General features: G+C 71.3%; 835 protein-coding genes, 15 tRNA genes, 3 rRNA genes, 2 other RNA genes and 4 pseudogenes (2 of these 859 running past the window's edge). 468 read left to right on the top strand and 391 right to left on the bottom strand.

The annotated features are described in order from the left end of the window. Together DEJ29_RS11565 and DEJ29_RS11560 are read left to right on the top strand one after the other, a co-directional pair. Nucleotides 1–296, top strand: the final stretch of a protein-coding gene (locus DEJ29_RS11565) for a glycosyltransferase (protein ID WP_111095533.1). Its footprint begins 2,542 nt before the window's first position; the window shows 296 of its 2,838 coding nt (coding positions 2,543–2,838); its start codon lies off the left edge, out of view; the stop codon is at nt 294–296. Continuing rightward, nucleotides 293–1,702 carry a DUF5719 family protein gene (locus tag DEJ29_RS11560; RefSeq protein WP_111095534.1) on the top strand — a complete coding sequence of 470 codons (1,410 nt, stop codon included), beginning with the start codon at nt 293–295 and terminating at the stop codon, nt 1,700–1,702. The genes DEJ29_RS11565 and DEJ29_RS11560 overlap by 4 nt, the downstream gene beginning before the upstream one ends. An 86-nt stretch (nt 1,703–1,788) precedes the next feature. Here the strand turns inward: DEJ29_RS11560 and DEJ29_RS11555 are convergent, their stop codons facing one another. Continuing rightward, nucleotides 1,789–2,229, bottom strand: a complete 441-nt coding sequence (locus DEJ29_RS11555; RefSeq protein ID WP_111095535.1) for a metallopeptidase family protein — start codon at nt 2,227–2,229, stop codon at nt 1,789–1,791. Nucleotides 2,230–2,288: 59 nt separating this feature from the next. On the opposite strand from DEJ29_RS11555, the gene DEJ29_RS11550 reads away from it, so the two are divergent. Further along, a complete protein-coding gene (locus DEJ29_RS11550; RefSeq protein ID WP_071405769.1) occupies nt 2,289–2,504 on the top strand; it encodes a DUF3499 family protein in 216 nt (71 codons plus the stop codon). Between the two features lie 105 nt (nt 2,505–2,609). Then, nucleotides 2,610–4,088: an adenosylhomocysteinase gene (gene ahcY, locus DEJ29_RS11545; RefSeq protein WP_111095556.1), complete on the top strand. Its 1,479-nt coding sequence runs from the start codon at nt 2,610–2,612 to the stop codon at nt 4,086–4,088. A 136-nt stretch (nt 4,089–4,224) separates the two neighbouring features. On the opposite strand, the gene DEJ29_RS11540 is transcribed toward ahcY, so the two are convergent. Further along, a complete protein-coding gene (locus tag DEJ29_RS11540) occupies nt 4,225–5,094 on the bottom strand; it encodes an RDD family protein (RefSeq protein ID WP_111095536.1) in 870 nt (289 codons plus the stop codon). A 42-nt stretch (nt 5,095–5,136) separates the two neighbouring features. On the opposite strand from DEJ29_RS11540, the gene DEJ29_RS11535 reads away from it, so the two are divergent. Beyond that, entirely contained in the window at nt 5,137–6,135 is a 999-nt protein-coding gene (locus DEJ29_RS11535) for a stage II sporulation protein M (protein ID WP_111055276.1), read from the top strand. 13 nt (nt 6,136–6,148) lie between these two features. On the opposite strand, the gene DEJ29_RS11530 is transcribed toward DEJ29_RS11535, so the two are convergent. Genes DEJ29_RS11530 through DEJ29_RS11510 form a run of 5 tightly spaced genes read right to left on the bottom strand, consistent with a single transcriptional unit; the run spans nt 6,149 to nt 11,577 of the window. Next, complete coding sequence (locus DEJ29_RS11530) at nt 6,149–7,501, bottom strand: DUF58 domain-containing protein (RefSeq protein ID WP_111095537.1); 1,353 nt, start codon at nt 7,499–7,501, stop codon at nt 6,149–6,151. Further along, nucleotides 7,501–8,508 carry an AAA family ATPase gene (locus DEJ29_RS11525; protein WP_502866894.1) on the bottom strand — a complete coding sequence of 336 codons (1,008 nt, stop codon included), beginning with the start codon at nt 8,506–8,508 and terminating at the stop codon, nt 7,501–7,503. The genes DEJ29_RS11530 and DEJ29_RS11525 overlap by 1 nt, the downstream gene beginning before the upstream one ends. Nucleotides 8,509–8,513: 5 nt before the next feature. After that, nucleotides 8,514–9,761, bottom strand: coding sequence for a DUF4350 domain-containing protein (locus DEJ29_RS11520; protein ID WP_111095538.1), 1,248 nt, complete (start codon nt 9,759–9,761; stop codon nt 8,514–8,516). Further along, nucleotides 9,758–10,441: a DUF4129 domain-containing protein gene (locus tag DEJ29_RS11515; RefSeq protein ID WP_111095539.1), complete on the bottom strand. Its 684-nt coding sequence runs from the start codon at nt 10,439–10,441 to the stop codon at nt 9,758–9,760. Before DEJ29_RS11515 ends, DEJ29_RS11520 begins: the two co-directional genes overlap by 4 nt. Beyond that, complete coding sequence (locus tag DEJ29_RS11510) at nt 10,396–11,577, bottom strand: glycerophosphoryl diester phosphodiesterase membrane domain-containing protein (RefSeq protein ID WP_111095540.1); 1,182 nt, start codon at nt 11,575–11,577, stop codon at nt 10,396–10,398. Before DEJ29_RS11510 ends, DEJ29_RS11515 begins: the two co-directional genes overlap by 46 nt. A 329-nt stretch (nt 11,578–11,906) precedes the next feature. On the opposite strand from DEJ29_RS11510, the gene mtrA reads away from it, so the two are divergent. The 6 genes from mtrA (at nt 11,907) to secA (ending at nt 20,625) form a co-directional block, all read left to right on the top strand. Then, complete coding sequence (gene mtrA / locus DEJ29_RS11505; RefSeq protein WP_017888813.1) at nt 11,907–12,581, top strand: MtrAB system response regulator MtrA; 675 nt, start codon at nt 11,907–11,909, stop codon at nt 12,579–12,581. A 5-nt stretch (nt 12,582–12,586) separates the two neighbouring features. After that, nucleotides 12,587–14,353 carry an MtrAB system histidine kinase MtrB gene (gene mtrB / locus DEJ29_RS11500; RefSeq protein ID WP_258375990.1) on the top strand — a complete coding sequence of 589 codons (1,767 nt, stop codon included), beginning with the start codon at nt 12,587–12,589 and terminating at the stop codon, nt 14,351–14,353. After that, complete coding sequence (locus DEJ29_RS11495) at nt 14,353–16,035, top strand: LpqB family beta-propeller domain-containing protein (RefSeq protein WP_111095541.1); 1,683 nt, start codon at nt 14,353–14,355, stop codon at nt 16,033–16,035. Before mtrB ends, DEJ29_RS11495 begins: the two co-directional genes overlap by 1 nt. A 97-nt stretch (nt 16,036–16,132) precedes the next feature. Then, nucleotides 16,133–16,795, top strand: coding sequence for a ComF family protein (locus DEJ29_RS11490; protein ID WP_146248372.1), 663 nt, complete (start codon nt 16,133–16,135; stop codon nt 16,793–16,795). A gap of 158 nt (nt 16,796–16,953) precedes the next feature. Then, complete coding sequence (gene hpf, locus DEJ29_RS11485) at nt 16,954–17,670, top strand: ribosome hibernation-promoting factor, HPF/YfiA family (RefSeq protein WP_111095543.1); 717 nt, start codon at nt 16,954–16,956, stop codon at nt 17,668–17,670. Nucleotides 17,671–17,838: 168 nt separating this feature from the next. Beyond that, the gene (gene secA / locus DEJ29_RS11480) at nt 17,839–20,625 is read left to right on the top strand and encodes a preprotein translocase subunit SecA (RefSeq protein WP_111095544.1); all 2,787 of its coding nucleotides are present in this window, start codon (nt 17,839–17,841) and stop codon (nt 20,623–20,625) included. A gap of 143 nt (nt 20,626–20,768) precedes the next feature. On the opposite strand, the gene DEJ29_RS11475 is transcribed toward secA, so the two are convergent. Continuing rightward, complete coding sequence (locus DEJ29_RS11475) at nt 20,769–21,209, bottom strand: Rv3235 family protein (protein WP_110865381.1); 441 nt, start codon at nt 21,207–21,209, stop codon at nt 20,769–20,771. A gap of 118 nt (nt 21,210–21,327) precedes the next feature. On the opposite strand from DEJ29_RS11475, the gene DEJ29_RS11470 reads away from it, so the two are divergent. Further along, nucleotides 21,328–22,830, top strand: a complete 1,503-nt coding sequence (locus DEJ29_RS11470) for a sensor histidine kinase (protein ID WP_110865382.1) — start codon at nt 21,328–21,330, stop codon at nt 22,828–22,830. A gap of 170 nt (nt 22,831–23,000) precedes the next feature. Here the strand turns inward: DEJ29_RS11470 and DEJ29_RS11465 are convergent, their stop codons facing one another. Further along, nucleotides 23,001–23,249, bottom strand: coding sequence for a WhiB family transcriptional regulator (locus DEJ29_RS11465; protein WP_017888820.1), 249 nt, complete (start codon nt 23,247–23,249; stop codon nt 23,001–23,003). 261 nt (nt 23,250–23,510) lie between these two features. Here DEJ29_RS11465 and DEJ29_RS11460 point away from each other — a divergent pair, with 261 nt between their 5' ends. Beyond that, entirely contained in the window at nt 23,511–23,942 is a 432-nt protein-coding gene (locus DEJ29_RS11460; RefSeq protein ID WP_110865383.1) for a hypothetical protein, read from the top strand. A gap of 79 nt (nt 23,943–24,021) precedes the next feature. Here the strand turns inward: DEJ29_RS11460 and bcp are convergent, their stop codons facing one another. Continuing rightward, on the bottom strand, nt 24,022–24,492 hold the full coding sequence (gene bcp, locus DEJ29_RS11455) for a thioredoxin-dependent thiol peroxidase (RefSeq protein ID WP_027466512.1): 471 nt from the start codon (nt 24,490–24,492) through the stop codon (nt 24,022–24,024). 95 nt (nt 24,493–24,587) lie between these two features. Here bcp and DEJ29_RS11450 point away from each other — a divergent pair. After that, nucleotides 24,588–24,660 (top strand) — tRNA-Lys (locus DEJ29_RS11450). 105 nt (nt 24,661–24,765) lie between these two features. Here the strand turns inward: DEJ29_RS11450 and DEJ29_RS11445 are convergent. Then, nucleotides 24,766–25,416: a YigZ family protein gene (locus DEJ29_RS11445; protein WP_502866877.1), complete on the bottom strand. Its 651-nt coding sequence runs from the start codon at nt 25,414–25,416 to the stop codon at nt 24,766–24,768. A gap of 101 nt (nt 25,417–25,517) precedes the next feature. Here DEJ29_RS11445 and DEJ29_RS11440 point away from each other — a divergent pair, with 101 nt between their 5' ends. From DEJ29_RS11440 to DEJ29_RS11410, 7 genes are all read left to right on the top strand, one after another. Further along, nucleotides 25,518–25,958, top strand: coding sequence for a hypothetical protein (locus tag DEJ29_RS11440; RefSeq protein WP_051596928.1), 441 nt, complete (start codon nt 25,518–25,520; stop codon nt 25,956–25,958). Continuing rightward, nucleotides 25,955–26,416 carry an ImmA/IrrE family metallo-endopeptidase gene (locus tag DEJ29_RS11435; RefSeq protein ID WP_071405780.1) on the top strand — a complete coding sequence of 154 codons (462 nt, stop codon included), beginning with the start codon at nt 25,955–25,957 and terminating at the stop codon, nt 26,414–26,416. The genes DEJ29_RS11440 and DEJ29_RS11435 overlap by 4 nt, the downstream gene beginning before the upstream one ends. After that, a complete protein-coding gene (locus DEJ29_RS11430) occupies nt 26,413–27,339 on the top strand; it encodes a hypothetical protein (RefSeq protein ID WP_111095545.1) in 927 nt (308 codons plus the stop codon). Before DEJ29_RS11435 ends, DEJ29_RS11430 begins: the two co-directional genes overlap by 4 nt. A gap of 148 nt (nt 27,340–27,487) precedes the next feature. Then, nucleotides 27,488–27,700 (top strand): SCO4848 family membrane protein, encoded by a 213-nt coding sequence (locus DEJ29_RS11425; RefSeq protein ID WP_027466517.1) that lies wholly within the window; start codon nt 27,488–27,490, stop codon nt 27,698–27,700. Nucleotides 27,701–27,857: 157 nt separating this feature from the next. Continuing rightward, nucleotides 27,858–28,535: a response regulator transcription factor gene (locus DEJ29_RS11420; RefSeq protein WP_111095546.1), complete on the top strand. Its 678-nt coding sequence runs from the start codon at nt 27,858–27,860 to the stop codon at nt 28,533–28,535. Next, nucleotides 28,528–29,925, top strand: coding sequence for a sensor histidine kinase (locus DEJ29_RS11415; protein WP_111095547.1), 1,398 nt, complete (start codon nt 28,528–28,530; stop codon nt 29,923–29,925). Before DEJ29_RS11420 ends, DEJ29_RS11415 begins: the two co-directional genes overlap by 8 nt. Nucleotides 29,926–29,974: 49 nt before the next feature. Further along, on the top strand, nt 29,975–30,622 hold the full coding sequence (locus DEJ29_RS11410) for a PepSY domain-containing protein (protein WP_181438246.1): 648 nt from the start codon (nt 29,975–29,977) through the stop codon (nt 30,620–30,622). An 83-nt stretch (nt 30,623–30,705) separates the two neighbouring features. On the opposite strand, the gene DEJ29_RS11405 is transcribed toward DEJ29_RS11410, so the two are convergent. Beyond that, nucleotides 30,706–31,005 carry a hypothetical protein gene (locus DEJ29_RS11405; protein WP_146245744.1) on the bottom strand — a complete coding sequence of 100 codons (300 nt, stop codon included), beginning with the start codon at nt 31,003–31,005 and terminating at the stop codon, nt 30,706–30,708. Nucleotides 31,006–31,081: 76 nt separating this feature from the next. Continuing rightward, on the bottom strand, nt 31,082–32,614 hold the full coding sequence (locus tag DEJ29_RS11400; RefSeq protein WP_111095549.1) for an amino acid permease: 1,533 nt from the start codon (nt 32,612–32,614) through the stop codon (nt 31,082–31,084). Nucleotides 32,615–32,752: 138 nt separating this feature from the next. On the opposite strand from DEJ29_RS11400, the gene DEJ29_RS11395 reads away from it, so the two are divergent. Beyond that, nucleotides 32,753–33,916 carry a mechanosensitive ion channel family protein gene (locus tag DEJ29_RS11395; RefSeq protein ID WP_111095550.1) on the top strand — a complete coding sequence of 388 codons (1,164 nt, stop codon included), beginning with the start codon at nt 32,753–32,755 and terminating at the stop codon, nt 33,914–33,916. Between the two features lie 139 nt (nt 33,917–34,055). On the opposite strand, the gene DEJ29_RS11390 is transcribed toward DEJ29_RS11395, so the two are convergent. Beyond that, on the bottom strand, nt 34,056–34,244 hold the full coding sequence (locus DEJ29_RS11390) for a hypothetical protein (RefSeq protein ID WP_027466522.1): 189 nt from the start codon (nt 34,242–34,244) through the stop codon (nt 34,056–34,058). Between the two features lie 93 nt (nt 34,245–34,337). Between DEJ29_RS11390 and DEJ29_RS11385 the strand changes: the two genes are divergently transcribed. Continuing rightward, nucleotides 34,338–35,489: an SLC13 family permease gene (locus DEJ29_RS11385; protein ID WP_071405820.1), complete on the top strand. Its 1,152-nt coding sequence runs from the start codon at nt 34,338–34,340 to the stop codon at nt 35,487–35,489. Nucleotides 35,490–35,540: 51 nt separating this feature from the next. On the opposite strand, the gene DEJ29_RS11380 is transcribed toward DEJ29_RS11385, so the two are convergent. Then, on the bottom strand, nt 35,541–36,512 hold the full coding sequence (locus DEJ29_RS11380) for a magnesium transporter CorA family protein (protein ID WP_111095551.1): 972 nt from the start codon (nt 36,510–36,512) through the stop codon (nt 35,541–35,543). Between the two features lie 84 nt (nt 36,513–36,596). Further along, on the bottom strand, nt 36,597–39,389 hold the full coding sequence (locus tag DEJ29_RS11375; protein WP_111095552.1) for a hypothetical protein: 2,793 nt from the start codon (nt 39,387–39,389) through the stop codon (nt 36,597–36,599). A gap of 235 nt (nt 39,390–39,624) precedes the next feature. On the opposite strand from DEJ29_RS11375, the gene otsA reads away from it, so the two are divergent. The 25 genes from otsA (at nt 39,625) to DEJ29_RS11250 (ending at nt 74,743) form a co-directional block, all read left to right on the top strand. Continuing rightward, nucleotides 39,625–41,217, top strand: a complete 1,593-nt coding sequence (gene otsA / locus DEJ29_RS11370; RefSeq protein ID WP_071405817.1) for an alpha,alpha-trehalose-phosphate synthase (UDP-forming) — start codon at nt 39,625–39,627, stop codon at nt 41,215–41,217. Then, the gene (otsB, locus tag DEJ29_RS11365) at nt 41,210–41,992 is read left to right on the top strand and encodes a trehalose-phosphatase (protein ID WP_111095553.1); all 783 of its coding nucleotides are present in this window, start codon (nt 41,210–41,212) and stop codon (nt 41,990–41,992) included. The genes otsA and otsB overlap by 8 nt, the downstream gene beginning before the upstream one ends. A 70-nt stretch (nt 41,993–42,062) precedes the next feature. Beyond that, complete coding sequence (gene ilvD / locus DEJ29_RS11360) at nt 42,063–43,757, top strand: dihydroxy-acid dehydratase (protein WP_071405815.1); 1,695 nt, start codon at nt 42,063–42,065, stop codon at nt 43,755–43,757. 45 nt (nt 43,758–43,802) lie between these two features. Then, complete coding sequence (locus DEJ29_RS11355) at nt 43,803–45,626, top strand: acetolactate synthase large subunit (protein ID WP_027466529.1); 1,824 nt, start codon at nt 43,803–43,805, stop codon at nt 45,624–45,626. After that, on the top strand, nt 45,623–46,123 hold the full coding sequence (gene ilvN, locus DEJ29_RS11350) for an acetolactate synthase small subunit (RefSeq protein ID WP_017888842.1): 501 nt from the start codon (nt 45,623–45,625) through the stop codon (nt 46,121–46,123). Before DEJ29_RS11355 ends, ilvN begins: the two co-directional genes overlap by 4 nt. A 71-nt stretch (nt 46,124–46,194) precedes the next feature. After that, nucleotides 46,195–47,220 carry a ketol-acid reductoisomerase gene (gene ilvC, locus DEJ29_RS11345; protein ID WP_027466530.1) on the top strand — a complete coding sequence of 342 codons (1,026 nt, stop codon included), beginning with the start codon at nt 46,195–46,197 and terminating at the stop codon, nt 47,218–47,220. A gap of 210 nt (nt 47,221–47,430) precedes the next feature. After that, a complete protein-coding gene (locus tag DEJ29_RS11340; protein WP_071405813.1) occupies nt 47,431–48,621 on the top strand; it encodes a mannitol-1-phosphate 5-dehydrogenase in 1,191 nt (396 codons plus the stop codon). 59 nt (nt 48,622–48,680) lie between these two features. Beyond that, nucleotides 48,681–49,145, top strand: a complete 465-nt coding sequence (locus DEJ29_RS11335) for a hypothetical protein (RefSeq protein ID WP_111095554.1) — start codon at nt 48,681–48,683, stop codon at nt 49,143–49,145. Beyond that, on the top strand, nt 49,142–49,525 hold the full coding sequence (locus DEJ29_RS11330) for a hypothetical protein (RefSeq protein ID WP_111055293.1): 384 nt from the start codon (nt 49,142–49,144) through the stop codon (nt 49,523–49,525). Before DEJ29_RS11335 ends, DEJ29_RS11330 begins: the two co-directional genes overlap by 4 nt. Nucleotides 49,526–49,682: 157 nt before the next feature. Beyond that, nucleotides 49,683–51,272: a phosphoglycerate dehydrogenase gene (serA, locus tag DEJ29_RS11325; protein ID WP_110865397.1), complete on the top strand. Its 1,590-nt coding sequence runs from the start codon at nt 49,683–49,685 to the stop codon at nt 51,270–51,272. A gap of 13 nt (nt 51,273–51,285) precedes the next feature. Next, nucleotides 51,286–52,359, top strand: coding sequence for a 3-isopropylmalate dehydrogenase (locus DEJ29_RS11320; RefSeq protein WP_111095555.1), 1,074 nt, complete (start codon nt 51,286–51,288; stop codon nt 52,357–52,359). Nucleotides 52,360–52,374: 15 nt separating this feature from the next. Then, nucleotides 52,375–53,484 carry a branched-chain amino acid aminotransferase gene (locus DEJ29_RS11315; RefSeq protein ID WP_027466537.1) on the top strand — a complete coding sequence of 370 codons (1,110 nt, stop codon included), beginning with the start codon at nt 52,375–52,377 and terminating at the stop codon, nt 53,482–53,484. Between the two features lie 30 nt (nt 53,485–53,514). Beyond that, entirely contained in the window at nt 53,515–54,285 is a 771-nt protein-coding gene (locus DEJ29_RS11310) for a fumarylacetoacetate hydrolase family protein (protein ID WP_027466538.1), read from the top strand. 520 nt (nt 54,286–54,805) lie between these two features. Continuing rightward, nucleotides 54,806–56,327: ribosomal RNA gene (locus DEJ29_RS11305) — 16S ribosomal RNA — on the top strand. A gap of 433 nt (nt 56,328–56,760) precedes the next feature. Next, nucleotides 56,761–59,889, top strand: a 23S ribosomal RNA gene (locus tag DEJ29_RS11300). A gap of 153 nt (nt 59,890–60,042) precedes the next feature. Next, nucleotides 60,043–60,159, top strand: a 5S ribosomal RNA gene (rrf, locus tag DEJ29_RS11295). The 16S, 23S and 5S rRNA genes sit together here, the layout of an rRNA operon. A gap of 115 nt (nt 60,160–60,274) precedes the next feature. Beyond that, a complete protein-coding gene (gene gltX, locus DEJ29_RS11290; RefSeq protein WP_071405694.1) occupies nt 60,275–61,762 on the top strand; it encodes a glutamate--tRNA ligase in 1,488 nt (495 codons plus the stop codon). Nucleotides 61,763–61,768: 6 nt separating this feature from the next. Further along, on the top strand, nt 61,769–62,800 hold the full coding sequence (locus DEJ29_RS11285) for an NAD(P)/FAD-dependent oxidoreductase (RefSeq protein WP_111096106.1): 1,032 nt from the start codon (nt 61,769–61,771) through the stop codon (nt 62,798–62,800). A gap of 45 nt (nt 62,801–62,845) precedes the next feature. Then, nucleotides 62,846–62,917, top strand: a tRNA-Gln gene (locus DEJ29_RS11280). Nucleotides 62,918–63,280: 363 nt separating this feature from the next. Further along, nucleotides 63,281–66,046: a non-ribosomal peptide synthetase gene (locus DEJ29_RS11275; RefSeq protein ID WP_181438301.1), complete on the top strand. Its 2,766-nt coding sequence runs from the start codon at nt 63,281–63,283 to the stop codon at nt 66,044–66,046. Between the two features lie 368 nt (nt 66,047–66,414). Beyond that, a complete protein-coding gene (locus DEJ29_RS11270; protein ID WP_111096108.1) occupies nt 66,415–67,350 on the top strand; it encodes a glycosyltransferase family 2 protein in 936 nt (311 codons plus the stop codon). Further along, the gene (locus DEJ29_RS11265) at nt 67,347–68,312 is read left to right on the top strand and encodes a glycosyltransferase family 2 protein (RefSeq protein ID WP_071246821.1); all 966 of its coding nucleotides are present in this window, start codon (nt 67,347–67,349) and stop codon (nt 68,310–68,312) included. The genes DEJ29_RS11270 and DEJ29_RS11265 overlap by 4 nt, the downstream gene beginning before the upstream one ends. After that, a complete protein-coding gene (locus DEJ29_RS11260) occupies nt 68,309–71,881 on the top strand; it encodes a glycosyltransferase (protein WP_111096109.1) in 3,573 nt (1,190 codons plus the stop codon). The genes DEJ29_RS11265 and DEJ29_RS11260 overlap by 4 nt, the downstream gene beginning before the upstream one ends. 58 nt (nt 71,882–71,939) lie before the next feature. Then, complete coding sequence (locus tag DEJ29_RS11255; RefSeq protein ID WP_284173639.1) at nt 71,940–73,790, top strand: DUF7402 domain-containing protein; 1,851 nt, start codon at nt 71,940–71,942, stop codon at nt 73,788–73,790. Beyond that, nucleotides 73,775–74,743 (top strand): glycoside hydrolase family 16 protein, encoded by a 969-nt coding sequence (locus tag DEJ29_RS11250; RefSeq protein ID WP_146248303.1) that lies wholly within the window; start codon nt 73,775–73,777, stop codon nt 74,741–74,743. Before DEJ29_RS11255 ends, DEJ29_RS11250 begins: the two co-directional genes overlap by 16 nt. Nucleotides 74,744–74,812: 69 nt before the next feature. Here the strand turns inward: DEJ29_RS11250 and DEJ29_RS11245 are convergent, their stop codons facing one another. The 4 genes from DEJ29_RS11245 to DEJ29_RS11230 all read right to left on the bottom strand — a co-directional run bounded on the left by DEJ29_RS11245 (nt 74,813) and on the right by DEJ29_RS11230 (nt 78,749). Further along, nucleotides 74,813–76,024, bottom strand: a complete 1,212-nt coding sequence (locus DEJ29_RS11245; protein ID WP_181438143.1) for a glycosyltransferase family 4 protein — start codon at nt 76,022–76,024, stop codon at nt 74,813–74,815. Continuing rightward, nucleotides 76,021–77,559 carry a lipopolysaccharide biosynthesis protein gene (locus DEJ29_RS11240; protein WP_111094556.1) on the bottom strand — a complete coding sequence of 513 codons (1,539 nt, stop codon included), beginning with the start codon at nt 77,557–77,559 and terminating at the stop codon, nt 76,021–76,023. Before DEJ29_RS11240 ends, DEJ29_RS11245 begins: the two co-directional genes overlap by 4 nt. After that, nucleotides 77,556–78,461 (bottom strand): beta-1,6-N-acetylglucosaminyltransferase, encoded by a 906-nt coding sequence (locus DEJ29_RS11235; protein ID WP_111094557.1) that lies wholly within the window; start codon nt 78,459–78,461, stop codon nt 77,556–77,558. Before DEJ29_RS11235 ends, DEJ29_RS11240 begins: the two co-directional genes overlap by 4 nt. 114 nt (nt 78,462–78,575) lie before the next feature. Then, entirely contained in the window at nt 78,576–78,749 is a 174-nt protein-coding gene (locus DEJ29_RS11230; protein ID WP_163343513.1) for a hypothetical protein, read from the bottom strand. A gap of 157 nt (nt 78,750–78,906) precedes the next feature. Between DEJ29_RS11230 and DEJ29_RS11225 the strand changes: the two genes are divergently transcribed. Continuing rightward, on the top strand, nt 78,907–80,220 hold the full coding sequence (locus tag DEJ29_RS11225; RefSeq protein WP_111094558.1) for a glycosyltransferase family 2 protein: 1,314 nt from the start codon (nt 78,907–78,909) through the stop codon (nt 80,218–80,220). A gap of 180 nt (nt 80,221–80,400) precedes the next feature. Here DEJ29_RS11225 and DEJ29_RS11220 read toward each other — a convergent pair whose 3' ends face one another. After that, nucleotides 80,401–81,729, bottom strand: coding sequence for a glycosyltransferase (locus DEJ29_RS11220; RefSeq protein ID WP_071405684.1), 1,329 nt, complete (start codon nt 81,727–81,729; stop codon nt 80,401–80,403). Nucleotides 81,730–82,022: 293 nt separating this feature from the next. On the opposite strand from DEJ29_RS11220, the gene DEJ29_RS11215 reads away from it, so the two are divergent. The 6 genes from DEJ29_RS11215 (at nt 82,023) to DEJ29_RS11190 (ending at nt 87,531) form a co-directional block, all read left to right on the top strand. After that, on the top strand, nt 82,023–83,306 hold the full coding sequence (locus tag DEJ29_RS11215; RefSeq protein ID WP_071405683.1) for an ABC transporter substrate-binding protein: 1,284 nt from the start codon (nt 82,023–82,025) through the stop codon (nt 83,304–83,306). Nucleotides 83,307–83,410: 104 nt separating this feature from the next. Continuing rightward, a complete protein-coding gene (locus DEJ29_RS11210) occupies nt 83,411–84,436 on the top strand; it encodes a carbohydrate ABC transporter permease (protein WP_111094560.1) in 1,026 nt (341 codons plus the stop codon). Between the two features lie 65 nt (nt 84,437–84,501). Then, on the top strand, nt 84,502–85,344 hold the full coding sequence (locus DEJ29_RS11205) for a carbohydrate ABC transporter permease (protein ID WP_071405697.1): 843 nt from the start codon (nt 84,502–84,504) through the stop codon (nt 85,342–85,344). 5 nt (nt 85,345–85,349) lie between these two features. Beyond that, nucleotides 85,350–85,847 (top strand): hypothetical protein, encoded by a 498-nt coding sequence (locus DEJ29_RS11200; RefSeq protein WP_111094561.1) that lies wholly within the window; start codon nt 85,350–85,352, stop codon nt 85,845–85,847. Nucleotides 85,848–85,868: 21 nt separating this feature from the next. After that, a complete protein-coding gene (locus DEJ29_RS11195; protein WP_111094562.1) occupies nt 85,869–86,885 on the top strand; it encodes a LacI family DNA-binding transcriptional regulator in 1,017 nt (338 codons plus the stop codon). Between the two features lie 10 nt (nt 86,886–86,895). Further along, nucleotides 86,896–87,531, top strand: coding sequence for an MBL fold metallo-hydrolase (locus DEJ29_RS11190; RefSeq protein ID WP_111094563.1), 636 nt, complete (start codon nt 86,896–86,898; stop codon nt 87,529–87,531). Between the two features lie 172 nt (nt 87,532–87,703). Here DEJ29_RS11190 and DEJ29_RS11185 read toward each other — a convergent pair whose 3' ends face one another. After that, the gene (locus DEJ29_RS11185) at nt 87,704–88,600 is read right to left on the bottom strand and encodes a DUF72 domain-containing protein (protein WP_111094564.1); all 897 of its coding nucleotides are present in this window, start codon (nt 88,598–88,600) and stop codon (nt 87,704–87,706) included. Nucleotides 88,601–88,703: 103 nt separating this feature from the next. On the opposite strand from DEJ29_RS11185, the gene DEJ29_RS11180 reads away from it, so the two are divergent. The 5 genes from DEJ29_RS11180 (at nt 88,704) to DEJ29_RS11160 (ending at nt 90,429) form a co-directional block, all read left to right on the top strand. After that, nucleotides 88,704–88,779 (top strand) — tRNA-Glu (locus DEJ29_RS11180). A 33-nt stretch (nt 88,780–88,812) separates the two neighbouring features. After that, nucleotides 88,813–88,888 (top strand) — tRNA-Glu (locus DEJ29_RS11175). A 106-nt stretch (nt 88,889–88,994) separates the two neighbouring features. Then, nucleotides 88,995–89,441, top strand: a complete 447-nt coding sequence (locus tag DEJ29_RS11170) for a fluoride efflux transporter FluC (protein ID WP_111094565.1) — start codon at nt 88,995–88,997, stop codon at nt 89,439–89,441. Then, nucleotides 89,438–89,827: a fluoride efflux transporter CrcB gene (crcB, locus tag DEJ29_RS11165; RefSeq protein WP_110863954.1), complete on the top strand. Its 390-nt coding sequence runs from the start codon at nt 89,438–89,440 to the stop codon at nt 89,825–89,827. Before DEJ29_RS11170 ends, crcB begins: the two co-directional genes overlap by 4 nt. Beyond that, nucleotides 89,824–90,429, top strand: coding sequence for a histidine phosphatase family protein (locus DEJ29_RS11160; protein ID WP_027465908.1), 606 nt, complete (start codon nt 89,824–89,826; stop codon nt 90,427–90,429). The genes crcB and DEJ29_RS11160 overlap by 4 nt, the downstream gene beginning before the upstream one ends. Nucleotides 90,430–90,849: 420 nt before the next feature. Here DEJ29_RS11160 and DEJ29_RS11155 read toward each other — a convergent pair whose 3' ends face one another. Further along, nucleotides 90,850–91,917: an FUSC family protein gene (locus DEJ29_RS11155; RefSeq protein WP_181438144.1), complete on the bottom strand. Its 1,068-nt coding sequence runs from the start codon at nt 91,915–91,917 to the stop codon at nt 90,850–90,852. A gap of 202 nt (nt 91,918–92,119) precedes the next feature. On the opposite strand from DEJ29_RS11155, the gene leuC reads away from it, so the two are divergent. The 6 genes from leuC (at nt 92,120) to DEJ29_RS11125 (ending at nt 98,605) form a co-directional block, all read left to right on the top strand. Beyond that, nucleotides 92,120–93,577, top strand: coding sequence for a 3-isopropylmalate dehydratase large subunit (gene leuC / locus DEJ29_RS11150; RefSeq protein WP_071405674.1), 1,458 nt, complete (start codon nt 92,120–92,122; stop codon nt 93,575–93,577). Continuing rightward, the gene (gene leuD / locus DEJ29_RS11145; protein WP_071405673.1) at nt 93,577–94,173 is read left to right on the top strand and encodes a 3-isopropylmalate dehydratase small subunit; all 597 of its coding nucleotides are present in this window, start codon (nt 93,577–93,579) and stop codon (nt 94,171–94,173) included. The genes leuC and leuD overlap by 1 nt, the downstream gene beginning before the upstream one ends. After that, nucleotides 94,173–95,540 (top strand): UDP-N-acetylglucosamine 1-carboxyvinyltransferase, encoded by a 1,368-nt coding sequence (gene murA, locus DEJ29_RS11140; protein WP_071405672.1) that lies wholly within the window; start codon nt 94,173–94,175, stop codon nt 95,538–95,540. The genes leuD and murA overlap by 1 nt, the downstream gene beginning before the upstream one ends. A gap of 80 nt (nt 95,541–95,620) precedes the next feature. Then, entirely contained in the window at nt 95,621–96,370 is a 750-nt protein-coding gene (locus DEJ29_RS11135; RefSeq protein WP_071405671.1) for a lysophospholipid acyltransferase family protein, read from the top strand. Between the two features lie 79 nt (nt 96,371–96,449). Then, nucleotides 96,450–97,463: an NAD(P)H-dependent glycerol-3-phosphate dehydrogenase gene (locus DEJ29_RS11130; RefSeq protein WP_031259730.1), complete on the top strand. Its 1,014-nt coding sequence runs from the start codon at nt 96,450–96,452 to the stop codon at nt 97,461–97,463. Between the two features lie 59 nt (nt 97,464–97,522). Then, nucleotides 97,523–98,605, top strand: a complete 1,083-nt coding sequence (locus DEJ29_RS11125; protein ID WP_111029139.1) for a D-alanine--D-alanine ligase family protein — start codon at nt 97,523–97,525, stop codon at nt 98,603–98,605. 72 nt (nt 98,606–98,677) lie between these two features. Here DEJ29_RS11125 and DEJ29_RS11120 read toward each other — a convergent pair whose 3' ends face one another. Then, on the bottom strand, nt 98,678–99,163 hold the full coding sequence (locus DEJ29_RS11120) for a DUF3515 family protein (RefSeq protein WP_111094567.1): 486 nt from the start codon (nt 99,161–99,163) through the stop codon (nt 98,678–98,680). Between the two features lie 24 nt (nt 99,164–99,187). Here DEJ29_RS11120 and thiL point away from each other — a divergent pair, with 24 nt between their 5' ends. Next, on the top strand, nt 99,188–100,183 hold the full coding sequence (gene thiL, locus DEJ29_RS11115; protein ID WP_111094568.1) for a thiamine-phosphate kinase: 996 nt from the start codon (nt 99,188–99,190) through the stop codon (nt 100,181–100,183). Nucleotides 100,184–100,276: 93 nt separating this feature from the next. On the opposite strand, the gene DEJ29_RS11110 is transcribed toward thiL, so the two are convergent. Continuing rightward, the gene (locus DEJ29_RS11110; protein ID WP_111094569.1) at nt 100,277–100,837 is read right to left on the bottom strand and encodes an RsmD family RNA methyltransferase; all 561 of its coding nucleotides are present in this window, start codon (nt 100,835–100,837) and stop codon (nt 100,277–100,279) included. A 97-nt stretch (nt 100,838–100,934) separates the two neighbouring features. On the opposite strand from DEJ29_RS11110, the gene DEJ29_RS11105 reads away from it, so the two are divergent. The 7 genes from DEJ29_RS11105 (at nt 100,935) to DEJ29_RS11075 (ending at nt 110,144) form a co-directional block, all read left to right on the top strand. Beyond that, nucleotides 100,935–103,163 carry an ATP-dependent DNA helicase RecG gene (locus DEJ29_RS11105; protein ID WP_258375912.1) on the top strand — a complete coding sequence of 743 codons (2,229 nt, stop codon included), beginning with the start codon at nt 100,935–100,937 and terminating at the stop codon, nt 103,161–103,163. Nucleotides 103,164–103,200: 37 nt separating this feature from the next. Next, on the top strand, nt 103,201–103,686 hold the full coding sequence (coaD, locus tag DEJ29_RS11100) for a pantetheine-phosphate adenylyltransferase (protein WP_071405665.1): 486 nt from the start codon (nt 103,201–103,203) through the stop codon (nt 103,684–103,686). A 207-nt stretch (nt 103,687–103,893) separates the two neighbouring features. Beyond that, entirely contained in the window at nt 103,894–104,412 is a 519-nt protein-coding gene (locus tag DEJ29_RS11095; protein ID WP_111094618.1) for a YceD family protein, read from the top strand. A gap of 53 nt (nt 104,413–104,465) precedes the next feature. Further along, a complete protein-coding gene (gene rpmF, locus DEJ29_RS11090) occupies nt 104,466–104,669 on the top strand; it encodes a 50S ribosomal protein L32 (RefSeq protein WP_017888273.1) in 204 nt (67 codons plus the stop codon). A gap of 13 nt (nt 104,670–104,682) precedes the next feature. Further along, on the top strand, nt 104,683–105,408 hold the full coding sequence (gene rnc, locus DEJ29_RS11085; protein ID WP_173034235.1) for a ribonuclease III: 726 nt from the start codon (nt 104,683–104,685) through the stop codon (nt 105,406–105,408). Nucleotides 105,409–105,412: 4 nt separating this feature from the next. After that, entirely contained in the window at nt 105,413–106,384 is a 972-nt protein-coding gene (gene mutM / locus DEJ29_RS11080; RefSeq protein ID WP_111094571.1) for a bifunctional DNA-formamidopyrimidine glycosylase/DNA-(apurinic or apyrimidinic site) lyase, read from the top strand. 31 nt (nt 106,385–106,415) lie between these two features. Next, the gene (locus tag DEJ29_RS11075; RefSeq protein WP_111094572.1) at nt 106,416–110,144 is read left to right on the top strand and encodes an AAA family ATPase; all 3,729 of its coding nucleotides are present in this window, start codon (nt 106,416–106,418) and stop codon (nt 110,142–110,144) included. Between the two features lie 213 nt (nt 110,145–110,357). Here DEJ29_RS11075 and DEJ29_RS11070 read toward each other — a convergent pair whose 3' ends face one another. Together DEJ29_RS11070 and ftsY are read right to left on the bottom strand one after the other, a co-directional pair. Then, entirely contained in the window at nt 110,358–110,516 is a 159-nt protein-coding gene (locus tag DEJ29_RS11070) for a hypothetical protein (protein WP_171907827.1), read from the bottom strand. An 83-nt stretch (nt 110,517–110,599) separates the two neighbouring features. Beyond that, nucleotides 110,600–111,469 (bottom strand): signal recognition particle-docking protein FtsY, encoded by an 870-nt coding sequence (gene ftsY / locus DEJ29_RS11065; protein ID WP_027465892.1) that lies wholly within the window; start codon nt 111,467–111,469, stop codon nt 110,600–110,602. Between the two features lie 217 nt (nt 111,470–111,686). Between ftsY and DEJ29_RS11060 the strand changes: the two genes are divergently transcribed. Then, nucleotides 111,687–112,712 carry a TerC family protein gene (locus DEJ29_RS11060; protein WP_110859106.1) on the top strand — a complete coding sequence of 342 codons (1,026 nt, stop codon included), beginning with the start codon at nt 111,687–111,689 and terminating at the stop codon, nt 112,710–112,712. Between the two features lie 78 nt (nt 112,713–112,790). On the opposite strand, the gene lipA is transcribed toward DEJ29_RS11060, so the two are convergent. Both lipA and lipB read right to left on the bottom strand, forming a co-directional pair. Beyond that, on the bottom strand, nt 112,791–113,774 hold the full coding sequence (gene lipA, locus DEJ29_RS11055; protein ID WP_111094573.1) for a lipoyl synthase: 984 nt from the start codon (nt 113,772–113,774) through the stop codon (nt 112,791–112,793). Further along, nucleotides 113,771–114,502: a lipoyl(octanoyl) transferase LipB gene (gene lipB / locus DEJ29_RS11050; protein WP_111094619.1), complete on the bottom strand. Its 732-nt coding sequence runs from the start codon at nt 114,500–114,502 to the stop codon at nt 113,771–113,773. The genes lipA and lipB overlap by 4 nt, the downstream gene beginning before the upstream one ends. A gap of 84 nt (nt 114,503–114,586) precedes the next feature. On the opposite strand from lipB, the gene DEJ29_RS11045 reads away from it, so the two are divergent. Together DEJ29_RS11045 and ffh are read left to right on the top strand one after the other, a co-directional pair. After that, on the top strand, nt 114,587–115,270 hold the full coding sequence (locus DEJ29_RS11045; protein ID WP_181438145.1) for a VOC family protein: 684 nt from the start codon (nt 114,587–114,589) through the stop codon (nt 115,268–115,270). Between the two features lie 44 nt (nt 115,271–115,314). After that, a complete protein-coding gene (gene ffh / locus DEJ29_RS11040; RefSeq protein ID WP_027465889.1) occupies nt 115,315–116,865 on the top strand; it encodes a signal recognition particle protein in 1,551 nt (516 codons plus the stop codon). Between the two features lie 201 nt (nt 116,866–117,066). Here the strand turns inward: ffh and DEJ29_RS11035 are convergent, their stop codons facing one another. Next, on the bottom strand, nt 117,067–118,206 hold the full coding sequence (locus tag DEJ29_RS11035) for a glutamate--cysteine ligase (RefSeq protein WP_181421132.1): 1,140 nt from the start codon (nt 118,204–118,206) through the stop codon (nt 117,067–117,069). A 119-nt stretch (nt 118,207–118,325) separates the two neighbouring features. Here DEJ29_RS11035 and aroA (DEJ29_RS11030) point away from each other — a divergent pair, with 119 nt between their 5' ends. The 8 genes from aroA (DEJ29_RS11030) (at nt 118,326) to trmD (ending at nt 127,923) form a co-directional block, all read left to right on the top strand. After that, nucleotides 118,326–121,580 carry a 3-phosphoshikimate 1-carboxyvinyltransferase gene (gene aroA / locus DEJ29_RS11030; RefSeq protein ID WP_220037323.1) on the top strand — a complete coding sequence of 1,085 codons (3,255 nt, stop codon included), beginning with the start codon at nt 118,326–118,328 and terminating at the stop codon, nt 121,578–121,580. Continuing rightward, nucleotides 121,577–122,755: an acyl-CoA dehydrogenase family protein gene (locus DEJ29_RS11025; RefSeq protein ID WP_111094575.1), complete on the top strand. Its 1,179-nt coding sequence runs from the start codon at nt 121,577–121,579 to the stop codon at nt 122,753–122,755. Before aroA (DEJ29_RS11030) ends, DEJ29_RS11025 begins: the two co-directional genes overlap by 4 nt. 83 nt (nt 122,756–122,838) lie before the next feature. Continuing rightward, nucleotides 122,839–123,702, top strand: a complete 864-nt coding sequence (locus tag DEJ29_RS11020; RefSeq protein ID WP_111094576.1) for an SDR family oxidoreductase — start codon at nt 122,839–122,841, stop codon at nt 123,700–123,702. Nucleotides 123,703–123,706: 4 nt separating this feature from the next. Next, nucleotides 123,707–125,842 carry an oxidoreductase gene (locus DEJ29_RS11015; RefSeq protein ID WP_111094577.1) on the top strand — a complete coding sequence of 712 codons (2,136 nt, stop codon included), beginning with the start codon at nt 123,707–123,709 and terminating at the stop codon, nt 125,840–125,842. Nucleotides 125,843–126,006: 164 nt separating this feature from the next. Further along, nucleotides 126,007–126,420, top strand: coding sequence for a 30S ribosomal protein S16 (gene rpsP / locus DEJ29_RS11010; protein WP_027465884.1), 414 nt, complete (start codon nt 126,007–126,009; stop codon nt 126,418–126,420). A gap of 3 nt (nt 126,421–126,423) precedes the next feature. Further along, nucleotides 126,424–126,660, top strand: a complete 237-nt coding sequence (locus DEJ29_RS11005) for an RNA-binding protein (RefSeq protein WP_017888258.1) — start codon at nt 126,424–126,426, stop codon at nt 126,658–126,660. 19 nt (nt 126,661–126,679) lie between these two features. Then, entirely contained in the window at nt 126,680–127,225 is a 546-nt protein-coding gene (gene rimM / locus DEJ29_RS11000; RefSeq protein WP_171907871.1) for a ribosome maturation factor RimM, read from the top strand. A gap of 5 nt (nt 127,226–127,230) precedes the next feature. Beyond that, entirely contained in the window at nt 127,231–127,923 is a 693-nt protein-coding gene (gene trmD, locus DEJ29_RS10995) for a tRNA (guanosine(37)-N1)-methyltransferase TrmD (RefSeq protein WP_111094578.1), read from the top strand. Between the two features lie 170 nt (nt 127,924–128,093). Here the strand turns inward: trmD and map (DEJ29_RS10990) are convergent, their stop codons facing one another. Beyond that, nucleotides 128,094–128,876 carry a type I methionyl aminopeptidase gene (map, locus tag DEJ29_RS10990; RefSeq protein ID WP_110863976.1) on the bottom strand — a complete coding sequence of 261 codons (783 nt, stop codon included), beginning with the start codon at nt 128,874–128,876 and terminating at the stop codon, nt 128,094–128,096. 168 nt (nt 128,877–129,044) lie between these two features. Here map (DEJ29_RS10990) and rplS point away from each other — a divergent pair, with 168 nt between their 5' ends. From rplS to DEJ29_RS10945, 9 genes are all read left to right on the top strand, one after another. After that, nucleotides 129,045–129,401 carry a 50S ribosomal protein L19 gene (rplS, locus tag DEJ29_RS10985; RefSeq protein ID WP_017888254.1) on the top strand — a complete coding sequence of 119 codons (357 nt, stop codon included), beginning with the start codon at nt 129,045–129,047 and terminating at the stop codon, nt 129,399–129,401. Nucleotides 129,402–129,524: 123 nt separating this feature from the next. Then, on the top strand, nt 129,525–130,268 hold the full coding sequence (gene lepB, locus DEJ29_RS10980) for a signal peptidase I (RefSeq protein ID WP_027465880.1): 744 nt from the start codon (nt 129,525–129,527) through the stop codon (nt 130,266–130,268). Beyond that, complete coding sequence (gene rnhB, locus DEJ29_RS10975) at nt 130,265–130,972, top strand: ribonuclease HII (RefSeq protein ID WP_111023976.1); 708 nt, start codon at nt 130,265–130,267, stop codon at nt 130,970–130,972. The genes lepB and rnhB overlap by 4 nt, the downstream gene beginning before the upstream one ends. Before the next feature lie 45 nt (nt 130,973–131,017). Continuing rightward, nucleotides 131,018–131,341: a DUF2469 family protein gene (locus DEJ29_RS10970; protein ID WP_017888251.1), complete on the top strand. Its 324-nt coding sequence runs from the start codon at nt 131,018–131,020 to the stop codon at nt 131,339–131,341. Between the two features lie 117 nt (nt 131,342–131,458). Further along, nucleotides 131,459–131,809 carry a histone-like nucleoid-structuring protein Lsr2 gene (locus tag DEJ29_RS10965; RefSeq protein WP_017888250.1) on the top strand — a complete coding sequence of 117 codons (351 nt, stop codon included), beginning with the start codon at nt 131,459–131,461 and terminating at the stop codon, nt 131,807–131,809. Nucleotides 131,810–131,960: 151 nt separating this feature from the next. Further along, nucleotides 131,961–132,350, top strand: coding sequence for a YraN family protein (locus tag DEJ29_RS10960; RefSeq protein ID WP_111094579.1), 390 nt, complete (start codon nt 131,961–131,963; stop codon nt 132,348–132,350). Beyond that, nucleotides 132,347–133,870, top strand: a complete 1,524-nt coding sequence (locus DEJ29_RS10955) for a YifB family Mg chelatase-like AAA ATPase (protein WP_111094580.1) — start codon at nt 132,347–132,349, stop codon at nt 133,868–133,870. The genes DEJ29_RS10960 and DEJ29_RS10955 overlap by 4 nt, the downstream gene beginning before the upstream one ends. Next, nucleotides 133,870–135,105 carry a DNA-processing protein DprA gene (dprA, locus tag DEJ29_RS10950; protein WP_111094581.1) on the top strand — a complete coding sequence of 412 codons (1,236 nt, stop codon included), beginning with the start codon at nt 133,870–133,872 and terminating at the stop codon, nt 135,103–135,105. Before DEJ29_RS10955 ends, dprA begins: the two co-directional genes overlap by 1 nt. 25 nt (nt 135,106–135,130) lie before the next feature. Then, nucleotides 135,131–136,063 carry a tyrosine recombinase XerC gene (locus DEJ29_RS10945; protein ID WP_375342291.1) on the top strand — a complete coding sequence of 311 codons (933 nt, stop codon included), beginning with the start codon at nt 135,131–135,133 and terminating at the stop codon, nt 136,061–136,063. 64 nt (nt 136,064–136,127) lie between these two features. Here the strand turns inward: DEJ29_RS10945 and DEJ29_RS10940 are convergent, their stop codons facing one another. Beyond that, a complete protein-coding gene (locus DEJ29_RS10940) occupies nt 136,128–136,751 on the bottom strand; it encodes a murein hydrolase activator EnvC family protein (RefSeq protein WP_181438146.1) in 624 nt (207 codons plus the stop codon). A 319-nt stretch (nt 136,752–137,070) separates the two neighbouring features. Between DEJ29_RS10940 and DEJ29_RS10935 the strand changes: the two genes are divergently transcribed. The 10 genes from DEJ29_RS10935 to DEJ29_RS10890 all read left to right on the top strand — a co-directional run bounded on the left by DEJ29_RS10935 (nt 137,071) and on the right by DEJ29_RS10890 (nt 145,877). Next, nucleotides 137,071–138,513 carry a sugar porter family MFS transporter gene (locus DEJ29_RS10935; protein ID WP_258367097.1) on the top strand — a complete coding sequence of 481 codons (1,443 nt, stop codon included), beginning with the start codon at nt 137,071–137,073 and terminating at the stop codon, nt 138,511–138,513. Nucleotides 138,514–138,835: 322 nt separating this feature from the next. After that, entirely contained in the window at nt 138,836–139,753 is a 918-nt protein-coding gene (gene rpsB / locus DEJ29_RS10930) for a 30S ribosomal protein S2 (RefSeq protein ID WP_111094583.1), read from the top strand. Nucleotides 139,754–139,841: 88 nt separating this feature from the next. Further along, a complete protein-coding gene (tsf, locus tag DEJ29_RS10925; protein ID WP_027465873.1) occupies nt 139,842–140,669 on the top strand; it encodes a translation elongation factor Ts in 828 nt (275 codons plus the stop codon). 127 nt (nt 140,670–140,796) lie between these two features. Continuing rightward, nucleotides 140,797–141,516, top strand: a complete 720-nt coding sequence (pyrH, locus tag DEJ29_RS10920) for a UMP kinase (RefSeq protein ID WP_071406376.1) — start codon at nt 140,797–140,799, stop codon at nt 141,514–141,516. 47 nt (nt 141,517–141,563) lie between these two features. After that, nucleotides 141,564–142,118, top strand: coding sequence for a ribosome recycling factor (gene frr / locus DEJ29_RS10915; protein WP_027465871.1), 555 nt, complete (start codon nt 141,564–141,566; stop codon nt 142,116–142,118). Between the two features lie 65 nt (nt 142,119–142,183). Then, complete coding sequence (locus DEJ29_RS10910; protein WP_111087856.1) at nt 142,184–143,128, top strand: phosphatidate cytidylyltransferase; 945 nt, start codon at nt 142,184–142,186, stop codon at nt 143,126–143,128. Nucleotides 143,129–143,205: 77 nt separating this feature from the next. Beyond that, nucleotides 143,206–143,754, top strand: coding sequence for a DivIVA domain-containing protein (locus DEJ29_RS10905; protein WP_071406375.1), 549 nt, complete (start codon nt 143,206–143,208; stop codon nt 143,752–143,754). Nucleotides 143,755–143,901: 147 nt separating this feature from the next. Then, nucleotides 143,902–144,816 carry an aggregation-promoting factor C-terminal-like domain-containing protein gene (locus DEJ29_RS10900; RefSeq protein WP_258375913.1) on the top strand — a complete coding sequence of 305 codons (915 nt, stop codon included), beginning with the start codon at nt 143,902–143,904 and terminating at the stop codon, nt 144,814–144,816. 12 nt (nt 144,817–144,828) lie between these two features. Continuing rightward, a complete protein-coding gene (locus tag DEJ29_RS10895) occupies nt 144,829–145,131 on the top strand; it encodes an Rv1322 family protein (RefSeq protein WP_110863985.1) in 303 nt (100 codons plus the stop codon). Continuing rightward, on the top strand, nt 145,128–145,877 hold the full coding sequence (locus DEJ29_RS10890) for an alpha/beta hydrolase (protein ID WP_110863986.1): 750 nt from the start codon (nt 145,128–145,130) through the stop codon (nt 145,875–145,877). The genes DEJ29_RS10895 and DEJ29_RS10890 overlap by 4 nt, the downstream gene beginning before the upstream one ends. Before the next feature lie 87 nt (nt 145,878–145,964). Here the strand turns inward: DEJ29_RS10890 and DEJ29_RS10885 are convergent, their stop codons facing one another. Beyond that, complete coding sequence (locus DEJ29_RS10885; protein WP_071406372.1) at nt 145,965–147,806, bottom strand: coiled-coil domain-containing protein; 1,842 nt, start codon at nt 147,804–147,806, stop codon at nt 145,965–145,967. A gap of 184 nt (nt 147,807–147,990) precedes the next feature. On the opposite strand from DEJ29_RS10885, the gene DEJ29_RS10880 reads away from it, so the two are divergent. Both DEJ29_RS10880 and DEJ29_RS10875 read left to right on the top strand, forming a co-directional pair. Continuing rightward, a complete protein-coding gene (locus tag DEJ29_RS10880; protein WP_111038568.1) occupies nt 147,991–149,733 on the top strand; it encodes a DUF8094 domain-containing protein in 1,743 nt (580 codons plus the stop codon). After that, nucleotides 149,730–150,740, top strand: a complete 1,011-nt coding sequence (locus tag DEJ29_RS10875) for a tetratricopeptide repeat protein (protein WP_111094584.1) — start codon at nt 149,730–149,732, stop codon at nt 150,738–150,740. Before DEJ29_RS10880 ends, DEJ29_RS10875 begins: the two co-directional genes overlap by 4 nt. Before the next feature lie 211 nt (nt 150,741–150,951). On the opposite strand, the gene glgB is transcribed toward DEJ29_RS10875, so the two are convergent. From glgB to DEJ29_RS10860, 3 genes are all read right to left on the bottom strand, one after another. Then, nucleotides 150,952–153,513, bottom strand: a complete 2,562-nt coding sequence (gene glgB, locus DEJ29_RS10870; RefSeq protein ID WP_111094585.1) for a 1,4-alpha-glucan branching protein GlgB — start codon at nt 153,511–153,513, stop codon at nt 150,952–150,954. Beyond that, entirely contained in the window at nt 153,510–155,510 is a 2,001-nt protein-coding gene (locus tag DEJ29_RS10865) for an alpha-1,4-glucan--maltose-1-phosphate maltosyltransferase (protein WP_181438147.1), read from the bottom strand. Before DEJ29_RS10865 ends, glgB begins: the two co-directional genes overlap by 4 nt. A 174-nt stretch (nt 155,511–155,684) precedes the next feature. Next, entirely contained in the window at nt 155,685–157,784 is a 2,100-nt protein-coding gene (locus DEJ29_RS10860) for a glycogen debranching protein (RefSeq protein ID WP_111094586.1), read from the bottom strand. Between the two features lie 59 nt (nt 157,785–157,843). Here DEJ29_RS10860 and DEJ29_RS10855 point away from each other — a divergent pair, with 59 nt between their 5' ends. From DEJ29_RS10855 to DEJ29_RS10835, 5 genes are all read left to right on the top strand, one after another. Then, entirely contained in the window at nt 157,844–159,025 is a 1,182-nt protein-coding gene (locus tag DEJ29_RS10855) for a cysteine desulfurase family protein (protein ID WP_111029170.1), read from the top strand. Nucleotides 159,026–159,040: 15 nt separating this feature from the next. Beyond that, on the top strand, nt 159,041–159,223 hold the full coding sequence (locus DEJ29_RS10850) for a hypothetical protein (protein ID WP_139196507.1): 183 nt from the start codon (nt 159,041–159,043) through the stop codon (nt 159,221–159,223). Nucleotides 159,224–159,509: 286 nt separating this feature from the next. Then, nucleotides 159,510–160,058 carry a hypothetical protein gene (locus DEJ29_RS10845; protein WP_111094587.1) on the top strand — a complete coding sequence of 183 codons (549 nt, stop codon included), beginning with the start codon at nt 159,510–159,512 and terminating at the stop codon, nt 160,056–160,058. 107 nt (nt 160,059–160,165) lie between these two features. Then, nucleotides 160,166–160,627 (top strand): hypothetical protein, encoded by a 462-nt coding sequence (locus DEJ29_RS10840; protein ID WP_258375914.1) that lies wholly within the window; start codon nt 160,166–160,168, stop codon nt 160,625–160,627. A 57-nt stretch (nt 160,628–160,684) separates the two neighbouring features. Further along, nucleotides 160,685–161,182, top strand: a complete 498-nt coding sequence (locus tag DEJ29_RS10835) for a hypothetical protein (RefSeq protein ID WP_111094588.1) — start codon at nt 160,685–160,687, stop codon at nt 161,180–161,182. Here DEJ29_RS10835 and DEJ29_RS10830 read toward each other — a convergent pair. Next, entirely contained in the window at nt 161,175–161,810 is a 636-nt protein-coding gene (locus DEJ29_RS10830) for a hypothetical protein (protein WP_111094589.1), read from the bottom strand. The two genes, DEJ29_RS10835 and DEJ29_RS10830, sit on opposite strands and share 8 nt — an antisense overlap. 151 nt (nt 161,811–161,961) lie before the next feature. Between DEJ29_RS10830 and DEJ29_RS10825 the strand changes: the two genes are divergently transcribed. The 7 genes from DEJ29_RS10825 to DEJ29_RS10795 all read left to right on the top strand — a co-directional run bounded on the left by DEJ29_RS10825 (nt 161,962) and on the right by DEJ29_RS10795 (nt 167,518). Next, a complete protein-coding gene (locus DEJ29_RS10825) occupies nt 161,962–162,456 on the top strand; it encodes a GNAT family N-acetyltransferase (protein WP_214564971.1) in 495 nt (164 codons plus the stop codon). Between the two features lie 114 nt (nt 162,457–162,570). Next, nucleotides 162,571–163,680, top strand: coding sequence for a peptide chain release factor 2 (gene prfB / locus DEJ29_RS10820; RefSeq protein WP_110863996.1), 1,110 nt, complete (start codon nt 162,571–162,573; stop codon nt 163,678–163,680). A 61-nt stretch (nt 163,681–163,741) separates the two neighbouring features. Further along, entirely contained in the window at nt 163,742–164,497 is a 756-nt protein-coding gene (gene ftsE / locus DEJ29_RS10815) for a cell division ATP-binding protein FtsE (RefSeq protein WP_017888215.1), read from the top strand. Next, nucleotides 164,494–165,408 (top strand): permease-like cell division protein FtsX, encoded by a 915-nt coding sequence (ftsX, locus tag DEJ29_RS10810; RefSeq protein WP_027465852.1) that lies wholly within the window; start codon nt 164,494–164,496, stop codon nt 165,406–165,408. Before ftsE ends, ftsX begins: the two co-directional genes overlap by 4 nt. A 130-nt stretch (nt 165,409–165,538) precedes the next feature. Beyond that, a complete protein-coding gene (smpB, locus tag DEJ29_RS10805; protein WP_027465851.1) occupies nt 165,539–166,015 on the top strand; it encodes an SsrA-binding protein SmpB in 477 nt (158 codons plus the stop codon). Nucleotides 166,016–166,110: 95 nt separating this feature from the next. Continuing rightward, nucleotides 166,111–166,487, top strand: a transfer-messenger RNA (tmRNA) gene (gene ssrA / locus DEJ29_RS10800). A gap of 161 nt (nt 166,488–166,648) precedes the next feature. Then, nucleotides 166,649–167,518, top strand: a complete 870-nt coding sequence (locus DEJ29_RS10795) for a hypothetical protein (RefSeq protein WP_111094590.1) — start codon at nt 166,649–166,651, stop codon at nt 167,516–167,518. A 16-nt stretch (nt 167,519–167,534) separates the two neighbouring features. Here the strand turns inward: DEJ29_RS10795 and DEJ29_RS10790 are convergent, their stop codons facing one another. The 5 genes from DEJ29_RS10790 to DEJ29_RS10770 all read right to left on the bottom strand — a co-directional run bounded on the left by DEJ29_RS10790 (nt 167,535) and on the right by DEJ29_RS10770 (nt 176,126). Continuing rightward, nucleotides 167,535–168,839 carry an LLM class flavin-dependent oxidoreductase gene (locus DEJ29_RS10790; RefSeq protein WP_111094591.1) on the bottom strand — a complete coding sequence of 435 codons (1,305 nt, stop codon included), beginning with the start codon at nt 168,837–168,839 and terminating at the stop codon, nt 167,535–167,537. Beyond that, nucleotides 168,840–170,225 carry an O-acetylhomoserine aminocarboxypropyltransferase/cysteine synthase family protein gene (locus tag DEJ29_RS10785; RefSeq protein ID WP_111094592.1) on the bottom strand — a complete coding sequence of 462 codons (1,386 nt, stop codon included), beginning with the start codon at nt 170,223–170,225 and terminating at the stop codon, nt 168,840–168,842. Nucleotides 170,226–170,313: 88 nt separating this feature from the next. After that, nucleotides 170,314–171,027 (bottom strand): M50 family metallopeptidase, encoded by a 714-nt coding sequence (locus tag DEJ29_RS10780; protein WP_181438148.1) that lies wholly within the window; start codon nt 171,025–171,027, stop codon nt 170,314–170,316. Nucleotides 171,028–171,189: 162 nt separating this feature from the next. Then, nucleotides 171,190–173,004: a glutamine--fructose-6-phosphate transaminase (isomerizing) gene (gene glmS / locus DEJ29_RS10775; RefSeq protein ID WP_111094593.1), complete on the bottom strand. Its 1,815-nt coding sequence runs from the start codon at nt 173,002–173,004 to the stop codon at nt 171,190–171,192. Nucleotides 173,005–173,426: 422 nt separating this feature from the next. Further along, the gene (locus DEJ29_RS10770) at nt 173,427–176,126 is read right to left on the bottom strand and encodes a helix-turn-helix transcriptional regulator (RefSeq protein WP_111094594.1); all 2,700 of its coding nucleotides are present in this window, start codon (nt 176,124–176,126) and stop codon (nt 173,427–173,429) included. A gap of 525 nt (nt 176,127–176,651) precedes the next feature. Between DEJ29_RS10770 and DEJ29_RS10765 the strand changes: the two genes are divergently transcribed. Continuing rightward, on the top strand, nt 176,652–178,238 hold the full coding sequence (locus tag DEJ29_RS10765; protein WP_111094595.1) for an MFS transporter: 1,587 nt from the start codon (nt 176,652–176,654) through the stop codon (nt 178,236–178,238). An 18-nt stretch (nt 178,239–178,256) separates the two neighbouring features. Here DEJ29_RS10765 and DEJ29_RS10760 read toward each other — a convergent pair whose 3' ends face one another. The 4 genes from DEJ29_RS10760 to aroA (DEJ29_RS10745) all read right to left on the bottom strand — a co-directional run bounded on the left by DEJ29_RS10760 (nt 178,257) and on the right by aroA (DEJ29_RS10745) (nt 183,061). After that, nucleotides 178,257–179,045, bottom strand: coding sequence for an inositol monophosphatase family protein (locus DEJ29_RS10760; RefSeq protein ID WP_084741405.1), 789 nt, complete (start codon nt 179,043–179,045; stop codon nt 178,257–178,259). A gap of 19 nt (nt 179,046–179,064) precedes the next feature. After that, the gene (locus DEJ29_RS10755; protein ID WP_146248306.1) at nt 179,065–180,237 is read right to left on the bottom strand and encodes an ABC-2 transporter permease; all 1,173 of its coding nucleotides are present in this window, start codon (nt 180,235–180,237) and stop codon (nt 179,065–179,067) included. Nucleotides 180,238–180,625: 388 nt separating this feature from the next. Next, nucleotides 180,626–181,672: a ribosome small subunit-dependent GTPase A gene (gene rsgA, locus DEJ29_RS10750; protein WP_111033366.1), complete on the bottom strand. Its 1,047-nt coding sequence runs from the start codon at nt 181,670–181,672 to the stop codon at nt 180,626–180,628. Nucleotides 181,673–181,675: 3 nt separating this feature from the next. Beyond that, entirely contained in the window at nt 181,676–183,061 is a 1,386-nt protein-coding gene (gene aroA / locus DEJ29_RS10745) for a 3-phosphoshikimate 1-carboxyvinyltransferase (RefSeq protein ID WP_111094596.1), read from the bottom strand. Between the two features lie 135 nt (nt 183,062–183,196). Here aroA (DEJ29_RS10745) and DEJ29_RS10740 point away from each other — a divergent pair, with 135 nt between their 5' ends. Both DEJ29_RS10740 and DEJ29_RS10735 read left to right on the top strand, forming a co-directional pair. Continuing rightward, a complete protein-coding gene (locus DEJ29_RS10740) occupies nt 183,197–183,994 on the top strand; it encodes a sigma-70 family RNA polymerase sigma factor (RefSeq protein ID WP_284173616.1) in 798 nt (265 codons plus the stop codon). Then, a complete protein-coding gene (locus DEJ29_RS10735; protein WP_027465838.1) occupies nt 183,991–184,233 on the top strand; it encodes a zf-HC2 domain-containing protein in 243 nt (80 codons plus the stop codon). Before DEJ29_RS10740 ends, DEJ29_RS10735 begins: the two co-directional genes overlap by 4 nt. A 23-nt stretch (nt 184,234–184,256) precedes the next feature. On the opposite strand, the gene DEJ29_RS10730 is transcribed toward DEJ29_RS10735, so the two are convergent. Then, nucleotides 184,257–185,705 carry a LamG-like jellyroll fold domain-containing protein gene (locus DEJ29_RS10730; protein WP_111094598.1) on the bottom strand — a complete coding sequence of 483 codons (1,449 nt, stop codon included), beginning with the start codon at nt 185,703–185,705 and terminating at the stop codon, nt 184,257–184,259. A gap of 42 nt (nt 185,706–185,747) precedes the next feature. Beyond that, the gene (locus tag DEJ29_RS10725; RefSeq protein ID WP_111094599.1) at nt 185,748–186,329 is read right to left on the bottom strand and encodes a hypothetical protein; all 582 of its coding nucleotides are present in this window, start codon (nt 186,327–186,329) and stop codon (nt 185,748–185,750) included. A 115-nt stretch (nt 186,330–186,444) separates the two neighbouring features. Here DEJ29_RS10725 and DEJ29_RS10720 point away from each other — a divergent pair, with 115 nt between their 5' ends. Then, nucleotides 186,445–186,885 (top strand): GNAT family N-acetyltransferase, encoded by a 441-nt coding sequence (locus tag DEJ29_RS10720; RefSeq protein ID WP_110859058.1) that lies wholly within the window; start codon nt 186,445–186,447, stop codon nt 186,883–186,885. Nucleotides 186,886–186,964: 79 nt separating this feature from the next. Here DEJ29_RS10720 and DEJ29_RS10715 read toward each other — a convergent pair whose 3' ends face one another. Continuing rightward, nucleotides 186,965–190,720, bottom strand: a complete 3,756-nt coding sequence (locus DEJ29_RS10715; RefSeq protein WP_181438149.1) for a multifunctional oxoglutarate decarboxylase/oxoglutarate dehydrogenase thiamine pyrophosphate-binding subunit/dihydrolipoyllysine-residue succinyltransferase subunit — start codon at nt 190,718–190,720, stop codon at nt 186,965–186,967. Between the two features lie 177 nt (nt 190,721–190,897). On the opposite strand from DEJ29_RS10715, the gene guaB1 reads away from it, so the two are divergent. After that, on the top strand, nt 190,898–192,337 hold the full coding sequence (guaB1, locus tag DEJ29_RS10710; RefSeq protein ID WP_110864009.1) for a GMP reductase: 1,440 nt from the start codon (nt 190,898–190,900) through the stop codon (nt 192,335–192,337). Nucleotides 192,338–192,433: 96 nt separating this feature from the next. Here the strand turns inward: guaB1 and DEJ29_RS10705 are convergent, their stop codons facing one another. The 4 genes from DEJ29_RS10705 to DEJ29_RS10690 all read right to left on the bottom strand — a co-directional run bounded on the left by DEJ29_RS10705 (nt 192,434) and on the right by DEJ29_RS10690 (nt 196,808). Then, nucleotides 192,434–193,471 carry a hemolysin family protein gene (locus tag DEJ29_RS10705; RefSeq protein WP_027465832.1) on the bottom strand — a complete coding sequence of 346 codons (1,038 nt, stop codon included), beginning with the start codon at nt 193,469–193,471 and terminating at the stop codon, nt 192,434–192,436. 55 nt (nt 193,472–193,526) lie between these two features. Continuing rightward, on the bottom strand, nt 193,527–194,927 hold the full coding sequence (locus tag DEJ29_RS10700; RefSeq protein WP_111094600.1) for a hemolysin family protein: 1,401 nt from the start codon (nt 194,925–194,927) through the stop codon (nt 193,527–193,529). A 156-nt stretch (nt 194,928–195,083) separates the two neighbouring features. Then, nucleotides 195,084–196,166 (bottom strand): NADH:flavin oxidoreductase/NADH oxidase, encoded by a 1,083-nt coding sequence (locus DEJ29_RS10695; RefSeq protein WP_111094601.1) that lies wholly within the window; start codon nt 196,164–196,166, stop codon nt 195,084–195,086. 9 nt (nt 196,167–196,175) lie between these two features. Beyond that, nucleotides 196,176–196,808 carry an HAD family hydrolase gene (locus DEJ29_RS10690; protein ID WP_071244826.1) on the bottom strand — a complete coding sequence of 211 codons (633 nt, stop codon included), beginning with the start codon at nt 196,806–196,808 and terminating at the stop codon, nt 196,176–196,178. Between the two features lie 24 nt (nt 196,809–196,832). Between DEJ29_RS10690 and DEJ29_RS10685 the strand changes: the two genes are divergently transcribed. After that, nucleotides 196,833–197,693, top strand: coding sequence for an ADP-dependent NAD(P)H-hydrate dehydratase (locus DEJ29_RS10685; protein WP_111094602.1), 861 nt, complete (start codon nt 196,833–196,835; stop codon nt 197,691–197,693). Nucleotides 197,694–197,957: 264 nt separating this feature from the next. Here DEJ29_RS10685 and DEJ29_RS10680 read toward each other — a convergent pair whose 3' ends face one another. Further along, nucleotides 197,958–198,668: a YceI family protein gene (locus tag DEJ29_RS10680; protein WP_111094603.1), complete on the bottom strand. Its 711-nt coding sequence runs from the start codon at nt 198,666–198,668 to the stop codon at nt 197,958–197,960. An 83-nt stretch (nt 198,669–198,751) separates the two neighbouring features. Between DEJ29_RS10680 and DEJ29_RS10675 the strand changes: the two genes are divergently transcribed. From DEJ29_RS10675 to DEJ29_RS10660, 4 genes are all read left to right on the top strand, one after another. Beyond that, nucleotides 198,752–200,065 (top strand): glycosyltransferase 87 family protein, encoded by a 1,314-nt coding sequence (locus DEJ29_RS10675; RefSeq protein WP_111094604.1) that lies wholly within the window; start codon nt 198,752–198,754, stop codon nt 200,063–200,065. After that, nucleotides 200,062–200,370, top strand: coding sequence for a thiamine-binding protein (locus tag DEJ29_RS10670; RefSeq protein ID WP_071404568.1), 309 nt, complete (start codon nt 200,062–200,064; stop codon nt 200,368–200,370). Before DEJ29_RS10675 ends, DEJ29_RS10670 begins: the two co-directional genes overlap by 4 nt. Nucleotides 200,371–200,487: 117 nt before the next feature. Continuing rightward, on the top strand, nt 200,488–200,667 hold the full coding sequence (locus DEJ29_RS10665; protein ID WP_071404570.1) for a hypothetical protein: 180 nt from the start codon (nt 200,488–200,490) through the stop codon (nt 200,665–200,667). A gap of 124 nt (nt 200,668–200,791) precedes the next feature. After that, on the top strand, nt 200,792–202,057 hold the full coding sequence (locus tag DEJ29_RS10660) for an MFS transporter (protein WP_027465824.1): 1,266 nt from the start codon (nt 200,792–200,794) through the stop codon (nt 202,055–202,057). A gap of 189 nt (nt 202,058–202,246) precedes the next feature. Here DEJ29_RS10660 and DEJ29_RS10655 read toward each other — a convergent pair whose 3' ends face one another. From DEJ29_RS10655 to DEJ29_RS10630, 6 genes are all read right to left on the bottom strand, one after another. Continuing rightward, nucleotides 202,247–202,918, bottom strand: coding sequence for a response regulator transcription factor (locus DEJ29_RS10655; RefSeq protein WP_017888182.1), 672 nt, complete (start codon nt 202,916–202,918; stop codon nt 202,247–202,249). An 87-nt stretch (nt 202,919–203,005) separates the two neighbouring features. Next, a complete protein-coding gene (locus tag DEJ29_RS10650; RefSeq protein WP_111038591.1) occupies nt 203,006–204,328 on the bottom strand; it encodes a hypothetical protein in 1,323 nt (440 codons plus the stop codon). After that, complete coding sequence (locus DEJ29_RS10645; RefSeq protein WP_111094605.1) at nt 204,325–205,482, bottom strand: sensor histidine kinase; 1,158 nt, start codon at nt 205,480–205,482, stop codon at nt 204,325–204,327. The genes DEJ29_RS10650 and DEJ29_RS10645 overlap by 4 nt, the downstream gene beginning before the upstream one ends. Before the next feature lie 132 nt (nt 205,483–205,614). Further along, complete coding sequence (gene metX / locus DEJ29_RS10640; protein ID WP_111094606.1) at nt 205,615–206,817, bottom strand: homoserine O-acetyltransferase MetX; 1,203 nt, start codon at nt 206,815–206,817, stop codon at nt 205,615–205,617. A 270-nt stretch (nt 206,818–207,087) separates the two neighbouring features. Continuing rightward, nucleotides 207,088–208,419 (bottom strand): bifunctional o-acetylhomoserine/o-acetylserine sulfhydrylase, encoded by a 1,332-nt coding sequence (locus DEJ29_RS10635; RefSeq protein WP_071404574.1) that lies wholly within the window; start codon nt 208,417–208,419, stop codon nt 207,088–207,090. A 301-nt stretch (nt 208,420–208,720) separates the two neighbouring features. Further along, nucleotides 208,721–209,812 carry an acyltransferase family protein gene (locus DEJ29_RS10630; RefSeq protein WP_110864020.1) on the bottom strand — a complete coding sequence of 364 codons (1,092 nt, stop codon included), beginning with the start codon at nt 209,810–209,812 and terminating at the stop codon, nt 208,721–208,723. 122 nt (nt 209,813–209,934) lie between these two features. Here DEJ29_RS10630 and DEJ29_RS10625 point away from each other — a divergent pair, with 122 nt between their 5' ends. From DEJ29_RS10625 to DEJ29_RS10605, 5 genes are all read left to right on the top strand, one after another. Beyond that, nucleotides 209,935–210,708 carry an SDR family oxidoreductase gene (locus DEJ29_RS10625; protein WP_110895087.1) on the top strand — a complete coding sequence of 258 codons (774 nt, stop codon included), beginning with the start codon at nt 209,935–209,937 and terminating at the stop codon, nt 210,706–210,708. Nucleotides 210,709–210,790: 82 nt separating this feature from the next. Next, nucleotides 210,791–211,318 carry a phosphoribosyltransferase gene (locus tag DEJ29_RS10620; protein ID WP_051596753.1) on the top strand — a complete coding sequence of 176 codons (528 nt, stop codon included), beginning with the start codon at nt 210,791–210,793 and terminating at the stop codon, nt 211,316–211,318. Further along, nucleotides 211,315–212,034: a Type 1 glutamine amidotransferase-like domain-containing protein gene (locus tag DEJ29_RS10615; RefSeq protein ID WP_111087831.1), complete on the top strand. Its 720-nt coding sequence runs from the start codon at nt 211,315–211,317 to the stop codon at nt 212,032–212,034. Before DEJ29_RS10620 ends, DEJ29_RS10615 begins: the two co-directional genes overlap by 4 nt. A gap of 5 nt (nt 212,035–212,039) precedes the next feature. Then, nucleotides 212,040–212,723 (top strand): uracil-DNA glycosylase, encoded by a 684-nt coding sequence (locus tag DEJ29_RS10610; protein ID WP_111094607.1) that lies wholly within the window; start codon nt 212,040–212,042, stop codon nt 212,721–212,723. Between the two features lie 9 nt (nt 212,724–212,732). After that, nucleotides 212,733–213,338: a GNAT family N-acetyltransferase gene (locus DEJ29_RS10605; protein ID WP_027465815.1), complete on the top strand. Its 606-nt coding sequence runs from the start codon at nt 212,733–212,735 to the stop codon at nt 213,336–213,338. 106 nt (nt 213,339–213,444) lie between these two features. Here DEJ29_RS10605 and DEJ29_RS10600 read toward each other — a convergent pair whose 3' ends face one another. Continuing rightward, nucleotides 213,445–214,143 carry a FadR/GntR family transcriptional regulator gene (locus tag DEJ29_RS10600; RefSeq protein ID WP_181438011.1) on the bottom strand — a complete coding sequence of 233 codons (699 nt, stop codon included), beginning with the start codon at nt 214,141–214,143 and terminating at the stop codon, nt 213,445–213,447. Nucleotides 214,144–214,350: 207 nt separating this feature from the next. Here DEJ29_RS10600 and DEJ29_RS10595 point away from each other — a divergent pair, with 207 nt between their 5' ends. From DEJ29_RS10595 to DEJ29_RS10585, 3 genes are read left to right on the top strand one after another with little or no spacing between them, the layout of a single operon-like run. After that, nucleotides 214,351–215,907 carry a GntP family permease gene (locus DEJ29_RS10595; RefSeq protein ID WP_071244816.1) on the top strand — a complete coding sequence of 519 codons (1,557 nt, stop codon included), beginning with the start codon at nt 214,351–214,353 and terminating at the stop codon, nt 215,905–215,907. Then, nucleotides 215,904–216,467, top strand: a complete 564-nt coding sequence (locus DEJ29_RS10590) for a gluconokinase (protein WP_110864025.1) — start codon at nt 215,904–215,906, stop codon at nt 216,465–216,467. Before DEJ29_RS10595 ends, DEJ29_RS10590 begins: the two co-directional genes overlap by 4 nt. Before the next feature lie 27 nt (nt 216,468–216,494). Continuing rightward, nucleotides 216,495–217,775: a cytochrome P450 gene (locus tag DEJ29_RS10585; protein ID WP_111094609.1), complete on the top strand. Its 1,281-nt coding sequence runs from the start codon at nt 216,495–216,497 to the stop codon at nt 217,773–217,775. 22 nt (nt 217,776–217,797) lie between these two features. Here the strand turns inward: DEJ29_RS10585 and DEJ29_RS10580 are convergent, their stop codons facing one another. Together DEJ29_RS10580 and DEJ29_RS10575 are read right to left on the bottom strand one after the other, a co-directional pair. Next, nucleotides 217,798–218,721, bottom strand: coding sequence for a L,D-transpeptidase (locus DEJ29_RS10580; protein WP_181438150.1), 924 nt, complete (start codon nt 218,719–218,721; stop codon nt 217,798–217,800). 25 nt (nt 218,722–218,746) lie between these two features. Further along, the gene (locus tag DEJ29_RS10575; RefSeq protein WP_111094612.1) at nt 218,747–220,420 is read right to left on the bottom strand and encodes an ABC-F family ATP-binding cassette domain-containing protein; all 1,674 of its coding nucleotides are present in this window, start codon (nt 220,418–220,420) and stop codon (nt 218,747–218,749) included. Between the two features lie 52 nt (nt 220,421–220,472). On the opposite strand from DEJ29_RS10575, the gene DEJ29_RS10570 reads away from it, so the two are divergent. After that, on the top strand, nt 220,473–220,889 hold the full coding sequence (locus DEJ29_RS10570) for an HIT family protein (protein WP_111094613.1): 417 nt from the start codon (nt 220,473–220,475) through the stop codon (nt 220,887–220,889). Between the two features lie 11 nt (nt 220,890–220,900). On the opposite strand, the gene DEJ29_RS10565 is transcribed toward DEJ29_RS10570, so the two are convergent. Beyond that, nucleotides 220,901–221,200, bottom strand: a complete 300-nt coding sequence (locus DEJ29_RS10565) for a hypothetical protein (protein WP_111094614.1) — start codon at nt 221,198–221,200, stop codon at nt 220,901–220,903. A 70-nt stretch (nt 221,201–221,270) separates the two neighbouring features. Here DEJ29_RS10565 and DEJ29_RS10560 point away from each other — a divergent pair, with 70 nt between their 5' ends. Together DEJ29_RS10560 and DEJ29_RS10555 are read left to right on the top strand one after the other, a co-directional pair. Then, on the top strand, nt 221,271–222,716 hold the full coding sequence (locus DEJ29_RS10560) for an amidase (protein ID WP_111094615.1): 1,446 nt from the start codon (nt 221,271–221,273) through the stop codon (nt 222,714–222,716). Nucleotides 222,717–222,847: 131 nt separating this feature from the next. Then, nucleotides 222,848–224,641, top strand: a complete 1,794-nt coding sequence (locus DEJ29_RS10555) for an N-acetylglutaminylglutamine amidotransferase (protein ID WP_111094616.1) — start codon at nt 222,848–222,850, stop codon at nt 224,639–224,641. Between the two features lie 16 nt (nt 224,642–224,657). Here the strand turns inward: DEJ29_RS10555 and DEJ29_RS10550 are convergent, their stop codons facing one another. The 7 genes from DEJ29_RS10550 to DEJ29_RS10520 all read right to left on the bottom strand — a co-directional run bounded on the left by DEJ29_RS10550 (nt 224,658) and on the right by DEJ29_RS10520 (nt 232,366). Continuing rightward, nucleotides 224,658–226,136 carry an aminotransferase class I/II-fold pyridoxal phosphate-dependent enzyme gene (locus DEJ29_RS10550; protein ID WP_111094617.1) on the bottom strand — a complete coding sequence of 493 codons (1,479 nt, stop codon included), beginning with the start codon at nt 226,134–226,136 and terminating at the stop codon, nt 224,658–224,660. Nucleotides 226,137–226,327: 191 nt separating this feature from the next. Beyond that, complete coding sequence (locus DEJ29_RS10545) at nt 226,328–227,113, bottom strand: ABC transporter ATP-binding protein (protein WP_284173601.1); 786 nt, start codon at nt 227,111–227,113, stop codon at nt 226,328–226,330. Then, nucleotides 227,110–227,922 carry an ABC transporter ATP-binding protein gene (locus DEJ29_RS10540; protein WP_111094195.1) on the bottom strand — a complete coding sequence of 271 codons (813 nt, stop codon included), beginning with the start codon at nt 227,920–227,922 and terminating at the stop codon, nt 227,110–227,112. Before DEJ29_RS10540 ends, DEJ29_RS10545 begins: the two co-directional genes overlap by 4 nt. After that, nucleotides 227,919–228,818, bottom strand: coding sequence for an ABC transporter permease (locus DEJ29_RS10535; RefSeq protein WP_111094196.1), 900 nt, complete (start codon nt 228,816–228,818; stop codon nt 227,919–227,921). Before DEJ29_RS10535 ends, DEJ29_RS10540 begins: the two co-directional genes overlap by 4 nt. Then, nucleotides 228,815–229,768: an ABC transporter permease gene (locus DEJ29_RS10530; RefSeq protein WP_111094197.1), complete on the bottom strand. Its 954-nt coding sequence runs from the start codon at nt 229,766–229,768 to the stop codon at nt 228,815–228,817. The genes DEJ29_RS10535 and DEJ29_RS10530 overlap by 4 nt, the downstream gene beginning before the upstream one ends. 46 nt (nt 229,769–229,814) lie before the next feature. Then, nucleotides 229,815–231,359, bottom strand: a complete 1,545-nt coding sequence (locus DEJ29_RS10525; protein ID WP_111094198.1) for an ABC transporter substrate-binding protein — start codon at nt 231,357–231,359, stop codon at nt 229,815–229,817. Further along, nucleotides 231,356–232,366: an alpha/beta fold hydrolase gene (locus DEJ29_RS10520; RefSeq protein WP_181438113.1), complete on the bottom strand. Its 1,011-nt coding sequence runs from the start codon at nt 232,364–232,366 to the stop codon at nt 231,356–231,358. Before DEJ29_RS10520 ends, DEJ29_RS10525 begins: the two co-directional genes overlap by 4 nt. Nucleotides 232,367–232,432: 66 nt before the next feature. Between DEJ29_RS10520 and DEJ29_RS10515 the strand changes: the two genes are divergently transcribed. Both DEJ29_RS10515 and DEJ29_RS10510 read left to right on the top strand, forming a co-directional pair. Next, a complete protein-coding gene (locus DEJ29_RS10515) occupies nt 232,433–233,332 on the top strand; it encodes a siderophore-interacting protein (protein ID WP_258375882.1) in 900 nt (299 codons plus the stop codon). Further along, complete coding sequence (locus DEJ29_RS10510; protein ID WP_111094201.1) at nt 233,332–234,150, top strand: ABC transporter ATP-binding protein; 819 nt, start codon at nt 233,332–233,334, stop codon at nt 234,148–234,150. Before DEJ29_RS10515 ends, DEJ29_RS10510 begins: the two co-directional genes overlap by 1 nt. 377 nt (nt 234,151–234,527) lie before the next feature. Here DEJ29_RS10510 and DEJ29_RS10505 read toward each other — a convergent pair whose 3' ends face one another. The 5 genes from DEJ29_RS10505 to DEJ29_RS10485 all read right to left on the bottom strand — a co-directional run bounded on the left by DEJ29_RS10505 (nt 234,528) and on the right by DEJ29_RS10485 (nt 239,884). Continuing rightward, complete coding sequence (locus DEJ29_RS10505) at nt 234,528–234,884, bottom strand: Fe-S oxidoreductase (RefSeq protein WP_175330772.1); 357 nt, start codon at nt 234,882–234,884, stop codon at nt 234,528–234,530. 2 nt (nt 234,885–234,886) lie between these two features. Then, a complete protein-coding gene (locus tag DEJ29_RS10500; RefSeq protein WP_111094202.1) occupies nt 234,887–236,290 on the bottom strand; it encodes a dihydrolipoyl dehydrogenase family protein in 1,404 nt (467 codons plus the stop codon). A gap of 55 nt (nt 236,291–236,345) precedes the next feature. Next, nucleotides 236,346–237,167, bottom strand: coding sequence for an arginase family protein (locus DEJ29_RS10495; RefSeq protein WP_111094203.1), 822 nt, complete (start codon nt 237,165–237,167; stop codon nt 236,346–236,348). Nucleotides 237,168–237,211: 44 nt separating this feature from the next. After that, nucleotides 237,212–237,937: a PspA/IM30 family protein gene (locus DEJ29_RS10490; protein ID WP_017885772.1), complete on the bottom strand. Its 726-nt coding sequence runs from the start codon at nt 237,935–237,937 to the stop codon at nt 237,212–237,214. Between the two features lie 90 nt (nt 237,938–238,027). Next, complete coding sequence (locus DEJ29_RS10485; RefSeq protein WP_181438114.1) at nt 238,028–239,884, bottom strand: TPM domain-containing protein; 1,857 nt, start codon at nt 239,882–239,884, stop codon at nt 238,028–238,030. Nucleotides 239,885–240,168: 284 nt separating this feature from the next. Here DEJ29_RS10485 and DEJ29_RS10480 point away from each other — a divergent pair, with 284 nt between their 5' ends. Both DEJ29_RS10480 and DEJ29_RS10475 read left to right on the top strand, forming a co-directional pair. Then, the gene (locus DEJ29_RS10480) at nt 240,169–240,372 is read left to right on the top strand and encodes a hypothetical protein (RefSeq protein ID WP_017885770.1); all 204 of its coding nucleotides are present in this window, start codon (nt 240,169–240,171) and stop codon (nt 240,370–240,372) included. Between the two features lie 72 nt (nt 240,373–240,444). Further along, nucleotides 240,445–240,999, top strand: coding sequence for a 4'-phosphopantetheinyl transferase superfamily protein (locus DEJ29_RS10475; protein WP_181438115.1), 555 nt, complete (start codon nt 240,445–240,447; stop codon nt 240,997–240,999). On the opposite strand, the gene map (DEJ29_RS10470) is transcribed toward DEJ29_RS10475, so the two are convergent. Next, on the bottom strand, nt 240,983–241,750 hold the full coding sequence (map, locus tag DEJ29_RS10470; protein WP_111094285.1) for a type I methionyl aminopeptidase: 768 nt from the start codon (nt 241,748–241,750) through the stop codon (nt 240,983–240,985). The two genes, DEJ29_RS10475 and map (DEJ29_RS10470), sit on opposite strands and share 17 nt — an antisense overlap. A gap of 32 nt (nt 241,751–241,782) precedes the next feature. Here map (DEJ29_RS10470) and DEJ29_RS10465 point away from each other — a divergent pair, with 32 nt between their 5' ends. Continuing rightward, complete coding sequence (locus DEJ29_RS10465; protein WP_111094286.1) at nt 241,783–242,052, top strand: helix-turn-helix domain-containing protein; 270 nt, start codon at nt 241,783–241,785, stop codon at nt 242,050–242,052. A gap of 46 nt (nt 242,053–242,098) precedes the next feature. Here DEJ29_RS10465 and DEJ29_RS10460 read toward each other — a convergent pair whose 3' ends face one another. Genes DEJ29_RS10460 through DEJ29_RS10450 form a run of 3 tightly spaced genes read right to left on the bottom strand, consistent with a single transcriptional unit; the run spans nt 242,099 to nt 248,435 of the window. Then, on the bottom strand, nt 242,099–243,418 hold the full coding sequence (locus DEJ29_RS10460) for a M1 family metallopeptidase (RefSeq protein WP_258375883.1): 1,320 nt from the start codon (nt 243,416–243,418) through the stop codon (nt 242,099–242,101). A 14-nt stretch (nt 243,419–243,432) separates the two neighbouring features. After that, nucleotides 243,433–247,329: a Pls/PosA family non-ribosomal peptide synthetase gene (locus DEJ29_RS10455; protein ID WP_111094207.1), complete on the bottom strand. Its 3,897-nt coding sequence runs from the start codon at nt 247,327–247,329 to the stop codon at nt 243,433–243,435. Nucleotides 247,330–247,373: 44 nt separating this feature from the next. Further along, nucleotides 247,374–248,435 (bottom strand): Gfo/Idh/MocA family protein, encoded by a 1,062-nt coding sequence (locus DEJ29_RS10450; RefSeq protein ID WP_258375884.1) that lies wholly within the window; start codon nt 248,433–248,435, stop codon nt 247,374–247,376. A 186-nt stretch (nt 248,436–248,621) separates the two neighbouring features. Here DEJ29_RS10450 and DEJ29_RS10445 point away from each other — a divergent pair, with 186 nt between their 5' ends. Next, nucleotides 248,622–249,446, top strand: coding sequence for an alpha/beta hydrolase (locus tag DEJ29_RS10445; RefSeq protein ID WP_181438116.1), 825 nt, complete (start codon nt 248,622–248,624; stop codon nt 249,444–249,446). 26 nt (nt 249,447–249,472) lie between these two features. Then, nucleotides 249,473–249,817, top strand: a pseudogene (locus tag DEJ29_RS18370) (VOC family protein); the annotation flags it as partial. Between the two features lie 26 nt (nt 249,818–249,843). On the opposite strand, the gene DEJ29_RS10440 reads toward DEJ29_RS18370, so the two are convergent. Further along, a tRNA-Arg gene (locus DEJ29_RS10440) sits at nt 249,844–249,915 on the bottom strand. A 1,147-nt stretch (nt 249,916–251,062) separates the two neighbouring features. Then, nucleotides 251,063–251,638 (bottom strand): hypothetical protein, encoded by a 576-nt coding sequence (locus tag DEJ29_RS10435; protein WP_111094210.1) that lies wholly within the window; start codon nt 251,636–251,638, stop codon nt 251,063–251,065. 59 nt (nt 251,639–251,697) lie between these two features. Between DEJ29_RS10435 and argS the strand changes: the two genes are divergently transcribed. The 9 genes from argS (at nt 251,698) to prmC (ending at nt 263,819) form a co-directional block, all read left to right on the top strand. Next, nucleotides 251,698–253,368 (top strand): arginine--tRNA ligase, encoded by a 1,671-nt coding sequence (gene argS, locus DEJ29_RS10430; protein WP_056068838.1) that lies wholly within the window; start codon nt 251,698–251,700, stop codon nt 253,366–253,368. Between the two features lie 152 nt (nt 253,369–253,520). After that, nucleotides 253,521–254,276 carry an LmeA family phospholipid-binding protein gene (locus DEJ29_RS10425; RefSeq protein ID WP_111094211.1) on the top strand — a complete coding sequence of 252 codons (756 nt, stop codon included), beginning with the start codon at nt 253,521–253,523 and terminating at the stop codon, nt 254,274–254,276. 58 nt (nt 254,277–254,334) lie between these two features. After that, on the top strand, nt 254,335–255,756 hold the full coding sequence (lysA, locus tag DEJ29_RS10420) for a diaminopimelate decarboxylase (RefSeq protein WP_111094212.1): 1,422 nt from the start codon (nt 254,335–254,337) through the stop codon (nt 255,754–255,756). Between the two features lie 65 nt (nt 255,757–255,821). Next, the gene (locus DEJ29_RS10415) at nt 255,822–257,129 is read left to right on the top strand and encodes a homoserine dehydrogenase (protein ID WP_111094213.1); all 1,308 of its coding nucleotides are present in this window, start codon (nt 255,822–255,824) and stop codon (nt 257,127–257,129) included. Between the two features lie 87 nt (nt 257,130–257,216). Continuing rightward, nucleotides 257,217–258,296 carry a threonine synthase gene (gene thrC / locus DEJ29_RS10410; protein WP_071404606.1) on the top strand — a complete coding sequence of 360 codons (1,080 nt, stop codon included), beginning with the start codon at nt 257,217–257,219 and terminating at the stop codon, nt 258,294–258,296. Nucleotides 258,297–258,328: 32 nt separating this feature from the next. Continuing rightward, nucleotides 258,329–259,312: a homoserine kinase gene (thrB, locus tag DEJ29_RS10405; RefSeq protein ID WP_111094288.1), complete on the top strand. Its 984-nt coding sequence runs from the start codon at nt 258,329–258,331 to the stop codon at nt 259,310–259,312. Between the two features lie 180 nt (nt 259,313–259,492). Continuing rightward, complete coding sequence (gene rho / locus DEJ29_RS10400) at nt 259,493–261,832, top strand: transcription termination factor Rho (RefSeq protein WP_111094214.1); 2,340 nt, start codon at nt 259,493–259,495, stop codon at nt 261,830–261,832. 3 nt (nt 261,833–261,835) lie between these two features. After that, entirely contained in the window at nt 261,836–262,918 is a 1,083-nt protein-coding gene (gene prfA / locus DEJ29_RS10395) for a peptide chain release factor 1 (protein WP_017885756.1), read from the top strand. Nucleotides 262,919–263,021: 103 nt separating this feature from the next. Continuing rightward, nucleotides 263,022–263,819, top strand: coding sequence for a peptide chain release factor N(5)-glutamine methyltransferase (gene prmC, locus DEJ29_RS10390; RefSeq protein ID WP_502866876.1), 798 nt, complete (start codon nt 263,022–263,024; stop codon nt 263,817–263,819). A gap of 326 nt (nt 263,820–264,145) precedes the next feature. On the opposite strand, the gene DEJ29_RS10385 is transcribed toward prmC, so the two are convergent. Next, nucleotides 264,146–264,799, bottom strand: a complete 654-nt coding sequence (locus DEJ29_RS10385; protein ID WP_146248283.1) for an HAD family hydrolase — start codon at nt 264,797–264,799, stop codon at nt 264,146–264,148. A gap of 37 nt (nt 264,800–264,836) precedes the next feature. Here DEJ29_RS10385 and DEJ29_RS10380 point away from each other — a divergent pair, with 37 nt between their 5' ends. The 22 genes from DEJ29_RS10380 to DEJ29_RS10275 all read left to right on the top strand — a co-directional run bounded on the left by DEJ29_RS10380 (nt 264,837) and on the right by DEJ29_RS10275 (nt 292,505). Next, on the top strand, nt 264,837–265,511 hold the full coding sequence (locus tag DEJ29_RS10380; RefSeq protein ID WP_111094216.1) for an L-threonylcarbamoyladenylate synthase: 675 nt from the start codon (nt 264,837–264,839) through the stop codon (nt 265,509–265,511). Then, on the top strand, nt 265,508–266,734 hold the full coding sequence (locus DEJ29_RS10375) for an MraY family glycosyltransferase (protein WP_017885752.1): 1,227 nt from the start codon (nt 265,508–265,510) through the stop codon (nt 266,732–266,734). The genes DEJ29_RS10380 and DEJ29_RS10375 overlap by 4 nt, the downstream gene beginning before the upstream one ends. Further along, entirely contained in the window at nt 266,731–267,222 is a 492-nt protein-coding gene (locus DEJ29_RS10370; RefSeq protein WP_035808335.1) for a Cg1360 family ATP-synthase-associated protein, read from the top strand. The genes DEJ29_RS10375 and DEJ29_RS10370 overlap by 4 nt, the downstream gene beginning before the upstream one ends. 107 nt (nt 267,223–267,329) lie before the next feature. Then, nucleotides 267,330–268,190 carry a F0F1 ATP synthase subunit A gene (gene atpB / locus DEJ29_RS10365; RefSeq protein WP_027465782.1) on the top strand — a complete coding sequence of 287 codons (861 nt, stop codon included), beginning with the start codon at nt 267,330–267,332 and terminating at the stop codon, nt 268,188–268,190. A gap of 61 nt (nt 268,191–268,251) precedes the next feature. Beyond that, complete coding sequence (gene atpE / locus DEJ29_RS10360; protein WP_027465781.1) at nt 268,252–268,488, top strand: ATP synthase F0 subunit C; 237 nt, start codon at nt 268,252–268,254, stop codon at nt 268,486–268,488. A gap of 9 nt (nt 268,489–268,497) precedes the next feature. Beyond that, on the top strand, nt 268,498–269,052 hold the full coding sequence (locus DEJ29_RS10355; RefSeq protein ID WP_110859012.1) for a F0F1 ATP synthase subunit B: 555 nt from the start codon (nt 268,498–268,500) through the stop codon (nt 269,050–269,052). 2 nt (nt 269,053–269,054) lie between these two features. Beyond that, nucleotides 269,055–269,849 (top strand): F0F1 ATP synthase subunit delta, encoded by a 795-nt coding sequence (locus DEJ29_RS10350; protein ID WP_027465779.1) that lies wholly within the window; start codon nt 269,055–269,057, stop codon nt 269,847–269,849. A 108-nt stretch (nt 269,850–269,957) separates the two neighbouring features. Beyond that, nucleotides 269,958–271,586 carry a F0F1 ATP synthase subunit alpha gene (atpA, locus tag DEJ29_RS10345; protein ID WP_027465778.1) on the top strand — a complete coding sequence of 543 codons (1,629 nt, stop codon included), beginning with the start codon at nt 269,958–269,960 and terminating at the stop codon, nt 271,584–271,586. Beyond that, entirely contained in the window at nt 271,587–272,489 is a 903-nt protein-coding gene (locus DEJ29_RS10340; RefSeq protein ID WP_027465777.1) for a F0F1 ATP synthase subunit gamma, read from the top strand. A 47-nt stretch (nt 272,490–272,536) separates the two neighbouring features. Continuing rightward, complete coding sequence (gene atpD / locus DEJ29_RS10335) at nt 272,537–273,991, top strand: F0F1 ATP synthase subunit beta (RefSeq protein ID WP_017885744.1); 1,455 nt, start codon at nt 272,537–272,539, stop codon at nt 273,989–273,991. Nucleotide 273,992: 1 nt separating this feature from the next. Then, nucleotides 273,993–274,256, top strand: coding sequence for a F0F1 ATP synthase subunit epsilon (locus DEJ29_RS10330; RefSeq protein WP_027465776.1), 264 nt, complete (start codon nt 273,993–273,995; stop codon nt 274,254–274,256). Next, on the top strand, nt 274,253–275,023 hold the full coding sequence (locus DEJ29_RS10325; protein WP_349775196.1) for a YaaA family protein: 771 nt from the start codon (nt 274,253–274,255) through the stop codon (nt 275,021–275,023). The genes DEJ29_RS10330 and DEJ29_RS10325 overlap by 4 nt, the downstream gene beginning before the upstream one ends. 109 nt (nt 275,024–275,132) lie before the next feature. Further along, nucleotides 275,133–275,690 (top strand): hypothetical protein, encoded by a 558-nt coding sequence (locus DEJ29_RS10320; protein WP_027465775.1) that lies wholly within the window; start codon nt 275,133–275,135, stop codon nt 275,688–275,690. A gap of 25 nt (nt 275,691–275,715) precedes the next feature. Continuing rightward, nucleotides 275,716–276,534 (top strand): FHA domain-containing protein, encoded by an 819-nt coding sequence (locus DEJ29_RS10315; protein ID WP_146248284.1) that lies wholly within the window; start codon nt 275,716–275,718, stop codon nt 276,532–276,534. Nucleotides 276,535–276,537: 3 nt separating this feature from the next. Beyond that, entirely contained in the window at nt 276,538–277,359 is an 822-nt protein-coding gene (locus tag DEJ29_RS10310; protein ID WP_017885739.1) for a PP2C family protein-serine/threonine phosphatase, read from the top strand. Between the two features lie 130 nt (nt 277,360–277,489). Then, nucleotides 277,490–278,902 carry a serine/threonine-protein kinase gene (locus DEJ29_RS10305; RefSeq protein WP_111029234.1) on the top strand — a complete coding sequence of 471 codons (1,413 nt, stop codon included), beginning with the start codon at nt 277,490–277,492 and terminating at the stop codon, nt 278,900–278,902. Beyond that, complete coding sequence (locus DEJ29_RS10300; protein ID WP_146248285.1) at nt 278,899–284,772, top strand: Ig-like domain-containing protein; 5,874 nt, start codon at nt 278,899–278,901, stop codon at nt 284,770–284,772. The genes DEJ29_RS10305 and DEJ29_RS10300 overlap by 4 nt, the downstream gene beginning before the upstream one ends. Before the next feature lie 69 nt (nt 284,773–284,841). Continuing rightward, complete coding sequence (locus DEJ29_RS10295; protein WP_027465773.1) at nt 284,842–285,813, top strand: AAA family ATPase; 972 nt, start codon at nt 284,842–284,844, stop codon at nt 285,811–285,813. A 98-nt stretch (nt 285,814–285,911) separates the two neighbouring features. Next, nucleotides 285,912–287,225 (top strand): DUF58 domain-containing protein, encoded by a 1,314-nt coding sequence (locus DEJ29_RS10290; RefSeq protein ID WP_258375885.1) that lies wholly within the window; start codon nt 285,912–285,914, stop codon nt 287,223–287,225. After that, complete coding sequence (locus DEJ29_RS10285; RefSeq protein ID WP_111094221.1) at nt 287,222–289,699, top strand: TgpA N-terminal domain-containing protein; 2,478 nt, start codon at nt 287,222–287,224, stop codon at nt 289,697–289,699. The genes DEJ29_RS10290 and DEJ29_RS10285 overlap by 4 nt, the downstream gene beginning before the upstream one ends. After that, nucleotides 289,696–291,669, top strand: a complete 1,974-nt coding sequence (locus tag DEJ29_RS10280; RefSeq protein WP_111094222.1) for a double zinc ribbon and FHA domain-containing protein — start codon at nt 289,696–289,698, stop codon at nt 291,667–291,669. Before DEJ29_RS10285 ends, DEJ29_RS10280 begins: the two co-directional genes overlap by 4 nt. A gap of 65 nt (nt 291,670–291,734) precedes the next feature. Beyond that, nucleotides 291,735–292,505 (top strand): hypothetical protein, encoded by a 771-nt coding sequence (locus DEJ29_RS10275; protein WP_111094223.1) that lies wholly within the window; start codon nt 291,735–291,737, stop codon nt 292,503–292,505. An 85-nt stretch (nt 292,506–292,590) separates the two neighbouring features. Here the strand turns inward: DEJ29_RS10275 and DEJ29_RS10270 are convergent, their stop codons facing one another. Beyond that, the gene (locus DEJ29_RS10270; RefSeq protein WP_111094224.1) at nt 292,591–293,583 is read right to left on the bottom strand and encodes an asparaginase; all 993 of its coding nucleotides are present in this window, start codon (nt 293,581–293,583) and stop codon (nt 292,591–292,593) included. A gap of 34 nt (nt 293,584–293,617) precedes the next feature. Between DEJ29_RS10270 and DEJ29_RS10265 the strand changes: the two genes are divergently transcribed. From DEJ29_RS10265 to rbfA, 12 genes are all read left to right on the top strand, one after another. After that, on the top strand, nt 293,618–294,127 hold the full coding sequence (locus tag DEJ29_RS10265) for an OsmC family protein (protein ID WP_111053976.1): 510 nt from the start codon (nt 293,618–293,620) through the stop codon (nt 294,125–294,127). Between the two features lie 6 nt (nt 294,128–294,133). Further along, a complete protein-coding gene (locus DEJ29_RS10260) occupies nt 294,134–295,105 on the top strand; it encodes an FKBP-type peptidyl-prolyl cis-trans isomerase (protein WP_071404621.1) in 972 nt (323 codons plus the stop codon). Nucleotides 295,106–295,107: 2 nt separating this feature from the next. After that, entirely contained in the window at nt 295,108–296,220 is a 1,113-nt protein-coding gene (gene dxr, locus DEJ29_RS10255) for a 1-deoxy-D-xylulose-5-phosphate reductoisomerase (protein WP_111094225.1), read from the top strand. 128 nt (nt 296,221–296,348) lie between these two features. Next, nucleotides 296,349–297,683 (top strand): M50 family metallopeptidase, encoded by a 1,335-nt coding sequence (locus DEJ29_RS10250; protein ID WP_181438118.1) that lies wholly within the window; start codon nt 296,349–296,351, stop codon nt 297,681–297,683. Between the two features lie 24 nt (nt 297,684–297,707). Continuing rightward, nucleotides 297,708–299,186 carry a purine-cytosine permease family protein gene (locus DEJ29_RS10245; RefSeq protein WP_111094227.1) on the top strand — a complete coding sequence of 493 codons (1,479 nt, stop codon included), beginning with the start codon at nt 297,708–297,710 and terminating at the stop codon, nt 299,184–299,186. Beyond that, nucleotides 299,183–299,743 carry a cysteine hydrolase family protein gene (locus tag DEJ29_RS10240; protein ID WP_111094228.1) on the top strand — a complete coding sequence of 187 codons (561 nt, stop codon included), beginning with the start codon at nt 299,183–299,185 and terminating at the stop codon, nt 299,741–299,743. The genes DEJ29_RS10245 and DEJ29_RS10240 overlap by 4 nt, the downstream gene beginning before the upstream one ends. Before the next feature lie 56 nt (nt 299,744–299,799). Beyond that, a complete protein-coding gene (gene ispG / locus DEJ29_RS10235) occupies nt 299,800–300,954 on the top strand; it encodes a flavodoxin-dependent (E)-4-hydroxy-3-methylbut-2-enyl-diphosphate synthase (RefSeq protein ID WP_171907786.1) in 1,155 nt (384 codons plus the stop codon). Between the two features lie 693 nt (nt 300,955–301,647). Further along, complete coding sequence (locus DEJ29_RS10230) at nt 301,648–303,399, top strand: proline--tRNA ligase (protein ID WP_111094229.1); 1,752 nt, start codon at nt 301,648–301,650, stop codon at nt 303,397–303,399. A 143-nt stretch (nt 303,400–303,542) separates the two neighbouring features. Continuing rightward, entirely contained in the window at nt 303,543–304,538 is a 996-nt protein-coding gene (nusA, locus tag DEJ29_RS10225; protein WP_111094230.1) for a transcription termination factor NusA, read from the top strand. A 68-nt stretch (nt 304,539–304,606) separates the two neighbouring features. Continuing rightward, nucleotides 304,607–304,918 (top strand): YlxR family protein, encoded by a 312-nt coding sequence (locus DEJ29_RS10220; protein ID WP_031259737.1) that lies wholly within the window; start codon nt 304,607–304,609, stop codon nt 304,916–304,918. Between the two features lie 74 nt (nt 304,919–304,992). Beyond that, a complete protein-coding gene (gene infB, locus DEJ29_RS10215) occupies nt 304,993–307,845 on the top strand; it encodes a translation initiation factor IF-2 (protein ID WP_111094231.1) in 2,853 nt (950 codons plus the stop codon). A 113-nt stretch (nt 307,846–307,958) separates the two neighbouring features. Beyond that, nucleotides 307,959–308,435, top strand: coding sequence for a 30S ribosome-binding factor RbfA (rbfA, locus tag DEJ29_RS10210; RefSeq protein WP_110864589.1), 477 nt, complete (start codon nt 307,959–307,961; stop codon nt 308,433–308,435). On the opposite strand, the gene DEJ29_RS10205 is transcribed toward rbfA, so the two are convergent. Continuing rightward, nucleotides 308,432–309,358, bottom strand: a complete 927-nt coding sequence (locus DEJ29_RS10205; protein WP_502866875.1) for an iron-sulfur binding domain-containing protein — start codon at nt 309,356–309,358, stop codon at nt 308,432–308,434. The two genes, rbfA and DEJ29_RS10205, sit on opposite strands and share 4 nt — an antisense overlap. Nucleotides 309,359–309,410: 52 nt before the next feature. Here DEJ29_RS10205 and DEJ29_RS10200 point away from each other — a divergent pair, with 52 nt between their 5' ends. The 5 genes from DEJ29_RS10200 to DEJ29_RS10180 are packed head-to-tail and all read left to right on the top strand — an operon-like array spanning nt 309,411 to nt 312,676. After that, complete coding sequence (locus DEJ29_RS10200; RefSeq protein WP_111094232.1) at nt 309,411–309,857, top strand: hypothetical protein; 447 nt, start codon at nt 309,411–309,413, stop codon at nt 309,855–309,857. Nucleotides 309,858–309,879: 22 nt separating this feature from the next. Then, a complete protein-coding gene (gene truB / locus DEJ29_RS10195) occupies nt 309,880–310,842 on the top strand; it encodes a tRNA pseudouridine(55) synthase TruB (RefSeq protein ID WP_111092658.1) in 963 nt (320 codons plus the stop codon). Then, a complete protein-coding gene (locus tag DEJ29_RS10190) occupies nt 310,839–311,204 on the top strand; it encodes a hypothetical protein (RefSeq protein WP_071403707.1) in 366 nt (121 codons plus the stop codon). The genes truB and DEJ29_RS10190 overlap by 4 nt, the downstream gene beginning before the upstream one ends. A 45-nt stretch (nt 311,205–311,249) precedes the next feature. Beyond that, entirely contained in the window at nt 311,250–311,705 is a 456-nt protein-coding gene (locus DEJ29_RS10185; RefSeq protein WP_071403708.1) for a hypothetical protein, read from the top strand. An 8-nt stretch (nt 311,706–311,713) separates the two neighbouring features. Next, nucleotides 311,714–312,676 (top strand): bifunctional riboflavin kinase/FAD synthetase, encoded by a 963-nt coding sequence (locus DEJ29_RS10180; protein ID WP_071414720.1) that lies wholly within the window; start codon nt 311,714–311,716, stop codon nt 312,674–312,676. 84 nt (nt 312,677–312,760) lie between these two features. On the opposite strand, the gene DEJ29_RS10175 is transcribed toward DEJ29_RS10180, so the two are convergent. Together DEJ29_RS10175 and DEJ29_RS10170 are read right to left on the bottom strand one after the other, a co-directional pair. After that, nucleotides 312,761–313,993, bottom strand: a complete 1,233-nt coding sequence (locus DEJ29_RS10175) for a DUF349 domain-containing protein (protein WP_110864584.1) — start codon at nt 313,991–313,993, stop codon at nt 312,761–312,763. A 113-nt stretch (nt 313,994–314,106) separates the two neighbouring features. Continuing rightward, nucleotides 314,107–314,919: a peptidylprolyl isomerase gene (locus DEJ29_RS10170; RefSeq protein ID WP_111094233.1), complete on the bottom strand. Its 813-nt coding sequence runs from the start codon at nt 314,917–314,919 to the stop codon at nt 314,107–314,109. A 132-nt stretch (nt 314,920–315,051) separates the two neighbouring features. Between DEJ29_RS10170 and DEJ29_RS10165 the strand changes: the two genes are divergently transcribed. From DEJ29_RS10165 to aroB, 9 genes are all read left to right on the top strand, one after another. Beyond that, complete coding sequence (locus tag DEJ29_RS10165; protein ID WP_084740335.1) at nt 315,052–316,404, top strand: replication-associated recombination protein A; 1,353 nt, start codon at nt 315,052–315,054, stop codon at nt 316,402–316,404. Nucleotides 316,405–316,638: 234 nt separating this feature from the next. Next, the gene (gene rpsD, locus DEJ29_RS10160; protein WP_017887166.1) at nt 316,639–317,268 is read left to right on the top strand and encodes a 30S ribosomal protein S4; all 630 of its coding nucleotides are present in this window, start codon (nt 316,639–316,641) and stop codon (nt 317,266–317,268) included. Nucleotides 317,269–317,690: 422 nt separating this feature from the next. Continuing rightward, entirely contained in the window at nt 317,691–317,873 is a 183-nt protein-coding gene (locus tag DEJ29_RS10155) for a hypothetical protein (protein ID WP_027465751.1), read from the top strand. A gap of 59 nt (nt 317,874–317,932) precedes the next feature. Further along, on the top strand, nt 317,933–320,590 hold the full coding sequence (alaS, locus tag DEJ29_RS10150) for an alanine--tRNA ligase (protein WP_111046417.1): 2,658 nt from the start codon (nt 317,933–317,935) through the stop codon (nt 320,588–320,590). 8 nt (nt 320,591–320,598) lie between these two features. Then, nucleotides 320,599–321,042 carry a Holliday junction resolvase RuvX gene (gene ruvX, locus DEJ29_RS10145; protein WP_171907752.1) on the top strand — a complete coding sequence of 148 codons (444 nt, stop codon included), beginning with the start codon at nt 320,599–320,601 and terminating at the stop codon, nt 321,040–321,042. A gap of 93 nt (nt 321,043–321,135) precedes the next feature. Beyond that, nucleotides 321,136–322,698: an endolytic transglycosylase MltG gene (gene mltG / locus DEJ29_RS10140; protein WP_181438119.1), complete on the top strand. Its 1,563-nt coding sequence runs from the start codon at nt 321,136–321,138 to the stop codon at nt 322,696–322,698. 42 nt (nt 322,699–322,740) lie between these two features. Beyond that, on the top strand, nt 322,741–323,961 hold the full coding sequence (aroC, locus tag DEJ29_RS10135; RefSeq protein WP_110858979.1) for a chorismate synthase: 1,221 nt from the start codon (nt 322,741–322,743) through the stop codon (nt 323,959–323,961). Further along, on the top strand, nt 323,958–324,539 hold the full coding sequence (locus DEJ29_RS10130; protein WP_111039074.1) for a shikimate kinase: 582 nt from the start codon (nt 323,958–323,960) through the stop codon (nt 324,537–324,539). The genes aroC and DEJ29_RS10130 overlap by 4 nt, the downstream gene beginning before the upstream one ends. Next, nucleotides 324,536–325,633: a 3-dehydroquinate synthase gene (gene aroB, locus DEJ29_RS10125; protein ID WP_111094235.1), complete on the top strand. Its 1,098-nt coding sequence runs from the start codon at nt 324,536–324,538 to the stop codon at nt 325,631–325,633. The genes DEJ29_RS10130 and aroB overlap by 4 nt, the downstream gene beginning before the upstream one ends. Nucleotides 325,634–325,642: 9 nt before the next feature. Here aroB and DEJ29_RS10120 read toward each other — a convergent pair whose 3' ends face one another. Both DEJ29_RS10120 and DEJ29_RS10115 read right to left on the bottom strand, forming a co-directional pair. Then, nucleotides 325,643–325,822 (bottom strand): hypothetical protein, encoded by a 180-nt coding sequence (locus tag DEJ29_RS10120; RefSeq protein ID WP_111094236.1) that lies wholly within the window; start codon nt 325,820–325,822, stop codon nt 325,643–325,645. After that, entirely contained in the window at nt 325,822–326,130 is a 309-nt protein-coding gene (locus DEJ29_RS10115) for a hypothetical protein (protein WP_181438120.1), read from the bottom strand. The genes DEJ29_RS10120 and DEJ29_RS10115 overlap by 1 nt, the downstream gene beginning before the upstream one ends. A gap of 157 nt (nt 326,131–326,287) precedes the next feature. Here DEJ29_RS10115 and DEJ29_RS10110 point away from each other — a divergent pair, with 157 nt between their 5' ends. From DEJ29_RS10110 to DEJ29_RS10045, 14 genes are all read left to right on the top strand, one after another. Continuing rightward, nucleotides 326,288–327,979: an ABC1 kinase family protein gene (locus tag DEJ29_RS10110; protein ID WP_181438121.1), complete on the top strand. Its 1,692-nt coding sequence runs from the start codon at nt 326,288–326,290 to the stop codon at nt 327,977–327,979. 148 nt (nt 327,980–328,127) lie between these two features. Then, nucleotides 328,128–328,691, top strand: coding sequence for an elongation factor P (efp, locus tag DEJ29_RS10105; RefSeq protein WP_017887175.1), 564 nt, complete (start codon nt 328,128–328,130; stop codon nt 328,689–328,691). Between the two features lie 11 nt (nt 328,692–328,702). Next, on the top strand, nt 328,703–329,155 hold the full coding sequence (gene nusB, locus DEJ29_RS10100; RefSeq protein ID WP_027465744.1) for a transcription antitermination factor NusB: 453 nt from the start codon (nt 328,703–328,705) through the stop codon (nt 329,153–329,155). A gap of 24 nt (nt 329,156–329,179) precedes the next feature. Further along, nucleotides 329,180–329,779, top strand: coding sequence for a bifunctional pyr operon transcriptional regulator/uracil phosphoribosyltransferase PyrR (pyrR, locus tag DEJ29_RS10095; RefSeq protein WP_017887177.1), 600 nt, complete (start codon nt 329,180–329,182; stop codon nt 329,777–329,779). After that, complete coding sequence (locus DEJ29_RS10090; protein ID WP_111094238.1) at nt 329,779–330,753, top strand: aspartate carbamoyltransferase catalytic subunit; 975 nt, start codon at nt 329,779–329,781, stop codon at nt 330,751–330,753. The genes pyrR and DEJ29_RS10090 overlap by 1 nt, the downstream gene beginning before the upstream one ends. Beyond that, nucleotides 330,750–332,108: a dihydroorotase gene (locus DEJ29_RS10085; RefSeq protein WP_111094239.1), complete on the top strand. Its 1,359-nt coding sequence runs from the start codon at nt 330,750–330,752 to the stop codon at nt 332,106–332,108. The genes DEJ29_RS10090 and DEJ29_RS10085 overlap by 4 nt, the downstream gene beginning before the upstream one ends. Further along, a complete protein-coding gene (locus tag DEJ29_RS10080) occupies nt 332,105–332,668 on the top strand; it encodes a PH-like domain-containing protein (RefSeq protein ID WP_111094240.1) in 564 nt (187 codons plus the stop codon). The genes DEJ29_RS10085 and DEJ29_RS10080 overlap by 4 nt, the downstream gene beginning before the upstream one ends. Continuing rightward, complete coding sequence (carA, locus tag DEJ29_RS10075; RefSeq protein WP_071403717.1) at nt 332,665–333,864, top strand: glutamine-hydrolyzing carbamoyl-phosphate synthase small subunit; 1,200 nt, start codon at nt 332,665–332,667, stop codon at nt 333,862–333,864. Before DEJ29_RS10080 ends, carA begins: the two co-directional genes overlap by 4 nt. Next, complete coding sequence (gene carB / locus DEJ29_RS10070; RefSeq protein ID WP_111094241.1) at nt 333,864–337,157, top strand: carbamoyl-phosphate synthase large subunit; 3,294 nt, start codon at nt 333,864–333,866, stop codon at nt 337,155–337,157. Before carA ends, carB begins: the two co-directional genes overlap by 1 nt. Nucleotides 337,158–337,168: 11 nt before the next feature. Continuing rightward, nucleotides 337,169–338,053, top strand: a complete 885-nt coding sequence (gene pyrF, locus DEJ29_RS10065) for an orotidine-5'-phosphate decarboxylase (RefSeq protein ID WP_258375886.1) — start codon at nt 337,169–337,171, stop codon at nt 338,051–338,053. Continuing rightward, nucleotides 338,050–338,973 carry a guanylate kinase gene (gene gmk, locus DEJ29_RS10060; protein ID WP_239001435.1) on the top strand — a complete coding sequence of 308 codons (924 nt, stop codon included), beginning with the start codon at nt 338,050–338,052 and terminating at the stop codon, nt 338,971–338,973. Before pyrF ends, gmk begins: the two co-directional genes overlap by 4 nt. Before the next feature lie 27 nt (nt 338,974–339,000). Next, nucleotides 339,001–339,264 carry a DNA-directed RNA polymerase subunit omega gene (rpoZ, locus tag DEJ29_RS10055; RefSeq protein WP_017887186.1) on the top strand — a complete coding sequence of 88 codons (264 nt, stop codon included), beginning with the start codon at nt 339,001–339,003 and terminating at the stop codon, nt 339,262–339,264. 5 nt (nt 339,265–339,269) lie between these two features. After that, complete coding sequence (gene metK / locus DEJ29_RS10050; RefSeq protein WP_110858970.1) at nt 339,270–340,481, top strand: methionine adenosyltransferase; 1,212 nt, start codon at nt 339,270–339,272, stop codon at nt 340,479–340,481. An 8-nt stretch (nt 340,482–340,489) separates the two neighbouring features. Further along, nucleotides 340,490–342,472 carry a primosomal protein N' family DNA-binding protein gene (locus tag DEJ29_RS10045; protein ID WP_111094243.1) on the top strand — a complete coding sequence of 661 codons (1,983 nt, stop codon included), beginning with the start codon at nt 340,490–340,492 and terminating at the stop codon, nt 342,470–342,472. A 112-nt stretch (nt 342,473–342,584) separates the two neighbouring features. Here the strand turns inward: DEJ29_RS10045 and DEJ29_RS10040 are convergent, their stop codons facing one another. Together DEJ29_RS10040 and DEJ29_RS10035 are read right to left on the bottom strand one after the other, a co-directional pair. After that, on the bottom strand, nt 342,585–343,040 hold the full coding sequence (locus tag DEJ29_RS10040; protein WP_111094244.1) for a DUF4383 domain-containing protein: 456 nt from the start codon (nt 343,038–343,040) through the stop codon (nt 342,585–342,587). Beyond that, nucleotides 343,037–343,369: a DUF8129 domain-containing protein gene (locus DEJ29_RS10035; RefSeq protein WP_111094245.1), complete on the bottom strand. Its 333-nt coding sequence runs from the start codon at nt 343,367–343,369 to the stop codon at nt 343,037–343,039. The genes DEJ29_RS10040 and DEJ29_RS10035 overlap by 4 nt, the downstream gene beginning before the upstream one ends. 134 nt (nt 343,370–343,503) lie before the next feature. On the opposite strand from DEJ29_RS10035, the gene fmt reads away from it, so the two are divergent. The 18 genes from fmt to DEJ29_RS09945 all read left to right on the top strand — a co-directional run bounded on the left by fmt (nt 343,504) and on the right by DEJ29_RS09945 (nt 364,806). Next, entirely contained in the window at nt 343,504–344,439 is a 936-nt protein-coding gene (gene fmt / locus DEJ29_RS10030) for a methionyl-tRNA formyltransferase (RefSeq protein ID WP_111094246.1), read from the top strand. After that, nucleotides 344,436–346,004, top strand: coding sequence for an RsmB/NOP family class I SAM-dependent RNA methyltransferase (locus tag DEJ29_RS10025; RefSeq protein WP_258375887.1), 1,569 nt, complete (start codon nt 344,436–344,438; stop codon nt 346,002–346,004). Before fmt ends, DEJ29_RS10025 begins: the two co-directional genes overlap by 4 nt. A 35-nt stretch (nt 346,005–346,039) precedes the next feature. Further along, the gene (rpe, locus tag DEJ29_RS10020) at nt 346,040–346,699 is read left to right on the top strand and encodes a ribulose-phosphate 3-epimerase (RefSeq protein WP_111094247.1); all 660 of its coding nucleotides are present in this window, start codon (nt 346,040–346,042) and stop codon (nt 346,697–346,699) included. Nucleotides 346,700–346,800: 101 nt separating this feature from the next. Further along, nucleotides 346,801–347,064 (top strand): phosphoribosyl-ATP diphosphatase, encoded by a 264-nt coding sequence (locus DEJ29_RS10015; RefSeq protein WP_027465728.1) that lies wholly within the window; start codon nt 346,801–346,803, stop codon nt 347,062–347,064. Nucleotides 347,065–347,122: 58 nt separating this feature from the next. Next, the gene (hisG, locus tag DEJ29_RS10010) at nt 347,123–347,962 is read left to right on the top strand and encodes an ATP phosphoribosyltransferase (protein WP_071403725.1); all 840 of its coding nucleotides are present in this window, start codon (nt 347,123–347,125) and stop codon (nt 347,960–347,962) included. An 11-nt stretch (nt 347,963–347,973) separates the two neighbouring features. After that, the gene (gene hisF, locus DEJ29_RS10005; protein WP_232536485.1) at nt 347,974–348,729 is read left to right on the top strand and encodes an imidazole glycerol phosphate synthase subunit HisF; all 756 of its coding nucleotides are present in this window, start codon (nt 347,974–347,976) and stop codon (nt 348,727–348,729) included. Between the two features lie 25 nt (nt 348,730–348,754). Beyond that, nucleotides 348,755–349,153: a phosphoribosyl-AMP cyclohydrolase gene (gene hisI, locus DEJ29_RS10000; RefSeq protein ID WP_111094249.1), complete on the top strand. Its 399-nt coding sequence runs from the start codon at nt 348,755–348,757 to the stop codon at nt 349,151–349,153. Continuing rightward, nucleotides 349,150–350,694: an anthranilate synthase component I gene (locus DEJ29_RS09995; RefSeq protein ID WP_071403728.1), complete on the top strand. Its 1,545-nt coding sequence runs from the start codon at nt 349,150–349,152 to the stop codon at nt 350,692–350,694. Before hisI ends, DEJ29_RS09995 begins: the two co-directional genes overlap by 4 nt. After that, a complete protein-coding gene (locus DEJ29_RS09990; RefSeq protein ID WP_110864562.1) occupies nt 350,691–351,389 on the top strand; it encodes a Trp biosynthesis-associated membrane protein in 699 nt (232 codons plus the stop codon). Before DEJ29_RS09995 ends, DEJ29_RS09990 begins: the two co-directional genes overlap by 4 nt. Then, nucleotides 351,386–351,625: an HGxxPAAW family protein gene (locus DEJ29_RS09985; RefSeq protein ID WP_017887200.1), complete on the top strand. Its 240-nt coding sequence runs from the start codon at nt 351,386–351,388 to the stop codon at nt 351,623–351,625. Before DEJ29_RS09990 ends, DEJ29_RS09985 begins: the two co-directional genes overlap by 4 nt. Before the next feature lie 19 nt (nt 351,626–351,644). Further along, nucleotides 351,645–352,430: an indole-3-glycerol phosphate synthase TrpC gene (trpC, locus tag DEJ29_RS09980; protein ID WP_111039113.1), complete on the top strand. Its 786-nt coding sequence runs from the start codon at nt 351,645–351,647 to the stop codon at nt 352,428–352,430. A gap of 100 nt (nt 352,431–352,530) precedes the next feature. Beyond that, entirely contained in the window at nt 352,531–353,745 is a 1,215-nt protein-coding gene (trpB, locus tag DEJ29_RS09975) for a tryptophan synthase subunit beta (RefSeq protein WP_071244754.1), read from the top strand. After that, a complete protein-coding gene (trpA, locus tag DEJ29_RS09970) occupies nt 353,742–354,536 on the top strand; it encodes a tryptophan synthase subunit alpha (protein WP_111094250.1) in 795 nt (264 codons plus the stop codon). Before trpB ends, trpA begins: the two co-directional genes overlap by 4 nt. Before the next feature lie 96 nt (nt 354,537–354,632). Further along, a complete protein-coding gene (gene lgt, locus DEJ29_RS09965; protein WP_071244753.1) occupies nt 354,633–355,619 on the top strand; it encodes a prolipoprotein diacylglyceryl transferase in 987 nt (328 codons plus the stop codon). A gap of 221 nt (nt 355,620–355,840) precedes the next feature. After that, the gene (gltB, locus tag DEJ29_RS09960; RefSeq protein WP_372501410.1) at nt 355,841–360,445 is read left to right on the top strand and encodes a glutamate synthase large subunit; all 4,605 of its coding nucleotides are present in this window, start codon (nt 355,841–355,843) and stop codon (nt 360,443–360,445) included. A gap of 53 nt (nt 360,446–360,498) precedes the next feature. After that, nucleotides 360,499–361,956 (top strand): glutamate synthase subunit beta, encoded by a 1,458-nt coding sequence (locus DEJ29_RS09955; protein ID WP_111094251.1) that lies wholly within the window; start codon nt 360,499–360,501, stop codon nt 361,954–361,956. A gap of 179 nt (nt 361,957–362,135) precedes the next feature. Continuing rightward, nucleotides 362,136–363,581 (top strand): pyruvate kinase, encoded by a 1,446-nt coding sequence (pyk, locus tag DEJ29_RS09950; protein ID WP_017887208.1) that lies wholly within the window; start codon nt 362,136–362,138, stop codon nt 363,579–363,581. Between the two features lie 130 nt (nt 363,582–363,711). Continuing rightward, nucleotides 363,712–364,806 (top strand): VIT1/CCC1 transporter family protein, encoded by a 1,095-nt coding sequence (locus DEJ29_RS09945; protein ID WP_111094252.1) that lies wholly within the window; start codon nt 363,712–363,714, stop codon nt 364,804–364,806. Between the two features lie 34 nt (nt 364,807–364,840). Here the strand turns inward: DEJ29_RS09945 and DEJ29_RS09940 are convergent, their stop codons facing one another. Both DEJ29_RS09940 and DEJ29_RS09935 read right to left on the bottom strand, forming a co-directional pair. Further along, nucleotides 364,841–365,380 (bottom strand): HdeD family acid-resistance protein, encoded by a 540-nt coding sequence (locus tag DEJ29_RS09940; RefSeq protein WP_173033968.1) that lies wholly within the window; start codon nt 365,378–365,380, stop codon nt 364,841–364,843. A 486-nt stretch (nt 365,381–365,866) separates the two neighbouring features. Further along, nucleotides 365,867–366,835: a hypothetical protein gene (locus DEJ29_RS09935; RefSeq protein ID WP_111094254.1), complete on the bottom strand. Its 969-nt coding sequence runs from the start codon at nt 366,833–366,835 to the stop codon at nt 365,867–365,869. 572 nt (nt 366,836–367,407) lie between these two features. On the opposite strand from DEJ29_RS09935, the gene DEJ29_RS09930 reads away from it, so the two are divergent. Together DEJ29_RS09930 and DEJ29_RS09925 are read left to right on the top strand one after the other, a co-directional pair. Further along, nucleotides 367,408–367,977: a site-specific integrase gene (locus DEJ29_RS09930; protein WP_111094256.1), complete on the top strand. Its 570-nt coding sequence runs from the start codon at nt 367,408–367,410 to the stop codon at nt 367,975–367,977. Nucleotides 367,978–369,312: 1,335 nt separating this feature from the next. Continuing rightward, nucleotides 369,313–369,621 (top strand): hypothetical protein, encoded by a 309-nt coding sequence (locus DEJ29_RS09925; RefSeq protein ID WP_146248286.1) that lies wholly within the window; start codon nt 369,313–369,315, stop codon nt 369,619–369,621. 247 nt (nt 369,622–369,868) lie between these two features. Here the strand turns inward: DEJ29_RS09925 and DEJ29_RS09920 are convergent, their stop codons facing one another. Further along, complete coding sequence (locus DEJ29_RS09920) at nt 369,869–370,636, bottom strand: hypothetical protein (RefSeq protein ID WP_111094259.1); 768 nt, start codon at nt 370,634–370,636, stop codon at nt 369,869–369,871. Between the two features lie 643 nt (nt 370,637–371,279). On the opposite strand from DEJ29_RS09920, the gene DEJ29_RS09915 reads away from it, so the two are divergent. The 9 genes from DEJ29_RS09915 to DEJ29_RS09875 all read left to right on the top strand — a co-directional run bounded on the left by DEJ29_RS09915 (nt 371,280) and on the right by DEJ29_RS09875 (nt 375,990). Next, complete coding sequence (locus DEJ29_RS09915) at nt 371,280–371,483, top strand: hypothetical protein (protein WP_111094260.1); 204 nt, start codon at nt 371,280–371,282, stop codon at nt 371,481–371,483. Continuing rightward, nucleotides 371,480–372,031: a hypothetical protein gene (locus DEJ29_RS09910; protein WP_111094261.1), complete on the top strand. Its 552-nt coding sequence runs from the start codon at nt 371,480–371,482 to the stop codon at nt 372,029–372,031. The genes DEJ29_RS09915 and DEJ29_RS09910 overlap by 4 nt, the downstream gene beginning before the upstream one ends. A gap of 185 nt (nt 372,032–372,216) precedes the next feature. Then, the gene (locus tag DEJ29_RS09905) at nt 372,217–372,651 is read left to right on the top strand and encodes a hypothetical protein (RefSeq protein ID WP_146248287.1); all 435 of its coding nucleotides are present in this window, start codon (nt 372,217–372,219) and stop codon (nt 372,649–372,651) included. A gap of 125 nt (nt 372,652–372,776) precedes the next feature. After that, a complete protein-coding gene (locus DEJ29_RS09900) occupies nt 372,777–373,352 on the top strand; it encodes a hypothetical protein (protein WP_111094263.1) in 576 nt (191 codons plus the stop codon). Between the two features lie 9 nt (nt 373,353–373,361). Continuing rightward, the gene (locus DEJ29_RS09895; protein ID WP_111094264.1) at nt 373,362–373,970 is read left to right on the top strand and encodes a hypothetical protein; all 609 of its coding nucleotides are present in this window, start codon (nt 373,362–373,364) and stop codon (nt 373,968–373,970) included. Between the two features lie 272 nt (nt 373,971–374,242). Beyond that, entirely contained in the window at nt 374,243–374,593 is a 351-nt protein-coding gene (locus DEJ29_RS09890; RefSeq protein ID WP_111094265.1) for a hypothetical protein, read from the top strand. Nucleotides 374,594–374,648: 55 nt separating this feature from the next. Next, nucleotides 374,649–374,733, top strand: a tRNA-Leu gene (locus DEJ29_RS09885). A gap of 71 nt (nt 374,734–374,804) precedes the next feature. Beyond that, nucleotides 374,805–375,410, top strand: a complete 606-nt coding sequence (locus DEJ29_RS09880) for an ANTAR domain-containing response regulator (protein WP_017887240.1) — start codon at nt 374,805–374,807, stop codon at nt 375,408–375,410. Between the two features lie 109 nt (nt 375,411–375,519). Continuing rightward, nucleotides 375,520–375,990, top strand: a complete 471-nt coding sequence (locus tag DEJ29_RS09875) for a GNAT family N-acetyltransferase (RefSeq protein WP_111094266.1) — start codon at nt 375,520–375,522, stop codon at nt 375,988–375,990. Nucleotides 375,991–376,014: 24 nt separating this feature from the next. Here DEJ29_RS09875 and DEJ29_RS09870 read toward each other — a convergent pair whose 3' ends face one another. Continuing rightward, a complete protein-coding gene (locus tag DEJ29_RS09870) occupies nt 376,015–376,383 on the bottom strand; it encodes a PaaI family thioesterase (protein ID WP_051596794.1) in 369 nt (122 codons plus the stop codon). A 101-nt stretch (nt 376,384–376,484) separates the two neighbouring features. On the opposite strand from DEJ29_RS09870, the gene polA reads away from it, so the two are divergent. The 7 genes from polA (at nt 376,485) to DEJ29_RS09835 (ending at nt 387,064) form a co-directional block, all read left to right on the top strand. Continuing rightward, nucleotides 376,485–379,154 (top strand): DNA polymerase I, encoded by a 2,670-nt coding sequence (gene polA / locus DEJ29_RS09865; protein ID WP_111094267.1) that lies wholly within the window; start codon nt 376,485–376,487, stop codon nt 379,152–379,154. A gap of 50 nt (nt 379,155–379,204) precedes the next feature. Beyond that, nucleotides 379,205–380,884, top strand: coding sequence for a DUF885 domain-containing protein (locus tag DEJ29_RS09860; protein ID WP_111094268.1), 1,680 nt, complete (start codon nt 379,205–379,207; stop codon nt 380,882–380,884). A gap of 158 nt (nt 380,885–381,042) precedes the next feature. Then, on the top strand, nt 381,043–382,518 hold the full coding sequence (gene rpsA / locus DEJ29_RS09855) for a 30S ribosomal protein S1 (RefSeq protein WP_071403741.1): 1,476 nt from the start codon (nt 381,043–381,045) through the stop codon (nt 382,516–382,518). Nucleotides 382,519–382,610: 92 nt separating this feature from the next. Further along, nucleotides 382,611–383,213 carry a dephospho-CoA kinase gene (coaE, locus tag DEJ29_RS09850; RefSeq protein ID WP_111094269.1) on the top strand — a complete coding sequence of 201 codons (603 nt, stop codon included), beginning with the start codon at nt 382,611–382,613 and terminating at the stop codon, nt 383,211–383,213. Next, nucleotides 383,210–384,253, top strand: coding sequence for a BPSS1187 family protein (locus DEJ29_RS09845; protein WP_111094270.1), 1,044 nt, complete (start codon nt 383,210–383,212; stop codon nt 384,251–384,253). Before coaE ends, DEJ29_RS09845 begins: the two co-directional genes overlap by 4 nt. Nucleotides 384,254–384,275: 22 nt before the next feature. Then, complete coding sequence (locus tag DEJ29_RS09840; protein WP_111094271.1) at nt 384,276–385,772, top strand: AMP-binding protein; 1,497 nt, start codon at nt 384,276–384,278, stop codon at nt 385,770–385,772. Between the two features lie 47 nt (nt 385,773–385,819). Beyond that, entirely contained in the window at nt 385,820–387,064 is a 1,245-nt protein-coding gene (locus DEJ29_RS09835) for an acyltransferase (protein ID WP_181422680.1), read from the top strand. Nucleotides 387,065–387,215: 151 nt separating this feature from the next. Here DEJ29_RS09835 and DEJ29_RS09830 read toward each other — a convergent pair whose 3' ends face one another. After that, nucleotides 387,216–388,544, bottom strand: a complete 1,329-nt coding sequence (locus tag DEJ29_RS09830) for an MFS transporter (protein WP_111094272.1) — start codon at nt 388,542–388,544, stop codon at nt 387,216–387,218. 170 nt (nt 388,545–388,714) lie between these two features. On the opposite strand from DEJ29_RS09830, the gene uvrB reads away from it, so the two are divergent. The 11 genes from uvrB (at nt 388,715) to DEJ29_RS09775 (ending at nt 402,946) form a co-directional block, all read left to right on the top strand. Then, nucleotides 388,715–390,787, top strand: a complete 2,073-nt coding sequence (gene uvrB, locus DEJ29_RS09825; protein ID WP_111094293.1) for an excinuclease ABC subunit UvrB — start codon at nt 388,715–388,717, stop codon at nt 390,785–390,787. Next, nucleotides 390,777–391,694, top strand: coding sequence for an SDR family NAD(P)-dependent oxidoreductase (locus tag DEJ29_RS09820; protein ID WP_111094273.1), 918 nt, complete (start codon nt 390,777–390,779; stop codon nt 391,692–391,694). The genes uvrB and DEJ29_RS09820 overlap by 11 nt, the downstream gene beginning before the upstream one ends. A gap of 48 nt (nt 391,695–391,742) precedes the next feature. Further along, nucleotides 391,743–394,799, top strand: coding sequence for an excinuclease ABC subunit UvrA (gene uvrA / locus DEJ29_RS09815; RefSeq protein ID WP_258373885.1), 3,057 nt, complete (start codon nt 391,743–391,745; stop codon nt 394,797–394,799). After that, a complete protein-coding gene (gene uvrC / locus DEJ29_RS09810; RefSeq protein WP_111094274.1) occupies nt 394,800–396,884 on the top strand; it encodes an excinuclease ABC subunit UvrC in 2,085 nt (694 codons plus the stop codon). Between the two features lie 103 nt (nt 396,885–396,987). Continuing rightward, on the top strand, nt 396,988–397,887 hold the full coding sequence (gene rapZ, locus DEJ29_RS09805; RefSeq protein ID WP_027465691.1) for an RNase adapter RapZ: 900 nt from the start codon (nt 396,988–396,990) through the stop codon (nt 397,885–397,887). 75 nt (nt 397,888–397,962) lie between these two features. Beyond that, nucleotides 397,963–398,943, top strand: coding sequence for a DNA-binding protein WhiA (whiA, locus tag DEJ29_RS09800; RefSeq protein WP_027465690.1), 981 nt, complete (start codon nt 397,963–397,965; stop codon nt 398,941–398,943). Nucleotides 398,944–399,212: 269 nt separating this feature from the next. Then, complete coding sequence (gene gap / locus DEJ29_RS09795; protein WP_017887253.1) at nt 399,213–400,217, top strand: type I glyceraldehyde-3-phosphate dehydrogenase; 1,005 nt, start codon at nt 399,213–399,215, stop codon at nt 400,215–400,217. A gap of 3 nt (nt 400,218–400,220) precedes the next feature. After that, a complete protein-coding gene (locus DEJ29_RS09790; RefSeq protein ID WP_111094275.1) occupies nt 400,221–401,438 on the top strand; it encodes a phosphoglycerate kinase in 1,218 nt (405 codons plus the stop codon). Continuing rightward, a complete protein-coding gene (gene tpiA / locus DEJ29_RS09785; protein ID WP_111094294.1) occupies nt 401,435–402,214 on the top strand; it encodes a triose-phosphate isomerase in 780 nt (259 codons plus the stop codon). The genes DEJ29_RS09790 and tpiA overlap by 4 nt, the downstream gene beginning before the upstream one ends. Before the next feature lie 108 nt (nt 402,215–402,322). Then, nucleotides 402,323–402,574, top strand: coding sequence for a preprotein translocase subunit SecG (gene secG / locus DEJ29_RS09780; protein ID WP_017887256.1), 252 nt, complete (start codon nt 402,323–402,325; stop codon nt 402,572–402,574). Between the two features lie 3 nt (nt 402,575–402,577). Next, on the top strand, nt 402,578–402,946 hold the full coding sequence (locus DEJ29_RS09775; RefSeq protein WP_110862753.1) for an RNA polymerase-binding protein RbpA: 369 nt from the start codon (nt 402,578–402,580) through the stop codon (nt 402,944–402,946). Nucleotides 402,947–403,698: 752 nt separating this feature from the next. Here the strand turns inward: DEJ29_RS09775 and pgl are convergent. The 6 genes from pgl to tkt form a co-directional block, all read right to left on the bottom strand. After that, complete coding sequence (pgl, locus tag DEJ29_RS09770; protein WP_111094276.1) at nt 403,699–404,469, bottom strand: 6-phosphogluconolactonase; 771 nt, start codon at nt 404,467–404,469, stop codon at nt 403,699–403,701. A 100-nt stretch (nt 404,470–404,569) separates the two neighbouring features. Continuing rightward, on the bottom strand, nt 404,570–405,514 hold the full coding sequence (locus tag DEJ29_RS09765; protein ID WP_027465684.1) for a glucose-6-phosphate dehydrogenase assembly protein OpcA: 945 nt from the start codon (nt 405,512–405,514) through the stop codon (nt 404,570–404,572). Further along, nucleotides 405,511–407,049 (bottom strand): glucose-6-phosphate dehydrogenase, encoded by a 1,539-nt coding sequence (gene zwf, locus DEJ29_RS09760; protein ID WP_027465683.1) that lies wholly within the window; start codon nt 407,047–407,049, stop codon nt 405,511–405,513. The genes DEJ29_RS09765 and zwf overlap by 4 nt, the downstream gene beginning before the upstream one ends. Nucleotides 407,050–407,071: 22 nt before the next feature. Next, nucleotides 407,072–408,670 (bottom strand): phosphoglucose isomerase-related protein, encoded by a 1,599-nt coding sequence (locus tag DEJ29_RS09755; RefSeq protein WP_111094277.1) that lies wholly within the window; start codon nt 408,668–408,670, stop codon nt 407,072–407,074. Further along, on the bottom strand, nt 408,670–409,782 hold the full coding sequence (gene tal / locus DEJ29_RS09750; RefSeq protein WP_071403753.1) for a transaldolase: 1,113 nt from the start codon (nt 409,780–409,782) through the stop codon (nt 408,670–408,672). The genes DEJ29_RS09755 and tal overlap by 1 nt, the downstream gene beginning before the upstream one ends. Nucleotides 409,783–409,920: 138 nt before the next feature. After that, a complete protein-coding gene (gene tkt, locus DEJ29_RS09745; RefSeq protein WP_111094278.1) occupies nt 409,921–412,014 on the bottom strand; it encodes a transketolase in 2,094 nt (697 codons plus the stop codon). A 424-nt stretch (nt 412,015–412,438) separates the two neighbouring features. On the opposite strand from tkt, the gene DEJ29_RS09740 reads away from it, so the two are divergent. Further along, nucleotides 412,439–413,365, top strand: coding sequence for a heme o synthase (locus tag DEJ29_RS09740; protein ID WP_111094279.1), 927 nt, complete (start codon nt 412,439–412,441; stop codon nt 413,363–413,365). 517 nt (nt 413,366–413,882) lie between these two features. Here DEJ29_RS09740 and DEJ29_RS09735 read toward each other — a convergent pair. Next, on the bottom strand, nt 413,883–414,857 hold the full coding sequence (locus tag DEJ29_RS09735; protein ID WP_071403756.1) for a COX15/CtaA family protein: 975 nt from the start codon (nt 414,855–414,857) through the stop codon (nt 413,883–413,885). A 251-nt stretch (nt 414,858–415,108) separates the two neighbouring features. Here DEJ29_RS09735 and sufB point away from each other — a divergent pair, with 251 nt between their 5' ends. The 5 genes from sufB to DEJ29_RS09710 are packed head-to-tail and all read left to right on the top strand — an operon-like array spanning nt 415,109 to nt 419,324. Then, on the top strand, nt 415,109–416,527 hold the full coding sequence (gene sufB, locus DEJ29_RS09730; RefSeq protein ID WP_071403757.1) for a Fe-S cluster assembly protein SufB: 1,419 nt from the start codon (nt 415,109–415,111) through the stop codon (nt 416,525–416,527). Next, nucleotides 416,528–417,838 (top strand): Fe-S cluster assembly protein SufD, encoded by a 1,311-nt coding sequence (gene sufD / locus DEJ29_RS09725; RefSeq protein ID WP_111094280.1) that lies wholly within the window; start codon nt 416,528–416,530, stop codon nt 417,836–417,838. It begins immediately after the preceding gene. Next, nucleotides 417,838–418,164, top strand: coding sequence for a non-heme iron oxygenase ferredoxin subunit (locus DEJ29_RS09720; RefSeq protein ID WP_084740352.1), 327 nt, complete (start codon nt 417,838–417,840; stop codon nt 418,162–418,164). The genes sufD and DEJ29_RS09720 overlap by 1 nt, the downstream gene beginning before the upstream one ends. Nucleotides 418,165–418,221: 57 nt before the next feature. Continuing rightward, nucleotides 418,222–418,995 (top strand): Fe-S cluster assembly ATPase SufC, encoded by a 774-nt coding sequence (sufC, locus tag DEJ29_RS09715; protein WP_071403760.1) that lies wholly within the window; start codon nt 418,222–418,224, stop codon nt 418,993–418,995. After that, nucleotides 418,995–419,324, top strand: coding sequence for a metal-sulfur cluster assembly factor (locus tag DEJ29_RS09710; protein ID WP_017887270.1), 330 nt, complete (start codon nt 418,995–418,997; stop codon nt 419,322–419,324). The genes sufC and DEJ29_RS09710 overlap by 1 nt, the downstream gene beginning before the upstream one ends. Nucleotides 419,325–419,606: 282 nt before the next feature. On the opposite strand, the gene DEJ29_RS09705 is transcribed toward DEJ29_RS09710, so the two are convergent. After that, entirely contained in the window at nt 419,607–420,206 is a 600-nt protein-coding gene (locus DEJ29_RS09705; RefSeq protein WP_111094281.1) for a biotin transporter BioY, read from the bottom strand. Nucleotides 420,207–420,321: 115 nt separating this feature from the next. Here DEJ29_RS09705 and DEJ29_RS09700 point away from each other — a divergent pair, with 115 nt between their 5' ends. Beyond that, nucleotides 420,322–421,920 (top strand): ABC-F family ATP-binding cassette domain-containing protein, encoded by a 1,599-nt coding sequence (locus DEJ29_RS09700; protein ID WP_071403762.1) that lies wholly within the window; start codon nt 420,322–420,324, stop codon nt 421,918–421,920. Between the two features lie 487 nt (nt 421,921–422,407). Here DEJ29_RS09700 and DEJ29_RS09695 read toward each other — a convergent pair whose 3' ends face one another. The 3 genes from DEJ29_RS09695 to DEJ29_RS09685 are packed head-to-tail and all read right to left on the bottom strand — an operon-like array spanning nt 422,408 to nt 424,118. Then, entirely contained in the window at nt 422,408–423,391 is a 984-nt protein-coding gene (locus DEJ29_RS09695; protein ID WP_111094282.1) for an SURF1 family cytochrome oxidase biogenesis protein, read from the bottom strand. Further along, nucleotides 423,388–423,696: a hypothetical protein gene (locus DEJ29_RS09690; protein ID WP_371830589.1), complete on the bottom strand. Its 309-nt coding sequence runs from the start codon at nt 423,694–423,696 to the stop codon at nt 423,388–423,390. Before DEJ29_RS09690 ends, DEJ29_RS09695 begins: the two co-directional genes overlap by 4 nt. Further along, on the bottom strand, nt 423,696–424,118 hold the full coding sequence (locus tag DEJ29_RS09685) for a DUF3099 domain-containing protein (RefSeq protein ID WP_051596733.1): 423 nt from the start codon (nt 424,116–424,118) through the stop codon (nt 423,696–423,698). The genes DEJ29_RS09690 and DEJ29_RS09685 overlap by 1 nt, the downstream gene beginning before the upstream one ends. A 165-nt stretch (nt 424,119–424,283) precedes the next feature. On the opposite strand from DEJ29_RS09685, the gene fabG reads away from it, so the two are divergent. Next, complete coding sequence (fabG, locus tag DEJ29_RS09680; protein WP_111094295.1) at nt 424,284–424,997, top strand: 3-oxoacyl-ACP reductase FabG; 714 nt, start codon at nt 424,284–424,286, stop codon at nt 424,995–424,997. Between the two features lie 12 nt (nt 424,998–425,009). Here fabG and serB read toward each other — a convergent pair whose 3' ends face one another. Together serB and DEJ29_RS09670 are read right to left on the bottom strand one after the other, a co-directional pair. After that, a complete protein-coding gene (serB, locus tag DEJ29_RS09675) occupies nt 425,010–425,648 on the bottom strand; it encodes a phosphoserine phosphatase SerB (RefSeq protein ID WP_110864534.1) in 639 nt (212 codons plus the stop codon). 173 nt (nt 425,649–425,821) lie between these two features. Further along, entirely contained in the window at nt 425,822–427,063 is a 1,242-nt protein-coding gene (locus DEJ29_RS09670; protein ID WP_111094296.1) for a glucose-1-phosphate adenylyltransferase, read from the bottom strand. A 47-nt stretch (nt 427,064–427,110) separates the two neighbouring features. Here DEJ29_RS09670 and glgA point away from each other — a divergent pair, with 47 nt between their 5' ends. The 3 genes from glgA to DEJ29_RS09655 all read left to right on the top strand — a co-directional run bounded on the left by glgA (nt 427,111) and on the right by DEJ29_RS09655 (nt 429,453). Further along, complete coding sequence (gene glgA, locus DEJ29_RS09665; RefSeq protein WP_071403766.1) at nt 427,111–428,310, top strand: glycogen synthase; 1,200 nt, start codon at nt 427,111–427,113, stop codon at nt 428,308–428,310. A gap of 9 nt (nt 428,311–428,319) precedes the next feature. Then, the gene (locus tag DEJ29_RS09660) at nt 428,320–429,102 is read left to right on the top strand and encodes an ABC transporter ATP-binding protein (protein WP_017887279.1); all 783 of its coding nucleotides are present in this window, start codon (nt 428,320–428,322) and stop codon (nt 429,100–429,102) included. 102 nt (nt 429,103–429,204) lie between these two features. After that, on the top strand, nt 429,205–429,453 hold the full coding sequence (locus tag DEJ29_RS09655; RefSeq protein ID WP_017887280.1) for a type B 50S ribosomal protein L31: 249 nt from the start codon (nt 429,205–429,207) through the stop codon (nt 429,451–429,453). 178 nt (nt 429,454–429,631) lie between these two features. Here the strand turns inward: DEJ29_RS09655 and DEJ29_RS09650 are convergent, their stop codons facing one another. Next, on the bottom strand, nt 429,632–430,378 hold the full coding sequence (locus tag DEJ29_RS09650; RefSeq protein ID WP_111223637.1) for a 3'-5' exonuclease: 747 nt from the start codon (nt 430,376–430,378) through the stop codon (nt 429,632–429,634). A gap of 35 nt (nt 430,379–430,413) precedes the next feature. Continuing rightward, nucleotides 430,414–432,123, bottom strand: coding sequence for a maltose alpha-D-glucosyltransferase (treS, locus tag DEJ29_RS09645; RefSeq protein WP_071403984.1), 1,710 nt, complete (start codon nt 432,121–432,123; stop codon nt 430,414–430,416). A gap of 113 nt (nt 432,124–432,236) precedes the next feature. Here treS and DEJ29_RS09640 point away from each other — a divergent pair, with 113 nt between their 5' ends. After that, entirely contained in the window at nt 432,237–433,229 is a 993-nt protein-coding gene (locus DEJ29_RS09640) for an alpha/beta fold hydrolase (protein ID WP_258375888.1), read from the top strand. 5 nt (nt 433,230–433,234) lie between these two features. After that, entirely contained in the window at nt 433,235–434,305 is a 1,071-nt protein-coding gene (locus DEJ29_RS09635) for a glycosyltransferase family 4 protein (RefSeq protein WP_111094297.1), read from the top strand. Nucleotides 434,306–434,446: 141 nt separating this feature from the next. Here DEJ29_RS09635 and DEJ29_RS09630 read toward each other — a convergent pair whose 3' ends face one another. The 3 genes from DEJ29_RS09630 to DEJ29_RS09620 form a co-directional block, all read right to left on the bottom strand. Next, nucleotides 434,447–435,178: a hypothetical protein gene (locus tag DEJ29_RS09630; protein WP_111094283.1), complete on the bottom strand. Its 732-nt coding sequence runs from the start codon at nt 435,176–435,178 to the stop codon at nt 434,447–434,449. A 49-nt stretch (nt 435,179–435,227) separates the two neighbouring features. After that, entirely contained in the window at nt 435,228–435,866 is a 639-nt protein-coding gene (locus tag DEJ29_RS09625; RefSeq protein WP_111094284.1) for a histidine phosphatase family protein, read from the bottom strand. Nucleotides 435,867–435,973: 107 nt separating this feature from the next. Then, entirely contained in the window at nt 435,974–436,807 is an 834-nt protein-coding gene (locus DEJ29_RS09620; RefSeq protein ID WP_111094298.1) for a Sir2 family NAD-dependent protein deacetylase, read from the bottom strand. 254 nt (nt 436,808–437,061) lie between these two features. On the opposite strand from DEJ29_RS09620, the gene DEJ29_RS09615 reads away from it, so the two are divergent. After that, nucleotides 437,062–437,880, top strand: a complete 819-nt coding sequence (locus DEJ29_RS09615) for a TrmH family RNA methyltransferase (RefSeq protein ID WP_110864530.1) — start codon at nt 437,062–437,064, stop codon at nt 437,878–437,880. Here DEJ29_RS09615 and DEJ29_RS09610 read toward each other — a convergent pair. Genes DEJ29_RS09610 through DEJ29_RS09600 form a run of 3 tightly spaced genes read right to left on the bottom strand, consistent with a single transcriptional unit; the run spans nt 437,877 to nt 441,270 of the window. Further along, nucleotides 437,877–439,487 (bottom strand): AtzH-like domain-containing protein, encoded by a 1,611-nt coding sequence (locus tag DEJ29_RS09610; RefSeq protein WP_111096019.1) that lies wholly within the window; start codon nt 439,485–439,487, stop codon nt 437,877–437,879. The two genes, DEJ29_RS09615 and DEJ29_RS09610, sit on opposite strands and share 4 nt — an antisense overlap. Then, the gene (locus DEJ29_RS09605; protein ID WP_111096018.1) at nt 439,484–440,596 is read right to left on the bottom strand and encodes an acetamidase/formamidase family protein; all 1,113 of its coding nucleotides are present in this window, start codon (nt 440,594–440,596) and stop codon (nt 439,484–439,486) included. The genes DEJ29_RS09610 and DEJ29_RS09605 overlap by 4 nt, the downstream gene beginning before the upstream one ends. Further along, entirely contained in the window at nt 440,593–441,270 is a 678-nt protein-coding gene (locus tag DEJ29_RS09600) for a FadR/GntR family transcriptional regulator (RefSeq protein WP_071403772.1), read from the bottom strand. Before DEJ29_RS09600 ends, DEJ29_RS09605 begins: the two co-directional genes overlap by 4 nt. Before the next feature lie 147 nt (nt 441,271–441,417). On the opposite strand from DEJ29_RS09600, the gene DEJ29_RS09595 reads away from it, so the two are divergent. The 4 genes from DEJ29_RS09595 to DEJ29_RS09580 are packed head-to-tail and all read left to right on the top strand — an operon-like array spanning nt 441,418 to nt 446,045. Continuing rightward, complete coding sequence (locus DEJ29_RS09595; protein ID WP_111096017.1) at nt 441,418–442,734, top strand: amidohydrolase family protein; 1,317 nt, start codon at nt 441,418–441,420, stop codon at nt 442,732–442,734. Then, the gene (locus DEJ29_RS09590; protein WP_111096016.1) at nt 442,727–443,371 is read left to right on the top strand and encodes a DUF1097 domain-containing protein; all 645 of its coding nucleotides are present in this window, start codon (nt 442,727–442,729) and stop codon (nt 443,369–443,371) included. Before DEJ29_RS09595 ends, DEJ29_RS09590 begins: the two co-directional genes overlap by 8 nt. A 25-nt stretch (nt 443,372–443,396) precedes the next feature. Beyond that, nucleotides 443,397–444,629 carry a D-alanyl-D-alanine carboxypeptidase family protein gene (locus DEJ29_RS09585; RefSeq protein WP_146248405.1) on the top strand — a complete coding sequence of 411 codons (1,233 nt, stop codon included), beginning with the start codon at nt 443,397–443,399 and terminating at the stop codon, nt 444,627–444,629. Between the two features lie 42 nt (nt 444,630–444,671). After that, nucleotides 444,672–446,045, top strand: coding sequence for a serine hydrolase domain-containing protein (locus DEJ29_RS09580; protein ID WP_181438287.1), 1,374 nt, complete (start codon nt 444,672–444,674; stop codon nt 446,043–446,045). A 152-nt stretch (nt 446,046–446,197) separates the two neighbouring features. Here DEJ29_RS09580 and DEJ29_RS09575 read toward each other — a convergent pair whose 3' ends face one another. Continuing rightward, entirely contained in the window at nt 446,198–446,992 is a 795-nt protein-coding gene (locus tag DEJ29_RS09575) for an SGNH/GDSL hydrolase family protein (RefSeq protein WP_111096013.1), read from the bottom strand. Nucleotides 446,993–447,015: 23 nt separating this feature from the next. On the opposite strand from DEJ29_RS09575, the gene DEJ29_RS09570 reads away from it, so the two are divergent. The 7 genes from DEJ29_RS09570 to DEJ29_RS09540 all read left to right on the top strand — a co-directional run bounded on the left by DEJ29_RS09570 (nt 447,016) and on the right by DEJ29_RS09540 (nt 455,336). Then, nucleotides 447,016–448,179, top strand: coding sequence for an acyl-CoA dehydrogenase family protein (locus DEJ29_RS09570; RefSeq protein ID WP_111096012.1), 1,164 nt, complete (start codon nt 447,016–447,018; stop codon nt 448,177–448,179). Nucleotides 448,180–448,572: 393 nt separating this feature from the next. Then, complete coding sequence (gene dinB / locus DEJ29_RS09565; RefSeq protein ID WP_111096011.1) at nt 448,573–449,817, top strand: DNA polymerase IV; 1,245 nt, start codon at nt 448,573–448,575, stop codon at nt 449,815–449,817. Nucleotides 449,818–450,008: 191 nt separating this feature from the next. Continuing rightward, nucleotides 450,009–451,799, top strand: coding sequence for a DEAD/DEAH box helicase (locus DEJ29_RS09560; protein ID WP_111089390.1), 1,791 nt, complete (start codon nt 450,009–450,011; stop codon nt 451,797–451,799). A gap of 7 nt (nt 451,800–451,806) precedes the next feature. Continuing rightward, nucleotides 451,807–452,016: a hypothetical protein gene (locus DEJ29_RS09555; RefSeq protein ID WP_017887301.1), complete on the top strand. Its 210-nt coding sequence runs from the start codon at nt 451,807–451,809 to the stop codon at nt 452,014–452,016. A gap of 32 nt (nt 452,017–452,048) precedes the next feature. Continuing rightward, nucleotides 452,049–453,377, top strand: a complete 1,329-nt coding sequence (locus DEJ29_RS09550) for an NAD(P)/FAD-dependent oxidoreductase (protein WP_027465651.1) — start codon at nt 452,049–452,051, stop codon at nt 453,375–453,377. Between the two features lie 208 nt (nt 453,378–453,585). Then, nucleotides 453,586–454,725 (top strand): zinc-dependent alcohol dehydrogenase, encoded by a 1,140-nt coding sequence (locus DEJ29_RS09545; RefSeq protein ID WP_111096010.1) that lies wholly within the window; start codon nt 453,586–453,588, stop codon nt 454,723–454,725. 11 nt (nt 454,726–454,736) lie between these two features. Beyond that, nucleotides 454,737–455,336 carry a CxxCxxCC domain-containing protein gene (locus DEJ29_RS09540; RefSeq protein ID WP_258376036.1) on the top strand — a complete coding sequence of 200 codons (600 nt, stop codon included), beginning with the start codon at nt 454,737–454,739 and terminating at the stop codon, nt 455,334–455,336. Nucleotides 455,337–455,738: 402 nt separating this feature from the next. Here DEJ29_RS09540 and DEJ29_RS09535 read toward each other — a convergent pair. After that, a tRNA-Leu gene (locus DEJ29_RS09535) sits at nt 455,739–455,824 on the bottom strand. A gap of 158 nt (nt 455,825–455,982) precedes the next feature. Between DEJ29_RS09535 and DEJ29_RS09530 the strand changes: the two genes are divergently transcribed. From DEJ29_RS09530 to mshC, 3 genes are all read left to right on the top strand, one after another. Next, nucleotides 455,983–457,311, top strand: coding sequence for a M20/M25/M40 family metallo-hydrolase (locus DEJ29_RS09530; RefSeq protein WP_111096009.1), 1,329 nt, complete (start codon nt 455,983–455,985; stop codon nt 457,309–457,311). Nucleotides 457,312–457,373: 62 nt separating this feature from the next. After that, nucleotides 457,374–458,204: an undecaprenyl-diphosphate phosphatase gene (locus DEJ29_RS09525; RefSeq protein WP_111096008.1), complete on the top strand. Its 831-nt coding sequence runs from the start codon at nt 457,374–457,376 to the stop codon at nt 458,202–458,204. Continuing rightward, the gene (gene mshC / locus DEJ29_RS09520; protein WP_111096007.1) at nt 458,201–459,445 is read left to right on the top strand and encodes a cysteine--1-D-myo-inosityl 2-amino-2-deoxy-alpha-D-glucopyranoside ligase; all 1,245 of its coding nucleotides are present in this window, start codon (nt 458,201–458,203) and stop codon (nt 459,443–459,445) included. Before DEJ29_RS09525 ends, mshC begins: the two co-directional genes overlap by 4 nt. 505 nt (nt 459,446–459,950) lie before the next feature. Here mshC and DEJ29_RS09515 read toward each other — a convergent pair. Continuing rightward, entirely contained in the window at nt 459,951–460,874 is a 924-nt protein-coding gene (locus DEJ29_RS09515; RefSeq protein WP_111096006.1) for a proteasome assembly chaperone family protein, read from the bottom strand. Between the two features lie 147 nt (nt 460,875–461,021). On the opposite strand from DEJ29_RS09515, the gene DEJ29_RS09510 reads away from it, so the two are divergent. The 9 genes from DEJ29_RS09510 to DEJ29_RS09470 all read left to right on the top strand — a co-directional run bounded on the left by DEJ29_RS09510 (nt 461,022) and on the right by DEJ29_RS09470 (nt 471,900). Continuing rightward, nucleotides 461,022–461,771, top strand: a complete 750-nt coding sequence (locus tag DEJ29_RS09510) for an HAD family hydrolase (RefSeq protein WP_258376035.1) — start codon at nt 461,022–461,024, stop codon at nt 461,769–461,771. Beyond that, a complete protein-coding gene (locus tag DEJ29_RS09505; protein ID WP_111096004.1) occupies nt 461,768–462,946 on the top strand; it encodes a tRNA (adenine-N1)-methyltransferase in 1,179 nt (392 codons plus the stop codon). Before DEJ29_RS09510 ends, DEJ29_RS09505 begins: the two co-directional genes overlap by 4 nt. A 42-nt stretch (nt 462,947–462,988) precedes the next feature. Further along, on the top strand, nt 462,989–463,909 hold the full coding sequence (locus DEJ29_RS09500; protein WP_110864511.1) for an FKBP-type peptidyl-prolyl cis-trans isomerase: 921 nt from the start codon (nt 462,989–462,991) through the stop codon (nt 463,907–463,909). Nucleotides 463,910–463,980: 71 nt separating this feature from the next. Next, the gene (locus tag DEJ29_RS09495) at nt 463,981–465,033 is read left to right on the top strand and encodes a helix-turn-helix transcriptional regulator (protein ID WP_111096003.1); all 1,053 of its coding nucleotides are present in this window, start codon (nt 463,981–463,983) and stop codon (nt 465,031–465,033) included. Further along, a complete protein-coding gene (locus DEJ29_RS09490; RefSeq protein ID WP_111030116.1) occupies nt 465,026–465,997 on the top strand; it encodes a helix-turn-helix transcriptional regulator in 972 nt (323 codons plus the stop codon). Before DEJ29_RS09495 ends, DEJ29_RS09490 begins: the two co-directional genes overlap by 8 nt. A gap of 650 nt (nt 465,998–466,647) precedes the next feature. Continuing rightward, entirely contained in the window at nt 466,648–467,400 is a 753-nt protein-coding gene (gene tatC, locus DEJ29_RS09485; protein WP_111094029.1) for a twin-arginine translocase subunit TatC, read from the top strand. Next, nucleotides 467,397–469,835, top strand: a complete 2,439-nt coding sequence (locus DEJ29_RS09480; RefSeq protein ID WP_071244709.1) for a DEAD/DEAH box helicase — start codon at nt 467,397–467,399, stop codon at nt 469,833–469,835. Before tatC ends, DEJ29_RS09480 begins: the two co-directional genes overlap by 4 nt. An 11-nt stretch (nt 469,836–469,846) precedes the next feature. After that, entirely contained in the window at nt 469,847–471,439 is a 1,593-nt protein-coding gene (gene lnt, locus DEJ29_RS09475) for an apolipoprotein N-acyltransferase (protein WP_258375868.1), read from the top strand. Nucleotides 471,440–471,549: 110 nt separating this feature from the next. Then, nucleotides 471,550–471,900 (top strand): RNA polymerase-binding protein RbpA, encoded by a 351-nt coding sequence (locus DEJ29_RS09470; protein ID WP_027465636.1) that lies wholly within the window; start codon nt 471,550–471,552, stop codon nt 471,898–471,900. Between the two features lie 72 nt (nt 471,901–471,972). Here the strand turns inward: DEJ29_RS09470 and DEJ29_RS09465 are convergent, their stop codons facing one another. Beyond that, the gene (locus DEJ29_RS09465; protein ID WP_110863721.1) at nt 471,973–473,175 is read right to left on the bottom strand and encodes an SPFH domain-containing protein; all 1,203 of its coding nucleotides are present in this window, start codon (nt 473,173–473,175) and stop codon (nt 471,973–471,975) included. Beyond that, the gene (locus tag DEJ29_RS09460; RefSeq protein ID WP_110863722.1) at nt 473,172–473,645 is read right to left on the bottom strand and encodes an NfeD family protein; all 474 of its coding nucleotides are present in this window, start codon (nt 473,643–473,645) and stop codon (nt 473,172–473,174) included. The genes DEJ29_RS09465 and DEJ29_RS09460 overlap by 4 nt, the downstream gene beginning before the upstream one ends. 154 nt (nt 473,646–473,799) lie before the next feature. Between DEJ29_RS09460 and DEJ29_RS09455 the strand changes: the two genes are divergently transcribed. The 6 genes from DEJ29_RS09455 to DEJ29_RS09430 all read left to right on the top strand — a co-directional run bounded on the left by DEJ29_RS09455 (nt 473,800) and on the right by DEJ29_RS09430 (nt 479,047). After that, nucleotides 473,800–474,561 carry an SDR family oxidoreductase gene (locus DEJ29_RS09455; RefSeq protein ID WP_111024422.1) on the top strand — a complete coding sequence of 254 codons (762 nt, stop codon included), beginning with the start codon at nt 473,800–473,802 and terminating at the stop codon, nt 474,559–474,561. 10 nt (nt 474,562–474,571) lie between these two features. After that, on the top strand, nt 474,572–475,024 hold the full coding sequence (locus DEJ29_RS09450; RefSeq protein WP_111094019.1) for an NUDIX hydrolase: 453 nt from the start codon (nt 474,572–474,574) through the stop codon (nt 475,022–475,024). A gap of 91 nt (nt 475,025–475,115) precedes the next feature. After that, on the top strand, nt 475,116–477,509 hold the full coding sequence (locus tag DEJ29_RS09445) for an ATP-binding cassette domain-containing protein (RefSeq protein ID WP_220037309.1): 2,394 nt from the start codon (nt 475,116–475,118) through the stop codon (nt 477,507–477,509). Nucleotides 477,510–477,632: 123 nt separating this feature from the next. After that, on the top strand, nt 477,633–477,917 hold the full coding sequence (locus DEJ29_RS09440) for a DUF4190 domain-containing protein (protein ID WP_110863724.1): 285 nt from the start codon (nt 477,633–477,635) through the stop codon (nt 477,915–477,917). A 135-nt stretch (nt 477,918–478,052) separates the two neighbouring features. Continuing rightward, nucleotides 478,053–478,208, top strand: a complete 156-nt coding sequence (locus DEJ29_RS09435; RefSeq protein WP_163343611.1) for a hypothetical protein — start codon at nt 478,053–478,055, stop codon at nt 478,206–478,208. A gap of 191 nt (nt 478,209–478,399) precedes the next feature. Next, the gene (locus DEJ29_RS09430) at nt 478,400–479,047 is read left to right on the top strand and encodes a copper resistance CopC family protein (RefSeq protein ID WP_111094018.1); all 648 of its coding nucleotides are present in this window, start codon (nt 478,400–478,402) and stop codon (nt 479,045–479,047) included. Between the two features lie 15 nt (nt 479,048–479,062). Here the strand turns inward: DEJ29_RS09430 and DEJ29_RS09425 are convergent, their stop codons facing one another. Beyond that, a complete protein-coding gene (locus tag DEJ29_RS09425) occupies nt 479,063–480,094 on the bottom strand; it encodes an alcohol dehydrogenase catalytic domain-containing protein (RefSeq protein ID WP_111094017.1) in 1,032 nt (343 codons plus the stop codon). A 205-nt stretch (nt 480,095–480,299) separates the two neighbouring features. On the opposite strand from DEJ29_RS09425, the gene DEJ29_RS09420 reads away from it, so the two are divergent. Continuing rightward, nucleotides 480,300–480,740, top strand: coding sequence for a GNAT family N-acetyltransferase (locus tag DEJ29_RS09420; protein ID WP_111094016.1), 441 nt, complete (start codon nt 480,300–480,302; stop codon nt 480,738–480,740). A 31-nt stretch (nt 480,741–480,771) separates the two neighbouring features. Here DEJ29_RS09420 and DEJ29_RS09415 read toward each other — a convergent pair whose 3' ends face one another. Beyond that, nucleotides 480,772–481,452, bottom strand: coding sequence for an SDR family NAD(P)-dependent oxidoreductase (locus tag DEJ29_RS09415; RefSeq protein ID WP_111094015.1), 681 nt, complete (start codon nt 481,450–481,452; stop codon nt 480,772–480,774). A gap of 102 nt (nt 481,453–481,554) precedes the next feature. Here DEJ29_RS09415 and DEJ29_RS09410 point away from each other — a divergent pair, with 102 nt between their 5' ends. After that, nucleotides 481,555–482,388, top strand: a complete 834-nt coding sequence (locus DEJ29_RS09410; protein WP_181438101.1) for a helix-turn-helix domain-containing protein — start codon at nt 481,555–481,557, stop codon at nt 482,386–482,388. On the opposite strand, the gene DEJ29_RS09405 is transcribed toward DEJ29_RS09410, so the two are convergent. Continuing rightward, nucleotides 482,375–483,595, bottom strand: a complete 1,221-nt coding sequence (locus DEJ29_RS09405; RefSeq protein ID WP_111094013.1) for a beta-ketoacyl-[acyl-carrier-protein] synthase family protein — start codon at nt 483,593–483,595, stop codon at nt 482,375–482,377. The two genes, DEJ29_RS09410 and DEJ29_RS09405, sit on opposite strands and share 14 nt — an antisense overlap. A gap of 54 nt (nt 483,596–483,649) precedes the next feature. Between DEJ29_RS09405 and DEJ29_RS09400 the strand changes: the two genes are divergently transcribed. After that, on the top strand, nt 483,650–484,228 hold the full coding sequence (locus tag DEJ29_RS09400) for a TetR/AcrR family transcriptional regulator (RefSeq protein ID WP_111094012.1): 579 nt from the start codon (nt 483,650–483,652) through the stop codon (nt 484,226–484,228). A gap of 62 nt (nt 484,229–484,290) precedes the next feature. Here the strand turns inward: DEJ29_RS09400 and dhaM are convergent, their stop codons facing one another. The 3 genes from dhaM to dhaK form a co-directional block, all read right to left on the bottom strand. Next, the gene (dhaM, locus tag DEJ29_RS09395; RefSeq protein ID WP_111094011.1) at nt 484,291–485,025 is read right to left on the bottom strand and encodes a dihydroxyacetone kinase phosphoryl donor subunit DhaM; all 735 of its coding nucleotides are present in this window, start codon (nt 485,023–485,025) and stop codon (nt 484,291–484,293) included. Continuing rightward, nucleotides 485,022–485,648 (bottom strand): dihydroxyacetone kinase subunit DhaL, encoded by a 627-nt coding sequence (dhaL, locus tag DEJ29_RS09390; protein WP_110863732.1) that lies wholly within the window; start codon nt 485,646–485,648, stop codon nt 485,022–485,024. The genes dhaM and dhaL overlap by 4 nt, the downstream gene beginning before the upstream one ends. 70 nt (nt 485,649–485,718) lie before the next feature. Beyond that, nucleotides 485,719–486,720 (bottom strand): dihydroxyacetone kinase subunit DhaK, encoded by a 1,002-nt coding sequence (gene dhaK / locus DEJ29_RS09385; protein WP_071403831.1) that lies wholly within the window; start codon nt 486,718–486,720, stop codon nt 485,719–485,721. 315 nt (nt 486,721–487,035) lie between these two features. Here dhaK and DEJ29_RS09380 point away from each other — a divergent pair, with 315 nt between their 5' ends. Next, the gene (locus tag DEJ29_RS09380) at nt 487,036–487,761 is read left to right on the top strand and encodes an MIP/aquaporin family protein (protein WP_084740395.1); all 726 of its coding nucleotides are present in this window, start codon (nt 487,036–487,038) and stop codon (nt 487,759–487,761) included. 83 nt (nt 487,762–487,844) lie between these two features. Further along, on the top strand, nt 487,845–489,356 hold the full coding sequence (gene glpK, locus DEJ29_RS09375; protein WP_071403832.1) for a glycerol kinase GlpK: 1,512 nt from the start codon (nt 487,845–487,847) through the stop codon (nt 489,354–489,356). Nucleotides 489,357–489,853: 497 nt separating this feature from the next. Here glpK and trpD read toward each other — a convergent pair whose 3' ends face one another. Beyond that, nucleotides 489,854–490,909: an anthranilate phosphoribosyltransferase gene (gene trpD / locus DEJ29_RS09370; RefSeq protein ID WP_111030102.1), complete on the bottom strand. Its 1,056-nt coding sequence runs from the start codon at nt 490,907–490,909 to the stop codon at nt 489,854–489,856. Between the two features lie 70 nt (nt 490,910–490,979). Here trpD and ctaE point away from each other — a divergent pair, with 70 nt between their 5' ends. The 5 genes from ctaE to DEJ29_RS09345 all read left to right on the top strand — a co-directional run bounded on the left by ctaE (nt 490,980) and on the right by DEJ29_RS09345 (nt 496,362). Then, nucleotides 490,980–491,618, top strand: coding sequence for an aa3-type cytochrome oxidase subunit III (gene ctaE / locus DEJ29_RS09365; RefSeq protein ID WP_027465617.1), 639 nt, complete (start codon nt 490,980–490,982; stop codon nt 491,616–491,618). Between the two features lie 21 nt (nt 491,619–491,639). Further along, nucleotides 491,640–492,449 carry a cytochrome bc1 complex diheme cytochrome c subunit gene (gene qcrC / locus DEJ29_RS09360; RefSeq protein WP_071403834.1) on the top strand — a complete coding sequence of 270 codons (810 nt, stop codon included), beginning with the start codon at nt 491,640–491,642 and terminating at the stop codon, nt 492,447–492,449. Between the two features lie 33 nt (nt 492,450–492,482). After that, a complete protein-coding gene (gene qcrA / locus DEJ29_RS09355; RefSeq protein ID WP_027465615.1) occupies nt 492,483–493,547 on the top strand; it encodes a cytochrome bc1 complex Rieske iron-sulfur subunit in 1,065 nt (354 codons plus the stop codon). After that, nucleotides 493,547–495,235, top strand: coding sequence for a cytochrome bc1 complex cytochrome b subunit (qcrB, locus tag DEJ29_RS09350; RefSeq protein ID WP_071403835.1), 1,689 nt, complete (start codon nt 493,547–493,549; stop codon nt 495,233–495,235). The genes qcrA and qcrB overlap by 1 nt, the downstream gene beginning before the upstream one ends. Before the next feature lie 167 nt (nt 495,236–495,402). Beyond that, on the top strand, nt 495,403–496,362 hold the full coding sequence (locus DEJ29_RS09345; protein WP_111094010.1) for a phosphodiesterase: 960 nt from the start codon (nt 495,403–495,405) through the stop codon (nt 496,360–496,362). A gap of 651 nt (nt 496,363–497,013) precedes the next feature. Here the strand turns inward: DEJ29_RS09345 and DEJ29_RS09340 are convergent. The 4 genes from DEJ29_RS09340 to DEJ29_RS09325 all read right to left on the bottom strand — a co-directional run bounded on the left by DEJ29_RS09340 (nt 497,014) and on the right by DEJ29_RS09325 (nt 501,178). Then, nucleotides 497,014–498,567, bottom strand: a complete 1,554-nt coding sequence (locus tag DEJ29_RS09340; protein WP_071403837.1) for a stealth family protein — start codon at nt 498,565–498,567, stop codon at nt 497,014–497,016. A gap of 48 nt (nt 498,568–498,615) precedes the next feature. Further along, the gene (locus DEJ29_RS09335) at nt 498,616–498,906 is read right to left on the bottom strand and encodes a DUF6804 family protein (protein ID WP_258375867.1); all 291 of its coding nucleotides are present in this window, start codon (nt 498,904–498,906) and stop codon (nt 498,616–498,618) included. Between the two features lie 158 nt (nt 498,907–499,064). Then, nucleotides 499,065–499,649 (bottom strand): GDSL-type esterase/lipase family protein, encoded by a 585-nt coding sequence (locus tag DEJ29_RS09330; protein ID WP_071403838.1) that lies wholly within the window; start codon nt 499,647–499,649, stop codon nt 499,065–499,067. Continuing rightward, on the bottom strand, nt 499,646–501,178 hold the full coding sequence (locus DEJ29_RS09325) for an SDR family oxidoreductase (RefSeq protein ID WP_035808300.1): 1,533 nt from the start codon (nt 501,176–501,178) through the stop codon (nt 499,646–499,648). The genes DEJ29_RS09330 and DEJ29_RS09325 overlap by 4 nt, the downstream gene beginning before the upstream one ends. Before the next feature lie 43 nt (nt 501,179–501,221). On the opposite strand from DEJ29_RS09325, the gene deoC reads away from it, so the two are divergent. From deoC to DEJ29_RS09310, 3 genes are all read left to right on the top strand, one after another. Continuing rightward, entirely contained in the window at nt 501,222–501,953 is a 732-nt protein-coding gene (gene deoC / locus DEJ29_RS09320) for a deoxyribose-phosphate aldolase (RefSeq protein ID WP_111094007.1), read from the top strand. A gap of 134 nt (nt 501,954–502,087) precedes the next feature. Beyond that, a complete protein-coding gene (locus DEJ29_RS09315) occupies nt 502,088–503,041 on the top strand; it encodes an ROK family protein (RefSeq protein ID WP_111094006.1) in 954 nt (317 codons plus the stop codon). Between the two features lie 195 nt (nt 503,042–503,236). Then, a complete protein-coding gene (locus tag DEJ29_RS09310; protein ID WP_181438100.1) occupies nt 503,237–503,809 on the top strand; it encodes a type IV toxin-antitoxin system AbiEi family antitoxin in 573 nt (190 codons plus the stop codon). A gap of 325 nt (nt 503,810–504,134) precedes the next feature. Here DEJ29_RS09310 and DEJ29_RS09305 read toward each other — a convergent pair whose 3' ends face one another. Next, nucleotides 504,135–506,459, bottom strand: coding sequence for a RelA/SpoT family protein (locus DEJ29_RS09305; protein WP_228513657.1), 2,325 nt, complete (start codon nt 506,457–506,459; stop codon nt 504,135–504,137). A 270-nt stretch (nt 506,460–506,729) separates the two neighbouring features. Here DEJ29_RS09305 and DEJ29_RS09300 point away from each other — a divergent pair, with 270 nt between their 5' ends. Beyond that, on the top strand, nt 506,730–507,413 hold the full coding sequence (locus DEJ29_RS09300) for a hypothetical protein (protein WP_146248276.1): 684 nt from the start codon (nt 506,730–506,732) through the stop codon (nt 507,411–507,413). An 85-nt stretch (nt 507,414–507,498) separates the two neighbouring features. Here DEJ29_RS09300 and DEJ29_RS09295 read toward each other — a convergent pair whose 3' ends face one another. The 16 genes from DEJ29_RS09295 to ybaK all read right to left on the bottom strand — a co-directional run bounded on the left by DEJ29_RS09295 (nt 507,499) and on the right by ybaK (nt 523,758). Next, nucleotides 507,499–507,846, bottom strand: coding sequence for a rhodanese-like domain-containing protein (locus DEJ29_RS09295; RefSeq protein WP_111094003.1), 348 nt, complete (start codon nt 507,844–507,846; stop codon nt 507,499–507,501). After that, on the bottom strand, nt 507,846–508,850 hold the full coding sequence (secF, locus tag DEJ29_RS09290; protein WP_111094002.1) for a protein translocase subunit SecF: 1,005 nt from the start codon (nt 508,848–508,850) through the stop codon (nt 507,846–507,848). The genes DEJ29_RS09295 and secF overlap by 1 nt, the downstream gene beginning before the upstream one ends. Beyond that, nucleotides 508,850–510,601 carry a protein translocase subunit SecD gene (gene secD / locus DEJ29_RS09285; protein ID WP_111094001.1) on the bottom strand — a complete coding sequence of 584 codons (1,752 nt, stop codon included), beginning with the start codon at nt 510,599–510,601 and terminating at the stop codon, nt 508,850–508,852. Before secD ends, secF begins: the two co-directional genes overlap by 1 nt. A gap of 91 nt (nt 510,602–510,692) precedes the next feature. Continuing rightward, a complete protein-coding gene (locus DEJ29_RS09280; protein ID WP_051596726.1) occupies nt 510,693–511,094 on the bottom strand; it encodes a preprotein translocase subunit YajC in 402 nt (133 codons plus the stop codon). 90 nt (nt 511,095–511,184) lie between these two features. Next, a complete protein-coding gene (ruvB, locus tag DEJ29_RS09275; protein WP_110863742.1) occupies nt 511,185–512,228 on the bottom strand; it encodes a Holliday junction branch migration DNA helicase RuvB in 1,044 nt (347 codons plus the stop codon). Then, complete coding sequence (gene ruvA / locus DEJ29_RS09270) at nt 512,225–512,845, bottom strand: Holliday junction branch migration protein RuvA (RefSeq protein WP_071403844.1); 621 nt, start codon at nt 512,843–512,845, stop codon at nt 512,225–512,227. The genes ruvB and ruvA overlap by 4 nt, the downstream gene beginning before the upstream one ends. After that, nucleotides 512,842–513,489 (bottom strand): crossover junction endodeoxyribonuclease RuvC, encoded by a 648-nt coding sequence (ruvC, locus tag DEJ29_RS09265; protein WP_035808297.1) that lies wholly within the window; start codon nt 513,487–513,489, stop codon nt 512,842–512,844. Before ruvC ends, ruvA begins: the two co-directional genes overlap by 4 nt. A 2-nt stretch (nt 513,490–513,491) precedes the next feature. Further along, nucleotides 513,492–514,259, bottom strand: a complete 768-nt coding sequence (locus DEJ29_RS09260; RefSeq protein ID WP_017887357.1) for a YebC/PmpR family DNA-binding transcriptional regulator — start codon at nt 514,257–514,259, stop codon at nt 513,492–513,494. A gap of 119 nt (nt 514,260–514,378) precedes the next feature. After that, on the bottom strand, nt 514,379–514,990 hold the full coding sequence (gene pdxT / locus DEJ29_RS09255; protein ID WP_111094000.1) for a pyridoxal 5'-phosphate synthase glutaminase subunit PdxT: 612 nt from the start codon (nt 514,988–514,990) through the stop codon (nt 514,379–514,381). Continuing rightward, on the bottom strand, nt 514,980–515,900 hold the full coding sequence (pdxS, locus tag DEJ29_RS09250) for a pyridoxal 5'-phosphate synthase lyase subunit PdxS (protein ID WP_111093999.1): 921 nt from the start codon (nt 515,898–515,900) through the stop codon (nt 514,980–514,982). Before pdxS ends, pdxT begins: the two co-directional genes overlap by 11 nt. 13 nt (nt 515,901–515,913) lie before the next feature. Next, nucleotides 515,914–516,567: an HIT family protein gene (locus DEJ29_RS09245; protein WP_258375866.1), complete on the bottom strand. Its 654-nt coding sequence runs from the start codon at nt 516,565–516,567 to the stop codon at nt 515,914–515,916. Continuing rightward, nucleotides 516,567–518,588 carry a threonine--tRNA ligase gene (gene thrS / locus DEJ29_RS09240; protein ID WP_111093998.1) on the bottom strand — a complete coding sequence of 674 codons (2,022 nt, stop codon included), beginning with the start codon at nt 518,586–518,588 and terminating at the stop codon, nt 516,567–516,569. The genes DEJ29_RS09245 and thrS overlap by 1 nt, the downstream gene beginning before the upstream one ends. 123 nt (nt 518,589–518,711) lie before the next feature. Continuing rightward, nucleotides 518,712–519,254, bottom strand: coding sequence for an adenine phosphoribosyltransferase (locus DEJ29_RS09235; RefSeq protein WP_017887364.1), 543 nt, complete (start codon nt 519,252–519,254; stop codon nt 518,712–518,714). Nucleotides 519,255–519,506: 252 nt separating this feature from the next. Next, complete coding sequence (locus DEJ29_RS09230; RefSeq protein WP_138803336.1) at nt 519,507–519,740, bottom strand: hypothetical protein; 234 nt, start codon at nt 519,738–519,740, stop codon at nt 519,507–519,509. Between the two features lie 829 nt (nt 519,741–520,569). Further along, complete coding sequence (locus DEJ29_RS09225) at nt 520,570–523,176, bottom strand: ATP-dependent Clp protease ATP-binding subunit (RefSeq protein WP_111093997.1); 2,607 nt, start codon at nt 523,174–523,176, stop codon at nt 520,570–520,572. Between the two features lie 96 nt (nt 523,177–523,272). Beyond that, nucleotides 523,273–523,758 (bottom strand): Cys-tRNA(Pro) deacylase, encoded by a 486-nt coding sequence (gene ybaK / locus DEJ29_RS09220; protein ID WP_071244681.1) that lies wholly within the window; start codon nt 523,756–523,758, stop codon nt 523,273–523,275. Between the two features lie 66 nt (nt 523,759–523,824). On the opposite strand from ybaK, the gene DEJ29_RS09215 reads away from it, so the two are divergent. Together DEJ29_RS09215 and DEJ29_RS09210 are read left to right on the top strand one after the other, a co-directional pair. Further along, nucleotides 523,825–524,118, top strand: coding sequence for a hypothetical protein (locus DEJ29_RS09215; protein ID WP_111093996.1), 294 nt, complete (start codon nt 523,825–523,827; stop codon nt 524,116–524,118). Nucleotides 524,119–524,179: 61 nt separating this feature from the next. Continuing rightward, the gene (locus DEJ29_RS09210) at nt 524,180–524,917 is read left to right on the top strand and encodes a YidC/Oxa1 family membrane protein insertase (protein ID WP_111093995.1); all 738 of its coding nucleotides are present in this window, start codon (nt 524,180–524,182) and stop codon (nt 524,915–524,917) included. Here DEJ29_RS09210 and DEJ29_RS09205 read toward each other — a convergent pair. After that, complete coding sequence (locus tag DEJ29_RS09205) at nt 524,914–525,129, bottom strand: hypothetical protein (RefSeq protein ID WP_027465592.1); 216 nt, start codon at nt 525,127–525,129, stop codon at nt 524,914–524,916. The genes DEJ29_RS09210 and DEJ29_RS09205 overlap by 4 nt on opposite strands. 405 nt (nt 525,130–525,534) lie before the next feature. Between DEJ29_RS09205 and DEJ29_RS09200 the strand changes: the two genes are divergently transcribed. Together DEJ29_RS09200 and DEJ29_RS09195 are read left to right on the top strand one after the other, a co-directional pair. Then, nucleotides 525,535–526,140, top strand: coding sequence for a hypothetical protein (locus DEJ29_RS09200; protein ID WP_146248275.1), 606 nt, complete (start codon nt 525,535–525,537; stop codon nt 526,138–526,140). 230 nt (nt 526,141–526,370) lie between these two features. Next, the gene (locus tag DEJ29_RS09195; RefSeq protein ID WP_181438052.1) at nt 526,371–527,732 is read left to right on the top strand and encodes an MFS transporter; all 1,362 of its coding nucleotides are present in this window, start codon (nt 526,371–526,373) and stop codon (nt 527,730–527,732) included. A gap of 620 nt (nt 527,733–528,352) precedes the next feature. Here DEJ29_RS09195 and DEJ29_RS09190 read toward each other — a convergent pair. Together DEJ29_RS09190 and DEJ29_RS09185 are read right to left on the bottom strand one after the other, a co-directional pair. After that, nucleotides 528,353–530,434 (bottom strand): MSCRAMM family protein, encoded by a 2,082-nt coding sequence (locus DEJ29_RS09190; protein WP_111093992.1) that lies wholly within the window; start codon nt 530,432–530,434, stop codon nt 528,353–528,355. 208 nt (nt 530,435–530,642) lie between these two features. Further along, complete coding sequence (locus DEJ29_RS09185) at nt 530,643–531,122, bottom strand: NUDIX hydrolase (protein WP_111093991.1); 480 nt, start codon at nt 531,120–531,122, stop codon at nt 530,643–530,645. Nucleotides 531,123–531,298: 176 nt separating this feature from the next. On the opposite strand from DEJ29_RS09185, the gene DEJ29_RS09180 reads away from it, so the two are divergent. Next, nucleotides 531,299–532,168, top strand: a complete 870-nt coding sequence (locus tag DEJ29_RS09180; RefSeq protein ID WP_111093990.1) for a universal stress protein — start codon at nt 531,299–531,301, stop codon at nt 532,166–532,168. Here DEJ29_RS09180 and DEJ29_RS09175 read toward each other — a convergent pair. The 3 genes from DEJ29_RS09175 to DEJ29_RS09165 all read right to left on the bottom strand — a co-directional run bounded on the left by DEJ29_RS09175 (nt 532,125) and on the right by DEJ29_RS09165 (nt 534,657). Then, nucleotides 532,125–533,081: an SGNH/GDSL hydrolase family protein gene (locus tag DEJ29_RS09175; RefSeq protein WP_146248274.1), complete on the bottom strand. Its 957-nt coding sequence runs from the start codon at nt 533,079–533,081 to the stop codon at nt 532,125–532,127. The two genes, DEJ29_RS09180 and DEJ29_RS09175, sit on opposite strands and share 44 nt — an antisense overlap. A gap of 185 nt (nt 533,082–533,266) precedes the next feature. After that, entirely contained in the window at nt 533,267–533,623 is a 357-nt protein-coding gene (locus tag DEJ29_RS09170; protein ID WP_027465587.1) for a PRC-barrel domain-containing protein, read from the bottom strand. A 50-nt stretch (nt 533,624–533,673) separates the two neighbouring features. Next, nucleotides 533,674–534,657, bottom strand: a complete 984-nt coding sequence (locus DEJ29_RS09165) for a glycosyltransferase family 9 protein (protein WP_111093988.1) — start codon at nt 534,655–534,657, stop codon at nt 533,674–533,676. Nucleotides 534,658–534,757: 100 nt separating this feature from the next. Between DEJ29_RS09165 and DEJ29_RS09160 the strand changes: the two genes are divergently transcribed. The 7 genes from DEJ29_RS09160 (at nt 534,758) to DEJ29_RS09130 (ending at nt 541,622) form a co-directional block, all read left to right on the top strand. Then, nucleotides 534,758–535,315 (top strand): D-glycero-alpha-D-manno-heptose-1,7-bisphosphate 7-phosphatase, encoded by a 558-nt coding sequence (locus tag DEJ29_RS09160; protein ID WP_111093987.1) that lies wholly within the window; start codon nt 534,758–534,760, stop codon nt 535,313–535,315. Further along, nucleotides 535,312–536,391 carry a glycosyltransferase family 9 protein gene (locus DEJ29_RS09155; RefSeq protein ID WP_111093986.1) on the top strand — a complete coding sequence of 360 codons (1,080 nt, stop codon included), beginning with the start codon at nt 535,312–535,314 and terminating at the stop codon, nt 536,389–536,391. The genes DEJ29_RS09160 and DEJ29_RS09155 overlap by 4 nt, the downstream gene beginning before the upstream one ends. 87 nt (nt 536,392–536,478) lie before the next feature. Further along, nucleotides 536,479–537,480, top strand: a complete 1,002-nt coding sequence (locus DEJ29_RS09150) for a glycosyltransferase (RefSeq protein ID WP_111093985.1) — start codon at nt 536,479–536,481, stop codon at nt 537,478–537,480. Next, nucleotides 537,477–538,805, top strand: coding sequence for a glycosyltransferase (locus DEJ29_RS09145; RefSeq protein ID WP_071244668.1), 1,329 nt, complete (start codon nt 537,477–537,479; stop codon nt 538,803–538,805). The genes DEJ29_RS09150 and DEJ29_RS09145 overlap by 4 nt, the downstream gene beginning before the upstream one ends. After that, nucleotides 538,802–539,425: a D-sedoheptulose-7-phosphate isomerase gene (locus DEJ29_RS09140; protein WP_110863760.1), complete on the top strand. Its 624-nt coding sequence runs from the start codon at nt 538,802–538,804 to the stop codon at nt 539,423–539,425. The genes DEJ29_RS09145 and DEJ29_RS09140 overlap by 4 nt, the downstream gene beginning before the upstream one ends. Further along, nucleotides 539,422–540,855, top strand: a complete 1,434-nt coding sequence (locus tag DEJ29_RS09135) for a PfkB family carbohydrate kinase (protein ID WP_258375865.1) — start codon at nt 539,422–539,424, stop codon at nt 540,853–540,855. The genes DEJ29_RS09140 and DEJ29_RS09135 overlap by 4 nt, the downstream gene beginning before the upstream one ends. A gap of 62 nt (nt 540,856–540,917) precedes the next feature. Beyond that, a complete protein-coding gene (locus tag DEJ29_RS09130) occupies nt 540,918–541,622 on the top strand; it encodes an SDR family oxidoreductase (protein ID WP_027465581.1) in 705 nt (234 codons plus the stop codon). An 889-nt stretch (nt 541,623–542,511) separates the two neighbouring features. On the opposite strand, the gene DEJ29_RS09125 is transcribed toward DEJ29_RS09130, so the two are convergent. Further along, on the bottom strand, nt 542,512–543,600 hold the full coding sequence (locus DEJ29_RS09125) for a glycosyltransferase family 9 protein (RefSeq protein WP_111093984.1): 1,089 nt from the start codon (nt 543,598–543,600) through the stop codon (nt 542,512–542,514). 134 nt (nt 543,601–543,734) lie between these two features. Here DEJ29_RS09125 and DEJ29_RS09120 point away from each other — a divergent pair, with 134 nt between their 5' ends. The 6 genes from DEJ29_RS09120 to DEJ29_RS09095 all read left to right on the top strand — a co-directional run bounded on the left by DEJ29_RS09120 (nt 543,735) and on the right by DEJ29_RS09095 (nt 550,342). Continuing rightward, nucleotides 543,735–545,261 (top strand): aldehyde dehydrogenase family protein, encoded by a 1,527-nt coding sequence (locus DEJ29_RS09120; RefSeq protein ID WP_111093983.1) that lies wholly within the window; start codon nt 543,735–543,737, stop codon nt 545,259–545,261. Beyond that, on the top strand, nt 545,258–546,751 hold the full coding sequence (gene rfaE2 / locus DEJ29_RS09115) for a D-glycero-beta-D-manno-heptose 1-phosphate adenylyltransferase (protein WP_111093982.1): 1,494 nt from the start codon (nt 545,258–545,260) through the stop codon (nt 546,749–546,751). The genes DEJ29_RS09120 and rfaE2 overlap by 4 nt, the downstream gene beginning before the upstream one ends. Beyond that, nucleotides 546,748–547,632, top strand: coding sequence for a glycosyltransferase family 2 protein (locus tag DEJ29_RS09110; protein ID WP_071403866.1), 885 nt, complete (start codon nt 546,748–546,750; stop codon nt 547,630–547,632). Before rfaE2 ends, DEJ29_RS09110 begins: the two co-directional genes overlap by 4 nt. Nucleotides 547,633–547,725: 93 nt before the next feature. Beyond that, a complete protein-coding gene (locus tag DEJ29_RS09105; RefSeq protein ID WP_111094026.1) occupies nt 547,726–548,439 on the top strand; it encodes a DedA family protein in 714 nt (237 codons plus the stop codon). Continuing rightward, nucleotides 548,436–549,683 (top strand): sensor histidine kinase, encoded by a 1,248-nt coding sequence (locus DEJ29_RS09100; RefSeq protein WP_146248273.1) that lies wholly within the window; start codon nt 548,436–548,438, stop codon nt 549,681–549,683. Before DEJ29_RS09105 ends, DEJ29_RS09100 begins: the two co-directional genes overlap by 4 nt. Beyond that, the gene (locus DEJ29_RS09095) at nt 549,680–550,342 is read left to right on the top strand and encodes a response regulator (RefSeq protein WP_111030072.1); all 663 of its coding nucleotides are present in this window, start codon (nt 549,680–549,682) and stop codon (nt 550,340–550,342) included. Before DEJ29_RS09100 ends, DEJ29_RS09095 begins: the two co-directional genes overlap by 4 nt. 86 nt (nt 550,343–550,428) lie before the next feature. On the opposite strand, the gene DEJ29_RS09090 is transcribed toward DEJ29_RS09095, so the two are convergent. The 8 genes from DEJ29_RS09090 to DEJ29_RS09055 are packed head-to-tail and all read right to left on the bottom strand — an operon-like array spanning nt 550,429 to nt 559,501. Next, nucleotides 550,429–550,932: a Dps family protein gene (locus DEJ29_RS09090; RefSeq protein ID WP_071244661.1), complete on the bottom strand. Its 504-nt coding sequence runs from the start codon at nt 550,930–550,932 to the stop codon at nt 550,429–550,431. Nucleotides 550,933–550,984: 52 nt separating this feature from the next. Continuing rightward, complete coding sequence (locus DEJ29_RS09085) at nt 550,985–551,407, bottom strand: SIP domain-containing protein (RefSeq protein WP_071244660.1); 423 nt, start codon at nt 551,405–551,407, stop codon at nt 550,985–550,987. Between the two features lie 29 nt (nt 551,408–551,436). Further along, nucleotides 551,437–552,117: a TetR/AcrR family transcriptional regulator gene (locus DEJ29_RS09080; RefSeq protein WP_111093980.1), complete on the bottom strand. Its 681-nt coding sequence runs from the start codon at nt 552,115–552,117 to the stop codon at nt 551,437–551,439. Next, complete coding sequence (locus DEJ29_RS09075; RefSeq protein WP_111093979.1) at nt 552,114–554,210, bottom strand: CocE/NonD family hydrolase; 2,097 nt, start codon at nt 554,208–554,210, stop codon at nt 552,114–552,116. The genes DEJ29_RS09080 and DEJ29_RS09075 overlap by 4 nt, the downstream gene beginning before the upstream one ends. Next, a complete protein-coding gene (locus tag DEJ29_RS09070) occupies nt 554,207–555,994 on the bottom strand; it encodes a dipeptide ABC transporter ATP-binding protein (protein WP_111093978.1) in 1,788 nt (595 codons plus the stop codon). The genes DEJ29_RS09075 and DEJ29_RS09070 overlap by 4 nt, the downstream gene beginning before the upstream one ends. Next, a complete protein-coding gene (locus DEJ29_RS09065) occupies nt 555,991–556,878 on the bottom strand; it encodes an ABC transporter permease (protein ID WP_111093977.1) in 888 nt (295 codons plus the stop codon). Before DEJ29_RS09065 ends, DEJ29_RS09070 begins: the two co-directional genes overlap by 4 nt. After that, nucleotides 556,875–557,903 (bottom strand): ABC transporter permease, encoded by a 1,029-nt coding sequence (locus tag DEJ29_RS09060; protein WP_111022881.1) that lies wholly within the window; start codon nt 557,901–557,903, stop codon nt 556,875–556,877. The genes DEJ29_RS09065 and DEJ29_RS09060 overlap by 4 nt, the downstream gene beginning before the upstream one ends. After that, nucleotides 557,900–559,501 carry an ABC transporter substrate-binding protein gene (locus tag DEJ29_RS09055; RefSeq protein WP_111093976.1) on the bottom strand — a complete coding sequence of 534 codons (1,602 nt, stop codon included), beginning with the start codon at nt 559,499–559,501 and terminating at the stop codon, nt 557,900–557,902. The genes DEJ29_RS09060 and DEJ29_RS09055 overlap by 4 nt, the downstream gene beginning before the upstream one ends. 235 nt (nt 559,502–559,736) lie before the next feature. Here DEJ29_RS09055 and DEJ29_RS09050 point away from each other — a divergent pair, with 235 nt between their 5' ends. The 3 genes from DEJ29_RS09050 to DEJ29_RS09040 are packed head-to-tail and all read left to right on the top strand — an operon-like array spanning nt 559,737 to nt 561,387. Then, entirely contained in the window at nt 559,737–560,330 is a 594-nt protein-coding gene (locus DEJ29_RS09050) for a molybdopterin-dependent oxidoreductase (RefSeq protein WP_111022879.1), read from the top strand. Next, nucleotides 560,327–561,118 (top strand): ferredoxin reductase, encoded by a 792-nt coding sequence (locus DEJ29_RS09045; RefSeq protein ID WP_111093975.1) that lies wholly within the window; start codon nt 560,327–560,329, stop codon nt 561,116–561,118. Before DEJ29_RS09050 ends, DEJ29_RS09045 begins: the two co-directional genes overlap by 4 nt. Further along, nucleotides 561,118–561,387 carry a DUF6510 family protein gene (locus tag DEJ29_RS09040; RefSeq protein WP_111093974.1) on the top strand — a complete coding sequence of 90 codons (270 nt, stop codon included), beginning with the start codon at nt 561,118–561,120 and terminating at the stop codon, nt 561,385–561,387. The genes DEJ29_RS09045 and DEJ29_RS09040 overlap by 1 nt, the downstream gene beginning before the upstream one ends. 284 nt (nt 561,388–561,671) lie before the next feature. Here DEJ29_RS09040 and DEJ29_RS09035 read toward each other — a convergent pair. Further along, nucleotides 561,672–561,743, bottom strand: a tRNA-Gly gene (locus DEJ29_RS09035). Nucleotides 561,744–561,876: 133 nt separating this feature from the next. On the opposite strand from DEJ29_RS09035, the gene DEJ29_RS09030 reads away from it, so the two are divergent. Continuing rightward, nucleotides 561,877–562,083: a hypothetical protein gene (locus DEJ29_RS09030; protein WP_027465565.1), complete on the top strand. Its 207-nt coding sequence runs from the start codon at nt 561,877–561,879 to the stop codon at nt 562,081–562,083. A 20-nt stretch (nt 562,084–562,103) separates the two neighbouring features. On the opposite strand, the gene DEJ29_RS09025 is transcribed toward DEJ29_RS09030, so the two are convergent. Continuing rightward, nucleotides 562,104–563,486, bottom strand: a complete 1,383-nt coding sequence (locus tag DEJ29_RS09025) for a hypothetical protein (protein WP_111093973.1) — start codon at nt 563,484–563,486, stop codon at nt 562,104–562,106. After that, on the bottom strand, nt 563,483–563,896 hold the full coding sequence (locus DEJ29_RS09020) for a helix-turn-helix domain-containing protein (RefSeq protein WP_111093972.1): 414 nt from the start codon (nt 563,894–563,896) through the stop codon (nt 563,483–563,485). Before DEJ29_RS09020 ends, DEJ29_RS09025 begins: the two co-directional genes overlap by 4 nt. A 54-nt stretch (nt 563,897–563,950) precedes the next feature. Here DEJ29_RS09020 and DEJ29_RS09015 point away from each other — a divergent pair, with 54 nt between their 5' ends. Then, a complete protein-coding gene (locus DEJ29_RS09015) occupies nt 563,951–564,826 on the top strand; it encodes an alpha/beta fold hydrolase (protein WP_111093971.1) in 876 nt (291 codons plus the stop codon). Nucleotides 564,827–564,841: 15 nt separating this feature from the next. Here the strand turns inward: DEJ29_RS09015 and DEJ29_RS09010 are convergent, their stop codons facing one another. Continuing rightward, the gene (locus DEJ29_RS09010; RefSeq protein WP_071403880.1) at nt 564,842–565,132 is read right to left on the bottom strand and encodes a hypothetical protein; all 291 of its coding nucleotides are present in this window, start codon (nt 565,130–565,132) and stop codon (nt 564,842–564,844) included. After that, on the bottom strand, nt 565,132–565,725 hold the full coding sequence (locus DEJ29_RS09005) for an HdeD family acid-resistance protein (RefSeq protein ID WP_111093970.1): 594 nt from the start codon (nt 565,723–565,725) through the stop codon (nt 565,132–565,134). Before DEJ29_RS09005 ends, DEJ29_RS09010 begins: the two co-directional genes overlap by 1 nt. 256 nt (nt 565,726–565,981) lie before the next feature. Between DEJ29_RS09005 and DEJ29_RS09000 the strand changes: the two genes are divergently transcribed. Then, on the top strand, nt 565,982–566,734 hold the full coding sequence (locus tag DEJ29_RS09000; RefSeq protein WP_111093969.1) for an HpcH/HpaI aldolase family protein: 753 nt from the start codon (nt 565,982–565,984) through the stop codon (nt 566,732–566,734). Nucleotides 566,735–566,943: 209 nt separating this feature from the next. Next, entirely contained in the window at nt 566,944–568,599 is a 1,656-nt protein-coding gene (locus DEJ29_RS08995; protein ID WP_111093968.1) for a catalase, read from the top strand. A gap of 98 nt (nt 568,600–568,697) precedes the next feature. Here the strand turns inward: DEJ29_RS08995 and DEJ29_RS08990 are convergent, their stop codons facing one another. Next, nucleotides 568,698–569,756 (bottom strand): NAD(P)-dependent alcohol dehydrogenase, encoded by a 1,059-nt coding sequence (locus DEJ29_RS08990; RefSeq protein WP_111093967.1) that lies wholly within the window; start codon nt 569,754–569,756, stop codon nt 568,698–568,700. Between the two features lie 46 nt (nt 569,757–569,802). On the opposite strand from DEJ29_RS08990, the gene DEJ29_RS08985 reads away from it, so the two are divergent. The 3 genes from DEJ29_RS08985 (at nt 569,803) to DEJ29_RS08975 (ending at nt 571,033) form a co-directional block, all read left to right on the top strand. Continuing rightward, complete coding sequence (locus DEJ29_RS08985) at nt 569,803–570,378, top strand: TetR/AcrR family transcriptional regulator (RefSeq protein ID WP_111093966.1); 576 nt, start codon at nt 569,803–569,805, stop codon at nt 570,376–570,378. A 52-nt stretch (nt 570,379–570,430) separates the two neighbouring features. After that, nucleotides 570,431–570,733, top strand: a complete 303-nt coding sequence (locus DEJ29_RS08980) for a DUF4190 domain-containing protein (protein WP_111093965.1) — start codon at nt 570,431–570,433, stop codon at nt 570,731–570,733. A 90-nt stretch (nt 570,734–570,823) separates the two neighbouring features. Next, nucleotides 570,824–571,033: a GNAT family N-acetyltransferase gene (locus DEJ29_RS08975; protein WP_111093964.1), complete on the top strand. Its 210-nt coding sequence runs from the start codon at nt 570,824–570,826 to the stop codon at nt 571,031–571,033. 4 nt (nt 571,034–571,037) lie between these two features. On the opposite strand, the gene DEJ29_RS08970 is transcribed toward DEJ29_RS08975, so the two are convergent. The 4 genes from DEJ29_RS08970 to DEJ29_RS08955 all read right to left on the bottom strand — a co-directional run bounded on the left by DEJ29_RS08970 (nt 571,038) and on the right by DEJ29_RS08955 (nt 573,318). Then, nucleotides 571,038–572,090 (bottom strand): BLUF domain-containing protein, encoded by a 1,053-nt coding sequence (locus DEJ29_RS08970; RefSeq protein ID WP_181422610.1) that lies wholly within the window; start codon nt 572,088–572,090, stop codon nt 571,038–571,040. Between the two features lie 246 nt (nt 572,091–572,336). Then, on the bottom strand, nt 572,337–572,831 hold the full coding sequence (locus DEJ29_RS08965; RefSeq protein WP_111093963.1) for a hypothetical protein: 495 nt from the start codon (nt 572,829–572,831) through the stop codon (nt 572,337–572,339). A 42-nt stretch (nt 572,832–572,873) separates the two neighbouring features. Next, the gene (locus DEJ29_RS08960; protein WP_111101161.1) at nt 572,874–573,137 is read right to left on the bottom strand and encodes a hypothetical protein; all 264 of its coding nucleotides are present in this window, start codon (nt 573,135–573,137) and stop codon (nt 572,874–572,876) included. A gap of 34 nt (nt 573,138–573,171) precedes the next feature. Then, nucleotides 573,172–573,318 carry a hypothetical protein gene (locus tag DEJ29_RS08955; protein ID WP_181436845.1) on the bottom strand — a complete coding sequence of 49 codons (147 nt, stop codon included), beginning with the start codon at nt 573,316–573,318 and terminating at the stop codon, nt 573,172–573,174. Between the two features lie 225 nt (nt 573,319–573,543). On the opposite strand from DEJ29_RS08955, the gene DEJ29_RS08950 reads away from it, so the two are divergent. Next, a complete protein-coding gene (locus DEJ29_RS08950; RefSeq protein WP_111093961.1) occupies nt 573,544–573,939 on the top strand; it encodes a hypothetical protein in 396 nt (131 codons plus the stop codon). A 24-nt stretch (nt 573,940–573,963) separates the two neighbouring features. On the opposite strand, the gene DEJ29_RS08945 is transcribed toward DEJ29_RS08950, so the two are convergent. Continuing rightward, a complete protein-coding gene (locus tag DEJ29_RS08945) occupies nt 573,964–575,148 on the bottom strand; it encodes an MFS transporter (RefSeq protein ID WP_258375864.1) in 1,185 nt (394 codons plus the stop codon). Between the two features lie 86 nt (nt 575,149–575,234). Continuing rightward, nucleotides 575,235–576,149, bottom strand: coding sequence for a helix-turn-helix transcriptional regulator (locus DEJ29_RS08940; RefSeq protein ID WP_181438099.1), 915 nt, complete (start codon nt 576,147–576,149; stop codon nt 575,235–575,237). Between the two features lie 109 nt (nt 576,150–576,258). Between DEJ29_RS08940 and DEJ29_RS08935 the strand changes: the two genes are divergently transcribed. After that, complete coding sequence (locus tag DEJ29_RS08935) at nt 576,259–576,480, top strand: DUF2188 domain-containing protein (RefSeq protein ID WP_111093958.1); 222 nt, start codon at nt 576,259–576,261, stop codon at nt 576,478–576,480. Nucleotides 576,481–576,561: 81 nt separating this feature from the next. On the opposite strand, the gene DEJ29_RS08930 is transcribed toward DEJ29_RS08935, so the two are convergent. The 3 genes from DEJ29_RS08930 to DEJ29_RS08920 form a co-directional block, all read right to left on the bottom strand. Next, nucleotides 576,562–576,636 (bottom strand) — tRNA-Val (locus tag DEJ29_RS08930). A 47-nt stretch (nt 576,637–576,683) separates the two neighbouring features. Next, nucleotides 576,684–576,757, bottom strand: a tRNA-Cys gene (locus DEJ29_RS08925). A gap of 82 nt (nt 576,758–576,839) precedes the next feature. Further along, nucleotides 576,840–576,911, bottom strand: a tRNA-Gly gene (locus tag DEJ29_RS08920). A gap of 215 nt (nt 576,912–577,126) precedes the next feature. Here DEJ29_RS08920 and DEJ29_RS08915 point away from each other — a divergent pair. The 5 genes from DEJ29_RS08915 to DEJ29_RS08895 all read left to right on the top strand — a co-directional run bounded on the left by DEJ29_RS08915 (nt 577,127) and on the right by DEJ29_RS08895 (nt 584,066). Beyond that, a tRNA-Val gene (locus tag DEJ29_RS08915) sits at nt 577,127–577,199 on the top strand. 115 nt (nt 577,200–577,314) lie between these two features. After that, nucleotides 577,315–578,865 carry a DUF3375 family protein gene (locus DEJ29_RS08910; RefSeq protein WP_111093957.1) on the top strand — a complete coding sequence of 517 codons (1,551 nt, stop codon included), beginning with the start codon at nt 577,315–577,317 and terminating at the stop codon, nt 578,863–578,865. Next, the gene (locus DEJ29_RS08905) at nt 578,862–579,650 is read left to right on the top strand and encodes a DUF4194 domain-containing protein (protein WP_111093956.1); all 789 of its coding nucleotides are present in this window, start codon (nt 578,862–578,864) and stop codon (nt 579,648–579,650) included. The genes DEJ29_RS08910 and DEJ29_RS08905 overlap by 4 nt, the downstream gene beginning before the upstream one ends. After that, a complete protein-coding gene (locus DEJ29_RS08900) occupies nt 579,647–583,015 on the top strand; it encodes an ATP-binding protein (protein ID WP_111093955.1) in 3,369 nt (1,122 codons plus the stop codon). The genes DEJ29_RS08905 and DEJ29_RS08900 overlap by 4 nt, the downstream gene beginning before the upstream one ends. A gap of 736 nt (nt 583,016–583,751) precedes the next feature. Beyond that, nucleotides 583,752–584,066 carry a hypothetical protein gene (locus tag DEJ29_RS08895; RefSeq protein ID WP_111022856.1) on the top strand — a complete coding sequence of 105 codons (315 nt, stop codon included), beginning with the start codon at nt 583,752–583,754 and terminating at the stop codon, nt 584,064–584,066. 165 nt (nt 584,067–584,231) lie between these two features. Here DEJ29_RS08895 and DEJ29_RS08890 read toward each other — a convergent pair whose 3' ends face one another. Next, nucleotides 584,232–585,698 carry a peptide MFS transporter gene (locus DEJ29_RS08890; RefSeq protein WP_181438098.1) on the bottom strand — a complete coding sequence of 489 codons (1,467 nt, stop codon included), beginning with the start codon at nt 585,696–585,698 and terminating at the stop codon, nt 584,232–584,234. A 198-nt stretch (nt 585,699–585,896) separates the two neighbouring features. Between DEJ29_RS08890 and DEJ29_RS08885 the strand changes: the two genes are divergently transcribed. Next, a complete protein-coding gene (locus DEJ29_RS08885; protein ID WP_111093954.1) occupies nt 585,897–588,047 on the top strand; it encodes an acyl-CoA dehydrogenase family protein in 2,151 nt (716 codons plus the stop codon). Between the two features lie 91 nt (nt 588,048–588,138). Here the strand turns inward: DEJ29_RS08885 and csrA are convergent, their stop codons facing one another. The 13 genes from csrA to DEJ29_RS08820 all read right to left on the bottom strand — a co-directional run bounded on the left by csrA (nt 588,139) and on the right by DEJ29_RS08820 (nt 598,779). After that, entirely contained in the window at nt 588,139–588,417 is a 279-nt protein-coding gene (gene csrA / locus DEJ29_RS08880) for a carbon storage regulator CsrA (protein WP_111093953.1), read from the bottom strand. A 4-nt stretch (nt 588,418–588,421) separates the two neighbouring features. Then, a complete protein-coding gene (locus tag DEJ29_RS08875) occupies nt 588,422–589,387 on the bottom strand; it encodes a hypothetical protein (RefSeq protein ID WP_146248272.1) in 966 nt (321 codons plus the stop codon). After that, nucleotides 589,362–591,416, bottom strand: coding sequence for a flagellar biosynthesis protein FlhA (locus tag DEJ29_RS08870; RefSeq protein ID WP_027465543.1), 2,055 nt, complete (start codon nt 591,414–591,416; stop codon nt 589,362–589,364). Before DEJ29_RS08870 ends, DEJ29_RS08875 begins: the two co-directional genes overlap by 26 nt. Continuing rightward, a complete protein-coding gene (locus tag DEJ29_RS08865; protein ID WP_111093951.1) occupies nt 591,413–592,606 on the bottom strand; it encodes an EscU/YscU/HrcU family type III secretion system export apparatus switch protein in 1,194 nt (397 codons plus the stop codon). The genes DEJ29_RS08870 and DEJ29_RS08865 overlap by 4 nt, the downstream gene beginning before the upstream one ends. A 4-nt stretch (nt 592,607–592,610) precedes the next feature. Beyond that, on the bottom strand, nt 592,611–593,369 hold the full coding sequence (locus tag DEJ29_RS08860) for a flagellar biosynthetic protein FliR (protein WP_111093950.1): 759 nt from the start codon (nt 593,367–593,369) through the stop codon (nt 592,611–592,613). After that, nucleotides 593,369–593,644 carry a flagellar biosynthetic protein FliQ gene (locus DEJ29_RS08855; RefSeq protein ID WP_017887433.1) on the bottom strand — a complete coding sequence of 92 codons (276 nt, stop codon included), beginning with the start codon at nt 593,642–593,644 and terminating at the stop codon, nt 593,369–593,371. Before DEJ29_RS08855 ends, DEJ29_RS08860 begins: the two co-directional genes overlap by 1 nt. A 9-nt stretch (nt 593,645–593,653) precedes the next feature. Next, the gene (gene fliP, locus DEJ29_RS08850; RefSeq protein ID WP_027465540.1) at nt 593,654–594,490 is read right to left on the bottom strand and encodes a flagellar type III secretion system pore protein FliP; all 837 of its coding nucleotides are present in this window, start codon (nt 594,488–594,490) and stop codon (nt 593,654–593,656) included. Beyond that, nucleotides 594,487–595,047 (bottom strand): FliO/MopB family protein, encoded by a 561-nt coding sequence (locus DEJ29_RS08845; RefSeq protein ID WP_111093949.1) that lies wholly within the window; start codon nt 595,045–595,047, stop codon nt 594,487–594,489. Before DEJ29_RS08845 ends, fliP begins: the two co-directional genes overlap by 4 nt. Before the next feature lie 7 nt (nt 595,048–595,054). Further along, nucleotides 595,055–595,759, bottom strand: coding sequence for a flagellar motor switch protein FliN (fliN, locus tag DEJ29_RS08840; RefSeq protein WP_111022848.1), 705 nt, complete (start codon nt 595,757–595,759; stop codon nt 595,055–595,057). Beyond that, entirely contained in the window at nt 595,759–596,637 is an 879-nt protein-coding gene (locus tag DEJ29_RS08835) for a flagellar motor switch protein FliM (protein ID WP_111093948.1), read from the bottom strand. Before DEJ29_RS08835 ends, fliN begins: the two co-directional genes overlap by 1 nt. A 120-nt stretch (nt 596,638–596,757) precedes the next feature. Then, on the bottom strand, nt 596,758–597,687 hold the full coding sequence (locus tag DEJ29_RS08830) for an OmpA/MotB family protein (RefSeq protein ID WP_110863814.1): 930 nt from the start codon (nt 597,685–597,687) through the stop codon (nt 596,758–596,760). Between the two features lie 2 nt (nt 597,688–597,689). Continuing rightward, nucleotides 597,690–598,514 (bottom strand): motility protein A, encoded by an 825-nt coding sequence (locus DEJ29_RS08825; RefSeq protein WP_111030043.1) that lies wholly within the window; start codon nt 598,512–598,514, stop codon nt 597,690–597,692. 1 nt (nt 598,515) lies between these two features. Next, nucleotides 598,516–598,779: a flagellar FlbD family protein gene (locus tag DEJ29_RS08820; protein WP_372495779.1), complete on the bottom strand. Its 264-nt coding sequence runs from the start codon at nt 598,777–598,779 to the stop codon at nt 598,516–598,518. A 167-nt stretch (nt 598,780–598,946) separates the two neighbouring features. Between DEJ29_RS08820 and DEJ29_RS08815 the strand changes: the two genes are divergently transcribed. The 5 genes from DEJ29_RS08815 to DEJ29_RS08795 all read left to right on the top strand — a co-directional run bounded on the left by DEJ29_RS08815 (nt 598,947) and on the right by DEJ29_RS08795 (nt 603,036). Beyond that, a complete protein-coding gene (locus DEJ29_RS08815; RefSeq protein ID WP_111093946.1) occupies nt 598,947–600,017 on the top strand; it encodes a hypothetical protein in 1,071 nt (356 codons plus the stop codon). 109 nt (nt 600,018–600,126) lie between these two features. After that, nucleotides 600,127–600,966 (top strand): DUF4397 domain-containing protein, encoded by an 840-nt coding sequence (locus DEJ29_RS08810; RefSeq protein ID WP_111093945.1) that lies wholly within the window; start codon nt 600,127–600,129, stop codon nt 600,964–600,966. A gap of 14 nt (nt 600,967–600,980) precedes the next feature. Beyond that, nucleotides 600,981–601,613, top strand: a complete 633-nt coding sequence (locus DEJ29_RS08805) for a class F sortase (protein WP_181438097.1) — start codon at nt 600,981–600,983, stop codon at nt 601,611–601,613. Between the two features lie 71 nt (nt 601,614–601,684). Next, the gene (locus DEJ29_RS08800; RefSeq protein WP_071244624.1) at nt 601,685–602,230 is read left to right on the top strand and encodes an RNA polymerase sigma factor; all 546 of its coding nucleotides are present in this window, start codon (nt 601,685–601,687) and stop codon (nt 602,228–602,230) included. Further along, a complete protein-coding gene (locus DEJ29_RS08795) occupies nt 602,227–603,036 on the top strand; it encodes an anti-sigma factor (RefSeq protein ID WP_111093943.1) in 810 nt (269 codons plus the stop codon). The genes DEJ29_RS08800 and DEJ29_RS08795 overlap by 4 nt, the downstream gene beginning before the upstream one ends. 18 nt (nt 603,037–603,054) lie before the next feature. Here the strand turns inward: DEJ29_RS08795 and DEJ29_RS08790 are convergent, their stop codons facing one another. The 6 genes from DEJ29_RS08790 to DEJ29_RS08765 all read right to left on the bottom strand — a co-directional run bounded on the left by DEJ29_RS08790 (nt 603,055) and on the right by DEJ29_RS08765 (nt 609,455). Beyond that, complete coding sequence (locus DEJ29_RS08790) at nt 603,055–603,756, bottom strand: alpha/beta hydrolase (RefSeq protein WP_181438096.1); 702 nt, start codon at nt 603,754–603,756, stop codon at nt 603,055–603,057. A 153-nt stretch (nt 603,757–603,909) separates the two neighbouring features. Beyond that, nucleotides 603,910–604,869, bottom strand: coding sequence for a carbohydrate kinase family protein (locus DEJ29_RS08785; protein WP_111093941.1), 960 nt, complete (start codon nt 604,867–604,869; stop codon nt 603,910–603,912). Next, complete coding sequence (locus tag DEJ29_RS08780; RefSeq protein ID WP_111093940.1) at nt 604,866–606,203, bottom strand: glycoside hydrolase family 32 protein; 1,338 nt, start codon at nt 606,201–606,203, stop codon at nt 604,866–604,868. Before DEJ29_RS08780 ends, DEJ29_RS08785 begins: the two co-directional genes overlap by 4 nt. Then, a complete protein-coding gene (locus DEJ29_RS08775; protein WP_220037308.1) occupies nt 606,200–607,108 on the bottom strand; it encodes a carbohydrate ABC transporter permease in 909 nt (302 codons plus the stop codon). The genes DEJ29_RS08780 and DEJ29_RS08775 overlap by 4 nt, the downstream gene beginning before the upstream one ends. Next, a complete protein-coding gene (locus DEJ29_RS08770) occupies nt 607,105–608,052 on the bottom strand; it encodes a carbohydrate ABC transporter permease (RefSeq protein WP_111093939.1) in 948 nt (315 codons plus the stop codon). Before DEJ29_RS08770 ends, DEJ29_RS08775 begins: the two co-directional genes overlap by 4 nt. After that, a complete protein-coding gene (locus DEJ29_RS08765; protein ID WP_111093938.1) occupies nt 608,052–609,455 on the bottom strand; it encodes an ABC transporter substrate-binding protein in 1,404 nt (467 codons plus the stop codon). Before DEJ29_RS08765 ends, DEJ29_RS08770 begins: the two co-directional genes overlap by 1 nt. 137 nt (nt 609,456–609,592) lie before the next feature. Here DEJ29_RS08765 and DEJ29_RS08760 point away from each other — a divergent pair, with 137 nt between their 5' ends. Together DEJ29_RS08760 and DEJ29_RS08755 are read left to right on the top strand one after the other, a co-directional pair. Then, nucleotides 609,593–610,636: a LacI family DNA-binding transcriptional regulator gene (locus DEJ29_RS08760; protein ID WP_017887450.1), complete on the top strand. Its 1,044-nt coding sequence runs from the start codon at nt 609,593–609,595 to the stop codon at nt 610,634–610,636. Beyond that, on the top strand, nt 610,637–612,109 hold the full coding sequence (locus DEJ29_RS08755; protein ID WP_111093937.1) for a glycoside hydrolase family protein: 1,473 nt from the start codon (nt 610,637–610,639) through the stop codon (nt 612,107–612,109). A gap of 81 nt (nt 612,110–612,190) precedes the next feature. Here DEJ29_RS08755 and DEJ29_RS08750 read toward each other — a convergent pair whose 3' ends face one another. Further along, nucleotides 612,191–612,811, bottom strand: coding sequence for a response regulator (locus DEJ29_RS08750; RefSeq protein ID WP_111088054.1), 621 nt, complete (start codon nt 612,809–612,811; stop codon nt 612,191–612,193). Nucleotides 612,812–612,868: 57 nt separating this feature from the next. Between DEJ29_RS08750 and DEJ29_RS08745 the strand changes: the two genes are divergently transcribed. The 5 genes from DEJ29_RS08745 to DEJ29_RS08725 all read left to right on the top strand — a co-directional run bounded on the left by DEJ29_RS08745 (nt 612,869) and on the right by DEJ29_RS08725 (nt 619,340). Beyond that, the gene (locus DEJ29_RS08745) at nt 612,869–613,906 is read left to right on the top strand and encodes an ABC transporter permease (protein ID WP_258375869.1); all 1,038 of its coding nucleotides are present in this window, start codon (nt 612,869–612,871) and stop codon (nt 613,904–613,906) included. Beyond that, nucleotides 613,903–614,577, top strand: coding sequence for an ABC transporter ATP-binding protein (locus DEJ29_RS08740; RefSeq protein WP_111093936.1), 675 nt, complete (start codon nt 613,903–613,905; stop codon nt 614,575–614,577). The genes DEJ29_RS08745 and DEJ29_RS08740 overlap by 4 nt, the downstream gene beginning before the upstream one ends. Nucleotides 614,578–614,685: 108 nt before the next feature. Continuing rightward, nucleotides 614,686–616,254 carry a helix-turn-helix domain-containing protein gene (locus DEJ29_RS08735; protein WP_171907747.1) on the top strand — a complete coding sequence of 523 codons (1,569 nt, stop codon included), beginning with the start codon at nt 614,686–614,688 and terminating at the stop codon, nt 616,252–616,254. A gap of 214 nt (nt 616,255–616,468) precedes the next feature. Then, a complete protein-coding gene (locus DEJ29_RS08730) occupies nt 616,469–617,602 on the top strand; it encodes a DUF475 domain-containing protein (RefSeq protein ID WP_111093935.1) in 1,134 nt (377 codons plus the stop codon). A gap of 136 nt (nt 617,603–617,738) precedes the next feature. Next, complete coding sequence (locus tag DEJ29_RS08725) at nt 617,739–619,340, top strand: Na+/H+ antiporter (protein ID WP_071404013.1); 1,602 nt, start codon at nt 617,739–617,741, stop codon at nt 619,338–619,340. Between the two features lie 121 nt (nt 619,341–619,461). Here the strand turns inward: DEJ29_RS08725 and DEJ29_RS08720 are convergent, their stop codons facing one another. Next, on the bottom strand, nt 619,462–620,409 hold the full coding sequence (locus tag DEJ29_RS08720; protein ID WP_111093934.1) for a GlxA family transcriptional regulator: 948 nt from the start codon (nt 620,407–620,409) through the stop codon (nt 619,462–619,464). Nucleotides 620,410–620,525: 116 nt separating this feature from the next. Here DEJ29_RS08720 and DEJ29_RS08715 point away from each other — a divergent pair, with 116 nt between their 5' ends. The 4 genes from DEJ29_RS08715 to DEJ29_RS08700 all read left to right on the top strand — a co-directional run bounded on the left by DEJ29_RS08715 (nt 620,526) and on the right by DEJ29_RS08700 (nt 622,332). Beyond that, nucleotides 620,526–621,164, top strand: coding sequence for an isochorismatase family protein (locus DEJ29_RS08715; RefSeq protein WP_111093933.1), 639 nt, complete (start codon nt 620,526–620,528; stop codon nt 621,162–621,164). A 104-nt stretch (nt 621,165–621,268) separates the two neighbouring features. Further along, a complete protein-coding gene (locus tag DEJ29_RS08710; protein WP_111093932.1) occupies nt 621,269–621,664 on the top strand; it encodes a cupin domain-containing protein in 396 nt (131 codons plus the stop codon). Nucleotides 621,665–621,751: 87 nt separating this feature from the next. Continuing rightward, on the top strand, nt 621,752–621,907 hold the full coding sequence (locus DEJ29_RS08705; protein WP_111093931.1) for a zinc transporter permease: 156 nt from the start codon (nt 621,752–621,754) through the stop codon (nt 621,905–621,907). Between the two features lie 134 nt (nt 621,908–622,041). Further along, nucleotides 622,042–622,332, top strand: a complete 291-nt coding sequence (locus DEJ29_RS08700) for an ArsR/SmtB family transcription factor (RefSeq protein ID WP_111093930.1) — start codon at nt 622,042–622,044, stop codon at nt 622,330–622,332. A 25-nt stretch (nt 622,333–622,357) separates the two neighbouring features. Here DEJ29_RS08700 and DEJ29_RS08695 read toward each other — a convergent pair whose 3' ends face one another. The 20 genes from DEJ29_RS08695 to DEJ29_RS08600 form a co-directional block, all read right to left on the bottom strand. After that, nucleotides 622,358–623,047, bottom strand: a complete 690-nt coding sequence (locus DEJ29_RS08695; RefSeq protein ID WP_111093929.1) for a cation diffusion facilitator family transporter — start codon at nt 623,045–623,047, stop codon at nt 622,358–622,360. Continuing rightward, the gene (gene cmtR, locus DEJ29_RS08690; protein WP_111093928.1) at nt 623,029–623,355 is read right to left on the bottom strand and encodes a Cd(II)/Pb(II)-sensing metalloregulatory transcriptional regulator CmtR; all 327 of its coding nucleotides are present in this window, start codon (nt 623,353–623,355) and stop codon (nt 623,029–623,031) included. Before cmtR ends, DEJ29_RS08695 begins: the two co-directional genes overlap by 19 nt. A gap of 77 nt (nt 623,356–623,432) precedes the next feature. Beyond that, the gene (locus DEJ29_RS08685; protein WP_181433297.1) at nt 623,433–623,606 is read right to left on the bottom strand and encodes a hypothetical protein; all 174 of its coding nucleotides are present in this window, start codon (nt 623,604–623,606) and stop codon (nt 623,433–623,435) included. Nucleotides 623,607–623,800: 194 nt separating this feature from the next. Next, nucleotides 623,801–624,976 (bottom strand): flagellar hook protein FlgE, encoded by a 1,176-nt coding sequence (locus tag DEJ29_RS08680; protein ID WP_110863826.1) that lies wholly within the window; start codon nt 624,974–624,976, stop codon nt 623,801–623,803. Between the two features lie 70 nt (nt 624,977–625,046). Beyond that, on the bottom strand, nt 625,047–625,490 hold the full coding sequence (locus tag DEJ29_RS08675; protein WP_071403921.1) for a flagellar hook assembly protein FlgD: 444 nt from the start codon (nt 625,488–625,490) through the stop codon (nt 625,047–625,049). A 25-nt stretch (nt 625,491–625,515) separates the two neighbouring features. Then, the gene (locus DEJ29_RS08670) at nt 625,516–626,919 is read right to left on the bottom strand and encodes a flagellar hook-length control protein FliK (protein ID WP_111093927.1); all 1,404 of its coding nucleotides are present in this window, start codon (nt 626,917–626,919) and stop codon (nt 625,516–625,518) included. Next, entirely contained in the window at nt 626,916–627,653 is a 738-nt protein-coding gene (locus tag DEJ29_RS08665) for a C40 family peptidase (RefSeq protein ID WP_111093926.1), read from the bottom strand. Before DEJ29_RS08665 ends, DEJ29_RS08670 begins: the two co-directional genes overlap by 4 nt. Continuing rightward, entirely contained in the window at nt 627,650–628,081 is a 432-nt protein-coding gene (locus DEJ29_RS08660) for a flagellar FliJ family protein (RefSeq protein WP_071403924.1), read from the bottom strand. Before DEJ29_RS08660 ends, DEJ29_RS08665 begins: the two co-directional genes overlap by 4 nt. Then, nucleotides 628,081–629,424 carry a FliI/YscN family ATPase gene (locus DEJ29_RS08655; protein WP_110863829.1) on the bottom strand — a complete coding sequence of 448 codons (1,344 nt, stop codon included), beginning with the start codon at nt 629,422–629,424 and terminating at the stop codon, nt 628,081–628,083. The genes DEJ29_RS08660 and DEJ29_RS08655 overlap by 1 nt, the downstream gene beginning before the upstream one ends. Further along, nucleotides 629,421–630,095, bottom strand: coding sequence for a FliH/SctL family protein (locus tag DEJ29_RS08650; RefSeq protein WP_111093925.1), 675 nt, complete (start codon nt 630,093–630,095; stop codon nt 629,421–629,423). The genes DEJ29_RS08655 and DEJ29_RS08650 overlap by 4 nt, the downstream gene beginning before the upstream one ends. Continuing rightward, nucleotides 630,088–631,128, bottom strand: a complete 1,041-nt coding sequence (fliG, locus tag DEJ29_RS08645; protein ID WP_071244891.1) for a flagellar motor switch protein FliG — start codon at nt 631,126–631,128, stop codon at nt 630,088–630,090. Before fliG ends, DEJ29_RS08650 begins: the two co-directional genes overlap by 8 nt. Before the next feature lie 8 nt (nt 631,129–631,136). Further along, entirely contained in the window at nt 631,137–632,807 is a 1,671-nt protein-coding gene (gene fliF, locus DEJ29_RS08640; RefSeq protein ID WP_111093924.1) for a flagellar basal-body MS-ring/collar protein FliF, read from the bottom strand. After that, entirely contained in the window at nt 632,807–633,148 is a 342-nt protein-coding gene (fliE, locus tag DEJ29_RS08635; protein WP_027465513.1) for a flagellar hook-basal body complex protein FliE, read from the bottom strand. Before fliE ends, fliF begins: the two co-directional genes overlap by 1 nt. Then, nucleotides 633,148–633,543, bottom strand: a complete 396-nt coding sequence (locus tag DEJ29_RS08630) for a flagellar basal body rod protein FlgC (RefSeq protein ID WP_017886136.1) — start codon at nt 633,541–633,543, stop codon at nt 633,148–633,150. The genes fliE and DEJ29_RS08630 overlap by 1 nt, the downstream gene beginning before the upstream one ends. Next, nucleotides 633,540–633,884, bottom strand: coding sequence for a flagellar basal body protein (locus DEJ29_RS08625; protein WP_017886135.1), 345 nt, complete (start codon nt 633,882–633,884; stop codon nt 633,540–633,542). Before DEJ29_RS08625 ends, DEJ29_RS08630 begins: the two co-directional genes overlap by 4 nt. 237 nt (nt 633,885–634,121) lie before the next feature. After that, nucleotides 634,122–634,424, bottom strand: a complete 303-nt coding sequence (locus tag DEJ29_RS08620; RefSeq protein WP_111093923.1) for a hypothetical protein — start codon at nt 634,422–634,424, stop codon at nt 634,122–634,124. Then, the gene (gene fliS / locus DEJ29_RS08615; RefSeq protein WP_111093922.1) at nt 634,414–634,887 is read right to left on the bottom strand and encodes a flagellar export chaperone FliS; all 474 of its coding nucleotides are present in this window, start codon (nt 634,885–634,887) and stop codon (nt 634,414–634,416) included. The genes DEJ29_RS08620 and fliS overlap by 11 nt, the downstream gene beginning before the upstream one ends. Before the next feature lie 11 nt (nt 634,888–634,898). Next, a complete protein-coding gene (fliD, locus tag DEJ29_RS08610; protein WP_258375863.1) occupies nt 634,899–636,287 on the bottom strand; it encodes a flagellar filament capping protein FliD in 1,389 nt (462 codons plus the stop codon). Nucleotides 636,288–636,393: 106 nt separating this feature from the next. Continuing rightward, entirely contained in the window at nt 636,394–637,233 is an 840-nt protein-coding gene (locus tag DEJ29_RS08605) for a flagellin N-terminal helical domain-containing protein (protein ID WP_181420034.1), read from the bottom strand. Between the two features lie 118 nt (nt 637,234–637,351). After that, complete coding sequence (locus DEJ29_RS08600; RefSeq protein WP_110863834.1) at nt 637,352–638,167, bottom strand: sigma-70 family RNA polymerase sigma factor; 816 nt, start codon at nt 638,165–638,167, stop codon at nt 637,352–637,354. Nucleotides 638,168–638,610: 443 nt separating this feature from the next. On the opposite strand from DEJ29_RS08600, the gene DEJ29_RS08595 reads away from it, so the two are divergent. The 5 genes from DEJ29_RS08595 to DEJ29_RS08575 all read left to right on the top strand — a co-directional run bounded on the left by DEJ29_RS08595 (nt 638,611) and on the right by DEJ29_RS08575 (nt 642,959). After that, on the top strand, nt 638,611–639,096 hold the full coding sequence (locus tag DEJ29_RS08595) for a flagellar protein FlgN (protein ID WP_111093921.1): 486 nt from the start codon (nt 638,611–638,613) through the stop codon (nt 639,094–639,096). A 4-nt stretch (nt 639,097–639,100) separates the two neighbouring features. Next, nucleotides 639,101–640,522, top strand: a complete 1,422-nt coding sequence (flgK, locus tag DEJ29_RS08590; RefSeq protein ID WP_111093920.1) for a flagellar hook-associated protein FlgK — start codon at nt 639,101–639,103, stop codon at nt 640,520–640,522. A 2-nt stretch (nt 640,523–640,524) separates the two neighbouring features. Next, entirely contained in the window at nt 640,525–641,406 is an 882-nt protein-coding gene (locus DEJ29_RS08585) for a flagellin N-terminal helical domain-containing protein (RefSeq protein WP_111093919.1), read from the top strand. Beyond that, a complete protein-coding gene (gene fliW, locus DEJ29_RS08580; protein WP_111093918.1) occupies nt 641,403–641,771 on the top strand; it encodes a flagellar assembly protein FliW in 369 nt (122 codons plus the stop codon). Before DEJ29_RS08585 ends, fliW begins: the two co-directional genes overlap by 4 nt. A gap of 267 nt (nt 641,772–642,038) precedes the next feature. Further along, a complete protein-coding gene (locus DEJ29_RS08575) occupies nt 642,039–642,959 on the top strand; it encodes a hypothetical protein (RefSeq protein ID WP_111093917.1) in 921 nt (306 codons plus the stop codon). Nucleotides 642,960–642,976: 17 nt separating this feature from the next. On the opposite strand, the gene DEJ29_RS08570 is transcribed toward DEJ29_RS08575, so the two are convergent. Further along, on the bottom strand, nt 642,977–643,624 hold the full coding sequence (locus DEJ29_RS08570) for a hypothetical protein (RefSeq protein ID WP_111093916.1): 648 nt from the start codon (nt 643,622–643,624) through the stop codon (nt 642,977–642,979). A gap of 38 nt (nt 643,625–643,662) precedes the next feature. On the opposite strand from DEJ29_RS08570, the gene DEJ29_RS08565 reads away from it, so the two are divergent. Continuing rightward, nucleotides 643,663–644,535, top strand: coding sequence for a hypothetical protein (locus DEJ29_RS08565; protein WP_181422614.1), 873 nt, complete (start codon nt 643,663–643,665; stop codon nt 644,533–644,535). A gap of 162 nt (nt 644,536–644,697) precedes the next feature. Here the strand turns inward: DEJ29_RS08565 and DEJ29_RS08560 are convergent, their stop codons facing one another. Further along, the gene (locus tag DEJ29_RS08560; protein ID WP_111093915.1) at nt 644,698–645,666 is read right to left on the bottom strand and encodes a beta-ketoacyl-ACP synthase III; all 969 of its coding nucleotides are present in this window, start codon (nt 645,664–645,666) and stop codon (nt 644,698–644,700) included. 67 nt (nt 645,667–645,733) lie between these two features. Next, the gene (locus DEJ29_RS08555) at nt 645,734–646,141 is read right to left on the bottom strand and encodes a ChaB family protein (RefSeq protein WP_110863841.1); all 408 of its coding nucleotides are present in this window, start codon (nt 646,139–646,141) and stop codon (nt 645,734–645,736) included. Nucleotides 646,142–646,240: 99 nt separating this feature from the next. Here DEJ29_RS08555 and DEJ29_RS08550 point away from each other — a divergent pair, with 99 nt between their 5' ends. Further along, nucleotides 646,241–647,212 (top strand): aldo/keto reductase, encoded by a 972-nt coding sequence (locus tag DEJ29_RS08550; RefSeq protein WP_111093914.1) that lies wholly within the window; start codon nt 646,241–646,243, stop codon nt 647,210–647,212. A gap of 188 nt (nt 647,213–647,400) precedes the next feature. Here DEJ29_RS08550 and DEJ29_RS08545 read toward each other — a convergent pair whose 3' ends face one another. Next, nucleotides 647,401–648,675, bottom strand: a complete 1,275-nt coding sequence (locus tag DEJ29_RS08545) for an ammonium transporter (RefSeq protein ID WP_110863842.1) — start codon at nt 648,673–648,675, stop codon at nt 647,401–647,403. A gap of 210 nt (nt 648,676–648,885) precedes the next feature. Further along, complete coding sequence (gene zapE, locus DEJ29_RS08540) at nt 648,886–649,908, bottom strand: cell division protein ZapE (RefSeq protein WP_111093913.1); 1,023 nt, start codon at nt 649,906–649,908, stop codon at nt 648,886–648,888. A 171-nt stretch (nt 649,909–650,079) separates the two neighbouring features. Here zapE and DEJ29_RS08535 point away from each other — a divergent pair, with 171 nt between their 5' ends. Beyond that, nucleotides 650,080–650,991, top strand: a complete 912-nt coding sequence (locus DEJ29_RS08535) for a sulfurtransferase (RefSeq protein ID WP_111093912.1) — start codon at nt 650,080–650,082, stop codon at nt 650,989–650,991. Further along, nucleotides 650,988–651,446, top strand: a complete 459-nt coding sequence (locus DEJ29_RS08530) for a SufE family protein (protein ID WP_111093911.1) — start codon at nt 650,988–650,990, stop codon at nt 651,444–651,446. The genes DEJ29_RS08535 and DEJ29_RS08530 overlap by 4 nt, the downstream gene beginning before the upstream one ends. 73 nt (nt 651,447–651,519) lie before the next feature. Here DEJ29_RS08530 and DEJ29_RS08525 read toward each other — a convergent pair whose 3' ends face one another. Then, nucleotides 651,520–652,743, bottom strand: coding sequence for an alpha/beta fold hydrolase (locus DEJ29_RS08525; RefSeq protein WP_111232797.1), 1,224 nt, complete (start codon nt 652,741–652,743; stop codon nt 651,520–651,522). Nucleotides 652,744–652,766: 23 nt separating this feature from the next. Here DEJ29_RS08525 and DEJ29_RS08520 point away from each other — a divergent pair, with 23 nt between their 5' ends. The 4 genes from DEJ29_RS08520 (at nt 652,767) to DEJ29_RS08505 (ending at nt 658,169) form a co-directional block, all read left to right on the top strand. Next, the gene (locus DEJ29_RS08520; protein ID WP_017886108.1) at nt 652,767–653,348 is read left to right on the top strand and encodes a DUF3000 domain-containing protein; all 582 of its coding nucleotides are present in this window, start codon (nt 652,767–652,769) and stop codon (nt 653,346–653,348) included. Next, complete coding sequence (locus DEJ29_RS08515; protein ID WP_375334813.1) at nt 653,345–654,682, top strand: HRDC domain-containing protein; 1,338 nt, start codon at nt 653,345–653,347, stop codon at nt 654,680–654,682. The genes DEJ29_RS08520 and DEJ29_RS08515 overlap by 4 nt, the downstream gene beginning before the upstream one ends. Before the next feature lie 128 nt (nt 654,683–654,810). Beyond that, the gene (locus DEJ29_RS08510) at nt 654,811–656,028 is read left to right on the top strand and encodes a thiolase family protein (RefSeq protein ID WP_110859586.1); all 1,218 of its coding nucleotides are present in this window, start codon (nt 654,811–654,813) and stop codon (nt 656,026–656,028) included. Between the two features lie 2 nt (nt 656,029–656,030). Continuing rightward, entirely contained in the window at nt 656,031–658,169 is a 2,139-nt protein-coding gene (locus DEJ29_RS08505; protein WP_111093910.1) for a 3-hydroxyacyl-CoA dehydrogenase NAD-binding domain-containing protein, read from the top strand. A gap of 106 nt (nt 658,170–658,275) precedes the next feature. Here DEJ29_RS08505 and dxs read toward each other — a convergent pair whose 3' ends face one another. From dxs to dut, 5 genes are all read right to left on the bottom strand, one after another. Beyond that, nucleotides 658,276–660,213, bottom strand: a complete 1,938-nt coding sequence (dxs, locus tag DEJ29_RS08500) for a 1-deoxy-D-xylulose-5-phosphate synthase (protein ID WP_111093909.1) — start codon at nt 660,211–660,213, stop codon at nt 658,276–658,278. Between the two features lie 150 nt (nt 660,214–660,363). Further along, a complete protein-coding gene (gene acnA / locus DEJ29_RS08495) occupies nt 660,364–663,180 on the bottom strand; it encodes an aconitate hydratase AcnA (protein WP_111093908.1) in 2,817 nt (938 codons plus the stop codon). 128 nt (nt 663,181–663,308) lie between these two features. Next, on the bottom strand, nt 663,309–663,977 hold the full coding sequence (locus tag DEJ29_RS08490) for a DUF3159 domain-containing protein (protein WP_244993477.1): 669 nt from the start codon (nt 663,975–663,977) through the stop codon (nt 663,309–663,311). Between the two features lie 167 nt (nt 663,978–664,144). Beyond that, a complete protein-coding gene (locus DEJ29_RS08485) occupies nt 664,145–664,867 on the bottom strand; it encodes a DUF3710 domain-containing protein (protein ID WP_027465470.1) in 723 nt (240 codons plus the stop codon). Continuing rightward, a complete protein-coding gene (gene dut / locus DEJ29_RS08480) occupies nt 664,864–665,355 on the bottom strand; it encodes a dUTP diphosphatase (RefSeq protein WP_111093906.1) in 492 nt (163 codons plus the stop codon). Before dut ends, DEJ29_RS08485 begins: the two co-directional genes overlap by 4 nt. A 63-nt stretch (nt 665,356–665,418) precedes the next feature. On the opposite strand from dut, the gene DEJ29_RS08475 reads away from it, so the two are divergent. After that, entirely contained in the window at nt 665,419–665,850 is a 432-nt protein-coding gene (locus DEJ29_RS08475) for a DUF3093 domain-containing protein (protein WP_110859581.1), read from the top strand. A 128-nt stretch (nt 665,851–665,978) separates the two neighbouring features. On the opposite strand, the gene DEJ29_RS08470 is transcribed toward DEJ29_RS08475, so the two are convergent. Further along, nucleotides 665,979–666,278 carry a DUF4193 domain-containing protein gene (locus DEJ29_RS08470; protein ID WP_017886098.1) on the bottom strand — a complete coding sequence of 100 codons (300 nt, stop codon included), beginning with the start codon at nt 666,276–666,278 and terminating at the stop codon, nt 665,979–665,981. A gap of 298 nt (nt 666,279–666,576) precedes the next feature. Here DEJ29_RS08470 and sepH point away from each other — a divergent pair, with 298 nt between their 5' ends. Beyond that, nucleotides 666,577–667,605, top strand: coding sequence for a septation protein SepH (sepH, locus tag DEJ29_RS08465; RefSeq protein ID WP_181438095.1), 1,029 nt, complete (start codon nt 666,577–666,579; stop codon nt 667,603–667,605). A 34-nt stretch (nt 667,606–667,639) separates the two neighbouring features. On the opposite strand, the gene DEJ29_RS08460 is transcribed toward sepH, so the two are convergent. After that, entirely contained in the window at nt 667,640–668,806 is a 1,167-nt protein-coding gene (locus DEJ29_RS08460; protein WP_181438094.1) for an alkaline phosphatase family protein, read from the bottom strand. Between the two features lie 43 nt (nt 668,807–668,849). On the opposite strand from DEJ29_RS08460, the gene DEJ29_RS08455 reads away from it, so the two are divergent. Next, nucleotides 668,850–671,336: a DNA gyrase/topoisomerase IV subunit A gene (locus DEJ29_RS08455; RefSeq protein WP_111031869.1), complete on the top strand. Its 2,487-nt coding sequence runs from the start codon at nt 668,850–668,852 to the stop codon at nt 671,334–671,336. A gap of 243 nt (nt 671,337–671,579) precedes the next feature. On the opposite strand, the gene DEJ29_RS08450 is transcribed toward DEJ29_RS08455, so the two are convergent. Further along, nucleotides 671,580–673,706, bottom strand: a complete 2,127-nt coding sequence (locus tag DEJ29_RS08450) for a DNA gyrase/topoisomerase IV subunit B (RefSeq protein WP_071244557.1) — start codon at nt 673,704–673,706, stop codon at nt 671,580–671,582. A gap of 167 nt (nt 673,707–673,873) precedes the next feature. Here DEJ29_RS08450 and DEJ29_RS08445 point away from each other — a divergent pair, with 167 nt between their 5' ends. Next, nucleotides 673,874–674,098 carry a DUF7455 domain-containing protein gene (locus DEJ29_RS08445; protein ID WP_017886093.1) on the top strand — a complete coding sequence of 75 codons (225 nt, stop codon included), beginning with the start codon at nt 673,874–673,876 and terminating at the stop codon, nt 674,096–674,098. A gap of 94 nt (nt 674,099–674,192) precedes the next feature. Here DEJ29_RS08445 and DEJ29_RS08440 read toward each other — a convergent pair whose 3' ends face one another. The 5 genes from DEJ29_RS08440 to DEJ29_RS08420 all read right to left on the bottom strand — a co-directional run bounded on the left by DEJ29_RS08440 (nt 674,193) and on the right by DEJ29_RS08420 (nt 680,088). After that, nucleotides 674,193–674,966: a type 1 glutamine amidotransferase gene (locus DEJ29_RS08440; RefSeq protein ID WP_111093904.1), complete on the bottom strand. Its 774-nt coding sequence runs from the start codon at nt 674,964–674,966 to the stop codon at nt 674,193–674,195. After that, nucleotides 674,963–676,222, bottom strand: a complete 1,260-nt coding sequence (locus tag DEJ29_RS08435) for a MurT ligase domain-containing protein (protein WP_071244554.1) — start codon at nt 676,220–676,222, stop codon at nt 674,963–674,965. Before DEJ29_RS08435 ends, DEJ29_RS08440 begins: the two co-directional genes overlap by 4 nt. A 6-nt stretch (nt 676,223–676,228) precedes the next feature. After that, nucleotides 676,229–677,488, bottom strand: a complete 1,260-nt coding sequence (locus tag DEJ29_RS08430; protein ID WP_027465462.1) for an RNA polymerase sigma factor — start codon at nt 677,486–677,488, stop codon at nt 676,229–676,231. A gap of 193 nt (nt 677,489–677,681) precedes the next feature. After that, nucleotides 677,682–679,001 carry an MFS transporter gene (locus tag DEJ29_RS08425; RefSeq protein WP_071403956.1) on the bottom strand — a complete coding sequence of 440 codons (1,320 nt, stop codon included), beginning with the start codon at nt 678,999–679,001 and terminating at the stop codon, nt 677,682–677,684. Between the two features lie 157 nt (nt 679,002–679,158). Further along, nucleotides 679,159–680,088 carry a proteasome assembly chaperone family protein gene (locus tag DEJ29_RS08420; protein ID WP_027465460.1) on the bottom strand — a complete coding sequence of 310 codons (930 nt, stop codon included), beginning with the start codon at nt 680,086–680,088 and terminating at the stop codon, nt 679,159–679,161. A 76-nt stretch (nt 680,089–680,164) separates the two neighbouring features. On the opposite strand from DEJ29_RS08420, the gene DEJ29_RS08415 reads away from it, so the two are divergent. From DEJ29_RS08415 to sucB, 3 genes and pseudogenes are all read left to right on the top strand, one after another. Further along, on the top strand, nt 680,165–681,655 hold the full coding sequence (locus DEJ29_RS08415; protein WP_111093903.1) for a leucyl aminopeptidase: 1,491 nt from the start codon (nt 680,165–680,167) through the stop codon (nt 681,653–681,655). A 156-nt stretch (nt 681,656–681,811) separates the two neighbouring features. Then, nucleotides 681,812–683,185: a dihydrolipoyl dehydrogenase gene (gene lpdA / locus DEJ29_RS08410; RefSeq protein ID WP_111093902.1), complete on the top strand. Its 1,374-nt coding sequence runs from the start codon at nt 681,812–681,814 to the stop codon at nt 683,183–683,185. Between the two features lie 70 nt (nt 683,186–683,255). Then, nucleotides 683,256–684,757 (top strand): annotated as a pseudogene (sucB, locus tag DEJ29_RS08405) (2-oxoglutarate dehydrogenase, E2 component, dihydrolipoamide succinyltransferase). Between the two features lie 82 nt (nt 684,758–684,839). Here the strand turns inward: sucB and DEJ29_RS08400 are convergent. Then, entirely contained in the window at nt 684,840–685,694 is an 855-nt protein-coding gene (locus DEJ29_RS08400; RefSeq protein ID WP_146248271.1) for a hypothetical protein, read from the bottom strand. Between the two features lie 128 nt (nt 685,695–685,822). On the opposite strand from DEJ29_RS08400, the gene DEJ29_RS08395 reads away from it, so the two are divergent. Continuing rightward, nucleotides 685,823–686,539, top strand: a complete 717-nt coding sequence (locus tag DEJ29_RS08395) for a DUF4191 domain-containing protein (RefSeq protein ID WP_027465455.1) — start codon at nt 685,823–685,825, stop codon at nt 686,537–686,539. Between the two features lie 498 nt (nt 686,540–687,037). Here the strand turns inward: DEJ29_RS08395 and DEJ29_RS08390 are convergent, their stop codons facing one another. Next, nucleotides 687,038–687,493, bottom strand: a complete 456-nt coding sequence (locus DEJ29_RS08390) for an RDD family protein (protein WP_071244549.1) — start codon at nt 687,491–687,493, stop codon at nt 687,038–687,040. A gap of 141 nt (nt 687,494–687,634) precedes the next feature. On the opposite strand from DEJ29_RS08390, the gene glnA (DEJ29_RS08385) reads away from it, so the two are divergent. Further along, nucleotides 687,635–689,059 (top strand): type I glutamate--ammonia ligase, encoded by a 1,425-nt coding sequence (gene glnA / locus DEJ29_RS08385; protein ID WP_027465453.1) that lies wholly within the window; start codon nt 687,635–687,637, stop codon nt 689,057–689,059. Nucleotides 689,060–689,490: 431 nt separating this feature from the next. Here the strand turns inward: glnA (DEJ29_RS08385) and DEJ29_RS08380 are convergent, their stop codons facing one another. The 6 genes from DEJ29_RS08380 to DEJ29_RS08355 all read right to left on the bottom strand — a co-directional run bounded on the left by DEJ29_RS08380 (nt 689,491) and on the right by DEJ29_RS08355 (nt 699,236). After that, nucleotides 689,491–690,918, bottom strand: coding sequence for a UDP-glucose dehydrogenase family protein (locus DEJ29_RS08380; RefSeq protein ID WP_071403961.1), 1,428 nt, complete (start codon nt 690,916–690,918; stop codon nt 689,491–689,493). Next, a complete protein-coding gene (locus tag DEJ29_RS08375; RefSeq protein ID WP_111093900.1) occupies nt 690,915–692,501 on the bottom strand; it encodes a glycosyl hydrolase in 1,587 nt (528 codons plus the stop codon). Before DEJ29_RS08375 ends, DEJ29_RS08380 begins: the two co-directional genes overlap by 4 nt. Continuing rightward, nucleotides 692,494–694,080 (bottom strand): glycosyltransferase family 2 protein, encoded by a 1,587-nt coding sequence (locus DEJ29_RS08370; RefSeq protein WP_111093899.1) that lies wholly within the window; start codon nt 694,078–694,080, stop codon nt 692,494–692,496. Before DEJ29_RS08370 ends, DEJ29_RS08375 begins: the two co-directional genes overlap by 8 nt. Nucleotides 694,081–694,605: 525 nt before the next feature. Continuing rightward, on the bottom strand, nt 694,606–697,557 hold the full coding sequence (locus tag DEJ29_RS08365; RefSeq protein ID WP_111093898.1) for a bifunctional [glutamine synthetase] adenylyltransferase/[glutamine synthetase]-adenylyl-L-tyrosine phosphorylase: 2,952 nt from the start codon (nt 697,555–697,557) through the stop codon (nt 694,606–694,608). A gap of 36 nt (nt 697,558–697,593) precedes the next feature. After that, nucleotides 697,594–698,931, bottom strand: a complete 1,338-nt coding sequence (gene glnA, locus DEJ29_RS08360; RefSeq protein WP_027465449.1) for a type I glutamate--ammonia ligase — start codon at nt 698,929–698,931, stop codon at nt 697,594–697,596. A gap of 125 nt (nt 698,932–699,056) precedes the next feature. Further along, nucleotides 699,057–699,236 (bottom strand): SPOR domain-containing protein, encoded by a 180-nt coding sequence (locus DEJ29_RS08355; RefSeq protein ID WP_027465448.1) that lies wholly within the window; start codon nt 699,234–699,236, stop codon nt 699,057–699,059. Between the two features lie 179 nt (nt 699,237–699,415). Here DEJ29_RS08355 and map (DEJ29_RS08350) point away from each other — a divergent pair, with 179 nt between their 5' ends. The 3 genes from map (DEJ29_RS08350) (at nt 699,416) to rnpB (ending at nt 701,573) form a co-directional block, all read left to right on the top strand. Then, the gene (gene map, locus DEJ29_RS08350) at nt 699,416–700,279 is read left to right on the top strand and encodes a type I methionyl aminopeptidase (RefSeq protein WP_071403965.1); all 864 of its coding nucleotides are present in this window, start codon (nt 699,416–699,418) and stop codon (nt 700,277–700,279) included. Nucleotides 700,280–700,320: 41 nt separating this feature from the next. Continuing rightward, entirely contained in the window at nt 700,321–701,070 is a 750-nt protein-coding gene (gene ppgK, locus DEJ29_RS08345; RefSeq protein ID WP_027465446.1) for a polyphosphate--glucose phosphotransferase, read from the top strand. A gap of 142 nt (nt 701,071–701,212) precedes the next feature. Next, nucleotides 701,213–701,573: RNase P RNA component class A (rnpB, locus tag DEJ29_RS08340), an RNA gene on the top strand. Nucleotides 701,574–701,981: 408 nt separating this feature from the next. Here rnpB and DEJ29_RS08335 read toward each other — a convergent pair. The 10 genes from DEJ29_RS08335 to DEJ29_RS08290 all read right to left on the bottom strand — a co-directional run bounded on the left by DEJ29_RS08335 (nt 701,982) and on the right by DEJ29_RS08290 (nt 712,770). Further along, on the bottom strand, nt 701,982–702,716 hold the full coding sequence (locus DEJ29_RS08335) for a zinc ribbon domain-containing protein (RefSeq protein ID WP_027465445.1): 735 nt from the start codon (nt 702,714–702,716) through the stop codon (nt 701,982–701,984). 2 nt (nt 702,717–702,718) lie between these two features. Continuing rightward, nucleotides 702,719–703,564 carry a Nif3-like dinuclear metal center hexameric protein gene (locus DEJ29_RS08330; RefSeq protein ID WP_111093897.1) on the bottom strand — a complete coding sequence of 282 codons (846 nt, stop codon included), beginning with the start codon at nt 703,562–703,564 and terminating at the stop codon, nt 702,719–702,721. A 134-nt stretch (nt 703,565–703,698) separates the two neighbouring features. Next, nucleotides 703,699–704,799 (bottom strand): hypothetical protein, encoded by a 1,101-nt coding sequence (locus DEJ29_RS08325; protein WP_111093896.1) that lies wholly within the window; start codon nt 704,797–704,799, stop codon nt 703,699–703,701. Between the two features lie 106 nt (nt 704,800–704,905). Beyond that, a complete protein-coding gene (locus tag DEJ29_RS08320; RefSeq protein WP_111093895.1) occupies nt 704,906–705,517 on the bottom strand; it encodes an RBBP9/YdeN family alpha/beta hydrolase in 612 nt (203 codons plus the stop codon). A gap of 64 nt (nt 705,518–705,581) precedes the next feature. Then, nucleotides 705,582–706,565: a helix-turn-helix transcriptional regulator gene (locus DEJ29_RS08315; protein ID WP_111093894.1), complete on the bottom strand. Its 984-nt coding sequence runs from the start codon at nt 706,563–706,565 to the stop codon at nt 705,582–705,584. A gap of 130 nt (nt 706,566–706,695) precedes the next feature. After that, nucleotides 706,696–707,109: an ATP-binding protein gene (locus tag DEJ29_RS08310; protein ID WP_035808261.1), complete on the bottom strand. Its 414-nt coding sequence runs from the start codon at nt 707,107–707,109 to the stop codon at nt 706,696–706,698. Next, nucleotides 707,109–707,444: an STAS domain-containing protein gene (locus DEJ29_RS08305; protein ID WP_017886068.1), complete on the bottom strand. Its 336-nt coding sequence runs from the start codon at nt 707,442–707,444 to the stop codon at nt 707,109–707,111. Before DEJ29_RS08305 ends, DEJ29_RS08310 begins: the two co-directional genes overlap by 1 nt. A 59-nt stretch (nt 707,445–707,503) precedes the next feature. After that, complete coding sequence (locus tag DEJ29_RS08300; RefSeq protein ID WP_258375862.1) at nt 707,504–708,712, bottom strand: multidrug effflux MFS transporter; 1,209 nt, start codon at nt 708,710–708,712, stop codon at nt 707,504–707,506. Nucleotides 708,713–709,235: 523 nt separating this feature from the next. After that, nucleotides 709,236–711,893 (bottom strand): phosphoenolpyruvate carboxylase, encoded by a 2,658-nt coding sequence (locus DEJ29_RS08295; RefSeq protein WP_111022923.1) that lies wholly within the window; start codon nt 711,891–711,893, stop codon nt 709,236–709,238. Between the two features lie 184 nt (nt 711,894–712,077). Next, a complete protein-coding gene (locus DEJ29_RS08290) occupies nt 712,078–712,770 on the bottom strand; it encodes a biliverdin-producing heme oxygenase (RefSeq protein WP_111093892.1) in 693 nt (230 codons plus the stop codon). An 84-nt stretch (nt 712,771–712,854) separates the two neighbouring features. On the opposite strand from DEJ29_RS08290, the gene DEJ29_RS08285 reads away from it, so the two are divergent. Both DEJ29_RS08285 and DEJ29_RS08280 read left to right on the top strand, forming a co-directional pair. Next, complete coding sequence (locus tag DEJ29_RS08285; protein ID WP_111093891.1) at nt 712,855–713,700, top strand: siderophore-interacting protein; 846 nt, start codon at nt 712,855–712,857, stop codon at nt 713,698–713,700. 529 nt (nt 713,701–714,229) lie between these two features. After that, on the top strand, nt 714,230–714,796 hold the full coding sequence (locus DEJ29_RS08280; RefSeq protein WP_111093890.1) for a GIY-YIG nuclease family protein: 567 nt from the start codon (nt 714,230–714,232) through the stop codon (nt 714,794–714,796). Between the two features lie 10 nt (nt 714,797–714,806). Here the strand turns inward: DEJ29_RS08280 and DEJ29_RS08275 are convergent, their stop codons facing one another. The 4 genes from DEJ29_RS08275 to DEJ29_RS08260 form a co-directional block, all read right to left on the bottom strand. Then, the gene (locus DEJ29_RS08275; RefSeq protein WP_111093889.1) at nt 714,807–716,357 is read right to left on the bottom strand and encodes a GMC family oxidoreductase; all 1,551 of its coding nucleotides are present in this window, start codon (nt 716,355–716,357) and stop codon (nt 714,807–714,809) included. Further along, nucleotides 716,354–717,742, bottom strand: coding sequence for an alpha/beta fold hydrolase (locus DEJ29_RS08270; protein WP_111093888.1), 1,389 nt, complete (start codon nt 717,740–717,742; stop codon nt 716,354–716,356). The genes DEJ29_RS08275 and DEJ29_RS08270 overlap by 4 nt, the downstream gene beginning before the upstream one ends. 79 nt (nt 717,743–717,821) lie before the next feature. Further along, complete coding sequence (locus tag DEJ29_RS08265) at nt 717,822–718,838, bottom strand: putative endonuclease domain-containing protein (protein WP_111093887.1); 1,017 nt, start codon at nt 718,836–718,838, stop codon at nt 717,822–717,824. A gap of 132 nt (nt 718,839–718,970) precedes the next feature. Continuing rightward, entirely contained in the window at nt 718,971–719,222 is a 252-nt protein-coding gene (locus tag DEJ29_RS08260; RefSeq protein ID WP_111054606.1) for a DUF4287 domain-containing protein, read from the bottom strand. Between the two features lie 154 nt (nt 719,223–719,376). Here DEJ29_RS08260 and DEJ29_RS08255 point away from each other — a divergent pair, with 154 nt between their 5' ends. From DEJ29_RS08255 to DEJ29_RS08245, 3 genes are read left to right on the top strand one after another with little or no spacing between them, the layout of a single operon-like run. After that, nucleotides 719,377–720,492, top strand: coding sequence for an amino acid ABC transporter permease (locus DEJ29_RS08255; protein ID WP_111093886.1), 1,116 nt, complete (start codon nt 719,377–719,379; stop codon nt 720,490–720,492). Then, nucleotides 720,492–721,265, top strand: a complete 774-nt coding sequence (locus DEJ29_RS08250) for an amino acid ABC transporter ATP-binding protein (protein ID WP_111093885.1) — start codon at nt 720,492–720,494, stop codon at nt 721,263–721,265. The genes DEJ29_RS08255 and DEJ29_RS08250 overlap by 1 nt, the downstream gene beginning before the upstream one ends. A gap of 40 nt (nt 721,266–721,305) precedes the next feature. Continuing rightward, nucleotides 721,306–722,322: a transporter substrate-binding domain-containing protein gene (locus tag DEJ29_RS08245; protein WP_111093884.1), complete on the top strand. Its 1,017-nt coding sequence runs from the start codon at nt 721,306–721,308 to the stop codon at nt 722,320–722,322. A gap of 137 nt (nt 722,323–722,459) precedes the next feature. Here the strand turns inward: DEJ29_RS08245 and DEJ29_RS08240 are convergent, their stop codons facing one another. The 3 genes from DEJ29_RS08240 to DEJ29_RS08230 are packed head-to-tail and all read right to left on the bottom strand — an operon-like array spanning nt 722,460 to nt 726,210. Next, complete coding sequence (locus tag DEJ29_RS08240) at nt 722,460–723,602, bottom strand: LLM class flavin-dependent oxidoreductase (protein WP_111093883.1); 1,143 nt, start codon at nt 723,600–723,602, stop codon at nt 722,460–722,462. Then, nucleotides 723,599–724,975: an NtaA/DmoA family FMN-dependent monooxygenase gene (locus DEJ29_RS08235; RefSeq protein ID WP_111093882.1), complete on the bottom strand. Its 1,377-nt coding sequence runs from the start codon at nt 724,973–724,975 to the stop codon at nt 723,599–723,601. The genes DEJ29_RS08240 and DEJ29_RS08235 overlap by 4 nt, the downstream gene beginning before the upstream one ends. Continuing rightward, nucleotides 724,972–726,210, bottom strand: a complete 1,239-nt coding sequence (locus DEJ29_RS08230; protein WP_111093881.1) for an LLM class flavin-dependent oxidoreductase — start codon at nt 726,208–726,210, stop codon at nt 724,972–724,974. The genes DEJ29_RS08235 and DEJ29_RS08230 overlap by 4 nt, the downstream gene beginning before the upstream one ends. Before the next feature lie 103 nt (nt 726,211–726,313). Between DEJ29_RS08230 and DEJ29_RS08225 the strand changes: the two genes are divergently transcribed. Further along, on the top strand, nt 726,314–726,874 hold the full coding sequence (locus tag DEJ29_RS08225; RefSeq protein WP_111093880.1) for a histidine phosphatase family protein: 561 nt from the start codon (nt 726,314–726,316) through the stop codon (nt 726,872–726,874). A gap of 69 nt (nt 726,875–726,943) precedes the next feature. Here DEJ29_RS08225 and DEJ29_RS08220 read toward each other — a convergent pair whose 3' ends face one another. Both DEJ29_RS08220 and DEJ29_RS08215 read right to left on the bottom strand, forming a co-directional pair. Continuing rightward, nucleotides 726,944–727,966 (bottom strand): SLAC1 family transporter, encoded by a 1,023-nt coding sequence (locus DEJ29_RS08220; protein ID WP_111054616.1) that lies wholly within the window; start codon nt 727,964–727,966, stop codon nt 726,944–726,946. Nucleotides 727,967–728,068: 102 nt separating this feature from the next. Continuing rightward, nucleotides 728,069–728,917, bottom strand: coding sequence for a DUF1684 domain-containing protein (locus tag DEJ29_RS08215; RefSeq protein WP_111093879.1), 849 nt, complete (start codon nt 728,915–728,917; stop codon nt 728,069–728,071). 376 nt (nt 728,918–729,293) lie between these two features. On the opposite strand from DEJ29_RS08215, the gene DEJ29_RS08210 reads away from it, so the two are divergent. Continuing rightward, nucleotides 729,294–730,520 (top strand): cobalamin-independent methionine synthase II family protein, encoded by a 1,227-nt coding sequence (locus tag DEJ29_RS08210; RefSeq protein WP_111095159.1) that lies wholly within the window; start codon nt 729,294–729,296, stop codon nt 730,518–730,520. A gap of 272 nt (nt 730,521–730,792) precedes the next feature. Here DEJ29_RS08210 and DEJ29_RS08205 read toward each other — a convergent pair whose 3' ends face one another. Then, on the bottom strand, nt 730,793–731,755 hold the full coding sequence (locus tag DEJ29_RS08205; protein ID WP_111235116.1) for an SDR family NAD(P)-dependent oxidoreductase: 963 nt from the start codon (nt 731,753–731,755) through the stop codon (nt 730,793–730,795). A gap of 75 nt (nt 731,756–731,830) precedes the next feature. Between DEJ29_RS08205 and DEJ29_RS08200 the strand changes: the two genes are divergently transcribed. Together DEJ29_RS08200 and DEJ29_RS08195 are read left to right on the top strand one after the other, a co-directional pair. Continuing rightward, complete coding sequence (locus DEJ29_RS08200) at nt 731,831–732,091, top strand: hypothetical protein (RefSeq protein WP_071405277.1); 261 nt, start codon at nt 731,831–731,833, stop codon at nt 732,089–732,091. 103 nt (nt 732,092–732,194) lie between these two features. Continuing rightward, nucleotides 732,195–733,049, top strand: coding sequence for a glycoside hydrolase family 16 protein (locus tag DEJ29_RS08195; RefSeq protein WP_110863937.1), 855 nt, complete (start codon nt 732,195–732,197; stop codon nt 733,047–733,049). Between the two features lie 26 nt (nt 733,050–733,075). On the opposite strand, the gene DEJ29_RS08190 is transcribed toward DEJ29_RS08195, so the two are convergent. Beyond that, nucleotides 733,076–733,276: a hypothetical protein gene (locus DEJ29_RS08190; RefSeq protein WP_111110269.1), complete on the bottom strand. Its 201-nt coding sequence runs from the start codon at nt 733,274–733,276 to the stop codon at nt 733,076–733,078. A gap of 38 nt (nt 733,277–733,314) precedes the next feature. Further along, the gene (locus tag DEJ29_RS08185; protein ID WP_111095161.1) at nt 733,315–733,686 is read right to left on the bottom strand and encodes a DUF3140 domain-containing protein; all 372 of its coding nucleotides are present in this window, start codon (nt 733,684–733,686) and stop codon (nt 733,315–733,317) included. 114 nt (nt 733,687–733,800) lie between these two features. Here DEJ29_RS08185 and DEJ29_RS08180 point away from each other — a divergent pair, with 114 nt between their 5' ends. Together DEJ29_RS08180 and DEJ29_RS08175 are read left to right on the top strand one after the other, a co-directional pair. Continuing rightward, nucleotides 733,801–733,947, top strand: a complete 147-nt coding sequence (locus DEJ29_RS08180) for a hypothetical protein (RefSeq protein ID WP_164941096.1) — start codon at nt 733,801–733,803, stop codon at nt 733,945–733,947. A gap of 75 nt (nt 733,948–734,022) precedes the next feature. Continuing rightward, the gene (locus DEJ29_RS08175; RefSeq protein WP_111095162.1) at nt 734,023–734,970 is read left to right on the top strand and encodes a methyltransferase family protein; all 948 of its coding nucleotides are present in this window, start codon (nt 734,023–734,025) and stop codon (nt 734,968–734,970) included. Here the strand turns inward: DEJ29_RS08175 and DEJ29_RS08170 are convergent. From DEJ29_RS08170 to DEJ29_RS08160, 3 genes are all read right to left on the bottom strand, one after another. Next, nucleotides 734,951–735,367, bottom strand: a complete 417-nt coding sequence (locus tag DEJ29_RS08170) for a VOC family protein (RefSeq protein ID WP_111095163.1) — start codon at nt 735,365–735,367, stop codon at nt 734,951–734,953. The two genes, DEJ29_RS08175 and DEJ29_RS08170, sit on opposite strands and share 20 nt — an antisense overlap. Nucleotides 735,368–735,609: 242 nt before the next feature. Beyond that, nucleotides 735,610–736,224: a DapH/DapD/GlmU-related protein gene (locus DEJ29_RS08165; protein WP_111054623.1), complete on the bottom strand. Its 615-nt coding sequence runs from the start codon at nt 736,222–736,224 to the stop codon at nt 735,610–735,612. Between the two features lie 118 nt (nt 736,225–736,342). Beyond that, the gene (locus DEJ29_RS08160; protein WP_111095164.1) at nt 736,343–737,299 is read right to left on the bottom strand and encodes an AraC family transcriptional regulator; all 957 of its coding nucleotides are present in this window, start codon (nt 737,297–737,299) and stop codon (nt 736,343–736,345) included. Between the two features lie 105 nt (nt 737,300–737,404). Between DEJ29_RS08160 and DEJ29_RS08155 the strand changes: the two genes are divergently transcribed. Next, entirely contained in the window at nt 737,405–737,734 is a 330-nt protein-coding gene (locus tag DEJ29_RS08155) for a hypothetical protein (protein WP_111095165.1), read from the top strand. 10 nt (nt 737,735–737,744) lie between these two features. Here DEJ29_RS08155 and DEJ29_RS08150 read toward each other — a convergent pair whose 3' ends face one another. Beyond that, entirely contained in the window at nt 737,745–738,059 is a 315-nt protein-coding gene (locus tag DEJ29_RS08150; protein WP_071244494.1) for a hypothetical protein, read from the bottom strand. A gap of 188 nt (nt 738,060–738,247) precedes the next feature. Between DEJ29_RS08150 and DEJ29_RS08145 the strand changes: the two genes are divergently transcribed. Next, nucleotides 738,248–739,084 (top strand): SDR family oxidoreductase, encoded by an 837-nt coding sequence (locus tag DEJ29_RS08145; protein ID WP_111095166.1) that lies wholly within the window; start codon nt 738,248–738,250, stop codon nt 739,082–739,084. Nucleotides 739,085–739,221: 137 nt separating this feature from the next. Further along, nucleotides 739,222–739,719, top strand: a complete 498-nt coding sequence (locus DEJ29_RS08140; protein ID WP_110863897.1) for a hypothetical protein — start codon at nt 739,222–739,224, stop codon at nt 739,717–739,719. Nucleotides 739,720–739,744: 25 nt separating this feature from the next. Here DEJ29_RS08140 and DEJ29_RS08135 read toward each other — a convergent pair whose 3' ends face one another. Beyond that, entirely contained in the window at nt 739,745–740,086 is a 342-nt protein-coding gene (locus tag DEJ29_RS08135) for a DUF4333 domain-containing protein (RefSeq protein WP_110863898.1), read from the bottom strand. A 311-nt stretch (nt 740,087–740,397) separates the two neighbouring features. Further along, a complete protein-coding gene (locus DEJ29_RS08130) occupies nt 740,398–741,036 on the bottom strand; it encodes a hypothetical protein (RefSeq protein ID WP_181438208.1) in 639 nt (212 codons plus the stop codon). 285 nt (nt 741,037–741,321) lie between these two features. Here DEJ29_RS08130 and DEJ29_RS08125 point away from each other — a divergent pair, with 285 nt between their 5' ends. Then, entirely contained in the window at nt 741,322–742,479 is a 1,158-nt protein-coding gene (locus DEJ29_RS08125; RefSeq protein WP_146248351.1) for a glycosyltransferase family 4 protein, read from the top strand. A gap of 165 nt (nt 742,480–742,644) precedes the next feature. Here DEJ29_RS08125 and DEJ29_RS08120 read toward each other — a convergent pair whose 3' ends face one another. Beyond that, nucleotides 742,645–743,313: an arsenate reductase/protein-tyrosine-phosphatase family protein gene (locus DEJ29_RS08120; RefSeq protein ID WP_111095169.1), complete on the bottom strand. Its 669-nt coding sequence runs from the start codon at nt 743,311–743,313 to the stop codon at nt 742,645–742,647. A 45-nt stretch (nt 743,314–743,358) separates the two neighbouring features. Between DEJ29_RS08120 and chrA the strand changes: the two genes are divergently transcribed. The 3 genes from chrA (at nt 743,359) to DEJ29_RS08105 (ending at nt 746,178) form a co-directional block, all read left to right on the top strand. Then, nucleotides 743,359–744,579, top strand: coding sequence for a chromate efflux transporter (chrA, locus tag DEJ29_RS08115; protein ID WP_111095170.1), 1,221 nt, complete (start codon nt 743,359–743,361; stop codon nt 744,577–744,579). Between the two features lie 14 nt (nt 744,580–744,593). Next, entirely contained in the window at nt 744,594–744,989 is a 396-nt protein-coding gene (locus DEJ29_RS08110; RefSeq protein ID WP_111095171.1) for an arsenate reductase ArsC, read from the top strand. 229 nt (nt 744,990–745,218) lie between these two features. After that, nucleotides 745,219–746,178, top strand: coding sequence for a nuclear transport factor 2 family protein (locus tag DEJ29_RS08105; RefSeq protein WP_111095172.1), 960 nt, complete (start codon nt 745,219–745,221; stop codon nt 746,176–746,178). Nucleotides 746,179–746,203: 25 nt separating this feature from the next. Here DEJ29_RS08105 and DEJ29_RS08100 read toward each other — a convergent pair whose 3' ends face one another. Together DEJ29_RS08100 and DEJ29_RS08095 are read right to left on the bottom strand one after the other, a co-directional pair. After that, the gene (locus tag DEJ29_RS08100) at nt 746,204–746,779 is read right to left on the bottom strand and encodes a GrpB family protein (RefSeq protein WP_111095173.1); all 576 of its coding nucleotides are present in this window, start codon (nt 746,777–746,779) and stop codon (nt 746,204–746,206) included. Nucleotides 746,780–746,875: 96 nt separating this feature from the next. Continuing rightward, nucleotides 746,876–748,075, bottom strand: a complete 1,200-nt coding sequence (locus DEJ29_RS08095; protein WP_258375955.1) for an MFS transporter — start codon at nt 748,073–748,075, stop codon at nt 746,876–746,878. A gap of 124 nt (nt 748,076–748,199) precedes the next feature. Here DEJ29_RS08095 and DEJ29_RS08090 point away from each other — a divergent pair, with 124 nt between their 5' ends. The 5 genes from DEJ29_RS08090 to arr all read left to right on the top strand — a co-directional run bounded on the left by DEJ29_RS08090 (nt 748,200) and on the right by arr (nt 751,361). Further along, nucleotides 748,200–749,042, top strand: a complete 843-nt coding sequence (locus DEJ29_RS08090; RefSeq protein ID WP_111095174.1) for an SDR family oxidoreductase — start codon at nt 748,200–748,202, stop codon at nt 749,040–749,042. Between the two features lie 73 nt (nt 749,043–749,115). Beyond that, nucleotides 749,116–749,964 (top strand): alpha/beta fold hydrolase, encoded by an 849-nt coding sequence (locus DEJ29_RS08085; protein ID WP_111095175.1) that lies wholly within the window; start codon nt 749,116–749,118, stop codon nt 749,962–749,964. Continuing rightward, nucleotides 749,957–750,529: a TetR/AcrR family transcriptional regulator gene (locus tag DEJ29_RS08080; RefSeq protein ID WP_111095176.1), complete on the top strand. Its 573-nt coding sequence runs from the start codon at nt 749,957–749,959 to the stop codon at nt 750,527–750,529. The genes DEJ29_RS08085 and DEJ29_RS08080 overlap by 8 nt, the downstream gene beginning before the upstream one ends. Beyond that, nucleotides 750,526–750,918, top strand: coding sequence for a hypothetical protein (locus DEJ29_RS08075; protein ID WP_084741034.1), 393 nt, complete (start codon nt 750,526–750,528; stop codon nt 750,916–750,918). The genes DEJ29_RS08080 and DEJ29_RS08075 overlap by 4 nt, the downstream gene beginning before the upstream one ends. A 20-nt stretch (nt 750,919–750,938) precedes the next feature. Beyond that, on the top strand, nt 750,939–751,361 hold the full coding sequence (arr, locus tag DEJ29_RS08070; protein ID WP_111095177.1) for an NAD(+)--rifampin ADP-ribosyltransferase: 423 nt from the start codon (nt 750,939–750,941) through the stop codon (nt 751,359–751,361). 6 nt (nt 751,362–751,367) lie between these two features. Here arr and DEJ29_RS08065 read toward each other — a convergent pair whose 3' ends face one another. Beyond that, nucleotides 751,368–752,672 carry a glutathionylspermidine synthase family protein gene (locus tag DEJ29_RS08065; RefSeq protein ID WP_111030207.1) on the bottom strand — a complete coding sequence of 435 codons (1,305 nt, stop codon included), beginning with the start codon at nt 752,670–752,672 and terminating at the stop codon, nt 751,368–751,370. Next, nucleotides 752,672–753,043, bottom strand: coding sequence for a tRNA-dihydrouridine synthase (locus DEJ29_RS08060; RefSeq protein WP_152377983.1), 372 nt, complete (start codon nt 753,041–753,043; stop codon nt 752,672–752,674). The genes DEJ29_RS08065 and DEJ29_RS08060 overlap by 1 nt, the downstream gene beginning before the upstream one ends. A 133-nt stretch (nt 753,044–753,176) precedes the next feature. On the opposite strand from DEJ29_RS08060, the gene DEJ29_RS08055 reads away from it, so the two are divergent. After that, nucleotides 753,177–753,689 (top strand): hypothetical protein, encoded by a 513-nt coding sequence (locus tag DEJ29_RS08055; protein WP_111095178.1) that lies wholly within the window; start codon nt 753,177–753,179, stop codon nt 753,687–753,689. Nucleotides 753,690–753,818: 129 nt separating this feature from the next. Then, a complete protein-coding gene (locus DEJ29_RS08050; protein WP_111095179.1) occupies nt 753,819–754,346 on the top strand; it encodes a COG4315 family predicted lipoprotein in 528 nt (175 codons plus the stop codon). Between the two features lie 45 nt (nt 754,347–754,391). On the opposite strand, the gene DEJ29_RS08045 is transcribed toward DEJ29_RS08050, so the two are convergent. Then, entirely contained in the window at nt 754,392–755,045 is a 654-nt protein-coding gene (locus DEJ29_RS08045) for a TetR family transcriptional regulator (RefSeq protein ID WP_110863915.1), read from the bottom strand. Between the two features lie 189 nt (nt 755,046–755,234). On the opposite strand from DEJ29_RS08045, the gene DEJ29_RS08040 reads away from it, so the two are divergent. The 6 genes from DEJ29_RS08040 (at nt 755,235) to DEJ29_RS08015 (ending at nt 760,832) form a co-directional block, all read left to right on the top strand. Continuing rightward, nucleotides 755,235–755,732 (top strand): hypothetical protein, encoded by a 498-nt coding sequence (locus tag DEJ29_RS08040; RefSeq protein ID WP_111095180.1) that lies wholly within the window; start codon nt 755,235–755,237, stop codon nt 755,730–755,732. Between the two features lie 3 nt (nt 755,733–755,735). Beyond that, nucleotides 755,736–756,575, top strand: a complete 840-nt coding sequence (locus tag DEJ29_RS08035; RefSeq protein ID WP_111095181.1) for a trypsin-like serine protease — start codon at nt 755,736–755,738, stop codon at nt 756,573–756,575. A 169-nt stretch (nt 756,576–756,744) separates the two neighbouring features. Further along, a complete protein-coding gene (locus DEJ29_RS08030) occupies nt 756,745–757,839 on the top strand; it encodes a tyrosine-protein phosphatase (RefSeq protein WP_258375956.1) in 1,095 nt (364 codons plus the stop codon). Nucleotides 757,840–757,971: 132 nt separating this feature from the next. Further along, nucleotides 757,972–758,991, top strand: a complete 1,020-nt coding sequence (locus DEJ29_RS08025) for a LacI family DNA-binding transcriptional regulator (RefSeq protein ID WP_111095182.1) — start codon at nt 757,972–757,974, stop codon at nt 758,989–758,991. 168 nt (nt 758,992–759,159) lie between these two features. Beyond that, the gene (locus DEJ29_RS08020) at nt 759,160–759,810 is read left to right on the top strand and encodes a 2'-5' RNA ligase family protein (RefSeq protein WP_111095183.1); all 651 of its coding nucleotides are present in this window, start codon (nt 759,160–759,162) and stop codon (nt 759,808–759,810) included. A 2-nt stretch (nt 759,811–759,812) separates the two neighbouring features. Beyond that, the gene (locus tag DEJ29_RS08015) at nt 759,813–760,832 is read left to right on the top strand and encodes a LacI family DNA-binding transcriptional regulator (RefSeq protein WP_181438209.1); all 1,020 of its coding nucleotides are present in this window, start codon (nt 759,813–759,815) and stop codon (nt 760,830–760,832) included. A gap of 59 nt (nt 760,833–760,891) precedes the next feature. Here the strand turns inward: DEJ29_RS08015 and DEJ29_RS08010 are convergent, their stop codons facing one another. After that, the gene (locus DEJ29_RS08010; RefSeq protein WP_111095184.1) at nt 760,892–761,746 is read right to left on the bottom strand and encodes an inositol monophosphatase family protein; all 855 of its coding nucleotides are present in this window, start codon (nt 761,744–761,746) and stop codon (nt 760,892–760,894) included. A gap of 355 nt (nt 761,747–762,101) precedes the next feature. On the opposite strand from DEJ29_RS08010, the gene DEJ29_RS08005 reads away from it, so the two are divergent. From DEJ29_RS08005 to DEJ29_RS07990, 4 genes are all read left to right on the top strand, one after another. Next, nucleotides 762,102–762,974 (top strand): carbohydrate ABC transporter permease, encoded by an 873-nt coding sequence (locus DEJ29_RS08005; protein WP_228516251.1) that lies wholly within the window; start codon nt 762,102–762,104, stop codon nt 762,972–762,974. Beyond that, on the top strand, nt 762,974–763,804 hold the full coding sequence (locus DEJ29_RS08000) for a carbohydrate ABC transporter permease (protein ID WP_111095186.1): 831 nt from the start codon (nt 762,974–762,976) through the stop codon (nt 763,802–763,804). Before DEJ29_RS08005 ends, DEJ29_RS08000 begins: the two co-directional genes overlap by 1 nt. Nucleotides 763,805–763,860: 56 nt before the next feature. Beyond that, nucleotides 763,861–765,198 carry an ABC transporter substrate-binding protein gene (locus DEJ29_RS07995; RefSeq protein WP_111095187.1) on the top strand — a complete coding sequence of 446 codons (1,338 nt, stop codon included), beginning with the start codon at nt 763,861–763,863 and terminating at the stop codon, nt 765,196–765,198. Nucleotides 765,199–765,320: 122 nt separating this feature from the next. Beyond that, nucleotides 765,321–766,538, top strand: a complete 1,218-nt coding sequence (locus tag DEJ29_RS07990; RefSeq protein WP_258375957.1) for a glycosyltransferase — start codon at nt 765,321–765,323, stop codon at nt 766,536–766,538. A gap of 31 nt (nt 766,539–766,569) precedes the next feature. On the opposite strand, the gene DEJ29_RS07985 is transcribed toward DEJ29_RS07990, so the two are convergent. After that, nucleotides 766,570–767,445, bottom strand: a complete 876-nt coding sequence (locus DEJ29_RS07985) for a hypothetical protein (RefSeq protein ID WP_146248352.1) — start codon at nt 767,443–767,445, stop codon at nt 766,570–766,572. Between the two features lie 97 nt (nt 767,446–767,542). On the opposite strand from DEJ29_RS07985, the gene DEJ29_RS07980 reads away from it, so the two are divergent. Beyond that, nucleotides 767,543–768,052, top strand: coding sequence for a hypothetical protein (locus DEJ29_RS07980; protein ID WP_146248353.1), 510 nt, complete (start codon nt 767,543–767,545; stop codon nt 768,050–768,052). Between the two features lie 15 nt (nt 768,053–768,067). Here the strand turns inward: DEJ29_RS07980 and DEJ29_RS07975 are convergent, their stop codons facing one another. The 4 genes from DEJ29_RS07975 to DEJ29_RS07960 form a co-directional block, all read right to left on the bottom strand. After that, nucleotides 768,068–769,426 (bottom strand): cation:dicarboxylate symporter family transporter, encoded by a 1,359-nt coding sequence (locus DEJ29_RS07975; protein ID WP_111095191.1) that lies wholly within the window; start codon nt 769,424–769,426, stop codon nt 768,068–768,070. A 212-nt stretch (nt 769,427–769,638) separates the two neighbouring features. After that, on the bottom strand, nt 769,639–770,328 hold the full coding sequence (locus DEJ29_RS07970) for a hypothetical protein (protein WP_111095192.1): 690 nt from the start codon (nt 770,326–770,328) through the stop codon (nt 769,639–769,641). 124 nt (nt 770,329–770,452) lie between these two features. Beyond that, on the bottom strand, nt 770,453–770,602 hold the full coding sequence (locus DEJ29_RS07965; protein WP_220037337.1) for a cytochrome P450: 150 nt from the start codon (nt 770,600–770,602) through the stop codon (nt 770,453–770,455). A 218-nt stretch (nt 770,603–770,820) separates the two neighbouring features. Continuing rightward, nucleotides 770,821–771,576: a GntR family transcriptional regulator gene (locus tag DEJ29_RS07960; RefSeq protein ID WP_111095193.1), complete on the bottom strand. Its 756-nt coding sequence runs from the start codon at nt 771,574–771,576 to the stop codon at nt 770,821–770,823. A gap of 240 nt (nt 771,577–771,816) precedes the next feature. On the opposite strand from DEJ29_RS07960, the gene DEJ29_RS07955 reads away from it, so the two are divergent. Further along, on the top strand, nt 771,817–773,988 hold the full coding sequence (locus DEJ29_RS07955; RefSeq protein WP_111095194.1) for a phosphocholine-specific phospholipase C: 2,172 nt from the start codon (nt 771,817–771,819) through the stop codon (nt 773,986–773,988). A gap of 155 nt (nt 773,989–774,143) precedes the next feature. On the opposite strand, the gene DEJ29_RS07950 is transcribed toward DEJ29_RS07955, so the two are convergent. Further along, the gene (locus DEJ29_RS07950) at nt 774,144–774,701 is read right to left on the bottom strand and encodes a hypothetical protein (protein ID WP_111095195.1); all 558 of its coding nucleotides are present in this window, start codon (nt 774,699–774,701) and stop codon (nt 774,144–774,146) included. Between the two features lie 61 nt (nt 774,702–774,762). Continuing rightward, a complete protein-coding gene (locus tag DEJ29_RS07945; protein WP_146248355.1) occupies nt 774,763–775,434 on the bottom strand; it encodes a hypothetical protein in 672 nt (223 codons plus the stop codon). A 185-nt stretch (nt 775,435–775,619) separates the two neighbouring features. On the opposite strand from DEJ29_RS07945, the gene DEJ29_RS07940 reads away from it, so the two are divergent. Both DEJ29_RS07940 and DEJ29_RS07935 read left to right on the top strand, forming a co-directional pair. Continuing rightward, the gene (locus DEJ29_RS07940; RefSeq protein WP_258375958.1) at nt 775,620–777,152 is read left to right on the top strand and encodes an MFS transporter; all 1,533 of its coding nucleotides are present in this window, start codon (nt 775,620–775,622) and stop codon (nt 777,150–777,152) included. Between the two features lie 16 nt (nt 777,153–777,168). Beyond that, on the top strand, nt 777,169–777,714 hold the full coding sequence (locus DEJ29_RS07935; RefSeq protein WP_111095198.1) for a TetR/AcrR family transcriptional regulator: 546 nt from the start codon (nt 777,169–777,171) through the stop codon (nt 777,712–777,714). Nucleotides 777,715–778,048: 334 nt separating this feature from the next. Here the strand turns inward: DEJ29_RS07935 and DEJ29_RS07930 are convergent, their stop codons facing one another. Both DEJ29_RS07930 and DEJ29_RS07925 read right to left on the bottom strand, forming a co-directional pair. Then, the gene (locus DEJ29_RS07930; protein WP_220037338.1) at nt 778,049–778,828 is read right to left on the bottom strand and encodes a GAF domain-containing protein; all 780 of its coding nucleotides are present in this window, start codon (nt 778,826–778,828) and stop codon (nt 778,049–778,051) included. Nucleotides 778,829–779,346: 518 nt separating this feature from the next. Then, nucleotides 779,347–780,318, bottom strand: coding sequence for an alpha/beta hydrolase (locus DEJ29_RS07925; protein WP_284174341.1), 972 nt, complete (start codon nt 780,316–780,318; stop codon nt 779,347–779,349). Here DEJ29_RS07925 and DEJ29_RS07920 point away from each other — a divergent pair. Next, the gene (locus DEJ29_RS07920) at nt 780,308–780,778 is read left to right on the top strand and encodes a MarR family winged helix-turn-helix transcriptional regulator (RefSeq protein ID WP_111095229.1); all 471 of its coding nucleotides are present in this window, start codon (nt 780,308–780,310) and stop codon (nt 780,776–780,778) included. The two genes, DEJ29_RS07925 and DEJ29_RS07920, sit on opposite strands and share 11 nt — an antisense overlap. A gap of 162 nt (nt 780,779–780,940) precedes the next feature. On the opposite strand, the gene DEJ29_RS07915 is transcribed toward DEJ29_RS07920, so the two are convergent. Together DEJ29_RS07915 and DEJ29_RS07910 are read right to left on the bottom strand one after the other, a co-directional pair. Then, nucleotides 780,941–781,013 (bottom strand) — tRNA-Val (locus tag DEJ29_RS07915). A 54-nt stretch (nt 781,014–781,067) separates the two neighbouring features. Then, complete coding sequence (locus DEJ29_RS07910) at nt 781,068–781,223, bottom strand: hypothetical protein (protein ID WP_181438210.1); 156 nt, start codon at nt 781,221–781,223, stop codon at nt 781,068–781,070. 96 nt (nt 781,224–781,319) lie between these two features. Between DEJ29_RS07910 and DEJ29_RS07905 the strand changes: the two genes are divergently transcribed. From DEJ29_RS07905 to DEJ29_RS07885, 5 genes are read left to right on the top strand one after another with little or no spacing between them, the layout of a single operon-like run. Beyond that, a complete protein-coding gene (locus DEJ29_RS07905) occupies nt 781,320–781,964 on the top strand; it encodes a SatD family protein (protein ID WP_111095201.1) in 645 nt (214 codons plus the stop codon). Next, nucleotides 781,964–782,836 carry a hypothetical protein gene (locus DEJ29_RS07900; RefSeq protein ID WP_111095202.1) on the top strand — a complete coding sequence of 291 codons (873 nt, stop codon included), beginning with the start codon at nt 781,964–781,966 and terminating at the stop codon, nt 782,834–782,836. Before DEJ29_RS07905 ends, DEJ29_RS07900 begins: the two co-directional genes overlap by 1 nt. Before the next feature lie 41 nt (nt 782,837–782,877). After that, a complete protein-coding gene (locus DEJ29_RS07895) occupies nt 782,878–783,411 on the top strand; it encodes a hypothetical protein (RefSeq protein ID WP_111095203.1) in 534 nt (177 codons plus the stop codon). Nucleotides 783,412–783,461: 50 nt separating this feature from the next. Next, on the top strand, nt 783,462–784,442 hold the full coding sequence (locus tag DEJ29_RS07890; RefSeq protein WP_110864676.1) for an aldo/keto reductase: 981 nt from the start codon (nt 783,462–783,464) through the stop codon (nt 784,440–784,442). Continuing rightward, nucleotides 784,439–784,990, top strand: coding sequence for a hypothetical protein (locus DEJ29_RS07885; RefSeq protein WP_111057656.1), 552 nt, complete (start codon nt 784,439–784,441; stop codon nt 784,988–784,990). The genes DEJ29_RS07890 and DEJ29_RS07885 overlap by 4 nt, the downstream gene beginning before the upstream one ends. Nucleotides 784,991–785,008: 18 nt before the next feature. Here DEJ29_RS07885 and DEJ29_RS07880 read toward each other — a convergent pair whose 3' ends face one another. Further along, on the bottom strand, nt 785,009–786,583 hold the full coding sequence (locus tag DEJ29_RS07880) for a phenylacetate--CoA ligase family protein (RefSeq protein WP_258375961.1): 1,575 nt from the start codon (nt 786,581–786,583) through the stop codon (nt 785,009–785,011). Next, a complete protein-coding gene (locus tag DEJ29_RS07875; protein ID WP_111095204.1) occupies nt 786,580–787,635 on the bottom strand; it encodes a nitroreductase family protein in 1,056 nt (351 codons plus the stop codon). The genes DEJ29_RS07880 and DEJ29_RS07875 overlap by 4 nt, the downstream gene beginning before the upstream one ends. Nucleotides 787,636–787,741: 106 nt before the next feature. On the opposite strand from DEJ29_RS07875, the gene DEJ29_RS07870 reads away from it, so the two are divergent. From DEJ29_RS07870 to DEJ29_RS07850, 5 genes are all read left to right on the top strand, one after another. Then, complete coding sequence (locus tag DEJ29_RS07870) at nt 787,742–788,116, top strand: holo-ACP synthase (RefSeq protein ID WP_171907809.1); 375 nt, start codon at nt 787,742–787,744, stop codon at nt 788,114–788,116. 81 nt (nt 788,117–788,197) lie between these two features. Further along, a complete protein-coding gene (locus DEJ29_RS07865; protein WP_111095205.1) occupies nt 788,198–788,497 on the top strand; it encodes an acyl carrier protein in 300 nt (99 codons plus the stop codon). Further along, complete coding sequence (locus DEJ29_RS07860) at nt 788,494–789,669, top strand: acyl-CoA dehydrogenase family protein (RefSeq protein WP_071405339.1); 1,176 nt, start codon at nt 788,494–788,496, stop codon at nt 789,667–789,669. The genes DEJ29_RS07865 and DEJ29_RS07860 overlap by 4 nt, the downstream gene beginning before the upstream one ends. Beyond that, nucleotides 789,666–790,646, top strand: a complete 981-nt coding sequence (locus DEJ29_RS07855) for an amino acid--[acyl-carrier-protein] ligase (RefSeq protein ID WP_220037339.1) — start codon at nt 789,666–789,668, stop codon at nt 790,644–790,646. The genes DEJ29_RS07860 and DEJ29_RS07855 overlap by 4 nt, the downstream gene beginning before the upstream one ends. After that, on the top strand, nt 790,643–792,229 hold the full coding sequence (locus DEJ29_RS07850; RefSeq protein WP_111095206.1) for an alpha/beta fold hydrolase: 1,587 nt from the start codon (nt 790,643–790,645) through the stop codon (nt 792,227–792,229). Before DEJ29_RS07855 ends, DEJ29_RS07850 begins: the two co-directional genes overlap by 4 nt. A gap of 173 nt (nt 792,230–792,402) precedes the next feature. Here the strand turns inward: DEJ29_RS07850 and DEJ29_RS07845 are convergent, their stop codons facing one another. Both DEJ29_RS07845 and DEJ29_RS07840 read right to left on the bottom strand, forming a co-directional pair. Next, nucleotides 792,403–793,329, bottom strand: a complete 927-nt coding sequence (locus tag DEJ29_RS07845) for an alpha/beta fold hydrolase (RefSeq protein ID WP_181438211.1) — start codon at nt 793,327–793,329, stop codon at nt 792,403–792,405. 56 nt (nt 793,330–793,385) lie between these two features. Beyond that, nucleotides 793,386–793,874, bottom strand: coding sequence for a peroxiredoxin (locus DEJ29_RS07840; protein ID WP_111095207.1), 489 nt, complete (start codon nt 793,872–793,874; stop codon nt 793,386–793,388). Nucleotides 793,875–794,114: 240 nt separating this feature from the next. Here DEJ29_RS07840 and aceE point away from each other — a divergent pair, with 240 nt between their 5' ends. The 6 genes from aceE to DEJ29_RS07810 all read left to right on the top strand — a co-directional run bounded on the left by aceE (nt 794,115) and on the right by DEJ29_RS07810 (nt 801,899). Continuing rightward, entirely contained in the window at nt 794,115–796,859 is a 2,745-nt protein-coding gene (aceE, locus tag DEJ29_RS07835; RefSeq protein ID WP_071405343.1) for a pyruvate dehydrogenase (acetyl-transferring), homodimeric type, read from the top strand. A gap of 7 nt (nt 796,860–796,866) precedes the next feature. Next, entirely contained in the window at nt 796,867–798,093 is a 1,227-nt protein-coding gene (locus tag DEJ29_RS07830) for a PucR family transcriptional regulator (RefSeq protein WP_027465341.1), read from the top strand. Nucleotides 798,094–798,205: 112 nt separating this feature from the next. After that, a complete protein-coding gene (locus tag DEJ29_RS07825) occupies nt 798,206–799,147 on the top strand; it encodes an ACP S-malonyltransferase (protein ID WP_110864670.1) in 942 nt (313 codons plus the stop codon). After that, nucleotides 799,144–800,196, top strand: coding sequence for a beta-ketoacyl-ACP synthase III (locus DEJ29_RS07820; protein WP_071405345.1), 1,053 nt, complete (start codon nt 799,144–799,146; stop codon nt 800,194–800,196). The genes DEJ29_RS07825 and DEJ29_RS07820 overlap by 4 nt, the downstream gene beginning before the upstream one ends. Before the next feature lie 122 nt (nt 800,197–800,318). Continuing rightward, a complete protein-coding gene (locus DEJ29_RS07815) occupies nt 800,319–800,567 on the top strand; it encodes an acyl carrier protein (protein WP_017886710.1) in 249 nt (82 codons plus the stop codon). 87 nt (nt 800,568–800,654) lie between these two features. Beyond that, nucleotides 800,655–801,899: a beta-ketoacyl-[acyl-carrier-protein] synthase family protein gene (locus DEJ29_RS07810; protein WP_027465338.1), complete on the top strand. Its 1,245-nt coding sequence runs from the start codon at nt 800,655–800,657 to the stop codon at nt 801,897–801,899. A 240-nt stretch (nt 801,900–802,139) separates the two neighbouring features. On the opposite strand, the gene DEJ29_RS07805 is transcribed toward DEJ29_RS07810, so the two are convergent. The 6 genes from DEJ29_RS07805 to DEJ29_RS07780 form a co-directional block, all read right to left on the bottom strand. After that, a complete protein-coding gene (locus DEJ29_RS07805) occupies nt 802,140–802,640 on the bottom strand; it encodes a DUF3145 domain-containing protein (protein WP_027465337.1) in 501 nt (166 codons plus the stop codon). A 158-nt stretch (nt 802,641–802,798) separates the two neighbouring features. Next, nucleotides 802,799–803,644 (bottom strand): DUF1684 domain-containing protein, encoded by an 846-nt coding sequence (locus DEJ29_RS07800; RefSeq protein ID WP_111095208.1) that lies wholly within the window; start codon nt 803,642–803,644, stop codon nt 802,799–802,801. Further along, nucleotides 803,641–804,765 carry an AI-2E family transporter gene (locus DEJ29_RS07795; RefSeq protein WP_181433383.1) on the bottom strand — a complete coding sequence of 375 codons (1,125 nt, stop codon included), beginning with the start codon at nt 804,763–804,765 and terminating at the stop codon, nt 803,641–803,643. Before DEJ29_RS07795 ends, DEJ29_RS07800 begins: the two co-directional genes overlap by 4 nt. A gap of 7 nt (nt 804,766–804,772) precedes the next feature. Further along, nucleotides 804,773–804,847: transfer RNA gene (locus tag DEJ29_RS07790), tRNA-Ile, on the bottom strand. 13 nt (nt 804,848–804,860) lie between these two features. Then, a complete protein-coding gene (locus DEJ29_RS07785; RefSeq protein WP_111095209.1) occupies nt 804,861–806,072 on the bottom strand; it encodes a glycosyltransferase in 1,212 nt (403 codons plus the stop codon). A gap of 158 nt (nt 806,073–806,230) precedes the next feature. Then, on the bottom strand, nt 806,231–807,145 hold the full coding sequence (locus DEJ29_RS07780) for a DMT family transporter (protein ID WP_173033410.1): 915 nt from the start codon (nt 807,143–807,145) through the stop codon (nt 806,231–806,233). A gap of 39 nt (nt 807,146–807,184) precedes the next feature. Between DEJ29_RS07780 and def the strand changes: the two genes are divergently transcribed. Further along, complete coding sequence (gene def / locus DEJ29_RS07775; protein ID WP_111095210.1) at nt 807,185–807,760, top strand: peptide deformylase; 576 nt, start codon at nt 807,185–807,187, stop codon at nt 807,758–807,760. Nucleotides 807,761–807,834: 74 nt separating this feature from the next. Here the strand turns inward: def and DEJ29_RS07770 are convergent, their stop codons facing one another. From DEJ29_RS07770 to dusB, 13 genes are all read right to left on the bottom strand, one after another. Beyond that, on the bottom strand, nt 807,835–808,323 hold the full coding sequence (locus DEJ29_RS07770; protein WP_071405350.1) for a hypothetical protein: 489 nt from the start codon (nt 808,321–808,323) through the stop codon (nt 807,835–807,837). Nucleotides 808,324–808,374: 51 nt separating this feature from the next. After that, nucleotides 808,375–809,082 carry a pentapeptide repeat-containing protein gene (locus tag DEJ29_RS07765; RefSeq protein WP_146248357.1) on the bottom strand — a complete coding sequence of 236 codons (708 nt, stop codon included), beginning with the start codon at nt 809,080–809,082 and terminating at the stop codon, nt 808,375–808,377. Further along, nucleotides 809,079–810,611: a hypothetical protein gene (locus DEJ29_RS07760; protein WP_111095211.1), complete on the bottom strand. Its 1,533-nt coding sequence runs from the start codon at nt 810,609–810,611 to the stop codon at nt 809,079–809,081. The genes DEJ29_RS07765 and DEJ29_RS07760 overlap by 4 nt, the downstream gene beginning before the upstream one ends. Nucleotides 810,612–810,740: 129 nt before the next feature. After that, nucleotides 810,741–810,813: transfer RNA gene (locus DEJ29_RS07755), tRNA-Asn, on the bottom strand. A 115-nt stretch (nt 810,814–810,928) separates the two neighbouring features. Then, nucleotides 810,929–811,939 carry a D-isomer specific 2-hydroxyacid dehydrogenase family protein gene (locus DEJ29_RS07750; protein WP_258375962.1) on the bottom strand — a complete coding sequence of 337 codons (1,011 nt, stop codon included), beginning with the start codon at nt 811,937–811,939 and terminating at the stop codon, nt 810,929–810,931. Next, entirely contained in the window at nt 811,936–812,865 is a 930-nt protein-coding gene (locus DEJ29_RS07745) for an ATP-binding cassette domain-containing protein (RefSeq protein ID WP_110864664.1), read from the bottom strand. Before DEJ29_RS07745 ends, DEJ29_RS07750 begins: the two co-directional genes overlap by 4 nt. A 148-nt stretch (nt 812,866–813,013) precedes the next feature. Then, nucleotides 813,014–814,711 (bottom strand): ABC transporter ATP-binding protein, encoded by a 1,698-nt coding sequence (locus DEJ29_RS07740; protein WP_111095212.1) that lies wholly within the window; start codon nt 814,709–814,711, stop codon nt 813,014–813,016. Continuing rightward, complete coding sequence (locus DEJ29_RS07735) at nt 814,708–815,733, bottom strand: ABC transporter permease (RefSeq protein WP_111095213.1); 1,026 nt, start codon at nt 815,731–815,733, stop codon at nt 814,708–814,710. The genes DEJ29_RS07740 and DEJ29_RS07735 overlap by 4 nt, the downstream gene beginning before the upstream one ends. A gap of 2 nt (nt 815,734–815,735) precedes the next feature. Next, nucleotides 815,736–816,845 (bottom strand): ABC transporter permease, encoded by a 1,110-nt coding sequence (locus DEJ29_RS07730; protein ID WP_372439454.1) that lies wholly within the window; start codon nt 816,843–816,845, stop codon nt 815,736–815,738. A gap of 84 nt (nt 816,846–816,929) precedes the next feature. After that, on the bottom strand, nt 816,930–818,546 hold the full coding sequence (locus DEJ29_RS07725; RefSeq protein WP_111095214.1) for an ABC transporter substrate-binding protein: 1,617 nt from the start codon (nt 818,544–818,546) through the stop codon (nt 816,930–816,932). Nucleotides 818,547–819,147: 601 nt separating this feature from the next. Further along, nucleotides 819,148–821,067 (bottom strand): DNA primase, encoded by a 1,920-nt coding sequence (dnaG, locus tag DEJ29_RS07720; protein WP_111095215.1) that lies wholly within the window; start codon nt 821,065–821,067, stop codon nt 819,148–819,150. Between the two features lie 40 nt (nt 821,068–821,107). Beyond that, nucleotides 821,108–822,403 carry a deoxyguanosinetriphosphate triphosphohydrolase gene (locus tag DEJ29_RS07715; protein WP_110864660.1) on the bottom strand — a complete coding sequence of 432 codons (1,296 nt, stop codon included), beginning with the start codon at nt 822,401–822,403 and terminating at the stop codon, nt 821,108–821,110. Further along, the gene (gene dusB, locus DEJ29_RS07710; RefSeq protein ID WP_110860455.1) at nt 822,400–823,566 is read right to left on the bottom strand and encodes a tRNA dihydrouridine synthase DusB; all 1,167 of its coding nucleotides are present in this window, start codon (nt 823,564–823,566) and stop codon (nt 822,400–822,402) included. Before dusB ends, DEJ29_RS07715 begins: the two co-directional genes overlap by 4 nt. Nucleotides 823,567–823,613: 47 nt before the next feature. On the opposite strand from dusB, the gene DEJ29_RS07705 reads away from it, so the two are divergent. Next, a complete protein-coding gene (locus tag DEJ29_RS07705) occupies nt 823,614–824,099 on the top strand; it encodes an aminoacyl-tRNA deacylase (protein ID WP_111095216.1) in 486 nt (161 codons plus the stop codon). Nucleotides 824,100–824,107: 8 nt separating this feature from the next. Here DEJ29_RS07705 and DEJ29_RS07700 read toward each other — a convergent pair whose 3' ends face one another. The 4 genes and pseudogenes from DEJ29_RS07700 to DEJ29_RS07685 form a co-directional block, all read right to left on the bottom strand. Beyond that, nucleotides 824,108–824,353: a hypothetical protein gene (locus DEJ29_RS07700; RefSeq protein ID WP_146248358.1), complete on the bottom strand. Its 246-nt coding sequence runs from the start codon at nt 824,351–824,353 to the stop codon at nt 824,108–824,110. 5 nt (nt 824,354–824,358) lie between these two features. Then, nucleotides 824,359–825,092, bottom strand: a pseudogene (locus tag DEJ29_RS07695) (DsbA family oxidoreductase). Between the two features lie 128 nt (nt 825,093–825,220). After that, on the bottom strand, nt 825,221–826,606 hold the full coding sequence (locus DEJ29_RS07690) for a glycine--tRNA ligase (RefSeq protein ID WP_110864656.1): 1,386 nt from the start codon (nt 826,604–826,606) through the stop codon (nt 825,221–825,223). Nucleotides 826,607–826,713: 107 nt separating this feature from the next. Then, nucleotides 826,714–827,769: an aminotransferase class V-fold PLP-dependent enzyme gene (locus tag DEJ29_RS07685; RefSeq protein ID WP_111095218.1), complete on the bottom strand. Its 1,056-nt coding sequence runs from the start codon at nt 827,767–827,769 to the stop codon at nt 826,714–826,716. 70 nt (nt 827,770–827,839) lie between these two features. Here DEJ29_RS07685 and DEJ29_RS07680 point away from each other — a divergent pair, with 70 nt between their 5' ends. Then, nucleotides 827,840–828,787 (top strand): LysR family transcriptional regulator, encoded by a 948-nt coding sequence (locus tag DEJ29_RS07680; protein ID WP_111095219.1) that lies wholly within the window; start codon nt 827,840–827,842, stop codon nt 828,785–828,787. 35 nt (nt 828,788–828,822) lie between these two features. Here the strand turns inward: DEJ29_RS07680 and DEJ29_RS07675 are convergent, their stop codons facing one another. The 15 genes from DEJ29_RS07675 to hrcA all read right to left on the bottom strand — a co-directional run bounded on the left by DEJ29_RS07675 (nt 828,823) and on the right by hrcA (nt 844,334). Further along, nucleotides 828,823–829,620 (bottom strand): isoprenyl transferase, encoded by a 798-nt coding sequence (locus tag DEJ29_RS07675; RefSeq protein ID WP_071251399.1) that lies wholly within the window; start codon nt 829,618–829,620, stop codon nt 828,823–828,825. Continuing rightward, nucleotides 829,617–830,471, bottom strand: coding sequence for a DNA repair protein RecO (gene recO, locus DEJ29_RS07670; RefSeq protein WP_027465318.1), 855 nt, complete (start codon nt 830,469–830,471; stop codon nt 829,617–829,619). Before recO ends, DEJ29_RS07675 begins: the two co-directional genes overlap by 4 nt. A 227-nt stretch (nt 830,472–830,698) precedes the next feature. Beyond that, nucleotides 830,699–832,474: a 2-isopropylmalate synthase gene (gene leuA / locus DEJ29_RS07665; RefSeq protein WP_071405366.1), complete on the bottom strand. Its 1,776-nt coding sequence runs from the start codon at nt 832,472–832,474 to the stop codon at nt 830,699–830,701. A 454-nt stretch (nt 832,475–832,928) separates the two neighbouring features. Next, the gene (locus tag DEJ29_RS07660; protein ID WP_111095220.1) at nt 832,929–834,329 is read right to left on the bottom strand and encodes an ABC transporter permease; all 1,401 of its coding nucleotides are present in this window, start codon (nt 834,327–834,329) and stop codon (nt 832,929–832,931) included. Continuing rightward, nucleotides 834,326–835,078 carry an ABC transporter ATP-binding protein gene (locus DEJ29_RS07655; RefSeq protein ID WP_111095221.1) on the bottom strand — a complete coding sequence of 251 codons (753 nt, stop codon included), beginning with the start codon at nt 835,076–835,078 and terminating at the stop codon, nt 834,326–834,328. The genes DEJ29_RS07660 and DEJ29_RS07655 overlap by 4 nt, the downstream gene beginning before the upstream one ends. A 112-nt stretch (nt 835,079–835,190) precedes the next feature. Next, complete coding sequence (locus DEJ29_RS07650; RefSeq protein ID WP_111023147.1) at nt 835,191–835,880, bottom strand: response regulator; 690 nt, start codon at nt 835,878–835,880, stop codon at nt 835,191–835,193. After that, entirely contained in the window at nt 835,877–837,115 is a 1,239-nt protein-coding gene (locus DEJ29_RS07645; protein ID WP_146248359.1) for a sensor histidine kinase, read from the bottom strand. The genes DEJ29_RS07650 and DEJ29_RS07645 overlap by 4 nt, the downstream gene beginning before the upstream one ends. A gap of 73 nt (nt 837,116–837,188) precedes the next feature. Then, nucleotides 837,189–838,127, bottom strand: a complete 939-nt coding sequence (gene era, locus DEJ29_RS07640) for a GTPase Era (RefSeq protein WP_111023145.1) — start codon at nt 838,125–838,127, stop codon at nt 837,189–837,191. Beyond that, nucleotides 838,124–839,446 (bottom strand): hemolysin family protein, encoded by a 1,323-nt coding sequence (locus DEJ29_RS07635; protein WP_110864648.1) that lies wholly within the window; start codon nt 839,444–839,446, stop codon nt 838,124–838,126. Before DEJ29_RS07635 ends, era begins: the two co-directional genes overlap by 4 nt. Before the next feature lie 3 nt (nt 839,447–839,449). Further along, nucleotides 839,450–839,911: an rRNA maturation RNase YbeY gene (gene ybeY / locus DEJ29_RS07630; protein WP_017886675.1), complete on the bottom strand. Its 462-nt coding sequence runs from the start codon at nt 839,909–839,911 to the stop codon at nt 839,450–839,452. Beyond that, nucleotides 839,908–841,050 (bottom strand): PhoH family protein, encoded by a 1,143-nt coding sequence (locus DEJ29_RS07625; RefSeq protein WP_502866892.1) that lies wholly within the window; start codon nt 841,048–841,050, stop codon nt 839,908–839,910. Before DEJ29_RS07625 ends, ybeY begins: the two co-directional genes overlap by 4 nt. Next, nucleotides 841,040–841,393 (bottom strand): histidine triad nucleotide-binding protein, encoded by a 354-nt coding sequence (locus DEJ29_RS07620; RefSeq protein ID WP_110864647.1) that lies wholly within the window; start codon nt 841,391–841,393, stop codon nt 841,040–841,042. Before DEJ29_RS07620 ends, DEJ29_RS07625 begins: the two co-directional genes overlap by 11 nt. A 38-nt stretch (nt 841,394–841,431) precedes the next feature. Further along, a complete protein-coding gene (locus tag DEJ29_RS07615; protein WP_111095224.1) occupies nt 841,432–842,169 on the bottom strand; it encodes a 16S rRNA (uracil(1498)-N(3))-methyltransferase in 738 nt (245 codons plus the stop codon). Next, nucleotides 842,169–843,281, bottom strand: coding sequence for a molecular chaperone DnaJ (dnaJ, locus tag DEJ29_RS07610; protein ID WP_017886671.1), 1,113 nt, complete (start codon nt 843,279–843,281; stop codon nt 842,169–842,171). Before dnaJ ends, DEJ29_RS07615 begins: the two co-directional genes overlap by 1 nt. Nucleotides 843,282–843,314: 33 nt before the next feature. Further along, the gene (hrcA, locus tag DEJ29_RS07605; RefSeq protein ID WP_027465308.1) at nt 843,315–844,334 is read right to left on the bottom strand and encodes a heat-inducible transcriptional repressor HrcA; all 1,020 of its coding nucleotides are present in this window, start codon (nt 844,332–844,334) and stop codon (nt 843,315–843,317) included. A 110-nt stretch (nt 844,335–844,444) separates the two neighbouring features. Between hrcA and DEJ29_RS07600 the strand changes: the two genes are divergently transcribed. Next, the gene (locus DEJ29_RS07600) at nt 844,445–844,918 is read left to right on the top strand and encodes a DUF4870 domain-containing protein (protein WP_349775195.1); all 474 of its coding nucleotides are present in this window, start codon (nt 844,445–844,447) and stop codon (nt 844,916–844,918) included. Nucleotides 844,919–844,955: 37 nt separating this feature from the next. On the opposite strand, the gene hemW is transcribed toward DEJ29_RS07600, so the two are convergent. Continuing rightward, complete coding sequence (gene hemW, locus DEJ29_RS07595; protein WP_111031147.1) at nt 844,956–846,209, bottom strand: radical SAM family heme chaperone HemW; 1,254 nt, start codon at nt 846,207–846,209, stop codon at nt 844,956–844,958. 29 nt (nt 846,210–846,238) lie between these two features. Between hemW and DEJ29_RS07590 the strand changes: the two genes are divergently transcribed. Beyond that, nucleotides 846,239–846,931: an HAD family hydrolase gene (locus DEJ29_RS07590; protein ID WP_181438084.1), complete on the top strand. Its 693-nt coding sequence runs from the start codon at nt 846,239–846,241 to the stop codon at nt 846,929–846,931. Between the two features lie 97 nt (nt 846,932–847,028). Here the strand turns inward: DEJ29_RS07590 and DEJ29_RS07585 are convergent, their stop codons facing one another. Beyond that, complete coding sequence (locus DEJ29_RS07585; protein WP_035808235.1) at nt 847,029–847,676, bottom strand: DUF1990 domain-containing protein; 648 nt, start codon at nt 847,674–847,676, stop codon at nt 847,029–847,031. A 131-nt stretch (nt 847,677–847,807) separates the two neighbouring features. Between DEJ29_RS07585 and DEJ29_RS07580 the strand changes: the two genes are divergently transcribed. Beyond that, complete coding sequence (locus DEJ29_RS07580; protein WP_284174313.1) at nt 847,808–848,305, top strand: hypothetical protein; 498 nt, start codon at nt 847,808–847,810, stop codon at nt 848,303–848,305. Between the two features lie 90 nt (nt 848,306–848,395). On the opposite strand, the gene lepA is transcribed toward DEJ29_RS07580, so the two are convergent. Further along, nucleotides 848,396–850,243, bottom strand: coding sequence for a translation elongation factor 4 (lepA, locus tag DEJ29_RS07575; RefSeq protein WP_017886664.1), 1,848 nt, complete (start codon nt 850,241–850,243; stop codon nt 848,396–848,398). A 291-nt stretch (nt 850,244–850,534) separates the two neighbouring features. Then, nucleotides 850,535–851,701, bottom strand: coding sequence for a pyridoxal phosphate-dependent aminotransferase (locus DEJ29_RS07570; protein ID WP_111095423.1), 1,167 nt, complete (start codon nt 851,699–851,701; stop codon nt 850,535–850,537). Nucleotides 851,702–851,923: 222 nt separating this feature from the next. On the opposite strand from DEJ29_RS07570, the gene rpsT reads away from it, so the two are divergent. Then, nucleotides 851,924–852,184, top strand: a complete 261-nt coding sequence (gene rpsT / locus DEJ29_RS07565) for a 30S ribosomal protein S20 (protein ID WP_017886662.1) — start codon at nt 851,924–851,926, stop codon at nt 852,182–852,184. 209 nt (nt 852,185–852,393) lie between these two features. Here the strand turns inward: rpsT and holA are convergent, their stop codons facing one another. The 13 genes and pseudogenes from holA to DEJ29_RS07500 all read right to left on the bottom strand — a co-directional run bounded on the left by holA (nt 852,394) and on the right by DEJ29_RS07500 (nt 869,610). After that, nucleotides 852,394–853,413 carry a DNA polymerase III subunit delta gene (gene holA, locus DEJ29_RS07560; protein WP_027465301.1) on the bottom strand — a complete coding sequence of 340 codons (1,020 nt, stop codon included), beginning with the start codon at nt 853,411–853,413 and terminating at the stop codon, nt 852,394–852,396. Nucleotides 853,414–854,041: 628 nt separating this feature from the next. Next, nucleotides 854,042–855,208, bottom strand: a pseudogene (locus tag DEJ29_RS07555) (ComEC/Rec2 family competence protein); the annotation flags it as partial. A gap of 621 nt (nt 855,209–855,829) precedes the next feature. Beyond that, nucleotides 855,830–856,591, bottom strand: a complete 762-nt coding sequence (locus DEJ29_RS07550) for a ComEA family DNA-binding protein (protein WP_111095421.1) — start codon at nt 856,589–856,591, stop codon at nt 855,830–855,832. A 107-nt stretch (nt 856,592–856,698) separates the two neighbouring features. Beyond that, complete coding sequence (gene leuS, locus DEJ29_RS07545) at nt 856,699–859,260, bottom strand: leucine--tRNA ligase (RefSeq protein WP_111095420.1); 2,562 nt, start codon at nt 859,258–859,260, stop codon at nt 856,699–856,701. A gap of 50 nt (nt 859,261–859,310) precedes the next feature. Continuing rightward, entirely contained in the window at nt 859,311–860,999 is a 1,689-nt protein-coding gene (gene cydC, locus DEJ29_RS07540) for a thiol reductant ABC exporter subunit CydC (RefSeq protein WP_111095419.1), read from the bottom strand. Continuing rightward, complete coding sequence (gene cydD, locus DEJ29_RS07535) at nt 860,996–862,687, bottom strand: thiol reductant ABC exporter subunit CydD (RefSeq protein WP_111095418.1); 1,692 nt, start codon at nt 862,685–862,687, stop codon at nt 860,996–860,998. The genes cydC and cydD overlap by 4 nt, the downstream gene beginning before the upstream one ends. Nucleotides 862,688–862,697: 10 nt before the next feature. Further along, complete coding sequence (cydB, locus tag DEJ29_RS07530; protein ID WP_110864636.1) at nt 862,698–863,702, bottom strand: cytochrome d ubiquinol oxidase subunit II; 1,005 nt, start codon at nt 863,700–863,702, stop codon at nt 862,698–862,700. 16 nt (nt 863,703–863,718) lie between these two features. Further along, nucleotides 863,719–865,131, bottom strand: coding sequence for a cytochrome ubiquinol oxidase subunit I (locus DEJ29_RS07525; protein WP_071405716.1), 1,413 nt, complete (start codon nt 865,129–865,131; stop codon nt 863,719–863,721). Nucleotides 865,132–865,448: 317 nt separating this feature from the next. After that, nucleotides 865,449–866,372, bottom strand: coding sequence for an ABC transporter substrate-binding protein (locus DEJ29_RS07520; RefSeq protein ID WP_111095417.1), 924 nt, complete (start codon nt 866,370–866,372; stop codon nt 865,449–865,451). Next, nucleotides 866,369–867,097 carry an ABC transporter permease gene (locus DEJ29_RS07515; RefSeq protein WP_071405717.1) on the bottom strand — a complete coding sequence of 243 codons (729 nt, stop codon included), beginning with the start codon at nt 867,095–867,097 and terminating at the stop codon, nt 866,369–866,371. Before DEJ29_RS07515 ends, DEJ29_RS07520 begins: the two co-directional genes overlap by 4 nt. Then, nucleotides 867,094–867,810 (bottom strand): ABC transporter permease, encoded by a 717-nt coding sequence (locus tag DEJ29_RS07510; RefSeq protein ID WP_110864634.1) that lies wholly within the window; start codon nt 867,808–867,810, stop codon nt 867,094–867,096. The genes DEJ29_RS07515 and DEJ29_RS07510 overlap by 4 nt, the downstream gene beginning before the upstream one ends. Beyond that, nucleotides 867,807–868,733: an ABC transporter ATP-binding protein gene (locus DEJ29_RS07505; protein ID WP_027465271.1), complete on the bottom strand. Its 927-nt coding sequence runs from the start codon at nt 868,731–868,733 to the stop codon at nt 867,807–867,809. Before DEJ29_RS07505 ends, DEJ29_RS07510 begins: the two co-directional genes overlap by 4 nt. A gap of 229 nt (nt 868,734–868,962) precedes the next feature. Further along, on the bottom strand, nt 868,963–869,610 hold the full coding sequence (locus DEJ29_RS07500) for a TetR/AcrR family transcriptional regulator (protein ID WP_071248156.1): 648 nt from the start codon (nt 869,608–869,610) through the stop codon (nt 868,963–868,965). A gap of 153 nt (nt 869,611–869,763) precedes the next feature. Between DEJ29_RS07500 and DEJ29_RS07495 the strand changes: the two genes are divergently transcribed. Both DEJ29_RS07495 and DEJ29_RS07490 read left to right on the top strand, forming a co-directional pair. Beyond that, nucleotides 869,764–870,828 carry an App1 family protein phosphatidate phosphatase gene (locus DEJ29_RS07495; RefSeq protein WP_110864632.1) on the top strand — a complete coding sequence of 355 codons (1,065 nt, stop codon included), beginning with the start codon at nt 869,764–869,766 and terminating at the stop codon, nt 870,826–870,828. Between the two features lie 78 nt (nt 870,829–870,906). After that, nucleotides 870,907–872,871, top strand: coding sequence for a glycoside hydrolase family 15 protein (locus DEJ29_RS07490; RefSeq protein ID WP_258375981.1), 1,965 nt, complete (start codon nt 870,907–870,909; stop codon nt 872,869–872,871). 113 nt (nt 872,872–872,984) lie between these two features. Here DEJ29_RS07490 and DEJ29_RS07485 read toward each other — a convergent pair whose 3' ends face one another. From DEJ29_RS07485 to DEJ29_RS07460, 6 genes are all read right to left on the bottom strand, one after another. After that, nucleotides 872,985–874,358, bottom strand: a complete 1,374-nt coding sequence (locus tag DEJ29_RS07485; protein WP_071405720.1) for a glucose-6-phosphate dehydrogenase — start codon at nt 874,356–874,358, stop codon at nt 872,985–872,987. Nucleotides 874,359–874,516: 158 nt separating this feature from the next. Next, on the bottom strand, nt 874,517–874,933 hold the full coding sequence (locus DEJ29_RS07480; protein WP_027465267.1) for a cytochrome c oxidase subunit 4: 417 nt from the start codon (nt 874,931–874,933) through the stop codon (nt 874,517–874,519). A 4-nt stretch (nt 874,934–874,937) separates the two neighbouring features. Further along, nucleotides 874,938–876,674 (bottom strand): aa3-type cytochrome oxidase subunit I, encoded by a 1,737-nt coding sequence (gene ctaD / locus DEJ29_RS07475; protein ID WP_258375980.1) that lies wholly within the window; start codon nt 876,672–876,674, stop codon nt 874,938–874,940. Between the two features lie 11 nt (nt 876,675–876,685). Continuing rightward, complete coding sequence (gene ctaC / locus DEJ29_RS07470) at nt 876,686–877,588, bottom strand: aa3-type cytochrome oxidase subunit II (protein WP_111095416.1); 903 nt, start codon at nt 877,586–877,588, stop codon at nt 876,686–876,688. Nucleotides 877,589–877,880: 292 nt separating this feature from the next. Continuing rightward, nucleotides 877,881–878,249 carry a HesB/IscA family protein gene (locus tag DEJ29_RS07465; protein WP_181438232.1) on the bottom strand — a complete coding sequence of 123 codons (369 nt, stop codon included), beginning with the start codon at nt 878,247–878,249 and terminating at the stop codon, nt 877,881–877,883. 58 nt (nt 878,250–878,307) lie between these two features. Beyond that, entirely contained in the window at nt 878,308–879,759 is a 1,452-nt protein-coding gene (locus tag DEJ29_RS07460) for a dipeptidase (RefSeq protein ID WP_111095415.1), read from the bottom strand. A gap of 52 nt (nt 879,760–879,811) precedes the next feature. Between DEJ29_RS07460 and DEJ29_RS07455 the strand changes: the two genes are divergently transcribed. Further along, nucleotides 879,812–880,387, top strand: a complete 576-nt coding sequence (locus DEJ29_RS07455) for a DUF3043 domain-containing protein (RefSeq protein ID WP_111095414.1) — start codon at nt 879,812–879,814, stop codon at nt 880,385–880,387. Between the two features lie 226 nt (nt 880,388–880,613). Here DEJ29_RS07455 and DEJ29_RS07450 read toward each other — a convergent pair whose 3' ends face one another. From DEJ29_RS07450 to DEJ29_RS07330, 25 genes are all read right to left on the bottom strand, one after another. Further along, nucleotides 880,614–881,690, bottom strand: a complete 1,077-nt coding sequence (locus tag DEJ29_RS07450) for a quinone-dependent dihydroorotate dehydrogenase (RefSeq protein WP_111095413.1) — start codon at nt 881,688–881,690, stop codon at nt 880,614–880,616. Continuing rightward, nucleotides 881,687–882,187: a transcriptional regulator NrdR gene (gene nrdR, locus DEJ29_RS07445; RefSeq protein ID WP_111023127.1), complete on the bottom strand. Its 501-nt coding sequence runs from the start codon at nt 882,185–882,187 to the stop codon at nt 881,687–881,689. The genes DEJ29_RS07450 and nrdR overlap by 4 nt, the downstream gene beginning before the upstream one ends. A 13-nt stretch (nt 882,188–882,200) precedes the next feature. Next, nucleotides 882,201–883,508, bottom strand: a complete 1,308-nt coding sequence (gene hisD, locus DEJ29_RS07440; protein ID WP_111095412.1) for a histidinol dehydrogenase — start codon at nt 883,506–883,508, stop codon at nt 882,201–882,203. Then, nucleotides 883,505–884,362 (bottom strand): hypothetical protein, encoded by an 858-nt coding sequence (locus DEJ29_RS07435; protein WP_111095411.1) that lies wholly within the window; start codon nt 884,360–884,362, stop codon nt 883,505–883,507. Before DEJ29_RS07435 ends, hisD begins: the two co-directional genes overlap by 4 nt. An 11-nt stretch (nt 884,363–884,373) precedes the next feature. Beyond that, nucleotides 884,374–887,853: a DNA polymerase III subunit alpha gene (gene dnaE / locus DEJ29_RS07430; protein ID WP_502866893.1), complete on the bottom strand. Its 3,480-nt coding sequence runs from the start codon at nt 887,851–887,853 to the stop codon at nt 884,374–884,376. Between the two features lie 955 nt (nt 887,854–888,808). Then, nucleotides 888,809–889,738, bottom strand: a complete 930-nt coding sequence (locus DEJ29_RS07425; RefSeq protein WP_111095409.1) for an RluA family pseudouridine synthase — start codon at nt 889,736–889,738, stop codon at nt 888,809–888,811. Further along, on the bottom strand, nt 889,735–890,421 hold the full coding sequence (gene lspA, locus DEJ29_RS07420) for a signal peptidase II (protein WP_258375979.1): 687 nt from the start codon (nt 890,419–890,421) through the stop codon (nt 889,735–889,737). Before lspA ends, DEJ29_RS07425 begins: the two co-directional genes overlap by 4 nt. A 2-nt stretch (nt 890,422–890,423) precedes the next feature. Next, complete coding sequence (locus DEJ29_RS07415; RefSeq protein ID WP_071405424.1) at nt 890,424–891,104, bottom strand: DivIVA domain-containing protein; 681 nt, start codon at nt 891,102–891,104, stop codon at nt 890,424–890,426. A 185-nt stretch (nt 891,105–891,289) separates the two neighbouring features. Further along, on the bottom strand, nt 891,290–891,586 hold the full coding sequence (locus DEJ29_RS07410) for a YggT family protein (protein ID WP_084741074.1): 297 nt from the start codon (nt 891,584–891,586) through the stop codon (nt 891,290–891,292). Between the two features lie 68 nt (nt 891,587–891,654). Next, entirely contained in the window at nt 891,655–892,239 is a 585-nt protein-coding gene (locus DEJ29_RS07405; RefSeq protein WP_111095408.1) for a cell division protein SepF, read from the bottom strand. Between the two features lie 41 nt (nt 892,240–892,280). Continuing rightward, entirely contained in the window at nt 892,281–893,003 is a 723-nt protein-coding gene (locus DEJ29_RS07400; protein ID WP_111095407.1) for a YggS family pyridoxal phosphate-dependent enzyme, read from the bottom strand. A 7-nt stretch (nt 893,004–893,010) separates the two neighbouring features. Then, nucleotides 893,011–894,171, bottom strand: coding sequence for a cell division protein FtsZ (ftsZ, locus tag DEJ29_RS07395; RefSeq protein WP_027465251.1), 1,161 nt, complete (start codon nt 894,169–894,171; stop codon nt 893,011–893,013). Nucleotides 894,172–894,317: 146 nt separating this feature from the next. Continuing rightward, a complete protein-coding gene (locus tag DEJ29_RS07390) occupies nt 894,318–895,706 on the bottom strand; it encodes a cell division protein FtsQ/DivIB (protein ID WP_111095406.1) in 1,389 nt (462 codons plus the stop codon). Further along, nucleotides 895,703–897,124, bottom strand: a complete 1,422-nt coding sequence (murC, locus tag DEJ29_RS07385; RefSeq protein WP_111088928.1) for a UDP-N-acetylmuramate--L-alanine ligase — start codon at nt 897,122–897,124, stop codon at nt 895,703–895,705. The genes DEJ29_RS07390 and murC overlap by 4 nt, the downstream gene beginning before the upstream one ends. Beyond that, a complete protein-coding gene (murG, locus tag DEJ29_RS07380; RefSeq protein ID WP_111095405.1) occupies nt 897,121–898,218 on the bottom strand; it encodes an undecaprenyldiphospho-muramoylpentapeptide beta-N-acetylglucosaminyltransferase in 1,098 nt (365 codons plus the stop codon). The genes murC and murG overlap by 4 nt, the downstream gene beginning before the upstream one ends. Continuing rightward, nucleotides 898,215–899,480 (bottom strand): putative lipid II flippase FtsW, encoded by a 1,266-nt coding sequence (gene ftsW, locus DEJ29_RS07375; protein WP_110864618.1) that lies wholly within the window; start codon nt 899,478–899,480, stop codon nt 898,215–898,217. Before ftsW ends, murG begins: the two co-directional genes overlap by 4 nt. After that, nucleotides 899,443–900,978, bottom strand: coding sequence for a UDP-N-acetylmuramoyl-L-alanine--D-glutamate ligase (murD, locus tag DEJ29_RS07370; protein ID WP_111095404.1), 1,536 nt, complete (start codon nt 900,976–900,978; stop codon nt 899,443–899,445). Before murD ends, ftsW begins: the two co-directional genes overlap by 38 nt. A 4-nt stretch (nt 900,979–900,982) precedes the next feature. Next, nucleotides 900,983–902,086 (bottom strand): phospho-N-acetylmuramoyl-pentapeptide-transferase, encoded by a 1,104-nt coding sequence (mraY, locus tag DEJ29_RS07365; RefSeq protein WP_071405416.1) that lies wholly within the window; start codon nt 902,084–902,086, stop codon nt 900,983–900,985. Further along, the gene (locus DEJ29_RS07360; RefSeq protein ID WP_111095403.1) at nt 902,083–903,591 is read right to left on the bottom strand and encodes a UDP-N-acetylmuramoyl-tripeptide--D-alanyl-D-alanine ligase; all 1,509 of its coding nucleotides are present in this window, start codon (nt 903,589–903,591) and stop codon (nt 902,083–902,085) included. The genes mraY and DEJ29_RS07360 overlap by 4 nt, the downstream gene beginning before the upstream one ends. Beyond that, complete coding sequence (locus tag DEJ29_RS07355) at nt 903,588–905,234, bottom strand: Mur ligase family protein (protein ID WP_111095402.1); 1,647 nt, start codon at nt 905,232–905,234, stop codon at nt 903,588–903,590. Before DEJ29_RS07355 ends, DEJ29_RS07360 begins: the two co-directional genes overlap by 4 nt. 14 nt (nt 905,235–905,248) lie before the next feature. Beyond that, nucleotides 905,249–907,018 carry a peptidoglycan D,D-transpeptidase FtsI family protein gene (locus DEJ29_RS07350; RefSeq protein ID WP_111095401.1) on the bottom strand — a complete coding sequence of 590 codons (1,770 nt, stop codon included), beginning with the start codon at nt 907,016–907,018 and terminating at the stop codon, nt 905,249–905,251. Nucleotides 907,019–907,067: 49 nt separating this feature from the next. Beyond that, the gene (gene ftsL / locus DEJ29_RS07345; protein ID WP_071405413.1) at nt 907,068–907,781 is read right to left on the bottom strand and encodes a cell division protein FtsL; all 714 of its coding nucleotides are present in this window, start codon (nt 907,779–907,781) and stop codon (nt 907,068–907,070) included. Between the two features lies 1 nt (nt 907,782). Beyond that, entirely contained in the window at nt 907,783–908,748 is a 966-nt protein-coding gene (gene rsmH, locus DEJ29_RS07340) for a 16S rRNA (cytosine(1402)-N(4))-methyltransferase RsmH (protein WP_111095400.1), read from the bottom strand. A 106-nt stretch (nt 908,749–908,854) separates the two neighbouring features. Then, on the bottom strand, nt 908,855–909,286 hold the full coding sequence (gene mraZ, locus DEJ29_RS07335) for a division/cell wall cluster transcriptional repressor MraZ (RefSeq protein WP_017886616.1): 432 nt from the start codon (nt 909,284–909,286) through the stop codon (nt 908,855–908,857). A gap of 923 nt (nt 909,287–910,209) precedes the next feature. After that, a complete protein-coding gene (locus DEJ29_RS07330) occupies nt 910,210–910,605 on the bottom strand; it encodes an SCO2097 family morphological protein (RefSeq protein ID WP_110864614.1) in 396 nt (131 codons plus the stop codon). A gap of 96 nt (nt 910,606–910,701) precedes the next feature. Between DEJ29_RS07330 and DEJ29_RS07325 the strand changes: the two genes are divergently transcribed. Next, nucleotides 910,702–911,820 (top strand): polyprenyl synthetase family protein, encoded by a 1,119-nt coding sequence (locus DEJ29_RS07325; protein WP_071405410.1) that lies wholly within the window; start codon nt 910,702–910,704, stop codon nt 911,818–911,820. Nucleotides 911,821–911,889: 69 nt separating this feature from the next. Here DEJ29_RS07325 and DEJ29_RS07320 read toward each other — a convergent pair whose 3' ends face one another. Further along, complete coding sequence (locus DEJ29_RS07320) at nt 911,890–912,246, bottom strand: Rv2175c family DNA-binding protein (protein WP_171907813.1); 357 nt, start codon at nt 912,244–912,246, stop codon at nt 911,890–911,892. 172 nt (nt 912,247–912,418) lie between these two features. Here DEJ29_RS07320 and DEJ29_RS07315 point away from each other — a divergent pair, with 172 nt between their 5' ends. Beyond that, the gene (locus DEJ29_RS07315) at nt 912,419–913,705 is read left to right on the top strand and encodes a LysM peptidoglycan-binding domain-containing protein (RefSeq protein WP_258375978.1); all 1,287 of its coding nucleotides are present in this window, start codon (nt 912,419–912,421) and stop codon (nt 913,703–913,705) included. Between the two features lie 82 nt (nt 913,706–913,787). Next, complete coding sequence (pknB, locus tag DEJ29_RS07310) at nt 913,788–915,863, top strand: Stk1 family PASTA domain-containing Ser/Thr kinase (protein ID WP_111095427.1); 2,076 nt, start codon at nt 913,788–913,790, stop codon at nt 915,861–915,863. A gap of 155 nt (nt 915,864–916,018) precedes the next feature. Here the strand turns inward: pknB and DEJ29_RS07305 are convergent, their stop codons facing one another. The 3 genes from DEJ29_RS07305 to DEJ29_RS07295 form a co-directional block, all read right to left on the bottom strand. Continuing rightward, nucleotides 916,019–917,404 (bottom strand): class II 3-deoxy-7-phosphoheptulonate synthase, encoded by a 1,386-nt coding sequence (locus DEJ29_RS07305; protein ID WP_071405409.1) that lies wholly within the window; start codon nt 917,402–917,404, stop codon nt 916,019–916,021. A 104-nt stretch (nt 917,405–917,508) separates the two neighbouring features. Beyond that, nucleotides 917,509–918,234, bottom strand: a complete 726-nt coding sequence (locus tag DEJ29_RS07300; RefSeq protein ID WP_071405408.1) for a lysophospholipid acyltransferase family protein — start codon at nt 918,232–918,234, stop codon at nt 917,509–917,511. A gap of 91 nt (nt 918,235–918,325) precedes the next feature. Beyond that, entirely contained in the window at nt 918,326–919,279 is a 954-nt protein-coding gene (locus DEJ29_RS07295) for an ROK family glucokinase (protein ID WP_017886608.1), read from the bottom strand. A gap of 121 nt (nt 919,280–919,400) precedes the next feature. On the opposite strand from DEJ29_RS07295, the gene DEJ29_RS07290 reads away from it, so the two are divergent. Then, nucleotides 919,401–921,338, top strand: a complete 1,938-nt coding sequence (locus DEJ29_RS07290) for an AMP-dependent synthetase/ligase (RefSeq protein WP_111095399.1) — start codon at nt 919,401–919,403, stop codon at nt 921,336–921,338. Nucleotides 921,339–922,053: 715 nt separating this feature from the next. Here the strand turns inward: DEJ29_RS07290 and DEJ29_RS07285 are convergent. Together DEJ29_RS07285 and DEJ29_RS07280 are read right to left on the bottom strand one after the other, a co-directional pair. Then, nucleotides 922,054–922,185: a hypothetical protein gene (locus tag DEJ29_RS07285; RefSeq protein WP_258375977.1), complete on the bottom strand. Its 132-nt coding sequence runs from the start codon at nt 922,183–922,185 to the stop codon at nt 922,054–922,056. Between the two features lie 143 nt (nt 922,186–922,328). Further along, nucleotides 922,329–922,746 carry the 3' portion of a peptide deformylase gene (locus DEJ29_RS07280; RefSeq protein WP_027465234.1) on the bottom strand. Its footprint extends 86 nt past the window's final position, so only the last 418 of its 504 coding nucleotides appear in the window; its start codon lies off the right edge, out of view; its stop codon occupies nt 922,329–922,331.

The following is a 922,746-nucleotide window of genomic DNA, read 5'->3' as shown; positions in this document are numbered from 1 at the left end:
CGCAGACGGTGCACGACCGGGCCGCCGGTGCGATCGGTCAGAACGCGCTCTTCACGAGCATCGGCGAGACCACGAACGGGCAGCTGTTCCACTACGAGGGCGAGGTCGACCGCACCCGCTCCGGTTCCGCGGCGACCCAGGCCACCCACGTGCTGTACCTCGTCGTGCTCGGCGTGGTCTTCGGCGCCGCAGCACTCCTCGCGGTCCCGACCGCCCCGCGCCGCCGCCGTGCCACCTCGAACGTCATCGAGGCCGAGGAACCCGCCACCACCTTCGACGAGGAGCGCGACGAATGAGCACCAACCCCTCCTCGGTCCGGCGCTGGATCGTCCGCGGCACCGCCACGGCCGTCGCCGTCGTCGTCGCCGCGGGTGCCGTCACCGCGGCCCACGCCATCGGCACCGAGTCCGAACCGGGTCGACCGGCCGGCCGCACCGTCACGCCGGTCCCCGCCGCCGCCGAGCGTGTCTGCGCCGGCAGTGCGCTGCGCCTGTCCGACGACGCCGGCAACGACGCGACGCAGGCGAGCACCGTCGGCACCGCGACCGTCGCGACGGCGACGACCGGCTCGACGGTCGAGCGGTCCTCGCTCGACTCCTCGACCACCGGCGGCAGCGACCCCCGGCTCCTGACGGCGCCTGCTGGCGAGACGACGCCGCAGGTCGCGGGCAGCAGCTTCCAGAGTGTCTCGAGCGGCGACCTGGTGGGGGCGGGCGCTGCCTCGTGCGACGACCCGACCCAGTCCACGTGGCTCGTCGGCGGCTCGACGGAGACCGGTCGGACGAGCCTCGTCACGCTCTCGAACCCGACCGACGTGAACGCCACGGTCGACCTGACGATCTTCGACGGCTCGGGGACGGTCAGCGCGCCCGGGACCACCGGCATCGTCGTCGCGCCGAACACGCAGAAGGTCGTCCCGCTGTCGGGGTTCGTGTCCGACGCCGCCTCGACCGTCGTGCACGTCACGTCGTCCGGCGGCCAGATCGTCGCGCACATGCAGGAGTCCGTCGTCCGCACCCTCACCCCGGGCGGCTACGACATCGTCTCCGGTGGGGCCGCGCCGTCCCGTTCGCAGGTCATCCCCGCCGTCGCCCTCGCCGACGCGCAGGCCGCCCAGCGCGGCGACGACACGGCCGACGCGGCGCCGATCGTCCGGCTGTTCGTCCCCGGCACGAAGTCGGCCCGCGTCACCCTCGGCATCAGCACGGCCGACGGCGGCGGCACGACCGTCAACGCCACCGCCGAGCCCGGGGTCGTCACCGACGTCGCGCTCGACGACTTCCCGGACGGCCGGTACTCGTTCACCGTCACCTCGACCGAGCCGGTCGTCACCGGTGCACGCACCACGACGCCGACCGACGGTGCCAGCAGCGGCACCGACCTCGGGTGGTTCGCCTCGGCCGAGCCGCTGGGCAACCGGACGATCACCGCCATCGCCCCGGGCGAGGGCGTGCGCCTGAACTTCGTGAACCCCACGAGCCAGGACCGGTCCGTCACGGTGCGGTCGGGCGACGAGCGTCGCACGCTGAAGATCCTGTCCGGTGCGACCGTGACGCTCCCGGTGCAGACCGCGAAGCAGCTCACGCTGACCGGCACGGAGGGCATCGTCGCGGGCGTGACCTACCGCGGGGCCGACGGCATCGCCGGCTTCCCGGTGCGTCCGGCGACCGACGTCTCCACCCCGGTCCGCGTCTACCCCTGACGGGCGGCTCGATCAGCCCGGCACGACGGCCCGGCGCGGTCCGCCCGGCTCGCCGGGTGCGGCAAGTCCGGCGCGGTCCGCCCGGCTCACCAGTGGCGGTAGCGGTCCGGTGCCAGGTCCCAGGGGTCCTTGCCGATCAGCTCGCCGACCGCGCGGAACACCGCGGTCTCGATGATGATGCGGCGGTCGGAGTCGTCCTTCTCGGGGCTCCGGTTCACCCGCTCGACGGGGATCCGGAAGACGGTCACGCGGCGGGTGTCGCGCTCGATCCGCCAGCGCGGCATCTCGTCCGGCAGGGTCGTGTCGCTCGGCATGTCCGCCACCTGGAACACGACGCCGGAGAGCTCCTCGGGCCAGAGTCCGAGCAGGTAGTGCGCGCTGTCGCCGACGATCCGGTCGAACGCCTCGGCGCGGGTGATGATCGGCGCGAGCTCGGGCCCGGTGACGCTCGAGCGCCCACCGCGGCCGTGCCGGGAGCGCCCCCGACCGCGGTCGACCGGGGTGACGAGGCGAGGCTTCCGACGCATCCCCACATCGTACGCGGGGACGGGTGCGCGCCGGACGCTCCGCTAGGCTCCCTCTCGAGATGGACGTGCGGATCTGCAGCAAGGTGGCGTGTGCCAACAGCGCTTCGTCGACCCTGACGTACGACTACGGCGACTCCATGGTGGTCGTCGGTCCGCTGTCGACCAGGGTCGAGCCGCACGGCTACGACCTCTGCGCCCGGCACGCTGCCGCCCTGCGTGTCCCACGCGGCTGGCAGGTGGTGCGGCGCGAGCCGCTCCCGCGCGACGTCGACTGACGGCTCGCGTCCGCGACGTGGGTGCGGGGGTCGGTCTGGAGGCCCGGGGAACGTGACCGGGATCGGCTGGTGGTCCGCGCCTCCCGGCATGGAAGACTGGTGGGCATGCCCACCGAAACCCGCACAGCTGCTGCGTTCCGCGTCGCCGACCTGTCCCTCGCCGAGGCCGGCCGGCACCAGATCCGCCTCGCCGAGAACGAGATGCCGGGCCTGATGTCCCTGCGTGACGAGTTCGCCGCGGCGCAGCCGCTCGCCGGCGCACGCATCGCCGGGTCCCTGCACATGACGGTGCAGACCGCGGTGCTCATCGAGACGCTCGTCGCCCTCGGCGCGCAGGTGCGCTGGGCCAGCTGCAACATCTTCTCCACCCAGGACGAGGCGGCGGCCGCCGTCGCCGTCGGGCCGACCGGCACCCCGGACGCCCCCGCCGGCGTCCCGGTGTTCGCGTGGAAGGGCGAGACGCTCGAGGAGTACTGGTGGTGCACCAGCCGCATCTTCGACTGGAGCGACGAGGCCGCCGCGGCGGGTGCCGACTGGACCGGGCCGAACCTGATCCTCGACGACGGCGGCGACGCCACGATGCTCGTGCACACCGGTGCCGACGCCGAGGCGGCCGGTGCCGCTCCGGTCGCCGAGCCGGACGCGAGCACCGAGTGGAAGATCGTGCTCGACACCGTCGCGCGGTCGCTCGAGACGTCGTCGGACCGCTGGACCCGCATCGCGGCCGACATCCAGGGCGTCACCGAGGAGACCACCACGGGCGTCCACCGCCTGTACGAGCTGTTCCGGAACGGCGAGCTGAAGTTCCCGGCGATCAACGTGAACGACTCGGTGACGAAGTCGAAGTTCGACAACAAGTACGGCATCCGGCACTCGCTGCCCGACGGCCTGAACCGGGCCACCGACGTGCTCATCGGCGGCAAGGTCGCCTTCGTCGTCGGCTACGGCGACGTCGGCAAGGGTGGGGCCGAGGCGCTCCGCGGGCAGGGTGCCCGTGTCATCGTCAGCGAGGTCGACCCGATCTGCGCGCTGCAGGCCGCGATGGACGGCTACCAGGTCGCGCGCCTGGCGGACGTCGTCGACACCGTCGACATGGTCATCACGTGCACCGGCAACCTGGGCGTCGTCGGGGTCGACGAGATGCTCGGGCTGAAGCACCTGGCGATCGTGGCGAACGTGGGGCACTTCGACAACGAGATCGACATGGCGGGACTCGAAGCGCTGCCCGGCGTCTCGAAGGTCGAGATCAAGCCGCAGGTGCACGAGTGGCGGTTGCCGACCGGGCGGTCGATCCTGGTGCTGTCCGAGGGCCGGCTCATGAACCTCGGCAACGCGACCGGGCACCCGTCGTTCGTGATGAGCAACTCGTTCACGAACCAGGTGCTCGCGCAGATCGAGCTGCACACGCGGCGCGAGGAGTACCCGACCGGCGTGTACGTGCTGCCGAAGCACCTGGACGAGAAGGTCGCGCGCCTGCACCTCGACGCCCTCGGGGTGCAGCTGACGTCGCTGCGTCCGGAGCAGGCGGCGTACATCGGTGTGCCGGTCGAGGGTCCCTTCAAGCCGGACCACTACCGCTACTGAGCGCGGCGGGGCGGCCCGCTTCCGCTGAACACCGGTGTTCGCATGTTGAACCCCCGCACGCGGGTGTTCGGAGTGCGAACACCGGTGTCTTGCGAGCAGCCCGGTGGCGCGCCGCGCGTCAGCGCCGCGCTCCGCGTCAGCGCGGGAAGCCCGGCGGGGGCGCCGCCGCGGTCGCCCCCGCGGCGGTCAGCAGCTCCGCGCGGGCACCCAGCGCCCGGACGTCCCGACGACGCCGCAGCACGACGACCCCGGCCAGGAAGACCTCGGGCGGGACGGGCGGCACCGGGTGCGCGAACGCGGACACCTCGGCCGCCAGGGTCTGCGCCGCCGCCTCGCGCAGTTCGGGGCGCATCAGCGCAGCCCCGCGGAAGAACGCACCGAGGCGGTTCTCCAACCGCTGCGGCAGCGCCGAGACGTCCGCGACACCGGCCCACGCCGTCAGCTCCGGGGGCAGCAGCACCTCGGGTTCCCGCTGCTTCGGCAGGCGCTCGTGCTGCACGATCGTCCCCGCCAGCAGGTCGCCGAGGCGCCGCGGCCGACTGCCGAACAGCGCGACGAGCAGGGCGACCGAGCCGAACGTCATCCAGAGCTCGAACAGGCCGACGAGCGACCGCGTGAAGGCGTGCCGGAAGCCGATCGCGCCGCCGTCGAGCCGGACGACCCGGGTGCCGGTGGCGAACCGTCCGACGCTCCGCCCCTTCGTCACGGTCTCGACCGCCGCGGGGACCAGCACGAGCACGACGACGAGCAGCACGATGTTGAGCGCAGCACCCCAGGCCGGCTCGAGCCCCCTCGGCCAGAGCCGCCAGACGCCGAAGAGCGCCAGCACGAACAGGACGAGGACGCACAGGCCGTCCAGCAGCGCGGCCGCGAGCCGCAGCACGAGTCCGGCGGGCTGGACGTCGAGCGCGACGCCCTCGCCCACCACCAGCTCGTCGGCGCTCTCGTCGAGGTCGCGCGAGAACCGGGCGTCGGCGAGGTCACGCGGCGTGCGGGGCTTCGGCATGGGATCATTCTGTCGGAGATCGCGCGACCTGAGGGGGAACACGTGGACCTGGATGCCTACACCGAGGTGCACCGTGACCGGTGGCAGGAGCTCGACCGTCTGGCGCGTGCCCGGCACCGGTCCGGCGCGGACGTCGACCGGCTCGTCGCCGGCTACCAGGAGGCCGCGACCGACCTCGCCCGCATCCGGGGCGCCGCACCGCGCACCGTGACCGGCGACCGGCTCTCGCTCACGCTGTTCCGCGCCCGCCTGCGCTTCACCGGCACGCCCGTCGACCCGTTGACCGCCGTCGCCCTGTTCTTCACGCGCCAGCTGCCGGCGGCGCTCTACCGGATCCGCTGGGTGACCATCTGGGTCGCGCTCGCGACGGTGGCGATCGGGGCGATCGTCGCCGTCTGGATCACCACCACGCCGGGTGCGACGGCGACGTTCGGCAGCGAGGAGGCCCTGCGCCGGTACGCCACGCAGGACTTCGTCGACTACTACTCCGACCGTGGCCTGGGGGCCTTCACCGCGCAGGTCTGGACGAACAACGCCTACATCGCCGCGACGATGGTGGCGTTCGGCATCACCGGGGTCTTCGTGCCGTTCTCGATCATGCAGAACGCCGTCAGCCTCGGGGTCTCCGCGGCGATCATGCACTCCCAGGGCCGCCTTGCCGACTTCTTCCTCTACATCTCCCCGCACGGGCAGCTCGAGCTCTACTCGGTCTTCCTGGCCGGCGGTGCGGGGCTGATGATCTTCTGGTCGTGGGTGGCACCGGGGCCCGGACGCACGCGCGCCCAGGCCCTCGCCGAGGACGGCCGCGCACTCATCACCATCGCGATCGGCCTGACCCTGACCCTGCTGCTGTCCGGCATCGTCGAGGGCGTGGTGACGCGGCAGGACTGGCCGTGGCCGATCAAGATCGGCATCGGCACCCTCGCCCTGGTCGCGGTGCTCGCCTACCAGTGGGTGCTCGGCGGCCGCGCGTACCGAGCGGGGGAGCGCGGCGACCTCGAGGAGTTCGAGCGCGGCTCCACCGCCCTGGTGGCCGGCTGACGTCCGTCCCGGTTCAGAGCCGGCCGGTGGCCTTCGCCCGGATGTAGGCGTCGGCGACGAGCGGCGGGACGTCCGCCGGTGCGCCGCGCACGACCTCGGCGCCGGAGCGCCGTGCGACGTCGGCCGCACCGTCCGCGTCGAGCAGGGTGCGTTCGGCGGCCGCGCGTCGGTAGACGTCGCGCTCCGCGCCGGTCGGGAGGCCCGGCACCCGTCCGCCCCGCGCGGTGCGGATCGCCGTGGTCGGGTCCACCCCGCCGCGCGCCATCCGCTGGACGGCCGGGTCCTCGATGCTCGTCACGACGACCGCGTGCCGTCGGGACAGTCGGGGGAGCACGGCGAGCAGGTCGCCCGAGGCGCCGACGGAGTCGAGGCTCGAGGCGAGGACGACCATGGCGCGCGAGGTCGTGATCGAGTCGACGAGTGCGGGCACGGATGCCCAGTCGGTCGCGGCGAGCCCGGGTTCGGCCATCGCGAGTGCCTCGCCGAAGCGCTGCACGACGTCGGTGCGGGTGGCGCCGTGCACGCGGTCGTGTGCCGTGTCGTCGAGGACCACCAGGTCGACGCGGTCACCGGCGGCTGCCGCGAGGGCACCGAGGAGCAGCGCCGACTCGATGAACGTGTCGAGTCGGGGTTCGTCGGCGACGCGGCCGGCACCCGCCCGGCCCGCGTCGACCACGACGACGACGCGCCGGTCGCGTTCCGGTCGCCAGGTGCGGACGACGAGGTCCTGCCGCCGCGCGGTGGCGCGCCAGTCGATCGACCGCACGTCGTCGCCGCGCACGTAGTCGCGCAGCGAGTCGAACTCGGTGCCGTGCCCGCGGAGCTGCAGCGTGGTCTCGCCGTCGAGTTCGCGGAGCCGTGCCAACCGTGACGGCAGGTGCCGCCGGGAGCGGAACGGCGGCGTCACGACGAGTTCGCCCGGTGCTGCGACGACCCGCTGCCGTGCGGCGAGGCCCAGGGGACCGAAGGACCGCACGGCGACCCCGGTGGTGCGGCGTCGACCACGACGGAACGGTGTGAAGCGCATCCGGGCCGTCCGTCGCTCCCCGCCGGGGACCGTCATCCGGATCCGACGGGGACGGTGGCCGGCCGACGGCTCCCACATGTCACGGACCACACCGCGGACCGTCCGGGAGCCGTCGTTGGCGAGCACGAGGGTGCCGTCCGCGGTGCTGTCACGTCGAGCGAGCCGGGGCATCCGCCGCTCCACGCGGACCCGTCGCAGGTCGGCGGCGAGCCCGACGTCGAGCGCCGCGGCGAGCAGCACCACCCCGACCCACGCCAGACCGGCCCACCCGCTGCCGAGCAGCACGGTGGGCACGAGGGCGACGGCGAGGAGCGCGACGAACCGGCCGGAGACCGCCACTAGATCGGCACCCGCACCTGCTCGAGCACCTGCTGGAGCACGCCGTCGGCACCGACGCCCTCGAGCTCGGCGTCGGCGGCGACCCGCAGGCGGTGCCGCCAGACCGGCAGGGCCATGGCCTGCACGTGGTCCGGGGTGATCGCGTCGTAGCCGGTGAGCCAGGCCCAGGCCTTGGCAGCCGCGAGCAGTGCCGTCGCTCCGCGGGGGCTCACCCCGACGCGGACGGACGGTGCCTGCCGGGTGGCCCGGGCGAGGTCGACGATGTACGCGAGCACGTCGTCGCGGGCCCCGACGCCGCGGACGGCACGCTGCGCACGGACGACCTCGTCGACGCCGACCACCGGGGTGATGCCGGCCGACCGGACGTCGCGCGGGACGAACCCGTCGGCGTGGCGCCGGAGCACCTGCCACTCGACGTCGCGCGGCGGGATGTCGAGCGTCAGCTTCATCAGGAACCTGTCGAGCTGCGCCTCGGGCAGCGTGTACGTGCCCTCGAACTCGATCGGGTTCATCGTCGCGGCGACGAAGAAGGGGTCCGGCAGCGCCCGAGCGTCACCGTCGACGCTCACCTGGCGTTCCTCCATCGCCTCGAGCAGCGCCGACTGGGTCTTCGGCGGCGTGCGGTTGACCTCGTCGGCGAGCAGGACGTTCGTGAAGACGGGGCCCTCGCGGAACGGGAACGTGCCGGTCGAGGCGTCGTAGACGAGCGACCCGGTGACGTCGCCGGGCATCAGGTCCGGCGTGAACTGGATGCGCTTCGTGTCGAGCGTCATCGCGGCGGCGAGGCTGCGGACGAGCAGGGTCTTCGCGACCCCGGGAACGCCCTCGAGCAGCACGTGCCCCTGTGCGAGGAGCGCGACGATCATGCCGGAGACCGCGCCCTCCTGGCCGACGACGGCCTTGGCGACCTCGGTGCGGACCCGCCCGAACGCGTCGCGCAGGTCGGAGCCGGCCGCGGTCGTGGGGTCGTGCTCCGGTGCGGTGTGCTCGGTGGTGGCAGGGGGCAGGTCGGTCACGGTCGTGCTCCTGGTCGGTCGGGGTCGGAGGTCGGTCGGTCACCGGAGGTCGCCCGGCGGACGGCGCGTTCGAGGTCGTCGAGCGCGGCGGTGCCGTCGACGAGTGCACGGTCGTCGTCGGTGGTCCCGCCGACGAGCACGGCGCCGACACGGGTGTGCGGGATGCCGGCGGCCTGGGCCGCGGTCCGGACGACCTCGTCGACGTGGGCCGATCGGGGAAGTCCGAGCATCCGGCCGATGCGGCGGACGGCGGCGACGCGCAGGGTGTCGAGGGCGTGGGTGCGGTCACGGGTGCGGGCGTACATCCGGGCGCGCCCCTCGGTGGTCTCCGCGGCACGGACGACGACGGGCAACCGCTCGACGACGAGCGGGCCGAGCCGTCGGCCCCGCCAGACGCCGGCCGCCACGGCGACGAGGGCGAGCAGTGCGAGGGCGCTCGGGACCCACGGCGGGGCGAGCTCGCCGAGGGTCGGTGCGGCGTCGGGGGTGCCGACGGCCGGGGTGTACCAGACGAGTCGCTCGTCGGCGCCGAGCAGCCCGAGGGCGAGTGCGGCGTTCCCGGCGGTGGCGATCGTGTCGTTCCGGAACGCCGAGGTCGTGCCGAGCAGGGTGACGTCGCCGCCCTGGGTCGTGGTGCGCACGAGGCCCCAGACCCGGGAGCCGCCCTCGCCGGTCGGCGCACACCGTTCGGCGGTCGCGTCCTGCACGGTGTACCCGGAGCCGGCGGTGGTGACCCGGGCAGCCGAGGCCGCCGCCGGGATCCCGCACGAGGCCGTCGAGACGGTGGCGTCGCCGTCGACCTGGACGGCCGGGTCGACCGGGAACCCGAGCAGTGCCTCGAGTCCGGCGCCGCTCGTGCCGACGACCACGACGTGCCGCGCCGTGCGGGCGATCCGTTCCGCGACGTCGGGGTCGAGCGCCCCGTCGGCGTCGTCGATGAACACCGTGCCGCCGTCGATCCCGCCGACGCCGTCGACGGTGTCGGTGACGGAGACCGCGGTGCCCCGCTGCTCGAGCACCCGGACCAGCGCGGCCGAACCACTGGCCGTCGTCGAGGTCGGGTCGAGTGCGCGCGGTGCGTCCGGGTCAGTGCCCTGCACGAGGGCGGTCAGCGCGGCGAGCAGGACGCCGACCAGGACGATCGCGACCCAGAACCCGATGCGGAACCGGCGTCCCTCGGCCGGAGCCGGAGCCCGAGCAGGAGTCGGTCCGGCGCTCGTCCGCGTGGCGGTTTCGGTCGTCATGCCGGCACCACCGGTCCCTCGGCCCGGGTGGGCCGGGCCTGCCGGACGGTCCGCTCGGCGTCGAGCACGCGCAGGGCCGCGGCTTCGTCGGCCTCGGCACCGAGGTACCGGACCGCGTCGAAGGCGGTCGCTGCCGCGTCGAGTGCACCGGCCGACGCGGGGAACGGCACGGCGCCCCGTGCGGCGATCGTCCGCGCGGTGGCTCCGGGCACGTCGGGCACCAGGTCGCGCTCGCCGAGGCCCCTGGCGATCGCGCGGAACCCGTCGAGCACCGCTGCCGACCAGTCGGCGCGACGGACGGCGGCCTGGGCCGCTTCGAGGAGTTCCCGGGCGGAGCGCAGGTCGTCGGCGTCGAACACCCCGCCGGTGTCACCGTCACCGGCTCGCGCGCGCCGGCGGGGGAGTCCGCGGGCGACGACGACGAGCACGACGACCGCGACGAGCACCACGATCGCGATCACCAGCGCGGTGCGGGCCGCAGCGGGGGAGTCGATGCCGTCGGCGCGGAGCGACCCGAGCCAGTCGAGGAAGGAGCGCGAGGCACGGTCCCACCACGTCGGCCGGGCATCGTCGTAGGCGGACCGTTCGAGCTCGCGCTCGAGCAGGCGACGCGCCTCGTCCGGGTCGACCGCCGTCACGCCGAGCCGTTCGGCGGCGCCTGGCCCGGACCCTGCTGCCACGGCTGCTGCTGACCGGGCTGCCACGGTTGCTGCTGCTGACCGGGCTGCCACTGCTGCTGCCCCGGCCACGGCTGCTGCTGCGCCTGCCACTGCTGGCCACCCCACTGCTGCTGCGGCGGCCACGGCGGGCGTGCGACGGGCTCGGACGGGGCGAACGGGTCGGTCGGCTGCCCGGAGTCCAGGTGCGATGCGATCCGCTGGTCGAGGGCCTCGGTGCGGATCCGCCGGTCGATGGCGAGGAACGTGGTGATCGAGGCGCTCAGCACGTCGGTGATGCACTGCACCGCGATCGCGAGCAGGCTGCCGACGACGATGGCGATGACCGCACCGGTGCCGGCTCCCGACGTGCCACCCGTCTGCCCGAGCGGGTCGAACGTGCCCCCGACGAGCACGGCGCCGATGGTGAGCGGGATCGACGCGATGGACGCCGCGAACCCGAACATGAGTTGGACGAGCAGCAGGATGCCGAAGGTCCGCCAGAAGGCCCCGCGGGTCAGGCGCCACGACTGTGCGGCTGCGGCGAAGACCGGTCGGCCCTCGAGCGCGATGGTCGGGACGGTGAGCACGAAGCGCGTGGCGAGCCACACGACGACGACACCGATGCCGAGCACGAACAGCACCAGCGCCAGCACGAACCACCCGGTGCCGGAGTCGGCGGCGCCCATGGCCGCGAACACCCCGAAGAACACGAGTCCGGCCAGGATCGCGAGGACCGCACCGGCCCCGATCTGCACGAGCATCCACGCGACGACGGACCACCGGCGGCCGGCGAGCAGCGCCCACAGCCCCCGGAACGTGGCGCGACGGCCGAGGACCCGCTGCCCGGTGTCGGCGGCGACCGGCGCCACCAGGAACCCTCGACCGAGGTAGGCGAGGAACGGCAGCACGACCGAGAGCAGTGCCGTGAGCGTCAGCGTGCCAGCGACCACCGAGTCGGCACCGCTGCCGCCGTCGAGGGCCGAGAACATCCGCGACTGCAACGCCTGCTGCCCGAAGGTGCTGGCCAGCGTCGAGAGCAGGCCGAGCACACCGCTCAGCAGCACGCTCCAGAGCAGCAGCACGCGGGCGTTCCGGCGGAAGACCGTGAACGCCCCGGCCAGGATGTCCCCGAGACCGAGCGGGCGCAGCGGGATCACCGGACGCGAGCCACCGGACGGACCGCCCGGTCGCCCCGGACCCGGCCCCGGGGCGGGCTGCGGCGGCACGGAGAAGCGGGGCGGGCCTCCAGGCTGGGGTCCTGGTCCCTGCGCCGGTCCGGACGCCGGCGGCGTCGGCGCACCCTGCTGCCCACCGTCCGGTGTGTGCCAATCGGACATGACTCCAGCCCCCTCGTCGTGTCGGACCGAGCCAGCGATGCACGGTCCACCCCCATCCTGGCGGAAAACCCGGCGCGGCGGGGCCTCGGCTATCGTGTGGGGACACGTGCCGACCACGGCACCCGCACGCCACCCGGAGTCCAGATCACATGACACCGCGCATCCTCGTCGTCGACGACGACCAGGCCCTCTCCGAGATGATCGGCATCGTGCTCCGCTCCGAGGGGTACGAACCCGAGTTCAGCGCCGACGGCAACGACGCCGTCGACGCGTTCCACGCCACCAAGCCGGACCTCGTTCTGCTCGACGTCATGCTGCCCGGCATCGACGGCATCGAGGTGTGCAAGCGCATCCGTGCCGAGAGTGGCACGCCGATCATCATGCTCACGGCGAAGAGCGACACCGCCGACGTCGTCCTCGGGCTCGAGAACGGTGCCGACGACTACGTCGTGAAGCCCTTCAACCCGAAGGAACTCGTCGCGCGCATCCGGACCCGCCTGCGGCCGAGCGCGTCCGACGCCACCGTGCTGCACGTCGGCGACGTCACGGTCGACGTCGCCGGGCACGAGGTGCGCCGCGGTGACACCGTGATCGCGCTCACGCCGCTCGAGTTCGACCTGCTCCGGGCGCTCGCCGAGAAGCCGAACCAGGTGTTCACCCGCGAGATGCTGCTCGAGCAGGTCTGGGGCTACCACTACAAGGCGGACACCCGTCTGGTGAACGTGCACGTGCAGCGGCTCCGCGCGAAGATCGAGCACGACCCGGACAACCCGAAGACCGTCACCACGGTCCGCGGCGTCGGGTACCGCGCCGGAGGAGCCTGAGCACCGTGCCGCCCTCGACGCGCCCGCCGGGCTCGGCACGCTCCGGCCGGGTCGGCGGCGCCGGCCGGGCCACCGGCGCCGGTGGGTCCGGCGGTGCCGGTGGGGCCGGCAGCACCACCGTCTCGATCGGCGTCGTCGACCGCAGCCGTCGCCGGATGCGGCGCTGGCTCCGACGCGCCTGGCGTCCGATCGCCTACCTGTGGCGGCGCTCGCTCATGTTCCGCTCGGTCGCCATCACCGTGATGACGACGGGGCTCGCGGTGGCGATCATCGGCACCGCGGTCATGGTGAGCATCTCGACGAACGTCTACTCGCAGCGCCGCGACCAGATCGAGTCCGAGTCCGCCCGGGCCACCATCGTCGCCCAGGGGATCTTCGACGCGGCGACGGCGGCCGAGGACAACAACCAGTCCGAGCTCGAGACCCTGCAGAACGAGGCGCAGCAGGCGATCCTGTCGAACACGACGAGTCCGGGCGGCACGAGCATCGCCATCGAGCGGAGCCCGGACCAGTCCACGCCGCAGACGCTGCAGACCATCGCCAGCCAGGACTTCCCGGACGCGGTGATCACCGATGCCCTGCGCAAGGAGGTCGCGCAGAACACCGGTCGCCTCAGCCTGCAGCCCGTCGAACTCGACGACGACGGGCGCCGGGTGCCGGGCCTCGCCGTCGGCTCCACGCTGCAGATCCCGAGCGCCGGCCAGTACGAGCTCTACCTGGTCTACGACCTCTCCGACGCGCAGCAGACCCTGGACTTCGTCTCCCAGACCCTCTCGATCGGCGGCGTGGCGCTCATGGTGCTCATCGCCCTGGTCACCTCGCTCGTCGTCCGGCTCGTCGTCGTGCCGATCCGCGGTGCCGCCGAGACGAGCCGGAAGATCGCCGCGGGGCGCCTCGACGAACGCATCCCGGTGCGCGGCCAGGACGACCTGGCGACCCTGGCACGGAGCTTCAACGGGATGGCCGAGGCGGTCAGCCGCCAGATCACCCAGCTCGCCGAGCTCTCCCGCGTGCAGCAGCGGTTCGTCTCCGACGTCTCGCACGAGCTGCGCACCCCGCTCACCACGATCCGGCTCGCCGGCGACATGCTCTACGACTCCCGGCACGCGTTCGAACCGTCGGTCGGCCGGTCCGCCGAGCTCCTGCACGCCCAGGTGGAGCGCTTCGAGATGCTCCTCGCCGACCTGCTCGAGATCTCCCGGTACGACGCCCAGGCGGTGCAGCTCGACACCGCACCCGTCGTGCCGGCCTCCCTCGCCGCGGACATCGTCGAGGAGTTCCGCCCGCTGGCCGAACGCGCCGGCATCGACCTGCAGCTCGCGACCCCCGGCGGCCACACCACGATGCGGCTCGACGCCAAGCGGGTCCGACGGATCCTGCGCAACCTCGTCGGCAACGCCATCGAGCACGGCGACGCGAAGCCCGTGCAGGTCGTCGTCGACAGCGACGCCCGCACCGTCGCCATCGCCGTCCGCGACCAGGGTGTCGGCATGCCGCCGGAAGACGCCGCACGGGTGTTCGACCGCTTCTGGCGGGCCGACCCGAGCCGCAAGCGCACCATCGGCGGCACCGGCCTCGGCCTCGCGATCAGCCTCGGCGACGCGAAGCTCCACGGCGGGCGCATCGACGTGTGGTCCCGACCGGGCGAGGGATCGACGTTCGTGCTCACCCTGCCCCGCAACGAGCAGGGCACCACCGCCACCTCGGCCATCCCGCTGCCCGAGCTCGACGAGTCGTACGACGGCCCCCGCGCCGTACGAGAGGAGTCCTGATGCGCCACCGGATCCGCCACGTCCTCGCCGTCGCGCTCGCCGCGGTCAGCCTGCTCGCGGTCACCGCGTGCGCGGCCATCCCGACCGACGGTGCCGTGCGCACCGGGCAGACGATCAAGGACGAGTCGCTCTCCGGCGTCGACTTCCGGCCGGACAAGCCGATCACCGGGTCCGACCAGACGGCGATCCTCCGCGGGTTCATCGCCGCCGCCACCGGCGCCCAGGACAACTACGCGATCGCCCGGCAGTTCCTGGCCGCCGACTTCGCCCAGCGGTGGAACCCGCGGCAGGGCGTCACGATCCGGGACGGCAGCGGCACCGTCGAGCGCGCCGACGACCGCGAGCTCACCTACACGATGACGGCCAGCGCCACGGTCGACTCCGACGGGGAGTACACCCAGGCGGTCCGCCCGACCTCGTCGACGCTGACGTTCCAGTTCGTCCGCGAGGACGGCGAGTGGCGCATCGCCTACGCCCCGGACGGCATCATCCTGTCGCCGGTCAGCTTCGAGTCGGTGTTCCAGTCGCACGCCCTGTACTTCTACGACCCGACCTACCGCTTCCTGGTGCCCGACCAGCGCTGGTTCCTCGCTCGGTCCTCCACCAGCACCCGCATCGCCAGCGCCCTGCTCGCCGGCCCCGCCGACTGGCTGAAGGGCGCCGTCGTCTCGTCGTTCCCGGAGGGCACCCAGCTGTCCCTCAACGCGGTGACGATCGACAGCGGCACCGCCCTGGTCGACCTGTCGAGCGACGCCCTGCGTGCGAGCACGGTCGACAAGGTCCGGATGCGCGAACAGCTCAGCAAGTCCCTCGCCTCGGTCGCCACCATCTCGTCGGTGTCGATGACGATCGAGGGCGCGACGCTGTCGGTGCCGGACTCCGGGGGAGCCGACGCCCAGCAGAACCCCGACGTCGACCCCCGACCCCTGGTCGACGAGGACGGCGTCGTCGGCTACGCCGCCTCGGGCACCGGCAAGGTCGCCGAGATCGGCAGCGGCGTCGGGGCGGCGATCGCCGGCCTCGACCCGACCTCGATCGCCCTGTCGGCGTCCGGCACCACCGCAGCCGTCGGCAACCGGGACGGCGTCGTCGTCGTGCGTGGCAAGGACCGCCTGCGCGTCGACGCCCGCGAGGGCCTCGTCGCCCCCGCCGTCGACGACCTCGGCTTCGTCTGGGTGGGGCAGCAGTCCGACACCCGTCACATCACCGCCTACGGCCTCGGCGGCGACCCCCACCAGGTGCGCACCACCCTGCCGCGCGGCGACCTCGTGTCGTTCCAGGTGTCCCGCGACTCCACCAGGGCACTCGCACTCATCGAGACCGCGGACGGCCCCGGCCTGTACGTGATGGCGATCATCCGCGGGTCCGACCGGTCACCGACCTCGTTCGGCGCCCCGGTCCGGGTGCAGGCCGCCAGCGGCACCGCGGTCGACGCCACGTGGGTGAACGACACCGACGTCGCCTCGGTCGGGCAGACGCCGACCGGTCCGAACATCGTCCGCACCACCATCGGCGGCAAGTCGAGCACCCTGCCGAAGCCCGACGGTCGCGCCACCGCGATCAGCGGCGGCAGCGGCGGCGCGCTGCTGCTCCGGATGTCGAGCGGCGACGTCCTGCAGTCCACCGGGGGCGGCTGGGACTCGACGGGCGTCACCGCCGACGTGCTCGGCGTCCAGCGCTGACGCCACCGTCCTCCACAGCCCACCCGGCCTGGAGGCCCGTCCACCGTCCGGCAGACCGGCTCGTCGCCGTCGTCCGGTCACCACCACACTCGTGGGCGTGCCCCCTGACGACGCCCCCACGCCCTGGCGGGACGCCCTGCTCGCCGTGCTCGGACTGTTCCTGCCCGTCGCCTGCCTGGGCTGCGGCCGCGCGGACCGCGCGCTCTGCCCACCGTGTCGGGCGGCGCTCGCCGCACGCCCGGGGCGGGTCCGGCTCGTCGCCGGCGTCCGGCTCGACGCGGCCTTCGAGTACGAGGGGCTGGTCCGCACCCTGGTCCTCGAGCTCAAGCTGCGGGGCCGGGTCGACGTCGCCCGTCCGCTCGGCGCCCGCTTCGGCGCGCTCGTCCGTGCGGCGCTCGACGCAGCCCCGGACGGCGCCGTGGTGCTCCGGGTGCCGCCGTCCCGGGCGGGGGCCCGACGCCGTGGGTTCGACCCGGTGGTGCTGCTGCTCGCCCGGGGTGGCGTCCGGCACACGGGGCGGCTCGTCCGCACCCGTGCCGGACGGCGGAGCGCGGGACCCGGGCAGAAGGAACGATCGGCGGTGGAGCGGGTCACGGCGACTGTCGGCACACTGCGCGCGGTCGGGGTCGCCGGCCGTGACGTCGTGCTCGTCGACGACGTCGTCACGACGGGCGTGACGATGGCCGAGGGCGTCCGTGCGGTGCGGACAGCGGGCGGCCGGGTGGTGCGCTGCGTCGCGGTGGCGAGTGTCGACGACTGATGCTCGGTGAACACCCGGTGGCCGCTGTGTGTCCGGTGAGTGTCCGGCGGACTCGCCGTCTCCCCGTGACGCCGACAGTGCGCCGGGTCTAGCCTCGCGACAAGGCGTTCGGGTCGCCGGACGGAGGCGACGCGCCGACACTGGATGGGAGCCGCCACATGGACGTGACGATCACGGGCCGGAACGTCGGGGTCACCGACCGTTTCCGCACCTATGTCGAGCAGAAGTCCGAGAAGATCGACGTGCTCGCCGACCGCGCCCTCGCGTTCGAGGTGCGCATCAGCCGCCACCACGAGAAGTCGAGCGGCAGCCAGGGCGAGGACCGCGTGGAGCTCACGCTGATCGGACCGGGGCCGCTCGTGCGGGCCGAGTCCGCGGCGTCGGACAAGTACGCCGCCTTCGACCTCGCCTTCGCGCGGATCATGGAGCGCCTCCGTCGGGCGCGCGACCGCCGCAAGGTGCACCACGGCCGGCACCGCCCCACCTCCGTCGCCGAAGCCGCCGGCAGCGGGTTCGACGGCATGGGCGTCGTCCCGGCCGACGGCAAGCTCATCGAGGACGTCGCGACCGGTGCCGTCCCGGTCGTCGATCAAGAGGCCGCCGAGGACGAGAACGAGGTCTACAGCCCGGTCGTCATCCGGCACAAGGTCTTCGAGGCCGCACCGATGACCGTCGACGACGCCCTGTACTACATGGAGCTCGTCGGGCACGACTTCTACCTGTTCCTCGACGCCGAGACCCGCCGTCCGAGTGTCGTGTACCGACGCAAGGGCTGGGACTACGGCGTGATCGGCATCGACGAGGTGCCCGCCGGCCAGGCACCGAGCTCGGCCGGCGCGGACACCGACGCGGAGCGGGCAGCCGCGATCGCCTGAGCCGACGCGGAACCGACGTTCCGCATGTGTGCGCGGTCCGTTCGCGGGCCGCGCACACCCGTGTCCGCCGGCGCCGCGCGGCTCACAGCGCCGTGGGTTCGCGGGTTGCTAGCATGACTGGTCGATCGGGCGTGCAGGTCGCGCGCGACGACCTCGTAAGGAGTTCACGTGGCAAACGTGCTGGAGAAGGTCCTCCGCATCGGCGAAGGACGAACCCTCCGCCGGCTGAAGGCGTACGCCTCGGCCATCAACGACCTCGAGGACGACTTCTCGAGCCTCACCGACGAGGAACTCCACGACGAGACCAAGGAGCTGCGCGAGCGGTACGCCAACGGCGAGACCCTCGACGACCTCCTGCCCGAGGCGTTCGCCGCCGTGCGTGAAGCCGCGAAGCGGACCCTGGGCATGCGGCACTTCGACGTGCAGCTCATGGGTGGCGCGGCACTGCACCTCGGCAACATCGCCGAGATGAAGACCGGTGAGGGCAAGACCCTCGTCGCGACGACCGCCGCGTACCTCAACGCGATCCCGTCGCGCGGCGTGCACGTCATCACGGTCAACGACTACCTGGCGTCGTACCAGTCCGAGATCATGGGCCGCGTCTTCCGCGCGCTGGGCATGACCACCGGCTGCATCATCGCGAACCAGACCCCGGCCGAGCGCCGCGAGCAGTACGCCGCCGACATCACGTACGGCACCAACAACGAGTTCGGCTTCGACTACCTGCGCGACAACATGGCGTGGCAGGCGTCCGACATGGTGCAGCGCGGTCACTTCTTCGCCGTCGTGGACGAGGTCGACTCGATCCTCATCGACGAGGCCCGCACGCCGCTCATCATCTCCGGTCCGTCCTCGGGCGAGGCCAACCGCTGGTTCACCGAGTTCGCCTCGATCGCCAAGCGCCTCACCCCGGGCGAGGACTACGAGGTCGACGAGAAGAAGCGCACCGTCGGTGTCCTCGAGCCCGGGATCGAGAAGGTCGAGGACTACCTCGGCATCGAGAACCTGTACGAGTCGGCGAACACCCCGCTCATCTCGTTCCTGAACAACTCCATCAAGGCCGTCGCCCTGTTCAAGAAGGACAAGGACTACGTCGTGATGAACGGCGAGGTGCTCATCGTCGACGAGCACACCGGCCGCATCCTGATGGGCCGCCGCTACAACGAGGGCATCCACCAGGCGATCGAGGCGAAGGAAGGTGTCGAGGTCAAGGCCGAGAACCAGACCCTCGCCACCGTCACGCTGCAGAACTACTTCCGCCTCTACCAGAAGCTCTCCGGCATGACCGGTACCGCCGAGACCGAGGCGGCCGAGTTCATGTCGACCTACAAGCTCGGCGTCGTGCCCATCCCGACGAACAAGCCGATGCAGCGCATCGACCAGACCGACCTCGTCTACAAGAACGAGAAGGCGAAGTTCGAGCAGGTCGCCGAGGACATCGTGGAGCGCCACGAGAAGGGCCAGCCCGTCCTCGTCGGCACCACGAGCGTCGAGAAGTCCGAGTACCTGTCGAAGCTCCTCGCCAAGCAGGGCGTCAAGCACGAGGTCCTCAACGCGAAGAACCACGCACGTGAAGCCGCGATCGTCGCCCAGGCCGGTCGCTTCGGCGCCGTGACCGTCGCGACGAACATGGCCGGTCGTGGTACCGACATCATGCTCGGTGGCAACGCGGAGTTCCTCGCCGTGCAGGAGATGCACGCCAAGGGCCTGTCGCCGACCGAGACCCCCGACGAGTACGAGGCCGAGTGGGACGACGTGTTCGCCCGCGTCAAGGCCGAGGTCGAGGAAGAGGGCGACAAGGTCCGCGCCGTCGGCGGCCTGTACGTGCTCGGCACCGAGCGCCACGAGTCGCGCCGCATCGACAACCAGCTGCGTGGTCGTTCCGGCCGTCAGGGTGACCCGGGCGAGAGCCGCTTCTACCTGTCGCTCACCGACGACCTGATGCGCCTGTTCAACTCCGGTGCCGCCGAGAGCCTGATGGGCCGCTCGAACGTGCCGGACGACCTGGCGATCGAGAACAAGCTCGTCGGCCGTGCGATCCGGTCCGCCCAGGCGCAGGTCGAGGGCCGCAACGCCGAGATCCGCAAGAACGTGCTGAAGTACGACGACGTCCTGAACCGCCAGCGCGAAGCGATCTACAGCGACCGCCGCCACATCCTCGAGGGCGACGACCTGCACGACCGCGCGCAGTCGTTCCTCAAGGCCGTCATCGACGACGTGATCGACAGCCACACCGGCGAAGGCTCCCCGGACGACTGGGACCTCGACGCCATGTGGACCGAGCTCGGCACGCTCTACCCGATCTCGATCTCCATCGACGAGGTCATCACCGAGGCCGGCTCGAAGGGCAAGGCGTCGCGTGACTTCCTGGCCCGCGAGATCCTCTCCGACGCCAAGCTGGCCTACCAGCAGCGCGAGGAACTCCTCGGCGACGAGGCGATGCGTGAGCTCGAGCGTCGCGTGGTGCTCTCGGTGATCGACCGCCGCTGGCGCGACCACCTGTACGAGATGGACTACCTCAAGGACGGCATCGGCCTCCGAGCGATGGCGCAGCGCGACCCGCTGGTCGAGTACCAGCGCGAGGGCTACGCCCTGTTCCAGACGATGATGGGGCAGATCCGCGAAGAGTCCGTGGGCTACCTCTTCAACCTCGAGGTCCAGGTGCAGTCCGACGGCGAGAACGCGGTGATCGAGGCCAAGGGTCTCGGCGAGGACGAGGTCTCCGGCCTCGAGTACTCGGCACCGTCGATCGACGGCGAGGTCGAGGTCCGCGACGAGAAGGGTCGCCTCGAGCAGGCCGCGACCGCTCGTGCGCAGCGCGCCCAGGCCGAGGCTGAGGCCGAAGCGGTCGCCGAGCCCGAGCAGGGCTCCGCGTTCGGCAACGCGGCCACCGCCTCCGGTCAGGCCGCGGCGAGCAACCGCGCCGAGCGTCGCCAGGCGGCCAAGAAGAACTAGCGACCGCGCGCGAGCGCATCGTGAGCAGGAGTGGTCGGGTCCCACGTCGGGACCCGACCATTCCCGCTCACCGAGCGTGACCGACGACGGACGGGAGGCCCGGTGCCAGCTGGCACCGGGCCTCCCGTCCGTCCGCGACCCGGCTACAGGACCCCGATCGCGGTCGCCTGCCAGCGTCCGTGTCGCTCTTCGAGCCGCATGGCGACCGCCCGCGCGTGGCTGCGCGCGTGCACGACCACCGTCGCCTCGGCGACGCCCGCCGCGGGGCGGCAGACGAGCACGCTGCCGACCCGGAGCACCGGGCGTCCGCGTGCCCGCCGACCGGAGCCCCGGGCGTGCGCTGCCACCGCGGCGCGCTGCTGCAGGTGGCGCTGCACGTCGTCGCTGATCCAGCGGGCGATGCTGTCGACCTCCCGCGCGCCGGTGAGCACCTCCGCGACGCAGAGCCCGAGCGCTCGTGCGGTCGTCGCCGGGTCCGGGGGACCGGTCACCGTGGCGGGCTCCGGCGCCGGTTCGACGATCCGCAGCGGCGGTGGGTGCGCCGTCGTCGTCTCGTGATCGATGCGGCGTGCCTGCTCTGCCACCCCTGCCCCTTCCGTCGTTGGAGCGAGCGTATGGGGCGTGCGACATACGAAATACACAGTGGTCTGCCCTGTGGAGAGGGCGACGTTCTCCACAAGGCAGCGGACCTAGACTGGCTGGGTGTCGACCCTCAGTGACCTCGTCCTCGCGCAAGGCCGTTCCTCGGAAGCAGACGTGGAGTGGCTCCACCTGCTCGTGGGGGACTGGCAGCTCCTCGCCGACCTGTCCTTCGCCGACATGGTGCTCTGGGTCCCGACCGCCGAGGACGGCTCGTTCGTGGCCGTCGCACACGCCCGGCCGAGCTCCGCGGCGACGCTGTTCTACCGGGACATCGTCGGCCAGGAGATCCGCGAGGAGTGGCGCGGCCAGGTGACCGAGAGCTTCGCCGGGTCACGGGTCGTCGACTCCGCCGAGCCGGACTGGTACGAGGACACCCCGACCCGTGTCCGCGCGATCCCGGTGCTCCGCCGCCTGAGCGCGAAGAGCGCCGAGACGACCGAGCGACCGATCGCCGTTGTCACCCGGCACTCCAACCAGGACGAGATGCGGACCCCGAGCCGCCAGGAGCTCAACTTCACCGCGAGCGCGAACGACCTGTTCGGCATGATCGCCACCGGTGACTTCCCCGACCTCGGTGCACCGGCGGGCCCCCGTCGTGGGGCGCCCCGTGCCAGCGACGGTCTGCTGCGTCTCGACACCGCCGGCATCGTCACGTTCGCGAGCCCGAACGGCCTGAGCGCGTTCAACCGGATGGGCTTCGAGGGCGAGCTCGAGCGGAAGTCCCTCGCCGAGGTCACCACCGAGCTCATCGGCGCCCAGCTCGACGTCGACGAGTCCCTGCCGCTCGTCGTCACCGGCCGCGCACCCTGGCGGGCGGACATCGAGTCGAAGGGCGTCACGGTGTCGCTCCGCTCGATCCCGCTCCGCGACCACGGTGAGCGCATCGGTGCCATCGTGCTCTGCCGCGACGTGTCCGAGCTGCGGCACCAGGAGCGCGAGCTCATCACCAAGGACGCCACGATCCGCGAGATCCACCACCGTGTGAAGAACAACCTGCAGACCGTGGCGTCCCTGCTGCGGATCCAGGCGCGTCGTACGCACTCGGACGAAGCGCGGACCTCGCTGCAGAACGCCATGCGCCGCGTCGCCGCCATCGCCGTCGTGCACGACACCCTGTCGAGCGGGCTCAGCCAGACCGTGGACTTTGACGAGGTGTTCGACTCGGTGCTCAAGCTCGTGACCGAGGTCGCCGCGTCGCACAACACCACCGTGCACCCGAAGAAGACCGGCGAGTTCGGGGTGCTGCCCTCCGAGGCCGCGACACCGCTCGCCCTCGGCCTCACCGAGCTCGTGACGAACGCCGTCGAGCACGGGCTGGACGGCCGTGACGGCGAGGTCGAGATCGTCGCCCGCCGCTTCGACGACCACCTGGAGATCGAGGTCCGCGACAACGGCGTGGGGCTCCCCGAGGGCAAGGTCGGCTCGGGCCTCGGCACGCAGATCGTCCGCACGCTCATCCAGGGCGAGCTCGGCGGCACCATCGACTGGCACACCCTGACGGGCAGCGGCACCGAGGTGACGATCACCATCCCGTTCCGCTGGTTGACCGCCCCCGCCGCCTGACGCCGCCCGGCGGTTCGAGATCGCAAAACACCGGTGTTCACCGGTCGAACACCCGCGTTCCGGTGTTCAAAAGCGTGAACACCGGTGTTCTGCAGAACCTGCACCGCGCGCACGACGACGCCCGCCGCCCCCGAGGGGACGACGGGCGTCGTGGTGTCAGACGACCGGGGTCAGGACGCGCGGCGAGCGCGGGCGGCGCGACGCTTCAGCGCACGACGCTCGTCCTCGCTGAGACCACCCCAGACACCCGAGTCCTGGTTGTTCTCGAGTGCGTACTGCAGGCACATCTCGGTGACCGTGCAACGCGCACAGACCGACTTGGCCTTCTCGATCTGGTCGACGGCGGGCCCGGTGTTCCCGACGGGGAAGAAGAGCTCGGGGTCTGCGGTGAGGCAGGCAGCCTTGTCACGCCAGTCCATGTGTGGTGCTCCTTGATGTCGATGCTCGAACGGCAGGCCGGGGCCGTGGTTCGGGGGATCGGACCGCTGACCATGCATGCGGCATGGAGGGGACAACTGTGGGGAGGAGTCCGCAGGAAGCGTGTCTGACGCCCGCGAGACGCTCGGGGGAGGAGCGATGAACCACGGGAGACGCACACCACATCGTGCCGTCCAAACGACCTCCAATATCGTTCCATACTGGTAGGGCCAAATCAAGGGTTCCGATGCTGGAGGATCACTGTGCACGACGACACCCCGAACGACACCGAACCCTCCACGCCCGTCGCGCGCCGGTCGCCGGCGATGCTGGGGCTGCTCGCCGTGGTCGGCCTCGAGTTCCTCGCGCTGGTGGTCGTGACCGTCGTCCTGGTCGTCGAACTGCTCGTCGCCCCGGCCACGAGCATCGCCTCAGGCATCGCCCTCACCGTCCTCGTCGCCATCGCTGCGCTCTGGCTCGGTGCTCTGCTGAACGGCCTGTGGCAGGGCCGGCCGTGGGTGCGCTCCGGGATCATCGTCTGGCAGGTCCTGCAGGGCGCCATCGCGATCGGGGCGTTCCAGGGCGTCTTCCGCGTCGCCGCGGTCGGCTGGGTACTGCTCGTCCCGGCCCTGCTCGGCATCACGCTGGTGCTGTCGCGGTCGGTGACGGCCGCGCTCGCGCGTCCGGCCGAGTAGACGGTCTGGTCCGCCACGCACTGGAGGCCCGGTGCCGGTTCTCGGAACCGGCACCGGGCCTCCAGTGCGTGGCGGGCCCTCAGACCAGGCCGAGCTTCTTCCGCAGGCTCGCCACGTGCCCGGTGGCCTTGACGTTGTAGAGCGGCAGCTGGACGGTGCCGTCCTCGTCGACCACGATCGTGGACCGGATCGTGCCGGTGACGATCTTGCCGTAGTTGTTCTTCTCGCCCCAGGCCGCGTAGGCCTTGTGCACGGCGAGGTCGGGGTCGCTCAGCAGCGGGAAGGTCAGCGCCTGCTCGTGCTGGAACGTCTTGAGCTTCGCCTGCTCGTCCTTCGAGACGCCGAGGACCTCGTAGCCGGCGGCCTGCAGCGAGGACATGTTGTCGCGGAAGTCGCAGGCCTCGGTGGTGCAGCCCGGGGTGGACGCCGCCGGGTAGAAGTACACGATGACCTTCTTGCCGCGGAGAGCAGCGAGGGAGTGCTCGACGCCGTCCTGGTCGGGCAGCGTGAAGTCGGGGGCGGTGTCGCCGGGGACGAGACGGTCGGTCATGGTGCTCCTGTTCGCGTCGTGCGCCCGCGAGTGGTCGTGGGCGCGCGAAACCCATGCTATTGTTGATTCCCGTTGCGGCACGGAAGCCGGAACATGCACCTCTAGCTCAATTGGCAGAGCAACTGACTCTTAATCAGTGGGTTCTCGGTTCAAGTCCGAGGGGGTGCACCGCAGGACGAACGCCCCGGCTCATCGAGTCGGGGCGTTCGTGCGTTCCGGGCAGGTTTCCACGCCGATGCCGAGACACGCCCGAGGTGTGCAGGAACTGCGAATTCAGTCGGCGCGGACGTCGACGATCCGCTCCTCGCCGATGACGGGTTCGAGCGAACCGGCCGACGCGGCGGCGAGGTCGGCGGTCAGGGCGCCGAGCGCCTCGTGGGGGACCCACACCTCGAAGGTCGCCGCCTGCCCGTAGTCGGTCGGGCCGAGCGTCGCGTGGTGGTGCCGGACCCAGTCGCGCAGCACGTTGTCGAGCCGCCCGGCGTCGGCGTGGTCGACGTCGAAGCGCACCTGCGTCAATGCCTCGCGACGGACGCGGACCGCCGTGTCGAGCGCCTCGGACACCGAGGTCGAGTAGGCCCGGACCAGTCCGCCGGCACCGAGCTTCACCCCGCCGAAGTACCGCGTGACGACCGCGACGACGTCGGTCAGCCCGCGGCGTCGCAGGACCTCGAGCATCGGGACGCCCGCGGTGCCGGAGGGCTCGCCGTCGTCCGAGGAACGGGCCTGGTCGCCGAGCACGCCGGTGACCATCGCCGTGCAGTTGTGCCGGGCGTCCCAGTACCGACGGCGGACCTCGGCGATCACGCGGTCGGCGTCCTCGACCCCGGACACCGGCGCGACGGTCGTGATGAACCGCGACTTCGTGATGACGATCTCGTGCTCGACCGGTGCCGCGACGGTGGCGGGGAAGCGGCGGGGCATGCCCACGAGGGTAGCGGCGCGCGTGCCGGGCACCCGCGCTAGCATGGCGTCCACGCGCCGGACCCACAGGTCGCGCGGACACGGCTGGGGAGGAGTCCGAGATGGACACGGGTGATCTGAAGGGCGGGGCGCTCGACGCCGCCGAGCTCGCGCGCCGCCTCAACCTGCTCCTCGACTTCGAGGAGTCGCAGCGTGGCGCACCGGTGCCGTTCTCCTCGATCGAGGAGTACGTCGCGGCGCACGGCGGTTCGCTGTCGCGGGCGAAGTGGACCTACATGCTCTCCGGCGACGGCCGCCGCAACCGCGACACCGAGCTCCTGCGCCTGCTGGCCGGGTACTTCGAGGTCGACGAACGCTTCCTGCTCGAGGACAGCGAGGTACCGGAACGGATCGGTGCCCAGCTCGCCCTCGTCCGGTCCCTGCGGTCCGCCCGCGTGAGCGGCTTCGCGGCCCGGACCTTCCCCGGTGAACTCTCACCCGACGCGCTGCGGCGCATCGCCGAGGTGCTCGAGGAGGAATCACAGCGGGGGAGCGTCGCATGACCGACGCCCTCGTCGAGGCGTTCTGGGCTCGTGGTGCCGCCGAGGGGTGGTCGGACGTCGACCAGGCCGTCGCCGCCGCCGCTGACGTCGTCGGCAAGCCGATCGTGGTGCGCGAGGAGTCGTTCCTGGCCGCCGAACCGGTGTGTGGCTTCGTGGCCACCCTCGAGCACGCGCACCTGGTGATGATCTCGCCGACGACCTCGCCGACGTTCCGCTCGTTCGTGATCGGGCACGAGCTCGGGCACGTCCTGCACCGGCACCAGGAGCACGCCCCGCAGAGCGCCTACATCCGTGACGTCATCCCCGACCTGCCCGAGTACAAGGTCGAGCGTGCGCTGGCCCGGGGGATGTTCTCGAACACCTACGAGCACGAGGCCGAGGTCTTCGCCGACCGCCTGGCCACCGTGATCCGCCAGCACCGCGGCCGCCCGAGCGCCTTCCGCGGGGTCTTCGGGTGATCATCGCCGTCGTCCAGGCGGTGCTGCTCATCGTCGGGACGATCGTGCTGTTGGTCCTGCAACGCGGGCAGGACCGCACCCTGGCGTTCACGTTCCTGCTCTTCGCCGCCACCATCGTGACGAACGTCGACCCGCTGTACCGGTGGCTCGACCCGCTGCTCGGCGGGTTCAACGTCGTCACCGTCATCAGCGACTGCCTCATGGTGGCCGGCACGAGCACGCTGCTGTGGGGCGTGGCGAAGGCGGTCGGTGCGGCGCGGCCCTGGCTCCGGAACGCGGTCGTGGTGTCGTTCGCCGTGGTCGTCGTGGTGGTCGTCGTCGCGTTCACCGTGCTCGACAAGCCGGCGACGACGACGACCTTCATGCTCGACGCCGGCTCGCACCCGGCTGCCACCGTCTACTCGATCGCGCAGACCGTGTACCTCGGAGTGGCCCTCGGCGCGACGGGGCTCATCTGCGTGCTCCGGCTGCGCGAGGCCCGGACGACCACCGACCTGGTGGGGCTGTGGGTCCTGGTCCTCGGCGGGGTGCTCGGGGTCGTCCGCATGGTCGTGGTCGTCGTGATGGACGTCGCCCACGTCGCCGGCGACCTGGACGTCACGCACGCGCTCTCGCTGCCCTACGACGTCACCACGCCGGGAGCCGTGCTGTGCGTGGCGTCCGGCATGCTCCTGCTCGTCTTCGGGCACCGGATCTCCCGCCGGCGCCGTGCCCGCCGCGTGGACGATGCGCTCCGCCGACTGGCGCCGCTGCACGAACGGATCGGCGTGGACAACGCCTACCCGCCGACCGACGACCCCGCGACCCGGCTCAGCCGCCGCATCGTCGAGATCAACGACGGCGTCCGGGGTGCACGGGCGTCCCTGACCGACGCCGAGCGTGCCGCCCTCGCCGACGCCGAGGCCGCGCTCGAGACGGCGTAGTCCCTCGACGCTGCCGAACAGGCCGTGTACAGTCTGTAGCAAGTGCTACAGATCCTGTGGCCTGCCGGGTCGGGACTCGGCCGCGTTGGGGGCGGCCGAGCACCACCCGCCCGGCATCGTCGTCGCCGACGTTCACTAGGATCGTCCCGTGCTCGTCTTCGCCGCAGTCGTCCTGTTCATCGGCGCCGTCTTCAACGTCGTCACCTGGCCGCGCTTCTTCCAGCGCGTCGCGAAGGACTCCCGTGCCCGCGACGCCGCTGGCAAGCCGACGACGTTCTACACGGTGCACCTCGTGCTCCTGCTCATCGCGCTCGCGATCGCCGTCGCGTCCGTGATCGCCGGGATCCTGCTGCTGGTCTGAGCCCGCCGGGTCGGCGCGGCCCTGGTCCGGACCACCGCCGGACGGGAGGCCCGTGGCGGCGCCGCCACGGGCCTCCCGTCCGCCCTGGGTACCGTCGCGAGCCGCGCTGGCGGGCCGCTTCAGCCCTGCTTCAGCGGGGCACGGCAGGATCGACCCCATGCGGGTGCTGGTGGTCGACGACGAGGTCCGGCTCGCCGACGGCGTGCGCCGCGGCCTCGAGGCCGAGGGGTGGGCGGTCGACGTCGCGAACGACGGCGTGGACGGTCTGTGGCACGCGCGTGAGTTCCGCTACGACGCGATCGTGCTCGACCTGATGATGCCCGGCCTGAGCGGCTGGGCCGTGTGCGCGCAGCTCCGAGCCGACGGTGACTGGACCCCCGTGCTCATGCTGACGGCCAAGGACGGCGAGTGGGACCAGGTCGAGGCGCTCGACGCGGGGGCCGACGACTACGTCACCAAGCCGTTCTCGCACCCGGTGCTCGTCGCACGGCTGCGGGCGCTCGTCCGACGGGGTGCCCGTGAGCGCCCCACCGTGCTGACCCTCGGCGACCTGGTGGTCGACCCCGCTGCGCGCACCGCGGCCCGCGGCGAGACCCCCGTCGAACTGACCAGCCGAGAGTTCGCCGTGCTCGAGTACCTCGCACGGCACCCGGGACAGGTCCGGTCGAAGCGCGACGTCATCGAGAACGTCTGGGACGTCGACTTCGAGGGCGACCCGAACATCGTCGAGGTGTACGTCGGGCACCTGCGCCGGAAGCTCGACCGGCCGTTCGGGCGTGCCGCGATCGAGACGGTCCGTGGCGCCGGGTACCGCTTGGCGGCGGACGGTGGCTGAGCGGCCGGACCCCCGTGCGAGCGGAGTCGCGCCGGCCCGGCCACGGCGCGCCCGGTCGGTCCGGGCCCGCACCACGCTCGGCGCCGGGATCGTCGTCCTCGCGGCGCTGGTGATCGGTGCCGTCGCCTTCGTCGTCGTGCTGCGGCTCGTGCTGCTCGACGGCGTGCGGACCTCGGCCGAGGCTGGTCTCGAGCAGGTGTCCTCCCGGGTCGAGGCGGACGGTGCGGCCGCGGTGACCGGCTACGAGGACGTCCTGGTGCAGGTGATCGGCGACGGCGGTGCGGTGCTCGCACACGGCGAGGACGCCGACGGGGACGCCCTCCCGACCGCCGACGAGTCCCGGTGGACGCACGACGGCGAACGCTGGCTGCTCGTGGCGGACGACGTGGACCTGCCCGGCGGCGGCGAGGCGACGCTCGTCTACGGCACCACGCTCGACCAGGCCGACACCGCGGTCCGCACCGCCGTCGTGCTCCTCGCCGTGGGGGTGCCCGTGCTGGTGCTCCTGCTGGTCGCGGTCACCTGGGCCGTCACCGGGCGCTCGCTGCGGCCCGTGGAGCGGATGCGCACCGAGGTCGAGACGATCCGGGCGGCCCGTCCCGACGCCCGGGTCGAGGTGCCGGACACCGGTGACGAGGTCGCCCGGCTCGCGAGCACGATGAACGCGATGCTCGACCGCCTCGAACGGTCCGCCGAGAGCCAGCGGCGCTTCGTGTCCGACGCCTCCCACGAACTCCGGTCGCCGATCGCGTCGATCCGCCAGCACGCCGAGGTCGCCGTCGCGCACCCGGAGCGGACCGAGGTGGCCGACCTCGCCGACGTCGTCCGGTCCGAGGCGGTGCGCCTGCAGGACCTGGTCACCGGGCTGCTCGAGCTCTCCCGCCTCGACGAGGGCGGGATCCGCACGCGGCGCCCCGTCGACCTCGACGACCTGGCGTTGGACGCGGTGGCCCGCGCGCGGGCACGGTCGACGGCCGGTGTCACGCCCGCGCGGGACGGCGACGCCCCGGCGGTCCGGGTGGACGGCTCGGCGATCTCGGCAGCGCGGGTCCTCGGCGACGAGCGCGTGCTGGCGGGGGTGGTCCGGAACCTCGTCGACAACGCCGTCCGGCACGCGAGCACACGCGTCGCCGTGTCGCTGACCGAGCACGACGGGTCCGCCGTGCTCACGGTCGACGACGACGGCACCGGCGTCCCCGAGGACGAGCGCGAGCGCGTCTTCGAACGGTTCGTCCGTCTCGACGAGGCCCGTAGCCGGGACGCCGGCGGCGCGGGGCTCGGCCTCGCCATCGTCCGTGATGCCGTGCGGGCCCACGGCGGCGACACGACCGTGGTCACGTCCCCGCTCGGCGGCGCGCGGTTCGTCGTCCGCATCGCACTCGGCGGCTGAACAGGCGGCTTCAGGGTTGCTTCAGCACCCCGACGCGATGCTCGTCCACATGAACTTCCGAACCCAGCACCAGAAGCCCTCCGCCCGCCGCATCGCCGCGTTCGCCGCCCTGCCGATCGTCGCGGCGCTCGCACTCACCGGGTGCGCCAGCGACGACTCCGACGACGACACCCGCTCGGCCGGCTCCGGCTCGGTCGGCTCGTCGGCGACGGACTCGGCCGGCACCGGCACCGGTGCGTCCGGCGCCGCGTCCGCCGGCTCGAACAAGGCCCTGCTCGCCGCCGTCGCCACCGCACGCGGCGAGGTCGGCTCGGGCACCGTCATCTCGGTCGAGCAGGAGCAGGGCGCCTCCGCCTACGAGGTCCTGGTCGTCACGAAGGACGGCACCGAGCACGAGGTGCACACGAACGCCGACGGCACCTCGGTCGCCGGCACCCCGCAGACCGAGGCCGCCGACGCAGACGACAAGGCCGAGCACGAGCGCTTCGTCGCCGCCGCCGACCTGAGTGTCAAGCAGGCCGTCGACGCCCTGCAGGACCTGCACGCGGGGACCGTGACCGAACTCGGACTCGACGACCACGTCGGGACGGTCGTCTGGGAGGGCGACGTGCTCGACTCGTCCGGCACCAAGCACAGCGTGCGCATCGACGCCGGCTCCGGTGACGTCGTCACCGACCGCGTCGACACCGACGACTGAGCCGGGCATCCGGGCACCCGGGCAACGGGGCCCCGGGCCCCGGGCAACGGGGCCGCGGGCCCCGGAGCCCGGCACCGGCGTCCTCAGGACTCCAGCGGCGGTCCGAGCACCTTTCGGATCGCCAGCGCAGCGAGCTGCTCGTCAGGGCTGTCCAACAAGACCCGGTAGGTGTCCTGTCCGGCGAGGAACTCCACGCAGACGGCGTCCTCGTCGCACGGTCCGAGGCGCCACCCCTGCACCGCGTCCATCGGCACCACGGTGCGGGTCTCGCGCTGGTAGTCGGTCTCGGCCTCGAGACGATCCGCGAACACCCGGAGGCGTCCGTAGGCACCTCGCCAGCTGAGCTGCAGGTCGAGGGTGGGAGAAGGAGAGCGGTCCGGCACCCGCTGATGGTAGCGACGGGTGCCGGACCGCTCGTGTTCGGCGCTGGGGCCTTGCGTTCCGGGGACAAGCGGAGCGCTAGCTCCCGTCGCCGTCGCGTCGCACCGAGGCGGCGGGGTCGCGGACGCCGATCGGGTAGGGGCCGGTGACGCCCTCGCGCAGGGCGGCGATGCGCAGGATGCGGTCACGCTGCAGGAACCAGCCGACGACGAGCAGCGGGATGATGATGACGAGCGACGCGATCGTGTACGTGCCGACGGGGTAGTCGATCGCCATCAGGACGATGACCGATGCGAGGAACGCCAGGGTCAGCCACGCCGTGACCGGCGCCCCGGGGAGCTTGAACGAGGGTTCCTTCGCGAGCCCCTGCTTGGCCCACTGGCGCAGCCGCATCTGGCACAGGATGATCGTGCCCCACGCGGTGATGATGCCGAGGCTGGCGATGTTCAGGGCGATCTCGAACGCCTGGCTCGGGACGAAGTAGTTCAGCACGACGCCCGCGACGGTGAACGCCGCGGTGAGCAGGATGCCGGCGTAGGGGACGCCGCCCTTCGACATCTTCGTGGTCCACTTCGGCGCCGAACCGTTCATGCCCATCGAATGGAGCGCGCGTCCGGTGGAGTACAGGCCGGCGTTCAGCGACGACAGGGCGGCGGTGAGCACGACGAAGTTCATGATGCCGCCGACGATCGCGCCGACGTGCGGGTTGCCGAGCGACGAGAAGAACGTCACGAAGGGGCTCTCGCCCTCCTTGTAGGCCGTGTACGGTAGCAGCAGGGAGAGCAGGACGATCGACCCGACGTAGAAGACCGCGATGCGGAAGACGACGGAGTTGATCGCGCGCGGGATGACCTTCTCGGCGTTCTGCGTCTCACCAGATGCCGTGCCGACGAGCTCGATCGCGGCGTAGGCGAAGACGACACCCTGGATCACGATGACCGCGGGGAGCAGCCCGTTCGGGAACAGCCCGCCGTTGTCGCCCCAGATCATGAAGCCGGTGCGCACGGCCTCGCCACCGGCCTCGACCGGGAACGCGAAGACGAGCCAGATGATCGCGACGACGAGGAACGCCACGAGCGCGGCGACCTTGATCAGGGCGAACCAGAACTCGAGCTCGCCGAACACCTTCACGGCGACCATGTTCGCGGCCAGGACGACGACGAGTGCGATGAGTGCCAGCAACCACTGCGGTGCCGCGGTGAACGCGGACCAGTACTGCAGGTAGATCGCGACCGCCGTGGTGTCGACGATCGAGGTCATCGCCCAGTTCAGGAAGTACATCCAGCCGGCGGCGTACGCGAACTTTTCGCCGTAGAACTCGCGGGCGTACGAGATGAACGACCCCGAGGACGGGCGGTGCAGCACCAGCTCGCCCAGGGCACGCAGGATGAAGAAGGCGAAGATCCCGGCGACCAGGTAGGTCAGCGCGAGCGCGGGGCCCGCGGTGTGCAGGCGTCCACCGGCACCGAGGAAGAGGCCGGTGCCGATCGCGCCGCCGATCGCGATCATCTGCAGTTGCCGGGGCTTCAGACCGTGCTGGTAGCCCTCCTGCTCGTGCGAGAAGTCGTTCGCCGGCGCTCGGTTGCCACCCGTGTCGTTCTGCGCTGTCATGCGAGAGAACCTACATGCGCACCGGACCGGGGCGTCACGCAAAACCCGGTTCGGTCGAACCGCGGTGACTGAACGTCCGCACAGCCGACGGCGGCCCGAACCTGAACGACGACCGTCGTCCGTTGCTTGCATGGAGGGATGGACATCCTCCTCCGACTCCTCGTCGCGATCGGGTTCGCCCTGCTCGTCACCGCCGTCGTCGCCCTCGTCCTGCACCTGGTCCTCCGGGCGATCGCGCGCCGGGAACGCTGGGCCGGCGTGCTCTCGCGACGGACGAAGCACCCCTTCCGCACCGTGCTGCTGGTGGTCCTGCTCTGGATCGCGTTCACGTCGAGCATCCCGCGGAACCCCGACGACTACCCGTGGCGTGACGAGGTCGCGCACGCCTTCCTGATCGTCACGATCGCGACCGGTTGCTGGCTCGCGTGCCAGGTCGCGATCTTCCTCGAGGACCTCGGGCTGCACCGCTTCCGCATCGACGTGCCCGACAACCGGCAGGCGCGTCGCATCCGCACCCAGGTGCTCATCATCCGGCGGCTCACCGTCGCCGTGCTCGTCATCATCGCGGTCGGCGCGATCCTGCTGACCTTCGACGGGGTCGAGGCCGCGGGCGCGAGCGTGCTCGCCAGCGCCGGCCTCATCTCCGTGGTCGCGGGCCTCGCCGCGCAGTCCACGCTCGGCAACGTGTTCGCCGGCATGCAGCTGGCGTTCTCCGGGTCGATCCGCGTCGACGACGTCGTCGTGGTCGAGCAGCAGTGGGGACGGATCGAGGAGATCACGCTGACCTACGTCGTCGTGCACCTGTGGGACGACCGTCGGTTCGTGCTGCCGTCGACGTACTTCACGAGCACGCCGTTCGAGAACTGGACCCGGACCGGCAGCGAACTGCTCGGTGCCGTCGAGTTCGACCTCGACTGGCGGGTGAGCCCGGCCGACATGCGGGCGGAGCTCGACCGGATCCTCGACACCTCGACGATCTGGGACCGCCGGGTCAAGGTGCTCCAGGTCACGGACGCCGTCGGGGGACTGGTCCGGGTCCGCATCCTCGTGACGGCACCCGACGCCGGAGGCCTGTTCGACCTCCGCTGCTACGTCCGCGAGGAGATGGTCGAGTGGATCCAGCGCACCCACCCGGACGCCCTGCCGGTCCAGCGGGTGCAGCTCACCGAGCCGGGTGCGGCGGCACCGCGCCGACGCGGACGTCCGGCAGAGGGGGACTCGCAGCTGTTCGGTGACGACGAGCGCGGCGCGCTCTTCACCGGACCGATCCAGACGTCCGGCATCCCGGAGTCCGAGCGCTGACCCCGTTCCGGCGCCACGGGGTCCCGGGACGGGCTGCCGTGGACCGGACGGACGACGGACGGGAGGCCCGGTGCCAGCTGGCACCGGGCCTCCCGTCCGTCAGTCCGGTCGCGTCCGCGACCCCCTGCCGCGTCTCGAGCTACTGGCGCGCCTTGACCGCGCGGTCGTCCTCGACGACCGTGCCGATCGCCACGATCGTCGTGGCGAGCCACGCGACCCAGGTCAGCGCGAGCCGCCAGTCACGCGGTCCCTGGCGGGTGGTCTGCAGCACGCTGTAGCCGCTGATGAGCGAACTCCACACCGCACCGTTGAACATGAACTTGCGCACAGAGGCCTCCTGTCGTCGTGCTGACAACGCTACCGGCCCGTACATTGGAGCGCCGCCGGTCACCCTGCCGCGGTGTCTGCCGGAGGAGTGTTCGTGCGTCAAGCGGTCATCGGAGCGGCCCTGCTCGTGGTCGGCGCGGTCTGCGTCGTGTTCGGGCTGCTGCCCCTCGACGACCTCGCCGTGCTCGCCGACCGGGTCCTGCCGGTCCTCGGGTTCGTGCTCGGGCTGACCGTCGTCGCCGAGCTCGCCGCGGACGCCGGGGTGTTCGACCGCCTCGCCGACGTCGCCGCCCGGGTCGGTGGCGGGCGCACCATCGGCCTCTGGGGCGCGGTCGTCGTGCTCGCCGTGCTCTGCACCGTCTTCCTGTCGATCGACACCACCGCGGTGCTCCTCACCCCCATCGTGATCTCGCTCGCACGGCGTGTGGGACTGCCCCCGATGCCGTTCGCCCTGACCACGGTCTGGCTCGCGAACACGGCCTCGCTGCTGCTGCCGGTGTCGAACCTGACGAACCTGCTCGCCGTCGACCGGATGGGGCTCGGCGGCCCGCTGCCGTTCGCCGGGCTGATGGCCTGGCCCGCGGTCGCCGGGGTGGTCGTGCCGTGCGTCGTCCTGCTCGTGGTGTTCCGCGGCAAGCTGTTCGGCCGCTACTCGCCGGTGTCCGTCCGCACGCCGAAGGACCCGGTGTTCTTCTGGGCTGCCTCCGCGGTGCTCGTCGCGCTCGTCGTCGCCCTGACGGCCGGGGTGACCGTGTGGATCGCCGCGGTCCTGGCCGCCGTGGTGCTCGTCGTGGTCGCGGCGTTCCGGTCACCGTCCGAACTCCGGGTGTCCCGCGTGCCGTGGTCGACCCTGCTGTTCGCCGCCGGGCTCTTCGTGGTGGTCGAGGCGCTGCACACGACGGGTATCACCGACCCGATCGTGCACGCGCTGCAGGGCGGCACCGGGACCGGTCCGCTGCTGCTGCTCGGCGGTGCGGGCGCGGTCGCCGCGAACGGCATCGACAACCTGCCGGCGTACCTGGTGCTCGAACCGGCCGCCGGGCACGAGGCCGTCCGGTACGCGGCGCTGCTCATCGGCGTCAACGCCGGCTGCCTCATCACGCCGTGGGCCTCACTCGCGACGCTGCTGTGGCACGCACGGCTGTCGGCCGAGGGCGTGCACCTGTCCTGGGGCCGGTACATGGCGCTCGGGTGCGTCGTCGCGCCGCTCACCGTCGTCGCCGGGGTCATGGCGCTCGCGCTCTGACGCCGGCGGAGCCTGGTGCCGAGGCGGTGCCGGTGCCGGTGCCGTGCGCGGTCAGAGCCAGTCGCGGGTCTTGAAGACGCGGTAGAGCACGAGCGACGACGCGGTGATGATCGCGAGCGAGGCCCAGAGACCACTCCAGGCGCCCTCGCCCGGGAACTTCACGTTCTGCCCGAAGAAGCTCGTCACACCGGTCGGGATCGCGATGATCGCCGCCCAGCTCGTGACCTTCTTCATGACGGTGTTCTGCCGGTTCGACGCCAGGTTCAGGGTCGTGTCGAGCACGCTCGAGACGGCGTCGCGGAGTTGTTCGACGGAGTCAGCGATCGAGACCAGGTGGTCCTCGACGTCGCGGAAGTACGGCCGGATGCCGTTCGAGATCGTCTCCGCGTCACCGTGCAGCAACGAGCCGACGCTGTCCCGCGTCGGGACGACCAGGCGCCGGAGCACCCCGAGGGTCTTGCGGAGCCGGAACGACCGCCGCTGGATCTGCTGCTCGCGGGGGTCGCCCGGTTCGAACAGGTCGTCCTCGAGCGCATCGATCTGCCGCTCGAGGTCCTCGACGGTGTCCGTGGCCCGGTCGACGACGGCGTCGAGCAGCGCCCAGACGAGCCAGGGCACGCCGTGTTCGGCGATGTCGGAGTTCGCCGTGAGCCGGTGTTCCATCGGGGCGGTGTCGACGTCGGACCCGTGGATGGTGACGAGCGCCCGTTCGGTGACGAAGGCCTTGACCTCGTGCGTGATCAGGTCACCCTCGTCGTCCGTGCCGCCCACGTCGTAGACGACCAGGAACAGGCTGTCCCGGTACCGGTCGAGCTTCGGGCGCTGACCGTGCTCGACGGCGTCCTCGACGGCGAGCGCGTGGATGCCGAGCTCCTCCTCGATCTGCTCGAGGTCGGCCGACGTCGGGTCGGTGTAGTCGATCCAGACGAAGGTGTCCGGATCGGCGACGAGCTCGGAGATCCGGTCGACGGGGAAGTCCCGTTCGACCGTGTCGCCCTTGCACCACGCCCGTGTCCTGACCATGCTCGTCAGCCTACTGAGACGGCCGACCCGGGAGATCCCGGGTCGGCCGTCGTGGTGCTGCGGAGCCGCTCGGTCGGCTCCTGCTCAGTAGGCGGAGACGAGCTTGCCGTCCTGCACCTTCAGGTACTGGTTCACACTGAACGAGTCCTCGCCGCGCTTCTTGTCGCCCAGGTACGAGGTGTAGCCGTACGAGACGCTCCCGTCCTTCGTGCTCGTCACCATCACGGTGCCGGCGCGCGACGCCTCGACCTCCAGCTCGGGCATCGACGTGACGTCGTACTGCACGCCGCCGTCGGCGTCGTAGGGCCCGTACCAGGGGCAGCCGCTCAGGGCCCGGAGCTCGGTCTTCTCGGCGCAGTCGTCGATGAGGTCGGTCACGTACTGCTCGGCGTCCTGCTCGAGTGCCTTGGTCGCCTTCGGCGCGAAGTCGACGTAGCCCGACGTGACCGCGCCCACGGCGACCTTCTCGGTGCCGCCGGTGAAGTACTTCGTCCCGCCGACCGAGACCTGGTAGGTGCCGGGGTAGGCGAGGGACGTGAACTTGCCGTCGCTGATCTTCCCGATCTCCTTGCCGCCGACGGTCACCGGAGCGCCCTCGAGGACGTCGGAGGCCGTCAGGGTGACCTGCTGGGCCAGCGGCTGCGTGACACGCCACTCGTCCTTCACCAGGAACGAGGTGCCCGTGCGCCGCAGCGACACCTGGCCGGAGCGGTTCTTGCCGTCCTGGGTGTAGCTCAGGGTGGCGATGGCGGTGTCACCGGTCCGGGCGACCCGGCCGACGCGGATGTCCGACGGGCGGTCCTTCGCGCTCCCGAGGACCTTCGAGTCGAGCATCGCCGCGTCGTCGGGGATCTCGCTCAGGTCGGCGGCGGTGTCGGCGTCGCCGCTGGCGATGGCCTGCACGTAGGACTTCACGGTCGGGGCCGGACCCCAGACGTTGGCGCGGAGGACGCTCGTCGTGACCGCACCGGCGATGACGACGACGATGACGGCGCCACCGGCGATGAGCGAACGGACCAGGATCTTCTTGGCCCGCGGGGACATCGGTGCCGGAGCGGGGGCACCACCGCTGATGAACGGCTGCGACCCGTCGGCCGGTTGTGCGCCGTACGGGGGCTGCGCGCCGTAGGGCGGCTGCGACCCGGCCGCCGGCTGCGCGCCGGAGATCGACTGCACGCCGTACGCGGGTTCCTGGGCAGGCCCGGCCGGCGGGTACGGCACGTGCTGGTCAGCGGCCGGGGGAGTGTTCCACGCGGCGGCGGCCGGCGCGTCCTCGGCGACAGGCGCGCCGGGTGCAACGGGAGCGCTGGGCGCACCGGGCGCACCGGGCGCGGCCGGGTCGACGGTCGCGGTGGGCGCGACGGGCGCACCCTGGGCCGCGGCGGGCCCGGCCTGGCCGGCTGCGGGCCCGGCCGGGAACGCCGGGGGCACGACGGGGCGGGGGTCCGCTCCGACCAGGCGGGACGTCCGGAGCACCACGGCTCCGCCGAGGCGGGGCAGGAGCACCGGGGCGAGGTACCGGGCGACGACCTCGATCGCGCCGCCCCACAGGGCGAAGACGATCGGCGTCCACGGCGTGATGCCGATCGACCCCGAGCCGTCCACGGAGCTCGTGCTGCTCACCTGGTACGAGACGACGCCCGTGCCGAGGACGAAGCAGAGCAGACCGAGTGCGAACCACACCAGCGGCGTGACGACCCAGTCGAGCGTGGTGCGGATCCGGTCGTTGCGACGGACGGCGAGGGCGAGCCCGGCCGCGACCGAGGTCACGACGACGAACAGCACGACGAGCCAGGTCCATCCGCCGGCTCCGCTGAACACCGAGGCGGTGTCGCTGGCGGACCCGAAGCCGGACGTCCCCACACCACCGAAGAACCCGAGCGCGGTCAGTCCGATCGCGACGTTCCCGAGCAGCAGCGGCAACGCGGAGCCGTAGGACGGCTGCGCGATCAGGGCGACGACGATGACGACGAGGGCGACCAGCACGACGAGGACCGTGAGCTGCGACGCGGCGACGCGGAGCGTGCCGAGCAGCCGGGCGGCGAAGACGTTGCGCCCGGCGAGGACGGAGGGCCGGGCGAGGAGTGCCGCCAGGGCCCCGATGACGAACGCACCGATGATGCTGCCGGCGCCGACGGCGTGCACCGGCTCGATGACCGCACCGGACACCGACGGGAACCGGATCGCGAAGAGGCCAGCGGCGACGTTCGTGAGCACGGTGGTGACGAGGCCGGAGACCACCGCGGTGACGAGCACCTGCGTGCGGCCGAGGCCACGCGTGCGGATCCGGCGGGTGAGCACGACGGCCAGGACGACCTGCGCGGCGAGCACCAGCGCAGGCACCACGGCGAGCGAGCCCGAGCCGGAACCGAGGAACCCGATCGACCCGGACAGGTGCAGTCGGCCGAGGTCGGCGAGGGCCACGAGCTGCGCCGGCGCGCCGAGCAGGACGCTCACGCCGGAGAGCAGGGACTCCACGTCGGGGGCCGAGCCCACGCCGAGGTCGGTGCCGGACCCGGTGGACGGAGCGGCCGACCCGCTGCCGCCCGACGCGAGCAGCCCGACGGTGATGAGCAGCGAGAGCCCGGCGACGACGTAGGCCGCGACCCAGCCGCCGACGGCGGCGAGCACGGCCGCCAGCCAGTCGCGACCGGACACGGACCGCAGGAAGCGACCGAACGCATCGGACGGCTGCGCGGCGGGGGCGGGCTGACCCGACCACTGCTGCGGGCCTCCAGGCTGCTGCTGCCAGGCGGGCTGGCCGTTCCAGGCAGGCTGGCCGGCACCGGGCTGGCCCGGACCGGGCTGGCCGGCACCGGGCTGGCCCGGACCGGGCTGCGACGGCGGGACGGGCTGGTTGGGCGGGTTCTCGCTCACGGCTGGGGGTCCTCTCCGACCGGGAGGCCGGCGCCGCACTCCAGCACCCGTGTCCCCCCGACACGTGCCTGCAGCGTAGCGGAACCGCCGATCCGCCGTGAATGCGCTGTCCCCACGCTGGTAACTTCAGCAGCGCGCCCGGCGCACCACGCCGGCCGTCGCACCCGTCGCACCCGACGCACGACGCACCGACGCACCCGGCCCCGGCCGGGCGGAACGGAGATCACACCACCCCATGCCTGCAGACCGCACCGAACAGACCCGCTACTCGTTCGTCGTCGCCTCCAACCGACTCCCGGTGGACCGCGTCGTCGACCAGGACGGCAACGAGGGCTGGCGGCACTCGCCGGGTGGCCTCGTGACCGCCCTCGAACCCGTGATGCGCGCGAACGACGGAGCCTGGGTCGGCTGGGTGGGGCAGGCCGAGGTCGAGGTCGCACCGTTCGACAACGAGGGCATCCACATCGTCCCCGTCCCGCTCTCCGACGACGACGTCGAGGAGTACTACGAGGGCTTCAGCAACGACACGCTCTGGCCGCTGTACCACGACGTCATCGAGCACCCGAGCTACCACCGTGACTGGTGGAACGCGTACAAGCGCGTGAACGAGCGCTTCGCCGCGCAGATCGCCGAGATCGTCGAGCAGGACGGCATCGTCTGGGTGCAGGACTACCAGCTGCAGCTCGTGCCGGCCCTGCTCCGCGCCAAGCGCCCCGACCTCACGATCGGCTTCTTCAACCACATCCCGTTCCCGCCGGTCGGCATCTACGCGCAGCTGCCGTGGCGTGCGCAGATCCTCGACGGGCTGCTCGGCGCCGACGTCATCGGCTTCCAGCGCCACGACGACGCCAGCGACTTCCTCCGAGCGGTCCGGCACATCAAGGGCTACACGACCAAGGGCACCACGATCGACGTCCCGGTGGACGATCCGGCAGCCCCGCGCAGCCGCAAGGGCATCACGGTCCGCCACGTCGAGGCCAGGCACTTCCCGATCTCGATCGACGCCGAGAGCTTCGAGGCGATCGCCCGCAAGCCCGAGGTGCAGGAGCGTGCGCGTGAGATCCGCGAGAGCCTCGGCAACCCGAAGACGGTGCTGCTCGGCGTCGACCGGCTCGACTACACCAAGGGCATCCGCCACCGCATCAAGGCCTTCGGCGAGCTGGTGGAGGACGGCCGCATCGCGGTCGAGGACGCAACCCTGATCCAGGTCGCGAGCCCGAGCCGCGAGCGTGTCGACTCGTACGCGGCGCTCCGCGACGAGATCGAGCTGAGCGTCGGCCGCATCAACGGCGACCTCGGCGTCATCGGCCACCAGCCGATCTCGTACCTGCACCACGGCTACCCGCGCGAGGAGATGGTGGCGCTCTACCTGGCCGCCGACATCATGCTCGTCACCGCGCTGCGCGACGGCATGAACCTCGTCGCGAAGGAGTACGTCGCCGCCCGCTTCGACAACGACGGGGTGCTCATCCTGTCCGAGTTCGCCGGCGCCGCCGACGAGCTCAAGCAGGCCGTGATCGTCAACCCGCACGACATCGGTGCGCTCAAGGACTCGATCGAGCGCGCCATCCAGATGCCGCGTCGCGAGCGGTCGACGCGCATGCGCGCGCTCCGCAAGCGCGTCCGCGACAACGACGTGGCGCGCTGGTCGCGCTCGTTCCTCGAGGCGCTCGACCGGCACGCGCCGCGGAACGCCCAGATCGACCCGTCCGCCGCCGACCCGCGCGAACAGCACCGTGAGGCGCAGACCGACAACATGTCGATCTTCGACCAGGACGCCCAGTCCGCCAGGGCTGCCGAGGACACCCGGGAGGCACGTGATGACTGAGACCACCACCGACCAGACCGCCATCGACGCGGCCCTCGAGACGCTCGCGGCTGCGCCGCGACTGATCGTCGCCCTCGACTTCGACGGCACGCTGGCCCCCTTCGCCGACGACCCCTCGCAGGTCGGCGCGCTGCCCGGCTCGTGGGCCGCGGTCCTGACCCTGCACCGTGCGAAGGACACCGAGGTGGTGCTCGTGTCCGGGCGCCCCCTCGGCAGCCTGGCCGCGGTGACCCACGCACCCGAGGACATGGCGCTCGTCGGTTCGCACGGCGTCGAGTGGCGCGTGGACGGCCACGACGAGGCCGCGCTCAGTGACGACGAGGTCGAGCGTGTGGCACGGATCGGTGCGGCGCTCGACGCGGTCGGCGAACGGTACCCGGGCGTCGTCATCGAGCACAAGCCCGCCGGACACGGGGTGCACACGCGCCGTGTCTCCGCCCAGGTCGCGGCCGAGGCGAACGCGGCGGCGAGCCGCGCGGCGCACGAGGCCGACCCCGAGGTGCTCGAGCGCGGTGGCAAGGACATCGTCGAGTTCGCGGTGCGACACGTCACGAAGGGCGACGCGATCGCCCGGCTCCGCGAGCTGCACGGTGCCGACGCGGTGTTCTTCGCCGGCGACGACGTCACCGACGAGGACGCCTTCCGCGTGCTCGGCGACGGCGACGTCGGGGTGAAGGTCGGGCCGGGCCAGACCCGGGCCGGGTACCGCATCGCCGACCCGGCGGCCCTGACCGGGGTCCTGAAGCAGCTGGCGAGGCTCCGCGCCACCCGCTGATCGCGGCCCCCGAGCATGAGAATGCACGGGGGTGCACGGCTGGTATCCCAAAGCGTCCTAGACTCATCCCATGCCTGATATCGACGTCAAGCCGCGCAGCCGGGTCGTCACCGACGGGATCGAAGCAACCACCTCGCGTGGCATGCTGCGGGCCGTCGGTATGGGAGACGAGGACTGGAGCAAGCCGCAGATCGGCATCGCGTCCTCGTGGAACGAGATCACGCCGTGCAACCTGTCGCTCGACCGCCTCGCGCAGGGTGCGAAGGAGGGCGTGCACTCCGGTGGCGGCTACCCGCTGCAGTTCGGCACCATCTCCGTCTCGGACGGCATCTCGATGGGCCACGAGGGCATGCACTTCTCCCTCGTCTCGCGTGAGGTCATCGCGGACAGCGTCGAGACCGTCGTCAACGCCGAGCGCCTCGACGGCACCGTCCTGCTCGCCGGCTGCGACAAGTCGCTCCCCGGCATGCTGATGGCCGCCGCGCGACTCGACCTGGCGAGCGTGTTCCTCTACGCCGGTTCGGTCATGCCGGGCTACGTGAAGCAGGCCGACGGCACGATGAAGGAAGTCACGATCATCGACTCCTTCGAGGGCGTCGGTGCCTGCAAGGCCGGCACCATGAGCGAGGAAGAGCTCAAGAAGATCGAGTGCGCCATCGTCCCCGGCGAGGGCGCCTGCGGTGGCATGTACACGGCGAACACGATGGCTTCGGTCGCCGAAGCGCTCGGTATGTCGCTGCCGGGCTCCGCCGCTCCGCCGAGCGCCGACCGTCGCCGCGACTACTACGCGCACCGCTCCGGTGAGGCCGTGGTGAACATGCTCGAGCACGGCATCACCGCACGCCAGATCCTCACCAAGGAAGCCTTCGAGAACGCGATCGCCGTCGCGATGGCGCTCGGCGGTTCGACCAACGTCATCCTGCACCTGCTCGCGATCGCCTACGAGGCCGAGGTCGAGCTGTCGCTGGACGACTTCAACCGCATCGGTTCCAAGGTCCCGCACCTGGCCGACATGAAGCCCTTCGGCAAGTACGTCATGGTCGACGTCGACCGCAACGGCGGCATCCCCGTGATCATGAAGGCGCTGCTCGACGCGGGCCTGCTGCACGGCGACTGCATGACCGTGACCGGCAAGACCGTCGCCGAGAACCTGGCCGAGATCGACCCACCGGCACTCGACGGCGAGGTCTTCCGCACGCTCGACAACCCGATCCACGAGACCGGTGGCCTGACCGTCCTGCAGGGCTCCTTCGCCCCCGAGGGTGCCGTGGTGAAGACGGCGGGCTTCGACGCCTCCGTCTTCGAGGGCCCCGCCCGCGTGTTCGACCGCGAACGTGCGGCGATGGACGCCCTGACCGAGGGCAAGATCGAGAAGGGCGACGTCGTCGTCATCCGCTACGAGGGCCCCAAGGGCGGCCCGGGCATGCGCGAGATGCTCGCCATCACCGCGGCCATCAAGGGCGCGGGCCTCGGCAAGGATGTACTACTCTTGACCGACGGTCGATTCTCAGGCGGCACAACCGGCCTGTGCATCGGCCACATCGCACCGGAAGCAGTGGACGCAGGTCCAGTCGCTTTCGTTCGTGATGGCGACCGCATCCGTGTCGACATCGCGGCTCGCTCGCTCGACCTACTGGTCGACCCGGCCGAGCTGGAGGCCCGCCGTGACGGCTGGGCCCCGCTGCCCCCGCGCTACACCCGCGGAGTCCTCGCGAAGTACGCCAAGCTCGTGAAGTCCGCCGCCCAGGGCGCGGTCACGGGCTAGCGTCCGACACCCGCACCACCGCCACCACTCAGGCAAGGACCACTCATGCCCACGGAAGCAACTCCGTTGTCCGCGGCCGCCGGTGCACGCCGGTCGCCGGAGATCCTCACCGGCTCGGGAGCCGTCCTCCGGACGCTCGAGCACCTCGGGATCACCGACGTCTTCGGCCTGCCCGGCGGCGCGATCATCCCGTTCTACGACGAGCTGATGGCGTCGACCACGATCCGCCACATCCTCGTCCGTCACGAGCAGGGCGCCGGCCACGCCGCCGAGGGCTACGCCTCGTCGTCCGGCAAGGTCGGCGTCGCCATCGCGACGTCCGGCCCCGGTGCGACGAACCTCGTCACGGCCATCGCCGACGCCTACATGGACTCGGTGCCGTTCATCGCGATCACCGGCCAGGTGTTCTCGACGCTGATGGGCACCGACGCGTTCCAGGAAGCCGACATTGTCGGCATCACGATGCCCATCACGAAGCACTCGTTCCTGGTGACCGACCCGGCCGACGTGCCGGCGACCCTCGCCGCGGCGCACCTCATCGCGACGACCGGTCGGCCCGGCCCCGTGCTGGTCGACATCACGAAGGACGCCCAGCAGAAGTCGGCGCCCTACGTGTGGCCGCCCAAGATCGACCTGCCCGGCTACCGCCCGGTGACCAAGGCGCACGGCAAGCAGATCACCGCGGCCGCGCAGCTGTTGTCCGAGTCGAAGCGTCCGGTGCTCTACGTCGGCGGCGGTGTCATCCGCTCCCGCGCGACCGCCGAGCTCCTCCGCTTCGCCGAAGCGACCGGGGCGCCGGTCGTCACGACCCTGATGGCACGCGGCGCGTTCCCGGACTCGCACCCACAGCACCTCGGCATGCCCGGCATGCACGGCACGGTGCCCGCGGTGCTCGGCCTGCAGGACAGCGACCTCATCGTCGCCCTCGGTGCCCGCTTCGACGACCGCGTGACGGGCAAGGCCGACGAGTTCGCGCCGGACGCCAAGGTCGTGCACGTCGACATCGACCCGGCCGAGATCTCGAAGATCCGCTTCGCCGACGTCCCGATCGTCGGTGACGCCCGCGAGGTCCTGGTCGACCTGCTCGACGCCTGGGGCGGCATCGCCGTCGAGGACCGCGCGTCGACCGACGAGTGGTGGGCGAAGCTCCACCAGCTCAAGACCGACTTCCCGCTCGGGTACGCCGAGCCGACCGACGGACTCCTCGCGCCGCAGGGCATCATCAAGCGCATCGGTGAGCTCTCCGGTCCCGAGGCCGTCTACGCCTCCGGTGTCGGCCAGCACCAGATGTGGTCCGCGCAGTTCATCAAGTACGAGCGGCCCAACGCCTGGCTCAACTCCGGCGGCGCCGGCACGATGGGCTACTCGGTCCCCGCGGCCATGGGCGCGAAGGTCGCCCAGCCGGACCGTGTGGTCTGGGCGATCGACGGCGACGGCTGCTTCCAGATGACGAACCAGGAACTCGCGACCTGCGTCATCAACGACATCCCGATCAAGGTCGCGATCATCAACAACTCGTCGCTCGGCATGGTCCGGCAGTGGCAGACGCTGTTCTACGACGGCCGGCACTCCTTCACCGACCTCGAGACGGGGCACGCCTCGCGCCGTGTGCCGGACTTCGTGAAGCTGGCCGACGCGTACGGTGCCCTCGGCATCCGGGTCGAGAAGGCCGACGAGGTCGACGCCGCGATCGAGCTCGCCCTCGCGACCAACGACCGCCCGGTGGTGATCGACTTCGTCGTGAGCCGTGACTCGATGGTGTGGCCGATGGTCCCGCAGGGCGTCAGCAACTCGTCCATCGAGTACGCCCAGGCACTCGCGCCCACCTGGGACGACGAGGACGCCGACATGACGGGAGAAACCGCATGAGCCACGTCCTCTCCCTCCTCGTGGAGGACAAGCCCGGTCTGCTGACCCGTGTCGCCGGACTCTTCGCCCGCCGCGGGTTCAACATCGAGTCGCTCGCCGTCGGCAACACCGAGGTGGACGGCCTCAGCCGGATCACCGTCGTCGTCGACGTCGAGGACCTCCCGCTGGAACAGGTGACGAAGCAGCTCAACAAGCTGGTGAACGTCATCAAGATCGTCGAACTGGACTTCTCGCAGTCGGTCCAGCGCGAGCACATGCTCGTGAAGGTGCGCGTCGACAACCAGACGCGCTCGGCGGTGCTCGAAGCAGTGAACCTGTTCCGTGCCCAGGTCGTCGACGTGGCGACCGACTCCCTGATCGTCGAGGTGACCGGCGACCCCGGCAAGATCCAGGCGATCCTCCGCGTGCTCGAGCCCTACGGCGTCAAGGAGCTCGCCCGCGCGGGCCTCCTCGGCATGGGCCGCGGACCGAAGAGCATCACCGACCGGGTGCGCTGAGCGCCCGTCACACCCTTCCCGGGCGCCGATGGTGCCCGGCACCGACCACAGAACCAAGGAGACACACCCTCGTGACTGACATCGTGTACGACGCCGACGCCGACCTGACGCTCATCCAGGGCAAGAAGGTCGCCGTCATCGGCTACGGCTCGCAGGGCCACGCCCACGCCCTCAACCTCCGTGACTCGGGTGTCGAGGTGAAGATCGGCCTGCAGGAGGGCTCGAAGAGCCGGCAGAAGGCCGAAGAGGCGGGCTTCGAGGTCCACACGCCGGGCGACGCCACCGCCTGGGCCGACGTCGTCGTCATCCTCGCGCCGGACCAGGTCCAGCGCATCGTCTACGCCGAGGACATCCGCCCGAACCTCAAGCCGGGCGCGACGCTCGTCTTCGGCCACGGCTTCAACATCCGCTTCGGCTACATCGAGGCGCCCGAGGGCGTCGACGTGTCGCTCGTCGCGCCGAAGGGCCCGGGCCACACCGTCCGCCGCGAGTACGAGGCCGGCCGTGGCGTCCCCGTGATCGTCGCCGTCGAGGTCGACGCGTCCGGTTCCGCGTGGGACCTCGCATGGTCGTACTCCAAGGCGATCGGTGGCCTCCGCTCCGGCGGCATCAAGACGACCTTCACCGAGGAGACCGAGACCGACCTGTTCGGCGAGCAGGCCGTCCTCTGCGGTGGCACCTCGCAGCTCATCCAGTACGGCTTCGAGACCCTGGTCGAGGCGGGCTACCAGCCGCAGATCGCCTACTTCGAGGTCCTGCACGAGCTCAAGCTCATCGTCGACCTCATCTGGGAGGGCGGCCTCACCAAGCAGCGCTGGTCGATCTCCGACACGGCCGAGTTCGGTGACTACGTCTCCGGCCCGCGCGTGATCTCGCCGGACGTCAAGGAGAACATGAAGGCGGTGCTCGCGGACATCCAGAACGGTGCCTTCGCGAAGCGCTTCATCGAGGACCAGGACGCCGGCGCACCGGAGTTCAAGGCGCTCCGTGCCAAGGGCGAGGGCCACCCGATCGAGGCCACCGGCCGCGAGCTCCGCGCGCTCTTCGCGTGGAAGCAGAACGACGGCGACTACGTCGACGGCTCGGCCGCGCGGTAGTCTTCCGAGAACCACTCGACCTGCGAGGCGGCGGTGCACCTGCACCGCCGCCTCGCGATGTGACCCGAACGTTATGCAGCAGCTCTTCTCCAGCCCCGACGCCGCGGACCGGCGTCCCTCCGCCGTGCGCGCGGACGATTCCCGACACCCGTCGGCCGTGCTGCGCACCCGCGGTCAGGACCGCCCCGACCAGCATGGGATGATCGTTCGATGGCGGTGACGAAGCGAGCGGTCCACATCGGCGCCGGCAAGATCGGGCGTGGGTTCGTGGGCCAGTTCCTCGTGGCGAGCGGCTACGAGCTCACCTTCGTCGACGTCGACGAACGCGTGGTCTCGGCCCTGAACGAAGCCGGCCGGTTCGTGGTGCACGAGGTCGGCGAGATGCCGGTCGAGCACCTCGTCTACGGGTTCCGCGCGCTCAGCAGCAAGACCGACCGCGAGCGTGTGGTGCAGGCCATCGCCGAGGCCGACGTGGTGACCACCGCCGTGGGCGCACGCACACTCCCGCTCGTCGCGCCGCTCATCGCCGAAGGGCTCGCGGCACGCCCGCTCGAGCGCGGCGACGTCACGATCGTCGCCTGCGAGAACGCGTTCAACGCAACCGACTCCCTGCACGCCAGCATCCGCCGAGCCCCCATCCTCGAAGACCGCGACATCGCCGCCGTCTTCGCGAACTGCGCGATCGACCGCATCGTCCCGGACCAGTCCGGTGTGCTCGGTCAGTCCGGCGGCCTCGACGTCGTGCTCGAACCGTTCTACGAGTGGGTCATCGAGCGCACCCCGTTCCTCGGCTCCGACGCCGAACCGCCGACGATCGAGGGCGTCACCTGGGTCGACGACCTGCAGCCGTTCGTCGAGCGCAAGCTCTACACGGTCAACACGGCGCACGCCACCGCCGCCTACCACGGCTACGTGCGGGGCATCCGGCTCATCCGCGAAGCACTCGAGGACGACGCCGTCCGCGCCGAGGTCGACGGGGTGCTCGCCGAGACCACCGCACTGCTGATCGCGAAGCACGGCTTCGACCCCGAGGACCACGCGCGCTACGTCGCCGCGAACCTCTCCCGCATCGCGAACCCGCACCTGCCGGACTCCACCGCGCGCGTCGGCCGCAACCCGCTCCGCAAGCTCGGCCGTCGTGAACGCTTCGTCGGCCCGGCGTCGCAGCTCGCCGAGCGCGGCCTGCCCGTCGAGCACCTGCTCGGTGCCGTTCGTGTGGCGCTCGCGTTCGACGACGAGAACGACCCGGAGTCGATCGAGCTGCACGCACTCCTGCGTTCCGGGGCGACCGCGCACGCGCTGACCGAGATCCTCACGGGCCTGATGGAGAGCCACCCGCTCTTCCCGGCCGTCCGCGACGTCGTCGCCGAGGTCCTCGCGACGCAGCCCGCCGACGTCTGACGTCGGCCTCCCGGCCGTCGCTGGTCTCCCCGGTGCCGTGTCCCTCGTAGAATCGGGGGATGACCACGGCAGCATCCTCACCAGACGGGTCGATCGACCCGGACGTGCCGAACGCCGTCGACACCGACGACGCCGCCCTCAGCTGGGGTGACGCCGACGACGCCACCCACGTCGACGCGGCGCACAACCCGGTGGCGGTGCGCGAGCGCGGCGAGCGGGACCCCGAGGCGCCCGAGACCTCCGGCGCGCTCGTCGGGTTCGGCGTCTTCGGGGGCCTCTACCTCCTCTACACGGTGGCCTGGCTCCTCACCGCGTCGACCGCGTACGTCTCCGGCGTCGACACGGTGCTCACGCTCTTCGTCGAGGTGCTCCGCTTCCTCGCGATCCTCGCGCCGGCACTCTGGTTCACGGTGGTGCTCTGGGCGGCGCGCAGCAGCCGCACGCGGACCCGTCTGCTCTGGATGCTCCTCGGCGCCGTCGTGCTCTTCCCCTGGCCGTTCCTCCTGACGCGGAGCTTCGGGTGACCGGGGCAGTGCCGGCGACGACCCGCCGGAACAGCGCCCCCGTGGTCGCGAAGATCGTGGTCTGGGTCGTGTTCGCGGCGCTGTTCGCGTACATGACGGTGCAGGCCGTCGGCAACCTCACGCAGATCAACCAACGGGTGGACGCCTTCAACGCGTTCCTCCAGACGACCTCGGGCGGCGACTCGCTGCAGACCAGCACCCCGTGGCTGTGGCTCGTGCTCGACATCCTCATCGCGCCGGTCGCGTTCGTCGCGGCGATCGTCATCACCCGGCGTTCGAGCCTGCCCGTCACGATCGCGGTGTTCGTGGTCGCCTTCGCGGGCGCCGGCGCCCTCTGGCTCGACCTCCAGCTGTTCGTCCCGACGCTGCTGGACTTCTGACGCGACCCGTCGACGGCCAGGAGGCGCGGTGCGGCCCCGCCCCGCCCCTCCTGGCCGTCGTGTGGTTCTCCACAGGACCGCTCCCGCGGTCGTAACCACCGGCCCGCGTCGATAGCATGGTGGGATACCAACCGTCTCGAGTGAGGAAACAGCTGCTGTGTCGAAGCCGGTCGTCCTGATCGCCGAAGAACTCTCGCCCGCAACGGTCGACGCCCTCGGGCCCGACTTCGAGATCCGGAACGTGGACGGCACCGACCGTCCGGCGCTCCTGGCGGCGCTGTCCGACGCGCACGCCGTCCTCGTGCGGTCTGCCACCAAGATCGACGCCGAGGCGATCGCCGCGGCACCGGTCCTCAAGGTCGTCGCCCGTGCCGGCGTCGGCCTCGACAACGTCGACATCAAGGCCGCGACGACCGCCGGCGTGATGGTGGTGAACGCCCCGACCTCGAACATCATCTCGGCGGCGGAGCTCACGGTGGGGCACATCCTGTCGCTCGCACGGCACATCCCGGCCGCCCACGCCTCGCTGGCCGCCGGTGCGTGGAAGCGCTCGTCGTACACCGGTGTCGAGCTCTACGAGAAAACCGTCGGCATCATCGGCCTCGGCCGCATCGGCGCGCTCATCACCCAGCGGCTGCAGGCCTTCGGCGTGACGGTCATCGCGTACGACCCGTACGTCACCACGGCACGTGCGCAGCAGCTCGGGGTCGAGCTCGTCTCCCTCGAGGACCTGCTGCGTCGGGCGGACTTCACCACGATCCACATGCCGAGGACACCGGAGACCCTCGGCATGATCTCGGACGCCCAGTTCGCCCTGATGAAGCCGACCGCGTTCGTCGTGAACGTGGCCCGCGGTGGCCTGATCGACGAGGACGCCCTGCACCGGGCCCTCACGTCGAACACCATCGCCGGCGCCGGCCTCGACGTCTTCGTCGCCGAGCCCCCGAAGGACTCGCCGCTCCTGGCACTCCCGAACGTCGTCGTGACGCCGCACCTCGGCGCCTCCACCGACGAAGCGCAAGAGAAGGCAGGCGTCTCGGTCGCCAAGTCGGTCCGTCTCGCCCTCGGCGGCGAGCTCGTGCCCGACGCGGTCAACGTCGCGGGCGGGGTCATCGACCCGTACGTGCGCCCCGGCATCCCGCTCGTCGAGAAGCTCGGCCAGGTCTTCACCGCCCTCGCGACCTCGCCGGTCACGAGCATCGACGTCGAGGTGCACGGCGAGCTCGCCGAGTACGACGTCAGCGTGCTGAAGCTCGCGGCGCTCAAGGGCGTCTTCACCGACGTCGTGAGCGACCAGGTCTCCTACGTCAACGCCCCGCTCATCGCCGAGCAGCGCGGGGTCACCGTCCGCCTCATCACCGAGACCGACAGCCCCGAGTACCGCAACGTGCTGACGATCCGCGGTGCCCAGTCCGACGGCCCGGCGATCAGCGTCTCCGGCACGCTCACCGGCCCGAAGCAGGTCGAGAAGCTCGTCGAAATCAACGGGCACGACGTCGAGGTGCCGCTCGACCGGCACCACGTCGTCATGGAGTACACCGACCGTCCGGGCATCGTCGCGGTCTACGGCAAGGAGTTCGGCCAGGCCGGCATCAACATCGCCGCGATGCAGATCTCGCGCGAAGCCGCCGGTGGCCAGGCACTGAGCGTCCTGACGGTCGACTCGCCCGTGCCGGCCGAGATCCTCGAGCACGTCCGCTCGGCGATCGACGCGTCCTCGCTCCGCGAGATCGACATCACGCTCTAGGGGAGTGGCGGACATGAGCAGCGCGCAGACGATCCGACTCGCGGTCATCCGTGGTGACGGCATCGGCCAGGAGGTCGTCGACGAGGCCCTGAAGGTCCTGCACGCGGTCCTGCCGAACGACCTCGTGGTGCAGGAGACCCCGTTCTCCCTCGGCGCCGCACGGTACCTGGAGACCGGCGACATCCTGACCGACGACGACATGGCAGCGATCGCGCAGCACGACGCGATCCTGCTCGGAGCGGTCGGCGGTGACCCGCGTGACCCGCGGCTCGCCGGCGGCATCATCGAGCGCGGGCTGCTCCTCAAGCTCCGCTTCGCGTTCGACCACTACGTGAACCTCCGGCCGACGACGGTGCACCCGGCCGTCCCGACGCCGCTCGCCGACCCCGGCGAGGTCGACTTCGTGGTCGTCCGCGAAGGCACCGAGGGGCCCTACGTCGGCAACGGCGGCGCCATCCGGACCGGTACCCCGCACGAGATCGCGACCGAGGTCTCGTTGAACACCGCCTTCGGTGTCGAACGGGTCGTGCGGTACGCCTTCGCGCTGGCCGACCGACGCCCGCGTCGCCACCTGACCCTCGTGCACAAGAGCAACGTCCTGGTGCACGCCGGAGCCCTCTGGCAGCGCACCGTCGCGGCCGTCGGGGCCGAGTACCCGGACGTCACGGTCGACTACCAGCACGTGGACGCGGTCACCATCCACATGGTCCGCGACCCCGCACGGTTCGACGTCATCGTCACCGACAACCTGTTCGGCGACATCATCACCGACCTGGCCGGCGCGATCAGCGGCGGCATCGGTCTGGCGGCCTCGGGCAACATCAACCCGGACGGCACCTTCCCCAGCATGTTCGAGCCGGTCCACGGTTCCGCGCCGGACATCGCAGGTCAGCAGCTGGCCGACCCCACCGCCGCGATCCGTTCCGTCGCCCTGTTGCTCGACCACCTCGGTCGCGGTGACCTGGCGGCCGCGGTGACGGCTGCGGTGGAGTCCGACCTCGCCGACCGGGGCACCACGCCGCGTCGCACGGCCGAGATCGGCGACGCGATCGCCGCCGCGGCCACGGCACGCACCACCACCGCCTGAGAAGGAGTCCTCCCCATGAGCACCGACACCGCCTTCGGACTCGAGTTCGCCAGCACCCCGTCCGCCGACCGCCGCGCGGCTGCCGAGCGTGAGCAGATCCTCGCCGACCCGGGCTTCGGCAAGCACTTCACCGACCACATGGCGACGGTCGAGTGGACGCTCGACGACGGCTGGCACAGTGCGTCTATCCACCCGTACGGGCCGTTGTCCCTCGACCCGAGCGCGAGCGTCCTGCACTACGCCCAGGAGATCTTCGAGGGGCTCAAGGCCTACCGGCACGCGGACGGCTCGGTGTGGTCGTTCCGACCGGACGCCAACGCCCGACGCTTCCAGCGGTCCGCCCGACGCCTGGCGCTCCCGGAGCTCCCGGTCGAGGCGTTCGTCGAGTCGATCCGGCAGCTCGTGCAGACCGACGTCGACTGGGTGCCCTCGGCACCCGAGACCAGCCTGTACCTGCGGCCGTTCATGATCGCGACGGAGTCGTTCCTCGGGGTCCGCGCGGCACAGGCCGTCGCGTACCACTGCATCGCGAGCCCCGCCGGTGCGTACTTCACCTCGGGCCCGAAGCCGGTGTCGATCTGGCTGTCGACGCAGTACGCGCGCGCCGGCAAGGGCGGGACCGGTGCAGCGAAGACCGGCGGCAACTACGCCTCGTCCCTGCTGCCCCAGCAAGAGGCCTACGAGCACGGCTGCCAGCAGGTGATGTTCCTCGACTCGGTGGAGGGCAAGTACCTCGAAGAGCTCGGCGGCATGAACGTCGTCCTGGTCAAGTCCGACGGCACCCTCGTCACGCCGGACTCCGACTCCATCCTCGAGGGGATCACGCGTGACTCGATCCTGCAGTTGGCCGAGGACCGCGGCCTGACCGTCGAGAAGCGCCGCGTGACCCTCGACGAGTGGCGTGACGGCGTCGCCGACGGCTCGATCACCGAGGCGTTCGCGTGCGGGACCGCCGCCGTCGTGACCCCGATCGCCGAACTCCGGGGTGACGGTTTCACGATCGGTTCGCCGACTGTGGGGGCCGGGGAACTCACGATGTCCCTGCGCGATGAACTCACCGACATCCAGTACGGCCGTCGTCCCGACCCGCACGGGTGGATGACCAAGCTGACCGACGCGTCCTGATCGACCGGCGGGCGTGGGTAGGGTCGAACGGTGAAGATCGCACGGTTCAGCAGCAAGGGTGAAGACCCCCGGTACGGCATCCTCGACGAGCGCGCTCTGGTGGTGCTCGCGGGAGACCCGATGTACCAGGGGTTCGAGACCACGGGGGAGCGCGTGGCACTCGCCGACGCCAAGCTCCTCGCACCCGTCATCCCGCGGTCGAAGGTCATCGGCGTCGGGCTCAACTACTCGGAGCACGCCTCGGAGATGGACGAGCGTGCCGGCGACGACCCGGTGGTGTTCCTCAAGCCGAACACCTCGGTGATCGGTCCGGACGAGCCCATCCGCCTCCCCGCCGACATCGGACGCGTCGACCACGAGGGCGAACTCGCCATCGTGATCGGCTCGCTCGCGAAGAACGTCCGGCGTGAGGACTTCGCGAGCGTGATCCTCGGCTACACGATCGCCAACGACGTGACCGCTCGCGACCTGCAGGCGCGCGACGGCCAGTGGACCCGGGCGAAGGGCTTCGACACGTTCTGCCCGCTCGGCCCGGTGATCGAGACCGAGATCGACCCGTCGGACATCCGCATCGAGACCCGCGTCGACGGTGACCTCCGGCAGGCGGCCTCGACGAACGAGATGGTGCACGACATCCCGTCGCTCGTCGAGTTCGTGTCCTCCATCTGGACCCTCCTGCCCGGTGACGTCATCCTGACCGGGACTCCGGCCGGTGTCGGGCAGATCCGCGACGGCGAGATCGTCGAGGTCACCATCTCCGGCATCGGTTCGCTCAAGAACCCGGTCATCGCGCGGCACTGACAGCGCTCCCGAACGGCCCGTTCCCCCAGGCGGGGAGCGGGCCGTTCGGCGTTACCGGGGGAGTACGCAACAGCGGCGCAGAGGGCGACACGCCCGGGATGTGGGCCGGCTTGGCGCTGCCGTTCACCTCTGCGTAAAGTAATCACTCGTTGCCGCTGAGGCGGAGAACGGAACGGCCGAGACGATCACCGGGTTGAACACCTGGAGATGCAGTCCGGACGGGGTCCCGCTCAGGCAACCAACTCCTCGGAAACACGACCTCTGGTTGTGCGCCCAGGGAGTTGTACAAGACGAATGCCTCTCTGGCGGAACCTTTAGTGGGTCGAGCGGGGAGTGCGTCTGGTCCTTGAGAACTCAACAGCGTGCACATTGTCAATGCCAATTTATTGATTGACCTCGTGCCTGGTCGGCTTGCTGACTGGGTCATGAAGCAATTCCTTTTGTATTGAAGATTGTCAGTAGACAGTCAACAGTCAGAATCAACTCGGTCTGATGCCTTCGGGTGTTGGGTCTGTATTTTTTTACGGAGAGTTTGATCCTGGCTCAGGACGAACGCTGGCGGCGTGCTTAACACATGCAAGTCGAACGATGATGCCCAGCTTGCTGGGTGGATTAGTGGCGAACGGGTGAGTAACACGTGAGTAACCTGCCCCTGACTCTGGGATAAGCGTTGGAAACGACGTCTAATACTGGATATGATCACTGGCCGCATGGTCTGGTGGTGGAAAGATTTTTTGGTTGGGGATGGACTCGCGGCCTATCAGCTTGTTGGTGAGGTAATGGCTCACCAAGGCGACGACGGGTAGCCGGCCTGAGAGGGTGACCGGCCACACTGGGACTGAGACACGGCCCAGACTCCTACGGGAGGCAGCAGTGGGGAATATTGCACAATGGGCGAAAGCCTGATGCAGCAACGCCGCGTGAGGGATGACGGCCTTCGGGTTGTAAACCTCTTTTAGTAGGGAAGAAGCGAAAGTGACGGTACCTGCAGAAAAAGCACCGGCTAACTACGTGCCAGCAGCCGCGGTAATACGTAGGGTGCAAGCGTTGTCCGGAATTATTGGGCGTAAAGAGCTCGTAGGCGGTTTGTCGCGTCTGCTGTGAAATCCCGAGGCTCAACCTCGGGCTTGCAGTGGGTACGGGCAGACTAGAGTGCGGTAGGGGAGATTGGAATTCCTGGTGTAGCGGTGGAATGCGCAGATATCAGGAGGAACACCGATGGCGAAGGCAGATCTCTGGGCCGTAACTGACGCTGAGGAGCGAAAGCATGGGGAGCGAACAGGATTAGATACCCTGGTAGTCCATGCCGTAAACGTTGGGCGCTAGATGTAGGGACCTTTCCACGGTTTCTGTGTCGTAGCTAACGCATTAAGCGCCCCGCCTGGGGAGTACGGCCGCAAGGCTAAAACTCAAAGGAATTGACGGGGGCCCGCACAAGCGGCGGAGCATGCGGATTAATTCGATGCAACGCGAAGAACCTTACCAAGGCTTGACATACACCGGAAACGGCCAGAGATGGTCGCCCCCTTGTGGTCGGTGTACAGGTGGTGCATGGTTGTCGTCAGCTCGTGTCGTGAGATGTTGGGTTAAGTCCCGCAACGAGCGCAACCCTCGTTCTATGTTGCCAGCGGGTTATGCCGGGGACTCATAGGAGACTGCCGGGGTCAACTCGGAGGAAGGTGGGGATGACGTCAAATCATCATGCCCCTTATGTCTTGGGCTTCACGCATGCTACAATGGCCGGTACAAAGGGCTGCGATACCGTAAGGTGGAGCGAATCCCAAAAAGCCGGTCTCAGTTCGGATTGAGGTCTGCAACTCGACCTCATGAAGTCGGAGTCGCTAGTAATCGCAGATCAGCAACGCTGCGGTGAATACGTTCCCGGGCCTTGTACACACCGCCCGTCAAGTCATGAAAGTCGGTAACACCCGAAGCCGGTGGCCTAACCCTTGTGGAAGGAGCCGTCGAAGGTGGGATCGGTGATTAGGACTAAGTCGTAACAAGGTAGCCGTACCGGAAGGTGCGGCTGGATCACCTCCTTTCTAAGGAGCATCTGGTCAGTGCTGGTCGCCCATTAGGGGTGGTTGGTTGCTGGTCCAGGCGCCTGTTTCGGACCGAACGTGTCCGACGGGTAGCTCATGGGTGGAACATTGACAGTGCAGTTGGGAGTGATGCTTCCGACCTCAGTACGCTCTGCTTGCAGGGTTGGGACGGGTCGTGGGTGGAGCTGCTGGCTGGTGCACGTTGTTGGGTCCTGAGGGACCAGGCTTCCTACTGTCACGTGAGTGATGGTGGGGGTTGGGCCTACGGGTCCTTCGTCGGGCCAGGGTGAACCTACCGTTGTGGTGGGGGAGTGCTGGTGCCGATCGTATGTTGAGAACTACACAGTGGACGCGAGCATCTTTGATTCGCGTCATCCATGATCAGCCTTCGGGTTGGTGTGGTGTGACGTTGGATCGCAATTTTAATCTTTGTGGTCAAGTTTCTAAGAGCAAACGGTGGATGCCTTGGCATCTGGAGCCGATGAAGGACGTAGAAATCTGCGATAAGCCTCGGGGAGCTGATAATCGAGCTGTGATCCGAGGATTTCCGAATGGGGAAACCCCGCCAGGCGCTTTTGCGACCTGGTGACTCCCGCCTGAATATATAGGGCGGGTAGAGGGAACGTGGGGAAGTGAAACATCTCAGTACCCACAGGAAGAGAAAACAACATGTGATTCCGTGAGTAGTGGCGAGCGAAAGCGGATGAGGCTAAACCGATCATGTGTGATAGCCGGCGGGCGTTGCATGGTCGGGGTTGTGGGACACGTCACTCAGTTCTGCCGGACTGGGACGGTTACAGCGCATCATAGTCGAACCGGTTTGAAAGCCGGGCCGTAGTGGGTGCCAGCCCCGTAGACGAAATGGTGTTATGGCCGGATGTGTATCCCAAGTAGCACGGGGCCCGAGAAATCCCGTGTGAATCTGTCAGGACCACCTGATAAGCCTAAATACTCCCAGATGACCGATAGCGGACAAGTACCGTGAGGGAAAGGTGAAAAGTACCCCGGGAGGGGAGTGAAATAGTACCTGAAACCGTTTGCTTACAAACCGTCGGAGCCTCCTTAGTAGGGGTGACGGCGTGCCTTTTGAAGAATGAGCCTGCGAGTTAGTGATATGTGGCGAGGTTAACCCGTGAGGGGCAGCCGTAGCGAAAGCGAGTCTGAATAGGGCGTTTGAGTCGCATGTTCTAGACCCGAAGCGAAGTGATCTATCCATGGCCAGGTTGAAGCGACGGTAAGACGTCGTGGAGGACCGAACCCACTTCAGTTGAAAATGGAGGGGATGAGCTGTGGATAGGGGTGAAAGGCCAATCAAACTTCGTGATAGCTGGTTCTCTCCGAAATGCATTTAGGTGCAGCGTTGCGTGTTTCTCGCCGGAGGTAGAGCTACTGGATGGCCGATGGGCCTCAACAGGTTACTGACGTCAGCCAAACTCCGAATGCCGGTGAGTGAGAGCGCAGCAGTGAGACGGTGGGGGATAAGCTTCATCGTCGAGAGGGAAACAACCCAGACTACCAACTAAGGTCCCTAAGCGTGTGCTAAGTGGGAAAGGATGTGGAGTTGCACAGACAACCAGGAGGTTGGCTTAGAAGCAGCCACCCTTGAAAGAGTGCGTAATAGCTCACTGGTCAAGTGATTCCGCGCCGACAATGTAACGGGGCTCAAGCACACCACCGAAGTTGTAGATTTCGCACTATAGACAAGCCTTCGTGGTTCAGTCGTGCGGAGTGGTAGGAGAGCGTCGTGTGGCGAGTGAAGCGGCGGAGTGATCCAGCCGTGGACGCTACACGAGTGAGAATGCAGGCATGAGTAGCGAAAGACGGGTGAGAAACCCGTCCTCCGAAAGACCAAGGGTTCCAGGGCCAGGTTAATCCGCCCTGGGTAAGTCGGGACCTAAGGCGAGGCCGACAGGCGTAGTCGATGGACAACGGGTTGATATTCCCGTACCGGCGAACAACCGCCCAAGCTAATCCAGTGGTGCTAAGAGTCCTAACCCGGTACAACCGGATCCCTTCGGGGTGATGGTGGCCGGTCTAACGCTCGACCCCATGCTGGTGCGGTTAGCGTATGAACAGGTGTGACGCAGGAAGGTAGCTGAGCCAGGCGATGGTATCCGTAAGGTGAACCTGGTGTAAGGATGTAGGGCTGACGATAGGCAAATCCGTCGTCTGTGTGCCTGAGATCCGACGCGTACCCGTAAGGGGAAATCAGTGATCCTATGCTGCCGAGAAAAGCATCGACGCGAGGTTGCAGCCGCCCGTACCCGAAACCGACTCAGGTGGTCAGGTAGAGAATACCAAGGAGATCGAGAGAATCGTGGTTAAGGAACTCGGCAAAATGCCCCCGTAACTTCGGGAGAAGGGGGGCCGGACACGTGACCGGATTTACTCCGTGAGCGTTGAAGGCCGCAGAGACCAGTGGGAAGCGACTGTTTACTAAAAACACAGGTCCGTGCGAAGTCGCAAGACGATGTATACGGACTGACGCCTGCCCGGTGCTGGAAGGTTAAGAGGAAGGGTTAGCCTTTGGGCGAAGCTCTGAATTTAAGCCCCAGTAAACGGCGGTGGTAACTATAACCATCCTAAGGTAGCGAAATTCCTTGTCGGGTAAGTTCCGACCTGCACGAATGGCGTAACGACTTCCCAGCTGTCTCAACCGCGAACTCGGCGAAATTGCACTACGAGTAAAGATGCTCGTTACGCGCAGCAGGACGGAAAGACCCCGTGACCTTTACTACAGTTTGGTATTGGTGTTCGGAGTGGCTTGTGTAGGATAGGTGGGAGACTGTGAAGCGGGCACGCTAGTGTTCGTGGAGTCATTGTTGAAATACCACTCTGGTCACTTTGGATGTCTAACGTAGGACCCTGATCGGGTTCATGGACAGTGCCTGATGGGTAGTTTAACTGGGGCGGTTGCCTCCCAAAGAGTAACGGAGGCGCCCAAAGGTTCCCTCAACCTGGTTGGCAATCAGGTGGCGAGTGTAAGTGCACAAGGGAGCTTGACTGTGAGACTGACAGGTCGAGCAGGGACGAAAGTCGGGACTAGTGATCCGGCAGTGGCTTGTGGAAGCGCTGTCGCTCAACGGATAAAAGGTACCTCGGGGATAACAGGCTGATCTTGCCCAAGAGTCCATATCGACGGCATGGTTTGGCACCTCGATGTCGGCTCGTCGCATCCTGGGGCTGGAGTAGGTCCCAAGGGTTGGGCTGTTCGCCCATTAAAGCGGTACGCGAGCTGGGTTTAGAACGTCGTGAGACAGTTCGGTCCCTATCCGCTGCGCGCGTTGGAAATTTGAGAAGATCTATCCCTAGTACGAGAGGACCGGGATGGACGAACCTCTGGTGTGTCAGTTGTTCTGCCAAGGGCACCGCTGATTAGCTACGTTCGGACCGGATAACCGCTGAAAGCATCTAAGCGGGAAGCCGTCTTCGAGATGAGATTTCCATGCACCTTGAGTGTGAGAGGCTCCCAGCAGACTACTGGGTTGATAGGCCGGATGTGGAAGCGGGGACTAACGACCCGTGGAGCTGACCGGTACTAATAAGCCGAAGACTTGATAACACACTGATTTCCGTGCACTTGTTGCACGGGCTCGCGTCCACTTTGTGGTTCCCGACAGACGATCGGGAATCGAAACTGAATACACCGCTCTGCCCTCTTCACGGAGGGCAGCAGCTGGAACAGCTTTGAGACCAAGATCATGGTCGAAGGTGTTCCGGTGGTCATAGCGAGAGGGAAACGCCCGGTCACATTCCGAACCCGGAAGCTAAGCCTCTCAGCGCCGATGGTACTGCAAGGGGGACCTTGTGGGAGAGTAGGACGCCGCCGGACTTAACGTAGAAGAACCAGGGAACCCCTGACCATTCGTGGTCAGGGGTTTTCTGCGTTTGCGGACCGTCAACAGGGCAGGTTGGAGAGACGGACGCCGCGGTAGGGTTGTCGGGTCATGACTGCGCCATTCACCACTGCCTCCGGCTCCGACATCCGCGTCCGCTTCTGCCCGAGCCCGACGGGGACCCCGCACGTGGGGCTCATCCGCACCGCGCTCTTCAACTGGGCCTACGCCCGTCACACCGGCGGCAAGCTCGTGTTCCGCATCGAGGACACCGACGCCGCCCGCGACAGCGAGGAGTCGTACGCGCAGATCCTCGACGCGCTCCGCTGGCTGCGGCTCGACTGGGACGAGGGCGTGGACGCCGGCGGCGAGCACGGACCGTACCGTCAGTCCGAGCGCACCGCGATCTACGACGACGTGATCGCGAAGCTCAAGGAGTCGGGTCACATCTACGAGTCCTTCGTCACGCCGGACGAGATGGAAGCCCGCAACAAGGCCGCCGGTCGTGACCCCAAGCAGGGGTACGACAACCACGAGCGTGACCTGACCGATGCCGAGCGCCAGGCATTCCGCGACGAGGGCCGCGAGCCGGCGCTCCGCCTGCGCGTCCCCGACCGTGACCTGAGCTTCGACGACCTGGTGCGCGGGGAGATCACCTTCAAGCAGGGCACGTTCCCCGACTTCGTGGTGGTCCGCCCGAACGGCAAGCCGCTGTACACGTTCACCAACCCGGTCGACGACGCCCTGATGGGTATCACCCACGTGCTCCGGGGCGAGGACCTGCTGTCGTCGACGCCGCGGCAGATCGCCCTGTACGAGGCGCTGTACGAGATCGGCCTCGCGCCCTCCATCCCCGTGTTCGGACACCTGCCGTACGTGATGGGGGAGGGCAACAAGAAGCTCTCGAAGCGTGACCCCGAGTCGAACCTGTTCCACCACCGCGCCGCCGGCATGATCCCGGAGGGGCTCGTCAACTACCTGGCGCTCCTCGGCTGGTCGATCGGCCCCGACCGCGACGTGTTCTCGATCGACGAGATGGTCGCGGCGTTCGACGTCACCGACGTGAACCCGAACCCGGCCCGTTTCGACCACAAGAAGGCCGAGGCGATCAACGGGGACCACATCCGTCTGCTCGCTCCCGAAGACTTCCGGTCGCGTCTGCTGCCGTACCTGTCGGAGTTCATCAGCGACCCGGCGACCCCGGAGCAGCTCGAGGTCCTGACAAAGGCCGCCCCGCTCGTGCAGGAGCGCATGCAGCTGCTCGGCGAGGCGCCGGCGATGCTCGGCTTCCTGTTCACCTCCGACGCCGACCTGGTGGTCGAGGACGACGCACTGGCCTCGCTCAAGGGCGACACGGCGACGGTCCTGACCGCGAGCACCGCCGCGCTCGAGGGCGTCCAGGACTGGACCACCGAGGCCATCGAGGGTGCGCTCCGTGCGGCCCTCATCGACGAGCTCGGCCTGAAGCCCCGCGTCGCCTTCGGCCCGCTGCGCGTGGCGGTGTCCGGACGCCGGATCAGCCCGCCGCTGTTCGAGTCGATGGAGATCCTGGGCAAGGAGTCCACCCTGACCCGGCTCCGCGCCCTCGCGGCGCGCTGACCGACCGTGAGCAGTACGGAGCACGCCGACCAGGTCGTGCACGACGTCGCGGTCATCGGCGCCGGGCCGGCCGGGCTGAGCGCTGCGCTCAACCTGGTCCGGGCGAAGCGCACCGTGCTGCTCGTCGACGCCAACCGCCCCCGGAACGCCGCGACGCTGCGGTCGCACGGGTTCCTGACGCGGGACGGCATCTCGCCGCTCGAACTCCGCAAGCTCGGGCGGACCGAGGTCGAGGGGTACCCGGAAGCGACGGTCGTCCAGTCCGTCGTCGACCTGGTGGCCCCGGACCCCGACACGGACACCTGGCAGGTGCACGGCTCGTGGCGCGGCACCGAGCTCGAGGCCCGCGCCCGGACGGTCGTCGTGGCGACGGGGTTGCGTGAGGAGTTCCCGGCGCTGCCGATGCTCCGCGCGTTCTACGGCACCGCGGTGCACAGCTGTGTCGAGTGTGATGCGTACGACAAGGCCGGGCAGCCGCTCGCCTTCATCTGCGAGACCGACGACGTGGTCGACCGGGCGCTGCTCATCGCCGCATGGACCGACGACCTGATCGTCTACACGAACGGGGTGGCACCGCTCGACGACGCCGGCCGCGCTCGACTGTCGGCCGCGGGGGTCGTCGTGGACGAGCGGGTCGTCGAGGACCTCGAGGGCGATCGCACCGGGATGACCGGCGTCCGACTCGCCGACGGCCACGTCGAGCCACGGACCGGTGGGTTCGTCCGACCGGTGTGGCACGCCGACCTCGACTGGCTGGGCACCGGCGCCACCACGAGTCCGAGCGCAACGAGCGGGAACACGGCCGCGAACGGCGACACGCCCGGAGCGCTCGACGGGCTCCAGCGCGACACGCAGGGACTCCTCGTGGTCGACCGGGTGGGCCGGACGTCCGTCCCCGGGCTCTACGCCGTGGGAGACGTCACACCTCCCGGGCCGGAGCAGCTCATCGTCGCCGCCGGACACGGAGCCGCGACCGCCGCCGCCGTGCACCGAGACCTGGTGGGTGGTCTTGCGGACCTCCGGGATGCTGTACAGTAGTTGATCGTGCCCCGGGTGACCGGGCCAGAAGGCCGACAGGCCTTTTGGGGTATGGTGTAATTGGCAACACAGCGGTTTCTGGTACCGTCGTTCTTGGTTCGAGTCCAGGTACCCCAGCACTCGATGAACAGCCCCCGGGACATCCCGGGGGCTGTTCTCATTTCCGGGACCTTCTCGTTCCGAGCGTCCTCATCGGCGATGCACGGCGCATCCACGGTCGCGCCACGGCTGATCCGGAGGTTGCGCGGAACCGCACGATCCCCGAGCCGGGCGAGCCGCCGTGCGGACGGCGCCCACGGCAGTGGACCGGTCGTTCCGGAGTCGTACCGTCCGTGGCGGGCGCAGGCCGCGCCTCCAGGCCGGTTGCGGTTCCCCGCACCGGGCCGGAGCCTGCTCGCGGGCCGGGGGAACGCGGACCTACGGTCGGAGGACCGTCGCGGGAGTCGTGGCGGTCCGCTGCTGAGCACCCGAGGTGTCATCGTGACCTCCGTCGACCCGCTGACGACCGTCGTTCCCTGGAACCACCCCGCAGCCGTGCCCGCGGCGGCCGACCACTCCGTACTGGACCGCTGGGACCGCGTGGTGGCGCTCCGGGGCGACGCCGCCGCGCTCGCGGGGGACGGCCGTCCCTACACCTACGCCGAAGCGGACCGGGCCTCGCGCGCGCTGGCCGCAGCCCTGGCCGTGACGCTCCGACCCGACGACCGCAGCGGCGCCGGTGTCGGCGACACCCCGGGCGGGGCGTCGAAGCCGGTCGGGCTGATGGCGGGGCAGTCGACCGAGGCCGTGATCGCCATCCTCGCGCTGGTGCGTGCCGGACGGACCGTGGTGGTGCTCGACGACCACCTGCCCGCAGCACGGCTGGCACACGTGGCCCGGCTCGCCGGCGTCGACGAGATCGTCGCCGACACCGAGCGTGCAGCGCTGGCCGCCGACGTGGTCGCGGAACGGGACGGCCGGGCGCACGCACTCGGCGAACTGCTGGACGCGGGCGAACCGGGCGCGGCCCCGTCTGCGGACACCGTCGGCGTGCGCCCGGGCGGGCGGGACCCCTTCGCCATCGTCTTCACCTCCGGCTCGACCGGCATGCCGAAGGGCGTCGTCCTGACGCACCGGCAGCAGATCGCCGACGCCGAGCAGGACGCGGTCGCGCTCGGCCTCGGCCCCGGCGACCGGCTCGGTGTCGTCCTGCCGCTCTCCTTCGCGGCCGGGCTCCTGTTCTCGTTCGACACGTTGCTCTGCGGCGGCACCATCGTGCTGCTCGAGCCGCGTGAACTCGGTGTCGAGCGGCTGCTCGGGCGGTTCCGGGACGACGACGTGAACGTGCTCGTCTGCACCCCGCACCTGCTGCGGTCGATCGTGGGGTCGCAGAACGCCCCCGGGTCGCACGGGACCGCCGCCGGCACCGCACCGGTGCTCGGCGGGCTGCGCTTCCTGATGACCACGGGCGAGTCCGTCACCGGCGCCGACCTCGCCGCGGCTCGACCCCACCTGGACCCGGACACGCTGCTCCTGAACGCCTTCGGCTCGAGCGAGACCGCGTGCGTCGCGTACTGCCCGGTCGCACCGGGGGAGCCGGTGCCCGAGGGCGTCGTGCCCGCCGGGTGGCCGTTGCCCGGCAAGACGGTCCTTGTGCTCCGCGAGGACGGCAGCCCTGCGGACCCGGGGGAGACCGGCGAGCTCGTCGTGGTCTCCGACGCCCTGACCGCGGGCTACTGGGGTGCGCCGGAGAAGACCGCCGAACGGGCGGGACACACCGGCGAAGCCGAGGCCGTCGCCGGCATCCCCGTCGGGACCCCGAGCTGGCGGCAGGGCGACCTGGCACGCGTCGACCCCGACGGGCGGCTCGTGCTGCTCGGCCGGTCCGACGACGCCGTGAAGGTCCGCGGCTACCTGGTCGAGCCGAGTGAGGTCGAGGCGGCGCTCCGCGCGGTCCCCGAGGTGCACGACGCGGTCGTGACGGCACAGGTCGACCCCGGTTCCGTCACCCGGCTCGTCGCCTACGTGGTCGGTCGCCCGGGGCACCGCACCCCGGCACCGGGTGCGCTCCGACGGGCGCTCCGTGAGCGGCTGCCCGAGTACATGGTGCCGGCGTCGATCGTGCCGATGACCGAACTGCCGCGGAACGAGCGCGGCAAGGTCGACCGGGCCGAACTCCCCGGGGCGCCGAGCGTCGAGACCGAGATGGTCGAGGGCGAGTACGACCAGTGGGAGCTCGTCGTGGGGCAGATCTGGGCCGAGGTGCTCGGCCTGCGGGGCGTGCACCTCGACGAGGACTTCTCCGCGCTCGGCGGCGACTCGCTGTCCGCCGAGGAGATGCTCGCCGTCGTGCAGGACCGGCTCGGGGTCGACCTGCGCTCCTCGGACGTGCTCGAGCACCCGACGCTCCGCGCCTTCGCCCGACGGGTGCGGACCGGCACGAGCGCGCTGCCGAGCCACCCCGACGTCGTGAAGGTGTCCGAGGCACGCGAGGGCGGCCGTCCGCCGGTGTTCTGCTTCGCCGGTGGCGGTGCCCTGGCGCTGACGTTCCTGCCGCTCTCGCGGCACCTGCCCGCGCACGACCTGTACGCGTTCCAGCAGCACGCCCTCGAGCGCCGTGGGATGCCGGACTGGAACATCGAGCGGAGCGCCCGCCGCTACCTCGCGCTGATGCGCATCGTGCAGCCCCGCGGCCCGTACCTGCTCGTCGGGCACTCGCTCGGCGGACTCGTCGCGCTCGAGATCGCCCGGCTCCTGACCGAGAGCGGCGAGCAGGTGGAGCACGTCGTCCTGCTCGACACCTACCTGCCCCGCACGAAGTCCGAACAGGCCCGCCTGCACTTCGGCCGGATGGAGCCGCGCGACCAGCCGAACACCGCCGTCCGCGCCGTGCAGCGGGGGCTCGACCGCGCCGTCAGGCGGGTGCTGCCCGCGGGTGTGCCCTACGGAGCGCTGTTCGCCAAGCGGCTCCGGGCGTACACCGCCGGCGTGCTGCGGCACGGTGGGCAGAAGGACTTCGACGCCTTCTTCGACCAGGCCGAGATCGTCACCAGGCGCCACCACCCGACGCCGTTCCACGGGCGCGCCACCTACGTCCTCGCCGACGCCAACCCCGACGCCGCCGGGTGGTCCGCCCTGCTGCGCGGGCCCACCGAGATGGTGCGGATCGCGAGCGAGCACACGTCGCTGCTGCGGGAACCGCACGTCGCCGAGCTGGCGGTCGCGCTGCGGGCCGCCTTCGAGACGGCGGACGTGCCGCAGGTCTGAGACCGGCCCACGACCGGACGGGAGGCGCGGTGCCGGCTGGCACCGCGCCTCCCGTCCGCTCGTCCTGCGTCCACCACCCGCCGGCCGCCGCGCCGGACCGCCAACCTGCACGACCGTTGCGGGTTTCCGTATCCGCACCCGGGTGTCCGCAAGGGACCGCACCGCGCATTGACCCTCCCGCTGGCCACGGCGATGGTTGGAACCGCGGGGGAGAGTACCCACTCACCCGCGGCAAGCAGGCGGCGTCGTACCCGCGTCCCGCTGCTCGACCGACGACGGTCACCGTCGTCGATGCGTCATCCGAGGACGCGCCGCTCGTCTCGACGAGCCACCACCCGACAGCAACCCTGACCCGACAGGACCGCGCCATGCCCGCACGTACCGTTCGCCCTGCAGACCCGAGGGTCTCCGTCGTCATCCCGGCACGGAACGAGGCCCGCAACCTCGAGATCATCCTCCCGAAGCTCCCGCCCGTGTACGAGGTGATCCTGGTCGACGGCAACTCCGTCGACGACACCATCGCCGCCGCGCAGCGCGTGATGCCCGACATCCGCGTCGTGCACCAGACCCGCAAGGGCAAGGGCAACGCCCTGGCCTGCGGCTTCGAGGCCGTCACCGGCGACATCGTCGTCATGTTCGACGCCGACTGCTCCGCGGACCCCGACGAGATCCCGCGGTTCGTGCAGGCACTCGTCGACGGCGCCGACGTCGCGAAGGGCACCCGGTACTCGCTCGGCGGTGGCAGCGACGACATCACGATCGTCCGGAACATGGGCAACCGCGGCCTGAACATGCTCTGCAACATCATCCTCGGCACCCGCTACAGCGACCTCTGCTACGGCTACAACGCCTTCTGGGCGGACGTCCTGCCGGAGATCGGTCTGCTGTCGTCCGAGCTGCCGAAGCCGGCCGACGGTTCGATGCTGTGGGGCGACGGGTTCGAGATCGAGACCGTCCTGACCTGCCGCTGGTCGGCCGCCGAGCTCGCGATCACCGAGGTGCCGAGCCACGAGAAGCTCCGCGTGCACGGTTCGAGCAACCTCAACGCCGTGACCGACGGCATCCGCGTGCTGAAGTCGATCATGCACGAGCGTCGTCGTGCCGCGATCGGCCGTGCCGAGGTCCGTCGCGCGGCGATGAGCGTCGTGCCGCCGGCCGAGCAGCTCGCCGCGCCGGCTGCTGCGCCGGTTGCTGCTGCTCCCGTCGCTGCGGCGCCGGTCGCTGCGTCCGCCGTCGCCGGGGCGTCCGTTGCCGGGGCAGCCGTCGTCGCGTCCGTCGTCGCCCTCGAGGAGGACGTCGCGTGACGACCGTCGCGGTCGTCATCTGCGCCTACACCCAGCAGCGCTGGGGCGACCTGCAGGACAGCGTCGAGTCGGCCAAGCGCCAGCCCGAGGGCCCCGAGGTCGTCGTCGTCATCGACCACGAGCCCGAGCTCCTGGCCCGCGCCGCCGCGCGCTGGCCGGAACTCCGGGTCGTCCCGAACACCGAGGACCGCGGACTCTCCGGGGCCCGGAACACCGGTGTCGCCCTGACCGACGCCGACGTCGTCGCGTTCCTGGACGACGACGCCACCGCGGACCCCGACTGGCTCGGGCACATGCTCACCGCGCTCGAGGACCCCGACGTCGTCGGTGTCGGCGGTCGTGCCACGCCGTCCTGGCCGACCGCGACCGGCCCCGGCCCGTACGCCGACGAACTGCTCTGGATCGTCGGGTGCTCGTACCGCGGGCTGCCCGAGACCCCGGGCGACGTCCGCAACGTCATCGGGTCGAGCATGGCGTTCCGCCGCGACGCGATCCTGCTCGCCGGCGGTTTCCGCTCCGGCATCGGCCGCGTCGGCAACCAGCCGCTCGGCTGCGAGGAGACCGAACTCTGCATCCGCATCGCCCAGGCCCGTCCCGGCGCGCGGATCCGGCACGAACCGCGCTCGAACGTCTCGCACCGGGTCTCGCCGGACCGTGTGACGATGCGCTACCTGCGCCGCCGCAGCTACTACGAGGGCATCTCGAAGGCCGTGCTGAGCCGTCGGGTCGGCACCGGCGACTCGCTCGCCAGCGAGTCGACCTACCTGACCCGGGTGATCCCGGGCGCCGTGCTGCGCGAACTGCGCCACGTCGGTCGTGGCGGAGGCCTGCGGGCGTACGCCATCGCGCTCTCCGTCGTCTCGACGGTCGCGGGCTACGCCGTCGGCCGGGTCCTCGGCACCGTCGTCGTGCGGACCCCGCCCGCACCCGCACCGCTCCCGCAGCCGGTGGGCACACCGTGACCCGCGCGACCCTGGCGATGGTCCTCTCGCCGGTCGTGACCGGGCCGCTCGTCCCCACCTGGGACGGCGCGCTCTGGGTCGGCGAGGTCGACCGTGCCGACGTGCACGCGTCGAGCCACCGGGACGTCATCGCCCTGCAGGGATCCGCCGGGTACGGGCGTGCCCGCCTGCTCGTCCGCGACCACGGCGAGCCGCTCGGCTTCGTCGAGGCCGAGATCACCGAACGTCGCCGCATCGGCGGCACCATCGACGTCCGTGCGCTCCAGCGCGCGATCCGGCCCATGCCGGCACCCGAGCGTCGGCCGGCAGCAGGTCTGGTGCTGCCGTCCGTCACCGTGGTGCTCTGCACGGACGGCGCCGCCGGCACGACCATGCGGTCGGTGCTCGCCAACGGGCATGCCGACTTCGACGTCGTCGTCGTCTCGCACGGCGCCGACGACGGCGGCGTGGCGACGGTCGACATCAGCGGACGTCACGTCACCACCATCCCGGCGCCCGAGGGCGGCCTCGCCGCCGCGCGGAACGCCGGCCTGCTCGTCGCGACCGGCGACGTCGTCGCGTTCGTGGACGAGGGTGCCGTCGTGGACGGCGACTGGATCGCCGCCATCGCCCGTGCCTTCGCGGCCGACCCCGACGTGGCCTGCGTCACCGGGCTCGTGCCGAGTGCCGAGCTCCGGACGCCGGCGCAGCGCTGGCACGACGACCGCACCCCCGGTGGGCGGACCGTCCGCCGGCGGGTCTTCCGGCTCGACGACCCGGTCGACGACCTCCCGCTGCACCCCTTCGCCGCCTCGGCCTACGGCACCGGCGCGAACCTCGCCGTGCACCGCGCGACCGCGCTCCGGATCGGCGGGTTCGACACCGCCTTCGGTCCCGGCACCCGCGTCGGCGGTGGCGACGACCTCGACCTCTTCACACGACTGCTGTTCGCCGGATCCGCGATCGCCGTCGAACCGGCCGCGATCGCGTGGCAGCGATCGGCGGACGACGTCGCGTCGCTCCGCGCCGCCGCTGCCGCGCACGGCCACGGACTCGGAGCCTGGATGACCAAGAACGCACTCGACCGCGACACGCTGACCGCTTCGGTGGACGCGGCGCCGGAGGCCATCAGCGCCTTCGCACGCCTCGGCCTCGAGCAGGGCGACGACGCTGCCGACGCTGCTCCGGCGAACGGCCACGGGACGGGCGCCGCGCGTGACGCGGACACCGTCGACGCCGTCGACGCCGTCGACGCGGAGTTCGCGGCGACGAAGCGCCGGTTGCGTCGCGTCGAGCGGCGATCCGTGCTCACCGCACCGGTCCTGGCGCTCCGCGAACGCATGGGCGGCGCGGGGACGATCGACCGGACGGCGCACGGTCGCCACGAGCTGCAGCGCGGCCTCGACACCGCGGGGCCGGCACGACCGACCCCCGGTGGCGCGATGAGCCCGGCGGCGCGACTCGGTGCCGCCGCGATCGTCGTGCTGACGCTCGTGCTGGCCGCCGTCGGCAGCGTCGTCGAGCTGCCCACCCTGCGGGCGAGCGCCGTCGCGGTCTTCCTGTTCGCGCTGCTCGGGGTCGCCCCGATGCTGCTCGTCCGTCCGATGTCCCTCGCCCGGTTCGCCGTCCTCGCCGTCACCGGGTCGCTCGTCGGCACGATCGGCATCGGCTACACCATGGCGACCTTCCACATCTGGGCGCCGACGGTCCCCTTCGTCGGTGTCGTCGTGCTCACCGCGGCGGCGCTCGCCGTCTCGGTACCCCGTGACGTGGCGGAGCTCCGTCGCGCCGGTCTCGTGCGCCGCGAGACCGCCCGGCCCCGGTGGAGCACGACCGCCACGGTGACGGCGCTCTCGCTCGGCGGGCTCGTCGTGGTGGTCGTCGCCGCGCTCACCCACATGGGCGACCCGGTGCCCGCAGGCCTGTTCGGCTCGCTCGGCACCGGCCTGGTCGTCGGCCTCGTGCTCGTCGTCGCCGCGGCGGTCATCGCCATGGTCCGCGGCCGCGCGCTCGCCGTGCCCGTCGTCGTGCTCGGCGGCGTCGTGCAGCTCGCCCAGGCGATCACGTACGGCGTGCCCACCGTGACGGCCGCCGCGCGGCACATCGGTGTCGTCGAGTACATCCGCCAGTTCGGTGGGACCAACCCGTCGGCCGACATCTTCCAGACCTGGTCCGGCCTGTTCGCCGGCGCGGCCTGGGTGGCCGACGTCGGGGGCATCGTCAACACGATCCTCATCGCCGCGTGGGTGCCCGTCCTGCTCGCCTTCAGCACGACCATCGCCGTCGGGGTCCTGGCGGCGCACTGGCTGCCCGGTGCCCGTCGGCCGTGGATCGCAGCGCTGCTGACCGCGATGACCGGTTCGCTCAACACCACGTACTTCTCGCCGCAGTCGACCGGCATCCTGATGTCGATCGTGATCCTCGTGCTCGCCACCGGACCGCTGCGCGATGCCGCAGTCACCACCGCCGACGGCTCCGTCGCCGCCAAGCCGCGGGCACGGCGGGTGGGGCTCTCGCGGATCGTCGCGATCACCCTCATCGGCATCGTGCTCGCCGTGACGCACCAGATCTCGCCGTACCTGACGGTCGCCGCACTCGTCACACTCATCGTGTTCCGGATGCTCCGCCCCTGGTGGCTGCCCGTCGTCGTGCTCGTACCGGCGGTGGTCTTCGCCGCGCTGAACGGCGACATCCTCGGACGGTTCCTGTCGCTCGCGGCGGTCGGACGGGTGCTCGACAACGTGCAGCCGCCCGCGCACGACATGACCGTCCTGCCGAAGCCGCTCGTCACGCGTCTGGCGTTCGACATCCCGGCAGCCGCGCTCGTGGTGCTCGGGCTCATCGCCGTGCTGACGGTGCTGATGCGGCGCGACCGGACGCACTGGGCGCTCCTCGCCACCGCCGCGAGCCCGATCTCGCTGCTCGTCGCCACGAACTACGGCCAGGAGGGCGTCTTCCGCGTCGTGCTCTTCGCGACGCCGTGGATCGCGATCCTGGCGGCGGCGCTCCCGATGCCCGCCGGTCGGTTCGCCCCGGTCGGGGCGGTCCTGCAGCGGGGGATGCGTCCGTCCGCGGTGCGGTTCGCGGTCGCCGGAGCAGCGGTGGCGGCGCTCGTCGCGATCGGTGCGTTCGGGCAGACCTCGCTCGACTGGAACCGCGTCATGACCCGGAGCCAGTCCGCGGCGACGCAGTACTACGACCGCACGGCACCCGCGGGCTCCGTGATGCTGCTCACCGGGTCGGCCAACGCCGTCCCGAGCAACACCGGCGCACGGTACTTCGACGTGGGCTACCTGTCCCGCGAAGCGCTCGGCCCGTACCCGGACCCGACCGGCGGCTACGACGCCGAGGCGGACCTGTCGAACGTGACGCGGGAACTCGTCGTGAACTGGTCCGCCACCGGCTACTACGCCCTGGTCGCGGAGCCCTTCGGCGCCTACGACGAGCGGTACGGCTACCAGAGCGACGCCGACTACCAGGAGCTCGCCGCCGCCATGGCGTCCTCGCCCTACTGGAAGCGGGTCTGGTCGTCGGGGACGACCGCGATGTACGAGCTGACGACGGAGGGCCTGCGCCATGCGACCGACTGAACCGACCTCCGACAGACCGCGACGGACGCGACGGGCCACCGTCGCGTCCGTCGCGGGCGTGCTCGCCACCGTGCTCGCCGTGCTGGTCGCGCCGAACCTCGCCGTCCAGCCGGCCGCGGCTGCGGCTGCGGACTGCAGCGCCGGGCGGGTGCTCAACGTCGTCGCCCACCCCGACGACGACCTGCTCTTCCAGGGCACGGACCTGCGGAAGGACATCGAGGCGGGGCGCTGCGTGCGCTCCGTCATCGTCACGGCCGGCGACGCCGGCAAGCCCGACTGGTACTGGCAGGAACGCCAGGTCGGGCTGATGGCCGCCTACGCGAGCATGGCGGGCGTCGACCCGGCGTCGACGACCGGCTCCACGACGGTCGCCGGACGGACCCTGCTCACCGAGACCCTGACCGCCGACCCGCGGATCAGTCTGGTCTTCATGGACCTGCCGGACGGCAACGTCGAGGGCAACGGCTTCTGGGCGAACGGCTACGAGAGCCTCCAGCGCCTGTACACGGGCGACATGGACACGCTGCACACCGTCGCCGATGCCCCGCACGCCGCCACGTACACGCTCGCGCAGCTCCGGGCGACGCTGCAGGGGATCGTGCAGGACTTCGCACCGACGGACATCCACACCCTCGACCACGAGGGCGAGTACGGCGACGGTGACCACAGCGACCACCACACGGTCGCGTACCTGACCGACCAGGTGCAGCAGCAGTACACCGGCGCGCACGGCTTCACCGGGTACATGGGGTACCCGATCGCCGACCGTCCGGCGAACCTGACGACGGCCGAGACCCAGGCGAAGGCCGACGCGTTCTTCACCTACGCCGCGCACGACAGTGAGACCTGCGCCTCGTACGAAGCCTGCTCGGCTCGACCCGAGACCTCGTGGCTCAGCCGGCAGTACACCGCCGGCTCGCCGGTGCCGACGGACCCCACCGACCCCACGGACCCGACCCCCGCACACAAGGACGTGACGGGTTCGGCGTCGGTGACGGCGAGTGCGGAGAACCCGGCTGATGGTCAGACGGCCGTGAAGGCGGTCGACGGTGTGGTGAGCGGGTACCCGGATGCGCCGACGGCGGAGTGGGTTGCGCCGTCTGGTCGTGCGGGGACGTGGATCCAGCTCGGGTGGGCGGGGGCGACGGCGTTGGACGCGGTCGACCTCGCTGATCGGCCGAACGCGGTGGACCAGGTGCTGGGTGGGACGTTAACGTTCTCGGACGGTTCGAGTGTGACGGTGCCGGCGTTGAACAACGGTGGTGCGGTGCAGCGGATCACGTTCGCGGCGCGCAGTGTGAGGTGGGTGCGGTTCACGGTGACCTCGGTCAGTGGCGGGACGCAGAACGTCGGACTCGCCGAGATCCGGGCGTTCTCCCCGGCGAGCAACGGCGGTACGACCCCGACCCCGACCCCGACCCCCACGCCGACCCCGACCCCCACGCCGACTCCGACGCCGACTCCCACCCCGACCCCCACTCCGGGCCTGCGGGACGTCACCGGCTCGGCGACCCCGACGGCGATCGCTGACAACCCGGCCGACGGCCAGACCGTCGCGAAGGCCGTCGACGGCGTCGTGTCCGGCCACCCGGTCGACCACACCGCCGAGTGGGCCGTGCCCTGGGGACGGACCGGCATCTGGATCCAGCTCGACTGGGCCACCCCGGTCGCGCTCCAGCGCATCGTCCTGCACGACCGTCCGAACAGCGACGACCAGATCACGAGCGGCACGCTGACGTTCTCGGACGGCAGCCAGGTCGCCGTGGGCGAGCTCCCGAACGACGGCAGTGCCCGCACTGTGGACTTCACCGCCCGCAACGTCACCTGGGTGCGGTTCACCACCACCGGGGTGTCGAACAGCACGATCAACGTCGGTCTCTCGGAGATCCGCGCATGGACAGCTGGATGACCCCGGACGAGGACGGCCCCCGCCCCGTCGCCGAGCAGTCGGCCGCTGCGCACGGTGCCCCACCCGCGCACGGCCTCGGCGCCTCCCGTCACCGCACCCCGCTCCGGACACGGGGACGACGGGTCGCGATCGTGGCCGCCGCCCTGGTGGTGGCGGTCGGTGCCGTCGCCGCGGCGACCACCGGCACGACGTCCGTCGGCCCCGGACCCAGCGGGGTCGCGATGCCGACCGGGGAGGGGGACGGCTGGAAGCGGGTGTTCTCCGAGGACTTCGACGAGTCCGCCCCGTCCGGCGGGTTCGAGGCGGCCTACGACGACCGGTTCACCGTCTACCACGGCTTCGCGGACACCGCGGGGACCGGTCGGTACCAGGCGTCAACGCTGAGCGCCCACGACGGGATGCTCGACATGCACCTCCGCACGACGAAGGCGGGCACCCCGCTCGCCGGCGGGGTCGTGCCGCTCGTCGACGGACGATGGGGCGGACAGACCTCCGGCCGGTACAGCATCCGGATGAAGAGCGACGAGGTCGACGGCTACGGGGTGGCGGTGCTGCTCTGGAGCGACGAGAACGTCTGGGCGCACGGCGAGATCGACTTCCCCGAGGGTGCGCTCGGAGCGCCCGCCTGGCTCAACGTGCACTGCCTGGTCGACCCGGCCGAGAAGTGCGTCCACCACGAGACCGACGCGTCGCTGGCCGACTGGCACACGTACACGATCGAGTGGACGCCGTCGCGGATGTCGTTCCTGGTCGACGACGAGGTCGTCGGGAGCACCACACAGGACATCCCCGTCGAACGCATGCACCTGGTCGTGCAGACGGGATCGCTCGAGGGCCTGCCGCCCCGGGACGCCGCCGGGTCGTTGCTGGTCGACTGGATGACGATCGACGTGCCCGCGGACGGCGAGAGCCCCCGGGCCACGCTGCCGTCCACGGAACCCACCGCCGGCTGACAGCGTCGAGCCCGGCGCGGACCGACGGCGTCGAGCCCGGCGTCGAGCCCGGCGCCGAGCCCGGTCCGGTCAGCGCCGGGCGTGTGCGAGCAGTGCCAGCAGCAGCGCGCGAACGTGCGGCTCGCGCCCGTAGCGGTCACGCACCCACGCACGGCACCGTGCGGCGAGGGACGGGTCGAGCGCGGCGTCGTCGAGGGTGTCGAGCAGCTTCCCCGCCAGTGCCTCGGGGTCGGCCGGGTCGACGGTGTACCGCGCCCAGTCACCCGACAGGATCTCCCCGGTGCCGCCCGAGGCCGCGGCGACGACGGGACGGCCGGCGGACATCGCCTCGACCACCACTCGCCCGAAGCCCTCGGGTTCGATGGACGGCGCCACCACGACGTCGGCGGCGTGCAGGAGCGGGACGACGTCGTCCCGCTCGGGGAGCACGAGCACGGAACCCGCGGGGAGCGCGTCGATCGCAGCGTGGACGGCGTCCGCTTCCTCCGGGTAGAGCGCACCGGCCAGCACGAGGAGCGGCGCCGGCGCCGCGTGACCGGCCACGGCGGGAGTGGTGACCGGCATGCGGGCCGCCGCGGTCGTGCGGACGCGACCCCAGGCCTCCAGGAGGGCGAGCACGCCCTTCGACCGGGTGAGCCGACCGTAGTAGAGCACCGTCGGGGTGCCTTCGGTGATGCCGAGCGCCGCGCGGGCCTCGTGCACCGATGCCGGCGTCGCGGCCGGGAACGCGTCGGTGTCGACGCCGTTCGGCACGATCGTGATGCGGTCCGTCGGCACGCCGGACTCCGCCCAGGCGCGCGCCATCGCGTGCGAGACGGCGAAGTAGCGGGTGCGGCCGCCCGCGATCGGTCCGAGCCGCCGGTAGTTCGGGGCGTGGTGCAGGTGCACCGCGAGCGGGACGCCGGAGACCAGCGAGGCGACGCGGCCGAACGGCAGGTACTCGGGCCGGTTCAACCAGAGGACGTCGAGGTGTGATCGGCGGATCCGCAGCCCCTCGCGGGCGAAGCGCCAGGCGTCGCGGAGGGAGGTCCTGATGCCGAACCGGTAGTCGGTGGCCGCCACCAGGCGGACGCCCATCGCCTCGTAGGGCGGCGGGCCCTCGGCCGCGCGCGGGGACTGGGCGTTCCGGTGCCAGACCTCGACCTCGTGGCCGGCGGCGACGAGCTCCCGGGTGTCCTCGAGCACGCAGCGCTCGAGTCCGCCGGTGATGGCGAGCCCGGTCACGAGGACGCCGACGCGGAGTCGGCGTGTGCCGTCGTGTGCAGCCTGTCGCGGTCTCACGAGACACCACCCCTTGCGGTCTTCAGCCGACGGAGGAACCAGGGGAGGCAGGCGACCACCCCGGCGACGCGGACGCAGTTCCAGAGCACGTCCTGCGGCAGGAGCAGGGACGCGGCGGCCACGGCGAGCGCGGCGAGGGTCGTCAGGACGATCCGGGCGCCCGGTCCCCGCCACTCACGGCGGTCGGGCAGGGCCAGCAGCTGCATGGCGGCGAGGATCACGTAGGCGACCACGGTGGCGAGCCCGGCGCCGGCGATGCCGAGCACGGGCACGAGCACGAGGTTCGCGCCGATGTTCACGGCACCGGCGATCGCGGCGATCACTCCGACGGCGACACCGCGGCGCTCGATCAGGAGCAGGCGCCCGGTCGCACCGCTGGCGACGACGGGGAAGGCGGTGATCGCGACGACGAAGACGACGACCGAGAGCTCCTGCACGCGGTAGGAGGCCGGGGCGAGGATCGGCAGCGCGACCGGTGACACCAGCGTCACCGCGAGCAGGACCGGTCCGAGCATCTTGTACAGCTCGTCGCGGGAGTGCATCGCGAGCTGTCGGCGAGCGACCGGGTCGCGGAGGGCGGCGAAGTGCGGCGCCCAGGCCTGGTTGGTGAAGGTGAGGAGCAGGATGACGGCCGAGCCGACGACGTAGGCGATCTGGTAGCGGGCCACCTCGTCCGGGCCGAGCAGTCGCTGGACGACGATCCGGTCGCCGGCGTTCAGCACGAAGTACGACAGGTTGCCGAGGGCGATCGGGACGCCGAGGCGGAACGCCCGGGCCGTGGTCTTGCCGTCGAACAGGCCGGCGAGACGTGGGCGGGTCGCCGCGATGCCGATGACCATCGCCACGCCCTGGGCGACGACGCCGCCCCACGCATAGGTGGTCGCGTCGGCCTGCACCCAGGTGAGGAGCCCGAGGCCGATGACCGAGCCGCCGATCGAGGACAGCAGGCTCGTCACCGCGAAGACCCGGATGCGGTCCTGGGCGACGAGCAGTGCCAGGGAGATCTGCACGATGGCGGCGGGGCCGGTCCAGAGCACCGCGACGAGGAGCAGCGGGTGGTTGCCGACGAAGCCGGCGGCGTCGGCCCAGACGGGGATCGTGGTGAGCGCGGCGACGGTGACGACGATCGCGGTGACCATGCCGACGGCGAGCAGGCCACGCGCCCGGCGGTCGTCGCCGTCCTCGGCGCGCTGCAGCACCGACGCCTGGTCGATGCCGAGGACGGCCAGGACGACGAGCGCCTGGTACAGCGCGATGGCCGAGGCGAGGACGCCGAACTCGGCCGGCGGCATCAGGTGCGCGAGCACCGGGGAGATGAGCGACGAGACGACGAGCTGCATCGACCAGACGACGACGTACAGCAGGCCGCGGCCGAACAGGACGGAGGCGCCCTTCCGTACCGCGACCGACCCGGTGTCGAGCGACTCGGGCACGGGGGCGGTGGGCACGGTTGCGGCGGGCTCCGGGGCGGCAGGCGGTGCCTCGGCCTCGCGCGCTGCGCGGGCCTCGCGGCGGGTCTGCGGGGGGAAGCTCACGGTGCGACCACCGCCGCCGCGCCCTGGCGCAGCCCGAAAGCGGCGTCCACGACGTCGAGGAGGTCACCGCTCCGGTCGGTCGAGAACTTCCGCGCGAACAGGTGCTGCACCTCGACGTCCGCGTCCGTCCGACGCTCGAGCAGCTGCCCCGCGTCGGTGACGGTCAACCACGGCGGGCTCTTCCGCGCGGTGCCGTCCCACCCGATCCACCAGAGCGGCTGGGAGACGTGCTCGTCGGCGAACCCCGGCGTCAGCGACGGCGAGTTGAGCACCGACGGCACGAAGGTCTCGTCGGCGACCCAGGTGCGCTGCCAGAACCGGACCAGGTCGGGGCGCTGGTCGACGGTGTCCACGACGGCGGCGGCGTGCCGGCGGGCGAGGACCTTGAGCTGCGAGCCCCCGGCGAAGGAGACGTTCGCCGGCACGCGGCGGGGGACCGGCAGCCGGAGCATGTGCTTCCGCCACGCCCAGTGCCGGAACCGGATGCGGGAGATGCCGCCGTCGCGGCCCCACGGCGCGAACGGCAGCGGGTTGACCGAGATGAACGACTCCTCCCGGTGGGCCTCGAGCAGGGCCGTGATCTCGGTGGGGTTCGCGAGCGGGTAGTCGCTGCCGGTCAGCACGGCCACGTGCGAGGCGTCGGTCTCGGCCAGGGCGGCCCGGTAGCCGGACACCTCGGCGGCGACGTTCTCCCAGCGTGCCCAGCCGGTCCGGATGCGGGGGAGCAGCCGGACGCGGTCCGGCAGTCCGTCGGTCATGGCGCGGAACACCGTCTCGGGCGTGCGCGCGTCGCAGTGCAGGAACACCGGGAACGGGTCGAGCGCCTCGACGAGTCGGCGCACGTGTGCCGGGTCCTCGTGGGCGAGGACGATGCACGCGGGGACCGCGGGGGAGATGGCCATGGACGCGACGCTAACCGCGGCGTTCCGGGGCCGACAAGGCGACCCGTGCCCGTCTGCGGGGAAGCGGCGGTTTCCCGCACCGCCCCCGATCGGTCGGTGCTCGAAAGCGCCTGATCAGCGCTTCTTGCGGAACTTCTGGCAGTCGCAGAGTGCGCAGTCCGTGCCCGGACGGTAGTGCTCGTGGGCGTCCTGCACGTGGCCGCAGACGCAGGTCACGGCGTCGACCACGAAGACGCTCTGTTCCGAGGGGAGCACGGCGCCGAGCTCGTCGGTGGGGCCCATCGACATGCGTCCTCCTCGTGCCCGGCGTGCTGCCGCCGAGTCGTCCTCACGATCCTACCGTCCGGGGGTGTGCACTGGCGGCAAACCGCAAGTCGGACGACCGTCGCCGCAACCGCGGGCGGCCGCCGTTGACCCCGCAGCAGCCCCACCGGAGCATCGGACCATGACCGACCAGCAGGCCACCACCACCCGCGTGCTCACGCTCACGCCCGCGATGCCGTCCCCGGACGTGCCCGCCTGGGCCGGCGCGGCCTGGGTCGGCGCCGTCGACCGGCAGGAGGCGCTCGCCGCGTCCGCCGTCGAACTCGCCGGTGCCACCGGCTTCCGCCGCGCCCGCCTGCTCGTCCGTGACGGACGCGAGATCGCCGGGTTCGTCGACGTCAGCGTCGACGCGGACGGCGGCGTGGACCCGGCCGAGCTGGGACCGGCCCTGCGCGCGCTGCGCACCACGGGCCTCCCGGACGCCCCCGCGGGGACGCCGGTCGGGCGCATCTCCGTCGTCATCGGCACCCGCGACCGGCCGGACGACCTGCGCCGCTGCGTTCGCTCGGTGCTCGCGTCCGAGCACGACGACTTCGAGGTCCTGGTCGTCGACAACGCGCCCACCACCACCGCGACCCGCGACGTGGTCACGTCGCTCGCGGACCCGCGCCTGCGGTACGTCCTGGAGGCCCGACCCGGCGTCTCGCGCGCACGGAACGCCGGACTCGCCCTCGCGTCCGGGGCCGTGGTCGCCTTCGTCGACGACGACGTGGTCGTCGACCGGCACTGGCTCGCAGCGCTCGCCGACGCGTACGCCCGCGACGCGGACGTCGTCTGCGTGACCGGCCTCGTGCCCAGCGGCGAACTCCGGACCCCCACGCAGCGGTACTTCGACGAGCGCGTCACCTGGGCGCGCAACACCGACCGTCGGGTGTTCCGCACGTCGGCGCCGCCGGCCGACCTGCCGCTGTTCCCGTTCTCCGTGGGCGCGTTCGGCACCGGGGCCAACATGTCGCTCCGCCGCTCGGCCGCGCTCGCCCTGGGCGGGTTCGACGTCGCACTCGGCCCGGGCACCCTGGCCCGCGCCGGCGAGGACCCCGACCTGTTCACCCGGGTGCTCTTCTCCGGCGGCGCGCTCGCCGTGGAGCCCTCGGCCGTCGTCTGGCACAAGCACCGGCCGGACCGTGCGGCGCTGCGCTCGCAGGCGCTCGGCTACGGCACCGGCCTCGGCGCGTGGGTCGCGAAGCTCATGCTGCGACCGCGCACCGCACTGGCCGTGCTGCGTCGGGCGGTCGGGGCGCTGCGGCAGCTCGGCGCGCTCGGACAGGGCACCGGTGCCGACGCCGACCAGGTGTCCGCCGCGGTGGACGCCGTGGGCGGGTGGCCGGTCGACGACGCGTTCCGCGAGGCGACGGCCGGTCTCAAGCGCGTCGAGCTCGTTGCGGCGCTCGGTGGCCCGTGGCGGTACGTCGTCGGGCGGTCTCGGCGCGGGTGACCGCGGCGGGTGTGCGGACGTCGCGCGCGTGTTGCGACAGGACGCTCGTCGGACGACGAGCGTCCTGTCGCAACATGCGCACGCATCGACGGCGCGCCCACCACTAGACGGACGGGAGGCCCGTGGCGACGCTGCCACGGGCCTCCCGTCCGTCCGGTGCGGACGTCTCCTGCACGCCGCCTACGGGCGGAAGCGGCCCTCCTCGACCTCGCGCCAGAACCGACGGCTGCGGAAGTACGCCGCCGGACCCGCCGGGAAGCCGCGGAACTCGTGGTACGCCAGCGAGCGCGGGATCCGGGTCGTGGAGGCCTCGGTGATGCTCTCGGCCGCGGCGTCACGCCGGCCGGCCAGCCGTGACACCAGCTGCTTCAGCTTGATCTTGCCGGCGCGGGGCATCAGCCGCGCGAGCACGAGCGCGTGCCGGCGGTCCTTCGCGATGAGCTCGCACATCAGCGCCGTGAACCCGACGCCGTTCGAGTGGAGCTGCCCGTGCAGCCCGGCGAGGTCCTGCCGGTGCCGGTGGTGGACGACCGCACGGGGTTCGAAGCCGATCCGGCCACCGCTCCACAGGATGTCGATGAAGATCGCCAGGTCCTCGCCGCCGCGGGCCGGCACACCGGCACCGAGCACGGGGTCGAACCCGCCGACGGCGTCGAACGCCGACCGTCGGACCGCCCAGTTCGCGCCGGCGCCGTAGCCGCCGATGCCGTACACGGCGAAGTGCTTCTGCACCGAGCCGTCGGGGCGGACGGCCCGGGCCTGCGCGTGCCGCATGACCCCGGGGACGTCGTCCGGCACGATCGTCACCGGCTGGAAGGTGCGCTCGCCGCTGAAGCCGCCGTAGTACGCCTCGTACCAGATCTGCGCGGGGGTCTCGAGCTCGACGGGCAGGATCATCCCGGTGACCGCGGCGACCTCGGGCTCGCGGACGAAGCGCGTGCCGATGGACCGGAGCCACTGTGCGTCCACCCGGACGTCGTCGTCGGTGAACGCGATGATCTCGCCGTGCGCCGCTGCGACCCCGGCGTTGCGACCGGCGGAGCAGCCCGGACGGCGCTCGGTGACCAGCCGGACGTCGCGGCCCTCGAGCAGCCCGGGCAGGGCGTCGACCTCGGGCAGCTTCACGCGGTTGTCGACGAGGATGACCTCGTACCGCGGGTAGTCGAGGTGCTCGAGGAAGTCGAGCAGCTTCCGGATGTCCTCGACCCGGGTGACGATGGTCGACACGACGATCGAGATGAGCGGGAGCTCGAGGTCGGGGATCGGGGTCTCCGTCGCACCGGAGGTCCGTGCGAGGCCGTCGACCAGGGGCGCCATCGCGCGGGCGGCGTCGGCCGGGTCCGCGGTGAGCAGCACGTCGAGGGTGGTGACGGGGAAGCCGTCGCGGTAGCCGACGACGAGCGCGGAGGAACCCGACTCGTCGGCGACCAGGCGCGGCAGCGGAGCGTCGAGGTCGACGCTGACGACCCGACGGGGGCCGGGCACGGTGACGGAGGAGTGCAGGGTCATGGTCGGGACGCTACGACCGCCCGCGGTGTCCGGACAACGGACCGGACCAGCAGTGGCGGGGTTCGTGCGGGGTTCCGCAGCGCGGTGCGTGTGCCCCCGACGGGGGTGAGCGCTCACCCAGGAAGCCACGGGAACCTCATGGGTCACGCTCAGGTCACGGAACCGATGCAACCGGTTGCGCTCCCGCCGGACCGGGCGTAGCTTCCTCCACCAGCAGGCAGCGGCGCCTGCTCCAGGGCAGTGTCGTGGAACCCGATCGATGCCCCTGGTGATCTCAATGAGGAGACAACGCTGTGAAGACAACACGCTCCAGGGTGCGGTTCGCATCCGTTGCCGGGGTCGCCGTCATCGGCCTCGTGCTCACCGGCTGCTCGAGCGGGAGCTCCGGCGCCGGATCGGACGACGCCAAGAGCGGCCAGGACAGCCGCGGCCCCATCACCTACGTGCAGGGCAAGGACAACTCGAACGTCGTCCGCCCGCTCATCGCGAAGTGGAACAAGGCCCACCCGGACGAGAAGGTCACCTTCAAGGAACAGTCCGACCAGGCCGACCAGCAGCACGACGACCTCGTGCAGCACTTCCAGGCGAAGGACGAGAACTACGACGTCGTCGACGTGGACGTCGTCTGGACCGCCGAGTTCGCCGCCAAGAGCTGGCTGACGCCGCTGACCGGCGACATGAAGCTCGACACCTCGAAGCTCCTGCCGTCGACGGTGAAGACCGCCACGTACAACGACACCCTCTACGCCGCTCCGCAGACCTCGGACGGCGCACTGCTCTACTACCGCAAGGACCTCGTGAAGACGCCTCCCACCACGTGGAAGGAGATGATGGACGACTGCAAGATCGCGAAGGACGCCGGCATCGGTTGCTACGCGGGGCAGTTCGCGAAGTATGAGGGACTCACCGTCAACGCCTCCGAGGCGATCAACGGCTCCGGCGGTTCGGTGCTCGGCAGCGACGGTGCGCCCGACGTCGACACCGACAAGGCGAAGGCCGGCCTGCAGAACCTGGTGGACGCGTTCGAGGACGGGAACATCCCGGCCGAGGCGATCACCTACCAGGAGGAGCAGGGCCGCACCGCGTTCGAAGCCGGCAAGCTGCTGTTCCTGCGCAACTGGCCGTACGTCTACAGCCTCGCCAAGACCGACGGCTCGTCGAAGGTCAAGGACACCTTCGGCATCGCGCCGATCCCCGGTGCCGACGGCGTCGGTGCCTCCACGCTCGGCGGCCACAACGCCGCGATCAGCGTGTACTCGAAGCACAAGGCCACGGCGCACGACTTCCTCGAGTTCCTGACCTCGGACGAGACGCAGAAGTTCTTCGCGACCCAGGGCTCGCTCGCCCCGGTCGTCGGTGACCTGTACACCGACCCCGAGCTGACGAAGCAGCTGCCCTACCTGCCGACGCTGCTCAAGTCGATCGAGTCGGCGGAGCCGCGCCCGGTCACGCCGTTCTACCCGGCCGTCACGAAGGCGATCCAGGACAACACCTACGCGGCGCTCAAGGGGTCGAAGTCGGTCGACGAAGCCATGAAGGACATGCAGGACGCCCTCAAGTCGGCGACCAGCAGCTAGCGGCTCACGCCGCTTGATGGACGGGAGGCCCGTGGCGGGTCCGCCACGGGCCTCCCGTCCGCCCCCTACTTGCGTTCCGACACCCCCGGCAAGGAGGCCGACACGTGTCAGCAGCAACCGAGATCCCCGCAGCCATCCCCAACCCGACGGGCACGGAACCGAAGCGCCGGCGGCGCAAGGGCGGACTCAACGCCGAGCACGGCCGCTGGGCCGTGTACCTCATCGGCCCGACGATCGTGCTCCTGGCGGTCGTCATCGGGTACCCCGTGGTCAGCGCGGTCATCCAGTCGTTCCAGCTCGACCAGGGCCTCGACAAGGCCACCGGCCTGTTCGTGCAGGGCGGGTTCGCCGGCGTCACGAACTACGTGCACTGGCTCGGCCAGCGGTGCGGGGACGTCGCGTGTCCGCCCGGCAACCTCGGTTCCCAGTTCTGGGTCGCCTTCGGGAACACGTTCTTCTTCACGTTCGTGACCGTGATCCTCGAGACCGTCATCGGTCTGTGGATGGCCATCATCATGAACCGCAACTTCAAGGGCCGCGCCCTCGTCCGTGCCGCGATCCTGGTGCCGTGGGCGATCCCGACCGCCGTCACCGCGAAGCTCTGGTACTTCATCTTCGACGCGAACGGTGTGCTCAACCACGTGATCGGGCACCAGGTCCTCTGGTTCTCCGACGAATGGGCGTCACGGTTCGCGATCGTCATCGCCGACACCTGGAAGACCACGCCGTTCATGGCGCTGCTCATCCTGGCCGGCCTGCAGCTCATCCCCGAGGACGTCTACGAGGCGGGGAAGATGGACGGCGCCTCGACCCTCCAGCGCTTCTTCCTCATCACGCTCCCGCTCGTCCGGCCGGCCCTGATGGTCGCGATCCTGTTCCGCGTCCTCGATGCCCTGCGCATCTACGACCTCATTGCGATCATGACCGGCGGCGGTGGTGGTTCCGGGAACGCGACCGTGTCGCTGTCGGTGCTGGTCGTCGACCAGATCCGGCAGGGGTTCAACGCCGCATCCGCCCTGTCCACCATCACGTTCCTCATCGTCTTCATCGTCGCGTTCGTCTTCGTCCGGTTCCTCGGCGCGAACGTCGTGCAGACGCAGGCAGCCCAGCAGAAGGGTGAACTCAAGTGACCCTCGCAGCAGATCGTCCCCGCCGCACCGCCGCGACCCGCGACCGGGCGACGGACCGTCCCGACGTGCGGGTCCGGCGCGAGACGGGCCCGAAGCTCCGGACCGCCGTGCAGGCCGTCGTCATCGCCGTGTGGTGCCTCCTGCCGTTCTACTGGATGGTCGTCACGAGCTTCCGCGAGGTCGGGTACACGTTCGACGCCACCCCGTGGTTCACCCACGTGACCCTCGACAACTACGCGACCGCGTTCTCGACCGCGCTGGGCAACCACCTCGGCCGAGCGCTCCTGAACAGCGTGTTCATCGGGGTCGCGGTGACCGTCATCGCCCTGCTCGTCGGCACCACGGCGGCGTACGCCCTCGCCCGGCTCGAGTTCCGCGGCAAGTCGCTCATCGCCGGCGCGATCCTGGCCGCGTCGATGTTCCCCGGCGTCGCCCTCATCTCGCCGCTGTTCCAGCTGTTCACCGACATCGGGTGGATGGGGTCGTACCAGGCGCTCATCCTGCCGAGCATCTCGTTCGTGCTGCCGCTGACCGTGTACACGCTTGCGTCGTTCTTCCGCGAGATGCCGTGGGACCTCGAAGAGGCAGCCCGCATCGACGGGTGCACCCGGGTGCAGGCGTTCCGGCGGATCATCCTGCCGCTCGCGGCGCCGGCGGTGTTCACCACGGCGATCCTGGCGTTCATCTCGAGCTGGAACGAGTACCTCATCTCGTCGCAGCTGTCGAGTGACGCGACCCAGCCGGTGACCGTGGCGATCGCCTCGTTCGCCGGGTCGCAGCCGCACCAGGAGCCCTACACGGCGGTGATGGCCGCCGGCACGATCGTCACGATCCCGCTGGTCATCCTCGTGCTGATCTTCCAGCGGCGCATCGTGGCGGGGCTCACCGCCGGCGGCGTGAAGGGCTGACGACCATGGCCCAGCGCGGACCCACCCGTCCCACCGCCCACATCGAGGAGTCGATCGGCTTCGTCGGGATGTTCGGCGTCCTGTTCCTCGGCGTCACGGTGTTCTGCGAGCTCACCGGGCGACCGGCGCTCGGCTGGGCGCTCACCCTGCTCGTGTGCGTGCTCGGCGTCGTCGCGCTCGACCGGTGGCGGGTCGCCGTCCTCCGCCGGACCGCACCGCAGGACGGCACGGGTGCGTCCGTGCCCCGGGGCGTCGGTGCTGCGCCCGCGTTCGTCCCGGTGCACACGTCGGTCACCGACCCCACCGGTCGCCGACCCCGACCCGGCGCGGACGGACGGGTGCACCAGCACGCGGGCTGGGACGAGGTCGCACCGGCTGCACGACGGGCGGCGCGCCCCGCACGGGTCCCGCAACGCCGGGCGGACCGCGGCGTGCCCGCGGTGGCGGCCCGACGGGGTGGACCCGACGCACCGGCGGACGTGACGCACGGCACGGACGGCTGACGGGCCTCCCGGGTCGCACCGATGGGGATCCAGGAGATCGCGACCGTCACGGGGCTGTCGAAGTCCACGGTGTCGCGGGCGCTCCGCGGCATGTCGAACGTGGCCGACACCACGATCGAGCAGGTGCAGCGGGTCGCCGACGAACTCGGGTACGTCCCGAGCTCGGCGGCGGCCGGCCTCGCCACCGGGCGTCAGCGCGCCGTCGGGGTGGTCGTGCCCGTCATCGACCGCTGGTTCTACGTGAAGGCGCTCGGCGGTGTCGACGCGGAGCTCCGCCAGGCCGGGTACGACCTGGTCCTCTACAACCTCGGCGGCCCGGGCGGCGACCGTGACCGGGCGTTCCGACGCTCGATGCTGCGCCACCGCGTCGACGGCCTCGTCCTGCTCTCCCTGGTGCTCGACGCCACCGAACGGGCCGAGCTCGAACTCAGCCGGCACCCCATGGTCGTCATCGGCGGCCCGGCACCGGGCCTGCGGAACGTGGGCGTCGACGACCGGGAGGTCACCCGGATCGCGGTCGAGCACCTGCACGGCCTCGGCCACCGGCGCATCGCCTACGTCGGCGGGCAGGACGAGGCCGGCATGAACGTCGCCGTGCCGCACCTGCGACGGGACGGGTTCCTCGACGCCGTGCGGTCGTTCGGACAGGCCGTACCGGAACGGTGGTCGCTCGACGGCCGGTTCTCGTTCGCCGGCGGGACCGCCGCCGGGGCCGTGCTGTTCGCCGAGCCCGCGTCGGAGCGACCGACGGCGGTGCTCTGTGCCTCGGACGAGATGGCCCTCGGTGTCCTGCTCGCCGCACGCCGAGCCGGACTCGCGGTCCCCGAGGACGTGTCCGTGATGGGGATCGACGGCCACGAGTACGGCGCCACCGTCGGACTCACCACCGTCGCGCAGGACCCGGTGGCGCAGGGCCGCACCGCTGCACGAGCGGTGCTCGCCGAGGTCGACGGCGGCGTCGCCGGCCCGATCGCGGCGGCACCCGCGCACCTGGTCGTCCGCGCGACCACGGGACCCCGCCCGCACGGTCCCGCGTAGGGTCGCCCGCATGGAGGTCACCAAACTCGAACACGCCTGCCAGGTCATCACCGAGGGGGACGCCGGTCTGGTCCTCGACCCGGGGAACTTCACCCGACCGGTCGACGCGACCGGGGTCGTCGCCGTCGTCGTCACGCACGAGCACCCGGACCACGTCACCCCCGAGCAGGTCCGGCGCATCCTCGACGCCAACCCCCGTGCGGTCGTCATCGGACCGGAGGGCGTGCGCGCGGCGCTCGCCGAGGCGGGTGTCACGGTGGACGTCGTCACGGACGGTGACCACCGGACGGTCGGCCCCTTCACGCTCACCTTCCACGGCACGCGGCACCAGCTGATCCACGCCTCGGTGCCGATCGTCGACAACACCGGCGTGCTCGTGAACGGCCGGCTGTTCCACCCGGGCGACTCCTACACGGACCCGGGCGTCCCGGTCGAGGTCCTCGCTGCACCCGTCGGGGCGCCGTGGCTCAAGGTCGCCGAGATGATGGACTACGTCGCCGCGATCGCGCCGTCCCGGGCGTACCCGATCCACGAGGCCACCCTGTCCGAGGTCGGCCTCGGCATGCACACGGGGCGGCTCCGCGAGGCCGTCGAGCCCGCCGGGTCGCTCGTCGTGCTGCGTCCGGGGGAGTCGCTGACGCTCTAGGACTGCGCTGCGCTGCGCTGCGCTGCGCTGCGCTGCGCGGCGCTGCGCTGCGCTGCGCGGCGCGGCGCTGCGCTGCGCGGCCTGGAGGCCCGTGGCGGCGCCGCCACGCGCCTCCTGGCCGCATCGTGTGCGGGAACGGTCGGGTCCGTGCGCCCGAGGCGACCGTTCCTGCTCACGAAGCGCGGCGCAGTCGCGCCGCGACCAGGCGGTCGAGCGTCAGGGCGTCCCACGGAGCGTGCCGCTCGGCGTCGTTGTCGAAGTACACGTAGACGTCACGGCCGGCCTCGGCGTGCTCGAGGACGGTCGTCGCCCACCCGCCGAGTGCCCGGGGTGAGTACCCGTCGTGGTAGGTCCGGGGTGCGCCGTGCAACCGGAGGTACGCGAGTGGTGCCCCGGTGTCCGCCCGGAAGCGGGGGAAGTCGCCGGCGTGCGAGTCGACCAGGGCGACGCGGTGCCGGCGGAGCACGTCGAGGTGCTCGTCGTCGAAGCCGGCTGCCCGGACCTCGAGCGCGTGGTGGATCGACCACGCCGGTTCCTCGGGCTCCACGAGACCGTCCGGTTCGGCGGGGACCTTGTCGTCATGGTGGCGTGCGAGTTCGGCGGCCGCGCCGTGCGTCCGGGGGAGCAGCCCGAGGAACGCGTCGAGCACCTCCGGCGTCGGCAGCAGGCGCTCGGGCAGCTGCCAGAGCACCGGCCCGAGGGTGTCCCCGAGCTCCAGCGGACCCGAGGCGAAGAAGTTCGCCAGCGCGGTCTCGACGTTCCGGAGCCGCAGCATGTGCGTGACGTACCGGCCGCCCTTGACCGCGAACCGGAACGGCTGCCCGCCCGAGGCCGCACGCCACGCCCGGTAGCGCGCCGGGCGCTGCAGCGAGTAGAAGGATCCGTTCAGCTCCACCGTCGGGAACCGCGACGCCACGTGCTCGAGCCACCGCCGCTTCGCGAGTCCCTCGGGGTAGAAGTCCCCGCGCCAGCCGTCGTACTGCCACCCGGACAGGCCGATCCGCACCGTGGCCGACGGGCAGCCGCTCACGTGTCTGGCCCGGGCGATCGCGTCGTGGTCGGCCGTCATCGATCCACCGTATGCCTGCTCCGACATGGCGGCACACCCGGGCGACACGCCCCGTTTTGGTGCGGATGCGAGCCTTGTGCAATACTTGTCGAGTTGTCGGAACGGCCCCATCGTATAGCGGCCTAGTACGCTGCCCTCTCACGGCGGTAACGCGGGTTCGAATCCCGCTGGGGTCACCACAGGTGACATGCTCCGAGTCCGACAACAGCCGCGGCCCCATCGTATAGCGGCCTAGTACGCTGCCCTCTCACGGCGGTAACGCGGGTTCGAATCCCGCTGGGGTCACCAGCACGCAAACCCCCGTCCAGCTCCGGCTCGGCGGGGGTTTCGTCGTCTCGGCTAGCCTGGATCGTCCCCGTCACCCGGGGAACGATCGCCTCGCGACGGGAGCACGATGCACGCCGAACGCCCACCGCACCTGCGCTGGAGGCTCGTCGCCCTCGTCGCTCTCGGCGGCGCGATCGGGACGGCCGTCCGAGCTCTGCTCGCCGCGGCGTTCCCCGCACACGACGGCATCAGCTGGACCATCCTGGGGATCAACGTCGTCGGGGCGTTCTGCCTCGGGTTCCTGCTCGACGCGCTCGCACGCCGCGGCCCGGACGTCGGTCGTCGTCGCGCGGTCCGGCTGTTCGTCGGCACCGGCGTCCTCGGCGGTTTCACGACCTACAGCACGCTCGCGGACGACACCGCGCAGCTGCTCGACCTCGGGCGCTGGACGGCGGGCACCGGGTACGCGCTGCTGTCGGTCGTGCTCGGACTCGTCGCGGTCGTCCTCGGTCTGTGGGTCGCCGCGGCCACCCGGCCCCGCACCCGCCCCGAGCCGCTGCAGGACGTCCGATGAGCCCGCTCGAACTGGTCCTGGTCGCCGTTGGCGGAGGAGCCGGTGCCGCCCTGCGCTTCGTGCTCGACGGCGTCGTCAAGGGCCGCATCGCCGGTTCCCGGTTCGCCGGGTTCCCGGTCGGGACCCTGCTCATCAACGTGTCCGGATCGCTCGTGCTCGGGGTCCTGACGGGCCTCGGGCAGGCCGGCACCATCCCCGCCTCGACGGTCGCTGTGCTCGGGACGGGCATGATGGGTGGGTACACGACGTTCTCGACGGCGAGCGTCGAGACCGTACAGCTCCTCCGATCCGGCAAGACCCGGCTCGCCGTCCTGAACGGCCTCGGGATGCTCGTCGTCTCGGTCGGCGCAGCTGCGCTCGGCCTCTGGATCGGAAGGAACTCATGACCTCGGAACGCCCCGGCGAACTCGTCCTCGTCCGTCACGGAGAGACGGAGTGGTCGAAGAGCGGGCAGCACACCGGCCGCACCGACATCCCGCTCACCGACAACGGTGTCGAGCAGGCGAAGCGCGCGGGCCGGTACCTCGGGGACCGGTCGTTCGCGCTGGCGCTGTCGAGCCCGCTGCAGCGCGCCCGCGACACCGCGCACCTGATCGGCGTCGAGCCGGAGCTCGACGAGGACCTGTACGAGTGGGACTACGGCGCGTACGAGGGCCTCACCACCCCGCAGATCAAGGTGTTGCGCCACGGTCCGTGGGACCTCTGGACAGACGGCGTCCCCGCCGGCGACACCCCCGGTGAGAACGCCGCCGAGGTCCGGGTGCGCGTCGAGCGCATCCTGAACCGCGCCCGTCCGGTGCTCGCCGAGGGCCACGACGCGGTGTTCATCGCCCACGGCCACGTGCTGCGGGCGCTCGGTGCCGCGTGGATCCGACTCGCGCCGCAGGACGGCGCCGTGCTGAAGCTCGGCACCGCCTCGGTCAGCATCCTCGGCTACGAACACGGCCGCCCCGTCATCGATGCCTGGAACATCCAGCCGCGCGACTGACGCGCTGGTGGGGTGGACGGGCTCGCGAAAGCGACAGACCCGCGGCACGCGGTGCCGTCCCGTCCGCGAAAGCGACAGATCCCCGCGGTTGTCCCGCAGCGATCTGTCGCTTTCGCAGGACGCAGTGGTCGCGACCATCGGCGGACGGGAGGCCCGTGGCGGCGCCGCCGCGGGCCTCCCGTCCGCCGTCCGCGCACGTTGCTTCCCCTGTCACGCGCGATGGCAGGCGGATTCGGGCGTACCTGGTCGAAAGGAACGACCAGGCATGCCCGGTTCGACGAGGTACGCCCGGTTCGACCAGGCATGCCCTGTTCGACGAGGTACGCCCGGTTCGACGAGGTACGCCCGGTTCGACCAGGTACGCCCGGTTCGACCAGGTACGCCCGGTTCGACCAGGGACGCCCGGAACGACCAGGCGCGTCAGACGGTCCGGATCGCGCTCGTCGCACCGAGGGCACGGCCACGCCGGCGCTCGATCGCACGCCCGACGAGCAGCAGCCCCACGCTGACCACGGCACCGAGCACGGTCTGCGCGATGCGGTCGAGCGCCAGCAGCTGGGGTGCCTCGGGCAGGCTCAGCCACGACACCGCCAGGGCGAGCGGGGTGAGGAACAGCAGGCACACGGCGTAGTTCCGGGCGACGAAGATCTCGGCGAAGAACTGCCCGACGACGGCCAGCACGACGATCCACCACGCCGACGGCTCGAGCAGCAGGATGCCGACCGCGATCACGGTGCCGCCGATCGTGCCGACCACACGCTGCCCGGCGCGGACGACGGTGTGCCGCTGGCGGATCGCCGGCAGGGTCGACACCACCGCGATGACGGCCCAGTACGGGTGCCCGAGCCCGGGGATCGACTCCGCGACCGCACCGGCGACGAGTGACCCGACGACGTTGAGCGCGACGGTCTCCCACAGCGCCGGGGTCCGCAGGACCGCGAGCGACCGGTGCTTGCGGTCGGCCAGCGGGCGGAACCGGTGCGGGGCGTGCGGGTGGAACACCCGGCGGAGCACCGCTCCGGACATCGCGACCAGCCAGGCCCAGACCACCGAGCAGACGATGATCGTCGTGACGAGCGGGACGTCGGCCGGGCGCATCGGCACGAGTGCGGACACGACGAACGCGAACACCGGGAAGATCGGCTGCGCGGGGATCGCCCGGAGCGTGGAGAGGGTGCAGACCGCGACCACCAGGACGACGACGAGACCCACGGCCTGCAGCCAGAGCGGCGACCCGACGAGCCCGACCCCGATGCCGGCGAACATGCAGAGTGCCTGCAGCGCACCCGCGACGCCGGTGGTGACGGCACGCTGCCGGTAGGGCTCGGTCGCACCGAAGATGGCGGTGAACCCGGCGAACATGGCGAAGGCGGCGTACGCCGGCATGCCGAGGGCGATGAGCAGCGCGAGCGGTGCGCCACCGGCGATCGCGGCGCGTGCCGCGCCCTCGAGGTTGATGGTCCGGGTCGAGTGCGCAGGTGTCGTCATGTCGTCACCATCTTCCCACCGCGACGGGTGTCGGGGAGTCGCCACGGGCCTCCAGGCCGTGCCGTCACGGGGTGACGGGCGTGCGACGGCGGGGTGACGGACCCGCGGCGGGCGGGGTGCCGCGCGTTGGTATACCAATGGTAGAGTCGCCTGATCGCGCCGCGGTCGCGGCGCAACGACGAGGACGAGGAGGGCTGAGCTCATGGGAAAGACGCTCGCCGAGAAGGTGTGGGACGACCACGTCGTGGTCAAGGGCGAGGACGGCAACCCCGACCTCCTCTACATCGACCTCCACCTCGTGCACGAGGTGACGAGTCCGCAGGCGTTCGACGGCCTGCGGCAGGCCGGGCGACCGGTGCGTCGCCTCGACCTGACGATCGCGACCGAGGACCACAACACCCCGACGCTGGCCATCGACCGCCCCATCGCGGACCCGACGAGCCGGATCCAGATCGAGACCCTCCGTCGCAACTGCGAGGAGTTCGGCGTCCGGCTGCACTCCCTGGGCGACAAGGAGCAGGGCATCGTCCACGTGGTCGGCCCGCAGCTCGGCCTGACCATGCCCGGCATCACCGTGGTCTGCGGCGACTCGCACACCAGCACCCACGGGGCCTTCGGCGCGATGGCGTTCGGCATCGGCACGTCCGAGGTCGAGCACGTCCTCGCCACGCAGACCCTGCCGCTCAAGCCGTTCAAGACGATGGCGATCACGGTCGAGGGCACGCTGCGTCCGGGGGTGACGGCGAAGGACATCATCCTGGCCGTCATCGCGAAGATCGGCACCGGCGGCGGTCAGGGCTACGTGCTCGAGTACCGCGGCTCCGCCATCCGTGCGCTCTCGATGGAGGGCCGCATGACGATCTGCAACATGTCGATCGAGGCCGGTGCCCGCGCCGGCATGGTCGCCCCCGACCAGACCACCTACGACTACGTGCAGGGCCGCGACCACGCGCCCACCGGTCAGGACTGGGACGACGCCGTCGCCTACTGGGAGACCCTCGCCACCGACGACGACGCCGTCTTCGACGCCGAGGTGTTCATCGACGCGGACGAGCTCGAGCCCTTCGTCACCTGGGGCACGAACCCCGGCCAGGGCGTCTCGCTGTCCGAGAGCGTGCCGGACCCGGCCGCCTACAGCGACCCCAACGACCAGGCCGCCGCACGCCGCGCCCTGGAGTACATGGACATCACCGCCGGTACCCCGATGAAGGACATCGCCGTCGACGCGGTGTTCATGGGCTCCTGCACGAACTCACGCATCGAGGACCTGCGGGCCTTCGCGTCGATCATCAAGGGCCGTACCAAGGCCGACGGCGTCCGGGTGATGGTCGTGCCCGGCTCCGCGCGGGTCCGGCTCGAAGCCGAAGCCGAGGGGCTCGACAAGGTGTTCACCGAGTTCGGCGCCGAGTGGCGGTTCGCCGGCTGCTCGATGTGCCTCGGCATGAACCCGGACCAGCTGGCCCCGGGGGAGCGCTGTGCGAGCACCTCGAACCGCAACTTCGAGGGGCGCCAGGGCAAGGGCGGCCGCACGCACCTGGTGTCGCCGCTCGTCGCCGCCGCCACCGCGGTGCGCGGCACGCTGTCCAGCCCGTGGGACCTGGAGACCGACGACGAGATCGCGGCGGCGACGTCCGCCACCGCCACCGAGGGGACCTTCTGATGGACAAGATCACCACCGTCACCGGCATCGCTGCCCCGCTCAAGCGGTCCAACGTCGACACCGACCAGATCATCCCCGCGGTCTACCTGAAGCGCGTGACGAAGACCGGCTTCGAGGACGCCCTGTTCTCCGGGTGGCGTCAGGACCCCGACTTCGTCCTGAACCAGGAGCGCTACCAGGGCGCCCGCGTCCTGATCGCCGGCCCCGACTTCGGCACCGGGTCGTCCCGCGAGCACGCCGTCTGGGCGCTCCGTGACTTCGGCTTCTCGGTCGTGATCTCGCCCCGGTTCGCGGACATCTTCCGGGGCAACGCCGGCAAGCAGGGCCTGGTCACCGCGATCGTGACCGAACCGGAGGTCGAGCGCCTGTGGGCCGCCATCGAGGCGAACCCGGGCATCGAGGCGACGGTCGACCTCGAGACGCAGCGCGTGTCGCTGGGGGATGTGGACGTCCCCTTCGAGATCGACGCTTACACTCGTTGGCGGTTGATGGAAGGGCTCGACGACATCGGGCTCACCCTCCGTGACGAGACCTCGATCACGGAGTTCGAATCCCGCCGCTCCAGTTGGCGGCCGAAGACATTGCCGGTGAAGTAGTGAACTCTCTCGTACAGGACGCAGCGGCCGCAGGGGCGCGCGTGGGCCTCAAGTCGGACGAGATCGTCATCCGCGGGGGCAAGCCGCTCGTGGGGCGCATCGAGGTCCGTGGGGCGAAGAACCTCGCGACCAAGGCCATGGTGGCGTCGCTGCTCGGTGACACCCCGTCGATCCTCCGTGACGTGCCGGACATCTCCGACGTCAAGGTGGTCCGCGGGCTGCTCGAGGTGCACGGCGTGCGCATCACCGATCCTGCACGAGGCGAACTCATCCTCGACCCGTCGCGGGTCGAGTCGGCGCACTTCGCCGAGATCGACGCGCACGCCGGTTCGAGCCGCATCCCGATCCTGTTCTGCGGCCCGCTGCTGCACAAGCTCGGCGAGGCGTTCATCCCCGACCTCGGCGGCTGCCGCATCGGCGACCGCCCGATCGACTTCCACCTCGACGCCCTCCGTGCCATGGGTGCGGTCGTCGACAAGCAGGTCAACGGCATCCACCTGACGGCCCCGGACGGCCTGAAGGGCGCCTCGATCGAGCTGCCGTACCCGAGCGTCGGCGCCACCGAGCAGGTCCTGCTCTCGGCGACCCTCGCCAAGGGCGTCACGGAGCTGCGGAACGCCGCGATCGAGCCCGAGATCATGGACCTCATCGCGATCCTGCAGAAGATGGGCGCCATCGTGTCGGTCGAGCCGAACCGCGTCATCTTCATCGAGGGCGTCGAGTCGCTCCGCGGCTACACGCACCGCGCGATCAACGACCGCAACGAGGCCGCGAGCTGGGCCTCCGCCGCGCTCGCCACCAACGGCGACATCTTCGTCGAGGGCGCGAACCAGCAGGAGCTCATGACGTTCCTCAACGTCTTCCGCAAGGTCGGCGGCGGGTTCGACATCCAGGAGGACGGCATCCGGTTCTACCGCGAGCTGGACACCCTGAAGCCCGTCGTCATCGAGACCGACGTGCACCCCGGCTTCATGACGGACTGGCAGCAGCCGCTCGTCGTCGCGCTGACCCAGGCCGACGGCCAGAGCATCGTGCACGAGACCGTCTACGAGAACCGCTTCGGCTTCACCGACGCCCTGAACGAGATGGGTGCCGACATCGTCGTGCACAAGGAGGGGCTGCCCGGCCACGACCGCCGTGTCGCCCGCCGCCCGTTCGAGCAGGCCGCCGTCATCACCGGTCCGACGAAGCTGCACGCCGCGAACGTCCGCGTCCCCGACCTGCGCGGCGGGTTCAGCCACCTCATCGCGGCGCTGACCGCCGACGGCGAGTCGCACATCACCAACGTCGGCATCATCAGCCGCGGCTACGAGCACTTCATCCCGAAGCTGCGCAAGCTCGGCGCCGACTTCGACTTCGCTGGGTAGGCACAGTGCCGGCAGAAGGAAAAGGCGACGGTCTGGAGGCCCGTGGCGGCTCCGACGCGCAGGTCGCGACCGGTCTCCCCGTGCGTGGGCGCCGGTGGCGCCGCGGTGAGCTGAACACCGCGTTCCGGATCGTCGCCTCGATCGTCATCCCGACGTTCCGGTTCTCGGCGCGCTACCACTGGCACGGCCCGAACCGCCTGCCGGCCGAGGGCGCGTTCGTGCTCGCACCGAACCACTTCACGAACATCGACCCCCTGGTCGTGGGCACCGCCGTGTACATCTCGAAGCGGGCGCCGCGGTTCCTGGCGAAGGCGTCGCTGTTCAAGGTGCCGGTGGTCGGCAAGCTCATGTCCGGCATGGGGCAGATCCCGGTCGAGCGCTCCGGCCGGACGCGCCTGAGCGACCCGCTCGGCGGTGGCCGGTCCCTGGTCGAGCAGGGTGGGGCGATCATCGTCTACCCCGAGGGCACGCTCACCCGCGACCCCGACCTGTGGCCGATGCGCGGCAAGACGGGCGCGGTGAGGATCGCGCTCGAGAACGACGTGCCCCTCATCCCGATGGCCCACTGGGGCACGCAGAACATCATGGCCAGGTACGGCAAGAAGCTCCGGCTGTTCCCGCCGTCCCGCGTCGACGTGATCATCGGTGACCCGGTCGACCTGTCGGCGTACCGCGGTCGGCAGATCGACCAGCAGATGCTCGGCGAGGCCACCGAACTCGTCATGCGCGAGATCACCGCGCTGCTCGAGGTGCTCCGTGGCGAACGGGCACCCGCGACCCGCTGGGACCCGGCGGCGAACAACCAGAAGGAGACCGGCCGGTTTGAGTGACCTCCGACCCCACGACGACCGACCCGACCCCGCCGCCGCGGCTCCGGGGGCCTTCGACACCGCCGCGATCCGGGTGGTCATGCAGTCGACCGACAAGCCCCGAGTGGCCGTGATCGGTGCCGGCAGCTGGGGCACCACGTTCGCGAAGGTGCTGGCCGAGGGCGGTGCCTCCACCGTGGTGTGGGCACGACGCCCCGAGGTCGCCCGCGAGATCACCGAGACCAAGCGCAACTCGGACTACCTGCCCGGCATCAACCTGCCCCGCACCCTGACCGCCTCGACGTCGCTCGAGCGCGTGCTCGACGGCGCCTCGCAGGTGTACGTCTCGGTGCCCTCGCAGACCCTGCGCTCCAACCTCGCCGCGATCCGCGAGCTGCTGCCCGCGGACGTGCCGGTCGTCAGCCTGATGAAGGGCGTAGAGAAGAGCACGGGACTGCGGATGAGCGAGGTCCTGCTGCAGGGCCTCGGCATCGACCAGGACCGCATCGCCGTGGCCAGCGGCCCGAACCTGGCGCTCGAGATCGCCCGTCGGCAGCCGACCGCCGCCGTGGTGTCGTCGTCTTCGTTGGAGACCGCCACCGACGTCGCCGCCGTCGCGACGAACCCGTACTTCCGGTCGTTCATCAACACCGACGTCATCGGCACCGAGTTCGGCGGCGTGCTGAAGAACCTCATCGCCGTCGCGATCGGCATCGTCGACGGGGTCGGCTACGGCGAGAACACCAAGGCCTCGATCATCACGCGCGGCCTCGCCGAGATGACCGACTTCGCGGTGTCGCTCGGCGCGCAGTCGTCGACGCTGTCCGGGCTCGCGGGCCTCGGCGACCTCATCGCCACGTGCCAGTCGCCGCTGTCGCGGAACAACACCGCCGGGCGGTTGCTCGGCCAGGGCTACCGGTTCGACGAGGTGGTCCGCCAGATGAACCAGACGGCGGAGGGGCTGGCCTCGGTCGCCCCGATCCTCGAGCTGGCCGCGGCGAACGGCGTCGACATGCCCATCGTCAGCCAGGTCGGCGAGGTCCTCGCCGGTAGGCTCGATCCGCGCAACATCGCGCCGCACCTCACCGAGACCGACGAGCCGCAGGGCGAGTGACCGGTCCCGCACCGAGTCACGAAGGGACTCCCGTGCCCACGATCCCCGAGGGAACCCCCATGCCCAGGACCACCGTCGCCGTGCTCTTCGGCGGTCGCTCGAGCGAGCACGAGATCAGTTGCGTGACCGCCGGCGGCATCATGGACGTCGTCGACCGGGCCGAGTACGACCTCGTGCCGATCGGGATCACCCAGGACGGTGCCTTCACGCTGCAGTCGGACGACCCGGCGCAGTGGACCATCCGCGACGGCGCGCTGCCGACCGTGCCCGACAACGGCACGCGGATCGCGTTCCCGACCTCGCCGGCCACCAACGAACTCGTCGTGTCCCACCCCGACGGCACGGTCACCGCGATCCCGGTCGACGTGGTGTTCCCGATCCTGCACGGCCCCTTCGGTGAGGACGGCACGATCCAGGGTCTGCTCGAGATCGCCGGGCTGCCGTACGTCGGCGACGGCGTGCTCGCGAGCGCCCTGGCGATGGACAAGCACGTCGCGAAGGCCGTGCTCGAGCACGCCGGGCTGCGGGTCGCACCGTGGACCACGGTGCTCCGTCGGCAGTGGGCGGCCGACCCGGTGGACGTCGCCGAGACGATCGCCGCCCACGGCTGGCCGCTGTTCGTCAAGCCGGCCCGCGCCGGGTCGAGCATGGGTGTCTCGCGCGTCGACGAGCCGTCGCAGCTGGGTGCCGCCATGGACCTGGCGTTCGAGCACGACTCCAAGGTGATCGTCGAGCCCCGAGTGATCGGGCGCGAGGTCGAGGTCGCCGTGCTCGAGGGCCGTGACGGTGTGCCGCGCACGAGCCTGCCGGGCGAGATCGTGGTGGCCGAGGACGGCTTCTACGACTTCGCCTCGAAGTACCTGGGCGGCGACGAGTCGCTGCTCTGCCCGGCACCGCTGACCGACGACCAGACCGACGAGATCCGCTCCATCGGTGCCCGCGCGTTCGAGGCAATCGGTGGTTCCGGGCTCGCCCGTGTCGACTGCTTCCTGACCGACGACGGCTTCGTCGTGAACGAGGTCAACACGATGCCGGGCTTCACGCCGCTGTCGATGTACCCGCGCTGCTGGGCGGCGTCGGGGGTGTCCTACGGCGAGCTGATCACCGAGCTCATCGAGCTGGGTCGAGCCGCCGTCCGCTGACCAGGCCGTGCTGACCAGGCCGTGCTGACCAGGCCGTGCTGGTTTGGTCGGCGCGCGAGCGTCAGCCGGCTGTCAGCCCTGCACGTCGGCGGGGTCGAGGCACTCGTGTCCGTCCTTGGGCAGTGACGACACGGCGTCGGACAGCTCCTGCACGACCGATGACGTGGTCTTCGTCGAGTCGACCACGACCTGCACGGCCGGTGACCGACCGAACGTGGTGAAGACGACCTGGTCGCCGCGGTCGTCGCGGATCCAGTCGACGCCGCCCTGCGAGAAGCACGGCAGGTCGGACACGGTGGGGACGGCGACACCGCAGTGGTAGATCGCCACCTCGGGGTCGCCCCAGGCCGCGGTCGCCTGCGCGTTCGTGTTCCGCAGGTCGAACTTCGAGTCCACGGTCGCGGGCAACCGGACCTGCACGGCGGCGCACGCCGCTGCGTTGGCCGACGGGGCGGCGGACATCGACACGGCGTTCGTGCACCCGGTCAGCCCGGCGGCGAGGGTGATCACGGCCCCCACGATCGCGAGGGTCCGAGGGGTGCGGCGCGCGGTGTCCATCGCCGTCCAGGCTACCGTTCTCGTGTGGATGCGACGGACGACGCCTGGGCCGGACCGACGGTGGGGGAGCTCGGCGAACTCGTCGTCCTCGACCGGATCACGAGCCGTCTGCCCGCGGGGACGCCGATCCTCGGCCCCGGTGACGACTGCGCCGTCGTCGCCGCTCCGGACGGCCGGTTCGTCGTCACGACGGACATGATGGTGCACGGTCCGGACTTCCGGTGGGCATGGTCGTCGCCGACGGACATCGGCTGGAAGGCGGCCGCCACGAACCTCTCCGACGTCGCCGCGATGGGTGCCGTGCCGAGCGGCCTCGTGATCGCCCTCGCCGCACCGCAGGACACCCCCGTGGCCGTCCTCGAGGGCATCGCCGACGGCTTCCGGCTCGCCGTCGACGCCCTCGCGCCGGAGTGCGGGGTCGTCGGGGGAGACCTCTCCACCTCGGCGACGTTCACGGTGGCCGTCACCGCCTTCGGTGACCTGCTGGGCCGCGCGCCCGTGCTGCGGTCGGGCGCAGGCGTCGGTGACGTGCTCGCGGTGTCCGGCGAGCTCGGACGTGCCGCGCGCGGGCTGTCCCGGCTGTTCCGCGACGGCATCGACGACCGGGGCGAGCCGGACCGCGCCGCAACGGTCGCGAGCGGCGCGGACGTCGACCCCGACGTCGGACGCCAGCGCCGCCCGGTGCCCCCGATCGCCGACGGGCCGCTCGCGGCCGGGGCCGGGGCCACCGCGATGCTCGACCTGTCCGACGGCCTGGCGATCGACGCCGGTCGGCTCGCCCGTGCCAGCCGGGTGACGCTCGAACTCGATGCCGCCACCGACCTCGACGAGGCCGCGCTGCACGGCGGCGAAGACCACGGACTGCTCGCCACGTTCCCGGCAGGCACGGCTCTGCCCGGGGGCTTCCGGCGCATCGGTGTCGTGCGGGAGCGTGGTGAGGCGGACCTGCTGCGCGCCGGTGTCGCGGTGCCGACGACCGGCTGGGACCCCTACGCGGACTGGGACGGCGCCGCCGGCTGACCGGGCCCGGTCGGTGCACGACCGTGTGGCGACAGAACACGCGTCGTTCGACAGGTGCACTGTCGCAGGGCGCGTGCACACGCGCAGAGCGCCTCAGCTGGCGGCGACGGCCTCCCACGCGGCGGTCTCGCCGTAGCTGCGCTTGCTGAACGGCGCGAGCCCCGTCGGCCAGGTCGGCTCGGGGGAGCGCTTGCTCCGCTCGACCACGACGACGGCATCCGGCGTCAGCTTCGGCGACAGGGCCTCGAGCACCTCGGCGAGCTCGTGCTCGGTGACGTCGTAGGGCGGGTCGATGAACACCAGGTCGAAGGTGCGGACGGTCCCGCGCAGGTACCCGAGCACCGGCTGCGGCTGCACGTCGATCCGGACGCCCGGCACCCGCTGCTGCACGGCCTTCGCGTTCGCCCGGCAGGCCTGCGCGGCGGCGGACGCCCGGTCGACCAGAACGACCTCGGCCGCACCGCGCGAGGCCGCCTCGAGCCCGAGCGCGCCCGTCCCCGCGTACAGGTCGGCCACCGACGTGGCCTCGACGAGCCCCCGTGCCTCGAGCGACGAGAACAGCGCCTCGCGCACGCGGTCGCTCGTCGGGCGGGTGCCGGACTTCGGCACCCGGAGCGTCAGGGAGCCGGCGGCGCCGGCGATGATGCGGGTCATGCAGCCACCGTATCGGCCCGGCGGGTCCGGTCCGGCGTTCTCCACAGGCCGCTCGGGAGGCACGGGTGGGGTCGGTCGTGCCCGGTACCGTTGGAGCGTGGTCACCTCCGGAACCCCCGCTGCGCCGGCCGCGCCCGACCTCGGTCCGGCGCCGCTTGACGCGCGGCTCGCGAACGTGCTCGGCGGTCGGACGGCGACCGCGATCGAGAAGGCCTTCGGCTACCGCACGGTGGGGGAGTTCCTCGAGCACGCGCCCCGCCGCTACGCCGAGCGTGGTGCACTGACCGCCCTCGACTCGCTCGCGATCGGCGAACCGGTCACCATCGTGGCCGAGGTGGTCGACGTCCGTGAACGCACCATGCGCGCGCGCCGCGGCTCGATCCTCGAAGCGAAGATCGGCGACGGCAAGGGCCTGCTCACCCTCACGTTCTTCAACCAGGGGTGGCGCACGAAGGACCTCGTCCCCGGCGCCCGGGGCATCTTCTCCGGCAAGGTCAGCGACTACCGGGGTGCCCGGCAGCTCGCCCACCCGGACTACGAGCTGTTCGACCCCGACGACCCCCGCGCCACGGCCGAGCCCGGTTCCGACGAAGCGATCCGGTGGTCGCGCCAGCCGATCCCGATCTACCCGGCGACGGCCTCGCTCACGTCGTGGCAGATCGCGAAGTCCATCGGGATCGTCCTCGACACCCTGCCGGACCTGCCCGACCCGGTGCCGGCGTCCGCGCGGTCCCGGCTCGACCTCGTGCCGTTCCGCCGTGCCCTCGAGCTGCTGCACCGCCCCGAGAAGGTCGCGGACTTCAAGCGCGCGCAGGACGCCCTGCGCTACCGCGAGGCGTTCGTGCTGCAGACCGCCCTGGTGCAGCGCCGGATCGCGGCCCGTCGCACCGCGGCCACCCCGCGCGTGGCCGCCCCCGGTGGCATCCTCGAGCGCTTCGACGCCACCCTGCCCTTCACGTTGACGGACGACCAGCGCGCCGTCGGGGCCGACATCGACCACGACCTCGCCCGCACCTGGCCCATGCACCGGCTGATCCAGGGCGAGGTCGGTTCGGGCAAGACGCTCGTGGCGATCCGGGCGATGCTCACGGTGGCCGAGTCCGGCGGCCAGTCCGCGCTCATCGCCCCGACCGAGGTGCTGGCGGCCCAGCACCTGCGCTCCATCGTGAAGTTCCTCGGGCCGGACCTCGCCGCCGAGCTCCGACCGGTGATCCTGACCGGTTCGCAGTCCACCGACGAACGTCGCCGGGCCCTGCTCGCGGCGGTGTCGGGCAGCTCACGGCTGGTCGTCGGCACCCACGCGCTCCTGGGCGACCGGGTGGACTTCGCCGAGCTGGGGCTCGTGGTGGTCGACGAGCAGCACCGCTTCGGTGTCGAGCAGCGCGAGGCCCTCCGCACCAAGGGCACGACCCCGCCGCACGTGCTCGTGCTCACCGCGACGCCGATCCCGCGCACCGTCGCGATGACGGTGTTCGGCGACCTCGACGTCTCGACCATCACGGGCATGCCGTCGGGGCGCGCCGGCGTCGAGACCTTCACGGTCCCGCTGGCGGAGCACCCCGGATGGGAACCCCGGATCTGGTCCCGCATGGCCGAGGAACTCGCCAAGGGCCGCCAGGCGTTCGTCGTCTGCCCGGCCATCGACGACGCCCACACCGAGGACGACGGCGAGCCGGAGCCGGCCGACGGCGAGGACGACATCCCGAAGCGTGCCCCGGCGACCGTGCTCGCCACCGCCGAGCGGATGCGCACCATGCCCGTGCTCGAAGGGCGCTCGATCGCGGTCCTGCACGGCCGGATGACCGCCGACGAGAAGGACCGCGTGATGACGTCCTTCGCCGCCGGCGACCTCGACGTGGTCGTGGCGACGACCGTGATCGAGGTCGGCGTCGACGTCCCGAACGCGGCGATGATGGCCGTCCTCGACGCCGACCGGTTCGGGGTCTCGCAGCTCCACCAGCTCCGCGGCCGCATCGGTCGTGGGCAGTGGGCCGGCGTCTGCTTGCTGGTCACCTCGGCCGAGCTCGAGACCACCTCGCGCGAGCGCGTCGACGCCGTGGCCGCCTCGGACGACGGGTTCGAGCTCGCCCGGGTCGACCTCGAGCTCCGACGTGAAGGCGACGTCCTGGGCGAACGGCAGTCCGGTGGGCGGTCCTCGCTCAACCTGCTCCGGGTGGTCGAGCACGCCGACCTCATCGTCGACGCGCGCGGAGAAGCGGAGCGCGTGCTCGAACCCGATCCCGAGCTCGAGGGGTCCCCGGCCCTCCGCGACGCCCTCGCCCGGCGTCTCGACGAGTCCGACGCGGCGTTCCTCGGCAAGAACTGACCCGGAGCCCGACGGCCCGCGCGGTATCGTCGCTGCCATGGCGCAGATCGCGGTGGTCCCCGGTTCCTTCGACCCCGTCACCCTCGGGCACCTCGACGTCATCGGCCGCGCGGCCGGGCTCTTCGACGAGGTGCACGTCCTCGTGGTGCACAACCCCGACAAGAAGCCGGCGATGTTCGAGGCGGTCGACCGGGTTCGGCTCATCAAGGACTCGCTGGTCGAGGTCGGCGCGCCGGAGACGGTCACGGTCGGCGAGTGGACGTCCGGGCTGCTGGTCGACTACTGCCGGCAGGTCGGGGCGAAGGTCCTGGTGAAGGGCGTGCGGTCCGGCGAGGACGTCGCGTACGAGACTCCGATGGCCATCATGAACCGCCACCTGGCCGACGTCGAGACGGTGTTCCTGCTGCCCGAGGCGTCGCGAGCGCACGTGTCGAGCTCGCTGATCCGCCAGGTGTCGTCCCTCGGCGGTGACGTCACGCCCTACGTGCCGAAGACGGTCGCCGACGCGCTCGCGTCCCGCTGAGCACGCTCGCTGAGCACACACCCGCTGAGCGCGCCCGCCCAGTCCGCCCAGCCCGCCGAGCAACCGCACTGCGCCCACCGCGTCCGGACACGCCTGTCGCCACCTCGACTCTCGGCCCCGATCGCGCTAGGATTGTCGATCGTGTCTTCCCCCGTAAACAGCCCCTACGCCCTGCGCGTGCGCGACCTCGCGCACCGGCCGGGTGAGATGCGCGAGCACTCGCTCGACATCGAGGTGCCCGACGCGATGGGGGCCGGTCTGATCGGCGTCCGACAGGGTGCCGAACTGCACATCGACGTCAAACTCGAAGGCCTGCACGAGGGCGTCCTCGTGTCCGGACACGCTTCGGCCGACGCCACGGGGGAGTGCTCGCGCTGCCTCATCGACATCAGCGAACCGATCGAGGTCGATTTCGCCGAGCTGTTCGCGTATGATGCCTCGGAGGATTTCGACTTCTTCGTTCGCGATGACCACGTGGACACCGAACAGGTCGTTCGAGATGCGGTGGTGCTGTCGCTGCCGTTCCAGCCGGTCTGCCGACCGGACTGCCCAGGACTCGACCCGGTGACGGGCGAGCGTCTGGCCGACCTCGGCGAGCAGCCCGCTCGTCAGGTGCTGGATCCTCGCTGGGCAGCGCTCAGCGCGATCGAGCTCGACGACAGCACCGACGGTGACACCACCGCACCGAAGACCACCGAGGGCGAGGAGCGGGCCGAGACCGAGTAGGTCCCGACACCGCCAGCCCGTACCGACCACCGACCAACCGAAAGAGATTCACCATGGCCGTTCCCAAGCGCAAGCAGTCCCGTGCGAACACGCACGCCCGTCGTTCGCAGTGGAAGGCCACGCCGATCCAGCTCGTGAAGACGATCGAGAACGGTCAGGTCACCTACAGCCTCCCGCACCGCGCGAAGGTCGTCGAGGACTCGGCCGGCACGCCCCTGTACATGGAGTACAAGGGCCGCAAGGTCGCCGACGTCTGATCGGACCGAACGCATGACGACAACGTCCGGCGCTGCGGGGTCTCGCCCCGCGGGGCCGGACGTCGTTCGTCTGCAGGGCATCCTCGGGGCCGACATCGACCTCGAGCTGCTTCAGCTCGCCCTGACGCACCGCTCCTACGCCTACGAGCACGGGGGCATCAAGCACAACGAGCGCCTCGAGTTCCTCGGGGACTCGATCCTCGGCCAGGCCGTGACCGTGAAGCTCTACCGGTCGTTCCCCGACCTCGACGAGGGTGACCTCGCCAAGCGTCGAGCGAGCCTGGTGTCGACCGTGGCGCTGGCCGAGATCGCCCGGATGATCGGGCTCGGCCGCTACCTGCGCCTCGGCAAGGGCGAGGAACAGACCGGCGGCCGAGACAAGTCGTCGATCCTGGCCGACACCGTCGAAGCCGTCATCGGCGCGACGTACCTGTCGGCCGGTCCCGACCCGGCGACCGAGCTCGTGCTCCGTCTGGTCGAACCGCTCATGATCGACCCGGACCGCTTCGGCGCCGCGATGGACCCGAAGACGAGCCTGCAGGAGCTCGCCTCGAGCCGCTCGCTCGGCAACCCGGCGTACCGTGTCACCGAGACCGGCCCGGACCACGACAAGACCTTCATGGCGACGGTCGTCCTCCAGGGCGAGGACATCGCCACCGGCACCGGGTCGAGCAAGAAGGCCGCCGAGATGGCCGCCGCGCTCGACGCCTGGACCCGGCTGTCCGGCCGAGCGGCCTGACCGCGTGCCCGAACTCCCCGAGGTCGAGGTCGTCCGCGCCGGCCTCGAACCCGCCGTCAGCGGCGCGCGGGTCCTGCACGTCGACGTGGTCGACGACCGTGCCCTCACCCGGCACGACGGCCCCGCCGAGGACTTCGCCGACCGACTGACCGGTCGCACGATCGCCGCTGCCGTCCGCCGGGGCAAGTTCCTCTGGATGCCGCTGCAGCCCGAGCGCGACGGGGCCCGCCCCGAGGCACTCGTCGCCCATCTCGGCATGAGCGGGCAGATCCTGCTCGGCCGTGGTCGACCGGCGGCCAAGCACCGGCGCATCCTCATCGACGTGCAACCCGCGGGCACCGACCGCTCGGGTGCGGCGGAGCCCCCCGTGGAACTCGAGTTCGTCGACCAGCGCACGTTCGGCTCGATGGCGATCGACGCGATGGTGCCGACGATCGACGGTGCTCCGGCCGGGTTCGGCGGGCAGGTCGACGCGATCGACCCCGATGCCGTGTGGCGTCGGTGGGTGCCCGGGCAGGTGTCGCACATCGCCCGTGACCCGCTCGACCCCGCGTTCGACGACGACCGGTTCACCGCGATGGCCCGGAAGCGTTCGAGCGGCATCAAGCGGGTGCTGCTCGACCAGGGCGTCGTGAGCGGCATCGGCAACATCTACGCCGACGAGTCGCTCTGGGCCGCGAAGCTGCACTACGACCGCGCCGCCGACCGCCTCACCCGTGCCGACCTGCGACGACTGCTCGACGAGGTCCGCGCCATCTTGCGCCGGGCGCTCGAGGACGGCGGCACGAGCTTCGACGCCCAGTACGTCAACGTCAACGGGCAGTCCGGGTACTTCTCGCAGCGCCTGAACGTCTACGGCCAGCAGGGGGAGCCGTGTCCACGCTGCGGCACGACGATCGTGCGCGAGGCCTTCATGAACCGGTCGAGCCACATCTGCCCCGTGTGCCAACCCCGTCCCCGCGCCCGCACGCGTTAGCCTGACGCCAACCAGAGCATCCGGAGACCGCATGTACTTGAAGAGCCTGACCATCAAGGGGTTCAAGTCCTTCGCGCAGCCGACGACGTTCGCGTTCGAGCCGGGCGTGACGTGCATCGTCGGCCCGAACGGCTCCGGCAAGTCGAACGTGGTGGACGCCCTGGCCTGGGTGATGGGGGAGCAGGGAGCGAAGACCCTGCGCGGCGGCAAGATGGAGGACGTCATCTTCGCCGGCACCTCGACCCGCGGTCCGCTCGGTCGAGCCCAGGTGCTGCTGACCATCGACAACAGCGACGGCCTGCTGCCGATCGAGTACTCCGAGGTGACGATCGCGCGCACGCTGTTCCGCAACGGTGGCAGCGAGTACGCCATCAACGGCGAGAACTGCCGGCTGCTCGACGTGCAGGAGCTGCTCAGCGACACCGGCCTCGGCCGTGAGATGCACGTCATCGTCGGGCAGGGGCAGCTCGACAAGGTGCTGCACGCGACTCCGGAGGACCGCCGCGGCTTCATCGAGGAGGCCGCCGGGATCCTGAAGCACCGTCGCCGCAAGGAGAAGACCCTCCGCAAGCTCGACGCGATGCAGACGAACCTGACCCGCCTGTCCGACCTGGCCGGTGAGATCCGGCGGCAGCTGAAGCCCCTCGGGCGGCAGGCCGAGGTGGCACGGAAGGCCCAGTCGGTGGCCGCGGTCTTCCGCGACGCCAAGGCCCGCATCCTGGCGGACGACGTGGTGCGCCTGCGCCGCGAGCTGCACGACCACCAGGAGGTCGAGGCGGGCCGCAAGTCCGAGCGCATCGTCCTCACCGAGCGGCTCGACCAGACCCGGGTGCGCCAGCAGCACGTCGAGCAGAGCATGGTCGGCGACGACGTGGACCGCGCCCGCACCGTCGTGCACCGGCTCGAGAGCGTGCAGGAGCGCCTCCGCGGCCTGTCGAGCCTGGCGAACCAGCGCCTGATGTTCCTCGCGCAGCAGGCCGACGCGCCACAGCAGGGCCCGACCGTCACCCAGGAGCAGGTCGCCGGGGTCCGTGCCGAGGCCGACCGCCTCGCCGCCCGCGCCGACGAGATGCAGGGCGGTTCGGCGACGACCGCCCGCGCGGTGCAGGACGCCCGCGCCGCGCTGGACACCCTCGACGAACGCATCGCCGCCCAGGCAGCCCGGGTCTCGCAGCACGACCTCGAGGCACAGCGGCTCGCCAGCGCCGTCGACGTCGCCCGGTCGAAGCGCGGTTCCGCCGTCGCCGACCGCGAGCGGCGGGAGCGGGCACTGGCCGAGGCCGGGGAACGTGCCGAGCGTGCCGCGGCGGCCCTCGCCGAACTCGGTGTCGACCCGTCCGAGGGCGTCGACGAGTCCGCGCTCGCGCAGACCCTGGAGCAGGCGCGCGCCGAGCTCGAACGGGCCCAGACCACGCGCGACGAGCAGCGCGATCGGCTCCACGCCCTCGAACGCGAGCGGGACGCCCTCGACGCCCGGGTCACCGCGCTCGGCATGTCGATCGAGGTCCGCGACGGTTCGCAGGCACTGATCGACGCCGGTCGCGCGGGCATCGTCGGTCGCCTGGCCGACAGCCTGACGGTGTCGCCCGGGTTCGAGGCCGCGATCGCCACCGCGCTCGAGGGACTCGCCGACGCCGTCCTCGCCGACGACCGTGGTGCGGCGCTCGATGCCGTCGACCACGCCCGCGCTGCCGACCTCGGCCGGATCGACGTCGTCGTCGGTGACGCCGCGCCCGTCCCAGCGGCCCTGCCCGAGACCCTGCCGGCCGGCGTCCGCCGTGCCACGGACCTGGTGCAGGGACCGCCGGCGCTCGCGTCGATCCTGCGCGACACGCTGGTCGCGGAGACCGACGACCTCGACCTGGAGGCCGTGCTCACGGCCGCCCCGCACGCCACGGTGGTCACGCGGTCCGGCGACCTCGTCCGCGCGGTCCGCGTGACCGGCGGCGGGGAGCGCGTGACCTCGCGCATCGAGCTCGTCGCGGAGCGCGACGACGCCGTGACCCGACGGGTCGCGATCGCGACCGACGCCGAGGACGCGTCCACGGGCCTCCAGGACGCGCGCAGCGCCGTCGAGGACGCACGCCGCCGTGCGGACGAGGCCGACGCAGCATCCCGCGCGTACACGCGGGCGAAGGCCGAGTACGACCGCACGAGTGCGTCGACGCGGGCGAAGGTGGAGAACGCCGCGGCCGAGGTCGAACGGCTGCGTGCCGCGCTGGCCGAGACCGACGGCGCCGTCGAGACCGCCGAGGCGGTGCTGGCCGAGGCCGAGTCGGCGCACCGGGCCTTCACCGAGCAGGAGCGTCCCATGGTCGACGCGTCCGAGCGTCCCGCGCTGCAGGACGCGCTCGAAGCCGCACGTGCGGCCGAGGTCGAGCAGCGGATCCAGGTCGAGACCGTTCGTGAACGGGTGCGCGCCGAACGGAACCGCGCCGACCAGCTCGAACGCCAGCTCGAGGCCGAGCGCGCCGCCGCCGAGGAGGCCGCCCGGCTCGCCGTCATCCGACGCGGCCAGATCCGGACCGCGGAAGCCGTGCTCGCCGACCTGCCCGGGGTGCTCGGTGCGGTCGACCGTTCGCTGGCCGAGGCCCGGGTGCAGCTGGCGACGGAGGAAGCCGAGCGGTCGAAGCGCAACACCGAGCTGCAGACGATCCGCAACGAGGAGCGCGAGCTCCGGGACCGCCTGCAGACCATCACCGACGGCGTGCACTCGCTCGAGATGGAGATCTACGAGAAGAAGCTGCACGTTTCCGGCGTCCTCGACCGGGCGCAGAGCGAGCTCGGGCTGACCGAGGCCGTGCTGGTGGCCGAGTACGGGCCGCACGTCCCGGTGCCGGTCGACGTGCTCGTGGACCCGCGGGTGCGCGCGCGGAAGCACCGTGAGGCGGAGCGCGCAGCGGCGGCCGCCGCGGCCGAGGCCGCGGGCGTGACCGAGCCGGAGGAAGCTGCGGCAGGCGCGGGCCCCGAAACCGACGACGTGGCCCTCGTCGACGCGGAGTCCACCCTGCCCGGCGGCCCCGCCCTGCCCGAGTTCGACACCACCGACGAGGTCGACCCCGCCGACGTCGAGACCGTGCCCTACGTCCGTGCCGAGCAGGAGCGCCGACTCAAGGCCGCCGAGCGCGACCTCGGGCAGCTCGGCAAGGTGAACCCGCTCGCGCTCGAGGAGTTCCAGGCGCTCGAGCAGCGGCACGCGTTCCTCGCCGAACAGCTCGAGGACCTGCAGAAGACCCGGACGGACCTGCTGACGATCATCGACGAGCTCGACACGAAGATGCAGACGATCTTCGAGTCCGCGTTCAACGACACGAAGGAAGCGTTCGACGTCATCTTCCCGATCCTGTTCCCGGGCGGCTCGGGGTCGATCAACCTGACCGACCCGACCGACCTGCTCGGCACCGGGATCGACGTGCAGGTGAAGCCCGCCGGCAAGAAGATCGACCGCCTGACCCTGCTGTCCGGCGGCGAGCGGTCCCTGGCGGCGGTGGCGCTCCTCGTCGCGATCTTCACCGCGCGGCCGTCGCCGTTCTACATCATGGACGAGGTCGAGGCGGCACTCGACGACGCCAACCTCGGCCGCCTGCTGACCGTGTTCGAGCGGCTCCGCGAGTCGTCCCAGCTCATCGTCATCACGCACCAGAAGCGGACGATGGAGATCGCCGACGCCCTGTACGGGGTGTCGATGCGGCAGGACGGCGTCTCGGCGGTCGTCGGGCAGCGGGTGCAGAAGCGCGAGCCGGCGGACGCGGTCGCGTAGCCGTCTGGTCGCAGGCCCGTTCCGCGAAAGCGACAGATCTCCGCCAACTGTTCGCGGCGATCTGTCGCTTTCCCGGGGTTCGCAGTGGGTCGGCGACGGGATCTGTCGCTTTCGCAGTGCAGTCCACGCGGCCCCGGACAGACGGGAGGCGCGGTGCCAGCTGGCACCGCGCCTCCCGTACTGTCAGGTGCGTCCGGACAGGACGCCGGGTCGCTACGCGCGACCGCGGATCGTCCGGAGCAGCCAGCCGATGACCGCCAGCAGGATGAGCACGATGCCCACCCAGAGCAGGAACTTCAGCGCACCGACGAAGATGCCGCTGAAGAGCAGGACGAGGCCGACGATGATCGCGATGATCAGCAGTGCGGGCATGAGGGTCTCCTATCCCTGGAACGAGACCGAGCAGATGCCCGGGCCGTCAGGGACGCTACTCCTCGGCGTGCCGACGCGTTCGCTCAGCCGACGAGGTTCTGCACGAACACGTGCGGCGTGAAGCCCGTCAGGTCGTTGATGCCCTCGCCCTGCCCGATGAGCTTGATCGGGATGCCGGTCTTCTCCTGCACGCTCAGCACGAACCCGGCCTTGGCCGAGCCGTCGAGCTTCGTGATGACGAGGCCGGTCACACCGGCGCCCTCGATGAAGGCCTGGGCCTGGGCGAGGCCGTTCTGGCCCGTCGTCGCGTCGAGGACGAGCAGGACCTCGCTGATCTCGGTCTGCTTCTCGACCACGCGCTTGATCTTGGTGAGCTCGTCCATCAGGCCGGCCTTGGTGTGCAGACGTCCGGCGGTGTCGATGACGACGATCTCGGTCTGGTCGCGGATCGCCTTCTCGACGGTCTGGTACGCAACCGACGCCGGGTCCTGCCCGGGCTGCGACGGACGGACGACGTCGACCCCGGCGCGCTGGGCCCAGGTGGCGACCTGCTCGACTGCCGCGGCGCGGAACGTGTCCGCCGCCCCGACGAGCACCGTGCGGTCGTAGGTCTTCAGGAACTTGGCGAACTTGCCGATCGTCGTGGTCTTGCCGACGCCGTTCACGCCGACGACGAGCACCACGGCGGGCCGCGCGCTGAGCTTCAGGGTGGTGTCGAGCTTCGAGAGCCGTTCCTCGAGGACCTCGCGGAGCATGCGCTGCAGGTCGGCGGGGTCGGTCGTGCCGTACCGGTCGACGCGGGCGTGCAGGTCCTCGATGATCTCCTCGGAGATGTCGGGCCCGAAGTCGGCGCCGATGAGGGCGGTCTCCAGGTCCTCCCACGTGGTCTCGTCGATCGTCTTGCGCTGGAAGAGGCCGCGCAGCCGTGAGGACAGTGACCAGGAACTCGCCATGCTCCCAGCTTAGAGCGCGGCACATGTCCGCTGTGCCCGGTATGCTCGGGAACACGAAGGGGAGTATTCCCTCTCGGTGACCCCGTCAGTACGGTCCGGAACGATCCGGCCCCGGGGCGCCGGTCGTGCGGCACCGGTTCCGGTGCCGGGCGACGGAAGAGACCTTCAGGCCTCGGCGTACCCGCACATCAGCGGCGCGCCCTACCTGAAGGAAACCGTGGACGTCCCACTCTTCGTCTGGCTCATCACGATCGCCGGCATCCTCGCGCTGCTGGTGTTCGACTTCTACTCGCACGTCCGCACGCCGCACGTGCCCCACATCCGCGAATCCGCGTTCTGGTCGGCCTTCTACATCGGGCTGGCGATCCTGTTCGGCATCGGCATCCTGGTGTTCGGCGGCGGGCAGGCCGGTGGTGAGTACTTCGCCGGCTGGCTGACCGAGAAGGCGTTGTCGGTCGACAACCTCTTCGTCTTCCTCATCATCATGTCGAGCTTCGCCGTGCCGAAGGAGTTCCAGCAGAAGGTCCTGCTGGTCGGCGTCGCGATCGCGCTCGTCGCCCGTGGCGTCTTCATCGCCCTCGGCGTCACGATCATCGAGAACTTCTCGTGGGTCTTCTACCTGTTCGGTGCGCTGCTGTTCTGGCTCGCCTGGTCGCAGGCCCGCAGCGGCAACGACCACGGCAGCGAGGGCGAATCCCGGCTCATCCGGATCCTCAAGCGCATCATCCCGACCTCGGACCACTACGACGGCGACCGTCTGACCACCCGTGTCGACGGCAAGCGGCTGTTCACCCCGATGCTGCTCGTCATGGTCGCCATCGGCCTGACCGACGTGCTCTTCGCGCTCGACTCGATCCCCGCGATCTTCGGGCTGACGCAGGACGCCTTCATCGTGTTCACGGCGAACGCGTTCTCGCTGCTCGGCCTCCGGCAGCTGTACTTCCTGATCGCCGGCCTGCTGGAGCGCCTCATCTACCTGGGCCAGGGCCTGGCCGTCATCCTGGCGTTCATCGGTGTGAAGCTCGTCTTCCACGCCATGCACGTCAACGAGCTGCCCTTCATCAACGGTGGCGAGCACATCGAATGGGCGCCGGAGATCCCGATCTGGTTCTCGCTGGGCTTCATCGCGCTGACGATCGCGGTCGCCACGACCGCGTCGCTGGTGGTCTCGAAGCGCCGCCAGGAGCGCGGGCTCACCCCGACCGGCCAGCCGAAGGAGTCGGTCGAGGCAGACGCGAAGTAGCCGTCACCACCTGACGGACAGGAGGCGCGGTGCCAGCTGGCACCGCGCCTCCCGTCTGTCCGGGCGTCGTCCGGAGCGTCAGACGGCCTGGCGACCAGGGGTCGCGTCGAGCAGGTGGGCCAGGTGCTCGGGAACCGAGCCGCCGCGGGCCACCGTCGCCCGTGCCCACAGCCGACCCGCCCGGTACGACGACCGGACCAGCGGTCCGGCGAGCACCCCGGCGAAGCCCATCTGCTCGGCGACCTGACGGAGCTCGACGAACTCGGCAGGGCTGACCCAGCGGGCGACCGGCAGGTGTCGGGGCGACGGGCGGAGGTACTGCGTCAGCGTGATGATGTCCGTGCCCGCGTCGTACAGGCGCTGCAGGGCGTCCTCGATCTCGATGCGCTCTTCGCCCATGCCGAGGATCAGGTTCGACTTCGTGACCAGTCCGGCGTCGCGGCCCTGGGTGATGACGTCGAGGGACCGTTCGAACGTGAACGCCGGCCGGATCCGCTTGAAGATCCGCGGGACGGTCTCGACGTTGTGGGCGAAGACCTCGGGGCGGGCGTCGAACACCCGGCCGAGCTGGTCCGGTCGCCCGTTGAAGTCCGGCACCAGGATCTCGACGCCGGTGCCGGGGGAGTGCTCGTGGATCGCGCGGATGGTCTCGGCGTAGAGCCAGGAACCGCCGTCGGGCAGGTCGTCGCGTGCGACGCCGGTCACGGTCGCGTACCGCAGGCCCATCTCCGCGACGGAGTCCGCGACCCGGCGGGGCTCGTCGCGGTCGAGCGGTTCCGGCTTGCCGGTGTCGATCTGGCAGAAGTCGCAGCGACGGGTGCACTGCGAGCCGCCGATCAGGAAGGTGGCCTCGCGGTCTTCCCAGCACTCGAAGATGTTCGGGCAGCCGGCCTCCTGGCAGACGGTGTGCAGCTGCTTGTCGCGCACCAGGCTCGACAGCTCGCGGAACTCCGGACCCTGCGTGGCACGGGTCTTGATCCACGCGGGCTTCGTCTCGATCGGGGTCTCGGCGTTCCGGGCCTCGACCCGGAGCATGCGGCGGCCTTCGGGGGCGAGGGTCATACGAGGGTCTCCTGTCGGGCGGGCGCGGTGCTCGTGCTCGTGCTGGTGCTGGGGGCCGTCGTGCTGATCCGGCGGCCGTTGTGCATGCCGTCGACGGCCTGTTGGACGCGCTCTGCGACGAGGGGTGCGAGGTCGTCGACGGTCACCTGGGCACGCCCCACGTGCGCCGCCGCGGCGCTCAGCGTCGTGACCCCGGCGTCCGCGATGCCGCACGGGACGATCGCGGCGTAGGCGTCGAGGGCGTTGTCGCAGTTGATCGCGATGCCGTGGCTCGCCACGCCCTCGGCGACGTGCAGGCCGATCGCGCCGACCTTGGCGGCGGGGAGGCCGTCCGTGCCCGGCACCCAGGCGCCGCTGCGACCCGCGACCCGTTCGGCGTGCACTCCGACGGCAGCCGCGGCGTCGATGACGACCTGCTCCAGGTCGCGCACCCAGGCGACGACGTCGAGTGGTTCGGCGAGCCGGACGATCGGGTAGGCGACCAGTTGCCCCGGCCCGTGCCAGGTGATGCGGCCACCGCGGTCGGTGTCGACCACCGGCGCGCCGTTCGTCGGCAGGTCGGACGGTTCGGTGCGGCGCCCGGCGGTGTACACGGACGGGTGCTCGCAGAGGAGGAGGGCCCCGAGGGAACGGCCGGCGACGACGTCGGCGTGCAGGTCACGCTGCAGGGCGAGGCCGTCCGCGTAGTCGAGCGGGCCGTCGTGGCGCACGATCTCGAGTTCCGGCATGCGGCGAGCGTACGACAGTTTCTGGACGGCGTCCAACAACCGGGTGCTTGACCTCAACAATTGTTGAGATGGTCCGATGAGGGCATGGACGTCCGACAGGTACGACTCGCCACCCGCTCGCTCGCCGACACCGCCCGGTTCTACGAACGACTGGGGTGCTCGGTCGAGATCGTCGACGCCACGGCGCGCATCATGGTGGGGTCGACGCTCCTCGTGTTCCGCGAACTGCCGGAGATGACCGGAGCCCTGCACCTGGCGATCACGATCCCCACGGGGGCCTTCGACGCGGCCAAGGCCTGGATCGCCGGGCTGACGACGGTGCTCGGTACGGATGACCAGGACGAGTTCGAGGGGCCGCCGAACTGGAACTCGCGGTCGGTCTACTTCGAGGGGCCCGACCAGCAGCTCCTCGAGCTCATCGAGCGGCGGGACCTCGAGTCGGGCGCCCGGCGCGCCGGCGACGGTTCCGGCACCGGCACCGGCACCGGCACCGTCGTCCCGCTCGTCTCGGTCAGCGAGGTCGGCATCCCCGTCCCCGACGTCCTCGGCGCCGTCGAGGCCCTGCGACGCGCCGGTCTCGAGCCGTACGCCAACCCGCCGGGGGAGTCGTTCGCGGCGGTGGGCGACGTGGACGGTCTCGTGATCCTGGTGTCGCCCGACCGACGCTGGTTCCCGACCGGTGACCGGAGCCCGTCGAGCGCGCCGGTGGTCATCGACGTGGGGCTCGGGGTGCCGCTCGAGCTGACCGAGGGTGTCCTCCTGCGGTGAACGGGCCGGTGTCGTCGGCGGGAGCCTTGTAGAATCGACGGATCATGGCGCAATTCGGTTCACTCTCCGATCGGCTGACCGAGACCTTCCGCAATCTGCGGAGCAAGGGTCGGCTGACTCCGTCCGACGTCGACGGCACCGTCCGCGAGATCCGGCGGGCGCTCCTCGACGCCGACGTCGCGCTCGAGGTCGTCAAGGCGTTCACCGCATCGGTGCGCGAGCGTGCCCTCTCCGACGAGGTCAACCGCGCGCTCAACCCGGCGCAGCAGGTCGTCCAGATCGTCAACGAGGAACTCGTCGGCATCCTGGGCGGGCAGCAGCGACGGCTCGAGTTCGCGAAGAAGCCGCCGACGGTCATCATGCTCGCGGGTCTGCAGGGTGCCGGTAAGACCACCCTCGCGGGCAAGCTCGGCAAGTGGCTCAAGAAGGACGGCCACACCCCGATGCTCGTCGCGGCGGACCTCCAGCGTCCGAACGCCGTGCAGCAGCTGCAGGTCGTCGGCGAGCAGGCCGGCGTGCACGTCTTCGCGCCCGAGCCCGGCAACGGTGTCGGCGACCCGGTCAAGGTCGCCAAGAACGCCATCAAGGCCGCGATCGACCAGCAGTACGACACCGTCATCGTCGACACCGCCGGTCGACTCGGTGTCGATGCCGAGCTGATGAAGCAGGCCGCGAACATCCGCAAGGCCGTCGACCCGGACGAGGTCCTGTTCGTCATCGACGCGATGATCGGTCAGGACGCCGTCAACACGGCCCGTGCCTTCCAGGAAGGCGTCGACTTCACCGGTGTCGTGCTCTCCAAGCTCGACGGTGACGCCCGTGGTGGTGCTGCCCTGTCGGTGGCCAGCGTGACCGGCCGCCCGATCATGTTCGCGTCGACGGGTGAGTCGCTCGACGACTTCGAGCCGTTCCACCCGGACCGCATGGCGAGCCGCATCCTCGACCTCGGCGACATCCTGTCCCTCATCGAGCAGGCGCAGGGCGCCTTCGACGAGGAAGAGGCGCGCAAGGTCGCGGACAAGATCGCGACCGACAACTTCACGCTGAACGACTTCCTGCAGCAGATGCAGCAGCTCCGCAAGGCCGGCTCCATCAAGGGCATGCTCGGCATGCTCCCGGGAGCCAAGGGCATGCGCGAGGCGCTCGACAACTTCGACGAGCGCGAGATCGTCCGCACCGAGGCGATCATCCAGTCGATGACGCCCCAGGAGCGTGAGCTCCCGAAGCTCCTGAACGGTTCGCGCCGTCTGCGCATCGCGCGCGGTGCCGGATCGACGGTCACCGAGGTCAACGCGCTGGTCAACCGCTTCGAGCAGGCCGCCAAGATGATGAAGACCGTCGCCCGCGGTGGCGTGCCGCAGATGCCGGGCATGGGTCCGATCCCGGGCATGCACGGCGGCAAGAAGCAGCAGCAGGGCGGCAAGAAGAAGTCGAAGGTGGGCAACCCCGCCAAGCGCGCGGCTTTGGCTGCCGGCGCTGCGGCTGCTCCGCAGCAGGCCCCGCAGGGGTCAGGCCTCGGCCTCGGGGGCGCCAAGGGCGGCAAGGCACCCACCGAGGAAGAGCTCGCGTCGCTGCAGAAGTTCCTGGGTCGCTGACGCGGCTCGCGATCGCGACCACCTGACGGACGGGAGGCCCGGTGCCAGCTGGCACCGGGCCTCCCGTCCGTCGTCCGGTCGCGCCGCGACGTTCCTTCCCATCGCACGCGCGATGGAAAGTGGAATCGGGCGTACCTGGCCGGAAGGAAGGACCAGGTACGCCCGATTCGGCCAGGTACGCCCGGGGCGGTCCGGCTGCGGCTAGAGCGCGTCGCGGAACTCGGTGACCAGGTGGCGGACCACGGCGCGCAGGTCGCCGCCGTTCTCCTGCGCGACCTGCAGCTGCCGCTGGTACGAGGCGCCGCGCTCGATCATCGTGTCGAGGTGGTGCAGCTCGTCGAGGCAGCCGAGCCGTTCGGCGATCGGGTCGAGCCGCTGCACCAGGTCGTGCACCTCGTCGGTCACGAGCCGCTCGTCGCCGGCGACGTTCGTGATGATCTCGGCCTCCATGCCGTAGCGGGCCGCTCGCCACTTGTTCTCGCGGATGAACCACGGCTGCATGGTGGGCAGGGTCTCACCGGCGTCGAGCCGGTCCGAGCAGGCGGTGACCAGGCACTGCACGAGCGCGGTGACGGCGCCGACCTCGTGCAGGGTCGAGATGCCGTCGGAGACCCGGTTCTCGAGGGTGCCCCAGCCCGGCGACGGTCGGATGTCCCAGCGCAGGTCCTTCACGCCGTCGATGACGCCGGTGTGCGTGAGGTCGCCGACGACTTCTTCGAAGTTCGCCCAGGCGCCGAGCTGTGGCGGGAGCCCGCCGGTCGGGAGCTGCTGGAACATGAGGGCGCGGTTCGAGGCGTACCCGGTGTCGGTGCCGCCCCAGAACGGGCTCGACGCGGTGAACGCCTGCAGGTGCGGGACGTAGGCGAGCATCGCGTTCATGATCGGGACGGCCTTGTCGCGGTCGTCGATGCCGACGTGCACGTGCACGCCCCAGATGAGCATCTGGCGTCCCCACCAGCGGGTGCGGTCGATCAGGGTCGTGTAGTGCTCGCTGTCCGGGGTGATCTCCTGCTGGTCCCACACCGCGAACGGGTGCGTGCCCGAGCACATCACCTGGGCGTCGAGCGGTTCGGCGGCGTCGATGACCTCGCCGATGATGCCGGACAGCTCGCTCGTCGCAGCCCCCACGCGGTCGTGGACGCTCGAGACGACCTCGACCGTGTTGGTCAGCAGCTCCTCGGTGACGCGGTCGTGGTCGCCGAGCCGCTCGTGCACGGCGGCGATGACGGCGGGGGCGCGGGGAGCGAGGTCGCCGGTCGACCGGTCGACCAGGGGGAGTTCCCACTCGACGCCGATGGTCGACGGGCGGGACTCGGTGAAGCGGATGTCCATGCCGTCCATCCTGCCCGGGTCCTTGTCGGACACGCACAACGAAGCGTTGTCCCGATCGTGCGGATCGTCCTGCAACTAGTTCCACTGTGGGCGTACCGTTGAAATGTTCCTACAGGGAAGAGGTACGCATGCAGTTGGTGGTGCGCGGGACGAACGCCCCGCTCGTCGGAGAACTCGACATCCCGGTCTCGAAGTACCACGCGCACCGCGCGCTGGTGCTCGCGTCGCTCGCGAAGGGGACGAGTGTCGTCTCCGGGGTGAGCGCGACGCGACAGGTGGAGTGGACCGTGGGCACGCTCCGCGCCCTCGGCGTCGACGTCAAGCGTCGCGGGAACGCGTACCACGTGACCGGGCTGGGCGGCCGGTACCGGGCGACCGACGTCGTGGACCACGGCTCGCGCGGTGCCGACGGACTGCTCAACATGGGGTCCTCGGGCACCACGCTCTACTTCATGACCGGGCTCGCCTCGCTGGCCGACCGCCCGATGACCCTGTCGGGCATGAAGTACTTCCAGCGCCGGCCGATCAAGGCGCTGCTCACCTCGCTGATGCAGATGGGGGTGGAGCTCGAGGCGACGAACGACTGCCCGCCCGTCATCGTGCAGCCGAAGCGTCCGCGCGGCGGTGACGTGACGATCGCCGGCACCCTGTCGCAGTGGGTGTCCGGGCTGCTGCTCGTGGCGCCGTTCGCCGAGCACGAGACCCGGATCCACATCACCGGCGGGCGGCTCAACGAGCAGCCCTACGTCGAGCTCACCGTGCGGATGATGCGGCAGTTCGGCCTGACGGTGGAGGTCTCCGACGACTGGCTCGAGTACCGGATCCCGGCGGGCCAGCAGGCCACCCCGCACGACTACGTCATCCCGCCCGACATCGGCTCCGCAGCGTTCGGCATCGCGGCGGCCGGCACCCGCGAGTCGAACGTGCTGCTGCGGGGCATGACGGCCACGACGACGGCCGAGACCGACCACCCGGAGAGCGAGTTCCTGGACCTCGCGACCGCGATGGGTGTCCCGATGCGGATCGACGAGGAGACCGGCTTCGTCCGGATCGAGCACGACGGGTCCCCGCTCCGGCCGCTCGACGTCGACTGCCGTCCGATCCCGGATCTGCTGCCCGTGCTGTCCACGATGGCGACCTTCGCCGAGGGCACGAGCCGACTGTGGAACGTCGCGCACATCCGGCTGAAGGAGTCCGACCGCGTGGCGGCGATGCTCCAGCTCAACCGGATGGGGGGCCGTGCCGAGCAGGGCGCGGACGAGCTGCGCGTCACCGGTGTCGGTGCGGCCGGGCTGCACGGAGCGCCGATGTCCTCGTTCAACGACCACCGCGTGCTGATGTCGCTCGCGGTCGCGGCCTCGGGTGCCGACGGGGTGTCCGGCCTGACCTACCCCCGTGCCTACCGGATCTCCTACCCGACGTTCCTCGAGGCGATGAACTCCGTCGGGCTCGACATGTCCGTCGGCGACCGGCTCGCGGCCCAGGCGGCGCGGGACGACCGGATCGACGCCGCCGAGGCCGACGGGGTCCGCACGCACCTGGGCACGCCCCTCGAGACGTCTGCGGCGCCCGAGCCAACCGAGCAGCCGCTTGCGCAGCCCACCGCGCAGCCCACCGCCCCGCAGCCCGCAGCACAGCCCACCGCCCCGCAGCCCGCCGTCGCCGTGCCCGAGCTCGCCGGCGTCGACGCCGACCCGCTCGTCCTGAGCGAGCGGGTCCGTGCGCTGTCCCAGACCGACCCCGACGGCCTGGCCGTGATCGAGGTCGGCGGTGCGACCCCCGCGAACACCACGTGGAAGGAGCTGCAGGACGAGGCCGACCGGGTCTCCGCCCTGCTGCTCGAACTCGGCGTGCGCACGGGTGAATCCGTCGCGATGCAGCTGCCGAACTGGCGCGAGTTCGTGTCGATCACCCTCGGTGCGATCCAGATCGGCGCCGTCGCGACCCCGATCATGCCGGTGTTCGGTCCCCGCGAGACCACGATGACGCTGGCGCGTTCGAAGGCCCGTGTGGTCTTCCTGCCGAACGTGTTCCGGAAGCGCCGTCCAGCGCTCGAACTCCTCGACGTCATCGACGAGGCCGCCGCGCAGGACCGCCGCCTGTCGCTCGAGCACGTCATCGTGCTCCGCGCCGAGGCCCGCGGGCAGGGGGACACCCCGACGAACCAGCCGCCGCTGCCCGCCGACGCCCTGGAACGGGTCGTGGCGAGCGACTGGCACTGGCGCTACTTCGAGAACGCCCTCGCCGCCGTGCACGTCGACGTCGACGAGATCGCGTCGCACGCTCCCGGGCCGGACGACGTCTGCCAGCTGCTCTTCACCTCCGGCACCACGGGGGAGCCGAAGGGCGTGCAGCACCCGCACCGCACGCTCGGGCTCGCGACCGCCATGCACGTGGCGCAGTCCGGGCTGACCAGCGCCGACCGCATCTACATCCCGTCGCCGCTCGCGCACCAGACCGGGTTCCTGTACGGCATGCTGCTGGCGTTCCGGCTCGGTGCCCCGCAGGTCATCCAGCCGGTGTGGGACGGCCGCGTCGCACTCGAGCAGGCGTTCGGCGTCGCCCGGGCGTCCTTCGTGCAGTGCGCGACACCGTTCCTGACCGACCTCGTCGACCTGGTCGAGGCCGGTGCTCCGCAGCCCGAGTCGCTCCGGATCTTCGTGCCGACGGGCGCCGCGGTGCCCCGCGCACTGGCCCAGCGAGCGAGCACGGTGCTCGGCAGCGCCATCCTCGGCGCCTTCGGGACGAGCGAGACGTGTCTCGGGGCCCTGTCCAGCCCGAGCGACGACCCCGCCGACGCCTACGGCCACGACGGCCGAGCGCTGCCGGGCATCGCGATCCGCATCGTCGACGACGCGGGGATCGAGCTGCCCGCCGGGACCGAGGGCAACTTCGAGCTGCACTCGCCGACGATGTTCGCGGGCTACCTCGACCGCCCGGACCTGACCGACGACGTGTTCACCGCGGACGGCTGGTACCGGACCGGCGACCTGGCGAAGGTCGACGAGAAGGGCTTCCTGTCGATCACCGGGCGCGTGAAGGACGTGATCAACCGCGGCGGCGAGAAGATCCCCGTCGTCGAGATCGAGAACCTGCTGTACCAGCACCCGCTGGTCACGGACGTCGCGATCGTGGCGATGCCGGACGAGCGGCTCGGCGAGCGTGCCTGCGCCTGGGTCGTGAACGCCCGCGCGGACGAGCCGCTCGACTTCGCCGGGATGCAGCAGTACCTCGACACGGCCGGCGTGAGCAAGTACTACTGGCCGGAGCGACTCGAGTACACCACCGAGCTGCCGCGCAACGCGGTCGGCAAGGTCCAGAAGAACATCCTGCGCGAGCAGGCGGCCGCGCTCGTCGCGACGAAGGAGAACGAGACACGATGACGATCGTCGAGCAGACGAGCACGGGCTTCGACGAAGCCGCCTTCCAGCAGCTCAAGGCCGAGGTCACGGAGTGGGTCCGCGGCCCCGGTGAGGAGTGGGCGGACGAGATCGAGCGCACCGGCCGGGTCGCTCCCGAGCTGTTCCAGGAGCTCAAGGACAAGGGGTGGCTCAGCCTCGCTGCCCCGACCGAGCTCGGCGGACGGGCCATCCCGTTCTCGCGCTACCTCGAGATCATGGAGGTCGTCTCCCGCTCGCACGCCTCCATCCGCATGCTCGTGCACGTCATCAACGGCACCTGGCGCGCGATGGCCCCCTACGCGACGCCGGAGCAGATCGAGCAGGTCGTCAAGCCGTCCGTCGCCGGTGACACGCTCGTCGCGTTCACCCTGACCGAGGCCACCGCGGGCACCGGAGCGGACATCCGCACGACCGTCCGGCGCGAGGGCGACACCTACGTGATGAACGGCGAGAAGCACCTCATCACCTTCGGCGTCAAGGCCGACTACTGGCTCATCGCCGCCCGCCTCGAGGGGACGAGCGGCCAGGACGGCACGGTCGCGTTCCTCATGCCGAACAACGGGCTGCCGGGTGCCGAGGTGATCGACGACTCCGACACCATGGGCATCCGCGGCACCGACCACGCGATCCTGCGCTTCACCGACGTGCCCGTCCCGGCGAGTGCACTGCTCGGCGCCGAGGGCCAGGGTCTCGAGGTCGCGCTCGGCGGCTTCCTGCTGCCGAGCCGGGTGTCCGTCGCGATGAGCGCCGTCGGGCTCGCGGAGCGGGCGAACGAGCTCGCCGTCGAGTACGCGAACAAGCGTGAGACGTTCGGCAAGCAGCTCTCCAGCCGCCAGGCGATCCAGTTCTACCTGGCCGAGAACTACGCTGACATCGCCGCAGCACGCGCCCTGGTGCTCGAGGCCGCTCGCGCCTACGAGGAAGACCGTCCCGACGCCGGCACCCTGTCCAGTGCCTCGAAGATGGTCGCCGTCGACATGCTCGCGCGCGTCACCGACAAGGCCCTGCAGGTGCACGGCGGGCAGGGCTACTGGAAGCGCAACGCCATCGAGCGCGTCTACCGCGACGCACGCGCGCAGCGCTTCGAAGAGGGCACCAACGAGATCCAGAAGCTGGTCGTCGGCCGCGCCGTCGTGACCGGCAAGGCCGGGTTCTAGACCGCAACCAACCACCGGACTGGAGGCCCGTGGCGGGCCCGCCCCGCGCCTCCCGTCCGTCCCCACGCACGCAAAGGACCGCAGTGACCGACAGCACCAACGCACCCATCGCACTCAGCTCGCCCATCGCACTGATCACCGGCGCTTCGCGCGGCATCGGCCGCCTGCTCGCGCAGAAGCTCGGCCAGCGCGGCGTCACCGTCGTGGTGACGTACAAGGGCAACGCCGACCTGGCCGAGGAGTCCCTGGCCGACGTCAAGGCGGCCGGCGGCGACGGCATCACGGCGCAGGTCGACATCGAGCAGCCGGAGTCGATCGACGCCCTGTTCGACCTGGTGCGCGACACCTACGGACGCCTCGACATGTTCGTCGCGAACGCCGCCGCCAGCGCGTTCAAGCCCGTCGCCGACCTCAAGCTGCACCACCTCGACCGCAGCTACGCCACGAACGCCCGCTCGTTCGTGCTCGGCGCCCAGCGCGCCGCGGAACTCATGGACCGGGGTGGCCGCATCGTCGTCGTGACCTCGTACGGATCACTCCGGGCATTCCCGACCTACGCCGCGCTCGGTGCCGCCAAGGCCATGAGCGAGGCGTACATGAAGTACATGGCGGTGGAGTTCGGTCCGCGTCAGATCACGGTCAACGCGGTGAACGGCGGCCTCATCGACACCGACTCGCTCGAGTACTTCTACACGAAGGTCCCCGGGCAGGCGCCGATGGACACCGTCCTCGAGAAGCTCCCGCTGCAGCGCCCTGGGACGGCCGATGACATGGCCGACGCCGTCGACTTCCTGCTGTCGGACAAGGCCGGGTACATCACCGGGCAGGTGCTCTCGGTCGACGGCGGGCTGACGGTCATCGCCCCGCCGTACTGGTCGGACACGACGTCGCCCCTCCGCGACGCGGTGCTGCCGGCCGACGCTCCGGGCGCGGACGCCGCAGAATAGGCGCATGAGCAGCGTCGCTTCCGCCCCCGTCGTGCCGGAGTCCCTCCGGACCGTCGCGTCACCCTGGACCCTCGGCCCCCTGCACCTGGCGAACCGGGTGGTGATGGGGTCGATGCACACCGGGCTCGAGGTACACGACGACGGTGGAGCCGGCATGGCCGCCTTCTACCGTGAACGGGCGGCCGGCGGAGCGGCGTGCATCATCACCGGCGGCATCGCGGTGAACGACGAGGCCCGCGGAGGTCCGGACTTCGCGGTGTTCGGCGTCGGGGGAGCCGACGAGCGGTTCCGGGTGGCGGTCGACGCCGTGCACGACGAGGGCGGGACCATCCTGGCGCAGCTGTTCCACGCCGGGCGGTACGCGCTCGCGTCGGGCATGGTCGACCGGCACGGCGACCCGCAGCGCGTCGTGGCGCCCTCGGCCCTGCCGTGGGCGGCCGCCCGCGGTGTGGTGCCGACCGAGCTGACGTCGGCCGAGGTCGAGCGGACCATCGAGGACTTCGCCGCCGCGGCCCGCACCGCCCGCACGATCGGGTTCGACGGCGTCGAGATCATGGCGTCCGAGGGGTACCTGATCAACCAGTTCCAGTCACCGCTGACGAACCTGCGCGACGACGAGTGGGGCGGTGACGCGGAACGGCGTCGGCGCTTCGCGATCGAGGTCGTCCGGGCCGTGCGCGCCGCGGTGCCCGAGCTCGCCGTGACCATCCGGCTGTCCGGCGCCGACCTGATGCCCGGCTCGTCGACCGAGGACGAGGTCGACGCGCTCGTGCACGACCTGCTGCCGCTCGGACTCGACGGCATCTCGGTGGGCATCGGCTGGCACGAGTCCCGCACCCCGACCGTGCAGGCCTCGGTGCCGCACGGAGCCTGGCTGGCGTACGCGACACGGATCGCCGCGGTGGTGCGTGCGTCCCCGCACCCGGACGTCCGCGTGATCGCGTCGAACCGGATGACAGACCTGCGCGACGGCGAGGCCGTGCTCAGCGACGGACTGATCGACGCCGTCGCCCTCGCCCGGCCGTTCCTCGCCGACCCCGCCATCGTGTCGCGCTCGCTCGCGGGCGGGTTCGCCCTGGTGAACACCTGCATCGGCTGCAACCAGGCGTGCCTCGACCGTTCGATCATCGGCGCACCGGTGTCCTGCCTCGTGAACCCCCGTGCCGCCCGCGAGGTCGCGTTCCTCGCTCGCCCGACCACCGACCCGAAGCGCGTCGACGTCGTCGGTGGCGGACCGGCCGGGCTCGCCGCCGCGGTGGACGCCGCACGTCGGGGCCACGACGTCACCGTCTGGGAGGCCTCCGACCGCCTCGGCGGCCAGTTCGGCCTCGCCGCACTCGTCCCGGGGAAGGAGGACTACGCCGCCACGGTGCGGTCCGCCCGCGCCGAGCTCGCGGAGCGGGGCGCCACGATCCACCTCGGACGCCCGGCGACGGCTCGGGACCTCGTCGACAGCGACGCCGTCGTGCTCGCGGCCGGGGTCGTCCCGCGGAGCATCGACGTCCCCGGCAGCGACCTGCCGCACGTGCTGTCCTACGAGCAGGCCCTGCGGAACGGCGTACCCGAGGGCACCGTCGCGATCATCGGCGGCGGCGGCATCGGCGTGGACACCGCGGCGTTCCTGACCGAGTCGCCCGACGAGGTCGTCCGGGCCGCCGAGTTCGCGGCCCGGTGGGACCTCGACGTGTCCGAGGAGCTCGTCGGCGACGTGCCGCAGCGCCTCCCCGCGGCACGGCGCACCACCCGACCGGGGTCCCAGGTGACGGTGCTCCGGCGTTCGGGCAAGTTCGGCCAGGGGATCGGCATCACCTCGCGCTGGGTCGCGATCGGCCGGCTGCGGGATGCCGGGGTGCGGATGGTCGGCGGCGTGCAGGAGTACCTGCGCATCGAACCCGGGGTGCTCTGGATCCGCGACGAGCACGGGGACGAGGTCGGCGTCCCGGCGGACACCGTCGTGGTCTGCGCCGGGCAGGAGCGCGCGACCGACGCCGAGGGCGACGCGCCTGACGGACTCGTGACGGGCCTCCAGGCCGCCGGCGTGCCGTACGCCGTCGTCGGCGGCGCGCGCGACGCACGGAGCGTGGACGCGGTCCGGGCGACGTCCGAGGCCCTCGAAGCGGTGCGGCGCCTCGCGCCGTAGCGAGTCGGCTCGCATCACGGCCGGGAATCTGCAAGAATGAACGGTCGAATCGCCGCAGCTCGACCCTCTATCCAGCTGTGAGCGATCTCTCTCGAGCTTTCGCCGTGTGTGCCCCCACGCCCGCGGTTCCAGTTCAACCACAACGAAAGCAAACAGGAGCAATTGTGGCTGTCAAGATCCGTCTGAAGCGTCTCGGTAAGATCCGTGCGCCCTACTACCGCATCGTCGTCGCCGACTCGCGCACCAAGCGCGATGGTCGTGTCCTCGAGGAGATCGGTCAGTACCACCCGACCGAGGAGCCCTCGGTCATCAAGATCGAGTCCGAGCGTGCGCTCTACTGGCTCGGCGTCGGCGCGCAGCCGACCGAGCAGGTCGCGGCCCTCCTCAAGCTGACCGGCGACTGGGCCAAGTTCAAGGGCGAGAAGGACACCGAGTCCAAGGTCAAGGTCGCCGAGCCGAAGCCGGCCTTCCAGGTCGACTCCTCGAAGAAGGCCGTGCTCAAGCCGAAGTCGGAGAAGACGGCTCCCGCCGCCAAGGCCGACGACGCCGAGACCGCCGACGAGACGACCGAGGCGTAGTCCTTGCTCGAATCCGCGCTGACGCACCTCGTCAAGGGGATCGTCGATCACCCTGACGACGTGCGCGTCGCCAGCTCCACCTCCCCACGCGGCGAGGTCCTCGAGGTGCGCGTGCACCCCGAGGACCTCGGCCGCGTGATCGGTCGCGCCGGGCGCACCGCCAAGGCGCTCCGCACGCTCGTCACGGCCCTGGCCGACGGCAAGCGCGTGCGGGTCGACGTGGTGGACACCGATTCCTAGGGAGACGACCCAGCTCCGGGTGGGTCGAATCACGAAGGCGCACGGGCTCAAGGGCGGCATCAAGCTCGAGCTCTACACCGACGACCCGGATCGTCGGTTCACCCCGGGCGCCACCTTCACGCTCCAGGTCCCCGACGACTCACCGTGGTCGGGCAAGACCCTCGAGCTCGACGAACTCCGTTGGTACAACGGTCACCCCGTCGCGTTCTTCGCCGGGATCGACGACCGCACCGCGGCCGAGTCCCTGGCCCGCATCATCCTCTGGGTCGAGCAGGACGCCGACGCCGAGACCGGCGAGGACGACGCCTGGTACGACCACCAGCTCGTCGGGCTGAAGGTCCTGCGTGACGGCGTCGAGGTCGGCACCGTCGCCCGTGTGGACCACATGCCCGCCCAGGACCTGCTCGCGATCGACACGCCGTCCCGCGGCGAGGTCCTCGTGCCGTTCGTCTCGGCCATCGTGCCCGCGGTCGACATCGCGGCCGGCACCGTCACGGTCACGCCGCCGCAGGGCCTGTTCGAGGATCCCGAGGACACCTCGCGCCCCGAGACGGTCACGGACTAGTCCCCGTGCGGATCGACATCGTCACGATCTTCCCGGAGTTCTTCTCCGTGCTCGACGTGTCCCTGCTGGGCAAAGCCCGCTCCGGCGGGCTGCTCGACCTGCACGTGCACGACCTGCGATCGTGGACCACCGACCGGCACCGCACCGTCGACGACACCCCGTACGGCGGTGGCGCCGGCATGGTGATGAAGCCGGAGCCGTGGGCGCAGGCGCTCGAAGCGCTCTTCCTCCCCGACGGCTCGTCGACCCTGGTGGTCCCGACGCCGGCCGGCACGCCCTTCACGCAGTCGATCGCGCGGTCGCTCGCGTCGACGTCGGAGCACCTCGTGTTTGCCTGCGGGCGGTACGAGGGCATCGACGCCCGCGTCTTCGAGTGGGCGTCGTCGCGCGCCACCGTCGTCGAGCTCTCGCTCGGCGACTACGTGCTGAACGGTGGCGAAGTCGCGGCGATGGCCATGATCGAGGCCGTCGGACGACTCGTCCCCGGCGTCGTCGGCAACCCCGAGTCGCTGGTCGAGGAGTCCCACGAGGACGGCCTGCTCGAGTACCCCTCGTACACCAAGCCCGCGTCGTGGCGCGGCCTCGACGTCCCCGACGTCCTGCTCAGCGGGCACCACGCCCGCGTCGGTGCCTGGCGGCACGAGCAGCAGCTGGAGCGGACGCGGCGCGTCCGTCCGGACCTGCTGCCCGACGCGTAGCGTCACCCGTCTCGCGAAAGCGACAGATCTCCGCGGAACATCCGCGGAGATCTGTCGCTTTCGCTGTTGTGACGGTCCGCGGGCCGCGAGATCTGTCGCTTCCGTGGGGTGGGGACGACGCGTGACGGACTGGAGGTGCGGTGCCAGCTGGTGCCGCGCCTCCAGGCTCGCTACTGGTCGCGCTGGGCGCGACGCAGGGTCAGGACCTCGGGGCCGGCCTCGGTGACCGCCACGGTGTGCTCGACGTGCGCGGCACGCGATCCGTCGACACTGCGCAGCGTCCAGCCGTCGTCGTCCTGGTAGAGCTCGTCGGTGGTCTGCATGAGCCACGGCTCGATCGCGACGACCAGACCCGGCCGGAGCTTCAGGCCGCGACCCGGACGGCCGTCGTTCGGCACGTGCGGGTCCCCGTGCATCGTGCGACCGACGCCGTGCCCGCCGAACTGCAGGTTCACGTCGTGACCGGCCTGGTGCGCCACGTGACCGATGGCGTGCGAGACGTCGCCGAGCTTGTTGCCGGGAGCCGCCTGGGCGATGCCGGCGGCCAGTGCCCGTTCGACCGTGGCGATCAGTGCCTGGTCCTCGTCGCGCGGCGTGCCGACCTGGACGCTGACGGCGGAGTCCGCGACCCAGCCGTCCACGCTCGCGGCGAAGTCCAGGCTCACCAGGTCGCCGTCCTGCAGGGTGCGGTCGTGCGGCAGGCCGTGCAGGGCGGCGTCGTTGACCGAGGTGCAGAGGTTCTTGCCGAACGGTGACATGCCGAACGACGGGTGGTAGTCGACGTAGCAGCTCTCCGCCCCGCGTTCGGCGATCATCCGGGCCGCGACGCGGTCGAGGTCGAGCAGGTTGACGCCGACGTCGACGGTCTCGAGCAGTTCGTCGAGGACGTCGGCCACGAACCGGCCGGCGACGCGCAGTCCGTCCAGCTCGGCGGGGGTGCGGAGTTCGATCATGGGTCCATCCTCGTCGTTTTGTCTCCAGCGCTCTCTGTGGCAGTATTGAGCGCTGTGCCCTGGCTGGACTCTGCCACGGGGGAGTCGCCGACACCGGGCACGCACCACCACTTTCCGAACCTTCGATCCGCGGCGACCCGTGCGCGTCCGCAGAGAGTGAAACCCACCATGAGCCAGCTCCTCGACAACGTCGACGCAGCATCGCTGCGTACCGACGTCCCGGACTTCCGTCCCGGCGACACCATCAAGGTGCACGTCAACATCATCGAAGGCACGCGCTCGCGTATCCAGGTCTTCCAGGGAGTCGTCATCGGCCGTCAGGGCCACGGCATCGGCGAGACCTTCAAGGTCCGCAAGGTGAGCTTCCAGGTCGGCGTCGAGCGCTGGTTCCCGGTGCACTCGCCGATCATCGACCACATCGAGATCGTCACCAAGGGTGACGTCCGTCGTGCGAAGCTCTACTACCTGCGCGAGCTCCGCGGCAAGGCGGCCCGCCGCAAGATCAAGGAGAAGCGCGACGCCTGATCGCCTTCACAGTGAACGTCCGCGAGCCGGACGCCGCTGCGAGCCCCTCGTCCATGTACGGTTGTGCATCGACGGGGGGCTCTTCCCATTTGCGGGGAGTCAGTGGTTCGAACGAGAGCGGAAATGACGGACACGACAGAGGATTCCGGGCGCAGGCCACGTGCCGAGAAGCAACGGAACGGTGTCCTCACATTCCTCCGCGACCTCGTCATCATCTTCATCGCGGCACTGCTCGTGTCGTTCCTGGTGAAGACGTTCCTGATCCGGTCGTTCTACATCCCGTCGGCGTCGATGGAGAACACGCTCCAGATCAACGACCGCGTCATCGTGAACGAGCTCGTCCCCGGCGCCGTGGCACTGAAGCGGGGAGACGTCGTCGTCTTCAAGGACCCGGGCGGTTGGCTCACCGGGTCCGAGGTGCCGAGTGTCACGCCGGACACCCAGCCCGCGAAGGCCATCGACTGGGCACTGACCCAGGTCGGTCTCGGCACCGGTGACAGCGACGACCACCTGATCAAGCGCGTCATCGGTCTGCCCGGTGACAAGGTGTCCTGCTGCAACGACCTCGGGCAGATGTCGGTGAACGGTGTGCCGATCAAGGAGCCGTACCTGAAGCTCCCCGCCGGCGCCCCGGCCTCGGCGACCGACTTCTCGGTCACCGTGCCGAAGGGCACCATCTGGGTGATGGGCGACAACCGGAACGACTCGAAGGACTCCCGGTACAACGGCGACACCCCGTCGAAGGGCTTCGTCCCGATGTCCGACGTCACGGGCCGCGCGTTCGTCATCTCGTGGCCGGCGAGCCGCTGGACGTGGCTCGACGACCACCCCGAGGTGTTCGCCGGCGTGGAGGAGCGCGACGAGTGACCGCCGTCCGTCCGTCGCTCCGGGTCGAGAAACGTCTGCTCGCCGAGGGCCGCGTGACGGTCATCGGCATGGACGAGGTCGGCCGTGGCGCCATCGCCGGTCCGGTCGGCGTCGGTGTGGCCGCGGTGACGCTCGACATCGGTCGTGTGCCCCAGGGGCTCGCGGACTCGAAGCTGCTGTCGGAGGCGCGCCGGACCGACCTCGTGCCCGTCGTGCAGCGCTGGGCGCGCACGGCGGTCGGCATGGCCTCGGCGGACTTCGTCGACCAGCAGGGCATCGTGCCCGCTCTCGGTGCAGCCGGTGCGCAGGCGCTCGGCTCCCTGGTCGCCGACGGGGTGTCCCTCGACGGCGCGGTGGTGGTGCTCGACGGCTCGTTCGACTGGTTGAGCCGTGCGCTGCCCGCGTCGCTCCGTCCGGCCGCCGACCCGCTCGAGGTCGTCGTCCGGGTCAAGGCCGACCGCGACTGCGCCTCGGTGGCCGCGGCGTCCGTGGTGGCCAAGGTCGCTCGTGACGCGCTCATGATCTCCGCGCACGACGAGGCTCCGCACTACGGGTGGGTGTCGAACAAGGGCTACGGGTCGACGGCGCACTACGACGCGATCCGGGCGATCGGGGCGCACGCGCTGCACCGGAAGTCGTGGCTGCACCAGGCCTCGAGCGTCGCGCTGGACGGGTTCGACGAACTCGACGCCCTCGCCGGTTGAGCCCGTCGTCCGCACGGGCCTCCGTCGCCGTAGACTGTGGGCGCAATGGATGAGGACGAATTCGACGACTACGACCGCGAGGTCGAGCTGGCCCTGTACCGCGAGTACCGCGACGTGGTGTCGCAGTTCCGTTACGTGGTCGAGACGGAGCGCCGTTTCTACCTGGCGAACGAGGTCGAACTCGTGCGCCGTGACACGGAGCACGACTTCTACTTCGAACTGACGATGAACGACGTCTGGGTCTGGGACGTCTACCGTTCCGACCGGTTCGTCAAGGGTGTCCGGGTACTCACGTTCAAGGACGTGAATGTCGAGGAACTCACGACGCGGGAACTCGAACTGCCGAAGGAACTCGCACTCGACGAGTGATCGTCAATTTCCTTTCTCCTGCTTCTTTCTCGGTGAATCGCCGCTGATCCGGACCGCCGGGGAATTGTGCGCGCTATTCTGATGGGGAAATAACCGCCCCACGAACAGGAGCACCCCATGGCACAGAAGGTCACCGTCCAGCTCGTCGACGACCTCGACGATTCCCCCATCACCACCGGTGAAGGCCGGACGGTCGAATTCGCGTTCGACGGCTCGTCGTACGAGATCGACCTGTCGAACGACAACGTCGACAAGTTCCGCGAGGCGATCTCCGACTACATCGCCGCAGCGCGCAAGGTCTCCGGTCGTCGCACCGGCGGCGGTTCCGCGCCGAAGTCCGCCCCGAAGCGCGGCAACTCCGAAGAACTCGGCAAGATCCGCGAGTGGGCCAAGGAGAACGGGTACGAGGTCTCCTCCCGCGGGCGCATCTCGACGCAGGTGCAGGAAGCATACGCAGCAGCGCACTGACGCTCGTCGCAGCAGGACCCGGGTGATCTCGATCGCCCGGGTCCTTCTTCTTTCCTCCACAGGGGCAATTCGTCCGCACTGATTCCACAGACTCCCCGAGTCCGCCGATCGGTGTGTTCGTTCCGGAGATCGTTGTCGTGGAGGCAACGACATGGAACAAGACGTGCAACGAGCACCGGGGCGGTCGCTCCGGAACGGCCGACTCGGACGATTCGGTGAAGAACGAGCGGTGGCCTGGCTCGAAGCCCGGGGATTCCGCGTGCTCGAGCGGAACTGGCGATGTGCCCGCGGGGAGATCGACATCGTCGCGTGGGATTCCTGCACGCTCGCCTTCATCGAGGTGAAGACCCGTTCCGGGGCCGCCACCGGTCACCCGTTCGAGGCGATCACGGCGGCGAAGCTCACCCGGATGCGGCGACTCGTGCCCGAGTGGTTCGACGCGCATCCCGGGGTCTCGGCGCGCGCGGTCCGGGTGGACGTCGTCGCGGTCCACGTCGACGGGCCCCGCACGGTCGTCGAGCACCTGGCTGGTGTCCTGTGACGGGCATCGGGCGCGCTGCCGCGGTCGCGCTGCTCGGGGTCACCGGTCGGCGGATCGAGGTCGAAGCGCACCTGACCAGTCAGCTCCCGGCGTTCAGCATCATCGGTCTGCCCGACACCTCGTTGGGTGAGGCACGGGAACGTGTGCGATCCGCGGCGGCGAACGCGGGGTGCCCGCTGCCCGCCCGCCGGATCACCGTGAACCTGACCCCGGCGGCGATCCCGAAACGCGGTTCGGGGTTCGACCTCGCCATCGCGATGGCCGTGCTCGCCGGTGCCGGTCTCGCGCCGGACGTCTCGGAGCGCATCGTCTACATCGGCGAGCTCGGCCTCGACGGGCGGGTGCGTCCGGTCCCCGGCGTGATCCCGATGTTGATCGCCGCGCGCGACGCCGGTGTGGACCGCGTCGTGCTGCCCGTCGGCAACCTGACCGAGGCCCGTGTGGTCGGCGGGGTCCGGATCCGGGGCGTGGACTCGCTGCGGGCGGCGGCGATCGACGCCGGGGCGCTCCTACCGACGGTCGAGGTCGACCCGGTGCTGCCGGTCCCGGTCACGGCTGTGCCGCGTCCCGTAGCCGAGCTGTCGGACGTCGTGGGGAACCCGGTCGGCGTCCGAGCACTCATCGCCGCGGCGGCCGGTGGACACCATGCCCTGCTGCTCGGGCCGCCGGGCGCCGGCAAGACCATGCTCGCCGAACGGCTGCCCGGGTTACTGCCCGACCTCGACGACGAGACCGCGCTCGAGGTCGCCGCAGTCCGGTCCGTCGCTGGGCTGGGCCCCGCGTCGTGGAGCACGAAGCCACCGTGGGAAGCCCCGCACCACTCCGCGTCGGCGGTGTCGCTCATCGGCGGTGGGTCCGGGGTCCTGCGCCCCGGAGCGGTGTCGCGCGCCACCGGGGGCATCCTGTTCCTCGACGAGGCGCCGGAGTTCCCGCGGGCCGTGCTCGACGCGCTCCGGCAACCGCTCGAGTCCGGGCGGATCACGATCCACCGTGCGGCTGGAGCGGCCGAGTTCCCCGCACGCTGCCAGGTCGTCCTGGCGGCGAACCCCTGCCCGTGCGGCAACGCCGGTGGTGCGCACGGGCAGCCGTGCGAGTGCTCACCGAGCACCGTCCGCCGGTACCTCGGCCGCATGTCCGGGCCGCTGCTCGACCGGATGGACATCCGGGTGCTGGTGCCCCGGGTGACGACGGGTCGGATGCGGGAGGCGGACGGCAGCACCCCGACGACGGCGCTGGCGCGTGCGGCGGTCGCGGCAGCACGAGCCCGGATGGCGGAGCGACTGCACGGCACAGGATGGACGCGCAACGCCGAGGTCACCGGGACGTGGCTCCGAGCCGAGGGGCGAATCGAACCCGGGTCGACGGCGGACCTCGACCGCGCACTCGACCTCGGGACCCTGACGATGCGCGGGTGGGACCGTGTGATGCGACTGGCGTGGACGCTCGCCGACCTCGACGCGGTGGAGCGGCCCACGGGTGCGCACGTCCGCGGCGCCTTGGCCCTGCGGAGCGCGCTGTGATGCTGGCGGGCACGGAGCTCCTCGACACGGTGGCGCGCCTGCTGGGACGGAGCGGTGCCGCGGTGGATCCGGTGCAGGCCGCGGCGCGGGTTGCCTGGTCGGCCATCGTCGAACCGGGGGACTCCGTCGCCGGAGAGCTCCTCACCGGCCTCGGACCGGAACGTGCGCTCGGTGCGGTGCTGCTCGCCGCGGACGGAGACTTCGATTCGTTGCTGGGATGTTGCGTCGACGCCGAGGTGCCGGGTGCGGAGGACCCAGCGGTGCTGCTCGGCGTGCTGCAGACCGCGGTGGAACGCTGGCGGCCCCGATTGGCCGCTGTCGAGGTGGGCGACGTGCTCGCGGCGGCCGCTGCGGTCGGAGCCGGACTGCTGGTCCCCGAGAGCGACGGGTGGCCGCCCGCGATGGACGACCTCGGGCCGCACGCCCCGGTGGTCCTCTGGACGCGCAGCACGGGTGCGCGCCTCGGCGACGGGACGCCGGCGCTGGGCGTCGTGGGGTCCCGGGCGAACACGGTGGCCGGTGCCGAGGCCGCGGCGGAGATCACCTCGACGTCTGCGGACGCGGGATTCCTCATCGTGAGCGGGGGTGCCTACGGCATCGACGCGGTGGCGCACCGTGTCGCCGTCGCCGCCGGGACGCCCACGGTCGCCGTCCTGGCGGGTGGCATCGACCAGCTCTACCCGGTGGGCAACGCGCAGCTGCTCCACAACGTGGCGCGGCAGGGGGCGCTGCTCGCTGAGTCGGCACCGGGGACGCGACCGACGCGGTGGCGTTTCCTCGCCCGGAACCGGCTGATCGCCGCGCTGGCCGACGTCACGGTCGTGGTCGAAGCGGGCGCCCGGTCCGGGGCGCTCAACACGGCCCACCACGCAGCGCAGCTCGGCCGGCCGGTGTTCGCGGTCCCGGGAGCGTTCGCGTCCTCGGCATCGGTCGGGTGCCACCGGCTCATCGCGCAGGGGCGGGCGCAGATCGTCGTGCACCCCGGCGATCCGGTCGCGGCGGCGAGACCGGCGACCGGGACGAGCGGGGGAGCGGTGCCGGACGAACCGCTCCTGTCCGGTCGGCAGGACCCCGAGGTGCTCCGGGTGCTCGACGCGCTCGGTCGTCGCGCTCTGCCCGAAGCCGAGATCGCCCGTCGGGCAGGCATGTCGACGGCCGACGTCGCCGACGCGCTCGCCCTGGCGCAGCTGCAGGGACTCGTCGTCGCGAGCGGCGGCGGGTGGGGGCGGGCATGACGGTCGACAGCCGTACGCTGACGTCGTGGTTGCGCGGACGGACGGTCGACTGGTGATGGCGGTGGACGCCTTCCTCGGGCATGCCCGGCACGCGCGGGGCCTCAGCGAGCAGACCCTGCGCGCGTACGCCAACGACCTCGAGCAGCTCGTGGCCTTCGCGGACACCCGAGGGGTCGACCGCGTCGCCGACGTCGAGCTCGAGCTCCTCCGTGACTGGCTGTGGGACGCCGACCACCGGGGGCTCGCCCGGTCGACGATCGCTCGGCGGTCCTCGTCCGTGCGGGCGTTCACGCGTTGGGCGAGCGAGACCGGGGTGACGACGACCGACGCCGGGGTCCGGCTCCGTGCACCGAAGGGCGGGGCGCACCTTCCCCGCGTCGTGTCGGCCGACCAGGTGCGCGCCCTGCTCGACGGGCTCGGTGCCCGAGCGGCGACGGACGACCCGGCGGCGCTGCGGGACCTGGCCCTGGTCGAGCTCCTGTACGCCGCGGCCATCCGGGTCAGCGAACTCGTCGGGATCGACGTGACCGACGTCGATCGCGGACGCCTGACCGTGCGGGTGCTCGGCAAGGGCGGCAAGGAACGCGTGGTGCCGTTCGGGGTGCCGGCACGGGACGCACTCGAGGCGTGGCTCGAGCGCGGACGGCCCGCCCTCGCAGCACGGGCGGAGGGACCGGCAGGCACGGCGCTGTTCCTCGGCGACCGTGGCGCCCGACTCGGCGTCCGCAGTGCCTACCGCGTGGTGGCGCGGTTGCTCGGTGACCTGCCGGGCGAGGGCCCGAGCGGGCCGCACACCTTCCGGCACACCGCGGCGACGCACCTGCTCGACGGGGGAGCGGACCTTCGCGCGGTGCAGGAGCTCCTCGGTCACGCCAGCCTCGGCACGACGCAGATCTACACGCACGTGTCCTCGGCCCGGCTGCGCGAGGTCTACCGGACGGCGCACCCGCGCGCCTGACGCTGCGCCGACGTGCGTCCCGTCCGGTTCCAGTCGGTTCCCGGTCGGTCCCGGGCGGCTCCGCTCAACCGGGCCATGCCGACTCGGGCAGGAGCACCGGCCACTCGGCCGGTGGCAGGTACGCCATCGGGTCGACGTAACGACCGTCGACGCGAGCACCGAGGTGCAGGCACGGCGCCGACGCCGGACAGTGCCCGACCGAGACACGGCCGACCGGCGCGCCCTGCACGACCTCGTCGCCGGCGGCGACCAGGGACGTCACCGAGTCGAGCGTGCTGACCAGTCCGTCGCCGTGGTCGATCGTCACGACGGTGCGGCCACCGACCGCGCCGGCGAACGCCACGGTGCCGTCGTCCACCGCCGAGGCGGTGCTGCCGAGGGCGGCCGGGACGTCGAGGCCCCGGTGGCCGGCGGCGTAGTCCGAGGACGGCGCTTCCCAGGCGCGCTCGACCACCCGCGATCCGGTGGGCCAGACCCAGCGAGCCTCGACCCGGCCCGAATCGGTGGCAGTGCCCACCGACGCCCCGGAGCCCACCGACACCCCGGAGCCCACCGACGCCTCGGAGCCCACCGACGCCCCGGCTCCGAACACCGCCGTCCCGCCCAGCACCGTCCCGCTCAGCACGGTCACGCTCAGCACCGCCGCGCACACCACGGACAGCAGGACGGGACGTGCGTTCGATCGCATGTCCCCAGCCTGGGCGGTGGAACCCGGCCCCGGGGCGGGCGTGGGCGATCCGTGGAGGGGGAGTCGCGCCTCCAGGCTTGGGGAGGAACGTGCCGAGGACGGAAACGACAGAACCGACGTCGTACGACGGCGACAGTGTCGTTCCGCGTCGGCGCGCAAGCCCCGCGCCGTCCCGATCACGCCCCGGTTATGACCAGATCCCGAGCGAGGAGTACAGTCGGGGCCGCTCCGGAACACGCAACGCCGCTCGGACGGCGAACCAGCCGACCGCCGGGGCACCGTGCTGCACAACTGCACGGCGGCAGAACCCAGGAGCATCGTGTCCACCACGACCACCGGGCACGGCGAAGACCGTGCGTTCAAGGGGAAGGTCACCCTGTTCGCCATCGCGGCGGCGGTCGGTGGCTTCCTGTTCGGCTTCGACTCGTCCGTCATCAACGGCGCCGTCGACGCGATCAAGGGCGAGTTCAACCTCTCCGACGCGGCCAGCGGCTTCGCGGTCGCATCGGCCCTGATCGGTTGCGCGTTCGGCGCCTACTTCGCCGGCCGCCTCGCCGACCGTTACGGCCGCACCCGGATCATGTTCTGGGCCGCCGTGCTGTTCTTCGTCTCGTCGATCGGTTCGGCGTTCGCGTTCGCGACGTGGGACCTCGTGATCTGGCGTCTCGTCGGCGGTCTCGGCATCGGTACCGCCTCGGTCATCGCACCGGCGTACATCTCCGAGGTCTCCCCGAAGGCGATCCGCGGGCGGCTGGCCTCGTTCCAGCAGCTGGCGATCACGCTCGGTATCTTCGCCGCGCTCCTGTCCGACCAGCTCTTCGCCGTCACCGCGGGCAGCGCCTCGGCCGAGGTCTGGGGCCTGGCCGCCTGGCGCTGGATGTTCCTGGTCGGGGTGATCCCCTCGGTCGTCTACGGCGTCCTGGCGATCACGCTGCCGGAGTCCCCGCGCTACCTGCTCACCAAGGGCCGTGCTGACGATGCGCGCGTCGTGATGGGCAAGATCGTCCCGCGCGACACCGTGAACACGAGCCTGGAGGAGATCCAGGACGGCATCAAGAAGGAAGCCAACGAGAAGAAGGGCTCCATCCGGGGCAACCGCTTCGGGCTCCAGCCGATCGTCTGGGTGGGCATCATCCTGGCCGTGCTGCAGCAGTTCGTCGGCATCAACGTGATCTTCTACTACTCGACGACGCTCTGGCAGGCCGTCGGCTTCAAGGAGGAGGACTCGTTCCTCATCTCCACGATCACCTCGGTGGTCAACGTCGCCGTCACCTTCGTGGCGATCTTCCTGGTCGACAAGGTCGGCCGCAAGCCGCTGCTCGTCGCCGGTTCCGCGGGCATGTTCGTCTCGCTCACCATGGTCGCCATCGCGTTCTCGCAGGCGACGATCGTCGACGGCAGCCCGAGCCTCCCCGGCTCGTGGGGCGTCATCGCACTGATCTTCGCGAACCTCTTCGTGGTGTCCTTCGGCGCCACGTGGGGTCCGCTCATGTGGGTCCTGCTCGGCGAGATGTTCCCGAACCGCATCCGTGCCACGGCGCTCGGCATCGGCTCGGCCGCCAACTGGATCGCGAACTTCATCGTGACTATCTCGTTCCCGGTGCTGTCCGGCTTCAACCTGACGGTCACCTACGGCATCTACGCGCTGTTCGCGCTGCTGTCGCTGTTCTTCGTCATCGCCAAGATCCCGGAGACCAAGGGCCGCTCGCTCGAGGAGATGGGCATCTCCGCCGACGGCGACACGGTGGACGCCAAGGCCTGATCGGCCGGTCGCGCACCGCGTCCGTTCCGCACGGATCGCCGGACTGGAGGCCCGGATCACGTCAGCCGCGAGGCGCGCGTGATCCGGGCCTCCCTTCTGTTAGCATCTATCCAGCAGCGTGCTGATGCGCGCTGACTTCGCGTGTCCACCAGGCCCTCACGGGCTCGGTACCCGACCACCGGTCCCGCTCTCACGAGCGGGCGGTCGCGTGCCAGGACACCAGGGACCACGACCGACGGTCGTGATCGACACAACCGCAACAGGTCCGCAGCGACGTGCGAGAGCACGGCTGCGCGCCGAGAACACAGAAGGAGGACGGCACATGGCCGTCGTCACCATCCGCCAGCTGCTCGACAGCGGCGTCCACTTCGGACACCAGACCCGTCGGTGGAACCCGAAGGTGAAGCGCTTCATCCTCGCCGAGCGCTCGGGCATCCACATCATCGACCTGCAGCAGTCGCTGGCCTTCATCGACCGCGCGTACGACTTCGTCAAGGAGACGGTCGCGCACGGTGGCACGATCCTCTTCGTGGGCACCAAGAAGCAGGCGCAGGGCTCCATCGCCGAGCAGGCGACCCGCGTCGGCCAGCCGTACGTCAACCAGCGTTGGCTCGGCGGTCTGCTCACGAACTTCCAGACGGTCTCCAAGCGCCTCGCGCGCATGAAGGAGCTCGAGGAGATCGACTTCGACGACACGACGAAGGGCTTCACCAAGAAGGAGCTCCTCATCAAGAAGCGCGAGCTGGACAAGCTCCACAAGACCCTCGGTGGTATCCGCAACCTCACGCGGACCCCGAGCGCGCTCTGGATCGTCGACACCAAGAAGGAGCACCTCGCCGTCGACGAGGCGCAGAAGCTCGGTATCCCGATCATCGGCATCCTCGACACCAACTGCGACCCCGACGAGATCACGTACCCGATCCCGGGCAACGACGACGCGATCCGCTCCGTCGGCCTCCTGACCCGCATCGTCGCCGACGCCGCGGCCGAGGGCCTGAAGACCCGCCACAACGGTGGCGACGAGGACGAGGCCAGCGAGCCCCTCGCCGAGTGGGAGCAGGAGCTCCTCGGTGGCGAGACCGCCGCCACGACCGAGGCGCCCGCCGCCCCGGTCGAGGAGAACGACGCTGACGCGCAGGTCGCCGCGAAGGAGATCGGCGAGCCGATCGCCGACGGGGCGAAGAACGCGGAGCCGACGGCCGAGGCCGAGGCAGCCGCGGAGACCACCCCCGCCGAGTGAGTCGCCGGGGCGCCGGACCCCACCGGGTCCGGCGCCCCGACTGCACTCCACTCTCCACACACGTACAGTCCAGAAAGGACTCCAGTCAATGGCAAACTTCACCGCTGCTGACGTGAAGAAGCTCCGCGAGGACCTCGGCGCCGGCATGATGGACGCGAAGAACGCGCTCGTCGAGGCCGACGGCGACTACGACAAGGCCGTCGAGCTGCTCCGCATCAAGGGTGCCAAGGCCGTCGCCAAGCGCGACGACCGTGCCACCTCCGAGGGTGTCGTCGTCGCGACCTCCGAGAACGGCGCCGCCACGGTCGTCGAGCTCGCGAGCGAGACCGACTTCGTCGCGAAGAACGAGAAGTTCACTACCCTCGCCGACAAGGTGCTGGGCGCGGTCGCCGCTGCCGGTGCCGCCGACGTCGCTGCCGCCAACGCCGCACCGCTGGACGGCAAGACCGTCCTCGAGGTCGTCAACGAGTCGGCTGCCGCGCTGGGCGAGAAGCTCGAGGTCCGCACGGTCCGCCGTGTCGAGGGCTCGGCCTTCGAGATCTACCTGCACAAGACCAGCCAGGACCTGCCGCCGCAGATCGCCGTCGTCATCGCGTACGAGGGTGACAACGCCGCCGAGGCACGTTCGATCGCCCAGCACGTCGCGTTCGCGAACCCGACGTACCTGACCCGCGACGAGGTCCCGGCCGAGGCCATCGAGAAGGAGCGTGCGACCGTCGAGGCGATCACGCGCGAAGAGGGCAAGCCCGAGGCTGCGCTCCCGAAGATCGTCGAGGGCCGGGTGAACGCCTACATCAAGCAGGTGTCGCTCCTCGACCAGGACTACGCGAAGGACAACAAGATCTCCGTCGCGAAGGCCGCCGAGAACGCCGGCATCACGATCCAGGGCTTCGCCCGCGTCAAGGTCGGCGCGTAACGAACCCGTGACGGGGTCAGGAACCAACCAGGTTCCTGGCCCCGTTTTTCGCGCGCGCCGGCACGACACGCGCGCGACACATCCGCGAGTACATTTCCACGAGACCACGACGAAGGGTGCGGACCAGATGACCGACGAGAAGACCGGACGACGCCGCGTTCTGCTGAAGCTGTCGGGAGAGGCGTTCGGCGCTGGCTCCCTCGGGGTGAACCCCGACGTGATCGGCACCATCGCCAAGGAGATCGCCGTCGCCGCGCGCGAGGTCGAGATCGCGATCGTCGTCGGCGGGGGCAACTTCTTCCGCGGAGCCGAGCTCTCGCAGCGCGGCATGGACCGCGGGCGCGCCGACTACATGGGCATGCTCGGCACGGTGATGAACGCACTCGCGCTGCAGGACTTCCTCGAGCAGGCGGGCGCTGCGACCCGCGTGCAGTCCGCGATCGCGATGACCCAGGTCGCGGAGCCGTACATCCCGCGGCGCGCCGAGCGGCACCTCGAGAAGGGCCGGGTCGTCATCTTCGGCGCCGGTGCCGGACTGCCGTACTTCTCCACCGACACGGTGGCGGCGCAGCGTGCGCTCGAGATCAAGGCGGACGAGGTCCTCGTCGCCAAGAACGGCGTCGACGGCGTGTACACCGCCGACCCGAAGAAGGACGCCACCGCCGAGAAGCTGCACCACGTGACCTACCAGGACGCGCTGCTCAAGGGCCTCAAGGTCGTCGACGCCACCGCGTTCTCGCTCTGCATGGACAACGGCATGCCGATGCACGTCTTCGGCATGGAGGGCGACGGCAACGTCCAGGCCGCGATCCGTGGCGAGCGCATCGGCACCGTCGTCAGCAACTGACCCCCGGCGCTGACTAGACTCGACGCCAGTACCGAAGGAGTAACACCGTGATCAGTGATGTCCTGACCGAAGCCACCGAGAAGATGGCGAAGGCGGTCGAGGTCGCCAAGGACGACTTCTCGACCGTCCGCACCGGCCGCATCAACGCGGCGCTCTTCCAGAAGATCCCGGTCGAGTACTACGGCACGCCGACGCCGCTCGCGCAGCTCGCGTCGCTGCAGACCCCCGAGGCCCGCACGCTCATCGTGACGCCGTACGACAAGACGGCGCTCAAGGAGATCGAGCGCGCGATCGCGACCTTCCCGAACCTCGGCGCCAGCCCGACGAACGACGGCGACATCGTCCGCGTGACGATCCCGGAGCTCACCAAGGACCGCCGCAAGGAATTCGTCAAGCTCGTGCGGACGAAGGGCGAAGACCACAAGGTCGTCGTCCGGAACATCCGCCGCAAGGCCAAGGACGACCTCGACGCACTCAAGGGTGAGATCTCCGACGACGAGATCTCGCGCGGCGACAAGGACCTCGAGGCCCTGACGAAGAAGCACGTCGACCAGATCGACGAGTCGCTGAAGAAGAAGGAAGCCGAACTCCTCGAGGTCTGATGCGTCGCTCCGACCAGGGCGATGACCGCCCCACAGCAGAGCACGGGCCCGCGTCGAGCGGGCCCGTGAAGAAGGGGCTCCGTCAAGACTTCGATGCGCGCGCACGAGCGGCGCGCACCGACTTCGAGGCGCAGCTCCGCCAGCGCAAGGCCGACTTCGGCGCGCGCAACGAAGCGCTGACCGCGCGGACCGGGCGCAACCTGCCGGCGGCGATCGGCATCGCGCTCGCGTTCGCGGTCGTGATGCTCGGCACGCTGCTCCTCTGGCCGCCGTCCTTCATGGTCGTCGCGGCGTTCCTGCTGGGCGTCGGCGTCTACGAACTCACGAGCGCGATGCGGTTCGCCGGCCGCGACGTCCCGCGGATCCCGAGCGTCGCCGTCGCGATCGCGATCGTGCCGGCGGCGTTCCTGCTCGGCCAGGTGGCGGCGCTGTTCACCCTGCTCGGCGGCATCGTCCTGATCAGCGTCTGGCGACTCGTCGAGGTCGCCGTCGCGCGGCAGAAGCCCCCGGCCGGCAACGTCGCCCGAGACCTCACGAACGGGTTGTTCGTGCAGGCCTACATCTCGCTGCTCGGAGCATGCGTGGTGCTGCTCTCCGCCCAGCCGGACGGCAACCTCTGGGTGATCGGGTTCATCCTCGTCGTCGTCGCGGTCGACACCGGTGCGTACGCCACCGGGCTGAACCTCGGCAAGCACCCGATGGCTCCCCGCATCAGCCCCAAGAAGACGTGGGAGGGCTTCGCCGGGTCCGTGGCAGCGAGCATCGTCGTCGGCATCCTGGTGGCCGTGTTCATGCTCGGGCTGCCCTGGTGGACCGGTGTCCTGCTCGGTGTGCTCATCTCCGGTTCGGCCACGCTCGGCGACCTGACCGAGTCGATGATCAAGCGCGACCTCGGCATCAAGGACATCTCGTCGTTCCTGCCCGGACACGGCGGCCTGCTCGACCGCATCGACAGCATCCTGCCGTCCGCCGCCGTCGCCTACGTGCTGTACCTGATCGTCAACCACTGACCGCTGTCGGGCCGGGCTGAACGCCGCACTCAGCGCGTCCAGGTTGTGCCACGGTCGGGGACTGGCAGAATGACGCCGTGGCCACCACCTTCCCGACCGCAGCCCGTTCCGCCCTCGGTTACGACGTCGACGAAGTCGAGCGTTTCCTCGAGGACGCCCGGCGCGCGTACTCCGCCGACGACAGCGCCCCCGGCATCGAGGCCGCGAAGATCCGCGCCACGGCGTTCTCGATGCGCAAGGGCGGTTACTCCACGTCGCACGTCGACGCCGCACTCGAGCGACTCGAGGACGCCTTCGCGGCCCGCGAGCGTGAGCGGGAGATGAGCGAGGTCGGCAAGAAGGCCTGGTACGCCGAGGCACGGACGAAGGCCTCCGACGTCGTGGCGCGGCTCGAGCGGCCCGACGGGCAGCGGTTCAGCCGGGTCAGCGTGCTCGGCACCGGCTACCACCCGAAGGACGTCGACGCGTTCGCCGCCCGACTCGCCGGGTACTTCCGCGAGGGCAAGCCGCTCAGCCTCACCGAGGTCCGCTCGATCGTCTTCCGCCCGAAGCACGGCGGGTACCGCGAGGCGCAGGTCGACGCGCTGCTCGACGCCGTCGTCGAAGTGATGCTCGCTGTCCGGTGACGACGCGCTGTCCCCAGGTGCTTCGCTTTCCGTGATCGTTCCGTTACCCTGGTCCTACTCATGGGCAGGCACACGGCAGACTCAAGCTCCGACCGCGATACCCGCGAGCACCTCAGCCTCCAGGCTTCCGGTGAGCGCCGCGCGGCAATGCAGCGAACCCGCACGACGGAGACGTCGGCGTTCGGGGTGACCCCGCAGGCAGCGCCCGCGACGACGGGTCCGGTCGCCACGCCGAAGTCGGTGGCGGCGAACCGCGTCTCCGACGAGCGTGTGGCGTCCTTCGCCCACGATGCTCTGGTCGACGCCCACCAGCGTCCCGCGAAGCAGCGCACCGCGACGGTGCAGCGCCGTGCGACGCCGAAGCTCGTCAAGCCCACCGCGTCGTCGGTGAACGCCGTCGCCCGCAAGCGCGCGGTCGCCCCGATGATGTCCTTCGTCGGCGTGTTCCTGTTCGTCGGCGGCTCGCTGTTCAACCCGCTGCAGGCCGACGTGGCACAGGCCGCCGTCGACACCCCGGTGCTCGTGAAGACGCCGCCGGCGCCGCAGCAGTACACCGCGCACGGCACCTACGCCGTGGCCGCTGCCGACCGTGACGGCTACGACGTCACCGTCCCGGCCCCGAAGGTCGTCAAGCCCGTCGTCGAAGAGGACGAAGCCGACGCCGACGCCGAGACCACCGACGACAGCGCGGACGCCGCGGCCACCGAGAACCAGCCGGTCTCGGCCGCCAACACGCTCGCCGCCACCGCCGCGACGCCCGACCCGGGCAGCGCGCAGGCGATCGCCCTGCAGCAGGTCACGGCTCGTGGCTGGGGCACCGACCAGTACAACTGCCTGGTCTCGCTGTGGAACAAGGAGTCCGGCTGGCGGGTGAACGCCTACAACCCCAGCGGTGCGTACGGCATCCCGCAGGCCCTCCCCGGCAGCAAGATGGCCACGGCCGGCGCCGACTGGCAGACCAACCCGGCGACGCAGATCACCTGGGGTCTCAACTACATCGCCGGCGTCTACGGCACCCCCTGCGGTGCCTGGGGACACAGCCAGGCCAACAACTGGTACTGATCGGCTGCTCGGGTGCCGCGCAGCAACCGACCGCGGCGTCCCCGTGGTCGCGACGTCGAGCCTGACGAGGAGACCACCCTCGACCGGCTGATGAGCTCGTGGAAGCGCACCGAGGTCCGTCACGGTCGCGAGTACCAGGTGCAGCCGATCTCGGCCGCGTCGGCGCAGAAGGAGTACATCTGCCCGGGGTGCGGCGGAAGCGTCCTGCCCGGCACGGCCCACGTGGTGGTCTGGCGTGCGGACGGCGTGCTCGGCGATGCTGCCGACCTGGCGTCGCGCCGGCACTGGCACAACCACTGCTGGAGCATCGCATGACCGAGCACGACGTGCCGCACGACACCGAGATCCGGTCCGCCACCGTGCTGCCGGCCCGTCGCACCGATGTCGAGCTCGTCACGGACGACCACCTGACGCTCGTCGGTGAACTCGCCGAGCCGGCCGACACCCCGGCTCGCGGGACCATCGTCACGCTCCACCCCCTGCCGACCGCGCACGGGTTCATGGACTCGCACGTCCTCAAGAAGGCCGCGGCACGGCTGCCCGCCCTCGCCGACATCGCGGTGCTGCGGTTCAACTTCCGGTCCGTCACGTCGCCGCGCGGCACGTCCGAGGGTGTCTTCGGCGAGGGCGTGTCCGAGGGCTTCGACCTGCGCGCCGCCGTCGCCGAGGTCGTCGACCGCGGCCTGCCGACCCCGTGGCTGGTGGGGTGGTCCTTCGGCACCGAGGTGATCCTCAAGCACGCGCTCGAACACGTCGAGGCCGGCACGGTCGCCGGTGTCGTCCTGCTGTCACCGCCGCTGCACCGCACCTCGGACGAGGAACTCGCCCGTTGGGCTGCCGTCGAGGTGCCGGTCGTGGCGCTCGTCCCCGAGCACGACGACTTCCTGCAGCCCGAGGCCGCGGCGGCACGGTTCGCGCTCGCCCCGAACGTCCGGGTCGTGCCCGTCGACGGTGCGAAGCACCTGTGGGTGGGGGAGCGGTACGTGCGGATCGTCCTCGACGCGATCGCCGACCTCGTCGTGCCGGGCAGCGCCCCGCTGCCGACCCACTGGCCCGTCTGAGCACGTCCGTACGACGCCCTGCGGCCCGCCACCTGCACCAGGTGGGACGGCCTGGAGGCGCGGGTCGCGCCTCCAGGCCGTGGACCGTCAGCGGTCGGTCGCGTCCACGTCGTCGGCAGCGTCCGCAGCGGACGCTGCGGCGGGTGCCGTGCCGAGCAGGCCCGTGGCGTTCGTGAGGACCCCGCGGAGGTTCTCGAGGTAGCCCGCGACGGCTTCGCGTTCGGTGCGGATCGCCGCCAGGCGGTCCTCGGCCTCGGCGATGACGCCGGCGGTGCGCTCCTCGGCGTCGGCGACCATCCGGTGCACCCGGTCCTGCGCGTCGGCGACGATGGTGCGGGCGTGCTCCTGGGCCTCGGCCGTGCTGGTGCGCTCGAGGTCGTCGGCCTCCTGCTGCAGGCGTTCCGCGCGTTCGCGGGCCTCGGTCGCGCGGCGCGTGGCCTCGGCGAGCTGCAGGTTGGCCTCGTCCAGGTACTTCTGCGTCTCGGTGACCGTCTCGTGGTGCTTCCGCAGGTAGTCCTGCTCGGCGTCGTCGCGGCGGGAGGCGAGTTCCGACTCGAGCGTCGTGCGGGCCTCGTCGCGCTCCCGGGCGATCTCGGCACGGACCTCGTCGCGCTCCTTGACCAGGGCGGCGCGTGCGGTGTCGATCTCCTGCCGCAGGGCGGTGCGCTCGGCCTCGAGCACCCCGAGCTCGGCGGTGCGGCGGTCGGCGATCTCGGTGTCGACCTCGGCGTGCTCGCGCTCGCGTCGGGCGGCGATGGCGTTCTCGTGCTCCCGGACGGCGCGCTCGGCTGCCGCATCGGCCTCGGCGCGCTCCTGCGCGATCCGGGCGTCGTGCTCCTCGAGCTCACGGGCGATCCGGTCGGCGGTCTCCTGCACCAGGCGCGCGTTCTCGACGCGGGTCTGCTCCTCGTCGACGCGGAGCTGCGCCTGGGCCGCCTCGATCTCCTGCTCGAGTGCGGTGCGGGCTGCTGCCAGTTCGCGGTCCCACTGGGCGCGGGCGGCGGCGAGTTCCTCGTCGAGTTCGCGGCGGCGGTCGGCGACCTCGGTGTCGAGCTCGGCGCGGCGGCGGGTGACCTCGGACTCGAGTTCGGCGCGACCGGTCTCGAGTGCCAGCGCGTGTGCCTGCTGCTCCTCGTCACGCTCGCGGTGCCAGGCGGCGCGGCCCTCGGTGACCTCGCGCTCGAGGGCCTCGCGCCGGGTCGTCTCCTCGCGGTCGAGGTCCTCGGTGCGGCGGGCGTGGTCGGCCTCGAAGACCGAACGGCGGTGCTCGGTCTCGCGGTCGAGCTCGGCGGCAGCGGTGCGGGCGTCGGCGGACTCGCGCTGGGCGATCTCGCGCAGCTCGGCGACCTCGTGCTCGACCTGAGCGCGCAGTGCGTTCGTCTCGCGGATGGCGACGGAACGGACCTCGGCGGCCTCGGTCACGGCTGCCCCGCGGATCGCGGCGGCTTCGTTGCGGGCGTCCTGCGTGAGCAGACCGGCCTCGGCCCGCGCACGTTCGACGGTGTCGGCTGCCTCGGCGCGGGCGCGGGTCAGTTCGTTGGTGGCGCGGGTGCGGGCGTCCTCGAGGGTGTCGCGCGCTTCCTCCTGGGCCTCGCGGACGGTGCGCTCGGCTTCGGAACGGCTCGAGGCACGGAGGCGCTGGGCGTCGATGTCCGCCTGGCTGATGAGGCGGGTCGACTGCTCCTCGGCCACACGCAGGGTGGACTCGAGGCGGGTGCCCAGTCCGCTGTACGTGGGGGTGCCGGCTTCGTCGAGCTCGCCCTGCAGTTCGGAGACCCGGGCCTGCAGGAGACGGATCTCCTTCGCCGCGTCGGCGCGGTCGTTGTTCGACTTGATGAGCTCGCGGCGCAGGTCGTTCAGCGAACGCTCCACCTCGTCGCGGCGGTACCCCCGCAGCTCGGTCCCGAACTCGGCCTCGTCGTTCGCCACGTGTCGCTCCTGGGTGCTCGGCGGAGGGCCCGGATCGGCCCGCGGTCGATTGTAGTGGCGGCCGGAGCGGGTCGTCTGAGTCCGGCGACAGCGCGGATTGATGCGCTGTCCAGCGTTGCTCGCTATCCTGAGTCGCTGATTCGCGCGCCGACATCCCCACCCCGGCGCGGTAGGGAGAGAGTTCGTGCGATTCGTCCTGGCGATCGTCAGTTTCGTCATCGGTCTGCTGCTCGTGGCGCTGGCGGTGGGACAGCGGACCGTGTTCGCGCCGCCGTCCTCGCTCGTGGCCGAGAGCTCGACGACCAGTTCCGCCCCGGTGACCGTGATCCCGGGGACGACGCTCAACGCCAACCCCGGCTACCAGCGCATCAACGTGTCCGGCTCCGGCAAGGTCTTCGCGGCCTACGGCAAGACCGCCGACGTCGACGCCTGGATCGGTGACGCCGAGCACACCACGCTCCGCTTCGACGCCGAGAAGGGGTCGCTGGTCGGGTCGACCTCGGGCAGCGAGACCAGCGTCCCCTCGCCGAAGGGCAGTGACCTCTGGTACCAGGAGTACGACGGTGCCGGACAGTTCACCGTCCGCCTGCCGCAGGACGTCTCGGTCCTCGTCGTGAGCGACGGCAAGGCCGCAGCGCCGAGCGACGTGTCCGTCACCTGGCCGCAGGACACCGCGACGCCGGCGGTCGGTCCGCTGCTCGTGGCCGGCGGCGTGTTCGTCCTCGGAGGCCTCGTGCTGCTCGTCCTCGCCTTCCTGCACCAGCGCCGTGGCCGCGGTCCCCGCCGTCGCAGTGGTGGCAGCCGCCCGCCGCGGGTGCGTGCGTCCCGTCGAGCCGCCGCCGCCGGAGCGCAGGTGCCGCGCCGCGGTCGTCGCGGCACGCGCGCGCTCATCGGCGTCCCGGTGCTGCTCGTCGGCGCCCTGACCCTGGCCGGCTGTTCCTCGGACTACTGGCCGCAGGGCGGCGACCCGTCGCTCGCCACGCCGACCCCGACGGCCACCGCCACGGGGGCTGCTGAGACCACCGAGCCGACGGCTGCGACCAAGCAGCAGATCACCCGCATCGTGCAGCGCACCGCCGCCGTCGCCGAGCAGGCCGACGGGGCGCGCGACCGCGACCTGGTCCGGACCCGGTTCTCCGGAGCGGCGCTCGACCTCCGTCTGGCGAACTACTCGATCCGCGGCAAGGACTCGGACGTCAAGGCACCGCCGGCGATCTCGGCCGCGCAGGTGTGCGTCGCGCTGCCGCAGCAGACCGACACCTGGCCCCGAACGGTCTTCACGATCGTCGCCGAGGACTGTGACGCCAAGTCCGCGCCGCAGGCCCTGACCCTGGTGCAGGACACCGCCCGCGATCCCTACAAGGTGGCGTACGACGTCTCGCTCGAGGCCGACGCGAAGATCCCGAGCCTTGCCCCGACGACGATCGGTGCCGCACTGCTCGCGCCGGAGTCGAAGCTCCTGACGATCCAGCCCGACCAGGTCGCGACCGCCTACGGCGACATCCTGTCGAAGGACACCGCCAGCGAGTACGCCGACCTGTTCGCGACCGAGGGCGATGCGCTCCGCACCACCATCGGCAAGGCGTACAAGGACAAGAAGGCCAAGGCCCTGCCGGACACGGCGAAGATCGAGTATTCGTCCGAGGTGCCCGCCGACTCCGCCGTCGCGATCGCGACCGACGACGCCGGCGCCCTGGTCTCCGCGGACCTGGACGAGATCGAGAAGGTGACCCCGACCGCCTCGGGTGCCGAGGTGAACACCGAGGGTGCCGTCAAGGCACTGTCCGGCGTGGACACGAGCAAGAAGGGCATCAGCGCGACCTACAGCGTCCAGCTGCTCTTCTACGTGCCGCCGGTCGCCTCGGATGGCAAAGTGGTCCTGCTCGGGTTCACACAGGGCCTGACCGCAGCAAGTGAGGTGCAATGAGCAACATCCCCCCGACCCCGTCCGGGCTCCGCGGAGCCGTGGACCTGTCGTCCCTCGTCGACCGTGCACAGCGGCCGCCCCAGCCGTCCGGTGCTCCGGCCCCGGCGGGTTCCGCCGGCGGAGCCGTTCCCGGCACCGAGGCCGGCGCCGTGAACGGTGCCGACCTGACCGTCCCGTCGCTCGTGATCGACGTCACCGACGCGACCTTCCAGGACGTCCTGGAGCTGTCGAACGTCGTCCCGGTCATCGTGGACATCTGGGCCGAGTGGTGCGGGCCGTGCAAGCAGCTCTCGCCGATCCTCGAGCAGCTCACCGCGGAGTACGACGGCCGCGTGGTGCTCGCCAAGGTGGACGCCGACACGAACCCCCAGCTCGTGCAGGCGTTCCAGGCGCAGTCGATCCCGACCGTCGCAGCCGTGATCGGCGGACGCCCGCTCGGGCTCTTCGTCGGGGCACTGCCCGAGGCGCAGGTCCGCGACGTCTACGAGCAGGTGCTCCAGGCCGCCGAGCAGAACGGCGTGGCCGGTCGCGTGACCGTCGCCGGCGCTGCGACCGAGGTCGACGCTGAGCAGGGCGAACCGGAGCCGGAGCCGCTCCCGCCGCACCACCAGGCCGCGTACGACGCGATCGAGCAGGGCGACTACGCCACCGCGATCGAGGAGTACAAGACCGCGATCCTGCAGGACCCGCACGACCAGATGGCCGTGGCCGGGCTCGCACAGGTGTCGCTGCTCGACCGGCTGAACGGCCGGACGGCCGACGAGATCCGTGCGGCAGCAGCAGCGGGCCCCCAGGACGTCCAGGCGCAGCTCGCGGTCGCCGACCTCGACATCTCCGGTGGGCACGTCGACGACGCCTTCGGGCGACTGCTCGACCTGGTGCCGACGGTGTTCGGCGACGACCGTGAGGCCCTGCGCGTCCGGCTCGTCGAGTACTTCGAGCTCATCGGCAGCGAGGACCCGCGCGTCGTCGCGGCGCGTCGCCGCCTGGCGAACGCCCTGTACTAGACCTGCGGGGTCCGTACGGCGAAGAAGACGCCGTCGTCACACCGAGACGCCGCCGAATCCGGCGGCGTCTCGGCGTCTCGGGGGCGTCTCGAGGACACGACGGCGTCCCGAGCACAACCGCTCGCCCGGGATGAGACAGACGGGAGGCCCGGTGCCAGCTGGCACCGGGCCTCCCGTCTGTCCGTCGGTCGCGTCGCGGACGCTGGCCGGGCTACTGGGCGAGCTTCAGCCAGACGGCGCCGAGCGGCGGCACCACGAGGTGCGCCGAGGCGGGGCGGCCCGCCCACGGGGTGTCCTCTGCGGTGACGACGCCGAGGTTGCCGACTCCGGAGCCGCCGTACTCGGCAGCATCGGTGTTGAGCACCTCGTGCCACTCGCCGGCGGTCGGCAGCCCGAAGCGACGCTCCACCGGCACGCCGGAGAAGTTCACGAACACTGCGACCCGGTCGTCGCCGTCCTTCCGCAGGAACCCGAGGGTCGAGTGCGGTGCGTCGCCGCCCTCGAGCCACTCGAAGCCGTCGGCCGTCGAGTCGTGCGTCCAGAGCGCAGGGGAGTCCTTGTACACGCGGTTGAGCTCCGCGACGAGGTCCTGCACACCGCGGTGACCGGGCTGGTCGAGGAGTGACCAGTCGAGGCCCTTCGCCTCGGACCACTCGGCGGGCTGCGCGAACTCCTGGCCCATGAAGAGCAGCTGCTTGCCGGGGTGCGCCCACATGAACGCCAGGTAGGCGCGCACGTTCGCGAGCTTCTGCCACTCGTCGCCGGGCATCTTGCCGTACAGGGAGCCCTTGCCGTGCACGACCTCGTCGTGGCTGATCGGCAGGGTGAACTGCTCGCTGAACGCGTAGACGAACGAGAACGTGATCTCGTCGTGGTGGTAGCTGCGGTACGCGGGGTCGCGCTGCACGTACTCGAGCGAGTCGTGCATCCACCCCATGTTCCACTTCTGCCCGAAGCCGAGTCCGCCGGCGCTCGTCGGCTGGGTCACGCCCGGCCACGAGGTGCTCTCCTCCGCGATCATCACGATGCCGGGGTAGCGCTTGTACGCCGTCGCGTTCGTCTCCTGCAGGAACGAGATCGCGTCGAGGTTCTCGCGGCCGCCGTGGATGTTCGGCAGCCAATCGGTGCGGGAGTAGTCGAGGTACAGCATCGAGGCCACCGCGTCGACCCGCAGGCCGTCGATGTGGAACTCCTCGAACCAGTACAGCGCGTTCGCGACCAGGAAGTTGCGCACCTGCGGCTGCCCGAAGTCGAACACGTAGGTGCCCCAGTCGAGCTGCTCGCCGCGGCGGGGGTCCGGGTGCTCGAACAGCGCGTAGCCGTCGAAGCGGCCGAGGGCCCACTCGTCCTTCGGGAAGTGCCCGGGGACCCAGTCCATGATCACGCCGATGCCGGCGGAGTGCAGGCGGTCGATCAGGTAGCGCAGGTCGTCCGGCGAACCGAAGCGCGCGGTCGGTGCGTAGTACCCGGTGACCTGGTAGCCCCACGAGCCGCCGAACGGGTGCTCGGCGAGCGGCAGGAACTCCACGTGGGTGAAGCCGGTGTACTCCATGTGCCCGATGAGCTGGTCGGCGACCTCGCGGTACGACAGGCCGGGGCGCCACGAGCCGAGGTGCACCTCGTAGACGCTCATCGGGGCGTCGTGCGTGGTGGTCTGTGCGCGGCGCTCCATCCATGCGGCGTCGCCCTCGGACCACGTGTACGTGGACTCGGTGACGACGGAGGCCGTGGCGGGCGCGATCTCGGCCTCGCGGGCGAAGGGGTCGGCCCGCTCCACCCAGCCGGAGTCGGTGAGGATCTGGAACTTGTAGCGCTGGCCGACGACGGCGCCGGGCCAGAACAGCTCCCAGACGCCGAGGTCGCTCAGACGGCGCATCGCGGTGGTGCGGCCTTCCCAGCCCTCGAAGTCACCGATCACGCGGACGGCGGTGGCCCGGGGTGCCCAGACGGCGAACGCGACACCGTCGACACCGTCGACCGTGCGGGCGTGTGCGCCGAGGTGGTGCCAGAGCTGCTCGTCACGGCCCTCGCCGAACAGGTGCAGGTCGAGCTCGCCGAGCGTCGGGGCGAACCGGTACGCGTCGTCGGTGGTCCAGGTGGCGTCGTCCTCGTCCGTGGACTCGTCGTAGTCGTACTCCGACTCGACGCGGTAGCGACCGAGGGTCTCGGCAGTGGCGCCGGCCCAGAGCCCGTCGCCCTCGTGCGTGAGTTCGATGTCGTCGCCGTCGGGGCGCACGAGGCGCACCGCGCGGGCCAGGTGCCGGACGACGCGGACGCTGGTGCCGCCGTCGACCGGGTGCGGGCCGAGCACGTCGTGCGGCTGGGACCAGCGGCCCTCGGCCACCTGCAGACGCAGCCAGTCCTCGATCGGAGCCGGACGCGGATCCGTGGCCGTACCGGTGGCGGTAGCGGCGGCCGGAGCCGAGGCAGCAGCCGACGCCGAAGCAGCGGCGCTGGGGGCGACCGGCGCGTCGACGGAGGCCGGACGGACCACGGGTGCAGCGCCGCCGGTCGGGGCGGTCGGGGCGTCCGACGATGCCGCGGCTGCCACGGACGGCTGCCGCGGGTGCGTCGGGTCGGCGGGGTGCCCGGCGAGCGTGGCGGACTCCGCCACGCCGCGGTCGGGCGCCTCGCGCTGCGCCGGCGGAGCGCCGGGCAGGTCCTCGTCGGGCGCGGACACCTTCGGCTCGTACCGCGGCACGGCCGGCGGCGGAGGCGGCACCGGCGGGACGGCCGGTCCGCGCTTCGTGGGGTCGGTCGGTTCGGGGGTCATCGGTGGGGTCCTTCCACGACGAGCAGGTGCACGGGCTCCTGGAACGCGTCCAGGCGGACGTAGTTCGACGCGCCCCAGGTCCAGCGCTGACCGGTCACGACGTCACGGACGTCGAACAGGCCCTCGGTCGGCAGACCGAGTGCGGCGAGGTCCAGGTGCACGGTGGTCTCACGGGCGGAGTGCGGGTCGACGTTGGCGACCACGATCACGGTGTCGGCGCGTCCTGACCGGATGTACTCGCCCGACAGGTGCTTCGAGTAGACGACGATCGCCGGGTCGTCGGCGGCGTGCACGTGCAGGTTCCGCAGCTGTCGCAGCGCGGGGTGCGCCGCCCGGAGGCGGTTGAGCATCGTCACGTACGGCGCGAGCGACGCACCCTCGGCCTCGGCCAGGGCGAAGTCGCGCGGCTTGTACTCGTACTTCTCGTTGTCGATGTTCTCTTCCGAGCCGGGACGGGCGACGTCCTCGAACAGCTCGTACCCGGCGTACATGCCCCACGTCGGCGCGCCGGTGGCGGCGAGTGCCGCGCGCACCTTGTAGCCGGCACGACCGCCGAACTGCAGGTACTCGGTGAGGATGTCGGGCGTGTTCACGAAGAGGTTCGGGCGCAGGTAGTCGCTCGTCTCGTGCGAGAGCTCCGTGAAGTAGTCCTCGATCTCGTCCTTCGTGTTGCGCCAGGTGAAGTACGAGTACGACTGCTGGAACCCGGCCTCGGCGAGCGCGCGCATCATCGCCGGGCGGGTGAACGCCTCGGCGAGGAACACGGTGTCGGGGTGCTCGTCGCGGATCTCACGGATGACGCGTTCCCAGAACCAGAGCGGCTTGGTGTGCGGGTTGTCGACGCGGAAGATGCGGATGCCGAAGGCGATCCAGTGCCGCAGGACACGCTCGACCTCGGTGACCAGGCCCTCGGGGTCGGTGTCGAACTGGATCGGGTAGATGTCCTGGTAGCGCTTCGGCGGGTTCTCCGCGGTCGCGATTGAGCCGTCGGCCCGCTGCGTGAACCACTCCGGGTGCTGGGTGACCCAGGGGTGGTCGGGGGAGCACTGCAGCGCGAAGTCGAGCGCGACCTCCATACCGGTGTTCTTCGCCGTCTCGACGAAGTCGCGGAAGTCGTCCTCGGTGCCGAGGTCGGGGTGGATCGCGTCGTGCCCGCCCTCGGGGGAGCCGATCGCCCAGGGGCTGCCGGGGTCGTTCGGGCCGGGCGTGAGCGTGTTGTTCGGCCCCTTGCGGGCGGTGGTGCCGATGGGGTGGATCGGCGGCAGGTAGATGACGTCGAAGCCCATCCGGGCGACGGCGGGCAGCCGGCGGGCCGCGGTGCGGAAGTCGCCGCTCTTCCAGGAGCCGTCCGGGTTCTTCTTCGCGCCTTCCGAGCGGGGGAAGAACTCGTACCAGGCGCCGACGCCGGCGCGGGTGCGTTCGACGTCGAGCAGCTGGGTGGCGGAGTGGGTCCGGAGCGAGGTGAGTGGGGCTTCCTCGACCTCGGCGACGATCCGCGGGTCGTCGACGGCGGCCAGGCGCTCGGCCGGGTCGAGGTCGGTGTCGCGGACGCGTGCAGCGGCACGGGTGGCGGCGGGGGAGTCGGTCTCCTCGGCCAGCCGGTCGAGCAGCACGGCACCGTCGAGCAGGGTCGCCTCGGTGTCGACGCCGGCCGCGATCTTCAGGCGTGCGCCGTGCAGCCAGCTCGCCCAGTCGTCGGAGTACGACTCGACGTGCCACGTCCAGACGCCGACGTGGTCGACCTGCACCGTGGCTTCGTAGCGGTCGGTGCCGGGGGCACCGAGGGTCATGGGGACGGTGCGGGTTCCACCGTCTGGGCGTTCGAGGACGAGGTCGGCGCCGATGATGCCGTGTCCTTCTCGGAAGACGGTTGCACCGAACGTGATCACCTCGCCGTCGAATGCCTTGCCGGGGAAGCCGTTCGGCGTCCTCGGGGCGAGCTCGGTGATCGGGATGCGCCCGATCTTCGGGCGGCGGGGTCGGTCTGCGGTGGCCACGGAAGCGACGCTACCCGGCGAGCGGCTCCGCGTTCCCCGGAATCGGCCCGCTGTGGAGGGCCGGGCGCGCCGTGGAGCCTGTTGAGGACCGGACGGGAGGCCCGTGGCGGGGCCGCCACGGGCCTCCCGTCCGCCACCCGGTCGCGACGCCGGGCCGCACCCGCCTGCTCGGCGCTACGCCACCTCGAACAGGTGGATGCCGGGGCCGTAGGCGGTGAAGACCTGCCCGGCGGGACGAAGGCGCTCGTGGTCGCGGTGCTTCTCGCTCGACCAGGCCAGGCGGTACCCGAGGACGTCCTCGCGCACCGGCAGGGTCAGGTCTCGGGTGCGGCCGCTGCCGTGCACGACCACCAGGACGCGGTCGAAGGGCTCGTGTTCGGGCGTCGACTCGACGAAGTACTGCAGGGCGCGGTGCACGGGCTGGTCCCAGCCCTCGATCGTCATCGGGTGCCCGTCCGGCCCGTACCAGGACATCCGAGAGGCCCCGGGGGTCTCCTGCCCCTCGACGCCGAAGCGGGTGGGGCGGAGCGACGGGTGCGCCTGCCGGAACCGGGCCAGCGCGGCGACGGCCTCGGTCATCGTCTCGGCGTCCTCGTCGTCGGACCAGTCCACCGGGGTCAGGTCGTCGGACACCACGTAGGCGTTGTTGTTGCCGTGCTGCGTGCGGCTCCGCTCGTCGCCGGCGGTGAGCATCGGCACCCCGGCGGAGAGCATCAGGGTCGCCACCAGGTTGCGCATCGACCGGCCGCGCGCGGCGCGGACCCCGCGGTCGGCGGTGTCACCCTCGATGCCGTGGTTGAACGAGCGGTTGTCGTTCGAGCCGTCGCGGTTGTCCTCGCCGTTGGCCTCGTTGTGCTTGCCGTCGTACGACACCAGGTCGAGCAGGGTGAAGCCGTCGTGCGCGGTGACGAAGTTGACGCTCGCCAGCGGGCCGCGATCGGCGCCGAAGACGTGACGCGACCCGGTCAGGGCTCCGGCGAGCGCACCGATCCCGGTCTGCGGCAGGCCGGTGCGGCGCTCCTCGGCGATGTCGGTGAGCCAGAACTGGCGGACCGTGTTGCGGAACCCGTCGTTCCACTCGCTCGTGCGGTGCCCGGCCGCGCCGAACTCCCCGGTCTTCCAGCCGTCCGGGCCGACGTCCCACGGCTCGGCGATCACCAGGGTGTCCTGCAGGTCCGGGTGGTTCCGGATGCGCTCGAGCAGCGGGTGCGACGGGTCGAACCGGTGCTCGCCGTCGCGGGCCAGGGCGGCCATCAGGTCGAAGCGGAACCCGTCGACCTGGACCTCGCGCGCCCAGTACACCAGGCTGTCGACGATGAGGTCCGCCGTCGCCTCGACCGAGGTGTCGAGCGTGTTCCCGCACCCGGTGGTGTCGTAGTAGGTGTCCCGACGCGGTGGGTCGGTCTGCGCCCAGCGGTAGCGGTTCGCACCGTCGATGCCACGCAGGCTCGTCGTCGGACCACCCAGGCCCTCTTCCGCGGTGTGGTTGTAGACGACGTCGAGGACGACCTGGATGCCGGCCTCGTGCAGCAGCCGGACCATGCCCTTGAACTCGCGCAGAACGGCGTCGGCGCCCTCCTGCTGCGCCGGTGCCGAGGCATGCGCGGCGTGCGGAGCGAAGAACCCGAGCGTGTTGTAGCCCCAGGCGTTCTGCCGGCCGGCGTCGCGGAGCCACCGCTCGGTGTCGAACGCCTGCACGGGCAGCAGCTCGAGCGTGGTGACGCCGATGCGGTGCAGGTGCGCGATCGTGCTCTCGTGGGCGACCCCGGCGTACGTGCCGCGCAGGTGCTCCGGCAGGTGCGGGTTCGCGGCCGTCAGGGTGCGGACGTTCGCCTCGTAGACGACGGCACGGTCGAGCGGGACCTGCGGCTTCACGACGCCGCCCCAGTCGAACGCGTCGTCGACGACCACGCTGGTCCAGCGTGGTCCGGCCGCCTCGTCGTCGCCGGTCGGCAGGATGCCCCGCGCGTACGGGTCGAGCAGCGGACGCGTCGGGTCGAACTCGTGCCGCGGCCCGACCGGCCCGTCGACGAGCAGGTGGTAGCGGTCGCCGGGCACGACCCCGGAGACCTCGCCGGTCCACACGTCGGTGTCCGGCACGCGCTCGAGCGCGTACCGCGTCGGCCGGCCATCGGAGCGGTCGGCTCCGTCGGCGCTCCCCGCGCTCGCCACGACCAGGACGACGCCCGTCGCCGTCGCGGACCGCAGGGTGAACCGGGGGACGGTCCCGCCCAGGGAGAACCCCGGCGTCAGGTCGATCGCTGTCTCGTGCACGCGACAAGGGTACGAGGACCGGCGCGTATCCTGGACACTGCTCGATCCAGGGGGTGCATTTGTCGGTCTACCTCGACCACGCCGCGACGACGCCGATCCTGCCGGAGGCGCTCGCCGCCTTCACCGATGCCCTGGGCACCGTCGGCAACCCGTCGTCCATCCACAGCGCCGGTCAGCGCGCCAAGATGCTGCTCGAGGACGGCCGCGCCGCCGTCGCCCGCTCGCTCGACGCCGACCCGGTGGAGGTCGTGTTCACCTCCGGCGGCACCGAGAGCATCAACCTCGCCGTGAAGGGCCTGTTCTGGGCTCGCCAGCGCGACCGCCAGCGGCCCCGCATCGTCGTCCCGGGCGGCGAGCACCACGCCACCGTCGACACCCTGACCTGGCTGGAGACGCACGAGGGCGCCGTCATCGACGTGGTCCCGTTGGACGCGCAGGGTCGCGTCGACCTCGCCGGACTGGAGGCGCGGCTCGCCGACGCCTCGGACGTCGCCCTGGTCACGTTCCTGTGGGCGAACAACGAGGTGGGCACCATCCAGCCCGTGTCACGGATCGTCGAGCTCGCGCACGCCGCAGGTGTGCCCGTGCACAGCGACGCGGTCGCCGCCTACGGGCAGGTGCCGGTGTCGTTCGCCGGGTCCGGCCTCGACGCCCTCAGCGTCTCCGCGCACAAGATCGGCGGGCCCGTCGGCATCGGTGCGCTCGTGCTCGGGCGGAAGGCCACCGTCGAGCCCCTCATCCACGGTGGTGGGCAGCAGCGGCAGGTGCGGAGCGGCACGCAGGACGCCCCGGCGGCTGCGGCCTTCGGCGTGGCGGCCAGCGCGGTCGTCGCCGAGCCGATGCCGCACCCATCGCTCGTCGCCCTGCGGGACCGCCTGGTCGCCGGGGTCCGTGCGGCCGTGCCGTCGGCGGTGCTGATGGGGGACCCGGTCGACCGGCTGCCGGGCAACGCGCACTTCACGTTCCCCGGGTGCGAGGGCGATTCGCTCCTCTTCTTGCTCGACGCTGCCGGGGTCGCGGTGTCGACCGGGTCGGCGTGCCAGGCCGGCGTGCCCGAGGCGTCGCACGTGCTGCTCGCGATGGGGCTGTCGGAGCAGGACGCCCGTGGTGCGCTCCGGATCACGCTCGGCCACACGACGACCGACGCCGACGTCGACGCGTTCCTGACGGCGCTGCCCGATGCCGTCGCTCGGGCCGGTGCAGCTGGGATGGCGTCGCGGGAGCCGCTGCTCGGGCGGTAGTGGTTGACTCCGGGCATGCTTCGATCGTCCGCCGTGTGGGTCGTCTTCGCCCTGCTCGGCATCGTGTTCTTCGGGGTCTCGGTCGCGCTGTTCACCCACCCGGGATCCCGGCCCTTCGGGTTCGTCACCTTCATCTGCGCGGTCGTCGTCCTGGTCAGTGCTTGGGTGGGACACCGGCGATCTCGGCTGCGACGCTGACGCCGGTCCCCTTCCAGGGCATACTGCTGCTCGTGGTGCCGAGGCCGGACGACGTACACGACGCAGGGGACGTCCGCCGTCCAGCGCGAGTCCGACCGCCGCGGGACGACAACTGGTACCGCTCGACCGAGTGGGACGACGAGATCGCTGCGGCGTTCGAAGCGAAGCTCGCACGTGCGAGATCGTCCAGGCTCGAGTACATCCGCATCCAGGGGGTGACCCTCGCCCTGCAGGGCGCCGCAGACGAGGGCGTCCGCGAGGTCGGTCGGGGCTGCTCGTCCGGTTCATGGCGGAGATCGAGGCCGTCGGCGGGTCGCAGGCGCGCGTGAACGACGGCGGGGAGGTGCTCGCGATGTCACTGGCGTTGTCGGGACGTCTGCGTGACGCCGCTGACGAGTACTGGAGCGTCCTCCGGCGCATCGCCGAGTGCGGCTCCGACTCGTTCACCACCGGCATGTCGGAGGTCCTCCTGGCCGAGGTGCTCCTGCAGCTCGGCGATCCCTCGTCGCTCGCCGAGGCGGACGCACTGCTCGCCGGCGCCGAGGACTCGATCCGGAGGACGGCGTTCTTCCGCGACCGCGTCGTCCGGTACCTGACAGCGCGGGCGCGCGTCGCGAGCCGGCTGGGCGACCCGGAGTCGGCATCCGGGCACGCCCACGCCGCACTGACGGTGCTCGGGATCGAGGGCAACCCGTTCCCTCGGCACCCGGGTGTCGGGGTGCCGACCGTTGATGCGGATCTGCGTGTGGAGCTGACGCGATTGGCAGAAGGGCTTCGGCCCGTGGCGGTTCGGCGACGGTCGTTCCGGTTTCCGTTCCGCAACGGACGACCGTGACGGCGTGCATCCCGGAACCTCGAACGCCGCACACCCGGGGGACGGCCACCACGATCGACGTCGAGGGTGGCCCCGGATGGCGAATCCGGTCCGCCGATCTCCGTCCGGTGATCACCGACCTCGCTGCGTTCCGCGCAGGATCGGCCGACGACCCACTCCGTGAGGAGATCGAGTTGCTGTGGACCGGCAAGGCGGGCGATGCGCTTCGTCGTCTCGAACGGGTCGCCTCGACGCAGCGTGTCCGAGCACTGCGGGCCGACTGCCACCGTGACCTCGGCGACACCCGCACCGCTGTGCGCGAGTACGACCTCCTCGTCGCCGAGTGCATCGGGACGACTCGCGAGGCCGTGATGCGGCAACACCGGGGCAAGGCGCTCCTCGCCGCCGGGAGCGTCGACCGTGCCGTCGAGGACTTCACACTCGCCGTCGCGCTCAGACGGGCCAGTGATCCGGTGCTCCTCGCGTCGGCTGACCAGGCACTGGCGGTTGCGCGGTCTCGGGCACGTGACGGCACTGCGGAAGCAGCCACCGGGAGCGGCGAGGTGGACGGACGTCCGCCAGTAGCCTGAGCCCGTGACCACTCCGAGCCCACAGGGCAGCGCCGGTCTGCGCCGGGAGCGCTGACCGTGGTCACGAGTGGCGGCGAGCACCACCCGCGGAACGGCACTCGGCGGGACAGCCGCTGGGCCGTCCCGATCCGTCGGGTCTTCCCCTGGTGGTACCTCGGCGGTGCGGTTGCGACGATGGCGATCCTGATCGTGGTCGATCCCGGCGGCAGCCAGGCCACGGTGGCCTTCTGGGGACCGACGATCGGGATCGCGATACAGGACCGCGAGCGAGCTGCGCGTGCTCGACTGGACCGCGGCCTCCCGGTCGACCGACGGTCGATCCTGTCGCCTCCGTGGCTCGAACCGACCTGCGCGGTGTTGCTCACCGGCGTGGCCGTCGGACTCGGCATGCTCATCAACGCGCTCTTCGGACACAGCACGTCCGTCACGACGTGGGTCGGAGCGGGGGTGTTCCTCGGGGGCGCCGCGTCGTTGGTCGGTCTCCTGCTGGTCCTGAGGAACCGACGTCGCCAACGGTCGAGCGTTGCGGACGGCCAGCCGGACGACGTCAGCTGACGGGGCGCTCCGAGAGGAACCGCCCGGCTCGTCGGTACTGCACGGCCAGTTGCACGAGCCCGAGCACCACCGCGAACGACGCGACGAGCTCGATCAGCTTGATGGGCAGACTGTCCGTGCTCACCGCCGTCGAGGCGGCGAACAGCATCACGGCGCCGAAGATCGGCAGGATCCCGAGCGTGGCTCGACGGTTCTGCAGGGCCACCGCGACGACGATGTCCGCGTGCTCGTCGTCGATCGGCTCCTTGCCGGCGATCTGACGCCGCACCGACCGCTGCTCCGCGCGGGAGAGCGGGCTGCTCACCGATCGCCAGCGAGTGACGTAGTGACCGGAGCGGAAGGCCCACACGAAACCGACGATGCCGACGACCAGCCCGAGCAGCAACAGCAGGAGCTGGACGAGCAGCTGCACGCCATCGCGGCCACTCGCGTGGTTGCTCCCGGTGGCCGGCACCAGCACCAGTGCCAGGACCACCCCGACCGCCCACGACACCAGGACGAGTGCCCCCGCCCACACGAAGACGCGCGTCCGGCGACGGCGGAGCCCGTCGTCACTCTGGCCGTCGGCGAGCCGGGCGGCGGCTGCCCAACGCTCGGCTCCGGCTGGGTCGGTTGCGGGGCTGGTCATCGTTCGGGTCCTGACGTCGAGAGTCTCTCGACTCTACGGGTCACGGTCGGTGCGGGTCGCGCGCGCGACCCCGGAAGCGACTGGCGTCGGATCCGCAGGAGGGGATCGCCACCGACCCGCTTCGTTGTGATACTTGGACATGCTCGAGTTGGTGAGACCGCAGACGGCGTTGTACGAGGCGTGGGCCGAAGCGCATGCCGAGTGGGGGCCGGGTGTGCACGAGGACGGATTCGGGATCACCGCGCACGACGACGTCGGCGACGAGGACGGGTTCCGCACCTGGGTCGGCCGACTGCACGCCAGACCCGGGGCCCTCTGGTGGATCGTCGAGGACGGCCGCGTCCTGGGCGGGATCGCACTCCGGGCGCCGGGAGACGCGGCCGGCGTGCAGCGGTTCGGCCACGTCGGGTACGGGATCCGCCCGTCGGCGAGGGGCCGAGGCGTGGCGACCTGGGCGCTGGGCCAGGTGCTCGCGCACGCGTCGCGCGTCGGGATCGACCCGGTGATCGCCGTCTGCCGTGACGACAACGACGGCTCCATCGGGGTGCTGGAGCACTACGACGCCGTCCTGCTGTCGACCGAGCGCCGCGGTGGCGTGCGGCTGCGACGGTACGCGATCGCCAGGTCGCACCGGAGACCCGGATGACGGGGCCGGGGCGGGGGTGCGAGGCGTGCGGAGGAAGACCGCGACAAGCGGGACGGACCCGCACCGCGCCTCCCGGTCGGCCGAGTCGGACTCGCGCCGGTAGGATCGATGACCATGGTCGAACTGGACTTCACCGAGCAGCTCTCCGCCCTTCGCGAGACCTTCGGCAACATCCGCTCGGTGGTCGACGTCGACCGCCTGCAGCGTGAGATCGCCGACCTCAGCGAGCAGGCCGGGGCCCAGGACCTCTGGGACGACGTCGACCACGCGCAGCAGGTGACGAGCGCGCTCTCGCACCGCCAGTCGGAGCTGAAGAAGATCACCGACACCGAGCAGCGCATCGACGACCTCGAGGTGCTGGTCGAGATGGCGAACGAGGGCGACGACCAGGAGTCCGCTGACGAAGCGCTCGCCGAGCTCAAGGCGATCCAGAAGATGATCGGCGACTTCGAGGTGCAGACGCTCCTCGACGGCGAGTACGACGACCGTCCGGCGGTCATCACGATCCGCGCCGGTGCGGGTGGCGTCGACGCGGCGGACTTCGCCGAGATGCTCCTCCGCATGTACCTCCGGTACGCCGAGCAGCACAACTACAAGACCACCGTGATGGACACCTCGTACGCCGAAGAAGCGGGCATCAAGTCCGCGACGTTCGAGATCGACGCCCCGCACGCGTTCGGCACACTGTCGGTCGAGGCCGGCACCCACCGCCTGGTGCGGATGTCGCCGTTCGGTGCCGCCGGCAAGCGCCAGACCTCCTTCGCCGCGGTCGAGGTCATCCCGCTCATGCCGGAGACCGCCGTCATCGACATCCCCGAGAACGACATCCGCGTCGACGTGTTCCGCTCGTCGGGCCCCGGCGGCCAGTCCGTCAACACGACCGACTCCGCGGTGCGCCTGACGCACATCCCGACCGGCACCGTCGTCTCGATGCAGAACGAGAAGTCGCAGATCCAGAACCGTGCGGCCGCCATGCGCGTGCTGCAGTCGCGCCTGCTCCTCCTGAAGAAGGAAGAGGAGAACGCGAAGAAGAAGGAACTCGCCGGCAACATCACGGCGAGCTGGGGCGACCAGATCCGCTCCTACGTCCTGGCGCCGTACCAGATGGTCAAGGACCTCCGGACGGAGCACGAGGTGAACAACCCCTCAGCCGTGTTCGACGGCGATCTGGACGGCTTCATCAACGCGGGCATCCGCTGGCGCAAGCAATCCGCTGCCGAGTAGGGGTTCCTGAGCCGCGCGCCTCGCTTGCTTTCCAAGCGGGGCGACCTACCCTGATCCGGTCATGATCAAATTCGACCAGGTCACCAAGGTCTACTCGGGCAACCCGAGTCCGGCGCTCGACAACCTCACCCTCGAGATCCTCAAGGGCGAGTTCGTGTTCCTCGTGGGCGCGTCCGGTTCCGGCAAGTCCAGCTTCCTGCGCCTCGTGCTCAAGGAGGAGAAGCCCACCAGCGGGCAGATCCACGTGCTCGGGCAGCGCCTCGGGTCCCTGGCATCGCGGAAGGTCCCGTACTTCCGCCGCAACCTCGGCGTGGTCTTCCAGGACTTCCGTCTGCTCCCGAACAAGAACGTGTTCGACAACGTCGCGTTCTCGCTGCAGGTCATCGGCAAGAGCAAGGGCTTCATCAGCGAGGCCGTGACCGACGTGCTGAAGCTCGTCGGGCTCGCCGGCAAGGCCACTCGCATGCCGCACGAACTCTCCGGTGGTGAGCAGCAGCGTGTGGCCATCGCCCGCGCCGTCGTGAACAAGCCGGCGATCCTGCTGGCCGACGAGCCCACCGGAAACCTGGACCCCACGACGTCCGCCGGCATCATGGCGCTCCTCGAACGCATCAACCAGGGAGGCACCACCGTGCTGATGGCGACGCACGACGCCAGCATCGTGAACCAGATGCAGCGTCGGGTCATCGAGCTCTCGAACGGCACCGTCCTGCGCGACGAACAGTCCGGCGGCTACCAGACCCAGGCCGTCCCGATCCAGCGAGGCACCGTGTCCAACACCACCGGCATCCAGACGATCCCGGGGCTCATCCGATGAGGCTCGGGCTCGTCATGTCCGAGGTCGGCTCGGGCCTGCGGCGCAATGCGTCGATGGTCGTCTCCGTCGTCCTCGTGACCTTCATCTCCCTGACCTTCGTCGGCACGGCGATCCTGCTCCAGATGCAGATCAACCAGATGAAGGGGTACTGGTACGACCGGGCGCAGGTCGCCGTCTACCTGTGCACCGACACCGACACCACGGGCAACTGCACCGGCGCGAAGGCCACCGCCGACCAGCGCGAGCAGGTCCAGGCGCAGCTCGACTCGTCGACGCTCAAGCCGTACATCGAGAAGACCTACTACGAGAACCAGGACCAGGCCTTCACCCGGTTCAAGGAGCAGTTCAAGGACTCGGCCGCGACGGAGTTCGTCAAGCCGGAGTACCTGAACGAGACCTTCTGGGTGAACCTGAAGAACCCGTCGCAGGCAGACGTCCTGGTCGAGAGCCTGTCGAAGGTCGCCGGCGTGCAGAGCGTCGTCGATCAACGCGGGTACCTGCAGCCGATCTTCAACCTGCTCAACGCCTCGTCGTACACGGCGATCGGCATCGCGGCGCTCATGCTCGTGGCCGCGGTGCTGCTCATCGCGACGACGATCCGCCTGTCGGCGTTCAGTCGACGGCGAGAGCTCGGCATCATGCGGCTCGTCGGTGCGTCGAACCGGTTCATCCAGACACCGTTCGTGCTAGAGGGGGTGATCGCCGCCGCCATCGGAGCCGTCCTCGCCGGTGGCGCCATCACCGCCGTGGTCTGGTTCTTCGTCCGGAACTTCCTGGCGGAGCGCTTCACCGGCACGGCGTTCATCGGCATGGGGGACGCGGCCATCGTGGTCCCCGCGGTGATCGTGATCGGGGTGCTCCTCGCCGCGGCGTCGGCGTCGATCGCCATCCGCCGGTACCTGAAGGTCTGACGAGCACAGCATCCGCGAGCGGGCGGCGCGCCGGGAAGGTGCGCCGCCCGCTTCGTGTTGAGTAGTCTGTAGGGCTGCGCGGAACCACCCAGGCAGCGCACTGCACCGGTCACCATCGAGAGGAGTCGTCATGGCGAAGGAACGCGGGGAGAAGATCGTCGCGACGAACCGTCGCGCACGGCACGACTACCTCATCGAGGACACGTACGAAGCGGGCATGGTCCTGTCCGGCACCGAGGTGAAGTCCCTGCGGATGGGGCGCGCGTCCCTGGTCGACGGGTACGCCTACATCGACGGTGGCGAAGCGTGGATCGACGCCGTGCACATCCCGGAGTACACCGAGGGCACGTGGAACAACCACTCGCCGCGGCGGAAGCGCAAGCTGCTCCTGCACAAGCAGCAGATCGTGAAGATCTCGCACAAGACGGCGCAGGGCGGCTACACCCTCGTGCCGCTGCAGATCTACTTCCACGACGGTCGGGCCAAGATCGAGATTGCCGTCGCGAAGGGCAAGCGCGAGTTCGACAAGCGCCAGGCCCTGCGCGAGAAGACCGACAAGCGTGAGGCCGAGCGGGCCATGCGCACCCGGAACCGCGTCGGAGAGTAGCGCCGACGCACCTCCTCGGCTAGACTGAGGGACTGCTCCGACAGGAGCATTGGCAACTCAACAGCGTGACAGCGGCTCGCACGTCCGGCCCGCATGGGGATGATCGGTTTCGACATTGCCTGTGTGCCGACGGGAAGCGGGCCGAGGACCCACGGTTATCTCGTAAACGATCCGTGGAAAACAACAAGTGCCAATTCCAAGCGCACTGACTTCGCTCTCGCTGCGTAAGCAGCCCAGCACATGAAGTCCGTCGGCCAGGTGACCGTCTTCTAACCTGATCCCGACGTCATCCAGAGGACTTGCTGCACGGTTGCGCCTCAGGGCCGTGCGGGACTTGCACTGAGACTGGGCCCGTCGTCCTAGAAGCCGGTAGCAAAGGACGGGGCCGAGCAGAACGAACTATCCGGATACGCCCGTAGAAGACGTCGAATTGCAGCGATGGACGGGGGTTCGATTCCCCCCATCTCCACCATTCGCCGAACGACGACCGCTGTCACGCTGCGCCACCTGAACGCCCCGACACCGTCCCCTGGACAGTGCCGGGGCGTTCGCTGTTCCGCCACGTCCGAGGACTACGCTCCGGAGCAGGCGCGCAGAACACGCTCGCGTCGAACCCGAACGAGAGGTCAGCACGTGGTGCAGGAGATCGCGATCCGTGTCCGTCTGCGGGAGCAAGAACGAGTGGTGCTCAGCGAGTACGAGCGGATCGTGGGCTCCGTCGCCACGGTCGCCGCTCTCGCCGCATGGCTGCCGAACCCCGACACCCGTCTGGTCGTTCGCGGCCGCGGCGCGGAGCCGGTTCGCCTCGAGACCGTCACCTACGGCTCGGTGGTCGAGATGCTCGTCGTGCTCGACCAGCGCTCCGCCGGGGTCGAACGTGCCGCCGCAGCCATCGCCGCGCTCATCGAGTCGGTCCGGCACGAGCACGTCGCCGACGACGTCTCCGGGGTCGCCGGGGAACTCGATCGGCTCGACCGCGCTGCCCCGCGCGGACGCTCCGCCGTGGAACGCGCGCTGCGCACGTTCCTCGAGGGGGCACGGTCCGACGTCCTCGAGCGCAAGACGACCACCCGGGTCCGGACCGCGCAGGCGCTGCTCCGACTCGCCGAGGCGGACGCGGTCCTGACGGTCGAGCGGGTCGCCGACGCCCTGGCACCGGTGCTCGAGGAGCACGCGGTCGACGTCGAGCTGGACACCGGCTCGGCCGTGGTCGTCGAGCCGATCGACGGGGTGGAGTCGCCGGAGACCGAGGCTGTGTCCGCCGACGCCGACGTCTCGCAGGCGGATCCGGAGGCCGTGTCGACCGTCCTGCCGCTGCCGACGGGTGCGAGCAAGGCCAAGTCGAAGAAGGACGACGGGAAGAAGAAGTCCAAGAAGGACGACGGGAAGAAGAAGTCGAAGAAGGACGACGACGGCAAGAAGAAGTCCAAGAAGGACGACGACGGCAAGAAGAAGTCGAAGAAGGACGACGACGCGAAGAAGAAGTCCAAGAAGAAGAAGTAGCTCGCAGCCGCTCCCGCTAGAAGTCGAACAGGTTCGCCCGGATCCCTCCGTCGCCGTACTCCCGTCGCAGCAGGCCGCGGCGCCGGAGCACCGGCACCAGGTCGCCGAACATCCGGTGGATCTGCGCCGGGTGCAGGTCGCCCGAGAAGATGATCCCGTCGTTTTCGGCGTCGCTGCCGAGCTCCTCGATGAAGTCCGCGAACTCGTCGGCGGTCCCCACGAACCCCGAGCGTGACGCGATCCGCCCCTGCCGCGCCTTGCGGGTGAGCAGCTCCCGCAACGGTGCGTCCGGGGTGTCCCCGAGCAGCCCGCGGATCGTGCCGGCCGAGACGTGCTCACCGAAGGTCCCGTCGGGCACCGGGGCATCCAGGTCGAGCGCGAGCAGGTCGGTCTCGGAGTCGCTCGACCACGCGATCGCCGCCGCACGCAGCGCGTCGTCGGAGGGGTGCTCGGACGCCGCGACGATGCGGTCGGCCTCTTCCGGTGAGGACACGATCACGGGCTTCAGCACGAACAGGATCCGCAGGTCCGCGGTGGACCGCCCTGCGGCCTCGGCTGCCGCGATCACCCGGGCTCGGTACTCCGTCACCGCGACGGCGGACAGCGGCGCGAGTGCGAGCTGCACGTCCGAGTGGGTGCCGGCGAACGCGAGCCCTCGGCCCGAGCCACCGGGTGAGACGACCACGGGGTCCGACGCCAGCGGCAGCGCGTTGAGCGGACCGTCGGCGGTGAAGTGGGCGCCCTCGTGGTGGAACGCGTCGAGCGCGTCGCCGTCCGCGAAGTGCCACGAGTCCGGTGCGCCGACGTACGCGTCGCCCCACGAGTGCCAGAGCCGGCGGAGCAGCGTGATCCACTCCTCGGCGCGGTCGTACGCCTGGTCGTGCGGCAGCGGCGGCAGGCCGGCGTGGCGCGCGCTGCCGACGTCGGTGACGACGTTGATGCCGAGACGGTCCGAGGACAGGTGCGCCAGGGTCGCGAACTGCCGTGCCGCCAGGTACGGCGGGGTGATGCCCGCGTTGACGGTCGGCGCGATGCCGATGTGCGAGGTCGCGGCGAACAGGTACGGGGCGAGCAGCAGCGGGTCGTGCTTCGGGCCGCCGTACGCCTGCCGGATGCGCAGGTCGAGGGTGGCGGGGGAGCCGAGCGAGACGGCGTCCTCGGCGATGACCAGGTCCATGCCGGCCTGTTCGAGCGTCCGGACGGACTCCTGGTACAGGTCCGGCTTCGTCCAGTCGTGGCCCCAGTCCCAGTCGGACCGGCCCCAGGCCTGCGGGCCGAAGCCGCGCGAGAAGAAGTACCCGAAGTGCTGCAGCTCGGCCATTCAGCGCTCCTGCCGGTCGAGGGCCGGCCGACCGACTGCCGTGCGTTGCGCGTCGGACGCTCCACGTGCCTCCAGGCCGGCGGCGGCGTCTGCGGACCGCACCGCGACGAGCCCGCGTTCCAGGTCGCGGAGCAGGTCCGCGACGTCCTCGATGCCGACCGACAGCCGGATCAGGCCGTCGTCGATGCCCTGCTCGGCTCGCTCCTCCGGCGTGCGGCCGGCGTGCGTGGTGGTCGCCGGGTGCAGGATCAGCGAGCGGACGTCGCCCAGGTGGGTCATCCGGCTGAACAGCTGCACGGCGTCGATGAACGCCCGCGCGGCGGCTTCGCCACCGGCGAGCGTGAAGGCGAAGACGGACCCGGCCCCGCGGGGCAGGTAGCGCTGGGCGAGGTCGTGGAACGGACTGGAGGCCAGGCCCGCGTGGTCGACGCTCGTCACCTCCGGCTGCTGGTCCAGCCAGGACGCGACGGCCAGCGCGTTCGCGCAGTGGCGTTCCACCCGCAGTGACAGCGTCTCGATGCCCTGGCGGAGCAGGAACGCGTTGAACGGCGACGGCGCCGGGCCGATGCGTGCGGCGACGACGTCGCGGGCGAACACGGCGAAGGCCCGGTTGCCGTACCGGTCGACGTAGCTCTCGCCGCCGAGGGACCGCTCGGGGCTGGTCAGGTGGGTCCAGCGCTCGGGGGCGGCGGACCAGTCGAAGCGGCCGCCGTCGACGACCACGCCGCCGAGTCCGGCTCCGTGCCCGGAGAGGAACTTCGACGCCGAGTGCACGACGATGTCCGCACCGTGCTCGACCGGGCGCACCAGGTACGGCGTGGCGAGGGTGTTGTCGACGATCAGCGGGACGCCGGCGCGGTGTGCGGTCTCGGCGACGCCGGTGATGTCGAGGACGTCGTTCTTCGGGTTCGGGATCGTCTCGGCGAAGAACGCCTTCGTGTTCGGTCGGACCGCGGCGGCCCAGGCGTCGAGGTCGCGGGCATCGGTGACGAAGTCGACCTCGATGCCGAGCCGGCCGAGGTTCTGCAGCAGCAGCCCGCGCGTGCCCTCGTAGATGCTCCGGGCGCTGACGACGTGGTCGCCGGCCTGCAGCAGGCCGAGGAACGCCACGGTCGCCGCCGCCTGACCGCTGCCGACCAGGATCGCCTGGACACCGCGTTCGAGCAGCGCCACGCGACGCTCGACGTCGGCGTTCGTGGGGTTGCCGAGGCGCGTGTAGGTGTAGCCGTCGTCGGTGTCGGCGAAGCGGTCGCGGGCCTGGTCGAAGTCGTCGAACAGGAACCCGGAGGACATGTGGATCGCGGGGACCCGGGCGCCGTGCCCGGCGTCGGGCACGAAGCCGCCGTGTACCTGCTCGGTCGCGAAGCCGTGGTCGTCGGTCGCCATGGGACACCTCCGGGGGTCGTCTGGCGGTAGCCTCGCAGCCGCTCAGCGCGGACAGGCGATTGCGGCCCCCGGTTACGCGAGCGCAGCCTCAGACGAGCGCGCGGACCCCGGCGACGACGGTGTCCCAGACCTGGAGCAGCGGCTCGCGCGCCAGCCACACGGCGACGGCGTTCACGGCGACGAACAGCACGAACCACAGGGACGCCGGCACCCGCATCTCGGCCGCGGCGATGTGGAAGTCGGTCTGCACCCGGGCGCCGGTGACGATCCAGCGACCGACCTGCACCACCGAGCGCAGGCCGTCGACGACGAAGAACGCCCCGACGGCGGCGACCACCAGGACGGTCGCCTCGGACGGGCGGACGGCCACCCACAGGGCGAGCGCGTCGAAGCCGAGCACGACGAGCAGGCCGAACCAGTTCCGGACGAACGCCAGCGCGACGAGCCCGATGACCGCGAGCACCACCACGGGCAGCCAGCGGGAGCCGTGCAGCACCCCCGTCACCAGGAGCACGCCCGCCCACAGGGGTGCGCTGTACCCGGCGTACAGGTTCAGGATCCGGACGAGCCACCGGATGCCGCCGGGCACCCGGCCGAGCTGGACCCAGGCCTCGCCGGACCCGTCCGGGTGCAGCTCGATCCGCTGGATCCGCCCGCCGAACGGCACGACGACGATCGCGTGCCCGACCTCGTGCGCGATGGTCGCGGCGATGCGGGCCACGCGGCCGACGAACGGCACGAACGGCAGGACGGCGCCGACGAGGAGCGCGACGAAGACGAGGGGCGGGGCTGCGGTGGTCAAGTGACCAGCATCGCAGCCCCGCCCAGGAAGACCCTGCGGGATCCGGTCAGGAGAGCCCGGGCATCGTCAGCACCACCGTGACCAGGACCACGGTGCCGGCGATCGCCAGGGCGGTGAGGACGGCGAGGAAGACCGTCAGGCGGTTCACGCGTCGGCGCCCGGCTATTCGACCGTCACCGACTTCGCCAGGTTCCGGGGTTTGTCGACGTCGCACCCGAGCTGCAGGGCGAGTTCGCGGGCCAGCATCTGCAGCGGCACGACGGCCTCGAGCGGACCCCACGGCGCGGTCATCGCGCCCCAGGCCAGGTCGCCGGTGCCACGGCGGCCGAGCGCGGGGATGTCCGCCGACTCGCCGCCGATCGTGATGACGAAGCCACCGCGTGCGCGGACCTCGGCGATCGCCGACTGGATCTTCGGCTCACCGTGGTCGATGACGACCACCGGGGTGCCGTCGTCCACCAGCGCGAGCGGCCCGTGCTTGAGTTCGCCGGCGGGGTAGGCCTCGGCCCAGCGGTAGCTGAGCTCCTTGAGCTTCAGGGCGCCCTCGGCGGCGTACGGCAGTCCGGCACCGCGGCCGAGGAACAGGAAGCCGGTCGCCTCCTTGACGCTCGACACCAGCAGCGGCATCCGCTCGGCGGACACCCGCGCGGCGTGCTCGATCCGGGCCGGCAGGTCGAGCAGTTCGTCGACGAGCACCTGCGCGCGGGACGGTTCGATGCGGCCGGAGGCGACCATCGCGGAGATCATCGCCGCGACCCCGACGACGACCTGCGCCGTGAACGTCTTCGTGGCGGCGACCCCGATCTCCGGGCCGGCGTGGCAGTCGAGCACGGCGTCGGCCCGTCGAGCGAGCGAGGAGTGCATGTTGTTCGTCAGCGCGAGCACCGGGTGGCGGTCCTCGAACCGGTCCAGGGCGCGGAGCACGTCGGCCGTCTCACCGGACTGGCTGATCGCGACGACCAGGGTGCCCGGACCGAGCACGGCCTGGTCGGCCTCGCTCGCGACGACGATGTCGGTCGGCACACCACCGATCCCGCGCAGTGCGGTCGCGATCACCTGGCCCGCGTTCAGCGACGTGCCGCAGGCGACGATCGCCAGCCGGTGGAAGCCGGCCAGGCCGAGGCCCACCCACATGCTGCCGTCGGCGGTGCGGCGGGTCACCCGGTCCAGGATCGTCGCGACGACGTCGGCCTGCTCGTCGATCTCCTTCGCCATGTGGTCGGTGTGGTCGCCGAGGTCGAGTGCTGCGGCGGCGAACGGGGACGGCGTGGGGAACGGCACGGGCACCGTGATGCCGTCGGACGACCAGGTCCAGGCCTCACCGAGCTCGACGACGTCGCCGTCGCGCAGCGCCACGAACGTCTCGCACCACTCGGCGATCGCGCCGATGTCGCTCGCCACGAAGTCACCGCGGCCGGAGCGGGCGACGACGAGCGGCGAACGGTCGGCCGCCACGACCATCCGGCCGTCCCGGGCGTCCAGGACCACGATCGCCCACGAGCCCTCGAGTTGCGCCGTCGCGATCTGCACCGCGAGCATCAGGTCCGGGTCGACCGCCAGCGCCCGCTCGACCAGGTGCGCGATGACCTCGGAGTCGACGTCGGACCGGAAGCGGTGGCCCTGCGCCTCGAGCGTCTGCCGCAGTCGCTCCGCGTTCTCGATGATGCCGTTGTGCACGATCGAGATCCGGCCGGTGCAGTCGGCGTGCGGGTGCGCGTTCGCCTCGCGCACGGCACCGTGCGTGGCCCAGCGGGTGTGGCCGATGCCGACACCGGTGAACGCGTCACCGGAGCGTGCAGCGACGAGCGTGCGCAGGTCGCCGACGCGGGAGACCGAGCGGATCGTCTCGGTGCGGCCGACGGCCGTCCGGACGGCGATGCCGGCGGAGTCGTACCCGCGGTACTCGAGTCGTTCGAGTCCGTCGAGCAGGTAGGGGGTCGCGTCGTCAGACACGCGGGCCGCGATGATGCCGCACATCGGCTGTCCCTTCGGGGGAACGAGAGTGGGTGGAACGGGGAGGTGGAACTGGTGCGGCACCGACCGCCGTCGGGTCTGCCGCGCGTCCGGGGCCTCCCGGCCCGGGAACCGACGCCCGTCCTCGGATCAGGCGAGGACGGACGCCGGTGTCGTTGGGCCGAGGGGTTCGGGTACCGGACTCAGGTACCGCGGGCTGGCCCCCGGGGGAGGGGCACGGCGGTCGGTGCAGGAGAAGCCTCACCCGCCGCCGACCACACGGCAACACCCGTCGGACGCTCTTGCGGTTCCCCGCGTGCGGGGGCACACCGCGCTGCGGTCGCGTGCGGACTCCCGCAATCGCCGTCGCACCAAGCGAGGGACGACGGACGGGAGGCCCGGTACCAGCTGGTACCGGGCCTCCCGTCCGTCCTGTGGTGCGTCTCCTACGTGAGGAGCGCGACCAGGTGTGACCGCGACCGCGCGCCGACCTTGCGGTAGATCTGCGTGAGCCGCAGCTCCACCGTGCGCTGCGACATGAACAGCGATGACGCGATCTCGCGGTTGCGGTAGCCCTCGGTGACCTTCTGCACCACCGCGCGCTCCTCGGCGGTCAGCGACGTGAGCACCGCCGATGCGTCGGGGGCGCTGCGCGGCGTCCCGGGGAACGCCGGCGAGAGCACCGGTGCGGACCGGATCGACGACGAGCCCGTGCCGAACTGCGGCATCGCCGCAGCCGGCGCCGGGGTCACGAGCGGTCGACGCAGGCCGGCCGCCTCGTACGCCGCTGCGGCCGCCGCTCCGAGACGCGGCCGTTCCGCCGGGTTGCCGACGGCGGCCAGCGCCGCGAACGTGCGAGCCCGCTCGTACTGCGAGTCGTGCGGCTGGAACAGTTCCAGCGCACGGCGCCGGGCCGGCTCGCGGGTGGTGTCGTCGGCGACGAGCGCGAGGCTCCGCGCCAGCACCAGGGCACCCCAGCGCCCCGGACGGGCGTGGTGGTCCGCCGCCAGGCGGGCCGTGATCGTCCGCGCGTCGTCGATCCGTCCGAGGCGCACGTACGCCTCGACCAGGTCGCCGAGGTGCCGGAGCACCGCGGGGTTCCGGAGCGACCGACCGATGGCGTCGGCGGCCTCGAGCGCGGTGGCTGCCTCGTCGAGTCGACCGTCGAGCAGCAGGACCTTGCCGCGGAGCGCGTGCAGCTTCGCCGTCGCACCCCAGAGCCGACTCGTCGAACGGTGCTCGAGGCACCGGTCCACGACGTCGAGCGCCTCGGCGGAACGGCCCTCGGCGAAGTGCCGCCACGCGACGGCGATCGCCCGGGAGGGCTCACGCAACCGCTCGGCGACGGACGAACCGGACTCCCACACGTCGATCGCGCGGAGCGCCTGCCGGAAGTTGCCGGAGCGCACCTCGTTCTCGGACGTCAGGTAGCGGGCCGCCTCGGTCCACACCGCCGCGGTCTCCTGCCCCCGGGCGAGCACGAGTGCGAACACCCGTCGCGCGCTCCGGTAGCGCTCGCCGATGCTCAGCGCGTGGGCGAGGAGCAGCAGGGCCGGGTCGGACATCGCCACGAGCTCCGACGTCGCGAGCCCGTCGTGCAGCTCGGTGTCGGGCGGCAGCACGCCGTCCACGGCGGCGATGAGCTCCCGCGCGGTCGTCGCGATCTCGAGGGTGTGCGCGGACGCCGACCCCTCGAGCGGTTCGATCCGGTGCAGCAGGTCCTTGGCCTGGTCGAGCTCCCACGCCTCGGCACGGAAGCAGGCCACCATGGCCATCAGCCCGGCGACGGCGTCCACCTCGGCCGGGTCGGTCGCGTCGACGGGGACGAGCAGCTCGTCCGCGTGCACGGCGTCACCGCTGAGGTACTCGGCCGAGTACTGCAGCCGGAGCCGGCGGACCTCGTTCGGCGTCGTCCGGAACGGACGGAGCGCCGCGAGGTACCGCGCGGCGAAGCCGAGCAGGCGCTTGCCGAGCATGGCCTCCGCGACCCCGAGGAGCGCGACGTGCTCGTCCTCGGTCCCGCCACCGATGTGCAGGGCACGTTCGGTCAGTGCGATCGCGGCGTGCACGTTGCCGTCCACGACGTACGACCGTGCGGCCCGGAGCAGCGCGACCACGTCGGGGACGTCGTCGACGAAGCTCCGGTGCCACGCGGCCGACCGCGGGTCGCTCTCCGCGCTCGCCGTGGCCAGCTCGGCGTGTGCCGCGCGACGGTCACGGGCGGGCATCCGCCAGTAGAGCGCGGAACGCACGAGCGGGTGCCGGACGGTGACGCTCTGCCCGCGGACGGTCGCGAGACCGGCCCCGACCAGGTCGTCCAGCTCGTCCCGGTCCCACGCCGTGGTCTTCGCGACGGGCACCAGGGCGAGCTTCGCGAGGACGTCCAGATCGCGTCCCGCGGCGGGCCCGAGTGCGAGTGCCGCGATGGCCTCGGTCGTCGGAGTGGGTCGGAGCGGGAGCACGATCGGCTCCGCGCCGGTGAGCTGCTCCCGGGTGAGCACCGCGAGCTGTTCGCGGAGCGCGCCGGGGTTGCCACCGGTCTCCTCGGCGAGGACGGCGAGGACGCCGTCGTTCGCCTCGGCGGGTGCCATGGCCCGGGCGAGGACCAGGGCCTCGTCCGAGGGCAGTGGTTCGATGCGCAGGGTCGGCAGGGCCGCGAGCGGCCCGTCCGACGGCACCGAGCGGACCGTCGCCACGACACGCAGGGCGGTGCCCGCGAGTCGTCCGGCGAGGAACGCGATGAGTTCCTGGCTCTCCGAGTCCATCCGGTCGAGGTCGTCGATCAGGACGAGCGTCGGCGGGAGGGTCAGGGCGTGCACGGCGTCGAGGAAGTCGTGCGCCGCCGCCAGCCCGGCCGTCACGGCGGCCGCGGTCCCGCCTGCCTGCAGCAGGTGGGCGATGTGTGCGGTCGCTCGAGGGTCGTCGAGCGCGGTGAACAGGGAGGTCACCCCGGCCAGAGGCCAGCGGGATTCACTCCCGTTGACACCGACCCGGACGACGGGGAGGGAAACGCGGTTCGAGACCGCGTCGAGGACGCTGCTGCGTCCGGAACCAGGGTCGCCGACCACGACCATCGCGGACTCCCGTGGGAGCACTGCGAGGGTCGCGATCCGGTCGACCTCGAGACGTCGACCGGTGAGTGCCATGACTCACCGGCCTCCGGGTCCGGAGGCGGATGCTGCGAGGAGGGCGTCGGCGAACACGGGGGTCGCTGCGACGGGGCGCACGGAGGCGGACCGGACTGCTGCACGGCGGGTGACCGTGGCGGAGTGCGGACGAGCGGCGGCGACTGAGCGCGCGCCGGAACTGTCGTGGATTGGATGCGGTCGACGAGTGTGGGTGCACTCGGTTCCGCTCGGGAACGATGATGTCATCGTCTGTATCACCCCTCGGGTTAGGGTCTTCGGACGAACACGACCGGTCTGTTCCGCCGTCCGGATCTAGGGAATCCGAGAGCATCACGTGACCTGCCGTCTGGAGCACGATAACTCAGGTCCCGGTCCGCGAGGCGGACTCCCGCGAGCAGATGTCCAGAACCGTGCCCCCAGTACGGGGGGCCACGACTGGGGAGTGGCACCCGCCCTCCTGACCCCGATCCGGGTCCTCCGGACGGAACCGGGGTACAGGTCTGTCCGGACCTCGTTCGTCGTCGCAGGTGTAGCCAGGACGGGATGTCCAACGCCGAACCGACCGACGCCCGCCTCGATGACCGCACCCGGTGGCGGGCCTTCGCCGTGTGCGTGGCCGTCGCGGCCCTGACGATCCTCGACCTGTCCAAGGTGAACGTCGGGCTGCCCTCGATCGAGCAGTCCCTCGGGGCCACCAGCTCGTCGCTCCAGCTCATCGTGGCGGGGTACGCGCTGGCGTTCGGCCTCGCCCTCGTGCCCGCGGGTCGGCTCGGGGACCTGAAGAGCCGGCGTGTCATGTTCATCGTGGGGCTCAGCGCGTTCACCGGATCGAGCCTGCTGTGCGCCGTCGCGCCGAACATCGAGGTCCTGATCGTCACGCGGATCCTGCAGGGCTTCGCCGCCGGGATCCAGATGCCCCAGGTCATCGGACTCGTGCAGCAGCTGTTCCGCGGGCCGGAGCGGGGCCGCGCGTTCGGGCTCTTCGGGGCGATGATCGGCATCTCCACCGCCCTCGGGCCGACCATCGGCGGTGGCCTCATCGCGATCGGCGGCGAGGAGTCCGGCTGGCGGCTGCTGTTCTGGATGAACGTGCCCCTCGGGATCGCCGCACTGCTCTTCGCCGTCCGCCTGCTGCCGAAGGGCGCCCAGGGGAAGGCGCAGGACCGCGAACTGGACGTCGTCGGCATCCTGCTGCTCGGCGCCGCCATCATCACCCTGATGCTGCCGTTCGTGCTGACCAGCGGCGGCGGTGGTTCCGCGACCCGCTGGTTCTGGCTCGTCGGCTTCGCGGTGTTCCTCGTGCTGTTCGTGCTCTGGGAGCAGCGGTTCAAGCGGCAGGGCAAGTCGCCCGTGGTGCACTTCGAGCTGTTCCGGCTGTCGTCGTACCGCAACGGGCTGTCGATCGTGGCCGTCTACTTCGCGGCACTGCCGGCGTCGTTCCTCATGGTCACGCTGTACCTGCAGGAGGGCCTCGGGCTCTCGCCGCTGTTCGCCGGCATGGTGAGCATCCCCTTCGCCGCGACGAGTGCGGTGGGCTCCTACATCGGCGGACGGATCGTCGACCGGGTCGGGCGGGCGCTGGTGGTCGCCGGGCTCGGGATGGTCGTCGTCGGCTTCCTGCTGCTCATGGTCGCCGCCGTCGCCACCCCGCCGGATGTCACGCCGTGGGCGATGGCCGGCGCGTTCCTGGTGGGCGGACTCGGTGGCGGGTTCGTGGTGTCGCCGAACCAGACCCTGACCCTGGCCGAGATCCCCGTCGAGCAGTCCGGGGTGGCGGGGTCGATGCAGCAGCTCGGCCAGCGTGTCGGCACGGCGATCGGCACCGCGGTCGCGACGAGCATCTTCTACGGGATCGTGCGGAGCGAGGCGGCGGGCTCGGGTTCCGGTGGCTCCGGCGCTCGTCTCGACGCGTACCACGACGCGTTCCGCAGCGGCACGACGTTCACGGTGTCGCTGATGGCGCTGGCGCTCGTGCTGGCCGGTGCGGACCTGGTGGCGCGTCGTCGGGCGGCGCGGCGGTCGGACGGGGACGCCGAGCACTCGGACGCGGCTGCGGGGTCCGCCGAGCGCGCCGGGGCGAACGGATCCGCCGAGCGGACCGAGGCGCCGGGGTCCGCCGAGCGGGGCTGACCTGCCCGCCGACCGTGCCTAGGAGTCGCGGCGGATGACCTCGACGACGGCGTCGTGCACCAGGCCGTTCGAGGCGAGCGCGCTGCCGTGCCACGGCCCGGGATCGCCGTCGAGCGAGGTGAAGCGGCCGCCGGCCTCTTCGACGATCGGGACGAGGGCCGCGATGTCCCACGGCTTCAGGTCCGGTTCGCCGGCGACGTCGAGGACACCCTCGGCCACCATCATGTACGACCACATGTCGCCGTAGGCCCGGGTGCGCCAGACCCGGCGCGACAGGTCGACGAGCGGCTCGAGGCGGTCGTCGTCGTCCCACTGCTGGATGCTGTTGTAGCTCAGGCTCACATCGGCGAGCTCGGACACCCCGGAGACCCGGAGCGGTCCGTCCAGCGAGAACGCGCCGGAACCCTCGGCCGCCCACCAGCGCTTGCCGAGGGCGGGAGCGCTGACGACGCCGAGCACCGGGCGGCCGTCGACCGCGAGCGCGATGAGGGTCGCCCACACCGGCACGCCGCGCAGGTAGTTGGCGGTGCCGTCGATCGGGTCGACCACCCACTGGCGGTGTCCTTCGCTGACGGCCTCGGCCCCGGTGTCCGCCGTCGTCTCCTCACCGAGGAACGCGTCGTCCGGTCGCTCGGCGGCGAGTCGCTCGCGCAGGGCCCGTTCGACGGCCTGGTCCGCGTCGGTGACGTGCGTGCTGTCGGCCTTCTTCGTCACGTGCAGGTCAGCGGCACGGAAGCGCTCGAGGCTGATCGCGTCGGCGGTGTCGGCGAGGGAGCGGGCGAAGTCCAGGTCGGCGCTGAGGTCCACGTCGCCCAACCTACCGTCGCTACGCGGCGACGACCTCTTCCTCCTCGAGCCGGGTGACCTCGCGCTCGCGGGCGATGCGGGTCCGGCGGGCGACGAGCCCGTGCACGACGACGCAGAGCAGGAGCGCGGCGGCCAGCCAGAGGGCGAGCACGAGCGACGACCGGCCGAGCGAGGCGTCCGGGAAGTACTGCAGGTCCTGAGCGGCCTGCAGCCATGCGGCACCGCTCCAGAAGGTGTGCAGGGCGGCGAAGAACCCGGGCTGGAACGCCGGCTGGAAGATCCCGCCGGACGACGTGAAGTTCAGCATCACGAACAGCATCGTGAGGATCGGGGTGGTCCACCGTCCGAGCACGGGGTGCAGCCCGACGCCGAGTGCGACGATGATCGCGTCGTAGAGCCAGGCGAACAGGAACACCTGCCAGTGGTGGGTGGTGATGACGCCGTAGATCGGTCCGGCGACGATCACGCCGATGCCGGCGACGACCCCCGCGGTGGCGAGCCCGATGACCGCGGTCCACACGGCACGGAGCTTCGTCGCGACCGACGCCACGGCGATCGCGGACGCGTACCCGCCGACGCTCAGGGCCACGAGCAGGAAGAACAGCCCCTGGCCGGTGGTGTCCTGGTCGCCCGTGGGCACGACGTCGACGACCCGGAACGGCACGTGCTGGTCGTAGGCGATCGGCAGGAACACCTTCTGCGCGGCGCTCGCGGTGGTCTCCGACGCTGCGGTCGAGACGTAGAGCGTGGCACCCGTCGCCGTCGGTGCGTACACGGCGGCGAGGTCGCGGTCGCGCACCTGCTGCTCGGCAGCCTTCGTCGATGCGACGACGTGGGCCACGAGGGCGCCGTCGGACTGGTCGGTCACGGTCTGGGCGAACACCTGGGTGGCCGCGCCCTGGCCGACGATGCCGACCGGCAGTTCCTGCGGGGCCGGGGCGTGGAAGGCACCGAGGTAGGCCAGGCCCATGCCGGCGGCCAGGAACAGCGGCACGAGGATGTGCGAGGCGAACGTCAGCAGCACGCGACCGAGGCCGGCGGGGCGCAGGACGCTGTCGGACCGCTGCGGCTTCGGGCCTCGTTGGGACTTGTGGGTGGGGGAGTGGTGCGCGTGCGACGTCGTCGTCGTGCTCGGGGACGGGGCGTCGACAGCGGGGGTCGGCGCAAAGTTGTACTTTGCAACTTCAGACACGACCGCAACTGTACAACCCCGATGCGCGCTTGTCGACGCCGGCCCGCTGCCGAGGCATCGTCCCGTGCGAGGTTGCCCACTCCGTGCGAGGCCCGCGAGCCCGCACGGAGTGCGCAACCTCGCACCGTTCGTGCGCCCCTCGCACGGTGCGAGGCCGGCACGGTGCGGAGGGGGCGCGGGAACCGGAGTGGTCACGACTCACCGCGCGCCGGCGCTCGAGTGGTCACGAACTGTCGGGTGCCGCGTCGCCAGTCGACAGTTCGTGACCCCTCGACGCACACACCGCGGGGTGTCGTGACCAGCCGCCGACGAGCCGCCGACGAGCCGCCGACGAGCCGCCGACCAGCCGCCGACCGCCGCCGACCGACCGGCACCGCCGCCCGCCGCGTTACTCGGAACCGGGGTCGGACGCGCCCATCCCGGTCAGCAGCGCCCGGAACGAGTCGAGCCGCTCGACGCCGGTCGGCCCGAGCTCCCCGTCCTGCACCCGGTCGACGATCTCCCAGTCGTGCGCCTGCGCCAGCGGGATGCCGTCCCGCGCGGGCCGCACCGGCACGGCGTGCGACGCGAACGCCCGGAAGACGTTCGCGGGGTCGACGTGCCCCAGGCCGAACGACCGCACACCCGGCGTGTCGATGATCCACCCGCCGTCGCGGACCTGCAGCGCGATCGACGACGACGACGTGTGCCGCCCCCGACCCGTCACGGAGTTCACGACCCCGATGGCCCGCGTCGAGCCCGTCAGCGCGTTCACCAGGGTCGACTTGCCGACACCGGAGTGCCCGACGGTCACGGTCACCTTGTCGTCGAGGAGCTCGTGCAGCGCCTCGAACGGGACGTCGTCCGATCGGCTCGTCACGATGCGCAGGTCGAGGCACGCGAAGTGCGCCAGGAACGCAGCCGGGTCGGCGAGGTCGGTCTTCGTGATGCAGAGGATCGGGTCGAGGCCGGCGTCGAACGCGGCCACCAGGTAGCGGTCGATCAGGCGGGTGCGCGGCTCGGGGTCGGCGGCGGCCACCACGATGAGCATCTGGTCGGCGTTCGCCACGATGACGCGCTCGACCTCGTCCGAGTCGTCGGCACTCCGTCGCAGCAGGGTGGTGCGCTCGGCGACCTTCACGATGCGTGCCAGCGAGCCGGGATCACCGGAGACGTCCCCGACGAGCGACACGTGGTCGCCCGTGACGACGGACTTCTTGCCGAGCTCGCGGGCCTTCGTCGCGGTGATGACGTGGTCGTCGATCAGCACGCCGAACCGCCCGCGGTCGACGTTCGTCACCCACCCGACGGGGGCGTCGTCGTACGTCGGACGGGTCTTCGTGCGCGGTCGGTTGCCCTTCGGGTTCGGGCGCACCCGGACGCTCGACTCGTCGTACTGCCCGTACGGCTCGTCCGCGTCGGAGTCGTCACCGTCGGCGTCGTCCCACCAGCTCATGCGTCAGTCCCCACTCACCGGTGCAGCGGTCACCGAGGACGCCACGAGCGCGGCCCACAGCTCCGGGAACTGCGGCAGCGTCTTCGCGGTCGACCCGATGTCGTCGACGGCGACGCCCTCGACGACGAGGCCCACGATCGCCCCCGCGGTCGCCATCCGGTGGTCGTCGTACGCGCCCCAGGCGCTGCCGTGGAGCGGCGCCGGCTCGATCCGCAGGCCGTCGTCGAGTTCGTGCACCGCGCCTCCAGACCGGTTGAGGTCCGCCGCCAGCGCGGCCAGGCGGTCCGTCTCGTGCCCCCGCAGGTGACCGATGCCGGTGATCTCGCTCGGGCCGTCCGCCAGCGCGGCCAGCGCGACGAGCGCCGGGGCGAGTTCGCCGCCGCGGCTCAGGTCGAGTTCGAGACCCGGCAAGGAGGCCCCACCCCGGATCCCGACGCCGCCGTCGACGACCAGGTCGTCACCGTCACGGGCCACGCGCGCCCCCCACAGGGGCAGGAGCGTCTCGAGGTCGGCGCCGACCTGCGTCGTCTCGGTCGGCCAGGTGCGGATGCGCACCGTGCCGCCGGCGACGAGCGCGGCGACCGCGAACGGCGCCGCGTTCGACAGGTCGGGCTCGATCACGACGTCACGCGCGCCGATCGGGCCGGGGTGCACGACCCACTCGCCGACCGACGGCTCGTCGACGCGGACGCCGCGGGCACGGAGCGCCGCGACGGTCATCTCGATGTGCGGCATGCTCGGCAGGCGTTCGCCGACGTGGGTGAGGTGCAGGCCCTCGTCGAAGCGGGGGGCCGACAGCAGCAGGCCGGAGACGAACTGCGAGGACGCCGACGCGTCGATCGTCAGGGCGCCACCGCGGACCGAGCCGGTGCCGGTGAACGAGAACGGCATCGACTCGCCGCCGTCGTCCGTGACGTCGACACCGAGGTCCACGAGTCCCTGCACGATGGCGTGCATCGGCCGCTTGCGGGCGTAGGGGTCGCCGTCGACCGTGACGGGCCCGACGGCCAGGGCGGCGAGCGGCGGCAGGAAGCGCATCACGGTGCCGGCCAGACCGCAGTCCAGGCGGACGTCGCCGTGCATCGGGGCGGGCGTGATCCGGAGGTCCGGACCGTAGGGGTTCGGGGCGGTGCCGGCCGCCGGCTCGAGCTCCTCGATGCCGACGCCGAGCGCACGGAGGCCCGCGATCATCAGCGCCGAGTCACGGGAGTGCAGCGGGAGCCGGATCGTCGAGGGGCCGTCCGCGAGGGCCGCGAGCACGAGCTCCCGGTTCGTCAGCGACTTCGACCCGGGCAGCGCGACGTCGCCGCGCAGCGGACCCCCTGCGACCGGGGCGATCCAGGGGTCGGCGGGCTGGGCCCCGCTGTGGGAATGCGTCGTGTCTGCCATCGGTTCACCAGGGTACTGAACGCACCGGGAGGATCAGTGGCGACAGCAACACTCGCACGAGAGCGGACCGGCACGGCAACCGTGCTGACCGCGGTGCCGACGACGCTCGGCACGCTCGGCCTAGACTTGGCGGCGATGACGACCGACGAACCGCAGGCAGCTCCGCACCACCTGGTCGACGAGACCGAGGTGCAGCTCGACGCCGTCGAAGAGGAGCACGAAGCCCTCGACGACGCCGCAGACGAGCCGGTGGACGCGAAGACCGTCTCCGAGGGTGAGCTGCGGTCCCTGTTCGAGGACCAGGCGCTGCCCTTCATGGACCAGCTCTACGGTGCGGCGATGCGGATGACCCGCAACCCGGCCGACGCGTCGGACCTGGTGCAGGAGACGTTCGTCAAGGCCTTCGCCGCGTTCCGCCAGTTCAAGCAGGGCACGAACCTGAAGGCCTGGCTGTACCGGATCCTCACGAACACGTTCATCAACACGTACCGCAAGAACCAGCGGAACCCGTACCAGGGCACCATCGACGAGCTCGAGGACTGGCAGCTCGGCGGCGCGGAGAGCGTCACCCAGTCGATCTCCGCCCGGTCCGCCGAGGCCGACGCGATCGACCACCTGCCGTCCTCCGCCGTGAAGGACGCACTGCAGGCCATCCCGGAGGACTTCCGGATGGCCGTGTACTTCGCCGATGTCGAAGGATTCTCGTACCAGGAGATCGCCGACATCATGAAGACCCCCGTGGGGACGGTCATGAGCCGCCTCCACCGTGGCCGGCGGCTCCTCCGTGGGCTCCTGGCGGACCACGCCCGTGAGACCGGCATCGTCCCGGACGCAGCGTCGACGGCGACGATGCGTGGACGGGGACGAGGCACGGCACAGACGACGAAGGCAACTGCGGCCACGGGTCGCACCGGACGGAAGGACGCACGATGAGCGGCTGCGACTGCTCGAAGGCGAAGGCCGAGCTCGAGGAGTTCCTGCACGACGAGCTCCGCCACGAGGACGCCGCGGACATCCGCGAGCACATGGACGGCTGCGAGGACTGCCAGACCGAGCACCGCGTCGGCGTGGTGCTCATGGAGACCGTGCGCCGTGCCTGCAAGGAGACCGCTCCCGACCAGCTGCGCAGCGAGATCCTCGCGCGCATCCGGGTGGAGCAGGCCACGCACTGACCCAGGCCACGCACTGACCGGTGTCACCGGCCGGCGGCGAACCGGGTTGCGACGGTCTCGGCGTCGAGGACACGGTCGTAGACGGTTGCCGAGTCGATGTCGCCCGTGAACCCGAAGTTCCCCGAGTCCGGCCAGCCGACCAGGGTTCCGCGGCCGGTGCGCCAGTGTCCGTCGTACTGCCGAGCGGCGACGGCATCGGTTCGTCGCTCCTTGCGCTGGCCGTCGACGTAGAGGGTCATCGATCGTGACTCGAACGTCGCCACGGCGTGGTGCCACTCGCCGTCCGCGACGTCGCCGCCGCCGACCGTGAAGTTGAAGAGGTTGCCGGCGCCCTGCACGCCGAAGCGCAGGCCGCCGCCGGAGTCGATGTACAGGTGCCGGTCGCGGTAGGTCGATGCGGGGGCGGTGTCGGACGTGAAGCCGAACACCCGGCCGCCCGCGGGATCGGCGGACCGGAACCACACCTCGAGTGAGAAGACCTGCGGTCCGGTGGTGGGCCGGTCGGTGACGGCGTAGTCGTCGGTGCCCGCGCCCGGGTAGGTGCTCCACGGGTTCGCCGCGCAGCTTCCGTCGACACGTGACGCGTCGCCGACGAAGCGTCCGTCCGCGCCGTGTCCGCTGCTGTCCTGCACGATGTCGCCCTGTTTCTCGGCGAAGTCCCACGCCAGCTGGCTGCCGGCGGGAGCGGGTTCGTGGAAGCACGGGAACGTACCGGTGCCGAGGGTCGTGGCGGTCGCCGTGGTGCCGCTGAACCCCGCCCCTGCAGAGCCGGCGGCGAGTGCGATGGTCAGGACGGTGACCGCGGCGACGACGGACAGCGAAAGGCTCGCCGCGACGTCCGGAGCGCCGGTACCCCCTGCTCCGGACACGGGTGCTCCGGTGCCGGGCGTCAGGGCTGCCGTGCCGAGGTCCCAACGCGGCGTCCCACACCGTCGACAGGGTCGGCCAGCGGTGATGTCGCGATCGGCCCGCGCCGCCCGCACGAGCGCGAGCGCCGCCACGACGGCGATGCCGATCGGCACCCAGGACTGCTGCCGTGCCCACACGGTCGGGAGCCCGATGCCGGGGAAGCGCAGCACGCCGACGCCGAGGACGGCCTCGGGCATGACCGCCGTCCGGTCCGCGGTCGGGTTCGCGTCACCCCGGAGCCGCAGGCGGCCGTCCTGCTCGATGCGCTCCAGCCGGTGGAGCCGGAGCCGCTCGGCGTGATCGGGGTCGTCGACGAGCAGCACGCGACCGGGATCGACGGCATCGGGACCGGCGGGCATGGCGGCGACGACGTCACCGGTCCGGATGCCCGGGGCCATCGAATCCGAGACCACCGTCGTGACGTGCCAGCCGAGGGATGCCGGCAGTGCGGCCCAGACGGCGAGCAGCAGCACGGACCACAGGACCGTGCGCGACGCGACCGCGAGGAGCAGCCGTGGTACGTCGCCGGTGCACCGGACGTGTCGGTGGGTGGCGGTGGACATCGGCTGCTCCTCGGTTCGGTCGGGTCGGTCGGGTGGACGAGGTCAGTCGGTCTGCGCTTCCCACACGAAGGTGGTGCCCGACTCGGAGGACTGCACGGTGTTCGGCGCGTCCGCTTCGAGGTCGTAGCTGAAGCGGTAGGTCGTGCTCGTCGTCCCCGTGGTGGGCTGCCACGCATCGACCCCGGTGCCGAACGACTCGAGTTCCATCAGGCCGGCGAGGGTGCCGTCGTGCACGGTCGTCCCCGTGGTGAAGGTGCTGCAGTCTCCGGCGGTGGCGAGGCTGCCACGTTCGACGGTCAGCCCGACGTGTTCGGCGAGTGCGTCGTCGTCGGCCTGGTCGGCGGTGAAGAGCTTCACGGTCGAGGCGTTGGTGGTGTTCGCCGTCACCGTGATGCAGTTCGAACCGGTGGACCCGGGCACCAGGTCGTCGACGTCGAACATCGCGACGCCCTGGTCGTCGTCGGTGAGGGAGACGGCACCGGTGCGCCAGCTGTTCGCGGCGTTGTCGGTGCTGCTCGAGAAGGCGGCGTACGAGGCCGTGGCGATGAGTGCGCCGCTGGCGACGACGGCGAGCGGGAACGCGATCCAGGCTGCGGTGCGGCCGTGGCGGGAGGTGATGTGCATGGCTGTCCTGTCGGTCGGGATCACCCGGCGGGTGATATGCAAACAGGGTATATGAATATCAGTTGCAACGGAACCCCGTCGCAACACGACCGAACGCACGGGTAGGTTGGCCGACATGACCCTCTCCGTCGAGTCGACCTCCACCTGGTCCGACACGGACGTCGCCGACGTCGCCGCCCTCGTCCGTCTGCTCGGTCACGACGTCGACGATGCGTCGATGCGTGCGCGCCTCGCTCGACTCACACCCGAAGCCGGCCACCGGACCTGGGTGGTGCGGGGTGACGACGGTCGCGTGGTCGCCGTCGCCGGTGCCCAGGTCACCTGGGCGTACGCGAGCGACGAGCCGACGGCGCAGCTGCTGCTGCTGGTCGTCGACGACACGGCCAGGAGGCTCGGCACCGGTTCGGCGCTCATCGGCACGTTCGAGGCATGGGCGGTCGAGCAGGGAGCGCGTCGCCTCAGCGCCGTCAGTGCGGCCGCCACCGACAGCGCGCACCGCTTCTACCAGAAGCGCGGGTACCACGACGCCGGGGTGCGGTACACGAAGATCGCGTAGCGCCGCCGCCTTCCGCGCGAACGTCGAAGCGCCCCGTACCGGAGTCCCTCGGACTCCCGCACGGGGCGCTTCCTCGTGGCTAGGCCGATGCGCTCAACGCGGTGTTGATGACCTCGGTGGCCTCTTGCGCGGAGCGCTTCGAGGACCCCGTGGCCGGTGCGGCACTCGCCGAGCGGGCCGCCACGGACAACGGGCGGCCGCCCAGGTGCGGCGACAGGTTCATGCAGACGAACGGCCAGGCGCCCTGGTTCTCCGGTTCCTCCTGCGCCCACACGACGTCGGCGTCCGGGTAGCCCGCCAGCACCTCGAGGATGCGGTCGAGGGGGAGCGGGGCGAGCTGCTCGAGCCGGACGAGTGCGACGTCGGTGATGCCGCGCTTGTCGACCTCGGCACGCAGGTCGTGGTGCACCTTGCCGGAGTGCAGCACGACGCGGCGCACGGCACCCTTGTCGGTGATCCGAGCGTCATCCAGCACGGGCTCGAACGTTCCCGTCGTGAAGTCCTCGACCGCGCTCGTCGCCTGGCGGAGCCGGAGCATCGCCTTCGGGGAGAACACGACGAGCGGCTTCTGCGGCCGGGCCCACGCCTGACGGCGGAGCAGGTGGAAGTACGACGCCGGGGTCGACGGGCGCGCGACGATCATGTTGTCCTCGGCGCACAGCTGCAGGTAGCGCTCGATGCGTGCCGACGAGTGGTCCGGCCCCTGGCCCTCGTACCCGTGCGGCAGCAGCAGGACGAGGCCGGAGCGCTGCCCCCACTTCTGCTCGGCGGACGAGATGAACTCGTCGATGACGATCTGGGCGCCGTTCGCGAAGTCGCCGAACTGTGCCTCCCAGAGCACGAGGGACTCGGGGCGCTCCACGGAGTAGCCGTACTCGAACGCCATCGCCGCGTACTCGCTCAGCAGGGAGTCGTACACGTAGAACCGGGCCTGGTCCTCGGTGAGGTTCGACAGCGGCAGCCATTCCTGGCCGTTCACCCGGTCGTGGAAGACCGACTGGCGCTGGACGAACGTGCCGCGTCGGGCGTCCTGTCCGGCGAGGCGGACGGGCTTGCCCTCGACCAGGATCGACCCGATCGCCATGAGTTCGGCCATCGCCCAGTCGATGCCGCCGTTGCGCGTCATCTCGGTGCGCTTGGTCAGCAGCTGCTGCAGCTTCGGGTGGATGGAGAACCCGGCGGGCGGGTTGCTGTGCGCGTCACCGATCGCCCGGACGAGCTCTTCGGACACGGCGGTCTCGTGCACCTCGACCTCGGAGTCGTCGCGCTGCGCGGCCGGGCGTTCGAGCCCCTGCACCGCACCGTCGTCGTCGACCTCGATGACCGGGATGGTGCCGGTCTGTGCCTCGTGCGTCTCGGCGAAGGCGTGTTCCAGGCGGTCCTGGAAGTCGCGGTGCGCCTCGTCGTACTCCTCTTGCGTGATGTCACCGCGGCCGACGAGGGCCTCGGTGTACAGCGTGCGGACGGAGCGCTTCGCCTCGATGAGGTTGTACATCAGGGGCTGCGTCATCGAGGGGTCGTCGCCCTCGTTGTGCCCACGACGGCGGTAGCAGATCAGGTCGATCACGACGTCGCGGTGGAACTCCTCGCGGTACGCGAAGGCGAGTTCGGCGACCCGGGCGACGGCCTCGGGGTCGTCACCGTTCACGTGGAAGATCGGCGCCTGGATCGTCTTCGCGACGTCCGTGGAGTACACCGAGCTGCGCGCCGACTCGGGCGGGGTGGTGAACCCGACCTGGTTGTTGATGACGAGGTGGACCGTGCCGCCGGTGCGGTAGCCGCGGAGCTGCGACATCTGCAGCGTCTCGACGACCACACCCTGGCCGGCCATCGCCGCGTCGCCGTGCACGAGCACGGGGAGCACACCGAAGCTGCCGGGGGCCTCGCGGTCCTGCTTGGCGCGGACGATGCCCTCGAGCACGCCGTCGACGGCTTCGAGGTGGGACGGGTTCGCGGCGATCGTCACCGGGATGCTCGAGCCGTCGGACGTGCGGAACACGCCCTCGGTGCCGACGTGGTACTTCACGTCGCCGGAGCCCTGACCGGACACCGTGCCCGGCAGCGAGGACCCCTCGAACTCACGGAAGATCTGCCCGTAGGTCTTGCCGGCGATGTTCGTCAGCACGTTCAGGCGGCCACGGTGGGCCATGCCGATCGCGACCTCGGCCAGCCCGGCACCGGCGGCGTGCTGGATCAGGGTGTCGAGGAAGGCGATGGTGGACTCGCCGCCCTCGAGCGAGAAGCGCTTCTGGCCGACGTACTTGGTCTGCAGGAAGGTCTCGAACGCCTCGGCCTCGTTGAGCTTGCCGAGGACGCGGAGCTGCTCTTCCTTCGAGGGCTTCGAGTACGGCACCTCGATGCGCTCCTGCACCCAGCGACGCTGTTCCGGGTCCTGGATGTGCATGTACTCGATGCCGACCGTGCGGCAGTAGGCGTCGCGCAGGATCCCGAGGACGTCGCGCAGCGGTGCCGAGGTGGTGCCGGCGAGCCCACCGGTGACGAACTCGCGGTCGAGGTCCCAGAAGGTCAGCCCGTGGCTCTCGATCTCGAGGTCGGGGTGCGTGCGCTGGCGGTACTCGAGCGGGTCGATGTCGGCCATCAGGTGCCCACGGACGCGGAAGCTGTTGATGAGCTCCTGCACGCGGGCGGTCTTGTTCACCCGGTGCGCCAGGTCGACGTTGATGTCGTTCGCCCACTGGATCGGCTTGTAGGGGATCCGGAGCGCGGCGAAGATGCCGTCGTAGAAGCCGTGCTCGCCGATGAGGCGCTCGTGCACGTGCTTGAGGTACTCACCCGAACCGGCGCCCTGGATGACGCGGTGGTCGTAGGTGCTCGTCAGGGTGATGGTCTTGCCGATGCCGAGCTCGACCAGGGTCTTCGACGCCGAGCCCTGGAACTGCGCCGGGTACTCGAGGGCGCCGGCGCCGATGATCGAGCCCTGGCCCTTGGTCAGACGGGGGACCGAGTGCACGGTGCCGATGCCACCCGGGTTGGTGAGCGAGATCGTCGTGCCCTGGAAGTCCGCCGGGGTGAGCTTGTTGTCACGGGCACGCTTGACGAGGTCTTCGTAGGCGGAGAGGAACTGCCCGAACGTCAGGGTCTCCGCGCGCTTGATGCTCGGCACCAGGAGCGAGCGGGTGCCGTCCTTCTTCGGGACGTCGATCGCGATGCCGAGGTTGACGTGCGCCGGGGCGACGACGAACGGCTTGCCGTCGCGCTCCTCGTAGAAGACGTTCTGGCTCGGGAAGTCCTTGACGGCCTGCACCATCGCCCACCCGATCAGGTGCGTGAAGGAGATCTTGCCGCCGCGGGCACGTCGCAGGTGGTTGTTGATGACGATCCGGTTGTCGATCATCAGCTTCGCCGGGATGGTCCGGACGCTGGTGGCGGTCGGGACCGTCAGCGAGGCGTCCATGTTCGACGCCAGCGTCTTCGCCATGCCCCGGAGCGGGGTCGCCACGTCCTCGTGGGTCTCCTCGTGGTCGTCGGCGGCGTCGTTCGCCTCGGCCGGGATCGGCTGCGGTGCCGGCTGGCGCGAGGTGGTCTTCGCCTGGATCGGGCCCGACTTCGCCTCGCCCGGGGTGTCGCCGGTGGCGGGCTGCTGCGTCGACGACTGCTGCTGGGTCGGGACCTGCTGCGAGGGGGCCCCTGTCGGAGTTGCGGGAGCCGGCGCGTCACCGACCTGCGTGCGGTGGTAGCTCTCGAGGACCGGCCACCAGGACTTGTCGACCGACTCCTTGTCCGCGACGAACTGCTCGTAGAGCTCGTCGACGAGCCACTCGTTCGCCCCGAATTCGCCCGCGGTCTCGTCCGTTCCGGTCAGATGGCTCGACACAGCCGATCGCCCACTCTCCGTCGATAGATGCTCGTGTGTGTCGTGCGGAGCAACCCTGCGCCGCACAGGTGCCAAGCCTAGCCGCTCCGACATGTCCGTTCCGTGTCAGCCGCGGCGCGAGTCGGCAGCCCCCGAGCACCCGGTCGGGGCCCTGACGGGAGCCGTACAGTGGAGCGCATGAGGTTCTACGAGACGCGGCCGACGCACGACCTGACCTACTCCGACGTCTTCCTCGTCCCGAGCCGTTCCGGCGTGACGAGCCGCTTCGACGTCGACCTCGCGGCGAACGACGGCAGCGGTGCCACGATCCCGATCGTCAGCGCCAACATGAACTCCGTCACCGGCCCTCGGCTCGCCGCCACCCTGGCCCGCCGCGGCGGTCTGGGCGTGCTGCCGCAGGACATGCACCTGCAGGACCTCGACGCCGCGATCCGCTGGGTGAAGGACCAGCCGGTCGACTTCGACACCGCCTACGACATGGGCGCGCAGACCACCGTCGCCGAGGCCCTCGAGCAGCTCCTGCCGGTGGCCGGCCGTGGTGTGGTCGTCCGCGACGCCGACGGCGAGTACCTCGGCTGCGTGCCCGCGACCCGCCTCGGCACCGCCGGCCCCGACGCCGTCCTCGGTGACCTGCTGCACGGCGCCTCGACCGCGATCGACGCCGAGGACGCCGGCACACCCCGCCACGTGTACGACGTGCTCTCGGCTGCCGAGGTCGACTTCGCGCCGGTCATGCGGCACGGCCGGGTCGTCGGCACCACGAGCCAGACGAGCGCGATCCGCTCCGACATCTACACGCCCGCCGTCGATGGTTCCGGGCGGCTCCGGGTCGCCGCCGCGCTCGGCATCAACGGCGACGTCGCCGCCAAGGCGAAGGCGCTGGCTGCCGCGGGCGTGGACGTCCTGGTCCTCGACACCGCGCACGGCCACCAGGACGGCATGCTCCGCGCGCTCCGCACGGTCGCGTCGCTGCAGCTCGGCATCCCGCTCGTCGCCGGCAACGTCGTCACGGCCGACGCCGTCGCGCACCTGGTCGGGGCCGGAGCGGACATCATCAAGGTCGGCGTCGGCCCTGGTGCCATGTGCACCACCCGCATGATGACGGCCGTCGGTCGCCCACAGTTCTCCGCCGTGCTCGAGACCGCCGCGGCGGCCCGCTCGCTCGGTGCGCACGTCTGGGCGGACGGCGGGGTGCGCTACCCGCGCGACGTCGCCCTCGCGCTGGCAGCCGGGGCGTCGGCCGTCATGATCGGCTCGTGGTTCGCCGGCACGCTCGAGGCCCCCGGTGTCCTGCGCCGTGACGCCGCGGGCAAGGCGTACAAGGAGAGCTGGGGCATGGCCTCGGCGAAGGCCGTGCGCGAGCGGTTCGAGCGGCTCGACCCGTACGAGCGGGCCCGCAAGGCGCTCTTCGCCGAGGGGATCTCGTCGTCGACGATCTACCTCGACCCGGAGCGTCCGAGCGTCGAGGACCTGCTCGACATGATCACCACCGGCGTCCGCAGCTCCGCCACCTACGCGGGCGCGTCGTCACTCGCCGAGTTCTCCGAGCGCGCGCTGGTCGGCATCCAGTCCGCCGCCGGGTACGAGGAGGGCAAGCCCCTGCCCGTCAGCTGGTAGCGCGGCCGGGGCGCGCGTCGCCCTGGTCGCGACCACGGACGGACGGGAGGCGCGGTGCAAGCTGGCACCGCGCCTCCCGTCCGCTTGTCTGTACGTCTACCGGCGCCGGGTCGCGTCCTCGACCTCGCCCACCAGTTCTTCGAGGATGTCCTCGAGGAACAGCACGCCGATCGTGCGGCCGTCCGCGTCGAAGGCGCGGGCCACGTGGCGCCCGGCGGCCCGCATGGTCGCGAGCGCGTCCTCGAGGTCCATCTCGGTGTAGAGCGAGATGAGCTGGCGGATGCGCTTCGGCGGCACCGGGTCGTCGAACTCGTCCGGCCGCAGGTCGATGACGTCCTTCACGTGCACGTAGCCGGTGGGGGAGCCGTCCTCGCCGACGAGCACGTAGCGGGAGAACCCGCGCTGTGCCACGGCGTGCTCGACGTCGGCCGGGGTGGCGTCGTCGGGGAGGGTGACGAGCTCGGCCATCGGCACGGCGACGTCGCGGACCTTCTTCTCGGTGAACTCGAACGCCAGGGCGAGCTTGCCGTCGTCGGTCAGGGTGCCCTCGCGGCGGGACTGCTCCACGATGGTCTGCACCTCTTCCACCGTGAACGCACTCACCGCTTCGTCCTTGGGCTCGACGCGGAACAGCCGCAGCACGGCGTTCGCGACCTCGTTCAGGCCGACGATGACCCAGTGCAGGCCGTGACCGATGTACCAGAGCGTCGGCACGAGCAGCAGCGCGGCCCGGTCCGGCATCGAGAACGAGATGTTCTTCGGCACCATCTCGCCGAACACCACGTGCAGGAACGACACGAGCAGCAGCGTGAACACGAAGGCCACGGTGCCGATCACCTCGGCGCTCCAGCCGGTCAGGTGCAGCGGGACCTCGAGCAGGTGGTGGATCGCCGGCTCGGACACGTTCAGGATGAGCAGCGAGCAGACCGTGATGCCGAGCTGGGTCGTCGCGAGCATGCGGGTGGCGTGCTCCATTGCCCACAGCGTCATCTGCGCGGCCTTCGAGCCCTCTTCGGCGCGGGGCTCGATCTGCGAGCGGCGTGCGGAGATGACCGCGAACTCCGCCGCGACGAAGTAGGCGTTGCCCATCAACAGGACGACGAGCCAGAAGATGCCCCACCAATCGGAACTCATCGCAGTCCCTCCCTGCAGCCAGAAGATCCCGCTGCGCCCATCATCGAGTCGGAGCTCATCGGGTGCTGCCCTTCGTCGTGGTGGCCGCGGCCTTCGTGGTGGTCGGGGTGCTCTTGGTGGACGGGATGATGATCGCGGTCGCCGCCGTGTCGGTCGACGGGCGCGTCGGGGTCCAGCGGATGCGGTCGATCCGACGGCCGTCCAGCCGCTCGACCCGGAACACCCCGCCGTCCAGGGGCACCTCGTCGCCGACGACGGGCAGGCGGCCCAGCGTCGACATGACGAACCCGCCGACGGTCTCGTACGGGCCCTCCTCGGGCACCTTCACGCCGGCGCGGTCCTCGAGCTCGTCGGGACGCAGCAGACCGGGGAAGGTCAGCCAGTCACGGGAGCGGACCACGTCGATGCGGGCGCGGTCGTGCTCGTCGGAGACCTCGCCGACGATCTCCTCGATCAGGTCCTCGAGCGTGACGACCCCGGCGGTGCCGCCGTACTCGTCGACGACGATGACCATCTGGTAGCCGCGACCACGGACCTCGGCGAGCAGGGTGTCGCCGGGCATGGTCTCCGGCACGCGTTCGGCGTCGGTCATGAGGGCCCCGACTGGGACCTCCGGACGCTTCTCGCGCGGCACGGCGACGGCCTGCTTGACGTGCACGATGCCGACGACGTCGTCCGCGTCCTCCTCGATGACGGGGAAGCGGCTGAAGCCGGTCTTGCGGGCGAGGGCGATGACGTCCTCGGCGGACTCGGACACGCGGATGGTGGAGAGCCTCGGGCGCGGGGTCATCACGTCGCTGGCGCTCAGCTCGGAGAACGAGATGGTGCGCTCGAGGAGCGTCGCGGTGTCCTGTTCGAGCGACCCCTCGGAGGCCGACCGGCGCAGGAGCGAGGTGAGTTCCTCGGCGCTGCGCGCACCGGAGAGTTCCTCCTGCGGCTCGATGCCGAGCGACCGGAGCACGGCGTTCGCGGTGCCGTTCAGCAGCGCGACCGCGGGCTTGAAGACCGTCGTGAACGCGATCTGCAGCGGGACCACGAGCCTGGCGGTCTGCAGGGGCAGCGCGAGCGCGAAGTTCTTCGGCACCAGTTCGCCGAGGATCATCGACAGCAGGGTCGCGATAACGAGCGCCACGATCGAGCCGACGGTCTCGACGATGCCCTCTGGCAGGTTCATCGCCAGGAACGGCGCCTCGAGCAGCTTCGCGATCGAGGGTTCGAGCAGGTAGCCGGTCAGCAGCGTGGTCAGCGTGATGCCGAGCTGTGCGCTGGACAGGTGCGTCGAGGTGACCTTCAGCGCGCCGATGACCGGCGCGAGGCCGGCTTCACCGCGGTCGCGCCGCGCTTCGACGTCCGCGCGGTCGAGGTTGACCAGCGCGAACTCGGACGCGACGAAGACACCCGTGCCGAGGGTCAGCAGGACGCCGCCGATCAGCATGACGATGTCGATCGGACTCATGATTCACCCCCGTTCGCGCACAGGGATGACGTGCAGCTCACCGAGTGAGCGGCGGATGAGTGAGGCGAAGAACTATTCGGGGGATCGTCCACAGTGCTACCAATCGTACTGCCTGCGCGGTCGCTGAACCGTGAATCCGTACAGAACCGACCGCGCCTAGGCCGTAATCCGAGCGCGGTGGTACTGCTGCGGCTCGTAGTCGACCGGCACGCGGAGTTCGACGGCGGCACGGAGCGCGAACGACGGGTCGCGGAGCATCTCGCGACCGATCATCACGACGTCGGCGAGGCCGGTCGCGACGATCTGCTCGGCCTGGAACGCCTCGGAGATCATGCCCACGGCGATCGTCGGGATGCCGGCGTCGCGCTTGATCGCCGCGGCGTGCGGCACCTGGTAGCCGGGGCCGACCGGGATCGGCGCGCTCGCGACGTTGCCGCCGGTCGACACGTCGGCCAGGTCGGCACCGTGCTCCGCGGCCCAGCGGGCGACGACGGTGGTCTCGTCGAGCGTGAGCCCGCCGTCGACCCAGTCGGTGGCCGAGAACCGGACGACGATCGGGAAGCCCTCGCCGACCTCGGCGCGCACGGCGTCGACGACCTCGAGCAGCGCGCGGGCACGGTTCTCGAGCGAGCCGCCGTACTGGTCGGTGCGCTGGTTGCTCAGCGGCGAGAGGAACTGGTGCAGCAGGTAGCCGTGGGCCGCGTGGATCTCGACCAGGTCGAACCCGGCCTCGACGGCGCGGCGGGCGGACTGCGCGAAGGCGAGGGCGACGACGCGGATGTCCTCGACCGCGAGCTCGCGCGGGACGTCGTAGCCGTCGAAGGCCACGGCCGACGGCGCGACCGTGGTCCAGCCGCCCTGGTCGGCGTGGACGGTGCCGTGCGTGGTGTCCCAGGGGCGGTACGTCGACGCCTTGCGGCCGGCGTGCGCGAGCTGGATGCCCGCCGCGGCGCCCTGCTCGTGCAGGAAGTCGACGATCGGCTTGAACGCGTCGCGCTGCTGGTCGTTCCACAGCCCGAGGTCCTGCGGGGTGATCCGTCCCTCGGGCACGACACCCGTCGCCTCGACCACGACCGCGCCGGCGCCGCCCTTGGCGAACCCGCCCAGGTGCACGAGGTGCCACGGCGTCGCCACGCCGTCCTGCTGGTCCACCGAGTACTGGCACATCGGGGAGACCCAGATGCGGTTGCGGACGGTCAGGTCACGGACGGTGATCGGGTCGAACAGGGCGTGCGTCACGCGGGCTCCTCAGAGGACGGGTGCCGGCGCCTCGGCCAGTTCCGTCAGGAACGACCGCAGTGACGCCGGCGACGTGTAGTGGTGGCCGACCGCCCCGATCGCTTCCGCACCGGTGGCGTTCTCGGCCCTGTTGTCCACGAACACCATCTGACCCGGGTCGATTCCCAAGCGCGCACAGGTGTCGCGGTAGATGGATGCCGCGGGCTTGAGGACGTGCTCCTCGGCGCTCACCACCACGGTCTCGAAGAGCGAGCCCATCGGGGAGCGGCGGTACGGGTCACCGAAGTCGAAGCCCGCGTTCGACAGCAGGGCCACACGGGTGCCGGCGTCGTGCAGCTCCTCCACGATCTCGAGGGTCTCCGGCTCGACCTCGAACCACCCGGTGAAGTCGATCGCCCAGAACCGGTGGATCTCGGAGATGCTCCAGGTCCGTCCGGTCCGTTCCGCGATCGCACGCCAGTACGCCACGACGGACAGGTCGCCGCGGTCCAGGTCGTGCCGGAGCTCCTGGTACACCGGGAACAGCTCGTCGGCCGGGACCCCGGTGGCGGCCACGAGGGCGTCCCGCGAGGCGTGCGGCGTCCGGCTGATCACCTCGCCGTAGTCGAAGACCACCACGCGACCAGGCAGGAACAGGCTCATGTGCTCCACCGTAACGTGGGGCCGGTGAACGACTTCGTGCTCGTCCGACCGTCCGATGCCGCCGCGTGGGTCACCGCGCCGACGGGGGAGTCCACCAAGTACCGCCGCGGGGTCCTCGGCATCGCGACCGGGTCCGACCAGTACCCCGGCGCCGCGGTGCTGGGGGTCGACTCCGCCGTGCACACCGGCGTCGGCATGGTCCGGTACGTCGGACCGTCACGCGCCACCGACCACGTGCTCACCCGCCGCCCCGAGGTCGTCTCCGGCGTCGGCCGCGTGCAGGCCTGGCTCGTCGGCTCCGGGATCTCGGCGCCGACGCTCGGTGACCTGGACGCGACGACGGCGTCGGGCTTCTCGCACGCCTCCGACGACGGCGTCCCGGTCGTCGTCGACGCCGGGGCGATCCCGCTCGTCGACCTCGGGCCGCTCGCCGTGCTCACCCCGCACGCCGGTGAACTCGCTTCGTTCCTCGGAGCCGATCGCGCCGAGATCGAGCAGGACCCGGCCGCCGCAGCGCTCCGTGCGGCGGAGCAGACCGGCAGCGTCGTGCTGCTCAAGGGGGAGCGGACCCACGTGGTCACCCCGGACGGGTCGGTGCGGCTCGTGGCGTCCTCGGCGACGCCGTGGCTCGCGGCGGCCGGTGCCGGGGACGTGCTGGGCGGGGTGCTCGGAGCGCTCGTCGCCGCGCGGCAGGGCTCTGTCGAGACGGCCGGATCGTCGCTCACCCCGTCGGACCTCGCGCACCTGGCCGCGTCGGCCGCGGTGGTGCACGGGCTCGCGGCGCGGCGGGCGTCCGGCGGCGGACCGTTCCCGATGACGACGCTCATCGCCGAGCTGCCGGCGGTCGTGCGGGACCTGGTCGTCGACGGGGACGCGCGCGGGTAGCGGTCGGTGCGCGTGCACCTTCCGACGATCCACGAGGGGATCGACGCGTGTTCTGTCGACGGATGCGCACGCAGTAGGTCCATGCGCATGTTCCGACGGGACACCACAGGTTCGACAGGTGCAAGGTCGCAACATGCGCACGCATCAGCCAGCGGGTGCGGCTCCAGGACGCGACGACCGACGGCCTGGAGGCCCGGTGCCAGCTGGCACCGCGTCTCCAGGCCGTCGGCGGGCACGTCACGGGCGTGACGCGCGTCGCGGACGTCAGCTCGCGGGGGTCGCGTGCACCAGGAACTCGACGGAACCCGCGTCGTCGACCTTGACGAACCCCAGGCTCGGGGCCTGCACGCCGTAGTCCGAGAAGGTGATCGGGACCGAACCGGAGATGTCGACGCCATCGCCGTTCAGACCGACCTGCAGCTTCGCGGTGACGTTCTTCGTGACGCCGTGCAGGGTGAGCTTCCCCGGAGCCGTCACGGTCGTCGTGTCGGAGCCGCTCGGGACCGCGTCGGCGATCGGCGCGGTGAGTTCGAAGGTGGCCTCGGGGAAGGCCGCGGCGTCCATCGCGGAGTCGCGGAAGTAGGCGTCGCGCTGGTCGGAGTCGGTGGTGATGTCGGCGACCTGCACCGCGATCTTCGCGGCGGTGATGCTCGTGCCGTCGACGCTCGCGCTGCCGGAGACGCTGTCGGTGCGGCCGGTGACGGTGACGTCGGAGCCGTTCAGGACCTCGTGGACGCGGTACCCGGCCTCGGAGTCGCCGCCGACCGTCCACTCGCCGGACAGGTCCGTGTCGTCGAGGGTGGAGGCCTCACGGGTGGCGGCGACGGACGGCGCGGCCGAGGCCTTCGCGTTCTCGTTGCTCGTGTAGACGTTCGTGAAGACCACCGCGCCCACGACGCCGAGGACGACGACGGCGGCGATGACGGAGATCCAGATGACGGCCTTGCGGCGCTTGCGCGGGGTGTCGGAGGTCACGAGCAGAACGGTGACACGTCATGCTCGGGAGACCCTGAGTCCGTGGCAGCGATCGCCCCCGCTCCGGCCGCTACGCTCGTCCGGTGCAGAGGACCTCGACCCGGTGGCTCGAACTCGCCGGCTTCGTCCTGGCGTTCGTCGTCGTGCACGGGTTCCTGTGGTGGCTGACCCTCGTGTCGGCGAACCTGCCGCTCGGTGACGTGACCATCACCTACAGGCGCTGGATCGAGACCGTGCGGACCGCGGACTTCTGGGTCGGCATCGACGGCGCGTGGGTGTACCCGATCCTGGCGATCGTGCCGATGGCAGCCGCGGCGCTCGGGGGAGTCGCGTCGATCGGCACCGGCTGGCTGCTGCTGATGGTGCTGCTCGACGCCGCGGCGTGTGCGTTCCTGTGGCGGTTCCGGGCCCGCGTCGGGTCGTCCGACCGCTTCGGCGTGCACGGCGTGCGGGTCGTCTGGTGGTGGCTGCTGTTCCTGCTCGCGCTCGGGCCGATCGCGCTCGGTCGGATCGACACCGTCGCGACGGTGTTCGCGCTGGTGGGCGTGGCGTTCGTGGCCTCGAGGCCAGCCGTCGCGTCCGCGCTCTTCACCGCCGGCGCGTGGACGAAGGTGTGGCCCGCGGCGCTCGTCGCGGTGCTGCTGCTCCTGCGTCGCGGACACCGCCGGGGTGTGCTCGCCGGGGCCCTGGTGCTGAGCGCCCTGATCGTGCTCGTCGACGTGCTGTGGGGCGGTGCGCCGTACCTGCTGTCCTTCGTCGGTGAGCAGACCGGTCGTGCCCTGCAGATCGAGTCGCCGCTCGCGACGCCCTTCATGTGGGCCGCTGCGTTCGGTGTCCCGGGTGCAGCGGTGTTCTACGACCAGGAGATCCTGACCTTCGAGGTGTCCGGTGCCGGCACGTCCGCCGCCGCCGCGGTGTCGACGCCGCTGATGGCCGTCGTCGTGGTGGCCGGGGTCGTGCTCGCGCTCTGGGCCGCGCGCCGCGGTGCCCGTCGGGCCGAGCTCGCGCCGGTGCTCGCGCTGCTGTTCGTCGCGGCGCTCATCGCGACGAACAAGGTGGGGTCGCCGCAGTACATCGGCTGGTTCGCGGTGCCGATCCTGTGGGGACTCGCGGCGGGCACCCCGAGCGCACGTCGGTTCGTGCCCATCGCGGTGCTCGCGCTGCCGATGGCCCTGCTCACGCAGGTGATCTACCCGGGCTACTACGACCAGTTGCTCGGGGTGCAGCCGTGGATCCTCGTGGTGCTCACGGTCCGGAACGTGCTCGAGGTGGCGATCCTGGTGTGGAGCGTCCTCGTGCTGGTGCGGATGGGGCGTCGCGCTGGGTCCGGACGGGTGGCGGCGCGCTCGTCGACGTCCGTGCGCGACCGGCCCGAGCCGGGCAGGATGGACGCATGATCGTCGCCTTCTCCGTCGCTCCGTCCGGTGGTCCCGCTGCAACGTCCGACGGGTCCGTGCACGACGCCGTCGCGGCCGCCGTGCGCGTGGTGCGCGAGAGCGGGCTGCCGAACCGCACCTCGTCGATGTTCACCGAGATCGAGGGGGAGTGGGACGAGGTCATGGACGTCGTCAAGCGCGCCACCGAGGCCGTCGGGGAGTACGGCACGCGGGTGTCGCTCGTGCTCAAGGCCGACATCCGACCCGGGCACACCGGCGAGATCGACGGCAAGCTCGAACGGCTCGAGGCCGCGCTCGGCGAGTAGTGGTCAGCGGCGCCGACGACACGCCGGAGCGGTCCCTCGGATGTCGGTGGTCGGGTGTCTCATGGTCTGCATCGAGCCACTTCCGGTGGCCTGCGAGACGACGATGAGGAGCGCGTGATGATGCACGACGGTTGGTGCCCCGACTGCGACCTGCGAACGGTCGTCATCGACACGGACGAACAGGGCGAGAACGCCTGGGCGACCTGCGCGGAGTGCGGCACCGGATGGGTGCACCGCGACGAGCTGCCCGAGCAGGCCCCCGCACGGACCCGCACCCCGGAGCGCCAGGCGGCCTGAGCTCCACCGGGCTTTCGTTGGCCCGTTGGAGCGGTCTACACTCGACGGACCAGGACATCACGGCCGCCCCGTCCGGTGGGGTGCTGCACCGTCGTCCCGCTCCGCCCGCACGAGAACAGGCCCCATGTCACAGCTCACGCCTGCGCGTCGCACCCTCGCGCTCATCTCGCTCGCCCTCGGCGGGTTCGCCATCGGCTCGACCGAGTTCGTCGCGATGGGGCTGCTGCCGAACATCGCGCAGGCCCTGCTCCCCGAGCAGTACGGCATCGACCCCGACGCCGGGATCGCCCACGCCGGCTGGCTCGTCAGCGCGTACGCCCTCGGGGTCGTCGTCGGCGCGCCGACCATCGCGGCGATGTCCGCCCGGTTCCCGCGCAAGGGCCTGATCCTCGTGCTGCTCGTCGGGTTCGTCGTCGCGACGATCGCGAGCGCACTGCTGCCCTCGTTCGGCCTGGTGCTCGTCGCCCGCTTCGTCGCGGGCCTGCCGCACGGCGCCTACTTCGGCATCGCGTCGATCGTCGCCGGCGACATGATGGGCCCGGGCAAGCGCGGCAAGGGCATCGCCATGGTGCTGCTCGGCCTGTCGGTCGCGAACGTCGTCGGGGTCCCGGCGATCACGTGGGTCGGACAGGTCGCCGGGTGGCGGGTCGCCTACGGCGTCGTCGCCGCGCTGTTCGCCCTGACGTTCCTGGCCGTCGCGGCCTTCGTGCCGAAGAGCGCCCGCGACGAGCACGCCACGATCGGCCGTGAGCTCCGGGCGTTCCGCGTGCCGCAGGTCTGGATCGTGATGGGCCTCGGCGCCGTCGGGTTCGGTGGGTTCTTCGCGGTGTACTCGTACATCTCGCCGCTCGTGCAGAACGTCACCGGGATGCCCGAGTCGTTCGTGCCGATCGTGCTCGTCGTCGTGGGCATCGGCATGGTCGTCGGCGGGGTGCTCGGCGGACACCTGGCCGACCACAGCGTGAAGCGCACGATCTACGTCGGCATGTTCGCGCTCATCGGCGCCCTGCTCGTCACCGTCCTGACGGCGCAGTGGCTCTGGGGCATGCTGCTCGGCGCGTTCCTGCTCGGTGCGACCTCGTCGGCGATCCCGCCGGCGGTGCAGTCGCGCCTGATGGACGTCGCCGGGGATGCCCGCACGATCGCGGCGGCGCTGAACCACTCGGCCTTCAACATCGGCAACTCGATCGGTGCGGCCCTGGGTGGCGCCGTCATCGCCGCCGGCTTCGGGTTCCTCGCGCCGGGCTGGCTCGGCATCGGCCTCGCGCTGCTCGGCGTCCTGGTGACGATGGTCAGTTACGCGGTCGAGCGGCGGAGCACCCGTCGCGCTGCGGTCCGCTCCTCGTCGCCGTCCACCGGTCCGATCACCGCACCGGTCCCGACGGCCTGACACGCGGGGTGCGCGAACGCACCCACCGGACGGGAGGCCCGTGGCGACGCCACCACGGGCCTCCCGTCCGTCGTATGGCGCGGCCACCGCACATGGTGAGCAGCAATGGTCGGGTCCCGTGACGGGACCCGACCATTGCTGCTCACGAAGTGCAACGCGCGAAGCGCACCGCGCGAAGCGCGCCGCGCGCTACAGCCCCAGGGGGCTGCCGTCCTGCACGATGATGCCGTCGGTGATCGCACGCTTCCGCAGCGCGACCTTCGTGCCGACATCGAAGCCGGCGACGCGGTACTTCTCGCGGATGCGCTTGAGGTAGCTCTTCGCGGTCTCCTCGGAGATGCCGAGCTGGTAGGCGACGCTCTTGACGGGCTCGCCACCGCCGTACAGGGCCATTACGCGACGCTCCTGGGCGCTGAGCTTCGGGACACCGCCGACGTCACCGCTGTTGATGGCGAGGTCGAGCTCGGCCGAGACGTACTGCTCGCCGCGCTGGGCGGAGCGGATCGCCTCGACGATCATGTCGGCGTCCTCGCTCTTGACGAGGTACCCGAGCGCGCCGGCGCCGAGGGCCTCGCGCACGACGTTCGGCTCCGAGTAGGTGCTCATGACGACGGTCTTGACGCCCGCGGTCTTGAGCGTCGAGATCTTCAGCGACACCGGGATGGAGTCCTTGAGGTCCAGGTCCAGCAGCACCACGTCGACCGGGAACGCCGGGCTCGTCAGGAGCTCGGGCCAGGTCGTGACGGCGGCCACCAGGGTGATGTCGTCGGCCGCGTTCCGGATCCACTCCGTGAGCGCGCCGAGGAGCATCCTGTGGTCGTCGACCAGTGCGAGTCGGATCGGTTCCTCTGGAGTCGCCATGCTGGCGTCCTTTCTCGGTGCGGATTGCTCGGCCGATCCTAGGAGGATGCGGGCCGGAAGTCGGTCAGGCGTGCGGGTGTCCGGCAGCTACATCGACGGATGTCGGTTCACGACGCAGTGCGCGACGATGTGCAGCGCGCCGTCGCGGACGGTCTCGGTGTACGGGCCGATGCGCTGCAGGGCGCTCCACGCCGTCGGGCCGAGGCTGCGCCGGGGCACCCCTCGGGACTCGATGACGACGGGGACGTCCATGGTGTCGTCGCTGACCGGGTGACCGTCGGAACCGATGGGGCCGAGGGTGACGGAGACGACGGGCATGCCGGGCTGCGCGGTGCGGCCGTCGCCGACCATCTGCCAGATCGCCTGCAGCAGCCCGTCGCGCTGGGTGGGGGAGAGGTGCCCCGCCAGGGCGGTCGGGTCGGCGACGCTCACCGAGCGACCGAGGTGGTCGGACTCGGTGATCGCGTGGTAGAGCCAGGTCTCGCGACGGCCCTCGATCAGGTGCAGGCGGAGCTCGGTGGCGAGCGACGCGGCGACGGAGCTCGAGGCGTCGGACAGCGGCAGCGGGTCGGTGCCGTTGGCGACGGCGTCGAGCAGCTTCTCGGCGGCCAGGTCGAGCCGGGCGAGCTCGTCCGAGGCGAGCATGCCGACGGCGAACTGCGGCGCCTGCACGTTGCTCTGCACGAGCACCCGGTCGAGTTCGCGCTGCACGAGCTGGCGGAACCGCTGCACGACGTACAGCGCGAGCGCCGGCGGCACGACGACGAGCGACAGCAGGGACACGATGCCGGGCATGGTGTCGTGCGTGATCGGCGTCGACGCGACGGCCATCACGATGAACGCGATGCCGAGCGCACCGATGGCGACGGCGACCTCGCGGGCGGGTCGGAGCGTGGCGATCGGCAGCAGGGCGAACCCGGCGGCCATCGACGCGGTCGCGGTGTGCGCGATGTCGTGCTCGGGCCAGATGCCGATGAAGTCGAGCGTGACCACGCAGGCCAGCACGACGCAGATCAGCGCGAAGGCCGGACCCGTCAGCCGTTCGCCGTAGGTCAGGACACTGAGTCCGACCCCGACGGCGGCGACGACGTAGAGCCCCCAGGCGACCGCGGGCAACCACGGGTCGGAGTACTCGTTCCAGCGCACCAGGAAGAACGCTATGCCGGCGACGGCCTCGATCGCGGTGAGGACCGCGGCGCCGAGGCCGAGGTACCCGGCACCGAGCGAGGCCCCGGGCTTGGCGGCCTGCCGCAGGGACCGGGCACCGGTGGACGTCGACGGGAGCCCCCTGGCCTGGCGACGTTCGCTCGTGCGGTACCGCTCGCGCGCCTCGCGTCGGGTGCGGGGGGCTGGTGGAGCGGTCTCGCCGGGCAGGCTGCGGCCGATGGTGTCCTCGGGGACCCGGGTCATCGCGGTGCCTCCAGGACGACGGTGGTGCCGGAGCCCGGCGCGGAGAAGAGCTTCGCGTCGCCGCCGACCTCGCGCAGGCGGTTCACGACGCTCTCCTTGAAGCCGAGTCGCTCGGCACTGACGGTGGTGAGGTCGAAGCCGACGCCGGAGTCGGTGACCATCGCACGGACGACCTCGTTGTCGTGGACGATCGTGACGTGCGCCTCGCCGACCCCAGCGTGCCGACGGACGTTCTCGAGGCACTCGCCGAGCGCGAGGAGGAACGCGTCGAGCACGTTCGACGGCAGCAGGACCTGCCCGGTGCCGTGCCAGCTGACCTCGAGCCCCATCCGGCCGAAGCGCTGCTTGACCGACTCGAGGGTCTGCCCGAGCGGTGATTCCTCTTCGCGGGTGAGCGAGTAGTCACCGGACTGTGAGGGCTGCGGGGTCGCACCGAGGCGCAGGTGGCGCAGCAGTCGGGCGTCCTCGGCGGCCTGCTCGCGCATGGCCTGCTCGGAGACGCCGACGCCGGAGTGCGCCAGCAGCGTCAGGGTCGCGAGCACCGTGTCGTGCAGCAGGCGGGCACCCTGGCGGCGCTGCGCCTCGGTCTCGCTGGCCTGCCGTTCGGCGCGGTGGGCGGTGCCGATGCTGTAGATGCGACGGGCGACGCGGGGGATGCTGCGCGAGATCCAGATCGCCACGACGGCCATCAGGATCCACCCGAGCAGTGCGCCGCTGACCGGGGTCGACAGGAGCGAGCCCGATCCCCACACCATGAGCACCACCACGGCGCCGCCCCCGGCGATGGTGATGGCGAGACCGACCGGGTGCCCGCGCTGGGCCATCAGCGGTGCCGAGAGCCCGCCGGCGGCCAGGGGCATGACGGCGCTGGCGACGAGGGGCCGCGCCGAGTCGGGGACTCCGGTGAAGAGCAGCACCATCGTGGCGAGTCCGGCGACGACGATGGCGGCGGTCCACCACACTTCGCCGCCGCGAGCGAAGCACACGAGCGCGGTGATCATCGCGGCGATGCAGAGGAGTGCGCCGATGAGGGGCAGCGTGGGCACGGCCGCGGCGGAGAGGATGCCCACGACGCTGACGAGCGCGCAGACGATGCCCACGACACGGGTCGCCGACCGCAGCAAGCGGTCGCGTTCCTGTGCGATGAAGTCCATCGATGTCCTGGTTGGTGACGATCTGGCGGTGCGGGAAACCGAGCGTCGGTCAGTGCCGAGCTCCACGCCATCATTCCACGCGCGCCACCCGTTGGGGGGTCTTCGGCGCGCCGTGGTGGCAGGCAGGCCCGCTCAGGAGTCGAGCAGCCGCCGCAGGTGCGCCCCGACCTGCTCGTGCTCGATGAGGAACCCGTCGTGTCCGAACTCGCTCTCGATCACCGCTGCGGTGTCCCCGTCGAGCGCGTCCGGCACGCCCGCGGCGATCCGGTGCTGGTCCTCGACGGGGAACAGCCGGTCGCTCGAGATCCCCACGACCAGGGTCCGTGCGGTCACCAGCCCGAGTGCCGCCGAGACCCCGCCGCGCCCGGCGCCGACGTCGTGCGAGTCCATCGCGTACGTCAGCGTCACGTAGCTCGAGGCGTCGAACCGCCGGGTGAACTTGTTGCCGTGGAAGTCGAGGTAGCTCTCCACCGAGAACCGGCCGTCGTCGCCGAGCGGGGAGACGTCGCTCTGCCAGGACCGCGCAAAGCGGCTGTTCAGCTCGTCCGACGCCCGGTAGGTCATGAGTGCCATCCGTCGGGCCAGGGACAGCCCGCGGTGCGGGCCCTCGCCGACGTCGGCCTCGTAGTAGTCGCCGCCCGCGAACGCCGGGTCCATCTGGATCGCGGCCCGCTGCAGCGAGTTCGCCGCGATCTGGTCGGCGGTGGTCTGTGCCGTCGACGCGAGGACCGCCAGCCGCTGCACGCGCGCGGGGTGCGAGACCGCGAACTCGAGGGCGTGCATACCGCCCATCGACCCGCCGACGACGGCCGCGAAGGTCTCGATGCCGAGCCGGTCGGCGAGCTGCGCCTGCACCTCGACCTGGTCGCGCACCGTCACGAACGTGAACCGCGAGCCCCACTCCGCGCCCGTCGGCGACACCGACGACGGCCCGGTGGTGCCCTGGCAGCCGCCGAGCATGTTCGGCGCGATGACGAACCACCGGTCGGTGTCGATCGCCCGGCCGGGGCCGACGACGTCGCCCCACCAGCCGGCGGTGCGGTGGCCCGGGCCGGCGGCACCGGTCACGTGCGAGTCCCCGGTCAGGGCGTGCAGGACGAGCACCGCGTTGTCGCGGGCGGCGTTGAGCGTGCCCCACGTCTCGTAGGCCACGCGCACGGACGGCAGGCGGCCGCCGCGCACCCACTGCTCGCCGAGGGACTCGAAGTGGCGTGCACCCGGGTGGTCACCGGGACGCCAGGCACCGGTCACGGGCGGCTTGCCGAGGGTGCCGAGTTCGGTGCCGGGCACCAGGGTGGACGGCACGGAGTCCTCGGGGGTCGTCTGCCAGTCCATCGTGCGTCCAGTCTGCCGGGAGGCGCGGGTCGCCGCCGCCGTGTTACGTCACGCCCGGCGCGTGGCCGGGCCCACGGCCGCGCTCACCGTTCCGTGCGCGCGCATGTTCCGACATCGTGCGCGTCGTTCGACTCGTGGATCGTCGCACCATGCGCACGTACCGGATGCGTGTGCAACGAGCGACGTCCCACGCGTCGATCGACACGTGGGACGTCGCAACATGCACTCGCATCGGCAGCCAGCCAGGCAGGCAAGCAGGACGGGCGAACCCTACGCGCGCTGGCTCTCCTGCGCGATCGCCCGGGCCGCGGCGAGCCCGGCCTCGAGGTCGGCCTTCAGGTCGGCGATGTTCTCGATGCCGACCGACAGGCGCACCAGGCCGGGCGTGACCCCGGTGGTGAGCTGCTGCTCGGGGGTCAACTGCGAGTGCGTGGTCGATGCCGGGTGGATCACGAGCGAGCGGACGTCACCGATGTTCGCGAGGTGCGAGAAGAGCTGCAGGTTGTCGACGAACGCCTTGCCCGCGGTGACCCCGCCCTTGAGTTCGAACGACAGCACAGCACCGACGCCCTTCGGCGCGTACCGGTTCGCGGCCGCGTACCAGGGCGAAGTCGGCAGCCCGGCGTAGGCGACCGTGGCGACGTCGGGGTGCTGGTCGAGCCACTCCGCGATCTCCTGCGCGTTGGACACGTGCCGCTCGATGCGGAGCGACAGGGTCTCGATGCCCTGCAGCAGCGCGAACGCCGTGTCCGCCGAGTTCGACGCACCGAGGTCGCGGAGCAGCTGCACCCGGGCCTTCACGATGTAGGCGAGCTCGTTGCCGACCGCCTCGGCGAAGACCGCGCCGTGGTACGACGGGTCGGGCGTGTTGAACTCCGGGAACCGGTCGGCGTGCTGCGACCAGGCGAACTTCCCGCCGTCGACGATGATCCCGCCGATGACCGTGCCGTGGCCGCCGAGGAACTTCGTGGCCGAGTGCACCACGATGTCGGCACCGTGCTCGAACGGACGGATCAGGTACGGCGTCGCGATCGTGTTGTCGACGATCAGCGGGACACCGGACTCGTGGGCGACGTCGCTGACGCCCGTGATGTCGAGGACGTTGATCTTCGGGTTGCCGATGGTCTCGGCGAAGAACAGCTTCGTGTTCGGGCGGACCGCGCGGCGCCACTCCTCGAGGTCGTCCTGGTCCTCGACGAACGTCGTCTCGATGCCGAGCTTCGCCAGCGTGTACTTGAACAGGTTGTACGTGCCGCCGTAGATCGACGACGACGAGACGATGTGGTCACCCGCCCCGGCGATGTTCAGCACCGCGTAGGTCTCGGCGGCCTGGCCGGAGGCGACGAGCAGGGCCCCGGACCCGCCCTCGAGCGCGGCGATCCGCTGCTCGACGACGTCGTTCGTCGGGTTCATGATCCGGGAGTAGATGTTGCCCGGCTTGGCGAGCGCGAACAGGTCGCGCGCTTCGTCCGAGTTCGCGAAGACGTACGAGGTCGTCTTGTAGATGGGCGTCGCTCGGGCGCCCGTGGTCGGGTCCGGCTGTGCGCCGGCGTGGACCTGGGTGGTCTCGAACTGCCACTGCGCGGCGTCGTGCTCGGTCATCTTGGTGCTCCTGTCCGGTGCGGCTGGTCGTCGGGTCGCCCTGCGCTCGGCCTGGAGGCGCGGCGCGGCTGTGCGTCGGGTGTCACGGTACGCAGGTGGCCGGGCCCGCACCACCGCACCCGCCTCGGGACGTAACGCACCCGCCCGACGCGCCACGGGCCTCCCGGCCGTCCATCCGCCCGCACCGTGCTGTCACCGTCGGACGGTGCGAGGTCGGTGGTTCGGTGCGGCGCTGCCGCGCCGCACGGAACGGGCAAGCTCGCACCGGCCGGAGGAACGCGCACGGTGCGAGGTGGCACCGCTACGCCTTGTCGCGGCGGAACAGCCAGTCGACCTTCGGCTCGAGCAGCCACCGCATCCCGCGCCGCACGAAGGGCTGCGCCAGGAAGAGGCTGACGGCGCACGCGATGACGACCATGAGGAGCACGAACGGCCATGCCGAGTGCTCGCCGGCCAGGACGCCGGACTCCCGGATCGGGTAGAGCACGAACGTGTGGAGCAGGTAGACGTACATCGTCGCCGCGCCGAACTGCGTGATCCAGACGTTCCGACGGGGGATGAGCACCAGGAACGACGCCGTCAGCAAGGTCGCGAGCAGCATCAGGCCGAAGCGCACCGCACCCGCCCACCAGGCGTCCTCGCCGAGCCCCGAGTAGGAGTCGTCGTAGAAGAACCAGTGGTGCAGGTCGAACTCCTTGAACTGCGGGATCCAGACCGCGCACGACACCGCCCACGCCGCGAACACCACGACGGCGGCGATCCGCACCCGGACGACCGTGCGGCGGGACGCCTCGTACCAGCGGTCGAAGACGCCCCACTGCTTGACCTGCCAGCCGAGCAGGAAGAACGGCAGCAGGCTGATCGCGCGGGACAGCGAGAGCGTGGAGTCGACGTTGTCGAAGTAGCCCACGCCGATGCTGAACACGACCGCCCAGAACAGCGGCCACCGCAGCTGCGCCAGGTACGGCAGGATCAGCTTGAAGATGCCCAGGGCCAGCAGGAACCACAGGGTCCACGTCGGCTTCGTCGGGTTGAAGTCCTTGCCGCCCTCGACGATGCCCTGCACCACGGTCCAGATCGTCTGCATGATGATGTACGGCACGACGATGTCCGTGATCGTCCGCCGCATCCGCTTCGCCGTCGGGGTGTCGGCCGACGAGAAGTAGCCGCTGATCACTCCGAACGCCGGCATGTGGAACGCGTAGATGAACGTGTAGAGCGCCAGGGCGTGCTCGCTCGCCGGCGTCTGCCGCTGGATCGCGTGGCCGATGACCACGAGCGTGACCGCGACGAACCGCGCGGTGTCCCACATCGGGATCCGGCGCGGGGCTCGACCGGGCTCGAGCTGCGTCGCCGGGGCCGAAGGGGCGGGAGGGGCGGCATCCGTCGTCATCGCCGGTCACGTTACCGGATCGTGATCTGGACGGCCCGGTGCGGTGCCGGAAGCGTCCCGCTCGGTACGGTGGGCGGACCGGGCAACCACACGCCCGGTCACCGACGCAGGAGGCAGATCACATGGCAGCACGGCGCGCAGTCGTCACCGGAGCGAGCTCGGGCATCGGGGCGGCCACCGTCCGGCTGTTCCGGTCGCGGGGCTGGGACGTGCTCGCCGTGGCCCGCCGCGCCGCGAAGCTCGAGGCGCTCGCCGCGGAGACCGGGGCCGACACCCTGGTCGCCGACATCACGGACGCCGACGACGTGGCGGCGCTCGCCGCGCGGGTCGCGGACCTCGGCGGTGCCGACGTGCTCGTGAACAACGCGGGTGGGGCGTTCGGTTCGGCGAGCGTCGAGGAGTCCGACGTCGACGACTGGCGCGCCATGTTCGAGGTCAACGTGATCGGCACGAAGCGTGTCGTCTCCGCGCTGCTGCCGCACCTGCGCGACCGCGCTCGCGCGTCCGGGGGAGCGGACATCGTCACGGTGACCAGCACCGCCGGGTTCGTCGCGTACGAGAACGGTGGCGGCTACAACGCCGCGAAGTTCGCCGAGCACGCCCTGGTCGGCGCGCTCCGGCTCGAACTGAACGGCGAGCCGATCCGGGTCGTCGAGATCGCGCCGGGCATGGTGAAGACCGACGAGTTCGCGCTCACCCGGTTCCGCGGGGACGAGCAGAAGGCCGCCGCGGTGTACGACGACGTGCCGGAGCCGCTCGTGGCCGACGACGTCGCCGAGGCGATCGTGCACGCGGTGGAGCTGCCGGCACACGTGAACCTCGACCTCGTGACGATCCGGCCGGTGGCGCAGTCGGCGCAGCACAAGCTGGCGCGCGGCCCGCTGACGCCCCGCTGAGCCGACCCGCGCCGGACCCGCGCAGCGCCCGGGCTGCTGCCGCGGGTCGCGGGCGCGGGCTCCCTGCCGGTACCGTGGTCGGATGCCGATCAGCAGCGAACCCGAGCCCGCGGCTCCGTCCACCGTGACCGTGACGAGCGGGCCCGAGGTACTCGGCTGGCTCGAGTTCGGTGACGCCGCACGCCTGCTCGCCAAGGACGTCCTGTCCAGCGGCTTCGAGCCCGAGGTCGTCGTCGCCGTCGCCCGCGGCGGACTGATCATCGCCGGCGCCGTGGCGTACGCCCTCGGCACCAAGGAGTGCGGCTCGATCAACGTCGAGTTCTACACCGACGTCGAGCAGCGGCTGGAGGAGCCGGTCGTGCTCGCCCCCGCCCTCGACGCCCCGAGCCTGGCCGGCAAGCGGGTCCTCGTCGTCGACGACGTGTCGGACTCCGGCCGCACCCTGCGCCTGGTGGTCGACATCATCCGGAACGCCGGTGCCGACGTCCGGAGCGCCTGCCTGTACTCGAAGCCCGGCACCGTCCTCGAGCCCGACCACGTGTGGCGCCGGGTCGACGGCTGGATCACGTTCCCGTGGAGCGCCCTCGCCCCCGTGACGGCCGAGTCGTGAGCATCCACCTGGTCGGCGGCGGTCTGTTCGCCGCCTCGGACGCCGCAGCACCGTTCCTCGCCGAGGCGACCGCCCGTTCGGCAGCGGTCGGCCGGAGCATCCCGCGCATCGCCCTGCTCTCCGTGGCGGGCCCGGACGGCGGCAGCCCGTCGTCGACGGCCGACATCGCCGAGGTCCTCGGCGGCCCGCGCACGGCCGAGGTGCTCGTCACCGAGGTCGCGGCCGGTCAGGTCTTCGACACCACCGTCCTGAGCGACGTCGACGCCCTGGTGGTCGGCGGCGGCGTCACCCCCGACTACCTGGCGGCGATCGCCCCGCTCGTCGACCAGCTCCGGCTGCTCGTCTCCGACGGTCTGCCCTACCTCGGCTACTCGGCCGGTGCGATGATCGCCGCCGACCGTGCCCTGGTGGGCGGCTGGCGCATCGGCGGCGTCGAGATCTGCCCCGAGGCGGCGTCCGAGGGGCTGGACGAGGTCGAGCTCCGCGAGGGCCTCGGCCTGGTCGACCTGACCATCGACGTGCACGCGGTGCAGGCCGGCACGCTCGCGCGGCTCATCGCCAGCGCCGAGGCCGAGTTCGTCACCGCCGGACTCGCGATCGACGAGGACACCACGCTCGTCGTCGGCGAGGGCGCGCTCGAGGTCCGCGGGACCGGCAGCGTCTGGCGTGTGATGGCCGGCGAGGAGTCGGTGGCCGTCGCCACCATGGGCGCGTAGCCGACGTGGAACCACGGCCACTCGCCGACCTGGTCGACCCCGGCTGGGCCGATGCCCTCGCACCCGTCGAACCCGACGTACACAGGATCGGCGAGTGGCTCCGCGACGAGACCGCAGCCGGTCGCCACTACCTGCCCGCCGGCGGCGACGTGCTCCGCGCGTTCACGAGCCCGTTCGACGCCGTCAAGGTGCTGGTCGTCGGGCAGGACCCGTACCCGACGCCCGGCCACCCGATCGGTCTGTCCTTCGCCGTCGACCCGGCCGTCCGTCCGGTGCCGCGGAGCCTGGCGAACATCTACCGCGAGCTCGCCGACGACCTCGGCGTGACGCCCCCGCCGCACGGCGACCTGCGGGCGTGGTCCGACCAGGGCGTCCTGCTGCTCAACCGGGTGCTCACCGTGCAGGCGGGCGAGGCCGGCAGCCACCGCGGCAAGGGCTGGGAATCGGTGACCGACCAGGCCGTCCGTGCCCTGGTCGCCCGTGGCACCCCGCTCGTCGCCGTGCTCTGGGGCGCCCAGGCCGGTTCGGTGCGACCGCTCCTCGGCGACACCCCGGTCGTCGCGTCGGCCCACCCGAGCCCGCTCAGCGCGTCGCGTGGGTTCTTCGGCAGCCGACCGTTCTCGCAGGTGAACGCGCTGCTCGAGTCGCAGGGCGCACCGCCCGTCGACTGGACGCTGCCCGCTCAGTAGGCTCGGCACGTGCTCGAGGAGGAATACCAGCGACGGCGGGTCCTGCCGCGGCACCTGCGTGCCCCGGCGGCGACCGAGACGGCCTTCGAGTACCGCATCCGTGCGGCCGAGGTGGGGGACCTGCCCCACGTGCGCGAGATCCACACGCACTACGTCCGCAACTCGTCGGTGACCTTCGACCCGGCGGCGTTCACGTACGCCGCGTGGAAGAAGCGCTACGACGACATCCGGAAGCGCCGCCTGCCGTTCCTGGTGGCGGAGAACCCCGCCGGGCAGATCCTCGGGTACGCCCTGGTCGACGCGTGGAACCCGCGGGACCGCTCGAACCACGTCGTCGAGGACTCGATCTACCTCGGCGCCGCGTCCGGTGGCAAGGGGCTCGGCCGCGCGCTGATGGAGGCGCTGCTCGACGAGTGCCGGTCGGCCGGCGTGCGCGAGGTCGTCGCCGTCATCGCGGACCGCCAGGCCGAGGCGTCGATCCGGCTGCACGAGCGGCTCGGCTTCGAGGAAGTGGGCCGGATGGGCAAGGTCGGCTACAAGTACGACCGCTGGCTCGGCACCGTCACGATGCGGCTCCGCCTGCGCGGCCCGCGGCTGTTCGCGCGACGACGCTGACGGAGCCGACGCGGTCGACGCGCGTCACGCTCGAGACGCGGCCACAGGGCGGACGGGAGGCCCGTGGCGGCCCCGGCACGCGCCTCCAGGCCGTCGCCCGGTCGCGTCAGCCTGCCGGCGCCTCGGTGATGAACTCGTCGCGCGTCACGCGGAGCAGCGCGGTGGCCGCCGCCGCCGCGGCGTCCGCGTCACCGTCGACCGCTGCGCGCCCGACGGCATGGTGCCGGAGCGCCGCCTCGCGCGTCCAGCGCGTGATGGGGTCGCGCGACTCCGACGTGCGGGTGCGGAGCAGCGCCTCGACCGTGCCGGCGAAGTGCGCGAACACGGCGTTCCCCGACCCGGTGAGCAGGGCACGGTGGAAGCGGACGTCGGCCTCCAGGTAGGCGCGACTGTCCTCGCGTCCGCAGGCGTCGAGCATGTCCTCGGCGGCGGCGAGCACGGCGTCAGCACCATCGGAGCCGGCGGTCAGGGACGCCGCGACCGGTTCGACGCCGAGCCGGAGCTCGACGAGCTCGCGCTGCTGCACGAAGTACGCCGGTGAGGTACCGCGCCACCGGATCACGGTGGGGGCGAGCAGCTCCCACGCGGTGATGTCGCGGACGAGCGTGCCGACCCGCTGCCGGGGCTCGACCAGGCCGAGGGACTGCAGGACGCGCAGGGCCTCGCGGACGACCGAGCGGGACACCCCGAACTCGTCGGCGACCAGTTCGGGTCGCACGACGGAACCCGTGGCCAGGTCGCCGTCGACGATCCGCTGGCCCAGGGTGTCGAGCACGTGGGCGTGCAGTCCGCGTGCGGTGGGCATCGTTTCCTCCGTGCAGTACGGGTCACGCGGTCGCCGTGACGCCGGTCCCATCGAAGCGGCAGACTCCGGGGACGGGCGGTTGGCGCGCGGGACGACGGCGTATAGTCTGATTAATCAGATTATTGAGGGTCGGCGTTCGTCCCGCCAGTCCACCCTCGACACGAAGGCGACGGAGCCGCGCAGCAGCGACTCCAGGAAGGGGCGCTGATGCCTCACGCTCTCCCGGACCACCTGCTCGCCGCGGGTGGCACCACCGAGACGGTCGACCCGTCCGGTTCGATCCCGCAGCTGATCATCGCGGCGCTCGTCGGCATCGTGGTGATCATCGCGCTCATCACCTGGCTCAAGGTGCACCCGTTCATCGCGCTCACGATCGGCGCGCTCGGCGTCGGCATCGGCGCGGGCCTGGCGCCGGACAAGGCGGTCACGAGCTTCGGTGACGGCTTCGGCGCGACCATGACGAGCGTCGGCATCCTCGTCGGGCTCGGGGCGATGTTCGGCAAGATGCTCGTCGACTCCGGCGCAGCGGACCGCGTCGTGGACACCCTGGTGCGGAAGTCGTCGAAGGCGGCGCTGCCGTGGACGATGGCCCTGATCGGCGCGCTCATCGGGCTGCCCATGTTCTTCGAGGTCGGCCTCGTCCTGCTCATCCCGATCATCGTGCTGGTCGCCAAGCGGAGCGAGGTGCCGATCATGAAGATCGCCGTCCCCGCCCTGGTCGGCCTGTCGACGATGCACGCGTTCGTCCCGCCGCACCCCGGCCCGCTCGTCGCGATCTCCACCGTCGGTGCGAACCTCGGCACCACGCTCGCCTTCGGCATCGTGCTGGCGATCCCGGTGATCATCCTGGCCGGGCCGCTCTTCGCCCGCTTCGCGGCCCGCTGGGTCGACATCCCCGTCCCCGACATGTTCGGGTCGCGTGGGGCGGTCGCCACCGCCGGCCCGGGTTCGGGGTCGGGTTCCGGGTCCGCCTCCTTCGCCGACGACCCGGCACACCCCGGACGGGAGGCCCGGCGCGGCCCCGCCACGCAGGACACCGCGTCCCTGCCCAACGGCAAGAGCGACTTCACGCGCGTGATCAGCGAGCCGCGCAGCCCGTCGTTCACCGTCGCCCTGATCGGCATCCTGTTGCCGGTCGTGCTCATGCTCGCCCAGGCGATCCGTGAGGCCACCGCCCCCGACGCCGCCGGCTCGTGGGTGAGCCTGCTCGACTTCCTCGGTTCGCCGATGATCGCCATCGGCATCGCCGCCGTCTACGCGATGGTCTTCTTCGCGATCGGCGGCGGGATGGACCGCTCGGCCGTGTCGAAGTCGCTCGAGAGCGCGCTGCCCCCGATCGCCGGCGTGCTGCTCATCGTCGGCGCCGGCGGTGGGTTCAAGCAGGTGCTCATCGACACCGGCATCGGCGGCGTGATCGCCGACGCCGTCAAGGACTCCGGCGTCTCGGTGCTGCTCGTCGCCTGGGTCGTCTCGGCCCTGGTCCGCGTGGCGACCGGGTCGGCCACGGTCGCCACCGTGACCGCCGCCGGCATCATGGCGCCGATCGCCGCCGACCTGTCGACGCCGATGACCTCCCTGCTCGTGCTCGCGATCGGTGCCGGCTCGGTGTTCCTGTCGCACGTGAACGACGCCGGGTTCTGGCTGGTGAAGGGGTACCTCGGCACCACGGTGGGGCAGACGTTCAAGACGTGGACGGTGCTCGAGTGCCTCATCTCGGTGTTCGGTCTGCTGGGGGTCCTGCTGGCCGGGGTGTTCATCCGATGAGCGGCGCAGGAGGAGTTGCTGCTGCCGGTGCGGCCGACGCCGGGCTGGACGCCCGCGTCCTGGTCGTGATGGGGGTCTCCGGGTCCGGCAAGTCGACCGTCGCCGCCATGGTGGCGGAGCAGGTCGGGTGGGAGTTCGCCGAGGGCGACGCGATGCACCCGCCGGCGAACGTCGACAAGATGCACGCCGGCACCCCGCTCACCGACGAGGACCGCTGGCCGTGGCTCGACGTCGTCGCCGGATGGATCCGCGGACACCTGGACGCCGGCACGAACGGCGTCGTGACCTGCTCGGCCCTGAAGCGCTCGTACCGCGACGTGCTGCGGGCCCCCGGGGTGGTGTTCGTGCACGTGGCCGGTGACGGTGCGCTCATCGAGGAGCGGATGTCGCAGCGTTCCGGGCACTTCATGCCGACGTCGCTGCTGCAGTCGCAGCTCGCCACGCTCGAGCCGCCGCAGTCCGACGAGGCCCACCTGACGATCGCCGCCGACCGCACCCCGGAAGAGGAGAGTGCTGAGGTCGTGGCGCGGCTCGGACTGGTCCGGATCCCGAGAGCCTGATCGGGCAGTGCTCGGCAGCATGGCCGCATGGCCCTCGACGACTCCCTCTCGCTCCTGACCCGCGGCTACGGGTTCGGCGCCCACCTGTGGCGCCGGACCGGTCCGGGGGCGCGGGCGGTGGGCTTCCGACTGCTCGGACGTCCGGCGCTGCTCGTGCGTGGTGCCGAGGGCGTCGGGCTGTTCTACGACGGCGACCGCACGGCACGCCACGGCGCGATGCCGGCGATCGTGCAGCGGACGCTGTTCGGCGTCGGCTCGGTGCACAGTCTCGACGGGGCGGAGCACCACCACCGCAAGGCGACGTTCGTCGACGTCGCGTACGAGGACGAGCAGGTCCGGCGCCTCGCACCCCTGCTGACCCACGAGTGGGCGACCGAACGCGACGCGTGGCTGACCGGTGGCACCCGGTCGGCGTACGACGCGGCCGTCGGTGCGATCGGCCGCGCCGTCATGCGGTGGGCCGGGCTGCCGGGGACGCCGGCGGCGAAGACCCGCTGGGCGGCGCGGCTCGCCCAGGTCGTCGACGGCTTCGGGGTGCCCTACTCACCGGAGTACCTGCAGGCCGTCCTGAACCGGCACTGGTCGGACCGGCATGCCCGGCGGCTGGTCGAGGCCGTGCGCGGTGGCCGGTTGACCCCCGAGCCGCACACCGCCCTGCACGAGTGGGCGTGGCACCGGGACCCCTCCGGGGCGCTGCTGCCGGCGCGGCTGGCCGGCGTCGAACTGCAGAACAGCATCCGGCCGGCCATCGCGGTGGCCCGGTTCGTGGCGTTCGCGGCGAAGGAGCTGCACGACCGGCCGGAGTGGCGGGAACGGATCGCCGCCGAGAGCGCGGCGGCCGACACCGCTGACGGGCCGCGCGTCGACGGCCCGCTCGCCGTCGCCTTCGCGCAGGAGATCCGCCGGACCGCGCCGTTCGTGCCGATGCTGCCTGCCTGGGCCACCACGGACGTCGAACTGGACGGCCAGCACCTGCCCGCCGGCGGGCGCGTGGTGCTCGACATCACCGGGACCGACACCGACGAGCGCTCGTGGGACCGTGCGGGCGAGTTCGACCCGTCGCGGTTCCTCGGCGTGGACGATTTCGAGTCCATCACGACGTTCGTCCCGCACGGCGGTGCCGACGTCGCCACGGGGCACCGGTGCCCCGGCGAGAAGGTCGCGATCGCCGCACTCGCGGCCGCGGTCTCGGTGCTGAGCGACCCGCGGCTGACGATCCTCGACGACGGGCTCCAGGTCGACCGCCGCCGACTGCCGACGAAGCCGGCATCGGGCGGCGAGGTCCGGGGCCGCTGCCCCTTCCACTGACCCGGTCTCAGCTGACCCGGGCTCAGCTGAACCGGATCGGGGTGCCGACGGGCAGCGCCGCGAGCGTCTTCGTCATCTCCGCCGAGATCCGGACGCATCCGTGCGAGCTGCCGGTCGGGTCCGGGTAGTAGTGCAACGCGGTCAGTGCAGCGTTGCCGCCGTACGACGGGATCCGGGACGAGTGCGCCCCGGTCAGGATGATCGGGTTGCCCTGCGTGTACGCGACGCGGGTGTCGACGTACGCCGCCTCGACGTAGGTGGCGGTGTCGGCCGGTGTGGGGTCCTGCGGGGTGCCGAGCCGCGCGGCCTCGGTCGCGGTGACCTTCCCCTTCCGGGTGACGACGGACACGGTGCTCGCCGCGACGTCGACCGTGATCATCCGGTCGGTGCGCGTCACGGTGAAGTCGGCGGCCCGGGCCCAGGCGAATGTCGCGCTCGGGGCGTCCGGGTCGCCGCCGTCACCGGGGGTGCGGTTGCGGGACGGCGTCGACACCAGGAGCATCCCGCCGTCCCGGCCGGGGGAGCGACCCCACACGGCGGTCGCTGCGGGCCGGTTGATCGTCGACACCAGGTGGGACAGGGTCGCCACCGGCCGGGCGCGGCTGGACGGGCTCGCGTACAGGGCGACGAGCGGCGTGCGCGGGGTCGCGATCTGCCACGTGTCCTCGGGCTCGACGTCCCCGCCGTCGAGCAACTGCGGCACGACGGCGTCGTGGAACGCCAACGGCAGCGCGGCCAAGGTCGCGTCGGACGGTGCAGCGGGGACGGCCGAGAGCGTCGGCCTCGGGGACGCGGTCGGCGTGGCGCTCGGGGTCGGTGTCGTCGTGGCCCGGGCCGCACGGGTCGGCTCCGGTGTCGGCGACCCGAGGGTCACCCCCACCACGACGGCAGCGACGGCGAGCACCACCACCCCGGCAGTCGTCGCGATCAAGGTGCTGCGTCGCATGGTGCTTCCCCCCTCGGTCGATCCGTCAGCGTTCGGTGACGGTGCCGCCCTCGACCCGCCACTGCCGGTCGAGTCGGACGGTCTCCAGCATGCGCCGGTCGTGTGTGACGAGCAGTAGGGTCCCGTCGTAGGACTCCAGCGCCTGCTCGAGCTGCTCGATCGCGGTGAGGTCGAGGTGGTTGGTCGGTTCGTCGAGGACGAGCACGTTCACCCCGCGGGCCTGCAGCAGCGCGAGTCCGGCCCGGGTGCGCTCGCCGGGGGAGAGCGCCGAGGCTGGTCGGCCGACGTGGTCCGCCTTCAGCCCGAACTTCGCGAGCAGCGTCCGGACGTCGGCGGTGGTGTACTCGGGGACGATCGCCTCGAACGCCGCTGCCAGGGGCTGGTCACCGGTGAACGCAGCACGCGCCTGGTCGACCTCGCCGACCGCGACGCTGGACCCGAGCGAGGCCGTGCCCGTCGTCGGCGCCTGCTTGCCGAGCAGCGCCCGCAGCAGGGTGGACTTGCCGGCGCCGTTCGGGCCGGTGATGCCGATCCGGCCACCGCCGTCGACCTGCAGCGAGACCGGGCCGAGGGTGAAGTCGCCCTGGGTGAACGTGGCGTTCGACAGCGTCGCCACGACGGCCGACGACCGGGGTGCGCTGCCGATCGTGAACTCGAGCTGCCACTCCTTGCGCGGCTCCTCGACCTCGTCGAGCCGGGCGATGCGGGACTCCATCTGCCGGACCTTCTGCGCCTGCTTCTCGCTCGACTCCGAGGCCGCACGGCGGCGGATCTTGTCGTTGTCCGGGCTCTTCTTCATGGCGTTCCGGACACCCTGGCTCGACCACTCGCGCTGCGTCCGTGCCCGTGAGACCAGGTCGGCCTTCGTCGACGCGAACTCGTCGTACGCGTCACGCTTGTGCTGCCGGGCGATCTCGCGCTCCTCGAGGAACGAGTCGTACCCGCCGCCGAACAGCCGGTTCGACGACTGCGCCAGGTCGAGTTCGAGCACCGAGGTCACCGAGCGCGCCAGGAACTCACGGTCGTGGCTGACGAGCACCACCCCGCCGCGCAGCCCGCGCACGAACGCCTCGAGGCGGTCGAGGCCGTCCAGGTCGAGGTCGTTGGTCGGTTCGTCGAGCAGGACGATGTCGAACCGCGAGAGCAGCAGCGCGGCGAGCCCGACGCGGGCGACCTGCCCGCCGGACAGCGCGGTCATCAGGGAGTCCGGGCCGACGCCGTCCCCACCGGAGTCGCCGGTGCCGGGTTCGAGGCCGAGGTCGGCGAGCACCGCCGGGATCCGGTCCTCCAGGTCCGCGGCCCCCGCGGCGAGCCAGCGGTCGAGCGCCGCCGAGTACCGGTCGGCCGCGGCGTCGCCGGCGTCGGGCTCCCCGAGCGCCGCCGCCGCCGTGTCCATCGTCGCCGTCGCCTCGGAGCAGCCGGTCCGCCGCCCGAGGTACGCCGCGACGGTCTCGCCCACGATGCGCTCGTGCTCCTGGGGGAGCCACCCCACGAACGCGTCCGTCGGCGCCAGGGACACCGTGCCGGCCAGCGGCTCGTCGACTCCGGCCAGCAGCCGGAGCAGCGTGGACTTGCCGGCACCGTTCACGCCGACGACCCCGATCACGTCGCCCGGCGCCACCGTCAGGTCGAGGGAGTCGAACAGCGTGCGAGCGGCGTACCCGCCGGACAGGCCCTTGGCGACGAGCGTGGCGGTCATGCGCCCATCGTCCCACGCGGAGCGGGCACCCCACGTGCAGCAGACTGGGCCGATGGACTCCTGCGTCTTCTGTGCCGTGATCGCCGGTGACGAACCCGCCGTGTGGGTCGAACGCGAGGAGCACGCCGTCGCCTTCGCACCCCTGCCCGACTCGGCGCTGGCTCCCGGCCACACCTTGGTCGTGCCGGTCGAGCACACCGCCGACCTGCTCACCGCCGGGCCCACGGCACTCGCCGCCACCACGGCCCTGGCGCAGCGCGTCGCCCGTGCGATGAAGGGTGCCCTCGGCGCGACCGGGACCGTCGTGCTGCAGGCATCGGGTGCAGACGCCGGCCAGACCGTGCCGCACCTGCACCTCCACGTCGTGCCGTGCTGGCCGGACGACGCCACGACGCACTGGCCGGAGCGACGATCGGCGCACGTGGTCGACGGTGACCCGCACGCGCTCCTCGCCGAGATGTTCGAGTAGGGACCAGACGCTCAGCCCCTCGGTACCAGCCGCCCCGCACCCACCGGCAGCAGCCCGCCCCGGTACTCGAGCGCCGTCGCGCCGCCGACCGGCACCGATGCCGCCCCGAACCGCCACGCGCGGTTGAACAGGTACACACCGATCACCGTGTCGCCGTCGTCCGGCACCGCCCACGTGCCGGTGCCCCACTGGGCCGGGTGCCCCACCCCGTCGACGGTGACGGTCGGCCGGGCGAACCAGGCGAACAGGGGCCGGGCGAGTCGGAGTTCGATCCGGCGCTTCGTCGTGCCGGAGGGGAGAGTGGTGTCCACCGTCGAAGGATACGGGGCACCGGAGCACCGGCCGGGCACGCACGGGCCACCGCCGCCTAGGCTCGGAGCCGTGTTCGAACTCCACCACCTCTCCGCACAGGAACTCTGGGACTGGATCCGCCGGGGCGAGGCGACCGCCCTCGAGGTCACCGAGCACTACCTGGCCCGCGTGGAACGCCTGGACGCCGGACTAGGTGCCTTCGTGACGGTCACCGCGGACGCTGCCCGGGCCCGAGCCGATCGCCTCGGCCACCTGGTGCCGACGTCGAGACCGTTGTGGGGCCTCCCGTCCGCCGACAAGGACCTGTACGACCGCGCCGGCGTCCCGACGCGGAACGGCACCGCGAGTCTGCCGGAGCGTCCCGCGTCGGCCGACCACCCGCTCGTCGCCGCGCTCGACGCGGCCGGCACCGTCAGCCTCGGCAAGACCGCGTCACCGGAGTTCGGCATGTCCTCGTCGTCCGAGACCCGGCTCGGCGTGACGCGGAACCCCTACGACACCACGCGCGCGCCGGGCGGGTCGTCGAGCGGTGCGGCCGTCGCCGTCGCCGCCGGACTCGTGCCCGCCGCGGTCGGGTCGGACGGCGGCGGGTCGGTGCGGATCCCCGCCGCGGCGACCGGACTGGTCGGGCTGAAGCCGAGCCGCGGCCGCGTGCCGTCGATGCCCGGCCGCTCCGGCATCGGCGGTCTGTCCGTCGCCGGGCCGCTCACCCGGTCCGTCGCCGACGCGGGCATGCTCCTCGACGCGCTGGTCGCGCCGACCGGGTTGCCGGAGCCGTCGCCGTACGCCCTCGTCACTCCTGACGTCGGTGAGGGGCCGTTCACCGCGGCCGCCGTCCGAGGCGAGGGCCGGTTCGTCGTCGGGGTGCTCGACGGCTCGCCGTGGGACGACATCGTCGACGTGGTCGTCGACCCCGCTGCCCGGGCCGCCGTGGAGACCGCCGTGCGGGTGCTCGGCGAGGTCGGGCACGGCGTCGAGGACGTCCGGATGCCCCGGGTGCCGTACGCCGACGCGTTCCGGGTGGCGTGGGAGAGCTCGGCCGCCCGACTGCCGCAGGTGCCCGGCATCGACCTGTCGTCGCTGACCCCGCTCGTGGCGTGGCTCGTTGCGCGCGGACAGGCGCTGTCCGGCACGCAGGTCCTCGACGCGATGTCGACGCTCGACACCTTCTCGACGACGCTCATCGGCGCGTTCGACCGGTTCGACGCGGTGCTCACGCCGACCCTCGCGATGACACCGCGGCCCCTCGGCTGGTACGGCGACGACCCGGACGAGGACTTCCGCCGGCAGTGCGCGTACTCGCCGTGGACGTCGATGGCGAACGTGTCCGGGCTCCCCGCGATCACCCTGCCGGTCGGCGTGACCGAGGACGACCACCCCGACGGTGGCGGGCTCCCGATGGGCGTGCAGCTGATCGGACGCCCCGGAGGCGAGCGCGTCCTGCTCGCGATCGGCGCGCAGCTCGAGCGCCGGTTGCGCTGGCAGCGGCGGCACCCGGCAGCCTGGACCGCCTGACGCGAGCCCCGGGGCGGGCCCGCACCGTGCCTCCCGCCCGCCGTCGCCGTCCACTCTGCGCGACCACCGCGTGGACTGGACCAGCGCCAGGGCGGGTCCGAGTTCCGTCGAGACGGAACGGGAGGCACCGGATGTGTGGACTGGCCGCGGACGTGCGGTTCGACGGGGGACGGGCGGACATCGACGCCGTCCGCAGGATGGCGGCGTGCATGGAGGACCGCGGACCGGACGGCGGCCGGGTGTGGGACGGCGGCTGGGCCGTCCTCGGCCACCGGCGGCTCAGCGTCATCGACCTGTCCGACCGCGCTGCGCAGCCCATGACCTCGGCCGTGCAGGACGTCACCATGGTCTTCAACGGCTGCATCTACAACCACGAGGAACTCCGCCGCGACCTGGCGGCCGACTACCCGTTCCGCACCACCGGCGACAGCGAGGTGCTGCTCGCCGCCTACGCGAAGTGGGGCGACGCGTTCGTCGACCACCTGGTCGGCATGTTCGCCGTCGTGCTCGTCGACCGTGCCCACGACCGGGTCGTCGTGGCACGGGATCGGCTCGGCATCAAACCGCTGTACCTCGCCCAGGTCGACGGCGGCGTCCGGATCGCCTCGACGCTGCCAGCGCTCCTCGCGGCCGGGGGCGTCGACACCGCGCTCGACCCGATCGCACTGCACCACTACCTCAGCTGGCACTCGATCGTCCCCGCACCACGCACCCTGCTGCGCGGGGTGCAGAAGCTGCCGGCCGCGACCGTGCGGACGATCGAGCGCGACGGCACGACCGGCCGGACCCGCACGACGGACCGCACGTACTGGTCACCCGACTACGAACGTCTTCCCGAGCACGCCGGCTGGACCGCCCGCGACTGGGAGGACGCCGTCGAGGAGGCCCTCCGCGTCGCCGTCCGTCGCCGCCTCGTCGCGGACGTCCCCGTCGGGGTCCTGCTGTCCGGGGGACTCGACTCGAGCCTGCTGGTCGCGCTGCTCGCCGAGGAGGGCGCCGGCACCACCGGGACCTACAGCATCGGGTTCGACGCGGCCGGCGGTGAGTCCGGCGACGAGTTCGCGTACTCCGACGCCGTCGCCGACCACTTCGCCACCGCCCACACCCGCATCCACGTGCCCGCCTCGACCCTGCCCGCAGCCCTCCTCGACTCGGTGGACGCGATGACCGAGCCGATGGCGACCCAGGACGTCGCAGCGTTCCACCTGCTCGCACAGCGCGTGTCCGAGTCGCGGAAGGTCGTGCAGTCCGGGCAGGGCGCCGACGAGGTCTTCGCCGGGTACGAGTACCACCGGCCTGCCGTCGGCGCGACCCGTCCGGGGGCGCTCGCCGCGTTCACCCGCGCGTTCGTCGATCCGAGCGCCACCGCGCACGCCCTGCTCGAGCCGGGTGTCCTGCCCGCGACCGACGTCAGCCACGTGCTCCTGCAGGACCGGTTGGGAGCGGCGGGCGCGGAGACCGCGCTGGACGCGGTGCTCCGGTTCGACACGCACGTGCTCATGGTTGACGACCCCGTGAAGCGCGTGGACAGCATGACGATGGCGTCCGGCCTGGAGGCGCGGGTCCCGTTCCTCGACCAGGACCTCGTCGCCCTCGCCGCAGCCTGCCCTCCGGAGCTGAAGGCCGCCGACGGTGGCAAGGGGGTGCTGAAGGCGATCGGCCGGCGGCTGCTGCCGGCCGGCGTGGTGGACCGCCCGAAGGGGTACTTCCCGGTGCCGGCGGTCCGGAACCTGGACGGTGAGGTGCTCGCGGTCGCGCGCGACGCCCTGCTCGGGCCGGAGGCGCGGGCACGCGGCCTGGTCCGACCCGAGGCCGCCGCGGCCCTGCTCCAGGACCCCCGGCGGTACCGGACGAGGGTCGGCGGGACGACGCTCTGGTTGCTCGCGGTCCTGGAGCTCTGGTTGCAGCGCCACGGGATCCGCTGACCCCGGCCCGGGCGGGTCAGCTGCTCTCGCGCACCACCCGGATCGTGTCGAGGCTGCCGTCGGTCGGGTCGGGCATGACCATCCCCGCCTCGAGGCCGCTGCGCAGGTAGTCGATCACCTCGGCGGTGAGTCGCTCCCCGGGCACGAAGGCCGGGATCCCGGGCGGGTACGGCGTGACCTGCTCGGCCGCGACCCGTCCCGCTGCGTCCTCGGCGGGGACGAGTTCGACTTCGCCGAAGAACGCCTCGCGGGGCGTCATCACCGACTCGAGCAGCAGGCCGGACGGATCCGGGATCCGGACCGGTGGCGTCTGTGGCATGTCCGGCGCGGCTGCGGCCAGCGACTCCAGGGCGTGCACGAGCCGGTCGGTCGTGAAGTCGTCGTCGGCCAGCGAGACGTCGATGCCCAGGTGCCGGTGATCGGAGAGCCCGAGGTCGAGCCGGTGGTGCTCTCGGACCCAGTCGTGCGCCTGGTACCCGGTGATGCCGAGCGGTTCCACGTCGAGGAGCATCCGCAGCGGGTCGAGCTGGTGCGACGCCTCGGCCCCGAGCAGTTCGTCGTGCAGCACGTGGATGCCCGCGATCGCCTCGATGCGGTCGCGGGTCCGGTCGGCGAGCTCGATCGTCCGGTCGATGAGCGCGGCGCCGTCGCGCACCATGTGCCGACGCCAGCCGTCCATGCCGGCGTACACGAGGACGTTCGGGCTCGTCGTCATAAGCATGTCGGCGCAGGCCCACAGGTGGTCGTGGTCGACGAGGTCACCGCGGAGGTGCAGCACGGATCCCTGTTCGAACCCGAGTCCCATCTTGTGGACGCTCGTGACGCAGACGTCGGCCCCGGCGTCCATCGCCCACGACGGCAGCCGGTCCGAGAACGGCAGGTGGGCGCCCCAGGCCTCGTCGACGATGAGGGGCTTGCCCCGCTCGTGGCAGACCGCGGCGATCCCGGCGATGTCCGCGCAGGTGCCGTACGGCGTCGGGCTGACCACGAGGGCGGCGGCGGCGTCCGGGTGCTCGTCCCAGGCCCGCGCGTAGTCGGCGGGGGACGGCGGGTGCGAGATCCCCTGGTCACGGTCGAGCCGAGGCTCCACCCAGTACGGCTGCAACCCGGAGAACACCAGGCCGGCGGTCACCGACTTGTGGGCGTCGCGGCTGACCAGGATCCCGCCCTCCACCCCGGCCACCGCGAGCATCGCCGCCTTCACCGACAGGGAGCTGCCGCACGTCGAGAAGAACACCGTGTCGGCACCGACGGCCTCGGCCATCAGGGCCTCGGCGGTGGCCAGGTACCCGTTCGAGGACTTCCGGTCGTCGAGCCCGCCACTCGCCAGCACGTCGGCCCGGAACGGGTCCTTGCCGAGCACCGCGAGGGTGTCCGCGTCGACCCCGCGGCCCTGCCGGTGCCCGGGCGGCGAGAACCCGTAGCGGTCGCGGGCGTGGTAGTCCCGGAGTGCGTCGAGGAACGGTGCGTCGGTCTGGTCGAGGTCGTCGCTCATGGTTCCCGTGTACCCGACCCGCGTTCACCGTCGGTTCAGGCCGTCGGGCGCGTCGAGCGCGGTGAGTGCGTCGGGCAGGTGCGACGGTGTCGTCGTCGTACGACATCGACGGTGTCGTTCCACGTCTGCACCCGGCGCCGCGCCCGTCCCCGCCCGACCCACCCGACCCACCCTGCCCCGCCCCGCCCCGCCTACGGCAGCGTCGGCGCTGCCGCCACCAACGCCCGCGTCACCGGGTGCTGCGGCGCGTCGAGGAGCGACACCGGCCCGTGCTCGACGATGCGCCCCTCGGACATCACCGCGACCGTGTCGCACAGCCGCTGCACGACCCCGATGTCGTGCGACACCAGCACGAGCGTCAGCCCGAGGTCGTCGGCGAGCGACCGGAACAGCTCGATCACCCGGGCGCGGACGACCACGTCGAGGGCGCTCATCGGCTCGTCACCGAACAGGATCCGGGGCGAGTGCACCACCGCCCGGGCGATCGCGATCCGCTGCCGCTGCCCGCCGGAGAACTCGTGCGGGTACCGGTCGACCGTGTCGGTGGGCAGGTCGACGCGCTCCAGCACGGCGCGGACCAGGTCGTCGTGCGAGCCCGGGACCTGCAGGGCCCGCAGCGGCTCGGCGACGATCGCGCCGACGCGCATCCGCGGGTCGAGGGACGCGTAGGGGTCCTGGAACACCACCCCGGTCTCGCGACGGAACCAGCGCAACGCCCGCGCGGACCGGGACGCGACCACCGGACGACCGGAGGCGGCGACGTCGCCTGCGGAAGGCGCCTCCAGGCCGGCGAGCAGCCGCACCAGCGTGGACTTGCCGGATCCCGACTCGCCGACGATGCCGAGTCGTGCGCCGGGGGCCACCGTCAGGTCGACGCCGTCGACGGCGGTGCGGACCGGGCCGGGCTCGAACGGCCCGCGGCGGGGGAGTCGGTAGGTGCGGTGGAGACCGGTGGCCTCGAGGACGGGGAGGGTCACGGTGCGGTCCTCCTGGCGGTGGCACGTGCGGCGTCGACGAGCGCGGCGGTGGCGGGGTGCTGCGGTGCGGCGAGCAGGTCCGCGACGCGGCCCTGCTCGACCATCCGGCCGGCGTCGAGGACGACCGCCGTGTCGGCGATCCGCGCGAGCACGGCGAGGTCGTGGGTCACGAAGACCATGCCGGCCGGCAGGTGCTCGAACAGGTCGAGGATGCGGGCCTCGGTGGTGACGTCGAGCGCCGTGGTCGGCTCGTCGGCGACCAGGTACGACGGCTCGCCTGCCATCGCCATCGCGATGCAGATCCGCTGCCGCTGGCCGCCGGACAGCTGGTGCGGGTACTGCCGCAGCAGCGACTCCGGGTCGGGCAGGCCCACGGACGCCGCCAGGTCGACGGCTGCCGCGCGTGCCGCACGCCGGTCGAGCCCGCGGTGCAGCCGGAGCGGCTCCGCGACCTGCGCGCCGACCCGGCGCAGCGGGTCGAGCGCGGTGCCCGGCTCCTGGAACACCATCGCGATGCCCGATCCACGGTGGCGCGCGCGCTCGCGGTCGGGCAGGCCGACGAGTTCGGTGCCGTCGAGGCGGATGCTGCCGGTCACGACGGCGCCGGTGGGCTCCAGGCCCATCAGGGCGAGCGAGGTCATCGACTTGCCGGATCCGCTCGCGCCGATCACGCCGACGCGCTGGCCGGGAGGCACGGTGAAGCTGACGTCGTCGAGGATCGTCCGTCCCGTGATGCGGACCGACAGCCCGCGCACCTCGAGTCCGGAGGCTGCGGTGGTCGCGGCGGTCGCGGCGGTCGCGTCCGTCATGCGGTCACCCCCGGGTTGGTCGTGGCGGGGTCGGCGCTCCGGTCACTCGCGGTGCCGTCGCTCGTCGTGCGGTCGCTCGTCGTCAGCCGCGGGTCCGATGCGTCGCGGACGGCGTCGCCGAGCAACGACAGTGCCGCGACGACGAGGGCGATGGCGGCTCCCGGCCAGGTCGCACTCCACGGGTGGACCCCGATGTAGGTCTGCAGGTCGGACAGCAGGCTGCCCCAGGACGCGGTGTCCGACCCCGCGCCGTAGCCCAGGTAGGACAGTCCGGCCTCGGCGAGCACGGCCGTGGCCATCGCGAGTGACAGCTGCACGGTGAACAGCGGCGCCGCGTTCGGCACCAGGTGCCGGAACAGCACGCCGGCACCACCGACGCCCGAGGCCCGGGCCGCCGTGACGTAGTCGCTCCGGGCGATCCGCCGGATCTCACCGCGGGCCACGCGGGCGATCGTCACGCCGAAGGACAGCCCGACGCTGACGATCACGACGCCGAGCGACCCGCCGAACACCGCGGTCAGGAGCATTGCGGTGAGCAGGGTCGGGAACGCCACCAGGATGTCGAGCAGGACCGCGGTGCCCTCGCGCACCCAGCGGGCGGTGAGCGATCCGATCGCGGTGAGGACGATGCCGACGACGCTCGCGATCACCCCGGAGCCGACGGCGACGAGCACGGTGGTGCGGGTGCCGGCGAGCAGGTAGCTCGCGATGTCGCGGCCGGCGGCGTCGGTGCCGAACCAGTGCGCGGCGCTCGGCCCCTCCCACTGGTGGAACGGGTCGGCGCGGAACGGGTTCTGCGGTGTCCAGACGAGTGACACGGCGGCGAGCACGAGCAGCAGGCCGAGCACGACGACGGCGAAGACCCCGGTCGGTCGGGACACCAGGCGGCGGATCATCCCTGCACCTCGCGCTGTCGGGGGTCGAGGGCGCGGTGCACGACGTCGACGGCGAACCCGACGAGCAGCACGAGTCCGGTGAGCACGAGCAGTTCCGACTGCACCTTCGTGATGTCGCGGCGGCCGACGTCGGTCACGAGCATCCGGCCCACCCCGGGCAGGGAGAACAGCTGCTCGACGACGACGGCACCGACGAGCAGCCCGGCGATCTGGACACCGAGCACGGCGAGCACCGTCAGGGCGACGCTCGGCAGACCGTGGCGGAGCAGCGCCTGCGTGCGGGTGAGCCCGACGGCGGCGGCGGTGCGCAGGTGGTCGGCGTCGAGGACGGAGAGCGTGGCGGACCGGGTGAACCGGAGGATCACGGCGCCCTCGACGGCACCGATCGTCAGCGCGGGCAGCACGAGCGACGCGAACGCCCGCCCGGGTTCCGACCAGCCGTCGAGCGGGAAGCCCTGCGTCGGCAGCCAGTGCAGCGTCACCGCGAACAGGGCGACCAGGAGCATGCCGGCCCACACGACGGGCACGGCGGCGACCGCCTGCGCCGCGAACCCGATCACCGCACCACCCGGGCGGCGACGGAGCACCGCGGCGATCACCCCGAGCGGGACGCCGATCGCCAGTGCGGTCGCCAGCGACATCGCGGCGAGCGGCAGGGTGATCGCGAGCTTCTGCGCGATCTCCGGCGCGACGGCACCGTTCGTCACCAGGGAGCGGCCGAGGTCACCGCGGAACACCCCACCGATCCAGTCGAGGTACTGCACCACGACGGGCCGGTCGAGTCCGAGCTGCTGCCGGAGCTGTTCAACCTGCGCCGGGGTCGACTGCGTGCCGGCGACGACCTGGGCGACGTCACCGGGCAGCACGCGGAGCGTGGCGAAGATGATGACGCTCGCCACGAGCAGGCCGACGACGAGCAGGAGCACCCGCCCGATGAGGAACCGGGTCACGACACCGATGCTACGGGGACGCACCCCGCGCCGCGGCCGCTCCGGTTCACTTGACCGCGAGCTTCGCCAGGTCGAGGCGCGAGTTGCCGCCGTCGACCGGGAAGCCCGTCACGCCGGAGCGCACCGCGGTGATCTCGGTCGCCGTGTAGAGCCACTCGCCGGCCGCGTCCTCGCTGACGATGCGTGCAGCCTTGCGGAGCGCCTCGGTCTTGGTGGCCTCGTCGGTCGCCGCGATCGACTGGGCGTAGAGCGCCTGCACCGTCGCGTTGTCGTAGCCGAAGTAGTACTTCGGGTTGGCCCAGTTGCCGAAGTCACGGGCCTCGACGTGGTCGACCATCGACAGGTCGAAGTCCCGCTCACCGGACTTCGGTGCCTGGAACACCGAGGACAGCCAGGTGGCGAAGTCGACACGCTTGACCGTCAGGGTGATCCCGACGTCGGCGAGCTGCGACTTCAGCACGTCGCCGATCGTGGTCGGGTAGATGTTCGCGTAGGTGAGCGTCAGCTTCAGGTCCTGCTGGCCGGCGGCGGCCAGCAGTTTCTTGGCGTTCGCGGGGTCGTACGCGTCGATGTCGGTGAGGTCCTCGTAGCCGGGGTCGAGCTCCGGGATCGGGCCGCCCTGCTCCACGCCGGTGCCGCCGATCGCCTTGATGAGCGCCTTCGCGTCGATCGCCTGCCGGATGGCCCGGCGCACGCGCTCGTCCGTGAACGGTTCCTTGCGGTTGTTGAACGCCAGCGTGTACTTGTCGGTCGTCTTGCCGCTGTGCAGTGCGATGTCGTCGTTGCCCTGCAGCTGGCTCTGCAGCGTGCCGTCGACCGGGTTCAGGACGTCGAGGTCACCGTTCGCCATCGCGTTGACGGCGGTCGACGGGTCCGTGATGTACCGGAAGACGATCTTCGCGACCTTCGCCTTCGTGCCCCAGTAGTCCTCGTTGCGGTCGAACGTGAGCGAGTCGCCCTGCTTCCAGTCGGCCACCTCGAACGGACCGGTGCCGTTCGCGCTGTCGGACAGGTCGTTGTCCGCGGCCTTCTCGAGCACCAGGCCCGAGCGGCCGGTCAGGTTCCAGAGCAGGTCGGAGTCCGGCTTCGCCAGTTGCAGCACGACGGAGTCGTCCGACGGCGAGGTGATCGACGTGACGCCCGCGAGCTTGGCGGAGTCGACGTACGAGTCGTTCGACTTGACCTGTTCGAGCGACCACACGACGTCGGCCGCGGTGACCGGCTTGCCGTCCTGGAACGTCGTGCCGTCCCGCAGCGTGAACGTGTACGTCAGGCCGTCGTCCGAGACCTCGTGCGACGAGGCCAGCACGTCACGGATCTCGCCGTCGGCGGTCCGGCCGACGAGCCCCTGGTACACGTTGTCGATGAGCACCTGGTCGAGCGCCGCCCCGGACTGGGTGCGGATGTCGAGACTCGTCGGCTCGAGCACCAGCCCGACGCGCACCGTGGCGTCCTTGCCCCCGGTGGTGTCGGACGAGCCGGAGCAGCCTGCCAGCGCCAGGGCGGAGACGACGGCGACCGCGGTGGCGGCGAGGGCAGCGCGCCCGATGCGCGAGGTGCGCGCGGTGCGACGGGGCAGGAGCGGACTCATGGGGTGGTGGGTTCCTTCCGGGCACGAGGGCTGGGATCGGGCCTCGCGCTCGCACGAGGGTACCGGCGGCTGGCGCCGTCCGGCGACGGTTCTTCGATCGGGTGCAACAATCCGTGCCGCTCGGCCCATGCCCGGATCGCCGAAGCCAGTTCGAGGGGCGCCTGGTTCTGCACCGCGTGCCGCGAGGTGACCGTCACGATCTCGGCGTCCGGCAGGCGGTCGGCGAACCCGGCGTGCAGCTTCGGGGAGACGTACCCGCGGTCACCCCGGACGAGCAGGATCGGCACGCGCAGGGCCTCGAGGTCCGGCCACGCATCGGCGAAGCGCCCCACCGACGACGTCCGCCCGGCCGGCAGGTGCGGGAAGTGGTGGCGGCGCACGAGTCGCCCGTCCGCTCCGAGGGCCGTGGTGTGCCGGGCCTCGCGCAGCAGCACCTGCCGGTCGTCGCCGACCCGCGCCTCGATCGCCCGGTCGACGACCTGCTCGAGCGACTCGAACGGCTCCTCCGCCTCGAGCGCGCGGGCGATCCGGTCCACCGCACGCTGCGCGAAGTCCGGCGACATGTCGACGAGCACGAGCCCGGTGACCCGCCCCGGTGCGGTGGCCGCGAGCCGAGCGGACAGGATGGCGCCGAGCGAGTGCCCGACGACGATGCCCGGCGGCACCGCGAGCGCGTCGAGCGCGGCGAGCACGCTCGGCGCCGTCGCGGCCGCCGCGTAGTCCGCGTCCTCCCGCCACGAGGACCGGCCGTGGCCGGGCAGGTCGAGGGCGACCGCCGGCTCGCCCACGGCGAGTGCCGTGGTGTCGAAGCTGTGGGCGTCGATGCCGAGCCCGTGCAGGTAGGTGATCCGGGCCTCCTGGCCGTCGTCGCCCCACCGGATCGCGGAGGTCTCCTGTCCGTCCGCGGTGCGGACCACCTGCCTGGAGGCGCGGAGCGGCGTGGTCACGCCGCTCGCGCTGGCGAGGGCGGGCAGGTCGGCGAATTCGTCGTCGGGGGCTTCGGACACGGGGACGATCCTCGCACCGTTCCGGGGGCCTGGAGACGTTAGGTAAGGCATGCCATACTCGATTCCGTGGCAACCCGGTATCGCGTCTTCTCCGTCCGTGTGGCCGCCGTCACGTCGCTCACCCCGAACTTCGTCCGGGTGACGCTGACGGGCGACGCGCTCGCCGACTTCTCCTCGGTCGGTCTCGACCAGCGGATCAAGATCGTGCTGCCCCTGCCCGGCATCGGCTTCTCCGAACTGCCGGAGGACGAGGACTGGTACGCCGCCTGGCGCGCGCTGCCGGACGACGCCCGCAACCCGCTCCGCACGTACACGGTCCGCTCGTTCCGGCCGGACGCCCGCGAGCTCGACATCGACTTCGTCGCGCACGGCGACACCGGTCCGGCGTCGCGCTGGGTGTCGGCCTGCCGCGTCGGTGACGAGCTGCGCATCGTCGGGCCGCGGGTTCCCGAGTCGCCGGAGGACCTGCCGACCGGGGCCGCCGAGTTCGCTCCCGGGCACGCGAACCGGATCCTGCTCGCCGGAGACGAGACCGCCGCTCCGGCCATCTGCGCCATCCTCGAAGCCCTCGACGTCTCGACCGTCGGCCACGTCTTCATCGAGGTACCCACCGACGCCGACCGGTTGCCGGTCACCGCGCCCGCCGGGGTCGAGGTCCGCTGGATCGCCCGCAACGGCGCCACCCACGGGGTCCGGATGACCGACCAGGTGCACGCCTGGGCCTCCGCCGTCGCGCCGCTGTCCGACGCCCGCGGTCCCGCTGTCGAGCTCACCGACGTGGACGTCGACGAGCAGGTGCTGTGGGACGTCCCGGCCCCCGCGGACGAGCGCCCCGTCTACGCCTGGATCGCCGGCGAGGCCGGGTGCGTCAAGGAACTCCGCCGCCACCTGGTGCGCGGTGTCGGCATCGACCGCAAGCAGGTCGCGTTCATGGGGTACTGGCGGCACGGCAAGGCCGAGCACTGATGCCGACCGCGGGCGCCGCACTCGGTCCGGTCCCGACCACCGCGCTCGGGGCCCGCGGGCTGACCCTGGCGTACGACGACCGGGTCGTGGTGAACACGCTCGACGTCGACATCCCCGACGGCGAACTGACGGTGATCGTCGGGCCGAACGCCTGCGGCAAGTCGACGCTGCTGAAGTCCTTCGCCCGCACACTGAAGCCGCGTGCCGGCACGGTGTTCCTCGACGGTGCGCCGATCGACTCGTACCGCCCGAAGGCCGTGGCCCGGCGGGTCGGGATGCTCCCGCAGACCCCGATCGCCCCCGACGGCATCACCGTGCGCGACCTGGTGTCCCGTGGTCGGTTCCCGCACCAGGACCTGCTGCACCCGTCGTCCGGGTCGGATCGGCAGGCCGTGCAGGCCGCACTCGAGCAGACGTCGACGGTGGAGCTGGCCGATCGCAGCGTCGACGAGCTCTCCGGCGGGCAGCGGCAGCGGGTGTGGATCGCGATGGTGCTCGCGCAGCAGACCGACATCGTGCTGCTCGACGAGCCGACCACGTTCCTCGACATCGCGCACCAGTACGACGTGCTCGAACTGGCCTCCACGCTGCACGCCGCCGGTCGCACGGTCGTCGCGGTGCTGCACGACCTGAACCAGGCCGCGCGCTACGCCACCCACGTCATCGCGATGCGCGAGGGGGCGATCGTCTCGGCGGGGAAGCCATCGACGGTGCTGACCGCGGACCTCGTCGAGGACGTCTTCGGCCTGCCGTGCGTCGTCGTCCCCGATCCCGAGACCGGCACGCCCCTCGTGGTGCCGCGGCGGCGCGCGGCCTGACGCGCGGGCGGCGCTGCGGCCGGGCGGTCACGACTCGTCGTCGGCAGGGCGTCGTGTGGTCAAGGGCTGTCGGCTGGCGGCGCCGCAGGCGACGGTTCGTGACCGCGCGCCGCGGGCTCGGCTGGGTGTTGTGACCGGCCGGCGGGTGCAGTGGGGTTGTGGCGCGTCGGCCTGGAGGCTCGGGGCGGCGCCGGCACGCGCCTCCAGGCCGTCGACCGGTCGCGTCCCGCCGCCTGGCCGGCCCGCCGCCGAGTGGTCACGACACGTCGTCGGCAGGGCGTCGTGTGGTCACGGACTGTCGGCTGGCGGCGCCGCAGGCGACGGTCTGCGACCGCTCGCCGCGTGCCGGCGGGGTGTTGCGACCAGCCGAGTCCGCGTCAGCGGTAGCCGCCGTCCTCCAGGCCGGCCTCGACCTCGAACCGGTTCCGCAGGGGATCCCGCCCGGCGACGGCGTAGAGCAGCGGCATGAGCATGCCGTACCGGCGCCACTGCTCGACGTGTACCCGCTCGTGCCGGAGCACCCGCGGGCCGTCGTTGTCGCGGGTCAGGTACACCGAACCGACGCAGGTACCGCCGCGCCGGAACACCCAGCGCGGCAGCCCCGTGCAGACCACGAGCCCGTCCTCCACCCGGATCCGCCCGGTCGACAGGGGGACGCCCACGGCGAGCCCGACGGCGGTCGCGAACACCCACCCCGCACGGGACACGGGGGAGTCGAGCAGCGGGTTGCGCACGCTCAGGCCGGGCGGCCGTACGTCTCGAGCAGGCGGAGCCAGATCTCGTTCATCGTCGGGTAGGCCGGCACCGCGTGCCACAGGCGGTCGATCGGGACCTCGCCCACGACGGCGACGGTGGCACCGTGCAGCATCTCGGCGACGTCCTGGCCGACGAACGTGACGCCCACGACGACCCTGCGGTCCTCGTCGACGACCATCTTCGCGCGGCCCGTGTAGCCGTCCGCCTGCAGCGAGGACCCGGCGATCGCACCGAGGTCGTACTCGACCGCGCGGACGTTCAGCCCCTGCTCGCGGGCCTTCGCCTCGGTCAGGCCGACGCTCGCGACCTCGGGGTCGGTGAAGGTGACCTGCGGCGAGGCGGCGTGGTCGGCGGTGGCGACGTGTGCACCCCACGGCTCGGCGTGCAGCGGCGTGCCCTGGTACCGGGCGGCGATCGCCTCGCCGGCGGCACGCGCCTGGTACTTGCCCTGGTGCGTGAGCAGGACGCGGTGGTTGACGTCACCCACGGCGTACAACCAGTCGGTGCCGTGCACGAGCATGGTGTCGTCGACGTCGAGCCAGTCGCCCGCGGTCAGGCCGACGGTCTCGAGCCCGAGGTCACGCGTGTGTGCGGCGCGGCCGGTGGCGGCGAGCACCTCGCTCGTGATGACCGTGGTGCCGTCGTCGAGCTCCGTGGTGACGAGACCGTGCTCGTCGCGGTCGACCCGGACCGGGTTGACGCCGGTGCGGACGTCGACACCGAGTTCGCGCAGGGAGTCGGCGACGAGTTCCCCGGCGAAGGGCTCCATGCCGCCGAGCAGACCGTGCCGGGCGACGAGGGTGACCTTCGCGCCGAGGGAGGCCCACGCGGTCGCGAGCTCCGAGCCGGAGACGCCGCCGCCGATGACGAGCAGGCTCTCGGGGACCTGCTGGGCGCTGGTGCCCTCGCGGGTGCCCCACGGCTTCGCCTCGGCGAGACCGGGCACCGGGGGCAGCGTGTGCAGGGAACCGGTGACGACCGCGACGGCTGCGCGCGCGGTGTGCGTCTCGCCGTCGACGTCGATGGTCTTCGGGCCGGTGATGCGGGCGTGCCCGCGGATCAGGTCGATGCCGGCGGACTCGAGCCACGAGACCTGGCTGTCGTCCTTCCAGTCGGAGGTGAACGAGTTGCGGCGGGCGAGCACGTGTGCTGCGTCGAGCGTGTCGGTCACGGCCTGCTTCGCACCGTCGAGCCGCTTGGCAGCAGCGAGGGCGTGTCCGCTGCGCAGGAGCGCCTTCGATGGCATGCACGCCCAGTAGGAGCACTCGCCGCCGACGAGCTCGGCCTCCACGATCGCGACCGACAGGTCGCGCTTCCTGGCGTAGTCCGCCACGTTCTCGCCGACAGCGCCGGCTCCGATCACGATGAGGTCGTAGTCCGTCATGCTGCCGAGCGTACGCGGACCGGCAGGGGGTCCGCCGGTCGCGTCGTGCCCGTGGTCAGCCCACCCGGGAGGCGCTGGTCACCGCTCCGACGACGCGCAGGATCACGCCGAGGTCGTCCACCGCCCGGTCCGGGTCGACGGGGGCGAATCCGGTGAGCGCGGCGCCGACGAGGCGGCGGCCGCGCGTCGCGGCCTGGATGCGCTCGACGAGTGCTGCGCCGTCGAGGCCGAACGGGACGGGTTCGAGGAGTCCGTCGACCTCGGACGGGTCGAGGACGTCGAGGTCGACGTGCACGAAGACCGATGCGGCACCGGTCCGCTCGACCGCTGCGGCGAGGGCGTCCGGGGTGGCGGCGTCGACGTCGAGGTGCACGATCCCGGCCTTGTCGAGGGCGGCTCGTTCGGCGTCCTCGACCCCGCGGACCCCGGCGACGACGACCGAGGCCGCCGGCACCACCGGCAGGCCGGGGAACAGGTCGTCGGGGCGGTCGACCAGCAGGCGCAGGGCGGCGGTCTCGGCGGCGAGGGGCTGTGCCCGGTTGAGCGCGCGGTACCCGCTGGACCCGGAGATGCGGACGAACGCGGTGTCCGGTGCGAGGGCGGCGGTCGCGCCGAGGACACTGGCGCCGTCACCGCCGACGACGAGCACCGGTTCGGTGGCGACGGCTGTTTCCTCGGCGACGCGTTCGGCGACGGCGAGCACCGAGGTGTAGCGGGCGACGGCGGTCTCGAGGCGGTCACCCGCTCCGGCCGGGACGTCGACCACGGTGGTGGACGCCCGGGGGAGGTCGGCCGCGATCGCCGACGCACCGTCCCCGAGGCGCATCGCGCGCGACGACGCCGAACCCTGCCACTGACCGACCACGAGGAAGTGCATCGTCTCAGTCTGTCAGCTGGGGTCCGGCGTCGTCAGGGCGTTCGTCAGATGCTCGAGGATCCGCCGGACTTCAGCGCGGCGAGCCGTGCCTCGACCTCGGCGTCCTTGCCGACGTCCTCGAGGCTCTCGAACTGTGCGTCGAGGCTCGACGACTGCAGCTCCTGCTGGCCGAGCACCTTCGCCTCTTCGCGGCGGACCTTCTCCTCGAAGCGGCCGAGGTCGCTCGTCGGGTCGAGCACGTCGATGTTGCCGAGGGCGTCGTTGACGCGGGACTGCGCCTCGGCGGTCTTCGAGCGGGCGACGAGGTTGTCCCGCTTCGCGCGGAGCTGCTCGAGCTTCTGCTCCATGCCGGCGAGACCGGTCTTGAGCTTCTCGACGGCCTCGTTCTGCGACGCCAGGTTCGGCTCCGCGTCCTTGACCTCCTGCTCGGCGGCGATCTGCTTGCCGATCGCGATCTTGGCGAGGTTGTCGAACTTGTCCGCCTCGGCCGACTTGCCCTCGGAGCGGTACTTGTCGGCTGCGGTGGAGGCGTTGGCGGCCTTCTGGCCCCACTCGACCGCGGCCTTCTTGTCCTCTTCGTGGTCCTGCTCGAGCAGGCGCACGTTGCCGATGGTCTGCGCGATCGCGGTCTTCGCGTCGGCGATGTTGTTCGTGTAGTCGCGGACGAGCTGGTCCAGCATCTTCTGCGGGTCCTCGGCGTCGTCGATGATCTGGTTGATGTTCGCGCGCACGAGGGTGGAGATGCGTCCGAAGATGGTCTGCTTGGCCATTGCTGTTCCCTTTCGTGGAAGTCCTGTGGACGGTGTTGTCGGGTCGGGTCGGGTCGTGTCTGGTTCTGGGGGCGGGGGGAGTGCGTCGGGTCAGAAGCGGCCGCCGCCGGAGAAGCCGCCGCCGCCGAAGGAGCCGCCGCCGTAGCTGCCGCCGCGACCGCCGAGCAGGCCGCCGAGGACGAGTCCGGTGACGAGGCCGCCGAGCTGGGCGCCGCCGCCGCCACCGCCCTGGCCGCCACCCCAGCCGCCGAGGTCGTCGTTGGCGGCGTCCATCGCGGCGGCCGCGTACTGCTCGGCCGCGCGGGCGGCGTTGAGCGCCTGGCCCGGGTTGCTCGGGGCGAGTTCGACGGCGTCGTCGTAGGCGCGCTGGGCCTCGGACAGCCGGGTCCGGGCGGTCGGGCCGATGCCGCCGCGGTGCAGGGAGACGTAGTCGCGGGCCTGGCTGATCCGGTTCCGGGCATCGCGCAGGGCCGCGTCGAGCGCCTGGGTGGCCCGCTGGCGCTGTTCTTCGGCACCCCGCGCCGTGGCGATGGCCTGGTCGATCTCGGTGTTCGCCCGGGTCAGCGCGTCGACGGCCGCCACCGGGTCCTTCGGGTCCAGCCCCTGGCGGAGCACGGCCTCGGCGCGGGTGACCGCGGCGGCGAGGTCCGGGCCGCCCGAGCGCAGGATGCGGGCGGCGGCGACGTCGCCCTGGATGTCGATGCGCATCGCCTCGGCGCGGGCGGTGGCCTCGTCGAAGGACTGCTCGGCGGCGAGTGCGCCGTCGGTGAGCTGCTGCACCTGGGCGAGCGCGTGCTGGGCGTCGCGCACGGCGACGACCGCCTCGCCCTTGTCGCCGGCGGCGATGGAGGCGGTGGCGGCGTTCGAGCGTTCGGTGGCGAAGGCGAGCACCTGGTGGGCCTGGTCGACGTTGTTCGCCACGGTGGCGAGGGTGCGGCCGGTGTAGCGGGCGCGGACGCGGTCGAGTGCAGCGGCGGCGGCCCCGACCGATGCCGGTGCGGCGGACACGGCCTGGGCGAGCGACGCCGCTGCGTCCTCGATGCCGTCCTCGAGCGACCGGAGCTGGTCGAACGCCTCGGTCTGCTCCTCGATCGCGGCGTGCGCCCGTTCGCAGATCACGATGATCTGGTTCGCCCACTCGGCGCGCTGCTGGGGAGAGTCGGGGATCTCGTCGTCGAGCTGCTGGCGGATCGTGAAGGCCTTGCGGACCTCGCGCTGCGCGGCCTGTACTGCATCGGCGAAGGGCTTGGCGGCGTCGGGGCCGAACTGCGCGCTCGCGAACCCGACCTCTTGCTCGGCGGTGCGGAGTTCGTCGTCGATGGTGACCAGGGCGCCGCCGGCGGTGCGTTCGAGGTCGGCGAGCGAGGCTTCCTGCGCCCGTGTGGCTGCGGCGGTGCGGCGCTTGTTGCGGGTCCGGATGACCAGGACCACGACGATGAGCCCGACGACCACGACGAGCAGCAGGATCCACAGCCAGGTGAGGTCCACCGGGGCCTGCGACTGGGTCAGCCCGTCGGCGAAGGCCACGGCGGCGCCGGACCAGTCATCCTGCTTGAGCCGGGGCAGCAGCGAATCGTCGACGGCGTTCTGCACGTCGGACGAAGAGATCGCGGTCTCGTTCGTCTGCTGGACGTCGTAGTTGCGCTCGTCGACCGCGACCGAGAGCAGGATGCCGTCGGTGTGGATCTGGTTCTGCTCCATCACGGCCCGGCCCCACTCGGTGTGGTCGGTGGGGTCGGTGAATGACGGCACGAACACGACGAACAGCTGCGTCTGGGTCTCGTCGTACAGGTCCTGCACGGCCTGCTCGACCTTCGACTGCTGGGAGGCGGTCAGCGCGTCGGCCTCGTCGAGGACGTACGCGCCGCCCAGGTAGACGGGCGCCGTTGCGTGGGCGGTCGCTGCCGGAGCCAGGACGATGAGCATCGCGACCAGGGCCGCCGTCACACGGCTCCACAGCCGCGTTGTCCCCCTTCGCCCGCTCGATCCGTCCGTGCCCGATCCGTGCTGGACCGCTCGCATCCGTCCTCCGTCCGTCGCCGGTCGGTACCCCGTGGCACCGCACCGGACCGCGCCACGAGTGCGCTGTCGCCCGGAGTCTATCCAGGCCACGCAGGGCCACGGACAGACTCTGGGGGAACGCTCCGGACCGTGCTTCCTGTGGACGTCTTGTCCCCCGTACCGGGGTATGCTGGCGCCACTGTTCGAGGATGAACGGAAGGGGAAGAACGATGGAACGCACCACGAGCACCGAGGTCGTCCCGCTCGAGGACGGCTACCACCGGGTGTCGACTCCGGCGACGGGTGTGATCGGTTTCGTGCGCGAGCACGATGGCCGTTACGAGGTCCTGCGCGGACGAGTTCGCCAGGCGACCCGCTCCGAGGGGCAGTACAGCACCATGAACGTCGCGCTCATCGCGCTGACGCACGCCTGATCCGCTCTGGGCGCGACCACACGACCAACGGGCACTGCCCCGGTTGGTGGGTCGCGCCTCCAGACCGTCACGGTGACGCTCCGGACGCCGGCTGCTGACCGCGCGGACGACCGGGAGGCCCTGGTCGCCGCCGTCGCGTCGGCGACCGGCGTCGAGCCGGTCGCCGTGCACGCGGGGCGCGTCTGTCCACACTGCGAGGGGACCGACCACGGTCGTCCGTGGGCGACCGTCGCGGGCGTCTCGGTCGGCGTGAGCCTGTCGCGCGCACCGGGCGTCGTCGCCCTCGCGGTCGGACCGTCGGCACTCGGCGTCGACGTCGAACGGGTCTCGCGGGTCGCCGCTGCGCCGCTCGACGCCTTCACCTCGGGGGAGCTGCTCCGGGCTGACGGAGACCCGGCGCTCCTCGCGGCAGCGTGGGCGGCGAAGGAAGCGGTGCTGAAACGCGACGGACGCGGGCTGCGCGTCGACCCGCTCGCGGTGGAGGTCGACGTGGCCGCCGGTACCGCCCGGTTCGAGGGTGTCGAACAACCGCTCACCGTGCTGTACCCCGCGCCAGATGTGGTGCTCGTGGTTGCGGCGGGTGACCTGTCCGTCGAGGTCGTCGGGACGGTCAGCGGGGGAGCGTGAGCACCTCGGCGCCGTCCTCGGTGATCGCGATGGTGTGCTCGGTGTGGGCGGTCCGCGCTCCGGTGGCACTCCGCAGGGTCCACCCGTCGGCGTCGGTGACCAGGACGTCGGTGTCCGCCATCACCCACGGTTCGAGCGCGAGCAGGAGTCCGGGCCGGAGCGTGTAGCCGCGGCCGGGGCGCCCGGTGTTCGACACGTGCGGGTCCTGGTGCATGGTCGAGCCGATGCCGTGCCCGCCGAACTCGACGTTCACCGGGTAGCCCGCGGCTTCGAGCACGGTGCCGATCGCGTGGGACAGGTCACCGATGCGGGCGCCCGGTCCGGCCGCGGCGATGCCCGCGGCCAGCGCGCGTTCGGTGGCGTCGATGAGTGCGAGGTCCTCGGGGCGTGCGGTACCGACGACGAAGCTGATCGCGGCGTCGGCGGCGATGCCGTCCAGGGACACCGCGAGGTCGAGGGTCAGCAGGTCGCCGTCCTGCAGCACCCGGTCGTGCGGCAGCCCGTGCAGGACGGCGTCGTTCACGGCCGTGCAGATGTGGTGGCCGAACGGGCCGCGGCCGAACGAGGGTGCGTAGTCGACGTAGCAGGAGTCGGCACCGGCGGCCTCGATCATCTGCTTCGCCCACCGGTCGATCTCGAGCAGGTTCGTGCCGACGCGGGTGCGTTCGCGCAGGGTCTGCAGGATCGTGCCGACGAGGGCTCCGGTGGCGCGGCCCTTGTCGACCTCGGCGGGGGTGAGGATCTCGATCACGCGGATGATCATACCGGTATTACTATGTGGTCATGGTCCGTCTCCCACTCCGCCCCGACGAGGTCGCGCGCGGTCGTCGCCTCGGTGCGCTGGTCCGTCGTGCCCGTGGTCCGCGATCGATCGTGGACACCGCCCTGGCCGCGGGGATCTCGCCGGAGACACTCCGGAAGATCGAGACCGGCCGCATCGCGACGCCGGCGTTCTCGACCATCGCGTCGGTCGCGGGCGTGGTCGGACTGTCGCTCGACGCGGTGTGGTCCGAGGTCAGCTGCGACCCGGCCGACGGCGAGCTGGCGGGCTAGCCGGCGCGGCGGCGGAGCCTGCTGATCGACGCGCCGGCGGCGCCTGCTAGCCAGCGGGCAGCGCCGGCACCGACGCCTCGTCGATCCAGGGCCCGGTCACCGCGCGGACGTCCGCGACCGAGCGGCCGGCGGCGTCCGCGAACGCACGGAGCACGTCCGGCACGGTGACGGATCCGTGCCGGTGCTGCTCGGTGATGCTCCGCAGCCCGGCGAAGAAGGCGTCGTCGCCGAACGTGCGGCGGACGGCGTGCAGTGCGAGGGCGCCGCGCTTGTAGACGCGGTCGTCGAACATGTCCTTCGCGCCCGGCTCACCGATCACCAGGTCCTCCGGCTGCTCGAGCAGTCCCTGCCGGTACCGCTCGGCCAGCTGGTCGGCGGTGTCGTCGCCGCGGTCCTCGGACCACAGCCACTCGGCGTAGCAGGCGAACCCCTCGTGCAGCCAGATGTCCTGCCACCGGGTGACCGTGACGGAGTTGCCGAACCACTGGTGGGCGAGCTCGTGGGCGATGAGGCGGTCGGTGCTGTGTTCGCCGTCGACGTGGTTCCGGCCGAACACCGCCAGGCCGTGGGCCTCGAGCGGGATCTCCAGGTCGTCGTCGGTCACCACGACGCCGTACGCCGCGAACGGGTACGGGCCGAACCGGTCACCGAACAGCGCGAGCATCTCCGGCACCTGGCCGAAGTCGGTCTTCGCGGCGGCGGCGAGGTCGGCGGGGTGGTGCAGCGTGACGGGGACCCCGCTCGTGCGCAGCTTCGTGGTGCGGTACCGGCCGATCTGGACGGTCGCCAGGTAGGTCGCCATCGGCTCGGTGGTGGCGTAGGTCCAGCGGGTGCCGACGCGGTCGCGCTCCTTGGCGAGCAGCTCCCCGTTCGCCAGGACGTCGTACGCCGCCTCGGCCGCGATCTCGATCCGGTACGTGGCCTTGTCGTCGGGGCGGTCGTTGCACGGGAACCACGACGGCGCTCCCGTGGGCTGCGCGGCGACGATGACGCCGTCGGACAGTTCTTCCCAGCCGAGCTGCCCCCACGTGCTCCGGACGGGGTGCGGGGTGCCGCGGTACCGCAGGTGCACGCTGAACACGGTGTCGGCGGCGATGGGGTCGGCCGGGGTGACGGTCACCTTGTGCGTCGCGGTCGAGACCTTCTTGGCCCGGCGTCCGTCGACGTCGACCCGGTCGACCGTGAGCCCGTGCAGGTCGATCACGACCTTCTCGAGCGGCTCGAGGGCACGCGCGGTGATCGTGGCGGTGCCGTCCAGGCGGTTCGTGGCGACGCGGTAGTCGAGACGGAGCTCGTAGTGCTCGGCACTCCACCGTCGGTCGCCGCTGTGCGGGGTGTACGGGTCTGCGGCGGGATCGGAGGGCACGGGGACAGTCAACCTCATGGCGCCGGTGGGGCGGTCACCGAGGGGGCTGCCGATGTCCACGGAGCGATCGGGTTGCCGGACCAGCGGGAGCCCGTCGGCACCTGCTCACCGCGCATCACGAGCGAGGACGGCCCGACGGTCGCCCCGGCACCGATGCCGGCCGCCGGCAGGACCACGCTGTGCGGCCCGAGGGTCGCACCCGCGTCGATCCGGACGGTGTCGAGCTGCATCACGCGGTCGTGGAACAGGTGGGTCTGCACGACCGTGCCCCGCGCCACCGACGCCCCGGAGCCGATGGTGACCAGGTCGGCCTCGGGCAGCCAGTACGTCTCGAGCCAGGTGCCGCGGCCGATCGTCGCACCGAGGCTCCGCAGCCAGACGGCCAGCGCGGGGGTGCCGGTGGCTTGCTCGGCGAACCAGGGCCGCGCAACGGTCTCGACGAAGGTGTCCTGCACCTCGTTGCGCCACACGAAGGACGACCACAGCGGGTGCTCCCGGGCGGTGATCCGACCGACGAACGCCCACTTCGCGATCGTCGACACCACGGCGGCGACGGCACCGGCGGCGATGAGCACCGGTCCGGCGAGCAGCACCGTCCACCCGATCCCGACGGCCGACCAGAGCGCCAGTAGTGCTCCGGCCACGCCGAGCGCGATGGCGGCGGAGACCATCGGGGCGACCAGGCGCAGCAGCTCCCAGCAGCCGCGGGCGACCTTGAGCCGCCGGGACGGACGGAACGTGCGCGCCTCGTCGAACTCCGTCGCCGCGCGCCGCAGCCGCACCGGGGGCGACCCGAGCCACGACGACCCGCGCTTGGCCTTCTTCGGCACAGCGGACAGCACCGCCACCAGGGCCTCGCGCGGCACCGAGCGTCCGGCACCCGTCATCCCGCTGTTGCCGAGGAACGCGCGACGGCCGACCTTCGAGCGACCGATCCGCACCCGACCGCCGCCGAGCTCGTACGTCGCCACCATCGTGTCGTCGGCCAGGAACGCCCCCGACGCGATCTGCGTCAGCGCCGGGATGAGCAGCACCGTCGAGATCTCGGTGTCCCGACCGACCCGGGCGCCGAGCAGCCGCAGCCACACCGGCGTCACGAGCGAGGCGTACAGCGGGAACAGCAGGGTGCGCGCCGCGTCGAGCACCCGCTCGGTCGACCACACCTGCCAGCCGATCCTGGAGCGCACCGGGTGCCGCCCCTCGTGCAGGCCGATGCCGAGCAGCCGCACCGCGACCACCACCAGCAGCGCGTACACCGCACCGGCGACGACCGTCGCCAGGGGGACCGTCAGCAGCGCACGGAGCACCGCGTCGCCCAGGGTCGACGCCCGCCCGACCAGGGCGAGGGCGACCAGCAGTCCGACCGCGACACCGACCACCGGCAACCCGGCCACGGCCAGGGACCCGGCCCCGTACGCGAGCAGCCAACGTCGTCGGGTCGCGGGGCGGGCCTCCCGGTCGTCACGAGCCGACCCGGTGCGCTCCGCAGGTGCCCCTGCCCAGCGTTCGCCCGCGGGCACCGGGCCGCCGACGGCGGAACCAGCCGTGATCTCGGCACCCGCACCGACGTGCGCCCCCGGCAGCAGCGTCGTCCGGCTGCGCACCACGGCGTCCTCGTCGACGCGGACGTGCCCCAGGTGGAACACGTCGCCGTCGAGCCAGTGCCCGGCCAGGTCGACCTCGGGCTCGATCGAGGCACGCTTGCCGATCGTGAGCATCCCGGTCACCGGCGGCAGCGTGTGCAGGTCGACGTCCCTGCCGATCCGCGCACCGAGCGCCCGGGCGTAGTAGCTGATCCACGGGGCCCCCGCCGTCGAGGGGCCGTCGACCGCCTCGGCGATGCGCTCGGCCAGCCAGACCCGCAGGTGCACCGAACCGCCGCGGGGGTACGACCCCGGCCGGACCCCGGCGAGCAGCAGCCGCGCCAGCACCACCGTCAGCGCCATCTTGCCGATCGGCGTCACGAACACCAGGAGCGCCAGCACCAGCACCGGCCAGGGCAGCACCGGCAGGAACGGCAGCGTCGTCGCGTGCAGCACCGCGGCCACCAGGGCCGTCCACGTCAGCACCCGCAACCCCCGGAGCACCTGCACCGGCAGCCCGAGCAGCGTCATCAGCAACCCCGTCGTCGGAGGCACCGGCGTGACGTCACGCGACGACGCCTCGACCGGGCCGGACTCGTCCAGCGCCGCCGCCAACGCCCCGATCCGCGGGTGGTCGTACACGTCCGCCACCGTCGTCGTCGGGAACCGCTCCCGGATGGCCGACACCAGCTGCGCCGCCGTCAGCGACCCGCCCCCGTGGGCGAAGAAGTCGTCGTCGACGCTCGCCACCGGCACCCCGAGGATCGCCGACCACCGCTCGGCGATCCACGCCACCGTGTCCGGCAGCATCGCTGCGTCCGAGGCACCGGGCAACGGCCACGGCAGCGCCGCGCGGTCGACCTTGCCCGACGTCCGCGTCGGCAGCGACTCCACCACGGCCACCAACGGCACCAGCGCCGCCGGCAGCTCCTGCCGCAACCGGGCGTTCGCCGCGGCCACGTCCACCGTCGCCCCCGCTACCGGGGCCACGTACCCGACCAGCACCTGGTTGCCCGCCGGGGTCCGCTGCACCACCGCGGCCCCACCCGCCACGTCGTCCAGGGCCTGCAGCGCCGCATCGATCTCCCCGAGCTCGATCCGCCGGCCGCCGAGCTTCACCTGGTCGTCCGCACGCCCCTGGAACACCAGCCCCTCGGGCTCGTACCGCACCAGGTCTCCGCTCCGGTATGCCCGCTCCCACCCGAGCTCCGGGAACGGCGCGTACTTCTCCGCGTCCTTCGTCGGGTCCAGGTACCGCCCCAGCCCGACCCCGCCGATCACGAGCTCACCGACGCCGCCCGGCTCCACCCGCTGCCCGGCACCGTCCACCACCGCCAGGTCCCACCCGTCCAGCGGCAACCCGATCCGGATGGGCTGGCTCCCGTCGAGCAGGGACCCGCACGCCACCACCGTCGCCTCGGTCGGCCCGTAGGTGTTCCACACCTCACGGTCACGACTCGCGATGCGCGCCGCCAGCTCCGGCGGGCACGCCTCACCACCGAAGATCACCAGCCGCACCTGCTCGAGCGCATCGTCGGGCCACAACGCCGCCAGCGTCGGCACCGTCGACACCACCGTGATCGTGTGCGCGATGAACCAGGGCCCCAGGTCCACCCCCGTCCGCACCAACGACCGGGGCGCCGGCACCAACGCGGCACCGTGCCCCCACGCCAACCACATCTCCTCGCACGACGCGTCGAACGCCACGCTCAGCCCCGCCAGCACCCGGTCACCCGGACCGATCGGCGCCGCCTGCAGGAACATCCGCGCCTCGGCGTCCACGAACGCCGCAGCACTGCGGTGGGTGACCGCCACCCCCTTCGGCACCCCGGTCGACCCGGACGTGAAGATGATCCACGCGTCGTCGGTCTCACGGGGGAGTTCGGCGCTCGCCGAAGGGTCCGTCACCGGGAGCTCGGTGCCGTCGCGGTCGCGCAGGACACCGCTCGCGCCGATCACCCCGACGACACCGGCCTCACCGAACACCAGGGTGGCGCGCTCCTCGGGGTCGTCGGCGTCGACCGGCACGTACGCGGCTCCGGCGGCGAGGACGGCGAGGATCGACAGGTACAGGTCGCGCCCACCGGAGGGGATCCGCACCCCGACCCGGTCGCCCCGTCGGACACCGCGGCGGGCCAGGTCGTCGGCCTGCGCGCGCACGAGGTCGAGCAGGGCGGCGTAGTCGACGCTGCCGGCGGGGTCCTCGAGGGCGGTCGCGTCCGGGTGGGTCGCCGCGGTCGCCGCCAGGACGTCGAACAGGGTCCGTGGCGCGGGTGCGTCGCCGCCGCGGGCGAGTTCGAGCTGCGCGTTCCCGGTGCCGATGGTCATCGAGGCCTCTTCCCGGTCGCGTGCGGGACGACCGGCCCGTGATCCTAGAGGGTCGAGGTGTCCTGCTCGGGAACGGACGGTGCCGCACCGGTCGGGCCGAGCGCCGCGCGTGCCGCGTCGAGCGCCGCGGCGATCCCGATCGAGTCGTCCAGCGAGTGCACCGGGGACTCCGTGCGACCGTCCGCCACGTACTGCGCGAGCGCCGCCGCCTGCCACACGAGTCCCTGACGGCCCCGCAGCCCAGTCGGCTCCGCCCAGTGGTCCTCCCCACCCGGCTGGTGCACCGCGAACGACGCCGGGAACACGAAGTGGTCGGTGTACCGGACCGTGGCCCGGCTCCCGGCGATCACCGCCAGCCCCGGCGTCCACGCCGTCATCGACGTGGCCACCACCGCCTGCGCGCCACCCTCTGCCGTCGACACGGTGACGGACTGGAGGTCCACCCCGCGGTCCGAGACCGCCCCCGTCGTGCTGCTGGTCACCGGGGCGCCGGTGGCGAACCGTGCGAACCAGTGCCCGTACACGCCGGCGTCGAGGAGCGCACCCCCACCTGCGGCGGGGTCGAACATCCGGTCCGCCGGGTCCGGTTCGTGCGGCCACCCGACATCGACCGTGGCGAGCCGGACGTCGCCGAGGACCCCGTCCGCGAGCAGACGCGCGACGACGGTCGTGCCCGGCAGGTACCGGGTCCACATCGCCTCCATCGCGAGGACGCCCGCGGCCCGTGCGGCGTCGGCGAGGGTGCGCGTGTCCGCCGCCGAGGTCGTCATCGGCTTCTCGACGAGCACGTGCTTGCCGGCGGCGATCGCGAGCAGCGCGTGCCCGAGGTGCTGCGGGTGCGGCGAGGCGACGTAGACGACGTCGACGGCGGGGTCCGCCACGAGGGCCTCGTACGAGCCGTGCACACCTGGCACGCCGTGGCGGGCGGCGAAGGCCGCGGCACGCTCGGGGGAGCGGGACCCCACGGCGACGACGCGCTGGTCGGAGTTCGCGTGCAGCGTCGCGGTGAAGTCGTTCGCGATCTCCCCGGGGCCGATCACACCCCACCGGAGCACGGGTCCGCCCCGCAGCGCGTGGACTCCGGGCACCGGGAACGTCATCGTCATGCCGGAACGCTACCGGCCGGACCCCGACCCGGACCCCGACCCCGACCCCGACGTACGGCTCGTCGCCCCGGAACCGACCCGCATCGAGTCATCCGACCCAATCGCCCCGTGACACGGTCGATGAGAATCGGATTCCACGAACCGCCGCCGGTCGCGGCGTCGGGAACCCGAGGAAGGTCGTCACCGATGCCCACACAGCCGCCTCCCCACATCGACCGCGACGTGCGGTACTCGGACCGGCACGACGCCCTGGTCCTCGACGTCCACAGCCCGGGCACCGGATCGCCCCCGAGCACCGGCGCCGTCGTGCTCGTGCACGGTGGCGGCTGGTTCCGCGGTGACAAGTCCAAGGAGGACGGCCTGTCCGCCCGACTCGTCGACGCCGGGTACACGGTCTTCGTCCCGAACTACCGCCTGGCACCGACGGACGTGTTCCCCGCGAGCAGGGACGACGTGCTCACCGCGTACGAGTGGGCGCTGCAGTCCGACATCCCCTTCGACCGGAGCAAGGTCGCATTCTTCGGCGGCTCGGCCGGCGGGAACCTCGCCGTCGAGGGCGGCATCGCGACCGGCCGTCCCTCCGTGAGCTGGTCCGGGATATTCGGCCTCGCCGAGATCATCCGCGTCACCGACGGCACGGTCTCCGCGGCACCGACGACCCAGGACCTCGACGCGATGCGCAGCGCCGACATCGACCAGACCGGGCGGGACGACCCGTTCCTCCGCTGGGTGATCCTGCAGGAGGTCGGCGGCGACCGGTCGGCGCTCGCCGCGGCGTCCACGATCGAGCACGTGACGGCGTCGACGGGCCCCGTCTACCTCGCCAACTCGCTGGACGAGTGGGTCCCGCGGTCGGACCCGATCGCCCTGCAGGCCGCGCTCGCCGCGGTCGGCGTCCCGAACACGCTGCAGCTGATCCCCGGTCTCCGGCACGCCGAGGGCTACACCGACCACGCGCTGCCGGGATCGCTCGCGTTCCTCGCGCAGACGCTCGGGGTCGAGCACCGCTGAGCGGCGCACGACGAAGGAGGACCCCCGTGCCCGACGACTCCGCAGCACCGCTCCCGATCGGCCCGGTCGGCAACGTCTTCCTGTTCGTCGACGACCTCGAGGCCGCGGTCGCCTGGTACGCGGCCAGGCTCCGCCGCGAACCGGTCGTGCGTGGTGGCGCGCTCGTCGCGTTCGACATCGAGGGCGTCCGCCTCACGCTGCACCGCACCGACGAACTGAACACGCCCGGGCCGTCCGGCACGGTGCCGTACTGGACCGTGCCCGACGTGGACGCCGTCGTCGAGGACTGGGTCGCCAACGGTGCCGTCGCGCACCGGGGCCCGAAGACGGTGTTCACGGGAGAGCGGCTCTGCCAGCTGCTCGATCCCTTCGGGAACCTCTTCGGCGTACTTTCCAGTGCCCCCAGGAGGATTCGAACCTCCGCCCCTGCCTCCGGAGGGCAGTGCTCTATCCCCTGAGCTATGGGGGCCAAGGGGTGTCAACAACCGTAGCAGGTCCGGCGGGTGGTCCTGGACAGCGCGTGTCGCGCTGTGGACGTGCCGTCGGACGGCCGGGAGGCCCGGTGCGGGCACGCCACGGGCCTCCCGTCCGCACGATGCGTTCGTCGCGTTCCCGTGCGAGGTTCCGTGTCCCGTGCGGCGCAGCAGGCGCGCACCACGTACGGAACCTCGCACCGCATGGCGGACGCGGCACCGTGCGAGCGTCGCGAGCCGGCGCGAGGTTCCGCGTTCCGTGCGGCGCTGCAAGCGCGCACCACGTGCGCAACCTCGCACCAGACGACGGACGCGGCACAGTGCGTGGCCGCCGTCGACCTGGAGGCGCGGTGAGGGCCCGCCCCGGGCCTCCTGTCCGCACGGTGCGAGCGACGCGATCCGGCGCGAGGTCCCGTGTTCCGTGCGGCGCTGCAAGCGCGCACCACGTGCGCAACCTCGCACCCGATGGCGGATGCGGCACCGTGCGTGGCCGCCGTTGACCTGGAGGCGCGGTGCGGGCCCGCCCCAGGCCTCCCGTCCGCACCGTGCGTCCGTCGCGAGCCCGTGCGACGTCCCGTGTTCCGTGCGGCGCAGCAGGCGCGCACCAGGCACGCAACCTCGCACCCGATGGCGGACACGGCACCGTGCGTGGCCGCCGCCGGCCGGGAGGTGCGGGCCCGCCACGGGCCTCCCGGTCGCACCGTGCATCCGTCGCGATCCCGTGCGACGTCCCGTGTTCCGTGCGGCGCAGCAAGCGCGCACCACGTGCGCAACCTCGCACCCGATGGCGGACACGGCACCGTGCGTGGCCGCCGTCGACCTGGAGGCGCGGTGCGGGCCCGCCACGGGCCTCCCGTCCGCACGGTGCGTCCGTCGAGATCCCGTGCGAGGTTCCGTGTTCCGTGCAGCGCTGCGAGCAGCGCACCACGTGCGCAACCTCGCACCCGATGGCGGACACGGCACCGTGCGTGGCCGCCGCTGGCCGGGAGGCGCGGTGCGGGCCCGCCCCGGGCCTCCCGTCCGCACGGTGCGACCGTCGCGATCCCGTGCGAGGTTCCGCGTTCCCTGCGGCGCTGCAAGCGCGCACCAGGCGCGCAACCTCGCACCAGACGGCGGAGCCCGCACCGTGCCAGAGCGAGCGCGTCAGCCCGCGGGCGTGGCCGTCGCCGACGCGGACGGCTGCAGCGCGGCGCGCACCGCGTCGACGACGGGCTGCGCCCCACCCGGCTCGGTGAACAGCGTCGACTGCGCGGTGATCCAGTACGGGTCGGCGAAGGCGTCGGCGCGGCCGACGTCGCCGCTCAGGGCGAAGTAGCCCTCCACGCGGTAGGTGGGGACGGAGCCGCCCCGCTCGTACAGGGCGTCCTTCAGGTGGGTGAGCGACTTCTCAGGCAGATCGGCGACGGCGAGCGTGATGGTCGTGGCCTCGGCGTCGGTGCTCACGAACCGGCAGACGCGACCGCGCTGCTCCTCGATGGCGGCGGCGGGGGAGCCCTTCGGCGGAGTGAAGGCGTCGTCGAGCTCGAAGGTCTGCCCGTACACCGACAGGGCGGTGGCCGGCAGCAGTTCCGCGCAGGTCTGCGACACCGGCTTGCCCGCGGGGGTCGCACTGGCCGACGGGGTGCTGTCCCCGCCGCCCGAGCACCCCGCGAGCACGAGGGCTGCTGCGGTGGTGACGGTGGCGACGGTGAGCGCCCGGGCACGGCTGCGGGGGGTCATGCCGACATGATGCTGCATCGACCGGTGCGGACCTGGGCGTCCCGGTAGGATCGATCCTCGTGACTCCTGCCGAACTCTCCGCCGCGTACCTGTCGATCCTGACCGGGATCGTCGAGCGCCGAGGCGCGTCCGAGACCGTGACGATCGAGGAGTCCCACGTGGTGCTCGAGCGTCCGAAGAACCGCGCCCACGGCGACTGGGCCTCGAACGCCGCGATGCAACTCGCCAAGCGGCTCGGCACGAACCCGCGCGAGCTGGCGACCGAGATCGCCGGCGAGCTGACCGAGCTCGACGGTGTGGACTCGGTCGACGTCGCCGGCCCCGGCTTCATCAACATCACGCTCGAGGCCGCCGCCGCGGGTGAGATCGCGCGCACCATCGTGGACGGCGGCGAGTCCTTCGGTACCGGCGACCTGTACGACGGCGTCCGGATCAACCTGGAGTTCGTCTCCGCCAACCCCACCGGCCCGATCCACATGGGCGGCGTGCGGTGGGCCGCAGTCGGCGACAGCCTGGCCCGCGTGTTCCAGGCGCAGGGCGGGCTCGTCACCCGCGAGTACTACTTCAACGACCACGGCGCGCAGATCGACCGTTTCGCCCGCTCCCTCGTCGCCAGCGCACTCGGTGAGCCCACGCCCGAGGACGGCTACGGCGGCGCGTACATCGCCGAGATCGCCGCACGGGTCATCGCGACCCTCGAGCCGGGCATCGACGTCCGCGACCTGCCGCGCGACGAGGCGCAAGAGCTCTTCCGTCGGGAGGGCGTCGACTTCATGTTCGCGGACATCAAGTCGTCGCTGCACGACTTCGGCGTCGACTTCGACGTCTACTTCCACGAGAACGCCCTGCACGAGTCGAAGGCCGTCGAGCGTGCCATCGCCCGACTGCGGTCGGCCGGCGTGATGTACGAGGCCGAGGGCGCCGAGTGGCTGCGCACGACCGACTTCGGCGACGACCGCGACCGCGTCGTCATCAAGTCGGACGGCGAGCCCGCGTACATCGCCGGCGACCTGGCGTACTACCTCGACAAGCGCGAGCGCGGGTTCGAGCGGAACCTGATCATGCTCGGCGCCGACCACCACGGCTACGTCGGCCGGATGATGGCGATGTGCGCCGCGTTCGGGGACGAGCCGGGCAAGAACCTCGAGATCCTGATCGGGCAGATGGTCAACCTGCTCAAGGACGGCGAGCCGATGCGCATGTCGAAGCGCAACGGCACCATCGTCACGATGGAGGACCTCGTCGACGCCGTGGGTGTCGACGCCGGCCGGTACGCCCTGGTCCGGTTCGCCAGCGACACCGCGATCGACATCGACCTCGACCTGCTCACCAAGCGCACGAACGACAACCCCGTCTTCTACGTGCAGTACGCCCACGCCCGCACGCAGTCGGTGGCTCGGAACGCCGCGGCGGCCGGGGTCGACCGGTCCGTGTTCGACGCCTCGCTGCTGACCCACGAGTCCGAGAGCGCGCTCCTCGGAGCCCTCGCCGAGTACCCGCGGGTGGTCCGGCACGCCGCCGAACTGCGCGAGCCGCACCGCATCGCGCGGTACATCGAGCAGCTCGCCGGCCTCTACCACCGCTGGTACGACTCCTGCCGTGTCACGCCCCTCGGCGACGAACCCGTGACCGACCTGCACCGCACGCGCCTGTGGCTGAACGACGCCACCGGCCAGGTCGTCCGCAACGGCCTCGGCCTGCTCGGCGTGTCCGCGCCGTCCCGCATGTAGCGGCACTCCTTCCGCAAGACACCGGTGTTCGCGCACCGAACACCCGCATTCCGCGGTGTCGAGCGCGAACACCGGTGTTTTGCATCCCGGCCGCAGCCCGGCCGCAGCCCGGCCGCAGCTGGGCCGCAGTCCGGGCTGGCAGGGTAGGACGCATGCCCGCAGCCACCGAACGCCCCACCACGCGCCGCCGCTGGCCCGTCGTCCTGCTCGTGGTCGTCGTCGTGCTCGCCGCCCTCGTCGTCGTCGCCGAGTTCGTGCTGCGCGGCGTCGTCGACCGGATCATCGCCCAGCAGGTCGAGCAGTCGCTGCCGGACGGCACGACCGGCGAGGTCGACGCCCACGCGGAGGGCATCGTCATCCCGCAGCTCATCAGCGGCACGCTCGACCGCGTCGAGATCTCCTCGGCGAAGCTCACGGTGGACGGCATCCCGCTCGCCGCCGACGTCACCGCGCAGGACGTCCCGGTGGACGGCAAGGGTGACGTCCGCGACGTCGACGGCACGGTCACCCTGGCGTCGTCGAGCGTCAAGGACCTGGCGAAGTACAGCCCGCTGTTCGACCGGCTGAACCTGGTCGACGGCGGCGTCGAACTGACGGGGTCGTCGTCGGTGCTCGGCTACGACATCACCTACGCGGCCAAGGGTTCCGTCGTCGCGCAGGACGACGGCCGCGGCATCTCGATCACCCCGGAGAGCGTCCGGATCACGAACTCCGACCTCGGCCTGAAGGTCGACTCGATCCCGGGCGTCACCGGTGTCCCGGTGCAGGTCTGCACCGCGCAGTTCCTACCCGAGGCGCTGCGCGTGCGCTCGCTCGACGTGTCGAAGTCGGACGCGACGGTCCGCATCACCGCGGATGCGCTGCCGCTCAACGAGGACGGCCTGCGGACGGTCGGCAGCTGCGGCTGAGCGGACGGGTGCGTAACGCGGCCTGGAGGAACGGCTCGCGTCGGTAGGATCGGGTCCCGTGAGCGAGAACCCCCTTGCACCGCCGCGGCTGCGGTTCCCGACGGACGCCTCCGAACTGGTGGACCGCATCTGGCCCGCGTCCGCGACGAGGACCGACGATGGCACCCTGGCGATCGGCGGCATCAGCGCGACGGACCTGGTCGCGCAGTTCGGCACGCCCCTGTACGTCGTCGACGAGCGTGACGTCCAGTCCCGCGCCGTCCGCGTGCGGAACGCGTTCGCCGAGGCGTTCGAGCGCATCGGCAGCCACGCGCACGTCTACTACGCCGGCAAGGCCTTCCTGACGACGCAGGTCGTCGCGTGGATGGCCGAGGCCGACCTGCGCGTGGACGTCTGCACCGCCGGTGAGCTCGCGGTCGCCCTGGCCGGCGGCATCGACCCCGGCCGGCTCGGCTTCCACGGCAACGACAAGTCCGACGCCGAGATCACCCGCGCGGTCGAGGTCGGCATCGGCACGATCGTGCTCGACAGCCACGAAGAGGTGCAGCGCGTCGCCCGTGCCGCCGCCGACGCCGGGGTCGTGCAGCGCGTCCGCATCCGGATCAACACCGGTGTGCACGCGTCCACCCACGAGTACCTGGCGACCGCCCGCGAGGACCAGAAGTTCGGCATCCCGCTGTCCGAGGCCCTCGATGCCGCGGCAGCCGTCCGCGCCGAGCCCTCGCTCGCCTTCGTCGGGCTGCACTCGCACATCGGCTCGCAGATCTTCGACGACGCCGGCTTCCGCGAGGCCGCACGCCGACTGATGGACGTGCACGCGACGCTCGTGGCCTCCGGTCCGGTGCCCGAGCTGAACCTCGGCGGCGGCTGGGGGATCGACTACACGGAGGCCGATTCGGCCTTCGCCCCCGAGGACGTCGCCGACGCACTGGCCACGATCATCGGCGAGGCCTGCGCCGAGCGCGGCATCCCGGTGCCGGACATCGCCGTCGAGCCGGGCCGCTACATCATCGGCCCGCCCGGGGTGACGCTCTACCGCGTCGGCACGATCAAGCCCGTCACGCTCGAGACCGAGGACGGCGGCAGCGCGACCCGCACGTACGTCTCGGTCGACGGCGGGATGAGCGACAACATCCGTCCCGCCCTGTACGGCGCCGACTACACGGCCCGGCTCGCCCGCACCTCGGACGCCCCCGCGGTGCTGAGCCGCGTCGTCGGCAAGCACTGCGAGAGCGGCGACGTCGTGGTGAACGACGAGTACCTGCCCGGCGACGTGCAGCGCGGTGACCTGCTGGCCGTCGCGGCCACCGGTGCCTACTGCTGGGCGCTGTCGAGCAACTACAACCACGTGGGCCGCCCGCCGGTCGTCGCCGTCGCGGACGGCGCAGCCCGTATCCTCGTGCGGGGCGAGACGATCGACGACCTCCTCGCCCGTGACACCGGGGTCGCCGCCGTGCCCGCCGACGGCACCGGCCGCTGACCCCCGACCCGACCGGGTCCGCCCATCCCGCAGGGCGCACCCCCACCGACAGGAACCGCTCCCAGATGATCGAATACCGCAACGTCCGTGTCGCGCTGCTCGGGGCCGGCTCGGTCGGTTCCCAGGTCGCGCGACTGCTCCTCGAGCACGGCGACGAGCTGGCCTCGCGCGCCGGTGCCGGGCTGGAGCTGGTCGGGATCGCCGTGCGCGACGTGGACGCCCAGCGCGACGTCGACCTGCCGGCGGAGCTCTTCACCACGGACGCTGCATCGCTCATCCTCGGCGCGGACATCGTCGTCGAGCTCATCGGCGGCATCGAGCCGGCGCGCACCCTCGTGCTCCAGGCCCTGCAGTCGGGCGCGGACGTCGTCACCGGCAACAAGGCGCTGCTCGCGACCCACGGCCCGGAGCTCTTCGCCGCGGCCGAGCAGGTCGGCGCGCAGCTCTACTACGAGGCCGCCGTGGCCGGGGCGATCCCGATCATCCGTCCGCTGCACGACTCGCTCGCCGGTGACCGCATCGTCCGGATCATGGGCATCGTCAACGGCACCACGAACTTCATCCTCGACCTGATGGACCGCAAGGGCTCCACGTTCGAGGATGCCCTGGCCACCGCGACGGAGCTCGGGTACGCCGAGGCCGACCCGACCGCCGACGTCGAGGGCTACGACGCCGCGCAGAAGGCCGCGATCCTGGCCTCGCTGGCGTTCCACACCTCGGTGCCGCTCGCCGCCGTGCACCGCGAGGGCATCACCCACGTCACGATCGACCAGGTCCGTGCCGCCCGCAAGGCCGGCTACGTCGTGAAGATCCTGGCGACCGCCGAGCGCCTCACCGACGAGGACGGCCGCGAGGGCGTCAGCGCCCGGGTATACCCGGCCCTCGTGCCCGAGTCGCACCCGCTCGCGAGCGTGCACGGTGCGAAGAACGCGGTGTTCGTCGAGGCCGAGGCCGCCGGCGACCTGATGTTCTACGGCGCGGGTGCCGGTGGCGTCGAGACGGCCTCGGCGGTCCTCGGCGACCTGGTCTCCGCGGCCCGCCGGCACGTCATCGGCGGCCCGGGTGTCGCCGAGTCGACGCAGTCCGAGCTGCCGGTGTTCCCGATCGGCACGGTCCGCACGAGCTACCAGATCACCCTGCACGTCACGGACGCCCCCGGCGTGCTGTCGACGGTCGCCGGCGTGCTCGCGAAGCACGGCGTCAGCGTCGAGACGGTCGAGCAGACCACCACCGGCGCAGCCGAGGGGACCGCGACGCTCGTCATCGGCACCCACCTGGCGCGTGAGGCCGACCTGGCGGACACCGTCGTCGCCCTCCGTGGCGAGGACGTCGTCCTGCACGTCACCAGCGTCCTGCGCGTCGTCGGTCGCTGACGCGACCACGGGCCTCCAGGCCGACCTGCAGGCCCACCGAGCCGCACCACCACCAGATCCACCCCACCGGACAGAGAGAGAAGCCTGATGGCCCACCAGTGGCAGGGAGTCCTGCGCGAGTACGCCGACCGACTCGACGTGACCGAGGCGACGCCCATCGTCACGCTCGGTGAGGGCGGCACGCCGCTCATCCCGGCTCGTCGGCTCTCCGAGCGCACCGGCGCCGAGGTCTACGTGAAGTTCGAGGGCATGAACCCGACGGGTTCGTTCAAGGACCGCGGCATGACGATGGCGATCTCGAAGGCCGTCGAGCACGGCGCGAAGGCCGTCATCTGCGCCTCGACCGGCAACACCAGCGCCTCGGCCGCCGCGTACGCCACGCACGCCGGCATCACCGCTGCGGTGCTCGTGCCCGAGGGCAAGATCGCCATGGGCAAGCTCAGCCAGGCCGTCGCCCACGACGCCCAGCTGCTGCAGGTGCAGGGCAACTTCGACGACTGCCTCGACATCGCCCGCGACCTGGCGGCGAACTACCCGGTGCACCTCGTCAACTCCGTCAACAACGACCGCATCGAGGGGCAGAAGACCGCCGCGTTCGAGGTCGTCGACGTCCTCGGTGACGCACCGGACTTCCACTTCCTGCCCGTCGGCAACGCGGGCAACTACACCGCGTACTCGCGCGGCTACCGCGAGGACGTCGCCGCCGGCCGCAGCACCAAGCTGCCCCGCATGTTCGGGTTCCAGGCCGCCGGTTCCGCCCCGATCGTGCACGGCGAGGTCGTCCGGCACCCGGACACCATCGCGTCGGCGATCCGCATCGGCAACCCGGCCTCGTGGCAGTTCGCGCTCGAGGCGCGGGAGGAGACCGACGGCTACTTCGGTGCCATCACCGACGAGGCCATCCTCGCCGCACACCGCATCCTGTCTGCCGAGGTCGGCGTCTTCGTCGAGCCCGCATCGGCCATCGGTGTCGCCGGGCTCCTCGAGCGTGCCGACGCCGGTGTCGTGCCGAAGGGCGCGAAGGTCGTCATCACGGTCACGGGCCACGGCCTGAAGGACCCGCAGTGGGCGCTCCGCACGCCCGACGGCGGCGAGGTCACCCCGACGAGCGTGCCGGTCGACACGAAGTCGATCGCCGACGTGCTCGGTCTGGTCAGCGAGCAGTGATCTCCGACCGCTCGTCCGGACCGGGAGAGGGCATGACCGCCCGCAGTGCTGTACCGGCCGGACGGGCGGTCCGTGCGCTGCCGACCGGATCGGCGGTCCGCGTCCGGGTGCCGGCCACGTCGGCGAACCTCGGCCCCGGCTTCGACTCGCTCGGCCTCGCGCTCTCGCTCTACGACGAGGTCGTGGTGCGCGTGCGCTCCCAACCCGGTGCGACCGTCACGGTCGAGGGCGTCGGTGCCGGTGAGGTCGCCACGGACGACACGAACCTCGTCGTCCGTGCGGTCCGCCGTGGCCTGGAGCACGCCGGTGTCGACCAGCCCGGTCTCGAGCTGCACGCCACGAACGCGATCCCGCACGGCCGCGGTCTCGGTTCCTCCGCCGCGGCGATCGTCGCCGGGCTGATGGCTGCCCGTGGTCTGCTCGAGGGCATCGTCGACCTGGACGCCTCGACGCTCCTGACCCTGGCCACCGAGATGGAGGGCCACCCGGACAACGTCGCGCCGGCGCTCTTCGGCGGCCTGACGATCGCGTGGATGACCGCCGAGGGCCCGGCCTACAAGCGGCTCCTGGTGCACCGCGGTGTCGCCCCGGTGGTGTTCGTGCCGACCTCGACGCTCTCGACCAAGCTCGCGCGCTCCCTGCAGCCCGAGCAGGTCCCGCACGCCGACGCCGCGTTCAACGTCTCCCGCTCGGCGCTGCTCGTCGCGGCGCTCATCCAGAGCCCCGAGCTGCTGCTCGCCGCGACCGAGGACCGTCTGCACCAGGCGTACCGCGCCAGCGCCATGCCCGAGACCGACGCCCTGATCCGGTTGCTCCGACAGCACGGCCTCGCCGCGGTGGTCTCCGGTGCCGGGCCGAGCCTGCTCGTCCTCGGCAGCGACCCGGCACAGCGCCTGACCGCCGCCGAACTGGTGCAGCGACACGCCGAATCCGACTGGCGGCCGCTCATGCTGGCCGTCGATCTCGGTGGTGCTACAGTGGCAGCGCACTCGGCGCTCGAAGCCGAACCCGCGTAACCGTACGGATCGCTCGTCCTCAGGACAGCTCCTGCGACGTCGCAGGGTCCGGTGCGCGAGTGTGCAACTCTTTCTGATCACCGAATCCCGATCCGTCGTCTGAACGGCGGTCGATGCTCACCCTGCATCCGGGACGGTGGAAACTCTCCGCGTTCTGCGGTTCGAAAGGAAACACCGACCTTGACCGACAACAACTCCGCCCAGGTGGAGATCCCCAGCGACCTGCGTGCCCTCCGACTCCCGGAGCTCCAGCGCATCGCCTCCTCGCTCGGCATCACCGGGCTCTCCAAGCTCCGCAAGGGCGACCTGATCGCCTCCATCGAGGACAAGCGTCCCGTCGACGAGACGCCGGCCGCCCCGGCCGCCGCCGTCGTCGAGACCCCCGCCGAGCCGGCCGCCACCGAGGAGCCGACCCTGCCGGAGCCCGCCGAGACCCCCGCGCAGCCCGCTGCCGAGGCACCCGTCGCCGACTCCGAGGCACCCGCCGAGTCGGCAGCCCCGAGCCGTGCCCGTCGTTCGCGCCGCGCATCGTCCGGCGGCACCGTGAACGCCGCGCCGACCTCGGCCGCCGAGCACACCAACCACGGCCAGACCGGCACCGAGGACCTCCTCGCCGGGCTCGACCAGGTCCGCGCCGAGAAGGACGCCCAGGAAGCCGCGCAGTCCGGCTCCCAGCGCCGTGGCCGTGGCCAGCGGAACGCCGAGCAGCGTGGCACCGAGCAGCGTGGCGCCGACCAGCGCGCCGCCGAGCAGGGCCAGCAGGCGTCGGCACCCGCCGAGGCCGAGCAGCCGAGCCAGGCGGCCCAGCAGGGCCAGCAGGCCCCGACGTCCGCCGTCCAGGCCGACCAGGACCAGAACGAGTCCGGCGACCAGAACGACCAGGGCGACCAGAACTCCGAGCAGGGCGAGGGCGGCTCGCGTCGCGGTCGTCGTAGCCGTGGTCGCGGTCGTGGCCGTGGCCAGAACGCCGAGAACGGCGAGCAGCAGAACGGCGCCGACCAGCAGAACGGCGCCCAGAACGGCGCCCAGAACGCCGGCCAGCAGAAGCAGAACGGTGCCGACCAGCAGAACGGCGGCCAGCAGAAGCAGAACGGCGGCGAGCAGCAGAACGGCCAGCAGAACGGCGGCCAGAAGCAGAACGACCAGCCGAAGCAGGCCGAGGCCAAGCAGGACGACAAGGCCGACCAGAAGCAGCAGCAGAACGCCGGTCAGCAGAAGCAGCAGACCAGCGGCCAGCAGAAGCAGCAGCAGCAACAGCACGCCGACGAGGCCGAGAGCGGCCGCAGCCGTCGCCAGCGTGACCGCAAGCGCGGCCGCGGCGGCCAGAACGACGACTTCGAGCCCGAGGTCACCGAGGACGACGTCCTGATCCCGATCGCGGGCATCCTCGACGTCCTCGACAACTACGCGTTCGTCCGCACCACCGGGTACCTGCCGGGCCCGAGCGACGTCTACGTCTCCCTCGGCCAGGTGAAGAAGTACCACCTGCGCAAGGGCGACGCCGTCGTCGGTTCGATCAAGCAGCCGCGTGACGGCGAGCAGCAGAGCCGCCAGAAGTACAACGCGCTCGTGGCCGTCGAGTCGATCAACGGCCAGTCCGCCGACGAGGCCGCGGCCCGCGTCGACTTCAACAACCTCACCCCGCTGTACCCGAACGAGCGCCTGCGCCTCGAGACGGAGCCGGGCAAGCTGTCGACCCGCATCATCGACCTCGTGTCGCCGATCGGCAAGGGCCAGCGCGGTCTCATCGTGTCCCCGCCGAAGGCCGGCAAGACCGTCGTGCTGCAGGCCATCGCGAACGCCGTCGCCAAGAACAACCCCGAGGCGCACCTGATGGTCGTCCTCGTCGACGAGCGGCCCGAAGAGGTCACCGACATGCAGCGCACGGTGAAGGGCGAGGTCATCGCCTCGACCTTCGACCGTCCCGCCGAGGACCACACCACCGTCGCCGAGCTCGCCATCGAGCGTGCGAAGCGCCTGGTGGAGCTGGGCCACGACGTCGTGCTGCTGCTCGACTCGATCACCCGCCTGGGCCGTGCGTACAACCTGTCGACCCCGCCGTCGGGCCGCGTGCTCTCCGGTGGCGTCGACTCGGCGGCGCTCTACCCGCCGAAGCGCTTCTTCGGCGCCGCGCGCAACATCGAGGACGGCGGCTCGCTGACCATCCTCGCGACCGCGCTCGTCGAGACCGGCTCCAAGATGGACGAGGTCATCTTCGAGGAGTTCAAGGGCACCGGCAACATGGAGCTCCGCCTGAACCGGCACCTCGCCGACAAGCGGATCTTCCCCGCCGTCGACGTGAACGCCTCTGGTACCCGTCGCGAGGAGCAGCTGCTCTCCGCCGACGAGGTCAAGATCACCTGGCGTCTGCGCCGGGCCCTCGCCGGGCTCGACCCGCAGCAGGCCCTCGAGATCGTGCTGCGGAACCTCAAGGAGACGCAGTCGAACGTCGAGTTCCTGGTGCAGGTGCAGAAGTCGGTCCCCTCGACCGGCGCCCACCACAACGGCCACCAGGAGTAACGCGTGTTCGAGTCGGTAGCGGGGCTGCTGGCGGAACACGAGGACCTGACACAGCAGCTGTCGGACCCCGCGCTCCACGCCGATGCGGCCCGGGCGAAGAAGGTGAACCGGCGGTACGCCGAGCTCAACCAGATCAAGTCCGCGTACGAGGCCTGGCAGGCGGCGGGGGACGACCTCGCCGCCGCCCAGGAACTCGCGCGTGAAGACGCGGCGTTCGCGGACGAGGTCCCCGGGCTCGAGGAGCAGCTGTCGGAGCGCCAGGAGCGTCTCCGGCGGTTGCTCATCCCGCGCGACCCCGACGACGGCCGCGACGTCATCATGGAGATCAAGGGTGGCGAGGGCGGCGAGGAATCGGCGCTGTTCGCGGCCGACCTCCTGCGCATGTACTCGCACTACGCCGAGACCAAGGGCTGGAAGGTCGAGCTCCTCGAGCGCACCGAGTCCGACCTGGGTGGCTACAAGGACGTCCAGGTCGCGATCAAGTCGAACACGACCGATCCGTCCCAGGGCGTCTGGGCGCACCTGAAGTACGAGGGCGGTGTGCACCGCGTCCAGCGTGTGCCGCAGACCGAGTCGCAGGGGCGCATCCACACCTCGACCACCGGCGTGCTGGTGTTCCCCGAGGTGGACGAGCCCGAAGAGGTCCAGATCAACCAGAACGACCTCAAGATCGACGTCTACCGGTCCTCCGGCCCCGGCGGGCAGTCCGTCAACACGACGGACTCCGCGGTCCGCATCACCCACCTGCCCACGGGCATCACGGTGGCGATGCAGAACGAGAAGTCGCAGCTGCAGAACCGCGAGGCCGGCATGCGCGTGCTCCGCGCACGCATCCTCGCGCGCCAGCAGGAGGAGCTCGACGCGATCGCCTCGGACGCGCGCAAGTCGCAGATCCGCGGGATGGACCGTTCGGAGCGCATCCGCACGTACAACTTCCCGGAGAACCGGATCGCGGACCACCGCACCGGCTACAAGGCGTACGACCTCGACCGCGTGATGAACGGTGCCCTCGAGCCCGTCATCCAGTCCGCCATCCAGGCGGACGAAGAGGCACGTCTGGCCGCCATCGGCGACCAGGACGCGTAAGCGCACACCCAGCCTGGAGGCCCGGATCACCGCCGACAAGCCCCTCACGTACGCCGCGGATCGCCTGCTCGAGCAGGCGACCGCGGCGCTCGTCGCCGTCGGCGTGCCGACGCCCCGGGTCGACGCGGAGCTGCTGCTCGCGTGGGCGACCGACACCTCGCGCGGTGCCGTCCAGGCCCGTGCGCTGATCGGTGGCGGCATCGCGCCGGAGCACGTCGAGCGCTTCCGGCATGCCGTCGCCCGCCGTGCCACCCGTGAGCCGCTGCAGCACATCACCGGGCAGGCGTACTTCCGTGCGCTCACCCTGGCCGTCGGACCTGGCGTGTTCGTGCCCCGTCCGGAGACCGAGGGCGTCGTGCAGTTCGGCATCGATGCGCTGCGGGCGACCGCGGTCCCCGAGCCGATCGCCGTGGACCTGGGCTCCGGCAGCGGTGCGATCGCGATCGCGATGGACACCGAGGTGTCGAACGCCGTGGTGTACGCCGTCGAGCGGTCAGCCGAGGCCCTGCCCTGGACCCGGCGGAACGTCGACGCCCACGGTGGGACGGTCCGGCTCGTCGAGGGCGACCTCGCCGACGCGCTGCCGGAACTCGACGGCACCGTGTCCGTCGTTGTGTCGAACCCGCCGTACGTGCCGGATGACGCGATCCCGATCGACCCCGAGGTCCGCGACCACGACCCGGCGATGGCGCTCTACGGCGGGCCGGACGGCCTCGACGCCGTCCGGGCTCTCGCCGAGACGGCCTGGCGGTTACTGGTGCCCGGGGGAGTCCTGGTCATCGAGCACGCCGAGCCGCAGGGCGCCGGCGTCCGGGAGGTCCTGGCGCGCCGGGGGTTCCGCACCCCGGAGACGCACGTCGACCTGACGGGGCGCGACCGCACGACCACCGCGACGCGCTAGACGGGGGCGAGCCGGGCCTCCCGTCGCTCACCCGTGCGTGCGTGTGCCGCGTGCATCCGGGCGTACCGGGTGGGATCGGGCGTACCGGGTCGTTCGGGATGACCAGGTGTGCCCGTTCTTGCTTTCCAGCGCAACCGCGATGGGAAGGAACGGGCGTGGCGGGCGTGGGGCGAGCCGCGCCTCCCGTCGCTCGGCCGCGCGTGCGTGTGCCGGGTGGATCCGGTTGTACCTGGTGGGATCGGGCGTACCGGGTCGTTCGGGATGACCAGGTATGCCCGTTCCTGCTTTCCAGCGCGACCGCGATGGGAAGGAACGGGCGTGGTGGGCTACGCGACGGGGGAGGCCTCGCGCTGCTGCGCCGCGACGAAGGCGCGGACGTGCTCGCGCAGGTCGGTGTCGTGCTCGACCAGGACCGCGTGGATGCCGAAGCTGCGCGCACCTGCGATGTTCTCGGGCATGTCGTCGGCGAAGAAGGTGCGCTCCGCGGGGACCCCGTGGTGGGCGATCGCGCGCTGGAAGACCTCCGGCTCGGGCTTCCGCGCACCGAAGTTGCTCGACGTGTCCAGGTGTTCGCCGAAGACCTCGGGCAGGGACGGCGCCCACTCGTGGATCCAGCGGCCGGCGAGCGGACCGTTGTTCGTGAGCAGTCCGACACGCCCGTGCTCGCTCGCGATCCGGACCGCCTCGATGCGTTCCGGCAGCTCGGTCATGGCGGATCCGCGGATCCGGGCCCAGTCGGCCTCGGGGACGTCGCACTCCATGGCGCGCTCGAACGCGGCCAGGTACTCGTCGCCGTCGGCGAACCCACCGGCCTCGGCACGCATCTCGTGACCGCAGTCCCACCAGCGACGGCGGAGCTCCTGGAACTCGTGTCCGGTGAACTCGGAGAGTGCGGCCATGCGCACCTGCCAGTCGTACCGGACCAGGACGTCGTCCATGTCGAAGAGGAACAGGAGCGGGGGTGCGGGCGTCTCGTTCACGATGTCCACCATTGTGTCGCACTATCATCGTCGAGTCATGGCATCCCGATACGACTGCACCGACTCCGACGGGCTCCTGACCGGGATGCGGCTCGCACGTGCCGCCCTCGGACGCGGAGAGCTCGTCGTGGTCCCCACCGACACCGTCTACGGCCTCGCCGCGGACGCCTTCAGCGCGACGGCCGTGCAGCGGCTGCTCGACGCGAAGGGCCGCACGCGGCAGTCGCCGCCGCCCGTGCTCATCCCCGGTCCGCCCACGCTCGACGCCCTCGCCAGCGAGGTCCCGCAGCCGGTGCGCGACCTGGTGGCCGAGTTCTGGCCGGGCGGGCTGACCGTCATCCTGCACGCACAGCCGTCGCTCGACTGGGACCTCGGCGAGACGCGCGGCACCGTCGCGCTGCGGATGCCGGACTCGCGGATCGCCCTCGAGCTGCTGCAGGAGGTCGGGCCCCTCGCGGTCTCGTCCGCGAACTCCACGGGCGACCCGGCCGCGATGGACGTCGACGCCGCCGAGCGCATGCTCGGTGACAGCGTCGCGATCTACCTGGACGGCGGACCCGTCGAGGTGCACGACGGCTTCGAAGCCAGCACCGGCTCGACGATCGTCGACGCCACCGGGCTGTCGGACGGCGGGAAGCTCCGCATCGTCCGGCACGGGGTGATCCCCGGCGAGGAGATCATCCGGGTCGTCGGAGCCGACCTCGTCACATGAAGTACTACCTGCTCGCCGGGGCAATCGCTGCGGTCGTGAGCTTCGTGATGAGCTTGATCGTCTGGAAGCTCGGGCTGAAGTACAAGTGGTACCCGCAGGTCCGCGAGCGGGACGTGCACCGCACCCCGACGCCGCGGCTCGGCGGCATCGCGATGTACATCGGCGTCATCGTCTCGCTGCTCGCGGCCTGGTTCCTGTTCCCGTCGATAGCGGGGACCGACTACTTCCGGCTCGTGTTCTCCGAACCGGGTCGCGTGCTCGCGGTGCTCGGGGGAGCGACCATCATCGTGGTCCTCGGCGTCGCGGACGACATCTGGGACCTCGACTGGATGACGAAGCTCGCCGGGCAGATCATCGCGGCGGGCATCCTCGCCTGGCAGGGCGTCGCGATCGTCTCGCTGCCCATCGGCAACACGCTGGGCGTCGGCTCGTCGTACATGAGCCTGATCTTCACCGTGCTGGCGGTGGTGCTCGTGATGAACGCGGTGAACTTCATCGACGGGCTCGACGGCCTGGTGGCCGGTGTCGCGATCATCGCCGGCGGGGTCTTCTTCCTCTACACGTTCTTCATCAACCGCGTGGTCGTGCAGACCGAGTTCTTCTTCAACCTGCCGTCGCTGCTCACCGCGGTGCTCGTGGGGGCCTGCTTCGGGTTCCTCATCCTGAACTGGCACCCCGCCAAACTCTTCATGGGCGACGCCGGCGCGCTGCTCGTCGGGTTCCTGATGGCCACGAGCGCGGTGTCGGTCACGGGGAACATCGACCCGGCGGCGGTGCAGACACGCCAGGCGCTGCTGCCGGCGTTCATCCCGATCCTGCTGCCGTTCGCGATCCTGATCGTCCCGATCCTGGACTTCGGTCTCGCGGTCACCCGACGGCTCAGCGCGGGCAAGTCGCCGTTCTCGGCCGACCGGAAGCACCTGCACCACCGCCTGCTCGACATGGGGCACTCGCACTTCCACGCGGTGCTGATCTTCTACGCGTGGACCGCGACCGTCGCCTTCGGGTGCCTGCTGTTCCTCTTCGTGGACTGGTACTGGGTCGTCGTCTTCGTGTCCGTCGGCTTCACCGTCTGCGCCGTCGCGACGTTCGCGCCGCTCGGCCGGAAACGCGCCGAGATCGCCGCCCAGACCGCCAACCGTTCCGCCGCCGTGGTGGACGCCAGCCTCGACCCGCTCGACCGGGCCGCCAACGACCGCACGATCCCTGGAGACATCACGTGACCGCACCGAACGCGCTCGACCACGTCCGGCCGGTGTTCCGCCGCATCATCACCTGGGGCGCGGTCCTCGCCGTCGCCCTGGCGGTGGTCGGCGGGCTCATCGGGTTCCTCGTCGCGGACGGCCCCGGGCTGGTCGGGGGACTGCTCGGCGCCGTGCTGAGCGTCGTGTTCCTCGGGCTCACCGCGGTCAGTGTCCTCGTCGCGCTGCGCGTCTCGAAGGGCCAGATGATCTCCGGCGCCTTCTTCGGCATCGTGATGGGCACCTGGCTGCTCAAGTTCATCGTCTTCATCGTGCTGCTGGTCCTGCTCAAGGACCGCGACTGGGTCGACTTCCCGGTGCTCGCGATCGTGATCATCGCGGGGGTCGTCGGCTCCCTGGTGATCGACGTCGTCGCCGTCGCGAAGGCCCGCATCCCGATCGGCGTCCGGCTGCCGGGCGACGGCCTCGACGACTCCGCGGACGCTGGGAACCCGACCCCCCGCGTCTGAGAAGCCGGGAAGCCCCTCGCACCTGATAGGCTTCTCGAAGTCCGCTACCGGAGCCTTTCGCTCGGGGCGGACGAGCCTCCACAACGTCCACCATCGCGTGCCATGATGTGCGCGCGCCGACACAGGAGACAGCGCTGCTATCCCACGCTCTTCCCCTGTCCCTCTCCGCTGCGGTTGACACCGTCGCGGCGGGGAGCAGCAAGGCCGCCGAGTTCCATGGTCCGTCGATCAACGAGTTCTTCCCGGATGCGATCTTCTTCGCCGGGACGCCGTTCGAGATCGATCGGGTCGTCCTCATCCGCTTCTTCGCCGTCGCCGTGCTCCTGGTGTTCGCGTTCGTGGGTACCCGTGCACTGAAGCTCGTGCCGAACCGCGGTCAGGCGTTCATCGAGTACGCGTTCGACGTCGTCCGTCGCAACACCTTCGACAACCTCGGAGAGAAGGACGGCAAGCGTTTCCTGCCGCTCCTGGCGACGATCTTCTTCGGCGTGCTGTTCATGAACCTGACCGGTCTGATCCCGGGCATGAACCTCGCCGGCACCAGCCGCATCGCGATGCCGATGATCCTGGCGATCGTCGCGTACCTCGCCTTCATCTACGCCGGTCTCCGCAAGCACCCGGGCACGTTCCTCAAGAACTCGCTCTTCCCGCCCGGGGTGCCGTGGCCGCTGTACATCATCGTGACGCCGATCGAGCTCGTCTCCACCTTCGTGCTCCGTCCCGTCACGCTGACGCTGCGACTCCTGATGAACATGGTCGTGGGGCACCTGCTCCTCGTGCTGTTCTTCTCGGCCACGCAGTTCTTCTTCTTCGACGCTTCGCTCGGCTTCAAGGCCTTCGGCGTCGGTACCATCGCGTTCGGCATCGCGTTCAGCTTCTTCGAGGTCCTCGTCGCGCTGCTGCAGGCCTACGTCTTCATGCTCCTCACCGCCGTCTACATCCAGCTGGCGCTGGCCGACGAGCACTGATTCCTCACTGACCCCCTACGGGACCGGCGACCGTCGGACCCGCACCTCGAAAGGAAAACACGTGGACGCAACGACCGTTCTCGCGGAGATCAACGGCAACATCGCGACGGTTGGCTACGGCCTCGCAGCGATCGGCCCGGCCATCGGTGTCGGCATCGTCGTCGGTAAGACGATCGAGTCCGTCGCTCGCCAGCCCGAGCTCCAGGGCCGCCTGACGACCCTCATGTACATCGGTATCGCCTTCACCGAGGCCCTGGCCTTCATCGGTATCGCCACGTACTTCATCTTCACCAACTAAGGTTCCTCGATGCAGAACGCACTCATCATCGCGGCGGAGGAAGCGCACAATCCGCTGATCCCGCCGGTGTACGACATCGTGTGGTCGGCGCTTGCCTTCGTCATCATCTTCCTGGTGATGTGGCGTGTCGTCACGCCGCGCATCACGAAGATGCTCGATGAGCGCACCGAGGCCATCGAGGGCGGCATCAAGAAGGCCGAGGCCGCTCAGGAGCAGGCTGCCGCTGCGCTCGACGAGTACAACAAGCAGCTCGCCGACGCACGTGCCGAGGCATCGCGCATCCGTGAGCAGGCCCGCGCCGACGCCACGGCGATCGGCAACGAGGTCCGCGAGCAGGCGGCCGCCGATGCAGCACGCATCACGGCCAATGCCCAGGCGCAGATCGAGGCCGAGCGCCAGAGCGCCGTCCAGGCACTCCGGTCCGAAGTGGGCACCCTCGCGCTGGACCTCGCGTCCGGTGTGATCGGTGAATCCCTCAAGGACGACGCCAAGTCGACCGCAGTGGTCGACCGCTTCCTCGCCGACCTCGAGGCCTCGCAGGCCACGAAGACGGGGGAGCACTGAGCATGCGCAGCGCTACCAGAGAAGCACTCGCGTCCACCAGGGCGGTGCTGTCGGACCTCGGTCCGAGCGCCGGCCTGGCCGCGGGTGCCGAGATCCTCGCCTCCGGGCGTGCGATCGCCGGTGCGCCGCAGCTGCTCGGGCTGCTGTCCGACCCCACGGCCGACGCGGCCGGCAAGAAGGTCCTCATCGACCGTGTCTTCGCCGGACAGTCGGACGCGACGCGTGCGGTCCTGACCGCGGTGGCCGGCTCGCGCTGGTCCTCGCAGCAGGACCTGCTCGCGGGCATCGAGGACGCGGGCATCCGCGCCGTCGCCGCCACCGCGGGTCCGGACTCGTCGATCGAGTCGGAGCTGTTCGCCTTCGAGACCGCCGTCCGCTCGGACGCCGGCCTCGAGCTGGCGCTCGGCACCAAGCTCGGCAGCCCCGAGCAGAAGGGCGCGCTCGTCGAGCGGCTCCTCGGTGCCAAGGCATCGGAGCAGACGATCACGATCGTGTCGGCCCTGGTGCAGCAGCCCCGCGGCCGCCGCATCGGTGAGATCGTCCGTGATGCCTCGCGCATCGTGGCCGAGCAGGCCGGCAAGCTCGTCGCGACCGTCGTCACGGCGACGCCACTGACCCCCGCCCAGTCGGCCCGCGTCACGCGCGGTCTGTCCGAGCGGTACGGCAAGGACATCAGCATCAACCAGGTCGTCGACCCCACGGTCGTCGGCGGGGTCCGGGTGCAGATCGGCGGCGACGTCATCGACGGCACCGTGTCCACGCGACTCTCGGAGCTCCGGCTCCAGCTCGCCGGCTAGGCGTACGGTCGAAGCCGCTCCTCCCCAAGTCCACAACGGGAACTGCCGAGTCCGGCAGCGTCACCCTCTCGGAGCCGAAGGGCCCCGGAAAACCACAAGGAAAATCCCATGGCAGACATCACCATCAGCCCCGATGAGATCCGTGATGCCCTGAAGGACTTCGTCTCGAACTACGAGCCGACGAAGGCCTCCACGGCCGAGGTCGGGCACGTCACCGACGCCGGTGACGGCATCGCCCACGTCGAGGGTCTCCCCGGCGTCATGGCGAACGAGCTCATCCGCTTCGCGGACGGAACGCTCGGCCTGGCGCAGAACCTCGATGAAGACGAGATCGGCGCCATCGTGCTCGGCGAGTTCGGCGGCATCGAGGAGGGCATGGAGGTCACCCGCACGGGTGAGGTCCTCTCCGCCCCCGTCGGCGACGCCTTCCTCGGTCGCGTCGTCGACCCGCTCGGCGCCCCGATCGACGGTCTCGGCGAGATCGCCGCAGAGGGCCGCCGTGCCCTCGAGCTCCAGGCTCCCGGCGTCATGGCCCGCAAGTCGGTCCACCAGCCGCTGCAGACCGGCATCAAGGCCATCGACGCGATGATCCCCGTCGGCCGTGGTCAGCGTCAGCTGATCATCGGCGACCGCCAGACCGGCAAGACGGCCATCGCGATCGACACGATCATCAACCAGAAGGCCAACTGGGAGTCCGGCGACGAGGAGAAGCAGGTCCGCTGCATCTACGTCGCCATCGGTCAGAAGGGCTCCACGATCGCCTCCGTCAAGGGTGCGCTCGAGGACGCCGGTGCGATGGAGTACACCACCATCGTCGCCGCTCCGGCCTCCGACCCGGCCGGCTTCAAGTACCTCGCCCCGTACACCGGTTCGGCCATCGGCCAGCACTGGATGTACCAGGGCAAGCACGTCCTCATCATCTTCGATGACCTGTCGAAGCAGGCCGAGGCCTACCGTGCGGTGTCGCTCCTCCTGCGTCGTCCGCCGGGCCGCGAGGCCTACCCGGGTGACGTCTTCTACCTGCACTCCCGTCTGCTGGAGCGTTGCGCGAAGCTGTCCGACGAGCTCGGCGCCGGTTCGATGACGGGTCTCCCGATCATCGAGACCAAGGCGAACGACGTCTCGGCGTACATCCCGACGAACGTCATCTCCATCACCGACGGCCAGATCTTCCTGCAGTCGGACCTCTTCAACGCGAACCAGCGTCCGGCCGTCGACGTGGGCATCTCGGTGTCCCGCGTTGGTGGTGACGCCCAGGTGAAGTCGATCAAGAAGGTCTCCGGCACGCTGAAGCTCGAGCTGGCGCAGTACCGCTCGCTCGAGGCGTTCGCGATGTTCGCGTCCGACCTCGACCAGGCGTCGCGTCGTCAGCTGGAGCGCGGTGCGCGTCTGACCGAGCTCCTCAAGCAGCCGCAGTACTCGCCGTACCCGGTCGAGGAGCAGGTCGTCTCGATCTGGGCCGGCACGAACGGCAAGCTCGACACCGTCCCGGTGCCGGACGTGCTCCGCTTCGAGTCCGAACTGCTCGACCACCTGCGTCGCAACTCCGACGTCCTCACGACCCTGCGCGAGACGAACCAGCTCAGCGACGAGACCGTCGCCGAGATGGACAAGCAGATCGACGAGTTCACGAAGAGCTTCCAGACGAGCGACGGCAAGACCCTCGGCTCCGAGCAGTTCGACGCGGCTGACGCCGAGGACGTCGACCAGGAGCAGATCGTCAAGGGTCGTCGCTAGATGGCAGCGCAGGTCCGGGTCTACCGCCAGCGGATCAAGTCGGCGAAGACCACGAAGAAGGTCACCCGCGCCATGGAGCTGATCTCGGCGTCGCGGATCCAGAAGGCGCAGGCCCGCATGGCTGCGTCCGGTCCGTACTCGCGGGCCGTCACGCGTGCGGTGTCGGCCGTGGCGACGTTCTCGAACGTCGACCACGTGCTGACCACCGAGCCGGAGTCGTCGACCCGTGCAGCCGTCGTGCTCTTCACCTCGGACCGCGGCCTGAACGGCGCGTTCAGCACGAACGTCCTCAAGCAGGGCGAGGAGCTCGCCTCCCTGCTCCGCAGCGAGGGCAAGGACGTCGTCTACTACCTGGTCGGCCGCAAGTCCGTCGGGTACTTCGCGTTCCGTGAGCGTCCGTCCGAGCAGCAGTGGGTCGGCAACACCGACCAGCCGGAGTTCTCGACGGCCAAGGAGATCGGCGACGCCGTCGTGGCGAAGTTCCTCCAGGACACCGCTGACGGCGGCGTGGACGAGATCCACATCGTGTTCAACCGGTTCATCAGCCTGGCGACCCAGGAGCCGCAGGTCGTTCGCCTGCTGCCCCTCGAGGTCGTCGAGGGCATCGACGAGCCCGAGGGCAACGAGCCCCTGCCGCTCTACGAGTTCGAGCCGGACGCCGATGCGGTGCTCGACTCGCTGCTCCCGGTCTACATCGAGAGCCGCATCTTCAACGCCATGCTGCAGTCGGCTGCTTCCGAGCACGCCGCGCGTCAGAAGGCGATGAAGGCGGCCAGCGACAACGCCGACTCGCTGATCCGTGACTTCACCCGACTCGCGAACAACGCGCGTCAGGCGGAGATCACCCAGCAGATCTCCGAGATCGTCGGCGGCGCCGACGCCCTCTCGTCGAAGAAGAAGTAGTCCGCGTCGTTCGCGGACAGATACCCACCCTCAGGAAGGCACCAGCCATGACCGACACCGCAACCACCGCGGTCGAGACGTCGTCGGCGCCCGGTGTCGGCCGGATCGCCCGTGTCACGGGCCCCGTCGTCGACATCGAGTTCCCCCACGACGCAATCCCGGAGATGTACAACCTCCTGTTCACGACCATCACCATCGGTGACTCGTCGCAGGAGATCGGCCTCGAGGTCGCGCAGCACCTCGGCGACGACCTCGTCCGTGCCATCTCCCTGAAGCCGACCGACGGCCTGGTCCGTGGCCAGGAGGTCCGTGACTCGGGCGCTCCGATCTCGGTCCCCGTCGGCGACGTCACCAAGGGCAAGGTCTTCGACGTCCTCGGGAACGTGCTCAACACGGACGAGAAGCTCGAGATCACCGAGCGCTGGCCGATCCACCGCAAGGCCCCGGCCTTCGACCAGCTCGAGTCCAAGACCTCGATGTTCGAGACCGGCATCAAGTCCATCGACCTCCTCACCCCGTACGTGCAGGGTGGCAAGATCGGCCTCTTCGGTGGTGCGGGCGTCGGCAAGACCGTCCTCATCCAGGAGATGATCCAGCGCGTCGCGCAGGACCACGGCGGTGTGTCGGTGTTCGCCGGTGTCGGTGAGCGCACCCGTGAGGGCAACGACCTCATCGGTGAGATGGAAGAGGCGGGTGTCTTCGACAAGACGGCCCTCGTGTTCGGCCAGATGGACGAGCCGCCGGGAACGCGTCTCCGCGTGGCCCTGTCGGCGCTGACGATGGCGGAGTACTTCCGCGATGTCCAGAAGCAGGACGTGCTCCTCTTCATCGACAACATCTTCCGCTTCACGCAGGCCGGCTCCGAGGTCTCGACGCTGCTCGGCCGCATGCCGTCCGCCGTGGGTTACCAGCCCAACCTCGCCGACGAGATGGGTGTGCTCCAGGAGCGCATCACCTCGACGCGTGGTCACTCGATCACCTCGCTGCAGGCGATCTACGTGCCGGCTGACGACTACACCGACCCGGCTCCGGCCACCACGTTCGCGCACCTCGACGCGACGACCGAGCTCTCCCGTGAGATCGCATCGCAGGGTCTGTACCCCGCGATCGACCCGCTGGCCTCGACGTCGCGCATCATGGACCCGCGCTACCTGGGTGCCGACCACTACGAGACGGCCACGCGCGTCAAGCAGATCCTCCAGAAGAACAAGGAACTGCAGGAGATCATCGCCATCCTCGGTGTCGACGAGCTCTCCGAAGAGGACAAGATCACGGTCGAGCGCGCTCGTCGTATCCAGCAGTTCCTCTCGCAGAACACCTACATGGCGAAGAAGTTCACGGGTGTCGAGGGCTCCACGGTGCCGCTCAAGGACACCATCGAGTCCTTCCGCGCCATCGCCGACGGCGAGTTCGACCACGTTGCGACCCAGGCGTTCTTCAACGTCGGTGGCATCAACGACGTGGAAGAGAAGTGGGCTCAGATCCAGAAGGAGAACCGCTGACATGGCGGGTCTCAGCGTGAGCGTCGTCTCGGCGGACCGTGAGGTCTGGTCGGGCGACACCACCATGGTCGTCGCACGGACGACAGAGGGCCAGATCGGCATCCTCGCCGGACACGAGCCGATGCTCGCGATCCTGGCGCAGGGTCAGGTCCGCATCACGCGGGCCGATGGGTCGACCGTCGCGGTCGACGCCGAGGACGGCTTCCTGTCGGTCGAGCACGACACGGTGACGATCGTCGCGCGGCAGGCCGCGCTGGCGTCCTGACCGGACTGACCGTCCTGCTCCCGCCTTCGGAGACGAAGCGGGAGGGCGGGGACACGAGCCGCACGCTCGATCTGCGTGCGCTGTCGTTCCCGGAACTGGCCGATGAGCGGGCCGCGGTGATCACCGCGGCCCGCTTCGTCAGTTCCGAGGAGTCCTCGGCCAGGACGGCGCTCAAGCTCGGCCCGAAGTCGATCGCCGAGCGGCTCCGGAACCTCGAGCTCGACACCTCGGGCACCATGCCCGCGATCGAGCGGTACACCGGGGTCCTCTACGACCCGTTGGGCGCGCAGGACGCGGATGCGGCGACCCGTGCGTGGTGGGCGGAACACGTGATCGTGCAGTCCGCGATGTTCGGTCCGATCGGTGCCGGTGACCCGATCCCGGCGTACCGGCTCTCACACGACTCCCGGCTCGGCTCGATCCGGTTGGCCGCGCACTGGCCCGCGGTGTCCACCCGTTCCCTGCTGTCCCGTGCGGGCGGCCTGGTGCTCGACCTGCGGTCCGAGGGGTACCGGCAGCTCGGTCCCGTGTCCGGAGCAGTGGCACCACGGGTGGTGAGCGTCGACGGCTCCGGTCGTCGTCGTGCGCTGAACCACTGGAACAAGACCGCGAAGGGTCGCCTGGTGGCGCTGCTCGCCCGCACCGGCGCGAGCATCGGCAGCATGGACGACCTGGTCGGTTGGGCGGCCGCGAACGGCGTGGTCGTCGAGCGCAACGAGGGTGGCTGGGACCTGGTCGCCGAGAGCCTGGAGCCCGTCGTCGCCTGAGCGGGTGCCGGGTCGGCTCGTCCTCCACAGGCGTGAGCGGGCTCGCTCCGGTCCACAGATGGTCGGGGCGACCCTGCCTGGAGGCTCCCAGCACGTTTCGATGGCGTGCATGATCCCTCTCACGGCACAGTCCGGCCCCGGCTCCGCAGTCCGTTTCCCTCGCGAGATCGCCGCGGCGGTCACCCTCCCCGCTGCGGCGGCCGCGCTGGTCGCGCCCGGTCGCGCCGACCTGTCGACGGCCGCTGCGACGGCCGTGGTGACCGCGTGCGGCGCACTCGCGCCCCGGATGGCCCTGGTGCCGTTCATCGCGGCGCAGGGCACGCCCGATCCCCGGTCGATCCGGGTGTTCGACCCCTTCGCGGACCCGACACCGCCGGCGCTCCACGGTTTCGGCCCGGCTCCCGATCGGGCCCGCGTGCGGCTCGCCGGTGACCGGTGTGCCGATGCGTGGCGCGTGTGGCGGGCGCAGGACGGCCCGTTCGACGGATCGTCGGGCGCTGCCGGCGCCCTGTCGCTCGGTGCCTGGTGTGCGTGGGCGCTCGGGTCGTGGGCCCGGGCGGAGACGCGTGCCCGGTACGCCCTCGAGACCCGCGCGGACGACCCGCTCGCGGGGCTCGTCCTGCGCTCGGTCGTCGCGGGCAGCGGGCCGTCGTGGGAGCGTCGATGACGTGGGGTCGACCGGATCGTCTACGGTGGGGGAGACCACACTGGGAGGGCTCCGGTTGTACGACGACGACATCGAGGACACCGTCATCCGGCGACCCCGACGATCGCTGGGCGACCGGACGGCGGACGCCGTCGACGACACCGTCATCCGGCGCGCAGGTCCCTTCGTCCCGGGAGCCGGTCCCGACTCCGACTCCGACCCCGGTTCCGACGACGGGGTCCTCGGCGACACGGTCATCCGGCCCGCGGCCGGGGCAACCGACCAGCCACCCGCAGCGGTGGATGACGTCGATCCGGAGGACACCGTCGTCCGGGTGCCGGCGCGACCCGGTGCCGGAGCGAGCCCGTTCGTGGGTGCCGCCCCGGGCCTCCCGGCCGTCCCGGCGGTGCCCGCCGCCCCCACGGCACGCGTGCCCTCGATCCGCATCGGCGACCGCACCTTCCGGCTCGACCACCCGGTGGTCATCGGGCGACGGCCGTCGCTGCCGCGGGTCACCCGTGGCCCGCAGCCCGAACTCGTGACCGTGCGGTCGACGTACGGGCAGGTGTCGTCGTCCCACGTCCGGATGCACGCCGAGGGCGAAGCCGTCGTCGTGCAGGACCTCCGGTCCACCAACGGGACCGTCGTCCGCCCGGCCGGGGCACCCGCCTACCGCATGGCGTCGGGTGCGTCGATCGTCGCGCTGACGGGTACGGTAGTCGAGATCGGTGACGGCAACGCCATCGAGGTCCTCTCGCCGTACCTCCGGGTCGCACCGACGGCAGAGGGGCTGCCTCCGGTTCCCCCGTGGCCCTCCGATCAGACAGCACACGGCACGCCCCGACCCACCAGAGAGCGATCCTGACACGTGACCGAACTCGGCCGAGCAGCCACTGCGCACGCCATCGATGTCCCCGGTGCCGACGGCGCCACCCTGACACTCTCGTGGGGAGCCGCGACCGACGTCGGTCGGCGGCGTGACCACAACGAGGACAGCTACATCGTGGGCGCGCCGTTCTTCGTCGTCGCCGACGGCATGGGCGGACACCTCGCAGGCGACCGTGCCAGTGACGCGGTCGTGCGTCGGCTCGAGCAGGTGACGGCCGAACCGTTCACCACGCGTCAGGGCATCCAACGTGCGCTGCTCCTCGCGACCGCCGACATCGAGCGTGCAGCCGGTGGCAACGCCATCGGCGCGGGCACCACCGTCACCGGGATCGCGCTCGTGGCGTCGCTCGGACAGCCCGCGGCGCTCGTGTTCAACGTCGGCGACTCCCGCACCTACCGCATCGAGGACGGCGTGCTCCGCCGCGTCACCGTCGACCACTCGGTGGTGCAGGAGATGGTGGACGCCGGCCTGCTGCGTGCCGAGGACGCCGAGCAGCACCCGGACAGCAACGTCATCACGCGTGCGGTCGGCTTCGGGGAACCGCCGGCGCCGGACTGGTGGACCCTGCCCCTGCGGGCCGGCGACCGCTACATCGTCTGCTCCGACGGGCTCACCAAGGAGCTCGGCGACGCCGGGATCGCGCGCATCGCGGCACGTGAGCCGGGCGCGCAGGACCTGGCAGAGCGCCTCGTCGGCGACGCCGTCGTGGCCGGCGGTCGTGACAACGTCACCGTGGTGGTGCTGCAGGTCGATGCCGCACCGGACGACGGCGACCTCGAGGACACGCTGCCGCGCCACTAGCTGGCCCCCGAACTGGGGGAACACGTCGAGCTGTGGGGGATCGGCGTGCGGAATGTCGGTCACCCACGCTTCGTACAATGACATGGCCACGTCGAGAGAGCTGGCCGCTCGGCCGGGGGAGGAGAGGACCATGGCGAGACGCCTGCCGTCCAACCCGCCCGTGATCGGCGGTTTCAGTCCCGTGCACGTCCTCGGGTCCGGTGGCTTCGCCGACGTCTTTCTCTACGAGCAGGACATGCCCCGACGACAGGTCGCGGTGAAGGTGCTGCTGGACGAGGTCGTCGACGACCGCGTCCGGCAGATGTTCCAGGCCGAGGCCAACCTGATGGCCCGGCTCAGCACGCACCCGTCGATCCTCACCGTCCTCCAGGCCAGCGTCGCCGCCGACGGCCGGCCCTACCTGGTCATGGAGCTCTGCTCCTCGTCCCTCAGCGAGCGCTACCGTCGCGAGCCGATCCCGGTGTCCGAGGTGCTGTCGATCGGCATCCGCATCGGGTCGGCGCTCGAGACCGCACACCGCGAGGGCGTGCTGCACCGCGACATCAAGCCGTCGAACATCCTGCTGACGGCGTACGGCAACCCCGTGCTCTCCGACTTCGGCATCGCCGCGACGATCGGGGGCACCGACCCCGACGAGCCGATCGGCATGTCGATCCCCTGGTCCGCGCCCGAGGTCCTGATCGACGAGTCGCGCGGCACGATCCAGTCCGAGGTGTACTCCCTCGCGGCGACCGTGTACTCGCTCCTCGCCGGGCGCAGCCCGTTCGAGATCCGCGGCGGCAAGAACGGTGCGAACGACCTGATGCACCGGATCGACAAGGGCGGCGTGAAGCCCACCGGTCGCACCGACGTGCCGCCCTCGCTGGAGCGCCTGCTCGCCTCGGCGCTGTCCCGCAAGCCGCAGGGACGCCCCGCGACGGTGATCGAACTCGTCCGCGGGTTCCAGCAGGTCGAGGCCGAGCTCGGCATCCCGCAGACGTCCGCCGACGTCGCGGTCGAGGCCTGGGCGATCTCGACGCCGACCCCGCACGGTGAGCGCACCGTGATCCGTGAGCTGCAGCCACCCACCCGGGTCGGCGGGCGTCGTCGGACCCGCCGTGCGGTGCAGGGTGGGGTCGTGGCCGGGGGTTCGCACAGCGTCGGCACCGTGCACCGCACCGGGTCCGTGACCCGTGCCCGGCGCCGAACCCGTTCGACCCTGGTCTGGGCGACGTCCCTGGCCGTCGTCGTGGTCGCCGCCCTCGCGATCGCCACGGTCGTCGTCGTCGGGCGGCTCGGCGCCGGGGCGATCCCGGTCGTGGCCGAGGTCCGTGCCGAGCCGTCGCCGCAGTCCGTTTCCTTCAGCTGGACCGACCCGGGGCTGCGCAGCGGCGACACGTACGTCATCTCGTCCAACGGGTCGTCGAGCCAGCAGACCGGGACGACGTTCGTCGTCTCCGGTGAACGCGGCGACGAGGAGTGCATCGCCGTCGCCGTGAACCGCGACGGCAAGACGGGTGCCGCGAGCGCGCAGAAGTGCGCGACGATCGGGAGCGCCGGGTGATCCGCGCCCTCCTCGCGAAGCACCGCTCCGCCGCCGTGACGACCGGTGCCTCGGTGCTCGTCGCCGCCGTCGTCGCGACCACCGCCATCGTCTCCACCGGGTACCACACGCAACGCGTCGACCTCGGCGACGGCACGGTCTGGGTGCCCTCGGCCGAGTACGGCGCGGTCGGCCGGGCGAACACGGGCATCCTGCAGCTCAACACCGCGGTCGAGACGGCCAGCGACGACCTGTCCGTGCTGCAGCGTGGCTCCACCGTCTACAGCGTGGACGAGACCAAGGGCACGGTCGCCCGGGTCGACGTCGCCGACGCCACCGTGGGGGATGCGATCACGCTGCCGGCGGGGACGCCGCAGGTCTTCTTCGCGGGCGACACCGCGGTCATCGGCAACGCCGACACGGGTGAGCTCTGGGCGACCCCCGCGAACGACCTCGCCGAGTTCGACGCGTCGGCCAAGGCCGACCTGACCCTGGGCGCCGACACCGTCTTCGACGCCTCCGACGGCCACGTCGCGGTCTACTCCGCGAAGACCGGGACGGCGTCGCTGGTCGACGTCGGCACGACACTCACCGTCGCCGAACGGTGGAAGGTCGACATGGACCGCGGCGACGACTTCCAGGTCGCCACGTTCGACGGGCACCTCGCCGTGCTCGACCGGACGAGCGGTGCCCTGTCGGTCGACGGCCGCACCGTCGAACTCGGCGACCGGGTGGGGTCGTCGCCGGCCCTCCAGCGGTCCTCCGACAGCACGGCCCAGGTGACGGTCGCGGGCACGGCGGGCCTGGTCCGCGTCAGCGCCTCCGGCACCGTGGACGCCACCGCGCTCCAGGTGGCCGGACGAGCCGCGCGGCCCTACGTCGACGGCTCCTGCACGTACGCGGCGTGGGCGGGCGGACAGGCGATCGACACGTGTGACGGCAACGCGCTGCAGCGGCTGGCGCGCACCGGCGGCACGAGCGAACTGCAGATCCTGCACAACGGCGACACCGTCGTCGCCAACGACCCGACGAGCGGCCGTTCCTGGGCGATCGACCGGAGCGGGCAGCTCATCGACAACTGGGCCGACCTGATCAAGCAGGACGACGAGCAGCAGCAGGAGCAGGTCTCCGACGACGACCCCGAGGTTGACAAGGACCAGAAGCCACCGGTGGCGGTGGACGACGAACTGGGCGCTCGTCCGGGACGCACCACGAGCCTCCCGGTCCTGCTGAACGACTACGACCCGAACGGTGACCCGATCATCGTGAGCGAGGTCGGCACCATCTCGAAGTCCGCCGGCCGCGTCGCGATCGTCGGCGACGGTCAACGCCTGCAGGTCACGCTGTCGTCGCGCGCCACCGGGACCGTGACGTTCCCGTACACGATCACCGACGGCAACGGCGGATCGGACACCGCGACCGTCCGGATCAGCGTGCGCCCCGACAGTCAGAACGAGGCGCCGCGGCAGGTCCGTGACACCTCGGCCGACGTCGTCCAGAACGGGCACGTCGTCTCGAACGTCCTCGGCGACTGGGTCGACCCGGACGGCGACCCGGTGTACCTGGAGTCGGCGACCGCGTCGAACGGTGACCGGGTGTCCACCACACCGGACGGCCTGCTCGACTTCCGGAACGACAGCGGCCGGACCGGTGAGCGCTCCGTGCAGCTGGTCGTGAGCGACGGTCGCGCCGACGGTCGGGGTGCCGTGACGGTCCGGGTCGCCAAGCAGGGCACCGTCCCGCTGCGCGCGGATCCGTTCCCGGTGTCCGGGTACGCCGGCAAGGCCTTCACGGTCGAGCCGCTCGACCACGTGCGCGGTGGCAACGGCACCGTGACGCTGACGAGCGTGTCGTCGGCGTCCGGGCTCACCGTCACCCCGAGCTACGACGCCGGGACATTCCGGGTGCAGGGGGAGCGGGCGGGCGACCACCAGCTCGAGTACACGGTGACCGACGGCGTGAAGACCTCGAGCGGCATCGTCCGGGTGACCGTCCTCGCGCCACCGGACGCCTCGACGGCGCCGATCACCACGCCGAAGACGGTGTTCGTGAACACCCTGTCCACCAAGGACACGGACGTCACCGCGACCGACATCGACCCGGCGGGCGGCGTGCTGCTCGTGACGGGGCTCGACGGACCTCCACGGGGCAGCGGTGTGCAGGCGAGCATCCTCGACCAGCACACGGTCCGTGTCACGCTCACGGCGCCCCTCGACGGCCCGGTCTCGTTCGGGTACACGGAGACGAACGGCCTGGCGTCGTCACCCGGCACGATCACGGTCGTCGAGATCCCGAAGCCCGACCGCATCCAGCCACCGGTCGCCCAGCCGGACAGCGCCACCGTGCGTGTCGGCGACGTCGCGAACGTCGACGTGCTCGACAACGACACCCAGCCCGAGGGCGAGCCGTTGACGCTGCAGCCCGAACTGGTGCAGAACGTCCCCGGTGACGGCGGCCTGCTGTTCGTGTCCGGCGACCATCTGCGGTACCTCGCCCCGAAGACGCCGGGCAACTACACCGCCGTCTACCGGGTCGCCGGCCCGGACGGCCAGTACGCCGACGCCGCGGTGTCGATCTCGGTGCGCGAGCGCGACGCCGCCACGAACAACCCGCCCGTCCCGCAGACCGTCACCGCGCGCGTCGTCGCCGGGTCGTCGGTGCGTGTCAGCGTGCCGTTGAACGGGATCGACCCGGACGGCGACTCCGTCCAGCTGGTCGGCGTCGGCTCCAACCCCGACAAGGGGTCGGTCTCGGACGTCGCCTCGGACGCCCTGACCTACGAGGCGGGCGACTACTCGGCCGGCACCGACGAGTTCACCTACACCGTCGTCGACGCCCTCGGGGCCCGCGCCACCGGCACCGTGCGGGTCGGCATCGCACCCCGCGCCGAGCAGGCCTCGAACCCCGTGGCCGAGGCCGACCACGTCACGATCCGCCCCGGTGGGTCGGTGACGGTGCGCGTCCTGCAGAACGACTCCGACCCCGAAGGCGGGCAGCTGACCGTCGCGCAGGCCGAGCCGACGGCCGAGGACGTCACCGCCAAGGTCCTCCGGAAGCAGCAGATCCGCGTCACGCCTCCGGAGTCGGCGAAGAGCGGGGACTTTGCGGTGCTCTACACCGTCGCGAACAGCAGCGGGGGGTCGAGCACGGCCTTCCTCACGGTGACCGTCGACCCCGACGCCCAGCCGCTCCGGCCCGAGGTCGACGACACGACCCTCGACCTGCAGGACATCCTGCACCGGCAGAGCGTGACCGTCGACGTGCTCGACAACGTCTTCTTCGCCGAGGGCACCGCGGCCGACCTCCGGGTCGGGGTCGTCCCCGGCTACGGCGACACCGCGACGCCCACGGACGACGGCCGCATCACGGTCCGGTTGACCGACGACTCGCAGGTGATCCCGTTCTCGGTCGCCCGGGCCGACCACCCGGACATCGTCTCCTACGGCTTCATCAACGTGCCGGGCTTCGACGACGCCCTGCCGCAGATCAACCGCAGCGCCGGTGCGGTCACGGTGAAGAGCGAGGCCACCGTCCGCATCCCGCTGCAGGACTTCGTCGTGACGGCGAACGGTGAGACCGCGAAGATCACCGACCGTGGCACGGTCAAGGCCACCCACGCCAACGGGCAGAGTCTGGTGGTGGACTCGTCGACGCTGCAGTTCACGTCGTCGAAGCTCTACTACGGCAAGGCGTCGATCTCGTTCGAGGTGACCGACGGCTCGTCGGCGAACGGCGGCAAGGGGCGCGTCGCCACGCTCGTGCTCCCGATCACGGTCACGCCCCGGTCGAACCAGCCGCCGGCGTTCACGGGATCCTCGGTCGAGATGCAGCCGGGCGAGACGCGCAAGATCGACCTGACGAAGCTGACTGACTACCCGTACCCCAGGGACCTGCCCGAGCTCCGGTACTCGATCGTCGGCCGGCCCGCCGCGGGGACGACCGCGTCGATCGCGAAGCAGCAGCTCACGATCTCGGTCGCCGACACCGCGAAGAAGAACACCACCGCGTCGATCGGGATCGGTGTCGCGGACGACGCCAACACCGGTCGCGCCGGCACCGTCACCGTCGGCGTCGTCGCCTCCACCCGTCCGGTGGTCCAGCCCGGTGCGGACCGGTCGGTGACGAAGCGCGGGGCGACCACCACCATCGACGTGCTCACGAACGACCAGCCGACCAACCCGTTCCCGGGTGAGCGGTTGCGCGTCGTGAACATCCGGGGTCTGTCCGGCGGGCTGCCGAGCGGCGTCACCGTCACACCGAGTGGTGACCGCACGCGCCTGCAGGTCTCGGTCGCCGACACTGCGAAGCCCGGCGACGCCCACCTGCAGTACCAGGTGGCGGACGCGACGAACGACCCCGACCGGTACGTCTGGGGCGACGTCACGATCTCGGTGCAGGACGTCCCGGACGCTCCGGGTGCGCCCACCCGCACCGGTTCCTACGACGGCGGTCAGGTCACGCTCACGTGGTCGACCCCGCAGGGCAACAACTCGCCCATCACGGGCTACCGGGTCGTCGGGACCAACGGCGTCTCGAAGGACTGCGGGACCGCGACGGTGTGCACGCTGACCGGACTCGACCCGAAGGCGTCGTACCGGTTCCAGGTCGTGGCGACCAACGCGATCGGTGACTCGAAGCCTTCGTCCCGTTCGGGTCCGATGAGTGCGGACTTCGTGCCGGCGCCCCCGAAGGGCATCACGGTCACGCCGAGCAAGGCGACACCGAACCAGCTCGACGTCAAGTGGGGCAAGGTGTCCGCGCCGAACAACGGCAGCGCGGTCGACGACTACATCGTCACGATCGAGGGCCCCGGCCTGTCGACCACGCGGCACACCGGCACCGCCACGAACACCTCGTTCACCGGCGCCCAGAGCGCTGCCCAGTACAAGGTCACGGTGTCCGCTCGCAACGACGCCGACCGCAACGGCACCGTCGTGCAGTGGAACTCCGCGTCCGCCACCGGCAGTGCCGTCGGGACGCCGGGCAAGCCGACGAACCTGCAGGCGGTCGCCGGGGACCAGGCGGACTCGTCCGGCCGGTCGACGGTGACCGTGAGCTGGAGCGCCGGCGACGCCGCCGGCGGGACCGGCCTGCGGTACGCCGTGTTCCGATCCGGCAACGTGGACTGTGCTGCTCCGCCCTCGAACTCGCTCGGCAGTTCGAGTCCGACGCGCGACTCTGGCGTCGGCGGTGGCTCGACCCGGTACGCGGTGACCGTGACCAACGGCTACTTCTGCAACGTCGAGTACGTCGACGCCGTGACCTACGAGCGGCCGTCCGGCACCGGCAGGCCCTCGGTCGACGTCGTCCCCGCCGGCACGAACCTCTGGAACGTGAGCGTCACCGCCTCGTCGCGGCCCGCACACCACTACCAGCTCGAGACCGGCGGGCAGCCGATCACGCTGCAGCCGGGCCAGACCTGGACGGGTGTGCCAGGGTCCGGCGCCCGGAACGTCTCGGCACCGTTGACCGTCCGCGCCTGCGGTGGCCCGGGGAGCAGCTTCTGCTCGTCCGAAGCCGACTCGTGGACGGGGAACGCCACGGCGCTCGACGCGAACCTCTCGGTGGCGACCGCTCAGCAGGGCCAGCCGATCGCCGTGACGGGGCCGAGCGGCAGCGGGATCACGGTGCGGTACACGGCGTACTGGTACGCCGGCGACGATGGCAACGGCTTCCCCACGACGTCGAGCTGGGACGCTGGTGAGACTCCTCCGGAGCCACCCTTCTTCGCCAAGTCCGTCAAGGTGCGCGCGTACGTCACGGCGACCGACGGGTCGGGTTCGACCCAGGCGAGTGAAGCAACCGACGCCTTCCCGGTCGCAGCAGCACCTGAACCGGACCCCGCTCCCGCTCCCGAGCAACCCGCCCCGGAACCAGCTCCCGGCGGCTGACACCCGCCCGGCCTGCCCCGACCCTCCCGCCGCCGCACACCTCCCGCCACGACCGAAGGACCACCCCGCATGAGCATGACCCCGGAGCAGGCCACCTGGTTCGCCGACGTCGCAGGCCGCATCGTGACCAACGTCGAGCAGGTGCTCCTCGGGAAGACGTTCGTGATCCGCCTCGCGGTCACGGCGATGCTCAGCGAGGGGCACCTGCTCCTCGAGGACGTCCCCGGAACGGGCAAGACGAGCCTCGCCCGGGCGATGGCACAGAGCGTGCAGGGCACCACGAACCGCATCCAGTTCACCCCCGACCTGCTGCCGGGCGACATCACCGGCATCAGCGTCTACGACCAGCGGACGCAGGAGTTCGACTTCCACCGCGGGCCGGTCTTCGCGAACATCGTGCTCGCCGACGAGATCAATCGTGCGAGCCCGAAGACGCAGTCCGCGCTGCTCGAGGCGATGGAGGAGTCCGCGATCACGGTCGACGGCGTCAACCACCGTCTGGCGGCGCCGTTCATGGTCATCGCGACCCAGAACCCGATCGAGCAGGCCGGTACCTACCGTCTGCCCGAGGCGCAGCTCGACCGCTTCCTCATGAAGACGTCCATCGGCTACCCCGACCACGCCGCGACGGTGAAGATCCTCGAGACCTCGTCGGCTCCGTCGGCGTCGGTCCCGTTGGCGAGCGTCGTGCCCGCCGCGACCATCACCGAGATGGCCGCCCTGGCCCGCACCGTGCACGTCGACGCCGTGATCGCCGACTACGTCGCCCGTCTGGTGGACGCGACCCGCTCGGCGAGCGAGGTCCGCCTCGGCGTGAGCGTCCGTGGGGCGATGGGCCTGATCCGTGCTTCCCGTGTCCTCGCGGCGCTGAGCGGTCGCCACTACGTCACGCCGGACGACGTGAAGGCACTGGCCGTCCCGGTCCTCGCGCACCGCCTGGTGCTCGACGCCGAGGCCGAGTTCGACGGCGTCAGCGCACCGAGCGTCATCGCGCAGCTCCTGGTGGAGACCCCGCCGCCCGCCGACCGAGTCACGACGTGACGGACCGCCGGCCCGTCTCCACGCGCTCGCGCCGTCCGTCCTCGACGCGGTCGCGTCGTGGCACGACGGCGTACGAGCGCACGGGGACGGTCACCGGCATGACCAACGTCCGGACGCGCATCGTCGGTGACCGCGAGGGCGTGGCAGCGGATGCGGTCATCGGGATCGTCCGGCTCTGGGCAACGGCCTGGAGGGTCGTCCTGCGTCTCTGGGGCGAGGTCTCGTCCGTCGTCACCGGGCTCGGGTGGACGGTCGCCGCCCTGACGCTCGTCGCGTTCGTGACCGGCTACCGGTTCGGCCTGCGGGAGATCGTCGTCGTCGGGTTCGCCGGCGCCGTGCTCGCGGTGGTCGCCGCGGTGGCGTTGATCGGCCGGTCGCGGCTGGCGATCCGGATGCGGCTGCCGCAGCACCGTGTGGCGGTCGGCGACGATGCCGGCGTGATCATCACGGCCGAGAACCCCACGCGTCTGCCGTCGGTGCCGACCACCGTCGAGGTCCCGGTCGGATCCGGCCTCGTCGACGTCGCGATCCCGGCCATCGGGCCGCACGGCACCTTCGAGCGGGAGGTCCCCGTCCCGACGCTCCGCCGCGGGGTGCTCGACGTCGGTCCCGTGACGGGCGTCCGCGCCGACCCGGTGGGACTCGTCCGCCGCGAGCTCGTCTGGACCGCCCGCGAGCAGGTCATCGTGCACCCGCGCACCATCGCGATCCCGTCGACGAGCACCGGCCTGGTGCGCGACCTCGAGGGGCAGGCGACGACGGACCTGTCACCCGCAGACATCGCCTTCCACGCCATCCGCGAGTACATGCCCGGAGACGACCCGCGCACCATCCACTGGAAGTCGACTGCCAAGTCCGGCGCGCTCATGGTCCGGCAGTTCGAGGACACCCGTCGCTCGCACCTCGTCGTCGCGCTCGGCATCGCCCGCGGTGAGTTCGCCGACGACGAGGAGTTCGAGCTCGCCGTCAGCGCGGCCGCGTCCCTCGGCGCGCGGGCGATCCGCGACGGCCGTGAGGTCTCGGTCGTGGTGTCGCAGCGCACGCCCGAGTTCGCGAAGCGTGCCGTGTACGCCGTGCGGACGCTCCCCACCGTCACGCCGACGCGCCTGCTCGACGACTTCGCCTCGGTCGGCCTCGCTGACGCGTGCCTGCCGATCGCCGAGGTCTCCCGGATCGTCGGCAGCGACACCGAGGGCATCTCCGTCGCGTTCCTCGTGGTGGGGTCGACCGTCGGCCTACCCGCGCTCCGACTCGCCGCCACGCGGTTCCCCGTCGGGGTGGAGGTCGTCGCGGTGATCTGCGAGCCCGAGGCCCAGCCGCGGTTCCTGCGCGTCGCGGGTCTGACGGTGATGACCATCGGCTACCTGGACGACCTCCGGCACGCTCTGCACCGATCGGCCTCGGCAGCATGAGCGCCGCACCCGTGACCACCCCGGCCGGGGCACCGGACCGGGCGAGGCGCTCGACCCGGCGGTCCGACCGTCGCGACGCACGGCGGCTCGTGCCGTTCCGGCTCGCCGGCGGCACGCTGGCGGTCTGGCTGTTGCTGGCCGTCGCGAGCACGTCCTGGTGGCCGGTGTACCGGGACGGCGCGATGATCACCGCCGCCGTCACGGCGATCGTCATCGGGACGGTCGTCGCGCTCCTCGGCACCCTGTTCCGGCTCCCGACGGCCGTCGTGGCGGTCGCGACCGTCGCCGCCTTCACGCTCACGGGCGTCCCCGCCGCCGTGCCGAGTCAGGCCAACGGCCTGCTGCCCACCGGACGCGGCCTCCTCGACCTCTTCGCCGGCGTCGCCCTCGGCTGGAAGCAGCTGGTGACCATCAGCCTGCCGGTCGGCTCCTACGAGGCGCTCCTCGTGCCGTACTCCGTGACGCTGCTCGTGGCCACGGTGACCGCCGTGAGCGTGGCGACCCGCGCCTCCAGGCAGGAACTCGCGAGCATCCCGGCACTGGTGCTCTTCGCGGTGGGGGTGGTCGTCGGGCCGAGTCGGCTCGACACGTCGATCGTGACGGCGGTCGTCCTGGTGGGCCTCGCCCTCGTCTGGGCACTGACCGTGCGGCACGCACGGCGCGCCGTCGCGGTGGCGACCACGATCGGTGCACGCGTGCCGGTCGCGCGGTCGATCGTCCGCCCCGCCCTCGTGGGAACCGGCACCATCGTGGCCGCGGCGGTCGTCGCGACCGGACTCGGCCTGGTGGCACCTCCGTCGGGTGAGCGCACCGTCGCACGCACCGACGTCGTGAAGCCGTTCGACCCACGCGACTACGTCAGTCCGCTCAGCGGGTTCCGCGCCTACGAGGAGTCCACCGCCTCGGACGCGACCCAGCTCCGGGTGACCGGTCTGCCCGAGGGCGGGTTCGTCCGCATCGCGACGCTCGACACCTACGACGGCGTCGTCTACCGCGTCGGCGGGACCGACGGCTCGGCCGGCTCGGGCACCTTCGAACGTGTGCCGACCGCGGTCGACGTCCGTGGCGTCCGGGGCACCACGGTCGACGTCGGCGTGACGGTCGACGGGTACCGCGGTGTGTGGCTGCCGACGGTCGGTGACCTGGAGCGCGTGGAGTTCACCGGGCAGGACGCCGACGACGAGCGCGGCGCCTTCTTCTACAACGGGTCGACCGGCACCGGCGCCGTGGTCGGCGGAGTGGGGGACGGCACGTCCTACGACCTGACGGCGGTGCTGCCCGACCAGCCGACGGAACGGCAGCTGGCCACCGCACGGCCGGGGAGCGCCGCCGTGCCCACTGCACGGGACGTCCCCGACGCCGTGCGCGACACCGTGGAGTCCACGACGAAGGACGTGTCGGCACCCGGTGCGAAGCTCCTCGCGGCGGTGCAGTCCCTGCAGCGGAACGGGTACGTCAGCCACGGTGTCGGCGACGACCGGATGAGTCGGTCCGGTCACGGTGCCGACCGTGTCCAGGAGCTCCTCACCGCACCCCTGATGATCGGGGACCAGGAGCAGTACGCCGCGGCGGCTGCACTGATGGCGGACGAGATCGGTTTCCCGGCACGGGTCGTGATGGGCTTCACGTCCGGGGGCGACGCGGCCCGCGACGGCACCGCAGCGCGTGGCGGGACGACGACCTTCCGTGGGTCCGACGTCACGGCCCGCATCGAGGTGGACACCGCGCAGTGGGGATGGGTGATGCTCAACCCCAACCCCGAGGTGCGCGAGATCCCGAACGAGCAGCAGCAGACCCCGCAGCCGGTCACCCGACCCGAGACGGTGGTGCCGCCGCCCCCGGTCGACCGGCAGGACCAGGACCAGCAGACGCCCCCCGAGAGCGACCGGAACACGCCGCCGGTGCAGCCGCTCTGGCTCCAGATCCTGCTCGCGGTGCTGCCCTGGGCCCTCGGGACCCTCGGCGTGGTCGCGCTCGTCCTGCTGCCGTTCGCCGTCATCGTGCTGCTGAAGCGACTGCGGCGCCGCCGACGACGGAACGCCACCACGCCGCGCGGCCGCATCGTCGGCGCCTGGGACGAGTACCGCGACGCACTGCTCGACCGCGGGCACGACGTGCGGCAGGCAGCAACCCGACGCGAAGCCGTGGTCGGTGCACCGGGCGACGGTGGCACCGGACTCGCCGCGCTGGCCGACCGTGCGGTGTTCGGTCCGAGTGACGCCGACCAGACCACCGCCGACCGCATGTGGGCGGCGACCGACGACGCGATCGGTTCGCTCCGGACAGGGCGGACCAGGCGGGAGCGGTTCCGCACCGCCGTCTCGCTCCGGTCCCTGCGGGGAACGGGACGCCGTCCGACGGCACGGTCCCGTCGGCGGACCGGCGGCCAGGCTGCGTCGGGGCGCGGCGACTACGATGTCCAGAGGCCGGACGAGCGTCGTGGACGGCCGAGTGAGGACAGAGGCACCACGTGATCAGATGCGAACACTGCGGATCGATGCTCCCGGACGGAGCGATCTTCTGCGGTGAGTGCGGTCGCGCGGTCACCGCCGCCGCGAGCCGTCGCCCGGTCGCGCAGACCCCCGTCGAACAGGCGCCGCCGCCACCGTTGCAGCAGCCCGACGCACACGGCCGACGGTCCGACCCGGCTTCCGACGCCTGGTTGCCCGAAGCCACGCTCGATCCCGCCACCCGTGCCTGGCTCACCGGTGCCGACCGTCGCGGGACCGAACCGCCGGCACCCGTGCCGGTGCAGCGTCCCGACGACTTCGCCCCGCGCCAGGCCCCCTCCCACGTGCACGGTGCCGGGTCCGGGCTCGAGGACTGGTCGGGTGCGCCGGGCGAGTCCGAGCCTCCCCTCGACCCCGACGCGTACCCGTCCGAACCCCTCGATGCCGACGACCCCGAACGCACGCGGATCGCCCCGGCTCCCGGACGCCCCGAGACGCCCGAGGACCCGATCCGCGATGCTCCGTCGTCGGTCTCCGACCAGGCGGCGCGACAGCCCGTCATGCCCCAGCCCGTCGAGCCGCAGCCCGCTGCCGAACCCTCCGTGCCGGTGTGGGCGCCGCCCGCTGCCACCGCACCCCCGGCGGCACCCGCCGGTCCGTCCTGGTGGGTCGGTCGCGGTACCCCGGCTGCCGAGGCGCCCGCCGATCCGGTCGTCCCGCCGATGCCGGGAGCACCCGCCGGACCTGCTGGTGACCAGGACGCTGCGGCTCCTGCGCGCGACGAACACGGCGCACAGGAACCCCAGAACGCACAGGACGCCCAGGAACCCCGGGACGCACAGGGTGCCCGGGACACCTCCGAGCCGGAGCCCCACGAAACGATCGTGGCGGCGTCGGAGACCAGCGCCACCGACGACCAGCCGCCCGTCGTGTCGGCCCCGCAGCCCGGGGACACCGCCGTGGTCGAGCCGCTGATCGACCGTCGACCGCCCCGTCCGGCCCCGCTCGTCACCCCGGGCATGCACGAGACGACCATCTGCCACGTCTGCGGCAACCGTCTCGAACCGGACGACATCTTCTGCGGCGAGTGCGGAGCCGTCCGTCCGGCGGTCACCGCGGCCTTCACCGGCCCGGTCATGCCGCTGCCGATGACCCGACCCGACTGGGCAGCAGAGGAGTCCGACAGCACGCAGGCCCCCGACGCGGGCAACGCTGCGGACGAGCCGGACGAGCCCGACGCGGGTTCCGCCGAGCCCGCGGGTCCGAACGAGTCCGACGAGCGCGCTGCAGGCGACGAGCCGGACGACGAGATCCCAGTGGACGACGAGTCCCTCCGCGCCGAGGTCGAGCAGTCCGATGCCGGCCGACGTCCCCGCGGGGCGCACGCTGCCCCGGTGACCGAGCCCGATCCGCCGACCGAGGCGTCCGCCGTGCCGCGCACGCCGATCCCGCCGGTGCCCGGTTCCGCCACCGTCCCCTCCTCGGTACCGTCCGCCGACACCGCGGGCGTGCCTTCCGCTGCACCGCTGCCCCCGATCCCGGGAGCGACCGGACCCGCGCTGCCGCTCCCGCCCGTCGACCGGTCTGAGTCGCCCGCAGCGGCCGGCGCGCTCGACGACCTCGACGAGGACGTCGACGAGACCCGCATCGTCGCGAAGACCCCGACGCGGGCACCGTTCGTGCTGCACTTCAGCACGGGTGAGCGGCTCGGCGTCCACGGCACGGGCCTGCTCGGCCGACTGCCGCGACCGCAGCCGGGGGAGCGCTACGACGACCTGCTGACCGTGCACGACCCGGGCAAGTCCGTGTCGAAGACGCACCTCGAGCTCGGCCGCGACGGCGACGACCTGTGGGTCTCCGACCGGTTCTCCGGCAACGGCACGGTCGTCCGGCACATCGACGGATCGATCCGCCGCTGCGAGCCCGGTCGTCGGTACCGCGTCGAGCGTGGTGCCCGCGTCGACATCGGTGAGCAGTTCTTCCTGGTGCAGTAGGCGACTTCTCCACAGATCGGGTCCCGGGCCAGCGCTGAGCTGCTCGTTCCTGGTGCGATGGGGTCATGTCCCGGTTCACCGCACGTTGCGTGATCGTGGGGGCCGCGGTCGCGCTCGTCGTGGCCGGGGTCCTCGCGCCGATCAGCGGCGCGGGGCAGGGCGTCCTGCTCGGCGCGGGTGCGTGCTGCGCGCTGGTCGACGTGGTGCTGCACCGTTCGGCCTCGCCAGACCCGGTCGCGGTCGTCGCTCCGCGCGGACCCGACCAGCCCGCCGAGCCCGGACCGCTCGGTGCGCCGGAAACGCTGACGGGCACCGTTCCCGGGGACGGCGACGGCACGCCGGCACTCGTCCTCGGGCACGGTCCGGGCGGCCGCGTGCTCCGGGTCGACGCCGCGTCCCACGTCGTGGTCGTCGGTGCCGGAGCACTCGCCGTCGCGGTGTTCCGCGGGCTCGCCGAGCAGCTCCGAGCCGCTGCCGTCCGCGCGGACGAGGACCTGCGCTGGGCCGCTGCTCCCGAGGTCCTCGACGCCGTGGGGACCGGCAGCACCGATCCAGCCCCGAGCGCCCGGCCAGCGAGCACCCGGGCAGCGAGCACCCTGTCAGTGCACGCCCTGCCGTCGGGGACCTCGGTCGCGGTGCGGGTGGCTGCCGACGGCCGACCGCACGGCTCCGTGGTGCTCGTGGCCGGACTCGGATCGGCGCCCCGTCAGCGGGACGTCACCGTCGAGGTCTCACGGTACGGCTGCTCCGTCCGCCGACCCGACGACCACGCGGTCGTCCGGGTGTCCCCGGCGCTGCCGGTCCTCGTCCCCGACCCCGTGGGCGCCGATCGATGACCAGCGCCGACTCTTGACCAGCGCTGACCCTTGACCAGCGCCGACCCTTGACCGGCGCTGACCCCTGACCAGCGCCGACCAACGATCAGCGCAACCCGGCGCCGACCCGCACCGCGCCGACGGGCACGCCACCACCGAGCACCCGCTCACCGGTTGCGTCGAGCACCTCGGCCACCCCGTCCGACGCCACGAGCCCGTTCCGCTCGAGCAGCGCCAGGGCCGCCAGGGTGCCGGCCCGCTGCGAGCCGTCGAGCACCTTCACGGCCACGGCCGCGCCTCCGGGCAACCCCATGACCATGACGCCCTCGGCACCGAGCTTCGCCAGCACCTGCAGTCGCTCGATGGTGACCGTGTTCGCGCGTCCGACGCCGTCGATCGCCCACGGGTGCGCCAAGACCGCATCGGTCAGGGCAGCGGAGTCGTCGTCGGCCCGTGCCACCACACCGGCGAACCCGCGTGCCAACCCCGTCAGGGTGAGCGGGAACACGGGGGCACCGCAGCCGTCCGTGCCGACCAGGTCGACGGTCTCGTGCGTGTACTCCTCGACGACGGAACGCACCCGCTGCTGCAACGGGTGCTCGATGTCGAGGTACGTGGCTTCGTCCCACCCGTTCACCCGGCAGGCCGCGAGCATGCTGGCGTGCTTGCCGGAGCAGTTCATCGCCAGGCGGCGGGGGCCGTCCATCGTCCGGGCGGTCCCGCGGTCGAAGGGCATGTCGGGCGGGCAGCCGAGGTCGGATTCGACGTGGTCGAAGGACTCGAGCATGTGCAGGGCGAGCGCCTGGTGCGCCGCGGTGCCGGCGTGACTCGCGGTGGTGAGGACGAGTTCCTCGTCGGAGAACAGCGCACCGGCACGTCGGACGGCCAGGGCCTGGAACGGCTTCATGGTGGAACGCGGGTAGATGCTCGCGGTCACGTCGCCGACGGAGTCGATCACGGTGCCGCTCGCGTCGACGACGACTCCGGCGCCGACGTGCCGGCTCTCGTCGAACCCTGAGCGTTCGAGCACCGCCAGCTCGACGGAACCGTCGGCGGTGAGAGGATGGCGATCACTGCGGACTTCGGGGCTCACCGTCATGCCGCCATGCTAGCCAAGGCGAAGGGGCGCACCCGTGCACGACCACTCCTACGAGGTCTCCGTCAGCTGGACCGGCGACCGCGGGACCGGCACCTCCGGGTACCGCGACTACGGACGCGAACACGTGGTCTCGGCGACCGGCAAGCCCGACGTCCCCGGCTCCGCCGACCCGACGTTCCGCGGGGACCGTGACCGCTGGAACCCCGAGGAGATGGTGGTCGCGGCGCTGGCCCAGTGCCACATGCTCAGCTACCTGCACGTCGCGGTGACGAAGGGCTTCACCGTCGTCGACTACCAGGACACCGCGACCGCGTCGCTCCGCCTGAACCGCGACGGTTCGGGTGAACTGACCGAGGCGACCCTGCACCCGGTCGTCACCATCCTCGAAGCCGACCGGGCCGCGGACGCCGAAGCCGCACACGTCACCGCGAACGAGCTCTGCTTCATCGCGCGGTCCGTGGCGTTCCCGGTGCACCACGAGCCGCAGCTGGTCGTCCGACCTGCGTCATTGGCAGGGGACTCTTCGACAGGTGGGGCAGACTAGGTCCTCGTGAAGCGTCTCCGCCTGCTCCCGATCGCCATCGTCCCCGCCGTCGTGCTGGGACTCGCCGCCTGCTCCGGCTCCGGTTCGAACGGGTCCTCGGCCTCGCCGACCCCGTCGGCCAGTGCCACGGCCTCGGCGATCACCTCCTGCCCCGACCCGGGCAAGTCGTCAGACGCCATCAAGGCGACCGGGTCGTTCGGTGGTCCGAAGGCCCCGACCGTGAAGTTCTCGTCCGGCCTGTCCGCGAAGACGCCGCAGGCCACCCGCCTCGTGAAGGGCAAGGGCGCGGCGCTCGACGAGGGCGACTACGCGCAGGTCTCCTACAGCGTGTACGAGGCATCGGACGCCAAGAAGCTCGGCACCGTCGGCTTCGACGAGGGCAACCCGCAGGTGCTCTCCGTCGGCGGATCGGGCTTCGGCGCGCTCCTCGCCTGCTCGAAGGTGGGCGACCGGGTCGCCGCGGTCGGACAGTCCTCGGCACTCGGCTTCAACACCGGCGGTGAGATCGTCGTGGTCGCCGACGTCGTCGCGCAGACCCCGACCAAGGCGACCGGTACCCCGCAGGACCAGGACCCGGGCCTGCCCACGGTCAAGGACAAGGCCTCGGGCGAGCCGGAGATCACGGTCCCCGACGGCGTCAAGGCGCCCACGAAGACCACGGTCGAGGTGCTCAAGCAGGGCGACGGCACCGAGATCGCCGACGGCGACACCGCACTCGTGCAGTACAAGGGCGTCGTCTACGACACCGGCAAGGAGTTCGACTCCTCGTGGTCGAAGGGTGTCCCCACCACCTTCACCGTGTCGGAGAGCGCGCTCATCAAGGGCTTCGTCACCGGGCTCGTCGGGCAGAAGGTCGGCTCGCAGGTCCTGATCGTCGCCACGCCGGAGGACGCCTACGGCGCGAACCCGCAGGAGGGCTCGGGCATCCCGAAGAACGCCACGCTCGTCTTCGTGGTCGACATCCTCGCCAAGGGCTGACCGTGACGGACGGCCGCCTCGGCACCACCGGTCCGGACCGTCGGCGGATCGTCGTCCTCGGCAGCACCGGCTCGATCGGCACCCAGGCGCTCGACGTCGTCGCCCGCAACCCCGACCGGTTCGAGGTCGTCGGGCTCACCGCCGGCAGCAACCGCGACCTGGTCGCGGAACAGGCCGCCCGGTTCGGCGTCCACGACACGGCGTTCGGCGCGGCCGACTCGGAGCAGCTCGTCCGGAGCGTCGAGGCCGACGTCGTCCTGAACGGCATCACCGGCTCGGTCGGCCTCGGCCCGACGCTCGCGGCGCTCGAGAGCGGTGCCGTGCTCGCCCTCGCGAACAAGGAGAGCCTGATCGTCGGCGGCTCCCTCGTGCAGCAGGCCGCGGCGCCCGGGCAGATCGTGCCCGTGGACAGCGAGCACTCCGCGATCGCGCAGGCGCTGCGCTCCGGCGCCGACGCCGAGGTGCAGCGGCTCGTCCTGACGGCGAGTGGCGGTCCGTTCCGTGGGCGCACCCGCGAGCAGCTCCGTGACGTCACCCCCACCCAGGCACTGGCGCACCCGACCTGGGACATGGGTCTCGTCGTCACGACGAACTCCGCGACCCTGGTCAACAAGGGGCTCGAGGTCATCGAGGCCCACCTGCTCTTCGACGTGCCGTACGACCGCATCGACGTCACCGTGCACGCGCAGTCGATCGTGCACTCCATGGTCGAGTTCGTTGACGGCTCCACCATCGCCCAGGCGTCGCCGCCGGACATGCGTCTGCCGATCGCGCTCGGCCTGGCCTGGCCGGACCGGGTGCCCGGCGTCGGCGTGCCGCTCGACTGGACGACCGCGAGCACGTGGACGTTCGAGCCGCTCGACCAGGACGCCTTCGGCGCCGTCGCCCTCGCCAAGCGAGTGGGCGAGCTGGGCGGGACGTTCCCGGCCGTGTTCAACGCCGCGAACGAGCAGGCCGTCGCCGCGTTCCACGCTGGCGCGATCGGTTTCCTGGACATCGTCGACACGGTCGAGCGCGTCGTCGAGGAGCACACCGCGGGGGAGCCGTCCCTCGACGGCGTGCTCGCGGCGGAGCAGTGGGCCCGCACCGCTGCGGACCGCGCGCTGACCCGCTGACGCGAGTCGCGCCTCCCGTCCGACGCGGAGGCGGCAGACCGCGGACGTGACGCACCGGCCTGGAGGCCCAGATCACCTCTCAGACGGCGCTCGGCTCCGTCATGGAATCAGTCCCGTACTCTTTCCCGGTGACCGTCGAATCCGTCCTGCTCTTCGTCCTCGGCGTGGTCGTCTTCATCATCGGCCTGCTGGTCTCGATCGGACTCCACGAGCTGGGGCACCTGTCCTTCGCGAAGCTCTTCAACGTCAAGGTGACGCAGTACTCACTGGGCTTCGGCAAGGCGATGTGGTCGTTCAAGCGGGGTGAGACCGAGTACGGGATCCGCCCGATCCTGCTCGGTGGGTACATCTCGATGGTCGGCATGCTCAAGCCGCGCGCCTCGGGCCGGGCGAACGCCATCACGAACACCGGCATGTACGGCGCGTTCGTGCAGGACGCCCGCCAGGCCAGCGCCGAGCAGATCGCGGACTCCGGCGGTGACGACTCCCGTGCCTTCTACCGCCTGACGCCGTGGAAGCGGATCATCGTGATGGTCGCGGGCCCGGCGATGAACCTGGTCATCGGCATCGTGCTGTTCGGTGTGCTGCTGTGCGGGTTCGGGGCACCGACGACGACCTTCACGTCGAGCGTCGGGTGCGTGCTGCCGAACAGCCAGACGACCGAGTGCTCGCCCGGCGACGCGGTGTCCCCGGCGAAGCAGGCGGGCATCGAGTCCGACGACGTGGTGCTCTCGGTGAACGGCGAGCAGGACCCCACGATCACCCGCGTCTCCGAGGTCTTCCAGGAGTCCGCCGGTGAGCAGGTCACCGTGGTCGTCGAGCGCGACGGTGCCCGGAAGACCCTCGAGATCACCCCGACGACCGCCACCCGCGACGTCTACGACGCCGAGGGCAAGGTCGTCAAGAACGACGACGGCACCACGAAGACCCAGCGCGTCGGCGTGGTCGGCGTCAGCATCGGGCAGTCCCTGGTGCGGCAGTCCCCGGCCGAGGTGTTGCCCGCGACCGGCGCCCAGATCGCGGCGTCGGCGCACCTGATCATCGACCTGCCGCAGCGCCTGGTCGCCGTGTGGAACGCCGCGTTCGGTGCCCAGGAGCGGTCGCAGGACAGCCCCGTGTCGGTGGTGGGCGTGGGCCGCGCGATCGGCGAGGTCTCGTCGATGAGCGGCGTCCCCGTCGTCGACAAGGCGTACACGATCCTCGGGCTGCTGGCCTCGCTCAACATCGGCCTGTTCGTGCTGAACATGGTGCCGCTGCTGCCGCTCGACGGCGGACACATCGCGGGTGCGCTCTGGGAAGCGATCAAGCGACGGTCGTTCAAGCTCGTCGGCAAGGCGGACCCGGGGCCCATCGACCTGGCGAAGACGATGCCGCTGACGATGGTCGTCGTGGTGCTGTTGGCGGGCATGAGCGCGCTGCTCATCTACGCCGACATCGTGCGGCCGGTGAACCTGTTCGGGTAGTCGCTCCGGCGCTACGCTCAGCGGATGACCACAGCCGCCCCGAACCCTCCCGAGGTTCGCACCGTCGAGCGCCAGGGCCTCGACGTCATCGCCGAGTCCGATCGGAAGGGCACCCCACGGGGACTGTTCTGGCCGTGGTTCGCCGCCAACATCTCCGTGCTCGGCCTGAGCTACGGCTCCTTCGTCCTCGGTTTCGGCATCTCGCTGGCCCAGGCGACGATCGTCTCGGTGATCGGGGTGGTGTTCTCGTTCCTGCTGTGCGGCGTCGTCGCGATCGCCGGCAAACGCGGGTCCGCGCCGACGATGGTGCTGAGCCGCGCGGCCTTCGGGGTCCGCGGCAACCGGGTGCCGTCGTTCCTCAGCTGGGTCCTCACCGTCGGGTGGGAGACGTCGCTCGCCGCCCTGGCGGTCCTGGCGACCTCGACGGTGTTCACCGAGCTCGGCTGGGACGGCGGGGTGCTGACGAAGATCGTCGCGCTCATCGTGGTCGCCGCACTGATCGTCGGAGCCGGCATCGCCGGGTTCGACGTCATCATGCGCCTGCAGACCGTGATCACCGTCGTCACCGCCGTGTTGACCGTCGTCTACATCGTGCTCGCCGCGCCGACCATCGACTTCGCAGCGCTCGGTGCCCTGCCGTCCGGCAGCGGGCAGAACGTCATCGGGGCGCTCGTCCTCGTGATGACCGGGTTCGGACTCGGCTGGGTGAACGCCGCCGCTGACTACTCGCGGTACCTGCCACGGAATGCCTCGACGGGCGGGGTCGTCGGCTGGACGACGTTCGGCGGTGCCCTCGCACCGGCGGTCCTCGTGGTGATCGGCGTGATGCTTGCAGGGTCGTCACCGGACCTGAACGACGCGATCGGAGCCGACCCGATCGGCGCGCTCACGACGCTGCTCCCGGTCTGGTTCCTCATCCCGTTCGCGATCGTGGCGATCCTCGGGCTCGTCGGGGGAGCCGTCCTCGACATCTACTCGTCGGGCCTCGCACTGCTGAGCGTCGGCGTGAAGATCTCGCGTCCGGCGGCCGCGGGCGTCGACGGTGTGATCATGGTCGCCGGTGCGGTCTACGTCGCCTTCTTCGCGCAGGACTTCATCTCGCCGTTCCAGGCCTTCCTCGTGACCCTCGGCGTCCCGATCGCCGCGTGGGCCGGGATCTTCGTCGCCGACGTCCTGCTCCGTCGACGCGCCTACGCGGAAGCCGAGCTCGACGACCGCCGCGGGCGCTACGGCGACGTCCGGTGGCTGCCCATCGCGCTCGTCGTGCTCGGTACCGTGCTCGGGTGGGGCCTGGTGACGAACACCTACGGCGTCCCGGCCTGGCTCAACTGGCAGGGCTACCTGCTCGGCCCGTTCGGCCTCGGTGGCCGCGAGGGGCCGTGGGCCTACGCGAACCTCGGCGTCCTCGTCGCACTGGTCGTCGGGTTCCTCGGCACGCTGCTGTTCGCTCGCGGCTCGATCCGCCGTCAGGAAGCACTCGCCACCCCGGACGACCTGCGATGAGCGCGGAGATCCCCGACGACGCCTGGCTCGTCGTCATCGACATGCAGCAGGTCTTCACCGGCGAGAACCCGTGGGCCGCCCCGCGGTACGACCACGCCGGCGCCGGCATCGAGCGGCTCCTCCCGCGGTTCACGGGCCGCACGGTCTTCACCCGCTTCGTGGCTCCGGCGGAGCCCGAGGGTGCGTGGGTGCCGTACTACCGCGACTGGCCCTTCGCACTGGTGCCGGACGCCGACCCCCTGTACGCGCTCACCGAGCCCTTCGCGTCGGCCGCCGCGGACCGGAACGACCCCGTCGTGACGGAACCGACCTTCGGCAAGTGGGGGACGAGCCTCGAGGCCGTCGTCGGCGACCACCCACACCTGGTGCTCACGGGGGTCTCGACCGACTGCTGCGTGCTGTCGACCGCGCTGGCCGCGGCCGACGCCGGTGCGTCGGTGACCGTCGTGGCGGACGCCTGTGCCGGCGCCAGCGACGAGGACCACGACCGCGCGCTCGCGGTGATGCGGCTCTACGCCCCGCTGATCACGGTCGTGGACTCGGTCAGGGAGCTCTGAACGGACGCACGGGGACCGGACCCGGCACGGTCAGACCGAGCGCGTAGAGTGCTCACGTGCCCGCAGTCAACCTCGGTATGCCCAAGTCCCCCGAAACCCTCGCTCCGCGTCGCAAGTCGCGGCAGATCCGGGTCGGCAAGGTGCTCGTGGGCGGCGACGCCCCGGTGTCCGTGCAGTCGATGACCACGACGCAGACCACCAACATCAACGCGACGCTGCAGCAGATCGCCGAACTCACGGCGTCGGGCTGCGACATCGTCCGGGTCGCCGTGCCCACGCAGGACGACGCCGATGCGCTGGCGATCATCGCGAAGAAGTCGCAGATCCCCGTGATCGCCGACATCCACTTCCAGCCGAAGTACGTCTTCCAGGCGATCGACGCCGGCTGCGCTGCCGTCCGCGTCAACCCGGGCAACATCCGCAAGTTCGACGACCAGGTCGGCGCGATCGCCAAGGCCGCCAAGGACGCCGGCGTCTCGCTCCGCATCGGCGTGAACGCGGGGTCGCTCGAGCCGAGCCTGCTGCAGAAGTACGGCAAGGCCACCCCCGAGGCGCTCGTCGAGTCCGCGGTGTGGGAAGCCTCCCTGTTCGAGGAGCACGACTTCCACGACTTCAAGATCTCGGTCAAGCACAACGACCCGATCGTGATGGTCAAGGCCTACCGGCAGCTCGCCGCCGCCGGTGACTGGCCGCTGCACCTCGGCGTGACCGAGGCCGGCCCGGAGTTCCAGGGCACGATCAAGAGCGCCACCGCGTTCGGCATCCTGCTGGCCGAGGGCATCGGCGACACCATCCGCGTGTCGCTCTCCGCCCCGCCCGCGCAAGAGGTCAAGGTCGGCCTGCAGATCCTGCAGTCGCTCAACCTGCGCGAGCGCAAGCTCGAGATCGTCTCCTGCCCGAGCTGCGGTCGCGCGCAGGTCGACGTCTACCAGCTCGCGAACGACGTCACCAAGGGGCTCGAGGGCATGACCGTCCCGCTCCGCGTCGCCGTCATGGGCTGCGTCGTGAACGGCCCGGGCGAGGCGCGCGAGGCCGACCTCGGCGTCGCTTCGGGCAACGGCAAGGGGCAGATCTTCGTCAAGGGCCAGGTCGTCAAGACCGTGCCCGAGGCCGAGATCGTCCAGACGCTCATCAACGAGGCGAACCGCATCGCGGACGAGATGGGTCCGGCCGCCGCCACCGGCACGCCCCAGGTGATCATGGCGCCGTAGGCGCGACCACCCTCCGACCGGAGGCCCGGTGCCAGCTGGCACCGGGCCTCCGGTCCGTCGTCGTGCGGTGCTGGTGCCGGCGCCAGCGCCGGTCGGCACGGTGCGTGCTTCGCGCTTCCGTGCCGCGTTGATCGCCCCGTGCGAGCCTGCAGGCGCGCACGCAGCGGCCGCCGCCGCACCGGCCGATGAACCTCGCACGGTGCGGCTCCGCTCCGCGTCGCCGGCGGTGCCCGCGACGCGCGTGCCGGACCGGGGAACGCCGCGGAGGCTCGCTGCGGCTGCTCGACGCGCGTCCCCTCCGCACAGTGCGGACTTCGCGAGCGGCCGCCGGATTGACCGCCCCGTGCGAGGCTGCAGGCGCGCACGCAGCGGCTGCCGCCGCACCGGCCGACGAACCTCGCACCGTGCGGCTCCGCTCCGCGGCGCCCGCGGCGCGGCCGACGCGGGCGACGCACCGCGGAACGCCGCGGAGGCCCGTTGCGGCTGCTCGACGCGCGTCCCCTCCGCACAGTGCGGACTTCGCGAGCGGCCGCCGGGTTGATCGCCCGGTGCGAGCCTACAGGCGCGCACGCAGCGGCTGGCGCCGCACGAGCCGGCGAACCGCGCACCGTGCCGAACCGCGCCGCCAGCGCCCAGCGGCGGGGACACTGCAGGGAACCCGCGCCGTCGGCCCGCCGCCACTAGGCTTGCCCCGTGGTCACACGGCTTTCGCATCTGTTCCTCCGTACGCTCCGCGACGACCCCTCCGACGCCGAGGTGACGAGCCACAAGCTGCTCGTCCGCGCCGGGTACGTCCGTCGCCAGTCCCCGGGGATCTTCGCCTGGCTGCCGCTCGGCCTCCGGGTGCGCGCCAAGATCGAGGCGATCATCCGCGACGAGATGGTCGCCGCCGGTGCGCAGGAGGTCCTGCTGCCCGCGCTCCTGCCGCGTGAGCCGTACGAGGCCACGAACCGCTGGACCGAGTACGGCGACGGCATGTTCCGCCTGCAGGACCGCAAGGGTTCCGACTACCTGCTCGCACCCACGCACGAGGAGATGTTCGCGCTCCTGGTGAAGGACCTGTACTCGTCCTACAAGGACCTGCCGGTCACGCTGTTCCAGATCCAGGACAAGTACCGCGACGAGGCCCGGCCCCGCGCCGGACTCCTGCGCGGCCGCGAGTTCACCATGAAGGACGCGTACTCGTTCGACCTCACCGACGAGGGCCTCGAGCGCAGCTACCAGGTCATGCGCGACGCGTACGAGAAGATCTTCGCCCGCCTCGGCCTCGACTACGTCATCGTCAAGGCCGACGCCGGCGCGATGGGCGGCTCCAAGTCCGAGGAGTTCCTGCACCCGATCGGCGTCGGCGAGGACACCTTCGTCCGCAGCGCCGGCGGCTACGCGGCCAACGTCGAGGCGTACGTCACCCCCGTCCCCGAGTCGCTGCCGATCGAGGGCCAGCCGGAGCCCGTGCTGCTGCCGGCGTCGGACGCCCCGACGATCGACACGCTCGTCGCCCACGCGAACCAGGTCGCGCCGCGCGAGGGCGCGCCGTGGACCGCGGCGGACACGCTGAAGAACGTCGTCCTCGCGCTCACCCACCTCGACGGCACGCGCGAGGTCGTGGTCGTCGGCCTGCCCGGTGACCGTGACGTCGACCTGAAGCGCGCCGAGGTGTCGTTCGCCCCGGCCGAGGTCGAGGCCGCCGGCGACGACGACTTCAAGAAGCACCGGGGCCTGGTGAAGGGCTACATCGGCCCGCAGGTCCTCGGCGCCGACAGCGCCACCGGCCTGCGCTACTTCGTCGACCCCCGTGTGGTCGACGGCACGAGCTGGATCACCGGCGCCAACGAGCGCGGCGTGCACGTCTCCGGCCTCGTCGCCGGCCGCGACTTCGTGGCCGACGGTGTCGTCGAGGTCTCCGACGTCCGTGCCGGTGACCCGTCCCCGGACGGCTCCGGCCCGCTCGAGACCGCGCGCGGCATGGAGATCGGGCACGTCTTCCAGCTCGGCCGGAAGTACGCCGAGGCGCTCGGTCTCAAGGTGCAGGACGAGAACGGCAAGCTCGCCACGGTCACGATGGGCTCGTACGGCATCGGCGTGACCCGCATCCTCGCGATCCTGGCCGAGTCCCACAACGACGAGAAGGGCCTGGTCTGGCCGAAGAACGTCGCGCCGTTCGACGTGCACATCGTCGCCACCGGCCGCGACCAGGTCGCCTACGAGCTGGCGGCGTCCGCCGTCGCCGAGCTCGAGGGCGAGCGGTTCGACGTGCTGTACGACGACCGCCCCAAGGTCTCGCCCGGCGTGAAGCTCCGTGACGCCGAACTGCTCGGCATGCCGATCGTCGTCGTCGCCGGTCGCGGCGCCGCCGAGGGCGTCGTCGAGCTGTGGGACCGCGCGACCGGCGACCGCCGCGACGTGCCGGTGGCCGAGCTGCTCGACGCGGTCCGCGCGATCTAGACGCGACCCCTGACGGACAGCAGGCCCGTGGCGACGTCGCCACGGGCCTCCTGTCCGTCTCATGGTTCTGGGGTAGGCTTGTGGCCGACTTCTGCGCAGTTCCACCCCGCAGGAGCGACTCATCTGAATACGGAGGCACCTCGGTGAAGATCGATCTCGCAGTCCTGCGACTCATGGAGCGCGAGCGGGAGATCCCGTTCGACGAGCTCGTCCAGATCATCGAATCTGCCATCCTGACCGCCTACCAGAAGCACGCCGACGAGAACGGCGAGCCGGCCCACGCGCAGTCGCGTGTGGAGCTCGACCGCAAGTCCGGCGGGGTCAGCGTCTACGTCCCCGAGCTCGACGACGAGGGCACCGTCATCGGTGAAGCCGTCGACCAGCCGAGCGACTTCGGACGCATCGCGGCCTTCGCGGCGAAGCAGGTCATCAACCAGCGCCTGCGCGACATCGGCGACGACAAGATCCTCGGCGAGTTCCGCGGCAAGGAAGGCGACATCGTCGCGGGCGTGGTCCAGCAGGGCCCGAACCCGAAGATGGTGCACGTCGACCTCGGCACGATCGAGGCGATCCTGCCGCCCGAAGAGCAGGTGCCGGGGGAGTCGTACAAGCACGGCTCCCGCATCCGCGTCTACGTGACGAGCGTCGCCCGTGGCAACAAGGGCCCGCAGATCATCGTGTCGCGCACCCACCCGGGCCTCGTCCGGAAGCTCTTCGCACTCGAGGTCCCGGAGATCGCGTCCGGTGTCGTCGAGATCACCTCGCTCGCCCGCGAGGCCGGCCACCGCACGAAGATCGCCGTCAAGGCGAACGAGCCCGGCGTGAACGCGAAGGGTGCCTGCATCGGCGAGCTCGGCGCACGTGTCCGTGCGGTCACGAACGAGCTCGGTGCCGAGAAGATCGACATCGTCGACTACTCGTCCGACCTTGCATCGTTCGTCGCGAGCGCCCTGTCGCCGGCCAAGGTGACGAGCGCATTCGTGCTCGATGCCTCGACGAAGGCCGTCCGCGCGCTCGTGCCGGACTACCAGCTGTCGCTCGCGATCGGCAAGGAAGGGCAGAACGCCCGCCTCGCCGCGAAGCTCACCGGTGCCCGCATCGACATCCAGCCGGACTCCATCCTGGACGGCGAGGACTAGGACGATTTCGCTCCCGGCGCGCCCTGCGAGGGCGCGCCGGATCGCGCACGTCCGAGGCAAGGAGTAGAGTGGTTCCCGTCAGAACGTGCATCGGCAGTCGTCGTCGCGCTTCCCGATCCTCCCTCCTCCGAGTCGTCGCCCTGAGCGATGGCCGTGTCGTGGCGGATCCGAAGGCAGTCATGCCGGGCCGGGGAGCGTGGCTCACACCGACCGTCGATGCCTACGATCTGGCCGTCAAGCGCAGGGCTTTCCGTCGTGCGCTCCGGTTGGATCGCGATCCCGACACGTCCGCGGTGCTCGACCACATCGTCGGTCTCCCACAGGAACCGGCCGAGCGCCCGGACATGACAGAACAGGCTGAACGGCTTATGGACAACTGATGAGCGGCTCGAAATGAGACCCGTCATCCATTGAGTCCTGCCCCTTCACGGGGTGGGACCCGTGAAGGAGAACAGTGGCTAAACCACGCGTACACGAGATCGCAAGCGAACTCGGCGTCGACAGCAAGACCGCACTCGAGAAGCTCAAGGAGCTCGGCGAGTTCGTCCGGGGTGCCAGCTCGAGCATCGAGCCCCCCGTGGCACGGAAGCTCCGTGCCGCCCTCCAGGCAGACGGCGCCCCCGCGGCGAAGCCCGCCGCCTCGGCCTCCGCGCCGAGCGCACCCGCCAAGGCCAGCGCGCCGAAGTCGAGTGCACCCAAGCCCGGCGGTCCCCGTCCGGGTCCGGCTCGTCCGGCACCGTCTCCCGAGCCCGAGGCCCCGGCAGCACCCGCTGCCGACGTCCCCGCACCGGCCGCACCGAAGTCCGTCGCCCAGCGACAGGCCGAGGCCGAGGCCGCGCAGAAGGCCCGTGCCGAGAAGCAGGCCGCTGAGAAGCAGGCCGCCGAGCAGGCAGGCGGGTCGACCGACGCTGCTCCGAAGTCCGACGCCGTGAAGCCGGGCACCAGCCCGAAGGCTCCCGCGGCAGCCGGTCCGAAGCCGGGTGGCCCCAAGCCCGGTGCACGTCCGGGCAACAACCCGTACTCGTCGAACCAGGGCATGGGCTCGCGCCCGCCGCGCCCCGGCAACAACCCGTACTCGTCCAACCAGGGCATGGGCCAGCGCCCGGCCGCCGGCGCAGCCGGTGGCGGTGGCATCCCGCGTCCGCAGCCCCCGCGTCCGGGCACGCCCCGTCCGGGTGCTCCGCGTCCGGGTGGTCCCGGTCAGGGCAACCGTCCCAACGGCTTCGGGCAGCGCCCGGGCCAGGGTGGTGGCCGTGGCGGCCCCGGTGCCCGTCCGGGTGCCGGTGGCGGTGCCGGTGGCGGCTTCCCGCGTCCGGCCTTCAGCGGCCCGCGTCCCGCCGGTGGCGGTGGCCGTGGTCGTGGCCCCGGTGGTGGTACCGCCGGTGCGTTCGGTCGCGGTGGCGGCAAGAGCCGTGCCCGCAAGTCGAAGCGGACGAAGCGCGCCGAGTACGAGATGCGTCAGGCCCCGTCGCTCGGCGGTGTGCAGGTCCCTCGTGGCGACGGCAACACGGTCGTCCGACTCCGTCGTGGTGCGAGCATCTCGGACTTCGCGGACAAGATCGACGCCATGCCCGGCAACCTCGTGACGGTGCTGTTCCACCTCGGTGAGATGGCGACCGCGACCGAGTCCCTGGACGAGGCCACGTTCGAGGTCCTCGGTGACGAGCTGGGCTACAAGATCCAGATCGTCTCGCCCGAGGACGAGGACAAGGAGCTCCTCGAGGGCTTCGACATCGACCTCGACGCAGAACTCGAGGACGAAGACGACGACGTGCTGCAGCAGCGGCCGCCGGTGGTCACCGTCATGGGTCACGTCGACCACGGCAAGACCCGCCTCCTCGACGCGATCCGCAACTCGAAGGTCGTCGAGGGCGAGGCCGGTGGCATCACCCAGCACATCGGTGCCTACCAGATCGTCGCGCAGCACGAGGGCATCGACCGCCCGATCACCTTCATCGACACCCCGGGTCACGAGGCCTTCACGGCCATGCGTGCCCGTGGTGCCCAGGTGACGGACATCGCGATCCTCGTGGTCGCGGCGGACGACGGCATCATGCCCCAGACCATCGAGGCGTTGAACCACGCGCAGTCGGCCGGTGTGCCGATCGTCGTCGCGGTCAACAAGATCGACAAGGAAGGCGCGAACCCCGCCAAGGTCCGCCAGCAGCTCACCGAGTACAACCTGGTGGCCGAGGAGTACGGCGGCGACGTCATGTTCGTCGACGTGTCGGCGCGGCAGAACATCGGCATCCAGGAGCTCCTGGACGCCGTGCTGCTCACCGCGGACGCCGGTCTCGACCTGCGTGCGAACCCCGACAAGGACGCCCGTGGTGTCGCGATCGAGGCCCGGCTCGACAAGGGTCGCGGTGCAGTCGCCACGGTCCTCATCCAGTCCGGCACGCTCCACGTCGGTGACGCCATCGTGGCGGGCACGGCCTACGGCCGAGTCCGTGCGATGACGGACGAGAACGGGGTCGCGGTCAAGGCCGCGACGCCGAGCCGCCCGGTCCAGGTGCAGGGTCTGTCCTCGGTGCCCCGCGCCGGTGACACCTTCCTCGTCACGGAAGAGGACCGCACGGCGCGTCAGATCGCTGAGAAGCGTGAAGCCGCCGAGCGCAACGCCCTGCTGGCGAAGTCGCGCAAGCGCATCTCGCTCGAGGACTTCACCCGTGCGCTCGAAGAGGGCAAGGTCGAGTCGCTCAACCTCATCATCAAGGGTGACGTCTCCGGTGCCGTCGAGGCACTCGAGCAGTCGCTCCTGGACATCGAGGTCGACGACAGCGTCCAGCTCCGCATCCTGCACCGCGGTGTCGGTGCGATCACGGAGTCGGACATCGACCTCGCCACGATCGACAACGCCATCGTCATCGGCTTCAACGTCCGTCCGGACGTCAAGGCCCGTGAGCGTGCGGCGCGCGAAGGCATCGACGTGCGCTTCTACTCGGTCATCTACAACGCACTCGACGACATCGAGCAGTCCCTCAAGGGCATGCTCAAGCCCGAGTACGAAGAGGTCCAGTCGGGCGTCGCCGAGATCCGCGAGGTGTTCCGTTCCTCGAAGTTCGGCAACATCGCGGGTGTCATCGTCCGCTCCGGCACGATCACGCGCAACGCCAAGGCGCGCGTCATCCGCGAGGGTGTGGTGGTCGCCGATGGCCTGGCCATCGAGTCACTGCGTCGCTTCAAGGACGACGTGACCGAGGTCCGCACGGACTTCGAAGCCGGTATCGGTCTGGGCAAGTTCAACGACATCCAGATCGGCGACGAGGTCGAGACGACCGAACTCGTCGAGAAGCCGCGCGACTGATCGCGTGACTCCTCTGGGCCCCGGCCTCCCCACGCGGGAGGCCGGGGCCCGACCCCTTTCCCACGCAGGACCACCGGCGGGAAGCGTCCCGCCACTGCCTCAGGAGGCACCCAATGGCCGATCCGCAGCGCGCACGCAAGATGGCGGACCGCATCAAGGAAGTCGTCGCACGTCGACTCGACAAGGGTCTGCGGGACCCGCGACTCGGGTTCGTCACGATCACCGACGTCCGTGTGACCGGTGACCTGCAGCACGCGTCGATCTTCTACACCGTCTACGGCACCGACGAGGAGCGTGCGGACTCCGCCGCGGCGCTCAAGGCCGCGACCGGCATGCTCCGGTCCGAGGTCGGCAAGAACATCACCGCCCGGCTCACGCCGTCGCTCGAGTTCATCGCCGACGCCCTGCCCGAGACCTCGGCGCACATGGAGGACCTGCTCGTCCAGGCTCAGGTGCGCGACGAGCAGGTCCGCGCAGCCTCGGTCGGTGCGACGTACGCCGGGGACGCCGACCCGTACAAGCGCGACGAGGACGACGACGCCGACGACGACGCGGCCGAGACCGACGGTTCCGCCGAGCCGCGTTCCTAGACCCCGGGCAGCTGGTAGCCGCTCGCGTCGTCCCCGACGGCCAGTCCGTCACGCAGGAGCGACGCGAGCGCCCGGTCGCGCTGGTCGGCGTCCGGCCACACCGGTTCGATCTCGGACCGGGTGACCGGCACGTCGCTGGCGCGCAGCTCGGCCATGATCAGGCCACGCACCTGGCGGTCACTGCCGGCGAACTTCGCCTGCCGCGGAGCCCGCGGCCCGTCGTGCTCCGGGTACCCGGCCGCACGCCACGCGCAGCGGTCCGCGATGGGGCACGCATCGCACGCGGGGGAGCGTGACACGCACACGAGCGCGCCGAGCTCCATCACGGCGGCGTTCGTGGCGGCTGCGTCGTCGCGGTCGGCCGGCAGCACGGACTCCATCAGCGGGAGGTCCTGCTTCGCCTTCGCCGGCCCGGGTTCGCCCTGGCCGAGGACCGCACGCGCGAGCACGCGGCGCACGTTGACGTCCACGACCGGGTGCCGGTCGCCGTACGCGAAGACCGCGACGGCGCGGGCGGTGTAGTCGCCGATGCCCGGCAGCGCGAGCAGGGCGTCGACGTCGCGCGGCACGACGTTGCCGTGGTCGGTCGCGATGGCGGTCGCCGCCGCGTGCAGCGCGAGCGCGCGTCGCGGGTAGCCGAGCCGGTCCCAGGCACGCACCGCCTCGGACGGGGGCGAGTCCGCGAGGTCGCGAGGCGTCGGCCACCGGGTGAGCCATGCCTCCAGTCGGGGGACCACGCGCGCGACCTGCGTCTGCTGCAGCATGATCTCGCTGACGAGCGTCCCCCACGCGGGGAAGCCGGGGCGGCGCCAGGGCAGGTCCCGCGCCTGCTGCCGGAACCACGCGATCAGCGGGGGCGCGATGTCGGGCTGTTCCGGCGTGGCCGGCTCCTGCACACGGCGTCGCGCGGTCGGTTCGTCCACATCCGGTCTGGAGGCCCGACTCGCGTTCACCTCGACAGCCTACGGTGGGTGCATGGCACGCTGGGCACCCGAAGAGACCGACACGATGGCTGCGATCGCTGCAGAGGCGATCGCGCAGGTCGGCACGAACCGCACGGTCATCGGCGTCGACGGGCAGGACGGCACCGACCTCGAGCGGGTCGCGGCCGCGCTCGTCACCGGTTTCGAGCAGCACGGGGTCTCCGCGATGGCGGCCGCCGCGCCGTCCGCCGACCAGGACACGCTGCGGTCCGACCTGGTGACGCCCTTCCGCACGACCGGAGCCGGTGACGGTGTCCTGATCGTGCACGGACGGGGCATCCTGGCCCCCGGGGTCCGTACCCTGTGGCGCTGGTCGCTGTGGGTCGAGCAGGAGTCCGGCCGACTCGAGCGCCGCGCCGACGTGAAGATCGCGGCCTCCGCCGTGCTCGACGTCACCGATCCCGAGCACCCCCGCCGCGAGTGGAACGACGCCTGCTGACCGGCGCTGGTAATCTCGCCTGGTGCTCGAAACCGCGCCGGACGGCATCCTCCTCGTCGACAAACCGCAGGGGATCTCCAGCCACCGGGTGGTCTCCATCGCCCGCCGGCGCCTCGGCCTGAAGAAGGTCGGCCACGCCGGCACCCTCGACCCCATGGCGACGGGGCTGCTGCTGCTCGGCATCGGGCCGTCCACCCGGTTGCTGACGCACCTGGTGGGCCTCGACAAGACCTACACGGCGACCATCCGGCTCGGTGTCTCCACGGACTCCGACGACGCCGACGGCACGCCGACCGCTGCGGTCGGTGTGGGAACTGCCGACGTCTCGGACGACGCCGTCGAGACCGCCGTCGCAGCACAGCGGGGCGTGATCGACCAGGTCCCGTCCACGGTCAGCGCGATCAAGGTCGACGGGCGCCGCGCCTACGACCTGGCGCGCAAGGGCGAGGCGGTGGAGCTCAAGTCCCGCACGGTGACCGTCTCGCAGTTCGACGTCACGACGCGGAACGAGCGGACCGTCGCCGTCGACGGCACCGACGTCGCCGTGGTGGACCTCGACGTCGTCGTGACCTGCTCGTCGGGCACCTACGTCCGCGCGCTCGCCCGTGACGTCGGCGCTGCCCTCGGCACCGGGGCGCACCTCGTCGCGCTCCGGCGGACCCGTGTCGGACCGTTCGACGTGCAGGACGCCATCGACCTCGAGGACGACGCCGTCGACGTCCGCGCCGCGCTCGCACGTCCGGCGGACATCGCCCGGCGACTCTTCTCGTCGGTGACGCTCGACGCAGCCTCGGCGAAGGACCTCACCGACGGCAAGCGCGTCGCGGCCGAGCACCCCGACTCGGACGGACCGGTGGCAGCGGTCACCGCGTCCGACGACCGGCTGGTCGGCCTCGTCTCCGTCCGCCGGGGGCTGCTCCGGGTCATCACGAACTTCCCGACGCCCGGTGCGTCGTCCTCCTCGCAGACCGGAGCCCGCGCGTGATCGAGTGGTACATGTGGGTGCAGCTGGTGCTCGCCGTCGTGGTGGGGCTCTTCGCGGTCGTCGTGGGGTTCATCGGCTGGAAGCCGAACGACTACACCGTCGGCGCCCTCGTGCTCATCGAGTTGCTGCTCCTTGCGCAGGGCGTCATCTCGATCGTGCTGCCGGCGACGGGCAGCCCGCCCGACGGCAACGCGCTCGAGTTCGGCGTGTACGCCGTTTCGGTGCTGCTCGTCCCACCGGCCGCGGTCGTGTGGGCACTGATCGACCGCACGAAGTGGAGCACCGTGGTGCTCGGCGCGGGGGCCTTCACCGTCGCGGTGATGGTCTACCGGATGTACCAGATCTGGTTCGCGCTGAACTGACGCCGGAGGTCATGCGCGCAGCCGTGCGTCGGTAGAATCGGTGCAATGGCGACCAGATCCTCACTCGCGACCGGCATCGGCCGCGTCCTCATCGCCGTGTACGGCATCCTCGCGCTGGCGGCGACCGGACGCAGCGTCGTGCAGATCATCGAGAAGTTCTCGTTCGCACCGTTCGCGTACACACTCAGTGCCATCGCTGCCGTCGTCTACATCGTCGCGATGATCGCCCTCATCGTGCCCGGCCGGTTCTGGTACCGGGTCGCCTGCGTCACGATCGTGTTCGAGATGACCGGCGTGCTCGTCATCGGCACCCTGTCGCTGTTCGACCGCCAGCTGTTCCCCGACGACACCATCTGGTCGTACTACGGCTTGGGCTACGCCTTCGCGCCGCTCGTGCTGCCGATCGCCGGGCTCTGGTGGCTCCGCAAGCACCACCGCACCGCGGTCACCGAGCCGTCGGCACCGGCTGCGTCCTCGTCCACCGCCCCGGCGAGCGAGTAGGAGCCACCGTGCAGTTCTACGAGGACACCGCCGACGTGGCGGACGGGTTCGGCCCGAGCGCCGTCACCATCGGCAAGTTCGACGGCGTGCACGTCGGGCACCGAGCCGTCATCGCACACCTCGAGCGCGCCGCCCGCGAGCACGACCTCGTGGCCACCGTGGTCACGTTCGACCGCCACCCGCTCAACGTCATCGACCCGCCGCACGTCCCGCCGGCACTGACCAGCACCGCGCAGCGCCGCGAACTGCTCGAGGAGGCCGGGGTCGACGCCACCCTGCTGCTCCGCTTCGACCAGGAACTGCAGTCGAAGTCGCCCGAGGCGTTCGTGTCCGAGATCCTCGTCGACACCCTGCACGCCCGGCTCGTCTTCGTCGGCAGCGACTTCCGCTTCGGTGCGAAGGGCGCCGGTGACGTCGCGTTGCTGCGGACCCTGGGGGAGCAGCACGGCTTCACCGTCGAGCTCATCGACGACGTGGACCTCATCGACGACGTCCGACCCGACGGTGAGCGCCGGGTGTCCTCCACCTGGATCCGGGAGCTCCTGGGCCAGGGCCGCGTGGCCGAAGCCGCACGACTCCTCGGGCGGGAACACGCCGTGCGGAGCGTCGTGGTGCACGGCAACCAGCGCGGCCGTGCGATGGGGTACCCCACCGCGAACCTCGACCCGGCGTGCGAGGGCTTCGTCCCCGCCGACGGCGTCTACGCCGCCCGGGTGCTGCACGACGGCACCGTCTACCCGGCAGCGGTGTCGGTCGGCAACAACCCGACGTTCGAGGGTGTGCCGGCGAAGCAGATCGAGGCGCACCTGCTCGACGTCGACATCGACCTGTACGGCGATCGGATCTCGGTGCTCTTCGTGTCGTACGTGCGCGGCATGGTGAAGTTCTCGTCGATGGACGAGCTCGCCGCGCAGATGCGGCAGGACGACCTGGACATCCGGCTGCTGCTCGGACTGCCCGCGCCGGTCTGACCTGCCGAGCACACTGGTTCCCCCCCGCACGACGACGCCCCCGTGACCGATCGGTCACGGGGGCGTCGTTCGTGGTTCGGAAGCTCAGCCGCCCAGGGCGTCGAGCCAGATCTTGCGGGCATCGAGGGCTTCCTGCGCGTCCTTGATCTTTCGGGCGTCACCGGTGGCCTGCGCCGCGGCGAGCTCGGACTGGAGCTTGCCGATCGCGTCTTCCAGCTGGCTCGCGAGGCCGTTCTGACGGGCCTTGCGCTCCGGGTTCGATTCCTTCCAGTGCGCGTCCTCGAGCCCACGGACGTGGTCCTCGATGGCACGCAGGCGGTCCTCGACCCGACGGACGTCACCGCGGGGGACCTTGCCGATCTCGTCCCAGCGGCGCTGGATGCCGGTGAGGGTCTTGCGCGCGGCGACCCGGTCGGTCGCCTGCAGGAGCGGCTCGGCCTCGGTCAGCAGGGCCTGCTTCGCCTCGAGGTTGGCGGAGAACTCTTCGTTCTCGGCTGCGCTCTCGGCGTGGCGCTGCTCGAACAGCACGTCTCCGGCGGCCTTGAAGCGCGCCCAGAGTGCGTCGTCGTGCCGCTTGCCGGCGCGCCCGGCGTTCTTCCAGTCGTCGAGGAGCTGGCGGTAGTCCGGGATCGCGTCGGAACCGCGGGGCGCGAGGGCCTCGGCCTGCGCCACGAGCTCCTGCTTGCGGGTCCGGGCGTCACGGTGCTGTGCGTCCAGCTCGGAGTAGAAGGCACGACGGTGCTGGTCGACGGTGGACCGCGCTGCGCGGAACCGCTTCCACAGGTCGTTCGCCTCGTTCTTGGGGATCCGCGGCCCGTCGTGCTGGTGCTGCTGCCAGCGCGCGAACACGTCGTCGAGCTGCGCCGTGATCTGCTTCCACTGCGCGCGTGCGGGGTCCACCGCGGCGAGTGCCTCGGCTTCCTCCACCAGGGCGGTGCGGTGCGCCAGGGCGTCCTGCAGGGCCTGCTGCGCCTGCTCCGCCTGCTCCTTGGTGAGCGAGCCGAGCTGCTCGGCGAGAACGCCGACGCGGGTCTCGAGCGACTTGATGTCGCCCACCACCCGCGCGTCGGCGACCAGGGCCGTCAGGTGCTCGACCGTCCGGGCGACGTCGTTCGCCGACGCACCGCGCTGGACGCGCTGCTCGGCGATCTTCACCTGCCCCTCGAGGTCGGCGTACTTCCGCGCGAAGTAGGCGAGGGCTTCTTCGGGGGTGGCGTCCGGGTACTCACCGACAGCACGTTCGGTCTCTTCGTACCGGACGTACACGGTCCCGTTCTCGTCGACCCGCCCCCAGGTCGTTGCTTCGTCAGATCCCACAGGTCTCGCCTCGATCGTGGTCGTGCATCGCCAACGTCACCGTCGGCACGGTCAGGTCGTCAGCCTATTGCACGGACGGGCTCCGCCGCCCGACCGGTGCGACGGGTTGTGGACTACTTCTGCTCCGCGATGGTCGCGTCGGTGATCTTCGTCGCCACCTTCGGCTCACCGGTGCCGTCGCTGCCGGGGGACGCGATGCCCTTCGCGGCGATCTTCGACTCGAGCTCGGACAGACCGCTCGTGACCTTGCCGACGACCGTGTAGCCGCCCGTGGAGCCGTCGAGCGTGGTGTCCCCGTAGACGATGAAGAACTGCGTCGACTGCGAGTACGGGGAGTCCGACCGCGCGATCGCGATGGTGCCCTTCTCGTAGACGCCGTCCGCCGGCACGTTCTCGAGCGGGCCGTACTCGAAGCCGGCGTCGCCGGTGCCGTCGCCGTTCGCGGAGCCGCACTGCAGGAACTTCAGGCCGTCGCTGTCGGCGAGCCGGTGGCAGGTGGTGCCGTTGTAGAACTGCTCCCGGATCAGCGAGATCTCGGCACTCGTGGCCTGCGGCGCCTTGGCACCGTCCAGCTCGATGCCGAGGTCGATGCTCTTGTTGAGCGTGAGCGTGCCGGTCCAGGTCGCGCCCTTCGCGATCGACTTGCTCGGCACGTCGCCGGTGTTGCCGGCCGTGGCACTGGCCGACGGCGTGGCCGTCGACGACGCGGAGGCGCTCGGGGCCGGGGCGTCCGACCCCCTCGAGCCGGCGAAGGCGAGCTGTGACCCGGTGGCGAGGGCAGCGACGAGGACGAGGGCACCGGCACCGATCAGGTTGTCCCGCACGCGGCGGCGTCGCTGCCGCTCGTGGAGGCCCTGGCGGGCCTGGTAGAGGCGGAGGCGCTCGCGCGCCTCTCGGTTGTCACGCGCTGGGTTCTTCGGTGCCACGGTGCTGGTCTGCCCTCTCGTCGCAGTGTGCAACGAGCGTAGCCGAACGGTCACCACCACCACCTGGCGGGAGGCGCGGCCTGCGTCGGTGGACCGGCCTACGATTGCAGGATGGCAGCGGATCGTTCGGGAATGCACGCGCCCACCACGGGTGGTCGCGCCGGTCTCGCGCAGGGTTCCGTCCCGCTCGCCGTCCGGATGCGCCCCACCAGCCTCGACGAGGTCGCCGGTCAGCAGCACCTGCTCGGCCGGGGTTCGCCCCTGGTGCAGCTCGCCACCGGCACGCGTGAGAACCCCGGCGGGGTCTCCGTCATCCTGTGGGGACCGCCGGGCACCGGCAAGACCACGCTGGCGCAGGCCATCGCACGGCAGTCCGGTCGCGAGTTCGTCGAGCTCTCCGCCGTGACCGCCGGCGTGAAGGACGTGCGCGAGGTCATGGAGAAGGCACTGACCCACCGCGACCTGTACGGGTCGACCACGGTGCTGTTCCTCGACGAGATCCACCGGTTCAGCAAGGCCCAGCAGGACGCCCTGCTGCCCGGCGTCGAGAACGGGTGGGTCATCCTGATCGCCGCCACCACCGAGAACCCGTCGTTCTCGGTCATCTCGCCCCTGCTGTCCCGCTCGCTGCTCCTGACGCTCAAACCGCTCACCGATCCCGACCTCGGCATGCTCGTCGACCGCGCGGTGGAGGACCCCCGCGGGCTCGGCGGTGCCGTCGTCCTCGGTGACGAAGCCCGCAGTGCGATCATCCGCCTCGCGTCCGGCGACGCCCGACGTGCCCTGACCGCGCTCGAGGCCGCGGCGGCGTCGGCCACCGCCGCGCAGGACGAGGACGACGACACCGTGCCCGTCGTCGACGCCGACACCGTCGCGGCCGCGGTCGACCGAGCCCTGCTGCGCTACGACCGACAGGGCGACGAGCACTACGACGTCATCAGCGCGTTCATCAAGTCGGTGCGGGGGAGCGACGTCGACGCCGCCCTGCACTACCTCGCCCGGATGATCGAGGCCGGCGAGGACTCCCGGTTCATCGCGCGGCGGATCATCATCTCCGCGTCCGAGGACATCGGCATGGCCGACCCCCAGGCGCTGCCCATCGCGGTCGCGGCGGCCCAGGCCGTCCAGCTCATCGGGATGCCCGAGGGGCGGATCCCGCTGGCCGAGGCGGTCGTCTACCTGGCGACGGCGCCGAAGTCGAACGCCGCCTACAACGGCATCAACCAGGCGATGGCCGACGTCAAGGCGGGGCGCATGGGCACGGTCCCGATGCACCTGCGCGACGCGCACTACGCCGGGGCGAAGCGCCTCGGGCACGGCAAGGGGTACGTCTACTCCCACGACGCCGAGCACGGGGTCGCCGAGCAGCAGTACCTGCCGGACGCACTCGAGGGCACCGAGTACTACACGCCGACGGCCAACGGCTACGAGCGCGAGGTCGGGCCGCGGCTCGAACGACTCCGGAAGATCACACGCGGGCACTAGTGGCGGTGCTTCTGCGCTCGCCCCGATGCTGCTAGCATTGCCGGGCCTACGTCCTGGTCCTCGAGCACGGCTGCGTCGAGGACAGAGTGCCACTCCGGTGGTACGGGGGCAGAGGTTCGGACTGTAGCCGTCCGATCCCACAGGCTCATCCCTCTGGATCCCGTCGTCGGGGCCACCGGCACTCGCGTGCCCGGCCTCCGGTGAGTATTCAGTTCGAACAGAGAAAAGGACCCTGTGTCTACCAAGTCACGTACCCGCAGCAAGACCCGCCTGTCGCGCGCACTCGGCATTCCGCTGACGCCGAAGGCCGCCCGTTACCTCGAGAAGCGCCCCTACGGGCCCGGTGAGCACGGCCGTACGCGCCGTCGTGCGGACAGCGACTACGCCGTCCGCCTCCGTGAGAAGCAGCGTCTGCGCGCCCAGTACGGCATCCGCGAGAAGCAGCTCCGCATCGTCTTCGAAGAGGCCCGCAAGACGAAGGGCCTGACCGGTGAGAACCTGGTCGAGCTCCTCGAGCAGCGCCTCGACGCCCTCGTGGTCCGTGCCGGCTTCGCCCGCACCACCGCGCAGGCCCGTCAGCTGATCGTGCACCGCCACATCCTGGTCGACGGCAAGCTCGTCGACCGCCCCTCCTTCCGCGTCAAGGAGGGCCAGCTGATCCATGTCAAGGCGAAGTCCGAGTCGATGGAGCCCTTCCAGGTCGCCGCTGCCGGTGGCCACCAGGAAGTCCTCCCGAAGGTCCCGGGCTACCTCGAGGTCGAGATCGAGAAGCTCCAGGCCCGCCTCGTGCGTCGCCCGAAGCGCGCCGAGGTCCCCGTGACCTGTGAAGTGCAGCTCGTCGTCGAGTACTACGCAGCTCGCTGATCCACTGATCACACCCGAACGGCGGGTCGTCCTCTCGAGGGCGACCCGCCGTTCGGCGTTCCGGCACCGCCCTCCGCTTCGCAACACGCCGTCGTCTCGGCGACGCGCCTCCGGGTGCGCGAGACGCCCCCGGTTTCGGCGGCGTCCTGCCGACACGACGGCGTCTTGTGTGGGGCAGTGGACGTGAGCAGGGGCGGACGGGAGGCGCGGGGTGCGCCGTGCGCACGGCCTCCAGCCCGGCCCCTGGTTGGTCCGCAACACGCCGTCGCCTCGGCGACGCGCCTCCGGGTGCGCGAGACGCCCCCGGTTTCGGCGGCGTCCTGCCGACACGACGGCGTCTTGCGGACGGGGACGCGCGGAAGTGCCCGGCGACTAAGGTTGTCCGGGCATGCACCGCCCGGGTGCACAGAGGGAGAGGCACCGTGAAGCAGCTGTTCTTCGTCGCCGTCGGCATCGTCATCGGGTTCGCCGTCGCACACCGGGTCGCCCAGACCTCCGGTGGCGCCCGGCTCTTCGCCGAGGTGAACGCCAAGACGAAGGCCTTCACGGGTGCCGTCGCGGACGGCTACCGGTCGCGCGAGGCCGAGCTCCGTACCGACGTCTGAGCGCTCCGACCGAGCAGCCTCGACCCTCCTCCACCCACGACCTGAACCCAGGAAGCACCATGCAGACCGCAGAGATCCGCCGCCGTTGGCTCCAGTACTTCGGTGACCGCGGCCACACCGTCGTCCCGTCCGCGTCCCTCGTCTCCGACGACCCGTCGCTCCTCTTCACGGTCGCCGGCATGGTGCCGTTCATCCCGTATCTGACCGGTCTCATCCCGGCGCCGTTCCCGCGGGCGACGAGCGTGCAGAAGTGCATCCGCACGAATGACATCGAAGAGGTCGGCAAGACCCCTCGCCACGGCACGTTCTTCCAGATGAACGGCAACTTCTCGTTCGGCGACTACTTCAAGGAGCAGGCGATCCAGTTCGCCTGGGAGTTCCTGACCAACCCGGAGACCGACGGCGGACTCGGCTTCTCGCCGGACGACCTCTGGGTCACCGTCTACGAAGAGGACGACGAAGCGATCGGCTTCTGGAAGCAGCACTCGTCGCTGCCCGACGAGCGGATCCAGCGCCTCGGCAAGGACACCAACTACTGGTCGACCGGACAGCCCGGACCTGCGGGTCCCTGCTCGGAGATCTTCTTCGACCGTGGCCCCGAGTACGGCATCGACGGCGGCCCGGCGACGGACGACGACCGCTACGTGGAGATCTGGAACCTCGTCTTCATGCAGTACCAGATCGCCGACGTGCGGTCGAAGTACGACTTCGAGATCACCGGTGAGCTGCCGAACAAGAACATCGACACCGGCATGGGGCTGGAGCGCGTCGCCTTCATCAAGCAGGGCGTCGACAACATGTACGAGATCGACCAGGTGCGCCCGGTGCTCGACCGCGCAGCCGAGATCTCCGGCCGACGCTACGGCGCCGTGCACGAGGACGACGTGCGGATGCGCGTCATCGCCGACCACGTCCGTTCCTCGCTGATGCTCATCGCCGACGGCGTGAGCCCGTCGAACGAGGGCCGCGGGTACATCCTCCGTCGGCTGCTCCGTCGCACCGTCCGCGCGATGCGCCTGCTCGGTGTCGAGGCGCCCACGTTCCCCGAGCTCTTCCCGGCGTCCCGCGACGCGATGCGCGACGCCTACCCCGAGGTGGCGTCCGACTACGACCGGATCTCCCGCATCGCCTACGCGGAAGAAGAGACCTTCCTCCGCACCCTGGCGCAGGGCACGACCATCCTCGACGTGGCCGTCGAGCGTGCGAAGCAGGACGGCGCCCCGTCGATCGGCGGTGACACGGCGTTCCTGCTGCACGACACCTTCGGGTTCCCCATCGACCTGACGATGGAGATGGCCGAGGAAGCCGGGGTCCACGTCGACCGCACGGCGTTCGAGACCCTGATGTCCGAGCAGCGTGCCCGGGCGAAGGCCGACGCGAAGAGCAAGAAGACCGCGATCGCCGACCTGAGCGTGTACAGCGCGTTCCGGGCCAAGGGTGAGACGACGTTCCTCGGCTACGACGCGCTCGAGGCCGAGACGCGTGTGCTCGGCATCATCGTCGGCGGTGTGAGCGTCGACCGTGCGGTCGCGGGTGACATCGCCGAGGTCATCCTCGGCGAGACCTCGCTGTACGCCGAGTCGGGCGGCCAGGACGCCGACCAGGGCTCGATCGTCGGCAACGGGTTCGACCTCGAGGTCCTCGACGTCCAGCGACCGGTCTCCGGGCTGTGGAGCCACACCGTGCAGGTCCGCTCCGGCGAGGTCGGCGTCGGTGACGCCGCGAGCACCGTCGTCGACGCGGAGTACCGCCGCGGCGCGACCCAGGCACACTCCGCGACGCACCTGGTGAACGCGGCGCTCCGCGACATCCTCGGGCCGGAGGCGCTGCAGGCCGGTTCGTACAACAAGTCCGGCTACATGCGCCTCGACTTCTCGTGGTCGCAGCCGGTCTCGCTCGAGACGCGCTCCGAGATCGAGGAGGTCGTGAACACCGCGATCCGCACCGACCTCGAGGTCTCCACGCGCATCCTGCCCATCGACGAGGCGAAGGCCCTCGGGGCGCAGGCCCTGTTCGGTGAGAAGTACGGTGCAGAGGTCCGCATGGTCGACATCGGCGGCCCGTGGTCCCGCGAGCTCTGCGGTGGCACGCACGTCGCCTCGAGCGCGCAGATCGGACTCGTCAACCTGGTGGGGGAGTCGAGCGTCGGTTCGACGAACCGCCGCGTCGAGGCGCTGGTCGGGCTCGAGGGGTTCCGCGACCTCGCCGTCGAGCGCACGATCGTGTCGCAGCTCTCCAGCGCGCTCAAGGCTCCCCGTGCGGACCTGCCGGCCCGCGTGCAGAACCTGATGGAGGACCTCCGGTCCGCCCAGAAGAAGCTCGCCGAGTACGAGTCGGCGAACCTGCAGCAGCGCGTGCCCGCCATCGCCCGGAACGCCACCACCGTCGGTGCCACCACCGTGGTCGCCGAGACGGTCGACGGGCTGCAGTCCGGTGACGACCTGCGCTCGCTCGCCACCGGCGTCCGGGGCCAGCTCGGTGACGGCGCGGCCGTCGTCGTGCTCGGTGCCGTCGTGGGCGGCAAGCCGATCGTGATCGTCGCGACGAATGACGCCGCCCGTGCTGCGGGCGTGCAGGCGGGCCCCCTCGCGAAGGAGGCCGCCGGCGTGCTCGGTGGCGGTGGCGGCGGCAAGCCGGACCTGGCGCAGGGCGGCGGGACGGACGCAGCAGCGCTCCCCGCGGCGCTGCGTGCCGTGACCGCACGGCTCGCGGGCTGACCGTGGGCATCCGGTCCGGGCGGCGGCTCGGCGTGGACGTCGGACGCGCCCGGATCGGGGTCGCCGTGTGCGACCGCGACGGCCTGCTGGCGACGCCGGTCGAGACCGTCCGTCGCGACGACTCGAAGGACCTCCGGCGCATCCTGGAGCTCGCGGACGAGTACGACGTGCTCGAGGTCGTCGTCGGACTGCCGCTGTCGATGTCGGGTGGGGACACGGCCTCCACCGAGGACGCCCGCGTGTTCGCGGCCCGGATCGCGGCGCGTCGGCCGGTGCGCCTCGTCGACGAACGACTGTCGACGGTGACCGCCCAGCGAGGGCTGCACCAGGCCGGCAAGAACACGAAGAAGTCCCGGGCCGTGATCGACCAAGCAGCCGCTGTTATCATTCTGCAACACGCGCTCGACCACGAGCGCAGTGCCGGTGCCCCTCCGGGCACCACGCTTCCCTGACAGGGCTGCCCGGTACCGCACATGGGTGCTCTCGTCGTCAGCTGCGAGGACGACGGTGCCCAGGTGGAGTTCCCGACCGAGAGACCGAGGACGTTGGCAGACGATCTGGACTGGAACGCGATCATCGCGCCCGGCAACGACGCCGAGCGGCGGAAGGCGACTTCCGACCGCACGACAGGCACCGATGACCGCGACGACGCTGGTCAGGTGACCCCACCGCCGGCGCCTCCGATGTCCCGACGCGAAGCCCGCGCCCTCGAGGCCGAACGAGCCCGCGTCGCAGCAACCGAGGAGCCGCCGGCCGCCGAACGGACCGCCGAGGCCCCGCCAGCCGCACGCGACGAACGCCCTGCGTCCCCCGCCGACGCACCGGTCGCCACCCGCCCCGAAGACCTGCACCCCGAGGTCGCCGCACTGCTGACCGGCGAGCTGTCGACCGAGCCCGCGGTGACCGCCGCGGCCGGCGGGTCCGGCGCCGACGGGACGGACGACGGTGACGCGACCGGCGGCGGTGGTGCCGCGGGAGGCGGCGGACGCGGGGGACGAGGCGGCGGAGGACGCGCCTCCAGGCCGCCCCGCGAGCCACGGCCGAAGCGCCGGCGCGGACCGCTCGTCGCGGGGCTCGTCATCGTCGCGGTCGTGCTCGCGGCCGGCGTCGGGGCGTACACGTTCGCCGCACCCAAGATCCAGCAGCTCATCGCGGCGATCAGCGGCGCGCAGGAGCCAGACGACTACACGGGCAACGGCACCTCGAAGGTGACCATCACGATCAAGCAGGGCGACATCGGCGAGAACGTCGCCGCGACGCTGCAGCGCAGCGGCGTCGTCAAGGACTCGAAGGTGTTCTACAAGCTCCTGCTGGCATCGCCGGACGTGCAGTTCCAGCCCGGTTCGTACGCGCTGAAGAAGCAGATGAGCTCGAAGTCGGCGCTGGCGGCCCTGCAGGACAAGGACAACCGCGTCCAGGCGTCGATCATCATCCCGGAGGGCACGGCACTCGCCGACATCAAGGCCGGGATGGTCTCGAAGGCCGGCCTGACCGAGAAGCAGGTCGACGCGGCCGCGAAGGACCTGTCGGCCTACGACCTGCCGTCCGGCGTCACGACGCTCGAGGGCTGGCTCTTCCCCGCGACCTACCCGATCAACCCGGGCTGGACCGCCGAGCAGTACTTCAAGTCGATGGTCGACACCATGAAGGAGCACCTGTCCGCCGCCGGCGTCAAGGAGGCCGACCAGGAGCGCACCATCGTCTTCGCGTCGCTGGTGCAGAAGGAAGCCGGCCTCGCGGCCGACTACCCCAAGGTCGCCCGGGTGTTCCAGAACCGCCTCGACCAGGGGATGAAGCTGCAGTCCGACGCCACGGTCGCGTACGGCACGGGCAACACGCACACCGTGACGACCACGGACGCCGAGCGTGCGGACGCCTCGAACGAGTACAACACCTACGTGCACGAGGGGCTCCCGCCCGCACCGATCTCCAACCCGGGTGACATCGCGATCAAGGCCGTGACGAACGAGGCCCCGGGCAAGTGGCTGTACTTCGTGACGGTCGACCTGGAGTCGGGCAAGACCGTCTTCTCGGACACCTACGACCAGCACCTGGTGGCGGTCGAGCAGTTCCAGGCGTGGCTGCGGGCGCACCCCGACTACCAGTAGGCGACGACGTCGCACGGACGATCGCTGTGGGAGGATTGCGGCATGCTTCGTTGGTTGACTGCTGGTGAGTCCCACGGACCCGAACTGATCGCCATGCTCGAGGGCCTGCCCGCGGGTGTCCCGGTGTCGTTCGAGTCCATCCGTGCCGATCTCGCGCGCCGCAAGCTCGGCTACGGCCGTGGCTCGCGGATGAAGTTCGAGCAGGACGAGCTGCACGTGTCCGGCGGCGTCCGGCACGGCTACTCGCTCGGCAGCCCCATCGCGATCCGCATCGGCAACACCGAGTGGCCGAAGTGGGTCGAGGTCATGAACCCCGAGCCGATCGAGTCCACCGAGATGTCCCGCGGGCGGAGCGCGCCGCTCACCCGACCGCGACCGGGCCACGCTGACCTGGTCGGCATGCAGAAGTACGGCTTCGACGAAGCGCGCCCGATCCTGGAGCGTGCGAGCGCCCGCGAGACCGCCGCGCGCGTGGCGCTCGGTGCCGTCGCCAAGTCGTTCCTGGCCGAACTCGGCATCCGCTCGGTGGCACACACCCTGCAGGTCGGGACCGTCCGGGTCCCCGACGGCACGGACCTGCCGCTGCCCGACGACGTGGACCGCCTCGACGAAGACCAGCTGCGCTGCTTCGACGCCGAGACCTCCGCCCGCATGGTCACCGAGGTCGAGGCCGCGAAGAAGGACGGCGACACCCTGGGCGGCGTCGTCGAGGTGCTGTTCTACGGCGTCCCGCCGGGCCTCGGCTCGCACGTGCACTGGGACCGCCGGCTCGATGCCCGCCTCGCAGCGGCGATCATGGGGATCCAGGCCATCAAGGGGGTCGAGGTCGGTGACGGCTTCGCGACCGCCGGCCGCCGGGGCTCCGCCGCGCACGACGAGCTGTACCGCGAGGACGGCGAGATCTACCGCACGAGCGACCGCGCCGGTGGGACCGAGGGCGGGATGTCCACGGGCACCGTGCTGCGCGTCCGCGCCGGGATGAAGCCGATCGCGACCATCCCGCACGCCCTGCACACGGTTGATGTCGTCTCCGGTGAGGACGCCTCGGCGCACCACCAGCGCTCGGACGTCTGCGCCGTGCCCGCGGCGGGCGTCGTCGCCGAGGCGATGGTGGCCCTGGTGCTCGCCGACGCGGTGCTCGAGAAGTTCGGTGGCGACAACGTCGTCGAGACGAAGCGCAACCTCGACGCCTACCTCGCGGCGATCCCGGAGACCCTGCGCACGCGCCGGACCGAGCCGTCGGCGACGTCGACCGACCTGTGAGCACCGACGTCCGACGCGCCGACGCGCCCGTGGTCGTCATCGGCCCGATGGGTGCCGGCAAGTCGAGCGTCGGCAAGCGGGTGGCGAAGGCCCTCGGCGTCCCGTTCACGGACACCGACCGGGTCATCGTGCGCGAGCACGGGCCGATCCCCGGGATCTTCGCCGACCGCGGCGAGCCGGCGTTCCGCGCGCTCGAAGCCCAGGCGGTCCGGGCGGCGCTGGCCACCGGCGGCGTGATCGCCGTGGGCGGGGGAGCCGTCACCCACGCGGACACCCGGCAGGCCCTGAGCGGCGCGCGCATCGTCCTGCTCACCGTGTCGCCCGAGGCCGTCGCCGACCGGATCGCCGGGTCCGACCGGCCCCTGCTGGCGAACGGCGGGATCGACGCCTGGCAGACGATCATGGACGAGCGGGCCGCCACCTACGCCGAACTCGCGCACGTCGTGGTCGACACGTCGCGCCGGCCGATGTCCCGCGTGGTCGACGAGGTCGTCACGTGGCTGCGCAGCGACGCCGGCACCACCGCCGCGCCCGGCAGCACGACCAGCAGCACCACCAGCACCGAAGGAGCACCGTGACCGAGTCGACCCTGCCCGCCGGGACCACCGAGATCCGGGTCGGCGGTGACGACGGCTACACGGTGGCCGTCGGCACGGACCTGCTCGGTGCCCTGCCCGCGATCCTGGGCCCGCGTGTCGCCAAGGTCCTCATCGTGCACTCGCCGACGCTCGGTGCCCGGGCGAACGAGCTCCGCGCGCTCCTGGTCGAGGCCGGGCTCGAAGCCCTGATCGCCGAGGTCCCCGACGCCGAGGGCGCCAAGCGCGTCGAGGTCGCCGCGTTCTGCTGGCAGATCATGGGGCAGGCCGACTTCACCCGCACCGACGCGGTGATCGGCCTCGGTGGCGGCGCCGTCACCGACCTGGCCGGCTTCGTCGCCGCGACCTGGCTGCGCGGTGTGCCGTACGTGGCCGTCCCGACCAGCGTGCTCGGCATGGTGGACGCCAGCGTCGGCGGCAAGACGGGCATCAACACGAACGAGGGCAAGAACCTGGTGGGCGCCTTCTACGCCCCCCGTGCCGTCGTCGTGGACCTCGACCTCGCCCGCACGCTGCCGCGCAACGAGATCCTGACCGGGTTCGCCGAGATCGTGAAGGCCGGGTTCATCGCCGTTCCCGAGATCCTGGACATCGTCGAGGCCGACGTCGACCGGGTCACCGACCCGACGACCCCGGAGTTCCGCCGGGTCGTCGAGCTCGCCATCGCGCTCAAGGCCGAGGTCGTCTCGGACGACTTCACGGAGCAGGGCCGACGCGAGATCCTGAACTACGGGCACACCCTCGGGCACGCGATCGAGCACGCCGAGCGGTACCAGTGGCGCCACGGGGCAGCGGTGTCGGTCGGCATGGTGTTCGCCGCCGAGCTCGCCCGACTGACCGGCCACCTGGACGACGCCACGGTCGATCGGCACCGGGCGATCCTCGAGTCGCTCGACCTGCCGACCTCGTACGGCGTCGGGCGCTGGCAGGGGCTGCTCGCCACCATGCGTCGTGACAAGAAGGCCCGTTCCGGCATGCTGCGGTTCATCATCCTGGACGGCGTCGGCAAGCCCGTCGTGCTCGAGGGCCCCGAGGACCACCTGCTCTTCACCGCCTACCAGGAGGTCGGCGTCTAGCCACGCCGGTCAGCGCAGGATCCGTCGCATCCTGCGCCACCACCAGGTGACACGCGTCGAGACGGTGACCACACCGGTGCGCTGGGATTCCCGCCATTCGTCGACGGTGGCGCCGTGGTCCCAGGCGAAGAGGACGTCGTCGTCCTCGTCGAGGTCGGGCGCGTCGGGGAGCGGTCGCAGGATCGACATCAGTCGGAGGCCCTTCGTTCGTCGTCGTCAAGTGCCTGGTCGGCGCTGGCTCGCCTGCGGAGCGCTCGGCTCGCGAGTCGGCGATCGGCCTTCGACCACCACGGTACGGTCTCCAGGTCTCGGAGCACCGTTGTCGAAATGTCGTATGTGTTCATGTCCGGCCGCTGCGTGACGGCCCAGGTGAACCGATGCCAGGCGTGGTCACGATCGGACGTCCGTCGACTCTGGAACGCCCCGAACCAGCTGACGACGGCCGCGACGATCGCCGCTCCGGCGGCGATGCACGCCGCGATCAGTGCTGTCTCCACGGCACGAGTGTCCGCTCCAGGACCGAGCCCCGCGCCGGGCCCGCGCCGACCTGTGGAAGCCGCGCCGGGCCTCCAGGCTGTGGAGGAGGACAGACGACGCGACGGACCGGGCCACCCACACGCTGCGGACCCAGCACCGGGGAGCAGACTGGCGGGCGTGCCCACCCCACCCCGACTGAGCGACCTCTCCGGCCCGCGCGATGCCGACACCGCCACCCTGCGCTCTCGTGGTCGACGCTTCACCGAACTCCTCTCGATCGCCCGCCGCCACCACCTGGTGCCGTTCCGTCGTCTCGACTTCTCGCACGACCCGGCAACGTCGGACCTGCGTCGCGATCAGGCCGAGCACCTCCGCCGGGCCCTCGAGGAAGCCGGTGGCGGGTTCGTGAAGATGGGCCAACTGCTGTCCACCCGTGACGACCTGCTGCCCGAGGAGTGGACCGAGGGACTCGCCCACCTGCAGCGGAACGTCACGGCGGCACCGCCGGACGAGGTCCGTGCGCTCCTCGAGCAGGAGCTCGGCGCCCCGGTCGACCAGGTCTTCGCGACCTTCGACCCGGTGCCCGTCGCAGCGGCGTCCATCGCGCAGGTGCACCGCGCCCGGCTGCCCGACGGCACCGCGGTCGCCGTCAAGGTGCAGCGGCCGGGGATCGACGCCGCGGTGCGCCGCGACGTGGACATCGCACTGCGGGTCGTCCGGTTCATGGCCCGGTGGTCGACCGAGGCGCGACAGGTCGGGGTGCAGGACATCGCCGGCCAGTACGCGGACGACCTGATCCGGCAGGTCGACTTCGTCTCCGAGCTCCGGAACCTCACCGCGCTGCGTGCGGCCCAGGCCCGCAGCGCGCGTCCGGACGAGGTCCGGTTCCCGGACCCCTACCCGGACCTGTCCGGCCGGCGTGTGCTGGTGATGGAGTTCCTGGAGGGCGACACGCTCAGCGCGATCCGCGCCGAGCGTTCCGAGCGCGACCTCGACGCGCCGATGCGCGCGATCCTCCGCGCCTTCCTGCGCCAGGTCGTCTTCGACGGCCTGTACCACGCGGACCTGCACCCGGGGAACGTCCTGGTGCTGCCCGACGGGCGGCCCGCGTTGATCGACTTCGGATCGGTCGGGAGGCTCGACCCGGGTCTCCGGGACACGGTCCAGGACCTGTTGGCCGCGTACCTGCAGGACGACACGTCGCGGATCGCCGATGCGGTCCTGCGGATGGCGCCCGTGCGCGATGCGCACGACGAGCCCGACTTCCGTCGGGACATCGCCCGCTTCGTCGCGGACGAGCTCGGCCCGGGTGCGCGCATCGGCGTCGACACCGTGGACGACGCGGTCGAGGTCTTCGGGCGGTACCGGTTGAAGCCGCCGCCGGACTTCGTCGCCGCGGCGCGCGCCCTGGCCATCTTCGAGGGCACGCTCCGCACGCTCGCGCCGTCGTTCGACCTGCTCGAGGAGTCCCGCGGACTCGCCCGGGAGCAGATCACCGACCAGCTCCGACCGGGCAAGCTCCGCGACCTCGCGGCGAAGGAACTGCTCGGCGTCGTGTCGGCCGCCCGTCGGCTGCCCCGCCGGGTGGACCGCATCGGCGAGGCGATCGAGACCGGCCGGTTCACGGTGAACATCCGGCTCTTCGCGGACAGCCGCGACCGGCAGCTCGTGTCCGGGATGATCCGGCGCATCCTGCTCGTGCTGCTCGGTGCGGGGGCGGGGATCCTGGCGATCGTCTACCTGTCCTTGCCGGCACGACCGACGGCGGCCCTGTCCACCGGGGTCGCCGGCGGGTTGCTCGGGGGAGCGGCGGTCGTGCTGCTCGGCTGGGCGGCGATCGACGCCTGGCTCGCCCGACGGCGACGCTGAGCCCGGGCCCGGCGCCCGCCCGGGACCGGCGCGTCCGGCACGCACGCGCACCGCTCGGGTCGCCGGGCGGGCGTCCGCTACACTCGTCCGGGGCCGTCCGCGGCCCGAGGACACTTCACAACACGACCGAACGGGACACCGACGACTCATGGCCAGTACCACAGACATCAAGAACGGCGCCGTTCTCATCATCGACGGCCAGCTGTGGTCGGTCGTCGAGTTCCAGCACGTCAAGCCGGGCAAGGGCGGCGCGTTCGTCCGCACGAAGCTCAAGAACGTCGTCTCCGGCAAGGTCGTCGACCGCACGTTCAACGCCGGCGCGAAGATCGACACCGCCGTCGTCGACCGTCGTGACTACCAGTTCCTCTACGAGGACGGCGACTCCTACGTGTTCATGGACACCGACACGTACGACCAGATCCCGGTCTCCGCGACCGTGGTCGGCGACGCCAAGAACTACCTGCTCGAGTCCGCGATGGTCACCATCGCGATGAACGAGGGCAACCCGCTGTACGTCGAGCTCCCGACGTCGATCGTCACCGAGGTCGAGACCGAGCCGGGCCTGCAGGGTGACCGTTCCTCCGGTGGCACCAAGGACGCGACCATCATCGCGACCGGCCACCGCATCCAGGTCCCGCTCTACCTGGAGAGCGGCACCCTGGTGAAGATCGACACGCGCGACGGCAGCTTCCTCGGCCGCGTCAACTCCTAGGCGCTGACCGTATGAGTGCTCGTTCGAAGGCCCGCAAGCGCGCCCTCGACATGCTGTACGTCGCCGAGGTGCGCGAGCTGCCGATCGCGGACGTGCTCGCCACCGAGACGGTCCGGCACCTGGACCAGCCGGAGCGTGCCTCCAGCTGGGACTACGCCCGCCAGATCGTCACCGGTGTCGACGACGCCCGTCACGAGATCGACTCCGTCATCGTCGACCACGCCCAGGGCTGGTCGATCGCCAGGATGCCGGTCCTCGACCGCTGCATCCTGCGGATGGCCGTGTGGGAGCTCCGGTTCAACCCGGAGGTGCCCGACGCCGTCGCGATCGCCGAGGCGGTCGAGCTCGCGCAGTCGCTGTCCACCGAGGACTCCGCCGGCTTCGTCAACGGCGTGCTCGGGGCCGTCGCCGGCGGTCGTGCACCGTCCGGTCGGACGGTCGCAGGAGACCAGGAGTCCCGGTAGGGTTGACCACGTCAGCATCCTTTAATGCCGTCCAGTGAGGCGGGGAAGGGGGTCGACGTGGGAACCAGAACGGTCCTGCAACAGCCCGACATCACGCGTGCCCTGACACGCATCGCGCACGAGATCCTCGAAGCCAACCACGGGGGCTCGGACCTCGTGCTCCTCGGCATCCCGACCCGCGGCGCCGTCCTGGCGGAGCGCCTCGGCCGGATCCTGGCCGGCATCGAGCCGGAGTGGTCCTCGGCCGCCGGTGGCATCGGGACGGAGCGTGTCGGCACGCTCGACGTCACCATGCACCGCGACGACCTCGGCCACGGCATCGGCCGTGCGCCGCACCGGACGGTGATCCCCGCCGGCGGCATCGACGGCAAGGTCGTCGTGCTCGTCGACGACGTGCTGTACTCCGGTCGCACCGTCCGCGCCGCGCTCGACGCGCTGCAGGGCATCGGTCGGCCGCGTGCCGTCCGGCTCGCCGTGCTCGTCGACCGCGGCCACCGCGAGCTGCCAATCCGTGCCGACCACGTGGGCAAGAACCTGCCGACGGCGTCCGACGAGCGGGTCACGCTGCACCTGGCCGAGACCGACGGCGACGACACCGTGTTCATCGAGCAGGGGGTGGCGTGATGCGGCACCTGCTCTCCACCGCCGACCTGTCCCGCGACCAGGCCGTCCACATCCTCGACGTCGCCGAGGAGATGGCCGAGGTCAACACGCGCGAGGTCCGGAAGCTCCCGGCCCTGCGCGGCAAGACCGTGGTGAACCTGTTCTTCGAGGACTCCACGCGCACGCGCATCTCGTTCGAGGCCGCCGCGAAGCGCCTGTCCGCCGACGTCCTGAACTTCGCCGCGAAGGGCTCGAGCGTCTCGAAGGGCGAATCCCTGAAGGACACCGTGCAGACCCTCGGTGCGATGGGCATCGACGGCATCGTCATGCGCCACGGTGCATCGGGCGCCCCGCGGGTGCTCGCCGACGCCGACTGGATCGACGTGCCGGTGGTCAACGCCGGTGACGGCACCCACGAACACCCGACGCAGGCGCTGCTCGACGCCTTCACCATGCGTCGCCGCCTGCACGGCGCCGGCTCGCGCGGCCAGGGCCTCGACGGCGTGCGCGTCCTGATCATCGGCGACGTGCTGCACAGCCGGGTCGCGCGGTCGAACGCCTGGCTGCTCCGCACCCTCGGCGCGAGCGTGACCTTCGCCGCGCCGCCGACGCTGCTGCCCGCCACCCCGACCCCGTTCGGCGCCGCGGTGCACCACGACCTCGACACCGCCCTGGCCGAGGACGCGGACGTCGTCATGACGCTCCGCATCCAGCAGGAGCGGATGAACGACGCCTTCTTCCCGAACCCGCGCGAGTACACGCGGCACTGGGGCCTGACGGCGGCGCGCTTCGGGCGGCTGTCCGAGCGCACGCTGATCATGCACCCCGGCCCGATGAACCGCGGGCTCGAGATCGCCGGCGTCGCCGCCGACGACCCCCGTTCGACCGTCGTCGAGCAGGTCGAGAACGGCGTCTCGGTCCGGATGGCCGTCCTCTACCTCGCCCTGACGGGCAGTGCCGGAACCGGCACCGACGCGAAGGAGTCCGCCGCATGACCGCTCACCTGATCCGTGGCGCGCAGCTGGTCGACGGCTCGCGTGCCGACATCCGCCTGGAGGCCGGGCGCATCACCGCGGTCGGGTCCGGTCTCGACACGGCTGGCGCCACCACCGTGGACGCGGACGGCCTCATCGCCCTGCCCGGCCTCGTGGACCTCCACACGCACCTGCGCGAGCCCGGTCACGAGGAGTCCGAGACCGTCCTCACCGGCTCGCGTGCCGCGGCCGCCGGTGGCTTCACCGCCGTGAACGCCATGGCGAACTCGAGCCCCGTCGCCGACACCGCCGGGGTCGTCGAGCAGGTCCAGGCACTCGGCGACGACGCGGGCTACGTGACGGTCCGCCCGATCGGCGCCGTGTCGCAGGGGCTGCAGGGCACGCACCTGTCCGAGATCGGCGCGATGGCGACCTCGCGGGCGAAGGTCCGGGTGTTCTCGGACGACGGCTCCTGCGTGGCCGACCCGCTGCTCATGCGCCGCGCACTCGAGTACATCAAGGGCTTCGGCGGGGTGCTCGCGCAGCACGCCCAGGAGCCCCGGCTGACCATCGGTGCGCAGATGAACGAGGGCCGGCTGTCCTCGGAGCTCGGCCTCGCCGGATGGCCCGCCGTCGCGGAAGAGGCGATCATCGCCCGCGACGTCCTGCTCGCCGACCACGTCGGAGCACGTCTGCACGTCTGCCACGTCTCGACGGCCGGCAGCGTCGAGGTGATCCGGTGGGCGAAGTCCCGCGGCATCGACGTCACGGCCGAGGTCACCCCGCACCACCTCGTGCTCACCGAGGACCTCATCGCCGGCCACGACGGTGCGCCGGGCTACGACGCCCGTTACAAGGTGAACCCGCCGCTCCGCGCCCGCGAGGACGTCGAGGCGCTCCGCGCGGCCCTGGCCGACGGCACCATCGACATCGTCGCGACCGACCACGCACCGCACACCGCCGAGGCGAAGTGCTGCGAGTGGCCCGCCGCCGCCAACGGCATGGTCGGCCTCGAATCGGCGCTGAGCGTGGTGCAGTCCGCCGTGGTCGACGACGGCCGGCTCGACTGGGCCGACGTCGCCCGGGTGCTGTCCGAGGCGCCGGCGCGGATCGGCCAGGTCGAGGGGCACGGGCAGCGCATCGCCGAGGGAGCACCCGCCGAGATCACGCTCTACGACCCGTCGGCCAGCCGCGAGTTCGCGGTCACCGACCTCGCCGGGCAGTCGCAGAACTCGCCGTACCTCGGCATGACGCTGCCCGGCCGGGTCGTCGCCACCTTCCACCAGGGGTACGCGACGGTGCTCGACGGCCGCGTCGTCGACGCGGACACGATCGCGGCGCACGCCTCGGCGCTCCGGACAGGGGCGCGCGCATGAGCGGCGACGCGCAGCGATGGCTCCTCGGCGCGGTGATCCTGCTCGCGGTCGCCGCCCTGTTCGTCGCGATGGCGCGCACCTGGCGGACGCGGACCGGGAAGCAGGCGGAAGCCGTGCCTCCAGTCCGCGTGCCGGCCGACCTGGCACCGGCGGTCGGGTCGTGGGACGGGTTCACCGTCGCGACGACCCGCGCCGACCAGCCGTTGGAACGCATCACCGCAGGCGGCCTCGGGTTCCGCGGCCGCGGCGGGGTGACGGTCCACGCGACCGGCGTGGCGATGCGCCTCGCCGGTACCGACGACCGCTGGATCGCGCGCGACGCGGTCCGCGGCGCCGACCGCTCCACGTGGGCGATCGACCGAGTGGTCGAACCCGGGGGACTGGTCCGTCTGCGATGGACGGCGACCGGCGCCGCAGGTGCGACGGACCTGGACACCTACTTCCGGTTCCCGGAGGGCGACGCAGCCGCGCTGCACGCCCTGCAGGGACTGACCGAGACCGGGCCGCAGGCGACTGCGGCCGATGCTCCGCGAACCGCGGGCGAAGGGAAGAAAGCATGACACGCGAACGGGCCGTCCTGGTCCTCGAAGACGGCACCCGGTACGACGGCTGGGCCTACGGCGCCCGTGGGCGCACGCTCGGCGAGGTGGTCTTCGCGACCGGCATGACCGGCTACCAGGAGACGCTGACCGACCCCTCCTACGCCGGACAGATCGTGGTGCAGACCGCGCCGCACATCGGCAACACCGGGGTGAACGACGAGGACCCCGAGTCCCGTCGCATCTGGGTCGCCGGGTACGTGGTGCGCGACCCCAGCCGCGTGGTGTCGAACCACCGCGCGAACGCGACGCTCGACGACCACCTGGTGCGCGACGGCATCGTCGGCATCTCCGGCATCGACACCCGCGCACTCACTCGCCGCATCCGTGACGCCGGCGCCATGAAGGGCGGCGTCTTCAGCGGTGCGGACGCTGCACTGTCGGCCGAGTCGCAGCTGGACGCGGTCGTGTCGCAGGCGACGATGGCCGGCGCGAGCTTCTCGGCGGTCGTGTCCACCCCGGAGACCTACGTCGTCCCCGCCGTCGGCGAGCAGATCGGCACCCTGGCCGTGCTCGACCTCGGCGTGAAGGCCTCGACCACCCGGTACCTCGCGGCCCGCGGCTTCGAGGTGCACGTGGTGCCGCAGGACATCTCCGCTGCGGAGCTGGAAGCCCTCGCACCGGACGCCCTGTTCTACTCGAACGGCCCCGGCGACCCCGCCGCGTCGGACGCACAGGTGGAGCTGTTGCAGGACAGCCTGCGCACCGGCCGCCCGTTCTTCGGCATCTGCTTCGGCAACCAGCTGCTCGGCCGCGCGCTCGGCTTCGGCACCTACAAGCTGCCCTTCGGCCACCGCGGGATCAACCAGCCGGTGCTCGACACGACCACGGGCAAGGTCGAGATCACGAGCCAGAACCACGGCTTCGCGGTCGACGCGCCCCTCGGCGAGGTCCTCGAGTCCCCGGCCGGGTTCGGTCGGGTCGAGGTCTCGCACTACTCGCTGAACGACAACGTGGTCGAGGGCCTCCGCGCGCTCGACGTGCCGGCGTTCAGCGTGCAGTACCACCCCGAGGCCGCCGCCGGACCGCACGACAGCATGTACCTCTTCGACCGGTTCGCGGACATGGTGCGCGAGCGTCGCGACGGGGAGCCGCTCGACGCGGCCACCGCCGACGCCACGACCCCCGCAGCAGACATCACCAAGGAAGCGAACTGATGCCCAAGCGCGCAGACATCAACTCCGTCCTCGTCATCGGCTCCGGCCCGATCGTCATCGGTCAGGCCGCGGAGTTCGACTACTCCGGCACCCAGGCGTGCCGTGTCCTCCGGGCCGAGGGCGTCCGGGTCATCCTGGTCAACCCGAACCCGGCGACGATCATGACCGACCCCGACTTCGCCGACGCGACCTACATCGAGCCGATCACGAACGCGTCGCTCGAGGAGATCATCCGCATCGAGAAGCCGGACGCCGTCCTGCCGACCCTCGGCGGCCAGACGGCCCTGAACGCGGCCATCGCGCTCGACGAGGCCGGCATCCTCGACAAGCACGGCGTCGAGCTCATCGGCGCCAAGGTCGAGGCGATCCAGCGCGGCGAGGACCGCCAGCTCTTCAAGGAGCTCGTCCTCGAGTCCGGTGCTGACGTCGCCCGCAGCCACATCGCGCACACGTTGGAGGAAGCGAAGGAGTTCGCGAAGGACCTCGGGTACCCGCTGGTCGTCCGCCCGTCGTTCACCATGGGCGGCCTCGGCTCGGGCTTCGCCTACAACGAGGCCGAACTCGTCCGCTTCGTCGGCGACGGGCTGCAGTCCAGCCCGACGACCGAGGTCCTGCTCGAGGAGTCCATCCTCGGCTGGAAGGAGTACGAGCTCGAGCTGATGCGCGACAACTACGACAACACCGTCGTCATCTGCTCCATCGAGAACGTCGACCCGGTCGGCGTCCACACCGGTGACTCGATCACGGTCGCCCCCGCGCTGACCCTGACCGACCGCGAGTACCAGAACATGCGGAACATCGGCATCGACATCATCCGTCGCGTCGGCGTCGACACCGGTGGCTGCAACATCCAGTTCGCCGTCGACCCGTCCAACGGCCGCGTCATCGTCATCGAGATGAACCCCCGCGTGTCCCGCTCGTCGGCCCTCGCGTCGAAGGCCACGGGCTTCCCGATCGCCAAGATCGCCGCGAAGCTCGCCATCGGATACCGGCTCGACGAGATCGAGAACGACATCACGAAGGTCACCCCGGCGAGCTTCGAGCCGACGCTCGACTACGTGGTCGTGAAGACCCCGCGGTTCGCGTTCGAGAAGTTCCCGGCCGCCGACGCCACCCTGACCACGACGATGAAGAGCGTCGGCGAGGCGATGGCCATCGGCCGGAACTACGCGACGGCACTGCAGAAGTCGCTGCGCTCGCTCGAGAAGCGCGGGTCGAGCTTCCACTGGGACACCCCGGCGGCCGAGCTCGACAAGGACGCCCTGCTGACGAAGTCGTCGATCCCGACCGACGGCCGCATCGTCACGGTCCAGCAGGCCCTGGTCGCGGGTGCCACCGCGGACGAGGTCTTCGAGGCCACCAAGATCGACCCCTGGTTCATCGACCAGATCGTGCTCATCAACGAGGTCGCGGACGAGGTCCGGGCCGCCGAGACCCTCGACGCGGACACGATGCGCTGGGCGAAGGAGCACGGCTTCAGCGACACCCAGATCGCGAGCCTGCGCAGCACGGACGCGGCACCGGTCTCCGAGCAGCAGGTCCGTGACGAGCGGCACGCCCAGGGCATCCGACCGGTCTTCAAGACCGTGGACACCTGCGCCGGCGAGTTCCCCGCCCTGACGCCGTACCACTACTCGTCGTACGACACCGAGACCGAGATCACGCCGAGCGACCGCAAGAAGGTCGTCATCCTCGGCTCCGGCCCGAACCGCATCGGACAGGGCGTCGAGTTCGACTACTCGTGCGTGCACGCGTCCTTCGCGCTGAGCGCCGCCGGGTTCGAGACGATCATGATCAACTGCAACCCCGAGACCGTGTCGACCGACTACGACACCTCGGACCGCCTGTACTTCGAACCGCTGACGGCCGAGGACGTCCTCGAGGTCATCGAGGCCGAGGCCGCGTCCGGCGAACTCGTCGGCGTCGTCGTGCAGCTCGGTGGTCAGACCGCCCTCGGCCTGGCGAAGCCGCTCGAGGCCGCGGGCATCCCGATCCTCGGCACCAGCCCCACCGCGATCGACTCGGCCGAGGAGCGCGGGCAGTTCTCCGCCATCCTCGACGCCGCCGGCCTGCTCGCACCGCGGAACGGCACCGCCCACGACCTGGCGAGCGCTACCACGGTGGCCGAGGAGATCGGGTACCCCGTCCTCGTCCGCCCGTCGTTCGTGCTGGGCGGCCGCGGCATGGAGATCCTCTACGACTCCCCGTCGCTCGCGGACTACTTCGACCGGATGGCCGACCAGGCGATCATCGGCCCGGAGCTCCCGCTGCTGGTCGACCGGTTCCTGGACGACGCCGTGGAGATCGACGTCGACGCGCTCTTCGACGGCGAGCGGCTCTACATCGGCGGCATCATGGAGCACCTCGAAGAGGCCGGCATCCACTCCGGCGACTCGGCCTGCACCCTGCCCCCGGTCGGTCTCGGCCGCGCGGAGATCCAGGGCGTCGTCGACGCGACCGAGAAGATCGCCCGCGGCATCGGTGTGCAGGGCCTGCTCAACGTCCAGTTCGCCATCGGCGCCGGCGTGCTCTACGTCCTCGAGGCGAACCCGCGCGCCAGCCGCACCGTGCCCTTCGTCTCGAAGGCGCTCGGCATCCCGCTGGCCAAGGCCGCGTCCCGCATCATGACCGGCACCACGGTCGCCGAGCTCGTCGCCGAGGGCATGCTGCCCGAGCGTGACGGGGCGTTCGTCCCCGCACAGTCGCCGGTCGCCGTGAAGGAGGCCGTGCTGCCCTTCCGTCGCTTCCGCACCCGCGAAGGCCAGGTCGTCGACTCGGTGCTCAGCCCCGAGATGCGCTCCACCGGCGAGGTCATGGGCATCGACCGCGACTTCCCGCGGGCGTTCCTCAAGTCGCAGGACGCCGCGTACGGCGGCCTGCCGACCAGCGGCACGGTCTTCGTGAGCGTCGCCGACACCGACAAGCGCGCGATCGTGCTGCCGGTGCACCGCCTGCAGCAGCTCGGCTTCACGATCATCGCGACCGAGGGCACGGCGGAGATCCTCCGCCGCAACGGCATCGAGGTCGGGATCGTCGGCAAGTACAGCCAGGGCGGCGAGAGCGTCGTCGACCTGCTCGCCAGGGGCGAGGTCGACATCGTGATCAACACGCCGTCGGGTGCCGCCGGTCGTGCGGACGGGTACGAGATCCGTGCGGCCACGGTCGCGGCGGACAAGCCGCTGTTCACGACGATCGCGCAGATCGGGGCGGCCGTCGCGGCGATCGAGACGATCGGTTCGCCGCTCAACGTCCGCAGCCTGCAGGACTACGCGCTCGAGCGCGCGACCTGGTGACGGCTGCCAGCGTGGCAACGACCCGGTCGGGAGGCCCGGCCTCCTTCGGTGACCGCCTCGCGTCCGCCATGGGGGAGCGTTCACCGCTCTGCGTCGGGATCGACCCCCACGCCGCAACCCTGGCGGCGTGGGGGCTCGCCCGCGACGAGCAGGGCCTGACGGCGTTCGGCGCCACCCTGGTCGACGCGGCCGCCGGCCGCGCGGCGATCGTGAAGCCGCAGGTCGCCTTCTTCGAGGCGGCGGGGGTGGCGGGCTACCGTGCGCTCGACGCGACGATCCGTCGGGCACGCGACGCGGGCCTCCTGGTCGTCGCCGACGTGAAGCGGGGCGACATCGGGACCACCGGTGACGACTACGCGCTGGCGTGGCTCGACCGCGCCGGGCCGTTCGCGGCCGACGCGATGACGGTGTCGCCGTACCTCGGGTACGGCTCGCTCCGGGGCACGATCGACGTCGCGCGCCGGAACGGTGCCGGGGTCTTCGTACTCGCGGCGACGAGCAACCCCGAGGCGCGGGTGCTGCAGACCGCGGTGCTCGCGGAAGGACCGCGTACCGGCCGGACGGTCGCGGCCGGTATCGTCTTGGACGTGGCAGACGACAACCGGTCCGTGGGCGATCAGGCCCTCGGCGACGTCGGGCTCGTGCTCGGCGCGACCCTTCACCTCGACGACTTCGGCATCGACGCGGACGCGATCGGCACCGCGCCGGTCCTCGCACCGGGCTTCGGTGCCCAGGGCGCCCGCATCGAGGACCTCCGTGCGCTGTACGGCGCGCGTGCCGAGCAGGTGCTCGTGAGCGAGTCGCGCGGCCTGCTGACCGACGGTCCGGACGGCGTCTCGGCGCTCGTCACCGAGCGCGCCCACCGCATCCGCACCGCACTGGCGGCGGCAGCGTGACCGACGAGCACGAGGGCCTGCCCGCCCACCGGACCCCGCCAGAGGTGGACCGGGTCGCCGCGGCGAAGGCCGCGGTGGCCGCGCGACGCGCCCGGGCCGCGGTGAAGGCCGCGATCGCGTCGGGGGAGCGCTCGGCACTCGACGTCGCCCGTGCCGCGTGGGACGACTCGTTGGTCGAGACGACCTCGGCGGAACGCTCGCTCCGGGTCCGTGACCTGCTCGTCAGCCTGCCGGGGATCGGCCCCGCACGAGCCGAGGCGATCATGGGGACCCTGCGGATCGCCCCCTCGAAGCGCCTCGGTGGCCTGGGGACCCGGCAGCGGACCGCCCTGGCGGACTGGCTCGCCGCCCGCGGTCGCAAGCGTGGTGCCTCGAAGCTCGTCGTGCTCGCCGGACCCACCGCGGTCGGCAAGGGCACGGTCAGCGCGCACATCCGACAGCACTACCCGGACGTCAACCTCAGCGTCTCCGCCACCACCCGGAAGCCGCGCCCCGGCGAGGTCGACGGCGTGCACTACTACTTCGTGGACGACGACGAGTTCGACCGCATGATCCGCGACCGCGAGCTGCTCGAGTGGGCGACCGTCCACAACTCGTACCGGTACGGCACCCCGCGCCCGCCGATCGACCGCGCGCTCGACGCCGGCGAGAAGGTCATGCTCGAGATCGACCTGCAGGGGGCCCGGCAGGTCCGCGACGCCATGCCCGAGGCGGTGCTCGTGTTCCTGCTGCCCCCGACGTGGGAGGAACTGGTGCGCCGGCTCATCGGCCGCGGGACCGAATCCGCGGAGGAACAGGCGCGTCGTCTCGAGACCGCGAAGGTCGAGCTGGCCGCGCAGGACGAGTTCGACGTGCGGATCGTGAACTCCGATGTCGGCACCGCGGCACGTGAGGTCGTAGACTTGTTCTCTGCGCCCTGACGGGTGCACTGACTTCGAGGAGACACCATGGCCAACCCCCAGGGCATCATCGACCCGCCCATCGACGACCTGCTCAGCAAGGTCGAGTCGAAGTACGCGCTCGTCATCTTCGCGTCGAAGCGCGCCCGCCAGATCAACGACTACTACGCCGACCTGCACGAGGGCTCGCTCTTCGACAACGTCGGACCGCTCGTCGACTCGACGATCGACGACAAGCCGCTGTCCGTCGCGCTCCACGAGATCAACGAGGACAAGCTCACCGTCACCAAGCAGCAGCAGCCCACCGACTGATCCCGGTGACTGCAGCTGCTCTCCGCCTCTTCACGTCCGAGTCGGTGACCGAGGGGCACCCCGACAAGATCTGCGACCAGATCTCGGACAGCATCCTCGACGCACTGCTGACGGTCGACCCGAACGCGCGCGTCGCCGTCGAGACGATGGTGACCACCGGGCTCGTGCACGTCGCGGGCGAGGTCACGACCTCTGGCTACGTCGAGATCCCCAAGCTCGTCCGTGACGTCATCACCGGCATCGGCTACAACTCGTCGGACGTCTCGTTCGACGGTGCCACCTGCGGTGTCGAGGTCTCGATCGGCGCGCAGTCGCCCGACATCGCGCAGGGTGTGGACGAGTCGCTCGACTCCCGCACCGGTGCGGTCGACCCGCTCGACCGTCAGGGCGCCGGTGACCAGGGCATCATGTTCGGCTTCGCGACGAACGAGACCCCCGAGTACATGCCGGTCGCGATCTGGCTCGCGCACCGTCTGGCCGAGCGCCTCGCCGCGGTCCGCAAGTCGGGCGAGCTGTCGTTCCTGCGCCCGGACGGCAAGACCCAGGTCACCATCGGGTACGACGGCGTCGTGCCGAAGACCGTCGAGACCGTCGTGCTCTCCACGCAGCACTCGCCGAGCGTCACGCTCGACGAGCTCACCGCGGCGATCACCGAGCACGTGATCCGTCCGGTCCTCGACCTGGTCGACCTCGACTCGTCGCACGTCGACGTCATCGTGAACCCGACCGGTCGTTTCGAGATCGGTGGCCCCCAGGGTGACGCCGGGCTCACCGGCCGCAAGGTGATCGTCGACACCTACGGTGGGGCCTCCCGTCACGGTGGCGGCGCGTTCAGCGGCAAGGACCCGTCGAAGGTCGACCGTTCGGCGGCGTACGCGCTGCGCTGGGTCGCCAAGAACGCGGTCGCCGCGGGGCTCGCCGACCGGCTCGAGGTGCAGGTCGCCTACGCGATCGGCCGTGCGAAGCCCGTCGGGCTGTACGTCGAGACCTTCGGCACCGGACACGTCGACGACGCCACGATCGAGGCCGCCATCCGCCAGGTCTTCGACCTGCGTCCGGCCGCGATCATCCGCGACCTCGACCTGCTCCGACCGATCTACGCGCAGACCGCGACCTACGGCCACTTCGGCCGCGAGCTCCCCGGGTTCACGTGGGAGCAGCTCGACCGTGTCGAGGAACTCCGCGCCGCCGCAGGACTCGTCGCCGCGACCGTCTGAAGCACCGCGTGACCACCGTCGCGCGCGTCGTCCTCGACTCGCCGCTCCCGCAGTTGGACCGTCTGTTCGACTACCGGGTGCCGGCCGAGCTCGAGGACGACTGCGTCGCGGGGGTCCGCGTCAAGGTGCCGCTGCGCACCGGGGCACGGATGTCCGACGGCTACGTGGTCGAGATCGTCACCGAGGGTGAGTACCCCGGTGAGCTCAGCCAGATCGAGGCCGTGCTGTCCCCGGTGCCCGTGCTGGCGCCGGAGATCTGGACCCTCGCGCGCGCCGTCGCCGACCGCGCCGCGGGTGTCGCCTCGGACGTCCTGCGCCTGGCCGTGCCACCGCGGCAGGTGCGCGCCGAGAAGGCCTGGCTCGCCCGTGACACCGCGTGGTCGCCGCCGCCGGTGACCGCCCCGCCCGTCACCGGCTACGCCGACGGCGTCCTGGAGGCCGTGGTGACGGAGCACGGGCGCGCCGCGGTCGCCGCCGTGCCCCAGCCCGTGGCGGTGGGTGACGCGGACGCACCGGTCTGGGTGCCGGGGTGGGCCGCGACGCTCGCCCAGGCCGCCGCACACACGGTGGCGGCCGAGCAGTCCGCGGTGATCGCCGTGCCGGACTTCCGCGACGTCATCGACCTCGAGCGCGCCCTGCTCGCCGTGCTGCCGCCGGAACGGGTGGTGCGGTTCGACGCCAAACAGACGAACGGGCAGCGCGCGAAGGCCCTGCTGCAGGCCCGCACGCACCCGGTGGTCGCGATCGGCAACCGTACGGCGATGTACGCGCCGGCGACGGAGCTCGGCCTGATCGCGATGTGGGACGACGGCGACGCCTCGTTCATCGAGCAGCGGGCCCCCTACGTGCACACGCGTGACGTGGCCCTGGTGCGGGCCGCCCAGTCCGGGGCCGCGCTGCTGTTCGTCTCACACGCGCGCAGCACCGACGTGCAACGGCTGGTGGAGCTGCACTGGCTGCAGGACGTCGTGCCCTACCGCGTGAAGACGCCGAAGGTCATCCCCACCGTGCAGCAGACCGGGGCCGAGGGGTTCGCCGCACAGGCGCGCATCCCGAGTTCCGCCTGGCGTGCCGCGCGCGAGGCCAGCCAGCACGGTGCCGTCCTGGTGCAGGTCGCGAGCCCGGGCTTCGGTACGGGGCTGGTCTGCGCCGAGTGCGGCGAACGCGCGCACTGCCGGGTCTGCGGCGGGCCGCTCGGCAGCCCGCACCGCGGCGCCACGCCCCAGTGCCGGTTCTGCGGTGCCCTGGCCGTCAGGTTCCGCTGCCCGACGTGCGGCAACGGCACCGTGAAGCCGGTCGGCCAGGGGGCCCAGCGCACCGCGGAGGAGCTCGGGCGGGCGTTCCCCGGCACCCGGATCATCGTCGCGGACGGATCCCGTCCGCTCGACGAGGTCCCCGCCAAGCCATCGGTCGTCGTCGCCACCCGTGGGGCCGAGCCGTCGGTGCCGGGCGGCTACGCCTGCGTGCTGCTGCTCGACGGCGAGAAGATGCTCTCCCGCGAAGGGCTGCGGGTGCAGGAGGACGTGCTGCGCTTCTGGACGAACGCCGCCGCGAAGTCGGCCCCCGGTGCCGAGGTGTACCTGGTCGGGATTGGCGGGCGCCTGGCCTCCGCGATGGCCCTGTGGCGGCTCGACGGTCCCGCGCACGACGAGCTCACCGACCGCCGCGAACTCCACTTCCCGCCGGCGGTGCGGGTGGCGACGATGACCGGCACCGACGAGGCCGTCATCGCTGCGGTCGAGGCCCTCGGCGACGCTGTCGTCGGTCCGGTGCTCGGCCCGGTCCCGGTCGAGGACGACACGTTGCCGGGCACGGTCCGGGCCATCGTGCGGTTCCCGTACGCGCACGGGGCCGAGGTCGCCGCGACGCTCAAGGCCGAGGTGATCCGGCGCTCGTCGACCCGGCGGGTGCTCAAGGGCGGCAACCGACGACGGGCCGCTCCGACGCTGCGGGTGCGGTTGGACGACGCGGAGCCGTTCTCCGAGGTCTGACCCGGCCGGTCGCGCGTGCGGCCCGACGCAGAACGACACCGCGGACGTCGTCGGACGTCGGCGGTGTCGTTCGGGCGCTGCCGCGGTGTGGCGACAGCCTGGTGCGGGTCGGTCAGGCGTTGGCGGGCCGACGGCGCTCGCGCGGCAGCACGACGCCGAGGGCGACCATGCCGACGGCGAGCACGAGGTGCAGCCAGTTGTCCGCGTTGTTCAGCGGGACGAAGTTCGCACCCGAGCTGTGGCCGGCGGTGAACAGGCCGTAGATCCACAGGACGAAGTAGACGATCCCGCCGATCACCAGGTACATCCGCGAGCCCGATGCGCGCGCCGCGGCGAGCAGGCCCACGACCCCGAACAGCAGGTGCACGATGTTGTGCAGCACGGACACCTGGAAGATGCCGAGCAGCATGCCCATCGACTCGTGTCCGGCCCCGGCCAGGTCGCCCGTGGTGATGCCGGGGATGAAGCCGGCGATCCCGACGAGCAGGAACACGATGCCGACCACGAGCGTGGCCTTCTGGATGGACGAACCGGCGTAGCGGTTGGTGGAAGTGGTGACGTCGCTCATGGTGTCTCCTGGACGGGATTGGTGGGCACGCCGTGCGAGGGCGGGTTGATCTTCGGTCCGGCGGTCGCCGGGGTGACGGCCGAGGGTGCCGAGGCCCCCACGGACACTTCGGGGAGGTGCTCCGGCACGGAACCGGTCGGTTCCGCCCCGCCGTCGAGCGCTTCGATCCGGTGCCGGATCCGTTCGAGCACCGGCAGCCGTGCGCCGTGGGCGTTCTCGTGGTCGAGCAACACCTGGAGCTGCTCGCGGTCGAGGGCCGTCAGGTGCTCGGTCAGGTTGCCGAGCGGGACGTGGTCGAAGTCCGGGATGGGCAGTTCTCGGTCGGTCATGGGGCTCCTTCCGTCGGTGCAGCCAGAACGTACGCAGCCGATGCTCTGCCGGCGCACAGGCAGTCCGGAGCGCCGCGTGCTCTGGACAGGCGGGCGGAGCCCGGGGGTGCTGTCGACGTGGGAGGATCGAGCCCATGCGTCTCGTCGTCGCCGGCAGCCCCGCTGCGGCCGTCCCCACCCTCCGCGCTCTGGCGGCGTCCGACCACGAGATCGTCGCGGTGCTCACGCGGCCGGCCACCCCGCAGGGCCGGAAGCGCGTCCTCACCCCGACCCCGGTGGCCGTCCTCGCCGCGGAACTCGGGCTGCCGGTCATCGAGGCCTCGCGCGTGGACGACGACGTCACCGCCAGGATCGCCGACCTCGACGTCGACCTCGGCGTGATCGTCGCGTACGGCGCGCTGCTCCGCCGCCCGGCCCTCGACGCCCCGCGGCACGGGTGGATCAACCTGCACTTCTCCGACCTGCCGGCGTACCGCGGCGCCGCCCCCGTGCAGCGCGCGGTGATGGCCGGCGACACCCGGACCGCCGCCACCGTCTTCCAGCTGGTGGAGGCGCTCGACGCCGGCCCGGTGTTCGCCGCTCGGCCCTTCGACATCGACCCCGAGGCGACCTCGGGTGAGGTCCTCGCCGCGATGGCCGAGGTCGGCGCCGAGGTGGTGGCCGACGTCGTGGACGGCATCGCCGCCGGCACCGCCGTCGCGACCGAGCAGTCGGGTGAGCCCACCCTCGCCCCGAAGCTCACCATCGAGGACGGCCGCACGGACTTCGCCGCGCCTGCCGCGGTCGTGCACGCACGTCTGCGCGGGGTCACGCCGGAACCGGGTGGGTACGCCCACCTCGGCGAGACCCGAGTGAAGCTGCTCCGCAGCGAGCGCTGGTCGGGAGGCGCGGCGGACCCCGCCCCGTCGCTCGCGCCCGGCGCGCTCGCGCTCCACGGCGGGCGGCTGCTCGTCGGGACCGGTGACGGTCCGCTCGTGCTGCTCGAGGTGCAGCCCGCGGGCAAGAAGGCGATGGACGCCGCCGCCTGGGCCCGTGGCCTGGGCGAACTGGACGGGAAGGTCCTCGCATGAGCCCCCAGACGACGCCCCAGGGTGCCCGCCGCGGCCCGCGTCCGGCCAGCGCCCGCCGGGTCGCGTTCGACGTGCTCCGCGCCGTGCAGGTCGACGACGCCTACGCGAACCTGCTGCTGCCGACACGCATCCGCCGCGCCGGGCTCACCGCCCGCGACGCCGGGTTCGCGACCGAGCTGACCTACGGCACGATCCGGATGCTCGGGCGCTACGACGTGATCATCGCGCTGGCGTCCGGTCGTCGAGCCGAGAACATCGAGGCGGACGTCCTCGACGTGATGCGCCTCGGCGCCCACCAGCTGCTCGCCATGCGCACACCGACCCACGCAGCCGTCGACGCCACGGTCGAGCTCGCCCGCGAGGTCGGAGCCCGCCGAGCCACCGGATTCGTCAACGCGGTGATGCGCAAGATCGCGGCCCGCACCGACGAGCAGTGGGACGCCCTGATCACCGAGGGCCGCGCCGGCGACGCCCTGCTCGCCACCCGCTGGTCGCATCCGGTCTGGGTCGTCGCCGCACTCCGCGACGCCCTTGCCGCCGAACGCTCTCGCGACGAGCTCGCCGCCCTGCTCGCCGCCGACAACGTCGCACCCCGGGTGCAGCTCGCGGCCCTGCCCGGGCTCGCGACCGACGAGGACATCGTCACCGCGACCGTGCGCACCGCGTCGGACGACGACACCGATGCCGCGTTCGCCGACGCGACCGGTGCGGACGACGTGCCCGCGGCGCTGGTGCCCGCCGACGACGAACCGGAGGCCGACGGTGCGACGGGCACCGTGCCTCCCGTCCGGTCCAGCGCACCCGTGGTGCAGGCGGATGCCGCGCCGGTCTCGCCCGTCGGCATCCGCGGTATCAGCGGCGACCCGGCGCGCGTGCCGGGCGTCGCCGCCGGACGCCTGCGCGTGCAGGACGAGGGGTCGCAGCTCGCCGCGCTGGCGCTGAGCCGCTCGTCGGCGGTGCGCGCGGGGGAGCGGTGGCTCGACATGTGCGCCGGCCCCGGCGGCAAGGCCGCGCTGCTCGCCGCCGAGGCGCAGCAGGGTGGCGCGACCCTGGTCGCGAACGAGCTCGTCCCCGCCCGCGCCGGACTCGTGCGGAACGCCCTCGGCGTGTTCGGTGACCACGTTCGGGTCGTCGAGGGCGACGGCCGTCGGTACGGCCGGGACGGCACCGGGATGACCTTCGACCGCATCTTGCTCGACGCCCCGTGCACCGGGCTCGGCGCGCTGCGTCGCCGGCCGGAGGCGCGGTGGCGGAAGGTCCCCGAGGACGTCCAGGAGCTCGCCGCCCTGCAGACCGAACTGCTCGACGCCGCCGTCCGGGTGCTCGCACCGGGCGGGACCCTGGCGTACGTGACGTGCTCGCCGCACCTGGCCGAGACCCGCGGGCAGGTCGACGCGCTGATGGGGCGGCACGGGGACCGGCTCGAGCAGCTCGACACCGCCACGATCGTCCGGGGTGTCGCCGCACGCGACCCCGAGATCGCGGACGGCGCCACCGCGCAGCTGTGGCCGCACCGCATCGGGACGGACGCGATGTTCATCGCGCTGTTCCGTCGCGTCGACTGAGGCCCCGGCCCACGGCACGCCGGTAGGCTTGCCCGGTGACGATCCGCATCTCGCCGAGCATCCTGTCCGCCGACTTCGCGAACCTCGAGCGCGAACTCCAGCGCATCGAGACCGCTGACCTGGTGCACGTCGACGTGATGGACAACCACTTCGTCCCGAACCTGACGCTCGGGCTGCCGATCGTGCAGCGCCTGCAGCAGGTGTCGCCGGTGCCGCTCGACGTGCACCTGATGATCACCGACGCCGACCGCAACGCGCCGAAGTACGCCGAGACGGGTGCGTCGAGCGTCACGTTCCACTTCGAGGCAGCCGACGACCCGGTGGCGACCGCCGCCGCGATCCGGTCGAACGGTGCCCGGGCCGCCGTCGCCGTGAAGCCCGGTACCCCGATCACGCAGGTGCTGCACCACCTCGACGCCTACGACATGATCCTGCTGATGACGGTCGAGCCCGGGTTCGGCGGCCAGTCCTTCATGCCGTCCGTGATGCCGAAGCTCGCCGACACCCGCGCCGCCGTCGACGCCTCCGGGCTCGACGTGTGGCTCGAGGTGGACGGCGGGATCGCCGTGGACACCGTGCCCGAGGCCGTGCGGAGCGGCGCTGACACGCTGGTCGCGGGCTCCGCGGTGTACGGCGGCGAACCCGCTGCGCGCATCGCCGACCTGCGCGAGGCCGCCGCTCGGGCTCGCTCGTGACCGGGGGAGCGCCGGAGCGCACCGGCTTCACCGAGGCGACCACTGCCTCCCGTCCGGACGGTGCGTCGGCAGCGTCAGCGGAGACCGGTAGCCTGGACCCCGTGAAGACGTTCGACGACCTGTTCCAGGAGCTCACCGAGAAGGCGCGCACGCGCCCCGAGGGCTCCGGCACCGTCGCCGAACTGGACGCCGGCGTGCACCAGATCGGCAAGAAGATCGTGGAAGAAGCCGCCGAGGTCTGGATGGCGGCCGAGTACGAGGGCGACGAGCGGACCTCGGAGGAGATCTCCCAGCTGATCTACCACCTCCAGGTCCTCATGGTCGCCAAGGGGCTCACCCCGGCGGACGTCTGGCGACATCTGTAGGAAGCGCCGCCCGGCGCACCGACGACCGCCGACGACCCCACAGAAAGCAGACCCACTGATGCTCCGCATCGCCGTGCCCAACAAGGGCTCCCTGTCCGAGACCGCGTCCGACATGCTGCGGGAGGCCGGGTACGCCGGCCGCCGCGACCCGAAGGCGCTGCACCTGCTCGACGAGCGCAACGGCGTCGAGTTCTTCTTCCTCCGCCCGCGGGACATCGCCACGTACGTGGGGTCCGGCGCGCTCGACGTCGGCATCACCGGCCGCGACCTGCTGCTCGACTCCGGGTCCGAGGCGCACGAGGTCGACGCGCTCGGCTTCGCCGACTCCACCTTCCGGTTCGCCGGCACGCCCGGTCGGTTCGGCTCGCTGCAGGACCTCGACGGCGTCCGGGTCGCCACGAGCTACCCCGGCCTGGTCGGGGCCTTCCTCGCCGAGCACGGGGTCAGCTCCACGCTCGTGAAGCTCGACGGCGCGGTCGAGAGCGCCGTGCGGCTCGGGGTCGCCGACGCCGTGGCCGACGTCGTGTCGACGGGCAGCACGCTCCGGCAGGCGGGCCTCGAGATCTTCGGCCCGGTGATCCTCGAGTCGACCGCGGTGCTCGTCTCCACCGACGAGACCATCCCGGGTATCGACGTCCTGCGCCGACGCCTGCAGGGCGTCCTCGTCGCCCGTGGCTACGTGATGCTCGACTACGACGTCCCCACGGCCCTGCTCGAGCAGGCGACGGCGGTGGCGTCCGGCATCGAGTCGCCCACCGTGTCGCCGCTGCACGACCGCGACTGGGCCGCGGTCCGCGTGATGATCCCGCGCGACGACGCGAACCTCATCATGGACGCGCTCTACGACCTCGGCGCCCGGGCGATCCTCGTCAGCCCGATCCACGCCGCACGCCTGTGACCCTCGGTGGCGTGTCGGTCCGGGTCATCCCGTGCCTCGACGTCAAGGGAGGGCGCGTCGTCAAGGGCGTGAACTTCCTCGACCTGCAGGACGCCGGTGACCCCGTCGAGCTGGCGGCTCGGTACTACGAGCAGGGTGCCGACGAGCTGACCTTCCTCGACGTCGGCGCCACGGTCGAGAACCGGGCGACGATGTACGACACCGTGACCCGGACGGCCGAGCAGGTCTTCATCCCGCTCACCGTCGGCGGCGGGGTGCGCAGTGTGGACGACGTCTCGCGGCTGCAGCAGTGCGGCGCAGACAAGATCGGCGTGAACAGCGCAGCGATCGCCCGGCACGAGCTCATCGGCGAGATCGCCGACCGGTTCGGGGCCCAGGCCGTCGTGCTGTCGCTCGACGTCAAGCGCTCCGACCGGATGCCCTCGGGCTTCGTGGTCACCACCCACGGCGGGCGGACCGAGTCCGACCTCGACGCCATCGCGTGGGCACGCGAGGCCGTCGAGCGGGGCGCGGGGGAGCTGCTCGTCAACTCCATCGACGCCGACGGCACGAAGAACGGGTTCGACCTCGAACTCGTGGCCGCGGTGCGCGCCGTCTCGTCGGTCCCGGTGATCGCCTCGGGAGGCGCGGGTCGCGTCGAGCACTTCGCCCCGGCCGTCGACGCGGGTGCGGATGCAGTCCTCGCCGCCAGCGTCTTCCACCGTGGCGAGATGACCGTGGGGGACGTCAAGGCCGCGCTCCGCGCGACCGGCCACGCCGTCCGCTGATCCGCCGCCGTAGGCTAGGAGCCTCATGACCGACAGCACCAGCACCGACACCGAGGCGGTCCTCGACCGCGCACACTTCGGTGCGGACGGCCTGCTCCCCGCCATCGTGCAGGAGGAATCGTCGAAGGACGTCCTCATGCTCGGCTACATGGACCGGGAAGCCCTCCGCCGCACCCTCACCGAAGGCCGTGTGACCTTCTGGTCGCGGTCGCGGAACGAGTACTGGCGGAAGGGCGACACGTCGGGACACGCCCAGTACGTCCGCGGTGCCGCGCTGGACTGCGACGACGACACGCTCCTCGTCACGGTGCAGCAGGTCGGGGCTGCGTGCCACACCGGTGCGCACCGGTGCTTCGACGTCGACCCGCTCGCGCCCGTGACCATGTCCGCCCCGGCGGACACGGCCGTGGAGCCGAGCCGATGACCACCGCGACGATCTCCGAGACCCCGCACACGACCTCCCGACCGGAGTTCGACGGCCTGCTCGGCGACCACCGTGTCCTGCCGGTCGTCCGCGCGCTGTACGGCGACAGCGAGACGCCGGTCGGCGTCTACCGCAAGCTCGCCGACGGCCGCCCCGGGTCCTTCCTGCTCGAGTCCGCCGGCCAGGGCGGCCTGTGGTCGCGCTGGTCGTTCGTCGGCGTGCGGAGCTTCGGCGTCCTGACCCAGGACGGCGACCGCGCGGCCTGGATCGACACCGGCATCGACGCCGAGCGCGCCGTCGGGTCGCTCGACGGCGCGCCCCTCGAGGTCCTGGCACGGTTGCACGAGCGCTGGGCGACGCCCCGCGTGCCCGGCTCGCCGCCGCTCGTCGGCGGGACCGTCGGCTTCATCGGGTGGGAGGCCGTGCGCCAGCTCGAGCACCTGCCGAACGTGCCGCCGGCCGACTTCGACGTGCCCGGACAGGCGCTGTCCTTCGTCTCCGAACTCGCCGCGCTCGACCACCGCACCGGTCTCGTGCTGCTCGTCGCGAGCGTGCTGAACGACGGCACCGACGACGCGGACACGCTCTGGGCGGACGCGCAGCAGCGCCTCGACCGCATGCAGGGCGACCTGGTGCAGCCGAGCGTCGCGACCGTGGCCGAGGCCTTCGAGATCGCCGAGCCGACCCCCACCCACCGCACGAGTCCGGCCGACTACATGGCGGCCGTCGAGCGCTCGAAGGGCTTCATCCGCGACGGTGACGTGTTCCAGGTCGTCATCTCGCAGCGGTTCGACCACGAGGTCACGGCCGACCCGCTCGACGTCTACCGGGTGCTCCGGACGCTGAACCCCAGTCCGTACATGTACTTCCTCGCCCTCGCGGACACCGCCGACGAGCGGTTCTGGATCGTCGGCGCATCGCCAGAGGCGCTGGTCAAGGTGCAGGGCGACCGCGCCATCACGCACCCGATCGCCGGGTCCCGCCCGCGCGGTGCGACCCCGGAAGCGGACGTCCACCTCGGCGAGGACCTGCTCGGCGACCCGAAGGAGCGCGCCGAGCACCTGATGCTCGTCGACCTCGCACGCAACGACCTGCAGAAGGTGTGCGAGCCGGGCACCGTCAGCGTCACCGAGTTCATGACCGTCGAGCGGTTCAGCCACATCATGCACCTGGTGTCGAGCGTCGAGGGGCGGGTGCGCCCCGACGCCTCGGCGATCGACGTGTTCCGGGCGACGTTCCCGGCCGGCACGCTCTCGGGCGCGCCGAAGCCGCGTGCGCTCGAGATCATCGACGAGCTCGAGCCGGCGAAGCGCGGTGCGTACGCCGGTGTCGTCGGGTACTTCGACTTCGCGGGTGACGCCGACCTGGCGATCGCGATCCGGACCGCCCTGATCAAGGACGGCGTGGCCCGCGTGCAGGCCGGTGCCGGACTCGTCGCGGACTCCGATCCGGAGACCGAGCACGTCGAGGCGGTCAACAAGGCCGCCGCCCCGCTGCGTGCCGTCGCCACCGCCAACCGGATGCGCGAGGTCCGCTCGTGAAGCGCTCGCGTCCGATCGTCGTCGTCGCCGGGCTCCTGGTCGCCGGCGTCATCATGCTCGCCTGGACCCAGACCTGGTTCACCGTCCGCCTGCACGCCGGCGCCGCCGTCACCTCGACGGTCGCGGCCGACGGGGCGGCGGTCGTGCCGCAGTACACCGCGCTGGCGATCGCGAGCCTCGCGCTCTTCCTGGCGATGACCATCGCGGGGCGGGTGCTGCGCATCGTGCTCGCCGCCGTCGAGATCCTGCTCGGCCTCGGCGTGGTCGTCAGCGGCATCACCGCCCTCGGCGACCCGATCGCCGCTGCACGCGGTGCCGTCGGCGAGGTCGCCGGGGTCAGTGACCTCGGTGCCGTCCGCGGTGTCGTGTCGAGCGTCTCCGTGAGCCCGTGGCCCGCCGTCGGGATCGCGGGTGGCGTGCTCGCCGTGCTGCTCGGCGTGGTCGTCATCGTGGTCCAGCGCGCCTGGCCCGGCCCGAGCCGGAAGTACGCTGCCGCCACCGCCGGAGCCGCCGCAGCAGCACGTGCAGCAGCTCCCGTCCAGCGCGACGCGGTCGTCGACTGGGACGACCTGAGCGCGGGCGTGGACCCGACCACCGCCGACGGCGCGGGCGCGGGGGCGCCGAGTGACGACACGGTAGGATCGACAGGGCGTCGCTCGACCGACGACGCCGGAGCAGAACGAGGAGCACCGTGAGCAACACTGAGCCCGCAGAACTCGGCGAAGGCCACTCGCCGGCCGCCTGGACCGCCGTCGTGATCATGCTGATCGGATTCGCGGCAGGCACGCTGTTCTTCTGGTTCGACCAGCCGTGGGGCGTCTGGGCCTCCGCTGGCGTCGTCCTCATCGGCCTCATCGTTGGTGGCGTGATGAAGAAGGCCGGCTACGGCGTCGACGGTCCGAAGTTCGTCCCCAAGCACCACGGCGAGTAGGGGTCTCCCGATGCCGAACGTGCTCGAGACCCTCGTCGCGGGCGCGCTCGAGGACGCCGCCGCCCGTCGTGTCGACCGTCCGTACTCGGACGTCGAACGCGACCTCGACCGGGTGGCGTCGCCGCTCGACGCCCTCGCGTTCCTCAGCCCGGGTGACCGGGTGAAGATCATCGCCGAGGTCAAGCGCGCCAGCCCGTCCCGCGGGTCGATGGCCGCGATCGCCGACCCGGCCGCGCTCGCCGCCGACTACGAGCGTGGCGGGGCCTCGACGATCAGCGTCCTGACCGAGGGCCGCAAGTTCCTCGGCAGCCTCGCCGACCTCGAGGCCGTGAAGGCCCGCGTCGGGGTCCCCGTGCTCCGCAAGGACTTCATCGCCGACCCGTACCAGGTGATCGAGGCCCGGGCGTCCGGAGCCGACGTCGTGCTGCTCATCGTGGCGGCGCTCGAGCAGGCGCGCCTGGTCGAGCTGCACACCCTGGCCGAAGAACTCGGCATGCGCGTGCTGGTCGAGGCGCACTCCGGTGACGAGGTCACGCGTGGCCTCGACGCCGGTGCCCGCATCCTCGGCGTCAACGCGCGGGACCTCACCGACTTCTCGCTCGACCGCGACCTGTTCGGGTCGCTCGCCGACCGCATCCCCGACGGGGTCGTGCGGGTCGCCGAGTCCGCGGTCTCCGGTCCCGCCGACGTCGCCCACTACCGTGCGGCGGGCGCCGACGTCGTGCTGGTCGGCGAAGCGCTCGTGACGGGTGACGACCCCGCCGCGACCCTGGCGTCGTTCGTCGACGCCGCCGACCGGGCCTGACCGGCTCCGCCCACGTATCGAGGCCGCCGACCGCGGCCGCACGTTCCACCCGTCCGACGCGGCCGACCAGCCGCGTCGGACTCGTCCCGGGAGACACATCGTGACCTCACTCCGCGACCTGCACGGCCCCTACTTCGGTGACTTCGGCGGACGCTTCGTCCCCGAGTCCCTCGTCCTCGCGCTCGACGAGCTCGAGGCCGCCTTCCGCCAGGCCTGGGCGGACCCGGCGTTCCGTGCGGAGCTCGACGAGCTGCAGCGCGACTACACCGGGCGCCCCTCGATCATCACCGAGGTGCCGCGGTTCGCGAAGCACGCCGGTGGTGCCCGGGTCATCCTGAAGCGCGAGGACCTGAACCACACCGGGTCCCACAAGATCAACAACGTCCTCGGCCAGGCCCTCGTCGCCCGTCGGCTCGGCAAGACCCGCCTGATCGCGGAGACCGGTGCCGGCCAGCACGGCGTCGCCACCGCGACCGCTGCTGCACTGTTCGGCATGGAGTGCGTCGTCTACATGGGCGCCGTGGACACCGAGCGACAGGCCCTCAACGTGGCCCGGATGCGACTGCTCGGCGCCGAGGTCATCCCCGTCGAGACCGGTTCGCGCACCCTGAAGGACGCCATCAACGACGCCCTGCGCGACTGGGTCGCCAACGTCGAGTCGACGCACTACCTGCTCGGCACGGTCGCCGGTCCGCACCCGTTCCCCGAGATGGTGCGCGAGTTCCACAAGGTCATCGGCGAGGAAGCGCGCCAGCAGGTCCTCGACCGCGTCGGGCGCCTGCCGGACGCCGTCGCGGCCTGCGTCGGCGGCGGATCGAACGCGATGGGCATCTTCGAGGCGTTCCTCGACGACGAGTCCGTCGCGCTGCACGGCTTCGAGGCCGGCGGCGACGGCGTCGAGACCGGTCGGCACGCGGCGAGCATCACGCTCGGTCGCGAGGGCGTGCTGCAGGGCGCGAAGTCGTACCTGATGCAGGACGAGGACGGCCAGACGATCGAGAGCCACAGCATCTCCGCCGGACTCGACTACCCGAGCGTCGGACCGGAGCACGCGTACCTGGCGTCGATCGGCCGCGCGAAGTACCAGCCGATCACCGACACCGAGGCGATGGAGGCGTTCCGCCTGCTGAGCCAGACCGAGGGCATCATCCCGGCGATCGAGTCGTCCCACGCCCTCGCCGGTGCCATGAAGCTCGGCAAGGAGCTCGGCCCCGAGGGCGTCGTGCTCGTGAACCTGTCCGGCCGGGGCGACAAGGACGTCGCGTCCGCCAGTCGCTACTTCGGCATCCTCGACGAGAACGCGGTGCAGCTGTGACCACGAACCGGACCGTCGCCACGACGATCGACACCGCCAACGCCGAGCGCGCCGGAGCCGTCGTCGGCTACCTGCCCGCCGGGTACCCGAACCTGCAGACCAGCGTCGACGCCGCCGTCGCCCTCGCCGAGAACGGCGTGGACGTCATCGAGTTCGGCCTGCCGTACTCGGACCCCGTGATGGACGGCCCCGTGATCCAGCGGGCGGCCGAGGAGAGCCTGGCGAACGGCTTCCGGGTCGCACAGGTCTTCGACGCCGTGCAGCAGATCACCGAGCGGGCCGACGTGCCGGTGCTCGTCATGACGTACTGGAACCCGGTGCTGCGCTACGGCGTGGACCGCTTCGCCGATGACCTCGTCGCCGCCGGAGCCGCCGGCCTCATCACGCCCGACCTCATCCCCGACGAGGCCTCCGCGTGGACCGAGGCCTCCGAGCGGACCGGGCTCGACCGGGTCTTCCTCGCCGCACCGTCCTCGTCGGACGAGCGCATGCGCCAGGCGGTCCAGGCCAGCCGTGGGTTCGTCTACGCCGTCTCCACGATGGGTGTGACCGGTGCACGGGCCGGTGTCGACGTCGCCGCACGCACGGTGGTGTCGCGCCTGCGCGACGCCGGGGTCGAGCGCACCTGCGTGGGACTCGGGATCTCGACGGCCGAGCAGGTCGGCGAGGTGCTCGAGTACGCCGACGGTGCCATCGTCGGGTCCGCGTTCGTCCGCGCGCTGGCCGACCTCGGTGTGCAGGGCGTGGCCGACCGTGCCGCCGACCTCGCCACCGGCGCCCGCCGCCGCTAGTCCAGTTCCTGTCGGGCCCGCGACCCGCGCTACAGTGAGCGAGGCCGACGCCACGTCGACCGCGCCCCGTCAGTTCCGAAAGGCGACAGCACCTCCATGCCCCTCCTGAGCATCCCGAGCCCGAGCACCGCCTGGCAGTACTTCGACCTGACCGCCTGGCTGCGCGACGCGTTCGGCTGGTCGCTGCCCCTCGACTTCCGCATCCACGCGTACGCGATCTGCATCCTGATCGGGATCGTGGCCGCGGTCGTCCTGGCGAACCGCCGACTCAACGCCCGCGGCGTCGAGCGCTGGATCATCATCGACATCGCGATCTGGGCCGTGCCCGCCGGCATCATCGGCGGTCGCCTCTTCCACGTGTTCACCCACGTGTCCGACTACTTCGGCCCCGGCATCGACCCGCTGTCCTTCCTGTACATCTGGGAGGGCGGGCTCGCCATCTTCGGCGCACTCATCCTCGGGTCGGTCGGCGCGTGGATCGGCTGCCGCCAGGTGGGCCTGCGCTTCACGTCGTTCATCGACGCCGTGGTGCCGGGCGTCCTGCTCGCGCAGGCCTTCGGCCGTCTGGGCAACTACTTCAACCAGGAACTCTTCGGCATGCCGACGAGCCTGCCCTGGGGCCTCGAGATCGACTCGAGCAACGCCGCGTTCCCGAAGGGTCTGCCCGAGGGCACGCTGTTCCACCCGACGTTCCTGTACGAGATCATCTGGAACGTCCTGGGTGTCGTCGTCATCCTGTTCCTCGCGCGCAAGTTCACGCTGCAGTGGGGCAAGGTCCTCGGCCTGTACCTGATCTGGTACGGCGCCGGACGCTCGGTGCTCGAGTCCATCCGCGTCGACACGAGCGAGACCTTCTTCGGGGTCCGCACCAACGTGTGGGTCGCCCTCGCCGCGGTCGTCATCGGCATCCTGATCTTCGTGGTGCAGAGCCGCCGGCACACCGGCAAGGAGCCGAGCCCGTACCTGCCGGGTCGCGGGCCCCGTCCGACCTCCGTTGTAGACTCCGAGGACACCTTCTCGGAGCACGACGACGACGCAGCAGACGGCGTCACGAGCGACGAACCGGTCACGACCACTCGCTGATCCCGTGGTGGGAGCACCCGCTCCCGACGACCACCGGTCACGTGCAGCACCACCAGCAGCAGCACCAGACGGTCTCCGCCACAAGCGGGGCCCAGCAACCTCGCCGGCCGGCAGGGCAACTCACTGACGGCGGGCACGGGCACCAGTCCCGCCCGCTCGGGCGGAACGCACCACCGGGCCACCGCTGTCCCTGTTCCACTTCCTCGTGAGGACGGTTCCCCATGGCGCTCCAGCCAACCCAGCCCTCGGCACCGACGAGCCTCGTGCCGCCGCACCGCCGCTTCTCCGCGATCCCGGACGCCACGGGGATGTACGACCCGGCGAACGAGAAGGACGCCTGCGGACTCGCGATGGTCGCGACCCTGCGCGGCACGCCCGGTCACGACATCGTCGACGCGGCGCTCGGTGCGCTCCGGAACCTCGAGCACCGCGGTGCCGTGGGCTCCGACGCGGGCACCGGTGACGGCGCGGGCATCCTCTGCCAGGTGCCCGACGAGTTCCTCCGGGCCGTCGTGCCCTTCGAGCTGCCGGCAGCGGGGGAGTACGCCGTCGGTACCGCCTACCTGCCCCTGGACGACGACGCGCGCCACGCGGTGAAGGGCGCCGTCGAGCGGCTCGCCCGCGAAGAGGGCCTGAAGGTCCTCGGGTGGCGCGAGGTCCCGGTGCGTCCGGAGGTCCTCGGCACGCTCGCCCGTGCCGCGATGCCGGCGTTCGAGCAGCTGTTCGTCGCCTCCATCCGGCACGACGTGCACGGTGCCTCGTGGAGCGGCATCGCGCTCGACCGCCAGGCCTTCCGGCTCCGCAAGCGCGCCGAGCACGACAACGACCTGTACTTCATGTCGCTGTCGAGCCGCACCATGGTCTACAAGGGCATGGTCACGACGCTGCAGCTCGAGCCGTTCTACCCGGACCTCAGCGACGAGCGCTTCGCGTCGAAGCTCGCGATCGTGCACTCGCGCTACTCCACCAACACGTTCCCGTCGTGGCCGCTCGCGCAGCCGTTCCGGACGATCGCCCACAACGGTGAGATCAACACCGTGCGCGGCAACCGCAACTGGATGCGCGCGCGCCAGTCGCAGCTCGAGAGCGAACTGCTCGGCGACATGGCCCCGCTGCTGCCCATCGTGAGCCCGGGGGCGAGCGACTCGGCCTCGTTCGACGAGGTCCTCGAGCTGCTGACCCTGACCGGCCGGACCCTGCCGCACGCCGTGTCGATGATGGTGCCCGAGGCGTGGGAGAACCAGGTCGGGATGGACCCGGACCTCCGCGCGTTCTACGAGTACCACTCGATGCTCATGGAGCCGTGGGACGGCCCCGCCGCGATCACCTTCACCGACGGCTCGCTCGTCGGCGCCACCCTCGACCGCAACGGCCTGCGCCCCGGACGCTTCCTGGTCACCGACGACGGCCTCATCGTGATGGGCTCCGAGACCGGGGTCATCGACGTGCCGGCCGCCAAGGTCGTGCGCAAGGGCCGTCTGCGTCCGGGCCGGATGTTCCTGGTGGACACCGAGGCCGGCCGCATCATCGAGGACGACGAGGTCAAGCGCGAGCTCGCCGCCTCGGGTCCGTGGGGCGACTGGCTCGAAGCCGGACGCATCAACCTCAACGACCTGCCGGAGCGCGAGCACATCGTGCACACCCCGGCGTCGGTCACCCGTCGTCAGCGCGCGTTCGGGTACACCGAGGAAGAAGTCCGGATCCTGCTGCGCCCGATGGCGGCAGCGGGTGCCGAACCCCTGGGCGCGATGGGCTCGGACACCCCGATCGCCGTGCTGTCGGAGCGTCCACGCCTGCTCTTCGACTACTTCACGCAGCAGTTCGCGCAGGTGACCAACCCGCCGCTCGACTCGATCCGTGAGCAGGTCATCACCTCGATGGGGATGGGGCTCGGTCCGGAGCGCAACCTGCTCTCCGCCGGGCCCGAGCACGCGAAGCAGATCACGCTCGACTTCCCGGTGATCGACAACGACCAGCTCGCCAAGGTCCAGCACTTCGAGACCGAGTCGGGTCGCCACCTGACGGTCACGATCAAGGGCCTGTACCGCGTCGACGCCGGCAAGAAGGCGATGCAGAAGCGCATCGCCGCCGTGTGCGACGAGGTCGACGCCGCGATCGAGTCCGGCAAGCAGTTCATCGTGCTGTCCGACCGCGACGGCAACTCCGAGCAGGCACCGGTGCCGAGCCTCCTGCTCCTCGCCGCGGTCCACCACCACCTGATCCGCACCGAGCAGCGCATGAAGGTCGGGCTCATCGTCGAGGCCGGCGACGTGCGCGAGGTCCACCACGTGGCGACCCTCATCGGGTACGGCGCCTCGGCGATCAACCCGTACCTGGCGATGGAGACCTGCGAGAACCTGGTGCGCGCCGGCATGATCCCCGGGATCACCCCGGAGCAGGCCGTCAAGAACGTCATCAAGGCGCTCGGCAAGGGCGTGCTGAAGATCATGTCGAAGATGGGCATCTCCACGGTGTCCAGCTACGCCGGTGCGCAGGCGTTCGAGGCCGTCGGGCTCAGCCAGGAGTTCGTCGACAAGTACTTCACGGGCACCTCGTCGATCCTGGGCGGCGTCGACATCGACGTCATCGCCAAGGAGAACGCCGAGCGGCACGCCCAGGCGTACCCGCAGGACGGTGCGGTGCTCTCCCACGAGCGGCTGCAGATCGGTGGCGAGTACCAGTGGCGCCGTCAGGGCCCGCCGCACCTGTTCAACCCGGACACGGTGTTCCGCCTGCAGCACGCCACGCGTGCCCGCCGGTACGACATCTTCCGCGAGTACTCGAGCGCCGTGGACGACCAGTCCGAGCAGCTCATGACGCTCCGCGGGCTGTTCCGGTTCAAGCAGGGCGCTCGGAAGCCCATCGCACTCGACGAGGTCGAGTCGATCGAGTCGATCGTCAAGCGGTTCAACACCGGTGCGATGTCCTACGGGTCCATCTCGAAGGAGGCCCACGAGACGCTCGCCATCGCGATGAACCGACTCGGTGGCCGATCGAACACGGGTGAGGGCGGCGAGGACGTCGACCGGCTCCTCGACCCCGAGCGCCGCAGCGCGATCAAGCAGGTCGCCTCCGGCCGGTTCGGCGTGACGAGCATGTACCTCACGCACGCCACCGACATCCAGCTCAAGATGGCGCAGGGCGCGAAGCCCGGCGAGGGCGGTCAGCTGCCCCCGGCCAAGGTCTACCCCTGGGTGGCCCGCACCCGGCACGCCACCGCGGGCGTCGGCCTCATCTCGCCGCCGCCGCACCACGACATCTACTCCATCGAGGACCTCAAGCAGCTGATCTTCGACGTCAAGCGCGCCAACCCGGCCGCCCGCGTCCACGTGAAGCTCGTGAGCCAGTCCGGCATCGGTGCGGTCGCGGCCGGTGTGACGAAGGCCCTGGCTGACGTCGTGCTCGTGTCCGGCCACGACGGCGGCACCGGCGCGAGCCCGCTGAACTCGCTCAAGCACGCCGGCACCCCGTGGGAGATCGGCCTGGCCGAGACCCAGCAGACGCTCATGCTGAACGGCATGCGCGACCGCGTCGTCGTGCAGGTGGACGGGCAGATGAAGACCGGACGCGACGTCGTCGTGGCCGCGTTGCTCGGGGCCGAGGAGTACGGCTTCGCGACCGCCCCGCTCGTGGTCGAGGGCTGCATCCTGATGCGCGTCTGCCACCTGGACACCTGCCCGGTCGGCGTCGCCACGCAGAACCCCGAGCTCCGCAAGCGGTTCTCCGGCAAGCCCGAGTTCGTCGTGAACTTCTTCGAGTTCATCGCACAAGAGGTCCGCGAGCTCCTCGCCGAGCTCGGCTTCCGCAGCCTCGACGAGGCCATCGGGCAGACCGACGCGCTCGACGTCGACCGTGCCGTCGAGCACTGGAAGGCGTCGGGCCTCGACCTCGCGCCGGTGCTCAAGGGACCGCACTTCGACGACGCCGAACCGCGCCGCCGCCACCGCGAGCAGGACCACGAACTGGACCAGCACTTCGACGTGCAGCTCATCCAGCAGACCGCGGACGTGCTCGACCACGGCGGTTCGATCGCGCTCGACCTGCCCATCCGCAACACCGAGCGCGCCGTCGGCACCATGCTCGGCCACCAGGTGACCCTGCGGCACGGCGAGCACGGCCTGCCGAACGGATCGATCGACGTGACGCTGCGCGGTTCCGCCGGGCAGTCGCTCGGTGCGTTCCTGCCGGCGGGCATCACGCTGCGGCTCATCGGCGACAGCAACGACTACGTCGGCAAGGGGCTCTCCGGCGGTCAGATCGTCGTCCGTCCCGACGCCGGTTCGGGCTTCGACCCCGCCGAGAACGTCATCGCGGGCAACGTCATCGGGTACGGCGCCACCCAGGGCAGCATGTTCATCCGCGGCATCGTGGGCGAGCGGTTCCTGGTGCGGAACTCCGGTGCCACGGCCGTCGTCGAGGGCGTGGGCGACCACGCGCTCGAGTACATGACGGGCGGGCTCGCGCTCATCCTCGGCGAGACCGGTCGGAACCTCGGTGCCGGCATGTCCGGTGGAACGGCGTACGTCCGAGGCCTGCGCCAGGAACACGTGAACACCGACGCACTGGCGTCCGGCGAACTCCGGCTCGAGGCGCTCGACAGCGCCGACGTCGAGATCGTCACCGACCTGCTCACCCGGCACGCCGACGAGACGGGGTCGACGCTCGCGTCCGACCTGCTGGCGTCCGGAGACCTGAGCGACTTCGTCAAGGTGCTGCCGCGCGACTACGCGGCGGTGCTCGAGACGCGCAGACAGGCCGTCGACGAGGGGCTCGACCCCGACGGTGACATCGTTTGGAACAGGATCATGGAGGTGACCGGTGGCTGAGCGTCACGCACGTCCGGAACAGGCAGTGCCCGACACGACCTCGGAGGTGACCGGTGGCTGACCCCAAGGGATTCCTGAAGGTCCAGGAACGCGAACTCCCGCCCCGGCGACCCGTGCCCGTGCGGCTCATGGACTGGAAAGAGGTCTACGAGCAGCAGGAGTCCGGTGTCCTGAAGCGCCAGGCCGGCCGCTGCATGGACTGTGGTGTGCCGTTCTGCCACCAGGGCTGCCCGCTCGGCAACCTGATCCCGGAGTGGAACGACCTGACCTGGCGCGGTGAGGGCCGCCAGGCGATCGAGCGCCTGCACGAGACGAACAACTTCCCGGAGTTCACGGGTCGGCTCTGCCCCGCCCCGTGCGAGTCGTCGTGCGTGCTCGGCATCAACCAGCCCCCGGTGACGATCAAGCAGGTCGAGGTCTCGATCATCGACCAGGCGTTCCAGAACGGCTGGGTCACCCCGCACCCGCCGGAGCGCCTGACGGGCAAGACCGTCGCCGTCGTGGGCTCCGGCCCCGCCGGGCTCGCCGCCGCGCAGCAGCTCACGCGTGCCGGCCACACGGTCGCCGTCTACGAGCGGGACGACCGCATCGGCGGCCTGCTCCGCTACGGCATCCCGGACTTCAAGATGGAGAAGCGCCAGATCGACGCGCGCCTCGCCCAGATGCAGGCCGAGGGCACCCGGTTCCGTGCCGGGGTCGAGATCGGCAGGGACATCACCTGGGATGACCTGAAGTCGCGCTACGACGCGGTCGTCGTCGCCACCGGTGCCACGGTGCCGCGCGACCTGCCGATCCCGGGGCGCGACCTCGAGGGCGTGCATTTCGCCATGGACTACCTGGTCCAGCAGAACAAGGCGAACGCGGGCACGACGGTCGACAACCAGATCACGGCCGAGGGCAAGCACGTCGTCGTCATCGGCGGCGGCGACACCGGCGCGGACTGCATCGGTACCGCCCACCGCCAGGGCGCGTTGAGCGTGACGAACCTGGCGATCGGCAAGCAGCCGCCGCTCGAGCGTCCGTCGGACCAGCCGTGGCCGATGTTCCCGACCGTGTTCGAGATCACGAGCGCCCACGAAGAGGGCGGCGAGCGGCACTTCCTCGCCTCCACCGTCGAGTTCCTGTCGAACGACGCCGGCGAGGTCCGCGCACTGCGGGTCGCCGAGACCGAGTACCTCGACGGCCGACGGGTCCCGAAGGCGGGCAGCGAGCGGGAGATCCCGGCCGACCTCGTCCTCATCGCGATGGGCTTCACCGGCCCCGAGGCGGACACCATCGAGCCGCAGCTCGGTCTTCCGACCACGGTCTCCGGGGCGCTCGACCGCCGTGCCGACTACGCGACCAACGAGGCCGGCGTGTTCGTCGCCGGCGACGCGGGTCGTGGGCAGTCGCTCATCGTGTGGGCGATCGCCGAGGGCCGTGCCGCGGCCGCACAGGTCGACGAGTACCTCGAGGGCTCCACGATCCTGCCGGCACCGGTCAAGGCGACCGACCGGGCGATCTCCGTCTGATGTCGGACGCGCACCAGATGTCGGGCCGCCGCCAGGCGGCGGACCGTCTCCACCAGATGCTCATGCTCCCGTGAGCGCGAGGCCACCAGCACTCGGTAGGGTGCTGGTGGCCTCGCTTCGTTCCGCGCGGCCCCACAGCGCGGAAACCCAAGCTCCATCCACCACCACGAAGGAATCCATTGAGACGCGCAAAGATCGTTTCGACGCTCGGACCGGCAACGTCGGACTACGAGACCGTCAAGGAGATCATCGAAGCGGGCGTCGACGTCGCCCGCCTCAACCTCAGCCACGGTGACTACAGCGTCCACGAGGCCAACTACGTCAACGTCCGTCGTGCCGCCGAAGAACTCGGCAAGCCCGTCGCGATCCTCGTCGACCTGCAGGGTCCGAAGATCCGTCTGGCACGGTTCGCCGACGGCCCGCACGATCTGGCAGTCGGTGACATCTTCACCATCACGACCGAGGACGTCCCCGGTTCGAAGGAGATCTGCGGCACGACGTTCAAGGGCCTGCCGCAGGACGTCAAGCCCGGCGACCCGCTGCTCATCGACGACGGCCGTGTCCGCCTCCGTGTCCTCGACACCGACGGCGTGCGGGTCCGCACCGAGGTCGTCGTCCCCGGCACGGTGTCCAACAACAAGGGCATCAACCTGCCCGGTGTCGCCGTCAACGTCCCCGCGCTGAGCGAGAAGGACGAGGCCGACCTGCGCTGGGCGATCCGCCAGGGCGCCGACCTCATCGCGCTGTCGTTCGTGCGCAACGCGAGCGACGTCGTGCGTGCCCACGAGATCATGGACGAAGAAGGCAAGCGCCTGCCGGTCATCGCCAAGGTCGAGAAGCCCCAGGCCGTCGACGCGCTCGAGGAGATCATCGACGCCTTCGACAGCATCATGGTCGCCCGCGGTGACCTCGGCGTCGAGCTCCCGCTCGAGGCCGTCCCGATCGTGCAGAAGCGCGCCGTCGAGCTGTCCCGCCGCATGGCGAAGCCGGTCATCGTCGCGACGCAGATGCTCGAGTCGATGATCTCGTCGCCGATCCCCACCCGCGCCGAGACGTCCGACGTCGCGAACGCCGTCCTCGACGGTGCCGACGCGGTCATGCTGTCCGGTGAGACGAGCGTCGGTGAGTACCCGGTGCAGACCGTCCGCACCATGGCCCGCATCGTCGAGTCCACCGAGGACCACGGTCTCGAGCGCATCGCCCCGCTCGGCACCAAGCCGCGCACCCTCGGTGGTGCGATCACCCTCGCCGCCGTCGAGATCGCCGAGTTCACCGAGGCGTCGTACCTCTGCGTCTTCACCGAGTCCGGCGACTCGGCCCGCCGCATGTCGCGCCTGCGCCACGGTCTGCCGATCATCGCCTTCACCCCGAACGAGGCCACGCGCCGCCGGATGGCCCTCACCTGGGGTGTCCGTTCGTTCCTGGTGGAGCGGAAGACCCACACCGACGAGCTCTTCTCGCAGGTGGACGACGTCCTCCTCGAGAACGGCCTGGCCGCCCCCGGCGACCGCGTCATCGTGACGGCCGGGTCCCCTCCCGGCATCGAGGGCTCGACGAACGACCTGCGCGTGCACCGGGTGGGCGACGCCCACGCCGAGGCCGCGCCGGCGTACGTCCGGGACTGATCCGAGGGATCCGTCGCCACCAGGGCGCGGACTGGAGGCCCGGCGCGCGCAGCGCCGACCGCTTCCGGTCCGCGCCCTGCCGCGTCTCCACGGCCCTGGTGGTGACCGGACGTCGGCCGCAGGCGGCAGGATGGTCGCTGTGAGCCTCCGATCCGACACCCCGGCGCCGCGCGCCGACGTCCGCCGCTGGCGTCGCTACCTGGCCGACGAACGTGCGGAGGCGGCCGTGTACCGCAATCTCGCTGCCCGCCGTTCCGGCGAGGAGCGCGAGATCCTCGCCGCGCTGGCCGAGGCCGAGGGACGGCACGCCGACCACTGGCTCGACCTGCTCGGCGACGACGTCGGACGGCCGCAGCGGGGGAGCCTGCGCACCCGGGTGCTCGCCGTGCTCGCCAAGCGGTTCGGGTCGGTCTTCGTCCTCGCGCTCATGCAGCGCGCCGAGGACCGCTCCCCGTACGCCGACGACTCGGACGCGACCGCGCGGATGGCCGCCGACGAGCGGATCCACGGCGAGGTCGTACGCGGGCTCGCGAACCGGGGCCGGATGCGGCTGTCCGGCACGTTCCGGGCGGCGGTGTTCGGCGCGAACGACGGCCTGGTGTCCAACCTGGCGCTCATCATCGGCATCAGTGCTTCCGGGGCCGACCGGCACTTCGTGCTGCTGAGCGGCATCGCCGGCCTGCTCGCCGGCGCGTTGTCGATGGGGGCGGGGGAGTACGTCTCCGTCCGGTCGCAGCGCGAACTGCTCGAGGCGTCCGCGCCGCACCCCGAGGCCGGCAAGGCGGTGTCGGACCTCGACGTCGACGCGAACGAGCTCGCGCTGGTCTACCGCGCGCGCGGGATGTCCGAGGCCGAGGCGACCGAGCACGCCGCGCAGGTGCTGTCAGGCATCGGCGAGCGGCGACCGGCGACCGGTTCGACCGCGGTCGCGGACGACCACGAGGCGGTCGGCACCGGGCTGAGCGCCGCGGTGTCGAGCTTCTGCTTCTTCGCCTCGGGCGCGATCATCCCGGTGCTGCCGTTCCTGTTCGGCATGCAGGGCTGGCCGGCGATCGCGGTGGCCGGCGGGCTGGTGGGCATCGCCCTGCTCGGCACCGGTGCCGTCGTCGGCGTGCTGAGCGGAGCGTCCCCCGGCAAGCGGGCCTTCCGGCAGCTCGCCATCGGGTTCGGCGCGGCGATCGTCACCTACGTGCTCGGGCTGCTGTTCGGCACCGGATCGGCCTAGCGGCGGACGGCGGCGAGCGGCCGGCGAGCCGCGGCTAGCGGCGGACGGCGGCGCGCGGCGGCAGGAGCAGCAGGGCCGCGGCACCGACGACGATGAGCGCGATGCCGGCGAAGACCATGAAGACGGTCAGCGCGAGTCCGGGTGCGACCAGCACGACGATGCCCCCGATGATCGACAGCACGCCGCTGACGACCGTCGGGACACGTGACGATCCCGGGTGGCCGACGAAGCCGCCGACGATCGCGGCGACCCCCTCGATCAGGAACCCGACCCCGGCGAGCACGGCGTAGACGACGAGCGGGATCGCCGGGTCGAGCAGGGTCACGAGCCCCGCGACCGCGACCAGGCCGCCGACGATGCCGGACGTCCACCGCCACACCGGACGGGTGCCGTGCCCACGCACCGCGGCGAAGACCCGGAGCGCTCCGGCCACGACGAGGTACACGCCGAACAGCAGCGCCACGAGCACGAGCGACGGGCGGGGCCAGACGATGGCCACGATGCCCAGTGCGATGGCGACGACGGCGGTGACGACGACGAACACCCGGAACGTCCTGACGGCACGAGAATCCACGAGCGCTCCTCCCTGATCGCCAGCGCTGGTGTCCAGCACGCTACCCGTCGGAGCCGCGGGCCGTGCAACGACCTGCAACCCCCGCGGTCGTACCGTGCGGAGCAGGCGCGCGACCCGTGCGCCCCGACAGCGTCGTCGAAAGGGCACCACCATGACCATCGCACCCTCGCCCACCAGCTACGCCGCACCCGGCGAGCCCGGCTCCCTGGTCACGGTTGTGGCTGGTTCAAGTGCTGCAGTGGAGCTGGTGCGGACTTGCTGCGGACTCGAGCGCCCAGCAATAAGCTGCCCCCTCCGTCAGGGACGGAGGGGGCAGCTTCGAGCTCTGTCAGTTGGGCCGGTGGGTGCCAAGCGAGATCGCTTGCGCTCGCAACCATGCGCGCCGTTCGGCGTCACGCCGCTCCGCTGTGGTGCGGGCGTCGTTTGGGGGACTGGATGACTTGTCGGTGTGACCAGACGTCGTGGGCTGGATGCTCGTCATATGTCTCACGTCCTCTCAGTGTCCGTGTCGTCTTCGTACAACGTAATCGCACCGTGCGACAAATCGCCGCCGGCGGCCAGAGTTTTCAGCGTGCGAGCTCCTGTATCCGATGCGAGGACCAAAGCCATCGCTCGAGCCATGGCAACGATGACGGAGCGCTGAACCTCCCCGATCGAACCAGCGGCGGCGTTGTTCACGCTCAGGACGCCGAAGACCACCCCGTGCGCTTTGACGGGAACAGTGAGGAACGTGTCGTACCGCACGTTCTCCCACACCAGGTCAGAGACGACGTCCGGGTAATTGTGGACATCAGGGTGCTCGTCTGGTTGGTCCAGAAGACGCCAGATGTCGTGGTGCGCGTTCTCGGACTCGCGCCACGGCCTCTCGGGCTTGTCACGCCTACCGACGGTCGCTCCGTGCTTGGGGTCTCCGAGTACACGATTGCCGGGTATCCGGGACAGCAGGGTGTAGTAGGTCGCCCGCGTGTTCGGCCCAATCGAGTTGGCTGCGGATCGAGCAAGGTGACGCCTGAGCGCGAGGATCTCAGTGGACCGGGATGACGCTTCTAGGAACATCACTTCGATCGCCTCGAGCATGAAGATGTTGAGCTCCGAGACCGAACGCTCAGCGGTGGCAACACTGCCGGTGTACTCGAGCATCGCCGCATCTTTCGCCTCCTGCAGCTCAGCGTCGGTCTTGCGTCTCGCTGCGCGCTTGTCGAAGTCGTCCCCGATCCGGTCGAGAGCCACAGCGGCAGCAGCTGAGCAGATGCTCACGATCACGACGGGCGTCGTCCATCCTCGCGGTACCCCATCGTCGTCGACGAAGATTTTCGGCAGAAGACCGATGGCCACCGCTGTCAGAGCGATGAAGCCACTGAGGACGTAATTCTTCCGGAGGGCTGTGGCTAGCGGTCCGAAGAGGTCAAGGAGAGAGTCCGACCACTTTCGTGTGTCGGCGTCGTTCGACACCATGGCCGAAGCATGACAGCGACTCAGCTCCCCGGCAACACGCTCGGCTCGAGTCCGACGGTTTCGTCGAGATGGCCGCGAACCGGTACACCCGCGTCGCAGCGCTCTCCGGACCCGCACACGAATAAGCCGCCGTGCTTCTGGCTGCGCTCCACACCTGGGCGGTCGAATGCGCCGACCAGTCAACTGCAGAAGCACGCAAGGCAGCGGCTGCGGCGGCAACCAAGCTCATCACTTCCCTCGAGGCGCAAGATCTCGAGGCGTACCGCGCGCTCCAGGACGCAGCTGCGTCCTTGATCGCGGGACTCAACAACGACCTGTTTGCCAGCACGGAAACCGCAGTTCGAGGCCGCGTGAAGTTCCACGCTGCCGCCGCGTAAGCGAACATCGACTGGGTTGCTTCGACCGCGACTGCTCGGGCTCTAGCGGAGCTCTGACGTTCGTCCCCTGGACGCGACTCAGAGAGTGGTCGGCGGGGAGTTACGCGACCGTTATCAGCTTCGATCGGCACAACCGCGCGGAAGTAGCACAAGTGACATTTGACTACGAGGTTGTCGTGGCACGACGCTCAGGGCATGACCTGGCACGAGCTCGTGAGCGGACTCAGCGTTGAGAACCGCGCTGCACTGGCTGCCGCACTTGCCGATGTCGCGGTCGACGAAGGCGATTCGCTCGAGTCGTGGCTCCGTCACTGGTTCCCCAACGTCCACTCGAAGAAGATCGCCCCGAAGACGATCGCGTCGTACCTGACCTCGATTGAGCAGCAAATCGTGCCGGCGATCGGAACCGTCGGCCTCCGCGCGCTCACTCCGACACACGTCGGGCTGGTCGAGCAGTTCATCCGTAACCGTGGGCTTGGCGGGGCCAGCGCACAGCAGGCGTATCGGGTGCTGTCTCTCGCACTGCGGGACGCGGTCCGATATGAGCACATCTCGCGCAACGTCGCGACTCTGGTCGGCGCACCGAAGAAGAAGCCGGCGCAGCTGGTCGCTCTCACCGCGGACGACGGGGCGCGGATCCTCGAGACAGTGCCGTATGGCCGGCTCGGCTCCCGCATCGCTGCCGCCCTGCTCACGGGTGCGCGGCAGGGGGAACTCCTTGGCCTCAAGCTCGACCGTGTCACCGACGAGCTCGATCTGTCGTAGCAGTTGAAGCGGTTCTCGTGGTCGCATGGCTGCAGGAGGCACTCGTCTGACATGCCATGCTGCGGCGCGCGGCAGGGGTCGAAGTGTCCCGAACGGCACCTGGACGCTCCGGAGGATCAGGAGTTCCGTCACCTGACGGGTGGACTGTGGTTGTCCCGGCCGAAGTCCGCTGCAGGTTGGCGTGTGGTTCCGTTGGTGGATCCGCTGCGGTCGATCATCAAACGGCGTGTGCAGGTTGCTGTGGAGGAACCAAACCCGCAGGGGCTGCTGTCGACGTCAGGCCCGAAACGCACTGGGCAGGGCGACACCCTTGCCCTCGACGGGTCTCCGATCGATCCGCCTGACGACAAACGTGATTGGCACGAGGTGCTGAAGAGAGCGCACGTGCGGGACGGTCGCCTTCACGACGCACGGCACGCAGCTGTCGAGCTGCTCTACGCAGCCGACGTCTCAGAAGCAGTCATCGGCGACATCGTCGCCCACTCCACCGTGACGATGTCGAGGGCATATCGCTCGCGAGGAGATCGCGGCGCTCAACGCGCAGCCCTCGAAGCCATGGCGCGACTCGTCACACCCACCGATCCAGCATCATCAACAGGGGGAACACCATGAACCGTCACACCAGAATCGCATCGGCCTTCGTAGCTGCAACAGCCGTCGGACTTCTGCTCGCGTCCTGCAGCGGAGGAGCGCCGGCCGATCAGGGGGAAGCAGCGAACAGTCCATGCGTGCCTACCTCGCCTCGATCCCGGAAGGGTGGCAGTCGCAGAACCTGCGAGCAGTTCGGGAGTAGGCCGCCGTCGTCTGACTGCCACAGGCGACTCCGACGTGCCCGAGCTATCTTCACGTCATGAGCCCGACCATCACTCGTCACATCGAGGGTGACCTCAAAATTCGTTACCTTCCGCGTAACGCAAGCGGAGGTGAGAGTAATGGCGACTGGCTGAGACACTTGCGCCACCCATCGCTGCAAGCAAGGTGGATTGCTGACGCTGACGGGAAACATGGTCATTGGGCTGTCGCGCGGCAGCACCTCGAGTTGGTTGCCAAAGCGATTGCCGACGTGGTGGGAGAGGTCGACATCTTCGAGGAGTACCACCGGGATGTCGAATGCAACAAGTCTTGCCGGAACGCGAAGCGGGACGAATGCGTGTGCGGCTGTTGCGGTGAAAACCACGGGACCGACTTTGGTGCTGGTACCCGAGTCGGCTTCGCGCGTGTCAGTAGCAGCGCGCGTACGGACGGTGTCGTCGTGGTTCATCGACGTCTAACACGAGATGACGCTGCTACCCGCGGGGGAACTGCCTGAGGCTCCGCCCTCTGTCGGTGGTCTTGGTGAACATGATCAGCATGGCCGAGCACAAATGGGCTGCGCCTCAGCACCAAGACGTTCCCGTCTACGCGGCGGCATCACTGCCGCCCGACCAGATCGGCGGTCCGGAGGGGCTTGATGCGTGGGATCCGGTCTGGATCGACCGTCTGGCCTTCGATCAGATCGCCGAACTCGAGATAGTGAAGGCGTTCGCCGTCGCCCGATCGGATGTCGCCGTGTACGTCGAGATGTCGTGGCAGGGGCGGCTGCAGCACGCTTGGGTGCCGCGGCGGTCCGTCACTCTGCGCAGGCTCGCGCCACGTCGCGACTGATGGCACGACGGCGCCGCGACCGATGGGCGCTTGGCCCTGCATTCTCGCTGCCGGAAGCAGCGCGAGGCGGGCCCGACTACGACGTCCTGCCGCCCGACCCCGTCCTCGCCTGGGTGCAGTTCCCGGACCGCATCCTCGAGATCGAGGCGCGCGTCATCGCCTACACGGAGCGCGCGGTGCTCGTTGAGTGGGGCTTTGGCCAGGCAGCCGAGTGCGCTCGGGTGTGGAGAGATGCCATTCGCTCGCGTCAAACTGGCGCGATACCAGTCGCCTTGTAGAAGACTACCGTGAGGATCACACCGAGCACGGTCCCACCGGCTGCGGTCAGTACGCCGGCCTTGACACTCGTGACAGCGGAGCGGAATTCCGCCCGCGTGCCGCCCCGGAACCGGTGATGGCGCGCGCGCTTCGACTCTCTCGACATCAGGAATCGAGATGTTGCGAATCCAGCGACTCGTGCGCCCGCCGAAACGATGGAACCGTACGTGACAAGGAGGCCGTCGAGGTCCCCCACAGCTATCTCAGCAACCCACACTCCTGCGAGTACGAAGCCAGCCACGACGGGCAACGCGGCGACCACCTTCCACCATGGAAAAAGCCGTTTGCCCTCCGCGCGCATGTACGCGACAAGCTCGCGGCGGAACTCCTCGTCGTTTGCATGAATCTCCGCCGGCCAACCCCTCGTGAAGGTGACATGGCCCCCAGCACCGGTAACCGACATCCGTTCCCGTTCGGAGTCGCTGAGGTTCGGAACTTGGGCAAGCTCTACGTCGCGAATCATGGATGCCTGCGACCAGCCTCCGTTGTAGCCCTCCTGGGGGGCCCGCACCTGAACTCGAATTGCCACGTCAACGTGTTCCGGCTTCAGAGGGCCCTCGGGGCCATCCATCGCCTGTGAATGGAGGCGCATGAGCGCGACGATGCCCTCCACAACGTCGATGTCGTAGCGACGAGCACCGATCGTGGCGGCCGCTCCCTCGCTGCGCAGGTCAATCCCATATAGCCAGTCCCACATGTCAGCGAATCTAGTCGTCCTCCTGCTTCGGACGCGGTCCTCGGCCGACCCCCGTGTCCGGGGGCGCTGCCGTCGTAGTGCGCGTAGTCATGCACGGGCGGAAGCGTGCAGCGGGTTGCGTGCGGCCCGCTCTCGTCGCACGGCCGGTAGTCGCCGTACTCACCGCGGAGACGCGTGCGTTCGGGGAGGACATCGAAGTAGCCAGGCCCAGCCATGTCGCCTCCATGGGTGCCATGTACGTCAAGTAGTCGGCCGCTCACGTCTGGGTTCCGCGCGCCACAGCGGGTTGGTCAGGGTCTTGAAGGGTCCTCGTACTCGCGCCGCGATCGTTAGGTTCGCTGTGCCACCGGTCCGTTACGCCCGAGGCGTGGACTGGCGGCTAGGTGCGGTGCTGATGCGTGTCGGCTGGCACGAGGAGTGTTGGGGCACGACGAGTGGGCCGTCAGGTGGCTGATGCGACTTGCTCAGCCCCTGACACGTACCCGGCCCACTCGAAGGCGGTGCCTGCTTGTTGTCGCGGTGCGGCTCCGCGGGCGGACCACCACCATTTCGTCGGAGCCAACCCAAAGTGGCTCCGACAGCCCATCCCAGGCGAGACAGCGCCGGGAAGCGCTGGCTGACGGCCGCTCAGTATGCTCGACCCATGGCCGGCACGATCTTCGTCATTGCGTTCCTGCTCGCCGTTTTGGCGATCGTCGTTACTGCGCTCGTCACCATGGCGCGGGATACACCTGTTCGCCGGGCGGCCGGACGATCAGCCATGGTCGAGGCGCAAGCTCTGCGCGAAGTCGAGCTAGAAGAAGCCAAGGCGCGCATTCGGGCGGCGCGCGAGGAAGCCCGAGAGTGAACAACGATGTCACGTGGGTTGCAGTCGCTGGTTTCCTGCTCTCCCTCGTCAGCCTTGGCACCCAGATCGTCCAGGGAGTGCGGAACCGGGCACGGATCGCGGTCAGTCTTCGCGGAAACGGATACGCGTTCGCCGATCCAGCAGGGGACTTCATCGAGCAGGTCGAGTACACGGTCGTCGTGCAGAACCTGGGCAAGTCCCCAGAGACTGTCTGGGACGTGGGCCTTGAGGACAAGCGCAAGGGGGCGGAGAACGACGTTGCAATCCGAGAGGTCCGCTTCCTCAAGGAGAAGACAGATGTCTACCAGGCCAGCTTCGGAGTGGACCCTTCGAGCGCAACGGTGGACGGGCCTGCACTTCCTCATCAACTTCCCGTTGGGGCGGTTGCTGAGTGGAAGGTGCTCGACGAGGCAACCCGTCTTCACGATCCGACTGCACAGTGGCGCGCGTTCGCAGTCCGGCTGCGTCGGCGAGGTCGCGAGAAGGTGTCGAGAGGGTCGGAGCCAAAGCCGAGGATCGCGTTCTTCCCAGACGAACCCGCTGCGTGAGCCGAAGACTTACTGGTCCGCGATACGCAGAATGCCCGCCGTCTCGGGCGGGCATGCGGTGTTACGGACGGGTTAACCCAGAGATGAACACCCTGCTGCTGTTTCGGCCTGGGAGCGTCGTACGGGACCTGACGGAGGCCCTCAGACGGTCGATAGCCAGCAGCATGGGGAATCTGACTTGGCCTGTGATCATCTCGCTCGTGGGGCTGCTCATCACGATCTCGGGTGGCTTCATCCGGTTTCAGAGCGAGTCCTCAGCGCTGCGCCATCTAGAGCGCTTAGTTGAAGTTACCGAGAAACTGAAGAACGACAAAAAGGCAGGGAGCGTCACTGACGACGTCCGTCGGGTGCAGAGCCTTTATGCGAAGAGGCTCGAGCATCTGTTCAACTCGCAGGCAAAAGCCCGGAACGTCGTGACGGCGATCATCGTCTTGCTTGTCGCTTGTCTGGGTGTCGGCGCCAGTGGCTACGCGACGCTCGAGGCGTCCAGCGGCCTGGTCGACTTCGACAGTTTCGGCACCTGGGCCTGCGTGGCACTGGTCGTTCTCAACTTGGGCGGCGTGGTGATCGCGGTTTGGAAGCTGTGGTCCACAGCGCGGAAGTCAGCGTCTGTGCAGTGACAATGCCGGCCATCTCGGGCGGGCACGCGGTGTTTACCGAAATGACAGCGCAGACGTGAACAGCCCCCTTGTCATTCGCGTCCGCAGTGTCGGAGCCGGCGTCGTGTGATCGCTACGCTGCTGGTATGCAGGTCGCGCTCGTCATCCTTGGCTACTTCGGGTCCGCGGCGGGCGCGACTGTATTGATCGCCATCGGCACGGGGATCGCACGGGCGAGGGGCGAGCGGCGTCCCAGGCAACGTGCTGCAGCTATCAAGGCAGCAGCGGAGACGCGAGCACTCCTGAAGGCGACAGACGAACTCGCGATCCGCGCGATTGAGGGCCACATCGGTTCGGAGGCCACTCAGCTACACGCTTTCATCGATCGGGAGAACGCCGCTGTACTGAAGCGGGAGACACGCGTCCCATGGCGCAAGACCCGTCTAGCGTTGGCGATGGCGGCGCTTGGAATGTCAGTGCTCGCTTTCTTCTTGCCGGGGTTCGGGCTCCCGTCAGGTGTATCAGCGGGCCTGACTGTGCTCGCGGGCGCCCTCGCTGGGGCGAGTTTGACGTGGACGATCCTCGCTTCAATCGAGACCGCGCTCTCGAAGCGAAGGGTTGCCGCGACCTCACAATGGCTCGAGTCAACGTACATGGCTCACAACGGCGCGCACGCGACGACCGATCTGAAGGCGCCCGATTTTGACGCGCGGGACCGGTAGTTTTCCGTCATGATCATCTCCGCCTCCACCGAGTGGCACCCGGCCTGGACCTCCTACGAGTGGTGGGGCGACATCGGCACTGGGCTATTGAGCTTCATCTCTGCGGTTGTGATCGGGGGCGCGACCGTAGCAATCGCTGTCCGCTCGCATCGTCTTGCGGCAACGTCGGCCCGCGACGGGGAGGCTCGTGCCGCCCGAGACGACGCAGAGCGGTACCGAGATCAACTGATCCGCGTGGTCGAACCTGCTGTCTCAGAACTCGTCCTGTACGGCAACTTGGTCAATTCGGCGGATCGACTGGACACAGTCGCCGAACTGCAGGCCCGCGCTTCAACGATCGCACGTATGAATCTCGTTGAGGCAGTCGCCAGAGAAAGGGACCGAGAGGTCGCCGTAGCGATCACCGAAGTGTTCGTTGAGGGATCGCGTGTCGTGCGGTTCGGCAAGTTCGTCAGGGTGCAAGTAGCCGGCGGCATGGCAGAAGCACTAGCCGACCTGCTGGGCAGACAGAAAGCACACGCGGAGCTTGTCGCAGACATCCGAAGCACGGTCGGGCGAGAGAAGGTCCGAGCCGGAGCGCGAGGTGCGCAGGCGGAGGAAGCCGAAGAAGTGCCTTGATTGACATCTAGTCGGAGGCTTGACGTCGGTGGTGCCAGATCCTCTGTAGTCGAGACTTGACACCACCGTGGCCTATCAAGAGGTGCGACGTTCGGCGCGTGGGTTCTGGTCCCGCAGTCGCTTGCTCCGCCAGATCTCGCGGAGTCGGTTCGTGTTGACGTACACCGCGCCGTCAGCCGTGTGAGTCGCGAGGCTGTCCTGCTGCCGCGGTCGTCACCCTGCGCGCCGAGGTCGTCCGGCTGCGCCGGGTCCTCGCGCAGCACGCGCCGGACGTGACCGTGACGTCGCGGCCGTACCGGGTGACCGGGGTCCGGACCGACGTCGACGGCGTGCTGTCCGCGCTCGAACGCGGGGCGCGCCTCCAGGCCGTCGACCGGTACGCCGGACCGGTCCTGCCGGGCTCCGCCGCACCCGGCGTCGACGCGGTCCGTGACCTGGTGCGGCTGCGGTTCCGCGAGTCGGTCGTCGCCGACGGCGGCGTCGACGCCCTGCTCGCGTGGGCGCGCACCCCGGACGGTGCGACCGACGCGCTCGTGCTGCGTGCGCTGCTCGCTGTGCTGCCGCGGCGGTCGCCGCGACGGGCCGGTCTCGTGGCCGCGATCGAGGCGCTCGAGGGCTCGTGAGACGGTCGACGACGGGCCGGGAGGCGCGGGTCGGGCTGGTAGTGTTGGCCTCCTCGCGAGTGTGGTGGAATCGGCAGACACGGGGCACTCAAAATGCTCTGCCTCACGGCGTGCGGGTTCAAGTCCCGCCACTCGTACCAAGCACTCATCCGACTGATCGATCTGCGTGGTCTGGGATACGGCACTTCCGTCGTCTAGTAGGCTTTCGTCCGTGAGTGACACAGAAGCAACAGCACCAGCACCCCGTCGCGTCGTCGTCGCCGAGGACGAGTCGCTCATCCGCCTCGACATCGTGGAGATCCTCCGCGACAACGGGTTCGACGTGGTCGGTGAAGCTGGTGACGGTGAGACCGCCGTCCAGCTCGCGACCGACCTCCGCCCCGACCTCGTCGTGATGGACGTCAAGATGCCCCAGCTCGACGGCATCTCCGCAGCCGAGAAGCTGTCCAAGAACCACATCGCGCCCGTCGTCCTGCTGACCGCGTTCAGCCAGAAGGACCTCGTCGAGCGTGCCACCGAGGCCGGCGCGCTGGCCTACGTGGTCAAGCCCTTCACCCCGAACGACCTGCTCCCCGCGATCGAGATCGCCCTCTCGCGGTACCAGCAGATCATCACGCTCGAAGCCGAGGTCGCCGACCTCGTCGAGCGCTTCGAGACCCGCAAGCTCGTCGACCGCGCCAAGGGCCTGCTGAACGAGAAGATGGGCCTCACCGAGCCCGAGGCGTTCCGCTGGATCCAGAAGGCCTCGATGGACCGCCGCCTGACCATGCACGACGTCGCGAAGGCGATCATCGAGCAGCTCAGCGCCAAGAAGTAGTCCAGCGCTCCACCGTCGCTCACGGAACGCCGCCGGACCCCCTGGGGTCGGCGGCGTTCCTTCGTCCGGGGGCGGGGCGTGTGCCGCGACCACCTGGCAGGCTGGAGAAATGGACGACGTGGTGATCCGGGCCTCCCGGCCTGACGACATGCCGGCGGTGGCCGACCTGCGGTGGCGGTGGAGCGTCGACGAGGACGGCCGCACGCCGGTGCAGACGCCGGACGAGTACCGCCGTGCGATGACGGAGTTCGCGGTCGACCACCGGGAGTCGCACCGGTGCGTCGTCGCCGACCGGGACGGTGTGGTGCTCGGCATGGCGTGGTTGGCGGTCCACCCGCGACCGCCGGCGCCGCACGTCGACGGTGACCGGTTCGCCGCTGAGCTGCAGACGGTCTACGTGCACCCGGAGCTGCGCGGTTCCGGCGTCGCCGGACGGCTCGTCACGGCCCTGCTGGAGCTCGCCGACGAACTCGGCGTGGAGCGGACGTCGGTGCACTCGAGCGTGGACGGCGAACGGCTCTACCGGAGGCTCGGGTTCGGCGACGCCCGCCTGCTGCTGCAGCGACCGCCGGAGGACTGAGTCGTCGGTCCGTCGCTCCGTCGGTCAGCGACGCTCGCGGATCATGTTCGTGATCCGCACGGTGGAGCAGCGACGACCCTGGTCGTCGGTCAGGACGATCTCGTGGGTGGTGAGCGTGCCGCCCAGGTGGATGGCGGTGCACGTGCCCGTGACGATGCCGCTCGTGGCGCTGCGGGAGTGCGAGGCGCTGAGCTCGATGCCGACGGCGTAGCGGCCGGGCCCGGCGTGCACGTTCGCGGCCATCGAACCGAGGCTCTCCGCGAGGACGACGTAGGCACCGCCGTGCAGCAGGCCGACCGGCTGGCGGTTGCCCTCGACGGGGATCGAACCGACCGCCCGCTCGGCCGAGAGCTCGGTGATGACCATGCCCATCTTCTCGGCCAGCTCGCCCATGCCGCGTTCGTCGATGCGGGGATCGATCGTGGTCGATGTGGTGTCGTCGGTCACGGTCTGCGTCGACCTTCCGTGTCAGCGGGCGTCGGTAGGCTGTCCGGGTGTCGGACTCCGCAAAGCCTACCCTCATGGTCATCGACGGCCACTCGCTCGCCTTCCGGGCCTTCTACGCGCTGCCGGTCGACAGCTTCGTGAACCGCGAGGGGCAGCACACCAACGCGATCCACGGATTCATCTCGATGCTGCTGATGCTGCTGCAGCGCGAGAAGCCCACCCACCTGGCGGTGGCGTTCGACATCTCCCGGTTCTCGTTCCGCACCCGCGAGTACGCCGAGTACAAGGGCACCCGCTCCGAGACCCCGGCCGAGTTCAAGGGCCAGATCCCGCTCCTGCAGCAGGCGCTCGAGGCGATGGGCATCACCACCGTCACGAAAGAGGACTACGAGGCCGACGACATCCTCGCGACCCTCTCCAAGCAGGGTGCCGACCAGGGCTTCAAGGTCTACGTGGTCTCCGGTGACCGCGACTCGATCCAGCTCGTCAACGACGACGTCACGCTGCTCTACCCGTCCGTCCGCGGTGTCTCCGAACTCACCCGCTACGACCGCGACAAGGTCTACGAGCGCTACGGCATCGAGCCCCACCAGTACCCGGACATCGCCGCACTCGTCGGCGAGACCAGCGACAACCTGATCGGCATCGACAAGGTCGGCGAGAAGACCGCGGTCAAGTGGGTGACCCAGTACGGGTCGCTCGACGGCGTCCTCGAGCACGCCGACGAGATCAAGGGCGTCGTCGGCAACAACCTGCGCGAGCAGCAGGACCGGGCGATCCGGAACCGCCGGCTCAACCGCCTGGTCACCGACGTCGAGCTGCCCGTCGGTCCCGCCGACGTCGCGCTCCGCCCGGTCGACGAGACCGCGGTGCGCGAGCTCTTCGCCAAGCTGCAGTTCCGCACGCTGCTCGACCGCGTCTTCAAGGTGGCCGGGTCGGGCGACCCCGCCGAGCCCGCGGCCGAGGGCACTGTCACCGACGGCGCGCCGACCCCGCCGCCCGTCAAGACGCTGATCGACGAAGAGCTCGGCTACTGGCTCGAGCGCCGCAACGCCACCGAGGCGGCGAACGGCTACGGCGTCGCGGTCGAGGTCATCGACGGACGCCTCAGCGCCATCGGCATCGCGACCCACGACGACGCCGTGCTGGTGCCGGGCGGCAGCGGCGCGAAGGACTACGAGCAGCTCTCGGCCTGGTTCGCCTCCGACGCCCCGAAGCACTTCCACGACGCCAAGGCCGCCATCAAGGCGCTCGGCACCGCCGGCTTCGTCGTGAACGGCATCGCCGGCGACGCACGGATCATGGGGTGGCTCGCGCAGCCCGGCAAGCAGGGACAGCCGCTGTCCGACCTCGTCTACCAGGAGCTCGGCGAAGAACTGCCGACGGCCGACCCGAACCAGCTGGTCCCCGAGACCGACCCGGTCAACGTCGGGGTGCACGCGTGGTTCGTGCTCCGCGTCACCACGGCCCTGCGCGCCCGGATCGACGCGTCCTCGCTGCAGGTCCTCGACGACATCGAGCTGCCGCTCGTGTCGGTGCTGGCGGGCATGGAGACCATCGGCGTCGGCATCGACCGCCCGGTGCTGACCGGCCTGTCGAAGGAACTCGGGGAGCGCGCCGCCGAACTCGCGCAGCAGGCCTTCGCCGAGATCGGGCACGAGGTCAACCTCGGATCGCCGAAGCAGCTGCAGGAGGTCCTGTTCACCGAGCTCGCGATGCCGAAGACCCGCAAGACCAAGACCGGGTTCTCGACCGACGCCGCGAGCCTGGCCGACCTGCAGGATCAGCACCCGCACCCGTTCCTCGGGCTCCTGCTGCAGCACCGCGACGCCACGAAGCTCCGGCAGATCGTCGACACGCTCGACGCCGCCGTGGTCGACGGTCGCATCCACACCCGGTACGAGCAGACCGGTACGAGCACCGGGCGGGTCTCGTCGACCGACCCGAACCTGCAGAACATCCCGGTGAAGACGGCCGTCGGTCGCCGGATCCGGTCGGCGTTCGCGGTCGCTGAGCCGTACACGACGCTCGTCACCGCCGACTACTCGCAGATCGAGATGCGCATCATGGCGCACCTCTCCGGCGACCCGGGGCTGATCCAGGCCTTCAACGAGGGCGAGGACCTGCACCGCTTCGTCGGCGCCCGGGTGTTCGGCGTCGACCCGTCCGAGGTCTCCAACGAGATGCGCACCAAGGTCAAGGCGATGTCCTACGGCCTGGCCTACGGGCTGAGCGCCTTCGGTCTGTCGAAGCAGCTGCGCATCGAGCAGTCCGAGGCCCGCACCCTGATGACCGAGTACTTCGCCCGCTTCGGTGCCGTGCGGGACTACCTGCGCAACGTCGTCGAGCAGGCGCGCGAGGACGGCTACACCGAGACGATCTTCGGTCGCCGTCGCCCGTTCCCCGACCTGAAGAGCCCGAACCGGGTCCTGCGCGAGAACGCCGAACGGGCCGCGCTGAACGCCCCGATCCAGGGGTCGGCCGCCGACATCATCAAGATCGCGATGCTCGGGGTCGCCGACGACCTGCGTGAAGGCGAGCTGCAGTCGCACCTGCTGCTCCAGGTGCACGACGAGCTCATCCTCGAGGTCGCGCCCGGGGAGCAGGAGCGTGTCGAGGAGATCCTCCGCACCCGGATGGGCAGCGCAGCCGAGCTGACCGTCCCGCTCGACGTCTCGGTCGGTGTGGGGCCGAACTGGGAGAGCGCCGCCCACTGACCCGGGCGGCTCAGGAGCCCTGCCGACCCGCGGGTCGGTAGGGTCGGGGCATGAGCGAAGAGCGTCCTGTCCGCCAGCCATCCGCCGTCGACCGCGTCGCCGAGGACTGGGTCACCACCCTCGTCGACCTCGACCCGACGACCGCCACGTACATCGGCGTCCCGGGGCGCACGGGAGAGTACGGCGACACCTCGCCCGCCGGCGCCGCCGCGATGGCCGAGGCCGCGCGCGGTGCGAAGCGTGCGCTCGACGCCGCTCCCGTCGTCGACTCGGTGGACCAGGTGACGAAGGCCGACCTCGGGGCCGAGCTGGACCTGGTGCAGGAGTCGTACGAGCGCAAGCTGCACCTCCGTGACCTCAACGTCATCGCGAGTCCGGCGCAGTCGGTCCGCGAGATCATCGACCTGATGCCGACCGCGACCGAGGGTGACTGGCAGGACATCGCGAGCCGACTGCACGCGCTGCCCGACGCGCTCGAGGGCATCCGTGAGACCCTGCTCGAGGGCACCCGCGAGGACGTCACCCCGGCGAAGCGCCAGGTCGCGCTCATCGCCGAGCAGGCGGCGCGAACCGGCGCCGAGGGCGGGATGTTCCGTCAGCTGGCCGACTCCGCGGCGTTCGAAGGCGACGGCCCCGTGCCGGAGACGCTCCGAGCAGACCTGCACCGCGGTGCCGAGGTCGCCGCGGCGGCCTACCGCTCGTTCGGCCAGTTCCTGGAGCACGAGCTGCTGCCGCTCGCCACCCCCGTCGACGCCGTCGGTCGCGAGGCCTACGAGCTGCACTCGCGCCGGTTCCTCGGTGCGGTCGTCGACCTCGACGAGACGTACGAGTGGGGCCTCGAGGAACTCGCGCGCATGCGGGACGAGCAGGAGCGCATCGCCGACCGCATCGAGTCCGGTGCGAGCGTCGCCCGGGCGATCGAGGTGCTCGACACCGACCCGTCCCGGATCCTGCACGGCACCGACGCGCTGCAGCGGTGGATGCAGGAGACGAGCGACGCGTCGATCGCCGCGATGGCCGGGACCTACTTCGACATCCCGGACCCGATCCGTCGCCTCGAGTGCCGGATCGCCCCCACGCAGGAGGGCGGCATCTACTACAGCGGCCCCTCCGACGACTTCTCCCGTGCTGGCCGCATGTGGTGGTCCGTGCCCGAGGGCGTCACCGAGTTCGGCACCTGGCGCGAGAAGACGACGGTCTACCACGAGGGTGTCCCCGGACACCACCTGCAGATCAGCCAGGGTGTCTACAACCGCGGCGAGCTGAACACCTGGCGCCGGCAGTTGTCGGGTTCCTCGGGGCACGTCGAGGGCTGGGCGCTGTACGCCGAACGGCTGATGGAGCAGCTCGGGTTCCTCGATGACGACGGGGACCGCCTCGGCATGCTCGACGGGCAGCGGATGCGTGCGGCCCGCGTCGTGCTGGACATCGGCGTGCACCTGCAGAAGACGAACCCCGACGGCGGCGGCTGGACGTGGGAGTACGCGCTCGACTTCATGGGGCAGAACGTGAACATGGACCCCGCGTTCGTCCGGTTCGAGGTCGCCCGGTACTTCGGGTGGCCGGGGCAGGCCCCCTCGTACAAGGTGGGTCAGCGCGTCTGGGAGTCCATCCGCGACGAGGTCGCCGCCCGCGAGGGAGCCGACTTCGACCTGAAGGCGTTCCACCACCGTGCGCTCTCCCTCGGCAGCATCGGCCTCGACACCCTGCGGACCGCCCTGGTCGGGTGACGCGCCGTCGACACGCCCGGTTGTGGGGCCTCCGCCGGTGCGGTTAGACTTGTGCGGCGCAATCCGCGCCACTCAATCAATCGCCACGGCGGTGCACCACGGGGGCCGAGCCCCCGCACGCCATGGCCCGACTCATGTCCGTTCGGAGCAATCTCTACATGACAACCACTACGACCAAGGCTCCTAAGCAGGTCGCCATCAACGACATCGGTTCGGCTGATGACTTCCTGGCCGAGGTCGAGAAGACCCTGAAGTTCTTCAACGACGGTGATCTCATCTCCGGCACCGTCGTGAAGATCGACCGCGACGAGGTCCTCCTCGACGTCGGTTACAAGACCGAGGGCGTCATCCCCTCGCGCGAGCTCTCGATCAAGCACGACGTCGACCCCAACGAGGTCGTCGAGGTCGGCGACGAGGTCGAGGCCCTGGTTCTCCAGAAGGAGGACAAGGAAGGCCGCCTCATCCTGTCGAAGAAGCGCGCGCAGTACGAGCGTGCGTGGGGCGACGTCGAGAAGATCAAGGAGTCCGACGGCGTCGTGACCGGGACGGTCATCGAGGTCGTCAAGGGCGGTCTCATCGTCGACATCGGCCTCCGTGGCTTCCTCCCCGCCTCGCTCATCGAGCTCCGTCGTGTCCGCGACCTCACGCCGTACCTCGGTCAGGAGATCGAGGCCAAGATCCTCGAGCTCGACAAGAACCGCAACAACGTGGTCCTGTCGCGCCGTGCGCTCCTCGAGCAGACGCAGTCCGAGTCCCGGACGACGTTCCTCAACAACCTCCACAAGGGCCAGGTCCGCAAGGGCATCGTGTCCTCGATCGTCAACTTCGGTGCGTTCGTGGACCTCGGCGGCGTCGACGGTCTCGTCCACGTCTCCGAGCTCAGCTGGAAGCACATCGAGCACGCCAGCGAGGTCGTCGAGGTCGGTCAGGAAGTCACCGTCGAGATCCTCGAGGTCGACCTGGACCGCGAGCGCGTGTCGCTCTCGCTCAAGGCGACGCAGGAGGACCCGTGGCAGGTCTTCGCCCGCACCCACGCGATCGGTCAGATCGCACCGGGCAAGGTCACGAAGCTCGTCCCGTTCGGTGCCTTCGTCCGCGTTGCCGACGGCATCGAGGGCCTCGTGCACATCTCGGAGCTCTCGAACAAGCACGTCGAGCTCGCCGAGCAGGTCGTCTCGGTCAACGACGAGGTCTTCGTCAAGATCATCGACATCGACCTCGACCGTCGCCGCATCTCGCTCAGCCTCAAGCAGGCGAACGAGGGCGTCGACCCGGAGAGCGACGAGTTCGACCCGGCGCTCTACGGCATGCCGACCGAGTACGACGACAAGGGTGACTACAAGTACCCCGAGGGCTTCGACCCGGAGACCAACGAGTGGCTCGAGGGCTACGACACGCAGCGCACCGAGTGGGAGGGCCAGTACGCGGCCGCCCAGGGGCGTTGGGAAGCCCACAAGGCGCAGGTCGCGAAGACCATCGCCGACGAGGCGCAGGGTGGCTTCGACCTCCCGGCCACGGCTTCCTCGTCGTCGTCGACCTCGTCGTTCGCCGGCGAGACGGGTGGCGCGAGCCCCCTGGCCGACGACGCGTCGCTCGCTGCACTCCGCGAGAAGCTCAGCTCGACCAACAACTGATCGAGCGGTTCGTCCCGACCGGAAGCCCGGCACCCCTGACAGGGTGCCGGGCTTCCGGCGTTTCCGGGCATCGGGGTCGTTACCCTGTTGCCGTGCACATCATCGGACTCACGGGCGGCATCGCCGCGGGCAAGTCGACCGTCTCCCGGCGCTGGGCCGAGCACGGGGCCGTCGTCGTCGACGCTGACCGACTGGCTCGGGACGCCGTGGCACCGGGCAGCCCGGGCCTGGCGCAGGTCGCCGAGCGGTTCGGTCCGTCGGTGATCGCCGTCGACGGTTCCCTCGACCGGCCGGCGCTCGGGTCGATCGTGTTCGCGGACCCCGCGGCGCGGAAGGACCTCGAAGCGATCACGCACCCCGAGGTCTGGCGGCTCGCGCAGCAGGCGTTCGACGCCGCCGAGGCAGCCGACCCCGACGCCGTGGTGGTCTACGACGTGCCGTTGCTCGCCGAGGCCCGCGGCTCGCGTCCGCTCCGGTTCGACGCCGTCGTGGTGGTCGACGCCCCCGCGGCGCAGCGCATCGAACGGCTCGTCGAGCACCGCGGCATGCCCCGTGACGAGGCCGAGCGCCGCGTCGCAGCCCAGGCGAGCGATGCCGACCGTCTCGCCCTCGCCGACCACGTCGTCGACGCCACCGGGACGCTCGAGCAGACGATCCGCTCCGCTGACGAGGTGTGGGCGCGGATCACTCCATGAACCACCGCCTGCTGCTGGTCCTCGCCGCGATCGTCCTCGTGGCGATCGGGGCCGCCTCGCTCGTCGCCGCGAACGTCCTCGGTGCCCAGCGTGTGGCGGACAACGGCCGGGTCGCGGTGCACGAGCGGCCGTCGGGTGACGAACACGGGCCCGAGGGAGAGTTCCACCGGTTCCGGCTCGGAACGGTGAACGGTGAGCGGCTCACGCCGAACCGGGACGACTTCGCCGCGCGCACCTCGGCCGACGGTCCGCTCCTGCTGTTCCTGCCCGCGACCCGATCCCGTCCCGCGGAGTACCAGCGGTTCCTCGGAGCCGCCCTGGCTGACGGGTACCACGTGCTCGGCCTCGACTACTGGAACCTGGGCCGCACCCTGTCCGGCACGTGTGAGGCCGACGCACGCTGCTACGGCATGGTGCAGCGGAACCGCTTCGACGGCACGCGGCCCTCGGCGTTCAGTGCGGTCAGTCCGGCCGGGTCGATCGTCTCGCGCTTCCGGGACGCCGTCGCGTACCTCGACGACCACGACCCCGACGGCGGTTGGGGGCGGTTCGTCCAGGGCGACGACCGCATCGTCTGGAACGACATCGTCGTGGCCGGGCACTCGCAGGGCGGCGGAGAGGCGGCGTACATCGCCCACATCCGCAGTGTCCACGGCGCGCTGATGTTCTCGTCACCCGTGGAGTCCCGCGGACCGGCGCACGCAGCGTGGATGGACCGCCCGGGCCGGACACCGGTGGACCGGATGTACGCCATCGACGACGTCCGTGACACGTTCGGCCCCCGCATCACCGGTTCGTGGGACGTCCTCGGGCTGAGCGGTGTGTCCGGGCCGTTCGAGACGGACACCGCACCGCCACTCGCCGGAGCGGACCCGCACGCGATCCTCACCGACCTCGGCGGCGAGGGCAAGGCGCACTCCCTGATCATCAAGGACTCGACGCCGCTCACCCGTGACGGCGTCCCCCGGATGCTCCCACTGTGGCAGTGGATGCTGCACCGGTTCTCCACAGATCCCGCTGTTCCCTCCGACCGCTCATAGCGTCGCGCAATAGCCTTCCTGCGTGCAGCCCGTTCGTGATGAACCCGACCTGCGCTCGCTCATCCGGGCCCGTGCGGCCGACGGGGGCGTGCGCCACTTCCTCGAGGACGCTCGCTCGGAGCGCGTCCTCACCTACCGCGCGCTCGACGACGCGGTGACCGCCTGGTCGCGGACCTTCGACGCGATCGGCATCGCCCCGTCGGGTGCCGTCCTGGTCGACGTGGGTGACCCGCTCGCGTTCGCGGTCGTGCACTTGAGCGCCGTCGCCTCCGGTCGCCGCGCGATCCCCGTCGACACCGGCCAGCCGGCCACCGAGCCCGGCCGTCTCGCCGACCTCATCGGCGGAGCGTCCATCGTCGTGTCGGACCGCGCGGTGGACGCGACCGTCCCCGGGGCACCGGCGAGCGGGATCGACCCGGCCACGTTCCTCCCGACCGCCGTCCGTGACGGCGACCTGCCCGCCCACAGCCCGCACGCGTCGGGCCAGGGGTCCGTCGTGCTGTTCACCTCCGGGTCGACCGGCACGCCGAAGGGCGTCGAGCTGCCCGAGACGCAGCTGCTGTTCGTCGCCCGGGCCGTCGCGCAGCACAACCGGCTGGTGCCGGACGACCGCGGGTTCAACTCCTTGCCGCTGTTCCACGTCAACGCCGAGGTGGTCGGACTGCTTGCGACGCTCGTCGCCGGCGCGACCCTCGTGCTCGACCGGCGCTTCCGTCGTACCGGGTTCTGGGACCTGCTCGCGGAACGACGGATCACCTGGCTGAACGCCGTCCCGGCCGTCCTGGCCGTATTGGCGAAGACCGGGCCGCTCGAGTTCCCGCCGGGCCTGCGGTTCGTGCGCAGCGCGTCGGCGCCGTTGCCCGACCCGGTGCGCGCCGCCCTCGGTGACGTGCCGCTCGTCGTGAGCTGGGGCATGACCGAAGGTGCCTCGCAGATCACGGCGACGCCGCTGGACGAACCGGCCCGGCCGGGTACCGTCGGGGTACCGGTCGGGTCCGAGGTGCAGGTCCGCGGCGAGGACGGCTCGGTGCTGCCCGCCGGCGAGATCGGTGCGCTGTGGGTGCGGGGCGAGGGGATCGTGCGGGGCTACCTGGGTGGTCGCGCGTCCGAGCGGTTCGACGCCGACGGCTGGCTCCACACCGGTGACGTCGGCTCCGTCAGCACCGACGGCTGGGTGTCACTGGCAGGACGCTCCGACGACGTCATCAACCGCGGTGGCGAGAAGGTCTACCCGTCCGAGGTCGAGGACGTCTTGCTCGGCGACCCACGCGTGCTCGAGGCGGTCGTCGTCGGCCGCCCCGACGACGTGCTCGGTGCCGTCCCGATCGCCTACGTGATCCCGCAGCCCGACGAACCCGTCGACCACGCAGCCCTCGTGGCTGACCTCGTGGCCCGGGCCGAGGCGCACCTGACCCGGTTCCGCCGACCGGTCGAGGTCATCGTCGTGCCCGACCTGCCGCGCGCGCCCACCGGCAAGGTGCAGCGCGCGAAGGTCCGGACCATGGCCCGACCATCGTGAACGGACCATCACGCGTGTCCCCGGCATCGACCGGTGAGGAGCCGGGGGTGCAGACGCCGACGCGCACTGCCGAGGGCAAGCCCCGGCACCTGTACGAGGTCGACGTGCTCCGCATCCTCACGTTCGCGTGCGTGATCGGGGTGCACACCACGAGCCACACCGCCGCCACCGACGACGTCGGGCTGAACGCGCTGCTCGCCCTGCTGCACTTCACCCGGCTGGTCTTCTTCTCGCTGACCGCGTTCGTGCTCGTGTACAGCTACACCTTGCGCCCGAGGCCGATGGCACAGTTCTGGCCGAAGCGGTTCCTGCTCGTGGGAGTGCCGTACCTGGCGTGGTCGTTCGTCTACGTCGCGGCGGCGTGGCTGCTGAGTCCCACCCGCCGTGGCGACGTCCCCGACCTGGTGCGCACCGCGGCCGAGGGCATCGTCACCGGCACCTCGTGGTACCACCTGTACTTCCTGCTCGTGACGATGCAGGTGTACCTGCTCCTGCCGGTGATCGTCTGGCTGGTGCGCCGGACCCGTGGGCACCACGTGACCGTGCTGGTCGTGGCGTTCCTGGTCCAGCTGGTGGTGTTCGCCGGGTACAAGTACTTCCCGGCGAGCGACGCGTGGATGCAGGGGTACCAGAAGCAGTTCTTCTTCTCGTACGTCTTCTTCATCGTCTCGGGGGCGATCGCCGCCGACCACGCGGACGCGTTCCTGCGGTTCATCCGGGTCCACCGCCGTTCGGTCCTGTGGGCGTTCGCCGGCGTCGGTGGGCTCACCCTCGGTGTGTGGGCGCTGCAGGTCGGCCTCGGGCAGTCCCTCTACGCCGCGGGGACGCCGCTGCAGCCGGTCCAGGTGGTCTGGAGCACCGCGGTGTTCGTCGGGTTCCTGGCGATCGGCGCGGCCTGGGCGGATCGACGGCGCCCCGGGAGCCGGACCGCCCGGTTCGTCGACTACGCCTCCGATCGCTCGTTCGGCATCTTCCTGAGCCACCCGTTCGTCATCTGGATCCTGCTCTACGGCGACAGCTGGCTCGAGGCCGTCGTGCCACGGCCGTGGCTCACCCTCGTCACCTACGTGCTCGTGCTGGTGCTGTCCGTCGCGGTGACCGAGCTGTTCCGGTGGACGCCCCTCAGCGTGCCGTTGACCGGGCGGCCGTCGTTGTCCTCTCGGGCGTCACGAGCGGCGCGGGCGCGTCGGTCCGCCGGCGCGGGGGTGCCGCAGCGGTCGCCGGAGCCGGTGGAGCCGGACGACGCCCTCGTCGGCGAGACCGACGACGTCGGGCGGCGCGCCGCGCGCTGAGCGTTCGCCCGCACGCTCGCACCAGCCGTGCGGGGCGGTGGACACGTGGCGCGGCGGCCGGGAGGCACGTGGCGGGCCCGACCCGCGCCTCCCGGCCGCCGCGTGCGGACCACCAGGGCTGTCGCACGTTCCGCGCACCGGCTGCCGGCCGTCAAGCCGAGCGCTGCTCGGCCATCGGGGTGCCGATCTCGAGCACGCCGTCGGTGGAGGTCAGCCGCTGGGGCTTCATGAACCACGCGACGACGGCCGCGGCTCCGAGCAGGACGCAGGAGAGCGCGAAGGGCACCTGCCAGCCGGAGGCGTCGATGAGCAGACCGAACACGATGGGCGAGACGACACCGGCGATGCCGAACCCAGTGTTCATGAAGCCCGAGGCCGTGCCGGACCACTGCGGCGCCACGTCCATCGGGATCGCCCAGAGGTTGGCGTTGCAGAGCTCGAGGAAGAAGAACGACAGGGCCAGCGAGATCGTCGCGACGAGCAGGCCCTGCCCGATCACGAGCGGGATGAGGCAGAGGAGCGAGCCGCCGAGCCCGATCACCAGGATGGTCCGGCGGGCGTTCCGGGTGTTCCCGCCGCGGTGGATGATGCGGTCGCTGAGCATCCCGCCGACCGTGTCCCCGACGACACCGGCCAGCAGGATGAGGGTGGTGAACAGGGCGAAGTCGCCGATCTCCAGGCCGTAGGTGGAGCTGAGGAACGTCGGGAGCCACGTGAGGAACACCCAGAGGGTCCAGCCGTACCCGAAGTCGACGAAGGTGACCGGCAGGATCTGCTTCGCCATCTGCCGCCACGGCACCGGGGGACGGGTCGCGCGGGTCTCGACCGGCGGGAGCTCGGCGAGCTCGACCTGCGTGATGCCCTTCGCGGACTCGGGCTTGTCCCGGAACCAGACGAACCAGACGACGGCCCACGCCAGGGACAGCACCGCAGTGGCGAAGAACGCCCAGCGCCAGCTGCCCGTCGCCCCGATCACCCACGCGACGATGAGCGGGGCCAGCGCGTTGCCGAGCCGTGCCGCGGAGTGCACCACGCCCTGGGCGAAGCCGTTCCGGTCGCGGGGGATCCACCGGCTCATCGCCTGCGTGGCGGTCGGGAACGCGGCGGCCTCGCTCAGCCCGAGCAGGGCCCGTGCGGCGAAGAGGGTCCAGAAGCCGACCGCGAACCCGGTCCAGAGCGTCGCGACGCCCCAGATCACCGTGATGACGAAGAGCGCCCGGCGCGGGCCGAACTTCTCGCTGATCGTGCCGCCGAACACCTGCAGCAGTGCGTACGGCAACGAGAACGCGGAGACGATGAGACCGGCGGTCGCCTCGTTGAACCCGAACTCCTCGGTGATGTGCGGCAGCGCCGTCGAGATGTTCGTCCGGTCGATGTACGAGATCGCGTACATGCAGCAGAGCAGGACGAGCACGCGTCCGCGGATGCGTCCGCGGAACGGGGTGCCCTTGATCGGTGCGGCCGGGGTCGCCGTGGTCATGAGGCCTCTTCGGGGGAGTGGGAAGGAGTCGGGTGACTGAACGGATCGGACGGTATGCCCGTTGACCATCAGTCGACTTGGAGCCTGCTTGCAGCGGACAGTACGCCGAGGGCGAGCAGCGGTCCTCGGTGTCAGGGGTGCCGACTACCGTTGTCCCCATGGGTGTTGCGATCGAACCGACCCGAGCGGTGCGTCCGTTCGAGGTCATCAGCGAGTACTCGCCGAGTGGCGACCAGCCCGCGGCCATCGCGGAACTCGCCGGGCGGATCAACGCCGGTGAGACCGACGTCGTGCTGCTGGGTGCGACCGGTACCGGCAAGTCGGCGACGACCGCGTGGCTCATCGAGCAGGTGCAGCGACCGACACTCGTGCTCGCGCACAACAAGACGCTCGCGGCCCAGCTCGCCAACGAGTTCCGCAGCCTGATGCCGAACAACGCGGTCGAGTACTTCGTCTCGTACTACGACTACTACCAGCCCGAGGCGTACGTCCCGCAGACGGACACCTTCATCGAGAAGGACTCCTCCGTCAACGCCGAGGTCGAACGACTCCGGCACTCCACGACGAACTCGCTGCTCAGCCGTCGCGACACCGTGGTGGTGTCCACCGTCTCCTGCATCTACGGTCTCGGCACCCCCGAGCAGTACATGAACGCATCGGTCGCGCTCCACGTGGGCCAGACGATCTCCCGCGACCAGCTCGTGCGCAAGTTCGTCGCCATGCAGTACCAGCGCAACGACGTCGACTTCGCCCGGGGCACGTTCCGCGTGCGCGGCGACACCATCGAGATCATCCCGATGTACGAAGAGCACGCGATCCGCATCGAGATGTTCGGTGACGAGATCGAGGCGCTCTCCTCGCTGCACCCGCTCACCGGCAACGTCATCGACGACCTGCCCGCGGTGTCGATCTTCCCGGCCTCGCACTACGTCGCGGACACCGACGTGATGCACCGCGCGATCGCCTCCATCAAGGAAGAACTCGCGGAACGGCTCGCCGAGCTCGAGGGCCAGGGCAAGCTGCTCGAGGCCCAGCGCCTCCGGATGCGCACCACGTTCGACATCGAGATGATGGAGCAGATCGGGTTCTGCTCGGGCATCGAGAACTACTCGCGGCACATGGACGGCCGTGGTCCGGGCGAAGCGCCGCACTGCCTCATCGACTACTTCCCCGACGACTTCCTCCTGGTCATCGACGAGTCGCACGTCACCGTGCCGCAGATCGGCGCGATGTACGAAGGCGACGCCTCCCGCAAGCGGACGCTCGTCGAGCACGGCTTCCGTCTGCCGAGCGCGATGGACAACCGCCCGCTCAAGTGGGAGGAGTTCCTCGACCGCGTCGGCCAGAAGGTCTTCCTGTCGGCGACGCCCGGCAAGTACGAGCTCGGCATCACGGACAGCGTGGTCGAGCAGATCATCCGCCCGACGGGTCTGATCGATCCCGAGATCGTGGTCAAGCCGAGCGACGGCCAGATCGACGACCTGCTCGAGGAGATCAAGCAGCGCGCCGAGAAGAACGAGCGCGTCCTGGTCACGACGCTCACGAAGCGCATGGCGGAAGAGCTCACCGACTTCCTCGGCAACGCCGGTGTCCGGGTCCGGTACCTGCACTCCGACGTGGACACGCTCAAGCGCGTGGAGCTGCTCACCGAGCTGCGTCAGGGCGTGTACGACGTGCTCATCGGCATCAACCTGCTCCGCGAGGGCCTCGACCTGCCCGAGGTCTCGCTCGTCGCGATCCTCGACGCCGACAAGGAAGGCTTCCTGCGGTCGTCGACGTCGCTCATCCAGACGATCGGTCGTGCCGCCCGCAACGTGTCGGGTCAGGTGCTCATGTACGCAGACAAGATGACCGACTCGATGAAGCAGGCCATCGAGGAGACCGACCGGCGCCGTGAGAAGCAGGTCGCCTACAACCTGGAGCGCGGCATCGACCCCCAGCCGCTGCGCAAGAAGATCGCGGACATCACCGAGGTCCTGCAGCGCGAGAACGACGACACGAAGGCACTCCTGCAGGGTCGCCCCGGCACCGACGGCCGTCGGTCGCCCACGCCGAACCTCAAGCGCGGCGGCATCGCGGGCGAGGGTGCGACGCAGCTCGGTGCCACCATCGCCGACCTGAACGACCAGATGCTGCAGGCTGCGGCGGAGCTGAAGTTCGAGCTCGCGGCGCGACTGCGCGACGAGGTGCAGGACCTGAAGAAGGCCCTGCGCCAGATGGAGTCGGCCGGACATGTCAGCTGACGGCGCCCGCACGGTCGTCGTCACCGGTGCGAGCGCCGGGCTCGGGTACCACGCCGCCGAGCAGCTCGCCGCGGCGGGGCACCGTGTGGTGCTGGCGACGCGCGACCGCGGCCGGGCGGACGCCGCCGAGCGCAGCATCCGTCGGCACGTCGACGGGGCCTCGCTCGCCCACGTCCACCTCGACCTCGCCGACCTCGACTCGGTCAGTGCCGCTGCCGACGAACTCGCCGCGCTGGAACCCGACGGCGTCGACGCGGTCGTGAACAACGCCGGGGTCGTCGGGGCGTCGACGCGGGGGAGCACGGCGCAGGGCACCGAACTGCAGATCGGTACGAACCACCTCGGGCACTTCGCGTGGACCGCCCGGGTCCTGCCCCTGCTCGAACGACGAGCCGGCCGGGTCGTGCACCTCGGGTCGATCGCCCACCGATTCGCCCAGCTCGACGCGACCGATCCGCTCGGCGTCGGTCGGTACTCGAGCCACCGCCAGTACGCCAGGAGCAAGCTCGCCGTGATGCTGTTCGGCTTCGAGCTCGCCGAGCGACTGGCCGACTCGGGCTCATCCGTGTCGAGCGTCGTCGCGCACCCCGGCCTGTCGCTCGACCGCCTGTCGCCGGGCCGTCCCGACGTCAGCCCGACCAGAGCCGAACCCGAGTGGATCCGCCCGGCGCAGCGCATCGTCGCCCAGGGCAAGGACGTCGGCGCCCAGCCGCTCGTGCACGCGGCCGTCGGTCCTGACGTGCACTCGGGGGAGTACTGGGGCCCGGCAGGCTGGATGCAGCTCCGGGGCCCGGCCACGGTGGTACCGGCCGAGCCACGGGCGCACGACCGCACCGTCGCGGCGCGGCTCTGGGCCGCGAGCGAGGGTGCCTCCGGTGTCGCGTTCGCTCTCGACGCACTCGTCTGACCCTCCATCCCGGCCGAATGTCGGTGCCGCTTCGTAGAATCGACGACGATGACCATCACCTCTGACCCCGGTACCTCGACGTCGGGCCGGAACGCCTTCGGCGAGCCCGCTGACCTCCACCTCCCCGGCGGGACCGCTCCGCACAGCACCTCCACGCTCAGCGTGCGGGGCGCGCGCGTGCACAACCTCCGTGACGTCGACCTCGAGATCCCGCGCGACTCGCTCGTCGTGTTCACCGGCCTGTCCGGCTCGGGCAAGTCCTCGCTGGCGTTCGACACGATCTTCGCCGAGGGGCAGCGCCGGTACGTCGAGTCGCTGTCCGCCTACGCGCGCCAGTTCCTCGGCCAGGTCGACCGCCCCGACGTCGACTTCATCGAGGGGCTCTCGCCGGCGGTGTCGATCGACCAGAAGTCGACCAACCGCAACCCGCGGTCGACCGTCGGCACGATCACCGAGGTCTACGACTACATGCGTCTGCTCTGGGCGCGCATCGGGGTCCCGCACTGCCCGACGTGTGGCGAGGTGATCAGCAAGCAGACCGTGCAGCAGATCGCCGACCAGCTCATGCAGTTCGAGACCGGCACCCGCTTCCAGGTCCTCGCACCCGTCATCTCGAAGAAGAAGGGCGAGTTCGTCGACCTCTTCCAGGAGCTCGCGGCGTCCGGCTATGCCCGCGCGATCGTGGACGGGGAGCGCATCCAGCTCAGCGACCCGCCCAAGCTCAAGAAGCAGGTCAAGCACGACATCTCGGTCATCGTCGACCGCCTGGTGGCGAGCGACGACATCCTCGGTCGTCTCACCGACTCGCTCGAGACCGCCCTGCGCCTGACCGACGGCACCGTCGGCATCGACCTGGTGGACCACGAGGGGCCCGGAGCGGTCCGGAACTACTCCGAGAACCTCTCGTGCCCGAACAACCACCCGCTCGCGCTCACCGAGATCGAGCCGCGCACGTTCTCGTTCAACGCGCCGTTCGGTGCCTGCCCCGAGTGCTCCGGGCTCGGCACGCGCATGTCGGTCGACCCGGACCTGGTGCTCGGCGACCCCGAGGCCTCGTTGCGTGACGGCGTCCTGCTGCCCTGGACCGGGACGAGCGGGCTGTACTCCTACTTCGACAAGCTGCTCGGCGGCCTCGGCAAGGAGCTCGGCTTCTCGCTCGACACCCCGTGGAACCAGCTCGACCCCGCGGTGCAGGCATCGATCCTGACCGGCAAGGACTTCCAGGTGTCGGTCTCCTGGCGCAACCGCTTCGGCCGCGAGATGCGGTACACGAGCGGGTTCGAAGGCGTCATGCCCTACATCGAGCGCAAGTTCGCCGAGGCCGAGTCGGACTCGCAGCGGCAGCGCTTCCAGGGGTACCTGCGCGAGGTCCCGTGCCCGGTGTGCGAGGGAACCCGCCTCAAGCCCGAGGTGCTCGCGGTGACGGTCAACGACCGCAGCATCGCGGACGTCACCGACATGTCGCTCGACAACGCGTACTCGTTCATGGACGAGCTGACGCTGACCGACCGCGAAGCGCACATCGCCGCAGCGGTCCTCCGTGAGATCCGCGCACGCCTCGAGTTCCTGCTCGAGGTCGGCCTGAACTACCTCACGCTGGCACGTGGTGCCGGCGGTCTCTCCGGAGGCGAGGCGCAGCGCATCCGCCTGGCGACGCAGATCGGCTCCGGGCTGACCGGCGTGCTCTACGTGCTCGACGAGCCGAGCATCGGCCTGCACCAGCGCGACAACCGTCGACTCATCGACACCCTGGTCAAGCTCAAGGACCTCGGCAACACGCTCATCGTCGTCGAGCACGACGAGGACACGATCCGCACGGCCGACTGGGTCGTCGACATCGGCCCCGGTGCCGGTGTGAACGGCGGCAACGTCGTGCACTCCGGTTCGTACGAGGGCATCATCGAGAACCGCGAGTCGATCACCGGTGACTACCTCGCCGGCCGACGCGCGATCGAGGTGCCGGCCGAGCGTCGCAAGGTCAACCTCAAGCGCGCCATCACCGTGCAGGGCGCCCGGGCGAACAACCTCAAGTCGATCGACGCGGACTTCCCCCTCGGTGTGTTCACCGCGGTGACGGGCGTCAGCGGGTCCGGCAAGTCGACGCTGGTGAACGACATCCTGTACAAGGTGCTCGCCAACCAGCTCAACGGCGCACGGCACATCGCGGGCAAGCACACCCGGGTGAAGGGCCTCGACCAGCTCGACAAGGTCGTGCACGTCGACCAGGCACCGATCGGTCGCACCCCGCGCTCGAACCCCGCGACCTACACGGGCGTGTTCGACCGCATCCGCCAGCTGTTCGCCGAGACGCAAGAGGCGAAGACCCGCGGCTACCAGCCGGGCCGCTTCAGCTTCAACGTCAAGGGTGGCCGCTGCGAGAACTGCGCGGGCGACGGCACGATCAAGATCGAGATGAACTTCCTGCCCGACGTCTACGTCGCGTGCGAGGTCTGCGGCGGTGCGCGTTACAACCGCGAGACGCTCCAGGTGCACTACAAGGGCAAGAACATCTCCGAGGTCCTCGACATGCCGATCAGCGAGGCGGCCGAGTTCTTCGAGCCGATCTCGGCGATCCACCGCTACATGGCGACCCTGGTCGACGTGGGCCTCGGCTACGTGCGTCTCGGCCAGAGCGCGACCACGCTCTCCGGCGGCGAGGCGCAGCGCGTCAAGCTCGCCACCGAGCTGCAGCGTCGCTCGAACGGCCGCACGGTCTACGTGCTCGACGAGCCGACGACCGGTCTGCACTTCGAGGACGTCCGCAAGCTGCTCCTCGTGCTGCAGAGCCTGGTCGACAAGGGCAACACCGTCATCACGATCGAGCACAACCTCGACGTCATCAAGTCCGCCGACTGGCTGATCGACATGGGGCCCGAGGGCGGTTCCGGTGGTGGCACGGTTCTGGCGACGGGCACCCCGGAGCACGTGGCGACCGTGCCGGAGAGCCACACCGGTGTCTTCCTGCGCGAGATCTTCGACGCCCAGGACGCCCGGGTCGGCAAGCAGCAGGCGGTCGGCGCACGCCAGGCCACCCAGAAGCAGCAGGGCGGCAAGCAGCAGGGCGCGACCAAGCAGGCGAGCAAGCAGAAGGCGGGTGCTCGGTAGGTGGCGGACACCGTCCCGTGGCGTCCGAAGGCGGGGGAGATCCCGACCGACCCGGGCGTCTACCGTTGGCGCGACGAAGCCGGTCGGGTGCTCTACGTCGGCAAGGCGAAGAACCTCCGCGCCCGGCTGAGCAACTACTTCGCGCCGCTGCCGACGCTGCACGAGCGCACGCGGCGCATGGTCCTGACGGCACGCAGCGTCGAGTGGACGACGGTCGGCTCCGAGATCGAGGCGCTCCAGCTGGAGTACACCTGGATCAAGGAGTTCGACCCGCCGTTCAACGTCAAGTTCCGCGACGACAAGTCGTACCCGTACATGGCGGTCACCCTGGGTGACGAAGCGCCGCGGGTGATGGTGACGCGCAACCGCAAGATCAAGGGCGCGAAGTACTTCGGTCCGTACCCGAAGATCTGGGCGGTGCACGACACCATCGACCTGATGATCAAGGTGTTCCCGATCCGCACCTGTTCGGACTCGTCGTACAAGAAGGCGATGCAGACGGGCCGTCCGTGCTTCCCGGGGCAGATCGGCAAGTGCGGTGGCCCGTGCTCGCAGAAGGTCACGATCGAGGAGCACCGCGCGCTCGTCGAGGAGTTCGTGCGCTTCATGAACTCCTACGACCGCCGGGTCATCACCGAGCTCCGGCAGCGCATGGGGGCCTCGGCCGACGCGATGCAGTACGAGCAGGCCGCGAAGTACCGCGACCAGGTCGAGGCGCTCGAGGCCGTGCTCGAGAAGTCCGCCGTGGTGCTCCGCGACTCGGTCGACCTCGACCTGTTCGGCATCGCGGAGGACGAGCTCGCCGCGGCAGTGCAGCTGTTCTCCGTCCGTGGTGGCCGCATCCGCGGTGTCCGCGGCTGGGTGGTCGACAAGGAGCTCGACATCGCCACGGGCGACCTCGTCGAGCAGATCGTGCAGGGCGTCTACGTCACCGACGAGCCCCCGCGCGAGGTCGTCGTCCCCGAACTGCCGGAGGACGCCGACGCGCTCCAGGAGTGGCTCAGCAAGCGCCGGAACGGGCGCGGCACGAAGCTCAGCACGGCACAGCGCGGCGATCGCGCCGGGCTCGCCCGGACGGCCGCGCAGAACGCCGGGCAGGCGCTCATGCTCTACAAGACCAAGCGTTCGGCCGACTACACCACCCGGGCCGCGGCACTGGCCGACATCCAGGACGCCCTCGGCATGACCGAGGCGCCGCTCCGCATGGAGTGCTACGACATCTCGCACCTGCAGGGCACGAACGTCGTCGCGTCGATGGTGGTGTTCGAGGACGGCCTGCCGCGCAAGGACCAGTACCGCCGGTACTCGATCGCCGAGACCACCGACGACACCGACAGCATGTACCAGGTGCTCTCGCGGCGCCTGGCGCGGCTGGACGAGGACGCCGAGCTGCCGGACGTCCCGGACGTCACGACCGACGAGGTCGTCGAGGGGTCGAAGCCGACGAAGCGGTTCGCGTACCGCCCGCAGCTGCTCATCGTCGACGGCGGCCAGCCCCAGGTGCAGGCCGCGAAGCGCGCAATGGACGAAGCCGGCGTGCACGACATCGCCCTGGTCGGCATCGCCAAGCGGCTCGAGGAGCTCTGGCTCCCCGACGACGACTTCCCGGTCATCCTGCCCCGCAACTCCGAGGCGCTTTTCCTCATCCAGCGCATCCGCGACGAGGCGCACCGGTTCGCGATCACCCACCAGCGCAGCAAGCGGAAGCGCGACGTCCGGTCGCGGCTGTCCGAGATCCCCGGTCTCGGCCCGAGTCGCGTCAACGCCCTGCTGAAGCACTTCGGCTCGGTCGCCCGGCTGCGTGAAGCCACGGCCGAGGACATCGGCGAGGTGAACGGGATCGGCCCGGCGACCGCTGCCGCGGTGGTCTCGAAGCTGGCCCAGACGCCGACGAGCGCGCCGGCGACGAGCGCGTCCAGCGCCCCCGAACCGGACGCCGACGCGATCGCGGACACCGTGACCGAGAACGCAGCCACCCAGCAGACCGCCACCCAGCAGACCGCCACCCGGCAGACCGCCACCCACCCCGGAGGCCCGGTGCGGGTCCCCGAGGTGACCGACGACGGTCCGCAGCGACCGTCGTGACGAACCCCGCGCCTCCCGGCCGCCACCGGGCGGTAGCCTGGTCCGGCAGCCGAGACCTCCCCGGGCGACGCGCCCGGGCCGCCACGACGGAGCCCACTCCCAGATGACCGACAGCGCCACCGCGACCACCCACGCGTCGCAGCACGACATCCTCATCGTCACCGGCATGTCCGGGGCCGGGCGGTCCACCGTCGGCAAGGCCCTCGAAGACCTGGGCTGGTACGTCGTCGACAACCTGCCCACGCAGATGCTGGCTCCGCTGACCGAACTGGCCGACCGCGCGGGGGAGAAGATCCCGAAGATCGCCACGGTGGTCGACGTCCGCGGCGGGCGGTTCTTCACCGACCCCGAGCACGCGGTCGAGCAGGTCCGCTCGAGCACCTCCGCGCGGGTCCGGGTGCTGTTCCTCGAAGCCACCGACGCCGTGCTGGTCCGGCGCTTCGAGCAGGTCCGCCGACCCCACCCGCTCCAGGGCGAGGACACCCTGCTCGACGGCATCGCCCGCGAACGAGCGCGTCTCGCCGGCCTGCGCGAGGCGTCCGACGTGGTGATCGACACCTCCGACCTCAACATCCACCAGCTCGCGAACACCGTGATCGAGCACTTCGCTGACGAGCACTTCGTGGGTGTACAGGTCACGCTGATGAGCTTCGGGTTCAAGTACGGTCTGCCCGCCGACGCCGACATGGTGGCCGACGTGCGGTTCCTCCCGAACCCCTACTGGGTCCCGGAACTGCGGCCCCACACCGGGTTGGACCAGCCGGTCTCGGACTACGTGCTGGCCCAGGCTGGAGCCCGTCCGTTCGTCGATCGCTACGCCTCCGTCCTCGAGCCGGTGTTCGAGGGGTACCAGCGCGAGAACAAAAGACACGCTACGATCGCCATCGGCTGTACCGGCGGGAAGCACCGCTCGGTCGCCATCGTCGCCGAGTTGGCGAACCTCCTCCGCGGGATGCCTGGCGTCGCCGTGCGTGTGAAGAACCGAGATCTCGGCCGGGAGTGACCGTCCCTCCGGCCGCTCCCACGCCCGTGCCGCCGGATCTGCGGGAACCACTGAACGAACGTTAGGAATGATGCTGTGCCGTTGACTGCCGAGGTCAAGGACGAACTGGCCAGGGTCGCCGTGAACCGCAACACGGTCCGCGCCGCCGAACTGGCCACGATCCTCCGGTTCGCTGGTGGTCTGCACGTCATCTCGGGCCGCATCGCGGTCGAGGTCGAGCTCGACACCCGGATCATCGTGCACCGGGTCCGCAAGGACCTCGCCGAGCTCTACGGCGTGCGCAGCGAGGCGTCGGTGGGCTCGTCCGCGTCCGCCCGCCGCGGGACCCGCTACCTGGTCCGCGTGCTCGAGGCGGGGGAGACCCTCGCCCGCCAGACCGGCCTGATGGACGCCCGTCGCCGCCCGGTCCGCGGGCTGCCGAACCGCCTCACGACGGGCAACCGCGAGGACCTCGCCGCCATCTGGCGTGGCGCCTTCCTCGCCTCCGGCACGCTGACCGACCCGGGTCGGGCCGCAGCGCTCGAGGTCACGTGCCCCGGCAACGAGGCCGCGATGGCCCTCGTCGGGGCCGCGTCGCGTCTCGGGGTCGCCGCGAAGGGCCGCGAGGTCCGCGGGGTGCACCGCGTCGTCATCCGCGACGGCGAGGCCATCGGTCAGATGCTGACCGTCATGGGCGCAGCGCGCACCACCGCCGACTGGGAGGAGATGCGCCAGCGTCGCGAGGTCCGCGCGACCGCGAACCGCCTGGTCAACTTCGACGACGCGAACCTCCGCCGTTCCGCGCAGGCCGCCGTGGCCGCCTGCGCCCGGGTCGAGCGTGCGCTCGAGATCCTCGGCGACGAGGTCCCCGACCACCTGCAGTACGCCGGCACGCTGCGCCTGCAGCACCGCGACGCGTCGCTCGACGAGCTCGGCCAGCACGCGGACCCGCCCATGACCAAGGACGCCATCGCCGGCCGCATCCGGCGCCTGCTGGCGATGGCCGACAAGCGGGCCTCCGACCTCGGCATCCCGGGCACCGAAGCGAGCGTTCCCGAGGAGCTCGAAGGGGCCTGAGAGGGGCCTGTCGACCCTGCGGACGGGAGGCGCGGTGCCAGCTGGCACCGCGCCTCCCGTCCGTTTCCCGGCCCGTTCTCGGACCCGTTCCCGGCCTGGTCGGCGACCGTCCGGACGGACCGTCATCCCGCTCGGGCACGCAGTGTCCGACTGCTAGGGTCGTTACGGCGACGTTACGGGGCGTATCGTCCACCACACGCGGGCCCGCCAGGGTGCGCGACTCCCGAAAGCAGCGCCCCCTGGGCGCTCCACACTCACCAGGAGATCCATTGACCGTCAAGATCGGTATCAACGGCTTCGGCCGCATCGGCCGTAACTTCTTCCGGGCCGCCCTCGCGAAGGGCTCCGACCTCGAGATCGTGGCGGTGAACGACCTCACCGACAACGCGTCGCTCGCCAACCTGCTGAAGTTCGACTCCATCACGGGCCGTCTCGGCGTCTCCGTCGAGCTCGACGGCGACAACATCGTCGTCGACGGCAAGGCCATCAAGGTCCTCGCCGAGCGCGACCCCGCCAACCTCCCCTGGGGCGAGCTGGGTGTCGACATCGTCATCGAGTCGACCGGGTTCTTCACCAAGGCCGCCGATGCGCAGAAGCACATCGACGCCGGCGCCAAGAAGGTCATCATCTCCGCCCCGGCCTCGGGTGACGACGTCACCATCGTGCTCGGCGTGAACGAGGACCAGTACGACGCGGCGAACCACCACATCATCTCGAACGCGTCCTGCACCACGAACAGCCTCGCGCCGCTCGCCAAGGTGTTCCACGACAAGTTCGGCATCGAGCGTGGCCTCATGACGACGGTGCACGCCTACACCGCCGACCAGAACCTGCAGGACGGCCCGCACAAGGACCCCCGTCGTGCCCGCGCCGCCGCACTGAACATCGTCCCGACCTCGACCGGTGCCGCCAAGGCCATCGGTCAGGTCATGCCGGAGCTCGCCGGCAAGCTCGACGGCTTCGCGCTGCGCGTCCCGGTCCCCACCGGCTCGATCACCGACCTCACCCTCGAGACCAAGTCCGAGGTCACCGTCGACGAGATCAACGCCGCCTACAAGGAGGCCGCAGAAGGCCCCCTCAAGGGCATCCTGCTCTACAGCGAGGACCCGCTGGTGTCGACCGACATCACCACGGACCCGCACTCCTCGATCTACGACTCCGGCCTGACCAAGGTCATCGGCGGCCTCGTGAAGATCACTTCGTGGTACGACAACGAGTGGGGCTACTCGAACCGCCTCGTCGACCTCACCGAGTACGTCGGCGAGCGTCTGTAACACATGGCCCTCCGCACCCTCGAGGACCTCGGCGACCTCGCCGGCAAGCGCGTCGTCGTCCGCTGTGACCTGAACGTCCCGCTCAAGGACGGCACGATCACGGACGACGGCCGCGTCCGCGCGTCGCTGACCACGCTGAACACCCTCGTCAACGCCGGCGCACGCGTCATCGTGATCTCGCACCTGGGCCGCCCCGACGGGGAGCCCAAGCCCGAGTTCTCGCTCGCACCGGTGGCCCAGCGGCTCTCGGAGCTGCTCGGCAAAGAGGTCACGTTCGTCGGCGAGACCGTCGGCGACGAAGCGACCGCCGCGGCCGGGGCCCTCGAGGACGGTGACGTCCTGCTGCTCGAGAACCTCCGCTTCAACCCGGAGGAGACCTCGAAGGACGCCGCCGAGCGCGGTGCCTTCGCGGACCGCATCGCCGCCCTCGGTGACGCCTTCGTCTCCGACGGCTTCGGTGTCGTGCACCGCAAGCAGGCCTCGGTCTACGAGCTCGCGTCCGCACTGCCCAGCGCAGCCGGTTCGCTGATCGAGACCGAGCTCCGCGTGCTCGAGCGTCTGACCAAGGACCCGGAGCGCCCCTACACGGTGGTGCTCGGCGGTTCGAAGGTCAGCGACAAGCTCGGTGTCATCGACCACATCCTGCCGAAGGTCGACACCCTCTGCATCGGTGGCGGCATGCTCTTCACGTTCCTCGCGGCCCAGGGCCACGGGGTCGCGAAGTCGCTGCTCGAGGCGGACCAGCTCGACGTCGTCCGCGAGTACCTCTCGCGGGCGAAGGAGCTCGGTGTCACCATCGACCTGCCGACCGACGTCGTGGTGGCCTCCGGCTTCGCGGCCGACGCCGACCACGAGACCGTGGCGGCCGACGCCATCGAGTCCTCGTCGTTCGGTACGGACGGCATCGGCCTCGACATCGGCCCGGAGACCGCTGCGCGGTTCGCCTCGGCCGTCTCGGGTTCGAAGACCGTGTTCTGGAACGGCCCGATGGGTGTGTTCGAGTTCCCGGCCTTCGCCGCCGGCACGAAGACCGTCGCGCAGGCGCTGACCGAGGTCGACGGCCTCGGCGTCGTCGGTGGTGGCGACTCCGCTGCCGCCGTGCGGTCGCTCGGCTTCTCAGACGACCAGTTCGGCCACATCTCGACCGGTGGCGGTGCGAGCCTCGAGTTCCTCGAGGGCAAGTCGCTGCCCGGTCTCGAAGCACTGGGGTGGACCGCATGACCCGCACGCCGTTGATCGCGGGCAACTGGAAGATGAATCTCGATCATCTCCAGGCCATCGCCACCGTGCAGAAGCTCGCGTGGACGCTCAAGGACGCCCGGCACGACTTCGACGACGTCGAGGTCGCGGTGTTCCCGCCGTTCACCGACCTGCGGAGCGTGCAGACGCTGATCTCGGCTGACAAGCTGCCGATCCACTTCGGTGCGCAGGACCTGTCGCAGTTCGACTCCGGTGCCTACACTGGTGACGTCTCCGGTGCGTTCCTCGCAGCGCTCGACGCCCAGTACGTCATCGTCGGCCACTCCGAGCGGCGCACGCTGCACGGTGAGACCGACGACGTCGTCGCGGCGAAGACCGCGGCGGCCGTCAAGCACGGCCTCGTCCCCGTGGTGTGTGTCGGCGAGACCGGCGAGCAGCGGGAGGAGCGCGGCGCCGGTGTCGTGCCGGTCGAGCAGCTCCGCGTCGTGCTCGACGCGGTCAAGCCCGCCGACATCGTCGTGGCGTACGAGCCCGTCTGGGCCATCGGCTCCGGCCAGGCCGCCACGGCCGAACAGGCGCAGGACGAGTGCTCGGCGATCCGTCGTGGCATCGCCGCAGCCTGGGGCGACCAGGCTGCTGCCGACACCCGAGTGCTCTACGGTGGCTCGGTCAAGTCGGGCAACATCGCGGGGTTCCTCCGCGAGCCCGACATCGACGGCGCACTCGTCGGTGGCGCTTCGCTCGACGTGCAGGAGTTCGCGGCCATCGCCCGGTTCCGTCAGCACGTCGGGCTGTAGTCCACAGGCGTCGTCGCGGGCAGTCGTCCGCACCACTCCCGTCCAGGTACCGGCCGTGCTCCGCGCGGCCGGTACACTGGTACGGCTGACTGACACGAAAGGTACGTCGTGGCGATACTCTCCGTCGTGCTGCAGGTCCTGCTCGCAATCACGAGCCTCCTGCTCACGCTCCTCATCCTGCTGCACAAGGGCCGCGGTGGTGGCCTCTCCGACATGTTCGGCGGTGGGGTCACGAGCAACCTCGGTGCGTCCGGCGTGGCCGAGCGCAACCTCAACCGCATCACGGTGATCCTCGGTCTGGTCTGGATCGTCTCCATCATCGTGCTCGGTCTCATCAACAAGTTCACGGCGGGGGTCTGATCCATGGCAAGCGGAGGCAGTGCAATCCGAGGGTCTCGCGTCGGCGCGGGACCGATGGGCGAACAGGACCGCGGGGTCCAGGCAGAGCGCGTGGCGATCTCGTACTGGGACGCCCTGGGTAACGAGGTCGTGCGGTACTTCGCCGCGAACCTGCCCGACGAGGAGATCCCCGAGACGGTGGACTCGCCGTCGAGTGGTCTGCCGGCTGGGCGCGACAAGGAGAACCCTCCCGTGGTCTCCAAGACGGAGCCCTACAAGACGCACCTCGCGTACGTGAAGGAACGCCGCACCGAGGAAGAGGCAGCGCAGCTCCTCGAGGACGCGCTCCAGCAGCTCCGAGAGCGTCGCGGCACCGCGGCGAAGAAGAGCTAGCGCACACACGCTGCCGAAGGCCCCTGCACCGATGGTGTGGGGGCCTTTCGTGCGTCCGGGGCGCGGGCGGCTCGCTCGCCGAGTGGTCAGGACACGCCGCGTGCGGAGCGCGGCGGTGGCGCGAACCGTCGGTTGCAGGCGCCGCAACCGACAGTTCGTGCCCACTCGGCGTCGTGCCGTCGGGGAGTCGCGGCAGGTCGGTGCCCGGCCGCGCGCGCCGAGCGACGGTTCGCCGAGGGGTCACGACACGCCGCGTGAGGTGTGTCGAGGTGGCGCGTTCTGTCGCCTGCGGGGCCTGCAGCCGACAGTTCGTGCCCCCTCGGCGTCGTGCCGGCGCGGAGTCGCGGCCGTTCGGCGCCGGGGTGCCGCGTCCGGGTGCCGCGCGGGGTGCAGGTTCACCGAGGGGTCACGACACGCCGCGTGCGGTGCGCCGTGGTGGCGTGTTCTGTCGCACAGGGCGCCCGCGGACGACAGTTCGTGCCCACTCGTCGTCGTGTCGGCGGGGTGTCACGACCACTCGGCGTCGCTCGGCGCCGGGACGCCGCGCGGAGCGGCGGTTCGCCGAGTGGTCACGACACGCCGCGTGCGGTGCGCGGTGGTGGCACGAACTGTCGCCTGCGGCGCCCCGAACCGACAGTTCGTGCCCCCTCGACTCGGGCGCTCGGGCGCGGCGCGCAGTGGGCGCGACCACAGACGGACGGGAGGCCCGGTGCCAGCTGGCACCGGGCCTCCCGTCCGTCAGGAACGCGCGTCTAGTACGTCGACGCGATCAGGTTCTCGGGGACGTCGCGTGCGGCGTCCTGGTCCACGAAGAAGACGGTGCGCTTGCGACCCTGCACGCCACCGACGGGGACGTCCTCGATCGACGCACCGGCGAGGGCCAGCCCGAGGACCGATGCCTTCTCGGCACCGGAGAGGATCACCCAGACGCGCTGCGAGGCGTTGATCACCGGGAAGGTGACGGTCAGACGCTGCGGCGGCGGCTTGGGGGAGTCGTCGACCGACACGACGGCACGGTCGGTGACGGTGAGCTGTGGGAACTCCGGGAAGAGCGAGGCGGTGTGCCCGTCGGGGCCGACACCGAGCAGCGTGATGTCGAAGCGCGGAGCGACGGCACCTTCGGGCGCGGCGTCCTGCAGCTCGCGCTCGTACTGGGTCGCCGCGGCCTCGATGTCGAGCCCGCCGTCCGACGCCGGCATCGGGTGGATGTTCGACGCGGGGATGTCGACGTGGTCGAAGAAGTGGGTCTGCGTGCCGATCGTGTTGCGGTCGGCGTCGTCCGACGCGACCCAGCGCTCGTCGACCCACCAGACGTGCACCTTCGACCAGTCGACGCTCTCGCGCGCCGGCGACTGGCCGATCGCGGCGAGGACGAGGGAGGACACCGAGCCACCGCTGATCGCGATGTCGGCGCGCTCCTGCTCGTCGAGCACGTCGATGATCTTGGTGATGAAGCGTGCGGCGACCGAAGCGCCGAGGGCCTGCTTGTCCGGGTGCACGAGCACCCGCCGTTCGTTGGTCACGTGACTCCCGTGTTCGTGGCGGCCGACCGGTCGTCCGACCGCCTTCGGTCCGGTCGGGCCGCCTGCACCAGACAGGCGGCCCGACCGTGTGGGGTGTTGATCAGCGGGCGATGGTCTCGCGCAGCTGGGGCACCCCGTGCTTGACGACGTCTCCGAAGAGGACGTCCGGGTCGAGTCTACGGAGTTCCTCGGCCAGGCAGTCGCGCAGGTTGCGGCGTGGCAGCGACAGGTCGTGCGTCGGCTGCCCGGGCATCGAGAGCGTGGCGACGTCCACCAGGGAACGCTCGAGCTCGATGGTGCCGGACTCACGGACGAGCTTCACACCGTGGATGCCGCTCGACCCCGTCGCGCGCGGCGACGTGACGACGGACACCGGCACCTGGAGCTGCAGCTGCAGCCAGGCGGCGAGGAGGATCGTCGACGGGCTGTCGGACGCTCCGGAGACCTCGACGGCGGTGATCGGCTCGTACGGCGGCTGGTCGAGCGCCGCGGCGAGCTGGTTCCGCCACAGGGTCAGACGGGTCCACGCGAAGTCGGTGTCGCCCGGTACGTAGGACGCACCGAGTGCCTCGATCGCGCCGTTGGGGTCCTTCTGCGCGGCCGCGTCGGTGATCCGTCGCTGCGCGATGCGGCCGAGGGCCGAGGCCGCGGGCTGCTCGGGAGCGGTCTGCGGCCACCAGGCCACGACGGGTGCGTCCGGCAGCAGGAGGCCGGTGACCAGGCTCTCCTCGTCGGTCGCGGTCTCGCCGTACGCCCGGAGGACGATGACCTCGCTCGCGCCCGCGTCGCTGCCGACGCGGATCTGCGCGTCGAGGCGACCGGGGGACTTCGTGTCACCGCTGTTCTTCGAGACGATGATGACGCGCATCGGGTGCTCGCGGGACGCCTCGTTGGCCGCCTCGATCGCCTCTTCCTCGTGGCCGAGGGCCGTCGAGATGATGAGGGTCAGCACACGGCCGAGGGCGACGGCGCCGCCCTCTTCACGGATGCGGACGAGCTTCTTCTGGATCTTCGACACCGTGGTGTCGGGCATGTCGATCTTCACGGACGCCTCCAGGTCCGACCGTCGCGGGCGAGCAGGGCGTCGGCGGATGCCGGACCCCACGTGCCGGGACGGTACTGCTCGGGCTGGCCCTGCGTGGCCCAGAACTCCTCGATGGGGTCGAGGATCTTCCAGGACAGCTCGACCTCCTGGTGCCGCGGGAACAGCGGCGGGTCACCGAGGAGCACGTCGAGGATGAGTCGCTCGTACGCCTCGGGGGATGCTTCGGTGAACGCGTGGCCGTAGCCGAAGTCCATCGTCACGTCGCGCACCTGGGTGCCGACGCCGGGGACCTTCGAGCCGAAGCGGAGCGTGACGCCCTCGTCCGGCTGGACACGGATGACGAGCGCGTTCTGACCGAGCGGGGACTGCGTGTTGCCGTAGACGTCCTCGGGGACGCGCTTGAACACGATCGCGATCTCGGTCACACGACGACCCAGACGCTTGCCGGCGCGCAGGTAGAACGGGACGCCCTGCCAGCGACGCGTGGCGATGTCGAGCTTGATCGCCGCGTAGGTCTCGGTACCGGACTCCGGGTTCATCCCGGCCTCTTCGAGGAAGCCGAGCACCTTCTCGCCGCCCTGCCAGCCGCCGTCGTACTGCCCGCGGGCAGTGGCGGTCGACAGGTCCTCGGGCAGACGGACGGCGGAGAGCACCTTCTCCTTCTCGGCACGCAGGTCTGCGGCCTTGAACGAGACGGGTTCCTCCATCGCGGTGAGTGCGAGGAGCTGCAGCAGGTGGTTCTGGATGACGTCGCGCGCCGCACCGATGCCGTCGTAGTACGCGGCACGCCCGGCGACGCCGATGTCCTCGGCCATCGTGATCTGCACGTGGTCGACGTAGTTCGAGTTCCAGATGGGTTCGTACATCTGGTTCGCGAACCGGAGCGTCAGGAGGTTCTGGACGGTCTCCTTGCCGAGGTAGTGGTCGATGCGGAACACGTCGTCGGGCGCGAAGACGCTCTCGACGATCGCGTTGAGCTCGCGCGCGGTGCGGAGGTCGGAACCGAACGGCTTCTCGACGACCACGCGGCTCCAGGAGCCCTCGCGCTTCTCGGTCAGCCCGGACAGCTTCAGCTGCTCGGTGACGACCGGGAACATCTTCGGCGGGATGGACAGGTAGAACGCGTGGTTGCCCAGCGTCCCGCGCTCGGCGTCGAGGTCGTCGACGGTGCGCTTGAGCTCGCGGAACGCCTCGGGGTCGTCGAACGAGCCCTGGACGAAGCGGATGCCCTGTTCGAGCTGACGCCAGACGTCCTCGTCGAACGGGGTGCGCGAGTGCTCCTTGACGGCGTCGTGGACGAGCTGGGAGAAGTCTTGGTCCTCCCAGTCGCGACGAGCGAACCCGACGAGCGCGAACCCCGGGGGCAGGAGCCCCCGGTTGGCCAGGTCGTAGACCGCGGGCATCAGCTTCTTGCGTGACAGGTCGCCCGTCACGCCGAAGATGATGAGCGTGCTCGGTCCCGCGATCCGGTTCAGTCGACGATCCGTCGGCAGCCGGAGCGGGTTGTGCTCCGGGGTGATTGCCACCGGTGACATGAGTCGGTGAACTCCTTACGAGTCAGTGGGAGACGGCGGACGCGATCGCCGCGGTGGCGGCGTGGACGTCCGACGTCGTGAGGGTGAGGACCGGCCGGCCGTGCTCGGCGAGGACGCTCGCGTCGCCGGCTGCCTGGGCCCGGAGGAGCTGCCCGAACGTGAACGGCCGACCTGGGATCGCCAGGTCCTCCGCTTCGTCGGCCACGATCTGCAGGAACACTCCCGTGGCGGGGCCGCCCTTGTGGTACTGGCCGGTCGAGTGCAGGAACCGGGGGCCGTACCCGAAGGTGACGGGGCGCTCCGTGCGCGCCGCGATCGCGTCGCGCAGCGACTCGAGACCGCTGTTGGTGGTGCGGTCGACGTACGCCTGCACCGACACGTAGCCGGTTGGGTCGAGTGCGGACAGGAGGCCCGACACGGCTTCCGAGAGCGTCGCACCGACCGCGAGTCCGGGCGTCGCGTGGACGGCGATGCCGTCCTCGGAGAACGCCGGCTCGGCAGGAACGGGGCGGTCGTCGAGCAGCGCGCGGGTCGCGACCTTGGCGGCCTCGACGTCGGGCTGGTCGAACGGGTTGATGCCGAGCAGGCGACCGGCGACCGCGACGGCGTACTCCCAGACGAGGATCTGGCCACCGAGCGTGCCGGTGATCTCGACCTCGCCCTCGGCCACGTGACGCTCGTCCTCGCGCGAACCGACCAGGCGGATGACCTGGACGTCGGGCAGGCCGGCGGTGACCTCGGGGGAGTCCGCGTGCAGCACGACGGGCAGCAGGCCGCGGCCGTCCTTGCCGGTCGACTCCGCGATCAGCTGTTCGACCCAGTCGCCGAAACCGACGATGTGCGTGCCGTCGGGCACGATGGCGATCTTGTCGCGCAGCGGTTCGGTGCCCGCGAGGACCGCACCGAGCACGAGCCCGGGGTTCTCGTCCAGGTCGACCGAGAGCAGCGCGGAGATCGCGTCGGCCTCGTCGAGGAGCTCGGCGATGTCCGCTCCCGCGAGCCCGGACGGCACGAGGCCGAAGGCGGTGAGCGCGGAGTAGCGGCCACCGACCGTGGACTCGGCGGTGAAGACGCGGTAGCCGGCGTCGGTCGCAGCGGCCTCGAGGGCGGAGCCCGGGTCGGTGACGACGACGATGCGGCGCGCCGGGTCGATGCCGGCGTCGCGGAAGGCCTGCTCGTAGACACGGCGCTGCGAATCGGTCTCGAGCGTCGAGCCGGACTTCGACGAGACCACGAGCACGGTGCGCTCGAGGTCGGTCGTCACGGCCGCGCGGACCTGTGCGGGGTCGGTCGAGTCGAGGACCGTGAGGGGCACGCCGGCGGTGCGCGTGATGACCTCGGGTGCGAGGGACGAGCCGCCCATGCCGGCGAGGACGACGTGGTCGACCCCTTCGGCACGGAGCGACTCGCGCAGCGCGGTCACCTCGGCGACGAGCGGGCGGGAGACCGAGACGGCCTCCACCCAGCCGAGGCGCTTCGACGCCTCGGCCTCGGCGGTGGTTCCCCACAGATCAGCGTCCTGGGCGGTGATGCCCGAGGCCACCAGGTCAGCGACGAGCCGCGGGACCACCTGTTCGATGGCCCGCGCGGCGTCGCCGCTGGCTGCGATGGAAACCGTCACTACTTGGCGCCCTCGAGCGCTGCCTTGACGGTGTCGACGAGCTCGCCCCAGGAGACGTTGAACTTGTCCACGCCCTCCTTCTCGAGCAGTGCGACGACCTCGTCGTAGTCGACGCCCTGTGCGGCGAGCTGGTCGAGGACCTGCTGCGCCTGGTCGAACGTGCCGGCGATGGCGTCGCCGTGGATCTCACCGTGGTCGAACGTGGCGTCGAGCGTCTTGCCCGGCATCGTGTTGACGGTGTTCGGGGCGGCGAGCTCGGTCACGTAGAGCGTGTCGGGGAGCGACGGGTCCTTGACACCGGTCGAGGCCCAGAGCGGACGCTGCGTGTTGGCGCCGGACTCGAGCAGGCCGAGGGCACGCTCGGAGGCGAACGCCTCGGTCCAGACCTGGTAGGCGAGCTGCGCGTTGGCGATGCCGGCCTTCGACTTGAGGGCCTTGGCCTCGTCGGTGCCGACGGCGTCCAGGCGCTTGTCGATCTCGGAGTCGACGCGCGACACGAAGAAGGACGCGACCGAGTGGATCTTGGAGAGGTCGTGGCCGGCGGCCTTGGCCTTCTCGAGCCCACCGAGGTACGCGTCGATGACGGCGCGGTAGCGCTCGAGCGAGAAGATCAGGGTGACGTTGACGGAGATGCCGGCGCCGATGACCTCGGTGATCGCCTCGAGACCCTCGAGCGTCGCCGGGATCTTGATGAGGACGTTCTCCTTGCCGACCTTCTCGAACAGGAACTTGGCCTGCTCGATGGTCTTGGCGGTGTCGTGCGCGAGGCCCGGCTCGACCTCGATCGAGACGCGGCCGTCGAAGCCCTTGGTCTCGTCGTAGATCGGCTTGAAGACGTCGGAGGCGTTCGCGACGTCCTGCGTGGTGATCGCGAAGATCGCGTCGGTGACGTCGGTGCCCGCAGCGGCGAGCTCCTTGACCTGCGAGTCGTAGCGCTCGCCCTTGGCGAGGGCGGACGCGAAGATCGTCGGGTTCGTCGTCACGCCGACGACGTTCTTCTGCTCGATGAGCTCGGTGAGCTTGCCGGTTTCGAGGAGCTCGCGGGAGAGGTCGTCGAGCCAGATGCTCACGCCGACCGCGGAGAGGGCGGCGGTGGGGGTGTTCTCAGCCATGTGTTTCTCTTCTTCTTTCATCGACGGGTCCGTGAGGACCGTGAGTCGGGGTTTCGGGGACGGGAGGCCCGTGGCGGAACCGAGCCGGGCCTCCCGGAAGAAGGGCCGGATCCGGAAACCGGACCCGGCCCTTGCAGGTCAGGAAGCTGCGATCGATTCCTTCGCGGCGGCCACGACGTGCTCCGTCGTGAAGCCGAACTCCTTGAAGAGCGTCTGGTAGTCGGCCGAGGCACCGAAGTGCTCGATTGAGACGCTGCGGCCCTTGTCGCCGACGATGTCGCGCCAGCTCATGGCGATGCCGGCCTCGACCGACACGCGAGCGGTGACGTTCTTCGGGAGCACCTGGTCCTGGTAGTTCTCGGACTGGGCGCGGAACCACTCGATCGACGGCGCGCTCACGACGCGGGCGTTGATGCCCTCGGCCTTGAGCTGCTCGCGAGCATCGACCGCGATCTGGACCTCGGAACCGGTCGCGATGAGGATGACGTCCGGGGTGCCGTTGGGCGCCTCGGCCAGGATGTACGCACCCTTGGCGACGTTCTTCGCCGAAGCGAAGACCTCACCGGAGGCGTCACCCTCGCCACGCTCGAACACGGGGAGGTTCTGACGGCTCAGCGCGATGCCGGCCGGGCGGTCGGTGTGCTTGAGCATCTCGAGCCACGCGTACGCGACCTCGTTGGCGTCGGCCGGGCGGACGACGTCGAGACCGGGGATCGCACGGAGCGACGAGACCTGCTCGATCGGCTGGTGCGTCGGGCCGTCCTCGCCGAGGGCGATGGAGTCGTGGGTCCAGACGTAGATCGCCGGCGCCTGCATGAGCGCGGCGAGACGGACCGCCGGACGCATGTAGTCGCTGAAGATGAGGAACGTGCCACCGAAGGGGCGGGTGTTCCCGTGCAGGACGATGCCGTTCAGGATCGAGCCCATGGCGTGCTCGCGGATGCCGAAGTGCAGCACGCGGCCGTACGGGTCGGTGCTCCACGTCGAGGTCGAGGCCTCGGCCGGACCGAAGGATTTGGCGCCCTCGATCGTGGTGAGGTTCGACTCGGCAAGGTCGGCGGAACCGCCCCAGAACTCGGGCATCAGCGGCGCGATGGCGTTGATGACCTTGCCGGAGGCGGCACGGGTCGAGACGGCCTTGTCGGTCGGGAAGACCGGGAGCGCTGCTTCGAGGCCCTCCGGGAGCTCCTTCGACTGGACGCGGTCGAACAGCGCCTTCTTGTCGGCGTTGGCAGCGGCCCACGCGTCGAAGGACTTCTGCCACTCGGCGTGCTCGGCCTGGCCCTTGGCGACGGCGCCGCGGGTGTACTCGAGGACCTCGGGGGCGACCTCGAAGGTCTTCTCGGTGTCGAAGCCGAGGATCTCCTTGAGGCCCTTGATCTCGTCGGCGCCGAGCGCCGAACCGTGGATCTTGCCCGAGTTCTGCTTGGTCGGCGACGGCCAGCCGATGATCGTCTTGAGGACGATGAGCGACGGCTTGTCGGTGACCTGCTTGGCGGCCTCGATCGCGGCGTGGAGCTCCTCGACGTCCTCGGAGTACTCGCCGGTCTTCTTCCAGTCGACGATCTGGACGTGCCAGCCGAGCGCCTCGTAGCGGTCGGCGACGCTCTCCGAGAACGCGATGTCGGTGTTGTCCTCGATCGAGATCTGGTTCGAGTCGTAGAACGCGATGAGGTTGCCGAGCTGCTGACGGCCAGCGAGCGAGCCGGACTCGTTCGTCACGCCTTCCTGCATGTCACCGTCGCCGGCGATCACGTAGGTGTAGTGGTCGAACGGCGACTGGCCGGCCGGGGTCTCCGGGTCGAACAGGCCGCGCTCGAAGCGCTGGGCGTAGGCGAAGCCGACCGAGGACGCGAGGCCCTGGCCGAGCGGGCCCGTGGTGATCTCGACACCGTCGGTGTGGCCGTACTCCGGGTGACCCGGGGTCTTCGAGCCCCACTTGCGCAGGTGCTGCAGGTCGTCGATCTCGAGCCCGTAGCCGTGCAGGTAGAACTGCACGTACTGGAGGATCGAGGCGTGACCGGCGGAGAGGATGAAGCGGTCGCGGCCGATCCAGGTGGAGTCGCTCGGGTCGCGACGCATCACCTTCTGGAAGAGCAGGTGGGCGAGCGGAGCGAGGCTCATCGCGGTGCCGGGGTGACCGTTGCCGGCGGCCTCGACCGAGTCGGCGGCGAGAACGCGGGCCGTGTCGACGGCCTTCCGGTCGATGGCGTCCCAGGTGAATTCAGCCACTTGGATGTTGACCCTTCTTGATGCGACATGTGCGAGGGCTCGTGCCATCGCACGGACATGTGGCCATCCCGGGGCCGAGTCGTGTCGCCGTCTAGCGGCGGCCGACCGGCTCATCGCGGCCGACGTCATCGGGGCGCGCACTGCGGGAGGGCGTGTCCAGCATAGTGACCCGGTACTCAGAAGGGGTTCAGGTGACCCCCGATGTTCACACCGGGGTGGCCGCCGACGGTCGATCCGGGCGTGTCGAGCGCGTCCGGATCACGCCGGGATGTCGGAGCGGGGCACCGTCGCGGCGCTTCCATCCCGTAAACTGGTCGGGACCCGTGGACATTCCGGGTCAGCGCATGCCCGGACGCCGTCGCAGTCGTCCACCGAGTGTGCGAGCTGATGCGAACAGACTGAGGTTCTCTTGCCGACTGCCACCGTGACCCGGCCCGACACCGATCGACCCCGATCGCCGCTGTCCCGCAAGGTCCGTGCGTACGTCTCGTTGACGAAGCCGCGCGTGATGGAGCTGCTGCTCGTCACGACGGCGCCGACGATGTTCCTCGCCGAACGCGGCGTCCCCGACCTGTGGCTCGTCTTGTGGACGATGCTCGGCGGAGCGATGTCGGCCGGTTCGGCGTCGGCCTTCAACTGCTACATCGACCGCGACATCGACCGCCTGATGAAGCGGACCAGCACCCGCCCCCTCGTCACCGGCGAGCTGTCCGACCGTGAGGCCCTCGTGTTCTCGTGGGTGCTCGGCATCCTGTCGACCGCGGTGCTCGGGTTCCTGGTGAACTGGCTCGCCGCCGCGCTGAGCGTCATCGCGATCCTCATCTACGTGTTCGTCTACACGCTGTGGCTCAAGCGCCGCACCCCGCAGAACATCGTGTGGGGCGGCTCGGCCGGCTGCATGCCCGTGCTCATCGGCTGGGCGGGCGTCACCGGGTCGCTGACCTGGACCCCGGTCATCCTGTTCATGGTGATCTTCCTGTGGACGCCGCCGCACTACTGGCCGCTGTCGATGAAGTACCGCGACGACTACGACGCGGCCGACGTGCCGATGCTCGCCGTGGTCCGTGGCCGCACCGTCGTCGGCCTGCAGGTCGTGCTCTACGCGTGGGCGACGCTCGTCTGCTCGCTCCTGCTCATCCCCGTCGGGCACATGGGGCCGCTCTACACGGTCGTCGCGCTGGCGGGCGGCATCTGGTTCGTCGTCGAGTCGCACCGCCTGTACTCGCGGGCCATCCAGCACGTCGAGCACGTGCAGCCGATGCGGGTCTTCCACAGCTCGATCACGTACCTGACGCTGCTCTTCATCGCCGTGGGCATCGACCCGCTGCTGCCGCAGGTCTTCACCTTCTAGGCGGTCGAGCGGGCGCCCGCGCGCGCTCGGTCCGCACGACGCCGTCGTGTCGATTCGACGCCGTCGTGTCCTGTTGACGCCGTCATGTCCGGTTGACACCGTCGTGTCCTGTTGACGCCGTCGTGTCCTGTTGACGCCGTCGTGTCGGCACGACGCCGCCACCACGCCGAGACGCCGCCGAACCCGGCGGCGTCTCGTGCGTTCGGCGGCGTAGCGGCAGGACGCCGGCGTCCTGCGTCGAGCACGAGGCTGCCTGGAGGCGCGGTGCGGGCCCGCCACGGGCCTCCCGTCCGGCGTGACCGCCGTCGGCCGCGGGGCGGACGCGAGTCGCTGCGGACCGCGCGTGGTGCGCATGTCGAGCGACGAAGTCGATGTCGTACGACGTCCGCAGTGTCGTTCCGCGTCGTCAGCGCCCGCCCGTCCACGTCCGCCACAAACGCGACACCCCACGAGTCGAACGACTCGTGGGGTGTCGGAGAACGGGTGTCGAGCGCGCGACGCGCCCGGGCGTCAGGCGTCAGGCGTCGATGGGTTCCCGGACGGCGTCTCGGCCGGCCGAGGCCCGCGTCGACAGCACCACGGCGGTCACCGCACCGACGAGCAACCCGGCGAGCACCATGTGCGTGCCGACGAGCCCGACGGGCAGACCCGTGCGTGCTTGCGTCAGGCCGACAGCGATCTGCAGGAACTCGACGACGAGCAGCAGCAGCGGCCACTTGCTCGGGCGGCCCAGGCGGACGGCTCCGATGACGAGCACCAGGGTCAGGGCGAAGAGGGCGTACGCGGGCCAGGCGTGCACGTGCTCCATGACCGCGGGGTCGAACCCGGTGCGGTGCAGACGCCCACCGTCGACGGCCGCGTCGGCTCCGGCGTGCGGGCCGCTGCCGGTGGTCAGGATGCCGACGAGCACGGTCACGACGACCGCGGCGACGGTGCCGCGGACGACACCCGTGTACCAGCGCGGGACGAGCCGCTGGGCGGTCCGCGGGCCGTGCGTCGTGCGGTAGACCAGCGCAGCGGTCACCGAGGTGAGGGCGGCGGAGACGACGAAGTGCAGCCCGACCACGAAGGGATTCAGGTTCGTCCAGACGCTCATGCCTCCGATGACGGCCTGGACCGGGATCGCGACGCCCTGAGCGAACGCGAGCCAGAAGAGTTCGGGGCGCGTGCGGAGCATCCGGACGACCGCGAGGAACATCGCGACGGCCACGATCACGAGCACGAAGGTGAGCAGACGGTTGCCGAACTCGATGATGCCGTGGATGCCCATCTCCGGCGTGGAGACCAGCGAATCTGCCGTGCACTTGGGCCAGGTGGGGCATCCGAGGCCCGACGCGGTGAGGCGCACGAGGCCTCCGGTACCGATCAGCACGACCTCGACCACGAAGGACGCCCAGGCCAGTGCGACCACACGACGGTCGACCACGCGGGGGAGCGACCACCACCGTCCGGTTCGGAGATCCTGCTCGACGGGGGATCCGACGCGTGTCACGAGGGTGGTGCCTTCCTGTTGTTCCGTGCAGTGAACCTGTAGGATTCGAGGGTTCAGCAGCAGTCAAGTCTAGGCAGGCGCCGGCTCCGAATGGGCCGAGATCGCCGATCAACCCACGGACTGCGTGGAACCATTGTCGTTGCGAGGGAGCAGCACCGGGTCCGCATGTCAGCGGTCCGCGGTGGAATGGCGTCCAGACGCCACGGGTTCACACCTGTAACGCTGTCCCGCGAGAAGGAAACGAGGAGACCATGTCCGACGTGCTCATCGACCGTCCCGAGCTCGAAGGGCTCGGCCAATACGAGTTCGGCTGGTCCGACTCCGACTCGGCAGGGTCCTCCGCCCGTCGTGGGATCTCGGAAGAGGTCGTCACCGACATCTCGAACCTCAAGGACGAGCCCGAGTGGATGCTGAAGAACCGCCTCAAGGGGCTGTCGCTCTTCGGTCGCAAGCCGATGCCGACGTGGGGTGCCGACCTGACGGGCATCGACTTCGACAACATCAAGTACTTCGTGCGCTCCACGGAGAAGCAGGCGCAGTCGTGGGAGGACCTCCCCGAGGACATCCGTGCGACCTACGAGAAGCTCGGCATCCCCGAGGCCGAGCGGCAGCGCCTCGTCGCCGGCGTCGCCGCGCAGTACGAGTCCGAGGTCGTCTACCACCAGATCCGCGAGGACCTGGAGCAGCAGGGCGTCATCTTCATGGACACCGACACGGCGCTCCGTGAGCACCCGGAGCTGTTCGAGGAGTACTTCGGCACCGTGATCCCGGCCGGCGACAACAAGTTCGCCGCGCTGAACACGGCCGTCTGGTCCGGTGGCTCGTTCGTCTACGTCCCGAAGGGCGTCCACGTCGAGATCCCGCTGCAGGCCTACTTCCGGATCAACACCGAGAACATGGGCCAGTTCGAGCGGACGCTGATCATCGCGGACGAGGACTCGTACGTCCACTACATCGAGGGCTGCACCGCCCCGATCTACAAGTCCGACTCGCTGCACTCGGCCGTCGTCGAGATCATCGTGAAGAAGAACGCCCGCGTTCGGTACACGACGATCCAGAACTGGTCGAACAACGTCTACAACCTCGTCACCAAGCGTGCGATCGCACACGAGGGCGCGACGATGGAGTGGATCGACGGCAACATCGGGTCCAAGGTCACGATGAAGTACCCGTCGATCTACCTCGCCGGCGAGCACGCCAAGGGCGAGACGCTCTCCGTCGCCTTCGCGGGCCCCGGTCAGCACCAGGACGCCGGCGCGAAGATGATCCACATGGCGCCGTACACGACGTCGTCGATCGTCTCGAAGTCGATCGCCCGTGGTGGCGGTCGTGCGGGCTACCGCGGTGAGGTCCGGGTCGACCCGGCCGCGCACCACGCCGCCAACACCGTGCGCTGTGACGCCCTGCTGGTCGACACGATCAGCCGGAGCGACACCTACCCCGCGATCGACATCCGAGTCGACGACGTGCAGCTGGGACACGAGGCCACGGTCTCGCGTGTCAGCGAGGAGCAGCTCTTCTACCTCATGTCCCGCGGCATGGCCGAGGACGAGGCGATGGCGATGATCGTCCGTGGCTTCATCGAGCCGATCGCCCGCGAGCTCCCGATGGAGTACGCACTCGAACTCAACAAGCTCATCGAGATGAGCATGGAAGGATCCGTCGGCTAGATGTCCAGCACCACCCCTCCCCACATCGACCAGCCGATCGAGCCCGCTGCCGCAGCGCAGGGCGGCACCCAGCACGGCGCCGGAGCCCACTCCGACGGCGGCTGGGACGCCCCCGACAAGAAGGTGCCGGTCCAGACCCGCTCCGAGCGGTTCCAGTCCGGCGACGTCGAGGCGTTCCCGAAGGTCACCGGCCGAGAGGTCAACTGGAAGTTCGCGCCGCTCGCCAAGCTCCAGCCGCTGCTGGACGGCGCGCTCGACGGATCCGCCTACCCGTACCTCGCCCGCCAGTCCGAGGGCGCCGACGTCGAGTGGGGTCGCAGCGACGACCCCCGCGTCGGCTCCGCCGGCCTGCCCGAGGACCGCGCGTCGGCCGCAGCCTGGACCGCCCGTGACGCGGTCCTGGCGATCACGATCAAGGCCACCGAAGCGCACGAGTTCATCACCGTGACCCGTTCCGACTTCGGGTCGCAGCCCCGCGCCGCGCACACGGTCATCACGGCCGAGCCGAATTCCCAGGGCATCGTCGTGCTCGACAACCGCGGCAGCGCCCTGCTGAGCGAGAACATCGAGATCGTCGCGCAGCAGAACGCACGACTGACCGTCGTCAGCCTGCAGGACTGGGACGACGACGCCGTGCACGTCTCGACCCACTTCGCCGAGGTCGGCCGCGATGCCTTCCTCAAGCACGTCGTGGTCTCGCTCGGCGGCGACGTCATCCGCGTCAACCCCTCGACGCACCTCGGTGCGCAGGGCGCTGACACGGAGATGTACGGCGTGTACTTCGCCGACGCCGGCCAGTACATCGAGCAGCAGGTCTACGTGAACCACGACGCGCCGAACACGCGCGGTCGGGTCAACTACAAGGGCGCGCTGCAGGGCCAGGGCGCACACACCGTCTGGATCGGTGACGTCCTGATCGGCCGCGCCGGTGACGGCACGGACTCGTACGAGCAGAACCGCAACCTCGTGCTGACGGACGGCACCCGCGCCGACAGCATCCCGAACCTCGAGATCGAGACGGGCAACATCGAGGGCGCCGGCCACGCGAGTGCGACCGGTCGCTTCGACGACGAGCAGCTGTTCTACCTGCAGTCCCGCGGCGTCCCGGAAGAAGAAGCGCGGCGCCTCGTCGTGCTCGGCTTCCTGGTCGAGGTCATCCAGAAGATCGGTGCACCCGAGCTCGAGGAACGCCTCATCGCCGCGGTCGAGCAGGAGCTGGCCGAGGGCCGTTCGGTCATCGCCGCACCGGTCGAGGCGGGCGACGCACAGGCATCCGCCCCGCAGGCCGACGGCGCGGAGGCCACCGCCTGATGGCCGAGAAGGTCTGCGCCGAAGCCGACATCGCGGTGGACAGCCCGATGCGGGTGGTCGTCGACGGCACGGCGGTCGCGATCGTGAAGGACTCGTCCGGCACGGTCCACGCCATCGGCGACACCTGCACGCACGGCGACATCTCGCTGGCCGAGGGCTTCGTCGAGGGTGACTCGCTGGAGTGCTGGGCCCACGGGTCCCGCTTCTCGCTGGCCACCGGCAAGCCGCAGAACTTCCCGGCCTACGAGCCCGTCCCGGTCTTCCGGGTCGAGGTCCGCGACGGCGACGTCTACGTCGACGTGCAGGACGTCGTCCCGGTCGACTGAGCACCCCCAACACTTCCCGCGGCTGACGCCGCACACAGCTGCAACCGAAGGAACGCAATGTCCACTCTGGAAATCCGTGACCTCAAGGTCTCGATCGACACCGATCAGGGCACCAAGGAGATCCTGAAGGGTGTCGACCTCACCATCAACGAGGGCGAGATCCACGCGATCATGGGGCCGAACGGCTCCGGCAAGTCCACCCTGGCGTACACGATCGCCGGTCACCCGCGGTACAACGTCGTCGGTGGCACGATCACCCTCGACGGCGAGGACGTCCTCGCGATGAGCGTCGACGAGCGTGCCCGTGCCGGCATGTTCCTGGCGATGCAGTACCCGGTCGAGATCCCCGGCGTCACGGTGTCGAACTTCCTCCGCACCGCCAAGACGGCGATCGACGGCGAGGCTCCGGCGCTCCGTGGCTGGATCAAGGAACTCCGCCAGTCGATGGCCGACCTGAAGATGGACTCGTCGTTCGCCGAGCGCAACGTCAACGAGGGCTTCTCCGGTGGCGAGAAGAAGCGCCACGAGATCATGCAGCTCGAGCTCCTCAAGCCGAAGTTCGCCGTCCTCGACGAGACCGACTCCGGCCTGGACGTCGACGCGCTGAAGATCGTCTCCGAGGGCGTCAACCGCGCCAAGGCCGCAACCGGCCTCGGTGTACTGCTCATCACGCACTACACGCGCATCCTCCGCTACATCAAGCCGGACTTCGTGCACGTGTTCGTCGCCGGCAAGATCGCGGAGCAGGGCGGCCCCGAGCTCGCCGACCGCCTCGAGAACGAGGGCTACGACCGCTACGTTCAGGTCGCCGCCGCCGAGGCGCAGGCCTGATGATCGCCGCACTCGCTCCCGACAAGTTCGACGAGGTCGTCGAGGGCCTGAAGGAGGTCCAGGACCCGGAGCTCGGCGTGAACATCGTCGACCTCGGCCTGATCTACGACCTCGCCTGGGACGACGACGCCAACGCGCTCGTCATCAGCATGACGCTCACCAGCGCCGGCTGCCCCCTGACCGACGTCATCGAGGGTGACACCGCGAACGCCCTCGACGGCATCGTGGACGCCTTCCGGATCAACTGGGTCTGGATGCCGCCGTGGGGTCCGGAACGGATCACCGACGACGGACGCGAGATGATGCGCGCCCTCGGGTTCGCGATCTAGTCGCGACCCACCACGGACGGGAGGCGCGGTGCCAGCTGGCACCGCGCCTCCCGTCCGTCTGTGCGCACGCCGCGCGCGGGGCGCGCCGCCGAGTGGTCGCGACCATCCGCTCAGGTTCGCCGAGTGGTCACGTTCTGTCGGCTGACAGCGCTCCAGGCGACGGAATGCGACCACTCGGCGTCTGGACGGCGGGGAGTCGTGACCGACCGCCGGGCCGGTCACCTGCGCCGGACGCAGAACGGCCCCGCACCGATCGGTGCGGGGCCGTTCTCGTGCGACGGGTCAGCGGCGACCGACGGCCTTCCACGCGAGCGGCAGGATGCCGGCGGCGATGAGGGCCTTGGCGATGCCACCGACGATGAACGGGTACAGTCCGGCGGCGAGCACCGACTGGACGTCGTTCGGGGCGCCGAGCTGGCCGAGCGCCACGGCCAGGTACGGCAGGCCGGTCACGAACGGGATGGCACTCGCGAGCAGCATCGCGACGGTGGCGCGGCCGACGTTGCGGTCCCAGTTGCGGCGGGCGAGCCAGCCGACGAGCCCGGCGGCGGGGATGAAGCCGATGACGTACCCGAAGCTCGGCAGGGCCAGGGCCTGCAGGCCGCCCTGCATGTCGGCGAAGAACGGGGCACCCGCGAGACCGGCGACGGCGTAGACGAGCAGCGAGAGCATGCCGCGGCGTGCGCCGAGGGTCGCGCCGACGAGCACGACGGCCAGCGTCTGCCCGGTGATCGGGACCGGCCACATCGGGACCTCGAGCTGCGCCATGGCGGCGGTGAACAGGGCTCCGCCGGCGACGAGGGCGGCGTCGGTGGCCAGCCCGTGCGTGCGCAGACGGTCGGCGAGGACTGCGCGGGGAGCGAACCCGGTGGCATTCGTCATGGATTCTCCTAGAATGGACTGCTGGTTCCGTTCGGAACCATCGGTCCCGTCAGCGTAGCGGTGCACCTCACGCACACACCGTTGTGCAAACCCACCAACTGATTGGACGTCCACTGTGCTTGCCGTGCACGAACTCGAGATCCGCGTCGGAGCTCGTCTCCTCATGGAAGACGTGTCCTTCCGTGTCGAGAAGGGCGACAAGATCGGACTCGTCGGCCGCAACGGCGCGGGGAAGACGACGATGACCAAGGCCCTCGCGGGCGAGACGCAGCCCAACGGCGGCACGATCGACCGCGGCGGGGAGATCGGCTACCTGCCGCAGGACCCCCGCTCCGGCGACCCGGAGGAGACCGCGCGGAAGCGCATCCTCGACGCCCGTGGGCTCGGTGAGCTCGTGGAGGGCATCCGCCTCGCGACCCTCGACATGGCGAGCGACGACGCGGCCGTGGCCGAGAAGGCGATGCGGCGCTACAGCCGCCTCGACGACCAGTTCAACGCGCTCGGTGGCTACGCGGCCGAGGCCGAGGCGGCGTCGATCGCCTCGAACCTGAAGCTGCCCGACCGCATCCTCGACCAGCAGCTCAAGACGCTCTCCGGTGGTCAGCGCCGCCGCATCGAACTCGCCCGGATCCTGTTCTCGGACGCCGAGACGATGATCCTCGACGAGCCGACCAACCACCTCGACGCCGACTCCGTCGTGTGGCTCCGCGAACACCTGAAGACCTACCCCGGTGGCGTCATCATCATCTCCCACGACGTCGAGCTCGTCGACGAGGTCGTGAACCGCGTCTTCTACCTGGACGCCAACCGCCAGACCATCGACATCTACAACATGGGCTGGAAGCTGTACCAGCGGCAGCGCGTCGCCGACGAGGAGCGCCGCCGCAAGGAGCGCGCGGGCGCCGAGAAGAAGGCCGCCACGCTCAAGGACCAGGCCGCCCGCTTCGGTGCGAAGGCGTCCAAGGCCGCAGCAGCCCACCAGATGGTCGCGCGTGCCGACAAGCTCCTCGCCGGCCTCGAGGACGAGCGCGTCGCCGACCGGGTCGCGAAGATCCGCTTCCCCACCCCGGCCCCGTGCGGCCGCACTCCGCTGATGGCCGAGGGGCTGTCGAAGTCCTACGGGTCGCTCGAGATCTTCGCGGGTGTCGACCTGGCGATCGACCGCGGTTCGCGCGTGGTCATCCTCGGCTTCAACGGTGCGGGCAAGACGACCCTGCTGCGCATCCTGGCGGGAGCCGACCAGCCCGACACGGGCGAGATCCAGCCCGGTCACGGTCTGCGCATCGGGTACTACGCGCAGGAGCACGAGAACATCGACATCAACCGCACCGTGATCGAGAACATGGTGTCGGCGTCGACTGACCTCAACGAGACCGAGGCCCGTCGGGTGCTCGGCTCGTTCCTGTTCACCGGCGACGACGGCTACAAGAAGGCCGGCGTCCTGTCCGGTGGCGAGAAGACCCGTCTGTCGCTCGCGATGATCGTGGTCTCCGGCGCGAACGTCCTGCTGCTCGACGAGCCGACGAACAACCTGGACCCGGCTTCGCGCGAGGAGATCCTCAACGCCCTGGCCGGCTTCGAGGGGGCGGTCGTCCTGGTGTCCCACGACGCCGGCGCGGTCGAGGCGCTCAACCCCGAGCGCGTCCTGCTGCTGCCGGACGGCACCGAGGACCACTGGAACAAGGACTACGCGGAGCTCATCGAGCTCGCGTAGCCGCCGCGCGTGTGGTCGGGCGAGGCCCGTCCGCACGGTGGGTGTTCGCGGTCTGGTGCGGCGTTGCGTGCTGGGTGGCCGTTTGTGGCGCTGCACGGTGCGCGGAAGCGCGCACGGGGTTGCGAGGTGCGCACGGTGCGGCCGGGAGGCGCGGTGCCGGTCGTGCGTCGCGCCTCCCGTCCGCACGGTGCCGCGTTCGCCATCCGGTGCGGGGTTGCGTGCTGGGTGCCCGTTTGTGGCGCTGCACGGTGCGCGGAAGCGCGCACGGGGTTGCGAGGTGCGCACGGTGCGGCCGGGAGGCGCGGTGCCGGTCGTGCGTCGCGCCTCCCGTCCGCACGGTGCCGCGTTCGCCATCCGGTGCGGGGTTGCGTGCTGGGTGCCCGCTTGTGGCGCTGCACGGTGCGCGGAAGTGCGCACGGGTTGCAAGGTGCGCACGGTGCGCTGACGCGCACCCACGGCCGCGCCTCAGCCGCGCCTCAGCCGCGCGTCAGCGACGTGACGCGATGAGCTCGTCCTCGATCTCGGCGTCCGTCTTCGGCTTCGCGTTCTTGCGGCGTTCGCGCTCGATGGCGCGCTCGCGCTCCTCGGGGTCGTCCTGGTTGAGGTTCCGGTACTCCTGCACCATCACGTACGCCAGGAACCCGAAGCCGCCGGCGGCGAACAGGAACCACTGGATGAAGTAGCTGAGGTGCAGCCCGGTGTCGGCGTTCGGACGCTCCCAGCCGAGCGGGCGGGCCTCGGTCGGGGCGGGGGACTCGGAGGCGAGCTGCCCGTACGCACCGGTCCAGATCGGGTCGTCGACCTTGTTCGCCACGTCGGCCAGGGTCACCGACTGCACCTGGTCGGTGTCCTTCGGGTCGGATCGGCCGGGGATGCGCGGTTCGCTCTGCTGCAGGCGGACGATCGCGGTGACCTCGCCGGACGGGGGAGCGGGCACGTGGTCGGGGGCGTCCTGGGCGTTGCCGGTCGGCACCCACCCGCGGTCGACGATGAAGGCGCGGCCTTCGGACGTGACCAGGGGCGTCAGGACCTCGAACCCGGGCTGCCCGTTGTGCACGCGGTTCCGCACGAGCAGCTGCGAGTCGACGTCGTAGCGGCCGGTCACGGCGACCCGGAGCCACTCCTGCTCGTCCTGCCAGCTCGAGGCCTTCGGCAGCGCCCGGTCGAGGGGGACGGGGGTGTGGTCGTAGTTCTGCGCGACCTGCTCGTTCTGCCGGACGGCCTCGTTGCGGCGGTCCCACTGCCACATGCCGAACAGTGCGCACACGATCGCGAAGGCGACGGCGATCGCGAAGTAGCCGAGCCAGCGGCGGCTCCGGACGAAGCGCCAGCCCACGAACGGTTCGTCGGGGTCCCGACCGGACGAGGCCGACCTGGTGTCGTCCGTCGAGCGGGACTCTGCGGCGGCGCGCTGCAGCTTGGCGGCGTGCTTGCGGCCGTACCGGGACTGCGGGTCGAAGCCGTCGGTCATCGCGAGGTGCCGGTGGAGCGCACCCCGACGTCGTTCTTCGGCGCCGCGGTCGACTCGCGCTCGTCGTCGAGGTGGTCGACGTCCTCGTGCATGCCGGTGACGCGCACCGGGAAGGAGCGGGACCGCAGGTAGTCGGCCAGGAAGTCGCGGTGTTCTTCGCACGCGGCCCAGATCTTCACGCGGTCGATCGCGTGGATCCGGGGATTGCGCCAGTTCACACGCCACCCGGCCGTCGACACGCAGCCGGCACGCGAGCACACCGGGGTGGATCCGGGTTCGGTCTGCAGGTCGAACGTCGCACCCATCAGCGGGGTCCCCACATCTTCGATCGGTCGCCGTTGCGCTGCCACTCGTCCTGCGCGTGCTGCGCCTGCTGGCGGAGGCGGTCCTGCTCGTCGCGGTAGGCCTGGGCCCGGGCGTCCTCCTGCTGTTCGCGGAGGCGCGGGTCGACGGCGTCGTAGAGCTCGATGGACCCGGCGGGGGAGATCATGTCGCTCTCGGTCCGGCTGCCGGCGTTCGCGATGACGACGGCGACCCAGGGGATCACCGCGGCGAGGACGATCGGGATGACCGCGAGCCATGAGTGCCAGATCGAGTACACGAGCACGGCGGAGATGAAGAGGACCACTCGGATGGCCATCTGCCAGACGTAGCGGGACAGGCGGTGCGCCCGGTCCTGCTCCGGTGTGTCCGGCAGCGACGTGATGCTCGTGTGCGTGCTCTTCATACAGATGGTCTCCGTCTACCCGTGGTCAAGCCTAATCCCGCCGGACCGATCGTGGGTGCGCCGCGCGCGAACCGGCGGGGTGGTCCGCTCCGGTACGCTCGTCCGGGCGTGTCCGCCGGGTCCCCGGCACCGCGTGCCGAGCAGATCCCACCGAACGGAGCGACCATGAGCACCCCCCGTACCGTCCTCATCACCGGCGGCAACCGCGGCATCGGCCACGCGCTGGCCGAGCGGTTCGTCGCAGCCGGCCACCGGGTCGCCGTGACGTCGCGCAGCGGTCAGGGTGGTCCCGAGGGCGCGCTGACGGTGCAGGCCGACATCACCGACACGGCCTCCGTCGACGCCGCGTTCACGCAGGTCGAGGCCGAGCTCGGTCCGATCGAGGTCCTGGTCGCGAACGCCGGCATCACGAACGACCAGCTGCTCCTCCGCATGTCCGAGGACGACTTCACCAGCGTGGTCGACACGAACCTCACGGGCACCTTCCGCGTCGTCAAGCGCGTCACGAAGGGCATGATGAAGGCCAAGTTCGGCCGCATCGTGCTCATGTCGAGCGTCGTGGGCGCCTACGGCCAGGTCGGCCAGGTCAACTACGCGTCCTCGAAGGCCGCCCTGGTCGGCATGGCCCGGTCGATCACGCGTGAGCTCGGCTCGCGCGGCATCACCGCCAACGTCGTGGCGCCCGGCTTCATCCAGACGGACATGACCGCCGCGCTCTCCGACGAGCTGCAGGCCGAGTTCAAGAAGGCGATCCCGGCCGCCCGCTACGGCACGGTCGACGACGTCGCCGACGCCACGCTGTTCCTGGCGAGCGACGGCGCCGGGTACGTCTCCGGTGCGATCATCCCGGTCGACGGCGGCCTCGGGATGGGCCACTAGCCCTCGGACTGATCAGCCGCGCAGACCGAGCGTCGCGAGCACGGCGGACAGGTCACGGTCGACGACCGCGACGTCCGCCTGCTCCCGCACGCGCGGCTTCGCGTCGAACGCCACCGACAGCGCGGCGACGCGCATCATCTCGAGGTCGTTCGCGCCGTCGCCGATGGCGATGGTCCGTGCCGGGTCGACCCCGTCGGCGTCCGCCCACTCGCGGAGCGCGACGGCCTTGGCGTGCGCGTCGACCACGTCGCCGAGCACGCGGCCGGTGAGCACGCCGTCGGTGACCTCGAGGCGGTTCGCCCGGCAGTGGTCGAGGCCGAGCTGCTCGGCGAACGGGTCGAGCACCTCGTGGAACCCGCCCGACACCACGCCGACGGTGCCGCCTGCGGCGTGCACCCCACGGACGAGCTGGTCGGCGCCCCGCGTCACACGGACCGACTGCTGTGCACGGACGAAGACGTCTGCCTGGAGGCCCGCAAGGGTCGCGACACGCTCCCGGAGGCTCTCGGCGAAGTCGAGTTCCCCGCGCATGGCGCGCTCCGTGATCGCCGCCACCTGTGGCCGGGTCCCGGCGCTGTCGGCGAGCAGTTCGATCACCTCGTCCTCGAGGAGCGTGGAATCGGCATCGAGGACGACGAGGAAGCGGGGCACGCACCAACGGTACCGACTGACGAAAGGCACGGCCGCGTCCGTGACGCGAGCCGTGCCTCCAGGCCGTCCGTCCGGGGCTGCGCCCCGGGTGTCTGCTTCCTTACGCGGCGTGCCTATGCGTCGACGCGGACGCCCTTGCCGACCCATGGGCGGAGCCCGGACTCGGTGACGGATCAGGCGTCGACGCGGACGCCCTTGCCGACCACGGTGATCCCCGACTCGGTGACGGTGAAGCCGCGTGCCTCGTCGGCCTCGCGGTCGACGCCGACCTGCGCGCCCGGTGCGATGACGACGTCCTTGTCGAGGATGGCGCGGTTGACGACCGCGCCGGCGCCGATGGTGGCGCGTTCGAACACGATCGAGTCGAGGACCTTTGCGCCGGAGTCGATCGAGCACCAGGGCCCGATCATGCTGCGCTCGACCTGCGCACCCGACACCAGGCAGCCGAGCGACACGAGCGAGTCCACCGTGGACCCGGTGTTGCCGTTCGCGTCGCGGACGAACTTCGCCGGCGGCAGGTTCGTCTGCTGGTTGAAGATCGGCCAGTCCTGGTTGTACAGGTTGAAGACCGGGACCGGGGCGATGAGGTCCATGTGGGCGTCGAAGAACGAGTCGATCGTGCCCACGTCGCGCCAGTAGTACTTGTCGCGGTCGGTGGACCCGGGGACCTCGTTGCGCTGCAGGTCGTACACCCCGGCGTCACCGCGGTTGACGAAGTCGGGGACGATGTCGCCGCCCATGTCGTGCGCGGACGTCTCGAGCTGGCCGTCGCGCAGGACCGCGTCGACGAGGGCGTCCGCGTTGAAGACGTAGTTGCCCATCGAGGCCAGGATCTCGCCGGGGGAGTCGGCCAGACCGATCGCGTCCTTCGGCTTCTCGAGGAACGCCTCGATCTTCGTCGGGTCGTCGTCGGCCACCTGGATCACGCCGAACTGGTCGGCGAGCCCGATCGGCTGACGGATCGCCGCCACCGTGGCACTGCGGCCGGAGGCGATGTGCGCCTCGACCATCTGGTGGAAGTCCATCCGGTACACGTGGTCCGCACCGACGACGACCACGATGTCGGGGCGTTCGTCGCGCAGCAGGTTGAGCGACTGCAGGATCGCGTCGGCCGAGCCGGCGAACCAGCGCTTGCCGAGCCGCTGCTGCGCGGGGACGGACGCGACGTAGGAGCCGAGCAGCCCCTCCATGCGCCACGTCTCCGCGACGTGCCGGTCGAGACTGTGCGACTTGTACTGGGTCAGGACGACGATCTTCTGCAGACCGGAGTTGACCAGGTTCGACAGTGCGAAGTCGATGAGACGGAAGTTGCCGCCGAACGGGACGGCGGGCTTCGCGCGATCGGCCGTGAGCGGCATGAGTCGTTTGCCCTCGCCGCCGGCGAGCACGATGCCGAAGACCTTCTTTTGTGCCATGCCGCTCACAGTAGGCGTCAGCACTGGGAACCGGTTACGTTGAACCAGTGCGAGTCGATCTGCTGACCAGGGAGTATCCGCCGGAGGTCTACGGCGGAGCGGGTGTCCACGTGTCCGAACTCACCGCCGCGTTGCGGTCGGGGACGGACACGGAAGTCCGTGTCCGGGCCTTCGGGGCCTTCCGTGACGAACCCGACGTGTGGGGCTACCGGACCCCGGACGGCCTCGGCCAGGCGAACGGCGCGCTGCAGGCCCTCGGCACCGACGTGGCCATCGCGGCCGACGTCGAGGGTGCCGACCTCGTGCACTCGCACACCTGGTACGCGAACTCCGCGGGCCGGATCGCGCAGCTGACCTACGGCATCCCCCACATCGTGACCGCCCACAGCCTGGAGCCGCTCCGCCCGTGGAAGGCCGAGCAGCTCGGCGGCGGCTACCGCCTGTCCAGCTGGATGGAGCGCGAGGCGTTCGAACACGCCGACGGCGTCATCGCGGTCTCGAAGGCCATGCGTGCGGACATCCTGCGCTCGTACCCGTCGATCGACCCCGCGAAGGTCCACGTCGTCTACAACGGCATCGACATCGACGCGTGGAAGCCGACCGTCGACGAGGACGCCGTGCGCGCCCTCGGCATCGACCCGACGCGCCCGAGCGTCGTGTTCGTCGGACGCATCACCCGCCAGAAGGGCCTGCCGTACCTGCTCCGTGCCGTGGCGTCGCTGCCGTCGGACGTGCAGATCGTGCTGTGCGCCGGCGCGCCGGACACCCCCGAGATCCTGGCCGAGGTCACCGAGCTCGTCGAGGGCCTCCGCGCGGAACGTGAAGGCGTCGTCTGGATCGACCGGATGCTCGCGCACGAGGAGATCGTGAACGTGCTGTCCTCGGGCACCGTGTTCGTGTGCCCGTCGGTCTACGAGCCGCTCGGCATCGTGAACCTCGAGGCCATGGCGTGCGGCATCCCGGTCGTCGGCACCGGCACCGGGGGCATCCCCGAGGTCGTCGCCGACGGGCTCACCGGTCGCATCGTCCCGATCGACCAGGTGCAGGACGGCACCGGCACCCCGACCGACCCCGACCGCTTCGTGGCCGACCTCGCCGCGACCCTCACCGAGGTGCTCGCCGACGAGGGGCTGGCGAAGCTCATGGGACGCGCCGGACGGCTCCGTGTCGAGACCGAGTTCACCTGGGACGCGATCGCCACCAGGACACGGCAGGTCTACGACCGGGTGCTCGGCCAGAACCCGTAGGCTGGTCGCATGCCCTCGGTCGTGCGCTTGTCAGACGTCTCCGTGGTCCGCAACGGGGCCACCATCCTCGACGCGATCTCGTGGGAGGTGCAGGACGACGAACGCTGGGTCGTGCTCGGCGCGAACGGCGCCGGCAAGACCACGCTGCTGCAGGTCGCCGGCGCCCAGACGTTCCCGACCTCGGGTGACGTCGAGGTGCTCGGGACCGAACTCGGCGGTGCCGACCTGTTCGAGCTCCGCCCGCGCATCGGCTTCGCGTCGACCGCGCTGGCCCGTCGCATCCCGGTGACCGAGAAGGTCATCGACGTCGTGCTCACCGCGGCGTACTCGGTCACGGGCCGCTGGAACGAGGAGTACGAGGAGCTCGACGTCCGCCGTGCGCAGCGCGTGCTCGAGGAGTGGGGCCTGGGGTCCTTCACCGACCGCACGTTCGGCGACCTGAGCGACGGCGAGCAGAAGCGCGTGCAGATCGCCCGTGCCGTGATGACCGACCCGGAGATCCTGTTCCTCGACGAACCGGCCGCGTCGCTCGACCTCGGTGCCCGTGAGAGCCTCGTCCGCACTCTCGGCGGCTACGCCCAGAGCGCGGACTCGCCGGCCATCGTCATCGTGACCCACCACGTCGAGGAGATCCCGGCCGGGTTCACCCACGCGCTCGTCCTCGCCGACGGCCACGTGCAGGCCGCAGGCCCCATCGACGAGGTCCTGACGGACCAGACCCTGACCGAGGCGTTCGGCATCGACCTCTCGGTCACCAAGGACGCCGGTCGCTACACGGCACGCGCCGCGTAGCGCTGCGATCCCGCCGTCTCTCTGGTATCGTGGACGGCTGGCGCAAGCCGACGACTTCCCGCGCAGTTCGCGCAATCCCATCACCGCTATCGAGGAATCTCCATGAAGACCGACACCCACCCCGAGTACCGCGCCATCGTCTTCCGCGACCTGGCCTCCGGTGAGACGTTCCTGACGCGTTCGACCGCGAACAGCGACAAGACCATCGAGCTCGACGGTGCGACCTACCCGGTCATTGACGTCGAGATCTCGTCCGCTTCGCACCCGTTCTACACGGGCAAGCAGCGCATCCTCGACTCGGCCGGTCGCGTCGAGAAGTTCAACCAGCGCTTCAAGGGCTTCAGCAAGTAAGCAGCCCCCACGCAACGCCCACGGGCGGTCCTCCTCCGGGAGGGCCGCCCGTTCGCGTTGTGCGGCGTTTCCGGCCGGCGCTGTACTCGGACACAAGACACCGGTGTTCACGCGTCACACCGCGGTCTGCGGGTGTTCGGCGCGCGGACACCGGTGCTGTGCGAGGGGCAGGGCGAGGTCAAGCGCCGTTGCGGTGGGGCCAGCGGCCGTCGGCGGTGAACGTCGGGTCGCGCTTCTTGCGCATGTAGTCCTGGAACGAGGTGGCCTGCTCGGCGCACCAGCCGACCTGCTTGCGGTGGAGTTCCTCGGCGGAGATGCCGAGCTCGTCCGGGTACTTGCCCGCGATGGCCTGGGCGACACGCCCGGCAGCGATCGCGTCGGCTCCGGCGTCGTGGGCGTCGTCGAGCGTGACGCCGTAGAGCTCGGACGCGGCCTCGAGCGTGCGCTTGCCCTTGCGGAAGGTGTCGAGCGCCTTGTCGATCACCAGCGGGTCGACGACGTTGCCGATGACGGGGGAGGCGAACCCGTGCCGCTTCGCTTCGCGGTCGAGGACGGTGAGGTCGTACGGGGCGTTGTAGATCACCAGGGGGATGCCCCGGGCGAACACGGCCTCGATCGCGGCGATGATCTCGGCGACGACCTCGGCCGCAGGGCGTCCCTCGGCCTGGGCACGCTCGGTGGTGTAGCCGTGCACGGCGGCGGCGCCCTCCGGGATCGGGACGCCGGGGTCCGCGATCCAGGCACCCTCGACAATGGAGGCCCCGGTCATGTCGATGAGCCCGACGTGGGCGGTGACGATGCGGGCCGTCTCGACGTCGACCCCGGTGGTCTCGAGGTCGAAGACGCCCAGCGCATGCCACCAGGGCCGACCCGTGAGGTCCTGGGACGGAGCGGGCGCGTCGAGCTGTGCTGTGGGGAACGTCACGCGGTCAGGCTAACGGGACGCACCGACACCCCCGACTACCGGGTCGGCGCGCCGACGTGCAGCCAGTAGAACGACTGCGTGCCCATGGTGAGCGTGACGGTGCCGTCCTCGTCGAACGACGGGAACGAGCTGCCGCCGAACAGGTCGTAGAGCGGGCGCCCCGCGAACTCCGGAGCGGAGATCGTGACCGAGGTCGGGTTCGTCGCGAACGAGAACACGCACAGGACGTCCTCGGCGGACGGGCCGAACTGCTGGCCGGAGCCCTCCCACGAGCGGACGAACGCGAGCACCGAGTCGTTCGAGGTCTCCTGCACGTGCAGGGACCCGAGGCCGAACACCGGGTGGGCCTTGCGCGTGTGGATGACGTTCCGGACCCAGTGCAGCAGCGAGCGCGACTGGGCGAGCTGCGCCTCGACGTTCACCTGCGCGTAGTTGTACACGAGCGACTGCACGACGGGCAGGTAGAGCTTGCCCGGGTCGGCGGTGGAGAAGCCGGCGTTGCGGTCCGGCGTCCACTGCATCGGCGTGCGCGACGAGTCGCGGTCCGGCAGCCAGATGTTGTCGCCCATCCCGATCTCGTCGCCGTAGTACAGGAACGGCGAACCGGGCAGCGAGAACAGCAGCGCGTGGATGAGCTCGAGCTCGGCGCGGGAGTTGTCGAGCAGGGGAGCGAGGCGTCGGCGGATACCGATGTTCGAGCGCATCCGCGGGTCGTAGCCGTACCAGCCGTACATCGCCTGCCGGTACTCCTCGCTCACCATCTCGAGCGTGAGCTCGTCGTGGTTGCGGAGGAAGACGCCCCACGCCGCGCTGGCCGGCACGTCGAGCGTCTCGGACAGGATCGCCTTGAGCTCGGCGGCGTGCTGTGCCCGGAGCGAGTAGAAGATGCGCGGCATCACCGGGAAGTCGAACGCCATGTGGCACTCGGGCTCCTCGTCGGTGCCGAAGAACGCCGCCGTCTCGCGCGGCCACTGGTTGGCCTCGGCCAGGAGCACACGGCCGGGGTACTCGTCGTCGACCATCGCGCGGAGCTTCTTGATGAACTCGTGGGTCTCCGGCTCGCCCTCGCCGTTGCCCTCCTCCGACTCGAACAGGTACGGGATCGCGTCGAGCCGGAGCCCGTCGACGCCCATGTCGAGCCAGTGCCGGACGACGTCGTAGATCGCCTCGATGACCGCGGGGTTCTCGAAGTTCAGGTCCGGCTGGTGCGAGAAGAAGCGGTGGAAGAAGAACTGGCGTCGGACCGGGTCGAAGGTCCAGTTGGACTCCTCGGTGTCGACGAAGATGATGCGGATGTTGGAGTAGTCCTCGTCCGTGTCCCGCCAGACGTAGAAGTCGCCGTAGGGGCCGTCCGGGTCCTCGCGGGACTGCTGGAACCACTCGTGCTGGTCGCTGGTGTGGTTGATCACCATGTCGATCACGATGCGCATGTTCCGCTCGTGCGACTTCGTCACGAGCTCGCGGAAGTCGTCGAGCGTGCCGAACTCCGGCAGGATCGCCCGGTAGTCGGCGATGTCGTACCCGCCGTCGCGCATCGGCGACTGGAAGAACGGCGGCAGCCACAGGGCGTCCACGCCGAGCCACTGCAGGTAGTCGAGCTTGCCGATCACGCCCTGGATGTCGCCGATGCCGTCTCCGTTGGAGTCGACGAACGACCGGATCATGCACTCGTAGAAGACCGAGCGCTTGTACCACTGCGGGTCGAGCGTCAGGCCGGGCAGCTGGATCGGGGCTGTGAAGGTCACCGTGCTCCTCGTCGTCATCGACGGACCGGTCGACGGCCCGCCCCGGACACGATAGGCGCGAGATGCTGCGGGTGTCCGGGGTTTCGTGCGGTTCGCTCCCTAGACTGGCGCGGATGCAACCGCCCGTGCTCTCCCCGTACCAGTCGTTGATGGCCGCCACCCCGGTCGTGCACCGGGCCGTCCAGGTCGACGGCCGGACCACGCACTACTGGGTCTACGGGCCCGAGGACTCGGATCGCACCGTGCTCGCCGTGCACGGGTTCCGCGGGGACCACCACGGGCTCGAGACCATCGCCGCGCACCTCGAAGGTGTCCGTGTGATCGTGCCGGACCTGCCCGGCTTCGGCGTGTCCGACCCGCTGCCGGTGTCGGACATCGACGCCTACGTGGCCTGGCTGACGGGGTTCCACGCCGCGCTCGGGCTCGGCCGCGACACGGTCGTGCTCGGGCACTCGTTCGGGTCGATCGTGGTGTCGGCCACCGTCGCCGCCGGGCTCGACACCCGGCTGCTCGTCCTCGTCAACCCCATCGCGGCCCCGGCACTGCAGGGACCGCGTGCCGTCGGGACCGCGATCGCGATCGGGTACTACCGCGCCGGCGCGGTCCTGCCGAAGCCGATCGGGCTCGGGATCCTGCGGAACGGCGCGATCGTCCGGGCGATGAGCATCGCGATGCTGAAGTCGCACGACCCCGCCGTCCGCCGATGGGTGCACGACCAGCACGACCGGTACTTCTCGGCCTTCGCGAACCGCACGAGCGTGCTCGAGGCGTTCCGCACCTCGGTCACCCACGACGTCTCCGAGTACGCCAACCGCATCCACGTGCCCGTGCTGCTCGTCGCGGCCGAGCACGACGACATCACCGCCGTCCCCGAACAGCGCGCACTCGCCGAGCGGCTGCGTGACGCCGAGCTCGTCGTGATCCCGGGGGTCGGCCACCTGGTGCACTACGAGACGCCGGCTCCGGCCGCGGCGGCCGTGCTCCGCCGGATGGCGGACACGACCGGGCGTGCGGGACGCCATGGACGCACTGGACGCGGCGCGGCCGCGACGGACAGCCGACCGTCGGGGGCGGGGCGGGCCTCCCGGACGGCGGACGCGTCGTGACGCGCCTGCGCATCGGCATCGACTGCCGGTACGTGCGGATCGGTCGGCACGACGGCATCAGCCGGTTCACCGCCGGGGTCGTCGCGCACCTGCCGGACCGGCACGACTACGTGCTGCTCGTCAGCGACGAGCGCCAGCTCGAGTCGCTGCCGAGGGACCTGCCGTGGGAGCTGCTGCCCGCGCCGACGGACGCGGGGGAGCCGCTCGTCGCCCGGCGCGTCAACCGGCTCGGGCTCGACGCGGTGTTCTCGCCCATGCAGACGATGGGGTCACGGGGGCGCCGGTACGCGCTCGTCCTGACGCTGCACGACCTGATCTACTACCGCAACCGAACGCCCCCGCGGGAGTTCTCGTGGCCGCTGCGGCTCGGCTGGCGGGCGTTCCACCTGTCCTGGGCGCCGCAGCGGTTCCTGCTGAACGGCGCCGACGGGGTGGTGACGGTGTCCGAGACGACCGCCGGGCTGATCGCCGAGCACCGGCTGACGAAGCGACCCGTGACGGTCGCCTACAACGCGGCCGACCCGGCGACACCGCGGGTGGCCGGAGCGCCACGTGGACGCTCGCTCGTCTACATGGGCTCGTTCATGCCGTACAAGAACGTCGAGACCCTGGCGGCGGCGCTGCCGCTCCTGGGGGCGGACTGGACGCTGCACTGCATGTCGCGGGTGTCCGACGCCGACCGTGCACGGCTCGAGGCGCTGGCTCCCACGGGGACGATCGTGTTCCACGACGGCGCCACGGACGAGGAGTACCTGTCCGTGCTCCGTTCGGCCACCGCGCTGGCGACCGCGTCGTACGACGAGGGGTTCGGCATCCCGCTCGTCGAGGCGATGGGCGTCGGGACCCCGGTCGTCGTCAGCGACATCCCGATCTTCCGGGAGATCGGCGGCTCGGCTGCGGAGTACTTCGACCCGGCGTCGCCGTCCGCCGTCGCCGCGGCCGTCCGGCGGGTCGAGGAACGGTGGGACGAGGCCTCGCGGCAGTCGATCGAGCGTGCCGGTCGGTTCCGGTGGCAGGACTCGGCGGAGCAGGTCGTCCGGGCCGTCGAGCGGGCCGTGGGGGACCGGCGGGGCTGAGGGCGGGTGCAGGCGCGGGGCGCGGGCTCGGGCCCGCCTTCGTGACGATGCGGAACGACGATGTCGATGTCGTACGACGTCGACCGTGTCGTTCCACGTCGGACGCGCCACCACCACGCCACACCGCGCGACCACCGCACGTCACTCCGGCGCGATGACCTGCACGTCCGCCCCGGGGAACACCTCCTGCGTCTCCTCGGTCACCCGCGACACGATCGGTGGCACAGCGGCGCCCCGACCCGGTGTCCGCACGACGATCGACTGGTCGCGTGCGGCGTCGGACGGATCCCCGCCGCGCTCCCACGAGCAACGGACCTCCGTCACACCGCCGATGTGGTCGAGCGTGTCCGCCAGTGCCAGGCGCTTCGCCGCGACCTCACCGGCACCGGTGACGCCGATCTGCAGGGTGCCGAGGTCGGCGACCACGACGACGCGGACACCGTTGCCGCCGGACTCGTCGGCTGCGCGGCTGATGGCAGCGACCAGGTCGCGCCGGGCAGCGGGGTCGAGCGACGGGTCCGCCCGGACGGAGGCGATGGCGTCGTAGCTCGCGAACGCGGTCTTCGACGGGGCGTGGTGCCGCACGTCGGTGACGCCGGGCAGGGCACGCACTCGCGTGTCGAACCGGTCGAGCGCCACGTCCGGCCGTGGGAAGACCCCGCCGATGCCGTTCTGGACGCTCCCGATGATCGACCCGAGCACCACGGCGATGACCGCGACCACCGCGAGGGTGCTGCCGCCGATGATGAACCACGTGCGGGCCCGGGTGCGGGTGGGGACGCTCGCCGTCTCGGGACCGAACACCCGGTCGAGGTCGTCGGCCTGCTGGTCGAGGGCATGCTGGCCGTGTCGGCTGGTTCCGTCGTCGGACATGTGGCTCCCCTCACCCCGGTGTGCGGGTGCGTCGGAGCCTAGTCCCCGGTCAGCCCCGGCGCTCCAAGGGGTTCTGGTACTCGAACGCGGACCCTCCGGTGGTGTCGGACACGTCGTCGATCGGGTCGTCGAACCGGACGAGTTCGGCGTGGAAGCGCTCGGGGTCCCACCGGAACGAGTGGATGGACCCGTTGCGGATCGGGGTGTTGCGGCGGTCGGCCGTGCCGGGGGCTGCGGCGTTCACGACACTGCGGATCACCGCGCCGTGGGTCGCGACCACGACGACGCCGGCATCGAACCGGACCGCGATCTCACCGAGGGTCTCGGTGACGCGGGCGAGCAGCGCGGAGCGGGACTCCCGACCGGGGATGTCATCGTGCGGGTACCGTGCCGACACCTCGTCGTCGGTCAGCCCCTCGGCTTCGCCGTAGGAGCGCTCGGCCAGGCCCGGGTACGTCGTCGGTGCGTCGAGGCCCAGGCGGTCGGCGATGATCGCGCCCGTCTCGGCCGCACGGGACAGTGGGGAGGCGACGACCGCGTCGAACGGTCGGCGGTTCAGGAGCTCGGCGGCCTCGGCGGCCTGCCGTCGTCCGGTGTCGTTGAGCGGGATGTCGGTCGAGCCCTGGATGCGGCGTTGCGCGTTCCAGTCGGTCTCGCCGTGCCGGACGAGGTACAGGAGGGTCGTCACCCGTCGATCTTCGCAGACGCGCCCGGCAAGCCCGTCCGGCGGCAGCGCTCGCGCGGCCCCGTCCGAGGACCGCGACCGCGCAGGCTCGTCCGGCGACCGCGACCGCGCTAGTCGGTCGACGCCGCCGCGCTGAGCCGCTCCGCCAGGTGCACGAGCGTCTCGGTGGTGCCGGCGTCGAGCTTCACGGCCGCACGACGGTCGCTGCGGGTCTCGCCGCGGTTCACGATGACCACCGGGTTCTTGCGGCGCGCAGCGTGGTCGACCAGCCGCACGCCCGAGTTCACGGTGAGGGACGAACCGACGACGAGCAGCGCGTCGGCATCGGCGACGATCGACACGGCCTCGCGGAACTTCTCGGCCGGCACGAACTCGCCGAAGAAGACGACGTCGGGCTTCAGGTCGCCGCCGCACACGGTGCACGCGGGCACGACGAACCGTTCGACGTCGGTGATCTCGACGTCGCCGTCCGGCTGCAGCTGCACGGACCCGGGCTCGTCGATCCAGGGGTTCTCGCGGTCGATGGTGGCGGCGAGGTCGGAGCGGGAGAACACCTGCCCGCAGCGCAGGCACACGGCGCGGTCCATCGAGCCGTGGATCTCGACGACGCGGCGGGAGCCGGCGCGCAGGTGCAGGCCGTCGACGTTCTGCGTGATGACCCCGGCGACGATCCCGGCGTCCTCGAGTGCGGCGAGCGCCCGGTGTCCGTCGTTCGGCATGGCGGCCGCGAAGCTCCGCCAGCCCAGGTGCGATCCGGCCCAGTAGCGCTGGCGCTTCGCGGGGTCGGCCAGGAACTCCTGGAACGTCATCGGCTTGCGCACCACCCGCCCGGCACCGCGGTAGTCGGGGATGCCGGAGTCGGTGCTCAGGCCGGCACCGGAGAGCACGGCGATCCGCTTGCCGCCGAGCACCTCGACGACGCGGTCCAGGTCGTCCGCGGTCACCGACCCGGCGGCCGCCCCGGTGGTCGGTCCGGTCGTCGACGCAGCATCATCCAGCACCCTGTTCACGGTACCCTCAACACCCGACCGTCCCGGTCGCTTCCCAGGCGGAGCGCATCCTCGGCGGACCCGTCCGGCGGCAGCCCGGAGCAGCCCGTCGGCAGCCCGGACCCGCGCCGGCCCGGCCCGCCGGACCCGCACCGGCCCCGGCCCGCCGAACCCCCGCGCCGCCTCCGCACCACACCGAAACGAGCCCCGTGCACCCCGTCCGCATCGACTCCCTCGACGATCCCCGCCTCGACGACTTCGCCCGTCTGACCGACGTGGCACTCCGCCGGGTCTCGGAGCCCGAGGGCGGCCTGTACATCGCCGAGTCGAACACGGTCATCGAGCGCGCGGTCCGCGCCGGGCACGTGCCGCGGAGCATCCTGGTGCAGGAGAAGTGGCTCGACAGCGTCCTGCCCCTGGTCGCGGAGCACGACGGGCCGGTCTTCGTCGGCGCCGACGCCCTGCTCGAGGAGCTCACCGGCTTCCGGATGCACCGCGGTGCGATCGCCGCGATGCAGCGTCCCGAGCTGCCGAGTGTCGCCGACGTGGTGCGGGACGCGAAGGTCGTCGTCGTGCTCGAGGACATCGTCGACCACACGAACGTCGGCGCGGTGTTCCGCAGCGTCGCCGGCCTCGGCGCCGACGCGGTGCTCGTCAGCCCGCGGTGTGCCGACCCGCTGTACCGCCGGAGCGTCCGGGTGAGCATGGGCACGGTCCTGCAGGTGCCGTGGACCCGCATCGGCGACTGGCCCGCGGCGGGCGAGGAACTCCGCGCGCAGGGCTTCCACCTGGCCGCGATGGCGCTGACCGACGAGTCGATCGACCTCGACGCCTTCGTGGCGGACCTGCCCGAGAAGGTCGCGCTCGTGATGGGCACCGAGGGGCAGGGACTGACGCCGGCCGCGATCGCGTCGGCCGACACGACCGTCCGGATCCCGATGGCGCACGGCGTCGACTCGCTCAACGTGGCCGCGGCGAGCGCCGTCGGTCTGTGGGCGGTCACCCACGCCCGGCGGCTCGCCTCCTAGCGCACCACCGAGACCGTCGGGAGGCCCGGGGCGGCCTGGTCCGGCAGCATGCGCCCGGCACGGATCACCAGGGCACGGTCGGTGGCCGGCTCACCGACCAGGCAGACGCCGACGGGCGCGCCGTCCACGGTCAGCGCCGGTGCGCTCACCGCGGGCAGGCCGCCGACGCTCGCGAGCGCGGTCATCGCCGTCGTGGCGGTCCGGGTGCGCTCGAGCGCAGCGGTGTCCGCGTCGAGCAGCGGAGCGGGTCCGGGCACGGTCGGGAACAGCAGGGTCCGACCGGCGAGGGCACGGCGGATCGTCGTACGGACCTCGTCGAGGTGTGCGACGGCGTCGGCGGTCGCGTCGGGGTCGTTCGCGCGTGCCGCCCGGAACCGGTCACCGACGACGGCGCTCAGTGCGCCGGGGTGCGCGTCGATCCAGGGGCCGTGGGCGGCGAGTGCCTCGGCGGCCTGGACGAGCCGCATCTGCTCCTGCAGTGCTGCGGGGTCCGGGATGCCGAGGTCGCGCAGCCGGACGGTCGCGACGGGTTCGTCGAGTGTCTCGACGAAGGCGGTGAAGGACCGGGCGACGGCCGGTTCGACGAGTGCGACGAGTTCCTCGGGGACGACGAGCACGGTTGCATCGGGCGCCCCGGCCGGCGCGGGCGGCGGCACGGTGGCGTCGAGGGCGGCGAGCAGCACGCCGGGGCTCCGCGTGAGCCACCCGACGGTGTCGAACGACGGCGCGAGCGGGAGCAGCCCGTCGCGGGACACCGTGCCGTGGGTCGTCCGGAGGCCCCAGAGTCCCTGGTACGAGGCGGGGACCCGCACCGATCCCGCGGTGTCCGTGCCGATCCCGATCCCGGCCGTCCCGAGGCCGACGGCCGATGCGGATCCGCTGGACGAGCCTCCAGGCAGTCGGGTGGGAGCCGTGCTGTTCGGCGGCGTGCCGTGGTGTGTGTTCCGGCCCGTCAGGTTGTAGGCGAACTCGTCGGTGCGTGCGATCCCGCGGATCGAGGCGCCGGCGGCGAGGAGCGCGGCGACCGCTGCGGCGGGCGCGGTCTCGACGGGGGCCTCGCGCAGGTACGTCGGGTTGCCCGCGCCGACCGGCTGGCCGGGGACGGCGTAGAGGTCCTTGACGGCGACGCTCAGGCCGTCGAGCGGTCCGGCGGCGGTGGGGGCGACGAGCGGGTCGCCGACGGCCCGCCAGACGGTGGTGTCGACGGCCTTGGGGCGGGCGGTGATGTGGGCTGCCTCGATGCGCCAGCGGGGGCCGGCGCCGGTGTCGCCGTCGCGGCGCCAGAGCTGGGTCTGGAGGCCCTGCCCGCCCGCGGCGAACCGGGACACCGACACGACGAGGGCGCGGTCCTCGGTCAGGGGGCGGACCTCGACGTGCGTCAGCGACCGGGTCGCGACCCCACCCCGTGCCCCGCGGAACGCGCTGATCGCGTCGTGCCCGACGAGCAGGCCACGGTCGTCGCCGCGCATCGTGCCGGGGGAGTCGACGAAGGCGGCGTCGAGGGCGTCGAGGTCGTTCGCCAGCAGGGCGGTCTCGTAGTCGCCGAGGGCCTCGAGCAGGCCTTCGGGCGCGGCGTCGGGCGCGGGCGACGCCGGGGACGTGGTCATCGGGCGGGCTCCTCGAAGTCGGCCTTGCGGATGCGGGCGTGGACCCCGGTGACCAGGTCCACCACCTGCGAGATGTTGAAGTCGGTCGCGGCCGACAGGTACGCGTACGCCAGGTGGCGTTCCATGCCCCAGCGCGCGCCGAGGATCGCGACGGCGTGCCGGACGCACTGCCGGACGGCCTCGTCGAGGTCGGGGTCCATGCCGGTGGGCACGAGGAACTCCTGCGTCTCGGCGACGGGCCAGACCAGGTCCCCGAAGCGCGCGGCGGCCTCGGCGGCCGGGGTCAGGTCGAAGCGGATCGTCGCGCGGAGCGAGGCCTCCATCGCGGTGAGTGCGACCTCGCCGTCGCCCTGGGCGAAGTGCGGGTCACCGACGTGGGCGAGCGCGCCGGGGACGAGCACCGGCAGGTGCAGCTGCGACCCGGCCTGCAGCAGGTTGACGTCGATGTTGCCGCCGTGGCGACCGGGCGGGACGGAGTGCAGCCGCTCCCCGGAGGTGGCGACGCCCATGATCCCGAGGAACGGGGCGAGGGGGAAGTGCGCGAAGCGGTCGCCGGCGGCGGTGAGCGGGATACGGCCCCGCCGGCCCTGGTCGGTGTCGACGACGTCGGCGAAGACGCTCACCGTCGTGCCGTCGACCGGGAGCTCACCGTGCAGGGCACCGCGGCCGTGCCGGTTCGACACGACGCCGTAGTGCACGCGGGGCAGGGTCTCGAGGACCGTCATCGTCAGCACGTCACCGGGACGGGCACCGCGCACCGCGATCGGCCCGGACACCACGTGCGGTCCGTCCGACGCGGGGTCGCGGTGACCGGAGCGGGCGATCGCGACGGCGTCGGCGAGGACGTGCTCCGGAGCGACGCCGTGGTCGCCGAACCACGCCACGGGGTCGCTGCCCTGGTCGGGGAGGATCCCCTCGTGGCTCACGGTGTCGATCGTGACCGACTCCCCGGGGCCGATCGTCAGGGCCGGGGTGTCACCGTCGCTCGGCAGCCGGCCCCAGAGGACGGTCTCCGGGTCGACGGGCAGGGCGTGGTCACCGCGGGCGGGTCCGGTGCCGGGCTGCAGGGTCGGGACCGCCGGGGCGGTGGTCTCGTGTGCGGTGGTCATCGGTCCGTCCTCCGTTCGACCAGGTGGGCCACGTCGGCCAGGTGGTCGGCCATCGCCCGCGTCGCGCCCGCGACGTCGTGCTCCCGGATCCGCTCGAGGATCCGCTCGTGCCACTCGAACGACGACCGGCGCCCCTCGCTGGTGCTGTGCGAGCGGGCACGGACGTCCTGCACCCAGCCGCTGCTGAGCTCGCACAGGGACACGAGCAGGGGGTTCCCCGAGGTCCGGGCGACCTGCACGTGGAAGGCGACGTCCTGGGCGAGCGACTCCTCCGGGCTGAGCCCCGCGTGGGTGGCGGCGAGGATGCGTTCCAGGGTGAGCAGGTCGGCCTCGCCCGCCCGCGCCGCCGCGAGTCCGGCGACCTGCGGCTCCACGACGGTCCGGAACTCGGCGACGTGCTCGGCCCGGTGGTCCAGGTCGTCGCGGTGGTGGTCGAGCAGGGCCGACGCTTCCTCCGGTCGCGGCAGCACGACGGTGCCACGACCAGGGGTCCGGGAGACCAGGCGACGGCGCTCGAGTTCCTGCAGCGCCTCGCGGATGGTCGTGCGGGACACGGCGAGGTCCTCGGCGAGGGTGCGTTCCGGCGGCAGCTTGTCGCCGGGCTGCAGGTCGTCGAGCACGAGCGTGCCGAGGTGGGCGGCGGTCGCCGCGCTCAGGGTCCGTCCACGGTGCATGCCCTCGACCGTAGGGCCGGTTGGTCTGCTTGGTTCATTGGTACGACCATCTTTTACACGGCCGTCACACGCGGCGTCGGAACCCGAAACACGGCGGGCGAATGGTGGAGCACGTCCCACCCGCACCGACCGGAAGAGGGGTTCGACGTGGACCTGGTCCTCACCAACGCACGGCTGACCGACGGCCGATCCGTCGACGTCACCATCGCCGACGGCGTGATCGTCAGCGTGGCCGACGCGCTGCCCGGTCCCGGCTCGGCGCAGGGCATCGGCACCGGCACCGTTGCTGCTCCCACCAGCGTGGTCGACTGCGCCGGGCGTGTGCTCATCCCCGGGCTCATCGAGGCGCACCTGCACGTCGACAAGGCCCTGCTCGACCGGGAACGTCCGAACCCCGACGGCACCCTCGCCGGCGCCATCGCCGTCACGGGGGAGCTCAAGCGCGGCTTCACCCACGCCACCGTCCGCGACCGCGCCCGCACCCTGCTCGACCAGGCCATCACGAACGGCACGACGCTCGTCCGCGCACACCCCGACGTCGACCCGATCGTCGGGCTCACCGGCGTCGAGGTGCTGCTCGACCTGCGCGACGAGTACCGGGACGCCCTCGACCTGCAGATCGTCGCGTTCCCCCAGGAGGGCATCGCCAAGGCACCGGGCACCCTCGCGCTGCTCCGTCAGGCGCTCGCCGCGGGGGCGGACGTCATCGGTGGCTGCACGTACAACGAGCACACCCTGGCCGCGTGCCACGAGCACGTCGAGACCGTCCTCGACCTCGCCGAGGAGTTCGGGGTGCCGGCCGACCTGCACGCCGACTTCGCCGACGACACCTCCGACCCGCGGTACGCCCTCGCCGGGCACATCGCCGACCGCGTGACCGCCCGCGGGCTGCAGGGGCGGGTGGCGCTCGGGCACGTGACCTCGGTCGCGAGCCTGCCCCGCGGCGAGCGCCGGGTGCTGTTCGATCGCCTGGCGGCCGCCGGGGTCGCCGTCGTGCCGCTGCCCGCGACCGACCTGCACCTCGGGGGACGGTCCGACGACCACGACGTGCGGCGCGGGGTCGTGCCGGTCCGCGAACTCTGGGACGCCGGGGTCACGAGCGCGTACGCGTCGAACAACGTCCGGAACGCCTTCACCCCGTTCGGGAACGCCGACCTGCTCGACGTCGGGCTGCTCCTGGCGCAGACCGGGCACCTGTCCGGCCCGGACGACCTGCGACGGGTGCTCGCCATGGCGACGACCGGGGCGGCCGAGGTCGTCGGCGTCGACACCCACGGCATCCGGCCCGGTGCCGCCGCCGACCTCGTGGTGCTCTCCACCACCGACCCGGACGGCGTCCTGCTCGACCGGCCGGACCGCGCCCTCGTCGTCAAGCGCGGCCGGGTCGTCGCCGAGACCACCCGGACCACCCGCCTCACCACCAGCCGCACCACGAACCGATCGAAGGAACTCAGCCATGCGTGAACGGATCCCGCACGAGATCGTCGCCTCCGTCCTGGCCGGTGCCACGGCGTTCATCGGGGGCAACGCCCTGCACCTGCCGACCTGGGCGATCTTCATCAGCTGGGCGGGGATGTTCCTGCTCGGCAGCAAGCCGACGCTGCGGAACGCCACGCGCCTGTGGGCCGCGATGCCGATCGGCTCGGCGTTCGGCCTGGTCATCGTCCTGCTCGACCAGCGGTTCGGCACGCTGTTCGGCGAGGGGCAGGCTGCGCAGAACACCGTCCTGGCGCTGCTCATCCTCGTCGTGAACTGCGCCCTGATGTACACCGGTCGCACGAAGCTGTTCGGGCTCGTCCCCGGCATGTTCCTCGGGTTCGCCTCGTTCTTCGCGACCTGCTTCGGCGGCTTCGGGTTCGACCCGGGGAACGCCTGGGCCGCCTGGGTGTCGGTCGTGCTGATGAACGCGCTCGGGCCGGTGTTCGCCTACCTGTCCCGCCGCCTGACCTTCGCCCGGGCCGAGACGACGGGCTCGGCCGGTTCGGCCGGTTCGGCCGGCTCGGCCGGCTCGGCCGACCCGGTCGTCGCGACCGACGCCGGCGGCGCAGCGGCGCCCGCTCCGGAACGCCAGCCCGACCAGCCCGTCGCAGCCTCGGCCTAGGAGCGGACCGGTACGCTCGGGTCCCGTGTCACGAGTCGTCCGCCGCCCCCGCTCCGCCGTCCGGAGGCCGGTCACGATCTCGGTGGTCGCCGTCCTGCTCCTGGTGGCCGGGTACCTCGTGGCCGCGGCCGTCGTACCGTTCGGCCCGGCGAGCGCCAGCACCACCACGTACTCGGCACCGAAGACGACCGTCCCGGCGCTGAGCTTCCCCGGGTACGGCGCGACGGCGGTCGAAGCCACGGACTTCCCGGAGAGCCTGCGCACCAGCGGCAACACGAAGCCCCGGTCGATCGCGAGCATCACGAAGGTCGTCACGGCGCTCGTGGTGCTCGACGAGAAGCCGATGGCCGCGGGGGAGTCCGGCCCGTCCATCCGCTTCACGAAGCAGATGGAGGGCCTGTACGCCAAGTACGCGGCGCAGAACGGCGAGGTCGCCCCGATGCCCGCCGGCCTGAAGCTCACCGAGCACCAGACGTTCCAGGTGATGCTCATGAAGTCGGCGAACAACTACGCCGGCGCACTCGCCATCTGGGCGTTCGGGTCGATCGCCGCCTACGAGCACGCGGCGAACGACTGGCTCGACGAACACGGCCTGGACGACACCACGATCCACGAGCCGACCGGCCTCGACCCGGACAACACCTCGACCGCCACGGACCTGGTCGAGCTCGGGCAGCTCGCGCTGGCGAACCCGGTGGTGAAGGACATCGTCGGCACCAAGGACGTCACGATCCCGACGGTCGGCGAGATCGAGAACTCGAACAAGCTCCTGGGGCTCGACGGCATCGAGGGTATCAAGACCGGCACCCTCGACGAAGCCGGCGCCTGTCTGCTGTTCGCGGCGACGTACGAGCGCGGTGGCAAGGACGTCACCGTCGTCGGCGTGATGCTCGGCGGTGTCGACCACGACTCCCTCGACGTCGACGTGCAGCGGTTGCTGCGGTCCGTGGCGGACAACTTCCAGGTGGTGACGCTCACGCACCAGGGGCAGACCTTCGGCACCTTCTCGACCCCGTGGCAGGACGAGGCTGACGCGGTCACGACGAAGGCTGCCGAGGTGCTCGTGTGGGGCAAGACCACCGTCACCGCGAAGGCGAAGCTCGAGCAGGTGACCTTCGGCACGAAGGGTGAGCGGGTCGGGCAGGTGCGGTTCCGCATCTCCGACCACGACCCGGTCACGGTGCCGCTCGTGCTCGAACGCACGATCGACGACCCCGGCGTCTGGTGGCGCTGGACGAACCCGTTCCAGGGGGCGTGACGCCCGTCGGCCGCCGACCGTAGAGTCGGTCGGGTGACGACGATGACGACGTTCCCCCGGACCACCCCCGCCGCCCTCGGCATCGATCCCGGTGGTGTGACCGCCCTGCTCGACGCCCTCGAGTCCACGCCCGGCGTGGAGCCGCACAGCATCATGCTGCTGCGGCACGGCCAGGTCGCAGCCGAGGGCTGGTGGCAGCCCTACGCCGCGGACCGCGTGCACCTGCTCTACTCGCTGAGCAAGAGCTTCACCGCCGCCGGGGTCGGCATCGCCGTCCGGGCGGGCCTGATCGACCTCGACGCGACCGTGCTGTCGTACTTCCCGGAGCTCGACGCCGACGTCACCGACGAACGCAGCCGCCGCATCCGCGTCCGGCACCTGCTCGCGATGGCGAGCGGCCACCGCGAGGAGACGATCGACCGCGCCCAGGCCCTCGATCCGACGAACACGGTGCGCGGGTTCCTGCTGCTCCCGCCGGACGCGGAGCCCGGCACGGTCTTCGCCTACAACCAGCCGTGCACGTACACCCTCGCCGAGATCGTCCGGCGGGTGACCGGCGGGTCCCTCGTCGCGTGGCTCCGCCCGCACCTGCTCGACCCGCTCGGCATCGACGACCTCGCCTGGCGCCGCGACGACACCGGCGCGGAGCTCGGCTACAGCGGGTGCTACGCCCCGACCGACGCGGTCGCCAAGCTCGGCCAGCTGTACCTGCAGGGCGGCGTCTGGGACGGCGTGCGGATCCTCGACGCCGACTGGGTCGAGCAGGCGACCAGCACGCAGGTCGCCAACCCGGACGAGGCCAACCCCGACTGGTCCCAGGGTTACGGCTTCCAGTTCTGGATGGCCCGCCACGGCTTCCGCGGCGACGGCGCATACGGCCAGTTCTGCATCGTCCTGCCGGAGCACGACGTCGTCCTCGCGATGACCGGTCAGAGCCTCGACATGCAGGCCGTCCTCGACGCGGTCTGGGAACACCTGCTGCCCGCCGTCGACCGCGCGTCCGACGCGGCGTCGGCATCCGCCCTGGAGGCCCGGCTCACCTCCCTGGGACTGCCTCCGGTCCAGGGTGGTCGCCTTCCGGAGCACCTCGCCGACGTCGAGCTCCGGTTGCGTCCCCGCGGGATCCTCGATGCCGTCACGTTCGCCCGAAGTGCGGACGGGATCCGCCTGACGATCACCGACGACGGCCGGTCGGAGTCCGTGCTGCTCGGCGAAGGACGATGGGCCGTCGAGGGCGCCCTCGCGGCGAGCGCGGCCACCGAGCCGGAGGGCAGCGTGCTCGTCGCGGTCCGCTTCCTGGAGACCCCGCACCTGCTGCACCTGCGCGTCGACCTCGACGAGGGCACGCTCGGTGCGAAGTGGAAGACCGAGCCGCTGCACGACGGTCCGATGACGCTCCGTCGCCCGGCGGACTGACCTGCGCCGACCACACCGCGCGCACGACCCCGTTCGCGGCGCGCACGACCCCGTTCGCGCCCCCGTGTCGTCATCGCGCCCTGGGGAGTCGGGGCGCGATGACCGTGGCGGGGCGCGGTCGGGGAGGCGTGCGGACTCGGACGGGCGTCTGGCTACGGGGTGTCGGAGGGGTGCTCGGTGACGATCTGCAGCTCGGGTCGCTTCGCCGACACCCCGTCGCCGGACGAGGTGTGCTTGATGCGCCGGACCACCCACGGCACCAGGTACTCCCGGGCCCAGCCGAGGTCCTCGGCGCGGGCCTCGCGCCACGGCCGCGCCTCGAGCGGGTCCGGGTTGAACGGTTCGAGCCGGTGCGGCACGCCGAGGGTGTCGAGCACCGCCGCGGCGATCGTCGAGTGGCCCATCGGGGAGTGGTGCAGGCGGTCCGGAGCCCACATCCGCGGGTCCCGGAGCACCCGGAGTGCCCACATGTTCGCCACCAGGGCGCCGTGCTTCAGGGCGATGGCGTGCAGGTTCTCGTTGTAGATCGCCGTCTTGCCGCGGACCATGCCGAGCACCGGGGTCATCCCGACGTCCGGGCCGGTGAACAGCACGACGGTGGCTCCGTCGCGTCGCAGGTCGGCGACGAGCCGGTCCACGCGCTCGGCGAGCTCGTCCGGGTCCGAGCCGGGGCGGATGATGTCGTTGCCGCCGGCGGACACCGTGATGAGGTCCGGGTGCAGGGCGACGGCGGCCTCGGCCTGCTCGTCGATGATCTGCTGCAGCAGCCGCCCCCGGATCGCGAGGTTCGCGTAGGCGAAGTCGTCGGTCTGGTGTGCGAGCACCTCGGCGACGCGGTCCGCCCAGCCGCGGTTGCCGCCCGGGACGGTGGGGTCGGGATCCCCGATCCCCTCGGTGAACGAGTCACCGATCGCGACGTACCTGGTCCAAGGATGGCGATCTGACACGTTCCGGACCCTAGTCTCGTGGCATGACGAAGGCCAACACGGACGCCGTCGGCTGGTCGGTGCCGGACGAGCTGCTCGACCGCATCGGCGAGCGCGCCCCCGGCTACGACGCCGCGAACGCGTTCTGCACCGAGGACCTCGACGAGCTCCGCGCCGCCGGCTACCTGCGGATCGGTGTCCCCGTCGAGCAGGGCGGGGCGGGCCTCGGCCTCCGTGGCACCGCGCGGGTGCAGCGCGCCCTCGCCCAGGCCGCGCCGGCGACGGCACTCGGCCTCGGCATGCACCAGGTGTGGGTGCAGGCGGCCCGCGCCGTGCGTGCGCGAGGCGAGTCGTTCCTCCAGGCCGTCACCGACCACGCTGCGGACGACCACCTGCTCGCATTCGGGGTGAGCGAACCCGGCAACGACGCCGTGCTGTTCGACTCTTCGACGACGGCGGAGCCGGACGGCGACGGCGGCTACCGGTTCACCGGGACGAAGGTCTTCACGTCCCTTGCACCGGCGTGGGACGTCATGAGCGTCTTCGGCAAGGACACCTCGGGGCCGGAGCCACGGCTCGTGCACGGGTTCGTCCTGCGGTCGGACGGCGACGTCGAGCACCTGGACGACTGGGACACGCTCGGGATGCGCGCGACGCAGAGCCGCACGACGAAGCTGCACGGCGTGCACGTCCCCGACGACCGCATCGTCCGGTCGCTGCCGGTCGGACCGAACCAGGACCCGCTCGTGTTCGGGATCTTCGCGTCGTTCGAGCTCCTCATCGCCTCGGTGTACGCCGGGATCGCGGAGCGGGCGATCACGCTCGCGGCGGCCGCCGTGGCCGGTCGCACCGCGGCCGACGGCACCCCGCGGTCGCAGGACCCCGACGTGCGCCGGGCGATCGCCGACCTGCGCGGTTCGGTCGACGCGATCACGCTGCAGGTCGACTCGCTGGCGCGGTCGGTCGACGAGCTCGACGACCTCGGAGCCCGCTGGTTCCCGCTGCTCGTCGGCACCAAAGCGCGCGCGGTGGACACGGCGCAGCACGTCGTGGACGAGGCCATGCGCGTCGTCGGTGGCTCGGCGTTCCGGTCGTCGAACGAGCTGGCGCGGCTGGCGCGGGACGTCCGGGCGGGGCAGTACCACCCGTCGTCGCGGGACTCCGCGGCGCGGACGATCGCGGCGTCGGTGCTCGGCCCGCTCGGCTGAGCGCTGCGCGCGGGGATGCCTGGTGCGAGGTTGGCGTGGCGGCGCACGGTGCCGGGTCCGTCGGCCGGTGCGAGCTTGGTCGCTCGGTGCTGCCATTTGGCGCCGCACCGTGCAACCATCTCGGCACCGAGTCGCGAAGGGCGCACGGTGCGATGGGCGCGACGGCGGCGTGGCGGGGCGGCGCACGGTGCGGAGTCCGTCGGCCGGTGCGAGCTTGGTCGCTCGGTGCTGCCCTGTGGCGCCGCACCGTGCAACCAACCCGGCACCGAGTCGCGAAGGGCGCACCGTGCGACGGCGGGCGAGCAACCCCGCACGACGGGACGAACCTCGCACCGAGCGGCCGTGAGCACGCCCGGGCACGGCGATGTCGGCGGTGCCTGGCATCATCTCGGTGTGAGCAAGCAGGACGGACGGAACCGCCTCGTCTCCGACGCACCGGTGGACGACGTCTCGGCGACCGTGCTGCACGTCGACATGGACGCCTTCTTCGCTTCCGTCGAACTGCTCGACCGCCCCGACCTGGTGGGGCTGCCGGTCATCGTCGGGCACGACTCCGACCGCTCCGTCGTCACCGCCGCCACCTACGAAGCCCGTCGCTACGGGGTCAACTCCGCGATGCCGATGGCCGTCGCCAAGCGCCGCTGCCCGAACGCCGTCATCGTCGAACCGCACTTCGAGAAGTACCGGGCGCAGTCCGCCGCGGTGATGGCGATCTTCGACCGGTTCACCCCACGGGTCGAACGCCTCGGCATCGACGAGGCGTTCCTCGACGTCGCCGGCGCCCTCCGCCTGTACGGCACCCCGTGGCAGATCGGCCAGGCGATCCGCCGCACGGTCCTCGCCGAGACCGGTCTGCACTGCTCCGTCGGTGCGGCATCGACGAAGTTCGTCGCGAAGCTCGCGTCCAGCCGGTCGAAGCCGGACGGTCTGCTCGTGGTTCCCGCCGCGGACACCGTGGCGTTCCTGCACCCGCAGCCCGTGTCCGCGCTCTGGGGCGTCGGCGGCAAGACGCAGGAGACGCTCGAACGCCGGGGCATCCGCACGGTCGGCGACCTGGCGAACACCCCGCTCGGGTCACTGGTGTCGGCACTCGGCCCGGCCGGCGGGCAGCGGCTGCACGACCTGTCGTGGGGTCGCGATCCACGCGTGGTCGACACCGGCGTCGGCGAGAAGTCGATCGGGCACGAGGTCACGTTCGGCCGCGACCTGACCGAGCGCGACGACGTCGCCCGTGAACTCCTGCGCCTGGCCGACAAGGTCGCCGTCCGCCTGCGCCAGGCCGACGTGCAGGCCCGGACCGTGGCGCTCAAGGTCCGGTACACCGACTTCACCACCCTGACCCGGTCGCGCACCCTGGCGGAGCCCACCGACGTCGCGAAGCGCCTGCACCGCGAAGCCGTCGAGCTGTACGACGTGCTGCACCGACCGGGCAACCAGATCCGGCTGATCGGGGTGCGCGGCGAGAACCTCGTGCCTGCGGCCGCGAGCAACGCCCTGTGGGACGACGACGCGCCGTGGCGCGAGACCGAGACCACGGTCGACGCGGTCGCCGCACGCTTCGGTGCCGGCGTGCTGCGACCGGCATCCCTGGTCCGCCGGACCCCTGACGGCGGCGTCCCGCACGCTCGGCAGGACTGACGGTGGCGGTAGAATCGGGTTCAGTGAGCGCAGCGGAGTACGAAGACCAGCAGCCCGCCACGCTGTGGGCGGAGTCGGGTGACGACCAGTCCGGCGCAGGCGGATCGTCGCCGACGCAAGACGGCACCCAAGCGCACGACCGCACCCAGGCGCACGGTGACGCAGCCCGTGCCGAAGCCGATGCCGCGGCCCTGGCCGAAGCGGCCGGCAACTCCGCCGTCCAGCACCTGTCGCCGGCGTTCCCGGATCGGGCCGCCTGGGGCACGGCCTCGAAGCTCCGCGCCTGGCAGATCGAAGCGCTCACGAAGTACTTCGAGAAGGAACCCCGCGACTTCCTCACGGCCGCGACCCCCGGCGCCGGCAAGACCACCTTCGCGCTGCGGCTGGCGACCGAGCTCCTCGCCCGCGGCACCGTCGACCGCATCGTCGTCGTGGCCCCGACCGAGCACCTGAAGCGCCAGTGGGCCGACTCCGCCGACCGTGTGGGCATCCGGATCGACCCGATGTTCAAGAACGGCGACGGCATGTTCGGCCGGCACTACCAGGGCGTCGCGATCACCTACGCCCAGGTCGGCATGAACCCCGAGGTGCACAAGCGCATCACCGAGGGCGGCCGCACCCTGGTCGTCCTCGACGAGGTCCACCACGGTGGCGACGCCCTGACGTGGGGCGACGGCATCAGGGAGGCGTTCTCCGGCGCGACCCGCCGACTCTCGCTGTCGGGGACCCCGTTCCGGTCCGACACCGCACCGATCCCGTTCGTGCAGTACGCCCCCGACGAGCAGGGCATCCGCACCTCGATCTCCGACTACAACTACGGCTACGGCCGCGCGCTGAAGGACGGCGTCGTCCGCCCGGTGCTGTTCATGGCCTACGCCGGACAGATGCGCTGGAAGACCCGGATGGGCGACGAGATGTCGGCCTCCCTGGGTGAGCAGGTCACGAAGGACATCACGGCCCAGGCCTGGCGCACCGCGCTGTCGCCCGAGGGCGAGTGGATGCCGGCCGTGCTCTCCGCCGCCGACAAGCGCCTGACCGAGGTCCGTCGCGGTGTGCCCGACGCCGGCGGTCTGGTCATCGCCACCGACACCACCACGGCGCGCGCCTACGCCCGGATCCTGCAGCAGATCACGGGGGAGCGTCCCACCGTGGTGCTCTCCGACGAGGCCGCCGGGTCGAGCCGCATCAGCGCGTTCGCCGAGGACACCTCGCGCTGGATGGTGGCCGTCCGCATGGTCTCCGAGGGCGTCGACGTCCCACGGCTCTGCGTCGGCGTGTACGCCACGAGCGCGAGCACGCCGCTGTTCTTCGCCCAGGTGATCGGCCGCTTCGTGCGTGCCCGTCGCCGCGGGGAGACCGCGAGCGTCTTCCTGCCGAGCGTCCCCGGCCTGATGGCCCTCGCCGCCACCCTCGAGCTCGAGCGCGACCACGCCCTCGACCGCCCGAAGGACGCCGACGACGGCATGTACAACCCCGAAGACGCGATGGTCGCCGAGGCCAACAAGGAAGACCGCGCGTCCGAGAGCCTGCTCGAGGTCCAGCCGTTCGAGGCGCTCGACTCGCAGGCGTCGTTCGACCGCGTCCTCTACGACGGCGGTGAGTTCGGCACCGGCGGCGAGGTCGGTTCCCTCGAAGAGCTCGACTTCATCGGCATCCCCGGGCTCCTCGAACCCGATCAGGTGCGCGACCTCCTGCGCGCGCGACAGGCGACGCAGGCGAAGCGTTCCAAGGGCCGCACGGCCAAGGACGGCATGCCGAAGCCGCCCGAGCCCGACCGACCGATGTACATGACGATCAAGGAGCAGCGCACCGAGCTCGCCCGGCTCGTGTCGATCTGGTCCCGCCACTCGAACGAACCGCACGGATCGATCCACGCCGAACTCCGACGGATCAGCGGTGGCCCGGCCGTGGCGCAGGCGAGCATCGAGCAGATCCAGAAGCGCATCGACATCCTGCGCTCCCGCATCGGCGGACGACGGTGACCGCGGCGTGATCGAGCCGGTCGACGACCGCACCTGGTACGTCAAGCGCGACCCCGAGGCGTCACCCGAGGCGATCATCGACCGCTTCGGCGGGGGCTACCGACTGCGCCGCTTCTCGCTCACCGAGTCCCGCCGCACCCCGCACGGGGTGTTCACGGGGCCCGAACTGGCCGAGACCGCGTGGTGGCGGCTCCGCGACAGGCCGCGGAACTCATGACGCGCCAAGCCAAAGTCCGGTAGACCGGAGGAATGGCAGACTCGATCCCTCACGTCCTCGTCCTCGGCGGCGGCTCCGCTGGCTACACCACGGTCAAGCAGCTCCAGAAGCACGCGGCCACGGTGCCCATGCGCATCACCCTGGTGGACCAGAACACCTACTACACGTACCTGCCGTTCCTGCCCGAGGTCGCCGGAGGCCACATCGCGCCGAAGGACGTCACCGTCGAGCTGCGCCGTGCACTGCGCAAGACCCGGGTGATCCAGGGCAAGGTCACCGCGATCTCCTCGGCGGACAAGACCGTCTCGATCGCGACCGCCGGCGGCGACGACCGCACCCTCGGCTACGACCACCTCGTCGTCGCCCTCGGTTCCGTCACCCGCACCTTCCCGACCCCCGGGCTCGAGGAGTACGGCGTCGGCTTCAAGAGCGTCGAAGAGGCCGCCTACGTGCGCGCCAAGCTCCTCGACAACATCGCGAAGGCCGCTGCCACCCGCGACGAGGACGAGCGTCGCCGTCTGCTGACCAGCGTCTTCGTCGGCGGTGGCTACACCGGCGTCGAGGCGATCGGTGAGCTCTTCGACGTGTCGCAGGCCGCCATCAAGACCTACCCGTCGCTCGCCGGTGAGCAGCCCCGCTGGGTGCTCATCGACGCCCTCGACCGCGTCGCGCCCGAGGTCGGCCCGGAGCTGTCCAAGTGGACGCTCGAGTCGCTCCGCGCCCGCGGCATCGACGTCCGCCTGAAGACCACCATGCCGAGCGCCGAGGGCGGTGTCGTCAAGTTCTCCGACGGCGACGAGTTCGCCACCGGCCTGCTCGTCTGGACCGCGGGCGTCAAGCCGAACCCGCTCCTCGACGCCTCCGACCTGCCGCGCGGGCCGAAGGGCCACCTCGCCGCGAACGCGAAGCTCCAGGTCGAGGCCGAGGACACCCACCAGGTCGTCGAGGGCGTCTGGGGCCTGGGTGACGTCGCGCAGGTGCCCGACCTGACCGCCGACAAGCAGCCGGCGTTCTACCCGCCGAACGCGCAGAACGCCGTCCGTCAGGCCGTGGTCGCCGCCGACAACATCGTCGCGACCATCACCGGCAAGCCGCTCGAGGAGTACCGCCACCCCTCCATCGGCACCGTCGCGTCGTACGGTGTCGGCAAGGGTGCCGCGAACATCAAGGGCATCAAGATGACCAACCTGCTCGCGTGGCTCGCGCACCGCGCGTACCACGTGTACGCGATGCCGACCCTGAACCGGAAGGCCCGCATCATCATCGGCTGGATCACCGGTGCCGTTTCGGGTCGCGACGCGACCTCGCTCATCAAGGAGACCGACCCGCGACGCAACTTCGTCGAGGCGTCGAAGAGCTAGGAGACGGAACGCGGCATCAGGCCGCAATTTCGTCGAGGCGTCGAAGAGCTAGACGCACCCACAGATCGGACGGGAGGCGCGGTGCCAGCTGGCACCGCGCCTCCCGTCCGTGCGTGCGGACGACCACCGACTGTCCGCCATCTGCAGACCTGGGTCCGTTCCAACGTGCCGCGCGCCAGCGTGGACGTGCCGAACGAGAGGAGCGCCCATGCGCGCCATGACCTACCGCGGGCCCTACCGGGTCCGTGTCGAGGAGAAGCCGGACCCCCGGATCGAGCACCCGAACGACGCGGTGATCCGCGTCGAGCGGGCGGCGATCTGCGGATCCGACCTGCACCTGTACCACGGCATGATGCCCGACACCCGGGTCGGGCACACGTTCGGCCACGAGTTCATCGGGGTGGTCGAGCAGATCGGCTCGTCCGTCGAGACCCTGTCGGTCGGGGACCGCGTGATGGTCCCGTTCCACATCTCGTGCGGGACCTGCTGGTTCTGCGCCCGCGGCCTGTTCACCAACTGCCACAACGTGAACCCGAACGCCACGGCGGTCGGCGGGATCTTCGGGTACTCGCACACCACCGGCGGCTACGACGGCGGCCAGGCCGAGCGTGTGCGGGTGCCGTTCGCCGACGTCGGTCCGCAGGTGATCCCGGACTGGCTCGACGACGACGACGCCCTGATGATGACGGATGCCCTCGGCACCGGGTACTTCGGGGCACAGCTGGCGTCGATCCGCGAGGGCGACACCGTCGTGGTGCTCGGTGCCGGACCCGTCGGGCTCTACGCCGCCAAGTCCGCCTGGCTGATGGGCGCCGGGCGGGTCATCGTCATCGACCAGTTCGAGTACCGGCTCGAGAAGGCGCGGACGTTCGCCCAGGCCGAGACGATCAACTTCGCCGAGGTCGACGACGTCGTGCTCGAGATGAAGAAGCAGACCGACTTCCTCGGTGCGGACAGCGTGATCGACGCCGTCGGAGCCGAAGCCGACGGCAACTTCACGCAGCAGGTCACCGCCACGAAGTTCAAGTTGCAGGGCGGGTCGCCGGTCGCGCTGAACTGGGCGATCGACGGCGTGCGCAAGGGTGGCACGGTGTCGGCGATGGGCGCCTACGGCCCGATCCCGAACCTGGTGAAGTTCGGCGACGCGATGAACAAGGGCGTCACCATCCACATGAACCAGGCCCCCGTGAAGCGACAGTGGCCACGCCTGCTCGAACACATCCAGGCCGGGCACCTGAAGCCGAGCGACATCATCACGCACCGCATCCCGCTCGAGCACATCGCCGAGGGGTACCACCTGTTCTCGTCGAAGCTCGACGACTGCATCAAGACCGTCATCGTCCCGTGAAGGAGCGTCCCGTGACCGACGACACCGCGTCCTCGCACACGCCGTACATCGCCGACCCGCCCCGTCGCGTCCCCTCGGCCGACGAACTCCGGGCGCGTATCCCCGGGTGGGGGAGCGACCTCGACGTCGCCGACCGCCCGTCGGTGCCGAAGCTCTCCCGCGAGGCCGGCTCGGCCACCGGTGCCCACTGGGTGGTCCCGCCGCAGCAGGACGGAGCGAACGGCCGGGAGCGCTCCATCGAGCACGCCCACGTGACGCCGGTGTTCGGCACCGCGCAGCCCCTGCACGGCGTCGCCGGGATCGTCCGGCGGTACGCCTACCGGCGGTTCAGCGAGGGCCGCCTGGCGCACTGGATGCTGCTCGTCGTGGGGGACCGCCTGGACGTCGCGACGCACCGGGTGACCGATGCGCTCCGGGGTCGGCCGGACCGGGTGATCAGCGAGACCGGTGTCGCGGCGGAGCGGGGGAACCACCCCGTTGCGTCGCGCCTGGCGTCGAGTCGGTCGGACTGGCGGCACCAGGTGCTCGATCCGGTCGTCGCGAACTGGGGCTGGCTGGCGGCGCTCGGTGCCGTGGTGCTGGTGGTGCGGCGGGTGCGCCGCTCGCGCTGAGCGCGCGTGCCGCCGTGCCGCCTTCGGGACCTGGTGCGGCGTTGCGTGCTGGGTGCGCGCCTGCAGCGCCGCACGGTGCGCGGAACCGCGCACGGGGTGTCGGAGTGTGCACAGTGCGGCCTGGAGGCGCGTGGCGGCCCCGCCCCGCGCCTCCAGTGCGCACGGTGCCGGGTCTACCGCCTGGTGCGGCGTTGCGCAGTCGGTGCGAGCATGTACGCGCCGCACGGAGTGCGCAACCTCGCGCGGAGTGGCGGCGCTCGCACACGCCGGCGCGGATCGCCCTGAGCGCAGCGAAGTGGCACCCGAGGCGGTGACGCCCTGAGCGCAGCGATGGCGGCACGCGCCGGGAAGACGCAACAGAAAATGCCCCCCGACCGAAAGGTCAGGGGGCATGCATTTCTGTGTCCGAAGGGGGACTTGAACCCCCACGCCCTAATACGGGCACTAGCACCTCAAGCTAGCGCGTCTACCAATTCCGCCATCCGGACTGGATGTATGGCGTTCGAACCGGGTTTCCCCGGCCTTCCTGCCGAGAGAAAACACTAGCACGGCTCTGAACGCGCGATGAACACGGTCGCGCATCCCGGGCGAGTCCTGCCCGCGCTGTCCCGGCGACGGGGTCGGTGCCGACCGATACCGTGGAGCCATGACGAACCCGGAGCCGTCCGAGCCGCAGTCCGTGCCCGAGCTCGAGGCCACCGCGGCGATCGCCCGCGACCTCATCCGCATCGACACGACGAACTGGGGCGAGGGGAAGTCCCGTGGGGAGACGGAGGCGGCCCACTACGTCGAGGACAAGCTCCGCGCGCTGGGCCTCGAGCCGCAGTTGTTCGAGTCGGAGCCAGACCGGGTGAGCGTCGTGGCGCGGGTGCCGGGTCGGAACCGTGACAAGCCGGCGCTCGTGGTCCACGGGCACCTCGACGTGGTGCCGGCGGATCCGGCGAACTGGTCGGTCGACCCGTTCGGCGGTGTGGTCAAGGACGGTTCGCTGTGGGGTCGGGGCGCCGTCGACATGAAGAACATGGACGCGATGATGCTCACGTCGCTGGCGGACGTCATCGAACAGCACGGTGCGCCGGAGCGTGACCTGGTGATCGCGTACTTCGCCGACGAAGAGGCCGGGGGAGTCCTGGGTTCCCACCACGTGGTCGACCAGCACCCGGAGGTCTTCGCGGGGGCGTCGGCGGCGATCAGCGAGGTCGGCGGGTACTCGATCACGCTCGGTGACCGTCGCGCCTACCTGCTGCAGACCGGCGAGAAGGCGCTCATGTGGGTGAAGCTGATCGCGCGCGGCACCGCTGCCCACGGCTCGCACGTGATCCGCGACAACGCCGTCACGAAGCTCGCAGCGGCGGTCGCCCGGATCGGCAGCGAGGAGTGGCCCGTCCGGCTCTCGGCCACGACGGATGCGATGGTGGCCGAGGTGGCGCGGTTCCTCGGGGTCGACCCGACGGTGACCGGCCCGGACGAGGTCGCGCTGGCCACCGGCTCGGCATCGCGGTTCATCCACGCTGCCCTGCACACCACCTCGAACCCGACGGTGCTGACGGCCGGCTACAAGCACAACGTCATCCCGGACACCGCCGAGGCCCTGGTCGACATCCGCTGCCTGCCGGGTGACGAGGAGTCCGTGCTCGAGCGGGTGCGGGAGCTCGCCGGACCCGAAGTCGAGGTGGTCATGTCGTTCCGCGACATCGGCCTCGAGCAGGACTTCGGCGGCCCGCTGGTCGACGCCGTCCGCGACGTCCTCGGCCGGCACGACCCGGGCGCACCGGTCCTGCCGTACCTGCTGTCCGGCGGCACCGACAACAAGGCGCTCTCGACGCTCGGCATCGCGGGGTACGGGTTCGTGCCGCTGCAGCTGCCGGCCGGTGTCGACTTCCCCGCGATGTTCCACGGCGTGGACGAGCGGGTGCCGCTCGACTCGCTGGCGTTCGGTCGGCGGGTGCTGGGCGACCTGCTCGCCACGTACTGATATTGTTCATGGTCGCCGTCGTGGCGGTGCCCTGACCGACCTCCCCCTGAAAGGCCCGTGCGATGCACATCCTCGAGGCGATCTTCCTCGGCTTCGTCCAGGGGCTCACCGAGTTCCTGCCGGTGTCCTCCAGCGCGCACCTGCGCATCGTGGGGCTCTTCCTGCCCGACGCGAAGGACCCCGGAGCGGCCTTCACCGCCGTGACGCAGCTCGGCACCGAGACCGCGGTGCTCATCTACTTCTGGAAGGACATCACCCGCATCATCGGGCGGTGGTTTCGGTCGGTGGTCAAGCGTGACGTGCCGAAGGGCGACCCCGACGTCCGGCTCGGCTGGCTGGTGATCCTCGGCACGATCCCGATCGGGGTCGCCGGGCTCCTGCTCAAGGACTCGATCGAGACCACGTTCCGGTCGCTCTGGATCGTCGCGATCGTCCTCATCGTGTTCGGTGTCGTGCTCGGGGTGCTCGACCGTGTCGGCCGCAAGGAGCGCCGGATCGAGCAGATGACGTTCCGTGGTGGTCTGCTCATCGGCCTGGCGCAGATGCTCGCCCTGGTGCCCGGTGTGTCCCGTTCCGGTGCGACGGTGTCGATGGGTCTCGCCCTCGGGTACACCCGCCCGGCGGCCGCGCGCTTCGCGTTCCTGCTCGCGATCCCGGCGGTGTTCCTGTCCGGGTTCTACGAGGCCGCGACGAGCCTCGGCAACCACGGCTCGCCGTTCGGACTCGCCGACACGCTCATCGCCACCGTCGTCGCGTTCGTGGTCGGGTTCGTCGTGATCGCGGCGTTCATGAACTACATCAGCAAGCGCAGCTTCATGCCCTTCGTCGTTTACCGGATCGCACTCGGTATCGTGCTCATCGTGTTGTTGTCGCTCGGAGTGATCCAGCCGTGAGGGCCTGGCAGGCCCCATCCGTCCCCGACGTCCCCGGCGCCGCGCCCCGACCGGTCGTCCACGACACCGCGACGGGCAAGCCGGTGGACCCCGCCCGCGACGAGGACCGTGCCGCGCTGTACGTCTGTGGCATCACGCCGTACGACGCCACGCACCTCGGCCACGCGGCGACGTACCTGGCGTTCGACACGCTCGGCCGTGCCTGGCGTGACGCGGGGATCGACGTCGAGTACGCGCAGAACGTCACCGACGTGGACGACCCGTTGCTCGAGCGTGCCGCCCGCGACGGCGTCGACTGGCGTGAACTCGCTGCGTCCCAGGTCGACCTGTTCCGTCGCGACATGGAGTCGCTCCGGATCCTGCCGCCGGACGACTTCGTGGCCGTCACCGACGAGGTCGAGCGCGTCGCCGAGGCGGTCTCGTTCCTGCAGGAGTCCGGCTACGCGTACGAGGTCCCGACCGACGGCGCCGAGGGCGACGACCTGTACTTCGACGTGAACCGCCCCACCGACGCGTGGACCCTCGGTGACGAGAGCGGCCTGGACCGCGAGACGATGCTCGCCCTCGCGGCCGAACGCGGCGGCGACCCGGATCGTCCGGGCAAGCGTGACCCGCTCGACCCGCTGCTGTGGCGCGCGGCGCGTGACGGCGAGCCGGCCTGGGACACCGAGATCGGCCCCGGTCGCCCCGGCTGGCACATCGAGTGCAGCGTCATCGCCGGTGACCGCCTCGGGCTGCCGATCAGCGTGCAGGGCGGCGGGAGCGACCTCGTCTTCCCGCACCACGAGATGAGCGCCGGGCACGCTGCTGCCCTCGCGCACCAGCCCCTCGCGAACGCGTTCGTGCACACCGGGATGATCGCCTACCAGGGCACGAAGATCTCGAAGTCGCTCGGCAACCTCGTCACCGTGCGCGGGCTGCTCGACGACGGCGCCGACCCCCGTGCCATCCGGCTCGCGCTGCTGTCGCACAAGTACTCCGACGACTGGGAGTGGTTCGACACCGAGCTGACGAGCGCCCAGACGCGGCTCGCCGGCTGGGATGCCTGGGCCTCGGGAGCCTCCGCCGGGCACGCCGACGACGCGGCGGACGTCGCGGCACGCATCCGCGCGCGGGTCTCCGACGACCTGGACACCCCCGGTGCCGTCGCTGCGGTCGACACGGCGATCGCCGGTGGCACGGCGTGCACGCCGGAGCTCCTCGACCTGATCGACGCGCTGCTCGGCATCCGCCTGGCCTGACGCGGGCCGCGACACGGTCGCGTGCGTGCCGCCGAGGGGTCAGGAACTGTCACCCGGGCGGGCCGCAGCCGACGGTTCGCGACCACTCGCCGGAGGTGAGCGGCGTGTCCTGACCGCTCGCGGCCGCCGGTCGGGAGGCCCGTGGCGGGGCCGACCCGTGCCTCCCGTCCGCCGTGTGGTCGCAACACGTCGCGTGCGTGCCGCCGAGGGGTCGGAAACCGTCGCCGGGGCGGTCGGCAGCCGACAGTTCGTGACCACTCGCCGGACGTGAGCGGGGTGTCGTGACCGTTCGCGGCCGCCGGACGGGAGGCTCGTGGCGGCCCTGCCACGGGCCTCCAGTCCGCGGAGTGGTCGCGACACGTCGGGTGCGTGCTGCCGAGGGGTCAGGAACTGTCGCCCGGGCGGGCCGCAGCCGACAGTTCGTGACCACTCGCCGGACGCCCACCACGGACAGGAGGCACGGTGCCAGCCGGCACCGTGCCTCCTGTCCGTCAGCGGGTGACGGCTACTGCTGGGGCCGCCACGGCCCCTCGCCACCGGCGGTGCCGCCGTCCTTGCCGTCCTTGCGCTCACGGCGACGGAGGTACTGCTCGAACTCCTGCGCGATGGCGTCGCCCGAGGCCTCGGGGGAGTCGACGGTGTCGCGCGCCTGCTCGAGCTGCCCGATGTAGGACGCCATGTCCTCGTCGTCGGCGGCGAGGGCGTCGATGCCCTCTTCCCACTCGGTGGCGTCGTCGAGCAGCGAGCCACGGGGCACGGTGACGTCCGTGAGCTCCTCGATCTTGTCGAGCAGCGAGAGCGTGGCCTTGGGCGAGGGCGAGTTGTGCACGTAGTGCGGCACCGACGCCCACAGGGACAGCGTGGTCAGCCCGGCCTTGTCCATGGCGTCGGCGAGGACCCCGAGGATGCCGGTCGGGCCCTCGTACGAGGACTTGTCGACGTCGAACGCGGCACGGACCCCGGCGTCCTCGCTCGACACGAACACCGAGATCGGCCGGGTGTGCGGGACGTCGGCGAGCATCGCACCGACGAAGACGACGGCGTCGATCGAGTAGACGTCCGCCAGGTCGATGATCTCCGAGCAGAAGCCCCGCCAGGTGCGCGAGGGTTCCGGGCCGACGAGCACGAAGACGTCACGGTCGGTGGGGGAGCCGGTGGCGCCGATGACCGGACGCCCCTCGGCACCGGGGCCGTGCAGCACGATCCGGGGCCACTGCACGCCGCGGTCGCCGTTGTCGTCGGTGCCGACGGTGGGCCGGTTGAACTGGTAGTCGACGTACCGCTCGCCGTCGAGCTCACGCAACTCGTCGAGGCCGAGCGACTCGACGATGCGACGCGCCAGACCGCTCGCGGCCTCGCCGGCGTCGTTCCAGCCCTCGAAGGCGACGACGAGCAAGCGACCGTCGCTGAAGGGGGAGTGCTGTGGCACGGAGCGGACCTCCTGGTGGTGGAGCGGAGCGGGGCGGGAGCGATGCCCCCGGCCGGACACGATTCAGGCATCCACTGTAGGCCCAGGGGGTGTCGGCGCACGCGCGCGTCCGCGCCCAGCGGAACGGCCCAGGTAGACTCGTCGCCCGTGACCGCGCATCCTCCTGCCCTCGTCCCGCCCGCAGCCGTGCTGTGGGACATGGACGGCACGATCATCGACACCGAGCCGATCTGGCAGCGGTCCCAGGTCGACCTGACGAACCGCTACGGCGCCGAGTGGACCCACGAGGACGGCCTGTCCCTGGTCGGGTCCGGCCTCGAGCGCTCCGGTGAGCTCCTGCGCGCCAAGGGCGTCGACATGGAGGTCGAGGAGATCATCCAGTGGATGACCGACTACGTGATGGAGCACCTGCGCGCCGGTGAACTGCCCTGGCGGCCGGGTGCCCGTGAGCTCGTCGAGGAGCTCCACGCCCGCGGCATCCCGACCGCCCTGGTCACGATGTCCCGTCGCAAGATGGCGCTCGTCGCCGCCGAGGCCCTGGGCGAGCGCGGCTTCCGCGTCGTCGTCGCCGGCGACGACGTCGACCGCCCGAAGCCGTTCCCGGACGCGTACCTGTCCGCCGCCGCGCAGCTCGGCGTCGAGCCCACCGCGTGCGTCGCGATCGAGGACTCCGCCACCGGCGTCGCGTCGGCCGTCGCCTCCGGCGCCGTCACGGTCGCCGTCGAGCACATCGTCCCGCTCTCCGAGATCGCCGGCGGCGACGTGCACCTGACCACCCTGGCTGGGGTCGACGTCGACCGTCTGGTCGAGTTGACGACGCCGGCACTGGCCGCACGGGCTGGAGGCGCGGTGTCGGAACCGGCGCACGCTGCGGACACCGAAGGGGTCACCCGATGAGCCACACCGACGACGCACGCGACGAGGCGGACGCGAGCAGCGCCTCCAGTCCGACCGCGGACCCGACCGCAGCCCTCCCGCACACCGCGGGCGGCGCTCCGCACACGCCGCCGCGCGGCCCGTTCCGGGCCGGCGACCGCGTGCAGCTGACCGGTCCGAAGGGCAAGCTCACGACGCTGTCGCTCGAGACCGCGGGTGAGTACCACACGCACCGCGGGGTGCTCCGGCACGACGACGTCATCGGCCAGCCCGACGGCTCCGTCATCCGGGCGAGCACCGGTGACGAGTACCTCGCGCTCCGTCCGCTGCTCAACGACTACGTCATGTCGATGCCGCGTGGTGCCGCGATCGTCTACCCGAAGGACGCCGCGCAGATCGTGGCCTTCGCGGACGTCTTCCCCGGCGCCCGCGTGGTCGAGGCCGGCGTCGGTTCGGGCGCGTTGTCGCTCTTCCTGCTCCGCGCGATCGGCCCGACCGGGCAGCTGCAGTCGTTCGAGCGCCGCGAGGAGTTCGCGGCGATCGCGAAGGGCAACGTCGGCACCTTCCTCGGGGCCGTCCCGGACAACTGGTCCGTCACCGTCGGTGACCTGGTCGAGTCGCTGCCCGACGCGACCGAGCCGCAGAGCATCGACCGGGTCGTACTCGACATGCTCGCGCCGTGGGAGTGCGTGGACGCCGCGGCCGACGCCCTCGTGCCCGGCGGACTCATCGTCTGCTACGTCGCGACCGTCACGCAGCTTTCCCGCACGGCCGAGGCCCTGCGTGACACCGGACGCTTCACCGACCCGATGCCGAGCGAGACCCTGGTGCGCACCTGGCACGTCGAGGGCCTCGCCGTCCGCCCGGACCACCGCATGGTCGGGCACACCGGGTTCCTCATCACGGCACGACGCCTGGCCGACGGCACCGTGCTGCCGAACCTGAAGCGCCGCGCGGGCAAGGCGGAGTTCTCGGACGAGGACATCGAGGCCTGGACCCCCGGCGCCGTGGGCGAGCGGGCGACGAGCGACAAGAAGCTCCGCAAGGTCGCCCGGCAGTCGGCGGCGCAGGCGCGCAAGGTCGCGGCGGCCGAGGCGTCGTCGGCGGCGGATGGTGCTGTGGCTCCGTCCGAGGGCGCTGTGGCTTCGTCGGATGTCGCTGCGGCTCCGTCCGGGGCCGTCGAGGACGAACGGTAGGCTGACGGCGTGCCCGTCCTGTATCGAACGGAAAGAGGGTCCGTGCGCACCATCCCCGCACTCCTGGTCACCATCGGTCTCGCGGTGTCCCTCACCGCCTGCGCCTCGAACGGTGCCGGCACCACGCCCTCGAGCTGTGCCGCTCCCGGCGCCGCGTCCGAAGCGGTGACCGCCACCGGCAAGTTCGGCTCGGAGCCGAAGGTCAACGTGCCGAAGGGCCTGACCACCAAGGGCACCCAGGTGTCCGTGCTGCAGCAGGGTTCCGGTCGCACGATCGACGACGGCACCCCCGTCCTGGTCGAGTACACCCTGGTTGACGGCTCCACGGGCCAGGTCGCCCAGACGAGCGGCTACTCGGGCCAGACGGCACCGATCACCGCCGGGGCGAGCAACTACGGGGCCCTCGGCGCCTCGCTGCAGTGCGCCCGGGTCGGCGACCGCCTGGCGGTGGCCCTGCCGAAGAGCGCCCTGAGCAGCGCCGGCGGCACCGCTGGCAGCTCCTCGTCGAAGAAGACCGAGGACGCCGTCATCGCCGTCATCGACGTCAAGCGCGCGTTCGACGCCCGTGCCACCGGCACCCCGCAGCTCGCCGGCGACAAGATGCCGGCCGTGGTGCTCGCACCCTCCGGCGCTCCCGGCATCACGATCCCGTCGTGGAGCGCGCCGAAGTCGAACGAGACGCACCTGCTCCGCAAGGGCGACGGTCGCGAACTCACCGCGAAGGACACCGCGGTCATCAAGTACACCGCCGTCACCTGGGGTGCCGACCCGTCCGTCGCCGGCTCCAGCTGGACCGACGGTTCCGGCGCGCAGGCCATCCCGCTCACCAAGGGCCAGGTCGACGAGGGTGTCCGGACCGCCATCGTCGGGCACCACGTCGGCGACCAGGTCCTGGCCATCGTCAACCAGCAGGGGACCGCGTACGCGTACGTGATCGACGTCCTCGGGGCGATCTCGAACTGACCCGGACCGACCGTCCACGGACCGCGGCGCGGGTGCACTCCGGTGCACCCGCGCTGCCGTAGGATCGGCTCGTGCCAGCGACCCGTGTGCCCCGTGTGCCCGCCGAGGAGCGGCTGTTCAGCCTCGTGCTCGCGCTGCTGTCGACGGAGTCCGGGTTGACCAAGGGCGAGATCCTGGCCAACGTGCAGGGGTACCGGCAGCGGTTCTCGACCGGTGGCGACAACGCCTCGCTCGAGCGCCAGTTCGAACGCGACAAGGACGACGTCCGCGAACTCGGCATCCCCCTCGAGACCATCGAGACCCCGGGTGCCGCGGGCAACAACCAGACGCTCCGGTACCGGATCCCGAAGGGTGAGTACGACCTGCCCGTCGACGTCCGCTTCACCCCGGACGAGTCCGCGCTGCTGTCCCTGGCCGCGATGGCCTGGCGCGAAGGCGCACTGTCCGCGGACTCCCGCCGTGGCCTGCTGAAGGTCCGCTCGGCCGGCGCCGAGGACGACGACGGTGCCCTGCAGCTCGGGGTCGACGCCTACGCCCCGCGGCTCCGTGCCCGGGACGCCTCCTTCGAGCCGCTCCGCTCCGCGCTCGACCGCGGCGCCGCAGTTCGCTTCGACTACATCACGCCGGGGCAGCACGACGCCCGTCGGCGCGAAGTGGCTCCTCTCGCCCTGGTGCAGCACGGCGGCCGGTGGATGCTCGCTGCCCACGAGTTCGCGACGGACTCGGACAAGAACTACCTGCTGGCCCGCATCGTCGGACCGGTCACCCAGTACGAGGTCGGGCAGCACACCGCTCCCGTCGGCGCGGGGGAGCGCACCCTCGCCGAGCTCGAGCGGATCTGGGCCGAGCGCACCGCGCGCATCGCCGTGACGCCGGGTTCCGACGCCGAGCGCCGACTGACCCGTCGCCGCGACACGGAGACCGACGCCGACGGCGCGCTCGTGCTGCACCACGTGGACCCGCAGATCCTCGCCGAGGAACTCGCCGCGTTCGGACCCGAGGTCCGGGTGCTCGAACCCGACGACCTGCGGTCGCGGGTGGAGGAACGGCTGCGTGCACTCGTGCGCGACCACACCGACGACGACCGTGCCGCAGCCCTCGGAGAGGACCCCGTTCGTGGCTGACGCCCAACCCCTGCAGGCGCAGGACAAGCTCGCGTTCCTGCTCGCCCTGGTGCCGTACCTGATCGACCGCGAGCGGGTCTCGGTGGCCGAGGCCGCTCGGCACTTCGGTGTACCGGAGGCCCGCATCCGGCGCGCCGTCGAACTCATCGCGGTGTCCGGGGTGCCCGGCGAGACGATGCAGTACCAGCACGGCGACCTGTTCGACATCGCGTGGGACGACTTCGACCAGAACGACATGATCGTGCTGACCAACCTCGTGGCGATCGACGACTCACCGCGGCTGTCGGCTCGTGAGGCGTCGGCGCTCATCGCCGGCCTGCAGTACCTGTCCGCGCTGCCCGAGGCCGCCGACCGTGACGCCATCCGCGCGCTCATGGCCAAGCTCTCCCGCGGAGCCGGGGGAGCGGCGTCGACCGTCGCCGTCGGGCAGGACCTGCACGACGTCGCCCTCGCCACCATCCGCCGGGCGATGTCCGACGGCCGCGGCCTGGTCTTCGAGTACGCCGGACCGCGCACCCAAGGCGGCACCCGACGGGTCGACCCGCTCCGGGTCGAGTCCATCGACACCGACTGGTACCTGCGCGCGTGGGACCTCGATCGGCAGGCGCTCCGGACGTTCCGGCTCGATCGCATGTCCGAGGCCCGGGTCGACGACCGCGCGGCCGAGAAGACCATCGATCAGGTCGTCATCCCGGACACGCTGTTCCAGCAGGCCGCCGACGACGTCATCGTCACGGTGGAACTCGACTCGACGTCGCTGCCCCTGGTCGCCGACTTCCTGTCCGACACGGCCGACGCGCCCGACTCCGACGGCCGTGTCCGCATCCGGCTCGCGGCGTCGCACGGGTTCGACGGCGTGGTCCGGCTCGTCGCCGGGTTGCCTGGTCGTGCCGTGGTGCTCGACCCGCCCGCCGCTCGTGACGCCGTGCGCGACTTCGCGGCCGCGGCCCTCGCCGCGGGCTGACGTCTGCCGCTGCGGCCCGTTCGAGCGCTGCACGTTCCGACCGGGTACGCCCGATCCCGCCAGGTATGCCTGATCTCGCCAGGTATGCCTGATCTCGCCAGGTATGCCTGATCTCGCACGGTGGACCTCGGGTACCTGGTTGTTCCGGGCGTACCTGGTGTGATCTTCCGACCCGGTATGCCCGTTCCCGCCAGGTATGCCCGAACTCGCCAGGTACGCCCGATGTCGCACGGTGAAGCTCGGGTACCTGGTGGTTCCGGGCGTTCCTGGTGTGTTGCTCCGACCAGGTACGCCCGATCTCGCCAGGTACGCCCGGTTTCGCCAGGTATGCCCGGTGTCGCTCGGTACGCCCGACCTCGTACGGCGGACCTCGGGTACCTGGTCGTTCCGGGCGTACCTGGTGCGATCTTCCGACCCGGTACGCCCGATCTCGCCAGGTACGCCCGATCTCGCCCGCCACCCACCTGCTCGCCTCCCACGCGCCGCCTCCCACCCGCCACCCGCCCGCTCGCCACCCACCCGCCATGCGGCCGCGCCGAACCCCGGCGGACTGTCGGTCCCGACCCCGTAAGATCGAGCACATGGCTTCGACGACCGCGCGCGGGCGAGCGAAGCGGCAGGGGCGCCAGAAGACCGACGCCGAAGGCCGCATGTCGCTCGGGCAGCACCTCATCGAGCTGCGCAACCGTCTCTTCCGCGCAGTCGTGGCGATCGTCGTCGGTGCGATCGGCGGCTGGTTCCTCACCCCGTGGGTGCTCGACGCGCTCCGGGCACCGGTGACCGAGCTCGCCAAGGTCGGCGGACACACGGCCGAGCTGAACTTCCCGATGATCACCGGGGCGTTCGACCTGAAGCTGCAGATCGCGATCACCATCGGCGTCGTCATCGCGAGCCCGGTCTGGCTGTACCAGATCTGGGCGTTCATCGTGCCCGCGCTCGTCCGGCGCGAGCGGCAGTACGTCTGGGGCTTCCTCGGCACCGCGATCCCGTTGTTCTTCGCCGGGTGCTACTTCGGGTGGTACATCCTGCCGCACGTGGTCGGCATCCTCGGCAGCTTCGTGTCGAGCCAGGACACCTCGATCGTCGATGCGAAGGCGTACTACGACTTCGTCATCAAGCTCATCGTCGCGGTCGGCATCGCGTTCGTGCTGCCGGTCTTCATCGTGCTGCTGAACTTCGTCGGGGTGCTGTCGGCCTCCACGATCATCAAGAGCTGGCGCGTCGCGATCCTCTGCATCCTGGTGTTCTGCGCCATCGTCACCCCGAGCGCCGACGTCATCTCGATGTTCCTGCTGGCCGTCCCGATGACCGTGCTGTACGTCGCGGCCTGCTTCATCGCGTGGATCCACGACCGCCGTCTGGCGAAGCGCCAAGCGAAGCTCGACGAGGAGTACGACCTGTGAGTGGCACGAGTGCGGCCGAGCGGTTCGCCGCGGCCAAGGTTCGCAACCGGTCGCGCAACCTCGAGCTGTTCCGGACCGACCTGCGATTCGATCTCGACCCGTTCCAGTTCGCCGCCTGCGACTCGCTCGACCAGGGCCGCAGCGTCCTGGTCGCCGCCCCGACCGGAGCCGGCAAGACCATCGTGGCCGAGTTCGCCATCTGGCTCGCCATGCGCCAGCCGACGGCGAAGGTCTTCTACACGACGCCGATGAAGGCGCTCAGCAACCAGAAGTACGCCGAGCTCGTCGACGTCTACGGTGAGTCCGAGGTCGGGCTGCTCACCGGCGACACGAACGTGAACCCCCGCGCCCGCGTCGTCGTGATGACGACCGAGGTGCTCCGGAACATGATCTACGCCGACTCGGACCTGCTCGACGACCTCGCCTGGGTGGTCCTCGACGAGGTGCACTACCTCGCCGACCGGTTCCGTGGTGCCGTGTGGGAAGAGGTCATCCTGCACCTCCCGACCGAGGTCCGCCTGGTCTCGCTCAGCGCCACGGTGTCCAACGCCGAGGAGTTCGGCGACTGGCTGCAGACCGTCCGCGGCGACACGGACGTCATCGTCTCCGAAGACCGTCCGGTGCCGCTGGAGCAGCACGTCCTGGTCGGTTCGAAGATGGTCGACCTCTTCGACTCGAGCGGTGCCGCGGCGACGAACCGCGTGAACCCGGAACTGCTCCGCATGGTCGGTGGCGGTTCGCGGAGTGAGCGGAACGGCGGCGGCCACCGCGGCCGGCGCGGTCGTGGTGGCTACCCCGAGCGTCGCGGGCCCCGCACCGAGAAGGTGCACCGCGAACAGATCGCGCACATGCTCGACGAGCGGATGCTCCTGCCCGCGATCTTCTTCGTGTTCAGCCGCAACGGCTGCGACCAGGGCGTCCGCAACGTCCTGCGCTCGGGCCTGTCCCTGACGACGGTGCAGGAGCGCAACGAGATCCGCGAGACGGCGGAGTACCACTGCCGCACCCTGCTCGACGAAGACCTGGCCGTCCTCGGCTACTGGGAGTGGCTCGAAGGGCTCGAGCGCGGGGTCGCGGCGCACCACGCCGGCCTGCTCCCCGCCTTCAAGGAGGTCGTCGAGAACCTCTTCCAGCGCAAGCTCCTGAAGGTCGTGTTCGCCACCGAGACCCTGGCACTCGGCGTGAACATGCCGGCGCGCACCGTCGTGCTCGAGAAGCTCGAGAAGTTCAACGGCGAAGCCCGTGTGCCGATCACCCCGGGGGAGTACACGCAGCTCACCGGTCGTGCCGGTCGTCGTGGCATCGACGTCGAGGGGCACTCGGTCATCCAGTGGACCGACGGGCTCGACCCGCAGGCCGTCGCGTCGCTGGCCAGCCGTCGCACGTACCCGCTCAACTCGTCGTTCAAGCCGACGTACAACATGGCCGTCAACCTGATCGACCAGTTCGGCCGGCAGCGCACGCGCGAGGTCCTCGAGACGTCGTTCGCCCAGTTCCAGGCCGACCGGTCGGTGGTCGACCTCGCTCGCAAGGTCCGCTCGCAGCAGGAATCCCTCGACGGCTACCGCGAGGCGATGCAGTGCCACCTCGGCGACTTCACCGAGTACTCGGCACTCCGCCGTGAGCTCTCCGACCTCGAGCGCACGAACGTGCCCGGCGGCCGCGAGGCGTCGCACGGCGCCCGCCAGGAACGCCAGGCCGCGATCACGGCGGTCCGCCGCCAGCTGCAGCGCCACCCCTGCCACGCCTGCCCGGAGCGCGAGGCCCACGCCCGCTGGTCCGAGCGCTGGTGGAAGCTCAAGCGTGCCAACGACAAGCTCGTCCAGCAGATCCGGTCCCGCACGGGCGCCGTCGCCACGACGTTCGACCGTGTCACCGAGGTCCTGCTCGAGCTCGGCTACCTGGTGGACGCCGGCAACGGCGAAGCCACGGTGGCAGCGGGCGGCCGTCGCCTGCAGCGCATCTACGGCGACCGCGACCTGCTCGTCGCCGAGTGCCTCGAGGCGGGGGTCTGGAAGGACCTCACCCCGGCACAGCTCGCCGCCATGGCCGCGACGATCATCTACCAGCCCCGCCGCGAGGACGCGCCCGGCACGGAGCACGCCCTGCCCCGCGGTGCGTTCCGCCCCGCGCTCGACGAGACACTGACCATCTGGTCGCGCCTGGACGACATCGAACGTGCAGCGCGCCTGGCCGGTTCGCAGCCGCCGACCCCCGCGATGGCCGTCGGCATGTTCCGCTGGGCTTCGGGCTCGGCCCTCGACGACGTCCTCCGCACCCTCGACCTGCCGGCCGGCGACTTCGTCCGCTGGTCGAAGCAGGTCATCGACCTGCTCGACCAGATCCGGAACGCCGGCGACGACGAACTCGCCCAGACCGCCCGACGGGCGACGGACGCGGTTCGCCGCGGCATCGTCGCCTACGCGGCGGTCTGACAGGAGGCCCGGTGCCGGTTCCGGAGACCAGTGTGCGCGGGCTGCCCGCTCGCGTCGGCCGCGGGGCGGTCGCGACCGGTCCGTTCGCCGCGTTGCCGCTGGGCACCGCGCTGCCGTTGGCCGTCATCGGCGGGATCCTCTTCGCGCTCGCGTTCCCGTCGCCCGGGTGGTGGTTCCTCGCCTACCCGGCACTCGCCTGCATGCTGCTCGCGGTGATGGGGCAGCGGGCGCGGCGTGCGGCGTGGATCGGTTACCTCGCGGGCGCGGCGTTCTGGATCCCGGCCATCTCGTGGGCCGGTCGCTACCTGGGCCCGGTCCCGTGGTTCGCACTCGCCCTGCTCGAAGCCGCGTTCTTCGCGCTCGGCAGCGTCGCCATCGCCCTGGCGTACCGCTGGGTCGCCCGCGTGGTGCCCTCGACCGCCGGACGCGTGTGGGGCCTCCCGGCCGTCGTCGCCGCACTCTGGACCGGACGCGAGTGGTTCTCGGGGAGCTGGCCGTACGGCGGTTTCGCCTGGGGGCGCGTCGGCCTGTCGCAGTCGCAGGGGCCGTTCACGCACCTGGCCGCGTACGTCGGCGTCCTCGGGCTGACGTTCATCGTCGTGTACTGCGTCGCGGTCGTGGTGTCGCTCGCGCTCGTGGCACCCCCCGTGCCAGGCGGCACGCTCCGGCTGCCCGTGCGGGTGGCGACGGCGGGTCTGCTCGTCGCGGCGGTCCTGGCCGTGCCGGGGTGGCCGACGGCGACGAGCGGCACGATCCGGGTCGAGGCGGTGCAGGGCAACGGTCCCGCGGGCTACTTCGACCGTGCGGAGCCCGGCGACGTCCTGGCCGCGCAGGTCGCGGCGACGGACGTGGACGCGAAGGGCGTCGACCTCGTCGTGTGGCCCGAGGCCGGTGCGGAGTACGACCCGCGGCAGCAGCCGGTCATCGCGTCCGCCCTCGACTCGGTGGTCGACTCGCTCGACGCCCCGATCGTCGCGGGTGCCATCACGCAGACCCCGTCGGGGGTGCTGCACAACACGTCGTTCGTGTGGACGGCGGACGGCTGGCAGTCGTCCTACGACAAGAAGCGCCCGGTGCCGTTCGGCGAGTACGTGCCCGACCGCTGGTTCTTCTCCAAGCTCGCACCGTCGCTGATCGGTCTGCTGCAGCGCGACTACGCGCCGGGCACGAAGCCGAACGTGCTCTCCGTCGCGGGCATCCGTGCCGGCATCTCGATCTGCTTCGACATCGTCGACGACGGGCTGACCGCCGACATGGTGCGCGGGGGAGCGCAGGTGATCCTCGCGCAGACGAACAACGCCGACTTCTCGGGCACCGACGAGAACCTGCAGCAGCTCGAGATCGCGCGGATGCGGGCCATCGAGACCGGTCGGTCGCTCGTGAACATCTCGACCGTCGGAGCGTCGCAGGTCATCGACCCGAGCGGCCGCACGATCGACCGGGTGCCGGAGTACACCGCGACGTCGATGGTGACCGACGTGCCGCTCGGCACGTCCACCACCCCGGCGTCGATCCTGTCCGGCTCGATCACGCTCCTGCTCTCCCTCGGCGGACTCCTCGTGCTCCTCGCCTGCGCTCCCTGGGGTCGTCGAACCCGCTCCTGATCGGGCACGCCGCGCCCAGCCACTGGGAACGGACTGTGAATGCGCCGGTACGGGATTGATGGGGCGTGGGACAGTGTTGTGGAGGGCAGACGAGCGAGAGGAGCACACACATGGCTGATCGGAGTCTCCGCGGCATGCGGCTCGGGAGTCAGAGTCTCCAGAGCGAAGAGGGCGTCGAGCTCTCAGATCGCAAGCGCGCGGTCTACCAGACGGATTCGGGTGAGACGTTCGACATCGTCTTCTCGGCCGATGCGGACGTCCCCCAGACCTGGTCGGAGCCGCGCTCCGGTCGCGAGGGCCGCCTGCTCGGCGACGACGGGATCCCCGTCGAGGTCGCCGAAGAGGACGTGAAGGCACCCCGCACCCACTGGGACATGCTGCTCGAGCGCCGCTCGCGCGAGGAACTCGAGGAGCTCCTCGAGGAGCGCCTGCAGGTCCTCCGCGCACGACGCGGCGCCTGACACCACCGAACACACGACGACGCCCGCCCCGGTTCCCCGGGGCGGGCGTCGTCGTTCGTTGGTGCGGGACCGTCAGCGCCGACCGGAGCCGTCGCTGGTGCGGTGACCGGAGGCGTCGTCGCCCGGCGTGGGCGGAGTGTCCCCGACCTGCTCGGCGGTCGCGTCGTCGGCGGCCGCGAGGTGCGCATCGACACTGCGGTTCGACTCGGCCAGGCGCGCGTCGAGGTCGGACTCGGGGACGATGTCCGCGGCGGTGGCGTCCGCACGCGGCATCGTGGTGTCTGCCGCTGCGGTGTTCGCCAGGCTCTCGTTCGCGAGCTTCGAGATCCGGGACAGGAAGTCCGTGCCACCGGCGCCGCCGGCGACCGGACCGGCGCCGCCACCGCGGCTGGCGCTGAAGCCCTTCGCGATGCCGGACAGTGCCTCGGTGAACTCGCTCGGGATCATCCAGAGCTTGTTCGAGGTGCCCTCGGCGATCTTGGGCAGGGTCTGCAGGTACTGGTAGGACAGCAGCTTCTCGTCCGGGTCGCCGGTGTGGATGGCCTCGAACACGGTCGCGATGGCCTGGGCTTCACCCTCGGCACGGAGCACCTGTGCCTTGGCGTCACCCTCGGCGGCCAGGATCGCGGCCTGCCGCTGTCCCTCGGCCTCGAGGATCTGGGACTGCTTGGTGCCCTCGGCCTGCAGGATCGCGGCACGACGGCTGCGCTCGGCACGGAGCTGCTGCTCCATGGCGTCCTGGATGGACACGGGCGGCTCGATCGCCTTCAGCTCGACTCGGCCGACGCGGATGCCCCACTTGCCCGTGGCTTCGTCGAGGACGACGCGGAGCTGGCCGTTGATGTTGTCGCGGCTGGTCAGGGCCTCTTCGAGGTTCAGGCCACCGACGACGTTGCGGAGCGTGGTGGTGGTGAGCTGCTCGACAGCGCCGAGGTAGTTCGCGATCTCGTACGTCGCGGCACGGGCGTCGGTCACCTGGAAGTAGACGACCGTGTCGATCGAGACGACCAGGTTGTCCTCGGTGATCACGGGCTGCGGCGGGAACGAGACGACCTGCTCACGCATGTCGAGCAGCGGCCGCAGGCGGTCGATGAACGGCACCAGGAGGTTCAAGCCCGGGTTGAGGGTCTTGTGGTACTTGCCGAGTCGTTCGACGACGCCCGCGGTGGCCTGCGGGACGATCCGGATCGCCTTCGCCAGGACGACGATCACGAAGATGACGACGACGAGGACGAGCACGAGCAGTGCGATCGTCCCCGGGGAGATGCTGGTCACGAGGTGGCCCTTTCTGCGAGGCGCACGACCGCGGTCGACCCCTCGATCGACTCGACGACCACGGGGGTGCCGAGTGGCGGTGTGCGGTCGACGGAGCCCGCGGCGAACCGCGCGCTCCAGGTCTCGCCGTTGGCCAGGCGCACCTGACCAGGACTGGAGGAGGTGAAGGCGACCGCGACCGTGCCGGCGAGCCCGATGAGGCCCTCGACGTTGGTGCGGTGCGGGTCGGCACCGCGGCCGAGCGCCACGAGCAGGCGCGGCCGGACGAGCGACAGCAGCACGAGGGCGGCGACCGCGGCGACGATGGCGGACAGCCACCACGGGGCGCCGAGCAGTGCGGCGATCAACCCGCCGGCGGCACCCGCCGCGAGCATGATGAAGATGAAGTCGAGGGTGAAGATCTCGACCACGCCCAGGAGCAACACCAGGCCGATCCAGACGGTGCTCTGGATCCAATCGATTCCGTTCACGCGATCTCCCTCCCTCGGTCGCGCGCGGCGGCTCGCTGCGTCGCGACAGCCGGCACAACTCCGTTCAACATATCAGGGCCGTCCGACGGTCGTGCAGGCGATTGGTAGGCTCGGTGCGCCCGACCGGCCGGAACCAGACCTGGAGAACACGACTGTGAGCAACCCCCTCGCCCCCGGATCCCTCACCGACAAGCGCGCCGTCGTCACCGGTTCGTCCCGTGGCATCGGCGCCGACACCGTCGGGTACCTCGCCGAGGCCGGTGCGAAGGTCGTCGTGAACTACCGCAACAAGGCCAAGCGCGCGGAGCAGATCGCCGAGAAGATCGTCGAGGCCGGTGGCTCCGCCCTGGCCGTCGGCGCCGACCTCACCGAGCACGACTCCGTGCAGGCCCTCGTCGACACCGTCGTCCAGGAGTGGGGCGGCATCGACCTGCTCGTGCTCAACGCCTCCGGCGGCATGGAGTCCGGCGTCGGCGAGGACTACGCGCTCCGCCTGAACCGCGACGCCCAGGTCGACATGCTGCAGACCGCCGTGCCGCACATGCCCGCCGGCTCCCGCGTGGTGTTCGTCACGAGCCACCAGGCGCACTTCGTCGAGACCGCCGAGACGATGGACGAGTACGTCCCGGTCGCCAAGAGCAAGCGCGCCGGAGAACTCGCCCTCCGTGAGCTCATCCCGCAGCTCGAGGCCGCCGGCATCGAGTTCGTCGTCGTCTCCGGCGACATGATCGAGGGCACGATCACCGCGACGCTGCTGAACCGCCTGAACCCCGGCGCGATCGAGGGGCGTCGGCAGGAGGTCGGCAAGCTCTACAGCGTGTCCGAGTTCGCGGCCGAGATCGCCCTCGCCGCCGTCGAGCCGATCCCCGCCGACCACACCAAGCTGGTCGGCGACGTCAGCGGTTTCGTCGGCTAACGTCGGGCGGGTGACCGCGAAGCCCGGCCTGCGCCGCACCTCCCGCATCCTGCTGCTCGACCCCGAGGGCCGCGTGTTCCTGATGGACACGAATTCGCCCTCGTCGGACGGCGCCCACCGCTGGATCACGCCGGGTGGTGGGGTCGACCCGGGGGAGACCCACCGCGACGCCGCGATCCGCGAGCTGCGCGAGGAGACCGGGATCGTCATCGACGAACCCGGCGAGCCGGTGTGGTCCTGGGACTTCACGGTCGAGTGGGACCTCGCCGACCACGACCGCGGGCACGCCGAGTTCTACGTCGTCCGCACGCCCGGCTTCGAGCTGTCCGACGCCGAGTGGACCGACGACGAGCGCGTCGACATCCTCGCCTCGCGGTGGTGGACCGCCGACGAGCTCGAGGCGACCGACGAGGAGTTCGAACCCGCCGAGCTGCCGGACCTGGTGCGCCGAAACGGCGCCTGAACAGCGCACCACGGCCTGACGGCCAACCCAGGACCGGACGGGAGGCCCGTGGCGGCCCCGCCACGGGCCTCCCGTCGGTACGCTGACCCGCATGCACACCGATCCGGTCGACGACGACCCCACGGGCGCCGACGCGCACCCTGCTGACCGGCGCGACCGGATCCGGGTGCGCGGTGCCCGCGCGAACAACCTGCGCGACGTCGACGTGGACCTGCCGAAGCGGCGGCTCACGGTGTTCACCGGGGTCTCCGGCTCGGGCAAGAGCTCGCTCGTGTTCGGCACCGTCGCCGCCGAGTCGCAGCGGATGATCAACGAGACCTACAGCGCGTTCGTGCAGGGGTTCATGCCCTCGCTCGCGCGCCCGGACGTCGACCTGCTGGACGGCCTGACCACCGCGATCGTCGTCGACCAGGAGCGCATCGGCGCCGACCCGCGCTCCACCGTCGGCACCGCCACGGACGCGAACGCGATGCTGCGCGTGCTGTTCAGCCGACTCGGTCAGCCGCACATCGGGGGGCCGAACGCGTTCTCGTTCAACCTCGCCACCGTGACGGCCGGGGGAGCGATCACGGTGCAGAAGGGTGCGGACGCGAAGGCCCAGAAGGTCTCGTTCACGCGGCTCGGCGGCATGTGCGCCGACTGCGAGGGCCGGGGGCTGGTGAACGACATCGACCTGACGCAGCTGTTCGACGACACGAAGTCGCTTGGGGACGGCGCGCTCACGATCCCCGGGTACGGGACCGACGGGTGGAACGTGCGGCTGTACGCCGAGTCGGGCTACTTCGACCGGGACACCCCGATCCGCGACTTCACCGAGCAGGAGCGGCAGGACTTCCTGTACCGCGAGCCGACGAAGCAGAAGATCGCCGGCATCAACATGACCTACGAGGGGCTCGTGCACCGGGTCCGCCGATCGTTCCTGCAGAAGGACCGCGAGGCGATGCAGCCGCACATCCGGGCGTTCGTCGACCGCGCCGTGACCTTCACGACGTGTCCGGCCTGTGACGGGACCCGGTTGAACGACACCGCCCGCTCGTCGAAGATCGCGGGCCGCAGCGTCGCCGACGTCTGCGCGATGCAGATCACCGACGCCGTCGCCTGGCTGCGGGGCCTGGACGACCCGGGGGTCGGGCCGTTGCTCGAGGGGCTCCGCGACCTGCTCGAGTCCTTCGTCGAGATCGGACTCGGCTACCTGTCGCTCGACCGCCCGACCGGCACGTTGTCCGGGGGAGAGGGCCAGCGCGTGAAGATGGTGAAGCACCTCGGCTCCTCGCTCAGCGACGTCACGTACGTGTTCGACGAGCCGAGCACGGGGCTGCACCCGCACGACATCGAGCGGATGAACGAGCTGCTCGTCCGGCTGCGCGACAAGGGCAACACCGTCCTGGTCGTCGAGCACAAGCCCGAGGTCATCGCGATCGCCGACCACGTCGTCGACCTCGGGCCGGGTGCCGGATCCGGCGGTGGGACGCTCTGCTACCAGGGGTCCGTCGACGGGCTGCGTGCCAGCGGGACCGTGACCGGTCAGCACCTGGACGACCGCGTCACCGTGAAGTCAGCGGTCCGTCGTCCGGACGGGGCGATCGCGATCCGCGGCGCGTCAGCCCACAACCTGCACGACGTCGACGTGGACGTCCCCACCGGGGTGCTCACCGTCGTCACGGGGGTCGCCGGCTCGGGCAAGAGCACACTCATCCACGGGTCGCTGGCCCGGCGCGACGACGTGGTCGCCATCGACCAGAGCGGCATCCGTGGCTCCCGGCGGAGCAACCCGGCGACGTACACCGGCCTGCTCGAGCCGATCCGCAAGGCGTTCGCGAAGGCCAACGGCGTCAAGCCCGCACTGTTCAGTGCCAACTCCGAGGGCGCCTGCCCGGCGTGCAACGGTGCCGGTGTCGTGTACACCGACCTCGGCATGATGGCGGGCGTTGCGAGCCCCTGCGTCGAGTGCGACGGCAAGCGGTTCGACCAGTCCGTGCTCGGGTACCACCTGGGCGGGAAGGACATCAGCGAGGTGCTCGGCATGTCCGTCGCCGACGCGCTGGCGTTCTTCGCGGCGGGGGAGTCCGCACTGCCGGCCGCCCACACGATCCTCGCCCGGCTCGCCGACGTGGGGCTCGGGTACCTGACGATCGGCCAGCCGCTCACCACGTTGTCCGGGGGAGAGCGGCAGCGGCTCAAGCTCGCGACGCACCTCGGTGACCGGGGCGGCGTGGTGGTGCTCGACGAGCCCACCGCGGGCCTGCACCTGGCCGACGTCGAGCAGCTGCTCGGCCTGCTCGACCGGCTCGTCGACGCCGGCCGGACGGTCGTCGTGATCGAGCACCACCAGGCCGTGATGGCGCACGCCGACTGGATCATCGACCTCGGGCCGGGCGCCGGGCACGACGGCGGGCGCATCGTGTTCGAGGGGACGCCCGCTGAACTCGTGGCGACGCGGTCGACGCTGACCGGCCAGCACTTGGCTGCGTACGTCGGAGCCTGAGCCGGGGGACCGGCTCGGACGGCGAATCTGGGCGCCAGCCGTGTGTGAGGACTACCATTCTGACTGACGCTCACGATCGGCTGCCCGGCCTGGATCGGCGTCCTGACCAGAAGGAGCTCCACCATGTCCAACCCCGGCAACGCGCCCGCGACCAACAGCGGCAACGGAATCGCCGTCGGCTCGCTCGTCCTCGGCATCGTCGGCGTCGTCTTTGCGTTCCTGTTCTCGATCGTCGGGCTCATCGCCGGCATCATCGGCCTGGTGCTCGGCTTCATCGCGCGTCGTCGCGCGGTTGGCGGCCGTGGAATGGTGCTCGCCGGCATCGTCCTCAGCGTCATCGCCATCATCGTCGCGATCATCTTCATGATCATCGGCGCGGTCGTCGCGACGCAGATGATCAACAACTGACGTTCATCCGGGTCCTGCCCGCATCGTGAGCAGTAATGGTCAAGTCCAGCGGATGGACTCGACCATTGCTGCTCACCAAGCGTCTCGGGCGCCGAGCTTGCAGCTGTTCAGGAACGCGGGCGTACCGTCCGGCGCATGAGCTACAGCCAGCCTGACCCAGCCGAAGAGACCACCCAGAGCGAGTCGCCGGAGCAGCCCGACACCGACCAGGACACCCTGGAGGAACAGGGCGGCGAGCCGGCAGCGCTCGAGATCGACGCCGACGACGTCCCGACGAAGCCCGCCGACTGACGCCGTCGTCATCCAGTGAGCAGAAGAGGTCGAGTCCGTGCAGCGGACTCGACCTTTTCTGCTCACGAAGCGTCTCCGCCAGGGCGCCGATAATGCATATTATGTCAACTCAGGCTTATGTCGACTCAGGCGTTCCTGCCCTGCCCGCTCGGCTGACGGGACGCTCGACATCGCTTCCCTAGCGTGGACGCGTGCACGATCACCGAGATGACCAACGCCGCTCACGAACCGCGACGCCCCGGGTCCTGTTCGCCGTCGCCCTGTCCGCGTTCCTCGTGCTGATCGGCACGACACCCGCATCGGCGCACGCAGCACTGACATCGAGTGATCCGGCGGACGGCGCCACCGTGGCTGCCGACCTTGAGCGAGTGACGCTCACCTTCAGCGAGGCGCCGCTTGCCGGGCTCGAAGCCGGTCTGCGCATCGAGGTCCGGGACGACGGCGGGACCGACGAGTCCTCCGGAGCGGTGGCCGTCGACGGCACCTCGATGTCCAAAGCGGTGTCGCTCTCCCCCGGCCCGCACACCCTCGTCTGGCGGTACGTCTCCCCTGACGGCCATCCGATCGAGGGGCAGCTCGCGTTCTGGGTGGAAACGGCCGCATCTCCGACCGTTCCACCCACGACGACGAGCCCGACGGCCGCGCCCACATCATCCTCGGAACCGTCGGCAGCGGCAGCGGCAGCGGGAGCCGCACAGAACACGGGTGCCGGAACGCACGCGCACGGCCACGGCGGCCCGGCACTCCTGTTCGGGGTCGTCGGGATCCTGGCAGTGCTCGTCATCGGTGCGGTCGTGCTCCGCATCCGCCGGGGCGCCGACGCGCGGACCGAGGGCTGACGGGACGCTCGAGCCTCAGAACACCGCCACGGTCATCCCCGACGACGTTGCCGGTCGGTCCATCGCGACGAGCGCCTCGGGCAGATCGTCGAAGCCGATCGTGCGGCCGATCGTCTGCTCTGGACGCAGCCGCCCGGCCACGACGGCGTCCAGCATCGCGCCGTACTCCCCGACCGCAGCGCCGTGGCTGCCGAGCAGTTCGAGTTCGTCCGCGATGACCCGGCCCATCGGGATCGCCGGAGCGGCTTCGTCATCGAGGAGCAACCCGACCTGCACGTGCCGACCGCGCGGACGCAGGGATGCCACGGCGGCGACGGAGGTGGCACGGCTGCCGTAGGCGTCGAGCGAGACGTGCGCTCCGCCACCCGTGCGGGATCGGACCGTGGTGACGGCATCGGCGTCCATCAGCACGGTGTCGGCGCCCAGGGCAGCGGCGCGCTCGAGTGCGGCCGTGGAGACGTCGACGGCGACGACGTGCGCGCCGGCGGCCACGGCGACCATGACCGCGGAGAGCCCGACTCCGCCGCAGCCGTAGACCACGACCCACTCCCCTGCGGCGACGCGCCCTCGGGCGTGCAGGGCGTGGAACGCGGTGCCGAATCGGCAGCCGAGCGCTGCCGCCACCGCGAAATCCACGGCGTCGGGCAGCGCGACGAGGTTCAGGTCGGCGTGCGGGACGACCAGGGAGTCCGCGTACGAGCCCTGCAGGTCGAACCCCGGCTGCTGCTGGGCGGTGCACACCTGGGTGGCGCCGTCGAGGCACTCGGCGCAGGTCCCGCAGGCGAACACGAACGGTGCCGTCACCCGGTCACCGACGGCGAACCGCTGGACGCCCGTGCCGATCGACGCGACGACGCCGGCGAACTCGTGGCCGGGCACGTGCGGCAGCCGGACCGAGTCGTCGTGGCCCTTCCACGCGTGCCAGTCACTGCGGCAGACGCCGGTGGCAGCCACCCGGACGACGACGCCGTGGTCGGGTGCGACCGGTTCCTGCAGGTCGACGATCGAGGGGACGGAACCGAACTGGGCGTACTGGACGGCGCGCATGGGGCCATCCTGACAGACGCCGGACGCCGGACGCCGGACCAGCGCGACCAACCGTCCGACGCGACCCGCGTGTCGGGGTCCCCACGGGCCTCCAGGCCGACGGGCACCCGGCCACCCGGCCACCCGGCCACCCGACCACGGGAGCGGTCCACCGCGACCCGATCGGCCGTTGCGCCGCAGGCACGTCGGCCGGTTGACTCGTCACGTGACCGATCTGCGCTTCTCCGCCGACCCCGCCGACCTCGACGTCGACCGCGTGCACCGCTGGCTCAGTGAGGAGTCGTACTGGGCCCGCGGGCGTGATCGGGCGACGCAGGAGGCGATCATCGCCGGCTCCCGGAACTTCGGCGTGTACGACGCGACGACCGGCGAGCAGCTCGGCTACGCGCGCGTGATCACGGACGGGGTGACGTTCGGGTGGCTCGCCGACGTGTTCGTGGACCCCGACGCCCGGGGCCGCGGCGTCGGGGTCGCCCTCGTGCGCGGCGTGACCGAGGCGATCGAGCCGCTCGGTCTGAAGCGCTTCGCCCTGTTCACCGCCGATGCCCACGGCCTGTACGAGCGGTTCGGGTTCCGCTCGTTGCCCGACCCGGACGGCTGGATGATGCGCCCCGGCCCGGGGTTCGGTGCCGACGTGCACGACTGAGGGGGCGCGGTCGCACACGCAGCGCTGCCCCTCAGTACTCGATGCGGCCCTCGCGGTTGTGGAACTCCCCCGTCGGCCCGTCGGTGCCGATCGTCGCGAGCATGACCGTGGCGTCGGTGCCCTCGGTGATCGTCTGGTGTCCGCCGAACCCGTTGAACTCCGTCGCCGTGTAGCCCGGGTCGCTCGCGTTCACCCGGAACCCGGGCAGGTTCTTCGCGTACTGCACCGTCAGCGCGATCACGGCCGCCTTCGACGCCGCGTACGGGACCGCCGGCACCCCGTACTCGTCGTGCCCCGGTGTCGTCAGCCAGCGCGGGAACCCCACCCCCGACGAGACGTTCACGATGACGGGTGCCGCCGAACGTCGCAGCAAGGGCAGCGCGGCCTGGGTCACCCGGACGATGCCGGTGACGTTGGTGTCGAGGACGGTCGCCATCGCGCTCGCGTCGAGGTCGTCGACCCCGAACGAGGTGCCGAGGATCCCGGCGTTGTTCACGAGGACGTCCAGCGCGGGGATCGAGGCGATCGCCGCGTCGATGCTGGCCTGGTCGGTCACGTCCAGCTGCACGACGTGGGCGCCGAGTGCGCGGGCGTCGTCGCCGCTGGCCGGGTCGCGCATGCCGGCGTACACGGTGTGGCCGGCCTCGATGAGTCGGCGTGCGGTCTCGAGTCCGAGGCTGCGGTTCGCCCCGGTGATCAGTGTCGTTGTCATGGGTCCAGAATGCCCCCGCCGACGCGGCTCCCCCAGGCACGGTGCGACGGTGGGACCGGCAGTACCAGGACGGACAGGAGGCGCGGGGCGATGATGGTGGGCATGAGCGAGTTCGCGAACGTGTTGCGTTCCTGGCGTGACCGGGTGCGTCCGGAGGCGGTCGGCCTGCCGGCCGGACCCGGCAGACGGACCCCGGGGCTCCGACGCGAGGAGCTCGCCGCCCTCGCGGGCGTGAGCGTCGACTACATCGTCCGCCTCGAGCAGGGTCGGGCGACGAACCCGTCACCGCAACTGCTCGGCGCACTCGCGACGGCGCTCCGGCTGTCGTCCGAGGAACGGGACCACCTGTGCCGGGTGGCAGGCGTCGCCCCGCCGTCGCGTCAGGTGGTGCCGCGGCACATCACGCCCGGCGTGCAGCGACTCGTGGACCGACTCGGCGACGTCCCGCTCGCGGTGTTCACGGCGACCCACGACATCGTGCTCTGGAACGAGTTGTGGGCGGCGGTGAACGGCGACCCCTCGCGGTACGTCGGGCTCGAACGCAACCTGGTGTGGCGGCACTTCATGCAGGACCACGACGGGGTGGACTGGGACGAGGACCACCAGGAGGAGTTCTCGAGCGACCTCGCCGCCGACCTGCGGCAGGCGTACGGGCGGTACCCGGCCGACCGTGACCTGGCCGACCTCGTCGAACGGCTGCTGCGGGGGTCCCCGGAGTTCGCCCGCCGGTGGGAGACCGGCCGGATCGCCGAGCACCGGGCCAGTCGCAAGGTCGTGCACACGCCGGTCGGGCCGGTCGAGATCGACTGCGACGTGCTCAGCGTGCCCGGCGGCGACCTGCGGATCGTCGTCTACACGGTGGTGCCGGGCTCCGAGGACGCCGCGAAGCTCGACCTGCTCCGGGTCACCGGGCTGCAGGAGCTCACGCCGCGGTGAACACCAGCGACGCGTTCTGACCGCCGAACCCGAACGAGTTGTTCAGCGCGGCACGGAGCGGAGCCGTGCGGGCGGTCCCGGACACGACGTCGAGGTCGATGGCCGGGTCCAGCCGCTCGAGGTTCAGCGTGGGCGGGACGGTCCCGGTCTCGAGCGCCCGGATCGTCAGGATCGCCTCGACGGCCCCGGCCGCTCCGAACATGTGCCCGATCGCGCTCTTCGGTGCGGTGACGAGCGCGCCGGTCCCCACGACCCGGTTGATCGCGGCCGCCTCACCGACGTCGCCGACTGGGGTGCCCGTGGCGTGCGCGTTCACGTGGTCGACGTCGGCGCCGGTGAGCGCCGCCATCCGGATCGCGGCCCGCATGGCCCGCTCCTGCTCGTTGCCGTCGGCGAGCGGCGCGGTGATGTGGTGCGCGTCCGAGGTGATGCCCCACCCCGCGAGCGTGCCGCGCGAGTGCTGCCCGCGGGCTGCGGCGTGGTCGGCACGTTCGAGCACGACGATCCCGGCGCCCTCGCCGAGCACGAAGCCGCGGCGGTCGGCGTCGAACGGTCGTGACAGGGTCGTCGGGTCGGCGCCGTCGGGCTTCGCGAGGGCCTGCGACTGGGCGAACGACGCCATCGTCACCGGGGTCACGGCCGCCTCGGTGCCGCCGGTGATGACGACGTCGGCCTCGCCCGTGGCGATGAGCCGAGCCGCGGCAGCGATCGCCTCTGCGCCCGACGCGCAGGCCGACACGGTCGTGTAGGCCCCGGCGCGGGCCCCGTACGCGATGCTGATCTGGGCGGCGGCTCCGTTGGCCATGAGCATCGGCACCGTCCGCGGCGACACCCGACGTGCCCCGGAGGCTCCGAGCACGTCGTGGGCGTCGAGCAGGGTCTGCACTCCCCCGATCCCGGTGCCGATCACCACGGCGAGCCGGTCACCCTCGATCGTCGGCGCGCCCGCGTCGGCCCAGGCCTCGTCGGCGGCGACGAGTGCGAGCTGCTGACTGCGGTCGAGGCGGTTGGCACGGACCCGGCCGAGCGCCCCCTCGGCGTCGAGTGCGGCGTCGGCACCGACCCGGGTCGGCACCTGCTCCCAGAGCCCACCGTCGCGGTGCAGGTCGCGGACGCCGGAGCGACCGGCCACCAGGGCGTCCCAGAGCGGCGCGACGCCGTGGCCGAAGGGTGAGACCGCGCCGTAGCCGGTGATGACGATGTCCACGGGAACTCCTCTTGTACGTTGAACAAGTCGAGTTGTACCACGTACAATTCCGGCATGGCAACCACGGCGGACGGATCGGGCACGGCACGCGGCGCGGCGACACGGGCGAAGATCCTCGCCGCGACGGCCGGACTGCTGCATGCGGGTGCGCGGAGCGTCACCGTGAGTGAGGTCGCCCGGGCCGCGGGCGTCTACCCGAACCAGATCACGCACCACTACGGCTCGAAGGATCGCCTGGTGCTCGACGCCGCGTTCGCGCTGTTCCTGCGCGACACCACGCGACTGCAGGCGGCCAGCCGTCGTGCCCGCTCGGCAGAGGCGTTCCGGCAGGTCCTCGCCCGCACCGCCCTCGCGATGCCGTCGACCCCGCTCGTGGTCCGCGCGCTCGGCGCTGCCGGGGACGACCCGGCGCAGCGTGAGCGCGTGCGGCTGCTGCTGGCCGTGCTGTTCCGGCAGTCCGAGCGCTACCTGGAGCGCGTCGTCGCCGACCAGGGCTGGGCGAGCCCGAGCGGTGTCGCCCGGGACGCCCGCACGTTCTGGAGCGCCGTGTTCGGTGCCACCCTGCTCGCGGACGCCGGGGTCACCGGTGGCCCCTCGGACCTCGACCTGGCGGGGACGATCTCGATCCGTTGACCGGGGCGGGCACCGCCGCCGGGGTCTCCCCCGGCGGCGCTGTCACTCGTCCGGCGGCGGTGTCACTCGCCGAAGCCGGACCGGACCAGTTCCACGAGGGCGTCGACCGCGGCCTGCGCGTCCTGTCCGGTCGCGTCGATCGACACCGTCGCACCCTTCGGCAGCGCCAGGGCCATGATCGCCAGCAGGCTCTTCGCGTCCACGCCGTTGACGTGCACGCTCGCGTCGTACTTCGCCGCCGTCTTCACGAACTCCGCGGCGGGCCGGGCGTGCAGCCCGGTCTCGTTCACCAGCTCGACCGACGCGCTCACGCGGTCGGAGCCGGCCGCGTCGCCGACGGAGGCAGTCCCGTCGGCCGGCCCCGTGCCTCCAGGCTGGTCACCGGACGGACGGGAGGCGGTGCTCGCGTCCGCCTCGGAACCCGCGGCCGATGCCGCGGCGGCCAGCACCGCGTCGGCGTCGCCGCCCGTCTGGGCGGCGACCGCAGCGGCCACCGCTCCCTCGACCAACGGGGCCTGCGACACGTGGACGCGGGCGCGGACGTCGTCGTCCAGGAAGTCGAGCGCGGTGTCGGTCGTCAGGTAGGCGGAGCCGAGGTCGCACAGGACCACGACGGCGTCCGCCTGGGCGAGTTCCTCGATGCCGGCGGTGATCGCCTCGAACGAGGTGCCGATGCCGCCGTCGTCCGTGCCGCCCGCGGCGACGAGCGGCACGTCCGCGGCCATCTGCCGTGCGAGCTCGACGGTGCCCGTCGCGATCGCCGCGCTGTGCGAGACGACCAGGATGCCGACGGTCACGCTGCGTCCACCGCTGCGCGCAGGATGTACGCGGTCGACTGCGCACCGGGGTCGCGGTACCCGATCGCGCGGTCGCCGAGGTAGCTCGCGCGGCCCTTGTGGGCGACGAGCGGCTCGGTGTCCGCCGCACCCTGCGCGGCGGCGTCGGCCGCTGCGGTGAGCACGGCCTTCGGGTCCTCGCCGGCACCGGCGGCCGCTGCTGCGGCGTCGACCGCCGGGCTCCACGCGTCGACCATCGTCTTGTCGCCGACCGCTGCCTTGCCGCGGGACACGACACCGTCGCGGGCGGCGGTGAGGACGGCGACCAGGGTGTCCGCGTCGAGTTCGGCCGCGTCACCGGCCGCCTGCGCCGCCTTCAGGTAGGCGGTGCCGAAGAGCGGGCCGGCCGCCCCGCCCACGGTCGAGATGAGCTTCGTCGCGACGGTCTTGAGCACGGCACCCGGGGTGTCGAAGGACCCGGAGTCGACGGCCTCGAGCACGGCCCGGAACCCGCGGTCGAGGTTCTCGCCGTGGTCGCCGTCCCCGATCTCACGGTCGAGCGTGACGAGCTCGGCGCGGTGTTCGTCGATCGTCGCGGCGGTGCGACGGACCCAGTCGATGGCCCATGCGGTGTCGAGCGCCAATGCGGTTCCCTTCGTGTGTCGGGCCCGGTGGCCCGGTGTCGTGTTCCGGTGGTCGAGCGGCCGTGGACGCTCAGCGTCCCCAGCGCAGGGCCGGGGTCTCCACCGGGGCGTCCCAGAGGGCCGTGAGTTCGTCGTCGAGCACCGTGACGGTGAGCGAGAACCCCTGCATCTCGAGGGACGTGACGTAGTCGCCGACCAAACTACGCGTGACCTGGTGGCCGCGGTCCGAGAGGACCTCGGCGGCGCGTCGGTACGCGATGTAGAGCTCGGACAGCGGGGTGCCGCCCATGCCGTTCACGAGGAGCAGCAGCGACGACCCGGCCGGGGCGTCGAGGTCGGTCAGGATCGGTTCGAGCACGCGGTCGACCAGCTCGTCCGCCGGTGCCATCGCGATCCGCTCGCGGCCGGGCTCGCCGTGGATGCCGATGCCGAGCTCGACCTCGTCGTCGGCCAGCACGAACGACGGCTCCCCCGCGTGCGGGACGGTTCCCGATGCCAGTGCGAGCCCCATCGACCGCGTGACGTCGTTGACGTGCCGGGCCACGGCGGCGACCGCGTCCAGGTCGTCCCCGCGCTCGGCGGCGGCGCCGGCGCACTTCTCCACCACGACGGTCCCGGCGACACCGCGACGTCCGGCGGTGAACAGGGAGTCCTGCACCGCGACGTCGTCGTCCACCACGACGGACTCGACGCGGACGTCGTCCATCGCCGCGAGTTCGGCGGCCGTCTCGAAGTTGAGCACGTCGCCGGTGTAGTTCTTCACGATGTGCAGCACGCCCGCACCGCCGTCGACGGCCTTCGTCGCGGCGACGATCGGGTCGGGCGTCGGGCTCGTGAACACCGGGCCGGGCACCGCGGCGTCGAGCATGCCGTACCCGACGAAGCCGGCGTGCAGCGGCTCGTGGCCGCTGCCACCGCCGCTGACGATCCCGACCTTGCCGGCGACGGGTGCGTCAGCGCGGTGCAGGTGGATCGGGTCCTCGACCAGGACGACGTGTCCGGCGTGTGCCCGGGCGAAGCCCCGGACGGTCTCCTCGACCACGGCCTGCGGGTCGTTGATGAGCTTCTTCATGCGGTGCCTCCACGGGTACGGGGTCGAACCGTGGCGGCCACACCGCGCGTCGTCGACCGGAGTGGGCCCAATCTACATCGACGGCACGGGCGGCCGTCCGCTCCCGATGCACGTTCGTGCAGTGCGCCGAGGACGCGCCACCGGCTCGGGATCGTGCAGGGGACACTCGTCCTGCACGTTCGTGCACGATGCCGCACTTCGCTCACGAATTCATCGCCCGGCCGTGAGCGTCGTCACTATGGTTGGCCTCAATCACTCAACGGGGAGTGCGGCGCAGCACGGCCGGACCCCCACCTCACGCACTGGAGGTCACCGATGGACGACATCGGCGTCAAGTTCCTGTCCGAGCTCGTCGGTACGGCGATGCTCATCATCCTGGGTGGCGGCGTCGTCGCCGCCGTGTCGCTGGCGAAGTCGAAGGGCTTCGGAGCCGGGTTCCTGATGGTCACGATCGGCTGGGGCTTCGCGGTCTTCGCCGGTGTCACCGTGTCCTACAAGTCCGGCGGACAGCTCAACCCCGCGGTCAGCCTCGCGCAGGCGATCCTCGGTAACATCACCGTCGGCGAGATGTTCCTGTTCTGGCTCGCCCAGCTGATCGGCGCGATCATCGGTGCGGTCATCGTCTGGCTCGCCTACAAGCAGCACTTCGACGAGGAGCCCGACGCGGCCGCCAAGCTCGGCGTCTTCTCGACCGGCCCCGCGATCCGGTCGTACGGCTGGAACCTCGTCACGGAGATCATCGGCACCTTCGTGCTGGTCTTCGTCGTCATCGCGTTCACCAACGGGCAGACCCCGTCGGAGCTCGGTGCGATCCCCGTCGCCTTCCTCGTGATCGCGATCGGTGTCAGCCTCGGTGGCCCCACCGGCTACGCCATCAACCCGGCCCGTGACCTCGGCCCCCGCATCGCGCACGCCTTCCTGCCCATCAAGGGCAAGGGCTCGAGCGACTGGGCCTACGCCTGGGTGCCGGTCGTCGGACCGCTGATCGGTGGCGCCCTCGCCGCCGGGCTGTCCTACGCCCTGCTGCCCATCGTCAGCTGACCCACCCCCACCCCGAAGGCGTGGACGGCCGTTCCGCACGACCGAACACGCACCCGCACCGAACACACCCGTAAGGAGCACCAATGGCCGACTACATCGTCGCCATCGACCAGGGCACGACCTCGACCCGAGCAATCGTGTTCGACCACTCCGGTTCGATCATCTCGACCGGGCAGAAGGAACACGAGCAGATCTTCCCGCGTGCCGGGTGGGTCGAGCACGACCCCGCCGAGATCTGGGACAACACCCGCGAGGTGATCGGTCAGGCACTGTCGCGTGCCGACATCACGCGCCACGACGTCGCAGCCGTCGGCATCACCAACCAGCGCGAGACCGCCGTCGTCTGGGACAAGACCACCGGCAAGCCGATCTACAACGCGATCGTCTGGCAGGACACCCGCACGCAGGCGCTCGTCGACAAGCTCGCTGACGGCGACACCGACAAGTACAAGGCCATCGTCGGCCTGCCGCTCGCGACGTACTTCGCCGGCACCAAGATCATGTGGATCCTCGAGAACGTCGAGGGTGCTCGTGAGAAGGCCGAGGCGGGCGACCTGCTCTTCGGCACCACCGACACCTGGGTCCTCTGGAACCTGACCGGTGGCATCGACGGCGGCGTGCACAAGACCGACGTCACGAACGCGTCCCGCACGCTGTTCATGGACCTCGAGACGCTGCAGTGGCGCGACGACATCCTCGCGGACTTCGGCGTCCCGAAGTCGATGCTCCCCGAGATCGTCAGCTCCTCCGAGGTCTACGGCCACGTCGAGTCCTCGAGCCTGCTGCGCGAGGTCCCGATCGCCGGCATCCTCGGCGACCAGCAGGCCGCGACCTTCGGTCAGGCCGCGTTCGACCAGGGTGAGTCGAAGAACACCTACGGCACCGGCAACTTCCTGATCTTCAACACCGGTACCGAGATCGTCCGCTCCGAGAACGGCCTGCTCACCACCGTCGGCTACAAGCTCGGCGACCAGGAGACGCACTACGCCCTCGAGGGTTCGATCGCCGTCACGGGCTCGCTCATCCAGTGGCTCCGCGACAACCTCGGTCTGATCGGCAGCGCCCCGGAGGTCGAGGCCCTGGCCAAGACCGTCGAGGACAACGGCGGCGTGTACTTCGTGCCGGCGTTCTCCGGGCTCTTCGCGCCGTACTGGCGTCCCGACGCCCGCGGTGCGATCGTCGGCCTCACCCGCTTCGTCAACAAGGGCCACATCGCGCGTGCCGCCCTCGAGGCGACGGCGCTGCAGACCCGCGAGGTCCTCGACGCGGTCAACGCCGACTCCGGTGTGGACCTGACCGAGCTCAAGGTCGACGGCGGCATGACCGCCAACAGCGAGCTCATGCAGTTCCAGGCCGACATGCTCAACGTGCCGGTCGTCCGTCCGGTCGTCGCGGAGACGACGGCGCTCGGTGCGGCCTACGCCGCTGGTCTCGCGGTCGGCTTCTGGGCCAACCTCGACGAGCTCCGTGCCAACTGGCAGGAGGACAAGCGCTGGGAGCCCCAGCTCGACGCCGCCGAGCGCGAGCGCACGCTCCGCCTGTGGAAGAAGGCCGTCACGAAGACCTTCGACTGGGTCGACGAGGACGTGCAGTAACGAAGCACGCGCACGCTGACCGCGTGCACTGAACGCACAGACGGGAGGCCCGGTGCCGGTTCCAGGAACCGGCACCGGGCCTCCTGTGCGTTGCGTCTCCTGCGGGTCGGTCGCGGTCGGCCGGTCGGTTGGTGCGGTGGTCGGGCGGTTGCCGACACGGCACGGTGCGGTCTTGTTGACCGGGTGCAGCGCTGACCGCCTGGTGCGCGCCCGTGGCGCAGCACCGAGCCGTCAGGCTCGCACCGGGTGACGCACCGCGCACGGTGCGGCTCGCGCTGGGGTGGCACGGGATCGCGGACCGCGCACGGTGCGGACTGGAGGCGCGCGGCGGGCCCGCCACGGCCCTCCGGTCCGGCACGGGGTGGCAGGCACGGCACGGTGCGGTGTTGTTGACCGGGTGCAGCGGTGACTGCCGGGTGCGCGCTCGTGGCGCAGCACCGGGCTGTCAGGCTCGCACCGGGTGACGCACCGCGCACGGTGCGCGGGGTCGGCGTGGACTACGCGGCGGGGGCTGCGCCGACCCAATCAGCCAGTTTGCGCGCACCGGCGCCGGAGTCGACCGCCTCGGCGGCGACGACAAGCTGCTCGCGGAAGCGCTGCAGGATCGGCCGGTCGGACTCGTTCGGGTCCTGGGCCAGCCGGAACGAGACGAGGCCGGCCGCGGCGTTCAGCAGGACGATGTCGCGGACGGGTCCGGTCTCCCCCGCGAGCACCCGGTGGACGACTCCGGCGTTGTGCTCGGGGTCGCCGCCGAGCAGGTCCTCCGTGCGTGCGCGGGCGATGCCGAGGTCCCGCGGGTCGAGGTCGTGCTCGGTCACGCGGCCCCCGGTGACCTCCCAGATGTGGCTGTGCCCGGTGGTGGTCAGCTCGTCGAGTCCGTCGTCGCCGCGGAACACGAGGGCCGTCGCGCCGCGCGTCTGGAACACACCCGTGATGATCGGGACGAGGTCGAGCTGGGCGACCCCCACGGCGTTGGCCTCGCACCGTGCGGGGTTGACCAGCGGGCCGAGGAAGTTGAACACCGTCGGCACGCCGATCTCGCGCCGGACCGGGCCTGCGTGGGCGAAACCGGGGTGGAACGCGTTGGCGAAGGCGAAGGTCAGCCCGACACGCCGGAAGGTGTCCGCGACACGCGCGGCGTCCATCGTGAGATCGAGTCCGAGGGCGGCGAGCACGTCGCTCGACCCGGACTTCGACGAGCTTGCCTTGTTGCCGTGCTTGACGACGGGGACCCCGGCGGCGGCGATCACGATGGCCGCCATGGTCGAGATGTTCACGGTGCCGACCACGTCGCCGCCGGTGCCGACGATGTCGAGCGCCATCGGATCGACGTCGAGCGGAACAGCGGCGTCCAGGATCGCGTCGCGGAACCCGACGACCTCGTCGACGGTCTCGCCCTTCGCGCGGAGCGTCACGGCGAAGGCTGCGATCTGTGCCTGGGTGGCGCGCCCGTGCACGATCTCCTCCATGGCCCATGTGGATTGCCTGATCGTCAGGTCCTCGCGCGCCATGAGCGCGCTGATCACTGCTGGCCAAGAAAGTGCGTCAGGCATGGCTCGATCGTAGTGAATTCGAGAGACCCGCCAGTCTCCTGCGAAAACACTGTCGGGGGTTTCGGCCATAATGGAGGACGTGACTAGCACCTCTCTCTCCAGATCAGCCAGCGGTCCGGCCCTCAACAGGCCGAACGCCGTGGCCGTGGGGACGATCGTGTGGCTGGGCAGCGAGGTCATGTTCTTCGCCGGCCTGTTCGCGATCTACTTCACGCTCCGCAGCACGTCCCCTGAGCTCTGGGCGACCGAGACCGCGAAGCTCGAGGTGCCCTTCGCCTCCGTGAACACGATCATCCTGGTGCTGTCCAGCTTCGCCTGCCAGTTCGCCGTGTTCGCCGCGGAGCGCTTCCAGGTGCACCGGACGAGCTGGAACCCGCGCCACTGGGGCATGACGGAGTGGTTCTTCGTCACCTACGCGATGGGTGCGATCTTCGTCTGCGGCCAGATCTTCGAGTACGCCAACCTCTGGCATGAGGGCGTGACGCTCTCCTCCAGCGCATACGGCTCGGCGTTCTACATGACCACCGGGTTCCACGGGCTCCACGTGACCGGTGGCCTCATCGCCTTCCTGCTGACGCTCGGCCGCGGTTTCGCCGCCAAGAACTTCGGCCACAAGGAAGCGACCACCGCCATCGTCGTGTCGTACTACTGGCACTTCGTCGACGTCGTGTGGATCTTCCTCTTCGCCGTCATCTACCTTCTCAAGTAGGAACTGGACACCCCCCAGCACATGTTCAACAGAACCAAGTCCAAGAAGGGCCGCCGTTCACCGATGGCGACCGTGTCGCTCATCGTCGTGGGTCTCATGACCACCGGTGGCGCGTACGCACTGTTCAGCTCCACGGCGAACGCCGACGACAGCACGAACACCGTCGCCGCCTCGAGCCAGTCGCAGGTGAACGAGGGCGAGAAGCTCTTCGCCTCGAACTGCGCCACCTGCCACGGTCTCTCCGCGCAGGGCACGAGCGAGGGCCCGTCCCTCATCGGTGTCGGCGCCGCGTCGGTCGACTTCCAGGTCGGCACCGGCCGCATGCCGATGGCCGCTCAGGGCCCGCAGGCCGAAGAGAAGCCCGCGCAGTTCACGGACGAGCAGGTCGACGCACTCGCGCAGTACGTCGCCTCCCTCGGCCCCGGCCCGTCGGTCCCGTCCACCGAGCTCACCAACGGTGAGGACGGCGACGCTGCCGAAGGCGCCGAGCTGTTCCGCATCAACTGCGCCATGTGCCACAACGTGGCCGGCGCCGGCGGTGCGCTGACCGAGGGCAAGTACGCCCCGAACCTCGAGACGGTCTCCGGCAAGCACATCTACGAGGCCATGCTCACCGGCCCGCAGAACATGCCGGTCTTCAACGACCTGAACCTGACGCCGGAGCAGAAGGCCGACATCATCACGTACCTCAAGTACGTGCAGGACAACAAGTCCCCCGGTGGCTTCGCACTCGGCTCCCTGGGGCCGGTCGCCGAGGGTCTGTTCATCTGGATCTTCGGACTGGGCGCGGTCGTCGCGATGACCGTCTGGCTGACCGCGAAGTCCAACTGATCGTCCGTGTCGAACGACACTGAAGGGAACACCATGGCAGAGCACGACGACGAGACGCTGAACTCGTCCTCGGCTGTCGAGAAGCACGGCACGACCACCTCCCCCGGGATCGCGGTCCTCCCCGTCGACCCGTTCGAGAACCCGGGCGAGCCGCCGCACCGCCCGCGCCGCACCGACGTCGACCCGAAGAAGCAGCGTCTGGCCGAGCGCCAGGTCGCCGCGTACTTCTACCTGTCGATCGTCGGCAGCGTCCTGTCGATCGCGGCGTACGTCGCCTTCCCGATCGACCCGAGCGACTTCGGGACGGTCCGCACCGCGAACCTCTTCCTGGGCCTGTCGATCGCCCTCGCGCTCCTCGCCCTCGGCCTCGGCGCCGTCTACTGGTCGAAGTCCCTGGTCGTCGACCGTGAGATCACCGAGCTCCGCCACGGCACCCGCGGCACCGACGCGACCCGCGCCAAGGCGGTCGAGGCGTTCCAGCTCGCCGACAAGGAGTCGGGCTTCAGCCGTCGCAAGCTGATCCGCAACTCGATGATCGGTGCCCTGGCCGCGTTCCCGCTCCCCGGCATCGTCCTGGTCCGTGACCTCGCTCCGGCCGAGGACCCCAACGAGCTGCTCCGCCACACCTTCTGGAAGCAGGGCCTGCGCCTGACGAAGGACCCGACGGGTCTGCCGATCAAGGCCTCCGACGTCACCATCGGTTCGGTGTTCCACGTCATCCCCGAGGGCATGCTCGAGTCCGAGCACATGCTGGAGGAGAAGGCCAAGGCCTCCGTCCTCCTCATGCGTCTCGACCCGAAGGACCTCAACCCGTCCAAGGGCCACGAGAACTGGGGCTACGACGGCATCGTCGCGTACTCCAAGATCTGCACCCACGTCGGTTGCCCCGTCGCGCTCTACGAACAGCAGACGCACCACCTGCTGTGCCCGTGCCACCAGTCCACCTTCGATGTCTCGAACAACTGCGAGGTCATCTTCGGTCCGGCAGCACGCCCCCTCCCCCAACTTCCGATCGCGATCGACGACGACGGCTACCTGGTTGCCCAGAGCGACTTCCACGAGCCGGTCGGACCGTCCTTCTGGGAGCGTGAACGCTGATGACCAGCACCACCACCACCGCACCGAACACGTCGACGAACAAGCCGGCGCCGGAGCGCGGATCCCGCATCATCGGCGGGGTCGCCAACTACATCGACGAGCGCACCAGCATCTCGGGCCTCGTCAAGGAAGTCGGCCGCAAGATCTTCCCGGACCACTGGAGCTTCATGCTCGGCGAGGTGGCGCTGTACAGCTTCGTCGTCGTGCTGCTCTCCGGGACCTTCCTGACGTTCTTCTTCCAGGCGTCCATGACCGAGGTCGTCTACAACGGCTCGTACGTCCCGCTCAAGGGCGTGGCGATGTCGACGGCCCTGCAGTCCACGCTCGACATCTCGTTCGACATCCGCGGCGGGCTCTTCGTCCGCCAGGTGCACCACTGGGCAGCCCTGCTGTTCGTGGCGTCGATCATGCTGCACATGGCCCGCGTGTTCTTCACCGGTGCCTTCCGCAAGCCGCGTGAGCTCAACTGGGTCTTCGGCTTCCTGCTCTGGGTCCTCGCCATGGCCGAGGGCTTCACCGGCTACTCGCTCCCCGACGACCTGCTCTCCGGAAACGGTCTGCGGATCATCGTCGGCATGATCGAGGGTGTCCCGGTCATCGGTGTCTGGATCGCCTACCTGCTGTTCGGTGGTGAGTTCCCGGGGACCGACATCGTCGGCCGCCTGTACACGCTGCACATCCTGCTGCTACCGGCGATCCTCGTCGCGGTGCTCGGTGTCCACCTCGTGCTCGTCGTGATCAACAAGCACACGCAGTTCGCCGGTCCGGGCAAGACCAACGAGAACGTCGTCGGTGTCCCGATCCTCCCGGCGTTCGCCGCGAAGGCCGGTGGGTTCTTCTTCATCGTCGCGGGCATCCTGGCCCTCATCGCGTCGCTGTTCACGATCAACCCGATCTGGAACTACGGCCCGTACGACCCCTCCCCGGTTTCCGCCGGTACCCAGCCCGACTGGTACATCGGCTTCGCCGACGGCGCGCTCCGACTGGTCCCGCCGCACTGGGAGGTCGTGTGGTTCGGCTACACGGTGTCGTTCAACATCCTGGCGCCGATCGCGGTCCTGGTGCTGCTCATCCTGGCGATCCTGCTCTACCCCTTCATCGAGGCGTGGGTCACGGGCGACAAGCGTGAGCACCACATCCTCGACCGCCCGCGCAACGCCCCGACGCGCACGGCGTTCGGTGCCGCTGGCATCACGCTCTACGCCAGCCTCTGGGCAGCAGCCTCGTCGGACATCATCGCGACGCACTTCCTGGTGTCGATCGAACACGTGATCCACGTGATCCAGGCAACGACCGTCCTCGGTCCGTTCATCGCCTTCTGGATCACGAAGCGTGTCTGCCTCGCCCTCCAGAAGAAGGACCGCGAGATCGTCCTGCACGGCTACGAGTCGGGCCGCATCGTCCGACTCCCCCACGGCGAGTACATCGAGGTGCACGAGCAGCTCGACGAGTACGAGCGCTGGAAGCTCCTGCAGTTCAACGAGTACAAGCCGCTGATGATCCGCCCGAACGCCAAGGGCAAGATCACGGGTCTGCAGAAGGTCCGCGCCGGCGTCTCCCGCTTCTTCTTCGAAGACCGCATCGAGCCGGTCTCGAAGGCAGAACTCGAGGCAGCACACGCCGCGCACCACGGCCCGAACCTCGAGGGTGGCCACCAGGCTCCCCAGGTCGGCCCCGGCGATCACTGATCGGTAGCGCACGAAGCAACCCCCGTCACGAAGTGGCGGGGGTTTCTTCGTCCACACCGCGAAACGCCGCCCCCAGTTCACGGCTGGTTCACTCTCGCGTGCTGGACTCGTCCAGGACGGTGTGGCAACGTGTTGCACCACGCATCCGCCAACGGAATGAGACCCCGATGGACAGCCGGACGGCCGAACACCCCAGGCCGAACCACTTCCTCCTCCACCTCAGCGACACGCACCTCGTCTCCGGGGACCGCGACCTGTACGGCGATGTCGACTCCGCCGCTCGGCTCACGCAGATCGTCGCGGACATCGAAGCTTCGGGCACGCGTCCCGAAGCGATCGTCGTCACCGGCGACGTGGCCGATAAGGGCGAGCCGGGGGCGTACGCCCGCGTCCGCGAGATCCTCGAACCGGCCGCGCAGCGCATCGGTGCACAGGTCATCTGGGCTATGGGCAACCACGACGAGCGCGGTGCCTTCCGCCAGGAGCTCTTCGGCCTGCAGCCCACCGACCGCCCGGTCGACTTCGTCTACGACGTCAACGGTCTCCGCGTGATCACCCTGGACACGAGCGTGCCGGGTCACCACCACGGTGAGGTCTCCCCCGAGCAGCTCGACTGGCTCGCCGAGGTCCTGTCCGAGGCCGCGCCGCACGGCACCATCCTCGCGATGCACCACCCGCCGGTGCCGAGTGTCCAGGACCTCACCGTCCTCGTTGAGCTCCGCGACCAGCAGGCCCTGGCCGAGGTCGTCGAGGGCAGCGACGTCCTCGCCATCATTGCCGGGCACCTGCACTACTCCACCAGTGCGGTGTTCGCCGGCATCCCGGTTTCCGTCGCCAGCGCCACCTGCTACACCCAGGACCTCACGGAGTTCCAGGGCGGCACCCGCGGACGAGACGGTGCGCAGTCGTTCAACCTCGTGCACGTCTACGGCCACAACGTCGTGCACTCGGTCGTGCCGATCGGGCACTACGCCACCGTCGGGCAGCCCGTCTCCGCGCTCGAGACCGAGGCGAAGCTCGCCGCGCACGGCGTGACGATCCCCGCGGCCGTCGAGCCGGCACCGGTCACCTCGAGCATCCCGGTGTTCACGCTCGACTCGGTGCCCGTCTCCCCCATCCACCGGTAGCCCCGCGCACTTCCAGTGCAGAAGAGGTCTGGTCCGCCATGCGGACCCGACCTCGTCTGCTCACCGAGTGCGGGCGCGGATGGTCACGACTCCCCGTCAGTGCGCGGCGAGTGGTCACGTTCCGTTGTCCAGCGGCTCGGCAATCGACAGTTCGTGACCGCTCGGCGGGAAGCCAACGGGATGTCGTGACCGCGCGGCGGCGTGCGCGTCCCGACGGCAGGCCCGACGGTCGTCCCGGCGGCCGGGAGGCCCGTGGCGGGGTCGACTCGCGCCTCCCGGCCCGCGGGGTGGTCGCGACTCACCGCGGGTGCTGTGTCGCGTGGTCATGTTCCGTCGGCTGTGGGCGGCGCAGGCGACGGGCTGTGACCGGTCGGCGTGGGGGTGGCGGGGTGTCGTGACCGGTGGAGCGTGTGGGTGCGCCGGAACCACGTGGCTGGGTTCCGGCGCCGGGCTCGCAGGCTCGCCCGGAGCGCCCCAGCAGGCCGCTGGCGCGTCCTGAGCGCTGGGACGCTCCCAGCAGGCCGCTGGCGCGTCCTGAGCGCTGGGACGCTCCCAGCAGGCCGCTGGCGCGTCCTGAGCGCTGGGACGCTCCCAGCAGGCCGCTGGCGCGTCCTGAGCGCTGGGACGCTCCCAGCAGGCCGCTGGCGCGTCCTAAGCGCTGGGGCGCTCCCACGGCGCGGGGAACGGGAAGTAGCGCTCCAGGAAGCCCGTCACGCGCTGCGTGCGCTCTTCGTCGCTGACCTCGGGGAAGCTGCCGTCGTTGAGGCAGAAGAAGTCCACGTTCCGCTTCTTCAGCAGCTCGTCGAGGGCCTTGAGTCCGGAGACCATGGTCGTGTCGATGTACCCGACGGCCGCGTTCTCCTGGATGATCGCCCGACCGGTGAGCAGCGAGTAGTAGTGGTACAGCGAGTTCGTCACCGAGATGTTGTCGGCGGCGCGGAAGCGTGAGGCCGCAGTGGCCGCGAACTCGTCGGCGAACTCGTGCTCCATCTCGGTCATGATCGAGGCGCGCAGGGGCGTCGGCGCGTGCTCGAGGTGCCGGGTCGTGACCGCACCGAAGCGCTGCTGCAGCAGGCGACGGTTCACGCGGGCGGAGTTCTCGAAACCGCTGCGTGCCGGGTTGTTGGAGCCGAGGCCGATCCGGGTCGACGCGAGGATGAACTTCGTGACCGATCCCGGGCTGTAGAACACCGAGGGGTCGACGAGGCGCCCGAAGAACATGTCGTCGTTCGAGTAGATGAAGTGCTCGCTGATGCCCGGGATGTGGTGCAGCTGCGACTCGACGGCCTGCGAGTTGTGCGTCGGCAGCACGGAGGGGTCGGCGAAGAACTCCTCGCTGCGGACGATGCGGACCTTCGGGTGCTCGGCGAGCCAGTGCGGCGCCGGGGAGTCCGTCGCGATGTAGATCTGGCGGATCCACGGCGCGAAGGTGTGCACCGATCGGAGCGCGTACTTCAGTTCGTCGATCTGGCGGAACCGGGCCGGGGCGTCGTCGCCCTCGCCCAGGACGGCGTTCGACTGTGCGGCCTGGCGGGCGCGCTGGTACTCGATGGCGTTGCCGTCGACCCACGAGAAGACGATGTCGATCGGGAACCGGATGTCCGAGACGTGGTCGTCGAACATGTGCTCGACGGTGCGCCAGGTGCGGCCGTAGCGTTCGATGTCGACGAGGACGAACTCGTCGATCGGCAGGCTGCGACGCATCAGGGCGTTCTCGACGGGTGCGAGGACCTCGATGTCGGTGACGCGCCAGAACTCGAGCTGGACGCTCGTCTCGGCGCCGTAGCGCAGGCGTCCGAGCGGCTCGAGCCGCGGGCGGAACACGCGGAGCACGGGTTCCTCGACGGAGCCGAGTCCGTCGTCCTGCACGAGCACGGCCGGCTTGCCCGGGGGCTTCGCGTAGAAGGGCTCGTTGACGGCCGCGGACATCACGGCGCTCTCGGCGCGCTGGCGGTCACGCTCGTCGAGGGCGATCACCGGGCGCTGGTCGTTGCCGCGGATGAGCAGGTGGTCGACGTCAGCCGCGGTGAGCGCGTCGTCGAGGAACAGCAGGTCCTCGATCATCGACTGCTGCGGCGTGAGGTGTCCGTTGATCAGGGTCAGCCGCCCCTTGCGGACGACGACGTCGGATCGGTCGAGACCGCCGGAGGACGGTCGAGGGTTCAGCAGAGGACTCTCGGTCACCGGCTCGGTCTCGTCGTTCATCCATGCCCTTCGGGTGTGCGGCCGGGTCCTGTACCCGACCTGCCGATCCTACCGTCCGTCCGACTCGCGGGGCACCTTGACCACGATGCCCACCACGATGAACAGCGCGGCGGCCACCAGCTGCAGGGCCGCCCACACCTGTCCGGGGATGGGCACCGTGACGAGCGGGTTCCAGCACACGGCGACGGCGGCCATGAGCAGGGCGGCCCACCAGACCTTCCCGCGCACGCTGAAGACGAGCACGATCAACGCGAGCACCGTGACGCCCCAGCGGGCGAAGGCGAAGCCCGACGAGTCGACGATGGCGACACAGGCCAGCAGCACGATCGCCGCGATCATCGACGGCGCCAATGCGGGCCGGGTGAAGGGCGGGGTGGTGCGGGCACCGCTGGCCGGTGCGGCGGCTGCGGGTCGCGGGGGCCCTGCGGGTCGAGGGGACCCTGCGGGCACGCCGTGCTGGGACGACCCCACCGGGGGCCGCCCCTTGCGTGCGGCCATCAGTCCGCGGAGCCGTCGAGGTCGATCGCCTGGATCGACCGCGACATCGGCGGCAGGTCGCGGACGCGCTCGAGCGCCGGCACCAGCTCGCCGACCAGCGCGCGGTAGCCGTCTTCGGTCAGGTGCAGGCCGTCCTCGGTGAAGCGGGCGTCCAGGTGGTCGCCGTCGGCCAGGGCGGGCCAGGCGTCGAGGTACTGCGCGTGGCACGTGGCGACGAACTGGCGGAGGTGCCGGTTGGCCTGCTCGATCTTCGTGGCGTACTCGGCCTGCCGGGGCAGGATCGACACGAGCAGCAGGCGCACGCCCGGCAGCTCGCGGCGGAGCGTGACCAGGATGGTCTCGACGTTGCGGACCACGTGCTCGGCGCTCGCGCGGTGGTTGCCGAAGTCGTTCGTGCCGATGAGCAGCACGATCACCTCGGGCTGTTCGGCGACGACGGCGTCGAGGCGCGTCAGCACGCCGTCGGTCGTGTCGCCACCGATGCCCTGGTTCAGCGTGTGCTCGTCGGGGAGCCAGGTGTCCCAGTCGCCCTGTTCGGTGATGCTGTCCCCCAGGAAGAGGACGGGGCTGCGGTCGTCGGTCATGCTGCCTCCTCGTGCGCCGGCTCGGGGGTCTCGGTCTGCTGCGTCCGGTTGCGCTGCGTGGACCCGGTGTGGTCGGACTCCCGCTCGGCGGCGGCGGTGATGCGCTCGACCATACCGGGGAAGATGATGCCGTGGAACGGCAGGATGCCGTACCAGTACAGCCGCCCGGCCAGCCCCTGCGGGAAGTAGATGGCCCGCTGGTGGTAGTCGCTGCCGCCGTCGGGGTTCGGTGTGACGGTCATCTCGAGCCAGGCACGACCGGGCGACTTGAACTCGGCTCGGAGTCGCAGGTACCGGCCGCGCTCGAGTCGTTCGACGCGCCACCAGTCGAGCGCGTCGCCCTGCTCCAGGCGCTGCTGGTCACGCCGGCCGCGGTTCAGGCCGACACCGCCAGCGATCTTGTCCATCCAGCCGCGGGCGACCCAGGCGAGGGGGAACGAGTACCAGCCGTTGTCGCCGCCGATCGACTCGACGACACGCCAGACGTCCTCGGCGGAGGCACTGGAGTGCCGCTTCCGGTCGTCGACGTAGACCGTGTGCCCGGCCCAGTCGGGGTCGTTCGGCATCGGGTCGGCCGAGGCGCTCGAGAGCGTCGCGCTGCGCCAGCTCGTCTGCACCTGACCGCTGCGCATCTTGTTCAGCGCGAGGCGGACGGCCCGACGGTACGAGGTGAGCCCGCCCTCGGGCTGCGGCACGACGTCGTCGATGTCGTGCTCGCGCTGCACGCACTCGAACTGCAGCGACTCGATGATCGGCGTCGCGAGCTTGCGCGGGATCGGGGTGACGGCGTTGAACCAGTGCGCGGCGAGGCGCGGGGTGAGCACCGGCAGGACCGTGATCGGGCGCTGGGGCAGCTTCGCCTCGACCGCGTAGCCGTTCAGCATCTGGCCGTACCGCAGGACGTCGGGGCCGCCGATGTCGAAGGTGCGGTTGACGTCGGCGGGGACGTCGAGCGCGGCCACCAGGTAGTACAGGACGTCGCGGACCGCGATCGGCTGGATGTGGTTGCGGACCCAGCGCGGCGCGGGCATCCACGGCAGGACGTCGGTCAGGTGCCGGATCATCTCGAACGAGGTGCTGCCCGAGCCGATCACGACGCCGGCCTGGTACGCCACCGTCGGCACGCCCGAGCCGAGGAGGATCTCCCCCACCTCCTTGCGGCTGCGGAGGTGCTTCGACAGCTCACCGTCCGGGTGCAGCCCGCCAAGGTAGACGAACCGGCTGACGCCGGCCGCCTTCGCCTCGCGCGCCATGGTCTCGGCGGCCTCGCGCTCGGCCGACTCGAAGTCGCCGTCGGCCCCCATCGCGTGGGCCAGGTAGTAGACCGCCTCGATCCCGTCGACGGCGGCGCGCACCGCCTCGGCGTCCTGGAGATCGCCCTCCGCGACGTCGACCTCACTGCTCCACGGGACGTCCTGGAGCTTCCGGGGGTTGCGCACGAACACCCGGACGGAGTGGCCGGCTTCGAGGAGACGAGGGACGAGACGACCACCGATGTACCCGGTGGCGCCGGTGACGAGGACCTGCATGCCCTGCACGCTACGCGGCACGCCTGACGGGTAGGCTTGCCGGGTGGACAACGCAGCCTTCCCCGTCACCGTCGATGCCGTCCGCGGCCTCATCGACCACGCGATCCTGAAGCCCGAACTCACCCGCGCGGACGTCGACGCCCAGCTCGACGAAGCCGCTGCCCACCGCGTCTTCAGCGTCTGCGTCCGTCCGAGCGACGTCGCCCACGCCGTCGAGCGCCTCACGGGCACCGGCGTCGGCGTCGGCACCGTGATCGGCTTCCCGCACGGCACCACGTCCACCGCGGCGAAGGTCGCCGAGTCGCTGCAGGCCCTGGCCGACGGCGCGTTCGAGCTCGACATGGTGCAGAACATCGGCGCCGCGACGTCGGGCGACTGGCAGCGCGTCGAGCAGGACGTCCGCGCGGTCGTCGACGCCGCCGGCGACACCGTCGTCAAGGTGATCCTCGAGACCGCGTTCCTGACCGACGACGAGATCGTCGCGGCCTCGCGTGCGGCACAGACCGCCGGCGCCGCCTTCGTGAAGACCTCGACCGGGTTCGCCGGCGGTGGCGCGACGGCCGAGCACATCGCCCTGATGCGCCGCACGGTCGGTGCCGACACCGGCGTGAAGGCCTCCGGCGGCGTCCGCGGGCTCGACACCCTGCTCGAGATGGTCGAGGCGGGCGCGAACCGCATCGGCACGAGCGCCTCGGCCCGCATCCTCGACGAGGTCGCGCACCGCGCCGAGACGGGCGCCGCGTCGGCGCTCGGCGACGACACGACGTCCTACTGAACCCACGGGGCTGAGCCGACCTGGCTGAGCCCACGCACCCAGCACGACCCACCACGACCAGGCCGGAGCCCACCGGACGCGACGACGCGTCGGCGACCCGCACCGTGCCTCCAGAACGCCGCATCGGAGCGCGCATGTCCAGCACCGCACCCCAGTCCCCCGCCCTCGCCCTGGCCGTCGACCTCGGCGGCACGAAGGTCGAGGCCGCGCTCGTCACCGACCAGGGCGTCGTGCTGCCGGCGACCCGGTTCCGCAGCCCCACCGGGCCACAGCGCACCTCGGACGAGCTGCAGGCCGCCGTCGACGAGGTCGTCACGGCCGCGCTCGGCGCGCTGCCCGCCGACGCGACGCTCGTCGGCGTCGGCGTCGGTTCCGCCGGCCCGGTCGACGAGGAGCACGGCCTCGTCTCCCCGCTCAACATGCCGGTCTGGCGTGGCCACCCGCTGCGCGACCGGATCGCGGCGCTCGTGCCGGACGACGTCCCGGTGACGCTCCGCATGGACGGCCTGGCGATCACCCTCGCCGAGCACTGGGTCGGCGCGGCCCAGGGCTACGAGCACGTCATGGGCATGATCGTCTCCACCGGCGTCGGCGGCGGGCTCATCCTGCACGGTCGCACCGTCAGCGGACCGACGGGCAACGCCGGCCACATCGGCCACGTCGAGTGCGGCGGCTACGACGACCCCTGCGCCTGCGGCGGCACCGGTTGCCTCGAGGCGATCGCCAGCGGCCCGAAGACCGTGGGCTGGGCACGTCGTCAGGGCTTCGCGGGCACGACCGGCGAGGAGCTCTCGGCCGCGTACGCCGCCGGCGACGAGATCGCTGTCGCCGCGGTCCAGCGGAGCGGCCGTGCCCTCGGGCAGGCCATCGCCGCCGCCACGAGCCTGGTCGACCTCGAGATCGTGGCCATCGGTGGCGGGTTCTCGCACGTCACCCCGGACCTGTTCGAGTACGCCCGGCAGGCCGTGGCGGAGCGTGTCGAGTTCGGGTTCGTCACGAAGGTGCAGATCGTGCCGACCGGGTTGTCCCAGGACGGTCCGCTCATCGGTGCCGCGGCGCTCGTGCACCGCGCCGACGTCCTGCGCTGAGCACGCGCGTCGCGTCCGTCCGGGCCCGATCCGGCGCGCGGGCGCGGGTGGTCGCGTCGTCGACGTGGCCCACGCCGTGGACGTGACCGGCGACGGCCTGGAGGCGCGGTGCGGGCCCGCCACGGGCCTCCCGGCCGGTGGGTGGCTTGTCCACAGGCCTGTCGGTCGCGTGCGCAGGTCGGGCAGGATGTGCGGGTGCCCCGCCCGCGACTGCTGACCAGTGACGACTGGCCGGAGCCCGAGCTGCGTGCGGCGGTCCTGGCCGGCGAGCTGGTCGCCGTCGGTCCCTGCTGGGCCTCCCCCGCTGAACCGCAGACGCCGTCGTTGCGCGCCGCCGCTGCCGCCTGGGTCCTGCGGGACGCGCGCCTGATCGCCTGCACGCTGACCGCCGCGTGGATCTGGGGTGCGGTGTCCCGGCCGCCGGCGCCGCTCGAGGCCTGCATCCCGCCGCAGGTGCGCGTGCACGTCGGGCCGGACGTCCGCCTGCGGGAGGTCCGGATCGACGTCGACGACACCGTCGAGCGCTCGGGGCTGCGGGTCACGCTGCCGGCGCGGACCGCGGTCGACCTGCTCCGGACGCCGGGGCCGACGGCCGGTGCGTTCGGGGAGGCCGAGGCGACGGCCGTGCACGGGCTGCTCGCGATCGGGGTGGTCACGGCTGCCGAGCTGCAGGCGCGCCTGAGGTCCCTCGGGACGATCCCCATGGTGCGGCAGGCCGAGCGGCGGTTGCGGGGGCTGCAGGGCGCGGCTGGGGGTGCTGTGCGGTAGGGCGTCGCGCGCGCGGGGTGAGGGTGCAGGTGGTCACAACACCCCGCTCACGTCCGCCGAGTGGTCACGAAGCGTCGGTTGGCAGGGCCGCAGTCGACGGTTCGTGACCGGTCAACGGTGCCCACGCGACGAGTCGTGACCGGTCGACGGGCTGGAGACACGGGAGGCGCGGGGCGGGGCCGCCACGGGCCTCCCGGCGCGGCGCGTGCGGGCGGTCAGGACACCCCGCTCACATCCGTCGAGTGGTCGCGGACTGTCGGTTGGCGCGGCTGCAGCCGACAGTTCGTGACCGGTCGGCGGACGGGCCGCGCGGGGCGCTGCCGTCCTAGCCGGCGCTGACGCGGTAGACGTCGTAGACAGCGTCGATGCGTCGCACCGCGTTCAGCACCCGGTCGAGGTGGATGGTGTCGCCCATCTCGAACACGAACCGGCTGAGCGCGAGACGGTCGGACGAAGTCGACACCGTCGCGGACAGGATGTTCACGTGGTGGTCGGTCAGCACCCGGGTGACGTCGCTGAGCAGGCCCGACCGATCGAGCGCCTCGATCTGGATCTGCACCAGGAACACCGACTTCGACGACGGGGCCCACTCGACCTCGATCATCCGGTCGGGCTCGTTCATGAGCGACTTCACGTTGGTGCACGACGACTGGTGCACGGAGACGCCCTGGCCACGGGTGATGAAGCCCACGATCTGGTCGCCCGGCACCGGGGTGCAGCACTTCGCGAGCTTCACGAGGATGTCGGGCGCACCGCGGACCAGCACGCCGCTGTCGCTCGTGCGCAGCTGCCGACTGGTGACCTGGCGCGGGAACGCGAGTTCGGGTTCGTCGGTCTCGGTCTCGGTCTGGACATTGCCGAGGACCTTCTCGATCACCGACTGCGTCGAGACGTGGCCCTCGCCGATGGCGGCGTACAGGGCGGAGACGTCCTCGTACCGCATCGACGAGGCGACCTCGGCGATGCTGTCCTGGCTCATGATGCGCTGGAGCGGCAGGTTCTGCTTGCGCATCGCCCGGGCGATGGCGTCGCGACCCTGCTCGATCGCCTCTTCGCGGCGCTCCTTGGTGAACCACTGCTTGATCTTGTTGCGCGCGCGGGGGCTGCGGACGAACTGCAACCAGTCCTGCGAGGGGCCGGAATCGGGGTTCTTCGACGTGAAGATCTCGACGACGTCGCCGCTGGACAACTGGCTTTCGAGCGGGACCAGGCGGCCGTTGACCTTCGCACCCATCGTGCGGTGGCCGATCTCGGTGTGCACGGCGTAGGCGAAGTCGACCGGGGTGGCTCCGGCGGGGAGCCCGATGACCTTGCCCTGCGGCGTGAAGACGTAGGTTTCCTTCGCGCCGATCTCATAGCGCAGGGAATCGAGGAACTCGCCCGGATCGCTGGTCTCGGCCTGCCAGTCGGTGATGTGGGCGAGCCACGCCATGTCCTGGTCGTCCGTGGTCGACGAGGTACCGGCGTCACGGCCGGCAGCACGCTGCTTGTACTTCCAGTGGGCGGCGACACCGAACTCGGCGCGCTGGTGCATCTCGTGCGTGCGGATCTGGATCTCGACCGCACGACCCTGCGGTCCGAGCACCGTGGTGTGCAGCGACTGGTACAGGTTGAACTTGGGGGTCGCGATGTAGTCCTTGAAGCGACCGGGCAGCGGGGTCCAGCGGGCGTGCACCGAGCCGAGCATGGCGTAGCAGTCGCGCACGGTCGGCACGAGCACGCGGATGCCGACGAGGTCGTAGATCTCGTCGAACTCGCGACCCCGCACGATCATCTTCTGGTAGATCGAGTAGTACTGCTTCGGCCGGCCCATGACGTCGCCGCGGACCTTGGCGGCCTTCAGGTCCTTCTTCAGGGTCCCGATGACGTTCTGGACGAACTGCTCGCGCTTCGGCTGGCGTTCCTTGACCAGACTGTCGATCTCGACGTAGAGCTTCGGGTGCAGGACCGCGAACGACAGGTCCTCGAGCTCGAGCTTGATCATCTGGATGCCGAGCCGGTGCGCGAGCGGCGCGTAGATCTCGAGCGTCTCCTTCGCCTTGCGCGTGGCAGAGGTCGACTCGACGAAGCCCCACGTGCGGGCGTTGTGCAGTCGGTCGGCGAGCTTGATGACGAGGACGCGGATGTCCTTCGACATCGCGATGACCATCTTGCGGACGGTCTCGGCCTGGGCACTGTCGCCGTACTTGACCTTGTCGAGCTTCGTGACGCCGTCGACGAGCATCGCGATCTCGTCGCCGAAGTCGGCCCGCAGCTGGTCGAGCTGGTAGTCGGTGTCCTCCACCGTGTCGTGCAGGAGCGCAGCCGCGATGGTGATCGTGCCGATGCCGAGGTCGGCCAGGATCTGCGCGACCGCGACGGGGTGCGTGATGTACGGCTCACCGGACTTGCGCTTCTGCCCGTCGTGCGCGCGCTCGGCGACCGAGTAGGCCCGCTCGATGAGCGTCACGTCGGCCTTGGGGTGGTGCGAGCGGACCGTGCGGATCAGTGTGTCCACGGCGCCGGCCGGTTGGGCGCGCGAGAACAGGCGCGGCAGCAGGGAGCGGAGGGAACCGAGGTTGCCGGTGGTGTTCGGACCGATCGGGCTCGAGGGCCGCGGGGCGGAACCCGGGCGGCTCGGCGCGGACGGCTCTTCGCGGGTGTCCGTCATGATGCGCCTCCTCTGGCCAACCTGCTCGATCCACCAAGCCTACGCGTGTCGTAGAGCGCTCCGTGACTGGGTTCGCCCTGAGCGCGAAGCTGGGGTGTGGTGCGCTCGATGAGGGGGTCGGCCACCCTGAAGGGTTTTACAGTCCGGCATGCAAGTCGTTCGATACATGTTGACTCTCGGTGCATCGCGACAATAGCGTCGGAATCAGGACGAGAAGGGGTTCGTCCATTACGAAGGCGTCAATGCTGACGCCCTTTCTGGGGAGAAAAAATGAACAAGAAGAAAGCGCTCGCCATCTTCGCCGTGCCCGTCGCAGCAGCCCTGCTCGCACTTGGGGCAGCGCCAGCAAATGCTTCGACGGCTGACCACAACACGGACGGCGGCTACGTGATCGCCGATCCGTCGGCCGCTCGAGTGACTGCGGACGGGGTGTTCTTCCCCACGGGGAAGATCGGTGCGGATACGGTCGTGGTCATTCCCGAGGCCGACGGTTCACTGCCGAACGGCCTGACGAACGCCAAGCTCGGGAAGCTCTACGGAGCACGCCGAGCACTGCCCGCTTCCGCACAGGAGCAATCGACGACGCCACTCCAGGTCAGCGCGGCTGCTGCGTCGAACTACGCCTACCTCGCCTCGAGCGCGTCGAGTTGGTCCAAGGCGTTCGCTGGACCGAACATCATCGGTGCCGACACCGGGGTGAAGGTCAAGTACCGGTTCACGGTTGCGTCCTCGACGTCTCAGACGAACGCGGGACAGGGCCTCGGCTACTACCGCGGGTACAGCGGCAGTGAGTTCGGCACCTGGTCGAAGTGGTACAACCTCGGCGTCGCTGACACGAGGACACCGGGCTTGACCAGCGTTCCGTGGGGAAATGTCGCAGCGCAGGCGAAGTTCCGCGCCAAGTGCGCGACATCGACGATCTGCAGCGGATCGTTCTCGGCAAGCGGAGTCTGATCCACAGACGATGAGGCGGCACCCCAGCCAGGGTGCCGCCTCATCGTGTTTGTACCTCGGGACGCGCTTCGGTCGCTCCCCGCCGTCAGCCGTTCACCTGGGACGCAGCGGTCCCGTCGCGCTCCACCGGTGCCCCCGCCTGCTCCCAGGCGAGCATGCCGCCGGAGAGGTTGACGGCCGGGACCCCCGACTGCTCGAGCGCCGCGACGATGCGCGACGAACGGCCGCCGGAGTGGCAGACGATGATGGCCGGCTGGTCGCCGCCGTCGATCTCCTGCCAGCGGTCCACGAACTCCGACATCGGCACGAGCGTGGCCTGGGGAGCGTGGACCTCGTCCCACTCCCCCTGCTCGCGGACGTCGAACAGGCGGGCTCCGGCGTCGATGCGGCGCTGGGCCTCGGCGACGTCGATCTCCTGGATCTCGATGGGCATCAGACGTTCGCCTCCGCTGCGTCGACCTCACGCCGGCGCTTCTCGGCCGCCGCGGTCTTCTTGGCGTCGGACTCCTTGATCTTCGGCTCGTTCTCGCGCAGCTGCGCGTACATCGGCGACGCGATGAAGATCGTCGAGTAGGTGCCGACGATGATGCCGATGAACAGCGCGAGCGAGATGTCGCGCAGGGTACCGGCGCCGAGCACGTACGACCCGATGAAGAGGATCGCCGCGACCGGCAGCAGTGCCACGACCGAGGTGTTGATCGATCGGACGAGGGTCTGGTTGACCGCGAGGTTGACCGACTGCTTGAACGTCCGGATCGATTCCTGCGCGGTGTTCTCACGCACCTTGTCGAAGACCACCACGGTGTCGTAGAGCGAGTACCCGAGGATCGTCAGGAAGCCGATGACCGCCGCGGGCGTGACCTCGAGCCCGACGATGCCGTACACGCCGGCCGTGATGAGCAGGTCGTGGAGCAGCGCCGCCATCGCGGACAGCGACATCTTCCAGGTGCGGAAGTACAGCGTCATGAAGACCGCGGCGAGGGCGAGGAAGATCACGAGACCACGGATGGCCTGCGCGAGCACGTCGGCACCCCACGTCGCGCCGATGAAGGTCGCGGCGACCTGGCTCTCCGGGACGTCGTAGGCCTTCGCCAGGGCGTCCTGCACCTCGGTCGTCTGCCGGTCGGTGAGCTGCCCGGTCTGCACGCGGATGCCGTGCGTGCCGAGCTGCGAGACGCGCGGGATCGACTCCGGGACGACGTCCTCGACGGTCTCGGTGGCGAGGTTCTGGTCGAGCGTCTTGACGTCGGAGATCGTGAACTCCGAGCCGCCGGTGAACTCGATGCCGAGCTGGTACCCGTCACGGAGCCACGGGGTGACGAGCGAGATCACGATCATCGCCAGGGCGATGAGGTACCAGGTCTTCCGGCGCCCGATGATGTCGTACGACCGCTTCCCCGTGTAGAGGTCGCTGCCGAACTGGCTGAAGCTGGCCATCAGTCGTCCTTCCCGTCCGGCGTCGAGCCGTTGTCGCCGGAGGCCTGCTGGGCCTTCCGCTCCGCGATCGTCTGTCGGCGCTGTGCCTCACCGGCACTGCGCTGGCGCTTGCCGTCCACGACGGGTGCGCGGAACTGCGCGCGCCCCCGGTAGACGGCACCGAGTGCTGCCGGGTCGAGACCACTGAACCGGTGCCCCTCGCCGAAGAACCGGCTGCGGGCGATGAGCTGCATCATCGGGTGGGTGAAGAGCGCGACCACCACGATGTCGATGAGGGTCGTGAGGAGCAGCGTGAACGCGAAGCCCTTCACGTCGGCGACCGCGAGCACGTAGAGCGTCACGGCGGCGAGGAAGTTCACCGCGTCCGACGCCAGGATCGTGCGGAGGGCACGCTTCCAGCCGGACTCGACCGCGCTCTCGAGGGCACGGCCGTCACGGAGTTCGTCACGGATGCGCTCGAAGTAGACGATGAACGAGTCCGCCGTGATGCCGATGGCGACGATGAGACCCGCCACACCGGCCAGCGAGAGGCGGTAGTCGACGCGCCACGACATGATCGCGATCACCAGGTAGGTGAGCACCGCGGCGATCCCGAGCGACAGCACCGTGACGAACGCCAGGGCCCGGTACTGGATGACCGAGTAGATGATCACCAGGATCAGACCGATCAGACCGGCGATGAGGCCACCGATGAGCTGCGCGGTGCCGAGTGTCGCCGAGATGTTCTCGTTCGACTGCACCTGGAAGTTGATCGGCAGCGCACCGTACTTGAGCTGGTCGGCGAGGGTCTTGGCAGACTCGGCGGTGAAGTTCCCGCTGATCTGCGCCTTGCCGTTGGTGATCGCCGAGTTCGTCGTCGGGGCTTCGATCACCGTGCCGTCGAGCACGATCGCGAACTGGTTCTGCGGCTGCTGGAGCGACACGAGACGGTTCGTGACGGTGCGGAAGTCCTTCGAACCCTCGCCGTTGAACGTCAGGTTGACGGCCCACTGGCCGGTCGACGTGCCCTGCGAGTCGGTGGCGAGACCCGAGGTGGCGTTGCTGACGTCAGCTCCGAGGACCTCGACCGGACCGAGGATGAACTTCGCCGCGCCCGTCTGGTCACAGGTGACGAGGGGCTCGTCATCGGGTGCCGCGGTGATGTCGTCCGGCGCTGCACAGTTGTAGTTGGTGTAAAGGTCCTGCAGCTTCGGCGTGACCCAGTTCAGGTCGCTCGCGTTCGACGGCTTCGCGCTCGGCGTCGCGGCGAGCGATGCCGGGGGCGAGTAGGGAGTCGGCGACGCGGTGCCCTTGCCGTCGCCACCGACGGCCGAGCTCGATGCAGCCTCGGTGAAGAGCACCGGGCGGAAGGTCAGCTTGGCTGCGGCCTCGATGCGGTCGATCGTGGCCTTGTCGGGGCGACCCGGGATCGAGACGACGATGTTGTTCGCGCCCTGGGTGTTGATCTCGGACTCGGAGACACCGGTGGCGTCGATGCGCTGGCGGATGATGTTCACCGCCTGCTGCAGCTGCTGCGAGGTGACGGAGTCGCCCTCGGTGTTCTGCGCCGCGAGGGTCAGCTGCGTGCCGCCCTGCAGGTCCAGAGCCAGCTCCGGCACCCAGCTCGCGCCCTGGTACCACTTGTCGGTGTCGTCCTTCGAAGAGCCGGCGAGGATCGACGCGGCGGTGTTCACGCCGGCGAGGATCGCCATCAGGATCACCAACCAGGTGAGCGAGCGCAGCGCCTTCTTGACGGGTGTCGATCGTGCCACCGGTCGTCTCGTCTTTCTGTTCAGGACCGTCGGCACACCGTGCGACGGCAAGAGGAAGCCGCCGGATCAGACGACCCGGCGGCCGAGGGCGTCAGTCGTCGGACTTGCGCTTCGTGGCGTCGGTCTCGTCGACGCGGTCGGTGTCGACACGCTCGCCGTAGACCGGCTCACCGTTGAGCTCGGCCACCGGCTTCGGCTCGTCCTCGGTGGTCGTGGTGGTCTCGACGTCGGACGCGTTGTCGTCGACGACGCGCGACAGGGTCTGGCGGTGCACGGTGACGATGGTCCCCGGTGCGATCTCGACGTCAGCGGTGACCTTCTCCTCGTTCACGGAGAGGAGCGTGCCGTAGAGGCCGAAGGACAGCATGACCTTGGCGCCCGGGACCATCTTGTCCACGAGTTCGGCCTGCTGCTTCTTGCGCTTGCGGCTGTTGTAGAACATGAAGGCCGCGAACGCCACGACGATGACGATGAGGATGACTTCTTGACCCATGATGCGTTGCCTTCTCTGGTTGCTCGGTTTCGGGCCGTAGCAGTCTAGGGCACGCCGGTGTCCGTGGCATGTCACTCGACTGATCGGCGTTCAGTCGTCGGTGTCCTGGTCGTCGAAGAGCCCCGGCTGCCCGCCGTCGCCCTGCCCCGGGGTGAGGCCGAGGTGTCGCCAGGCACGTGGTGTGGCGATGCGCCCGCGGGGGGTACGGGTCACGAGCCCGACGCGGACGAGGAACGGTTCGACGACCGACTCGATGGTCTCGGACTCTTCGCCGACGGAGACGGCGAGGGTGTTCAGACCGACCGGGCCCCCATCGAACCGGGTCAGCATGATCTCGACCACGGCCCGGTCGAGCCGGTCGAGCCCGAGTTCGTCGACGTCGTACAGGTCGAGCGCACCCTGGACCGCGGCCATGCCGTCGGTGGTGCGGTGCACGAGGGCGTAGTCGCGCACCCGGCGGAGCAGGCGGTTCGCGATGCGTGGGGTGCCACGGGAGCGTCCGGCGATCTCGCGCAGGGCGGTCCGGTCGATGTCGAGTTCGAGCAGGTGGGCCGCACGGATCAGGACCTGCTCGAGTTCGTCCTTCTCGTAGAACTCGAGGTGGGCGGTGAACCCGAAGCGGTCGCGCAGCGGGTTCGGCAGCAGGCCGGCCCGGGTGGTGGCCCCGACGAGCGTGAACGGCGCGAGGTCGAGCGGGATGCTCGTGGCACCGGCGCCCTTGCCCACCATCACGTCGATGCGGAAGTCCTCCATCGCCAGGTAGAGCATCTCTTCTGCCGAGCGGGCCATGCGGTGGATCTCGTCGATGAACAGCACTTCGCCCGGGACCAGGGACGACAGCACGGCGGCGAGGTCACCGGCGTGCTGGATGGCCGGGCCGCTCGACATGCGCAGCGGTCGCCCGGTCTCGTGCGCGACGATCATCGCGAGCGTGGTCTTGCCGAGGCCGGGAGGACCCGCCATCAGGATGTGGTCGGGCGTGCGCTCCTGCATGCCCGCGGCCTTGAGGAGCAAGTCGAGCTGCCCGCGGACCTTGCGCTGCCCGACGAACTCGTCGAGCGAGCGCGGACGGAGCGCACCTTCGAACGCGAGTTCCTCCTGCGACTCGGCGCCGGCGGACGTGATGCCGCTCACCGGCCGGCTGCCGCGGGTCGCAGGGCGCCGAGGGCGGCGCGGAGCAGGGCCTGGGTGCCCATCGCGGCGGCACCGGGCTCGTTGGCGACGGCGTCGTCGACCGCGGACTGTGCCGCGTCCTCGCGCCAGCCGAGGCCGATGAGCGCCGAGACGACGTCGACCGCGGCGGGGTGCACTGCGGTCCCCCGTGCTGCCGCGACCACGGCTGCCTGCTCGAAGGCCACGAGCTTGCCGGAGAGCGCGACGATGATGAGCTTGGCGGTCTTCGGGCCGATGCCGGAGACCTTGCGGAAGGCACCGTCGTCCTCGTTCGCGACGGCGTTCGCGATCTGCGCCGGGTCCATGTGGGCCAGGACGCCCATCGCGGACTTCGGGCCGACGCCGGAGACCCCGCGGAGCAGGTCGAACACCTGCAGGGCGTCGGTCGACTCGAACCCGAAGAGCAGGTGCTCGTCCTCGCGCACGATCATGGCGGTCCGCACGAACACCTCGGAACCGTGGCGCATCGTCAGCGCGTGCGCGGGGGTCACGGTGACGGCGTACCCGACTCCCCCGACCTCGATCACCACGGCCGAACCGGCGATGTCGATGCAGGTGCCCCGGAGACTCGCGATCATGCTCCGAGCCTAGGGCCGCCCACCGACGACGCCGACCTGCCACGCTGCGGGCGGGCCGCGGCGGCCGCCGCGCGGGCCAGCGGCGAGTCGACGGTGCCGCCCTGGGCGTCCCGCCAGGCACGCTGTGCCGGGGTGAGGTTCGTGGCACGCGAGCCGGCGGCGTCGGGTGATCCGAGCCTCCAGGCATGGCACACGGCCAACGCGAGCGCGTCGGCGGCGTCGGCCGGCTTCGGGGCCTCGTCGAGACCGAGAACGCGCGCGATCATGGTCTGCACCTGACGCTTGTCGGCGTTGCCGTAGCCGGTGACGGCGGCCTTGACCTCGGACGGGGTGTGCAGGCCGACGGGTAGGCCGCGGGCGGCCGCGGCGTGCAGCGCCAGGCCGGCGGCCTGCGCGGTGCCCATCACGGTGCGGACGTTCGCCTGCGCGAACACCCGCTCGACGGCGACCGCATCCGGGTGGTGCTCGTCGATCTCGGCGGCGATGCCGTCGGCGATGCGAAGCAGCCGCTGTTCGAGCGGCATGTCCGGCGGGGTGCGCACGACCGTCACGTGGACGAGCCGTGCGCGCCGGTTCGGTGCGACCTCGACGACGCCGACGCCGCACCGGGTGAGCCCGGGGTCCACCCCGAGCACACGGAGCACGGTTACTCGCCCTCGTCCTCGTCGAGCTCGGCCTGGACGTCCGCGGGGATGTCGAAGTTCGAGTAGACGTTCTGCACGTCGTCCGAGTCCTCGAGCGCGTCGATCAGGCGGAACACCTTGCGGGCGGTCTCGGCGTCGACCGGGACCTTGAGGCCGGGCACGAACTCGGCGTCGGCGGAGTCGTAGTCGATGCCGGCGTCCTGCAGGGCGGTGCGGGCGGCGACCAGGTCGCTCGCCTCGGTGATGATCTCGAAGCCGCCGCCCTGGTCGATGACGTCCTCGACACCGGCGTCCAGCACCGCGGTCATCACGGTGTCCTCGTCGAGGCCGTCGGTCTTCGTGACCGAGATGACGCCCTTGCGCGAGAAGTTGTAGGCGACGCTGCCCGGGTCAGCCATGGTGCCGCCGTTGCGCGACATCGCCGTCCGGACCTCGGCCGCGGCACGGTTCTTGTTGTCCGTGAGGCACTCGATGAGCATCGCGACGCCGTTGGGGCCGTAGCCCTCGTACATGATCGTCGTGTACTCGATGGTCTCGCCCGTGAGACCCGCACCGCGCTTGACGGCGCGGTCGATGTTGTCGTTGGGGACCGAGGTCTTCTTCGCCTTCTGCACGGCGTCGACCAGGGTCGGGTTGCCGGACATGTCGGCACCGCCCATCTTCGCGGCGACCTCGATGTTCTTGATCAGCTTGGCGAACGACTTGGCACGGCGCTGGTCGATGACCGCCTTCTTGTGCTTGGTCGTTGCCCACTTGGAATGCCCGGACACGGTTCTCCTTGCGTCTTGCGGAAAGTCCCGCTCAGTTTAGCGGCCCTGTGGGCCGAACACCGGCCTGGAGGCGCGGCGCGGCTTCCGTCCCGTCGGTGCGGCGGGTGGACGGTCACGCCTCAGGCGCTGCGCACCAGGTCGAGGAACCGGCGGTGGAAGCGGTCCTCGCCCGCGACCTCGGGGTGGAACGCACTCGCGATGACGTTGCCCTGCTGCACGGCCACGACCTGGCCGTCGGGCAGCACGCCGAGGACGTGGACGTCGTCGCCGCGCTGCTCCACGACGGGGGCCCGGATGAACACCGCGTGCACCGGGGCCTCGCCGAGGTCGGGCATCGGGATGTCGATCTCGAACGAGTCGTTCTGCGCACCGAACGCGTTGCGGCGCACGGTGGTGTCGAGCACGTCGAGGGTCTGCTGGCCGCTGATGCCGTCGGTGATCCGCGACGACAGCATGATCATGCCGGCGCAGGTGCCGTAGGTGGGCAGGCCACCGCGGATCGCGTCGGCGAGGGGCTCGGCGACGCCGAACGCGCGGGACAGCTTGTCCATCACGCTCGACTCGCCCCCGGGGATCACGACGCCGTCGAGGGTCTCGATCTCCTCGGGGCGACGGAGCGGCACCACGTCGGCGCCGAGCTCGGTCAGCGAGGCGATGTGCTCACGGAAGTCACCCTGCAGCGCCAGGACCCCGATGCGGGGCCGAGCGCCGCTCGTCGGACTACCAGCCACGCTCGGCGAGGCGGTGCGGTGCGGGGACGTCGGCGACGTTGATGCCGACCATCGCCTCGCCCAGACCACGGGACACCTCGGCGATGACCTTGGGGTCGTCGTGGAAGGTCGTCGCCTTGACGATCGCGGCGGCACGCGCTGCCGGGTCGCCGGACTTGAAGATGCCGGAACCGACGAAGACACCGTCGGCACCGAGCTGCATCATCATCGCGGCGTCGGCCGGGGTGGCGACACCACCGGCGGTGAAGAGGACGACGGGGAGCTTGCCGGTGCGGGCGACTTCCTGCACGACGTCGATCGGGGCCTGGAGCTCCTTGGCGGCGACGTAGAGCTCGTCGTCACGCAGGTTGCGGAGCGCCGCGATCTCCTTGGTGATGGTGCGGATGTGCTTGGTGGCCTCGGACACGTCACCGGTGCCGGCCTCGCCCTTGGAACGGATCATGGCCGCGCCCTCGGCGATGCGACGGAGCGCCTCGCCCAGGTTGGTGGCACCGCAGACGAACGGGGTGGTGAACTTCCACTTGTCGATGTGGTTGAGGTAGTCGGCCGGCGACAGCACCTCGGACTCGTCGATGTAGTCGACACCGAGCTCCTGCAGCACCTGCGCCTCGACGAAGTGGCCGATGCGGGCCTTCGCCATGACGGGGATCGACACCGCGGCGATGATCTCCTCGATCATCGAGGGGTCGGACATGCGTGCGACGCCGCCCTGCGCGCGGATGTCGGCGGGGACGCGCTCGAGGGCCATGACGGCGGTCGCACCGGCTTCTTCCGCGATGCGGGCCTGCTCGGCGTCGACGACGTCCATGATCACGCCGCCCTTGAGCATCTCGGCGAGTCCGCGCTTGACGCGGTCGGAGCCGGTGATCGAGGTGCCAGGGGTGCCGGAGGTGCTGGTGCTGTCGCTCATGATGCCGACCAGTCTAGTGCGCCCGGGGCCACCCGTCGGCGACGAGTCGACGGGTCTCGCCGAGCAACTGCGACATGGACTTCGTCCGGGCGATGATCGGGAAGAAGTTCGCGTCCGACTGCCACCGCGGGACGATGTGCTGGTGCAGGTGTGCGGCCACGCCGGCACCGGCGACCTCGCCCTGGTTCATGCCGATGTTGAAGCCGTCGCAGTGCGAGACCTCGCGCAGCACCCGCATCGCGGTCTGCGTCAGCTCGCCGATCTCGCGCAGCTCGTCAGGCGTCGCCTCGTCGTAGAGCGGGACGTGGCGGTACGGGCAGACGAGCAGGTGCCCGTTGTTGTACGGGAACAGGTTGAGCAGCACGTAGGCGTGCTCACCCCGGGCCACGATCAGGGCGTCCTCGTCGGACATCCGCGGGGCTTCGCAGAAGGGGCAGTCGTCGTCGTGCCCGCGACCCCGGCCTTCGCGGCCGGCGTCGATGTAGGCCATCCGGTGCGGGTTCCAGAGCCGCTGGAACGCGTCCGGGACGGCTGCGCCGGTGGCCGCGTCGCGGATCACCAGCGGATCGGTGTCCGCGCCTTCGGAGGGCGCGGCGGCGGTGGGGCCGGCCACGTCGTCGACGTGACCGGTCCCACCGGCCTGCTCCGGGCCTCCCGACTGCGCCATCAGACCTGCGTGCGCTCGCGGATCGCGGTGAGGATGCGGTCCACGGCCTCGTCGACGGGCACCGCGTTGTCCTGGCGACCGTCGCGGAAGCGGAAGCTGACGGCGCCGGCATCGCGGTCGTCGCCACCGGCGATGAGCTGGAACGGCACCTTCGCCTTGGTGTGCGTGCGGATCTTCTTCTGCATGCGGTCGTCCGAGTGGTCGACCTCGGCGCGGACGCCGTGCGCGCGGAGCTTCGCGATGACCTCGTCGAGGTAGTCGCCGTACTCGGCCGCGACCGGGATGCCGACGACCTGGACGGGCGACAGCCACGCCGGGAACGCGCCCGCGTAGTGCTCGGTGAGGACCCCGAAGAAGCGCTCGATCGAGCCGAACAGCGCGCGGTGGATCATCACCGGACGCTGGCGGGAGCCGTCGGCCGCGGTGTAGTCGATGCCGAAGCGCTCGGGCAGGTTGAAGTCGAGCTGCACGGTCGACATCTGCCAGGTGCGGCCGATGGCGTCGCGGGCCTGCACGGAGATCTTCGGACCGTAGAACGCGGCGCCGGCGGGGTCGGGGACGAGCTCGAGGCCGGACTCCTCGGCGACCTGGCGCAGGGTCTCCGTCGCCACGTCCCAGACCTCGTCGTCACCGACGTACTTCTCCGGGTCCTTCGTCGACAGCTCGAGGTAGAAGTCGTCGAGCCCGTAGTCGCGCAGGAGCGAGAGCACGAACGCGAGGGTCGTGGTCAGCTCCTCCTTCATCTTCTCCTGCGTAGTGAAGATGTGCGCGTCGTCCTGGGTCAGGCCGCGCACGCGGGTGAGGCCGTGGATGACGCCGGACTTCTCGTTGCGGTACACCGTGCCGAACTCGAACATCCGGAGCGGCAGGTCGCGGTAGGAGCGGGGCTGCGACCGGTACGCCAGGATGTGCATCGGGCAGTTCATCGGCTTGAGGTAGTAGTCGGCGCCCTGCCGGGTGACGTTGCCGTCCTCGTCCTTCGCCTCGTCCATGTGCATGGCCGGGAACATGCCGTCCTTGTACCAGCCGAGGTGCCCGGAGGTCTCGAACAGGTCGCCCTTGGTGATGTGGGGCGTGTAGACGAACGAGTAGCCGTTCTCCTCGTGCCGACGGCGCGAGTAGTCCTCCATCTCGCGGCGGATGATGCCGCCCTTCGGGTGGAAGATCGCCAGGCCGGAACCGATCTCGTCGGGGAACGAGAACAGGTCGAGTTCGGCGCCGAGCTTGCGGTGGTCGCGCTTGGCGGCTTCCTCGAGGCGCACCAGGTACGCCTTGAGCTGGTCCTTGTCGGGCCAGGCGGTGCCGTAGATGCGCTGCAGCTGCGGGTTCTTCTCCGAGCCGCGCCAGTACGCGGCGGCGACGCGCATGAGCTTGGCGGCGTTGCCGATCCAGCGGGTGTGCGGGACGTGCGGGCCGCGGCAGAGGTCCTGCCAGAGCACCTCGCCCGACTTCGGGTCGACGTTCTCGTACACGGTGAGCTCGCCGGCACCGACCTCGACGCTCTCGCCGGAGTCACCGTCGGATGCCGCACCCTTGAGGCCGATGAGCTCCTGCTTGTAGGGCTCCCCCGCCATCAGCTCGCGTGCCTGCTCGTCGGTGACGACCACGCGACGGAAGCGCTGGGCCTGCTTGACGATGCGGTCCATGCCCTTCTCGATCGCCTTGAGGTCCTCTGGGGTGAAGGGCTCGGCGACGTCGAAGTCGTAGTAGAAGCCGTCGGTGACGGGCGGCCCGATGCCGAGCTTGGCGTCCGGGTTGATCTGCTGCACGGCCTGCGCCAGCACGTGGGCGGCCGAGTGGCGGAGGATGTCGAGCCCGTCCTTCTCCTGCAGGGTGACGGCCTCGGCGGTCTCGCCGGCCTGCACGTCCGCCGCGAGGTCCTTCAGGACACCGTCGACACGGATCGCGACGACGCCGCGCTCACCGTCGAAGAGCTCGGTGCCGGTCGTGGTCGTCGTCGCGGTCCGGGGCTCGGGTGCCTTGGGAAGCTCGGCGGGCGCGGGTGCGACTGACTCGGTCACGATGATGGGACTCCTCGATCGAAATGGTGCGTCAAGACTAGTGCGAGACGTGCTCGCGTGCGGACGCCGGGGACGCGCTTGTGGAGAGAACGGATGCCGCCCCGACCGCGCGGTTGCCCGCGCTCAGGCCGGGACGGCGCCGAGCGTCGCGACGGGCAGCCGCGGCTCGAGACGCTCGCGCCCGTTCAGGCCGTCGAGCTCGAGCAGAGCGGCGAAGCCGATGGCCTGGTACCCGGCACGTTCGAGCAGCGTGATGGTCGCAGCGCCGGTCCCGCCGGTGGCCAGGACGTCGTCGACGACGAGCACCCGGGTGCCGGCCGGCAGCTGGCCGGGGCGCAGTTCGAGCTCGGCCTCGCCGTACTCCAGCGCGTACTGCTCGCTGAGGACCTCGCCGGGGAGCTTCCCCGCCTTGCGCACGGTGAGCACGCCGACCTGGTGCTGGGCGGCGATGCCCCCGGCCAGTGCGAAGCCCCGGGCCTCGATGCCGGCGACCGCGTCGAACCCGGCTCCGACCGCGAACGGTGCCGCGAGTGCTTCGCACACGCGGCCGAACGCGACGGCGTCCGAGAACACCGGCGTCACGTCACGGAAGAGCACCCCCGGCTTCGGGAAGTCCGGCACGAGGGCGGTGAGGCGTTCGACGAGTGCAGCTGCGGTTTCGGTCACCCGCCAACGGTACGGGAGGCCCGGGGTGCGTCCGACACGTCGGCGCACGGTGCGAGGGTGGTCGCCTCGTGCGGGGCCGGCCGATCGCGGCACGGTGCGGGTTCGGTCGGACGGTCTGCCGCAGGTGGCTCGGTGCGAGGTTGTTTCCTCGCACCGAGCCGTTCAGTCCGCACGGGCTTCGGAACGACGCACGGTGCGTGCGTGCTTGACGCCGACGACAGCGCCGGCGCCGCAGCGCCGCAGCGCCGCGGGTCAGCGCCACATCCGCATGGCGGCGCCCTGGGTGATCCAGTCGGCCTCGCGCTGCTGGCGTTCGCGCTCCATGCGGGCCAACGTGGCGAGGTCGACCTCGGGCCGCTCCTTGCGGGTGCGTCGGCTCCAGATGATGAGCGACATCCCGACTCGGAGTGCGATGCGGTCGGCGAGTGAGACCCGGCGGCGCACCGCGCGGGTATCGGGTGGACGGGTGGTGGTCTTCGTGGACACGGTGTTCCCCTTCAGGGCACGGCAGAGCTGCCCGGGTGTCGGGCAGGACGAATCCGCCCGGGTTGCGGGCAGTAGGAAATGAATGCGTGAGAATGCACTCCGGGATGGTCCGGAAATGTTCGGACAACGATCGCGGAATGCTTGTCGACACCGAGAGCGTCGCACTGTCCACCGACATTCTTCCGGCGTCGTCCGCGCAGATCGGACGGCACGCACCAACGTGCCGTCGAGCCGCTCAGCGGATGAACGAACCGGTGCTGCGCGAGCCTGATCGGCTCAGCGCAAGGTGCCCGGAGGCACAGGTGTCAGGAGAGTGGGACGCCCCGGGTCAGCGGACGCGGAACGGGGTACCGACGCGTCCACGGATTCCACGGAACGGAGTGGTTGCGGAGATCATCATGGTCGGCCCCCTTTCGGTCTCGAGCTGGCGGAGTCGTCCGGGTCGAATGTTCGACCGTTCGCGACGAGTGAACACTATCGGCACCGCAATTCGGAGCGCAACCCCTTTTCCGGAAAACATCCGGAATTGCATTCCCGAACAGGCTGATCACGGTGCGAGGTTCGTGTTCTCGTGTCGACGAGCAGGCCCCGTGCCGAGTTCCCGGCGTGCACCGGAGCCGGGTCTCCCGGCTGCACCGTGCGTCGTCCGCGGACCGGTGGCAGCCCGCGCGCTCGGTGCGGGATCACAGGCCTGCACGGTGCGGGCAACCTCGCACCGTGTGACGGAGCACGCACGGCGCGCGGCGGCGGCGCGCACCGCGGGCGTCCGCGCGCGCCGAAGGCCCGGTACCGAATCGGTACCGGGCCTTCGTGTGCACGTGCGACCGGACTAGACCGCCGCGTGCTCCGCGACGCGCGCCGTCAGGGCATCGCCCTCGACGTCGATCCGCACGGTGTCACCCGCGGTGACCCCGCCCTCGACCACCAGGGTCGCGATGCGGTCGTCGACCTCGCGCTGGATGAGCCGACGGAGCGGGCGGGCGCCGTACTCCGGCTCGTACCCGTGCTCGGCGAGCCAGTCGACCGCCGCGTCGGACACCGACAGGAGCATGTCCTGTGCGACCAGCCGGAGCGCCGTGTCCTGCAGCAGCAGCGACACGATCGACGCGATCTGGGACCGGTCGAGCTTGCGGAACAGCACGATCTCGTCGATGCGGTTGATGAACTCGGGCCGCATCGCCTCGCGCAGCTTGCCCATCACGCGGGCCCGCAGGTCGTCTTCGGCGTAGCCGTCCGTCGCACCGACCGGGGAGAACCCGAGCGCTCCCGAGCGGGAGGCCAGGAACTCCGAGCCGATGTTCGACGTCATGATGACGACCGTGTTCCGGAAGTCGACCGTCCGCCCCTGCCCGTCGGTGAGGCGACCATCGTCGAGCACCTGCAGCAGCAGGTTGAAGACGTCCGGGTGGGCCTTCTCGACCTCGTCGAGCAGGATCACCGAGTACGGGTTGCGGCGGACACGCTCGGTGAGCTGGCCGGCCTCGTCGTAGCCGACGTACCCGGGAGGGGCACCGACCAGGCGGGAGACGGTGTGGCGTTCGCCGAACTCGCTCATGTCGAAGCGGAGCATGGCGGACTCGTCACCGAACAGCGACGACGCCAGGGCCTTCGCGAGTTCGGTCTTGCCGACACCCGTCGGGCCGAGGAACAGGAAGCTGCCCACCGGACGACGCGGGTCGCCCATGCCGGTCCGGCTGCGCCGTACCGCCTTGGCGATCGCCCGCACGGCGTCGTCCTGGCCGACGACTCGGTCGTGCAGCTCGGACTCGAGCGCGGCGAGCCGCGTCTTGTCGGCCGAACCGAGGCGGGTCACCGGGATCCCGGTGGCACGTGACACCACGGCGGCGATGTCGGCCTCCGTGATCGACGTGTCCGCGGATTCCGGACGGGAGGGGCGGGTCGCGTCCGCCGACGAGGCGGCGGTGATCCGGGCCTCCAGTCCGACGATCTCGTCGCGCAGGTCGGACGCTTCCTCGTAGTGCTCCTCGGCGACCGCGCGGTCCTTGCGGGCCGTCAGGTCGGCGACCTGGGCACGCAGTGCCTCGACGTCGATGTCACCCGACAGGGCGAGGCGACGGCGTGCACCGGCCTGGTCGATGAGGTCGATGGCCTTGTCCGGCAGGTGCCGGTCGGTCACGTAGCGGTGCGAGAGCTCCACGGCGGCGCGCAGGGCGTCGTCCGAGTAGGTCACGCCGTGGTGCTCGGCGTAGCGCGGGGCGAGGCCGGTCAGGATCGCGACGGCGTCCTCGACGTTGGGCTCCCCCACCGTGACGGGCTGGAACCGGCGCTCGAGCGCGGCGTCCTTCTCGATCCGGCGGTACTCGTTGAGCGTCGTCGCGCCGACCAGGTGCAGGTCTCCGCGGGCGAGCCGGGGCTTGAGGATGTTGCCGGCGTCCATCGAGCCGCCCTCGCCGCCGCCACCGGCGCCGACGACGGTGTGGAGCTCGTCGACGAAGACGATGAGCTCGTCGGCGTGCGCCGCGATCTCGTCCATCGCCGTGGTGAGGCGCTCCTCGAAGTCGCCGCGGTAGCGGGTGCCGGAGAGCATGCCGGGCAGGTCGAGTGCGACGACCCGCTTGCCCTGGAGCAGTGCGGGGACGTCACCGTCGACGATGCGCTGGGCGAGGCCCTCGACGATGGCGGTCTTGCCGACACCGGGCTCACCGATCAGCACCGGGTTGTTCTTGGTGCGGCGGAGCAGGATCTCGACGGTCTGCTCGATCTCGTCGGCGCGGCCGATCACCGGGTCGACGTGCCCGTCACGGGCGCGCTCGGTCAGGTCGGTGCCGAACTGGTCGAGCGTCGGGGTGTCGCTGTCGGTGGCCTGGTCGGCATCGACGGCGTTCGGTGTTCCGGGCATGGGGCGCCCCTCTCGTGCTGCTGCCGCGGCCTGCTGGGCGTAGTCCTGCATGACCTGCGGGGTGATCCCGGCGCTGGCGAGCAGCTGGCCGGTCACGGTCTCCTGGTCCATCACGAGCGCGAAGAAGACGTGCTCGGGGTCGGTGTAGGTGCTGCCGAAGCCCCGCGCGGCCTGCGTCGCCTCGACGAGGATGCGCTGGGCGGTGCCGGTCAGTGCCGGGCGGCCGGTCTGCTCGGCCAGCGGCTCGTGCGCCATCGGCAGGCGCTGCTCGATCTCCTCGGCGAGTCGCTGGGGATCGACCCCGGCGGAACGCACGACGGCGTCGAACGGTTCGGTGCGGACGAGCACGTGCAGGATGTGCAGTGCGTCGATCTCGCGCTGCCCCTGCGCGACCGCGTACTCGGCGGTGTGCTGGAGCAGCTCGTGGGTCCGGCGGCTGAGCAGCCGGGTGATGTCGACCGGTCGACCGAACGCGCGGACGCGCTGCTGGTCACCGGTGCGCTGTGCCGCGAGCAGGCGGGCGAGGAACTCGTCGAACGAGTCGTTGCTACCGGTCGGGCCGAACGTCTCTGGCAAAGGGACCTCCTGGGGAACTTGAGTGCCTTCGACTCAATGCAACGCAGGAGGGTCCGGGTCATTCCCGGGTGCCGAAAGAACTTGCGGCGACTCGACTCAGGTCCGCGCGATGGGTGCGGCGACCGCCTCGGTGATCCGTGCGAGGTCGGTCGGTGCCACCTCGACGTCGAAGCCGCGACGTCCGCCGGACACGAAGATGCTCGCGTACGACAGCGCCGACTCGTCGAGCACGGTGCGGAGCCGGGTCTTCTGGCCGACCGGGCTGATCCCGCCGACCACGTAGCCCGTGCGCTTCTCGGCGAGGGCGGGATCGGCCAGCGTCGCCTTCTTGCCGCCGACCGCGGCGGCGATCGCCTTGAGGTCGAGCCGGTTCGCCACCGGCACGATCGCGACGGCGAGGGTGCCGTCGACGGAGACGACGAGGGTCTTGAAGACCTGCTCCTCGCGCAGCCCGAGGGCGGCGGCCGCCTCTTCTCCAAAGTTGGTGGCGCTCTCGTGGTGCTCGTACACGTGCGGCGTGTACGGGACCCCGGCCGCCTCGAGCGCGACGGTCGCTGGGGTGCTCGGCGAACCTGCGGTCATGCCGTGATCCTCCCCCGCCGCACCTTCCGGTCCTCGACGGCACGCGGGCGTTACGCTGAACGGACCATGACCGCCGTCCTCCTGCTGCTCCGCGCCACCGCCGCGCTGGTGCTCGGCGACCCGGCCCCCGGGGTGCTGCCCCTGCTGGCCGTGGCGGCACTCGGGCTGACCGCGGTCGCCGTGACCGTCGTCGTCGCCCGGCTGCTCGTCGCGGTGCTGGCAGCCGTCCTCGGGGTCGGATCGGCATCCGTGTCGGACCGGTCGGCGGTACCCGACCTGGTCACCCGGATCGGGTGGAGCCACGCCGACGCGGACGGCCACGTCCGCTCACGGGCACCGGGGGTCGCGACCCCGGCCTGACCACCGACCGGTGGCCGGGCCGCTCGCGCACCCCGCTGACCCACCACCGATCGGAACCGTCATGGACCTGTCCACCCTGCCCCTCGTCGGCCCGCTGCTGCACGGCGGCGCGGACCTCGTCACCGCCCTCACCGCGGCGCTCTCCCCCGTCGCCGGCTCGTTCGCCGCGGCGATCGCCGTCGTGCTCCTCACCCTGGCCGTCCGCCTGGTGCTCGTCCCGCTGTCCGTGCTGCAGGTGCGGGCCGAACGGGACCGCCGGCGCCTCGCACCACAGCTCGCGGCGCTGCGGAAGCGCCACGGCCGCGACACCCAGCGGCTGCAGCGAGCGGTGCAGCAGCTGTACACCGACGAGAAGGTCTCGCCGCTGGCCGGCTGCCTGCCCGTCCTGGCGCAGGCACCCGTCGTGTCGCTCGTCTACGCCCTGTTCACGCACGCCTCGATCGGCGGCACCACGAATGGCCTGCTCGACGCGACGCTCGTCGGGGTCCCGCTCGGCCACTCGCTCGTCGTCACCCTGACGTCGCCGCTGTGGGTGCACGCCTGGGTGGTGCTGGTCCTGCTGGCGGTGCTCGCGGTCGTCGTCGAGCTCAGCCGCCGGTCGAACGCGCACTGGAACCCGGTGCCGGCACCGGAGCCGGGCGTCCCCGGCGCCGCCGCGACCGCCGCCGTGGGTCGGTACGTGCCGTTCGTCACGGTCGTCTTCGCGGCGATCGCACCGCTCGCCGCCGCGCTCTACGTCGTGACGAGTGCGGCCTGGACCTCCGGCGAACGCGCCGTGCTGCGACGGGTGGTCCGCTAGCCGCCCTGGCCCTCCTGCTGCGGTCCCTGGTCGACCGGGTCGTACTCGGTGCCGCGGCCCTGCTCCTCGTCGGCGGTCGGCACGTGGCGTTCCGTGCCCGCGCCGCCGGGGCTGGTGGCGACGTAGTCGGCCTCGCCGGACTGGGTGTCGTGGCTCAGCGGCTCGAGGGTCTCGGCGTCGGCGTCGTGCTGCGGCATGGGGTCGGTGCTCATGCACCACGCCTACTCCCTCGTTCTGGGTGCGCGCGCACGGCTGTGCGGTGCCACGATGGACCTGTCCACGCGACCGGCAGAGCGGGAGTGCGCATGGCCCACGACGACGTGGCAGCGGAACGGGCACGGCTCGAGGCCGTCGCCTGGGGAGCAGGATCGAGCCCGGCGGACGCGGCGCGTGCCCGGATCGCGCTGCAGGACCTGGAACGCGGACGACGACCCCGCACGCGTGCGGGGTCGACGGCGCGGGATCCCCTGCCGGGAGGCCCGGGTCCGGTCCGGACGTCCGTCCCGTCCGCGACGGGGTCGGGTCCAGGGCCCGCGCCGGTGCCCGTGTCTTCGCCCGCTGACGCCTCGGTCGTGTCCTCGCCCGCCAGTTCGGCGGCAGTGCCTGCCGGAGCCGACGTGTCGGAGGTGACCGACGGCGGTGGGGGCGACCACGTCGACGACGCGCGGGGCGTCGGCGGGGACGAGCCGGGCCTCCAGGCCGAGCCGACCGGACGGACCCGGTGGCGGCGGTGGTTGTGGACGGAGCGACCACGCGCCTGGATCGCGGGCGGCGCGGCTGCGGCGGTGGGCGTCGCGTTCGCCGCCGGGACGCTCGTCGGGACCGCGCAGCCCGACGTCGCCGCAGCGCCGAGCGTCACGCCGACAGCGGGTACGATCACGCTCGAACAGCTGCTCGACGTCCCGCAGACGTACGCCGACCAGCTGCCGGGGCCGGTCGCCGCGCCGGTGAGTCTGCACACGACGCGACTGGTCTTCACGAACCGGGCGCTCGATGGCGGGACCGCCGAGACGCCCTGGAACGTCTGGGCCGGTATCGGGACCGACCGGTCGACGATCTGCCTGGTGGCGACGGCGGACCGCATCGAGTCGTCGACGGCGTGCTTCCCGCGCCAGGCGGCGCTGCACGGATCGGTGTCGATGTCGGCGCAGTCCAGGAGCGGCACGTTGACGATCGAGCTGCGTGGTGGCGGTGTCCAGGGCCGGGTGACGAACGAGTACTGAGCGGGCGATCAGTACCTGAGTGTTCCGTTGGAGCGCTCCGATGTATTTGCTGGATGCCCTCGCGAGAGTCGTTCCATCGTGCAACACTGGATGAGCGCACTCGTCGTGGAGTCGTACCCACATCATCCACATCCGCCAGCGAGCGCGCCCCGCAGACCCTCCCGGTCACCGCCGTCAGAACGATCGGCATCGTCGCGCGCTCCACCGTGCCTCGCAAGGAGGTCAGCAGCGTGTCCACCAACACCACCACCTCGGCCGTGTCGACCCACACGCGGCCGATCACCGTCACCAGCCAGTCGATCGTCGGCATCGCCGTGCTCGGACTGGCCACGTTCTTCGCCATCACCACCGAACTCATGCCCGTCGGGCTGCTCGGCACGATGAGCGCCGACCTCGGCGTGACCGAGGCCACCATGGGCATCGTCATCACCGTGTACGCCGCGGCCGTCGCGCTCCTCGCGCTGCCGCTCACCGCGTTCACCGCGAAGCTGCCCCGCAAGACCGTGCTCGTCGCCACGCTCGTCGGCTACACCGTGTCGAACCTGATGGTCGCGCTCGCACCGTCGTTCGCCGTGGTCTGCGCCGGACGCGTCGTCGGCGGCATCGCGCACGCACTGTTCTTCTCGGTCGCCTCGGCGTACGCCACCCGGATCGTCCCGCCGCGGCTGGCGGGACGGGCGATCGCGTTCGTGTACTCGGGCAGCTCGCTCGGGTTCGTGCTCGGCGTGCCCGTCGCGACCTGGGTGGCGCAGCACATCGGCTGGCGCCAGGCCGTGTTCTCCGTCGGTGTCGCCGCAGCGGCACTCGCGGTCGTCGCCCTGCTGTTCCTGCCCGCCGTCCGCGGTGCCTCGTCGCCGCACATCGGGTCGCCGAAGGCCTGGGCGCGCACCGGGCTGCTGTCCGTCGTGATCGCCGACATGCTGCTTTTCGGCGGGCACTACGTCGTCTACACCTACATCGGGCCGTACGCGATCGACGCTGGGCTCGACGCCGGCATGGTCAGCGGGGCGCTGCTCGTGCTCGGTGGCACCGGTGTGGTCGGGCTCTGGCTCGCCGGCATGTTCGTCGACCGTGCGCCCCGGCAGACGCTGATCGCCTCGGTCGCCGTGATGGTCGTGGCCTTCGCGACGATGCCGTTCGTGCACGGCTCTCTGATGGGGACGATGGTCGTCGCGGGCATCTGGATGGCCGCGAACGGCACGACCGGCACGCTCTTCATGGCCGCGGCGATCCGTGCCGGAGGCGTCTCCCCCGACATCGCGGGCGCGCTGGTCAACGGGGCGTCGAACATCGGCATCGCCGGTGGTGCGGCGTTCGGCGGGCAGGCCCTCGGGATCGTCGGGCTGCAGTACCTGCCGTTCGCCGGTGCCGCGGTGCTGGTCGGGGCGCTCGGGGTCGTCGTGCTGGCGCGCCGTGGGTTCCCGGTGCACTCGCACGCGCAGGAGCACCTGTCGACCTCGTCCATCGAGGCGATCACGTCGTCGCTCGCGGTCGTCACCACGTCGGTGCCGGTCGTCGGGCGGGCGATCCAGACGGTCACGGGGTCGATCGGTGTCGTCACGGGTTCGGTGCGGCGGCCGCGGACGCGCTAGGGGCGGTGCGGGGGCCGCGGGCGCGGGTGCGTTCGCTGAGTGGTCACGACATGCCGTTGGCGGGGCTTCGGGGTCGCACGAACTGTCGTCTGACGGGTCGGCGGGCGACGGTTTCTGACCCCTCGGCGTCCCCGCGGCGGCGCGTTGTGCGGTTGCGGCGAACGCGCGCGGTGCCCGGCCCCCGAGTGGTCACGACATGCCGTTGGCGTGGCGTCGGGGTCGCACGAACTGTCGTCTGACGGGTCGGCGGGCGACAGTTCGTGACCCCTCGGCGGACGCGGGGCGGCGTGTTGTGCGACCGCGACGAAGGCGTGCGGCCCGGCGCCGAGTGGTCACGACATGCCGTTGGCGGGGCGTCGAGGTCGCACGAACTGTCGCCTGACGGGTCGGCGGGCGACGGTTCGTGGCCCCTCGGCGAACGCGGGCGGCGTGTTGTGCGACCGCGACGAAGGCGTGCGGCCCGGCGCCGAGTGGTCACGACATGCCGTTGGCGGGGCGTCGAGGTCGCACGAACTGTCGTCTGACGGGTCGGCGGGCGACGGTTCGTGGCCCCTCGGCGAACGCGGGCGGCGTGTTGTGCGACCGCGACCGCGACCGCCGCCACCGCGCCCGCCGCGCGGTCAGTCCTGTAGGTGGTCCGTGCGGCGGCGGTTGCGCACCGCGCGGTAGGTCAGCAGCGCCGCACCGAGCAGCACGAGCACCCCGGCGGCGATGAGCCCCGGCCCGAGGTCCGCCCCCGTGTACGCCAACGGTCCACCGTCCCCCGCGTCGCCCTGGCCCGGGACCGGCGCGGAGCCAGAGCCCGAGCCGGCAGCAGGGCTGGTCGGAGCCGCCGAAGCAGAGCCACTCGGCGACGGCGACGGAGCAGGAGCAGGCGCCGGACCCGCCGCGGCCCGCACCACGAACGCCAGCGGCGTCGCGGCCCCGGACTCCGGGGTGACGACGGTCGCAGTCTCGGCCCCCTCGACGTCGACCGAGACGGCGTACTCGGTCGTGGGCTCCAGGCCGGTCAGGTCGAACGCACCATCGTCGTCCGTGACGACCGACACGGGATCGCCGGACTGTGGGTCCGTCGGAGTCGCGACGACCTCGACGTCCGGAACGGGTTCGCCGTTCGTGTCGACGACCGTGCCGGGCTGGTCGGTCGTGACCTCGGCGGCTGCGGCGGCGGAGGCGAACGGCAGGTCGGACGCAGCACGCTCGCCGGCGACGGCCGTCACACCGGTGTTCGAGGTCGCCCCGGTCGCCCCCGGCGCCGGTCGTTCGGTCCGGACGGTGTACGTGCCCGCCGCAGTGGCGAAGACGTAGCGACCGTCGGCATCGGTCACCGTCGATGCGACCACGGCGCCTGTGCCGTCGACGAGCTCGACGACCGCGCCGGCGGGCACGGGTGCACCGTCGAGCGAGACCAGACCCGCGACCGTCGCGACGTCGGCGGCCGGGGCGTCGATCTCGTCGGGGACCGCGGGTGCCGCGTCGACGTCGCCGGTCGTGATGGTCACGGGTGGCTCGTCGGCGACGGACACGTCGAGGTCGGTGTCCGACGGCAGGTCGGAGCCGGTGTAGACGCCGTCGCTGTTCGTCGTCGTGTCGACGAGGACGTCCCCGGAGTCCGGGTCGGTGATGACGACCTCGAGGTTCGAGACCGGTCGGCCGTCCTCGTCGACCACGGTGCCGATGACCGACACGGTGTCCTCCGGCGACGTGAACGCGAAGTCGGCCTGCTGGTCCACGCCGCCCGGTGAGCCTGCCTGGGCGAGGGAGACCCTCGTGGGCTGGTCAGGGCCCTCGGCACCGTCCGGCGGGGTGATCTCGACGCGGTAGTTCGCAATCACCGGCAGCTGCGGGAACGCGTAGGTGCCGTCGGGGTTGGTGGTCGTCGTGTAGACGGTGCCGCGCGGAGCGGTGACGCGGACGATCGCCCCGGGGATGGGTGCTCCGTCGAGGGTCGCCGTGCCGGTGATCGCGGCGGTGCGGTTGGCGAACCAGGTCTGGTACACCGGGAACCCGCTGCGCTGCTGGTACGTGATCGTCAGGCTGGTGAGCGAGACGGTCGGCGTGAACCAGGCCGTGGCGCCGGCGGTGTCGACCGCGCCGGTGTTGCCCGTGAGGGTCCGGGTGGCGGGGTCCCAGGAGGGCAGGTCCTGCCCGGTCGTACCGTCGGGGTCGGCGGTGCACGACGGCCCTCCGGCGACGGCGGCCGAGCACGAGTTGTAGGAGCGCACGTAGCCGAGCTGCTCCGCGGTCGCGGCGCCACCCCCGGAGACGGTGGCCGAGATGGTCGCCCGGTCCGCGTCGACGTCGCCGAGCACGAACGACCAGCTCTGGGCACCCGGCGTCGGCTCGGCGAACGTGTAGGTGGTCGTCGAGGCCCCGGTCGTGGGCGAGTCGACGTTCGGTCGCTGGTTCATGTAGGTCTTGCCGCGGCTGGTCCCGTAGACCGCGCCCGACGGGGTCGATGCCGACTGCCAGGTCGATGCCCCGCTGACGACGGTCGACTGCCGGGAGTCCGACGTGAAGGTCGTCTCGGGGAACCCGGCGAGCGTCATCGTGCCGGTGTAGGCCCGGCTCGCTCCGCTGAGGGTGAAGGTCCCCCAGTTGCCGACCGGCTCCGCCGACGCACTGGTCGCGCCGCCGATCGCGAGTCCTGCTCCGAGTGCGAGGGCCGTCAGCCCAGCCGTGACCGCGCGCCAGCGCCGCATGTGTACTCCCCTGCTGTGGCGCCGGAGAACCCGACACGCTCTCAGACTATCCAGCGGGCGCGGCTCGTGTCCGGGGCACGACACGAGTAAGAAAGTCCCGCCGAGTGGACGCGACATGCCGCGTGCCGGTCGCCGGGTGGCCGAGAAGTGTCGGCTGGAGGGCCGCCGGACGACAGTTCGTGACCACTCGACCAAACCGAACGGCGCGTCAGGAACCGCCAGCACCGCAGCCCAGCGCCACCAGGGCGTCGAGCGCAGCGACCTGCCCGGCCACCAGCAGCTCCCGCGCCTCGTCGAGGCCGACCCACCGTGCGTCGTCCACCTCGGGTACCTCGACGAACCGCCCCGACCCGCGCGGCAGCTCGAGCCGCACGGTGTTGCTCCGCACGGTGTCGACCGAGAACCCCGACGCCCGTGCCGCGAAGACCCGCACCCGCTTGCCCGACGCCTGCCGGAACTCCCCCAGGTCGGTCAGGTCGGCGGCGGTCACCGGGGCGGACACGCCGATCTCCTCCGCGAACTCGCGCAGTGCGGTGCCGAGCGGCTCCTCGCCCGCCTCGACCAGGCCCTTCGGGATGGACCAGGCACGCGGCCGGTTCCGCCAGAACGGTCCGCCCATGTGCGCGAGGAAGACCTCGGGCCCGGACGGACCGGTCCGGTGCAGCAACAGTCCGGCGCTCACGACCACGTCCCGAGACTACGCAGACCCGGCCGGGAGGCCCGGATCACCACACACACGCCGCGCACCACCCGACGTGCCCGGTTCCACCGCCGGTTCCCCACACCCGCGCCGGGAGTACCGTGTGGCGCACGGAGCGCCGTGTGACGCCCCCGGAGGACCTGCGATGGAGGAGGCCGATCGGGATGGACGAACGATGGACGACGGTGACGCTGGCCGCGGACGCCGCGATGCCGCACGACGAGGCGCTGCGGTGGATCGCCGCCCGCGCGGACAGCGGGATCGAGCGGATCCGGATCATCGGTGCCGACCCGGCGATCGAGGGCCCCGGACCGGTCGCCGACCGCCTGGCCGAGGCCGCTCGTGCCGCCCTGCCCGGAGTCACCGTCGAGGTGCACCGGCACGCCGGGCCGTTCGCCACCGCTGTGGTCGAGGAGTCCGACGGCGGTGACCTCCTGGTGATCGGGACCTTCCGGAGCCGACGGGGTTCGACCGCCGGCGGCGACCCGGCGCGGGTCGCGGTCCGTGCGGCCGTGCCGACCGTGATCGTCCCCGAGGGCCCGCACCCGATCGACGGCGACGTGGTGCTGGCCGTCGAGGAACCCATCGACGAACGGGCCGTCTCGATCGCCGTCGCCGAGGCCGTCCGGCTGCACCGACGACTGACGCTGCTCCGGGCGTGGGAGATGCCCGTGCTGACCCGGACCGGGCTCACCGACTTCGCCGAGGATCCCCTGCGGTGGCGCGCCCGGAACGCCGAACTGCTGCAGCGGGTCACCGAGGACCTGACCGCGCGGTTCCCGGCGGTGCGGATCCGGCCGCTGCTCGTGGAGGGGCACCCGGGGCACGCCATCGCATCGCGCACCCGGCGGGCGTCGCTCGTGGTGCTCGGACGGGGGCACGTGCGGGTGCTGTCCGGCGCACTGCTCCACGACGTCGTCCGTGAGACGGCGGCTCCGGTGTGTGTGGTCCCTCCGGCGGCGCACACGGACAGCGCGGGGTCCGAACGGGTCAGCCGGCGAGTTCCCGGATCGCGTCGGCCATCTGGTCGGTGAGGTACGCGACACCGCGGCCGTTCGGGTGCAGGGCGCCGGCCTTGAGGTCGATGCGTCGCAGGTCGCTCGAGCCGGTCAGGCTGACGCCGGCGACGTAGCGTTCGTCCGCCGGGGCGCAGGCCGAGTGGGCCTCGGTGCGTTCGAGGACGTCGACGAACCGCACCCCGGCGGCGTCGGCGGCGGATGCGGACACCGCGTCGAGCTCCTCCTGGACGCCGTGGAGGTACGCCACGTCGTCGTCGGTGAAGGGGAAGGTGTCCGAGGGGAACGATCCCGCGAGCGTGCCGAGGTCCAGCGCCGAGCGGAAGCATCCCTTCGCCGGGGTGTGCTCGGCGTCCGGGAAGATCGCCGGGTACCCGAGGAACACGACGACGGCGTTGGGCGCGGCCCGTTGCACCGCTGCCAGGGTGTCGGCGATCCCGAGCGCGACCCGCGACTGGATCTTCACGCTGAGCTGGTCCTCACCGTCCTGCACGAGCGTGCTCTCGCACGACGGCGCGTCACGTCCGGAGAACACCGGGCCGTCAGCCGAGATCGCCAGGCACGACGCGGCCGTGCCGAACAGGTCTGCGTCGTTGCCCCCGATCGTCAGGGTCACGAGCCGGGTGCGCGTCGACAGCGACTCGATCTGCGGGGGGACGCCCGTGAACTGGTGTCCGGTCGTGACGTCCTCGCTGGTGGCGCCCGCGCACGTGACGTCGGTCAGGTCGAGGCCGAACCGCGCCGCGAGCCGGTGCGGGTAGTCACGGGCCGACTGCACGCACGCGCTCGTGGGCAGCCGGGTCCGGTCGCCGAGTCCGTAGCCGGCGGAGTACGAGTCACCAAGGGCGACGTACTCGCTGCCGGGCGGGAGGTCGGCGAGCGATTCGGTCGGGTCGTCCGGCACCGGGTAGGGCTGCGGGACGGGCCACATCGGCGCGGCCGACGCGGGTCCCACCGGCCCCGGTGCCGCGACACCGGCCACCACCAGCCCGACGACGGCGACCGCCGCCAGGGCGGCGAGCAGCGTCGTACGGGCGGTGCGGAGCAGTTGCGGCCTCCGGGCGGGTGCGGCGGATCGGTCGGTCGGGTGGGGTCGGTCGGTGGGGCGGGACGGGCTCAGCGGCGTCCGAGTCGGCGTTCGCCACCGCTGCCGGTGCGGTACTCCAGCCCGTAGTGCTGGAACAGCTCGGGCTCGGTCGCAGCGTCGAGCTCGCCGTCGGTGGAGATCGACGGGGCGTCCTTGACGAGCTTCTTCGGGAACGTCACGCGCAGGTGCTTCGGGGCGACCGTGGCGCCGAACAGCGGGACGAAGACGAGCTTCTGGAACCCGACCATGCCGGTGGTCAGGGCACCGAACGCCGGCTCGGACGTGGCGGTGTCGTAGTAGATGCTCTCGAGCGTGCCGACCTTGTCGTCGGCCTCGTCGACGACCGGCAGACCGATCCAGTCACGGATGTTCGCGGCTTCGAACACGAAGGACTCCCTCCGAGCATCCGGCAGGTCCGGGTGGCTCTCGGTCGACGCTACCGCCCGGCCGCCTGAGCGGTCACCCGGAGCCGGTCCACCGCGCCGAGCACGTCGTCCGCGGTCACGGCCAGGATCGCCGGGTCCGGGTCCTCGGCGAAGACGTCGCCGCGACGGACCGAGGCGTCGGTGAGCACGATGTGCGGGCCGGTCGACGGCGGGCCCCACGCCTCGGGCGGGGCCGGGCCAAACAGCACGACCGACGGCACCCCGTACGCGGTCGCCAGGTGCGCAGCGCCGGTGTCGACCGTGACGACGAGCCGCGCCGCGGCGATCACCGCGGCGAAGGCCTGCAGGTCCAGGGTGCCGGCCAGGACCGCCTCCGGCGCCAGGCCGGCCGCGTCGGCGACGGCGCGGGCGCGCACGACGTCGTCCGAGCCTCCTGTCAGGACCACGTCGGCACCGCGCGCCCGGAGCCCGCGCACCACGTCGGCGAAGCGGTCCGTCGGCCAGTGCCGCGCACCGTGGAAGGCACCCACGTGCACGACGGCCGCGTCGGCGACCACCGGCGGCTCGGCGGGGCGGTCGATGTGCACCTCGGTGGCGTCCGCCTGGATGCCGTGCCACGTGAGCAGGTCCGCCCAGCGGTCGCGCTCGTGCACGTCGTCCGGCCACTCCGGGCCCTGGTAGTCGTGGGTCGGGTCGGCGTGCCCGATGACCCGGCGCGGGGCGAGCGCGGCGACGAGGTCCGAGGACTCCGGGCCGGCGCCGTGCAGGTTGACGGCGATGTCGACGGCAGCATGCGGCACCGCGATCGGGTGGTCGAGACCGTGCTGGGCCAGGTGGACGTCCACCGCCGGCACGAGTTCGACGACCGGCGCCAGCCACGCCGTGGTGGCCAGGGTGATGCGGTGGTCGGGGAACGCGCGGCGGAGCGCGTGAAGTGCGGGGACGGCGACGAGCAGGTCGCCGAGCTTGATGGCACGGAGGACGAGCAGTTCCGGGCGTCCGTCGGGTTCGGGCAGCTTCTCGAAGGCGGTCACCGCCGCGACGGTAGACCCGACACGCTGACGGTCCTACCGGGACCGCGCTCCGCGGCTCTTCCTGGGGCGGTCCCCGGCCGTGGACCGGTAGTCACGGAGCATGGCCCTCGCACCGGACCGCGTCATCCGCGGCCTGCTCCTCGACCGCGACGACACCCTCGTGGTGGACGTCCCGTACAACGCCGACCCGCACCTGGTCGTCCCCGTCCCCGGTGCCCGCCGCGCCGTCGACCGGGCGCGTGCCGCCGGGTTGCAGCTCGGCGTCGTCACGAACCAGTCGGTGATCGCGAAGGGCATGGCCACGCGCGAAGAGGTCGACGCCACCAACGCCCGGGTCGACGAGCTCGTCGGCCCGTTCGACGTGTGGTGCGTCTGCCCGCACGACGCCGGTGACGACTGTGCCTGCCGGAAGCCCCTGCCCGGGATGGTCCTCGACGCCGCCGAGCGGCTCGGCATCCCGCCGGAGTCGATCGTCGTCGTCGGTGACATCGGCGCCGACGTGCAGGCCGCCCGGAACGCCGGCGCGCAGGGGATCCTCGTGCCCACCCCGCGCACCCGCGCTCAGGAGATCGACGAGGCCGACACCGTCGCCGCGGACCTGGACGAGGCCGTCACCCTGGTGCTCGAGCACATCGGCAGCGTGGCGGACCGGGCGTGAGCGCGGGTCGGCGCGTCCTCGTCGCCCGGCTCGACTCCTTCGGCGACGTCCTGGTCGCCGGCCCCGCGGTGCGCGCGGTCGCCGCCGGTGCCGCGCACGTGACGATGCTGTGCGGACCGCAGGGGGCGCCGGCCGCCGACCTGCTGCCCGGCATCGACCGGGTGCGGGTGTGGGCGGCACCGTGGGTCACCGAGACCGCACGCCCGATCGACGACGCCCTGCTCGCCGAGTTCCGCGCGCTGGTCGCCGAGGAACAGCCCGACGAGGCCGTCGTCCTGACGTCCTTCCACCAGTCGCCCCTGCCCCTCGCGCTGCTCCTGCGCCTGGCCGGGGTCCCCCGGGTCTCCGGGGCCTCGGTCGACCACCCCGGGTCGCTGCTCGACGTGCGGCTGCGCCCCGGCGAGGACCTGCCCGAGGACCTCCCCGAGCCCGAGCGCGCGCTGCGGATCGCCGAGGCGGCCGGGTTCCGGCTGCCGCCGGACGACGACGGGAGGCTCGCGGTGCGCCACGACGCCGTCCCGCCCCCGCCCGTGGCCGGCCTCGACCGCTACGTGGTCGTCCACCCCGGAGCCAGCGTCCCGGCACGGTCGTGGCCGGAGTCCCACCACCGTGCGCTCGTCGCCGCCTACGCCGAGCGCGGCGTCCCCGTCGTCGTCACCGGCTCCCCCGGCGAACGCGCACTGACCGCCGCCGTGGCGGGCGACACCGGCATCGACCTCGGCGGCCGCACCAGCCCCGCCGAACTCGCGGCCGTCCTCGCCGGCGCCGAGGTCGTCGTCGTCGGGAACACCGGTCCGGCCCACCTCGCCGCGGCCGTCGGGGCGCCCATCGTGAGTCTGTTCTCGCCGGTCGTCCCCGCCGTGAAGTGGGCGCCGTACGCCCCGCTCGTCGAACTGCTCGGCGACCAGGCCGCACCGTGCCGTCTCAGCCGCGCTCGCGAGTGCCCGGTCCCCGGCCACCCGTGCCTGTCCGGAGTGCGCATCGCGGACGTCCTCGCCGCTCACGAACGGCTCCTCGACCGCGTTTCGCGGACTGATCGGAGAAGTCTGCGGGGCGGCCCAGAAGGCGCTGCGTAGCGTGCGCCACTGCTTCTCCTGCTCCTTCTCCTGCTGCTCCGGCAGCGGCGGGGAGCGACCCCATCGACACCGACCGGAAGGCCCTGCATGCGGATCCTCGTGTGGCACGTGCACGGCGGCTGGATGGACGCCTTCGTCCGCGGCCCCCACGAGTACCTCATCCCGACCACCCCGGCCCGAGACGCCTGGGGACTGGGCCGCGGCGGGCGCGACTGGCCGGACTCCGCGATCGAGATCGACCCGGCCGACGTCGCCGAGGCCGAGGTCGACGTGGTCGTCCTGCAGCGCACCGAGGAGCTCGAGGAAGCCCGCCGTCTGCTCGGCGGACGCGACGTGCCGATCGTCTTCGTGGAGCACAACGCCCCCAGGGCCGACGTGCCGAACAGCCTGCACCCGATGCGCGACCGCGACGACCTGACGATCGCGCACGTGACGCACTGGAACGCCCTGATGTGGGACTGCGGGACCACCCGGACCACCGTCGTCGAGCACGGCGTCGTCGACCCCGGCGCGCTCTACACCGGGTCGCTCGAACGCCTGGGCGTCGTCATCAACGAACCCGTCCGGCGCAACCGCGTCGTCGGCACCGACCTGCTCCCCCGCTTCGCCGAGGTCGCCCCGGTCGACGTCTGGGGCATCGGCACCGAACGGCTGCCGGAGCTCGGCTTCGGCGACCGCGTGGTCGCGCAGGGCGACGTCAAGGCCGACCCCATGCACGCGGCGCTGGCCGAACGGCGGGCCTACGTGCACCCGAACCGCTGGACCTCGCTCGGCCTGTCGCTCATCGAGTCGATGCACATGGCCATGCCGGTCCTGGTGCTCGCGACGACGGACGCGGCCCGCACGGTCCCGGGTGAGGCCGGGGCGATCGCGACCGACGTCGAGGAGCTGGTGCGGGCCTCCAGGCTGCTGCTGGAGGACCCGGACGAGGCGCGCCGACGGGGGCTCGTGGCGCGTGAGGCCGTGCTCGCACGGCACGCGCTCGGTCGGTTCCTGGCCGACTGGGACGACCTGCTCGACGACGCCGTCGCGCGCGGTGCGCGACGGAACCGTGCGGCGGGAGCCGCGCTCGAAGGGAGCCTGCGATGAAGATCGCCATGGTGTCCGAGCACGCGAGTCCGCTCGCCGTGCTCGGCGGGGTCGACGCCGGTGGGCAGAACGTCCACGTCGCCGAACTGTCCGGTGCACTGGCCGACCGCGGCCACCACGTGACCGTCTACACGCGGCGCGACGACGCGTCGCAGCCCGTCCGCGTGCCCCTGCGCCCCGGTGTGGACGTCGTGCACGTCGACGCCGGTCCCGCGCGTGCCGTGCCGAAGGACGAGCTGTTCCCGTTCATGGGGACGTTCGCGTCGGTGCTCGCCGCCGAGTGGTTCCTCGACCGTCCCGACGTGGTGCACGCGCACTTCTGGATGTCCGGCCACGCCGCCCTCGACGCGGTGACGCAGGTGCAGGCCCGGACCGGTGGCGTGCGGATCCCGGTGGTGCAGACCTTCCACGCTCTGGGTGTCGTGAAGCGCCGGCACCAGGGTGCCGCGGACACCAGCCCGGCCGAGCGCGAGTGGGTCGAACCCGCCGTCGGCCGGAGCGTCGACCAGGTCGTCGCGACGTGCTCGGACGAGGCGTTCGAGCTCAAGGCCCTCGGTGTCCCGCTGCACCGCATCTCAGTCGTGCCGTGCGGCGTCGACGTGTCGCTCTTCCGTCCGGACGGCCCCGTCGAAGAGCGCGACCGTCCGCTCCGGGTGCTCACCGCCTCACGACTCGTGCAGCGGAAGGGCGTCGGGACGACGATCGCCGCTCTCGCCGCGCTGGTCGAACAGGGCCGCGACGTCGAGCTCGTCGTCGTGGGCGGTGCCGGCGTCGCCGGTGCCGACCTGGTGGACGACCCCGAGTACCAGCGCCTCGACACCCTCGCCCGGTCACTCGGCGTGCGCGACCACGTGACGTTCCGCGGGCAGCTCGGGCAGCACGACATGCCCGCCGTCTACCGCAGCGCCGACGTCGTCGTCTGCGCCCCCTGGTACGAGCCGTTCGGCATCGTGCCGCTCGAGGCGATGGCCTGCGGCCGCCCGGTGGTCGCGTCGAGCGTCGGCGGGCTCATCGACACCGTCGTCGAGGACGCCACCGGCCTGCACGTGCCGCCGCGCGACGAGACCGCGGTGGCTGAGGCCGTCGGCGCACTGCTCGACGACCCGGAGCGCCGCGAGGCGTACGGCCGTGCCGGTCGACAGCGTGCCGAGTCCCGCTACACGTGGCAGAAGGTCGCGGCCGACAGCGAGCGCGTCTACGAGCGCCTGCTCGCCGGCGCGACCTCGTCCGCCAGCACCACCGGGCCCGCCGCCGGCCGCTCGCGCACCACCCACGCCGGCCGGGTCACCCGCGCCGCGCAGTCGACGGAGAGGACCGCACGATGACCATCGACCAGCAGACCGGGATCGAGGACCGCGCCGTCACCGACAGCGCCCGCGTCGTCGTCGACCACGTCGCCGCGTCGGTCCCCGTGATCGCCTCCCTCGTCGACCACCGGGACCACATCGCCGAGTGGGCGGACGACATCGCCGGGCGGCTCGTCGCCGGACGTCGGCTGCTCGCCGCGGGCAACGGCGGCTCGGCTGCCGAGGCGCAGCACCTGACGTCCGAGCTCACCGGCCGCTTCGAGGGCGACCGGCCCGCGTACTCGGCCATCTCGCTGCACGCCGAGACCTCTGCCGTGACCGCCATCGGCAACGACTACGGCTACGACCAGGTGTTCGCACGGCAGGTGTCGGCGCACGCCCGTGCCGGTGACGTCCTCGTGCTGCTGTCGACGAGCGGCAAGAGCCCGAACCTGCTGCGGGCCGCCGAGGCCGCACGTGCCGTGGGCGCCCGCTCCCTCGCCCTGACCGGCTCCGGACCGAACCCGCTCGCCGACCTGGTCGACGACGCGATCTGCATCGAGGGGCCGTCCGCCAACGTGCAGGAGGCGCAGCTCGTCCTGGTGCACGCGCTCTGCAAGGCGATGGAGCCGACGCTGCGTCGCGGGGGCCGTCGATGAGCGGGCCCGCTGCCGTCGCTCCGCGTTCCGGTGCTGCCGGTGGCCGTGCCGCCGCTCCGCGCTTCCGCATCGCCGTCGTCGGGGACACCCTGCTCGACGTCGACGTGTCCGGTACGAGCGAACGCCTGAGCCCGGACGCCCCCGTCCCCGTGGTGGACGTCGCCACCGACGACCGCCGTGCCGGTGGTGCCGGGCTCGTCGCGACCATGCTCGCCCGCGACGGCCACGACGTCACCCTGGTCACCGTCCTGAGCGACGACGGCCGTGCCCAGGAGATCCGCGACCTGCTCCCCGACGTCACGATCGTCGCGGGACCGTCCGGAGTCCCCACCCCCGTGAAGACCCGCGTGCGCGTCGTCGACCACGCCCTCGTCCGGATCGACGAGGGCTGCGCGACCCCGTCCGTGCCCGAGGCCACCGACGCGATGACCGCCGCCCTCGACGGCGTCGACGCGATCGTCGTCGCCGACTACGGCCGCGGGGTCGCCGCTGCCCCGGCACTGCGTGACGCCCTCACCCGTGCGGCCGAGCGCCTGCCGGTGGTCTGGGACCCGCACCCCAAGGGCGCCGCGCCCGTCCCCGGCACCACCGTCGCCACCCCGAACGCTGCCGAGGCGCGACGCTTCACCGACGTCGAGGGACACGGTGTGCCCTTCGCGACCGTCGCCGCCGCCCGGCTCGTCGAACAGTGGCAGGCCGGCGCCGTCGCCGTGACGATGGGTGACCGCGGTGCGCTGCTCGCCGACGCCCAGGGCGACAGCCGCTTCGTGCCGGCTCCGTCCGTCAGCGCCGGGGACCCCTGCGGCGCCGGCGACCGGCTCGCCGCGGGCGTCGCCGTCGCACTGGCGTCCGGCGCGGACGTCCCCGACGCCGTCTCCGCCGGCGTGGTCGCCGCATCCGAGTACCTGGCCGCCGGTGGCGTCACCGCGCTCTTCGCCGACGACGGTCCCGCGCCGCTCGCCGTGCCCGGGGCCGACCGGGACGCCATGCGCCTGGTGCACGACGTCCGGAGCGCCGGCGGCACCGTCGTCGCGACCGGAGGCTGCTTCGACCTGCTGCACGCCGGGCACGCCCGCACCCTGTCGGCCGCCCGTGCGCTCGGCGACTGCCTGGTCGTGTGCCTCAACTCGGACTCGTCGGTCCGCGCTCTGAAGGGCCCGGACCGGCCGATCATGACCCAGGACGACCGGGTCGAGCTGCTCCTGGCACTCGACTGCGTCGACGCCGTCGTGGTGTTCGACGAGTCCACCCCCGACGAGGCCCTGCGCCGCTTCCGCCCGGACGTCTGGGCGAAGGGCGGCGACTACACCGCGAGCGAACTGCCCGAGACGGCGACCCTCGCCGAGTGGGGTGGCCGCGTCGTCACCGTGCCGTTCCACCCGGGCCGCTCGACCACCCGGCTCGCCGCCGCGATCGAACGCGTCGGCTGAGCGTCGGCTCGCCGTCCCACACCCGCTCGACCACTTCCCGCTCCACTACGCAAAGGACATCCATGCCCGTCCCCACCACCCCCATCGGCCGCGTCCTCGTCACCGGCGGCGCCTCCGGACTCGGCGCCGCCGTCGTCGCCGCCGTCACCGAGGCCGGCGGCACCCCGATCGTCCTCGACCTGCGGATCGACGCCGTCCCCGAGGGCGTCGACGCCGTCGCCGTGGACGTCTCGGACACCGACGCCGTCGAGCAGGCGGTCCGTGACGCCGCCGAGCGGCACGGCGGCCTCGACGCCGTCGTCACCGCCGCGGGCATCGACACCCCCGCCCCGATCGACGCGATCTCGTCCGGCAAGTGGGAGCAGATCGTCGGCGTCAACCTGATCGGCACCGCCTCGACCGTGCGCGCCGCCCTGCCCGCCCTCGAGGCCACGCACGGCCGCGTCGTCACGATCTCGTCGTCGCTCGCCCTGCGCGGCGTCGGCGACGGCACCGCCTACTCGGCGTCGAAGTTCGGCGTCCGCGGGTTCTCGCAGGCGCTGGCCGCCGAGACCGCCGGTCGCATCGGCGTGACCAACATCATCCCCGCCGGGATGCGCACGAACTTCTTCGCCGACCGGACCGAGCAGTACAAGCCGGGCCCGGACGCGCAGCTCATCGAGCCGGAGTACGTCGCGAACTCGATCATCTTCGCGCTGTCGCAGCCGGCCGGCTGCGAGATCCGCGAGCTGTCGATCATGCCGGCGACGGAGCCGAGCTGGCCGTAGCCGCTCGCCGCTGACGGACGGGAGGCGCGGTGCCGGCTGGCACCGCGCCTCCCGTGTCCCGTGTCCCGGGTCCCGTGCACGGTGCGCGGTGCGTCGCCTGGTGCAGCGTTGACGGCTGGGTGTGCGCATGCAGCGCCGCACGCAGCGGTCAACCGCGCACGGGGCGACGGCGCGCGCACGGTGCGGCCGGGAGGCGCGTTGCGGGCTGGCAGCGGGCCTCCCGTCCGGCGTCCGGTCGCGTTCCGTGCACGGTGCGCGGTGCGTCGCCTGGTGCAGCGTTGGCGGCTGGGTGCGCGCTTGCAGCGCCGCACGCAGCGGTGAACCGCGCACGGGGCGACAGCGTGCGCACGGTGCGGCCGGGAGGCGCGTTGCGGGCTGGCAGCGGGCCTCCCGTTCGGCGTCGGGTCGCGTTCCGTGCACGGTGCGCGGTGCGTCGCCTGGTGCAGCGTTGGCGGCTGGGTGTGCGCTTGCAGCGCCGCACGCAGCGGGCAACCGCGCACGGGGCGACGGCGTGCGCACGGTGCGGCCGGGAGGCGCGTTGCGGGCTGGCAGCGGGCCTCCCGTCCGGCGTCCGGTCGCGTTCCGTGCACGGTGCGCGGTGCGTCGCCTGGTGCAGCGTTGACGGCTGGGTGTGCGCTTGCAGCGCCGCACGCAGCGGGCAACCGCGCACGGGGCGACGGCGTGCGCACGGTGCGGCCGGGAGGCGCGTTGCGGGCTGGCAGCGGGCCTCCCGTCCGGCGTCGGGTCGCGTTCCCTGCACGGTGCGCGGTGCGTCGCCTGGTGCAGCGTTGACGGCTGGGTGCGCGCTTGCAGCGCCGCACGCAGCGGTGAACCGCGCACGGGGTGACGGCGCGCGCACGAGACCGGAGCTCGCACGGTGCGAGGCTCGTCAGGTCGTGCGGAGCAGGTCCTCGACGTCGGCGAGGACGGCCTCCGGCTCGACCTGGTCCACGTAGGACGGGTCGTGCTCGCACCGCTCGGCGGTCCAGCCGACCTGGGTGACGTCGGTGCCGCACACCGGGCACTGCGTCACGAAGGACAGGTGCACGCGGTGCCGACCACGGTCGAACGGCCCGGCGTTGATCACGTTGCCGAACCAGAACACCCCGACGGTCGGGGTGCCCACGGCGACGGCGAGGTGCCGGGGGCCGGAGTCGTCGCCGACCATGACGTCGGCGGCGGCGAGGACGTCGGGGAGTTCGCGCAGCGGCAGTGACCCGGTGAGGTCGTGCACGCGCTCCCGGAGCTCGGGCGACAGCGACGCGACGATGGCGGACGACGCCGGCACGTCCGAGTCGTCACCCACGAGCACCACGTCGTCCCCGGCGGCGAGCCGGGCACGGGCGACCTCGGCGAAGCGCGAGGGGCTCCAGCGGCGACGCGGGTCGGTGGCGCCGGGGTGGATCGCGACGAGGCGTCCCCGGACCCCGAGGCGCTGCCGGACCCCGGCCCGCGCGGCCTCGGGGACGTGCAGTCGGGGGTCGAGGGTGACCGGCTCGGCACCGGCGAGCGAGGCCACCTCGAGCGCCCGGACGACCTCGTGCTGGTAGTAGACGTAGCGGACCCAGCGCTCCAGGACCTCGGCGTCCTCGGTGGCGGTGCCCACGGTGTGACGGGCCCCGAGCCGGAGCAGGAACGGGTTCGAGTTCCGGCCGCCGCCGTGCAGCTGCACCGCGAGGTCGAAGCGCCCGTGCAGCCGGTCGAAGAAGTCCTGCTCGGTCGGTGCGCCCTCGCCGGAGTCCCGGACGCCGGGGACGACGGGGAGCTCCTCGAAGGCGTGGACGGCGTCGGTGCGACCCTCGAGCACCGGCCGCGCCGACGGCGCCCCGAGCAGCGTGATCCGGGCCCCGGGGTACGCGGCGGCCAGGGCCTCGACCGCCGGGAGGGCGAACATCAGGTCGCCCAGTCCCCCACCGCGGAGCACCGCGATCTCGCTGACACCGTCGAACCGTTCTCCGCCCACACCGATCTGTTGCACAGCTCCACGTCTACCGGTCGGACCCGTCCGGACGCCCAGCAGCGCCCCCGGATGGACGAGAAGCGCGATGCCGTGACCGCACACAGCGGAGCACGAGCACCGTGTGAGGCCCCGCCCGCCTCCGGAAGGACCCCATGACGATCGCACCCCCCGCCGCCGACGACCTCGTGGTGACCGACCCCGTGAACGGATCGATCGCGTCCACCGTGCGACGCTCGACCGAGGACGACGTCCGCAACGCCGTCGCCCGTGCCCGTGCCGCTGCCGGTGCCTGGGCCCGGACCGCGCCGGCCGAGCGCGGTGCACTGCTGCACGCCGCGGCCGAGCACCTCCGTGCGCACGCGCAGGAGCTGGCGGACCTGAACACCCGCGAGACCGGCAAGGTGCCCGGCGACGCCCTCGGTGGGGTCGAGGCCGGCATCGGCACGCTCGTGCAGTACGCCGAGCTCGGGCCGGTGCACCGTGGTGAGGCCCTGCGCGGGCAGTTCGGTGCCGCCGACTGGTCGGTGCCGCACCCGCGCGGCGTGGTGCTCGCCCTGACGCCGTGGAACGACCCGGTCGCCGTGGCCTGCGGGATCCTCGGCGCAGCGATCGTCACGGGCAACACGGTGGTGCACAAGGGCAGCGAACGCTGCCCGGCGACCTTCGCCCGACTCAACGCGCTGCTCGCCGAGGTCCTGCCGGACGGCGTGCTCATCGGCGTCGACGGCGACGCGACCACCGGCGAGCTGCTCCTGGCGCAGGAGGGCATTGACGTCTACGCGCACGTCGGGTCGACCGCCACCGGTGACCGCCTGAGCGAGGTGGCCGCGACCACCCGCGCCCACGTCATCCGCGAGAACGGCGGTAACGACCCGGTCATCGTCGACGCCGACGTCGACCCGGAGTGGGCCGCCGCACAGGTCGCCCTCGGCGCGTTCGCGAACACCGGCCAGATCTGCACCAGCGTCGAGCGGGTGTACGTGCACCAGGACGTCGCCGAGCCCTTCGTCGCCGCGCTCGTCGCCGAGGCGGAGCGCCGCACGGCTGCACCCGCCGCGGAGTTCGGGCCGCTCGTGGACGACCGGCTGCGCGAGCTCGTGCAGCACCACGTCGACGACGCGATCGCCCGCGGCGCCTCGGCCCGGACCGGTGGCGTCACGCCCGGCGGGCTCGGATCGTTCTACCCGGCGACCGTCCTGACCGACTGCACGGACGACATGCTCGTGCTGACCGAGGAGACCTTCGGCCCGATCGCCCCGGTGCGCGTCGTGTCGGACTTCGCGGAGGGCCTCCGGCTCGCCGCGGCCGACCGCTACGGCCTCGCAGCCACGGTGCTCACGAACGACACCGCGCACGCACTCCGTGCCGCGGCCGAACTGCCCGTCGGCACCGTCAAGGTGAACGCCGTGTTCGGTGGCGCTCCGGGCGGCAGCGCCCAGCCCCGCGGTGCCTCGGGCGCCGGGTTCGGGTACGGCCCGCACCTGCTCGACGAGATGACGACCACGACGGTGGTGCACCTCGAGGCAGCCCCGCCGCGCCGCACCGCCGAGCCGTCGACCGCAGCAGCCGGCGCCACCGCAGCCACCAGCAGCACCGGCGCCGCAGCAGGCACCGCCGGCCCCGCAGCCGCTGCCGGCGCCACCGCCGGCAGCGCCGACACCGTGGGAGGCACCCGATGACCGCCGACGTCCGGCTGGTCCGCGACCTCGTCGCCACGATCGACGACCGCGAACCCCTCGTCGTCGTCATCGGCGACTGCATCCTGGACCGCTGGACCGTCGGCGAGGCCGAGCGGGTGTCCCGCGAGGCCCCGGCCCCCGTCGTCCGCGTCACCGAGACCATCGCGGTGCCCGGCGGTGCGGCGAACACGGCCGTGAACGCCCGCGCCCTCGGCGCCCGGGTCCGCATGGTGGGGCTCATCGGTGACGACGAGGCCGGTGAGGTCCTGCGCCAGCGGCTCGAGGCTGCCGGCGTCGACACGTCGTTCCTGGTCGAGATCCCCGGTGCCCGCACCACGACGAAGTCGCGCGTGGTCGGCGGTGACCGCGTCGTGGTCCGGGTCGACGAGCTCGCCGCGACCCCGACCGCCGAGCACGGCGAACGCCTCGCCCGCTCGGTGGCCCGTGCCGTCCGGTGCGCCGACGCCGCCGTCGTGTGCGACTACGGCCTGGGCGTCCGCGCCGAGGACGTCGTGCCGATGCTCGACCGTGACCGCCCCGGAGCCGTCGTGGTCGACGCGCACGACCTGACCCGCTGGGCCGCGCTGCACCCCGACCTCGTCACGCCGAACGCCGGTGAGACCGCCGCACTGCTCGGCACGGAGCTCGGCACCGGTGCCGACCGCGTCGGCACCGTCGTCGCGGCCCGCGCCGACGTGCTCGCCCGCAGCGGTGCCCGTGCCGCGGTGGTCACGCTCGACCGCGACGGCACGGTGCTGCTCGAGCCCGGCTCCGACCAGGGGTTCCGCACGCGTGCGACGCCCGCCTCGGAGCAGCAGGCCTCCGGCGCCGGTGACACCTTCTGCGCCGCCGCGACCGTTGCCCTCGCCGTGCAGGCACCCCTGCGTGACGCCGTCGCCGTCGCGCAGGCCGCGGCCGACGTCGTGGTCCGCGAGGCCGGCACGTCCGTCTGCACCGCCGCGGCCCTGCTCGACTCGGTGACCGCGCCGGCGGCGACCGTCGTCGACCACGACGAGCTCGCCTCCGCGGTCGAGGCCGCACGGCAGGCCGGCCGACGCGTGGTCTTCACGAACGGCTGCTTCGACGTCGTGCACCGGGGGCACACCACGTACCTGCGCCAGGCCCGTGACCTCGGCGACCTGCTCGTCGTCGCGCTGAACGACGACGACTCGGTGCGCCGGCTGAAGGGCCCGGAGCGGCCGATCAACCCGGCCGAGGACCGCGCCGGAGTGCTCGCCGCACTGGCCTGCGTCGACCTGGTCACGGTGTTCGCGACGGACACCCCCATCCCGCTCATCGAGCGGCTGCGTCCCGAGGTCTACGTCAAGGGCGGGGACTACTCCCCCGAGATGCTGACCGAGACCGAGGTCGTTCGCGGCTACGGCGGCGAGGTCGTCATGGTCGACTACGTGCCCGAGCACTCCACCAGCGCCGTCGTGCGCCGGATCCGCGAAGCCGCTGCGCGGCCCGAACCGGACCCGGCACCGTGACCGCCCGCTGGTCCGGGTCCTGGGCGAAGGCCCCCGATCCAGCGGACACGAGCACGGTCGACGTCGACGTGCTCATCCCGACCGTCGGCAGACCGGCCGAGCTCGCCACGACGCTCGCCGGCCTCGCCGCCCAGACCGAGGTCGACCTGCGCGTCGTCCTCAGCGACCAGTCCGCGGACGGAGACGCCGCCAGCGCGCCGGCGGTCGCCGCGATGCTCCGCGTCCTGGAGGCGCAGGGCCGGCCCGTCACCCTCCTCACCCACCCGGAACGGCGTGGCCTGGCAGAGCACCGGCAGTTCCTGCTCGACCACGCCGAGGCCGCCGCGGTGCTGTTCCTCGACGACGACGTCTGGCTCGAGCCGGGGTCGATCGCGCGGATGCTCGACGCGCTGCGCACCCTGGGCTGCGGGTTCGTCGGCAGCGCCGTGCAGGGCCTGTCGTACCTGCAGGACCGACGCCCCCACGAGACCTCGGTGTTCGAACGGTGGGACGGCCCGGTCGTGCCCGAGGTGGTGCGCCGCGGGACCCCCGGCTTCGACCGCTGGTCGTTGCACAACGCCGCGAACCCGACGCACGTCGCCGCCGACCTCGACCTGCACCCCGGCGAGTGGGTTCCCTACCGCGTCGCGTGGGTCGGTGCCTGCGCGCTCTACGACCGCCGTGCGCTCGAGGAGGTCGGTGGCTTCCGGTTCTGGGACACCCTGCCGCCCGAGCACGCCGGCGAGGACGTCGTCGCGCAGTGGCGGGTGATGGAACGGTTCGGCGGTGCGGGCATCATGCCCTCGGGTGCCGTGCACCTGGAGGCCCCGACCACCGTCGTCGACCGCCGTGTGGACGCACCCGACGTGGTCTTCGCGGACGGGAACGTCATACCGCGGTAGGGGGTGGTCGAGACCGCCGCGGGATGGCCGCGGCACGTCGGCTCCGTAGCGTCGTCCTCGTCGGCGAGTTCCGTCGGCGGGAGGGAGCACCCCGTGTTCGACCAGATCACCCCGCTCGTCGTCGAGCTGGCCGCGAGCCCGCTCGTCTACGTCGTCCTCTTCGTACTGTGCCTGGTGGACGGCTTCTTCCCACCGGTGCCGAGCGAGTCCGCGCTGGTCGCGATCGCCGCGATCGCCGCGACGTCCGGACAGCCCGTCCTCGCCGTGGTGCTCGTCGCCGCCGCCCTCGGAGCGATCGCCGGCGACTCGATCGCGTACTGGATCGGGCGCCGGATCGGGTTCGCCCGGCTGGCCCGTTCGAAGCGACCACGGATCGCGGCGGCCTTCGCGTTCGCCGAGCGGCAGATGCAGCGCCGCTCCGCCAGCCTCATCCTGACCGGGCGCTTCATCCCGGTCGGCCGGGTCGCGGTCAACATGACCGCCGGAGCAACACGGCTGTCCTACCGCCGGTTCCTGGCGATCAGCGCGATCGCAGGGCTGGCGTGGTCGGCGGTGTCGATCGGGATCGCCCTGGCCGCGTCGAGCGTGCTGCACGAACCGATCGTCGCCGCCCTGGTGTCGATGGTGGTCGCCGCCGGGCTCGGGATCGCGGTCGACCGGGTGCTCGGTACCATCAGCCGCAGGCGCGAAGCCCGTGACGCCCGTGCCGCAGCCACAGCCACCACAGCCACACCCGCCACAGCCACCGCCACCGCCACCGCCCCCGAACCCTGCCTCGCCCGAACCGGAGAGACCGCCCGCCCGTGACCGTCGTCCCGAAGCCCCGACCCACCTGGGTCCGGCCCGCCGTGCAGATCGGCTTCGTCGTCGTCGCGGTGTCCCTGTTCGCCGTCGCCGCGCCGGTGACCGCGGTGTTCTACGGCGTCCCCGTGCCGCTCGCGTTGCTCGTGACCGCCGTGCTGTCGGCGAGCATCGGCCTCGCACCGCTCTTCCCCCGCACGGCGTCGGTCGCGCACCTCGTCGCCCTCGCCGGCCTCGGGATCCTGACGGCACCCGGCACCGTCGGGCCCTGGCCGGTCTCCGTCACGAGCATCATCGGCCTGAGCGTGCTGCTCGTCGTGCTGGGCGTCCGCACCACCTGGCGGCTCACCGCGGTGGTCTGGGTCGCGGCGACGCTGCTCACCCTGCTGCTCATCGGCGTGACGCCCGACCGGTGGGGGCAGGTCGACGTCTGGGCGACGAGCTTCGTGGTGAGCGCCGGCGACACCCTCGTCGTGGCCGCCGCTGCGGTCGTGATCGGGCAGCGCCGGAGCGTGCGCGAGGAACTCGCCGCCGCCCGCCGGGACACCGAGCTCGAGCAGGCCCGACGCCGGACGGTCGAGGAGCGCTCCCGGATCGCCCGTGAGCTCCACGACGTCGTCGCCCACAGCATGTCCGTCGTGCACATGCAGGCCGAGTCCGCCCCGTACCGCGTCGCGGACCTGCCGCCGGACGCCCGCACCGAGTTCGCCGCGATCGCCGAGACCTCGCGCACGGCCCTGCGGGAGATGCGGCAGCTGCTCGGCACCCTGCGTGGCGACGCCGACGCCGAGCGTGCGCCGCAACCGCGGCTCGCCGACCTGCCCGCACTGGTGCAGGCCACCCGCGCGGCAGGCATCCCCGTCGAGCTCCGACTCGACGAGGGGCTCGACCCGGACCTCGACGACGTCGACCGGCTCGCACAGCTCACCGTGTACCGGGTCGTGCAGGAGGCGCTCGGCAACGTCGCCCGGCACGCGCCCGGTGCGACCACCGTCGTGACGGTCGGGAGGCACGGCTCGGCCCTCACGGTCGAGGTCGCCAACACCGCGCCACCGGTCGGCAGCGTGCCCGGTGCGCCGCCGGACGACGGCGGCTTCGGTCTGGCGGGCATGCGCGAGCGGGTCGCCGCGCTCCGCGGCACCATCGACCACGGACCGGACCCGGACGGCGGCTTCCGCGTCGCCGTCAGTCTGCCCACCCGGCCCACCGCGACCACGTCGCAGCCGACGGCCGACGGGGGAACGCGATGACGCGGGTGATGGTGGTCGACGACCAGCAGATGTTCCGTGTCGGACTGCGGGCGATCCTCCAGGCCCAGGACGACGTCGAGGTCGTGGGCGAGGCCGCGAACGGGGCCGAGGCAGTCGTGATGGCGATCCGGCTCCGGCCGGACGTGATCCTGATGGACGTCCGGATGCCGGAGCTCGACGGGATCGAGGCGACCCGGCGGATCACCGCGGCGCCCGCGGAGTCGCCCGTCCGCGTGGTGATGCTCACGACCTTCGACATCGACGACTACGTGTTCGACGCGCTCCGTGCCGGGGCGAGCGGGTTCCTGCTCAAGGACGCGAGCGCCGAGGAGCTCGTGCAGGCCGTGCGGACGGTCGCAGCCGGCGACTCCCTGCTCGCACCGCGGGTGACCCGGCACCTCGTCGAGGCCTTCGTCGCCGGTCCACAGCCGGCGGCCCCGCGGACCGAGGTGCTCGACGTGCTGACCGACCGGGAGCGTGACGTGTTCCTGCTGATGGCGCGGGGGCGGTCGAACGGCGAGATCGCGGCGGAGCTGTTCATCGCCGAGCAGACCGTCAAGACCCACGTCGGCCGGGTCCTGGCGAAGCTGCAGCTGCGGGACCGGGTGCACGCCGTCGTGCTGGCGTACGAGAGCGGGCTGGTCACGCCGTCCGCGTGAGGTGCGGGCCCGGAGCGCGACCCGAGACGGACGGGAGGCCCGGTGCCAGCTGGCACCGGGCCTCCCGTCAGAGGTGTGGTCGCGACTCAGGCGGCGAGGTGCGCCTGCAGGAACCAGCGGTCCTTGGTCAGCGCGCGCTCGATCTCGATCGCGACGTCCTGGCTGTTGAGGTCGACCTCGTCGAGGCCGTCGACCGCACGGCGGACCTGCAGCAGGGCGGCGTCGATCTGTGCGATCACCTCGGTGATGGTGACGTCGGAGTTCTGGAAGCCCTGCGACAGCGGCGGCAGGGTGGTGTTCGCGGCGACGGTCGCGATGCGCGAGTCGACCGGCAGGCCGAGGGCGACGATGCGCTCCGCAGCCTTGTCCGCGTAGTCCTGCGCGTGCTCGACGATCTCGTCGAGGAGCTCGTGCACACCGACGAAGTTGCGGCCACGGACGTGCCAGTGGGCCTGCTTGCCGTTGACGACGAGCGCCTCGAGGTCGATGACGACGGGGGCGAGGAACTGGGCGACCCCGGCTGCGAGCTCCGGCGTGGTCGAGAACGGGGACGTGGTGCTCGGGGTGGTGGTGCTGCTCTGCGTGGTCATGGCACAACCATGCCCCCGTCTTTTGCACATTGCAAGGAAGAGCAGGCTGCCCTTACCCGCCGTACTCGACCTGGACCTGCTGGCCGGCGTCGGTGAGCTCGAGCTGCACCATGGACCGAGCGCGCTCGATCCACGGGCTGTCCGCGCACCCGATCCACACCGAGGTGCGGGGCTCGCAGCCCGTCACGCACCACTCGGCGGCCCACCCGGTCAGGGCGTGTGCGAGGGCTTCGCCGTGGTCCGCGAAGACCAGCGGAGCGACAGCCGAGCTGCGGGCGCTCCGGACCAGCCAGGTCACGGTGACGCGCGGCGGGGCCGGCAGGATGCGGATCTGCTCGTCGAGGGCGACCTCGACGAACACCTGCCCGTACGCGTTCTCGGGGAGTTCCTCGAGCTGGCGGTGGATCTCGACGAGGTCCTCGGCACCGCCCGCGATGAGGATGCGTTCGCTGGGCTGTCGCCGGGTCCGTGCCATTTGGCAACGGTAAGGGAAGCCTTACCTCATCACAAGGGGGAACGACCGGTTCCGGCGATGTCCACAGCGGGCACACCGAGTTCGTGCGACAGGAACCGCCACATCCAGGACAGGGCGACCGTGTTCGTGAGCCCCGGGACGCCCTGGGCGATCTGGGTCGCGACGCCGTCGCTGTAGGCGGCGAGCTGCAGCGCGACGGTGTCGGCGTCGACGGGGTCGCCGCTGTCGCTGTAGGTGCCCTGGCGCGCGCCACCGAACACCCCGGCGTCCACCCCGCGCCGGATGACCCGCACCAGGCACGCCTCCCAGACGCGGATGCGTTCGGCGTACTCGGCGGCGACCTCGGGCCGCCGGACCACCGCGGTCCAGTAGTCGGACCAGATCCGCCAGTGCTGCCGGACCTGCTCGGTGTCGCCGAACAGCGGGGCGACGAGCATCCGCAGCCCCACCAGCACGTCGGGTTCGGCGTCGACCGCTGCGACGATGGCGCCGTAGAAGCGCTCCGTCTCGAGCACCACGACCTCGTTGAGGATCTCCGCGACACTGCCGAAGTGGTACGTCACGGTGCCGACGGAGACGCCGGCCTCGGCCGCGATGTCGCGCAGCCCGGTTGCGCCGACGCCGTTCCGGACGATCACCGCGCGGGCGGCCTCGACGATCATCGCGCGTCGGACCTCCGGCCGCTGCCGGACGCGTGCCGCCGCGGTCACGCCGAGGTCCGTGGGACGTCGTCGACGAAGGTCCGCTCGGTCACGAGCACCTCGGGTTCGTCGGGTCCGCCGTCGCGTGCCCAGGCGCGCACGGTGTTGACGACGTGGAAGGTGTCGGCGTCGGCGGTGACCTCGGACGTCGTCTCGAGGCGCGCGGCCCACTCCGGCTTCGTCAGCCCGATCGCCCAGCGGGAACTCGCCCGTGCGCTGGTCGGGTCGTCGGAGCGGATCCGGTACGTCTCGCGGGCGTCCTCGGTGAACACCAGGCCGTCCGGGTAGACGCGCCCGCCGCCGTACCCGGGGTCGACGTCGAGCGTCCACTCCCCCGTCTCGACGTCGTGTGTGACCGTGCGCTGCGGCAGCGGGTCGGCCGGCGCGACGCGCTCGATCACGAGGGGCTCGGACCGTTCGGGCTCGGCGAAGACGACCCCGTCGTCGGTCGAGCGGGTCCAGGTGGGCAGGGTGACGCTCGAGGCGGTCGGGTCGATCGTCACGGTGGCCTCGACGCCGTGCGGCCACACCCACGGCCAGTACGACGACGAGACCGCGATGCGCAGCCGGTGTCCGGCGGCGAACCGGTGTCCGGTCGAGACCAGCCGCACGGGCAGGTCGGCGGGCGTCCCGGGCACGAGCACGTCGTCGCGGTCCATGCCGTCACGCTTCGCGGCGTTCAGCACCCCGCGGGTGACGAGCGTCGACGAGCCGTCCGGTGCGACGTCGCAGAGCCGCACGGTCAGGGTGGCCCGGGGCTGGTCGCTCGTGACGGACAGCCGCACGAGCACGTTGCCGAGCAGGTCGAACGCCTTGCCGACGGGCAGGTCGAAGGTCACCGAACGGCCGTCCTCGGCGCGCTGGTCCGTCGGCAGGTCGGTGGCGTTGCCGAACGGGAAGAACCGACCGGCGTCCACACCGGTGTGCTGCGGCGACCGCACGACGACCGGCCCGAGGTCGCCGCCGCGCAGGGCGGCGAGGGGCAGGACACGCTCGTGGGTCGCGGCGGAGGGCCACGCCTCGGCACCGATCCAGCGACCGCGGCGGCCGGCGTAGTAGGGCGCGGGGGCTTCGCCCTCGTTGATCCAGGCCCGCAGTGCGGGGTCGTCCTCGACACCGGTGTCGACCCCGCGCAGCCAGCGGTCCCACCACCGCAGGGTCTCCTGCAGGAACCCGATCGACGGCCCCGGTGCGAGCCCACGGTCCGGGTACTGGTGCGACCACGGGCCGACGATGCCCTTCACGGGGGCGCTGACGTGGTCGACGAGCCGGAGCACGGCGTCCCGGTAGGGGTCCGCCCACCCGCCGACCGCGAGCACCGCGGCGCGGATGCCGTCGTAGTCCTCGGCCGCGCTGCCGTGCCGCCAGTAGTCGTCGCGCTCTTGGTGCGCCAGCCACACCGGCGTCATCGGGCGGTTCGCCTCGAGGCGTTCCCGCCAGCGGTCCATCCACCCGGCGCCGACGACCTCGGGCCGGGGCGGCCGGGAGTTGAAGGCGAACATCGTCGCGCCCCAGGCCGCCATGTCGATGCCGAGCACGGCACCGCCGACGTAGTGCACGTCGTTGTCGTACCGGTCGTCCGTCGAGCAGACCGTCACGATGGCCTTGAGCGCGGCGGGTGCCCGGGCCGCGAGCTGCAGCGCGTTGAAGCCGCCCCACGAGATGCCGAACATGCCGACGGCGCCGGTCGACCACGGCTGCTCGGCGAGCCAGGCGATCACGGCCTCGCCGTCGAGCAGCTCCTGCTCGCTGTACTCGTCGTCGAAGAACCCGTCGGACGACCCGGTGCCGCGGATGTCGACCCGCACCGAGGCGTACCCGTGCTGGGCGTACCAGGGGTGCCGCTCCGAGTCGCGCGGTGCGGTCCAGTCGTCGAGCCGGTACGGCAGGTACTCGAGCAGCACCGGCGTCGGGTCGCTGGGCGCACCCGACTGCGTCGGCGACTGCGACGGCGCCCAGATCCGGGCGTGCAGCCGCACGCCGTCGGGCATCGGGATCCACTCGTCGCGGACCGTCACGCCCGCGGGCAGCGAGCCGGCGTCGCCGATGGCGGTGAAGGTGGCGGCGGCGGTGCCGTGGTGGGTGCCGTCGTCGGTCGTCATGCGTCCTCCCAGTTGCGGGTGCGGTGTCCGTCGCCGTGGTCGGTCCAGCCGTCGGCGTGCCGCCAGCGCGGCACCCCGTCACCGACGTCGGGCAGGGTCGTGCTGCCGGGTTCGAGGGTCGCCGCGAGCAACGTCGACGTGTACGGGTGTTTCGGGCCGGTGAACACCCGCTCGGTCGGCCCGATCTCGACGATCCGGCCACCGGTCATCACCGCGACCCGGTCCGCCACGCCGCGCACCACGGCGAGGTCGTGGCTGATGAACAGGCAGGCGAGGCCCCGCTCGCGCTGCAGGTCGGCCAGCAGCGCGAGGATCCCCGCCTGCACCTGCACGTCGAGCGCCGTGGTGATCTCGTCGGCGATCACGAGCGACGGCTCGGCCGCGAGTGCGCGCGCGATCCCGACGCGCTGCCGCTGCCCACCGGACAGCTGCGCGGGCAGCCGGTCGGCGAACTCCGGCCCGAGCCCGACCTGGCTGAGCAGTGCCCCGACGCGATCGCGCGAGGACGAGCCGCTGAACAACCGGAGCGGCCGCGCGACGGCTGCACCCACGGTGCGCCGCGGGTTGAGCGACGTGTCCGCGTTCTGGAACACGAGCTGCACGGCACGCCGCAGGGCGGGCGCGCGACCGGCGATCGGCTCGCGCAGGTCGCCGCTCGTCGCGCCGTCGTCGTACGTGAACGTCCCCGACTCAGCCGGAACCAGTCCGGCCAGCGCCGTCGCGAGCGTCGACTTGCCGCTGCCGGACTCGCCGACGACGGCGAGCGTCTCGTGCGCGGCGATCGTGAACGAGACGCCGTCGACGGCGGCCGGCAGGCCGCGGCCGTAGCGGATCACCAGGTCGTCCGCGGTCACCACGGGGCGGGCGGGACTTCCGGGAGGCACGGTGCCGGTGGCCGTGGAGCCGACCGTCCCGGGGGCGGTCGCGTCGTCGGGCACGTGGCCCGTCCCTCCAGGCCGTCGCCCGTCCGGCACCGCGGCCAGCAGGGCGCGCGTGTACTCGTGCTGCGGTGCGGCGAAGAGCGCCGTGGTGGCGGCGTGCTCGACGACCTCGCCGTCGCGCATCACGGCGATCTCGTCCGCCATGGCGGACACCACCCCGAGGTCGTGGCTGACGAGCAGGACGGCCATGCCGAGCTGCCGACCGAGGTCGGCGACCAGGTCGAGGACCGCGGCCTGCGTGACCACGTCGAGGGCGGTGGTCGGTTCGTCGAGGACGAGCACGCGCGGTCGGGCGGCGACGGCCATCGCGATGGCGATGCGCTGCTGCTGCCCGCCGGACAACTGGTGCGGGTACCGGCGGACGATCCCGTCGGGGTCCGGCAGCCGGACCAGCCGGACCAGCTCGGCGACGCGTTCGGGGCCGTCGGGCTCGCCGTGGGCGCGGAGGGCCTCGCGGATCTGCTCGCCGACGCGCATCGACGGGGTGAGCGCCTGTCCGGCGTTCTGGGCGACGACCGAGGCGGTGCCGCCGCGGAGCGCCCGGCGGCCGGCCGGCGACAGGGCGAACACGTCGGCGCCGTCGACGCGGACCGTCCCGCCGTCGATCGCCGACCCGGCGCGCAGGTGTGCGAGGAGCGTTCGCGCGACGGTCGACTTGCCGCTGCCGGACTCGCCGACCAGGCCGAGGGTGCGACCGGCCTCGATCGCGAACGACACGCCCCGGACGACGGGGACGCGCCGTTTGCCGGCGGCGTACGAGATGGACAGGTCGTCCACGCGGACGATCGCGTCGGGCACGGTCGCCGTCGCGGCGGACGTCGTGCCGGTGTCGGTGCGGGTCATGCGCTGACTCCCTGCTTGGCGCGGTCGACGCCGAGCGACTTGCTCAGGCCGTCGGCCGCGAGGTTCAGTCCGATCACCAGCGTGGCGAGGGCCACGATCGGGGCGAGGGTGCCGAGCGGCACCACGGTGAGCGCGGTGCGGTTCTCCTGCACCATCAGGCCCCAGTCCGGGGTCGGCGGGTTCGCGCCGAAGCCCAGGAAGGACAGCGACGCGACGAGCAGCACGATCCACGAGGCCCGCATCGCGTACTCGACGAGCACGACGTCGAGCACGTTCGGCAGGATCTCGCGGAACACGATCGACAGCGGCCGCTCGCCCCGGGCGCGGGCCGCCGTGACGTAGTCCTGCGTGATCACGGTGCGGGCGGCGCCGCGGACGACCCGGGTCACCGCTGGGGCGTAGACGACCGTGACGGCGAGGACGATGACCCAGAGACCGGCGTCGAAGACCGTCACGACGACCAGGAGCGCGAGGATCGACGGCACGCTGAGCAGGGCGTCGACGACGCGCATGACGACCTCGTCGAACCAGTTGTCGGCGTAGGCCGTGACGCAGCCGAGCACGGTGCCGACCGCGACGGCGATCGTGGTGGCCAGGAAGGTCACGGACAGCGCGTACCGGCCGCCGTTCAGCGTGCGGGAGAGCACGTCACGCCCGTACTGGTCGGTGCCGAGCCAGTGCGTCCACGTCGGACCGGCGAGCACGTCGACGGCGTTCGTGGCGACCGGGTCGTGCCCGGCGATGACCGGCGCGAGCAGGGCGAGGACGACGTGCAGGGCGATGAGGCCGAGGCCGATGCTCAGCGCCGTCGACCCGCGCAGGGGTGCGAGCGCGCCGGCGAGCACGTCGCGTCCGACGCGGCGGCGGGGTGCGGTGGCGGTCATGCGGCGGCCTTCCTGGTGCTGCGGGCGCTGCGGGTGCGCGTGCGCGGTCGTCGCTGGCGGGTCCGCAGCTTCGGGTCGAGTGCGAGCGCGACGAGGTCGGCGGCCAGGTTGCACACGACGTAGATCAGGGCGCTCAGCAGGGCGATCGCCTCGATGGTGGGCAGGTCGCGGTTGAACACCGACTCGAGCATGAGCTTGCCCATGCCCGGGTAGTTGAAGACGTTCTCGACCACCACGACACCGCCGAGCAGCCACGCGACGTTGAGCGCGACGACGTTGAGCGTCGGCAGCAGGGCGCTCGGCACCGCGTGCTTCCACACCACCCGGCGCATCGTCAGGCCCTTGAGCTCGGCCGTCGTGACGAACTCCGACGCCATCACGTCGATGGTCGACGAGCGGGCCGTCCGCACGATGTAGGCGGCCATCGCGAGGGTCAGCACGATGATCGGCAGCCAGATGGTGGGCAGCAGCTCGGCGACGGTGGCGTCGCTCCCCCGCAGCACGACGGCGGGGAACACCGGCAGGCCGATCGCGAACAGCAGCACCAGGACGGTGGCGACCATGAACTCCGGCACACTCATCACGACCAGGCTGACGATCGAGATCACCTTGTCGCTCGGACGGCCGCGGCGGACACCGGCGACGACACCGAGCGTCAGGGACACCGTGACGCCGACGAGCATCGCGGGCACGGCGATGAGCATGCTGTTCCGGAAGGCCGTGAACAGCGTCGGGGCGACCGGTTCGCCGCTGACGAGCGAGGTGCCGAAGTCGCCGTGCACGGCGCCGCCCAGCCACTGCAGGTAGCGGAGCCAGACGTTCTGGTCGAGGCCGAGGGTCTCGCGCAGTTGCTTGACGGCGTCGGGGGTGGCGTTCTGCCCGAGCAGTTGCTGGGCGACGTCACCGGGGAGCGCCTGCACCGCGAGGAACACGAAGAGCGAGGCGAGCACCACGGTCAGCACGGCGATGCCGACGCGGCGGAGGACGGGGACGAGGACGTCCGACGGTGTGTTCGTGGTCGTCATCGGCGCAGTCCGATCCGCAGGTAGTCGAACTCGAAGCCGTACTCCGAGTAGTTCACGACGTCGCGGGACAACCCCACGAGCCGGTCGCCGAACATCGGTGTCATGTCGGCACCGTCCTCGACGACGAGCCGCTGGGCGTCCTGGTACAGGGTGAGCCGCTTGGCGTCGTCCATCTCGGCGCGGGCGTCGTCGAGCAGCCCGTCGAAGGTCTCGTTCGACCAGGCGCTCTCGTTGTACGACGACCCCGAGCGGAAGATCTGGTTGAGCAGCTGGTCGATCGGCCGCCCCGTGAACCAGTAGCTCACCATGAGCGGCTTCTGCATCCAGATCTGCGTGTAGTACGAGTCCGAGCTCGCGTTGCGGACGGTCAGACGGATCCCCGCGTCGGCGACGGCGTCGCGGTAGGCGACGGCCATCGGGGTGAACACCGACTCGTAGCTCGACGTGTAGATCGCGGCGCGGAAGTCCTCGCGCCCGGCCTGCTTGAGCAGCGCCCGGGCCTTGTCCGGGTCGTACTCGCGGTGGTCGTCGACGAACGCGGCGAGCTGCGGCGGCACGGGGTTGTCCCAACCCGCCGAACCGGTGCCCTGCAGTGCGGTGTCGACGATCTTCCGGGGGTCGTAGGCGAGCTTCATCGCCTGGCGCACCCGCGGGTCGCTGAACTCGTCGCTCGTGGCCAGCATCGGGATCGTGTACCACTGGGCGTTCTTCGACCGGGCGACGGTGGCGCGGTCGGACGCCGAGACCACCCGGGCGGTGGCGAAGTCCAGGTTGGTCTGCGAGATGAGGTCGATCTGTCCGGCGAGCAGGGCGTTCACCCGCGCGGTGGTGTCCTGGATCGAGTAGAAGTCGATGCCGTCGAGCGCCGGGCGGCCGGCGAAGTGGTCCGGGAACGCCTCGACGCTGCCGGCACCGGCGGGGGTGAACGACGACAGCCGGAACGGCCCCGTCCCGATCCCGGTGCGGCCGATGTCGGCGATGGCGTCGGCCGGCACGATGTAGCACTGGTACGCCGTGAGCAGCGACGGGAACTCGGCGTTGGGCTTGGTCAGCGAGAAGCGCAGCGTGTACGGGTCGACGGCGTGCATCGAGTCGGCGTCCATGACCTCGCCGAGCACCCCGGCCTGCGGGCTGCCGGTCTTCTCGTCGAGGATGTGCCGGATGCTCGCGATGACGTCGTCGGCGGTGAACCGGGACCCGTCGTGGAAGGTCACGCCCCGGCGGAGCGCGAACGTCCACTCGGTGCCGTCGGCGTTCGCGGACCACTCCTCGGCCAGGTCCGGGACCGGGGTGCCCTGCTGGTCGAGCTTGACGAGCCGGTTGTACAGCGCGCCGAGGTACTCGTAGGCCGACAGCGAGCTCGCGGAGTCGAGGGTCTCGGCGGCGGACGCGGCGGGCCGCGCGATGCGCAGGCGTCCGCCGCGACGGGCGACGCCGGTGGCCGCGGCCTCGGGGATCGTGGGGGTGCGGGCGGTCGCACCGGAGCTGCATCCGGCGAGCGTGAGCAGGCCGAGGCCGGCCAGACCGGCGGCGCCGGTGATGAGCGCCCGACGGCTCGGACCGTGGGCATTGCGGGGTTCGGGGACGATGGGCTGCATTCGGGGTGACCCCTCCTGTAATCGTTCCGGTGAACGATAGAGGTCCCGGGCCGATCCCCCAAGCCCGCTCCTGACGCGCGGGTCGCCACCGCGTCCGACCCGATCGGCGAGCCCGCGCGGATCCGCCGCCGCGCACGACCGTTCCGTCCACGGGTGGAACGTTTACCAACCCGTTACACGGCACCGCCCGGCACACGGCATGATCGGGAACGCACTGACGTCCCCGAGGAGGACCATGGCCACGTTCACCCGCGGGTTCGGCGGTCGCCGCGACGACCGCGACGACACCCGCATCCCGCCCGGTCAGACCCTGGTCCGCGACTGGCCCGTCCTGTCCGCCGGGGCGACGCCCGACATCGAGCCGACCGACTGGGCCTTCTCGATCCGCACCGAGTCCGGCCTGCACCAGTGGACCTGGGACGAGGTGCACGCACTCGGCGTCGAGGACGTCACCGTCGACATCCACTGCGTCACGCACTGGACCAAGCTCGACATGCCGTGGCGGGGTGTCCCGCTCGACCGCCTGTTCGAGGACGTCGAGACCGAACTCGACTACTGCATGGTGCACAGCTACGGCGGCTACACGACCAACGTCCCGCTCGACGAGCTGCTCGACGGCAAGTCCTGGATCGCGTTCGAGGCCGACGGCGAGCCCCTGACGCCCGAGCACGGCGGGCCCGCCCGCCTGCTGGTCCCGCACCTGTACTTCTGGAAGAGCGCCAAGTGGGTGCGCGGCATCGTCATGCAGTCCGACGACGAGCCCGGCTTCTGGGAGAACGCGGGCTACAACCTGCACGGCGACCCGTGGAAGGAAGAGCGGTACTGGTGACGCTCCCCGACACCGGCCTGGAGGCACGGATCACCCCCGTCGCTCGTCCCGCCACGCGCAGGCGGCCGGCCTGGCACGCCGCCACCGTCGCGTCCGTCGGCCGCGAGACGACGAACGCGCGGCGAATCGTCCTCGACGTCCCCACCTGGCCGGGCAACGACCCCGGGCAGCACCTGGACCTGCGGCTGACCGCCGAGGACGGCTACCAGGCACAGCGTTCGTACTCGATCGCGTCGGCCGGCCCCGCGACCGACGTCGTGCTCGCGGTCGACCGGGTGGACGGCGGCGAGGTCTCGCCGTTCCTCGTCGACGCCGTCGAGGTCGGCGATGCACTCGAGGTCCACGGCCCCCTGGGCGGCTGGTTCGTCTGGCGGCCGGGCGAGTCCACCCGTCCGGTGCAGCTCATCGCCGGCGGCTCCGGCATCGTGCCGCTCGTCGCGATGGTGACCGCGCACGCCGAGGCGGACGACCCGACGCCCTTCCGGCTCCTCGCGGCCGTCCGCACACCGGACGACGTGTTCTTCCGTGCGGAACTCGACCAGGCGCTCGCGAGCCGGGCACCGCTCGAGGTGACCCACGTGTACAGCCGCACCGCGCCTCCAGGCTCGACCGTGCCTGCCGGGCGGATGACGCGGGACGCGCTCGCTGCCGCGGTGTTCCCGCCGGACGCGGGTGCCCTGGTCTACGTGTGCGGGTCGACGCCGTTCGTCGAGCAGGTGCTGCGCTGGCTCACCGAGCTCGGACACGACACGAGTGACGTCCGCGCCGAACGGTTCGGGGGCAACTGATGGTCGTCGTGGACGGCAACGCGCTGGCGGGGACGCTTGCCGACAGCCTGGGACCCGAGCCGACCGGGGTCGCCCTGCGCTGCGCCGGGTGCGGATCGCTCGGGGTGCTCGGGCAGACCACCGTCTACCGCACCGCGATGGGGTCGGTGGCGCGCTGCCGCGGGTGCGACACGGTGCTCGTCACGGTCGTCGAGTCCGGGGCCCGGCGGTGGGTGGGGTTGCCCGGCGCCCGCACGATGTCGGCTTCGGTACCGGACGGCATCGCGTAGCACAAGGCTCGCGCGGCGGGTCGTGCGGCTTTCTTGCGGGTTCCCGCAACCCTGGATCCGGTTCCCACCCGAACGGGGCACGGCTCCGGATACATCCTCGGAACTGCGCCGGGCCACCCACCCGGCGCGTACCAGTGGGGGCATGGTCGCCTCCGCGCCCGGTGGGCGCGGGAACCCGAAGCCTGCGCCCGCCGGGCCCCCACGCCTTCGGTGCCGCGACGCCCCCCAACGACGGAACCCCCGCCGCTCTTCCGAGCGACGGGGGTTCCGGTCTTCCTGTTCTGAGCGGATGACGAGATTCGAACTCGCGACCCTCACCTTGGCAAGGTGATGCGCTACCACTGCGCCACATCCGCATTCACACGCCGTCCTGGCCGTGCGGAGATGACTCTACCCGAAGAAGGGCGGCATCACCGGTTCCGGTGAAGGTTCCGGGCGTGTCCGGCGCGGCGCGGGCCGTCCGTCAGGTCGACGGAGTTCGATCGGACCATGAGCTACGTGCACGACAATCCCGGCGGGACCGAGGCCCACGGCGTCGACCTGGTCGACGGCGACGCCCCCGCGATCCGGATCCTGGTGCACGGCGACCTGCCGACCACGATCGAGCACGAGGGCCGTACCTGGCTCGCGACGGGCGACGCCCACGACGCGGGTGACGACGACACCCCGCCGATCGCGATCTACCGCCCGGTCTGAGCCGACCCAGGGCGGCCCGGTCAGTGACCGCGGACGTCACCCGTCAGGATCGCGTGCTCGACACCCGCTGACAGCTCGTCGTGCAGGGCGTCCGCGAAGAACTCGCCGGCACCGAGGCTGATGAGGTGCGCGACCGCAGCCTCCGCGGCCGGGAACCCGGGCTCCCACTCGTCGTGCAGGAACGCGCGGACGTGTCCGGACTCGTGCACGACGACCACGCCGATGTGCTCGTGCCGGGTGCCGTCCTCGAGCACGGCGTCGAAGACGATCGGCTCGGTGTCCTCACCGAGTTCCTCGAGCAGGACGGTGCCGGTGCCCGGCCACTCCGTCCGGTACGGCGGCAGGTCGGGTGCGTGCAGGTGCCCCGCGAGCTCGTCCGACGCCGACTCGATGTGCCCGGTGGACAGGTACTCGTCGACGACGTCGTGGATGCGGGCGTGCAGGTCCGGCTCGTACTGCCACCAGCGCTGGTGCACGGTGCGCAGCCACTCCTGGGTCGCGGCGTCGGCCGAGGCCGAGATCCCCACGAGCTGCGGTGCGGTGCCGGGCGAACCGACGACCTCGAGCTGTTCGTCGTGCGTCTCCACCGTGATCGACCCGGTGGCCTCGTCCGGGTGCACGCCGTGGACGTCCTCGGGCGCGGCGGCCCAGATGCTGGCGGGGAGCTTCGGCGGCAGGTCGAACGGCACCGCGATCGCGGGTTGCGTCATCGCGTGGTCGATCGCGTCGCCGAGGTGCACCTCGTCCGCCCGGGACCCCATCACGATGCCACCGGTCGGCGGCGCGAGCGACAGGTGTTCCAGGTCGTCCGGCGCGGCGTTCATCGAGGTGAGCACCGCGGTGTCGGCCCACTGCACGAACCCGCCGGCGGAACGGTCGTCCTCGCCGAACGGCACGTCCCACACCGTCGGGTCCGTGAGCACCCACGATGCGGTGCGACCGGCCGGTCCGTGGCGGACGGCGTCGACGAGCGCCGGCACCAGTCCGGGCAGCGCTCGGTAGGCGGGACGGACCGTGAGCCGGTCGACGGCGAGCAGGTCGGGCTTGCCGAGCATCTCGGCGGCGTGGGTCTGCAGCGAGAAGAACGTCTCCCCCGTCGCGTCCTGCGCGGCGACGGCGGACGCGAAGGACCCGGCGACGTCGGAGACCTGGTAGCCGAGCACCAGTGCCTCGAGCGATTCCGGTGCACGGCTCGTGAAGGCGGTGACCTCGGCGACGGAGACCGCCTCGGTCTCGTCGTCGTCGGTGATCGGGACACGGACGTCGATCACCCACCGGTCGACGTCCTGCCCGGGGTAGGCATCACCGTCCTCGTCCGAGATCGTGATGTGCACCAGGCGCAGGGAACCGTCCCAGGCGTCGTGGACGTGCTGGGCGATGGCGGCATCGGGGTCGTCGTTCACGGACGCAACGGTACCGGTGCGGAGGGCCCCGACCGGAGCCGCGTGCCCGAGGAGGCGTAGGCGGAACACGACGGGCACCGTGTCAGCAGGTCGTGGGTGCAGTCGATCACGTGCTCGAGGAACCGCTCGGCGTCGGCCAGCTGGTCACGCTGCGCCCGGATCTGACGGAGACGCTCGGTGATCACTCCGGACCGGTCGGGTGCACTCCGCTGGAGCACCAGCCGGATCTCCGCCAGGCTCATGCCGACGCCCTGGCAGGCCCGGACGACCTGCAGGCGACGGACGTGTTCCTCGGAGTACTCCCGGTGACCCGACGGCGCTCGATCGGGGACGACGACCCCCGTGTCGTGCCAGTGCCGCAGCACGTGGACCTCGACGCCGATCCGCCGAGCTGCTGCACCGATCAGCACTGCCCCGTCCGTTCCTCTTGACCTCAGGTCAACCTGAGGTCCGAGCGTGCGACCATGCTGCCACGTCGAGTGCCCCTCCCCGTCCCCCTCCCCGCTCCGGTCCCCGTCGTCGTGGACGGCACGACCATCGCCACGAGGGTCCTCGAGCCGGCAGGACCGGCACGCGGCGACGTCGTCCTGTGCCACGGCACGCCCTGGTCGTCGGCGGTCTGGGCCGAGGTCGGCCGGGCGCTCGCGCAGGACCACCGGGTCTTCCTCTGGGACATGCCCGGGTACGGCGACTCGGACCGCGGGCCGACCGTGGACACCACACTCCGAGCGCAGGCCATCCGTCTCGGCGCGCTCCTCGACCGGTGGGGGCTCGATCGACCCCACCTGGTCGCACACGACGTGGGCGGCGCCGTGGCGCTCCGGGCGCACCTGCTGCACGGTGCCGAGTACGCGAGCCTGTTCCTCTGGGACGCCGTCGTGCTCGACCCCTGGGGGTCTCCGCTCTTCCGGCTGGTGGCGGAGCACCGTGACGTCTTCGACCGACTCCCCGGCGACCTGCACGCCGCCCTGGTGCGGCAGTACATCGACGGTGCCTCGTCGCCGGGCTTCTCGCCGGCGGACCTCGAGACCCTGGCGCGGCCGTGGGCCGGCCCCGAAGGGCAGGTCGCGTTCTCACTCCAGATCGCCGCGCTGACCCCCGACGACACCCGGGCCGTGGCCGAGCTGTTGGGCTCCGTGCGGTGCCGGACCCGGATCGGGTGGGGGCGGCAGGACCCCTGGATCCCCCTGCACCAGGCGTACGACCTGCAGACGGCGCTGCCGGGGCACCCCGAGGTCGTCGTGCTCGACGACGTCGGCCACCTCGCGCCGTGGGAGGACCCCGTCGCGGTCACGGCCGCACTCCGGCAGTGGGTGCACCGTCCGGAGCGTTCGGGGTGACCTGCACGGCGCCGTTCAGATCAGGGCGCGGGCGGCGAGCACGACGGCCGCTCCCCCGACGGTCAGCGCTGCGAGCACCGACAGCACCACCGCGACGGTGTCCCGCCGGGCCGGGGCACTCGAGCGGACGGCGGCGGCGACGAGCTGCTGGGCCGCCGCCAGGGACGCTGCGCTCCCGAGTGGGCGGTCGTCCTGGTCGAACGCCAGGAACCGCTCACGGACGTGCAGCACGAGCCCCAGGCTGGTCCCGTGGTCGCGCGCCACCCAGGACTTCGGTCCCTGTTGCTCCCAGCGGACGGCGAGCATCAGGGGCCAGGGACCGGCAGGCCGGTCCGCTCCCCCTCCGGACGCGGCCAGCTGAACGCGACGACGAGCTGGACGACACCGAACACGATGAGCACGCTCCCCACCGCGGCCACCGTCACCAGCGCGCCGAGGCCCGGCAGGTTCATCACCAGGATGCCGCTCAGCACACTGAGCACGGCGAGCACCACGGTCAGCGCACGGCGGCCCACCCACGGTGCGTAGATGAGTGCGATGCCCTCGAGGATCCAGGCGAACCCGAGCAGCAGTGCCACCCATCGCGCCCCGATCGGCGGGAACACGATCGCGACGACACCGCCGACGACCACCAGTGCCCCGAGGGCCACCAGCCCGAGCTGACGCCACCAGACCCGAGGGTGCACCTGGAGTCCCCGGACGACCAGCGCCGCCCCCGACACGACCAGGTAGATCCCGAAGACCCACGACACCGCGAACAGCGTCGCGTGGGGCAGGACGATCGCAGCCAGTCCGGCGAGCACGCCGACCGCGCCGACGATCCCGAACGCCACCCGGATCCGGTCGCCGCCCGGCGGAAGCGAGCCCGTCCGCTGGCCGACGTCACGTTCGTCACGCATGTCCGTCCGACCTCCCTGCAGGTCCCGACTGGTGCTGTGGTGCTGGTGGGTGCTGGCGACCTGTGATCGCCCGTGCAGTGCGTCCTGCGCACAGGACTACACCCGAAGGTGAGCACTTGTCCATGTCCCATGCGTGCGCATGAGGCCACGCCCCCAGTCCCGGCGGACGAGCGCCGAGCGCTCCGTGGGCGGTAGCCTGACGCGCCGGACCACGAACCACCGGCGATCGTGACGGCAGACCTGACGGAGGACCACGGTGCCAGCACTCGGAGACGGCCGCGCCGACGGCGTGTGGTGCACGCTCGGCGAACCCCGGACCACCGCGCAGATTGCCCAGAACGGGTTCGCCTGGCTCGGTCTCGACGGCCAGCACGGCGCCTTCGACGACGCCACACTCCTGGCGACGATGTCGGCGCTCGCCGCGGTCGCACCGCAGGTCCCCGTTGCCATTCGCGTCGCCGAGGGCTCGGACGCCGCGATCGGCCGTGCGCTCGACCTCGGCGCCGACATCGTGATCGTCCCGATGATCGAGACCGTCGAGCAGGCCGAGCACGCCGTCCGTGCCGCGCACTACCCACCGCGGGGCCGACGGAGCTGGGGGCCGATGGCGGGTCTCTGGGGCGGCGCGGCACCATCCGCCGCCGCTGCCGACCCCGAGGTGTGGGTGATGCTCGAGACGCCCGCGGGCCTCCGTGTCGCCGAGGAGATCCTGGCGGTCCCGGGCGTCTCGGCGGTGTTCGTCGGTCCCTTCGACCTGTCGATCGGGCTCGGCGTGGATCTGCGCGAGCTGCTCGACGCCGACAGCGCCACGGACCCCCTCCCCGCGATCATCGCCGCAGCCCGCCGCGCGGGCAAGCACACCGGCGCCTTCGCCGGTGACCTGGCCCGCGCCGAACGGCTCCGCGCGCTCGGGTTCGACCGCGTCGCCGTCGTCACCGACGGGACCCTGCTGGCCCACGGCGCGGCCGCGGTGCTCGGCTCCGCGGCTACCGGTCGCACGTCGTACTGACGGGCCGTCAGCGGCGAAGTACTGACGGGTCGTCAGCGGCGAAGTACTGACGGGTCGTCAGCGGCGAAGTACTGACGGGTCGTCAGCGGCGAACGCACCGGCGACCGGTCCTCGTCCGCGTCCTCGGCGCCGCTGAGAGGGCGTGCCCGCGCCCCGGTCCACACTCGGTCGGGAACCCGAGCCGACCGCGACCGCAGAGAGGACGAGACATGACCGACGTCTCCAGCCAACCGCCCGCCGAGGGCGACGACCGCCGCATCCTGACGAACCGCCAGGGCCACCCCGTCTCCGACAACCAGAACCAGCGCACCGTCGGGGCCCGTGGCCCGGCGACGCTCGAGAACTACCAGTTCCTCGAGAAGATCAGCCACTTCGACCGCGAACGGATCCCGGAGCGGGTCGTGCACGCCCGCGGTGCCGTCGCCTTCGGGTACTTCGAGGCCACCGGTACGTGGGGTGACGAACCCATCGCGCAGTACACCCGCGCGAAGCTGTTCCAGGAGCCCGGCAAGCGCACCGACCTGGCGATCCGGTTCTCCACCGTGATCGGCGGCCGTGACTCCTCGGAAGCTGCCCGCGACCCGCGCGGCTTCGCCGTGAAGTTCTACACCGAGGACGGCAACTGGGACCTCGTCGGCAACAACCTCGGCGTCTTCTTCATCCGCGACGCCATCAAGTTCCCCGACGTGATCCACTCCCTCAAGCCCGACCCCGTGACCTTCCGCCAGGAGCCGGCGCGCATCTTCGACTTCATGTCGCAGACCCCCGAGTCGATGCACATGCTCGTCAACCTGTTCAGCCCGCGCGGCATCCCCGCGAACTACCGCACCCAGCAGGGTTTCGGCGTGAACACCTACAAGTGGGTGAACGCGGACGGTGACACCAAGCTCGTCAAGTACCACTGGATCCCGTCGGTGGGCGTGTCCTCGATGACCGAGGCCGACGCCGCCGCGGTGCAGGCCGGCGACCTCGGGCACGCGTCGAAGGACCTGTACGACGCGATCGAGCGTGGTGAGTACCCCGAGTGGGAGCTCCGCGTGCAGCTCATGGACGACCACGAGCACCCGGAGCTCGACTTCGACCCGCTCGACGACACGAAGGTGTGGCCGGAGAACGAGTTCCCACCGAAGCCCGTCGGCACGATGGTCCTGAACCGCAACGTCACGAACCATTTCGCCGAGAACGAGCAGCTGTCGTTCGGCACCGGCGTGCTCGTCGACGGCCTGGACTTCTCCGACGACAAGATGCTCGTCGGCCGCACCTTCTCGTACTCGGACACGCAGCGCTACCGCGTCGGCCCGAACTACCTGCAGCTGCCGGTGAACGCCCCGAAGAACGGCGCCGTCGCGACCAACCAGCGCGACGGGCAGATGGCGTACCACCAGGACCACGGCGGTGAGAACCCGCACGTCAACTACGAGCCGTCGATCACCGGTGGCCTGCGCGAGGCGGAGTACCCGACCCACGACGACCAGGGGCCGGAGATCGTCGGGCGCCTCACCCGCAAGCGGATCCCCCGGACGAACGACTACACCCAGGCCGGGCAGCGGTACCTGCTCCTGCAGGACTGGGAGCGCGACGACCTCGTCGCGAACTTCGTCGACCTCATCTCGCAGGCGGCCCGTCCGGTGCAGGAGCGCATGCTCTGGCACTTCTTCATGGTCGAGGACGACCTGGGTCGTCGTGTCGGCGAGGGGCTCGGCATCGCCCTCGACGAGGTCAAGGACCTGCCCCCGCTGCAGTCCCAGACGCTCAGCGACGACGAGCTCGCCCGCCTGGCGAACCTCGGTCACAACGGCTCCCGCGACGTCGAGGGCCTGATGATGACGCACTGCGTCCCCGACGAACGCGCCGTGCGCGTCTGAGACGCGACCCCAGGGCGGACGGGAGGCCCGGTGCCAGCTGGCACCGGGCCTCCCGTCCGTCCGTGGTGGAGACCCAAGCGTCCGCTCGCCACCCGGGATCAGGCCGGCTCGGGCACGTCGAGGTCGCGCAGGTCGAGCACGAAGCGGTAGCGCACGTCACCGCGCGCCAGGCGTTCGACGGCCGTGGCGACGGCAGCGGCGGGCAGGACCTCGACGTCCGCGACGATGCCGTGCTCGCCGCAGAAGTCGAGCAGGTCCTGCGTCCAGCGGTGGCCGCCGCTGCCGGCTGACGCGAGGCGCTTGCGCCCGATCAGCAGGTCGGTCGTCGCGATCGTCACCAGGCCGAGGTGTCCGAGGCTGAAGAGCGTGCCGTCGAGGTCGAGCGCCCCGAGGTACGGGCCCAGGTCGTGCTCCACGGCGACGGTGTCGAGGACGACGTCGAGGGAGCCGCTTGCGGCCAGCATCGCTGCCGGGTCGGTCGACACCACGACGTGGTCGGCCCCGAGCCGCTCGGCGTCCGCGGCCTTGGCCGGCGTCGTGGTGAACGCGGTGACCTCGGCGCCGAGCGCTCGCGCGAGCCGGACCGCAAGGTGTCCCAGGCCGCCGATCCCGACCACGCCGAGGCGGGTCCCCGGGCCGACCCCGACGGAACGCATCGGTTCCCAGACCGTGATGCCGGCGCACATCAGGGGCGCCACGGCCGCCGGGTCCAGCGCGGACGGACGGTGGTACACGAACCGGTCCCGCACGACGTACCGGCCGGCCCAGGCACCGGCCGTGACGGAGCCGTCGACGCGGTCCCGGCCCGCGTACGTCAGCGTCGGGAACTCGAGGCAGAAGTTCTCCTGCCCGCGGCGGCACATCGCGCACGTGCCGCACGAGTCGACGATGTTGCCGACCGCGACCGGGTCCCCGGCGCGAAAGTCGGTGACCGCTGTACCGACTGCCACGATCTCTCCGACGAACTCGTGGCCCGGCACGATCGGGAACGTCCCGCCCAGCTCCGGCGGCGTGGCGAGGGCGTGCAGGTCGCTGTGGCAGACCCCGCAGAACGTCACGCGGACGTCGACGTCCTCGGGACGGAGGTCGCGGCGGAGGAGCGGGGCCGGATGGAGGGGATCGTGGAGCGCATCGGACACGAGTGCGGTGGTGAGCATGAGCTCAATACTACCTACTAGTCGGTAGCCCAGTAGGATCGGTGGCGTGAGCACCGCAGACGACACCCGCGCCCGCATCCTCGACGCGGCCACCACCGAGTTCGCGGCGCACGGCATCGCGGGCGCGCGAGTCGACCGCATCGCCGAGCGCTCCGGCATGAGCAAGCCGATGATCTACACGTACTTCGGCGGGAAAAGCACGCTCTTCGACGCCGTCTTCCGCGCCCATGTCCTCGGCAACGGCGACCGTGTGCCGTTCGACGCCGCCGACCTGCCCGGGTACGCGGCACGGTTGTACGACGACTACCTGGCCGACCCGGCGCTCGTGCGACTGCTCATGTGGAAGCGCCTCGAGCAGGACGGCGCCGGATACCTGTACCCGGGGTTCGAGGAGCACGACGAGCAGCACCTGCGCGAGATCGCGGCCGAACAGCGCGCCGGACGGGTGCGCGACGACCTCGAGCCGGTCGACCTCTGGGCACTCCTCATCGCCAACGCGGCGACCTGGGCCCAGGGCTCCATCACCGTGGTCGCGACGGCCGAGGACTCCCCCGCCGAGCACGATCGGCGGCGGGACGCACTCGTGCGGTACGTCGAGGGAGCGGCGCGGCCTCCGGCGTGAGCCTCGATCAGGGGTGCGCGGAGCGGTCGACGCCGACCCTAGGCTGGCCGGCGTGACCGACCTCGCTCCCGACCAGACCGCGCCGAGCGCCGCCGGGTCCCCCGCATCGACAGCCGTGCCGCTCCCGCCCCTCAGCCTGCTCGCGGTGGTGGCGATCGCGCTCGCGTTCGTGGCACCGATCGGCGGTCTCGTCGTCGGGCTCATCGCGCGCCGGGACGTGCGACTGACCGGTGAGCGGGGTGACGGCATCGCGTTCGCGGCGATCCTGATCGGGGCGACGCTGACGTTGTTCGGGGTCATCGTGCCGCTGTTCCTCGGCGGTGCGGGGTTCTTCGACCTGGACCTCCAGCTCTGAGCACCGGACGCCGATCGCTACCCTGACCGAGGGGGGAACGATGCTGCGGCGCAGACGACCCCCGAGCCGGATGCCGTCCGCCCCGAGGAGCTGACGACGCTCTACGTCCTGGCACGTGCGCACGGGACCGGCGCCGGCCAGGCACTCCTCGACACCGTGCTCGCCGATCGTCCGGCGTCGCTGTGGGTGGCAGCGGACAACCCGCGGGCGCACGCCTTCTACCGGCGGAACGGCTTCACGCCCGACGGTGCCGAGTCGGCGTTCGGACCCATCCCGCGGACAGTCCGGTTGGTTCGCTGAAGCGTCAGTCCACGGCAGGCGCGGAGATGTCCCACACGGTGGTCTCCTCGTACTGCTCGGACCAGCCGCGGCGCATCCGTGCGGCGGCACGGTCGAACGCGTCGACGACGTCGGTGTCCGGGGTCAGGAGCGCCTGCAGGCGGATGCCGTCGTAGAGGGCGAGCAGCTGCTGCGCCCCGCGGATCGGGTCCATCGTCGCCGGTTCGCGGCCGGCGCGGACGTCTTCCTGCAGCGCGGTGCGGACGGTCTCGCGGAACTGCAGGTACGCGGACCGGTAGTAGTCGGCGCCGTCCGTCGACGGGTCGGTCGAGATGGCGAGCGTCGCGGCGATCAGGCGCATGAGGGACGGGTCCTCGGCGTGCGCGGAGAGCAGCGCGTGCAGGAACGCCACCGTGCCCTTCTCGCCGGCGAGTGGCAGCAGCGGTGCCGACACCGCGCGGGTCCACCGCATCACCGCGGCGGCCAACAGTGCGTGTTCGGAGGGGAAGAGCTCGAGGATCTCGGCCGGTCGCATCCCCGACCGGGCCGCGACGCCCTCGAGCGAGAAGCGTGACAGTCCCCCGTCGTGGATGACCGCGATCGCACCGTTGATCGCCCGGGTGCGCGGGACTTCCTCGTCGGCGGCGTTCTGGTTCGTCAGTGGTGCCAGCGGGTGCTTCCGGAACCAGTCCAGGAGTGCGCGAGCCCGGGAGGCCCCGAACGCAGGATCAGTCGGGCGACCCGGGCTGAACAGGTCGCTGAACCCCGGCACGTCGTGCATCAGCGGGTCGAGGGACTGGAACGCCATCGACCAGTCCGGGAACGAGCGCTGGGCGATCGGCTCGTCGAGCAGCACCCGAACGTTCGTGTGTCGCGGGTCGGCCTGGACCTGGTCGAAGCGCTCGCGGACGACGTCGTCCTCGCCTTCGATGATCCCGATGCAGTTGTCGTCGCGGTGCGCGAGCATGCCGGTGACGCCGAGCCGGGTGTTCTTCTCGCGACCGACCGCCAGGATCTGGGCGAGTTCGGAATCCGTGATCGGACGGGTCTGGGTGCTGGTGTAGACGAGCGATCGCATGGTGCTGCTTCCTGGTCGGACGGTCCCCCGGTGTGTGGGAGGCGCCGCCGTGTCGAACCCGAATCGACTCGACGGCACCTCGTGGTCACCGTAACCAGCGGCGACCACCTTCACTGCGACGCAAGACGGTCCGTGGCTCATCGGCACCCGGAGGATGCCGACCTCTGAATGGAACCATCCGGCGTCGGTCCGCGGTACCCCCACAATGGGGAACGCACGTTCTCCGGCTGTTCCTCGGGGTTCGCGTCAGTGCGCGCGGTCGCCCGACGGTGGCGTCTCGAAGATGCGCTCACCCGTCGTCGGGTCCCACCCGATGGTGCGGGGTTCCGCTGATCGCGGGCGTCGTTCGTCCCGCGGGAAGAACGGACGGGCACTGGGCAGGTAGCTGAGCACCGCGGCGACGACGACGCAGACGGCGTCGACGAGGCTCCAGTCCACGCCGTCGGTGGCGATGGTGAGCACTTCGCTGAAGGCAGTCAGCCCGGCGATGATGGCGAGCCAGAGTCGCGCGTTCCCGGAGCCTCGTCCCATCCGCGTTGCCAGCCACAGAAACAGTGCCGACCAGGCGAGGACGAGGACGAGCCCGAGCGACGCCCCGATGATCGCGCCGCCGGCTTCGCGCATGGACACGACGATGCCGGGCGCGGCGGCAACGAGGCTGATGATGACGGACGCCCACCAGAGCGCCACGGCGATCGTGACGACCCGCGGTCGCGTGCGCTGTTCGGTGTGCTGTTCCATCAGGTGCTCCCCCATCGTTCCGCTGGATGCGGCTCGACGATCCTACGGTGACGGCTGACGCGCTCCGGACTTCCGCGATCGGCGGAGGATGACCAGTCCCACGGTCAGCCCGGCTGCTGTCAGTGCTGGGGTCACGAACCACCCGAGCGCGATCGGCAACGCCCTGTCGGCGGGTGCGTCGACGCCGAGGAGCAAGTGCAGCACCAGGAGCGGGAGTACGACAGTCGCCGTCCAGGACGCGATCACCAGCACGGTGAGCAGGACCACTGCGCCCCGGTGCGGAGCCGTCCCGGGACCGATCGTCATGCAGCCATCCAACCAGCGGGCCGGCGCGAACGATCTACGGGCGGTAGTCCTCACGACGCGGCAAGAGCTCCGCCGCGTGCGAGTCGATGTACGGCTTCGCGCCCAGCATCCCGCCCATCGTCTTGGCGACCGTCGTGAGCAACGCTCCGAGTCCCCGTGCCACGATGCTCAAGATCTTCATGGTGCCCCCTCGTCGGACCGACCTGCGGTGTCGGTCTCGTCCCGTCACACCGTACGCGGAACAGCCGGAATCCCGCCAGGGACGGCAGGCTCTCGGTCCCGTCGTCGATCGACGTCGCGCATAGGCTGGACGCCCGACCGGGGAGGAGTCGCGATGCCGGCGGTCCGCGAGCGAGTGCCGTTGTGGCGCACGCCCTGGTGGCACCCTCGCCGCTGGGAAGCGCGCATGTGGGTGCTGCTCGTCGCGGCTGCTGCTGGCGGCGTCCTCCGCGAAGTGGCGCATCCGTTCTACGACGACGGGGTGCGGGCGGTCGCGAACTGGCTCGCCCTCTGCGTCCCCGGATGTGTGATCGCGTACGTCGTGGTCGGTCGGTGGAGGAAGGGCCTCACCACGCTCTGGAAGCCGTCGTGGCGCGAGCTCCGACGCATCCTGGTAGCAGCACCGCTCGGAGTGCTGGCCCTGCGCCTGCTCATCGAGGACGACGACGGGTGGTTGTGGTTGCTCGCCGGGGTGTCCGCCGCGCTGCTCGCGCTCGCGGTGGCTCGCTGGGTCGCTGCGCGCCGCGATCGTCGACGTCGGACGAATGCCTACGGGACGGTGTCGGCTGACCCGTACGCGTAGCGCCCGATGGGGTTCGTCGATCCCCTACGCGTCCTGTGCCGAATTGGTCTTCGACGGCAACCGCGACGCCACGAGCGTCCCGACGAGCGCCACCACCGCGAAGGCCGCGAACCCGAACGGCAGCCCGATCGCACTGCCGACACCACCGACGACGAGTGGTCCGACGGCGTCCCCGGTCTCACGCCCGAGCTCCGCTGAACCCATGGTGCGACCGAGCCGATCCGGCGGAGTCGTTCCGGCGAGGTGCGCGAACGCGACGGGTGTCAGCGTGGCGACACCGGCCCCGGCGAGCAGGGCCGCGATGAAGACGGCCACCGCCGAGGGTGCGACGGCGACCACCAGGAAGGCCGCGGCAACCGCGGCCGTCCCGGCCACACCCGCGACCCAGGTACCGAGACGCCCGGCGTCGTGCAGTCGGCCGGCGACGGGCTGCACGAGCGACGACGTCACCGCGAGGACGGCGACCGCGAGCGTCGACACCAGGAGCGGGATGCCGAGCTCGGTACCGAGCGCGGGGAGCATCCCGGTCAGCGCGCCGATCGCAGCGCTGCCGACGGCCAGGACGACGACAGGGATCAGGAACTGGCGGTCCGTGGCCGCTCGAACCATCACGGCGAGCGTGGCCCGCTGCCGGGGCAGGGGCACGATCGGTTCGACGGCGACGAGCACCGCCACCGCGGTCACGAGAGCCATCACGACCAGGATCCCGAAGAGCCACTGCGTGCTGCCGAACTGCACCACGAGTGCACCGATGACCGGTCCCCCGGCGTAGCCGAGACCCTTCCACGAGCCGTACCGACCGAAGTACGTCCCGCGACGGTGCGCCGGCACGAGGCGGGCGACCGCGGCGGACGATGCCGGCGAGAACGCGGAGGCGCCGGCACCCTGCAGCAGACGGGCGAGCCCGAGCCAGAACGGACCGGTCCCGAAGACGCCGATGAGTGAAGCCGCCGCGAAGACGATGAGTCCGCCGACGATCACCGGTCGCGGGCCGATGCGGTCGGACAGTGCGCCGAAGACCGGCTTGAGGACGAGTTCGGCGACGTCGTAGAGCGCCAGGAAGAGCCCGAGCCACGCGAGCGTCAGGCCGAGTTCGAGGTGCTCGCCGCCGACCGCTGCGGCGATGCCGTTCGCCCCGAAGGCGGTCACGAACCCCGCGGCGTACAGCGGAGCGAGCCGAGGGGGCGTGGTCGTCGACGGGGCGGTCACGTGACCACCCTGGCGGACGGCGGACCAGACCGCCAGCGACGGTCGGTGGGTGTCGGTGCGTGCGCCGCCGACGGCGACCGATCTGGTCAGTGCGTCCGGTGACCGTCCGTGCCGTACATCTCACGTCGCAGGCGGGTGAACCGTCCCTGGTTGCTGAACCCCCACTTCGCCGCGACGTCCTTGATCAGCTTCGACTCATCGTCGAGGAGCTCCCGGTGCGCCTCGGCGAGCCGGGCGCGGCGCAGGTAGGTCATCGGCGTCATGTCGAGTTGCCGACGGAAGGTCGAATGGAGTCCGCGGGAAGACACCCGTGCCGCCGCCGCCACGTCCTCGAGGGTGATCGGGTCGCTCAGGTGCGAGTCCATGTACGCGGCGGCCCGCCGGACCGTTGCCGCCCCCGCCCCGGTGCCGGCCAAGACCCGCGTGACGGTCTCGAACGGCAGTGCCCAGGTCGCGACGCTGAGCAGGTAGTCGAACGCGGCGGTGCGGACCAGCTCGTTCCGGAACGCAGAGTCCACCCGGACGACGTTCTGGTGGACGTGGGAGACCGCCTGTGCCCAGACGTCGGCACGTTCCGGGATCGGCCGGTGGCCGTGGAGCCGGAGGACGCCGGTGTCGGCTCCCTCGGCACGGACGGCGTGCTGGAGGAGCGAGGACTCCGGCAGGTTGACGACGAGCAGCTCCGAACCGTCGTACTCGGCGACGGTCTCCTCCTGACCGAAGAGCACGCCGCCGACCTCTCCGCCGTCACCGTGCTCGGTCCGGAGTCCGCCGCCGAGTCGGGTGGCCGAGGTGAAGACCCCCGCCGGCTCGACGGTCACCTGCGCGTGGAAGCCCATCGAGAGGCGCGCGATGCTCAGTCGGTCGTCGCCACGGATGTCCGCGCGGAACCGCACCCGACCACGCGGCGGCTCGAGGCGCACCTTCGGGTACATCTCCCCGAGTACTTCACTGACCGCGTCGAAGTCGACGGTGTCCTGCTGCAGCATCATCACGGTCATGCGGTGGTCGTTCTCCCAATAGCTGTTCGGCTCCGAACACCGCCACGGTAGCCCACACGCTTCCCACACCTCCGGATCCGTTCGGCTGCCGCGTGGCACGGTCGGAGCCATGCGAGGCGACGTCGAGACGTACCACCAGAACGGGCAGTGGCAGAGCAAGGTCGAGGGCACCGACGACGTGTTCGGTGTCGCGCACACCAAGCGCGCGGCCGTCGAGCTCGGGCGGGAGCGTGCGCGGTCGGAGAAGGTCGAGCACATCATCCGCAACGAGGACGGCACGATCCACGAACGCTCCACCTACGGGCACGACCCCCGGAACATCCCCGGCTGACCCCGCCGGACCGGGTCGCCGGACCCCGGAGAACACGAAAACCCCCGACCGGACCTGGAGGTCCTGTCGGGGGCTTCGTGATGGTGGGCGATACTGGGATCGAACCAGTGACCTCTTCCGTGTCAGGGAAGCGCGCTACCGCTGCGCCAATCGCCCAAGTCCCTGCGTGGACCGGAGTCCATCAAGGTCTTGGAGGGTGGATCTGGAGGTGGGGACGGGATTCGAACCCGCGTGGACGGCTTTGCAGGCCGCTGCCTAGCCTCTCGGCCACCCCACCATCGAGGTTCACGTCTCCGTGAGTACCCGAACGGTGGGATACCCTCTGGTGAGTCGCGGGCCTTCGAGAAGACCCACACTCGAGCGGATGACGAGATTCGAACTCGCGACCCTCACCTTGGCAAGGTGATGCGCTACCACTGCGCCACATCCGCACTTGTCGTTCCGCTGTCGCGGCGACGACGTAAACTCTATACGCACCGGGGCAGTTCCACCAAAATCCTCCCCGTTCACCGGGCGTGTCCCCCGAGTTCATGCGGATCGGGGCGGTTCGACACCCCCTGCGGACAGCGCGCCACACCCGGGCCGCGCGATGTGTTCGATGCACCGCCTGACTTCCGCTAGTATCGATCCGCACGAACAGTGCAGGGGGCGATTGGCGCAGTTGGTAGCGCGCTTCGTTCACACCGAAGAGGTCATCAGTTCGAGTCTGGTATCGCCCACACAGCAACACGAACACCACCGACAAGAGCCCGACGCAGCAGCGTCGGGCTCTTGTCATCTCATCAGGCCGCAGCACGCGGGCCAGACCACCAGCACGATCGGACGAAGGGGCGCATGACCGACGTCGACCTCGAGTTCGCCCGGGTCCGAGCGGTCCTCGACCGTCCGACCCTGCGGCTCATGTCCCGGCCGACCAGTGCCACGGTCCTCGCCGTGTTCCGCACGGTCTTCGACCGCGATGTGCAGTACGTCCCCGCCGACCGCATGCACCTGCAGGTCGAGGAGCACGTCGGGCGCCTGCAGGCAGCGGGCGCCCGCGTGCCCGCGAGCGAGCAGCCGGTGCCGACGACCAGCGAACGGCCCGACGTCGAGCAGGAAGCCCGACCGAACGGTCGCGCCCTGTGCCGGGAGTGGGTCGGCGCCCAGTGGCTCGTCCGCTCGAACTCCCCCGACGGCGACGAGCAGTACTCCCTGACCAGCCACGCCCTCGAGGCGCTGAGCCTCGTCGACGCCCTGTCGGCCGACCGTGCCCTCATCAGCGAGAGCCGCCTGGCGATGATCGTCGACGCCGTGCACCGGTGGGCAGCCCGCGCCGAACCGGACCCGGACGTGCAGATCCGCCGGATCGACGCCCAGATCGCCGAGCTGCAGGCCGAACGGGAGCGCCTGGAGCACGGCGACGACGTCGTCGCCGTCGACGACGACCGGATGCGCGACGGGTACACGAACATCTCCGACCTGATCCGGCAGCTGCCGAGTGACTTCAAGCGCGTGGAAGAAGCGGTCGCGACGATGCACCGCTCGATCGTCGAGGACTTCCGGCAAGAGGTCCGCCCGATCGGCGAGATCCTCGACGACTACCTGGCGCGCACCGACAACCTGATGGAGGCGACGCCCGAGGGCCGTGCCTTCGAGGGCGCCTTCGAACTGCTGCGGGACGACGCCCTGCTCCTGCGGCTCCGCGACGACATCGCGACGATCCTGGCGCACCCGTTCGCGCAGGGCCTCGGAGCCGGCGAGCGTCGGGCCTTCCGCAACACCGTGACGATCCTGCGCCAGGGCATCGAGGACGTCCTCGCCCAGCGCCGTCAGCTCACCGCCACGCTCCGCGACCAGATCGTGGCCCACGACGTGGTGCGCGACCGCGAGCTCGACGCGGTGCTCCGCTCGATCAACCGCGGCCTCGCCACCCTGATGGACCAGGGCGGCGCACGCGACCGGATCCCGCTGCCGCTCCTGCCGGCGGCCGCCGAGGTCGGCACGCTGCGCGAGCGCTTCTACGACCCGGACGCCGAGTCCGTGCCGCCGCCCATCGAGGAACCCGACGACGACGTCTTCGAGGACCTCGACGTCGAGATGCTCCGCATGCACGGCGGGCCGCTCCTGACCGAGCTGCGCGCGGCACTCCGCTTCGCCGAGGCCGACTCCAGCGTCGACGCGTTCCACGGGCTGCCGCCCGAGCAGCGCCGACCGGTCGAGCTCTTCGGCCTCGCGCACCTGCTGACGGGGCGCGACGACTTCGAGTCGGCCGCGCACGTCGCCGAGCACCGGACGGTCCGCCCCGACGGCACCGCGATCACCTTCCACATGCCCACCGCTGCGCTCGACGACGAGCGCACTCCGGTCGGCGACGCACACGACGAGAACGCACAGGAGGCACGGTGAGCGACACGACGCCGGCACCGGTCGACGACACGGTCCCCTACGACGACCCCGCATCGGTGATGCAGGACGACGAGCGTGACGAGTCCAGCTTCGCCCTCTTCGAGGGCGACGAGGGCCGGCTCGACGAGCACCAGCGACGCGCCCTGGTGGCACTGCTGCGGCACTCGTACGTCAGCTCCCGCACGCACCCCGACGAGTGGCGTGCGGTGATCGACGCCGAGTACCAGCTGCGGTCCCGCCTGAACGACCTGTTCCTCGAGCTGCACGTCGACCGTGACCGTGAGGTCGCCTGGAAGCGCCAGGCCCGGTCGGAGAGCCAGCGCCGCACGTTCCCGACCCTGCTCCGCGACCTGCCGTACACCCGCGAGGAGACGATCGTCCTCGTCTACCTGCGGATGCGCCTGCGCGCCGACGCCCGACCGGGCCCGGACCAGGTCGTCGTGGACCGCTCCGAGATCCTCGGGCACGTGGCGGGTTTCCGTCCAGCGACCGCGACCGACCGCACCCGCGACGAGGGCCGGGTCGCCAAGGCCATCGAGCGCCTCGTGACCGCACGCATCCTGATCCGCACCTCCGACCCGGACCGCTTCCGGGTGGCGAGCGTCGTCGAGGTGCTGCTCCCCCTGGAGCGCCTGCTCGAACTGGACACCTGGTTGCGGACCACCACCGCGCAGGGTGAGGCGACCACCCCGGGCGGCGAGCCGACGGACGGGGACGACCCGGGCCTCCCGACTGACGGCGAAGCCGAGACCGACACCGACGACGAAGGCGAGACGGAAGCGTGACCGACACGTTCGAGATCCCGGCACTCTTCGACACGGTGGCGCAGTGGCGCGCCGAGTCGATGCAGGTCGTCAACTGGGGCGGGTTCCACGGCCACCGGCAGGTCGAGCTGTCCGGCACGGCGACGCTCATCTCCGGCGCCTCGGGCACCGGCAAGTCCACGCTGATGGACGCCTACCTGGCCGTGATGATGCCGTCCGACGTGCCGTTCAACGGCGCCTCGAACGACGCCACCACCGGCCGCGCCCGCAGCGCCGACCAGCGCAACCTGCTCACGTACCTGCGCGGCAAGGTCGACACCCGGCGCGACCCGGAGACCGGCAGCCTGCGCGACGTGAACCTGCGCGGCGACGACCAGACCACCTGGGGCGCTGCGGCGGTCACGTTCCGGAACGACGACGAGCGACGCTTCACGGTGCTGCGTGCGTACATCGTGCCGAAGCGCGCCCGCGGGGTCGGCGACATCCAGATGACCATGGCGACGGTCGACGACACCTTCGACCTGCGCCGGCTCGAGGAGTTCGTGCCGTCGCGGTTCCACCACCTCGAGCTGACCGGCCGCGTGCCGGGGCTCGTCATCCGCGACACCTACCAGGAGCTCGCGTACACGCTGCAGACCCGCCTGGGCATCGGTGACTCCGGCGGCGGCAACCGGGCGATGCGTCTGCTCGCCCGGATCCAGGCCGGCCAGCACCTGCCGACCGTCGACGCGCTGTACAAGTCGCTCGTGCTCGAGACCCCCGGCACGTACGAGGCGGCCGACCGGGCCCTCGCGCACTTCTCCGCCCTCGACGAGGCGTACGAGGCGATGGACACCGAGGAGCGCAAGGTCCGCATCCTCTCCCCCATCACCGAGCTGCACGACGAGATCTCGCGCGCGACCGAGGCCGCAGCAGCGCTGGACGGCATCGCGACCGGCGCCGAGGTGTCGCCGTTCGCGCACTGGACGGCCTCGCGGAAGCGCGACCTGCTCGACGCCGAGGTGTCGCGCAACGCCCGCGAGCGAACGGCATCGCGCGCCGAGGTCGCCGCGGCCGAGGCCCGGCACGCCGCCGTCGAGATCGAACTGCGCGACGCCGAGGCCCGGCTCCGCGACCAGGGCGGCAACGCACTCGCCCAGCTCGAGGACCGCATCGAACGGCTCACCCGTGAGCGCGACGCCGTGGTGCGCACCCGCGCAACGTTCGACGAGCGCACGGCGGTGCTCGGGGTCCCGGTCTCCTCGGAGCAGGACTTCACCAGGATCCAGCGTGCCGCGCACGAGTTCCTCGGGTCGTACGCCGACGCGCGCACCGCCCTCGACGAGCGCCGCGACGCCCTGACCCGAGAGGAGTACCCGCTCCTCGACCGCGAGCGGTCCCTGCGGCAGGAGCGCCAGTCGCTCGAGCACCGGCAGGGCGCCATGCCGCTGCCGATGCACGAGGCCCGGCTCGCGATGGCCCGCGCCGCCGGCATCGACCCGGCCGAACTGCCCTTCGTGGCGGAACTGCTCGACGTGCTGCCCGGCGAGGAGCGCTGGCGCACGGCCATCGAGTCCGTCCTGGCCCCCGTCGCCCGCACGCTGCTCGTCGACCAGGACCGCCTCGGCGACTTCAGCGAGGCGATCGACGCACTGCGCCTGCCCGTCCGCGTGCAGTTCGAGGGTGTGCCGACCGGCCCGCACCTGGACCTCGACGGCGACCCGGCGATGGTCTCCGGCAAGCTCGCCATCAAGCCGTCGCCGTTCAGCACCTGGGTGCGCGAGCGGATCGAGTCCGACCGCACCGACGCCCGCTGTGTCGCCTCGGCGTCCGACCTCGGCGGAGGTGGCCGCCGGGTCACCGAGTCCGGGCAGCTGCGTGACGGCCGTCGTGGCGCGCACGGTGACCGCCGCCAGTCGAACGTCATCGGCTTCACGAACGAGGCCCGCGTCGCCGCGGTCGAGCAGGAGCTCGCCTCGATCGCGCAGGACCTTGCCACGCTCGAGGCCCGCCGCACCGACGTCGCGCAGGACCTCACCGCGCTCGACGTGCTCCGCGCCGCGCACCAGCACGTGGTCGACGTCACGTGGGCCGCGATCGACGTCGACGGTCTCGGGACGTCCCTCGCCCGGCTCGACGAGGAACGACAGGCGCTGCTCGCCGCCGACGACGGCCTGCGGACGCTGCGGGCCTCGGTCGCCCGGCTCCGGAAGTCCCTCGACGAGGCGGCCGACCGTCGCTCCGCCGCACGGCTGTCCGTCCAGCGGCTCGAGGAGCGCCACGCGGTGCTCGTCGACGGCCAGGACGCCGCCGCCGAGATCCTGGAGCGCTTCGACTCCTCGCCCGGTTCGCTGCCGGACGACCAGCAGTCCCGCCTGCTCGAGGAGACCTTCGAGGAGATCGGCGCCCCGGACGGCGTCGACGGGTTCGACGACGCCACCCGACGACTGAAGCGCCGGCTCGAGGAGCGGCTCACGCAGGCGCTCGACGGTGCCGCGGCGGCCTCGACCTCGTTGACGCTGACGTTCCAGCGGTACCAGGACGCCTGGCCCGACCCGAACCTCGGCACCGGCGTCGCGTCGTACCCGGACTACCACGCGATCCTCGACCAGATCGTGGCGACCGGCCTGCACGCGCGTCGGAGCGAGTGGCGTCGACGCCTGTCGCAGTGGAGCGGCGAGGACCTCGTCCCGCTCGCCGGCGCCTTCGACCGCGCCGTCGTCGAGATCGAGGAGCGCCTCGAGCCGGTCAACGAGATCCTGCGGGAGCTGCCGTTCGGCGCGAACCGGGACCGCCTGAAGATCCAGATCCGCCGGGTCACCCGCGAGGACGTCACCGCGTTCCGCCGCGAGCTCCGCGCCCTGTCCGCCTCGGTCGACACCGAGCTGACCGACGACGTGCTCGAGACCCGGTTCCGACGGCTCCGGCGCTTCATGGCGGTCATCCGGCCCGACCCCGACGCCGCCCGGGGCCGCACCACCCAGCGCGACGCCGTGCTCGACGTCCGCCGGCACATGGAGATCACGGCCGTCCGGTACGACACCGACGGCAACGACCTCGGGGTGTACTCGTCGCTCGGCGACAAGTCCGGTGGTGAGACTCAGGAGCTCGTGGCGTTCATCGTCGGCGCCGCGCTGCGCTACCAGCTCGGTGACGAGACCCGTCCCCGTCCCCGGTTCGCGCCGGTGTTCCTCGACGAGGCGTTCATCAAGGCGGACTCGGAGTTCGCCGGCCGCGCGGTCACCGCCTGGCTCCGGCTCGGCTTCCAGCTCGTCGTGAGTGCGCCGCTTGACAAGGTCACGGCGCTCGAACCGTCGATGGAGCGGCTCCTGTCGATGCGCAAGCACCCCGAGACGGGCCACTCGTCCGTCACCGAGATCGCCCGGGTGGAGCCCGCCGCCGTCTGACGCGGAGGGCCCGGCTGGTCGCAACACCCCGCTCAGGTTTGCCGAGTGGTCACGAAGTGTCGGCTGGCGGCGGCGCCGTCGACGGTCTGCGACCGCTCGACGCGCTGCAGGCGGGGTGTCCTGACCACCCGGCGCGCGCCTTGGACGCGACCGACAGCGGCCTGGAGGCGCGGTGCGGGCCCGCCACGGGCCTCCAGGCCGTCGTCCCGCCGGTCGCAACACCCCGCTCACCTCCGCCGAGCGGTCACGAAGTGTCGGCTGGCAGCAGCGCCGCCGACGGTCTGCGACCGCCCGGGGCGCCGCAGGCGGGGGGTCCTGACCACCCGGCGCGCGCCTTGAACGCGACCGTCGACGGCCTGGAGGCGCGGTGCGGGCCCGCCACAGGCCTCCGGGCCGTCGTCCCGCCGGTCGCAACACCCCGCTCACCTCCGCGCGCTGGTCATGACGCGTCGCCTGGCGGCGGCGCAGCCGACGGTCTGCGACCGCTCGACGCGCAGCAGGCGGGGTGTCCCGACCGGCCGGCGGCCTGGAGGCGCGGTGCGGGCCCGCCACGGGCCTCCCGTCCGCCCTTCCGCCGGTCGCAACACCCCGCTCACCTCCGCGCGCTGGTCACGACGCGTCGCCTGGCGGCGCCGCAGCCGACAGTTCGTGACCACTCGACGCGCTGCAGGCGGGGTGTTCCGACCACCCGGCGGCCGGGCAGTCAGCGTGTCGACAGGTGCCGCACAGACGTTCCATGACCACTCGCCGCTACGGTGATGGCGTGTTCGGACGCCGCCGCTCCCCCAGTCCCCGCCCCGACGACGCTCCCGGTCTCGGCATCGGTGCCCTCGTGCAGGTCATCGACACCGATCGGGGTGGCGAGCAGTGGGCCGACGAGCCGATCGGGGTGATCGTGGCTCCCGGCGGGAGTCAGATCGGCGGGACACAGCGCACGTGGACCGTCGCCTTCGATGAGCCCGCGTACACGAAGGACGGCCGCGGCCCCTTCGAGCGCGCGACCGTCCTGAGTCGTCAGCTGGTGCCGGTCACGACCGACAGCGGCGAGTAGTCCGGGTCCGGACTCAGTACTCCTCGGAGCCGCTCTTCATCATGGCCGCGACGGCCATGCAGCACCCGACGCCACCGAGGACGCCGACGCCGATGATGATCCCTGCGATGAGTTCGAGCATGGGTGGTGACTCCTTGGTTGCGTCGGCGTGTGGCTCCGCTCAGGTTACCGGATGCCGCGCATGAGCCGCAGCACCGGCTTGGCCAGGAGCAGCAGGACCACGCCCACCACGACGGCGACCAGGCCGAGGATCGTGAAGTACGGGGCCTCGTCCGCCGGGTCGTAGTAGCGGGACAGCACCCCGGTGACGGCGGTGCCCAGCGACACCGACAGGAAGAACAGCGCGACCATCTGCGTCTGGAACTTCGGCGGCGCGAGCTTCGTGGCGACGGACTGGCCGACGGGCGAGAGCAGCAGCTCCGCGAGCGTGAAGACCAGCAGGATGCCGACGAGCGCCAGCAGCGGTGTGCCGTTCTCGCCCGAGCCAATGAACGGCAGGAAGAGCAGGAACGCGAGCCCCATGATCCCGGTGCCGAGGGCGAACTTCGTCGGGGTGGACGGCTGGCGGTCGCCGAGCTTGGTCCACAGCGCCGCGAAGACGCCGGACAGCACGATGATGAAGACCGGGTTGATCGACTGCACCCACGACACCGGCATCTCCCAGCCGAACAGTGAGCGGTCGAGGCGCTCGTCGGAGTAGACCGTCACGACGGTGAACTGCTGCTGGTAGAGCGACCAGAACACGGCACTGCCGATGAACAGCGGGATGAACGCGAAGACCCGCGACCGCTCGTCACGGGTGATGCCGCTCGACAGGATGACGACGAAGTAGCCGATGGTGGCCAGCACGACGACCGCCACCACGACGGTGGGCAGGTTGCCGACGTTGAGCAGGCCGGTCAGCACGGCGACGACGATGACGACGAGCGCGACGACGACGCCGGCTCCGATGAGCGGCAGACGCCGGCGGTCGACGGGGTTCGCCACGTGGCGGACGACCTCGGGCAGCTTCTTCCGCCGGATCGCGTACTGCACCAGGCCCGCCGCCATGCCGACGGCGGCGAGGCCGAAGCCCCAGTGGAAGCCGAGCGAGCTCTGCAGCAGCCCGGTGAGCAGCGGTCCGAAGAACGCCCCGAGGTTCACGCCGAGGTAGTAGAGCGAGAAGCCGGCGTCGCGGCGCGGGTCCTCGCGGCTGTAGAGGCCGCCGACGATCGTGGTGGCGGTGGCCTTGAGCCCGCCGGAGCCGAGCGCGATGAGCACGAGGCCGACCCCGACCCCGGCCACCCCGGGGATGAGCGCGAGAGCGATGTGCCCGAGCATCACGACGATCGCGCTGCCGAACAGGGTCCGGTCCGCACCGATCAGCCGGTCGGCGATCCACGCCCCGATGATCGTGAACAGGTAGACCGCGCCGCCGTAGGCACCCATGATGCCGGTGGCGATGCCCTTGTCGATCCCCAGGCCGCCCTGCGTGACCGTGTAGTACATGTAGATGAGGACGATGCCCTGCATCCCGTAGAACGAGAACCGCTCCCAGAGCTCCACGGCGAACGGTGTGGAGAGCTCGAACGGTTGCCCGAAGAAGGTGCGTCCGGGACGGCCTTCGCGGTCCGCGGGGGTGGTACGTGACATGGCGGCCAGTCTGCCCCTGGCGGGGTGGGCACGCCCAATCGTCGAACCTGGCTCATGTCTTTGGAGGGTTCCCACGACCTCGTGACGGCACCGGCGACACGGGGTTGTGCGGCCCGCACGGCGTTCCCGCGACTGTCGGCACCGGTGTCTAGCGTGGACGGTGCAACACGGACACCGCAGTTCAGGAGGACTCCGCCCATGGTCGACACCGCACCCGCCCAGCGCACCACCCCCGCCAGCGGCAGCGACACCGCGCCGGTCGTCGACGCGAAGAACGCCGCGCAGCACGCCGCGCCGAACGCCGACGCCGCCGGCGACCCGGCAGCGGGCACCCCGACCGCCGGCACGGACACCGACGTCCGCATCGACGTCGAGCTGGTGCAGGAGCTCCTGCTCGGACGCTGGGCCGAGGACCGCCGGATCTCCCGGCGGCTCGCGCTCGACCCCGCGATGCAGAAGATCGAGGGCCAGCCGATCCCCGAGCACCGGGCACGTGTGCTCGAGCAGCTCCGGACCCTGGTCGACGCCGGGGCGATCCAGCGTCCCTACCCCACCGAGTTCGGCGGCCAGGACAACCACGGCGGCAACCTGGCGGCGTTCGAGGAGCTCGTCGTCGCCGACCCGTCGATGCAGATCAAGGCCGGGGTGCAGTGGGGGCTGTTCGGGTCCGCCGTGCACCACCTGGGCACGGAGGCGAACCACCGCGAGTTCCTGCCGGGCATCGTCTCGTTCGAGGTCCCCGGCTGCTTCGCGATGACCGAGACCGGCCACGGCTCGGACGTCCAGAGCATCGCCACGACGGCCACGTACGACCCCGCGACCGAGGAGTTCGAGATCCACACGCCGTTCCGCGGTGCGTGGAAGGACTACATCGGCAACGCGGCCCTGCACGGGCACGCCGCCGTCGTGTTCGCGAAGCTCGTGACCGCCGGTGTCGACCACGGCGTGCACGCGTTCTACGTCCCGCTCCGCGACGCCGACGGGGCGTTCCTGCCCGGCGTCAGTGGTGAGGACGACGGCCCCAAGGGCGGACTGAACGGCATCGACAACGGCCGGCTCGCGTTCGACCACGTCCGGGTCCCCCGCACCAACCTGCTGAACCGCTACGGCGACGTCGCCGCGGACGGCGCCTACTCGTCGCCGATCGCCTCACCGGGCCGCCGGTTCTTCACGATGCTGGGCACCCTGGTGCAGGGCCGGGTGTCGCTCGACGGCGCCGCGGTCGTCGCCCAGAAGATCGCGCTGCAGATCGCCCTGACCTACGCGATGCAGCGTCGGCAGTTCCCCACCGGTGACGGCACCGAGGGCGTGCTGCTCGACTACGGCCGGCACCAACGCCGGCTCATCCCGCGCCTGGCGACGGTGTTCGCGCAGTCGTTCGCGCACGAGAAGCTCCTGCGCACCTTCGACGACGTCTTCAGCGGGCGCGAGGACACCCCGGAGCGCCGGGAGGACCTGGAGACCCAGGCCGCGGCGTTCAAGTCGATGTCGACCTGGTCGGCGCTCGACACCCTGCAGGAGGCCCGCGAGGCCTGCGGCGGTGCCGGGTTCCTCGCCGAGAACCGTCTGACCGGGCTCCGCGCCGACCTGGACGTCTACGTGACGTTCGAGGGCGACAACACCGTGCTGCTGCAGCTCGTCGGCAAGCGCCTGCTCACCGAGTTCCGCGCGAAGGCCCCGAAGGACCCGGCGTCCACCGCGAAGTTCGTGGCGGCCGTCGCGGCGTCGAAGCTGGCCGACGCGTCCGGCATCCGCCGCCTCGGCCAGACCGTGGCCGACCGCGGGTCCCTGGCCGCCAGCGTCGCCGACCTGCAGGACCCCCGCACGCAGCGCGAACTGCTCGCCGGTCGGGTCGACACCATGGTCGCCGAGATCGGCATGCGCCTCGCGTCGGCCGGCAAGGACCGCGCCCGCGCCGCCCGACTGCTGAACCGCTCGCAGCACGAGCTCATCGAGGCGTCGAAGGCGCACGCCGAGCTCATGCAGTGGGACGCCTTCACCGAGGCGCTCGACGAGGTCACCGAGGGCGACACCCGACGCGTGCTCGTCTGGCTGCGCGACCTGTTCGCGCTCGGCCTGCTCGAGCAGCACCTGGACTGGTACCTGCTGCACGGCCGGCTGTCGGCGCAGCGTGCCCGTGCGGTGTCGGCGTACATCGACCGGCTCGTCGCCCGGGTCCGGCCCATCGTGCCGCAGCTGATCGAGACCTTCGGGTACGAGCCCGGTCACGTCCGTGCGCCGATCGCGCTCGGTGCGGAGCAGGCCCGACAGGACGAGGCCCGCGCCTGGTTCGCCGCCGAGGCCGCCGCCGGCCGGCTGCCCGAACAGGAGAAGAAGCCCCGTCCGTGACGGACATGCAGCCCCGCGCGTGACGGACACACAGCCGCAGCCGTGATCGACGAGCAGCCGCGCCCGTGACGGGCGTGGCTGCGTAGGACGACTAGGAGTCGGTCGGTCCCGACGGAGTCGAGCCGTCCGCGGCAGCCCCGCCGCGAGCCCCGAGCGCCGCGCGCAGCTGGGCCTCGGCATCGTCACCGGCAGCGGCGGCCTCGGCGTTCGCCTCGGCGACCGCACGCACGACCTCTTCGCGCTGGATCTTCAAACCGCGCGGGGCGTCGATGCCGATCCGGACGCCGTCGCCCCGGGAGTCGAGCACCGTGATGACGATGTCGTCGCCGACGAGGATCCGCTCGCCGACCTTCCGCGTGAGTACCAGCACCCGTTCAGCCTAGCGACACGACGGGGAGCCCCAGCAGGTCCACCGACCCGGGCGTGGCGGTCTCACCAGCACCGATCGCCACGACGCCGACCACGGGCAGCCGCGAGGCCACCGCGGACACCATCGCGGCCGAGTCCGCGGGCTTCCGCCCCACGTCGACCACGACCCACACCTGGTCGGCCTGCAGCGCGTCGCCGGTCGCCCGGTCGTCCCACGCGGCGACGGCGAGCACCGCGTGACCGTCACGGACACCGTCGGCCCGCGCCAGGATCGCCGCACGGCGGTCGGCGGCGTCCGTCGGGCGGAGCGCGTGCCGCACCGCGAAGAGTCCGGCGGCGGCGTCGACGTCGTTCGGCCGCCCGACCAGGAGCACCAGGTCACCGTCCGCGGACCGTACGGCGGGCGCGGTGGACCGGGCCACCGGAGCAGGCGAGGGCGCGTCGAGGACGCGGGACGGGCCTCCCGACCGGGGCTCGACGACCGGCTGCGCGACGGCCACCGTCTGCGTGTCGACCACCGTCTGCGCGTCGGCGGCGGCCTGGAGGCGCGGGTCGACCCCGGCGGGCACGTCCGGCTCGGCCGGCGCGCGCGTCGGGCGCGGGGCGCTCGGCGTGATCCCGTCCGCCTGGAACCCGTCGAGCACCGACGCGAAGGCGTCGGCCCGCGTCGTCGCGGTGCCGTCGGTGCCGGCGATGCGGGCCTCGGCCGCCTCGGCGTCGGCGAGCAGCGCGGCGATGCCGACGCGCTGCACGGGCGAGTCGGCGATGATCACCCGGGCGGTGGGCTGGTCCCCCGGTTCCGGCACCTCGACGGTGGCCTCGACGTGCGCCTTGCGGAACAGCCCGCCGAAGCCGGGCGTGGTCACGCGTTCGGCCGCGACGATCCGTGCACCCGCGCCGAACTCGATCCGGACCGCGTCGCGGACCGACTCGAGCGTGGCGCCGCTACGCTGCAATCGGGTCGGCGGCACGGACCACTCCCACGGTCTCGATGGTGGAGCCCGCGGCGGTGGCCTCCTGGTACGACAGCACCGGGAGCCCGTTCGACTGGGCGGCGACCATGCGGTGCACGGCCGGGCGGAGCTGCGGGGCGCAGACCAGGACGGCGGAGAGCCCCTGGTCCTCCACGGAGCGCACGGCGTCGCGGACGGACCCCAGGACCTGCTCGATGCGGTGCGCGTCCAGCACGATCTGGCTGCCCTGCTCGGACGGCCGGAGCCCCTCGAGCATCGACTGCTCGAGCATCGGGTCGATCATGATGACGCGCAGGGTGCCGGCGTCGGTGTGCCGGGCGGCGAGGGCCGGGCCGAGGGCTGCACGGGCTGATTCGACGAGCCCCTCGGGGTCGGTCGACACCTTGGCGCGGAGCGTGAGGGCCTCGCAGATCCGGCCGAGGTCGTTGATCGGCACACGCTCGGCGAGCAGGCCCTGCAGCACCCGCTGCAGTTCGGCCATCGAGAGCATGCCGGGGACGAGCTCCTCGACCGCGGCGGGGTTGACCTGCTTGACGCCCTCGGTCAGGACCTTGACGTCCTCGCGGGTGAGCAGGCGCGCGGCGTTGTCGCCGATGACCGCCTGCAGGTGGGTGACGAGCACGGAGACCCGGTCGATCACGGTCGCGCCGGTCATCTCGGCGGCGTGGCGCAGTTCGGCGGGCACCCACTTGCCGGTCAGGCCGAACACCGGCTCGACGGTCGAGGTGCCGGGCAGGCCGTCCAGGTGGTCGCCGAGCGCCAGGACGCTGCGGGCGGGCGCGGTGCCCCGACCGGCCTCGACCCCGGCGATCCGGATGGCGTACGTCGACGGCGGCAGGTCGATCGAGTCGCGGGTGCGGACCGGCGGGACGACGATGCCCATGTCGATCGCGATCTTGCGGCGGAGGGCACGCACCCGGCCGAGCAGGTCGTCGGAGGCGCCGGAGACCATGTCGACCAGGTCGGGGGCGAGCAGGATCTCGAGGGCGTGCACGCGCATCTGCTCGAGCAGGTCCTCCGGGGTGTCGCCGGTCGGCGCCGCGGCCGCGAGTGCCTGCTGCTGGGCGGCGTCGGCCTCGGCCCGGGCGGCGTTCCGGCCGATGCGCCAGCCCGTGAAGAGCAGGGTCGCGCCGACGAGCAGGAACGGCAGGATCGGCATGCCGGGGATGAAGCCCATCGCGATCGCGGCGACGCCGGCGATCATCAGGGCGTTCCGCGACTGCGACAGCTGGGTCGCGGCCGAGGACCCCATCTCGGACTCGGCGCCGGACCGGGTGACGATCATGCCCGTCGACACCGCCATCAACAACGCCGGGATCTGCGTGACCAGGCCGTCGCCGATCGTCAGGATGCCGTACTTCGACAGGGCGTCGGTGGCGGACAGTCCATTCTGCAGCATGCCGATGGCGATGCCACCGATCAGGTTGATGATGATGATCAGGATGCCGGCGATCGCATCGCCCTTGACGAACTTCGACGCACCGTCCATCGCGCCGTAGAAGTCGGCCTCGGCGGACACCGCGGCACGGCGCTCCTTGGCTTCCTGGTCGGTGATCAGCCCGGCGTTCAGGTCGGCGTCGATCGCCATCTGCTTGCCCGGCATCGCGTCGAGGGTGAAGCGTGCCCCGACCTCGGCGACGCGCTCGGCACCCTTCGTCACCACGACGAACTGGATGACGATGAGGATGAGGAAGATGACCGCGCCGATGATGATCGACCCGGAGACGGCGACGTGGCCGAACGCCTGGATGACGTCACCGGCGAAGCCCTCGCCGAGCACCAGCCGGGTGGACGCCACGTTGAGGCCTAGTCGGAACAGCGTCGCGACGAGCAGCAGGGACGGGAACACCGAGAAGTCGAGCGGCTTCTTCACGAACAGCGTCGTGAGCAGGATCACCAGCGCCAGCAGGATGTTGATGATGATCAGGAAGTCGAGCAGGAACGACGGCACCGGCAGGATCAGCAGCAGGATGATGCCGACGATGAACACCGGGACGACGAGCTTCGGCAGGTCCTTGCGGTTCATGCGGGGAGTCCTTCGGTCTGGTTCTCTGCGGTGCGCCGTGTGCGGAGCTTGCGGGGGCGGAGGTCACCGATCAGGGTGGCGGGGTCGATGACGCTCGCGACCTCGTCCGGGGTGGTCGGCCGTGGCGGCGCGTGCGTGCCGGCCGCGGTGCCACGGGCCTTGAGCGCCATCACGAAGGACAGGACGCGGGCCACCGGCGTGTACAGGTCGACGGGGATCTCGTGCCCGAGCTCGCACGCGGCGTGCAGCGCCCGGGTGAGCGGGACGTCGCGGACGATCGGCACCCGCTCCTCCTCGGCACGTGCGCGGATGACGTCGGCGACCGGGCCGGCCCCCTTCGCCACCACCCGGGGCGCGGACTTCCCCGGCTCGTACTTGATCGCGACGGCGTAGTGGGTCGGGTTCGTCATCACGACGTCCGCGGTGCCGATGGCCTGGATCATCCGGTTGCGGCTCATCGCGAGCTGACGGGAGCGTCGCTGCGACTTCACCAGCGGGTCGCCGTCGCTCCGCTTGTTCTCGTCCTTGACCTCGCGCTTGGTCATCATCGTGCGCTTCCGGTTGCGGCGGATCACCACGAACACGTCGAGGGCTGCGAGGACGAGTCCGGCGACGATCGCGGCGCGCAGCAGGGTGCCGGACCCGGCGGCGGCGGCCTCGAGCACGGCCGACAGCGGCAGCGAGCCGCTCGTCATCAGGACCGGCATGAGCCCCTGCACCGCGAACCACAGGACGAGCCCGACGACGGCGGTCTTGAGCAGCGCCTTCGCGCCGTTCCAGAGCGCCTGGGTGCCGAACACGCGCTTCAGTCCGGCGATCGGATCGAAGTGGTCGGGCTGCGGCGTCATCTTGCGGAAGTGCACCCCGCCCTGGGTGACGGCGGCGGCGAGCACCGCGACCGCGACGACCGCGAGCATCGGGCCGAGGGTCGCACCCATCGACCCGAGGGCGTCGGCGAGCAGGGCCTGCACGGCACCGAGCTCGGGGTCCTCGATGACGCGCTGCACGGCGAGGAGCTGGTCCTGTCCGGCAGCCGCGGCGTTGCCGATCGCGGCCGGGGTCATGAGGGCCGCGACGGCGATCCCGATCCACGCGCCGAGGTCCTGCGAGCGGCCGATCTGGCCCTTCTCGTGGACCTCGCGCATCCGCTGCTGGGTTGCCTGTTCGGAACGTTCTCCGCTGTCGGACACGTCGTCACCCCCGTCCCGTGATGGCCTCGACGGCATCGCCGGTCAGCGACGACACCACCGAGGGCAGGGCCATGAAGAGCGCGCCGGCGAACAGGACGGTCAGGCCGATCTTGATCGGGAAGCCCATCTGGAACGCGTTGAGCGCCGGTGCCACGCGGGTCAGCAGCCCGAGGCCGACGTCGGCCAGGAACAGCACGACGACGAGCGGTCCGGCGATCTGCAGGGTGGCGAGGAACATCTGCGACATCGCCGTCACGAGCATCGACGCGAGCCCGTCGACCGCGAAGGCACCGGTGAGCGGCACGGCGTCGAACGACCGCACCAGACCGCCGACGATGAGCTGGTAGCCGCCCGAGGTGAAGAGCAGCGCGAGCGCGGTCATCTGGAACAGGCGGGTGAACTGGGCGCCGTTGACCTGGGACTGCGGGTCGAACGCCTGCGCGAGCGTGAACCCGCCGAACAGGTCGATGAGCGCACCCGCCGACTGCGCGGCGGCGAACACCAGGAACACCAGGAACCCGAGGGACAGCCCGACGACGAGCTGGGTGAGCAGGGCGAGCAGGAACGGCCCCGTGTCGAGCGACTCGTAGCCGACGGCGACACGCGGGGCGACGCCGATGGCGAGCCCCAGCCCGAGGATCACCTTGACCGTGCCGGGGAACGCCCGGTACGAGAACGGCGGCGCGATGACGAAGAACGCGACGAGCCGGACGCCGGCGAGCATGGTCGCCTCCAGACGGTCGGCGTCGATGCTGAGCTCCATCAACCGGCCCCGAGCAGCTTCGGGATCATGTCGAAGGCGACGTGCGTGAACGCGATCATCTCCGAGATCATCCAGTTACCGCAGACCACCAGGGCGATCGCGACGGCGACGGCCTTCGGCACGAACGAGAGCGTGACCTCCTGGATCTGCGTCACCGACTGGAACAGCGAGATCGCGAAGCCGACGACGAGCGAGGTGACGAGCACCGGGGCGGCGAGCTTGCCGGACACCAGGAGCGCCTGGAGCACGAGGTCGATGACGGCCTGCTGGTTCATGCGTGCCCCCTAGACAACGTGGTAGCTCTCGATGAGCGACGTGATGATGAGGCCCCAGCCGTCGACCAGCACGAAGAGCAGGATCTTGAACGGCAGCGAGATCATGACCGGCGGGAGCATCATCATGCCCATCGACATCAGGGCCGCGGAGACGACGAGGTCGATCACCAGGAACGGGATGAAGATGACGAACCCGATGATGAACGCGCTGCGGAGCTCCGAGATGATGAACGCCGGGATCACCGTCGTCATCGGCACGTCGGCCATCGACTTCGGGTTGTCGAGCCCGGCGGCGCGGGTGATCAGGGCGACGTCCTCGTCGCGGGTCTGGTGGAGCATGAAGGTCCGCAGGGGCTTCGTGCCGATCTCGACGGCCTGGTTGAAGTCGAGGTGCCCGGCCAGGTAGGGCTGCAGGGCGTCGTCGTTGATGTGCCCGAGCACCGGTGCCATCACGAACAGCGACAGGAACAGCGCCAGTCCGGCGATCACCTGGTTCGGCGGGATGGACTGCAGCCCGAGCGCGTTCCGGGTCATCGCGAGCACGACGAAGATCTTCGTGAACGACGTCATCATGAGCATCAGCGCGGGTGCGACGCTCAGCAGCGTGATGCCGATGAGCGTCACCACGGCCGACGAGGGCGTGCCGTCCGGACCGTTCACGCTGACGCTGAAGTCACCGGTCGCGGGGGCGGTCGGGGTCGCCGGGGCGGTGGGTTCGACGACACCGGCGGCGTGCGCACCCGTCGTCGTGAGCATCAGGAACCCGGCCACGACCGCCAGGCCGAGCAGGACGAGGGCGACGAGTCGACCCGACCGTGCCAGCCGGTGCGGCCCTGCCGCGGTCACCCGGCCCGCCGGTTCCGCAGCGCGGCGGCGGCCTGGCGCCAGGTGTCGACCGACAGGATCGAGCCCTGCAGCTGCTGCGCGCTCGGCACGGCGCGCTGCGGGCGACGGTTGCGCGGGCGCATCGGCAGCGGCGTGACGGCGCTGGTCGCGTCGGTCGCGCGGGTCACGTCGTCCGTGCCCGCCGGGAGGCCCGTGGTGGCGTCCGACTGCTGCGCGAGTTCCCGACCGAACACGTCGGCCGACGGGGCGGAACGCACGGGCAGCGCCACCGGTCCGGTCACGATGGTGAGTTCCGGCGCGGGCGCCTGCCCGCTGGTGAGCAGGTTGACCCCGTGCTCGGACACGCCGAGCACGAGCCGCTCCCCCTCGACGTCGACCACGACGACGCTCGCCTTGCCGCCGATGCCCTGCCGACCGACGACCTCGACGGTCGCGGCACGGCGGCCCGACGGCTTGCCCGAGAAGCGCTTGCGGCTCGCGCGGTGCAGCACCCACATGAGGGCGAGCACGACGCCGAGCGAGAGCGCGACGCGGAGGGTGACGACGAGGGTGTCCACGTGCGGGTCAGACCGTTTCGGCGACGTCGAGGATGCGGGTGATCCGGACCGCGTAGTCCTGGTCGACGACGACGACCTCGCCGTGCGCGATGAGGCGGCCGTTCAGCAGGACGTCGGCGGGGGCACCGGCGCTGCGGTCGAGCTCGACGACGGCGCCGGGCTCCATGCCGAGCACGTCGCGGACCGACATCCGGGTGCGGCCGATCTCGACCGTCAGGGTCATCTCGACGTTGTTGATCCGGCCGAGGTTGCCGGCGGGCAGGTTCGCCACGACGGGCGCCGACACCGTGCCGTTCTCGCGGATCCGGATGCCGAACCACCCGGCGGGCAGGCCACCGGCGGTCAGTTCGAACACGACGGTGTCCGGGTCGGCCAGCAGCGACGCGGCCGACTCGCGGTTCGCCTCGCCGAGCACCCCGACGCCGAGGACCCCGGCCGCGGCCTCGAGCGACGGACGCAGGACGTCCGTGACGGCCACGATGCCGTGGTCGGTGCCTCCGGCGGCCGTGATCGACTCGAGGTCGGTGAGCACGAGCGCCAGGTCGGCCGACAGGCCGCCGACGAACGAGGCGACCACGGCGTCCGTCGCCGCGTCGAGCACGACCGGTGTCGCGCCTCCAGGCAGGAGCACCGCGGTCAAGGGGGCGGCCGTCGGGAGCTGCGCCGCGAGCGACTCGGCCGCTGCGGTGTGGAGGGTGGTCGTTTCGGTCATCAGTGCTGCTCCGTGCTCGTGGTGGTGACGACGATGCCGGCGAGGCGCGAGCCGTTCGCGCCGACCGCGGCGGTGCCGACGGGTTCGCCGTCGACCGCGATGGTGAGGGGCCGGTGCTGCGGGTGCGGCAGCGGCAGGACGTCGCCGACGGCGAGCCGCAGGACCTGCGTCGGCAGGACCGCGGCCGGGGTGAAGCGCAGGCTGACGCCCACGGGCACGCTCTCGAGCTGCGCGTCCAGCAGGGCTCGGGCGTCGGCGGGCGACACGTGTGCGGCGGCCTCGCCGAGCTGCGGCAGGACGGCCTCGGCCGGCAGGGCCAGCGTGCCGGGCGCGATGCGGTCGCCGACCCGGATCGAGAACGAGGCGACGATCATCAGGTCGCCCTTCTGCGCGGCCTGGGCGAACTGGCTGTTGAACTGGAACCCGCCGACCGTGACGTCCTGCGCGAGCAGCCCGCCGAACGAGTAGCGGAGGTCGTCGAGGGCGTCCTCGACGATCTTGCGGACCAGGGCCTGCTCGATGGGCGTGAAGGTGCGGTCCGGGGTCGGCAGCGGCTTCGAGGCGCCCAGCGCGTGCGACACCCACGTCAGCGCGGCGTCGAGCGGGACCTGCAGCACGCCCTTCGGGGTCAGGCCGGTGATCGGCAGCAGCACCATGCCGGTGAGCGCGGGCAGCGACGCGGCGTACTCGTCGTACGTCGTCATCTCCACCTGCTCGCAGGTGACCTGGCTGACCGCGCGGACCTTCGCCGTCAGCTGCGTGCCCCACTGGCGCGCGAACGTCTCGAAGGCGAGCTCGAGGACCCGGGCGTGCTCACGGGCCAGCGTCGACGGGCGCGCGAAGTCGTACACCTCGGGCGCTGGCAGGGTCTCGGTCACGGGTGCGTCTATCGGTCACCTGTGGGGCACCCGTCAGTGCTGTACCCCGTAGTGGGGCGGTGGCGGCAGCGCTGGTGCGCTCCGCACGCTGCGTTTCTCAGCCCTGCTGCGCTCCGTGTCTCAGCCCTGCTGTGCTCCGTCCTGTGCCTTCGCCAGCGCCGGCATGAGGGCGCTGACGTCCTGGTCGGCGTTCGACAGGACCACGATGTCGACCCGCCGGTTCAGGGCGAGGTCCCGGTCCGTGCCGCCCTTCGCCAGCGGCCGGCTCGACCCGAACCCGACGCTCTGCACGTGGTCGCCGGGCATCCCGCCCCGCTCGACCAGGTCGCGCAGGACCCCGGTCGCCCGCGCCGCGCTGAGCTCCCAGTTGGTGGCGTACGGCGCGGTCGAGTTCCGCTGGTCGGCGTGGCCCTCGACGCTGACGTCGTGGGCGGAGGTCTTCAGCACCGGCGCGATGGCGTCCATGATCGACCGCGCCTGGTCGGACAGGTCCGCGCTGTTCGTGCCGAAGTACGTCTCGCTGCCGATCAACCGGACGATCAGGCCGCGGGCGTCCACGGTGAACTGGACGTTCTCGGTCTGGCCCGCCTTCGCCAGGTTGCGCTGGATCGCACGCTCGAGCTTCGTCAGGTCGTCGAGCTCGCGCTTCGCCTCGGCGAGGTCCTGCTTGCTCGCCGTGGTCGGCACCACCGTCGACGCGGGGTCGACGTTGGTGTCCTTCGTGCCCGACGACGCGGTCGAGTGGTCGGCCTGGGACTTGTCCGTCGAGTAGCCGGAGCCGTCCTCGACCTGGTCCTTCGTCACGACGGTGCCGCTCGCGGTGTCGATCTTCTGCGAGTCGACCTCGCCGAAGCCGGTGGCGAGCGACTGCTTCAGCTGGATGTACTTCTCCTGGTCGACGGTGGACATCGCGAAGAGCACGAGGAACATGCACATCAGCACCGTGATCATGTCCATGTACGACGCCATCCAGCGCTCGTCGGGGTGCTCGGCCTCGTCGTGGGACTTCTTCGCGCGACCGCGGCCGCGGCCCCGGGGGTTGGCGCTCACGGTCAGGCCGCCAGCTGCTGGTCGTCGGCCGCGTCGGCCTTCTTGCCTGCCTTGCCGGGCTTGCCACCCGTGTCGGCGCGGGCGGCGGGCGGGACCATGGCCTTCAGCCGCTCGCCGAGCAGACGGGGCTGGCTGCCCGCCTGCACCGCGAGCAACCCCTCCATCAGGAGCGTCTGGCGGTCCGACTCGAGCTGGGCGAGCTTGCGGAGCTTGCCACCGATCGGCAGCCACATGAAGTTCGCGGTCAGCAGGCCCCACAGGGTGGCGACGAACGCGCTGGCGATCAGCGGTCCGAGCTCGTCGGGCTTGCCGAGGTTCGCGAGCACGTGGGTCAGCGAGACCACGGTGCCGATGATGCCGACGGTCGGGGCGAAGCCGCCGAGGCCCATGAAGAACGCACTCGCGCTCCGGGTCGGGGCTGCGTTCGACTCGATCTCGTCCTCGAGCAGGATCCGCAGCTCGTCGCCGTCGGTGCCGTCCGCGATGTTCTGCAGCGCCTTCTTCATGAACGGGTCGTCGTGCTTGTCGGCCTCCTGCTCGAGGGCGAGCAGGCCGTTGGCGCGGGCGGTCTCGGCGAGCCCGACGACGTCGTCGATGACCGACGCCGGCGGGGTGACCTTGCCGGTGAACGCCTTCGGCACGGCCTTGAAGCTGGCGATCGCGTCCTTGAGCGTGGTGCTGGCGATGCCGCAGCCGATGGTGGCACCGAACACGAGCAGCATCGGGGCGGGCAGGAAGAGTCCACCGAGCTCGACGTGCTCCATCTGGACCATGCCGAACAGGGCGCCGAAGGCGAGCAGGATGCCGACGATCGTTGCGATGTCCACGTCAGCGACCCCCGTCCAGCGCGCGACCGTGCTGCGTGGAGCGGAGTGCGGCGACCGGGGCGAGCGTCGGCAGCGGGCCGGTGTTCGTGCTCGAGCGGGGGGCCTGGTCGGTGCCGTAGGCCATCCCGACGATGCGTGCCCGGTACGCGGCGATCAGGTCGATGACGTCGGCCATCGACTCCCGCACGATGTACTTCGCACCGTCGACCATGATGAGCGTCGTGTCCGGCGTCTCCTGGATGCGCTCCACGAGATCGGGGTTCACAGCGAATCCGCTGCCGTTCAGTCGTGTGACGACGATCATGGCCCGTCCTGGTTCTCGATCGTCCCGCCGCCGTCCGTGGGGCGGGATGCGGGCCCGTCCGTGGGCCTGCACGGAGGACTATCGGCGGGTGCGACGGGTGCGTTAGCGGCCGTCACTAGCCTGGTTCGGTGATCGATGCCTCGGACCTGCTCGCCCACCCGCGTGGCCGGCGCTTCTGCCTGGAGCTCGTCAGCGGTGTCCAGGACCCCGACGACCCGGCCGCCCTGCAACTCGGCGACCTGCTCTTCTGGGCGGAGCACCACCTCGGCGTCGAACGCGGCGACGACCGAACGTTCTTCGGCATCGGTGGTGCGGTCGAACCCGAGCCGGCTCCGAACCTGGCGAGCGCAATCGCGGCGGTGTCCCTGCCGTCCGTGGGCGAGGACGACGTCGTGGTCGCACTCGAGTCGACTGCGGAGACCGCGCTGTGGTGGCAGCAGCCCGATGCGCTGGACGCGCTCCTCGCTCGGACGGACCTGCAGGCCGCGCTCCGGCGGCTCGCTCGGTGGGCGGTCGGAAGCCCGGTCGTGCGCAGGCTCTTCGACCCGCAGGGCGGAGCATGGACCGTCGAGTTCGACGAGGACGAGCAGCCCCGACGTCCGGGAGCGGCAGAGGCGCTCGCCGACTGGTCCCGGGAGCTGCGCCGCGAGGACGCCGAGGGGAACCCGGGGGTGGCCAGCGGTGTGTGGTGGACCACGCCGCCGTGGCCGCTCGCGCAGCACACGCGAGCGCCGTTCCCGTCCGCCGGGCCGTTGGCGCTCTGGGCGGTCGAGGACTCCTTCGGGCAGGAACGCGCCGTCGTCTCGGCGGTGCCGGCCGATGCCACGGCGCGCGTGTGCACCGTCGACGGTCCCGCCGACTGGGCCGCGCTGTGCCGGCGCTGGCCGCTCGACGTGACGGGGACGACCCGACGGAACGACTGGGCCGTGGCGACCGGACGGCAGGGCGACTGGGTGCAGCCGGACTGGTCCGCGGTGGCCACCGAGTACGACGTCGTGCACCTGACCGTCGCGGGCTGGTTCCGCACTTCCGGGCTCACCGTGCCGGTCGACGGCAGCCGCGCGAGCGTCGTCGCAGGGTGGACGCCGGACTCCGCGTACCGGCTCACCGACCGGGGAGCCGGGGACGAGGCCGTCACGGGCGATCCGGAGACCTGGTCGCGTCCGGGCAACGCAGGGGTCTGGCGCCGTCTCAGCTGATCCCCAGCAAATCGCTGCATCCGATCGGGGTGCTCCGGCGGTAGTGGGGGTACGACGTCGAGGACGACGTCGTCCGCACCGGCCCGGACAGGCCCGAAGGAGACACGTCATGCGCAAGACACTCGCCACCGGCCTCAGCGCCGGTGTCCTGTTCGCCGCCGCTGCGGCCGTACTGCCCGCGACCGCTGCGACCGCCGCCACCGGCGAGGCGACGCTCTCGGTCCTCCACGCCGTCCCGGACGTCACCGTCGACGTCTACCTCGACGGCGAACGTGCCATCGACGACTTCACCCCGGGCACCCTCGCCGGCCCGATGATGGTGCCGGCCGGTGCACACCAGCTCGCGATCACCGCCTCGGACGCAACCGACGCCTCCGACCCGATCATCGGCCCGGCGGACGTCTCATTCGACGCCGGTGGCAACTACACCGCCGTCGCCCACGACGCCACGGACGGGTCGCCGACCGCGACGGTGTTCACCAACGACACCTCGGCCGTCGCGGCCGGCCAGGGACGCCTGGTGGTCCGGCACGTCGCCGCCGCACCGGCCGTCGACGTCCTCGCCGGTGGGAAGGCCGTCGTGTCGAACCTGTCGAACCCCGACGAGCAGGCACTCGAGCTGCCGGCCGGCACCGTGTCGGCGACCGTCGCCGCCACCGGGACCACCGACCCCGTGATCGGCCCGGCGGACGTGGCGGTCACCGCGGGCTCGTCGACCATCGTCTACGCCTGGGGCAGCCTGGACGACGACAACCTCGCCCTCGCCACGCAGACGATCGCGGACCTCGGTGGCACGCCGAACGGCGTCCCCGCCGGGAACGCCGGTCTCGTGGCCACGAACGACCAGGACCCCCTGCCCCTGGTCGGCGCAGCGGCGGCCGCACTGGCCGCCGCTGCCGCGATCGGGGCCGTGGTGCTCCGCCGCCGGCACGCAGCGACCCGCCGCTGAACGTGCCACGCCCCGTGCGGTCCGCCACGGTGACGCTCGTCGTCGCCGTGGCGGCCGCCGCCCTGACCGGGTGCTCGTCGGCCGGGACCACCCCCGGCGGGCAGCCGTCCGTCCTGCCGACCACCACCCCCACACCGGTCCCGTCGGCGTTCTCGACCGAGGTCCCGCAGCAGGCCGCCACGATCCCCCCGGTCCGGGACGCCCCCGCCCCGACCAGCATCACCGTCGACCACGCCGGCATCCGCGCGCCGATCCGCCCCGAGGGGGTCGACGAGGACGGCGCAATGGCGCTCCCGCCCGACCCGGCGACCGCGGGCTGGTACCGGTTCGGTGCCGCACCGTCGTCCGCCGAGGGCACGGTCGTCATCGCGGCCCACGTCGACGCGGTCGGCTACGGCATCGGCCCGTTCTCGCGGCTTGCCGACGCCCCGTCCGGCACCCGCATCACCCTGACCGACGCGGACAGTGCCGAGACCGCGTGGCGCATCGACTCCGTCAGCATGCTCGAGAAGCAGGGACTCCCCTGGGGCGACGTGTTCCGTGACGACGGACCACGACGGCTCGTCCTAGTGACCTGCGGCGGGACGTTCGACGCAGCCACCGGACACTACGAGAGCAACCTCGTCGTCACCGCGATCCCGGCCTGACCGTGGCGACGATCCGCCCCCTACGATCGGATCGTGGTCGACGACGACGACCGCGCCAGCGACAGGAAGACGTGACGACCATCCTCCCGGACGACAGCGAGCTCTCGGACGCGTTCCGCGCCGGGGGCGAGCACGCCCTGCGAGCCGTCTACGAACGGTGGTCGTCGCTCGTGTACTCGCTGGCCCTCCGCGCCCTGGCCGACCCGGCCGCCGCCGAGGACGTCACGCAGCAGGTCTTCGTGAAGGCCTGGCAGCGCAGCACGAGCTACGACCCCGGCCGGGCCCCGCTCGGCGCGTGGCTGGTCGGCATCACCCGGAACTGCATCGCCGACGCGCAGAACGAGCGCCGACGGCACGCCAGCGCCGCCGACCCGGACGTGGTCGAGGAGACCACCCCGGCGCCGGAACCGGCCTTCGACCTGGCCGAACGCGCACTGGTCGCCGGCGAGCTCGAGCGGCTCGACGAGGTCCCACGACGCGTGATGCGACTGGCGTTCTACGACGACCTCAGCCATCGTGAGATCGCCGAACGGCTCGAACTGCCGCTGGGCACCGTCAAGAGCCACATCCACCGAAGTCTGGCTCGGCTCCGAACACGTCTGGAGGTGATCGAATGAAGCACGTCGACGACGAGACGCTGGCGATGCTCGCGGTCTCCGACCAGGTCGCCGCGGACGACGTCGCCGAACACCTGGCGTCCTGCGACCGGTGCCGCGACGAGGTGGCCGCGCTGCAGCGGGTCGCCGCGGTGACCCGGGCGTCCGAGGACGTCACGCTGGCCGCGCCCCCGGAGCACGTGTGGGACCGGATCGCGGCCGAGATCGCCCGGACGCCGCAACAGGCGGCGGCGCCGGCGACCGACCCCGGACGACCGGCTGAACGCGCGTCCGGCGGGGCAGCCGGCGGCACCCGGTCCGACGCGCAGCATCACGCCGTGGCCCGCCGACCCCGATCCCGTCCGCGTCGTCGCCGTGCCCTGGCACTGGTGATCGCCGGCGCCGGTGTCCTCGCCGTCGTCCTCGGCATCGGCGTGGCGTCGGGGATCGTCCCCGGACTCCCCCGCGGTGACACCGAGACCGTCCTGGCGAACACCGAGCTCGCCGCACTGCCCGGTTGGTCGGGGACGACCGGCCGCGCCGAACTCGAACGTGACCAGGACGGCCGGGTGACCCTGCTCGTCGACCTGCACGGAGAGCGCGGTCGCTCCGGCACCGGTCCGCTGCGCGAGGTCTGGATGATGCGGTCGGACCTCGGCGGACTGGTGAGCGTCGGCTACCTCGACGGCGACCAGGGCCGCTTCACGGTGCCCAACGGCGTCGACACCGCGGAGTTCCCCGTGGTGGACGTCTCAGCCGAGGCCGACGACGGTGATCCGGCGCACTCCGGTGACTCGATCGTCCGGGGCACCCTGACCGATCCCTGACCTGGCCGGACCGTGCGGTCACTCGGACGTGCCGTGTCGCCCGACGCGCGCGAGCAGGTGCCCGTGGAGGAAGTCGTAGGTCCTGGTGAGGGCGTCGGTGCGCGTGCTCATCTCGGCGAATTCGTGGTGGCCACCGTCGACGAGCATGAACTCGTGGGGAACACCCTGTTCTGCGAGCGTCGCGGCGAGGGACATGCTCTGATCGACGGGCACGACCTGGTCGTCGGTCCCGTGGAGCAGGAACGTCGGCGCGGACTCGGCCGTGATGTGGTCTGCGGGTCGGAACCACCGGCTGCCGTGCGCACCGGGTGCCCCGAACGCGGTGTGCAGGGGCGACCCGGGGGCGCGGAGCTCCGGTGAGCGGAGCGGGTCGTGCATGCCGTACCAGCTGGCGACCGCGCACACCCGGTCCGGTTCCGAGGGAGCGGAGGCGCCGACGATCGTCGCGATGGTCGCGCCGGCGGAATTGCCCCAGAGCGCGACCGCACCCGGATCCAGGTTGAGCTCGTCCGCGTGTGCGCGGAGGAAGCGGAGCGCTTCCCGCACGTCGTCGACCGGGGCAGGGAACCGCGCCTCGTTGCTGGTCCGGTACTCGACACTGGCGACGGCGACCCCGCGCTCGGCCAGGGCCACCAGCGCGGGGACGTACCGGGCTCGGTGGACGTTCCGGAACCCGCCGCCCTTGATGAAGACGACCAGGGGCGTCGGTGTCGCGGTCACGGGCTTCAGGAGGTGCCGGTCACTGCGGTTGCTGCGGACGGAGCCCCGGGTCGGGACAGCGACGCCGCGCGTGCTGCTTCGCCTGGCGCGGTCGCGGCGAACAGTGCGAGCGCACCGATGCCTGCACCCTGGAGGAGTGCGCGTCGTCGGAATTCAGAGGTCATGGTCCGCTCCGGTTCGAGGTCGGGATTGCGTCGGATCGTGCTCTTCAGGAGTCGCTCCCCGCACGGGGATCAGGTCGGTGGCACTCGGCAGATCGGCTCCCCGCCGGGCGACGGTGATCGCCGCGGCACGGGTGCAGACACGTCCGAGTTCCGTGAGGGTCGCTTCGCCGAGCGAGTCGAGAACCGCGGCGTGGTCCTGCAGCTGCCAGACGAGCGTTGCCATGTAGGTGTCGCCCGCTCCGACGGTGTCGACGACGTCGACGCGTTCACCGGGGACCCGGACCCGCTCGGTCGCGGTCGCCAGGAGCGAGCCGGTGGCGCCCGTGGTGAGGACCGCGAGCTGGGCGCCGCAGCCGAGCACGCGATCCAGGACGGCGTCCTCGGACAGCCCCGGGTAGAGCCACCCACCGTCTTCGTCGGAGAGCTTCACGACGTTCGCCGTCGCTGCACGGTGTTCGAAGGTGAGTCGCTCGTCGGCAGCCGCGCCGAGGAGCGCGGGACGGATGTTCGGGTCGAACGAGACGACTCCCCCGGCCGCCACGGTGCGTCGCGCGAGTTCCGACACCTTGCTCGCCCCGGGTTCGAGGAAGACGCCGATCGATCCGACGTGCAGCCAGCTCGGCGTGCGTGGCAGCTCCGGCAGGTCCCACTCGACGTCGAACTCGTACGTCGGCTGGCCGTCCGCGTCGAACCGGACGGAGGCGGAGGACGTCCGGCTGGCTCGGAACGTCCCGTCGACGAGTCGGACGCCGGAGGCCCGGAGGTAATCGGCGATGCGGTGTCCTCGGACATCGTCCCCGAGCCACGTCGCGAACTCGACCGGTGCACCGAGCCTCCCCAACCCGAGTGCCACGTTCGCCGGGCTCCCACCGGGCACCTCATGCGGTGATCCGTCGTGCACGACGTCGACCAACGACTCCCCAGCAACGGTGATCAGGGGCCGGGTCATCTCGAACCCGCCACCGTCACAGCGCTCCGCAGTTCCCAGACCGACGCCTCGGGAGGAGCTTCCACGGTCCAGGGTGGTGCCTGCTCGGGGTAGACGCGCGTCGTGACGGACCGGCCGGCGCTGGTGAAGACCTCGACGACGGACCCGTCCACGAACACCCGCACCGCCGGCAGCTCGCTCTGCATTCCGAACGGCGCCCGGACCACGGCAGGGCTCGTGTCCGCGCGAGCGTCCCCGCTGGCACGACTCCGATCGACGGTGAGGGTGTCGGCCTCCAGGTCGACACGGACGTCGAGGTACTCGGCCTCCGAGAACCGGAGACGGACGACGCCGGTGACCGGGGTCGGGAGCACGATCTCCACCTGGGCGCCGACCGTCGCCCCGTGGCCCGGACGCGACGTGCCTGCTCGCAGTGACTGGAGCGCGGGATGCGGTGCGCTCGCGAGTCGTCCGTTGGTGAGCCACACCCTCCTGGGCAGGGAGACGGCACCGGACCAGCCCGCCTGCGCCGTCGCCTCCAGGGGACGACCTTCCGTGACCCACCCGAAGAGCACAGCACCCCACGACCCGGTCCGCATCACGGACGGCGCGTAGAAGTGCTGCCCGTGGTCGACCCTGTCGGGGTGCAGCGTGCCGCTCAACGGGACCGCGATGACCTCGCCCGGTCCGTCCTCGTGTGACCAGGACGCCATGAGGGCGACATCGGTGCCGTCGACCGTGAGGATCTGCGGGCACTCCCAGCCTTCGCCGGTGTCGATGCCCTCGACCGTGGCACGGGTCATCGCGACCAGGTCGCCGGCGGACGCCCAGGTGACGCCGTCGGCGGATCGGTAGTGACGGACCGCCGCAGTCTGGTTCGCAGCCGCTGCTCCGACCACCATCGACCAGCCGTCCTCGTCCTGCCAGACGAACGGATCTCGGAACATCGTGATCCCCTCGTCGGCCGCCGGGTCTGCCACGACCTGGACGGGCGGACCGAAGCTGGTGCCGCCGTCGGAGGACTCGGCGAGGAGCACCGACTGGAACGGGCTGTGGTCGACCTTGCCGGAGTAGTACGCGCGGACGACGTCGTCGTGGAGCACCGTGTTGCCCGACCACGCGCCTCCGGAGTCCGCGCCCCCGGGGACGGGGACGATCGCGGGCCGGTGCAGGCTCCAGTGCACCAGGTCCTCGCTGGTGGCGTGTCCCCACTCGACCGGGATATCGAGGTCGACGAGCGGCCTCGACTGGAAGTACAGGTGCGCCTGTCCGCCGATGTCGATCGGTCCGTTCGGGTCGTTGACGTAGCCACGGGGCAGCCGGACGTGGAACTGCGGGAGGTGGTGGTCGGTCATCGGGAGGATCCAGCCGTGACGCCCTCGATGAAGTACCGCTGGGCGAAGACGAAGAGCAGGACACTCGGGATCATCGTCAGCACCACGCCCGCGAGGACGACCGAGATGGACCCGGTCCCGAGGTTGCCCTGCAGACCGACCAACCCCAGCGGCAGGGTGAACGTGTCCTGCTGGTTGAGGAAGATCAACGGCCGGTAGTACTCGGCCCAGAAGCCGGAGAAGTTCAGGATCGCGAGCGTCGCGATCGCGGGGCTCGCCAGCCTGGAGTAGACGTGCCAGAACACGCCGAACTGGCTGGCACCGTCGATGCGCGCTGCTTCGCCGAGCTCCTTGGGCATCTGCATGAAGTACTGCCGCATCAGGAACGTGCCGAACGCGCTCCCGAGGGCCGGGACGATCAGGGACGCGATCGACCCCGTCAGCCCGATGTCCTTGAGGATGACGAAGACCGGGATGATGATCGTCTGGATCGGGACCATCATCGTGGCGAGGAAGATCCCGAAGACGGTGTTCTTCCCCGGGAAGCTGATCATGGCGAACGCGTAGCCGGACAGGGTGCAGGTGACGGTCTGGCCGACGACGATCAGCAGCGTGACGACGACGCTGTTGACGAAGAACTGGCCGATCGGGATCTGGTCGAAGACGGCCGCGTAGTTGCTGAAGTCCCAGGACAGCGGGAGCCACTGCGGCGGGTTGTCGAAGGACTCAGCCGGCGTCCGGAGGGACGTCGTGAGCGTCCACAGCAGCGGCCCGAGGGCGAACACGGCAGCGACGATCAGGATGACCAGGCCGACGATGGTCCCGGCGGTGGCGACCGGACGTCGCCGGCGCACGATGTGGTCGATGCTCGGTTGTGCCACGGTTTCCGGGCTGTGCAGTGGATCGAACGTCTGAGTGGTCGTCATTGGTAGAACACCAGCTTTCGTGCGGCGATGAACTGGACGGCGGTGATGATGCCGATGATCACCAGCAGCAGGATCGCGATGGCGGAGGCGAAACCGAACTGCAGGTTCTGGAACCCGGCCTGGTACATCGAGATGGTGGCCGTCGTCGTCGCTGTACCGGGCCCGCCCTTGGTCATGATGAACGGTTGGTCGAACAGCTGCATCGCGTTGATCATCGCGATGACCGTCGCGAACAGGATCGTCGGGCTGATCAGGGGGATCTTGATCTGGAAGAGTGTCCGCCACGGGCCGGCGCCGTCGATCGAGGCGGCTTCCTGGACGTCCACCGGGACCGCCAGCAGCGCGGCGACGAACAACACGAACGTGAAACCGACCTGTTGCCAGACCACGACCATCACGATCGTGACCTTGGCCCAGAACGGGTCGTTCAGCCAGTGCGCCCCGGGGAGGCCGATCTCGTTGAGGTAGTAGTTGATGAGGCCGAACTTCGTGTCGAAGATGTAGCCCATGAAGATCGAGACGGCTGCTGTTGACGCCAGGAGCGGCAGGTAGAACGCGGTGCGGAAGAACACGCGGGTGGTGTTGCGCTTCCGGTTGTTCGCCAGCACCGCCAGCAGCAAGCCGAGCGAGATCTGCAGGACGACGATGGCGAGAGCGAGTCCGATGGTGACCCCGAAGGACGCCAGGACCGGCCCGTCGGTGAACAGTCGGACGTAGTTGTCCAGGCCGACCCACTCGGGACTGCTGATCACGTCCCAGGAGGTGAACGACAGGCCGAGTGAGGCGAGGATCGGGACGAGGGTGAACACGGCGACGAACACCACCGCGAGCCCGATCATGAGGAAGCCGAACGCGGACTCACGCCGACGGACACGTTTCGCCGCCGGCCGGCGGGCTGCGACCTCGGCCGCGCGCTGGGTGCGTCGTTCTGTCGTCGCGGTCATCACGATGCCTGCGCTGCGGCCTGCTCGATGTCAGCCTGCAGGCCGTCGAGCGCCTTCTTCGCGTTCCCCGACGAGATGGCCTGCGTGGTCCGCTGGTTGAGGGCCGTCGCGAGGGCGTTGTAGTACGGCGGCGCGGAGATGGGCACCGAGTTGTCGAGCTGGTCGTAGAACACCGACCAGTGCTCCGGCCCCGTCGTGGAGTACCGCTCCGCGGTCATCAGCGACTTCTGCGCGGGTGTGGTCACGTTGCCCGGCCACAGCGCGTCGAAGCTCTCCGGCTGCACCATGAGCTTGATGACCTCGAACGCGAGGTCCTTCTGCTTCGACGAGTTGAAGATGCCGTACCCACCGGCGCCGAAGAGTGACTTGTTGCTCTTCCACGTCGGGAACTCGACGACGTCGAAGCTGCCGTTCCGCATCCCTGCGTTGTGGAGACCGCCGGCCCAGAAGCCGCCGCCGATCGTCATGCCGATCCGACCGGAGGACATCAGGCCCTGGAGCGTGGCACCACCGCCGACGTCGGGCGAGGGGGACGCGCCGGACTTCTGCAGCTCGATGACGTACTCGAGTGCTTCGACTGCTGCGTCGGAGTTGGCGGTCGGGTCACCCCACTTCCAGCCGCCCTTGCGACCGGTGACGCCGAGCGGGTTGTCGGCGAACGCCTTGCTGTTCCACAACCAGTCGCCACCGGAGTACTTGCCCTCCTGCAGCAGGTTGCCGTCGTTGGCGTACAGGAACGAGGTCCAGCTGCCCCAGAGGCGCACGACCCAGTCGAACGCGTACGTGCCGGAACCGATCTTCGCGAGCCGTTCTGCGGAGGAGTGGAAGTCGTCCATCGACCAGTCGGCCGCGGGGCGCGCGAGGCCGGCCTTGTCGAAGAGTTCGGTCGAGTAGAACATGCTGCCCGCGTTGAAACTGTCGGGCAGCGTGTAGAGGTGGCCCTGGTACATCGTCGACTCGATCAGCGCCGGATGGGCACCGCTGAAGTACGTGTGCAGATCTGACAGGTTCTTCGTGACGAGGTCGTCGAGCGGGGCGAGCAGGTTCTTCGACGCCAGGAGCTGCTGGCCTTCGGTCGCCACGCTGACGATGTCCGGGACGTCGCCCGACGCGACCTGCGTCAGCACCTTGGCGAGGAAGTCGTTCCAGTCCGTGCCGTTGATCGCCGTGACCTCGAGACTCGCCTTCTTGTCCAGTTGCTTGATCTTCGGCTCGATCGCCTTCTGCAGCGCGGTGGCGGCGCTCTGCTCCCCGAAGTAGAGCATCTTCACCGTCCCCGTTCCGCTGCCTCCGCCAGCAGTCGAGCACGCCGCCAACGACCCGATGCCGGCCAGCGCGAGCCCGGCCCCACCGAACTTGAACAGCGTGCGCCGGTTGATGGGAGTGCTGAATCCATTCGTCACGGTCGCTCCTCTCTGAGCGATGATGACCCCGCTCCACGCCGGGCCAATACGTATTTGTGAGGCGATCGTACACAGCGTGCCCCGGGGAGGCAATACGTATTTGCTTCTGGCATGATGAGCGGGACGAAGGAGATCCGATGGCGAGCCGAGAACGCACAGCGCAGTCGCACCGCGTCACGATGAAGGACGTCGCACGCCGTGCAGGGGTGTCGCAGCCGACCGTGTCGTTCGTGCTCAACGACCGTCGGGACGTCTCGATCGCGGACGAGACCCGTGCCCGTGTGCTCCAGGCCGCGAAGGAACTGGACTTCCAACCGAACCGGGCTGCGCAGTCGTTGCGCTCGAACCGCTCGTACACGGTCGGCGTCATCGCCGACCGGCTCGTGTCCCAGCCGTACGCCGGGCACATCGTGCTCGGTGTGCAGCAGGCGGTGCAGGAGGCCGGGTACGTCTGCTTCGTGGTCGAGACCGCCCAGACCACCGACGGCGGCAAGGCGGCGGTCGAGAACCTCGTCCGGCAGGGCGTCGCCGGCCTCGTCTACGCGGCGCCCGGACCGGAGTACGTCACCCCGGTCGCGGGTCTCGACCGCGTGCCCACCGTCTTCGTCAACTGCTTCCCACCAGGCGACACCGACGCCGTGACCGTCCTGGCAGACGAGTTCCAAGGCGGCCGTGACGTCGCCGCCGCGGTCTTCGCCGCCGGCCACACCAGGGTCGCGTTCCTCGGAGGCCCCGAGGACGACTACGCCTGCCAGGAGCGCAAACGTGGCCTCGAGCGCGCCGCCGCGGATGCAGGGATCGCTCCGGACTCCATCCGCGTCGAGTTCGGGACCTTCCAGGTGGGTTCGGGCTACGACCTCGCGATGGAGGTCCTGACGACCGAGCGGCCGACCGGGATCATCTGCGGGAACGACCGCATGGCGGTCGGCGCGCTGATGGCGGCGCAGTCGCTCGGCATGCGCTGTCCCGAGGACGTCAGCATCGTGGGGTTCGACGACCAGCCGGACCTCGCCGATCAGATGCACCCACCGTTGACCACCGTCGCGCTCCCCCACCAGCAGATGGGTTTCGACGCCGGAACCCTGCTGCTGGCGGAGACGGAGCAGCCCGGTCGGCACCTCGTGCCGTGCGGGTACGTCCCCCGGAGCTCACTCGCAGCTCCCCGACCCGAAGGAACCTGATTGGCCGCCACACCCAGCACCCACTTCCGGCCCCCGAACGGCTTCGTCGGGGACGTGATCCCGTTCGAGCACGACGGCACGGCGTGGCTGTTCTACCTGCTCGACGAGCGTCCGGGCGTCCCCCCGCTCCAGCGAGCGACCGGGATGCCGTGGGGAGCCGTGACCACGACCGACTTCGTCGGGTTCGAGAGCAGGGGCGTGGTCCTGCCGTCGGGCGGCGCCGATGCCAGCGACTTCGACTGCTACACGGGAAGCGTCGTGCAGGACGACGCCGGCACCCTGCACCTGTTCTACACCGGGCACAACCCGCGGATCACGACCGAGGTAGACGGCGTCACCAAGGATGCCCAGGTCGTCTGCCACGCGACGTCCTCGGGTGATCTCACGGACTGGACGAAGCACCCCGGATGGGATCTCCCCGCACTCGTCGGGTACTCGCCCGAGGACTGGCGCGACCCCTTCGTGTTCCGTCCGTCTGCCGAGGGGCCGTGGCAGATGCTCCTGGCAACGCGTCGACGCGACGAACCGTACCGACGATCCGGTCTGGTCGCGCGACTCGAGTCCGACGACCTCGTGACCTGGCGCGACGCTTCACCGCTCTGGGAACCCCACCGCTTCATCACCCAGGAGTGCCCCGACGTCTTCCAGTGGGGCGGGTGGTGGTACCTCGTGTACTCCGAGTTCTCGGACGCGTTCTGCACGCGCTACCGCATCGCGACGTCCCCGGACGGGCCGTGGCTCGCTCCGGCGGACGACACCGTCGACGGGCGCGCGTTCTACGCCTCGAAGACGCTGGCGCTCGACGGCGAGCGGTACTTCGTCGGTTGGATCGCGTCGAAGGAGGGCGACCGCGACGACGGGGCCTGGCAGTGGGCCGGGACCATGGCCACCCTCCAGGCACACCAGCGGGTCGACGGGTCGTTGCGCTTCGACCTGCCCGACTCCGTGAAGGCCGCCTACTCCGACGAGGTGGACGTGACCTCGTCCTTCCGACCGCGCAACGGCGCCGATCCGACGGTCGGTGCCGGCGCCGCCACGCGGTACGCGTCGTGGGTCGGTCCGGAACTCCCCACGGAGGCGCTGGTCAGCATGGACATCGACCTCGCAGCGGACACGAAGTCGCTCGGACTGCTCCTGCGCACCAGCGACGACACCGAGGACGGCTACGCGCTGCGTCTCGAACCCGATCGGAACCGGCTCGTCCTGGACCGGTGGCCGCGCGGCAGCACCGGCACCGAGCAGTGGCAGATCCTCGGTGACGTGCCGCACGCCGTGGAACTGGAACGTGCCGTGCAGCTCGCCCCGGGCAGGCACCGGGTCGACGTCCACCTCGACGGCGACGTCTGCGTGGCCGTGGTGGACGGCGGCGTCGCTCTGAGCACGCGGCTCTACGACCGGGCCGCCGGTCGGGCGGGGCTGTTCGTGCAGGACGGCGCCTTCACCCTCGAGCGGTTGACGATCCGGACGCGCTGACCCCGGCACGAGCACCGGAGCGCGCACAGGCACGAGCACCGGCACCGGCACCGGCACCGGCACAAGCGCGAGCACAGGCCCTCAGCGCAGGATGCCGAGCGCCCGGGCCTCGGACACCGCGGCGGTGCGGGAACCGACGCCGAGCTTGGAGAACACGTGGACCAGGTGTGACTTCACGGTGGCGTCGGTGATGTGCAGGCGTGCTGCCACGTCGACGTTCGAGGCACCCTCGGCGACGAGCCGGAGGACCTCGATCTCGCGAGCGGACAGGCTGACCCGTGGCGCACGCATCCGCGCCATCAGGCGGCTCGCGACCGCCGGCGCGAGGGCGCTCTCACCGGCGGCTGCGGCGCGCACCGCGGCGAGCAGTTCGTCGGGCGGCGTGTCCTTGAGCAGGTACCCGCTGGCCCCCGCTTCGACAGCGCCCAGGATGTCGCCGTCGCTGTCGTAGTTGGTGAGGACGAGGACGTACGGCGCGGCGTCGGTCGAACGGATCTGCCGGGTGGCGTCGGCACCGGTGCGGTCCTGCCCGAACTGCAGGTCCATCAGCACGAGGTCGGGGTCCAGGGACGCCACGAGCGCGGCGGCTTCGTCGGGTGTCGCGGCCTCCCCGACGACGTCGATGTCGACCGCCCCGTCGAGGAGTGCGCGCAGGCCGGCGCGGACGACGGGGTGGTCATCGGCGATGACGAGTCGGATCACGGCTCACTGACCTCCACGGTGGCGGTGATGGTCGTGCCGTCCCCGGGTGCGCTGTCGATGGTGAGACGGCCACCCAGCTGGTCGACACGTTCACCCATCGCGCGGAGCGGCCTGACCGGCGGCCTCGCCGCGCAGAACGTGTCCGCGGTCCTCGGCCTCCCCGGGAACCGGCTCGTCCTGCAGGAGCCCTCGACCGGGCAACCATCGTTCTCGCAGTCGACGATCGACGCCGCGACGGTGTCCGCGTGGCGGGAGTCCTCCGGCGTCGAGCACGTCACGCCGATCGGGATCGCACAGGGGCGCGCCGCCGTGCACGCCGAAGCCGCACCAGCGGTCGCCGTCGCCCTGTTCGGCGTCCCACGGGGAGCCCCCGCGTCGACGGTCACCGACCTGGCTCCGCGGTACGACGACACGGTGGGCCTGTCCGCCGGCGCAGCGAAGGACCTCGACGTCGCCGTCGGGGACGCCGTCACGATCGCCGGGACGACCTACCGGGTCGCCACCGTCGGCGGAGACGCGTGGTACAGCCACACCCCCGTCGTCGCGCTCTCCCCGACGGCGTGGGCGTCGACCGACCGGCGCCTCGGCGGGGACGGCGAAGCGACCGTGCTCGCCGTCTCCGGAACGCCGGACTGGGGCAGCACGGCGGACCGCACGCGCACCGTCGCCGTGTCACCGCTCGCCAGCCTCACCGCGCTCGAGACGTTCAAGTCGGAGGTGGGGTCCCTCGGACTCATGATCGTGATGCTCTTCGGAGTCTCCGCGCTCGTCGTCGGGGCGTTCTTCACCGTGTGGACGCTGCAGCGTGCCGACGACATCGCCGTCCTGAAGGCCCTCGGCGCCTCCGACGCGTCGCTCGTGGGCGATGCCCTCGGCCAGGCACTCGTCGTCCTGGCCGCGGGCGTCGGGGTCGGGATCGGTCTCGTGTCGGTCCTGGGGACGCTCGCGAACGGCGTCCTGCCGTTCCTGCTCAGCCCGCTCACCACCCTGCTGCCGGCCGCCGTGATGGTCGTCCTCGGCCTCGCCGGTGCCGCCGTCGCACTCCGCACCGTCACCAGGGCCGACCCCCTCACCGCACTCGGGAGCAACCGATGATCACCCTCGACGACGTCACCCTCACCTTCCCCGACGGCGACTCCCGCGTCACGGCGGTGGACCGCGTTTCCCTGACCGCTCCGAGTGGGGTCGTCACGGGCATCACCGGGCCCTCCGGCTCCGGGAAGTCCTCACTGCTCGCGGTCGCGGCGACCCTGATCCGCCCGGACTCCGGGCACGTGTGGATCAACGACGTCGACGCAGCGGCCCTGACCCGGAACGAGGCGACGACGCTCCGCCGCGACCAGGTCGGCATCGTGTTCCAGCAGTCGAACCTCATCGAGTCGCTCACCGCTCGGGAACAGCTGCTCGTCATGGCGGAGCTCGGTGGCGGCCACCGAGACCGGACCGCGGTGCGCGCCCGTGCCGATGCGCTGCTGGCAGCGGTCGGTCTCGCCGAGCACCGCGGCAAGCGACCCGCGCAGCTCTCCGGCGGCCAGCGGCAACGGGTCGCCATCGCCCGCGCCCTGGTGAACACCCCGTCCGTCCTGCTCGTCGACGAACCCACCAGCGCGCTCGACCAGGAGCGAGGCGCCGAGATCATGGCACTGATCGCGCGCCTCACGCACGAGCAGGGCACGGCGACGATGCTCGTCACGCACGATCTCGTCCACCGCGACGCGCTCGACCGCCTGGTCACCGTCGTCGACGGCCGCCTGACCGATGCCTGAGCGTTCGTCCCCCGAAATTCCCAACTGTGACGTATTCGAGACCTCTGGACGCGCAACGGGTGTCGATCTTCCATCGGTTTATCTCATGAGCGTGTTAGCGTGGCGCGCATGACCGACACCACCACCGTCGTCTCGCCGGCATCTCCGGCGACCGCAGCACCCCTCCGTGAGGTCGGCGCGCTCATCCGGGGCGCCCGCAAGGGCCGCAGCATGACGCAGGCCCAGCTCGCCGAACGCGTCGGCACCAGCCAGAGCGCGATCAACCGCATCGAGCAGGGCGGGCAGAACCTGTCCCTCGAGATGCTCACCCGCATCAGCGACGCCCTCGACCAGCAGATCGTCTCGATCGGCGGCGCCCCGCAGCGGGCCCACCTGCGCGTGCAGGGCGGCCGGAAGCTCAGCGGCTCCATCGCGGTGAACTCGAGCAAGAACGCCGCCGTGGCGCTGCTCTGCGCCTCGCTGCTCAACCGCGGCGTGACCCGTCTGCACAAGGTCGCCCGGATCGTCGAGGTCGACCGCATCATCGACGTGCTCCGCAGCCTCGGCGCGAGCGTCACCTGGTCGGAGGACGGCGAGACCCTCGAGATCGTCGCCCCGGATGACCTGCACCTCGACGCGATCGACGCCGACGCCGCCCGCCGCACCCGCAGCGTGCTCATGTTCCTCGGCCCGCTCAGCGGCCGGTACGAGTCCTTCCGCCTGCCCTACGCCGGCGGCTGCGACCTCGGCACCCGCACGGTCGAGCCGCACCTCATCGCGCTCCGTCCGTTCGGGGTGGACGTCGAGGCGACCTCCGGTTGGTACGAGGTCGACGTCGCGAACCAGGCCGTCCCCACCAAGTCGGTCGTGCTCACCGAGCGCGGCGACACCGTGACCGAGAACGCGATCCTGGCCGCCGCGGCCCGCGACGGCGAGACCGTCATCCGGAACGCCAGCCCCAACTACATGGTGCAGGACCTCTGCTTCTTCCTCGAGCTGCTCGGGGTGCAGATCGAGGGCATCGGCACCACCACGCTCCGCATCACCGGCAAGAGCAAGATCGACGAGGTCGTGGACTACTGGCCGAGCGAGGACCCGGTCGAGGCGATGAGCCTGCTGACCGCCGGCATCGTCACCGCGTCGACCCTCACCGTGACCCGGGCGCCGATCGAGTTCCTCGAGATCGAGCTCGCGACCCTGGCCGAGATGGGCCTGCGCTTCGACGTCACCGAGGAGTACGCCGCCGCCAACGGCCGCACCCGCCTCGTCGACATCACGGTGTACCCGTCCGAGCTGCACGCGCCGATCGACAAGATCCACGCGATGCCGTTCCCCGGCCTGAACATCGACAACCTGCCGTTCTTCGTCGTCATCGCGGCCATGGCCGAGGGCACCACGCTCGTGCACGACTGGGTCTACGAGGGCCGGGCGATCCACCTGCTCGACCTCACCCGCCTGGGCGCGAGCGTCACCCTGCGTGACCCGCACCGCCTCGACGTGACCGGTCCGACGCACTTCTCCGGTGCCGAGATCAGCTGCCCGCCGGCGCTGCGCCCCGCCGTGGTGATCCTGCTGGCGATGCTCGCGGCGAAGGGCGAGAGCGTCCTGCGCAACGTCGGCATCATCGCCCGTGGCTACGAGCAGCTGCAGGAGCGCCTCAACTCGCTCGGCGCGTCCATCGAGACGTTCCACGACTGACGCTGAACCCCCGCAAGACACCGGTGTTCGCCGGTTGAACACGCGCAGACCGCGGTTCAGCACGCGAACACCGGTGTTTTGCGTTTCCCCCGGCCGGCCCGTCCCCGCAAGTGGGGACGGGCCGTCACCCGTTCTGCGGGGTCCCCACGGGCCTCCAGGCCGATGCCCAGGAGCGCTCCATGCGCCGCCCAGCCCGACCGTGCTGGATGGGCAGATGGCCACGAGATCACTCCTGACCGTCCCCCTGCTCATCACCGTCGCGGCCGCCGCGGCGGCCTGGCTGGTGCTCGGCCCCGCCGCAGCGCTCGCCTTCGTCGCCCTCGCGTTCCTCGAGATCGCGATGGCCGCGGACTCGTCCGTGCCGATGGCCGGCATCGCCGGCCGGCTGCACTCCCCCGCCCGGCGGCTGTTCCTGTCGCTCGGGATCGTCGCTGGCGTGCTCGCGATGCGCCTGCTGCTCCCGCCGGCCGCCGTCGCGGTCGGTGACGCGACCGACCCGGCGAGCTCGGTGGAGGAAGCCGTCTTCGCGCCCGGCTCGTTCTCCGCGCACCTGGCCGAGGTGCGTCCGGCCCTCGCCGCCTTCGGCGCCGCGTTCATCTGGCAGGTCTTCGCCGAGTACCTGTTCAACACCGACCGCGCGTCCCGCAGGTCGTGGCTGGGCAGCCTGGAGGCACGGCTCGCCTCCGTTGCGCGACCGCGCGTCTGGTCGCTGGTCACCGCTGCGACGGGGGTCGTCGTGACCTCCGTGCTCGTCGGGTCGCGTTCCGGCTGGGCCGCCGGTGCGCTGCTGCCGGTCGCGCTCGGCGGGGTGGCCGGCATCGCGGCGTACCTCGTGTCGAAGCGGACCGCGGCGTGGGCGCTGCGCAGCGGCCCCGGCAGCGGCGGGTCGGACACGGCGTCGATCGGGGTGGGCGGTGGAGCCTGGCGCATCCACCTCTACGCGTCGACGGTCGTGTTCGAGCGGGGGCTCGTGGTCTTCATGCTCTTCGAGATCCTCGACGGCGTGTACAGCCTGTCGGGGTCCGGGCCGCTCGGGTCGGACGGGCTCGGGGCGCTGGAGCAGGCCGCGGTCGCCATCGGGGCGATCGGGGTGGGCGCGGTGTTCCTGGCCCGCCTGACCTCGCGGGTCGACCAGGCTGCGGGGCTCAAGCGGCTGCGGTACCTGAAGGCCGGGGCGGCGTACGTGCTCGGGGTGCTGTCGGTGCTGCTGTGGGCCAGCCTGCTCGTGCCGATCCCGGGCGTCGTCGTGGGGTGGTTCGGGACCGTCGTGATCGGGTCGGCGCTGGTGAGCTCCCTGCCGTGGCGCGCGTGGTGGCGGCGGGTGGTGCGGCGGCCGCGGGCGGTGTGACGCGGCGGCTCGTGACGCATCGTGCGGCCTGGTGCGGCGCGTCGTTCGGCTGTGTGCGGCGCGTCGTCCGGCTGTTCTGGAAGGATCCACCGTGGATCGGCGTTGACTGGCGGGTCGGACGACGATCGGAGTGCACGTGCTGGGACCGGAACTGGTGGTCGTGCTCGGCCTCGCCATCGCACTGACGGCGGCCGTGGCCGACCGGATCCGGATCGCACCACCCGTGCTGCTCCTGGTCTTCGGCGCGCTGCTCGGGCTCGTGCCGGAGTTCGCGGACGTCGAGCTCCCCGCCGAGGCCGTGCTGCTGCTGTTCCTGCCGGCGCTGCTCTACTGGGAGAGCCTGACGACGTCGCTCCGCGAGATCCGGAAGAACCTGCGCGGCATCGTCCTGATGGGCACCCTGCTCGTCGTGGTGACCGCCGGTGCCGTCGCCGTCCTGCTGCACCTGCTCGGGATGCCGTGGGGACCGGCCTGGGTGCTCGGCGCCGCGGTCGCCCCGACCGACGCGACCGCGGTCGGCGTGCTCACGAAGATGCTGCCGCGGCGCAACGTCACGGTGCTCCGGGCCGAGAGCCTGGTGAACGACGGCACCACCCTCGTCGTCTACGGCATCGCGGTGGCCGTCACCGTCGGCACGCAGGAGCTCACGTTCTGGGGCGTGTCCGGCATGCTCGTCCTGTCCTACATCGGCGGGGTCGCCGCCGGGCTCGCGGCCGCGTGGATCGGGACGATGGTGCTGCGGCGCGTCGACACCGTCGTGCTCGAGAACCTCGTCACCCTGCTCGTGCCCTTCGCAGCCTTCCTGGCCGCCGAGGCCATCGGCGCTTCCGGCGTGCTCGCCGTCGTGGCGGCCGGCATCGTCGTCAGCCAGGTCGGTCCCAAGCTCGACCGAGCCGAGACCCGCCAGCAGGTGCGCGCGTTCTGGTCGTTCCTGACCTTCCTGCTCAACGGCGCGCTGTTCGTCCTGGTCGGCATCGAGGCGATGGTCGCCGCACGTGCACTCGACCCCGCCGACCTGCTGCGCGGGACCGGCATCGTCTTCGCGGTCGCGGTGCTGCTCGTCATCGTGCGGTTCGCGTTCCTGAACGCCGCGGGCGGGACCATCTGGCTCGTCACCCGACGCACCGGCGGAGAACCCCGCGAGGGCCACCGCGACCGGCTCGTCAGCGGGTTCGCCGGGTTCCGGGGCGCGGTGTCGCTCGCCATGGCCGTCGCCGTGCCGCGCACCCTCGAGTCCGGCGGTGACTTCCCCGAGCGGGACCTCATCGTCTTCGTCACCGCCGGCGTGGTCATCGTCACGATCGTCGGGCAGGCCCTCGTGCTGCCGGCCGTCCTGCGCCGCGCCGCGCTCCCCGAGGACGAGTCCGTCAGCGAGGAACGTCGCTACGCCGAACGCACCGCCATCGAGGAGGCGCTCGATGCGCTCCCCCGTCTCGCACGGTCGACCGGAGCCGATCGTGCCACCGTCGATCGCCTGCGGAAGGAGTACGAGGCGCACCTCGACGTGATCGAAGCCCGCGAAGGGGACGACGACGACCACCCCGCGCTGCAGCGGCACGACAACGCGGTCGCCCTCGAGCTCGCACTCGTCCAGCACAAGGCGAACACCCTGTTGCGCCTGCGCGACGCCGACGAGATCGACGACCTGGTGCTGCGTCAGGTGCGCGCCGGGTACGACGCGGAAGAGGCGCGGCTGGACGGCATCGAATCGGTGGCGTCACCGCCCACGTCGTCGTAGGCGACTCCGGGCGCACCTGGTCGAACCGGGCGTACCCGGTCGGTCGTTCCGACCAGGTACGCCCGTTTCGCGTTCCCATTGCAGCCGTCATGGGATGGAACGCGCTCCTTCAGCTGGCCGGTCAGGACCGCGCGTCGAACCGTCGGCGGTAGCTCGAGGGCGTGCTGCCGAACGCCACGGCGAAGTTCTGCCGCAGCGTGACCGGGTTGCCGAACCCGCACGCTGCGGCGATCCGGTCGACGGGCAGGTCGGTGGTCTCGAGCAGCCGACGGGCCTCGTCCAGACGGCGACTCCGTACCCAGGCCGCCGGGGTGGTGCCGGTCGACGCCTTGAAGGCCCGGACGAAGCTGCGGCGGCTCATGTGGGCCGCAGCAGCGAGCCGGTCGACGCCGAGCTCTTCGTCCAGGTGCTCCACCGCCCAGGCCGATGCCGTCGCCACCGGGTCGTCTCCACGGTGTTGCACCACCGGACGCTCGATGTACTGGGCTTGACCCCCCTCGCGGTGCGGGGCTACGACCAGACTGCGGGCGACCCGGTTCGCCGCCTCGGCCCCGAGCCGGGTGCGAACGACGTGCAGGCAGGCGTCGAGTCCGGACGCGGTGCCGGCGGAGGTCAGGACGTCCCCGTGGTCGACGTACAGCACGTCCGGTTCGACCGTCAGCTCGGGGTGCGCGGCGGCGAGCCGGTGGACCTCGCGCCAGTGGGTGACGGCACTGCGACCGTCGAGGAGACCGGCCCCCGCGACGGCGATCGACCCGAGGCACAGCCCGACGACCGTCGATCCTGCGGTGTGGGCATCGACGACGGCTCGCTCGGTCGCAGCCGGCAACCGGCTGCCGTCGTCCGTCCACGACGGGACCACGACCAGGTCTGCCTCGGTCGTCGCCTCGAGCCCCTGCACCGACCCGAGCGTCAGTCCTCCGGCGGTGCGGATCACGCCCGGCTGGTCGGAGAACACGACGGTCTGCCAGTCGGCGAGTCCGAGGCGGGTGACCTCGTCGAAGACCATCTGCGGCACCGAGAGGTGGAAGAGGGTGATGCCGTCGAAGGCGTAGATCGCGATCCGCAAAGGAGCTCCGTCCGGGTTGGCCTGAACTCATCGTATCGGTGCACGCGTGCCAAGCGCGCCGAGGTCCGGGACCGGCGAGGATCGAGGAACACGTCCACCGACACAAGGAGTCCACCGTGACCGATCCCCAGCGCGCCCTCATCCTCGTCGACATCCAGCAGGAGTACTTCAGCGGCCCCCTGGAGGTTCGCTTCCCGCCCGTCCACGACTCGCTCGCGCAGATCACGACCGCGATCGACGCAGCGACCGCCGTAGGCATCCCGATCGCCGTCGTGCAGCACACCGCCGGCGAGGGCGCCCCGGTCTTCGACCCCACGACGCCCGCCTTCGCGCTCCACCCGGAGATCGAACGGCGCCGGACGCCGGACTGGAAGCACGTCACCAAGCAGTACAGCTCCGTCTTCGCGCACACCGATCTGCTCTCGTGGCTGCACGAGCGGTCCGTCGACACGGTCACCCTCGTCGGCTACATGACGAACAACTGCATCATCGTCTCCGCAGCCGAGGCCGAGGGCCTGGGCGTCACGGTCGAAGTGCTGTCCGACGCGACCGGGGCGATCAACATCGTCAACACGGGCGGTGCCGTCGACGCCGAGACCGTCCACCGCACACTCATGGCGGTCCTGCAGTCGAACCTCGCCGCCGTCGCACCGACGGCTGAGTGGGTCGCAGCCCTGCAGCGTGGCATCCCGATCGTGGCGGACGCTCTGCCGACGTCGGCGACGGCGGGTGCCGAGCGGTTCCCGGCGAGCTGATCCGCACCGCGCATGCTGGTCCGGCGGACGGGGCGGTGATGTCGGACCTTGCGAGGTCCGCAACCGCGTCCGGCGCACCCTGGAGCGAACCCCGAGGAGCGCCCATGACCGCCGAACCGACCATCCGCCACCTGCACGACGTCGCCGAGGAGGTGTGGGACGACGCGCGTGGCAGCATCGCGTTCCGGACCGCCATCGGTGACGGCACCACCCCAACCGCGGACCTGTGCAGCGGCGTGGCGCTGATCGACCCGGGCGGCTGGCTCGCGCCGCACCGTCACCAGGCACCCGAGGTCTACCAGGTCCTGACGGGCCTGGCGGTCGTGACGCTCGACGGTGTTGCGCACGAGGTCCGTGGCGGGACGGCGGTGTACATCCCGTCGAACTGCGAGCACGGCATCCGGAACACCGGCGACACGCCGCTGGAACTCGTGTACGTCTACGCCACGGACTCGGTGCTCGACGTCGAGTACTCGTGGTCCTCACCGTCGATCGGGTGACATCCGTTCTCATCTATAAACACATTGCAATTCCTGCATGTGTGACCTACGCTGAGGGCCACGCCAACCGATCAGCAGGAGGACCCCATGGCAGAGCACGAGAACAGCGCCGAGCACACCATCGCCGAGCACACCCACCAGGACGGCTGCGGCCACGACACGGTGCAGCACGGCGACCACGTCGACTTCGTCCACGACGGGCACAAGCACGCCGAGCACGGCGACCACTACGACGAGCACTGAACCACTGGTCCGCTGATCTACCGATCAGCGCCGGTCCACGGCTCTGCGCCGATCCAGGGACCAGGACGGCCCCGACGCACCGCGTCGGGGCCGTCGTCTTGCATGCACGTATGCGCGTGCGCTTACATGAGTCCATGTCAGACGGGATCGATGCAGCGGCCGAGCTCTTCAAGGCGCTGTCGTCGCCCGCGCGGCTGCGGATCCTCTCCGCGCTGATCACCGGGTCGTCCGACGTCGGCTCCCTGGCCGAGGCCACCGAGCTGTCCCAACCCCTCGTATCACAGCACCTGCGCACCCTGCGGCTCGCGGGCATCGTGCAGGTCGAGCGCATCGGGCGGAACGCCGTCTACTCGCTGCACGACGAGCACATCGCCCACATCGTCGGTGACGCGGTCAGCCACGTCAGCGAGTCCGAAACCGACTGAACCGCCGACCGCGGGCAGACTCCGTTCAGCAGCAGTCGCAGCCGTCGCCCTCGCGCTCCCCCGTCAGCGCCGAGACGGGCTGCTTGCACGCGTCACCACGCCAGGCTTCGAGTCCCTCGCGCACGGCGAACACCACCACGACCAGTCCGGCGAGCGGGTCCGCCCACCACCAGCCGAACAGGCTGTTCGCCAGCAGGCCGAGCAGCACCGCCGCCGACAGGTAGCTGCAGATCAGCGTCTGCTTCGAGTCAGCGATCGCCGACGCCGAACCGAGTTCGCGTCCGGTCCGCCGTTCGAGGAGGCTCAGGAACGGCATGACCGCCAGGCTCACCGCGGCCAGCACGATGCCGACCGGACTGTGTTCCGGCGACCGGACACCCGTGAAGGTCAGGACGGCATCGACACTGACCACGACGGCGAGCCCGAAGAACGAGACCGCGATCACCCGCAGTGCCGTTCGTTCCCGGGCCTCCGGGTCGCGCCCGGCGAACTGCCACGCGACGGCCGCTGCCGACAGGACCTCGACGATCGAGTCGAGCCCGAAGCCGATCAACGCGGTGGACGAGGCAACCGAACCGGCGGCGATCGCCACGACGGCCTCGATCACGTTGTAGGCGATGGTCGCCGCGACGATCCACCTGATCCGTCGCCGGAGCACGCCGACACGAGCCGGTGCGAGCGACATCGCAGCCGTGGTCACCGCTCCACCTCGCATCCGTCGTCATCGGCGACGTCCACCGCCAGCACCACGTCAACCAGGGACTCGAGCGCGCGGGTGAGGTTGCGGTCCGCGATCTCGTAGCGGGTCCGACGCCCCTCGGGCACGGCGACGACGATCCCGCAGCCGCGCAGGCACGACAGGTGGTTCGACACGTTCGTCCGCGTCAGCTCGAGTTCCTCGGCGAGCCGCGCCGGGTAGCCGGGTTCGTCGAGCAGCCGGAGCAGGATCCGCGCACGCGTGGGGTCGGAGAGCGCCCGCCCGAGACGGTTCAGCACGTCGTGCCGCGAGGCAATGGTCAGCATGTGCTGACCATACCCGAGCCGTACCCTGGCCGCCACCGCTCCGTACGCCGCGTGATCCCCCCGGACAGCGCCCCGGCTCACACGTCCGAGAGCCGACGCCCGGTCAGCGCATCGTTCCAGCTCGTGCGGCCACCGGGAGCACGCGACTCGTGCACGCCGTCGTGGCCGCGTGGTCGATCACACCGCCAGCGGTCGAAGACGCTGCAGCAGCGGTGGTCGGACTGGTGGTCGGTGTCGTGGTTCTCGCGCATCGCACCGATGAGACGTCACGACGCACCGTTTCGTCACGAACGGTCGCAGAACCCCCTGCACCACGAACGATGGTGAGCAGGAACGGTCGAGTCCCCCTTCAGCACCCGACCGTTCCTGCTCACCAAGCGCCCAGCGACGCGAGCGCAGCGCCCGCGACGCGAGACGCGAGCGCCGGCGACGCGCGCCCCCGCGCCTAGCGCTTCAGGTTCGTGAGCTCCTGCAGCACCTCGTCCGAGGTGGTGATGATGCGGGCGTTCGCCTGGAACCCGCGCTGCGCCACGATCAGGTTCGTGAACTCCTGCGACAGGTCGACGTTCGACATCTCGAGCGTCCCCGCCGCGAGCGAACCGACGCCCGCCGAGCCGGGGCCGCCGACCGTCGCCCCGCCCGAGTTCGCCGTGGCACGGTAGCCCGACGCCCCGGTCTTCTCGAGGCCGGCCGGGTTGGCGAACGTGGCGAGGGCGATGCGGCCGAGCGCGAGCGACGCGCCGTTCGAGAACGTGCCGGTGACGGTGCCGTCCTTCGAGATCGAGTAGCCCTGCAGCGCGCCGGCCTCGCGGCCGTTCTGCGAGCCGATCGCCGCGGTGTTGAGCGAGGCGAACCCGGTCAGGTCGCCCATGTCGACCCGGATGCCCCCGACGGCGAGGGTGCCGCCGGCGGTCAGCTTGCCGTCGGTGCCGAAGGTCAGCGAGGTCGTCGCCGTGGTGCCCTGGCCGTTGCGCCCGGTGACGTCCCAGCCGTCGGCGGTGCGCGTGTAGGCGAGCGACATCGTGTGCTTGGCACCCGAGGCGTCGTACACGGTGGCCTCGCGGGTGATGGTCTGGCCGACGGCGGTCTCGGACGGCAGGTTGCCGGCGACGGTGGCGGCGGTGGTGCGGACCGCCGGGGCCGCTGCTTCGAGCGGCAGCGTGATGTCGGACAGCTGGCCGTTCTCGTTGACGACGCCGTTCGTGGCCGGGTAGCCCTGCACGATCTTGCCGTCGGCGGTGACCAGGCGGCCGTTGGCGTCGAAGTCGAACGCACCGGCACGGGTGTAGACGGTGTCGTTGCCCAGGCGGGTGACGAAGAAGCCGTCGCCCGAGATCATCAGGTCGGTCGCCTTGCCGGTGGCCTGCGCCGAGCCCTGCGAGAAGTTCGTGGAGACGCCGGCGACCTGCACGCCGAGGCCGATCTGGGCCGGGTTCGTGCCGCCGATGCCGGTCTGCGGTCCGCCGGCACCCTGGGTCATCTGCGACAGGGTGTCCTGGAACACGGTGGTCGACGACTTGAAGCCGACGGTGTTCACGTTGGCGATGTTGTTGCCGGTGACGTCGAGCATCTGCTGGTGGGAGCGGAGGCCGGAGATCCCGGAGTAGAGCGAGCGGAGCATGGTGCGTCCTTTCGGAGAGGCAGGAAGAGCGAGGGAGTACGAGGGAGTACGAGGAAGGAACGAGCGGGCGTCAGGACGCCGGAGCGGTGGTGGTGATGCCGGAGATCACGTCGAGAGCGACCTCCTTCCCGTTCACGGTGACCGTGGGGACGCTGTTCGCGTACGACACGGCCGAGGCGGTCCCGGTGACCGACTTGCCCGAGTCGGCGTCGGTGTAGCTGACCTGCTTGCCGACGAGGTTCGCTGCGGCGATGCGCATCTGGAGCGAGAAGTTCTCGTTCCCCGTCGTGGTCTGGTTGGTGATCTGCTCCATCATCGCGAGCTGCGTCTGCTGGCCGATCATCTGGTTGGTGTCCATCGGCGACGACGGGTCCTGGTTGCGCAGCTGCGTGACGAGCAGCTTCATGAAGACCTCGGAGTCCATCGTCTGGGACTTCTGGGCGGTGGAGTTCGCGGCGAGGGCCGCGGCCTGCGCGGTCGGGTCCACGCTGCCGGTGATGCCGTCGATGGGCATGGTGCGTTCCTGTTCGTGAGCCGGATCAGGCGAGGACGTCGAGTCCCGCGGTGCGGATGGAGGGCGTGTGGGCGGTGGGCTGCGGGCGCGGGGTGACCCGCGCCTCCAGGCCGGGGTCGCCAGGCAGCGCACGCGCGGCCGGACGCTCGTCGCGACCCGGCGCGTCCTGCGGCTGGTTCTGCGACGACAGGTCGAGCGTGGTGCTCACACCGGTGCCGGCGGCGTCGCGACGCAGCTCCGGCAGGACCTGGCGGACGGCCTCGCGGCCGGCGTCCGACGCGGCGAACAGCTCGACGTGCATGCCGTGGGCGGTGACGTGCGCGCGGACCGTGACCGGGCCGAGGCTGTCCGGCACGACCTGCACCGTGACGACGTGCTCGCCGGGGCCGGCCTGCGCGAGTGAGAACACCGGTCGCGCGAGCTGCTGGGCGAGCGGTGCCGGGGCCGGCGCGGTCGCCGCGGCGGGCGCGGCGGTCGGCGTCGTCGACATGACGAACGGCGTCTCACCACCGCGGCTGGGGGCGACGGCCGGGAGGCCCGGATCACCCGGCGTCGACGCCTGCTGCTCCGTCCCGTGGCCGGCTCGGGAGCCGGTGTCGGCTGCCGGGGCGACCGTGACGACCGGCGCCTGGGCCGGGGTCACGGTGGTGGTGTCGCCGTCGGCGGTGCGGCTGGCAGCGGGGGCCGCGATCGCGGCAGCGGCCGTCGGGGCGGTGGTCGCCGCCCCGGTCGCGGCGGTGGTCGTCGCAGCTGTGGTGGTCGCGGGGGCGGCGGCCGGCGAGGCGGTGCCAGCGGGCGGCACGGCGGGCGCCGTCGTGGCGGTGGTCGCCGTGCCCGTCGTCGCTGCGGCAGCGTTCTGCCGTGCACCGCCCGATGCCGGTGTCTGCTGCGGGGCCGCCGTAGCGGAGGCGGTGGTCGGCGCCGGGGTCGACGGGACGGGCGTCGAGGTGTCCTCGTTGACCGACGCCGGTGTCGCGGTCGTTCCGGCGGTCACCCCCGTGGCCACGACGACGTGCTGGTCACCGGCGGGCGTCTCGGCTGTGCCGGTCGCCGACTGGTCTCCCGTGTCGTTCGCGAGGCCAGCCGGAGCGATCGGTGCGGTCACGAGTCCGGCGGCGAGCAGCGCCTGCGCGTCGACCGACGGGGCGTCGGGCGCGGGCACCGACTGGTCCGACGCGGACGCTGACGCGGACGTGGACGTGGACGCAGACAGCGTGGCGGCGGTGCTCGACGTCGCGTCCGAGCCGTCCGCCGTGCGGCCATCGGTGTCGTCCCGCCCAGCACCACCATCGCCGGCTCGCCGCTCGGTCGCGACGGCGGCGGTCAGTGCCGCACCGAAGGACCCGGCAGCCGCGGGGTCGGACGATGCACCCCGGGTGGAGCCCGGTGCGGTGGGCACGGACGGCTGGGTGGCGATGGTCAGACTCATGCGGCGCTCCCGGACTGCATCATGGACAGCAGCGCGGCGGTCTGCAGGTCGGTCGCGGAACGCGCAGCCGAGGCGGTCGGCGCGGCGACGGCCGCCGGGGCCGCCTGGGCAGGGACGATCCGGCGGATGGTCGCGATGTCGCCCTGGGAGTACCAGTTGTCGACGATCCGGACGTCCTTACCGGGGCGCGGCGCGTGCAGCACCTTGCCGTCGCCGACGTAGATGACGACGTGGCCCTCGCCCTTCGGGATGATCAGGTCGCCGGGCTGCGCGTCCTTCAGGGAGCCGACCTCGACGCCCATCTTCGCCTGGTCCGGCACGACCCGGGGCATCGTGACCCCGAGGTCCTTGAAGACCGTCTGCACCAGGCCCGAGCAGTCCATGCCCGCGGTCGTCTCCCCGCCGAACACGTACGGCACGCCGAGGTACTTCTTCGCGTCGGCGACGACGTCGGCCCCGGTGGCGCCGCTGCCGGTGGCGAGGGTGCCGGCACCGGCGTCGACCGAGGTCGCCGGGGCACGGGTGGCCGTCGGGGTCGCTGCGGCGGTCGCACCGGCAGCGCTCGCGGCGCCGGTCGTGCCGTCGGCGGTCGCGAGGGCATCGGCGAAGGCCGACGATCCCGCGGCACCGCTGGTGGCGGAGGCGCTCGGGGCAGCCGTGGCCGTCCCGCCGCGCAGCGTGTCGATCTGGGACCGGATCTCCGAGATCCGGGAGAGCACCGCTTCGACGCTCATCGGGCACCACCTTCCGTGCGGCGTCGTGCCGCGATCTCGTCGAGGGCGTTCTGTTCGGTCCGGAGTTCCTCGGCCGCCTGCTGCTCGGTGTGCTTGCCCTCGAGCTTCTCGAGGCCGACGGCGGCGCGACGCGCGGCGGTGTAGTCCTGCTGCGCCCGGTCGGCGTCGGCACGGCGGTTCTGCACCACGGCGTCGAGCTCCTCGAGCATCCCGCGGGTCGCGGCACGGGCTGCGGCGACGGCGCTCAGGGTGGCGGCGTCCTGGATGGGCTGGGCGTCCTCGCTGTCGGCGAGGCTGCGGCGTGCAGCGATCCGGGCGTCGGCAGCGTCCCGGACGCGCTCGTTCGCGGTGGCCAGCGTGGCGGCGGCACGGTCCTGTTCGGTGTGGCGCAGGCGCAGGAGCCCGGCGAGCGGGAAACGGCGGGCCATCACGACACCCCCAGCTGCTGCACGAGGCCGCCGAGGCGCTGCCAGGACGCGTCAGCCGTGGCCCGCTCGTCCATACCCTGGCGCAGGAACGCGTCGATCGATCCCTGGTGGTCCACCGCGGCGTCCACGAGCGGGTTCGACCCGCGCTGGTACGCACCGACGTCGAGCAGGTCCTGGGCCCCGGCTCGGGCGGCCATCACCTTCCGCAGCACGGTGGCGGCGGCACGCTGCTCGGGTCGGGTGACCTTCGAGGCGACGCGGGACACCGAGCCGAGGGCGTCGACCGACGGGAAGTGCCCGGTGATCGCGAGCTTGCGGTCGAGCACGACGTGGCCGTCCAGGATGCTGCGGGCCGCGTCGGCGATCGGCTCGTTGTGGTCGTCGCCGTCGACCAGCACGGTGTACATGCCCGTGATGCTGCCGACGCGGTCGGTCCCGGCGCGCTCGAGCAGTCCGGCGAGCACCGAGAACGTCGACGGCGGATAGCCCCGGGTGGCCGGCGGTTCCCCCACCGACAGCCCGATCTCACGCTGCGCCATCGCGACACGGGTGAGCGAGTCCATCATGAGCACGACGTCCTGGCCGGCGTCGCGGAACGACTCGGCGATGCGGGTGGCCACGAACGCGGCGCGCAGACGCATGAGCGCGGGTTCGTCGGAGGTCGACACGACGACGATCGAGCGGGCGAGCCCCTCGGGTCCCAGGTCGTCCTCCAGGAACTCGCGCACCTCACGGCCGCGCTCCCCCACCAGGGCGATGACGTTGACGGCCGCGTCGCTCCCGCGCGCGATCATCGACAGCAGCGACGACTTGCCGACACCGGACCCGGCGAACAGGCCCATCCGCTGCCCGCGGCCGACGGTGGTCAGGGTGTCGAGCACGCGGACGCCCAGCTGCATCGGGGTGTCGATGCGGGTCCGGGCCATCGCGCTCGGGGTGTCGTGGTCGAGCGGGACCCAGGTGACCGGTTCGCCGCCGGGGCCCTCGAGCGGGCCGCGGTCGTCGATCGGTCGGCCGAGTCCGTCGAGCACGCGGCCGAACAGACCGGATCCGGTCGGCACGAGCACCGGGCGGCCGGTCGGACGCGCCGGGGTGCCCGCGGTCACGCCGGTCAGGCGGCCGAGCGGCATGCAGCGGACGCCCGAGGCATCGGTGGCGACGACCTCGACCGCGGTCTGTTCGCCGTCCTCGGCGCCGACCGTGACGACCTCGCCGACGCGGGCGTCGAGCCCGGCGATCGTCAGCCCCAGGCCGACGGCGCTCGTGACGACACCGACCCGCTGGGGGGCGGCCCGCAGGAGCGCCTCGTCGAGGCCGCGCGGACGGAGCAGCGTGGCGGTCACCGGTCGGCTCCCGTTGCGTCGACACCGAGGGCGGTGCGGGCGCGGTCGAGCGCCGTGGCGATGCGCGCGTCGAGCATGCCGTCCGGCAGGTCGACGACGGCGTCGCCGTCGCGCAGGGCGCCGTCGGCGACGACCGGCACCGGCAGGTCGAGGCCGGCGACGCGCGCGGCGTCCGCCGGGCTCAGCCGGACGGCCACCGGGACCGTGCGGTCGACGGACGCGAGCGCCCGCCGGACGGTGGCCTCGGCGCCGGACGCGATCCGGGCCTCCCGGCTGCCCTGTCCATCAGGACCGTCGGCGACGGTCGCGTCGTGCGCGGGCCTGGAGGCGCGGACCACGTTGCCGACGATCGCCTCGGCCAGGTCGACTGCCGCACTCGCGACCGACGCCTCGGCGTGCGCCAGGACGGGTGCGACCGTGGAGAGCATGGCGTTCGTGGCGGCGTCGAGGACCGCGATCCGGCGTGCCGTGTCGGCCTGCAGCGCGGTGACCCGCGCGGCGTGCTCGGTCTCGAGCCGGGCGCGCAGGGCGTCGGTCTCGGCCTGCGCGGCCCGCAGGCCGGCGGTGTAGCCGGCCGCGTGCCCGCGGACGTCGGCGCTCGACGCACGCTCGCGTCCGGCGGGGTCGGCGAGCACCGGGAAGGCGACGCGGTGCACGACGGTGTCAGTCAACGAGCTCGTCCTCCTCGGCGCGGTGCACGGTGACGACGCCCTGGGCTTCGAGTTCGCGCACGGAGCGGACGACCTCGGCGCGGGCTTCCTCGACCTGCGAGACGCGGACCGGGCCCATGGCCTGCAGTTCGTCGTCGAGCAGTTCGCGGTTGCGCTCGGACACGTTCGCGCGGATGGTCTCGACGACCGGCCCGGCTGCGCCCTTCATGGCGGTCGCGAGGATCTTCGAGTCGATGCCGCGCAGCACCTGCTGGATGTCGCGGGACTCGAGCTTCACGATGTCCTCGAAGGTGAGCATGCGGGAGCGGATGTCCTCGGCGAGCTCCGGGTCGCGGGCCTCGAGTCCCTCGAGCACGGCCTTCTCGGTCGCGACGTCCGAGCGGTTGATGATGTCGACCAGGGGCGCGATGCCACCGACGACCTCGACGCTCTCGCGCGGCGACACGACGGCCCCGGCGCGCTGGCGCAGCACACCGGCGACGATGCCGACGGCCTCGGGGGTCGCGCTGCCCATGGTGGCGAAGGCCTGGGCGACGTCGGTGCGGACACGCTCGTCGATCCCGGCGAGCACGGCACTGGCCTGCCCGGGGCCCAGGTGGGCGAGCACGAGGGCGATCGTCTGGGGCAGCTCGCCCTCGAGCAGGGAGATGACCTGGCCGGGTTCGGCGTCGTCGAGGAAGTCGAACGACTGGCCGGCGAGGTTCGAGGCCAGACGGTCCATCACGCCGGCGGCCCGCTCGGCGCCGAACGACGCCTCGAGCAGCCCGAGCGCGGTCTCCTTGCCGCCGCGCTTCTGCAGCCGGCCGCTCATCGTGATCCGGTGGAACTCCGACAGCGTCTGGTCGACGACGGTGTCCTCGACGCGGCGCATCCGGACGATCTCGGCGGAGATCTCCTCGGCCTCCATCTCGGTGAACTGCTTCATCACCTCGGCGGCGCGGTCGGTCTCCATCTGCATGAGGATGAGCGCGACCTTCTGCGCACCGGTCAGGGCACGGTCGCTCGGACCGGAGCCGCCGCCGGGGCTCGGCATGAGCGCGCTCACACCGGTGCCCGGTCGTCCAGGAGCCCGCGCAGGAGCTCGGCGGTGCGCTTCGGGTCGCGCTCGGCCAGGGCGGAGATGTCCTGACGGCGGCGCTCTGCGGTGATCTCCTCGGTCGTCAGCACCTCGGTGGGGGCGTCGCCGGCGGGCATCGCCGACAGCACGGCGGTCGGCGCGTCACCGGCATCGAGCGTGGCCCGGTCGTCGACGCCGTCCATCGCGAGGGGCAGCTGGAACGTCTCACCGGCGAAGGCGTCGAGCTCGCCGAGGTCGACGGCCTCGCGCTCCTGCTTCCGGTTGCGGCGGGCGACGAAGAACATGATCGCGATGACGGCGAGGACGATGCCGATCACGATGCCGGCGGTGCGGATCGACGACCACAGTGCTTCCTGCTGGTCGGCCTTCTGCTGGGCTTCCAGGGCCTTGGCGGCCTGGTCGGAGGCGCTCGTGTCGAAGTCCATCATCGCGACCTTGACCTGGTCGCCACGGTCCTGGTCGACACCCGCGGCGGCGGACACCAGGTCGTTGATGCTCTGCAGGTTCGCGTTCTGCACGGCGGCGGCCTTCGAGTTCAGCGCGACCGAGATGGTCTGCCGGTCGAGCCCGCCCGAGGGGATCTGCGTGGTCTCGGTGGTGTGGTCGACGGCGTTGTTCTTCGTCGCCGACTCGTTCTTGTACCCGTCGTCGCCGGCGCCGCTCGTCGCGGTGCCGTTCGGGACGGCGATGTTGTCCGGACCGAGGACCCCCGTCGCGCCGCTCCCCGCGCCCGAGCCGGCGCCGTACTCCTCGGTGGTACTCGACTCGTTCAGTGCGACCGGGCCCGAGGTCGGGCTCGTGTAGCTCTCGGACGTCCGGGTGCCGGACTCCTGGTTCATCGTCCCGGAGACCACGACGGTCGCGTTGCCGACGCCGAGCGTGGTGTCGAGCAGGTCCTGGATCTTCTTGCTCGTCGCCGCGTCGTAGTCGGCGGCCTGGTCCGCGCCGCTGCCGGTCGCACCGGTGCCGACGGCGGACAGGGTCTGGCCCTTCGCGTCGACGACCGAGACGTCGGTGGGCTGCATGCCCTCGACCGAGGCGCTCGTCAGGTGCACGATGGCCTGCACCTGGTCGGTGCTGAGCTGCGCGCCGTTGTCGGTCGCGATGAACACCGACGCGGTCGGGTCCTTCTCCTCGGAGACGAACACCGACTTCTCCGGGATCGCGAGCTGCACGGTGGCGGTCTGCACGCCGTCCATCGCGCCGATGGTCTTGGCGAGCTCGCCCTCCATCGCGCGCTTGTAGGTGACGTCCTGCTGGAACTCCGAGCTCGTCACGCCCATCTTGTCGAGCAGCGAGTAGCCGCCCTCGTTCGACGACGGCAGGCCGTTCGACGCCGCCTTGAGCCGCTCCGAGTAGACCTGCGCCTGCGGCACGAGGATCGTCGCGCCGCCGTCGGTGAGCTGGAACGGCACACCGTCGGTCTGCAGCTGGTCCGTGATGGAGCTCGCGTCGGCCGCAGCGAGCCCGGTGAAGAGCGGGGCGTAGGACGCCTTGCCGAGCCAGGACGCGAGGGCGATCCCCCCGAGCACGAGCGCCGCGATCGCCAGGATCGCGATGGTGCGCTGGGCGGCGGAGAAGCCCTTCACGTAGGCGCTGAGGCGCGCGAAGACGTTCTTGACGGCGACGGGCATCAGGCCTGCATCCTCATGATCTCGTTGAAGGCGTCGACGCCCTTGTTGCGGACGGCGGAGACGAGCTCGAGCGTGACCTGCGCGCGGGTGGCGGCGATCGTGGCGTCGTGGATGTCGTCGAGGTTGCCGGTCACGGCCTTGAGCGCGAGGGTCTTCGAGTCGCTCTGCAGCGACTGGAGCCCGTCGACGGCGTTGCCGAGGCTCGCTGCGAACCCGCTACCGTCGGTCGTCGCACCGGCGGCACCGGTCGCGTTCGTGCTGTCGCTGGACGTCCCCGACACACTCGTCAGGGCGTTCGTCATCGCGTTGGTGGTCACACCGTTCACGGCGTCGATGGGCATCAGTTCTTCCCGATCTGCAGTGCCGCCTCGTAGGCGGTCTTGGCACGGTCGACCACGGCGGCGTTCGCCTGGTAGCCGCGCTGGGCCATGATGAGGTCCGCCATCTGCGTGCCGAGGTCGATGTCGGGCATGCGGACGTAGCCCTCCTCGTTCGCGAGCGGGTTGTCCGGGTCGTAGGTCACACGGCCGGCGGCGCTGCCGAACGCGGCGCCCTTGACGTAGGCGCCGGAGACGCCGGCGCCCTCCTGCACCTCGACGTAGCGCGCCTGGAACGCGGTGTCGTCCATCGACTTCACGGTGTTCGCGTTCGCGATGTTGTCCGAGACGGCGTCGAGCCACTTCCGGTGCACGGTCAGGCCGGTGCTCGCGATGCCGATCGCGTCGAAGGTCGTCACGAGTTCGTCCGCATCGCCGCGCGGACGCTGGTGAGCTCGGAGTTCATCGCCTGCGTGGCGAACTGGTACCGCAGCACGGTGTCGATGTTCGACAGCGTCTCCTCGTCGAGGTTGACGTTGTTGCCGTTCGTGTTCGTCGGCTCGAGGCTGCGCGCCATCGTCGGCGTGGTGGCACCGTCGCCGTCCACGATCGACTTCGCCAGGGCGTCCTCGAACTGCACCTTCTCGGCGTGGTAGTTCGTCGTGTTGATGTTCGCGATGTTGTTCGCGATCACCTTCTGGCGCATCGACAGGCCATCGAGTGCGCTCTGCAGCGCGACGCTCGTCACGGAATCGAACACGGGGGTCCCCTCGTCAGGCGTCGTCGGTGCGACGTCGCCGTGCGGTGGTGGCCGATCCCTGGCCGAACTGGTGAGCGATCCGTGCTCGAGTGGCGCTATCGGAGCCCGTCGTCCGCCGCGTTAGGCGTCGCCCCGAACGGGGGGCGGTGGGGGCTGTGGGCGGCGGAGCACCCGAGATGCGACAGAGCACCCGTCGATCGACGGGTGCTCTGTCGCAGAAGCGGTGCGGGGGCGCGGTCAGGCGGAAGCGTCGAGGTACACGGAGCCACGGGGCTCGCGCGTGGCGTCGACGGCGCGCAGGGCACCGAGGTGCTCCAGCGTCGAGCGGCGGTCCGCCTCGAGCACCATCATGCGGTCCCGCTGCGCGGCGAGCAGCCGGGAGGCCCGTCCCACCAGGTCACGCGGCAGCGGTCCCAGCCCGGCCGGTTCCGACCACCCGGCCACGGCCGTGGAGTCGGCCGCCTGCCCGGCGGCGTCGTGCTCCAGGGACGTGAGCAGGGCCTCCCATGCGGCTCGTTCTGCGGACGGCTCAGGCGACACCGAGGGCTCCCCCGGTCGGCTGCTGCGTGGCGGGCGTCGCGGGCAGCGACGCGGCTGCCTCGTGCCACGACTGACGCAGCGGCTCGAGGATCCGGATGCAGTCGCGGGTGGCCTGCACGTCGCGGTGCACGTTCGCGGTGATGAGCGAGGTGGAGGCGTAGTTGTAGACGGCGAGCAGGCCCTCGCCGCCGTCCCAGACGTCGATCCGGAGGGTGCTCGAGAGCTCGCCGACGATCGCCTGGGCGTGCAGGAGCTGCTCGCGGGCCGTCTCCCAGTCGGCGGCGACCTGCGCGGCCTCGGCACGGTGCAGGTCGAGCAGCAGCCGGTCGTAGAGCATCGTCACGAGCTGGGCCGGCGTGGCCGACAGCACGGCCTCGTTCGTGTACTGGGCACGACGCTGGTCGGTGACGGTGCGCGGCTGGGCGGCATGGCGGAAGGCTGCTGCCTGGAAGTCGAAGGTCATGGTCGTTCCCGTCAGCTCGACGTCGATGCGAGCTGGCTGGCGAGCCAGCTCGACTGCGACTGGAGCTTGCTGAGGCTGGTCTCGAGGGATGAGTAGAGGGTCTGCAGCGAGGCCCGGCGCATCGCCAGCCGGTCGGTCCAGCTGTCGATCTGGGTGGTGAGGTCCTTGGCGACGGCCTGCTGCCCGGTGATGGACGTGGTGACCGAGCCGTCGTACTTGTCGGAGGCGGCGGTGGCCGCGGCGCCGACGTTCGCGGCGACCCCGGAGAGCATCGCCTGGGTGGCCTTCGGGTCGGTCGCGAGGGCCTTCTGGAAGACCTCGGGGTCGAAGGTGAACGTGCCGTCCTTCGTGATCACGATGCCGATCGTCGACGGGGACTTGCCGTCGACCGGGGCGGACATCGTGCTCGTGAGCCGCTGCACGGCGTCGCGGGACGCACCGTCGCCGAGCAGGACGCCGGCCTTCGTCGTCGTGGTGCCGGACGTCGCGCTGGTCGAGCTCGACACCGCGGTGTTCGTCTTGTAGTAGGCCGCGACCGCGTTCATCGCGTCGACGAGCCCGGAGGCCACGGACTGGGCCTTGGTGGTGTCCTGCGCGACCGTCACGGTGACGGGCTCGGTGGTGGCCTTCGACACGGTGACGTCGACCCCGGGGACGAGCCCGGTGAAGGTGTTCGTGGCGCTCGTGACCGTCTGCGCGGCGGCAGTGCCGGCCCAGAGGGTGACGCTGGCGTCGGTCGCCGCGGTGACGACGGCGGCGCCGGTCTCGGTGAGGACGTTCGTCGCGGTGCCCGCTGCCACGTCGTCGGCGCCGCCCCGGTACACCTGGAAGCCGCCAGCGGCCCCGGTCGTGGCGGACGTGAGCTGCAGGCGGTAGAGCTTGCTGCCGTCGGCATCGGTGCCGGCGGAGACCTTCGTCGCGGTGACGCCCGCACCGGACTTGTTCAGGGCGGACACGGCGTCGTCGAGCGAACCGGACGCCGGCGTCACGGTGGTCGACCTCCCGTCCGCGCCGACGATCGTGATCGGCTGCGCACCGGTCGACCACGTCGACATCGCGGCCGTGACCCCGACCTGGGCCGAGGCGGTCGAACCGACGGTGAAGCTGATGGAGCCGGCGGTCGCCCCGGTACCGGTGACGGCGGTGACGCTCGGCGCGGTGCTCGTCGCGGCGAAGAGGTCGAGCGACGAGGCCTTCGCGGCGTCCGCAGCCTTCGTGGCGAGCCCCTGGATCAACCCGTTGAGCGTCTGCAGTGACGAGATGAACGAGTTGGTGGTGGTGAGCTTGTTCTTGAGCAGGGTCTGCGGGACCCCCTCGACGCTCATCAGCGAGTTGATGAGGTCGGTCGTCTTGAGACCGCTGACCAGACCATCGATCGCGAGGCTGGTGCTCGAAGACACGGACGAGGACATCGTCGACACTCCCTGGCGTCGTGGAGGTGGTCAGGACGGCGGCGTCCGTCCTCCGGGGCACCCGATCGGGCCCGGAGGACGGACGTCGTGATGGCTAGCGCAGGAGCGAGAGCACGCCCTGGGTGCTCTGGTTCGCCTGCGCGAGCATCGAGGTGCCGGCCTGGCTGAGGATGTTGTCGCGCGTGTACTTGACCATCTCCTCCGCCATGTCGACGTCGGTGATGCGCGAGGAGGCAGCGGTGAGGTTCTCCTTGGCCACGTTCGTCACGTTGATGGCGTGGTCGAAGCGGTTCTGGACGGCACCGATGCTCGAACGAGCCGAGGAGACGTACTTGATCTGCTCGTCGATCGCGGTGATGGCGGCCTGAGCGTTCGTCGCCGAGTCGAAGGTGAGCGCGCCGACCGCGGTCGACACGGACTCCACGTTCGACTTCGACAGGTCCACGTCGATCTGGCTCGCCGCGTCGCCGTTCGCGCCGACCTGGAACTTCAGGACGCCTGCGGTGCCGGCGGAGCCGTCGAGCAGGTTGATGCCGTTGAAGTTGGTCGACTCCGAGATGCGGGTGAGCTCCTTGGTGAGCTCGCCGACCTCGGTGGTGATCGCCTTGCGGGAGTCCTCGTTGTTCGAGTCGTTGCCGGCCTGCACTGCCAGGTCGCGCATGCGCTGGAGGATCGAGTGGGTCTCGGTGAGGCCACCTTCAGCGGTCTGCACGACGGAGATGCCGTCCTGCGCGTTGCGGGCGGCGACCGTGAGGCCACCGACCTGGGACTTCAGCCCCTCGGAGATCGACAGACCGGCAGCGTCGTCGGCAGCACGGTTGATGCGGAGACCCGACGAGAGCTTCTCGAGGGACTTCGACAGGTCGTTCTGCGTCGCGTTGAGGTTCCGGTACGTGTTGAGTGCCGAGAGGTTGGTGTTGATGGACATACCCATGGTGGTTTCCTCCGTGAATGTGGGTCGTACGTCGGCCCGTCCGTGGGCTGACATGGATGACTCTCGACCGGTTGCCGGGAGTCGTTAGGGGATCGGCGGAGAAGTTTCCGCCGACGTCTCAACTCGCAGCGACAGCCGGGCCGGACGCGGCGTCGTGCACGGCACGGGCGACACCGGCGGCGGCGTTCGTGGCGACACGGGCGAGGTATGCGCTGCGGCGGGCCGCGGTGGTGCGGCTCGCGGGCTCGACGGTCGTGCCGTCGCCGTAGTGGGCGGCGAGACCGTCCTGGAGCAGGCGCATCGCCTCGGAGCGCTGCTGCGAGACGGCCGAGTGCGTGATGCCGAGCTCGGCGGCGACGTCGGTGACCGAGCGGTCGCCGAAGTACACGGCCTCGACGATGAAGCGCATCCGCTCCGGCAGAGCCTCGACCGCGGCGCGGAGGTACCGACGCTTCTCGGTCTCGAGCAGGTCGTCCCCGGGGAGCGGCAGGTCCGCGGAGACGAGGTCGTGCACGGTCTCGTCGAGCGGCGCGACGGTCCGGGCGGCGTCGCTCATCGCGTCGACGGCGGTCTGCTTGTCGACGCCCATGGCATCGGCGATCTCCTGGGCGCCGACGCTCCGGCCGAGCCGTGCGGACAGGGCCTCCTGCGTGGCCAGGGTCTCGCGGATCCGCTTCCGGGTGCCACGGGAGGCCCAGTCGGCCGAGCGCATGTCGTCGGCCAGCGCACCGGCGATCCGGGTGCGGGCGTAGGCACCGAACGGCACGCCGAGGGTGGGGTCGAAGGCCTCGGCGGCTGCGACGAGTGCGAGCGATCCGACGGCGGCGAGGTCGTCGCGATCCAGGTGCGTCGCCCGGGAGCGGACGTCGGCCACGATGTAGCCCACGAGCGGGAGGTGCTCCACGATCATCGCGTTGCGTTCGGTGCGGTCCATGCTGTTCCCCTGGTCGACCTGACGTGTGTCGGCTCACCCGTCCGTGGGCGCGACGGACGCCGGCCTCGGATGGCCGGTGCGTACGCCGAAGACCCGCCCGGGTCCCTCCGAGCGGTGCACCCCGCATCGTTCCCGAGCGGTTCCGGGTGTCCCCCGGGGTGCGTTCTGAATGTATCGGCTGGCAATGCGCTGTACAGGTGCTCAACCGTCCCCAGTGCGGGGGTGTCAGGCCCCCTTTCCGGTCGGCATTTGGGGGGACTCAGGGTCGGGAACGCTCGTTCTTGTCCCCCGACGGGGGTCATCGGGTCACAGAGTCGACGAGTACGGGGGACGGCACTCGGCCGCCGGGGCTTACGGTCGCGGTCACCGAGTCGATAGGTCCCGGTGTCCGCAGGATGACGGACCGGGGACCACCCCGACGAACCACCACCTGGGAGGAGCTGATGAGCGTGAACGACCTGTCCGCCGTGCTCTGGCGCGAACGCGAGCTGCTCGAACTGCTCACCTTCAAGCTCGAGGAGGAACAGCTCCTGCTCACCGCGGGCCGCTCCCGCTGGGTGTCGCACGCCAGCCGCGAGGTCGAGCAGGTCCTCGACCGGCTCCGCAGCACCGGGCTCGAGCGCGCCGCGCAGAGCGCCGAGGTCGCCGAGGAGTGGGGCGTCCCCGCCGACGCTCCCCTGCGCGACGTCGTCGCCGCGGCACCGAACGGGCCGTGGGGCGAGATCCTGTCGTCGCACCTCACCGCGATGGTCGAGCTGACCACCCAGATCGGCGCCCTGCGCGACGAGAACGACCGGTTCCTGCGTGTCGCCGCCCAGGCCACCGAGGAGACCCTGGCGGGGACCGTCACCGGCGCCGCCACCTACGACGCCAGTGGGACGTCCGGCGCAGGCCAGGACGGCGCCCGCCTGTTCGAGGGGACGCTGTAGCACCGTGGTCAGCACCTTCGGATCCCTCGCGACCGCCTACTCCGGCCTCGCAGCCGCCCGTGCCGGCATCGACGTCACCGGCCAGAACATCGCGAACGCCGGCACCGCGGGCTACACCCGCCAGCGCGTCACGCAGAACTCGATCCCCGCGACCCAGACCGGGTTCATGCGGGGCACCGCGGCCCTCGCCGGCCAGGGCGTCTCGGTCGACGGCATCGCTCGCCTGGCGTCCCTGACGCTCGACGCCGGTGTCCGCGTCGCCGCCGGTTCGTCGGCCTACGCCGATGCCCGCGCCACGGCGCTCTCCGCCCTCGAGACCGGGTTGCACGAGCCCGGCAAGGACGGCCTGAGCGCCAAGCTCGACGCGTTCTGGTCGTCCTGGAGCGAGCTCGCCAGCCACCCCGACGACCCGGGTGCCGCCAGTGCCGTGCTCGGGGCCGCCGGCACCGTCGTCGCCGCCCTGGCCGCCGGCTCGAAGGCCGTCGACGCGCAGTGGTCCTCGGTGCGCGGCACCCTGACCGGGCAGGTCGCCCAGCTGAACGGCGCCGCGGAGCAGGTCGCCGACCTGAACGGCCGGATCCGCACCGCGCTCGCCTCGGGCGGCAACGCCAACGAGCTGCTCGACCAGCGCGACCAGCTCACGCAGCAGATCGCCACGCTCGCCGGCGGCACCACCCGGACGAACGCCGACGGCACGGTCGACGTGCTCCTCGGCGGCAACCCGCTCGTGCAGGGCACCGACGCACGCTCGGTCGCCCTCGGCGGCGGCGAACGTCTCGCCGACGGCACCGCGGTCACCCTGACCTGGACCACCGGCACGGCCGGGGTGGTCGGACTGAGCGGCGGGTCGATCGGTGGCGCCCTCACGGTCCTCGCACCCGCGTCCGGCACCGGCACCGGCGGCGCACTCGCCGAGGCCTCCGCGTCCTACGACGCCGTGGCCACGCGGCTCGCCACGACCGTGAACACCCTGCACGCCGCCGGGACCACCCCGGCCGGCACCACCGGCGCACCCTTCTTTTCCCTGGCGGCCGGCGCCCCCGCCGCCCAGGCACTCGGTGTCGTCCCCACGGACGCCAGTGGGCTGGCGACGCGGAACGCGGCGGGGGAACTCGACGACTCGTTCGCCGACGCGCTCGCGCGACTCGGGGCGTCGTCGGACGGTGCCGACCAGGTCTGGGCGACGTTCGTGGCGGGGTTGGGCACCGCCTCCAGGTCGGCCACGTCCGAATCGACGATGACCGGACTCGCGCTCACCAACGCGCGCAACCAGCAGCAGTCGAGCGCCGGCGTCGACCTCGACGAGGAGAACGTCAACCTGCTGAGCTACCAGCACGCGTACCAGGGCGCGGCGCGCGTCCTGACCGCGGTCGACGAGATGCTCGACACCATCATCAACCGCGTCGGACTCGTCGGGAGGGGCTGATCGTGATCACCCGTGTGACCACCCAGATGTCGATGGCGGCCGCCTCGGCCCGGCTGCAGGCCGGTGCCGCGCGGGTCGCCGAGCTCACCGACCAGGCCACGACGCTGCGTGCGATCCAGAAGCCCTCGGACGACCCGGTCGGCACCGCGTCGTCGATGCAGGTGCGCAAGGAGCAGGCCGCAGCCTCGCAGTACTCGCGGAACGCGAACGACGCCGCGGCGTGGCTCGCGACCACCGACAGTGCGCTGTCCGGCGTGTACTCGGTGCTCAACAACGTCCGCGACCTCACGGTGCGGGCCGCGAACTCCGGCACCATGAGCGACACCGACCGCGACGCGTTCGTCACGCAGTTCCGGTCGCTCAAAGCCGACCTCGAGGCCCGTGCGAACACCACCTACGGCACCCGTTCGGTGTTCGCGGGATCGTCGACCGCCGCTGTCGCCTACGACCTCGCGACGGGTTGGGCGGCATCGGGCACCGACGTGTCCCGTCGGGTCGGCGACGGCACCACGGTGCGGGTCGACACCACCGGCACCGCGGTCTTCGGATCCGGCGACGACTCGGTGTTCGGCATGATCGACTCCATCGTCAGTGACCTGCAGAACGGGGTGAACGTGAACGCTCGCATCGGGGACGTCGACACGGCGCTCGGGACCGTCCGCGGCGCCCAGGCCGACGTCGGCGTCCGGCATGCAGCCGCCCTCGCGGCACAGGACTCGCTGAAGTCCGCGACCGTCTCGCTCGAGAGCCGCCGCGCCGGCATCGAGGACGTCGACCTCGCGAAGGCCGTCCTCGACCTGCAGGTGCAGCAGACCAACTACCAGGCAGCCCTCGCCGTCACCGCGAAGGTCCTGCAGCCGACCCTGATGGACTACCTCCGATGAGCATCTCCCTGACCTTCGCCGTCCCGCCGTTCGGGCTCGCTCCCGCCGCGGCCTTCGAGCTCTCGCCGGTCGACGGCGCCGAGGGGCTGTTCACGCTCGTCGGCGACGACGCGCGGCTGTTCCTGCTCGACGCAGCGGTGCACCTGCCGTCGTACGCGCCGGAGCTCACCGACGAGCAGGCCACCGGACTCGGCCTGACCGACCCGGCGGACGCGATGCTGCTGGTGGTCGCGAACCCCGGGTCCTCGGGCACCACGGTCAACCTGCTCGCGCCGATCGTCGTGAACGCCCGGACGGCCGTGGGCGCGCAGGTCATCCTCGAGGAGCAGGACCTGCCGCTGCGGGCGGAGCTCGCGCGGGTGTAGCGCGGGGCGCGCCGGGCGGGCGCGGCTGCTTCGCACCCGTTCTGCGACAGTCCACCAGTCGTTCTCGGCGTGGATCGTCGGAAGATGTGCACGCAGAGGCTGCGTGTGCATGTGACGACAAGACACGAGTCGTTCGACGCGTGGATCGTCGCAAGATGCACGCGCATTGCAGCTGGTCAGTCCTGCACAGGTCGTCGTCGCCGCCCGTCTCTCCACAGATCGGACTACGGCGGGAGCTGGACCACGATCTTCGGCGAGCCTGGTGCCATGTCCAGAGCGAACGACGTCGAACTGATCCGCACGACGGGTGCGACCTCCGCTGAACGCCGCGCGCTCGAGCGCGATGTCCAACGGGGACGGTACGAACGCCTCCGCCCCGGCGTCCTCGTCCGCCCGGATGCACTCGACGGGATGCACCCCGGTGAGCAGCACCACGTGCTCGTCCGGGCCTCGGCGCACCGACTCCGCGCGACCGATGTCGTCTCACACCAGTCTGCCTGCGCGGTCCTCGGACTCCCGTTGATCGGGACCGCCCCACCCAAGGTGCACCTCGCCGATCCGACCACGACGCACACCCGTGTCACGGCGTGGTTCGTCCGGCACGGTGCACAGGGGCGAGCGCCCGCAGTCCTCGTCGATCAGCAGGCGACCCCCACGACGACGGCCGCGAGGACCGCCATCGACGTCGCTGCCACGCGCTCCTTGCTCGAAGCACTCCCCGTCGTCGATGCCGTGCTCTCCCGTCGGCTCGCCGACCGTGAGGCGCTGGACGCGGAACTCACATCGCTGGTCTTCGCCCGGACGAAGGCGGGGATCGCGGTGGGGATGGGGTCGGCGCTGTCGGGGTCACCCGCGGAGTCGGTGTGCCGCGTGCGGTTCCGGGAGCTCGGTGTGCCGGAGCCGGTGCAGCAGCACGTGTTCGCCCGGGCCGGATCGGCCACGGCGGTCGTGGACTTCTGGTTCCCGGACCAGGGCGTCGTGGTCGAGGTCGACGGCCGCGCGAAGTACGAGGACCCGGTGCTGCTCGACGGGCGCTCCACCGCGGACGCGCACTGGCGCGAGAAGCGGCGTGAGGACTTCATCCGGTCGTTCCCCGAAGTCCGCGCGGTCGTGCGGCTCTCGTGGGCCGACCTGATGCAGCCCGACCGGGTGCGGGCTGCCCTGCGGCGTGCGGGTGTCCCGTGCTGAGGCTGCGTGTTCGACGATCAGCGCGGACGACGCGGCGCATCCGGGTGGTTCGTGCGCTGACGCTCGATCCGCGGCCGGCCGGACGATGCCCCGATGTCCACTGCCCCACCGACCACGACCTCGCCGAGCCCCACGCGCACCCCACGGACCGGCCCGGTGCCCTTGACCACGCCGCCGCGGTGGTCCGGGTCGGGTTCGCGGTGGTCGCCGCCGTCCTCGAGCTCGACGTCACGAACGGACACCGGACCGAGCACCTGCGCGCCCGCGCCGATCCGCGCCGGCCCCTCGACGAGACACCCGGCCGTCAGGCGAGCCCGACCACCGATCACGACGTCGGACCCGTCCGCGACGACGGTGACGGGGCCCGGGCCGAGTTCGGCGCCCGCCCCGATGTGCACGGTCGCCGCAGACGCGACGACGGTCACGGGGCCGGGGCCCAGGCGGGCACCGGCAGCCAGCGTGATCGCCCCACCGTGACGGGTCTCGAGCGTCGTGGACGGGTACAGCATGACGCCGGGCAGGACCGACACGCCCTCCCCGATCAGGACGGACGCCGGATCGAGCAACCGGACCTCGGGCGCGAGGGCGGCCGCCTGCCGGACGGTCAGGAACCCGGCCGCACGACGGGCGTCGTCGAGGGCTCGCTGCGCGGGGTCGGTGTCCATCCAGCGAGCCTCTCACGTGTGCGGCGTACGGTGAGCGCATGGCCCGCGCCCCGAAGGACCAGTCGATCGTGCCCCTGCCGACCGCACCGGTCTCCCCCACCACGTCCGACCCCCGAACGCAGCAGGTCCAGCCCTCGGGCTGGGCCAAGTGGCTCGATCGGGTCATCAGTGTGCAGCGCCCCGTCGTGGTCGCGCACGTCAACGCGATCCGTCGCCGCAAGCCCGACGCGACCCCCGCCGAGGTGATCCAGATCCTCGAGCGGCAGTACCTGGCCGCGGTCACGACCGGTGGCGCCGCGGTGGGCGCGAGCGCGGTGATCCCCGGCGTCGGGATGGCCGCTGCGCTCGGACTGAGCGGCGCCGAGACGGTCGGGTTCCTCGAGACCACCGCGCTGTTCGCACAGTCGGTGACCGAGGTCCACGGCATCGCGCTGGACGACCCGGAGCGCGCCCGCACGCTGGTGATGGCGATGATCCTCGGCGCACCGGGCACGCAGCTCATCAAGCAGCTCGCCGGCCAGGCTGCCGGCGGGCAGGCCCGGACGGCATTCTGGGGCGAGATGGTGACGTCCTCGCTGCCGAAGCAGGTCGTCAACGGCATCGGCGGACAGGTCCGTGACCAGTTCATCAAGCGCTTCGCCATCCGGCAGGGCGGTTCGGTCCTCGGCCGCGCGCTCCCGTTCGGCATCGGAGCGGCCGTCGGCGGTCTGGGGAACCACGCCCTGGGCCGCAAGGTGATCCAGGCGTCGCGGACGGGGTTCGGCATGCCGCCGGCGGAGTTCCCCATCGTGCTGACGGTCACACCGACTGCCGAGAAGACCCGGCGAGCCCTGCCGTGGAAGCGCGGCACGGGCAAGGACCAGGACCTCTGGACCGAGCCGGGCCAGGACGACCCCCGCTCGAAGCGTTAGCCAGGACGACCGAGAACGGTCCGGCACGCCGACCGAGAACGGCCCGGCGCGACGACCGAGAACGGTCCGGCACGCCGACCGAGAACGGCCCGGCGCGACGACCGAGCAGTGCCCGGGCACGGATGCTCAGCAGCCGAGCCCGGGCCGTTCGTGCAGCTGCGCCTAGAAGGACCGCACCGGTGTCGTCACGACCTGCCCGGCGTGGGCGAACCCGCCACCGAACCCGAACAGCAGGGCCGGCACGCCTTCCGGGAGGTCGCCGCGCTCCCAGGCCTTCGACAGGCCGAGCGGCACACTGGCGGCCGAGGTGTTCCCGGACTCGACGACGTCTCGGATGACGAACTTCGATTCCCCGCCGAGCGCGGTGACGAGCGGCTCGATGATCCGCAGGTTCGCCTGGTGGAACGCGAACACCTCGATGTCGTCCATCGTGAGTCCGGCGGCCTCGACGACCTTGCGGGCGTGCCCCTCGGCCTCGGTGATGGCCCACCGGTAGATCGAGCGACCCTCCTGGTTGAAGCGCCCCGGCGACCCTTCGACACGCACGGCGTCGAGCAGATGCGGCACGCTCCCCCACGACACCGGGCCGATCTCGGGCGTCTCGGCGACCCCGAGCACGGCGGCACCGGCCCCGTCACCGACGAGCACGCACGTCGACCTGTCGGTCCAGTCGGCGATCCCCGACAGCACCTCGGACCCGATGACGAGCGCGACGTCGGCCGAACCGGTGCGGATGGACTGGTCGGCGAGCCCGAGCGCGTACTCGAACCCGCTGCACGCGGTGTTGATGTCGATCGGCGCCGGGCCGTTCGTCATGCCCAGTGCGGCGGCGACGCGGCCTGCCGTGTACGGGGCGCGGTCCTGGTGGGTGGTGGAGGCGACGATGACGAGTCCGACGGCCGAGGGCGACACCCCGGCGTCGACGAGGGCACGGCGGCCGGCCTCGATGGCCAACGACGTGACGGTATCGTCTGGACCGGCGATCCGACGGGTCTGGATCCCGGTGCGGGTGCGGATCCACTCGTCGTTCGTGTCGACCATCGTCGAGAGCTCGTCGTTGGTCAGGACGCGTTCGGGCTGGTGGTGTCCGAACCCGAGGATCCGGCTGCCGCGGAGTACTGGGATGTTCATCGTCGGCACGTTACCCCCTCACCCCACCGCCGCATGCCGAGCGGGGCATGCACGGCACGCGCGACGGTCACTTCCGCGCGGCAGCGGTCGCGCGGTCGTTCGCCTTGCCGATCGCCTCGACCAGTTCGTCCTTCGTCATCTTGGAGCGGCCGCTGACGTCGAGCCGCTTCGCGACGTCCATCAGGTGCGCCTTCGAGGCGTTCGCGTCCACACCGCCCTCGGTCTTCCCGGATGAGCCCGAGCCAGCACCACGCGAGCCGGCGGCACCGGAGTCGGACGGCCCGGAGGACTCCTTCTCCTCCCAGTGGTCGCCGACCTTCTCGTACTCGTGCTTCACGGCGGCGAACGCCGTGCGGTGCGCCCGCTCACCCGGGCCGTACGTCTCGTTCGCCGAGTCCAGTGTCTTCTCGAAGATCTCCTGCGCGTGCTCCGGGGACCGCTGCAGGGTGCTGGGGATCTCGTCCTTGGCTGGCATGGCTGCTCCTCTCGAGTGGTCCTCCCTGACTACTCCCCGCCACTCGACCGGTACTCCCAGGGCCTGGCGCCACCAGCGCGTCACGAGTAGACCCGTCTCATGGACTACACACACCTCGGTCGCACCGGTCTGTCCGTCTCCCGCGCCGTGCTCGGCACGATGAACTTCGGCCCGGAGACCAGCGAGGACGACTCGCACGCGATCATGGACCGGGCCCACGAGCTCGGCGTCAACTTCTTCGACACCGCCAACGGCTACGGCGGCTCGGTGGGCAAGGGTGCCACCGAGGAGATCATCGGACGGTGGTTCGCCAAGGGTGGCGGTCGCCGCGAGAAGACGGTCCTCGCCACGAAGGTCTACGGCGAGATGACCGACTGGCCGAACGGCGGCAAGCTCAGCGCGCTGAACATCCGGCAGTCGCTCGACGCGAGCCTGCAGCGACTGCAGACCGACCACATCGACCTGTACCAGTTCCACCACGTCGACCGTGCGACGCCGTGGGACGAGATCTGGCAGGCGATCGACGTCGCCGTGCAGCAGGGCAAGGTCCTGTACGTCGGCTCGTCGAACTTCGCCGGGTGGCACATCGCCCAGGCGCAGGAGGCAGCGAAGCGCCGGAACACCTTCGGCCTGGTCAGCGAGCAGTCGATCTACAACCTCGTGGTCCGCGACGTCGAGCGCGAGGTCCTGCCCGCCGCCCGCGCGTACGGCCTCGGCGTGATCCCCTGGTCGCCGCTGCAGGGCGGGCTGCTCGGTGGCGTCATCGAGAAGACCGAGAACGGCTCCCGTCGCCTGTCCGGCCGCAGCGCTGAGTACGTCGACGCGCACCGCGACCAGCTGCAGTCGTACGAGTCCTTCGCGAAGGAGCTCGGCCACACGCCCGGCGAGCTGGCCCTCGCCTGGCTGCTGCGCCAGCCCGGCGTCACCGCGCCGATCACCGGCCCCCGCACGATGGAGCAGTGGGAGTCCGCGGTCCGCGCCGTCGACATCCGTCTCGACCAGCGTGCACTCGACCGTCTCGACGAGATCTTCCCGGGGCACGAGACCTCGCCGGAGGATTACGCCTGGTGACGGAACCAACGGAACCAACGGAACCAACGGGTCGCTGACGCGACCATCTGCCTGGAGGCGCGGTGCGGGCCGGACCCGCACCGCGCCTCCCGGCCGTGGTCACGTCGAGAACGCGACCAACGCAACGACGACGGGCCCCGCGCTGCTGTGTGCGCGGGGCCCGTCGTCGTGCGGGTGGTGCCTGGTGACTAGCGGACGCTGACCGGGCTGTCGTCGGTCTGCTCGTAGAGGACGTAGCCCTCTTCGCCGTGGACGGCGGTGTCGATGCCGGCGACCTCGTCCTCGGTCTTGACGCGGAAGCCCATCGTCTTCTCGATGGCGAACCCGATGACCAGGGCGAGCACGAACGAGTAGAGGCCGACGGCGAGGGCCGCCACGGCCTGCTTGCCGAGCTGCTCGAACGAGCCGGAGTAGATCAGGCCGGTGTCGTTGGCGAAGAAGCCGAGGAACAGCGTGCCGAAGATGCCGCCGACCAGGTGGACGCCGACCACGTCGAGCGAGTCGTCGAAGCCCAGGCGGTACTTCCAGTCGATCGCGAAGCAGCAGACGATGCCGGCGAGGAAGCCGAGCAGGATGCCCCAGCCCGGGGTCAGCGCGGCACAGGCCGGGGTGATCGCGACGAGGCCGGTGACGGCACCCGATGCGGCACCGACGGAGGTGGCCTTGCCGTCCTTGAGCTTCTCGATGAGCAGCCAGCCGAGGATGGCGGCGGCCGGGGCGGCGAGGGTGTTCACCCAGGCGATCGCGGCGATGCCGTCAGCTGCACCCTCGGAGCCGGCGTTGAAGCCGAACCAGCCGAACCACAGGATGGCGGCACCGAGCAGGACGAAGGGCGGGTTGTGCGGCTTGTGCGCACCCTTGGCGAAGCCGACGCGCTTGCCGAGGACGATCGCCAGGGCGAGACCCGCTGCACCGGCGTTGATGTGCACCGCGGTGCCACCGGCGAAGTCGATGACGCCCCACGTGGCGGCCCAGCCCGAGGTCAGGTTGAAGACCCACGAGGCGACCGGGAAGTAGACGACCGTGACCCAGACGCCGGCGAAGACCATCCACGCGCCGAACTTGGCGCGGTCGGCGATGGCACCGGAGATGAGCGCGACGGTGATGATCGCGAACGTCGCCTGGAAGCCGACGAAGGCCATCGACGGGTACGCCGCCTGGATGTTCGAGGACTGCGCTTCCTCGAAGGCCTGGCCGAGGCCGATCTGGTTCCAGTCGATGCTGAAGAACCCGACCACGCCGGAGACCGCCGTGCCGTCGCCGTGGTTGGCGAAGGCGATCGCGTAGCCGTAGACCACCCAGAGCACGCTCACGAGCGCGATCGCACCGAACGACATCATCATCATGGAGATGACGGACTTGGCCTTCACCAAGCCGCCGTAGAAGAAGGCCAGGCCGGGTGTCATGAACAACACCAGCGCAGCCATCACCAACACGAACGTCGTGTTGCCCTGATCAAGCATCTGCTCACCTCTCGATTGCACGAGCGGCTCTTGGACCGCCTCGGGTGTCACAGAGTCTGGCGAGGCGAGGTTTCACGAGGGAGCACGAACTGTTTCGCGGATGTAACGCGACCGCGCCGTTTGTAAACGTCGTGTTTCCGCGGGCCCGATGTCCCCTGCGCGAGGGGCAGGAGACCGCCGTGGACAGATCGGTCTGACGGCGAGCGACGCTCAGGCGCGGGTGAGCGCCACCACGCGGGACGCCGCGCGCAGGTACTTCTTGCGGTACCCGCCCTCGAGCATCACGTCGGGGTACACCTGGTCGAGCGGGGTGCCCGAGGCGACGATGCGCACCTGCGCGTCGTACAGCCGGTCCACCAGGGCGACCCAGCGCAGCGCGTCGGTCTGGTCGGTGAACGCCCGGACGTCGGTGAGCCCGACGGCGTCGAGGTCCTCGACCAGCGCGACGTACTTCGACGGGTGCACGGAACCCAGGTGCGCGACCACCGCACCGAAGTCGTCGAGCGTCACGGATCCGGACGGCAGCGCGGCGGGCACGTCGGACACCACCTGCGCCGACTCGTCCACGGCACGGCGGCGGTAGTCGAGGCCGTCGATGCGCATGGTGTCGAAGCGGTCCGACATCGCCTGGATCTCGCGCAGGAAGTCCTGCGCGGCGAAGCGCCCCTCGCCCAGGGCTCCCGGGGGCGTGTTCGACGTCGCGGCGAAGCGGGTGCCGGTCTCGGTCAGTTCCTTGATGAGCCGGGTCATCACCATCGTGTCGCCCGGGTCGTCGAGCTCGAACTCGTCGATGCACACCAGTGCGGTGCCGCGGAGCAGGTCGACGGTCCCCTGGAACCCCAGGGCGCCCACGAGCGCGGTGTACTCGATGAAGGTGCCGAACGTCTTCCGGCCGGTGGCCGCGTGGTAGGCGGCTGCGAGCAGGTGGGTCTTGCCGACACCGAACCCGCCGTCCAGGTACACACCGGACTTCGCCGCGGGTTCCGCCGCCTGCTTCCGGCGCCCGAACAGCCCGCGCCGCGGGGCCTCCGTCGGACCGGCGGCCACGAACGCGGCGACGGCATCGCGGACCGAGGCCTGCGAGTCGTAGTCCGGGTCCGGCCGGTACGAGTCGAACGACGCGTCCGTGAACTGCGGCGGGGGCACGAGCGCCGCAGCCATCTGCTGCGGCGTCACCTTGGGATCACGGTCGACGAGGTGAGCGGGCAATCGGGGAACCCTTCCGGGAAGCATGTCGTGGGGTGTCACGTTGCGTCAGGAGCACGGTACGTCCGCGTACCGTTGCCCACAGGCACCGACGCCCGATCCTAGTCCGGCGCCAGCAGCACGCACCCGGGCACCAAGCCCGCCCCGCACCACGCTCACCCCGCACCACGCTCCCCCGCACCCCTGGAGGTACCCCCGATGACCGCACCGGTCGACCCGTCCGAGAAGTTCGCCGCCTACGCGCACCCGGAGCGCCTCGTCTCCACCGAGTGGCTGCAGGAGCAACTCGACGCCGGGGCCGGCGCGCCCGACCTGGTGGTCGTCGAGTCCGACGAGGACGTCCTGCTCTACGAGACGGGCCACATCCCGGGTGCCGTGAAGATCGACTGGCACACCGACCTCAACGACCCGGTGCAGCGCGACTACATCGACGGCGCCGCCTTCGCCGAGCTCCTCGGCGGCAAGGGCATCGGCCGCGACACCACCGTCGTGATCTACGGCGACAAGAACAACTGGTGGGCGGCGTACGCCCTCTGGGTGTTCACCCTGTTCGGCCACGAGGACGTCCGCCTGCTCGACGGCGGTCGCGGCAAGTGGATCGCCGAGGACCGCGCCCTGACCACCGACGAGACCCCGGTCACGCCCGTCGAGTACCCCGTCGTCGAGCGCCACGACGAGCCCGTCCGCGCCTTCAAGGACGACGTCCTCGCGCACCTCGGCAAGCCGCTCATCGACGTCCGCAGCGCCCCGGAGTACAGCGGGGAGCGCACGACCGCGCCCGACTACCCGGAGGAGGGCGCGCTGCGCGGCGGCCACGTCCCCACCGCCGTGAACATCCCCTGGGCGACGGCCGCCGCCCCCGACGGCACCTTCAAGTCGCGCGCCGAGCTCGACGCCGTCTACCGTGACGGCGCCGGCATCGGTGACGCCGACGAGGTCATCGCCTACTGCCGCATCGGTGAGCGCTCGAGCCACACCTGGTTCGTCCTGCAGCACCTGCTCGGCTACGACAACGTCCGCAACTACGACGGCTCGTGGACCGAGTGGGGCAGCGCCGTCCGCGTCCCCATCGTGCAGGGATCCGAGCCGGGTACTGTTCCGAACCGATGAACGCCAGCACCGACGCACCACTCCCCGCCACCCTCGCCGAGATCCGCGACGACTTCCTCGCCCTGGGCCAGAAGGACCGCCTGCAGCTCCTGCTCGAGTTCTCGAACGAGCTGCCTGCGCTACCCGAACGCCTGCAGGGGCACGAGGACGAGCTCGAACGCGTCGAGGAGTGCCAGTCCCCCGTCTTCATCACCGTGACGGTGGGCGAGGACGGCGACGCCCCGCACGTGGTCCGGATGCACGCCACCGCCCCGCGCGAGGCGCCGACCACCCGCGGCTTCGCCTCGATCCTGGCACAGGGACTGTCCGGCCTGACCGTCGAGCAGGTGCTCGCCGTCCCGACGGACTACCCGTTGACCATCGGCCTGTCCGAGGCGGTCAGCCCCCTGCGGATCCGCGGCATGGTGGGCATGCTCGGCCGCGTGCAGCGGCAGGTACAGGCGGCGGTCGCGTAGACGCGACCCACTGACGGACGGGAGGCGCGGTGCCAGCTGGCACCGCGCCTCCCGTCCGTTCCTCCGGTTGCGTCTACCGCGCGCTGGCCGCCCCGCGCCGCTGGACCACCTCGGTCAGCCACGCGAGGATCCGGGCGTCGAACCAGTCGGCGTCGTGGTTCCAGAGCTTGGTGTGCCGGGCCGTGGTCTGGATCTCGAGCCGCACCAGGTCGGGCCGTGCGCGGGCCAGGTCGTGTGAGGCCGAGGACGGAACGAACCCGTCGTCGTCGCTGTGCAGCAGCAGGATCGGCACCGTGAGCTCGTCGGATCGCGTGACCATGTCGAGCTCGCGCAGGTCCACAGGAGCCTGGAGCCCGGCGAGCCGGTACAGCACCGGCGTGCGGAGCAGCCGCTGCGCGACCTTGCGGACCGGACGTGGCAGGCGCAGGAGCTGGCTCTGCGACTTCAGCACGGCGTGCCAGTCGACCACCGGGGACTCGAGCACCACCCCGTCGACCAGACCGGCGAAGCGCGAGCGGAGCAGGGTCTGCAGCACGACGGCGCCGCCCATCGACCAGCCCATGAGCACGACGCTCTGGGCGTCCTGCGCGGTGAGCCAGCGGAGGACGGAGTCGACGTCCTCCCACTCGGTGCTGCCGAGGCCGTAGCGGCCGTCGACGCTCGGCGGGGCGACGCCGTCGTTCCGCCACGAGGCGAGCACCACCGAGTACCCGGCGGCGCGGAAGACGGGGACGGCGCGGATCGTCTCGGCACGCGTGACGCCACGGCCGTGCACGAGGACGGCCCAGGGCGCTGCCGGGTCGTCGGCGCGGACGACCCAGGCGGGGGCGGGGCCGTTCGGGGTGGGGATGTCGACGTCCTCGACGGGCACGTCGAGCTCGCCCGGGGTCAGGTAGAACCAGCCACCCCAGCGACCGCGACGTGCAGCGGTCGGATCGCCGGCGTCGATCGCGATGATGCGGCGCGTGACGGTGGTGTCGGTCGTGCCGAGGACCTCGCCGACGCGCATGTGGCCGGTGCCGCCGCCGAACCAGAGCGAGTAGCGGCCCTGCAGCTCGGTGTCGGCGGTGCGCTCGATCGTGACGGTCTTCCGGACGGGGTCGACGGCGTGGATCGGGACGCGTTCGTTGCGCTTGCGGTCGGGGGTGACGACGGCGCGGGCGACGGCGGCGACGAAGCCACCGATGACGGCCGTCCCCACCGCGGCAGCTGCCAGACCGGCGCCGAGTGCGATGAACCCGGCCGATCGAGCGGTCTCCTGGACGACGTCCTCGGCGGGTCGCGCGGATCGGGACATGGCCCGGAGCCTAGTCTGCATGTGTGTCCGAAACCCGAGAGCCCGACGCCTTCGCGCGGCTCCGCGCGTTCGTGTCCGGCGGCAGCGGCCGTGCCGAGACCACCGTCACCGAGATCCCCTCGCCGACCCGGATCGCACCGTTCTCGATCGCCCTGGCGGCGGACGTGTCCGGCACCGCGCACGGCGTCGAGTCGGACCTGGGGACCGGTCGGTTCATCGCCCTGTACGACCCGGAAGAACCCGAGGGCTGGGGCGGCGCGTTCCGTGTCGTCTCGTTCGCGCAGGCGCCGCTCGAGCCGGAGATCGGCGTCGACGAGTTCGTCGCCGACGTCACCTGGAGCTGGCTCGTCGACGCGCTCGAGTCGCACGGTGCGACGTACGACCACGCCTCGGGCACAGCCACCAAGATCATCTCGCGCGGGTACGGCGACCTCGCCGCACAGGGCGACGGCGCCCAGCTGGAACTCCGCGCGTCGTGGACACCACGCGGCGACGACCTCACCGCACACGTCCGGGCCTGGCAGGACATCGTCGCCATGCTCGCCGGTCTGCCGCCCGCATCGGACGGCGTGACCCTGCTGGCCCCGAGGAGGCTCGCCAAGTGACCGACCCCGCTCCCCAGGACGCCGCTGGATCGACCGGCCCGGCTGCGCCCGCAGCCACGGCTGCCGGTTCGACTGCTCCGGCTGCCGCTGCCGGCCCGACTGCTGCCGCCGCCGGCCCCGCCTTCGAGGCGTCGCACGACGCCGTCAAGGTCATCGACACCCGCGAGGACTACCTCGAGGCGGTCGCCGCCATCGCGGCCGGCCACGGCCCCGTCGCGGTCGACGCCGAGCGCGCCAGCGGCTACCGCTACTCGCAGCGCGCCTACCTGATCCAGGTCTTCCGCCGCGGTGCCGGTGCGTTCCTGTTCGACCCGATCCCGATCGGCGACTTCTCGGAGCTGCAGGCCGCCATCGTCGACGAGGAGTGGCTGTTCCACGCCGCCTCGCAGGACCTGCCGTGCCTGCAGGAGGTCGGCCTCGTCCCGACGCGCATCTTCGACACCGAGCTCGGTGCCCGGATCGCCGGGTTCCCCCGCGTCGGCCTCGGCGCCGTCGTCGAGCAGCTGCTCGGCATCACCCTGGCCAAGGCGCACTCGGCCGCCGACTGGTCGACCCGTCCCCTGCCGCAGTCGTGGCTCGTCTACGCGTCGCTCGACGTCGAGTTGCTGCCCGACCTCCGCGATGCCCTCGCCGAGAAGCTCGACGAGGCCGGCAAGACCCGGATCGCCCAGGAGGAGTTCGACGCGGTCCTGCACCGTGCGCCGAAGCCCGCCCGTGCCGAGCCCTGGCGTCGCCTGTCCGGCATGCACGCGCTCCGTGGTGCGCGAGCACTGGCGATCGCCCGGTCGCTCTGGCTCGCCCGCGACGAGTACGCCCGACAGGCGGACATCGCCCCCGGGCGCACGATCCCCGACTCGGCGATCGTCGCCGCCGCGGCCGCTGCACCCGAGTCCCGCGCCGAACTCGGTGCGCTGAAGACGTTCACGGGCCGCGCCAGCCGTTCCGAGCTCGACCGCTGGTGGGCCGCCGTCGAGGAAGGCCGCACCACCGAGGACCTCCCCCGTCTGCGCGGTGCCGGCGAGGCCACCCTGCCCCCGCCCCGAGCCTGGGCGGACCGCAACCCGGCCGCCGACCGCCGGTACAAGGCCGCGCGCGCGGCGGTGACGAAGCGTGCCGAGGAACTCGACATCCCGCTCGAGAACCTGCTCACGCCGGAGACGCTCCGGCTCGTGTCGTGGGCCCCGCCGTCGCCGCCGTCGACCGAACTGGTCGGCGCCGCCCTCGCCGAGCACGACGCCCGCCCGTGGCAGGTCGAGGAACTCGCGTCGATCATCGCCTCGGCCTTTGTGGCTGCTGCACAGCGGCCCGCGGCGACGGACGACGACGAGTCGTAGGAACTGCCCAACCGGCATGCGGCCGCCCAGGCTGGGGGCATAGCGTCGGGAGGGTCGCCGGGCGAGGCCCGGCCAGGCCGGAGCGACCTGCGTTCCGGCCCGATCGATGAGGATCTGGGAGGCCCGGATTGCCAAAGGCATCAGACGTCGTGTTCGTGGACGGCGTTCGCACACCGTTCGGACGAGCCGGCGAGAAGGGGGTGTTCTGGAAGACCCGGTCCGACGACCTCGCGGTGCACGCGATGCGCGGACTGCTCGACCGGAACACCTTCGACACCGCAGCGGTGGACGACGTCGCCGTCGCGGCCACCACGCAGCAGGGTGACCAGGGGCTGACGCTCGGCCGCACCGTGGGCATGCTCGCTGGTCTGCCGAAGTCGGTTCCCGGCTACGCGATCGATCGCATGTGTGCCGGTGCCATGACGAGCGTCACGACGCTCGCGGGTGCCATCGCCTTCGGCGCCGCCGACGTCGCGATCGCCGGTGGTGTCGAGCACATGGGCCGGCACCCGATGGGCTTCAACGCCGACCCGAACCCACGCTTCGTCGCGGAGCGCATGGTCTCGAGCGACGCCCTCGTCATGGGCGCCACCGCGGAGCGCCTGCACGACCGCTTCCCCGCGATCACGAAGGACCGCACGGACGCCTACGCCGTCCAGTCCCAGCAGCGCTACGCCGCCGCATGGGCGAACGGGAAGCTCCAGCCGGACGTCATCCCGGTCGAGGTCAACAAGGGCGACGGCTGGGACGTCGTCAGCACCGACGAGCCGCCGCGGCCGGGGACCACCCTGGAGGCGCTGGCCGCGTTGAAGACGCCGTTCCGGCCCCACGGACGGGTCACCGCCGGCAACGCCGCCGGTCTGAACGACGGTGCGACCATGAGCCTGCTCGCGTCCGAGGACGGTGCGAAGCAGCACGGACTGTCGACGAAGATGCGCATGGTCTCGTTCGCCTTCGCCGGCGTCGAGCCCGAGGTCATGGGCGTCGGCCCGGTCCCCGCGACCGACAAGGCCCTGTCGAAGGCCGGCCTGTCGATCGACGACATCGGCCTGTTCGAGATCAACGAGGCGTTCGCCGTCCAGGTGCTCGCGTTCCTCGACAACTACGGCATCGCCCAGGACTCCCCGAACGTGAACGCCTGGGGCGGCGCGATCGCCGTCGGCCACCCGCTCGCGTCGAGTGGTGTCCGGCTGATGAACCAGCTCGCCGCACAGTTCGCCGAGCGACCGGACGTCAAGTACGGCATCACCACGATGTGCATCGGGCTCGGCCAGGGCGGCACCGTCATCTGGGAGAACCCGAACCACAGCAAGTCGGCCGAGCGTTCGGCTCGGAAGGGGGCGTGACCATGACCATCGTCGACAACGACCGACTGGCCGAACTCAGCGAGGACGAGGTCGTCACGCACTCGTTCGTCAAGCACGTCACGATGCCCTCGGGTGGCACGCTGGCGCTCATCACGCTCGACAACGGCAAGGACTACAAGCGGCCGAACACCCTCGGGCCCCGCACGCTCCGTGAGCTGTCCGGCGTGCTCGACACCCTGAAGACCGAGGCCGCCGCGGGCACGATCCAGGGCGTCGCGATCACCGGCAAGGAGTACTGCTTCGCCGCCGGCGCCGACCTGTCGCAGGCAGCGGCGGTCCCGTCGCGCGAGGCCGCCCACGACCTGGCCGCCCTCGGGCACGCCACGCTCCGCAAGTTCGCCGACCTCGGGGTGCCGTCGTTCGCGTTCGTGAACACCCTGGCGCTCGGCGGTGGGCTCGAGATCGCCCTGCACTGCACCTACCGGGCGTTCTCGTCCGCGGCGCAGGGCATCGGCCTGCCCGAGGTGTTCCTCGGCATCATCCCCGGCTGGGGCGGCGCGACGCTGCTCCCCCGCTTGATCGGCCCGGAGCGCGCGCTCCGCGTCATCGTCGAGAACCCGCTCAAGAACAACCGCCTGATGGACGGTCCGGCCGCGGTCGAGATCGGCATCGGCGACGTGCTCGTCCCGTCCGTCACGTTCCTGCCCTCGGCCGTGGCCTGGGCGGACGGCGTCATCACCGGAACGACCAAGGTGGTTCGGAAGAACGAACCGGGCATGCTCGAGAAGGCCGCCTGGGGCACCGTCGTCAAGGTCGCCCGCGGACAGGTCGCGTCGAAGATCGGCACCGTGCCGAAGTCGCCGTTCCGGGCGCTCGACCTCGTCGCCGCCGCCAAGTCGGGCTCGCTCGACGAACGCTTCGCAGACGAGGACGAGGCCCTCGCCGACCTCATCTCGGGCGACCAGTTCGCCGCGTCGATGTACGCCTTCGACCTCGTGCAGAAGCGTGCAAAGAAGCCCGTCGGCGCTCCCGAGGGCGTCGAACCGAAGAAGATCACGAAGGTCGGCGTCCTCGGCGCCGGGCTGATGGCGTCGCAGTTCGCGCTGCTGTTCGCCCGACGTCTCGGCGTCCCCGTCGTCATCACCGACGTCGACCAGTCCCGTGTGGACGCCGGCGTCGAGCGGATCCGCGGCGAGGTCGCGAAGCTGCTCGACAAGGGCCGGATCTCCCCCGACGACGCGAACCGCATCACCGCACTCGTCAGCGGCTCGGTGTCCTACGACGCCTTCGCCGACGCCGACTGGGTGATCGAGGCCGTCTTCGAGGAGATGACCGTCAAGCAGGAGGTCCTCCGGAAGATCGAGCAGGTCATCGCACCGGACGCCATCCTCGCCACGAACACGTCGTCGCTCTCCGTCGACGAGATGGCGTCGGTCCTCACCAACCCGGAGCGACTCGTCGGCTTCCACTTCTTCAACCCGGTCGCGGTCATGCCGCTGCTCGAGGTGGTGCGTGCCGCGAAGACCTCGGACGAGGCCCTCGTCACCGCCCTCGCCGTCGCGAAGACCCTGAAGAAGACCGCGATCATCACCGCGGACCAGCCGGGCTTCGTCGTCAACCGGGTGCTCGCGCGGGTGCTCGGCGAGGCGATGCGCGGCGTGGAAGAGGGCACCTCGTTCGACACCGTCGCCCAGGGTGCCGCGCCCCTCGGTTTGCCGATGTCGCCGTTCGAGCTGCTCGAGCTCGTCGGGCTGCCGGTCGGCGCGCACGTGCTCGACTCGCACCACGCGGCCTGGCCGGAGCGCTTCTACCCCGGTGACGGGCTGAAGAAGATCGCGGAGCACGGGACGATCCTGACCCGCGACAAGAAGGGCAACGCGACCGGGTACGACCCCGCCGCCGTGAAGCTCGTCGCACCCTCCAAGAAGGACGCGAAGCCGGTCGACGCCGCCGAGATGCAGCGCCGGTTCGAGGACGCCCTGGCCGACGAGCTGCACCGCATGCTCGAGGACCGGGTCGTCGAGCACGTCGAGGAGATCGACCTCGGGCTCATCCTCGGTGCCGGCTACCCGTTCCAGGCCGGTGGGATCAGCCCGTACCTCGACCGCTCCGGTGCGTCCGAGCGTGTCTTCGGCGGCACGTTCCACGAGCCCCGGATCGTCGGCCCCGCTTCCCGCTAGAGCTGCTCCGGCGGGGCGACCCCCGCACAACCACAGTCACCCCGAACCGCGGATCGCCGTGGTTCGGGGTGACTGTGGTTGTGCGAGACGACTGCGAGCCGGGCGGTCAGCGGTCGGATGCCGCCGACTCGCGGGAGCGCGCGGGCTTCGCCTGCGGCAACTTCGTCCCGACGACCTGGTCGATGACGTCGCGGGCGATGGCCTGCGCCGTCAGCCCCGCGTCGGCGAAGATCTGCGACCGGGTCGCGTGGTCGATGAACGCGTCGGGCAGCCCGAGCTCGTTCACCCCGGTGTCGACCCCGGCAGCGCGCAGGTCCTGCCGCAGCCGGGTCCCGACGCCCCCGACCCGCACGCCGTCCTCGATGGTGATCACGAGCCGGTGCGTCCGCGAGAGCTCGATCAGCGACGTCGGGATCGGCACCACCCAACGCGGGTCCACAACGGTGACGCCGATGCCCTGCGCCTCGAGCAGCGCCGCGGCCTCGAGTGCCACCGGCACCATCGACCCGACGGCGACGAAGAGCACGTCCTCGACGTCGTCCGCGGCGGCGTGCAGGACGTCCACACCGTCGGAGAGACGACGGACCGCGGGGATGTCCGGTCCGACCTGCCCCTTCGGCCAGCGCAGCACGGTGGGGGCGTCGTCGACGGCGATCGCCTCGCGGAACTCCTCGCGAAGGGTCGCAGCATCGCGGGGAGCCGCGATCCGGATCCCCGGCACGACCTGCAGCAGCGCGAGGTCCCACATGCCGTGGTGCGAGGGGCCGTCCGGACCGGTGATCCCGGCACGGTCGAGCACGAAGGTCACGCCGGCCTTGTGCAGGGCGACGTCCATCAGCACCTGGTCGAACGCGCGGTTCAGGAACGTCGCGTAGAGCGCCACGACGGGGTGGAGTCCCCCGTAGGCCAGGCCCGCGGCGGTCGTCACGGCGTGCTGCTCGGCGATGCCGACGTCGTACACGCGGTCCGGGTGCTGCTCCTGGAACAGGTGCAGTCCCGTGGGCCGGAGCATCGCCGCCGTGATGGCGACGATCCGGGGATCCGCGGCGCCGGCTTCGGCCAGGGAAGACGCGAACACCGAGGTCCACGACGGGCCCGATGCGGCGTCGAGCGACTCCCCCGTCTCCGGGTCGATGTGTCCGACGGCGTGGAACTGGTCGGCCTGGTCGCGCAGGGCGGGCTCGAAGCCGTGGCCCTTCTCGGTGATCGCGTGCACGATCACGGGAGCGCCGTACTCCTTCGCCTGCCGGAGTGCTGCCTCCATCGCCTGCTGGTCGTGGCCGTTCACCGGGCCGATGTACTTGATGTCGAGGTTCGAGTACAGCGCCTCGTTGTTCGTCAGCCGCGACAGGAAGCCGTGCAGGCCCCCGCGCATGCCCCGGTACACCGCACGACCCGGAGCGCCGAACCGCGCCGCCACGGCCTGCGTGCCCTCGTACAGGGCCCGGTACTCGCGGCGGGTGCGCACGGAGCTCAGGAACCGCGCCATGCCACCGATCGTCGGGGCGTAGGAGCGGCCGTTGTCGTTGACGACGATGACCAGGCGCCGGTCGTTGTCGTCGGAGATGTTGTTGAGCGCCTCCCACGTCATACCGCCGGTGAGGGCGCCGTCCCCGACCACCGCGACGACGGTGCGGTCGGTCTGCCCGGTCTGCCCGAACGCGCGGGAGATGCCGTCGGCCCACGACAGCGACGACGACGCGTGCGAGGACTCGACGATGTCGTGCTCGGACTCGCTCCGCTGCGGGTAGCCGGCGATGCCGCCGCGTTCGCGCAGCTTCGAGAAGTCCTGGCGCCCGGTGACGAGCTTGTGCACGTACGACTGGTGCCCGGTGTCGAAGACGAACGGGTCGTTCGGCGAGTCGAACACGCGGTGCATCGCGAGCGTCAGCTCCACGACGCCCAGGTTCGGCCCGAGGTGCCCACCGGTCTTCGCGACCTCGGCGACCAGGAAGCGCCGGATCTCGGCGGCGAGGTCGGTCATCTGCGCGTCGGAGAGACGCTTCAGGTCGCGCGGCGACGTGATGCTGGCGAGCAGGCTCACGGGCGCTCCTTTCGTGGGGCTGTCGGCCCACTCTATTCTCGGGACCCGACAACGGACGGGAGGCGCGGTGCCGGCTGGCACCGCGCCTCCAGGCCGGTCGTCGGTCGCGTCAGCGACCCGTGCGCACGTCGCTCCTGTCGTTCAACGGACTCAGACGAGCGAGCGGAGCACGTACTGCAGGATGCCGCCGTTGCGGTAGTAGTCGGCCTCGCCGGGGGTGTCGATGCGGACGACCGCGTCGAACTCGATCGGCTGCTTGCCGGCCGGCGAGTGCTCGCTCGGCGTCGCGGTGACGTGCACCGTCTTCGGGGTGCGGCCCTCGTTCAGCTCGGTCAGCCCGGAGATCGAGACGATCTCGGTGCCGTCGAGCCCGAGGGACTCGACCGTCTCGCCCGCCGGGAACTGCAGCGGGACGACGCCCATGCCGATGAGGTTCGAGCGGTGGATCCGCTCGAAGCTCTCGGTGATGACCGCGCGGACACCGAGCAGGTTCGTGCCCTTGGCAGCCCAGTCACGGGACGAGCCGGAGCCGTACTCCTTGCCACCGAAGATGACGAGCGGGATGCCCTGCTCCTGGTAGTGCTGCGAGGCGTCGTAGATGAACGACTGCGCACCGTCCGGCGTCGTGAAGTCACGGGTGTACCCGCCCTCCACGCCGTCGAGCAGCTGGTTGCGCAGACGGATGTTCGCGAACGTGCCACGGATCATGACCTCGTGGTTGCCGCGACGCGAGCCGTAGGAGTTGAAGTCCTTGCGGTCGACGCCGTGCTCGGCGAGGTACTGGCCGGCGGGGCTGTCGGCCTTGATCGAACCGGCCGGCGAGATGTGGTCGGTCGTGACCGAGTCGCCGAGCTTCGCGAGCACCCGGGCGCCGGAGATGTCCGACACGGCGTCGGGCTGCATCGTCATGCCCTCGAAGTACGGGGGCTTCCGGACGTAGGTCGACTCCTGGTCCCACTCGAAGGTGTCGCCGGTCGGGGTCGGCAGGTTCTTCCAGCGGTCGTCGCCCTCGAACACGGAGCCGTACTCGTGGGTGAACATCTCGGTGTCGATCGACTCGTCGATGACCTGCTGCACCTCGGCCGCGTCGGGCCAGATGTCGGTCAGGTAGACGTCGTTGCCGTCCTGGTCGGTGCCGAGGGCGTCCTTGTCGAAGTCGAAGTGCATCGACCCGGCGAGGGCGTAGGCGATGACCAGCGGCGGGGACGCCAGGTAGTTCATCTTGACGTCGGGGTTGATCCGGCCCTCGAAGTTGCGGTTGCCCGAGAGCACCGCGGTGACGGCGAGGTCGTTGTCCTGCACGGCCTGCGAGATCTCCTCGGGCAGCGGGCCCGAGTTGCCGATGCAGGTGGTGCAGCCGTAGCCGACCGTGTAGAAGCCGAGCTGCTCGAGGTAGGTGGTGAGACCGGCCTTCTCGTAGTAGTCGGTGACGACCTTCGACCCGGGCGCGAGGGTGGTCTTCACCCAGGGCTTCGCGGTGAGGCCCTTCTTCGCGGCGTTCCGGGCGAGGATGCCGGCGGCCATCATGACCGACGGGTTCGACGTGTTCGTGCACGACGTGATGGCGGCGATCGCGACGGCGCCGTGGTCGATCGTGAACGGGTCGGCCCCGTCCATCGCGACCTTCGTCGGCGCCGAGGCGGTCGACGGTGCGCTCGACACGTGCACGTGCTCGTGCAGCGCCGTGTCCTCGTTGGTCGAACCGGCGGCGATCGGGTCGGAGGCCGGGAACGTCTCCTCGACCGCGTCGTCGAGGTCGGTCTGCTCGGACGGCGTCGTGTAGTTGTTCAGGTCGAGCTCGAACTGGCTCTTCGCGTTGGTGAGCTCGATGCGGTCCTGCGGACGCTTCGGGCCCGAGATGGAGGGCACGACCGTGGAGAGGTCGAGCTCCATGTACTCGGAGTAGTTCGGCTCGACCGAGGCGTCGTGCCACAGGCCCTGGGCCTTGGAGTACGCCTCGACCAGGGCGATCTGTGCCTCGTCGCGACCGGTCAGCCGCAGGTAGTCCAGCGTGACGTCGTCGACCGGGAAGATCGCCGCCGTCGAACCGAACTCGGGCGACATGTTGCCGATGGTGGCGCGGTTGGCGAGCGGGACGGCGCCGACGCCCTCGCCGTAGAACTCGACGAACTTGCCGACGACGCCGTGCTTGCGGAGCTCCTGCGTGATGGTGAGCACCACGTCGGTCGCGGTCACGCCGGCCGGGATCTCACCGGAGAGCTTGAAGCCGACGACCTTCGGGATGAGCATCGACACGGGCTGGCCGAGCATCGCGGCCTCGGCCTCGATGCCGCCGACGCCCCAGCCGAGCACGCCGAGGCCGTTCACCATCGTGGTGTGCGAGTCGGTACCGACCAGGGTGTCCGGGTACGCGTACGTCTCGCCGTCGAAGTCACGCGTGTAGGTGACCTTCGCCAGGTACTCGATGTTCACCTGGTGGACGATGCCGGTGCCCGGCGGGACGACCTTGAAGTCCTCGAATGCGGTCTGGCCCCAGCGGAGGAACTGGTAACGCTCACCGTTCCGCTCGTACTCCAGGTCCGTGTTGCGCTGCAGGGCGTCCGTGCTGCCGAACAGGTCGGCGATGACGGAGTGGTCGATGACCATCTCGGCCGGGGACAGCGGGTTGATCTTGTTCGGGTCGCCGCCGATGTCCGCCATGGCCTCGCGCATGGTGGCGAGGTCGACGATGCACGGCACACCCGTGAAGTCCTGCATGACGACGCGCGCCGGCGAGAACTGGATCTCGGTGTCGGGCTCCGCGTCGGGCCGCCAGGAGCCGAGCGCCCGGATCTGCCCCTCGGTGACGTTCTTGCCGTCCTCGGTGCGGAGGAGGTTCTCGAGCAGCACCTTCAGGCTGTAGGGCAACTTCTCGTGCCCGGGAACCGAGTCGATCCGGTGGATCGCGTAGTCGACACCCCCAACCGACAGTGTGTCCTTCGAGCCGAAGCTATTGACTGCAGCCACCGTGCCGCCTCCCTACTGATCGGTTTGCCCTCATCCTCGCGGGCCGTGGACCGTCCCACCAGCAAGGCAAACCTAATCCCGAGGACGCGTGCGCGCCCTGCGAGAACTATCTTGATGTCGAGAGAACTCTACACCGGGGCGACGTCGTCGCGTCGGACGAACACGGTGCGGACCAGCAGCCAGGTCACCCAGAGCACCGCCGCGTACAGCGGCACGCCGAGGATGAGCTTCAGCCCGGCGAGCAGTTCGACCTGCGCCGTCAGGTACAGCGGGACCTCCACCGCGAGCCGGACCGCGAACAGCCCGACCCAGATCCAGGTGGCGACCGTCAGCACGCGGCGCTTGACCGGGTCGGCGCGCCAGTCGACGTGCGAGCCGTCCTCGTTCGCGGGCAGCAGGAAGCCGACGACGAGTCCGATGAGCGGCCAGCGGATCGCCAGCGTGATCAGCAGTCCGACGAGCCAGACCGCGTTGATGACGATCCCGGGGATGAAGTTGCTCTCCGCGCGGCCGGTGATGAGCGCCAGGCCGGCCGAGACCGCGACGCCGAGGATGCCCGCGAACGACATCGTCACCGACTGCCGCTGCAGCAGCCGGAGCACCACGAACACCAGGCCGACCGCCACCGGGATCACGACGCTCGGCACGAGCTCCTTCGTGATCGCGTAGACGACCAGGAACGCGAACCCGGGCAGCACCGACTCGGCGAGCCCACGCACCCCGCCGACCGCGCCGAGCAGCGCCCGGCCGGACGGTGCCTCACCGGGTGCCACGCGGGCGATCCCGGCGTTCTGCACGGCGTCACGGAACTGCGCGGAGAACGAAGGCGCCACCGAGGGCTCAGCCGACGGCGCCACCGATGACTCAGCAGCCGGTGCAACGGGGTCGGAGCCAGCCGTCTCGGGTCGTGGGGTGTCGTCGTGGTCCGGCACCGTGCCTCCTGGCGGGGTTGGTCGTCAGTCGGTCAGATCGCGGTCTGCGTCGACTTGGGCATGTGCAGCGGGATGAGGTCGCGCGGCGGCATCGGCGTCGTGCCGCGCACGACGACGACGCTGCGGAACAGCTCCTCGATCTCGCTCGCGTCGTCGGGCTGCTCGGCGGCCTTGCCGGCGATCACGCCGCGCAGGAACCAGCGCGGGCCGTCGACGCCGACGAAACGGGCCGGACGGGAGCCCGCGGTGCCGCCGTCGCCGTCCACGGCGACCGGGACGGACGCGCGGAGTTCGGGGCCGAACGGGCCGTCGACCTCGGTCACGACACCGCCCTGGCGCTCGATCTGCTCGGCGATCTGGGCGCGGATCTCGTGCCACAGGCCGGTGGACCGGGGTGCCGCGAACGGCTGGACCTGCAGCGTGGACTCGTCGTAGTCGAGCCCGACCGCGACGACGCGCTGCGAGCCCTCCTCGACCTCGAGGCGCAGGTGCAGGCCCTCGCGCGGGAGCACCTTCACCCCGCCCAGGTCGACGTAGGGGCGGACCAGGTTCGCCTCGGTCTCGTCGTGGGGGCCGTTCTCGGCCCGGTCCTCCGGAGCGGACTTGTCCGTCGGGGCGACCGCGTCGACCTCGTCGAGGTCCGCGTCGGCATCCGTCGCGATGTCGACCTCGGGGGACGTGTCCGCGACCTCGATGTCGTCGGCGACGGCGTCCGCCACCTCGACCTCGTCCCGCTTGCGTCGGCCGAACTTCATGCGCGCGTTCCTTCCTGAGCGTCTGCGGCGGCACCGGTCACGGCGTCGCTCCGGTCACCGTAGCCCGACGAGCCGAACCCGCCCTGTCCGCGGACGCTGTCCGGCAGGTCGTCGACCCGGGTGTAGGTCACCTGCGGCACCGGCATCACGATCAACTGGGCGATGCGGTCTCCGACGTGCACCTCGTACGGTTCCGTCTGGTCGGTGTTGAGCAGGGCGACCTTGATCTCCCCGCGGTAGCCGGAGTCGACGGTGCCGGGGCTGTTCACGATCGTGATGCCGTGCTTCGCCGCCAGGCCGCTCCGCGGGACCACGAACGCGGCGTACCCCTCGGGCAGCGCGATGCGCAGGCCCGTGGCGGCCAGGTGTCGCTCCCCCGGGTGCAGCACGAAGGCCTCGGTGGAGACGAGATCGGCACCCGCGTCGCCGGGGTGGGCGTGGCCGGGAGCGTGCTCCCCGGTCCAGAGGACGTCGACTGGTTCGGTCACGTGACGAGGGTAGTGCAGCCGTGACCGTTCCGTGACCTCGCTCGCTCGTGATCGAATGGACCCGTGACCCTGTACCGCGAACGACTCTGGGCCCCGCCCGCCCTCTACCTGGCGACGGCGCTCGTCATCCCCGCCACCCTGCTCGTCTTCCTCCCCATCAGCGTCCTGGCCGGCGTCCTCGTGGCGATCGGGATGGAGCTCGGGGTCCTCGTCCTCCTGTGGGCACTCGCACCCACCATCGAGGTCACCGACACCGAGTTCCGCGCGGGCAAGGCACACCTCCCCCGCACGCTCGTCGGCACGACCGAGGCGTTCGAGGGCGCAGCGGCCACCGAGCAGCGCGGGCCGGCACTCGACGCCCGCGCCTGGACCCTCTTCCGCGGCTACGTGCGCGGGGTCGTCAAGGTCGAGGTGCGCGACGACGCGGACCCGACGCCCTACTGGCTGGTCAGCGTCCGGCACCCGGGCAAGGTCGTCGAGGCGCTGCGGTCCTGACGGACCACGGTCCACGGCCTGGAGGCGCGGCTCGGCCCAGCCTCGCAGCACACGACGAAGGCCCCGCATTCCTGGAGGATGCGGGGCCTTCGCTGATCGTTGCGTCGAGAGCGACGCGGCTGTGCTCGCTAGAGCGAAGCGCACTCCGCGCACACCGGTCCGAGCTTCGACTCGTGGTCGAGCTGGGAGCGGTGCTTCACGAGGAAGCACTCGACGCAGGTGAACTCATCGACCTGCGGGGGCAGCACCACGACGTCGAGGTCGACGTCGCTGAGGTCCTGCCCGGCGAGTTCGAAGCTGCCGGGGTTGTCGGAATCATCGTCGACGACCCCCGACATCTTGTCGGGAACGCGCTCCTTGAGGGCCTCGATCGACTCTGAGTCAGAGTTGTCGTCGGTCTTCCGGGGGGCGTCGTAATCGGTGGCCATGCCCATCCATTTCTCGTATCGAGAGGTCGTCGCCGGGTGATCGGCGGCGACAGTTTGCACCACGCCCCGCCAGAGCGCAAACCGAGTGCTGCGGCGGGTCGTGCTGGCTGTGCAACCCATGACCGGAACCGGACATTCCCGACACCCGTTGCCGGAGCGCCGCCCGCCCGGGATCGGCGGTGCGGATGTCCGCGGCACGCCCGTGCGCCTCCCCGGAAACCGCCCGTCGTCCCTGCATACTCACGGGGTACGACAGCAGGACCGTACGCGACGCTGGGAAGGCGGAACCATGCAAGACGTGAGAGTCATCGGAGTCGAGTCCGGCGCACTCCTCCTGGCGACCGACGGCGGCACCGAGTTCCGGTTGCCCGTCACGTCGTCGCTGGCAGGCCAGGTGCGCCAGGCGAACCCCGACGCCGGTCCGCAGAAGCGGGTCTCCCCCAAGGACGTCCAGGCGCGCATCCGTGGTGGCGCCGACGCCGCCGACGTGGCCGCCGCGCTCGACGTCGACGTCGAGTACGTCCGCCGCTTCGAGGGCCCGGTCCTCGCCGAGCGTGCCTTCATCCTCGACGCCTCGCACCGCGTGCCGGTCACCCCGGTCGACGACGAGGCCCCCGACACCTTCGGCCCCGCGATCACCGCGAAGCTCGAGGCCGGCGAGGCCACCGCGATCACCTGGGGCTCCTGGAAGCACCCGGAGAGCGGCTGGCAGGTCCGCGTCCGCTACACCGCGGGCGAGGTCGAGCACGACGCCCTGTGGCACTTCGACCCCAAGACCTCGACCCTCGTGCCGGACAACGGCGACGCGCACCGGCTGTCGCACACCGACGACGAGGGCATCGCCCCGCGTCTGCGTGCGGTCGAGTTCGAGCAGCAGGACGACGACGGCACCCGCTTCGACTCCGGCGCCTTCCGCGTCGACGAGCCGGAGCAGCCGGCAGCCGAACCCGAGCCGTCGCAGCACGCACCGCTCCGTGCACCGCTGCCCCGCATCGGCCAGGCCGCCGTGGAAGAGCGCGCTCCCGGCAACGAGACCGCCGACCTGCTCGAGGCGCTCCGCCGTCGCCGCGGTGAGCGCGAAGCAGCGTCGTTCGGCGAACAGCGCGACGAGTCCGCCCGCGGCACGTCCATCAGCGTCGTCGACATCCCGCTGCAGGGCTTCGAGGACGGCGGCGCCCACGACACCGCACCGCAGTCCGCCGACGCCCGTCCGGCATCGGCGCCGGAGCCCGAGAGCCGGGGCGAACGCAAGAAGCGCAACCGCCGCTCGATGCCGAGCTGGGACGAGATCGTCTTCGGCACCCGCCCGGACGACGACCCCGCCTGATCGGCACGCTCACCGACCGTCGGCGCTGACGCCCCTAGTGGGCGAACGCGCCGGCGAGCCGGAGCGGCACGATCGTCTCCTCGTCGGTCATCGCCCCGTGCTGGCCGATCATGCGCTTCGGCGTCTCGTCCTCGCGCAGGGCACGGTCGTCGTTGAACGCCCACGAGCCGCGCGCCACAACGAGCACGTCGCCGATGCGCGGCACCACCTGGTCGGACACCTGCCCGAACCACCCGGCCTCGATCGCCTCGGCACGGCTGGCGACGGAGGCCTTCTTGCCGTAGCGGGCCCGGAACGCGCCGACCAGGGCGCGGACGTCGGTACCGGGTGCGACGGTGAGCTGGCGGCAGCGCGGGTCACCCGCGACGCCGACGACGTCGGTGAGCAGCAGCGGGTCGATGGCGATGTTCGCGTGGTCCGGCACGTCGAGCACACCGTGGTCCGCAGTCACCAGGACCCCCACGTCCTCAGCGGTCCGGGCATCGAGGCGGGCGAGTTCCCCGTCGAGCAGCTCGAGGGCGGCCGTCCACCGGTCGGACTGCCAGCCGTACTTGTGCCCGATGGAGTCGAGCTCCGGCACGTACAGGTAGACGAGCGAGCGGCCGGTGGCGGTCTCGGCCAGTGCGGCGTCGACACGCTGCGGGATGGTGTCCGCGGACACGTACCGGGCGCCGCCGAGCACGTTCGCGGTCATCCCGGACGAGCGGTACCGGTCCGGACCGACGACGACCGGGTCGAGCCCGAGCTCCGCGGCCCGGGTGAACAGGGTCTGCGTCAGGAACCAGTCGGTGGGCACCTCGGTGTCCCAGCCGCCCAGCAGGTTCATCACGGCACCGGTGTCCGGGTTCCAGCCGCTGTAGCCGACGACCCCGTGGGTGCCGGGCGAGCGGCCGGTGGTCAGGGTGCTCAGCGCGGCCGCGGTCGTCGTCGGGAACCCGCTCCGGAGCTTCTTCGCGGTGCCGGTGCCCTTCGCACCGGTCAACCAGCGGGCGTGCCCGGCGCGCGCCGCCAGCGCGGCGGAACCGAGGCCGTCGACCAGCACGACGATCGCCGAGCGGGCGGGGCGGAGGGTGATCCGGGCCTCCAGGCCGTCGTTCCGCAACCACGCGTCGTCCGCAGCGCCGAGCGCCACGAGGCAACTCGGGAAGACGTCGGCGAGGTTCGCGACGGCGTCGGGGGCCGTCGGTACGCTTGTTCCCATCCCACGAGTCTCCCAGACGACTCCGGTTCTCCAGAAAGGTGCCATGGCACGCACGGACGTAGTCGGCCTGCCCGACGGTGAGCGCATCGAGGACGTCGACGTCTCCGAGGAGATGCAGGGCTCCTTCCTCGAGTACGCGTACTCCGTCATCTACTCGCGGGCGCTGCCCGACGCCCGCGACGGCCTGAAGCCGGTGCAGCGTCGCATCCTGTACCAGATGGCCGAGATGGGGCTCCGGCCCGACCGCGGACACGTCAAGAGCGCCCGCGTCACCGGCGAGGTGATGGGCAAGCTGCACCCGCACGGCGACGGCGCGATCTACGACGCGCTGGTCCGGATGGCCCAGCCGTTCACGATGCGCGTGCCGCTCGTCGACGGTCACGGCAACTTCGGCTCCCTCGACGACGGCCCCGCTGCCGCCCGGTACACCGAGGCCAGGCTCGCCGAACCGTCGATGGCGATGACCGAGGGCCTGGGCGAGGACGTCGTCGACTTCGTCCCGAACTACGACAACCAGATCATGCAGCCGGGCGTGCTGCCGGCGGCGTTCCCGAACCTGCTCGTCAACGGCGCCTCCGGCATCGCGGTCGGCATGGCCACCAACATGGCGCCGCACAACCTCGGCGAAGTCGTCGAGGCCGCGAAGCACCTGCTCATGAACCCGCAGGCCAGCCTCGAAGAGCTCATGGAGTTCGTCCCCGGCCCCGACCTGCCGTCCGGCGGCACGATCGTCGGGCTCTCCGGGGTCCGCGACGCCTACGCCACCGGCCGTGGTTCGTTCCGCACCCGCGCCAAGGTGAGCGTCGAGAACCTCACCCCGCGCAAGGTGGGACTCGTCGTCACCGAGCTGCCGTACCTGGTCGGCCCCGAACGCGTCATCGAGAAGATCAAGGACGGCGTCCAGTCCAAGAAGCTCGTCGGCATCTCGGACGTCAACGACCTGACCGACCGCAACCACGGGCTCCGGCTCGTCATCGGCATCAAAAGCGGCTTCAACCCCACCGCCGTGCTCGAGCAGCTCTACAAGCACACCCCGCTCGAGGACGGCTTCGGCATCAACAACGTCGCGCTGGTCGGCGGGTCACCGCGCACCCTCGGGCTCCGTGAGCTGCTCGACGTCTACGTGCAGCACCGCCTCGACGTCGTCACCCGCCGGTCCCAGTACCGGCTGGCACGACGCAAGGAACGGCTGCACCTGGTCGAGGGCCTGCTCATCGCGATCCTCGACATCGACGAGGTCATCCAGGTCATCCGCACCTCCGACGACTCCGAGGCGGCGCGCAACCGCCTGCGCGACGTCTTCGACCTGTCCGAGGTGCAGGCCGAGTACATCCTCGAGCTGCGCCTGCGCCGCCTGACGAAGTTCTCACGGATGGAGCTCGAGGCCGAGCGCGACCAGCTGCTCGCCGACATCGCCGCCCTCGAAGAACTCCTGGCGTCCGACGAACGGCTCCGCGCGCAGGTCGCCCTCGAGCTCACCGAGGTGTCCGACAAGTTCGCGACCCCGCGGCGCACGCTGCTCACCGAGGCCGACGCCCCGGTGAAGGGCGGTCGGAAGGCCGCGGTCGACCCGGAGTCCCTGCAGATCGCCGACTCGCCCTGCCGCGTGCTGCTCTCCACCACCGGACGGCTCATCCGCGTCGACATCCCGACGTCGGAGCTCGGCATCGTCCGCGTGCCGAAGCGCTCGAAGCACGACGCCGTCCGCTCCGCCGTGGTGAGCACGGTGCGGGGGCAGATCGGCGCGATCACCTCGACCGGTCGTGTCCTCCGGCTCTCCCCCGTCGACGTCCCCGCCGTACCGCCCGCCGCGGTCCGGCTCGACGCCGGCGTCCGGGTCACCGACTTCCTGGCGCTCACCAAGGGCGAGACCGTCGTGGCGATCGTCGACCTGTCCGGCGCGTCGTCGGACTCGCTGGCGATCGGCACCGCGCACGGGGTCGTCAAGCGCGTCGTACCCGGCGCCTGGCCGGACAAGCCCGAGTTCGTCGCCATCGGCCTGAAGCCCGGCGACCAGGTGGTCGGCGCTGCCCAGGCCCCGGAGTCCGACGACCTCGTGTTCATCAGCTCGAACGCACAGCTGCTGCGGTTCCCGGCGTCGGTCGTCCGGGCGCAGGGGCTGCCCGCCGGTGGTGTGGCCGGCATGGCACTCGCCGACGGCGCCTCGGTGATCTGGTTCGGCTCGGTCGCCCGCTCCGACGACGCCGTGGTCGCCACGGTGTCCACCACCTCGACCGCACTGCCCGGCACCGACGCCGGCCGCGCCAAGGTCTCCGCCCTGTCGGAGTTCCCGGCGAAGGGCCGCGCCACCCAGGGTGTCCGGGCGCACGCGTTCCTGAAGGGCGAGGACGGGCTCACCGTGGGCTGGGCCGGCATCGCGCCGCCGCACGCCGTCGGCACGGACGGCGCCGCACGGACCCTGCCCGACTGGCTGTCGAAGCGCGACGGGTCGGGTGCACCGCTCGAGGCCGTCATCGGCTCGATCGGCGGCAGCGCCGCGACGCTCGACGGCACCGCCGGCGAGGCGTAGGCGCGAGCTGGCGTCCGCCTGGTTTCGCGCCTGGCGACACCTCACGCCCGTGGGGATGCGTGAGGTGTCGCCCAGCGCGTGAGAACGCAGGGCGCACCGCCTGGAGGCGCGGGGCGGCCCCGCCACGGGCCTCCCGTCCGACATCGCGGAAGCGACAGAACCCCGCCGACGTTCGGCGGGGTTCTGTCGCTCTTACGCCATGGAGCGTGCGCGTCGGCCGAGCGGTGTCGCTTTCGCGACGCGCTACGCGTCGATGCGGTCGCGGTCCAGGCCCTCGCCGGCCAGGATGAACTCCTTGCGCGGCGCCACGTCGTTGCCCATGAGCAGCTCGAAGACCTTCGCAGCCCCCTCGGCGTGGGTCACGTTCACCCGACGCAGGGTGCGGTGTGCGCGGTCCATCGTGGTCTCCGCCAGCTGGTCGGCGTCCATCTCGCCGAGGCCCTTGTACCGCTGGATCGGCTCCTGGTACTTCTTGCCCGTCTTCTCGAGCTTCTTCAGCACCGTCTGCAGCTCCTGTTCGGAGTACGTGTACAGCGTGTCGTTCGGCTTGCCGCGGTTCACCACGACGACCCGGTGCAGCGGCGGCACGGCGGCGAAGACCCGGCCCTGCTCGATCATCGGCCGCATGTACCGGAAGAACAGCGTCAGCAGCAGCGTGCGGATGTGGGCGCCGTCGACGTCGGCGTCCGACATGATGATGATCTTGCCGTAGCGGGCCTGGTCGATGTCGAACGTGCGACCCGAGCCGGCACCGATGACCTGGATGATCGAGGCGCACTCGACGTTCGAGAGCATGTCCGACACGGACGCCTTCTGCACGTTGAGGATCTTGCCGCGGATCGGCAGCAGCGCCTGGTACTCGCTGTTGCGGGCGAGCTTCGCGGTACCTAGGGCCGAGTCACCCTCGACGATGAAGAGCTCGGTGCCCTCGGTCTCCTGCGAGCGGCAGTCGGCGAGCTTCGTCGGCAGCGAGGAGTTCTCGAGCGCGTTCTTGCGGCGCTGCGTCTCCTTGTGTGCCCGCGCCGAGATGCGGGTCTTCATCTCGGACACGACCTTCTCGAGCAGGGCGGCCGACTGTGCCTTCTCGGTGCGCTGCGTCGAGGTGAGGATCTCGGTGATGCGCTTCGACACGACCTGGTCGACGATCTTGCGGACCGCCGGGGTGCCGAGGATCTCCTTCGTCTGCCCCTCGAACTGCGGCTCGGGCAGGCGCACCGTCAGCACGGCGGTCATGCCGGCGAGCACGTCGTCCTTGTCGAGCTTGTCCTGCCCGACCTTGAGCTTGCGCGCGTTCGCCTCGACCTGGGCACGGACGGCCTTGACGACGCCCGACTCGAACCCGGCCTGGTGGGTGCCGCCCTTCGGCGTCGCGATGATGTTGACGAAGCTGCGGAACACGGTCTCGTAGCCACTGCCCCAGCGGAGCGCCAGGTCGACCTCGCACTCGCGCTCGACCGAGGTGGAGACCATGTGGCCCTTGTCGTCGAGCATCGGCACGGTCTCGGTGAAGGTGCCGGTCCCTTGCACGCGCCAGACGTCGGTGAGGGGACTGTCGACGGCGAGGTGCTCCACGAACTCACCGATGCCACCCTCGTACCGGAAGCGCTCCACCACCGGCCCCGCGGCCACGGTGGTGCCCGTCGCCTCGGCCCGGGCGGCAGCGGCGTCGATCGATGCCGCGCGCTCGTCGGTGATGGTGATGCCGAGCCCGGGCACGAGGAACGCGGTCTGCCGTGCACGGGTGACCAGGTCGTCGGTGCTGAACCGGGCGTCGGCGGTGAAGATCTGGCGGTCCGCCCAGTAGCGGATCCGGGAGCCGGTGACGCCCTTCTTGACCTTGCCCACGACGCGCAGCTCGCTGCCCGAGGTGAAGGGCGCGAACGGGGCGTCCGGGCCGATGCCCTTGCTGTCGTCGAAGATGCCGGGCTCGCCGCGGTGGAACGACATGGCGTAGGTCTTGCCGCCCCGGTCGACCTCGACGTCGAGGCGCTCCGACAGCGCGTTCACGACCGAGGCGCCGACACCGTGCAGGCCGCCCGAGGCGGCGTACGACCCCGAGCCGAACTTGCCGCCGGCGTGCAGCTTGGTGAACACGACCTCGACCCCGGTGAGGCCGGTCTTCGGTTCGACGTCGACGGGGATGCCCCGGGCGGTGTCCCGGACCTCGACCGAGCCGTCGGCGTGCAGCACGACACCGATCTCGTCACCGTGCCCCGCGAGGGCTTCGTCGACCGAGTTGTCGATGATCTCCCACAGGCAGTGCATGAGGCCCCGGGAGTCCGTCGAGCCGATGTACATGCCCGGCCGCTTCCGGACCGCCTCGAGCCCTTCGAGGACGGAGAGATGGCGTGCGGAGTAGTCGGAGCTCACCGTCGGAGTTTACCGAGCGGCACCGACAGCACCGTGTGGACACTCGCACTGGGGCCAAGCGATCCGCGCTGAGCGAAACAGGCCCCGACAATGCGTCGCTCTCAGGCATCACGTGTTGAAATGGTGCAACCACCCGGCACCACCTGCGATCCGTGAGGAGCACAGCAATGACCCAGACCGTGCAGGACCCCTCCATCGACGAAGTCAGCAACCATCAGCTGACCGCCGCCGACCGTTGCGACAGCTGCGGAGCGCAGGCCTACATCCGAGCCACCATGTCGAGCGGCGAGCTCTACTTCTGCGCCCACCACGGCGCCGAGTTCAAGGACAAGCTCGCGGCGACCGCCATCGAGTGGCACGACGAGAGCAGCCGACTCTACGAGTCGAAGTAGTCGCGACCGACAGACGGACAGGAGGCGCGGTGCCAGCTGGCACCGCGCCTCCCGTCGTTGCGTGGACGCGTTCGACGTCCGCAGCGAGCGGCCGTCAGGCGATGCGCTTGAACGCCTTGTCGACGTAGCGGTCGACCGTCGCTCGCGCTTCGCGTGCGTAGCGGTCGATGGTCGCCGTCTGCTCCGCGTTCGGTGCGTACTCGCGGCCGAGGCGCACGGTCGCTGCGGCGAGCACCCCGTCGGTCAGCTGCGGGTTGAGCGGCAGGACCGGACCCTGGGTGTGCGTGCCGAAGGAGTTCCCGACGATCGCGCCCTCGACCGGGGAGCCGGCCTGGTTGCCGCCGCCGGAGACGACGTCGGCGAAGGGCGCGACACCGGCTGCGAGCTCGACGCGGGTTGCGTGGTCCTCGAAGCCGGCGAGACGCTTCGGTGCTCCGGGGAGCAGCGGGTACCGGGTCTCGAGGACGAAGTAGTTCACGCGGCGCTCGGCACCGCGGACGGCCCGGGCGTCGAACACGCCGAAGCCGGCGACCGGCGCACCCTCGGTCGGCACGACCTCGTTCGTCGCCAGGTCGAACCCACCGCCGACCGCGATGACCGGCACACCATCGGTCGCGAACGCACGGAGCGCGCCGCCGATGCGGGTGACGTCGTCGCCCAGGGAACGCATCGCACTGAGCGGTCCGTTGCCGATCACGACGACGTCCGCCGCGGTCGGGAGCTCGTCACCGGGCGCGTACTCGAGGACCTGTGTCTCGATGCCCGAAGCGGCCGCACGGCGGACCAGGGCCGCGACGTTGCCACGGTCGCCCGAGACGCCCATCTGCCGGGGGTAGACGTGCAGGATGGTCAGCCGGTCGGCCGTCATGCGGTCTTCTCCATGTCCGGGTGGCCCAGGGCCTTGCGGGCGATCATCATGATCTCGTAGTTGACAATGAAGTTCTTCGTCCCGCGGGTCGTCGAGCCGAGCTGCTCCATGTGCTTGATGGCTGCTTCGACGTCGGGCTCGACCCGGCCGATGCGGACACCGGCGTGCTCGAGCGCGATCGCGATCTGCCACGCCTTGTCACCGGAGACCACGTCCACGTGGTCGAGCTTCGAGAAGTCGATGTCGTAGATCCAGGAGATGTCGGGCGTGCCCTCGTCGATCGCCATGAGGACCTGTTCGGGCTGGTCCGGTAGGGCGTCGAGGTTGAGCTGCAGGCTCGCGGCGTTCTTGAACATCGTGAACTCGGCGGATTCGCCCGCGATGGGTAGACGCTCTCCGCGGCCGTACGCGGGCTTCATCGTGCCGAAGGCCTTGGTCACGGCGTCGGCACGGAACTGCGCGCCGAGGGCCGCACTGGCCGTCGCGGTGGCCGCAGCGGCGTCGACCGCGTAGTGCAGGCCGCGGGCGGGAAGGCGGACCGGGATCTCGGCACCGTCGAAGCGGATCGTCGCGCCGTCGCCCGTGTGGGCCACGACCTCGGCGTCGGCGGTGTGCTGGGCACGGTCACCGGCGTCGAACGAGTCGGCGTTCTGCAGACCGTTCGGTGCCGCGGCGATGACCTCGTCGCTCGCACCGAACCGCAGGACGCGCTGCCCGGGGGCGCCGGAGTAGCCGTCGAGGAACTGGTCGTCGTGGTTCGTGATGACGTTCGCCGTCGACAGTGCGGCAGTGTCGAGCATCATCGTCGCCACGCGCTCGGTCTCGAAGAACCGGTACAGCTGGTCGACCTGCACGTTGAGCATGGTCACCGTCGAGGGCGACAGGATGCCGGCGAGCTCGACCGCGAAGGCCTCGTCGACCTCGAGGATGCCGATGTCGGCCTTGAGCCGGCCGGTCAGCGAGACCTCGGACAACAGGGCCGACGCGATGCCCTGCGGCAGGTTCGCGCCGGACGGGTTCGTGAAGACCCGCAGTCCGTGCGCCCGGACGATGTCGGAGATCATGTGCGTCGTCGTCGACTTGCCGTTCGACCCGAGCACGAAGACGACGCCGTTCGGGAACTGCTTCGTCACGTGCTGCAGGAAGTCCGGCACGAGCTTCAGGACGATGTACCCGGGGTAGGCGGACCCGCCGCCCCTCGCACGGGCGAGGGCACGGAGGATCCGCCCGATCAGGATCGGGATGAAGAAGCGCATGCCGGCTTACTCGAGGTAGTCGCGCAGCGACTGCGACCGCGACGGGTGGCGGAGCTTCGCCATCGTCTTGGACTCGATCTGACGGATGCGCTCGCGCGTCACGCCGAACGTGTCACCGATCTGGTCGAGGGTCTTCGGCTGGCCGTCACCGAGGCCGAAGCGCATGCGGATGACGCCCGCCTCGCGCTCGGACAGGGAGTCGAGCAGGCTCTCGAGCTGCTTCTGCAGCATCGTGAAGCCCACCGCGTCGGCCGGCACGACCGCCTCGGTGTCCTCGATGAGGTCACCGAACTCCGAGTCGCCGTCCTCGCCCAGGGGCGTGTGCAGCGAGATCGGCTCGCGGCCGTACTTCTGGACCTCGACGACCTTCTCCGGGGTCATGTCGAGCTCGCGGGCGAGCTCTTCCGGAGTGGGTTCGCGACCGAGGTCCTGCAGCATCTGCCGCTGGACGCGGGCGAGCTTGTTGATGACCTCGACCATGTGCACCGGGATGCGGATGGTGCGGGCCTGGTCGGCCATGGCGCGGGTGATGGCCTGACGGATCCACCACGTCGCGTAGGTCGAGAACTTGAAGCCCTTGGTGTAGTCGAACTTCTCGACCGCACGGATCAGGCCCAGGTTGCCCTCCTGGATGAGGTCCAGGAACTGCATGCCACGACCGGTGTAGCGCTTCGCGAGCGAGACGACCAGGCGGAGGTTCGCACCGAGCAGGTGCGACTTCGCACGCTGACCGTCACGGGCGACCCAGCGCAGTTCACGCTCGGCGGGCTTCGAGAGCCCCGTCGCGTGCTGCAGCTTGTCCTCGGCGAACAGGCCGGCCTCGATGCGCATCGCGAGCTCGACCTCCTGCTCGGCGTTGAGCAGGGCGACCTTGCCGATCTGCTTCAGGTAGTCCTTCACCGGGTCGGCGGTGGCACCCGTGATGGTCGTCGAGTAGACCGGCGCCTCGTCGTCGTCGGTCTGCGAGATGACGAGCGCACCGGCGGCGACCGCGGCAGCGGCGTCCGGCTTGGCCGTCTTGTCGTCGGTGTCGTCGGCCTCGTCGGTCGGCTCCTCGACGGGCTCGTCGGAGGCGATCGCCTCGTCGACGGCGTCGGTCTTCTTCGCCTTGGGCGCCGCCTTCTTGGCGGGCGCCTTCTTGGCGGGGGCCTTCGTGGCGCGCTTCTTCGGCGCTGCGGTGCCCTCGGTGTCCGTGGCGTCCTCTGCCACAGCGCCCTCGGGCTCGGTGTCCTTCGTGGGATCGATCGTCGTGCTCCGGGCAGCCATGCGATCACCTCTCTCGTCGTGCCACGTTCGTGGGGTCGTGGCCTCCCTCGCCGCCCAGGTCCCGCGCCGCAGTCCCCCGCGTCGTACGAGTCCTACCGTTCCGGGCAGCACTAGGACCCATGTCAAGTCCCCCGAGTTCACCGGCGCTCCGAAGTGCTCCGACAGACAGGGGTCCCGAACGGGTCCGTGATCATTATTGCACGTGCCGCTTCCGCAGGCGTGCAACGAGTGCAACCCAGAGTGGCCCGACGCGTATTCCCTCTTCCGAGTGCAGCACGCGGCGGGTCCGACGGCGGGCGTGCAGGAGCATCCCGACGCCGAAACCGACCACGACGTACTGCACGGTGAGGGCGATCCGGAAGTTCTCCCAGGCGAACACCTCGGTGCCCGAAGCCCGCGCAGCGACGTCGAGGACGACGCCGATCAGGTACATCATCACGAAGGCCGCCAGGAAGCCGCCGACGTTCACGACACCGTTCGCCGAGCCGAGCGATCCGACCGGGTTGAAGGTCCGAGCGAAGTCGAAGCCGATCAGGGAACCGGGCCCACCGATCCCCATCGCGACGACGAGCAGCACGAGCAACCACGTCGGCGGGTGCCCGGGCCAGAGCAGGATCGCCGTCCAGAGCACCGCGAGCAGGACGACCACGCCGAGCACCAGGTTCGACCGGCGCATCGGGAACCGTGCGCAGAGCACGCCGAGCACCGGACCGGCGACGAACCCGACGACCACGATGATCGTGAGGAACCCGGCAGCCTCACCCGGGGAGTACCCGAGCCCCCGGAGCATCGGCACGCCCCACAGCAGCGAGAACACCGTGCCCGAGGACTGGGTGACGTAGTGCGACCAGAACCCGAGCTGCGTGCCCGGGCGCCGGAGCGCGTGCCCGAAGGTGCTGAACGCGGCACCCCACGAGTGCGGCAGCGGGATGGTGTCCGTCCGCACCGGCACGGGACCGTTCCGCACGAAGACCGCGGCGAGCACGAGACCGACAGCGCTGGCCGCGGCCGCGACGCCAAACGCCGGGGTCCAGCCCACTGTGTGCAGGAGCACGGCGAACGGGAACGCCGACAGGATCTGGCCGATCTGCCCGAGGTTGCCCGTCCACTGCGAGATCTGCGGCAGGATCCGGCCGCTGAACCACATCGGCACCAGGCGGATCACCGAGATGAAGGTCATGGCGTCACCGGCACCGACGAGCACCCGCCCCGCGATGGCCGGCCCGATCGACGGGGACACGGCGACGATCGCCTGTCCGACGACCAGCAGCGCGGCGCCGAGGAGCACCAGCCGGCGCGGGCCCACGCGGTCGAGCGCGATCCCCACCGGGATCTGCAGCCCCGCGTAGACGGCGATCTGCACCACGGCGAGGGTGGACAGGACCGCGGCGGAGACGGCGAACCGGTCCTGCGCGTCGACGCCGGACACCCCGAGCGAGGACCGCTGCACCACGGCGAGGACGTACGCGAGGACCGCGACGCCCCAGATCAGGAAGGCACGACGGGAGTTCACCGGACCAGGCTACCGACGCGTCCCCACGTCGATGCGCGACGAGCGTCGTCGACGCGCGTCACGTCGTGCGGGCGACCGGAGGACGGCCTGGAGGCGCGGTGCGGGGCCGCCACGGGCCTCCAGGCCGCCCTGTGGGGACGTCCGGATCCCGCGACGGTCAGTCGGTCGCGTCGCCCTGGGTGCGCCGGTCGGCGAGGAAGCGCTCGAGCTCGGCCGCGATCGCGTCGGCGGTCGGCACCTCGCCGTCGACGCCGGTGAGCGGCGACGCGACGGGGTTGCCCTCCATGTACGTGTCGTGCCGCTCCTCGAGCACGGAGACCAGGCGCTGCAGCTCGGGGTTCCCGGCCACCTGCTCCTCGACGCGGGTGAGGAACTCGCGACCCGACTCCCGCAGGGCGTCGGTCGGGAAGATGAGCCCGGTCGCGGCGGCGATGCCGGACAGCGCTGCGACGGCGGCGTCGGGGAACTCGGTGTCGGACAGGTAGTGCGGCACGAGCAGCACGAGCCCGGTGACCTGGGCACCCGTCTCGGCGAGGCGGTGCTCGACCAGGTGCAGGACGTTCGCCGGCGCCTGGGTCTCGGGCTTCCAGACGCTCATCTGCTCGACGAGGTCGGCCCGGGTGCCGGAGACGGTCAGGCTGATCGGACGGGTGTGCGGGACCGGCATCGGGATGGACTGCACCCACGTGGTGTCGGCCACCTGCAGGTCGGCGGCGAGCCCGGTGACCGCGCGGACGAAGCGGTTCCACTGGAAGTCCGGCTCGTAGCCCGACAGGAACAGGAACGGCTGGCCGATCTCGTCGCGCACCAGGTGCAGGGCCAGACGGGGCGGCTCGACGGCGCTGATGTGGTCGTGCTCGAAGGTGATGACCGGCCGACGGGCCCGCCAGTCGAGCAGCACGTCCGGGTCGAACTCGGCGACGAGTTCGGTGTCGAGGTCCTCGAGGATCGAGTTCGTCACCTGCGCGACGGCCGATCCGGCATCGGCGAAGCCGGTCAGCCCGGCGATCAGGTGCAACCCTGCTGGCACGGTCGGGGCGTCCGCGTCGAACGTGTAGAGCTCCTCGGGGTGGTTCACCGTCCCCATGCTAGGCGGGGCCTCCGACGTCCCCGGTGCGTGATGACCACGCCGACAGCGAACAGGCCGTCGGTAGGGTTGGAGCATGGTCCGACCGACGCTCTCCACCACCAGTTCACCCCCCGAGACCACCACCGCCGACGTGCTCGTCGTCGGGGTCCGCCCGGGCTCGTCCGGCGAGGCCGACAGCCCCGCCGTGCTCGCCCCCACCGCCCTCGGCACGCTCGACGCCCTCGCCGACCTCGACCTCGCCGCGATCGGGGTCACCGGCGCGAAGGACCAGCTCGTCCGCCTGCCCGCCACCGGCGTCGGTGCGAAGTCGGTCGCGCTGATCGGCCTCGGCTCCGCCACGGGCGCCGCGGCGATCCGCGCTGCGGCCGGCAGCGCCGTGCGACAGCTCCCCCGGGTCGACTCGATCACGCTCGCCCTGCCCACGGACTCGGCCGAGCTCGTCGACGCCGCCCTCGAGGGCGCGGCGCTCGGCGCGTACGCCTTCACCCGGCACAAGGGCACCGGCACCAAGGCCCCGGCCCGCGGTGACCAGCGCATCGAGGTCGTCGCCCCCGCCGACGTCGCAGCCGACGCCGCCGTGCGCCCCGCGATCGTCGCCGACGCCGCGTCGCTCGTGCGCGACCTCGTGAACACCGCCGCGGGCGACCTCGGGCCGCAGGACGTCGCCGACGTCGCGACCGGGTTCGCCTCGGACCTGCCGCTCACCGTCGAGGTCCTCGACGAGCAGGCGCTCGAGGAGCAGGGCTTCGGCGGCATCCTCGGTGTCGGCCGCGGTTCGGCGCGTCCCCCGCGCCTGGTCGTCGTCCGGTACGCGCCGGACTCCGCCACGAAGCACCTCGCCCTCGTGGGCAAGGGCATCACCTTCGACTCGGGCGGCCTCTCGCTCAAGCCCGCGGCGTCGATGCTCGGCATGAAGACCGACATGACCGGTGCCGCCACGGTGCTCGCCGCGACCGTCGCCGCCGCCCGCCTGGGGCTGAACGTGCGCGTGACCGCGTGGCTCGCCCTCGCCGAGAACATGCCCTCCGGCACCGCGACCCGCCCGGGCGACGTCCTGACGCTGAAGAACGGCACCACGGTCGAGGTCACGAACACCGACGCCGAGGGCCGCCTGGTGCTCGGGGACGGGATGGCCGCCGCGTCGCTCGAGGAGCCCGACGCGCTCGTCGACGTCGCCACGCTGACCGGCGCCCAGGTCGTCGCGCTCGGCGACCGCACCACCGGCCTGATGGGCAGCGACGACCTCGTCGCGAAGGTCCGTGCCGTCGCCGAGGGCGTCGCGGAGCCGATCTGGCCGATGCCGCTGCCCGAGGAGCTCGAGGCCCGGCTGTCCAGCGACGTCGCCGACATCGTCAACGCCACGGTCGGCAACCCGGCCGGCGGCATGCTGCTCGCGGGCAAGTTCCTCGAGCGCTTCGCCGGCGAGGGTGTCCCCTGGGCGCACCTCGACATCGCTGGTCCGTCGGAGAACAAGGGCGGCGGGTACGCCTGGTTGGGCAAGGGTGCGACGGGCGTGATGGTCCGGACGCTCATCGCTCTCGCAGAAGACCTCCAGTCCGAGTAGTAGGTTTGGTACCGGTGGGAACGGCGCACCGACGCGCCTCCCACCGGTACTGCACGGGACGGGACCGGAACCACGCGGTCCGACCGTCGGACGCCGCCCTCCGCGGTGTCCACGTAGGGCCCGATCGGCCCGACACGCACGAGGGAGTTGCACCAGGTGACGGAACAGACTTACGACGTCGTTGTCCTCGGTGGCGGGAGTGGTGGGTACGCCGCTGCGCTCCGGGCCGCCGAACTCGGCATGAGCGTCGCGCTCATCGAGGGCGACAAGCTCGGAGGGACGTGCCTGCACCGCGGCTGCATCCCGACCAAGGCGCTGCTGCACGCCGCGGAGATCGCCGACGGCGCGCGTGACGCCGAGAAGTACGGCGTGATCGCGGAGTTCGCCGGTGTCGACGTGCCCAAGGTCATCGACTACCAGCAGGGCGTCATCAACTCCAAGTACAAGGGCCTGCAGGGCCTGATCAAGGCCCGCGGCATCACCGTGGTCGAGGGCTGGGGTCGTCTGACCTCGCAGAACACCGTGCAGGTCGGCGACCAGACCGTCACCGGCAAGAACATCGTGCTCGCGACCGGCTCCTACTCGAAGTCCCTGCCCGGGCTCGAGATCGGCGGCCGCGTGATCACCAGCGAGACCGCGCTCCGCATGGACTACGTCCCGAACAAGGTCGTCATCCTGGGCGGCGGCGTCATCGGAGTCGAGTTCGCCAGCGTCTGGAAGTCCTTCGGGGCCGAGGTCACCATCGTCGAGGGCCTGCCGCACCTGGTCCCCGCCGAGGATGAGTCGATGTCGAAGCAGCTCGAGCGTGCGTTCCGCAAGCGCGGCATCGAGTTCTCGCTCGGTGTCCGGTTCCAGGGCGTCGAGCAGCACGAGAACGGCGTCGTCGTCACGCTGGAGGACGGCAAGACCTTCGACGGTGACGTCCTGCTCGTCGCCGTCGGCCGTGGCCCGGTCACGCAGAACGTCGGCTACGACGAGGTCGGCGTGGCGATGGACCGCGGGTTCGTCACCACGAACGAGCGTCTCGCCACGAACATCCCGAACGTCTACGCCGTCGGCGACATCGTCCCCGGCCTGCAGCTCGCGCACCGCGGCTTCCAGCAGGGCATCTTCGTCGCCGAGGAGATCGCCGGCCTCAACCCGGTGGTCATCGAGGACAAGAACATCCCGAAGATCACCTACTCCGACCCCGAGGTCGCTTCGGTCGGGCTCTCGCAGGCCAAGGCCGAGGAGCAGTACGGCGCCGACAAGGTCGACTCGTACGAGTACAACCTGGCCGGCAACGGCAAGAGCCACATCATCGGGACCTCCGGCTCCGTCAAGGTCGTGCGCGTCGTGGACGGCCCCGTCGTCGGGGTCAGCATGATCGGTGCCCGCGTCGGCGAGCTCATCGGCGAAGCCCAGCTCGCCGTGAACTGGGAGGCCTACCCGGAGGACATCGCTCCCCTGGTGCACGGTCACCCGACCCAGAACGAAGCCCTCGGCGAGGCGTTCCTGCACCTCGCGGGCAAGCCGCTGCACGCGCTGTGACCGGCACCGGCCGCACTGTGACAATGACATCAACAACCACTGCAATCCCCCGCGAAGAGGAGTCCACCCGATGAGCGAATCCGTCAACCTCCCGGCGCTCGGCGAGAGCGTCACCGAGGGCACGGTGACCCGATGGCTGAAGAACGTCGGTGACCGGGTCGAGGTCGACGAGCCGCTGCTCGAGGTCTCGACCGACAAGGTCGACACCGAGATCCCGTCGCCGATCGCCGGCGTCGTCGAGGAGATCCTCGTTCCCGAGGACGAGACCGTCGAGGTCGGCACCGCCCTCGTGAAGATCGGTGACGGCTCCGGCTCGTCCGACGGCGGTTCGGACTCGTCCGACTCCGGCGCCGACGACGCGAACGCCGCCGCTGCCGACGCCGAGGAGCCCGAGGCCGCTCCGAGCACGGAGCAGGAGGCCGAGACCCCGCGCCCGAGCCCACCGAGCCCGAGCCGGCCCCCGCCGGACAGACGCAGCCCGCCGCCCCGCAGGCACCGTCCGCCCCGCCCGCGGCAGCGCCGGTCCCGGCCGCCGCTCCGGTCCCGCCGCCCGCAGCCGCTCCGCCGGCAGCCGTGCCGGCCCAGGCCGCTCCGGCTCCGGCGTCCGCGCCGAGCACCACGGCCGCCGCAGCGGTGCCGAACCCCACGCAGGACGGCGCAGCCTCGGGCTACGTCACCCCGCTGGTGCGCAAGCTCGCCAACGAGCAGGGTGTGGACCTGTCCACGGTCACCGGCTCCGGTGTCGGGGGGCGCATCCGCAAGGAGGACGTCCTCGCCGCCGCCGCGAAGGCCCCGGCCGCCTCGGCAGCAGCAGCACCCGCCGCCGCGTCCGGCCCGTTCGTCGCCGAGGTCTCGCCGCTGCGCGGCACCCGCGAGAAGATGACCCGCCTGCGCAAGGTCGTCGCCGAGCGTGCCGTGCAGTCGATGACCTCGACCGCACAGCTCACGAGCGTCGTCGAGGTCGACGTCACGAAGGTGGCGCAGTTCCGCGACGCGCACAAGGCGGAGTTCCTCGAGAAGACCGGCTCGAAGCTCTCCTTCATGCCCTTCTTCGCCCTCGCGGCGTCCGAGGCGCTGAAGGCCCACCCGAAGATCAACTCCACGGTCGAGGGCGACGAGATCGTCTACCCGGAGTCCGAGAACGTCTCCATCGCGGTGGACACCGAGCGCGGCCTGCTGACCCCGGTCATCAAGGACGCGGCCTCGCTGGACCTGGCGCAGTTCTCGAAGTCCATCGCGGACCTCGCCGAGCGCACCCGGAACAACCAGCTCAAGCCCGACGAGCTGGCCGGCGGCACGTTCACGCTGACCAACACCGGTTCGCGTGGCGCGCTGTTCGACACCCCCGTGGTGTTCCTACCGCAGTCGGCGATCCTCGGCACCGGCATCGTCACGAAGCGTCCGGCGGTCGTGAAGGTCGACGGCCAGGAGGCCATCGCCATCCGCTCGTTCGTCTACCTGGCGCTGTCGTACGACCACCGGATCATCGACGGTGCGGATGCCTCGCGGTACCTCGTCGCGGTGAAGAACCGTCTCGAAGAGGGCAACTTCGCCCCGAACCTCGGGTACTGATCCCAGCAGCACGGCCGACGGCCCCGGTTCCCCTCGTGGGAGCCGGGGCCGTCCCCGTTCCCGTTCACGGGCGGGTTCGGCGTCACCCGCCGCCGAGCAGGGTCAGGGCGGCGACCACCGACCCGACGGCGACGACGAGCCCTACGAGCACGCGGCGGAGCGGGAGCCGTCGGTCCGCTCCGAGTGGGACACCGTGCTCGACCACGTCCCGCAGGCGCCCGAGCAGTCCGTCCTGCCCGTCCGGTGTCGGCGGTTCGGCGAACACGAGGTCGCTCGGCACAGGGGTCCAGCGGAACGGCCGGGGCGCAGCGGTGCCGTGCACGACGTCGAGTGCCGTTCGTGCGCTCGGTCCGTCACCGTCGAGGGCGTCCTGCAGCGCGTCGAGCACCGGTTGCTGAGCGGGATCGGCTGGGTCGACGCGGTCCCACACCGTCCGGGCTGCGAGCACGAGGGTCCGGGTCGCGTCGGTCGAGTGCACGGTGCGCGTCGGGGGTGCGGTGCGCGTCGGGGTCCTCGCGTTGGTTTGGTTCGTCGGGTTCGTCGGGTTCGTCGGGCTCGCCGGGCTCGCCGCGTTCGTCGGGCGGTCGCAGAGCACGACGGCACCGGAGTCGTCCACCAGCACGTCGTCGATGCCGGCAGCACCGAGCAGGACCGCGCCGTCGTGCACCGCCACCAGGAGCTCCAGGAGCGGGACCGTCAGGGTCACCGCGACGCCGATGGTCGGGGTGCCGAGCCGGTCGAGCGCCGCCACGAGCGGTGTGCCGGTCGGCCGGTCGAGGTCGACCACGAGATGCCCCGTCGCGGTCCGGCCGACCGCGGCCACCGGGACGAGGTGCCGCTCGATGGCCGCGGAGCGGTCGGCGACCCAGGTGAGCACGTCGTGCTCGTTGCCGGTCGCGATCCAGCGATCCGGGTGGTCGTCGGTGCTCGTCTCCATGGTGACCAGCGTGGCGGTGGCGCGGTGGGCCTCCAGGCTCTCCCGCACCACCTGTGGACAAGACGTGTTCGCGCACAGCCGGACACGCGACGGTCTCCCCCGGCGCACGGAGGCCGTATCCTGTTCGCATGGCACGCAGCTCTTCCACAGACAAGAAGGCGAAGGAGCCGGGGCGTCTCAAGCAGATGTTCCAGGTCTTCCAGATGACCCGAAAGGCCGACCCGTCGTCGGTCTGGTGGTTCGCCCTCGCCTTCGTCGGTCCGGTCGTCCTCGGTGTCCTGCTGGCGCTGCTCCTGCCGGGGCAGAACTGGCTCGCGATCGTCCTGTGGATCGTCGCCGGTGTGCTGCTCGGTGTGCTGCTCTTCCTCATCGTGCTCGGCCGTCTGGCCGAACGCGCCGCGTACTCGCAGATCGAAGGCCAGCCCGGCGCCGTCGGTGCCGTGCTGTCGAACTCGCTCCGTCGCCAGTGGCGCTCGAGCGAGATGCCTGTCGCGGTGCACGGTCGCTCGCAGGCAGCGGTCTACCGGGCCGTGGGTCGCCCGGGCGTCGTCCTGATCACCGAGGGCCAGCGTGGCAACCTCAACCGCCAGGTCGACGAGGAGCGCCGCAAGGTGCAGCGCATCGTCCCGAACGTCGCCGTGCACGTGCTGCACGTGGGTGACGGCACCGGTGAGAGCCTGACGCTGCACAAGCTGCCCCGTGCCATGAACAAGCTCAAGAAGTCGCTCAACCGCAACGAGGTCCTGGCGGTCGCGAACCGTCTCGACTCGCTGACGCAGAGTCCCGCGGCCTCGATCCCGAAGGGCATGGACCCGATGCGGGCTCGCGCCGGACGGCCGCGCTGACCGAAGCCCACCGCACACGAGAACGCCCCCGACCAGATCTGGTCGGGGGCGTTCTCGTGTGTGGAGGCCGCGGGGGGCTGGAGGTGTTCGCGAGGCCCGCACCGTGCGACCTTCGCTGGACCGTGCGAGGTTGCCAGCTCGGTGCGGGACTCCGACGGCGCACGGGGCAGGCAAGCTCGCACCCGGTGAGCAACCTCGCACGGTGCGAGGGCGATCAACGAAGGCCCGGCGCGCAACCTCGCACGGTGCGAGGGCGATCGACGGAGGCCCGGCGCGCAACCTTGCACGGTGCGAGGGCGCGGCACCGGCCCTGCACCGTGCGAGGTTGTCGGCTCGGTGCGAGACTCCGACGGCGCACGGGACGGGCAAGCTCGCACCCGATGAGCAACCTCGCACGGTGCGAGGGCCAGCGGCGGAAACCCGGCTCGCGACCTCGCACGGTGCGAGGGCGCGGACGACAGCCACGGTGCGCGCCCCGCACCCTCGGCCGGCCCTGGCTCAGCGGCGGACGAGCACCGTCCCCGCGATGCGGTCGTGCGCACCCCGGCTGTCGCGGTCGATGATGAGCGCCGGGACCACCAGGCAGAGCAGCACCGTCCGGAGGATCGGCCGCCACACCCCGACGTAGCCGCCGCGCATCGGGACGACCCGCAGCCCGACGCAGATGTGCCCGAACGACCCGGACAGCAGGCAGATGAACACGATCTGCAGCACGGCGAAGATGGCGATCTGCACCCAGGAGTGCGCGATGTCGCCCGAACCGTTCACCGGCGACCAGACCCCGGTGACGTAGGCGACCAGGTCAGCAAGTGCGCCGTCGATGAGGAGCGCGACGACCCGCCGCCCGATCCGCCCGACACTCCGGGGACCGGACTCGGGCAGACCGAGGTCCTTGCCCGGCCATCCGTCCGGGTGCTCGGAGGGCGCGGACGGACTGGGAGTGCTGCGGGCCATGGTCCCCAGCGTAGGCGACGGCCCGGGCGTAACACGCCCGAAACAAACCAGTCATGTCCGGGAAACCCCGTGTCAATAGCCTCGTCGGAGGTGCCTTGACCGGTGCCTCCGACATCACCCAACCCATTGGAGATCGGCCCCATGTTCAGCGATTCCTCCGAGGTCCTGGCCTTCATCAAGGACACCGACGTCAAGTTCCTCGACATCCGCTTCACGGACCTGCCCGGTGTGCAGCAGCACTTCAACATCCCGGCATCCACCGTCGACGAGGACTTCTTCTCGGTCGGCCAGCTGTTCGACGGCTCCTCCATCCGCGGCTTCGCGTCGATCCACGAGTCCGACATGCAGCTGATCCCCGATGTCACCACGGCGTACGTCGACCAGTTCCGCGCCGAGCGCACGCTCATCATGATCTTCGACATCTACAACCCGCGGAACGGCGAGATCTACGGCCGCGACCCGCGCCAGGTGGCGAAGAAGGCCGAGAAGTACCTCGCGTCGACGGGCATCGCGGACACCGCGTTCTTCGCCCCCGAGGCCGAGTTCTACATCTTCGACGACGTCCGCTACTCGGTCACGCAGAACGAGTCCTTCTACGCGGTCGACTCCGAAGAGGGCGCCTGGAACACCGGTCGTGACGAAGAGGGCGGCAACCTCGCCAACAAGACCCCGTACAAGGGCGGCTACTTCCCCGTGTCGCCGGTCGACAAGACCGCCGACCTGCGCGACGACATCACCCTCAAGCTGATCGACGCGGGCTTCGAGCTCGAGCGCTCGCACCACGAGGTGGGCACCGGCGGCCAGCAGGAGATCAACTACAAGTTCGACACGATGGTCCACGCCGCGGACGACATCCTGAAGTTCAAGTACATCGTCAAGAACACGGCTGACCAGTGGGGCAAGGTCGCCACGTTCATGCCGAAGCCGCTCTTCGGCGACAACGGCTCGGGCATGCACACCCACCAGTCGCTCTGGTCGGACGGCAAGCCGCTCTTCTACGACGAGAACGGCTACGGCGGTCTGTCGGACCTCGCCCGCTGGTACATCGGCGGCATCCTGAAGCACGCCTCGGCGCTGCTCGCGTTCACCAACCCGTCGATCAACTCGTACCACCGTCTGGTCAAGGGCTTCGAGGCTCCGGTCAACCTGGTCTACTCGGCCGGCAACCGCTCGGCGGCGATCCGCATCCCGATCACGGGCACCAACCCGAAGGCCAAGCGCATCGAGTTCCGCGCGCCCGACGCCTCCGGAAACCCGTACCTCGCCTTCGCCGCGCAGCTGATGGCGGGCCTCGACGGCATCCAGAACCGCATCGAGCCGCACGAGCCGGTCGACAAGGACCTCTACGAGCTCCCGCCCGAGGAAGCCAAGGGCATCCCGCAGGTCCCCGGCTCCCTCGACGAGGCGCTCGACGCGCTCGAGGCGGACCACGAGTTCCTCACGAAGGGCAACGTCTTCACCGAGGACCTCATCCAGACCTGGATCGACTACAAGCGCGAGAACGAGATCCTCCCGCTGGCCCAGCGCCCGCACCCGTTCGAGTACGAGCTGTACTTCGGCGTCTGAGTCCCGCTGACACACGAAGGGCCCCGCACCGTCAGGTGCGGGGCCCTTCGTGTGTGCTGCCGAAGCGACAGTGTGCTGGCATCCGAGGCGCTGATGCTCGCGAAGGCGACAGATCGCCGCGAACGTTCCGCGGGATTCTGTCGCTTTCGCGCGAGGACGCTGCCACCGTGCGCGCGGGGTGCTGACGCGACCGCCTGGAGGCCCGGTGCCGGTCCGGCGGGCGGGTGTCGGGCCTCCAGGCGGTCGCGACGCACGTTCCTTCCCATTGCAGCCGGACTGGAAAGCGGAATCGGGCGTACCTGGTCAGAACTCCCGACCAGGGACGCCCGATTCGACCAGGGACGCCCGGAACCGCCCGACACGACCAGCCCCCGGGCGCACGGGAACGGGGCCCGCGCCGCCCGGCACGGACCCCGTCTCGCGAACGGTGACTAGCGGCTCGTGGCCAACGCGTCGTTCGTCCCCGCTGCGACGCTCACGGGTGCACCCGTGACCGGCGTGGGACGTCCCAGGGAACGGACGGTCCACCCCGCTTTCACCCAGTCGAGGACCGGGAGGCAGTTGCGCGCGTCGATCACGACGCGGCGCCCGACGAGGTCACCGAGGGCGACCGGGTCGGCGGTGATGATGTCGTCCCACTCGGTGAGCACGAGGACGACGTCGGCGCCCTCGATCGCGTCCGTCATCGAGGCGGCGTAGCTCAGCGTCGGGAACGAGCGCTTCGCGGGCTCCATCGCCTCGGGGTCCCAGAGCGTCACCTGGGCCCCGCGGAGGTGCAGCGCGGCGGCGACGTTGAGCGCCGGGGAGTCCCGGACGTCGTCGGTCAGGGGCTTGAACGCGGCACCGATGACGGCCACGCGGCGGTTGAGCACCGATCCCCCGGCCGAGTCGATCGCCATGTCGATGACCCGCTGGCGCTGCCCCATGTTGATCTCGTCGACCTGCTGCATGAGGCCGACGACCTGGCCCGCGCCGATCTCGTTCGCGCGGTACATGAGCGCCCGGATGTCCTTCGGCAGGCAGCCGCCGCCGAAGCCGAGGCCGGCGTTCAGGAACTTCCGGCCGATGCGGGCGTCGTGGCCGAGGGCGTCGGCGAGCGTGGAGACGTCGGCGCCGGTGATGGCGCACATCTCGGAGATCGCGTTGATGAACGAGATCTTCGTGGCGAGGAACGCGTTGGCGCTCACCTTGACGAGCTCCGCGGTGGCGAGGTCGGTGGTGATGACCGGGGTGCCCTCGCTGATCGGTGCGGCGTAGACCTCGCGGATCACGGCGTCGGCGGCCTCGGAGGCTCCACCCCAGACCAGACGGTCCGGGTGCAGGGTGTCCTCGACGGCCTTGCCCTCACGCAGGAACTCGGGGTTCCAGATGAGTTCCGCGTCGATGCCGGCGGGGGTGAACTCGCGGACGATACCGCGGAGCCGCGCTGCCGTGCCGACCGGGACCGTCGACTTGCCGACGATGAGGCCCGGGTGGGTGAGGTTCTCGGCGACGCCACGGGTGGCGCTCTCGACGTAGGCCAGGTTCGCGGCGTGCGACCCGGCCTTCTGCGGGGTGCCGACGCACACGAAGTGGACGTCCGCAGCGGCGACGGCCGAGGCGATGTCGGAGGTGAAGCGGAGCTTGCCGCTGGCGACGTGCTTCGTGATGAGCTCGGGCAGACCGGGCTCGAAGAACGGGACCTCACCGGCGGACAGTGCGGCGAGCTTCGACGGGTCGATGTCGACACCGATGGTCTCGAAGCCCATCTCGGCCATGGCGGCCGCGTGGGTGGCGCCGAGGTAGCCGGTGCCGATGACGCTGATGACGGGTGCGGGGCGGGTGTCGGCCGATGCGGTCGACTTCTTGGACTCGCTCATTGCGTGACCTCCTGCAGGTCGTAGTCGATGTCGTTGCGCTTGATGCCCTCGGCGAAGGCCTTGAGGGAATCGGCGCGGGAGTTGAGACGCCAGTCGTTCGTGGTGCGCTTGCCGTCGATGATGGTGGTCGCGGTCTCGCTGAAGTACGCGAAGCCGACGATGTCCTTGTTGGCGGGGTCCGCCAGCGCATCGAAGAGCGAGTTGATCCACTGCGTCTTCTGCGGGTTCGCGACACTCGTGCCGGTCTCGGTCGCCCCGATCTCGTTGAGCATGATGCCCTTGCCCGGAGCGATCTGGCGGAGCTGCGTGAGCGTCGCTCCGAAGGTCGTGCCGAACGTCGGCTGCTCGGTGGCGTCGCGGTAGTAGCCGCTCATGCCGACCCAGTCCACGTAGTCCGCACCCGGGTAGTACTGCTGCATGTAGTCGAGCGTCTGGTACTTCGGGTTGCCGAGCTTGTCGATGCGGCTCGGGGACCAGTCCCAGATGACGTACTTGTTCGCGCCGTTCGCCTGGAAGACGTCGTGCACGTGCTGCCACATCTTCTTGTAGGAGCCGGCCGGGTTCTTCTGGGCGTCACCCTCGGACCAGTTGTACCAGGAGCCGTTCATCTCGTGGTCGAGACGGATGACCATCGGCTGCCCGTTGGCCGCCAGCGCCTTGGCGTACTTCGTCAGGTAGGCGTCGAACGACCCACCGGAGATGTCGTCGTTGGTGTACCCGGGGACGTACTTCTGGTCGTTGCCGGTCTGTGCCGGCACCGTCTCCCACGTCATGAGCGGGACACGGCCGTTGGCCCAGGAGCGCTGCACCGCGGGGGCGTTGAACTCCTGGTCGAAGCCCTGGAAGAAGCCGGTCATGTTGGACGCGGTACCGACCTGACGGGAGACCTCGTCGTACTCGGCCCAGTTGAACGGGGACTGCGCGGTGTACAGGCCGTACCAGCGCGACTGCTGACCGAGGATCTCGGCCTTGGTCGGCGTGACGACCGGGGTGCCACCCGGGTCGGTCGAGGGACCGGGGTTCGGCTTCGAGCCACCGCCGTTGCCGGAACCGGAGCCGGACCCGGATCCGTTGCCGGAACCGGAGCCGCTGCCGGACCCGTTGTCGGACGAGCCCGAGCCGGACCCGGACGCACCGGCCGAACCGGCACCGGACCCGCCGGAACCCGAGCCACCGCTGCCGGAACCCGCGGCGTTGACGTTGGACGAGCCTCCCGAGTCCTTCGCGGCACCGAGCTGGGACTGCAGCGACGCGATCTGCGCCTTGAGTTCCGAGATCTGGTCGCCACGCGACCCGGCCTGGGCCGTGCGGGAGTCGAGCTTGCCCTCGAGCGACCAGATGCGCTCCTGGGCGGCGTCGAGCTGCGTCTGCAGCTCGGCGGCGGACACCTTCTTGGCCTTCGGCGCCTCGACGCCCAGAGCCTGGTGCACGGCGGTCGAGACAGGGCCGGTGGGTGAGATCCACACCGACCAGGTGATGAGGCCGAGCGCCAGCACGATGGCCGTCGTGCCGATGGCCGTCCGGCGGGCGTGCTTGCTGGACTGCGCCCACCAAGCACTCGAGGAACGGATGATGTCAGACAATGAGGAACGCCTCCAGGGCGAAGATCGCGATGCCGATCACGTACGGGATCGCTGCGTACGGGTTGTACCGGCGGGCTCGGGCGGGGGCCGGCGCGGCTGCTCGCTGGGCCTCCTGCTGCGCGACCGCGGCTGCGGCCTCACGGCGGGTGGCGAGGACGGTGGTGGTGGAGTTGGTCGCCGCGTCGGCGCCGAAGAGCTCGTCGAACGCACGGTCCACGGCCACCTGGTCGACCCCGGCCGACCGGGCACGTTCGGCGTCGATAGGACTGACCGGGACCTGCGCCGTGGAGGACAGCGGCTGGACGGCGTCCGCCGGGTCCTCCTGCATCGGGCCCCCGGCGTAGGCGCCGGCCCGGGTCCCCCAGCCGGAGGCGTGCGCCAGGCGGAAGAAGCCGATGAGCCGGATCGGCATCAGGAAGAACGTCGACACGATGATGAACATCGGCAGGCGGAAGAAGTCGCTCGGCTTCTCGGACAGGTGCCGCATCTGGCGGATCGCCATGCTCAGCACGCTCGAGATCACCATGAGCGCCGCGACGTAGACGAACCCGGTCGAGAAGCCGTACTGCGACAGGATGCCCTGGTACAGGTTCTCGCCCTGGCCGGTGAAGGCACGGTAGATCCAGCCGGCGATCACGCCGAAGAGCATGAACGGCAGGATGATGTCGGTGATGAAGAACGCCGCGAGGACCGGCGCGTGGCCGAGCATCCACGGCAGCATCCGCAGCGTGTTGTACTGCGAGCCGCGGGCCCAGCGGAGCTGCTGCTTGAACAGCTTCTTCACCTGCAGCGGGGCGTCCGTGTAGACCAGCGACGTGTACTGGTAGACGGTCCGGTACCCCTCCTTGAGCGTGAGGTTCGTCAGTGTCCGGTCGTCCGAGACCTCGAGGAACACGCCCATGAACTTCTCGTGCATGAACCGGTCCATCACCCGCACGAGGATGCTCCGGCGGAACGCGATGGTGCGCCCGGGCAGGCAGCCGATCTGCCCGAGGACACTCTGTGCCGGCATCGAGTAGAGCGCCCGCGAGTTCTCGAGCCAGTCGGCCCAGCGGGTGATCCAGCTGCGCTCCGGTTCGAGGATGCGCTGCCGGGTCGTCACGCCACCGACGGACTCGTCGGCGAACGGCTTGAGCAGCTCCTCGAGCGCGCCGGGGGTCCAGACGGTGTCGGAGTCGACCAGCACGGTGATGTCGCCGTTGGACATCTCGGTGCCGACCTTGACGGCGTTGCGCTTGCCCGGGATGGGCGTGTGGGTCCAGCGGACGAGCGGGGCGAACTCGTCGCAGACCTCCTCGAGCGCCTCGTTGCGGGCACCGTTGATGACGACGATGATCTCGCCGGGCTGCTGCTCGACCATGCGGCCGATGACGTCACGGAAGAGGTCGAGCGGTTCGTCCACGACGGGGACGACGACGCTGGTGGTACCGACGAAGGTGCCGGTGAAGGGGCGGTAGCGGGCGGAGATGACGACCTTGAGCAACCAGAGCAACCAGATCACCGCGGAGTACACGGCGAACAGGTAGAACTCGGGGTGGCCTTCGACCATCTGCCTGATCTGCAGAATGAAGGTGAACACTGATCCCTGCTTCAACGTTCGAGGTGGAGATTCCGCTTCATCGGGGAATCAGGGCCGGTTCGGGTGATGCAATTGATGCAGAACCTGAACGCGCGCGCAACGCGGCCCCCGTCCGGGGGCGTTACGGGCACGTTACGGGGTACACACCGGTCCCCCTCTCGGCCGGTCGGAGCGGTCCCCCGTGGTGCTGACAGCACTCCTGCGGACCACGCCTCGACGCAGGGTCGCCCTGATGGGCGACAGGTGCGGCCTGGAGGCACGGGTCGGGTCCGACGGAAAGCCCAGGTCAGCAGGTGGTCACGCGGCGTGTCGGGGGACGTCGGAAAAGGTCCCCTGGCGTTCCGGTGGGAGTTCGGTCACGGCCCGGTAACGAGCCGGGCTCCGTTTCGAACAGGGGTACGAAGAGGGTGCCGTCGGGGGACGTCGTGCGACACGGAGAATTAACCTTCGATGGCTGCTCGGGTCGGGTCCGTCCGCGGACGCTCGGGCGTGTCGCGAGGTGCTCGGCGCTGCATCGGTGGCGGGTCAGGCGCCGTAGAACTCGCGTTCGAACACCTGGCGCGCGCGGCGCGTGACGCCGAGGTAGTCGTCCTCGAGGCGGCTCGCGGAGCCCGGCGGGTACTCCATCAGGCGGGCGACGCCCTCGAGCTGCACGCGGTCGACGGGCAGCACGTCGGTGGTCTTCCCCGACCACAGCACGAGGGCACTGCGGGTGCGCGACGCGAAGCGCCAGGCGGCCCCGAGTCGCTCGCCGTCCTCGGGGCCGACGAGTCCGGCGTCGACCGCGGCGTCGAGCGCCTCGAGCGTCGACGTGGTCCGGAGCGACGGGATCTCGAGCGCGTGCTGCAGCTGCAGGAGCTGCACGAACCACTCGACGTCACTGAGTGACCCGCGGCCGAGCTTGAGGTGTCGGGCCGGGTCCGCGCCGCGGGGCAGCCGCTCCGACTCGACGCGGGCCTTGATGCGGCGGACCTCACGCACCTGGTGGTCGTCGATCCGCTCCGGGTACCGGGTGCGGTCGGCGAGGTGCTCGAAGTCACGCAGGAGCTGTGCGTCGCCGACGGCCCCGCGGGCGCGGAGGAGCGCCTGCGCCTCCCACGTGAGCGACCAGCGGGCGTAGTAGGCGCCGTAGGACTCGAGCGTCCGCACCACGGGACCGTTCTTGCCCTCGGGGCGCAGGTCGATGTCGAGGTCGAGCGGGTGGATGGTGTCCTCGGTCAGGCGGTTCAGCTCGCGCACGATGGTCTGGGCGGTCCGGGACGCGACCTCGGGGGCCAGGTCGGGTGCGCGGTACACGTACAGCACGTCGGCGTCCGACCCGAAGCCGAGCTCCCGACCGCCGTACCGGCCCATCGCGATGATGCCGAACTCGAAGCCCTCGGGCGCATCCCGGCGGGCGAGCGCGAGGGCGCCGGCGAGGGTGGCCTCGGTGACGTCGCTCAGGGCCGGGCCGAGCCCGTCGACGTCGAGGGAGCCGAGCACGGCGGCCATGCCGAGCCGCAGGGTCTCCCGACGTCGGGCCGAGCGCAGCAGAGCCGCGGAGCCGTCGACGTCGTTGCCGTGCCGGGCGGTGGTCGCGGTCATCTCGGCGAGCAGGGAGTCGATCGGCCGCGGACGCAGGAGCGCCTCGGGTTCGTCGAGCCAGGCGACCGCTTCGGGGAACCGCTCGAGCAGCCCGGACAGGAACGCCGACTCGGACAGCACGGTGGTGAGCGAGTGTGCGGCGCCGGACGAGTCGCGCAGCATGCGGAGGAACCAGCTCGACTCCCCCAGCCCGTCGCTCAACCGCCGGAAGGCCAGCAGCGCACGGTCCGGCGCCGGCCCCTCGGCCATCCAGCGCAGGAGCACCGGGAGCAGGTTCCGCTGGATCGCCGCGCGCCGGCTCGTGCCCTGCGTGAGGGCGCGGATGTGGCCGACGGCTCCGGCGGGGTCGACGAACCCGACGCCGGCGAGCCGGTCGACGACCTGGTCGTTGGTCAGGACGATCTCGTCCTCGGTCGAAGCCACCGCGGACAGCAGCGGCCGGTAGAACAGGCGCTCGTGCAGCCCGCGGACCTCGAGCTTCACGGCGCGCCAGCGGGCCTCGAGCGCCGGCGCCGACGCCGCGACGCCGCTCGACCGGGCGAGCACCCGCAGTTCCTCTTCGTCGGAGGGCATGAGGTGCGTCCGCTGCAGGCGCCGGAGCTGGATGCGGTGCTCGAGCACCCGGAGCAGCGCGTAGTCCGGGCCGAACCGAGCGGCCTCAGCACGGCCGACGTACCCGGCGTCGGTCAGGGCGTCCATCGCCTCGAGCGTCGACCGGACCCGCACGGACGGGTCGTCACGGCCGTGCACGAGCTGCAGGAGCTGCACGGTGAACTCGACGTCCCGCAGGCCGCCGGGGCCGAGCTTGAGCTGCCGGTCGACGTCGGCGTCGGGGATGTGCTCGGTCACCCGCTCGCGCATGCGCTGCACCGACTCGACGAACCCCGGCCGGGTGGAGGAGTTCCACACGAACGACGCGACGGCCTCGGCGTACCGGTCGCCCAGGTCGGCGGACCCGGCGATCGGGCGGGCCTTGAGCAGCGCCTGGAACTCCCACCCCTTCGCCCAGCGCTCGTAGTACGCCACGTGGGAGTCGAGGGTGCGGACGAGTGCGCCGTCCTTGCCCTCGGGCCGGAGGTTCGCGTCGACCTCCCACAGGGCGGGCTCAGCGGCGAGGTCGGTGATCGCGTGCATGGCCGCGATCGCGATGCGGGTGGAGACGAGCACGGCCCGGTCGGTGGGGACGTCGTCGGTGGGCTCCGTGACGAAGATGACGTCGACGTCGCTGACGTAGTTGAGCTCGCGCGCACCGGCCTTGCCCATGGCGATCACCGCGAGCGGGGTCGCCGCGACGTCGGCCGCCGGGAACGGGACCTCGCGCCGGGCGATGTCGACGGCGGCGTCGAGGGTGGCGCCCGCCAGGTCGGCGAGGCCCGCCGCGACGGCCGGGAACGCGTCCGTCGGCACGGGGTGCAGCACGTCGAACAGGGCGATCTGGGCCAGGTGTCGGCGGTAGCGCACCCGCAGGCGCATCCGGGCGTCCTCACCCGTGGCACCGTCGACGGCCTCGGTCAGCGACGCCGTGTACCGCTCCTGCGACCACGGTTCACCGACCGGTTCGAGCAGCACTGCGAGCTCGGCCGGACGCCGGTGCAGGAACTCCCCGAGACCGATCGAGGCGCCGAGCAGGCGGATCAGGCGCTCGGTCGCCGCGTCGTCCGTCAGGACGGGGCGGAGCTCGTCCGGCGCACGCTCGAGCAGCCGCTCGAGCATCCGCAGGGCGCCGTCCGGATCAGCGGTGCCGCCCCAGAGCGCGGCAGACCCGGCGACCGGCAGCGGCACGTCGGGGCCGAACCGGGCCTCCAGGTCGGCAGCCCGCTCGAGGCTCTCCGACAGCTCGGCGAACCCCAGACGGGCCAGCTCCGAACGTGACGTCGTCGTCCGACCGGTCATGTGGAACGTGCTCCCGAGGGGTCAGGGCGCTCGGTTCTAGAGCGCGCCGAGGTTGGTGTCGAGCTCGAACGGGGTGACCTGGTCGCGGTAGCGCTTCCACTCCTGCCGCTTGTTGAGCAGCACGAAGTTGAACACCTGCTCGCCGAGGGTCTCGGCCACCAGCTCGGAGTCCTCCATGAGGCTCAGCGCGTGGTCGAGGCTCGCGGGCAGCTGGCTGTAGCCCAGGGCCCGGCGCTCCGAGTCGCTGAGGCTCCAGACGTTGTCCTCGGCCTCGGCGGGGAGCTCGTACTCTTCCTCGATGCCCTTGAGGCCGGCGGCGAGCAGCAGCGAGTACGCCAGGTACGGGTTCGCCGCCGAGTCGATGCCGCGGTACTCGATGCGCGAGGACTGGCCCTTGTTCGGCTTGTAGAGCGGCACGCGCACCAGGGCCGAGCGGTTGTTGTGGCCCCAGGTGACGAAGGACGGGGCCTCGTCACCACCCCAGAGGCGCTTGTACGAGTTGACGAACTGGTTCGTCACCGCGGTGATCTCCGGCGCGTGCTTGAGCACCCCGGCGATGAAGTGCTTGGCGGTCTGCGACAGCTGGTACTGGCCACCGGCCTCGTAGAAGGCGTTCTGGTCGCCCTCGAACAGCGAGACGTGGGTGTGCATGCCGGAACCGGGCTGGCCGGAGATCGGCTTCGGCATGAACGTCGCGTAGACGCCCTGCTCGATCGCGACTTCCTTCACCACCGTGCGGAAGGTCATGATGTTGTCCGCCATCGTCAGTGCGTCGGCGTAGCGGAGGTCGATCTCGTTCTGCCCGGGGCCGGCCTCGTGGTGCGAGAACTCGACCGAGATGCCGAGGTCCTCGAGCATGCGGACGGACCGGCGGCGGAAGTCGTGCGCGCTGCCGCCGGGGACGTTGTCGAAGTAGCCGGCCTGGTCGACGGGCTGGGGGCCGCCGTCCTTCCACTCGCGGCTCTTGAGCAGGTAGAACTCGATCTCGGGGTGCGTGTAGAACGTGAACCCGCGATCGCTCGCACGCGCCAGGGTGCGCTTCAGCACGTTGCGGGGGTCGGCCACGGCGGGCTGCCCGTCCGGCGTCGTGATGTCGCAGAACATCCGCGCGGTGGGGTCGATCTCGCCGCGCCACGGCAGGATCTGGAAGGTCGAGGGGTCCGGGTGTGCCAGGACGTCGGCCTCGTAGGAACGGGTGAGGCCCTCGATCGCGGAGCCGTCGAACCCGATGCCCTCGGCGAACGCGCCCTCGACCTCGGCCGGGGCGATCGCCACCGACTTCAGCGTCCCGATGACGTCCGTGAACCAGAGTCGGATGAACTTGATGCCGCGCTCCTCGATGGTGCGGAGCACGAAGTCCGTCTGCTTGTCCATGCACGACCTTTCCGTGTATCGGGTGGCCGCTGGCGGGCCTCGTCCCAGGCTAGTGGTCCGGCGGTGTGCGCGGGGCCGTGCGACGCGCCGTCACCGGGGCGTCGGCGGGGCGCCGGCCGCGGTGCTCAGCGGTCCTCAGCGTCCCACTTCTCGTTGTTCGCGGCGATGCGGTCGAGCGCGTGCTGCGCCTCCTCGCGCGTCGCGAACGGGCCGATCCGGTCGCGCTGCGGGGACTGCGGGCCCTGCTCGACCTGGCCGGTCTTGTCGTTGAACCACCACTGGGACTCGATGCGGTCTTCGCTCATGCCGCCCACCGTACCCACGTGACTGCCTGGAGGCCCGGTGCCGGTCCGCCGGACCGGCACCGGGCCTCCAGGCAGTCACGTCCACCACGTCGGGCCGCACCGTGAAGCGGTTGCGTTCGGCGCGTCGCGCCGCGGGGCGGTTGCGCTCGGCGCGTCGCGCCGCGGCTAGAGTGGTCCGCATGCCCCGGGACGAACACGGACACCTGACCGCCGGCCGCATCTCCCCGCACCGCGCCGTCCCGAAGGACATCGAGCGTCCGGAGTACGTCGGGAAGGTCGAGCCCCACGAGCACGGTCTCGGTGACACCTACACGCCGGACGAGGTCGAGCGCATCCGCGTCGCCGGACGCATCGCGTCGCAGGCCATCGACGCCGTCGGCGAAGCCATCCGCCCCGGTGTGACCACCGACGAGCTGGACCGGATCGGGCACGAGTTCGTCGTCGCGCACGGTGCCTACCCCTCCACGCTCGGGTACCGCGGCTACCCGAAGTCGCTCTGCTCGAGCCTCAACGAGGTCATCTGCCACGGCATCCCCGACGACACCGTCCTGCAGGAGGGCGACCTCGTCAACATCGACATCACCGCCTACAAGGACGGGATGCACGGCGACACGAACCGCACGTTCGTCGTCGGGCAGGCAGCGCCCGAGGTGTCGGACCTGGTCACCCGGACCGAAGAGGCACTGCGTCGCGGCATCAAGGCCGTCGCCCCGGGCCGGCAGGTCAACGTGATCGGCCGCGCGATCGAGGCGTACGCGAAGCGCTTCGGCTACGGCGTCGTCCGCGACTACACCGGACACGGCGTCGGTCGGGCGTTCCACTCCGGCCTGATCATCCCCCACTACGACGCACCGCAGTACGACACGGTGATCGAACCCGGCATGGTGTTCACCATCGAACCCATGCTCACGCTCGGCGGCATCGAGGCCGACATCTGGTCCGACGACTGGACGGTCTCGACCCGTGACAAGTCGTGGACCGCGCAGTTCGAGCACACCCTCGTCGTCACCGAACGCGGCGCGGAGCTCCTCACCGTCTCCTGACCGGACACCTCCGGCAGGCAACCGAAAGGCACGACAACCTCATGACCTCCCTCGCAGTCGGCGTCGACATCGGTGGTACGGGCATCAAGGGCGCGATCGTCGACGTCGCGTCCGGCGCCCTCACCACGGACCGCATCAAGAAGGCCACGCCCGAGGGCGGGAAGCCCCAGGACATCACGGCGGTGGTCAAGGAGATCATCGGTGAGCTCGCCCCCGGTGACGACGTGCCCGTCGGGGTCTGCTTCCCGGCGATCGTGCGGGACGGCAAGACGATGTCCGCCGCGAACGTGTCGAAGAAGTGGATCGGCTTCGAGGCCGAGGCGCTGTTCGAGAAGGAACTCGGCCGCTCCATCCACTTCGTCAACGACGCCGACGCCGCCGGGTTCGCCGAGCAGCAGTTCGGTGCGGCCAAGGGCAAGGACGGCCTGGTCATCGTGACGACGCTCGGCACCGGCATCGGCACCGCGCTCATCAACGACGGCGTGCTCATCGTCAACTCGGAGCTCGGGCACCTGGAGATCGAGGGGCACGACGCCGAGTCCCGCGCCTCGTTCGCCGCCAAGGAGCGCGACGACCTGTCGTGGAAGCACTGGGCGAAGCGTCTGCAGAAGTACTACTCGACGCTCGAGGCTCTGCTCTCCCCCGAGCTCTTCGTCGTCGGCGGCGGGGTCTCGAAGCAGTACGAGGAGTTCCTCCCGCTGCTCGACCTGCAGGCCGACATCATCCCCGCGACGCTGCGCAACAACGCCGGCATCATCGGTGCCGCGACCCTGGCGGCGCGCAGCGTCTAGTCCTGGTCGCGCGTACCTGGTCGAATCGGGCGTACCCGGTCGGAACTTCCGACCAGGTACGCCCGTTCTCATCAGGTACGCGTGTGCGTGAGGCTCACCTCGCATCGGGCACCGCGGAGCCGGGTAGACTCGCTCCAGCGAATGGGTCGGTGAGACGGTCGCGTCGCTCCCCCGGGAGCGCCGAGGAACGTCCGGGCTCCACAGAGCAGGGCGGTGGGTAACACCCACCCGGAGCAATCCGCGAGACAGTGCCACAGAAAGCAGACCGCCGGCGGCAACGTCGGTAAGGGTGAAACGGTGGTGTAAGAGACCACCAGGGGTCCGGGTGACCGGATCCGCTCGGTAAACCTCGCCCGGAGCAAGGTCAGACAGAGGACGTTGAGGCTGCTCGCCGAGTCCTCGGGTAGACCGCTGGAGGCCGACGGCAACGTCGGTCCGAGAGAGATGGCCGTCACCGCCGTGCAAGCGGCGGGACAGAACCCGGCGTACGGCCGGCCCATTCGCCCCTCCTCCGTGCCGCGTTGGCCCGCGTCGCGCGGACGTCGCGCGCGGTCACGACTCCCCGCTCAGGTTCGCCGAGTGGTCACAGAGTGTCGTCCGGCACGGCCGCAGCCGACGGTTCGTGACCGCTCGGCGGCACGCACGCGACGCGTTGCGACCAGCCCACGACGGACGGGAGGCGCGGTGCGGCGCCGCCACGGGCCTCCCGTCTGGCGGCGCAGTCGGCGCGCACGGTCACGACTCCCCGCTCAGGTTCGCCGAGTGGTCACCAACCGTCGGCCGGCACGACCGCAGCCGACAGGTCGTGACCGCACGGCGGCACGCACGCGACGCGTTGCGACCAGCCCACGAACGGACAGGAGGCGCGGTGCCAGCTGGCACCGCGCCTCCGCCACGGACGTCGCTCGCGACTACAGCCCGGACTCGGCCGTCCGCACCAGGATCGCGTCGCTGTCGGGGCACAGCACCACGTCGTCGGGCGCAGCCCGGCGGATGGTCTGCAGGTCGGAGTTGTTGAGCGCCACGCCCGAGGCCGTCGACACGCCACCCTGCAGCAGCGAGGCTCCGAAGCCGTAGCGCGCGCGCTGGCGGTCGTACAGGGCCAGCAGCTCGGCCGGCACCTTGGCGGCGACGTCGGCGCGGGCCTGCTCGGCCGACTCGCGGTCGGCCGTGAGCCGGGCGATCTCCGCGTCGCGCTCGGCGACCAGACCACCGCGGGCAGCCTCGACGTCGGCGAGCTTGGCCTCGATGTCACCGACCCGGGCGCGGAGCCCGTCGAGGTTCTCCATGATCTCGAGCTCAGCGGTCTCGAGGCCGCCGATGCGCCGCTGCAGCGAGTCGAGCTCGCTCTGCAGTCCGGCGGCGTCCTTCGCGTTCGCGACGTTCTGCAGCATCGTGGTGTCGCGTTCGACACGGGCCTGTGCCACAGCGGTGTCGGACTCCAGGCGGGCGAGGTCGCGCTCGGCGTCCTCGACCTCGCCGGTGGCGGCGACGAGTTCGCTCCGGAGCGCCGCGGCCTGCTTGCTCAGCTCGGTCAGCTGGTCGCCCTTCTGCAACGACGTGATGCGGTGCGCGATGCGCGTCACGTCGTTGTCGAGACGCTGGACGTCGAGGAGGATGACCTGGTCCTCGGGTGCTGCCTTCATGGTCAGGCTCCTTCTGTGGGGGTGGTGGGTTCGGCGGCCGGCAGGACGGCGAAGTCCCACGGGTCGGTGCGGAGGTCGCTCACGGTGACGCGGACCCCGGCCCGGGTGCGCAGCTGCTCTGCGGCGACGTCGAGCCAGAGCCACTCGGTGGCCCAGTGCGAGGTGTCGATGAGCGCCGGCCCGCCGCCGAGCAGCGCCTGCTCGCGGAACTCCGAGGCCGGGTGGTGCCGCAGGTCGCTCGTGATGTAGACGTCGGCGTCGAGCACGGCGGGGTGGCCGAGCAGCGAGTCGCCCGCACCCGCGCAGAGCGCCACGGTGCGAACGGGCTGGTCGAAGTCACCGGAGACGCGGACCCCGGTGGCCGTGGGCGGCAGCAGGTCGACGAGCTTCCGGGCGAGGGCGCCGAGGGTCGTCCCCTCGGGAAGCACCCCGACTCGGCCGATGCCCGTGTCGGGGTCGGCTCCGGCGTCGAGCGGTCGCTGCTCGGTGAGCCCGAGTCGGTCGGCGAGGACGGCCGAGGTGCCGGTCGTCACGACGTCGGCGTTGGTGTGCGCCGCGAGCAGGGCGCTGCCGCCACGCACGAGGGTCGCGAGGACGCTGCCCTTGTAGGTCGACTCGGCGATCGTCGTCACCCCACGGAGCAGCAGCGGGTGGTGCGTGAGCAGGAGCCCGGCACCGTTTTCGACGGCTTCACGGGCGGTGGCCGGCACCGCATCGACGGCGAGGTGCACGTGCTCGACGGTGGCGTCCGGGTCGCCCGCCACGAGCCCGACGGAGTCCCACGACTCGGCACCGGCGGCGGGCCACAGGTCCTCGATCACGGCCTGGAGTTCGCGGAGCGTCGGCATCCCGTCAGTCTACCGAGGCGACCGCCCCGCACGGGGCAGCCGGTCCGTGTGGGGTGATCCGGGCCTCCAGGCAGTAGGGCCGGAAGCGGGGTGACCGGAAGCGATGCAGCCGATCGCACCGCGGCCGCGGGTCGTCAGCGACGACCGAGCAGGCCGAGCAGCCGGTCGACGAGTCGCGACCACCAGCCGGCCGGGGCCGGCGCTGCCGCCGCGGCGGAGTCGGTGTCGGCTTCCGTCGCGTCCACGACGGGGGCCGGGACGACGGGGGCGGCGACGGCGTCCGGCAGGACGACCGGCGTGCTCGCGGTGACGCCCTGGTGCGCGGTGAGCGCGGCGGCGAAGGCCGCGCGGTCGATGACCGTCGGCCCGGTGGCGGGCAGGACGAGCGGGGTCGGTCGCGTGGCCGCGGACACCGGGGACACGGCCGGGAGGCCCAGCACCGGTCGGACGGGTTCGTCGCGTTCCGGGGTGACGAGTTCCACCACCGGCGCGGCTTCCGCGGTGCGTGCGGGTGCCTGCTCTGCTGCGGGGACGCTCCGTGGTGCGCGGGTCGACACGGGGGCCGCCCGGGTGACGAGCGCCACGGGAGCGGTCGCTGCGCGGCGGGCTGCGGCGCGGTCGCGGCGGTCCGCCTCGGCGGCGGCATCGGTCAGCAGGTCGGCGAAGACGGTGTGGGCGAAGGCGCGGGCGGCCGTCACCTCGGGGTCCTCCGAGCCGGCGACGGTGGCCTCCCACGCGGCGAGGCGAGCGAGGTCCTCGTCACGGCGGCGGACCTCGTCCTCGAGCAGGACGATGCGCTCGATGCTGCTGCGGCCGGTGGACGACGACACCTCCACCGCGAGGTCATCGATGCGCAGGGCGAGACGCTCCGGCGGCTCCGGGAACGACGGGGCGCAGACGGCGGCGTGGCGGGCGCGGTCGCGGCGGAACGCGGGGGCGGCGACGGGTGCCGGGGCGGCCGACTGGTCGGCGGTCGTCGCGTCAGCCGGCGCCGGGGTGGCGACGTGCGCCGGGGCGCTCGGCTGGGCGGCGGTCGTCGCGTCGGAGGTCGCTCGGTCGGCGATCGTGGTGGTGTCCGCGGCGTGTCCGGGGCGCTGCACGGGGCCGGTGACAGGCGGGACGACGAGGTCCGGCACGTAGGGGGCACGGGTCGCCGGTGCGTCGCGGAGCCACTCCTCGAGCTCGCGGCCGAACGGGTCCACGAGCGGGGTGCGTGCGCCGGACTGGGTCTCCATGTCCGAAGGATAAATATCGCGCGGGCCGAAACGCGGGACATCCGCGGTGTGTCGCTGCACCGCCTGCCATATCGCGGCGGAGTTGAGCGGCGTGTCGCGCCCGTCGTCACCGAGGTGGGCGCAGGCCGTCCTCGAACGCCTGCAGCAGTTCCCGGCCCGCGGGCCAGGCACCGACGCCGCTCGCGACGTTCACGTGCCCGAGGGCACCGACGCGGAGGACGTCCGCGCCCATCGCGTCAGCGAACACGAGTGCCCGGTCCGCGCTGCAGTACGGGTCGTCGTCGCTCACGACGAGGCGCGTCGGGACCCGCTGGGCCGAGGGCACCGGGCGCGGCGCCACGAAGCCCGCTGCCTCGTCCGGGAACGTGTCGCCGAGCGGGTCGGGTGGGGCGACGAGGAAGGCACCGGCGACGAGCGCGGGAGCATCCGCCGTGGTGGCGAGCCAGTCGGCGACGGCCAGGACCCCGAGGCTGTGGGCGATGAGGACCGGGGGCTCCGGGCACGAGGCCGCGGCCGTCGAGATAGCGTCGCGCCAGTCGTCCGGGTCCGGGTCGCTCCACGAGGTGGGGGCGATGCGGACGGCGGCGCGCTGCTGCTGGTGGTGGTCGCGCTGGATGTGCTCGTCGTGCTCGTCCTCCTGCTCCCAGACGGACTGCCAGTGGTCCGGGCCCGAGTTCCAGATGCCGGGGACGATCACCCACGGTCGCGGTCTGCTCACCCGGGCAGCGTAACGAACCGGCGGGGCACCGTTCCGGAGTGTGACGCGCGGTGCGCTGCCCTGTTCAGAGCTGCGGGACCGCGCCCCGGGGCTGCTGCAGCGTGTCGCGCGGGTACTGCCCGAAGCGGGACGCGTACGCCGCCGAGAACCGGCCGAGGTGCGCGAAGCCCCAGCGCAAGGCAACGCTCGCCACCGTCAGGTCGCCCGCCGACGCGCGGCGGAGTTCCTCGTGCACGCGGTCCAGCCGGATCCCCCGCAGCAACGCGTTGGGCGCCGTGCCGACCTGCCGCTGGAACGCCTGCTGCAGCCCCCGCACGCTCAGGCCGACGTGCTCGGCGACGTCCGTCGTCGTGACGGGGGTGTGGGCGAAGGCGTGCATGAACTCGACGGCCTCGCGGACGCGACCAGTGGCACCCTGTGGCAGCGCGACGTCGGGGGCGATGGTCTCGTGCGGGAACGCGTCGAGGAACGCCAGCGCGGTCTCCCGCACGGTCTCGGCGAGGGCCAGTGCGGTGAGCGGTGCCGGGCCGAGCACGATCGCCGCGGCGCGCTGCACCCGGGCGTTCCAGGCGCGGAGGTCCTCGGGCCGGGGCGCTGCGGTGTGGTCGAACACGAGGGGGCCGGGCCGGGTGCCGTGCACCTCGGCGGCGACGCCCTCCAGGTACGTGCGGTCGAACTGCACGAGGCTCTGGCGGACGTCCTGCAGGTCGAACACGAAGGGACGCCGCGTCGGGAACACCCGTGGGGTCCCCGGTGCGAAGTCGACCTCCTGGCGACCGACGTCGACGCGGCCGCCGCCGTCCGACGTCCACATCACGACGTACTCGTCGGGGACCTCGACCTCGCCCTGCATCCGCCCGTCGAACCGGGTGGAGCGGAAGGTCATCGATCCGTCGCCCACGACCTGGAACCGGTACGCGAACGGACGATCGGTCCGGGACGCCGAGAACCCCGTGCTCTCGTAGGCCTCTTCGTACAGTTGCACGGCCGCGTCGAGTCCGGCGCCGGACGTCTCGAACCGGATCCGGGGATCAGGCTCGACAGTCATCGCGCGAATCGTGACACGGTATCCGGGAAACGCGACAATCGCCGACCCGTCATTGCGGTTTACGGCCCACGGAGTGCGCTGGGCGGACGACCGTTGCGACTCGGCCGATCGATGACGGCCGTGCTCCCGCTCAGTGCCGGGAGCGCAGCACCGTCCAGCGGTTCCGGTCGGCCACGCGTTCGTACCGCAGGTCGTCGACGACCATGCGGACGAGCGCGAGCCCGCGACCGCCCTCGGCGAAGTCGTCGGGCAGCACGGCGGCGTCGGGATCGACCGTCGCCGCGACCCCGTCGTCGGACAGCAGCGCCTGGAAGCGCTCGTCGCCGATCTCGAGCCGGAGCTCGCACGAGACACCGTCCGGGCGGGCGCCGTGCTCGATGACGTTCGAGGTGAGTTCGACCAGGGCGAGCTCGAGGGCCATCCGGTCCTCGGCGGCGACGGACGGCTCGTGCTGCCACACGCCTGCGAGGAAGTCGTGCACGGCGGACACGTCGTCCGGGGGGCACGCCAGTGCGAGCATGTGCTCGGCGACGGGGGCGGTCATCACCAGTCGGTCACCGCGGCGTCCCCGTCGGGGTACGTCCGCAGGATCTTGTCGATGTTGGAGAGCTTGAGCACCATCTGGACCTGTTCCGACGGCGCCGCGATGCGGAGGTCGCCGCCGGCCTGGCGTGCGGTCTTCAGGCTGCCGACCAGGGCGCCGAGGCCGGAGGAGTCCATGAACTCGACCCCGGAGAGCTCGACCACGAGCCGCGAACGCCCGTTGCCGACGATCTGGGCGACGGTCTCGCGGAAGGTGGGCGCGGAGACCATGTTGAGCCGGCCGCTGCACTCCAGGACGGCGGTGTCGGTCTCCGCCTCGTGTACGACGATGTCCATCTCGGTGGGTCTCCTCAGATCGGTGCGCCTTGCAACCAGCAACCTACCGGCTCAGCCCCTCAGTTGTGGGACCGGTTTCGCCGCGTCGCCGTCACCTGGACCACGACGGCGGCGGCCATGAGCGCTGCCATCACCCCGCCCATCGCCAGCGCGGTGCCGCCGAGGGCGCCGGCGAGCGGGGTGCCGAGACCGCCGATGCCGAAGGTCAGCCCGCCCTGCAGGGCAGCGGCCGTGCCCGGGTGCGCCGCGCCGACGTGCTGCGTGCGGGTCATCGCCGCCGGCAGGACGAAGCCCCACGCGGCCGTCACGACCGCGAGGGCGCACCACACCGGCACCGGCCCGAGCCCGAGGAGCGCCGACACCAGCACGGCGGTGGCTCCGACCGTCCCGACGACCAGGCCCAGGGTCAGCAGGGCGTCCTCGCTGAACCGCCCGACGAGCCGGCCGAACAACAGCGTCGTGACGATCATCATCGACGCGTTCGTGGCGAAGACCAGCGTGTACAGCCCCTCGGAGAACCCGAACTCCGACTGGAACACGAACGAGCTCGTCGCGATGTAGGCGAAGAACCCCACCGTCGACAGCACCCCGCTCAGCACGTAGGCCCGGAACCTCGGGATCGCCAGGAGCTCGCGGATCCGCTGCCCGTTGGCCGCGAACCCGACGCCGCCGCGGCGCTCCGGCGGCAGGGTCTCGCGGAACCGCAGGACCACGGCCAGGAAGAACACGGCGCCGAGCACGGCCAGCACGACGAACATGAGCCGCCACGTGCCGACCGTGAGCACCGCTCCCCCGGCCAGCGGGGCGACCACGGGTCCGATCGCGTTGATGGCCGCAAGCGTGCCGAACACCTTCGCCATCCGGGTGCCGCTCGTCACGTCGGACACCATCGCCCGACCCGCCACGGCACCCGCGGCTCCGGCGAGTCCCTGGGCGACGCGGGCCACCACCAGCGTCACGACGTCGGGGGCGAGCGCGCAGCCGACCGACGCGAGGGCGAACAGGGCGGTCCCGACGACGAGCATCGGCCGACGACCGATCCCGTCGCTCACCGGTCCGACGAGCAGCTGCCCGACCGCGAAGGCCACGAGGAACGCCGTGAGCGACAGCTGCACGGCGCCGGGCGTGGTGCCGAGGTCGCGTGCGATGGCCGGGAGTGCGGGGATGTACATGTCCGTCGCGAACGGCGATACCCCGACGATGAGCGCCAGCGGCACGATCGGGGGCAGCACGGTCGTCGTCGGTCCCAGGCTGCGCTCCGTCGTCACCTCCGACACGCTACGCGTCCCCGAATCGATTCGACGGGCACTTCGTGAGCAGCAACGGTCGGTTCGCGGTGCCGGACGCGACCGTTCCTGCTCACGAAGTGCGGCCCGGGACGTGCGCGGGGACGGCGCCGCGAGCGGTCACGACACCCCGCTCACGTCCGCCGAGTGGTCGCGTTCCGTCGCCCGGCGACGGCGCAGACGACGCTTCGTGACCACTCGGCAGGCGCCACCCGACGTGTCCTGACCGCTCGGGCCGACCGACGGCGCGAGGCGCGAGCGGTCACGACACCCCGCTCACGTCCGCCGAGCGGTCGTGTTCCGTCGCTCGGCGACGGCGCAGCCGACGCCTCGTGACCGCCCGGCCGGGGCCGCCCGACGAGTCCTGACCACTCGGCGGAGCGGCGACGCGAGGCGCGGCAGACGCTTCGTGACCGCTGGGCGGTGCGGCCCGGGACGTGCGCGGGGACGGACAGGAGGCCCGGTGCCAGCTGGCACCGGGCCTCCTGTCCGTCGGGTGGGGGCGTCAGCCCGTGTTCTGCAGGCCGGCCGCGATCCCGTTGACGGTGAGCAGCAGGAGCCGGTGGTCGGCGTCCGTGGGGTCCGTGCTGCCGGACGTGCGGATGGCGCGCAGCGCACGGAGCTGCAGGTGCGACAGTGCGTCGACGTACGGGCTGCGGAGGCGCACGGCGCGGGCGAGGACGGGTCGGTCCTCGAGCACGTCGCTGCCGCCGGAGACGCGGAGCACCCAGTCGCGGGTGCGGACCATCTCGTCGAGCACCTTCGCGGCGAGGTCGTCGCGGTCGGCGAGCTCGAGGTACCGGCGGGCGATGTGCTCGTCGGTCTTCGCGAGCGACATCTCGACGTTCTTGATCATCGCGGCGAAGAGCGGCCACTCGGCGTAGGCGGCGCGGAGCACGTCGACGTCACCGACGGCCTCGAGCGCGGAGCCGAGCCCGTACCAGCCGGCGAGGTTGATGCGCGCCTGCGTCCACGAGAACACCCACGGGATGGCGCGGAGGTCCTCCAGCGACTCCACCGACAGGCCACGACGGGCCGGGCGGGAGCCGAGGGGAAGCAGGCCGATCTCCTCCATCGGGGTGACCCGGGCGAACCAGGGCGCGAAGCCGTCGGCCTTGACCAAGTCGTAGAAGGCGACGCGCGAGACGTCGTCGAGCTGCTGGGCGAGGTCGGCGAACCGGGCGGCCGCGGCGGCGGTGCGCGCCTCGTTCGACGGCGTCGACGCGAACAGCGTCGCCGAGGCCATCTGCTCGAGGTGGCGGGCGGCGATGTCCTGGTCGCCGTACTGGGCGAAGATGACCTCGCCCTGCTCGGTGAGCTTGAGCCGACCGTCGATCGATCCCGGCGGCTGCGCGAGGACGGCCTCGTTGGCGGGACCGCCGCCGCGGCCGAGCGAACCGCCGCGGCCGTGGAACAGGGTCAGCTCGATGTCGTTGTCTCGGGCCCAGTCGGCGATGCGGGCCTGGGCGTCGTACAGCGCCAGGTTCGCGGACACCGGGCCGACGTCCTTCGACGAGTCGGAGTAGCCGAGCATGACCTCGAGTCGACGGCCGGTCGCAGCGAGGCGTCGCTGGAACGCCTCGGTGCGGACGGCCTCGTCGAGGATGTCGACGCTGGCGTGCAGGTCGGCGAAGGTCTCGAACAGCGGGATGACGTCGAGCACCGGCGCGGCCTCGGCGGACCCGAGCGCGGCGACCGCGAGTTCGTGCACGTTCGCCAGGTCCGCCGGGGACTGCGTGAACGACACGATGTACCGGTTGGCCGCACGGACGCCGTAGCGGGACTGCAGCCCGGCGATCGTGCGGAAGACGGCGAGGACCTCTTCGGTCGTCTCGCTCAGTTCGCCACCGGCGCGGATCTCCGCCAGGGCGGTGCGGTGCACCTGCGAGTGCTGGCGGACCTCGAGCTCGGCCAGGTGGAACCCGAAGGTCTCGACCTGCCAGATCAGGTTCTGCAGCTCGCCGTTGGCCGGGCGGATCGCGCCGGCGGCGATGAGCGACGCCTGGATGGTGCGCAGGTCGGCCAGCAGCGCCTCGGGACCGTCGTAGGCCAGTGGGGTGGTGCCGGTCCGGGTGGCGTCGATGCGCGCGGCGACGAACAGGAGCGCACGACGGTGGGTCTCGTTCGGTGCGCGGACGCCGATGCGCTCGGCGATGCCCGGGTCGAGGGACTCCTGCGCGGCGACGAGGGCGGTGAGGCCGGCGTCGGCGGGGGTGTCGCTCGCGTCGAGCGTCAGGGCGCTGCCGATTCGGGTGGTCGCGCGGGCGAGGCCGAGCAGGATGTGCTCCGCCGCGATCTCGGCGGCCTGGCGGGTGACGTCGGCCGTCACGTGCGGGTTGCCGTCACGGTCGCCGCCGATCCAGGTGCCGAACCGCACGAACGCGGGCGCGATCACGGAAGCGCGGCCGGCGTCGTCGCCCTGCAGCCGGTCGTCGAGCAGGCGGTACACCTGCGGGACGATCTCGAACAGGGTCTGGTCGAACACGCTCATCGCGGTACGGACCTCGTCGAGCGGGGTCGGCCGGGTGGTCCGGAGCGGCGAGGTGCGCAGGAGGGTCGTGATCTCCTCGAGCAGGCGGCGCTCGTTCTCGGCGCGGGCCGTCGCGTTCCGGGCGCGGTCACGCTCGTCGATGAGGTCCGTGATGCGGCGGACACCCGTGGTGACCGCGCGGCGGCGGGCCTCGGTCGGGTGCGCCGTCAGCACCGGGTGGAACCGCAGGGTGCGGAGGCGCTCGGCGGCCTCGGCCTCGCCGACCTCGGCGACGAGCTCGGCGTAGGTGGCGGGGAACGAGTCGCCGGCCACACCACCGTCATCACCGCGCTGCCGGAGGACCCGCACGCGGTGGTGCTCCTCGGCCAGGTTGGTCAGGTGGAAGTAGGTGGTGAACGCCTGTGCCACGGCCTCGGCGCGTTCGGCCGACATGCCGGAGACGATCGCCTGGGCACGCGCTGCACCCTCGGCGTGGTCGCCCTCGTAGGCGTCGATCACGGCGGCGCGCAACGACTCCACGTCGTGGAGCAGTTCGTCGCCCCCGTTCTCCCGCAGCACCCGGCCGAGGAGGTTGCCGAGGTACCGGACGTCGGCGCGCAGGTCACTGTCGACCGCACCGCTGACGTCGTCCCGCGCGCGCTCGTGGCGTGCAGATCCGTCGATCGCCGTCATGGAGTCCTTTCCGGGTCGTCCGGGAGGCTGGTCCCGGGTCCCAGCAGCGTATCGGCACCCGGGGGCGCATGACGTCGACCGTCCGGACGGACGCGGGGCCGGGTCCGGACGGACGCGGGGCAGGGTCCGGACGGACGCGGGGCAGGGTCCGCGCTGGCCTGCCTCGACGACACTCGCTGTGTGGTCAGGCCGTGACGGCGGCAACCGTCGTGTCCCCCGGCTCCTGACGGAACGGCGCACGGCGGGCATCGAGGCCGGCGAGCAGCCCCCGGTTCAGGTCGTAGGCGAGCTCGACCTCGGCGATCACCCGCTCCTGCTCGTCGGCCGTCCAGGGCGCGGCGTCGAGCTGGGCCCGGTAGGTGTGCTCGAAGTCGCTCGGGTCGGCGACCTGGTCGAAGATGTAGAACAGGACACCGTTCGTGTCGAACCCGAACCGCTCCGCCAGCACCTGCCCGATCACGTGCCCGCCGGACACGTCGCCGAGGTACCGCGTGTAGTGGTGCGCCACGAAGCCGCCGGGCCACTCCGCCGCGACCTCGTTGAGGCGTCGCACGTACGCGGTCGTCGCGGGCAGCGGGCACACCAGCTCGGGCCAGTCCGGGCCGATCAGGTACTCGAGGTCGGCACGGATCGCCGGCATCCGGGTGAGCTGCGCGGTGACGAACGGCGCCGCGACGGGGTGGTCGGCCATGCGTTCCGCCGCCCGCTCGAGCGCGTCGTACACGAAGGCGTACTGTCCGAGCAGGTCCGCGTAGTCGGCGACGTCGCAGTCGCCACCGAGCAGGTCCTGCATGAAGCCGCTCGTGGCCGAGGCACCGTGCGAGCGCCGCGTGCGACGCCGCAGCAGCTCGGAGAACGGAATGACGGTCGAGTCCATGAGGTAAGGCTAACCTTAGTGATGCGCGCGTCAAGCAGGGATCACCCAGGTGGCGCCGAACCCGCGAGAGGAAGCTCCCCCACGATGAGCTCGAAACCCAAACGCCCCCAGCACGTCTTCGTCGTCGACCGCACCGAACGGCTCTCGCCCCACATGGTGCGCGTGCACCTGGGCGGCTCGGCCTTCGAGGACTTCGTCGCCCAGGCCGACCCCGACCGGCTCGGCTCGACCGACAAGTACGTCAAGCTCCTGCTCGCGAAGCCGTCGCTCGGACTCGTGCCGCCGTACGACCTCGAGGCCCTGCGCGAGACCCTGCCGAAGCACGACCGCCCGGCCCGCCGCACCTACACGGTGCGTGCGGTCGACCACACCACGCGGACCATCGCGATCGACTTCGTCGTGCACGGCGACGAGGGCCTCGCCGGTCCCTGGGCAGCGTCCGCGCAGCCGGGCGACCGGCTCGCCCTGTCCGGGCCCGGTGGTGGCTACGCGCCGACCACCGACCCGGCGGTCACGCACGTGCTGCTCGGTGACGACAGCGCCCTGCCCGCGATCGGCGCGGCACTCGAGTCGATGCCCGACTCCGCCACCGGGGTCGCCCTGGTCGAGGTGGCCGGGCCCGCGGACGAGCAGGACATCCGGCACCCGGCCGGGGTCGACCTGCGGTGGCTGCACCGGGACGCCACCGGCGCCCAGCCGGGCACGCTCCTGCTGGAGACGGCCCGCGGGCTGCCGCGTGCCTCCCGGCCGGTCCAGGTATTCGCGCACGGCGAGCGGACCGCGATGAAGGCGATCCGTCGGCTGTTGCAGGACGACTGGGGGCTGGAGAAGCGCGAGATGTCGTTGTCGGCGTACTGGGCGCTCGGTCGTGGTGAGGACGAGTTCCAGGAGGAGAAGCGCGAGCCCGTCGGGGTGATCTTCAGCGACTGACGGCGGGCCTGCGTCCCCGTTCTTTCCCATGGCGGGCGCGATGGCTGGTGGGAACGGGCGTACCTGGTCGGACGAACGGACCAGGTACGCCCGATTCGACCAGGTACGCCCGTTCTCGGTCGGTACGCCCGGTTCGGCGGACGTGCGGGGTGCCCGGTTGCCGCAGGTACGCCCGTTCTTTCCCAGAACGGGCGCGATGGTTGGTGGAAACGGGCGTACCTGGTCAGAAGAACGGACCAGGTACGCCCGATTCGACCAGGCACGCCCGGCACGCCCGTTCTCGGTCGGTACGCCCGGTTCGGCGGACGTGCGGGGCGCCCGGTTGCCGCAGGAACGCCCGTTCCTTCCCAGAACGGGCGCGATGGCTGGTGGGAACGGGCATACCTGGTCGGAAGATCGGACCAGGTACGCCCGATTCGACCAGGTACGCCCGGTTCGACCAGGTACGCCCGGGACGCCCGGTGGGCCCAGCGCGCGCAGCGGCCGGGAGGCCCGGGGCACGTCGGTGGGTCGGGCTAACGTTCGGCGCATGGTCACCTCCTCGTGCTGCGTGCCTGGTTGCGCACGCGTGCTCGCGGACGGGCTCGCGGGCGTCCCCCTGTGCGGCGCGCACGTCGCGTTCGTCGCCGACCTCGCGGCCGAACACCCCGGCATCGAGGACGCACTGCCCGGCCCGTGCCCGGCGTGCGGTTCGCGGATCGGGGTGCGGTACCCCTCGGGGATGGTGTGTGCCCGGTGCGAGTGGCGGTGGGGTGACGTGCCGGACGGCGACCTCGCTCCCCCTCGGGTCGACGTCGTCTACTACTTGCGGATGCGCGACGACTTCGGCGACCGCATCAAGATCGGCACGACGATGAACCCCCGGCAGCGGCTCGCGGCGATCCCGCACCAGGACCTGCTGGCGTTCGAACGCGGTGACCGGACCCTCGAGCGGCGCCGGCACGCCACGTTCGCGGGCAGCCGCTACCCCGGCACCGAGTGGTTCCGGGTCACGCCCGAGCTGCTCGCGCACGTCGAGGCCGTCGCCGCCGGAGTCGACGATCCGTGGGACCTGCACGCCCGGTGGACGAGCGAGGCGCTGGCGCTCCGCGGCTGACGTCTGCTGCTCAGGCGGCCTGCAGCATGCGGTCGGCGGTACGGAGCGAGAGCGCCATGATCGTCAGCGCCGGGTTCGCGATGACCGCGCTCGGGAACACCGAGTTGTCGGCGATCCACAGGTTCGGGACGTCCCACGAGCGGCCGTCCTGGTCGACGACGGAGGTCTCGCGGTCCTTGCCCATCCGCGCGGTGCCGATGGTGTGCGCCGTGCGTTCGAGCACCCGGACGTCCTGACCGCCAGCGGCCTCGACGATGGTCGTCATCGTGCGGACCGCGTGGCGGCGGATCGCCTCTTCGTTCGAGCCCGGGGTGAACGAGACCCGGGCACGTGGGACACCGTGCTCGTCGAGTTCGTCGGTCAGCTCGAGGCGGTTGTCGTCGTACGGCAGGCACTCGGCGTTGATGCCGACGCCGGCCGAGAACGGGTAGTCCTGCAGCGCCCGGACGAGCTCGGCACCGCGGAGTCCGCCACCCCGCACAAGCGAGGTCGCGAAGGTCTGTGGCTGCACGCCCAGGCTCTGGATGAGGTAGCCGCCCGCGAAGTCGGCGTCCGCCGGTCGGACGAAGTCCTCGGTGATGATCGACGACGGGTACCCACGGTACGAGCGCATCGAATCGTCGAACCGCGCCCACACCTGGGTGGCTCCGTGCGCGGTGAAGTTCCGGCCGACCTGCCCGCTGCCGTTCGCGACACCGGTGTGCAGCAGCAGACGCGGCGTCTCGACACCACCCGCGGCGAGGACGAGTGACCGGCAGCGCTGGCGGTGCTCGCGGCCGTCGGCGGTGTACAGGACCGCCTCGACGCGTCCCGCCGCGTCGAGCTCGATGCCGTGCACGAAGGACTCCGGACGGATCTCGGCACCGAACGCCACGGCGGCGGGCAGGTAGGTCGTGTCCATCGACACCTTCGAGCCGTTGCGGCAGCCCTGGTGGCAGGAGCCGCAGGACACGCAGGCCTGACGCAGCCCGTGGTGCTCCTGGTGCCGGTCCTCGGTGGTCAGGCCGACCGGGGCATCGGTCGCGGTGATCCCGGCCGCCGCGGTGCCGCGCATCATCATGTCCGACGAGGCGTTCCGTGCCGGCGGGCGCATCCGGTAGCGGCGGGAGGGGTCCCACGGGTAGTGCTCGGGGCCGGCGACGCCGACGTCGTGCTCGACCTGCTCGATCCAGCCGGTGAGCTCGGCGTGGCTGATCGGCCAGTCCTGCCCCGCGCCGCTCTCGGTCCGCAGCCGCAGGTCGTGCTCGCTCGGCCGCGGGGTGAACGCGCCCCAGTGCAGCGTCGATCCGCCGACGCCCGTGCCGCTGTTGTTCGGGCCGAAGGCCGTGGGGGCTCCACCGCCGCTCAGCCGCTCGTCCATCCAGTTGATGTCACCGGGGGCGGCGACCTCGTCGGGCACGTGGTCGCCCGGCTCGGTGTTGCGCCCGGCCTCGAGCGCGACGACCGTCAGGCCACGGCGGGCCAGCGATGCGAGGAGCGGTGCTCCCCCGGCCCCGGTGCCGACCACCACCACGTCGACGACGTCGTCCGTGCCGTACGTGCGTTGTCCGTCGAGTCTCATCGTGCAGCTCCGGTCGTCGGTGCGGTGTCGATCGTTGTGGCGGTGCCGGGGTCGGCGGGGGCCTCGGGTTCCCAGGCCTCGCGCTCGCCCGCCGCGAGCAGTTGGAAGCCCTGCTTGCGGACGCCGTCACCGCCGTTCGCGTACCCGTCGAAGTCGATGGCGGCCATGGTGGCGGGGTGTGCGAGCCAGTGCTTCACGAGGTCGACGCTGGCGTCCTCGAACCACGCGCGCAGCTGCTCGGCGTCGAGGTCGCCGTCGGCGCGGTAGCGCCCGACAGCCACGGACTCGAGGGCCTGGTCGAGCACGCCGTCGCGGGCGGGTGCAGCGAGGACGTCGAGCGCGGCACGGTAGGCCTCGGCGTCCACCGGCAGGCCGTCGGGCCGCCAGCCGTCGCCGAGCCCCGCGGCCAGCTGCGCGTCGACCCGCAGCGCCAGGTCGACCTGGTCGGTGCCGGGCTGCGGGACGACGATCCGCGCGACCGCACGCAGGGTGTCCAGCTGCGTCGGCGTGAGCGCGTGGGGTGCCGCGGCCGGGTCGTCGGGCAGGGACCGCTGGGCCAGCAGCCCCCGCGTCCGGGCGCTGACCCGCGGCGAGGCGATCACGCGGGCGTGCTCCACGGGGACGACCGGCGATCCCGTGACCCGGCGTTGCCAGAAGTCGCGGATGCGCTCGGCCACGGCCTTCGGCTGTTCCCAGGGCAGCAGGTGGGCGGCCCCGTCGACGACGTGGAGCTCGCTGTTCGGCCAGTGCGGCAGGGTCAGGCGGCGCTGGGCGTCGGCATCGAGGTCGCCGTCCTCGGCGCCGGCGAGCACCAGGGCGGGCACCGGGTTCGGGGCTGCGTCCGACCAGTCCTCGCGGCTGCCGCGGGACAGCCAGTCCGTCCAGGCGGCGGGGTCGGTCCGCTCGACGTCCTGCACCGCCGCGATGTGGCGCGCGGGCGCCAGGGGTGCCGCGGTGTTGGCGCCGATGAACTCCTCGGCGTCCTCGGCGCCGATCGGGCCACCGGCAGCCCACGACAGCATCGTCCAGCGGCGGTCGTCGTCCATCGGCTCCGGGGCGAGCGGGGAAGCGGCGAGGAGCACCACGGCACGCAGTCCGAACAGGCCGTTCGCGCCGGAGATCGTGCGGTCGGCCACCACCGTAGCGACCTTGCCGCCCATCGAGTGTCCGAGGAGCATCCACTCCGTCGAGCCGCTCGCCCCGATCGCGCGTTCCACCAGGACGGCCATCTCCTCGACGGTGGTGCCGGACGACGCCGGGCTGCGGCCGAAGCCGGGCAGGTCGATGCCGATCAGGTCGAGGTCGCCGAGGGGTTCGGCGCGCAGCAGCGCGAACTCCTCGGAACTCGCGCCGAGGGCGTGGAGACAGAAGACGGTGGTCACCATGTATACCTACCCGTCGCTCGCGACCGCTCCCAGCCGGGCCGTACCCCGCCGGGCCGTGCGTGTACCCCGATCGACGGCGTCACCGGGCGTACGCGTCGACGAACAGCGCGCCCCGGAGCTCGCGCAGGGTGTCCGCCAGCCGGTCGACGGTCCGGCCGGAGATGCCCGAGACCTGCAGGTCGTGCGGGCCGAGCGCCGGCAGCCGTCCGGTGCGGATGCGGACGACCTCCCACCCCACGGCGCGGACGGCGCGGTCCTTCTTCCGGTCGGTCTCCTGCCGCGGGCCCACGTGCTCGAGCCCGTGCCGACCGGTGGAGTCGTACTCGATGGCGACGCGGAGCTCGGGCAGGATGATGTCCGGCCAGGCCTCGACGTGGTCGAAGAACGGGCGGTCGAGTCGGATCGCGGAGTGGTCGTACGTGAACGCGAACCGCTCGGACAGCATGCCCCGGAGCTCGGCCTCGACCGCCGAGGCGGTCGCCGGGGCGCAGACGCTCGTGAACGACTCACCCGACGGCAGCCGCGGGGTATTCGGACAGATCGTGCGGGGCACGGACTGGGCGCTCCGCCGTGGCGCCCCACCGGCCGTCCCTGCCGAGCCGGCCGAGCCGGCGGACCCGGCCGTCCCGGCGACGGGCCGACGGGACCGGGAACGGCTCGACGCGACGGCTCCGGCCGGCACCCCGCGCACCGGAGCCGCCGGCAGGGTCTGTCGTCCCGCACTCCGGACGACCCGCTGCGGCACGGGCACGGCCTGCGGCCAGTCCGACGGCAGCACCGGCCACCGCTGCGGCTGGGCCTGCGCCGCGCACTCGGGGCACCAGACGGAGCGGCGGCGTTCACGGCCCGGGCGGGACCGCTGTTCGGACGGGGTCGCGACGAAGACGTGCCCGACGTCGCACTCCCAGGTGAGCAGGACCTCGGCCGCCGGGGGGACCTGGGTCAGGACGACGCCGTGGTTCCAGTCGGGGTGGTACTGCCGGATGAGCACCGGGTACGGAGCCCAGTCGGCGCGGAACTGTCCGACGGCGTACGGCACCGCATCGCCGCGCGACCACTGTCGGCGGCGCCACCACGCATCGACGGGTTCGGCCACGCCCCCACGCTAGGAACGACCACCGACACCCGCCGCACCACGCGGCCAGCAGCGCGACCGACGCCACCGACACCCGCCGCACCACGCACTGCGACCGACACCCGCCGCACCACAAGCGAGCGACGCGACCGCTCAGGAGGCCAGCGCGTGCTTCACGTAGGCGACCAGGGCGTTCGCGTGCCCGTGCCCGAGGCCGTGCTCGGCCTTGAGCCACCCGACGACCTCCATGTGCTGGTGGTCGTCGAGCCGGTCGGCGACCAGGTCGAGCCACTCCTGCACCGGGCGTCCGTACGTCGTCTCGATGCTCGGGAAGTACGACGCCGGACCCTTCACCTTGGTGCCGTCCGCCGGGGGCACCGGGGCGGTCACACGATGCGCTGTCATGGCGCAACGGTAGCGCTCCGTCGGCCGTCACGGAACGTCACGCAGGACACCGTTCTGTGACGCCGCGTTGCGCCGCATGGCCGGGTGTTGCGCCGCGTGGCGGGGTGTTGCGCGAGGCGTTGTCGGCGGCGTCCGGCCCTCCTACGGTCGCGACATGACCGACACCACCAGGGCCCCGCAGTGGGAGGCGACCAGCGTCGACGACGCTGGCCGGACGACCGGGGCGAGCCGCGCCTCCAGGCCGGAGACCGCGACCATCGACGCTGCCGGACACGCCGCACTCGACCGTTCCGTCGTGCCGTTGCGGCACCCGCTGCGGTGGATCGCCGCGGCCCTCGTGCTCGTCGTGCTGCTGAACTTCGGCGAGACGCTGTTCACGAACGAGCAGTGGGGCTGGCCGGCCGTCGGCAAGTGGCTGTTCAGTCCCGCGGTCCTGACCGGCCTGCAGCTGACCCTCACCGCCACCGCGCTGAGCGCCGTGATCAGCTTCGCCGGCGGGATCCTGGTGGCCATCGCCCGGCTGTCGCACAACCCGGTGCTGTCCGGGCTGGCGTGGGGGTACGTGTGGCTGTTCCGGTCGGTGCCGCTCATCCTGGTGCTCGTCTTCCTGTACAACCTCGGGTCGCTGTACCCGACCATCGGCATCGGGATCCCCTTCGGGCCGCAGTTCGAGGTGCCGACCGCGAACCTGCTCGGCGACCTGGCGATCGGGGTCATCGGGCTGAGCCTCAGTGAGATCGCCTACGCGTCCGAGATCGTCCGCGCCGGGGTGCTCGCCGTCGACCACGGGCAGCACGAGGCCGCGCAGGCGCTCGGGCTCCCCCGTCGCCGGCAGTTCCTGCGGGTGATCATGCCGCAGGCGCTGCGGTCGATCGTCCCGGCGTTCGTGAACCAGGTCGTCGGACTGCTGAAGGCCTCGTCGCTGCTGTTCTACGTGTCGCTGCTCGACCTGTTCGGCGTGGTGCAGAACCTGTCGAGCACGTACCCGGGCGACATCATCCCGCTGCTCGTCGTCGCCACCATCTGGTACCTCGCGCTCACCAGCGCGGTCTCGATCGTGCAGTACTACGTCGAGCGGTGGACGGCCCGCGGGTCGGTCCGTGCGCTGCCGCCGACACCGTGGCAGCGGGTGCGGAGCGCGCTGCGGGGCGGCGGGACCGGACGTGGTCCGGGACGGCCTGGAGGCGCGGGTCGCCGCACACGGGCAGCCGCCGCCGAGCGCGCGGTCGCGTCCGGGTCCGCTTCCACCGTCGACGACAGGAGCATCTGATGAGCGCCGCCATCGCGATCCACGGAGCCGTCAAGGCGTTCGGGGACAGCGTCGTCATCGACGGCATCGACCTGTCGCTGCCGTCGGGCAGCGTGACCGTCGTCCTCGGCCCCTCCGGTTCCGGCAAGTCCACGCTGCTCCGGGCGATCAACCACCTCGAACCGCTCGACCGCGGGGTCGTCACCGTCGGCGACGAGCCCATCGGGGTCCGCCTGCGCACCGGCCGCGACGGGGTCCCCCGCTGGAAGGAGCTGCCCGAGCGGCACATCCTGCGGCAGCGTGCCCGGATCGGGTTCGTGTTCCAGCATTTCAACCTTTTCCCGCACCTCACCGCGCTCGAGAACGTCGCCGAGGGGCCGATCGCCGCCGGGGTCCCCGTCCCCACGGCCCGAGCCCGGGCACGGACCCTGCTCGATCGGGTCGGACTCGGCGACCGCGGCGCGGCCCGCCCCCGGCAGTTGTCCGGCGGGCAGCAGCAGCGCGTCGCGATCGCCCGGGCCCTGGCGCTCGAGCCGTCGGTCGTCCTGCTCGACGAGCCGACCTCGGCGCTCGACCCGGAGCTCGTCGGCGAGGTGCTCGGCGTCATCCGGTCCCTCGCCGAGTCCGGCACGACGCTCGTCATCGTCACGCACGAGATCGCCTTCGCCCGCGAGGTCGCCGACCACGTCGTGTTCCTCGACCACGGGCGGGTCGTCGAGCAGGGGCCGCCGGCCCAGGTGCTCGACCACCCGCAACACACCCGCACGCGCGACTTCCTGTCCCGCGTCCGCTGACCCCCGAACCCTGATCCCCGCACGCACCCCAAGGAGAACCATGTCCACGATCACCCCCGCCCGCTGGCGCAACCGCGCCGGCTTCCTCGTCCTCGCAGCCGGCGTCGTCGTCGCCCTCGCCGGGTGCTCCGCGGGCGCTTCCGCCGACACGAGCGGCGCACCCGACGGCTCCGTCACCATCGGCGCCGCCTCGAACGGTGCGGCGAAGGAGACGACCGTCGAGGTCACCGAGGACACGAAGCTGCACGACGCGCTCCCCGCCGCGGTCCGGAAGTCCGGCAAGTTGACGATCGGCGTGGGGGCCCTGCCCGCCGGGTTCCCGCCGCTCGCCTTCACCGGTGACGACCAGAAGACGATCACCGGTTCGGAGCCCGACCTCGGACGGCTCGTCGCCGCGAAGCTCGGGCTGCGCGCGGACGTGCAGAACGCCACGTGGGACAACCTGTTCGTCGGCATCGACAGCGGCAAGTACGACGCCGGGTTCTCGAACGTCACGGTGACCGAGGAGCGCAAGGAGAAGTACGACTTCGCCTCGTACCGGCAGGACAACCTGGCGTTCCAGGTGCTGGCGTCGAGCTCGCTGCGCTTCGACGGCGACCCGTCCGTGCTCGCCGGGAAGACCCTGTCCGTGAGTTCCGGCACGAACCAGGAGAACATCCTGCTCGAGTGGCAGAAGGAGCTCCGTGCGAAGGGCGAGGACTTCATGATCAAGTACTACCCGGACGGCAACGCGATCAAGCTCGCGCTCGACTCGGGCAAGATCGACTCCTACTTCGGCCCGAACCCGACGATCGCCTACCAGAACACGCAGAGCAAGGGCACCGCGAAGCCGACGAAGACGGCGGGCACGTACTCCGGCGCCGGCTCGTCACTGCAGGGGCTCATCGCCGCGACGACGAAGCAGGGCAGCGGGATCGCGAAGCCCGTCGCGGCGGCGATCAACGAGCTGATCGAGGACGGCACCTACGCGAAGTGGCTCGCGGCCTACAACCTGTCGAACGAGGCCGTGAAGACGTCCGAGGTGAACCCCGAGGGTCTGCCGCTCGACAACAGCTGAGGTGCGCTGTGACACCCCCGTGGCCGTCGTGGTCGCGGGGGTGTCGTGCGTGCGGGGCGCACCCGATGCGTGGGCAACGAACGACGTCCCACCCGTCGAACGACAGGTGGGACGTCGGAACATGCGCACGCAGCGAGCTATCGCGCAGCCAGAGCGGACTCCCCCTCGACGACAGGCGCCGCCCACTCCGCGGCGAGTAGCTCGTAGGAGCGCACCCGGGCGTCGTGGTCGTGCGCGATCGTCGTGACGAGCAACTCGTCCGCTCCTGTGACCCGCCGGAGCGTCTCGAGCCGTTCCGCGACGTGTGCCGGGTCGCCGACGAACCTCGTCGCGAGCCGGTCCGCCACCGACGCCTCGGCCTCAGCGGGGAGCCGCAGCCCCCGAGCCTGGTCCGGGGCGGGGTACTCGATCGCCCCGACGCCGGAGCGGATCGAGTGCACCCACTGGGCGTACCCGAGCCCGAGCTCGTCCGCCTCGGCCGCGGTCGGCGCCACGAGCACGTCGGCCGACACGATGACGTGCGGCGCGTCGAGCACACCCGGGCGGAACGCGTCGCGGTAGGCCTGCACCGAAGCCAGGACCGTGCCCGGGGACGTGTGGTAGTTCGCGCCGTACGGCAGCCCGAGCGCGCCGGCGATCCGGGCACTCTCGCCGCCGGTGGAGCCGTGGATCCACAGCTCGACGGGTGCGCCGGAGGCCGGGGGCGCCTCGACGACAGCATCGTCCCGCGACCACGTGCCGGCGAACAGCCCGCGGATCAGGTCGAGTTCGCCCGCGAACCGTTCGACGTCGCCCGGCACCCGCCCGAGCAGTTCACCCTGCAGCGCGAACCTGCTGCCCGGCGCGATGCGGAACTCGAACGGCGCGGGGACGAGCAGGCCGTCGACGACCCGGTCGGTCCGCGGGGCGAGCGACGGCGGCTTCGGGGCGCCCGGTGCTGGTGCTCCTGAGCGGCCGAGCCCGAGGTCGATGCGCGGCCCGTACAGCGCGGCGAGCGTGCCGAAGGTCTCGGCGATCTGCAGCCCGCGGGTGTTGCCGACGAGTGTCGCGGCGCTGCCGACGCGGATCGAACTGGTGGCAGCGGCGACCGCACCGATGACGACGGTCGGTGCGCTGCCGGCCACGCCGGGGTTGAGGTGGTGCTCGGCGAGCCAGTAGCGGGCGTACCCGGCACGTTCCGCGGCGACGGCCAGGTCGACCGTGTTCGCCAGGGCCTGGGCCGGGGTCGACCCGCTGCTCACCGGGACGAGGTCGAGGACGGAGAGCGGGACCCGGCTCATGCGAGCACCCGCTGCCGGTCGAGGACCCGTCCGGGCAGGTCGAGCGTCTGGCGGAGCGTCGCACCCTCGTCGTACGACTGGCGGTACACGCCGCGCTCCTGCAGCAGCGGGACGACCCGGTCGACGAACTCGTCGAGCCCGTACGGGTTGGTGTGCGGCACGACGACGAACCCGTCGGTGGCGCGCTCCTGCACGTACCGGTCGATCTCGGCGGCGATGTGTGCGGGCGTGCCGACGAAGCCGCCACGGGTCGAGGCGCGGATGACCAGGTCACGGATCGACAGGTGTTCGGCCGCGGCGAGGTCACGCCACGACTGCACCAGCGCGGGGACGTCGCGGGTGTGACGGACGCGGCCACGGGTGATGTCGGCGCCCTCCAGGTCCGGCTCGATCGAGGGCAACGGCCCGTCGACGTCGTACGACGACAGATCGCGGTTCCACACCTGTTCGAGGAACGCGATCGCCGTCGCCGGGCTGACCTGGGCTCGGCGGATCGCCCGGGAACGTTCCTCGGCCTCGTCCGCCGTGTCGCCGAGCACGAAGGTCGCGCCGGGCAGGATCAGCAGCTCGTCCTTCGACCGTCCGACCCGTTCGAGTCGCTCGGTCACGTCGCGGTAGAACGACTGCGCGTCGTCGAACTCGGTGTGCAGCGAGAAGACCACCTCGGCGTGCCCGGCCGCGAGGTCGCGGCCCTCGTCGGAGTCGCCGGCCTGCACGATCACCGGGTGGCGCTGGGGGCTGCGCGGGACCGGGAACGTGCCGGTCACGTCGAACTGCGGGCCGTGGTGGTCGACGTCGTGGATGCGGGAGCGGTCGGCGAAGGCCCCGGCGCCCAGGGTCCCGGCGGCGCCCGCTCCGTTCGCCACGATCGCGTCCGACTCCCACGAGTCCCAGAGCTCGCGGGACAGCTCCACGAACTCGGCGGCCCGCGTGTACCGGTCGGCGTGGTCGAGGAACCCGCCGCGGCGGAAGTTCGCACCGTGGAATGCGTCCGAGCTCGTCACGACGTTCCACCCGTCGGTCAGGTGGTCGAGCGTGGCGAGCTGCTTCGCCAGTTCGACGGGCTCGTTGAAGGTCGTCTGCAGCGTGCCGACGAGCCCGATGTGGTCGGTGACGCCGGCCAGCGCGGCGAGGATCGCGAGCGTGTTCGGGCGCCCGACGACGTCGAGGTCGTGGATGCGTCCCTTCTGCTCGCGGAGCCGCAGCCCCTCGGCGAGGAACAGGAAGTCGAAGCACCCCCGCTCGGCGTTCCGGGCGAAGTGCTCGAACGACGAGAACGCGATCTGGCTCTCGGCGCGGTCGTCGCTCCAGACGGTGGTGTTGTTGACGCCCGGGAAGTGGGCGGCGAGGTGGACCTGACGCTTGACGCTCATGCTGAGACCCCCGAGGAGACGGAACCGACACCGGAACTGACACCGACACCGGTGACGGCAGGACGCGCGTACCGGCTGACCGCCGGCGCGATGCCGAGCCGCGTGCGCAGGTCGGCGGTGGGACGGGACGCCACGTCGGCGCGGAGCCCCGCGGTGACGAGCGCCGGGACGAGCTGCCGCGCGATGGCGGTCGAGTCGATCGGGATGCGCAGCGGACGGAGCCGGACGCCGGCGTACCCGAGGGCCCGCAGGTCCGCGATCCGTGCCACCAGGTCCGGCACCGTCGTCGCGAGGACGGACGTGTCCGACCCGGAGCCGACGGCGTACTGGCCGCCGGCGGCCGCGTCGAGTGCGGCGAGCTCGTCGGCGGCGGCTGCCGGCGACGACCCGATGAGCACCGCGAGGTCCGCGAGGACCGGACGACGGAGGTCGGACCCGGCCGCCTGCTCGGCGTCACGGACGAGTGCCAGCGCACCCCGATCCTCCAGGCCGTCGAAGCCGGGCGTGACCAGCACGACGTCCGCAGCGTCCACGGCGAACGCGGCCGCGTCGGCGCGGTGTGCCAGCGCGAACACCGGCGGCTGCCCCTGCGGCGACCGCGGCACGATCGACGCGCCGTGCACCGAGACGAACGAACCGGAGAACGCCGCGTTGTGGATGCGGTCGCGGTCGATGAAGCGGCCGGTCGTGACGTCGCGGATGATCGCGTCGTCGTCCCAGCTGTCCCAGAGGCGGGAGACGATCTCGGCGGCCTCGCGTGCCTCGTCGAACAGCGTGGCCGCGTCGTCGCCGCCGGGACGCCGGCCGAACAGTGCGGCCTCGCGGGTCGTCGGGCTCACCTGGATCCGCCACCCGGCTCGCCCCAGGGAGACGTGGTCGAGGGTCTGGAGGCCCGTGGCGACGTGGAACGGTTCGGTGTGCGTGACCGAGACGGTCGGCACCAGACCGATCGCGCGGGTCGCGGGGGCGACCGCGCTCGCGACGAGGAGCGCGTCGAGGCGGCCGACGACGGTCGACGTGTCGAGGTCGCCGTCGGGGTCGGTGGGGCCGGCGGTGAAGGAGTCCTCGAGGGTGACGGCGTCGACTCCGAGCCGGTCCTGCTCGACGACGACGTCCCGCCAGTGCCGGAGGCTCGTGAGGCGCTGTGCTGCCGGGCCGGCGGCGCGCCAGGCGGCGGGGTGCCAGCCGGCGCCCTGCAGCGCGGTGACGAGGGTGATGCGGTCGGGCACGGTCATGGGGCGACGCTAGGACGGTTCGGCCGGGCGGCGAAGTGGTGTTGCGGAACGTGACCGACGGTGTCGCCGTGTGACGCGCCTCGCACCGTGCGAGGATCGCCGGATGGCCTCGTCGTTCCTGACCCACGCGGAAGTGGTGGTCGACCCCGCGGTCCCGATCGAGTCGTGGGGGCTGTCACCCGAGGGTCGCGTCCGGACCGCCGCCGCACACCGGCTCGCATGGACACCGGGCTCCCGGCGGATCGTCTCGAGCACCGAGCGCAAGGCCGTCGAGACCGCCGACCTGCTCGCCAGCGCCGTCGGACTGCCGGTCGAGAACGACCCTCTGCTGGGCGAGATCGACCGGAGCGCGACCGGCTACCTGCCGCCGTCCGAGTTCGAGGGCGTCGTCGACACGTTCTTCGCCGAGCCCGAGCGATCGGTCCGCGGCTGGGAGCGGGCGGTCGACGCCCAGGAGCGCATCGTCGCGGCCGTCCGCCGACACTGCGCCACCGGCGACGTCACGATCGTGTCGCACGGTGCGGTCGGCGCGCTGCTCCTGGCCCACCTGCGCGGCGTCCCGATCACGCGCACCCTCGACCAGCCCGGCATGGGCAGCGTCTTCCACTTCGACGCGCCCGCCTGGCGGGCGACCAGCGGCTGGAGACGCGTCCCCGCGACCTGACGGGAGGCGCGGGGCGGGGCCGCCCCGGGCCTCCCGTCCGCCGCCTGCGCGGCCCGACCGCCCCGCCCGTCAGACCACGCGCGTCGCGCCCGTCACGGGGCCGGGGGCGGCGTCCTCGTCGTCGGCGTCGTGCAGGGTCCGCTCGGCCTGCCCGAGCAGGTGGTGCACGGCGAGCCCGATCGAGCGGGCACCGACGACCGCGACGAGCACGCTCAGCAGCGCCAGCAACGCGGTGGTGGGGATCCAGGCGGACGGCAGCGCGAGTGCCCGGAACCACTCCACCGCGGCGGTGGCGACCGCGGCGGCCGGGAACACGAACGACCAGAACCCGAGCGAGAACGCCAGGCGGACGTACCGCGGCAGCAGGGCCAGCTGGACGAGGACCATCAGGACGCCGAGGCCCGCGATGGCCTGCACGGGCAGGGTCACAGCGCCGTCGGTGAGGGCGAACACCGACAGGGTGGCGACCGCCGGCGGCGCGACCAGGATCGCCATCGTCGGCACGAGCGGCCCCGGCAGCGCCGGCCGGAACGCCAGCCGGATGAGCAGCAGGCCGGTCATGACGCCCCAGAAGAACACGCCGACACCGAGGGCCGGCCAGGACAGCCAGCCGACGCCGACCTCGTGCGTGGCGACCGAGGCGACCAGGGCCGCGGCGACGGTCGGCAGCAGGTAGCCGCCGTGCACGGACTCCAGGGCGAGTCGACCCTCGAACCAGGTGCTCAGCAGCCAGGCGGCGAACCCGGCCGCGGTGGCCACGGCGGCGAGTACGACGACCTGCCCGGCGACGGGGGCGAACCGCGCCAGGTCGACGCCGAGCAGCATCGCGGTCGCGGGCACGAGCGCGGCGATCGGGCCCTGCGCCGGGTGGCGGAGCTGGTCGACCAGCCGTTCGCTGACGCGTGCGCCCCGGACGATGTGCGCACCGAGCAGCCACACCCACGCGACGGCGGCGATCGCCCAGAACACCTGCGGCACCACGGTGGGCAGGTGCAGCACGGGGGCGGCGTACGACCACGTCTCGGCGAAGCCGGCGAGGCCGAACGGGACGGCGAGGGTGTTGAGCGGGATGCGGGAGGTGGGTCGTGGCATGGCTCCCCCATTCTCGTGGACGGGTCGGCTGCGCCGGTGCGCGGCTGGGGCCGTGCGCGCCCGCGGGCCGTGCGTGCTCGGCGGAGCGTGCGTGCTCCGCGGTCAGGCTGCGGGCAGCTGCTCGCCCGCCTCGATCGCCACGTCGAGCCGGTTCTCGGCGGGCGGCAGCGGGCAGGTCGCGTGCGGGGTGTACGCGCACGGCAGGTTCGTCGCCCGGTTGAAGTCGATGCGGGTGGCACCGTCTGCATCCGGTGCGGCGATGTCGAGACTCCGGTTCGCCGCGTACGTCGTGACCCCGCTCGTGCGGTCGGTGAACAGCACGTGCAGGCCGCCGGCGTGCCCGTTGAACGCCAGGAGCGACCGCGGCCCGTCGAGGTCGAACGCCAGGACGCCGGGGGCCTCGTACACGTGCAGCAGGCCGTCGACGACGCTGCCGACGGTGACCTCACGCGGGGTGTCGAACGGCTCGAAGAGCGCGTCCACGACGAAGCGCTCAGCGGGGGCGTACGCCGGGGTGCCCTGGTACTCGACGCGGGTCGGGTTCGACGGGTGCCGCGGGCGCAGCAGGTCGCTACCGCCGCGCCGGGCGACCTCGATCACCACGGTCTCGTCGCCGTCGCGCCACACCACGTTGGTGCTCGAGCGCTCCGGCAGCGGGCCGAACCGGTGCGTCCCGGTGACCTGCTGTCCGTCGACCTCGATCGTCTCGCCGTCGGCCAGTGCGACCACCGGGCCGTCCTCGTCCGTCGACCAGCTGCCCGGGGCGTCCTCGAAGCGTTCCGGCGTGGCGGTGAGCCAGCGGATGCTCGTGATCGCGAGGAAGCCGTGTTCGCTCGCCCGGGCCTGCTCGTGGTCGTCGTGCCAGGCGGTCCACGATTCGGCGAAGGTCGGTGCGGCCGGGGGCGTCGGGTTCGTCGTGGTGGTGTCGCTCGTCGGGGTCGTCGTGCTCATGGGTCGACCGTACGACGCGTGGCCCGGTGGCGCGACGATCGTGTCGCCGTGCGTCGGCGGGCGGGCGGCGGGGCGGGGGCGCGGGCGGGGGCGGGGGCGGGCGCGCACGGGCGGGTCGATGCGGAACGACACCGTCGACGTCGTACGACATCGACCCTGTCGTTCACACGCGCCTGCAACTGTCCGCGCACGCAACAGGTGACCGAGTCGGTGTCGTACGACATCGACCCTGTCGTTCGGCGTCCGCACGAAGCCACAGTCGCGCAACGTAACGGGCCCGATCCCTCGTGGCAGAGTGGCACTGCAGCGCACCGCGAAGCCTCGCGCGCGGCCCCCGACTCCCGACAGTCCGCACCCATCGAGAGGAAGGCAGCGCATGCCCTTCGAGAACACCGACCGCATCCAGGCCACCACCGCCGGATCGCTCCCCCGCACCCCGGAGCTCATCGCCGCGAACGCCGCACGGCCCGTGGCCGACGACGGCTTCACGCTCGAGACCACCGACGAGGTCCGAGCCCTGACGAGCGCGGCCGTCGACGACGTCGTCGCACGGCAGAGCGCGCTCGGCATCACGCAGCCCGGTGACGGCGAGTTCGGCAAGGCGATGTCGAACAGCGTCGACTACGGCGCCTGGTGGGGCTACTCGTTCCAGCGCGTCAGCGGCCTGAGCCTGACCGACGAGAACATCTTCTCGCAGCAGCCGGTCCGGTCCACCCCGGGGAACATCCGGCTCACGAGCTTCCCGGACCGCCGCGACTGGACGATCTTCCACGACGCCTACACCGACCCCGAGTCGGGCATCGGCACCGGCAAGAACGCCACCGCGTTCCCGACCACCACCGGCCCGATCACCTACACCGGCCACGAGGCCGCGGCCACCGACGCCGCGAACCTCAAGCACGCGGTCGAGGCCGCCGGCGCGGACAACGGCTTCATCACGGCGCTCTCCCCCGGTTCCGCCGCCCGCATCGCGAACGAGTACTACGCGACCGAGGAAGAACACATCTGGGCGTGGGCCGACGCCCTGCGCGAGGAGTACACGACGATCCTCGACGCCGGCCTCGTGCTGCAGATCGACGACCCCTCGATCGCCGAGAACTGGGACCAGATCAACCCCGAGCCGAGCATCGAGGACTACCGCGCCTTCACCCGCATCCGTGTCGAGGCGCTCAACCACGCACTGCGGGGCCTCGACACCAGCCGCGTGCGCTTCCACCTGTGCTGGGGCTCCTGGCACGGCCCGCACACCACCGACATCGAGCTCCGCCACATCGTCGACCTGATGCTCGACATCGACGCCGGCGCGTACTCGTTCGAGGCCGCGAACGCCCGCCACGAGCACGAGTGGACCGTCTGGCAGGACGTCGCCCTACCCGAGGGCAAGGTCATCGTCCCGGGCGTCGTCGGCCACGCCACGAACGTCGTCGAGCACCCCGATCTCGTCGCGCAGCGCATCGAGCGGTTCGCCTCGGTGGTCGGGCGTGAGCGCGTCATCGCCGGCACCGACTGCGGCCTCGGCGGCCGCGTGCACCCGCAGATCGCCGCGGCGAAGCTCGAGTCCCTCGGCGAGGGTGCCCGGCGCGCGAGCGCGAAGCTCTTCTAGCCGCCCGTTCCTTCCCAGAACAGCTGCGATACCGGGCGAGATCGGGCGTACCTGCCAAGAAGAACACGGCAGGTACGCCCGATTCCGCTAGGTACGCCCGGTTCGGGCAGGTACGCCCGTTTCCGCCAGGTACGCCCGGATCGGGCAGGTACGCCCGTTTCCGCCAGGTACGCCCGGTTCGGGCAGGTACGCCCGGATTCGGACGCACGCGCGGACGGACGGGAGGCCCGGTGCCAGCTGGCACCGGGCCTCCAGGCCGTCAGCGGATGCGTCTACCGACGCGAGCGGCCGAGCACGACGGCCGCGCCCGCAGCCGCGACGCCGAGCCAGACGAGGGGGCGCGTGACGCGCCGTCGCTTCGCGACCCAGCCGCCGTCCGTCGCGTTCGCGGCGTCGGCGGGGGCGTAGAGGTTGCCGTCGGTCGGCGCGCCCTCGCCACGGAGCGCGAACGTCTCCACCATCGGCTTCGTGATCTTGTGGAACAGGCCCGGGAACACGTACTGCAGCGGCACGAGCGACGCCTGGATGCGTCCGACGAAGCGGTAGCGCTTGGGGTGCGTGGCGGCCTGCACGACGGCACGGCCGGCCCGCTCGACCGAGACGGTGGGCGGCAGCGGGTGCGAGGTCTTGCCGGTGTAGTTGGCACCGTTCTGGTAGATCGGGGTGTCGATCGTGGACGGCAGCAGCGCGGTGAACTTGATGCCGGTGCCCGCGAACTCGTCACCGAGCACGTCGACCAGGCCGAGCGCAGCGTGCTTGCTCGTCACGTACGCCGACTGGTACGGCGCCGAGAGCAGCGACTGGATCGAGCCGACGAGCACGTAGGTGCCCTTCCCGCGCTGCTTCCAGTGCGGCAGCAGGTGCGTGATGGCGTTGAGGTGCCCGTACAGGTTCGTGTCGACGACGCGCTTGAACGCCTCGGTGGGCGTCTGCTCGAACAGGCCGTAGACGAACAGGGCCGCGTTGCCGACGAAGACGTCGATGCGACCGAAGCGGGTCGTCACCGTGCCGATGAGGTCCTTGACCTGGTGCTCGTCGGCGACGTCGGTCGGGATCGCGATCGCCTCGGCGCCCAGCTTCCGGCACTCGGCTGCTGCGGCCTCGAGCGAGTCGTGCCCGCGTGCGGCGAGCACGAGTGTGGCGCCCTGCCGGGCGAACTCGTGTGCGGCGGCCCTCCCGATGCCGCTCGATGCTCCGGTGATGACGACGATCTTCCCGCGGTACCGATGTCCCATGTGTCCTTGGTACCCGGCCGTGGTCCGTTCCCGCACAGCCGGGTCGTACCCCTGCACGCGGTGCGAAGATGGAGCATGCGCAAGGACGACCTGACCGTCGACGAAGCCGCGGTCATCGCCGAGCACGCCCGCGCCGGTGTCCTCGACGTCGACGACCCCGAGGTGCGGAAGGTCGTCGAGCAGGCGAACCGGGTGCTGGTCCGTGCACAGATGTGGGGCGAGGAGCGGAGCCCGAAGCTGCGGCGTCGCCGACGGCTCATCGCGGTCGGCGCCCTCGTGATGGTGCTCGTCTGGGTCGCGGGCCTGCTCGTGCCGCTGGCGATGCGCTTCGGCTGACGGGTGCGTCCCGCGGACGAAGCGGGATCCGGGCCTGTTCAGGTGCAGCCGGATGGTGCATGATCCGACGACCACACCACCATCGCGCTGCAGGGAGCACGACATGGACCAGCACATCGATCGACGGCGCTTCATGACGCTCGGACTCGCCGGGGCCGCGACGACCGCCCTCGGCGCGACGGCGATCCCGGACGGCTCGGCACAGGCCGTGACCGGAGCTGCGGCGCCGACCGCTGCGCCCGTGCTGCTCGCCGCCGACGAGTTCGACGGCCCGGCCGGCAGCGCGCCGAACCCCGGGATCTGGCGGTACGACCTGGGTGCCGGCGGCTGGGGCAACGCGGAGCTGCAGACCTACACGGACTCGCGGCGGAACGCGGCGCTCGACGGTGCCGGCAACCTCGTGATCACCGCACACCGCGAGGCCGACGGCTCGTACTCGTCGGCTCGGCTGAAGTCCGAGAGCACCTACACCGCGCAGTACGGCCGCATCGAGGCGCGGATCCGCATCCCCCGCGGCCAGGGCATCTGGCCGGCGTTCTGGATGCTCGGCGCGGACATCGGGCAGGTCGGCTGGCCGGCGTGCGGGGAGATCGACGTCATGGAGAACGTCGGGTACGAGCCGGGGATCGTGCACGGCACGGTGCACGGGCCCGGGTACTCCGGCGCGCAGGGCATCTCGGCGGCGTACACGAACCCGTCCGGAGCAGCGTTCGCCGACGACTTCCACGTGTACGGGGTCGACTGGCGCCCTGGCTCGATCACCTGGACGGTCGACGGCGTTGCGTACCGGACGGTCACCCGGGCCGACGTCGGCTCGGCGACGTGGGTGTTCGACAAGCCGTTCTTCGTGATCCTCAACGTCGCGGTCGGCGGGAACTGGCCGGGTTCGCCGGACGCCTCGACACGGTTCCCGCAGCAGATGACCATCGACTGGCTGCGGGTCCACCAGAACGCCTAGCCGGGGATCGCCGAAGCGGACGAGCGTCAGGGACGGCGGTTCGCCCGGGCGACGAGCCACAGGTACGTGCTGTGCCCGACCAGGGCGAGTCCGAAGAACACCGCGGCGACCGCGTAGACCCGGTCGAGCTTGCCCTGCCCGATCACGAGCATCACGACGCAGAACGCGACGGCGATCGCGAGGACACCGACCTGCACGGTCGACCAGATCCGTCGGAAGCGCGGCATGCCCGTCTCGTTCACACCACCCATTCTGCCCGATGCCGTCAGTGCTTCTCCGGGTCGTGGCCCCAGTTCATGAGCGGCTTCTCCGGGTCGTGGCCCCAGTTCATGAGCGAGTACCGCCACGGGGTGTCGCGCACGTCGCCGTCGGGACGCTGCTCCGAGTGCCGGGCGACGTAGCCGACGACCTTCCGCATGTGCGCCAGGTCGTCGTCGGTGCGGTCGGCCTTGTGCTTCTCGAGGATGCGGACGATGTGCCGACCGCTCTCGTGCCCGGTCGACTCGCCGCCGCCCGAGGGCTTCTGCCCGACGGACTTCGACTCGTCGGTGTCGAGCCACTTCCGCAACTCGGTGGCGGTCATGTTCACCGCGTCGTCGAAGTCGGCCCGGGTCTGCTCGTCGTCGTGCTCGCTCATGCCCTCGAGACAACCCGGCGGTGCTGGACGACTGCGCAGGGCGGGGCGGGTCAGATGGGAATGGAACGGCCCCGCCCGGTGTCGAACTCTCCACCGACCACGAAGGAGCACACCATGAGCCTCGACCTCCACAAGAGCACCGGCGCCGGAACCGTCACCGACGAGCGCGCCTGCCTGCCGAAGCCCGTCCTGCCCACCCTGCACGACGAGCGCACCCCGTCCTTCGGTCGCTGGCTCGGACAGATCAACCACACCGACTGACCCACCGTCGGGAGCGACGGCACGCACGGTCCGCCGACGGCCCGGCCCCTCGCCGCGCACTGCTACCGTGCACCCATGTCCTGGGGCCGGCGGTACTACGCGCTGCAAGCCGTCGGTGGAGCGGCCTGGTGGATCGCCGTCGCGACGCTGCCCTGGATCCGCACGGCCACGCTCGGCTCGCTCGACCCGGTGCTCGTCGCCGTGTTCGACGTCCCGCTGTTCGTCGTCGCCTCGGCGCTCGCCGCCGCCGGCGTCCGGGCCGCCGCGGTGGTCACGACGGTGTGGACCGCCCTGGTGCTCGTCGCCCTGAGCGTCTGGGCCACCGTCACCGGCGAGGCCGGCTGGGGGGTGCTCGTCATGCTGGCCGCCACGATCGGCTCGGCCCTCGCCCTCGCCCTGGTGCTGCTCGGACGGGTCCCGACGGAGTGGGTGACGAGTGGTCCGCTGCGGATCCGGACCGCCGACGCCAGCGCCCCACGCTCCCGGCACGTCACCGCGACCGTGCTGCAGATCGTCGTCTTCTGGGGCCTGTTCCTCGGGGTGTTCCCCCTGCTCATCGCGTTCGCCGAGCACCGCTGGGGCCTCCACCCGCAGCTGCCGGCACCCTTCGTCACCGCCCTCACCGTCGTCGGTGTGGTCGTGCTCCTGCTGGCCAGCGCGCTCGGCATCGCCTCGGCGGCGACGATGTCGACGAAGGGCGAGGGCACGCCGCTGCCCTCGGCCACCGCGAACCGCCTGGTGGTCGCCGGGCCGTACCGGTCGGTGCGGAACCCGATGGCACTGGCCGGCATCACGCAGGGCGTCGCCGTCGGTCTGCTGCTGTCGTCGTGGCTGGTCGTCGTCTACGCGGTCGCCGGTTCCGTGGTCTGGAACTGCATCGTCCGCCCGCTCGAGGAATCCGACCTGGAGGAACGGTTCGGCGACGACTTCCGTCGCTACGCCGAGCAGGTGCGGTGCTGGGTGCCGCGGTGGCCGGTGCCGGCACGCGTGGGTTCGGTGCCGCTCAACTCGTCGCGCCGCTGATGTTGACGAGCCACGACACCCCGTGGCGGTCGGTCAGCATGCCGAAGGTGTCGCCCCACGGCGCAGTGGTGAGTGGTTCGACGATCGTCGCGGCCTGGGCCAGGCCGTTCCACCACCGTGTCAGCAGTTCGGGGTCGTCACCGCTGAGCGACAGCGAGATGCTGCTCTCGGCCGGCGTCGGCATGCCGGACGGCGCGTCCGAGGCCATCAGGAGCAGGCCCTGGTCGCCGTCGAGCTGCCCGTGCATCACCTTGTCGGCGTCGGCGGGGTCCTGGCTCATGCCGGCTTCACCGAACGTGCCGATGGTGAGCGTGCCGCCGAAGACCGAGTGGTAGAACTCGAGCGCTTCGCGGGCGCCGCTCCGGAACCCGAGGTAGGGGTTGAGGCGAACGGTCATGACGGTCTCCCTCGTCCTGCGCGGGCGCCGTCGCCCGCGTCGTGATCATGCTGGCAGAGTGCGCGTCCCCGCGGAAGGAGACGCCGTCGTCTTCGTCCGGCGCCGCCAGGTCGTCGAGACGCCTCCACATTCGGCGGCGTCTTGACGACGGCACGGCGTCGCAGCAACACACCGGCGTGTTCGAAGCAGCACCAACGCCGGACGGGAGGCGCGTGGCGGCGCCGCCACGGGCCTCCAGGCCGTCACCCGGCGGGGTCCACCACCGGCGGTCGCGCGGATGGGGCGAGCTCACGGATCCGCTTCGCGGGGACGCCTGCGTAGACGCCGTGCGCCGCCAGGCGGCCGACGACCACGGCGCCGGCGGCGACCACGACGTCGTGCTCGATGTGGGCGCCCGGCAGGATCGTGGCGCGGCCGCCGATCCAGACGTGCTCCTCGACGACCACCGGACGGCCGGTCGCGACGTCGCTCCACCGGCCCTCGGCGTCGATCTCGTGGTGGCTCGTCATGATGAGCACCTGCATCCCGATCGCGGTGTTCGCACCGATCGTCACGGGGGCCACGGCCTCGACGGTCACGTTGCGGTTGCAGAAGACGCCCCGGCCGATGGTGAGGTGCTTCGGGTCGCCCGTCAGCGAGAACCCGGTCCCCACACCGGACTCGGCGCGTGCCCCCGCGGCACGGAGCAGCAGCCGCCGGACGATCCGGGGCAGCAGCGGGGATCCGAGCAGTGCCGTGAAGACGAAGTGCTCACGGGCGTAGGAGGCGTCCTCGACGAGCCGGCGGCCGAACGTCGACGGATCGGTCGTCGGCGGGACGGCCGTGGTCGGGACGGGTGGTGCTGCTGAGCCGGCCATGGGGTCTCCAGTCGTCGTGGCTGCGTGTCCGTGCAGCGCAAACGTAGGGCGACGATCGTCGGCGATCGGCCGGACGGCGGGCGGTTGCGGGATTCTTGCGGGCCCGCGCGGCTGCTCGCTAGGCGCGGGCGCCGTCCCGCGCGGTGGACGCGGTCTGCCGGGGCAGCTCGCCGAACTCCTCGCGGTAGCTCCCCGCGAACCGGCCGAGGTGGGCGAACCCGGTGGCCCGGGCGATCTCGGCGATGCTCCGACCGTCGCCCGACTCGAGCTGTTCGCGGGCGAGCAGCAGCCGGATGCGGCGCAGGTACATGGTCGGGGTGATGCCGTGGTGCCGCTGGAACGCCGCCTGCACGCCACGCACGCTCAGGCCTGCGGCCTCGGCGACGTCGTCGACGGTGATCTGCTCCGTGGCGTGCTCGAGCAGGAAGGTCTCGGCACGGGCGAAACGGGCGGTGGCGGCCATCGCCGGCTCGTGCTGCCCGACGGGCCAGTGCGGGATCGCGGTGAGCAGCCCACCGGCGGCGAAGCGCGCGAGCTCCCGCTCGCGTTCGACCGGGACGGCCTCCGGTCCGGCCAGCACCTCTTGTGCGACGGACCGCACCATGAGCCACCAGGCAGCGAGCGGCGCGCCCTCGGGGACGTGCCGCGGACGGAACTCGATGGGACCGGGGGCCCAGTCGCCGCGTTCGGCCGCGACCTGTTCGACGATCGAGCGGTCGATGCGCAGGACGTCCTTGTTGCACGCGATCCAGCGGAAGCGCTGGGGCCCCTGCCGGAAGAGCGTCGGGCGGCCGATCTTCACGATGTTCTCGTCGACCTGGGCGACCCCGGACTTCATCCAGAAGATCATCATCGCGTCGCCCGGCTCGATCGTGCCGCTCAGGACCCCGGTGCAGCGGGTCGACTCGAGCGACAGCAGTGCCGTCCCGCGCACGCGCTCCTCGAACACGAACTCGGCGTCCGTGGGTTCGACCGACAGTCCGTGGGTGATGTGCGTCCGAGCCATCGCCTCGGCCGCGACCGACGGCTCGGCGGTCTGGGTCTCCCGCAGCAAGCGGTGCATCGTCTCGGGCACGTGATGATCCTGACGACAAGTCGGCGTCCGCGCAACGAGCGACGCGCCGCGTTCCTGTACGGCGGCCAGCCAACGCGCTGTTGGCTGTGCTCCAGGAGGTCGAACATGAAGTACATCCAGTACGACCGCTCGACGATCCTCACGAGCGACGACGTGGCCGATGCCGTGATCGAGTACGCCGCCGCACTGGCCGGGGGCAGCCGTGCGGACACCGTGGCGATCCCCGCCGTGGCCGCCGACGGCACCATGACGACCACCAAGGTGCTCATCGGTCCGTCGAGCCAGCTCGTCGTCGAGGACGCCGACGAGGACGAACTCGAGGCTGAGGACACCGTGTTCGTGGCTCGCCTGCGCGCCGCCGCGCTGACGTTCGACCACGACGAGGTGATCCACGCGGACACCCGGTCGGACCTGACCGAGGAGCCGGTGGCGTAGGGGCGCCGGCTCAGCGCCCGAAGTCCGGCGGCGACGCGTTGGTGTCGACGGCGAGCACGGCCTCGGTGCGCCGACCGAGTTCGAGCAGGAACGCCTCGCCCTCGGGTTCGAGGTCGTCGTCCGGAGCGGGCTCGAGGGCAACCGGGATCGCCGGGGCCAGGAGCACCTCGATCGTGCTCGCCACCCCGAAGTCGTCGGCCGTCGGGATCGACACGACGTCGCTCAGCCGGCTCTGGTGCAGTGCTGCGGCGTACCGGATCACCGCGTCGGCGATCGTGTCGCTCGTCAGGACACGGACCGTGCCCGCGTAGTTCACGTATTTCACACTTGCTCCCTGGTGAAGAGGAGCATCCGTCGCGGTGACGGTTCCCTGATCCACTGCCACGGTATGCCGCCGTTGCGCGCCGCACACATCTTCGCTTTCCGGACGGGGTACGCCCGGAGCTGAACCGGTACCCAGTGGGGGTCGCAGACGATCGGGGACGTCCAGGGAAACCGACCACAGGGAGAGACATGACCGAGCAGCAGCAGCAGCCCCCGGGGAGCGACCAGGAACTCACCCCGAAGGCCGACCACGGCGAGGAGTCGTACCGCGGCTCCGGCAAGCTCACCGGCAAGCGCGCCGTCATCACCGGCGGGGACAGCGGCATCGGGAAGGCTGTCGCGATCGCGTTCGCGCGCGAGGGCGCTGACGTCCTGATCAGCTACCTGCCGGAAGAGGAGGACGACGCGCAGGACACGAAGCGCTGGATCGAGGAAGCCGGTCGGAAGGCCGTGCTGTTCCCGGGCGACGTGAGCGATCCCGCGTACTGCCGATCCGTCATCGACCAGGCGGTCTCGGAACTCGGCGGGCTCGACGTCCTCGTGAACAACGCCGCCTACCAGATGACCCACGAGACGATCGAGGAGATCAGCGACGAGGAGTGGGACCACACCCTCGCGACGAACCTCAGCGCCTACTTCCACCTCGTCAAGGCGGCCCTGCCGCACCTCGGCCCGGGGTCGTCGATCATCGGCTCGAGCTCGGTGAACTCCGACAACCCGAAGCCGAACCTGGCGCCCTACGACGTCACGAAGGCCGGCGTCGCGAACCTGTCGGCCGCGCTGGCGCAGCTGCTCGGGGAACGCGGCATCCGCGTGAACAGCGTCGCCCCCGGTCCGATCTGGACGCCGCTGATCCCGTCGACGATGCCGCCGGAGCAGGTCGAGCAGTTCGGCAAGCAGTCGCCGCTCGGCCGTCCCGGCCAGCCGGCCGAGCTCGCACCCGTCTACGTGCTGCTCGCCAGTGACGACGGCAGCTACGTCTCCGGCGCGCGGGTCGCCGTCACCGGCGGTACCCCGATCCTGTGAAGGGACGCCGGTCCGGCAACGGGACCACGTGACGGACGGGAGGCCCGGGGCACGACGTGCGCCGGGCCTCCCGTCCGTCGTCGGGGAACGCTCCTGGCTGAATCGCCGCCCACCGGGGCTGGCCTACGTTCAGGGCCATGTCCACGCGAGCGAAGACCGTCACGGCGCTGTTCGGCGCCGCCACCGTAGCCCTCCTGCTCACCGCCTGCGACCCCGGCGGAGCCCAGAACATCAACCCCGTCGGCAAGGTCCCCGGCTCCGAGGAGAAGTCCCAGTCGGCCCAGTGCGACGTGGCCGCCAGCGCCGCCGTCGACATGATCGACAAGGCGGTCGGGTCGCACGACACCACCGAGTTCGCGAACATCCAGAAGGGGGACGGCGGCTGGTACCTCGGTGCCGCGATCGTCCCCGCGGACAGCAACGACTCGAACGACGACGAGGTCACCATCTGGGCGACCACCGCCGACCCCACGGCCGACGACTTCGACGGTCCGCTCTACGCCGTGAACGACGTCGCCAAGCAGGCCGTCGCCGACGAGACGACCACCACCTCGGACGCGCCGACGCCGTTCGCCGACGACTCGAAGGCCGCCGAGCAGGTCGAGAGCTGCGTCGTCGAGGCGTCCGACCGCTAGTCGTCGGACACCGCGCAGTGGCCGATCAGTCCTTGGGCTGGTCGGCCACTTCCACGTCCACGTGGTAGTCGTCGCCGCCGTCGGTGCTGATCGTGGACACCGAGTCGTAGACCACGTCGTAGCCCGCCGTGTTCACGTCGCAGTGCACCTCGGCGCCGTCCTCGATCGCGATGTCGTCCGCACCGCAGTCGACCTCGGGCGTCGCGTCCGAGACGTCCGCCAACGCGTCGACGACGACGCGTTCGAAGGCGTCCGGTGTGACGGTCCGTGACGACGACGTCGACACCGTGCACCCGCTGAGCGTCACCGCCAGGGCGATCGTCGCGGTGAGCGTCGTGAGTGCGGTGATGGCGCGCTGGTGCTGCATGGTGTCCCCCGTGGTCCCCTGGCCGCTGCTCGCCCCGAGATCGGGGACCGGCAGTTCCTCGACGATAGCGGGAAGGTGCGAGGACGTCTGCCACGAGTTCGGGTCAGGAGCAGACGTCCTCGCGCTACGACGCCGTCGGGTTCGACGCGGTGGTCATGACGAGGCCAGCCCGGGAACGGGGGGTCGGGCACCCGCCGGTAGGGTCCGGCGGGGTAGCTTCCGGAGACTGTACGACGACCACGGCTCAGACGTGTACAGGATCCGCCGGAACCGGACAGGAACCGGCGGGTCCCGGATCAGCCCGTAGCCGCTCAGCCGTGCTGCAGCCGGTCCGCGACGCGGGCCCACTGGTCGTGCTCCCACTGGGCGTAGGCCTGTCGCCGACCGGATGACCCGAAGTCGTTCTCGACGTTCGCACTGACGGTCATGATCGTCTGCCCGTCGGTGGCTCGGACCGTGAAGTCGATGTTCAGCACCGATCCGGCCCCGCCGATGTTCTGATCGGTCGCGGTCAAGATCAGGCCGGAGTTCACGCCCGGTCGCACCGTCGGATCCGAGTAGTCGTACAACGTGCTCACCCGGAAGCTGTCGTCCCCGAACCGGTTCAGGGTGAACGGCACCACGTCACCCACCTTCGGGAACGCGGTCGGGGCGCCGGTGATCGGGATCCCGCACGAGAAGCAGGTGTGGAGCCGGTTCCAGATGTCCGTGGGGCTCGCGTGCCCCAGGGGGTAGGTGAACGAGTAGTTCCAGTGCTGCGACGGGGTGGACGGGGCCGTCGCGGTGGTCGAGGTGGAGGGCGTGGTCACTGTGGGCAGGGCGGCAGCCGCCGGTGCGGCGTCTGCGGAGGCCGGCGCCGGAGCCGCCACCAGGACCGAGCCCAGGACGAGCGCGACGCCGGACAGCAGCGCGGAGACGTGGTGCGCCCGAGAGGGCATGGAGATGGACATGTCGTCTCGTTCCTCGGCGTGTGCCGTCAGCTTCGCCAGACGATCGTCTGGTGGCTCCACGGTAGGCGAGCTGGGACCGCGCCCGGCTGGGCGTCCGCCCGGGGAGTCGTGAAGGCCTGCTCAGCAGCACAGCGGCTCACTAGACGATCGTCTTCTGAACGCCTACGGTTCCCAGCACCCCGTTCCGCTCCCGAACCGTGAGAGACCGCATGCGCAGCCCCCGCCAGACCACCGAGCTCGAGACCGGCCGCTGACGTGGCCGCGGCGAAGGCGACCGTCCTGCTCGTGAGCGACTTCCCCCTGTCGGCAATGCGGGGTGAACGCGCCGCGCTGGTCGAGCAGGCGAAGGCCTTCGCGGAGTCCGGTCACGTCGTCTGGGTGGCGACTCCGCGCTCGAGCGAGACCGCGGACCTGCGGAAGCACGGCGTCCGCCTGTTCGAGGTCGAGCCGTCGATCAGCGCCCCGGAGAGCGACCTACCCGTGGTCCGCAACTCGGTCCGTGTCCGCAGGTGCCTCGGCACGCTGATGGTCGAGGAACGGATCGACCTCGTCGTCACCCACTCGGACTTCGGCCTCGCCGCGGCAGCGCTGACGACGGCGCGCTCCCTCGAGCTGCCGACGATCCACACCGTGCACGGTTCGGCGCCGGTCCGGGGCTGGACCGCGGCGGCGATGGCACCCCTCGCACGGCACGCGCACCGCGTGGTGACCGGGATCCGGCCCACACGGCACCGCTTCACGGGGCATCCCATGGACGACGCGCGCCGCAACATGGCAGTGGCCGTCTCCGGGGCGGCCGACGTCGTCGTCACCCCGACGACGCGGCAGGCCCGCGTCCTGCGCGAGGCCGGCGTCGGCCCGGTCCACGTCGTGCCCAACGCCCTCGGCCGCCGACCGGTCGAACCGCCGCCGGCGCCGGAACTCGGCCCACTCCGGCTCGTCTGGGCGTCCCGGTTCACCCCGGACAAGCGCCTCGACGTCCTCCTCAACGCGATCCGGCTGGTGGAGATCCGACTCGGCGCACACGCCGTTCGGGTCGACGTCGCCGGCGGGACCGTCCCCCCGACCCGCACGCCGGTGTCGGTCCGTGTCCACGGCCGCCTGTCGTCGCAGGCCGTCCACGACCTGCTGCTGTGCGGGCACGCGGCGGTGGTCTGCTCGCTCGAGCACGACGGCCAACCGATGACCGCACTCGAGGCGTTCCGGGACCACCGTCCGGTCATCGTGTCCGACATCCGCCTGGCGAGCGAGTTCGGCTCCGCCGCTGTCCTGACCGACGACGAGACCGCGTTCGGGCTCGCCACGACGATCATCGAACTCGCCTCGGACCGGACCCTGCTGCGGCCGCACACCGCCGCCGCCATCGAGCACGCGCGGCTCGCGACGGCGGAACGGCACACGGATCAGGTCCTCCGGCTGGTCGCCGGCAGCTGCCGTCCCTGAGTGACGGCTCCCCCGCGAGCGCGCGCCGCCCTGGGCGCACCACGGGACGGACGGGAGGCACGGTGCGGGCCCGTCCCGCGCCTCCAGTCCGCAGGCGGTCGAGCAAGGAGAACGCCCCGATGAGGAGGGGGGATCTCATCGGGGCGTTCCGTTCGTGGGGCCGCGTCAGGCGGCGAGGCGCGCAGCGAGCGCGGTGGCGCGGGACCGGAGGTCCGCGTAGGTGGCCTCGTACGCGTCCGGCGTGCCGACGCGGGAGGGGTTCGGCAGCGACCAGTGCAGACTGTCGCCGTCGTCGATCGACTCGTGCGCGCGGTCGCAGACCGTGACGACCAGGTCACCGTCGGCGACGAGGTCGCGGAAGGCACGCGGGACGTGGCGGCCGAGGTCCAGGCCGTGGCGTTCCCCGACGGCGACCGCCCCGGGGGCGATGGCGGCCGCGGGACGCGTCCCGCCCGACAGCGAGCCGATCTCGCTGACCTGCGCCCAGACGCCCGCGGCCAGCGGGGAGCGCGCGGAGTTGCCGGTGCAGACGAACAGCACGCGGGACACCGGGCCGGGCACCGCCGCCGAACCGTGCGGGACACCGCTCGGTTCGAGGTGCAGGTAGCTGCGGCGCCCGTCGCCGTCGGAGCGGCGTCGCGTGACCAGACCGGCCTGCTCGAGGACGCGCAGGTGGTGCGCCAGGAGCGGGCCGGAGATCCCGAGGGCAGACCGCACCTCGCTCGGGCTGGCGTCAGACGCGGCGAGCAGGTCGACGATCGCCAGGCGGGCGACGTCGCCGAGTGCCGCGTGCTGCGCCGCACGCCGCTCGAGGTCCTGCCGCCGGGTGTTCATCGGTTCAATGTTGACTGAACCATCTGCCGTCGTCAAGATGAGCGGGTGACGACGAGCCCCGAGCCCCTGCGGTCGTCCGCGGGATCGGTGTTCCTGGTGTTCCTGCGGCTCGGGCTGACCTCGTTCGGCGGGCCGGTCGCGCACCTCGGGTACTTCCGTGAAGCCTTCGTGGTGCGTCGCCGCTGGCTGCGGGACGACGCCTACGCCGACCTCGTCGCGCTGTGCCAGTTCCTGCCCGGACCGGCGTCGAGCCAGGTCGGGATGGCACTCGGGCTGCAGCGCGCCGGACTGCCCGGGCTCCTCGCGGCGTGGTGCGGGTTCACCCTGCCGTCCGCGGTGCTGCTCGTCGCGTTCGCCCTGCTGGTCTCCGGCACGCCCGACCTGGCCGGCGCCGGGTGGCTGCTCGGGCTGCAGGCCGCCGCAGCCGCGGTGGTGGCGCAGGCGGTGCTCGGCATGGCGCGCTCGCTCACACCGGACCGCCGTCGGGCGACCATCGCGGCCGCCGCCGCGGTCGTGGTGCTGCTCGTCCCCGGCCCGGCGGCGCAGGTCGCGGTCATCGCGGTGTGCGGTGTGGTCGGCGTGCTGTGGCTCGGTCGGGTGGTCGACTCGGTCGAGGATGTCGGAGACACCGAGGACGCCGGCTCCCAGATCGCCGTGCGCCTCCCCCGCTGGGTCGCCGTGTCGGCGCTCGTCGCGTTCGCCGCCCTGCTCGTCGCGGCACCCGTCGCCGCGAGCGGCACCGGGGCAGTCCGCCTGTTCGGGGTCTTCGCGCAGGCGGGCTCGCTCGTCTTCGGCGGCGGCCACGTCGTCCTGCCGTTGCTCGAGTCACAGACCGTGGCCACGCACCTGGTGGGCCACGCGGACTTCCTGGCCGGGTACGGCGCCGCACAGGCCGTGCCCGGGCCGCTCTTCACCTTCGCCGCCTACCTCGGCGCCGTCGCCGACGGCAGTCCGAGCGGGCTCGTCGGCGCTGCGGTGGCACTCGTCGCGATCTTCCTGCCGGCGGCACTCCTCGTCATCGGCGCCCTACCGTTCTGGCACGTGCTCCGTGCCCTGCCGTGGGCCCGACGCGTGCTGGCCGGCGTGAACGCGGGCGTCGTCGGGCTCCTCGCCGCGGCGCTCTGGGACCCGGTCATCAGCGAGGGGGTCCGCTCGGCACCCGCACTGGCGCTCGCCGTGGCCGCCTTCACCGCCCTCACCCGCTGGTCCGCTCCCCCGTGGGCCGTCGTCATCGGAGCCGGCCTGCTCGGCGCCGTCGTCCTCTGATCGGAGCACTCCGCATGCCCACCGTCCTGTTCGTCTGCGTCCACAACGCCGGCCGCTCCCAGATGGCCGCCGGCTTCCTGCAGCACCTGGCGGGTGGCCGCGTCGACGTCCGGAGTGCCGGCTCCGAACCGGCCGACCAGCTCAACCCCGTGGTCGTCGCGGCGATGCTCGAGGAGGGCATCGACATCCGGACCGAGCAGCCCGCGCTGCTCAGCACCGATGCCGTCCGCGCCGCCGACGTCGTCATCACGATGGGGTGCGGGGACGCCTGCCCGGTGTTCCCGGGCAAGCGCTACGAGGACTGGGAGCTCACCGACCCCGCGGGGCTCGACCTGGACGCCGTCCGGCCGATCCGCGACGACGTGCGCGCACGGGTGCAGGACCTGCTCGCCGGGCTTGCGATCGCCTGAGCGGCGACGTGAGCCGTCCCACAGGTCCGGACCGTCGATCACCAGCGGGAACGGGTCACCCTGGCAGCGTGCCCACAGGCCACCCTGGAGGCGCGCACCGCGACTGAGAAGCCGGTCACGGTCGCAGCGCGTGGCGGCTCCAGGGCGCGCGTGGGCTTCCAGGGTCCGGTTCCATCGTTCTGCCGTGCAGACGACATCACTTCTCCCCATCATCGCCAAGGCGTGTGCGGTGGCAGCTCCGGTCGCCATCGCCGTATCGCTCGTGGCCGGTCCGGCCGTGGCGGCACCCCTCCACACCTCCACCTCCACCTCCGTCACCACGGCGACCTCCGCGCGCCACACGGTGGACCGTGCGGCGCGGACGACCTCGGGCGGCACGGCGGTCTCGCGGCTCGACCGTCGCGCCGAGCAGCGCAACGAGGCCACGGTCCGGCACCTGTTCCGGTGCGCGTTCCGGTCCCCGGCGTCCGCGAAGGCCCGTGCGGCTGCACGGACCGCCGTCGCGACCGGTGCCGTCGCGCACGGTGCGACGAGCGCCTCGGGTCCGTCCGCGTTGCTCGCCGAGTTCACCGCCGACCGCTCCCGGGTGCCCGGCGCCCACGCCGTGATCAAGCACATCGCCGGTGACGCGGACCTGGTGGCCGTGCACTGGCAGATCACCGCGAAGCCGAAGGACGAACGCACCGGTGACGCTGCCGTCGACCTGTTCCGCATGCGCAACGGGCGCATCAGCGAGTGGTGGGCACTCCGTCAGACGGTCCCGACGGGCACGCCGGCCAGCGGCAACACGAACAGCATGTTCAGCGACCTGTACCCGGCCGCGAAGCGTGACCGCCACCTGACCGAGCGACAGGAGGAGCACAACCGGGTGCTCGCCGTGACCGCGTACGACCGGCTGTTCCGCGACCACGACGTGTCCGTCCTCGACGAGAAGTTCGACCCGGCGTACCTGCAGCACAATTCGGTCGCCGCGAACGGCACGGCCGCGCTCAAGCAGTTCTTCGCCGGCAGCGCCGCGCAGAGCCTGCCGAAGCAGGAGTCCGTCATCTCGCTCGCCGACGGCGACCTGGTGTGGACGTTCTCGAAGCCGGTCGGGGCGAAGGCCGACGCACCGTTCGGCGCGGCCGACCTGTTCCGGGTCGACGACAACCTGATCCGCGAGCACTGGGACGTCGTCCCGACGAGCTGAGGCTCGGCCGAAGGAGCCGCGCGTCTCAGGACGCGCGGCTCCGTCGTGCCCGCTCCTTGATCGCGCTGATGACGGCCGTCTTCGCCTCGGCGTAGGCGTTCATGTCGTCCCAGCTCCGGTCGAGCAGCTCCCGCTTGGTCCGTTCGTACAGTGCCCGGTCGTCGGCGTCGGCGCGCAGGTGGTCCCGGAGGAGCAGGTACTCGTCGACCGCCGTCGCGCCCCGCTCGTAGACGTGCACGTGGACGTCGCGGGCGGGCGTCCGGACCAGGCGGTGACCCGGCTCGCGGACACGCAGCTCGTACCCGGCGGCGAGGAGCTGGTCGAGGTACGTGGCCTCGGCGGTGATGTCGGCGACGACGACCACGATGTCGACGATGGGCTTCGCTGCCAGGCCGGGGACGGCCGTGGAGCCGATGTGCTCGACGACCGGAGCGTCCGTGCCGGAGCCGGGGAGGGCCTCCAGGATGCGTCGACGGTGGTCGGCGAAGACCGCAGCCCACGCGCTGTCGGCGGGGTGCAGGGTCACCGTGACCGGTTCCGGGCCGCCGATGATCTCGACGGTCGTGACGTCCGGGCGGGGGTGGTCCTCGTCGTGCTGCACCCGGACATGATCGCAGCCGCCGGTCGCTTCCGCGGTCGCTTTCGCGGTCGCGGTCGCCGTCGCGGTCGCGGTCGTCGGTCGTCGTCGTCGATCGCGTCAGAGCTTCGCCGGGAACGCCGATCCGCGACCGATGACGGTGAGGAGCGCCGCGGCCGCCCCGAACACGATCATCACCACGGCGAGCACCAGCCCGTCGAAGGCAGTCAGCAGGGCGGCGCCGAACAGGCCGGCCGCGAAGATCGCGATGTTGAACGCGACCGGCAGGAACGCGCTCGCGACGTCGGCGTCCTCGCCGCCGGCGGTCGTCAGGGCCGCCTGCAGCTGCGTGGAGGAACCGCCGAAGCCGATGCCCCACAGGCCCGCGGCCACCAGGACCGCGACCGGCGACGTGTGGCCGACGAGCAGCACCACGCCGGCCAGGACGAACAGGCCGACGCTGCCGTGCAGCAGGGGTCGGGGGTGCCGGTCGAGCAGGCCACCGGTCACGACGACGCCGAGGATCGCGGCGATCCCGTAGACGAGCAGCACCAGCCCGGCGCTCAGGTCGGTGCCGGTCGCCCGCAGGTACGGCGAGATGTACGTGTAGATCGTGTTGTGCGCCACCATCCACGTCGCGATCACGGCGAGGATGACCGCGATGCCGCGGATCCGGAACACCCGCACGACGGACAGCTTCGCGGCGCTCGTCTGCCCCGGGGCGTCCGGCACGAACAGCGCGATCAGTGCCAGGACCACCACGCCGACCAGGCTCAGCCCGATGAACGACGACCGCCAGCCCAGGGCGTTGCCGATGAAGGACCCGAGCGGGGTGCCCAGCGCGAACCCCACCGGCGCGCCCGTCGCGACGATCGCGAGCGACACCCCGGCGGAGCGGGCCGGGCTGATCCGCCGGGCGTAGGTGGCGAACATGCCCCAGATCGTCCCCGACATCGCGCCGGCGACGAACCGGGTGACCAGTGCGACCGCGACGTTCGGCGCGAACGCGGTCAGGGTGTTCGCGACGAGCAGCGCGGCGATGGCGGCGACGATGAGCGGCTTGCGACGGAACCCGCGGGTCAGGGCGATCGCCGGGACCGTGGCGATGACCGTGCCCATCGCGTACGCGCTGACGAACAGGCCGACCGTGCCCTCGCTCGTGCCCATCCCGTCGGCGATCGCGGGCAGCAGCCCGGCCGGCATCGTCTCCATGGCGACGAGGAGGAACCCGATCGCGGCGAGCAGGGCGAGCGGGAACCAGGGCAGTCGGCCGTCGCTGGCCCGGTCGGTCGTGGGGAGGTCGGAGGTCGTCGTGGTCACGGACCGACGGTAGGGGCATGGTCCGGCGGACAGGGAGGTTCGGCTGGACCCCGTTTCGCCGGAGCCTCACTGGGCGGGTGGTGGTGGGGCTTCGATGGTGGTGTCCACGAACGAAGGAAACACCATGACCGGAACCAGCACCTTCCTCATCACCGGCACGAGCCGCGGGATGGGCACCGACTTCGCCCGAGCCGCCCTCGACGCCGGGCACCGGGTCGTGGCGAGCGGACGCGACCCCGAGCGGGTCCGCGCCGTCCTCGGCGACCACGAGCGCCTGCTCACCGTCGCGCTCGACGTGACCGACCCCGAGTCGGTCCGAGCCGCAGTCGACGCCGCGACCGACCGCTTCGGCGGCGTCGACGTCCTGGTGAACAACGCCGGGAGCTTCCAGGCCGGGTACTTCGAGGAGATCTCGGCCGAGCAGTTCCGCGCGCAGATGGAGACGAACTTCTTCGGGGCGCTCGCGGTGACGCGTGCCGTGCTCCCGGTCATGCGACGGCAGCGCTCCGGGCACGTCATCAGCATCAGCTCCACCGCTGGCATCGTCGCCGGCGCCGGTGGGAGCGCCTACTCGGCGTCGAAGTTCGCGCTCGAGGGCTGGATGGAGGCCCTGCACGACGAGGTGGCGCCCTTCGGCATCCACACCACCGTGATCGAGCCCGGCTTCTTCCGCACCGACCTGCTGGCCGAGGGCGACTCGACCTTCTGGGGCGACGTCGCGATCGACGACTACGCCCCGCTCTCGGCCGGGTCGAAGGAGTTCTTCCGCGGCATGCGGGGCAACCAGTCCGGCGACCCCGCGAAGCTCGCGCAGGTGCTGCTGACGCTGATCGCGATGCCCGAGCCGCCGCTGCGGTTCGCCGCCGGCGCGGACAGCGTGGCGGGGATCGTGCAGAAGGGACAGCAGCTCGTCGACCAGGCGCAGGCGTTCCCCGAGCTGTCGACGACGCTCGACCTGGATGCGTGACGACTGCCCCTTGCCAACTTTGGCTACGGGTATTAGCCTCTGAGTTACTACCCGTAGCCGAAGGAGCCACGTCATGCTCGAACACCTGGACACCGAGGGCGACACGATCGCCTACGACCTCTCCGGAACAGGCCCGCTCGTGGTCCTCGCCCACGGCATGGGCGACAGCCGGCACGCCTACCGTTTCGTCGTACCGGAGCTCGTCGCGGCCGGCTACCGGGTGGCGAACGTCGACCTCCGCGGCTGCGGCGACTCGAGCACCGGGTGGGACGGCTACCAGCGCACCGACATCGCACGTGACCTCGTCGCCGTGGCCCGCCACCTCGGTGGCCCGGCCGTGGTCGTCGGGCAGTCCATCAGCGGGGGCGCGGCGACCATCGCCGCAGCCACCGCACCGGACCTGGTCGCGGGCATCGTCGAACTGGCGCCGTTCACTCGCAAGCAGTCCGTCGACCTGGGCGGACTCCTGCGCAACCGCCGACACCGCGCCGGCACCGTCCAGCTCGCGCGGGTCATGACGAGCGGCAGCCTGCCCGGCTGGCTCGCGTACCTCGACATCGCGGTCCCCGCCAAGCCCGCCGACTGGGCGACGGAGCGCAACCGCATCGAGACGACCCTGCGGCGACCGGAGCGGATGGCGGTCCTCCGCGCCATGACCCGCACGTCGCCCGCCGACGCCGGCGAGCAGCTGGGTGCCGTCCGGTGCCCCGTGCTGGTCGTCGAGGGCAGCGCCGATCCGGACTGGGCCGTGCCCCGCGCCGAGGGCGAGCGGATCCTCGCCGACCTGCCGGACGGCCTCGGCGAACTCGCCGTGATCGACGGCGCCGGTCACTACCCCCACACCGAGACGCCGGCGGCGCTCCTCGCCCTGCTGCTGCCGTTCCTCGCCCGCACGCTGCCCGTCGCAGGTCCCGTTGCCTAGGGCGGGGCTCGACCCGGCGACCGTCACCGAGGCCGCCGCGACGCTGGCCGACGAGATCGGCCTGGCCCAGCTGAGCATGAGCGTCGTCGCCGACCGCCTCGGGGTGAAGGCACCGTCGCTGTACAAGCACGTCGACGGACTCGGCGACCTCACGCGCAGGATCGCGATCCTCGGTGCGAACGAGCTCGGTGACGCACTCCGCGACGCCATGCAGGGCCGCAGCGGTCGGAGTGCGCTCGAGGCGGCGGTGCAGACCGTGCGCCGGAGCGTCCGGGAACACCCGGCGCGGTACCAGGCAGCCGTCGGCGTCCGGCCGACCGGTGCCGATGACCCCCTGGCGGTCGCACTCGGCCGCACCCTGGCGTCCTTCGCCGCGGCGCTCCGCGACTACCCGCTCGACCCGGCCGACGAGGTCCACGCGCTCCGGGTGCTCCGCAGCGTCCTGCACGGTTTCGCCACGATCGAGGCGTCCGGCGGGTTCCAGATGGACACGGACGTCGACGCGAGTGCCGCGTGGATGGTCGACTTCCTGGATCGCGGCTTCCGTGCCGCGACGACACGGTGACCGTGTCCACGGCGGCGCGTCCGTCGAGGCCCGTCGGTCACGACCCGCTCCGTGGCGGCCTGCGGTTCCTGGCGGAGCTCGTCGCGTGGGTGGCCGTTCCCTGGGCGCTCTGGCCCCACTCGCCGGTGCTCGCGATCGCCGCCGTCCTGGTCCTCGTCGTGCCGCCGGCGGTGTTCGGGACCCCGGGCGACCGCCCCGGCGGTGACCCGCCGGTCGCGGCACCGGGAGCGGTCACCATCGCGTCGGTCCTCGCGCACCTCGTCGGGGCGGTCGCTGCAGCCTGGGTCCTGTGGCCGACGGCGGTCGCGATCGTCGTCACCGCCCTGTGCGTCGCCGTCGTCGTCTCGGAACAACCGCGGTGGCGCGCGCTGGTCGGACGCGGGCGCTGAGCCGTTCGTAGGCTGACGCCATGGCAGCAGCAGACGAGACCGGTCCGTTCTGGCACGGCACAGTGGCAGCCCTGCGGCCCGGGGAGTTCCTCTCCCCCGGCTTCCGCTCGAACTACCGCCCCGACGTCGTGATGAACCACGTGTACTTCACGGCGACCCGCGACGGAGCCGGGCTCGCGGCCGAACTCGCGGCCGAGCTCGTGCCCGGCGACCGTGAGCCGCGTGTGTACCGCGTCGAGCCGACCGGTCCGTTCGAGGACGACCCGAACGTGACCGACAAGAAGTTCCCCGGCAACCCGACCCGGTCGTACCGCAGTGCCCTCGCGCTCCGTGTGGTCGGCGAGGAGACCGGGTGGACACGGCTCACCCCGGAGGCGTTGCGCCAGTGGCGGGAACGGCTCGTCGCGCTCCCGCCCGAGGAACGCGGCGAGATCGTCAACTGACCGACGTCAGGCCGCGATGATGTTCGGGGCGAACCGGCACCAGTAGTCCGTGATCGGCCCGTCGGACTCGCGGATGCCGACTCCGAAGGACTCGCCGCCCACGACCCACGACCCGAGCACCGGGTGGTTGTGTCCGTTCGACCCCGGGAAGTCCGGGAGCTCGTGGTACTGCTGCCACACCCGTTCGGCCCCGGTGCCGGGGCGCCGGTACTCGCGACCGTTCGTCGTGACCGAACCGTCGGCTCGGTGCACCGCGATGCCGTCGCCCTCGCGCCCGAACACGGGCTTCACGACGAAGTCGCGCATGCCGTTCGGACCGTCCGCGAAGGCCGGCAGCAGGTTCGGGTGGCCAGGGAACAATCGCCAGAGCGCGACGAGCAGCAGCTTGTTCGACAGGAACATCTTCCACGCCGGCTCGTACCAGCGGCCGAGCCGCCCGCGGTCGCTGACCAGGAAGGCGCCGAACTCCTCGTCGCCCTGCGCCCGGTCGTCCCCGGAGACGAGGTCCTCCCACGGGTACAGCTTGAAGAGGTTGCGGATCACCGGGTACTGGGTCCCCGGCTCGTCCCCGGGCAGCGTGAACACGCTCCGCGACGAACCGGCCGGCTCCTGGTCGCCGACGAACTGGCGGGCCGTCGGGTGCCAGCCGATGTCCTTCATCTCGATGCCGGTGTGCTCCCACCCGGCCTCCCCCGCCAGGTCGCGCATGTAGGCCACGGTGTCCCAGTCCTCGCCCGCAGTGTCGAGGTCGGAGTGCGCCACGAACAGTCGGCCACCGTCCTCGGCACGCAGGGATTCGTGCAGCAGTGTCCGCCAGCGCGCCACCATCGCCTCGTGGATGCCGTTCCACTGGTCGGTCTCGGCGGACAGTTCGCCGGTGGTGAGCCGGTCCTGCATCCAGTGCCACTGCGTGACCGATGCCTCGATCAACCCGGTCGGGGTGTCCCCGTTGTACTCGAGCATCTTGGCGGGTGAACCGTCTCCGGCGTACGCCAGGTCGAACCGCGCGTACAGGTCGGGCTCATCGTGCTCGAGCGACCACGAGGCGAGGTCGAACCCGGCTCGCGTCAGGCCCAGCGTGCCGAGGGCGCCGGTGGCGAGGTACCGGGCGGCTTCGAGGCACATCCGGTGCAGTTCCTCGGTCTGCCGCTCGAGCGCCTCGACCTCCGGCAGCGTGAAGACGTACGCGGCGGTGTCGTTCCAGTACTCGACGGGCGTGCCGTCGTCGCGGACGGACCGCGAGTAGATCAACCCGGTCTGCTGGATCCGGCGCCGCCAGTCCGGACGCTCGGGGAACTCGATGCGCTCCATCAGCCGCCGAACCCACCGTGACCGCCGGCTCCGCCGAAGCCGCCCTTGGTGACGGAGCTCCCACGGGACGAGACGCCGGCCTTCGCGGTCTTCCCGGCGGGCAGGGCGCTCGTGCCGCCGGAGACCGCGTCCCCCACGCCGGGGACCCTCGTGGCACGGTTGGCGAAGAGCGGCAGGAAGTACCAGCCGGCGTGCCCGCCGTGGTTGTTGCAGTCGTCGTCCGGCAACCGCTTCTCGGTCGCGTTGTCGCGGCAGATCTTCGCGTAGTCGCTGTCGACGCCGGCTCCCTCGCCACACCCGGTCAACGACGCTGCCAGGGCTGCGACCACCCCGATGGAGACGACACGGGAAGCACGGCGACGAACACTCACGAAGGGGAACAGTACCGCTCCCCATGGACCGGTGTCCGCGTCGGCACCTCGACCAGCGCAGACGATCGTCTGGCGAACCGGTAGCGTGTGCGGTGGCGGCAGCCGCCGCACACCGTCCACGAAGGGGCCGACCATGCCGCGGAGCACCGATCGGGTCCCGGCGTCTCCGATCGTCCTCGCCGTGGGGATCGCCGCGCTCGCCGTCGCCATCGCCCTGCCCGCGCCGTCGGCGACCACGCCGGGTCCCGAGACGATCGGCCTCGGCGCATCCGGCACACTCGGCGCCGCACTCGGGGTACCGCCCGTGACGAGTGGCGCGCACCGGTTCGCGATCCGCCCACCACGGACGGTCGGCACCAGCGGAGTCGTCAGGGTGCGGTTCGCCGGACTGGGCACCCCCGGTGCCGTCGTCGTCGTCCACTACGGCAGCCCCGGGGACGACTCCGGGAACGAGCGCGTCGCGGAGATCGAGCCGGGCAGCAGCGCCGTCGGCTCGACCGGCCGGTTCGCCTTCACGGCGGCGCTGCCCGAGCTGCCCCGTGGAGCCGACCGGGCCTCCTGGAGCGCCCGGCTGATCGACCCCGCGTCGCTGGCCGTCCTCGGCCGCGTCGAGGGCGTTCACCTCGTCGAGCACACCGAGCGCTGACCACCGATCCACGGCCGGCACGATGAGAGGGCGCGCAGGGTGCTGGCTCCCGGCCCGTCCTGCGGATACGTTCGCTAGACGAACGTCTGGCCAGCAGTCAGCGGCGAGACCTGACCTCGAGGAGCCCCCGTGTCGACACCCCATCGCACCCCGTCATCCCGACCCGCGTCCATCGCACTCGGGGCCGCGCTGCTCCTGACCCTCGGCCTCGCCGGCTGTTCCACGTCCGGATCCGCAGCACCCTCTCCGTCCCCGTCCCCGGCCGCGCAGGGCGACGCTCCCGCGACGACCGACTCGTCACCGTCGGTCGACGTGACCATCGCCGCGACGACACTCGGCAAGGTCGTCGTCGACGGCAAGGGCATGACCGCCTACTACTTCGACGCCGACGTCAAGGACTCCGGGAAGAGCACCTGCACCGGCGGCTGCGCGACCGCGTGGCCCGCGATCGAGGCGACGACGGCGACACCCAAGGTGTCCGGCATCACCGGCAAGGTCGGCACCATCACGGGCGTGGACGGTGGACGGCAGATCACGATCGACGGCCGACCGATCTACACCTTCATCGGGGACAAGAAGGCCGGTGACGTGACGGGTCAGGGCGACAAGGGCGTCTGGTACGTCGTGAACCCGGACGGCTCCGAGCAGAAGAAGTAGGGCAGGCACCCCGGCGGGACGGCAGGGATGCCACGCCCGCCGGGGTCAGCTCTCACCCTCGGCCGGGTGCCCGCCCACGCGCACGGGCTCCACCTGCTCGAGCAGCGCGTGCACACCCGGCAGACCGAGCCCGGTGAACAGCGCCGCCCACAGATCCCGGAGCTGCCCCTCGGTGTCCCGCGTCAGCCGGGCGCTCGTCCGGGCCCACATCACCCCGAAGGTCGACGTCAGCACGAGGTCCGCCGCACGTGCCCACTCGGGGTCGGTGGCCGGTCCGGTGCCACCGCTCGAAGCCGACAGGTGCCGACGGACGTAGTCGTCCCACGTGAAGACCCGTGGAATCACTTCCCCCGCACCGCGGAGTTCGTGACTCAGGCGGATCGCCCCGGCAGCCACCGGGCACCGTATGGCGTCGGAACAGGCGGACGTCAGCATGACGAGCAGGTGCTCGAGCCCCTCGGGCTGCCGGATCAGCGAGTCGATCGCCGCCCAGCGAGCCTGCTGCCGCTCGATGACCGCGAAGGCGAGTTCGTGCTTGGACGAGAACACGTGGTAGCCGATCGCCGACTTCGGGCGGTCCATCGCGGCGGCGACCCGTGCGAACGAGGTCCCCGCGTAGCCGTGGCTCGCGAACACCGCCGCCGCAGCCTCGATGATCTGCTCGCGGGTCCGGGTCTTCGCCTGCTGCCGCTGGTTCATCGCACTCCTCGGTCGGGTCTTGGTTCATCATACGAACGTCTGGCCAGGAGTCGGCAGCGGTCACGCCGGGCGCAATGCCTCTGATCTCCTCAGCTTCAGGATTTCGCTAGACGATCGTCTTGCGCGTTGTTAGCGTTCACGCACACCGGGCCACCCAGGCCCGCACCCCCACGAACCAGAGGAGTCCCCATGCGTTCGACCCCGTCCACCCACCGCTCCCCGTCGGTCCGCCGACTGACCGTGCTCGCGACGTGCGTCACCCTCGGCGGTGCGCTCGCCGCAGGCGTCCTGGTCCCCGCGCAGGCCGGAGCTGCCACGATCTCCCACACGGCGCACGCCACACACACCTCGACCCGGGCTGCGGCCGTGGCGTTCACCGCGAAGACCCACGGCGGGCCCGACCGGAAGAGCTTCACCGGCATCACCTTCGCCGGGACCGGGAAGCCCGGCGCCCTGGTCATCGTCTACTACGACGCACCGGGCAAGCCGCGCGGCCTGTTCAACAAGCACATCGCCGAGGTCACCTCGGGGGACGACGTCGTCAGCGCCAGCGGCCACTACCGCTTCACCGCCGCGTTCCCGGACCTGCCGCGCGGCACCACGACGCTGCACTGGCACGCCCGTCTCGGCGACCCGGACACCCTGTCGGTGATCGGACGCGTCAACGGCACCCGCACGCTCGGCTGACCCGTGACCCGCCACGCGCAACCGGCGCTCGTCCGCACCCTGGCCGTCGCCGTGTCCCTGGCGGCCGTCGCCGGGGCCACCCTCACCTGGGCTCCGTCGGCCTCGGCCACCACGAGCGACCCCGACCGGGTCGCAGCGCCGATCATCGCCGGCACCGAGGTCGGGGTCCCCGGCGGCACCTGCACGGTCGGTGCCGTGCTGGCCGCCAAAGGGTTCCGGAGCCAGCGCAAGCAGTACCAACGGGCGACCCGGTGGGTCGTGCTCGCGAAGCACTGCGCGCCGCTGCAGGCACCCGTGCAGCTCGCCGGCGCGACCGTCGGCCACGTGGTCTGGCAGTCCGCGGAGTCGGACCTCGAACTCGCCGTCGTCCCGCCCCTGGCGTGCACCCGGGCCCGGGCGGCGACCGGGTCGTGCGACCCGTCCGTCGCGACCTGGACGCCTCGGGCATCGGGTCGCGTGTTCAACCGGGTCGGCGGGGTCCGGGCACGTCCCGCCGTGACCGGCATCGGCCAACCGGATGCCGATCCCTTCTGCACCAGCGGGGCGTCGAGCGGGCTGCTGTGTTCCTGGGCGGCAACACGTCTGTCGGCAGCAAGCCGTCCCGGCGCGCGGCACCTCGCCGCCGCGCGCGCCGAGGCCGGTGTCGGCGCCGGCATCGAGCCGGGTGACGCCGGTGGACCGGTGATCAGCGCCACGAACCGGTTGTACGGGATCATCTCGGGCAGTCCGACGACGAGCACGACGGGCCCGACGGGCAGAACGCGCTCGACAGTGCTGCTCTACACGCCCGTCCGACAGGTACTGACCGAGCTGTTCCGGTACCGGCTGGCCCCGGCGTCCTGAGGCGCGAGCCGCTGGGTGGGCGACTGAGCGCTGCCTCATGACCCGGACACGCCCCGGCCACCTCGCCGCCACACCGCCGACGACCCGCGCCGCGATCCTGCGGGGAGCCGGACGCCACCACGTCCGGCTCCCCACGACCCCCGGGTCCTGATCAGATCGAGGTTGTCCCGTGTCCCCGCTCCGCCGCTCCGCACTCACCCGCTCCCCACGCATCCACTCCCCGCGCACCACCCGCGTCGCCGCGACCGCCCTCGCCGGCCTGGCCGTCGTCGCCTCCGCTGCGTTCTCCGTCCCCGCTGCTCATGCTGACGACACCCTGCAGCCGACGTTCACCGCCGCCGACCACCCGATCGCCGACGTCCCCGGGCTGGTCAACGGCCGTGAGCTCGCCGCTGCCCACGGCCGGTCAGGTCAGACCGTGAACGCCCCGCGGCTGATCCGTTCCGAGTCGCTCGACAAGATCACCGCGGCCGGGGCCGCGACCCTGGCCGACGAGTACCACGTCGACCTCGTCGTCGACCTGCGCACGCCGTCCCAGATCGCCGCGAAGCCGGACGTCGCGGTCCCCGGCGCACGACACGTCGACATCTCGATGTTCGGCGCGGACGGCGACTACAGCGACGACACCGCGATGTACCACGACCTGGTCGACAAGGGACGGGTCGACCAGGCGACACCCGGGTCGATGATCACCGCGTACCGCCGGGTCCTCCGGATCCTCGCCACGCACACCAGCGGCACGGTCCTGATCCACTGCTCCCACGGCATGGACCGCACCGGCACCGTCGTGGACCTGCTCGACCGGGTGCTCGGCGTGGACAGCGCGGACATCCTGCACGACTACCTGCTCTCGAACACCCAGCTCGGGGTGACCTGGGCGACACCGCAGCTGCTGCAGGGCACCTTCGAGCAGGACATCGCCACCGAGTACGGCGGCATGGGCTCGTACCTCACCGACACGATCGGCGTGACCAAGCACGAGGCCGCCGCCCTGCGCGAGCGTTTCCTCGTGTCGAACGACCCCACCGTGTCCTCGATCACGGTCGCAGGTGTCCGCGTCCGTGTGGCCGCCGCAGCGTCGTCGCGGGGCGCGACGGTGACGGCCCCGGTCCGGACACTGCGCGTCGCCGACGTCCACGTGCACACCACGAACCCGAACGCGGTCACGAGCGTGCACGTGTCCGGGCGGACCGCGCACATCACCGTGACGGCCCAGGACGGCACCACGACCAAGGGGTACCGACTGACGGTGCGGCACCGCTAGCCCGACGCCGACCGCCCGCGCGCCGCGTCGGGCGGTCGGCGTGACCAACTGTTCACCACGACCGTCGCCCGGTCCGGGCGTCCCTCCGGCTACCGTGACACTCGTGCAGTCCTCCAGACAACGGCGCCCGCGGTGACCGGACACCCCGCCGTCCCGACCATCCACGACGTCGCCGCCCTGGCCGGTGTGTCGAAGTCGGTCGTCTCCCGCGCCCTCGCCGGCGCGTACGGCGTGGCTCCGTCGACGACCGAGCGGGTCAAGCGGGCGGCGCTCGACCTCGGCTACGTCGCGAACGCGAACGCCCGCGGCATGTCGGCACACCGCACGCACACGCTCGGGGTGTTCGTCCGCGACGCCTCCACCCCCTTCTACGGGCACCTGCTGACCGCGTTCCAGCTGCAGGCCGCGGCCCGCGGGTACCGCGTCGTCACCGCCACGGGTGCGGGGTCGTTCCCGGTCAGCGAGGAACGCCGGGCGCTCGAGACCCTGGTCTCCCTGCGCGTCGAGGGGCTCATCGTCTGCAGCGGCGCCCTGCCGATCGCCGACGTCCTGCCGTTCGCCCGCCGGATCCCGACCGTGGTCTCCGGGCGCCCCGAGACGAACGATGCGGTGAGCAGCGCGTACTGCGACGAGCGCGGCGGCGGACGCGGGCTCGCCGACCACGTCGCCGATCTCGGACACCGTCGCGTCGCCGTGCTGACCGTCACACCGTCCGGATCCCTGACGCAGTCGGCACGCACCGACGCGATGGTGCGTCGACTCCGTGCGCGCGGCGCCGAGGTGCTCCGGATCCGCTCCGAGGACCACGGAGCAGACCCCGAGGACCTCGACTCGTTCCTCGAGCAGGTCCTGCGGGCCGGTGGCGTCACGGCGATCATGGCACCGAGCGACCGCTGGGCCGTCGGTGTGCTCGAGTCGATGCGCCGCCGCGGCCTCCGTGCACCGGACGACCTGTCGGTCACGGGCTACGACGGGGTCGCCCCGCTCGCCACCGAGCTGCTCGGCATCACGTCTTGGCGACAGCCGCTCGGCCTGATCGGCCGTCTGTCCGTCGACGACGTGGTCGACCAGATCGACGGCCGCTCGACGGGCGTCACCCACAACGCGGTCGACGGCACCCTGGTACCGGGCCGGACCGCCGCCCGGGTCTGAGCGCCGGGCGGAGCGCACCGACGAGAACGGCCGGCCCCGCGCCGCCGACACCCATCGTTCACCGTTCCGTCACGGACCGACGGGTGAGATCCGAGCCCGTCCGGTCGATCATGGGGAACGTTCCCGACGATCGGGAACGTTCCCCATTGACCAACCCCGGACGGACCCATGCCCCAGAACGTCACCGCCAAGCTGCCGCGCGACCCGAGCGACCCGTACCGCCACGGCATCTACCTGCGCCCGGACGCCCGCACCTGCCGGGCCGTCACGGTCGTCACCGACCAGCTCCGCGCGCAGTACGGCCTGCTGTCGGCCGGCGCCTTCCCGCCGCACGCCACGCTCGTCGGCAGCCAGCCGTTCGGCAGTCACGAGGACCAGGTCGTCGCGGCCGTCACGGCACTGCTCGACGGCCGACCGGCGTTCGACGTCCACAACGCCGGCGTCCGTGAACAGGGCATCGGGTTCGTCTACGACGTCGCGACCCGACCGGACGGCTCGCACAACGACGACTTCGTCCGGCTCGCCGCCGACATCGAGGCCGTGGTCGCGCCGTTCCGGCAGCCGATGCAGGTCCCGTTGGCGAACGACTACGACCCGGAGCAGTACCGCGCGCACCTCTCCCTCGCCTCGCACGACCTGTACGGCCGGCCGGACCTGCACGACGAGGTCGGTGCGTTCATCCGCGAGCTCGACGTCGACGTGCCGACCGGGTTCCGCGGCGACACCGTCGTGCTCTACCGGACCGCGAGCCCGGACTGGTCCGGTCGCTGGTGGCAGACGATGACGTGGGAGCACGTCCGCACCTGGAAGCTCGCCTGACCGTGGCCGCGACCCTCCGCGACGTCGCCGAGCGGTGCGCCATCTCGCGATCGCTCGTGTCGCTCGCCCTGCGGGGCGACGACGGTGTGTCCAGGCCACGTCGGGAACTCGCGGTGCGGACGGCGGACGAGCTGGGCCTCCCGGTCGGTTCGCTCGCCAGGCGACGCGCGCAGGGCGCGCCGCTCGTGCTGGGCGCACTCGTCACCGAAGCCGCGAACCCGTTCCACGACGAAGCACTCCGGAGCGCACGCGCGACCGCGCAGACCCTGGGGTTCGCGCTCCGGGTCGTGGACGGGTTCCGTGACCCTGCCCGGTTGGCCGACGGCCTGGAGGCCCTGCACGCCTCCCGCGGATCGGCCGACGGTGTCCTCGGGGTCGCGGTCCTGAGCAGTCGGCTCGCCCCGGCACGGCTCGCGGCGGTCGCGCGCGACCTGCCGGTCGCGGTCCTCGGCTCGAGCGGTTCGGCGCTCGACGGCCTCGGACTCGACACCGTGCGCGCAGACGAGGAGTCGGGCATGCGCGCGCTGGTGCTCCACCTCGCCGCACTCGGGCACCGGCGCACGTGCTTCGTGGCGGAGTCCGACCACCCCTCGACGACCCGTCGTGCCGTCGCGCACGCCGCGGTCACCGCGCAGCTCGGCGAGCCCGGCGACCACCGCGTCGACGACGTCGAGGCCCTGGCGGCGGACCCGGCGCGGATCGCCCGGCACCTGGGTGACGGGGTGACGGCGTTCGTCGCGACGAACGACGCGACCGCGGCGCGGCTCGTGGCGATCGCCGACGGCGCGGGGCTCGCGCTCCCCCGGATGGCGGCGGTGACCGGGTTCGACGGCACCGGTCTCGGCGAGCGGCTCGACCTGACGAGTGTCGACCAGCCGCGCGTCCGGATGGGCGCGCGGGCGGTCGAGCTCGTGGTCGAGCGGCTCCGGGGTCGTCGCGGCGACCGGCACGAGGTGCTCCCGACACGCCTGCTGCCGCGTGGGTCCACCGCGCGGGCGGTCGCCGGGCACCCGCTCGGCTGACCGCTCGCGACGGCCGCGTCGAATCGGTCGGCGGGCAGCCCGGCGGCTCGCTCGGCGGCTCAGTCGGCGGAGGTCGTCGCCGACAGCTCCTGCACGCGGCGCACCAGCTCGGCGTGCGATCCCCCGGCGCCGGAAGCGACGTAGTCGTCCGCCAGGTGGGCGCGGCCGACGACCTCGCCCCGGCGGAAGCCCCGGAACCACCCGCCGGCCCGCTCGAGCACCAGGGCTCCGGCGGCGACGTCCCACGGGTGCGTGGCGAAGCCCATCGTGACGTCCGACCACCCCGCGGCGACGTGCACCAGGTTGAGGGCGCCGCTGCCGAGGCTGTGGTGGTGGCGGTACCGGAGCGTCAGGTCGCGCAACAGGTCGAACGCGGCGGCCTCGCCGAGCAGGTCGAGATCGTTCTGCACCGGGAAGCTCGTCAGCACCGTCGCAGCGTCGTCGAGCCCCGACGACGAGTGCATCGGGGCGCCGTCGAGCCAGGCGCCGACGTCGTCCGCCGCGAAGAGGTGGTCAGCGACGGGATCGAAGACCACCCCGGCGACGACCTCGCCGTCGACCTCGGCCGCGATCGAGATGCACCAGTACGCGAGTCCGCGGGCGAAGTTCGCGGTGCCGTCGATCGGGTCCACGATCCACCGGACCACGGGGTCCGCGGTGCTGCCGGTGGTGCCGGTGTCGCCGGTGGTGCCGCCTTCTTCGCCGAGCACGACGGAGCCCGGCACGGCCGAGGTGAGCACCGCCGTGATCGCCTCTTCCGCGGCGCGGTCGTGGAGGGTCACCACGTCGTGCGCATCGCGCTTCGTGCTGATCGTCATCGGGGCGCGGAACACCGCGAGCAGGTCGGGCGCGACGGTGCGCGCGGCCTCCTCGGCGATCGCCCGGAGTGTCTGGGGAGCAGGAACGGTTCGCATGGTCCCCGGTTCTACGACGTCGCGGCCCCTGGACGGCGAACCACGCCGGTCGACGGGCCGAACCCGAGGTGAACGCGCGGCGTGCGGCGGTGAACGTCGGCACCCGATCGGCGGAGGGGTTGAACGCGGCGTGAACGGGTGACGGCGGGTGGTCGACGTGCCTTGACCGGTCTCCGACCCCCGCCGCACAGTGGAGTCGTTCCCGGTTAGGGAACGTTCCCTACTCGGAGGAGTCCGCCCCATGACGGTCCCCGTCAGGTCCGGCCTGGTCGCCGGTCCCCCGCGTACCGCAGGGTCGCCGCGGTCATCGCAGTCGCCGCGGCCACCCCGGACGACCCGGACGACGCGGTCCTCGTTGCGCTCGGACCGCCGGCTCGGTCTGGTGCTCCTCGCACCGGCGCTGCTCGCGTTCGCGGTCTTCGTCTTCTACCCGCTCGGCCGCGTCCTGGTCCTCAGCACCCAGGGCACCGACATCTTCGGTCAGCCGGCGGGCTCGGTGGGGCTGCAGAACTACGTCCGCACGTTCACCGACCCCGCGTTCGGACGGACGATGCTGACCACCGCGGTCTTCTGCGTCGGCGTGGTCGTCGGCCGCATCGTGTTCGGTCTGCTCGTCGTGATCCCCCTGACCGTGAAGCTCCGCGGCCTGCCGGTCTTCCGCGCACTCCTGACGGCACCCATGGTCGTGTCCGTGTCAGCGGGGTCCGTCGCGTTCGCGGCGATGCTCGCACCCGGCAACGGGCTGCTGAACACGGTGATCACCCAGTTCGGCGGCGCGCCCGTGCCGTTCCTGACGAGTACACAGTGGGCCCTGGCGAGCGTCATCGTCGTGACGATCTGGGGGTCGCTCGGGTTCACCGTGCTGCTCCTGCTCGGAGCGTTCGGCGCCATCGACCAGGACGTCATCGAGGCGGCGCACCTCGACGGTGCCGGGCCCGTGCGGACGCTCTGGTCGATCTCGTTGCCGCTCGTCACGCCGACGCTCTTCTTCGTCGTCGTGACCGGAACCGTCGAGGCACTCACGACCTTCGGGCAGATCCAGATCCTCACGGGCGGCGGTCCGGCCGACTCCTCGAAGACCCTCGTCTACGCGATCTACCAGCAGGCCTTCGGGTCCGGCAGCGCGAACTTCGGCCTCGCGGCCGCGCTCGGGGTCGTGCTGTTCCTGCTGGTCCTCGGGCTGTCGCTCGTGCAGTTCGGCGTGCTCGAGAAGCGGGTGAACTACTGATGCGCCCCGTCACCGCACGCCGACTCCGGAGCGTCTTCGTCTACGCCTGGCTCGTCATCGCGGTCGTCGTCGTCTGCTTCCCGCTCTACTACGTGTTCGAGGGCGCGCTCACCCCGACCCGGTACCTGGACCAGGGCCTCGCCGGTCTGGTGCCGATCCACCTGACGCTCGACAACATCGTCCGGGCCACGCAGGTCGTCCCGCTCGGGCAGCAGTTCCTGAACAGCGTCGTCGTCACCCTCGCCCAGACGGTGCTGCAGGTCGTCATCGGCATCATCACCGCCTACGCCCTGGTGTTCTGTCGGCTCCGGGGCACCCGTGCCCTGTTCCTCGTCCTGCTCGCCAGCATGATGATCCCCGGCGAGACGACCCTGATCGCGAACTACCTGACCGTCGCGTCCTGGCACCTCATCGACACGCTCCTGGTCGTCTTCCTGCCGTTCGTGGCCTCGGCACTGACGATCTTCCTGTTCCGCCAGGCGTTCCTGAGCTTCCCGGACGAGCTGCGCGAAGCCGCGGTGCTCGACGGCGCCGGACACTTCCGATTCGTCCGGTCCATGCTCCTGCCGCTCACCCGCCCGACGCTCGTCTCGGTCACCCTGGTGAGCGCGACGGCCGCCTGGAACGGGTTCTTCTGGCCGCTCCTCGTCACGAACTCGCCGGAGCACCGCACCGTGCAGGTCGGCATCGCCCAGCTGTCCGACGCCGAGGCCGCCGACATCGGCGTGGTCCTCGCCGGCGCCGCCATGGTGACCCTCCCCGTCCTGGTCCTCGTCCTCGTCGCCCAGCGGTTCCTCGCCGGCGGCCTCACCGCCGGGGCGCTCAAGTGACGACACGCTCGATCCCCTCCCCGACCCCCGCCCGCCCCACACCCGAAGGACGCACCATGCCCGCACGTCGTTCCACCGCCCTCACCGCACTCGCCACCGGGGCCGTCGCGGTCCTCGCCCTGACCGGGTGCTCCACGTCGAGCTCCGCATCGGACAGCTCCGGCCCCGTCACCGTCGACTTCTGGCACGCCATGTCCGGGCCGCCCGCGACCGAGCTCGACGCGCTCGTCGCCCGCTTCAACAAGGAGAACGACCAGCACATCACCGTGAAGTCGTCGTTCCAGGGCGACTACGCGGCCGTCCAGACGAAGTACACGGCGGCGGTGCAGTCCGGTTCGACGCCCGATCTGCTCATGATGAACGACGTGTCGACCGGCTTCATGATCGACTCCGGCCAGACGGTGTCCCCCTCGACGGTGAGCGGCTCGACCTCCGGCACCGACACGATCGCACCGGCCGCCGCGACCTACTACAGCGACGGCAAGTCGCTCGCCGCGATGCCGTTCTCGGTCTCGATGCCCGTGCTCTACCTGAACAAGGCACTCGTCGCGAAGGCCGGCCTCGACGCCGCCAAGCCGCCGAAGACGCTGGCGCAGGTCGCGACCTGGGCCGAGAAGATCCACGCCGCGACCGGTGGCTACGGCATGAGCATGAACATGGGCGACTCGTGGATGCTCGAGGAGCTCAGCGCCTCGGGCGGCCAGCCCTTCTGCACCCCGGACAACGGGCGGAAGGGCAAGCCGGTCACCGGTGTCTCGCTCACCTCGGACACCCAGGTGCAGTTCATGACCACGCTGCAGAAGCTCTACCAGGACGGCGCCGCCCTGAACCCCGGCACCGACTCGACCGTGCAGAACTCGGCGTTCTCGAGCAACAAGGTCGGGATGCTGCTGACCTCGTCCGGCGCCTACACGACGGTCGACCCGGACGGCTCGAAGTCCGTCGTCGCCCGGTTCCCCACCACGTCGGCCTCCGACGACGCGGGGCAGGTCATCGGCGGCAACGCGCTGTGGATCTCCGGCAAGGGCCACTCGTCCGCCGAGCAGCAGGCGTCGTACACGTTCGCCAAGTGGCTCCAGACGCCGGACGTGCAGGCCGAGTGGGCGAAGGCGACCGGCTACGTCGCGATGAACACCGACGCCCAGGACACCACCGTGGGCAAGCGCTCCCTGTCCGACCCGGACATCGCCACGATGTACCAGCAGCTCGCCGACAACCCCACGAGCGTCGTCGCGGCGGGCTGCATCACCGGAGCGTTCCCGACGGTGCGCGCCACCGTCATCGGCGCCTTCAACCGGATCGTCGAGGGTGCCGACGTCGAGTCGACGATGCAGGACGCGGAACAGCAGGCCGGCAAGCAGATCGAGTCCTACAACGAGGCCGCCGGCAAGTGAGCACGGTCGGCGCGTGAGCGCCCCGCGAGGCTGACCAAGGGTTCATGGAGCGCGACCGTCGTTCGTCATACGGTTGTCTGATGAAGCGGGCGGGGAGCCCGCGCGACGATCGGAGCCCTGTGGTGTCTGCTGCGAACGGCCGGCCCGGCTACGGGGATCCGGAATCCCTGCGCATCGTGTTCTCGTTCCCACGGGGGCGGGGACACCTCGCGCCGATGCTGCCGCTCGTCCGCGCGGCCAGCGCTGCCGGACACCGGACCGCACTGAGCGGCGCGCGCGAGGCGGTCCTCGAACAGACCGGGTTCTCGCACCGGCAGCCGCGGGACGTGGAGCTGCCGGCGAGCAGGCCGGGCACCGGCACCCTGACCCCGATCGACCCGAGCACGGTGCTCACCCGCGTCCCCCAGGTGTTCCTGGGGGACGCGGCCGCCGGGGCCGTCGTCGACGTCGGACGGCTGGTCACTCGGTGGACGGCCGACCTCGTGGTCTGCGGGGAGTTCGACTTCGGCGCGATGACCGCCGCCGAACGAGCCGGGGTGCCGTGCGTGGTGGTCCTGGCCTTCGCCTCGGCCGGCGGGACCTGGCGCGACGCGGTGCGAGAGCCGCTCGAGGCGCTCCGCCGACGCGCGGGACTCGGGCCCGACCCGCAGCAACACATGCTCGGCGGCGCGCTCACCGTCATCCCGTTCCCGGCGTCGATGCGATCCGGGCACGAGCTGCGTGGTCCGGTGATCCGGATGCGACCGGACACCTGGTCGTCACCCCCGTCCGATGCCGCGGCGTGGTTGGCCGCCGGCGACGGACCGCGCGTCTACGTCACGCTCGGCACCGAGTTCAACACGAAGTCCGGCGACCTGTTCGCTCGGCTCATCGACGCCCTCGCCGCCCTGCCGGCGCGGATCCTCGTGACGACCGGACCCTGGGTCGACCCGACGACCTTCCCGGTGCCGGCGGGCCCAGGGGCGATCCGAGTCGAGCAGTACGTCCCGCAGGACTCGGTGCTCGGGCTCGTGGACCTCGTGGTGAACCACGGCGGATCCGGATCGGTGACCGGGGCGCTCGCGCACGGCGTGCCCCTGCTGGTCCTGCCGCTCGGTGCGGACCAGTTGCCGAACGGCGGCTGCGTCGAGGCCCTGGGCGCCGGACTCGTCCTCGACGCCGCGACGGCGACCGCGGAGGACATCCGCACCACCGCGTCGCGACTCCTGACCGATCCGTCGTTCCGCGTCGCAGCGGATCGGGTCAGGACCGAGATCGTGACAGGTGAACCCCCGGCTGTCGTCCTGGCCGCCGTCGAGCGTCTGGTCGGCCTGCCCCCGACCCGTGCTGACGAACGCTGAGCGGCGACCAGGCGACCCGAAGTCGCTCGGGTCAGCGCACCAGGCAGATCGTGCTGAAGTCGACGCCTGGGCCGGGCCGTGTGTACGACGAACCGCTCTCGAGCCAGTCGGCTGTGGGTGAGATCTGGCCGGGGACCAGGCCCGCTTCGGAGCGGGCACCGATGCCCTCGGATGCCCAGTACGCGCGGACGCCGGCCACGTCACGGTTCGCGCCCTCGATCATCGTGTGGTCCTCGGGCAGGAGTTCCTTGCCGTGTTCGTCGGTGTAGTTGTCCGGGTGGTACCAGTACCGCCACCGGACTCCCTGGTGCGCGTTCGACAGCTGGCACTCCTCACTGTACGCACCACCGGCTCGCTCACCATCGCGGTAGGCGGACTTCCGGTCGCCGCCGAGGATCCGCACGGTGCGGTCCCCGATCCGCTCGAGTGTGGCCCGGGCGTCGCCGTCGGCGAAGTGCCGCTCGGCGGCGGTCGCCGGCTGCGCCCGCTGCCGGGCATCGGCGGCCATGCTCCGCACCTGCGACGTCAGGACCAGGCCGTTCCACGGCACGGCGATGACCAGCACGACGATCGCCGCGACCACGGCGGCCAGCGAGTGCCGCGGTTCGCGCCGACGAGCCCGGACCTGCACGACGAGCACGACCACGGGGATCCCCACGGCGAGCACAGCGCCGACCACCAGCCGTGCCAACACGCCCCCGGCGCCGAGCCGGTCGTCCATCGACCCGAAGTCGCGAGCCAGGTACGCCCCGATCTGAACCGCCCAGCTCACGACGAGCAGCACCGGCAGCACCAGCGCAATGGCGATCGCGTTGCCCCGCCCCGTCGTCGGGCCCGTCCCCTGGTCACGCCAGTCCTGCTGTTCCGTGCCCATGCCGGCCCCCGCCCCCGTGGTGTCGGGGACCATCCTGACAGCAGAACGCGCCCCAGGCCCGAGCGACGCCTCCGCCCACCCCCGAATCGGTGGTGTCGCAGCGGCCCTGGTTGCTGCCAAGATGACCGACGTGACCACGACCACGCCCCGCGCCGATCCCGACGTCGCTGCCGACGGCTTCGAAGGCGGCTGGTTCCGCATCGACAACGACGTGGAGCACCTGGACGACGTGGTGTGGCGGCCCTCCACGGGAACCGAACCGGGATCCGCGACGACTCCCGCTGCCGTCGTCGTCGGTGGCGATCCCCGCGAGCACATCGGATCGACGCTGCCGCTCGCCCGGCTGGACGAACTCGACACCGCCCGACAGTGGTCAGTGCGCAAGCTCTGGCTGACCCCGATCTTCCTGGTCACCACCGCCCTCGTCACCACAGCACTCGAGCTGTCCGGACTCCCGTGGCGAGCCGATGTCGGACGTCATGTCATCGTGTCACTCTGCGTGATCCTTCCCATCGACGCGATCTGTGTCGGCGTGTGGTGGCGCATCACCCGTGACCCCTCGGGCGCTGTCGTCCGCAAGATGGGCGGACACCGGACCCGCCAGCAGTACGACCAGCAGCGCGCCGTCCTCGAACGCTGACCGCGCCGAGAGCCCTCACCGAACCGGTGCCGACACCGCGGCTGCACCCGCAGCACCCGCAGCAGGTTCCGGCTCCGACGACGGCCGCACCCCGCGCCCGGGCCGCAGCACCGCGTCCACCCGATCACGGTCGAGCTCGCCCTGCCACCGCGCCACCACGAGCGTCGCGACGCAGTTGCCGAGCAGGTTGACGCTCACCCGCATCGCGTCCATGATCCGGTCGGCCCCGAGCAGCAGCGCGACGCCCGCCACCGGGAACAGTCCGAGGCTCGTCGCCGTCGCGGACAGCGCCAGGAACGACGATCCCGGCACCCCGGCCATGCCCTTCGACGTCAGCAGCAGCACCCCGAGTGCGGCGACCTGCTGCTCGAGCGTCAGCGGCACCCCGAACGCCTGGGTCAGGAACAGCAGCGAGATCGACAGGTAGATCGCGGCCCCGTCGAGGTTGAACGAGTACCCCGTCGGCACGACGAGCCCGGCGACGCTCCGTGAGACGCCGACCTCGGTGAGCCGCGTGATCATCCGCGGCAGCACGGCCTCGGTCGACGCCGTCCCCAGGGCCAGCCCGAACTCCGCGCGGGTGTGCCACACGAACCGCCAGATCGGCACCCCGGACAGCAGCCGCCCGCCGACGAGCAGCGCCACGATGAACACCGCCGCTGCGCCGTAGCAGGCGGCGATCAGCAACCCGTACGACCCCAGGGTGTCGATGCCGTACTGCCCGACCACGTACGCCATCGCGCCGAACGCGCCGAGCGGCGACAGGCGCATCACCCAGCCCAGGATGCGGTAGACGACCTCGAGGCACAGGTCGAGGCCCCGCACGAGCGGCCGCGCACGGTCGCTCCCGATCGCGGCGATCGCCGCTCCGACGAACACCGCGAAGACGAGCACCTGCAGGATGTCGTTCGTTGCGAACGCGTTCACGACGCTCGACGGGATGAGGTCGAGGATGAAGGTCCCCGCGTCCGGCGCCGTGCCGCCGGCGGTCTTCGCCGCCACGGCCGAGGCGTCGAGCGACGACGGGTCGATCCGCAGGCCAGCCCCGGGGCGCACGAGGTTGCCGACCAGCAGCCCGAACACGAGCGCGCACGACGACGCGAGCAGGAAGTAGACCATCGCCTTGCCGGCGATCCGTCCCACGGACCGCAGGTCGCCGACGTGCACGATGCCCGTCACCACGACGATGAACACGAGCGGCGCGATCACCATCTCGATCAGCCGGATGAACCCCTGCCCCACCACGTTGAGCACCGGCGCGGCCGCGGGGAAGCAGACCCCGACGGCGATGCCGAGGGCCACCCCGATCGCGATCTGCACGAACAGCGAGTGGTACCAGCGAGCGGGAGCACGATCCGTGGTGGTGACGTCCATGCATCCACCCCACAGGGCGCGTGTTTCGTCGACGTTGCGAGTCTGTTCCCACCTGCCGCGCCGCGCGCCCACCGAAACAGGTGGCCGGCCCGCGCACGCCGGCCCGCGTCCTGGGGTGCCACGTGACGGACTGGAGGCCCGGTGCCAGCCGGCACCGAGCCTCCAGTCCGTCACCCGCCCACGTCGCGGGCCGCACGCGCGACCGCGGGCAGCTAGCTGCCGTTCGCCTCGACCACGCGCCACACGAGCATGCCGACCGTCACGAGGGTGCCGAGCACCGAGACGATCGCCGCGACGACGCCGAGCCGGCGTCCGCGACCGGGCCGCGCGATCGCGACAACCGCGAGGATCGACGCGACGAACTGGAACGGCCACCCGAGCACGAACACCGACGGCCAGCAGCTGCTGTACAGGCCGGTCAACGCGAGGAACAGCGCGAGCAGGGCGATCCCGAGCCGGTTCGCCCCGGCGGTCTCGGCGGTCTCGGCGGTCCCGCCGTCCGAGTCGTCGCCGAGCGGGCCACCCGGGTACGGGTTGTCGGGGCGGAGCGCCTGCAGCGCCCGGATCCGTTCGGCATCGAGCGCACCGTCGCGGGCACGGGCCGCATCGGCCAGCGCGAGGGCATCGTTGCCGTGCCCCGCGGCCTCGTGCTGCGCGATGGCCCACGCGAAGAGCGCGCGCTGTCGGGGGTCCGAGCGGGTCGCGGCATCGACCGCCCAGCCGAGCGTGGTGAGGAAGAGCAGGCCCCCGAACGCGAGCAGGACCGCTCGCCCCGGCTCGTCGGGGTCCACCCGGAAGAGCACCACGCTGCACACCACCAGGCCGACGCCGAACAGTGCCGTCGCCCCGATCTGGCCGCGCCAGTAGCCGTTGCCCGAACTCGCCCCCGCGGGTGTGGTCATGCAGCGACCCTAGCGTCCGGGTGCCGACGCTCGCCGATTCTCAGCCCGTGCCGCGCGCCCGGGAACCAGGACCATCGCTGTGGCCAGACCACGGAGCACCCGTCGGCAGCCGGGTCGTCGTCGTTCAGGCGGCGGGTCGCACTCCGTCGAAGGTGACACGGAGCGCACTCGGGCCGCGGAGGAGCGCGTTGCGGCGGTACGGCGGCGGGTCGACCACGAGCCTCGGGTTGACGAGCCGTCGGAACAGGGTGGCGAGGGCGATCTGCGTCTCCAACCGGGCCAGTGGCGCGCCGAAGCACGCGTGGCCGTCAGGTCGCGGCGTCGATCACGGCCCTGCCGGACCCCGTCGACGTCATCGAGGCCGGTTTGGCGGCGGCCGCCGCCGCGGACGACGCACAGCAACGCTGACCCCGCCTGCCGGCCCACGTCGTGGGGTCGCGTGGAGACGGACGGGAGGCCCGGTACCAGCTGGCACCGGGCCTCCCGTCCGTCTCATCCCGCGTCGTCGTGCCCGGTGCCGGTCAGCGGTGTCGGTGCTGTTGCGGACGCCGTCCGGATCCGGAGCGGCACGGTCCCGGCGACGTACCGGTCGTCGCCCGCCTCGAGCGGGCGGCCGTCCTCGGCGGTGCTGGACCGGCGCACCTGCAGGAGCGCCGCGCCGGGCCGGACCCCGAGGAGCGCGGCGTCGGCGTCGTCCGCGAGCAGCGCGTCCACGGTGGTGACGGCGGAACCGACCCGGATGCCGAACCGGTCCTGCAGGGTCGCCGACACCGACGTCTGCCCGCCCGGGATCGTCCGGATGACGGCGGCGACCCACGGCGCGTAGGCGGTGCGCTCGAGCATGACGTCGACACCGTCGAGGGAGCGCACCCGCACGACGTGCAGGACGGGCTCGTCGTGCGCGGCGCGGAACAGGCGCCGCTCGCGCACGGTGGCCGGCCGTTCCTCGACCGCCACGACCCGACCGCCGGGCTCGTGTCCCCTGGCCCTGGCCAGCTGACCGAACGACTCGAGCGCACCGGCGTCGTGGCCGAGCGTCGTGGTGCGGACGCGCCAGCGGGAGCCGGCACGTGCCGTCAGGACCTGCCGGTCGCGGAGGAGCTCGAGCGCGTTCCGCACGGTGCCGCGCGCGACGGCGTAGTCGGCCGCCAGGTCGTGCTCGGCCGGCAGGACACCCGTGGCGTCGAACTCACCGCGGAGCACCCGGTCGGCGAGGTCCTCGGCGATGTCCCGGAACAGTGGTCGCACCCGGTGATCCTCCCCCGCTGCAGCCCGAGCTGTGCAGGTGCGTCGGAGTCCTCGCGGGATCGACACCGGAACCACAGGGCCCAGCCGCGGCACACCTGGACAGGTCGATCCCGACTCCACCGGACGCGTTCACCCCGCAGCCACGGCCGGGCAAGGCACGGTTCAGCGCACCTCGTTGTCATGCTGACGGGTGCTCCTCCCCCGCAGCGCCCGTACTCCCACCGACCTGGAAGGCCTGCGATGAGCACGAGGAAGCCCGAACACGGCGCACCCGACGTCAGCTTGGACGCCGCACCACCGCTGACCCCGGACGCGGCGTACACCGCAGCGGTCCGCCCCGGCCTGAGCCGCCGGACGGTCCTGGTCGGCGGCGCAGCAGCGATCATGGCCGGCGTCGCGGCAGGGTCCGCGTTCGGACCGGGCGCGGCCGACCGTGCCAGCGCCGCGACCGCCCGTGCCGTCCCCACCGGCACGATCGCCGACGTCAAGCACGTCGTCGTGCTGATGCAGGAGAACCGGTCGTTCGACCACTACTACGGCACGATGCCCGGGGTCCGCGGCTTCTCGGACAAGCAGGCGCTCGAGCTGCCGACCGGACACGACGTCTTCCACCAGCCGGCGGCGGCCCGCACCGACGGTGGCGCGATGCTGCCGTTCCGGCTCGACACCACCCGGTTCAACGCGCAGAACGCCGACGGCCTCGACCACTCCTGGGGCGGTGGGCACACCGCGTGGAACGGTGGGGCCTGGAACCGGTGGGTCGATGCGAAGAGCGCCCAGACGATGGGCTACTTCACGAGCGAGGACATCCCCTACCAGCGCGCACTCGCCGGGGCCTTCACGGTCTGTGACGACTACCACTGCTCGCTCAACGGTCCGACGACGCCGAACCGGCTGTACCAGTGGTCCGGCACCATCGACCCCCGCGGTGCCCAGGGCGGACCGGCGACCGACAACCCGGCGGACTACGAACCGGTTTTCGCCTGGACCACCTACGCCGAACGACTGCAGGCGGCCGGCGTCACCTGGAAGACCTACGCCAACGACGAGGTCGGCGACAGCTCCGCCGACCCGTACGTCGGCGACTACGGCGACAACCCGCTCTGGCTGTTCGAGCAGTACCACCGCGCGCTCGCGTCCTCCGATCCCGCGCAACAGGAGCTCGCCGCGCGTGCCGGTCTGCACGACGGGTGGAAGCCGAACTCCGGCAAGGGCCTCGACGTCACCCACCTGCTCAGCCAGTTCGGGCAGGACTGCGCGACCAACAGCCTGCCGACCGTGTCGTACGTCATCGCCCCCTACGGCTGGAGCGAGCACCCGGCCGCCAGCCCGGACTACGGCGCCCACTACACGAACGCCGTCGTGCAGGCCCTCTTCAGCAACCCGGACACCTGGGCCTCGACCGTCCTGCTCGTCAACTACGACGAGAACGACGGGTACTTCGACCACGTCGTCCCCCCGTTCGCCGAGCCCGGCACCCCCGACGAGTACGTCGACGGACTGCCCATCGGCATGGGTGCCCGCGTGCCGATGACCGTGGTGTCCCCGTGGAGCCGTGGCGGGTGGGTCAACTCGCAGGTGGCGGACCACACGTCCGTGATCCAGTTCCTCGAACACGTCACGGGCGTCCGCGAGCCGAACATCTCCGACTGGCGGCGGACCGTCTCCGGAGACCTGACGAGCTGCTTCGACTTCAGCGCCCCCGACGCGAGCATCCCCGGTACCGACGTCGTCCCCGGCATCGAGCAGACCCGCGCGCTGGTCGCGGCCGCCGACGCCGACCAGGCGAAGCCGCCCATCGAGGAACCCGCGATCGGCGCGCAGACCGTGCCCGTCCAGGAGCCCGGCACCGTCCGCCGCCGGAGCCTGCCCTACCGGCAGCACGCGGACGCGACCGTCGACCGGAGCACCGGTCGGGTCACCGTGACGCTCGCGAACGACGGTCGCCAGGGGGTCAACTTCCTGGTCTACCCGAACACCGCGATGCCGTTCGCCGCTCACCCGAAGACCGTCCCCGTCGGCGCCACCGCCGACTGGGCATGGGACACCACGACGACCGACGGCGCCTACGACGTCAGCGTCTACGGGCCCGACCGGTTCCTCCGGCGCTTCGCCGGCACCGTCGCCGTCGGTGGTCGGGCGACCGGCGGCGTCCCGCACGTCTCGGTCGTCCGGGACACCCGCGGTCGGCGCACCCTGCAGCTCCTGCTCGAGAACACCGGCAGGGCCGAGCTCCGCTTCGTGCTCGTGGCCAACGACTTCGTGCAGCACCGCGAGACCGCGCACGTCCGCGGCTCCGGGCACAAGACGATGCACTGGCCGCTCGACGAGTGGGGGTACTACGACGTGGTCGTCACCGCGGACGGTGTGCCCGGGTTCCGGTACCGCTTCGCCGGACGCGCGGAGCACTGAGGCGGGCCGACCCGCGTGGGTCGGCAGGGGCGGTCAGGCCGCGTCGACGACGGACGGGAGGCCCGGTGCCAGCTGGCGCCGGGCTTCCCGTCTCGTCTCGTGACCGCCTCACGTCCGTGCCGCGTGCCGTCCCGCGTGCCGTCTCGCTTGCCGTCTCACGCGTCGGCGGCGGTCCCGGCGGGTGCCACCGGTGTGACCGGCGTCGCGGCGTCGGCGTCGGCGGCGTCGCCGTCGGCGTCGGCGTCGGCGTCGGCGTCGGCGTCGGCGTCGGCGTCGGCGTCGGCGTCGGCGTCGGCGTCGGCTCGCACAGCCTGCCGGGCCAGCGCCGCGTCCAGGAAGCGTTCGACGAACGGCAACGCCACCACGATCGCACCGATGACGGCCGCGACGGGGACGATCACCGTCCAGCCGCGCAGGATCGAGTAGATGGTGGCGCCGAGGACGACCCACACCACGACCGTGAGCGGGCGCACCGGACCGCCGCCGGCGGGCAGGTTGATCGCCTCGACGGCCGCGGGCATCGCTCGCCGTCCGAGCAGTGTCAGCATGACCCCGATGACGATGAACCCCATCGCCCGGACGGTGCCGACCCACGCGACGTCGCTCGCCGGATCCGCCAGCACACGCTGGATGAACACCACCGCCGATAGGACCCCGACGGCGAACAGGGTGACGATCACGAGGACGGTCAGGAGACGGACGGAGCGGCGCACGAGGTCTCAGCATAGGGACCCGTCCCGGCGGCCCGACGCGGCGGCCCGTCGCACCGGCTCGCTAGGCGACGACCACCTGCGCGTTGACCAGGATGTCGTGCAGGTCGGGACGGAGCGCATCCTGCGAGGTCGTCGGGACCTTCACGATGAGCGCCGCTCCGGGCTTCGCGAAGGCACGCGCTACCGTCGCCGACCAGGACCCGTCCGTGTTGTGCCCGGCGATCGACAGGAACTGCGCCGTGCCGCCCGTGATCGTCGGCAGCAGCTGCTCCTCGAGCCGGTCGGCCGGGAGACCCGCCGCGGTGAACAACTGCTCGGTGGCGGCGCGGTCCCCGATCGTCGGGTCGAGGTCGGTGAGCCGCTGCTGCGTGATCGTCGCCACGGAGCCGTCGGTGTTCGTGTACTCCCGCGACCCGGTGGTCGGGTCCTCGCCGGTCTGCTCCCAGCCGTCGAGTGCCGAGACCTGGAGCCCGAAGGCGGGCAGCGTGCTCGCCGAGAGCGCGTCGCCGTCCTCGAACGTGAGGTCCTTCGTGACGGAGTCGGCGGTGGCCGGCGCGGTCGGCGTCTCCGTCGGTGCCGGCGTCGGTGTCGGTGCCTGTGTCGGTGCCGACGACCGTGGTGTGGCCCGTTCCACCCCCGGTGCCGTGGTGCCGGTTCCGGCGCAGCCGGAGAGCGCGAGCACGACGATCACGGTCGCCGTCCCCGCGGTGGTGATCCTGGATGTGCTGGACACGTGGTTCCCCCTTGGCTCCCACCGTGCGCCCCGTGCACCGGTGGGTCCACCTCGGAGCCTACGGGTCGGAAGCGGCGGCGCGCCGCCCGGGTCACACGTCTCGGGTCGCCGTCGCAGCACCGAGCCGACTCCGGAGCACGCGAGCGATGAGCCAAACTGTACCTTTTGTACGGTACGATGTGGATGTGACCATCAAGACCACTTCCCCTGCGACAGACCGACCGACCGCACGGCGCCGCTGGGCCGTCCTGGCAACAGTCGCGGCTGGCCTCCTGCTGATCACCCTCGACAACTCGATCCTCTACACGGCTCTCCCGACCCTCGTCGAGGAGCTCGGGGCGAGTAGTTCCGAGAGCCTGTGGATCATCAACGCGTATCCGGTGGTCATGGCGGGCCTCCTCCTGGGGGCAGGCACCCTCGGGGACCGTGTCGGACACCAGCGCATGTTCCTCATCGGCCTCGTCATCTTCGGTACCGCGTCCCTGGCTGCAGCCGTCTCCCCCACACCCGAGTTCTTGATCGCCGCACGAGCCCTGCTCGCGGTCGGCGCCGCGTCGATGATGCCCGCAACTCTCGCGCTGATTCGCATCACGTTCGAGGACCAGCGAGAGCGGAACATCGGGATCGGTGTCTGGGGAAGCATGGCCGTCGTGGGCAGCGCCCTCGGCCCCATCATCAGCGGGTTGCTGCTGTCGCAGTTCCCCTGGGGATCGGTGTTCTTGATCAACGTGCCCGTCGTCATCGCCGCGATCATCGCCACGCTGGTCCTCGCTCCGCACAACGACGCCGACCCGTCGAAGACATGGGACCTGCACTCGTCCGTCCTCGCGTTGGTGACCCTCGTCGGCCTCGTCATCGCGATCAAGGAAGTCGCGAAGACCGACCGGCACATGACCGTCATCGTCATCGCGTTGGTCGCTGCGGTCATCGGCGCTGGCCTGTTCGCCCGCCGTCAGAACGCTCTGCCCTACCCACTGCTGGTGTTCGGGATCTTCCGCAACCCGGCGTTTCTCGCGGGCACCCTCGCCGCCGGCTTCTCGATGTTCGCCGTTGCCGGCGTGCAGCTCGTCACGACCCAGCGCTTCCAGCAGGTCGCCGATTTCACGCCCCTCGAGGCCGGGCTGCTCGTGTCCGCGGTCGCGGTCGGGTCCCTTCCGACGTCGGTCCTCGGCGGCGCATTCGTCCACAAGACCGGTCTGCTCCCCCTCATCAGCGGAGGCCTGGCCTTCAGCCTCATCGGCGTCACCATCAGCGTGCTGACCTTCGACACACAGTTCGCCCTGTTCGTCGCGGGCCTCGTCCTCACGGGCATCGGGCTCGGTGCGGTCATGAGCGTCGCGTCGACAGCGATCATCGGCAACGTTCCCGCGAGTCGGGCAGGCATGGCATCCTCCGTCGAGGAGGTCTCCTACGAGTTCGGGACGCTGACGGCCGTGGCGTTCCTCGGCAGCGTCGTCACCGCCGTGTTCACTTCCACCATCCGGCTCCCCGAGGGCACCGACCCGTCGGCCGCCGACAGTATCGACAGCGCCTTGGCGGCCGCCAACGGCAACGACGGCCTGCGAGACACGCTCGTGCAGGCAGCCGGGCAGGCCTACGACAGCGGCTACACGACTGTCATGATCATCGTCGCGGCCGTTCTCGCCCTCGGCGCCGTCATCACCGGGGTACTCCTCCGACAGCACGGGCCAGGATCCGACGTCGCCACCGACCACTGACCGGGAAGGACCTTCCATGCGAGAGAGCAAGCGAGCACTCATCCTCGACGCCGCCGCACGCGTCGTGCAGCGCGAAGGTATCAAGAGCGTCACCTACGAGACCGTCGCTGCAGAGGCTGGCCTCACCAAGGGCGGCCTGGTCTACCACTTCCCATCCCGCGAAGACATGATCACCGCTGTCCACGAGCACCTCGCCGCAGAGTGGGAAGCCAGCATGGTCCGCGCCGCCGGCAAGACTGCTGAGGAAGCGACCCCCACCGAACGGATGCAGGGCTACGCCCGCGCCGCGACCCAGAGCGCAACCCGTGCAGAACTGCTGTTCATGCTGGAAGGGTCGACGACGGACGATCACGCAGTCGTCTGGAACGCCGTCCTCGAGCGGTGGACCGCACCGCCACCCGTGACGACCGACGATGAGCACGCGACCAACCAGTTCCTTGCCCGCCTCGCGGCGGACGGCCTGTGGCTCTTCGAGTCGCTGTCAGACCGTCCACTCGCCCCCGAGCTTCGACGTCAGCTCGCGGACCTCATCGCCGACCGTCTCACTGCACCCGGCTCCTGAGCCCAGCACGATCATCGGTCTCCATCCCCGATGAGCGCCCGAGCCTCGCGCCGGAGCGCCTCCTGCTGCCCTCGATCATTCGATGCGGTTCGATCTCGGATGAGCCTGCAAGAGGCCGGCCCGGCAGGCGAGGATCGCGAGGTGTTGAACCGGTCCGGGTTCTCGGCGTGGCTGCCGACTGTGCGCTCTGGATGATCGACCACCGGACTCGGCGCAGGGTTCGCTCCCCTGCTCGGAGCCGAGGGATGACGTCACGGAGGTCCTCGATCTCGGTGGCCACTGGTGCGCGCCGCAGGCGATGACCGCTCTCAAAGCCGGTCTTGATCAACACGGCCTAGGGGCGGCGGTACAGGGTGTCGCGCGCCAGCACGGCGAAGTCGCGCAGCAGTTCGAGCTCCACCGTGTCCTCCTGGCGGGGGGTTGGGTCGAACACGCAGACCGCGCCGACGCGCGTCCCGTCCAGGCTCTCGAGCGGGTGGCCCGCGTAGAAGCGGACCGGTCCGCGTCGCGCGAGTTGCGGGCCGTTCCCGTTCCACGCGTCTCCGATGACCAACGGGCCCGAGCTCAGGACCGTTGAACGGCAGAAGGAATCCTGCAGCGCTCCGGTTCCACGCGGGACCCACATGCTCGCCGCTGCCCACTGGCGTCCTTCCGGCAAGAACGTGATCGCGGCTCCCCGCGTGAGGAAGAGTTCGGCCATCTGCTGCACGATCTGCTCGAGGGCGCTGTCGCTCGGCGCATCGACGATGCCCAAACCGCGAATCGCGTCGTACCGCTGTTGGAACGGCTGGGGGGTCGAGCGAAGCCACTGCGGGCTCCCGGCGCGGGCGCGCTGCTGCTCGAGCAGCAGGTGCCCGACTTCGAGCAGCAGCGGCGGCGCGGACGTGATCTCGTCGCTGTCGACGCTGAGCACGACCAGGTCTCCTCGTGCCTGGCGCAGTGCTGCGGCGAGAGCGGCCTGGTCTTCCTTGTAGGCGAGGGCCACCACGATCTGCACGGTCGGAGCCAGCAGCGGTCGAAGCTGATCGACCAGAACGAGCGCCTCTTCGGCAGCGCCGATCACCGCCGTGTTCGTCGTCCGGCTCTGGACGACGCTGCCGGACAGGCAGACCACCACGACGTCGTAGTTGGCGAAGCGGACCCCGCTTCCAGCCGACAGCAGCGACTGCCCGGACCAACTCGACCACGGCACCGCGGTGACGTCGACACCACGCCCCGACCGCGCGGCGAGGGCTTCCGCCATTTTCCGTGCAGCGTCGTGCAGCGGCTCTTCAGGCGCGAAGACGGCATCTCCGAACACGAGGATGCGGTCCGGGTCGAGGCCGCTCGCCGACGCGGTCAAGACACGGCTCGAGTGTGGACGGTTCGGCCGTCGCGACGCTTCGAGCATGCTCATGGCGGACATCCCAGGGTGAGACAACTACTCCCGGACCTGCGTGGTTCCGGAAGGTCTTCGGTAGTGCCCTCGAATTGTTCTCTCCTGGTTCTCGGACACCTCATCCCCAGCACTGGGGGTTGACTTCGATCCAGGACGTTCCCGCGGCCGCGCGTCCGCCCACCGGCGGACAGTCGACTCCGCGGGGATCACCTCGCGTCCGCCTCGTTCACCGATCGGCTCCCGACGTGGCCACCTCACCTGATGCGAAGGCGCTGTTCGATGAACAGGGCTGCCCGGGCGATCGCTTCGTCGGCTTCGTCGATCACTCCGACGAACGCGGGGAACACGTGGGGCACGTCGGCGACGACGTCGAGGATGACGTCCGTTCCGGCGGCGCGTGCCAGGTCGGCGAGTCGGACGGCGTCGTCCAGGAGCAGCTCGTTCGTCCCGACTTGCAGGAGCATCGGCGGGAACCCCCTGAGGTCGGCGTGCACCGCTGGAGCGAGCAGCGGCTGCTCCGGGTCGTGACCGTCGAGGTACATGGTGCCCGTGTGCTCCATCCCGGCGCGGGTGAACAGCGGGTCGATGCCCTCCTTCGACGTCATCGACGCACCGGTCCGCGTGTGGTCCAGTCCGGGTGAGAACGCGACGATCCCTGCAGGGACGGGAAGCCCGGCATCCCGGGCGGCGAGGGTCGTCGTCACCGCGAGGCCCCCTCCTGCGGAATCGCCCGCGAACACGATGCTCGCTGGGTCGACTTCATGATCCAGCAGGTCGCGGTAGGCGGAGAGGCAGTCGTTGATGGCCGCTGGGAACGGGTGCTCCGGAGCGAGCCGGTAGTCGACCGAGACCGCCGGCACGCCGGTGCGTTCCACGAGGTGCGCGGTCAACGCCATCGCGGTCTCGGGTGAACCAAGCGAGAACGATCCACCGTGGAAGTACAAGATGATGCCGGGCCGCACGGCAGCGCTCGGATCGACGCGGACAGCGCCTCGTCCGCCGAGTTCGATCGGCGTTCGCGTGACGCCCTCGGGGACGGGGAACTGGCTCATGAAGCGCGCGAACCCCTGCCGCATCTGCTCGACCGACACCGGCCCGCCTGCCTGCGGCGCTGCCCGAAGCGTGTCGTCGAGTGCCTGTCGTTGTTCTCGGCTCATGGTGCTCCTCCCGCCGGGCGGTTTGGTTGCCGCGGCATGCAACGCTAGACTGTATGCCGTGGCAACCAAAACGGCAAGCGATGACCTCGTGCAGCTCTTCGATGACCTGGTTCGAGTCGAGACTCGCCTCTACAACGCCGTGAGTGACACCCTGCGTCGCGAGCACGGCATCGTGGCGACGCAGTACGAATTCCTCTGCTACTTCCGGGACCACCCGGAGTCGCGGATCGCAGACGTCGCCGCGAACTTCGCTGCCGGAGTCGGGGCGATCAGCAAGGGGGTGGATCGACTCGCAGCGCGCCACTGGGTCGATCGTCGACCAAATCCCGCAGACGGACGATCGACTCTCGTGTCCTTGACCGACACGGGAGCCGCGCTCGTCGCTGCGGCGGAGGTGACGTTCCGTCGCCGCCTTGCCGAACTCGTCGCCCGGACCGTCGACGACTCTCAGGTGGAAGCCGTCGGCGCGCTCCTTCACACCCTCCGAGCCGGTCTGGAGCGTGACCGGATCGGCCTGCCCGTCGGATGATGCCCGTCGACCAGCCCCGCCTTTGCAGGGCCTCGGGTGGTGACCGACGGGCGGTCTTGCGTCCGGACCTTCACGCACCCAGAAGTCAGCGCAGGAACCACCCCGCCGAACGCACGACTCGGCCGTTGCAGGAGCCGTCGCGCGGGCATGGGGTTCGCTCGGTGGGCCCTGCCGGGATCGAACCGACGACATCCACGGTGTAAACGTGGCGCTCTACCAGCTGAGCTAAAGGCCCTCACCCCGATCCTAGGGCGTCAGCGCTCGATCGTCGTCGAACCGGGCGGGCACGTCACGACACCCCGCACCGGGCCCGTTCGCAGCGGATCACGAGTCCCTGTCCGTCCTCGTACCGGTCGTCCGACACGCCAGCGGTCAACAGGATCGGGCTGTCATCGGCGGTCAGGCCGATCGCCAGCGTGCTGGTGCTCGACCGTTCGTCCTGCACCGGGGGAACCGGGCGATCTCGCTGCAGAAGAGCGATCGGCTCGAATGGTTTAGCCCAAGCCTTACTTTCGGCGATATGAAGCTCTACGCTTAACCCATGCAGTCCGAGCCCGTGATCGCCGTGATCGTCGACCTGGTCGACTCCCGCACACTCGACGACCGCTCCGCAGCCCAGCAGGACGTCGAGCACGCCTTCGACAGTACCGCGGACGTCACCGCACTCGACCCCCTCCGTGCCACCGTCGGCGACGAGTTCCAGGTCATCTACGCCACGCTCACCGACGCACTGCTGGCCACCACGGCCGCGACCCTCGCACTCCCCCCGACCGTGCAGATCCGCCTCGGCATCGGCCGCGGGCAGGTCCGGACGATCGGCACCGGCGGCGCCGGACCCCTGCAGGACGGCCCGGGCTGGTGGTCGGCGCGGGACGCCATCAACGAGACCCACCGGCGCGAGGACGGCCGGACCGCGTTCCTGCGGTCCTGGTACCACGACGCCGACGATCGTCACGGAACGACGGAGCGACTCGTGAACGCCTACTTCCTCAGCCGCGACCACGTCGTCTCGCGACTCGCACCCCGCGCGCGCCGGATCGCACTCGGTCTGGTGCAGGGTCGCACGCAGGCGCAGATCGCCGCGGACGAGGGCATCACCCCGTCGGCGGTGTCCCAGTCCGTGCAGAAGTCGGGCGTCGCCGCCCTGGTCGAGGGCCTGCGTGTCCTCGGGGACGGGGGCCGCTGATGCTCGCCGGAGTCCTCCTGACCCTCGTCGGGCTCGCCGACGTCGTCCGCGCACGGACCGGGACCGACGCGGCACCACGGCGCGTGCTGACCACCACGGTGATCGTCCTGCTCTGGGCCGCCGCGACGACCGTGGCGGTGCTCGGCCTCGGCCTCGCCGTCTGGTCGGTGCTGGTCGCGGTCGTCCTCGCAGCCCTCTGGGTCGCGACGACGATCCCGGTGCGGTCCGGCGGTGCACCGGGCGGTCGCGATCGGACACTCCCCTGGCTCCGACGCTCCGGGTCCTGGCCGGCCGTCCTGCTCGCGGTCGCCGTCGCCGTGCTGCTGCTCTGGGTACCGGCTGCCGACGCCTCCGGCTTCGTGGTCGACTGGCACCGTGACGCCGGCCCGGCGTTCGTCGGAGCGGTGCCGCTCGCGGCGCTCGTCGCCGGCATCGGGTCCGCACTGTTCCTGGTCGACTCGGCCAACGTGGTCGTCGCCCAGGCGCTGCCGACGGGGCTGTCGCCCGACGCACGGCTCGGTGCTGTGGCGGCCGAACCGACCCGCCGGAAGCGCTTCGACTGGCGCCGCACCACCCGGGCGCCCGCGGCAGACACGGACACAGACACAAACACGGACACAGACGGCACGGTCACCCTCAAGGGCGGACGCATGATCGGCCCGATCGAGCGCCTGCTCTTGGCCGGGTTCTCGTTGGCCGGCGCCTTCCCCGTCGTGGCGGCGCTGATCGCCGCGAAGGGGATCGTCCGCTTCCCTGAGATCCGCCGCGAGACGACCGGGTACCAGGCCGAGTACTTCCTGATCGGCAGCCTGGTGAGCTGGGCGATGGCCTTCGCCGCCGCCGGCATGTGCTGGTTGCTGGCACTGGGCTGACGAACGCCCCGCCCCTCGATCACCGCAGGTACGCTCTCCCCGTGAACGGTGTCGGAGTCGGTGTCCTCGACGAGGCCGGGCGACTCCGCCTGCTCGGCGCCGGTGTGACGGGCGCGGCCTTCGCCGTCGTCCTGGTCATGCTGGTCCTGTCCTCGTGGACCGAGGCGACCACCGCCGTCCTGGTCTCGGTCGGCATCCCGACCGCTGTGGCGGGTGCCGAGATCGCCGTCGTCCTGCAGCGCCGCGCCTGGCGCGCCGAGGGCGGCTACGAACGGTCGATCGTCGTGCGCGAGTGGATCGCCGACGGCCAGGTGCCCGACGGTGTGCCGGCCGACCAGTGGATCCCGCTCGTGCAGGCCCAGGCCGACCGTGAGGGCGCCGGCTGGGGCAAGGTCGTCCTCGGCGTGCTGTGGATCGCGATGACCTGGTCGATGCGCGACCAGCACGGCACGCTCATCACGATGATGCTCATCCTGCTGTGGAGCGCGATGGCCCTGTGGGCAGCCGTCTGGGTCATCCCCCGCGCCCGGGCAGCGCGAGCGCTCCTGCGCCGCGGGGTCGCCACGATCGGCTGAACCCCGCGCGGCTGAACCCCGCCCGCGCGCGCCTGACTACGCTCGGATCCATGCAGAGTCGCACCCTCGGCCGCACCGGCCGCTCCGTCTCCCCCATCGGTCTCGGCACCTGGCAGTTCGGCGGTGACTGGGGTCCCGTCTCCGAAGCCGACGCGAACGCCGTCATGGACGCCTCCGTCGAGTCGGGCGTCACCCTGTTCGACACCGCCGACGTCTACGGCGACGGCCGGAGCGAGCAGCTCATCGGCGCGTGGCGTGCTGCGAACCCCGACGTGCCGCTGACGATCACCACGAAGATGGGCCGTCGCGCCGACCAGGTCCCCGAGAACTACGTCGCCGCGAACTTCCGCGAGTGGGTGGACCGCTCGCGGAAGAACCTCGGGCAGGACACCCTCGACCTCGTGCAGCTGCACTGCCCGCCGACCCCGGTCTACGAGGACGACGCCGTCTACGACGCCCTCGACGCGCTCGTCGCCGACGGCTCGGTCGCCGCCTACGGCGTCAGCGTCGAGACCGCCGACCAAGCCCTCACCGCGATCGCCCGGCCCGGCGTCGCGAGCGTCCAGATCATCCTCAACGCGTTCCGCCTCAAGCCGCTCGACCGCGTGCTGCCGGCCGCCCTGGAGGCAGGGGTCGGCATCCTGGCGCGCGTCCCGTTGGCCTCGGGGCTGCTCTCCGGCAAGTACACGACCGACACGTCGTTCGCCGAGGGCGACCATCGCAACTACAACCGCAACGGCGAGGCCTTCGACCAGGGCGAGACCTTCAGCGGCGTCGACTACGACGACGGCGTGCGCGCCGCGCAGACCTTCGCGGCGTCCCTGCCGGACGCCGTCTCGGTCCCGCAGGCGGCGCTCGCGTGGATCATCGCGCAGGACGGCGTCACCGCGGCGATCCCGGGCGCGCGCAACCCGGAGCAGGCGCGCTCGAACGCCGCTGCCGGCGACCTGCCGCCGATCGAGGGCCTCGACGCCACCGTGCACGACCTGTACGACACGTGGTTCCGCGCGAGCGTCCACGACCGCTGGTGAGACGCCGGAGCGTCGCGGTCGCGGTGGCCGCACTCCTGCTGCTGTCCGGGTGCGCCGCATCCGGACCGGCCACCGCCCGCGACGCTCCGCCCTGGCCACGGCCGACCGATCTGACGGCCCGCGCCGAGTCCGCGGGGCTCCGGAACGTCTGGGGTGAACGGCTGGCCGAGCACGTGCACACGCACCTGACGATCCTGGACGGCGACGAACCGGTGACCGTCCCGGCGAACGTCGGGCACTCGGACAGCCGGAAGTTCGCCGCCGAGATCCACACGCACGACACGTCGGGCATCGTGCACGTCGAGTCCCCGACGGAGCAGACGTTCACGCTCGGCCAGTTCTTCGACGAGTGGGGCGTCTCGCTCGGTCCGGAGCACGTCGGTGGCCTGCGCGGCGAACTGACGGTGTGGGTCGACGGGCACCGGAGGATCGGCAACCCGCGCTCGATCGAGCTGACGGACCTGCGCCAGATCGTCCTCGTCGTCACGACCGTCGGCGAGGTCCCGCACCTGCCGGCGCCCTTCGACTGGCCGCCGCAGTACGACTAGCGCCGGAACCGGCTCGGCTCAGGCCTCCTTCGCCGCGACCCACGACAGGTCGAGGTCCCACTGCGCGACCGACCCGGCCGGCAGCTGCCACACGTACTCGTTCTTGAGCTTCTTGCCGTCCTCACGGAACGGTCCCGTCCGGTACGGGTAGAACGCCACCGTCGGCAGCGTGCCGGGCGGCGCCGTGCGGATCGCGTTCGAGAAGTCCTTGTTCAACCGCCGCAGCTCGGCGATCACGTCGCCCCGGGCGGCATCCGCGTCGAACCCGCCAGCACCCGAGGCGAGCTGGAACGCGATGTGCAGCTGCCGGTCACCGCGGTCGTCCTCGTAGCTGATCAGCCGGTGGTTCTCGACGGCCTCGAGCAGCTCCGGGTCGCCGTACACGACGTCCCGCACCACGTCGGGTGCGACGACGGCGCCGTTGTAGTCGACCGACAGGTCGGACCGGCCGTAGTGGAACAGCAGCGGCAGGTCGAGCTCGGCCTCGGCGGCGAGCGCCGCGTGTCCGGTCGCCCGCAGCACGGACCGCAGTTCCCTCATCCGCACGACGTGTCCGCGGTCGTGGATGTTGTAGCGGATGCGGGGGCTGATGTTCTCGGAGCGGGCGATGGTGACGACGAGTTCGCCGAGGTCGTTCGTCTCGATCAGGTAGCCGAACGGGTTGAACTGGAACACCATCGGCAGCACCCCGTACTCGCCCTGCTTGGTCAGGGCGGCGGAGAGCTCCGGTGAGGCGGCGATCGCCCGGCGCAGCTGCACGCTGAACGGGGTCTCGATGCCGAGGTTGATCTCGAGGTCGCTCGCCCCGTAGGAGCCGAGCACGGCCTGCGCGTATTGCTCGATGTGGGCGCGCATGTTCTCGCTGATGCCCTCGCCCCCGAACGCGGCGACGATCGTGTACTGGCTCCAGTCGAGCCGGTCGTCCTCGAACAGGGCCTTCAGGAACGGCGGGTAGCTGCAGATGATGTAGGTGAAGTCGGTGCCGAACTCGCGCATCGTCTGCACGATCTTGTCGCGGTCCGGGCCGATCGACTTGATCATGGAGGACTCGGTGAGCGAGGCGGTCACGTTCATCCCGGTGGCCCAGGCCCCGAGCGAGAAGGCGTTGAGCACGAACGGCTGCTTCGACAGGTCCTTGGCGGTGCGGGAGAACCCGAGCTGCAGCAGCTGTCGGGTGGCCTGGCGTTCGTCGGGGCCGCGCACCCAGCTGGTCGGGGTGCCGCTCGACCCGCTGGACTCGTCGACGACGACGCCGCGTCGGGGCAGGCGTCCGTCGATGCAGCGCTCGGGGATGCTCCAGCGCTTGACGTAGGAGTCCTTGTCCATCTCGGGCAGTCCCGAGATCGCTGCGGCGATCCCGCCACGGGTGTCGAGCCTGGAGGCGCGTCCGGACTCCGCCAGGAACGCGCGGTACGCGGGGACCCGCTTCGCAGCCCGTTCCGCGGTCCGCCAGGCGCGCCAGCGTCCGAGGGTCCAGCGGAGCGGCTCGATGCCGGGCGTGAGCAGGAGCTTGTGGGTGCCGACGCGGGGCATGAACAGTGCGACGAAGGTCTCGACCACCCACACCACCGAGAACACCGCTGCGCGCTTCACCGGGCACCGCCCACGGTCATCGCTGCTGCGGGTCGGCGGTGTGCCAGGGGTGGTGGGTCACTGTGTCCGAAGCGGAACAGCATCCAGGCCATCCGCCCGTCGGACTCGTCGACGCCCGCGCGTTCCACGAACGCGGCGTGTGACCGCGGGTTGGTGATCACGGTGCCGAAGGGGTGCATGGCGATGCCGCGTGCGGAGAACTCGAGCCAGATGCGCATGAAGACCCGTCCGGCCTCGACGTACTCGGCCGGGGTGCTGAACGGTCCCTCGAGCCAGGCGAGCTGTCGGACGCCCCGCATGGTGGACAGGTACACCTTGCGGAAGACCCCGCCGATGCCCGGGGCCTGCCAGAGTCCGCGGTGCTCCATGGCGAACCGGAGCACCGGGCCGGGCATGAGCATCGTCTCGGCGGACAGCCCGTCTCCGGCGGCCGCTGCCTGTCGCTTCGAGAACCGCAGCCAGTGCAGGATCTCGTCGTGCACGGCGTCGTGCTGCAGGTCGTCGAACAGGGTCTCCTGGTTGACGCGCACGATCTCGTCGACGGTGGCCCGGTCGTCGGTGGTGCGGAAGCGCTGCCCGGCCGCCGATGCGATGGCGGACGCGGCCTCGATCGCGGTGGCGTCGACCAGCGTTGCGTCGTAGGGCTTGCGTGAGGTGCGCCGTGCGAGGAAGCCGGCCAGGGCCTCCCGGTCGTCCGCGGTGACCACGTGCGGACGCAACGTCACCGTGCCCAGCCGGTGCAGGTGGTCGTCCGCACTCCTGTCGTTCGTCGGACCGTCGTCGAGCCGACCGAAGTCCATCTCGGCGTGGTCGAGCCGTTCCTGCACGGTGAACCCGTGCGCCCGTGCCACCACGTCGAGCCCGGCCAGGAACACCCCGGCGCAGACGTGCCCGAACGGGATGCCGAACGACTCCGCCGGCAACCCCCGTCGCAGGTCGTAGAACACAGTCGCGGTGCGGTCGTCCTCGACGCGCACGACGATCGGTTGCGAGTTGTGCGGCGACGGGTAGTGCCGCGCGTCCTCGATGATGCCCGTCCACGGTGATGCCATCGTTCCCCCTCGGTGGTCCCTGGCGACGATCATACGAACCCCCGGCGTCCCCCATGCCGGTCAGGGCATGCACTGTGGACAACCGGTGCGTAGCCTGCTCCTCGTGATGACCATCCGCACCGGCACCGACCTCGCCGCGGTCGAGGACGTCGTCGACGCCGTGACGGCGCACGGCGAGCGGTACCTGGACCGGGTGTTCACCCTGCGGGAGCGCACCGACACCGGCGACGACCCGGAGCGTCTCGCTGCCCGGTTCGCCGGCAAGGAGGCCGTCGTGAAACTGCTCCGGCCGGCTCCGGACCAGGCGATCCCGCTGCGTGACGTCGCCGTCGTGCTCGACGCCGGCGGTGCCCCCACGGTCGAGCTGTCCGGGGCGGCCGCGGCCCTGGCGGAGTCGATCGGGTGCGGCCCGATCGCGGTCTCGTTGGCACACGAACGGGGGCTCGCGGTGGCGACGGCGGTGGCCCTCTCGGAGCGCTGACCCGGCGCTCCGGACAGGGGTGCGGTTTCCCGCACCCGCACGGCGGTTTCCCGAGGGCCGTTCCTCTTTACGGTTGCAGTCATGGAACAGGACCCGAACCCCTCCAGCAGCACCGCGACGATCGCCGACCCGGCCACCGACCGGGCCGTCCGTCGCGCCCTCGCCGAGCACGGCCGGCTGACGGTCGACGCGTGGGACGTCGCGTCGATCGCCGACCTCTACGCCCTCGGCCTGACCTCGCACGCCACCGTGAACGTGATGCTCGCAGTGGAGTCGGACCTCGACGTCGAGTTCCCCGACTCGGTGCTGAACCGGTCCACCTTCGCGAGCGTCGAGTCGATCACCGCCGCGGCGGAGCTCGCCGCGGAGCTCGCCTCGTGACCCTGGTCCTGCCGGCACCGTCGGTCGTCGACCGCTTCGCCGAGCGTGCGAGCGCGGTGGCCGAGGTCGCCGCACAGTTCGCCGACGAGGTCGACCGCGACGCCCGGCCCCCGCGCGAGGCCATCGCCGCGATGCGGGAGTACGGCCTGCTCGCGGCAGCGGTGCCGACCGAGCACGGTGGCGAGGGAGCCTCCGTGGCGGAGCTCTCCGCGATCGCGACCGAACTCGGCCGGGCCTGCGCCGCGACCGGCATGGTGTTCGCGATGCACCAGGGCCAGGTCATGGCGCTCTGGCGGCACGGCGGCGACGGTGCCGGCGTGCTCGAGACGATCGAGGCCGTCCGGGGCGGGGCACTCGTCGCGTCAGCCACCACCGAGCGTGGCGTCGGAGGCGACGCCCGGCGGTCCACGTGTTCCATCGAGCCGACCGACGACGGCCGGATCCGCCTGCGCAAGGACGCGCCGGTGATCTCGTACGCCACCGAGGCCGACGCGGTGTTCGTCACCGCCCGTCGCGACCCCGACGCCCCGGCGTCGGACCAGCGGCTGCTCATCTGCCGCACCGACACGATGGTCCTGTCGCAGACGTCCACCTGGGACACCATGGGGCTCCGCGGCACGTGCAGCAACGGGTGGATCCTCGACACCGAGACGACGACCGACCGGGTGTTCCGCGACGACTACGCCGCGATCTCCGCCCAGACCGTCCTGCCGGTGTCGCACGTGCTCTGGGCCTCGGTCTGGCTCGGCATCGCGGTCTCGTCCGCAGAACGTGCCCGCAGCGCCGTCCGGAAGCAGGCCCGCGCCGCCGTCGGGACGACCCCGCCCGGTGCCCTCCGGCTCGCCGAGCTCCTGGTCGACCTGCAGGCCCTCGCCGATTCGGTGCGCCACGCCGCCGAACGGTTCGACGCCGCCGCCGACGACCCGGACGTGCTGGCCTCGAGCGCGTACGCCCTGGCCGCGAACGCCCTGAAGATCGGTGCGTCCGAGCGCGTCACCGACATCGTCACGAAGGCGCTGCGCATCGTCGGGATCGCGGGCTACGCCGCCTCGGGTCCGATGAGCATCGCCCGACACCTCCGAGACGCCCACGGGGCCGCCGTCATGGTGAGCAACGACCGTCTCCTCAAGAACGACGCCGACCTGGCCATCATGACGGGAGTGATCCTGTGACGATCACGGACACCACCACGCACACCACCGACACCACCACCGCGGACACCGCCGCCGACGCAGCCGCGCTCGACGCCGCCCGCGCAGCCCTCCGCACCCGCCTGCTCACCGACGGCGTCCTCCTCGACCTCGGCACGCCCGGCCTCTACGGCCGCACCGGGGTCTTCGAGCGCGTGTACGCCGCGGTCGACGCCGCAGCGGTCCGCAGCCAGCAGCACCTCGGCGCCGAGGTCCTGCGCTTCCCGCCGGTCGAGCCGCTCGCGTCGTTCGAGCGCACCGACTACATCGCGTCGTTCCCGGACCTCGCCGCGTCGATCTCCGGGTTCACCGGCGACGACCGCACCCACCGCGCACTGCTCGCCGCCCGCGAGCGCGGTGAGCGCTGGGAGGGGTTCCTCGAGCCGGCCGACCTCATGCTCACCCCCGCGGTCTGCCACCCGGTCTACGGCCTGATCGGCGACACCGTGCCGCAGCAGGGCCGGTTCTTCGACGTCCTCGGCGACTCCTTCCGCCGCGAGCCCTCGCTCGACCCGATGCGCCTGCAGGCGTTCCACATGCACGAGTTCGTGCACGTCGGCACCCCCGCGTCCGCAGCGGCCCACCGGGACGGCAGCATCCCGGTGATGCGCGCGCTGCTCGAGTCGTTCGGGCTCGAGATCGACGTCGTCCCCGCCAACGACCCCTTCTTCGGCCGCGTCGGGCAGATGCTCGCCCGCAACCAGGTCGAGCAGGCGCTCAAGTTCGAGTTCGTGACGAAGGTCTACGGCCCCGACCACGACGCCACCGCGATCAGCTCCGCGAACCTGCACGAGGACCACTTCGGCACCTCGTTCGGCCTCCGCACCGAGGACGGCCAGGTCGCGCACAGCGCCTGCATCGCGTTCGGCCTGGAACGCATCACCATCGCCCTGTTCGCCGCCCACGGCACGGACCTCGACGCCTGGCCGGCGTCCGCCCGCGCCGCCCTCGCCCTGTGACCACCCTGCACGGCTGGTCCGGATCGCCGGCGATCCGCGCCGCGGTCCAGCTCCCCGCCGCCGCACGCGCCGGAGTCGTCATCTGCCCGCCGCTCGGGCAGGAGGGCGTCATCGCGTACCGCACGCTCCGTCTGCTGGCCGACCGCCTGGAGGCCCGTGGCATCGCCTCGGTGCGCTACGACCCGTCCGGACGTGGTGACGGCGCACCCGACACCGCGCCCGACGCGCAGGTCCGGTCCGCACGCCACGCCGCCGCCGTGCTCCGCACGACGGGGGTGCAGCACGTCGCCTTCGTCGGGCTGGCCTCGGCGGCCCTCGTCGCGGCGAACGCGGCCGCGGACACCGACGGCCTCGTCGTCTGGGACGCCCCGGCATCGGGCAAGGGGTGGCTCCGTCGGCAGCGCGCCCTCGCGACCATCACGATCGGTCCCGACCGCGTGGTCGACGGCGTCGAGAGCCTCATCGGGTTCGACGTCGAGCCGGACGAGGCCGCCGCACTCGCGGACCTCGCCTTCGCCCCGCGCACCGGGCCCACCGTCGCGCTCGTCCGTCCGGGCGCCCGGCCGCCGAAGCCCCTCGGTGACGTCGACGTGACCGAGGTCACCGGCAGCGCCGAGCTCCTCGACGGCACGAGCATCCACGCCCGCATCCCCGGAGCCGCCGTCGACACCGTCGTGGCCTGGCTCGACACCTGGGCGCCCGAGACGGCGGTGCCCGTCCGCACGCCCGTCCTCGACGAGGTCCTCGACGTCGACGGCCGCGTGTCGGAGCGGATCGTGCACCTCGGCGATCAGGGGCTGTTCGGGATCGAGACCGTCTCGTCCGCCCAGCACCACGACGCCCCCGTCGTCGTGCTCCACAGCGGCGGCGCCGAGCACCGCGTGGGGGCCACCGACTACCAGGTCGAACTCGCCCGCGCCCTCGCCCGCGACGGCGCCCGGGTCGTCCGGGTCGACCGTCGTGCCACCGGCGAGAGCACCGGCGTGCACGAGGACGAGCGGAGCTTCCTGTTCGCCCGGGAGTGGGTGGAGGACCAGTCCGCCGTCGTCACCGCACTCGCCACCCCCTCGGACCGGCTCGTGCTCGTCGGCATGTGCGCCGGCGCCTGGGTCGCGGGCCGCGCCGTCGAGGAGGCCCCGCGCCTGGTCGTCGAGATCAGCCCGAACGACTACCGTCGCGTCCCGGCCGAGCCCGGCTCGTACGCCGACGGAGTCCGGGCGATCGACGCCCCGTCGCCCGCCCGGATGTGGGTACGCGAGCGGTACAACCGCTTCGTGCCGAAGGCCGTCCGCGACCGCATCGCCCGCCGCGACCGGATGGGCGGCGTCGTCGGCCACGTCCGCCCGCTCGTCGAGCACGGCACCGACGTCGTCGTGATCGTCGCTCCCGAGGACGCCGCCCTGTTCGACCGGCTCGGTGGGCAGAAGGCCGTCCGGCGCTGGCCCGGTGACGACCGTCGCGGCTCGGTGTCCGTCGTCCGCGTCGAGGACGGCGACCACGCGTTGTTCTCCCCGACGATGCGCGAGGCCGTGGTCGCCGAGGTGCGCTCCCGCGTCGCGGCGACGTTCCCTGTCCACACCTGACGCGCCCCGACCAGCGGGCAGACCGTGCGGGTGCATGTTCCGACGATCCACGCGTCGAACGACTCGTGTGGTGTCGCCACATGCACACGCATCCGATGCGGGTGCATGTTCCGACGATCCACGCGTCGAACGACTCGTGTGGTGTCGCCACATGCACACGCATCCACGTCGGTTCAGCGGAGGCCGACCTCCCGCGCGACCGCGTCGGGACGCTCGACGTGGGCGAAGTGCCCGCAGTCGTCGAGCAGCACCGTCCGGACCTGCGGCACGAACGCCCGCAGCGCCTCGAGGTCCGAGACGCGGGCGAACACGTCGTCGCGCCCGGCGATCGCCGTCACCGGGCAGGTGATCGCACGCCACCGGTCGACGTCGTACGCCGCCGCCGACCGTGCCGCCTCGGTGAACTGCTCCGGCCGGAGCTCCTCGACGAAGGCCTCGAGCACGCTCGGGTCCAGACGTCGCACGTGCGTGAACACCGGCGCCGCGACGAGCGGCAACAGGCCGATCCGCGCGATCCCCCGGAGCAGCGGACGAGCGGCGACCCCGGTCACCGTCAGGCCCGCACGCAGCAGGGTGAACGCCGGCAGGGTGCCGAGCGCCCGCACCGGGTGCCGAGCCGCACCGGCGGTCGCGACCGTGGTGCCGGACACCAGGGCGAGCGACCGCACCCGCTCGGGCGCCACCACCGCCAGGTGCAACCCGACGAACGCGCCCATGGAGTGCCCGACCACGTCGACCGCGCCGATGCCCAGCGCAACGAGGACCGCCGACACGGCACCCGTGACGGCGTCGAGACCGAGCGGACCGTCCGGAGCGGGCGAGGACCCCCAGCCGGGCAGGTCGACGAGCACCAGCCCCCGGTCGCCGACGCCCTGTGCGGCATGCAGCAGCGGCGTCCACGTCGACCAGGAGCCGGCGACGCCGTGCAGCAGCAGGAGCGGGTCCGGGCCGGCGCGGTGGTGCACCACGACGGGCCCGGTCGGGGCCTCCACGACCGTGCGGGTCAGCCCCCAGACGCCGGGCGTGACGCGCACCGGGTACGGGGCGTACGCATCAGCGGCGACCCCGCGACCACGCGGGTCGGTGTCGATGGCGTGCACCGGGCCTCCTGTCCGACCGTCGACGCGGACGCGTCGTTCAGGAGGGATTCGGAACGCTAGCCGACGGGGACGGGTGCCGAGCAGGCGGCGAGCCGGTCGAGGGCCGCCTTGTACTCGGCGACGTCGCGCTGCAGGCCGGGCTCGGTGATGATCGAGGCCTTGATCCGACCCTGCACGTCGATGACGAAGGTCGCGCGGGTGGCGAAGCCCTTGTTCTCGAGGAACACGCCGTACTCCTTCGAGACCGCGCCGTGCGGCCAGAAGTCGGCGAGCAGCTCGAAGTCGTATCCGTTCGCCTCGGCGAACGACCGGAGCGTCGCCTTCGAGTCGACCGAGATGCCGAGCAGCTCGATGCGCTGGTCCTGGAACATCGTGATGTTGTCCTGCAGGGTGCAGAGCTCGTTCGTGCACCCGGACGAGAACGCCAGCGGGAAGAAGACGAGTGCGACCGGGCGGTTGCCGCGGAAGTCGCTGAGTCGGACGTGCTCACCGAACTGGTTCGGGAGCTCGAAGTCCGGCGCGAGTGAGCCGATCTCCAGTGCCATCGCTACGTGTGCTTCTTCCTCGGGCGAGGGGTGTGCCCGTCGGTCCGTGCGCCGCGGATCGCGTGTGCACGATCGGCCATGCTACGCCGACGACACGCGAATGCAAGCACCCGTCCACCTGCACGTCACCATCAGCATCAGCGTCGGTCCTGGGGCCTAGAGTGGACGGGGCCCCAGCCGGTCGCGACCCGACCACCGGAGCCACCATGTCCACCACCACGAGAACGAACGAGGTCAAGGGTGACGGTGAACGACCAGGACCCGTACAGCGCCGGGGCGAACGACCAGGATCCGCAGGAGACCGCCGAATGGCGTGAGTCCCTCGACGGGCTGGTCCAGACCCACGGACACCAGCGCGGTCGCGAGATCATGCTGAGCCTGCTCAAGCGGTCCAAGGAACTACACCTCGGTGTGCCGATGGTCCCGACGACGGACTACGTGAACACCATCGCGCCGGAGAACGAGCCGGAGTTCCCCGGCGACGAAGAGCTGGAGCGCCGGTACCGCCGCTGGATCCGCTGGAACGCGGCCATCACGGTGCACCGCGCACAGCGTCCCGGCATCGGGGTCGGCGGCCACATCTCGACGTACGCGTCCAGCGCTGCGATGTACGAGGTCGGTTACAACCACTTCTTCCGCGCGCAGGACCACCCCTCCGGTGGCGACCAGGTCTTCTTCCAGGGCCACGCCTCCCCCGGCATGTACGCCCGCGCGTACATGGAAGGTCGCCTCTCCGAGGACCAGCTCGACGGGTTCCGGCAGGAGAAGTCGCACGCCGGCGGCGGTCTGTCGTCGTACCCGCACCCGCGCCTCATGCCGCACTTCTGGCAGTTCCCGACCGTGTCGATGGGCATCGGCCCGATCAACGCGATCTACCAGGCGCAGCAGGCCAAGTACCTGTCGAACCGCGGCATCAAGGACGCCATGGACCAGCAGGTCTGGGCGTTCCTGGGCGACGGCGAGATGGACGAGGTCGAGTCCCGCGGGCAGCTCCAGGTCGCCGCGAACGACGGCCTCGACAACCTGAACTTCGTCATCAACTGCAACCTGCAGCGACTCGACGGCCCGGTCCGTGGCAACGGCAAGATCATCCAGGAGCTCGAGGCGTTCTTCCGCGGTGCGGGCTGGAACGTCATCAAGGTCGTCTGGGGCCGCGAGTGGGACGACCTGCTCGCCCGCGACACCGAGGGCGCGCTCCTCAACCTGATGAACCAGACGCCGGACGGCGACTACCAGACGTACAAGGCCGAGAACGGTGCCTACGTGCGCGAGAACTTCTTCGGGCGCGACCCGAAGGCGCTCGAGCTCGTCAAGGACTACACCGACGACCAGATCTGGAACCTCAAGCGCGGTGGCCACGACTACCGCAAGGTCTACGCCGCGTTCAAGGCCGCGACCGAGCACAAGGGCCAGCCGACCGTCATCCTGGCGAAGACGGTCAAGGGCTACGGCCTCGGTCCGAGCTTCGAGGGGCGCAACGCGACCCACCAGATGAAGAAGCTCACGCTCGACAACCTCAAGCAGTTCCGCGACGAGATGCGCATCCCGATCTCCGACGCGCAGCTGGAAGAGAACCCCTACACGCCGCCGTACTACCACCCGGGCAACGACGACGAGGCGATCCAGTACATGCACGAGCGTCGTCGCGCTCTCGGTGGCTACGTGCCGGAACGTCGCACGAAGTACACGCAGTTCACGCTGCCGGACGACTCGAAGTACCAGGTCGTCAAGAAGGGCTCCGGCAAGCAGGAGGTCGCCACCACCATGGCGTTCGCTCGCCTGCTGAAGGACCTGCTGCGCTCGCCCGACTTCGGCGACCGCGTGGTCCCGATCATCCCGGACGAAGCACGCACCTTCGGCATGGATGCCTACTTCCCGTCGGCGAAGATCTACAACCCGAACGGCCAGCACTACACGTCGGTCGACCGCGAACTCCTCCTCGCCTACAAGGAGAGCCCGCAGGGCCAGATCATCCACGTCGGCATCAACGAGGCGGGCGCCCTCGCGGCCTTCACCGCGGTCGGCACCTCGTACTCGACGCAGGGCGAGCCGCTCATCCCGGTCTACGTCTTCTACTCGATGTTCGGGTTCCAGCGCACCGGCGATGCCATCTGGGCCGCCGGCGACCAGATGACCCGTGGCTTCATGATCGGCGCAACCGCCGGCCGCACCACGCTGACGGGCGAGGGCCTGCAGCACGCGGACGGTCACTCGCCGCTCCTCGCCACGACGAACCCGGCCGTCGTCTCGTACGACCCGGCGTACGGCTACGAGATCGGCCACATCGTCAAGGCCGGCCTCGACCGCATGTACGGCACGAACGAGGACGGCTCGCCGAAGCACGCCGACCCGAACGTCATGTACTACCTGACGGTCTACAACGAGCCGCTGGTGCAGCCGGCCGAGCCCGAGGGCGTCGACGTCGAGGGCATCCTCAAGGGGATGTACCTGCTCAAGGCCAGCGAGCACGACGGCCCGAAGGCCCAGCTGCTCGCGTCCGGTGTCGCCGTGCCGTGGATCCTCGAGGCGCAGCAGCTCCTCGCCGAGGACTGGGGCGTGTCGGCCGACGTGTGGAGCGTCACGAGCTGGGGTGAGCTGTACCGCGACGGTGTGGCCGCCGAGCAGCAGGCGTTCCTCAACCCGAACGAGCCGGCCCGCACGCCGTTCGTCACCGAGCGTCTGCTCGGCACCGAGGGCCCGGTCGTCGCCGTGAGCGACTTCATGCACCTGGTGCAGGAGCAGATCCGCCCGTTCGTGCCGACCGACTACGCCACCCTCGGCGCCGACGGCTTCGGTTTCTCGGACACCCGTCCGGCCGCTCGCCGCTTCTTCCACATCGACGGCCCCTCGGTCGTCGTGCGGACGCTGCAGCAGCTCGCCCGCCAGGGCAAGGTCGACGGCGCGCTCGTCCAGCAGGCGATCGACAAGTACCGCCTGCACGACGTGACCGCCGGCACCACCGGCAGCGCGGGCGGCGAGAGCTGATCAACCCGTGACGACGGTCCGCCCGGACCACGAGAGCCAGGAGAGCGCGCGTGAGCGTGCGCTCTCCTGGCTCCGTCAGGTGTCCGGAGAACTCTCCACCGCCACGATCAAGCGGCTCGAGGACACGCTCCCCTGGTACAGCGAGATGCCACCGGGGCGCCGCTCCGCCGTGGGCCTCGTCGCCCAGGCCGGCATCACCTCGTTCATCAGCTGGCTCGAGGGCACCGCGTCGACGCCGTGGATCGCTGCGGCCGACGTCTTCGGGTCCGCCCCGCGGGAACTCCTGCGCTCGGTGAGCCTGCAGCAGACCCTGCAGCTCATCCGCGTCGTGGTGACCGTGGTCGAGGAACGCGCCGCCGACGACGAGATGCTGCAGGAGGCGATCCTCAAGTACTCCCGCGACATCGCGTTCGCCGCAGCCGACGTCTACGCCCGCGCGGCCGAGGCCCGCGGCCTGTGGGACGCCCGGCTCGAAGCGCTCGTGGTCGACTCGATCCTCTCCGGCGAGTACGACGACGAACTGCCCTCCCGCATCGCCGCCCTCGGGTGGCACGGCCACGGCGAGGTCGCGGTGCTCGTCGGCACCGCACCGAAGCAGCTCGAGGTCGACCAGGTCCGCCGCACCGCACGGCACATGGACGCCGACGTGCTCGTCGGGGTCCAGGGGTCGCGGCTCGTCGTGGTGATCGGCCGCGCCACCCCCCGTGACGACGTCCCCGAGGGCGAGGAGCCCGTCTCCTTCACGACCATCGCGCAGGCCCTCGAACCACTGTTCGGCGAGGGCCACCTGGTCCTCGGCAACGAGGTCCCCGGGGTCGTCGACGCCTCGACCAGCGCGAAGGCCGCCCTCGCCGGGTTCGCCGTCGCGCGTGCCTGGCGCGGCGTGCCCCGCCCGGCCCTGGCCGACGACCTGCTGCCCGAACGTGCCCTGGCCGGCGACCCCCTTGCCCGGTCCGCCCTGGTGCAGCGCATCTACGTCCCGCTCAAGGACCAGTCCACCGAGCTCCTGCAGACGCTGTGGTGCTACCTGGACACCGGCCGGTCGCTCGAGGCCACGGCGCGCGAGCTCTTCGTGCACCCGAACACCGTGCGCTACCGCCTGCGCCGGGTCGCCGACATCATCGGGTGGGACGCCACGCACGCCCGGGACGCCCTGATCGTGCAGTCGGCGCTCATCCTCGGCGCGATGTCCGAGTCCGCGACCGGCCGTCGCCGCATCACGCCCCGACGCTAGAGCGCTCCGGACGCTAGAGCGCTCCGGACGGTAGAGAACCGACAATGTCCCGCGGGGATTCGTGTGGGAAGTCCACACGGGCCCCGCGGGACGAGAACGCGAGGATTGTCCGGTGATCGTCGTCGTCGCGCCCGGACAGGGCTCCCAGACCCCCGGCTTCCTCGCCCCCTGGCTCGAGGACGCCACCGTTCGTGAACGAGTCGGGCAGTGGTCGGAGTCGATCGGCGTCGACCTCGCCGAGCACGGCACGAACTCCGACGCGGACACCATCAAGGACACCGCGCTCGCACAGCCCCTCATCGTGGCCGCCGGCCTGGTGACCGCCGACGCACTGCTCGCCGAGGGCCGTCGTGCGCTGGTGGGCGGGGTCGCCGGACACTCGGTGGGCGAGTTCACCGCCGCCGCGGTCGCCGGGATCCTCGAGCCGACCGACGCCGTCGCCCTGGTCGCCGAGCGCGGCCGGGCCATGGCGGACGCCGCAGCGCTCGAGCCGACCTCGATGGCCGCCGTCCTCGGTGGCGACGCCGACGCGGTGGCCGCAGCCCTCGCCGAGCACGGCCTCGTGCCCGCGAACCACAACGGTGGCGGCCAGACCGTCGTCGCGGGTGCCGCAGACGCCATCGCGGCCCTCGCCTCCGACCCGCCCGCCAAGGCCCGGGTGATCCCGCTCGCCGTGGCCGGTGCGTTCCACACCCGCTACATGGCCCCCGCCGTCGAGCGGGTCGCCCCGGTCGCGGCCGCCACCACCGTGCAGGACCCGACCCTGCCGATCTGGACCAACGCCGACGGCTCCCGCGTCGACGACGGGCGCCGCTTCGTCGACCTGATGGTCCAGCAGATCGCGAGCCCCGTGCACTGGGACGCGGTCATGGAGTCCTTCTCCGCCGCCGGCGTGACCGGCATCATCGAGCTCGCACCCGCCGGTGCCCTCGTCGGCCTGGCGAAGCGCGGCCTCCGCGGCACGCCGACCGTCGCCATCAAGACCCCCGACGACCTGCCTGCAGCGATCGACCTGCTGCAGCGCGCGGGCCAGGAAGCAGACGCAACCGCATGACCGACCCGACCACCCCGACGGACGCCCCCACGGGCCTCCCGACCGGATCCGCGCGCCCGCTGCTCCAGCAGCGCCGCGGCCACGAGTTCACCCGGATCCTGGCGTTCGGCGCCGCCCGCGGCGAGAACGTCGTGCCGAACGACGACCTCGTCGGCCCGATCGACTCGTCCGACGAGTGGATCCGCCAGCGCACCGGCATCATCACCCGCAAGCGCGCGGGCAAGGACGTCGAGGCCGTCGACCTCGCCGAGGCCGCCGCACGCGAGGCCATCGAGAAGGCCGGCATCGAGCCGTCCCAGATCGGCGTCGTGCTCGTGAGCACCGTCACGCACACCGTGGCGACCCCGTCGATGGCGTCGCTGCTCGCCGAGCGCATCGGCGCCACCCCGGCCGCCGCGTACGACATCAGCGCCGCCTGTGCCGGGTACGCCTACGGCATCGCCCAGGCCGACTCGTTCATCAAGTCCGGGCTCGCCGACCACGTGCTGGTCGTCGGGGCCGAGAAGCTCAGCGACGTCGTCGACCCGACCGACCGCTCGATCTCGTTCCTGCTCGGGGACGGTGCCGGCGCCGCCGTGATCGGCCCGAGCGACTTCCCGGGCATCGCCCCCACCATCTGGGGTTCCGACGGCTCGAAGTGGGACGCCATCGGCATGACCGCGACCTACAACGAGTGGGAGGCCGGCGCACCGCGTCCGACCATGCGCCAGGCCGGGCAGACGGTGTTCCGCTGGGCCGTCTGGGAGATGGTCAAGGTCGCCCGCCAGGCGCTCGAGACCGCCGGCGTCCGCCCCGAGGACCTCGCCGCGTTCGTGCCGCACCAGGCGAACATCCGCATCATCGACGAGTTCGCCAAGCAGCTCGGCCTGCCCGAGACGGTGACGATCGCCCGCGACATCACCACCACCGGCAACACCTCCGCCGCGAGCATCCCGCTCGCCACGCACCGCCTGCTCGAGGAGCACCCGGACCTGTCGGGCGGCCTCGCCCTGCAGATCGGCTTCGGCGCCGGACTCGTGTTCGGTGCCCAGGTGGTCGTCCTCCCCTGATCCCCGTCCGGTCGCGCAACCGCGCGCCCGGTCCCCATCCCGACGAGCCTCCGCGCACCCGGACCCCGCGTGCCCTAGGCTGGTCAACGGTCAAACGACACCCCCCTTCAAGGAGAACACTCATGGCCCTGTCCAACGAAGAAGTCCTCGCCGGCCTGGCCGAGCTGATCAACGACGAGACCGGTATCGCCACCGACACCGTCGCCGCCGACAAGTCCTTCACGGACGACCTCGACATCGACTCCATCTCGATGATGACCATCGTGGTCAACGCCGAGGAGAAGTTCGACGTGAAGATCCCGGACGAAGAGGTCAAGAACCTCAAGACCGTGGGCAACGCGGTCGACTACATCGTCAAGGCCCAGGCCTGACACGAGCTTCCTGAGCGCCGCGGCCCGCGGACCCCTGCGGGCCGTGGCGCTCATCTTGTTCACCCCAACGAAAGAACACGTCGTCCCATGACCAAGAAGACCGTCGTCGTCACCGGGATCGGTGCGATCTCACCCCTCGCCGCGACCGCCCCGGACACCTGGGACGCGCTGCTCGCCGGCAAGTCCGGCATCACCCGCATCGAGGACCCCCGCTACGCCGAGCTCGAACTCCCGGTGGAGTTCGCCGGCCAGGCGCGCCGGTTCCTCACCGACCAGCTCACCCGCCCCGAGTCGAAGCGCCTCGACCCCTCGTCGCAGCTGTCGCTCGTCGCGGCGCGCGAGGCCTGGGCCGACGCCGGCATCGACGACGAGTCGGTCGTGCCCGAGCGCCTCATCGTCGACTGGGCGACCGGCATCGGCGGCGTGAACACGCTGCTCGACGCGTGGGACACGTTGCGCGAGAAGGGTCCGCGTCGCGTCCTGCCGATGACGGTCCCGATGCTCATGGCGAACGGACCCGCCGCCGCCATCGAGATGGAGTTCGGCGCCCGTGGTGGTGCCCGCACCTACCTGTCCGCCTGCGCGTCGTCGACCGAGTCGCTGGCCGAGGCGTACCGGCACATCGCCGACGGCGACGCCGACATCGTCATCACCGGTGGCGCCGAGGCCGCGCTGCACCCGCTCCCGCTGGCCGCGTTCGCCGCGATGCAGGCCCTGTCGCGCCGGAACGACTCCCCCGAGACCGCGTCGCGTCCCTACGACGTCACGCGTGACGGCTTCGTGCTCGGTGACGGCGCAGCGGCGCTCATCCTCGAGTCGAAGGAGCACGCCGAGGCCCGCGGCGCGACGATCTACGCCGAGGTCGCCGGCTCCGGCATAACCTCGGACGCCTTCCACATCACCGCGCCGGACCCCGAGGGCAGCGCCGCCGCCCGTGCCGTCCTGCAGGCCCTCGAGCACGCCGACGCGAGCATCGAGGACGTCGTGCACGTCAACGCGCACGCCACCTCGACCCCCGTCGGTGACGTCGCCGAGTACCACGCGATGCGTCGGGTCTTCGGGGACCACCTGGACGACGTCGTGGTGTCCGCGACCAAGGCCTCGACGGGTCACCTGCTCGGTGGTGCCGGTGCGATCGAGGCGGTCTTCACCGTCCTCGCGCTGCACAACCGCGTCGCCCCGCCGACGATCAACCTGCACGACCAGGACCCGGAGATCGTCATGGACGTCGCCCGCGAGCCGCGCGCGCTGCCCGAGGGTGACCTGCTCGCGGTCAGCAACTCGTTCGGCTTCGGCGGCCACAACGCCGTGGTCGCGTTCCGCAGCGTCTGATCCGTCCCACCCTGCCAGGAGGCCCGTCCCGCGTCGTCGGGGCGGGCTTCCGTCGTTCCGGTGCCGGTTGGAGTCCCGGCTACACGCCGTCGTGTCGCTGAGGCGCCCCGGAAACGACGAGACGCCGCCGTATTCGGCGGCGTCTCGAGTCTTCGGCGGCGTCAGGACAGCACGCCGGCGTGTTGCGCACCCGACGTCGGCGTCCGGCGCACCCGAGACGCCGGCGTGTTGCGAGTTGGCTCAGCCGACGCGGTGCAGCCAGACGACCGGGTTGCCCTCGGCCGCGTGGCGGAAGGGCTCGAGCTCGTCGTCCCAGGCCTGCCCGAGTGCGAGTCGGAGCTCACGGTGCAGCTCGAGGGCGTTGCTGCCCGCGACCTCCATCGCGTAGCGCACCCGGTCCTCGGGGATGACCATGTTGCCCGTGACGTCGGTCTGTGCGTAGAACACACCGAGGTCGGGCGTGTGCATCCAGCGACCGCCGTCCGAGGCGCTCGTCGGCTCCTCGGTGACCTCGTACCGCAGGTGTTCCCATCCGCGCAGGGCCGACGCGATCGCGGCGCCGGCGCCCACCGCACCGGTCCACGTGTACTCGGTCCGGCGCGCACCGTCCTGTGCGGGCTGGTCGAGCCACGAGAAGTTCACGGCGCGGTTCATCGCGCGACCTGCTGCCCATTCGACGTGCGGGCAGAGCGCGCGGGGTGAGGAGTGCACGTAGAGCACTCCTGTCGTCGTTCCGTTCACGGTTCCTCCGATACGTCAGGTGCGACTTCCCCATCGACCTGGTGCGGAGGATCCTGACCCGAGGGGCCACGGAACCATCGGTATGCGATTGTGATGTCCCGACGGGACACGCCCATTATGCAGCGCCGCGGCTGGGAACGGCAAGGAACCGACCCCGATCAGTGCAGGACGGCACCGTCCGCGTCGACCGGGTGTCGCTCCCCCGCCGTGATCGGCACCGGGACGCGGTTGTCCTCCGGTGGGATCGGGCACGCGTACTGGTACGAGAACGCGCACGGCGGCAGGACCAGCAGGTTCCAGTCGAGCTCGACCGTGGCCTCCGTGCCGGGGTCGTCGAGGTACAGGAACCGACCCATCGAGTAGGTGCTGCCCGGGTCGTCCTCGGGCAGGGTGCTCGTGGCGTCCTGCACGATGAGCTGCAGCCGTGGGGCTCCGCGGTGGGCAGCCGACCGGACGGCGACGAACCGCACCGTGGCGCCACCCACGACGGTCTCGACGTGTCCGGCGACCGGCAGGGCGTCGCCGGCGGCGTCGCGGACGCTGCCACGGGCCTCCAGGTCGTCTCCCACCAGCGGGACGTACGTGCCGGACGTCACCCAGTCGCCGGACCACGCGAAGCGGGCGATCTGCGCGAACCGGGCGATCGCCTCGGACGACGGGTCCCAGACGCGCAGCGTGCCGCCGCTGACGGTGCCGGCGAAGCCGTCCGGCAGCGCGACGGTCGACGGCACGACGGCGGTGTCGCCGGCCACCAGGACCGTGCCGTCGACCGGGACGCCGTCGACGACGACACCGTCGGACGCCTCGGCCGTCACGGTGAGTCCGCCGACCGCCGGGGCCCACGTCCCGGGGACCGGCCAGACCGGCTGCGGGTGGTCGACGTGCTGGGCGTTCACCAGGGCGAGCGGCCCACGGGCACTGCGCGCCCAGCGGTCACGGTCGTGGACGTGCTCGGCGAAGGCGGCGACGACCGCGTCGTCGGCTGCGCCGGTGCCGCTCGTCACGCCTGCTCCTGGCGGGGGTAGATGACCTTCTGCACGATGATGATGACCGACGCCGCGACGGGCAGCGCCACGAGCGCGCCGAGCACGCCGCCGATCGTGCCGCCCGCGACCGCCGCGATGACCACGAGGGCGCCGGGCACCTGGACGGCTCGCGACATGATGCGCGGGGAGATCAGGTAGGCCTCGACCTGCATGTAGACGAGGTAGTAGATGGCAGCGGCGAGGGCGGTGGCCGGCGACGCGAAGAAGCAGAGCAGCGAGATGACGATCGCGGCGGCGAGCGTGCCGACGAGCGGGATGAGCGAACCGAGGAACGCGAACGACGCGAGCAGCACCGGCAGCGGCGCGCCGATGATGAGCAGGAAGAAGAAGCTCAGGATGCCGTTGATCAGTGCCTGCGAGACCTGCCCGACGACGTAGCGGCCGACAGCCTGCGTGATCTGCTCGCTCACGTCGATGAAGTTCTGGCGGCGCGACGCGGGCACGAACCGGTACGTCGCACGCTTCATGCCCCGCATCGACGCGAGGAAGTAGAGCATCAGGATGATGACGATGAGCGCCCCGGTGACCCCGGACAGGATGCCGCTGCCGACCGCCAGGATCCCGCCGCCGACGCTGAGCAGGTTGCCCGGCTTCTCGACGAACGACTGCAGCGACTGCAGGGCGTGGTCGATGTCGAACGACCCGGCGAACTGCTTCGACAGGTCCTGCACCCACTGCTGCTGCGAGATGTCCTGCACGATGTCGGGGAAGTTCTGGATCAGGTTCGACGCCTGCTCCACCAGGATCGGCACCACGGCGAACACGATGCCGGCGAAGGCCCCGAGCACCGCGACCACGACGATCGTGATGGCCGACCAGCGCGGAATGATCCGCTCCAGGAACGACACGAGCGGGTCGATACCGAGTGCCAGGAACAGCGCGACCCCGATGTAGACCAGCACCGTGCTGAGCTCGTTGATGATCGCACCGGCGAGCAGCGCGACGAGCACCCCGATGGCGCCCATGAACCCGAGGCGGAAGGCGTTCACGCGCACGCCGGTACCGCCACGGGTCACCTCGAAGGTGACGTTCGGTGTCGGTGCGTGGTCGTCCTGCGACGTGTCGCGCTTCCTTGGCATGTGCACGTAGGGCGGGCGGGACTCGAACCCGCGGATCGTTCGGTTATGAGCCGACTGCCTTGACCAGCTTGGCTACCGCCCCTCGTCGGAGACCCTCAGGCCACCGACTCACCACGATACAGCGACTCGAACGTCGACAGCGTGCGGTTGATGTCGTGTGCCTCGATCATGGTCAGACTGCGATCCCGCATCGCGACGTACTCCGACTCGGGCGCGGTGAGCACCGTCGTGAGCTTCGCCGCCAGGTCGTCCACGTCGCCCGGGGTGAACAGGTACCCGTTGCCGTCGATCAGGTGCGGCAGCGCCATCGAGTCGGCGGCGACGACGGGCAGCCCGGACGCCATCCCCTCGAGCGACGAGATGCTCTGCAGTTCCGCCGTCGACGGCATCGCGAACACCGTCGCGTTGGTCAGGGCCTCCTGCTTGCGCTCGTCGGAGACGAACCCCAGGAACCGCACGCGGTCCTCGAGCCCGAGCTCCTTCGCCAACGCGGTCAGCTTCGGGATCATCTCGCCGTCGCCGACGATGGTCAGCGTCGCCGACAGCTCGGCGGGCAGCAGCGCCACCGCGCGGACGAGCACGTCGAGGTTCTTCTCGGGGGCCACGCGACCGACGAAGACGATGTCGTTGTTGACCGGGCGTCCCTCGCGCGCCACGTACCGGGACGCGTCGATGCCGCACGAGATCGCGAGGACCTGCTGGCCGGCGATGGCCTTCCGCAGGTAGTCGGCGGCCAGGTTCGTCGGCGTCGTGATGGTGTCGGCCAGCCGGTAGGTCTTGGCGGCGTCGCTCCACGCGATCTTCAGCGCGAGGGGCAGCGTCCACTTGCCGAACGGCGTGTACTCGAGCAGGTTCTCCGGCATGAAGTGGTTCGTCGCGATGACCCGGATGCCGCGGTCGTTCGCCTCGTGCACGATGCCGCGGCCGATGACCACGTGCGACTGGATGTGCAGCACGTCGGGCTTGACGGCGTCGAGGATCGGGCCGGTCCACTTCCGGACGCTCCACGGCCAGACGAAGCGCAGCCACGGGTGCAGCGGCCACTTGTACGACTTCAGGCGGTGCACGACGAGCGTGACGCCGTGGTGCTCCTCGTCGAAGGTGCCGTGGTGGCGGCTCGAGGCCGGGGCCACGACGTGCACCTCGTGCCCGCGCTCGGCCAGGCCGACGGCGAGCTGCTCAGCGAAGGTGGCGGCGCCGTTGACGTCGGGGGCGAAGGTGTCCGCTGCGATCAGCACGCGCAACGGTCGGTGACCGCCCGTCGCTTCCGTCGGTCCGGCGGTGGCGGTGGTGGCGTCTCCTGACACGGCTGAGTTCGTCCTCTCGTGGGCGATGGCTGGTCGGCAGTGACGCTATCGCACCAGGATCGACGGTCGCGTCAGCCGCGCGGATGAGGGCGGCGACCACCCGGGGTGCGCGGCGAGTGCACCGCCGCGTGCGCGCCGGTCGCCCGCGCCGGCCGGCGTCAGGCCCGGGTCTGCGGGTGGTGCTTGGCGAGCAGGAACACCCCGGTGATGGCGATGCCCGCGGCGACCACGAACCCCGCCACCGCGAACCACGGCGCCCCCGAGGCCTCGCCGAGCACGATCACGCCGATGCCGACCGCGACGATCGGGTCGATCACCGTCAGCCCCGCGATCACGAGGTCGGCCGATCCGCTCGAGTACGCGTTCTGCACGAAGTACCCACCGAGCGACGCCGCCACGACCACGCCGGCGATGGCGAGCACGGTCAACCAGTCGAAGGTGCCGTTCACGAACCGGTTCAGCACCACCTTGGCCAGCGTCGCCACGAACCCGTAGAGCACCCCCGCCCCGACGATGTAGTACAGCGCACTGCGGTGCTTGGCGACCAGGCGGAAGGACACCAGCACGAGCACCAGCACGACGGCCAGGATCACCAGCACGGTGACGAGCTGCTGACGGGTGATCGCGCTCTCGTGCCCGACGAACGCGGCGATCCCGACGAAGATGCCGACACCGATGATGCACGTCCACACCGCGCGCCGCGCACGCCGGCCGAGCGGCACACCGGACGACCGCGACGAGAACCACGTCGTGATGACGAGGGCGACGGCACCCAACGGCTGCACCACGATCAGGGGCGCGAACGTGATGCTGATGAGCTGGAGCACCACGGCAATGCCGAGCATGAGCGTGCCGAGCACCCAGTAGCCACTCGAGACGAGCCCGACGACGTGCCGGACGCTCAGCCCCTTCGACTGCCGACCGAGACGTGCCTCGACCCGCTGCACCCCGCGGCTCTGGAACTGCGCCCCGAGCGACAGGAACACCGCACCGATCAGCGCCACCGGGATCATCAGCGCCTGGAACGGCGTGAGGTTGCTCACGGCGTCGGGCAGCTGGAGGTCCGTCGTCACGCGTCGAGGCTACCGTCCCCCGCCGGATAACCTGGGTGAATGGCCGTTCTCCCGATCCGCATCACCGGCGAACCCGTCCTGCACGAGCGTGCAGCCGAGGTCACCGCGTTCGATGACGACCTCCGCACCCTCGTCGCCGACATGCTCGAGACCATGGACCTGGCACCGGGCGTCGGCCTGGCCGGACCGCAGGTGGGTGTGGGCAAGCGCCTGTTCGTGTACTCCTACACCGACGACGACGACGTCCTGCACCGGGGCGCCGCCGTGAACCCCGTCCTGTGGATCACGGCCCCGGTCCCCGAATCCGTCGAGGAGCTCGACGAGGACGAGGAGTCCGAGGGGTGCCTGTCGATCCCGGGCGAGCGGTTCCCGCTCCGCCGCTCCGAGGGCGCCCTGCTGCGGGCCTTCGACGAGCACGGCACCCCGTTCGAGGTCGAGGCGCACGGCTGGCTGGCCCGGATCTTCCAGCACGAGTACGACCACCTGGACGGCTGGCTCTACGCCGACCGCCTGGTGCACCCGTACGGCAAGCAGGTCGCCAAGGCGATCCGCAAGAGCAGCTGGGGCGGCCCCGGCCAGTCCTGGTTGCCGGGTCGCGACCACCCCGAGGGCTGACTGACGCCCGTCGGCGTCGGCACCCGGTGCCGTCCAGCCCGTCGCTGGTCCGGCGGGCGGCCTGGAGGCCCGGCTCAGCCCCGGTAGGCGGCCAGTGCGTCGCGCAGGCGGTCGGTCTCCGGGTGCCCGGGGCAGTACCGCAGGAGCCCGGCGGCCACGTGCGCACCGCGCGCGTCGGCGACCGCCGACGTCCACGGCGCCGAGCCGCGGACCGCGCACGTGCTCGCGAGCTCGACCAGGGTCGCGTCACCGCGCGCCGCCGCCACCGCGGCCTGCTGCTGGCTCGACGGCACCGACCCGGTCAGGCGCTTCGCCGAGCAGTCGGCGCGCTCGGCCTCCCACACCGCCGAGTAGGTGGTGTAGGTCTCGCTGTCCGATCCGTCGGCGGCGCAGACGAACGCGAAGACCACGGGCGACGCGCCCGAGCCCAGGCCGGTGTCCGAGCTCGTCGGGTCCTCGGACGCGTCGGTGTCCGGGCCGACGCTGCTGCAGCCGGTGAGCACCGCCGTCACGGCGACGACGACGCCGAGGAGCGTGAGTCGAGGCGAACGGGAACGGTGCACCTGTGAACGCTAACAGCTTCGACCGGGTGGCAGCCGCACGATCGACCTCGGTCAGCCGGTGGGGCCGCTGACCGTGATGGTCGCCCGCTGGTCGAGCCGACCCTCGCGCGCGTCGGTGCTCATCCGGCACCGGACCTCGGTCACGCCGACCTTCGCGTGGAGCAGACGGTCAACGCAGCTGCGTGAGGTCACACCGCGCGGCAGGTCCAGGTCGACGCGCACGGCGATCCGCTCGCCGTCGGGACTGCGCAGTCGACGGTCGGCGAGTTCCATCGGCGTGCCGCGGACCGTCAGCCCCTCGATCTTCGCGCTGGTCAGGTCGACGCCGTCGAGGCGCGCGTTGCTGATGTCGGCGCCGACGAGGTTCGCGCCGGAGAGGTCCGTCTGCCGCAGGTCCGCCCCCGTGAGGTCTGCGCTGTACAGGTCGACCCCGTGCAGATCCGCCCCACGCAGGTCGGCGTCCCGCAGGTCCGCGCCGAACAGGACGGCCTGCCGCAGTTCGGCCCCACGCAGGTCCGCGCCGTGCAGGTCGGCAAGGCGGAGGTCTTCGGTGGCGAGGTCGACGCCGCCGAGGTCCTGGCCCGCGCACGTCGTGACGGACCCCGGCTGCGGGGCGATGCGCACCGTGCAGGACCCGACCTGGCGTTCGCCGGCGCTCGTGCCCCCGGTGCGGGCGAACGCCGCGACGCCGATGACCACGAAGAACAGGACCGTGAGCGCCACGACGATGACGCTGCGGGTGCGCGGTGCCGCGGTCACGAGCGGACCCCGGTCAGCCAGTGCGGCAGGACGTCCTGCGCCCAACCGGAGTACCAGGCCGGCGAGGAGGCGTAGGGGAAGAAAGCGCTGATCGGGTTGTACAACGCGAACAACGCGACGCCGACGGCGATCACGACGACCCACGCGGCCGTTGCGGCGCGCCCCTGCAGCCGCCGGAGCCACGCGGTCAGGCCGAGCAGGACCACCGCGACGATCATCGGCAGCACCGGGAGCAGGTACCGACCCGAGAACGCGAACTCCTGACGCAGGTTCACGGTCGTCGCAGCGTTGAAGCAGAGGACTGCCAGGGTGTAGGCGACCGGGACGACCGCCAGCCACCACGTCGCAGCCGAACGCAGCACCCGACGCAGCTGGGTGGCTGCGATGACGGTGCCCGCGAGCACCGCGGTCGCGCCGAAGGCGACGACGCCGAGGTTCGGTCGCCACGGCAGGGTCGGACCCCAGAAGAAGAAGAGGGACCGGAAGTAGGTGGTGGCCCACGTCCACAGGAACGCGAGCGGGTGGAACGGTTCGAGGGTCCCGGCCGCGACGGCCAGGTCGTGGGAACGTGTCGCGTTGTAGTTGCGGCGGAAGATGTCGAAGTTCATGCACGCCGCACGGCTGTGGATCTCGGCGCAGTCGGGGTTCAGGGCACGGTAGACGAGCAGGTTCACGCCGAAGCGTTCGAGGACCAGCGCGAGCAACACGCCGCCGATCACCACCAGCAGGACGGACCGCCCCGGACGCTCCCGGAAGCCCGACACGGCTCGCCGCACCGGGTGCCGGAGCCACGAGAATCCATCGACGCGGTACCGGAACAGGATCGCGAAGAACGCTCCCGCGAGGACGAGTGGCGCCTGAGAGTACTTGAGCATCAATGCGAGCATCGCGGTGACGACCAACCAGGCGAGCGTACGGAGGCCACCACCGCGTGCGACCTTGACCGCGACGGCGGCGAACAGGAAGAACGCCGCCATCGACGGCGCGTCGTAGCTGATCGTGGCGGCCTGCCAGACGTACCGACCGGTGAAGGCCGTCGCGACGATCGCGAGCAGGCCGATCGCCGTCGGGACACCGGCGTTCCGGAACATCACCCGCAGGGCGTACAGACCGGCACCGGCCGCCAGGACGTCGATCCCCCGCAGGACCATCACGGTCCGCTCCTGGTCCAGCCCGACCGCAAGGGCCATCCTCGCCGGGAACGACATCACGTAGTAGTACAGGTACGCCGGGAACCGCGTGACCTCACCGAGCCGGAGCGTCGACGCCGCGGCGTCGTGCACGAACGGCCCGGCCGTCCAGGGCCGCTCCGCGTAGAACAGGATGTTGCCGATGTGCCGGACCTCGTCGGGGGCGGCCGATGCCGGCACGTGGATGGTCACGGCGAACAGGAAGCCCATCAGCACGAAGGCGACGAGCACGACGACGAATGCTGTTCGGGACGCCAGCATCTGGTTCACCCGACCGAGGATCCGCTCTGCGCGACCGCCGACCGTCGGCCCGGTGACGGACTCGGTGGTCAACGACATCGAACAGTGGCCTTCCGTGGATCGGGGTGCGCTGGCTCAGGCTAGCAGCGGGCCGCACCAAGCCCGACGAGACTGCCGGACCGGCGGGAACGCAAAAGGTCCCCACCCCGGAGGGATGAGGACCTGTCGCTCCCCGAGTTGGACTCGAACCAACAACCTGCCGGTTAACAGCCGGCTGCTCTGCCAATTGAGCTATCGAGGATCACTGTCCGCTGGCGAATGACGTGCGAACAACGGGTAACAGCATAGCAGGAGGCTGAGGCCCTCCACCGCATCGGACACGCCGCCCGGGCGCGCCGCGCTTCGAGGCCCCCGTGTCAGTACCCGGCGACCGGGTCGACGACGCCGACGAAGCCCTCGCCGTCGCCCCCGAGGAACGCCGCGGCGTTGAGCCGGACGCGCTCGGCGAGCAGCGGTGCGACCATCTCCGGGGTGTCGGCCTGGTGCGGGGTGATGACCGCGCCGGGCTCCGACCAGAGCGGGTGCCCGTCGGGCAGCGGCTCGGGGTCGGTGACGTCGAGGCCGACCGCGGCGATCTCCCCCGCGCGCAGGGCGGCGACCATTGCGTCGGTGTCCACGAGTCCGCCGCGGGCGATGTTCACGAGCCGGGCGGACGGCTTCATGATCCGGAACTGCTGCTCACCGAAGAGCTTCGCGGTGCCCGAGGTCATCGCCGCCGCGATCATCACGACGTCGGCGTCGGGCAGGACCCGGTCGAGCTCGTCGGTGGTGACGGTCCGCGCGGCTCCCGGCACGGGCTCGGGCGAGCGGCGCACGACCGTGACGTCGACGTCGAACGGCGCGAGCAGCCGGAGGTACTCGAGGGCGATCCCGCCCGCACCGATCACGACGACGTTCCGCCCGTACAGCGAGACACCCTCGGGCTCGGTGGCCCACGACGATGCTCGAGCGCGCTTCTGCAGGACCCGGAGCGTGCCGAGGGTCAACGCGAGCGCGTGCTCGGCGACCGGCTCCGCGTAGGCACCCTTGGCCGAGGTGAACAGCACGCGGTCGCCGTGCTCCTGGATCAGGTGCGCGAAGGCGTCGACGCCGGCGAACGGTAGCTGCACCCAGCCGACCCCCGGCGCCGACGACAGCGCGTCGGCGAGGCCGGCCGGGTCGCGGGGGTCGAGCCAGACGACGCCGCGGGTGTCGGCGTCGAGCGGCGCGACGGTGCCGCCGGCCTCGGTCACGGCGCCCACGTGCAGGTCCGTCGGTTCCGGCAGCACGGCGACCGGCCCGGGCTGCGGGGCGTCGATCGGCAGCGGTGCACCCGACGTGGGGACGACGGCGCGGTGGCCGCGGGGGCCCTGGGAAGTGGCACTCACGCGTTCTCCTGACGGTCGGTGCGCGGGCCGGTGCCGGCGGCGAGCGGACGGCGCGGCGCGGACGAACGGCGGGCCGTCGTCGGTGCCGGACGACGCTTCACCCCGCGGGCCGCGGTCGAGGCGAGGGTCTTCACGTAGGGGTCGACGGGGTTGTCGAGGACCTCGTCGAAGGTGCCGAGCCCGACGAGCCGGGCATCGGCCATCACGGCGACGCGGTCGGCGAGGGCGCGGGCCTCGCGCAGGTCGCTGGACACGACGACGGCGGAGAACTGCCGGCCGCGCTGCAGCGTCGCCAGGGCCTCGAGCACGGACTGCCGCACGAGTACGTCGACGCCACGCGCCGGTTCGTCCGCGACCAGGAGCTGGGGCTCGAGCACGAGCGCCTTCGCCAGGGCGACACGCTGACGCTGCCCGCTCGAGAGCTCCCAGGTGTTCAGGCGCATCGCCCCGAGCGGTAGGTGCACCGCGTCGAGCAGCCGGGCCACGATGAGCCCGGCCTCGCGCCGGTCGAACCGGCGGTCGCGGGCGTAGATCGGTTCGGCGACGGCCTCGCCGACGGTCAGGTCCGGGCTGAGCCGGTCGGCGCCGTCCTGCGGCAGGTACCCGATCCGGCCGCTCAGCCGTTCGAGCTTGCGCGACGAGGGACGGAGGCCCCGGGTCTTCTGGCCGAGCACGGTCAGCTCGCCGCCGACGATGTGCCGACGGAGGGCGCCCTCGCCCTCGCCGTGGGATCCGAGCTGGCCGGCGATGGCGGCGGCGAAGGTCGACTTGCCCGATCCCGACTCACCGAGCAGGGCGAGGATCTCCCCCTGCCGGACCGTGAGGCTCACGCCGTCGACGGCCCGGATGGACTCGCCCCCGCGTCCGCCCCGGTACTCGATCGACACGTCGTCCGCGACGACCGCCGGTCCGTTGACCGCGATCATGGGTCCCCTTCCACGCCGCCCCCTGGCGGCGGTTCGCGACGGGCCGCCCTGGCAGGTCCGTCGTGCGTGCAGCAGTGGAGACGACCGCCCTGGAGGCGCGGCGTGCGTCGACGACGCTGGCCGGGCCTCCAGGGCGGGTCACGTCGGGTCAGGACCCGACGTTCTCCAGTCGCTCCAGCGTACGCCGTCGCTCCGCCTGCTCCGCTGGGTCCGGCACCGGCAGCGACGCGAGGAGCCGCTGCGTGTAGGGGTGCTGCGGCGCGCCGAGGACCTGCGCCGTCGTGCCCGTCTCGACCAGGTCACCGCGGTACAGCACCGCGATCCGGTCGGACAGCGCGCCGACGACCGCGAGGTCGTGGCTGATGAACAGCGAGGCGAAGCCGAGGTCCTGCTGGAGCTCGAGGAAGAGCTCGAGCACGCGGGCCTGCACGGAGACGTCGAGCGCACTCGTCGGCTCGTCGGCGATGAGCAGCTTCGGCCGGAGCGCGAGCGACCGGGCGAGCGATGCGCGCTGGCGCTGCCCGCCGGAGAGCTCGTGCGGGTAGCGGTCGCCGTAGGCGGCCGGCAGCTGCACGGCCTCGAGCAGCTCGTCCACCCGCTTGCGCGCGGCACGGGGGCTCGAGACCTCCTTGTGCACGACCAGCGGCTCGGCGACGCACTCGGCGATCGTCAGCAGCGGGTTGAACGAGGTCGCCGGGTCCTGGAACACGAACCCGATGTCCTTGCGCAGGTGCTTGAAGTCGCGTTCGCGGTACCCGAGCATCTCGGCGCCGAGGACCTTGAGCGAGCCGCCGGTGACCTTCGTCAGCCCCGCCATGGCCCGGCCGATGGTGGTCTTGCCCGAGCCGGACTCCCCCACCAGGCCGAGGACCTCGCCCGGACGGATCGCCAGGTCGACGCCCTTGACCGCCTTGAACGCCGGCGACCCGAGCCGGCCGGGGTACTCGATCTCGAGCCCCTTCGCCTCGACCAGCGGGGTGACGTCCTCGGAGATCGCGGCGCGCCGGGCCACCCCGGTGGACGCCTCGAGCCGGGGCACCGCAGCGAGCAGCCGCTTGGTGTAGTCGGCCTGCGGCGTCGCGAACAGTGCCGTCGCCGTGGCCTCTTCGACGATCTCGCCCTGGTACATCACGGCGACGCGGTCGGCAAGGTCGGCGACGACGCCCATGTTGTGCGTGATGACGACGATCGCGGTGCCGAACTCGTCGCGGCAGCGACGCAGCAGGTCGAGGATCTCGGCCTGCACCGTGACGTCGAGTGCCGTTGTCGGCTCGTCCGCGATGATGACGCCCGGCTCGAGGGCCAGTGCGCTCGCGATGACCACGCGCTGCTTCTGCCCACCGGAGAACTGGTGCGGGTAGTGGTCGACGCGGGTCTCGGGGTCGGGGATGCCGACGCGGCCGAGGTAGTCGATGGCCTTCGCCCGTGCTTCCTTCTTGGACACGCCGCCGTGGGCACGGAGCCCCTCGGCGATCTGCCACCCGACGGTGAAGACCGGGTTGAGCGCGGTCGACGGCTCCTGGAACACCATCGCGCCGGCCGTCCCGCGGAGCTCGCGGAGCTTCTGCGAGCCGACCGACACGACGTCGGTGCCGTCGAGCAGCACCGCGCCGCCGAGTGTCGCCGTCTCCGGCATGAGCCGCAGCATGCTGCGGGCCGTGACGGACTTGCCCGAGCCGGACTCGCCGACCAGGGCGAGGACCTCGCCGGGGCGGACGTCGAGGCTGACGCCCTTGACCGCGTCGACGGCGCCGCCGTCGGTCGCGAAGGTGACGGTCAGGTCGTCGACGACGACGACCGGCTCGGTGGTGGTGTCGCCCGGTTGCAGGCGGGTGGTCGGGGTCATGCGCCCGTCCCTTCCGTGTCGTTCCCGGCGGTGCGCGGTGCCTCGGCGTCGCGCGTGTCGCGCGTCGACACGAGCTGCTTCAGGCGTCGGCGTGCACGCAGGCGGGGATCGGAGATGTCGTTCAGGCTCTCGCCGATGAAGGTCACGCCGAGCACGAGCACCACGATCGCGACACCCGGGTAGACACCGGTCCACCAGACGCCGCTCGCGACGTCCGAGAGTGCACGGCTCAGGTCGTAGCCCCACTCGGCGCCGGACGTCGGGCCGATGCCGAACCCGAGGAAGCCGAGGCCGGCCAGGGTCAGGATCGCGTCGCTCGCGTTGAGCGTCAGGATGAGCGGCAGCGAACGGGTCGAGTTCCGCAGGACGTGCCGCGTCATGATGCGCCACGGGTTCGTGCCCATCACGCGCGCCGACTCGACGAACGCGTCGTTCTTCAGCCGGACGGCCTCGGCGCGGACCACGCGGAAGTACTGCGGCACGTAGACGACGGTGATCGAGATCGCCGCCGCGATGATGCCGCCCGAGTAGCTCGAGTTGCCGCCGGAGATGACGATGGACACGATGATCGCGAGCAGCAGCGACGGGAACGCGTAGATGGCGTCGGCCACGACCACCAGGACGCGGTCGAGCCAGCCGCCCAGGTACCCGGAGACCATGCCGAGCAGGACACCGACGATGATCGAGACGATCACGGCGACGATGACGACGAGCACGGCCGTGCGGGCGCCGTAGAGCACGCGGCTGAACACGTCGAAGCCGCCGACCGTCGTGCCCCAGATGTGCTCGGCACTCGGTGCGCCGGTGCGCGGGAAGCTCTGCCCGTCCGCGCCCTGCAGCTGGCCGAAGCCGTACGGGGCGAGGAGCGGGGCGAACACCGCGACGAGCAGGTAGAGAGCGCAGATGACCACGCCGACGATGAGCATGGCGCGCTGCCAGCCGGTGCTCCGGCGCAGCTGGACCACCACGGGGAGTCGCTTCCAGAGCGGCTCGTGGCGATCGACGAGGGTGGTGTCGGCCATCGTCAGAACCTCACTCTCGGGTCGATCAGGGCGGCGACGACGTCGACGATGAAGTTGGTCACCGCGACGATCACCGCCAGCATCGCGACGATGCCCTGCACCGCGACGAAGTCACGGGCCGACAGGTACTGGTTGAGCTCGAAGCCCAGACCGCGCCACCCGAAGGTCGTCTCGGTGAGCACCGAGCCGCCCAGGAGCATCGCGATCTGCAGCCCCATCACGGTGATGATCGGCACGAGGGCCGGACGGAACGCGTGGGTGCGCACCAACCGCGACTCGCGCACACCGCGGGACCGGGCGGCGTCGACGTACTCGGAGCCGAGCGACCCGATCATGTTCGCGCGCACCAGGCGCAGGAAGATGCCGGCGGTGAGCAGGCCGAGCGTCAGCGCGGGCAGGACGGCGTGCTGGAGCACGTCGCCGATGACCTGGGCGTTGCCGGTGCGGAGCGCGTCGATGATGTAGATGCCGCTCGCGCCGGGGATGCCGTCGAGGATGAGCGACACCCGGGTCGAGGCCCGGTCGCCGAGGGGCAGCCAGCCGAGCCACACCGAGAAGACGAGCTTGAGCAGCAGACCGCCGAAGAACACCGGCGTGGCGTAGGTCAGGATCGCGAGCGCACGGAGCAGCACGTCCGGCCACTTGTCACGCGTGTACGCGGCGAGCATGCCGAGCGGGATGCCGAGCACCAGCGCGACGATGAGCGCGTAGAACACGAGCTCCGCGGTCGCACCGCCGTACGTGACGATGATGTCGGTGATCGGACGGTTGTCCGTCGACGAGGTGCCGAAGTCGCCGCGCAGGATGTTGCCGAGGTACTCGAAGTACTGCACGAGCACCGGCCGGTCGTACCCGGCGGCGTGCAGGCGTTCCTGCAGCTGGCTCGGGGTGAGTCGGCCGCCGACCGACGCGGTGATCGGGTTCCCGATGACGCGCATCAGGAAGAACACGAGCGTCACCAGGATGAAGACGGTCGGGATGATGAGGAGGAACCTGACGAGGATGTACCGGCCGAGTCCGCCGCCACTGTTCTTGGCACTGCGTTGTGCCTGTGGCTTGGTGGGATCGGTGCCGTTCACGTCCTGCGTCGCCTCGGGAGTGCTGAGGGTCACGGGGTGTGTGCCTTTCGTCGCCGTTGCACAGGCACGCGGGCGCTCCTCGTGGGAACGCCCGCGGCCTGCACGTGGGGCTTGGTGCTACTTGCTCAGGGTGGCGTACCGGAACTTGAACGAGGCGTCGAGGGTCAGGCCCTTGACGTCCTTGCCGGCGACCGCGACGGACTTGCCCTGCAGCAGCGGCAGCGTCGAGATCTGGGTGGCCTCGCGCTCCTGGGCCTGCTCGATCAGGTCAGCACGCTTGTCCGGGTCGGACTCTGCCTGCTCCTTCGCGATGAGGTCCTGGATCTCCGGGTCGTCGTAGTGGTTCTGGACGAAGTTCTCCTTGGTGAAGAACGGCGACAGGTAGTTGTCGGCGTCGGAGAAGTCCGGGAACCAGCCGAGCTGGTACACGGGGTAGGCGTCCTTGGTGCGCTCCTGGGCGTAGGTCGTGTAGACCGTCGACTGGATGTTGACGGTGAACAGACCGGAGTCCTCGAGCTGCTGCTTGAGCAGGGCGTACTCGTCGTCCGAGGCCGAACCGTAGTGGTCGGGCGCGTACTGGATGTCGAGCTGCACCTTGCCCGTGACGCCGGCGTCCGCCAGCGTCTTCTTCGCCTTGGAGACGTCCGCACCGCCGTCGCCGTCGCCGTACATCTCCTTGAACGGCTGGACCGCGCCGGTCAGGCCGTCCGGGACCATCGAGTACAGCGGGGTGAAGGTGTCGTTGTAGACCTCCTTCGCGAGCTGGGCGCGGTCGACCACGTCGGCAGCGGCCTGACGCACGGCCAGGGCCTTCGCCTCGTCGGCGTCGTCCTGCCCGGTGCCGAACGGCTGCGTCTTGAAGTTGAAGACCACGTAGCGGATCTCGCCGCCGGGGCCGTCGGTGACCTTGAGGGAGTCGTCCTTGCGCAGGTCCGAGATGTCGGTCGGCGTCAGGGAGCGGTACGCCACGTCGACGTCGCCCTTCTGCACGGCGAGCTTGAGGTCGGTCTCCTTGGTGTAGTAGCTGGCGGTGACCTCGTCGGTCTTCGCCTTGCCGAGCAGGCCGTCGTACTTCGGGTTCGTCTTGTACTGGATCGTGTCGTTCTCCTTGTAGGAGCTGATCTGGTACTGCCCGGCGAAGGCCTTGCCCTTGACGATGTCGTCGGCGCTGGTGAGCTTCGTCGCGCTGAACACGTCCTCGTCGACGATCGGACCCGCGGGGCTCGAGAGCACCTGCGGCCAGGTCTGGTCGGCGTGGTCGAGGTTGAACACCACGGTGGTGTCGTCCGGGGTGTCGATGCTCTTGAGGTTGGCCAGCAGCGACTGCGGGCCGTTCTCGTTGTTGATCTTCAGCTCGCGGTCGAACGAGAACTTCACGTCGCTCGACGTGAGCTTGTTGCCGTTCGCGAACTCGAGCCCGTCCTTGAGGGTGACCTCGTAGGTGGTCGGGTTCGTGAACTCCGCCTTCGTGGCGATGTCCGGCTCGACGTCCGGGCTCCCCACGGGCGTGTTCATCAGGAACGGGAACACCTGGTTCTGCACGGCGAAGGAGCCGTTGTCGTAGGAACCGGCCGGGTCGAGGGACGTGATCTTGTCCGTCGTCCCGATGCTCAGGCCGTTCAGTTCGGTGTCACTCACGCTGCTGCTCGCACAGCCGGTCAGCACCAGCGCCGTCGCTGCTGCACCGGCGCCGAGCGCGATGCCGCGCTTGCCCCACTTGGTCACGGATGCCATGTCCGCTGCCTCTCTGGTCATGATTGCAAGAGTCCTGAGCCGGAGGGTGGAACGTCTGTGTGCCCGGCCAGGAACGCTCATTGGTATCACCCTGTCACGGAACAGAACGAACCGGGGGCGATTTGTTTACACCGCTGTAATGCACGGGCCCGCCGCGTGATGCATGATTCCGCCGGCGTCAAGCGGCGCGTCACGCACGAAAGTTGCGTGGTGCAACCGAGGCGGTCTGGCACTCGAAAGCGCCTGTCGAGCGACGGTTCGTGCGATCTCGGCGAAGCGCACGCGGCGCGTCGTGAAGCCGTGCCGCCGGCCTGGAGGCCCGCCCCGCGTCCGTTGCGCCCATCGCCCCCGCCGACTGGTCACGACTCCCCGCCCGCCCCACCCCGAGCGGTCACGTCCCGTCGGCCGGACCCCGGCCAGCCGACGATCTGCGACCACTCGAGGCGAGACAGATGGCACGTCCTGACCACTCACGGAGCGCCGAGGTCGCACGAACTGCCGCTCGCAGCCCCGCCGTGTGACAGTTCGCGCGACCTCGGCGACACGCATGCGGCGCGTCGTGCGACCTCGCGCACGCCCGGCACCGACAGCGCGAAGAGCGCTAGGACGCCTCGGCGTCGGCGCGCAACCGCATCCGCTGCCCGTCGATGTCGACGAGCTGCCGCTGGATCTCGGCGCGGCGCTCGGCCTGCTCGTGCGGGTCGGCGCGCTGCAGCTGGCCGAGCAGCGAGGCCTTGCGGGCGAGCAGGTCGCGCTCGACCAGGGCCACGACGATGCTCCGGCAGTAGGCCGCCAGGTCCTCCGCGTTGCGCGCGGGGATGGGTGCGAGGGCGAGTTCGTGCGTCAGGGTGCGAAGGGGCGCCGGCACGTCGGCGAGCAGCCGGTCGAGCCAGTCCCCCGCGCCGATGACGTCGACGTTGGCGACCACGGCGTCCCGCACCGCGGCGAGCATCGGCGTCGAGAACGTGGCCGACGCGGCGAGTCCGAGCATCGGTGCGCCGACGGACGTGGGCTGCTGCACCATCGCCATCACGGCGTCGCGTTCCATGCGGCTGATCGGGTCGTTCGGCAGCGAGCGGATCCCGGCGACGGGCTCGTCCGGGGTGTCGGCGCCGTCGGTGCCGTTGCCGGCACGGCCGTCGCGCCCTGCGCCTGCGGACCGGTCGTCCTGCCCGGCGGAGCCCGCACGGCGTCGGGCGGTCTCGACCGACCGACGGACCTCGGGGATCTCCATGCCGAGCCAGCCGGCGAGTTCGCGGACGTAGCCCTGTGTCAGCGAGCGGTCGCGGATGCCAGCGAGCACGGGGGCGGCCGCACGCAGGGCACCGACGCGCCCCTCGACGGTCTCGAGGTCGTGGCCGTCCAGGGTTCGGCGGATCATGAACTCGAACATCGGGCGCTTGTTCGTGACCAGGCGTCGGATGGCGTCGTCACCGCGGGCGAGCCGGAGGTCGCACGGGTCGAGCCCTCCGGGTGCCACGGCGACGTAGGTCTGCGCCGCGAACCGTTGTTCTTCCGCGAAGGCACGCGAGGCGGCGCGCTGCCCGGCCTCGTCGGGGTCGAACGTGAACACGACCTCACCGTTGGCGTTCGGGTCGGCACCGGCCAGGTCACCGAGCATCGGGCGCAGCACCTTGATGTGGTCGACGCCGAACGACGTGCCGCAGGTGGCGACCGCGGTCGTGACGCCCGCGACGTGGCACGCCATCACGTCGGTGTAGCCCTCGACGATGACGACCTGCTTCTGCTTCGAGATGTCGCGGCGTGCCAGGTCGAGACCGTAGAGCACCTGGCTCTTGTGGTAGATCGGGGTCTCGGGCGTGTTGAGGTACTTGGGGCCCTTGTCGTCCTCGAGCAGGCGGCGCGCCCCGAACCCGATGGTGGCCCCGGTGACGTCGCGGATCGGCCACATCAGGCGCCCGCGGAACCGGTCGTACGGCGAGCGGTCCCCCTGGCTGACGAGGCCGGCGGACACGAGCTCTTCCATCGTGAAGCCGCGCCCGCGCAGGTGGTCCTTGAGCATGTCGTAGGACTTCGGCGCGAACCCGACGCCGAAGTGCTGGGCGGCCGAGGGGTCGAACCCGCGCTCCCCCAGGAACCGGCGGGCGGGGTCGGCGGCGGCCGTGGTGAGCTGCCCCGTGAAGTACTCGAGCGCGGCTTCGTTCGCCGCGATCAGCCGGGCACGGGTGTTGTAGTCGGTGCGCGGCCCGTCGCCCTCTTCGTAGTGCAGGGTGAAGCCGATCTTCGCGGCCATGCGCTCGACGGCCTCGGCGAAGGTGGTGTGGTCCTGCGCCATGATGAAACTGAAGACGTCGCCGTCCTCGCCGCAGCCGAAGCAGTGGTACCGGCCGACCTGGGGCCGGACGTGGAACGACGGGGAGCGCTCGTCGTGGAAGGGGCACAGGCCCTTCATCGACCCGACGCCCGCGTGCTTCAGCGTGACGTAGTCGCCCACGACGTCGGCGATGTTGACACGCGAGCGGACCTCGTCGATGTCGTTCCGCGCGATCCTGCCAGCCACCCCTCGATCCTAGTTCGTGGGACCGACGTCGGCGGACCGGTCAGACGGCGATGTGGACCGGGTCACGGTCACCCACCACCAGACGTCGGTGCCAGGCGAGTGCGCCCTGGTCGGTCAGGCTCGCGACCTGGTCGACGACGGCGCGCAGTCGGCCGGCGTCGTCGTCCGCGGCGTGCCAGTCGGCGGCGAAGCCCGGCTCGAGGTCGGACGCACCGGTCGCCGCCAGCGCGTCGAGCAGTTCGGTGAGCACGCGACGCTGGTCCTCGTACACGGGCTGACGGTCGCCCTGGGTCATCACGAAGGCCGCGACGATGCCCTTGAGCACCGCGATCTCGCCGATGATCTCGGGCGGGGTGACGACCGACGCGGCGAACCGCACGAGCGATCCCGAGGCGTAGGACTCGCGGGTGGCCGTCGTGGCGGTGCGCGCGAAGCGTCCGATCAGCTGCGACGTCAGGTTCTTGAGGCGTGCGGCGTCACGGCGGGAGCCGTCGTACGCGGTCATCCAGAGCGGCAGCGCACGCAGGCGGTCGAACGCCTCGAGCAGCTCGTCGCGGCTCAGGTCGTCGCCGACCCAGGCGTGCATGGCGGTCACGATGTCGTTCTCACCGACGCGGTCACCCAGGGCCGCGACGTCGATGAACCCGGCGACGACGGCGTCCTCGAAGTCGTGCACCGAGTACGCGATGTCGTCGGCGAGGTCCATCACCTGCGCCTCGATGCACCGCTGGCGACGCGGGGCGCCGGCACGGAGCCACTCGAAGGCGTCGTGGTCGTCGTCGTAGAAGCCGAACTTGGTGCGCCCGGACGACGACTCCGACACCCCCTGCGCAGCGGGCCACGGGTACTTGCAGCTGGCGTCCAACGACGCACGGGTCAGGTTGAGCCCGAACGGACGGTCGACGTCGGCGCCGGGCCGGACGCCGTAGACCTTCGGCTCGAGCCGCGTCAGCAGCCGGAGCGTCTGCGCGTTGCCCTCGAAGCCACCGATGCCGGTTGCCCAGGCGTTCACCGCGGTCTCGCCGTTGTGCCCGAACGGCGGGTGGCCGATGTCGTGCGCCAGGCACGCCGTGTCGACCACGTCGGGGTCGAGTCCGAGCGAGTCGGCGAGTTCGCGGCCGACCTGCGCGACCTCGAGCGAGTGCGTCAGCCGGTTGCGGGCGAAGTCGAGGCCCGCGGTCGGGCTGAGCACCTGGGTCTTGGCGGCCAGACGCCGGAGCGCACTGGAGTGCAGCAGTCGGGCGCGGTCACGGGCGAAGTCAGAGCGGCGGTTGCCGTGCTCCTCGGGGAGCCAGCGTTCCGCGTCCGCCGGGCCGTACGAGGCGGTGGCGCTCATCCGCCGCTGTGGTGCAGCTCGGCGGCGGCCAGGACCTTGCGGAACTCGGAGTCGACGTCGCGGCTCTCGAGCCAGCGGTCGGGCAGGGCGGTGCGCTTCGGGTGTCCGGCACGACCGCGCGGCCCCTCGGCGTCGGCACCCGGGTAGGGCGCGTCGTGGTCGAGCTGGCCGAGGAAGTCGTCGATCTCCTGCAGGCTCGACGCCATCGCCAGGCCGGCCCGGACGTCGCTGCCGATCGGGTACCCCTTGAAGTACCAGGCCACGTGCTTGCGGATGTCGCGGCAGGCGTGCTCTTCGTCGCCGAAGAACTCGACGAGCAGCTCGGCATGCCGGCGGAACCCGTCCGCGACCTCGCCCAGCGAGGGCATGTACCGCAGCCCCTCGCCGCGGAACGCCGCGGCCAGGTCACCGAACAACCACGGGCGGCCGAGGCAGCCACGCCCGACGACCACGCCGTCGGCGCCGGTCTCGTCGATCATCCGGAGCGCGTCGGCGGCCGACCAGATGTCGCCGTTGCCGAGGATCGGGATGTCGGTGACGGTCTCCTTCAGCGTGGCGATCGCCGACCAGTCGGCGTGCCCGGAGTAGTGCTCGTTCGCGGTGCGGGCGTGCAGCGAGACCGCGGCGACCCCGGCGTCACGCGCGATGCGGGCGGCGTCGAGGTAGGTCAGATGGTCCTCGTCGATGCCCTTGCGCATCTTCACCGTGACGGGGACGTCGCCGGCGGCGCGCACGGTCTTGGTGACGAGTTCGCGGAACAGGTCGAGCTTCCAGGGCAGGGCCGCGCCGCCGCCCTTGCGGGTGACCTTGGGCACCGGGCACCCGAAGTTCAGGTCGATGTGGTCGGCACGGTCCTCGCCCACCAGGATCGACGCCGCCTCGGCCACGGTGTTCGGCTCGACGCCGTACAGCTGGATCGACCGCGGGGTCTCGGACTCGTGGTGCTGGATGAGCTGCATCGACACGGGGGTCCGTTCGACCAGCGCACGCGAGGTGATCATCTCGCACACGTAGAGCCCGGCGCCGTACTCGCGGCACAGCCGGCGGTAGGCCATGTTCGTGATCCCGGCCATCGGCGCGAGCACGACCGGCACGTCGACCTCGATCGGGCCGATGCGCAGGGGGCCGCCGACTCGCGAGGCGGGTGCTTGTGTGATCGTCATACCTGTTCCATCTTCCCACGTCGGTGCGCGCCGGTAGCGTTCTCCACATGACGACCGACGCCAGCACCCGGTTCGACGCCGACGCCCAGGCCCGCGGCCTGCCGGTCGAAGTGGTCGAGCGCCCGGCCGCGAACTCCCTGCACGAGGCCGCCGAACTGCTCGGCATCGAGCCCGGCGACATCGTCAAGACCCTGGTGGTGAAGCGCCACGACGGCGGGTTCCTGCTCGCCCTGGTGCCCGGCGGCCGCAGCATCGCCTGGAAGAAACTGCGCACGGTCGTCGGCGTCAACAAGCTCTCGATGCCCGACGCCACCACCGCGCTCGAAGCGTCCGGCTACGAGCGCGGCACCATCACGCCGATCGGTGCCACGGGCGACCTGCCGGTGTACGCCGACGAACGCATCGTCGGCCGCCGGGTCGCCCTGGGCGCCGGCCGGCACGGTGCGAGCGCCTTCGTCGACGCCGACGCGCTCGTCGCCGCCTACGGCGCGACCGTCGCCGACATCACCGACGAGGAACCGCAGCGCGACTGACGCAGCCGTCAGTCCGGCACCTCGGACCAGTCGCCCTCGGCCCCGGCGAACGAGCCGGCGTCGATCAGGCAGGCGTCGCCTTCACAGACCGGCGCACCGCCGGGCGTGACGAGCGTCAGCAACGCGGGACGGGCCTCCAGACCGGGAACGCCGGAACCACCGGAGACGCCCGGCAGCCCCGTGAGCGCGTCCGGCACGGACGGTACCGACCTCACGGCCTGGAGGCGCACCGCGCCCTGGTCACTGATGGTCATGTCCGTCATCGGGTCACCGCCACGTCGGCGCTCGCGTCGTCCGCAGCGCGCTCGGCCGCCGAGGCGACCTCCTCCGGCGTGGTCTCGCGGAGCGCGACCACCTGGCGGAGCACCTGCTCGAACGCCGTGGGGTCCTGGGCGCCCGAGACGCCGTACTTGCCGTCGATCACGAAGAACGGCACGCCGTTGATCCCGTATGCCTGCGCCTGGGCCTGGTCGGCGCGGACCGCGGCGAGCTGGGCGTCGTCGCGCAGGGTGCTGAGGACCTCGTCGCGGTCGAGACCGATCTCCGCCGCCAGGTCGGCGAGCGAGGACTCCTGTCCGACGTGCTCGCCGCGCTCGAAGTAGGCGGTGAACAGGCGCTCGACCATCTCGAGCTGCTTGCCGTGCTGCTTGGCGAGGTGGATGACCTGGTGGGCCTTCACGGTGTTGGTGTGGTGCATCGCCTCGAAGTCGTACTCCAGGCCGACGCCCGCGGCGATGGCCGTGACCTGGTCGAGCATCTGCTGCGCCTGGTCGACGGGCATGCCCTTGTGGCCCGAGAGGAACTCGGCCTCGGTGCCCTCGAAGTCGACGGGGGTGTCCGGGCTGAGCTCGAAGGAGTGGTACTCGACATCGACGGGACGGCCCTCGGTCGAGGCGCCGAACGCGGCGACGCCGGCCTCGAACTTGCGCTTGCCGATGTAGCACCAGGGCACGCGATGTCCGACCAGACATCGACCTTCACGGAGTCGTTCATGCTGACCCCAACGCGCTCGTGCGGCGCGCATTCCCGTCGCTGGCAGCGAAACACCGGTGTTCGCAGGTCGAACACCCGATTGGGGGTGTGCGACGCACGAACACCGGTGTCTTGCGGAACCGAAACGCCTAGGCGCCGAGCAACCGCTGCGCCAGGTACCCCTGCAGCTGGTCGAGCGAGACGCGCTCCTGGCCCATGGTGTCGCGCTCGCGCACCGTGACGGCCTTGTCCTCGAGCGTGTCGAAGTCGACCGTGATGCAGAACGGCGTGCCGATCTCGTCGTGGCGACGGTAGCGACGTCCGATGGCACCGGCGTCGTCGAAGTCCACGTTCCAGTTCTTGCGCAGGTCGTCGGCCAGGCCGCGGGCGACGGGCGAGAGCTGCTCGTTGCGCGACAGCGGCAGGACGGCGGCCTTCACCGGGGCCAGGCGCGGGTCGAGGCGCAGGACGGTGCGCTTGTCGACGCCGCCCTTCGCGTTCGGGGCCTCGTCCTCGTGGTACGAGTCGAGCAGGAACGCCATGAGTGCACGGGTCAGACCGAACGACGGCTCGATGACGTACGGCACGTACTTCTCGTTGGCGGCCTGGTCGAAGAACCGGAGGTCCTGGCCGGACGCCTCGATGTGGTTGTTCAGGTCGAAGTCGGTGCGGTTCGCGACGCCCATCAGCTCGCCCCACTCCGAGCCGGTGAAGCCGAAGCGGTACTCGATGTCGGCGGTGGCGTCGGAGTAGTGCGCCCGCTCGCCGTCCGGGACGTCGAATCGACGCAGGTTCTCGGGGTCGATGCCGAGGTCGGTGTAGAACGCGACCGAGTCGGCGATCCACTGCTCGTAGTGCTCCTGGGCCGAGGCCGGCGGGACGAAGTACTCGATCTCCATCTGCTCGAACTCGCGCGTGCGGAAGATGAAGTTGCCGGGCGTGATCTCGTTGCGGAACGCCTTGCCGACCTGCCCGATGCCGAACGGAGGCTTCATGCGGCTCGTCGTGACGACCTGCGCGAAGTCGACGAAGATGCCCTGGGCGGTCTCGGGGCGCAGGAAGTTCAGGCCCTCTTCCGACTCGACCGGGCCGAGGTAGGTCTTGAGCATCCCGGAGAACTCGCGGGGCTCGGTCCACTCGCCGCGGGTGCCGCAGTTCGGGCAGGCGATCTCGGCCATGCGGCCTTCGGGGTCGCGGCCCTTCTTGGCGACGAACGCCTCGATCAGGTGGTCCTCGCGGAACCGGTGGTGGCAGTGCAGGCACTCCACCAGCGGGTCGGTGAAGGTCGCGACGTGGCCGGAGGCCTCCCACACCTTGCGGGGCAGGATCACCGCGGAGTCGAGGCCGACCATGTCCCCGCGGCCGCGGACGAACCGCTGCCACCACTGGCGCTTGATGTTCTCCTTGAGCTCCACACCGAGGGGCCCGTAGTCCCATGCGGAGCGGGAGCCTCCGTAGATCTCACCCGACTGGAAGACGAAGCCGCGGCGCTTGGCCAGGGCGATGACGCTGTCGAGACGGGAGGGCTGTGCCAAAGGGTGCTCCAGAGGTCGCCGAGCTGGGTGCTCGGTGCGGAAACGGTCCGGGCAAGACTACCGGCGATCCTGGCCCGGGAGGCCCGCCACGGGTCCGCCCTCCCCGCTCACCTGCCCGACGTGGTCGGCCCCACCCCGCCCAGCGCGGCCACGACGTCGGTCACGTCGGACTCGTCGTTCCACAGGTGGAACGCGATGCGCAGTCGGCCGGCACGCCCCGAGGCGGTGAGCCCCGCGGCGGTGAGGGCCCGGAGGGCCGACCCGTCGGCGTCCGCGAACGTCACGATCGCCTGCCCGTCACCCTGCCGAGGCGACCCGAGGGCGTCGCACAGCCGATCCGCGAGACCGGTGGCGTGCCTCCAGACCGCCCGCTGATCGAGCGCGACCGCGTGCTCGAGCGCGGCCACGGCACCGGGCCACGCCTGCCAGGCCGGCGAGACGTCGAAGCGACGCGCGTCGTCGGCCAGGTGCATGGCTGGGCCGTAGCAGGAGGACCACACGTCCGCTCCCGCGTACCAGCCGGCCTGCACGGGGCGGAGCCGGCCGAGGGCGGTGTCGGAGAGCGTCATGAAGGCGACGCCGCGCGGAGCGCAGAGCCACTTGTAGGTGTGCGTGAGCGTCACGTCGAACGGGGCGGCGTCGACGGGCAGGACGCCGGCGGCCTGCGTGAGGTCGCAGAGGGTCAGAGCGCCGACGCGTCGGGCGGCGGCCACGACCGGGTCGGGGTCGGTGACCACGCCGGTGGCGGACTGCACCGCGGACCACGCGACGAGGGCGGTGTCGGGCCCGACCGAGGCGGCGAGCCGCTCGAGCGGGACGCTCCGGACCCGGACGCCGCGGTGTGCCTGGGCGAGGAACGGGAAGACGACCGAGCTGAAGTCGCTGTCGGGGACGACCACCTCGGCGCCGTCCGACAGCGCGTCGGCGACGACCGCGGCCATCACCGACGTCTGTGAGCCCGTCGCGACCCGCTCCGCCGGGACGCCGACCAGCGCGGCGAAGAGCGCACGCCCCTGCTCGACCAGCGCGCCGTACCGGGCGGGCGACGTCTCGGCCCGCGACCACGCGTCGAGGTCGGCGCGCTGGGCGGCGAGGGTGCCGCGGGTCGGCAGGCCCGCGGTGCACGCCGCCAGGTAGCCGCGGCCGGCGGGGAAGGAGTCCATGCGGACAGCGTCCTCGCTCCCTTCCCATCACACCAGGGCCGGTTCGTTGTGCCACCGATAACATCGGGTGATGGACGAGATCGATCCCCAGTTGCTCCGGGTCCTGCGCGCCGTGGCCGACGGCGGGTCGATCACCCGTGCTGCCGCCGCACTCGGGTCGAGCCAGCCGGCCGTCAGCCAGCTGGTGGCCCGGGCCGAGCAGCGTCTCGGGCACGCGCTGGTCCTGCGAGGCGGGCGGGGCGCGACCCTCACGCACGCGGGGCAGGTGCTCGCCGACCACGCCCTGCACGTCCAGGCCGCGCTGACCGCGGCGCGCGAGGACCTCGACGCCGTCGGCGGACTCAGCGGTGGCCGGGTGCGACTCGCTGGGTTCCCGAGCGCGTCCTCCGCCCTCGTGCCCGCGGTGCTCGCCCGGCTCGCCGCGACGGCGCCGGGGGTGACGACCTCGTACGTCGAGGTGGAGCCTCCCGAGGCACTCGACCTGCTGCGCGGTGGCGAGGTCGACGTCGCCCTCACCTTCACCTACGTCGGCGACGAGGTCGGGACCGCCCCGGACCCCGGCCTCGTCACCCGGGCGCTCGGTCGCGACCCGCTCGCGCTGGTGACGCCGGTCGAGCCGGGAGGCACGGAGCGACTCCGCGCCGCCGGCTCCACCGTCGTGGACCTCGCGTCCCACCACGACGCCCGGTGGATCGGGGGCTGCCCGCGGTGCCGAGGGCACCTGCTCGCCTCGTGCGCGAGCGCCGGGTTCACGCCGGACATCGTGCTCGAGACGGACAACGCGGCCGCGGTGGTGGGACTCGTCGCCGCCGGGCTCGGGGTGGCGCTGCTCCCCCGGCTGGCACTCGCGACGACGGTCATCCCCGCCGGTGTCGCGATCGACCCCGTGGACGACGAGCTGGCCCGGCGTGTCGAGGTCGTCGTCGCCCGTGGTGCCGACCGGGTGCCGAGCGTCCGTGCGGCGCTCGACGCGGTGCGCTCGGCCGGCCACCTGCTCGAGGGGCCGCTGCCGGGCTGAGGGGCCGGGCTCGGGGGCTTGGGCTCGGGCTTGGGCTAGGCCGTCGGGGTGTCGACGGCGCCGCCGTAGCGTCGGTCACGGCTGGCGTACTCCTCGATCGCACCCCACAGGTCGGTGCGACGGAAGTCCGGCCAGAGCCGGTCGAGGAACACCATCTCGGCGTAGGCGGACTGCCACAGCAGGAAGTTGCTGGTGCGCTGCTCCCCCGAGCTCCGGAGGAACAGGTCGACGTCGGGCATCTCGGGCACGTACAGCCGCTTGGCGAGTGCCTTCTCGGTGACCTGGCTTGGCTTCAGGCGTCCGGCTGCGACGTCCTCGGCCATGCCCCGCACGGCGTCGACGATCTCGTTCCGGCCGCCGTAGTTCACGCACATCGTCAGCGTGAGGACGTCGTTGCCCGCCGTCATCCGCTCGGCGGTCTCGAGCTCGTCGATGACGCTCCGCCACAGCCGCGGACGCCGGCCTGCCCACCGCACCTTGACGCCCCACTGGTGCAGCTGGTCACGGCGACGGCGGATGACGTCACGGTTGAAGCCCATCAGGAACCGGACCTCTTCCGGGGAGCGCTTCCAGTTCTCCGTCGAGAACGCGTACGCCGACACGTGCCCGACGCCGATCTGGATCGCCCCGGCGACGACGTCGAGCAGTGAGGCCTCGCCCGCCTTGTGCCCCTCGATCCGGGTCAGGCCGCGGCCGTTCGCCCACCGGCCGTTGCCGTCCATGACGATGGCCACGTGCTCCGGCACGAACCGGGCCGGGATCGCCGGGGGCGTCTCGCCGGTCCAGTCGATCGGACGGAACGGTTCGACGTCGTCGGGGCGGCGGGGGCTCATGCGGTGGGGGCTCCTTCGACAGCGGGATCAGGATCGGGTTCGGGCACGGCGGGTGCCGGGGTCGAAGCCACCGCGCGCGCCGTCGCCTCGGGTCCGCCGTGGGTCTGCGGCACCGGCATCGGGTGCTCGGAGCGGTCGACGTGCGGCAGGGACCGGAGCGATCGTTCCAGGTGCCACTGGGCGTAGGCCGCGACCACGCCGGAGGCCCGCGAACGCGTCCGCTCGTCGGTGGCGTCGACCGTCGCCCAGTCACCGGCGAGCAGGGAGCCGAGCACCCCGAGCGTCGCCGGGTCGAGCCGCGGCGTGCCCGGGGGTGCCGCACGGTCGGCGACGACACCACCGAGCTGCACCACGAACGCCGAGTGCGGGCCGGGCTCCCCCGTCACCGCACAGTCGCTGAACGAGGGCGCCCACCCCGCGATGCTCATCGCGCGGAGCAGGTACGAGTCGAGGGTCGCGCTGGACTGGTGCTCACCGCGCGACAACGAGCGGAGCGCCCCGACGAGCAACAGGTACTGCTGCAGCCCGGCGTCGGCCTCGCTCAGTCGGTCGGCGGTCTCGACCATGGCGCTGGCCGCGGTGTACGCACCGTAGTCGGCGACGATCTGGGCCCCGTACGCGCCGAGGGACTCCGCCTGGGTGACGATGTCGAGCGACCGGCCCTCGTAGAACTGGGCGTCGACGACCATGAACGGCTCGAGGCGGCTGCCGAACTTCGACGCCGTCCGCCGCACGCCCTTCGCCACGGCGCGGATCTTGCCGTGCTGCCGCGAGAGCATCGTGACGATGCGGTCGGCTTCACCGAGCTTGTGGGTGCGCAACACGACGCACTCGTCCCGGTACAGCGGCATGTCCCCAGTATCCCCCGCCCCGCCGACAGCCGCGTGCGGTCCGGGGTGGGGGCGCTGCGACAAGACGCCGTCGTCTTCGCCGGACACCGCGCACTCGTCGAGACGCCGCGATTTTCGGAGGCGCCTCGGCAACACGACGGCGTCTTGCGTCAGGCAGCGAACGTGCGCACAGACAGGAGGCGCAGTGCGGGACGGACCCGCACCGCGCCTCCAGGCCTGGTTGCGTCTCAGGCGGAGACGAGCTCCGGCGCGTCGGCACCGGCCGCGGCACCCGCGCGCACCGCGCGGTTCACCGCGGACACGATCGCCTTGAGCGACGCCGTCGAGATGTCGGCGTCGATGCCGACGCCCCACAGGCGCACGCCGTCGACGTCGAGCTCGACGTAGGACGCGGCCTTCGCGTCACCAGAGGCGCTCATGGTGTGCTCCGAGTAGTCGTACAGCGTGACCTGGACGCCCTGCTCGGCGAGCACCTTCAGGAACGCGTCGATGGGACCGGTGCCGACGGCCTCGGCCGTGACCGCACCCTCGTCGACCCGGAGTGCCACGGACAGCGAGGTCGTTCCCTCGAAGTCGCTCGACGTCGCGGTCTTGGTGAGCTCGTACCGGCCCCACTTCTCGTCGTCGATCGACGCGGGCAGGTACTCGTCCTGGAACACGTCCCAGATGCGCTGCGACGAGAACTCGCCGCCCTCGGTGTCGGTGTGCCGCTGGACGACGCCGGAGAACTCGATCTGCAGCTTGCGGGGCAGGTCGAGGGCGTGGTCGGTCTTGAGCAGGTACGCCACACCGCCCTTGCCGGACTGCGAGTTGACGCGGATGACGGCCTCGTACGAGCGACCGATGTCCTTCGGGTCGACGGGCAGGTACGGCACCGCCCACTCGATCTCGTCGATGTCCTTGCCCGCGGCGGCGGCCTTGGCCTTCATCGCCTCGAAGCCCTTGTTGATGGCGTCCTGGTGCGAGCCGCTGAACGCCGTGTACACGAGGTCGCCCGCCCACGGCTGGCGCTCGGGCACCGGCAGCTGGTTGCAGTACTCGACGGTGCGCTTCACCTGGTCGATGTCGGCGAACGAGATCTCCGGGTCGATCCCCTGCGTGAACAGGTTCATCCCGAGGGCGACCAGGTCCACGTTGCCGGTGCGCTCACCGTTGCCGAACAGGCAGCCCTCGATGCGGTCGGCACCGGCCATGTAGCCGAGCTCGGCGGCCGCGACCGCGGTGCCGCGGTCGTTGTGCGGGTGCAGCGACAGGATGACGTCCTCGCGGTGGGCGAGGCGGCGGGACATCCACTCGATCGAGTCGGCGTAGACGTTCGGCGTGGCCATCTCGACGGTGGCGGGCAGGTTGATGATGACCTTGCGCTCGGGCGTCGGCTCGAAGACCTCGAGGACGGCGTTGCAGATCTCCAGTGCGACCTCGAGTTCGGTGCCCGTGTAGGACTCCGGCGAGTACTCGTAGTAGATCGTCGTGTCGTGCTGCAGCGTCGCCTCAGCCGCCTTGCAGAGCTTCGCACCGGTGACCGCGATGTCCACCACGCCCTGCACGTCGGTGCGGAAGACGACCTCGCGCTGCACGATGCTCGTCGAGTTGTACAGGTGCACGATGGCCTGCTTCGCGCCGTCGATCGCCTCGTAGGTGCGCTGGATCAGGTGCTCGCGCGCCTGGGTCAGGACCTGGATCGTGACGTCGTCGGGGATCGCGCCCTCGTCGATCAGCGACCGGACGAAGTCGAAGTCGGTCTGCGAGGCGCTCGGGAACCCGACCTCGATCTCCTTGTAGCCCATCCGGACGAGGAGGTCGAACATCGCCCGCTTGCGCTCGGCGTCCATCGGGTCGATGAGGGCCTGGTTGCCGTCACGCAGGTCGACGGCACACCAGCGCGGTGCCTTGTCGATGCGCTTCGTGGGCCAGGTCCGGTCCGGCAGGTCGACGCTGATCTGCTCGTGGAACGGGACGTACTTGTGGATCGGCATCCCGGAGGGCTGCTGGGTGTTCTGCATCGTTCTTCGCTTTCGTCGCGTGTTCGTGAGCTGTTGTGGTGCGGCCACGACGGACTCCGCGACGAGGTGGGCCGGAGTGTCAGGCCTCGTCGCGGCAGCGAAGGAGGAGGAGTGCCGAGTACATCGGGACCAACGGTAGCACCGGAGCAGCGGGCTGGCGCAAGCGTGTGACGCGGGACTGCCCGCTGCTTCCGAACGGGGTGCCGAGTGGGGTGCCGAGTGGACGCCGAGTGGGGTGCCGAGTGGTCGGGACATGCCGCGGGCCGGTCGCCGAGTGGTCACGTTGTGTCGCCCGGGCCGCGTCTGGACGACGGTTCGTGACACCTCGGCGGACGGGAGCGGCGTGGCGGGGCCGGGCAGGGCACGTCGGCGCGACCCCACGACGGACGGGAGGCCCGGTGCCAGCTGGCACCGGGCCTCCCGTGTCGTCGCGTGGTGCGACCAGGGCGACGGGTCAGTCGACCGCGAGGGCCTCGGTCGGCGGGACGCGCATCGCGCGCCGCACCGGGGCGATGGTGGCGACGACCGCCAGGACCAGTGCGCCGATCACGACGATGCCGATGGTCAGCGGCGGCAGCACCGGTGCCACGGGCGTCCCGAGCGAGCCGAGCAGCGTCTGCCCGCCGACCCAGCCGTACAGCGTGCCGAGCGCGAGCCCCGCGACGACGGCCGCGACGACCATCTGCACGGCCTCGGTCACGATCATCCGTCGGACCTGCGCACCGGTGAGGCCGAGCACCCGCAGCAGTCCGAGCTCGCGTCGACGCTGGAGCACCCCGAGGGCCAGGGCGTTCACGACCCCGACGGCGGCGATCACGGCGGAGAACCCGACGACCACGCTGACGACGGCGTTGATCTGCACGAAGAGGTCGCGCTGCGCCTCGATCATCTGCGGGGTGGCGCTCCCCGCGCTCATGGCCCGCATCTCGGTCTCGAGCACGTGCTGCATGATGCCGAGCGCGACCGCGAAGGTGACGAGCAGGGTGACGCCGATGACGAGCCCGATGGTCGCCCGCGAGGACCGTCCCGGCGCCCGCATCGCGTTCCGTCCGGCGAGCAGGACGACGGGGTCGTGCGAGCCGATGCGGCCGATGAGCTGCAGCACCGGCGGCATCACGATCGTCGCCCCCACGGCGACCCCCGCGAAGGACACGAACCCGCCGAGCGCCGCCGGCAGGACCGCGACCGGGGACAGCGAGCTCACCGCGAGCCCGAGCAGCATCAGCACGGCACCGCCGGCCATGAGCACGATCGCCCAGACCTTGCGGGCCGTACCGGACCGGACGTCGTCGTGGCTCGGCTCGACGGACGACGACAGCGCTTCGAGCGGGGTGACGGTGAGCACGCGGCGCGACCCGGCGGCGAAGGCACCCCAGGTGGCGAGGACGACGGCCACGACCGGCAGGACGAGCTCCCACGGCACGTACGTGTACTCGGTCTCGGGCAGGACCCCGTTGCCCCGCAGGACGATGACGAACAGGGCCGAGAGCGCGGTCCCCACGACGGCGCCGATGACCCCGCCGAGCACACCGACCACCAGGCCGGTGCGGGTGATCCGCGCCCGCAGGGTCGCACCGGTCGCGCCGACCAACCGCTGCAGGGCGATGATCCGGGTCTGCCCGGCGATCAGGGTGGCGCAGGTGTTCGCGGTGACGATCGCGCCGACGTAGAGCGCGATGCCGAGGAACAGCCACCCCACCACGGACAGGATCGCCTTGATCGGACCGAGGTCGGCAACCCCGGCGGCTCGGAGCGCCTCGGTCACGATCCCCGGTGCGATGACGAGGGCGGAACCGAACGTGGTGCCGAGGGCTGCGACCAGGACGGTGGGGGCGAAGGAGCGGACGCCGTTCACGCTGCTGCCTCCATCCCGAGCATCGTCGTGGAGATCGCGCCGGCGTCCATCGCGGGGCGGTCGGCCACGATCCGGCCGTCGGCCAGGAACAGGATGCGGTCGGCGTTCGCGGCGGCCACAGGGTCGTGCGTGACCATGACGACGCTCTGCCCCCACTCCTGGACGGCACCGCGGAGGATCGCGAGCACGTCGCGCCCCGTGCGGGAGTCGAGCGCGCCGGTCGGTTCGTCGGCGACGACCACCGCCGGTCGCGATGCGAGGGCACGTGCGATGGCGACGCGCTGCTGCTGCCCGCCGGAGAGCTGGTGCGGACGGTGGGTCAGCCGGTTGCCGAGCCCGAGCATCTCGACCAGCCGGTCGATCCAGGCGGTTTCCTCGTGCGAGGGCTTGTGCCCACCGAGCAGGAACGGCAGCCGGATGTTCTCGCTGACGTCGAGCGTCGGGACGAGGTTGAACGACTGGAACACGAAGCCCAGCCGACGACGACGCAGCTCCGTGAGGTCCTTGTCGCCCAGGGCCGTGATGTCGACGCCGTCGATCTGGATCCGGCCGGCGGACACGGCGTCGAGGCCGGCCGCGACGTGCATGAGCGTCGACTTGCCGGACCCGGACGGGCCCATCACGGCGGTGAACTCGCCCGCACCGATGTCGACGCTGACATCGTCGAGCGCCGTCACCCGCCGGGCGGCGTCGCCGTAGTGCTTGGACACGTGGTCGAGACGGATGATCGGGGCGTGGCTCGTGGTCATGCATCCACGATGGCGGTCGGCGGTCATGTCCCGCGTCGCTCGGTCGGCTCCTGTGGATCGTCCGCTCGGCTCGGTTGCCTGTGGAGGGGTCATCCCCGCGGATGACCCTGCCTCAGTCGGCCTTGGTGACGAGCCCGTGTTCGTGGGCGAAGACGACGAGTCGCACCCGGTCGCGGAGCTCGAGCTTCGTCAGGACCCGCGAGATGTGCGTCTTGACGGTCGCCTCGCTGACGTACTCGTGCTGGGCGATCTCGCTGTTGCTGAACCCCCGGGCGGCCAGGTCGAAGATCTCGCGCTCACGCGGGGTGAGGTCGGCGAAGGCCGCGGGGACGGCGGCGGCGCGTCCGACCGAGTCGTCGTACCGCCGCAGGAGCTCCCGCGTGGCCGACGCGGCGAACACCGCGGTGCCGGCGTGCACGGTCCGGACCGCCGCGAGCAGGAACTCGGGGTCGGCGTCCTTGAGCACGAAACCGCTCGCACCGGCGCGGATGGCCTTGGCTGCGGCCTCGTCGAAGTCGAACGTGGTCAGCACGAGCACCTTCGCACCGTCGGTGCCGGACTGCTCGACGATGTGACCGGTCGCCGTGATGCCGTCCATCACGGGCATCCGGACGTCCATCAGCACGACGTCGGGACGGGTGCGTCGGACGAGTTCGACCCCCTCGGCACCGTCGCCCGCCTCGCCGACGAACCGCAGGTCGGGCTGCGAGTCGATGAGCATCCGGATGCCGGTGCGGAACAGCGCCTGGTCGTCGACGAGGGCGACACGGATCCGGTGCTCGTCGGTCGGGATCGTGGTCATCGGGCGGTGCGCTCCTGCTCGGTCGGGGTGATCCGGCCGCGGGGCATCTGCCCGCTGGCCGGGACGGTCGGCATCCGGACGGCGACCGCGAAGTCGTCTCCTCGGGCCCCGGCGGTCATGGTGCCGCCGGTCATCACGGCGCGCTCGCGCATGCCGACCAGGCCGTGGCCCGTGCCGGGGCCGCGGACGCCGTCGTCGGCACGGCGGTTCACGACGGCGATCTCGACGGTGTCCGGCCGGTAGGTCAGAGCGGCACGCACCGGGCTGCCGGGCTCTCCGTGCTTGTACGCGTTCGTCAGGCTCTCCTGCACGATCCGGTAGACCGCGAGCTGCGTGGTGGTGGGCAGTCCGGCGGGGTCGCCCTCGCGTTCGACGCGCACGTCGAGCCCGAGCTGCCGCATCTCGTCGACGAGCCGGTCGATGTCGTCGATCTCGGGCGTCGGCGCGGTCCCCTGCTCGTGCCGGAGCGCGCCGAGGAGTTCGCGCACGTCGCCGAGCGCCCGCCGGGCGGTGGCCGAGATGGTGCTGAGTGCCTGGTCGGCGACGGCGGGGTCGGCCTTCAGGGCGTACCGGGCACCGTCGGACTGCGCGATGACGACCGCGAGCGAGTGCGCGACGATGTCGTGCATGTCGCGGGCGATCCGAACGCGCTCCTGCTCGACCGCGACGGCCCGGTCGGCCCGCGCCGCATCACGTTCGGCGAGCAGCTGGGCCTCGCGACTCATGCTCGCCGAGCGACGGGTCCGGACCACGAGTCCGGCGAGCCACGGCAACAGCAGCAGGAGCAGGACGACGGCGAAGAACGACAGGGTGACCTGCAGCGACTCCTGCAGCGGCGTCGACGCGGTCTCGTAGGTGAGTCGGTTCTGGTAGTCGTCGAAGCCCATGTAGGCGGCCGCGGCCACGGAGCCGACGATCGCCGACACGAGCCCGGCCAGCCGCACACGGCGGCTGCCGTACGCACTCGTCGTGTACATGACGCCGGCGATGAACGCGTTCGACACGTCCGGCACCTGCAGGGTGGCCATCTCGAAGACCGCGAACACCCACGCCACGGCCAGGGCGAGTCCGGGTGACAGACGCCGGAGTGCCAGGGCGGCGGTCATCCCGACCACCGTGATCACCGACAGCGGCCCGTCGAGCCCGCGCCCGCTGGCGACCAGCACGAGGCCGCCGAGCAGCACGGCGATCAGCAGGTCGGTGATGACCTGCGCGCGCAGCATGGGACGGAACACCCGTCCACGGTACGGCGGGCCGCTCGTCCCCGCGTCCCTCGGTCGGATGACCCGGGGTGCGAGCGGCGGACGGTCAGAAGCCGAGGCGTCCGAGCTGTTTCGGGTCACGCTGCCATTCCTTGGCCACCTTCACGCGGATGTTCAGGTAGACGTGCCGGCCGCCGAGCAACGACTCGATCTCGACGCGGGCCCGCGAACCGACGTCCTTCAGGCGCTCGCCCTTGTGTCCGATGACGATCGCCTTCTGGCTGTCCCGCTCGACGAACAGGTTCGCGAAGATGCGCAGGGGGCCGTCGGCGTCCTCGTCGGCGTCGGGCTCGACGATGTCCTCGATGACGACGGCGAGCGAGTGCGGCAGTTCGTCACGGACACCTTCGAGCGCGGCCTCGCGGATGAGTTCGCCGATGCGCTCCTCGTCGGTCTCCTCGGTCACCGCGCTCGAGTCGTACAGCTGCGGCGACTCGGGCAGCAGGCTCGTGACGACGCCCAGCAGGTCTTCGAGCTGCATGCCACGGGTGCCCGAGGTCGGAACCACGGCGTCCCAGTCGCGGAGCTTCGAGACGGCCAGCAGCTGCTCGCCGACGCGGTCCTTGGAGGCGCTGTCGATCTTGGTGACGATCGCGATCTTCTTCGCCCGCGGGTACTGGTCGAGCGTGTCGTTGATGAACCGGTCACCGGGACCGACGGGCTCGTTCGCCGGCACGCAGAACCCGATCACGTCGACGTCGCCGAGGGTGGACTGCACGAGGTCGTTGAGCCGTTCGCCGAGCAGGGTGCGCGGACGGTGCACGCCCGGCGTGTCGACGATGATCACCTGGCCGTCGGGCCGGTGCACGATCCCGCGGATGGCGCGCCGGGTGGTCTGCGGCTTCGACGAGGTGATGGCGACCTTCTCGCCCACCAGGGCGTTGGTCAGCGTCGACTTGCCGACGTTCGGACGGCCGACGAACGAGACGAAGCCCGCGCGGTAGGGCTTGTCCGAGCCGGCCTGGGTGGTGTCGGTGTCGGTCATGCGTGCGTGGTTCCCGTCGTGGTGGGTTCGGCGTCGTCGAAGGCGTCCTCGACGTCGGCCAGGGCGTGGGTGCGCTCGGCGAGCACGGTGATGAGGTGGCGGCGCTTGCCCTCGACCCGGTCGGCGGTCAGGACGACCCCGGACACGGTGACGGTGTCGCCGGAGACGGCCAGGTGTCCGAGCTCCTTGGTGAGCAGGCCACCGGCGGTGTCGACGTCGTCATCGTCGAGCTCGATGCCGAACAGGTCGCCGAGCTCGTCGATCGGCAGTCGGGCGGAGATCCGCCAGATGCCCGGTTCGACCTCGGTCCGGTCGACGACGGCGCGGTCGTACTCGTCGGAGATGTCACCGACGAGCTCTTCGATGAGGTCCTCCATGGTCACGAGCCCGGCGACTCCGCCGTACTCGTCGACCACCAGCACCAGGTGGTTCTTGGCGACCTGCATGTGCCGCAGGGTGTCGTCGGCGTGCTTCGACTCCGGCACGAACTCGGCGGGCCGCAGCAGCCGGCTGACCCGCTCGCTGCGGGACGCCGGTCGTTCGTACAGCGACCGTGCGACGTCGCGCAGGTAGAGCACACCCCGCACGTCGTCGCTGTCCTTGCCGGTCACCGGCATCCGGGACACTCCGGCGGCCAGGAACTGCTCCATAGCCGCGGCGAGCGTCTCTGCACCGTCGACGGTGAGCATGTCCGTGCGGGGCACCATGACCTCGCGCACCAGGGTGTCGCTGAACTCGAACACCGAGTGGATGAGTTCGCGGTCCTCGTCCTCGAGCACGTTGCTCTCGGTGGCCTCGTCGACGAGCGAGAGCAGCTGCTCCTCGCTCGACACGGTGGAGGCGCTCCGGCCGCGGCCGGGGGTGACCCGGTCGCCGATCCGGACGAGCAGCCCGGCCAGCGGACCGAGCACGATGCGGACCCCACGGACGATGCCGCCGGTCGCACCGATCAGCCGCTCGGCGTGGGCGCGTCCGACGCTGCGGGGGCTCGACCCGACCAGGACGAACGACACCGCGGTCATGATCGCGGCGGAGAGCACGAGTGCGAGCCACCAGCTGTCGAAGGCGCGCACGAGGGCGATCGTCACGAGCACCGCGGCCGCGGTCTCGGCGAGGACGCGGAAGAAGTTCAGCGCGTTGACGTGCGCCCCGACGTCGTCCGCGATCGCCTCGATGGCGCGGCGGCGCTTGTTGCCCCTGGCGATCTCCTCGAGGTCGGCACGGGAGACCACCGAGAGCGCGGCGTCGCTCGCGGCGAGGAGTCCGCCGAGCACGACGAGCCCCAGCGCCACCGCGAGGAGTCCGGCGACGACGACCACCGGCTACCGCCCTCGGTGCTGGGCGGCGAAGGCGGTCAGGATCTCGCCCTGGATGCCGAACATCTCGGCCTTCTCGTCGGGCTCGGCGTGGTCGAAGCCGAGCAGGTGCAGGATGCCGTGGCAGGTGAGCAGCAGCATCTCGTCGGTGCTCGAGTGCCCGGCGGTCTTCGCCTGCTCCTCGGCCACCTGCGGGCAGAGCACGATGTCGCCCAGCAGCCCGGCCGGCGTGGGGTCGTCCTCGGTGCCGGGACGCAGCTCGTCCATCGGGAAGCTCAGGACGTCCGTCGGGCCGGGCTCGTCCATCCACCGCACGTGCAGCTGCTCCATCGCGCCCTCGTCGACCAGCACGATCGCGAGCTCGGCATCGGCGTGGACGTGCATCGCGTCCAGGGCGAAGGCCGCGAGCCGCTGGATCGCGGCCTCGTCCACCTCGACGCCGGACTCGTTGTTGAGCTCGATGCTCACCGGGTGCCTCCTCGGGCGTCGTTCTGGGGGTACGGGGGTCGTGCGCGATCCTGCGGCGGGCGCCCCCGGCGTTCGGCGCGGTTCGCTCCGTCGGGGTTGCCGACCGGGGCGGTGCCACGGCCACCGGGACGCTGCCCGGCCTGCTCGGCGAGGCGCTCCTCGTCGTAGACGGTGTACGCGTCGACGATCCGGCCGACGAGGGTGTGGCGGACCACGTCCTCGCTGCCGAGACGGGCGAAGTGGATGTCCTCGACCTGGTCGAGGATGCGCGTCACGAGCCGGAGACCGGAGACGTTGCCCGGCAGATCGACCTGGGTGATGTCACCCGTGATGACCATCTTCGAGCCGAACCCGAGCCGGGTCAGGAACATCTTCATCTGCTCGGGCGTGGTGTTCTGCGCCTCGTCGAGCACCACGAACGAGTCGTTGAGGGTCCGGCCACGCATGTACGCCAGCGGGGCGACCTCGACGGTGCCTGCCGCCAGGAGCTTCGGGACCAGCTCCGGGTCCATCATCTCGTTGAGCGCGTCGTACAGCGGGCGCAGGTACGGGTCGATCTTGTCGGTCAGCGTGCCCGGCAGGAAGCCGAGCCGCTCGCCGGCCTCGACCGCGGGACGGGTGAGGATGATCCGGTTGACCTCGCGCCGCTGCAGCGCCTGCACGGCCTTGGCCATCGCCAGGTACGTCTTGCCGGTACCGGCCGGACCGATGCCGAACGTGATGGTGTGCTCGTCGATGGCGTCGACGTAGGCGCGCTGCCCGTCGGTCTTCGGCCGGACGGACTTGCCGCGGCTCGACACGATCGGGGTGCCGAAGGTGTCGGACGGCTTGCGGTCGTCGTCGAGGATGCGTGCGGACATCGGGATGTCGGACGGGCCGATCTCCTGCCCGCGCCTGACCATGCCGACGAGCTCGTCGACGAGCGCCTTCGCGCGTGCGACGTCGCGCTCGGGCCCGGTCAGCGTGACCTCGTTGCCACGGACGACGACCCGGACGCCCGGGTACTGGCGCTCGACCGTCTTGAGCAGACGGTCCTGGGGACCGAGCAGCTGCACCATGGCGATGCCGTCGACCTGGAGCGAGACCGACACCGGCTCGTTGTCGGCGGCGGTGGGCTGTACTGGTTCGTTAACCGGCAAGGGTGCCTTCCTGCAGTTCACCTGCGAGTACGTGCGCGTGCACGTGGAACACGGTCTGACCGGCGGCTTCGCCGGTGTTGAAGACGAGTCGGAACTGGCCGTCGGCGCGGTCGTCGGCGATGCGCTGCGCGGTGGCGACGACGTGGGCCAGCAGGTCGGGGTCGCCCGCTGCGAGTTCGCCGACGGTCGCGTACTGCTCGGTCTTGGGGACGACGAGCACGTGGACGGGAGCCTTCGGGGCGATGTCCTCGATCGCGATCACACGGTCGTCCTCGGCGACGATGGTCGCCGGGATCTCACGCGCGATGATCTTGGAGAAGACGCTGGGCGTGCTGCTGCTCATGGCTCCATCGTAGGACGCGCCCGACGGCGTGGTCCGGCTCACCAGCGACCCAGTCGCGCCTGCAGGACAGCGAGTGCCGCCGGTCCGGCGGTGGACGTGCGGAGCACGCTGTCGCCGAGTCGGACGCGCACGGCACCCTCGGCCTCGAGCCGGCCGAGCTCCGCGCCGTCGATGCCGCCTTCGGGGCCGACGACGAGGGCGATGTCCTCGGCGTCCGTCGGGGGTTCCCAGGTGGCGAGCCGCACGGTCGCGGTCGGGTCGAGCAGGACGAGGGCGGTCCCCGCTCCGAGCGCGGACACGAGCTGTCCGGTCGCCACCAGCGGCGCGACGACGGGCACGCGCGGACGGATCGCCTGCTTCGCGGCCTCGTGCGCGATCGCGGCCCACCGGGCACGGCCCTTCTCGACCTTCGCGCCGTCCCACCGGGAGACGCTGCGCGCGGCCGACCACGGGACGACCCGGTCGACGCCGATCTCGGTCGCCGCCTGCACCGCCATCTCGTCACGGCCGCCCTTGGCCAGGGCCTGCACGAGGGTCAGCGACGGGCGCGGCGCCTCCTGGTGCTCGACGGTCTCGACCGCGAGCTCCAGCGTGTCCTTGCCGAGCGTGGTGACCGGCCCGGACACCACGGTGCCCCGACCGTCGGCGATCCGCAGGACCTCGCCGACCCGGACACGCGCGACGGAGACCGCGTGCCGGCCCTCGGCGCCGTCGAGCGACACCGGGTCACCGACGGCGACGCCGTCCAGCGAGTCGACGAGGTACAGCGAGGCCATCAGTGGTTGAAGAACCGGTCGCGGAGCTTGCCGAACATGCCCTGCTGGAACCGGGCGAGCTGCGGGGCGGTGGTCTTGTGCGACTTCGCGAGCTGCTCGACCAGCTGTCGTTCCTTGTGGGACAGCTTGGTCGGGGTGACGACCTGCACGCCGACCCGCAGGTCACCGCGGCCGTTCCCGCGCAGTTTCGTGATGCCGCGGTCCTTGATGACGAGGACGTCGGCGCTCTGCACGCCGGGCCGGATCTCCAGCTCGACCGGACCGTCGAGGCCGTCGATCGTGGTGGTCGTGCCGAGGACGGCGTCGGTCATGCCGACCTCGAGCGTCGCCAGCAGGTCGTCGCCGTCACGGCTGAAGACGTCGTCGTGGCGCACGCGGATCTCGAGGTACAGGTCACCGGACGGGCCGCCGGCCGGGCCGACCTCGCCCTGGCCGGGCATCTGCAGGCGCAGGCCGGAGTCGACGCCGGCGGGGACGTCCACCGGCACGGTGCGACGTGCGCGGACGCGGCCCTGACCCTGGCAGGTCGGGCAGGGGCTCGGGATGACGGTGCCGTACCCGCGGCAGGTGCCGCACGGGGCGCTCGTCACCACGTTGCCCAGGAGCGAACGGACCTGGCGCTGGATGTGCCCCGAGCCGCCGCAGATGTCGCACGTGCGCGGGCTGGTGCCCGGTGCGCAGCAGGAACCGTGGCAGGTCTCGCACAGCACCGCCGTGTCGACCTCGACGTCCTTGTGGGTGCCGAAGACGACCTCGTCGAGGTCGACCTCGATGCGGAGCAGGGCGTCCTGACCGCGCTCGGCACGGCTGCGCGGGCCCGAGCCACGGCCGCCGCCACCGCCGCCGCCGAAGAAGGCGTCGAAGATGTCGCTGAAGCCGCCGGCGCCACCGCCGAAGGGGCTGTCGGCCTGCGGGCCAGCGTCGTACCGGCGTCGCTGCTCGGGGTCGCTCAGCACGTCGTACGCGTGCGTCACGTCCTTGAAGCGCTCGGCGGCGTCGGGTGCCGGGTTCACGTCCGGGTGGAGCTCACGCGCCAGGCGGCGGTAGGCCTTCTTGATGTCGGCATCGGAGGCGTCTCGCTGGACGCCGAGGACGTCGTAGTGGTCTGCCACGTATCCCTCAGTCGGTTGGGTTCGGTCGGTTGGTCAGTGTTCGCCCAGGAGCTTGGACAGGTAGCGGGCGACGGCGCGGACGGCCGCCATGTTCGTGCCGTAGTCCATGCGGGTCGGTCCGAGGACGCCCAGGCGGGCCACCTCGCCACCGGCCAGGTAGCCGCCGGCGACGATGCTCGTGGCGTCGAGTCCGTACTCGGCGTTCTCGACGCCGATGCTGGCCGCCACCGCGATGTCGTCCACCTGCATCTCCCCGAACAACCGGAGCAGGGTGACTTGTTCCTCGATCGCTTCGAGCACCGGGAAGAGGCCGCCGGAGAAGTCCTGCTCGCTCTTCGCCAGGTTCGCCGCACCGGCCATCAGCAGGCGGTCCTGCCGGTTCGCCGCGACCTGCTCGATGAGCGTGGCGACGACGACCCCGCCGAGCGTCTGGGCGTCGGGGCGGAGTTGCTGCGGCACGGCTCGGAGCGCGGTCGGGACGTCCTGCAGCAGGAGCCCCACCGTCGCGCCGTTCACCACGGTGCGGAGTTCGCCCAGCGAGTCCTCGTCGAGCGGGACGTCGGTCTCGACCACGCGCTGTTCGACGCGGGCGGTGTCGGTGATGAGCACCACCATCAACCGTGCGTCTCCGAGCCGGACGAGCTCGACGTGCTGCACCCGGGCGCGCACCATCGAGGGGTACTGCACCAGGGCGACCTGGTTGGTGAGCTGGCTGAGCAGCCGGACGGTGCGCCCGAGGACCTCGTCGAGGTCGTTCGGGGCGCCGAGGAAGGTCTCGATGGCGTGCCGCTGCGCGCTGGAGAGCGGACGGGCACCCGCCAGGTGGTCCACGAAGACGCGGTACCCCTTGTCGGTCGGCACGCGCCCGGACGAGGTGTGCGGTGCGGCGATCAGCTGCTCGTCCTCGAGCAGGGCCATGTCGTTGCGGATCGTCGCGGCGCTGACCCCGAAGGCGTGCCGCTCGACGATGGTCTTCGACCCGACGGGTTCACGCGACGCCACGTAGTCACGCACGATGGCCTTGAGGACCTCGAGGCTGCGTTCACTGACCACGAGCGCCTCCTTTCCCGATCGACCTGGCACTCGGACGTGTCGACTGCTGATCCTACGCCCGACCGCTGACGGCCCGGGACTTCCGGGCGGTCGGCCGATACGCTTCCGCCATGACCTACGGACAGCAGCCCGACGGCCCCGGACCCGAGCAGCCCGGCGGCCCGTACGGCCACGGCCCCGGTGGCCCCCAGCAGCCCGGCGGGACCCAGTACCCCGGCGGGCCGCAGTACCCCGCCGGCTACACCCCGCCCCAGCCGATGAGCCCGGAGGACCAGCGCCTGTGGGCCACGCTGACGCACATCGGTGGCATCTTCTTCAACTTCATCGCGCCTTTGGTCGCCTACCTGGTCCTCCGCGATCGAGGCGGCTTCATCCGGGAGCACACCCGGGTCGCCCTGAACTTCCACATCACGATGGGGATCGCCTACGTGGTCGGTTCGCTCACGTCGGTGTTCGGCGTCGGGGTCCTGATCATCCTCGCCGCGGGCATCGTGTCGCTGATCTTCAGCATCAAGGCCGCGATCGCCGCGAACCAGGGCCAGTTCTACCGTTACCCGCTCTCGATCGAGTTCATCAAGCAGTAAGCGGTGAGCAGTGCGAAGCGAGCAGTGCGCACGCCGGTCAGTCGAGCAGCTCCCGCACCACCGCGTCGGCGAGCAGGCGACCCTGCAGGGTCAGGTCGATCCGTCCCCGCACCGCGGCCGACCCGTCCACGAGTCCGCGTGCGATGAGGCCGGCGACCCGGCCACGGGCCTCCTGGCGGATCTCGCTCGTCGCGAGCTCCCCGCGGACCCGCGCCGCCAGCAGCAGTCGCTCGACGTACCGCGTCTCGTCGTCGATGGTCTCGCGGCCGGCGGCCGGCGACTCCCCCGACAGCACCCGGTTCGCGTACGCGGCCGGGTGCTTGACGTTCCACCAGCGCGTGCCGGCGACGGCGGAGTGCGCGCCGGGGCCGACGCCCCACCAGTCGTGGCCCTTCCAGTAGGACAGGTTGTGACGACTCGCGTGCGCGTCGCCGCGCGCCCAGTTCGACACCTCGTACCAGGAGTAGCCGGCGTCGCCGAGCACCTGGTCGGCGAGCTCGTACATGTCGGCGGCCAGGTCGTCGTCGGGGGCTGGGAGCTCGCCGCGGGCGACCATGCGGCCCATCGCGGTGCCGTCCTCGACGATGAGCGAGTACGCCGACACGTGGTCGGGCTCGCAGGCGATCGCGGCATCGAGCGAGGTCCGCCAGTCGGCGAGGGACTCCCCCGGCGTCGAGTAGATGAGATCGAGCGAGACGTCGAGTCCCTGCTGCTTCGCGAGGTCGACGACGACGGGGACCCGGAGCGGGTCGTGCGTGCGGTCGAGCGTGGCGAGCACGTGCGGCACGGCGGACTGCATGCCGTAGCTGATCCGGTTGAAGCCGCCGGCCCGCAGGGTCTCGAGCGACGCCGCGTCGACGGAGTCGGGGTTCGCCTCGGTGGTGACCTCTGCCCCGGGCAGGATGCCCCAGGTGTCGTCGATCGCACGGAGGATCATCGCCAGGTCGGACGCCGGCAGCATGGTCGGGGTGCCGCCGCCGAAGAAGACGGTCGACACCGGCCGCCGCGGCACACCGGAACGATCGAGGACGGTCGCGGCCCACTCGATCTCGCGCACGGCGTGCCCGGCGTAGTCGTCGCGACGGACGCCGCGGAGCTCCGACGCCGTGTAGGTGTTGAAGTCGCAGTAGCCGCAGCGCACGCGGCAGAACGGCACGTGCACGTACACGCCGAAGGGGACGTCACCGGCGGCGGGAGCAGCCCCCGGCCCGGCAGCGGAGCCCGCTGCCGCCCACGGGGTGATCAGGCCGTCTGCTGGTGCTGGATCGGCGATCGGGAGAGCACTCGGCATGGAGTCCATTGTCCGTCATGATGGGAGTCATGGAGCACCATCCCGTCCCCACCACGGTCCTGTGGGACATCGACGGCACCCTCGTGATGAACGCGTCGTCCCCGGGCAACCTCTACCACCTCGCCCTCGAGCGGGCGGTGGGCCGCGACCTCACCCTGCGGGTCGGGCACCAGCACGGTCGGACCGACGCCGGGCTCATCGCCGAGCACGTGCGCGCCCACGCGTTCGAGGACACCCTGATCCCCTCGGTCAGTCGGCACCTGCACGACCTCACCGCCGAACGGCACGCGTCCGGCGACCACCGCAGCCCGGTCCCCGGTGCGAAGGCGCTCCTGGCCCGGTTCGCCGAACTCGGCTGGCGCAACGGCCTGCTCACCGGCAACTCCGAGTACCGCGCCCGGGTGAAGCTCACCGGCGCCGGGTTCGACGCCGACGTCTTCGACTGGGAGCACTCGTACTTCGGGGACACTGAGGTCGAGCGGGCCGGGGTCACCCTGCGCGCCGCCGCGGAACTGGTCGGCACCCGGGCGGTCATCGTCGGCGACACCCCGCGCGACGGCGAGGCCGCGGACGCCGCGGGCATCCCCTTCCTGGCCGTGGCGACGGGTGTCTACGACGTCGATGCGCTGCGGCACACGAACGCCGTGACCGTCGCACGCGACTGCCAGCAGGACGCCGCCCTCATCGAGGACGCGATCGCCGCACTCCCACCGCTCCGCTGAGGAGCGGGCTCGGGCGGGAGCGGGCGGGGTCGCGAGACCGCGAGCGACCGCGACCGCGACCGCGACCGAGCGACCAGTCGCCTAGTCGCCTAGTCGCCTAGTCGCCCCGCAGCGCCGCCAGGTACTTCTCCGCCATGACCTTCTGCTGCCGCCGCACGAACGGCGCCACGAAGCGCCACTTCCGGCTCGCCGGCTGCGAGAACTGCCGGACCTGCAGCCACACCGAGCCGTCCGGGGTGCGCTCGACGACGAACGACTCCTCGCCGGAGAGCGGGTGCCCCTCGAGCGTGCCGTAGGCGAACCCCTTGCGGTCGTGCTCGTCGATGATCGACACGACGCGAACCGGTGCCAGCACGGTCTGCCCGAACGCGTGGATCGTCAGCGTCGCGCTCGTGCCCGCCGTCAGCAGCGGGGTGCCGTCGGGGGCGAACTTCTCGACCCGGGGCGTCCCGATGGACGCCGGCGCGATCGGCACACCGTCGTCGTCGAAGGTGACCGGGTTGTACCGGACCTCGTCGTCGTCGGGCTGCTCCTCGACGCGCACGCGGACACCGCTGCGCTCCTGGATCTGCCACGTCAGCGCCTGCACGACGGCGGTCTCGAACCGCTGGTCGCCGTGTCCGATCCGCGCGCGCGACTCGGCCGGCGTGAAGCCGTCCGGCGGGTAGGTCATGAGGTCCGACGCCTGGGTCGCCCCCACCGCGCCGTACGTCAGGGCGGTCCGGTAGCTCCCGCGGATGCTCATGCCGCCATGGTACTTGGGCGGGCCGCCCCGGATCGAACCGATCCACGCTCACCTCCGTCGGATCGGCCCACCCGCCGTGCACCCCGAACTGGAGGCCCGACAACCGTCCGCCCCGCGGCTATCGTCAGCAGGTGCCCCGCCCCACCCCCGCCCGCCCGCGGTCCGTCGACCGCCGGACCGCCGTCCTCGCCGCGCTCACGCTCGTCGCGTTCGGCGTGGCGGCGACCGCCCGGGTGCTGGTGGACGTGACGACCTCGGCCGCAGCGTCGCCCGCGCGGTACGCCACCGCTGCGATCGCCCCCGAGTCGTGGAACGGCTTCGACACCGCGAACGTCATCGCCGCCGTCGGGGCGAGCTGCGCCGGTGCCGGGGTGCTGCTGTTCGGTGCTGCGCTGGTGTCGGCGGTGCGGCGTGATCGTGGCCACCGGCTGGCACTGGCTCTCGCGGTCGTGACGCTCGCGATGGTGGTCGGCGCCGTGGTCGCCGGGGTGGCCTCCGGCGAGCAGACCGACTTCGACGCGGCTGCCCACTGGGCCATCCTGCGGACCGCACTGGCGGGACTGGCCGCTGCGAGCCTCCCGGCCCTCTGCCTGGCCGCCCTGCGGGCGCGCGCCCGCCGCACCGGCTGACCCGCGCCGAGCTTTCGCGCTCACCGACAGATCTCGGCGGTCGCAGTGCGTGAGCTGTCGCTCAGCGCGAAACGCGCCGCGCGCTCGGCGCTACTTCTTCTTCTCTTCGACGTCGCCGGAGAGCGCCGCGATGAAGGCCTCCTGCGGGACCTCGACCCGACCGATGGTCTTCATGCGCTTCTTGCCCTCCTTCTGCTTCTCGAGGAGCTTGCGCTTGCGGGTGATGTCACCGCCGTAGCACTTGGCCAGGACGTCCTTGCGCATCGCGCGGATGCTCTCGCGGGCGATGATGCGGGCGCCGATGGCGGCCTGGATCGGCACCTCGAACTGCTGGCGCGGGATGAGCTTGCGCAGCCGCTCCGTCATGAGCGTGCCGTAGGCGTACGCCTTGTCGCGGTGCACGATCGCGCTGAAGGCGTCGACCTGGTCGCCCTGCAGCAGGATGTCGACCTTGACGAGGTCGGCGGCCTGGTCGCCGGTGGGCTCGTAGTCGAGCGACGCGTAGCCCTGGGTCTTGCTCTTCAGCTGGTCGAAGAAGTCGAAGACGATCTCGCCGAGGGGCATCTCGTAGCGGATCTCGACGCGGTCCTCGCCGAGGTACTCCATGCCGAGCAGGGAGCCGCGGCGCTGCTGGCAGAGCTCCATGATCGCGCCGACGTAGTCCTTCGGGGCCAGGATCGCGGCGCGGACCATCGGCTCGCGGACTTCGACGATGCGCCCGGTCGGGAACTCCGAGGGGTTCGTGACCTCGGTCACGGCGTTGTCCTCGGTCGTGACCTCGTAGATCACGCTCGGGGCCGTGGTGATGAGGTCGAGGCCGAACTCGCGGGACAGCCGCTCGGTGATGATCTCGAGGTGCAGCAGCCCGAGGAACCCGCAGCGGAACCCGAAGCCGAGCGCCACCGAGGTCTCCGGCTCGTAGACCAGTGCGGCGTCGGAGAGCTTGAGCTTGTCGAGCGCTTCACGGAGTACGGGGTAGTCGCTGCCGTCGATCGGGTACAGCCCCGAGAACACCATCGGCTTCGGGTCCGTGTAGCCGGGCAGCGCCTGGGTCGCGGGCTTCTGCGCGCTCGTGACGGTGTCGCCGACCTTGGACTGACGGACGTCCTTCACGCCGGTGATCAGGTAGCCGACCTCGCCGACGGACAGCCCCTTCGTGGGCTTCGGCTCCGGGCTCGAGACCCCGATCTCCAGGATCTCGTGCGTCGACTTGGTCGACATCATCTGGACCTTCTCGCGGGGCGAGATGGTGCCGTCGATCATGCGGACGTAGGTGACGACGCCGCGGTAGCTGTCGTAGACCGAGTCGAAGATCATGGCGCGGGGCGCCGCCTCGGCGTCGCCGACGGGGGCCGGCACGCGACGGACGACCAGGTCGAGGAGCTCGGGCACCCCGACGCCGGTCTTGCCGGACACCCGGAGGACGTCCTCGGGCTTGCCGCCGATGAGCTGCGCGAGCTCGGCGGCGTACTTGTCCGGTTCGGCCGCGGGCAGGTCGATCTTGTTGAGGACCGGGATGATCTCGAGGTCGTTCTCGAGCGCCAGGTACAGGTTCGCGAGCGTCTGCGCCTCGATGCCCTGGGCGGCGTCGACGAGCAGGATCGCGCCCTCGCAGGCGGCCAGGGACCGGGAGACCTCGTACGAGAAGTCCACGTGCCCGGGGGTGTCGATCATGTTCAGCGCGAAGGTCTCACCGTCGAGTTCCCACGGCATGCGCACGGCCTGCGACTTGATCGTGATGCCGCGCTCGCGCTCGATGTCCATGCGGTCGAGGTACTGCGCACGCATCGCGCGGTCCTCGACGATGCCGGTGATCGACAGCATGCGGTCGGCCAGCGTCGACTTGCCGTGGTCGATGTGCGCGATGATGCAGAAGTTGCGGATCGCGTCGGCCGGGGTCGCTGCGGGCTCCAGCGGTGCGGATGCTTGTGGGCTCACGGTTCCTCAGGTGGGTCGGACGGTCGCAACAGTCTCCCACGCTTCACCCGACCTGGAGGCACGGCGCGCGTCCGCCACGCACGGTGCGCGTTCGGTGCGCGTTTGGTGCGCCCTCGCGCCGGCGTCCTGGACCCCGCACGGTGCGAGGGCGGCGGGGCCGTGCGCACTTGACCGCCCGGTGACCGGATGCTGCGCGGCACGGGGCGAGCAGCCTCGCACCAGGTGGAGGACCACGCACCGTGCGCCGTCCTGCCGACCGGCACCGGGCCTCCTGGCCGTGTGGACCGCGCGTCAGACGGTCGCGTGCACCGGAGCCGGCAGGGCACCGAGGCCGCGCCGGAGGTCCTCCGCGGTGGCTGCGAGGCAGACGCGGATCCACCCCTCGCCGGTGCGTCCGAAGGCGCTGCCCGGTGCGACGGCGACCCGCTCGCGCTGCAGGAACCCGAGCGCCCACTCGGCGATGTCCCCGTCGGAGGCGTGCGACATGTCGACCCACAGGTAGAACGCCCCGCGCGGGTCGAGGTACCGGATGCCGGCGGCGTCGAGCGTCTCCTTCGCGACCTCGAGGTTCGCGCGGTAGTGCTCCCGGGCGTCGCGCACCGCGGAGTGGTCCCCCACGATCGCCGCGAGGGCCGCGTACTGGTCGGGTTCGGCGACACAGCTGATCATGGCCTCCTGCGTGGTCCGCATCGTCGCGCCGAGCCCCTTCGGCGTGACGAGGTAGCCGACGCGGACGCCGGTCATCGCGTACGTCTTGCTGAGCGAGAACGCCGAGAACACGCGGTCGTCCTCGTCGAGCGCCGCCAGGCTGACGTGCCGGGTGCCGTAGGTGAAGTACTCGTAGACCTCGTCGCTGATGACCCAGAGGTCGTGCCGCTTCGCGAAGGCCAGCAGCGCGCGCAGGGTCTCCTCGCCGAAGACCGAGCCGAGCGGGTTCGACGGCGAGTTGACGACGATCACCCGGGTGCGTTCGGTGACGCTCGCCTCGAGGGCCTGCAGGTCGGGTTCGAACCCGTGCTGCGGCTCCAGCCGGTACGGCACCGGGGTCGCCCCGATGATGTGGGCGTTCATCGTGAAGGTCGTGTAGCCGGGGTCCGGCACGAGCACCTCGTCGCCCGGGCTCAGGGTCAGCGTCATCGCCTGGAACAGTGCCTGCGTCGCACCGATCGTCATCCAGATCTGCTCGAGGTCGGCCTCGATCCGGTTCTCACGGCGGAGCTTGTCGCGGACAGCTTCGCGGAGGGGCGCGATCCCGCCGTTCGGGGTGTACCCGGTGCGGTCCTCGGTCCAGGCACGACGGGCTGCCTCACCGATGTGCGGTGCCACCGGGACGTCCGGCTCGCCGATCACGAGCATCGTGACGTCGGCGCCGCTCGACTGCAGCAGGGCTGCCTGCTCGAAGACCCTCCGGATGCCGGAGGCGGGCACGGTGTCGATGCGCGGTGCGAGGGAGGGCATGTCCGTCACGGTATCCGGTGCGTGTTGCCGTGGGGTTTCGGCGCGGTCGGCCGCGGGCTTCCGCCGATCCGGCGGTGTTTCGTGCTTTGGTGGCAGCCCGCTTGCCTGGTAGTGTTGGTGGCTGGCTTCCGCGTTCCCCGCCCACGGGTGGAACGCGATGCGACCAAGGGCCCCTCTACCCTGCGGTCGCGCCCACCCGTACGAGACGAGCAGGAGCAATTCATGGCGAACATCAAGTCGCAGATCAAGCGCATCAAGACCAACCTCAAGGCCACCGAGCGCAACAAGGCGTACAAGTCGGAGCTCAAGACGCACATCCGTCGTGCCAACGACGCCGTCGCCGCCGGTGACAAGGACAAGGCCGTTGCCGCCCTGGCGCTCGCGTCGAAGAAGCTCGACAAGGCCGTGAGCAAGGGTGTCATCCACAAGAACCAGGCCGCGAACCGCAAGTCGGCCATCGCGAAGAAGGTCTCGTCGCTCTGACGTCCTGACCCTTCTGGTCCGAAGGCCCCGCACCGTTGGTGCGGGGCCTTCGTCGTGCGTGGGGCTTTTGGTTTGGTGCGGTGGTCGGCGTGGGGTGCGTTGGGTTCGCTTCGTGAGCAGAAACGGTCGGGTCGCGAGGGCGCACCCGACCGTTTCTGCTCACGAAGTGCCGGCCGACAGGCGCGGGACAGCCGGGAGGCCGACTCGCCTCAGCGGGGTTCGCCGCGTCGGGCGATGGTGCGGACCATGACCTCGAGCGCGTAGTGCGCGTCGCGCGAGCCACCCTTCACCGCGGTGTCCGCCTCGGCGATGCTGATGATCGCGTTGGCCAGCCCGGACTCGCTCCAGCCGGCGACGTCACGCTGCGCGCGCTGCACCTGCCACGGCGCCATGCCGAGCGCCGAGGCCGCCTGCCCGCTCGGACCCCGGAAGGCGCTGACCTTCGCCATCGTGCGGATCTTGCTCGCGAACGCGGCGACGATCGGCACGGGTGCCTCGCCGGTGGCCAGGGCATGCCGCAGCTCGACGATCGCCGGTGCCGACCGGCCCGCGAGGGCGATGTCGGCGACCTTGAACGCGTTCGTCTCGACGCGACCGCCGTAGTACTTGTCGACGACCTTGTCGGTGATCTCCTCGGCCTCATCCGCCAGGAGCTGTCGGCACGCGGCGGCGAGTTCGGCGAGGTCGTCGGCGAACGCGGTCACCAGGGTCCGGACGGCGGAGGGCGCGATCCGGCGGCGTGCGGCGCGGAACTCGGCGTTCACGAAGTCGATGCGGTCGGTCTCGCGCTTGAGTTCGTCGCACAGCACCTCGACCCCGCCGCCGACACCGCTGCGGATCGTGTCGAGGAGCTTCTTGCCGCGCACACCACCCCCGTGCCGGAGCACCAGGGTGACGTCGTCGGCGGGGGCTTGCAGGTACGAGATCGTCTCGGTGATGAAGGCGTCGGTGCACTTCTCGACGTTCGTGACCTGCACGAGTCGCGGCTCGCCGAACAGCGACGGGCTGGCGAGGGTCGCGAGGAGCCCGGGGGCGTACTGGTCGGCTTCGAGGTCGTGCACCTCGAGCGCGGGGTCCTCGCCCTGCAGCAGGTCCTTCAGCACCCCGCGGGCGCGGTCGGCGAGGAACGCTTCGGGCCCGGTGATGAGCACGACGGGCGCCGGACGGATCCCCGACCAGGGCACCTGGTCGATCTTCGCTGCGGCGCGCGCGGGCTTCTTGGCGGCCATGTGGTCCTTCCGGTGGTGCCGGCCCGGACGGTGCCGGGTCGAGTGGTGCACCGTCGATCCTACGGGCGGCCGCCGACGACGAGCGCTCCGTCCACACCCGCACCTCGTCGCTGCCGGACCGGGCGAGCACCACGGTGCCGAGCTCGTCGGTGCGGAGCGGCAGCGTGCCCGCGGCCGCGAGCATGCCGAGCGCCGACGGCGTCGGATGCCCGTAGGTGTTGTCCGCGCCGACGCCGATGAGCCCGACCCGCGCGGCGAGCCCTCGGTAGAGCTGCGGGTCCTGGTCCGCGGAGCCGTGGTGCGCCACCTTCACGACGTCGATCGGCCCCACCGGCAGTTCCCCGGCGTTCCGGAGCCGACGTTGCGACGACTCCCCCAGGTCGCCGAGGAAGACCCCGGTCAGGCACGTCGCACAGGAGGCTCCGTCGGCCGGCCCCGTGACCAGCACGATGCTCGCGTCGTTGCCGGCGGCACGGTCGTCGCTCGGTGGCCACACCACGCGCCAGGTGAGCGGCCCGAGGGTGCCGGAGACCCGGTCGTCCGCCGTCCGGACGTCGACACCGGCACGCCGGAGGTCGTCGACCACCCGCTCGTCCGACGCGCGGCCGACGGGTCCGACCAGGGCGGTCTCGACGGTGCCGGCCACAGCGCTCACCGCACCGACGTGGTCGCGGTCGAAGTGCGTCAGGACGAGCAGGTCGATCCGGGTGACCCCCAGCAGGTCCAGGCAGGCCCGGAGCTGTTCCTCGTCGTCGCCGGTGTCCACGAGGGCGACGGCCCCCTCGCCTCGGAGCAGCACGGCGTCCCCCTGCCCGACGTCGCAGGCGGCGACCGACCAGTCATCCGGTACCGAGCCCCGGACGACGAGCACCGGGACGGTGACCGCGGCGACACCGACCACGACCACCACACCCGCGGCGAGCAGGAGCCGGGAGCCGAGCCGCCCCCGGACCAGCACGGCGACCGCGATGCAGCCGCACACCAGCACGGCGGCGGCCACACCGAGCACCCCGGCCGGCCAGGGTGCCGAGGCGTAGGGCAGGGCCGCCGCCCCGTGCGCGATGCCCCCGAGCGCGGCGGCCGGGACCCACGCGACGGCCGCGAGCCCCTGCGCGCCCACCGGCCACACGGGAGCGAGGCCACACGCGGCGAGCCCGATCACCGTGACGACCGGCGCGAACGGCTCCGCCAACAGGTTCGCCGGCACCGCGTAGGTCGGGAGCGCTGCCGACAGCGGGATCGTCACCGGCCAGCACGCCACCTGCGCCGCGACGGGGATCGCGAGTGCTGCGGCGACCGGTGGCCACACACGACGAGCCAGGAGCTCGGTGAGCGGCGGGCCGAGCACCACGATCCCGCTCGTGGCGAGCACGGACAGGGCGAACGCGAACGACCGTGCGAACCAGGGGTCCACGACGAGCATGCCGACCGCGGCGAGGACGACGAGCGGGACGCCCCGCACCGGTCGTCCGGCCAGGTGCACGACGAGCACCACGACCGCCATCACCGTCGCCCGGACGATCGAGGGGTCGGGCCGCACGAGCACGACGAACACCAGGAGCACGCCGACGGCCGCCGCGGCCCGGGGGCCTCTCGGCAGACCACAGGCGCGGCCGAGGACCACGACGAGCCCGACCACCACCGCGCAGTTCGCCCCGGACACCGCCGTCAGGTGTGTCAGCGCCGAGGTCTCCATCGCCGCCTCGGTCGTCGGGTCCAGGCCGGAGCGGTCCCCGATCGCGAGTCCGCGCAGCAGTGCCGCTCCGGGCTGCGGCAGGTCGGCAGTGGCCCGCACGAAGGCCTGTCGCGCGGTGTCGGTGGCGCCGAGCAGTCCGTCGGGCGGCACCGACGACGGCGTGCCACGGAGGAACGCCACGAACGCGGTCGCCGATCCGGGGTCGTCCGGCTGCACGGCGGCGGTCCCGGTGACCCGGGCACCGGCTGCCAGCACGGCACCCGGTGCACCGCCGTGCTGGTCGGGGACGAGCCGAACCGGCACGCGGAGCCCGTCGAGGTCGTCCGCACACACCAGCGTCGCGGTGACGGAGCGGTCCCCCGGCACGAGGTCGCGGGTCAGCACGGCCTCGACCTCCACGTGCCCCGCCCCCGGACCGGCGACGAGCGTACGGAGCGGCTCCGGAGCCCGCCGGGACTCCCCCACGGTGACCGACACCGCGAGCAGCGTCGTCAGGGCCCCCGCGACGAGCAGCAGCCCGGCGACGGCCGGTACGACCCCGGTCCCCCGACGCCACCGGAGCACGATGCCGCTGACGCCGGTCAGGATCGCCGCGGCCCCACCGACCACGGGTGCCACGTCGGGCACGCCGATGAGCAGGGCGGTCGCGATCCAGGCGGCGGCGACGGGCACCGCGACCCGCAGGTCGATCGCACTCGGCGCGAGCTGCACCGTCGCCCCTCAGACCCGCACGCGATCACGGAGCTCGGCGAACCGCACGTCGCCGATGCCGCTGACGTCGAGCAGGTCCTCGACCGCGGTGAACCGGCCGTGCTCGTCACGCCAGGCGATGATGCGCCCGGCCAGCCCCGGTCCGATGCCGGGCAGGGTCTCGAGCGCGGTCTGGTCGGCGGTGTTCAGGTCGACGACGGCCGACCCCTCGCCCCCGGTGCCCGCCGAGCCACCGCCGCTCCCGGCCCCGGCAGCGGCAGCGGCAGTCGGCCCGGCGGCAGCACCGTCTGCCACCGGTCCGAGCGCCTCAGGTACCTCCTGTTGCCCGACCCGCGGCACGTACAACCGCTCGCCGTCCGTCAGCACCCGGGCCAGGTTCAGGCGGTCGAGGTCGGCGTCGTCCGTGGCCCCGCCGGCACGTTCGAGCGCGTCACCGACCCGGCTCGATGCCGGCAACTCGACCACACCGCTCCGCCGCACCGCCCCGAGCACGTGCACCACGACGCGCCCGGCACCAGGAGCGGACGGAGCAGCACCGGCAGACGCACCAGCCGACGGCGACGGGCCGCCCGACGCCGCACCGGCCGTCGGCGCCCCACGCACGACGACCCCGCCGGTTCCTCCAGCACCCTCGCCACCACCCGACACCAGCGCCCCGACGAGCACCACGAGGACGGCGACCACCACCACGACCGCCGCCAGCACCACGGCGGCCCGCGGTGACAGCGCGAGACGGGACCACCAGGGTCCGGGAGACGACGGGGACGACATGCCCCGAACGCTACGGAGCCCGGCCGATCGGCCGGGCTCCGGAGTTCACACCCGTGGACGGGTGCCGCGAACGCCCCTGCTGTGAGGGACGACGCCAGCGACGGTCGCTACCCCTTGATGGCGATGTTCACGAGCTTCGGCGCCCGGACGATCACCTTCACGATCTCCCGGTCACCGATGTACCGCTGCACGTTCGCCGACGACCGTGCGAGCTGCTCGAGGTCGTCCGCCTCGATCGACTTCGACACCTCGAACGAGTCACGCACCTTGCCGTTGACCTGTACGACGGCGGTCAGGGTCTCCTGCACGAGCAGCGTCGGGTCGGCCTTCCGCCAGCCGTACGTGGCGACGGTGGCCTCGTAGCCCAGCCGCTCCCACATCTCCTCGCCGGTGTACGGCGCGAAGACGCTCAGCCCGAGCGCGATGGTCTCGACGGCCTCGCGCACGGCGGGGTCACCGGCACCGGGGCCGCTGTCGATCGCCTTGCGGGTGACGTTGACCAGGTCCATCAGTCGCGCGATCACGACGTTGAACTTGAACGACTCCATCATCCCGGGGGCGTCCGCGAGGAACCGGTGCGTGACCTGGCGGAGAGCCCGGTCGCCGTCGGCCCACACGACGTCGCGTGCGGACGTGACGTCGAGCGCCAGGCGGTACGCCCGCGCCAGGAACCGTGCGGAGGCGGACGGGGAGACGTCCTCCCAGTTGATGTCGTCCTCCGGCGGGCCCGCGAAGCCCATCACCAGGCGGATGGCGTCGACGCCGTTCGCGTCGAGCTCGTCACCGAGCGAGACGCCGCCCTTCGACTTCGACATCTTCGAGCCACCGGACAGCACCATGCCCTGGTTGAGCAGTGCCGAGAACGGCTCGGTGAAGTCGAGGTACCCGAGGTCGAACAGGACCTTCGTGACGAAGCGGGCGTAGAGCAGGTGCAGGATCGCGTGCTCGATGCCGCCGATGTACTGGTCGACCGGAGCCCAGCGGCGCGCGGCTGCCGGGTCGAACGCCTGGGTGTCGTCGTTCGCCGACAGGAACCGCAGGAAGTACCACGACGAGTCGACGAAGGTGTCCATCGTGTCGGTGTCGCGGAGCGCCGGGGTGCCGTCGACGGGGTTCGGGACGTTCACCCAGTCGGTCGCGCCACCGAGCGGGGACGTGCCCTTCGGCTTGAGGTCGAGCCCCTCGGTGTCGGGCAGCACGATCGGCAGCTGGTCCTCGGGCACCGGGTGCTCGGTGCCGTCGGCACCGTGGATGATCGGGATCGGGGTACCCCAGAAGCGCTGGCGCGAGATGAGCCAGTCACGCAGGCGGTAGGTCTTGGCGGCACGGCCGGTGCCGCGCTCCTCGAGCAGCGCGATGGCAGCGGTGATGGCGTGCTGCTTCGACATGCCGTCGAGCGGCCCGGAGTTGATCATCCGGCCCTGACCGGTCAGCGCTTCGCCGGTGGCGACCGGGTCGAGGGTCGGCACGTCGAAGTCGTCGAGCGTCGCGCCCTCGGGGATGACCGGGATCGCGCCGGTGACGGCGGCGTTCGTGTCGACGACCACCTTGACGGGCAGGTCGAACGCCCGCGCGAAGTCGAGGTCGCGCTGGTCGTGCGCGGGCACGGCCATCACGGCGCCGTGCCCGTAGTCGGCGAGCACGTAGTCGGCGGCCCAGATCGGCAGGCGCTCCCCCGTCAGCGGGTGGATCGCGGAACGGCTGAGCGGCACACCGGTCTTCGGGCGGTCGGCGTTCTGCCGGTCGATCTCGGACGTCTTCTGCGTCGCCGTCAGGTAGGCGTCGAAGTCGTCACGGACCGAGGCTGGCACCGACGGGTCGGCGACCAGCTCAGCCGCCAGGTCGGAGTCCGGCGCGACGACCAGGAACGTCGCCCCGTGGATCGTGTCCGGGCGGGTGGTGAAGACCGTGACGGGCTCGTCGCGGCCCTCGATCACGAAGTCGACGTCGGCACCGACCGAGCGGCCGATCCAGTTGCGCTGCTGCGCGATGACCTTCGCCGGCCACCGCCCCTCGAGCTGGTTCAGGTCGTCGAGCAGCCGGTCGGCGTACTCGGTGATCTTGAAGTACCACTGCGTGAGCTTCTTCTTCACGACGACGGCGCCGGAGCGGTCCGAGGTGCCGTCGGGCAGGACCTGCTCGTTCGCGAGCACGGTCTGGTCCACCGGGTCCCAGTTGACCCAGCTGTCCTTGCGGTACGCCAGGCCCTTCTCGTACATCTTCAGGAACAGCCACTGGTTCCACTTGTAGTACTCGGGGTCCGAGGTGTGGATCTCGGTGGTCCAGTCGAACGACGGCGCGTAGCGCTTGAAGGACGCCTTCTGCTGCTCGATGTTCGCGTAGGTCCAGTCCTTCGGGTCCACCCCGCGCTTGATCGCCGCGTTCTCGGCGGGCAGCCCGAAGGAGTCCCAACCGATCGGGTGCAGCACGTTGAAGCCCTGCTGACGCCAGTAGCGCGCGACGAAGTCCCCGAGCGCCCAGTTCTCGGCGTGCCCCATGTGCAGGTCGCCGGACGGGTACGGGAACATCTCGAGGATGTACTTGCGCGGACGGGTGTCGTCGAGGTCGGTGGTGAAGAGCCCGAGCTCTTCCCAGCGGGGCTGCCACTTCTCCTGGATACGACGGAAGTCGTAGGCGTTCGGGTCCTCGGCGTGCTGCTCGGTGGTCACGGTCGTCAACGATACAAGCCGGGAGGCCCGTCCCGCGTCCGCCTGTCGGCTCACCCGGCGAGCAGGCGCCCGTCCCGCATCCGCAGGGTGCGGTCGACCAGGTCCGGCGCCACCGGGACGTGCGACACGATGACGACCGTCCGGCCCGCTGCGCGGGCCGTGGTGACGAGGTCACGCAGCACGGTGTCACCGAGGTCCGGGTCGACGTCGGCGGTCGGTTCGTCGAGCACCAGCACCGGGAACGCGTGCAGCAGTGCGCGGGCGAGCGCGAGCCGGTGCGCCTGGCCGCCGGACACGAGCACGCCGCGTTCCCCGACCGAGGCGTCCAGCCCGCCTCGCCGGACGACCCACTCCCCCAGGCCGACCCGGTCGAGCACGGCGAGCAGTTCGTCGTCGGTCGCGGTCTCACGGGCGAAGAGCAGGTTCTGCCGCACCGACTGGTCGAACACGAACGGGTCCTGTTCGATCAGGCCGACCCGGGCCCGCACCGCGTCGGGGTGCATCGCCTTCGCCTCGACGCCGTCGAGCGTGTAGGAGCCCTCGTGCTCCACGAACCGGACGAGCGCGTCGACCAGGGTCGACTTGCCGGCACCGCTCGGCCCCTGGAGGACGACGACCTCGCCGGGGGCGAGCGTGAACGAGACCCCGTCGACCGCCGGCTCGGCCGCTCCCGGCCAGCGGACGGTCAGGTCCTGCACGGCGAGCGTGACCGGCCCCTCGACCACGAGCGACGCCGGGTCGGCGTCCTCGTCGGGCTCGGGGACGATGCCGACGGGCACCTCGGCGGGCACGACCTGCTCGACCCGTTCGGCCGCAGCACGCACCCGGCGGAGCGTCAGGACGGCGAGCGGGACGGTCCCGACGACCTCGAAGAGCGCCAGCGGCACGAAGACCGCCAGGGCCCAGAGCGGACCGTCGAGCGCACCGGACACCACGGCGGGGGCACCGACGGCGAGGATCCCGATCACCGCACCGCCACCGACCAGACCGACCAGGGCACCGACGAGCGACTCGACCGTGCCACGGCGCCGGACGGCCCGGGTGACACCCGCGTCGAGCCGGGCGATGTGCGCGAGCCGCTCGTCCAGGGTGCCGTAGGCGGCGAAGACGTCGAGCGTCCGGACGGTGTCGAGCACCAGGTCCGCGACGCGACCCCGGTCGGCGGCGGTCTCGCGGTCCGAGCGCTCGGCGATCGCCCGGGTGACGATCGTGCCGACCAGGGCCGCGACCGCCAGCGCGAGGACGAGCACGAGCGCCGCCGGCACCGACACGAGCGCCACGGCGACGACCGACAGCACCGCGACGACCCCGGCGGAGACGAGCGGCCCGACGACGCGGATCGGCAGGTCCTGCAGCCGGTCGGTGTCGGTCACCAGGCGCGTCATGAGGTCGCCGCGTCCGGTCCGCCCGAGCCCCGCGGGCGCGATCGACGCCAGCCGCCGGTACATCTCCGTCCGCACCACGGCCAGTTGCCGGAAGGACGCGTCGTGCCCGGCGAGCCGGTCGACGTACCGGAGCACGGCACGCCCCAGCGCGAACGCGCGCACCCCGACCATCACGAGCGTCAGGTACAGGATCGGCGGGTGCTCGGCGGCACGGGTGATCAGGTAGCCGCTCGCGGCGAGGAGCGCGACCGCGCAGACCGCGCTGAGCGACCCGGCGGCGACCGCCTTCGCCCAACCCGACCCGTGCGGCATCGCGAGCCGCAGGACGGAGCCGCCACGGGCCTCCCGGCTCATGCGCGCACCCCCCTGCGGACCGTCACGGACCCGCCGACGCCGACGTCCACGCGGACGTCGGCCGCGGCGACGACCGCGGGTCGGTGGCTGGCGACCACGACGACGACGCCGTCGGCCGCCAGGCCTCGGGCTGCCGCGATGACGCGTTCCTCGGACTCGGCGTCCAGCGCGGACGTCGGCTCGTCGAGCAGCACGAGGGGCGTGGCGGCGCGGCGCGCGCGGTACAGCGCGCGTGCGACGGCGACACGCTGGGCCTGGCCGCCGGACAGTCCGCTGCCACCGGCGCCGACCGGGAGGCCCGGGTCGAGTCCCAGCCCCGAGTCGCCCAGGGCGGTGCGCACGTCGGCGTCGTCGGGGGTCGCGCTGAGCGCGACGTTCTCGGCGATCGTCCCGCGGACGAGACGCGGCCGCTGGTCGGCCCAGGTGGTGCGCTCGGCGACGGAGGCACCGGCCGGGCCGGGCACGGTGACGGTGCCGTCGTGCGGCAGGACGCCGCGGAGTGCGGCGATGATGCTCGACTTGCCGGAACCGCTCGGGCCGGCCAGCACGACGACGGTGCCGGGCTCGGCGTGCAGGTCGAACGGCCCGATCACGACGTCGGGCCGGCGGACGATGAGCCCGCGGACGTCGAGCCCTCGGACGTCCACGGCGGTGGCGGGTGCTGCGGGGTCCGTGTCGGTCCCGCTGCCGCCGCTGCTGCCGGTCGCGGACGGTGATGCGGTCTCGTCGTCGGCCAGCACGTCGAGCACCGCGGCCGAGGCCTCGACGCCGTCCTGGGCGGCGTGGAAGTCGGCGCCGACTTGGCGGATCGGGGCGAAGGCCTCCGGTGCCAGCACGAGCACGAACATCGCGGCACCGAGGCCGAGCGAGCCGTCCACCAGGCGGATGCCGATCGAGACGGCGACCAGTGCGACGGACAGACTCGCGGCGAGCTCGAGCGCGAAGCCGCTCACGAACGACAGCCGGAGGACGCCGATCGTGCCGCGACGGTACTCGTCGGTGACCACCCCGATGCGACCGACCTGGCGGCGCGCACGGCCGAAGACCTTGAGCGTGGCGAGCCCTTCGACGGCCTCGGTGAAGGCGCCACCCAGCTTCGCGAGGGCGTCCGACTGCTTCCGCTGCAGCGACTGCGTGGCCAGGCCGATCAGGATCATGAAGACCGGGATCACGGGCAGGGCGAACAGGATGATCAGCCCGCTGGTCAGGTCGCCCAGGCCGATCGCGACCAGGAGCATCGGCGTCGCGATCGCGGTCAGCGCGAGCTGCGGCAGGTACCGGCCGAAGTAGGCGTCGAGTGCGTCGAGCCCGGGGCCGAGGGTGGTGGCGAAGCCGGCGCTCGACCGGCCGGCGAGCCACGACGGACCGCGCTCGGCGGCGCGGGCGAGCACCGTCGTGCGCATCTCGCTCTTCACCTTCGCCGCAGCGCGCGCCGCCAGGTCGTCCGTCGCCCACGCGGCAACCGCACGCAGGACGAACGCCCCGCCGAGCAGCGCGAGCGCCTGCCCGAACGCCGCCGGCACCCTGCCGTCGCCGACGGCGTCGACGCCGAGGGTGACTGCCGCAGCGATCCCCCACGCGATCGCGATGGTCGCGAGCGTGCGGAGGACACCCGTGCCGGCGGCGGCGACGATGAAGCCGCGCGCCGTCCGGGACAACCGCAGGAGTCGGGGGTCGAGGGGCTTCATCGTCGTCCGCCTAGTGCGCGGCCGCGGTGACGTGGGCGCGGGAGACGCGCTTGCGGAACACCCAGTAGGTCCAGGCCTGGTACGCGAAGACCAGGGGCACGAAGATCAGCGCGACCCAGCTCATCACGGTCAGCGTGTACGACCCGGACGAGGCGTTGTACACGTTCAGGCTGTTCGCGACGTCGTTCGAGGCCGGCATCACGTCGGGGAAGATCGCCGTGAACATCGCGAGCACGATCGCAGCGATGGTGACCGCCATCAGCGTGAAGGCGCGCCCCTCCTTGCCCCAGGCGTTGCAGAGCACGGCGAGCACCAGGGCCAGGGCGGCGACCACGGAGAGCACCAGCGAGGCCGGGGTGGCCCGGACGAAGGCCATCGACACCAGGAACGCGGCGCCGACGACGATCGTGACGATGCCGGCCCGGGTCGCCAGGCGCTTGGCGCGGACGCGGATGTCGCCCTCGGTCTTCAGCGCGACGAAGACGACCCCGTGGGTGAAGAACACCAGCAGCGTCGCGGCACCGGTCAGCAGCGCGAACGGGTTGAGCAGGTCGAAGATCGTGCCGGTGTAGTTGTGCCCGGCGTCCATCGGGATGCCACGGACCACGTTGCCGAACGCGACGCCCCACAGGAACGACGGCACGGCACTGCCGACGATGATCATCAGGTCGAAGCGGCGTTTCCACTCGAGGTGCTTGTTCTGGTGCCGGTACTCGAACGACACCCCTCGCAGGATGAGGGCAGCGAGGATGAGCAGCAGCGCCAGGTAGAAGCCGGAGAACATCGTGGCGTACCACTCCGGGAACGCCGCGAACAGGCACGCCCCGGCGACGATGACCCAGGTCTCGTTGAGGTCCCACACCGGGCCGATGGTGTTGATCAGGACCCGACGGTCGGTGTCGTCCTTGCCGAGGAACGGCAGGGACATGCCGACACCGAAGTCGAATCCGTCGAGGACGAAGTAGCCGACGAAGAAGACGCCGACGATCGCGAACCAGAGAACGGGGAGATCCATCAGGCAGCGTCCATTTCTAGTAGACCGTCACTTCGTGCTTGACCTCGCCGGTCTCCTCGTCGACCTCGTCCGGGTCGGCGGGCCCCTCTTGCGCGACCTTCTTGATGAGCTTGAACTCGACGACGGCCAGCGAGCCGTAGATCAGGGTGAAGACCAGCAGCGAGATGAGGACCTCGAGTCCGGTCACGTTCGGCGACACACCGTCCTTCGTCTGGAGCAGCCCGAACACGAGCCACGGCTGGCGGCCCATCTCGGTGAAGACCCAGCCGACGATCATCGCGGCCATCGGCAGCGGCACCGTCCAGGTGGCGATGCGCCACACCCAGCGCTGCGTCGGGAACCGGCCCTTGCGGGTCAGCCACAGCCCGACCAGCGAGACCATGACCGCGCCGACACCGAGGGCGATCATCCAGCGGAACGACCAGTAGGTGACCCAGATGATCGGCTTGTAGTCGCCGGGGCCGTACACCTGCGTGTACTGCGCCTGCAGGTCGTTGATGCCCTCGACCGTGCCGTTGAACGTGTGCGTCGACAGGAACGACAGCAGGTACGGCACCCGGATCGAGAACAGCTCGTGCACGCCGTCGGGCGTGCCGAGCGTGAAGATCGAGAACGAGGCGTCCTTGCCGGTCGCGGTGTTGTACAGCGCCTCGGCCGCCGCCATCTTCATCGGCTGCGTGTCGACCATCGTCAGGCCGAGCTGGTCGCCGGTCAGGACGGTCAGCGCGCCGGCAGCGAGCATGGTCCACATGCCGAACTTGAGCGCCGGCAGCATCGTCTCGAGGTTCTGGTTGCGGGCCAGGTGGTAGGCCGCGACCGAGATGATGACCGCCGCGGCGACCATGAAGCAGGCGAAGAGCGTGTGCGGGAACGCGGCCAGGGCGACCTTGTTGCCGAGCACCGCCCAGATGTCGGTGAGCTCCGCACGGCCCTTGGCCTCGTTCATCGCGAAGCCGACCGGGTGCTGCATGAACGCGTTCGCGGCGATGATGAAGTACGCCGACATGATCGTGCCGGCGCTCACGCACCAGATGCTCGCCAGGTGCAGGCCCTTGGGCAGGCGGTCCCAGCCGAAGATCCAGATGCCGATGAAGGCCGCTTCGAAGAAGAACGCCAGGATGCCCTCGAGCGCGAGCGGTGCGCCGAAGACGTCACCGACGAAGCGCGAGTAGTTCGACCAGTTCATGCCGAACTGGAACTCCTGCACGATGCCCGTCACGACACCCATCGCGAAGTTGATCAGGAAGATCCGCCCGAAGAACCGCGTCAGCTGCAGGTAGTGCGCGCGGCCGGTCCGGTACCAGGCGGTCTGGAACACGGCCACGACGGCTGCCATGCCGATCGTCAGCGGGACGAAGAGGAAGTGGTAGATGGTCGTCAGACCGAACTGCCACCGCGACAGGAGGAGCGGATCGAGGAGGTCGTTCATGCGGCGATTCCGAGACGGGTGGCCGCGCGCTGTTCGTGCACGTCAGTTGCTTCCTGTGGAACGGATACATCAGGTGTCACAGCCCTTGGGACACCCCAACGCTATCGCGGAGCACCCCACTTCGACAACTTGTAGAACCGCTCCGTGCACAAACGTGCACAGCCCCTGCACGGCACAACCGTGCGGCACCGATGTTCGCGTTGTCCGCTCCGCGAACGACGACAGGCGCCGGGGAGATACCCGACGCCTGTCGCTTTGTTCGCAGTGCAGCCGCGGTGCAGATGCTGTGCGGCGGTGGTGCAGTGGTGGTGCAGTGGTTACAGCAGACCCTCGGCCTTGAGCCAGTCCTCGGCGATGGTGGACGCCTTCTCCTTGTCGACCGTGCTCTTGGTGTTGAGCTCGATCAGGGCCTCGGTCGAGAGCTTCTCGTTGACCGAGTCGATCGCGTCCGCAGCCTTCTCGTTGACCTTCTTCGAGACGACCGGCACGACGTTCTGCGGCAGGATCAGGTTCTCCGGGTCCTTCAGCGTGACGAAGCCGTTCGCCTTGATGCTCGGGTCAGCGGTGTAGATGTCGGCCAGCTGGACGGTGTCGTCCTTGAGCGCCTTGACGGTCAGGGCCCCGCCGCCGTCCTCGATCGCCTTGAAGTCGACGTCGACGCCGTAGACCGACTTGAGCCCCTTCGGGCCGTACGGCCGCGTCTGGTTCTCGGAGTTGGCCCCCACGGTGAGCTTCTCGTCGACGTTCTTCAGGTCAGCCAGGCTCGTGACGTCGTTGTCCTCGGAGAACTTCTTCGTGACGGTGTAGCTGTCCTGGTCGGTCGCGTCGGCCTCGTCGAGGACCCGGAGGCCCTTCGGCAGGGCCGTGTCGAGCCCGTCGTCGATCTGGTCGGCGGTCTTCGCGTCCGAGTCCTTGTCGAAGTACTGCAGCAGGTTGCCGCTGTACTCGGGCATGACGTCGATGGCGCCCTTCTCGAGCTGCGGGATGTAGACCTCACGCTGCCCGATGTTGAAGTTGCGCTTCACGTCGAAGCCGTCCTTCTCGAGGACCTGGGCGTACAGCTCGGCGATGATCTCGTTCGAGTAGTACTGCTGCGAACCGACGACGATCGTCTTCGAGTCGGACGAGTCGCTGGAGCCGCTGTCGAGCGGGTCGCTCGACGCGCAGCCGGCGAGGGCGGCGACGACGCCGACCGCCATCGCGGCGGCGACACCGGCGCGGATCTTGGGTGCTGTGATCACGAGGGATTTCCTTCCGGGAGTGGATTGCGGGCTCGCTCACGCGACCCCTGACGCTGTCGGGCCGACGGGTCCGCGGTACCCTTCGGCACCGCCGCCCGCTGCAGCACGGCGAACACGATCTCGAACGCAATCGCGAGGGCGATCACGAGGATGGAGGCGCCGAGCATCTCGGCGTAGTCCTGGGTCTTCAGGCCGAGGAAGAAGTACCCGCCGAGGCCACCGGCCCCGACGTACGCGGCGAGCGTGGCCGTCGCGACGACCTGCAGCACCGCGGCGCGGATGCCACCGATCAGCAGCGGGAGCCCGAGCGGGATCTCGACCTTCCACAGGATCTGCCAGCCGGTCATGCCCTGGGCCTTCGCGGCGTCGACGACCCCCGGGTCGACCGACTCGATGCCGGAGTACGCACCGGCGAGCACCGACGGGATCGCCAGGATGACGAGGGCGAGCAAGGGAGCCTGCAGCCCGATGCCGAGCAGCAGCCCGAACAGCGAGAGCACGCCGAGCGTCGGGAGCGCCCGCACCCCGCCGGACACCGCGATCGAGAAGCCACGAGCACGGCGGGTGTGGCCGATCGCGTACCCGACCGGCACGGCGATGACCGCGGCGATGAGCACCGCGAGCAGGGTGATCCAGACGTGCTCCCAGAGGCGCGTGGGGATGCCGTTGTACCCGCCGTAGTTCGTGGGGTCGAACACCCACGCGAAGGCCTGACCGATGATCACGAGGAGACCTCCGCTGCTTGCAGGACTCGGCGAGCCTGTCGGCGTGACACCGAGTTCGTCCGGGTCCACGGCATGACCAGGCGCCCGAGCAGCACGAGGAGGCCGTCGAGGGCGAAGGCGAGCACGAGCACCATCACGATGCCGGAGAGGATCTCCTCGTAGATCCCGCGCCCCAGGCCGTCGGTGAACAGCAGGCCGAGACTCGGGATGCCGAGGACCGCGCCGACCGTGGTCAGCGAGATCGTGGAGACGGAGACGACTCGGAGGCCGGCCAGCAGGACCGGACCGGCGAGCGGCAGCTCAACACGGAAGAACCGCTGCGCCGGCGAGTAGCCCATGGCGGTCGAGGCGGACTTGGTCTCGGAGTCGACCGAGGTCAGCCCGTCGACCGTGGAACGGACCATCAGAGCGAGGCCGTACAGCGTCAGACCGATGACGACGTTGATCGGGCTCTGCAGGCCGGTGCCGATGATGCTCGGCAGCGCCACGAACAGGGCGAGCGACGGGATGGCGTAGAGCAGACCGGCGAGGGTCACGATGCTGCTGCCCACACCCGAGGCGAAGCGCGACCCACCAGGGCGCTGCAGCCGGACCACCAGCCACCCGATCGGGATCGACAGCAGGAACGCGACGATGATCGGCGGGATCGCGATCGCGAGGTGGGAGACCGTGTTGTCCCAGATCGTGTCGAGGTTCGCCAGCACCCACTTCACCGGGTGCCCCCACCCTGCGCCGGGGCACCCGGTGCGTCGTGGGACGCTCCGGCCTCTGCTGCTCGGGAGTCGGACTGCGGAACGGCCTCGGCGGCGTCGACGACCCCGACGGGGCCCGTCAGCACGCCGGCTGCACGACCTTCGCCGTCGACGACGATCGGACCGGTCGGGGTCTGCTCGACGCGGAGCGCGCGGCGCCCGCGGCCGGCGCCGATGAACGTGGCGACGAAGTCGTCGGCGGGTGCGGCGAGGATCTCGGCCGGCGTCCCCTGCTGGGCGATCTCGCCGCCCTTCTTGAGGATGACGACCTGGTCGCCGAGCTTGAACGCCTCGTCGATGTCGTGCGTCACGAACACGACGGTCTTGCCGAGTTCGCGCTGCAGGCGGATGAGCTCGTCCTGCAGGTCGTTGCGCACCAGCGGGTCCACCGCACCGAACGGCTCGTCCATGAGCAGGATGTTCGGGTCGACGGCCAGCCCGCGGGCCACACCGACGCGCTGCTGCTGGCCGCCGGAGAGCTGTGACGGGTAGCGGTCGGCGAAGGCACGGTCGAGTCCGACGGTGTCCATGAGCTCGAGGGCGCGCTTGCGGGCGTCGGCCTTGGAGACGCCGGTCAGCAGCGGGACGGTCGCGATGTTGTCGACGACCTTGCGGTGCGGCAGCAGCCCGGAGTTCTGCATCACGTACCCGATGTGGCGACGGAGCTCGACGGGGTTGATCCCGGCGACGTCCGATCCGTCGATCTCGACGGTGCCGGACGTGGGGTCGACCATGCGGTTGATCATGCGGAGCAGGGTGGTCTTGCCACAGCCGCTGGATCCGACGAAGACGGTGGTGGTCCGGGACGGGATGACCAGATCGAAGTGCTCGACCGCAGTCGTGCCGTCCGGGTAGGTCTTGCGCACCGAGCGGAACTCGATCATGGGGTGCCCTTCTGTTCGGAGGTAGCCCGACTCCGGATGAGAGTACCCGGGGGTGCCGACATCGGTTCGCTGTGACGATCCGTGACGGACCCGCGGCGGTGCACAGGCCGGTGGGGATGCCGACGGGCACCACGGGATCGGCGGGGACGACGACGCCCGCGCCTCGGTGTTCGGAGGCGCGGGCGGATCGGTTCGGTCCCCGGCGTGTCGCGCCGGTTCGACGGGACGGTCAGGAAGCGGCGATCACCGATTCCAGGTGCGCACGGTTCATCCGGCGGTACTCCTCGATCAGCTCCGTGTCGGGGTGCTCGCGGTCGCGGTGCGCCCGTGCCAGCACCGCGTGACCGGACTCGGCGAGGACGACCCACGCGCGGGTGATGTGCTCGTCGTCCGGCAACCCGAAGCGGTCGCGCATGATCTGGCCCACGGTCGCGCCGAGCGCGCCCATGCGGTCCTCGGCGTCGCCCGTGCCGGTGTCTGCCGGGTCGCCGAAGCGGATGGCCCGGAAACCGGGCTCGGTGCGGTACATCTCGGCGGTCATGTCGATGAGCGCGTCGTTGGCGTCCTGCCAGGTCTCGGCGCCACTGGCGTCGAGCGCCTCGACGAAGCGGGAGGCGAGCCGCTGGGTGCAGCGGATCGCGAGTGCCTCGACCACGGCGATGCGGTCCGGGAAGTACCGGTAGACGGTGCCGATCGACGCCCCCGCGCGCTCGGCGACCATGGCGGTCGTGAGCCGTTCGAACCCGATCTCGTCGATCACCGCGGCTGCGGCGTCGAGGAGGCCGGCGAGGCGCGCCGAACTGCGGGCTTGGACCGGCTCGTTCCTGAGCAGTGATGATCCCCCCGGCAGAGCGTTCGTTACCTCGGTGACGAGCACGTGTTCTCCTCTTGCGCTCCAGCGCGGTTGGTTGGTGTGACGGGGACAACTTTCGCAGAACGCACCTGGAACGTGGCTGCGACTCACCAGTTGCGACGCACCAGTTCTGTGCAGCGCGCGGGTTTCGTCAGCCGCCCGTGGGAGGATGACGCCATGCCCGACCCGACGCCCCACGAGCCGTCGTTGGCCGAGCCGCTCCTGCACCGTGCGGCCCGCATCGAGGACGCCGTCCAGGAGTTCCGCGAGCACCGTGCACGCCGTCGCGGACTCGTCCCGACGGTGGTCCCGTACACCGGCTACGGCGCGCCCGGTTGGGTGCGCATCCTCTGCCGTGTGCTCCTCACGCGCCGGGGTCTCGCCTCGGACGTCTCCTACGCCGGAGTCCGCGGCTGGAAGAGCTTCACGAGCGTCGCCGTCGACCACGCCGAGGTCACCGTCACCGCCGGCGGCGTCTCCCACGTGGTGCAGACCGACCGTGGCGGTGTCGTCGACACCATCGTCCCGATCGACCTCGAGCCCGGCTGGCGCACGGTGCGGCTGTCGGCAGGTGGCGGGCGCGACGTCGAGGCCGACGTGTTCGTCGTGCACCCGGACACCCGCTTCGGGCTGCTGTCCGACATCGACGACACCGTGATGGTGACCTCGCTCCCCCGCCCCATGCTCGCCGCCTGGAACTCGTTCGTCCTGACCGAGCACGCCCGCCGCCCCGTGCCCGGCATGTCCGTGCTGTACGAACGGATCCTCGCGCAGCACCCCGGTTCACCGACGGTCTACCTGTCGACCGGAGCGTGGAACGTCGCGCCGACGCTGCAGCGCTTCCTGTCGCGCAACATGTACCCCTCCGGCACACTCCTGCTCACCGACTGGGGTCCCACCCACGACCGGTTCTTCCGCAGCGGGCAGCTGCACAAGCAGGAGAACCTGCGGCGGCTCGCGAAGGACTTCCCGGACATCCGCTGGCTCCTGGTCGGCGACGACGGACAGCACGACGAGAGCCTCTACGGCGACTTCTCGCGGGAGCACCCGGACAACGTCGCGGGCGTCGCCATCCGGCAGCTGTCCACGAGCGAAGCGGTCCTGGCCGGTGGGCGGTCGCGGGCGCAGGAGCGCTCCCGTGACTCGTCGGCGCCCTGGGTGTACGCACCGGACGGCGCCGGCCTGTGGAGCGAGCTCGCGCGGGTCGGCATCATCGAGTCCGACGCCTCCGACCCGGCCTGAGCGACCCTTCATCACGTTCTCGGCCCGGAGCACCCGTGGCCGACCGCGGCGCTCGGGCACCGGGTGTTCGATCGGTCCATGAGCACCGAGCCGGCCGCACCGCCCGAAGCCGCACCACACCCAGCCGCGCCGCACCCAGTCACACCGCACACACCGCACACACCGCACACACCGCCGAACCGCATCGAGGACCATGCCCTGATCGGCGACACCGGCACCGCTGCCCTGGTCGGCCGAGACGGGACGATCGACTGGGCGTGCCTGCCGCGCTTCGACAGCTCGTCCACCTTCGCCTCGCTGCTCGGCACCGAGGACCACGGCCACTGGACCCTGCGACCCGTCGACGACGAGGCCACGGCCCAGTGGCGGTACCACGGCGACACCCTGGTGCTCTCGACCGTGTGGACCACCCGTGACGGTGTGGTCGAGGTCACCGAGTTCATGCACGTCGGCGCGCACCGCCCCTCGATCGTCCGCCGGGTGCGCGGGCTCCGCGGCACCGTCGAACTCCGGCAGACGCTCCGGATCCGGTTCGACTACGCACGGGCCCTGCCGTGGATCCGGCAGATCGGGGACGACGACGAACCGGCGCTGCTCGCGACGGCGGGCCCTGGCTCGGTGATCGTGCGGGGACCGCAGTTCCGCGCCGACGACCACCGGCACACCGCCGTCACGACGATCCACGACGGCGACGTGCTCGACACGGTGCTCACCTGGTACCCGTCGCACCGCGAGCCGCCGGAGCCGCTCGACGTCGACGCGGCCCTCGCCCACACGGTGCAGTGGTGGACGGCGTGGACCGCCCCCGCGCAGACCACCGGTCGGTACGCCGTCGCCGCTCGACGGTCGCTGGTGTTCCTCCGCGCGATGACCCACGGCGAGACCGGTGGCGTCGTCGCCGCCGCGACCACGGGCCTGCCGGAGGACCCCGGCGGCGAACGCAACTGGGACTACCGCTACGTGTGGCTGCGCGACGCCTCCCTCGCGCTCGCGTCGCTCATCGCCCACGGCTACCGCGACGAGGCCACGCACTGGCGCGGCTGGCTGCTGCGCGCGATCGCCGGCGACCCCGCCGACGTCCAGATCATGTACGGCATCGCCGGCGAACGCGAGCTGCCCGAACGGGAGCTGCCCGAGCTGCCCGGGTACCTCGGGTCGACGCCCGTGCGGGTCGGCAACGGCGCCTCGACGCAGTACCAGGGCGACGTCTTCGGCGAGGTCCTCGCGGCACTGCACGACGCCCGCGAGCTCGGGGTCGAGGAGAACGCCGACTCCTGGGCGCTGCAGCGGGCACTGCTCGGCTACGTCGAGGAGCACTGGCAGGAACCGGACAACGGCATCTGGGAGATGCGCGGCCCGCGGCGCAGCTTCACGCACTCGCGGGTGATGATCTGGGCCGCGTTCGACCGCGGGGTCGCCGCGGTCGAGGAGTTCGGCCTCGAGGGCCCCGTCGACCGCTGGCGTACCCTGCGCGACACCGTCCGCGCCGAGATCGAGGAGCACGGCTGGAACGCCGAGCGCGGTTCGTTCCGCCAGCACTACGACACCGACGAGGTCGACGCGAGCCTGCTCGTCCTGCCGCAGGTCGGGTTCTGCCGCGCCGACGACCCCCGGATGACGGGCACGGTGCGCGCCATCGAGGAGGACCTGCGGGTCGGGGACGACGGCCTCGTGCTCCGCTACCGCACGACGGCCGGCTTCGACGGACTGTCCGGCGCCGAGCACCCGTTCCTGGCGTGCTCGTTCTGGCTGGTGGAGCAGTACGCCGCCTCCGGCCGGGTCGAGGACGCGGAGCGCCTGATGGACGTGCTCGTCGGGTACGCCAACGACGTCGGCATGCTCTCCGAGGAGATCGACGTCGCCACCGGGCACCACATCGGCAACACCCCGCAGGTGCTGTCGCACCTGACGCTCGTGTCGGCAGCGGACGCCATCGAGCGCGCCCGTGGCGCGACCGTCGGGCACCGCACGCGGTTGCCCGTCCACGACGGCGGCACCCGGTCGTGGACGGGCGAGGGTGAGCGCGCCGGCTCCCCCGCCTGATGCGTCTTGCGATGCCCTGATGGCGACCCCACGACGGACGGGAGGCCCGGTGCCAGCTGGCACCGGGCCTCCCGTCCGTCAGGCGTCCGTTCAGGACGTCAGCAGCGCGTCCGTCAGGACGACGACTCCCAGTCCGCCGGGCCGCGCGAACCGGCGCGGTACTCCTCGAGCGGGACCTCGTCGGCCTTCCAGGCGGCGACGACCGGCTCCACGATCTCCCAGCAGCGCTCGGCCACGTCACCGCGGATGGAGAGCAGCGGGTCGTCGTGGAAGATGCCGTTCAGGACCTCGCCGTACGGGGTGAGCTCGCCGTCGCTGAACGACGATGACAGGGTGACCTGGCCCATCTCGAACGGGTTGCCACCGCCGTTGGCCGACACGGTCAGCTCGATCTCGTCCGGGTTCAGGACGATGCGGAGCGTGTCCGCCTTCGGGCGACCGCTCAGGCCGGAGGGCAGGCGGGTGACCGGCTTGAAGGTGATCAGCACCTCTTTCCGGCTGTTGCCGAGTGCCTTGCCGGAGCGCAGCGTGAACGGAACGCCCTTCCAGCGGGCCGTGTCGACCTCGACCGAGATCTCGGCGAGCGTCTCGGTGCTCCGCGACTTGTCGACGCCGTCCTCGTCCTGGTACGACGGCAGCTCCTTGCCGTCGATCGTGCCGGCCGTGTAGACGGCGCGACGCGACGCGATCTTCGGGTCGCCGCCCTTGAGCTGGGTCGAACGGAGCACCCGGGCCAGGGACGAGCGGAACTCGACCGCGTCGATGTCCGCCGGGGCGTCCATCGTCACGATGCCGAGGATCTGCAGCAGGTGCGACTGGATCATGTCGACCATCGCCCCGGCCTCGTCGTAGTACTGGGCGCGGTTCTCGAGCCCGAGGGTCTCGTCGTAGAAGACGTCGACCTTCTCGATGTTGTCGGCGTTCCAGATCGGCTCGAACAGGCGGTTCGCGAAGCGCAGACCGATGATGTTCAGGACCGTGGTGCGGCCGAGGAAGTGGTCGGTGCGGTGCACGCGCTCTTCCGGGACGAGCTTGAGCACCGTCTCGTTGAGGGCCTGGGCGCTGGCGACGTCGGTGCCGAAGGGCTTCTCGAAGGCCAGGGTCGTGCCCTCGGGGAGCTCGACGTGCTCGAGCGCCTCACAGATGTCGGAGGCGATCTGCGGCGGGAGGGCGAAGTAGAGGATCGGCTCGGAGTCGGCCGCGGCCAGGAGCGCCTCGAGGTGCTTCGGGTCGGTGGGGTCGCCCTGGATGAACTGCGTCGACTCGATGGTCGCGTCGACCTCCGGCCCCTTGACGTCCTGCGACGCGAAGGACTGCGTGACGATGTCCTTCCACTTCTCGGGGCTGCGCTCGCTGCGGCCCGTGCCGATCAGCTGCACGGGGACGGCACGGCCGCTCTGCAGGAACGTGCCGAGGCCCGGCAGGAGCAGGCGGGAGGCGAGGTCGCCCGTCGCGCCGAAGATGATGAGGGTGCGCTTGTCGGTCACCTGAGGTGACTCCTTTCGCTGTGGTGGGAGGTCCGCTCCAGTCAAGTCGCGGGCGGGCCCGTTTGTTCCGGATCGGGACCGGAGTTCGTCTCCTGGACGCACTTCGGGCGGCACCGTTCTGGTGCCGCCCGAAGTGTCAGGTGCGCTGCAGCGCCGGGTCAGTGCCCGAAGTTGCCGCGGTAGTACTCGTAGACCCAGCCGACCAGGGTGATCGCCACGAGGACGAGCCCGATCGGGACGATCCACAGGCCGGCGGCCACGCCGAGGAAGCACACGGCGACCGCGGCGGCCAGCAGGATGGGCCACCAGGACCACGGGCTGAAGTGCCCGAGCTCGGCGTCGCCGTCCTCGATGTTGGCGTCGGGACGGTCCTCGGGCAGGACCCCGCCCTGGGACGACATGACCTTGCCGAGGTAGAAGGCGATGAACGCCGACATCAGGCCGGTCAGGCCGATCGCCACGGTGCCCACCCACTCGGGCTCGCCGTAGTAGATCATCGCCCACGTGGTGTAGGCGGCGTCCGCCAGGATGAAGAACCCGAAGAGGATCCAGAACAGGTTGGTGTTCGCGCGCATGGCGTTACTTCACCTCGCCCTTCGCGGCGTCGTAGGTCGGGGCATCGGGGGCGTCCTTCGCGGGACCCACACCGATCGGCACACCGGCCTCGGGGTGGTTCAGGTCGAAGGCCGGGGACTCCGAACGGATACGCGGGATCGACGTGAAGTTGTGGCGCGGCGGCGGGCAGGAGGTCGCCCACTCGAGCGAGCGGCCGTAGCCCCACGGGTCGTTCACGGCGACCTTCGGTGCGTTCCGGGCGGTCACGTAGACGTTGAAGATGAACGGCAGGAACGAGACCGCGAGGATCATCGAGCCGATCGTCGACAGCTGGTTCATCCAGGTGAAGCCGTCGTTCGGCAGGTAGGTCGCGTAGCGACGCGGCATGCCGATGACGCCCAGCCAGTGCTGGATGAGGAACGTGGTGTGGAACCCGATGAACAGGAGCCAGAAGTGGATCTTGCCGAGACGCTCGTTGAGCATCTTGCCGGTCCACTTCGGCCACCAGAAGTAGAAGCCGGAGAACATCGCGAAGACGACGGTTCCGAAGACCACGTAGTGGAAGTGCGCGACGACGAAGTACGAGTCGGACACGTGGAAGTCGAGCGGCGGCGACGCCAGGATGACACCGGTCAGACCACCGAAGGTGAAGGTGATCAGGAAGCCGAGGGCCCAGAGCAGCGGCGTCTCGAACGTGACCGAACCGCGCCACATCGTGCCGACCCAGTTGAAGATCTTCACGCCGGTCGGGACCGCGATGAGCATCGTCATGAGCGAGAACCACGGGAGCAGGACTCCGCCGGTGACGTACATGTGGTGCGCCCACACCGTGACCGAGAGGGCCGCGATGGAGATGGTCGCGTAGACCAGGGTCTTGTACCCGAAGATCGGCTTGCGGCTGAACACCGGGAAGACCTCGGAGACGATGCCGAAGAACGGCAGCGCGATGATGTAGACCTCGGGGTGCCCGAAGAACCAGAACAGGTGCTGCCAGAGCAGGGCCCCGCCGTTGGCCGGGTTGAAGATCTGTGCGTCGAACACGCGGTCGAGCCCGAGGCCGAAGAGCGCCGTCGCGAGGACCGGGAAGGCCATCAGGACGAGGAGCGCCGTCACGAGTGTGTTCCACGTGAAGATCGACATGCGGAACATGGTCAGACCCGGGGCACGCATCGTGATGATCGTCGTGATGAAGTTCACCGCGCCGAGGATCGTCGAGAAGCCGGTCATGCCGAGCCCGAAGACCCAGAGTGTTCCGCCGAGCCCTGGTGTGAACGTCGTGTCACTCAGTGGCGCGTAGGCGAACCACCCGAACGAGGCAGCGCCCTGCGGGGTGAGGAAGCCGCCGACCGCGATGAGCGAGCCGAACAGGTAGAGCCAGAAGGCGAAGCCGTTGAGTCGCGGGAAGGCGACGTCGGGCGCACCGATCTGGAGCGGCATGATCGCGTTCGCGAAGCCGGAGAACAGTGGCGTCGCGAACATCAGCAGCATGATCGTGCCGTGCATCGTGAACAGCTGGTTGTACTGCTCCTTCGTCGCGACCACGTGCAGGCCGGGTTCGAAGAGCTGGGCACGGATCACGAGGGCCATCACACCTGCGAGCAGGAAGAAGATGAACGACGCGATCAGGTACATGTACCCGATGGTCTTGTGGTCGGTGGAGGTGATCCACCGGACGACGATGTTGCCCTTCCGACCCACCTTCGACGCCTGGAAGTCCGGCGACGAGGTCTGGGTCGGTTGGCCGACGAGTGACGTTGTCATCTGACGAGCCCCTACTTGTTCTCGCTGGACGCCTCGACCGGCGCCTTGTTGTTCGGTTCGTTGGTGTTGGTGTTGTACTCGTCACCGAGCAGACCGACCTTGCCCTGGTCCTTCAGGGTGTCGAGGTAGTCCTGGTACTGCGCCGGCGTGACGACCTTCACCTGGAAGAGCATCAGCGAGTGGTACTCACCGCAGAGCTCCGCGCACTTGCCCTGGTACGTGCCGAGCTTCTCCGGGATGAAGTACTCCCAGTTGGTCTTGCCCGGGAGCATGTCCTTCTTGTACAGGAAGTCGATGACCCAGAAGGAGTGGTCGACGTCGCGCGAGGAGAGCTCGATCGCGACCTTCTTGCCCTTCGGCAGGTAGAGGGTCGGCAGCTGCGACTCGTCGATCGCCCCGTTGGCGTTCTCTTCTTCCTGGGCCTGGATGCCCTGGTAGTAGACGCTCTCTTCGGGGTTTTCCTTGTTGATGTAGTTGAAGTCCCACGCCCAGCGCTTGCCGTACACGTGCACGGTGGCGTCCGGGTCGGCGAAGGGCTTCTCGATCGCGGCCTGGTCCTTCGCGGTGAAAGCGAAGAAGCCCAGCACCAGGATCAGCGGCACGATCGTGTAGAAGATCTCGAGCGGCATGTTGTACCGCATCTGCACGGGAAGGCCGGTCTGGCCCTTCCGGCGGCGGTAGACGATCGCGGCCCAGATGACGAGGCCCCACACGATGAGACCGACGGCGAGGAGAACGACCCAGCTGGTGGTCCACAGGCCGACGATGCGGCTCGTGTGGTTGGTGACGTCCTTCGTCTCCTCCGTGCCGGGGAGCCATCCGTTCATCTGCTGCTGCGTGCAGCCAGCCAGTGCGATGACCAGACCGACGGCCACCGGGACGGCCGCCCAACGTATACGGCGATTCGAACGCACTGTTACCTCTCGCAAAAGACGTGAGCTTCGGAGGTCAGCCCGTCGAGTCCGACGGCGAGCCGCACGAAGGCGGCGCATGGCTGGCTCCCAGCTTGATTGGAACACTCCTAGCTTACTCGCAGCTCGGTACCGCTCGCGCACACACGACACGGTTCTGGCCTCGATCCGCACGTCTGCGGGCACGATTTCGCCCGGTCGCACCGCGCCCCGGCGCGCCACGTCCGGTCACACGAACGCGAGCGGGGAGCGACCCTTCCGGTCGCTCCCCGCTCGCGTGTCGGATCGCTGGCGATCAGTGGAAGCTGTCACCACAGGCGCAGCTGCCCTGCGCGTTCGCGTTGTCGATCGTGAAGCCCTGCTTCTGGATCGTGTCCTCGAAGTCGATCGTCGCGCCGTCGAGGTACGGGACGCTCATCTTGTCGACGACGACCTCGACCCCGTCGAACTCGGCGGTGACGTCACCGTCGAGCAGGCGCTCGTCGAAGTAGAGCTGGTAGATCAGGCCCGAGCAGCCACCGGGCTGGACGGCGAGGCGCAGGCGCAGGTCGTCGCGGCCCTCCTGCTCGAGCAGGCTCGCCACCTTGCCGGCAGCGGCGTCGCTCAGGAGGACGCCGTGCGACTGCGTTTCGGTCGCCGGTGCTTCGGTGATGGTGTCGCTCATCGCGCGTCTCCCTCCGGGCGGTGCTGGTCACCGCGCCTGGCGTCGATTGTAAGCACCCTCAGCTGCGCGTCGCGAGCCTGGCGAGCAGGATCGTCTCCGACGCGATGGCACGGTGCAGGACGCCGAGGTGCTGCGACTCGTTCGGGCTGTGGGCGCGGGTGTCCGGGTCCTCGACGCCGGTGACCAGGATCTGCGCGTCCGGGAACTCCGCGGCGAGGTCGGACACGAACGGGATCGACCCACCGATGCCCTGCTCGACCGCCTCGGCGCCCCACCCCTCGCGCATGGCCGTGCGGGCCTCCTGGACGGCCCAGCCGGCGGTGTCGACGAGGAACCCGTCGCCGCTGTCCGGCTCGGTGATCTCCATCCGTGCGCCGAACGGGACGTGCTCGCGCAGGTGCCGCTCGACGGCAGCGGACGCCTGCCGGGCGTCCTGACCGGGGGCGACGCGGACCGATACCCGTGCCGAGACCGTGGGCAGGAGGGTGTTCGAGGCGTTCGCGACGCTCGGCACGTCCATGCCGGTCACCGTGATCGACGGCTGGAACCACATGCGGGACAGCACGGCGCCGGTGCCGATCGGGCGGACACCGGGCACGAGCGCGGCGTCGACGGCGAGTTCGTCCTCGGTGCGCTCCGGCACGTCGGCCTCGTACGAGGACAGCCCCTCGACGGCGACCGAGCCGTCGGCGTCGTGCAGCGAGGCGAGCAGCCGCACCATGGGGATCATCGCGTCCGGGGCTGCTCCCCCGAACATCCCGCTGTGGCTGGCGTGCTCGAGCGTGGTCAGGGTGAGCTTGAAGGTGACGTTGCCGCGCAGGGAGACCGTGATCGACGGGACCTCGGTGGACCAGTTGTCGCTGTCCGCCACGACGATGACGTCGGCGGCGAGGTGCTCCTTCTGCTCGCGCAGGAACGTGCGGAACGAGCGGGAGCCGAACTCCTCCTCACCCTCGACGAAGAGCACGATCCCGAGGTCGAGGTCGTCACCGAACTGGGCGTGCACCGCGCGGAGCGACGCGATGTGCGTCATCACGCCGGCCTTGTCGTCCGAGGCACCGCGGCCGTACAGGCGGTCACCGCGGAGGGTCGGCTCGAACGGCGGCGTCTCCCACAGGGCCTCGTCGCCCTGCGGCTGCACGTCGTGGTGGGCGTAGAGCATCACCGTCGGCTTGCCGTTCCGCGCCGGGCGCACCGCGAGCACCGCGGGCTGGCCGAGCTCGGCCTCCGCGTCGGCCTCGGCGACGTCGGCCGTCGAGCCGGACACCGCCGACCGCACGATCCGGACGTCGTCCGCCCCGAAGACCCCGGTCGACCGGGCGAGGTCCGCGACGGCCTCGGCACTCGCGCGCACGTTCGCCGGGTCGAAGGCCGACCAGGACACCGACGGCAGGCGCACCAGCGCGGACAGGTCGGCGATCGTCGTGGGCAGTGCCCCCTGCACGTGTTCGCGCAGGGCGTCGAGGAGCGCGGGGTCGGTCGCGGGGCTGTGCTGTTCGCTGTCGCTCATGCCCGGTAATCTAGAGGAGATCCCGCACGCACACCGCCGTTAGGAACGCACCGTGGCGAAGGCAGCCCCCAAGACCAACACGACCGTCAACCCGACCGAGGCCGAGCTCCTCGAGCAGGGCAAGGGCCGCCCCACGCCGTCCCGCCGCGAGCGAGAGGCAGCGAACCGCCGCCCCCTCGTCGGCAACACGCCGGTCGACAAGAAGGCCGCCCGTGCCCGCCTCAACTCGGAGCGCGAGCGTGCACGGGTCGGCATGGCCAACGGCGAGGAGCGTTACCTGCCGGCGAAGGACCGCGGTGAGCAGCGACGCTTCGTCCGCGACTGGATCGACGCCCGCTGGAACGTCGGCGAGGTCATGATGCCCGTGCTCGTGCTGTTCCTCATCGTCGGGTTCGCGGCCGCGCAGACGGTCATCGCGTCCTACTCGCTCCTGCTCGTGTGGGCGTTCGTGGCGCTGTTCGTCATCGACTGCGTGGTGCTGTGGCTGTCGCTCCGCCGTAAGCTCACCAACAAGTTCGGCGAGCTCCAGCGCGGCACGTTCCTCTACATCCTCACGCGGGCGTGGCAGCTGCGCTTCCTGCGGCTGCCGAAGCCCCAGGTCCGGCGTGGGCAGTACCCCACGCTCTAGCCACACGCACACCACGAAGCGCCGCCCGGCCTGCCGGGCGGCGCTTCGTCGTTCCCGCTCCCCTGCTCCCCACTCCCCCGTTCGTGCTTCGTGAGCAGGAATGGTCGGGTGGGCGCGGCGCACCCGACCATTGCTGCTCACGAAGCGGCCGTGGGCGCGCCCACAGGACGGACTGGAGGCCCGTGGCGGTGTCGCCACGGGCCTCCAGTCCGTCAGGTGGTCGCGTCTACCGCGCGGCGCGACGCAGCCGCCGACGGCGCAGCCGGTTGATGCGCCCGGCCCAGGTCGGCCCCTCGTAGAGGAACGCCGTGTAGCCCTGCACGAGCGTCGCGCCGGCGTCGATGCGGTCCTGCACGTCCTGCTCGGTGGTCACACCACCGACGGCGATGACGCAGAAGTCGGCGGGCACCGCGGCGCGGACGCGACGCAGGACCTCGAGCGAGCGAGCGGCGACCGGCGCACCGGAGAGGCCCCCGGCACCCATCGCCTCGACGTCGGACGGATCGGCGGTCAGCCCGTCGCGGGAGATCGTCGTGTTGTTCGCGATCACCCCGGACAGCCCGAGCTCGACCGCGAGGCCCGCGATCGCGTCGATCTGCTCGTCGGTCAGGTCCGGTGCGATCTTGACGAGCACCGGCGTGCGACCGGCGGCGTCACGCACCGCGGACAGCAGCGGTCGGAGCTGGTCGAGTTCCTGCAGTCCGCGCAGACCGGGCGTGTTCGGCGAGCTGACGTTGACCGCCAGGTAGTCCGCGAACGTCGCGAGTCGACGGGTGGACTCGAGGTAGTCGTCGATGGCGTCCTCGACGGAGACGACCCGGCTCTTGCCGATGTTCACGCCGATGACGGGGCGACCGGGGTTGCGGCGGGCGCGCTCGAGGCGCCGGGCGGCCGCTGCGGCGCCGTGGTTGTTGAAGCCCATGCGGTTGATCAGGGCGCGGTCGCCGATCAGCCGGAACAGGCGCGGGCGCTCGTTGCCGGGCTGCGGCTTGGCGGTGATGGTGCCGACCTCGACGTGGCCGAAGCCGAGCAGGCCGAGACCGGCGATGCCGCGGGCGTCCTTGTCGAACCCGGCCGCGAGACCGAAGCGCGACGGGAAGTGGATGCCCATCGTGGTGATGCCGTCGGCCGCCGCGGGACGGCAGTACCGCTCGACGACGCCGCTCAGGAACGGCACGCGGGGCAGCCCCGCGATGACGGCGAAGGCCAGGTGGTGGGCACGTTCCGGGTCCATGTTCGCGAACACGGAGCGGAACACGACGCGGTAGCCGCCGCGCACGATGCGTTCGGCGATGCCGCTCACGCGCGCGTGCCGGACGGTGTGGACGACCCGGCGGCCGTGTCGGATGCCGCGTGGTGGTCGCGCCGGAGCTGGCCGATGGCGTCCTCGAAGTCCTCGAGCGAGTCGAACGCCTGGTAGACGCTCGCGAACCGCAGGTAGGCGACCTCGTCGAGCTCCCGCAGCGGCGCGAGGATCGCGAGGCCGATGTCGTTCGCGTCGATCTGGCTGGACCCGGAGGACCGCACGGTCTCCTCGACGCGCTGCGCGAGCACGGCCAGGTCGCCGTCGGTGACCGGACGGCCCTGGCAGGCCTTGCGCACGCCGGAGACGATCTTGTCGCGGCTGAACGGCTCGGTGACGCCGTTGCGCTTCACGACGTTGAGCGATGCGGTCTCGGTGGTCGAGAACCGTCGACCGCAGTTGGGGCACTGACGACGGCGGCGGATGGAGGTTCCGTCGTCGCTCGTCCGTGAGTCGACGACGCGGGAGTCCGGGTGGCGGCAGAAGGGGCAGAACATGTCGTGCCCCAGGCTATCGGTTCGTGCGCTCCGTCACGGCGGCCCCGTGCGCGGGGAGCTGCTCCTCGGTGGACAGCGCGACGATGTGCGGCGCCACCTCGGCCAGGGCCTGGGGCGTGTACCGGACGATCTGCTGGGGTCGCAGGAACGTCGACGCGGACAGTCCGGACCCGAAGCGGGCCTGGCCGCCGGTCGGCAGCACGTGGTTCGACCCGGCCAGGTAGTCCCCCAGGCTCACCGGCGTGCTGGGCCCGACGAACACCGCACCGGCGGCGTCGATGTCGGCCAGCACGGCGTCGTCGTCGGCCGTCTGGATCTCGAGGTGCTCCGGCCCGTACGCGTTGCTCACGATCGCCGCGTCGGTCAGTGAGTCCACCAGGACGATCGCGGACTGCGGCCCGTCCAGGGCGGCCTGGAGGCGCGCAGCCGTCCCGAGCACCGCCGTGCGTTCGGGGATGGCGGCTTCTACCGCGTCGGCGAACGCCGCGGACGTCGTCACCAGCACGCTGCCGGCCTGCTCGTCGTGCTCGGCCTGGCTGATGAGGTCGGCGGCCACGAATCCGGCGTCGGCGGTGTCGTCCGCGATCACGAGGATCTCGGTCGCCCCGGCCTCGGAGTCGATGCCCACCACCCCGCGCACCAGACGCTTGGCGGCGGCGACGTAGTTGTTCCCAGGCCCCGTGACCAGGTCGACCGGCTCGAGGTCGATCTCGGCGACGCCGTACGCCAGCGCGCCGACGGCTCCGGCGCCGCCCATCGCGTAGACCTCGTCGATGCCGAGCAGCCCCGCCGCGGCGAGGATCGTCGGGTGCACCGCGCCGCCGTGGTCGCGCTGCGGCGGCGACACGACGGCGATCGAGGGCACGCCCGCGACCTGGGCCGCGACGACGTTCATCACGACGCTGGACGGGTAGACGGCCTTGCCACCGGGCACGTAGAGCCCCACGCGGCGCATCGGCTGCCAGCGCTGGTGGACCTCGGCGCCGTCGGCCAGGGTGGTCACGGACGGGGCGGGGATCTGCGCGGCACTCGCGGCACGGACGCGGCGGATGGCCTCGTCGAGGGCTGCCCGGACCTCGGGCGTGAGCCCGGCCACGGCGGCGGTGATCTCGGCAGCGGGCACCCGGACGTTCGCGGGAGCCCCGCCGTCGAAGCGCTCGGCCTGGTCGTGCAGGGCAGCGGCCCCACGGTGTCGGACGTCCTCGATCAACTCGCGCGCGGCGTCGACCGCGTGCGACACGTCACCCGCGGCGCGGGGCATGAGTCGGAGGAGTTCGGCACGGGCGGGGAGGCCGCCGCGGAGGTCGATTCGCTGCATCATGAGGGGTCCAGCGTACCGGCGGCGTGCTGCACGACCGCGTCGACCACGGGCCGGTGGCGAGCCGTCTGGTCCGCGTCCCACGCGTCGAGCAGGTGAAGCGTGGCGATCCGGAACGCCAGCGCACGGACGAGCAGCTGCGGCCACTCGGGGACGCCGGTGCCGAGCACGCCGAGCCGACCGACGGCGACCCCGTGCCAGCACACGGCGTCGACCGCGGCGATCGCGGCACCGAGGCCCGCCGGGCGCCAGTACGGTGCCCAGTCGATCACCGTGGGCGGCTCCCCCGGCGTGAAGAGCACGTTGCCGAGCAGGTCGCCGTGGACGAGCTGCGACGGGGACGTCACCGGCCGGAACGTCGCGGCCAGGCGGTCCAGCGTCGGGTCGTCGGGCAGGGCTGTTCCGCCCCAGGCCATGCGGTCAGCCCGGCTCCAGGGCTCGTCGCGGTCGTCGAGGAAGTCCGGGCGTGGCAGATGGGCGATCGCCCGGTGGAACGCTGCGCCCGCGGCGATCACGTCGTCCACGCGCGTCGGGTCGGTCCGACCGTCGACCCACCCCCAGGCCTCCCAACCGTCGTCGCCGGTGCTGGCGCCGCTGCCGTCAGCGCGGGCGTCCACGACCCAGTCCCCGGACGCGGCGGCGACGGGGCACAGCGTCCGGAACCCGGCCGTGTGGACGAGCCGTGCCAGCGTGGCGGACCGCCACCGGGCCTCCAGGCGGTCACCGGACGGGCGGAGGACGACATCCCCGGCGCGCCACGTGCGTCCGCGCCCGCCGCCGAGGCGCTCGAGCGGCCGGTCGTGCACGCCGAACGCCCGCAGGACGTCCGGACCCGGCGAACCCGGCGGCCCGGCCATGGTCGGTGCCCCTACACCAGGCAGCGCGGTCCGAGCAGGCTCTTCAGCTCGCCGAACAGGTCGGGGGTCAGGTTCACCGGGAACGGCAGCTCGAAGGTGCGCGCGACGTCGTCCTTGAGCAGCTTCAACCGCACCTCGGTGTCACCCTGGTGGCGGCCGAGCACGGCGGCGAGTTCCGTCACCGTGGTCGTCGTGGCCTGGCGTTCCGGCAGCGACAGGGTGAGCGGGCCAGAGCCCATCGCGTCACCGACGTTCGGCTGGAACATGCTCACCGCGTGCAGGGCCTTGCCGTCGTCGCGGACGTTGACGCGGCCGCGCAGGACGACGATCGAGTCGGGCACCAGGGACGGGCCGAACTCCTGGTAGGTCTTGCCCAGGAACATCACGCCGATCTGGCCGCCGAAGTCCTCGATGTCGACGATGCCGTACGGGTTGCCGCTCGTCTTCGCCACCCGGTGCTGCACGCTCGTCAGCAGGCCGGCGACGGTCACCGTCTCGCCCTCGATCGAGTCGTCGGCGGTGAGCAGGTCGGCGATGGTGATCGACTGGTGCTTCGCGAGCTCGATCTCGAGCCCGGCGAGCGGGTGGTCGGACACGTAGAGCCCGAGCATGTCCCGCTCGAACGCCAGCTTGTCGCGCTTGGACCACTCCGGACGGTCCGGCACCTGGGACACCGCGGCACTCGGGGCGTCCTCGGCTGCCTCGGCGAAGAGCGAGTCGAAGTCGAACCCGACGTTGCCGTGGGCCTCGTCGCGCTTGACCTTCACCGCGCCCTCGACCGCGCCCTCGTGGATCTCCACCAGGGCTCGGCGGGTGTCACCGAACTCGTCGAAGGCACCGGCCTTGATGAGCGACTCGACCGTGCGCTTGTTCGCCGACGAGATCGGGATCTTGCGCAGGAAGTCGTGGAACGACTCGAAGGCGCCCTTCTCGGTCCGCGCCTTGACGATGTCGTCGACGACGTTGAACCCGACGTTGCGGATGGCACCCATGCCGAAGCGGATGTCGTCGCCGACTGCGGCGAAGAAGCCGATCGACTCGTTGACGTCCGGCGGCATCACCTTGATGCCCATGCGGCGGCACTCGTTCAGGTACAGGGCGAGCTTGTCGCGGGCGTCGCCGACGCTCGTCAGCAGCGCCGCCATGTACTCGGCCGGGTAGTGCGCCTTGAGGTACGCGGTCCAGAAGGACACCACACCGTAGGCCGCCGAGTGCGCCTTGTTGAACGCGTAGTCGGAGAAGGGCAGCAGGATGTCCCACAGCGTCTTGATCGCCGCGTCGGAGTACCCGTTGTCCTTCATGCCCTGCTGGAAGCCCGCGTACTGCTTGTCGAGCTCGGACTTCTTCTTCTTGCCCATCGCGCGGCGGAGGATGTCCGCCTGGCCGAGGGAGAACCCGGCGACCTTCTGCGCGATGGCCATGACCTGCTCCTGGTAGATGATCAGGCCGTAGGTCGTGCCGATGATGTCCTTGAGGGGCTCCTCGAGCTCCGGGTGGATCGGCGTGATCGGCTGTTCGCCGTTCTTGCGGAGCGCGTAGTTCGTGTGCGAGTTCGCGCCCATGGGCCCCGGTCGGTACAGGGCGATGAGCGCGGAGATGTCCTCGAAGTTGTCGGGCTTCATCAGCCGCAGCAGGCCACGCATCGGCCCACCGTCGAGCTGGAACACGCCGAGCGTGTCGCCGCGCTGCAGGAGCGCGTACGCCTCGGGGTCCTCGAGCCCCATGTTCTCGAGGTCGAGCTCGGTCCCACGGTTCGTCTTGATGTTGTCGAGGGCGTCACTGATGATCGTGAGGTTGCGGAGCCCCAGGAAGTCCATCTTGATCAGGCCGAGCGACTCCGCTGCCGGGTAGTCGAACTGCGTGACGATCTGGCCGTCCTGCTCCCGCTTCATGATCGGGATGATGTCGATGAGCGGGTCGCTCGACATGATGACGCCGGCCGCGTGCACGCCCCACTGGCGCTTCAGCCCCTCGAGCCCGAGCGCGGTGTCGAAGACGGTCTTCGCCTCGGGGTCGGTCTCGACCACGGTACGGACGTCGACGGCTTCCTTGTAGCGCGGGTGGTCCTTGTCGAAGATCCCGGTGAGCGGGATGTCCTTGCCCATCACGGGCGGCGGCATCGCCTTGGTGAGCTTCTCGCCCATGCCGAACGGGAACCCGAGGACGCGCGAGGAGTCCTTGAGCGCCTGCTTCGCCTTGATCGTGCCGTACGTGACGATCTGCGCCACGCGCTCCGACCCGTACTTCTCGGTGACGTACTTGATCGCCTCACCGCGGCGCCGGTCGTCGAAGTCGACGTCGAAGTCGGGCATCGAGACGCGGTCCGGGTTGAGGAACCGCTCGAAGATCAGGCCGTGCCGGATCGGGTCGAGGTCGGTGATGCGCATCGCGTACGCCACCATCGAGCCGGCGCCGGAGCCACGACCCGGACCGACGCGGATGCCGTTGTTCTTGGACCAGTTGATGAAGTCCGCGACCACCAGGAAGTAGCCCGGGAACCCCATCTGGTTGATGATGCCGACCTCGTAGTCGGCGCGGTCCTGCACCTCTTTCGAGATGCCGTCCGGGTACCGGTAGTCCAGCCCCTTCGCGACCTCTTTCTCGAACCAGGAGTGCTCGGTCTCGCCCTCGGGCACCGGGAACTTCGGCATGTAGTTGGCCGAGGTGTCGAACTCGACGTTGCAGCGCTCGGCGATGAGCAGCGTGTTGTCGCAGGCCTCGAGGTTGTCGCGGAAGACGTGCCGCATCTGCGCCGGGGTCTTCAGGTAGAACTCGTCGGCGTCGAACTTGAAGCGGTTCGGGTCGTTGAGGGTCGAGCCGGACTGCACACAGAGCAGTGCCGCGTGCGACTTGGCGTCGTGGGCGTGCGTGTAGTGCAGGTCGTTCGTGCCGACCAGCGGGATGTCGAGGTCCTTCGCCAGGCGCATCAGGTCGCTCATGATCCGGCGTTCGATCTCGAGGCCGTGGTCCATGACCTCGGCGAAGTAGTTCTCCTTGCCGAAGATGTCGCGGTAGTCGGCGGCGGCCTGCACCGCTTCGTCGTACTGGCCGAGACGCAGACGCGTCTGGATCTCCCCCGAGGGGCAGCCCGTCGTGGCGATGATGCCCTCGTGGTACTCCTGCAGGAGCTCGATGTCCATGCGGGGCTTGAAGTAGTAGCCCTCGAGCGACGCCTTGGACGACAACCGGAACAGGTTGTGCATGCCCGTGGTGTTCTCGGCGAACATCGTCATGTGCGTGTACGAGCCGGCGCCGGACACGTCGTCGCCCCCGCCGTCACCCCAGCGCACACGGGTCTTGTCCGAGCGGTGCGTGCGGGGCGTGATGTACGCCTCGGTCCCGATGATCGGTTTGACGCCACCGGCCTTGGCGGCCTTCCAGAACTCGAAGGCGCCGAACATGTTGCCGTGGTCGGTCACCGCCACGGCGGGCATCCCCTGCGCGGCGGTCTCCGCCACGAGGTCGGAGAGCCTGGCGGCACCGTCGAGCATCGAGTACTCGCTGTGCACGTGCAGGTGGACGAAGGAGTCGGAATCCGACACGGAACCTCCGGTTCGTACGGTGTGCTGCAGGGTGGGAACAGCCTAACCGCGGCCGCCCACATTCCCGCGCGCGTCGGGGCGGACTGGAGGCACGGGGCGGGGCCGCACCGCGCCTCCAGACCGGCAGCGGGTCGCGACGCGCGCGGGGCGCCACGCCGAGGGGGCAAGACACGCCGCACGCGCTCCGCCGCGGGCGCAGAAAGCGTCGCCTGGCGGCGCCGCAGCCGACAGTTCGCGACCCCTCGGCGCAACGGTCCGGGCGCGTCGGCCTGGAGGCGCGTGGCGGGGCCGCACCGCGCCTCCAGACCGGCAGCGGGTCGCGACGCGCGCGGGGCGCCACGCCGAGGGGGCAAGACACGCCGCACGCGCTCCGCCGCGGGCGCAGAAAGCGTCGCCTGGCGGCTCCGCAGCCGACAGTTCGTGCCCCCTCGGCGCAAGCGGCCGGGCGCGCCGGGACACGCGCGGGGCGCGCCGCCGAGCGGGCAGGACACGCCGCACGCCAGCCGCCGCGGGTGCGAAACGCGTCGCCTGACGGGCCCGCAGCCGACAGTTCGCGGCCCCTCGGCGCAACGGCCCGGGCACGGCGGACGGGAGGCGCGTGGCGGGGCCACACCGCGCCTCCAGACCGGCACCGGGTCGCGACACGCGCGGGGCGCCCCGCCGAGGGAGCAGGACACGCCGCAGGCAGGCCGCCGCGGGCGCAGAAAGCGTCGCCTGGCGGCGCCGCAGTCGACAGTTCGTGACCATTCAGCGCAAGCGCCCGGGCGCGGCGGTCTGGACCCGCGGGCCGTGCCGCCGAGCGGGCAGGACACGCCGCACACGGGCCGCCGCGGGCGCAGAAAGCGTCGCCTGGCGGCGCCGCAGCCGACAGTTCGTGACCACTCGGCGCAAGCGCCCGGGCACGTCAGAGCGACGCACTCCGGATCTGCTCCAGCGCTGCCTGCAGGTCGTCCGGGTACTGCGCCTCGAACGACACCCACTCGCCCGTGCGGGGGTGGTCGAAGCCCAGCCGGACGGCGTCGAGCCACTGGCGCGTCAGCCCGAGCTCGGCCGCCAGCACCGGGTCGGCGCCGTACATCGTGTCCCCGACGAGCGGGTGGCGTGTGGCAGCCATGTGCACCCGGATCTGGTGGGTGCGCCCGGTCTCCAGGTGCACCTCGAGCAGAGTTGCAGCGCGGAAGGCCTCGAGCGTCTCGTAGTGGGTGACGCTCGGCTTGCCCTCCGACGTGACCGCGAACTTCCAGTCGCTCGACGGGTGCCGGCCGATGGGGGCGTCGATCGTGCCCGAGGTCGGGTCGGGGTGGCCCTGCGCGAGTGCGTGGTAGACCTTCTCGACCGTGCGCTCCTTGAACGCCCGCTTCAGGTGCGTGTACGCCAGCTCGGTCTTCGCGACGACCATCAGGCCCGAGGTCCCGACGTCGAGGCGGTGCACGATCCCGGCGCGTTCGGCGGCACCCGACGTCGCGATCGTGAACCCGGCGGCGGCGAGGCCCCCGGGCACGGTCGGACCGTCCCACCCCGGCGAGGGGTGCGCGGCGACACCGACGGGCTTGTCCACGACGACGATGTCCTCGTCGTCGTGCACGATCGTCATGCCCGGAACGGCCGCCGGGACGATGCGCGGCGGCTCCTTCGGGGTCCACTCGACCTCGAGCCAGGAGTCCGCGTGCAGCCGGTCCGACTTGTCGACGGGCACACCGTCGACGCGGACGCCACCGGCGGCGACGACGTCGGCCGCGAACGACCGGCTGAAGCCGAGGAGCTTCGCGATGGCGGCGTCGACGCGCTCACCGGCGAGCCCGTCGGGCACGGGAAGAGAACGGGTTTCGCTCACGTGGCGTCGTGGCCCAGCGTGTCGCGACGGTCGCGGTCCTCCGGCCTGGAGGCGCGGGTCGGCTCGTCGAGAGCGGCATCGGCCGACGAGAACGCGGCCCCACCGTCGAGCGGCTCCGCCGCGTCGACCGGCTGCGCCACGTCGAGCTGAGCCTGTCGCTTGGCCGAGAGCGTGCGGGTGCCGTCGAGGTTCACGCCGAGGATCACCAGCAGCACGAAGACCACCATGCTGATGCAGATGAAGGAGTCGGCGACGTTGTAGATCGCCGGCATCATCCACGGCGTCGAGATGAAGTCGACGACGTGGCCACGACCGAAGCCGGGCTCACGGAAGAGCCGGTCGAGCAGGTTGCCCAGCGCGCCGCCGAGCAGCATGCCGAGCACGATGGCCCACCACATCGACCGGATGCGACGCGAGTACACGATGATCGCGACGACGACCGCGGCCGAGATGACCGAGAACACCCAGGTCATGTTCACCGCGAACGAGAACGCGGCCCCCGGGTTCCGGACGTACAGGAACTGCAACGCCCCGCCGAGGACCGGGACGGGAGTGCCGTAGGGCAGGTTCGCGACGACCAGCGTCTTGGCGACCTGGTCGAACGCCACCACCACGACAGCGGCGAAGGCCAGTGCCGCGATCGCGCGGACACTGACCTTCGCTCGTGATGCTGGTCGCGACAACGTCAGTTGCCGAAGCCCTGCGCCGAAGCCGGCGCCGGGGTGAGACCGGACTGCTCGCCCGAGGTGTCGAGCTCGGAGAGCTGACCCTGGATGTAGCTCTTGAGCTGCGCACGGTAGTCGCGCTCGAAGGTCCGGAGCTCGTCGATCTTGCCCTCGAGCTGGCGCTGCTCCTGCTCGAGCACCGCGACACGCTGACGATTCGTGTTCTCGGTGTCGGCGATGATCTGGCGCTGCTTCGCCTCGGCCTCGGAGACCAGGCGAGCCGCCTGGGCCGTGCCCTCGGCGATGAGCGCGTCGCGCTTCTCGATGCCCTCGCGGACGTGCTCCTCGTGGAGACGACGCGCCAGGGTCAGGAGGTTCGTGGTGCCCTCGGTGTCCTCGTCGGCGGGGACCGTCGTGGCCGGAGCCGCCGCGGCGACCGGAGCGGGCTCCGGTGCTGCCTCGACCGGGGCCGGGGTGGGCTCCGGCTCGGCTGCGGGAGCGGGCTGCTCGGCCTGCGCCGGCTGCGGGGCCGACTCGGCCGCCTGCAGGCGCTGGCGGAGCTCGTCGTTCTCCGCGGTCAGGCGACGGAGCTCGACCACGACCTCGTCGAGGAAGTCGTCGACCTCGTCCTGGTCGTAGCCCTCGCGGAACTTCGTCGGCTGGAACCGCTTGTTGACTACGTCTTCCGGCGTCAAAGCCATTGCCGTCACCTCAATAGAACTGCTGAACGTGTGGAACCGCGTGCGGTGCGACCGAATCTACCAGTCGTACCGTGCGGTGCGGATGCGCCACCGGAGCGGGCATCGATCCCGACCACCGTACACCGACGATGGGGCGGAACCGTGACCTGCGCCGGGCGTGGCGCGTGTCGCGGACGGGAGTCCGCTCAGATACCGCGTGCCAGAGCGGCGACCACGAACCGGGCGATGATGACGACGAGCATCACGATCGTCCAGCCGAAGTCGAGCGCCACCGGCCCGAGGCGGAGCGGCGGGAGGACCCGTCGCACCGCTCGGATGGGCGGATCCGTGACCGTGTAGACGAACTCGGACACCACGAGCATGCCCCCGCGCGGCCGCCAGGAACGGTTGAAGCTCTGCACGAGGTCGAGCGCGAAGCGCCCCCACATCACGAAGAAGTACAGGAGCAACGCGAGGGAGATGATCCCTAGGATCACGGACACGATGGGGCTCGCTCGTCTCGGGCGAGCGTCGTCGGACGACGCTCAGGGGCGGGTGTGCCGGGTACGGCTCAGGACTGGGCGAAGAAGTTCGCCTCGATGTCGGACTCTACCTCAGCGGGCTCACCGCTCACTGCGACGTGGGCCGGCGACAGGAGGAAGACCTTGTTCGTGACGCGCTCGATCTTGCCGAACAGGCCGAGCGACAGCCCGGAGGCGAAGTCGATCATGCGTCGGGCGTCACCCTCGGTCATCTGCGAGAGGTTGATGATGACGGGGATGCCGTCGCGGAAGCTCTCGGCGATGGACTGGGCGTCCTTGTACTCGCGCGGGTGGACGGTGAGGATCTCGTTCATTTCCTGGACCGGGGTCGCCTTCTGTGCGGTCGTGTGCGAGCGGCGGAGCGGAGTGACCTGGGCGCCGCGCTGGTGGGTGTGCGTCTTGGTGGGAGCCGGCGCCGCTGCGGGAGCGGCCGTCGGGGCTGCTGCCGCGGCGGGGGCTTCCTGCGGTTCGGCGGGCGCCGGAGCAGCCGCTGCAGCCTGGCGAGCAGGGGCTGCCTGCTGGCGCGCGGGCTCGGCCTGCTGCTCGTCCTCGTAGTCGAGTTCCTCATCGGCGAGGCCGAGGTAGACCATCGTCTTCTTCAGCGGGTTGGCCATGGTTCCTCCGGGGTTCGTGCTCGTGGTGCCCTGCAACGAGGCTAGGGTGCGGGCGGCCGGTTTCCGGTGATTGCGGTGCCGATCCGCAGGTGTGTCGCGCCCTCGTGGATCGCCTCTGCGTAGTCCCCGCTCATGCCGGCCGAGATGTCGGTGGCGCCGGGCTCGAGCGACACGACCCGTTCGGAGATCGAGCGGAGTCGGGCGAAGGCGGCTCGGGGCTCCTCGTCCAAGGGCGCGACCGCCATCACACCCCGCAGTCGGATGGTCCCGGTGGCCAGGACACGGGCCACCATCGCCTCGACGTCGTCCGGCTGCACCCCGCCACGCCCGGGGTCGTCGGTGAGGTTCACCTGGACGAAGCCGTCGATGACCGGCGGCTCCGGCTCGGCCTCGGTCGGGGCGAACGCGTCGACGACGGAGCCACGGTCGAGCGACTGCACGACGTGGGCGTACCGCCGGGCCTGCCGGGCCTTCTTCGACTGCAGCTGCCCGACGAAGTGCCAGGTCAGGCCGAGGTCCGCCAGTTCGGCGGCCTTCGCCTGCGCTTCCTGGTGGCGGTTCTCCCCCACGTCCGTCACGCCGAGTGCGGCGAGCTCGCGCACGAGCGACGCCGGGTGGTACTTCGTGACGACGACGAGCGTGAGCTCGTCGGGCGAACGCCCTGCGGCGCGCGCCGCGTCGGCGATGCCGCTCCGGACGGACGCAACGCGCGCCTCCAGTCCGTCGTCGTGAGACGAGGCCTGGAGGCGCGTGTCGGCTACCAAGGGTGGGTTACTTCAGGAAGTCGGGGACGTCGAGCTCGTCGTCGTCGTCGAACGCCGGGTCGGCGGCGCGCTGCACCGGCGGCTGGTGCTCCTGCGAGGCCCAGGACGGGCTCGACGTGGTCGAGTCCTCGATCGCGCCGGTCGAGGCGGCGACGGGCGCCGCTGCGCTCGACTCCGGGTCGACGTAGCTCGAGCGACGTTCCTTCTGCTGCTGGGCCGGCTCGCCGCCGTCGAAGCCCGCGGCGATGACGGTCACGCGGACCTCGTCGCCCAGGGTGTCGTCGATGACCGCACCGAAGATGATGTTCGCCTCGGGGTGCACGGCTTCCTGCACCAGACGCGCGGCGTCGTTGATCTCGAAGATGCCGAGGTTCGAGCCACCCTGGATCGACAGCAGCACGCCGTGCGCACCGTCGATCGAGGCCTCGAGCAGCGGCGACGCGACGGCGAGCTCGGCCGCCTTGATCGCACGGTCGGCGCCGCGCGAGGAGCCGATGCCCATGAGCGCCGAACCCGCACCCTGCATGACGCTCTTGACGTCGGCGAAGTCGAGGTTGATCAGGCCCGGGGTCGTGATGAGGTCGGTGATGCCCTGCACACCGGCGAGGAGGACCTGGTCGGCCGTGGCGAACGCCTCGACCATGGAGATGCCGCGGTCGCTGATCTCGAGCAGGCGGTCGTTCGGGACGACGATGAGCGTGTCCACCTCGTCCTTGAGGCCCGCGACGCCGTTCTCGGCCTGCGACTGGCGGCGCTTGCCCTCGAAGCTGAAGGGCTTCGTGACGACACCGATGGTAAGTGCGCCGATGGACTTCGCGATGCGCGCGACGACCGGTGCGCCACCGGTGCCGGTGCCGCCGCCCTCGCCCGCGGTGACGAACACCATGTCGGCGCCGGCCAGGGCCTCTTCGATCTCCTCGGCGTGGTCCTCGGCGGCACGACGGCCGACCTCGGGGTCCGCGCCGGCGCCGAGGCCGCGGGTGATCTCGCGGCCGACGTCGAGCTTGACGTCGGCGTCGCTGAGCAGCAGTGCCTGGGCGTCGGTGTTGATCGCGATGAACTCGACCCCACGGAGACCGAGCTCGATCATGCGGTTGACGGCGTTGACGCCGCCGCCGCCGACACCGACGACCTTGATGACGGCGAGGTAGTTGTGGTTCGTGGTCACGTCAGTCAGGCCTCCGGTAGAACCCTCAACCTCTACTTGAAGTTCAGGGGCAATGCTGGTAGATGTGGTGCTGGCTCCGACGCTACGGGTGCGTTCGGCGCAGTGTCGCCCCGCCACGCCGCGTGTCGCCGATCAGGTCCGGCAATTCAGTCCTTGGCGCGGATCACGCCGTTGTCCGGTGCCGAGACGTCGTACTCGACGACGACGCCGGGGTTCCGCGCCGCGTGGTCCTTGACCAGCGCGGCGAGCAGTTCGGCCTTCGCATCTGAGTCGTCCGGGCTCCCCCACACGACGGTCGAGCCGTCCTTGAGGGTCAGGGTGACGTCGTCGGCCGTCGACCCGGCGACGCGCGTCACCTGGGACCGGACCGTCGAGGGCAGCGCCAGCACGACCTCGGTCATGGTGCGGAAGCTCGAGGACCCCAGGCGCGCTCGGGCGATGTCGGCGAGCGGCATCGTCGCCGGGCGCTTCGGCGACGACTGCACGACGATGCCCGCGGGGTCGACGAGGTCGAAGGTGCTGCCGGAGCGCACCGCGACCACCGGCGTGCGCTCGGTCACCGTGACGACGAGCGTGTGCGGCGGCGCCTCTTCGGTCACGTAGCTCTCGATGAGCGGGAACCCGGCGACGTCCCGCTTGATCGCGTCGAAGTCGAGCCGGGCCAGGGGCGTTCCGATCTGGTCGGACAGCGCCTGGCGGAGCGCGGACTCGTCGACGCGGTTCGTGCCCTTGACCTCGATCGTGCGGAGCGCCATCAACGGGGAGAACACCGCGACGAGGATCGAGACCCCGAGCACCAGGACGACGCTCGCCGCCGTGATCCACGCGGCGCGGCGGTGCCGGCTGCGTCGGGTGAACCGGCGGACCTCGGCACGCTCGAGCAGCCGGCGGCGTCGCTTCGCGATGCGCGCCTCGCGGGCGGTCTCGGCAGCGCGCACCCGCGCCCCGATGGGCGCCTCGGCGTGCTGGTCGGTCCGGGAGGCACTGCCTGCGTCGAGCACGTCGGTCACGGTCGCGTCGCGGTCGCGTGCACTGCCCGCCGCGCCCCCGGACGGTCGTCGCGCCCCGTCTCCTCGGGGCGCGTTGCCCGCGTCGGGGCGCGGATCGCGGTGGTCCTCGTCCGGTGTGTACTCGCGCAGGCGGTCGGCGACCGCCCCGAAGCCGGCGCCGACGCGACGGCCGGCCGCGCCCGCGAGGGCGCCGACGCGGTCGCGCGTCGAGTCGGCGGCATCGGTGGTCGGATCCGCGCCCGCGGACGGTCGTCGCGCCCCGATGCTCGAGGGCGCATCGACCGCTGGGGGGCGCGATCCGGAGGGACCGGGTGCCGGAGCGATGGCCGGGGTGGTGGAGGCCGGGGCCTCGTCGACCGGGGCGTCCGGGGCGGACGCGGGACGGGCCTCCCGGTCGTCGGCGACGCGTCCGCGGAACGGCAGCCGCGGCTTCGAGGGACCACGACGCTGCCGGGGCGCTTCCGCGGCCTCGGCCGGGGCGTCCCTGCGGGCGTCCCCCTCGTCGAACCCCTCGGGGCGCTTCACCGGGACGACGCTCCGTCGGTGCCCAGGGCGCCGAGCACCTGCGGGATGATCCGGTACACGTCGCCGCAGCTGAGCGTCATGATGATGTCGCCGTCACGGGCGACCGCGGCCGCGCGGGCCGCCGCTTCGTCCCAGTCGGGCAGGAACTCGACGCGCGACTGGTCGGCGAAGCGCTCCTGCACCAGGGCACCGGTCACGCCGGGCTCCGGGTCCTCGCGGGCGCCGTAGACGTCGAGCACGACCGTGTGGTCGGCGAGCTCCTCGTACACCTTGGCGAAGTCGCCGGCCATCAGGCGGGTGCGCGAGTACAGGTGCGGCTGGTGGATCGCGATGATGCGACCGTCACCGACGACGTTGCGGGCTGCCTTGAGCGCCGCGGCGACCTCGGTCGGGTGGTGCGCGTAGTCGTCGTAGACCGAGACGCCGCGCTCGACACCGTGCAGCTCGAAGCGGCGCTGGGTGCCACCGAACGCCTCGAGCCCGCGGACCGCGTCGGCCGGGGCGACGCCGAGGCCGGTCAGGACCGCGAAGGCGCCGACGGCGTTGATCGCGTTGTGGCGGCCGGGCACGCGGAGGGTCAGGTGGTACGCCTCGCCACCGGCGCGGAAGTCGACCTCGACGCCCGCCGACTCGGTGATGCCCTCGATGCGGACGTCCGCGTCGACGGCCTCGCCGAACGTGACGATCTCGGGGGCGTCCGGGCGCTGGCGGATGCCGGCCGTGACCGTCTTCGCGCCGGCGTCGTCGCTCGAGATGACGACGCGCTCGCTCGCCTTCGCGGCGAACTCGACGAAGGCCTCGGTGAAGGCCTCCTCGCTGCCGTAGTGGTCCAGGTGGTCGGCGTCGACGTTGGTGATCAGGGCCACGGCGACGTCGTAGAGCAGGAACGAGCCGTCGGACTCGTCGGCCTCGACCACGAACAGGTCGCTGGACCCCGGGGCCGAACTCGTGCCGAGGGACTGGATGACGCCGCCGTTGACGAAGCTCGGGTCGAGGCCGAGCTCGACCATCGCGGTGACGATCATGCCGGTCGAGGTGGTCTTGCCGTGCGCACCGGCGACCGCGACCAGACGGTGCTCGGCGATCAGGGCGGCGAGGGCCTGCGAGCGGTGCAGCACCGGCAGACCGCGGCGCTGCGCCTCGAGGAGTTCGGGGTTGTCGGGCCAGAGGGCGCTCGTGACGACGATGGTGTCGGCCTGGCCGACGTTCGCGGCGTCGTGACCGATGTGCACGGTCGCGCCGAGGTCGCGCATCGTGCCGGTCGTCTCCGTCTCGCGGGAGTCGCTGCCCGTGACGCGGTGCCCAGCGGCGAGGAACATCCGTGCGATCCCGCTCATCCCCGCGCCGCCGATGCCGACGAAGTGCACCGTGCCCAGGTCGTCCGGGATCGGCTGGGTCAGGTCCGGCTTGATGGTCATCGTTCCTCCGTGGTGCTGGGGGCCTGCTTCGCGGCGTCGAGGACCAGGTCGGTCATCCGGTCGGCGCCGTCGCGGTGGCCGACGCTGCCCGCCCGCACGGTCATGTCCGCGATGCGGGAGCGGTCCTGCAGGACGCTCAGCAGCTGGAACGTCACCCAGTCCTGGTCGAATTCCCCGTCGGCCACCAGGACGGCTCCCCCGGCGTCGACGACGTCCTTCGCGTTGTGGCGCTGCTCACCGTTGCCCACCGGGTACGGCACGAGCACGCTCGGCAGCCCGACGGCGGTCAGCTCGCACACCATGCCGGCGCCGGAGCGCGACACGACGAAGTCGCTCGCCGCGTACGCCAGGTCCATCCGGTCGCAGTAGGGCAGCACGTGGTAGCCGTCGAGGTCGCTCGGGCCGATGTCCGACGCGGCGCCCACGACGTGCAGGACCTGCCAGCCGGCTCCGACGATCGCGGCGGCGGACTTGTTGATCGTCCGGTTGATGCTCCGTGCGCCCGAGGAGCCACCGGTCACGAGCAGCACGGGCCGGTCGGGGTCGAGCCCGAACTCGGCGAGCCCCTCGGCCCGGACGGCACGGCGGTCGAGCGACTCGATCTCGCGACGGAGCGGCATGCCGACGACGCGGCCGTGACGCAGGCGGGTGTTCGAGAAGGTGAGGCCGACGTGCTCGGTGAGGAACGCGGCGAGGCGGTTCGCCAGCCCGGGCTTCGCGTTCTGCTCGTGCACGACGATCGGGGTGCCGGTGCGGCGGGCGGCGATGTACGCCGGAGCGGCCGCGTAGCCACCGGCACCGAGGACCACCTCGATCTCGTGGTCGCGGATGATCTGCTCGGTCCGCTTGACCGCCGCCGCGAACCGCTGCGGGAAGCGCAGGGCGGCTCCGTTCAGCTTCCGCGGGAACGGCAGGCGCGGGATCGTCAGCAGCTCGTAGCCGCGCATCGGGACGAGACGGGACTCCAGGCCCTCGGCGGTGCCCAGCACGAGCACCTCGGCGCCCGGCTCCCGCTCGGTCAGCCGGTCGGCGACCGCGAGCAGGGGGTTGACGTGGCCGGCGGTGCCGCCGCCGGCGAAGAGGTACTTGCTCACCGCAGTGATCCGTTCGTGGAGGTCCGGCCGAGTGGGGCGTTCGTCAGGCCGGGGTCGTTCTTGCCGGGCAGGTCACGGGCGAAGGAGAGCACGACGCCGATCGCCACCAGGGTCATGATGAGGGCCGAACCACCGGCCGAGATGAGTGGCAGGGGCACACCGAGGACGGGCAGCAGGCCGAGGACGACCGCGATGTTGATGAGCGCCTGGCCGATGATCCACGCGAGGATGCCACCGGTGACCGTCTTCACGAAGGGGTCGCGGGACTGCCGGATGATCTTGATCATGCCGACGGCGAGCACCACGAACAGGCTGAGCACCACGACGGCGCCGATCAGGCCGAGCTCCTCGCCGATGATCGCGAAGATGTAGTCGTTGTCCGCCTCGGGCAGCCACGACCACTTCGCCTTCGAGTTGCCGAGGCCGACGCCGAACACACCGCCGGACGCGAGCGCCCACATGCCGTGCACGGGCTGCCAGCAGATGTCCTGGTACTGGCTGGTGTCGGTGCACCCCGACAGCCAGGCGCTGATGCGGGTCGAGCGCGAGGCCGAGGCCATCGTCACGAAGGGCAGCATCACGGCGAACGCACCGAGGCCGACGAGCAGGTGCCGGGCGCGGACGCCGCCGATGTACAGCGCGCCGAACACCAGGATGAGCATGACCATCGCGGTGCCCTGGTCACCGCCGAGGACGACGAGCCCGAGCGAGAGCATCGAGGCGATCCCGATCGGGATGAACACCTCTTTCCAGTCGTCGAGCTTGTCCCGCTTGACGTAGATGATGGCGCCGATGCCGAGCACCAGGCCGAGCTTCACGACCTCGGACGGCTGCGCGGTGAACGACCCGAGCTCGATCCAGTTCCGGTTGCCCTGGATGTCGATGCCGAGCGGGGTGAACACGAGCAGCTGCAAGACGAGCGCCGCACCGAGCAGCCGCATCGCCCACTTCCGCCAGATCCGGGTCGGGACCCGGCTGGCGATGAGCATGAGCGGCACGCCGAGCACGGCGTACAGGCCCTGGCGGGACGCCGCCCCGAAGAAGTCGTGGGTCGCCGCGTACTCCTCGACGCTCGACGAGGACAGCACCATCACGACGCCGAAGACGACGAGGAACAGCGTGACGCCGAGGATCGTGTAGAAGGTGCTGGACTCCGCGACGAAGACGTTCTTGACGGCGACGATCGCGCCGTTCGTCCGTCGTGGGGTCGTCGCGGTCCGGCCGTTACGGCTGTTCGGAAGATCCGTCGGTGTCGTCGCCATCGACTTCTCCTCCCAGGTGCTCGTTGACCGCGGCCGCGAAACGCTGCCCCCGGTCGGCGTAGGAGCCGAACTGGTCGAACGACGCAGCCGCCGGGGCGAGGAGGACGGTGTCGCCCGGCCTCGCGACCGATGCGGCATGCCGGACCGCCTCGCGCATGACCTGATCAGTGTCCGTCGTCTCCACCTGGAGCACCGGGACCGTGGACGCGTGTCGCGCGAATGCCTCGAGGACCGGGGTCCGGTCGGAGCCGATGACCACGACGGCGCGGACGCCGGGGCCGAAGCGCTCGACCAGCCCGTCGACGTCGACGCCCTTGAACAGACCGCCGACGATCCACACCACGGTGTCGAACGACGCGAGCGACGCGGTGGCGGCATGCGGGTTCGTGGCCTTGGAGTCGTCGACCCAGGTGATGCCGTCCGCCTGGGCGACGAGCTCGGTGCGGTGGTGGTCGGCGCGGAACGCCCGGACAGCCGACTGGATGGCGCTCGGCTGGACGGTTCCGGCACGGGCCAGGGCAGCGGCGGCCAGGACGTTCATGGTCATGTGCGGGCTGGCGAGCCCGGCGGCCTCGAGGTCGGCGATGGTCGACAGCTCGAGCGCGCTGTTGCGGCGGTCCTCGTTGAAGGCCCGGTCGCACAGGACGTCCTCGACGATGCCGACGTCACCGGGAGCGGGGACGCCGGGGGTGAAGCCGACCGCACGGCAGCCCTCCACCACGTCGGCCTCCTGCACCATCTGCCGGGTGGCCTCGTCGGAGGTGTTGTAGACGCACGCCATCACGGTGCGCTCGTAGACCTTGGCCTTCGCCGCGCGGTACGCCTCGGCGGAGCCGTGCCACTCCAGGTGGTCGTCGGCGATGTTCAGGCAGGCGCTCGCGAGCGGCACCACGGCGCCGTCACCGGAGGTCGCCGCGTAGTGCAACTGGTGGCTCGAGAGCTCGACGACGAGCACGTCGTAGCCGACCGGGTCGCGGACGACGTCGAGCACCGGCACGCCGATGTTCCCGCACGCGACGGCGCGCAGGCCGCCGGCCTCGTACATCGCGGTCGTGAGCTGTGTCGTCGTGGTCTTGCCGTTCGTGCCCGTGATCGTGATCCAGGGGGCCGCGACCGGGCCGCGGACGACCTTGTCGCGCACGCGCCAGGCGAGCTCGATGTCGCCCCAGACGGTGCTGTTCGTCACCGACCACTGCACGGTGGCGTTGTGCGGGGGCAGCCCCGGCGACACGATGACCACGTCGGGTGCCTGCTGCACGAGGGCGTCCGGCACGGTGTCGAGCGGCGCCTGCAGGAACCGGGCACCGATCACGTCGAGCAGCTCGACGCTGTCGGCGGGGGCGTCGGACGAGTAGACCGTCACCTCGCTGCCGAGCTCCACGAGCGTGTCGGCGACCGAGAAGCCGGTGGCACCGAGGCCGAGGACGGCGACGTTGAGCCCCTTCCACCCCTCGGAGTACCAGCTGTCGAGGGACTGGAGGCGGGACGGCGAGGACACCGGGTCAACCAACGCGTGCGATCCATTCGAGGTAGAAGAGTCCGACCCCCGCCGCGACGAAGAGCCCGGCGATGATCCAGAAGCGGACGACGACGGTCACCTCGGCCCACCCCTTCAGTTCGAAGTGGTGGTGCAGCGGACTCATCAGGAAGATGCGCTTGCCGTGGGTGATCTTGAAGTAGGCCCGCTGCAGGATGACGGAGCCGGTGACGATGAAGAACAGGCCACCGATGAGGATGAGCAGCAGCTCGGTGCGGCTGAGGATCGCGAGGCCGGCCAGGGCACCGCCGAGGCCGAGCGACCCGGTGTCACCGAGGAAGATCTGCGCCGGCGAGGTGTTGTACCAGAGGAACCCGATGAGCCCACCGCAGACCGCGGCCGCGACCACGGCGAGGTCGAGCGGGTTCGAGACGGTGTAGCAGGCGTGTGCGGTGTTCGAGTCGAGCCGTGCCCCGCCGCAGATCTGGTTCGACTGCCAGAAGCCGATGATGACGTACGAGCCGATCGCCAGGATGCTCGACCCGGTGGCCAGGCCGTCGAGCCCGTCGGCCACGTTCACGCCGTTCGACGTGGACACCGTCAGCAGGACGATCCAGGCCAGGAACAGCACGGTGCCGATGACGGTGCCGAGCGCCATGAAGTCGAGCCACGGCACGTCGCGGATCGCCGAGATCATCGTGGACGCCGGCGGCTTGCCGTTCGACGTGGGCACGACCAGGGCGATCGTCGCGAAGATGACGCCGACGATGACCTGGCCGAGGATCTTGGCCCAGCCGCCGAGCCCGAGGCTCCGCTGACGGCGCACCTTGAGGAAGTCGTCGATGAAGCCGACGAACCCGAGCCCGACCATCAGGAACAGCACGAGCAGCCCGGACAGCGTGATCGAGTCGCCTCCGATCAGGTGGCCGACGAAGTAGCCGATCACCGCACCGATGATCAGCACGATGCCACCCATGGTGGCGGTCCCGCGCTTGGTGTGGTGGGACTGCGGACCGTCGTCACGGATGAACTGCCCCCACCCGAGACGGTGGAAGAGCTTGATGAAGGACGGGGTGAGCAGCAACGTGAACACCAGCGACGTGGCGCCGGCGATGAGGAGCGCGATCATTCGGTGACACCTCCGAGGCGGTCGCCGAGGAATCGCAGTTCGGCAGACTTCGAGGACTTGACGAGGACGACGTCGCCGGGGCGGAGCATCTCCTGCATGGCACGGACGGCGTCGTCGACGTCCTCGATGTACACGGACTCGCCGTCCCACGATCCCTCGAGGGTGGCGGCCTGGTGGATGGGCATCGCGCCGCGGCCGACGACCACGAGCTGTCCGATACCGAGGCGGACGACGAGCCGACCGATGCGGTCGTGCTCCTCGACGGAGTACTCACCGAGCTCGGCCATCTCACCGAGCACGGCGACGGTCCGCTCCCCCGGGCGCACGATCTGCGCCAGGGTCCGCAGCGCCGCCGCGGTGGAGTCGGGCGACGCGTTGTACGCGTCGTTGATGACGGTGACGCCCTCGGGGCCGCCCTGGAGCAGCTCCATGCGCCAGCGCTCGGCGCGCGTCATCGACGCGAGCGCCGCGGCGCCGTCGGCGAGCGGGACGCCCCACAGGTGGGCCACGGTGAGCGCGGCGGACGCGTTCATGGCGTGGTGCTCACCCAGGATCGCGAGGCGCACGTCGACGTGATCCGGGCCTCCAGACAGGGTCGCGTCCGTCGGACGGTCGCCTTCGGGGCGGAGGGGAGGCGCGGTGAGGGTGAAGCGGGTGCCGCTGCGGTCCGTCTCGATGCCGGTGATGCGGTAGTCGGCCTCGGCCGACGTGCCGAAGCCCACCACCCGCGCGGCCGTCAGGTCGCGCATCGACGCGACGCGGTCGTCGTCGAGGTTGAGCAGCGCCGTGGCGGTCTCGGGCAGGTCGGTGACCATCTCGGACTTCGCTCGCTGCGTCGCCTCGATGCCGCCGAACTCACCGGCGTGCGCGAGGCCCACCTTGAGGACGACGCCGAGGTCGGGCTCGGCGATCGAGACGAGCTTGGCGATGTGGCCGACGCCGCTCGCGCCCATCTCGACCACCAGGTACCGGGTGTCGTAGGTGACGCGGAGCATCGAGATCGGTGCGCCGACGTGGTTGTTGAACGAGCCCTCGGGCGCGACGGTCGCACCGTGCTGCTCGAGGATCGTGCGGAGCATGTTCTTCGTGCTCGTCTTGCCGTTCGAGCCGGTGATGCCGACGACCCGCAGGGGTGCCGGGCGACCGTCGGCGTCGACGCGGTCCGCGGTGCTCATCCGGACGCGCGTGACGACCTCGTGCGCGAGCGCGGCGAGGGCTTCGTACCCGTCGGCGACGACGATCTGCGGCGCGGTGGTGTCCACGCGCTCGGGCGTGATCACCACGGCGGCACCGGCGTCGACCGCTGCGGGTACGAAGCGTCGGCCGTCGGTGACCTCACCGGGCAGGGCGAAGAAGACGCTGCCGGGGCGGACCAAACGGGAGTCGGTCTCGACCGAGCCCTCGACGACCAGGTCGCCGGGCTCGGCGACGTCGGTCGCCTGCGCGCCGCCGATCAGCTCGCCGCCGACCGCGGTGGCGATCTCGGCGAGGGTCATGGCGATCATCGGACGTCCTCCGCCGGACCGGAGTTCGGCTCCCAGCCGGCCTCGCGCAGGGCCACGCGGGCCTCGTCGCGGGCGGAGTACGGCGTGCGGACGCCCTGGATGTCGCGGTAGTCCTGGTGACCCGGGCCGGCCCAGAGGATCGAGTCTCCCTCGCCGACCAGGCTCACGGCCGTGCGGATGGCGGCCTCGGGCGGGCTGACCTCGTGGATCTCGTGGTCGGGGTACGCCGCACGTGCGGCGTCGACCAGGGTCTTCCGGATCGACGCGGCGTCCTCGAAGCGGGGGTGGTGGTCGGTGACGACGAGGATGTCGCTGCCGGCCGCGGCCACGCGGGCCATGTCGCCGCGCTTCGTGGTGTCGCGGTCGCCGTCGGCGCCGAACAGCATGAGGACCTTGCCGGAGGTGAACTGCCGGACCGCGGCGAGGGTGTTCTCGAAGGCGTCGGCGCTGTGGCCGAAGTCGACGTAGACGCTCGGGCCGTGCTCGCCGGAGACACGCTCGGTGCGGCCGGGCAGGTAGCACTCGATGGCGGAGACGCGGTGGGTCCCGCCGTCACGCTCGCTCGCGTCGTCCTCGTCGGGGTAGCGGCGGTGGTTGCTCTCCAGCGCGTGCGCGATGGCACCCAGCTCGAAGCCGCCCTCGACGAGCATGACGATCGCGAGTGCCGCGTTCGCCGCCATGTGCCATCCGATCAGCGGCACACGGGTGGTCAGTTCGCGGCCCTCGGGGCCGGTCAGACGGAACTCGGTGTAGGCGGCGTGCGCCTCGACGATGTCGACGTGCCACTCAGCCTCGACGTCGTGGTGCACGGTGATCGTGGTGACCGGGATGCGGGAGTCCTGCACCACGCGGTGGCCCCAGTCGGTGTCCAGCGAGACGACGCCGCGACGGGCGTGCTCGGGCTGGAACAGCGGGAGCTTCGCATGGTAGTACTCCTCCATGTCGGCGTAGTCGTCGAGGTGGTCGTGCGACAGGTTCGTGAAGGCCGCGACGTCGAAGACGATGCCGTCGACGCGGTGCCGGCTGAGGGCCTGGGCGCTGACCTCGACGGCGACCGCGCGGACCTCGCTCTCGCGCATGCGGGCGAGGAGCGCGTGCATCTCGCTGGCCTCGGGCGTGGTCAGGCGGCTCGTCACGCTGAGCGAACCGATGTGGCGCTCGGCGGTCGAGCTCAGGCCGGTGACCAGGCCGAGCTGCTTGAGGATGCCCTCGAGGATGTAGGACGTGCTCGTCTTGCCGTTCGTTCCGGTGACGGCGAACAGCTGCGGCAGGTCGGTGGCCTCGTCGGGGTGCGTGCGGTAGACCCACGCCGCGACGTCGCCGAGGGCGGCGCGGGGGTCGTCGACGACGAGCACCGGCAGCCCGGACGGCTCGACCAGTGCGACGCCGTCCTGGTCGGTCAGGACGGCGACGGCGCCGCGCTCGGCGGCCTCCGTCGCGAACTGTGCGCCGTGCCGGTTCGCACCGTGCACGCCGACGAACAGGTCACCCGGCTGCACCTCGGTGGCGCTCAGGGTGACACCGGTGGTCTCGATGCTGTCGACCGAGCCGACGACTCGCAGACCGAACGCGTTGGCGAGTTCGGAGACGGCCCTCGGGGTCGGGTGTTCGGGTCGGAGGACCGGGGGGATCCGTGCGGACAAGTGTTCCTTCTTCCTCACCACGTGGACGGGTAGAGCTTCGCCTCGGACGCGGAGGGGGCTACTCGGTACTTCTCGAGCACCTGGGACATGAGTGTGCGGAACGCCGGAGCCGCTCCGCTGGACCACTTGTTGGTCTGCGGCTTCGTGAACGTCACCGTGACAACATACTGGGGGTCTTCGGCGGGTGCCATTCCGGCCACCGACGTGATGCGCTGACCGCCGTAGCCCTGCGACCCCTCGGCCACCTCGGCGGTCCCCGTCTTCGCGGCGATGTTGTAGCCGGAGATCGGCTTCATGCCCACCAGCGTGCCACCCGTGACGACGCTCTGCAGCATGCCGGTGACCTGCGTGGCGGCGGCTGCGGAGACGACCCGCTGCTTCTGCACGTCGGGCGCGTCGATCGTCTTGCCGTCGGCCGTGGTGCAGCCCTTGACGAAGTGCAGCGGGATCCGGACACCGTCGTTCGCGATCGTCTGGAACACGCTCGCGACCTGCACGGCCGTCGTCGAGATGCCCTGACCGAACATCGAGTTGATGTTCGTCTGCTGGTCCCAGTTCGGGCTCGTGCCGTAGTCCATCGAGGGCTGGCCCGGGTAGTCGATGGCCGTCTCCGGCTCGAACAGCCCGAACTTCTTCATGTAGTCGAAGCGCTGCTGGGCGGTCAGCCGTGCGCCGAGCTCGGTGATGCCGACGTTCGACGAGTTCTGCAGGATGCCGGTCAGCGTGAGGTTCTCGGTGGGGTGGAACTCCGAGTCGTGGATCGTGCCGCCCCAGGGGAACGTGCGCGAGTACGGCACGACCGCCTGGTCGGTGGGGTTCGACTTGCCCTGGTCGAGCAGCGCGGCGGCGATGGCGGCCTTGATCGTGGAGCCCGGCTCGTACGACGCCGTCAGGGCACGGGAACCGAAGGCGCCCTTGTCGGTCGTGGCGTCGACGTCGTTCGGGTCCACCGTCGGGTAGTCGGCGACCGCGAGCAGCTCACCCGTCTTGACGTTCGTAACCGTCGCCGTCGCGGACTCCGCCTGCAGGGTCTTGGCGGCGGACGCGATGGTCTGCTGCGCCATGTACTGCAGGTCGCTGTCGATCGTGGTCTCGAGCGTGCCGCCGTCCTTGGCCTTCTTCGTGGTCACGGTGCTGCCCGGGAGCTGCACGCCGTCCTCGCCGCGCTCGTACGTCTCCGACCCGTTCGTGCCCGCCAGGCACTGGTTGTAGGAGTACTCCAGGCCGGCCTGGGCACCGTCGGTGCCCATGAAGCCGGTGAGGTTGCCCGTGGTCGCACCAGTCGGGTACACCCGCGCCGCCTGCGGCTCCGGGTACAGCCAGGGGATCCCGAGTGCCCGCACGGCCTCGTAGTGCTGCACGTCGAGGCCCTTGACCAGGTAGGCGAAGTCGGACTTCGGGTTCGCGGCGATGTTCTTCCGCATTGTCGCGACGTCGCCCCCGGAGGCCTTCGCCAGCGCGCTGAGGGCGGTGCCGACGCTGACGTCCTTGATGCGGGTGCCGCCGAGCTTGCCCTTGAACTGCTTGACCAGACGCGGCGAGGTCGTGATGTTGTACCGGGTGACGCTGTCGGCGAGTTCGGTGCCGTTGCGGTCCACGATCGACCCCCGGGTGCCGTAGATCGTCACGGGGATGCTGCGCTTCTGGGCCGACGCCTTGTTCAGCTCGGACGCCTGGACGACCTGGATGTCGACGAGCCGCACCACGAACACCCCGACGAGGGCGATCACGGCGAGCATCACGATGCTGTAGCGCAGGCGTCGGTTGCGGATCGTCTTCGTCACGCGGTGCGGTCCTTCCCGGGCGGTGCTGAGGGTGCGGCGGACCCGCCGGTCACCGGGTGGAGGGCGCCTGGAGCGGGTTCGCGTCGGACTCTACGGACGACTTCGCCGTCCCCTGGTCCGACGCGCTGGCGCCGCTCGTCTTCTCAGACGTGGCGGTGCTGTCGGTCGATCCCGTTGTGCCCGTGGTGCCCGACGACTCCTTCGTGCTCGACGTGCCCGACGTGTCCGTCGTGCTCGTCGTGCCCGTCTCCTTGCTGGTGGAGGTGTCCCCCGGCTTCGTGGCCAGCGGGACGTCGTTCAGCAGCGAGTTCGGCACCTGGTTCTCGGTGGACGCCGTGGCCTCGTCGGGCTTCGCCGGCGTCGGCGTGCCGTACACCCGACCGGTCTTCGGGTCGAGGTACACGGGCGTCGAGTTGGCGATCATGCCGAGCGACTGGGCGTTGCGGGCCAGGTTCTGCGGCGAGTCGAGGACCCGGAGCTGCTCGGACAGCGACTGCTGCGTGCGGGACAGGTTCGTCTGCTCGGCGGACAGCGAGTTGAGCGTGTACGCGCCCTGGCTGAGCACCATGCTGATGCCGAGCTGGGCGAGCAGCAGGATCCCGAGCGCGGCGACGGCCACCACGGCGTACCCGATGCGGGGACGTGCCCGGCGCTGGGCCGCGGTCGGGGTGACCTCGACGAGCTCGGGGCGGTGCTGACGGTCGGGGCGCGGGGCCCGCGACGGGACGACCGCAGGGTCGACGAGTGCGAGGTTCGTGCTCATGTCAGTTCCGGATCCGCTCGGCCGCGCGCAGGCGCACGGGGGTTGCTCGGGGGTTTGCGGCGCGTTCGGCCTCGTCGGCCAGCTCGGCGCCCTTGACGATCAGGGAGAAGGTCGGGGCGTGCTCGGGCAGCTCCACCGGCAGGCCGGCGGGGGCGCTCGACTTCGTGCGCTCCACCAGGGCCCGCTTGACGATGCGGTCCTCGAGGGACTGGTACGACTCGACGACGATCCGGCCGCCGACCGCGATGGCGTCCAGCGCCGCCGGGATCGCCCGCTCGAGCACGCTCAGTTCGGCGTTGACCTCGATGCGGAGTGCCTGGAAGACGCGCTTGGCCGGGTGCCCCTGACGCTGGATGGCGACCGGGGTCGCGTCGTGGAGCACCTGGACCAGGTCGCCGGACATCTCGAACGGCTTCGTCGCCCGCCGCTCGAAGATCGCTCGGGCGTAGCGGCCGGCGAGCTTCTCCTCGCCGTAGCGCTGGAAGATGCGGCGGAGTTCGCCCTCGTCGTAGGTGGCCAGGACGTCGGCGGCGGTCTGCCCCTCGGTCCGGTCCATGCGCATGTCGAGCGGTGCGTCCTGGCTGTACGCGAACCCGCGCTCGGCCCGGTCGAGCTGCAGCGAGCTCACGCCGAGGTCGAACAGCACACCGTCGACCTTCGTGAAGCCCTCGCCCTCGATCGCGTCGACGATGCCGTCGTACACCGTGTGCACGAGGCGGACGCGGTCGCCGAAGCGGGCCAGGCGCTCCCCCGCGATGCCGAGTGCGTCGGTGTCGCGGTCGAGTCCGATGAGCGTCAGCTCCGGGAACCGCTCGAGCAGGCCCTCGGAGTGGCCGCCCATGCCGAGCGTGGCGTCGACGACGACCTTGCCCGGGCCCTCGAGCGTCGGCGTGAAGAGGTCGACGATGCGCTGGAGCATCACCGGCGTGTGCGGGAAGCGTGGCGTCTCGTTGTCGTTGTCGGCCATGTGCAGCCCCTCGTCTCCTGGGCCGTGGGTCCGGATCCCCATCCATGCGACCTGACACCGGGGAAGTGGCGTCAGGGCTTCACGGCTGGGAGTCCCGATCCGCGGATCAGAAGATCCCCGGGATCACCTCCTCGTCGTTGTCGGCGAATGCCTCTTCGGCTTCGGCGTAGTAGGCCTCCCACGCGGGGGTGGACCAGATCTCGGCACGGTCACCGCTGCCGATGACCGTGAGGTCCCGCTCGAGCCCCGCGTACTCGCGGAGGTTCTGCGGGATCGTCACGCGGTTCTGCTTGTCGGGCTGTTCGGCGCTGGCCCCCGAGAGGAACAGACGCATGTAGTCCCTGGTGCGCTTCGACGTCATCGGGGCGGTCCGGATGCGCTCGTGGAGTTCCTCGAACGTCCGGGCGCTGAAGACCACGACGCAGCGTTCCTGGCCGCGGGTCATCACGAGCCCGCCGGACAGTTCGTCCCGGAACTTGGCGGGGAGGATCACGCGACCCTTCTCGTCGAGCTTCGGGGCATGAGTACCGAGCAGCACGTCGGGCCTCCCCTCCGCTCCACCGGACCGTTGCGAGCCCCACTTTACTCCACTCCCCTCCCTTCGACCAGGAATTCGCTCCCTTTTCCGCCCGCGACACCCCTACTGGGGGCATCGAGGCCGGAATGCACCGCCCAGGGATGACCGTGGATGCCCGGATCCATGCGGTTCGCGCGTGCCGGAGCAGTCGTGGAGGAAAGTGGAGGACTTTCGCAGCCGGTGGAGCACCCCGGGGCGCGCCGCGGGCTCACAACGGCGAATGGTCACGAACTGTCGCTCGCGCGGGTTCGAACCGACAGTCCCTGCACCCTCGGCATCCACCGCGCGGCATGTCGTGACCACTCGCGCACGCACCCGCGGCGGTCCACCCCGGCCTCCCCGGCCTGGAGGCCCGTCCCACCTCCGCCGCGGCGCTCACGCGGGCGCACGGTCGGCTCCACCACGCCCGGCCCCCGGTCAGCGCATGGTCACGACGTCCCGCCACCGCGACGCCGAGTGGTCACGAACTGTCGCTCGCGCAGCCCCCAGCCGACAGTTTGTGCGACCTCGGCGGCCAGCACGCGGCATGTCGTGACCACTCGCGCACGCGCCCGCGGCGGTCCACCCCGGCCTGGAGGCCCGTCCCACCACCGCCGCGGAGCTCACGCGGGCGCACGGTCGGCTCCACTACGCCCGGCCCCCGGTCAGCGCATGGTCACGACGTGCCGCCGCCAAGACGCCGAGTGGTCACGAACTGTCGCTCGCGCGGCCCCCAGCCGACAGTTCGTGCGACCTCGGCGGCCAGCACGCGGCATGTCATGACCACTCGCGCCGGCACGACCCCGGCCCGCCCGACCCACAGGCCACCGGGAACACGAAACGGGGCCGACCCGAAGGCCGACCCCGTGGAGGAGTGTGGAGGGAGTCCTGGCGACCCCCGTCAGCTACTGACTCTGGTCGTTGCGCTTGTCCCAGCGCTCGTTCATCCGGTCCATGAAGGACCCGCCACCACCGGCGGACGGACGCGCAGAACCTCCGGACGCGGGCTTGCCCGGCCGAGCGGGCTTCGCCTTCGGGGCACGCATGCCCGGGCGCAGTGCGAACAGGACACCGGCGAGCATCACGACGAAGCCGAGGATGCCGAGCAGCGGTGCCTTGATCACGAGGCCGACGATGACGATGGCGACCCCGGCGAGTGCGCCGAGGACACCGAGCGTGATGGCTGTGTACGTCGGACGACCCTGTCGACGTGTGACACGCGCCACGAAATCGGAATCGTTCTGGTAGAGGCTGCGCTCCATCTCTTCGAGAAGGCGCTGCTCCTGTTCCGAGAGCGGCATCTTGGTTCCCTCTGTTCCTGGGATCGACGCGGGGTTGAAAAACGCGGGTTGAGTGGACCGATTCTATGCCTCGACCACTCCACTAGGGTAGGGATCGTGGCTGAGAGTACGCGATTAGTGGACCTCGTATCGGCGCGTATCGACCGGGCACTCGACGAGCAGCGTGAACGGCTCCTCGCGATCAGCCCCGACCTCGCGCCGTTCGACCGGTACGCCCGAGACCTGTTGTCCGGCGGCAAGCGCTTCCGGGCGCTGTTCTGCTACTGGGGATGGCAGTCGGTGGCGGGCCGTTCGGGCTCGTTCGACCCGCTGGCCGAAGGGTCCCGGCAGACCACCGCCGAGGCCGTCGTCACGGTCGCCGCAGCGCTCGAGGTCTTCCACGCCGCAGCTCTGGTGCACGACGACATCATGGACCGCTCGGACACCCGTCGTGGGCGTCCGGCCGCGCACCGCCGCTTCGAGTCCCTGCACGAGGAGTCCGGCTTCGTCGGCGACCGCGGGCAGTACGGCACCAACTCCGCGCTGCTCCTCGGCGACCTGCTGCTCTCGCTGAGCGACTCGGTGTTCGACGAGGGTCTCGCGCTCCTCGACCCGGTGCGGGCCCGCATCGTCCGCCAGGAGTTCCACGCGATGCGCCTCGACGTCACGGCGGGGCAGTACCTCGACGTGCACGAGGAGACCGCCTGGCCCGTCATCGACGAGTCCGAGCACCTGCTCCGCGCCCAGCGCGTCATCGTCTTCAAGTCGGCGAAGTACTCGATCGAGGCCCCGCTGGTCATCGGCGCCCTGGTCGCCGGCGCGAGCGACTCCCAGCTCGAGGGCCTCCGCGCCTTCGGACTCCCCCTCGGCGTGGCGTACCAGCTCCGCGACGACATGCTCGGCGTCTTCGGTGACCCCGAGGTCACCGGCAAGCCGGCCGGCGACGACCTGCGCGAGGGCAAGCGCACCGTCCTCATCGCCTCGGCGCGCAAGACGCTGGCGAGCGGCCCGCGGCAGCTCCTGGACGAGCTCCTCGGCGACCCCGACCTCGACGAGGAGCAGGTGCAGATGCTCCGCGCCACCCTCACCGAGTCGGGTGCCGTCGCCGCCGTGGAGCGGTCGATCGAGCGGCACGTCCAGCGCGCCAAGGCGGCACTGGACGCCTCGCCGCTGACACCGTCGGCACGCGAGCAGCTCGCGTCGCTGGCCGACACGGTCAGCCGCCGGTCGTCCTAGACACACCCCAAGAAAGACGGGAGGCCCGGTGCCAGCTGGCACCGGGCCTCCCGTCTGTCCGGAACGCGTCTAGAGCAGCGACTGGGCGATGCGACGCACCTCGGCCTTGCGACCGGCGCGCAGCGCCGCGATCGGCGTGGTGCCCATCGCGTCGTCGACGGTGAGCATCCAGCGCACCGCCTCGTCGTCGGTGAAGCCGTTGTCGCCGAGCACGATCAGCGTGCCGCGGAGTTCGGGCATGGGCTCGCCGTCCTCGAGGAACTCGACGGGCACGCGCAGCACACCGCCGACGCGGGCTGCGAGCAGGGTCTTCTGCTCGAAGAGTCGGTGGATCCGTCCGGGGCTGGTGCTGAACATGTCCACCAGCTCGGGGACGGTCAGCCAGCGTTCGGAGAGGGACAGGTCGTCGACGGGTGCGGCACTCACACGCCCATGGTGCCAGAGTGACCGCCGGAGTGAATCCGCCTCGTTCGTCACATTCGTCACATCCACCCCATCTGACTCTCTGGTTGACTTGGGAATCAGGCCATGCCAGCGTTGTGGCACCTGTGAGTGCGCGCATGCGTGCGCACGGCTCAGTCGAGATCAGGAGAAACCCGTGGACCACGCTGCAGACGAAGTCGCCCGGCGCGCACGATCCGCCCGGTTCGCCACCATGCCCATCGTCCTCGCGGGCACCATCGCCGTGAGCGCAGGCCTCACCGGCCCGGTCGCGCACGCCGAGCCCCGGCACGACGACGCCGACGCGAACCACAAGCGCCACGTCGACCAGGACCGCGCCGTGACCGACCGCCCGGTGTTCAGCACCGCCGTTGCCCGGCCGTCGCAGACCGTCGTGCGGACCGTCGCCGCGACCACGAAGGCCCCCACCACCGCTGTGCCCACGAACTACACCGTCCACCACGGCGACACGGTCTCGGGCATCGCCACCCGCTTCGGCCTGTCGGCGCAGGAGATCCTCGTGCGCAACGGCCTCGGCTGGAACACGATCATCCACCCCGGGCAGACGCTCCACCTGGCGTCGACCCCCGCAGTCACCACCGCCGCGGTCCGGACCTCCGGGTCGACCGGCGGCTCCGGCTCGGACACCTCGAGCTACCACGTGAAGCACGGCGACACCGCCTCCGGCATCGCGTCCCGCGTCGGCGTGTCGACCACGGCGCTCCTCAGCGCGAACAATCTGTCGCAGCGCAGCGTCATCTACCCCGGCCAGACGCTGCGGGTGCCGCACGGCACGTCGTCGACGCCGTCGGTCTCCACCGCCTCGGCCCCGTCGACCAAGTCGAGCGTGCAGATCAGCGCCGGCGACACCGTGGCCTCGATCGCCGCCGCGCACCACGTCTCGGTCAAGTCGCTCCTGTCGGCGAACGGCCTGTCGTACACGAGCACGATCTACGCCGGCAAGACGCTCGTCATCCCGTCGTCGAACGCCACCGCCGCGCCCGCGGTCGCCGCGAGTGCTGCGGTCAGCGGTGCCGTCGGCCTGAGCGCCGAGCAGCACCAGAACGCCGCGACCATCGTCGCCGTGGGTCGATCGCTCGGCGTCCCGGACCGCGGCATCGTCGTGGCCCTCGCCGCCGCGATGCAGGAGTCGAGCCTCCGGAACCTGCCGCACGGCGACCGCGACTCGGTCGGCCTGTTCCAGCAGCGTCCGAGCCAGGGCTGGGGCAGCGCGCTGAAGCTGCAGGATCCGGCGCACGCCACCGCGCTGTTCTTCGGCGGGCGGAACAACCCGAACGCCGGCAAGACCCGCGGGCTGCTCGACGTGCCCGGCTGGTCCTCGATGAGCATCACCGACGCGGCCCAGGCCGTGCAGCTCTCCGCTTACCCGAAGGCCTACGCCACCTGGGCGAGCGCCGCCGAGGGCTGGCTGGCGACCCTCTGAGCCTCATCCGGAAGATCGAGATTGGGTCACGGCCGGTGCGCCGGTGCGTCCGAGTGCGGTCTCGATTCGTAGAATGCCGCCGATGACCACCAACGCCGCCACGGACCCGATGATCGGTCGCATGATCGATCAGCGGTACCGCGTCCGCTCCCGCATCGCGCGCGGGGGCATGGCGACCGTCTACCTCGCGACCGACGTGCGCCTCGAGCGACGCGTCGCGATCAAGATCATGCACGGGCACCTGGCCGACGACCAGGCGTTCCGTGAGCGCTTCATCCAGGAGGCCCGTTCGGCCGCCCGGCTGTCGCACCCGAACCTGGTGGGCGTCTACGACCAGGGCGCCGAGGGCGAGATCGCCTACATCGTCATGGAGTACATCCCCGGCATCACGCTGCGGGACCTGCTGCAGGAGCACCACGCCCTGACGCCCGAGCAGGCGACGGACATCCTGCGCGCCGTGCTGGCCGGCCTCGCCTCGGCCCACCGCGCCGGGATCGTGCACCGCGACCTGAAGCCCGAGAACGTCCTGCTCGCCGACGACGGCCGCATCAAGCTCGGCGACTTCGGCCTGGCCCGGGCCACGACCGCGAACACGGCGACCGGCGCGGCACTGCTCGGCACCATCGCCTACCTGTCCCCCGAGCTCGTGACCCGCGGCGCCGCCGACTCGCGCAGCGACATCTACGCGCTCGGCATCATGCTCTACGAGATGCTCACCGGCGAGCAGCCCTACAAGGGCGAGCAGCCGATGCAGATCGCATACCAGCACGCCAACGACTCCGTGCCGGCACCGAGTGCCGCCGTGTCCGGGGTGCCGCCGGAGCTCGACGAGCTGGTCGCCTGGTCGACCGCTCGCGACCCCGAGGACCGCCCCCGCGACGCCCGCGAGATGCTCGACCACATGTCGGGCAACCAGCAGCGTGCGACCGGCCAGTACCGCACGGCCGTGCTCCGCCCCGAGAACGGGACCGCGATCCTGCCCTCCGGTGGTGCCGGCACGCTCGGCGCCGCCGCGGCCGCCGCCTCGGTCGGGGCTGCAGGAGTCGCAGGTGCGGACGAGACCGCCATCATCGACCGGTCCGGCGACCGGGACACCGGCGACCGCGGTCGAGCGCCCGCCCGTGCGCGTGGCAACGCCCCGGGCCCCCGTCGCACCGGGGCCCAGCCGGGCGTGCTCTCCCCCGCCGGACAGCGGCTCGCCGACCAGTCGGCGAAGCGCCGGAAGCGCGGCTGGATCCTGCTGTCCGTGGTCGTCGTGCTCGCGCTGATCGGAGCCGGCTTCGGCTGGTACTTCGGCCCGGGGCCGGGTGGCAACGTGCGGATCCCGGAAGTCACGGGCAAGTCGGTCTCGCAGGCCCGGCAGCTGCTCGAAGCACAGGGCCTGCAGGCGGCGTCGAAGACCGGGACACGGTTCGACGCCGTCGTCGCGAAGGGGCAGGTCTCCACGACGAAGCCGGCCGCGGAGCGCGAGGTGCAGAAGGGCACGGCGGTGCAGATCGTCGTGTCGAACGGCCCCCGGATGATCCCGCTGCCGGCGATCGTCGGCCAGCCGCTCTCCACCGTGAAGGCCGCGCTCGACGACGACTTCGAGCTGCAGGACGACCGGTACGAGTTCTCCGCCGATGCCCCGAAGGACACCGTGGTCGCGGCGACCGGTCGGGCGTCCGGCGGCAAGGCCCTCGACCTCACGACGGTGCAGGCCTACGGCGAGACCGGGCCGGTCACCCTGACCGTCTCGCTCGGGCCGGTTCCCGACGTGGTCGGCAAGACGGTCGACGAGGCCTCCGCCGCACTCGACGAGGTCGGCCTGATCCTCGGCGCCCGCACCGAGGAGTACAGCGAGACCGTGCCCGCGGGCCAGATCGTCTCGGCCGCCGTGCAGGACTCCCCCGCTGTGCGCGGGTCGGCGGTGGACGTCGTCGTGTCGAAGGGTCCGACGCCGATCACCGTGCCGGACCTCGGAGCGGAGCGGCCCACGATCAACGAGGCGACGAAGACCCTCGAGGACCTCGGCCTCAAGGTGTCCGTGCCCGACTGCACGAACATCCTCTGCGGCTTCTACGACTGGAAGTCGAAGCTGCCCGTCACCGGCACCGATCCGGGGGCCGGCGCCACGGTCTACCGCGGCGACACGATCACCCTGTCGTACGACCAGTAGGTGCGGACACCGCACCCTCGGCCCTCGACGCGACCCCAGGACGGACGGGAGGCCCGTGGCGGCGCCGTCACGGGCCTCCCGGCCGACACGCGAAAGCGACAGAACCCCGCGAACATGCCGCGGGGTTCTGTCGCTTCGACGAAACGGTTCCTGCGTTACGAGCGGTCGGGCTGGTGCGCGCCGAGTTCCTCGGCCACCAGGAAGGCGAGCTCGAGGGACTGCATGTGGTTCAGGCGCGGGTCGCACAGCGACTCGTAGCGCGTGGCGAGGGTGGCCTCGTCGATGTGCTCCGAGCCGCCGAGGCACTCGGTGACGTCGTCACCGGTGAGCTCGACGTGCATGCCACCCGGGTACGTGCCGACCTGGCGGTGGGCCTCGAAGAAGCCGAGGACCTCGTCCACGACGTCGTCGAACCGGCGGGTCTTGTAGCCCGTCGGCGTGGTCAGGCCGTTGCCGTGCATCGGGTCGGTGACCCACAGCGGGTTGGCGTCCATGCCCTTGATCGCCTCGAGCAGCTTGGGCAGCTCGTCGCGGATCTTGCCGGCGCCCATCCGCGTGATGAAGGTCAGGCGACCCGGCTCACGGTTCGGGTCGAGCTTGTCGACGAGCGCCTTCATGTCGTCGACGCTCGTCGTCGGGCCGAGCTTCACGCCGATCGGGTTGCGCACCCGCGACAGGAAGTCGACGTGGGCGCCGTCGAGGTCGCGCGTGCGCTCACCGATCCAGATGAAGTGCCCGGACGTGTCGTAGGCCAGGCCGGAGCGCGAGTCGATGCGGGTCATCGGGCGCTCGTAGTCCATCAGCAGCCCCTCGTGCGAGGCGTAGAACTCGACGTGCTTGAGCGCCTCGAAGTCGGCACCGCAGGCGTCCATGAAGCGGATCGCGCGGTCGATCTCCTTGGCGAGGTGCTCGTAGCGGGCGTTCGCGGGGTTCGAGGCGAAGCCCTTGTTCCAGGAGTGCACCTGGCGCAGGTCGGCGAAGCCCCCCTGGGTGAAGGCCCGGACGAGGTTCAGCGTGGAAGCAGCGGTGTGGTACCCCTGCACCAGGCGGCGCGGGTCGGCCGTCCGGCTCTCCGGCGTGAAGTCGTAGCCGTTCACGATGTCGCCGCGGTAGGCGGGCAGCGTGACGTCGCCGCGGGTCTCGAAGTCGCTCGAGCGGGGCTTGGCGAACTGCCCGGCCATGCGCCCCATCTTGATCACGGGCATCGAGGCACCGTAGGTCAGCACGACGGCCATCTGCAGGATCGTCTTGACCCGGTCGCGGATGGAGTCGGCGGTGGCACCGGCGAAGGTCTCGGCGCAGTCACCGCCCTGCAGCAGGAACGCCTTGCCCTGGGCGGCGGCCGCGAGCCGCTCACGCAGCTTGTCGACCTCGCCCGCGAACACGAGCGGCGGGAGCGTGGCGATCTCGGCCGAGGCGGCCTCGGCCGCGGCGGCGTCCGGCCAGGTCGGCTGCTGCTTGATCGGGAGCGTCCGCCAATAGTCGAGCCCCTCGATGACGTCCGGATCCTGCAGGGCGACGAAGTCGGTCGACTCGGGCAAGGGCGTTACCTCGGTGTTCTGTGCGGGCGGCCCGACGACGCTGACCGGCACCGGGCCGCGCGTCGTCGATGGGCGTCCTGGCGGGGTGCCGGGACCATCAGAGCCTAACGTGCAGGCGTCGACTTCCGTTCCCGCATGACGGCCTCGCGCGCGGAGCTCGCCCGCTCCTTCACGCTGGTCGCGTAGACGTCCACGTACTCCTGACGGCTCAGGCCGGCGAGCTCGTGCATGACCTCGTCCGTGACGCTGCGCAGGATGAAGCGGTCGGTCTCGAACCCCTGGAACCGCGAGAAGTCGAGCGGCTTGCCGAACACGACCCCGACGCGCTTGATCTTCGGGAAGCGCTGCCCGATCTGCTGCACCTCGCGCGTGCCGACCATGGCCACGGGGACGACGAGCACGCGCCCCTCGAGGATCATCCGGGCGATGCCGGTGCGGCCGCGGTAGAGCTTGCCGTCGGGGCTGCGGGTGCCCTCGGGGTAGATGCCGAGCTGCTCACCGCGCGCCAGGACCTGCAGGCCGGTGCGGAGCGACGCCTCGGACGCCTTGCCGCCGGAGCGGTCGATCGGCAGCTGGCCGATGGCGTTGAAGAACGTCTTCGTCGCCCAGCCCTTCAGGCCACGGCCGGTGAAGTAGTCGCTCTTCGCCAGGAACGAGAGTCGACGGTCGAGCACCGCCGGCAGGATCACCGAGTCGATGAACGAGATGTGGTTCGAGGCGAAGATGACCGGGCCCGAGGTCGGGACGTGCTCACGCCCGACGACCCACGGCCGGAACAGGGTGAGGATGAGCGGGCCGAGCACGAAGTTCTTCAGCAGCCAGTAGGTCATCGACGACTCCAGGTGGTGAGAAGGTCCGGGTGGTGCACGGCCCGGGGTGGGCGGTCGTTCGTGTGCGCGTGTGCGCGTGTGCGCGCCGACCCTACGCCGTGCGGGCGTGGATGCGGGCGAGGTCGGCGGCACCGACGACGCCGGCGTCGTTGACGAGTTCGGCGATCACGAAGTCCGGCTCGGGGTGGTACCCGCGGGCCGGCAGGTTGTTGAGGTACGCCTGCTTGATCGGGTCGAGCAGCCGGTCCCCCGCGCTGGCGACGCCGCCGCCGAACACGAAGAGCTGCGGGTCGAGCACCGCGGACAGCGACGCGCACGCCTCGCCGAGGTGTCGACCGAGCCGACGGAGGGCCGCGAGGGCACCCGGGTCGTCGGCCAGGATCAGGTCGCCGACGATCTTGCCGTCGAGCTGGCCGCCGTTGTCGGCGCGGGCGTCGGCCAGGGCCGAACCGATGCCACCGGCGTCGGCGACGTCGTTCGCCATGCGCTGCAGGGCGCGGCCCGAGCCGTACTGCTCGATGCAGCCGCGGGCGCCGCAGCCGCAGGGCAGCCCGTTCGGGACGATGCGCAGGTGGCCGATCTCGCCGCCGGTGCCGAAGCCCCCGCGGAACAGGCGGTCCTCGGTCACGATGGCCCCACCGACGCCCGTGCCGATGGTCAGCATGGTCATGTCGGACACGAGCCGACCGGCGCCGAACCGGAACTCGGCCCAGCCGGCGGCGTTCGCGTCGTTGTCCACCGTGATGTGGAGGTCGCCGAGGCGCTGCTGCAGCTTCTGCCGGAGCGGTTCGTTCCGCCACCGGATGTTCGGCGTGTAGTAGACGATCGACTGCGAGGCGTCGATGAACCCGGGGGCAGCGACCCCCACGGCGCCGACCTGGTGGAGCGAGCTGAGTCGCTCGACCATCGAGACGACGTCGTCGAGCATGGCGTTCGGGTCCGCAGCGTTGGTGGCCACGCGGTCCTCGGCGACGATCTCGCCCAGTTCCGTCACGACCGCACCCGCGATCTTGGTGCCCCCGATGTCGATTCCGATGGCGTGCACGAGCAACGAGCCTACCGGTTCGCCGCGAAGTCACGGAACGCCCGGTGACGCGTCCTATGCTGGCGGTGTCGCCTCGGTGTTGAGGCGCACTCGAGTCGAACCGGCAGACAAGGGAGTCACCGTGAACGATCAGCGTCCTGCACGCAGCAGCGCCTCCACCGACACGTCCACCGTTGGCAGCGCCGCCACCGGGACCACACCGTCGGCCGGGAGGCACGCCACACCGCCCAGCGCCGGTCCCGTCGCCCCGGACCACGGCTCGGCAGCGCGGCTCCTCGGCGACCGCGTCCGGCTGACGCCCGACCGTCCGATCCTGGCCCAGCGCCACGGCGACACCTGGACCACCTTCACCGCGGCGGAGACGCTCGCCCGGGTGCGCGGCATCGCGAAGGGCTTCGTCGCCGCCGGGCTCGAACCGGGCGCGCACGTCGCGATCCTGTCCCGCACCCGTCTGGAGTGGACCCTGGTCGACTTCGCCGTGTGGACAGCCGGCCTGGTGTCCGTGCCCGTGTACGAGACGAGCTCCCCCGACCAGGTGCGCTGGATCCTGTCCGACTCCGATTCGGTCGCGATCATCGTGGAGCAAGAGGAACACGCGCGCCGCGTCGCCTCCATCGCACCCGACCTGCCGTCCCTGGGCCAGCACTGGACGATCGACGGCGGCGGCCTCGACGACCTGACCCGGCTCGGCGAGGACGTCACCGACGACGAACTCGACGCCCGGACCGCGAACGTGCGCGGGCACGACGACGCCACGATCATCTACACCTCGGGCAGCACCGGCCGGCCGAAGGGCTGCGTCCTGCGGCACGACAACTTCACCGCCACGGTGGAGGGCGCGAGCGAAGCCATGCCCGAGGTCGTCGCCGACGGCGCCTCGACCCTGCTGTTCATCCCGCTCGCCCACGTCTTCGCCCGGTTCATCGCCGCGATGTCGGTGTCCGCCGGCGTCCTCGTCGGCCACGAGCCGGACACCAAGGACCTGATGCGGGCGGTGTCGACCTTCAAGCCGACGTTCCTGCTCGCAGTCCCCCGGGTGTTCGAGAAGATCTACAACTCCGCCGAGCAGAAGGCCGACCTCGGCGGCAAGGGCAGGATCTTCCGCGCGGCGGCCGACACCGCGGTCGCCCACTCCGAGGCCCTCGCAGCCGGCAGGGTGCCGTTCCTGCTCGGGCTGAAGTTCAAGCTGTTCGACCGGCTCGTGTACGCCAAGCTCCGCGACGCCCTCGGCGGCCGGGTCGAGTACGCCGTGAGCGGTTCGGCACCCCTCTCCCCACGGCTCTCGCACTTCTTCCGCTCGATCGGGGTGCTCATCCTCGAGGGCTACGGCCTGACCGAGACCACCGCCCCCGCCACCGTCAACCGTGCCCGGGAACTCCGCATCGGGACGGTCGGGCGGGCGCTGCCCGGCATCGAGGTCCGGATCGCCGACGACGGCGAGATCCTGATCCGCGGCGTCGACGTCTTCGACCGGTACTGGCGGAACGACGAGGCGACCGAGCACGCATTCGCCGACGGCTGGTTCCGCACCGGCGACCTCGGCCGGATCGACGCCGACGGGGTCCTCACGGTCACCGGACGCGCCAAGGAGCTCATCGTCACCGCGAGCGGGAAGAACGTCGCGCCGGCACCGCTCGAGGACGGCATCCGCGAGCACCCGCTCATCGGCCAGGTCGTGGTCGTCGGCGAGGGCAAGCCGTTCGTCGCAGCACTCGTGACGCTCGACCGCGAGATGCTCCCCGGCTGGTGCGAGTCCCGCGGCATCACCCCGGCGCTGAGCGGGCACGAGGCCGCCTACGACGAGCGCGTGCTCTCCGCCGTCCAGGAGGCCATCGACGCCGCCAACGGCCGGGTCTCCCGCGCCGAGTCGGTCCGGTCGTTCACGATCCTCGACACGGACCTGACCGAGGCCTCCGGGCACCTCACGCCGAAGCTCACGATCAAGCGGTCGGTGATCCTCAAGGACTTCGCCGCGGACATCGACCACATCTACTCCGGGTCGAAGGTGCAGACGACGGCGACACCGGTCATCGAGGGTCGGCGCCGCAACCGCGCGTAGCGCCCGCCGGGCGTACCTGGTCGTTCCGGGCGTACCGGGTCGGTTCTTCCGACCAGGTACGCCCGATTCCGGTAGGTACGCGCAGGTGTGGGCGCCACCGCCAGGAGGCCCGGTGCCGGTCCGCCGGACTGGCACCGGGCCTCCAGGCGGTCGCCGCGCGTGCGGCTGGCAGCTTTCGGGCGTACCTGGTCGTTCCGGGCGTACCTGGTCGATTCTTCCGACCAGGCACGCCCGATTCCGCCAGGTACACGCGCGGCCGCCCCTTTGAGCGACCAGCCCCGGGCGTACCGGGTCGATTCGGGCGTACCAGGTCGTTCCGGGCGTACCCGGTCGATCCTTCCGACCAGGTACGCCCGATTCCGCCAGGTACGCGCGCGGCCGCCCCGCTGAGCGACCAGCTCCGGGCGTACCTGGTCGTTCCGGGCGTCCCGGGACGGTTCTTCCGACCAGGTACGCCCGATTCCGCCAGGTACGCGCGCGGCCGCCCCGCTGAGTGACCAGCTTCGGGCGTACCTGGTCGATTCGGGCACACCGGGTCCATCCGGGCGTACCTGGTCGATTCGGGCGTACCGGGTCGATTCTTCCGACCAGGTACGCCCGATTCCGCCAGGTACGCGCGGGTACGGACGCAACGGCCTGGAGGCCCGGATCACATCCGTCGGACGTGATCCGGGCCTCCAGGCCGTTCAGCGGGCGCCGGGGGCGCCTGCGGGGCTCAGGCCTCCTGCGACTGCTCCGTCGTGGGGGCGTCGAGGACGGCGGTGGAACCGGTCGTGACGGTGGTGTCGGCCGGACGTCGGTTGGTACGGGTGCGGTGCGAGCTGAGCTCGTCGTTCTGACTGGTCATGCGGGAGTCCTGGGGGGATGTGATGGGGCGTCGGTGGGAGGCCGACAGCAGCACGGTACCTCCTGGTCAGGACAAAGCGACAATCCCCCGTGGGGGTGTCACACCGGGTTTCACAGCCGGCGGACGCGGGACTGTGCAGGCACTCAGTGGAACCAGTCCTGTGCGCGGATGTCGCGCAGTGCCTGACGGCGGATCTCGGGGTCGAGCGTCATCACGTAGACGGTCCCGTCCAGGTGGTCGCACTCGTGCTGGAGCGCCTCGGCCATCAGGCCGGTGCCCTCGAGGACGACCTCGTCGCCGTCGACGTCGACACCCCGCACCTTCGCGTACGGGGAGCGACGCGTCGGGTAGCCGAGCCCCGGGACGGAGAGGCAGCCTTCCTCCATGAGCTCGGGCTCGCCGGAGACCTCGACGATCTCGGGGTTGAGGACGTAGCCGACCTCACCGTCCACGTTGTACGAGAACGCACGGAGTCCGACGCCGATCTGGGGCGCGGCCACCCCGGCCCGTCCGGGTTCCTTGACGGTGTCGATGAGGTCCTGCACGAGGTCACGGACCCCG

This window comes from Curtobacterium sp. MCPF17_021 (genome assembly GCF_003234605.2).
GTDB classification, from domain to species: Bacteria; Actinomycetota; Actinomycetes; order Actinomycetales; family Microbacteriaceae; genus Curtobacterium; species Curtobacterium flaccumfaciens.
This window is presented reverse-complemented; position numbering and strand designations above follow the sequence as displayed.

Bases quoted from the DNA above. Each gene is read 5' to 3' on its own strand.
- DEJ29_RS11560 (WP_111095534.1), top strand. From the start codon at position 293: ATGAGCACCAACCCCTCCTCGGTCCGGCGCTGGATCGTCCGCGGCACC.
- DEJ29_RS11555 (WP_111095535.1), bottom strand. From the start codon at position 2,229: ATGCGTCGGAAGCCTCGCCTCGTCACCCCGGTCGACCGCGGTCGGGGG.
- DEJ29_RS11550 (WP_071405769.1), top strand. From the start codon at position 2,289: ATGGACGTGCGGATCTGCAGCAAGGTGGCGTGTGCCAACAGCGCTTCG.
- ahcY (WP_111095556.1), top strand. From the start codon at position 2,610: ATGCCCACCGAAACCCGCACAGCTGCTGCGTTCCGCGTCGCCGACCTG.
- DEJ29_RS11540 (WP_111095536.1), bottom strand. From the start codon at position 5,094: ATGCCGAAGCCCCGCACGCCGCGTGACCTCGCCGACGCCCGGTTCTCG.
- DEJ29_RS11520 (WP_111095538.1), bottom strand. From the start codon at position 9,761: ATGACGACCGAAACCGCCACGCGGACGAGCGCCGGACCGACTCCTGCT.
- mtrA (WP_017888813.1), top strand. From the start codon at position 11,907: ATGACACCGCGCATCCTCGTCGTCGACGACGACCAGGCCCTCTCCGAG.
- DEJ29_RS11495 (WP_111095541.1), top strand. From the start codon at position 14,353: ATGCGCCACCGGATCCGCCACGTCCTCGCCGTCGCGCTCGCCGCGGTC.
- hpf (WP_111095543.1), top strand. From the start codon at position 16,954: ATGGACGTGACGATCACGGGCCGGAACGTCGGGGTCACCGACCGTTTC.
- DEJ29_RS11465 (WP_017888820.1), bottom strand. From the start codon at position 23,249: ATGGACTGGCGTGACAAGGCTGCCTGCCTCACCGCAGACCCCGAGCTC.
- bcp (WP_027466512.1), bottom strand. From the start codon at position 24,492: ATGACCGACCGTCTCGTCCCCGGCGACACCGCCCCCGACTTCACGCTG.
- DEJ29_RS11445 (WP_502866877.1), bottom strand. From the start codon at position 25,416: ATGCCCCGCCGCTTCCCCGCCACCGTCGCGGCACCGGTCGAGCACGAG.
- DEJ29_RS11440 (WP_051596928.1), top strand. From the start codon at position 25,518: ATGGACACGGGTGATCTGAAGGGCGGGGCGCTCGACGCCGCCGAGCTC.
- DEJ29_RS11435 (WP_071405780.1), top strand. From the start codon at position 25,955: ATGACCGACGCCCTCGTCGAGGCGTTCTGGGCTCGTGGTGCCGCCGAG.
- DEJ29_RS11420 (WP_111095546.1), top strand. From the start codon at position 27,858: ATGCGGGTGCTGGTGGTCGACGACGAGGTCCGGCTCGCCGACGGCGTG.
- DEJ29_RS11410 (WP_181438246.1), top strand. From the start codon at position 29,975: ATGAACTTCCGAACCCAGCACCAGAAGCCCTCCGCCCGCCGCATCGCC.
- DEJ29_RS11400 (WP_111095549.1), bottom strand. From the start codon at position 32,614: ATGACAGCGCAGAACGACACGGGTGGCAACCGAGCGCCGGCGAACGAC.
- DEJ29_RS11395 (WP_111095550.1), top strand. From the start codon at position 32,753: ATGGACATCCTCCTCCGACTCCTCGTCGCGATCGGGTTCGCCCTGCTC.
- DEJ29_RS11380 (WP_111095551.1), bottom strand. From the start codon at position 36,512: ATGGTCAGGACACGGGCGTGGTGCAAGGGCGACACGGTCGAACGGGAC.
- otsA (WP_071405817.1), top strand. From the start codon at position 39,625: ATGCCTGCAGACCGCACCGAACAGACCCGCTACTCGTTCGTCGTCGCC.
- otsB (WP_111095553.1), top strand. From the start codon at position 41,210: ATGACTGAGACCACCACCGACCAGACCGCCATCGACGCGGCCCTCGAG.
- ilvD (WP_071405815.1), top strand. From the start codon at position 42,063: ATGCCTGATATCGACGTCAAGCCGCGCAGCCGGGTCGTCACCGACGGG.
- DEJ29_RS11355 (WP_027466529.1), top strand. From the start codon at position 43,803: ATGCCCACGGAAGCAACTCCGTTGTCCGCGGCCGCCGGTGCACGCCGG.
- ilvN (WP_017888842.1), top strand. From the start codon at position 45,623: ATGAGCCACGTCCTCTCCCTCCTCGTGGAGGACAAGCCCGGTCTGCTG.
- DEJ29_RS11340 (WP_071405813.1), top strand. From the start codon at position 47,431: ATGGCGGTGACGAAGCGAGCGGTCCACATCGGCGCCGGCAAGATCGGG.
- DEJ29_RS11335 (WP_111095554.1), top strand. From the start codon at position 48,681: ATGACCACGGCAGCATCCTCACCAGACGGGTCGATCGACCCGGACGTG.
- DEJ29_RS11320 (WP_111095555.1), top strand. From the start codon at position 51,286: ATGAGCAGCGCGCAGACGATCCGACTCGCGGTCATCCGTGGTGACGGC.
- DEJ29_RS11315 (WP_027466537.1), top strand. From the start codon at position 52,375: ATGAGCACCGACACCGCCTTCGGACTCGAGTTCGCCAGCACCCCGTCC.
- gltX (WP_071405694.1), top strand. From the start codon at position 60,275: ATGACTGCGCCATTCACCACTGCCTCCGGCTCCGACATCCGCGTCCGC.
- DEJ29_RS11270 (WP_111096108.1), top strand. From the start codon at position 66,415: ATGCCCGCACGTACCGTTCGCCCTGCAGACCCGAGGGTCTCCGTCGTC.
- DEJ29_RS11250 (WP_146248303.1), top strand. From the start codon at position 73,775: ATGGACAGCTGGATGACCCCGGACGAGGACGGCCCCCGCCCCGTCGCC.
- DEJ29_RS11235 (WP_111094557.1), bottom strand. From the start codon at position 78,461: ATGGCCATCTCCCCCGCGGTCCCCGCGTGCATCGTCCTCGCCCACGAG.
- DEJ29_RS11230 (WP_163343513.1), bottom strand. From the start codon at position 78,749: ATGTCGATGGGCCCCACCGACGAGCTCGGCGCCGTGCTCCCCTCGGAA.
- DEJ29_RS11225 (WP_111094558.1), top strand. From the start codon at position 78,907: ATGACCGACCAGCAGGCCACCACCACCCGCGTGCTCACGCTCACGCCC.
- DEJ29_RS11220 (WP_071405684.1), bottom strand. From the start codon at position 81,729: ATGACCCTGCACTCCTCCGTCACCGTGCCCGGCCCCCGTCGGGTCGTC.
- DEJ29_RS11200 (WP_111094561.1), top strand. From the start codon at position 85,350: ATGGCCCAGCGCGGACCCACCCGTCCCACCGCCCACATCGAGGAGTCG.
- DEJ29_RS11195 (WP_111094562.1), top strand. From the start codon at position 85,869: ATGGGGATCCAGGAGATCGCGACCGTCACGGGGCTGTCGAAGTCCACG.
- DEJ29_RS11190 (WP_111094563.1), top strand. From the start codon at position 86,896: ATGGAGGTCACCAAACTCGAACACGCCTGCCAGGTCATCACCGAGGGG.
- DEJ29_RS11185 (WP_111094564.1), bottom strand. From the start codon at position 88,600: ATGACGGCCGACCACGACGCGATCGCCCGGGCCAGACACGTGAGCGGC.
- DEJ29_RS11170 (WP_111094565.1), top strand. From the start codon at position 88,995: ATGCACGCCGAACGCCCACCGCACCTGCGCTGGAGGCTCGTCGCCCTC.
- crcB (WP_110863954.1), top strand. From the start codon at position 89,438: ATGAGCCCGCTCGAACTGGTCCTGGTCGCCGTTGGCGGAGGAGCCGGT.
- DEJ29_RS11160 (WP_027465908.1), top strand. From the start codon at position 89,824: ATGACCTCGGAACGCCCCGGCGAACTCGTCCTCGTCCGTCACGGAGAG.
- DEJ29_RS11155 (WP_181438144.1), bottom strand. From the start codon at position 91,917: ATGACGACACCTGCGCACTCGACCCGGACCATCAACCTCGAGGGCGCG.
- leuC (WP_071405674.1), top strand. From the start codon at position 92,120: ATGGGAAAGACGCTCGCCGAGAAGGTGTGGGACGACCACGTCGTGGTC.
- leuD (WP_071405673.1), top strand. From the start codon at position 93,577: ATGGACAAGATCACCACCGTCACCGGCATCGCTGCCCCGCTCAAGCGG.
- DEJ29_RS11130 (WP_031259730.1), top strand. From the start codon at position 96,450: ATGCAGTCGACCGACAAGCCCCGAGTGGCCGTGATCGGTGCCGGCAGC.
- DEJ29_RS11125 (WP_111029139.1), top strand. From the start codon at position 97,523: ATGCCCAGGACCACCGTCGCCGTGCTCTTCGGCGGTCGCTCGAGCGAG.
- DEJ29_RS11120 (WP_111094567.1), bottom strand. From the start codon at position 99,163: ATGGACACCGCGCGCCGCACCCCTCGGACCCTCGCGATCGTGGGGGCC.
- DEJ29_RS11110 (WP_111094569.1), bottom strand. From the start codon at position 100,837: ATGACCCGCATCATCGCCGGCGCCGCCGGCTCCCTGACGCTCCGGGTG.
- coaD (WP_071405665.1), top strand. From the start codon at position 103,201: ATGGCGCAGATCGCGGTGGTCCCCGGTTCCTTCGACCCCGTCACCCTC.
- DEJ29_RS11095 (WP_111094618.1), top strand. From the start codon at position 103,894: ATGCGCGAGCACTCGCTCGACATCGAGGTGCCCGACGCGATGGGGGCC.
- rpmF (WP_017888273.1), top strand. From the start codon at position 104,466: ATGGCCGTTCCCAAGCGCAAGCAGTCCCGTGCGAACACGCACGCCCGT.
- rnc (WP_173034235.1), top strand. From the start codon at position 104,683: ATGACGACAACGTCCGGCGCTGCGGGGTCTCGCCCCGCGGGGCCGGAC.
- DEJ29_RS11075 (WP_111094572.1), top strand. From the start codon at position 106,416: ATGTACTTGAAGAGCCTGACCATCAAGGGGTTCAAGTCCTTCGCGCAG.
- DEJ29_RS11070 (WP_171907827.1), bottom strand. From the start codon at position 110,516: ATGCCCGCACTGCTGATCATCGCGATCATCGTCGGCCTCGTCCTGCTC.
- ftsY (WP_027465892.1), bottom strand. From the start codon at position 111,469: ATGGCGAGTTCCTGGTCACTGTCCTCACGGCTGCGCGGCCTCTTCCAG.
- lipA (WP_111094573.1), bottom strand. From the start codon at position 113,774: ATGACCCTCGCCCCCGAAGGCCGCCGCATGCTCCGGGTCGAGGCCCGG.
- lipB (WP_111094619.1), bottom strand. From the start codon at position 114,502: ATGCCGGAACTCGAGATCGTGCGCCACGACGGCCCGCTCGACTACGCG.
- DEJ29_RS11045 (WP_181438145.1), top strand. From the start codon at position 114,587: ATGGACGTCCGACAGGTACGACTCGCCACCCGCTCGCTCGCCGACACC.
- ffh (WP_027465889.1), top strand. From the start codon at position 115,315: ATGGCGCAATTCGGTTCACTCTCCGATCGGCTGACCGAGACCTTCCGC.
- DEJ29_RS11035 (WP_181421132.1), bottom strand. From the start codon at position 118,206: ATGGACGGCATGGACATCCGCTTCACCGAGTCCCGCCCGTCGACCATC.
- aroA (WP_220037323.1), top strand. From the start codon at position 118,326: ATGCAGTTGGTGGTGCGCGGGACGAACGCCCCGCTCGTCGGAGAACTC.
- DEJ29_RS11025 (WP_111094575.1), top strand. From the start codon at position 121,577: ATGACGATCGTCGAGCAGACGAGCACGGGCTTCGACGAAGCCGCCTTC.
- DEJ29_RS11015 (WP_111094577.1), top strand. From the start codon at position 123,707: ATGAGCAGCGTCGCTTCCGCCCCCGTCGTGCCGGAGTCCCTCCGGACC.
- map (WP_110863976.1), bottom strand. From the start codon at position 128,876: ATGATCGAACTCCGCACCCCCGCCGAGCTGGACGGACTGCGCGTCGCC.
- rplS (WP_017888254.1), top strand. From the start codon at position 129,045: ATGAGCCAGCTCCTCGACAACGTCGACGCAGCATCGCTGCGTACCGAC.
- lepB (WP_027465880.1), top strand. From the start codon at position 129,525: ATGACGGACACGACAGAGGATTCCGGGCGCAGGCCACGTGCCGAGAAG.
- DEJ29_RS10970 (WP_017888251.1), top strand. From the start codon at position 131,018: ATGGATGAGGACGAATTCGACGACTACGACCGCGAGGTCGAGCTGGCC.
- DEJ29_RS10965 (WP_017888250.1), top strand. From the start codon at position 131,459: ATGGCACAGAAGGTCACCGTCCAGCTCGTCGACGACCTCGACGATTCC.
- DEJ29_RS10960 (WP_111094579.1), top strand. From the start codon at position 131,961: ATGGAACAAGACGTGCAACGAGCACCGGGGCGGTCGCTCCGGAACGGC.
- dprA (WP_111094581.1), top strand. From the start codon at position 133,870: ATGCTGGCGGGCACGGAGCTCCTCGACACGGTGGCGCGCCTGCTGGGA.
- DEJ29_RS10940 (WP_181438146.1), bottom strand. From the start codon at position 136,751: ATGCGATCGAACGCACGTCCCGTCCTGCTGTCCGTGGTGTGCGCGGCG.
- rpsB (WP_111094583.1), top strand. From the start codon at position 138,836: ATGGCCGTCGTCACCATCCGCCAGCTGCTCGACAGCGGCGTCCACTTC.
- tsf (WP_027465873.1), top strand. From the start codon at position 139,842: ATGGCAAACTTCACCGCTGCTGACGTGAAGAAGCTCCGCGAGGACCTC.
- pyrH (WP_071406376.1), top strand. From the start codon at position 140,797: ATGACCGACGAGAAGACCGGACGACGCCGCGTTCTGCTGAAGCTGTCG.
- DEJ29_RS10900 (WP_258375913.1), top strand. From the start codon at position 143,902: ATGCAGCGAACCCGCACGACGGAGACGTCGGCGTTCGGGGTGACCCCG.
- DEJ29_RS10890 (WP_110863986.1), top strand. From the start codon at position 145,128: ATGACCGAGCACGACGTGCCGCACGACACCGAGATCCGGTCCGCCACC.
- DEJ29_RS10875 (WP_111094584.1), top strand. From the start codon at position 149,730: ATGAGCAACATCCCCCCGACCCCGTCCGGGCTCCGCGGAGCCGTGGAC.
- glgB (WP_111094585.1), bottom strand. From the start codon at position 153,513: ATGACCCCCGAACCGACCGACCCCACGAAGCGCGGACCGGCCGTCCCG.
- DEJ29_RS10850 (WP_139196507.1), top strand. From the start codon at position 159,041: ATGCTTCGATCGTCCGCCGTGTGGGTCGTCTTCGCCCTGCTCGGCATC.
- DEJ29_RS10845 (WP_111094587.1), top strand. From the start codon at position 159,510: ATGGCGGAGATCGAGGCCGTCGGCGGGTCGCAGGCGCGCGTGAACGAC.
- DEJ29_RS10830 (WP_111094589.1), bottom strand. From the start codon at position 161,810: ATGACCAGCCCCGCAACCGACCCAGCCGGAGCCGAGCGTTGGGCAGCC.
- prfB (WP_110863996.1), top strand. From the start codon at position 162,571: ATGGTCGAACTGGACTTCACCGAGCAGCTCTCCGCCCTTCGCGAGACC.
- ftsE (WP_017888215.1), top strand. From the start codon at position 163,742: ATGATCAAATTCGACCAGGTCACCAAGGTCTACTCGGGCAACCCGAGT.
- ftsX (WP_027465852.1), top strand. From the start codon at position 164,494: ATGAGGCTCGGGCTCGTCATGTCCGAGGTCGGCTCGGGCCTGCGGCGC.
- smpB (WP_027465851.1), top strand. From the start codon at position 165,539: ATGGCGAAGGAACGCGGGGAGAAGATCGTCGCGACGAACCGTCGCGCA.
- DEJ29_RS10790 (WP_111094591.1), bottom strand. From the start codon at position 168,839: ATGGCCGAGCTGCAGCACTTCGGGTACTTCTTCTCGCGCGGCTTCGGC.
- DEJ29_RS10785 (WP_111094592.1), bottom strand. From the start codon at position 170,225: ATGGCGACCGACGACCACGGCTTCGCGACCGAGCAGGTACACGGCGGC.
- glmS (WP_111094593.1), bottom strand. From the start codon at position 173,004: ATGTGCGGCATCATCGCGGCCCGCGTGTCTGACGACGCGACCCCCTAC.
- DEJ29_RS10770 (WP_111094594.1), bottom strand. From the start codon at position 176,126: ATGGCACTCACCGGTCGACGTCTCGAGGTCGACCGGATCGCGACCCTC.
- DEJ29_RS10765 (WP_111094595.1), top strand. From the start codon at position 176,652: ATGTCCAACGCCGAACCGACCGACGCCCGCCTCGATGACCGCACCCGG.
- rsgA (WP_111033366.1), bottom strand. From the start codon at position 181,672: ATGAGCTGGTGGGACGACGCCGACGGTGACGACTCCGACGCGGACGAG.
- aroA (WP_111094596.1), bottom strand. From the start codon at position 183,061: ATGGCAGACACGACGCATTCCCACAGCGGGGCCCAGCCCGCCGACCCC.
- DEJ29_RS10740 (WP_284173616.1), top strand. From the start codon at position 183,197: ATGACGACCGACGAACCGCAGGCAGCTCCGCACCACCTGGTCGACGAG.
- DEJ29_RS10735 (WP_027465838.1), top strand. From the start codon at position 183,991: ATGAGCGGCTGCGACTGCTCGAAGGCGAAGGCCGAGCTCGAGGAGTTC.
- DEJ29_RS10730 (WP_111094598.1), bottom strand. From the start codon at position 185,705: ATGTCCACCGCCACCCACCGACACGTCCGGTGCACCGGCGACGTACCA.
- DEJ29_RS10725 (WP_111094599.1), bottom strand. From the start codon at position 186,329: ATGCACATCACCTCCCGCCACGGCCGCACCGCAGCCTGGATCGCGTTC.
- DEJ29_RS10720 (WP_110859058.1), top strand. From the start codon at position 186,445: ATGACCCTCTCCGTCGAGTCGACCTCCACCTGGTCCGACACGGACGTC.
- guaB1 (WP_110864009.1), top strand. From the start codon at position 190,898: ATGAGGTTCTACGAGACGCGGCCGACGCACGACCTGACCTACTCCGAC.
- DEJ29_RS10705 (WP_027465832.1), bottom strand. From the start codon at position 193,471: ATGAGTTCCGATTGGTGGGGCATCTTCTGGCTCGTCGTCCTGTTGATG.
- DEJ29_RS10700 (WP_111094600.1), bottom strand. From the start codon at position 194,927: ATGAGTCCGATCGACATCGTCATGCTGATCGGCGGCGTCCTGCTGACC.
- DEJ29_RS10690 (WP_071244826.1), bottom strand. From the start codon at position 196,808: ATGAGCCTGTTCCTGCCTGGTCGCGTGGTGGTCTTCGACTACGGCGAG.
- DEJ29_RS10670 (WP_071404568.1), top strand. From the start codon at position 200,062: ATGATCGTCGCCTTCTCCGTCGCTCCGTCCGGTGGTCCCGCTGCAACG.
- DEJ29_RS10665 (WP_071404570.1), top strand. From the start codon at position 200,488: ATGATGCACGACGGTTGGTGCCCCGACTGCGACCTGCGAACGGTCGTC.
- DEJ29_RS10660 (WP_027465824.1), top strand. From the start codon at position 200,792: ATGTCACAGCTCACGCCTGCGCGTCGCACCCTCGCGCTCATCTCGCTC.
- DEJ29_RS10655 (WP_017888182.1), bottom strand. From the start codon at position 202,918: ATGGCGACTCCAGAGGAACCGATCCGACTCGCACTGGTCGACGACCAC.
- DEJ29_RS10650 (WP_111038591.1), bottom strand. From the start codon at position 204,328: ATGACCCGGGTCCCCGAGGACACCATCGGCCGCAGCCTGCCCGGCGAG.
- DEJ29_RS10645 (WP_111094605.1), bottom strand. From the start codon at position 205,482: ATGGACTTCATCGCACAGGAACGCGACCGCTTGCTGCGGTCGGCGACC.
- metX (WP_111094606.1), bottom strand. From the start codon at position 206,817: ATGGACTGGCAGACGACCCCCGAGGACTCCGTGCCGTCCACCCTGGTG.
- DEJ29_RS10635 (WP_071404574.1), bottom strand. From the start codon at position 208,419: ATGACCGAGCACGACGCCGCGCAGTGGCAGTTCGAGACCACCCAGGTC.
- DEJ29_RS10630 (WP_110864020.1), bottom strand. From the start codon at position 209,812: ATGACGACGGATGCCGCCCCTCCCGCCCCTTCGGCCCCGGCGACGCAG.
- DEJ29_RS10625 (WP_110895087.1), top strand. From the start codon at position 209,935: ATGGCAGCACGGCGCGCAGTCGTCACCGGAGCGAGCTCGGGCATCGGG.
- DEJ29_RS10620 (WP_051596753.1), top strand. From the start codon at position 210,791: ATGCCGATCAGCAGCGAACCCGAGCCCGCGGCTCCGTCCACCGTGACC.
- DEJ29_RS10600 (WP_181438011.1), bottom strand. From the start codon at position 214,143: ATGCCCACCGCACGCGGACTGCACGCCCACGTGCTCGACACCCTGGGC.
- DEJ29_RS10595 (WP_071244816.1), top strand. From the start codon at position 214,351: ATGCCTCACGCTCTCCCGGACCACCTGCTCGCCGCGGGTGGCACCACC.
- DEJ29_RS10590 (WP_110864025.1), top strand. From the start codon at position 215,904: ATGAGCGGCGCAGGAGGAGTTGCTGCTGCCGGTGCGGCCGACGCCGGG.
- DEJ29_RS10585 (WP_111094609.1), top strand. From the start codon at position 216,495: ATGGCCCTCGACGACTCCCTCTCGCTCCTGACCCGCGGCTACGGGTTC.
- DEJ29_RS10580 (WP_181438150.1), bottom strand. From the start codon at position 218,721: ATGCGACGCAGCACCTTGATCGCGACGACTGCCGGGGTGGTGGTGCTC.
- DEJ29_RS10575 (WP_111094612.1), bottom strand. From the start codon at position 220,420: ATGACCGCCACGCTCGTCGCCAAGGGCCTGTCCGGCGGGTACGCCGCT.
- DEJ29_RS10570 (WP_111094613.1), top strand. From the start codon at position 220,473: ATGGACTCCTGCGTCTTCTGTGCCGTGATCGCCGGTGACGAACCCGCC.
- DEJ29_RS10555 (WP_111094616.1), top strand. From the start codon at position 222,848: ATGTGTGGACTGGCCGCGGACGTGCGGTTCGACGGGGGACGGGCGGAC.
- DEJ29_RS10550 (WP_111094617.1), bottom strand. From the start codon at position 226,136: ATGAGCGACGACCTCGACCAGACCGACGCACCGTTCCTCGACGCACTC.
- DEJ29_RS10540 (WP_111094195.1), bottom strand. From the start codon at position 227,922: ATGACGGACGCGACCGCCGCGACCGCCGCGACCACCGCAGCCTCCGGA.
- DEJ29_RS10535 (WP_111094196.1), bottom strand. From the start codon at position 228,818: ATGATCCGCCGCCTGGTGTCCCGACCGACCGGGGTCTTCGCCGTCGTC.
- DEJ29_RS10525 (WP_111094198.1), bottom strand. From the start codon at position 231,359: ATGAGTCCGCTCCTGCCCCGTCGCACCGCGCGCACCTCGCGCATCGGG.
- DEJ29_RS10510 (WP_111094201.1), top strand. From the start codon at position 233,332: ATGCCGACCGCGGGCGCCGCACTCGGTCCGGTCCCGACCACCGCGCTC.
- DEJ29_RS10500 (WP_111094202.1), bottom strand. From the start codon at position 236,290: ATGACGGACTACGACCTCATCGTGATCGGAGCCGGCGCTGTCGGCGAG.
- DEJ29_RS10495 (WP_111094203.1), bottom strand. From the start codon at position 237,167: ATGCACTTCCTCGTGGTCGGTCAGTGGCAGGGTTCGGCGTCGTCGCGC.
- DEJ29_RS10490 (WP_017885772.1), bottom strand. From the start codon at position 237,937: ATGGCCAAGCAGACCATCTTCGGACGCATCTCCACCCTCGTGCGCGCG.
- DEJ29_RS10480 (WP_017885770.1), top strand. From the start codon at position 240,169: ATGGAACGCACCACGAGCACCGAGGTCGTCCCGCTCGAGGACGGCTAC.
- DEJ29_RS10465 (WP_111094286.1), top strand. From the start codon at position 241,783: ATGGTCCGTCTCCCACTCCGCCCCGACGAGGTCGCGCGCGGTCGTCGC.
- DEJ29_RS10455 (WP_111094207.1), bottom strand. From the start codon at position 247,329: ATGACCATCGGCACCGGGAACGCGCAGCTCGAACTCGCCCGCGGCGGC.
- DEJ29_RS10450 (WP_258375884.1), bottom strand. From the start codon at position 248,435: ATGACGATGACGTTCCCGGTGCCCGGAGTCCACGCGCTGCGGGGCGGA.
- DEJ29_RS10445 (WP_181438116.1), top strand. From the start codon at position 248,622: ATGCCCACACAGCCGCCTCCCCACATCGACCGCGACGTGCGGTACTCG.
- DEJ29_RS10435 (WP_111094210.1), bottom strand. From the start codon at position 251,638: ATGACCCCCCGCAGCCGTGCCCGGGCGCTCACCGTCGCCACCGTCACC.
- DEJ29_RS10425 (WP_111094211.1), top strand. From the start codon at position 253,521: ATGCCCGCAGCCACCGAACGCCCCACCACGCGCCGCCGCTGGCCCGTC.
- DEJ29_RS10415 (WP_111094213.1), top strand. From the start codon at position 255,822: ATGATCGAATACCGCAACGTCCGTGTCGCGCTGCTCGGGGCCGGCTCG.
- thrC (WP_071404606.1), top strand. From the start codon at position 257,217: ATGGCCCACCAGTGGCAGGGAGTCCTGCGCGAGTACGCCGACCGACTC.
- thrB (WP_111094288.1), top strand. From the start codon at position 258,329: ATGACCGCCCGCAGTGCTGTACCGGCCGGACGGGCGGTCCGTGCGCTG.
- DEJ29_RS10380 (WP_111094216.1), top strand. From the start codon at position 264,837: ATGGCATCCCGATACGACTGCACCGACTCCGACGGGCTCCTGACCGGG.
- DEJ29_RS10375 (WP_017885752.1), top strand. From the start codon at position 265,508: ATGAAGTACTACCTGCTCGCCGGGGCAATCGCTGCGGTCGTGAGCTTC.
- DEJ29_RS10355 (WP_110859012.1), top strand. From the start codon at position 268,498: ATGCAGAACGCACTCATCATCGCGGCGGAGGAAGCGCACAATCCGCTG.
- DEJ29_RS10350 (WP_027465779.1), top strand. From the start codon at position 269,055: ATGCGCAGCGCTACCAGAGAAGCACTCGCGTCCACCAGGGCGGTGCTG.
- atpA (WP_027465778.1), top strand. From the start codon at position 269,958: ATGGCAGACATCACCATCAGCCCCGATGAGATCCGTGATGCCCTGAAG.
- DEJ29_RS10340 (WP_027465777.1), top strand. From the start codon at position 271,587: ATGGCAGCGCAGGTCCGGGTCTACCGCCAGCGGATCAAGTCGGCGAAG.
- atpD (WP_017885744.1), top strand. From the start codon at position 272,537: ATGACCGACACCGCAACCACCGCGGTCGAGACGTCGTCGGCGCCCGGT.
- DEJ29_RS10330 (WP_027465776.1), top strand. From the start codon at position 273,993: ATGGCGGGTCTCAGCGTGAGCGTCGTCTCGGCGGACCGTGAGGTCTGG.
- DEJ29_RS10320 (WP_027465775.1), top strand. From the start codon at position 275,133: ATGATCCCTCTCACGGCACAGTCCGGCCCCGGCTCCGCAGTCCGTTTC.
- DEJ29_RS10305 (WP_111029234.1), top strand. From the start codon at position 277,490: ATGGCGAGACGCCTGCCGTCCAACCCGCCCGTGATCGGCGGTTTCAGT.
- DEJ29_RS10295 (WP_027465773.1), top strand. From the start codon at position 284,842: ATGAGCATGACCCCGGAGCAGGCCACCTGGTTCGCCGACGTCGCAGGC.
- DEJ29_RS10290 (WP_258375885.1), top strand. From the start codon at position 285,912: ATGACCAACGTCCGGACGCGCATCGTCGGTGACCGCGAGGGCGTGGCA.
- DEJ29_RS10285 (WP_111094221.1), top strand. From the start codon at position 287,222: ATGAGCGCCGCACCCGTGACCACCCCGGCCGGGGCACCGGACCGGGCG.
- DEJ29_RS10275 (WP_111094223.1), top strand. From the start codon at position 291,735: ATGTCCCGGTTCACCGCACGTTGCGTGATCGTGGGGGCCGCGGTCGCG.
- DEJ29_RS10270 (WP_111094224.1), bottom strand. From the start codon at position 293,583: ATGACGGTGAGCCCCGAAGTCCGCAGTGATCGCCATCCTCTCACCGCC.
- DEJ29_RS10245 (WP_111094227.1), top strand. From the start codon at position 297,708: ATGACCACAGCCGCCCCGAACCCTCCCGAGGTTCGCACCGTCGAGCGC.
- DEJ29_RS10240 (WP_111094228.1), top strand. From the start codon at position 299,183: ATGAGCGCGGAGATCCCCGACGACGCCTGGCTCGTCGTCATCGACATG.
- rbfA (WP_110864589.1), top strand. From the start codon at position 307,959: ATGGCCGATCCGCAGCGCGCACGCAAGATGGCGGACCGCATCAAGGAA.
- DEJ29_RS10200 (WP_111094232.1), top strand. From the start codon at position 309,411: ATGGCACGCTGGGCACCCGAAGAGACCGACACGATGGCTGCGATCGCT.
- DEJ29_RS10185 (WP_071403708.1), top strand. From the start codon at position 311,250: ATGGCGACCAGATCCTCACTCGCGACCGGCATCGGCCGCGTCCTCATC.
- DEJ29_RS10165 (WP_084740335.1), top strand. From the start codon at position 315,052: ATGCACGCGCCCACCACGGGTGGTCGCGCCGGTCTCGCGCAGGGTTCC.
- alaS (WP_111046417.1), top strand. From the start codon at position 317,933: ATGCAGACCGCAGAGATCCGCCGCCGTTGGCTCCAGTACTTCGGTGAC.
- aroC (WP_110858979.1), top strand. From the start codon at position 322,741: ATGCTTCGTTGGTTGACTGCTGGTGAGTCCCACGGACCCGAACTGATC.
- DEJ29_RS10120 (WP_111094236.1), bottom strand. From the start codon at position 325,822: ATGTCGATCCTGCGACCGCTCCCCGACGCGCCCGACCTCGACGAGGAC.
- efp (WP_017887175.1), top strand. From the start codon at position 328,128: ATGGCCAGTACCACAGACATCAAGAACGGCGCCGTTCTCATCATCGAC.
- nusB (WP_027465744.1), top strand. From the start codon at position 328,703: ATGAGTGCTCGTTCGAAGGCCCGCAAGCGCGCCCTCGACATGCTGTAC.
- pyrR (WP_017887177.1), top strand. From the start codon at position 329,180: ATGCCGTCCAGTGAGGCGGGGAAGGGGGTCGACGTGGGAACCAGAACG.
- DEJ29_RS10090 (WP_111094238.1), top strand. From the start codon at position 329,779: ATGCGGCACCTGCTCTCCACCGCCGACCTGTCCCGCGACCAGGCCGTC.
- DEJ29_RS10085 (WP_111094239.1), top strand. From the start codon at position 330,750: ATGACCGCTCACCTGATCCGTGGCGCGCAGCTGGTCGACGGCTCGCGT.
- DEJ29_RS10080 (WP_111094240.1), top strand. From the start codon at position 332,105: ATGAGCGGCGACGCGCAGCGATGGCTCCTCGGCGCGGTGATCCTGCTC.
- carA (WP_071403717.1), top strand. From the start codon at position 332,665: ATGACACGCGAACGGGCCGTCCTGGTCCTCGAAGACGGCACCCGGTAC.
- carB (WP_111094241.1), top strand. From the start codon at position 333,864: ATGCCCAAGCGCGCAGACATCAACTCCGTCCTCGTCATCGGCTCCGGC.
- rpoZ (WP_017887186.1), top strand. From the start codon at position 339,001: ATGGCCAACCCCCAGGGCATCATCGACCCGCCCATCGACGACCTGCTC.
- DEJ29_RS10040 (WP_111094244.1), bottom strand. From the start codon at position 343,040: ATGAGCGACGTCACCACTTCCACCAACCGCTACGCCGGTTCGTCCATC.
- DEJ29_RS10035 (WP_111094245.1), bottom strand. From the start codon at position 343,369: ATGACCGACCGAGAACTGCCCATCCCGGACTTCGACCACGTCCCGCTC.
- fmt (WP_111094246.1), top strand. From the start codon at position 343,504: ATGCGTCTCGTCGTCGCCGGCAGCCCCGCTGCGGCCGTCCCCACCCTC.
- DEJ29_RS10025 (WP_258375887.1), top strand. From the start codon at position 344,436: ATGAGCCCCCAGACGACGCCCCAGGGTGCCCGCCGCGGCCCGCGTCCG.
- hisG (WP_071403725.1), top strand. From the start codon at position 347,123: ATGCTCCGCATCGCCGTGCCCAACAAGGGCTCCCTGTCCGAGACCGCG.
- hisI (WP_111094249.1), top strand. From the start codon at position 348,755: ATGACCGACAGCACCAGCACCGACACCGAGGCGGTCCTCGACCGCGCA.
- DEJ29_RS09995 (WP_071403728.1), top strand. From the start codon at position 349,150: ATGACCACCGCGACGATCTCCGAGACCCCGCACACGACCTCCCGACCG.
- lgt (WP_071244753.1), top strand. From the start codon at position 354,633: ATGCCCCTCCTGAGCATCCCGAGCCCGAGCACCGCCTGGCAGTACTTC.
- gltB (WP_372501410.1), top strand. From the start codon at position 355,841: ATGGCGCTCCAGCCAACCCAGCCCTCGGCACCGACGAGCCTCGTGCCG.
- DEJ29_RS09945 (WP_111094252.1), top strand. From the start codon at position 363,712: ATGGTCGCTGTGAGCCTCCGATCCGACACCCCGGCGCCGCGCGCCGAC.
- DEJ29_RS09935 (WP_111094254.1), bottom strand. From the start codon at position 366,835: ATGGTGTCGAACGACGCCGACACACGAAAGTGGTCGGACTCTCTCCTT.
- DEJ29_RS09930 (WP_111094256.1), top strand. From the start codon at position 367,408: ATGACCTGGCACGAGCTCGTGAGCGGACTCAGCGTTGAGAACCGCGCT.
- DEJ29_RS09920 (WP_111094259.1), bottom strand. From the start codon at position 370,636: ATGTGGGACTGGCTATATGGGATTGACCTGCGCAGCGAGGGAGCGGCC.
- DEJ29_RS09915 (WP_111094260.1), top strand. From the start codon at position 371,280: ATGGCCGGCACGATCTTCGTCATTGCGTTCCTGCTCGCCGTTTTGGCG.
- DEJ29_RS09900 (WP_111094263.1), top strand. From the start codon at position 372,777: ATGCAGGTCGCGCTCGTCATCCTTGGCTACTTCGGGTCCGCGGCGGGC.
- DEJ29_RS09895 (WP_111094264.1), top strand. From the start codon at position 373,362: ATGATCATCTCCGCCTCCACCGAGTGGCACCCGGCCTGGACCTCCTAC.
- DEJ29_RS09875 (WP_111094266.1), top strand. From the start codon at position 375,520: ATGGACGACGTGGTGATCCGGGCCTCCCGGCCTGACGACATGCCGGCG.
- DEJ29_RS09870 (WP_051596794.1), bottom strand. From the start codon at position 376,383: ATGGGCGAGCTGGCCGAGAAGATGGGCATGGTCATCACCGAGCTCTCG.
- DEJ29_RS09860 (WP_111094268.1), top strand. From the start codon at position 379,205: ATGAGCGAAGAGCGTCCTGTCCGCCAGCCATCCGCCGTCGACCGCGTC.
- rpsA (WP_071403741.1), top strand. From the start codon at position 381,043: ATGACAACCACTACGACCAAGGCTCCTAAGCAGGTCGCCATCAACGAC.
- DEJ29_RS09845 (WP_111094270.1), top strand. From the start codon at position 383,210: ATGAACCACCGCCTGCTGCTGGTCCTCGCCGCGATCGTCCTCGTGGCG.
- DEJ29_RS09830 (WP_111094272.1), bottom strand. From the start codon at position 388,544: ATGACCACGGCGACCCCGGCCGCACCGATCAAGGGCACCCCGTTCCGC.
- DEJ29_RS09820 (WP_111094273.1), top strand. From the start codon at position 390,777: ATGTCAGCTGACGGCGCCCGCACGGTCGTCGTCACCGGTGCGAGCGCC.
- uvrA (WP_258373885.1), top strand. From the start codon at position 391,743: ATGACCATCACCTCTGACCCCGGTACCTCGACGTCGGGCCGGAACGCC.
- rapZ (WP_027465691.1), top strand. From the start codon at position 396,988: ATGACCGACAGCGCCACCGCGACCACCCACGCGTCGCAGCACGACATC.
- DEJ29_RS09790 (WP_111094275.1), top strand. From the start codon at position 400,221: ATGGCCCTCCGCACCCTCGAGGACCTCGGCGACCTCGCCGGCAAGCGC.
- tpiA (WP_111094294.1), top strand. From the start codon at position 401,435: ATGACCCGCACGCCGTTGATCGCGGGCAACTGGAAGATGAATCTCGAT.
- DEJ29_RS09775 (WP_110862753.1), top strand. From the start codon at position 402,578: ATGGCAAGCGGAGGCAGTGCAATCCGAGGGTCTCGCGTCGGCGCGGGA.
- zwf (WP_027465683.1), bottom strand. From the start codon at position 407,049: ATGTCACCGGTGGCAATCACCCCGGAGCACAACCCGCTCCGGCTGCCG.
- tal (WP_071403753.1), bottom strand. From the start codon at position 409,782: ATGGCTGAGAACACCCCCACCGCCGCCCTCTCCGCGGTCGGCGTGAGC.
- sufB (WP_071403757.1), top strand. From the start codon at position 415,109: ATGTCCGACGTGCTCATCGACCGTCCCGAGCTCGAAGGGCTCGGCCAA.
- sufD (WP_111094280.1), top strand. From the start codon at position 416,528: ATGTCCAGCACCACCCCTCCCCACATCGACCAGCCGATCGAGCCCGCT.
- DEJ29_RS09720 (WP_084740352.1), top strand. From the start codon at position 417,838: ATGGCCGAGAAGGTCTGCGCCGAAGCCGACATCGCGGTGGACAGCCCG.
- sufC (WP_071403760.1), top strand. From the start codon at position 418,222: ATGTCCACTCTGGAAATCCGTGACCTCAAGGTCTCGATCGACACCGAT.
- DEJ29_RS09710 (WP_017887270.1), top strand. From the start codon at position 418,995: ATGATCGCCGCACTCGCTCCCGACAAGTTCGACGAGGTCGTCGAGGGC.
- DEJ29_RS09705 (WP_111094281.1), bottom strand. From the start codon at position 420,206: ATGACGAATGCCACCGGGTTCGCTCCCCGCGCAGTCCTCGCCGACCGT.
- DEJ29_RS09695 (WP_111094282.1), bottom strand. From the start codon at position 423,391: ATGACCGACGGCTTCGACCCGCAGTCCCGGTACGGCCGCAAGCACGCC.
- DEJ29_RS09690 (WP_371830589.1), bottom strand. From the start codon at position 423,696: ATGGGTGCGACGTTCGACCTGCAGACCGAACCCGGATCCACCCCGGTG.
- DEJ29_RS09685 (WP_051596733.1), bottom strand. From the start codon at position 424,118: ATGAAGAGCACGCACACGAGCATCACGTCGCTGCCGGACACACCGGAG.
- fabG (WP_111094295.1), top strand. From the start codon at position 424,284: ATGAGCACCCCCCGTACCGTCCTCATCACCGGCGGCAACCGCGGCATC.
- DEJ29_RS09670 (WP_111094296.1), bottom strand. From the start codon at position 427,063: ATGGCACAAAAGAAGGTCTTCGGCATCGTGCTCGCCGGCGGCGAGGGC.
- DEJ29_RS09660 (WP_017887279.1), top strand. From the start codon at position 428,320: ATGCCCTCGGTCGTGCGCTTGTCAGACGTCTCCGTGGTCCGCAACGGG.
- DEJ29_RS09655 (WP_017887280.1), top strand. From the start codon at position 429,205: ATGAAGACCGACACCCACCCCGAGTACCGCGCCATCGTCTTCCGCGAC.
- DEJ29_RS09640 (WP_258375888.1), top strand. From the start codon at position 432,237: ATGCAACCGCCCGTGCTCTCCCCGTACCAGTCGTTGATGGCCGCCACC.
- DEJ29_RS09630 (WP_111094283.1), bottom strand. From the start codon at position 435,178: ATGTCCGACGACGGAACCAGCCGACACGGCCAGCATGCCCTCGACCAG.
- DEJ29_RS09610 (WP_111096019.1), bottom strand. From the start codon at position 439,487: ATGACCACGTCCCCGGCGTCGCCCGCGCCCGACGCCGCGCCCGAAGGC.
- DEJ29_RS09605 (WP_111096018.1), bottom strand. From the start codon at position 440,596: ATGACCACCGCACACGAGACCACCGCCCCGGCGGTCCCGACCCTGCAG.
- DEJ29_RS09600 (WP_071403772.1), bottom strand. From the start codon at position 441,270: ATGCACCGTGGACGGACCCTGAGCGCGGCGACCGCCGCCCACCTCGGC.
- DEJ29_RS09590 (WP_111096016.1), top strand. From the start codon at position 442,727: ATGCGTGAACGGATCCCGCACGAGATCGTCGCCTCCGTCCTGGCCGGT.
- DEJ29_RS09580 (WP_181438287.1), top strand. From the start codon at position 444,672: ATGACGACGTTCCCCCGGACCACCCCCGCCGCCCTCGGCATCGATCCC.
- DEJ29_RS09570 (WP_111096012.1), top strand. From the start codon at position 447,016: ATGACGAAGGCCAACACGGACGCCGTCGGCTGGTCGGTGCCGGACGAG.
- DEJ29_RS09550 (WP_027465651.1), top strand. From the start codon at position 452,049: ATGGCAGACTCGATCCCTCACGTCCTCGTCCTCGGCGGCGGCTCCGCT.
- DEJ29_RS09545 (WP_111096010.1), top strand. From the start codon at position 453,586: ATGCGCGCCATGACCTACCGCGGGCCCTACCGGGTCCGTGTCGAGGAG.
- DEJ29_RS09530 (WP_111096009.1), top strand. From the start codon at position 455,983: ATGACGAACCCGGAGCCGTCCGAGCCGCAGTCCGTGCCCGAGCTCGAG.
- DEJ29_RS09525 (WP_111096008.1), top strand. From the start codon at position 457,374: ATGCACATCCTCGAGGCGATCTTCCTCGGCTTCGTCCAGGGGCTCACC.
- DEJ29_RS09505 (WP_111096004.1), top strand. From the start codon at position 461,768: ATGAGCCACACCGACGACGCACGCGACGAGGCGGACGCGAGCAGCGCC.
- tatC (WP_111094029.1), top strand. From the start codon at position 466,648: ATGTCGCTCGGGCAGCACCTCATCGAGCTGCGCAACCGTCTCTTCCGC.
- DEJ29_RS09470 (WP_027465636.1), top strand. From the start codon at position 471,550: ATGGCTGATCGGAGTCTCCGCGGCATGCGGCTCGGGAGTCAGAGTCTC.
- DEJ29_RS09445 (WP_220037309.1), top strand. From the start codon at position 475,116: ATGCACACCGATCCGGTCGACGACGACCCCACGGGCGCCGACGCGCAC.
- DEJ29_RS09440 (WP_110863724.1), top strand. From the start codon at position 477,633: ATGTCCAACCCCGGCAACGCGCCCGCGACCAACAGCGGCAACGGAATC.
- DEJ29_RS09435 (WP_163343611.1), top strand. From the start codon at position 478,053: ATGAGCTACAGCCAGCCTGACCCAGCCGAAGAGACCACCCAGAGCGAG.
- DEJ29_RS09425 (WP_111094017.1), bottom strand. From the start codon at position 480,094: ATGCGCGCCGTCCAGTACGCCCAGTTCGGTTCCGTCCCCTCGATCGTC.
- DEJ29_RS09415 (WP_111094015.1), bottom strand. From the start codon at position 481,452: ATGACAACGACACTGATCACCGGGGCGAACCGCAGCCTCGGACTCGAG.
- DEJ29_RS09410 (WP_181438101.1), top strand. From the start codon at position 481,555: ATGAGCGAGTTCGCGAACGTGTTGCGTTCCTGGCGTGACCGGGTGCGT.
- DEJ29_RS09400 (WP_111094012.1), top strand. From the start codon at position 483,650: ATGGCAACCACGGCGGACGGATCGGGCACGGCACGCGGCGCGGCGACA.
- dhaK (WP_071403831.1), bottom strand. From the start codon at position 486,720: ATGAAGAAGCTCATCAACGACCCGCAGGCCGTGGTCGAGGAGACCGTC.
- DEJ29_RS09380 (WP_084740395.1), top strand. From the start codon at position 487,036: ATGGACGACATCGGCGTCAAGTTCCTGTCCGAGCTCGTCGGTACGGCG.
- glpK (WP_071403832.1), top strand. From the start codon at position 487,845: ATGGCCGACTACATCGTCGCCATCGACCAGGGCACGACCTCGACCCGA.
- trpD (WP_111030102.1), bottom strand. From the start codon at position 490,909: ATGCCTGACGCACTTTCTTGGCCAGCAGTGATCAGCGCGCTCATGGCG.
- ctaE (WP_027465617.1), top strand. From the start codon at position 490,980: ATGGAGGACGTGACTAGCACCTCTCTCTCCAGATCAGCCAGCGGTCCG.
- qcrC (WP_071403834.1), top strand. From the start codon at position 491,640: ATGTTCAACAGAACCAAGTCCAAGAAGGGCCGCCGTTCACCGATGGCG.
- qcrA (WP_027465615.1), top strand. From the start codon at position 492,483: ATGGCAGAGCACGACGACGAGACGCTGAACTCGTCCTCGGCTGTCGAG.
- qcrB (WP_071403835.1), top strand. From the start codon at position 493,547: ATGACCAGCACCACCACCACCGCACCGAACACGTCGACGAACAAGCCG.
- DEJ29_RS09345 (WP_111094010.1), top strand. From the start codon at position 495,403: ATGGACAGCCGGACGGCCGAACACCCCAGGCCGAACCACTTCCTCCTC.
- DEJ29_RS09340 (WP_071403837.1), bottom strand. From the start codon at position 498,567: ATGAACGACGAGACCGAGCCGGTGACCGAGAGTCCTCTGCTGAACCCT.
- DEJ29_RS09335 (WP_258375867.1), bottom strand. From the start codon at position 498,906: ATGATCGCGGCGATCGTGCTGCTGGCCTGTGTCGCCATCGTCGACTCG.
- DEJ29_RS09330 (WP_071403838.1), bottom strand. From the start codon at position 499,649: ATGACCGACGACCGCAGCCCCGTCCTCTTCCTGGGGGACAGCATCACC.
- DEJ29_RS09325 (WP_035808300.1), bottom strand. From the start codon at position 501,178: ATGCAGGTCCTCGTCACCGGCGCCACCGGGTACATCGGTGGTCGTCTC.
- DEJ29_RS09315 (WP_111094006.1), top strand. From the start codon at position 502,088: ATGTCCAGCACCGCACCCCAGTCCCCCGCCCTCGCCCTGGCCGTCGAC.
- DEJ29_RS09305 (WP_228513657.1), bottom strand. From the start codon at position 506,459: ATGACGGACACCCGCGAAGAGCCGTCCGCGCCGAGCCGCCCGGGTTCC.
- DEJ29_RS09300 (WP_146248276.1), top strand. From the start codon at position 506,730: ATGAACAAGAAGAAAGCGCTCGCCATCTTCGCCGTGCCCGTCGCAGCA.
- DEJ29_RS09295 (WP_111094003.1), bottom strand. From the start codon at position 507,846: ATGCCCATCGAGATCCAGGAGATCGACGTCGCCGAGGCCCAGCGCCGC.
- secF (WP_111094002.1), bottom strand. From the start codon at position 508,850: ATGGCCAGCTTCAGCCAGTTCGGCAGCGACCTCTACACGGGGAAGCGG.
- DEJ29_RS09280 (WP_051596726.1), bottom strand. From the start codon at position 511,094: ATGGGTCAAGAAGTCATCCTCATCGTCATCGTCGTGGCGTTCGCGGCC.
- ruvA (WP_071403844.1), bottom strand. From the start codon at position 512,845: ATGATCGCGAGTCTCCGGGGCACCTGCATCGACATCGCCGGTTCGGCC.
- pdxS (WP_111093999.1), bottom strand. From the start codon at position 515,900: ATGAGCGACAGCACCAGCACCTCCGGCACCCCTGGCACCTCGATCACC.
- DEJ29_RS09245 (WP_258375866.1), bottom strand. From the start codon at position 516,567: ATGGCGCAGTCGGGAGGCCCGGAGCAGGCCGGTGGGACCGGTCACGTC.
- ybaK (WP_071244681.1), bottom strand. From the start codon at position 523,758: ATGACCGCAGGTTCGCCGAGCACCCCAGCGACCGTCGCGCTCGAGGCG.
- DEJ29_RS09215 (WP_111093996.1), top strand. From the start codon at position 523,825: ATGACCGCCGTCCTCCTGCTGCTCCGCGCCACCGCCGCGCTGGTGCTC.
- DEJ29_RS09210 (WP_111093995.1), top strand. From the start codon at position 524,180: ATGGACCTGTCCACCCTGCCCCTCGTCGGCCCGCTGCTGCACGGCGGC.
- DEJ29_RS09205 (WP_027465592.1), bottom strand. From the start codon at position 525,129: ATGAGCACCGACCCCATGCCGCAGCACGACGCCGACGCCGAGACCCTC.
- DEJ29_RS09190 (WP_111093992.1), bottom strand. From the start codon at position 530,434: ATGCGGCGCTGGCGCGCGGTCACGGCTGGGCTGACGGCCCTCGCACTC.
- DEJ29_RS09180 (WP_111093990.1), top strand. From the start codon at position 531,299: ATGGACGAACGATGGACGACGGTGACGCTGGCCGCGGACGCCGCGATG.
- DEJ29_RS09175 (WP_146248274.1), bottom strand. From the start codon at position 533,081: ATGTGGCCCGTCCCGCAGCCCTACCCGGTGCCGGACGACCCGACCGAA.
- DEJ29_RS09160 (WP_111093987.1), top strand. From the start codon at position 534,758: ATGGCCCTCGCACCGGACCGCGTCATCCGCGGCCTGCTCCTCGACCGC.
- DEJ29_RS09150 (WP_111093985.1), top strand. From the start codon at position 536,479: ATGCGGATCCTCGTGTGGCACGTGCACGGCGGCTGGATGGACGCCTTC.
- DEJ29_RS09145 (WP_071244668.1), top strand. From the start codon at position 537,477: ATGAAGATCGCCATGGTGTCCGAGCACGCGAGTCCGCTCGCCGTGCTC.
- DEJ29_RS09140 (WP_110863760.1), top strand. From the start codon at position 538,802: ATGACCATCGACCAGCAGACCGGGATCGAGGACCGCGCCGTCACCGAC.
- DEJ29_RS09135 (WP_258375865.1), top strand. From the start codon at position 539,422: ATGAGCGGGCCCGCTGCCGTCGCTCCGCGTTCCGGTGCTGCCGGTGGC.
- DEJ29_RS09130 (WP_027465581.1), top strand. From the start codon at position 540,918: ATGCCCGTCCCCACCACCCCCATCGGCCGCGTCCTCGTCACCGGCGGC.
- DEJ29_RS09120 (WP_111093983.1), top strand. From the start codon at position 543,735: ATGACGATCGCACCCCCCGCCGCCGACGACCTCGTGGTGACCGACCCC.
- rfaE2 (WP_111093982.1), top strand. From the start codon at position 545,258: ATGACCGCCGACGTCCGGCTGGTCCGCGACCTCGTCGCCACGATCGAC.
- DEJ29_RS09095 (WP_111030072.1), top strand. From the start codon at position 549,680: ATGACGCGGGTGATGGTGGTCGACGACCAGCAGATGTTCCGTGTCGGA.
- DEJ29_RS09090 (WP_071244661.1), bottom strand. From the start codon at position 550,932: ATGACCACGCAGAGCAGCACCACCACCCCGAGCACCACGTCCCCGTTC.
- DEJ29_RS09085 (WP_071244660.1), bottom strand. From the start codon at position 551,407: ATGGCACGGACCCGGCGACAGCCCAGCGAACGCATCCTCATCGCGGGC.
- DEJ29_RS09075 (WP_111093979.1), bottom strand. From the start codon at position 554,210: ATGACGACCGACGACGGCACCCACCACGGCACCGCCGCCGCCACCTTC.
- DEJ29_RS09070 (WP_111093978.1), bottom strand. From the start codon at position 555,994: ATGACCCGCACCGACACCGGCACGACGTCCGCCGCGACGGCGACCGTG.
- DEJ29_RS09065 (WP_111093977.1), bottom strand. From the start codon at position 556,878: ATGACCGCCACCGCACCCCGCCGCCGCGTCGGACGCGACGTGCTCGCC.
- DEJ29_RS09060 (WP_111022881.1), bottom strand. From the start codon at position 557,903: ATGACGACCACGAACACACCGTCGGACGTCCTCGTCCCCGTCCTCCGC.
- DEJ29_RS09055 (WP_111093976.1), bottom strand. From the start codon at position 559,501: ATGCAGCCCATCGTCCCCGAACCCCGCAATGCCCACGGTCCGAGCCGT.
- DEJ29_RS09050 (WP_111022879.1), top strand. From the start codon at position 559,737: ATGGCCACGTTCACCCGCGGGTTCGGCGGTCGCCGCGACGACCGCGAC.
- DEJ29_RS09040 (WP_111093974.1), top strand. From the start codon at position 561,118: ATGGTCGTCGTGGACGGCAACGCGCTGGCGGGGACGCTTGCCGACAGC.
- DEJ29_RS09030 (WP_027465565.1), top strand. From the start codon at position 561,877: ATGAGCTACGTGCACGACAATCCCGGCGGGACCGAGGCCCACGGCGTC.
- DEJ29_RS09015 (WP_111093971.1), top strand. From the start codon at position 563,951: ATGCTGCCACGTCGAGTGCCCCTCCCCGTCCCCCTCCCCGCTCCGGTC.
- DEJ29_RS09010 (WP_071403880.1), bottom strand. From the start codon at position 565,132: ATGCTCGCCGTCCGCTGGGAGCAACAGGGACCGAAGTCCTGGGTGGCG.
- DEJ29_RS09005 (WP_111093970.1), bottom strand. From the start codon at position 565,725: ATGCGTGACGAACGTGACGTCGGCCAGCGGACGGGCTCGCTTCCGCCG.
- DEJ29_RS08995 (WP_111093968.1), top strand. From the start codon at position 566,944: ATGACCGACGTCTCCAGCCAACCGCCCGCCGAGGGCGACGACCGCCGC.
- DEJ29_RS08990 (WP_111093967.1), bottom strand. From the start codon at position 569,756: ATGCTCACCACCGCACTCGTGTCCGATGCGCTCCACGATCCCCTCCAT.
- DEJ29_RS08970 (WP_181422610.1), bottom strand. From the start codon at position 572,090: ATGCGATCGCTCGTCTACACCAGCACCCAGACCCGTCCGATCACGGAT.
- DEJ29_RS08965 (WP_111093963.1), bottom strand. From the start codon at position 572,831: ATGGAACAGCACACCGAACAGCGCACGCGACCGCGGGTCGTCACGATC.
- DEJ29_RS08960 (WP_111101161.1), bottom strand. From the start codon at position 573,137: ATGACGATCGGTCCCGGGACGGCTCCGCACCGGGGCGCAGTGGTCCTG.
- DEJ29_RS08955 (WP_181436845.1), bottom strand. From the start codon at position 573,318: ATGAAGATCTTGAGCATCGTGGCACGGGGACTCGGAGCGTTGCTCACG.
- DEJ29_RS08950 (WP_111093961.1), top strand. From the start codon at position 573,544: ATGTGGGTGCTGCTCGTCGCGGCTGCTGCTGGCGGCGTCCTCCGCGAA.
- DEJ29_RS08940 (WP_181438099.1), bottom strand. From the start codon at position 576,149: ATGACCGTGATGATGCTGCAGCAGGACACCGTCGACTTCGACGCGGTC.
- DEJ29_RS08935 (WP_111093958.1), top strand. From the start codon at position 576,259: ATGCGAGGCGACGTCGAGACGTACCACCAGAACGGGCAGTGGCAGAGC.
- DEJ29_RS08910 (WP_111093957.1), top strand. From the start codon at position 577,315: ATGACCGACGTCGACCTCGAGTTCGCCCGGGTCCGAGCGGTCCTCGAC.
- DEJ29_RS08895 (WP_111022856.1), top strand. From the start codon at position 583,752: ATGACCACTCGCCGCTACGGTGATGGCGTGTTCGGACGCCGCCGCTCC.
- DEJ29_RS08890 (WP_181438098.1), bottom strand. From the start codon at position 585,698: ATGTCACGTACCACCCCCGCGGACCGCGAAGGCCGTCCCGGACGCACC.
- DEJ29_RS08885 (WP_111093954.1), top strand. From the start codon at position 585,897: ATGGTCGACACCGCACCCGCCCAGCGCACCACCCCCGCCAGCGGCAGC.
- DEJ29_RS08870 (WP_027465543.1), bottom strand. From the start codon at position 591,416: ATGAACCGCAAGGACCTGCCGAAGCTCGTCGTCCCGGTGTTCATCGTC.
- DEJ29_RS08860 (WP_111093950.1), bottom strand. From the start codon at position 593,369: ATGGAGCTCAGCATCGACGCCGACCGTCTGGAGGCGACCATGCTCGCC.
- DEJ29_RS08855 (WP_017887433.1), bottom strand. From the start codon at position 593,644: ATGAACCAGCAGGCCGTCATCGACCTCGTGCTCCAGGCGCTCCTGGTG.
- fliN (WP_111022848.1), bottom strand. From the start codon at position 595,759: ATGACCGAAACGACCACCCTCCACACCGCAGCGGCCGAGTCGCTCGCG.
- DEJ29_RS08810 (WP_111093945.1), top strand. From the start codon at position 600,127: ATGCGCAAGACACTCGCCACCGGCCTCAGCGCCGGTGTCCTGTTCGCC.
- DEJ29_RS08795 (WP_111093943.1), top strand. From the start codon at position 602,227: ATGAAGCACGTCGACGACGAGACGCTGGCGATGCTCGCGGTCTCCGAC.
- DEJ29_RS08785 (WP_111093941.1), bottom strand. From the start codon at position 604,869: ATGACCCGGCCCCTGATCACCGTTGCTGGGGAGTCGTTGGTCGACGTC.
- DEJ29_RS08780 (WP_111093940.1), bottom strand. From the start codon at position 606,203: ATGACCGACCACCACCTCCCGCAGTTCCACGTCCGGCTGCCCCGTGGC.
- DEJ29_RS08775 (WP_220037308.1), bottom strand. From the start codon at position 607,108: ATGACGACCACTCAGACGTTCGATCCACTGCACAGCCCGGAAACCGTG.
- DEJ29_RS08770 (WP_111093939.1), bottom strand. From the start codon at position 608,052: ATGACCGCGACGACAGAACGACGCACCCAGCGCGCGGCCGAGGTCGCA.
- DEJ29_RS08760 (WP_017887450.1), top strand. From the start codon at position 609,593: ATGGCGAGCCGAGAACGCACAGCGCAGTCGCACCGCGTCACGATGAAG.
- DEJ29_RS08745 (WP_258375869.1), top strand. From the start codon at position 612,869: ATGGTGAGACGGCCACCCAGCTGGTCGACACGTTCACCCATCGCGCGG.
- DEJ29_RS08740 (WP_111093936.1), top strand. From the start codon at position 613,903: ATGATCACCCTCGACGACGTCACCCTCACCTTCCCCGACGGCGACTCC.
- DEJ29_RS08735 (WP_171907747.1), top strand. From the start codon at position 614,686: ATGACCGACACCACCACCGTCGTCTCGCCGGCATCTCCGGCGACCGCA.
- DEJ29_RS08730 (WP_111093935.1), top strand. From the start codon at position 616,469: ATGGCCACGAGATCACTCCTGACCGTCCCCCTGCTCATCACCGTCGCG.
- DEJ29_RS08710 (WP_111093932.1), top strand. From the start codon at position 621,269: ATGACCGCCGAACCGACCATCCGCCACCTGCACGACGTCGCCGAGGAG.
- DEJ29_RS08705 (WP_111093931.1), top strand. From the start codon at position 621,752: ATGGCAGAGCACGAGAACAGCGCCGAGCACACCATCGCCGAGCACACC.
- DEJ29_RS08700 (WP_111093930.1), top strand. From the start codon at position 622,042: ATGTCAGACGGGATCGATGCAGCGGCCGAGCTCTTCAAGGCGCTGTCG.
- DEJ29_RS08695 (WP_111093929.1), bottom strand. From the start codon at position 623,047: ATGCGAGGTGGAGCGGTGACCACGGCTGCGATGTCGCTCGCACCGGCT.
- cmtR (WP_111093928.1), bottom strand. From the start codon at position 623,355: ATGCTGACCATTGCCTCGCGGCACGACGTGCTGAACCGTCTCGGGCGG.
- DEJ29_RS08685 (WP_181433297.1), bottom strand. From the start codon at position 623,606: ATGCGCGAGAACCACGACACCGACCACCAGTCCGACCACCGCTGCTGC.
- DEJ29_RS08680 (WP_110863826.1), bottom strand. From the start codon at position 624,976: ATGCTCCGCTCGCTCTACTCCGGGATCTCCGGCCTCCGCTCCCACCAG.
- DEJ29_RS08675 (WP_071403921.1), bottom strand. From the start codon at position 625,490: ATGCCCATCGACGGCATCACCGGCAGCGTGGACCCGACCGCGCAGGCC.
- DEJ29_RS08670 (WP_111093927.1), bottom strand. From the start codon at position 626,919: ATGAGTCTGACCATCGCCACCCAGCCGTCCGTGCCCACCGCACCGGGC.
- DEJ29_RS08665 (WP_111093926.1), bottom strand. From the start codon at position 627,653: ATGAGCGTCGAAGCGGTGCTCTCCCGGATCTCGGAGATCCGGTCCCAG.
- DEJ29_RS08660 (WP_071403924.1), bottom strand. From the start codon at position 628,081: ATGGCCCGCCGTTTCCCGCTCGCCGGGCTCCTGCGCCTGCGCCACACC.
- fliG (WP_071244891.1), bottom strand. From the start codon at position 631,128: ATGCCGAGCCCCGGCGGCGGCTCCGGTCCGAGCGACCGTGCCCTGACC.
- fliF (WP_111093924.1), bottom strand. From the start codon at position 632,807: ATGCCCGTCGCCGTCAAGAACGTCTTCGCGCGCCTCAGCGCCTACGTG.
- fliE (WP_027465513.1), bottom strand. From the start codon at position 633,148: ATGCCCATCGACGCCGTGAACGGTGTGACCACCAACGCGATGACGAAC.
- fliS (WP_111093922.1), bottom strand. From the start codon at position 634,887: ATGACCTTCGACTTCCAGGCAGCAGCCTTCCGCCATGCCGCCCAGCCG.
- DEJ29_RS08605 (WP_181420034.1), bottom strand. From the start codon at position 637,233: ATGGGTATGTCCATCAACACCAACCTCTCGGCACTCAACACGTACCGG.
- DEJ29_RS08600 (WP_110863834.1), bottom strand. From the start codon at position 638,167: ATGGACCGCACCGAACGCAACGCGATGATCGTGGAGCACCTCCCGCTC.
- DEJ29_RS08595 (WP_111093921.1), top strand. From the start codon at position 638,611: ATGAGCGTGAACGACCTGTCCGCCGTGCTCTGGCGCGAACGCGAGCTG.
- fliW (WP_111093918.1), top strand. From the start codon at position 641,403: ATGAGCATCTCCCTGACCTTCGCCGTCCCGCCGTTCGGGCTCGCTCCC.
- DEJ29_RS08575 (WP_111093917.1), top strand. From the start codon at position 642,039: ATGTCCAGAGCGAACGACGTCGAACTGATCCGCACGACGGGTGCGACC.
- DEJ29_RS08570 (WP_111093916.1), bottom strand. From the start codon at position 643,624: ATGGACACCGACCCCGCGCAGCGAGCCCTCGACGACGCCCGTCGTGCG.
- DEJ29_RS08565 (WP_181422614.1), top strand. From the start codon at position 643,663: ATGGCCCGCGCCCCGAAGGACCAGTCGATCGTGCCCCTGCCGACCGCA.
- DEJ29_RS08560 (WP_111093915.1), bottom strand. From the start codon at position 645,666: ATGAACATCCCAGTACTCCGCGGCAGCCGGATCCTCGGGTTCGGACAC.
- DEJ29_RS08555 (WP_110863841.1), bottom strand. From the start codon at position 646,141: ATGCCAGCCAAGGACGAGATCCCCAGCACCCTGCAGCGGTCCCCGGAG.
- DEJ29_RS08550 (WP_111093914.1), top strand. From the start codon at position 646,241: ATGGACTACACACACCTCGGTCGCACCGGTCTGTCCGTCTCCCGCGCC.
- DEJ29_RS08545 (WP_110863842.1), bottom strand. From the start codon at position 648,675: ATGCTTGATCAGGGCAACACGACGTTCGTGTTGGTGATGGCTGCGCTG.
- zapE (WP_111093913.1), bottom strand. From the start codon at position 649,908: ATGCTTCCCGGAAGGGTTCCCCGATTGCCCGCTCACCTCGTCGACCGT.
- DEJ29_RS08535 (WP_111093912.1), top strand. From the start codon at position 650,080: ATGACCGCACCGGTCGACCCGTCCGAGAAGTTCGCCGCCTACGCGCAC.
- DEJ29_RS08530 (WP_111093911.1), top strand. From the start codon at position 650,988: ATGAACGCCAGCACCGACGCACCACTCCCCGCCACCCTCGCCGAGATC.
- DEJ29_RS08525 (WP_111232797.1), bottom strand. From the start codon at position 652,743: ATGTCCCGATCCGCGCGACCCGCCGAGGACGTCGTCCAGGAGACCGCT.
- DEJ29_RS08505 (WP_111093910.1), top strand. From the start codon at position 656,031: ATGACCATCGTCGACAACGACCGACTGGCCGAACTCAGCGAGGACGAG.
- DEJ29_RS08485 (WP_027465470.1), bottom strand. From the start codon at position 664,867: ATGAAGTTCGGCCGACGCAAGCGGGACGAGGTCGAGGTGGCGGACGCC.
- DEJ29_RS08470 (WP_017886098.1), bottom strand. From the start codon at position 666,278: ATGGCCACCGATTACGACGCCCCCCGGAAGACCGACGACAACTCTGAC.
- DEJ29_RS08460 (WP_181438094.1), bottom strand. From the start codon at position 668,806: ATGGGAACAAGCGTACCGACGGCCCCCGACGCCGTCGCGAACCTCGCC.
- DEJ29_RS08455 (WP_111031869.1), top strand. From the start codon at position 668,850: ATGGCACGCACGGACGTAGTCGGCCTGCCCGACGGTGAGCGCATCGAG.
- DEJ29_RS08445 (WP_017886093.1), top strand. From the start codon at position 673,874: ATGACCCAGACCGTGCAGGACCCCTCCATCGACGAAGTCAGCAACCAT.
- DEJ29_RS08440 (WP_111093904.1), bottom strand. From the start codon at position 674,966: ATGACGGCCGACCGGCTGACCATCCTGCACGTCTACCCCCGGCAGATG.
- DEJ29_RS08435 (WP_071244554.1), bottom strand. From the start codon at position 676,222: ATGCGCTTCTTCATCCCGATCCTGATCGGGCGGATCCTCCGTGCCCTC.
- DEJ29_RS08430 (WP_027465462.1), bottom strand. From the start codon at position 677,488: ATGGCTGCCCGGAGCACGACGATCGATCCCACGAAGGACACCGAGCCC.
- DEJ29_RS08420 (WP_027465460.1), bottom strand. From the start codon at position 680,088: ATGGGGACGGTGAACCACCCCGAGGAGCTCTACACGTTCGACGCGGAC.
- DEJ29_RS08415 (WP_111093903.1), top strand. From the start codon at position 680,165: ATGGTCCGACCGACGCTCTCCACCACCAGTTCACCCCCCGAGACCACC.
- DEJ29_RS08400 (WP_146248271.1), bottom strand. From the start codon at position 685,694: ATGGAGACGAGCACCGACGACCACCCGGATCGCTGGATCGCGACCGGC.
- DEJ29_RS08395 (WP_027465455.1), top strand. From the start codon at position 685,823: ATGGCACGCAGCTCTTCCACAGACAAGAAGGCGAAGGAGCCGGGGCGT.
- DEJ29_RS08390 (WP_071244549.1), bottom strand. From the start codon at position 687,493: ATGGCCCGCAGCACTCCCAGTCCGTCCGCGCCCTCCGAGCACCCGGAC.
- glnA (WP_027465453.1), top strand. From the start codon at position 687,635: ATGTTCAGCGATTCCTCCGAGGTCCTGGCCTTCATCAAGGACACCGAC.
- DEJ29_RS08380 (WP_071403961.1), bottom strand. From the start codon at position 690,918: ATGAGCGAGTCCAAGAAGTCGACCGCATCGGCCGACACCCGCCCCGCA.
- DEJ29_RS08365 (WP_111093898.1), bottom strand. From the start codon at position 697,557: ATGACCGGTCGGACGACGACGTCACGTTCGGAGCTGGCCCGTCTGGGG.
- glnA (WP_027465449.1), bottom strand. From the start codon at position 698,931: ATGGACAAGCAGACGGACTTCGTGCTCCGCACCATCGAGGAGCGCGGC.
- DEJ29_RS08355 (WP_027465448.1), bottom strand. From the start codon at position 699,236: ATGAGCGAAGACCGCATCGAGTCCCAGTGGTGGTTCAACGACAAGACC.
- map (WP_071403965.1), top strand. From the start codon at position 699,416: ATGCCCCGGGACGAACACGGACACCTGACCGCCGGCCGCATCTCCCCG.
- ppgK (WP_027465446.1), top strand. From the start codon at position 700,321: ATGACCTCCCTCGCAGTCGGCGTCGACATCGGTGGTACGGGCATCAAG.
- DEJ29_RS08335 (WP_027465445.1), bottom strand. From the start codon at position 702,716: ATGAAGGCAGCACCCGAGGACCAGGTCATCCTCCTCGACGTCCAGCGT.
- DEJ29_RS08330 (WP_111093897.1), bottom strand. From the start codon at position 703,564: ATGCCGACGCTCCGCGAACTCCAGGCCGTGATCGAGGACCTGTGGCCC.
- DEJ29_RS08325 (WP_111093896.1), bottom strand. From the start codon at position 704,799: ATGGAGACCCAGTCCGGCGCACGCACCCCGCTCGTGGACCCGTTCGGC.
- DEJ29_RS08315 (WP_111093894.1), bottom strand. From the start codon at position 706,565: ATGACTGTCGAGCCTGATCCCCGGATCCGGTTCGAGACGTCCGGCGCC.
- DEJ29_RS08310 (WP_035808261.1), bottom strand. From the start codon at position 707,109: ATGACCGCCCCCGTCGCCGAGCACATGCTCGCACTGGCGTGCCCCCCG.
- DEJ29_RS08305 (WP_017886068.1), bottom strand. From the start codon at position 707,444: ATGGACATCGTCGTACACGAGGCGGAGACCGACACCGCCGTCCTGGAG.
- DEJ29_RS08295 (WP_111022923.1), bottom strand. From the start codon at position 711,893: ATGACGGCGATCGACGGATCTGCACGCCACGAGCGCGCGCGGGACGAC.
- DEJ29_RS08290 (WP_111093892.1), bottom strand. From the start codon at position 712,770: ATGGACTCGACCGTCATTCCGTTCTCCGAGCTGCTGCGGCGTCGCACG.
- DEJ29_RS08285 (WP_111093891.1), top strand. From the start codon at position 712,855: ATGAGCTCGAAACCCAAACGCCCCCAGCACGTCTTCGTCGTCGACCGC.
- DEJ29_RS08280 (WP_111093890.1), top strand. From the start codon at position 714,230: ATGGTCACCTCCTCGTGCTGCGTGCCTGGTTGCGCACGCGTGCTCGCG.
- DEJ29_RS08275 (WP_111093889.1), bottom strand. From the start codon at position 716,357: ATGAGACTCGACGGACAACGCACGTACGGCACGGACGACGTCGTCGAC.
- DEJ29_RS08270 (WP_111093888.1), bottom strand. From the start codon at position 717,742: ATGGTGACCACCGTCTTCTGTCTCCACGCCCTCGGCGCGAGTTCCGAG.
- DEJ29_RS08260 (WP_111054606.1), bottom strand. From the start codon at position 719,222: ATGACAGCGCATCGTGTGACCGCCCCGGTGCCCCCGGCGGACGGCACC.
- DEJ29_RS08255 (WP_111093886.1), top strand. From the start codon at position 719,377: ATGACCGACACCACCAGGGCCCCGCAGTGGGAGGCGACCAGCGTCGAC.
- DEJ29_RS08250 (WP_111093885.1), top strand. From the start codon at position 720,492: ATGAGCGCCGCCATCGCGATCCACGGAGCCGTCAAGGCGTTCGGGGAC.
- DEJ29_RS08245 (WP_111093884.1), top strand. From the start codon at position 721,306: ATGTCCACGATCACCCCCGCCCGCTGGCGCAACCGCGCCGGCTTCCTC.
- DEJ29_RS08240 (WP_111093883.1), bottom strand. From the start codon at position 723,602: ATGAGCCGGGTCCCGCTCTCCGTCCTCGACCTCGTCCCGGTGAGCAGC.
- DEJ29_RS08235 (WP_111093882.1), bottom strand. From the start codon at position 724,975: ATGAGCGTCAAGCGTCAGGTCCACCTCGCCGCCCACTTCCCGGGCGTC.
- DEJ29_RS08230 (WP_111093881.1), bottom strand. From the start codon at position 726,210: ATGACCGTGCCCGACCGCATCACCCTCGTCACCGCGCTGCAGGGCGCC.
- DEJ29_RS08225 (WP_111093880.1), top strand. From the start codon at position 726,314: ATGGCCTCGTCGTTCCTGACCCACGCGGAAGTGGTGGTCGACCCCGCG.
- DEJ29_RS08220 (WP_111054616.1), bottom strand. From the start codon at position 727,966: ATGCCACGACCCACCTCCCGCATCCCGCTCAACACCCTCGCCGTCCCG.
- DEJ29_RS08215 (WP_111093879.1), bottom strand. From the start codon at position 728,917: ATGAGCACGACGACCCCGACGAGCGACACCACCACGACGAACCCGACG.
- DEJ29_RS08210 (WP_111095159.1), top strand. From the start codon at position 729,294: ATGCCCTTCGAGAACACCGACCGCATCCAGGCCACCACCGCCGGATCG.
- DEJ29_RS08205 (WP_111235116.1), bottom strand. From the start codon at position 731,755: ATGGGACATCGGTACCGCGGGAAGATCGTCGTCATCACCGGAGCATCG.
- DEJ29_RS08200 (WP_071405277.1), top strand. From the start codon at position 731,831: ATGCGCAAGGACGACCTGACCGTCGACGAAGCCGCGGTCATCGCCGAG.
- DEJ29_RS08195 (WP_110863937.1), top strand. From the start codon at position 732,195: ATGGACCAGCACATCGATCGACGGCGCTTCATGACGCTCGGACTCGCC.
- DEJ29_RS08190 (WP_111110269.1), bottom strand. From the start codon at position 733,276: ATGCCGCGCTTCCGACGGATCTGGTCGACCGTGCAGGTCGGTGTCCTC.
- DEJ29_RS08185 (WP_111095161.1), bottom strand. From the start codon at position 733,686: ATGAGCGAGCACGACGACGAGCAGACCCGGGCCGACTTCGACGACGCG.
- DEJ29_RS08180 (WP_164941096.1), top strand. From the start codon at position 733,801: ATGAGCCTCGACCTCCACAAGAGCACCGGCGCCGGAACCGTCACCGAC.
- DEJ29_RS08175 (WP_111095162.1), top strand. From the start codon at position 734,023: ATGTCCTGGGGCCGGCGGTACTACGCGCTGCAAGCCGTCGGTGGAGCG.
- DEJ29_RS08170 (WP_111095163.1), bottom strand. From the start codon at position 735,367: ATGACCGTTCGCCTCAACCCCTACCTCGGGTTCCGGAGCGGCGCCCGC.
- DEJ29_RS08165 (WP_111054623.1), bottom strand. From the start codon at position 736,224: ATGGCCGGCTCAGCAGCACCACCCGTCCCGACCACGGCCGTCCCGCCG.
- DEJ29_RS08155 (WP_111095165.1), top strand. From the start codon at position 737,405: ATGAAGTACATCCAGTACGACCGCTCGACGATCCTCACGAGCGACGAC.
- DEJ29_RS08145 (WP_111095166.1), top strand. From the start codon at position 738,248: ATGACCGAGCAGCAGCAGCAGCCCCCGGGGAGCGACCAGGAACTCACC.
- DEJ29_RS08140 (WP_110863897.1), top strand. From the start codon at position 739,222: ATGTCCACGCGAGCGAAGACCGTCACGGCGCTGTTCGGCGCCGCCACC.
- DEJ29_RS08135 (WP_110863898.1), bottom strand. From the start codon at position 740,086: ATGCAGCACCAGCGCGCCATCACCGCACTCACGACGCTCACCGCGACG.
- DEJ29_RS08130 (WP_181438208.1), bottom strand. From the start codon at position 741,036: ATGTCCATCTCCATGCCCTCTCGGGCGCACCACGTCTCCGCGCTGCTG.
- DEJ29_RS08120 (WP_111095169.1), bottom strand. From the start codon at position 743,313: ATGAACACCCGGCGGCAGGACCTCGAGCGGCGTGCGGCGCAGCACGCG.
- DEJ29_RS08110 (WP_111095171.1), top strand. From the start codon at position 744,594: ATGCCCACCGTCCTGTTCGTCTGCGTCCACAACGCCGGCCGCTCCCAG.
- DEJ29_RS08090 (WP_111095174.1), top strand. From the start codon at position 748,200: ATGACCGGAACCAGCACCTTCCTCATCACCGGCACGAGCCGCGGGATG.
- DEJ29_RS08085 (WP_111095175.1), top strand. From the start codon at position 749,116: ATGCTCGAACACCTGGACACCGAGGGCGACACGATCGCCTACGACCTC.
- arr (WP_111095177.1), top strand. From the start codon at position 750,939: ATGGCAGCAGCAGACGAGACCGGTCCGTTCTGGCACGGCACAGTGGCA.
- DEJ29_RS08065 (WP_111030207.1), bottom strand. From the start codon at position 752,672: ATGGAGCGCATCGAGTTCCCCGAGCGTCCGGACTGGCGGCGCCGGATC.
- DEJ29_RS08055 (WP_111095178.1), top strand. From the start codon at position 753,177: ATGCCGCGGAGCACCGATCGGGTCCCGGCGTCTCCGATCGTCCTCGCC.
- DEJ29_RS08045 (WP_110863915.1), bottom strand. From the start codon at position 755,045: ATGAACCAGCGGCAGCAGGCGAAGACCCGGACCCGCGAGCAGATCATC.
- DEJ29_RS08040 (WP_111095180.1), top strand. From the start codon at position 755,235: ATGCGTTCGACCCCGTCCACCCACCGCTCCCCGTCGGTCCGCCGACTG.
- DEJ29_RS08020 (WP_111095183.1), top strand. From the start codon at position 759,160: ATGCCCCAGAACGTCACCGCCAAGCTGCCGCGCGACCCGAGCGACCCG.
- DEJ29_RS08010 (WP_111095184.1), bottom strand. From the start codon at position 761,746: ATGCGAACCGTTCCTGCTCCCCAGACACTCCGGGCGATCGCCGAGGAG.
- DEJ29_RS08000 (WP_111095186.1), top strand. From the start codon at position 762,974: ATGCGCCCCGTCACCGCACGCCGACTCCGGAGCGTCTTCGTCTACGCC.
- DEJ29_RS07995 (WP_111095187.1), top strand. From the start codon at position 763,861: ATGCCCGCACGTCGTTCCACCGCCCTCACCGCACTCGCCACCGGGGCC.
- DEJ29_RS07985 (WP_146248352.1), bottom strand. From the start codon at position 767,445: ATGGTCCCCGACACCACGGGGGCGGGGGCCGGCATGGGCACGGAACAG.
- DEJ29_RS07975 (WP_111095191.1), bottom strand. From the start codon at position 769,426: ATGGACGTCACCACCACGGATCGTGCTCCCGCTCGCTGGTACCACTCG.
- DEJ29_RS07970 (WP_111095192.1), bottom strand. From the start codon at position 770,328: ATGACCACACCCGCGGGGGCGAGTTCGGGCAACGGCTACTGGCGCGGC.
- DEJ29_RS07955 (WP_111095194.1), top strand. From the start codon at position 771,817: ATGAGCACGAGGAAGCCCGAACACGGCGCACCCGACGTCAGCTTGGAC.
- DEJ29_RS07935 (WP_111095198.1), top strand. From the start codon at position 777,169: ATGCGAGAGAGCAAGCGAGCACTCATCCTCGACGCCGCCGCACGCGTC.
- DEJ29_RS07905 (WP_111095201.1), top strand. From the start codon at position 781,320: ATGCAGTCCGAGCCCGTGATCGCCGTGATCGTCGACCTGGTCGACTCC.
- DEJ29_RS07900 (WP_111095202.1), top strand. From the start codon at position 781,964: ATGCTCGCCGGAGTCCTCCTGACCCTCGTCGGGCTCGCCGACGTCGTC.
- DEJ29_RS07890 (WP_110864676.1), top strand. From the start codon at position 783,462: ATGCAGAGTCGCACCCTCGGCCGCACCGGCCGCTCCGTCTCCCCCATC.
- DEJ29_RS07875 (WP_111095204.1), bottom strand. From the start codon at position 787,635: ATGGCATCACCGTGGACGGGCATCATCGAGGACGCGCGGCACTACCCG.
- DEJ29_RS07870 (WP_171907809.1), top strand. From the start codon at position 787,742: ATGACCATCCGCACCGGCACCGACCTCGCCGCGGTCGAGGACGTCGTC.
- DEJ29_RS07865 (WP_111095205.1), top strand. From the start codon at position 788,198: ATGGAACAGGACCCGAACCCCTCCAGCAGCACCGCGACGATCGCCGAC.
- DEJ29_RS07840 (WP_111095207.1), bottom strand. From the start codon at position 793,874: ATGGCACTGGAGATCGGCTCACTCGCGCCGGACTTCGAGCTCCCGAAC.
- DEJ29_RS07820 (WP_071405345.1), top strand. From the start codon at position 799,144: ATGACCGACCCGACCACCCCGACGGACGCCCCCACGGGCCTCCCGACC.
- DEJ29_RS07815 (WP_017886710.1), top strand. From the start codon at position 800,319: ATGGCCCTGTCCAACGAAGAAGTCCTCGCCGGCCTGGCCGAGCTGATC.
- DEJ29_RS07810 (WP_027465338.1), top strand. From the start codon at position 800,655: ATGACCAAGAAGACCGTCGTCGTCACCGGGATCGGTGCGATCTCACCC.
- DEJ29_RS07795 (WP_181433383.1), bottom strand. From the start codon at position 804,765: ATGCCAAGGAAGCGCGACACGTCGCAGGACGACCACGCACCGACACCG.
- def (WP_111095210.1), top strand. From the start codon at position 807,185: ATGGCCGTTCTCCCGATCCGCATCACCGGCGAACCCGTCCTGCACGAG.
- DEJ29_RS07760 (WP_111095211.1), bottom strand. From the start codon at position 810,611: ATGTCGTTGACCACCGAGTCCGTCACCGGGCCGACGGTCGGCGGTCGC.
- DEJ29_RS07745 (WP_110864664.1), bottom strand. From the start codon at position 812,865: ATGATCGCGGTCAACGGACCGGCGGTCGTCGCGGACGACGTGTCGATC.
- DEJ29_RS07740 (WP_111095212.1), bottom strand. From the start codon at position 814,711: ATGACCCCGACCACCCGCCTGCAACCGGGCGACACCACCACCGAGCCG.
- DEJ29_RS07735 (WP_111095213.1), bottom strand. From the start codon at position 815,733: ATGGCCGACACCACCCTCGTCGATCGCCACGAGCCGCTCTGGAAGCGA.
- DEJ29_RS07725 (WP_111095214.1), bottom strand. From the start codon at position 818,546: ATGGCATCCGTGACCAAGTGGGGCAAGCGCGGCATCGCGCTCGGCGCC.
- DEJ29_RS07715 (WP_110864660.1), bottom strand. From the start codon at position 822,403: ATGAGCGCCACCGCCTCGTACGGCCCGGCGGACGCGGAACGCTGGCTC.
- dusB (WP_110860455.1), bottom strand. From the start codon at position 823,566: ATGACGATCACACAAGCACCCGCCTCGCGAGTCGGCGGCCCCCTGCGC.
- DEJ29_RS07705 (WP_111095216.1), top strand. From the start codon at position 823,614: ATGACGACCGACGCCAGCACCCGGTTCGACGCCGACGCCCAGGCCCGC.
- DEJ29_RS07700 (WP_146248358.1), bottom strand. From the start codon at position 824,353: ATGACCATCAGTGACCAGGGCGCGGTGCGCCTCCAGGCCGTGAGGTCG.
- DEJ29_RS07685 (WP_111095218.1), bottom strand. From the start codon at position 827,769: ATGGACTCCTTCCCCGCCGGCCGCGGCTACCTGGCGGCGTGCACCGCG.
- DEJ29_RS07680 (WP_111095219.1), top strand. From the start codon at position 827,840: ATGGACGAGATCGATCCCCAGTTGCTCCGGGTCCTGCGCGCCGTGGCC.
- DEJ29_RS07675 (WP_071251399.1), bottom strand. From the start codon at position 829,620: ATGAGCCCCCGCCGCCCCGACGACGTCGAACCGTTCCGTCCGATCGAC.
- recO (WP_027465318.1), bottom strand. From the start codon at position 830,471: ATGCCGCTGTACCGGGACGAGTGCGTCGTGTTGCGCACCCACAAGCTC.
- leuA (WP_071405366.1), bottom strand. From the start codon at position 832,474: ATGCAGAACACCCAGCAGCCCTCCGGGATGCCGATCCACAAGTACGTC.
- DEJ29_RS07655 (WP_111095221.1), bottom strand. From the start codon at position 835,078: ATGACCACGAGCCACGCCCCGATCATCCGTCTCGACCACGTGTCCAAG.
- DEJ29_RS07650 (WP_111023147.1), bottom strand. From the start codon at position 835,880: ATGACCACGATCCCGACCGACGAGCACCGGATCCGTGTCGCCCTCGTC.
- era (WP_111023145.1), bottom strand. From the start codon at position 838,127: ATGACCGACACCGACACCACCCAGGCCGGCTCGGACAAGCCCTACCGC.
- DEJ29_RS07620 (WP_110864647.1), bottom strand. From the start codon at position 841,393: ATGAGCAGCAGCACGCCCAGCGTCTTCTCCAAGATCATCGCGCGTGAG.
- DEJ29_RS07615 (WP_111095224.1), bottom strand. From the start codon at position 842,169: ATGGCCTCGCTGTACCTCGTCGACTCGCTGGACGGCGTCGCCGTCGGT.
- DEJ29_RS07600 (WP_349775195.1), top strand. From the start codon at position 844,445: ATGACCTACGGACAGCAGCCCGACGGCCCCGGACCCGAGCAGCCCGGC.
- hemW (WP_111031147.1), bottom strand. From the start codon at position 846,209: ATGCCGAGTGCTCTCCCGATCGCCGATCCAGCACCAGCAGACGGCCTG.
- DEJ29_RS07590 (WP_181438084.1), top strand. From the start codon at position 846,239: ATGGAGCACCATCCCGTCCCCACCACGGTCCTGTGGGACATCGACGGC.
- DEJ29_RS07585 (WP_035808235.1), bottom strand. From the start codon at position 847,676: ATGAGCATCCGCGGGAGCTACCGGACCGCCCTGACGTACGGCGCGGTG.
- DEJ29_RS07570 (WP_111095423.1), bottom strand. From the start codon at position 851,701: ATGCCCTCCCTCGCACCGCGCATCGACACCGTGCCCGCCTCCGGCATC.
- rpsT (WP_017886662.1), top strand. From the start codon at position 851,924: ATGGCGAACATCAAGTCGCAGATCAAGCGCATCAAGACCAACCTCAAG.
- holA (WP_027465301.1), bottom strand. From the start codon at position 853,413: ATGGCCGCCAAGAAGCCCGCGCGCGCCGCAGCGAAGATCGACCAGGTG.
- DEJ29_RS07550 (WP_111095421.1), bottom strand. From the start codon at position 856,591: ATGTCGTCCCCGTCGTCTCCCGGACCCTGGTGGTCCCGTCTCGCGCTG.
- cydC (WP_111095419.1), bottom strand. From the start codon at position 860,999: ATGAGCCGGGAGGCCCGTGGCGGCTCCGTCCTGCGGCTCGCGATGCCG.
- cydD (WP_111095418.1), bottom strand. From the start codon at position 862,687: ATGAAGCCCCTCGACCCCCGACTCCTGCGGTTGTCCCGGACGGCGCGC.
- cydB (WP_110864636.1), bottom strand. From the start codon at position 863,702: ATGGATCTCCCCGTTCTCTGGTTCGCGATCGTCGGCGTCTTCTTCGTC.
- DEJ29_RS07525 (WP_071405716.1), bottom strand. From the start codon at position 865,131: ATGAACGACCTCCTCGATCCGCTCCTCCTGTCGCGGTGGCAGTTCGGT.
- DEJ29_RS07505 (WP_027465271.1), bottom strand. From the start codon at position 868,733: ATGATCGAGTTCCGCTCGGTGCGCAAGACCTACCCGGACGGCACGACT.
- DEJ29_RS07495 (WP_110864632.1), top strand. From the start codon at position 869,764: ATGCCCGACCCGACGCCCCACGAGCCGTCGTTGGCCGAGCCGCTCCTG.
- DEJ29_RS07490 (WP_258375981.1), top strand. From the start codon at position 870,907: ATGAGCACCGAGCCGGCCGCACCGCCCGAAGCCGCACCACACCCAGCC.
- DEJ29_RS07480 (WP_027465267.1), bottom strand. From the start codon at position 874,933: ATGCGCGCGAACACCAACCTGTTCTGGATCCTCTTCGGGTTCTTCATC.
- ctaD (WP_258375980.1), bottom strand. From the start codon at position 876,674: ATGACAACGTCACTCGTCGGCCAACCGACCCAGACCTCGTCGCCGGAC.
- DEJ29_RS07465 (WP_181438232.1), bottom strand. From the start codon at position 878,249: ATGAGCGACACCATCACCGAAGCACCGGCGACCGAAACGCAGTCGCAC.
- DEJ29_RS07460 (WP_111095415.1), bottom strand. From the start codon at position 879,759: ATGAGCGACAGCGAACAGCACAGCCCCGCGACCGACCCCGCGCTCCTC.
- nrdR (WP_111023127.1), bottom strand. From the start codon at position 882,187: ATGTTCTGCCCCTTCTGCCGCCACCCGGACTCCCGCGTCGTCGACTCA.
- hisD (WP_111095412.1), bottom strand. From the start codon at position 883,508: ATGATGCAGCGAATCGACCTCCGCGGCGGCCTCCCCGCCCGTGCCGAA.
- DEJ29_RS07435 (WP_111095411.1), bottom strand. From the start codon at position 884,362: ATGGCCGGGCCGCCGGGTTCGCCGGGTCCGGACGTCCTGCGGGCGTTC.
- dnaE (WP_502866893.1), bottom strand. From the start codon at position 887,853: ATGCTCGACGGTGCCGCCAGGCTCTCCGACCTCGTGGCGGAGACCGCC.
- DEJ29_RS07415 (WP_071405424.1), bottom strand. From the start codon at position 891,104: ATGGCTTTGACGCCGGAAGACGTAGTCAACAAGCGGTTCCAGCCGACG.
- DEJ29_RS07405 (WP_111095408.1), bottom strand. From the start codon at position 892,239: ATGGCCAACCCGCTGAAGAAGACGATGGTCTACCTCGGCCTCGCCGAT.
- murC (WP_111088928.1), bottom strand. From the start codon at position 897,124: ATGACCATCAAGCCGGACCTGACCCAGCCGATCCCGGACGACCTGGGC.
- ftsW (WP_110864618.1), bottom strand. From the start codon at position 899,480: ATGGCGACGACACCGACGGATCTTCCGAACAGCCGTAACGGCCGGACC.
- mraY (WP_071405416.1), bottom strand. From the start codon at position 902,086: ATGATCGCGCTCCTCATCGCCGGCGCCACGTCGCTGGTGTTCACGTTG.
- DEJ29_RS07360 (WP_111095403.1), bottom strand. From the start codon at position 903,591: ATGATCGCCATGACCCTCGCCGAGATCGCCACCGCGGTCGGCGGCGAG.
- ftsL (WP_071405413.1), bottom strand. From the start codon at position 907,781: ATGAGCACGAACCTCGCACTCGTCGACCCTGCGGTCGTCCCGTCGCGG.
- rsmH (WP_111095400.1), bottom strand. From the start codon at position 908,748: ATGGCCGACAACGACAACGAGACGCCACGCTTCCCGCACACGCCGGTG.
- DEJ29_RS07330 (WP_110864614.1), bottom strand. From the start codon at position 910,605: ATGCCGCTCTCGGAACAGGAGCAGCGCCTTCTCGAAGAGATGGAGCGC.
- pknB (WP_111095427.1), top strand. From the start codon at position 913,788: ATGACCACCAACGCCGCCACGGACCCGATGATCGGTCGCATGATCGAT.
- DEJ29_RS07300 (WP_071405408.1), bottom strand. From the start codon at position 918,234: ATGACCTACTGGCTGCTGAAGAACTTCGTGCTCGGCCCGCTCATCCTC.
- DEJ29_RS07285 (WP_258375977.1), bottom strand. From the start codon at position 922,185: ATGACCAGTCAGAACGACGAGCTCAGCTCGCACCGCACCCGTACCAAC.